This is a genomic window from Marinomonas spartinae (assembly GCF_900089775.1).
In the GTDB taxonomy this organism is placed as follows: domain Bacteria; phylum Pseudomonadota; class Gammaproteobacteria; order Pseudomonadales; family Marinomonadaceae; genus Marinomonas; species Marinomonas spartinae.
Genome location: NZ_FLOB01000001.1, coordinates 115,343 through 913,286 on the forward strand (window position 1 = coordinate 115,343; position 797,944 = coordinate 913,286).

General features: G+C 44.2%; 722 protein-coding genes, 3 tRNA genes, 5 pseudogenes and 1 riboswitch (1 of these 731 only partly in view). Of the genes and pseudogenes, 403 read left to right on the forward strand and 327 right to left on the reverse strand.

Annotated features, from left to right (window positions below; translation table 11 throughout):
- The 5 genes from arnD to MSP8886_RS00530 all read right to left on the reverse strand — a co-directional run.
- Positions 1–600 carry the 5' portion of a 4-deoxy-4-formamido-L-arabinose-phosphoundecaprenol deformylase gene (gene arnD, locus MSP8886_RS00510; protein ID WP_067011630.1) on the reverse strand. Its footprint begins 318 nt before the window's first position, so 600 of the gene's 918 nt are visible here — the first part of the coding sequence; it begins with the start codon at positions 598–600; its stop codon lies beyond the left edge, outside the window.
- 6 nt (positions 601–606) lie between these two features.
- Positions 607–2,586: a bifunctional UDP-4-amino-4-deoxy-L-arabinose formyltransferase/UDP-glucuronic acid oxidase ArnA gene (gene arnA / locus MSP8886_RS00515; protein ID WP_067011632.1), complete on the reverse strand. Its 1,980-nt coding sequence runs from the start codon at positions 2,584–2,586 to the stop codon at positions 607–609.
- A 1-nt stretch (position 2,587) separates the two neighbouring features.
- Positions 2,588–3,574: an undecaprenyl-phosphate 4-deoxy-4-formamido-L-arabinose transferase gene (gene arnC / locus MSP8886_RS00520; protein WP_067011633.1), complete on the reverse strand. Its 987-nt coding sequence runs from the start codon at positions 3,572–3,574 to the stop codon at positions 2,588–2,590.
- Between the two features lie 5 nt (positions 3,575–3,579).
- Positions 3,580–4,725 (reverse strand): UDP-4-amino-4-deoxy-L-arabinose aminotransferase, encoded by a 1,146-nt coding sequence (arnB, locus tag MSP8886_RS00525; protein WP_067011635.1) that lies wholly within the window; start codon positions 4,723–4,725, stop codon positions 3,580–3,582.
- Positions 4,726–4,996: 271 nt separating this feature from the next.
- The gene (locus tag MSP8886_RS00530; RefSeq protein ID WP_067011637.1) at positions 4,997–5,851 is read right to left on the reverse strand and encodes an NAD-dependent epimerase/dehydratase family protein; all 855 of its coding nucleotides are present in this window, start codon (positions 5,849–5,851) and stop codon (positions 4,997–4,999) included.
- Positions 5,852–5,973: 122 nt separating this feature from the next.
- Between MSP8886_RS00530 and MSP8886_RS00535 the strand changes: the two genes are divergently transcribed.
- Together MSP8886_RS00535 and recG are read left to right on the forward strand one after the other, a co-directional pair.
- Positions 5,974–6,879: a hydrogen peroxide-inducible genes activator gene (locus MSP8886_RS00535; RefSeq protein WP_067011639.1), complete on the forward strand. Its 906-nt coding sequence runs from the start codon at positions 5,974–5,976 to the stop codon at positions 6,877–6,879.
- An 8-nt stretch (positions 6,880–6,887) separates the two neighbouring features.
- On the forward strand, positions 6,888–8,969 hold the full coding sequence (gene recG / locus MSP8886_RS00540; RefSeq protein WP_139063061.1) for an ATP-dependent DNA helicase RecG: 2,082 nt from the start codon (positions 6,888–6,890) through the stop codon (positions 8,967–8,969).
- Here recG and lrp read toward each other — a convergent pair.
- A complete protein-coding gene (lrp, locus tag MSP8886_RS00545) occupies positions 8,966–9,442 on the reverse strand; it encodes a leucine-responsive transcriptional regulator Lrp (RefSeq protein ID WP_067011640.1) in 477 nt (158 codons plus the stop codon). The genes recG and lrp overlap by 4 nt on opposite strands.
- A 507-nt stretch (positions 9,443–9,949) precedes the next feature.
- Between lrp and MSP8886_RS00550 the strand changes: the two genes are divergently transcribed.
- The 8 genes from MSP8886_RS00550 (at position 9,950) to phoR (ending at position 17,951) form a co-directional block, all read left to right on the forward strand.
- Positions 9,950–10,972, forward strand: a complete 1,023-nt coding sequence (locus MSP8886_RS00550) for an amino acid ABC transporter substrate-binding protein (RefSeq protein ID WP_067011642.1) — start codon at positions 9,950–9,952, stop codon at positions 10,970–10,972.
- 99 nt (positions 10,973–11,071) lie between these two features.
- Positions 11,072–12,247, forward strand: a complete 1,176-nt coding sequence (locus MSP8886_RS00555; protein ID WP_067011644.1) for an amino acid ABC transporter permease — start codon at positions 11,072–11,074, stop codon at positions 12,245–12,247.
- A 9-nt stretch (positions 12,248–12,256) separates the two neighbouring features.
- Complete coding sequence (locus MSP8886_RS00560) at positions 12,257–13,357, forward strand: amino acid ABC transporter permease (RefSeq protein ID WP_067011646.1); 1,101 nt, start codon at positions 12,257–12,259, stop codon at positions 13,355–13,357.
- Positions 13,358–13,379: 22 nt separating this feature from the next.
- Positions 13,380–14,159, forward strand: coding sequence for an amino acid ABC transporter ATP-binding protein (locus MSP8886_RS00565; protein WP_067011648.1), 780 nt, complete (start codon positions 13,380–13,382; stop codon positions 14,157–14,159).
- Between the two features lie 215 nt (positions 14,160–14,374).
- On the forward strand, positions 14,375–14,905 hold the full coding sequence (locus MSP8886_RS00570) for a chorismate--pyruvate lyase family protein (protein WP_067011650.1): 531 nt from the start codon (positions 14,375–14,377) through the stop codon (positions 14,903–14,905).
- 48 nt (positions 14,906–14,953) lie between these two features.
- Entirely contained in the window at positions 14,954–15,811 is an 858-nt protein-coding gene (ubiA, locus tag MSP8886_RS00575) for a 4-hydroxybenzoate octaprenyltransferase (protein ID WP_067011652.1), read from the forward strand.
- 84 nt (positions 15,812–15,895) lie between these two features.
- Positions 15,896–16,588 carry a phosphate regulon transcriptional regulator PhoB gene (phoB, locus tag MSP8886_RS00580; protein ID WP_067012923.1) on the forward strand — a complete coding sequence of 231 codons (693 nt, stop codon included), beginning with the start codon at positions 15,896–15,898 and terminating at the stop codon, positions 16,586–16,588.
- A 7-nt stretch (positions 16,589–16,595) separates the two neighbouring features.
- On the forward strand, positions 16,596–17,951 hold the full coding sequence (gene phoR, locus MSP8886_RS00585) for a phosphate regulon sensor histidine kinase PhoR (RefSeq protein ID WP_067011654.1): 1,356 nt from the start codon (positions 16,596–16,598) through the stop codon (positions 17,949–17,951).
- A gap of 60 nt (positions 17,952–18,011) precedes the next feature.
- On the opposite strand, the gene MSP8886_RS00590 is transcribed toward phoR, so the two are convergent.
- Positions 18,012–18,857, reverse strand: coding sequence for a response regulator (locus MSP8886_RS00590; RefSeq protein ID WP_067011656.1), 846 nt, complete (start codon positions 18,855–18,857; stop codon positions 18,012–18,014).
- A gap of 33 nt (positions 18,858–18,890) precedes the next feature.
- Positions 18,891–19,646 carry a sulfate transporter CysZ gene (gene cysZ / locus MSP8886_RS00595; RefSeq protein ID WP_067011658.1) on the reverse strand — a complete coding sequence of 252 codons (756 nt, stop codon included), beginning with the start codon at positions 19,644–19,646 and terminating at the stop codon, positions 18,891–18,893.
- A 322-nt stretch (positions 19,647–19,968) separates the two neighbouring features.
- On the opposite strand from cysZ, the gene MSP8886_RS00600 reads away from it, so the two are divergent.
- The 8 genes from MSP8886_RS00600 (at position 19,969) to MSP8886_RS00635 (ending at position 28,601) form a co-directional block, all read left to right on the forward strand.
- Positions 19,969–21,591, forward strand: a complete 1,623-nt coding sequence (locus MSP8886_RS00600) for an ABC transporter substrate-binding protein (protein WP_067011659.1) — start codon at positions 19,969–19,971, stop codon at positions 21,589–21,591.
- 105 nt (positions 21,592–21,696) lie between these two features.
- Positions 21,697–22,617, forward strand: coding sequence for an oligopeptide ABC transporter permease OppB (oppB, locus tag MSP8886_RS00605; RefSeq protein WP_067011661.1), 921 nt, complete (start codon positions 21,697–21,699; stop codon positions 22,615–22,617).
- Positions 22,618–22,628: 11 nt separating this feature from the next.
- On the forward strand, positions 22,629–23,555 hold the full coding sequence (oppC, locus tag MSP8886_RS00610) for an oligopeptide ABC transporter permease OppC (protein WP_067011663.1): 927 nt from the start codon (positions 22,629–22,631) through the stop codon (positions 23,553–23,555).
- Between the two features lie 9 nt (positions 23,556–23,564).
- Complete coding sequence (gene oppD, locus MSP8886_RS00615) at positions 23,565–24,557, forward strand: oligopeptide ABC transporter ATP-binding protein OppD (RefSeq protein WP_067011665.1); 993 nt, start codon at positions 23,565–23,567, stop codon at positions 24,555–24,557.
- Positions 24,554–25,558 (forward strand): murein tripeptide/oligopeptide ABC transporter ATP binding protein OppF, encoded by a 1,005-nt coding sequence (oppF, locus tag MSP8886_RS00620; RefSeq protein ID WP_067011667.1) that lies wholly within the window; start codon positions 24,554–24,556, stop codon positions 25,556–25,558. The genes oppD and oppF overlap by 4 nt, the downstream gene beginning before the upstream one ends.
- 351 nt (positions 25,559–25,909) lie before the next feature.
- Positions 25,910–26,422, forward strand: coding sequence for a putative pterin-binding protein (locus MSP8886_RS00625; protein ID WP_067011669.1), 513 nt, complete (start codon positions 25,910–25,912; stop codon positions 26,420–26,422).
- Between the two features lie 6 nt (positions 26,423–26,428).
- Positions 26,429–28,201 (forward strand): sensor histidine kinase, encoded by a 1,773-nt coding sequence (locus MSP8886_RS00630; protein ID WP_083200698.1) that lies wholly within the window; start codon positions 26,429–26,431, stop codon positions 28,199–28,201.
- A gap of 46 nt (positions 28,202–28,247) precedes the next feature.
- Positions 28,248–28,601 carry an Hpt domain-containing protein gene (locus tag MSP8886_RS00635; RefSeq protein ID WP_067011673.1) on the forward strand — a complete coding sequence of 118 codons (354 nt, stop codon included), beginning with the start codon at positions 28,248–28,250 and terminating at the stop codon, positions 28,599–28,601.
- Between the two features lie 5 nt (positions 28,602–28,606).
- Here MSP8886_RS00635 and msrC read toward each other — a convergent pair whose 3' ends face one another.
- Both msrC and phoU read right to left on the reverse strand, forming a co-directional pair.
- A complete protein-coding gene (gene msrC, locus MSP8886_RS00640) occupies positions 28,607–29,107 on the reverse strand; it encodes a free L-methionine (R)-S-oxide reductase MsrC (protein ID WP_067011675.1) in 501 nt (166 codons plus the stop codon).
- 131 nt (positions 29,108–29,238) lie between these two features.
- Positions 29,239–29,958, reverse strand: a complete 720-nt coding sequence (gene phoU, locus MSP8886_RS00645) for a phosphate signaling complex protein PhoU (protein WP_067011677.1) — start codon at positions 29,956–29,958, stop codon at positions 29,239–29,241.
- A 470-nt stretch (positions 29,959–30,428) separates the two neighbouring features.
- Here phoU and MSP8886_RS00650 point away from each other — a divergent pair, with 470 nt between their 5' ends.
- From MSP8886_RS00650 to MSP8886_RS00665, 4 genes are all read left to right on the forward strand, one after another.
- Positions 30,429–31,400 (forward strand): NADPH:quinone reductase, encoded by a 972-nt coding sequence (locus tag MSP8886_RS00650; RefSeq protein WP_067011679.1) that lies wholly within the window; start codon positions 30,429–30,431, stop codon positions 31,398–31,400.
- Between the two features lie 245 nt (positions 31,401–31,645).
- A complete protein-coding gene (locus MSP8886_RS00655) occupies positions 31,646–32,413 on the forward strand; it encodes an AraC family transcriptional regulator (protein ID WP_067011681.1) in 768 nt (255 codons plus the stop codon).
- A 333-nt stretch (positions 32,414–32,746) separates the two neighbouring features.
- Positions 32,747–35,869 (forward strand): bifunctional proline dehydrogenase/L-glutamate gamma-semialdehyde dehydrogenase PutA, encoded by a 3,123-nt coding sequence (gene putA, locus MSP8886_RS00660; protein WP_067011683.1) that lies wholly within the window; start codon positions 32,747–32,749, stop codon positions 35,867–35,869.
- Positions 35,870–35,893: 24 nt separating this feature from the next.
- The gene (locus MSP8886_RS00665; RefSeq protein ID WP_067011685.1) at positions 35,894–36,577 is read left to right on the forward strand and encodes a 1-pyrroline-5-carboxylate dehydrogenase; all 684 of its coding nucleotides are present in this window, start codon (positions 35,894–35,896) and stop codon (positions 36,575–36,577) included.
- A gap of 95 nt (positions 36,578–36,672) precedes the next feature.
- On the opposite strand, the gene MSP8886_RS00670 is transcribed toward MSP8886_RS00665, so the two are convergent.
- The 4 genes from MSP8886_RS00670 to MSP8886_RS00685 form a co-directional block, all read right to left on the reverse strand.
- A complete protein-coding gene (locus MSP8886_RS00670; RefSeq protein ID WP_067011686.1) occupies positions 36,673–43,002 on the reverse strand; it encodes an AAA family ATPase in 6,330 nt (2,109 codons plus the stop codon).
- A 249-nt stretch (positions 43,003–43,251) separates the two neighbouring features.
- Positions 43,252–44,289: an ABC transporter substrate-binding protein gene (locus MSP8886_RS00675; RefSeq protein ID WP_067011689.1), complete on the reverse strand. Its 1,038-nt coding sequence runs from the start codon at positions 44,287–44,289 to the stop codon at positions 43,252–43,254.
- Complete coding sequence (locus MSP8886_RS00680; protein WP_067011690.1) at positions 44,289–45,674, reverse strand: sensor histidine kinase; 1,386 nt, start codon at positions 45,672–45,674, stop codon at positions 44,289–44,291. Before MSP8886_RS00680 ends, MSP8886_RS00675 begins: the two co-directional genes overlap by 1 nt.
- Positions 45,661–46,329, reverse strand: a complete 669-nt coding sequence (locus MSP8886_RS00685) for a response regulator transcription factor (RefSeq protein ID WP_067011692.1) — start codon at positions 46,327–46,329, stop codon at positions 45,661–45,663. Before MSP8886_RS00685 ends, MSP8886_RS00680 begins: the two co-directional genes overlap by 14 nt.
- A gap of 131 nt (positions 46,330–46,460) precedes the next feature.
- Here MSP8886_RS00685 and MSP8886_RS00690 point away from each other — a divergent pair, with 131 nt between their 5' ends.
- Genes MSP8886_RS00690 through MSP8886_RS00700 form a run of 3 tightly spaced genes read left to right on the forward strand, consistent with a single transcriptional unit; the run spans position 46,461 to position 49,383 of the window.
- On the forward strand, positions 46,461–47,438 hold the full coding sequence (locus MSP8886_RS00690) for a Bug family tripartite tricarboxylate transporter substrate binding protein (protein ID WP_067011694.1): 978 nt from the start codon (positions 46,461–46,463) through the stop codon (positions 47,436–47,438).
- Between the two features lie 17 nt (positions 47,439–47,455).
- Positions 47,456–47,893, forward strand: a complete 438-nt coding sequence (locus tag MSP8886_RS00695; RefSeq protein ID WP_067011696.1) for a tripartite tricarboxylate transporter TctB family protein — start codon at positions 47,456–47,458, stop codon at positions 47,891–47,893.
- A gap of 2 nt (positions 47,894–47,895) precedes the next feature.
- Positions 47,896–49,383, forward strand: coding sequence for a tripartite tricarboxylate transporter permease (locus MSP8886_RS00700; RefSeq protein ID WP_067011698.1), 1,488 nt, complete (start codon positions 47,896–47,898; stop codon positions 49,381–49,383).
- 154 nt (positions 49,384–49,537) lie between these two features.
- On the opposite strand, the gene MSP8886_RS00705 is transcribed toward MSP8886_RS00700, so the two are convergent.
- The 3 genes from MSP8886_RS00705 to uvrD form a co-directional block, all read right to left on the reverse strand.
- Positions 49,538–50,596, reverse strand: a complete 1,059-nt coding sequence (locus MSP8886_RS00705; RefSeq protein ID WP_067011700.1) for a Gfo/Idh/MocA family oxidoreductase — start codon at positions 50,594–50,596, stop codon at positions 49,538–49,540.
- A 166-nt stretch (positions 50,597–50,762) separates the two neighbouring features.
- Positions 50,763–51,251, reverse strand: a complete 489-nt coding sequence (locus MSP8886_RS00710) for a helix-turn-helix domain-containing protein (RefSeq protein ID WP_067011701.1) — start codon at positions 51,249–51,251, stop codon at positions 50,763–50,765.
- 147 nt (positions 51,252–51,398) lie between these two features.
- A complete protein-coding gene (gene uvrD / locus MSP8886_RS00715) occupies positions 51,399–53,612 on the reverse strand; it encodes a DNA helicase II (RefSeq protein WP_067011703.1) in 2,214 nt (737 codons plus the stop codon).
- A gap of 186 nt (positions 53,613–53,798) precedes the next feature.
- On the opposite strand from uvrD, the gene MSP8886_RS00720 reads away from it, so the two are divergent.
- From MSP8886_RS00720 to eptA, 4 genes are all read left to right on the forward strand, one after another.
- Positions 53,799–53,993 carry a PA3496 family putative envelope integrity protein gene (locus MSP8886_RS00720; protein ID WP_067011705.1) on the forward strand — a complete coding sequence of 65 codons (195 nt, stop codon included), beginning with the start codon at positions 53,799–53,801 and terminating at the stop codon, positions 53,991–53,993.
- Between the two features lie 474 nt (positions 53,994–54,467).
- Positions 54,468–55,667: an amino acid aminotransferase gene (locus MSP8886_RS00725; protein WP_067011707.1), complete on the forward strand. Its 1,200-nt coding sequence runs from the start codon at positions 54,468–54,470 to the stop codon at positions 55,665–55,667.
- A gap of 220 nt (positions 55,668–55,887) precedes the next feature.
- A complete protein-coding gene (locus tag MSP8886_RS00730; RefSeq protein ID WP_067011709.1) occupies positions 55,888–56,514 on the forward strand; it encodes a DsbA family protein in 627 nt (208 codons plus the stop codon).
- 176 nt (positions 56,515–56,690) lie between these two features.
- The gene (gene eptA / locus MSP8886_RS00735; protein WP_083200699.1) at positions 56,691–58,322 is read left to right on the forward strand and encodes a phosphoethanolamine--lipid A transferase EptA; all 1,632 of its coding nucleotides are present in this window, start codon (positions 56,691–56,693) and stop codon (positions 58,320–58,322) included.
- 85 nt (positions 58,323–58,407) lie between these two features.
- Here the strand turns inward: eptA and MSP8886_RS00740 are convergent, their stop codons facing one another.
- A complete protein-coding gene (locus MSP8886_RS00740) occupies positions 58,408–59,637 on the reverse strand; it encodes an aminotransferase class V-fold PLP-dependent enzyme (RefSeq protein ID WP_067011711.1) in 1,230 nt (409 codons plus the stop codon).
- Positions 59,638–59,788: 151 nt separating this feature from the next.
- Between MSP8886_RS00740 and MSP8886_RS00745 the strand changes: the two genes are divergently transcribed.
- Positions 59,789–60,262, forward strand: a complete 474-nt coding sequence (locus MSP8886_RS00745; protein WP_067011713.1) for an Lrp/AsnC family transcriptional regulator — start codon at positions 59,789–59,791, stop codon at positions 60,260–60,262.
- A 157-nt stretch (positions 60,263–60,419) separates the two neighbouring features.
- Here MSP8886_RS00745 and MSP8886_RS00750 read toward each other — a convergent pair whose 3' ends face one another.
- Entirely contained in the window at positions 60,420–62,204 is a 1,785-nt protein-coding gene (locus tag MSP8886_RS00750; RefSeq protein ID WP_067011715.1) for a GntR family transcriptional regulator, read from the reverse strand.
- A gap of 184 nt (positions 62,205–62,388) precedes the next feature.
- Here MSP8886_RS00750 and MSP8886_RS00755 point away from each other — a divergent pair, with 184 nt between their 5' ends.
- Both MSP8886_RS00755 and MSP8886_RS00760 read left to right on the forward strand, forming a co-directional pair.
- Positions 62,389–63,606 (forward strand): aminotransferase class V-fold PLP-dependent enzyme, encoded by a 1,218-nt coding sequence (locus MSP8886_RS00755; protein ID WP_067011717.1) that lies wholly within the window; start codon positions 62,389–62,391, stop codon positions 63,604–63,606.
- A 2-nt stretch (positions 63,607–63,608) separates the two neighbouring features.
- Positions 63,609–64,004: a SufE family protein gene (locus tag MSP8886_RS00760; protein WP_067011719.1), complete on the forward strand. Its 396-nt coding sequence runs from the start codon at positions 63,609–63,611 to the stop codon at positions 64,002–64,004.
- A gap of 1,045 nt (positions 64,005–65,049) precedes the next feature.
- Here the strand turns inward: MSP8886_RS00760 and MSP8886_RS00770 are convergent.
- Positions 65,050–65,496 (reverse strand): hypothetical protein, encoded by a 447-nt coding sequence (locus MSP8886_RS00770; protein WP_067011723.1) that lies wholly within the window; start codon positions 65,494–65,496, stop codon positions 65,050–65,052.
- Between the two features lie 129 nt (positions 65,497–65,625).
- On the reverse strand, positions 65,626–66,405 hold the full coding sequence (gene tcdA, locus MSP8886_RS00775; protein WP_067011725.1) for a tRNA cyclic N6-threonylcarbamoyladenosine(37) synthase TcdA: 780 nt from the start codon (positions 66,403–66,405) through the stop codon (positions 65,626–65,628).
- A 114-nt stretch (positions 66,406–66,519) separates the two neighbouring features.
- Between tcdA and MSP8886_RS00780 the strand changes: the two genes are divergently transcribed.
- On the forward strand, positions 66,520–67,260 hold the full coding sequence (locus tag MSP8886_RS00780; protein WP_067011727.1) for a TrmB family transcriptional regulator: 741 nt from the start codon (positions 66,520–66,522) through the stop codon (positions 67,258–67,260).
- A gap of 99 nt (positions 67,261–67,359) precedes the next feature.
- On the opposite strand, the gene MSP8886_RS00785 is transcribed toward MSP8886_RS00780, so the two are convergent.
- The 14 genes from MSP8886_RS00785 to MSP8886_RS00850 form a co-directional block, all read right to left on the reverse strand.
- Positions 67,360–67,779 (reverse strand): F0F1 ATP synthase subunit epsilon, encoded by a 420-nt coding sequence (locus tag MSP8886_RS00785; RefSeq protein ID WP_067011729.1) that lies wholly within the window; start codon positions 67,777–67,779, stop codon positions 67,360–67,362.
- 60 nt (positions 67,780–67,839) lie between these two features.
- The gene (gene atpD, locus MSP8886_RS00790) at positions 67,840–69,216 is read right to left on the reverse strand and encodes a F0F1 ATP synthase subunit beta (RefSeq protein WP_067011731.1); all 1,377 of its coding nucleotides are present in this window, start codon (positions 69,214–69,216) and stop codon (positions 67,840–67,842) included.
- A gap of 28 nt (positions 69,217–69,244) precedes the next feature.
- Positions 69,245–70,105 (reverse strand): F0F1 ATP synthase subunit gamma, encoded by an 861-nt coding sequence (gene atpG, locus MSP8886_RS00795; protein WP_067011733.1) that lies wholly within the window; start codon positions 70,103–70,105, stop codon positions 69,245–69,247.
- An 88-nt stretch (positions 70,106–70,193) separates the two neighbouring features.
- Entirely contained in the window at positions 70,194–71,738 is a 1,545-nt protein-coding gene (gene atpA, locus MSP8886_RS00800; protein WP_067011735.1) for a F0F1 ATP synthase subunit alpha, read from the reverse strand.
- Positions 71,739–71,775: 37 nt separating this feature from the next.
- Positions 71,776–72,312, reverse strand: a complete 537-nt coding sequence (locus MSP8886_RS00805; RefSeq protein WP_067011737.1) for a F0F1 ATP synthase subunit delta — start codon at positions 72,310–72,312, stop codon at positions 71,776–71,778.
- An 11-nt stretch (positions 72,313–72,323) separates the two neighbouring features.
- The gene (locus MSP8886_RS00810) at positions 72,324–72,794 is read right to left on the reverse strand and encodes a F0F1 ATP synthase subunit B (RefSeq protein ID WP_067011739.1); all 471 of its coding nucleotides are present in this window, start codon (positions 72,792–72,794) and stop codon (positions 72,324–72,326) included.
- Between the two features lie 43 nt (positions 72,795–72,837).
- Complete coding sequence (gene atpE / locus MSP8886_RS00815; RefSeq protein ID WP_067011741.1) at positions 72,838–73,071, reverse strand: F0F1 ATP synthase subunit C; 234 nt, start codon at positions 73,069–73,071, stop codon at positions 72,838–72,840.
- 46 nt (positions 73,072–73,117) lie between these two features.
- Positions 73,118–73,987, reverse strand: a complete 870-nt coding sequence (gene atpB, locus MSP8886_RS00820) for a F0F1 ATP synthase subunit A (RefSeq protein ID WP_067011743.1) — start codon at positions 73,985–73,987, stop codon at positions 73,118–73,120.
- A 32-nt stretch (positions 73,988–74,019) separates the two neighbouring features.
- The gene (locus tag MSP8886_RS00825) at positions 74,020–74,388 is read right to left on the reverse strand and encodes an ATP synthase subunit I (RefSeq protein WP_067011745.1); all 369 of its coding nucleotides are present in this window, start codon (positions 74,386–74,388) and stop codon (positions 74,020–74,022) included.
- Between the two features lie 302 nt (positions 74,389–74,690).
- A complete protein-coding gene (locus tag MSP8886_RS00830; protein ID WP_067011747.1) occupies positions 74,691–75,575 on the reverse strand; it encodes a ParB/RepB/Spo0J family partition protein in 885 nt (294 codons plus the stop codon).
- A gap of 45 nt (positions 75,576–75,620) precedes the next feature.
- Positions 75,621–76,403 carry a ParA family protein gene (locus tag MSP8886_RS00835; RefSeq protein WP_067011749.1) on the reverse strand — a complete coding sequence of 261 codons (783 nt, stop codon included), beginning with the start codon at positions 76,401–76,403 and terminating at the stop codon, positions 75,621–75,623.
- A gap of 4 nt (positions 76,404–76,407) precedes the next feature.
- On the reverse strand, positions 76,408–77,034 hold the full coding sequence (gene rsmG / locus MSP8886_RS00840) for a 16S rRNA (guanine(527)-N(7))-methyltransferase RsmG (RefSeq protein ID WP_083200700.1): 627 nt from the start codon (positions 77,032–77,034) through the stop codon (positions 76,408–76,410).
- A 39-nt stretch (positions 77,035–77,073) separates the two neighbouring features.
- Positions 77,074–78,963 carry a tRNA uridine-5-carboxymethylaminomethyl(34) synthesis enzyme MnmG gene (mnmG, locus tag MSP8886_RS00845; protein WP_067011751.1) on the reverse strand — a complete coding sequence of 630 codons (1,890 nt, stop codon included), beginning with the start codon at positions 78,961–78,963 and terminating at the stop codon, positions 77,074–77,076.
- 1,011 nt (positions 78,964–79,974) lie between these two features.
- Positions 79,975–81,030 carry an NAD(P)-dependent alcohol dehydrogenase gene (locus tag MSP8886_RS00850; RefSeq protein ID WP_067011753.1) on the reverse strand — a complete coding sequence of 352 codons (1,056 nt, stop codon included), beginning with the start codon at positions 81,028–81,030 and terminating at the stop codon, positions 79,975–79,977.
- 170 nt (positions 81,031–81,200) lie between these two features.
- Here MSP8886_RS00850 and MSP8886_RS00855 point away from each other — a divergent pair, with 170 nt between their 5' ends.
- The 7 genes from MSP8886_RS00855 to MSP8886_RS00885 all read left to right on the forward strand — a co-directional run bounded on the left by MSP8886_RS00855 (position 81,201) and on the right by MSP8886_RS00885 (position 88,039).
- Positions 81,201–82,094 (forward strand): AraC family transcriptional regulator, encoded by an 894-nt coding sequence (locus MSP8886_RS00855; RefSeq protein ID WP_067011755.1) that lies wholly within the window; start codon positions 81,201–81,203, stop codon positions 82,092–82,094.
- A 108-nt stretch (positions 82,095–82,202) separates the two neighbouring features.
- Positions 82,203–82,874, forward strand: coding sequence for an acrylate utilization transcriptional regulator AcuR (gene acuR, locus MSP8886_RS00860; protein ID WP_245658998.1), 672 nt, complete (start codon positions 82,203–82,205; stop codon positions 82,872–82,874).
- 73 nt (positions 82,875–82,947) lie between these two features.
- The gene (acuI, locus tag MSP8886_RS00865) at positions 82,948–83,931 is read left to right on the forward strand and encodes an acrylyl-CoA reductase (NADPH) (protein WP_067011757.1); all 984 of its coding nucleotides are present in this window, start codon (positions 82,948–82,950) and stop codon (positions 83,929–83,931) included.
- Positions 83,932–84,191: 260 nt separating this feature from the next.
- Positions 84,192–85,235, forward strand: a complete 1,044-nt coding sequence (locus MSP8886_RS00870; protein WP_067011759.1) for a sensor histidine kinase — start codon at positions 84,192–84,194, stop codon at positions 85,233–85,235.
- Between the two features lie 35 nt (positions 85,236–85,270).
- A complete protein-coding gene (locus tag MSP8886_RS00875; RefSeq protein WP_217491311.1) occupies positions 85,271–85,987 on the forward strand; it encodes a response regulator in 717 nt (238 codons plus the stop codon).
- Between the two features lie 32 nt (positions 85,988–86,019).
- Positions 86,020–86,673 (forward strand): potassium channel family protein, encoded by a 654-nt coding sequence (locus MSP8886_RS00880; protein ID WP_067011761.1) that lies wholly within the window; start codon positions 86,020–86,022, stop codon positions 86,671–86,673.
- A gap of 1 nt (position 86,674) precedes the next feature.
- Positions 86,675–88,039: a TrkH family potassium uptake protein gene (locus MSP8886_RS00885; protein WP_067011763.1), complete on the forward strand. Its 1,365-nt coding sequence runs from the start codon at positions 86,675–86,677 to the stop codon at positions 88,037–88,039.
- A gap of 15 nt (positions 88,040–88,054) precedes the next feature.
- Here the strand turns inward: MSP8886_RS00885 and MSP8886_RS00890 are convergent, their stop codons facing one another.
- Entirely contained in the window at positions 88,055–88,948 is an 894-nt protein-coding gene (locus MSP8886_RS00890) for a LysR family transcriptional regulator (protein ID WP_067011765.1), read from the reverse strand.
- Positions 88,949–89,051: 103 nt separating this feature from the next.
- Between MSP8886_RS00890 and MSP8886_RS00895 the strand changes: the two genes are divergently transcribed.
- Complete coding sequence (locus MSP8886_RS00895; RefSeq protein ID WP_067011767.1) at positions 89,052–90,419, forward strand: MFS transporter; 1,368 nt, start codon at positions 89,052–89,054, stop codon at positions 90,417–90,419.
- On the forward strand, positions 90,398–90,799 hold the full coding sequence (locus MSP8886_RS00900; protein WP_067011768.1) for a hypothetical protein: 402 nt from the start codon (positions 90,398–90,400) through the stop codon (positions 90,797–90,799). Before MSP8886_RS00895 ends, MSP8886_RS00900 begins: the two co-directional genes overlap by 22 nt.
- A gap of 153 nt (positions 90,800–90,952) precedes the next feature.
- Here the strand turns inward: MSP8886_RS00900 and MSP8886_RS00905 are convergent, their stop codons facing one another.
- From MSP8886_RS00905 to MSP8886_RS00920, 4 genes are read right to left on the reverse strand one after another with little or no spacing between them, the layout of a single operon-like run.
- A complete protein-coding gene (locus MSP8886_RS00905; protein ID WP_067011770.1) occupies positions 90,953–92,386 on the reverse strand; it encodes an efflux transporter outer membrane subunit in 1,434 nt (477 codons plus the stop codon).
- Entirely contained in the window at positions 92,383–95,526 is a 3,144-nt protein-coding gene (locus tag MSP8886_RS00910) for an efflux RND transporter permease subunit (protein ID WP_067011772.1), read from the reverse strand. The genes MSP8886_RS00905 and MSP8886_RS00910 overlap by 4 nt, the downstream gene beginning before the upstream one ends.
- Positions 95,523–98,621, reverse strand: a complete 3,099-nt coding sequence (locus tag MSP8886_RS00915) for an efflux RND transporter permease subunit (RefSeq protein ID WP_067011774.1) — start codon at positions 98,619–98,621, stop codon at positions 95,523–95,525. Before MSP8886_RS00915 ends, MSP8886_RS00910 begins: the two co-directional genes overlap by 4 nt.
- The gene (locus MSP8886_RS00920; protein WP_067011776.1) at positions 98,618–99,784 is read right to left on the reverse strand and encodes an efflux RND transporter periplasmic adaptor subunit; all 1,167 of its coding nucleotides are present in this window, start codon (positions 99,782–99,784) and stop codon (positions 98,618–98,620) included. The genes MSP8886_RS00915 and MSP8886_RS00920 overlap by 4 nt, the downstream gene beginning before the upstream one ends.
- A gap of 393 nt (positions 99,785–100,177) precedes the next feature.
- Here MSP8886_RS00920 and MSP8886_RS00925 point away from each other — a divergent pair, with 393 nt between their 5' ends.
- The 4 genes from MSP8886_RS00925 (at position 100,178) to MSP8886_RS00940 (ending at position 104,054) form a co-directional block, all read left to right on the forward strand.
- Positions 100,178–101,041 carry a metal ABC transporter solute-binding protein, Zn/Mn family gene (locus tag MSP8886_RS00925; protein ID WP_067011778.1) on the forward strand — a complete coding sequence of 288 codons (864 nt, stop codon included), beginning with the start codon at positions 100,178–100,180 and terminating at the stop codon, positions 101,039–101,041.
- Positions 101,042–101,809: an ATP-binding cassette domain-containing protein gene (locus MSP8886_RS00930; protein ID WP_067011779.1), complete on the forward strand. Its 768-nt coding sequence runs from the start codon at positions 101,042–101,044 to the stop codon at positions 101,807–101,809.
- A complete protein-coding gene (locus tag MSP8886_RS00935; protein ID WP_067011781.1) occupies positions 101,802–102,596 on the forward strand; it encodes a metal ABC transporter permease in 795 nt (264 codons plus the stop codon). The genes MSP8886_RS00930 and MSP8886_RS00935 overlap by 8 nt, the downstream gene beginning before the upstream one ends.
- Positions 102,597–102,827: 231 nt before the next feature.
- Positions 102,828–104,054 (forward strand): MFS transporter, encoded by a 1,227-nt coding sequence (locus tag MSP8886_RS00940; RefSeq protein ID WP_067011783.1) that lies wholly within the window; start codon positions 102,828–102,830, stop codon positions 104,052–104,054.
- Positions 104,055–104,262: 208 nt separating this feature from the next.
- Here MSP8886_RS00940 and MSP8886_RS00945 read toward each other — a convergent pair whose 3' ends face one another.
- The 5 genes from MSP8886_RS00945 to rpmH form a co-directional block, all read right to left on the reverse strand.
- Entirely contained in the window at positions 104,263–104,940 is a 678-nt protein-coding gene (locus tag MSP8886_RS00945; protein ID WP_217491313.1) for an SDR family NAD(P)-dependent oxidoreductase, read from the reverse strand.
- 349 nt (positions 104,941–105,289) lie between these two features.
- The gene (gene mnmE, locus MSP8886_RS00950) at positions 105,290–106,669 is read right to left on the reverse strand and encodes a tRNA uridine-5-carboxymethylaminomethyl(34) synthesis GTPase MnmE (protein WP_067011787.1); all 1,380 of its coding nucleotides are present in this window, start codon (positions 106,667–106,669) and stop codon (positions 105,290–105,292) included.
- A gap of 158 nt (positions 106,670–106,827) precedes the next feature.
- Entirely contained in the window at positions 106,828–108,489 is a 1,662-nt protein-coding gene (gene yidC, locus MSP8886_RS00955; RefSeq protein ID WP_067011789.1) for a membrane protein insertase YidC, read from the reverse strand.
- A gap of 94 nt (positions 108,490–108,583) precedes the next feature.
- On the reverse strand, positions 108,584–108,982 hold the full coding sequence (gene rnpA, locus MSP8886_RS00960; RefSeq protein WP_067011791.1) for a ribonuclease P protein component: 399 nt from the start codon (positions 108,980–108,982) through the stop codon (positions 108,584–108,586).
- Between the two features lie 8 nt (positions 108,983–108,990).
- On the reverse strand, positions 108,991–109,125 hold the full coding sequence (gene rpmH, locus MSP8886_RS00965) for a 50S ribosomal protein L34 (RefSeq protein WP_013663328.1): 135 nt from the start codon (positions 109,123–109,125) through the stop codon (positions 108,991–108,993).
- A 514-nt stretch (positions 109,126–109,639) separates the two neighbouring features.
- On the opposite strand from rpmH, the gene dnaA reads away from it, so the two are divergent.
- The 4 genes from dnaA (at position 109,640) to gyrB (ending at position 115,929) form a co-directional block, all read left to right on the forward strand.
- A complete protein-coding gene (gene dnaA, locus MSP8886_RS00970; protein ID WP_067012930.1) occupies positions 109,640–111,187 on the forward strand; it encodes a chromosomal replication initiator protein DnaA in 1,548 nt (515 codons plus the stop codon).
- A gap of 32 nt (positions 111,188–111,219) precedes the next feature.
- Positions 111,220–112,320, forward strand: a complete 1,101-nt coding sequence (gene dnaN / locus MSP8886_RS00975) for a DNA polymerase III subunit beta (RefSeq protein WP_067011793.1) — start codon at positions 111,220–111,222, stop codon at positions 112,318–112,320.
- 78 nt (positions 112,321–112,398) lie between these two features.
- Entirely contained in the window at positions 112,399–113,505 is a 1,107-nt protein-coding gene (gene recF, locus MSP8886_RS00980) for a DNA replication/repair protein RecF (protein WP_067011795.1), read from the forward strand.
- Complete coding sequence (gene gyrB / locus MSP8886_RS00985; RefSeq protein ID WP_067011797.1) at positions 113,506–115,929, forward strand: DNA topoisomerase (ATP-hydrolyzing) subunit B; 2,424 nt, start codon at positions 113,506–113,508, stop codon at positions 115,927–115,929.
- Positions 115,930–116,055: 126 nt separating this feature from the next.
- On the opposite strand, the gene MSP8886_RS00990 is transcribed toward gyrB, so the two are convergent.
- Both MSP8886_RS00990 and MSP8886_RS00995 read right to left on the reverse strand, forming a co-directional pair.
- The gene (locus MSP8886_RS00990) at positions 116,056–116,706 is read right to left on the reverse strand and encodes an HNH endonuclease family protein (protein WP_067011798.1); all 651 of its coding nucleotides are present in this window, start codon (positions 116,704–116,706) and stop codon (positions 116,056–116,058) included.
- Entirely contained in the window at positions 116,690–118,078 is a 1,389-nt protein-coding gene (locus MSP8886_RS00995) for an AAA family ATPase (protein ID WP_067011800.1), read from the reverse strand. Before MSP8886_RS00995 ends, MSP8886_RS00990 begins: the two co-directional genes overlap by 17 nt.
- A gap of 217 nt (positions 118,079–118,295) precedes the next feature.
- On the opposite strand from MSP8886_RS00995, the gene MSP8886_RS01000 reads away from it, so the two are divergent.
- Positions 118,296–119,075 carry an SDR family NAD(P)-dependent oxidoreductase gene (locus MSP8886_RS01000; protein ID WP_306455620.1) on the forward strand — a complete coding sequence of 260 codons (780 nt, stop codon included), beginning with the start codon at positions 118,296–118,298 and terminating at the stop codon, positions 119,073–119,075.
- A gap of 314 nt (positions 119,076–119,389) precedes the next feature.
- Positions 119,390–120,409 carry a heme-binding protein gene (locus MSP8886_RS01005; RefSeq protein WP_067011804.1) on the forward strand — a complete coding sequence of 340 codons (1,020 nt, stop codon included), beginning with the start codon at positions 119,390–119,392 and terminating at the stop codon, positions 120,407–120,409.
- Positions 120,410–120,855: 446 nt separating this feature from the next.
- Here MSP8886_RS01005 and MSP8886_RS01010 read toward each other — a convergent pair whose 3' ends face one another.
- Positions 120,856–121,101 (reverse strand): hypothetical protein, encoded by a 246-nt coding sequence (locus MSP8886_RS01010; protein WP_067011806.1) that lies wholly within the window; start codon positions 121,099–121,101, stop codon positions 120,856–120,858.
- A gap of 650 nt (positions 121,102–121,751) precedes the next feature.
- Here MSP8886_RS01010 and MSP8886_RS01020 point away from each other — a divergent pair.
- Both MSP8886_RS01020 and MSP8886_RS01025 read left to right on the forward strand, forming a co-directional pair.
- On the forward strand, positions 121,752–124,151 hold the full coding sequence (locus MSP8886_RS01020; protein ID WP_217491314.1) for a TOMM precursor leader peptide-binding protein: 2,400 nt from the start codon (positions 121,752–121,754) through the stop codon (positions 124,149–124,151).
- A 16-nt stretch (positions 124,152–124,167) separates the two neighbouring features.
- Positions 124,168–125,118, forward strand: coding sequence for a Gfo/Idh/MocA family oxidoreductase (locus tag MSP8886_RS01025; protein ID WP_067011812.1), 951 nt, complete (start codon positions 124,168–124,170; stop codon positions 125,116–125,118).
- A 185-nt stretch (positions 125,119–125,303) separates the two neighbouring features.
- On the opposite strand, the gene MSP8886_RS01030 is transcribed toward MSP8886_RS01025, so the two are convergent.
- The gene (locus MSP8886_RS01030; RefSeq protein WP_067011814.1) at positions 125,304–126,149 is read right to left on the reverse strand and encodes an SDR family oxidoreductase; all 846 of its coding nucleotides are present in this window, start codon (positions 126,147–126,149) and stop codon (positions 125,304–125,306) included.
- Positions 126,150–126,234: 85 nt separating this feature from the next.
- Between MSP8886_RS01030 and MSP8886_RS01035 the strand changes: the two genes are divergently transcribed.
- Positions 126,235–126,663 carry a winged helix-turn-helix transcriptional regulator gene (locus MSP8886_RS01035; RefSeq protein ID WP_083200702.1) on the forward strand — a complete coding sequence of 143 codons (429 nt, stop codon included), beginning with the start codon at positions 126,235–126,237 and terminating at the stop codon, positions 126,661–126,663.
- Between the two features lie 113 nt (positions 126,664–126,776).
- Here MSP8886_RS01035 and gmhB read toward each other — a convergent pair whose 3' ends face one another.
- The 7 genes from gmhB to def all read right to left on the reverse strand — a co-directional run bounded on the left by gmhB (position 126,777) and on the right by def (position 134,205).
- Positions 126,777–127,331, reverse strand: a complete 555-nt coding sequence (gmhB, locus tag MSP8886_RS01040) for a D-glycero-beta-D-manno-heptose 1,7-bisphosphate 7-phosphatase (protein WP_067011816.1) — start codon at positions 127,329–127,331, stop codon at positions 126,777–126,779.
- 56 nt (positions 127,332–127,387) lie between these two features.
- On the reverse strand, positions 127,388–127,861 hold the full coding sequence (ybaK, locus tag MSP8886_RS01045) for a Cys-tRNA(Pro) deacylase (protein ID WP_067011818.1): 474 nt from the start codon (positions 127,859–127,861) through the stop codon (positions 127,388–127,390).
- Positions 127,862–127,920: 59 nt separating this feature from the next.
- Entirely contained in the window at positions 127,921–129,369 is a 1,449-nt protein-coding gene (locus MSP8886_RS01050) for a TrkH family potassium uptake protein (protein ID WP_067011820.1), read from the reverse strand.
- A gap of 86 nt (positions 129,370–129,455) precedes the next feature.
- Positions 129,456–130,829: a Trk system potassium transporter TrkA gene (trkA, locus tag MSP8886_RS01055; protein ID WP_067011822.1), complete on the reverse strand. Its 1,374-nt coding sequence runs from the start codon at positions 130,827–130,829 to the stop codon at positions 129,456–129,458.
- Between the two features lie 365 nt (positions 130,830–131,194).
- Positions 131,195–132,589 (reverse strand): 16S rRNA (cytosine(967)-C(5))-methyltransferase RsmB, encoded by a 1,395-nt coding sequence (gene rsmB, locus MSP8886_RS01060; RefSeq protein WP_083200703.1) that lies wholly within the window; start codon positions 132,587–132,589, stop codon positions 131,195–131,197.
- 5 nt (positions 132,590–132,594) lie between these two features.
- The gene (gene fmt / locus MSP8886_RS01065; RefSeq protein WP_067011824.1) at positions 132,595–133,578 is read right to left on the reverse strand and encodes a methionyl-tRNA formyltransferase; all 984 of its coding nucleotides are present in this window, start codon (positions 133,576–133,578) and stop codon (positions 132,595–132,597) included.
- 120 nt (positions 133,579–133,698) lie between these two features.
- The gene (def, locus tag MSP8886_RS01070; RefSeq protein WP_067011826.1) at positions 133,699–134,205 is read right to left on the reverse strand and encodes a peptide deformylase; all 507 of its coding nucleotides are present in this window, start codon (positions 134,203–134,205) and stop codon (positions 133,699–133,701) included.
- A 296-nt stretch (positions 134,206–134,501) separates the two neighbouring features.
- Here def and dprA point away from each other — a divergent pair, with 296 nt between their 5' ends.
- Positions 134,502–135,932 carry a DNA-processing protein DprA gene (gene dprA, locus MSP8886_RS01075; RefSeq protein WP_083200704.1) on the forward strand — a complete coding sequence of 477 codons (1,431 nt, stop codon included), beginning with the start codon at positions 134,502–134,504 and terminating at the stop codon, positions 135,930–135,932.
- 75 nt (positions 135,933–136,007) lie between these two features.
- Here the strand turns inward: dprA and MSP8886_RS01080 are convergent, their stop codons facing one another.
- Positions 136,008–136,427 carry an RNA-binding S4 domain-containing protein gene (locus tag MSP8886_RS01080; RefSeq protein WP_067011828.1) on the reverse strand — a complete coding sequence of 140 codons (420 nt, stop codon included), beginning with the start codon at positions 136,425–136,427 and terminating at the stop codon, positions 136,008–136,010.
- 45 nt (positions 136,428–136,472) lie between these two features.
- On the opposite strand from MSP8886_RS01080, the gene cysQ reads away from it, so the two are divergent.
- Both cysQ and MSP8886_RS22065 read left to right on the forward strand, forming a co-directional pair.
- On the forward strand, positions 136,473–137,327 hold the full coding sequence (cysQ, locus tag MSP8886_RS01085; protein ID WP_067011830.1) for a 3'(2'),5'-bisphosphate nucleotidase CysQ: 855 nt from the start codon (positions 136,473–136,475) through the stop codon (positions 137,325–137,327).
- A gap of 126 nt (positions 137,328–137,453) precedes the next feature.
- Complete coding sequence (locus MSP8886_RS22065; protein ID WP_175365236.1) at positions 137,454–137,666, forward strand: type 2 periplasmic-binding domain-containing protein; 213 nt, start codon at positions 137,454–137,456, stop codon at positions 137,664–137,666.
- A 9-nt stretch (positions 137,667–137,675) separates the two neighbouring features.
- Here the strand turns inward: MSP8886_RS22065 and MSP8886_RS01090 are convergent, their stop codons facing one another.
- Positions 137,676–138,287, reverse strand: a complete 612-nt coding sequence (locus tag MSP8886_RS01090; protein ID WP_067011832.1) for a TetR/AcrR family transcriptional regulator — start codon at positions 138,285–138,287, stop codon at positions 137,676–137,678.
- 159 nt (positions 138,288–138,446) lie between these two features.
- Here MSP8886_RS01090 and fabF point away from each other — a divergent pair, with 159 nt between their 5' ends.
- Both fabF and MSP8886_RS01100 read left to right on the forward strand, forming a co-directional pair.
- A complete protein-coding gene (gene fabF, locus MSP8886_RS01095; protein WP_067011834.1) occupies positions 138,447–139,721 on the forward strand; it encodes a beta-ketoacyl-ACP synthase II in 1,275 nt (424 codons plus the stop codon).
- A 387-nt stretch (positions 139,722–140,108) separates the two neighbouring features.
- Positions 140,109–141,599, forward strand: a complete 1,491-nt coding sequence (locus MSP8886_RS01100) for a glycosyltransferase family 39 protein (RefSeq protein ID WP_067011836.1) — start codon at positions 140,109–140,111, stop codon at positions 141,597–141,599.
- Positions 141,600–141,654: 55 nt separating this feature from the next.
- Here the strand turns inward: MSP8886_RS01100 and MSP8886_RS01105 are convergent, their stop codons facing one another.
- From MSP8886_RS01105 to MSP8886_RS01115, 3 genes are all read right to left on the reverse strand, one after another.
- On the reverse strand, positions 141,655–142,974 hold the full coding sequence (locus tag MSP8886_RS01105; RefSeq protein ID WP_217491091.1) for a TRAP transporter large permease: 1,320 nt from the start codon (positions 142,972–142,974) through the stop codon (positions 141,655–141,657).
- Complete coding sequence (locus tag MSP8886_RS01110) at positions 142,974–143,525, reverse strand: TRAP transporter small permease subunit (RefSeq protein ID WP_067011838.1); 552 nt, start codon at positions 143,523–143,525, stop codon at positions 142,974–142,976. Before MSP8886_RS01110 ends, MSP8886_RS01105 begins: the two co-directional genes overlap by 1 nt.
- A gap of 162 nt (positions 143,526–143,687) precedes the next feature.
- Positions 143,688–144,722 (reverse strand): TRAP transporter substrate-binding protein, encoded by a 1,035-nt coding sequence (locus MSP8886_RS01115; protein WP_067011840.1) that lies wholly within the window; start codon positions 144,720–144,722, stop codon positions 143,688–143,690.
- Between the two features lie 659 nt (positions 144,723–145,381).
- On the opposite strand from MSP8886_RS01115, the gene MSP8886_RS01120 reads away from it, so the two are divergent.
- Positions 145,382–146,326: a LysR family transcriptional regulator gene (locus MSP8886_RS01120; RefSeq protein WP_067011842.1), complete on the forward strand. Its 945-nt coding sequence runs from the start codon at positions 145,382–145,384 to the stop codon at positions 146,324–146,326.
- An 18-nt stretch (positions 146,327–146,344) separates the two neighbouring features.
- Here MSP8886_RS01120 and MSP8886_RS01125 read toward each other — a convergent pair whose 3' ends face one another.
- Positions 146,345–147,067, reverse strand: coding sequence for an FCD domain-containing protein (locus tag MSP8886_RS01125; RefSeq protein ID WP_067011844.1), 723 nt, complete (start codon positions 147,065–147,067; stop codon positions 146,345–146,347).
- Between the two features lie 203 nt (positions 147,068–147,270).
- Between MSP8886_RS01125 and manD the strand changes: the two genes are divergently transcribed.
- The 12 genes from manD (at position 147,271) to MSP8886_RS01185 (ending at position 160,036) form a co-directional block, all read left to right on the forward strand.
- Positions 147,271–148,482: a D-mannonate dehydratase ManD gene (gene manD, locus MSP8886_RS01130; RefSeq protein WP_067011846.1), complete on the forward strand. Its 1,212-nt coding sequence runs from the start codon at positions 147,271–147,273 to the stop codon at positions 148,480–148,482.
- Between the two features lie 6 nt (positions 148,483–148,488).
- On the forward strand, positions 148,489–149,508 hold the full coding sequence (locus MSP8886_RS01135) for a Zn-dependent oxidoreductase (protein ID WP_067011848.1): 1,020 nt from the start codon (positions 148,489–148,491) through the stop codon (positions 149,506–149,508).
- Between the two features lie 93 nt (positions 149,509–149,601).
- Entirely contained in the window at positions 149,602–150,567 is a 966-nt protein-coding gene (locus MSP8886_RS01140) for a C4-dicarboxylate TRAP transporter substrate-binding protein (protein ID WP_067011851.1), read from the forward strand.
- A 49-nt stretch (positions 150,568–150,616) separates the two neighbouring features.
- Positions 150,617–151,117, forward strand: coding sequence for a TRAP transporter small permease (locus tag MSP8886_RS01145; RefSeq protein WP_067011853.1), 501 nt, complete (start codon positions 150,617–150,619; stop codon positions 151,115–151,117).
- 1 nt (position 151,118) lies between these two features.
- Complete coding sequence (locus tag MSP8886_RS01150; protein ID WP_067011855.1) at positions 151,119–152,399, forward strand: TRAP transporter large permease; 1,281 nt, start codon at positions 151,119–151,121, stop codon at positions 152,397–152,399.
- A 3-nt stretch (positions 152,400–152,402) separates the two neighbouring features.
- Positions 152,403–153,452 (forward strand): Ldh family oxidoreductase, encoded by a 1,050-nt coding sequence (locus MSP8886_RS01155; protein WP_067011857.1) that lies wholly within the window; start codon positions 152,403–152,405, stop codon positions 153,450–153,452.
- 131 nt (positions 153,453–153,583) lie between these two features.
- A complete protein-coding gene (locus tag MSP8886_RS01160; RefSeq protein ID WP_067011859.1) occupies positions 153,584–154,540 on the forward strand; it encodes a TRAP transporter substrate-binding protein in 957 nt (318 codons plus the stop codon).
- Positions 154,541–154,640: 100 nt separating this feature from the next.
- A complete protein-coding gene (locus tag MSP8886_RS01165) occupies positions 154,641–155,144 on the forward strand; it encodes a TRAP transporter small permease (RefSeq protein ID WP_067011861.1) in 504 nt (167 codons plus the stop codon).
- Positions 155,144–156,418, forward strand: a complete 1,275-nt coding sequence (locus MSP8886_RS01170; protein ID WP_067011863.1) for a TRAP transporter large permease — start codon at positions 155,144–155,146, stop codon at positions 156,416–156,418. Before MSP8886_RS01165 ends, MSP8886_RS01170 begins: the two co-directional genes overlap by 1 nt.
- A 13-nt stretch (positions 156,419–156,431) precedes the next feature.
- Positions 156,432–157,880, forward strand: a complete 1,449-nt coding sequence (locus MSP8886_RS01175) for a mannitol dehydrogenase family protein (protein ID WP_067011866.1) — start codon at positions 156,432–156,434, stop codon at positions 157,878–157,880.
- A gap of 51 nt (positions 157,881–157,931) precedes the next feature.
- Positions 157,932–159,128 (forward strand): mannonate dehydratase, encoded by a 1,197-nt coding sequence (gene uxuA / locus MSP8886_RS01180; protein WP_067011869.1) that lies wholly within the window; start codon positions 157,932–157,934, stop codon positions 159,126–159,128.
- The gene (locus MSP8886_RS01185; protein WP_067011871.1) at positions 159,125–160,036 is read left to right on the forward strand and encodes a sugar kinase; all 912 of its coding nucleotides are present in this window, start codon (positions 159,125–159,127) and stop codon (positions 160,034–160,036) included. The genes uxuA and MSP8886_RS01185 overlap by 4 nt, the downstream gene beginning before the upstream one ends.
- Positions 160,037–160,042: 6 nt before the next feature.
- On the opposite strand, the gene MSP8886_RS01190 is transcribed toward MSP8886_RS01185, so the two are convergent.
- Complete coding sequence (locus MSP8886_RS01190) at positions 160,043–160,987, reverse strand: LysR substrate-binding domain-containing protein (protein ID WP_067011874.1); 945 nt, start codon at positions 160,985–160,987, stop codon at positions 160,043–160,045.
- 132 nt (positions 160,988–161,119) lie between these two features.
- Here MSP8886_RS01190 and MSP8886_RS01195 point away from each other — a divergent pair, with 132 nt between their 5' ends.
- Positions 161,120–161,311: a hypothetical protein gene (locus MSP8886_RS01195; RefSeq protein ID WP_139063063.1), complete on the forward strand. Its 192-nt coding sequence runs from the start codon at positions 161,120–161,122 to the stop codon at positions 161,309–161,311.
- Between the two features lie 112 nt (positions 161,312–161,423).
- Here MSP8886_RS01195 and MSP8886_RS01200 read toward each other — a convergent pair whose 3' ends face one another.
- From MSP8886_RS01200 to MSP8886_RS01230, 7 genes are all read right to left on the reverse strand, one after another.
- Entirely contained in the window at positions 161,424–162,437 is a 1,014-nt protein-coding gene (locus MSP8886_RS01200; RefSeq protein ID WP_067011878.1) for an ABC transporter ATP-binding protein, read from the reverse strand.
- 10 nt (positions 162,438–162,447) lie between these two features.
- The gene (locus MSP8886_RS01205; protein WP_067011880.1) at positions 162,448–163,227 is read right to left on the reverse strand and encodes an ABC transporter permease; all 780 of its coding nucleotides are present in this window, start codon (positions 163,225–163,227) and stop codon (positions 162,448–162,450) included.
- Complete coding sequence (locus MSP8886_RS01210) at positions 163,217–164,050, reverse strand: ABC transporter permease (RefSeq protein ID WP_067011882.1); 834 nt, start codon at positions 164,048–164,050, stop codon at positions 163,217–163,219. Before MSP8886_RS01210 ends, MSP8886_RS01205 begins: the two co-directional genes overlap by 11 nt.
- Positions 164,047–164,862, reverse strand: coding sequence for an alkaline phosphatase family protein (locus MSP8886_RS01215; RefSeq protein ID WP_067011884.1), 816 nt, complete (start codon positions 164,860–164,862; stop codon positions 164,047–164,049). Before MSP8886_RS01215 ends, MSP8886_RS01210 begins: the two co-directional genes overlap by 4 nt.
- Before the next feature lie 7 nt (positions 164,863–164,869).
- A complete protein-coding gene (locus MSP8886_RS01220) occupies positions 164,870–165,922 on the reverse strand; it encodes an ABC transporter substrate-binding protein (protein WP_067011886.1) in 1,053 nt (350 codons plus the stop codon).
- Positions 165,923–166,194: 272 nt separating this feature from the next.
- Entirely contained in the window at positions 166,195–167,472 is a 1,278-nt protein-coding gene (gabT, locus tag MSP8886_RS01225; protein WP_067011888.1) for a 4-aminobutyrate--2-oxoglutarate transaminase, read from the reverse strand.
- A gap of 120 nt (positions 167,473–167,592) precedes the next feature.
- Positions 167,593–169,059, reverse strand: a complete 1,467-nt coding sequence (locus tag MSP8886_RS01230) for an NAD-dependent succinate-semialdehyde dehydrogenase (protein WP_067011890.1) — start codon at positions 169,057–169,059, stop codon at positions 167,593–167,595.
- Between the two features lie 316 nt (positions 169,060–169,375).
- Between MSP8886_RS01230 and MSP8886_RS01235 the strand changes: the two genes are divergently transcribed.
- On the forward strand, positions 169,376–170,044 hold the full coding sequence (locus MSP8886_RS01235; RefSeq protein ID WP_067011892.1) for a GntR family transcriptional regulator: 669 nt from the start codon (positions 169,376–169,378) through the stop codon (positions 170,042–170,044).
- 42 nt (positions 170,045–170,086) lie between these two features.
- Here the strand turns inward: MSP8886_RS01235 and MSP8886_RS01240 are convergent, their stop codons facing one another.
- Genes MSP8886_RS01240 through MSP8886_RS01250 form a run of 3 tightly spaced genes read right to left on the reverse strand, consistent with a single transcriptional unit; the run spans position 170,087 to position 173,236 of the window.
- Positions 170,087–171,334 carry an NAD(P)/FAD-dependent oxidoreductase gene (locus tag MSP8886_RS01240; RefSeq protein WP_067011894.1) on the reverse strand — a complete coding sequence of 416 codons (1,248 nt, stop codon included), beginning with the start codon at positions 171,332–171,334 and terminating at the stop codon, positions 170,087–170,089.
- A 14-nt stretch (positions 171,335–171,348) separates the two neighbouring features.
- On the reverse strand, positions 171,349–172,287 hold the full coding sequence (locus MSP8886_RS01245) for a 4-hydroxyproline epimerase (RefSeq protein WP_067011897.1): 939 nt from the start codon (positions 172,285–172,287) through the stop codon (positions 171,349–171,351).
- A 7-nt stretch (positions 172,288–172,294) separates the two neighbouring features.
- A complete protein-coding gene (locus tag MSP8886_RS01250) occupies positions 172,295–173,236 on the reverse strand; it encodes a dihydrodipicolinate synthase family protein (protein ID WP_067011898.1) in 942 nt (313 codons plus the stop codon).
- 161 nt (positions 173,237–173,397) lie between these two features.
- Here MSP8886_RS01250 and MSP8886_RS01255 point away from each other — a divergent pair, with 161 nt between their 5' ends.
- The gene (locus MSP8886_RS01255) at positions 173,398–173,751 is read left to right on the forward strand and encodes a hypothetical protein (protein ID WP_067011900.1); all 354 of its coding nucleotides are present in this window, start codon (positions 173,398–173,400) and stop codon (positions 173,749–173,751) included.
- A gap of 937 nt (positions 173,752–174,688) precedes the next feature.
- Here the strand turns inward: MSP8886_RS01255 and lpdA are convergent.
- Entirely contained in the window at positions 174,689–176,098 is a 1,410-nt protein-coding gene (gene lpdA, locus MSP8886_RS01270; protein WP_067011906.1) for a dihydrolipoyl dehydrogenase, read from the reverse strand.
- A gap of 124 nt (positions 176,099–176,222) precedes the next feature.
- Here lpdA and MSP8886_RS01275 point away from each other — a divergent pair, with 124 nt between their 5' ends.
- Positions 176,223–176,789, forward strand: coding sequence for a TetR/AcrR family transcriptional regulator (locus MSP8886_RS01275; RefSeq protein WP_067011909.1), 567 nt, complete (start codon positions 176,223–176,225; stop codon positions 176,787–176,789).
- Between the two features lie 47 nt (positions 176,790–176,836).
- Here the strand turns inward: MSP8886_RS01275 and MSP8886_RS01280 are convergent, their stop codons facing one another.
- From MSP8886_RS01280 to MSP8886_RS01295, 5 genes are all read right to left on the reverse strand, one after another.
- Complete coding sequence (locus MSP8886_RS01280; RefSeq protein WP_067011911.1) at positions 176,837–178,216, reverse strand: diguanylate cyclase; 1,380 nt, start codon at positions 178,214–178,216, stop codon at positions 176,837–176,839.
- Positions 178,217–178,465: 249 nt separating this feature from the next.
- Positions 178,466–178,609 carry a hypothetical protein gene (locus MSP8886_RS22225; RefSeq protein ID WP_175365237.1) on the reverse strand — a complete coding sequence of 48 codons (144 nt, stop codon included), beginning with the start codon at positions 178,607–178,609 and terminating at the stop codon, positions 178,466–178,468.
- A 2-nt stretch (positions 178,610–178,611) separates the two neighbouring features.
- Positions 178,612–180,648, reverse strand: coding sequence for a GMC oxidoreductase (locus tag MSP8886_RS01285; RefSeq protein ID WP_067011914.1), 2,037 nt, complete (start codon positions 180,646–180,648; stop codon positions 178,612–178,614).
- Between the two features lie 45 nt (positions 180,649–180,693).
- Positions 180,694–181,869, reverse strand: coding sequence for an aminotransferase class I/II-fold pyridoxal phosphate-dependent enzyme (locus MSP8886_RS01290; RefSeq protein ID WP_067011917.1), 1,176 nt, complete (start codon positions 181,867–181,869; stop codon positions 180,694–180,696).
- Positions 181,870–182,081: 212 nt separating this feature from the next.
- A complete protein-coding gene (locus MSP8886_RS01295; RefSeq protein WP_067011919.1) occupies positions 182,082–182,603 on the reverse strand; it encodes a DUF8788 domain-containing protein in 522 nt (173 codons plus the stop codon).
- A 166-nt stretch (positions 182,604–182,769) separates the two neighbouring features.
- Here MSP8886_RS01295 and lpxM point away from each other — a divergent pair, with 166 nt between their 5' ends.
- The 4 genes from lpxM to MSP8886_RS01315 all read left to right on the forward strand — a co-directional run bounded on the left by lpxM (position 182,770) and on the right by MSP8886_RS01315 (position 186,920).
- Positions 182,770–183,711, forward strand: coding sequence for a lauroyl-Kdo(2)-lipid IV(A) myristoyltransferase (gene lpxM / locus MSP8886_RS01300; protein ID WP_067011921.1), 942 nt, complete (start codon positions 182,770–182,772; stop codon positions 183,709–183,711).
- Positions 183,712–183,910: 199 nt separating this feature from the next.
- A complete protein-coding gene (gene hemF / locus MSP8886_RS01305) occupies positions 183,911–184,876 on the forward strand; it encodes an oxygen-dependent coproporphyrinogen oxidase (protein ID WP_067011923.1) in 966 nt (321 codons plus the stop codon).
- A 7-nt stretch (positions 184,877–184,883) separates the two neighbouring features.
- Positions 184,884–185,696, forward strand: a complete 813-nt coding sequence (gene aroE / locus MSP8886_RS01310; RefSeq protein WP_067011925.1) for a shikimate dehydrogenase — start codon at positions 184,884–184,886, stop codon at positions 185,694–185,696.
- Between the two features lie 63 nt (positions 185,697–185,759).
- Complete coding sequence (locus tag MSP8886_RS01315) at positions 185,760–186,920, forward strand: GNAT family N-acetyltransferase (protein WP_067011927.1); 1,161 nt, start codon at positions 185,760–185,762, stop codon at positions 186,918–186,920.
- Positions 186,921–187,100: 180 nt separating this feature from the next.
- On the opposite strand, the gene MSP8886_RS01320 is transcribed toward MSP8886_RS01315, so the two are convergent.
- The gene (locus MSP8886_RS01320; RefSeq protein WP_067011929.1) at positions 187,101–187,679 is read right to left on the reverse strand and encodes a hypothetical protein; all 579 of its coding nucleotides are present in this window, start codon (positions 187,677–187,679) and stop codon (positions 187,101–187,103) included.
- Positions 187,676–188,362, reverse strand: coding sequence for an AHH domain-containing protein (locus MSP8886_RS01325; RefSeq protein ID WP_067011931.1), 687 nt, complete (start codon positions 188,360–188,362; stop codon positions 187,676–187,678). Before MSP8886_RS01325 ends, MSP8886_RS01320 begins: the two co-directional genes overlap by 4 nt.
- Between MSP8886_RS01325 and MSP8886_RS01330 the strand changes: the two genes are divergently transcribed.
- On the forward strand, positions 188,361–188,693 hold the full coding sequence (locus MSP8886_RS01330; protein ID WP_175365238.1) for a glutathione S-transferase family protein: 333 nt from the start codon (positions 188,361–188,363) through the stop codon (positions 188,691–188,693). The genes MSP8886_RS01325 and MSP8886_RS01330 overlap by 2 nt on opposite strands.
- A 94-nt stretch (positions 188,694–188,787) precedes the next feature.
- Here the strand turns inward: MSP8886_RS01330 and hmpA are convergent, their stop codons facing one another.
- Positions 188,788–189,978 (reverse strand): NO-inducible flavohemoprotein, encoded by a 1,191-nt coding sequence (gene hmpA / locus MSP8886_RS01335; protein WP_067011932.1) that lies wholly within the window; start codon positions 189,976–189,978, stop codon positions 188,788–188,790.
- Positions 189,979–190,196: 218 nt separating this feature from the next.
- Between hmpA and norR the strand changes: the two genes are divergently transcribed.
- The gene (gene norR, locus MSP8886_RS01340; protein WP_067011935.1) at positions 190,197–191,786 is read left to right on the forward strand and encodes a nitric oxide reductase transcriptional regulator NorR; all 1,590 of its coding nucleotides are present in this window, start codon (positions 190,197–190,199) and stop codon (positions 191,784–191,786) included.
- A 54-nt stretch (positions 191,787–191,840) separates the two neighbouring features.
- Here the strand turns inward: norR and MSP8886_RS01345 are convergent, their stop codons facing one another.
- Positions 191,841–192,266: a group II truncated hemoglobin gene (locus MSP8886_RS01345; protein ID WP_067012939.1), complete on the reverse strand. Its 426-nt coding sequence runs from the start codon at positions 192,264–192,266 to the stop codon at positions 191,841–191,843.
- A 568-nt stretch (positions 192,267–192,834) separates the two neighbouring features.
- On the opposite strand from MSP8886_RS01345, the gene MSP8886_RS01350 reads away from it, so the two are divergent.
- Complete coding sequence (locus MSP8886_RS01350; protein ID WP_067012941.1) at positions 192,835–194,124, forward strand: MATE family efflux transporter; 1,290 nt, start codon at positions 192,835–192,837, stop codon at positions 194,122–194,124.
- Here the strand turns inward: MSP8886_RS01350 and MSP8886_RS01355 are convergent, their stop codons facing one another.
- Positions 194,125–194,901 carry an FCD domain-containing protein gene (locus MSP8886_RS01355; protein ID WP_067011937.1) on the reverse strand — a complete coding sequence of 259 codons (777 nt, stop codon included), beginning with the start codon at positions 194,899–194,901 and terminating at the stop codon, positions 194,125–194,127. It abuts the gene before it with no gap.
- Between the two features lie 516 nt (positions 194,902–195,417).
- Here MSP8886_RS01355 and MSP8886_RS01360 point away from each other — a divergent pair.
- On the forward strand, positions 195,418–198,300 hold the full coding sequence (locus MSP8886_RS01360; RefSeq protein WP_139063064.1) for an FAD-binding and (Fe-S)-binding domain-containing protein: 2,883 nt from the start codon (positions 195,418–195,420) through the stop codon (positions 198,298–198,300).
- A gap of 193 nt (positions 198,301–198,493) precedes the next feature.
- Positions 198,494–199,738, forward strand: coding sequence for an HD-GYP domain-containing protein (locus tag MSP8886_RS01365; RefSeq protein WP_067011939.1), 1,245 nt, complete (start codon positions 198,494–198,496; stop codon positions 199,736–199,738).
- Between the two features lie 125 nt (positions 199,739–199,863).
- On the opposite strand, the gene MSP8886_RS01370 is transcribed toward MSP8886_RS01365, so the two are convergent.
- On the reverse strand, positions 199,864–200,751 hold the full coding sequence (locus MSP8886_RS01370; RefSeq protein ID WP_067011941.1) for a LysR family transcriptional regulator: 888 nt from the start codon (positions 200,749–200,751) through the stop codon (positions 199,864–199,866).
- A 131-nt stretch (positions 200,752–200,882) separates the two neighbouring features.
- Here MSP8886_RS01370 and MSP8886_RS01375 point away from each other — a divergent pair, with 131 nt between their 5' ends.
- From MSP8886_RS01375 to MSP8886_RS01385, 3 genes are all read left to right on the forward strand, one after another.
- A complete protein-coding gene (locus MSP8886_RS01375) occupies positions 200,883–202,100 on the forward strand; it encodes an MFS transporter (RefSeq protein WP_083200705.1) in 1,218 nt (405 codons plus the stop codon).
- Positions 202,101–202,221: 121 nt separating this feature from the next.
- A complete protein-coding gene (locus tag MSP8886_RS01380) occupies positions 202,222–203,052 on the forward strand; it encodes an Imm49 family immunity protein (RefSeq protein ID WP_067011944.1) in 831 nt (276 codons plus the stop codon).
- A 15-nt stretch (positions 203,053–203,067) separates the two neighbouring features.
- Positions 203,068–203,895, forward strand: coding sequence for an Imm49 family immunity protein (locus MSP8886_RS01385; protein WP_067011946.1), 828 nt, complete (start codon positions 203,068–203,070; stop codon positions 203,893–203,895).
- Positions 203,896–204,251: 356 nt separating this feature from the next.
- On the opposite strand, the gene MSP8886_RS01390 is transcribed toward MSP8886_RS01385, so the two are convergent.
- Complete coding sequence (locus tag MSP8886_RS01390) at positions 204,252–205,142, reverse strand: LysR family transcriptional regulator (protein WP_067012945.1); 891 nt, start codon at positions 205,140–205,142, stop codon at positions 204,252–204,254.
- Positions 205,143–205,243: 101 nt separating this feature from the next.
- Between MSP8886_RS01390 and MSP8886_RS01395 the strand changes: the two genes are divergently transcribed.
- Positions 205,244–205,459 carry a DUF2798 domain-containing protein gene (locus tag MSP8886_RS01395; protein WP_067011949.1) on the forward strand — a complete coding sequence of 72 codons (216 nt, stop codon included), beginning with the start codon at positions 205,244–205,246 and terminating at the stop codon, positions 205,457–205,459.
- 59 nt (positions 205,460–205,518) lie between these two features.
- On the opposite strand, the gene srmL is transcribed toward MSP8886_RS01395, so the two are convergent.
- Positions 205,519–206,673, reverse strand: coding sequence for a PheS-related mystery ligase SrmL (gene srmL / locus MSP8886_RS01400; protein WP_067011951.1), 1,155 nt, complete (start codon positions 206,671–206,673; stop codon positions 205,519–205,521).
- A gap of 262 nt (positions 206,674–206,935) precedes the next feature.
- Positions 206,936–207,586, reverse strand: a complete 651-nt coding sequence (locus MSP8886_RS01405; protein ID WP_067011954.1) for a pyridoxamine 5'-phosphate oxidase family protein — start codon at positions 207,584–207,586, stop codon at positions 206,936–206,938.
- Between the two features lie 106 nt (positions 207,587–207,692).
- Here MSP8886_RS01405 and MSP8886_RS01410 point away from each other — a divergent pair, with 106 nt between their 5' ends.
- From MSP8886_RS01410 to MSP8886_RS01440, 7 genes are all read left to right on the forward strand, one after another.
- On the forward strand, positions 207,693–209,246 hold the full coding sequence (locus MSP8886_RS01410) for an aminotransferase-like domain-containing protein (RefSeq protein WP_245659000.1): 1,554 nt from the start codon (positions 207,693–207,695) through the stop codon (positions 209,244–209,246).
- A gap of 716 nt (positions 209,247–209,962) precedes the next feature.
- Positions 209,963–211,021 carry a ubiquinol oxidase subunit II gene (gene cyoA / locus MSP8886_RS01415; protein WP_067011960.1) on the forward strand — a complete coding sequence of 353 codons (1,059 nt, stop codon included), beginning with the start codon at positions 209,963–209,965 and terminating at the stop codon, positions 211,019–211,021.
- The gene (cyoB, locus tag MSP8886_RS01420) at positions 211,021–213,006 is read left to right on the forward strand and encodes a cytochrome o ubiquinol oxidase subunit I (protein WP_067011962.1); all 1,986 of its coding nucleotides are present in this window, start codon (positions 211,021–211,023) and stop codon (positions 213,004–213,006) included. Before cyoA ends, cyoB begins: the two co-directional genes overlap by 1 nt.
- Positions 213,007–213,008: 2 nt before the next feature.
- Positions 213,009–213,620 carry a cytochrome o ubiquinol oxidase subunit III gene (cyoC, locus tag MSP8886_RS01425; protein WP_067011964.1) on the forward strand — a complete coding sequence of 204 codons (612 nt, stop codon included), beginning with the start codon at positions 213,009–213,011 and terminating at the stop codon, positions 213,618–213,620.
- Entirely contained in the window at positions 213,620–213,940 is a 321-nt protein-coding gene (gene cyoD, locus MSP8886_RS01430; protein ID WP_067011966.1) for a cytochrome o ubiquinol oxidase subunit IV, read from the forward strand. Before cyoC ends, cyoD begins: the two co-directional genes overlap by 1 nt.
- 67 nt (positions 213,941–214,007) lie before the next feature.
- Positions 214,008–214,901, forward strand: a complete 894-nt coding sequence (gene cyoE, locus MSP8886_RS01435) for a heme o synthase (protein WP_067011968.1) — start codon at positions 214,008–214,010, stop codon at positions 214,899–214,901.
- A gap of 180 nt (positions 214,902–215,081) precedes the next feature.
- Positions 215,082–216,743, forward strand: coding sequence for a tannase/feruloyl esterase family alpha/beta hydrolase (locus MSP8886_RS01440; protein WP_067011970.1), 1,662 nt, complete (start codon positions 215,082–215,084; stop codon positions 216,741–216,743).
- Here the strand turns inward: MSP8886_RS01440 and MSP8886_RS01445 are convergent.
- Positions 216,740–217,489 (reverse strand): SDR family oxidoreductase, encoded by a 750-nt coding sequence (locus tag MSP8886_RS01445; protein WP_067011972.1) that lies wholly within the window; start codon positions 217,487–217,489, stop codon positions 216,740–216,742. The genes MSP8886_RS01440 and MSP8886_RS01445 overlap by 4 nt on opposite strands.
- A gap of 190 nt (positions 217,490–217,679) precedes the next feature.
- Between MSP8886_RS01445 and MSP8886_RS01450 the strand changes: the two genes are divergently transcribed.
- From MSP8886_RS01450 to MSP8886_RS01460, 3 genes are all read left to right on the forward strand, one after another.
- Complete coding sequence (locus MSP8886_RS01450) at positions 217,680–218,126, forward strand: MarR family winged helix-turn-helix transcriptional regulator (RefSeq protein WP_067011974.1); 447 nt, start codon at positions 217,680–217,682, stop codon at positions 218,124–218,126.
- Positions 218,127–218,189: 63 nt separating this feature from the next.
- Positions 218,190–219,251 (forward strand): HlyD family secretion protein, encoded by a 1,062-nt coding sequence (locus MSP8886_RS01455; RefSeq protein ID WP_067011976.1) that lies wholly within the window; start codon positions 218,190–218,192, stop codon positions 219,249–219,251.
- 9 nt (positions 219,252–219,260) lie between these two features.
- Entirely contained in the window at positions 219,261–220,793 is a 1,533-nt protein-coding gene (locus tag MSP8886_RS01460; protein ID WP_067011978.1) for a DHA2 family efflux MFS transporter permease subunit, read from the forward strand.
- A gap of 80 nt (positions 220,794–220,873) precedes the next feature.
- Here MSP8886_RS01460 and MSP8886_RS01465 read toward each other — a convergent pair whose 3' ends face one another.
- Genes MSP8886_RS01465 through MSP8886_RS01480 form a run of 4 tightly spaced genes read right to left on the reverse strand, consistent with a single transcriptional unit; the run spans position 220,874 to position 223,689 of the window.
- Complete coding sequence (locus MSP8886_RS01465) at positions 220,874–221,602, reverse strand: amino acid ABC transporter ATP-binding protein (RefSeq protein ID WP_067011980.1); 729 nt, start codon at positions 221,600–221,602, stop codon at positions 220,874–220,876.
- Positions 221,589–222,239: an amino acid ABC transporter permease gene (locus MSP8886_RS01470; protein ID WP_067011982.1), complete on the reverse strand. Its 651-nt coding sequence runs from the start codon at positions 222,237–222,239 to the stop codon at positions 221,589–221,591. The genes MSP8886_RS01465 and MSP8886_RS01470 overlap by 14 nt, the downstream gene beginning before the upstream one ends.
- Positions 222,236–222,898: an amino acid ABC transporter permease gene (locus MSP8886_RS01475; protein ID WP_067011984.1), complete on the reverse strand. Its 663-nt coding sequence runs from the start codon at positions 222,896–222,898 to the stop codon at positions 222,236–222,238. The genes MSP8886_RS01470 and MSP8886_RS01475 overlap by 4 nt, the downstream gene beginning before the upstream one ends.
- Before the next feature lie 5 nt (positions 222,899–222,903).
- Positions 222,904–223,689 carry a transporter substrate-binding domain-containing protein gene (locus tag MSP8886_RS01480; RefSeq protein WP_139063085.1) on the reverse strand — a complete coding sequence of 262 codons (786 nt, stop codon included), beginning with the start codon at positions 223,687–223,689 and terminating at the stop codon, positions 222,904–222,906.
- 357 nt (positions 223,690–224,046) lie between these two features.
- Between MSP8886_RS01480 and MSP8886_RS01485 the strand changes: the two genes are divergently transcribed.
- The 7 genes from MSP8886_RS01485 (at position 224,047) to MSP8886_RS01520 (ending at position 233,151) form a co-directional block, all read left to right on the forward strand.
- Positions 224,047–224,655, forward strand: coding sequence for a gamma-glutamylcyclotransferase family protein (locus tag MSP8886_RS01485; RefSeq protein ID WP_067011988.1), 609 nt, complete (start codon positions 224,047–224,049; stop codon positions 224,653–224,655).
- Positions 224,645–225,706 carry a methyltransferase gene (locus tag MSP8886_RS01490; protein ID WP_067011990.1) on the forward strand — a complete coding sequence of 354 codons (1,062 nt, stop codon included), beginning with the start codon at positions 224,645–224,647 and terminating at the stop codon, positions 225,704–225,706. The genes MSP8886_RS01485 and MSP8886_RS01490 overlap by 11 nt, the downstream gene beginning before the upstream one ends.
- Before the next feature lie 742 nt (positions 225,707–226,448).
- Entirely contained in the window at positions 226,449–227,819 is a 1,371-nt protein-coding gene (locus MSP8886_RS01500; protein ID WP_083200706.1) for an APC family permease, read from the forward strand.
- Between the two features lie 29 nt (positions 227,820–227,848).
- Complete coding sequence (locus MSP8886_RS01505) at positions 227,849–229,387, forward strand: amidase family protein (RefSeq protein WP_217491197.1); 1,539 nt, start codon at positions 227,849–227,851, stop codon at positions 229,385–229,387.
- Positions 229,388–229,398: 11 nt separating this feature from the next.
- Entirely contained in the window at positions 229,399–230,793 is a 1,395-nt protein-coding gene (locus tag MSP8886_RS01510) for a flavin monoamine oxidase family protein (RefSeq protein WP_067011994.1), read from the forward strand.
- Between the two features lie 411 nt (positions 230,794–231,204).
- Positions 231,205–231,675, forward strand: coding sequence for a MarR family winged helix-turn-helix transcriptional regulator (locus tag MSP8886_RS01515; protein ID WP_067011996.1), 471 nt, complete (start codon positions 231,205–231,207; stop codon positions 231,673–231,675).
- A gap of 108 nt (positions 231,676–231,783) precedes the next feature.
- A complete protein-coding gene (locus tag MSP8886_RS01520; RefSeq protein WP_083200707.1) occupies positions 231,784–233,151 on the forward strand; it encodes an APC family permease in 1,368 nt (455 codons plus the stop codon).
- Positions 233,152–233,245: 94 nt separating this feature from the next.
- Here the strand turns inward: MSP8886_RS01520 and MSP8886_RS01525 are convergent, their stop codons facing one another.
- A complete protein-coding gene (locus tag MSP8886_RS01525) occupies positions 233,246–233,731 on the reverse strand; it encodes a DUF3237 domain-containing protein (RefSeq protein ID WP_067011998.1) in 486 nt (161 codons plus the stop codon).
- Between the two features lie 234 nt (positions 233,732–233,965).
- On the opposite strand from MSP8886_RS01525, the gene MSP8886_RS01530 reads away from it, so the two are divergent.
- The 3 genes from MSP8886_RS01530 to MSP8886_RS01540 all read left to right on the forward strand — a co-directional run bounded on the left by MSP8886_RS01530 (position 233,966) and on the right by MSP8886_RS01540 (position 236,702).
- Complete coding sequence (locus MSP8886_RS01530; RefSeq protein ID WP_067012000.1) at positions 233,966–234,637, forward strand: YoaK family protein; 672 nt, start codon at positions 233,966–233,968, stop codon at positions 234,635–234,637.
- Between the two features lie 110 nt (positions 234,638–234,747).
- A complete protein-coding gene (locus MSP8886_RS01535) occupies positions 234,748–235,263 on the forward strand; it encodes a glycine cleavage system transcriptional repressor (protein WP_067012002.1) in 516 nt (171 codons plus the stop codon).
- 215 nt (positions 235,264–235,478) lie between these two features.
- Positions 235,479–236,702, forward strand: coding sequence for an MFS transporter (locus tag MSP8886_RS01540; RefSeq protein WP_067012004.1), 1,224 nt, complete (start codon positions 235,479–235,481; stop codon positions 236,700–236,702).
- A gap of 109 nt (positions 236,703–236,811) precedes the next feature.
- On the opposite strand, the gene MSP8886_RS01545 is transcribed toward MSP8886_RS01540, so the two are convergent.
- Positions 236,812–237,891, reverse strand: coding sequence for an ABC transporter substrate-binding protein (locus tag MSP8886_RS01545; RefSeq protein ID WP_067012006.1), 1,080 nt, complete (start codon positions 237,889–237,891; stop codon positions 236,812–236,814).
- Positions 237,892–238,228: 337 nt separating this feature from the next.
- Between MSP8886_RS01545 and MSP8886_RS01550 the strand changes: the two genes are divergently transcribed.
- The 3 genes from MSP8886_RS01550 to MSP8886_RS01560 are packed head-to-tail and all read left to right on the forward strand — an operon-like array spanning position 238,229 to position 241,359.
- Positions 238,229–239,284: a FecCD family ABC transporter permease gene (locus tag MSP8886_RS01550; RefSeq protein ID WP_067012008.1), complete on the forward strand. Its 1,056-nt coding sequence runs from the start codon at positions 238,229–238,231 to the stop codon at positions 239,282–239,284.
- A 1-nt stretch (position 239,285) separates the two neighbouring features.
- Positions 239,286–240,080, forward strand: coding sequence for an ABC transporter ATP-binding protein (locus MSP8886_RS01555; RefSeq protein ID WP_067012010.1), 795 nt, complete (start codon positions 239,286–239,288; stop codon positions 240,078–240,080).
- Between the two features lie 52 nt (positions 240,081–240,132).
- Positions 240,133–241,359: an MFS transporter gene (locus MSP8886_RS01560; protein ID WP_067012012.1), complete on the forward strand. Its 1,227-nt coding sequence runs from the start codon at positions 240,133–240,135 to the stop codon at positions 241,357–241,359.
- Positions 241,360–241,462: 103 nt separating this feature from the next.
- On the opposite strand, the gene MSP8886_RS01565 is transcribed toward MSP8886_RS01560, so the two are convergent.
- The 4 genes from MSP8886_RS01565 to MSP8886_RS01580 all read right to left on the reverse strand — a co-directional run bounded on the left by MSP8886_RS01565 (position 241,463) and on the right by MSP8886_RS01580 (position 247,145).
- Positions 241,463–242,728 (reverse strand): serine hydrolase domain-containing protein, encoded by a 1,266-nt coding sequence (locus tag MSP8886_RS01565; protein WP_067012014.1) that lies wholly within the window; start codon positions 242,726–242,728, stop codon positions 241,463–241,465.
- 219 nt (positions 242,729–242,947) lie between these two features.
- Positions 242,948–244,087 (reverse strand): helix-turn-helix transcriptional regulator, encoded by a 1,140-nt coding sequence (locus tag MSP8886_RS01570; protein WP_067012016.1) that lies wholly within the window; start codon positions 244,085–244,087, stop codon positions 242,948–242,950.
- A 163-nt stretch (positions 244,088–244,250) separates the two neighbouring features.
- Positions 244,251–245,813, reverse strand: coding sequence for a cryptochrome/photolyase family protein (locus tag MSP8886_RS01575; RefSeq protein ID WP_067012018.1), 1,563 nt, complete (start codon positions 245,811–245,813; stop codon positions 244,251–244,253).
- 12 nt (positions 245,814–245,825) lie between these two features.
- Positions 245,826–247,145 carry a DASH family cryptochrome gene (locus MSP8886_RS01580; protein ID WP_067012020.1) on the reverse strand — a complete coding sequence of 440 codons (1,320 nt, stop codon included), beginning with the start codon at positions 247,143–247,145 and terminating at the stop codon, positions 245,826–245,828.
- Positions 247,146–247,341: 196 nt separating this feature from the next.
- On the opposite strand from MSP8886_RS01580, the gene MSP8886_RS01585 reads away from it, so the two are divergent.
- A complete protein-coding gene (locus MSP8886_RS01585; RefSeq protein ID WP_067012953.1) occupies positions 247,342–247,680 on the forward strand; it encodes a zinc ribbon domain-containing protein YjdM in 339 nt (112 codons plus the stop codon).
- Between the two features lie 79 nt (positions 247,681–247,759).
- On the opposite strand, the gene MSP8886_RS01590 is transcribed toward MSP8886_RS01585, so the two are convergent.
- Positions 247,760–248,695: a DMT family transporter gene (locus MSP8886_RS01590; RefSeq protein WP_067012022.1), complete on the reverse strand. Its 936-nt coding sequence runs from the start codon at positions 248,693–248,695 to the stop codon at positions 247,760–247,762.
- A 107-nt stretch (positions 248,696–248,802) separates the two neighbouring features.
- On the opposite strand from MSP8886_RS01590, the gene MSP8886_RS01595 reads away from it, so the two are divergent.
- A complete protein-coding gene (locus MSP8886_RS01595; RefSeq protein WP_067012024.1) occupies positions 248,803–249,663 on the forward strand; it encodes a LysR substrate-binding domain-containing protein in 861 nt (286 codons plus the stop codon).
- A gap of 83 nt (positions 249,664–249,746) precedes the next feature.
- Here the strand turns inward: MSP8886_RS01595 and MSP8886_RS01600 are convergent, their stop codons facing one another.
- The 7 genes from MSP8886_RS01600 to MSP8886_RS01635 all read right to left on the reverse strand — a co-directional run bounded on the left by MSP8886_RS01600 (position 249,747) and on the right by MSP8886_RS01635 (position 254,399).
- The gene (locus MSP8886_RS01600; RefSeq protein WP_067012026.1) at positions 249,747–250,106 is read right to left on the reverse strand and encodes a hypothetical protein; all 360 of its coding nucleotides are present in this window, start codon (positions 250,104–250,106) and stop codon (positions 249,747–249,749) included.
- Positions 250,107–250,378: 272 nt separating this feature from the next.
- Entirely contained in the window at positions 250,379–250,654 is a 276-nt protein-coding gene (locus MSP8886_RS01605; RefSeq protein WP_139063066.1) for a hypothetical protein, read from the reverse strand.
- A gap of 29 nt (positions 250,655–250,683) precedes the next feature.
- Positions 250,684–251,106 carry a hypothetical protein gene (locus MSP8886_RS01610; RefSeq protein WP_067012030.1) on the reverse strand — a complete coding sequence of 141 codons (423 nt, stop codon included), beginning with the start codon at positions 251,104–251,106 and terminating at the stop codon, positions 250,684–250,686.
- Positions 251,107–251,146: 40 nt separating this feature from the next.
- Positions 251,147–251,521, reverse strand: coding sequence for a hypothetical protein (locus MSP8886_RS01615; protein ID WP_067012032.1), 375 nt, complete (start codon positions 251,519–251,521; stop codon positions 251,147–251,149).
- A 186-nt stretch (positions 251,522–251,707) separates the two neighbouring features.
- Complete coding sequence (locus tag MSP8886_RS01620) at positions 251,708–252,079, reverse strand: hypothetical protein (protein WP_067012034.1); 372 nt, start codon at positions 252,077–252,079, stop codon at positions 251,708–251,710.
- 275 nt (positions 252,080–252,354) lie between these two features.
- Entirely contained in the window at positions 252,355–252,732 is a 378-nt protein-coding gene (locus tag MSP8886_RS01625) for a hypothetical protein (protein WP_067012036.1), read from the reverse strand.
- Positions 252,733–253,340: 608 nt separating this feature from the next.
- Positions 253,341–254,399, reverse strand: a complete 1,059-nt coding sequence (locus MSP8886_RS01635; protein WP_067012040.1) for a hypothetical protein — start codon at positions 254,397–254,399, stop codon at positions 253,341–253,343.
- Between the two features lie 287 nt (positions 254,400–254,686).
- Between MSP8886_RS01635 and MSP8886_RS01640 the strand changes: the two genes are divergently transcribed.
- Positions 254,687–255,784: a linear amide C-N hydrolase gene (locus tag MSP8886_RS01640; RefSeq protein WP_067012042.1), complete on the forward strand. Its 1,098-nt coding sequence runs from the start codon at positions 254,687–254,689 to the stop codon at positions 255,782–255,784.
- Positions 255,785–255,882: 98 nt separating this feature from the next.
- Here the strand turns inward: MSP8886_RS01640 and MSP8886_RS01645 are convergent, their stop codons facing one another.
- Together MSP8886_RS01645 and MSP8886_RS01650 are read right to left on the reverse strand one after the other, a co-directional pair.
- A complete protein-coding gene (locus MSP8886_RS01645) occupies positions 255,883–256,929 on the reverse strand; it encodes a LacI family DNA-binding transcriptional regulator (RefSeq protein ID WP_067012044.1) in 1,047 nt (348 codons plus the stop codon).
- Positions 256,930–257,000: 71 nt separating this feature from the next.
- The gene (locus tag MSP8886_RS01650) at positions 257,001–257,738 is read right to left on the reverse strand and encodes an MBL fold metallo-hydrolase (RefSeq protein ID WP_067012046.1); all 738 of its coding nucleotides are present in this window, start codon (positions 257,736–257,738) and stop codon (positions 257,001–257,003) included.
- Positions 257,739–257,901: 163 nt separating this feature from the next.
- On the opposite strand from MSP8886_RS01650, the gene MSP8886_RS01655 reads away from it, so the two are divergent.
- The 4 genes from MSP8886_RS01655 to MSP8886_RS01670 all read left to right on the forward strand — a co-directional run bounded on the left by MSP8886_RS01655 (position 257,902) and on the right by MSP8886_RS01670 (position 261,940).
- The gene (locus MSP8886_RS01655) at positions 257,902–258,990 is read left to right on the forward strand and encodes an ABC transporter ATP-binding protein (RefSeq protein WP_067012048.1); all 1,089 of its coding nucleotides are present in this window, start codon (positions 257,902–257,904) and stop codon (positions 258,988–258,990) included.
- A gap of 16 nt (positions 258,991–259,006) precedes the next feature.
- Entirely contained in the window at positions 259,007–260,155 is a 1,149-nt protein-coding gene (locus MSP8886_RS01660) for an ABC transporter substrate-binding protein (RefSeq protein ID WP_067012050.1), read from the forward strand.
- Between the two features lie 94 nt (positions 260,156–260,249).
- Entirely contained in the window at positions 260,250–261,083 is an 834-nt protein-coding gene (locus MSP8886_RS01665) for an ABC transporter permease (protein WP_067012052.1), read from the forward strand.
- Complete coding sequence (locus tag MSP8886_RS01670; RefSeq protein ID WP_067012054.1) at positions 261,080–261,940, forward strand: ABC transporter permease; 861 nt, start codon at positions 261,080–261,082, stop codon at positions 261,938–261,940. The genes MSP8886_RS01665 and MSP8886_RS01670 overlap by 4 nt, the downstream gene beginning before the upstream one ends.
- A 26-nt stretch (positions 261,941–261,966) precedes the next feature.
- Here the strand turns inward: MSP8886_RS01670 and MSP8886_RS01675 are convergent, their stop codons facing one another.
- From MSP8886_RS01675 to MSP8886_RS01685, 3 genes are all read right to left on the reverse strand, one after another.
- Complete coding sequence (locus MSP8886_RS01675; protein WP_083200708.1) at positions 261,967–262,506, reverse strand: GNAT family N-acetyltransferase; 540 nt, start codon at positions 262,504–262,506, stop codon at positions 261,967–261,969.
- Positions 262,507–262,704: 198 nt separating this feature from the next.
- Positions 262,705–262,893, reverse strand: coding sequence for a YgaP family membrane protein (locus MSP8886_RS01680; protein ID WP_067012056.1), 189 nt, complete (start codon positions 262,891–262,893; stop codon positions 262,705–262,707).
- Between the two features lie 275 nt (positions 262,894–263,168).
- Complete coding sequence (locus tag MSP8886_RS01685) at positions 263,169–264,056, reverse strand: NAD(P)-dependent oxidoreductase (protein ID WP_067012058.1); 888 nt, start codon at positions 264,054–264,056, stop codon at positions 263,169–263,171.
- A 160-nt stretch (positions 264,057–264,216) separates the two neighbouring features.
- On the opposite strand from MSP8886_RS01685, the gene MSP8886_RS01690 reads away from it, so the two are divergent.
- Positions 264,217–265,554, forward strand: a complete 1,338-nt coding sequence (locus tag MSP8886_RS01690) for an aminotransferase-like domain-containing protein (RefSeq protein WP_067012060.1) — start codon at positions 264,217–264,219, stop codon at positions 265,552–265,554.
- 199 nt (positions 265,555–265,753) lie between these two features.
- Here the strand turns inward: MSP8886_RS01690 and ahpF are convergent, their stop codons facing one another.
- The 9 genes from ahpF to MSP8886_RS01735 all read right to left on the reverse strand — a co-directional run bounded on the left by ahpF (position 265,754) and on the right by MSP8886_RS01735 (position 277,739).
- Complete coding sequence (gene ahpF / locus MSP8886_RS01695) at positions 265,754–267,298, reverse strand: alkyl hydroperoxide reductase subunit F (RefSeq protein WP_067012061.1); 1,545 nt, start codon at positions 267,296–267,298, stop codon at positions 265,754–265,756.
- A gap of 146 nt (positions 267,299–267,444) precedes the next feature.
- Positions 267,445–268,002, reverse strand: coding sequence for an alkyl hydroperoxide reductase subunit C (gene ahpC, locus MSP8886_RS01700; protein WP_067012063.1), 558 nt, complete (start codon positions 268,000–268,002; stop codon positions 267,445–267,447).
- Positions 268,003–268,204: 202 nt separating this feature from the next.
- Entirely contained in the window at positions 268,205–271,840 is a 3,636-nt protein-coding gene (locus MSP8886_RS01705) for a response regulator (RefSeq protein ID WP_067012065.1), read from the reverse strand.
- The gene (locus MSP8886_RS01710) at positions 271,830–273,086 is read right to left on the reverse strand and encodes an ABC transporter substrate-binding protein (protein ID WP_067012067.1); all 1,257 of its coding nucleotides are present in this window, start codon (positions 273,084–273,086) and stop codon (positions 271,830–271,832) included. The genes MSP8886_RS01705 and MSP8886_RS01710 overlap by 11 nt, the downstream gene beginning before the upstream one ends.
- Positions 273,083–274,264 (reverse strand): PAS domain-containing protein, encoded by a 1,182-nt coding sequence (locus MSP8886_RS01715; RefSeq protein ID WP_067012069.1) that lies wholly within the window; start codon positions 274,262–274,264, stop codon positions 273,083–273,085. Before MSP8886_RS01715 ends, MSP8886_RS01710 begins: the two co-directional genes overlap by 4 nt.
- Positions 274,265–274,476: 212 nt before the next feature.
- Positions 274,477–275,412 carry a 5-oxoprolinase subunit C family protein gene (locus MSP8886_RS01720; protein ID WP_067012071.1) on the reverse strand — a complete coding sequence of 312 codons (936 nt, stop codon included), beginning with the start codon at positions 275,410–275,412 and terminating at the stop codon, positions 274,477–274,479.
- Complete coding sequence (gene pxpB, locus MSP8886_RS01725; protein ID WP_067012073.1) at positions 275,402–276,106, reverse strand: 5-oxoprolinase subunit PxpB; 705 nt, start codon at positions 276,104–276,106, stop codon at positions 275,402–275,404. Before pxpB ends, MSP8886_RS01720 begins: the two co-directional genes overlap by 11 nt.
- An 11-nt stretch (positions 276,107–276,117) precedes the next feature.
- Entirely contained in the window at positions 276,118–276,897 is a 780-nt protein-coding gene (locus tag MSP8886_RS01730; RefSeq protein ID WP_067012075.1) for a 5-oxoprolinase subunit PxpA, read from the reverse strand.
- Between the two features lie 41 nt (positions 276,898–276,938).
- On the reverse strand, positions 276,939–277,739 hold the full coding sequence (locus MSP8886_RS01735; protein ID WP_067012077.1) for a putative hydro-lyase: 801 nt from the start codon (positions 277,737–277,739) through the stop codon (positions 276,939–276,941).
- Between the two features lie 369 nt (positions 277,740–278,108).
- On the opposite strand from MSP8886_RS01735, the gene MSP8886_RS01740 reads away from it, so the two are divergent.
- Both MSP8886_RS01740 and MSP8886_RS01745 read left to right on the forward strand, forming a co-directional pair.
- The gene (locus MSP8886_RS01740; protein WP_067012079.1) at positions 278,109–278,705 is read left to right on the forward strand and encodes a DUF502 domain-containing protein; all 597 of its coding nucleotides are present in this window, start codon (positions 278,109–278,111) and stop codon (positions 278,703–278,705) included.
- Between the two features lie 273 nt (positions 278,706–278,978).
- Positions 278,979–280,211, forward strand: a complete 1,233-nt coding sequence (locus MSP8886_RS01745; protein ID WP_245659001.1) for a TIGR03862 family flavoprotein — start codon at positions 278,979–278,981, stop codon at positions 280,209–280,211.
- Between the two features lie 176 nt (positions 280,212–280,387).
- Here MSP8886_RS01745 and MSP8886_RS01750 read toward each other — a convergent pair whose 3' ends face one another.
- Complete coding sequence (locus MSP8886_RS01750) at positions 280,388–280,975, reverse strand: porin family protein (RefSeq protein WP_067012081.1); 588 nt, start codon at positions 280,973–280,975, stop codon at positions 280,388–280,390.
- Positions 280,976–281,402: 427 nt separating this feature from the next.
- Complete coding sequence (locus MSP8886_RS01755; protein WP_067012083.1) at positions 281,403–282,557, reverse strand: OmpA family protein; 1,155 nt, start codon at positions 282,555–282,557, stop codon at positions 281,403–281,405.
- A gap of 455 nt (positions 282,558–283,012) precedes the next feature.
- Here MSP8886_RS01755 and MSP8886_RS01760 point away from each other — a divergent pair, with 455 nt between their 5' ends.
- The 3 genes from MSP8886_RS01760 (at position 283,013) to MSP8886_RS01770 (ending at position 285,285) form a co-directional block, all read left to right on the forward strand.
- Entirely contained in the window at positions 283,013–283,696 is a 684-nt protein-coding gene (locus MSP8886_RS01760) for a helix-turn-helix transcriptional regulator (RefSeq protein WP_067012085.1), read from the forward strand.
- A 142-nt stretch (positions 283,697–283,838) separates the two neighbouring features.
- Positions 283,839–284,216 carry a VOC family protein gene (locus tag MSP8886_RS01765; RefSeq protein WP_067012087.1) on the forward strand — a complete coding sequence of 126 codons (378 nt, stop codon included), beginning with the start codon at positions 283,839–283,841 and terminating at the stop codon, positions 284,214–284,216.
- 277 nt (positions 284,217–284,493) lie between these two features.
- On the forward strand, positions 284,494–285,285 hold the full coding sequence (locus MSP8886_RS01770; RefSeq protein WP_083200711.1) for a DODA-type extradiol aromatic ring-opening family dioxygenase: 792 nt from the start codon (positions 284,494–284,496) through the stop codon (positions 285,283–285,285).
- A gap of 93 nt (positions 285,286–285,378) precedes the next feature.
- Here MSP8886_RS01770 and MSP8886_RS01775 read toward each other — a convergent pair whose 3' ends face one another.
- From MSP8886_RS01775 to MSP8886_RS01790, 4 genes are all read right to left on the reverse strand, one after another.
- Complete coding sequence (locus tag MSP8886_RS01775; RefSeq protein ID WP_067012091.1) at positions 285,379–286,032, reverse strand: glutathione S-transferase family protein; 654 nt, start codon at positions 286,030–286,032, stop codon at positions 285,379–285,381.
- A gap of 93 nt (positions 286,033–286,125) precedes the next feature.
- A complete protein-coding gene (locus MSP8886_RS01780) occupies positions 286,126–286,632 on the reverse strand; it encodes a hypothetical protein (RefSeq protein WP_139063067.1) in 507 nt (168 codons plus the stop codon).
- A gap of 76 nt (positions 286,633–286,708) precedes the next feature.
- Entirely contained in the window at positions 286,709–287,407 is a 699-nt protein-coding gene (locus tag MSP8886_RS01785; protein WP_217491198.1) for an AHH domain-containing protein, read from the reverse strand.
- Between the two features lie 87 nt (positions 287,408–287,494).
- Positions 287,495–288,148, reverse strand: coding sequence for an HAD family hydrolase (locus MSP8886_RS01790; RefSeq protein ID WP_067012095.1), 654 nt, complete (start codon positions 288,146–288,148; stop codon positions 287,495–287,497).
- 409 nt (positions 288,149–288,557) lie between these two features.
- On the opposite strand from MSP8886_RS01790, the gene MSP8886_RS22230 reads away from it, so the two are divergent.
- Positions 288,558–288,704 (forward strand): hypothetical protein, encoded by a 147-nt coding sequence (locus tag MSP8886_RS22230; protein ID WP_175365239.1) that lies wholly within the window; start codon positions 288,558–288,560, stop codon positions 288,702–288,704.
- 389 nt (positions 288,705–289,093) lie between these two features.
- Positions 289,094–290,047 (forward strand): magnesium/cobalt transporter CorA, encoded by a 954-nt coding sequence (gene corA / locus MSP8886_RS01795; protein ID WP_067012097.1) that lies wholly within the window; start codon positions 289,094–289,096, stop codon positions 290,045–290,047.
- 73 nt (positions 290,048–290,120) lie between these two features.
- Here corA and MSP8886_RS01800 read toward each other — a convergent pair whose 3' ends face one another.
- From MSP8886_RS01800 to MSP8886_RS01825, 6 genes are all read right to left on the reverse strand, one after another.
- Positions 290,121–291,434: a purine-cytosine permease family protein gene (locus MSP8886_RS01800; protein WP_067012099.1), complete on the reverse strand. Its 1,314-nt coding sequence runs from the start codon at positions 291,432–291,434 to the stop codon at positions 290,121–290,123.
- Between the two features lie 215 nt (positions 291,435–291,649).
- On the reverse strand, positions 291,650–292,627 hold the full coding sequence (locus tag MSP8886_RS01805; RefSeq protein WP_067012101.1) for a 5-oxoprolinase subunit C family protein: 978 nt from the start codon (positions 292,625–292,627) through the stop codon (positions 291,650–291,652).
- Positions 292,617–293,504 carry a 5-oxoprolinase subunit B family protein gene (locus MSP8886_RS01810; protein ID WP_067012103.1) on the reverse strand — a complete coding sequence of 296 codons (888 nt, stop codon included), beginning with the start codon at positions 293,502–293,504 and terminating at the stop codon, positions 292,617–292,619. Before MSP8886_RS01810 ends, MSP8886_RS01805 begins: the two co-directional genes overlap by 11 nt.
- The gene (locus tag MSP8886_RS01815) at positions 293,485–294,888 is read right to left on the reverse strand and encodes an acetyl-CoA carboxylase biotin carboxylase subunit (protein WP_067012105.1); all 1,404 of its coding nucleotides are present in this window, start codon (positions 294,886–294,888) and stop codon (positions 293,485–293,487) included. The genes MSP8886_RS01810 and MSP8886_RS01815 overlap by 20 nt, the downstream gene beginning before the upstream one ends.
- Positions 294,889–294,896: 8 nt before the next feature.
- Positions 294,897–295,145, reverse strand: a complete 249-nt coding sequence (locus tag MSP8886_RS01820) for an acetyl-CoA carboxylase (protein ID WP_067012107.1) — start codon at positions 295,143–295,145, stop codon at positions 294,897–294,899.
- A gap of 97 nt (positions 295,146–295,242) precedes the next feature.
- A complete protein-coding gene (locus tag MSP8886_RS01825) occupies positions 295,243–296,007 on the reverse strand; it encodes a 5-oxoprolinase subunit PxpA (protein WP_067012109.1) in 765 nt (254 codons plus the stop codon).
- Between the two features lie 369 nt (positions 296,008–296,376).
- Between MSP8886_RS01825 and MSP8886_RS01830 the strand changes: the two genes are divergently transcribed.
- The 9 genes from MSP8886_RS01830 (at position 296,377) to MSP8886_RS01870 (ending at position 307,168) form a co-directional block, all read left to right on the forward strand.
- A complete protein-coding gene (locus tag MSP8886_RS01830) occupies positions 296,377–297,297 on the forward strand; it encodes a LysR family transcriptional regulator (RefSeq protein ID WP_067012111.1) in 921 nt (306 codons plus the stop codon).
- A 252-nt stretch (positions 297,298–297,549) separates the two neighbouring features.
- Complete coding sequence (locus tag MSP8886_RS01835) at positions 297,550–299,397, forward strand: DUF3857 domain-containing transglutaminase family protein (protein WP_067012113.1); 1,848 nt, start codon at positions 297,550–297,552, stop codon at positions 299,395–299,397.
- 49 nt (positions 299,398–299,446) lie between these two features.
- Positions 299,447–300,121: an aspartyl/asparaginyl beta-hydroxylase domain-containing protein gene (locus MSP8886_RS01840; RefSeq protein ID WP_175365240.1), complete on the forward strand. Its 675-nt coding sequence runs from the start codon at positions 299,447–299,449 to the stop codon at positions 300,119–300,121.
- 159 nt (positions 300,122–300,280) lie between these two features.
- A complete protein-coding gene (locus MSP8886_RS01845; RefSeq protein WP_067012117.1) occupies positions 300,281–301,459 on the forward strand; it encodes an esterase-like activity of phytase family protein in 1,179 nt (392 codons plus the stop codon).
- 267 nt (positions 301,460–301,726) lie between these two features.
- Complete coding sequence (locus tag MSP8886_RS01850) at positions 301,727–303,217, forward strand: alkaline phosphatase family protein (protein WP_067012119.1); 1,491 nt, start codon at positions 301,727–301,729, stop codon at positions 303,215–303,217.
- A gap of 117 nt (positions 303,218–303,334) precedes the next feature.
- A complete protein-coding gene (locus MSP8886_RS01855) occupies positions 303,335–304,744 on the forward strand; it encodes a 4Fe-4S binding protein (RefSeq protein WP_067012121.1) in 1,410 nt (469 codons plus the stop codon).
- 51 nt (positions 304,745–304,795) lie between these two features.
- Positions 304,796–305,263 carry an iron transporter gene (locus MSP8886_RS01860; RefSeq protein WP_175365241.1) on the forward strand — a complete coding sequence of 156 codons (468 nt, stop codon included), beginning with the start codon at positions 304,796–304,798 and terminating at the stop codon, positions 305,261–305,263.
- Positions 305,260–305,781: an iron transporter gene (locus MSP8886_RS01865; protein WP_083200714.1), complete on the forward strand. Its 522-nt coding sequence runs from the start codon at positions 305,260–305,262 to the stop codon at positions 305,779–305,781. Before MSP8886_RS01860 ends, MSP8886_RS01865 begins: the two co-directional genes overlap by 4 nt.
- Complete coding sequence (locus MSP8886_RS01870) at positions 305,771–307,168, forward strand: alkaline phosphatase family protein (protein ID WP_175365242.1); 1,398 nt, start codon at positions 305,771–305,773, stop codon at positions 307,166–307,168. Before MSP8886_RS01865 ends, MSP8886_RS01870 begins: the two co-directional genes overlap by 11 nt.
- Positions 307,169–307,255: 87 nt before the next feature.
- On the opposite strand, the gene MSP8886_RS01875 is transcribed toward MSP8886_RS01870, so the two are convergent.
- Complete coding sequence (locus tag MSP8886_RS01875) at positions 307,256–308,206, reverse strand: DMT family transporter (protein ID WP_067012127.1); 951 nt, start codon at positions 308,204–308,206, stop codon at positions 307,256–307,258.
- Positions 308,207–308,298: 92 nt separating this feature from the next.
- On the opposite strand from MSP8886_RS01875, the gene MSP8886_RS01880 reads away from it, so the two are divergent.
- Positions 308,299–309,201 carry a LysR family transcriptional regulator gene (locus MSP8886_RS01880; protein ID WP_067012129.1) on the forward strand — a complete coding sequence of 301 codons (903 nt, stop codon included), beginning with the start codon at positions 308,299–308,301 and terminating at the stop codon, positions 309,199–309,201.
- 39 nt (positions 309,202–309,240) lie between these two features.
- On the opposite strand, the gene MSP8886_RS01885 is transcribed toward MSP8886_RS01880, so the two are convergent.
- The 3 genes from MSP8886_RS01885 to MSP8886_RS01895 all read right to left on the reverse strand — a co-directional run bounded on the left by MSP8886_RS01885 (position 309,241) and on the right by MSP8886_RS01895 (position 312,105).
- A complete protein-coding gene (locus MSP8886_RS01885) occupies positions 309,241–310,005 on the reverse strand; it encodes a DUF481 domain-containing protein (protein ID WP_067012131.1) in 765 nt (254 codons plus the stop codon).
- A 29-nt stretch (positions 310,006–310,034) separates the two neighbouring features.
- Positions 310,035–310,805 carry a DUF481 domain-containing protein gene (locus MSP8886_RS01890; protein ID WP_067012133.1) on the reverse strand — a complete coding sequence of 257 codons (771 nt, stop codon included), beginning with the start codon at positions 310,803–310,805 and terminating at the stop codon, positions 310,035–310,037.
- Between the two features lie 628 nt (positions 310,806–311,433).
- Complete coding sequence (locus MSP8886_RS01895; RefSeq protein ID WP_067012135.1) at positions 311,434–312,105, reverse strand: 7-cyano-7-deazaguanine/7-aminomethyl-7-deazaguanine transporter; 672 nt, start codon at positions 312,103–312,105, stop codon at positions 311,434–311,436.
- A 321-nt stretch (positions 312,106–312,426) separates the two neighbouring features.
- Here MSP8886_RS01895 and MSP8886_RS01900 point away from each other — a divergent pair, with 321 nt between their 5' ends.
- Positions 312,427–312,993, forward strand: coding sequence for a DJ-1/PfpI family protein (locus tag MSP8886_RS01900; protein ID WP_067012137.1), 567 nt, complete (start codon positions 312,427–312,429; stop codon positions 312,991–312,993).
- A gap of 114 nt (positions 312,994–313,107) precedes the next feature.
- Here the strand turns inward: MSP8886_RS01900 and MSP8886_RS01905 are convergent, their stop codons facing one another.
- The gene (locus MSP8886_RS01905) at positions 313,108–313,602 is read right to left on the reverse strand and encodes an HPP family protein (protein ID WP_067012139.1); all 495 of its coding nucleotides are present in this window, start codon (positions 313,600–313,602) and stop codon (positions 313,108–313,110) included.
- Positions 313,603–313,758: 156 nt separating this feature from the next.
- Between MSP8886_RS01905 and MSP8886_RS01910 the strand changes: the two genes are divergently transcribed.
- Complete coding sequence (locus tag MSP8886_RS01910; protein ID WP_067012141.1) at positions 313,759–314,298, forward strand: TetR/AcrR family transcriptional regulator; 540 nt, start codon at positions 313,759–313,761, stop codon at positions 314,296–314,298.
- A 36-nt stretch (positions 314,299–314,334) separates the two neighbouring features.
- Here MSP8886_RS01910 and MSP8886_RS01915 read toward each other — a convergent pair whose 3' ends face one another.
- Both MSP8886_RS01915 and MSP8886_RS01920 read right to left on the reverse strand, forming a co-directional pair.
- A complete protein-coding gene (locus MSP8886_RS01915) occupies positions 314,335–315,195 on the reverse strand; it encodes a PA4780 family RIO1-like protein kinase (RefSeq protein ID WP_067012143.1) in 861 nt (286 codons plus the stop codon).
- 57 nt (positions 315,196–315,252) lie between these two features.
- Positions 315,253–316,164: a hypothetical protein gene (locus MSP8886_RS01920; protein WP_245659002.1), complete on the reverse strand. Its 912-nt coding sequence runs from the start codon at positions 316,162–316,164 to the stop codon at positions 315,253–315,255.
- A 448-nt stretch (positions 316,165–316,612) separates the two neighbouring features.
- Here MSP8886_RS01920 and MSP8886_RS01925 point away from each other — a divergent pair, with 448 nt between their 5' ends.
- Complete coding sequence (locus MSP8886_RS01925; protein WP_067012966.1) at positions 316,613–317,758, forward strand: methionine aminotransferase; 1,146 nt, start codon at positions 316,613–316,615, stop codon at positions 317,756–317,758.
- A gap of 62 nt (positions 317,759–317,820) precedes the next feature.
- The gene (locus MSP8886_RS01930) at positions 317,821–318,858 is read left to right on the forward strand and encodes a HoxN/HupN/NixA family nickel/cobalt transporter (protein ID WP_067012145.1); all 1,038 of its coding nucleotides are present in this window, start codon (positions 317,821–317,823) and stop codon (positions 318,856–318,858) included.
- On the opposite strand, the gene MSP8886_RS01935 is transcribed toward MSP8886_RS01930, so the two are convergent.
- The 15 genes from MSP8886_RS01935 to MSP8886_RS02005 form a co-directional block, all read right to left on the reverse strand.
- Positions 318,855–320,111, reverse strand: a complete 1,257-nt coding sequence (locus tag MSP8886_RS01935; RefSeq protein WP_067012147.1) for a DEAD/DEAH box helicase — start codon at positions 320,109–320,111, stop codon at positions 318,855–318,857. The genes MSP8886_RS01930 and MSP8886_RS01935 overlap by 4 nt on opposite strands.
- Before the next feature lie 160 nt (positions 320,112–320,271).
- On the reverse strand, positions 320,272–321,654 hold the full coding sequence (locus MSP8886_RS01940) for an MFS transporter (RefSeq protein ID WP_067012149.1): 1,383 nt from the start codon (positions 321,652–321,654) through the stop codon (positions 320,272–320,274).
- A gap of 114 nt (positions 321,655–321,768) precedes the next feature.
- Positions 321,769–324,174 carry a glycoside hydrolase family 3 C-terminal domain-containing protein gene (locus MSP8886_RS01945; RefSeq protein WP_067012151.1) on the reverse strand — a complete coding sequence of 802 codons (2,406 nt, stop codon included), beginning with the start codon at positions 324,172–324,174 and terminating at the stop codon, positions 321,769–321,771.
- A 27-nt stretch (positions 324,175–324,201) separates the two neighbouring features.
- Positions 324,202–324,843, reverse strand: a complete 642-nt coding sequence (locus tag MSP8886_RS01950; protein ID WP_245659003.1) for a TetR/AcrR family transcriptional regulator — start codon at positions 324,841–324,843, stop codon at positions 324,202–324,204.
- A 142-nt stretch (positions 324,844–324,985) separates the two neighbouring features.
- Positions 324,986–325,897: a LysR family transcriptional regulator gene (locus MSP8886_RS01955; RefSeq protein WP_067012155.1), complete on the reverse strand. Its 912-nt coding sequence runs from the start codon at positions 325,895–325,897 to the stop codon at positions 324,986–324,988.
- 127 nt (positions 325,898–326,024) lie between these two features.
- A complete protein-coding gene (locus MSP8886_RS01960) occupies positions 326,025–327,185 on the reverse strand; it encodes a M20 aminoacylase family protein (protein WP_067012157.1) in 1,161 nt (386 codons plus the stop codon).
- Positions 327,186–327,188: 3 nt separating this feature from the next.
- On the reverse strand, positions 327,189–328,703 hold the full coding sequence (locus MSP8886_RS01965) for an aldehyde dehydrogenase family protein (RefSeq protein ID WP_067012159.1): 1,515 nt from the start codon (positions 328,701–328,703) through the stop codon (positions 327,189–327,191).
- Positions 328,700–329,596, reverse strand: a complete 897-nt coding sequence (locus tag MSP8886_RS01970; RefSeq protein WP_067012968.1) for an NAD(P)-dependent oxidoreductase — start codon at positions 329,594–329,596, stop codon at positions 328,700–328,702. Before MSP8886_RS01970 ends, MSP8886_RS01965 begins: the two co-directional genes overlap by 4 nt.
- Before the next feature lie 125 nt (positions 329,597–329,721).
- A complete protein-coding gene (locus MSP8886_RS01975) occupies positions 329,722–330,204 on the reverse strand; it encodes a hypothetical protein (RefSeq protein WP_083200717.1) in 483 nt (160 codons plus the stop codon).
- A 1-nt stretch (position 330,205) separates the two neighbouring features.
- Positions 330,206–331,042: a DUF3100 domain-containing protein gene (locus MSP8886_RS01980; protein WP_067012161.1), complete on the reverse strand. Its 837-nt coding sequence runs from the start codon at positions 331,040–331,042 to the stop codon at positions 330,206–330,208.
- A 417-nt stretch (positions 331,043–331,459) separates the two neighbouring features.
- A complete protein-coding gene (locus MSP8886_RS01985; protein ID WP_067012972.1) occupies positions 331,460–332,146 on the reverse strand; it encodes an aspartate/glutamate racemase family protein in 687 nt (228 codons plus the stop codon).
- A gap of 62 nt (positions 332,147–332,208) precedes the next feature.
- On the reverse strand, positions 332,209–334,110 hold the full coding sequence (gss, locus tag MSP8886_RS01990; RefSeq protein WP_067012163.1) for a bifunctional glutathionylspermidine amidase/synthase: 1,902 nt from the start codon (positions 334,108–334,110) through the stop codon (positions 332,209–332,211).
- A 420-nt stretch (positions 334,111–334,530) separates the two neighbouring features.
- Complete coding sequence (locus tag MSP8886_RS01995; protein WP_067012165.1) at positions 334,531–335,085, reverse strand: hypothetical protein; 555 nt, start codon at positions 335,083–335,085, stop codon at positions 334,531–334,533.
- A complete protein-coding gene (locus MSP8886_RS02000) occupies positions 335,082–336,002 on the reverse strand; it encodes a hypothetical protein (RefSeq protein ID WP_067012166.1) in 921 nt (306 codons plus the stop codon). The genes MSP8886_RS01995 and MSP8886_RS02000 overlap by 4 nt, the downstream gene beginning before the upstream one ends.
- Positions 336,003–336,448: 446 nt before the next feature.
- Positions 336,449–337,339 carry a LysR family transcriptional regulator gene (locus tag MSP8886_RS02005; protein WP_067012168.1) on the reverse strand — a complete coding sequence of 297 codons (891 nt, stop codon included), beginning with the start codon at positions 337,337–337,339 and terminating at the stop codon, positions 336,449–336,451.
- Between the two features lie 156 nt (positions 337,340–337,495).
- On the opposite strand from MSP8886_RS02005, the gene MSP8886_RS02010 reads away from it, so the two are divergent.
- Entirely contained in the window at positions 337,496–337,978 is a 483-nt protein-coding gene (locus MSP8886_RS02010; RefSeq protein ID WP_083200719.1) for a CidA/LrgA family protein, read from the forward strand.
- Positions 337,971–338,657 (forward strand): LrgB family protein, encoded by a 687-nt coding sequence (locus MSP8886_RS02015; RefSeq protein ID WP_067012169.1) that lies wholly within the window; start codon positions 337,971–337,973, stop codon positions 338,655–338,657. Before MSP8886_RS02010 ends, MSP8886_RS02015 begins: the two co-directional genes overlap by 8 nt.
- A gap of 59 nt (positions 338,658–338,716) precedes the next feature.
- Here MSP8886_RS02015 and MSP8886_RS02020 read toward each other — a convergent pair whose 3' ends face one another.
- Positions 338,717–339,559, reverse strand: a complete 843-nt coding sequence (locus MSP8886_RS02020) for an alpha/beta fold hydrolase (RefSeq protein WP_175365243.1) — start codon at positions 339,557–339,559, stop codon at positions 338,717–338,719.
- Positions 339,560–340,002: 443 nt separating this feature from the next.
- Here MSP8886_RS02020 and MSP8886_RS02025 point away from each other — a divergent pair, with 443 nt between their 5' ends.
- On the forward strand, positions 340,003–341,079 hold the full coding sequence (locus MSP8886_RS02025; RefSeq protein WP_083200720.1) for an alkene reductase: 1,077 nt from the start codon (positions 340,003–340,005) through the stop codon (positions 341,077–341,079).
- A gap of 93 nt (positions 341,080–341,172) precedes the next feature.
- On the opposite strand, the gene MSP8886_RS02030 is transcribed toward MSP8886_RS02025, so the two are convergent.
- From MSP8886_RS02030 to MSP8886_RS02040, 3 genes are all read right to left on the reverse strand, one after another.
- A complete protein-coding gene (locus MSP8886_RS02030) occupies positions 341,173–341,448 on the reverse strand; it encodes an Lrp/AsnC family transcriptional regulator (RefSeq protein WP_067012173.1) in 276 nt (91 codons plus the stop codon).
- Between the two features lie 164 nt (positions 341,449–341,612).
- The gene (locus tag MSP8886_RS02035; RefSeq protein ID WP_067012175.1) at positions 341,613–342,953 is read right to left on the reverse strand and encodes a sensor histidine kinase; all 1,341 of its coding nucleotides are present in this window, start codon (positions 342,951–342,953) and stop codon (positions 341,613–341,615) included.
- Complete coding sequence (locus MSP8886_RS02040; RefSeq protein ID WP_067012177.1) at positions 342,946–343,608, reverse strand: response regulator transcription factor; 663 nt, start codon at positions 343,606–343,608, stop codon at positions 342,946–342,948. Before MSP8886_RS02040 ends, MSP8886_RS02035 begins: the two co-directional genes overlap by 8 nt.
- Positions 343,609–343,798: 190 nt before the next feature.
- On the opposite strand from MSP8886_RS02040, the gene MSP8886_RS02045 reads away from it, so the two are divergent.
- Both MSP8886_RS02045 and MSP8886_RS02050 read left to right on the forward strand, forming a co-directional pair.
- On the forward strand, positions 343,799–344,275 hold the full coding sequence (locus MSP8886_RS02045) for a DUF2271 domain-containing protein (protein WP_067012179.1): 477 nt from the start codon (positions 343,799–343,801) through the stop codon (positions 344,273–344,275).
- 18 nt (positions 344,276–344,293) lie between these two features.
- Positions 344,294–346,495 (forward strand): PepSY domain-containing protein, encoded by a 2,202-nt coding sequence (locus MSP8886_RS02050; protein WP_067012181.1) that lies wholly within the window; start codon positions 344,294–344,296, stop codon positions 346,493–346,495.
- Between the two features lie 193 nt (positions 346,496–346,688).
- Here MSP8886_RS02050 and MSP8886_RS02055 read toward each other — a convergent pair whose 3' ends face one another.
- A complete protein-coding gene (locus MSP8886_RS02055) occupies positions 346,689–348,332 on the reverse strand; it encodes a methyl-accepting chemotaxis protein (RefSeq protein WP_067012182.1) in 1,644 nt (547 codons plus the stop codon).
- A 401-nt stretch (positions 348,333–348,733) separates the two neighbouring features.
- A complete protein-coding gene (locus MSP8886_RS02060) occupies positions 348,734–349,141 on the reverse strand; it encodes a GFA family protein (RefSeq protein WP_067012185.1) in 408 nt (135 codons plus the stop codon).
- Between the two features lie 120 nt (positions 349,142–349,261).
- Here MSP8886_RS02060 and MSP8886_RS22645 point away from each other — a divergent pair, with 120 nt between their 5' ends.
- Positions 349,262–349,393, forward strand: a complete 132-nt coding sequence (locus MSP8886_RS22645) for a hypothetical protein (protein WP_281197651.1) — start codon at positions 349,262–349,264, stop codon at positions 349,391–349,393.
- A complete protein-coding gene (locus MSP8886_RS02065; protein ID WP_083200723.1) occupies positions 349,383–349,757 on the forward strand; it encodes an Lrp/AsnC family transcriptional regulator in 375 nt (124 codons plus the stop codon). The genes MSP8886_RS22645 and MSP8886_RS02065 overlap by 11 nt, the downstream gene beginning before the upstream one ends.
- 114 nt (positions 349,758–349,871) lie before the next feature.
- Here the strand turns inward: MSP8886_RS02065 and adhP are convergent, their stop codons facing one another.
- On the reverse strand, positions 349,872–350,882 hold the full coding sequence (gene adhP, locus MSP8886_RS02070) for an alcohol dehydrogenase AdhP (protein WP_067012187.1): 1,011 nt from the start codon (positions 350,880–350,882) through the stop codon (positions 349,872–349,874).
- A 678-nt stretch (positions 350,883–351,560) separates the two neighbouring features.
- Between adhP and MSP8886_RS02075 the strand changes: the two genes are divergently transcribed.
- The 6 genes from MSP8886_RS02075 to MSP8886_RS02100 all read left to right on the forward strand — a co-directional run bounded on the left by MSP8886_RS02075 (position 351,561) and on the right by MSP8886_RS02100 (position 358,195).
- Positions 351,561–353,492: a methyl-accepting chemotaxis protein gene (locus tag MSP8886_RS02075; protein ID WP_083200725.1), complete on the forward strand. Its 1,932-nt coding sequence runs from the start codon at positions 351,561–351,563 to the stop codon at positions 353,490–353,492.
- A gap of 308 nt (positions 353,493–353,800) precedes the next feature.
- Entirely contained in the window at positions 353,801–354,100 is a 300-nt protein-coding gene (locus MSP8886_RS02080; RefSeq protein ID WP_067012191.1) for an antibiotic biosynthesis monooxygenase family protein, read from the forward strand.
- 19 nt (positions 354,101–354,119) lie between these two features.
- The gene (locus MSP8886_RS02085; RefSeq protein WP_067012193.1) at positions 354,120–354,509 is read left to right on the forward strand and encodes an amino acid-binding protein; all 390 of its coding nucleotides are present in this window, start codon (positions 354,120–354,122) and stop codon (positions 354,507–354,509) included.
- The gene (locus MSP8886_RS02090) at positions 354,491–355,213 is read left to right on the forward strand and encodes an ArsR/SmtB family transcription factor (RefSeq protein ID WP_067012195.1); all 723 of its coding nucleotides are present in this window, start codon (positions 354,491–354,493) and stop codon (positions 355,211–355,213) included. The genes MSP8886_RS02085 and MSP8886_RS02090 overlap by 19 nt, the downstream gene beginning before the upstream one ends.
- A 354-nt stretch (positions 355,214–355,567) precedes the next feature.
- Positions 355,568–356,023 (forward strand): PA2169 family four-helix-bundle protein, encoded by a 456-nt coding sequence (locus tag MSP8886_RS02095; protein WP_067012197.1) that lies wholly within the window; start codon positions 355,568–355,570, stop codon positions 356,021–356,023.
- A gap of 183 nt (positions 356,024–356,206) precedes the next feature.
- Positions 356,207–358,195, forward strand: a complete 1,989-nt coding sequence (locus MSP8886_RS02100) for a BCCT family transporter (protein ID WP_067012199.1) — start codon at positions 356,207–356,209, stop codon at positions 358,193–358,195.
- A gap of 82 nt (positions 358,196–358,277) precedes the next feature.
- Here the strand turns inward: MSP8886_RS02100 and MSP8886_RS02105 are convergent, their stop codons facing one another.
- Positions 358,278–359,384: an NAD(P)-dependent alcohol dehydrogenase gene (locus MSP8886_RS02105; protein WP_067012201.1), complete on the reverse strand. Its 1,107-nt coding sequence runs from the start codon at positions 359,382–359,384 to the stop codon at positions 358,278–358,280.
- Between the two features lie 558 nt (positions 359,385–359,942).
- On the opposite strand from MSP8886_RS02105, the gene MSP8886_RS02110 reads away from it, so the two are divergent.
- A complete protein-coding gene (locus MSP8886_RS02110) occupies positions 359,943–360,485 on the forward strand; it encodes a DUF3237 domain-containing protein (RefSeq protein WP_067012203.1) in 543 nt (180 codons plus the stop codon).
- Between the two features lie 75 nt (positions 360,486–360,560).
- On the opposite strand, the gene MSP8886_RS02115 is transcribed toward MSP8886_RS02110, so the two are convergent.
- Positions 360,561–362,462, reverse strand: coding sequence for a B12-binding domain-containing radical SAM protein (locus tag MSP8886_RS02115; RefSeq protein WP_245659004.1), 1,902 nt, complete (start codon positions 362,460–362,462; stop codon positions 360,561–360,563).
- A 231-nt stretch (positions 362,463–362,693) separates the two neighbouring features.
- Between MSP8886_RS02115 and MSP8886_RS02120 the strand changes: the two genes are divergently transcribed.
- On the forward strand, positions 362,694–363,485 hold the full coding sequence (locus MSP8886_RS02120) for a DsbA family protein (RefSeq protein ID WP_067012207.1): 792 nt from the start codon (positions 362,694–362,696) through the stop codon (positions 363,483–363,485).
- Positions 363,486–363,737: 252 nt separating this feature from the next.
- On the opposite strand, the gene MSP8886_RS02125 is transcribed toward MSP8886_RS02120, so the two are convergent.
- Together MSP8886_RS02125 and mtgA are read right to left on the reverse strand one after the other, a co-directional pair.
- Complete coding sequence (locus tag MSP8886_RS02125) at positions 363,738–364,151, reverse strand: universal stress protein (RefSeq protein WP_067012209.1); 414 nt, start codon at positions 364,149–364,151, stop codon at positions 363,738–363,740.
- Positions 364,152–364,303: 152 nt separating this feature from the next.
- The gene (gene mtgA, locus MSP8886_RS02130) at positions 364,304–364,984 is read right to left on the reverse strand and encodes a monofunctional biosynthetic peptidoglycan transglycosylase (protein ID WP_067012211.1); all 681 of its coding nucleotides are present in this window, start codon (positions 364,982–364,984) and stop codon (positions 364,304–364,306) included.
- Between the two features lie 259 nt (positions 364,985–365,243).
- Between mtgA and MSP8886_RS02135 the strand changes: the two genes are divergently transcribed.
- The 3 genes from MSP8886_RS02135 (at position 365,244) to MSP8886_RS02145 (ending at position 367,537) form a co-directional block, all read left to right on the forward strand.
- Positions 365,244–365,906 (forward strand): metal-dependent hydrolase, encoded by a 663-nt coding sequence (locus MSP8886_RS02135; protein WP_067012213.1) that lies wholly within the window; start codon positions 365,244–365,246, stop codon positions 365,904–365,906.
- A gap of 175 nt (positions 365,907–366,081) precedes the next feature.
- The gene (locus MSP8886_RS22855) at positions 366,082–367,176 is read left to right on the forward strand and encodes a methyl-accepting chemotaxis protein (protein ID WP_067012215.1); all 1,095 of its coding nucleotides are present in this window, start codon (positions 366,082–366,084) and stop codon (positions 367,174–367,176) included.
- Between the two features lie 133 nt (positions 367,177–367,309).
- Entirely contained in the window at positions 367,310–367,537 is a 228-nt protein-coding gene (locus MSP8886_RS02145; RefSeq protein ID WP_067012217.1) for a hypothetical protein, read from the forward strand.
- A gap of 51 nt (positions 367,538–367,588) precedes the next feature.
- Here the strand turns inward: MSP8886_RS02145 and MSP8886_RS02150 are convergent, their stop codons facing one another.
- Complete coding sequence (locus tag MSP8886_RS02150; protein ID WP_067012219.1) at positions 367,589–368,503, reverse strand: LysR family transcriptional regulator; 915 nt, start codon at positions 368,501–368,503, stop codon at positions 367,589–367,591.
- A gap of 97 nt (positions 368,504–368,600) precedes the next feature.
- Here MSP8886_RS02150 and MSP8886_RS02155 point away from each other — a divergent pair, with 97 nt between their 5' ends.
- Positions 368,601–368,876, forward strand: a complete 276-nt coding sequence (locus MSP8886_RS02155; protein WP_067012221.1) for a DUF1330 domain-containing protein — start codon at positions 368,601–368,603, stop codon at positions 368,874–368,876.
- 92 nt (positions 368,877–368,968) lie between these two features.
- Here MSP8886_RS02155 and MSP8886_RS02160 read toward each other — a convergent pair whose 3' ends face one another.
- A complete protein-coding gene (locus MSP8886_RS02160) occupies positions 368,969–369,565 on the reverse strand; it encodes a hypothetical protein (protein WP_067012223.1) in 597 nt (198 codons plus the stop codon).
- A gap of 271 nt (positions 369,566–369,836) precedes the next feature.
- Here MSP8886_RS02160 and MSP8886_RS02165 point away from each other — a divergent pair, with 271 nt between their 5' ends.
- The 4 genes from MSP8886_RS02165 (at position 369,837) to MSP8886_RS02180 (ending at position 373,474) form a co-directional block, all read left to right on the forward strand.
- Positions 369,837–370,724, forward strand: a complete 888-nt coding sequence (locus MSP8886_RS02165) for a DMT family transporter (RefSeq protein ID WP_217491199.1) — start codon at positions 369,837–369,839, stop codon at positions 370,722–370,724.
- Between the two features lie 436 nt (positions 370,725–371,160).
- On the forward strand, positions 371,161–371,739 hold the full coding sequence (locus tag MSP8886_RS02170; protein WP_067012224.1) for a hypothetical protein: 579 nt from the start codon (positions 371,161–371,163) through the stop codon (positions 371,737–371,739).
- 24 nt (positions 371,740–371,763) lie between these two features.
- On the forward strand, positions 371,764–372,045 hold the full coding sequence (locus tag MSP8886_RS02175; protein WP_139063069.1) for a hypothetical protein: 282 nt from the start codon (positions 371,764–371,766) through the stop codon (positions 372,043–372,045).
- Between the two features lie 235 nt (positions 372,046–372,280).
- Positions 372,281–373,474, forward strand: a complete 1,194-nt coding sequence (locus MSP8886_RS02180; RefSeq protein ID WP_067012228.1) for an IS4 family transposase — start codon at positions 372,281–372,283, stop codon at positions 373,472–373,474.
- Between the two features lie 58 nt (positions 373,475–373,532).
- Here the strand turns inward: MSP8886_RS02180 and MSP8886_RS02185 are convergent, their stop codons facing one another.
- The 5 genes from MSP8886_RS02185 to MSP8886_RS02205 all read right to left on the reverse strand — a co-directional run bounded on the left by MSP8886_RS02185 (position 373,533) and on the right by MSP8886_RS02205 (position 380,742).
- Complete coding sequence (locus MSP8886_RS02185) at positions 373,533–374,135, reverse strand: GNAT family N-acetyltransferase (RefSeq protein ID WP_217491185.1); 603 nt, start codon at positions 374,133–374,135, stop codon at positions 373,533–373,535.
- Between the two features lie 210 nt (positions 374,136–374,345).
- Positions 374,346–375,815 carry a Fic family protein gene (locus MSP8886_RS02190; protein WP_067012230.1) on the reverse strand — a complete coding sequence of 490 codons (1,470 nt, stop codon included), beginning with the start codon at positions 375,813–375,815 and terminating at the stop codon, positions 374,346–374,348.
- 676 nt (positions 375,816–376,491) lie between these two features.
- Positions 376,492–376,950, reverse strand: a complete 459-nt coding sequence (locus MSP8886_RS02195) for a hypothetical protein (protein ID WP_067012232.1) — start codon at positions 376,948–376,950, stop codon at positions 376,492–376,494.
- A gap of 68 nt (positions 376,951–377,018) precedes the next feature.
- Positions 377,019–379,754 (reverse strand): DNA polymerase I, encoded by a 2,736-nt coding sequence (gene polA / locus MSP8886_RS02200; protein ID WP_067012982.1) that lies wholly within the window; start codon positions 379,752–379,754, stop codon positions 377,019–377,021.
- 148 nt (positions 379,755–379,902) lie between these two features.
- Entirely contained in the window at positions 379,903–380,742 is an 840-nt protein-coding gene (locus tag MSP8886_RS02205; protein ID WP_175365244.1) for a GGDEF domain-containing protein, read from the reverse strand.
- 759 nt (positions 380,743–381,501) lie between these two features.
- On the opposite strand from MSP8886_RS02205, the gene MSP8886_RS02210 reads away from it, so the two are divergent.
- From MSP8886_RS02210 to MSP8886_RS02255, 10 genes are all read left to right on the forward strand, one after another.
- Positions 381,502–382,458, forward strand: coding sequence for a homoserine kinase (locus tag MSP8886_RS02210; protein WP_067012235.1), 957 nt, complete (start codon positions 381,502–381,504; stop codon positions 382,456–382,458).
- A 5-nt stretch (positions 382,459–382,463) separates the two neighbouring features.
- On the forward strand, positions 382,464–383,051 hold the full coding sequence (locus MSP8886_RS02215; protein WP_175365245.1) for a DUF1007 family protein: 588 nt from the start codon (positions 382,464–382,466) through the stop codon (positions 383,049–383,051).
- Between the two features lie 48 nt (positions 383,052–383,099).
- Positions 383,100–383,735: a LysE family translocator gene (locus MSP8886_RS02220; RefSeq protein ID WP_067012239.1), complete on the forward strand. Its 636-nt coding sequence runs from the start codon at positions 383,100–383,102 to the stop codon at positions 383,733–383,735.
- A 39-nt stretch (positions 383,736–383,774) separates the two neighbouring features.
- Complete coding sequence (locus MSP8886_RS02225) at positions 383,775–384,380, forward strand: MarC family protein (protein ID WP_067012984.1); 606 nt, start codon at positions 383,775–383,777, stop codon at positions 384,378–384,380.
- Positions 384,381–384,521: 141 nt separating this feature from the next.
- Positions 384,522–385,523 (forward strand): nickel/cobalt transporter, encoded by a 1,002-nt coding sequence (locus MSP8886_RS02230; protein ID WP_067012241.1) that lies wholly within the window; start codon positions 384,522–384,524, stop codon positions 385,521–385,523.
- The gene (locus MSP8886_RS02235) at positions 385,523–386,047 is read left to right on the forward strand and encodes a Fur family transcriptional regulator (RefSeq protein ID WP_067012243.1); all 525 of its coding nucleotides are present in this window, start codon (positions 385,523–385,525) and stop codon (positions 386,045–386,047) included. The genes MSP8886_RS02230 and MSP8886_RS02235 overlap by 1 nt, the downstream gene beginning before the upstream one ends.
- The gene (gene znuC, locus MSP8886_RS02240) at positions 386,044–386,838 is read left to right on the forward strand and encodes a zinc ABC transporter ATP-binding protein ZnuC (protein WP_067012244.1); all 795 of its coding nucleotides are present in this window, start codon (positions 386,044–386,046) and stop codon (positions 386,836–386,838) included. The genes MSP8886_RS02235 and znuC overlap by 4 nt, the downstream gene beginning before the upstream one ends.
- A gap of 54 nt (positions 386,839–386,892) precedes the next feature.
- Entirely contained in the window at positions 386,893–387,681 is a 789-nt protein-coding gene (gene znuB / locus MSP8886_RS02245) for a zinc ABC transporter permease subunit ZnuB (protein ID WP_067012246.1), read from the forward strand.
- Between the two features lie 42 nt (positions 387,682–387,723).
- A complete protein-coding gene (locus MSP8886_RS02250; protein ID WP_067012248.1) occupies positions 387,724–388,158 on the forward strand; it encodes a YbaN family protein in 435 nt (144 codons plus the stop codon).
- 61 nt (positions 388,159–388,219) lie between these two features.
- Positions 388,220–388,807 carry a biliverdin-producing heme oxygenase gene (locus tag MSP8886_RS02255; protein ID WP_067012250.1) on the forward strand — a complete coding sequence of 196 codons (588 nt, stop codon included), beginning with the start codon at positions 388,220–388,222 and terminating at the stop codon, positions 388,805–388,807.
- Between the two features lie 106 nt (positions 388,808–388,913).
- On the opposite strand, the gene MSP8886_RS02260 is transcribed toward MSP8886_RS02255, so the two are convergent.
- The 8 genes from MSP8886_RS02260 to MSP8886_RS02295 all read right to left on the reverse strand — a co-directional run bounded on the left by MSP8886_RS02260 (position 388,914) and on the right by MSP8886_RS02295 (position 393,409).
- Positions 388,914–389,384 (reverse strand): DoxX family protein, encoded by a 471-nt coding sequence (locus tag MSP8886_RS02260; protein WP_067012252.1) that lies wholly within the window; start codon positions 389,382–389,384, stop codon positions 388,914–388,916.
- 10 nt (positions 389,385–389,394) lie between these two features.
- Positions 389,395–390,171 (reverse strand): HvfC/BufC N-terminal domain-containing protein, encoded by a 777-nt coding sequence (locus tag MSP8886_RS02265; RefSeq protein WP_067012254.1) that lies wholly within the window; start codon positions 390,169–390,171, stop codon positions 389,395–389,397.
- A complete protein-coding gene (bufB, locus tag MSP8886_RS02270) occupies positions 390,155–391,054 on the reverse strand; it encodes an MNIO family bufferin maturase (protein ID WP_067012256.1) in 900 nt (299 codons plus the stop codon). The genes MSP8886_RS02265 and bufB overlap by 17 nt, the downstream gene beginning before the upstream one ends.
- 21 nt (positions 391,055–391,075) lie before the next feature.
- Entirely contained in the window at positions 391,076–391,351 is a 276-nt protein-coding gene (locus MSP8886_RS02275; protein WP_067012258.1) for a BufA1 family periplasmic bufferin-type metallophore, read from the reverse strand.
- 129 nt (positions 391,352–391,480) lie between these two features.
- Positions 391,481–391,663 carry an anti-sigma factor family protein gene (locus MSP8886_RS02280; RefSeq protein ID WP_245659006.1) on the reverse strand — a complete coding sequence of 61 codons (183 nt, stop codon included), beginning with the start codon at positions 391,661–391,663 and terminating at the stop codon, positions 391,481–391,483.
- Complete coding sequence (locus MSP8886_RS02285; RefSeq protein ID WP_083200731.1) at positions 391,660–392,292, reverse strand: RNA polymerase factor sigma-70; 633 nt, start codon at positions 392,290–392,292, stop codon at positions 391,660–391,662. Before MSP8886_RS02285 ends, MSP8886_RS02280 begins: the two co-directional genes overlap by 4 nt.
- 95 nt (positions 392,293–392,387) lie before the next feature.
- Positions 392,388–392,852: a hypothetical protein gene (locus tag MSP8886_RS02290; RefSeq protein ID WP_067012260.1), complete on the reverse strand. Its 465-nt coding sequence runs from the start codon at positions 392,850–392,852 to the stop codon at positions 392,388–392,390.
- Complete coding sequence (locus MSP8886_RS02295) at positions 392,849–393,409, reverse strand: gamma carbonic anhydrase family protein (protein ID WP_067012262.1); 561 nt, start codon at positions 393,407–393,409, stop codon at positions 392,849–392,851. The genes MSP8886_RS02290 and MSP8886_RS02295 overlap by 4 nt, the downstream gene beginning before the upstream one ends.
- Before the next feature lie 347 nt (positions 393,410–393,756).
- Between MSP8886_RS02295 and prlC the strand changes: the two genes are divergently transcribed.
- From prlC to MSP8886_RS02315, 4 genes are all read left to right on the forward strand, one after another.
- Positions 393,757–395,787: an oligopeptidase A gene (prlC, locus tag MSP8886_RS02300; protein WP_067012264.1), complete on the forward strand. Its 2,031-nt coding sequence runs from the start codon at positions 393,757–393,759 to the stop codon at positions 395,785–395,787.
- 106 nt (positions 395,788–395,893) lie between these two features.
- Entirely contained in the window at positions 395,894–396,154 is a 261-nt protein-coding gene (locus MSP8886_RS02305; RefSeq protein WP_067012267.1) for a YheV family putative zinc ribbon protein, read from the forward strand.
- A 33-nt stretch (positions 396,155–396,187) separates the two neighbouring features.
- Positions 396,188–396,898, forward strand: a complete 711-nt coding sequence (locus MSP8886_RS02310; RefSeq protein ID WP_067012268.1) for a HipA family kinase — start codon at positions 396,188–396,190, stop codon at positions 396,896–396,898.
- Entirely contained in the window at positions 396,895–397,710 is an 816-nt protein-coding gene (locus MSP8886_RS02315; RefSeq protein ID WP_067012270.1) for a DUF3037 domain-containing protein, read from the forward strand. The genes MSP8886_RS02310 and MSP8886_RS02315 overlap by 4 nt, the downstream gene beginning before the upstream one ends.
- A 92-nt stretch (positions 397,711–397,802) precedes the next feature.
- On the opposite strand, the gene MSP8886_RS02320 is transcribed toward MSP8886_RS02315, so the two are convergent.
- Both MSP8886_RS02320 and MSP8886_RS02325 read right to left on the reverse strand, forming a co-directional pair.
- Complete coding sequence (locus tag MSP8886_RS02320; protein ID WP_067012272.1) at positions 397,803–399,707, reverse strand: alpha-amylase family protein; 1,905 nt, start codon at positions 399,705–399,707, stop codon at positions 397,803–397,805.
- 205 nt (positions 399,708–399,912) lie between these two features.
- On the reverse strand, positions 399,913–400,449 hold the full coding sequence (locus MSP8886_RS02325; RefSeq protein ID WP_067012274.1) for a DUF3750 domain-containing protein: 537 nt from the start codon (positions 400,447–400,449) through the stop codon (positions 399,913–399,915).
- Positions 400,450–400,859: 410 nt separating this feature from the next.
- Between MSP8886_RS02325 and MSP8886_RS02330 the strand changes: the two genes are divergently transcribed.
- Both MSP8886_RS02330 and MSP8886_RS02335 read left to right on the forward strand, forming a co-directional pair.
- Positions 400,860–401,138, forward strand: coding sequence for a hypothetical protein (locus MSP8886_RS02330; RefSeq protein ID WP_067012276.1), 279 nt, complete (start codon positions 400,860–400,862; stop codon positions 401,136–401,138).
- Between the two features lie 148 nt (positions 401,139–401,286).
- Complete coding sequence (locus MSP8886_RS02335; RefSeq protein ID WP_067012278.1) at positions 401,287–401,565, forward strand: hypothetical protein; 279 nt, start codon at positions 401,287–401,289, stop codon at positions 401,563–401,565.
- Positions 401,566–401,791: 226 nt separating this feature from the next.
- Here MSP8886_RS02335 and MSP8886_RS02340 read toward each other — a convergent pair whose 3' ends face one another.
- Complete coding sequence (locus MSP8886_RS02340; protein ID WP_067012279.1) at positions 401,792–402,430, reverse strand: NAD(P)H-dependent oxidoreductase; 639 nt, start codon at positions 402,428–402,430, stop codon at positions 401,792–401,794.
- A 334-nt stretch (positions 402,431–402,764) separates the two neighbouring features.
- Between MSP8886_RS02340 and sstT the strand changes: the two genes are divergently transcribed.
- From sstT to MSP8886_RS02370, 6 genes are all read left to right on the forward strand, one after another.
- The gene (gene sstT, locus MSP8886_RS02345) at positions 402,765–403,976 is read left to right on the forward strand and encodes a serine/threonine transporter SstT (RefSeq protein WP_245659007.1); all 1,212 of its coding nucleotides are present in this window, start codon (positions 402,765–402,767) and stop codon (positions 403,974–403,976) included.
- A gap of 226 nt (positions 403,977–404,202) precedes the next feature.
- Positions 404,203–405,288: a TRAP transporter substrate-binding protein gene (locus MSP8886_RS02350; protein ID WP_067012283.1), complete on the forward strand. Its 1,086-nt coding sequence runs from the start codon at positions 404,203–404,205 to the stop codon at positions 405,286–405,288.
- 105 nt (positions 405,289–405,393) lie between these two features.
- A complete protein-coding gene (locus MSP8886_RS02355) occupies positions 405,394–405,933 on the forward strand; it encodes a TRAP transporter small permease subunit (protein ID WP_067012285.1) in 540 nt (179 codons plus the stop codon).
- A gap of 73 nt (positions 405,934–406,006) precedes the next feature.
- Positions 406,007–407,293, forward strand: coding sequence for a TRAP transporter large permease (locus MSP8886_RS02360; RefSeq protein WP_067012287.1), 1,287 nt, complete (start codon positions 406,007–406,009; stop codon positions 407,291–407,293).
- A gap of 151 nt (positions 407,294–407,444) precedes the next feature.
- Entirely contained in the window at positions 407,445–408,803 is a 1,359-nt protein-coding gene (locus tag MSP8886_RS02365) for a cache domain-containing protein (RefSeq protein WP_067012289.1), read from the forward strand.
- 19 nt (positions 408,804–408,822) lie between these two features.
- Complete coding sequence (locus MSP8886_RS02370) at positions 408,823–409,461, forward strand: response regulator (RefSeq protein ID WP_217491200.1); 639 nt, start codon at positions 408,823–408,825, stop codon at positions 409,459–409,461.
- 85 nt (positions 409,462–409,546) lie between these two features.
- Here the strand turns inward: MSP8886_RS02370 and MSP8886_RS02375 are convergent, their stop codons facing one another.
- From MSP8886_RS02375 to MSP8886_RS02395, 5 genes are all read right to left on the reverse strand, one after another.
- Positions 409,547–409,777, reverse strand: coding sequence for a formate dehydrogenase subunit delta (locus tag MSP8886_RS02375; protein ID WP_067012291.1), 231 nt, complete (start codon positions 409,775–409,777; stop codon positions 409,547–409,549).
- 120 nt (positions 409,778–409,897) lie between these two features.
- Positions 409,898–412,762: a formate dehydrogenase subunit alpha gene (gene fdhF, locus MSP8886_RS02380; protein WP_067012293.1), complete on the reverse strand. Its 2,865-nt coding sequence runs from the start codon at positions 412,760–412,762 to the stop codon at positions 409,898–409,900.
- Between the two features lie 2 nt (positions 412,763–412,764).
- A complete protein-coding gene (locus tag MSP8886_RS02385; RefSeq protein WP_067012295.1) occupies positions 412,765–414,333 on the reverse strand; it encodes a formate dehydrogenase beta subunit in 1,569 nt (522 codons plus the stop codon).
- Positions 414,333–414,830: a formate dehydrogenase subunit gamma gene (locus tag MSP8886_RS02390; RefSeq protein WP_067012297.1), complete on the reverse strand. Its 498-nt coding sequence runs from the start codon at positions 414,828–414,830 to the stop codon at positions 414,333–414,335. Before MSP8886_RS02390 ends, MSP8886_RS02385 begins: the two co-directional genes overlap by 1 nt.
- A 491-nt stretch (positions 414,831–415,321) precedes the next feature.
- Positions 415,322–416,968 (reverse strand): methyl-accepting chemotaxis protein, encoded by a 1,647-nt coding sequence (locus MSP8886_RS02395; protein WP_067012300.1) that lies wholly within the window; start codon positions 416,966–416,968, stop codon positions 415,322–415,324.
- 332 nt (positions 416,969–417,300) lie between these two features.
- Between MSP8886_RS02395 and MSP8886_RS22235 the strand changes: the two genes are divergently transcribed.
- The 3 genes and pseudogenes from MSP8886_RS22235 to MSP8886_RS22655 all read left to right on the forward strand — a co-directional run bounded on the left by MSP8886_RS22235 (position 417,301) and on the right by MSP8886_RS22655 (position 418,605).
- Complete coding sequence (locus tag MSP8886_RS22235; RefSeq protein WP_175365246.1) at positions 417,301–417,558, forward strand: PAS domain S-box protein; 258 nt, start codon at positions 417,301–417,303, stop codon at positions 417,556–417,558.
- A gap of 24 nt (positions 417,559–417,582) precedes the next feature.
- Positions 417,583–417,702, forward strand: a pseudogene (locus tag MSP8886_RS22775) (hypothetical protein); the annotation flags it as partial.
- 15 nt (positions 417,703–417,717) lie between these two features.
- Entirely contained in the window at positions 417,718–418,605 is an 888-nt protein-coding gene (locus MSP8886_RS22655) for a methyl-accepting chemotaxis protein (protein ID WP_175365265.1), read from the forward strand.
- A gap of 78 nt (positions 418,606–418,683) precedes the next feature.
- Here MSP8886_RS22655 and MSP8886_RS02405 read toward each other — a convergent pair whose 3' ends face one another.
- Complete coding sequence (locus tag MSP8886_RS02405) at positions 418,684–418,914, reverse strand: type II toxin-antitoxin system Phd/YefM family antitoxin (protein ID WP_067012302.1); 231 nt, start codon at positions 418,912–418,914, stop codon at positions 418,684–418,686.
- 183 nt (positions 418,915–419,097) lie between these two features.
- Between MSP8886_RS02405 and dgt the strand changes: the two genes are divergently transcribed.
- The 6 genes from dgt (at position 419,098) to MSP8886_RS02435 (ending at position 423,363) form a co-directional block, all read left to right on the forward strand.
- Positions 419,098–420,600, forward strand: coding sequence for a dGTPase (gene dgt / locus MSP8886_RS02410; protein WP_067012304.1), 1,503 nt, complete (start codon positions 419,098–419,100; stop codon positions 420,598–420,600).
- Positions 420,601–420,613: 13 nt separating this feature from the next.
- Positions 420,614–421,252, forward strand: coding sequence for a Vat family streptogramin A O-acetyltransferase (locus tag MSP8886_RS02415; protein ID WP_067012306.1), 639 nt, complete (start codon positions 420,614–420,616; stop codon positions 421,250–421,252).
- A gap of 21 nt (positions 421,253–421,273) precedes the next feature.
- Positions 421,274–421,729: a GNAT family N-acetyltransferase gene (locus MSP8886_RS02420; RefSeq protein ID WP_067012308.1), complete on the forward strand. Its 456-nt coding sequence runs from the start codon at positions 421,274–421,276 to the stop codon at positions 421,727–421,729.
- Positions 421,730–421,734: 5 nt separating this feature from the next.
- Positions 421,735–422,130 (forward strand): GFA family protein, encoded by a 396-nt coding sequence (locus MSP8886_RS02425; protein WP_067012310.1) that lies wholly within the window; start codon positions 421,735–421,737, stop codon positions 422,128–422,130.
- A gap of 57 nt (positions 422,131–422,187) precedes the next feature.
- A complete protein-coding gene (locus MSP8886_RS02430; protein ID WP_067012312.1) occupies positions 422,188–422,685 on the forward strand; it encodes a hypothetical protein in 498 nt (165 codons plus the stop codon).
- Between the two features lie 69 nt (positions 422,686–422,754).
- Entirely contained in the window at positions 422,755–423,363 is a 609-nt protein-coding gene (locus tag MSP8886_RS02435; protein WP_067012314.1) for a DNA-3-methyladenine glycosylase I, read from the forward strand.
- Positions 423,364–423,383: 20 nt separating this feature from the next.
- On the opposite strand, the gene MSP8886_RS02440 is transcribed toward MSP8886_RS02435, so the two are convergent.
- From MSP8886_RS02440 to MSP8886_RS02450, 3 genes are all read right to left on the reverse strand, one after another.
- The gene (locus MSP8886_RS02440; protein WP_067012316.1) at positions 423,384–423,683 is read right to left on the reverse strand and encodes an addiction module antidote protein; all 300 of its coding nucleotides are present in this window, start codon (positions 423,681–423,683) and stop codon (positions 423,384–423,386) included.
- A gap of 63 nt (positions 423,684–423,746) precedes the next feature.
- Entirely contained in the window at positions 423,747–423,980 is a 234-nt protein-coding gene (locus tag MSP8886_RS02445) for a type II toxin-antitoxin system RelE/ParE family toxin (RefSeq protein ID WP_245659008.1), read from the reverse strand.
- 416 nt (positions 423,981–424,396) lie between these two features.
- Entirely contained in the window at positions 424,397–425,302 is a 906-nt protein-coding gene (locus tag MSP8886_RS02450) for a LysR family transcriptional regulator (RefSeq protein ID WP_067012318.1), read from the reverse strand.
- A 99-nt stretch (positions 425,303–425,401) separates the two neighbouring features.
- Here MSP8886_RS02450 and MSP8886_RS02455 point away from each other — a divergent pair, with 99 nt between their 5' ends.
- The 4 genes from MSP8886_RS02455 to MSP8886_RS02470 all read left to right on the forward strand — a co-directional run bounded on the left by MSP8886_RS02455 (position 425,402) and on the right by MSP8886_RS02470 (position 431,848).
- Positions 425,402–426,577, forward strand: a complete 1,176-nt coding sequence (locus MSP8886_RS02455; RefSeq protein ID WP_067012319.1) for an MFS transporter — start codon at positions 425,402–425,404, stop codon at positions 426,575–426,577.
- Positions 426,578–426,860: 283 nt separating this feature from the next.
- Positions 426,861–428,162, forward strand: a complete 1,302-nt coding sequence (locus MSP8886_RS02460) for an S-methyl thiohydantoin desulfurase family protein (RefSeq protein WP_067012321.1) — start codon at positions 426,861–426,863, stop codon at positions 428,160–428,162.
- A 49-nt stretch (positions 428,163–428,211) separates the two neighbouring features.
- Positions 428,212–430,950, forward strand: a complete 2,739-nt coding sequence (locus MSP8886_RS02465) for a response regulator (RefSeq protein WP_067012323.1) — start codon at positions 428,212–428,214, stop codon at positions 430,948–430,950.
- A 1-nt stretch (position 430,951) separates the two neighbouring features.
- Entirely contained in the window at positions 430,952–431,848 is an 897-nt protein-coding gene (locus tag MSP8886_RS02470) for a GGDEF domain-containing response regulator (RefSeq protein WP_067012325.1), read from the forward strand.
- A 169-nt stretch (positions 431,849–432,017) separates the two neighbouring features.
- On the opposite strand, the gene MSP8886_RS02475 is transcribed toward MSP8886_RS02470, so the two are convergent.
- Positions 432,018–432,779: a sulfite exporter TauE/SafE family protein gene (locus tag MSP8886_RS02475; RefSeq protein ID WP_067012327.1), complete on the reverse strand. Its 762-nt coding sequence runs from the start codon at positions 432,777–432,779 to the stop codon at positions 432,018–432,020.
- Positions 432,780–432,923: 144 nt separating this feature from the next.
- Positions 432,924–433,553: an esterase gene (ypfH, locus tag MSP8886_RS02480; RefSeq protein ID WP_067012329.1), complete on the reverse strand. Its 630-nt coding sequence runs from the start codon at positions 433,551–433,553 to the stop codon at positions 432,924–432,926.
- Positions 433,554–433,987: 434 nt separating this feature from the next.
- Here ypfH and MSP8886_RS02490 point away from each other — a divergent pair, with 434 nt between their 5' ends.
- Positions 433,988–435,952 (forward strand): methyl-accepting chemotaxis protein, encoded by a 1,965-nt coding sequence (locus MSP8886_RS02490; protein ID WP_067012334.1) that lies wholly within the window; start codon positions 433,988–433,990, stop codon positions 435,950–435,952.
- A 229-nt stretch (positions 435,953–436,181) separates the two neighbouring features.
- Entirely contained in the window at positions 436,182–437,330 is a 1,149-nt protein-coding gene (locus MSP8886_RS02495; protein ID WP_083200734.1) for a bifunctional transcriptional activator/DNA repair enzyme AdaA, read from the forward strand.
- Here the strand turns inward: MSP8886_RS02495 and MSP8886_RS21840 are convergent.
- Complete coding sequence (locus MSP8886_RS21840) at positions 437,238–438,449, reverse strand: MFS transporter (protein WP_083200736.1); 1,212 nt, start codon at positions 438,447–438,449, stop codon at positions 437,238–437,240. The two genes, MSP8886_RS02495 and MSP8886_RS21840, sit on opposite strands and share 93 nt — an antisense overlap.
- 109 nt (positions 438,450–438,558) lie before the next feature.
- Between MSP8886_RS21840 and MSP8886_RS02505 the strand changes: the two genes are divergently transcribed.
- The 3 genes from MSP8886_RS02505 to MSP8886_RS02515 all read left to right on the forward strand — a co-directional run bounded on the left by MSP8886_RS02505 (position 438,559) and on the right by MSP8886_RS02515 (position 443,461).
- Entirely contained in the window at positions 438,559–439,503 is a 945-nt protein-coding gene (locus tag MSP8886_RS02505) for a LysR family transcriptional regulator (protein WP_067012337.1), read from the forward strand.
- Between the two features lie 344 nt (positions 439,504–439,847).
- Positions 439,848–441,953: a methyl-accepting chemotaxis protein gene (locus tag MSP8886_RS02510; protein WP_067012339.1), complete on the forward strand. Its 2,106-nt coding sequence runs from the start codon at positions 439,848–439,850 to the stop codon at positions 441,951–441,953.
- 443 nt (positions 441,954–442,396) lie between these two features.
- Complete coding sequence (locus MSP8886_RS02515; RefSeq protein WP_083200738.1) at positions 442,397–443,461, forward strand: hydroxymethylglutaryl-CoA lyase-like TIM-barrel protein; 1,065 nt, start codon at positions 442,397–442,399, stop codon at positions 443,459–443,461.
- 86 nt (positions 443,462–443,547) lie between these two features.
- On the opposite strand, the gene MSP8886_RS02520 is transcribed toward MSP8886_RS02515, so the two are convergent.
- From MSP8886_RS02520 to MSP8886_RS22245, 3 genes are read right to left on the reverse strand one after another with little or no spacing between them, the layout of a single operon-like run.
- Positions 443,548–443,865: a hypothetical protein gene (locus MSP8886_RS02520; RefSeq protein ID WP_067012341.1), complete on the reverse strand. Its 318-nt coding sequence runs from the start codon at positions 443,863–443,865 to the stop codon at positions 443,548–443,550.
- The gene (locus tag MSP8886_RS02525) at positions 443,865–444,287 is read right to left on the reverse strand and encodes a type II toxin-antitoxin system YafO family toxin (RefSeq protein WP_067012343.1); all 423 of its coding nucleotides are present in this window, start codon (positions 444,285–444,287) and stop codon (positions 443,865–443,867) included. Before MSP8886_RS02525 ends, MSP8886_RS02520 begins: the two co-directional genes overlap by 1 nt.
- A gap of 14 nt (positions 444,288–444,301) precedes the next feature.
- Positions 444,302–444,469, reverse strand: a complete 168-nt coding sequence (locus MSP8886_RS22245) for a hypothetical protein (RefSeq protein ID WP_175365247.1) — start codon at positions 444,467–444,469, stop codon at positions 444,302–444,304.
- A 185-nt stretch (positions 444,470–444,654) separates the two neighbouring features.
- On the opposite strand from MSP8886_RS22245, the gene MSP8886_RS02530 reads away from it, so the two are divergent.
- From MSP8886_RS02530 to MSP8886_RS02565, 8 genes are all read left to right on the forward strand, one after another.
- The gene (locus tag MSP8886_RS02530; RefSeq protein ID WP_067012992.1) at positions 444,655–445,737 is read left to right on the forward strand and encodes a PA0069 family radical SAM protein; all 1,083 of its coding nucleotides are present in this window, start codon (positions 444,655–444,657) and stop codon (positions 445,735–445,737) included.
- 91 nt (positions 445,738–445,828) lie between these two features.
- Positions 445,829–446,007, forward strand: a riboswitch (FMN riboswitch).
- A gap of 169 nt (positions 446,008–446,176) precedes the next feature.
- Positions 446,177–447,112 carry a DMT family transporter gene (locus MSP8886_RS02535; RefSeq protein ID WP_067012345.1) on the forward strand — a complete coding sequence of 312 codons (936 nt, stop codon included), beginning with the start codon at positions 446,177–446,179 and terminating at the stop codon, positions 447,110–447,112.
- Between the two features lie 105 nt (positions 447,113–447,217).
- Complete coding sequence (locus MSP8886_RS02540) at positions 447,218–448,414, forward strand: MFS transporter (RefSeq protein WP_067012347.1); 1,197 nt, start codon at positions 447,218–447,220, stop codon at positions 448,412–448,414.
- A 133-nt stretch (positions 448,415–448,547) separates the two neighbouring features.
- Positions 448,548–450,698: a dihydrolipoyl dehydrogenase family protein gene (locus tag MSP8886_RS02545; protein ID WP_067012349.1), complete on the forward strand. Its 2,151-nt coding sequence runs from the start codon at positions 448,548–448,550 to the stop codon at positions 450,696–450,698.
- Between the two features lie 89 nt (positions 450,699–450,787).
- Positions 450,788–451,258, forward strand: coding sequence for a GyrI-like domain-containing protein (locus MSP8886_RS02550; protein WP_067012351.1), 471 nt, complete (start codon positions 450,788–450,790; stop codon positions 451,256–451,258).
- A gap of 208 nt (positions 451,259–451,466) precedes the next feature.
- Positions 451,467–452,171: an ABC transporter permease gene (locus MSP8886_RS02555; protein ID WP_067012353.1), complete on the forward strand. Its 705-nt coding sequence runs from the start codon at positions 451,467–451,469 to the stop codon at positions 452,169–452,171.
- Between the two features lie 14 nt (positions 452,172–452,185).
- Positions 452,186–452,869 (forward strand): ABC transporter permease, encoded by a 684-nt coding sequence (locus MSP8886_RS02560; protein ID WP_067012355.1) that lies wholly within the window; start codon positions 452,186–452,188, stop codon positions 452,867–452,869.
- A gap of 53 nt (positions 452,870–452,922) precedes the next feature.
- Entirely contained in the window at positions 452,923–453,687 is a 765-nt protein-coding gene (locus MSP8886_RS02565; RefSeq protein ID WP_067012357.1) for a transporter substrate-binding domain-containing protein, read from the forward strand.
- Between the two features lie 103 nt (positions 453,688–453,790).
- On the opposite strand, the gene MSP8886_RS02570 is transcribed toward MSP8886_RS02565, so the two are convergent.
- On the reverse strand, positions 453,791–454,693 hold the full coding sequence (locus MSP8886_RS02570) for a LysR family transcriptional regulator (RefSeq protein WP_067012359.1): 903 nt from the start codon (positions 454,691–454,693) through the stop codon (positions 453,791–453,793).
- 137 nt (positions 454,694–454,830) lie between these two features.
- Between MSP8886_RS02570 and MSP8886_RS02575 the strand changes: the two genes are divergently transcribed.
- A complete protein-coding gene (locus MSP8886_RS02575; RefSeq protein WP_067012361.1) occupies positions 454,831–455,556 on the forward strand; it encodes a sulfite exporter TauE/SafE family protein in 726 nt (241 codons plus the stop codon).
- Here the strand turns inward: MSP8886_RS02575 and rarD are convergent.
- Together rarD and MSP8886_RS02585 are read right to left on the reverse strand one after the other, a co-directional pair.
- A complete protein-coding gene (gene rarD / locus MSP8886_RS02580) occupies positions 455,534–456,481 on the reverse strand; it encodes an EamA family transporter RarD (protein WP_067012363.1) in 948 nt (315 codons plus the stop codon). The two genes, MSP8886_RS02575 and rarD, sit on opposite strands and share 23 nt — an antisense overlap.
- Before the next feature lie 218 nt (positions 456,482–456,699).
- On the reverse strand, positions 456,700–458,076 hold the full coding sequence (locus MSP8886_RS02585) for a histidine-type phosphatase (RefSeq protein ID WP_067012365.1): 1,377 nt from the start codon (positions 458,074–458,076) through the stop codon (positions 456,700–456,702).
- 112 nt (positions 458,077–458,188) lie between these two features.
- Between MSP8886_RS02585 and MSP8886_RS22250 the strand changes: the two genes are divergently transcribed.
- Positions 458,189–458,329, forward strand: coding sequence for a hypothetical protein (locus MSP8886_RS22250; RefSeq protein ID WP_175365248.1), 141 nt, complete (start codon positions 458,189–458,191; stop codon positions 458,327–458,329).
- Here MSP8886_RS22250 and MSP8886_RS02590 read toward each other — a convergent pair.
- Positions 458,292–459,098: an ATP-grasp domain-containing protein gene (locus MSP8886_RS02590; protein ID WP_067012367.1), complete on the reverse strand. Its 807-nt coding sequence runs from the start codon at positions 459,096–459,098 to the stop codon at positions 458,292–458,294. The two genes, MSP8886_RS22250 and MSP8886_RS02590, sit on opposite strands and share 38 nt — an antisense overlap.
- A 507-nt stretch (positions 459,099–459,605) precedes the next feature.
- Here MSP8886_RS02590 and MSP8886_RS02595 point away from each other — a divergent pair.
- From MSP8886_RS02595 to MSP8886_RS02610, 4 genes are all read left to right on the forward strand, one after another.
- Positions 459,606–461,225 carry a methyl-accepting chemotaxis protein gene (locus MSP8886_RS02595; protein WP_067012370.1) on the forward strand — a complete coding sequence of 540 codons (1,620 nt, stop codon included), beginning with the start codon at positions 459,606–459,608 and terminating at the stop codon, positions 461,223–461,225.
- A 103-nt stretch (positions 461,226–461,328) separates the two neighbouring features.
- On the forward strand, positions 461,329–462,951 hold the full coding sequence (locus MSP8886_RS02600; RefSeq protein WP_245659010.1) for a methyl-accepting chemotaxis protein: 1,623 nt from the start codon (positions 461,329–461,331) through the stop codon (positions 462,949–462,951).
- 152 nt (positions 462,952–463,103) lie between these two features.
- Positions 463,104–463,982, forward strand: coding sequence for a nuclear transport factor 2 family protein (locus MSP8886_RS02605; RefSeq protein WP_139063071.1), 879 nt, complete (start codon positions 463,104–463,106; stop codon positions 463,980–463,982).
- A gap of 210 nt (positions 463,983–464,192) precedes the next feature.
- Entirely contained in the window at positions 464,193–464,600 is a 408-nt protein-coding gene (locus MSP8886_RS02610) for a gamma-glutamylcyclotransferase family protein (RefSeq protein WP_067012374.1), read from the forward strand.
- On the opposite strand, the gene MSP8886_RS02615 is transcribed toward MSP8886_RS02610, so the two are convergent.
- Positions 464,572–465,729, reverse strand: coding sequence for an aldose 1-epimerase family protein (locus MSP8886_RS02615; protein WP_067012377.1), 1,158 nt, complete (start codon positions 465,727–465,729; stop codon positions 464,572–464,574). The two genes, MSP8886_RS02610 and MSP8886_RS02615, sit on opposite strands and share 29 nt — an antisense overlap.
- 328 nt (positions 465,730–466,057) lie before the next feature.
- Here MSP8886_RS02615 and MSP8886_RS02620 point away from each other — a divergent pair, with 328 nt between their 5' ends.
- Positions 466,058–468,049, forward strand: coding sequence for a methyl-accepting chemotaxis protein (locus MSP8886_RS02620; protein ID WP_067012380.1), 1,992 nt, complete (start codon positions 466,058–466,060; stop codon positions 468,047–468,049).
- A gap of 93 nt (positions 468,050–468,142) precedes the next feature.
- Here MSP8886_RS02620 and MSP8886_RS02625 read toward each other — a convergent pair whose 3' ends face one another.
- On the reverse strand, positions 468,143–469,624 hold the full coding sequence (locus tag MSP8886_RS02625; RefSeq protein ID WP_245659011.1) for a coniferyl aldehyde dehydrogenase: 1,482 nt from the start codon (positions 469,622–469,624) through the stop codon (positions 468,143–468,145).
- A 1,352-nt stretch (positions 469,625–470,976) separates the two neighbouring features.
- Between MSP8886_RS02625 and MSP8886_RS02630 the strand changes: the two genes are divergently transcribed.
- The 7 genes from MSP8886_RS02630 to MSP8886_RS02660 all read left to right on the forward strand — a co-directional run bounded on the left by MSP8886_RS02630 (position 470,977) and on the right by MSP8886_RS02660 (position 478,056).
- On the forward strand, positions 470,977–472,578 hold the full coding sequence (locus MSP8886_RS02630; protein ID WP_067012382.1) for an ABC transporter substrate-binding protein: 1,602 nt from the start codon (positions 470,977–470,979) through the stop codon (positions 472,576–472,578).
- A gap of 106 nt (positions 472,579–472,684) precedes the next feature.
- Positions 472,685–473,695, forward strand: coding sequence for an ABC transporter permease subunit (locus tag MSP8886_RS02635; protein ID WP_067012384.1), 1,011 nt, complete (start codon positions 472,685–472,687; stop codon positions 473,693–473,695).
- Positions 473,696–473,707: 12 nt separating this feature from the next.
- A complete protein-coding gene (gene dppC / locus MSP8886_RS02640; RefSeq protein ID WP_067012386.1) occupies positions 473,708–474,643 on the forward strand; it encodes a dipeptide ABC transporter permease DppC in 936 nt (311 codons plus the stop codon).
- 9 nt (positions 474,644–474,652) lie between these two features.
- Entirely contained in the window at positions 474,653–475,621 is a 969-nt protein-coding gene (dppD, locus tag MSP8886_RS02645; protein ID WP_067012388.1) for a dipeptide ABC transporter ATP-binding protein, read from the forward strand.
- The gene (locus MSP8886_RS02650; RefSeq protein ID WP_067012391.1) at positions 475,618–476,652 is read left to right on the forward strand and encodes a peptide ABC transporter ATP-binding protein; all 1,035 of its coding nucleotides are present in this window, start codon (positions 475,618–475,620) and stop codon (positions 476,650–476,652) included. The genes dppD and MSP8886_RS02650 overlap by 4 nt, the downstream gene beginning before the upstream one ends.
- Before the next feature lie 198 nt (positions 476,653–476,850).
- The gene (locus MSP8886_RS02655) at positions 476,851–477,450 is read left to right on the forward strand and encodes an AHH domain-containing protein (RefSeq protein WP_067012393.1); all 600 of its coding nucleotides are present in this window, start codon (positions 476,851–476,853) and stop codon (positions 477,448–477,450) included.
- A gap of 15 nt (positions 477,451–477,465) precedes the next feature.
- Positions 477,466–478,056: an imm11 family protein gene (locus MSP8886_RS02660; protein WP_067012395.1), complete on the forward strand. Its 591-nt coding sequence runs from the start codon at positions 477,466–477,468 to the stop codon at positions 478,054–478,056.
- Positions 478,057–478,291: 235 nt separating this feature from the next.
- Here the strand turns inward: MSP8886_RS02660 and MSP8886_RS02665 are convergent, their stop codons facing one another.
- Positions 478,292–478,753, reverse strand: a complete 462-nt coding sequence (locus tag MSP8886_RS02665; protein ID WP_067012397.1) for a YehS family protein — start codon at positions 478,751–478,753, stop codon at positions 478,292–478,294.
- 235 nt (positions 478,754–478,988) lie between these two features.
- On the opposite strand from MSP8886_RS02665, the gene MSP8886_RS02670 reads away from it, so the two are divergent.
- On the forward strand, positions 478,989–480,104 hold the full coding sequence (locus MSP8886_RS02670; RefSeq protein ID WP_175365249.1) for an acyltransferase family protein: 1,116 nt from the start codon (positions 478,989–478,991) through the stop codon (positions 480,102–480,104).
- A 32-nt stretch (positions 480,105–480,136) separates the two neighbouring features.
- Here the strand turns inward: MSP8886_RS02670 and MSP8886_RS02675 are convergent, their stop codons facing one another.
- The 5 genes from MSP8886_RS02675 to MSP8886_RS02695 form a co-directional block, all read right to left on the reverse strand.
- Positions 480,137–480,673, reverse strand: coding sequence for a 5' nucleotidase, NT5C type (locus tag MSP8886_RS02675; protein ID WP_067012399.1), 537 nt, complete (start codon positions 480,671–480,673; stop codon positions 480,137–480,139).
- Between the two features lie 193 nt (positions 480,674–480,866).
- Positions 480,867–482,858 carry a methyl-accepting chemotaxis protein gene (locus MSP8886_RS02680; protein WP_067012401.1) on the reverse strand — a complete coding sequence of 664 codons (1,992 nt, stop codon included), beginning with the start codon at positions 482,856–482,858 and terminating at the stop codon, positions 480,867–480,869.
- Positions 482,859–483,057: 199 nt separating this feature from the next.
- Positions 483,058–484,008 carry a hypothetical protein gene (locus MSP8886_RS02685; protein ID WP_067012403.1) on the reverse strand — a complete coding sequence of 317 codons (951 nt, stop codon included), beginning with the start codon at positions 484,006–484,008 and terminating at the stop codon, positions 483,058–483,060.
- Positions 484,005–484,940 (reverse strand): ABC transporter ATP-binding protein, encoded by a 936-nt coding sequence (locus MSP8886_RS02690; RefSeq protein ID WP_067013000.1) that lies wholly within the window; start codon positions 484,938–484,940, stop codon positions 484,005–484,007. The genes MSP8886_RS02685 and MSP8886_RS02690 overlap by 4 nt, the downstream gene beginning before the upstream one ends.
- 8 nt (positions 484,941–484,948) lie before the next feature.
- Positions 484,949–485,365, reverse strand: coding sequence for a GntR family transcriptional regulator (locus MSP8886_RS02695; protein WP_067012405.1), 417 nt, complete (start codon positions 485,363–485,365; stop codon positions 484,949–484,951).
- 172 nt (positions 485,366–485,537) lie between these two features.
- On the opposite strand from MSP8886_RS02695, the gene MSP8886_RS02700 reads away from it, so the two are divergent.
- Positions 485,538–486,260 carry a helix-turn-helix domain-containing protein gene (locus MSP8886_RS02700; protein ID WP_175365250.1) on the forward strand — a complete coding sequence of 241 codons (723 nt, stop codon included), beginning with the start codon at positions 485,538–485,540 and terminating at the stop codon, positions 486,258–486,260.
- Between the two features lie 12 nt (positions 486,261–486,272).
- Here MSP8886_RS02700 and MSP8886_RS02705 read toward each other — a convergent pair whose 3' ends face one another.
- A complete protein-coding gene (locus MSP8886_RS02705; RefSeq protein WP_067012409.1) occupies positions 486,273–486,659 on the reverse strand; it encodes a hypothetical protein in 387 nt (128 codons plus the stop codon).
- A 188-nt stretch (positions 486,660–486,847) separates the two neighbouring features.
- Positions 486,848–487,309 (reverse strand): Lrp/AsnC family transcriptional regulator, encoded by a 462-nt coding sequence (locus MSP8886_RS02710; protein ID WP_067012411.1) that lies wholly within the window; start codon positions 487,307–487,309, stop codon positions 486,848–486,850.
- Positions 487,310–487,466: 157 nt separating this feature from the next.
- Between MSP8886_RS02710 and MSP8886_RS02715 the strand changes: the two genes are divergently transcribed.
- The gene (locus MSP8886_RS02715) at positions 487,467–488,408 is read left to right on the forward strand and encodes a DMT family transporter (RefSeq protein ID WP_067012413.1); all 942 of its coding nucleotides are present in this window, start codon (positions 487,467–487,469) and stop codon (positions 488,406–488,408) included.
- On the forward strand, positions 488,405–488,902 hold the full coding sequence (locus MSP8886_RS02720; RefSeq protein WP_067012415.1) for a GNAT family N-acetyltransferase: 498 nt from the start codon (positions 488,405–488,407) through the stop codon (positions 488,900–488,902). Before MSP8886_RS02715 ends, MSP8886_RS02720 begins: the two co-directional genes overlap by 4 nt.
- Here MSP8886_RS02720 and MSP8886_RS02725 read toward each other — a convergent pair.
- From MSP8886_RS02725 to MSP8886_RS02735, 3 genes are all read right to left on the reverse strand, one after another.
- Positions 488,899–490,080 carry a nucleotide sugar dehydrogenase gene (locus MSP8886_RS02725; protein WP_281197654.1) on the reverse strand — a complete coding sequence of 394 codons (1,182 nt, stop codon included), beginning with the start codon at positions 490,078–490,080 and terminating at the stop codon, positions 488,899–488,901. The two genes, MSP8886_RS02720 and MSP8886_RS02725, sit on opposite strands and share 4 nt — an antisense overlap.
- Positions 490,081–490,130: 50 nt before the next feature.
- Entirely contained in the window at positions 490,131–491,189 is a 1,059-nt protein-coding gene (locus MSP8886_RS02730; protein WP_067012417.1) for an NAD-dependent epimerase, read from the reverse strand.
- A 194-nt stretch (positions 491,190–491,383) separates the two neighbouring features.
- Complete coding sequence (locus tag MSP8886_RS02735; RefSeq protein WP_067012419.1) at positions 491,384–492,451, reverse strand: peptidase M42; 1,068 nt, start codon at positions 492,449–492,451, stop codon at positions 491,384–491,386.
- Between the two features lie 247 nt (positions 492,452–492,698).
- Here MSP8886_RS02735 and MSP8886_RS02740 point away from each other — a divergent pair, with 247 nt between their 5' ends.
- The gene (locus tag MSP8886_RS02740; RefSeq protein ID WP_067012421.1) at positions 492,699–493,244 is read left to right on the forward strand and encodes a hypothetical protein; all 546 of its coding nucleotides are present in this window, start codon (positions 492,699–492,701) and stop codon (positions 493,242–493,244) included.
- A 70-nt stretch (positions 493,245–493,314) separates the two neighbouring features.
- Here the strand turns inward: MSP8886_RS02740 and MSP8886_RS02745 are convergent, their stop codons facing one another.
- Together MSP8886_RS02745 and MSP8886_RS02750 are read right to left on the reverse strand one after the other, a co-directional pair.
- Positions 493,315–494,232 carry a SphA family protein gene (locus tag MSP8886_RS02745; protein WP_067012423.1) on the reverse strand — a complete coding sequence of 306 codons (918 nt, stop codon included), beginning with the start codon at positions 494,230–494,232 and terminating at the stop codon, positions 493,315–493,317.
- 229 nt (positions 494,233–494,461) lie between these two features.
- On the reverse strand, positions 494,462–496,396 hold the full coding sequence (locus tag MSP8886_RS02750) for an alkaline phosphatase D family protein (protein ID WP_139063073.1): 1,935 nt from the start codon (positions 496,394–496,396) through the stop codon (positions 494,462–494,464).
- A gap of 88 nt (positions 496,397–496,484) precedes the next feature.
- On the opposite strand from MSP8886_RS02750, the gene MSP8886_RS02755 reads away from it, so the two are divergent.
- Entirely contained in the window at positions 496,485–497,141 is a 657-nt protein-coding gene (locus MSP8886_RS02755; protein ID WP_245659012.1) for a nitroreductase family protein, read from the forward strand.
- 60 nt (positions 497,142–497,201) lie between these two features.
- Here MSP8886_RS02755 and MSP8886_RS02760 read toward each other — a convergent pair whose 3' ends face one another.
- From MSP8886_RS02760 to MSP8886_RS22415, 11 genes are all read right to left on the reverse strand, one after another.
- Positions 497,202–498,497 carry a lysine N(6)-hydroxylase/L-ornithine N(5)-oxygenase family protein gene (locus tag MSP8886_RS02760; RefSeq protein ID WP_067012429.1) on the reverse strand — a complete coding sequence of 432 codons (1,296 nt, stop codon included), beginning with the start codon at positions 498,495–498,497 and terminating at the stop codon, positions 497,202–497,204.
- A gap of 61 nt (positions 498,498–498,558) precedes the next feature.
- Positions 498,559–499,542 carry a GNAT family N-acetyltransferase gene (locus MSP8886_RS02765; protein WP_067012431.1) on the reverse strand — a complete coding sequence of 328 codons (984 nt, stop codon included), beginning with the start codon at positions 499,540–499,542 and terminating at the stop codon, positions 498,559–498,561.
- Entirely contained in the window at positions 499,532–501,769 is a 2,238-nt protein-coding gene (locus MSP8886_RS02770; RefSeq protein ID WP_067012434.1) for a TonB-dependent siderophore receptor, read from the reverse strand. The genes MSP8886_RS02765 and MSP8886_RS02770 overlap by 11 nt, the downstream gene beginning before the upstream one ends.
- A 115-nt stretch (positions 501,770–501,884) precedes the next feature.
- Complete coding sequence (locus MSP8886_RS02775; protein ID WP_067012436.1) at positions 501,885–507,290, reverse strand: non-ribosomal peptide synthetase; 5,406 nt, start codon at positions 507,288–507,290, stop codon at positions 501,885–501,887.
- Complete coding sequence (locus MSP8886_RS02780) at positions 507,287–518,083, reverse strand: non-ribosomal peptide synthetase (RefSeq protein ID WP_067012438.1); 10,797 nt, start codon at positions 518,081–518,083, stop codon at positions 507,287–507,289. Before MSP8886_RS02780 ends, MSP8886_RS02775 begins: the two co-directional genes overlap by 4 nt.
- 62 nt (positions 518,084–518,145) lie before the next feature.
- Positions 518,146–518,349, reverse strand: a complete 204-nt coding sequence (locus MSP8886_RS02785; protein WP_067012440.1) for an MbtH family protein — start codon at positions 518,347–518,349, stop codon at positions 518,146–518,148.
- 31 nt (positions 518,350–518,380) lie between these two features.
- Positions 518,381–520,036, reverse strand: coding sequence for a multidrug ABC transporter permease/ATP-binding protein (locus tag MSP8886_RS02790; protein WP_067012442.1), 1,656 nt, complete (start codon positions 520,034–520,036; stop codon positions 518,381–518,383).
- A gap of 111 nt (positions 520,037–520,147) precedes the next feature.
- Positions 520,148–522,127 carry a Fe(3+)-hydroxamate ABC transporter permease FhuB gene (gene fhuB / locus MSP8886_RS02795; protein WP_245659013.1) on the reverse strand — a complete coding sequence of 660 codons (1,980 nt, stop codon included), beginning with the start codon at positions 522,125–522,127 and terminating at the stop codon, positions 520,148–520,150.
- Complete coding sequence (locus tag MSP8886_RS02800) at positions 522,124–522,987, reverse strand: ABC transporter substrate-binding protein (RefSeq protein ID WP_067012444.1); 864 nt, start codon at positions 522,985–522,987, stop codon at positions 522,124–522,126. Before MSP8886_RS02800 ends, fhuB begins: the two co-directional genes overlap by 4 nt.
- Positions 522,988–523,001: 14 nt before the next feature.
- Positions 523,002–523,766, reverse strand: coding sequence for an ABC transporter ATP-binding protein (locus MSP8886_RS02805; RefSeq protein ID WP_067012446.1), 765 nt, complete (start codon positions 523,764–523,766; stop codon positions 523,002–523,004).
- A 336-nt stretch (positions 523,767–524,102) separates the two neighbouring features.
- Positions 524,103–526,172, reverse strand: coding sequence for a phosphatase PAP2 family protein (locus tag MSP8886_RS22415; protein WP_067012448.1), 2,070 nt, complete (start codon positions 526,170–526,172; stop codon positions 524,103–524,105).
- 11 nt (positions 526,173–526,183) lie between these two features.
- Here MSP8886_RS22415 and MSP8886_RS02815 point away from each other — a divergent pair, with 11 nt between their 5' ends.
- From MSP8886_RS02815 to MSP8886_RS02855, 9 genes are all read left to right on the forward strand, one after another.
- Complete coding sequence (locus MSP8886_RS02815; protein WP_139063074.1) at positions 526,184–526,414, forward strand: hypothetical protein; 231 nt, start codon at positions 526,184–526,186, stop codon at positions 526,412–526,414.
- Between the two features lie 11 nt (positions 526,415–526,425).
- Positions 526,426–526,905: a DUF6795 domain-containing protein gene (locus MSP8886_RS02820; protein ID WP_217491317.1), complete on the forward strand. Its 480-nt coding sequence runs from the start codon at positions 526,426–526,428 to the stop codon at positions 526,903–526,905.
- Positions 526,906–526,997: 92 nt separating this feature from the next.
- Complete coding sequence (locus MSP8886_RS02825; protein ID WP_067012452.1) at positions 526,998–527,537, forward strand: DUF6795 domain-containing protein; 540 nt, start codon at positions 526,998–527,000, stop codon at positions 527,535–527,537.
- A 264-nt stretch (positions 527,538–527,801) separates the two neighbouring features.
- Positions 527,802–528,302 carry a DUF6795 domain-containing protein gene (locus tag MSP8886_RS02830; RefSeq protein WP_067012454.1) on the forward strand — a complete coding sequence of 167 codons (501 nt, stop codon included), beginning with the start codon at positions 527,802–527,804 and terminating at the stop codon, positions 528,300–528,302.
- Positions 528,303–528,601: 299 nt separating this feature from the next.
- Complete coding sequence (locus tag MSP8886_RS22780) at positions 528,602–528,844, forward strand: lipase family protein (protein ID WP_067012456.1); 243 nt, start codon at positions 528,602–528,604, stop codon at positions 528,842–528,844.
- Between the two features lie 11 nt (positions 528,845–528,855).
- Complete coding sequence (locus MSP8886_RS02840; RefSeq protein WP_067012457.1) at positions 528,856–529,329, forward strand: DUF6795 domain-containing protein; 474 nt, start codon at positions 528,856–528,858, stop codon at positions 529,327–529,329.
- A gap of 40 nt (positions 529,330–529,369) precedes the next feature.
- A complete protein-coding gene (locus MSP8886_RS02845) occupies positions 529,370–529,852 on the forward strand; it encodes a DUF6795 domain-containing protein (protein WP_067012459.1) in 483 nt (160 codons plus the stop codon).
- Between the two features lie 14 nt (positions 529,853–529,866).
- The gene (locus MSP8886_RS02850; RefSeq protein WP_067012461.1) at positions 529,867–531,021 is read left to right on the forward strand and encodes a lipase family protein; all 1,155 of its coding nucleotides are present in this window, start codon (positions 529,867–529,869) and stop codon (positions 531,019–531,021) included.
- 23 nt (positions 531,022–531,044) lie between these two features.
- The gene (locus MSP8886_RS02855; protein ID WP_067012463.1) at positions 531,045–531,359 is read left to right on the forward strand and encodes a 4a-hydroxytetrahydrobiopterin dehydratase; all 315 of its coding nucleotides are present in this window, start codon (positions 531,045–531,047) and stop codon (positions 531,357–531,359) included.
- A 34-nt stretch (positions 531,360–531,393) separates the two neighbouring features.
- On the opposite strand, the gene MSP8886_RS22425 is transcribed toward MSP8886_RS02855, so the two are convergent.
- The 4 genes from MSP8886_RS22425 to eat all read right to left on the reverse strand — a co-directional run bounded on the left by MSP8886_RS22425 (position 531,394) and on the right by eat (position 535,976).
- Complete coding sequence (locus MSP8886_RS22425) at positions 531,394–532,047, reverse strand: helix-turn-helix transcriptional regulator (protein ID WP_083200750.1); 654 nt, start codon at positions 532,045–532,047, stop codon at positions 531,394–531,396.
- Positions 532,048–532,178: 131 nt separating this feature from the next.
- Positions 532,179–533,060 carry an ethanolamine ammonia-lyase subunit EutC gene (gene eutC / locus MSP8886_RS02865; RefSeq protein WP_370737022.1) on the reverse strand — a complete coding sequence of 294 codons (882 nt, stop codon included), beginning with the start codon at positions 533,058–533,060 and terminating at the stop codon, positions 532,179–532,181.
- A complete protein-coding gene (locus tag MSP8886_RS02870) occupies positions 533,060–534,478 on the reverse strand; it encodes an ethanolamine ammonia-lyase subunit EutB (protein ID WP_067012465.1) in 1,419 nt (472 codons plus the stop codon). Before MSP8886_RS02870 ends, eutC begins: the two co-directional genes overlap by 1 nt.
- 121 nt (positions 534,479–534,599) lie before the next feature.
- A complete protein-coding gene (eat, locus tag MSP8886_RS02875) occupies positions 534,600–535,976 on the reverse strand; it encodes an ethanolamine permease (RefSeq protein WP_067012466.1) in 1,377 nt (458 codons plus the stop codon).
- A 294-nt stretch (positions 535,977–536,270) separates the two neighbouring features.
- On the opposite strand from eat, the gene MSP8886_RS02880 reads away from it, so the two are divergent.
- From MSP8886_RS02880 to MSP8886_RS02890, 3 genes are all read left to right on the forward strand, one after another.
- Positions 536,271–537,251 (forward strand): helix-turn-helix domain-containing protein, encoded by a 981-nt coding sequence (locus MSP8886_RS02880; RefSeq protein WP_067013010.1) that lies wholly within the window; start codon positions 536,271–536,273, stop codon positions 537,249–537,251.
- Positions 537,252–537,399: 148 nt separating this feature from the next.
- Positions 537,400–538,617: a zinc metallochaperone GTPase ZigA gene (zigA, locus tag MSP8886_RS02885; protein ID WP_067012469.1), complete on the forward strand. Its 1,218-nt coding sequence runs from the start codon at positions 537,400–537,402 to the stop codon at positions 538,615–538,617.
- A 181-nt stretch (positions 538,618–538,798) separates the two neighbouring features.
- On the forward strand, positions 538,799–539,299 hold the full coding sequence (locus tag MSP8886_RS02890; protein ID WP_067012471.1) for a GNAT family N-acetyltransferase: 501 nt from the start codon (positions 538,799–538,801) through the stop codon (positions 539,297–539,299).
- A 51-nt stretch (positions 539,300–539,350) separates the two neighbouring features.
- On the opposite strand, the gene MSP8886_RS02895 is transcribed toward MSP8886_RS02890, so the two are convergent.
- Positions 539,351–540,310, reverse strand: coding sequence for a DMT family transporter (locus MSP8886_RS02895; RefSeq protein ID WP_067012473.1), 960 nt, complete (start codon positions 540,308–540,310; stop codon positions 539,351–539,353).
- A gap of 393 nt (positions 540,311–540,703) precedes the next feature.
- Between MSP8886_RS02895 and MSP8886_RS02900 the strand changes: the two genes are divergently transcribed.
- On the forward strand, positions 540,704–542,047 hold the full coding sequence (locus MSP8886_RS02900) for an ATP-binding cassette domain-containing protein (RefSeq protein ID WP_067012475.1): 1,344 nt from the start codon (positions 540,704–540,706) through the stop codon (positions 542,045–542,047).
- A 60-nt stretch (positions 542,048–542,107) separates the two neighbouring features.
- On the opposite strand, the gene MSP8886_RS02905 is transcribed toward MSP8886_RS02900, so the two are convergent.
- Entirely contained in the window at positions 542,108–542,707 is a 600-nt protein-coding gene (locus MSP8886_RS02905; protein WP_067012477.1) for a LysE family translocator, read from the reverse strand.
- 181 nt (positions 542,708–542,888) lie between these two features.
- Between MSP8886_RS02905 and MSP8886_RS02910 the strand changes: the two genes are divergently transcribed.
- From MSP8886_RS02910 to MSP8886_RS02930, 5 genes are all read left to right on the forward strand, one after another.
- Complete coding sequence (locus MSP8886_RS02910; protein ID WP_217491202.1) at positions 542,889–544,271, forward strand: aminotransferase-like domain-containing protein; 1,383 nt, start codon at positions 542,889–542,891, stop codon at positions 544,269–544,271.
- Between the two features lie 121 nt (positions 544,272–544,392).
- Positions 544,393–544,737, forward strand: coding sequence for a darcynin family protein (locus tag MSP8886_RS02915; protein ID WP_067012479.1), 345 nt, complete (start codon positions 544,393–544,395; stop codon positions 544,735–544,737).
- 48 nt (positions 544,738–544,785) lie between these two features.
- Entirely contained in the window at positions 544,786–545,625 is an 840-nt protein-coding gene (locus tag MSP8886_RS02920; RefSeq protein ID WP_067012481.1) for an arylamine N-acetyltransferase family protein, read from the forward strand.
- 2 nt (positions 545,626–545,627) lie between these two features.
- Positions 545,628–546,554, forward strand: a complete 927-nt coding sequence (locus MSP8886_RS02925) for a DMT family transporter (protein WP_067012483.1) — start codon at positions 545,628–545,630, stop codon at positions 546,552–546,554.
- Between the two features lie 28 nt (positions 546,555–546,582).
- A complete protein-coding gene (locus tag MSP8886_RS02930) occupies positions 546,583–547,176 on the forward strand; it encodes a Crp/Fnr family transcriptional regulator (protein ID WP_067012485.1) in 594 nt (197 codons plus the stop codon).
- 190 nt (positions 547,177–547,366) lie between these two features.
- Here MSP8886_RS02930 and MSP8886_RS02935 read toward each other — a convergent pair whose 3' ends face one another.
- A complete protein-coding gene (locus MSP8886_RS02935; protein WP_067012487.1) occupies positions 547,367–548,641 on the reverse strand; it encodes a LysR family transcriptional regulator in 1,275 nt (424 codons plus the stop codon).
- A 184-nt stretch (positions 548,642–548,825) separates the two neighbouring features.
- Here MSP8886_RS02935 and ligA point away from each other — a divergent pair, with 184 nt between their 5' ends.
- From ligA to MSP8886_RS02955, 4 genes are read left to right on the forward strand one after another with little or no spacing between them, the layout of a single operon-like run.
- Positions 548,826–549,251: a protocatechuate 4,5-dioxygenase subunit alpha gene (gene ligA / locus MSP8886_RS02940; RefSeq protein ID WP_067012489.1), complete on the forward strand. Its 426-nt coding sequence runs from the start codon at positions 548,826–548,828 to the stop codon at positions 549,249–549,251.
- Positions 549,239–550,108: a class III extradiol dioxygenase subunit beta gene (locus tag MSP8886_RS02945; RefSeq protein WP_067012491.1), complete on the forward strand. Its 870-nt coding sequence runs from the start codon at positions 549,239–549,241 to the stop codon at positions 550,106–550,108. Before ligA ends, MSP8886_RS02945 begins: the two co-directional genes overlap by 13 nt.
- Positions 550,105–550,818: an alpha/beta fold hydrolase gene (locus MSP8886_RS02950; RefSeq protein ID WP_067012493.1), complete on the forward strand. Its 714-nt coding sequence runs from the start codon at positions 550,105–550,107 to the stop codon at positions 550,816–550,818. Before MSP8886_RS02945 ends, MSP8886_RS02950 begins: the two co-directional genes overlap by 4 nt.
- 7 nt (positions 550,819–550,825) lie before the next feature.
- Positions 550,826–551,335: a nuclear transport factor 2 family protein gene (locus MSP8886_RS02955; RefSeq protein ID WP_067012495.1), complete on the forward strand. Its 510-nt coding sequence runs from the start codon at positions 550,826–550,828 to the stop codon at positions 551,333–551,335.
- A gap of 105 nt (positions 551,336–551,440) precedes the next feature.
- Here the strand turns inward: MSP8886_RS02955 and MSP8886_RS02960 are convergent, their stop codons facing one another.
- Positions 551,441–552,100 (reverse strand): DsbA family oxidoreductase, encoded by a 660-nt coding sequence (locus MSP8886_RS02960; RefSeq protein ID WP_067012497.1) that lies wholly within the window; start codon positions 552,098–552,100, stop codon positions 551,441–551,443.
- Positions 552,101–552,314: 214 nt separating this feature from the next.
- On the opposite strand from MSP8886_RS02960, the gene MSP8886_RS02965 reads away from it, so the two are divergent.
- Positions 552,315–553,388: a lactonase family protein gene (locus MSP8886_RS02965; RefSeq protein WP_067012499.1), complete on the forward strand. Its 1,074-nt coding sequence runs from the start codon at positions 552,315–552,317 to the stop codon at positions 553,386–553,388.
- Positions 553,389–553,504: 116 nt separating this feature from the next.
- Positions 553,505–554,254, forward strand: coding sequence for a sulfite exporter TauE/SafE family protein (locus MSP8886_RS02970; protein WP_175365251.1), 750 nt, complete (start codon positions 553,505–553,507; stop codon positions 554,252–554,254).
- Positions 554,255–554,357: 103 nt separating this feature from the next.
- Here MSP8886_RS02970 and MSP8886_RS02975 read toward each other — a convergent pair whose 3' ends face one another.
- Positions 554,358–555,209 carry an isopenicillin N synthase family dioxygenase gene (locus MSP8886_RS02975; RefSeq protein ID WP_067012503.1) on the reverse strand — a complete coding sequence of 284 codons (852 nt, stop codon included), beginning with the start codon at positions 555,207–555,209 and terminating at the stop codon, positions 554,358–554,360.
- Between the two features lie 89 nt (positions 555,210–555,298).
- The gene (locus MSP8886_RS22265; RefSeq protein WP_175365252.1) at positions 555,299–555,454 is read right to left on the reverse strand and encodes a hypothetical protein; all 156 of its coding nucleotides are present in this window, start codon (positions 555,452–555,454) and stop codon (positions 555,299–555,301) included.
- A 296-nt stretch (positions 555,455–555,750) separates the two neighbouring features.
- On the opposite strand from MSP8886_RS22265, the gene MSP8886_RS02980 reads away from it, so the two are divergent.
- From MSP8886_RS02980 to MSP8886_RS03035, 12 genes are all read left to right on the forward strand, one after another.
- On the forward strand, positions 555,751–556,317 hold the full coding sequence (locus MSP8886_RS02980; protein ID WP_067012505.1) for a YqgE/AlgH family protein: 567 nt from the start codon (positions 555,751–555,753) through the stop codon (positions 556,315–556,317).
- A complete protein-coding gene (gene ruvX, locus MSP8886_RS02985) occupies positions 556,317–556,775 on the forward strand; it encodes a Holliday junction resolvase RuvX (protein WP_067012507.1) in 459 nt (152 codons plus the stop codon). Before MSP8886_RS02980 ends, ruvX begins: the two co-directional genes overlap by 1 nt.
- 85 nt (positions 556,776–556,860) lie before the next feature.
- Positions 556,861–557,358 (forward strand): bifunctional pyr operon transcriptional regulator/uracil phosphoribosyltransferase PyrR, encoded by a 498-nt coding sequence (pyrR, locus tag MSP8886_RS02990; RefSeq protein WP_067012509.1) that lies wholly within the window; start codon positions 556,861–556,863, stop codon positions 557,356–557,358.
- 55 nt (positions 557,359–557,413) lie between these two features.
- Positions 557,414–557,587 (forward strand): hypothetical protein, encoded by a 174-nt coding sequence (locus MSP8886_RS22270; protein ID WP_175365253.1) that lies wholly within the window; start codon positions 557,414–557,416, stop codon positions 557,585–557,587.
- Positions 557,588–557,674: 87 nt separating this feature from the next.
- Positions 557,675–558,670: an aspartate carbamoyltransferase catalytic subunit gene (locus MSP8886_RS03000; protein ID WP_067012513.1), complete on the forward strand. Its 996-nt coding sequence runs from the start codon at positions 557,675–557,677 to the stop codon at positions 558,668–558,670.
- Between the two features lies 1 nt (position 558,671).
- Positions 558,672–559,949, forward strand: coding sequence for a dihydroorotase (locus MSP8886_RS03005; RefSeq protein ID WP_067012515.1), 1,278 nt, complete (start codon positions 558,672–558,674; stop codon positions 559,947–559,949).
- Positions 559,950–560,086: 137 nt separating this feature from the next.
- On the forward strand, positions 560,087–561,190 hold the full coding sequence (locus MSP8886_RS03010; protein WP_067012517.1) for a GGDEF domain-containing protein: 1,104 nt from the start codon (positions 560,087–560,089) through the stop codon (positions 561,188–561,190).
- 295 nt (positions 561,191–561,485) lie between these two features.
- Complete coding sequence (locus tag MSP8886_RS03015) at positions 561,486–562,175, forward strand: YggS family pyridoxal phosphate-dependent enzyme (RefSeq protein ID WP_067013014.1); 690 nt, start codon at positions 561,486–561,488, stop codon at positions 562,173–562,175.
- A gap of 93 nt (positions 562,176–562,268) precedes the next feature.
- Complete coding sequence (gene proC / locus MSP8886_RS03020; protein ID WP_067012519.1) at positions 562,269–563,099, forward strand: pyrroline-5-carboxylate reductase; 831 nt, start codon at positions 562,269–562,271, stop codon at positions 563,097–563,099.
- A gap of 14 nt (positions 563,100–563,113) precedes the next feature.
- A complete protein-coding gene (locus MSP8886_RS03025) occupies positions 563,114–563,668 on the forward strand; it encodes a YggT family protein (protein WP_067012521.1) in 555 nt (184 codons plus the stop codon).
- Positions 563,669–563,837: 169 nt separating this feature from the next.
- Complete coding sequence (gene coaD / locus MSP8886_RS03030; protein ID WP_067012523.1) at positions 563,838–564,329, forward strand: pantetheine-phosphate adenylyltransferase; 492 nt, start codon at positions 563,838–563,840, stop codon at positions 564,327–564,329.
- Positions 564,330–564,473: 144 nt separating this feature from the next.
- A complete protein-coding gene (locus MSP8886_RS03035) occupies positions 564,474–564,725 on the forward strand; it encodes a YfhL family 4Fe-4S dicluster ferredoxin (RefSeq protein ID WP_067012525.1) in 252 nt (83 codons plus the stop codon).
- A gap of 96 nt (positions 564,726–564,821) precedes the next feature.
- Here MSP8886_RS03035 and MSP8886_RS03040 read toward each other — a convergent pair whose 3' ends face one another.
- Positions 564,822–565,931, reverse strand: coding sequence for a potassium channel family protein (locus tag MSP8886_RS03040; protein ID WP_067012527.1), 1,110 nt, complete (start codon positions 565,929–565,931; stop codon positions 564,822–564,824).
- A 64-nt stretch (positions 565,932–565,995) separates the two neighbouring features.
- On the reverse strand, positions 565,996–566,466 hold the full coding sequence (trmL, locus tag MSP8886_RS03045) for a tRNA (uridine(34)/cytosine(34)/5-carboxymethylaminomethyluridine(34)-2'-O)-methyltransferase TrmL (RefSeq protein WP_067012529.1): 471 nt from the start codon (positions 566,464–566,466) through the stop codon (positions 565,996–565,998).
- 120 nt (positions 566,467–566,586) lie between these two features.
- Between trmL and MSP8886_RS03050 the strand changes: the two genes are divergently transcribed.
- Together MSP8886_RS03050 and MSP8886_RS03055 are read left to right on the forward strand one after the other, a co-directional pair.
- Positions 566,587–566,662 (forward strand) — tRNA-Phe (locus MSP8886_RS03050).
- Positions 566,663–566,745: 83 nt separating this feature from the next.
- Positions 566,746–566,821: transfer RNA gene (locus tag MSP8886_RS03055), tRNA-Phe, on the forward strand.
- A 176-nt stretch (positions 566,822–566,997) separates the two neighbouring features.
- Here the strand turns inward: MSP8886_RS03055 and MSP8886_RS03060 are convergent.
- The 3 genes from MSP8886_RS03060 to MSP8886_RS03070 all read right to left on the reverse strand — a co-directional run bounded on the left by MSP8886_RS03060 (position 566,998) and on the right by MSP8886_RS03070 (position 570,236).
- Positions 566,998–567,384: a tyrosine-type recombinase/integrase gene (locus MSP8886_RS03060; protein ID WP_245659014.1), complete on the reverse strand. Its 387-nt coding sequence runs from the start codon at positions 567,382–567,384 to the stop codon at positions 566,998–567,000.
- Between the two features lie 158 nt (positions 567,385–567,542).
- Complete coding sequence (locus MSP8886_RS03065) at positions 567,543–569,174, reverse strand: hypothetical protein (RefSeq protein ID WP_067012533.1); 1,632 nt, start codon at positions 569,172–569,174, stop codon at positions 567,543–567,545.
- A gap of 153 nt (positions 569,175–569,327) precedes the next feature.
- Positions 569,328–570,236: a DUF7217 family protein gene (locus tag MSP8886_RS03070; RefSeq protein WP_175365254.1), complete on the reverse strand. Its 909-nt coding sequence runs from the start codon at positions 570,234–570,236 to the stop codon at positions 569,328–569,330.
- Between the two features lie 159 nt (positions 570,237–570,395).
- On the opposite strand from MSP8886_RS03070, the gene MSP8886_RS03075 reads away from it, so the two are divergent.
- The 12 genes from MSP8886_RS03075 (at position 570,396) to MSP8886_RS03130 (ending at position 583,942) form a co-directional block, all read left to right on the forward strand.
- Positions 570,396–570,578: a type II toxin-antitoxin system HicA family toxin gene (locus MSP8886_RS03075; RefSeq protein ID WP_067012537.1), complete on the forward strand. Its 183-nt coding sequence runs from the start codon at positions 570,396–570,398 to the stop codon at positions 570,576–570,578.
- 239 nt (positions 570,579–570,817) lie between these two features.
- Positions 570,818–571,222: a type II toxin-antitoxin system HicB family antitoxin gene (locus tag MSP8886_RS03080; protein ID WP_067012539.1), complete on the forward strand. Its 405-nt coding sequence runs from the start codon at positions 570,818–570,820 to the stop codon at positions 571,220–571,222.
- A 682-nt stretch (positions 571,223–571,904) separates the two neighbouring features.
- Positions 571,905–573,485, forward strand: a complete 1,581-nt coding sequence (locus MSP8886_RS03085) for a methyl-accepting chemotaxis protein (RefSeq protein ID WP_067012541.1) — start codon at positions 571,905–571,907, stop codon at positions 573,483–573,485.
- Between the two features lie 268 nt (positions 573,486–573,753).
- Entirely contained in the window at positions 573,754–576,966 is a 3,213-nt protein-coding gene (locus MSP8886_RS03090) for an ATP-binding protein (protein WP_067012543.1), read from the forward strand.
- 71 nt (positions 576,967–577,037) lie between these two features.
- Positions 577,038–577,388 carry an Hpt domain-containing protein gene (locus MSP8886_RS03095; RefSeq protein WP_067012545.1) on the forward strand — a complete coding sequence of 117 codons (351 nt, stop codon included), beginning with the start codon at positions 577,038–577,040 and terminating at the stop codon, positions 577,386–577,388.
- Positions 577,389–577,571: 183 nt separating this feature from the next.
- Complete coding sequence (gene ugpB / locus MSP8886_RS03100; protein ID WP_067012547.1) at positions 577,572–578,876, forward strand: sn-glycerol-3-phosphate ABC transporter substrate-binding protein UgpB; 1,305 nt, start codon at positions 577,572–577,574, stop codon at positions 578,874–578,876.
- A gap of 86 nt (positions 578,877–578,962) precedes the next feature.
- Positions 578,963–579,838 carry a sn-glycerol-3-phosphate ABC transporter permease UgpA gene (gene ugpA, locus MSP8886_RS03105; protein WP_067012549.1) on the forward strand — a complete coding sequence of 292 codons (876 nt, stop codon included), beginning with the start codon at positions 578,963–578,965 and terminating at the stop codon, positions 579,836–579,838.
- A complete protein-coding gene (gene ugpE, locus MSP8886_RS03110; RefSeq protein ID WP_067012551.1) occupies positions 579,838–580,683 on the forward strand; it encodes a sn-glycerol-3-phosphate ABC transporter permease UgpE in 846 nt (281 codons plus the stop codon). The genes ugpA and ugpE overlap by 1 nt, the downstream gene beginning before the upstream one ends.
- Before the next feature lie 3 nt (positions 580,684–580,686).
- A complete protein-coding gene (locus MSP8886_RS03115) occupies positions 580,687–581,763 on the forward strand; it encodes a sn-glycerol-3-phosphate import ATP-binding protein UgpC (RefSeq protein ID WP_067012553.1) in 1,077 nt (358 codons plus the stop codon).
- 58 nt (positions 581,764–581,821) lie between these two features.
- A complete protein-coding gene (locus tag MSP8886_RS03120; RefSeq protein WP_067012555.1) occupies positions 581,822–582,568 on the forward strand; it encodes a glycerophosphoryl diester phosphodiesterase in 747 nt (248 codons plus the stop codon).
- A gap of 15 nt (positions 582,569–582,583) precedes the next feature.
- Positions 582,584–583,378, forward strand: coding sequence for an HAD-IIB family hydrolase (locus tag MSP8886_RS03125; RefSeq protein WP_245659015.1), 795 nt, complete (start codon positions 582,584–582,586; stop codon positions 583,376–583,378).
- Between the two features lie 168 nt (positions 583,379–583,546).
- The gene (locus tag MSP8886_RS03130; protein WP_067012558.1) at positions 583,547–583,942 is read left to right on the forward strand and encodes a peptidoglycan-binding domain-containing protein; all 396 of its coding nucleotides are present in this window, start codon (positions 583,547–583,549) and stop codon (positions 583,940–583,942) included.
- 27 nt (positions 583,943–583,969) lie between these two features.
- Here the strand turns inward: MSP8886_RS03130 and MSP8886_RS03135 are convergent, their stop codons facing one another.
- Positions 583,970–584,908 (reverse strand): DUF808 domain-containing protein, encoded by a 939-nt coding sequence (locus MSP8886_RS03135; protein ID WP_067012560.1) that lies wholly within the window; start codon positions 584,906–584,908, stop codon positions 583,970–583,972.
- 269 nt (positions 584,909–585,177) lie between these two features.
- Between MSP8886_RS03135 and MSP8886_RS03140 the strand changes: the two genes are divergently transcribed.
- The 3 genes from MSP8886_RS03140 to MSP8886_RS03150 all read left to right on the forward strand — a co-directional run bounded on the left by MSP8886_RS03140 (position 585,178) and on the right by MSP8886_RS03150 (position 588,523).
- Complete coding sequence (locus MSP8886_RS03140) at positions 585,178–586,371, forward strand: GAK system CofD-like protein (protein WP_067012562.1); 1,194 nt, start codon at positions 585,178–585,180, stop codon at positions 586,369–586,371.
- Positions 586,372–586,546: 175 nt separating this feature from the next.
- Positions 586,547–587,557, forward strand: coding sequence for a response regulator (locus tag MSP8886_RS03145; RefSeq protein WP_067012564.1), 1,011 nt, complete (start codon positions 586,547–586,549; stop codon positions 587,555–587,557).
- A 6-nt stretch (positions 587,558–587,563) separates the two neighbouring features.
- Complete coding sequence (locus MSP8886_RS03150; protein ID WP_067012566.1) at positions 587,564–588,523, forward strand: GGDEF domain-containing protein; 960 nt, start codon at positions 587,564–587,566, stop codon at positions 588,521–588,523.
- Between the two features lie 112 nt (positions 588,524–588,635).
- Here the strand turns inward: MSP8886_RS03150 and rimK are convergent, their stop codons facing one another.
- Both rimK and MSP8886_RS22430 read right to left on the reverse strand, forming a co-directional pair.
- On the reverse strand, positions 588,636–589,541 hold the full coding sequence (gene rimK, locus MSP8886_RS03155; protein ID WP_217491324.1) for a 30S ribosomal protein S6--L-glutamate ligase: 906 nt from the start codon (positions 589,539–589,541) through the stop codon (positions 588,636–588,638).
- Between the two features lie 75 nt (positions 589,542–589,616).
- Positions 589,617–590,021: pseudogene (locus MSP8886_RS22430) on the reverse strand (ATP-dependent zinc protease family protein); the annotation flags it as partial.
- 224 nt (positions 590,022–590,245) lie between these two features.
- Between MSP8886_RS22430 and MSP8886_RS03160 the strand changes: the two are divergent.
- Positions 590,246–591,160: a D-hexose-6-phosphate mutarotase gene (locus MSP8886_RS03160; RefSeq protein WP_067012569.1), complete on the forward strand. Its 915-nt coding sequence runs from the start codon at positions 590,246–590,248 to the stop codon at positions 591,158–591,160.
- A 144-nt stretch (positions 591,161–591,304) separates the two neighbouring features.
- On the opposite strand, the gene MSP8886_RS03165 is transcribed toward MSP8886_RS03160, so the two are convergent.
- Entirely contained in the window at positions 591,305–592,081 is a 777-nt protein-coding gene (locus tag MSP8886_RS03165) for an exodeoxyribonuclease III (protein WP_067012572.1), read from the reverse strand.
- A gap of 114 nt (positions 592,082–592,195) precedes the next feature.
- Between MSP8886_RS03165 and pyrE the strand changes: the two genes are divergently transcribed.
- Positions 592,196–592,843, forward strand: coding sequence for an orotate phosphoribosyltransferase (gene pyrE / locus MSP8886_RS03170; protein WP_067012574.1), 648 nt, complete (start codon positions 592,196–592,198; stop codon positions 592,841–592,843).
- A 60-nt stretch (positions 592,844–592,903) separates the two neighbouring features.
- On the opposite strand, the gene slmA is transcribed toward pyrE, so the two are convergent.
- The 4 genes from slmA to coaBC form a co-directional block, all read right to left on the reverse strand.
- Positions 592,904–593,497, reverse strand: a complete 594-nt coding sequence (slmA, locus tag MSP8886_RS03175) for a nucleoid occlusion factor SlmA (RefSeq protein WP_067013016.1) — start codon at positions 593,495–593,497, stop codon at positions 592,904–592,906.
- A 72-nt stretch (positions 593,498–593,569) separates the two neighbouring features.
- Complete coding sequence (gene argB / locus MSP8886_RS03180; protein ID WP_139063076.1) at positions 593,570–594,481, reverse strand: acetylglutamate kinase; 912 nt, start codon at positions 594,479–594,481, stop codon at positions 593,570–593,572.
- Positions 594,482–594,795: 314 nt separating this feature from the next.
- Positions 594,796–595,254 carry a dUTP diphosphatase gene (dut, locus tag MSP8886_RS03185; protein ID WP_067012578.1) on the reverse strand — a complete coding sequence of 153 codons (459 nt, stop codon included), beginning with the start codon at positions 595,252–595,254 and terminating at the stop codon, positions 594,796–594,798.
- Between the two features lie 29 nt (positions 595,255–595,283).
- Positions 595,284–596,507, reverse strand: coding sequence for a bifunctional phosphopantothenoylcysteine decarboxylase/phosphopantothenate--cysteine ligase CoaBC (coaBC, locus tag MSP8886_RS03190; RefSeq protein ID WP_067012580.1), 1,224 nt, complete (start codon positions 596,505–596,507; stop codon positions 595,284–595,286).
- A 162-nt stretch (positions 596,508–596,669) separates the two neighbouring features.
- Between coaBC and radC the strand changes: the two genes are divergently transcribed.
- From radC to MSP8886_RS03240, 10 genes are all read left to right on the forward strand, one after another.
- Entirely contained in the window at positions 596,670–597,344 is a 675-nt protein-coding gene (gene radC, locus MSP8886_RS03195; RefSeq protein WP_067012582.1) for a RadC family protein, read from the forward strand.
- Positions 597,345–597,450: 106 nt separating this feature from the next.
- Positions 597,451–598,515 (forward strand): alpha/beta hydrolase family protein, encoded by a 1,065-nt coding sequence (locus MSP8886_RS03200; protein ID WP_067012584.1) that lies wholly within the window; start codon positions 597,451–597,453, stop codon positions 598,513–598,515.
- Between the two features lie 188 nt (positions 598,516–598,703).
- Positions 598,704–598,940: a 50S ribosomal protein L28 gene (rpmB, locus tag MSP8886_RS03205; protein WP_067012586.1), complete on the forward strand. Its 237-nt coding sequence runs from the start codon at positions 598,704–598,706 to the stop codon at positions 598,938–598,940.
- 11 nt (positions 598,941–598,951) lie between these two features.
- A complete protein-coding gene (gene rpmG / locus MSP8886_RS03210) occupies positions 598,952–599,122 on the forward strand; it encodes a 50S ribosomal protein L33 (RefSeq protein WP_011978459.1) in 171 nt (56 codons plus the stop codon).
- A 149-nt stretch (positions 599,123–599,271) separates the two neighbouring features.
- Positions 599,272–600,090: a bifunctional DNA-formamidopyrimidine glycosylase/DNA-(apurinic or apyrimidinic site) lyase gene (mutM, locus tag MSP8886_RS03215; protein WP_067012588.1), complete on the forward strand. Its 819-nt coding sequence runs from the start codon at positions 599,272–599,274 to the stop codon at positions 600,088–600,090.
- A gap of 481 nt (positions 600,091–600,571) precedes the next feature.
- Entirely contained in the window at positions 600,572–601,567 is a 996-nt protein-coding gene (locus tag MSP8886_RS03220) for a BMP family lipoprotein (RefSeq protein ID WP_067012590.1), read from the forward strand.
- A gap of 358 nt (positions 601,568–601,925) precedes the next feature.
- Positions 601,926–603,482 carry an ABC transporter ATP-binding protein gene (locus tag MSP8886_RS03225; RefSeq protein WP_067012592.1) on the forward strand — a complete coding sequence of 519 codons (1,557 nt, stop codon included), beginning with the start codon at positions 601,926–601,928 and terminating at the stop codon, positions 603,480–603,482.
- Entirely contained in the window at positions 603,479–604,588 is a 1,110-nt protein-coding gene (locus MSP8886_RS03230) for an ABC transporter permease (RefSeq protein ID WP_067012594.1), read from the forward strand. Before MSP8886_RS03225 ends, MSP8886_RS03230 begins: the two co-directional genes overlap by 4 nt.
- Before the next feature lies 1 nt (position 604,589).
- A complete protein-coding gene (locus MSP8886_RS03235; protein WP_067012595.1) occupies positions 604,590–605,558 on the forward strand; it encodes an ABC transporter permease in 969 nt (322 codons plus the stop codon).
- Positions 605,559–605,574: 16 nt separating this feature from the next.
- Positions 605,575–605,973, forward strand: coding sequence for a cytidine deaminase (locus MSP8886_RS03240; protein WP_067012597.1), 399 nt, complete (start codon positions 605,575–605,577; stop codon positions 605,971–605,973).
- Between the two features lie 89 nt (positions 605,974–606,062).
- On the opposite strand, the gene MSP8886_RS03245 is transcribed toward MSP8886_RS03240, so the two are convergent.
- The gene (locus MSP8886_RS03245) at positions 606,063–607,151 is read right to left on the reverse strand and encodes an AbrB family transcriptional regulator (protein ID WP_067012598.1); all 1,089 of its coding nucleotides are present in this window, start codon (positions 607,149–607,151) and stop codon (positions 606,063–606,065) included.
- 158 nt (positions 607,152–607,309) lie between these two features.
- Between MSP8886_RS03245 and MSP8886_RS03250 the strand changes: the two genes are divergently transcribed.
- On the forward strand, positions 607,310–607,699 hold the full coding sequence (locus MSP8886_RS03250; protein WP_067012600.1) for a septal ring lytic transglycosylase RlpA family protein: 390 nt from the start codon (positions 607,310–607,312) through the stop codon (positions 607,697–607,699).
- 33 nt (positions 607,700–607,732) lie between these two features.
- Here the strand turns inward: MSP8886_RS03250 and MSP8886_RS03255 are convergent, their stop codons facing one another.
- On the reverse strand, positions 607,733–609,322 hold the full coding sequence (locus tag MSP8886_RS03255; protein ID WP_067012602.1) for an EAL domain-containing protein: 1,590 nt from the start codon (positions 609,320–609,322) through the stop codon (positions 607,733–607,735).
- Between the two features lie 456 nt (positions 609,323–609,778).
- Here MSP8886_RS03255 and MSP8886_RS03260 point away from each other — a divergent pair, with 456 nt between their 5' ends.
- The 12 genes from MSP8886_RS03260 to MSP8886_RS03315 all read left to right on the forward strand — a co-directional run bounded on the left by MSP8886_RS03260 (position 609,779) and on the right by MSP8886_RS03315 (position 620,269).
- Complete coding sequence (locus tag MSP8886_RS03260) at positions 609,779–610,021, forward strand: FeoA family protein (RefSeq protein ID WP_175365255.1); 243 nt, start codon at positions 609,779–609,781, stop codon at positions 610,019–610,021.
- On the forward strand, positions 610,018–612,063 hold the full coding sequence (feoB, locus tag MSP8886_RS03265) for a ferrous iron transport protein B (protein ID WP_067012605.1): 2,046 nt from the start codon (positions 610,018–610,020) through the stop codon (positions 612,061–612,063). The genes MSP8886_RS03260 and feoB overlap by 4 nt, the downstream gene beginning before the upstream one ends.
- A 100-nt stretch (positions 612,064–612,163) precedes the next feature.
- Positions 612,164–612,985, forward strand: a complete 822-nt coding sequence (locus MSP8886_RS03270) for a helix-turn-helix domain-containing protein (protein WP_067012607.1) — start codon at positions 612,164–612,166, stop codon at positions 612,983–612,985.
- 50 nt (positions 612,986–613,035) lie between these two features.
- Positions 613,036–613,527 (forward strand): bifunctional 3-hydroxydecanoyl-ACP dehydratase/trans-2-decenoyl-ACP isomerase, encoded by a 492-nt coding sequence (fabA, locus tag MSP8886_RS03275; RefSeq protein ID WP_067012609.1) that lies wholly within the window; start codon positions 613,036–613,038, stop codon positions 613,525–613,527.
- 376 nt (positions 613,528–613,903) lie between these two features.
- Complete coding sequence (locus MSP8886_RS03280; RefSeq protein ID WP_067012611.1) at positions 613,904–614,470, forward strand: hypothetical protein; 567 nt, start codon at positions 613,904–613,906, stop codon at positions 614,468–614,470.
- 28 nt (positions 614,471–614,498) lie between these two features.
- Positions 614,499–616,049 (forward strand): methyl-accepting chemotaxis protein, encoded by a 1,551-nt coding sequence (locus tag MSP8886_RS03285; RefSeq protein ID WP_083200755.1) that lies wholly within the window; start codon positions 614,499–614,501, stop codon positions 616,047–616,049.
- Between the two features lie 206 nt (positions 616,050–616,255).
- A complete protein-coding gene (locus MSP8886_RS03290; RefSeq protein WP_067012619.1) occupies positions 616,256–616,486 on the forward strand; it encodes a Trp family transcriptional regulator in 231 nt (76 codons plus the stop codon).
- Positions 616,483–617,892, forward strand: coding sequence for an anthranilate synthase component I family protein (locus MSP8886_RS03295; protein WP_067012621.1), 1,410 nt, complete (start codon positions 616,483–616,485; stop codon positions 617,890–617,892). The genes MSP8886_RS03290 and MSP8886_RS03295 overlap by 4 nt, the downstream gene beginning before the upstream one ends.
- 11 nt (positions 617,893–617,903) lie before the next feature.
- Positions 617,904–618,566, forward strand: coding sequence for an anthranilate synthase component II (locus tag MSP8886_RS03300; protein ID WP_067012623.1), 663 nt, complete (start codon positions 617,904–617,906; stop codon positions 618,564–618,566).
- Positions 618,567–618,696: 130 nt separating this feature from the next.
- Positions 618,697–619,053 carry a type II toxin-antitoxin system RelE/ParE family toxin gene (locus MSP8886_RS03305; RefSeq protein ID WP_067012625.1) on the forward strand — a complete coding sequence of 119 codons (357 nt, stop codon included), beginning with the start codon at positions 618,697–618,699 and terminating at the stop codon, positions 619,051–619,053.
- On the forward strand, positions 619,053–619,355 hold the full coding sequence (locus MSP8886_RS03310) for a helix-turn-helix domain-containing protein (protein WP_067012627.1): 303 nt from the start codon (positions 619,053–619,055) through the stop codon (positions 619,353–619,355). The genes MSP8886_RS03305 and MSP8886_RS03310 overlap by 1 nt, the downstream gene beginning before the upstream one ends.
- A gap of 401 nt (positions 619,356–619,756) precedes the next feature.
- Complete coding sequence (locus MSP8886_RS03315; RefSeq protein ID WP_139063077.1) at positions 619,757–620,269, forward strand: ferritin-like domain-containing protein; 513 nt, start codon at positions 619,757–619,759, stop codon at positions 620,267–620,269.
- A gap of 64 nt (positions 620,270–620,333) precedes the next feature.
- Here the strand turns inward: MSP8886_RS03315 and MSP8886_RS03320 are convergent, their stop codons facing one another.
- Positions 620,334–621,086, reverse strand: a complete 753-nt coding sequence (locus MSP8886_RS03320; protein WP_067012629.1) for an ElyC/SanA/YdcF family protein — start codon at positions 621,084–621,086, stop codon at positions 620,334–620,336.
- 118 nt (positions 621,087–621,204) lie between these two features.
- Here MSP8886_RS03320 and MSP8886_RS03325 point away from each other — a divergent pair, with 118 nt between their 5' ends.
- The 5 genes from MSP8886_RS03325 (at position 621,205) to MSP8886_RS03345 (ending at position 625,021) form a co-directional block, all read left to right on the forward strand.
- The gene (locus MSP8886_RS03325; RefSeq protein WP_067012636.1) at positions 621,205–621,669 is read left to right on the forward strand and encodes a GNAT family N-acetyltransferase; all 465 of its coding nucleotides are present in this window, start codon (positions 621,205–621,207) and stop codon (positions 621,667–621,669) included.
- Positions 621,666–622,349 carry a GDSL-type esterase/lipase family protein gene (locus tag MSP8886_RS03330; RefSeq protein ID WP_067012638.1) on the forward strand — a complete coding sequence of 228 codons (684 nt, stop codon included), beginning with the start codon at positions 621,666–621,668 and terminating at the stop codon, positions 622,347–622,349. The genes MSP8886_RS03325 and MSP8886_RS03330 overlap by 4 nt, the downstream gene beginning before the upstream one ends.
- Positions 622,350–622,360: 11 nt before the next feature.
- A complete protein-coding gene (gene dapF / locus MSP8886_RS03335; RefSeq protein ID WP_067012640.1) occupies positions 622,361–623,209 on the forward strand; it encodes a diaminopimelate epimerase in 849 nt (282 codons plus the stop codon).
- Between the two features lie 140 nt (positions 623,210–623,349).
- On the forward strand, positions 623,350–624,144 hold the full coding sequence (locus MSP8886_RS03340; protein ID WP_067012642.1) for an endo alpha-1,4 polygalactosaminidase: 795 nt from the start codon (positions 623,350–623,352) through the stop codon (positions 624,142–624,144).
- A 43-nt stretch (positions 624,145–624,187) separates the two neighbouring features.
- Positions 624,188–625,021 (forward strand): AraC family transcriptional regulator, encoded by an 834-nt coding sequence (locus MSP8886_RS03345; RefSeq protein ID WP_067012645.1) that lies wholly within the window; start codon positions 624,188–624,190, stop codon positions 625,019–625,021.
- 20 nt (positions 625,022–625,041) lie between these two features.
- On the opposite strand, the gene MSP8886_RS03350 is transcribed toward MSP8886_RS03345, so the two are convergent.
- Positions 625,042–625,632 (reverse strand): LysE family translocator, encoded by a 591-nt coding sequence (locus MSP8886_RS03350; protein ID WP_067012647.1) that lies wholly within the window; start codon positions 625,630–625,632, stop codon positions 625,042–625,044.
- A 210-nt stretch (positions 625,633–625,842) separates the two neighbouring features.
- Between MSP8886_RS03350 and MSP8886_RS03355 the strand changes: the two genes are divergently transcribed.
- Both MSP8886_RS03355 and MSP8886_RS03360 read left to right on the forward strand, forming a co-directional pair.
- Positions 625,843–626,688 (forward strand): thermonuclease family protein, encoded by an 846-nt coding sequence (locus MSP8886_RS03355; protein WP_067012649.1) that lies wholly within the window; start codon positions 625,843–625,845, stop codon positions 626,686–626,688.
- A gap of 49 nt (positions 626,689–626,737) precedes the next feature.
- A complete protein-coding gene (locus MSP8886_RS03360; protein ID WP_067012651.1) occupies positions 626,738–627,037 on the forward strand; it encodes a Dabb family protein in 300 nt (99 codons plus the stop codon).
- A 502-nt stretch (positions 627,038–627,539) separates the two neighbouring features.
- Here MSP8886_RS03360 and MSP8886_RS03365 read toward each other — a convergent pair.
- A complete protein-coding gene (locus tag MSP8886_RS03365) occupies positions 627,540–628,229 on the reverse strand; it encodes a type 1 glutamine amidotransferase domain-containing protein (protein WP_067013022.1) in 690 nt (229 codons plus the stop codon).
- Between the two features lie 291 nt (positions 628,230–628,520).
- Here MSP8886_RS03365 and MSP8886_RS03370 point away from each other — a divergent pair, with 291 nt between their 5' ends.
- Positions 628,521–629,426: a LysR family transcriptional regulator gene (locus tag MSP8886_RS03370; protein WP_067012653.1), complete on the forward strand. Its 906-nt coding sequence runs from the start codon at positions 628,521–628,523 to the stop codon at positions 629,424–629,426.
- A 99-nt stretch (positions 629,427–629,525) separates the two neighbouring features.
- Here the strand turns inward: MSP8886_RS03370 and MSP8886_RS03375 are convergent, their stop codons facing one another.
- Positions 629,526–630,113, reverse strand: coding sequence for a BON domain-containing protein (locus MSP8886_RS03375; protein ID WP_067012655.1), 588 nt, complete (start codon positions 630,111–630,113; stop codon positions 629,526–629,528).
- A 335-nt stretch (positions 630,114–630,448) separates the two neighbouring features.
- Between MSP8886_RS03375 and MSP8886_RS03380 the strand changes: the two genes are divergently transcribed.
- The 3 genes from MSP8886_RS03380 (at position 630,449) to nhaC (ending at position 633,350) form a co-directional block, all read left to right on the forward strand.
- Entirely contained in the window at positions 630,449–630,952 is a 504-nt protein-coding gene (locus MSP8886_RS03380; protein ID WP_067012657.1) for a hypothetical protein, read from the forward strand.
- On the forward strand, positions 630,945–631,502 hold the full coding sequence (locus MSP8886_RS03385; protein ID WP_067012660.1) for a cysteine hydrolase family protein: 558 nt from the start codon (positions 630,945–630,947) through the stop codon (positions 631,500–631,502). The genes MSP8886_RS03380 and MSP8886_RS03385 overlap by 8 nt, the downstream gene beginning before the upstream one ends.
- A gap of 327 nt (positions 631,503–631,829) precedes the next feature.
- Positions 631,830–633,350: a Na+/H+ antiporter NhaC gene (nhaC, locus tag MSP8886_RS03390; protein ID WP_067012662.1), complete on the forward strand. Its 1,521-nt coding sequence runs from the start codon at positions 631,830–631,832 to the stop codon at positions 633,348–633,350.
- Positions 633,351–633,442: 92 nt separating this feature from the next.
- Here nhaC and fecE read toward each other — a convergent pair whose 3' ends face one another.
- From fecE to MSP8886_RS03415, 5 genes are all read right to left on the reverse strand, one after another.
- Positions 633,443–634,216: a Fe(3+) dicitrate ABC transporter ATP-binding protein FecE gene (fecE, locus tag MSP8886_RS03395; protein WP_067012664.1), complete on the reverse strand. Its 774-nt coding sequence runs from the start codon at positions 634,214–634,216 to the stop codon at positions 633,443–633,445.
- A 3-nt stretch (positions 634,217–634,219) separates the two neighbouring features.
- Positions 634,220–635,179, reverse strand: a complete 960-nt coding sequence (gene fecD, locus MSP8886_RS03400) for a Fe(3+) dicitrate ABC transporter permease subunit FecD (RefSeq protein WP_067012666.1) — start codon at positions 635,177–635,179, stop codon at positions 634,220–634,222.
- Positions 635,176–636,120 carry an iron chelate uptake ABC transporter family permease subunit gene (locus MSP8886_RS03405; RefSeq protein WP_245659016.1) on the reverse strand — a complete coding sequence of 315 codons (945 nt, stop codon included), beginning with the start codon at positions 636,118–636,120 and terminating at the stop codon, positions 635,176–635,178. Before MSP8886_RS03405 ends, fecD begins: the two co-directional genes overlap by 4 nt.
- Before the next feature lie 53 nt (positions 636,121–636,173).
- Complete coding sequence (locus MSP8886_RS03410; RefSeq protein ID WP_083200759.1) at positions 636,174–637,130, reverse strand: Fe(3+) dicitrate ABC transporter substrate-binding protein; 957 nt, start codon at positions 637,128–637,130, stop codon at positions 636,174–636,176.
- A 220-nt stretch (positions 637,131–637,350) separates the two neighbouring features.
- A complete protein-coding gene (locus MSP8886_RS03415; protein WP_067012668.1) occupies positions 637,351–637,839 on the reverse strand; it encodes a gluconokinase in 489 nt (162 codons plus the stop codon).
- Positions 637,840–638,319: 480 nt separating this feature from the next.
- On the opposite strand from MSP8886_RS03415, the gene MSP8886_RS03420 reads away from it, so the two are divergent.
- The 5 genes from MSP8886_RS03420 to MSP8886_RS03440 are packed head-to-tail and all read left to right on the forward strand — an operon-like array spanning position 638,320 to position 644,953.
- Positions 638,320–641,172, forward strand: a complete 2,853-nt coding sequence (locus MSP8886_RS03420) for a bifunctional diguanylate cyclase/phosphodiesterase (protein ID WP_175365256.1) — start codon at positions 638,320–638,322, stop codon at positions 641,170–641,172.
- Positions 641,173–641,228: 56 nt separating this feature from the next.
- Entirely contained in the window at positions 641,229–643,226 is a 1,998-nt protein-coding gene (siaA, locus tag MSP8886_RS03425; protein ID WP_067012671.1) for a biofilm regulation protein phosphatase SiaA, read from the forward strand.
- A 14-nt stretch (positions 643,227–643,240) separates the two neighbouring features.
- Positions 643,241–643,777, forward strand: coding sequence for a biofilm regulation protein kinase SiaB (siaB, locus tag MSP8886_RS03430; RefSeq protein ID WP_067012672.1), 537 nt, complete (start codon positions 643,241–643,243; stop codon positions 643,775–643,777).
- A gap of 9 nt (positions 643,778–643,786) precedes the next feature.
- A complete protein-coding gene (gene siaC / locus MSP8886_RS03435; RefSeq protein WP_067012674.1) occupies positions 643,787–644,161 on the forward strand; it encodes a biofilm regulation phosphoprotein SiaC in 375 nt (124 codons plus the stop codon).
- Positions 644,162–644,953 carry a diguanylate cyclase domain-containing protein gene (locus MSP8886_RS03440; protein WP_067012676.1) on the forward strand — a complete coding sequence of 264 codons (792 nt, stop codon included), beginning with the start codon at positions 644,162–644,164 and terminating at the stop codon, positions 644,951–644,953. It abuts the gene before it with no gap.
- A 147-nt stretch (positions 644,954–645,100) separates the two neighbouring features.
- Here MSP8886_RS03440 and MSP8886_RS03445 read toward each other — a convergent pair whose 3' ends face one another.
- The 6 genes from MSP8886_RS03445 to MSP8886_RS03470 form a co-directional block, all read right to left on the reverse strand.
- Complete coding sequence (locus MSP8886_RS03445) at positions 645,101–645,532, reverse strand: organic hydroperoxide resistance protein (RefSeq protein WP_067012678.1); 432 nt, start codon at positions 645,530–645,532, stop codon at positions 645,101–645,103.
- Positions 645,533–645,603: 71 nt separating this feature from the next.
- Entirely contained in the window at positions 645,604–646,086 is a 483-nt protein-coding gene (locus MSP8886_RS03450; protein WP_067012680.1) for a MarR family winged helix-turn-helix transcriptional regulator, read from the reverse strand.
- An 80-nt stretch (positions 646,087–646,166) separates the two neighbouring features.
- On the reverse strand, positions 646,167–646,973 hold the full coding sequence (locus MSP8886_RS03455) for a UDP-2,3-diacylglucosamine diphosphatase (protein WP_067012682.1): 807 nt from the start codon (positions 646,971–646,973) through the stop codon (positions 646,167–646,169).
- A gap of 132 nt (positions 646,974–647,105) precedes the next feature.
- Entirely contained in the window at positions 647,106–648,884 is a 1,779-nt protein-coding gene (locus tag MSP8886_RS03460) for a GGDEF domain-containing protein (RefSeq protein WP_067012683.1), read from the reverse strand.
- Between the two features lie 349 nt (positions 648,885–649,233).
- On the reverse strand, positions 649,234–649,416 hold the full coding sequence (locus MSP8886_RS03465) for an RSP_7527 family protein (RefSeq protein WP_067012687.1): 183 nt from the start codon (positions 649,414–649,416) through the stop codon (positions 649,234–649,236).
- A gap of 187 nt (positions 649,417–649,603) precedes the next feature.
- Entirely contained in the window at positions 649,604–650,503 is a 900-nt protein-coding gene (locus tag MSP8886_RS03470) for a helix-turn-helix domain-containing protein (protein ID WP_067012689.1), read from the reverse strand.
- Positions 650,504–650,846: 343 nt separating this feature from the next.
- Here MSP8886_RS03470 and pobA point away from each other — a divergent pair, with 343 nt between their 5' ends.
- Positions 650,847–652,043 (forward strand): 4-hydroxybenzoate 3-monooxygenase, encoded by a 1,197-nt coding sequence (gene pobA / locus MSP8886_RS03475; RefSeq protein ID WP_067012691.1) that lies wholly within the window; start codon positions 650,847–650,849, stop codon positions 652,041–652,043.
- A 54-nt stretch (positions 652,044–652,097) separates the two neighbouring features.
- On the opposite strand, the gene MSP8886_RS03480 is transcribed toward pobA, so the two are convergent.
- The 8 genes from MSP8886_RS03480 to MSP8886_RS03515 form a co-directional block, all read right to left on the reverse strand.
- The gene (locus MSP8886_RS03480; RefSeq protein ID WP_175365257.1) at positions 652,098–653,087 is read right to left on the reverse strand and encodes an LPP20 family lipoprotein; all 990 of its coding nucleotides are present in this window, start codon (positions 653,085–653,087) and stop codon (positions 652,098–652,100) included.
- 77 nt (positions 653,088–653,164) lie between these two features.
- Positions 653,165–653,761, reverse strand: a complete 597-nt coding sequence (locus MSP8886_RS03485) for a penicillin-binding protein activator LpoB (RefSeq protein ID WP_067012698.1) — start codon at positions 653,759–653,761, stop codon at positions 653,165–653,167.
- A 31-nt stretch (positions 653,762–653,792) separates the two neighbouring features.
- Positions 653,793–655,511 carry a COG3014 family protein gene (locus MSP8886_RS03490; protein WP_245659017.1) on the reverse strand — a complete coding sequence of 573 codons (1,719 nt, stop codon included), beginning with the start codon at positions 655,509–655,511 and terminating at the stop codon, positions 653,793–653,795.
- A 257-nt stretch (positions 655,512–655,768) separates the two neighbouring features.
- Positions 655,769–656,245, reverse strand: coding sequence for a protein-export chaperone SecB (gene secB, locus MSP8886_RS03495; protein WP_067012700.1), 477 nt, complete (start codon positions 656,243–656,245; stop codon positions 655,769–655,771).
- A 92-nt stretch (positions 656,246–656,337) separates the two neighbouring features.
- Positions 656,338–656,592, reverse strand: coding sequence for a glutaredoxin 3 (grxC, locus tag MSP8886_RS03500; RefSeq protein ID WP_067012702.1), 255 nt, complete (start codon positions 656,590–656,592; stop codon positions 656,338–656,340).
- A 7-nt stretch (positions 656,593–656,599) separates the two neighbouring features.
- Positions 656,600–657,022 (reverse strand): rhodanese-like domain-containing protein, encoded by a 423-nt coding sequence (locus MSP8886_RS03505; protein WP_067012703.1) that lies wholly within the window; start codon positions 657,020–657,022, stop codon positions 656,600–656,602.
- A gap of 202 nt (positions 657,023–657,224) precedes the next feature.
- A complete protein-coding gene (locus tag MSP8886_RS03510; RefSeq protein WP_067012704.1) occupies positions 657,225–658,025 on the reverse strand; it encodes a DUF1338 domain-containing protein in 801 nt (266 codons plus the stop codon).
- A gap of 129 nt (positions 658,026–658,154) precedes the next feature.
- The gene (locus MSP8886_RS03515; protein ID WP_067012705.1) at positions 658,155–659,042 is read right to left on the reverse strand and encodes a LysR family transcriptional regulator; all 888 of its coding nucleotides are present in this window, start codon (positions 659,040–659,042) and stop codon (positions 658,155–658,157) included.
- Positions 659,043–659,236: 194 nt separating this feature from the next.
- On the opposite strand from MSP8886_RS03515, the gene amaB reads away from it, so the two are divergent.
- From amaB to MSP8886_RS03575, 12 genes are all read left to right on the forward strand, one after another.
- Positions 659,237–660,781, forward strand: a complete 1,545-nt coding sequence (amaB, locus tag MSP8886_RS03520) for an L-piperidine-6-carboxylate dehydrogenase (RefSeq protein WP_067012707.1) — start codon at positions 659,237–659,239, stop codon at positions 660,779–660,781.
- Between the two features lie 107 nt (positions 660,782–660,888).
- Positions 660,889–662,160, forward strand: a complete 1,272-nt coding sequence (locus MSP8886_RS03525) for an NAD(P)/FAD-dependent oxidoreductase (RefSeq protein WP_067012709.1) — start codon at positions 660,889–660,891, stop codon at positions 662,158–662,160.
- Between the two features lie 188 nt (positions 662,161–662,348).
- Positions 662,349–663,254, forward strand: a complete 906-nt coding sequence (locus MSP8886_RS03530; RefSeq protein ID WP_067013028.1) for a LysR substrate-binding domain-containing protein — start codon at positions 662,349–662,351, stop codon at positions 663,252–663,254.
- Positions 663,255–663,368: 114 nt separating this feature from the next.
- Positions 663,369–664,904, forward strand: coding sequence for a 2,3-bisphosphoglycerate-independent phosphoglycerate mutase (gene gpmI / locus MSP8886_RS03535; RefSeq protein ID WP_067012711.1), 1,536 nt, complete (start codon positions 663,369–663,371; stop codon positions 664,902–664,904).
- An 8-nt stretch (positions 664,905–664,912) separates the two neighbouring features.
- Complete coding sequence (locus tag MSP8886_RS03540) at positions 664,913–666,064, forward strand: murein hydrolase activator EnvC family protein (protein ID WP_067012713.1); 1,152 nt, start codon at positions 664,913–664,915, stop codon at positions 666,062–666,064.
- Between the two features lie 54 nt (positions 666,065–666,118).
- Positions 666,119–667,432 (forward strand): S41 family peptidase, encoded by a 1,314-nt coding sequence (locus MSP8886_RS03545; protein WP_083200761.1) that lies wholly within the window; start codon positions 666,119–666,121, stop codon positions 667,430–667,432.
- Positions 667,433–667,443: 11 nt separating this feature from the next.
- Positions 667,444–668,469 carry a divergent polysaccharide deacetylase family protein gene (locus tag MSP8886_RS03550; protein ID WP_245659018.1) on the forward strand — a complete coding sequence of 342 codons (1,026 nt, stop codon included), beginning with the start codon at positions 667,444–667,446 and terminating at the stop codon, positions 668,467–668,469.
- Between the two features lie 560 nt (positions 668,470–669,029).
- Positions 669,030–670,142, forward strand: coding sequence for a branched-chain amino acid ABC transporter substrate-binding protein (locus MSP8886_RS03555; protein ID WP_067012716.1), 1,113 nt, complete (start codon positions 669,030–669,032; stop codon positions 670,140–670,142).
- 88 nt (positions 670,143–670,230) lie between these two features.
- On the forward strand, positions 670,231–671,142 hold the full coding sequence (locus MSP8886_RS03560) for an ABC transporter permease subunit (RefSeq protein WP_067012717.1): 912 nt from the start codon (positions 670,231–670,233) through the stop codon (positions 671,140–671,142).
- Positions 671,143–672,414, forward strand: a complete 1,272-nt coding sequence (livM, locus tag MSP8886_RS03565; RefSeq protein ID WP_067012719.1) for a high-affinity branched-chain amino acid ABC transporter permease LivM — start codon at positions 671,143–671,145, stop codon at positions 672,412–672,414. It abuts the gene before it with no gap.
- The gene (locus MSP8886_RS03570; protein WP_067012725.1) at positions 672,411–673,292 is read left to right on the forward strand and encodes an ABC transporter ATP-binding protein; all 882 of its coding nucleotides are present in this window, start codon (positions 672,411–672,413) and stop codon (positions 673,290–673,292) included. Before livM ends, MSP8886_RS03570 begins: the two co-directional genes overlap by 4 nt.
- The gene (locus MSP8886_RS03575) at positions 673,289–674,002 is read left to right on the forward strand and encodes an ABC transporter ATP-binding protein (RefSeq protein WP_067012727.1); all 714 of its coding nucleotides are present in this window, start codon (positions 673,289–673,291) and stop codon (positions 674,000–674,002) included. The genes MSP8886_RS03570 and MSP8886_RS03575 overlap by 4 nt, the downstream gene beginning before the upstream one ends.
- A 99-nt stretch (positions 674,003–674,101) precedes the next feature.
- Here MSP8886_RS03575 and MSP8886_RS03580 read toward each other — a convergent pair whose 3' ends face one another.
- From MSP8886_RS03580 to glnA, 8 genes are all read right to left on the reverse strand, one after another.
- Positions 674,102–674,677, reverse strand: coding sequence for an imm11 family protein (locus MSP8886_RS03580; protein ID WP_067012728.1), 576 nt, complete (start codon positions 674,675–674,677; stop codon positions 674,102–674,104).
- Positions 674,670–674,999: an AHH domain-containing protein gene (locus MSP8886_RS22785; protein WP_217491325.1), complete on the reverse strand. Its 330-nt coding sequence runs from the start codon at positions 674,997–674,999 to the stop codon at positions 674,670–674,672. Before MSP8886_RS22785 ends, MSP8886_RS03580 begins: the two co-directional genes overlap by 8 nt.
- Positions 674,947–675,285 (reverse strand): hypothetical protein, encoded by a 339-nt coding sequence (locus MSP8886_RS22440; RefSeq protein ID WP_217491318.1) that lies wholly within the window; start codon positions 675,283–675,285, stop codon positions 674,947–674,949. Before MSP8886_RS22440 ends, MSP8886_RS22785 begins: the two co-directional genes overlap by 53 nt.
- A gap of 155 nt (positions 675,286–675,440) precedes the next feature.
- Positions 675,441–675,998 carry an L-threonylcarbamoyladenylate synthase type 1 TsaC gene (tsaC, locus tag MSP8886_RS03590; RefSeq protein ID WP_083200763.1) on the reverse strand — a complete coding sequence of 186 codons (558 nt, stop codon included), beginning with the start codon at positions 675,996–675,998 and terminating at the stop codon, positions 675,441–675,443.
- Positions 675,999–676,145: 147 nt separating this feature from the next.
- Entirely contained in the window at positions 676,146–676,535 is a 390-nt protein-coding gene (locus MSP8886_RS03595) for a DUF3461 family protein (RefSeq protein WP_067012729.1), read from the reverse strand.
- Positions 676,536–676,709: 174 nt separating this feature from the next.
- Positions 676,710–678,143 carry a nitrogen regulation protein NR(I) gene (gene ntrC / locus MSP8886_RS03600; RefSeq protein ID WP_067012730.1) on the reverse strand — a complete coding sequence of 478 codons (1,434 nt, stop codon included), beginning with the start codon at positions 678,141–678,143 and terminating at the stop codon, positions 676,710–676,712.
- On the reverse strand, positions 678,140–679,225 hold the full coding sequence (glnL, locus tag MSP8886_RS03605; protein WP_067012732.1) for a nitrogen regulation protein NR(II): 1,086 nt from the start codon (positions 679,223–679,225) through the stop codon (positions 678,140–678,142). The genes ntrC and glnL overlap by 4 nt, the downstream gene beginning before the upstream one ends.
- A gap of 221 nt (positions 679,226–679,446) precedes the next feature.
- Positions 679,447–680,853 carry a glutamate--ammonia ligase gene (gene glnA / locus MSP8886_RS03610; protein WP_067012734.1) on the reverse strand — a complete coding sequence of 469 codons (1,407 nt, stop codon included), beginning with the start codon at positions 680,851–680,853 and terminating at the stop codon, positions 679,447–679,449.
- A gap of 334 nt (positions 680,854–681,187) precedes the next feature.
- Between glnA and thiI the strand changes: the two genes are divergently transcribed.
- The 3 genes from thiI (at position 681,188) to dtd (ending at position 685,463) form a co-directional block, all read left to right on the forward strand.
- Positions 681,188–682,639: a tRNA uracil 4-sulfurtransferase ThiI gene (gene thiI / locus MSP8886_RS03615; protein WP_067012737.1), complete on the forward strand. Its 1,452-nt coding sequence runs from the start codon at positions 681,188–681,190 to the stop codon at positions 682,637–682,639.
- A 403-nt stretch (positions 682,640–683,042) separates the two neighbouring features.
- Positions 683,043–684,863: a translational GTPase TypA gene (gene typA, locus MSP8886_RS03620; RefSeq protein ID WP_067012739.1), complete on the forward strand. Its 1,821-nt coding sequence runs from the start codon at positions 683,043–683,045 to the stop codon at positions 684,861–684,863.
- Positions 684,864–685,028: 165 nt separating this feature from the next.
- Positions 685,029–685,463 (forward strand): D-aminoacyl-tRNA deacylase, encoded by a 435-nt coding sequence (gene dtd, locus MSP8886_RS03625; protein WP_067012741.1) that lies wholly within the window; start codon positions 685,029–685,031, stop codon positions 685,461–685,463.
- A gap of 30 nt (positions 685,464–685,493) precedes the next feature.
- Here the strand turns inward: dtd and lhpI are convergent, their stop codons facing one another.
- The 10 genes from lhpI to MSP8886_RS03675 all read right to left on the reverse strand — a co-directional run bounded on the left by lhpI (position 685,494) and on the right by MSP8886_RS03675 (position 693,964).
- Positions 685,494–686,441: a bifunctional Delta(1)-pyrroline-2-carboxylate/Delta(1)-piperideine-2-carboxylate reductase gene (gene lhpI, locus MSP8886_RS03630; RefSeq protein WP_067012743.1), complete on the reverse strand. Its 948-nt coding sequence runs from the start codon at positions 686,439–686,441 to the stop codon at positions 685,494–685,496.
- Positions 686,442–686,574: 133 nt separating this feature from the next.
- The gene (gene tatC / locus MSP8886_RS03635) at positions 686,575–687,336 is read right to left on the reverse strand and encodes a twin-arginine translocase subunit TatC (protein ID WP_067012745.1); all 762 of its coding nucleotides are present in this window, start codon (positions 687,334–687,336) and stop codon (positions 686,575–686,577) included.
- Positions 687,337–687,361: 25 nt separating this feature from the next.
- On the reverse strand, positions 687,362–687,907 hold the full coding sequence (gene tatB, locus MSP8886_RS22515) for a Sec-independent protein translocase protein TatB (protein ID WP_083200765.1): 546 nt from the start codon (positions 687,905–687,907) through the stop codon (positions 687,362–687,364).
- A gap of 2 nt (positions 687,908–687,909) precedes the next feature.
- Positions 687,910–688,125 (reverse strand): Sec-independent protein translocase subunit TatA, encoded by a 216-nt coding sequence (tatA, locus tag MSP8886_RS03645; RefSeq protein ID WP_067012747.1) that lies wholly within the window; start codon positions 688,123–688,125, stop codon positions 687,910–687,912.
- Between the two features lie 9 nt (positions 688,126–688,134).
- Positions 688,135–688,464, reverse strand: a complete 330-nt coding sequence (locus tag MSP8886_RS03650) for a phosphoribosyl-ATP diphosphatase (protein ID WP_067012749.1) — start codon at positions 688,462–688,464, stop codon at positions 688,135–688,137.
- Between the two features lie 16 nt (positions 688,465–688,480).
- Positions 688,481–690,124 carry a ubiquinone biosynthesis regulatory protein kinase UbiB gene (gene ubiB, locus MSP8886_RS03655; protein WP_067012751.1) on the reverse strand — a complete coding sequence of 548 codons (1,644 nt, stop codon included), beginning with the start codon at positions 690,122–690,124 and terminating at the stop codon, positions 688,481–688,483.
- Between the two features lies 1 nt (position 690,125).
- Complete coding sequence (gene ubiE / locus MSP8886_RS03660; protein WP_067012753.1) at positions 690,126–690,881, reverse strand: bifunctional demethylmenaquinone methyltransferase/2-methoxy-6-polyprenyl-1,4-benzoquinol methylase UbiE; 756 nt, start codon at positions 690,879–690,881, stop codon at positions 690,126–690,128.
- Positions 690,882–690,980: 99 nt separating this feature from the next.
- Positions 690,981–692,519 carry a GGDEF domain-containing protein gene (locus tag MSP8886_RS03665; protein ID WP_067012755.1) on the reverse strand — a complete coding sequence of 513 codons (1,539 nt, stop codon included), beginning with the start codon at positions 692,517–692,519 and terminating at the stop codon, positions 690,981–690,983.
- Between the two features lie 37 nt (positions 692,520–692,556).
- Positions 692,557–693,183 carry a thiol:disulfide interchange protein DsbA/DsbL gene (locus tag MSP8886_RS03670; protein ID WP_067012757.1) on the reverse strand — a complete coding sequence of 209 codons (627 nt, stop codon included), beginning with the start codon at positions 693,181–693,183 and terminating at the stop codon, positions 692,557–692,559.
- A gap of 172 nt (positions 693,184–693,355) precedes the next feature.
- Positions 693,356–693,964: a c-type cytochrome gene (locus tag MSP8886_RS03675; protein ID WP_067012759.1), complete on the reverse strand. Its 609-nt coding sequence runs from the start codon at positions 693,962–693,964 to the stop codon at positions 693,356–693,358.
- 269 nt (positions 693,965–694,233) lie between these two features.
- Here MSP8886_RS03675 and yihA point away from each other — a divergent pair, with 269 nt between their 5' ends.
- Entirely contained in the window at positions 694,234–694,878 is a 645-nt protein-coding gene (gene yihA / locus MSP8886_RS03680; RefSeq protein WP_067012761.1) for a ribosome biogenesis GTP-binding protein YihA/YsxC, read from the forward strand.
- A 121-nt stretch (positions 694,879–694,999) separates the two neighbouring features.
- On the opposite strand, the gene gshA is transcribed toward yihA, so the two are convergent.
- The gene (gene gshA / locus MSP8886_RS03685; RefSeq protein WP_083200767.1) at positions 695,000–696,589 is read right to left on the reverse strand and encodes a glutamate--cysteine ligase; all 1,590 of its coding nucleotides are present in this window, start codon (positions 696,587–696,589) and stop codon (positions 695,000–695,002) included.
- Positions 696,590–696,821: 232 nt separating this feature from the next.
- Here gshA and MSP8886_RS03690 point away from each other — a divergent pair, with 232 nt between their 5' ends.
- Positions 696,822–697,358, forward strand: a complete 537-nt coding sequence (locus tag MSP8886_RS03690; protein ID WP_139063078.1) for a hypothetical protein — start codon at positions 696,822–696,824, stop codon at positions 697,356–697,358.
- A 118-nt stretch (positions 697,359–697,476) separates the two neighbouring features.
- On the opposite strand, the gene hisF is transcribed toward MSP8886_RS03690, so the two are convergent.
- The 3 genes from hisF to hisB are packed head-to-tail and all read right to left on the reverse strand — an operon-like array spanning position 697,477 to position 699,586.
- Positions 697,477–698,253: an imidazole glycerol phosphate synthase subunit HisF gene (hisF, locus tag MSP8886_RS03695; protein ID WP_067012766.1), complete on the reverse strand. Its 777-nt coding sequence runs from the start codon at positions 698,251–698,253 to the stop codon at positions 697,477–697,479.
- Between the two features lie 37 nt (positions 698,254–698,290).
- A complete protein-coding gene (gene hisH, locus MSP8886_RS03700) occupies positions 698,291–698,983 on the reverse strand; it encodes an imidazole glycerol phosphate synthase subunit HisH (protein ID WP_067012768.1) in 693 nt (230 codons plus the stop codon).
- A gap of 9 nt (positions 698,984–698,992) precedes the next feature.
- Complete coding sequence (hisB, locus tag MSP8886_RS03705; protein ID WP_067012770.1) at positions 698,993–699,586, reverse strand: imidazoleglycerol-phosphate dehydratase HisB; 594 nt, start codon at positions 699,584–699,586, stop codon at positions 698,993–698,995.
- A gap of 258 nt (positions 699,587–699,844) precedes the next feature.
- Here hisB and MSP8886_RS03710 point away from each other — a divergent pair, with 258 nt between their 5' ends.
- The 3 genes from MSP8886_RS03710 to MSP8886_RS03720 all read left to right on the forward strand — a co-directional run bounded on the left by MSP8886_RS03710 (position 699,845) and on the right by MSP8886_RS03720 (position 703,687).
- Positions 699,845–702,133: an AsmA family protein gene (locus MSP8886_RS03710; protein WP_067012772.1), complete on the forward strand. Its 2,289-nt coding sequence runs from the start codon at positions 699,845–699,847 to the stop codon at positions 702,131–702,133.
- Positions 702,134–702,228: 95 nt separating this feature from the next.
- Positions 702,229–703,287 carry an A/G-specific adenine glycosylase gene (mutY, locus tag MSP8886_RS03715; RefSeq protein WP_067012774.1) on the forward strand — a complete coding sequence of 353 codons (1,059 nt, stop codon included), beginning with the start codon at positions 702,229–702,231 and terminating at the stop codon, positions 703,285–703,287.
- Between the two features lie 115 nt (positions 703,288–703,402).
- Positions 703,403–703,687 carry an oxidative damage protection protein gene (locus MSP8886_RS03720; protein WP_067012776.1) on the forward strand — a complete coding sequence of 95 codons (285 nt, stop codon included), beginning with the start codon at positions 703,403–703,405 and terminating at the stop codon, positions 703,685–703,687.
- Between the two features lie 91 nt (positions 703,688–703,778).
- On the opposite strand, the gene MSP8886_RS03725 is transcribed toward MSP8886_RS03720, so the two are convergent.
- Positions 703,779–704,204 (reverse strand): flagellar basal body-associated FliL family protein, encoded by a 426-nt coding sequence (locus MSP8886_RS03725; protein WP_067012778.1) that lies wholly within the window; start codon positions 704,202–704,204, stop codon positions 703,779–703,781.
- A 138-nt stretch (positions 704,205–704,342) separates the two neighbouring features.
- On the opposite strand from MSP8886_RS03725, the gene MSP8886_RS03730 reads away from it, so the two are divergent.
- The 6 genes from MSP8886_RS03730 (at position 704,343) to MSP8886_RS03755 (ending at position 708,965) form a co-directional block, all read left to right on the forward strand.
- Positions 704,343–704,864: a disulfide bond formation protein B gene (locus MSP8886_RS03730; protein WP_245659019.1), complete on the forward strand. Its 522-nt coding sequence runs from the start codon at positions 704,343–704,345 to the stop codon at positions 704,862–704,864.
- Positions 704,865–705,071: 207 nt separating this feature from the next.
- The gene (locus MSP8886_RS03735; protein WP_067012780.1) at positions 705,072–705,542 is read left to right on the forward strand and encodes an Rsd/AlgQ family anti-sigma factor; all 471 of its coding nucleotides are present in this window, start codon (positions 705,072–705,074) and stop codon (positions 705,540–705,542) included.
- Positions 705,514–706,500: a WD40 repeat domain-containing protein gene (locus tag MSP8886_RS03740; protein ID WP_067012782.1), complete on the forward strand. Its 987-nt coding sequence runs from the start codon at positions 705,514–705,516 to the stop codon at positions 706,498–706,500. The genes MSP8886_RS03735 and MSP8886_RS03740 overlap by 29 nt, the downstream gene beginning before the upstream one ends.
- 3 nt (positions 706,501–706,503) lie before the next feature.
- Entirely contained in the window at positions 706,504–706,899 is a 396-nt protein-coding gene (locus MSP8886_RS03745) for a DUF423 domain-containing protein (protein ID WP_067012784.1), read from the forward strand.
- Between the two features lie 137 nt (positions 706,900–707,036).
- Positions 707,037–707,738 carry a tRNA (guanosine(46)-N7)-methyltransferase TrmB gene (gene trmB / locus MSP8886_RS03750; RefSeq protein ID WP_067013041.1) on the forward strand — a complete coding sequence of 234 codons (702 nt, stop codon included), beginning with the start codon at positions 707,037–707,039 and terminating at the stop codon, positions 707,736–707,738.
- Positions 707,739–707,828: 90 nt separating this feature from the next.
- On the forward strand, positions 707,829–708,965 hold the full coding sequence (locus MSP8886_RS03755) for a Wzz/FepE/Etk N-terminal domain-containing protein (protein WP_067012786.1): 1,137 nt from the start codon (positions 707,829–707,831) through the stop codon (positions 708,963–708,965).
- A 131-nt stretch (positions 708,966–709,096) separates the two neighbouring features.
- On the opposite strand, the gene MSP8886_RS03760 is transcribed toward MSP8886_RS03755, so the two are convergent.
- The gene (locus tag MSP8886_RS03760; RefSeq protein WP_067012787.1) at positions 709,097–709,495 is read right to left on the reverse strand and encodes an H-NS histone family protein; all 399 of its coding nucleotides are present in this window, start codon (positions 709,493–709,495) and stop codon (positions 709,097–709,099) included.
- Positions 709,496–709,812: 317 nt separating this feature from the next.
- On the opposite strand from MSP8886_RS03760, the gene MSP8886_RS03765 reads away from it, so the two are divergent.
- Complete coding sequence (locus MSP8886_RS03765; protein WP_067012789.1) at positions 709,813–711,987, forward strand: Tex family protein; 2,175 nt, start codon at positions 709,813–709,815, stop codon at positions 711,985–711,987.
- Positions 711,988–712,093: 106 nt separating this feature from the next.
- On the opposite strand, the gene MSP8886_RS03770 is transcribed toward MSP8886_RS03765, so the two are convergent.
- Positions 712,094–712,687, reverse strand: coding sequence for an FMN-dependent NADH-azoreductase (locus MSP8886_RS03770; RefSeq protein WP_067012791.1), 594 nt, complete (start codon positions 712,685–712,687; stop codon positions 712,094–712,096).
- A 186-nt stretch (positions 712,688–712,873) separates the two neighbouring features.
- Between MSP8886_RS03770 and MSP8886_RS03775 the strand changes: the two genes are divergently transcribed.
- Positions 712,874–713,776, forward strand: a complete 903-nt coding sequence (locus MSP8886_RS03775; protein ID WP_067012793.1) for a LysR family transcriptional regulator — start codon at positions 712,874–712,876, stop codon at positions 713,774–713,776.
- 59 nt (positions 713,777–713,835) lie between these two features.
- Here the strand turns inward: MSP8886_RS03775 and galE are convergent, their stop codons facing one another.
- On the reverse strand, positions 713,836–714,855 hold the full coding sequence (gene galE, locus MSP8886_RS03780; protein WP_067012795.1) for a UDP-glucose 4-epimerase GalE: 1,020 nt from the start codon (positions 714,853–714,855) through the stop codon (positions 713,836–713,838).
- 225 nt (positions 714,856–715,080) lie between these two features.
- On the opposite strand from galE, the gene glmU reads away from it, so the two are divergent.
- The 21 genes from glmU (at position 715,081) to MSP8886_RS03885 (ending at position 738,929) form a co-directional block, all read left to right on the forward strand.
- Positions 715,081–716,445, forward strand: coding sequence for a bifunctional UDP-N-acetylglucosamine diphosphorylase/glucosamine-1-phosphate N-acetyltransferase GlmU (glmU, locus tag MSP8886_RS03785; protein WP_067012797.1), 1,365 nt, complete (start codon positions 715,081–715,083; stop codon positions 716,443–716,445).
- A gap of 130 nt (positions 716,446–716,575) precedes the next feature.
- Positions 716,576–718,402 carry a glutamine--fructose-6-phosphate transaminase (isomerizing) gene (gene glmS, locus MSP8886_RS03790; protein WP_067012799.1) on the forward strand — a complete coding sequence of 609 codons (1,827 nt, stop codon included), beginning with the start codon at positions 716,576–716,578 and terminating at the stop codon, positions 718,400–718,402.
- A 350-nt stretch (positions 718,403–718,752) separates the two neighbouring features.
- Entirely contained in the window at positions 718,753–719,076 is a 324-nt protein-coding gene (locus MSP8886_RS03795) for a MarR family EPS-associated transcriptional regulator (RefSeq protein WP_067012801.1), read from the forward strand.
- 38 nt (positions 719,077–719,114) lie between these two features.
- Positions 719,115–720,101 (forward strand): NAD-dependent epimerase, encoded by a 987-nt coding sequence (locus MSP8886_RS03800; RefSeq protein ID WP_067013043.1) that lies wholly within the window; start codon positions 719,115–719,117, stop codon positions 720,099–720,101.
- Between the two features lie 2 nt (positions 720,102–720,103).
- Positions 720,104–721,270: a nucleotide sugar dehydrogenase gene (locus tag MSP8886_RS03805; protein WP_067012803.1), complete on the forward strand. Its 1,167-nt coding sequence runs from the start codon at positions 720,104–720,106 to the stop codon at positions 721,268–721,270.
- 42 nt (positions 721,271–721,312) lie between these two features.
- Positions 721,313–722,173, forward strand: a complete 861-nt coding sequence (locus MSP8886_RS03810; protein ID WP_067012805.1) for an alpha-1,2-fucosyltransferase — start codon at positions 721,313–721,315, stop codon at positions 722,171–722,173.
- Positions 722,148–723,227 (forward strand): hypothetical protein, encoded by a 1,080-nt coding sequence (locus MSP8886_RS03815; protein ID WP_067012807.1) that lies wholly within the window; start codon positions 722,148–722,150, stop codon positions 723,225–723,227. The genes MSP8886_RS03810 and MSP8886_RS03815 overlap by 26 nt, the downstream gene beginning before the upstream one ends.
- Positions 723,228–723,244: 17 nt before the next feature.
- Positions 723,245–725,137: an asparagine synthase (glutamine-hydrolyzing) gene (gene asnB, locus MSP8886_RS03820; RefSeq protein ID WP_067012809.1), complete on the forward strand. Its 1,893-nt coding sequence runs from the start codon at positions 723,245–723,247 to the stop codon at positions 725,135–725,137.
- Positions 725,128–726,234 (forward strand): glycosyltransferase, encoded by a 1,107-nt coding sequence (locus MSP8886_RS03825; RefSeq protein WP_067012811.1) that lies wholly within the window; start codon positions 725,128–725,130, stop codon positions 726,232–726,234. The genes asnB and MSP8886_RS03825 overlap by 10 nt, the downstream gene beginning before the upstream one ends.
- A 50-nt stretch (positions 726,235–726,284) precedes the next feature.
- Complete coding sequence (locus MSP8886_RS03830) at positions 726,285–727,352, forward strand: EpsG family protein (RefSeq protein ID WP_139063079.1); 1,068 nt, start codon at positions 726,285–726,287, stop codon at positions 727,350–727,352.
- Positions 727,318–728,397, forward strand: coding sequence for a glycosyltransferase (locus tag MSP8886_RS03835; protein ID WP_067012813.1), 1,080 nt, complete (start codon positions 727,318–727,320; stop codon positions 728,395–728,397). The genes MSP8886_RS03830 and MSP8886_RS03835 overlap by 35 nt, the downstream gene beginning before the upstream one ends.
- An 8-nt stretch (positions 728,398–728,405) precedes the next feature.
- Positions 728,406–729,485 (forward strand): dTDP-glucose 4,6-dehydratase, encoded by a 1,080-nt coding sequence (gene rfbB / locus MSP8886_RS03840; RefSeq protein WP_067012815.1) that lies wholly within the window; start codon positions 728,406–728,408, stop codon positions 729,483–729,485.
- A 15-nt stretch (positions 729,486–729,500) separates the two neighbouring features.
- Positions 729,501–730,382 carry a glucose-1-phosphate thymidylyltransferase RfbA gene (gene rfbA / locus MSP8886_RS03845; protein ID WP_067012818.1) on the forward strand — a complete coding sequence of 294 codons (882 nt, stop codon included), beginning with the start codon at positions 729,501–729,503 and terminating at the stop codon, positions 730,380–730,382.
- 54 nt (positions 730,383–730,436) lie between these two features.
- Complete coding sequence (gene rfbC / locus MSP8886_RS03850) at positions 730,437–730,970, forward strand: dTDP-4-dehydrorhamnose 3,5-epimerase (RefSeq protein WP_067012820.1); 534 nt, start codon at positions 730,437–730,439, stop codon at positions 730,968–730,970.
- 14 nt (positions 730,971–730,984) lie between these two features.
- Positions 730,985–731,872 (forward strand): dTDP-4-dehydrorhamnose reductase, encoded by an 888-nt coding sequence (rfbD, locus tag MSP8886_RS03855; protein WP_067012822.1) that lies wholly within the window; start codon positions 730,985–730,987, stop codon positions 731,870–731,872.
- A 17-nt stretch (positions 731,873–731,889) separates the two neighbouring features.
- Positions 731,890–732,777, forward strand: a complete 888-nt coding sequence (locus MSP8886_RS03860) for a glycosyltransferase (protein WP_067012824.1) — start codon at positions 731,890–731,892, stop codon at positions 732,775–732,777.
- A 33-nt stretch (positions 732,778–732,810) separates the two neighbouring features.
- Positions 732,811–734,208, forward strand: a complete 1,398-nt coding sequence (locus tag MSP8886_RS03865; RefSeq protein WP_067012826.1) for a mannose-1-phosphate guanylyltransferase/mannose-6-phosphate isomerase — start codon at positions 732,811–732,813, stop codon at positions 734,206–734,208.
- Complete coding sequence (locus MSP8886_RS03870; protein ID WP_245659020.1) at positions 734,198–735,709, forward strand: phosphomannomutase; 1,512 nt, start codon at positions 734,198–734,200, stop codon at positions 735,707–735,709. The genes MSP8886_RS03865 and MSP8886_RS03870 overlap by 11 nt, the downstream gene beginning before the upstream one ends.
- On the forward strand, positions 735,706–736,827 hold the full coding sequence (gene gmd, locus MSP8886_RS03875; protein ID WP_217491319.1) for a GDP-mannose 4,6-dehydratase: 1,122 nt from the start codon (positions 735,706–735,708) through the stop codon (positions 736,825–736,827). The genes MSP8886_RS03870 and gmd overlap by 4 nt, the downstream gene beginning before the upstream one ends.
- A gap of 4 nt (positions 736,828–736,831) precedes the next feature.
- Positions 736,832–737,758 carry a GDP-L-fucose synthase family protein gene (locus MSP8886_RS03880; protein ID WP_067012828.1) on the forward strand — a complete coding sequence of 309 codons (927 nt, stop codon included), beginning with the start codon at positions 736,832–736,834 and terminating at the stop codon, positions 737,756–737,758.
- Positions 737,751–738,929 carry a DegT/DnrJ/EryC1/StrS family aminotransferase gene (locus MSP8886_RS03885; protein WP_067012830.1) on the forward strand — a complete coding sequence of 393 codons (1,179 nt, stop codon included), beginning with the start codon at positions 737,751–737,753 and terminating at the stop codon, positions 738,927–738,929. The genes MSP8886_RS03880 and MSP8886_RS03885 overlap by 8 nt, the downstream gene beginning before the upstream one ends.
- Positions 738,930–738,985: 56 nt before the next feature.
- Here MSP8886_RS03885 and MSP8886_RS21855 read toward each other — a convergent pair.
- Positions 738,986–739,260 (reverse strand): annotated as a pseudogene (locus MSP8886_RS21855) (IS5/IS1182 family transposase); the annotation flags it as partial.
- A gap of 123 nt (positions 739,261–739,383) precedes the next feature.
- Here MSP8886_RS21855 and MSP8886_RS22085 point away from each other — a divergent pair.
- The 5 genes and pseudogenes from MSP8886_RS22085 to MSP8886_RS03905 all read left to right on the forward strand — a co-directional run.
- Positions 739,384–739,617, forward strand: a pseudogene (locus MSP8886_RS22085) (transposase); the annotation flags it as partial.
- Positions 739,618–739,702: 85 nt separating this feature from the next.
- On the forward strand, positions 739,703–740,008 hold the full coding sequence (gene tnpA, locus MSP8886_RS03890; RefSeq protein WP_067012833.1) for an IS66 family insertion sequence element accessory protein TnpA: 306 nt from the start codon (positions 739,703–739,705) through the stop codon (positions 740,006–740,008).
- Positions 740,005–740,373 (forward strand): IS66 family insertion sequence element accessory protein TnpB, encoded by a 369-nt coding sequence (tnpB, locus tag MSP8886_RS03895; RefSeq protein WP_067012835.1) that lies wholly within the window; start codon positions 740,005–740,007, stop codon positions 740,371–740,373. Before tnpA ends, tnpB begins: the two co-directional genes overlap by 4 nt.
- 34 nt (positions 740,374–740,407) lie before the next feature.
- Complete coding sequence (gene tnpC, locus MSP8886_RS03900) at positions 740,408–741,982, forward strand: IS66 family transposase (protein ID WP_067013049.1); 1,575 nt, start codon at positions 740,408–740,410, stop codon at positions 741,980–741,982.
- 50 nt (positions 741,983–742,032) lie between these two features.
- A pseudogene (locus tag MSP8886_RS03905) lies at positions 742,033–743,163 on the forward strand (IS5 family transposase); the annotation flags it as partial.
- An 87-nt stretch (positions 743,164–743,250) separates the two neighbouring features.
- On the opposite strand, the gene MSP8886_RS21860 reads toward MSP8886_RS03905, so the two are convergent.
- The 3 genes from MSP8886_RS21860 to MSP8886_RS03920 form a co-directional block, all read right to left on the reverse strand.
- The gene (locus tag MSP8886_RS21860) at positions 743,251–744,576 is read right to left on the reverse strand and encodes a sugar transferase (protein WP_083200775.1); all 1,326 of its coding nucleotides are present in this window, start codon (positions 744,574–744,576) and stop codon (positions 743,251–743,253) included.
- Between the two features lie 300 nt (positions 744,577–744,876).
- Positions 744,877–745,602 (reverse strand): BamJ family beta-barrel-assembly machinery protein, encoded by a 726-nt coding sequence (gene bamJ / locus MSP8886_RS03915; protein ID WP_067012838.1) that lies wholly within the window; start codon positions 745,600–745,602, stop codon positions 744,877–744,879.
- 552 nt (positions 745,603–746,154) lie between these two features.
- Complete coding sequence (locus MSP8886_RS03920; RefSeq protein WP_083200778.1) at positions 746,155–747,066, reverse strand: LysO family transporter; 912 nt, start codon at positions 747,064–747,066, stop codon at positions 746,155–746,157.
- Between the two features lie 1,019 nt (positions 747,067–748,085).
- On the opposite strand from MSP8886_RS03920, the gene MSP8886_RS03925 reads away from it, so the two are divergent.
- Positions 748,086–749,438 (forward strand): MATE family efflux transporter, encoded by a 1,353-nt coding sequence (locus MSP8886_RS03925; protein ID WP_245659021.1) that lies wholly within the window; start codon positions 748,086–748,088, stop codon positions 749,436–749,438.
- 108 nt (positions 749,439–749,546) lie between these two features.
- Here the strand turns inward: MSP8886_RS03925 and MSP8886_RS03930 are convergent, their stop codons facing one another.
- Both MSP8886_RS03930 and MSP8886_RS03935 read right to left on the reverse strand, forming a co-directional pair.
- A complete protein-coding gene (locus MSP8886_RS03930; RefSeq protein WP_067012848.1) occupies positions 749,547–750,863 on the reverse strand; it encodes an O-antigen ligase family protein in 1,317 nt (438 codons plus the stop codon).
- 123 nt (positions 750,864–750,986) lie between these two features.
- Positions 750,987–752,465, reverse strand: a complete 1,479-nt coding sequence (locus tag MSP8886_RS03935) for a cobyric acid synthase (protein WP_067012849.1) — start codon at positions 752,463–752,465, stop codon at positions 750,987–750,989.
- Between the two features lie 122 nt (positions 752,466–752,587).
- Between MSP8886_RS03935 and cbiB the strand changes: the two genes are divergently transcribed.
- From cbiB to MSP8886_RS03965, 6 genes are all read left to right on the forward strand, one after another.
- The gene (cbiB, locus tag MSP8886_RS03940; protein WP_083200780.1) at positions 752,588–753,541 is read left to right on the forward strand and encodes an adenosylcobinamide-phosphate synthase CbiB; all 954 of its coding nucleotides are present in this window, start codon (positions 752,588–752,590) and stop codon (positions 753,539–753,541) included.
- Positions 753,526–754,635, forward strand: coding sequence for an aminotransferase class I/II-fold pyridoxal phosphate-dependent enzyme (locus MSP8886_RS03945; RefSeq protein ID WP_067012850.1), 1,110 nt, complete (start codon positions 753,526–753,528; stop codon positions 754,633–754,635). Before cbiB ends, MSP8886_RS03945 begins: the two co-directional genes overlap by 16 nt.
- Positions 754,632–755,150, forward strand: coding sequence for a bifunctional adenosylcobinamide kinase/adenosylcobinamide-phosphate guanylyltransferase (gene cobU / locus MSP8886_RS03950; RefSeq protein ID WP_067012851.1), 519 nt, complete (start codon positions 754,632–754,634; stop codon positions 755,148–755,150). Before MSP8886_RS03945 ends, cobU begins: the two co-directional genes overlap by 4 nt.
- 26 nt (positions 755,151–755,176) lie before the next feature.
- Positions 755,177–755,668 (forward strand): xanthine phosphoribosyltransferase, encoded by a 492-nt coding sequence (gpt, locus tag MSP8886_RS03955; RefSeq protein ID WP_067012852.1) that lies wholly within the window; start codon positions 755,177–755,179, stop codon positions 755,666–755,668.
- Positions 755,669–755,990: 322 nt separating this feature from the next.
- Positions 755,991–756,464 (forward strand): DUF2914 domain-containing protein, encoded by a 474-nt coding sequence (locus tag MSP8886_RS03960; RefSeq protein ID WP_245659022.1) that lies wholly within the window; start codon positions 755,991–755,993, stop codon positions 756,462–756,464.
- A gap of 63 nt (positions 756,465–756,527) precedes the next feature.
- Complete coding sequence (locus tag MSP8886_RS03965; protein WP_067012854.1) at positions 756,528–756,860, forward strand: DUF1904 family protein; 333 nt, start codon at positions 756,528–756,530, stop codon at positions 756,858–756,860.
- A gap of 72 nt (positions 756,861–756,932) precedes the next feature.
- On the opposite strand, the gene MSP8886_RS03970 is transcribed toward MSP8886_RS03965, so the two are convergent.
- The 4 genes from MSP8886_RS03970 to MSP8886_RS03985 all read right to left on the reverse strand — a co-directional run bounded on the left by MSP8886_RS03970 (position 756,933) and on the right by MSP8886_RS03985 (position 761,104).
- Positions 756,933–759,149 carry a YjbH domain-containing protein gene (locus MSP8886_RS03970; RefSeq protein WP_067012856.1) on the reverse strand — a complete coding sequence of 739 codons (2,217 nt, stop codon included), beginning with the start codon at positions 759,147–759,149 and terminating at the stop codon, positions 756,933–756,935.
- Positions 759,149–759,913: a capsule biosynthesis GfcC D2 domain-containing protein gene (locus MSP8886_RS03975; RefSeq protein ID WP_067012857.1), complete on the reverse strand. Its 765-nt coding sequence runs from the start codon at positions 759,911–759,913 to the stop codon at positions 759,149–759,151. Before MSP8886_RS03975 ends, MSP8886_RS03970 begins: the two co-directional genes overlap by 1 nt.
- A 35-nt stretch (positions 759,914–759,948) precedes the next feature.
- Complete coding sequence (locus tag MSP8886_RS03980; RefSeq protein ID WP_067012859.1) at positions 759,949–760,644, reverse strand: YjbF family lipoprotein; 696 nt, start codon at positions 760,642–760,644, stop codon at positions 759,949–759,951.
- Positions 760,645–760,768: 124 nt separating this feature from the next.
- Positions 760,769–761,104, reverse strand: a complete 336-nt coding sequence (locus MSP8886_RS03985; protein WP_067012861.1) for a hypothetical protein — start codon at positions 761,102–761,104, stop codon at positions 760,769–760,771.
- Positions 761,105–761,411: 307 nt separating this feature from the next.
- On the opposite strand from MSP8886_RS03985, the gene MSP8886_RS03990 reads away from it, so the two are divergent.
- The 3 genes from MSP8886_RS03990 (at position 761,412) to MSP8886_RS04000 (ending at position 765,261) form a co-directional block, all read left to right on the forward strand.
- Entirely contained in the window at positions 761,412–762,512 is a 1,101-nt protein-coding gene (locus tag MSP8886_RS03990) for a polysaccharide export protein (protein WP_067012863.1), read from the forward strand.
- A 34-nt stretch (positions 762,513–762,546) separates the two neighbouring features.
- Complete coding sequence (locus tag MSP8886_RS03995; protein WP_067012868.1) at positions 762,547–762,993, forward strand: arsenate reductase/protein-tyrosine-phosphatase family protein; 447 nt, start codon at positions 762,547–762,549, stop codon at positions 762,991–762,993.
- Positions 762,994–763,071: 78 nt separating this feature from the next.
- Positions 763,072–765,261 carry a polysaccharide biosynthesis tyrosine autokinase gene (locus MSP8886_RS04000; protein ID WP_067012870.1) on the forward strand — a complete coding sequence of 730 codons (2,190 nt, stop codon included), beginning with the start codon at positions 763,072–763,074 and terminating at the stop codon, positions 765,259–765,261.
- 85 nt (positions 765,262–765,346) lie between these two features.
- Here the strand turns inward: MSP8886_RS04000 and astB are convergent, their stop codons facing one another.
- The 4 genes from astB to MSP8886_RS04020 form a co-directional block, all read right to left on the reverse strand.
- Entirely contained in the window at positions 765,347–766,711 is a 1,365-nt protein-coding gene (gene astB, locus MSP8886_RS04005; RefSeq protein ID WP_067012872.1) for an N-succinylarginine dihydrolase, read from the reverse strand.
- Positions 766,712–766,805: 94 nt separating this feature from the next.
- Complete coding sequence (gene astD, locus MSP8886_RS04010; protein WP_067012874.1) at positions 766,806–768,278, reverse strand: succinylglutamate-semialdehyde dehydrogenase; 1,473 nt, start codon at positions 768,276–768,278, stop codon at positions 766,806–766,808.
- A gap of 67 nt (positions 768,279–768,345) precedes the next feature.
- The gene (gene astA / locus MSP8886_RS04015) at positions 768,346–769,389 is read right to left on the reverse strand and encodes an arginine N-succinyltransferase (protein ID WP_067012875.1); all 1,044 of its coding nucleotides are present in this window, start codon (positions 769,387–769,389) and stop codon (positions 768,346–768,348) included.
- Between the two features lie 99 nt (positions 769,390–769,488).
- Entirely contained in the window at positions 769,489–770,502 is a 1,014-nt protein-coding gene (locus tag MSP8886_RS04020; protein ID WP_067012877.1) for an arginine N-succinyltransferase, read from the reverse strand.
- 187 nt (positions 770,503–770,689) lie between these two features.
- Here MSP8886_RS04020 and MSP8886_RS04025 point away from each other — a divergent pair, with 187 nt between their 5' ends.
- Positions 770,690–770,902, forward strand: a complete 213-nt coding sequence (locus MSP8886_RS04025; RefSeq protein ID WP_067012879.1) for a DUF1653 domain-containing protein — start codon at positions 770,690–770,692, stop codon at positions 770,900–770,902.
- Positions 770,903–770,950: 48 nt separating this feature from the next.
- On the opposite strand, the gene MSP8886_RS04030 is transcribed toward MSP8886_RS04025, so the two are convergent.
- The 4 genes from MSP8886_RS04030 to MSP8886_RS04045 all read right to left on the reverse strand — a co-directional run bounded on the left by MSP8886_RS04030 (position 770,951) and on the right by MSP8886_RS04045 (position 777,377).
- Positions 770,951–771,928 (reverse strand): LysR family transcriptional regulator, encoded by a 978-nt coding sequence (locus MSP8886_RS04030; RefSeq protein ID WP_067012882.1) that lies wholly within the window; start codon positions 771,926–771,928, stop codon positions 770,951–770,953.
- A 79-nt stretch (positions 771,929–772,007) separates the two neighbouring features.
- Entirely contained in the window at positions 772,008–775,094 is a 3,087-nt protein-coding gene (locus MSP8886_RS04035) for an efflux RND transporter permease subunit (protein WP_067012884.1), read from the reverse strand.
- A complete protein-coding gene (locus MSP8886_RS04040; RefSeq protein ID WP_067012886.1) occupies positions 775,094–776,206 on the reverse strand; it encodes an efflux RND transporter periplasmic adaptor subunit in 1,113 nt (370 codons plus the stop codon). The genes MSP8886_RS04035 and MSP8886_RS04040 overlap by 1 nt, the downstream gene beginning before the upstream one ends.
- 250 nt (positions 776,207–776,456) lie before the next feature.
- Complete coding sequence (locus MSP8886_RS04045; RefSeq protein ID WP_067012888.1) at positions 776,457–777,377, reverse strand: LysR family transcriptional regulator; 921 nt, start codon at positions 777,375–777,377, stop codon at positions 776,457–776,459.
- 411 nt (positions 777,378–777,788) lie between these two features.
- Here MSP8886_RS04045 and MSP8886_RS04050 point away from each other — a divergent pair, with 411 nt between their 5' ends.
- Both MSP8886_RS04050 and MSP8886_RS04055 read left to right on the forward strand, forming a co-directional pair.
- Positions 777,789–778,406, forward strand: a complete 618-nt coding sequence (locus MSP8886_RS04050) for a COG3904 family protein (protein WP_067012891.1) — start codon at positions 777,789–777,791, stop codon at positions 778,404–778,406.
- A gap of 54 nt (positions 778,407–778,460) precedes the next feature.
- The gene (locus tag MSP8886_RS04055) at positions 778,461–778,784 is read left to right on the forward strand and encodes a DUF1289 domain-containing protein (protein ID WP_083200783.1); all 324 of its coding nucleotides are present in this window, start codon (positions 778,461–778,463) and stop codon (positions 778,782–778,784) included.
- 24 nt (positions 778,785–778,808) lie between these two features.
- Here the strand turns inward: MSP8886_RS04055 and radA are convergent, their stop codons facing one another.
- The 4 genes from radA to glnK all read right to left on the reverse strand — a co-directional run bounded on the left by radA (position 778,809) and on the right by glnK (position 783,657).
- On the reverse strand, positions 778,809–780,197 hold the full coding sequence (radA, locus tag MSP8886_RS04060; RefSeq protein WP_067012893.1) for a DNA repair protein RadA: 1,389 nt from the start codon (positions 780,195–780,197) through the stop codon (positions 778,809–778,811).
- 91 nt (positions 780,198–780,288) lie between these two features.
- Positions 780,289–781,836, reverse strand: coding sequence for a bifunctional GNAT family N-acetyltransferase/carbon-nitrogen hydrolase family protein (locus MSP8886_RS04065; RefSeq protein WP_139063081.1), 1,548 nt, complete (start codon positions 781,834–781,836; stop codon positions 780,289–780,291).
- 162 nt (positions 781,837–781,998) lie between these two features.
- Positions 781,999–783,279, reverse strand: a complete 1,281-nt coding sequence (locus MSP8886_RS04070) for an ammonium transporter AmtB (RefSeq protein ID WP_067012895.1) — start codon at positions 783,277–783,279, stop codon at positions 781,999–782,001.
- A gap of 39 nt (positions 783,280–783,318) precedes the next feature.
- Entirely contained in the window at positions 783,319–783,657 is a 339-nt protein-coding gene (gene glnK, locus MSP8886_RS04075; protein ID WP_067012896.1) for a P-II family nitrogen regulator, read from the reverse strand.
- Positions 783,658–784,278: 621 nt separating this feature from the next.
- Between glnK and MSP8886_RS21865 the strand changes: the two genes are divergently transcribed.
- On the forward strand, positions 784,279–784,674 hold the full coding sequence (locus tag MSP8886_RS21865; RefSeq protein ID WP_083200785.1) for an accessory factor UbiK family protein: 396 nt from the start codon (positions 784,279–784,281) through the stop codon (positions 784,672–784,674).
- Positions 784,675–784,687: 13 nt separating this feature from the next.
- On the opposite strand, the gene MSP8886_RS04085 is transcribed toward MSP8886_RS21865, so the two are convergent.
- Positions 784,688–784,915: a TIGR02450 family Trp-rich protein gene (locus MSP8886_RS04085; protein WP_306455631.1), complete on the reverse strand. Its 228-nt coding sequence runs from the start codon at positions 784,913–784,915 to the stop codon at positions 784,688–784,690.
- A 115-nt stretch (positions 784,916–785,030) separates the two neighbouring features.
- Between MSP8886_RS04085 and MSP8886_RS04090 the strand changes: the two genes are divergently transcribed.
- From MSP8886_RS04090 to rep, 3 genes are all read left to right on the forward strand, one after another.
- Entirely contained in the window at positions 785,031–786,542 is a 1,512-nt protein-coding gene (locus MSP8886_RS04090; protein ID WP_067012897.1) for a YifB family Mg chelatase-like AAA ATPase, read from the forward strand.
- Positions 786,543–786,728: 186 nt separating this feature from the next.
- Positions 786,729–787,703 (forward strand): bile acid:sodium symporter family protein, encoded by a 975-nt coding sequence (locus tag MSP8886_RS04095; protein WP_175365258.1) that lies wholly within the window; start codon positions 786,729–786,731, stop codon positions 787,701–787,703.
- Between the two features lie 81 nt (positions 787,704–787,784).
- Positions 787,785–789,833 (forward strand): DNA helicase Rep, encoded by a 2,049-nt coding sequence (gene rep, locus MSP8886_RS04100; RefSeq protein WP_067012899.1) that lies wholly within the window; start codon positions 787,785–787,787, stop codon positions 789,831–789,833.
- A gap of 111 nt (positions 789,834–789,944) precedes the next feature.
- Here rep and MSP8886_RS04105 read toward each other — a convergent pair whose 3' ends face one another.
- Entirely contained in the window at positions 789,945–790,448 is a 504-nt protein-coding gene (locus tag MSP8886_RS04105; protein ID WP_245659023.1) for a c-type cytochrome, read from the reverse strand.
- 188 nt (positions 790,449–790,636) lie between these two features.
- On the opposite strand from MSP8886_RS04105, the gene MSP8886_RS04110 reads away from it, so the two are divergent.
- From MSP8886_RS04110 to MSP8886_RS04130, 4 genes are all read left to right on the forward strand, one after another.
- A complete protein-coding gene (locus tag MSP8886_RS04110) occupies positions 790,637–790,930 on the forward strand; it encodes a putative quinol monooxygenase (RefSeq protein WP_067012900.1) in 294 nt (97 codons plus the stop codon).
- A gap of 178 nt (positions 790,931–791,108) precedes the next feature.
- A tRNA-Arg gene (locus tag MSP8886_RS04115) sits at positions 791,109–791,185 on the forward strand.
- A gap of 513 nt (positions 791,186–791,698) precedes the next feature.
- Entirely contained in the window at positions 791,699–793,411 is a 1,713-nt protein-coding gene (locus tag MSP8886_RS04125; protein ID WP_083200787.1) for a ShlB/FhaC/HecB family hemolysin secretion/activation protein, read from the forward strand.
- Between the two features lie 74 nt (positions 793,412–793,485).
- Positions 793,486–797,944: two-partner secretion domain-containing protein (locus MSP8886_RS04130; RefSeq protein ID WP_175365259.1), on the forward strand; the 4,459-nt coding region annotated here is incomplete at its 3' end.

The window sequence follows — 797,944 nt, forward strand, 5'->3', positions numbered from 1 at the left end:
GGTCGGTACGGTAACAGGGATTTGAACTGTCCCTGCTTGTCCATTTTGCAAACGTGGATAGAATGCAGTGCTGCCACGGCAATCGCTGTTGTAAGCAAAATGAAAACGCTCTTTTAACTCGACCACACGGGCATCTGCACGCCATCCTGGCGCCGCACTACAACGTACCGCTTCACCTAAGATATCGCCTAGACGGTCATACCCCTGTTGAAGATGATCCAACATTTTGGCATCAGACCAGCGCTGCGTATTCAGTTGCCATCCATGATGATCCCAGGCGTGCAAACCTATTTCATGACCTTGTTTTTGTGATTCTCGAATTGGTGTCGCCGCATGTTTACCAATCACCTTACCAGGCCAGCAGGTGCCCGCCAGTAAGATATCCAGCCCATACAAGCTTGCCGCATTGGAGCGTAACATTTTAATCAAAAACTTGGGTTTGATGAGACGCCATAAATGGCGTCCCATGTTGTCTGGCCCGACGGAAAAGAAAAAACTCGCTGTAATACCATGCTTATCGAGTATTTCTAATAACTTAGGTACACCGACCTGCGTACCTTTCAGCGTGTCGACATCAATTCGTAAGCCAATTTTTCTCATTGAAGATTAGTCCTGAGAAACCGTTGATTGAATGAAGAAGTCGAGTGTTTTCTCAATGGTTTCATCCATATGAATATCAGGATGCCAATCCAACAACTTGTTGGCATTTTCAATGCTTGGACGACGATGAGAAACGTCTTGATAGCCATCACCGTAGAAACTACGGCTTTCAATCGCTTTAAAGCCAGCAAAAGGAGGAAAATTGCCACGCAATGGGTGCGCTTCGAATTTTTCCAACAAAGTTTGCGCCATGTCTTTGATACTGGCTTCGTTATCTGGGTTACCAATATTAATGATCTGACCGTCACACTTGTTATCGCGGTTTTCAATAATGCGGAACAAGGCTTCGATGCCGTCTTCAATATCAGTGAAACAACGTTTTTGCGCCCCACCATCAACCAATTGAATCGGTGTCCCTTCGATCAAATTCAGGATCAATTGCGTGATGGCACGAGAACTACCGATGCGCGCCGAATCCAAGCTGTCTAAACGAGGGCCCATCCAGTTAAATGGGCGGAATAGCGTGAAGCGTAAGCCATCTTTTGCACCGTATGCCCAAATAACGCGGTCTAGAAGCTGTTTAGACACAGAGTAGATCCAACGTTGCTTGTTAATTGGGCCAACGATTAGACGAGATGTGTCTTCATCGAAACGCTCGTCATCACACATACCATAAACCTCAGAAGTCGATGGGAAGATGATGCGTTTGTTGTATTTCACACAGTAACGAACGATTTTTAAGTTTTCTTCAAAGTCCAATTCGAACACGCGAAGCGGATTACGGGTGTATTCGATTGGCGTTGCAATCGCAACTAGCGGAAGGATCACGTCACATTTCTTAATGTGGTATTCCAACCACTCACTGTGAATACTAATGTCCCCTTCAACGAAGTTAAAACGCGGGTGATCCAGCAAACGGTCAATGGCACTGGCGCTGATATCCATACCGTACACTTCGTAACCGTCGTCTTTAAGAAGACGTTCAGTGAGGTGGTTACCGATAAAGCCGTTTACCCCCAAGATCAATACTTTTACACGCTTTTTCGCCGCCAAAGCCAGGCTCGCTTTTGGCCCAAGACGCATGCCTTGCGTTAAGCTCATTTCACGTGCCAGTTGCGCACCGCTTAGGAACAAACCTTGCTCAGATTGTCCCGTTTCAATTTGTAGCACGCCATCACCACAGGCTACTTGAAATGGCTCGGTGCTCAGAACCGTACCAGCGGCTTGTGTGGTTTCTTGAGAGACGATTTTCGCTTCCCAAACAATAATTTTGCGATCACCAATATAGCTGAATGCGCCAGGATAAGGCTGTGCAACCGCACGGGTTAGGTTATAAAGCGCTTGTGCACTCTTGTTCCAATCTAACTCACCATCCGCAGGGGTACGACGGCCAAAGTAAGTAGCATCTGCATCGTTTTGTGGTGTGAAGGTTAGCGTACCTGCCACGAGCGCCGGCAATGTAGTGGCAAGCAAGGTCGCAGCCGCCGCGTCCATTTTTTTGTGTAATGTGTAAGCGGTGTCCACTTGTTCAATGTCAACGGTTTGCTGACCTGCGATATCCCCTTGATCAGGGCGAGCAGTCATTTTATGAAGTGTGACGCCTGTTTGCGTTTCACCATTCACCAATGCCCAGTTAATGGGTGCACGACCACGGTATTTTGGCAACAAAGAGCCGTGTAGGTTGAAGGCGCCCGATTTAGCGCAATCCAACAACTCTTGGCTTAACATGTCACGGTAGTAGAAAGAGAAAAGGAAGTCTGGTTCCATCGCTTTGATGCGCTCAATCCATAATGGATGGTTCACTTCATGAGGCGCGAACACAGGCACATCATGTTTAGCACATAATTGAGCGACCGAAGCAAAAAACTGCTGTTCTTCTGGTGAGTCGGTATGAGTGAACACAGCTTGGATTTCAATGCCCGCTTCAAGTAGCTGGCTAATTCCGGTGCATCCAATATTGTGGTAAGCAAAAACAACGGCTTTCATATTATTCTTTCTCTTTTAAAAATGGCGAAGTAGAAGATCCTGAACGGACTATTTTCTGAATAAAGTAACGAGGGCGAGCGCGAACATCGTTGTACATTCTGCCAATGTATTCACCCAACAGCCCCATACCAATAAATTGCGCGCCAACAAAAATAAACAGCACAGCAAATAAGGTAAACACACCATCGCCCGCCCAAACAGGACCTTGAACGAGACGTAAAATAATCAATAAAAAGGCGAAGAAAAAACCTGCGCCAGCAATTAATGACCCCACAATGCTCAATAGACGTAATGGCGTGGTTGTCATACAAGTAATGAGGTCAAACATCAAGTTGATCAGTTTCATCACACTGTATTTTGAATCGCCAAATTCACGCTCGGCATGATCCACATCGATCTCAGTGGTCTTTCTTGCAAAGCTATTGGCTAAAATCGGGATAAAGGTGCTGCGTTCGTGACATTGCAACATTGCATCAATGACGTGTCGGCGATAAGCACGGAGCATACAACCATAATCACTCATTTGCACTCCGGTGGCACGGCGCACACCGCCATTGATAATTTTCGAAGGCAATGTACGGAAAAGCGAATCTTTACGGCGTTTACGCACCGTGCCAATCACATCATAACCTTCGTCAGCTTTAGCAACCAAACGAGGAATTTCTTCCGGCGGGTTTTGTAAATCCGCATCCAAGGTAATCACCAAATCCGCATCAACGATTTCAAAACCAGCCATAATGGCCGCATGCTGACCATAATTACGGTTCAGCAAGACACCCACAATATGACTATCGGGTTGGTCAGACGCCTCTTGAATCAGTTGGGCTGAACGGTCATGACTGCCATCATCAACTAAAATAATATCGTAGTCGCGATCTATAAGACGACAAGCACTGTCCGTACGTCGGATTAATTCCGGCAAGCTCTCTTCTTCGTTATAGACTGGAATAACGATGGCGACATTCGAAATGTCTGTTTTATTATGCACTTTTGTTATTTCTCCAAAATGTCATTAATAGCATCCAGAACTCGTTGAACATCCTGCTCCGTCATATCTGGAAAAAGCGGAATGGAACACAATCGGCTGGAATTCCATTCTGTATTTGGCAACGAAATCTCAGGGAACCGTTGACGGTAATAATGTTGCGAATGCACGGCACGGAAATGGATACCAGAGCCAATATTGCGCTCTTTAAGCTCTGCCATAAACTGCTCGCGAGTGAGACCACATGTCTCAGGGTCAATACGCACAATCATCAAATGCCAGGCATGAACATGGGGGTAATCTACTAGAGCTAAAGGCTGAAGAGGCGTATTTTTCAGTCCTTCAAGATAGACGTTTGCCAAATCCGCACGTTGCTGATTTAACTTAGCCAAACGGGCGAATTGACCTAGTGCCAACGCCGCATTCATATCGGGTAAGTTGTATTTAAAGCCAGGAATCATCACTTCTGCCTGAGGCTTACGCCCCTGCATTTGGCGATCAAATGCGTCCACCCCTAAGCCATGAAAGCGCAACATTCTTAATTGTTCCGCTAAGGCATCGTCGTCGGTGGTAATCACACCGCCCTCTGCACTGGTGACATTCTTAATCGCATGAAGTGAAAAGATCGCCGTGCCCGCCTGGCCTATTGGCGTACCATGATAAGAGGTTCCAATGGCATGGGCTGCGTCTTCTACCAAGGGAATGTTATGCGACTTGGCAATGGCATTAAGCGCGTTCAAATCTACTGGGGCACCAGCATAATGAACAGGAACGATGGCTTTCGTTTTCGATGTGATCGCTTGTTCTAATGCATCTGCCGTCATCATCAATGTGTCTTTGTCCACATCCACAAACACTGGGGTCGCCCCCAACAGACAGATAATGTTGGCAGTCGAAACCCAAGTTTGTGATGGCGTAATCACTTCATCGCCAGGCCCCACCCCTAACGCTAATAACGTCAAATGCATACCCGCCGTCGCAGAGGAGATGGCAATAGCATGTCGACAGCCTAAATAATCACAAAAAGCCTCTTCCAACGCATTGGTTTTAGGGCCTGTTGTAATCCAACCAGAAGACAACACTTCTGCAACGGCAGCAATATCATCCTGGTCGATAGCAGGACGGGAAAAAGGCAAAAACTCTAACGAAGGCATTCCTGAGCTCCACAATAGAATTGCTTTAGAAAATACCAATCAATATACAATACCGTTGGCAGAGATTCTTTATAGCGCATTTATGGTCAATAAATTATGAAAAAATGGTCTAAAACACGATAATAAAACAAATAGTTTGTTATTTTATCATGTAAACTAGCTCGATTGAGACTCCCTAATAAGAATCCCCTTTTTATTATCCACGTAAAGAAAAAGCAAGCTACAAGAAAAAGCCAAGCGTCCTTTATTGATAAAATAGACAAAGCACGCTTTAGACAGACCTTTCTTGCCGGTATTGCTCGACTAATGGTAAGTAGCCCGATACATAACTGGGGTATTGAAAACAAAACCCTGTTTCAACAAGCGATTTGTTACTAATACGCTTGCCCGTTTTCGGTAAAAAAGCCTGGGCATTATCTGGAATATTCGCAGGAACACCCAATAAACGAGCAATACAGAGTTTGACCTCCCACATAGATACAGGGGTATGATCCGTTACTTCATAATGAGCTAACAGAGTCTCGCCATGTAGAGCACGACTTGCCAAATGCAGTAACGCTCGCACCACATCGTCTCGATGAACCCGATTCGTCCAGCTATTTTTATCCCAAGATTCAGCCGACATCACTTTTTTCAGCAAGCGATAACGACCCGGTCCGTAAATTCCCGAACAACGCACCGCAACCGAGGGCAACGCCTTTGCCAAGACCTGTTCTGCCTCCAGAATCCACTGTGAAGAAGCAGAATCGGGTCTTTGGGGTTCAGTGTTTTCATCAATCCAGTCCCCCTGATTTTGTCCATAGATACTGGTACTCGACACAAAGAATACCTGTGGCTGAGTCGCACGATACCTTTCTACTATTCGGGTTGCCGTCTCGTAGTAAGCGGCGCGATAAGCGGTTTCATTATATTCTTGCGGCGTCATGATCAAAAAAATCAAATCCACATCAGGCAATTGCTCATCACTAAACTGCGTGAGATCACCCGTTATGCCGTGGACACCCGATGGGAAATAGAGACCAGTACGACGAATCGCACTCACCTGATGGCCTTGCTCCACAAGGGCTGGCGCAATACCAGCTCCCAAATCACCACATCCGGCGATTAAAATTCGTTTCGCTATCATAAAAGTCTCCTAAATAAGCCACAAAATTTAAGTAATAAAAGCGCAAACAGTATTAACCGATACACCTTATCAAATTTTGTATTATCATAGTTATTAACAATGAACTGGTTGAGGGATTCGCAATGACATTAACAGAGTTAAAATACGTTGTTATGTTGGCACAGGAAAAGCATTTTGGACATGCTGCCGAAAAATGCTATGTGTCACAACCGACATTAAGCGTTGCAGTAAAAAAGCTTGAAGAGGAACTGGGTGCCGCCATTTTTGAGCGTAGCAAAAGCTCTGTGTACATTACACCGCTCGGCGAACAAATTGTCGCGCAAGCAAAACGTGTCTTGGAACAGGCGAATACTATCAAAGAATTAGCTTCATCCGGTCATAACCAGTTAAAAGGCCCTATTAAAGTAGGTGCTATTTTTACCATTGCACCGTATCTTTTTCCTTTTATGATTCCTACATTGCGCTCTATCACCAATGATATGCCTTTAATCATAGAAGAAGACCTGACAGAAAACCTCCGCCCCAAGCTACGCAATGGGGAACTGGATGCCATCATTATCGCCCTACCTTTTCGTGAGCCAGATGTGGTGACACAACCAATCTATGAAGAAGAGTTTGTGGTGCTGATGCCTAAAGACCACCCTTGGACAAAATTGTCCCACATCCATACCGATCAACTGTCAACCGACAACCTATTATTGTTAGGTAAAGGACATTGTTTTAGCGAGCAAGTATTAGAAGCTTGCCCCATGGTTAGAGAAGACGAGTTCGGTGAAGGACGCACCATTGTCAATGGCAGCTCCTTAGAGACCATTCGCTATATGGTTGCCTCAGGACTGGGTGTGACGGTATTACCGAAATCGGCGGTGACCAATATCGATAATAGCCTGCTGGAAATACGGCCTTTTGCAGATCCCGTTCCCAAACGTACCGTGGCCCTCGCTTGGCGAGCCAGCTTTCCACGCCCTAATGCCATTGATGCGGTTAGCCAATCCATCCGTGAAGCCAGTAAAAAGCTCGAGCTATAAATTAAATTATGATGGATGATCTCGACACACAAGATGTCAGAGAACTAAAAGGCGTTGGCAATGCCATGGCCGAAAAGCTGGCGAAACTGCACATTAACACGGTGCAGGATTTACTATTCCATCTGCCCATTCGCTATCAGGATCGCACTCGCGTGGTGCCCATAGGGCAGTTACGTTTTGGTGATGAAGCCGTTATAGAAGGGGTGGTCACGGGCTGCGAAATCAAAATGGGAAAGCGCCGTAGCTTGTTGTGTCGTATGAAAGATGGAACGGGCACCTTATACCTGCGTTTTTTTCATTTCTCTGCGGCGCAAAAGAAACAGCTCGAATCAGGAAAAAAGATCCGTTGTTTTGGCGAAGTACGTCGGGGCAGTACTGGCTTTGAGATGTATCACCCGGAATATAAGCTCATTGATGAAGGGTCAACATTAGGTGAATCGGATCAATTGACCCCTATTTACCCCTTAACAGATGGGCTCACACAACCCAAAATTCGCCAATTATGCGAACAAGCTTTAGAACGCCTCACACCTTATAATTTAAAAGAATGGCTTCCAGACGAGATTCGCCAGCCATTCAGCTTGCCTAACCTAGCGGACGCCATTCGTTTTTTGCACCACCCTACAACCGATGCAAATTTAGAGCAGCTGAAAGCGGGGGCCCACCCAGCCCAATACCGTTTGTCGTTTGAAGAGTTGATGGCCCATCAATTGTCTTTGATCGGAAAGAAGATCAAGGCCAAAGAAGATAAAGCCATTCAAGTCACAGAAAGTGGCACCTTGGCGCAACGTTTACTAAGCCAGCTCCCCTTTTCGCCAACCAATGCTCAGCAACGAGTCTTTCAAGATATACTGCATGATCTAGCTTCAGGCCACCCCATGTTACGCTTGGTACAAGGAGACGTTGGTTCCGGTAAGACACTGGTAGCGGCCCTTGCAACGGCCGCCGTCGTTCAAGCAGGTTTTCAGGTGGCCATTATGGCTCCGACTGAAATTCTTGCCGAACAGCATTTAACGAATTTTACTCAATGGTTCACCCCTCTGGGTTTAAAAGTCGCCTGGATGGCCGGCAAGGTCAAAGGCAAAGCCCGTGAAAGTGAACTGGCTGATATAGCCTCCGGTGCCGCACAGATTGTCGTAGGGACGCATGCCCTCTTTCAAGAAAGTATCGTATTTGATCGTCTCGCTTTGGCGATTATCGATGAACAGCACCGTTTTGGTGTACACCAACGTATGGCACTGCGTGAAAAAGGCCTAAAACAGGGCTTTCAACCCCACCAACTAATTATGACCGCAACCCCCATTCCTCGGACATTAGCCATGTCGGCTTATGCCGACCTTGACTGTTCCATTATTGATGAATTACCGCCCGGACGTACCCCAGTCAATACCATTGTGGTATCTGACCAACGTCGAGGTGAAGTCATAGAACGCGTCAAACAGGGCTGCCAAGAAGGAAAACAGGCCTACTGGGTATGCACTCTGATAGACGAATCGGAAGCCTTACAATGCCAAGCGGCTGAAGACACCGCAATCTTGCTACAAGAACAACTGAGCAACCTAAAAATTGGCTTGGTACACGGCCGACTCAAGGCACAAGAAAAAGCGGACATTATGGCCCGTTTTAAAGCAGGTGAACTGCAATTACTCGTCGCCACAACAGTCATTGAAGTAGGCGTAGATGTACCGAATGCCAGTTTAATGGTTATCGAAAACCCAGAACGCCTCGGTTTAGCGCAACTTCATCAATTACGCGGCCGAGTTGGCCGTGGGCAAGCGGCGAGCCATTGCGTGTTACTTTATAAGGCACCACTTGGCGAACAGGGTAAAGCCCGATTATCAACCATGAGAGAAACCAGCGATGGTTTTAAAATTGCTGAGAAGGATTTGGAGTTACGCGGACCAGGTGAATTACTAGGCACCAGACAAACAGGACTGTGGGAATTCAAAGTTGCCGATTTGCAAAGAGACAAAGCCCTACTCGATGATGTCCAACAAGCAGCCGTTCAATTGCATCAGCGATACCCAGAGCGAATCCCCCCAATCCTGTCTCGCTGGCTGCCTGACCACGCCCGTTATCTGAATGTTTAGCGAATATTCACCACCGTGGTATTTTTTACTTCTTCCATCGCAACATAGGTTCTAGACTCTCGAACATGGGGCAGAGTCAGCAGAGTTTCCCCTAATAATTGACGATAAGTATCCATACTAGACACGCGAGCTTTTAATAAATATTCAAAATCCCCAGCGATTAAATGACACTCTAGAATCTCCGGAATCTCAGAGACAGCTACTTTGAATTCATTAAACCCCTCGGGGGATGTGGTTTTCAAACGAATCTCGACAAACACCAGCAAGCCAGCGTCAACTTTTTTGGGATCGACTAGAGCGCAATAGCCAGTGATATAACCATTACGTTCTAAGCGACGCACCCTTTCTAAACAAGGTGTCGCACTCAGCCCAACTCGGCTGGCAAGTTCAACGTTAGACAAGCGACCATTATCTTGCAGTTCTCGCAGTATTTTTTTGTCTAAGCGGTCAAGCGGTTTGGTTGAGTTGTCCATTTTGCATGGATCTCCTTACGTCACACTAAAGTTTTCTTAAGTCTATCATGGAGATGGCAACTTATGGGAAACGCTTTTTATCAATAGAACAAGAATAAAATACATGTTCTTTCTGACAAAGACAGCCTCAAAGCACCATTAAAGTGCAAAGTTAAAAAAGCGCACAGCAATGATACATTTTGTATCAGTTTTCGTTTTTCCCAACATTTTTACAATTTTGTTTGCCCCATAAATAAGCATTTATAACCGTCCCAATTGCCAGTATAGAGCAGATAAAAAAGTAAAAAACATGCACATTATGTCGTGATATTGTCATTTTACTCTTGACTGAACCTGTGAAAGAGGCATTCTATACCGTGCAATTAGCACTTTTCAGGTAAACGTGCTGCTTTGTTTTGGAAAAAAATAAATAAATGTTGGCAACTGTTTTGCATATTCCTTACGAAGTACTGGATACTGTAAAGTTTTTGAGAACAACATACTAAAATATGCCTGGGAGGCGAAAAAATGAAATCGAACGTTGGCAAAATACTCTCAACAGCCGCAATTACTGCCGCTATTAGTACTGGTGCAGTCGCGGGCACACTTGATGATGTAAAACAAAAAGGCTTTATACAGTGCGGCGTAAGCCAAGGTGTACCCGGTTTCTCAAACGCAGACAACAAAGGTAACTGGTCTGGTATTGACGTCGATGGTTGCCGAGCAGTAGCAGCGGCTATTTTTAATGACCCTTCAAAAGTAAAGTTCACACCGCTTTCCGCTAAAGAACGCTTTACCGCCTTGCAATCTGGCGAGATCGACATGCTATCTCGTAATACCACATGGACCTACACACGAGATGTATCACTTGGCCTCGATTTCACCGCCATCACTTTCTATGACGGACAAGGCTTTATGGTTCGTAAAGAGCTGGGAGTTAAATCCGCGAAAGATCTAGACGGTGCGACAGTCTGTACGCAATCAGGCACCACTACAGAATTAAACATGGCCGACTTTTTCCGTAAAAATAACATGTCTTACGTGCCAGTTATTATTCAAAAGGCAGACGAGGCTGTTGCCGCTTACGACTCTGGCCGCTGTGACGTATTTACCACAGACAAATCTGGCTTAGCCGCTTGGCGTACCAAACTCAAAAACCCAAGCGACAATATCATTCTTCCTGAAACTATTTCTAAAGAGCCACTAGGCCCTGTTGTTCGCCAAGGTGATGAACAGTGGAAAGACTTGGTGACTTGGGTGTTGTTTGCACAAGTAAACGCTGAAGAAATGGGCATTACGTCGAAAAACGTTGCCGAAATCAAAAAAACCACTCAAGATCCTAGCGTTCGTCGCTTATTGGGCTTAGATGGCGATATGGGTAAAGACTTGGGTCTAAGTGCTGATTGGGCTTATAACGTGATCGCTAAAGTAGGGAACTATGGCGAAGAGTTTGATCGTAACGTGGGTAAAGATTCACCACTTGATTTACCCCGTGGTTTGAACAACCTATGGAACAATGGCGGTATCATGTACGCGCCACCAGTTCGTTAATATAACTCTCTTCGGGTTATTACCCAGCCACTCAACTCGTGGCTGGGTCTCTTCCCTCTTTTCCTATACATCTGACGAGCAGTTTTTGCCTGAACCAAGATGAGCGATATAAAAAAACCTAATAAACGAAGCTTTTTGTACGATGCGGGAACACGGTCTCTTGTTTTTCAAGTCGTGCTATTAGCTATTGTGTTATACGTTTGCTATTACCTGTTTAGTAACTTACAAGCCAACTTAGACAGTCGAGGAATATCCACTGGCTTTTCTTTTTTAAACGAGCCTGCTGGCTTTCCTATCCTCATTCACCTAATTAGTTATACTGAGGCAGATACATACGGGCGCGCTTTTTTAGTGGCCTTAATCAACACCTGTGTCATCTCTCTGCTAGGCATTATATTCGCGACTATTATTGGCGTGATAATGGGACTATCCCGTTTATCTAGAAACTGGTTAGTCGCCCGATTGGCAACGACTTATATTGAAACATTACGCAATATTCCATTGTTACTACAGATGTTCTTTTGGTATTTTGCTGTACTCGCTGCACTGCCTACCCCTCGGCATAGTTACGAATTTGCCGATTTTTTCCTGAATAAACGTGGGATATATTCGCCAAACCCGATCATTCAAGAAGGCTTTAGCATTGCCGTTTTTGGTTTTATGTTATCCATTGTTGCCTCCATCGCCCTTATTATTTGGGCGAAAAAGCGCCAAACGAGAACGGGGTTGTGGTTTCCTGCCTACTGGTCCTCATTAGGAATTATCGTTGTTATCACCTTGTTAGCCTTTGCCGTTGCTGGGTTTCCCCTAACATTTGACCTACCGCACCAAACACGTTTTAACATCAAAGGGGGGATGGTACTACCGCCTGAATTTGTTGCAGTCTTACTAGCGTTATCCACTTACACGGGGGCTTTTATTGCGGAAATTGTTCGCGCTGGTATTTTGTCTGTTAATTGGGGACAAACAGAAGCCGCTCGCTCATTGGGTTTAAAAGACAGCTTGACACAACGACTCATCGTCTTACCTCAAGCCTTGCGCGTTATTATCCCCCCTTTGACAAGCCAATTTCTTAACTTAGCCAAAAACTCCTCATTGGGAGCCGCTATTGCTTATCCTGAATTAGTGTCTGTCGTCATGGGCACCACGCTCAACCAAACGGGGCAAGCGATTGAAACCATCGGGTTATGTATGCTGGTTTATGGAACATTGAGTTTGAGTATTTCTTTGTTTATGAATTGGTATAACAAAAAAATGTCATTAATCGAGCGTTAGGAGGCCAATATGGCGATTGAATTTAAACCATCCCCAAGCCTTCCACCACCATCAAAATCAGTGGGTGTTGTCGCTTGGATTAGACACAATTTATTATCCTCACCACTCAATGTCGTGTTAACGGCTTTCAGTCTGTACATTCTGTACTTGACGATTCCACCGCTAATTGAATGGGGGCTTATCAATGCCACTTGGACAGGTACATCCAATAAAGCTTGTACTGGTGGAGGGGCGTGTTGGGCGTTTATTAACTCTTATTTTGAACAATTCATGTATGGCTTTTACCCTTCTGAGCAAACATGGCGGATCAATTTAGCTCTGGTTATCCTTGTTCTTTTGGTGGCCATGTTTGCCATTAAAAAAATCAATAAGCTTTATCTAGCACTGGTTATTATTCTTGCTTACCCAGTCCTCGCTTACTACTTATTTTCTGGTGGTGTATTTGGTTTAGAACCCGTTGAAACAGCAAAATGGGGTGGACTCTTCTTAACCGTCCTTCTGGGGGTTATTGGTATCGTGGCATCGTTTCCACTGGGAGCGTTACTGGCTTTAGGGCGTCGCTCTAATATGCCCGTCGCCAAATCCGTTTGCGTTATCTTTATCGAAAGCATTCGGGCTGTACCATTGATTACCATTTTATTTATGGCGTCAGTGATGATTCCACTCTTTTTGCCGGAAGGATTAAACTTTAACAAGCTGCTACGTGTTTTGATCGGTATTGTCCTGTTCTCATCCGCCTATATGGCAGAGGTGATTCGAGGAGGGTTACAAGCCATACCGAAAGGTCAATATGAAGCCGCTGATGCAATGGGTCTATCCTATTGGCAGTCCATGTCGCTCATTATTTTGCCCCAAGCTTTAAAACTAGTGATTCCAGGCATCGTTAATACCTTTATTGGTTTATTTAAAGATACAACGCTGGTTTACATAGTGGGCATGTTTGATTTCTTAGGACGCATTCAAGCTGCTAACCACGATACAAAATGGTTAGGAACCACCGTCGAAGGGTATGTTTTCGCCGCTTTCGTTTACTGGATTTTCTGCTTTGGCATGTCCCGTTACAGCATGGCACTAGAGCGTAAATTGGAAACCGGACATAAGCGAAATTAGTTAAGAATTTGAGGCCTATATAATGACAGATAGAAATATGGCGCTTGCCCAACTAGAAGCCGGCGAGCAAGCAATCATCGAGTTTAAAGATGTAAATAAGTGGTATGGCGATTTTCATGTACTAAAAAACATCAACTTTAGTATCAAAAAAGGGGAACGAATTGTCGTCTGTGGTCCATCAGGATCAGGAAAATCCACCATGACCCGATGTATCAATCGCCTTGAGGAGCACCAAAAAGGGACTATCTCCGTTGATGGCATCGAAATGAATGATAACTTGAAGAACATCGAAACCATTCGTAAAGATGTCGGCATGGTTTTCCAGCATTTTAACCTGTTTCCACATTTAAGCATTCTAGAAAATCTGACACTAGCGCCTATTTGGGTGCGTAAAATGCCCAAAAAAGAAGCAGAAGAACTGGCCATGCACTATTTGGAACGCGTAAAAATTGCTAACCAAGCGTTAAAGTATCCAGGGCAACTTTCTGGGGGGCAACAACAGCGTGTGGCAATTGCTCGTGGCCTGTGTATGCAGCCGCGCATCATGCTATTTGACGAGCCCACTTCCGCCCTTGATCCAGAAATGATTAAAGAAGTGCTCGATGTTATGGTGCAGCTTGCAGAAGAAGGGATGACCATGGTTTGTGTGACCCATGAAATGGGCTTTGCTAAAACCGTAGCGGATCGTGTGGTCTTTATGGATGCAGGAGAAATCGTTGAGGCCAATGAGCCTCAAGAGTTTTTTAATAATCCACAACACGACCGTACCCAATTGTTCCTAAGCCAAATTTTGAACCATTGACATCGGTACCCTATTAACCGAGCGATTCGGCTCAATCGCCTCATCTTGATGTGTCACCATGACGTTGGGCGCAGTAAGGTGAGGCTTTTTTATGGGTGTTTTCTATGCGACATCGCTTCCAAACCTCAATATAATAGCCACGTCACTAATCGAGGTCTTTGCCCACAGTCTGAAACACTGGCGTCGATCAAAGAGCTCTAAACGATTGGCCTAACATGCAATTAAATCATCATCTGACACTTGCCCTGCATTACCGTTGGCAACCCTTAAAACAAATTAACAAACAACAAATTCCGGCGTCACTGTGGTTTTGGCTTACAACCAGTCAATCCATCACCGCTGAATTGAAAAAAAGAGGTCAGCTCACAGTAGAGGTCATTGAGGATGCTTGGGGAAAAGCAACACCGCGAGAAAAACGTCGACTCAGCATGAAACCACGCGATGCAGCACGCGTTCGCACGGTATTATTAAAAGTCGATGGTCGAACCGTTATATACGCCCGCTCCATTATCCCTGCCAACGCCTTACGAGGCCATTGGCGACAGGTGAAGCATTTGCACCATAAACCATTGGGCGGTTATTTGTTTAAGCATAGGGCACTTAAACGCAGTCCTATTGAGGTGGCCGCCCTTCCCAAAGGCTTATTTACCAATCACCATACCAAAATCTGGGCAAGACGCTCTGTTTTCCAACAATTTGGCTCTGGTATCTTGGTCAGTGAAGCATTTTTCGAGACAATGGCATAACATAAAGGCGGCTTCGCCTAATTCTGACGACTAAATCAATGGACTCCCATGAACAAGCTTAAAGATTACGCCGACTTAACGCGTTTTAATCGTCCTATTGGCTCCCTACTCTTGCTGTGGCCAACCCTATGGGCACTTTGGCTAGCGGCCGATGGCTGGCCCCAGTGGCATCTTATTGTCATTTTTGTTCTGGGGGTATTTAGCATGCGTTCCGCAGGCTGTGTCATCAATGATTATGCCGACCGAAAAGTCGATGGACATGTCGAGCGTACGAAAAATCGTCCTTTACCATCTGGACGTGTGTCCGAAAAAGAAGCGCTAGGGCTGTTCGCTTTTTTGGTCGTACTGAGCTTTTTGTTAGTGCTGTGTACCGATTTACGAACCATTTTGCTGTCTTTCGTCGGCTTAGGATTAGCGGCACTGTACCCCTTTATGAAGCGCTATACCCACCTGCCCCAGTTATTTCTTGGCTTGGCGTTCTCTTGGGCCATACCCATGGCATACAGCGCCCAAGGCGGGGATCTGCTAGACCCCAAACTGTGGATGTTGTTTGTGGCAAATTGCTTCTGGACCATTGCCTATGACACCTACTATGCCATGACAGACCGACCCGACGATTTAAAAGTCGGCATTAAATCCACCGCGATCCTTTTCGGCAAATACGATTTACTTGTTATCCTCTGTCTACAAGGTCTGACGTTATCCCTATTGGTCTGGATCGGGATACTGGCACACCTTAATTGGATCTACTTTGTGTCGCTTATCATTAGTTTGGGATTATTTGGGATGCAATACCAAAAAGCCAAAGAACGCGAGCGACAAGCCTGCTTCCATGCTTTCTTAGATAATAATCGAATTGGGTACTGTATCTTTATTGGTATCGCTGCTAGCTTACTATTTGTGTAATATATGGCGAATATGTGACATTTTCATATAACTGTCATACTAAGGCGTTTTAATAAAACCGTTCCTGAGATGAGGGTAGATCCTGTGACCGGTAAAAAAGTATTAATCATTGATGATGAGTCTTCCATTCGCGAGATGATCGCCGTCGCCTTAGAAATGGCGGGATACGAATATATGGAAGCGGAAAATAGCCAACAAGCCCACGAAATCATTGTCGACCATCGACCTGATTTGATTCTCTGCGACTGGATGATGCCAGGAAGCAGCGGCATAGAGCTGACTCGGCGCCTAAAAAAAGACAGTGCGACAGCGGAAATTCCCGTTATTATGCTGACAGCGAAAAGCGAGGAAGACAACAAAATTCAAGGATTGGAAGTCGGTGCTGACGATTACATTACCAAGCCCTTCTCGCCACGAGAATTAGTTGCCAGACTGAAAGCCGTGTTGCGTCGAGCCACCCCTCAAGGGGTAGATGAGCCAATTGAAATCGAAGGGCTAACCCTTGATCCTATTAGCCAACGCGTTACCATTGACAACAAACCGCTGGATATGGGGCCGACAGAGTACCGTTTGCTAAAATTCCTCATGACTCACCAAGAAAGAGCCTATTCACGGGCACAATTATTGGACCAGGTATGGGGTGGTAATGTTTATGTGGAAGAACGCACTGTTGATGTGCATATTCGCCGTTTACGTAAAGCCATTGGTAGCAGCCATGACTTTTTGATTCAAACCGTTCGAGGGACTGGCTACCGCTTCTCTCCGAAAAGGACTTAGTCATATAATGAAAGCAGTTTGGCGAAGAGCAACGATTCGCTGGTCTTTAGGGCTTACGGCCTGCATCGTCATTGGTTTTATCATAAACCACCTATTAGCTGTCATACTCCTTTTTTTATTGGGAACATTGTATTGGCAGCTCTATCAACTTTACCAATTTCACTATTGGCTACGTCATTCAGGTCGAGGCGCTCCTCCTGAATCAGATGGTATCTGGGGAGACATCTTCGATGTTGTCTACCGCTTGCAGAAAAAGCAGCGTAAATCGAAGCGCCGTATGCGCCAAGCCTTGACCCGCATAGAGCATTCTACCGCCGCGCTAAAAGAAGGCGTGATCATGGCCGATAACCAAGGCAATTTAGAGTGGTGGAATAACTCTGCTGGACACTTTTTAGGATTGATGCGCCCAGTCGATCGTGGCCAACCCATTACTAACATCGTTCGTAATCCGGAATTTTTTCGCTATTTTACCCAAAAACGCTTTGGTGAACCGCTGGTGATTAAGTCACCGGCCAAAGAGGGCGTTTATTTAGAAGTCCAAACCACCTTGTACGATAAAAATGATCATTTGATTTTTATCCGTGATGTCACACGGCTACATCTGCTTGAAGAAATGCGCAAAGACTTTGTCGCCAATGCCTCCCACGAGCTAAAAACCCCTTTAACGGTCATCAAAGGTTACTTGGAAACGTTAGAAATGTTCCAAGATTCCTTGCCTGCCAGTATGCAAAAAGGCATCGCAAACATGTCTGAGCAATCGGAACGCATGGAACACTTAATCGAAGACTTATTACTACTGTCACGTTTAGAGAGCAATGATAAACGAGAAGAAGAGCATTGGCACGAGGTGTCTTCTTGGGCAGAAGCGATTAAGAAAATTGCCTCACCACTGCTTACAGACGCACATTCATTAGACATTGATATTCCAGAAAAAGCACGCCTGTATGGTTCTTATAACGAACTCTACAGTGCCTTTTCTAATTTGGTGGTAAACGCCATCAAGTACTCGCCAGATGGTGGTGAAATAAAGGTAAAGTGGGAGTCTAATGAGTTTAGTGGTGTGTTTTCAGTTGCCGACCAAGGCTTAGGTATAGATCCAAGATACATTCCACGCTTAACGGAACGGTTTTTCCGCGTCGATAAGGGCCGCAGCACCAAAACAGGCGGCACGGGCTTAGGTTTAGCCATCGTTAAGCATGTCCTCATGCACCATGATGCTAAGTTACAGATCCTTAGCGAACTCAACCGTGGCAGTCGCTTCTCTTGCCATTTCCCAGCCAACCGAGTGCGGACAGATGATATACCCACCTTCCCTGCAATCGATGAGTCCAACTTTGACAAAGAGCCTATCGAAAAAGACTAACAAGTGGCGTTTGATCGAGTCAGAGGTAGCGACCCTCCAACTCGATCAGTATAAATGAACCTATAAGCTATCAAACAGCTTACTGATAAAGACTTCTTTTTCAGCATCTTGATCAATCAACCCTAAACCAACGGTTAAAAAGGTTGAATCATGTTTCTTCTCTGTGGTGGCGACAGACTGGACATAATAATTTAGGCGATTGACCTGGCCCCCAAACTCTAAATCCAAGACAGATTGTCCTAATACCTGTGGAATCACATCGTCACTCTTTATTAGCATGGTGGCGTCTTGCTTACTAAATTGAATCACCATACAGCGAAATTGCTTGCCTTCAAAGCGCACCAAGGTTGGAATCTTGACATCTTTGACTGTGGGAACGGGAGCATCAGGGTTGATAAATTTGGTTGCTTCTACTTTACGCGATGCTTTCCCTGCCCCCATCAATACATCCAATGATGCTGATGCAACGCCGCCTGCAGGCGCTGCACTTCTGGATTTTTGTGAGGTCAGCTTACTTTGCATATTATGCTTTTTGGCGGCACTCATCACCTTATTCACCAGCTGTTCACTGGAAAATGGTTTCCCCAAATAATCCGTTACCCCAGATTTTACCGCTTCCACCACATGGCTTTTGTCGCCACGGCTAGTGATCATCAAGAAAGGAATGTCTTCTTTTTTGTATTCAGGCTGCTCACGGCACCATTGCAATAGTTCAACACCCGTCATTTCAGGCATTTCCCAATCGCATAGCACCATATCAAACTGACTTTTCGATAACAGTTGTTGGGCCTTACGCCCATTAACAGCTTCTTCCAATATGGCGGCTGGGAATTCTTTACGCAACGTGCGACGAATTAAATCGCGCGTAAAAGATGCATCATCCACCACCAGTATTTTTATCGACATTCACAAGCCTCTTTTAGAGCAATTAGAACAATCTTACAAGGAAGCGTCATGACCGTGCACAGGTTGGAAAACTGAGACCCACAAAAGCGTGGCCGCCAACACTGCAATCGGCATGATCACTAAATTTACAAAAGGGATCGTCAAACACACCATAACAATACCGCCAAAAGTCCAACACAATAGCGGTTTAGTACGCAACGCCATACGCATGTCATAAAAAGCGACTTTATTATTGTCAAATGCGTAGTCCATGTATTGAAGTGACAACATCCATGCTGAAAATAATAGCAGCAAAACCGGAGCAACGACATTCACCAAGGGGATAAAAGACAGCACGATTAACAAAATGAAACGTGGTAAGAAATAGAATAATTTCTGACATTCACGCTGCACACTGCGAGCAATAATCGCGATCACCACTTTCGTGGTCATTTTTTCATCGAACACTTTACCCGTTTGCTTCTCTTCTACCTTCTCTGCCAAGATGGCCATAAAAGGCGACGCTAAAATGTTCACACCAATAGAAAAACTATAAAACAGCAAAACGGCAATAATGGCGGCAAAGATGATATAAAACAGCCAATGCATAAAGGCGAGCCAATGGGGCAAATAGCCCATCGCCATATTAATCAAATCATCAAAGTAATGCAGTGCCACCATGTACAACAATGCCATGAGTATCAAATTCGCCACTAAAGGCGCTAATATAAAAATCCGCAACCCTGGAGAAACGATCAATGGTAAGGCTTTCAGAAACGCACCGGCGGCTTTAAAAGGCTGTGTAATCACTCTTATTTATTCCTAATCGATCATAATAGCCAAGAGCATAGCATGAGCGGATTATAGGCTCCATGTCATCCGCTTTTCCCTGACAAGTATCCACGCAAAATGACTTAAAATCCCTGATTCTCCTTGTCACTTTCACAAAAATGAAGCAAGCCTAACAACCTTTACCTTTATTAGACGCATAACCTGATACGGAATTTCGATTGTGACCTTTTGTAAATTGATTAACTATGAAGGCTGAGCTTAGTTTCGCTCGTCTCATGACTTTATCGTCAACAAGAATAAAAGACCTCACAAAAGCTAACTAATTAAGGTAACGATTATTATGAAGAAGACAAAAACGTTAATCGCCAGCGCTATTCTTGCTGCGTCTTTTGGGGCCATGCAAGTATACGCAGCTAATGTGCCTGCTGGCGTTCAACTGGCGAAAGATCAAGTGCTGGTCAAAGGTGGCGAAGGTGAACCTCAAACCATTGATCCACAGAAAGTCTCTGGGACACCTGGATCACTGCGTGACCGTGACCTGTTTGAAGGTTTATACAGTGAAGGTAAAGATGGCGTGTTAGTACCTGGTGTCGCCGAAAGCTACACGGTTAACAAAGATCACACCGTTTACACCTTCAAATTACGTCATGATGCGAAATGGTCAGACGGCAGCCCTGTTACCGCAGAAGATTTTGTCTTCGGATTTCAACGCCTTGTCGACCCAAAAACGGCATCCACTTACTCTTACTACGCCGCATTAGCTGGTATTAAAAACGCACAAAACATCATTGATGGTAAAGATAAAGTATCTTCTTTAGGCGTAAAAGCACTGGATGCCCACACCTTCCAAGTCACCTTGGACCATTCCGTACCGTATTTTGTCAAAATGACCGTGAACGCCTCACTTTTCCCAGCGCCCAAAAAAGTGGTAGAAAAATGGGGAGACGCTTGGACCAAACCAGAGCATATTGTCAGCAATGGTGCCTATAAACTGAAAAGCTGGGTCGTTAACCAAAAAATGGTCTTTGTTCGTAACCACGACTACTGGAACGACAAAAAAACCGTTATCAATAAAGTGATTGTCTTGCCTATTATCGATCCGAGTGTGGAATATAACCGTTACATGGCAGGCGATTTGGACATGACGTCTAACCAAGGTATTCCAACCAACCGCTACCATGAATTATTAAAAACCGTTCCTAACCAGGTGAAAGTGACTCCTGCTTTGGCGGTTTACTATTACGACTTCAATAATCAAAAGCCGCCTTTTAACGACGTGCGTGTTCGTAAAGCCTTATCTTACGCTATTGATCGTAACATCATCACCAAATATGTAACGGGTACTGGTGAAATCCCTGCTTATTCTTTCACACCACCAGACGTGGCTGGTTTTAAAGCTAAAGAACCTCAATACGAGAAATGGACCCAGGCAGAACGTAATAAAAAAGCCCAAGAGTTATTAAAAGCAGCAGGCTTCGATAAGAGCCATCCGCTGAATTTCACCTTGCTTTACAACACCAATGAAAACCACAAGAAAATTGCCATCGCAATTTCCGCCATGTGGAAAAAAACTTTGGGCGTCAACGTGACCCTAGATAACCAAGAGTGGAAAACCTTCCTTAATACTCGTCAGTTAGGTAACTATCAAGTGGCCCGTGACGGTTGGTTTGGTGATTATAACGAAGCGTCGACTTTCTTGAGTTTGTTGGACTCTAACTCTAGCCAAAACAACGCGAAATATAAAAACCCAGCTTTCGATAAATTGATGGATGAGACTGCGAAAGTAAACAATCCTGCTCCTTATTATCAAAAAGCGGAAGATCTAGCGATTGATCAAGATATGGCAGTGGCACCTATCTATCAATACGTCACCAAACGCTTGCTTAAGCCTTACGTGGGCGGCTACATGCCAAACCTTGAAGACAATATCTATACTCGTGATATGTACATCATCAAGCATTAATATTGTCACTTACCATTCCCTGGCGCAGTGATGCGCTAGGGTGTATTTCCAATGATGGTTCCCTTGTATTAGCCGCCTAGCGGCGACCTAATCAGGTATTTTTTTATGTTCAGATTTATTGTTAAACGCTTGCTTGAAGCTATTCCTACTCTGTGGGCGTTGGTAACGCTTTCCTTCTTTTTAATGCGTTTCTCCCCAGGTAGTCCGTTTACTTCAGAGCGAGGTATACCCCCTGCAGTATTGGCAAACTTGCAAGCTAAGTACCATATGAATGAACCGTTAATGAACCAATATTTCCATTATCTTTGGGATTTATTGCACGGCAATTTGGGTTACTCATTCCGCTTTAGTGACTATACGATTAACCAGCTGATCGCACAGAGCTTCCCCATTTCGGCTGAAATTGGCTTTTGGTCTTTTCTTGTCGCGATCTCCCTTGGCGTATTATGTGGTGTCTTTGCCGCGCTACGTCAGAACTCTCTTCTCGATTATGGCGTGATGACCTTTGCCAATATCGGTATGGTGTTGCCGAATTTTGTCATTGCGCCCTTGTGTATCCTGTTTTTCTCCATTAAACACCATTGGCTACCCGCAGGTGGCTGGAACGGTGGAGCTTGGCAATACTTGATTATGCCCGTCATCGCCATGTCCACCAGCTATATTGCCCAGATAGCACGAATTACCCGAGGTAGCATGATCGAAACCATGCACTCTAATTTTATTCGTACCGCTCGTGCTAAAGGCTTACCCAAAGCACGTATTATTATTCGTCACGCACTGCGCCCTGCCATGTTACCAGTGGTTTCTTATCTTGGGCCCGCGTTCGTCGGTATCGTCACCGGTTCGGTAGTTGTTGACCAATTCTTCGGCACAGGTGGTATCGGTCAAAACTTTGTCAATGGCGCGCTTAACCGCGATTACTCTTTAGTCATGGGCGTCACCATTTTGATCGGCACCCTGACCATTCTTTTTAACGCCATTGTCGACATTCTGTATGTCTTCATTGACCCTAAAATTCGTTTATAGAGCATTTGACTATGATGACAAGTAAAGAAAAAGTCGCGGCTGTCGAGAAGTTCGCCGGACAAGTTGTCGAGGTAGAAGGTCGTAGCTTATGGCAGGATGCTCGCCGTCGCTTCTTCACTAATAAAGCCGCAGTAGTTAGCTTAATAATATTAGCAATTATTGCTGCCCTATCCATTTTTGGCCCGTTATTAAGCCCTTGGAACTATGCCGACATCGACTGGAGTGCGTTGTCTGACATCTCTACCCTAGGACGACCCAGTATTGCCAATGGCCACTATTTTGGTACCGACCCCTTAGGACGCGATATTTTTGTGCGTACCATGCAAGGGGGTCAAATCTCTTTGATGGTCGGGATTTTAGGCAGTTTTGTGGCCGTCGTGATCGGGACGCTTTATGGTGCCACATCCGGTTATTTAGGCGGTAAAGTAGACAGCGTGATGATGCGCTTTCTAGAGATTCTAAACTCATTTCCCTTTATGTTTTTCGTTATTATTTTGATGACGGTATTTGGTCGTAATATTTTGCTGATTTTCGTGGCGATCGGAGCCGTGTCTTGGTTGGATATGGCGCGTATTGTACGGGGTCAAACCCTGAGTTTGAAAAACAAAGAATACATCGAAGCCGCCTATGCTTGTGGGGTGTCGACACCGAAAATCATTAGCCGTCACATTGTGCCAAACGTACTGGGCGTGGTCATCGTTTATGCGACCTTACTGGTACCCAACATGATTCTGCTGGAATCTTTTATTAGTTTCTTAGGCCTTGGGGTCCAAGAGCCAATGACCAGTTGGGGGGCATTGATTTCTGAAGGGGCGCCAAACATGGACGTCGCTGTATGGCAATTGGCTTGGCCTTTGGGCTTCTTGGTTGTCACCTTGTTTTGTTTTAACTTCCTAGGCGACGGTTTACGCGACGCACTAGATCCAAAAGACCGCTAGGAGGATGGTATGACGACTATGAAAAAAGAGAATATTTTAGAAGTCGATAACCTGCGTGTTAATTTTAAAACACCAGATGGACTCGTTACGGCTGTCAATGACTTAACATTTGACCTTGCTCAAGGGGAAACACTAGGCATCGTTGGTGAATCCGGCTCAGGAAAAAGCCAAACCGCGTTTGCTTTGATGGGACTGTTGGCGGGCAATGGTGTGATTGAAGGCGAAGCCCGTTTTGAAGACCAAAACATTCTGACCCTTGACGAAAAAGCCATGAATCATATTCGCTCTGAGAAAATTGCCATGATCTTCCAAGATCCAATGACCTCTCTGAATCCTTATATGAAGGTTGGTAAGCAGTTAATGGAAGTGTTGCTTCTGCATAAAGGGATGAGTAAAGCAGACGCCTTTGAAGCCTCCGTAAAAATGCTCGATGCCGTGAAAATGCCAGAAGCCCGTAAACGTATGAATATGTACCCTCACGAGTTTTCAGGTGGCATGCGACAACGTGTGATGATCGCTATGGCCTTGTTGTGCCAACCAAAACTGTTAATTGCTGATGAGCCTACCACGGCATTAGACGTGACGGTGCAAGCACAGATTTTGACCCTATTGAACGAGTTAAAAGCCGACTTTAATACCTCCATCATCATGATTACCCATGATTTGGGAGTGGTGGCTGGTTTATGTGACAAAGTGTTGGTCATGTATGCAGGACGTACTATGGAATACGGCCAAACAGAAGATGTGTTCTATCGTCCAACACATCCTTATACAAAAGGGCTATTAGAAGCCATTCCTCGTCTTGATGGTGATGGCGAAGCGCTGGCAACAATCGCGGGTAACCCACCCAACTTACTCAACCTTCCGGCAGGCTGCCCCTTCCAAGAACGTTGCCTATACGCAGAGGATCGCTGCCGTAAAGAAGCACCTGTTTTGGAAGAGTATCAACCTGGTAAATTACGCGCTTGTCACAAACCGGTGAATTGGGAGGTGGCATCATGAGTACAGCAACTGACAACGTATTAATGGAAGTGAAAGACTTAAAAGTTCACTTCAACATCAAAGCAGACAACGCGTGGCCATGGACTCCAGGACAGGCTCTCAAAGCCGTTGATGGCGTCAACCTAACCATTTATGAAGGCGAGACCCTTGGTGTGGTTGGTGAATCCGGCTGTGGTAAATCCACCCTTGCTCGGGCCCTATTACGTCTTGTGCCCATTACCGATGGCAGCGTAGTGTGGCTAGGACAAGACTTAACCGACCTCGACAAAAAGCAAATGCGAGATAAGCGCCAAGAACTGCAAATGATCTTTCAGGATCCATTGGCGTCGTTAAACCCTCGTATGACGGTTGGTGACATCATCGCAGAGCCGCTACGTACATTTAAACCCCATTTGTCTAAGCAAGAAGTCAAAGATCAAGTACGCGCTATCATGGATCGTGTTGGTCTTCTACCCAATGTGATTAACCGCTACCCCCATGAGTTCTCCGGTGGTCAGTGTCAGCGTATCGGTATCGCTCGCGCCTTGATTCTCAAGCCAAAGCTTGTAGTGTGTGATGAACCGGTATCCGCATTGGATGTGTCTATCCAAGCACAAGTCGTCAACTTGTTAAAAGAACTGCAAGGGGAAATGGGCCTATCTTTGGTGTTCATCGCCCACGACTTAAGTGTAGTGAAGCACATTTCCGACCGTGTCCTTGTGATGTATCTAGGCAATGCGGTGGAGCTAGCGAGCAAACATTCACTGTATGACACGCCACGTCATCCTTACACTAAGGCCCTATTGTCTGCAGTTCCAGTGCCCGATCCGCAACATGAACGTGGCAAGAAGATCCAGCTACTCGCAGGGGATTTACCCTCACCGATTAATCCGCCTTCTGGCTGTGTCTTCCGTACTCGTTGTCCGCACGCTAACGAAGATTGTGCGAGCCAGAAACCGGTTCTGGAAAACTTGTCCAGCGAACATCAGGCTGCCTGTCTTCGCTTAGCTGAAATAGCTTAAACCGACTTTCTCGCTCTTAATAACAGAACGAGAACTAGAAAAAACTGCACTTATTAAGTAGGTGCAGTTTTTTCATTTTTCCGGCCATGATCGTGCTCTTAATCACTGACACAAGATGAAGACAACGGCTAGATAGGAGTCGCTTTTTGGCTAAAGCGACACAATGAGTCACAAAATCTTTAGAAAATCCTGACATTGATTTAGAATATAACATTACACTATAAGCTGATTATTCAGCGATGCTTGAATACGTTTTTGCTATCTTTTTTCGGTGCTCTCTATGCGGCGTCGGAAACGTTGCACGAAGTCGCGAGCAAAATTTTCTAATGAGAACACTCTAAGGGATTTAATATGCGCTTCCTCTTTTTCTTGGTCTGCCTCACCGTTGCATGCTATTTGCCAACAGCTAATGCATTAGAATCCCCAAAAGGCCCTGTTGTGTTGTCGTTGACAGGCATACTGGAAAAAACCAACGATGATCAACAAGCCAATTTCGATATGGCAATGCTCGCCAAACTCCCCCAAAAGAGTTTTACCACCAGCGCCCCTTGGACCAATAAAAAAGACACCTACACAGGCTTTTCCGCCACGGATTTACTCAAACAAGTCGACAGTAAAGGGACTTTATTAAGAATCACAGCCCTTAATCAATATATTATCGACATCCCTGTTAGTGATTTTGTCAAACATGGTGCCATTTTTGCGATAAAAAAAGACGGACATCCGATTAGTATTCGGGATCTAGGTCCAATATTAGTCATCTATCCGTTTGATGAACATCCCGAGCTGCAAAATGAAGTCTATTACTGGCGCTCCATATGGCAGGCAAGATATATCGAAATCCTCTCAAGCTCGCAGGACTAGCCGAGTATGTTACGCCAATCTAACCGTGAAAGATTGCCCTTTAAGAAGTGGTACGTTATGGGCTTTCTATCATTGCTGTTCAGTATTATCTTCTTTTCTGGTGGTATTTTTTTCTATGCCTCAGAAGGCACCAAAGCCACACAACAGCGTATTTACGAAAGCTCTTTATGGAATGCCTTACAGTTTCAGCTGCAATCCTATCGCTTTGTTAATTACCTGATTCAAATCAAACCCTCAGACTTACCTCTTAAAGGCGAAGCATACAATCAATACGAGCTGCTCATGAGCCGACTTGATTTATTACGAAATGGGGATGTGGGTTATTTGATTAGAGGCATTACCGGCGGAAGAACATTACGGCTTCTCAATATCATCACCGGAGAGTTAGAACTCATTAGTCTCAACCTGACCAAAGTAGAAAATGGTGATCTGTCTTACTTAGACAGTATGGTGAATCGTATGCACCACCTTGACAAACAAGTCAACGAACTCACCGTGTTGGTCAGCCGAGACACCAATAAATACATCGCAACACAACGACGTCACCTTGGCGATAATTTGCGCCATATCCAATGGATGATCGGTGGTTTTTTACTCTCATTAAGTTTGCTATTGGTTTGCCTAGTTAAGAGCTACCAACAGTACAAAAAAGTCTTCAAGCAAAACCAGCAATTGACCCAACGAGTTTTGTACATTAAAGAAGAGCAAGCTCAAAAACTCGGTATGATAGAGCAAGAAATGCGTCCATCGATCCAGGCCTTATCCTCCCTATCGGAAAACTTCATCAAAACCGACCTTCAGGCTAACAAAGAGCAGATGTCTAATCATATTAAGGAGTCAAGCCAACAACTGATGACGACTCTCAATATGTTCACTGATATTGCCTTGCTGGAAGTGAATAAGCTGGATCTCAAATATACAACGGACAATCTTGAACAATTTATGGAGAGCCGGATTCTATCCATGGCCCTACAAATACATAGAAAAGGCCTAAGACTCGCCACATATGTTGATCCTTTTATTCAATCTACGATTTCGTTAGACTTCAAGCGCTTTAGCGACATTCTTTCAGTCTTTGTGCAAAATGCCATTACCTATACACCACAGGGTGGCAGTATCAGTATTCATATCCTTCCATCCGATAACGAAACACCCTCGCCTCAAACAGGCGAACGAATGATGCGTATTGTGGTACAAGACAATGGTATTGGCATGCCAAACAGTGTACAGACCGCGTTACGCAGCAAAAAGCCATTCTCTCCAAGCAAGGAAGAGTCCCCTTTCCATGAAGAAGTCGGTCTTGGTTTAGCCTTTTGCTATAAGCTCGTTGAGCATATGCAAGGCGACATCCACTTTACGAGTGAGGCTGACCATGGCAGCGAATTTTGGATCGATATTCCCTATCATATCACCAGTGATAGCCAGCCTCTGCCAACACCTCTTCGAAGCCATACCATTACACGGGCACTGCTGTTTGAAACCGATCCCATTTTAACCAACACATTAGTGCTACAACTGTCTAAAATGAATATTGAGGCCATATTATATGACCCTCAACATTACCCATCAGAAGAGGATTTTGATGTCATCGTCACCCACGTCGATACCTTATCGCAAGAAATGGAAAATGACATTCAACAATGGAGTGAGAATGGTAAGCCAGTACTATATGGCACACTGATGTCGGCAGAAGAAGAATACATTGGTAGTAATGGAGGAGGATTATCCTCGCCATTGACACAAAGCAAACTAGAAAGAGTCCTCCTACAGTACACTTAACACCACGCTTCAGGACATTCACCAGCACAAAATTCTAGGAGAAATTGTGAGTGAAATTGATCAAAATGCCTTAAGCAGCTTAATTACCATGTTAGATAAAAACATGGTGAACGAAGTGCGTCTTGTGTTTGAGCAGGACTGCCAAGAAAAAATGGCTTTACTAGAGTTCGCATGGGAGCAGCAAGATCTCGCCACCGTTGCGGAAATCTGCCATGCACTTAAGTCCTCTTCGGGAAATCTTGCTTTACTTTCTTTGTCAAAGGACTTTGAGATGCTTGAGAAAGCCGCTAGAAAAGCGCAAACCGAACACTTCCCCCTACCAAACAATCTAAACGCCATCAAAGCCCATGTCAGCAGAGCACTGAATGACCTCAATGTTTACTTTGAGCAGACGCATTGATTCAACTAAAACGACCACTCAAGATCAGTTGATTCAATAAAAGTCGTGACTAAGGCCTCTAAACCCTCTTGATCCGCTTGCGAGAAACGTCTCACTTTGGGGCTATCTATATCAAACACACCAATAAGATCCCCCTCATAAACAATAGGAATCACGACTTCAGAAGCTGAAGCGGAGTCACAAGCTATGTGCCCTTCAAAGGCATGCACATCCTCTACTCGTTGCGTTTGCTGGCTGTGTGCCGCCGCCCCACACACACCACGGCCAAATGGGATACGGGTACAAGCGACTTTTCCAACATAGGGCCCAAGTACCAATTGCTTATCTCGAGCAAAATAAAACCCAGCCCAGTTTAGCTCTGGCAAGGTTTGCATCACAAAAGCAGAAAACTGCGCCGCGTTGCAAATCAAATCCCTTTCGCCACCTAACAAGGACGCTAACTGACTGTTTAGGGTGTCATAAAATACGTTTAATGGGGTGTTTGAATCGATTTCTATCTCAAACATCGTTTTCACCTAGTCCATAAATAAAACCCGATCATAGAGAAAGCAGCGCCAAGAGCCAATGATAAAAAACAAAAAAGCCCAGCGGCATCACCGCTAGGCTGTTTTATAAAGTCCCAAACCCTGTTAGCAAATTATTCAGGTTGGGTTTTAACCTGCGCGTCGATTTTGTCCATCGACATATGGCGAACATCAATCCCCTTCACTAGGAAAATAAGGTGCTGGCATACATGGCGAGTATGATCACCAATACGCTCTAAAGAGCGTAAAATCCAGATCACATGAAAAACACGCGTAATGCTGCGAGGATCTTCCATCATGTAGGTTACTAAAGAGCGTAAAGCCGTTTTGTATTCCATATCCACGGTACGATCTTGCTTCGCCACTTTAATGGCGGCATCAATGTCTAAACGGGCATAGGCATCCAGCGTATCGTGGATCATTCGTGATACCATGGTACCGATCCGGTTAATCTCGACGTAGCCACGAGGGGATTCCCCTTCGTCGATCAACTGCATGGTCAGATTAGCTATTTTTTTTGCTTCATCACCAATACGTTCAAGTTCACTAACCGCTTTGCTGATAGACAAAATCATACGCAAGTCGCCAGCGGCGGGCTGGCGCTTCGCTAGGATACGAGTGCATTCTTCATCAATAATGCCATCTAGCTCATTCACCGTTGAATCTTTGTTTTTAACATCTTGAGCAAGTGAGCCATTGCTATCCAAAAAGGCTTGCAGCGAGTCCTGTACTTGCTCTTCTACCACACCTCCCATTGTCAGAAAGTGCTGGCGCAAGGTTTCCAGTTCATTATTAAACTGTTGCGAAGTATGATCTGTGGTTAACTCTTTCATAGTATTTATACCCTCCGCCTAGCGTTAGCGGTGTCAGTCTGTTGTTTGCTTACTTGTATTGGTAAACAGGGGTCGTATCGCCAAAGAAAGTCAGTCGGGTATCGCATACCTTGAGTCTGACAACTCCCTTGCACATATTGATATCTTGCCATCAAAACGTTATCAATATGACTGTGGGAGGGTTTGACTGATCGGCGCGACCAATCATAACGCATTCCTTTACAAGACTATAAAGTGATCACATGACAAAAATATGACAACGGAATAGCTGGCGTAAAATTCTCTTGTGAAAACATCCTATTACAGAGGGAACAGCATGCGATAAAACCGCCCATTTAAAAAGTTTGTTTTCTGCGTCACCTGACTTTTTGTCACAGTACCATCTTATCTTAATGACATAAACAGCCTTGCTGATGAAGCAAATAGACCTTATTCTCAAACCATCTCTAATAGTCTTAGGATCATTCACAATGAAAGCGATGCAAATGAAGGACTATGGTCCAGCCAGCGATTTAACACTAAACAACGTCAATCAACCCAGTATTAATGACGATCAAATATTGGTAGAAGTCAGCGCAGCAGGCGTTAACCCCGTCGATACTTACATTCGTTCTGGTACCAATAATTACACAACAACCTTTCCCCACACACCAGGTTCTGACGGTGCTGGCACCATTGTTCAGCTAGGTAAAAATGTCACAGGCTTTGAACTGGGCCAACGTGTTTACTTTACTCGTAACTTGACGGGGTCTTGTGCTCAATTTGCTGCTTGTCTGCCTACTCATACCTTCCCTTTAGCCAATGCCTTAAATTTTGAAGAAGGTGCCTGTATCGGCATTCCTTTTACGACCGCTCATCGAGCATTATTTGGCCGAGCAAAGGCTCAAACGGGTTATAAAGTCCTCATCCACGGAGCAACCGGTGCAGTAGGTACCGCTTGTGTACAATTGGCATTGTTAAACGGAATGGAGGTCTTTGCCAGTGCAGGAACACCTGCAGGGGCGGAGTTACTACGTCAACTTGGGGTGACCCATGTGATTATGCATAACGAAGAAGGCTATTTAACTCCCTTTCAAAACCTAGAAAATGGCTTTGACGTAATCATCGAGATGCTCGCTAACCATAACTTATCAGAAGACTTAAAAGCCCTAACCTTGGGAGGATGTGTGGCGATTGTTGGTAATCGCGGCACCGTCGAGATTAACCCTCGCGACTTGATGGCTCGAGATGCGTCGGTGGTTGGGGTTGCCTTAGCCAATGTAAATCCTGAAGCATTAGCATTGATTGCCTCATCCTTGCTACCGCACTTTGAAAGCGGTGAGCTCAAGCCCGTGATCCGCAAAGTCTATGCCTTAAACGATTTAGGCCAAGCTCACGAAGATGTCCTACTTCCTGGCGCCCTTGGCAATTTGGTGGTCAAAGTCAAACCCGGCTTTCATTAATAACCCGTAACCTTCCCCCTAGAAGCTAAAGCGCCTTTGCATCTCATAACAAAAGACAGTAGAGACGCCTTAGCTTTTTAGGCATTCCAATTATGGAGGAATATGAAGTAACTCGTTCCCATTCCGTCTAAAAATGATCCTGACCATTTCGATGGATAAAAGGGATATCCTTAGAATACCCCTACTCAAGACCCCATAAGACCGCTATACTAAAATATTATTACTCGTATCATAGGTTCGTAATTTTGACTCCTTCTGATTCCGATGTGTTCAGCTTACCTAACGAGGCCGATGCCCATGATCACGATTACCACCAACTGGTCGTGGTCGTAGACGGTAGCACCGACTTCGATATCGAAGGTAACAGCAAAGAACTACAAACGGGTGGTGGATGCATTCTGCCATCATCGGATAGTCATGCCTTTGCAGGGCTTGGGGAGAATCGAATCATGGTGGTCAACCTGCCGATTCCGCCACAAAAAGCGATTACCGACGAAGAATACGAGATCGTCTCCCGCTTATTTGATAAAGCCGCCTATTTTCAATTAAACCCTCGGTTACAAATTTTAGCCTCTGCCCTATCGGGCGAACTTCAACAGTACCCAAACGATCCTATTTTAGCCCGCGCCTGCGGCAACACATTATTGAGTGCCATCCGCCACCAACTCAATAATAAAGACGTTCGTCAACGCGGCAATCACCTCGACATTGATAAGCTAGATCAATTTATTGAACTGAATTTATCTCGTCGTGTACACATTAATCAATTGGCCAATTTTTGTTTTTTAAGTGTCAGTCAGTTTCACGAACGCTTTAAAGAACGCACAGGTATCACACCACACCAATACTTAATGCGTAAGCGTATAGAACGCGCACAAAAATTATTGAGCGAAGGGGTTCCACCCATTCAGGCCGCTGAAATGTGCGGTTTTTCCAGCCAAAGTGCGATGACTAACATCTTCTCTCAAACATTAGGGATAACACCACTGCGTTACCAAAAGCAGTTTTCCTAGGGCATGTGAACCGCACTTTTTTACAAAAGTCACTCGGTGTGTTTTTGCCCTGTTTTTGGTCATTGACGACTTATCCCTTTATTTTAACGCTCACTTTTAAGCATTTTGTAAAGTTAGGGGAGATTAGTCGGACTTTCTTATAAAAAAAACCGACTTTTTCGAAAGACAGTTTCTTAGTTCTGTCACTAAAGTGTGTTCACAATCCAGTCGTGCTGTTTCTTGCAAAGTTTATACAAATAAAAACATCAAGAAACAGCATAGTGCTCTGTAACAACTTACGGTCCAAACAAGAAAATCGAGTGTTTTTTTGTATTGTCGCGGGAGAATCCGACCATGTTTAAAGCAATTGAAGTGTTAGAACCAACCTTCATTCAGCGGCCACTCAATGAGTTATGGCAACTTATATCCCCTCTTTATAAAGCGGATGAAGAGGCCTGGTTGAATGAATTGTTACCCTTGGCAAAGCCGACTGATATTGAATTAAAAAATTGCACGGATGCAGCGACGCACTTGATTGAACAAGTTCGTAAGGACGACGACAGTATGTCCATGATCGACGCCTTGTTGTTGGAATACAGCCTTGATACCAAAGAAGGTATCTTGTTGATGTGTCTGGCCGAAGCCCTGATGCGTGTGCCGGACAAAGAAACCGCCGATGCCTTTATCAAAGACCGTTTAAGTGTGGCAGACTGGGCATCCCACGCAAAAAACTCAGACTCTTTCTTTGTCAATGCCTCCACTTGGGGACTCTTGCTAACCGGCAAAATCGTCACTATGGATGAAGAGCGAGATGGCAAGCCTGCGAACTTAGTGAATCGCATGATTAACCGCGTGTCAGAACCGGTGATACGTAAGGCGATGAACCAAGCCATGAAAATCATGGGGCACCAATTCGTACTAGGTCGTAGCATTTCAGAAGCCCTTTCTCGTGGCAAAAGCTACCGCGACAAAGGCTACACCTATTCTTTCGACATGCTGGGTGAAGCCGCCTTGACCGCATCGGATGCAGAGAAATACCTGAAGTCCTACATGCAAGCCGTCGAGTCCGTTGGCCAAGACACTTACGGAAAAGGCCATCGTCCAACCATTTCGATCAAATTATCAGCCCTTCATCCGCGCTATCAAGTGGGTTGTGAAGACCGTGTCATGACAGAACTGTTTGACAGTGTCAAAAGCCTAATTAGCAAAGCACGTTCGTTGAATGTTGGTATAACCATTGATGCCGAAGAGGCAGACCGTCTGGAGCTGTCTCTCAAATTATTCGAAAAACTCTACCGTGACGAAGTGACTCAAGGCTGGGGATTGTTCGGGCTGGTCATTCAAGCCTACTCTAAACGTGCTTTACCAGTATTGGCTTGGATCGCAGCCCTTGCGAAAGAACAAGGTGATCGCATTCCACTACGACTAGTGAAAGGCGCTTACTGGGACTCAGAAATCAAACTATGCCAACAACGAGGCATTAACGGCTACCCAGTTTATACCCGTAAAGAATCCACGGATGTGTCTTATTTGGCCTGTGCACGCTTCCTACTAAGTGAGCATACTCGTGCCAGTATTTTCCCGCAGTTTGCCAGCCACAACGCGCACACCATTGCAGCCATTAGCTGCTTAGCAAAAGAGTTAGGAGCCACAAACCAAGATTTTGAATTCCAGCGTTTACACGGCATGGGGGACGCTCTTTATAACAGTCTTATCAAAGACAGTGACGTTTGCGTGCGTATCTATGCACCTGTTGGTAGCCATAAAGACTTGCTGCCCTACTTGGTCCGTCGTTTATTAGAAAATGGGGCAAACAGCTCCTTCGTTCACCGTTTAGTGGACGCTCGCTGTCCGGTTTCTGAATTGGTAGACCACCCGGTGACCACACTGGAAGGTCGCAAAACCTTGGCAAACCCGTTCATAAAATTACCTCTGGATATGTTTGAAGATCGTAAAAACTCCTTCGGTCCAAACATCGAAATCGAATCAGAATGGCGTCCATTCCAGTCAAAAATCGACGCTTTTATGGGTCAAGATACCCAATGGCGCGGTTACCCTATTGTTGGGGGCAAGCCAGTACATACAGGCCATACACACAGTGTGAAGAGCCCTTACAACCACGAAGAGACCGCAGGACAACTTGACTGGGCAGATCAAGCAACCGTTACCCAAGCAATTGACCTTGCGGAAGCCGCTTACCCCACATGGTCCGCTCGTCCAGCGTCGGAGCGCGCGGATTGCCTAGAAAAAATGGCGGACTTGATGGAGGAAAACTACCCAGAGCTGATGGCACTTTGCCATCGCGAAGCGGGTAAGACCATCCAAGACAGCATTGATGAAGTTCGTGAAGCCGCGGATTTCTGCCGCTACTACGCACAACAAGCACGCAGCCATTTCACAACGCCCGCCACCTACACCGACTTTCTTGGCGAAGAGAAAAATGTGCTCTTAAATGGCCGAGGTGTCTTTACCTGTATCAGTCCTTGGAACTTCCCATTGGCGATCTTCACAGGCCAAGTGGTCGCCGCCTTGGTGATGGGCAATACTGTGATAGCTAAACCCGCAGAGCAAACCAGCTTAATCGCTATTCGTGCCGTTGAAATGCTCCATAAAGCCGGCGTTCCAGGGGACGTGCTACATCTTCTACCGGGTGATGGGGCCTCTGTTGGTGCCCCTATCACCAGCGATAAACGGATTGCAGGCGTGGCATTCACTGGCTCAACTGGTACGGCGCAATTGATCAACCGCACCTTGGCAAGCCGTGGCGTTGCCCCAGTCCCAGTCATCGCCGAAACCGGTGGGCAAAACGCCATGTTAATCGACTCAACCTCGTTACCAGAACAAGTGGTACGTGATGCGGTTCGTTCTGCTTTTGCCTCTGCTGGACAACGTTGTTCTGCCCTTCGGGTGATGTTTGTGCAATCGGATGTGGCCGATCGTATTATTCCCATGATCAAAGGGGCGATGGACGAGCAAAGTGTTGGTTTACCCGCGCTTCATAGTACCGATGTGGGCCCTGTCATCGACCAAAAAGCACAAAAGATGTTGCTCGATCACATCGAATACATGACCAAAGAAGGCAAGCTGATTGCTCAGTCTACATTGCCAGCGTTTGCGGATAAGGGCACATTTGTCCCACCAACGGCCTTTGAAATTGCCAGCATTGATCAGTTAACCGATGAAAAATTTGGCCCGATCCTACATGTCGTGCGCTATAAAGCAAAAGACTTGGATAAGATCATCGACACCATCAACAACTCAGGTTTTGGTTTAACCATGGGCGTACACAGCCGTAACGAAACCACCTGCGCGCACATTGCCCAGCGAGCTCGCGTCGGCAACTTGTACATCAACCGCGACCAAGTGGGTGCCGTTGTTGGCGTGCAACCCTTTGGTGGTCAAGGCTTATCTGGTACCGGTCCAAAAGCCGGTGGTCCACACTATCTACAGCGTTTCGCGACTGAACAATACTTTTAAGTCGGCGAACAAGGAGACATGGTAATGACAATCATACAACCTATTCAAATTGATGTCGCTCGAAGCGCCTTTGAAGCTTGGGATTCATTAGGAGTTAATGGTCGTGTTGAGCGCTTGGCTCGCACCATGACCCTATTGCCAGAAACTCAACGTAAAATGGCAGTTTGGCAACTCAATAATGCTCAACACGAAATAGCAGAAACCTTAGTGATGCCAGGGCCAACAGGAGAAAGAAACGAACTTGCTACCCAAGGTCGTGGCCCTTTCCTATGCCTGTCGGACTTTGATACAGACAACGCTAAAGTTGGCTTGGTAGGGCAAATCTTCGCAGCACTGGTGGCTGGTAACCCGGTTATCACAGTTGGTCTTATGGGACAGGAAATCATGGATGCCATTCTGGACGCCGTCCCAGAAGGTATTATTCAAAACGTCGCCGAGTCCGCCGTTGATTCATTAATTGAAGCGGATCATCTTGCTGGTGTCGCTATTTTATGCGATGCCGACAAGGCTCAGTCTTTGAGTAAACGCTTGGCTGACAAAAGTGGTCTGATTTGCCAATTAGTGGAAGAAACCAATCTAGACACATTAGGTAAAATCGCGACTCCACATTACATTTTGCGTTTTGTGACAGAGCGTGCGGTCTCAATCAACACCACCGCAATCGGTGGTAATGCGACCCTACTGGCATTAGGCAGCATGGAAGAATAAGCTGTTTATTAAGCAGACCCGTTGCGTTAGGGTCTGCTTAATACGCTTTATTATTTCTCAATATACTCCCCTGCATTTGTCAAAAAAACAAACGCTTACCTCTGCAATCTTAGCTTAGAGATCCTCTCTCTAGCCCTTTCAAACTCTATGTCATCAACTAAGCTGATGATCTCGTCCACTTGAGACACCCAGTTTGCAGCATCAGGATGCTGTTTCAACCGTAACAGCGAACGCGCCACTTGGAAATCAGAAGCTGCTAACAAAAGCTCAATTTCCTCTAAAAGCAGCCCAATAGAAACTTCCTCTGGCTCAGGAACAGGCGATTTCACTTCATCGATAACGGTATAAAGCTTCTCTAGCAAGGTTGATAAGGTCTCACAGACACAATCAAAGAGGTCGATATAAGGGGCCTGATCTTCTAGGCATTTTTCTAGTTGTCGACTCTCCTCCTCCAATTGTGTCGCACCTAAATACGCTGCATTAGACTTAAGCGAGTGAACACAAATTCTTAGATCGTCAAGCTGACCCGATGCCTCAAGCTGCTTGAGCAACACCATATTAGTCAAACCTTCTTGAATGAAGTCCTGAATAACCTGCTTATAGACCTCTTGCCTTCCTGAGATCCTCGGCAAGGCAAGCTCGGTATCCAAGCCAACATCTTGATTAAGACGCATAATCAGCTCGTCAAACGAGAGCGGGCTTTGCTGCGACGGTTTCGGTGGCGTCACGCTCTCCTCAACCGTCATATAGCGCGACACCATGTCTAGAAGAGCCTCAGGATTAATGGGTTTGGACATGTAATCCGTCATGCCAGCATCCAGACAACGCTGTCGGTCTTCCAGCCCTGCATTGGCCGTCATCGCAATAATGGGAAGATCCAGATCTGGATAGCGGTGGCGAATGTGTCGAGTGGCCGTAAAGCCATCCATCACTGGCATTTGCAAATCCATTAATAACAGCTGGTGTCTATCAGGGTTCAGCATTTGCAAAGCCTCTTCACCGTTTGTCGCAATATCAATACCGACATCCAACTCTTCAAGAAAACTCACAACAATTTGACGATTCAGGGTATTGTCATCAACCAACAACAACGTCTTACCCGCAAGAGAGTGAGGTTTACGGTGTTCATGCTCCGCAACCGCACCATCGTTTGCGGTCAATACACGCACCTTAGAAGCGGCCTTGACGTCATTTTTCCAGGCTCGGCTTTGAAGGCTGCGCTGTAAGGGGATTTGGAAATGGAATGTGGAACCTTGACCCAGTTCACTGTCTAGCCAGATACGGCCATTCATCAAGTCCACCAATTGATGACAAATAGCCAAGCCTAACCCAGACCCACCATAGCGACGCGTAATGGTATCATCGACTTGGGTAAAAGGCTGGAATAAGCATGTTTGCTGCTCTAATGTCATCCCCACACCCGTATCTTTCACACTGAAACGCAGTACTTCTTTATCATCCGCTAAGAACTGCGGCGACACGGTAATTGTAATGTGCCCCCTGTCAGTAAATTTAATGGCGTTATTCACTAAATTAATCAGCACCTGCTGAATACGCAGTGGATCACCTAGCAAATCAATAGGGGTTTGATCAGCAATATTGATATCCAGCCTGAGGCGCTTTTCCTGGGCCTTGATCGAGCTCACCATCAAGACATGGTCAATAACCTGCTTAAGAGAGAACGTCGTGTTCTCAATGGTCATTTTCTTGGCTTCAATCTTCGAGTAGTCGAGAATATCGTTGATGATCCCCATCAAGTCTTCAGCCGATATAAGAATGTTATCGACGAAGCCTCTCTGTTCAACACTAAGTGGCGTTTTTTGTGTCAGTTTGCTCATACCGATGATGGCATTCATGGGCGTTCGAATCTCATGACTCATGGTCGCTAAGAACATCGACTTCGCACGATTTGCCTCTTCAGCTTGACGCTTGGCGTAGCTTAATTGTTCTGTACGCTCTTCCACGCGCTTTTCAAGGGTCGCATAGACCAAGGCATTGTCGATAGAAATGGCCGCTTGTCCAGCCAAAATAGCCAAGACCTGTAAACGGTCTTGCGTAAAGGCCGACGCCACCAAATTGTTTTCAAGATACAAAAGCCCAAGGGCTTTACCTCGCTTCACTATTGGATAGCAGAGTACAGATTTAGGCTGACACTTCGCAATGTAAGGGTCCTTAACGAAGGCAGCGTTTTGTTGCGCATTATCAATAATCAACGGCGTTAACGTACGACGCACATAGGAAAAGATCGATGATGGATACGACAAGTTAGCATTCTCTGTCAGAGGAATATCTTGTAATACGGTCACCTCCCCTTGATCTAACTCCCCTTGTGCCTCAATAAGCCAGTCACCATTGATGTTTAACGCCAGCATCCCCCGTTGAGCCCCTGCTTCCATAAAAATGGTGCGCATCAATTTGGTCAGCAGATGTTCAAGCACAATCTCTTCCGAAATAATTTGACTGGCTTTGACAACGGATAATAAATCCAGGCTATTCGACGCTGTCGTTAAACTCATCTCAGTACTGTAAGCGTCTGAGTTATCACGGGAACGAACCAGCTCAGGAAACGCCAATTCAAGCGCAATCACTTTGGCTTGAGCCCCCCATCTCATGTAGTTGTGATGAGCCTCTTTTAAGTAGAGCCCTGCAAACTTACTTTTACTACGAGACATCCAATAGCGAGCCGCCAGCTCATTTGCTATCCCCGATTGATGTAAAAAACCTTGCTTATCAGACTCCTCTATCGCTAAATCAAATAAATCAACGGCCTGTTTATGCTCACCATGTAAGCGAGCTAATTCAGCACGAATCAGGTGTACTTTATTGGCAAAGTTATCAGGGTAGTTCGTCGCCCAATCTGTAAGACGCGAGAGACACACATTGATCTTGGAGATAATAGCGTGCTTTTCTTCCTCGGACTCTTCTTCGTCACACAAGGAAGCCAAGATAAGCCCCTGCATAAAGTAATAGTCTGCATTGGTAAACCAACCAAAGGTAGCATCTAAGGTCACGGCGGCTTTCTCGGCCATGTCGCTTCCTTGTTGGTAGCGACCAAATAAAAAACATTCCTGCATTTTATTCAGGTAGTAGTAGTTCAAACACAAAGCGTGTTGTTGCTGTTCCATTTGCTTAACAAACTCGCGCTCATTAAAGCCCTCGTCATTCCAGCTCTTTGTTGAATGACTATCGCCTTGCAATAAGGCGGTATTCCTTTCCAAGATTTCCAATATCTCTAGGGTATTGGGATCACCGATGTTCTCTAAAATGGGACGAATATGCTGGTTTTCCTTTATCACATCCGTAAGGGGAAGCCCGGCTAACTTCATGATTTTTAAGATATGAAACGCACTGTAACTGATAAAAATGCGATCTCCCACATCCATACCCGCACTCAATGCCGACTTAAGCAGAGCAATGCTGTCGTGAAGGGAAGCTGACCATGGGCTGTTAGTCACAGCAAACATGGTATATACCTTACAACGCAATTTATGGTTGTCCGTTTTATCGACTAGGTCGACAGATAACTGTCCAAAGCGATAGCCAGTTTCATAATCCCCGTAAAAAATACTCAGCATAGAGCCATAGCAGGTGTAGCCAAAAGGTGACACATCTGTATTACCATACTGAATAGACAGGGCCACCAGCTTTACCACAGCTAAGGTACTCATGGGTAAATTGGTGTTAATTGCTGGCCCCCAGATCATCCCCAGCAACTGGCATAACATGCGCTTCTCTGCCGCTTGCATGACAGGCAAGCTGAGCAAAGACTCTACCGTGTTCTGCTCTAGATAAGATTGGATGATCTGTGACTCACTGAGCATGGCTTGTTCGATTTCCTCAGCGTCTGTTGGCCATTCCACCCCCAGTAGACGAATGGCGTCACAGCCTACATCAAGGGCTTCTTGGAAGCGCCCGTGGTTTGCATAAAGCTCAACCTGATGGGCATACACTTCGACCTTTTCCATCACCGTCTTCGATTTTTCCAATAAGAGCGCACAATATTGATGGCCTGCCTCGACATTGCCGCACAGTAACTCCACTTCGGCACATTCTTTATAACAGGACAAAGTCAGTGGGTAATAATCTTCCCACCCCTTGTGTTCAAGAATAGCAATGGCGGATTGAATGTAGTGCAGTGCATGCTCGTAGGCATTGGCTTTTTTGGCTCGTTGCGAAGCCAGTAAGTTAAGCTCGGCTAACTCTCGCCGTTTCTCTTCGTCTTCGAGTAGTGCGAGAGCCAAATTCAAGTGATTGACGATGCTAAAAAGACTTTCGCTAAGATGGAAAATCCCCTCTTGCTGCTGGAAGGCCAAACCAATTGTCAGGTGGCATACCTGACGCTCAGCATCCGGCAACATGTAGTAAGCCGCTTGCTGAACCTGATCGTGCAGAAATTTATAGAACGATGTCCCAAGTTCGGATAATGATGTCTGCGTTGATGCATCCAATTGGACAACTAAACCCTGATCGAGAATCTCTGCAAGCAAATCTGCAGTTTGCTCAGTAGTTTGATCTGTGAGTAAAGACAGAATATTAGTATCAAATCGATTACCGATACAAGCAGCCGTTTTCAGCAACGCTTGCGCATCCAGCGAAAGATGCTCGATTTTTCGTACCATGAGATCCACAATATGATCGGCCACATCAAGGCGTTCTATTTGCTTTTGATCCCAATGCCATAAGCCTTGCTGTGAATCAAAATAGATCAAGCCTTCACTGCTTAGTTCCCCTAAAAACTGTTTTAGAAAGAAAGGATTACCCAATGTCTTGCCATAGCAAAGAGCCGCTAAACGCGCTTGCTGCTCATCATTCCGATGCACGCTATCTCTCAATAATGCGCTGACATCTTGTTCAGTGAGAGGCTGCAATTTCAGCTCATTCACATTGGCGTAATTTTCTCTAAGCTCTTTTAGCATCAAAGACAGAGGGTGCGTCACGCTGACCTCATTATCTCGATAGGCCCCAATCACCAAAAAATGATGGGCTTGGCTGCTGGTGATCAAACTTTCTATGAGCCGAAGAGACGCGCTGTCCGCCCATTGCAGATCGTCAAAAAAGAGGGTTAACGGATGGTCTTGTGAACAAAATAACTGAATGAATTTTGGGAAGATCAAATTAAAACGGCTTTGCGACTCCATGGCCGACAACTCGATCAACTTTGGCTGCTCACCGATAATTAACTCAAAGCTCGGCGCTAGATCGGTAATAACACGGCCATTTTCTCCCAGCACACTCAGTAGTTGGGTGCGCCAGTAGTCAATACTCTCCTCTTCTTTCGAGAGCAACAGATGCGCAAGCTGTTGGCAGGCTTGCTTCAGGGCCGAATACGGCACATCACGATTAAACTGATCAAATTTACCAGAGACAAAAAAACCGAGATGGGTTTGTGACGCTTGTTTGGCTTGTTCAACCAAAGACGATTTCCCAACTCCAGAGTACCCCGAGACAAGAAACAGCTCACCACTACCAGAAATACTTTTTTCAACAACTGCATCAAGGTAGGCGATATCTTTCTCCCTGCCATAGAGCTTTTCGGGCACCTGAAACTGGGGAAACAAATCCTTCTGGGCTAATGGAAAAGACTCAATCTCACCCGTTGTTTGTAGCTGTTGTAAACAATAGACAATATCGCATCCCAAACCACGTGCGCTTTGATAGCGCTCTTCAATGCTTTTGGAAAGAAGTTTTAAAATGATGTCTGAAACCACTTGCGGAATACGCGGGTCGACTTGATTAGGGGGTATCGGGGAAATGGCTAGATGACTATGAATCAATTCAATAGGGTCATGATGGGTAAACGGTGGCTCCCCCGTCAAACACGCGTATAAAGTGGCTCCCAGAGAATAAAAGTCTGAGCGATAATCGAGCATGCGGTTCATACGTCCCGTTTGCTCTGGGGAAATATAGCCTAAAGAACCTGACAAACTAAATACAGGAATCGCCTTGTCTATCGCGGTGGACAACTCCTTGGCAATACCAAAATCAATCAGGCAACACTCACCGGTTTCTCGGTTCCAAATCACGTTGTTTGGATTAATATCACCATGAACAACCTGTGCTTGATGAATCGCCTCCAAGGTATTCGACAGTTGATTGGTCAACTGAAGCGTTTCTTCTAACCTCAGTGGCGCGGAGTGTAATATCTGAGCAATACTTTCACCACCAATGTCTTCCATGACTAAAAATAATGAGTGCCCCAGTTTTTCTAGAGACAGCACACGACAAATACCGTCAATATGGGACAAACGTTGCTGCAGAAGAAACTCTTCTCGAAAACAATTCAACTGCTCGACGCTTGGAAACTCCTGCTTTAGTAATTTGATGATGACAGGGAGAGCATCTCGGTTTCTCACCCCACGCAGCACTAACGAGTGTCTGCCATCAAACAATAAAGACTGAGTTGTATACCCAGGAACTAAGATCATTGTTTATTCCCACCCTACATCATTCAAGACACAGTAGCATACTTACAAAGGCGCTTATTTCATCTTCTACATCTCTTAACAGTATTACTCCTAAATCAGAATTATGTGCATTTTAAATACAAAACATGCTTTTTGCTGATAACTTACGAACATCTAAATAAACTTTTATTACAATAAAAAGTACAATTAAAAATTCAATTGCCAGAATTGGACAGCACATCAAATACGTACGGTTTGATATAATCAAGCCTATTGTTTTGAGGGTGACAATGCGTTTTCCCACGATCGAATAAAACGTTTTTTCTTCGACTGGTCCAGATACACCATCAAGGCAGGCCCTAATGGAATGGGATGAAAGTTAATGGTCTGTTTAATTGACAGTAATCTATCCGTCAAAGGATCAAGGCTCGGGTATAAGGCAATCAACTCACTTTTATCCGCCATCACCTGTTGCCCATGTTTAGAAATAAGGTAATGCACAAAAGAGCGAGCGTTTTCAACATGCTTCGCCGCCTTGCTGATATACGCTACCCGACTGACCACTAAGGTATAATCTTCAGGGATCACGACACCAATTCTTGGATCATGTTTTGCTCTCGCCAGGGAGTAAGAGCCAAGCATGTTATAGCCAAGTACAAGCTTATTACTGGCAATATCATCCAATATCTGCGATGTACAGCAGTACACTTGCGTAATCGTTCTGCCAAGGCTTTCCTGCAAACGCCCACTAATGCTTGACGCCACTTCATCTTGTGTGGCAATCAGATAGCCCAAAGCCGAGCGTCGCACATCATAAGACCCGACTTTATGAGTGTAAAAAGCATCATTACTGCGCATAGAAAGCGCAAGAGATTCATGGGTACGAGGGATGGTTTTCCCTTTAAAAGCCTGTTTGTTATACACAAAGACAATGGGTTCATAGGTAAAACCAACGGCCTCGTTACGCCACTTGGCCCAATCAGGCAAAGCCTCTAACGCGGAATCTTTAATCGGCTGAGCATAGCCATCATTGACCAGACGAACTTGCAAATCCATTGAAGAGCTGATCACCACATCTGGCTGCTGGTCTAAGGACAGTTTTTTAATAGTCTGATAGAGCTGTAGTGTATTAAACTCATGGTAATTCACCTGAACATCAGGGTGACGCGCTCGATAATCATCTAACAACGGCTTAATCGCCCGCAGGTCAGTGGCACTGTATATATCAAGTGCATTTGAGTTGCTTTTAGGGGCAGCAAACAAAGCAGATGAAAACACAATCCATAAGCCTATAAAGTAGTATCGCATTAGCTTTCCCCTACTCTTAACTGGACGCGGGCTCTTAAGCCGCCTAATGGACTGTCTTCTAGAAAAAAACGTCCTTCGTGGGATTCCACAACACTGCTAACAATCGCCAACCCTAAACCAGACCCTTCTTTGCGTGTGGTTAATCGCTTAAAGCGCTGCACGGCTTGTTCTCGTTGCGTTTGTGGAATCCCCGGTCCCTGATCATCAATGATGACATTCACATGGCCCGCCTCTTGCGTAAGACTCACGTCAATTTGGTTTTTCGCTGGACCATAGACAAGGGAATTCTCTAGCAAATTCCTAAACGCTTCTTTCAGCGCAATCCAATCCCCTTGAACCGAGCCTATCCTCCCATCACAATGATAAGAAAACTCAATCTCAGTATGGGCATAATCTCGAACACATTCCGTTAACAGCTGCTTGACCAAAGACTCCATGTTCACATCCTCAACTATTCTGGTATCACCGCGATGCACCACCATGGCATGGGAAAGTAGTTGATTCGTTAAGCGGGTAAGACGTAGATGCTCCTCTCGAATTCGACCAAGATGAGCTGGCAGCTGACTCAGATCTTGGCTTTGGCTGGCGATGTCTAACTGGGCTTGTGTCGCGCTTTGTACTGTACGGATTTGATGGCTTGCATCAGCAATAAAGGTTTTCATCCCGTCTAGATTTGACGCCAGTCTAGTTTGATATTCATTGATGGCATCCACTAATGGTGCCACCTCCTGTATTGACGTTTTGTCTAACGGGGTTTCTGAGAAAGACGTTTGTGTAAAAAGCGACTTTGATATGGTGCTGAGTGGCTCTAATGCGCGATTAATCGACCACCATAAGACAAACAAAACCAACAGCATAATGCCCAATAGGGTAGCCAAGCTACGGACTAAAATATCATTTCTCATTTGATCTCGGGCGTTGAGGGTTTGCCCTAGATACACACTCACCCACCCCGATACTTCAGGTTCTGACAGCCATTTACGCTGCATTACCACTCTAATGTGTTCAGATAAATAATTGGCGTCATAGAATAGTGTCCGCTCTTTACCAAGTGATTGATTGGGCAAAGGAAAATTTTCATAACCTGTGATGAAGTTACCTTGCGGTCCTTGCACACGATAAAACACCTTATCCTCACTGCTGAGTTGCATCATTTCAAATGATGCGTAAGGAATGTCTATATCGACATTGGCCCCAGTGACATGCACCCCTTCCAACATTGATAAACTGGCACTTCTTAACAGACGATCATAGGAGTAATTCGCCGCTTGCTTGGCATAGTGCCAAGCCCCAATGCTCAGCAAAACAAAAACGATCAACAGCAAAAGTGCGCTACGTACCAACATACGTCGACGCAAGGAGTAGCTTGTACTAATCATCGACATGGGCGAGATAACCGAGGCCACGAATGGTTTTGATGATGAGAGAAGAGTTAGCCAGTTGTTTTCTTAAACGAGTCAACGTTTGCTCAATTGCATTGGGCGTATAGGCCTCGTTGAAATCATAAAGTCGGTTAGATATATCGTCTTTGGTTAACACTCGATCTAGATTTTTCAAAAACAATTCAAGCAACTGTCTCTCTCGCTGGCGTAACTCCAAAAGGCGACCATTCACTTTGGCCGAGTGCGTCGCCAAATCGTAAACCAAATTTCCACATAGAATATCGTTACTGGCTTTACCTCTTTCACGACGGTATAGAGCCCGACAGCGGGCGGCTAATTCGCGAAAATCAAACGGTTTCGCCAAATAATCATCCGCACCAAAATCCAATGCACTGACACGATCGTCTATTTCTGTGCGCGCCGTTAATACCAATACCGGAATGCGATTACCGTTTGCTCGTAAACTTTGTAGCAGTTGAAACCCACTGGCCCCGGGCAAATTAATGTCGAGGATCAATAAGTCAAACGACTCTAACGAGACACTGCTTCTCGCCTTCTCTACCGAGTTTACCCAGTCCAAGGGGTGGCCTTCATTATGGAAATACACTTGGATAGATTGGGCAAGACTATCGCTGTCTTCAATTAACAGCATCCGCATAACGATATCCTTAATAAATGACACATTATTATACCATGTCAGGAAGATGTCAGCTTTATGGTGTACTTTTTAAAAATATGTTCTCAAAGAGACATACAACAAAAACAATAATGCTAAACCGGAGACACTCTATGAAAGCACGTATCGCCACATTATTACTAGCGAGCGGATTGACACTTGCCTCAGCAGCCCACGCATTCGAACCCAATAAACCCAGCTGTATTGCCCCAGCCAAGCCTGGCGGTGGCTTTGATCTAACCTGTCGTATTCTGTCTACAGGCTTTGCCAAAGCTGGAATCACCAAAATACCAATGGCCGTAACCTTTATGCCTGGGGGCGTTGGTGCAGTTGCCTATAACTACATCAACGCAACGAACCCCGATGATCCCAATAAATTGGTCGCTTTTAGCTCTGGTTCATTACTGAATATTGCCCAAGGCAAATTTGGCCGCAACTTAGATGAAAATGATGCACGTTGGGTCGGCACCGCTGGTGTGGATTATGGTGCCATTATGGTTCGCGCTGATGCGCCTTGGAATACACTGGGCGAATTGGTAGATGCCATTAAAAAAGACCCAAGTAAATTCGTCCTTGGTGCAGGGGGAGGTGTTGGCAGCCAAGACTGGATGAAAGCTGCCATTCTGATGAAGTCCTCAGGTGTTGACCCTAAGAAAATGCGTTACGTCGCGTACGAAGGGGGTGGTGAAGCATTGGCCGCCCTTTTAGGTGGGCATATTAAGGTCTACCCAGGTGATGTTGGCGAAATGAAAGGCTTGGTGGAATCAGGCAAGGTAAAAGTCTTGGCGATCATGTCACCTGAACGCCTCAAAGGTGAATTTTCGAACTACCCAACGGCCATAGAGCAAGGCTATGATGCAGAATGGACCATTATTCGTGGTTATTACTTAGGGCCTAAAGTATCCGATGAAGCCTATAACTACTGGTCCGATCAATTTCAGAAAGCCTACAACGACCCTGCCTTCGAGAAAACAGTAGTCGATCAAAACCTCGTTCCTTTCAACATGTCAGGTAAAACACTAGATAGTTACATTAAAGAACGTGTTGGTTATATGCGTGGCTTAGCCAAAGAAGCAGGCTTAATTAACTAGTGAATTGAGGCGATAACATGCTATATGACCGCATTTTTGCGGGTGCATTTTTGGTACTGTCTGGGCTGATTGCCTGGACAGCTTACCATTTTAATGTCCCGTTTCAGTATGAACCCTTGGGGCCAAAAGCCTTTCCCCTTATTTTATCCGGCATTGCAGCACTATGCTGTGTTTGGCTGTTTATCAAGCCGAGTCAAAATACTTGGCACCCTACCAAAGAAGTATGGGTAAAAATCCTTTCAGGGTTAGGCATTATGGTGCTTTACGCTGCACTGTTTGAAAAAGCAGGATTTATTATTTCAACCACACTTGTTGGCACCATTTTTAGCTGGTTGTTTGGTGAAAAGCTCCTTAAAGCCTTCTTGTACGCCCTCGTTCTCAGTCCTATTAGCTATTTTTTATTAGCAGACTTAATGCAACTTAATGTCCCTGTCGGCATTCTATTCGGAGAGTAATGATGGACGTTTTCCATTACTTAGCACTCGGGTTTTCTGTTGCCCTCACCCCACTCAACTTAGGGTTAGTATTAGCTGGCTGTTTCATCGGTACCCTAATCGGCTCACTACCGGGAATTGGCCCCATCAATGGCGTGGCCATTTTATTACCTTTAGCCTATTCCGTTGGATTGCCGCCTGAATCGGCGCTGATTCTTCTCGCTGGTGTGTATTACGGTGCAGAATACGGCGGCCGTATTTCCAGTATACTACTCAACGTTCCTGGAGATGCCGGAGCCATTATGACCACTTTAGATGGCTACCCGATGGCCAAACGAGGAGAAGGGGGACGAGCGCTGGCACTCTCTGCAGTTTCCTCATTCTTTGGTAGCATGGGCGCGCTGCTTCTTATGGTGATTTTTGCCCCATTACTGAGTAAATTAGCCATTCAATTTGGTCCATCAGAGTATGTATGGTTGATGATTTTCGCCTTTACCTGTTTGGCGACGATGGTCGGTAAACGCCCCATCAAAACCATAGTTGGTGTGGTCATCGGCTTATTACTAGCGACCGTGGGCATCGACTCTGGCACGGGTATTTTGCGCTTTACCATGGGCATCCCCAATTTGTTTGATGGGGTCGACTTTTTGGTTGTTGTGATTGGTATGTTTGCCATTAGTGAAGTGTTAATACTGTTAGAAAGCTGGGCTCGCAATGATTTAAAACTCACGCCTGTTGGCAAAAGCTTTGTCTCTTTTGCCGACCTAATGGCCGTGAAATGGGTCATATTCCGCTCCACGATTTCTGGTTTTCTCATCGGCGTACTGCCTGGTACCGGCGCCTCCATTGCTAGTGCCGTGGCTTACGGAACAGAGAAACGTTTTGCCGAAGGCAAAGAAGAACACTTCGGACAAGGTGATATTCGTGGCCTAGCGGCACCAGAAGCCGCCAATAATGCCTCGGCAGCAGGCTCTATGGTGCCGATGTTAACATTGGGAATTCCAGGCAGCGGCACAACGGCTATTTTACTGGGCGCCCTATTGATGTTCAACATCACCCCAGGTCCTCTGTTGTTTGAACAACAACCTAATATTGCCTGGGGACTCATTGCGTCTATGTTTATTGGTAACATCGCCTTATTGGTGATGAATTTACCACTCATTGGTTTGTTCGTTCGTCTGCTTTCGATTAAACAATCTTACCTTGTACCCGTGATTGTGATGTTAACCTTTGTCGGTATCTACTCCATTCACGGTGACACCTTTGATCTGTTTTTTATGATTGTGCTAGGCGTTTTTGCCTTCATCTTACGTAAATTAGGGTTTTCATTGGCGCCTGTGATTCTTGGGCTCGTACTAGGTAAAGTCTTAGAGGAAAACCTTCGACGGGCTCTTTCTATCAGTGGGGGGGATTGGTTTATTTTATTCGATGGTGCCATTACTTATGTGTTGGCCATTGCCACCGTATTAGCTATTGTCCTTCCGAAAGTCATGAAGTTAAGAAAAAAATAACCCTTCTTCCTTCTGCACCAGTTCAAGCTATTGCAAAAAATGCTCCATTAGATACATCAATCTAATGGAGCGTTTTAATAGAGTATAGCTTTCTAATACTGAGTGGCCGTTTTCCATCGCTTATAATGTGTGCGGCCTATTCCTTGTCAGTAGATTAATAGTGTGCTTTATAGTCCCACGACATACGCTGTCCGGTTTCCGACGATTGCTCCGCAAGACACAAACCATAGATTAATTGACAGGCCTGATCCATAGACACTGGAGCACTTCCTTTCCCTAGAATAGCCTCTCTTAGCTGCGCATAGAAGGCACTATAATCCCCATGGACTGAGGATTCTGCGATGACTTCAATATCATCTTGTGAGTGCGCTAAAAAGCACGTCAGCGTCTGTTTTGGCGCTTGAGAGGGAAATCCTTCATGCCATGGCATTTGTCCTGATCGTAACGCTGGCTCTTGTGGATCTAACCCAACACATTGCCAACTACCTTGAGTAAATCGACCATTAAAGCGACGCATCTCTCCGGCCTCATAGGGTGTCGCCCCCAAGCGAATACGTTTACCAGGATAACCTAATTCAATTTCAAACCAGTCATGGGTTTTACCATTCTCTCGTAGGGTATCAATACTAGCATGCAGCCATTTTGGCTCTCCGAACAACGCGAGCATTTGATCTAACAAATGAGACCCTAAATCCCATAACACCCCTGTCGCTGGGCCAGGCTGTTCTCGCCAACGATCTTGTACCACAGGGCGAAAACGGTCAAAGCGCGAATCCAAGTGCTTCAGCTCGCCTATTTCACCACTGTCTATTAACGCTTTTAAACGTTGGAAATCTCCATCAAAACGGCGATTTTGATACACGCAAAACACCACACCCTGTTGTTTTGCAACGCGACACAGATACTCTATTTGTTGAATACTGGTGACGGATGGCTTCTCCAATAAAACATGCTTACCGCTTTCTAAAGCCAGCTTGGCTTGTTCAAAGTGCAATTTATCGGGCGTGGTAATTACCACCAAGTCAATGCTCGGTGTATGGCACATTTCCGTGACCGATTGTAAGACGACAGCATTCGGCAACACGGCATGAACCGCCTCTACTTTAGAGCTGCATACATGAGTCATTTCCATATGCGGGTCATTCATCACAAAAGGGGTATGAAATACTTGTCCGGATAGACCAAAACCAATTAAACCAACCTTGATTGTCATAAAACCCCACTCCTCATCATCTATAAGTTCATAGATAAATAATAGTTTGAACTCAAACCATTTTGCAAGTTTTAACGGCAACTCAAAGGAACCCCCAAGAAAGCACGATAAAAAAACCGCTTCAACACTTCTTTTTAGCGCGCTTGCTCTTGGGTAAAATGGTCACTTAAAGCTTGCGACCGAGCTGTTTTTCCACCTGTCGCTTTTCCCATTCAGGACCAAAGCACTTAATCACGTTAAACACGCGTAAACCATGAAAAGCCAAGCCGACTCCCCACCCAAGCATGGGCCATACCGCCCAAATATAGGAGGGATGAGTAAACAGATTGATGGCGAACAATACAGGAATGATTAAACAATACTGAGTGAGGTGTATATAAAAACCTTTCATTTTCTGTACTCGATGAAATGCTAACCGTTCCTCTAAACTAATAGTATGAGCGGATTTTTCCTCTCTATCTTGTGTGGTCATATCGGTATCTCCTTGCAGGTCTGTAATAGGAAGTTCAAAAACAGCTGCTAAAGATTTCAACGATTCAAGCCCTGGATTTTGACCCTTTTCGATGCGTTGAATCGTTCTGATACTTAATCCACTCAGTTGAGAAAGCTGGTCTTGCGACCAGCCCCTTTGCAGTCTAAGTTTTTTTACAATCATTTTTATTATCCCTACATGCTGTTTTTTTAAGGAACTCTTAGCCTACTGAAAACGACATGGGTGCGTGACGACATATCCCCGACACCAATATGACATTATCTAAAAATCAATAACTTACAAACAAGAAGAGTTATTTATACAAGGCTATTATAAGACCTCTAACTTCGCAAAGGACAGCACCAACCACTTGCTACCTTCATCATCAAAATTAACCTGTACTCGGGCTTGTGGCCCTTGTCCTTCATAGTTAATCACTAAGCCTTCACCAAACACAGGGTGCTTAACACGATCGCCCATATTGACGTTCACTTCTGGGGCTTTAAAGTTGTTCAAAACCGTGCTGTTTTGCAGGCGAGCTTTTTCTGTTTGATAATCGGGTCGCTGCATGGAGACTGGACGACTGACTTGTGAACGCAGGCGTACCTCCTCTAAGCACTGTGGCGGGATTTCTTTAATAAAGCGTGACGGACTATTAAAAGATTCGCTACCGAACAAACGACGGGATTCCGCGTAAGTTATGTAAAGTTTCTTCATAGCACGGGTGATACCCACATAGCAAAGGCGTCGCTCTTCTTCAAGACGTCCAGGCTCTTCAAACGACATTTTGCTGGGGAACAAGTTTTCCTCCACGCCCGTTAAAAAGACCAATGGAAATTCCAGTCCTTTCGCAGAATGCAGTGTCATTAATTGAACCGCATCTTGGTACTCATCCGCTTGCGCATCACCAGCATCCAATACTGCTTGATCAAGGAAAGCCATCAGTGGCGAGCTAAAGGCCTCGTCTTCAGGGTTCCAACTAAATCCTCCGGCGGCGCCAATCAACTCTTTTAAGTTCTCGACTCGCGCCTCGCCCTTCTCTCCCTTCTCTTTTTCATGGAAAGGAATCAGACCTGCATCGTTAATAATTTGCTCAAAGATGTCACCCAAGCTTAAATCCGGCTGCTGAACAGTGGTCATCAGATCATCAATAATTTGTTGAAAGCCTTTAATAGCATTGGTCGCTCTTGCCGGCATAATGGCTTGATCAACAATAAGTTGGGCCGCTTGCCACATGGAGCAGCCTTGATCCCGTGCCATTTCCCGCAGTGTACTGATACTGCGCTCGCCAATACCACGAGGTGGCACATTAATCACCCGCTCCATGGCACCATCGTCATTGGGATCCAGCGCCAAGCGGGCATAAGCCAAGGCATTTTTAATCTCTAAACGGTCATAGAATCTGTGCCCACCATAAATTCGATAAGCAATCTGTTCCCTAACTAAGCATTCCTCAATCACCCGAGACTGGGCATTAGAACGATATAAAATCGCTGTCTCTTTCAATGCGGCACCTTCATCACGCCACTTTTTGATAATGCCGATAATAAACCGAGCCTCATCCTGCTCGTTAAACCCCGCGTAGAGGGAAATCGGCTCACCATCACCACTGTCTGTCCAGAGCTCTTTACCTAAACGATCATCGTTGTTTTTAATCAAACCGTTAGCCGCATTCAGTATGTGGCCAGTAGAACGATAGTTTTGCTCTAAGCGAATGGTTTGAACGTCTTTAAAGTGCTTAGTAAAGTTATGAATGTTTTCAATTTTCGCTCCACGCCAACCATAGATAGACTGATCATCATCCCCCACGGCAGTAATTGTTCCCTGCTCGCCCACCATAACGCGTAGCCAAGCATATTGAATGGTGTTGGTATCTTGAAACTCGTCCACCAAGACATGACGAAAACGCTCTTGATAATGGCGCAACAAAGGCGGATTAGTGAGCATCAGCTCGTGAGCACGCAATAGCAACTCACCAAAATCCAACATCCCCAAACGTTCGCAGGCCTCCTCATAATGGTAATACAGCTCTCGCATACCTTTAGAGAAAGGGTCATGACTATCAGGCACATGGGCAGCACGACGGCCCTCATCTTTCTGCCCATTGATGAACCAACACACTTGCTTAGGTGGCCAGCGCGTATCATCGATGTTCATCTCTCGCATAATGCGTTTTACCAAGCGCAGCTGGTCATCGCTGTCCATAATCTGGAAGTTTTCTTTGAGCCCCGCATCACGCCAATGGGCGCGCAACAGACGATGAGCCAGACCATGGAATGTTCCCACCCACATACCTTGGGGAGGAACACCCACCAGTTCTTCAATTCGCCCTTGCATTTCACGTGCGGCTTTATTGGTAAACGTCACCGCCATAATGCTATAGGGCGACAGTTGGTAGGCGTGCATCAACCAAGCGATACGATGCACCAAAACCCGTGTTTTGCCGGACCCCGCTCCCGCTAGCACAAGGCTATTTTGCAATGGCGCGGCCACTGCATCACGCTGTTTATCATTTAACGAGTCGAGGATAAAAGAAACATCCATTGCATTCCGCCGTATTAATTTAATGTGTTTGTCATAAAAACGCGTTAAAAAGAGGTTGATTTTTGATCGATATGCGTTTTTTATAAACCTGAAACAAGTTGTCTGTCTATTTTGACTTTTTTCATCCATTGATGACAGTGATCAATCACATTGAGTGTCATCGAGATTAGCCAGAAGGGTATAACAATGAGTAATTTTTCTGAAACCTTGACTGAAGTAAAAACCGACATTCTTCATGCTTCTATCAGTTTGGAGAATGAAAAAAAAGAACGCAACCAAAAGGAAGACAGCGTCCGTATGCTCAAAGCACGCCGTGCTATCGAGAAACACCTTGAGGAAAAACGCTTGAACCACGCCATCTCGAATGGCTGGGATGAATAGCACACTCAGAAACCAAAACACACACTTATATACTGACTATCAAGAGTATATAAGAGCAAACGATTGTTATTAGGCGCTAACCGCCTTACGTGTTGTTGTGCGCCTTTTTAACGACTCTACTCAGTCTCAACATGGAGCATGGCAGTCTTTTGTCCAACAAAAAGTCCCTTTTCATTAACATAAATCAACATAACCTCCCAATTTTCCATAGGACCATTCCTCGTCTTCTTATAGCGGTTACTTCCTCGTTGGAGTACCATATGCAACTGGAATATGATCTTTTTCTACTCACTATATAATAAGAGACCTCTGAACGAAGACAGGAGTCAAGCCAAGACACGGCAAAAATAGATCAAAATGATAAGGTTACCGTTTATAAATCAGTACTTTATGTCTATTTTTTACTATATATTGGTCAACCCAGCCGTCGAGCAAACGTCTCAATAAGTAAAATAACCCTTTTGGGGAGTCACTATGTTTGAACACATCCAAGCTGCGCCATCCGATCCCATTCTCGGCCTGAATGACGCTTTCCGCAACGATCCAAACCCCAAGAAAATCAATTTAGGTGTTGGCGTGTACAAGGACGAGCAAGGTACAACGCCTATTTTAAAATCCGTTAAGCAAGCTGAAGAACGCTTGTTGAACCAAGAAACCAGTAAGAGCTATCTCAGCATCGAAGGGTCTCAAGCTTACCGAGAGGCCGTACAAACGCTTTTATTTGGTGAAGACACTCAAATCATTAGCAAACAACTGGCCCAAACCGCCCAAACCCCTGGTGGTACTGGCGCGCTTCGTGTGGCTGCTGAATTTATTCGTAAACATCTGCCCAATGCGACTATTTGGGTCAGTAACCCAACTTGGGCAAACCATCAAGCAGTATTCCAATCCGTTAACTTAGAAGTAGGCAGTTACGCTTATTACGATGTGGATACTAAATCCTTGGACTTTGAATCCATGTTAGCCGGTTTATCTCAAGTTCCCGCTGGCGATGTTGTCCTCTTTCACGGTTGCTGCCATAACCCAACAGGAATCGACCCCACACCAGAGCAGTGGTATCAATTAGCGAAGCTGTGTAGCAAACAAGGCTTTTTGCCATTATTTGACTTTGCTTACCAAGGCTTTGGAGCAGGGCTTGAAGAAGATGCGCAAGGTTTACGTACCTTCTTGAATCACGTACCGGAAATGTTAATTGCCAATTCCTTTTCCAAAAACTTCGGCTTGTACAATGAACGAGTCGGTGCCTTGACCATTGTGAGCGATAATGCGGATCAAGCGCTAGCCGCTTTTACACAAATCAAGCGTGCCGTTCGTACTAACTACTCCAACCCACCATCTCACGGTTCAGCCATTGTTGCTGAAATTTTAAACTCAAAAGAGCTACGCAGCCTGTGGGAAATGGAGCTAAAAAGCATGCGTTCTCGTATCCACGAAATGCGCAGTCTCTTTGTGAATACGCTACGAGCTAAAGGGGTTAATCAAGATTTCTCCTTTATCTCCAAACAAAACGGCATGTTCTCGTTTTCTGGTTTGAACCCAGAGCAGGTATCACGTCTACGCAAAGAGTTTTCTATCTACATAGTGGGCTCTGGCCGCATCAATGTGGCAGGCATGACTCATGAGAATATGGAGCCCCTTTGTGAGGCCATTGCAGCGGTTCTCAAAGAGGAATAGGTAGCAGGCTAAAACCTTGAACAGATCATATAAGCCACCGAGACGCAGACGCTGTTTCGGTGGCTTTTCTTTTTGAAAAAAATTTATTATGTAGGCTGCACACAAACTCTAATCTTCATAATAAAAACACATGGCGAAAACCTGTTCTCTTTCCTCAGAGATTGGTAGCCTTAGACCCTGTTTTGTTTACATATTTAACGCAATTACGGCGGAGCCTACTATGACGGCCACTTTACTTTACTGTTATGACCCTATGTGTAGCTGGTGTTGGGGGTTTCGTCCAACATGGAACAAGCTACAAAAAGCCTTACAACCACTGATCGATGAGAAAAAATTGACGATACAATCCATGCTAGGTGGGTTAGCTGTTGACTCCGAAAAGCCAATGCCTGAGGAAATGAAAGCCAAATTGGAAAATACTTGGCAACGAATCCAAACCGACTTAGGCACCAACTTTAACTTTGACTTTTGGCGAGTCAACCAACCACGTCGCTCCACTTATCCTGCATGCCGAGCCTGCCTAGTTGCTAGGGACGCCGGATCGGAAGACGAGATGTACCATGCCATTCAACAAGCCTATTATCTTCAGGCGAAAAATCCGTCCAATATGGAGACACTGGTTGAGTGTGCGGAGCACATCGGCTTAAAAGCGGAAGGTTTTCTTAAAGCCATGGAGCATATCAAGTCAGAAGGCCTATTAGAAAAAGAAATCGACCAAGCAAGACAACTTGGTTTAAATTCCTTTCCGTCGCTAGCCGTTTTAAAAGGCGATCAACTCACCTCCATCCCTTTGGATTATCAAGACCCTCTAACCATGTTAACGGCCATTAAAAAAGCGCTGTCATAGCGCTTTTTTACCATAGTGAACGACATTCTCTTCCATCAGCAATGAGTCTTATTCCTTACTTTAAAAACATTTTATATACGCAATTGATAAAAAACGCATAAAATAAGCAGATTATTATTTGATAGCACCATTGACGTATTCAATGTCAGCAGGTTAATAGGAAAACACTCCGCCCTATGAAGAGTCCCCATACAGATTTGCCTCGTTCTAGCATCAGCCTAAGCGTTTATATCAAGAATGGTTTTAGAACAAAGCGCAGCACCTCAAGCTTTATTATTATAGCGGCCTTGTTAAATGCCATACTTTACAACTGGCCCCTGCTGTCTTTTTCCATCAACAACCTTGATGGTTTGACTCTCAATGGCTTACATACCATCTTCACGGTATTTGTCGTTATTTATTTGGAAACAGCACTCGCTCTTTATCTGCTGTTCTTGATATCAAGGCGACTTGGAAAAAACCTTTGCGTGATACTGGCGTTAGCCAACTCATTAGCCGTGTATTTTGTCGTGACCTATAACGTCATTTTAGGCACCTCAATGATGGGCAATGTGTTTAATACCAAGTTTTCTGAAGCATCTCCCTTTTTAAGTGGCAAGATGTTCATCTATTTTGTGGTATTGGGCATGATTCCTGCCTGGCTCATCATTCGAACATCGGTGCTAAAAACCCCTAGATTACGCTTATTTCTCCACCTTATCCTTACCCTCTTTATCAGTGTCACTTGGGTTTGGTTTTCGGGTAGTACATGGCTGTGGGTGGACAAACATGCCAAACAACTGGGGGGCATAACCATGCCCTGGTCTTATGTGGGAAACTCTATTCGTTTTCAAATCCAAAAAGACGAAGAGAATGTCGAACAAACACCACTCCCCAACGCGACCTTCCGTTCGAATAAAAAAACGGTCGTCGTGCTAGTCATTGGCGAGTCTGCCCGGGCAGAAGATTTTTCCCTGTACGGTTATCAAAGGCAAACGAATCCATTACTCAGTAATTCCGATGTTATTACCCTAAAAAATGCGACCTCTTGTGCGACCTACACCACCGCTTCAGTGAAATGTATCCTGTCGTACACCAACACAAGTCACCTCTTTGGAAAGAACTTCGAGCCTTTGCCCAGTTACTTACAACGTCAAGGCATCGATGTGTTTTGGCGCAGTCACAACTGGGGCGAGCCACCACTGAAAATAGCCAGTTATATAAACGCCAAAGACTTAGAAAAAAACTGTGAAGGCGATGAATGTAATTACGATGGTGTCCTGTTAAGTCATTTAGCCGAGCAAATCAAAGCATCGAAAAAGCAAAAGATCTTTGTTGTTTTACACCAAAGCGGCAGCCACGGGCCCACTTATTACCTCAAATACCCAAAAGCATTTGAAGTGTTTAAACCGGTCTGCCGTTCCGTTGAACTGAGCAATTGTACTCATCAAGAATTAGTCAACGCTTACGATAATACCATCTTATACAACGACCATTTTTTGGATCAATTACGAACCATTTTGAAGGGTCTTGATACCGCGAGTGCGTTTCTGTATGTGTCAGATCATGGGGAATCTCTGGGAGAGGATGGTATCTATTTGCATGGCACCCCTTACTCCATTGCGCCAAAGCAGCAATATACCATTCCTTTCTTGGTTTGGATGTCACAAGACTTTATCAAGCAGCAGCATATTTCTGTCGATAAGCTAAAAGCCAGAGCAAAAACAACTCAAGACAATGTCTTTCATAGTGTGATGGGGGCATTTGATATGAGAAGCCCTATTTATAATAAAGACTTAGATATATTTGCTAAGGCAAAAACACCCTAGTTTAGCCAACAACTAGCCCCCCTTAGTTTAGTAACACCACCAGACAAGTCAGGCTTGTCTGGTGGGTAGACGTTGCTTTCCCCTTTTAAAGAGCCTGTTCAAGAGCTTGAATCACTTTCTCCACCTCATCCGCCTGAGTGTAGTGAACAAATGATAAACGCACTACGCCTGTATTTGGATCCACCTTCATCGCTTCTAACAAACGCACCGCATAGAAGTGCCCAGCACCGCAAATAATGCCTTGATCAACCAATTTCTGGGCCAGCGCTTGAGGTGTTTGACCAACGGGAATAACCGACACGGTAGCGGCTCTTTTATCAGGGTCGAGCGGCCCTACCAACGCCAGCTTAGGATGTTGTGATACATAACTAAGCAAACGGGCCAATAGAGCGTGCTCGTGAGCGTGCAGCAAGTCTCTTACCCGCTGAGCTTTTTCTGGAAGGGTACCCGTTGTCGAAAAATGATGATCATGAAGTGCTTCAAAATAATCAACAACACCACGGCTTGCCGCTACTTGAGCATGATCTGGCCCCGCAGGTACAAACCATTTATTTTTGAAGGCTGAGTTAAAATAATGGCCTTGATTCCCTAGCTTTTCAGCCACCTCAGGGCGGATTACCATGGCGCCAAGATGGGGACCAAAGGTTTTATAAAGAGAGAACAAATAAATATCGGCGCCCAACGTGCTAACATCAGGTAAGCCATGACCCGCATAGGACACTCCATCGACGACCGTCCAAACTCCCGCTTCTCTGGCTTGGTCGCAAATGGCTTTGACCGGATTAATATGAGCGACCACATTAGAGCAATGGGTAAAGGCTAACAGCTTCGTCCGCTCCGACAATAAATCAGGCAAATCGGCCATATCCAATAACCCTGTGTCTGGATCCACTTGCCATTCTTTAATCACCAAGCCATGGGCCTCTAGCCTCCGCCATACTCCGATGTTCGCTTCATGATCTTGGTTGGTGACAATGATTTCATCCCCTTCGTCCAGTATCTTAGCGAACGCTTGAGCCAACACATAAGTATTTTGTGACGTCGAAGGCCCTAAGTGCAACTCATCGGTTGCCACGTTGAGAAAGGCCGCTAAACGCTGATAGGTCTCATCCATTTGTGCGCCCGCTTTTTGCGACACAGGATGCAGATGATAGGGCTGTAATTTAGTCTGCCGATAATATTGATTAAGGTGATCAACTACAGCTTGGCAAGCGTAAGAGCCACCTGCATTGTCAAAAAATGCCTGCCCAGCCAATGAAGGCTCTTGAAACGCAGGAAACTGAGCGCGAACAAATTCCAAATCTAACGACGGCATATCACTTCTCTCCATATGAAACGCTTAACTTGCCCTTAAAAAAAGCAAGAGACCAGACTCAGAGTATAAAGAATAAGCCACACAAGTTGTTTGCTATTTAACCAAAACTTCCCTAATGTAATACAAGATTCTTGTGTGAATAGAATAAAATATGAAAGAAATTATCTTAGATCGAACAGACTACAACATAATCAAAGCATTGGAACAAAATGGCCGTATCAGCAATACACAACTTGCTCAGACCATAAATTTATCGCAATCACAATGCTTAAGACGACTACGTCAATTAGAAGAAATGGACATTATTAGCGGTTACCAAGCCCATATAAACTACCAAAAATTGGGCTATAGTGTGATGGCTTGGACACTCGTCACCGTCAGCAAAGAAGAGCCGAATGCCCGAGACGATGTCATGGCATTTTTACAGCAACAAAACGCCGCCATTGGTGTGTACGGCGTCACGGGCGATGTGGACTTAATGGTAGAAATTTGCGCGAAAGACATGACCCAATTCACCGATTTAGTGGTGAAGCAGATCTATGCTCATGCCAATGTGATCAGTACCAAATCTTATATTCGCTTAGACACCGCCAAACAAAACAGCAGCCCTCTAGGACGCCCTTAAAGCCGATAAATGGTTAGAGACCTTTGCACGATGTCACGAGCGACGCCAAGACGCGGCAAAAACAGACGAGAAAGCGGAGTTTATAGCGATAAATAAGCATTTTGAGTCTGTTTTTAACAAAGTATTGTCAAGCGCAGTAGTCGTGCAAAAGTCTCGGTTAGCCAAAGTCATGGTTAATCAGATCTAACATGGGGTTATACAACGGGTCTTTCGACGCATCTCGGCGTACTTTTTGTGGTGTTTTTTCGGTATTCCCTTCTTGGTCATCGGCCGGAAGAGTGGGGGTCTTTTCCGTCTGCTCGTGGTTTGTAGAGGTGTCGTCTGGCGCCAACTCAACCCCCGTTTCTTCCATCATCACTTCCAAAAGCCCTTCTGACTCAACAGGCGCTAGCGCTTCAATCTCGGGAGAGACGCTTTCAGCACTGTCTGATTCAATGGTATTTGATTCGCAGACATCTGAATCGACTTCTGCTTGATGATCTATTACGGCTTCTTCGTCCTTTTCTTCTAGATCAGAATCATCGACTAGGACATTTGCTTGTTCTTTAACCGATTCTTCGATAGTCGTTTCTTCACTTATCTCCTTATCAAGAGACGTCACGGTCTTAAGAGACAAGCGCTCGGCAAGTTTTTTCGCTAAAGGCTCAACATCGTCCAAGGTGGTATTGATAGCTAACCAATGATTGGCATCTGGCTCATGGCTCACTAACTCCCCCGGTACAATGGCATGACGAAAGCTTGCCAATAAAGCCGTCATATCATCTTGACTCAACGGTGTCTCCAAACGTAACCACAGCCCCATGCCCCCTTTACTGGGCGCAAAACAGGCTTGATCATTTAGATGGGTCTCAAGATGCGCCTTAATTCGTTCTGAATTCGCCCAAACTTGTCGTGCTCGACGTCGTAAAGAACGTTTACCCGTGGATTCTAAAGCATCACTCAGCGCCTGTTGCTGAACATTACTTAACGCCATATCCGCTGATAAAAATCCCCCTTCCAACAGAGTGCTATGGCGACCTAGCAGGCACCAACTGGCGGATCGATCCACCCCTTTGGTTTCTACCCCTCCGATATAGACAATGTGGTCCGATGAATCGAGGGATTTATACGTCATGACTGATCCCGCACGGTGAGCCAAATGAGAACACAAATCCCATTCAATGGTGGGTAATTGCAGTTCATCAATAATGGCTAACCATCGACGCAAACTTAAATTACTGATGCTCTGCCCTGCAGGAAAGGCAAACTGACTAGGCAGCACCAATAACTTGATGTCCTCTTCTTTAAAACAGCGAATTACAAGATCCAAATCGACACCCCGCTCTCCCGCCGCAATGCTGATCACCTTGCGGCCCAAGCTTTGTAGCATAGAAGGAAGGCGCGGGTCACAGGGTGTGATCATCAATACGGCATCCTCTCGCTGCGTTAGTGACAACACCGTATTCGAAAACATCGCCAAAGGAGAACGTCCTAACCACAATTGTGAGGCATGGCTTTTGATACCCAGCCCTTTAAGATAAGTACTTACCGCCTCTCTTACCGCTAGGTGACCTTTACCCAATACCGGAAAATCCACCTCTTCCGTACGAGTGTTAGGGGCTAAAAACGCATCACTTTGATCGACCAAAGCTCCACGATGGGCCAGACAAGACCAAGCCATTTTGGGGCCAAGCTTATCCAGCTTTCGCAGCGCCTCCCCAGGCATTAATAAGGCCGGCTTCGCTTCACTTCGATGACAAACAAAATACCCTGATTTCGGCCGTGACTCGATCCAACCGTCCTCAGCTAATAACTCATAGCCATGGATAATGGTATTCAAACTTAGTTTTAATTGCTTCGATAACGCTCGCAAAGACGGCATACGGTCGCCAGGTGATAGCACATCCTGTGACATTTGATCCAAAAACCAATCCACTACCCCTTTATATAAAAAATCCGCCACCGCTTTGTACCTTCTCTGTGTATTTGTTTATCATCTGTTATCAAAGAGTAAGCGGGATTGAGAAAAAGGCAAGCAAAACGGCGTTTTTTCTCAGCAGCTAAGACGCTATGATTAGCTTTCAAGCATTTAAACACATTGGGTATATCACCCTTTACGATAACGAACGACAAACAGTAGACCCTTTATGGCTTTTGATCCCCATTCCCTGCGTCAAGACTTTCCTATTTTGTCACAACAGGCTTATGACCACCCACTGGTGTATCTTGATAACGCAGCGACCACACAAAAACCATTGAGCGTACTGGATGCCATTCAGGATTACTATCGCTCATTCAATGCGAACGTCCATCGGGGAGCGCATTATTTAAGTGACAATGCCACCACGCGTTTTGAACAAGCGCGTGATACTGTCGCTCGCTTTATAAATGCACCAGAGCAAAGCCACATCATCTGGAGTAAAGGCACCACAGAAGCCATCAATATGGTGGCCTACGGTCTTGAACATCTGCTCGAAAAAGGCGATGAAATTCTTATTACCAGCTTAGAACACCACGCCAACCTCGTCCCTTGGCAGCAATTGGCCTTTCGTACAGGCGCCCGTTTACGAATTTTACCTTTAACATCGCAAGGCGAATGGGAAGACGAATACGCAAGCTATTTTACCGATCGCACACGCATTTTTGCGACCACTCAAGTGTCTAATGCCATCGGTGTTCACACCCCCTTGCAAGCAATGTTAACGCAGGCTAAGCAGCACAACGCCTTTACCTTGGTTGATGGTGCCCAAGCCGTTGCGCATTATCCCATTGATGTACAAGCACTAGACTGCGACTTCTATGTGTTCTCTGGTCACAAAATGTATGGGCCAACTGGCATTGGGGTGTTATATGGGAAGTCTCATGCCCTAGAAGTATTAATTCCCTATCAAACGGGAGGGGAAATGGTGCAACATGTAACCTATCAATCAACACAATTCAATACACTCCCTTATCGATTGGAAGCCGGAACCCCTCACATTGAAGGTGCCATAGGACTGGCTGCCGCTTGTGAGTTTCTCACTCAACAAGATCGCCATGCCTTGCTTGCTTGGGAGCAATCTCTGGCCCATCGCGTTTACACCCGCCTCCATAAAGAAAGCCACGTAGCTATTTATTCTCCAGAAAAACACACGACTCTAGTCTCGTTAAGTGTGCCCAATATCCATACTTTAGATTTAAATGCCTATCTAGATAGCCAAGGCATCGCCGTACGTGCAGGTAGCCACTGTGCCCATCCACTTATGTCACAATTAGGTGTGGCAGGAACGCTACGCGCCTCCTTTGCCTGTTACAATACCCTAGAAGAAGCAGACCGCTTCTGTGATGTTCTCCTAGAAGCCATAGACTTACTAACTGATGAATAGCAATGACTGACTTACCTCCCTACAACAGCATAAAACAGCAGCTGCAGGCCTGCCGCAGTAAAGAAGAAACCTTCAAAGCCTTGGTCGCCCTGAGTAAACGTTTAACCCGCTTAACCGCTGAAGAGAAAACCGAAGAGAATAGAGTAAAAGGCTGCGAAAGTGCCGTCTGGCTGATTATTGATAACAAGGATGATACCTACTCTATCAAAGCAGACAGCGACGCCAAACTTATGCGCGGCGTACTGGTAGCGATACTGAGTTTAGTGCAAGGAAAAACGAAAACGGAAAGGCAAAAAATGGATTTGAAAGATGAACTGGAATCGCTGAACTTAGGTAGCTATCTTACTCAATCAAGGGCGAATGGGATATTAGCGATAATAGAAAAAATCAAGAAATGAGCGCCATCCTAGCGCTATCACGTAAAATGATATACCTTCCGATAGTGTTTTTTTCTCAGCTTCAATGCCCCAAAGACAATCACTAGTCCGATAGGAAAGCACCCAAAGGAGCCTGCTATCATCAAGTACATGCCCAATATTTTTTTGGGGGTATAAAGAAGAGCGGCACCAATAAAGGCTACGAAAAGCAGCAACAGCATGATCCAAGAAACCACATTAGGCACCATATAATATGGTGCCGAAGAAGCCCAAAAAACATACCCAGTTATCAGTGAATTTAGACACAGCCCCATCCAAATGATCCACATAACCTTCCTCCATAATGTCCAGATGGCTAAAAAGCCAAAAACTGAATGTCATTATGAAAACAATAATACAGCGCAGGAGTGAGACTATGGCTATAATAATTGTAACATTTTGTTACAATTATTTAAAAATAAGTCACTATAAAGTTCTGATATAAAAACTCTGTTCTATAGACACGGGGACTAACTGTTATATTATGACTTTCATTATGCATAATACAGTGGGAATAGAGGTAAGACTCAGTAAAAACTGATTAGAGTAGCCGATACAGTAGCAATGAATTTCTTTCTACTAGCACCTTTATGAATCCACTAACCAAATGAAAAATAAAGAAAAAATAGGATTTCTCTGTAACATTTTTATCACTCCAGCCAAGACAAAAACTCTGCTAGAAACGTATAAAATCAATCGCCTTGTGTACAAAATAACTAATTGAAATGTAAAACAGTAATTTTCTATTCAAACTCATGTAGATAAAATGACTATTCCAAATAAATTTTACCATCAAAGCAATATTGTATGTAATTAAAATATTTTGTGTAAAAAATAAGACTGGTAATAAAAAGTAAACAAACCCTTTTTTCCTATTCAAAAGATAGGAAAGATTAATCGTTATATAGTAAACATTATCAATTAAATAGAAATATGTAGTAAAAAGTAAATAGCCAAACGAGGATAACACTCACCCTATCAAGTCAGGGCCGCCACCATTGTTATCTAACGTGCTTAGAAGCTCTCCTCACTCAGCATCAATCACAACAGAAGGCATATAACGTTTAAATTCGGTTCTTATGGTGCCCTCACCTGCTGGGGTTAACCAGAAGCGAACAATAACAAGCTGTCTTTCTTTGCCATCAATAGAGTAGTTCACGACCCAAGCTCGTTTCTGCTCTTCAATGCGCACCACACTGTCATAAGGTATCGATTTTTCTGCCACCATTTTAGAGGGTTTAATCGTAAAAAGATCATCCTTAAATACAACATAGGGCGTGTTTTGCCAATATTTCGCCGTCATATAACGAGATACCAACAAAAATAGCACTGGCAGCAATACAAAGTAATTGTTCATGTAAGCGCAAACCGCTAGCAAAGGAATACAAGACATCAACGCATAACGAAGGATTCGAAATGAGATATTCGCGCCTCGTTCGCCGTAAATAATCGTCTCTTTGTGATCTGCATTCATTGAATCTACCACCTAATTTCCTCTTGTTTATAGTGCTTAAAAAGTTCTCTTAATGTTCAACGTCAAAAAGCCGCAAATTGCTTCCTTTGGGTAACTCGCCAGACACCGCTATTTTCCTTAAGTCCACTATCAATTCGCCTTCTGCGCCAGTTTTTCCAACACCCGACTCACCGCCACAAAGCCAAAAGTTGCGGTCACCACAGTGCTGGCACCAAAGCCCGTATCGCAGTTCATTTTGGTTTCGCTATCGCCTTTTTGACGCTGCTCGCACACAGTACCATCCAGCTGAGGGTATTTCAGTTGCTCCAACGAATACACACACTCAATGTCAAAGCGACGTTTAAGATTACGTGAGAAATTATAGTGGCGACGTAGAAAATTGCGCAGCTTGGCCGCCAGTGGGTCTTGCTCAGTACGGGATAAATCGGCAATACGAATTTGCGTTGGATCAGTTTGTCCACCCGCTCCACCCACTGTAATGATCTTGTGCTTATTACGTTTACACCAAGCGATAAGTGCTGCTTTAGGCTTTAAACTATCAATCGCATCCACAATATAGTCAAACTTCTCGGACAGTAGCTCAGGGATGTTGTCAGGCGTGATAAAGTCTTCAATGCAGGTTACCTGGCATTCAGGATTAATCAGTTTTATACGCTCTTCCATAGCCTCCACTTTGGGCTTGCCTATATTGCCATCGAGAGCGTGGATTTGACGATTGGTATTGGTAACACACACATCGTCCATATCGATCAGCGTAATATGACCAATGCCAGAGCGAGCCAAAGCTTCTGCCGCCCAGGAACCCACTCCACCAATGCCAATAACACACACCTTCGCCTTAGAAAAGACCTCGTAAGCGGCATCGCCATACAAACGGCGAATGCCCCCAAATCGTTGATCATTTGTCACTTTTCACTCCTCACAGACAGATCGTTCTGCGCTTTTTTCTTTCAATACGTGTATTCTTTAACTCGATATGACGTCTGTCGTGATAAACATCAACATTAACCAACTGTGAGCGATATGATCGAGCAAACCTTTGAACAACTCGGCCTAACCCCAAGAGAATCTCTACTGTACCAAACCCTATTAAAATTAGGCCCCTCTTCTATCCGCGACATTGCTGAACACAGCGGCATTAACCGTGGTACCGCCTACGAATCACTTAAGCAATTGCAAAGCAAAGGAGTCGTCAGTTATTTCCCGAAAGGGAAAAGGCGGTTTTTTACGGCAGAAAATCCAGAGATCTTACTCAGCCTTGCGGAAGATCGGCGTCATCGTTTGGACAAAACCATTGAAACTCTCAAAACCACCATCATTCCCAACTTACATCAGCAACAGCCCGAGTATCATCACACTAATGTACGCTATTATGAAGGGGACGATGGCATCGAATGGGTATTACGCGATATTTTAAACGTCGTGTCGCAACAAGACCACAAAGAATATTGTGTGTTTTCCTCCAAACCGATCCGACCTTACTTATATCGCCCGTTTCCTAACTATACAAAACAGCGAGTGAAACTAGGCATCAACGTAAAAGTGATTGCCCTTGGAGAAGGGGGAGAAGAGGCGGAACTATCACAACGAAAATGGATTAAAACCGAAGGCTCCGTGGATGCCAGCTACATTGCGATTTACCCACCAAAATGTGCCATCATCTCTCTTGTCAGCAAAAACTTTCCATCGGCCGTAGTTTTAGAATCTAAAGACATCGCCAGCGCCCAACAGATTATCTTTGATACCCTTTGGAAGATGCTATGAGGTTACTCTACATAAAGTCTTAGTGGTTTTATGGAGCAAGATTGGAATAAAAAAGCAGCCATTCGGCTGCTTTTTTGATTTCAGGTTCCAGCGCGTCCCTTATTTGTGACGGAACTGCTGGATAGTACGCAAGCGCGCGACGGCTTCTGCCAATTCCGCTGTTGCACGAGAATAATCGACGTCTGATTTTTGGTTCGCTAAAAGCTCTTGTGCATGTTGCTTCGCTTTTAGTGCCGCTTCCTCGTCAAGATCTCTTGCACGAATAGCTGTGTTAGCCAAAACGGTAATGCTGTTCGGTTGAACTTCTAAGAAGCCACCAGACACGAAGATAAACTCTTCATCACCATTTTCTTTAACCACATGAACAGGACCTGGTTGCAACGTTGTCAGCAATGGAGAATGCCCTGGCATAATGCCTAGGCCACCATAGCTGCCTGCAGCCGAAAGAGACTTAACGACTCCGCTAAAGATCTCTTGCTCAGCGCTTACGATATCGCAGTGTACTGCTGTGATAGCCATAAGTTGCCTCTCTTAGTCAGGCTCAGTAAGAGCGCGTCGCGCCCTTACTATGCGTGATGGTTAAAGTTTTTTAGCTTTCTCGACGGCTTCGTCGATGCTACCAATCATGTAGAACGCTTGCTCTGGCAAGTCATCAAACTCACCGTCTAGAATGCCTTTGAAACCACGGATAGTGTCTTTCAAAGAAACATATTTACCTGGTGCACCAGTAAAGACTTCTGCAACGAAGAAAGGTTGAGACAAGAAGCGTTGGATTTTACGAGAACGGTTAACCGTTTGCTTATCTTCTTCAGATAGCTCGTCCATACCCAAGATCGCGATGATGTCTTTCAATTCTTTATAACGTTGCAATACCATCTGTACGCCACGAGCTACGTCGTAGTGCTCTTGACCGATAACTAATGGGTCAAGCTGACGAGAGGTACTATCTAGAGGATCGATCGCAGGGTAGATACCCAAAGAAGCGATGTCACGAGACAATACAACCGTTGCGTCCAAGTGAGAGAAGGTTGTTGCTGGCGATGGGTCAGTCAAGTCATCCGCAGGGACGTATACCGCTTGAACAGAGGTGATAGACCCTGTCTTAGTAGAGGTGATACGTTCTTGAAGAACACCCATTTCTTCCGCAAGCGTCGGCTGATAACCTACGGCAGATGGCATACGACCGAGCAATGCAGATACTTCGGTACCGGCAAGCGTATAACGGTAGATGTTATCGACAAAGAAAAGTACGTCACGACCTTCATCACGGAATTTTTCCGCCATGGTCAAGCCTGTCAAAGCAACACGTAGACGGTTACCTGGTGGCTCGTTCATTTGGCCGTATACGAGAGATACCTTGTCGATTACGTTCGAGTCAGTCATCTCATGGTAAAAGTCGTTACCCTCACGAGTACGCTCACCTACACCGGCGAATACAGAATAACCACTGTGCTCGATGGCGATGTTACGGATAAGCTCCATCATGTTTACGGTTTTACCTACACCGGCACCACCGAACAGACCAACTTTACCACCTTTCGCGAACGGACAGACAAGGTCGATTACCTTGATACCTGTTTCTAACAATTCGCTGCTAGCAGACTGTTCATCGTAGGAAGGCGCTTGACGGTGAATAGACCAACGCTCTTCTTCACCGATAGGGCCTTTTTCATCAATAGGGTTACCTAGAACGTCCATAATACGTCCTAGTGTTTTGGTACCTACAGGGACCGATACTGGGTGGCCAGTGTTATCCACTGTCAATCCACGTTTCATACCATCTGTAGAGCCCATGGCGATGGTACGAACAACACCGTCGCCTAGTTGCTGTTGCACTTCCAACACCAACTCTTTACCCTCGATAGTGAGGGCGTCGTATACTTTTGGCACATTGTCACGTGGGAATTCCACGTCAATGACCGCACCGATAATCTGTACGATTTGTCCGCTACTCATGTTCGGATCCTCTTAATACCTAAATACCTTAAACCGCTGCCGCGCCGCCAACTATCTCAGAAATTTCCTGAGTAATCGCTGCTTGACGAGCCTTGTTGTACACCAACTGCAATTCATCGATGATATCGCCTGCGTTGTCGGTTGCGTTTTTCATGGCAATCATTCGAGCGGCCTGTTCACACGCAATGTTTTCAACAACCGATTGATATACCTGAGACTCTATGTAACGAACCAATAACTCGTTCAAAATTTCAACGGCTTCCGGCTCATAAATGTAATCCCAATGGTGCTTTAACTCTGTATTCTCTTCTGGTTGCAATGGCAAAAGTTGCTCAACCTTGGGCTTCTGAGTCATGGTATTCACGAACTCATTAGAAACCACATATAAACGATCAATACGACCTTCATCAAATGCATCTAGCATTACTTTTACACTACCAACTAGATCGTCAGCTTTAGGTGCATCACCTAACCCTGTAAAAGCAGCTGCCACGTTTCCGCCGTAGTTACGGAAGAATGAAACCGCTTTAGAACCAATTGCACAGATATCAACCTGAACACCGGAATCAGAAAACTGTTTCATTTCTTTTAATGCGGCCTTGAACACGTTAACGTTCAAACCACCACACAAACCACGATCAGAAGAGACTACGATATAACCAACACGCTTCGCCTCACGCTCGGTAAGGTAACGGTGTTTATACTCAGGATTCGCGTTAGCCAAATGGCCAACGACTTGGCGAATTCGTTCCGCATACGGACGAGAAGCGGCCATACGATCCTGAGCTTTACGCGTCTTACTAGCAGCTACTTTTTCCATAGCACGAGTAATTTTACGCGTATTGTTAATGCTCGAAATCTGAGTACGTATCTCTTTTCCGACTGCCATAATAGAACTGCCCTTGTGAGAATGTTATTTCACAAACTGCAAAGTAACATTGGTGACGGACTAAACGAATATCCTATCACCAAGCTTATTACCAAGTTTGTGTCGCTTTAAACTTCTCGATTGCCGCTTTAAATGTCGCTTCAATCTCGCCGTTAAAATTGCCTGTTTTGTTGATGTCAGCCATCAGTTCAGCATGTTCGCTGTTCATGTAGCTAATCAACGCACTTTCAAAACTCGCAATCTTGCTTGTTTCAACATCTACAAGGTAGCCATCATTGGCAGCGTAAAGGACAATCCCCATATCCGCTACTGGCATAGGAGAGAACTGCTTTTGTTTCATCAGTTCTGTAACCTGTTTACCATGTTCTAGCTGTTTACGAGTTGCTTCGTCCAGATCAGATGCGAACTGAGCAAACGCAGCCAATTCACGGTACTGAGCTAAGGCTAGACGAATACCACCACCTAGTTTCTTAACGATCTTAGTTTGCGCGGCACCACCAACACGAGAAACGGAAATACCCGCGTTCATCGCTGGACGAATACCCGCATTAAACAAGTTCGTTTCCAAGAAAATCTGACCATCTGTGATGGAGATTACGTTGGTTGGTACGAAAGCTGATACGTCACCGCCTTGTGTTTCAATGATAGGCAAGGCTGTCAAAGAACCCGTCTGACCTTTCACTTCACCGTTGGTGAACTTCTCAACGTAATCAGCGCTAACGCGAGATGCACGTTCTAGAAGACGAGAGTGGAGGTAGAATACGTCACCAGGGTACGCTTCACGACCCGGTGGACGACGGAGTAGCAATGAGATTTGACGGTAAGCCCAAGCCTGTTTCGTCAAATCATCGTATACGATCAATGCATCTTCACCACGATCACGGAAGTATTCACCCATGGTACAACCGGTGTAAGGTGCTAGATACAGCATTGCTGCTGGATCAGAGGCACCAGCCACAACCACTGTGGTGTACTCCATTGCGCCTGCTTCTTCAAGCTTGCGAACAACGTTAGCGATAGTCGATTGTTTTTGACCAATCGCTACATACACACATTTAATTCCGCTGTCTTTTTGCGCAATGATGGTGTCGATCGCCAATGCGGTTTTACCGACTTGGCGGTCACCGATGATCAACTCACGCTGACCACGACCAACCGGTACCATGGAGTCAACAGCCTTGTAACCTGTTTGGATAGGCTGATCAACACCCTGACGCGCAATAACGCCTGGCGCAACTTTTTCAACCTTATCTGTCATTTGTGCATTGAGCGCGCCTTTGCCATCGATTGGATTACCCAATGCGTCAACAACACGACCAAGCAATTCAGGACCGACAGGTACTTCTAAAATACGGCCTGTACATTTTACTTTTTGACCTTCTACAAGGTCTTGGTATTGGCCCAGTACTACCGCACCTACAGAGTCACGCTCTAGGTTCAAGGCCATACCGAAAATACCACCAGGGAATTCGATCATTTCCCCGTACATAACATCTGCCAAACCGTGAATCAGAACGATACCGTCTGCCACGCTGACAATTGTGCCCTCATTTTGGGCATCTGAAGAGACATCAAGGTTCTCGATGCGCTTCTTGATAATCTCGCTGATCTCAGATGGATTCAGTTGCTGCATGCTACATTCCTCAACCCTGGTTTCAATTTAAGAAACACTAGGAGTTTATCGCCTCGGCCAGTTTCGTCAATTTACCACGAACTGAGCCGTCGATGATTAAGTCACTGGTACGGATAACCACGCCACCAATCAGGCTTGCGTCTGTTTCGTTAGTCAAGTTAATCGTACGATCCAACTTCTTCGCTAACGAATCGGCTAATGTCTGTGCTTGTTCTGCTGATAACTCAAAAGCAGACGTCAACTTAACATCGACGGCTTTTTCATAGTTCAGTTTGAACTGTTGAAATAATTCAGAAATCGCAGGTAACAAGAGTAAACGCTTGTTCTCTGCTAGGTTAAGCAAAAATGCCTTACCCTGTTCAGTCGTTATTTCTTCACAAACCTGTGCCAGAGCACTCGCCTTCTCTTGCGCACTAAAAGCAGGGTTTCCAAGCGCTGTTTTAAGCTTCGGTTCTTTTGTGACAGTCGCTAATATGCTTAGCATATTAGCCCATTCTGCAACATGACCTTGCTCACGAGCGACTTCAAAAGCTGCTTTGGCGTACGGCCGCGCGACTGTTTTAAGTTCAGCCATTAGATCCTCGCTTAAAGCTCTTTGGCGAGCTGTTCAACGATCTCGCTGTGTGCTTTTTCGTCAATAGTGGTGCCTAAAATTTTCTCAGCACCCGCAAAAGCAAGAGCAGAAACTTGTGCACGCAATGCTTCTTTGGCACGCACGACATCTTGCTCTATTTCAGCCTGAGCCGCTTCGCGAAGACGCTTGCCATCAGCAATTGCTTGCTCTTTCGACTCATCGATCAATTGGTTAGCACGTTTGTTAGCTTGTTCGATAATCTCGGCGGCATGTTCCTTGCTCTCACGTAATGTTTGAGCCGCTTTTTCTTCCGCTAACTCTAACTCACGTGCTGCTTGGTTTGCTGCTTCAAAACTATCCGCAATCTTTTTCTTACGCTCTTCGAGCGCTTGCATTATAGGTGGCCATACATATTTCATGCAGAAGGCGATAAAAATCACAAAAGCGATTGCTTGGCCTATAATGGTTGCATTGATATTCATGCCTGTACCTCGTATGTTTGTCCGCTAATGGGGGATTAAAATCTTAACCAGCCACGGCGAACAGAACGTACATAGCCAAGCCAACTGCGATCATAGGAACCGCGTCAACCAAACTCATTACGATGAAGAACTGTGTACGTAATAAAGGAATCAACTCTGGCTGACGAGCAGCCCCTTCCAAATATTTACCACCTAGAATACCGATACCAATTGCCGCACCTAGAGCACCTAGGCCTAACATTAGAGCACCAGCAATAAACAACAACGATTGTTCCATTTTTCTCTCCTATAAACTCAACGTAAAGTACAAATAAAAATCTAAATTAGTGATGTTTCTGATGAGCCATATCTAAGTAAACAATGGTCAACATCATGAAGACATAAGCCTGTAATGCAATAATCAAAATGTGGAATATTGCCCAACCTATCTGTAGCAAGCCGCTAAGAGGACCAAGAATCCACCCTGCGCCGAACATAATAGCCAGCAAGATAAAGATCATTTCGCCAGCATAGATGTTACCAAACAGACGCAATGACAATGAAACTGGTTTGGAAATCAGTGATACCAACTCCAAAACCAGGTTAATTGGGAATAACCATTTTGGGAACGGCTGGAACGCTAACTCACCTAAGAACCCACCCAATCCTTTTACTTTGATGCCGTAAAAGACCATTAAAGCAAACACAACCAATGCCATAGCAGATGTCGCATTGGGATCCGTTGTCGGAACCGCTTTAAAGAAGACGTGGTGTGGATCCGCACCAAATACATTTTCACCAACAAACACTGCAATTTGAGGTATTAAATCAACCATTACATCGTCAATCAGGTTCATCAGGAAAACCCAAACAAAAATGGTTAATGCAAGAGGAGCAACAAGTGGGTTGCGGCCAGAAAAGGAGCTACGAACGTTATCATCGACAAATTCGACGATCCATTCAGCAAAGTTGACTAAACCAGAAGGCACGCCAGAAGTGGCTTTCTTTGCAGCGCGACGGAAAAACCACATCATCAATACGCCAAGAAGAACGGACATCCCAATGGTATCAACATTGATAGACCAAAATCCCATATTGGCAGCTTCTTGAGCACTATGAGCAAAGCCCCAAGAGCCATCAGTATGCTGCCCAAAAGTCAGGTTCTGTAAGTGATGTTTAATGTAACCTGAAGAACTAACTGTTTCACTCGCCATTTACTAAACCTCAAATTCTTCTAAGCAATTGTTCAATTTTTATGTAAAAAAAATAACACAGCTTGTGTTATTACAAAGCTTGCCAATAAAGTAAAGGCTGTTAGTTTCAACAGCCCGAATCCCAATGCAAACATGATGAGAGTCCAACACCACCTCTCAATCATACAGCGGTATACTTTATTTAAATCTTTTCTTGGATCCGATTTGGCTGCTTTCGCAGCACGAACAAGATGCCATTTCTGTAACAACGAATTTCCTATGGCAATCGAGCCACCAAAAATCGCCGCCAGTGCATTTTCGGTCCCATGTACCCCATAAAACAATGCAACTAATACGGCTAAGACTAATACCTGAGAAACCAGTAGCTTATTGATAAGCTTTGTATTTAATCTTCTATCCATCAGGCTTTAGCACCATCCGCAGTGAGTCGTTGCAATTGCACCATGATGAGACAAACATGCGCCATTATAGTTCGATAACCAATAGGGTCAATCTTTAATTATTGCTTACACTAACCTTACATTTGTAGCAAAGCGTTAGAACATATGAATTCATGTCACAAATATTAAGGATGAGTAAATGCACAATTAAAAATCCGACGCATTATATGGGTAATATAAACGATGATCAACTTAAACCGATGTCAAAAAACACTCTCTGATTAAGAAGTTCAAGCAATGTTGTCGACTATAATCGGGCCAATTTATTTTTTCGAGAACAGTTCAGTTATCAATAATTCAAGGTGTTCAGGGTTACGATATTCGATCACCACCTTACCTTTTCCCTTTGCAGAAGGCTGAATTTTGACGGAAGCATTGATTTTTTGGCTAATTCGTTCCGCTTCAGCGCTTAAGTCAGGCAATTCAGGAACGGCTTTATCTTCTTTAATTGGCGATTGATAGCTTTTGACTAGACGCTCCGTTTCACGAACAGATAACGACTTTGTAACAACTTGTGAAGCGGCTTGAATTTGTTTGTCTTGCTCTAAAGGTAACAGCGCTCTGGCGTGACCCATTTCAATGTCGCCATGCTCTAATAAGCGACGAACTTCCGGCGACAACCCAAGCAAGCGGAGTAAATTGGCGACCGTAGAGCGGGATTTCCCCACAGTATCCGCAACTTCTTGTTGAGTCAGATGAAAGTCTTCAATCAAACGCTGCAGAGCTAACGCTTCTTCAACCGGGTTGAGGTCTTCACGTTGAATGTTCTCAATGAGGGCAAGCACAACAGCATCAGAGTCTCCTACATGACGAATAATGACTGGGACTTGAGTTAATTCAGCTAATTTAGCAGCACGCCAGCGACGTTCACCCGCAATAATTTCATATTGGTTAGTACCATTAGGGCGAACCACAATAGGCTGCATAATCCCTTGATTACGAATCGATACCGCCAATTCATCCAAGTGGGCAGGGTTCATATCACGACGGGGTTGAAACTTACCCTTAGAGAGCCATTCAACCGGTAAATAAGTCAGGCCTTTAATAGCCTCACTGTGCTCAGATAACTCAACGCTATCGGTCGGCGCTTTTTGTGGTGCCAGTAAAGCGTCTAGACCACGACCTAAGCCTCTTTTTTTCATCGTCATGTTTTAACCCTAATAGAAATAAGATCTTACTTGTTTTGCGTATTATCACGCAGAGCATTTACGGATAAATTCGCCAGCTAAGGCAAGGTAAGCAATGGCACCACGGGAGTCTTTTTCGTAATGTAGAACAGGTAACCCGTAACTTGGCGCTTCAGCAAGACGTATATTACGAGGTATCACAGTATCATACACCTTAGAGCCGAAATGTTTTTGTAATTGGCCCGATACATCGTGGGTCAAACTCGGGCGAGGATCATACATGGTTCTTAGAATCCCCTCAATTTCTAGTGACGGATTTAAGGCATGGGCAATACGCTCAATAGTTTGCAATAGCGCCGTTAATCCCTCTAGAGCATAATATTCACACTGAACAGGAATTAATACCCCCTGAGAGGCGGCCAAGGCATTGACCGTCAACATATTCAGTGCCGGAGGACAATCAAGCAGAATGAAGTCGAAGTCATTATCCACCTCATACAATCCCGCTCTTAAACGCGTTTCCTTGCTGGGTAGATCTAGCAAGGCGACTTCGGCGCCTGTTAAATCACCATTAGCAGGCAACACCCAATACTGACCAGGATTAGCCGTCTCTTCCATAACCGGTTTCATAACGTCTTTGACGCCATGGGTCCCCACTAAAACATCAAAGACGCTCGTCTCAAGCTCTTCTTTAATGAGCCCACTGCCAGTCGTGGCATTGCCCTGCGGATCAAGGTCGATTAAAAGCACACGTCGCTTCATCGCAGCCAATGAGGCAGCGAGGTTAACACAGGTCGTGGTTTTACCCACTCCCCCTTTTTGATTCGTGACTGCGATTATTCTCGCCATGCTATTATCCTTTACGCACCATAATGACCATATGACGTTCCGCCTGAATATTCGGTACATTCAGTGATTTAATGTCAACAACTTCCACTTCAGAAGGCAAATCAGCAAGCTCTTTATCTGGGTGTACCCCTTTCATAGCTAAAAAATCACCTGTGTCCTTAGGTAGTGGTAAGGTCCAGTTTATCATGTCTTGTAATGAAGCAAAGGCTCGTGAAATAACATGATCGTACTCACCTTGATGTGCGTGTTTTTCAACTCGCTCATTAGCAACTGTAACATTATCAATGCCCAGCTCCATTTTTACCTGAGTTAAAAAACGGGTTTTTTTGCCATTACTGTCTAGTAAAGTAAAGTGCTTTTCAGGGTAACAAATAGCAAGCACCATACCAGGTAACCCAGGTCCTGTCCCTACATCAATAATACGTCCACCTTTAATAAAAGGCAGTGTGGCCAGACTATCTAATAAATGCAATGAGATCATTTGATCAACATCACGGATTGCCGTGAGGTTGTATGCCTTATTCCATTTTTGCAACATGGCAAGGTAGTCTACTAGGGTCTGAATGGTCTTATCAGATAAATGGGCGCCCATTTGTAGGGCGCCTTTTTGAATGGCAGCAAAATGTGTCACAGTCGAATCCAAATTAATCGGCGTTATCGGCTGTAGATTCTAGGCACTTTTGCGTGTAATCGCACGTTTTTTCAAGTGAATTAATAGTAAGGATACTGCAGCGGGGGTGACACCTTGGATTCGAGACGCCGCAGCGAGCGTGGCAGGCCGTGCCTGAACCAACTTTTGCTTAATTTCATTCGACAGACCTTCCATATTAGAATAATCCAAATCTTCAGGTAGTGGCGTATTCTCTTGACGACGCAAACGTTCAATATCTTCCGCTTGACGGGAAATATAACCTGCGTATTTCACGGCAATCTGAACTTGTTCGGAGACTTGCTCATCAACCACATCGTCAGGCGCGTTTTTCAGATGAGCAATGTCGGCATATACCACGCCTGGGCGCTTCAATAAATCCAACAAACTGTACTCATGGGAAATTGGTGTTTCCAATTTTGGATTGATAGCTTCAGCCTCAGGAGAGTTTGGCACGATCCAGCTGGACTTAAGACGCTGAGTTTCCAATTCAATGGCTTCGCGTTTTTTACAAAATGCCGCCCAACGCTCATCCGATACCAAGCCAAGTTCACGACCTTTTTCGGTTAACCGCATATCCGCATTGTCTTCACGAAGAATCAAACGATACTCCGCACGACTGGTAAACATACGATAGGGTTCTTTTGTACCCATTGAAATCAGATCATCGACAAGCACACCTAAATAAGCTTCGTCACGACGGGGTGTCCAAGCTTCTTTGTCCTGCGCCAATAAGGCAGCGTTTAAGCCCGCCAATAAACCTTGAGCACCCGCCTCCTCGTAACCCGTTGTGCCATTAATCTGCCCAGCAAAGAACAAACTAGGCATATGTTTGGTTTCTAAGGAGTATTTCAAATCTTGTGGATTGAAATAATCGTATTCAATCGCATAGCCTGGACGAATGATATGTGCATTCTCCATGCCTTTCATGGAACGGACCAATTCAATTTGTACGTCAAATGGCAAAGAAGTAGAAATGCCATTCGGATACAGTTCGTGGGTCGTTAAGCCTTCCGGTTCAATGAAGATCTGATGAGAGTTTTTATCCGCAAAACGCACAATTTTATCTTCAATAGATGGACAATAACGCGGCCCTACCCCTTCAATCACTCCGGTATACATCGGCGAACGATCCATACCCGCACGAATGATATCGTGGGTTCGTTCATTAGTATGGGTAATAAAGCAATTGATTTGACGTGGGTGCATCTCTCGATTCCCCATATATGACATCACAGGCGTTATGTCATCACCAGGTTGCTCTTGCATTTGGCTAAAGTCGACAGAACGCGCATCAATTCGTGGGGGCGTCCCCGTTTTCAGTCGGTCGACACGAAATGGCAATGCACGAAGTTTTTCCGCTAAGCCAATGGATGGTGGATCACCTGCTCGACCGCCAGAATGGTTTTGCAAGCCAACATGAATGACGCCACCTAAAAAAGTACCCGCCGTTAACACAACCGTTTTACTATTAAAACGAATACCTGTTTGCGTAATGACACCGCGAGCAGCACCATTTTCAACAATCAGGTCTTCTGCTGATTGTTGAAATAACCAAAGATTTTCTTGGTTTTCCAATTGGTAACGAATGGCTGCTTTATAAAGAATACGGTCAGCTTGAGCGCGAGTGGCTCGAACAGCGGGTCCTTTACGAGAATTCAGTGTACGAAACTGAATACCCGCTTTATCAATGGCAAGAGCCATCGCGCCATCCAAAGCATCAATTTCTTTTACTAGGTGCGACTTCCCAATACCACCAATGGCTGGGTTACAGGACATTTGTCCTAATGTTTCAATGTTGTGTGACAATAAAAGTGTTTTCACACCCATACGAGCTGCTGCTAAAGCGGCTTCTGTGCCGGCATGACCACCACCAACCACAATCACATCAAAGCGACTTGGGAAATCCACGGGAACCTCGGTATTGCTAATAAATAAATGACTAATGAATAAAAAACGAACAGATTCGATAAGGTGGCCTAGTATATCGGCTAATTTTGAAAAAGAAAGGGAGACAATCGACTATTCCCCGGTCATCAATATTAATAAAATCATTATGTATATATGGTTTTTATGTTAGTTATGTTTATATAGCACCCCTATTTTTGTTAACAAGTCATAAAAATCTATATTTTTCATAATGTTGTAAACTTTAAATCTTGTGAATTTATAGTCTATTTTCCTGTTATGGGAATAGGCTGAACTTGTGAATAACTTGCTTACTTATACACTGCCGTCTTTTTTATGCTGAGTTGTTAAAAACTGTGCAAAACTTCTTATTCATCTATCACCATAGTTATCAACAGTCGATAAAAAAGCCTTTTTTGTTATGTTTGTATTGATTTTTAATAGTTTTTTTTGGTAATCCACAGGTTGATTTTGGCTTGTTAGTAAAAAACAGTCCACAGGAGGAAAAATAAAATTTTTTTTAACTTCCACATTTCCTCAAAAAAATAATGTGAATAAATTTGCTGTCAACAGGTTGACATGGGATAAGTTTGATCTGTGCATAAGTATTTTTAACGCAAAAATCACTTTCTTGTGGGTAACTAAATAGTTGTTTGATGTGCGTTTCTCGATGTCGTGGGGGATCTTTACTCGTTGTTCAATGAGTGAAGGCGAAAAAGATAGGGGTCTATCACCTCATCTGATTGCTCACGGGAAAAACCATTATAGATCTAGATAACAAGTGTACTTAATTAATACTCTTCTCCTTCTGGGTGAAGAAGTACTTTGCTTGGTGTACAGTGGATTACTTAAGAAGTGTTGGCAGGCTTGCCATAAAATACATGCTGTTTTGTTAACGGATTTTTATTTGACTTGTGCTAACTAGCACCGTACTGACAGACCGTTAAACAGAACAAAAAAAGCGCCTAGTTGAAGTAGGCGCTTTTTACTATAAGACGTTATAAAGCTTAGATATTAGGCATCTTTCAAACTTTTCATATCAATGATAAAACGGTATTTCACATCGCCTTTTTTCATACGTTGATAAGCTTCATTAATGTCTTGGATGTTGATCATCTCTGCATCACACTCGATATTGTGTTCCGCACAGAAATTCAACATTTCTTGTGTTTCGGCGATTCCACCAATTAACGAACCAGTAAGGATACGTCGCTTCATGACCAAGTTTCCAGCATGAACCGGTGGTTCAACAGGTTCAATAAGACCGACAAGAATGTGTGTGCCGTCGACTTTTAAAACACTAAGATAAGGGTTGAGATCGTGCTGTACTGGAATGGTATCCAGCAAATAGTCAAACGTCATCGCAGCGGCTTTCATTTGAGCTTCGTCGGTTGACACGATGACGTGATCGGCTCCTTGTCTTTTTGCTTCGGCGATTTTGCTTTCGGAGCGAGTGAAAATGGTGACTTCAGCACCGAAGGCTTTGGCAAATTTTACGCCCATATGACCTAAACCACCCATACCTAAGACGCCTACTTTATCCCCTGCTTTGATGCCATTATGACGAAGTGGTGAGTAAGTGGTGATGCCTGCACATAATAAAGGGGCCGCTTTACTTAGCTCTAAAGTTTCTGGAATGGATAGAACGAACTTTTCACGTACCACGATGTGGTCAGAATAGCCGCCATAAGTGAGTGTGCTATCAATCAGATCATGACCACCGTAGGTGCCCACAGCGCCATTGTCACAATATTGTTCTAAGTCTGCGGCACAATGGGCACAGTGCTGACAAGAATCGACCATGCAGCCTACTCCGACAATGTCCCCTATTTTATATTGGCTCACTTTATTGCCGACTGCCGTGACTTTGCCGATGATCTCATGACCAGGTACAACGGGGTATTCACTTGGCCCCCAATCACTTTCGACGGTATGGATATCTGAGTGACAAACACCGCAGTAAAGAATATCAATATTCACGTCGTCTTCACGTAATGTGCGTCGTTCAAAAGTAAAAGGTGCTAAAGGTGTCGTTGCGGATGTCGCAGCGTAAGCTTTTGCTTGACTCATTACCTAACTCCTAGTCTGTTAGTGTATGTCTTAATGTGCTCTCAGTGTAGGGTATATAGAGGAGATTATTGTTATACAATTCTGGTAGTATTTTGCCTATTCCTCCAAAAAAGCTGAACTCTTTATTTCCTACACAATATTTGCCCGATATCTTATATAAGTGACTTTAAATGATGATAGCGCCAGAAAAACAGAGCAGTTTAGTGGACCTACTGCGACCTATCGCCTCTTTAGAAGGCATCAGAAGCAGTCTTATTGATCAGGTTCGTTTGATAAAATGCTCTAGAACGATTCCTCGTAGCCCGCTGATGTATCAACCCAGTTTGACCATCATTGCACAAGGGAAAAAAGTGGGATATTTAGGAGAGCGAGAGATTCATTACAATTCGGGACATTACTTGGTACAAACCCTGCCTTTGCCTTTTGAATGTGAAACCTTTGCTACCGTAGATGAACCGTTATTAGGTTTATCCATTCTTATTGACCCGTCTATGTTAGCGGAGCTGGTGGTGGATCCCGTGGAAATCGACCCTCACAAAAAGGCTTCCTGTTCTCCTATGGCGTCTGTGGCCATGAGTAATGGAATGCAAGAAGCCGTTATACGGCTTGTACGTGCACTACACGATGAAACCACGGCAAAAATGATGGGAACTAGCCGAGTGCGAGAAGTGATCTTTGAAGCGTTACAAAGCTCTCAAGGGGACGCCATTCGGGCACTGGTGGCCAATCAAGGACTGTTTTCTCGTATTGTGTTGGCGCTTAAGCAAATGCATACCGAGCTAGATCAGGAAATACGGGTTGAGCAATTGGCAGAGAATGCCAATATGAGTGCGTCGAGTTTTCACCACCATTTTAAAAGCATAACGGGTTCTTCTCCTTTGCAATACTTAAAGCGTTTACGTCTTTTAAAGGCACAAATGTTGTTAAATCAAGGGTTATTAAGTGTTGGACTGGTGTCTTTCGAGGTGGGCTATAAAAGCGTCCAGCAATTTAGCCGCGATTATAAACGCTACTTTGGTGTGTCTCCTACCAAAGACAAATTAAGAGAAAATACAGTGGTATAAAACAATAGGTGTCGATCGGATTCTTAATGTCTGCATTAACTTTCTTGAATTTAATAGACGAGTGGTCTAAATTAATGCCTATCATATACCATTGTTAGGAATAAGAATGTGTTCCACATCCTAGATGAACCAAAACTCAGTACCGACTTAGTAAATAAGCCTCGTCGTGGGAGGCCTAAAAAGTCACCATCAGGCGCCCAGGATACTCGGGAGGCTTTGTTACGTGCTGGTATGTTGATATTGACCGAATCTGGTTTTACCCGCAGTGGTATTGAGCCAATTCTAAAATCGATTGGTGTCCCCAAGGGTTCTTTTTACCACTACTTCTCCAGTAAAGAGGCCTTTGGATTGGCCGTTTTAGAGCGTTACCGACGCTATTTTGAAGCGAAATTAGATGGCTTTTTACTGGATGAGGCATTCTCTCCGCTGGAACGATTACAACGTTTCGCCAAGGATGCTCAGGATGGCATTGTCCGTCATGAATTTAAGCGTGGCTGTTTAGTGGGGAATTTGGAACAAGAATCTAGCCTATTGTCTGAATTGTTTCGAGAGCAATTACAAGCGACCTATCAAAGCTGGCAGGCAAGAGTGGCTGGGTGCTTATTAGAAAGTCAAAAGCAAGGTGAAATTGATTTGCAAATCAGTGTTGAGCAGGTATCTCAAGCATTTTGGATTGGCTGGGAAGGTGCGGTTCATCGGGCTAGGTTGATAAAAAGCATTCAACCCTTGAGCCTGTTTATGGCGTTTTTTATCCAAGCAATTCAATCTAAAACGTATTAAAAATACCAACCAAGTATCAATACTTGGTTTTTTTGTTATTTAACTAGACGATCAGTCTAAATTTGGAGGGTTTATGTTTAAAGGTTTATTGATCACGCAAGAAGACAAAAAAAACTTGGCATCCGTTGTTGAGTTAAATGAAGATCAGTTACCCGAGGGTGATGTCCTAGTCGATGTGCATTACAGTACGATAAATTATAAAGACGGTATGGCGATCACCGGAAAGGGTCCCATTATCCGTTCTTTTCCAATGGTGCCGGGGATTGATCTGGTTGGACAAGTTATGAAAAGCGATTCTCCGCGCTTTTCCAAAGGGGATTTTGTCATTCTCAATGGTTTTGGTGTGGGTGAAAAACACTGGGGAGGTCTATCAGAAAGAGCCCGTCTAAAAAGTGACTGGTTGATTCCACTTCCTAAGACCATTGAAGCCAAACACGCTATGGCCATTGGTACGGCCGGTTACACTGCCATGCTGTCAGTACTCGCGTTGGAAAAACAAGGGGTAACGCCGGAGTCAGGTGAAGTGTTAGTTACTGGTGCAAATGGTGGGGTTGGCAGTTTTGCGATTCGTCTATTAAGTCGTTTGGGATATAAGGTAGTAGCGTCCACAGGTCGAATGGCCGAAAGTGACTATCTAAGAAGCTTAGGTGCAAATGAAATCATTGATCGGGATTATCTGTCTGAACTCGGAAAGCCGCTGCAAAAAGAACGTTGGGCTGGGGCGATTGATTGTGTTGGCAGTCATACTCTAGTGAACGTTTGTGCCAGTACCCAATATGGTGGTGTGGTAACTGCCTGTGGCCTTGCTCAAGGGATGGATTTTCCCGCTTCGGTCGCCCCGTTTATTTTACGCGGCATTAAATTAATCGGTATTGATAGTGTCATGCGTCCACTTGAAGATCGTATCGAGGCATGGGAACGTTTGGGTGAACTATTAAAACCGGAAGACTTCGCGACAATCAGCCATGAGATTACCCTTGATGACGTGATTGAAACGGCCCATGCACTAATGAATGGTACTGTTCGTGGCCGTGTTGTTGTCAATATGAAACCTTAGTCTTAAGTGTGGTATCACCCTATCCTATTGAGCCGCTCCAACTGGAGCGGCTCAGGGTATGCCCTATCGTGGTTGCTTTGACGTTGAACCATCTAGATAAGGAATGAGAGCAGGCGCAAGCCTGTTCTTTTTTTACGGCTTTTTTACGCGCGGTTTTTGCTTTCCTTTGATAGAGTTCGCTTGTGCTTGTACATCCCATTTATTTTGTATGAAAGTGATGCTTAAGCCCTGTAGAAGATTGTCTAACGAAAGCGGTTCCGATGAGCATCAAATTATCTCGACTTTCTCCATTTTATCTAGCCACATTGTCTGTATGCTGCGCAGTGTTGATCAGTTATGGTTTGGGGATCTGGATTGGCTCCAGTACCGTGGTGTTGCTGATTTTGCAATTATCCGTCGTTGTGGTGGCTTTTTTATGTCGCCCTCGCTGGGTGTATATCGTGGCGTTATTAGAAGCCCTGTATTTTAACTTTCTGTTTACCGTGCCTCGCTATTCATTTGAGATGTTTAATGGCGATGACATCATCAACCTTTTGGTCTTTTTATTGGTGGCGGTGGTGACCAGCCAGTTGTCCGATCTTTATCAGCATCAGCAGAATCAACTAAAACAAGAGCAGCTACGCAACAGTATTTTATTGTCAGTTTCCCATGATCTACGCACCCCCCTATCCGCCATTATCGGTACGTTGAGTACCTTAAAAGAGTACATGGGCAAATTATCTTCTAAACAAAAAGAAGAGCTATTAGATAGCGCAATGGTGGAGAGTCATCGTCTTCATCAATATATAGAGAACCTGCTACAGGTGACCAAACTACAACACGGGGTGGTGGTTCCTAAAAAATCGCAACAGTCTATCGTTCATATTATTCATTTGGTGATCGACCGATTTACTCAGCAAAAGTCGCGCCTAGTACTGCAAACCCAAGACAACCTGCCGCTGGTAAATGTGAGTTCATCATTGATTCAGCAAGCCATTTTTAATGTGATTGATAACGCCTTGCGTTATTCGCCAAATGACAAATGCGTGACCATTAGTGTACGAGTATCGCAAGCGAATGCTCAAGTCATTGTGGACATACAAGATGAAGGGGTAGGCATTCGCCAAGATCAAGCGGAATCCATTTTTGAATTATTTTACTCCCAGAATTCTCTGAAACGCAGCGACAGTGGTACAGGGCTTGGTTTAGCGGTAGCAAAGGGTATTCTTAGTGCGCATGGCGGGACGATTCAAGCCATTCCTTTAGTGAAGGGGTGTTTGATTCGTATTGGCTTACCCTCTGTTACTGAAGTTCATTATGGATGACCTACAGGAGGCCATATGAGGCAGGAGAGAAAAGCATGATGGCTTATAGAGTGTTAGTGGTTGATGATGAGCCACAAATTCATACTTTTATTCGTATCTCCTTGGAGGCAGAAAGGTTTGATTATTATGGTGCCGACTCGATCGTCATGGCCAAGTCCTCTATTGAAGCCCATGCTCCGCATTTGATTGTTCTGGATCTGGGGTTACCCGATGGCGATGGTGCGGATTTGGTGTCCGATATCAGAGCCACCAGCCATGTACCGATTCTGATTTTAACCGCTCGGGACGAAGAAGATGAAAAAATTCGTCTACTGGAAGCGGGGGCAAATGATTACTTAAGTAAGCCGTTTGGTATCCGTGAATTGATTGCCAGAGTAAAGGTATTAGTAAGAGATTTAGTGAATACTCACCAACCTCTTGATGACTTAATCACCGGTGATATTCGTTTACAAATCAGCACTAATCAGGCTTGGTTCCAAGGTGAAACTTTAGCGTTAACCAAAAAAGAATTTGCTTTTTTAAGCTTGCTGATGGCAACGCCTGGCAAATTGGTTATGCAAGACGTGTTACTGGCTACGATCTGGGGAGAAACCCATAAGCGAGACTCACATTATCTACGTATTTTGGTGAGTCAATTACGTAAAAAGTTGAATGATAGTGCCGATGATCAGCGCCTTATTAAGACTGAAACGGGTCTGGGATACCGTTTGTTATCGACGCATCCGTCGAGTGAATCGCTTAGTGATCAATAAAAATAACGTGTGAATAGAAGGTAGTGATTGATATGGCACATTTTACCGTGATTGGTTTAGGGCGATTTGGTATTGCAGCCAGTATGGAGCTGATTTATTTGGGCCACACCGTTACAGGGGTGGACAGAGATGCAAAAGTCGCAGAAAAAAATGTTGAAGATTTTACCCAATTACTGATTTGTGATTCCACCGATGAGAATGCGTTAAAAGAATTGGATCTTGCCAACAGTGATGCGGTATTGGTGGCCATTGGTGAAGACATGGAATCCAGTTTGCTCTGTACCTTAGCATTGAAAAAATTGGGGGTGAAGGAAATTTGGGTAAAAGCCAATAGCCGCGCCCATCATACCATTGTTTCTAAACTTGGCGTGTCACGCATCATCCATCCAGAAGAGGAAATGGGGGTGCGGGTTGCCCAAGCGCTTAACTACCCTATGGTAAACGATTACCTTTCGATTGGTCATGGGCTGTATGTGGTGGAAATTCACATTAAGCAGCCATTAGATGGATGTCATTTGGGGGAGCTGCTAGGGCCCTCTAAAGGCAAAGTGGATGCCGTAATGGTGAAACGTGAGCAAGAGACGTTTTTACAGTTAGACCAAGACTTTGAGATCAAAGCCAGCGATATCCTTTTATTATCGGGTACGCGTGATGCGCTGAAGTGCTTAGCGCCGAGGTTGTCTTGATATGATGTGGGATCCTTCTGTCGCGCCGATTGAAAGACACCCAAAAGGGGCTAAGAAAATCATGGCAGCCCCTCCTTTGATTTTGTGTGGCGGCTTTTTGTTACTGATCATCTTAGGCACCTTCTTACTTAAGTTACCGATTGCCACGGTACACCCGATCTCTTGGGTACACAGTTTATTTACTGCTACCTCAGCGGTGACCGTGACAGGATTGTCTGTTGAAGACACAGGAACCGTTTTTACCACCTTTGGTCAAGTCACCATCGCCCTTTTGATTCAATGTGGTGGTCTTGGCTTAATGACTTTTGCCATCGTGACGCTGGTGGCGTTAGGTGGTCGTATTGGTTTCTTACAGCGTACGGTGGCCATTGAAGCGTTTAACCATACCGATGCCTCGACCATTGTCTCAACGGCTAAATCGGTGTTGTTATTTTCTTTTGTGGTCGAGTTCATTGGCATGGTGATTTTAGCCGTGCACTGGAGTGATTCACTTGGTTGGAAAAACAGTTTGTTTTATGGCTTTTTCTATACTATTAGTGCGTTTAATAACGCCGGTTTTGCGCTGAGTGCCAATAGTCTTATTCCCTATGTATCCGATCCTGTGGTGAATTTCACCATTAGTGGTTTATTCATTATCGGCGGATTAGGGTTTTCTGTTTGGATTGATCTAATGAGAAACCGTCGTTGGTCGAAATTATCCACCTACAGCAAAATGATGATCACAGGCACCATCATTATTAATGGGGTGGCGGTGCTGGCTATCTATTTTATCGAATACAATAACCCGCATACGTTAGGGCCATTAAGCGAAAGCGGCAAGTGGTTAGCATCCTGGTTTCAAGCGGTGACGCCGCGCACCGCAGGCTTTAATACCTTGCCAATTAATCAACTACGAGACGCGACCACGGCGCTGATGCTGGTGCTTATGTTCATTGGTGGCGGCTCCTTGAGTACCGCCAGTGGCATTAAAGTTGTGACTTTTATGCTCTTGGTCTATGCCACCTATGGGTATTTAAGACGAGATGAAGAAGTTAACGTTTTCAAACGTGAAATTCCTAAAGAAGTGATCAGTAAAGCACTGGCCCTAGCGATGATTTCCATTGGTGTAACTTGGCTTGCCATCTTTGGCTTACTACTAAGCGAAAAGAGCGCACCGATGATCGATGTGGTTTTTGAAGCGGTATCGGCGCTAGGAACCGTTGGCTTATCGAGAGGATTAACGGGCTCATTAAGTGATACCGGTGAGTTTATTATTATCTTTTTAATGTTTATTGGTCGTTTAGGGCCGCTAACATTAGCTTACTTTTTAGCCAGCCCAAGAAGAAAAAAAGTTCGCTACCCGAAAGCAAAAATGACGGTGGGATAGGAAGTATTACACTATTTATTGTAGATTATTTATATGCTGTACTAGATGATCGATAAATGATCTGCATTTAAGACGAACACGGTGGTCTCCTGTAAAAACAACGCTGATATCCTGTTTAGGAAGACTCCAGTCTGGAAATAAATGAATAAAATCCCCGTCTGTTAATTCTTTTTTGATTATCCATTCGGGTAATATGGCGATACCAAGGTTGGATTTCACCATAGACTTTATAGATATTGATGAGTTAGTACTAAACTTTGCGGTAGCATTCACTTTGAACTCATGATTATCTTTATTATGAAAAGTCCATTGGGTTGGATTTTTTAGATTACTGTTAGCAATCCAGTGAGCTGAGTTAACATCCTCTAATGAAGTAAGAGGGTTTTTTAGTAGCCACTGTGAAGAAGCCACCATAATAATATTATAATGGGCGATCTTTCGACTTTTTAAAGACGAATCATTCAATGTACCCAACCTAACCGCTAAATCAATCTGTTCATTGACTAATTTATTTAATGAAGAATCTGCATGAAAGCTAATAGTAATATCTGGGTGAGATTGACAGAAATCAGCAATAATAGGTATTAAGAACACCTCTCCAAATTCGACAGTGGAAGAAATTCTTAAATTTCCAGTGAGAGAATGATGCTTTTCAACAACATTTTCTAATGATGTCTGAATATTTGAAAATGTCTCTTTAAAATCGTTATAGAGTAATTCACCCGCTTCAGTCATCACAAAGCCTCTGGAGTTTCTGATTAATAGTGGAACTTTCAGAGAGTCTTCTAAGGATTTGATATGGATGCTGACCATCGCTTTGCTGATGAATAGTCGATCCGCCGCTTTGGAGAATGAGCCACTTTCAACGACAGTGATGAAAATATGGATACGTTTTAGATTGTTAAACATTCATTGTTAAATTTTATTAAACTTAGCGTTTAGTCTAAACCGCTCGTCGCCCTCCGTCAAACTCTATAGTATTCCGGCCATAACATTTTGTCAGAGGTTGCTCATGGCTTATCGCTACCGAATTGCTCTCATTTTTTTGATCGGTTTTTTTATTGACTGTATAAATATCTTTATGTCAGCAATTTCTCTTCCTGATATTGCCAGAGAATTATCTGTATCAGCGTCAAGTGTTGTTTGGGTTGCAAATAGTTATATTCTTGGCCTGACACTGATTATTCCTATTAGTAATTGGTTAGCCAGTCAATTTGGCGCTCGATTAACCATTATAGCATCCATGCTTGTATTTTCATTGGGTGCATTATTATCTGGTACAGCAAATGAGTTTTATTCTTTGGTCACTTTTCGTTTTATTCAAGGCGTGGGTGGTGGCCTGCTTATTCCCGTTGGTCAAGCTCTCACCTTTAATTTATTTAAAAATAAAGAACGAGCAAAAATATCAACACTTGTTATGGCGGTCGCTTTGATTGCTCCCGCTATCTCACCGACTATTGGTGGCATCATTGTTGACCATGCTTCTTGGCGTTGGGTATTTCTATGTAATATTCCCTTTAGTTTATTAACAGCGTTATTAGCCCTACTATGGATTCGCTCTGAGGAAACGAAGGTAAAACGCCCCGACCTAAAGGGGCTAATGTTGGTTAGTATTTCATTGGCCACAATACTCATAGGACTTTCTCTTTATGCCGATGCTGGTTCAAAACTGAAGTCATTATTGTTTCTTATCATCGGCTTTGTTTTTGCTATGGCTTACTTGCAGTACTATCAGGATAAGTCTGACCCCATTCTTGATCTCAAAATGCTGCATAATATTTATATGCGATTTTCTGTGCTGATTTACCATGCGGTTCCTGGTGTCTTCACAGGAGTGAACCTATTGAGTATATTTTTTCTTCAAGATGAGCTGGGTTGGTCGGCGGAGCAAACTGGATCATTGATGATACTGTATGCGACAGGGTCATTTTTTGCCATGGTAATGGGTGGCCGACTCTATAATCGTATTGGTGCACAGCCATTATTTCTATCTGGTTTACTATTACACTCCTCTGGGATCGCGGTTCTCTCTTTAGCGGGAAATACTCTCACACTGCCATTATTGATTATCGCCTACCTATTGATGGGCATGGGAGGAGGAATAAGTGCCAATACAGCCCAGACAACGGCGATGATGGATTTTGACGAAGAGCAACTTACTCGAGCCAGTACTATCTGGAATCTGAATCGTCAGATGTCCTTCAGTATCGGTGCTGCTTTTTTCACTTTAGTTTTTAACTTGTTGCAACAGTACACCACGGATATGTCTGCCTACCAACTGACATTTTTAATAGCCTCAGTTGTTGGGCTCAGTCCCTTGCTACTGATTAAAAAACTCACCCAGAAAAAGGACTCGTTATGGTATCCGAAAGAGAGTTAGTCGCGCATCACAGCGTTATCGAGCTTCATCAATGGATTCAAGATGTATTTACTGGTGATTCAAAGCACCCTATGTCTCTAGAGAAACTACTGAATAGCTTCAGCCCGACTTTTTCCATGGTCCCAGTTTCTGGGAAACTTGTCGGTCTACAACAGGTTGAAGCGTTATTTCGACAGAACATAGGAAGTCGCCCATCCTTGTCCATTACAATTGAGCAATGTGAAACGCTATTAGCAACACAAGACAGCATTGTTATACGCTATCGTGAAATACATCAGGAAGAAGACAAAGGTTCTTCTCGGTGGTCTGTAGTGATTATTGATATGTATAGCGGTCATCCGCTATGGCGATATCTACAAGAAACAGCTGAGGCGTTGTAAAGACTGAGTTTATGCCAGATGCAAAAATAGAGGTATGCCGCACGTCTAAAGTAGTCATTTTGACAGCCCGAAAGCCAAAGTAACAGTAGGCTAAGTAACCTGCCCAATAGGTACAGTCTAACAGACTGCACTATTGGGTTTTAGGGAGTGACCTTATTTTGCTGTGTTCTTTTTCGGTGGCGTTGCGGAGGGTAAATCGCTCACATTCCAGCCGCCGCCTAGAGCGACGATCAATTTTACGCTGTTGATGAGCTGGGATTTGATGATATTCAATTCATTCTGTTGCTGGCTCAAGCTGGTGGCTTCTGTCGTCGCGACATTTAAGTAATCGATCATGCCGGAGTTAAATTGATTATAGGTCACCCTCGCAGACTCTCTGGCGGATGCGGTGGCTTGTTTTTGCACGGCCATTTCCTCGTTTAGCCCGTGTATAGCCACCAGATAATCTTCTACTTCTTGGAAGGCATTCAGTACGGTTTGTCGATAATTGGCGACACTGGCGTCATAGGATGCTTTTGCTTGGCGAACTTTTGCTTTCGTGGCCCCAAAGTCGAAAATATTGCCACTGAGGGAAGGCCCAATCGACCAAACTCTTGAAGGCAATTCGAACAGGTTACTTAAAGTAGAGTTTTCTACTCCCGCACTGGCTGACAAGGTTAAATCAGGATAATACCCGGCAATGGCAACGCCGACGGCAGCATTCGCTGCGGCCACATTACGCTCTGCATAGGCAATATCGGGTCGGCGTTGTAACAACGCAGAGGGAAGCTCAGCGGGGATGGTTGGCAAATGATAGCTCAACGGCTCAGCAGGCAGTGAAAATGCTGCAGGTGGTTTGCCAATTAATACCGCGATGGCGTGTTCATACTGAGCCCGCTGCCATTTGAGATTAATCATAGAAACCCGAGTGGTGTGTAATTGGGTTTGCGCTTGAGCCAAAGAGGAACGGGAAATGTTCCCTGCTTTGTATTGATTATTAACGACTTTTAGGTATTGGGTATAGTTTTTTATATTGCGTTGATAAAGTGCGATTTGCTCATCCATCACCCGTAATTGAAAATAATCTTGCGCCAAACTGGATTGCGCACTGAGGGTCGCATTGGCCAGTTGGGCGGCACTTGCCATGGCGCTGGCACGATCTTCTTCCCGAGTACGGCGTAATTTTCCCCATAGATCCAGCTCCCAGCTGGCACTGCCCTTCGCAGAGAAGCTATTACTGGTTTGGTTTTGTGTACCAGAACGTGTTGCGCCCGCTGAACCATTGATCGATGGATACAGATTGGCGCCTGCTTGTTCTGCAACGGCTTTGGCTTTTTCGTATTGAGCCGCATATTCGGCGACGTTTTGGTTGTTTATCTGTACTTGGGCGAGCAATTTAGACAACACTGGGTCTTGATAGACTTTCCACCAATCTCCTTTGGGCGCTTGGTCTAGCGGTGTTGCCTTTTGCCAGCCTTTGGCTTCTTTAAATGATGGGCTTTGCGGGGCGCTTGGTCGTTTATAATCCGGCCCAACCACCGCACAGCCACTGAGTATCGTCGCGAATAGACTGATACACACACATTGAATGATTCGATTATTCATCATGATCCATTTTCATCATTGGTTAGAGAGGAGCCGCTAGCAGACCAGTCTTCTTTACGAATATAACGTTGCCAAAATCGCCGAGTTCCTTGGCTAATTTTTTCCATATAGAGATAGACCACAGGGGTGGTATACAAGGTCAGCAACTGACTGACGACTAAGCCACCACAGATCGCAATGCCTAACGGACTGCGTAAATCGGCATCGCCACCTTGTCCAACGGCCATTGGTAAGGCTCCAAAAAACGCGGCAAACGATGTCATTAAAATCGGTCGAAAACGTTTTAGGCAGGCTTCTCTAATGGCCTGTTCTGCAGACATTCCCAGCTTTCGTTGGGCATCTAATGCAAAATCTATCATCATAATGGCGTTCTTTTTCACAATACCGATCAACAGCAAAATACCAATCAAGGCGACAATGGTCAGCTGTGTATGAGTGATTTGCATGAGTAGCAAAGCACCAAGTCCTGCGGACGGTAAGGTGGATAAAATAGTGAGTGGATGAGCAAAGCTTTCATAGAGTATACCGAGGACAAGATACACCGTAATGAGTGCTGCTAAGATTAACCAAGGAATATTGTTGGCAAAATGGATTGAAAATTTAGCATCCCCTGCGTAGTTCGCCACAATGCTGCTTGGCATGGCTAATTTGGCTATTTCCAGTTTAATGGCTTGTTGTGCCTGTTCTAACGTGACCCCATCCGCTGTATTAAACGCGATGGTAACCGTGGCGGACAGATCTTGGTGCGAGACGGATAAAGCCGCGTTTCCGCTTTCCAGCTTGGTAAATGCGCTTATAGGGACAATATTGCCCTTATTTGTCACGATGCTCATGGATTTTAAAACATCACTGTTGCTGGTGTAATCCTTGGTTAACCCCATGACGACATGATATTGGTTCGTGTCTTGGTACATGGTGGCAATCTGGCGTTGGCTAAACGCATTATTTAATAGGGTATCCAAATCTTTGACCGAGACACCAAGGCGTTTCGCCGCATCGCGGTTAATAACGATGCGAACTTCTTGGCCACCCTCTTCTAAATCTGAATCGACCCCACTGAGCTCGGGCAAATGACTTAATGCCGTTTGGACTTTGGGAGCCCATTTGCGCAGTAGGTTTAAATCGCCAGATTGTAAGCTCAGTTGATAACTCGCATTGGCACTGCGTCCGCTAACATGAAGATCACTGGCAGCCCGTAAAAATAGACTCCCCCCTGCCATACTTTGGGATTTTTGGTACAGACGATTCGCGACTTGTGCTGAGCTTGCCTGTCGTTCGTTAAGTGGCTTGAGTAGCACAAAAAAGCGACCTAAATTTTGACCACCACGGCGCGAACTAGTGATACCGCTCATCACGCTGGCAACGGCGGGGTCGGAGAGAATCATCTTAGTATATTGGCGTAGCCTGGGTTCCATGGCGTCAAAGGAGGTATTTTGATCCGCGCGTAAGGCACCAAATAGAACACCAGTGTCTTGCTCTGGAAAGAAGCCCTTTTGAATGCTGCCGTACAAATGGAAATTCAATGCAATGGTTGCTATCAAGGTCAACAGGGTGATGCGCTTGTGTCTGAGGACAATATCCAACGATACTTTATAGCCTCTATTGAGCCGGTCGAAGGCGTTTTCAATTCCAATATAAAAGCGGTTTTTAGGACGGTTTTGTGTGTGGTGACGTAACAAGCGTGAGCACAACATGGGCGTGAGTGTCACGGAGACCAGCATTGAGATCAACAGTGACACCGTTAAGGTGACGGCGAACTCTCGTAGTAGCTGACCAATAATATCGCCCATAAAGAGCAATGGAATAAACACCGCCACCAAAGAGACGGTCATCGCGAGCACGGTAAAGCCGACTTCCTTTGCGCCTCGTAAAGAGGCTCTGACAGGCCCATAGCCCTCTTCCAAGTGTCGGGATATATTCTCCAACACCACAATGGCATCGTCCACGACGAAGCCTGTGGAGACGATAAGAGCCATCAATGAAAAATTATCTAAACTGTACCCAAGCAGGTACATCACGGCAAAGGTTCCCAATAAAGACACAGGTAATGCCATTGCCGGAATAAACAAGGCTCGACCATTACGTAAAAAGACGAATACCACAGCGATGACTAGAGCCATGGCAATTAGTAAGGTACGTTCCGTTTCATGCAAGGCGGAACGTATCATAGGAGAACGGTCTAAAGTAATGTGCAATTGCGCACCGGTTGGAAGCAGCTTTTTAAATACGGGCATTTGCGCTTTGATGCCATCAATGGTGGACAGCATGTTCTTGCCGGAAGCGAGGGTGACACGAATATTCACGGAAGGCTGATTATTGTAGTAGGCGACGTTGTACGGGTTTTCTACCCCTTCTTTCACCTCCGCAACATCGGATAAATGGATGGCGGCCCCATTTTGATAGTGAATAACGATGTTTTTAAACGCCTTGGCGTGCAGTAATTGACCATTGCTATTGACCATTAAGGTGTGTTTATCGCTTTGAATCACGCCCTTGGGTCCATGGTTGGTTGCAGCCACAATGGCTTTACGAACAGCATCCAAGGAAATGCCATAATGGGTCAAGGCTTGTGGGTGGAGGCTGATGCGCACCGCTGGTGAAGAGCTGCCTGATAGCGCTACCTCTCCTACACCATCGACTTGTGCGATCCGAGGTTCTAACTGATTGGTAGCAAAATCATACATGACACTGGCAGGAATCGATTTTGAAGTCAGTGACATCATTAAAATAGGCGCCGCCGCCGGATTGATTTTACGGTAGGTCGGCAAGGAGGTCATAGCACTGGGTAATAGGCTTTGAGAGGCATTGATGGCTGCTTGGACATCTCTTGCAGCACCATTTATATCGCGATTGTCATCAAACACAAGCACGATCGAGGTCGAGCCTAACGCACTGGATGAGGTCATCTCATTGACCCCTGAAATTTGTCCTAATGCTCGCTCCAGTGGCGTGGCAACCGTTGCTGCCATGGTTTCCGGGCTAGCACCGGAGACATGTGCATTAACCACAATAATTGGAATCGACATGGCGGGCAGACTGGATACAGGCAACCATTGAAAGCCTAGAACGCCCAATAACATTAATGCCATGGTGATTAACCATGTTGCGACCGGACGAAAAATAAATGTCTTTGAAAGGTTCATCGTTGTGCTCGTTGCCGACGACGTCTTAAGAGTCGATCAAAGAACAGGTAGATGACGGGGGTAGAAAATAATGTCAGCAATTGACTTAAAATCAGCCCGCCAACGATAACCAACCCCATTGGCTGGCGTAGCTCTGCACCCGAGCCTTGGGCTAACATTAATGGTAAGGCGCCAAATAAGGCCGCCATAGTCGTCATTAAAATGGGACGAAAACGTAACAAACAGGCTTGATGAATGGCATCACGAGGGCTCAGATGCTGTGTTTTTTCTGCTTCCAAGGCAAAATCAATCATCATAATGGCGTTCTTCTTCACAATACCAATCAGCAAGATGACGCCGATTAAGGCTATCAAACTGAATTCCGTCCCATTCATCAATAAAGCCAAAAAGGCACCGACGGCGGCTGTCGGCAGTGTGGATAGAATGGTGATCGGATGAATAAAACTCTCATAAAGAATGCCTAGCACCACATACATGGTCAGCAAAGAGGCGAGAATCAACCATAAGGTATTTTTCGTTGAGTGACTAAAAGCAGCGGCGGAACCTTGGTATTTTAGGGTAATGCTGTTGGGTAGTTTTATCTTGCGAATGGTGTTACTTATGACGTGCTGGGCTTGTTCTATGGAATAACCATCGGCCACATCAAACGACAGTGTCACCGCCGGAATCTGGTCAAGCCGAGCTTTCATCAATGAGCCTGTTCTTTGGCTGATAGTGGCCACATCGGTTAACCGCACCATGGGGGTAGCCCCAGAACCTGTGATGGATTTACCGGCCAGATAAATATCATTCAAGGTCGAGACGGCTTGATCTTTATTGGCCGGTACTTCCAAGACAACACGGTATTGGTTAGATTGGGTAAAGATCGTTGAAATCAGACGCTGTCCAAACGCGTTATATAAGGCCGTGTCCACATCCGCGACGGTGATGCCATAGCGTGCCGCCACATCACGATGGATGGTGACATAACTCACGAGACCTTGGTCTTGTAAGTTACTGACAACCTTGGTTAAAGCGGGTTGCTCTTTTAAAGCATCGACCAATTTTGGTGTCCAAGTAGCTAATTGTCGACTGTCCGTATCGTCCAATGTCATTTGATATTGGCTGGGGGTGACCTGATCGTCCACGGTTAAGTCTTGTTGCGATTGCAAATACAGTGCTATGCCTGGTATATCGGCGACTTCTTGATTCAGTCGTTTAATAATGGCTGGGGCTCGGTCACTACGCTCATCAAAGGGCTTTAAGTTAATCTGTAACCTTCCTTGGTTTAAGGTTTCATTCTGTCCGTCTACACCAATACTGGAAGTAATGCTTTGTATATCAGGATCTTTTAACAGCCGCTTAACGACTCTTTCTTGACGCTTACCCATTTCCGTAAAAGAGACGCTATCCGAGGCGATGGTAATGCCTCGGATCGTGCCAGTATCCTGATCGGGGAAAAAGCCCTTGGGGAGGGCAATGTAGAGCCCTATGGTGAGCAGCAAGATACCAACAATTGCCAATAAAGCGGTTGTTTGATGATTCAATACCTTGGTTAAGTAGCCATTGTAAAGAGAGACAATGTGATCAAAGACTTGCCCCCCCTTTTTATAGAAGCGGCTTTGCTTTTCTTCTGGTATGCGGCGAAGCAAATAAGCACACAGCATGGGGGTTAAGGTCAAAGAAACGATCATCGATACCAAGATAGAGACCGACAAGGTGATGGCAAATTCACGGAACAGTCGGCCGACTACATCGCTCATAAAAAGTAGCGGAATCAGTACGGCAATTAGAGAAAAGGTTAACGAAATAATCGTAAAAGCGATTTGCTTTGAGCCTTTGAGCGCAGCTTGAAAGGGGGACTCACCTTCTTCTAGGTGTCGTGAAATATTCTCCACCACCACAATGGCATCATCGATAACAAAGCCCGTTGCGATAGTCAGAGCCATCAAGCTTAAATTGTTAACACTAAAGCCTGCCAAATACATGACGCCAAAGGTACCAATTAACGACAAAGGTACCGCAATACTGGGAATCAATGTGGCCGCGAGATTGCGCAAGAACAAAAACGTCACCATCACCACCAAAGCAATGGACAACATTAACTCGAATGTCACGTCATGGATCGATGAGCGAATGGTTTGTGTGCGATCAGATAAAATCGACAGTTTAATGCTGCCAGGCAGCAATGCTTGCAGTGCTGGTAAGCGGCGTTTAATACTATCCACCACCTCGATGACATTGGCCCCTGGCTGACGTTTCACTTGAATAAGGATGGCGGGCTTACCATTTGCTGTGGCCGATATATATTGGTTTTCACTACCGGAAATGACCTTGGCAACGTCTTTTAAGCGCAAGGGGGCACCATTTTCGTACTTTAAAATGAGGTTAGCGTATTCATTGGCATCCCGTAATTGGTCATTGGCATCAATGCTGATGGAATGGTATTTGCCATTAAAGCCCCCTTTTGAGCCATTCACATTGCTGGCGTTAATCAGTGTGTAGATGTCCTCCAGAGTGAGCTGGTGAGCGGCTAAGGCTTTAGAATTTGCTTGAATACGAATCGCCGCTTGATGGCCACCAGCCAAGGTGACCAATCCAACCCCAGAAACTTGTGACAACTTCAGGGCCACTCGGGAATTAATCCAATCCTGTACCTTGGTTAACGGTAGCGTGTCGGAAGTGGCGGCAATCGTTAGTACGGAACCATCTGCGGGGTTCACTTTTTTGTAAGTAGGCGGATAGGGTAAATCTCTGGGTAAGAGAGCGTTGGCTGAGTTGATTGCCGCTTGGACTTCTTGCTCGGCCACATCCAAAGGCAGCGATAGGTTGAACTTTAACGTGATGAGCGAGGCGCCGCCTGAGCTGGTGGAATACATCTGACTGAGACCGGACATTTCCCCTAGTTGGCGCTCTAAGGGCGCTGTCACTGAAATCGCCATCACTTCTGGGCTGGCACCTGGGTATAAGGTTTTGACTTGAATGGTGGGATAGTCTACTTCCGGCAATGCCGAAACCGGCAACAAGGTATACGCGAACAAGCCCGATAGTAACACCCCAACCATCAATAGGATGGTGGCAACCGGTCGCTCAATAAAGAGACGAGATGGGTTCATTGAACATCCTTGTTTGGTGCGATAATTTTTACTGTACTGCCATCTCTTAAATTATCGATACTTGTTGTGACGACTTTATCACCCACTTTAATGCCAGATAGAATCACCACTCGATCCACACCATCAACGGGCCCTGCTTCCACTATGTGTTTTTTCACCTTGTTATCAGGGCCAATGACAAATACAAAGTCGCCATTATCATTGAGTTGTAATGCTGCTTTAGGAATGACAATGGCGTGTTTTAGCTCTTTAACCTGTAAGCGAACATTCACAAACTGGTTGGGATAAAGGGCTTCCTTTGCATTGCTGAAAAGTGCTTTTAATTTGATTGTCCCTGTATCACCGTCAATGCTATTGCTGATGTTGGTCAGCTTGCCTGTTGCTAACTTCTTGGCACCTGTTTGGTCATATAAGGTGACAGGAAACACTTGATGGTGACGTAATCCTTGTAACACTTCTTGTAGATGTTGTTGAGGAATACTGAAAGTCGCAGTGATCGGGTTGGTTTGTGTGATGGTGGTGATGGCGGTAGAGTCACTGCTGATCAAGTTACCTTGATCTACTTCTAATAGGCCAATATAGCCGCTAATAGGAGCCTTAATTTTTGCGTATGCAATATTCAGTTTCGCTGACGTTATTTGCGCTTTAGCGGAGGCGACAATGCCTTCATATTGACCAACCGTAGCCATTTGTTCCTGTACATCTTGTACCGAAATAGAATTTTCTTTAGCAAGCTTTTGATAACGCGCCAAGGTGGTTTTGGCGTTGTGTAATAGGGCTTCGTTCTGTGCCAAGGCACCTTTGTTTTGAGCTAAGGTTGCTTGATAGCTGCGATCATCAATTTGCGCAATGAGCTCACCCTTTTTAACGTATTGGCCTTCTTTAAAATAAACCTGTCTTAGCTCACCGGTAACTCGACTGGTGACCGTTACCGATGCATTGGCTTTCACAGTGCCCAAGGCATTTAAATATACGGCGACATCGGCCTGTTTTGCCACACCTGCGTAAACTGGTGTGGTTCTATTGCCACCAAAATGATGGCGCGCTTTAGCCGTTTTCTCCGGTGTTTGGAAATAGTGCCAGCCATACCAACCTCCTGCCATTACGATGGCGGCCAGGAGCGTTAAAAAGAGTCGAAATTTGATGCTAGAACGAGTTGTCATTTTCTATTAAACAGCCATGTTATGATGATTCTTAACTATCAGGTAGGTTAGATTATTGAGCTGGGTCTCGTTCCTATCGTGACAATCCCAATTATCCTTAAAAAAACAGTGTATGGATTATACAAATATCAACAATATTTTTTACCTTTATTTACATAAGAATGAACAGTATGTCGATGGAACCATCACATAATTAAGGGCAAATATGAATGCTCTTAAAGAGACTGCCTGAGTCTTTTTCATGCTGCTCTTCAGTAATGGTTTGTTGTTATTTAGTAACTTCATGTGGATCTTTAGTAACTAAAACAGTTCACTAAACCGTATCATTATGTTATAACCTAACAAATATTGATGTATTAGGTTTTTTTACAAACTATTTGCTAGGAGAGAGTCATGTCACTGAGCCGTCTGGTATCGGGTGTGTTTGCGCTAAGTGTTTGTTTGGTTAGCAGTTATGCCCTTGCTGCCCCTATTCATATTGTTGCCGCAGAAAATTTTTATGCAGATGTTGCTAAGCAAGTTGGCGGCGATCATGTCGAAGTTTCAAGCATTATTTCGAATCCGGATGTTAATCCACATCTTTTCGAAGTGAGCCCGAAAGTTGCCCGTTCAATTTCCGATGCGAAGATCGCGATTTACAGTGGCATTGGCTACGATGACTGGATGGCTAAACTACTGGCGGGCCATGACAAGTTAGTCAAAATTGATGTGGCCAGTATGACAGGTCATGAAGATGGGGATAACCCACATATCTGGTATGATCCACACACCATGTTGCTGCTGTCTTTAGCCATCAAACAGGAGCTTAGCCAACTGGATCCTGCCCACAAAGCCGCCTATCAGCATAACTGGCAAGCGTTTGTTAAATCTATGCACCCTATTTGGAAGCGTATTGATACCTTGCGTCAAAAATACGCGGGAACAGAAGTAACCGCGACTGAGCCGGTATTTGGCTACATGTTCGCAGAATTGGGCTTTAAAGTGCGTAACCTTGGGTTCCAAATGGCTGTCATGAACGATACCGACCCATCTGCGAGTCAAATAAAAGCCCTACACAACGATCTGACTGAACACAAAGTGGCTTTCTTACTTTATAATAATCAAGTAACAGACCCTATGACAGATCAGTTAAAGGCGCTTGCGGAAAAACATAAAGTTGCTATTGTTGGCGCCACTGAAACTATGCCTAAAGGCACTCACTATCAAAACTGGATTAATCAAGAGTTGACTGGAGTGCAAAACGTACTTGAGAAATAAATGACAAAATTGATTATTTCTGCAGCGGATCTAAGCGTCAGCTTAGGTTCGCGTTTGCTGTTTGAATGTGATGAGCTTGCCATAGAAGAAGGTGCTTTTGTCGGTTTACTGGGTGGTAATGGCGTGGGTAAGACGACTTTTTTACGCACTCTCCTAGGGCTGCAAAAAGCACAGTACACCACTTTGAATATTTTGGATGCTCCCTGTAAACGAGGCTCCTCGTCCATTAGTTATCTACCCCAGCTCAAAGCCCAAAGCAGCCGACTCGCGTTATGCGCACAGTCCCTGTTTCAAACTTGGCGGCCACGGAGTATAAGCGCTAAAGAATGGCAACGACGCATCGACAATGCCATTGACCAAGTCAATGCACAAAAGATTGCCTCCCAGCCTATGGATACTCTATCAGGCGGGGAATACCAGCGTTTAATGCTGGCACAAGCCCTACTGAATGAGCCAAAGTTATTATTACTGGATGAACCGCTGGTGGGTCTTGACCCAAGTCGGCAATACCAATTGGTGGAACTGATTCTCCACTTACAACAACATCTTGGTATGACCATCATTTGTTCTACTCATGAACTGAACCCTTTTATTAACCACTTTACAGAAGTTTTGTTGATTCATGAGCAGAAGTTACGACAAGGAAAGGCCACAGAACTCCTCACCAGCCAAACCTTAAGTGAACTGTACCATTGTCACCTTGATGTGGTGGTGCATCATGGTCGCCAACATTTAATTGCCCATCCGGATTCTGATTTATATGTTTGAATACTCATTCATGCAAAACGCATGGTTAGCCACCATTGTTATTTCTTTGTTGGCTGGGCCTATCGGTTACTTCTTAGTGTTACGAGGTCAAAGCTTTGCCGGTCACGCCTTGGCGCACCTTGGCTTCACTGGTGCCAGTGCCTCCATTTTCTTGGGTGTCACCCCTTTTTCAGGGGCGCTGATTGCCACGGTGATGGGGGGAGTGGCCATTGGTTATCTGGGTAACCGTTTAGAACATAGAGATGTTGTTATCGGTATTGTTCTCACGATGGCATTGGGGATTGGCTTATTGGCCTTGCACTTTTATACGCAATTCGCGACCCAAGCCAGTAGCCTACTATTTGGTAATATACTGGCCGTCAGTCATAGCATGGTGATTCGCTTGGCGATACTCAGTGTGTTATGTGGAATGGCTTTTTTACTGTTGGCGCGCCCTTTATTGCTGACCACCTTACAGCCCGATATTGCTGAAAGCCGAGGTTATTCTGTTGGTCGTTACAGCATTGTATTCTTTATTATTTGTGCTCTAGTAACTGCCGCCTGTAGCCAAATTGTTGGTGCCTTGTTGGTCTTTACCCTAATGATCGCCCCGGGCGCCGCCGCGCTGCAGTTAAGCTCCCACTTAAAACAAGGGTTAATTTTGAGTGCCGTATTGGCGTTAGTGTATGGGCTAGGCGGTATTACTATTTCTTATTATAGTAATTGGCCTGTGAGCTTTACGATTACTTCCTTGAGTTGCTTGGGTTATGCATTGGCTCGACTGTATCGCTCGAAAAAACACCACTAACGGCTGTGTTTTTTGTGAGCTAAAACACCGTTTGGCTTGATCCTTTCACTGTCTATTTTGTATATTGATCTACCAGAGGCCGTTATTCACAACATCGTGTAGCGGCCTTTAACAGATAACCTCATCAAACAGCAAACCGTGCGGATCTGGCGCAGGATGTCTCCTTTTGGTCATCAAGACCTTTCTCCGCATCAGTGACACTGGCATCAGTCAGGATGTAATTGACCTTTTATGAAATCGCCTTTTACCGGTATGTTCCGGTCTCTTCGCAATGTCAATTATCGGATTTGGTTTATTGGCGCCCTTATCTCGAACAGTGGGACTTGGATACAGCGAACGGCACAAGATTGGCTGGTGCTGACGGAGCTGACAAAACACGATGCATCCGCCCTTGGCTGGGTGATGGCGTGCCAATACGGACCACAGATTCTCTTGTTACCTTGGACTGGCTCGGCTGCGGACTACTTTAATAAACGTAAGTTATTGATGGTGACTCAGTTAACCATGGGCTCGTTATCTCTGCTGTTGGGCGTGCTGACGTTAACGGGGTTGATCACATTGTGGCAAGTGTATGTTTTTGCCGTTTTATTTGGTTCTGCGGCGGCGTTTGATGCGCCCGCACGGCATTCTTTTGTTGGGGAAGTGGTTAATGAAGAGGATCTCCACAATGCCGTAGCGCTTAACTCCACCTCCTTTAACTCGGCGCGCATGATAGGTCCTGCCATTTCAGGTTTGATTATTGCAGCTACTAATACTGGTTGGGCGTTTGTGATCAACGGCGTATCTTTCTTGGCGGTGTTAGTGTCATTGTTCTTTTTACGGGTGAGTGAATTGAATTCTGGGACGGATGATAAGCGAGTAAAAGGTAGCTTTAGCGAAGGATTGCGCTATATGTGGCAGCGTCCAGACCTGAAAGCCATTCTCCTAATGCTGTTATTAGTGGCGACATTTGGGCTCAATTTTCCGATCTTTATTTCCACCATGGCGGTGAGCGAGTTTCATTCCAGTGCGCAAGGCTATGGACTACTGATGTCTTTTATGGCGATTGGCACCGTATCGGGGGCCTTGCTTAGCGCGCGTCGAGACAAACCTCGTTTCACCCTGTTATTAAGCAGTGCCTTCGCCTTTGGCATTAGCTGCTTTCTGGCGTCACTGGCACCGAACTACTGGTTATTTGCCGCCGCGTTAGTCGTTACGGGTATTTCCGCCCTCACCTTCACCAACTCCGTGACGAGCTTAATACAACTGAGCACAGAGCGCCGTATGCGGGGGCGAATGATGGCTCTGCGAGTCAGTATTGCCCTTGGCAGCTCCGTGGTCGGCGGCCCTCTTGTAGGATCCGTAGCCCATCTCTTTGGCCCGCGTTGGGCTCTAGGCATAGGTGCTGCCTCAGGCTTTGCGGCGGCTTTCGTAGCCCTTTATGTCTTGTATCGGGAAAAACAACGGCAGAGGGTTTAATAGTCAGCCTAGGTTTCTTTTCTATTTGATCATTGCATTGCGTAAATCATCCAACAGCAATGAAATGGTGGATCATGCTTGTTTTTCTTATGTCATCACCGTTAAGTTGTACATTACCTGCTTTTAGGAATCGACTGGCTTGGTTAAGCGCTTCGACATGACGACGGCGGGCGATAACCCCGCCTTATTGGGCTAAGTCGTCAAGGCTTTACCAGGGCACATTGTTCCCAAATCTATCTAGATATTTTAGTCCGGGTTTATGGATCTGAGCGAGCAGTACATTGACAATATCCGGCACCGTTTCTTCTAGAGTAAAGGGGGCTTGATCGCCTCCTAGGCCGGTACGGATCCAGCCTGGGGCCATCAGTACTATGGATCTGGCTGTGTTCTGCTCCCGGACGGCAAAGCTTTTCACCAGCATATTAAGGGCGGCTTTACTGGCTCGATAGACTTCCCGCATACCCTTTTGGTTGTTGCTGATACTCCCTTGTCCGGAAGACATAACACCAATCAGGCCATTAGTCAGCACTAGATCGTCAAAGGCTTCAAGAACCCGCATGGGACCTAGGACATTGGTCAACATTACTTGGTTAAATTCTTCTGTGCTGACTTTGCCGATAGCAATCATCTGATCCTGAGTGGTCGTGCCCGCATTGCAATACAGCATGTCTAGCCTTTGCCCAGCAAGGCGTTCATGCAGGGTACGGATTTGTTCCTGGGAGGTAATATCCAAAGTTTCGATCCTAACTTGGTCCGGATATCGATTGGCTAGGTCATGCAATAAGCTCGGTTTGTTGTTGTCTCGTACTGTACCTATTACATTCCAGTTTTTGGATACAAACTCTTCGGCCATGGCATAACCTAAGCCCCGGGAAGCACCGATCATCAAAAGGGTTTTTGCTTGAGCTTTCATAGTGATTTTCCTTTATTTGGCAGAAAGAATCACTATAGGAGGCGATGGATCATTGCGGAAGAGGCATAGGTTGCACATATAACCTGCATACTATGCACTATGAGACTTTAGCACGACTACTGCGCTTGCCAATACTTTGTTAAAAACAGGCTCAAAATGCTCATTTATAGCTATAAACTCCGCTTTCTCGTCTGTTTTTGCCGCGTTTTGTCGTCGCTCGTGACATCGTGCAAAGGTCTCACTATATTAATTTTATTGAAGTCTATTCGCTGTAGCCCGTTGCATTAGAGGATGTTTCTGCCACTAATGGGGATAACCAATCCTACTTCCCAATACAGAAAGACCCAAAAATACGTCCTAAAAGGTCGTCGCTGGTGAAGGCTCCAGTGATTTCGCTAAGGGCTTGTTGGGCTTCTTTGAGGTCTTCCGCTAGCAATTCCCCTGCTCCATAGCCGTTAAGTTGTTCGTTGCCAGCGTCTAGGAAGCGGTTAGCTTTGTTAAGCGCTTCAATGTGACGACGACGGGCGATAAACCCGCCTTCATTGGTGCTGTCGAAGCCCATAACGGCTTTTAAGTGGTTTGTTAGATCACTGACACCCTCACCTGTTTTCGCTGATAGAGAGATCACAGGGACATCTGAGACGATTTCCATTCCTGTGGCTTCTTTGGTTAAGTCGACTTTGTTGCGTACTAAAGTCAGGTGTTTTGTATCGCCAAGCTTTTCCATGAATTCGGGCCAGATTTCGTTAGGATCTTTGCTGTCGATGGATTGGCTATCGACCATCATGAGGATGCGATCGGCTTTGCTGATTTCATCCCACGCGCGTTGAATACCAATGCGTTCCACTTCATCTGGGCTGTCACGAAGACCGGCGGTGTCGATGATGTGCAGTGGCATGCCATCAAGATGAATATGCTCCCTTAGTACGTCCCGTGTGGTGCCTTCGATGCTGGTTACAATGGCAGATTCTTTGCCTGACAAAGCGTTAAGTAAGCTGGATTTGCCTGCATTAGGACGGCCTGCTATTACCACACTCATCCCTTCACGAATCAAAGCGCCTTGGTTGGCTTCTTTTAAGACATCACGCAGGCGATCTTGAATGCCAGCCAGCTCGCTGGCGACTTTACCATCGCCGATAAAGTCGATTTCTTCTTCGGGAAAATCGATGGCGGCTTCCACGTAAATACGCAGATGAATCAAGGATTCCACCAGTTCGTCTACGCGTTTTGAGAACGCCCCTTGCAATGAACGCAGCGCGCATTTAGCGGCTTGTTTAGAGGAGCTGTCGATCAGGTCGGCAATGGCTTCGGCTTGGGTTAAGTCCATCTTATCGTTCATAAAGGCACGTTCGGAGAACTCTCCAGGACGGGCAAGACGGGCCCCCAAGGCGACACAGTGAGTTAATAGCATATCCATGATGACAGGGCCGCCATGGCCTTGTAATTCGAAAACGTCTTCGCCTGTGAAGGAGTTTGGCCCAGGAAAGTATAAGGCGATGCCTTCGTCAAGTTGCTCGTTCTGGGCATCTTTAAAGGGAACGTAATGGGCGTAGCGAGGCTTCGGGGCAAAACCGACAATCTGTTGTGCAATACTGAGGCTTTTGGGGCCGGATAAACGAATGATGCCAACGCCGCCACGGCCTGGTGCGGTCGCTTGCGCTACGATGGTGTCTTGGTCAATGGCGTATTGAAAGTCGGTCATAATAAAACTCGGTACGGTCTACGTCGGAAAATAGGAAAGATAAGGATAGTGCCATTGTCCATTAGCCGTAGAGTGATGGCAATCTAAACGTAAAAAAGGCCTCCCGAGGGAAGCCTTTTTTGTCTCATTTTTGTGCAATGGCTTTTCGAATGAGTCGATTAACCTTCTCGTTCGATTCGCTTGGTAATGATGTACTGTTGCAAGATCGACAAGCTGTTGTTGGTCACCCAGTAAAGGACAAGACCCGCAGGGAACCACAAGAAGAAGAAGGTAAAGGCAATTGGCATTAGCTTCATGATCTTCGCTTGCATTGGGTCTGGCGGTGTTGGGTTCAACATTTGCTGACCGAACATACTTAGACCCATCAAAATTGGCAGGATAAAGTATGGGTCCATGACAGATAAGTCATGAATCCAGAAGATAAACGGAGCATGACGTAGCTGTACCGATTCCATCAATACCCAGTACAAAGACAAGAAGACTGGCATTTGTACTAAGATTGGCAAACAACCACCCAATGGGTTGATTTTCTCTTTTTTGTACAGCGCCATCATGGCTTGCGACATCTTCTGACGATCGTCTCCGTACTGCTCTTTTAACTTGGCGATTTCTGGTGCAAATTTGCGCATTTTCGCCATGGAGCGGTAACTTGCTGCTGACAGTTTAAAGAACACCAATTTTACACAGCATACGATAAGAATGATCGAGAAGCCCCAGTTGCCCACAACGGAGTGGATAAAGGACAACAGACTAAAGATCGGTTTTGCTAAGAACCATAACCAGCCGTAATCAACTGTCAGATCAAGGTTTGGCGCGGTTGCTTCAAGGTGTTTTTCAAGCTTAGGCCCAACATAGAAGGTGGAGCTTAATGTTGCTTTTTTGCCTGGTTCGACGTCAACCCGTGGGCCAACAAAACCGATCAGGTTAAAGTCCCCATTGGTACGTGCTTGCAGAGTGAAGTTTTGACCTTGTTCAGGTACCCATGCGGTCACAAAGTAGTGTTGTAACAGCGCTACCCAGCCTTTATCTGCAGATACTTTGACAGGCTCTTCTTTCATTTTGTCGAAAGAGATTTTGCTGTATTTGGTATCGTTATCAGAAATGGCGCCGCCTAAGTATGGGTGTAGGCCCATATTAGTGGATTGACTTGGATCCGGTGAATTATCGCGTTTGATCTGGCCAAATAGATTACCACGCCATACTTTGTTCGTGGTGTTATCAATGGTCATCATCTCTTTAATGCGATAGTTACCTCTGGTGAAACGGAAGGTCTTGGTGTATTTCACTCCGTTCGCACCCGTGTAGTAAAGGTTCACATTTAAAGCGTCTTGGCCTTTTTCAAGGGTATAAGACGTTTTCTCTGTTGTATAAACAGGACGTCCTTTCGATGAGGCATCAGGTCCATTAGGTCCGATCAAACCACTTTGTGTGACGTAGACATGTGCGGCTGTGTCTTCAAGAATCACAAAAGGAGCGGGTTTGCCCAAGACTTTTGTGTATTTTGGCAGTGCAGCACCGACTATATCACCACCAACAGGGTTAATATCGACACTTAGCGTATCCGTTGTAATGTGGATGAGCTTACCGGGTGCAACTTTCGTTACATTGTCAGGTATTTTGCTACTGGCCGCATTCGCATTGTGGTGAGCGTCTGGTAAATCAGTTTCTGATTCTGATTGCTTGATTGTTTCAGCGGTTTGCTGAGTTGTTTGAGCTGCGCTTTGCTTGGACTGAGGACCATAATCGTGGTTCCACTGTAAAAACAGTAGATAGCCAGTGATAAAAAGCGCACCCCATAAAAAGTAACGTCTGAAATCCATGGTATTCAACTAATTTGTTTGGTTGGACAATGGGTTCGCAGAACCCTTTTAAAAAACACGCGCTATTAAACCAGCCTTTGACGGTTTTTTCAGCTTATTTCTGTGTTGAGTGCGTGCGTTTTTGGTTTGAGGTCGTTTTTTTCGACTTCTTCGCCAATTGATCCCAAGCTTTAGCTAAGCGTTTATGCAGCGTTGGGTTATCTAACTCTTTGATTCCCTGACGAGATAAAAAGATGATATCCATACCGGCTAATAAGGTTTGGTTATGGCGAAAGGAATCGCGTACCAAACGCTTGATACGATTCCGGCCTACCGCACGTTTATCCGTTTTTTTGGCCACAATCAGACCCAAGCGAGCTTGATCATCTTTTCGTTTACGTGCCAATAAAAGGAATTCGCCTGCGAAGACTTTGGAGGAGGTGTCGTTAAAGACGGATTGATAATCCTCGGCATTCAGTAATCTGACATGCCGAGGAAAACAATATTCGGTCATCAGCGTGCTTATGCGCTTAGAGCCTTACGACCACGAGCACGACGACGAGCAATCACTTGACGTCCGCCTTTAGTCGCCATACGAGCACGGAAACCATGGTTGCGTTTGCGTTTTAGAACGCTAGGTTGAAAAGTTCTTTTCATGTTAATTCTCTCACTGAATGCAGTGTTTGAGTTTTGAGGGTTAGCATTCGCCAAGCCTCGACAATTGATACGAAATCAGGGCGCGGATTTTAGAGCCTTTCGCCAATGAATTCAATGACTACTCATCATCTATTGTTAAAAAATTAACCACACATTTGATTAACCTTTTACTCACAAGCTTGTACATCTTTAGTGGATAAAAATATTTTTTCCTTAAAAAGTTATTCACAAAGGGTGTATAAAATTCAGTTATGTGTATAAATATCAAAAAGTTACTAACATTTTGTATTGTGCAAAACCTTTCAGACAAGGTGCGGTTAATATGTGTATAAGTAGTTGTTTTATGCACATCAAAAGTGGTTTACCTACAGGTGTGCATAACCTTGACTGTTATCAACAATGATGATGTCTCTTAGGGGTTTTTGGATTTTTTTCTATTTATATGTGGATAACTTGCGGTGAGAAAGGTAAAATCCGCTTCTTATCTGTCACTCAATCAGGGAGTACGCCTACAGTGTCTTTGGAGCATTGGAATCTTTGTCTGCAGCGCTTGCAGGAGGAGTTTTCCACATCGCAGTTCAATACTTGGATTCGTCCATTGCAGGCAGAAATGACGCCTAATGGGGAATTATGCCTTCGCGCGCCGAATCGTTTTGTGTTGGATTGGGTGAGTAACAAATATCAAACGCGTATTAAAGAGCTCTTATCCGAGTTTGCTGGGAGTGATCCTGCGGCAACTTTACGCTTTGCCGTAAAAGAACAAAACTTCGCTCAGGCGAATCAAGCTCCTCCGCCCCCTCCTACCCCTGTTGAACCCGTTTCCAGTCCGTTAAATAATGATGTGGCTAATGAGTCTGGCTATCGTCCAGGTTTTGGTTTGATGGATGGGGAACAGAGTCAACATGCGGATTTGGAATTTGAAGCGCCGCTAACCTTATCGGATACAGGCTTACGTGAAAGTGACTTAGAGCCTTACGAGCAAGGCCAGTTACCCCTTACTCCTCCTAATCGAAAAGTGGAAGTAGAAGGCGGTATCAATCACGGGGCGAATCTGAATAACTCTTTTACCTTTGACAACTTCGTTGAAGGGAAATCCAACCAATTGGCTCATGCGGCCGCGTTACAAGTCGCTGAAAACCCTGGTGGAGCCTATAACCCCCTCTTTATATACGGGGGGGTTGGTTTGGGTAAAACCCACTTAATGCAAGCGGTGGGAACCAAGTTAATGCACCACAATCCGAATGCGAAGGTTGTGTATCTGCATTCAGAGCGGTTTGTGGCGGATATGGTTAAGGCATTACAGCTGAACGCTATTAACGACTTTAAGCGCTATTATCGCTCGGTCGATGCGTTACTGATTGACGATATTCAGTTTTTTGCGGGTAAAGATCGTACTCAAGAAGAGTTTTTCCACACCTTTAATGCCTTATTGGAAGGGGGGCAACAGATGATACTCACCTGTGACCGTTATCCAAAAGAGATTCAAGGGTTAGAAGATCGTCTTAAGTCCCGTTTTGGCTGGGGATTGACGGTGGCGATTGAACCACCAGAATTAGAAACGCGTGTGGCGATTTTGATGCGTAAAGCGGACGAAAGCGGCGTGAAGTTATCTTACGAGTCGGCTTTCTTTATCGCTCAGAAGATTCGTTCTAATGTGCGAGAATTAGAAGGCGCATTAAAACGTGTCATTGCCAACTCGCATTTTACGGGGCGAGCGATTACGCCGGATTTTGTAAGAGAGTCATTAAAAGATCTTTTGGCCTTGCAAGACAAGTTGGTGAACATTGATAATATCCAACGCATCGTGGCTGAGTACTACAAGATCAAAATCAGCGATTTGTTGTCAAAACGTCGCAGCCGGTCTGTGGCCCGTCCTCGTCAGGTGGCCATGTCTTTAGCGAAAGAACTGACAAACCATAGTCTGCCAGAAATTGGCGATGCCTTTGGTGGTCGCGATCATACGACAGCACTGCACGCGATTCGTAAGATCAAAGAACTTCAAGACACGGATTCGGATATCCGTGAAGACTACAAACAATTGATGCGAATTTTGACGACCTGATGGTCTAAGACTTTGATTTAACGGGGAAAATAATGAAATTTTCAGTTGTCCGAGAGACACTTCTTAAGCCACTCCAACTGGTGGCAGGCGTTGTAGAGCGCAAACAGACTATGCCTGTTTTGGCCAATGTGTTGGTCGAAGTCAAAGATCAAACATTGACGCTGACTGGCTCTGACTCGGAAGTAGAATTGATTGGTCATGTGACCTTAGATGAGTGTGAAGAAGGTCGCATTACCGTACCGGCTCGTAAGCTAATGGACATTTGTAAGAGCTTGCCCGATAGTGCGGTGATTGAATTTACTTTGGATGATCAAAAAGCCGTCATTCGTTCGGGCCGTTCTCGCTTTAGCTTGTCCACGTTACCTGCCGATGAATTCCCGAACATTAAAGACATGCAAGGTGAATTGACCGTTTCTGTGGCGCAAAATAAAGTACGTCGTTTGATTGAGCGTACCGGATTCGCCATGGCCAACCAAGATGTACGTTATTACTTAAACGGCATGTTGTTTGAAGTGGCAGATGGTCAGCTTCGTGCGGTCTCAACCGACGGTCACCGCCTGGCAACGGCGGTAGAAGATGCTCAAGTCAGTGGCGATCTCACTCAAGTGATCGTACCTCGTAAAGGCGTGTTGGAATTGAACCGTTTGCTAAACGACAGCGACGACACGGTTGAATTAACAATTGGTACCAACCACATTCGCGCTCGTGTGGCGGAATACGTTTTCACTTCGAAATTGGTTGATGGCAAGTTTCCAGATTATCATCGGGTTATTCCACAAAAGAACGAAAAAATTGTTATTGCTGATCGTTCGGAATTGCGTCAAGTCTTCTTGCGTGCCTCGATTTTGTCGAATGAAAAATACCGTGGTGTGCGTTTGATTTTATCGAATGGCATGTTGCAAGTATATGCAAACAACCCTGAGCAGGAAGAAGCGGAAGAGTCCGTCTTGGTGCAATATCAGGGCGATAAACTGGAAGTCGGCTTCAATGTGGGTTACTTGCTAGACGTTTTGGGCGTGTTAGATTCGCAAGAAGTGCGTTTGTCACTCAGTGACTCTAACACCAGCAGTGCTTTGATCGAAGAAGCACAAAGCCATGCAGCACAATACGTTGTGATGCCTATGCGTTTGTAATTCACCCCGTGATTCCTCGCACTGAAACCCGCTTGCCAAGGCAAGCGGGTTCTCTTTTCTTTGATTTAGGTTAGCCCTATGCCGCTGGTTCGTTTGGACATCTCTCATGTTCGTAACCTCGCGAGTGTGCGTTTTGAGCCCTCTTCTCAGGTGAATATTATTATTGGTGAGAATGGCAGCGGCAAAACTTCCGTATTAGAAGCCATCCATCTGCTCTCGTTTGGGCGCTCTTTTCGTAGTCATAAACACAAAACCTATATTCAGCATGAGCAAGATTCTTGCCTGGTATTTGCGCAACTTCACAATGAGCATGGCCGCCCTACGCCCGTTGGCTTACAGCGCCATCGGGATGGTCAAATTGAGGTGCGTATTCAAGGAGAACGGGCACAGTCAGTGATCGAACTGGCAGAACGTCTTCCTGTGCAGCTGATTAACCCCGATGCCTTTCGATTATTAGAAGGATCCCCCAGTGTTCGACGCCAATTTATTGACTGGGGTGTGTTCCATTTTGATGGGAGCTTTATTCGCGCTTGGCGAGGTTGGCAAAAAGCATTAAAACAGCGGAATACCTTGCTCAGACGTGGTAAAATCTCCCCTAGTTTGTTGGCGGCTTTCGATCAGGAATTAATCCGTCTTGGTGAGCAAGTGAATGGGTCGCGAAAAGCCTATGTAGAGCGCTTAACGCCGTACTTTTTGCAGGTATTGTCGGTATTAAATGCCGAGTTGGCTGTGAGTTTGCAGTTCTACCAAGGCTGGGATTCACAAAAGACGCTGCAAATGGCGGTTGAAGCTGGGCGTGAGCGCGATATTGAGTTGGGTTATACCCACTCTGGGCCACAAAGAGCGGATTTACGTGTGAAGAGTGCTGGCGGGGATGCCTTAGACACCCTCTCCCGTGGCCAACAAAAGCTGGTCGTCTCAGCGCTGAAAATTGCCCAAGGGCAATTGCTGATCGAAATGGGTCGGCCGCTGGTGTTTTTAGTGGATGATTTACCCGCAGAGTTGGATGCCAACCATCGACAAAAATTGTGTCGTTTGTTGGAGTCGTTAAACAGTCAAATTTTTATTACCAGTGTCGGGCCAGATACCACGGATTTTACGTGGGCCGACACCACAGACGTTCGTCACTTTTCTATGAATAACGGCGAATTGTCCTTATCGAGCAAAGGTTTTCAGGAGAGTTAAATGAGTGAAAATAATTACGATTCGTCCAGTATCAAGGTGCTCAAAGGGCTTGATGCCGTTCGTAAACGTCCCGGTATGTACATCGGTGACACGGACGATGGTACGGGTCTGCACCACATGGTGTTCGAAGTGGTTGATAACTCCATCGATGAAGCCTTAGCAGGCCATTGTGACACCATCACGGTACTGATTCATCCGGACGAATCGATTTCTGTGTCAGACAATGGTCGTGGTATTCCGGTTGATATGCACGAAGAAGAAGGCGTCTCAGCTGCCGAAGTTATCATGACGGTTCTCCATGCTGGTGGTAAGTTTGACGATAACTCATACAAGGTATCGGGTGGTCTTCACGGCGTGGGGGTTTCGGTTGTCAACGCCCTATCCGAAGAACTGACGTTAACCATTCGTAAAAACGACAAAGTCTACGAGCAACATTACAAGCATGGTGTGCCACAAGCGCCTCTTGCGATCATTGGAGACTCGGATGGCAAAGGCACAACGGTTCACTTTAAGCCCTCTGCCGACACCTTTACTAATATCCTGTTCCACTATGACATCTTGGCAAAACGCCTGCGTGAATTGTCCTTCTTAAACTCTGGAGTAGCCATCAAATTGAAAGATGAGCGCACGGGTAAAGAAGAATTCTTTAACTATGAAGGTGGGCTACGTTCTTTTGTTGAGCATTTGAACACCAATAAAACACCAATTAATGACATCTTTCACTTTATTTGCCAACGTGATGACCTAGAAGACGGCATCGCTGTAGAAGTGGCGTTACAGTGGAACGAAGGTTTCCAAGAAAACATCTATTGTTACACCAACAACATCCCACAACGTGACGGTGGTACTCACTTAGCGGGCTTCCGTGGTGCTTTGACGCGTACCTTGAACAACTTTATCGAATCTGAAGGTCTGGCGAAGAAACAAAAAGTTGCCACCACTGGGGACGACAGCCGTGAAGGCTTGACCGCCATCGTATCGGTAAAAGTACCTGATCCGAAGTTCTCTTCTCAGACCAAGGACAAATTGGTGTCTTCTGAGGTGAAAACCGCCGTAGAACAGGAAATGAGTAAGCGTTTTGCTGAATACCTGCTTGAAAAGCCAAACGAAGCGAAAATCATCGTTAACAAGATGATTGATGCCGCCCGTGCCCGAGAAGCGGCGCGTCGAGCTCGTGATATGACCCGCCGTAAAGGTGCCCTAGACATTGCTGGTTTGCCTGGAAAATTGGCAGACTGTCAAGAGAAAGACCCAGCGCTTTCTGAAATCTACCTAGTGGAGGGTGATTCTGCGGGAGGGTCTGCCAAGCAAGGACGTGATCGTCGTACTCAAGCGATTTTGCCTCTGAAAGGGAAAATTCTGAACGTTGAGAAAGCTCGTTTTGACAAAATGTTGTCCTCTGCCGAAGTGGGTACTCTGATTACCGCCTTGGGTTGTGGTATTGGACGCGACGAATTTAACGCTGATAAATTACGCTACCACAGCATCGTCATCATGACCGATGCCGACGTGGATGGTTCGCACATTCGAACCCTACTGTTGACCTTCTTTTTCCGTCAAATGCCAGAAATCATCGAACGTGGTCATATCTTTATTGCCCAGCCACCTTTGTTTAAGATCAAACGTGGTAAGCAAGAGCAATACATCAAAGATGAAGCGGCCATGGAACAATACTTGATTGAAGTGGCGTTAGATGGCGCGCACATGCACGTGAATGAAGAAGCACCTGGTATTCAAGGTGAACACCTGACTAAACTGGTGCGTGATTACATTAAAATTGAAGCCGATATTGATCGTCTGGCTCGTGTGTATCCAAAAGATGTGATGGGTAAGCTTCTGTACTGTAAAGCACTTACTCAAGAGGATCTAACCGACGAAGCAACGGTCATGGAATGGGTCGAAGCCATTCGTAACCAAATGCCATTGGACGCTCGTACTGGCTTCCGTTTTGATTTCTCTGTTGAGAAAGACACTGAACGTAACTTGTTCTTGCCTGTGGTGGATATCATGTCCCATGGTGTGTCTAACCGTTATCGCTTTGAAGCGCCTTTCTTCAGCTCACCTGAATACAAACGTATTGTCGCCATGTCTGAAACCGTAGCGGAATTGTTTGGTGAAGAATCCTTCATTCAACGGGGTGAGCGTCGCGAAAAAGTATCCACCATCAGTGATATGAAGGCGTGGCTGATGAAAGAAGCGTCTCGTGGTTTAACCACACAGCGCTATAAAGGATTGGGTGAGATGAACGCCGATCAGCTTTGGGAAACCACCATGGACCCAGATGCCCGTCGTATGTTGCGTGTTACCATCGACGACGCCGTCGCCGCCGACCAAATGTTCACTACCCTAATGGGTGATGAAGTAGAACCGCGTCGTAACTTTATCCAAGACAACGCCTTAAGTGTTGCCAATCTAGACGTATAACCATTCGGCTTATAGTCTGATTAAAAAAGCGGTTAGAGTGAAAGCTCTAACCGCTTTTTATGGACGTTGTTTTATTTGTTTTCAATGGATTGAGGATTTCTTCAGGAAAGACTATGTATATCTTCCTTAAACAATCCATTGTCTTAAAATATTCAACGCAACAGGTGTAAATGGAACTAGTTTTCCATTATGTGGTTTGGTCATGCTATCAATCAAGTCACTTAATAGTTCATCGTCGTCTAACCCATCATCTGGATCTATACCATTTTTCCATAGAATTCCATCGACAAACCGTTTTCGCCTTTCTATCAATGCTTTATTGTTCTTTTCATCATCACCTAAATTAAGAATTTTAATCGATGTTATAGCATCCTCTGAAAGTCCTTCAACACGACCACTTATTTTAAACTTTAATTCCGTTTCACACTCATCCATAAATGGTGTTACAGGTAATGCTTGGGATTGGTGAGAATCATCACATTGACCAAGTGTTCTACAGCTTGCAACGATGTTTGTGAAATCTAGTGTTCTATTTGGGTCAAGTTCTCTTGCTACAACATGCTCATTCATTGTATCGGTACTTCCTCCCGATATAGCTTGGCAACAATAGGCGCAAAGAAAAAATTGCTCTTGTGTACACGCCGTTCTAATATCCTGCCTTACTTCTCTACACTTTAATGAATCATCCATTTGATGGTAGCGCTTATTTGGATTTTTACGTTTCCATTGAGTCAAACTAGGTGGTTCGTAGCCGACTCTTTTAGCTATTTTTCTCAAGGCGTAATTCCTTTTTACGGAGGAGTATTTTTGCTTTCGCTATTTCAATATTTTGTGTAGGTAAATCTTCTTCAAGAGTAGTCAGTAACTGTTTAGCTTTGAAAAGTGAGTCATCGTTGTTGATCTCTTGAATAGCATCAAGTAAATCATTTAGTCTCGAATGAACTTTAGCGTTGCGGATGTCTGTATCCATTACACCAAGTAATATACTATTTGCATCTTCACCATAGAGTGGAGGTAGCCGTGTTACATCAGCTTCACTAATGAGATAAGTTAGTACATTTTTGCTATCGCTGATAACCAAGGGTGAATGGGTTGTTAGAACAAACTGACAGTTAGGGAAGGTCTTGGTGAGTTGGTCTATTAAGGTTCGTTGCCATTTTGGGTGAAGGTGCATATCAACTTCATCAATTAAAACGATTCCATCACCCAATAATGGGTTTTCAAGGCTAGGGTTCATCACTGCCAAACGTCTTGCGATATCTCCAATGAGAGCCATTAAAGATTTTTCACCTTGAGACAATTGGGCAACGTCTAATGTCTCTTTATTTTTGTCCACAGACATATGAAGTCGAGGCTTGCGCCTAACTCTCAAATTAGACAATTCAGGCATAAAATTATAGATGGCTGAACGTACAGCTGTTAATTGTCTGTCTTTTGTTGATGCTCTGTAAGCCGCTAGTTTTGACCATGTTTCTTGATCATCACCGAAGACTAGCCTTAATTGCTCAAGAGCCTCATCGGGGAGACTTAACTCGTTTTCTGTGTCTTCCCTTTCTCTAAACCATTCGAAGAATCTTCTAAAATCGACACCTTGACTTAAAGATTTATCATATCCATCTAATTGCAAAAAAGTATGCTTATCTTTAATTTTTAATGGTATATCGATAACGACCCGTTCTACTGAGTAAAAAGCCATCAAAGGCAAAGAGGTTTTTTCATCGCTTGAGAGCAGAGTTCGATAATGATCGGCAAGTTTTGTGACACCTAAATAATCACTTTTAAATTCCCCTTTACGTCCTTTACGAGGTTTCGCAACTCGCCAAGGAAAGTAACTTGAATCATTAGAGTTGCCTTTTTCATCGCCTTTATGACTTTTGAAATCGTGGACATCTAAATCAATAGCCGCTGCATTTTTTCCATTTTTAATAACGAGCTCTGGGATCTGACTACCGTTGCCAGATTCACTCTGAATACGAGCAACCAACCAGCTTAATGACGTCGCTAGAGATTTTAAAATAGAGGTTTTACCTGAACCATTATTGCCAACAAACACGGTTACATTGCTATCAATGGTGTCGAGCGGTGCTAATTGTATTTCCAGCTTATCAAACCGACCAATGTTGTGTAGTGTTAATTGCTTTACTTCCATTAGAAAATCATCTCAAAAGTTTGAGTTACTTTAACTCGACTGCCATATGTTCACAACATTGGTGTCGGCTCTTTTTAAGGACACTTATAATATGATACCAAAATGAATCTTCTGTGCACTTACGTGGGCGTGTCTTGCTTTCACTCTGGTGTTGCGCGAGGCTTTTAGGGCTGAGCATTCAGTCCGGTCCGTTCAAAGGAAAGATTCAAAGGAGAGTATGATGAAGATTGATTTTACAGGTAAAACGGCATTGGTAACGGGATCTACTCAAGGGATTGGGTTTGCCACGGCTAAGTTGTTACAGGAATCTGGCGCGACGGTGATCGTTAATGGACGGTCCGAAGAGAAAACACAGCAAGCGGTACAGCGCTTGGGTGGAAATACCCGAGGTATTGCGGCGGATCTTGGTTCTAGTGAAGGCTGCCAAGCTCTGGTCGAGGCTGCAGGTGATGTGGATATTCTGGTCAATAATGCCGGTATTTTTGGGATGAAAGACTTTTTCGAAACCGATGATGAGGTTTGGGACGAATACTGGCAAGTCAATGTGATGAGCGCTGTGCGTCTTTCCCGTGCGTTTGCTCCCGCTATGATGAAAAAAGGCTGGGGGCGAATCGTGATACTGGCTTCTGAATCGGCCTTTAATATTCCTTATGACATGATCCATTATGGCGTTACCAAAACCGCCGATGTGTCCTTTGCCCGTGGTTTGGCGAAGCGTCTAGCGGGTACAGGGGTGACGGTAAACTCTATTTTACCCGGCCCGACTATGTCGGACGGGGTAGAAAACATGTTATCGGGCCCAGCAAAAGAAAGTGGTAAATCCATTAATGAAGTGGCGGCGGATTTTGTCATGCAAGCTCGCCCCAGCTCGATTATTCAACGCATGGCATCGGTGGAAGAAGTGGCGAATATGATTGTTTATGTGTGTTCTGATCTATCATCTGCCACAACGGGCGCCAGCCTCCGCGTCGATGGTGGGGTGATGGATACGTTATAAAAGATATTCTGATATCGCTTCACCGTATTACGATTTAGGTTACTGATACCACCATAATAGGTTTCCTAGGTGTAAACCTATTTCAGGACGGGACAATCATTAATAAAAAAGCCATTCGATTGTTTTGAATGGCTTTTTTATTGGTATAGATTCTTCTGCCCTACACATCGACTATATGTGCTTATCTGATACCCCCCAGCAAGAGATTGAAATCCGTCTAGTGTAATCCGGTGTAATTTCTATCTTCTAAAAAATGGTTTAGTTTTTTATCACATGGAAAATGTTATTTCATGGACTTAAAAAGGACTAAAAAAATGAGCATAAATGATCATCTAAAGGGGGCTTCTCGCTGCCCTTTTCATCAGACTGAAACGCCGCAAAATGGAGTGAATCAAAGCGCTTCCCCCTTTGTTCCAGATTATAATATTCCTTTGCTCGCGCCTGGAGGTGGTGATAATGACGCCGAGCAATTAGCGAAATTAGGGCCACTCAGAAAATTAATTGGTACTTGGGTAAGTAATCGATTTAGTGGCTACAATGTTATGCCGATTCCACAAGCCACGGCATCAAATGGCTTTATCGTCAAAAACTTTTATTATTACGAAGTGGTTACCTTTAGTGCCATTTTAGGCAAAGTTGCCAATCGGGGCGGTGTTGAGGAACAAGACTCATATACGATATTTTATGAACAGCGCGTCTTTTTTGCTGAAGGCGAACAACGTGACAAACTGGTTCATGCTGAAAATGGTTCATGGTCGCATTTTATCAAGGGGCCACAAGGCCAAGGTATACTGAATACAAAGCCAAATATCCCAAGCCCACCAGCGCCTAATCCAATTTTACCACAAAATCCTGATACCTCTGTGCTTAAACAAATTTCTGTTCCCCATGGGAATTCGATTTTGGCATTGGGAGGCTGCCGAATTATTGATGGTGCTCCTACCATAGAAAATGAAAATGCTCTTCCAATCAATACCCCTAGTGAATTTAACGCTGTATATGGGCCTAATATTCCAGAAAACCCAAATGTTAACCCGAATATTGTATTGCAAAAAGCATTAAGCAATATCACTCCACATAACCCTATTGTACAAACTCATGTAATTGAAGTGAATAGCGATAATAATGGTGAGGTCAGTAATGTGCCTTTTATTAGGGAACATGCCGATGTAAGCAAATATACGAATACGATTTGGATCGAAGAGTTAGCGAGTGGCTTTTTGCAATTACAATACTCACAAAATATTACCCTTTCTTTTCCAGCCCTTAGTACCAAAAAGAATGAGTATTTATTCCCTCACGTAACGGCTAATACACTTTATAAAGTATGTTAATAAACTGCGTGTAATAAAGTTTTATACTTATGGTCAGAGTAGTAGGTTGTTAAGTAGTTCTGATTATATGGCATAAAAATCTCAGGATAATAAAACCTGAGAATAATGAAATCATCTGTATCTATTATTTTAAAAGGACAAGGATATGAGTGAAGTAACCATAAAAGATTTGCAAATTCAGTTAACTGCATTAACGTCAAAAATTGAAGAGTTGGAGAAAAATTGTCAGCCTTTAGGAGGGGTTGTTAAATGTGAGACCTGTGACACTGGATCGTCTTATAACCTATACTGCTGTGTAGTATGCGCGCCAGCGCAGTGCTTAACTTGCTCTGCTACGCAAAAATGCGAGCCGTCGCCTGTGTATTATTGCGTTCCCTGTGTGATTAACTTCTGCGCATTATGCACACCAGCCCAATGCGTCACCTATGCCCCTACGACACACTGTGTCACCTGTGCGTCTGCTCAATGCGTAACTTGTGCGTCAAGCCAATGCGTAACTTGTGCGCCAAGCCAATGTGTAACTTGTGCGCCAAGCCAATGTGTAACTTGTGCGCCAAGCCAATGCGTAACTTGTGCGCCAAGCCAATGCGTAACTTGTGCGCCAAGCCAATGTGTAACTTGTGCGCCAAGCCAATGCGTAACTTGTGCGCCAAGCCAATGTGTGACTTGTGCGCTAAGCCAATGTTTGCCATGTATTGTGTCTTTGTGCGCGACGAGTTATGGAAATAATCCATACGCTTTATGCGCTCCATGCCCAGTGACGTTATGTGCGACGAATTACGGAAACAACCCTTGTGCCTTGTGCGTTCCATGTATTGTGACGTTATGTGCAACGGGATATCAGTGTAGTCCTTGCGCCGCGAGCTATCAGTGTAGTCCTTGTGCAACGGGATATCAGTGTAGTCCTTGTGCAACGGGATATCAGTGTAGTCCTTGTGCAACGGGATATCAGTGTAGTCCTTGTGCAACGGGATATCAGTGTAGTCCTTGTGCAACGGGATATCAGTGTAGTCCTTGCGCCGCGAGCTATCAGTGTAGTCCTTGTGCAACGGGATATCAGTGTAGTCCTTGTGCAACGGGATATCAGTGTAGTCCTTGCGCAGCGAGCTATCAGTGCAGTCCTTGCGCAACGGGATATCAGTGCAGTCCTTGTGCAACGGGGTATCAGTGCGTTCCTTGTTCCGTGACCTTATGTACTTGTTAATGTCATGAATTAAGGGAGTATACAATCTAATTTAAGCTGTATTGACGATAGTGTTTGTCGCTTAAATTACTTGATGTATCGCCCTACTTTTACTGTCTATAAATAAAGTAGGGCTGATACTTTTATGGATGAATGAATATGAAAAAAATTCGACTCTCTCCTGCAGCAACGTTTGTAGAGAATTCTAATGGGGTTTTATTGCAATCCGATTTGGGGGATTTCCAATTACACGGTCAAGATGTGAGTGATTTTATTCGTCATATCTATCCGTTGCTAAAAGGAGATTACAGTGCACAAGACATCTGTGAAAAACTCCCTCAGTACGCTGATTCAAGTATTCACTCTTTATTATCCCTACTTGAGAAAAATGCATTAGTTGAAGAAATCAGTGATGCCGAGTTATTTTCTCCGCCTTGGTTACCTCATGAGCGTTTTTTGCGGGTTTGGTCATCGCCGGAAAAGTGTTCTAGTCACGATCTGAAAGAACAGCATATTTTGGTGATCGGTTTAGAGCCTTGGGCCATTACCATGGTTGAAGAACTAGCAAACACTGGCGTTGGACATATTCATTTGGTGGATAATGATGTTCTGACCAACGAAGACATACTATGTAATCGCTTTTTATCGCAACAAGACTTAGGTAAGTCGCGCGCAGAAGCCTTACGCGCTGCACTTTGTGAGCGTATAAATTGGTGTAACATCACCTATGAAACTTTGTGTTTAGATAAGCAACAAGCATTCACACTTGAGTATTCATCGAAGTGGGATTTAGCGGTGGTTGCTTTGAGTAAAAGTGCTCAATTTTGGTTACAGAAAACCGCTTATTATATTCATGAGCAAGGGATTCAAACACTATACGGTAATTTGGATGGCCTAGAATCTTGGGTTGGTCCTGTCGTGAAAACAGATGAAACGCCCTGTTGGAATTGTATGCGCCTACGGCGCTTAGGTACTGCTGCTAATCCACAAATCGCTCATGAGCTTGATAAAGTGGCGGTGACGAAACAAGCCGGTCGTGCGCGTACTATGCTTAGCTCCATGAGTACACTGACTGGACAACAGATGGCAATGGAGGTGTTAAAGCTCATGCTTAACTATACGCCATCCAAGTTAGCAGGTAAGGTCAGTGTGAAAAACCTGATTACAGACGAAACTCATCTCCATACCATTATACCTGTTCCTTGGTGCGAGATTTGCCATCATGATAAATCAAAACTTAATGATCAACCTATTCATAATCACCCAGAAAATCCTTTAAATAACGTAACCAGTATTGAGCAATTGAAAACCTTGCTGGAGGGGTGGATTGATCCGGTGACAGGTATCATAAGGCAATTAAGTGGTCACTCTCCTCATTTGCCAGATTTTCCAGTGACCGCATCGGCAGGTGTTGCTACTTTTTCTGCCGGACATTTTGATCCTCGCGCTATGGGGCACGTTGGTTCAGGGAAAGGGCTGGATGAGATTTCAGCACATATTAGTGCAGTGGGTGAAGCGATTGAGCGTTACTCGGCGGCACGCTTTCGAAAGTCAGCCTGTAAGTACGCTGCTATTAAGCAATTAACAGGTGAGTTTGTGGATCCTGACGACCTAGTGCTTTATTCCCCATCGCAGTATCAGTCGATGAATTTTCCTTTTTCAAAATGGCGAAAAAATCAAAAAATCCATTGGACGCAAGGTTCCTGGATTGGTACTCAGCGCTCAGTTTGGGTACCCGCTTTGGTGAGTTATTTTAATTTTGAATGCCCTCATGAAGAACAATTTAGCCAAGTGTCTTCCAATGGATTGGCGGCTGGGCAGAGTCATGAGGATGCTGCTATTCGTGCTACCTATGAGTTAATTGAACGGGATGCCATGATGTTAACCTGGTACGCTCAGCTTCCATGTCAAAGATTATCAATAGAGACTCAGTATCAAGGTAAAATGCGGCTTTTGATTGATGACATTGTGAGTCAAGGGATCGAACTAGAGCTTTATCTATTGGATGTTGGTATCCATGTGCCAACGGTTGTCTGCTTAGCCTTAGGCGACGGTATGCGCTCCCCTGCTGTTTCTGTCGCCTTGGCTACTCACGGAGACATTCATGTGGCCATGCGTAAAGCTCTGCTGGAGCAAGGACACGTCATGCCTTATTTATGCCATCTGATGAGGTCGGGTCATAAATTGCCACGGCATGTTCATGAGGTACAATCATTGGAAGATCATGCGGCTTACTATTTTTCGAGTGATAAAAAGTCAGCGTTCGACTTTATGCGTCAGCCATTAGAACAAGCCATTGAACCAGCCCAATGGGACTTTCCTGTGGTTGCCAATATCGATGACTTACGTCAACGGCTACTGGCTGCCAAAGTGGATGTGGCTATTGTCGATGTTACTTCACCTGACGTGGCATTAAGTCCGTTTAAGGTAGCTCGTGCCGTGGGCGTTAATATGCAACCTATCCATTTCGGCGAGCAATTTAAGCGCGTAAATAACCCTCGGCTGCGCCAGCTACTGAAAGGTCAGGCCGTTAATGCCAACCCCCACCCAATTGCTTAACCAAGGAAGAAAGAAGATGAGAATACTCGTTTGTGGCACCAATTATGGGTCAACCTATATTAGAGCTCTCGCCATGAGTCATGGCTCCATGACATTGGTTGGCATTTTATCAACCGGTAGCGCTCGCTCGAAAGCCTATGCTCAACATGTACAGATCCCCCATTATTCCAATATAAAAGATATCCCTGATCATTCCGTTGATATCGCCTGTGTCGCTGTACCTGGTGAGGCAGGACAAGTTCTGGTGCTTGCCTTGTTGGAAAAAGGTATTCATGTGCTATGTGAGCACCCTATTGGTGCCTTGCAAATGCGCAAGGCGCTAGAGTTAGCTCAGAAGAAACAGTGTGTGTTTCAGGTAAATGCGCATTTTTCTGATTTATATGCCCCGCAAGCGTTTTATAACGCCCTGCATGTAGCACGCCAAGCGGGTGAGTGTTTACACTATGAACTCTCCGTTAATTTAAGGACCCTGTATTCAGGGTTGGATTTGCTAGGACGAGCATTAGGGACCCTCAAAGGGATATTAGTTAGTCCCCCAGCAGACCCTAACGCCCTTTTTGTTAACCTGACTTTATCCGGCCCTTCCGTTAATGTTTCCATGCTATGCCAAAATTTCGCTTCAGAGGCTGATGATGGTTCTGCCACACTCATTAACCATCGAATGAGCGCCACTTTCCCCCATGGTAATTTGCTTTTAGCCGAAACGAACGGTCCTGTCCTTTGGTTTCCCTCTCCTGTTTCTATGCCAGCTGATCAGTGGCAAAACTACTTACCTGTAGATTTAGCCGTTCTGAAACAAGACCAATTGATGGGACAAAGGGATGGAGCGAACTTAGCAAAAATACAAGCTATGGAATCGACTATACAAGGAGGCCCCACGCCTTTAGAACAAGAGCCAGAGTATCTATTACAACTGTCTGCCTTATGGGAGGAAACGTTAGCCACCTTGCAACCTGAGTTAGCATAAGCTTGTTGGACTGGAGGTGATGGGTTTGGTGGCTTATGCTGTAAGGGCCATTGTGTTACGAAGAGGTGCTGTGTTTACAATGAATAATGAGTAACAGTTTTATTTATTGTAATAAAATAGGAACAATAAAAGAGCCACTTCACTTCCTGTTAGACGTGGCTCTTTTTGTTGATAGCGGTCAGCGTTTACAGTGCGGCTTTAATACTGTCTTCGATGGGGGTCGTCGGACGGCCGATGAGAGTAGATAGATCCTTGCTGTTGCTAAATAATCCGCCTTGAGAAGCGCCTGTTTCTGAGTTCGCTAAAATCGCTGCAAAACCTTCTGGTAAACCAGCACCAACCAGAATTTTAGCGTATTCGGCTTCTGGGACATTTTGGTAGGTGACGGTTTTACCTGATACCTTGCTAATGGCTGCGGCGTATTCGTTGAGAGTAAAGGCGTTATCACCAGCCAATTCATATACTTTGCCAGCTTGACCTTCTTTAACCAATACGGCTGCCGCTGCGGCCGCGTAGTCTGCACGTGCTGCGGTAGACAGTTTTCCATCTCCAGCACAGCCAACCACACCGTATTCTAAGGCTGTCGCGACGCCCATGGTGTAGTTTTCTGAATACCAACCATTGCGAAGCAATACATAAGGCACGCCAGAGTCCGCTAACAGTTTTTCGGTTGCAACATGTTCTTCTGCCAAAATAAGCGTAGATGTATCGGCGTTCAAAATACTGGTATAAGCAATGAGTGATACCCCTGTTTGTTTGGCGGCATCGATAACATTGCCGTGTTGAGGTGCACGTTGTCCTACTTCGCTAGAAGAGATCAATAGTACTTTATCGACCCCTTCCATGGCGGCTACAAGTGAATCAAGGTCGTTGTAATCGGCCTGACGAACCTGAATACCTTTCTCTTTTAAATCCGCGTTTTTCTCTGGGTTTCGAACCGCGGCAATGATTTGATTTGCTGGGGTGGTCTTTAACAAGTTATCAATCACCAAACGGCCTAATTGGCCTGAAGCGCCTGTAATTAACATCATGAGTTTTTCTCCTTTTCGTTTGAATCTGTTAAGGATAGAATATATCACTAACAAACTTTTAGTAAGTACATACAAAAAGGTAAGTATGAAAAATAATTCGATCCTTCCCTCCATAGAGGAAAACAAAACAGTAAAGAAAAACTCAGACATTGCCCATTCGTTTGAGCGGGGGGATGTGTTTTCCGATAAGTGTCCTTCTCGTGCGGTACTCAACCATGTGACTAGCCGTTGGGGGGTATTGGTATTGGTGGCGTTAAAAAATGGTCAAGTTCATCGTTTTAGTGAATTACGCCGTGCGATTAACGGAGTGAGTGAAAAAATGCTCGCCCAGACTTTGCAGACGTTAGAGCACGATGGCTTTGTACTGCGGACATCTTACCCAGTCGTTCCGCCTCATGTGGAATACAGTTTGACCTCTTTAGGCTTTGAAGTCAGTGAGCGTGTCGCGGCACTGGTAAATTGGCTAGAAGATAATATCCTTCTTATTTTAGAGGGAAAAACTCAAGTACAGTGATGGTAAGGTTTAATAAGGGGGAAGCGGAAGGCGCTTTGATAAAATGGCCACTTTATACTTTCTTTCAGCAGTTTGGAGTAAGTAAGCACTTACTCCAAATCTCTGTTTATTTACTAATATTTATGTAATATTGAGATAGCAAACGCAGATAGGTCTGTATAAACGTCGAAATAAAAATCGATGTCTTTGTACTGCGTTTCACGTCCTTTTCCTGTTAACACTAGTACAGGAGAACAGCCCCGAGCCCTACCTGCCTCTAAGTCCCGTAGTGAGTCGCCGACCATAATGGCTGGGGTGGTTTCGAAAGATAAGCCTAGTTTGGTTTCAATGGCTTCAATCATGCCACTCTTTGGCTTGCGACAATTGCAATTGTCATCAGGACCATGCGGGCAATATTCAATGCCAGCGATTGTGCCGCCTTCTGCTTCCACTAACTGAATCATTTTATCGTGCATGGCTTGTAATGTTGCTTCGTCATAATAGCCACGCGCAATGCCTGATTGGTTGGTGACCACAAAGACCTGAAATCCGGCTTTGGACAAGGCGGCAATAGATTTGATACTGCCTGGCAGTGGGATCCATTCGTCGACAGACTTCACATAGGCATCGGAGTCCTGATTAATGACACCATCTCGGTCTAGTAGAATAATCGGCTTAACTTGCGCCATGTTATGTCCTTTCGCTGTTTGTTGAGTAAAATGAATACGTTCTCTTTGATACTATGCTATTGCTTATCACGAATGTTGGTGAAGCTGGCTTTGCGACATGCCAAGCTCAAATCAATGGGAGCTAGGCCTATGTCTAAGCCGCGCTTGCCGCCGCTCACATACACTTTTTTCAGTGCTTGGGCGCTGTCGTCAATACAGGTGGTTAAGCTTTTCTTTTGCCCTATCGGACTAATCCCACCGACCAGATATCCTGTTAGTCGTTCTGCTTCTTTGGGGTCTGCCATACGAAGCTTTTTAACCTTGAAAGCTGCTGCTGCACGTTTTAGGTTTAAGGTACCAGTGACAGGAACAATCGCAACAAAAAACTGTTTGTCATCGCTCACTAATAAGGTTTTAAACACGTTGTTGGCATCGATGTTAAGCTTCTCGGCGGCTTCTTCTCCAAAATTAGTACAATTTGGATCGTGTTCATATTCATGGATTGAGAAGTTGATTTTAAGCTTCTTCAATTGATTGATGGCTGGTGTCATTTGCTTTCCTATCTATTCTTTTACTAACTTTTCTCTTGTCATGCTAATCCATGTAACCGTTACTTTTGCCAAAACATTGGTGTGAATAATACCAGCAAAGTAAAGACTTCTAAGCGCCCAAGTAACATGGCAAAGCACAGCATCCATTTTGCCGAATCGTTGATGCCTGCATAAGTACTGGAGACACTGCCTAACCCGGGCCCTAAGTTATTGAGAGTCGCCGCTACAGCTGACCATGCCGTTACTTGGTCAACGCCTGTTGCCATTAGCCCGACCATTAGTATGACATACACCAATAGATAGGCAGAAAAGAATCCCCATACTGCAGAAACCACACGCTCTGGAATGGCTTTTCCGCCTACTTTCACAGGAATGATCGCGTTGGGGTGAATCAAACGCTGGATCTCTCGTAGGCCCTGCTTAAGGATTAAGAGAATACGGATGACCTTCATTCCTCCCCCTGTGGAACTAGCACAGCCTCCTGCAAAGGAAGTGATGATCAATAAGAAAGGTAAAAAGTGAGGCCAAGTGGCAAAGTTCGCTGTGCCGAAGCCTGAGGTGGTGGCAATAGAAACCGACTCAAAGACAGCGTAGCGTAGTGACGTGCCCCAATCATAGGTTGAGGTCATTCCTAATACGATCACTGATAAGGTAATGGTACAGGCCAAAATAAACAAGAAGAAGCGTGCTTCAGGATCTGCTAGATAGTGCCAAACGCTTTTATGGCGCCATGCATGAAAATGTAATGCGAAGTTAAAAGCGGAGACGATCATAAAAAAGGTAGCGATCATCTCGATGCTAATGCTATTAAAATAGCCAATACTATCGTCGTGTGTCGAAAAGCCACCAATTGCTACGGTAGAAAAGCTATGGCAAATGGCATCGAATACATCCATACCCGCTAACCAATACCCAAGAGCACAGAGGATGGTTAGTGTGGCATAGATGTACCACAGTGCTTTGGCTGTTTCAGCAATACGAGGGGTTAATTTCGAGTCTTTAACAGGCCCTGGTGTCTCGGCTCGATAGAGTTGCATGCCTCCGATTCCTAACATAGGCATGATGGCAACCGCCAATACGATAATCCCCATGCCTCCTAACCAGGTTAGTAATTGGCGATATAACAGGATGGATTTAGGCAAATTGTCTATGCCCGTTAGAATAGTGGCCCCTGTAGTGGTGAGACCAGAAACCGACTCAAACAGAGAGTCGGTAAAACTCAGATCAGGCTGCGTGGCGAGAAAGAAAGGTACAGAACCAAACAAGCCTAGTACCGTCCAAAATAACACCGTAATTAAAAAGCCATCACGGATTTTCAACTCTCCGCGGTTTTTCCGTACCGGAAACCAAAGTACAAAACCACATAAGAGATTGATGGCCATAGCATATAAAAAAGAGTCTAACTCGCCATCGTGATAAATCAGGGAGACAATAATGGGTGGCAAGATCGATAGGCTAAACACCATGACCAATAACCCAATGACGCGTAAAATTACTCGAAAATGCATATTCGCTTCCTAGCACCTGATTGTCTTGAAAGTCTTACTCTAATTTTCTATTGGATGAGTTTTCTAATTTAAGACTCGCAACCCCTTTAAAAGAAAGACAGCCCAACTTGGAATAATTGTTCAACCGCAGGGATTTGCTTTTTGTTGGAGACAAAGATGATGACATGATCCTCTGCTTGAATGATGACATCCCCAGTTGCCAAAATCACATCGTCCTCACGTACAATCGCCGCGATGGTAGCGCCTTCCGGTAAGTTCACTTTAGCTATGCTTCTACCGACTACTTTGGAAGATCGATAATCACCATGTGCTACTGCTTCCAGTGCTTCTGCGGCCCCTTTTCGCATGGAGTGTACGTTGACGACATCGCCTCGACGGATATAAGTTAGCAAGGAACTGATTGTCGTTTGTTGGGGCGAAATGGCGATATCGATCATGCCTTCTTGGACGATGTCCACATAAGCGGGGTTATTGATGATGGTCATAACCGTGCGCACGCCCAATACTTTAGCCAACATGGACGACATGATATTCGCTTCATCGTTGTTGGTCAGCGCGCAGAATACATCAGTAGACTCAATGTTCTCTTCCTGTAAAAGCTCTTTTCTAGAAGCATCGCCATTTAGCACTATGGTCTTATCCAATGTTTCGGATAGATAGCGGCAACGTTCTGGATTACGCTCAATGATTTTTACACGATATTCTTTTTCAAGACTGTGGGCCAGACGCTCACCAATGTTACCACCACCGGCGATAATGATACGACGGTATGGTGTATCAAGGGGACGTAACTCACTCATGACATCCAACACATCTCGCTGCGCTGTCAGGAAAAACACTTCATCGTTGGCATGAATCCGTGTGTTGCCATCGGGTTTGATCGATGCGCCATCGCGATAAATCGCCGCAATACGTGTCTGAATTGACGGCATGTGCTCTCGTAAATAGCTGATGGGTTGATCGATCAATGGACCGCCCTTTTCGGCTTTGATGACCACAAGTTGTACTTTGCCATTGGCAAACTCCATCACCTGTAGTGCACCAGGGTAACGAATCAAACGGCTTAAATGTTTGGTGACTTCTTTTTCCGGACTGATTCTGACATCGATCGGGAGCGCTTGATCACTGAATAATTCGGGGTATTTTGCATAAGCACTGGAGCGTACTCGGCCAATCTTGGTCGGTGTTTTAAACAAAGTGTGAGCCACTTGGCAAGCGACCATATTGGTTTCGTCTTGGTTACTAACGGCAATGAGCATATCCGCGTCATTACACCCTGCCTGCTCGAGTACATCTGGATGTGAACCACTTCCTTCGACCGTTTGGATATCGAGCCGATCTTGTAATTCTCTAAGGCGGACTAAATCCGTATCAATAACCGTAATGTCGTTGTCTTCATTCGCGAGGTTTTCTGCGAGCGTTGCGCCAACCTGGCCTGCTCCGATAATGATGATTTTCATAGTCTGCCTTAAAGCACGTCTTATTTATATTATCTAACTTAATGGTAAATGGTGTTAGGGCCATACGATATGCCCTAAACTCATACTTCCTATATGTTAGGCTTAATGCTCTTTACATCAAAATAATAATTAGCGGTATAAACTAGAAAAGCACAAAAAAATTCATGATCCTTAGTCCTAGGATGAGAGTGCTGGATCTGGATCGAATGTCGGGACTAAGGTAGAGGTGTTTCACATGGAACGTATCTATCTTAGTCCTTTCCTTTCTTACCCCTAAATACCTAAGCTGGTATTAGACTTTTAGCAGTTTCCATAAAGCACTTTTTTGGAAACTGCTAAACACCATTTTCTTTTTCAGCTAACAATCATTTCTTTTTCAGCAAACAATAGTAGAAGCCATCGTGACCTTTTAGGGTAGGGAAAAGCTGGCGACCATGATTAGCTGCGGTCCCCCACTCAATTTTCAGATCGGGGTTTAGTGCATTCAGTGGTACTTCAATGGCGTCATCATGGGCTGCTAAAAACGCGGCAATTTGCTGTTCGTTTTCTTCCGGCATTAAGGAACAAGTGGCATATAAAAGATAGCCACTAGGTTTAAGTGTTTGCCATACCTGCTCGATAATGTGTTTTTGAATAGCGGATAATTCATCAATATCGGCAGGCTTACGGCTGATCTTAATATCGGGATTACGACGAATAACCCCCGTAGCAGAGCAAGGGACATCGAGTAGAATTTTGTCAAATGCCTTACCATCCCACCAAGCGGATAGATTGCTGGCATCTGCACACTGCAGGTTTGCCATGAGTCCTATGCGTTCTAAGTTCGCTTCGATTTTTTCTAACCGCCAAGGCTCTAACTCGACGGCGGTGAGATCGAGAATGGCCTCTGTGTTTTGATGGCTGGCGGCAAACTCCAGCAAGTGTCCTGTTTTCCCTCCAGGTGCAGCGCATGCATCAAGGACTTTCTCTCCCACCTGAGGCGCTAGAATATGAGCGGCGAGTTGTGCGGATTCATCTTGAACGCTGGAAAAGCCCTTTTCGAAATCAGGTAACTCTGTCACTTTTATAGCAGATCTTAGATACAAAGCTGATGGTGAGGCTTGACCAATGGTTGCATCTATTCCCTTTTCGGTTAAGTTTTCAATATATGTTTCACGTGAAACGGTACTTGTGTTTACACGAATACACATGGGCGGATGGCTGTTACCTGCTTCAATGATTTGTTCAAACTGCTCAGGCCAATGTTTAGCAAAGCGTTTGACTAACCATTTTGGATGGTTATATTCAACAGAAGGCATGGCTTCTAATTGTTCAATAATCTCATCCGCCTCACGTTGATAACGGCGCAATACGGCGTTCATTAACTTGGTTGCCCAGTCTTTTTTGAGTAACCGACAGGCTTCTACCGTTTCATGCACCGCTGCATGGTCTGGTGTATTCATGTAGCCTAATTGGTACAAGCCGAGTAATAAGGTGGCATACAAGTCGGTGTCTTTCTCCTCAAAAGGATGACTAAGCAAGTGTAAGGCGATGCTATTAAGAAGAGGATACTGACGGCAAACACCAAAGCACAATTCTTTGAGAAGAGGAATATGCTCACTAGACACATCCTGTTGATGGCGCGCTAACTGCGTACTTAGGGAGCCTTGTTGGCGTAGTACGCTGGTCATTACCTGTATCGCGACCTGACGAGCACTGCGTTGAATGGACAGTGCTTCATTGGTATTGCTGTCTGTGACTTTCTTATTAGAAAATGTCATATTATTTACTCTACTGAACTGAGACCTAAGCATTGGCCAATTTGAATGGCTTCTTTATGTTTACCATTTAATGCGTCTTGTACTTTCATACGCTTGCCGCCTGGAAACTGAATTTCGGTTAAGCGGATGGTGCCATTGCCTGTTGCGACGATGACTCCCTGCTTACTGACCACTAAAATATCACCAGGGGATGAGGTATCAGCACTCACATCGGCAAGTTCTGCTTGATGGATTTTCATAACACCCTGGCTACTTTGAGTATAGGCGACAGGCCAAGGCGATAAGCCACGTATTTTACGCTCGATTAATATTGCTGATTCATCCCAGTTGATTTCCGCCTCTTGCTTAGTTAATTTGGCAGCATAACAACTCAGGCCATCATCTTGTTTTTCCGGTGTCAGCTCCCCTGCTTTGATTTTTTCTAAAGCATCAACCAACGCACTGCCGCCGAGTTTGGCTAGTTTGTCATGAAGACTACCGGAAGTATCGGTAATTTTGATATCGCAGTAGGCTTTTAACAGCATGTCTCCTGTGTCTAATCCTTCATCCATTTGCATGATGGTAATCCCCGTTTCATCATCCCCGGCGATCACCGCACGGTGAATCGGAGCAGCACCACGCCAACGAGGTAAAATAGAGCCATGCACATTAATGCATCCCATTTTAGGAATGTCTAATACCGCTTTAGGAAGAATGATGCCATAGGCCGCTACGATCATAATGTCGGCATTTAAGGCGGCCAATTCTGCTTTATCTTGGTCTGCTTTAAAGTTCACTGGCTGAAAGACCGGAAGGTGGTGAGACAAGGCTAATTGTTTCACTGGGCTAGCAAGAAGTTTTTGACCTCGTCCCGCTGGTCGATCTGGCTGTGTGTAGACACCAACGATGTGATAGTGATTTGTCTCTTGAGTATCTAACAGCGCCTGTAAGCTGGCAGCAGCAAAGTCTGGGGTGCCGGCAAAAACAATGCGAAGTGGTGAAAATGTCATAGTATTTTGCTTCCTTAACAAAAAAATCAGGCCGAGGCCTGATTTTGAGATATGTGAAATCGAAGTTAAGCGTTTCGGCTAATCGCTTTTTAAAATCTAGATAGACGAAAGTGAAGGCAACTAGTCGCGTTTTTTAGCGGCTTTTTGCAGCTTCGTCTTGATGCGATTGCGCTTAAGTGGAGATAGGTAATCTACCATTAGCTTACCGTCTAAGTGATCGACTTCATGCTGAACGCATACCGCAAGCAACTTGTCGACTTCCATTTCAAAAGGTTTGCCATGACGATCTAATGCTTTTACTTTCACTTTTGCCGCACGGTAAATATGCTCGTAGTAGCCAGGAACTGACAAGCAGCCTTCTTGGCACTCATTCGGTTCTTCGTCCACTATATCAAACTCTGGATTGATAAATACCAAAGGATCCGTATGGTCTTCGGAGAAATCCATTACGACTAAGCGGTAATGATAGTCTACTTGCGTTGCCGCTAGGCCTAAGCCTTTTTCTTCGTACATGGTGTCAAACATGTCGTCGATTTGTTTTTGCAATGCGTCAGTAAATTCTGTAATCGGCTCTGCGACTTTGCGCAAACGCGGATCAGGATATTCTAGTACGGGTAACACAGCCATGATCTTGTCCAGTATCTTCTTTGTCTATTCTGAGTCTCTAAATACGCAAGTACTCACTGCGCATTCGTTTTTTGCGTGCTCATGCACGGCGTTGATATGAGCCTATTGTAACGCAACTTGTCCTATTGGGCAGCGTTATGATGGCGGTTTTTTGGTCAATAAAAAAGAATTGCCTTGATAGAGTTGGTCTATTTCTAGACATAGCATCTGAAAAATGCGATTTTCAAAGCCATGCCATAGGATGGCGTCGCTTAGTTTTTCTCTTTAGTTTTATACAGCGCAAGGATCGCAACAACATGACAGTCTCTCATTTATCCACTTTGCCCTCTTCCCATTCTAATGACACTCCTTCTAGTAACGATGTTTCATTGAATAACCCTTGTGCTTTTCTTAGCGAAGAAGATTGGCTTTGTCTGAGTTTCCTTACTGGCATAGGCCCTTCCCGCCTCTCTCGTTTGTACACTTATCTAGAGCAGCTCGCGACAGGTTCGTCCTGCTTTTCTGAATCAATGTTCTCTGAATCAACGCACTCGTCTGTTTCAGGTAATCTATTTGAGAGTGATTTACCAACTGAGTCTGAGCCATACAGTCAAGACTCTAATCATTCGATTACTTATGAGTTATTACGATCCTTAAAGTGGCCAGAAATAACCGCCCGTGAAGCCATGTCTTATCTTGATCATGGGCTGCTAACGGAAGAGCAAAATCAAAAGCGTGAGATAAGCTTAGACTGGTTGGAAAAGCCAGATCATCATGTGATTTTTCAGCATCATCCATCTTATCCTGAAGCACTAAAACAGATATCGGTAGCGCCAACTTTTTTATATGTAGAAGGGGCTTTGGCTGGTTTGTCTAAGCCTAAAGTTGGCATTGTTGGAGCGCGTCATTGTACTGGCTATGGCCGAGAAGCCATCTTGCAAATGGCAGAGCAACTTGCAAAACGAGGTGTTTGTGTAGTCAGTGGTGGTGCTCGTGGCATTGATACGGCTGCCCATCAAGGGGCCCTCAACGGAAAAGCAACACCGACTATAGCAGTGATGGGGACGGGGTTACTTCACCGTTACCCTAAGCAAAACACAAAACTGTTTGAGTCGATTTTAACTCAAGGTGGTGTATTGTTGAGTGAGTACCCTTTAATGACAGAGGTACGTGCTCATCTCTTCCCACCTAGAAATCGTATTATTAGTGGATTAAGTTCGGGGATTTTGGTCGCGGAGGCCTCGCCAAAAAGTGGTTCATTGATTAGTGCAAATTACGCCATGCAACAAAATAGAGAAGTGTTTGCTTTACCCGGTCGTGTGGTGGATTCCCAATCGGAAGGGTGTCATCAACTTATTCGCCAAGGGGCAATTCTGATTCGAAATGTTAATGACATTTTTACTGAGTGCCCTGCTCTGCTGCAAAATATCTCGGAAGAAAAACAAAATGTTTCACATGGAACATTGGGAAGAAAGCCAAATTTACATGACACATCCAGTGATCTTAATGTGCCTGATAAAGATAAACTCGAGTGTGATATGAAACGCTCGATAACTTCCTTGCCAGAGAGTCTTTCTAAAGAGGCAAAAATGGTTGCGAACTTATTAGAAGAAGACACTCAAGCTTTGGATTTTGATGCTCTGATCCGGCATACGCAATTAACTGCACAAGCGCTCATGCAAGCATTAATGGAGTTAGAATTAAGTACCTGCATTGTTAACTATAACGGCAGGTACGAACGCTGTTAGGTACGTTGTATTATGAGACCTTGAGCTAGTGTATGGGACGTTGGAAGTGGGAAAACGTACCTTGGAAAAACTGCACTAATCCTGATCGCTGAAAATATCTTTTTTCAATTGCCTAATATCACGTCGCTCTTTCTTGTTTGGTTTATGGTCTGACATGATTCGACCACCGAAAGATTTGTTTTGAAGTGAACGCTTTTCTCTTTTTTCAATGGATTCTGGCGTTTCTTCATAAAGCATTTGTGCCTCTGGTGCCCCGCGACGTTGTTCACTGATGGCGAGCACTTTGACGACCTTTTCATCCCAGCCTAAGCGTAAGCCAATTAACGCCCCCACTTCCACATTACGACTTGCTTTACCCTTGGCACCATTGTACGTGACCTTGCCACCATCAATAGCATCCTTACAAAGTGAGCGGGTTTTATAAAAACGTGCCGCCCAAAGCCATTTATCCAATCTAACTGCTTGTGGTGTTGACTGCTTTTCTGCTTTACTCATATGAGACAATATCGATCCAGTTTGTAGTTTATGTTAGAGGCTGTTATGCAGGATGTAAATCATCACCCTTTTTTCCAAGCTCTGCAAAAAATAATACACGATGCCGCCGATGTGATCATGCAAATTTATCAACGTGCAGATCTCGGTGTCGAGCAAAAGTCCGACGACAGCCCTGTTACCGCAGCGGATCTGGCAGCGCACAATGTCATACTTGCTGGTTTGCAAACGTTGACACCAGCGATTCCAGTGCTGTCTGAAGAAGGGGTGGCTCCCTATTCTGAGCGTTCTAAATGGTCATTACTATGGATCGTTGATCCGTTAGACGGTACCAAAGAGTTTATCAAGCGTAATGGCGAGTTCAGCATTAATATTGCATTGGTTGAAAATGGACAACCGATTCTAGGAATGGTGTATCTACCGACGACTTCTGAGGGCTACTTTGGCGTGACGCAATCGTATCAAGGCTTGCCCATCGGAGCAGTGAAATGGCATGGCAAGGATTTTGAAAGCATTAAAATGCGAGAGCCACGGGATCCGATTATCGTGATGACCAGTCGTAGTCATGGCCCTGCCTTACCAGCCGATTTAAAAGAAACCCTTAAAGGGACGTATGACCAAGTACGCGAGCTCCCTAAAGGCAGTTCGATAAAAGGTTGTCGAATTGCCGAAGGTATTGCGGACCTTCATCTGCGTCGTGGGCCCACCAGCGAGTGGGATACGGCGGCACAACAAGCCATCATTGAAGCAGCTGGTGGTATGCTTGTCACACCAGAGGGCAAACCCTTTCGCTATAACCAAAGAGAAACTCTACTCAACGGTCACTTCTTCGTCTCAGGCCACGAGCTCGCTCCTCATGTGCTGGATTGGTATCAGCTCCATGATAAGGACGAAGAAGACTAATGGACGTTGCTTTGCCCACTCAATACCCTCAAAGCTTGTTGATTAAATAGACTCTTTACTCGAATCCGTTCAGGATAAGTGAGTGTTTACTCATCCTGAAAAACTCGAGTGAACTCTAGATACACCGTGTTATTTGAAAGTCCCTGTTTACTGCGTGAGGCGGTGATAAAGGCGTTAGACGCAAGAGAAATTCCATGGCGAATTGTGATCTCTAGTCATAGTTTATCGGGGATATGGGCTGCAACAGAAGTGGGCTTAGGCATGACGGTTCGTACTCCTGCCGGCCGGCCCTGCTTCCTTACTAAACTTAAGCAAGCTTTCCCACGCTGGGTTTATTAGGGTAAATTGTCAGCCTTTCACCAGGTCGCTGTCGTCTTCTTTTTGGAAGCCGCTGTTGAGGCGATTGACGATGCGTTCTTGGGCGCGTTTTAAAAAGTCATTTTGCAGTGGTTGGGTAAACGAACGCGCAATCGCAACGGTACCTACCAGTGATACGACCGTTTCTTCTGCCAGTGTTTCCGCGTCTTGGCTGCCGCGTTTTTTGAGAATGCCAGCAAGGCGCTCAACAAGACTATCGAAACAGGCTTGATAGGCTTGACGTACCTTTTCTTCCGTGTGGGCAGCATCAGTAACAAGAAACTCCAGTGGTGATGGATGCTCCTTGTCATTTCGACTCCAGCTAAGATAGCGGGTGACCATGGCTTTTAGATGAGTTTCTTTGCCTTCGGTTTGTTTGTCATCCCGAGCCCAAAAGGCGTGTGAAGCAGCAAATTGCATGGCCGCTTCATAAAGACTGCTCTTGCCAGAAAAATGTGCGTAAAAAGCGCCATGGGTCATGTTGGCTTGTTTCATGATCTGATGCAGTGTGACGCGATCAAATCCGTGGGCGCAAAACAGCTTTGCCGCCGATTGGAGAATTCGCTGTCGTGTCTTTTCTTTATGCTTTGGGCTGTATGGCATATTTAGTCTCCTAAATATTATCTTGATCATATATAACGCTACTTTAGCATGAAGACTTTCTTCTCGTCGAAATCATTTGCGAGATTGTTATTTGTTTTCTTTGATATTCATCACGACAGAATGAATATCAATAAGTGTATCTATTGCTAAGAGGTCATTATGTCGATTAAAGAGCGTATTGTCATTACTGGAATGGGGATCGTCTCTCCTTTAGGCTTAGGCGTTAGTGCCGTTTGGAACCGTTTAATTAAGGGAGAATCTGGTATTCGTCCTTTACCAGCTGAAATGGTCGAAAACTTAGGGACAAAAATCGCGGGTCAGGTACCAAGCCATACAGAGCAAGAAAATGGCTTAAACGAAGACGATTACATGACGCCTAAAGAACGCAAACGTATCGATTTGTTTACTCTGTATGCCTTAGCCGCTGCAGAAGAAGCACTAAAACAGGCTAATTGGTTTCCTGAAACAGATGAAGAAAAAGAATCAACCGCAACCGTCATCGGTACTGGAATCGGTGGTTTGCCTGCGTTAACCAATGCCCACAATATTTTAAATGAGCAAGGTGCCCGTCGTCTTTCACCTTTCACGGTACCCAGTTTCTTGGCAAATTTAGCCGCCGGTAACGTTTCCATCAAATATGGCTTTAAAGGCCCATTGGGGGCTCCTGTGACGGCCTGTGCCGCTGGTGTGCAAGCCATCGGTGATGCCGTGCGTATGATCCTGACTGGCGAAGCGAAAGTGGCACTCGCGGGTGGTGCCGAGGGCTGTATCGATCCTTTGTCAATTGGCGGATTTGGTGCCCTAAAAGCCTTATCAACACGTAACGATGCACCTGCTGAAGCGTCTCGTCCGTTCGATAAAGACCGTGAAGGCTTTGTTATTGGGGAAGGTTCTGGGCTGATTGTGATCGAAACCTTAGAGCATGCTTTGGCTCGTGGAGCCAAACCTTTGGTTGAAATTGTCGGCTATGGTACCAGTGGTGATGCTTATCATCTAACATCCGGCCCTGAAGATGGCGATGGTGCAGCTCGTGCAATGAAAGCGGCGATCAAGATGGCGGGCATTGACGTGTCGCAAATTGGCTATGTTAATGCCCACGCCACTTCAACGCCAGTGGGTGATCGTGGTGAAGTCAATGCTCTGCGCAGTGTGTTTGGCGACTATGTAACCAAGGTTGCGATTTCTTCCACCAAGTCTGCGACTGGACATTTGCTAGGAGCGGCTGGTGGTATTGAAAGTATTTTTAGTGCCCAAGCCATTATGACCTCTATGTTACCACCTACCTTGAATATGCATCATGCTGACGAGGGTATGGAAGATTTGGATTTTGTACCGCTAGTGGCGCGTCAAAAAGAAGTGGAATACGTGTTGTCTAACGGCTTTGGCTTCGGTGGCGTCAATGCGGCTTTATTATTGAAGCGTTACACGGCTTAAGCTTACTATTTAAATCAATGCTTTTTCTGTAAGTTAGTATTCACTTTCTTTCTCGCTGCATCGCAGATAAATGACATATTATCAAAATAAAAAAGACGACTTTATCCGGTCGTCTTTTTTGCTTTTAATGCTCTTTTTTATGCATTAGTGCAAGGAAATGTCCCAAATGCCTTCTATGTAGCAAAGAAAAGATATTTTCTCTCTAATATCTTTTTCCCCCGCTAATTAATGATTATATTGCCTCCATCACTGGTCAAATTATAAGACCCGAACACCGTTATCCATCATTACAAGGCGTGGATATGGCGTGGTAATGATATTGAGATCCTTTGTTTTACCGTATTTAGTCATGATGATCTGACTAACTCTTTTAGGGAAGATTTCTTTATGCGTTTCTCCACTGTGTATTTTCCCTCATCCACTCCTGCTACCGCAAAGGTATATGCCTATCGAGCGGCGTGTATTTGGTGTTTTATCTATGCCACGGCTTGGGCATTGGCGTCTTTTTCACTGGATCCGGCGGTCCCCTATGATGCTATAGAGGCATTAAATTGGGCTGTTAATAATGAGTGGGGTAGTCCAAAAAATCCTTGGATGATCGGGACCTTTTTCAAGCCGCTATACAACCTGCACTCGGCTTCACTGTCGGCGTTTTATTGGTACGCTAGCCATTTCTTTGTTACTGGCATTGGTATGCTAGGCTGCTATTGTCTTGCTTATAAGTTGACGGATTCTCGACCGTTGGCTTGGTTCGCTATGCTGACGTTGAATTTATCGACTGTGATTAACGTCGATGTGATTCCATATAACGATAACTTCCTGCTATTTGGCTCTTGGCCTTGGATCGGATTGTTGTTTATTAAGGCCGTGTATGACTCACCTAAGTGGTGGGTATTATTAGGGGTGCTGCTCGGTCTGGCGACCATGTCAAAATACACCTCTATTTGCCTCGTGGGCATGATCTTTTTCTTTACCCTTACCGTTCCTTCGGTGCGTCGCTGTTGGCAAAGCCCCTACTTTTATGCTGGCATGCTATGCTTTTTAGCGTTTGTTTTGCCAAATGTTTTCTGGTTGATTAATCACAACTTTGCTGCAGTTAAGTGGGTTGGCAGTGAAATGTCTCCCCATTTGAGTGCAGAAAACTGGTTACCTTTTTTATCCGTTTTTTATCCTTTGCTGTTCGTCGCGGCGCTATTAGGTCGACAAATGAGTCACTTGACTTGGCGTGTTCCTGAACAAGTATATCTGAGTGCTGGGGTTCTGTTAGTGCCTTTAGCTGTGATTATGGGATGGTTTAGTTTCCATCAAGGGGAACGTTTGACCGAATGGTTACAGCCCTTTTTTATGGCGGCTCCTGCTGTATTAGTTGGCTTTTTTTCAAAAGGCGTTGAGCGGCATCTACGTCGTCTCTTTAATATTTTAATGGCCTTCGCGCTGATTCTGTTTGCAGGTTATATCCTGGTGATGTCATTAAATATTAAAAATGCCGGTAAGCATTTTAGTGGCATTAAAACCTTTAGTGATGAAGCGATTACTTTTTGGGAACTGAATACCGAAAAGCCATTAACACTGGTGGGCGGCGCGAAGTTGTCACAGTGGTTAACGTTTTATATAGGCTCCCACCCTCAGGTAACGAATACATGGCGTGATGAGGCTCAGGATAGTATTTATAACCCTCATATTAGTGCTCAAACGATCGAACGTCAGGGAGTACTGGTGTTGGGCAAGGTGGGTGAAGGATGTCAAAAAGGAGCCTTCTCAGACTTTACCAACGAATGGAAAGGCTTTAAACCTGCAATCCAAGAAGAGGTCACCTTTCAGCCATCTCCGAACAAAACCGCCCAGCGTGTCTGTTTAGGTATTGTTAGCCCCAACTAGGGATAGTCGTAACGTGGCGTTTTTATTTGTGTAAAAACGCCACCTTTAGCAAAGATTAACTCATCAATTTATTCGGTAGCCAAGTCACGAGCTCTGGCATCAACATCACAATGATAAGCACCAAGAGTTTGATTAGAACAAACGGCGTGATGGATTTGTAGATATCCAACATGGTAATCCCCGGAGGGGCAATGCCTTTTAAATAGAACAAGGCAAAGCCATAAGGTGGGGTTTGTACGGCAATCTCAATGTTTAAAATCATCAAGATACCAAACCAAATTGGGTCGTAGCCGAGAGACACCGCAATAGGGGTGAAGATAGGTGCACACATCAAAACGATGATAAATTCATCGATAATGAACCCCAGCAGCAACATAATCACTTGAAACATCATGATGACGACAATAGGTGGCCAACCTAAATCCTGAGTAAAGCCTGCTACCATGCTTTGTACCCCCATCAATAAATGGAAGTTACTGAACACGGAGGCGCCAAAGATGATCCACATGGCGACACTGACCAACAGTGCCGCTTGCATGCCCGCCTTTTGTACCATGCGAGGTTTAAAACGTTTAAAGAGGATGGCTAAAATCATCGCCCCGACGACGCCAATTGCACCGGACTCCGTTGGTGTGGCGATCCCCATAATAATGCTACCCAATACGGCAATAATCAGCAGCAAAGACAACAAGCCATCACGGGCAGTAAGGAACTTTTCTTTTGTTGTGGGTGGGTTGTCAGGGGCAACATCTAGTGGCGCACGTTGCGGATTTAATTTGCAGGAGATCACCACATAAGCGATTAATAGGACGATGGTGATCAGTGCGGGAATTAGGGCTCCGATGAACATGCGCCCTACTGAGTTCTGTGTGGATGAAGCAAACATGATCATGGGGATGCTGGGAGGAATCAAAATCCCCAAGCCGCCGCCCGCCATAATCACGCCAAGGGCTAAACGCTTGTCATAGCCTCGGTCCAGCATGGGTTTCAGAGCAATACTGCCGGAGGTCATAATACCGGCCCCAATAATGCCTACCATTGCGCCAATCATCGAGCAGACAACAATGACGCTGATGGCTAACGAACCTCGAACCCGGCCAATTAGCATCTGACTGGCGTTGAACATCGCATCGCCAATGCCTGAACGAGTGAGCAGTTGCCCCATATAAATGTATAAAGGAATGGCAAGCAAGATAAAGCTGAAATAGGTGTCTTCCAGTGTGGTTGGGATAACGTTAAAAAGAGCCTCCCCCCAAGTTGCATAGCCGATGCCCATGGCAATACCGCCTAAGGCGAGGCCAACGGGGGCCCCTAAAGCGAATGCGGCGATAACACAGACAAAGAGTATGCCAGTTAACACTTCGATACTGATCATTAGGCGTGTTCCTCGGTATGTCGAATGTTCTCGGGAAGCAGTTGTTTGCCGGTCAACAAGTGGTAACACTCTTCTACCCAGTCGCTAACGAGTTGTAAGGCCAGTAGTCCACTGGCGACGGACATCATGAGCCAGTAATGGTGCATGTGTGGTGCCCATTCACTTTGACGACGGTAGTTAAACTTCAGCGCTTCTTCGAATTTGCCAATGCTCATTTTGCAAACTAATAAGACAAAGAAGAGCGCCAATATAAAAGAGACCATATTGAATAGACTGCGCATACGTGGCGATACTTTGTTATATAAAATGTCGACGTTAATATGAGCCCGTTGTTGCTGCACATAAGCACCGCCAAGGGCGGCTATGTAGCCAAAAAGGAATAAAGCGGTATCGTGGGCCCAGACGGTTGGATGGCTGAGTACATAGCGGCAAAAGACTTCAAACGCGACGACAAATGCCAAAATGGGCATTAAATAGGAAACAGATTTTCCGATGAAAGCCACCAATGCGTGGACTCCTAGGCAGTAATACCTAATCGCAGTCATTATCATGGTTTTATACCTGTTAGGTTGAGCGCTTTGCCCTGCCACTACATGACGAATGGCGGGCCGTTATCAACATAGTTAGATCGGGGTGGAACGAAAAAAGCGAAAGGCAGCCATTGTTTACCCTCAAATCAATGGCTGCCTGCTTGATAAAGTGAGTGAACCTAATTAGTCATTAGCTTGATCTTTACGCAGAATATCGATCAGCTCTTTGCTGTACTCATCTTGGGCTGCGTATTCGTCCATCAGTTTGGCTCCCGCTGCTTTCCAAGCGGCTTTATCGGCAGCACTTGGTTCAGGGCTCCATTGCAAACCTTTGGCTTCCATATCGGCAACCGCTTGAGATTCCCATAAACGAGACTTCGTCATTTGTTCTTGGGCATGAACGGCCGTTGCTGCTTTGACAATGGCTTTGAGGTCCGTTGGCAACTTATTCCAGGCACTTTGGTTGACGATGATCGGTAAGACTTGAGCGCCAGCAAGCGGTAATGGGTACATGTATTTTGCCACTTCAACGTGGTTGCCATCGCGGTGGTCAATCATGTTTGAGCCGATAGAGCCGTCAATCACGCCTGTGGAAAGACTGGTATAGATCTCAGACCAAGCTAGAGACACTGGAGAAGCTCCTAAGTTACGGAGGAATTTACCGTAAGCCCCTGGTGCACGGATTTTCAAGCCTTTGAAATCGGCAATGGAGTTAATTGGCTTTTTAGTGATGACGTACACTGCAGGCTGAATGTAAGGATCAAGCCAAACTAGGCCTTGCTCGCCATAGGCTTTTTTCAGAATGGGTGCCCAGCCTTTTTCGTAGAACAACGTGCTTAGATCGCCCACATCATTGGTGCCACCAGGCAGACCGATTTCGACGATACCGGCAGGCAGCTCCCCTGCATTGAGTGACTGGAATGGTGCCCCCATGGTGATGAGACCGGTTTTCACCGCACCAAAAATGCCGGAAGAGCCGACACCTTCGCCAGAGTAAAGTACTTGTACTTTAATTCGGCCATTCGACATTACTTCGATGTTTTTTGCCAAACCTTCGTAGACTGCGCCAAAAGCAGTGCCACGGCTGTATAGGTTAGCAAAACGCCAGTTGTACTCAGCGGCATGAACGGCGCTTGAAGCGATCGCTCCGACGCTAAGAGCGACGGCGAGAGAGCTTGCTACTAGGTGCTGTTTTAGTTTTTTTACGGTCTTAAGCATGAAATGACTTCCTTATTATTGGATTTTGCAAATAAATGTGACAAAAATATAACATATCGTCCTTATTTCGATGTTTTCAAAAACCATTAAAAGGTTAAATCGTGCCTTATCCACCTAAAGTTTTGTTTTCACCAAACAAAGTAAAACTATAAAAAATACAAATAAATCAAATAAATGGCGTTTCTTTTCATGCACTATCTTGGATAAAAACCGACTCAATATAGTGCAAATTTAGTTGAAAGATCGACTTTTAATCGATATCAATATAATGACAATAAATTGACGAATATGACTGATTTTATACAATAAAACGCGGTATCAGTTTACTATTTGCCGATACTTGTACAGAAAAATCAAACAAGAAGTGTAAGCGTCACAATCACCAATGCACACTATTAGTGCTCCCCTTCCTTTGGTAGCCATCTTATTGAAAGTGGCCTTGCTATATATCACAGCCTTTGCTTTTCTGATTGGTCTGAGTGTGTTTGTGTTGTCTTATTTAGCTCTACTAATTATCTGTATCCATTTGTGGTGATATTTGTCTGCTATTCGTCTTCATGCTATCCCCTTTCTATCAGGGCTTCTGGTAGACTTTGCTGTGGATTGCACTAGGAAAATAATGACTTACAAAAAGTGCGATATTGCTATCAGGGGGAGCCATGAGCACAAAGAATTATTCGTTGGGTCAGGTTGGTGACTACGAAATCAAGCAATTAAAGGTATTTAAAACCGTGGTGGATTGCGGTGGTTTTTCGGCGGCAGAAACCGCCCTTAATATTGGCCGTTCAACCATCAGTTTGCATATTTCAAATTTAGAGTCCCGTTTGAACCTAGTGCTTTGTAAGCGTGGTCGAGGCGGTTTTTCCCTAACGGAAGAAGGTGTCATTATTTACCAAATGACGGAACAATTATTGGAGTCGCTGGACGCCTTTCGTACCACAGTGAATAACCTGAATGCCAGTTTAACTGGACAGTTGCGCATTGCCTTATCGGATAAAGTGAGTCTGGATTCGCGCAGTCGCTTCCCTGAGCTGATTCGAGCTTTTTCCCAAGCGGCACCAGAGGTGTTTATTACCACGAACGTGGCGTCAATGACGAATATCGAAAGGATGATTCTCAATGATGAGGCGGATGTGGGTTTTATTCCCTATCACCGCAAGTTAGATGGCTTGGACTACATCCATTTATACAGCGACAACTGCTTTGTGTATGCGGCAAAAGATCATCCGCTCGTGGCTATGTCGAAGAAAAAGCAAGAACAAGAGATAGACCATTTCCCCGCTTCCCACGCAGGCTTGAAGCACCATGAACAAGCCAGCGAACAAATATCCCATGTGAAATTGGCGGCTATCAGTTATTTTTATGACAGCCGTTTAGCCTTGATTTTATCAGGTCGTTATATTGGTTTTTTACCTGAGTTATACGCCAAACCATACGTGGACGCTGGGCAGATTGTCGCCGTTGCGACTCAGACACGCCACTACAACCTGGGGGTCGCCGTGACGACTAAAAAAACCGCCCAACCTAATAAACCACGCGAATTGTTTATTAATCAAATTCGTAGTGTCTTCGATCTCGAACAGATAGATGAAGCACCTTACTGATCAGAGATCCCGTACGAATTAATGCTGTGGATTGGCAAATAAATACCCATCAAAATTGGGAGCATCTGTATCAGATAGTTCAAACAAGGTTTGTTTCACGTTCTCTAAATGTTGCCACATGGCCTGTCTTGCACCCTCTGCATTGCGTTTTCTGAGTTGATCAAATACTTGCTGATGATCATCCAACCATTTGCCATGGTATGACGAATCTTTTATACGCTCATGTAGCTGTTGCCACATGGAGTTTTCATCCCGCATATCCCACAAGCGGGTAGCGGTATCCAGCAATAAGGTGTTTTGCGTTGCTTTGGCAATTAAAAGATGGAAATCTCGGTCTGCCGCATTGGCTTTTTCGACTGAGTTAAGCTCCGAGCTTTCTAAATCTAATGTTACCTGTAGTGCGTTCAAGTCTGCTTTGGTAATGGAGTGTGCGGCACAGGCTGCAATGGAGCTTTCCAGTACTTGTCTGGCTTGCAGTAACTCAAAGGGACCCACATCCGAGATTTTACTGCTTTGCTGGTTGGATATCTGGCTTTTTAAATAGCTGCCAGAGCCTTTTTTTACCTCAATTAGCTTTTCTATCTCCAGCATAATGAAGGCTTCCCTTACTAGGGTTCTGCTCACACCAAACAGTTCTGCGTAGATGCGCTCTGTCGGCAGTTTATCCCCTACTTTTAGTTTGGATTTTATGATTTCCAATTTTATTTTTTCGCCGATCTCTCTATAAAGTCGTTCTGCCATAGTACTGTCTTTTGTTTAGTGATTTTGGTATGCCAATTTTCTAATTTTGTTAATAAAATCAATAAGACTACAAAATATCAAAGGCTTATCCATTATATTGGTATGCCAAATTTGAATTTTGGTCTTGTTTTTTGCTTTTTATTCCGTTAAGTTTAGTACAATTTCTTATTTTGGTATACCAAAAAAATAATCAGGTACCTTTTATGAAGATTTGTTCTGCAAAAGTGATTGTAACCTGCCCTGGTCGTAATCTGGTTACTATAAAAATTGAGACGGACGAGGGCGTATACGGAATCGGTGATGCGACGTTAAATGGCCGTGAAAAGTCCGTCGTTGCTTACCTTGAAGATCATGTCATTCCTACCCTTATTGGCAAAGATCCCCATCGTATAGAAGATATCTGGCAATACTTATATAGAGGCGCTTATTGGCGCCGTGGCCCTGTTGGGATGACATCTATCGCGGCCGTTGATGTGGCCTTATGGGATATTAAAGCCAAAGTGGCTGGTATGCCACTGTACCAACTACTCGGTGGGAAAAGTCGCGATAAAGTCATGGTGTATGGGCACGCGACAGGGCTAGATATTGATTCTTGTCTTGAAGAAGTCCAAAAGCATGTTGATAGAGGTTACAAAGCAGTACGAGTTCAATGCGGGATTCCTGGTATACCAACCACCTATGGTGTATCGAAAACCCCTGGTCAGCCATATGAACCAGCGGACTCTTCCTTACCTGCCGAACATGTTTGGTCGACTGAGAAATACCTAAATCACGTCCCTTCTTTATTTGCCGCCGTTCGCAAAGAATTTGGTGAGGATCTACATATTCTTCATGATGTTCATCATCGCCTGACGCCAATTCAAGCAGGCCGATTAGGTAAAGACGTCGAGCCTTATCACCTATTCTGGCTAGAAGACTGTACACCAGTAGAAAATCAGTCTTCTTATGAATGGATTCGTCAGCATACGACTACGCCATTGGCGATCGGCGAGGTATTTAACAGCCTGTCCGACTGTCAGGAGCTGATCCAAAGGCAATTGATCGATTATCTTCGAGCTACCATTAGTCACGCGGGTGGTATCACCAATGTGCGTCGTATTGCCGATTTTGCCGCTAATTTTCATGTCAAAACTGGTTTTCATGGTGCGACGGATTTGTCGCCGATCACGATGGGGGCCGCATTGCACTTTGATTCTTGGGTACCAAATTTTGGTATTCAAGAGCACATGCCCCACACAGAAGAAACCGATCTTGTATTTCCGCATGCCTATCAATTTAACGACGGCTTCTTTACTCCTGGGGAAGTGCCGGGCCACGGCGTTGATATTGATGAAGTGTTAGCAGCGAAATATCCCTATCAACCTGCTTATCTTCCGGTAAATCGCTTGGAAGATGGCACCATCTGGAATTGGTAACCGATTATGAAAGCTTTCCAAGTTGCAAACGTTAATGACTATGCACTGATCGATATAGATAGACCTGTTGTTGAAGCGGGAGAAGTGTTAATCAAAACCTCTTTTGCTGGGATCTGTGGGTCTGATCTCCATATCATTCACGGACAGAACCCCTTTGTGCAGTTTCCTCGCATTACGGGTCATGAGTTTTCCGGTGTCGTAGCGGCGGTAGGAGACGGTGTTGACCATGTATCGGTTGGCGATCATGTCTGTGTCGATCCGGTTATTGGTTGCGGGAAATGTTATGCCTGTCGAGCTGGCCGTTCGAATGTGTGCGCTAACTTACAAGTATTTGGCGTGCACCGTAATGGTGGTTTTGGTGAGTTTACCAGTGCCCCTGCCAGCAATATTATAAAGCTGCCTGACAATGTGAGCCTTGAGCAGGCCGCTTTAGTGGAGCCTTACTCTATTGCTGCGAATGTGCTCTCTCGTATGGCGCCCATTCCTGGGGATACCTTGCTGGTCTATGGTGCAGGAGTGATCGGTTTGACTATTGTGCAAGTGGCTAAGGCCATGGGCATTGAGCGCATTATTGTCACTGACATTGTTGAGGAGCGATTAGCCGCCGCCAAGTCCTTGGGCGCGACTGACACCATTAACAGCAAAGAGCAAAAGGTAGAGGACTGTATCCAAGAATGGATGAACGGAGAAGGTGTACCTTTGATTGCTGATGCGGCTTGCATCCCCGCCTTATTGCCTGAAATTCTACGCATTGCTTGCCCTGCAGGCCGTGTTGGCTTGTTAGGTTTTAGTGCGACGCCGAGTGATCTGGCACAAATTGAAGTGATTAAAAAAGAGCTAACCATTGTGGGCTCTCGTCTGAATAACAAACGTTTTCCTTATGTGCTGGAAATGATTTCAACTGGCCGTTTGGATCCACTCGCGCTTATTAGCCACCGCATCTCATTAGACAGTATCTCTGAAGGGATTCAGCTAATGGAAAACCACCCTGAACTGACTCGTAAAGTGCTTGTGGAGATGAGATGAGTGAGTGATTAATTAATTTTTGCACGAGAAGTTCATAACGAGACCGCATGTCTCATGAAATAAAAATAAAAATAAAAAACAACGGAGACGATTATGACGATCAAAAGAACATGGTTAATAGCATCTGTATCACTTATTAGCTTGTCGGCTCATGCTGCCTCGTACACGCTAAATATGAGTACGGTGTTGGCACCAAACAACCCGCTAACCAAAGGACTGTATTATTTTAAAAAACAAGTAGAGTCTGCCTCCCATGGGGATATTAAGATTAACGTTTTCCCGAGTGGCTCTCTTGGAGGAACAGGTGACTTAATTGAGCAAGCTAGAGCGGGCTCTAATGTCTCTATGATGGCGGATCCATCACGTTTACAGAATTATGTTAATGATTTTGGTGTGTTGGCCAGCCCTTATATTTTTGACTCTTTAAAGCAAGCTCAAAAATACTATAGATCAGATGCTTTCAAAAAATTAGAAGCGAAATTACAAAAAAAAGGTGGGTTAGATATTCTTTCTGCGAACTGGTTTCAGGGAACCAGAATGTTAATTACAAAAAAACCGGTATCAACACCTGCTGATGTAAAAGGTATGCGTATTAGAGCGGCAGATTCAAAGATTGGTATTAAAACCGTTGAAGTGCTAGGAGGGACAGCAACACCTATGCCGTGGAACGAAGTCTATACCGCATTACAGCAAAAAGTAATTGATGGTGTAGAAGTTCATCCTGCCGCATTTTATGATTCCAAGCTATATGAAGTCGCTAAATATATTCAACCAACAGATCATGCATATTTAATGACATATCTTGTTGTAGGAGATCATTGGCTAAAATCTTTGCCCGAAAAATATCAAAAATTACTAAAAGAAAAAGCATTTGATGCAGGCAATTTGGTGACTAATGAAATTATTAAAAATGAGAAGCATTATATTCAAGAGTCTGTTAAGCATGGAATGATCTTTCACCCCGTTGATGTCAATAAATTTAAAGAAAATAGCAAAGGATTATTTAAAGAATTAGGGCTGGAGTCGGAATATAAAAAAGTAGAAGCAAGCTTAAAATGATAAACCTAAAAATGGTAGTTCATTATTAAATTGAGCTTTAGGAGCTTTTATGTTTAATAAAATAAGCCGATATATTTATCGCCTAGAAGTTGTTTTGTCTCAGATTGTTTTATCATTAATTGTTGCACTTGTATTTTGCTCCGCTGTATCAAGAAGTTTGGGATATCCAATAATTTGGTCTATTGAAATTGCCAAAATACTCTTCATGCTTATTTGTTTTTTATGTGTCGATATAACGCTAAAGAAAAAACAACATATTGGGATAACATACCTTGTCGAAAAACTAAGCGAAAAGACACAAAACATCATTCAATTATTAGTACTTATACTGATGTTAGGCTTTACCCTCTTTTCTATTAGTAGAGGTATGGAGTTGATTCAAGTGTATAGGTTTAGGATGTTTAATGCGACTGGCATTCCATACAGATATGTGATGCCGATTATTCCAATCTCCATGTTCTTGATGTCTATTACCATCATGGCTCAAATAGAAACCTGTATAAAAAAAATAGGATGTTATAAATTTAAAGAAGAAAAGGCAGAGGTATAAGATGTTAACATTAAGCATAGTGTTTTTTGTCTTAATTCTCATAGGTATGCCCGTCTCTTTTTCAATTTTAATATCATCAGCTGTCTATTTTTACTTTATTGGTGAGTTACCATTTACTATTTTTTATCAAAAAATAGCCTCGCCTACGCAGAATTTTGCGTTACTGGCGGTGCCGTTATTTATTCTAGTTGGTAACATTATGAATGAAACGGGCATTGCTGCCCGCCTTTTTCATTTTACTCGCTATGTTGTGGGCTGGATGTCGGGTGGTTTAGCGCAAATATCTATCTTTATGAGTGCCATCCTTGGAGGTGTCTCTGGGTCTGCTGTGGCTGATGCTTCCATGCAAAGTCGATTGATTGGACCAGAGATGGCGCGTAAAGGCTATCCTGTTCCTTATTCTGCTAATGTGATTGCCTTTAGCTCTCTTATTACCGGTCTATTTCCTCCTAGCATTAGCTTGATTCTATTTGGTTTTGTCGGAAATGTATCAATCGGTAAGCTTTTTTTAGCGGGTATCATCCCTGGATTACTACTAACGGTTATGCAGATGATGCTAAGTTGGTGGATTGCAAAACGTTATAAAATACAACCTGAACTACCGGGATTGCCTAAGTTCAAAGAGGTATCTCATAGCGCGAAAATCAATATTTGGGCGTTGTTATTCCCTGTTTTTTTACTATTTGTTATTCGACTTGGCCTTTTTACTCCTAGTGAAGCTGGTGCTTTTATCGTGGTTTATGCATTGATTGTGGGGCGCTGGGTTTACAAAGAGTTATCTTTTTATGGTCTGAAAAAGGCGTTAAAAAACTCGGCCGTCGACTTAGGTATGGTGATGTTCTTGATAATGGCTGCTGGGGCATTAGGGTATGCCATCATATTAGAGCAACTACCTGTCGCAGCAGGAGATTTCATTTCAAGGATCACTACCAACCATTATTTGATATTAGCCTTGTGTTTATTGCTCGTATTATTTTTCGGAATGATTCTAGATGGTTCGGTTTGTATACTCCTATTGACTCCAATTATCTTACCTGTTTTGACCTCAATTGGTTACGATCCTGTACATGTTGGTATAATTATGACAACAACCATTCTCATCGGAGCAAACACGCCTCCTGTTGGTATCTGTATGTTTACCGTATGCAGTTTGTTGAAGTGTAAAACGGAAGATTTTTTCAAATCCTCACTGCCATTTATTATGACCTTCATATTGTTTTTAATTATTTTAACTTTGTTTCCTGAGATATCTTTGATGCTGCCTTCTACTTTAATGGAGTAAGAAATGAACTTTACCTATTTTAATCGTAATGAATTGAAAACATTAGGAACCAAACTATTAAATCAATATGGAATGCCTGAAGAAAGAGCCAATATTACCACTGAACTATTAATTCAAAGTGATGAATTAGGTTTTACGACACATGGCTTATCGTTAATTCCTTATTATATTCCAGAGTTACAGGCGGGGAAGATGCAAGAAGCCGATGACGTTGTCATCGTTAACGATACTGGCTCGACATTTGTCTGGAATGCACAATACCTTCCAGGGATCTGGATGATGAATAAAGCAATGGATGAAGCGTTTTCGCGTATAAAAGAGTATGGGGTTGTTACCGCTTCGATTAATCGGGCACATCACATTGGTTGTTTATCCACTTATGTTAAGTTAGCGGCGGATAAGGACTTGATTTGTATTGTTTCAACATCCGATCCTGCTGGGAAACTTGTAGCACCATTTGGTGGGCTTGATCCAGTGTTAACGCCCAACCCTTGGGCGATTGGTTATCCGACAAGTGAAGATCCAGTGATTATTGATACCGTTACTTCTATTTGTACCTTTTCTAAAGTCCGTGAACATTTAAATACTGGCCTGCCTATGCCCTACCCAATGCTGCAAGATAAAAAAGGCAATGAATCAACGGATGCAACCGTTATCAATGATGGAGGCGCAATACTTCCTATTGGTGGCGCAGATTATGGGCACAGAGGTTATTGTTTCAGCATGATGGTAGAGATGCTGACGCAAGGCCTTTCAGGGCATGGCCGAGCAGATGATGTATCGCGGTGGGGTGGGAATGTTTATATCCAGCTGATTGATCCAGAAGCTTTTGCTGGCTTAGCAGTCTTTAAGCAACAGATGGATAAATTGACAGAGCTCTGTCTTGCTTCTCGTCCTAAAGACGACACGAGTCCTGTGCGAGTACCCGGGCAGTTTGGCCTTGATTGCGCTAAACAGTCTAAGGTTCATGGCGTTCGATTAAATGATGAGACGTTAAACCGTTTGCAGAAATCCGCACAAGAGGCAGGAATTGAGTTTCCTAAGCCACACTAATCAGCGTTTAAGTTCCACCCAAAAGGCCTTTTTGGGTGGCTCTATTGATTACGGAAGGAAAATGACCAGTGGGTAAAGAGGTGATGAGTAAATATCCCATCCATTTAAAAATAAAAAATTGGAGCTAGAAAATGATAAAACCAATCTTAAAAGCGGCCTTAATGTCATCTGTTTTGTTGGCAGGCTTTTCTCAAGCGGCGGATTTCACATTGAAATTTGGCTACCCAGTTAATAACCAAAACATTTGGGGGAAAGCGGCGATTAAGTTCAAACAAGTCGCCGAGCAAGAATCACATGGGCGTATCAAAGTAAAACTTTACCCTAATGAGCAGTTGGGTAAAGAAATGGATGTGATCAATAGCATTCAACTGGGTACGGCGGATATGACCATCACCGGGGAATCCTTGCAAAACTGGGCACCTAAAGCCGCGTTACTGGCCGTTCCCTATGCTATTACCAGTTCTAAACAGATGAAACAGGTGGTCGATGGCGAAGTAGGTAAAGAAATCAAGCAACAAATTGAACAGCGTACTGGTCTTAAGCCGATTGCTTGGTTTGAACGTGGTCCTCGCTACCTTACCTCAAACCGCAAAATCATTGAACCGAGCGACTTAGATGGCTTGAAACTTCGAGTACCGAACGTACCTTTGTTTGTGAAGGTATGGCAAAAATTGGGGGCAAAACCAATACCTATGGCATTCAGCGAGGTGTTTACAGCACTTCAGCAACACACGATTGATGCGCAAGAAAACCCTCTGAGCTTGATTAACAGTGCGAGTTTTTATGAGGTGCAAAAATACGTCGACCTAACGGGCCATGTGCGTAGCTGGATCTATGTGGTTATTGGCCAAGATAAGTTTAACAGCATGCCGAAGGATCTGCAGGCGGTGGTGTTAGATGCGGCGAAAAAGATGCAAAACTACGAGCATAGTATGTTTGCCTCTGATGAAGCCAATTTAAGAAAGACCCTTGAAAAACATGGAATGATCTTTGTGAAATCGGATGTGGCAGCTTTTAAAGCCAAGGCGAAAGAAGCAGTAAAAGAGTCTTTAACACCTGAGCAACTTGCACTTTATAACAAAATCTAATCTCAAAAAGTGGTGTCCCTATTACCTGAGTAATGGGGGCTTTTTGTGAGGAAAGTGCTGTGACATTGTTGGTAATCATTCGACGTTGAGAATAAGGCTTATGAAGCTTGTGCAAGGGTTAAGGTGGCTGGTCAGAATAACGGATTGGGTTTTTGCAACCCTTGCTGTGTCTGCTTTATTGGGCATAGTGGTGGTCGTGATTATTCAAGTCGTATCACGTTTTATGCTTCCTTCCTCTCCTATTTGGACAGAAGAGCTGTCTCGCTATCTGTTTCTTTATCTAATTGTGTTTAGTTCGGGGTTGGTGATTCGACATAATCGCCATGTTCGTTTAGAGCTGTTCCATTGGGCGTTGCCCCCTGCATGGCATAAAGCTTATCAGATTTTTTGCCATGTTCTGATCGGCGGTTTTGCCTATTATATTTTACCGTTTGCCTTGAAGTACGTGATGATAGGTCGTTGGCAAACCTCCCCTACTCTAGAAATTCCTATGTCGTGGATCTTTATGTCTGTGTACGTGTTTTTCTGTGTAACCGTCTTTTACAGTGTGGTCTGCGCACTATTTTTGCTGCTTGATCGCGATAACCAAGGAGCAGAGTCATAATGGATACATTCGTTCTTTTTGCTGTGTTCTTTTCTTTATTATTGATTGGTGTGCCCATCGTTTTTTGCTTGGGTATCTCTTCATTGAGTTACTTAATGCTGGCTGGGATTTCGCTGACCATCGTTCCTCAGCGTTTGTATGCGGGAATGGATTCCTTTGTATTGCTGTGTATTCCCGGTTTTATCCTTGCGGGGAATTTAATGAATGTGGGGAATATAACGGACTATATTATTCGCTTTAGTAATGCCTTGTTGGGCCATATTCGTGGCGGTTTAGGCTTGGCCAACGTGGGTGGTTCGATGATCTTTGGTGGCATCTCTGGAACTGCCGTGGCTGATACCGCCAGTATTGGTGCCGTGATGATTCCGGGGATGACACGCAGCGGTTATGACAAATCCTTCGCGGCGGCTGTAACGGCGGCTTCTTCGACGGTTGGACCGATCATTCCCCCTAGTGTGCCAATGATCATTGTTGGTTCTTTAAGCGGTATATCGGTTGGCAAAATGTTTCTCGCAGGTGTTGTCCCAGGCTTTTTATTGGGGCTTGCGATGATGATAACGGCCTACATTATCGCCGTGAAACGTCAGTACCCTCGTGAGAAAAAAGCGACCTTTCGTGAGGTTCTGTCGGTTGGTAAAGGAGCTTTTTGGGCCCTATTGATGACCTTTATCATCCTCTATGGGATTATCGGCGGACTCTTTACGCCAACCGAAGCCTCGATCATGGCCAGTTTGTATGCCTTTGTCGTTGGTATGTTTGTTTATAAGGGCATTACTTGGAAAAATCTGCCTAAGTTGCTTGTGGATACGGCCATGAGCTCGGCAAGCTTGTTGCTTTTAGTTGGCATGGCCAATTTGTTTGGCTGGATTTTGACCAGTGAGCAGCTTCCACAAATGTTGGCCAATGCCATCTTTGATATCAGCAAAAACCCTTATGTGGTTATTCTCATTATCAATATTGTGCTGCTGATAGTGGGCGGCTTTATGGAAACCATCGCGGCGTTGATCATTCTCTTTCCTGCCTTGTTAAAAGTTGCGGAAGGGGTTGGAATGGACCCTATTCACTTTGGTGTGATGGCCGTACTGAACTTGATTATTGGCCTGACGACGCCACCCGTTGGTGTGTGCCTCTTTGTTGCCGCTGGTATTGGTGAATTGCCCATGACCAAAGTGGTGAAAGCCATTTGGCCTTTTCTAATCTGTAACCTAATTGTTTTACTGCTTGTGTCTTATATCCCTGCAGTGTCTTTATGGTTGCCGTCACTCATTCATTAAGAGCGCTTTTACTATGCAAATTAATACGATTCCGAGTTCTCTTGATCCATCAAAACATCAAGTAGGCATTGTCCATATTGGGCTTGGGGCATTTCATCGTGCCCATCAAGCGGTGTATGGAGAGCAAGTATTGGCATTACACGGTGGTGATTGGATGATTGCCAGTGCGAATATTCGCTCCAATTATCAGCTGGTGGAGCAACTGAACAAAGCGAATAATCAATACCAAGTGATTGAATACGCTGACAGCCAACATTTTACCATCCGTTCCATTAAAGCGATAAAACAGACGCTGTTTAGTGGCACGAAGGAAGGCGGCCTCGACCTGATCAATACTCTGGTGGCACCACATATCAAGATAGTGACGTTAACGGTGACGGAAAAAGGCTACTACTTAGCACCGTCAACTGGAGCATTGCTAGTGGACAACCCGGATATTCAGCATGATATTGCTTCACCCGATACTCCAAAAACCGCTTTAGGCTTTATCGTGGTGGCGTTAAAGCTACGTCGTGAGAAAGGCATGCCGCCGTTTACCGTCTTATCTTGCGATAATATGCCCCATAACGGTAAGCGAACCAAAAATGCGGTGGTGGCCTTGGCGCATGCTCAGAATCCAGCCTTAGCACAATGGATTGAGAGCCATGTGGCGTTTCCAAGTTCTATGGTCGATCGCATTGTGCCAGCGGTCACCCCAGAAGACTTAGCCGACATTGAACGGGACACTGGCATTAGCGAACCAACGGTGGTGAAGTGTGAGCAATTTAGCCAATGGGTAGTAGAAGACCACTTTCCTGCTGGCCGACCTAAATGGGAAGACGTTGGTGTAGAAATGGTCGATGATGTTGCCCAGTATGAAATGATGAAGTTACGCATGCTCAACGGTAGTCATTCATTGCTGGCTTATCTTGGCTCTCTAGCTGGCTATAAAACCGTGGCACAAGCTATGCAGGACGAGGCGATTGGTCGCTTGCTTGAGGGCTTTATGCTTAAGGAAGTGGCGCCGACGCTGTCCGGTTTTCCTGAATCTATGTTGACTGATTATTATCAGCGGCTAATTGCTCGTTTCAAAAATGACAGTCTGCAACATCAGCTAATTCAAATCGCGATGGATGGCAGTCAAAAGCTGCCTCAGCGCTGGTTAGGCACGCTTGTCGAACAGCGGGGGGTATTCCATAAAACCCCCGCCATCGAGCTTGGTATTGCCGGTTGGATGGCATTTATCTACTTAGCGGAAAAAGCTCAACGATCCATAAATGATCCGTTAGAAAGTGACCTATTTAACATTATGAAACAGCCCAACGCTACCGCATCTGAGTTAGTGACTGCGTGCTTATCGCGGGACGATATTTTTCCAGTTGAGATTCGTTCCGATAGCGACTGTGTGAGTCGAATGGTTCATTATTTTAGCGCACTGATCAACAAAACACGTGTTCAAGAACTTATCCATTCAAGCTATTAAAAGTATTTGACTAATTGCTGGAATGTCTCAATAAAAACAAGAGAGTTTACTATGGAACATACATGGCGCTGGTTTGGGGAGCAGGATCCCATCTCATTACAGGATATTCGACAAGCGGGTGTAACGGGCATTGTCACTGCACTGCACCATATTCCTAATGGGGAAGTGTGGCCTACTGAGGCTATCCAAAAGGTTAAAAACACGATTGAACAGGCCGGCATGCGCTGGTCTGTGGTTGAAAGTATTCCTGTGCATGAGGATATTAAACAACGCACTGGTCATTACCAAACCTACATTCAGAATTATGCCCAGAGTGTTCAAAACTTGGCGGAGTGTGGTGTAACCACGGTGTGCTATAACTTTATGCCCGTCTTGGATTGGACACGTACTGATTTAACCTATTCCCTACCAGATGGCTCCCGCGCGCTGCGTTTTGATCAAACTGCTTTTGCCGCGTTTGACCTATTTATCTTGCAGCGATCTGGTAGTGAAAACACCTATACGGACGTGGACATACACGCCGCCAAGCAGTATGTTGAGCAATTAACGCAAGAGCAAAAGGACGTTTTAATTGGCACTATCCTAGCGGGCTTACCTGGGGCAGAAGAAAGCTATACTTTGGACAACTTCCGCGAGGCCTTAGCCGCTTACGATGGCATTGATAAAACCACATTAAGAGAAAATTTTGGCCTCTTTTTAGATGAGATTGTCCCCATTGCCGAACGCTGTGGTGTGCATTTGGCGGTTCATCCGGATGACCCACCGCGCCCTTTGTTTGGGTTGCCGCGCATTGTGTCGACAAAAGACGATATTGAATGGTTGATTCAACGGGTGCCTTCCATGACCAATGGTTTAACCTTTTGCACTGGGTCTTATGGCGTCCGTGAAGATAATGCATTATGTGATATGGCCACTAGTTTCGCTGAGCGGATTTACTTTACCCACCTACGTTCCACGCAACGAGAAGACTCTTGGGGCAGCTTCCATGAAGCGGCCCATTTAGAAGGCAACGCTGATATTGCGGATGTGATGCTGGTGTTGTTAAAAGAGGAGCAACGTCGTCGATCATTGGGATTGCATCACCCTATTCCCTTACGCCCTGACCACGGCCATCAAATCATGGACGATTTACGTCGAGAATCGAAGCCTGGGTATTCTGCGCTAGGTCGAATGAAGGGCTTGGCAGAAATTCGCGGTGTGGAGTTCGCGTTAAAGCGATATGTTTTGCAAGAGGAAAACACACAATGACACATTGTTCTGTGGTCTGCATTGGTGAATGCATGGTGGAACTGATGGCATCGGATCAGCCTGACCAATTAAAAAAAGGCTTCGCTGGGGACACTTTCAATACAGCTTACTATTTGAAGCATATTTTAGGTACAGGTGAATGTGTTAGTTATATGACCGCTGTTGGTAAGGATGTGTTGAGTCAGGAACTTGTGCAAACCTTAGAAAATGCGGGCCTTGATACACAATACATCCGTCAGATGGATGATCGCACTGTGGGGCTTTATTTAGTCGAAAACGATGTCCACGGGGAGCGCTATTTTACCTATTGGCGTTCACAATCGGCGGCGAAAAGTCTGTTCCAAGGGCAAGAGGGTTATCGTTTGTTGGCGTCGTTAGAATCCTTCTCAACGGTTTATCTATCGGGTATTTCGTTGGCGATCTTACCACCTAATGATCGAGCATTGTTAATCGATACGTTGAAAGAACAGGGTCGTCAGGTGATTTTTGATCCGAATTATCGCCCCGCTTTATGGGAATCAAAACGCGACGCATTAGCAAGCTTCCAAGCCCTAGCGAAAACGGGAGCGATTGTCATGACGACCCTAGAAGACGAAGAGGCACTGCAGGACCTAAATAGCGCCGATACGGTGACGGCTTTCTGGTTAGCGCAGGGAGCTGGTGATGTGATTGTCAAAATGGGAGCAAAAGGTTGCTTTATTGCGTCAGAGAAAACACTCGTGCCTGCCCTATCAGGTATTACACCGATTGATACCACTGGTGCTGGAGATTCATTCAATGGTGGCTATATCGCAGGGCTTCTTCAGGGGGCTAGCCCTAAAGAAGCAGCTATCAAGGCACATACTTTAGCGGCGCAAGTGATCCAGCAGCGTGGCGCGATTATTCCGTCAGATCTAGTCACTGACTAAACTGCATTAGGGCCAAGGCAGAGCTTGATGGGGGTGATCCGCCGAGGGCTTTTTATTTTTTCGTTCGGTTTCTAGGAGTGTCCAATCAACAAAGGCTTCAATACGTGCTTTTTTCGGGGAGCTTTTTGCGTAGGTGGCGTAGAACTCTATTGGTTGATTAATGGCTTTAGGAAAGGCCTCTACCAATGTTCCTTCTTGTAATTCTTCTTCCACCAAAAAGCGTGGGCATAGGAACACTCCGTGCCCTGCTTTCACTGCGCTGATGCCCATGTACCAAGAGTTCACTTCGGCCCAAGGAATATTGCCTGTACGTATCGGACAGATTGACTGCTCAGCAAACCACACCTTCCATTGATAGACTGGGTCATCAACTTGAATCATCCAGCATTTCAATAGGTCTGACGCATGATAAAAACCAATTCGAGCTTCTAATAAGGGCGAACAGACAGGAATTACCTCAGAAGATAATAAGCGTTGTTGAACAATGTCTTCTTTGTCGTTGGTTAGCTTGTTATCAATAATGACGTCTATTTTACCGGAGTGAATGTCTTCTCGTTCATCGGATGAAAAGAGCTTTACTGTAATTTCTTGGTGCAGATCCGAGAAACGCCATAATCTGGGCATCAACCATAAGGATACGAAACTTTGTAGCCCTGATACTTCCAAAATCCCTTCTAAGGGTTCGAGTTTGACACCGTCTAAGCCTTTTTGAATATGATCAAACGCTTGAGTCAGGTGGGATGACAAGTGTTGCCCTTGGCGTGTTAAGCGCATTTCTCGCCCATGACGATAAAACAACGGTACTCCCAAATAGTCTTCCAATAAGCGAATTTGTTGGCTGACGGCGGCTTGGGAAACGTGGAGTTGCTGGGCTGCCTTGGTGTAACTCAAGGTTTGGCTGGCAATACAGAAATAATGTGTGGCTTTAAGGTGGGAGACTCGTGTGTTCATGGGGGGCGTCCATGTGAGGTGGTCGAAAACAGCAATGTATAAGATTTTCTAATGTATATCGTAAGAATACAACGTTCGTTTTTTATGCATTTCTTTTTAATAATACAAGCCTACAGACAAGGAGAGAAGGCTATGTGGACATTATTGTTATGGTTAAACCAAAAAATAATCAAATGGTATAAAGACCAAAAGGAAAAAAGAAAAGATAAGGAAATCTATCGTAAAGAGCAGAATATACAGCAGTCATCCCGTCATCTACCGGATTTTGTTAAACGAGATATGGGGTTACCTCCTTATAATTCGAATCGTCACGACCTTCCCTAAGAGCTTCTCAACTCCTATTCAAGCCGCTGCAGCGAATACAGCGACTTGATAGGGGGTGATAGCTGTATCCGTTCTTTAGAGCATTCGGCTATTTGTTCCTACCTACAATAGATTAGAGATGGCGCATGGCCGACTTATCAATCAAGATAGAGAGCTCGCTTCCCACATCGAACAGTCGTTCCGCGTGACGATTGAGTAGATCGACAGTGAGTTCAACATTATTGGCGATTAGCTGGTAACGGATGATGGAGCCCAGTAATTGGTGACTTTTGACGGTGGCGGCAATTTTCTCTGAAAATCGCTCATCGTATTGTCGGTTATCCTCAAAGACATAAATCGACTCAGGGCGAATGGCGAGCGAACCTTGGTAGGATTCTTTAAACAGTTGTTGCGCTTGATCGGCATCCAGCACGTTATATTGCCCCATAAAGCGAGCAGTAAAGTCGGAGCTTGGTTCGATATAGAGTTTTTCCGGCGGGTCACATTGTATGATTTTACCTTCGTTCATCAAAGCAATACGGTCCGACATGGTCAGGGCTTCTTCTTGATCGTGGGTGACGAAGACCGTTGTGAGTTTGAGCTCCCTTTGAATGGCACAGATTTGCTGGCGTAAATGCTTGCGAATACGCGCATCAAGTGCCGATAGCGGCTCATCTAGTAAGAGCATTTTGGGGCGTACCACCAAGCTGCGGGCTAACGCCACCCGTTGGCGCTGACCGCCTGATAAAGAATGAGGATAACGCTCGGCAAACTCCCCTAGCTCAACCAGTGCTAGGATGTCATCGACACGCTGTTTGATTTGCTTTGTATCCAGCTTTTGAATGCGCAAACCGAAGGCGACATTTTCTCTTACCGTGAGGTTGGGAAACAGCGCGTAGCTTTGGAACACCATGCCAATATCTCGTTTTTGAGGGGCAAGGTGAGTGATGTCCTGTTCGCCTAATTGTATAGTTCCGTTGTCGACTTGGGTGAGTCCTGCCAAACAGCGTAATAGTGTGGATTTACCACAGCCAGAAGGGCCTAATAGCGTGAAAAACTCGCCGTCTTGAATGGTTAAATTAATATCAGAGAAGACCGTTTTTTCAGTAAAGCGTTTTGTTAAATGGGAAATGGCAACTGAATTCATGGATGACGTCCTAACGGTTAAATCGAGTGGCTAGCAGTGTCAGTATCAAAGTGATGGAGAAATAGGAAATCACCAATGCTGAAGTAAAATGGCTGCTGTTTTGCTGCATGTTGTAGAGATAGACCTGTAACGTCTCAAAATTGGCGCCAGCCAGCAGGTTAGCAAAGACAAACTCACCAATTAGGAAAGAGAAGGACAGAAATAAAGACGCCATCAAGCCCTTACGAATGTTGGGTAAAATCAATTTAAAAAAAGCCTGAGTACTGCTGGCGCCTAATAGACGTGCGGCATCCATGAGGTCATGCACGTTTAGGGCTCGTAGGTTGTTGTTCACAGCACGATAGATAAAAGGTAGCGCAATGCCCACATAACAACCGACGAGAATCCAAGGAGTACCCGTTAACAGTAATGGGTAATCAGAATAAAGCTGCAACAAGCCAACGGATGACACCACAGGGGGGATGGCAAATGGCAGCAGAGTCAAAATGTTCAGCCCAGTATCGAGCTTAGGGTAGTAGTAAAACACCACAAACACGCAAGGAACAATTAACACGGCACTGAGAATCAGTGTGCCAACGGCCAGTGTCATAGAATGATAGAGTGCCGTGAGAAAGCGTGGATCTGTCCAAAGCTGAATGTACCATTTAAAAGTAAAACCAGAGGGCAAAATGGTGGCACCCCATTGATCGCATAGGGAATAGACCAAGGTGGCGAGCAACGGAATGAGCAACAGAAAATAGATAAAACAAGTGACCGAATAGTGATAAGCCATCGCACGTTTAGTAGACATGGTAGCTCCTTTTAACGAGCCATTGATTAACACAAGTAATAAAAATTAACAGGGACATCAAGATGACCGAAATCGCAGCGGCAAGATTGGGTTGCAGAAATAAATCCCCTGCGACCAAGTTAGCAATGCGCACCGTGACCAAATTGTAGTTACCTGAGGTCAGGGTATAAGCCGTTGCATAGGTACCTAAGCCATTGGCTAATAAAATAATGAAGGTGCCTAATAACGCAGGGCTAAGAACTGGTAGTGCAATATGTTGCCAATAATAGCGGTGAGAAGCCCCTAATAAACTGGCTGCTTCCTCCCAATCAACTTTTAAGGCATCAAACGCGGGATAAAGTAACAACATGGCAAGCGGAATCTGAAAATAGGTATAGACGACAGACAAGCCTTGAGTACCATACAGATCAAAACTGTTTATCCATCCCCATTTACGAAGCATTAAGGTGATTGCCCCGTTAAAGCCCAAGACAATAATGAAAGCAAACGCCAGCGGCACACCCGCGAAGTTACTGGTCATATTGGTAAAAGCAATCATGATATTGCGTATTTTTCCCTGCATATGGCGGAGCGAAGCACAGCCTATCGTTGCGATGAGCAAACCCGCCACCGCAGAAAAAATCGATACCAAAAAGCTATGGGTAAAGGCCTGCCGGTAGAATGGCGAACTCACCACTTGCTGATAATTGTCCAGCGACCAATGGCCATCGTTATTGATGAAACTGTTGATAACGACCCAAACCAAAGGGGCCAGTTGAAACAGGCCGAGGATGATGAAAAAAGGAATGAACACCAAAAACGGGCGACATAATCGATTATTCACGGAGTATCCTTAAGCATGGTTCGGCAGTTCGGCTTGTCATGAGGGAGCTTGAGAATATCGGCGACTAAGCCACACAACTGTGTCTGTTTAGGGCTGGCAAACTTATCATGGCTAAACACCTCCCCCATTACAAACAAGGGCACTTGGCGTTCTTCCGGTAGGATACCGCCATGACTATAATCGTTATTCATACCATGATCGGCGGTGATGACGATCTGATAGCCCTGTTCCAACCAGCTGGGTAGCCAGTTTGACAAAATGCCATCCGTCATACGCGCTTGATTGCGATATTGCTTGGAATCAAAAGCGAACTTGTGGCCCGCATCGTCAATATTCATCGGGTGGATCAGGAGCAAATCTGGGTCATAAGTACGGCGCAGATACTCGGCGTCCAAAAATAAGTGATCATCTGGATAATGATCTTTGTGATAAAACATCCCGTACTGGATCGGCAACGAAGGTGCACACGTGATGCGATCTCTTACGGGGTCATAAGGGGCATTATTATAGAGTTCACTGACCCAATGATAGGCTGCTGCAGCGGTAGTTTTGCCTTGTGAACGGGCCAGATCGAATAAACTGGTCTGATTACTAAGGCGAACCACTTGATTGTGCAGTACGCCACTTTCTACCGGCGTGGCTCCTGTTAATAGGCACTCGTAGAGGGGGCGTGAAATCCCAGGCAGCTCACAGGAAATAGTATAGTGAGTGGCGATATTGGCTTCGGTCAAAGCAAGTAGGTAGCCCATGTGTTCACGGGCTACCAGATCACTTAAACCGTCCAGTACAATATATATGACGCGTCTGGACATATTAACCTCAGTGTTGGTAAATCATAACTTGGCTTTGCCATTCTTGTGGTAAACGGCTAGAAACATAACGCCATGCTTTGAAGTCTCGAATCGGATGAGCATGTTTATACTCAGAGTTAGGCAACAGCTTACTCTTCGCATCTGCAGGCAGCTTGACATCGGTACGGATGGGGCGAGCATAGCCACGGGCTAGGTTAATTTGCCCAGCATCAGAGAAGATATATTCCCGTGTTAATTTTGCCGCCCATGGGTGAGGAGCGTATTTGTTAATGATAGAAACATAGCCTGAGGTCACCGAACCATCAGAAGGAATTAACACAGTAAATTTGCTGCGATCAATCTTATCGCGGTAATTCAAGGCGTTGAAATCCCACATAACCCCCACTTCTACTTCACCTTTTTCCAGATTGGCAAGGCTCGGTCCATTCGGTGATAGACGACCTTGTTTTGCTAATTCTGCGAAGAATTTTAAGGCGGGTTCGATGTTTTTTTCACTGCCACCATTAGCGTAGGCACAGGCTAGTATAGCGTTATTGGCTTGTGCTGCCGAACCCACATCCCCAAGGGAAACACGGTAGTGGCCTTTTAATAGATCATGCCAGCTATGGGGGATGTTTTTGACTAATTTGTTATTAATAATGAAGGCAATCGTACCTGTGTACCCCATAGCCCAATAACCATCGGGGTCTTTGGCCCAGTTTGGAATATCGTTCCAAGTGGTGGGTTTATAAGGCAGCAGAATGTTTTTCTGCTTGGCAATTTTGGCAAAGCCAAAACCAATGTCACCGATATCGGCCGTTGCATGGTGTTTTTCAGAGGCAAAACGCGCGATTTCTTGTGCTGAGCTCATGTCAGTATCTTGATGCTGGATACCATATTTGGTTTTTAAATCTTGCCACGTTTCTTTCCAGTTAGCCCAGCTATCGGGCATCCCCACACTGACTACTTCGCCTTCTTGCTGGGCTTTTTTTATCAATTCGGGTGGAATGGTCGATGAGGCAAAGGTTAGTTGGCTACTGAGAACAGCAATAGCGCTGGCGGCAAACATCAGCTTTTTCATAAGCGTTTTGATCTCCAAGTGGCGTAAGGAAGATAGGAATAGACAAACAATGTAATAAAATGTAAGTGACAGAATGAAGTCACGACGGTGAAACATTGATGACAGAGCAAAAAGTAGTGACCTACGGGGACACACTTAACTCTAGAGATTCGCAAAAATAGGTGAGCTCATTCTATTTGTGCGTTATTGATGGGGTGAACATTGTGTTGAGCATAAAAAAACGCTGCTCCGATGGGTCAGAACAGCGTTTTGTAGGGTGATCTTATGGGTTATTAAACCAGTTCTTTAAAGCAGCGTTTGAAGATTTCCATACCTTCGTCAATGAGAGTGGTTTCAATCGTTAGCGCGGGTAGGAAGCGAATCACGTTGCCGCGAATACCACAAGAAAGCAGTATCAGACCATTTTCTCCTGCTTTAGCAGAGAGTTTTTTAGCCAGCTCAGGGTAAGGTTTGTTCACATCCCCATCCTGTACGAATTCCACGGCAATCATGGCACCAGCATGGCGAACGTCACCAATGATTTGTGGATATTCTGCTTGTAGAGCGGTTAGATGCTCAGCAAAGTGTGCCCCAATTTGTTTTGCGCGGTCACACAGTTTTTCTTCTTCGATTGCTTCGAAAACGGCAAGACCTGCAGCACAACCCACAGGAGAGCCACCGTATGTACCGCCTAGGCCGCCAGGGATCGGTGCATCCATAATGTCCGCTTTACCGACAACAGCTGCCAGTGGGAAGCCACCAGCGATGCCTTTTGCGGCAGTCATAAGATCGGCTTCGATGCCTGCTTGTTCGTGGCAGAACATGGTACCAGTACGGGCAAAGCCAGCTTGAATTTCATCAAGGATTAGCAAAATACCGTGGTCATCACACAGCTTACGCAGTGCTTGTAAGAAACTGGCTGATGCTGGGTAGAAGCCCCCTTCACCTTGTACCGGCTCGATGATAATCGCCGCCACCCGAGATGGCTCAATATCGCATGTAAAGCGCATTTGAAGGTCAGCAAGTGCTTGCTCTTCAGTAATGCCCAAATACTCATTTGGGAAAGGAACATGGTAAATATCGCTTGGGAAAGGACCAAAGCCAATTTTATATGGGTTAACCTTACCCGTTAAGCCCATGGTCATGTTGGTACGTCCATGGAAGCCACCGTTGAATGCAATGATGCCAGGACGCCCTGTATAAGCTCGAGCGATTTTCACGCAGTTCTCGACCGCTTCCGCACCGGTGGTGACGAAGATAGACTTTTTCGGTGTATTACCAGGCGCTGCCGCATTGAGTTTTTCTGCCAAGGCAACAGCGGATTCATAGGGGCTGACCATCACACAAGTGTGGGTGAAGCGTTCTAGCTGGGCTTGGACTGCGGCTTTCACTTTCGGGTGATTGTGGCCCGTGTTGACTACCGCAATACCTGCGCCGAAATCAATATGGCGTTTGCCTTCTACGTCCCAGATTTCTGCGTTTAAAGCTCGGTCAACATACAAAGGGGCCATGTTGCCCTGACCACGAGCAATCGCACTTTCTTTGCGTTTTTGTAAATCTGCGTTTTTCATTTTGTCTTCACCTTTAGAGCATGCTCTACGTTATGTACATAAAGCGGTAGCGTCTGTACCGCTTGTTCTTAATTGAGATACAAGTGAGTTGAGATAAGCCGAGTAGAGTTAAGGAATCCCTTACGCCAAGCCGCCCATACACAAGTATTTGATTTCAACGTATTCGTCGATACCGTATTGGGACCCTTCGCGGCCACTACCGGACTCTTTAACCCCACCAAATGGCGCTACTTCCGTCGAGATAATGCCTTCGTTGATGCCAACCATGCCGTATTCCAAAGCTTCAGACACACGCCAAATACGACCGATATTTTGAGAATAGAAGTAAGACGCCAAACCAAATGGGGTATTGTTCGCCATGGCAACGGCTTCTTCTTCGGTTTTAAATTTAAACAATGGTGCCACTGGACCAAAGATCTCATTGGAGAAGATGTCCATGTCTTCGGTTACGTCAGTTAAAATGGTGGGCTCAAAGAACTGCGTACCGACCGTGCTGTCTTTTGAACCACCAATCAGCGTTTTTGCGCCTTTTTCAATGGCGTTACTGACTAAGGCTTCCACTTTTTCAATGGCAGCGGCGTTGATCAAAGGACCAATATTCACGCCCTCGCCAAAACCATCGCCAGTTTTAAAGCTGGCAACACGTTTGGCTAACTTTTCGGCAAACGCCTCGTACACGCCTTCTTGCACCAAGATACGGTTGGCACAAACACAGGTTTGTCCGGCGTTACGGTATTTAGAGGCAATGGCTCCTTCTACCGCCGCATCTAGGTCGGCATCGTCAAAGACGATAAAAGGCGCGTTACCACCCAATTCCATTGAAGTACGTTTCACCGTTTGGGCGCACTGAGATAACAGCAATTTGCCAACAGGAGTTGAGCCTGTGAAAGACAATTTCCGTACCGTAGGATGGCCTGTTAAGACACCACCGATGGCTTTTGCATCTTTGCCGACCACCACATTTAATACACCAGCGGGGATGCCTGCTTGATGAGCCAGTTCCGCTAGAGCCAAAGCGCACAGAGGTGTTTCGTCAGAAGGCTTAATGACAATGGTACAACCCGCCGCCAACGCAGGGCCGGCTTTACGGGTAATCATGGCGATGGGGAAGTTCCAAGGTGTAATCGCCGCGACCACACCAATGCCTTGTTTAATGGTTAAAACACGCTTGTCCTTAGCATAGGTAGGAATCACATCACCATTTAAACGGCGTGCTTCATCAGCAAACCATTCGATAAAAGAGGCACCATACGCCACTTCCCCTTTTGCTTCTGCTAAGGGTTTGCCCTGTTCTAAGGTCATCAGTTTAGCGAGGTCATCTTGGTTGTCTAAAATCAGTTGGTTCCAGCGACGTAATAGTGTAGCGCGTTCCTTTGCAGTAAGTGCTTGCCAACCTTTTAATGCTTTATTGGCGGCTTCTACTGCAGCATTTGTTTCATCAGCACCTAGGTCGGCAACATCGATAAGATGTTGTCCATTTGATGGATTGGTAATTGCAAAGGTATTGCCTGATTGTGCGGCAACCCATTCGCCATTGATGTAGGAATGGCTTTTAAGCAATGAAGCTTGGGTTAACTCTACTTGCATCATGAACTCCAAATTTGGTCGCATGCTGGTGGTTTTATCGAGTGCTAGAACTCAATCGCATATTTCGATAGTAGGTAAAGGCAGGGAGAGAAAAAAGGGAAAGCTATCAATTCAATGTTTGATATCCTTCAAACATTCATACCAGACTCAAGTAAAATCATTCAAAGAATGAGTACAAAGTGACTGAGCTGTTAGTCACTCCTAATAAAAATAATGGATAAATAACTCATAAAAGTGATGCTGATCTCACGTACTTAGTGCTTTTGCGTATAATTAAGCTGATGTTAATAACCATTGGCTGTGAAGGAGTTGTAAATTGGCGTCGAAAAGAGCGGTAGTGCGTCAAAGTTTGCCCGATGTCATAGTGGCGGATCTGCGTCAGCGTATTTTGTCAGGGGAGCTGTCCGAAGGGGAACTGATTCGCCAAGAGCTGTTGGCAGAAGAGTACGATGTGTCCCGTATGCCCATTCGGGAAGCGCTAAAACGTCTTGATGCCGAAGGGCTGGTGGTATTTACCAATCACCGTGGAGCCACCGTGACTCAGCATTCTCTGGATGAAATTGCAGAAATTTTTGATGTCCGAATGATGCTGGAAGTGGATCTTTTTAGCCGTGCCATTCCTTTAATGAGAGAGGAAAACGTTGCTGAATGTGAGCGTATCCTGAAAGAAATGGAAGCGTCTTATGCATCGGGTGATATCGCCGCTTGGGGGCCATTAAACGCTGCCTTTCATGGCGCTCTGTACGTGGCCGCAGAGAGAAAACTGACCAATCAGCTATTGGAACGCGCCAGCTTACAATCCAACCGTTATGTGAGCATGCACATCGATCAATTGAACCAATCCCAACATGCCCAGCAAGATCATAGTGATTTATTAATACTGGCTCGCCAAGGCAATGTCGAAGGCGCTATTGAAAAATTACGCTCCCATATTGCAAACACCAAACGTCAAGTACTAGAGCATATTGCTGCATCCCGTCGTTAACCCTTCCCTTATCAAGGGGAGGTGTTCTAAATAACTGGCCTGCTAAAACCGACTTGCTGAAAATGGTACCAGATCGATATCTGGCGTCTTGTTATTAATAAGAGCGGCCACGAGTTCTGCTGTCCCAGACGATTGGGTAAGCCCTAAATGTCCGTGTCCAAAGGCGTATATTACTCGCTTAGATCGGCTTGAATGGCTGATCACTGGCAGGCTGTCTGGCATGGAGGGGCGAAATCCCATCCACTGTTTGCCGCCTGTGGTTTTTAAACCCGGTAAGAAAGAGGCGGCTTTGTCGAGCAAGGTATCCGCACGTTTATAATTGGGTTTTAGATTTAACCCACCCAGCTCCACGGCGCCGCCAATGCGAACGCCCTCACCTATTTTTGTCACCACAAAACCATGATTGCTAAAAGTAATATGAGTTTTTAACTCGAAGGCACCTGCTGGTAAAGTGGTGTTGTACCCTCGTTCTGTATCCAGGGGAAAACTGTCGCCAATAGATTTCGCTAATTTTTTAGACCAAGCCCCTGCAGCGAGTACCAACTGACTTGCTTGATAATCGGCTGCTCCGCTTTTTAACGTCACGCAATTGTCGTTCACTGTAATCGCATAAACCGTTGCAATGGCGATTTTGCCGCCACGTTTTTGGAACTCATCGGCGAGATACTGAGTCCATAAGGCAGGGTCACACACATTCTTCCATTCTGGTGTAAAGCCTGCGTGGGTAAATCTTGGATGGATGCCCGGTTGAATCTCAGCGATGGCCTCGGGGCGGGTTAGGAACTCAAAGACCACGCCATGTTCTTTACGTGTCTGCCAGCCGGATAAACTCGCGTTGAACTTGGCTTCCCCTTCATAAAGTTGCAACTGGCCTTCACGTCGAATCATGGCTTCGCCATTCACCGCTGTAATTTGTCGCTCAAGAGCGGCCTTGGAGAGGGCCATTAAATTCGCTTGGGCGAAGAGCGAGGTCTGATAACGGTCTGACCAGCTTGCTCGCCAGAATTTCAACATCCAGGGGAGAATCTTCAAGACATAAGCAGGGCGTAACGACAATGGGCCGAGGGGATCCATCAACCACAGGGGCGCTTTTTTCATAATGCCAGGGGTAGCGAGAGGCATCACATCTGCGAAAGCAAAGGCTCCTGCGTTACCGGCAGAGGTTTCGGCAGCAATGCCTTTGCTGTCTAAGATTAAGACCTGACGACCTTGAGACTGCAGCTGAAGGGCAATACTGATGCCGATAATCCCCGCACCAATCACAATGATATCGTGATCTGTTGAAGACATGGGTTGTCTCTCTTTTAGATGCCGTGTCGTAGTGGATCCGTCGGATTGATGATCAGTTTTGCTTCCTTGGTCACAAAGGCTTGTCCGGTGATACGTGGAATAATCGCTGCAGGCATCGCTTCGTCGTTGGCGGGCTGATAGCTTAAACGATAGTGGCTGCCAATCGTGCTTTCCTGAATGATTTCTTCATTAGGGGCGAGACGATCATCGTCGGCAAGACAAGCTAAACGTGCTGAGCTTCCGGTGCCACAAGGTGAGCGGTCATAGGCATTGTCTGGGCAAAGTACAAAGTTTCGACTGTGGCCGTGCTCCGTCAATGGTGGACCGTAAAGAATAATATGATCAATGATGCCACCATCGGTACCTGTTAAGGATGACGCTTGAATGGCCTCACGAATTTTAATGGCGACGTCGGTCAAATCGCGAATATTATCCGGTGTCACGGGAATGGGACTTTGATCGACAATAAAGAACCAATTCCCCCCGTAGGACACATCGCCAGAGACGGTGCCAACTCCATCTATCTCAAGACGAATATCTTTATAGAGACGGTGGCTTGCCACGTTTTGTACTGTGATGGTGTTAGCATCAGACAGAGTCACCTCGACGACGCCCACAGGCGTTTCTATTTTGTGCGTCCCCACGCCTATTTTTCCCATATGAGCCAGCGTTGCAGCGACGCCAATGGTGCCATGACCGCACATGCCAATAACGGCCGCCGCGTCAAAGTAAATCACCCCTGCTACGCATTCTGGGTCCACTGGCTCGACCAGTATTACGCCAACCATGGCTTCTTGCCCATAAGGTTCGGACACTACCCCACGATAAAATGCTTGATGTTCTGTCGCCAATATTTTCGCTCGCTCGGCTAAAGAGCCAGACCCTAAATCGGGTCCGCCAGAAATGATAACGCGGGTTGGCTCACCTTCCGTATGACTGTCGATTACTTGCATGTCTCTATTACTCCCCTTGTTTAACCCAATCCGCAAACCAGTCTTTAAAGAGCGCATATTGCTCTTCACAATAATGACGTTGCGCGGCATTAAGTTCATCCGTTTCGTTGAAATGTAATCGATACTCTTCTTCGCCGTTCAACACAAGTAAATATTTAAAGAACAACACCAGTTCTGGGCCTTCATCGAAACTCGCTAGGACAGAAAAGGCTTCTTCTAATTCTTGGGCGCGAACACGGGCTTCGGCGTTGCCTTGGGCGGCAAGTTTGCATAAGTTGGCGAGTAATAAGACTTCTTTTGGTAACGCCGTACCAATGCCCGTAATGGCACCGACCGCACCACATTTGACGAAACCATGGTAAACCGCCGTATCGACGCCCACCATCAGCAATACTTCATCGTCTTGCGAGGTGATATTTTCTGCGGCGTAACGCAGGGCCTCTTTACTACCAAACTCTTTAAAGCCGACCAGGTTTTTATGCTCGTCTCGCAGGGCAAAAAACAAATCGGCACGGGTTTCGAAACCATAGACAGGACTGTTATAGATAATCGCGGGAATGGACGGCGCCGCGGATAAAATCGCTTTAAAGTGGTTACGTTGCGCGGCCATCACCGAACCGCGAGACAACACACGAGGAATCACCATCAACCCTGCCGCGCCGACTTTTTCCGCATGGGCGGCAAGCGCCACTGCCGATTTGGTATTAATGGCGCCCGTTCCCACGACCACAGGCACCCCCGCATTCACCAAGCGCTCCACGCCTTCCATACGCTCAGCATCGGTTAGTAAAGGCCAATCGCCCATGGAACCGCAATAGACCACAGCTGACATCCCCGCCGCGATCATCTCCTTGCCCTTCTTCACCAAGGCATCGTAATCCGGCGTACGGTCTGCTTTACAAGGTGTCATTAGGGCTGGCATCACACCATTAAACACGGCTTTATTCATCGCTGTTACCTGCCTGATTTCGAATGCATTAGTAATGTTATTGTATAAATGGATATTGGATACAAAATAGGCCTGGAATGAAAAATAGTCAACGGCGGTAAAGTCAGAACGGATAAAAAAATTGTAGTAACATAGTGATTGCTTAGATCAGGAGAGGTTGATTGTCTTATTTAAATCAGTTTGTGCAGCAGTGGAAAGCCCATTTAAAAAGCGAGCTTGCTGACTGTGGGTTACGCTTTATTACAACGGAAGATGGGGATGAGGTGGATGTTAAAACCAATTCCTTGGCGTATTTTCGTTGTCTACGGACGATTTCTAACACCAATGATCATTTGGACGAGTCAAGAGACGATCTGGCTTGGGTCATGTTGGAAAAACAATTAAAAGCTAAGGCCGAGATGGCTGAACGCGGTACGTCCAGCCTTGTGGCTACGCTGCATATCGAAGCAAGCCAAATCGAGATTCGTCTTAATTTTAGCTATGACGAAGAACAGCATATTGTCTTTAGTAGTTAGGTTTATTTGCCCTATTTTTATAGATAAAAGGTAATATAATCAGCTTATACAGAAAAATCGAGATAATATAGGAGAGTATGATCGTGTTGTCTAACCCCATATTATTGAAAAAGATAGATAGCAGGTAAGAGATACCGACAAACAGCCCTATCTCGACAATAAAATCTACCATAAATAGCATGAACTTAGTGAATGACTTGCATGAGACCGTTGGCATGATTACGGTTTGGCATAGCTCAAAAGCTAAAAGTACAGAAATTATGGTAACTGTCGTTGATCTTAGACTACTTAAGCTACGGAAAAGAAAAATCAGAGACTTTGATATGGCAATGATTAAAATCAGCTGAATCGTTAAACCTTTAAGCCACTTTCCCCATTCGGAAGACGGTTTAGATAACAACATATGCTTTCTCCTTGTCGCTATAAGATGGGTTATCCTTCGTTCTTTTTATATCACCTTTTTAATCCATGTTTTGTATCCTTGCACAAACACAAACACAAACATAAACATATGTTTATTTCTTTAAGGCTCTTATATTTTGCAAATTGGTAATGGTTCTAGCAGTCATCTTTTCCGTCAGACCAACGCTTTTATGCAAGCATAAAATTATTTGTCCTTCATCGCTCTCATTTTTATTGCATAGGGTAGTATGACGACCCTGTATAGAAGCACCGAAGCAAAAACCGAAATCATCAAAAGAGTATTTGAGCTAAGCGTGCTGACAAATAGGCTTAAGAGATAAAAGATAGCGACCACTAAGACTATCTCAATGGCTAAATCGACAAGCAGTCTCGTTAATTTTTTAGCGAACGAGTTAGATGGGGACATACCCACTCCTTTTTATATGACAAAGTGCTTTCATTCGATGTTAGATTCTATACATCTCCACGGTTAATTCTATAGCCTTTTAATGGGAGTTCGTTACGATGACAGTGGTTAAGCCAAACGCTTTTTCTTATTGGGCAAATCGGTAATGGTTCCAGCACCTACCTCTGCTGCGAGGCCAACGCTTTCATGCAAGCTTGGGTGAGCATGAATAGTAAGGGTGATGTCTTCTAAGGTGGCGCCAAATTCGATAGCGAGGGTGAGTTCCCCAAGTAGTTCTCCTGCGTGGGAGCCGACAATGCCCGCACCCAGTACCCGTTGGCTTTCTGCATCGTAAATCAGCTTGGTTTTACCCTGGGTCACGCCAGACGCGATGGCACGACCACTGGCACTCCAAGGAAACACGGCGCTTTTTACTTTGATGCTATCTCGTTTGGCTTGGTTTTCGGTTAGACCCACCCAAGCGACTTCTGGAAAAGTGTAGGCAATGGATGGAATCGCCATCGGCTGAAAATCGACCTTATGGCCTGCGATCACTTCTGCTGCAGTGTGTCCTTGATGGGAGGCTTTGTGGGCCAACATGGGGCCGTGTGTCACATCCCCGATGGCATAAATATTGGGTACAGATGTTTGGCATTGTTCATTAGTCATAATAAAACCTCGCGGATCAATGTCGGCACCCATCTCAGGAATACCTGCGTTTCGGCCATTGGGGGTGCGACCAACAGCGACCAACACGGCATCCACATCAAGATGTCGTTCACCGTCTTTGTCTTGTAAAGTGATGGTCAAGGCCTCTGGGTGTGCATCGACTTTAGTGACTTGGGTTTGCGTTAAGAAGGTCATGCGATCTTTATTGGCGTTTTCAAATACACGTACCAAGTCTTTATCCGCGCCTGTCATGATCTGATCGCCTAATTCCGCTACGGTAATTTGGCTACCTAGGGCTTGATAAACGGTCGCCATTTCCAAGCCGATAATGCCGCCACCCATGACAAGCATGTGTTTGGGAATGCGTTTTAGTTGTAACGCACTGGTTGCATCGAGGATTCTCGGATCATCATAGGGAATAAATGGCAAGCGAATGGCACGGGAGCCAATGGCAATAATAGCCGACTCGAACTCAATCGTTTCTGTCTCTTGATCGACTTTGTTGAGGGTGAGGCTGTGGTGGGAAGTAAACTGCCCTTCCCCGTGAAAAACTGCCACATTGCGACCTTTGGCCATAATGGCGAGGTTGTTTGTTAGGGCATCAACAGTGGACTGTCTATGCTGACGAATGGCATCCAAATCAATAGTCGGTTTAACGAAGCTCACACCATGGCTGGGTTCGTCGGCCATACGTATCTTGCCTGCAATGTGTAATAAGGCTTTGGAAGGAATGCAGCCGACGTTTAAGCAAACACCGCCCAGGGTGTTATGTCGTTCGACCAATGCCACAGACAACCCCAGATCTGCCGCACGAAATGCGGCGGCGTAGCCGCCAGGGCCGCTTCCTAGTACTAATACATCGTATTTCATTGTCTTCTCCTTTTAGCTATATTTTATCTATCTATCAATAGGTAGATAAAATATAGCTTGTGATATCATCGTTCGTCAATAAAATACCTATCAATAGATAGATAAACATTGTGGAAGTAACATCATGAAGACGTCGTCCAACAAACAACCTGATAAAGACACCAAAACCCGCATCATGGACAGCGCCGAGCGTGCCATTGTACAAAGTGGCTATGGTGCATTTAGCTTTCGTGATATTGCCGAAGAGATTGGTATTAAAAGCGCCAGTGTGCATTATCACTACCCGACGAAAGGAGATTTGGCTGTTGCAGTCATGACGCGTTTTACCGACGAATTCCGTGCTCTGTTGCCGGATCCCAAAGTGGCATCCATTGATCCACGGGCCATGCTCGACGGTTTTATCGATGGTTTTAAAAAGAAGATTGTCGAACAGCATAATATGAGTCTGTGTACTATGTTGACGGCGGATAAACATCTGTTACCAGAATCCGTCGGTGTGGCGCTGGCCGAGTTTTATGAAGTGAAGCTCAGTTGGCTAACGCAAGTCTTTGTTCGTCTTAATAATCTTGACGAAGATCAAGCACGGTTGAAAGCCGGTCAGCTGTTGGCATCTTTGCATGGTGCGTCTGTGTTAGTGCAAGCGACAGGCGAGGTGGATTGGTACGAGAAAGCACTATCCTTGTGGAGATAAAGTGCTTTTTAAGATACACAACACTTGGCGCTGACGTGTTTTTGCTGCTAGTCCTCACTAAACACACAGACTTTATTACGGCCTGTTTGTTTGGCTTTATAAAGGGCTTTGTCTGCTTCGCTGAGCAGTTCACCTATGGTGTTACATTTATCTTGGCAAGAAGAGACGCCAAGGGAAACGGTATAGTGGATTCGTTCGCCCTTTTGGCTCTTTATCTCCATGTGTGACAATGTCGTTCGTAATTGCTCAGCAACTTGAATAGCTTGTTTATGGTGGCTGTTTGGTAGAAAAATGGCGAACTCTTCTCCACCAATTCGACCTAAGATTGCGTTCTTAGGAATGGCTGTTTGACTTGTTTTCGCGAGTATCTGCAGAACTTGGTCGCCTGAATCGTGTCCATAGATATCGTTGATTCTTTTAAAATGGTCGACATCCATCATTAGCAAAGCGTAGCTTTCTTTTGCTTGTTTCGCTTGTTGTAATGCGCGGGTGCTTAACTCGAAAAAAGAACGTCGGTTGGCGAGGTCGGTTAAATAATCATTGTAAGCACGGCGTTCCAATTCCTCATGAGTGTTATGATTCTCAATGGCGATGCTGGCTAGGTTACTGGCAAAATTAATCAGTTCTAAATCATGTTTGTTAGGCGTGAGGTTGATATTGTTGTAGATCGCAAATGTACCTAATAGCTCCCCATTGGCCGAATGGATTGGGTCGGACCAGCAAGAGTGTAAGCCGGCTTTTTGTGCCAGTTCGGTAAAGTTTTCCCAGTAAGGGTGGGTTGCGATATCAGCCACGATCACTCTTTCATTTAGGTAGGCGGCTGTACCACAAGAGCCAATATTAGGGCCAATTTTGATACCGTTAATGGCCATGTTGTAATCGTCTGTCAGATTGGACGCAGCCCCTAAATTTAAGGTTTGATTGGCTGCATCAAATAGCAAGATACTGCATAACGCCCCCGGCATTTCTTTTTCAATTTGTTTGATAATAACAAAGAGTGTTTTGTTAAGGGCGGAGCTTTTAGCGACCATTTCGAGCATGTCACTACGGGCTTGAAGGCGCTGTTCTTTGATGTAATGCTCTGATAGGTCGTAGAAATACCAAAAGCGTTCATCTCCAAAATCAGTAAAAGAAAAACTGACGTAGCGTACTGTGCCATCTTTACAGGTTACTTTATTTTCTACATCATCAATCGATTGCTCCGGTTGACGAATAGGCAGCTTAGAGGGATTGGCCTTTTGAGACCAAACGTCCAGGTTGGGAAGGTCATGGAGGGTGTAGCCAAATAGTGTCGTAAAGGATCGGTTCAGAAAATTAATGCGGCCAGACAAGATATTATAGCGGCCTATGGCGATAGGAGCATGCTCTAAAAGGTCTTCCATCTGAGTAAGATGAAGCTGTTGAAGCCGCTGATTGATTAATTTCATTTAACGTTCTCTAAAGGACAGATCTGGGGCGCTTACTGTTTCAAGTCAGATATTTTATTAACTTGTATAAGTTTATTTTCTGATAAATTTTATTGCTGATAAAGTGAACAAATTTAAGGATAGTCTATTTCTTGTCTGAGTTTTGTAACCGGAAGGAAATCTGCTTTTAAAAAAATTAAAAAAAGCCGCCTATTTGGCCATAGACGGCTTGTTGTTGGTTCATTTGACTAGGTCAAACGCTATACGACATCAAAGCGAACACTGTGCCTGTGCCGTTGGATTGTTTGGGGGCGCGCCGTAAGAGTCTGTTCGGTGACTTGCGTCCCTTGCTCTCGTGGCGCCATTTTTTTTTACTACTGCTTGGTTTTTATCTTTATGTGGTTGTGCTTTCATGATCAATCTCCTTTTGCGGCTATTTCATCGGCTACCTTTGCCATACAGTACTCTGCCACGGCGGCGATGGTCCATGCGGGTGTACAGGCCCCGGTCGAGCCTGGAATTAATGAGCCATCAGCCACGTATAGCCCTGGTATCTCTTTTCCATCCGCGCCTCTTACTCTGCCAAAACCATCACAGGCTTTACCAAGAACACAGCTCCCGAGTGGATGTGCGGTCATTCCATAAGCCACATCAAAATTGTTTTCATCCTCATGTCTATCGTGAGTATGGGATAATTGCGTTGTGGATTCTTTTATTGGCATAGGGCCTGAGTAATGTATTTTTTTGTCGATGGGGTCAAAACTGTTTGCTTCATTCCACTTATTTAAGGTGTAAGCTAATGTGTTAGCAGCATCTGCAACACCTTCAGCATATTTCTTTGAAATACCTTGATAACTATCGTCTTCTACAATTTTAGTAGGAGGATAAGATAACTCGTAACCTCCTTTTCCGTTATAAATAAATGACCCAGGAGCAGTGTTATAGCATACCCCCATATTATAGGTATTTTGTAGACTATCGGATTCTTCGTACCATGCGGGATAAAGTAAGAAGCGGATAAAAGGAGAAGCCTGATATTGTTTCATGAACTTTAAGCAGTTTTGCTCGATTTCAGTAGAGTCACTATCAACTCTAGTGATTTCATCACTCACCCCTTCAATATAAGAAAAATAGGCATCGACAGACCCAGGCCCACCATTAGAGGATCTGACCCGATTAGGTACACTCTGAGTCGCCATTACATCGCCATTTTGTCCCCAGTATTTACCCATATAATGACTTAGAGTAGGTAAGCTGGATGTTTTGGTATCATCTGGGTTGGGAGTGTTGGCCGACTCCAGTAATAATCGTGCCGTATGCATGGATCCTGCAGAGAAAATGATGTTTTTTGTATCAATAATTTGCTGCGTTGATTTATCGAGTTCATCTGCATTAATTTGAGTCACATAAATACGGTAAATAGGATCCTTCTCAGTAGAATTTGGAGCCATGGCGATATGAGTCACCTCACTGAGGCATTGAATATCAAGAAGACCTGTTTCTTTCGCCTTTTTCAAATAGTTTTGATCCAGTGTTTTTTTAACGCCATAAAGTTGATTATGATCGTCATTATTTTGGCTGTAGCTGTTCATCCCATACCACATCTCACCAATTGTGGCAGAAGGAAGCATTGTGGCTTCCGCTTCTTTTACCACCACACCCCAATTGAATGCCATTTCGATATTACCAATTTCAGCTTCTTTAATATTTGGCGGTGTTTCGGTTTCCAAAGGTTTTTTTGTTGCCGCTAGTTTTTGGGCTTGCTCTTTGAAAGACCTAGTAGAAAGATAGCTTGGCGTATCTATTAATGGGATTGTGTGATTATCCTTTCCATTGTTTATTTGGATCTTAGCTACCTCAATTGTTTCTAAAGACATCATGTCTTTTACTGTATCGTAATGGGGGGCTAAAGCCTGATAATCTAACAACTTTTTCGAGAGGTCATCAGGAAACTCAGGGTCGCGAAAAGCCAGATTAAAAGCGACTCGTGACGGTTTTTGGAAAAAGGTATTGTACACATGAGAGGTCCCACCTAAGGCGGCACCGACTAGGACTGTCATATTTTCATTCGGGATCGCTTCAACTAAACCAGGGTATTTTTGAATTGGCTTTGCTGCGTAAGTACCACTGTTAAAATTCAGTACACTATCAGTCATTCCTGTCTGTTTTTGACCTGGGGTGAAGGTGACAGCTGTCCCTAGAGGTTCTGCTTCAACCATCCAGCCAGCGCGAGCATCGGGTTGACGATAAGTACAAAAAGGTGGCTCTTTTACTGGATTATCCGTTAGGTTACCCCACCAATCTTTGCCTCGTTCCAATAATAATACAGGTTTTTTATCGTCCGGACTCTTCTCTTTTTTAGAGTAAGCCTCACTAATGCGTAGTGCTGACACACTGCCGCCAAAGCCTGAGCCGATAATCACTGTGTCATAGGTCTTGTTTGGGTTAGTCATGTTACTTTATCTCCATATTAAGTTTGTGGTTGAGTTGTCCGTGCTCTACATCATGATGGTTTGGTGAGCAGCATTGATTTTGCCTATTTCTTCTTTTAGCTCCGGTAGTATCGCTTTATCTGAAAGAACGATCTGACTCATCAAGTTGCCAAGGTGAGTACAGTCTTCGGCGGTGTAACCCAGGCGAGTGATTTCAGCGGTACCGATGCGCATAAAGCCATCCACATGGATGCCGTGTTTGGCGAGCTTATCTCGATGCGCTACGCCCTGCTCTCTCTCCAGTTTGGGGAGCACTTGATGGCAATACGTGAGGTGTTTGAAATTTGTGCTGCTCTGCCCACGCATTTCAAAGCCATTATCGATCAGGGCATCAGAAAACGCGCGCGAGTTGTCAACGATTTGTGCCGCGTATTTCTCCCAAGGCACTTCATCTATCACGATGCCCATACTGGCAATGCGTGCCAGATGAGGGTTACAGATCATGGTGGGGCCATTTAATGGGGTAAAGTTCGAGACCACATCGATGCGATCATTTAGCTCATCACTATTGGTAAGAATGATGCCGCCTTGAGGACCTGGAAAGGTTTTATGCGTCGAGCCAAAGATAAGGTCTGCGCCCTCACCTAATGGGTCCTGATACTGTCCGCCAGCGGTTAGCCCCAAGCTATGGGAGCTGTCGTACGCTAAGATGCCTCCGTAGGAATGAACCACTTCGGCGACTTCTTTGACGGGCATGGGGCGTGTGTAAATTGAGGCACCTAGAATGACCAGTTTGGGCTGTTCTTTACTGAGCAATTCCAACGTTGCAGGCACATCGAGTTGCCAGTTTTCATCTGAAAAAGGCAAGGGTAAAGACACACGATGGAAGACTTCATAGTTAAACGGATAGCCGCCACCAGGGAAAAAAGGTGGCACACGGCCAACTTTATCGCCAGGATTGGTGAGTGCGAAGACCACCGCCATCAAACTGTTACTGCCTGAAATGGGCGATAGGTTCACATGTTTGGCGTTGAATAGGCGTTGGGCTTTTGCCGTGGTTTGCGACATGATTTCTTGAGAAATCGAGGTGCCAGCATAAAAGGGGGCGGCATAGCGTGAAGCAAGATCGCTGGCCAGTACTTCGGATGCGGCGTCTGATAAACGGTTCTCGCTGACAATCATATTGATTGCTTGCTTTCGAATGTCGGTATGACCTTTTACGAGTTCAATAATGGATTGCATCTTTCTTTTCCTTCGCTAGGTATTAAGAAAATTATCCATTTCTCTTTTTTTATTGTTCTTATTGCAATGGGATAGTTTCTGATGGTTGAGAGTAAATATGTGATGCTAAACATCACTTAAGAAAGGCTAGTTGTGATTGTCAAAAATGGTATTACACGGTATTACACGAAAATAGAAACAGGGGGGGTATTGGATAGTTGGCTGCTCTTTCCCTAGGCAGCCTGTTGATTTTGTTCTGCAATGGCTAACGTTGCAGAGGTGATCACAAAATATTTGGGAGTAAATCGTTTGCTCTTCGATTGTATTTTTAACTGTAGCCGGTAGCGATACTTTCCTACTAGCTGTTTTCTATTGGATATATTGCCGGATAAGTTAGAGATAGATTGAGCTGTCTTGATTAGGTCATCAGGTTTTGAGCCGAATTCGTCCAAATTCACAACTTGAGCGTCTTCAAAAAGGATGCGGTGAATAGATACCGAATAGTCTCCATTTTGATATGAGGCTTGGTTCGAATCACTCATAGTAAGTGGATGAACTGACCAGTTAATCATTTGCCCTAATGCTGCAAATGAGCATAATGCCGTCGAACCCTCTCCTTTGCTATTTGGGTTGTTATCCATCATAAAAGCAGAGCCTTTTAACGAGTTATTTTTGAGAGCCTTTTTAATATTAATAAACACCATAATGTCCAGCTCTTGTGGGTTTGGTGCTTGATGTTCGTGGAAGATAGACATAACGTTTGTCCGAATGGTCGAAATTAACCAAACGTTACAATAGTTGGGGCTTTGTGGGTATTACACGGTATTACACGAAAAATCAGTTTGTTCTGTTAGTGTTTTGAAGGCCAGTTGAATTAGGGTAATATGGCCGATTATTTGAAGACAACTGCTTCGGTTATATATGAGTATTCAAGATAAATACGTTCACAACCCCACTTTTGAGTGGCGTTTTCTACTTCCACAATATTGGTTGACATGGATTGGTTTGCTGTTCGCCGTTTCATTGGCGTTTGTACCGTTTCGTATACGGGATAAGCTGGCGTCAAAAATGGCACACCTTCTTGTCACGCGTAGAAGCAGCTCAACCATAAAGCGAGCCAGAATCAATTTAGAGCAGTGCTTTCCTGAAAAATCTTTAGCAGAACGGGAAGATATTCTTAAACGTTGCTGTGAGACGGCGCTGCAATTTTACCTCGGCTATGCGGGCTTATTAGTACGCAGTAAGCGCCATAATCAATCTAAAGGGTCGATGATTGGGGCAGAACATTTGCTACCCTTGTTAGATCGTGGGGAAAAAATCATCGCGTTAGTACCGCACTGCTGGGCCATTGACTACGCAGCGGTGATGATTGCAGCGAAAGGTTATCAGGTTTCTACCATGATGAAGCCGCAGAAACAAAAGATTCTCGATTGGTTGATCCATAAACAGCGTATGCAGTATGGCGGTAAAATTTACCCTCGTGAGGTGGGTATTAAGCCGTTTTTGAAATCGGTGAAAGAAGGGTATTTGGGCTATTACTTACCGGATGAAGATTTAGGCCCCCAGCATTCTGTGTTTGTGCCTTTTTTCGGTGCTCAAAAAGCCACCATGAAAGGGCTTGGCAAGTTTGCCAAATTAACAAAAGCGGTGGTAGTTCCTATGTTACCAACCTATAATGCGGAAAATGGTCAGTATGAGTTGTTTATACTGCCTGCGTTGGAAAACTTTCCTACAGGGGATGAAGAGCAAGATGCTATTGCCATGAACCAAGCCATGGAAACCTTAATCGCCGAACATCCTGAACAATATATGTGGATTTTGAACCTGCTTCGTAGCCGTCCGGATGGCTCTAAATTGTATTAATCTCTTTGAGACCTTTGCTTGAAACGTTGAGCAAAGGTCTCCATGTGTTTCTTTTCACACTCTTCTCCCTCTTCGCTCTTTTTTCCTCTTCTTTCAATGGTAAACTCAATCCACAAGTTTAAGCTTATTTACTCGGCAGTCGATTGTTCGCTTGCCAGATAAGTGGCTTATTAGGTATTAGCAGTATATGGAGCCCCCAATGTCAGATACATCACAACCCCCAATCAGCCATGATGACATCGCCGCGGTAAAAGCCTATTTATTATCCCTTCAGGATCGTATCTGTGAAGAGTTAGAGGCGTTTGAGCCCGAGGCGCGCTTTCGTGAAGATACCTGGGATCGCCCCAAAGGGGGTGGTGGTCGCTCCCGTGCGATAGCCGGTGGCGTTGTCATCGAAAAAGGTGGCGTTAACTTCTCCCATGTCATGGGGGAAAACCTGCCGCCATCCGCCACCGCGGGTCGTCCGGAGCTCGCTGGTGGCAGTTTTGAAGCCATGGGCGTCTCTTTGGTCATCCATCCTAATAATCCTTTTGCTCCTACCTCCCACGCCAATGTACGTTTGTTTGTTGTAAAAAAAGACGGTATGGAACCAGTATGGTGGTTTGGCGGCGGATTTGATCTGACTCCTTATTATGGGTTTGACGAAGACTGTATCCATTGGCATCAAACCGCTCATGATGCGCTGGCTCCCTTTGGTGATGATTTATATCCACGGCTCAAAAAATGGTGTGATGAGTATTTCTATCTGAAGCATCGCCAAGAACCGCGTGGTATCGGTGGCCTTTTCTACGATGATTTTAATGAAGGCAGCTTTGAGCATTGCTTTGGCATGATGCGTGCGGTGGGTGATGCTTATTCGCAGGCTTATATGCCGATTTTAAAACGCCGCAAGGATCATGATTTCAACGAGCAACAGCGCGATTTCCAGCTGCACCGTCGTGGTCGTTATGTGGAATTCAACTTGGTATTTGACCGTGGTACACATTTTGGTTTGCAAAGCGGTGTGGGGCGAACTGAATCCATCTTGATGTCGCTGCCACCCGAAGTGCGTTGGACTTACTGTTATGAGGTCGAGCCGAATAGCGAAGAAGCGAAGTTAACGGATTATTATCTCACTTCAAGAGATTGGCTGACGCTATCCGAATCATCTTGTGAAAAGGAGTAAACTTATTTTGGATCAATACGCCGTTGTCGGGAATCCCATTGCTCACAGCAAATCACCCAGTATTCACGCGCATTTTGCTCAGCAAACAGGCCAACAAATGGTCTATTCGACGTTACTGGGTGACGAGGTTGATTTTGAAGCGCAGGTACGTGACTTTTTTTCCAAAGGGGGAAAAGGTCTTAATATTACGGTGCCCTTTAAAGAACGTGCTTTTGCCATGTGCGATATTCTTAGCAAACGCGCGAAGCAAGCAGGTGCAGTGAACACGTTATTAATGGGCAAAAATGGCGATTTGTTTGGCGATAATACTGATGGTGTGGGCATGGTGCGAGACATTACCCAAAATCACGGCCAATCGTTAAAAGACAAACGCATCTTGCTGATTGGTGCGGGTGGCGCGGTACGTGGCGTTTTAGAACCCTTGCTAAACGAGCAGCCAGAATCTGTCATCATCGCCAATCGTACCGTAGAAAAAGCCCAGGCTTTAGCGGAGCATTTCGATTGCTTGGCATCGTCTTTTGAGGCGCTTCAAGGCGACTTTGATGTCATTATCAACGGAACATCGGCGAGTTTATCGGGTCACTTACCGCCACTAAAAGACGAGCTGATTGGCAAGCAGACTTGGTGTTACGACATGATGTACGGCAAAGAGCGAACCATCTTTTTGCAATGGGCTTATGAGCGTGGCGTGACGGGAGCCGATGGCCTTGGCATGTTAGTCGGACAGGCCGCTGAGTCTTTCTACCTGTGGCGTCAGGTACGCCCAGAAACCGCCAGCTTGGTGGACCAAATGCGTCAGCAAATGAAAGCCGCTGACTAATCGGTGACATAAGTTGGTTAATCTGTGAAGTGATTCAGCGACATGAGTAAAAAGGAAAGCGGTATGAAAGCGCAATGGTTTAATTCGGTCGATCAAATAGGTGAAGCAAGGTGGCAAGCGGCCATTGGTGAGACCCGTTATCCTTTTGCGCAGTTTGCTTTTCATAAAGCCTTGGAGCAAAGTCACAGCATTGGCGACGGTACGGGGTGGTATCCTGAATACCTGCTAGTGATGAACGAGGATGACTCGCCTCTTGCCATCGCACCGACCTATTTAAAAACGCACTCCCAAGGAGAATTTGTCTTTGATTGGTCTTGGGCGGATGCCTACCAGCGTTACGGTATGCACTACTTTCCGAAACGTATTTGGGCGGTGCCGTTTTCGCCTGTGACGGGCGTTCGATTATTCTCCCATATGGATCCAAAGGGGGGTGATGTTGAGTTTGCCCATCTGTACCCTGCTCTTGCGGATGTTATGACCCAAGCGAACCAAGAACGCGGCTTTTCCAGTTGGCATCTGTTGTTTACCAAGCCAGAACACGCGGATTTATTTCGTCATAATGAAGACCTGCTGCAGCGTATCTCTTGCCAGTTCCATTGGTTCAATCGGGGCTATCAAGACATGGAAGATTACTTTTCGCACTTTGCCAGTCGCAAGCGTAAAGCAGCTCGTAAAGAGCGTGATAAAGTCGCTAAACAAGGGATCACACTGACGCGTACCTTGGGCAGCGAACTAACGCCAGCGGAAATCGACTTTTTCTACCTGTGCTATCAATCTACCTACGCCAAACGTGGACAGCAAGGTTATTTGACTCGCGAATTTTTCGCACAGTTAGCTGAAACCATGGGCGAGCAGATTCTCTTAGTGCAAGCCTATAAGAACGACGAGCCAATCGCCGCTTCTTGGTGTTTCTTCGATGATCATTCTTTATACGGCCGCTATTGGGGCTGTGTGGAAGAGGTGGATTGCCTGCATTTTGAGGCGTGCTACTATCAAGGCATCGAGTTTTGCTTAGAAAAAGGGTTACAGCATTTTGATCCAGGCACTCAAGGGGAACATAAAATTGCCCGTGGTTTCGAACCAGTATTCAGTTACAGCGTCCACTACATCGCCCACGAAGGCTTTCGCGAAGCCATTGGTAACTTTTGTGAAGAAGAAGCCCAAGCCGTGAGGCAATACCATCAAGATACCCATGAAATGCTGCCGTTTAAGCAAGCCACATAATTATCGGCTTACTCAATCCAGCCATTGTCCCTGCTGATCGGCACATCCCTGTGCCGATCAGCTTACGCCGTCATCCTGACAGCTGGCCTTTTGGCTTAGTATTTATCAAGCCCCATCTCTGCATAAATCTAAATCACCATTGCCTAAAGATGGGGACAGCAGTATTTACAGGTTCTTAAGTTAAAAGATATTATTAATCTCTTTCTCGAATACAAGTCCTTGAAGAGAATGGTTTTCCACTAATTCCTTAAATTCGTCATTGCAGTACATGCAGACTCTAGCGGTATATTTTGATTTAAAAACCAATTTGTCTTCTGTTGAGTTATCAAAAACTAAATATTTGATCCCTATTTCTTCCCCGTCGTAATACTCTTTCTCGCTCCTCTCCATATCCTCGGTTCCGAATACAAGAGGGTTGAACAGCATCATAGGAATACCTTCTACATCAAGGTCTAGAAACTCCCCGTAGTTTCTTAACGAATCTTGAACAACATCGTAGGCTTTCTGAGTTAGGACAAGAAAACTTCCGTAAGCGTTGATATCTTGATAAGTCTCTTTCGAATCTTTAAAGAATAAACACTGCAGTCCTGTCTTTGGCCATAGGTCACTGAGTTTATCGTTATTCACAGGTAGCATGGCTAGATGCGTCATTAGACTTAAACTCTTAGGAGCATAAGGCTTGAGCTTATCAGTAAGTTGGCGAACATCGAGATCAATTACATCAGCCGTACCGTTTTTGCGTTTTATTCTGTATATCATTCTGTACCGCTCCAATTAGCGTCTTTTGCTGACATTACTTCTACTGGCATAGCGTTGTTTTTAATTTTGTCCTTAACTTGTCTTAGTCTGGCTTCCACTGCTTTCCTGCTACTTGCGATAGCAAACCGTTCTCCGATCCACGTTTCATAATTGTAACGATGCAAATTTCTATGGGGAACGGATTTAGCAGTTGCCCAATCATCTGGCTTATTCTTTTTATAGTTAAGCAACCAAACCCCATTCATTGGATCATTAATGCCAATTCCCCACATGTATAAAGTTAATCTAGCTTGTTGATAGCGTCCTTTGCCTGGCACTATATGATGAGCTTCGTGATTAATTGTAGGCTTGAACTCGCCCTGAGATGTGAGAAGTCGTGCAAGCTTCTCTGTCGGGTGGTGTTCTTCGTATTCTAGCTGTTCTATGTTCGCTTTTTCAGTGTATGTTCGATAGCCTTCTAGTGACTCTCTTGCTATGGCAATGGAAAGTAACCGCTGTTTCTCTTTTTGGAGGTGATCAAAGTCTCTTTGCATTTTTGCTTGCTGTTCTTTATCACTGGAAGTTTCTTTTAGGCGTTGATCGTGGTGGGCTTTGGCTTTTAGTTCGTAATTATAGATAGCCATTTCTAGATGAGTCGGATCATTAGGGCGTTCAGGCTTAGGATAAGTGCGTAATAATGACATGATAAGTCCATTTATAAATGTGATCGATCAAGCTTTTAATCGTTCTTCCGTTGATGCACTCCACTCCTCCCACGGTAGTTTTGACAAAATGCTAAAAACTGTGTTCGATCAAATAGCTAAAGGCCCTTATTTACTGGGAGAAAAACTTTACGCTGTGGATATCCTTTGGGGTATCAGCTTGAAATGGTGTCGTATGTTTGGATTGATTACGACAAACCCAGTCGTTGACGCTTATATTGAACGCATCACCTCACGTCCAGCCTTCATTAGCGTTGAACAACAAGATCAAGCACTGAAACTCGGCCAAGAGTCGTTGGTAGATAAGCGATGAGTTGTAAACCATATACACCTCCCTCTTACCAGGGGTAGGTGTATAGGCTTTCTGTTCCCTCCCCTTATTTAAGGGGAGGGTTAGGGAGGGGTTATCAAACCTCTTGATGTGGGCCAAATAGTTCGTAATGAATACGATCTGCTTCCACGCCTAATGTCAGCAATTGCTGCTTCATAAACATCATAAAACCAACTGGACCACACAAGTAGAATTCGCCATTACTCAGAGGCAAGTTCGCTTTGATATCGTCTAACTGCATATAGCCTTCAAACTCACTGTCAGCCAACTCATGGGCACGTTCGTACCAAGTATATACAGACAAATCTAGAGCACCTTTTAAGCCGTTAACATGGTCTTTGAAAGAATGTAGTCCTTCATGGGCACAGGCGTGCAAGTAACTCACAGGCTGGCTATAGTTCTGTTTGGCAAGAGTGTCTAGCATTGCTTGCATTGGTGTTAAGCCCACGCCGCCTGAGATCAAGACCACAGGTGTGCCTTTGTCTTGGAAGTGGAAGTCCCCTGCTGGTGGCATGACGTCGATTTCATCGCCCACTTCAATATGGTTGTGTAAGTAGTTGGACATGACGCCCGCTGTATCGCCTGTACCTTCACGTTTGACACTGATGCGGTAGCTTTTGCCGTTGGCCATTGTCGATAAAGAGTATTGGCGAATTTCATCAAATTCTGCGCCCTTAGGATGTAGCTTCACGCCCAAGTATTGGCCTGGCTGAAAGTCGATCACCGCTTGGCCATCTACTGGCTCTAAGACAAAACTGGTGACCAATTCAGATTCTGGTGTTTTGGATGCCACACGGAAACGACGGAAGCCTTCCCAGCCACCCGTTTGTGCTGCGTGTTCTTTGTATAAATCCCCTTCCACCTTGATAAAAATTTCCGCAAGCTGAACGTAAGCTGCAGTCCATGCTTCTTCGACCTCTTTGGTGAAGGCATCGGGTGCCAGTTCACGCAGAGTTTCAATCAAATGATGACCGACAATATCGTACTGTTCAGGTTGAATATTGAAGCTGGTGTGTTTGTGGGCAATGCGCATTACCGCGCTGGTTAATGCTTCTAAATTGTCGATGTAAGTGGCATAAGCGGCAATCGCATTGAATAAGGCCGCAGGCTGACGGCCAGTCTTCTGATGGGTCATATTGAAGACGTTTTTCAGCTCAGGGTTGTGGGTAAACATACGGTTATAAAAATGCTCTGTGATGGCAGTACCCGCAGACGCAAGAAGTGGAATGGTCGCTTTTACTGTGTCGATGTGCTGTTGAGATAACATCAGATAGCCCTCGTTATTGGACAGTTACGGTTTGATTCACTCTTGTTATAGCGAAAGCTGTGCCAATAAATTAATTCCTTATTTTTCAAATCATTACTGTTTTTTGTTTTTTAAAAAGAGTCATAATGACCTGATCTATATCAAGTCCTAACACTTCAAATATGTCATTATGACCTATATTGAAATTCACCTAGATTTGTCTAGAAAATGAGAACGCTATGAAGCAAGTGTCGAATAATGCCTTATTGAGTTTTGCGTTGGATTTAGCCAGCGCGGTGACCCAAGCCAATCGATTTGAGCAATTAGTGTATGCGGTAAAAGCCACCATCAATTGTGATGCGGTGGTGCTCTTGGTTCATCAACACGGAGTGTTAACCCCGATTGCCCAGCGGGGCTTGTCGGATGATTTAATGGGTCGGCGTTTTATTATTGCAGAACACCCGCGACTTAATGAAATCTGTGCTGGGCATTATCCGGTTCGCTTTCCCGCAGACTCTGCCCTTCCTGATCCTTACGATGGCATGGTACTTGGGCATGATGAAAACCTTCCTGTGCATTCCTGCATGGGTGTGCCTTTGTATGTGGAAGGCAAATTGATCGGGGTTGTGACGTTGGACAGTATCGAGCCCTATGTGTTTGATTCCATCGACTCTCGTGCCTTAGAAATCATCGGCAGCATGGCGTCGATGACGCTTAATACTGCAATACTGATGGAGCAGTTAGAGAATAAATCTCAACGTGCTGAACATGTATTACAAGCCATGAACGAGCAGGTCAATGAAAAAGATGGGCACATGGAAATGATCGGGCAAAGCGATGGTATGAAAGCCTTGATCCAAGCAATCAAACTGGTTGCCCCTTCCGACTTCGCTATCTTAATTGAAGGTGAAACTGGGGTAGGCAAAGAGCTGGTGGCACGTACCCTTCATCAAGCCTCAAGTCGTGCATCGGCCCCCATGGTGTATGTGAATTGTGCGGCGATTCCGCAACATCTGATCGAAAGCGAATTATTCGGCCATGTGAAAGGAGCATTTACGGGGGCGGATCGAGATCGTGAAGGCAAATTTCTTTTGGCCGATGGCGGCACCTTGTTTCTGGATGAAATTGGCGAGCTACCTTTGGAGGTGCAAGGAACCCTACTTCGTGCGATTCAAAACCAAGAAATTCAAGCCGTGGGTAAAGATCAAACTCGCAAAATCGATGTACGTGTCATTGCGGCGACCAATCGTCATTTAGAAACGGAAGTCGCGGAGCATCGTTTTCGAGCCGATCTTTTCCATCGCCTAAGTGTTTTTCCAATTCAAGTGCCGCCTTTAAGAGAACTGCAAGGCGATGTGCCTTTATTAGCGGGCTTTTTTGCTGAACGCTTTCGTCGCAAGCTGGGCCTGCAGCAGCTTACCTTATCGGCATCAGCCATGAGATTGCTGGAGAGTTATCATTGGCCTGGTAACGTGCGTGAACTTGAGCATGTAATCTCCCGAGCTGCACTCTATGCTAAAGCAGCAGTGCCAACAGGGATTACCACCATTACACCCGCACACCTAACAGGGTTACAGATAGATAACACTTTTAAAAAACAGCAACAGAGTATTTTTGACACAGAGGAAAGCGTTTCAAACGCGTTTGAAGAACCCATAAATTTACGTGAAAAAACAGACGCTTATCAGCAAGGTTTGATACTTAGTGCTTTAAAAGAAGCCGATGGTAGTTGGGCGCAATCGGCGCGATTTTTGTCGATGGACAGAGCCAATTTGGTTCGTTTAGCGAAGCGTTTGGGCGTGTCTGTCAGTAAGGAAGTGAAGGCCTGAAACCTCTCCCTGTCTCCCCTTTTGTCTTTCAAGGGCTGGGTTAGGGAGAGGTTGTTAACTATGTTTCGCCGCGCTTACTTGTCGAATGCGTTCAGCAGGAAATTCGAGTTTGGGGAGCAAGTAAGCTTTTAAGTCATTTGGGTAGCCGAGTTCATCTAATGCGGCAGCCATACAATTGAGCCACATGGCTTTTTCTTTATCCGTGACGATTAAGTGTGCATGGGCTTGGGGTAAACTGATTGGCCCATATTTTTTCGAAAATAACTTTTCGCCGCCCATCCAACCAGATAGAAAAGACACCAATTTATCGATGGTTAGCTCAAGGTTGTTAGGGTGCATATCAAACAAGGGGCGAAATTCAGGGGTGTTTCCCATGATGCGATAGAAGGTTTCGACTAGGATTTGTAGCCCAGTTAAACCACCAACCGCTTGTAAGGTTCCATCGCCTTCACCATAAACGGGTATATTAGTCGTTGTCATTGTCGTCGGCATCTTTTCCATGAAATCACTATGAGACTTTTGCTCGACTACTGCGCTTGCTAATACTTTGTTAAAAACAGACTCAAAATGCTCATTTATAGGGATAAACTCCGCTTTCTCGTCTGTTTTTGCCGCGTCTTAGCGTTGCTCGTGACATCGTGCAAAGGTCTCACAGGGTATAAAAATGAGCAGTGATTTTAGCAAATTTTCCATTGATTTGAGAGATAATTGTGGAAAAAAGAATCGGTTATCCCTCTATGCTAAACTTGGTATGGTCAATATTTTTTCTTGTCACTGTGGATAAATACAGTATCAGATCAAAAAATGAACATTTCATAGTGTGTTTCACACCAAATTGCGCTTTTTACTGCAAAAAAGTGCGTTAATTATGTATAACTAGCACTATTTTCCACATAGGTGATTGAAAAATCGCGATGTGTATAGTATTGCCGTTACCCACAGAATCGCGATTATCCACAAGGATCCGTTCCCAGTGCTCAAAAAATCTTTTCAACAGCTGCGCCATTCCTATCAAGTTGATGCCCCTCTTCATCAAAAAATCTGGCGAATGGCTTGGCCGCCCATGGTGTCGAATATCACTACGCCACTTCTCGGTTTGGTGGATACGGCGGTAGTGGGTCATCTAGGGACCGCAACGCATCTTGGTGCTGTGGCGATTGGCGGTAGTATCTTTAGCTTCCTGTTTTGGGCATTTGGCTTTTTGCGCATGGGATCCACTGGATTGACGGCGCAAGCCATGGGCCAAGAGGATGATCGGCGCGTTCGAGAGCTATTATTGCAATCGGTGTTGATGGGAGTGTTTATCGGCTTAATGCTGATTCTATTTCGCGGGCCGATTATTGATTTGGCGATCGATCTAATGTCGCCCAGTGCCGATGTCGCACCATGGGCTCGATTGTATTGTGAGATACGAATTTTCAGTGCGCCTGCAGTATTAGCGGGCTATGCCTTAATTGGCTGGTTTTTCGGTGTGCAATATTCCAAAGGCCCACTTTGGATGTTATTGACGATTAACCTTGCGAACATGATATTCGATTACATCGCGGTCTATCATATGGGCATGGCCAGTGATGGAGTCGCTTGGGGAACTGTACTGGCTCAATATCTTGGCGTGACCATTGCGATTGGTCTGGCATTTTTCCGCTTAAAAGGCTTTTCTGGTCAAGTACCGCTGAAGGCACTTGCTAAATGGCGGGCGTATATTGCCTTGATTCAAGTAAACCGATACTTATTTGTACGGACGATTTTACTTTTGATAGTGATGCTCTTTTTCACCGCTCAAGGGGCGCGTCAGGGAGATGATATCTTGGCGGCGAATGCGGTGTTAATGACATTTTTAATGATCATATCGAATGCGTTAGATGGTTTTGCCTTTTCTGTTGAAGCATTATGTGGTGAGTCCTATGGTCGTAAAGATAAAACTAATTTCCAAAAGGTTATGCGTCTTTCTACCTATTGGGCCCTACTTGCAGCATTGATATTAGTCGCTATTTTTTGGATTTTTGGCAATCAAATTATTGCCTTATTAACAAGTGTTCAAAGTGTTCGAAACGATGCGGCTCTGTACCTACCTTGGCTGATTAGCTATCCTCTGTTGGGTATTTGGTCGTTTATGTTAGACGGTGTATTTATTGGTACAACCAGCGTGAAACAGATGCAAAACTCCATGATTCTCTGTGTATTAGGCGTCTTTTTTCCGGTTTGGTATCTGTCTCAAGGGCTCGGAAACCATGGTTTATGGTTAAGCCAAGCCGCTTTGTTTGTTGCTCGCGCCATCACCTTGTATTGGTGCTATCGACAAAATATAAAAAACAATGTTTGGTTTGCTGCAAGATAGTTAATGGGGCGGTTGGTGTTCATTTCGCCGTAATGAGCGCTGAATGCGCGTTTCTTCTTTTTGCCTGTTTAATAGATGATCTTCCACAAAGACCAAATGATCGTGTGCGGCCGCCCGGGCGGCGTTGCCATCACCTGCCATGATGGCCTCATAAAGGGTTTTGTGTTGTGCCATCACCGCTTGTCTCGCTTGAGGTTGTTTGAACAGGTTCTGCAAGTTCGCCGAGACACTTCTAGCAAGCACTGCGTATAGACTGCGTAATGTATGCAGCAAAACGATATTGTGGGCGGCTTCTGCAATGATCATATGAAAGTCGGCATCAAGCCTTGCTTCAAGGGCAAAGTCTTGTGCTTGGTTAGCCTCGACTAAGGCATGGAAGCATCGAGTCAATTTGGCTCTATCGGCCTCGGTACTTCGCGTGGCGGCATAATAAGATGATAAACCTTCCAAGGCATCGCGAAACTCCAATTGATCGTATAAAAACTCATCATGGGCACACAGCAGGTCTTGTAATGGATCCGCAAATGAGCTGCCAATGTTGTCTGCTACGTAAGTACCGCCACCATGTCGGCTGAATAAAATTCCCCGCGCGATTAGCTTTTGAATGGCTTCTCTGAGTGATGGGCGAGATACCTCAAAGCGGGCGGCTAATTCCCGTTCTGGTGGTAATTTTTGCCCTGGCGTAAAGCTGCCTTCAAGGATCATGCTTTCCAATTGTTGCATAATGATATCGGAGATTTTTGGTGGTTTTACACGGCTGAATGAGTCGGATGTCATCTTGTTATTCCTTTTTAGCTCAAGGATGGTATGGAACACACGGTTTCTATTTAACTTTTTATAGTGGTCTGACCTATTTGTCTTTTATACATTTTGAGGTTTTTACACGACTACTGCGCTTGCCAGTACTTTGTTAAAAACAGACTCAAAATGCTCATTTATAGGGATAAACTCCGCTTTCTCGTCTTTTTTGCCGCGTCTTGGCGTCGCTCGTGACATCGTGTAAAGATCTCATTTGAGATGGCGATGTTTATTTTCTGTGTATAAGTGAAAAAGTGGTAAAACCAATCAAAAATGTCGCTAAAATTCATTAAATGTCGCCAATTTAACCACTTGACAAAAGCCGTCTTGATTTCTATTGTTGCTCTATATTCACGGTTAATTGGTATGACCAATTAAAAGAGTTGTCGATGTATTTGTCCAGTCGTACTCTTTTAAAATAATAAAATGCTTTGAGTTGTTTGCTTGGCTTTCAAGGAAAACGGCTTAGCAAGACCATTCACAATGGGACGTTATATGACTTCTTCACCTGCAATGACGGATAAAAAAGCCCAATACGATGCGATCCATCAATCACTGAAAAATACGATAGATGAGTCTCGATTGATTCGAGATCCGCTGCGTACCCTTGCCTATGGTACGGATGCGAGCTTCTATCGTTTGCTTCCTCAGTTAGTGGTCCGAGTGAACAACGAAGACGAAGTTCGTATGGTACTCAAAGAGGCGAAATCGCGGAATTTGCCGGTAACGTTTCGAGCGGCGGGCACGAGTTTGTCTGGACAGGCGGTAACCGACTCCATATTGCTTCAGTTGTCCGACCAATGGAAAGGTCATCGCATTCTCGATCAAGGTCAGCGCATTTCACTGCAACCCGGCATTATCGGTGCACGCGCCAATCAACTACTGGCACCGTTTCAACGTAAAATTGGCCCCGATCCCGCGTCTATCAATGCCTGCATGATTGGTGGTATTGCCGCGAATAACGCCAGTGGTATGTGCTGTGGTACGGCACAAAACAGCTACCAGACGATTGAAAGTGCTAGGCTGATTTTTGCGGATGGCACTTTACTGGATACCGCCGATGAAAGTAGCCGCTTAGCTTTTGGTAATCACCATGCCGATTTATTAGATACCTTGACTCAACTGTCAAAGCAAGTTCGAGCTAATGATGACTTGGCAAACAAAATAAGACACAAATATCGTTTAAAGAACACAACAGGATACAGTTTAAATAGCTTGGTGGACTACCAAGACCCGTTTGATATTTTGCTGCATCTGATGATTGGTTCCGAGGGAACGTTAGGGTTTATTAGCGAAGTCACTTACCAAACGGTGGTGGATCACCCAATCAAAGCGGCAGCCATGATCTTTTTTGCCGATATGGAGGCGACTTGTCGAGCGGTCACGTCCTTAAAAAGTGCCCCTGTGTCCGCCGTTGAGTTGATCGACCGAGCAGGGCTTCGGGCAGTTGAAGGCAAACCAGGTATGCCGGAGAGTCTATCCTCTCTGGAAGCGCAAGCGGCGGGCTTGTTGGTGGATGTTCGAGCTGCTACGGAAGAAGAGTTAGAAAGCAATTTGGCTCTGGTAAAGCAGGCGCTAAATGGGCAGGCAACTCTAAACGACATTGAGTTTACTCAAGACAAAGTCATTTACGATTCTTATTGGAAGATCCGCAAAGGCTTGTTTCCTGCCGTCGGTGCGGTACGTCCTGTTGGGACGACCGTGATTATTGAAGACGTGGCTTTTCCGGTCGAAAAACTCGCCGAAGGTGTGTTAGAACTGCAAGGCGTGTTTCAAAAGCACGGTTACAGTGAAGCAATTTTGTTTGGTCATGCGTTAGAAGGCAATTTGCATTTTGTCTTTACCCAAGGGTTCGATGATCCGCATGAAGTGAGCCGCTATGCCGCTTTGATGGATGAGGTTGCCCATTTAGTGGCAGGTAAATACAAAGGGTCTTTAAAGGCAGAACACGGTACAGGGCGAAATATGGCACCTTACGTGGCATTGGAATGGGGTCAAGAGGCCTACGATATCATGTGGCAAATTAAAAATGCCTTTGATCCACAAGGTTTGCTGAATCCAGATGTCATTCTCTCCCACAATGCCAATTTGCATGTGGAAAATCTGAAGCCGCTGCCTAAGGCCAATGATCTGGTTGATACCTGTATCGAATGTGGTTTCTGTGAATCGGTTTGTCCGTCGAAAGCGCTAACGCTAACGCCTCGTCAGCGCATTGTGATTTGGCGGGAGATCCAACGTTTAACCACATTAGGAACCGATCCTGAGCGTTTAGCCGCTCTGAAAAAAGAGTACGACTATCAAGGTGTCGATACCTGTGCCGCTTGTGGCCTATGTTCGATGCAATGCCCTGTTGGCATTAATACTGGGGATCTGACCCGTGAGCTGCGCCACGATCGTCACCCAGATAGTAAAGTGGGTTATTGGTTGGGTGAGCATTTTGAAGGAGTGACTCAAACCGTTCGGTTAGGATTATCAACGGCCAATGTGGCCCGAAAAATCGTTGGTAATAAGGGGATGGCATCCCTAACAAATATGGCGAATAAAGTGACAGGTGGCGTGGTGCCCCATTGGCGAACCACCATGCCAAAAGGTGCGGATTCCATTCGTTCATTATGGGCAGAAAAAATGATCCAAGATGGCAGTGTCCCTGATAGAGAGTTGGCGAAACCGACAGTGGTGTATTTGCCCAGCTGTGCGACAAGAATGATGGGGGCGGATCCTTCCGGGCAAGACCAACGCTCTGTTATGGACGTTATGTTATCTGTACTTAAAAAATCCGGCTATCAGGTTATTGTACCCGAAGAGGTTGAAAGCAGCTGTTGTGGGTTAGCCTTTCAAAGCAAAGGTCAGTTTGCCGTCGCGGATAAAAAGGCTAAGGATTTAAATGCAATGCTATTGAGTATTAGCGACAACGGGCGTTATCCGATTGTCTGTGATACCAGCCCTTGCCTATTGCGTATGACACAAACCTTGGATCCCGTATTGGAATTGTATGAGCAAGTAGGGTTTCTCAAAGAGTTTGTTGTACCAAATTTAACCATTACTCAGAAAGCCCCTCGTATTGCCTTACATGTGACATGCAGCACAACGCGCATGGGATTGGCGGATAGCTTTGTTCAACTGGCCCATCAATTGGCCGATGAGGTAGTGATTCCTCCCGAGGTAACCTGTTGCGGCTTTGCCGGTGATAAAGGGTTTTCTCATCCGGAATTGAACGCTAGCGCCCTGAAAACCCTATCGAAAGCGGTAGAAGACTGCAAAGTGGGCTATTCAAACAGCCGCACCTGTGAAATTGGCTTAAGCGAACACAGCGGTATTGAATATCAATCCATCGTCTACCTCGTTGATCAAGTGTCTGAGGCTTCGTCTGGGTTGTAGGTCTTATTTTAGTCCAACAAGGTGATAGAGAGTGATGATTTATTCTTGGGCCTAATCAAAGGAATTGTGGCGCAGCCATCATGAAGGTGGCAAAAAAAGATGAAAAAAAGCACGGTTTGTTTACACTATATTGACACATGGCGTGGATTGTTTAAAAGGGTCTTTTTAGTCATCAAGCTGTGAGGAGAACCGTGTGAACTTTGCCAAGAAAGCATTGAAGCGGATTGTTGTTTCTAGTTTAGTGATTAGTATTGTCGCAGGCTCTATTGGTTGGAGACTGACTAATGAGTCTCTTGAGAAAGAGACAGTAAACCTTGCTTTAGAAGTATCTCAAGGAACCATATCGCATTTTAATCTTAAAGAGGCATCGCCTGAACAACTTTTGGTTCTGGCAAAACAAGTAACGGATCATTTGTTGATTGATTGGTTTGATATTGCAGAGCTTTACGATAAAAATGGCAATCGGATTGCTCAGTCTAGAACGCCCTCTGGTGACAAGATTGAGGGGGCTTTACCGCAGCACAGCGTTCCAGATTACCAAGAGCCTTTTTACAAAAGTAGTCATTTAGATTATGACATTTGGGTGCTAAGTACTTTTATCCCCTTAAAAGAACAGGGGGTCATTTGGGGGTATTTGGAAGGGGTTCGTGTTGTGCCTGATTGGCAGCGAGCTGATATTCGTGACTTCTCTCTTTTGATTGCGTTAATGGCCGCAGGTGCCGCTTGGTTGTGTGCTTTGATCATCTATCCGCTGATTTTGTTTTTGAATCGTGAAAACCAGCGTTATATCGGTCGAATCAAAGACGCTAACATCGACATGATGTTTACTATGGGCAAAGCCATTGCACTTCGGGATTCGGATACGGGTTCCCATAATTATCGTGTGGCGTGGCTTGCAACAGAGCTCGCGGAAGCCTATGGCATGGAGGCGGAATCACTCAAGTCTCTGATTCTAGGCAGCTATTTACATGACGTGGGGAAAATTGCCATTTCGGACGGTATTTTACTGAAACCAGGTAAACTGACATCTGGAGAAATGGAAGTCATGAAAACTCATGTGCTAGAAGGTGCGAAAATGGTGGATGGCATAGCGTGGCTTAGTAATGCGAAAACCGTTATCGAAGCGCATCATGAAAAATGGGATGGTAATGGTTATCCTCATAAGCTTTCGGGACAGAATATTCCCATCAGCGCCCGTATATTTTCGATTGTTGATGTGTTTGATGCCCTATGTTCTAAACGACCTTACAAAGAACCGTTCAGTTATGACAAAGCCCTCTCTATCATTAAAGAAGGCAGTGGTTCGCATTTTGACCCAGAGTTAGTGGTTTTATTTGAATGCCATGCGCGCCGTCTTTATGACACTATTATCCATGCCGACGAAGAGACATGCCGGACACTGATGTTGGAAAAAATTGATCGGTATTTTTATTTTTAAATAATTGATAGAGTTATTGTTGTTTCTCCTAAGAGCCAATTAACACTCTAGTGGACTCACTGATTTTCAGATATCTATATAGAATGTCAGTATATTCAGTGCTATCAATGATAGGCCTAATATTTTTATAGAAGGCCAGTGGAAACATTATCCAAAGAGCGTTCTATTTCATCCATGAGTAGCGCGCTTTTTGCGTTGGGATGTTTAAACGGTCTTAATGCATAGATAGTGTCCCGTCGTTGAAAGGGGTCATGTAAGACATGTACTAAACTGCCGTTCTGGATTGACCCATGTACTACCCAGTTTGGTAGGCAGCAAAAACCAATTCCTTCGATTGCTAGCATGAGTTGACCATGGAAATCGTCACACTTTGCAGCAATGTGGTTTCTTTCTTCGAGCTTATTCCAGCAAACGGTACTGTTCTTCGAGTATTTTTTGATTAACGGCATATTTTCTAGCTCGTCGATATGAGTGAGCCGATGTTTAGAGGCAAGATCCGGACTAGCGCATATATGCCAAGTTTGCTCTCCTAGTTTTTTGGAATATAACGTACTATTTGGCTGATCTCCAATTCTTATGGCTAGATCAAGGCGTTCAACAATAGGATCAACTAACCGTTCTGTTAGATCAAAACTAAGCTGAATATCTTGATTATTTTGTTTCACTTTTTTTAATATTGGGATAATAATGGTTTTACAGAATGTTGGTAAACAACTGATCTTGATCTCACCAGATTCTGCATTTTCTATCTGTCGGATATCTTCAATAACACTAGAAAGATGTTTTAATATCTCTTTTGACTCTCGATATAAATGATCCCCTGATTCGGTTAAGCCAATATAATGACTGGATCGAATGAATAACTTCGCACCAATCGACTCTTCTAAGCGATCGATCTGTCTTGTGACTGTCGATACATGGACACCAAGTTGTTGTGCCGCTTTCGAGAAACTCCCCTTCTCAACGATGGTTTTGAATAAAAAAATCTGGTCAGAACTGATTGGATAATCCATTTTGCATCCTATGCAAAGTTTCTTTGTAATAATTTAGCTGGAAAAATAAAGAGTACTTCATACAATGATTCTTCACTTTAAAGTAAAATTAAGCTGAAGAAATATAGTAAATATGCTAAAGGTTTTAATAAATGAATGATAGATACTCAGCAAATCAACGTATAAAAAGGCTTATTATGCTGATTACTATTCTAGGGCAAGCATCGATTGCCTTGTATCTGCCTGCCCTGCCCGTCATCAGTCAAAATTTAGCTATTGATGCTTTTCAGTCAAAACTTACTGTGACGAGCTTTCTTCTTGGTTTTTCTGTATCTCCTATGTTTTTCGGTCCTATCTCCGATTATATTGGCAGAAAACCCATTTTATTAGCATCGTTGACTTTAGCATTAATCGGTTTTTTAGGTAATAGCATAAGTAAAACCATAGACGTGTTTGTCTTATGTCGTATTCTGGAAGGCTTAGGATGCGGTGGATTATTAACGAGTGGGCGCTCTATTGCTAGAGATGTTTTCTCAGGAAAAGAACTAGCAAGTGCATCATCCTATTTGTCCATGGGGTTTGCTTTAGGTTTTGGTTTGAGCCCTGTTATTGGCGGTGTGTTAGTCCATCATTTGGATTGGAAAGTTATTTTTTATGTGTTAGCTGCTTTTGATCTTATGTTGATACTAGTGTGTACCTTTTATCTTCCTGAAACCAAAAGCCGGGAAGAGTCTAATAAAAGTAGTCGAATGATGAATATATTGCATGACTATCGATCTGCATTATTTAATCATTGTTTTATGTTGAATGTATTAGGTGGGTTTTGTGCCTATTGTATTATAGTTTTATATAACATAGTGACCCCCTTTCTTATTCAAGGTGGCTTTGGTTTTTCATCCAGCCAGTATGGTTATCTTGCTGTATTAATAGGTGTTCCTTATTTTATAGCTGCATCCATCAATAAAACACTGGTCATGAAAACGAGTGTCTATTTTTCCTGCTTAATTGGTGGCGGGATGATTACCTTATCTGGTTTTGTAATGTTCGTCTTAACGACGGTTTATACACCCAATATTTATGTTTTAATCATTAGCTTTATGGTGGCAACGTTTGGTCAAGCTTTAATCTTTAGTAACACCATTGCGATGGCTCTACAATTGTTCCCAGCAAGGTCGGCGGGTCGAATAAGTGCATTCTTTAGTAGCTTTCAGATGCTTCTTGTCAGTATCGTCTCTGTTGGTTTTGCTTTATTGTCAGATAAGAGCGTGACCTCACTGGCCATTGTCATATCTGCATTGGGTGCCGGTGCGTTAATTTGTATTTTTGCTTCTGAAAAAGCAGGTAAAGTGAGTAAAACGGTGGTTAATTGAGCCAATAGCTCAGAGCCGTTGATATTTTGTATGATGGCCTCGATGATGGATAAAAGGACGGGCATATTATCTCTGTTAAAATAGCCATAGCCCCGTGAAATAAGACATCAAGAGGATAAAAATGAAACCGACTTTGATAAATGACAAAATGGTTGCTCGGTTGCAGCACTGCGACAATGAAGTCAATAGTGATTTTAATTCGCCTGAGGAGCTGGCTGAGATGTGTGAAAAGATCGAGAGCCAAGCTAATCCAGAGCATTCCGTTAATTTAATAAGCTTGCTTTCAAGCTATCTTAGGGCGAAGGCCATGTCACATTGGTTTCATGGGGGGGATTTAGCGACCTTTAAAAACCTTTGTTATAACATACTGAAACTGAAATACATTTGTGGGCAACCGCCATGTAATAATCCTAGGGCGCGCTCCGTTATTGGAGATCGCTTATTCTATTTGTTGTCTGATCATGAACCCTTAATTTCATGGTTTAGTCAATTAATTTATGATTATGAAGTTGAAGTTAATCATAAAGAGTCCAGTAAAGTTAATGATGGTGCTTACTACTCATTGCAACTTGCTTTAGCGTTGCGAGGGGATTTCGATTTGCTGGGAGAGCGGGCGGAATATTTTGTGGAAACCCCACCTAAGAATTGGGCTAAGCGTTTTTTGGTTGATAATCAGTTCTATTTAGCTTTAGCAAAAGGTGATGAGCAAGGTATGGAGGCGGCAATAAAAGAGCTGGTTACACCTAGAAGGCTTAATTATCGAAAAGATTGGGATGAGGGGGCGTATACGCAAGGTCTAATCGGCACATCAGCGATAATATTCAGTAAGCTTGCATGGCGATATGGCTATGAGATCATCGTAGACAGTCCTTATCTTCCGACAGAGTGGATCCCTGTAAAGCCGCTAGAGAACTATGAAGATGAGTTTGATTTCATGAAGGCATTTTCTTAAAGGATTGGGATAAAAATGAAACCGACTTTGATAAATGACAAAATGGTTGCTCGGTTGCAGCACTGCGACAATAGAGTCAATAGTGATTTTAATTCGCCTGAGGAGCTGGCTGAGATGTGTGAAAAGATCGAGAGCCAAGCTAATCCAGATCATTCCGTTACTTTAATAAGCTTGCTTTCAAGTTATCTTGAAGCAAAGGCTATGTCACATTGGTTTCATGGGGGGGATTTGGCGACCTTTAAAAACCTTTGTTATAACATTCTGAAACTGAAATACATTTCTGGGCAACCGCCATGTAATAATCCTAGGGCGCACTCCGTTATTGGAGATCGCTTATTTTATTTGTTGTCTGATCATGAACCTTTAATTTCATGGTTTAGTCAATTAATGTATGACTATGAAGTCAAATACAGTGAGCCTAGTATGGCTAATAGTGCTGGCAACTATTCGTTGCAACTTGCTTTAGCATTGCAGGGTGATATTGATTTGCTGGGAGAACGGGCAGAGTGCTTTATTGAAACCCCGCCTAAGAATTGGACAAAACGCTTTTTGGTTGATAGTCAGTTCTATTTAGCTTTAGCAAAAGGTGATGAGCAAGGGATGGAGGCGGCAATAAAAGAGCTGGTTACACCTAGAAGGCTTAATTATCGAAAAGATTGGGATGAGGGGGCGTTTACGCAAGGTCTAATCGGCACATCAGCAATAATATACAGCAAGCTCGCATGGCGATATGGCTATGAGATCATCGTAGACAGTCCTTATCTTCCGAAAGAGTGGATCCCTGTGCAGCCGCTAGAGAACTATGAAGATGAGTTTGATTTCATGAAAGCATTTCCTATTTAGCTGTAGTGGAATGGGCTCGTTGTCATTGGTATTTTGAATGGCGATCGCGACGGTGTATACAAATGACGGATATGCATATTGAGACTTTTGTACGACTACTGCGCTTGCCAATACTTTGTTAACAACAGACTTAAAATGCTCATTTATAGGGATAAACTCCGCTTTTTCGTCTGTTTTTGCCGCGTCTTGGCGTCGCTTGTGACATCGTGCAAAGGTCTCATATTATCACTGTTAAAGTCGCCACCGTTCCAGTGAAATAATGAACTAAGAGGATGAAACTGGCTCTGATTAAAAATCAATGACACGGGCCCTACTTCCATTCCTTCGACTATCTGGTTGACATTGAAAACGGCTGACTAAGGCGTTGGGTGAAACCAAGTTTGCTTTTCAAGGAATGACATTAACTCATCTTTAAATAACGAGGCTCTGGCTGATAAGCTGCGTCGATAAGGCCACACTAAATAAATCTCCCTATCTTGCCCACGCCATTCTGGCAATACTCGAATTAGCTCTCCCTTTTTCAGGTCAGTATTGACAATACTCATTGGAATTAACGAAATACCTGCCCCTGCCTTGGTCAGGTTAAGTGTGATGTTCATATCGTTGCTGATGTGCTGATGGTCTTTATTCAGCGCATGCCTTTCCCCTGCACTATTGATTAACGGCCAATCGGAAAACATTTGAGAGGCGATACTCGGTGCATTTTTCAACTCTTCGATAGAATGAGGCAGAGGGTGCGGCATGTTGGGAGAAGCGACTAAAATGGGTTCGATGTGTCCCAGCCGTTTTTGTATCAATGAGGAGTTTGGCTGTGGACCAGAGCGCAGGGCGATGTCTGCGCGGGTACTGATTATGTCTTGCAGAGTATTGCTTAATTCTATGTCTAGCCTGATATCTGGATACAGTTGGATAAACCCTTGCCAAAATGCGTCCAGTGGTCCACTTCCTAGATTCACCGGTGCTAAAACCTTTAAATCCCCTTGTAAGCTGTTCAGGGTTTGATCAAGGTTAGAAATGCGCTGGTCTAGGGCATCAACAAACTCAGCACATTCTTGATAGTAAGCTTCTCCTGCTGGTGTGAGTGTGAGCCCTTTTGTTGAACGATGTAATAACTCGCAGCCAAGTTTTTGTTCGAGGGCACTGATACGACGGGACACAGTGGCGATGGTCATATCAAGATGCTGTGCCGCCGCCGTGAGGCTATTTTTATTAGCAGCGGTGATAAAAATCTTTAAGTCGTCTAACATTTGCATATTTGTAAAATGAACTATTAAATTTAGCTATATATTACACATATAGATGCTTGCTAGTCTTGTTTCAAAGAAAATTTAACGATAGGAGTGTTTATATGAAGCACAGAATTATTTTTGCTGTTCTTATGTCGTTTACCTTGTCACTGATTATTTCAGCGTGGATCACTTACGTGAACATCGGCATGCATCCGGATTTTGTTCGTTTTTGGATGAATGCTTGGGCGTTAGCTTGGCCAGCCGCTGGCATCATCTCCTTTATCGCAGGGCCTTTTCTGCACAGTTTGGCGTATAAAATTGCCAACAAGATATAAAAAAGCACAGGGAATATATCTCTGTGCTTTTTGAGTTGTCGTGCCTTTTTCAAAAAGAGTTAGATGGCTAAATGCGTCTGGCTGCCCTCGTTAAGCGCTAAATACACGGTATTGCGGATTTCATTGGCTAATGCGGTGGGAAGGCTTTGGCTAGGATGACGAAGCACTAAGCGTAATAAGAGATTGTCTTGGTGTTCCGCTATGCCAAGCCTTGCGATGGCGACGGGTGGAAGTGCTTGGTAGGCCGTTCGTGAGACAAGTTGAATGTCTTCTAACCATTCGGCTTGCTCTTCCAGTGCTAGACGCACTTTATCGCCAATGATGTCCATATCGATATGTTGATCGACAACGAGGGAGAGGTCCCGTCCTGTTATGGGTTGTCGAGAGACTGGCTGCCAAGGTGAGAGGGTTTGCATTTGTGTTTGCACTCTAGGCTCTGGGTCGCGTAATAAGCGAATGTCAGGAATGCCCTTGCGTAGCATAAGTACTCTATCTAATCCCAACCCCATAGCAAGGCCCGTATAGTGTTCACTAGACCAGCCATTTCGATCAAGTAAGGCGGGATCAATGTTGCCACACTCGCCTATTTCGACAAGTTCACCCTGATCGATGTTGCCTTGTTCAATGGCATCCAGCTGCACACCGTTTTGGGTATACGGATGGGGAGAGGTGGATATTGCCACTTTATGGTTGGGTAATAAGGTGCCCATTAATGCGGCAATACTGTCATGCAAAATCTGTTCGTCACTGGCTTGGCTTTTCGGCAGGACAATCCAGATGTCCAGTTGGTGGGGCTCGGCACTGTGCCAGCGATCAATGCAGTCGCGGCGATAGACAAGGCCATGACTTAATAATCCAAGTGACTCTGGACGATAATGGCGCCAGCTGCTTAACCAGGCGGGAACGGCGCTAGAGGTTTGCGTTCGTAGCATTAAATCTTTATTGACATAACGGCTATAGCGACTGTCTCTGGAGGCGCCATCGTCGGGATAGCCAAGGGCGTCATAGTTTTCGTAAACAGGCACTATGGGGTTGGCGTTTAGCCTTTGAATGTAACAAGACCACAGGGATTGGATGGCGGTTTCGGCCTCGCTGATGAGCTGTTGCATGGCATGAATGCCTTGCTTTGGGTCGGTTAGGTCGCGTAGGGAGAGTGCCTTAAGCAGTTGTTCGAGGGTGAGATATTCGTAGGTTAAATCGTTGTTAGTAGACATAGTTATGCTCCATAAATCCAAGATAAAAAGTGAAAGTCGTCTTTTTTGGATTCCTCCGAGTCGGGACTCGGAGAGAGCTTGTCTATGAAAGGTTATTTCAAGTAGAACAAAGCCGCCGGGTCCAGTGTAGGGACTCGGAGGCGGATAAATCGATGTGGACGTGCGAGTAAATAAGTCATGATTTTGATCCTAGCAGCTTGTCTTTTACAGAACAAGACACGCTTGAAGCGATTGCCTTGTTCCTAGCTGTCATAGATAAGACCTAAACCGCATTTGGCGCTGTTGGTTCTGAGTAATCTTCTTGTTGAAGCGGATCTTGTTCTGCTTTTCCCCACTGCTTTTCCAATGGCAGTACACCTGCCCATACTGGCCAGTCGTTATCGGCAGGGTCGTCAACGGGGGGCTCAGCGCGCATTTTGACAGAAGCTTCGTCGATTTTGATTCGAACCACGCCCGTGGCTTTGATTTCCTGTTCGTTCACTGGGCGTAGTGTTTCCCAGCGGCCAGGGCTGACTTTGTCTAAGAAGAGTTTGAACTGGCGAACTTTTTCTTCTTGGTCCTCAATACGTTCTGGTACACCAAATAAGGTGACGGAACGATAGTTCACCGAATGGTGCATGGCAGAACGTGCCAATACCAAACCATCCAATAGACTGACGTTAATGCAAACTTTTTCAGGCTCGTCGATTGGTCCTTTGACATTGCGCGCTTTGGAATGGGCGTGCCAGTAGAAATAATCGCCTTCTCGCCAATGGCTGGTGGGCGTAACGAAGGCTTGGCCGTCTTTAGTTTGTCCTACATGACACATTAACGCCGCATCGATAATGTCTAGGGCTAGGTCTTTATCGTAGGAGGCGCGGTTTGGTCCACGCTTTACTCTGCTTAATGACGTTTCTGTGAGTGACTGGCTCATGAATTCTCTCCTTGTATCTTGTTAGATGGCTAGCTATAACAAGACTTTAGAGAAATCTGGCTTTAATAAAAATAGCCAGAATGAAGATAAACAAGCAGGCCAGATTATGAAGCACGCGGTAGCCAGTTTGCGCTTCTCTTTAAGTGAAGATGCGCCCTATTACCAACAATTGATTGAGCAAATCCAGCACGGCATTGCATCCGGGCAATTATCTGTAAACGATAAATTACCGTCGTCGCGGACCTTGGCATTGTCCTTGGGCGTGTCTCGGAGTACGACGTCCAGAGCCTATGAACAGCTCATTGCCGAAGGGATTCTCGTGAGTGAGCAAAAGCGTGGTGTATTTGTTGCGGCGACTACGATTAGTAGCATAGCAGCGCAATCTGTCAGGGCTACGTCGCCTATTGAGGTAGAGAAGATGGCCAATGAGGAAAAGACGGTCGAACAAGCGTGGCTAGCCTTTGACTCTGGGGCGGATGTGTCTGTCTTTCCGAGTAAAGAGTGGGCCGCTAGTATGCGCCGCAGCTGGTTAAAACCGGATTGGAGAGTATTAAATGGTGATTATGAATCAGGTTTGCCAGCGCTGAAGGAAGCGATCAGGGACTACCTTTATCAAGTGCGAGGTTTGCTATGTGATGGTGAGCAAGTGTTCTTGACAGCGGGTAATCGCGATGCATTGTTACAGCTGCAACATGTTTTCGTCAGCGTTGCGAAAAAAGCCAAATGGTGGGTTGAAGATCCCACTTATTTGCCGATAATCGAGACACTTTCACAACAAGGAAACGTTGGTCTTCTGCCCATGGACGATGACGGCGCCTGTTTGCAAACTGCAGACAATTCAAGCTTCTCTCCAGATAATATCGCAGTGCTGACACCCGGCCGACAGTATCCTTTAGGTATAACAATGAGCTCGCCAAGACGGCAAGAGTGGATTCAGCGTTTACAAGATCCCTCCTCTTCTTGGTGGTTAGTGGAAGATGATTATGACAATGAATTTGTCTATCAGGGTCGAAGTAATGTACCGCTCATGCAAACCGCGAGTTTGCATGAGGTAGCAAAGGATCGTTTGTTTTTTATTGGTAGTTTTTCCAAGGTGCTTTTTCGCGGTTTGCGCTTGGGTTTTATTATCGCTCCTTTGAAACATGCTAAACAATTGGCAAGGAGTCAAAAGTTGCTAGGTTCTTCCGTGTCTTTACCCATACAACCTGCCGTAGCGGACTTTATGATTCAGGGGAACTTTGGCCGACATATGAATCGTATGCGCCGCTACTATCGCTTAAAGCGAGATGCCTTGCTGGCACTGTTGGAGGCGTGTCTAGTTCCTTGGTTTGTATGGCAACGGCCGAGTGGTGGCATGCATGTTTTGATTGAATTGGCACCGTGTTGGTTTGATGAACTGCGTGGCCCCGTCGAAACGATGGAAGCAGACAAGTCTAAGGGCCTGAAGCCGCCGCTGTGGGATGAGGTCATCGCGGCGAGGATGAAAGAGCAAGGCCTCCTGTTATCGACCTTGTCGAGCCATTTTGTAAAAAAGCCTAGCCGACAGGGCTTTATTCTCGGGTTTAGCAGTACTCCAGAAGACGTGATGCGTGTTTTGGTACAGGCACTGGCTGAGGTTTGTAGAGAACTTTGTCCTAGAGATAGGCATATTAGAGTGTAAATAAAATGTGGTTTTATGTTTTATAAAAAGGATTTTTGAAAAAAAATCGTGAAGAAAGTGAGTTCAATCGCTAAACTGGGGTTTGTGTACTGGGTATTTTTTGTTATATTCCGCCCAACAAATACAAATTCAAGTGTCAGCTGTAAGTTTACATTGTTGATATAGCGGCTTCTTTATGGATTTATAGCAATCGTTTGGAAAAAAAAGTGAACAAATGTAGCACCTTGTCATCTAAAAAAGAGTCTCTTACTAAGCAAATAGCCTTTTATTTGCTAGGGGCTTTTGTGTGCTCTTTTTTTACGTTTTATTTAGTGTCTGATGTTTCCATTCCATCGTATCTCATTGTTCTTCCACCCCAAATTTTAGAAGCGTTGCCATCAATCAGCAGTGCTTTTGCTCTCGTAATATTGGTTGGGTACTTGTTGAAATTGACAAGTATCAACTTTGCTCGTTGTCAAATGACCACCTTATTGTGCTGTTCTCCTGCTCGGATCATCACGAATGATCCACAGGAAGCCAGGTGTAGAGCACCCTTTTTCAGATTTAGGTGATCCAATAACACGATTACCTCGTTAATAAGAACTAACGAGGTAATGGTGTTTTAGTGCTGTCCGCAGTGCTCGGAACATCTTTGCTGAAATGCCGGTAATGTGCCGGTTTTTTCGTTCTGCTTCTTGATGGGCAAGTTGCAGTGTTGTGAACCTCAGGGTTAGAGGATGATTCTCTTGTTAACTCGTATCCTAAGTAAAATCGCTTTGGCGATAACAGTGGCGTTACTCGCTGGTTGTCAGGGTGGCGTGCTTGATCCTAAAGGACAAGTCGGTATTGAAGAGAAGCAACTCATTATTGTTGCGACTGTTCTTATGCTGCTTGTTGTAATTCCTGTGATCTTTATGACACTTTATTTCGCTTGGAAATATCGTGAAGGTCGCAATGAGATTTACGAACCAAAATGGTCGCACTCTACAAAAATTGAAGCTATCGTTTGGACGATTCCTATTATCATTGTCATTATTCTTGGCGTGATCACTTGGAAGTCGACTCATGCATTAGATCCTTACAAGCCTCTAAAATCGGACAAAGATCATATCAACGTTCAGGTCGTTTCGATGAACTGGAAGTGGTTGTTTATCTATCCGGATCTTGGTATTGCTTCGGTGAACGAGCTGAGATTTCCAGCTAATGTTCCTGTGTCATTTCAGATAACTTCTGAGGCAACAATGAACTCGTTCTTCATTCCTCAATTGGGTAGTCAAATTTACTCAATGGCGGGCATGATTACTAAGCTTCATTTGATTGCTAATGAGCCTGGTACATATAAAGGTTATTCGGCTAACTATAGTGGTCCTGGCTTTACTGGTATGAAATTTAATGCCATTGCCATGGATAGCGAAGCGGACTTTGATAAGTGGGTTGAAGGCGTGAAAGCCGGGTCTATTAGCGGCGTGAAAAACAACGGCATCTTAGATCAGAGCTCTTACGATGAACTTGCTAAGTACGACTTACATGCTCACGTTCATAAGCCGACACCTGTTCAATATTATAGTTCTATTCAGCCTGGTATTTTCATGAACAATGTTATGAAGTTCATGAAAGATTACGGCACGGTAGACATATTGGAAGGTACCTCTTTTGATGTCCCTAAGATGCGTCAGATGAAGAATAGCAATATGAATCAAGGTGGGATGTCGCATGGTGAAATGAGCCACGGTGAAATGAACCACGGCTCGTCTGAAGATTCATCTCACAAGATGCATATGGAGGAAGACAAATAATGTCTATTCTAGGCAAACTTTCTTTGGACTCAATTCCATACCACGAACCTATCCTAGTAACAACTTTCTGTGTTGTTGCTCTTTTGGCTGTGGTAATTGTGTTCTTGATCACTCGCTATAATAAGTGGGGTGTTCTTTGGAATGATTGGCTGACGTCAATCGACCATAAACGTCTTGGTATCATGTACATCGTACTGGCCTTGATAATGTTGCTGCGAGGCTTCTCAGATGCCATCTTAATGCGTACTCAGCTGGCGCTGGCTACCGATGGTGACCCAGGTTATCTGCCTCCGCATCACTACGACCAGATCTTTACCGCTCATGGTGTCATCATGATCATCTTTATGGCGATGCCATTTATGATTGGTTTGATGAACATCGTAGTGCCGTTACAGATTGGTGCTCGTGATGTTGCCTTCCCGTTCCTAAACAATTTAAGTTTTTGGTTAACGGCTGGTGGCGCTATCCTAATCAACATCTCTTTGTTCGTCGGTGAATTTGCTAAAACAGGGTGGGTGGCGTATCCGCCATTGGCTGGTTTGCAGTTCAGTCCGGACGTGGGGGTTGATTACTACATCTGGGCCTTACAGATATCGGGTATCGGTACAACACTGACTGCCGTTAACTTCTTGGCAACTGTGTTCAAAATGCGTGCTCCTGGCATGAAATTGATGGATATGCCGATCTTCACTTGGACCTGTACTTGGGCCAATATCTTGATCGCGGCTTCTTTCCCAATTTTGACTGCTGTCTTGGCACTGTTGACGCTTGACCGCTATTTGGATTTCCACTTCTTCACAAACGAAGGTGGTGGTAACTCAATGATGTATATCAACTTGTTCTGGGCATGGGGTCACCCTGAGGTGTATATCCTTGTACTTCCAGCATTTGGTATCTTCTCTGAAGTAGTATCGACCTTCACTGGTAAGCGTTTGTTTGGTTATAAGTCCATGGTATGGGCGACAGCCTCGATTTCCATTCTTGGTTTCATCGTATGGCTTCACCACTTCTTTACCATGGGTTCCAGCGCCAACGTTAACGCCTTCTTCGGTGTGATGACAATGGTTATCGCGGTGCCGACAGGTGTGAAATTGTTTAACTGGTTGTTCACTATGTACCATGGTCGTCTTCGTATCACGGTGCCAGTTATGTGGACGCTTGGTTTTATGGTGACTTTCACCATCGGCGGTATGACAGGTGTATTGCTTGCTGTCCCTGGTGCGGACTACGTATTGCATAACAGCTTATTCTTGATTGCCCATTTCCATAACACCATCATTGGTGGTGCGGTCTTTGGCTACTTGGCTGGTTTTGCATTCTGGTTCCCGAAAGCGATGGGCTTCCACCTTAACGTTAAGTTGGGTAAAGCGGCTTTCTGGTGTTGGTTGATTGGTTTCTTCTTAGCCTTTATGCCTCTGTACGTATTGGGCTTCTTGGGAATGACGCGTCGTCTAAACCATACCAATAATCCACAGTGGGATATGTGGTTATACATTGCATTGATCGGTGCACTAGTGATTATGGCCGGTATTGTCTTCCAGCTTCTTCAGTTGTATGTGAGCTTCCGTGATCGTAAAGAGAACCTAGATACAACGGGTGATCCATGGAATGGACATACGCTTGAATGGTCGACTGCGTCGCCACCACAAGTGTATAACTTTGCTGAGATCCCAACGATCCATGATATCGATGCGTTTACTGATATGAAGGAAAAAGGTACAGCTTACGTTCGTAAAGACAACTATGCACCTATTCATATGCCTAAAAACACTAAGGCAGGTATGGCCATTGCGGGTTGTGTGACCGTCATGGGCTTTGCTCTTATCTGGCATATTTGGTGGTTAGCTGCTCTTGGACTATTAGGAGGATTTATTTCTCTAGTCTCTCGTGCTTATACCTCTGATGTGGATTACTACATCCAGCCTGATGAGATCATACGTACTGAGTCGGCACATTTAGATAGTAACAACGTGGCTAAGGGGTAATCATGAGCACGACACATATGAATGCACATATTGCTCACGATGAGCATCATGACCACGATCCAGCACCTCATAACGTGTTTGGATTCTGGTTGTACCTGATGACGGACTGTTTATTATTTGCGTCTCTGTTTGCTACCTACGCTGTGCTCTTTATGAACACAGCTGGAGGTGTATCGAGTAAGGATATTTTTGAACTGGACTTTGTTCTAGTTGAAACAGCCGTGTTACTTGTTTCAAGTGTCACCTATGGTTTCGCTTTGATCTGCGCTCGTAATCACAAGCGTGCTAGTACCTTAATGTGGTTAGGTATTACTTTCTTGTTAGGCTTGACGTTTATCGGCATGGAATTGTACGAGTTCCATCACCTAATTGAGAATGGTAATGGTCCACAAAGAAGTGCTTTCCTATCTGCGTTCTTTACGCTGGTAGGTACCCACGGTTTGCACGTGACTGCAGGTTTGATCTGGATGTTTATCATGATGGTCGAACTGGTTAAGTCGGGCTTCGGTAGCCGAACAGTGACTCGTCTCAGCTGCTTAAGTTTGTTCTGGCATTTCCTAGATGTTGTCTGGATTTGTGTTTTCACTGTTGTTTATCTGATGGGAGCGGTCTAATGAGTGATCATTCTTCTCAAGCCAATTCTCACGTCGGCTATGGGTCATACATCAAGGGTTTCATCCTGTCAGTCATTCTGACAGGGATTCCATTTTGGTTGGTTATGACTGAAGCATTTGATAAAGGGCCAACTTACATTACGATTATTATATTCGCAATCGTACAGATCTTTGTTCATATGAAGTACTTCCTTCACTTGAACTTCTCTGAAGAAGGTAAGTTAGACACTTATTCTATTATCTTTGCTTTTGTGATCATTATCATGGTTGTTGGATTGTCCGTTTGGATTATCTACGCTTCTAACGCGATGATGATGTAAGTGAACGTGATGAGTATGCAGACTTCTTTTATTATAAGTCATGCGCATCCAATGGGAGTCCATAAAGATGTTTAAGCGTTATCTGCAGGTGACTAAACCTGGCATCATTATGGGTAACCTCATCTCTGTTGCGGGGGGCTTCTTTTTAGCCTCTCGCGGCGAGGTTGACTGGATTTTGATGCTCGCGACAGTGATTGGATTGTCGCTGGTAGTGGCTTCTGGCTGTGCCATGAATAACTACATTGACCGAGACATTGATGCAAAGATGCAGCGTACACGTAACCGTGTCACTGTCACGGGTGAAATGTCCGGTAAAGCGGCTTTCTTCCACTCATTGGTAATTGGCTTAATCGGCTTTGGCTTGTTGGCTTACTTTACCAACTGGGTAGCTGTGTTTTTTGCGGGTTTTGGTTACTTTGTGTACGTCGTTTTGTACACCATGTATTTCAAACGCAATTCTGTCTATGGCACCTTTATCGGTAGTTTATCAGGTGCCGTGCCACCTGTGGTTGGTTACTGTGCGGCCTCAGGTCAGTTTGATGCGGGCGCAGCCATTTTGTTAGCGATGTTTTCTATCTGGCAAATGCCGCATTCTTATGCCATTGCTATTTTTCGCTACAAAGATTATGCAGCCGCGAATATTCCAGTATTGCCCGTTGCTGAAGGTATTTCAAAAGCGAAGCGACACATTGTGCTGCACATTGCGGCCTTTGCGATTGTATCCGCTTTATTGCCTTTGACTGGCTACGTTGGGATCGGCTTTATGGTCGTCGCGCTTGCAACCAGTTTGTGGTGGCTTGGTATGGCTCTTAAGGGGTATGCCAAGGATATCGATATTAATGGATGGGCACGTCAGGTGTTTTTCTTTTCCATTTTTACGGTAACGGCTTTAAGTATCACAATGTCAGTGGATTTTAGAGCTTTGCCATCTGACTTTTTGGTTTTTGCTTCAGCGCACTAATGTGTTTCTAAAACGGGCTTAGGCCCGTTTTTTATTATTCTATTTCCGCTTATTTTCTGCCTTTCTTTTTCTTTTGTTACGAATGAATCTTGTGTTTTTGAGCAGCATGTTTAAGACTTGTTTAAATAGTGTTCTTTTGTACCAAGCCGATTATTTGTATTCAAAACAAAGGATTTTGTAATGAAGTGGCTTTTTGTGTCCTTTTGGACTGTACTGATATCTGTCTTCGTTGGCACCGCGAATGCGATGAGTTGCCAAGAGCTGGTATTAGATTTGCCTCAAGGGGTAAGTGCCAAGGCCGATATGCATTTTCCCGATGCTCAGGTGCGTTATCCCTATTGCCTGGTGCAAGGGGCGCTTCCTAAACGCTTGGGTGTTGACGGAAAGCGCTACCAAATAAAGTTTGAACTACGTTTGCCACGCTTTTGGCAAGGGCGTCTTGCCTATCAGTTTAATGGTGGTAATGATGGCGAGGTCAGGCCTGCTCTTGGTAACATGACTGGCCAGATCACGGCCCAGTACGCTGTAAATCAAGGCTTTGCGGTCATTTCCAGTAATGGGGGCCATAATCAGGATAAGGGGGACTCATCTAACTTGGTCGGCAGCGCGATGTTTGGATATGATCCCCAAGCGCGTCGCGATTTTGGCTACGATGTGGTTCGTAAGCTTTATCCCATTGCTCGTTTAATGACGGAGCGTTATTACAACACACCTATTCGCTACAGTTATGGCATTGGTGCCTCCAATGGGGGGCGTGTGGCGATGGTCGCTGCTACGCGCTTTCCGAATTTTTTTGATGGACTCTTAGTTGGGTATCCTGGAATCAATATGCCCAAAGCCGCCCTTCAGCATGCTTGGGATATACAGTCTCTTCATGCGGTCAACGCAGACCTTGCTAAGGCGTTGACCCCTCGGGATTTATCCTTGTTTGTACGAGGACTATTGAGACAGTGTGATGATTTGGATGGTATTCGAGACCATTTAATTTTCGCCTCTAAGGCCTGCCAACGGGTGTTTGAACCCACTTCATTGGTGTGTAAAAGCGAATTTGATCGTAACTGTCTGCCTGTGGATAAAGTCGCTGCGATTATTCGTATGTTTCAGGGGCCTCATAATAGTCGAAACGAAGCTCTTTACTCTAGCTGGGTTTATGATGCGGGGATGCTGTCCAGTAATTGGCGTACTTGGAAAATAGAAAGTACGGTAGATAATTGGTCTCGTAAGCCAATAATCGATGTTCTGGGAGCGGCTTCATTGGCGACGATTTTTATGACACCACCGGTAAAAGTCGCGAGTAACCCGTTTTCACTTGAGCAATTTTTATTGGATTTTGACTTTGATAAAGATGCACCAAAAATTTTCGCAACCAGTCAGAGGTTTCCCGAGTCTGCCATGAGCGTTATGACACCGCCGGATGTGATGGATCCTAAATTGACGGTATTTCGTCAGCATGGCGGTAAAATGATTATTTTCCACGGTAATAGTGATCCGGTGTTTTCAGTGAGAGATACCATGCGTTGGTATGATTACCTGAATTTTAATTTAGCGGGCAAAGCAAACCAGTTTGTTCGTTTTTATCGTGTACCTGGTATGTCTCATGGAGAAGGCGGCCCGACATTGGACCGCTTTGATATGTTAATGCCATTAGTGAACTGGGTAGAAAGGCGGCAACGTCCTAATACCATTGTTGCGGCGACACACCTTCCCAACCCAGAGTTACCCGAGAGCATGATAGGCATTACTCGTCCACTGTGCCCTTACCCGTCCTATGCGGTTTATCAGCGAGGACCTTATGCTTTGGCGAGTTCGTTTGCCTGTGGCGTGGACGCGTACTCTTATTAACGTCCTCCGCCCACGTCGATGAAACCGCCAGTGGTATAGCTGGATTTGTTGCTCAGCAGCCACAAAATTGCTTCCGCTACTTCTTCTGGTTGCCCCCCTCTTTGTAGCGGTAAGTTGGGTCCTATTCGGTCCACTCTACCTGCTTCGCCACCGTCAGCATGCATATCTGTATAAATGAGTCCTGGTCTAACGACGTTGACACGTATGCCGTCGCTGGCAACTTCTAAAGCAAAGCCGCGTGAGAACGAATCGACTGCGCCTTTACTCGCCGCATAGTCCACGTATTCATTGGGAGAGCCATACACGGAAGCCAAAGACGAGACATTAACGATGCTGCCGCCTTGTCCACCTTTGCTGCGTGCCATGTCTTGGAAAGCCTCTTGGCAGCATTGCATGGTGCCAAAAACATTGGTCTGAAAAATACGTTGCCAACGCTCTGGAGTCGTCTCGACAAAAGAGGTTTGTTGATCCAATACTCCGGCACTGTTGACCAACCCCTGAATTGGTCCCCATTTTTTTCGAATCAATGAGAACATTTCTGTTACTTGTGAGGCTTCGCTGATATCGGCTTGTACACAATGGGCTTTTCCGCCAGCAGCGACAATCGACTGTTGAATAGCGTTCGCGGCACTTTCATCATAGCGATAGTTGATAACGACCTCATAACCTTGCTGGGCCGCTAAGGTCGCGGTCGCGGCACCAATGCCTCGGCTACCACCCGTAATCAATAAGATGGGCTGACTCATGATATGTCCTTATGGTTTGTTTATCAGGTTACGACATTAGCAACTTTCTTTTTTAGAAGACAGCGTTTTAGCTCTCAACAGTGTGACTGAAACCGGATCTATTAAGGAAGCATTGCGTACTTTAAATAATGATCATTGAATATAATAAGCTTTGTATATAATAATCAACTCATACTGAATTGGGGGCAATATGACGGATAAAAGCGTAGGTAACAATATTGGTTTCTTAATGACAGATGTGCTGCGTTTGATGCGCCGTGAGTACAACAAAAACTCAAGTGCCATGACGCTCATGCAGGCGAAAACATTGCTTTCTGTCTCCCGTTATCCGGGGATTCGACAAGTTACCTTAGCCGAGCACTTAGAAATTCAGCCGATTTCCTTGGCGCGTTTAATTGATCAATTAGCCAAAACTGGATTGGTGGAAAGACGAGCTGACTCTGCTGACCGTCGGGCTTATTGCTTGTACGTGACCGATGCCGCTGCTGAGCAATTGATGAAGATAAACCAAGCGATTGGTGAAGTGAGACTGAAAGCGTTTGATGGGTTAACCGTGCTTGAAATAGAGCAACTACAAGCTCTTTTAGAGAAAATACACCACAATTTGCAAGATGACCCATCTGAGAATGTTTCGTAATGCGATCGGCTTCTTAATTCAACCAAAGCGACAAAATCGACTCTTTTTGGAGAGCTAAATAACATGAGTGAACAAGACAATAACCCCATCGAGACAAAGCAATCTACCAATCGAGGAAAGCGTCGTCTTTTGTTGATAGGCGTCCCTCTTTTGATCGTTTTGGTCTCAGCCGTCATTTATATGCTGGGCGGGCGTGATGTAGAAACGGATGATGCTTATGTGCAAGCGGATATGACGGCCATTACGAACCAAGTGTCTGGGCTTATTAAAACGGTGGATGTGAAAGAAAACCAAGATGTAAACAAAGGGCAATTACTGTATAGCATTGATGCGAGGCCTTACCAACTGGCAGTGGATAAAGCCAAAAGTCAATTGAACTTAGTCCGCAATAACTTATTAGCCAAGAAAGCCGCTTATCAACAAGAGTTGGTCAAACTTGAATTAGCAAAAACGCAATTGGCCTTTAATCAACGTGAAGAAATACGCCAAGAAAACGTGTTTAAAAAGCATTTTATTTCAGATTCTGATTACGACAAAGCCCAGCAAGCAGTACGTGTCAGCGTATTGAATGTGGCTGAGCTGAAAAACAATATTAAAGAACTGAAAGCGGATTTAGGCGGCAATCCAGACATGCCAGTGGAAGATCAGGCCAACTATAAAATCTATCAGTCTGCACTTGATCAAGCTGAGTTGAACCTAAGTTATGTCAAGGTCGTTGCGCCAAGTAATGGCATTGTTGCGCACCTGCCTCTGGTAGGGGAATACACAAATACAGGGGCGACTCGCATGATGCTGGTGTCAGATCATAAGCGTATTGAAGCGAATTTCACTGAGAAGCAGTTAACCTATGTGAAGCCTGGTCAAAGTGTCGATGTTTCGGTGGATACCTACCCAGGTGTAGTGTGGAAAGGTAAAGTAGAAAGTATTAGTCCTGCCACCGGCTCTCGGTTTTCGGTATTACCTGCACAAAATGCGACAGGTAACTGGGTAAAAGTCGCACAACGCTTGGCCGTTCGAATTAGTATTCAAGATCAACCTGGTATGCCAGTGCTTCGAGATGGCATGAGTGCCGATGTGACGATTGATACGAATCACCACCGCAGTTTATTTGGTATCCAACTGTAAGGTGGAGCTATGACAAATAATCAGTCCTCAACCAGTCACAGAGGCTTTCAGATGACCGTTAATACGCTGATGATCACGCTTTCTGTGATGTTAGCGACCATTATGCAGGCGTTGGATACCACCATAGCCAACGTTGCTTTGCCGCATATGAAAGGATCAATGGGGACGACACAGGATCAAATTTCCTGGGTGTTGACTTCCTATATCGTAGCGGCAGCAATCTGCATGCCTCTGACGGGCTTTGTGGCCTCACGAATTGGCCGTAAGCGTTTGTTTATGGCCTCCGTAGTGGGTTTTACCATTTCATCTATCCTCTGTGGCGCGGCTCAATCGCTGGATCAAATTGTCTTGTTTCGATTGTTACAAGGGGTGTTTGGTGCCAGCCTAGTGCCTTTGTCTCAGTCCGTCTTATTGGACACCTACCCAAGAGAAAAACACGGTTCTGCCATGGCCATGTGGGGTGTGGGGGTTATGGTTGGGCCAATTTTGGGCCCTTATCTTGGAGGGGTTCTGACAGAGTATTATAGCTGGCGTTGGGTGTTCTACATCAATGTTCCATTTGGCATTATCGCTTGGTTTGGGATCGCTCGGTATGTGAAAGAAACCGAAATTGATCTGTCCCGTAAGTTTGATTTGTTTGGCTTTGCACTGTTAGGGATTTGTATTGGCGCGTTGCAGTTGATGTTGGATCGGGGACAATCCCAGAACTGGTTTAATAGTCCAGAAATTATCATTGAATGTATGCTCACCGTGATTACTGGCTATATGTTCATTGTGCATGCGTTTACTCACAGCCATCCCTTTGTTGACCCAGGGATGTTTCGGGATCGAAACTTTACGGTAGGCATGATTTTTATCTTTATTGTAGGGGTGATTTTATTAACCTCCATGTCTCTTTTACCGCCCTTTATGCAGGATCTCATGGGCTATCCCGTGATTTCTGTTGGTACGATTTTAGCCCCTCGTGGTTTTGGTACCATGGCGGCCATGTTGGTGGTAGGGAGGTTGTCGGGTAAGGTCGATCCTCGCTATATGATCACCCTAGGTTTAGTGTTGGTTATTATCTCCTTGTGGCAAATGACGCACTTTACGGCCGATGTCACGGCGTTCACGATTATTTATAGCGGAATGATACAAGGAATGGGATTAGGCTTTTTGTTTGTTCCATTATCTACAGTCTCTTTTGCTACGTTGAATCCGAAATACCGTAATGAAGGGACAGCAATGTTCAGTCTGTTACGTAACATAGGTAGTAGTATCGGCATTTCGGTTGTGACCACCTATCTTGCACAGCGAGTACAAATTAATCATTCTGCATTTGCTGACTATATGACCCCTTTTAACCTAAATTTGAATGTGGCACAGCAAGAAGGTGTACTGAATACACAGACCACTCAGGGGTTGGCGTACCTTGATCAAATAGTGAACTCACAAGCGATGACTTTGGCTTATTTGCAAGACTTTAGGTTTGTGATGTGGGTCGCGATTTGTGCTTTGCCTTTGGTCTTTTTAATCAAGGGAGAAGGCAAAAAAGCCAAGTAAAAGACCGAGCTATTTGTCGAAAAGGCGCAATGGCATTTTTCATTAGCGCCTGCTGACCCTTTCAATGATGATCTAGCGACTTAAAGTACGGAGTTCACAAAGTTTTTCAGCTCGTCGGTTTGCGGATTGGCAAATACCTCTTTCGCAGGACCTTCTTCCCAGACTTTACCTTGGTGCATAAAGACGACTCGATCGCCCACATCTCGAGCAAAGTTCATTTCGTGGGTCACCAGCACCAGTGTCATGCCTTCTTTGGCAAGTTGTTCTAGTACTTTTAGCACATCGCCAACCAGTTCTGGATCAAGTGCCGAGGTGATTTCATCACACAATAACACTTTCGGGTTCATGGCTAAGGCGCGGGCGATGGCGACACGTTGCTGTTGTCCGCCAGAAAGCTTCTCTGGGAAACTATCAAACTTATCCGCTAAGCCGACTTTGTCGAGCATGGCTTTGGCGGTTTCCTGCGCTTCCTGCTTGCTTTTTTTGAGAACGATGGTGGGCGCTAACATGATGTTTTCGCCGACCGTTAAATGAGGGAAAAGGTTAAAGCTTTGGAAAATCATCCCGACGCTACGGGCCAATATTCTGACTTGAATCTCTTCTGTCGTCACTTCTTTGCCATCGACTGTGATGCCGCCTTTTTGGTATTTTTCCAAGCCGTTCATACAGCGCAATAAAGTGCTTTTCCCTGATCCACTACGACCTATGATGGAGATCACTTCACCCGCTTTTATATTGAGGTTAATGCCTTTTAAAACGTGCAGATCGCCGTAGTATTTGTGTACTTCATGAATATTAACGAGAGACATTGAATTTCTTCTCCAAAATTTTACTGGTCAGCGATAAGGGATAACACAGTGCAAAGTAAATGAGGGCGACAAAGGCAAAGACTTTGAATGGCTCAAAGGTGGCATTATTGAGCATAGTGCCGGCTTTGGTGAGCTCCACAAAACCAATGACTGAGGCTAAGGCTGTGCCTTTGACAACCTGTACGGAAAACCCGATAGAGGGAGCAAGGGCGACTTTAAACGCTTGTGGCAATACCACATAGCGCAGGGTTTGTAGAAAGCTCAGTCCTAAACAACGGGAGGCTTCCCACTGGCCTTTTGGTAAGGTGTCGATACAACCACGCCAAATTTCCACCAAGAAAGCACTGGTGAACAAGGTCAAAGAAAGGACGGCGGCGTTCCACGCAGAAATATTTAGTCCCACCAAAGACAAACCGAAGAAGCAAAGGAACATTTGCATTAATAGCGGTGTACCTTGAAACACTTCCACATAAAGTTTGATCAGTCCTGCCAGCGCCGGATTTTTAGTCAAACGAGCGGCCGTCAAGCACAAGGCAACACTGATACCACCAGCAAACGCGGCCAGGGACAACAGAACTGTCCATTGAGTGGCAATTAATAAGTTACGAATAATGTCGTAGTTAGAAAACTCAATCATCTTTCTGCTCGATAAGAGAACAATCTCTTTCCAATGAGGTTAAAGGCTTTACGCATGAGAATGGCTAAAAACAAATATAGGAATGCCGTGACCAAGTAGCTTTCAAAGCTGCGAAAGTTACGGGATTGTACAAAGTTGGCTGCATAAGTTAGGTCTTGTACTGAAATTTGTGACAGTACCGCCGAGCCCAGCATGACTATAATGCATTGACTGGTAAGGGCCGGATAGATCTTTTCGATTGCAGGAATGATGACAACACGAAACAAGGTTTGTTTAAAACTTAAGCCAAGTACTTTACCCGCTTCCCATTGTCCTTTTGGTGTGGAAGCAAGGCCGGCACGTATGATTTCTGTGCTGTAGGCGGCAAGGTTCACCACCATAGCAATGGTACCTGCTTCCCAGGCGGAGAGCTTGAAGCCAATACTCGGTAAACCAAAAAAGATAAAAAACAGTTGGACGATAAAGGGCGTATTACGAATGAGTTCTACGTAGACATTGACGACGCGTGACAGCCAGGTTGCGCCGTATTGGCGAGCCACCGCAAATGTGACTCCCAATACCAAGCCCAAAACCGTTGCTAACAAACTGATTTCCACAGTGGTTATTAGGCCATGTATAAATACATGGCTATAGGGTAAAAGAGCGGCAAAATCTAACATGGAGATTATTCACCAAAGCCTTTCGGTAACGGTGCTTTTAACCATTTAAGAGAGATTTTGTTAAGGGTGCCGTCTTTTAGCGCTTTGCTGATCAGTTCATTCACTTTGGCTTTGAGCGCTGGCTCATTCTTCATCATACCGATGTAGCAAGGCGAGTTTTTCAATACAAACTTACTAACGGGGGCATGGCTTGGATCGCGTTTGGCAATATTGGCAGCGACAAGGTTGCCTGTTGCGATAAGATTGACCTGCCCAGATAAGTAAGCCGATAGAGTGGTATTATTGTCTTCAAAACGCTGTATTGTGGTGCTTTTGGGCGCTATTTTGGTGAGTTCCAGATCTTCTATCGCCCCACGAGTCACCCCGACTGTTTTATTCGCAAGGTCAGCAGCATCGTGAACGGGAATGTCTTTTTCACCAAATACCCCTAGGAAGAACGGTGCATAAGCTTTGGAAAAATCGATGGCCTTTTCGCGTTCAGGGTTTTTCCCGAGGCTGGAAATGACCAAGTCTACCTTATGGGTTTGAAGGTAAGGGATGCGATTGGCACTGGTTACTGGCACCAGTTGCAGTTTAACGTCCAACTGTTTAGCTATGTAGTTGGCCATATCAATGTCAATACCTTGCGGCTGCATATCGAGACCGACAGAACCAAAGGGGGGGAAGTCTTGAGGGACAGCAATACGGATGAGATGACGTTGCTGAATATCTTCTAGGGTATTCGCCTGAGCGGCGGCGATAGAACTTAAAGACGCTACGATAACAAGCACTTTGCCGAAAAAAGACTTCATACTCATGGGGTGTTCCTTGATTTTGGGCGATGATGTTAAACGCAGGATTGCAACAGGTGTGCCAGTATGAAATTTATATTTCATACTATTTATAAGGTAATGTATTTATAGAACTATTTTGCAAGACTTAACCGAGTGGTTATTTTTTTGCAGGCAATTACCTGAGGTATGATCGAGTGATATTGGTTTAAACTGGTGCAATGCAACGACCTATTATAGGGCGCTTTGCCCTATATCAATGGACTGAGCAAATTCTAAAGGCTATCTGGTGTGTCTATCCCTAGTACTTCTATCTCTCGCAGGCTATTATGCATGCCCATATAACGTATCAAAAGGCAGCGATTGTAGGAGGCGAGGATGAATTCATATAATCGACATTTTATTTTAGGCTATGGCAGTCTAATCAACAGTCAAAGTCGTGCTAAAACAGGGGAAACTGGCCGAGTTTGGCCAGTGAAGTTACATGGCTTTGAGCGCCATTGGTCTGTGATGTCTGCTGAGTTTGGTATGAGTTCTGTCGCGGTGATCCAGTCGCCTAAACAGGCTTGTAATGGTGTATTAGTGGAGGTGCCAGCAGATCAACTGCCGTTATTTGATGAGCGTGAGAGTGGCTATGAACGCACAAAAATTGAGCTGTCTCAATTAACGACTTATCAAGATGACCCTCTTCCTGAGGGAACCTATTGGGTCTATCACACCGCCGATTTGGTCGCCCCTCATTCTGACTGTCCCATTGCTTTAAGCTATGTCGATGTAATTTTATCGGGCTGCCTAGAGCATGGTGATGCCTTTGTGCAAGACTTTTTGGCCCAAACCAAAGGCTGGAATGCCCCATTGTTAAATGATCGACAAACACCTCGCTATCCCCGTGTTCAGCCAGACCTGTGTACAGATCGTTTGAATCGGTTATTAGCACCTGTTACCACCCTTTCTACTAAAGAGTTATCTGTAACCTATGAACCTTAATGCGACAAGCCAACTATTGGCACGCAATGAATCTGAGCTGACTGGCAAAGTGTTGTTTGCCAACCCAGAAGACACCTATGCACGAGAGTTGAGCAGCCTAGCGGATGTGTATGTATGGAATCAATCCAAAACGCAATATGATGCGCTCATACAAGTGGGGTTTGACGAGAGTAAATTGTTGTTTAGCGAGCAATGGGATGCGCATTTAGGCAGTGATTTTGATCATGTCATTATTTATCAACCCAAGGCAAAAGAGCTTCTGAGCTATCTTTTAGCGGTGACATTGCCACATTTAAAAGAAGGCGGACAAGTCTGGTTAGTGGGTGACAATAAAAGTGGTGTGAAATCCGCGACCAAATATCTAGAAGCGAGTTTAGACGAGGTCGGTAAGGTGGACAGTGCGAAGCACTGCTTGTTGTATCAAGGTTATAAACGTCGTCCTGCTGAACCTTTTGTTTTGGAAAAATGGGTGACCACTTGGTCTTTGGAAGTGGCAGGCCAGTCGCTAGTGTTATGCAGCTTACCAGGCGTATTTGGCCATAAAAAACTCGATAAAGGGACAGAGCTATTATTAGAGCAATTGAGCCAGCATCGCTTTATGAGCGATGTGAAAAATGCCCGCTTGCTCGATTTCGGTTGCGGAGATGGCATTATTGCCCTTTGGCTCTATCACAAAACGGGCGCGCCTATTACGGCGTTGGATGACAGTGCTTTAGCTATCAAGGCAACGCAGTTGACGTTTGCCGCGAATCAGGCGAGCCAGGCATTGACGGTGATTGCATCCAATGGTCTTAAAGAGGTGAAAGGTCGTTTTAACTATGTGATCACCAATCCACCTTTTCATTCAGGTATTAATACGGATTACAGTATTGCTGAGCATTTCTTTATGGGCGTGAAAGATTATTTGACGCTAAATGGAGAACTGTTCGTGGTGGCCAATGATTTTTTGCGTTACGCCCCCTTGTTGGATGCGGCATTAGGTTCTCATACCCGTCTTTTGCGTGATAAAGGTTTTGCCATTTATCACGGACGGCAGCCAAAGAAAAAATAACCCAGAACATCATTATAGCGTTACTTAGAGTAACGCTATAATGTTTTTCCTCCCTTCGTTTACCGAGATTATTTGTTGATCGCAAAACGCTGCACTAGAGCGCCAAACTTCTCCAAACTTCCCGAAATACTGTCATTTGATTGATGACTTTGACTTTTCCTTACTCACAAGCAGCGGTTTTTGTTGCGACATATACACTAATTTTTTTGACGGTAGAGTCACCATTAAGTAGAGGGCCATAGCCATAATGGCAACAAGGAAAACTGCGATCCACACCGCAATTTTCATAAATAACACATTGTGTAGTGAGCGTTCTGCTGCCACACCATAGCTTCCATTTTTACCCAGCCTCTTTTTTAAAGTACAGCGAAATTATGTTCCGCCATTTTGTGATACTAGATGCGCTTTTTGCTGCTTGTCTTGGTTTGTTTTCATAGTAGTAAAGGGTATTCAACTCTTGTCTACTTTGGGTCAATTTCACCCATATTGACTCGAAATTGTGCATTGAAAGTGACGTGAAATTTGAAGGATCATTCTGTTTTTATTTAAACTGTTGTTTTGTATAACAATTTAAAAAGTGGCATGGAAAATGGATTGAAATAAATGTGTGCGTTTAGCACATATTTCAGATTGCACATAGTTATGAGTCGGTGACGAGTATGCTTAGACCTACGATTGAAGGCTCTATAACGGCAATGACACAAGAATAAAAAAGATAAAACAAATATATCGAGGAGTCTCTATGAGCGAAGCGGTAGCAAACACGATTATAGAAGGGGATGCTAGCTCATCCGTTGACAATACGAGCCAACTAAAAAGGACGTTAGGTCTAAAAGAACTGGTTGCTTATGGATTGGCATTTATTGCTCCTGTTGTGCCATTAACTACGTTCGGATTTGTTTGGGATGTGTCTGGTGGTTTAATCGCACTGGCCTTTGTGGTCGCGACAATTTGTATGTATTTTACTGCAAAAAGTTATGTGACCATGGCCGAACAAGTCCCGTCTGCAGGCTCCATATATAGTTATGTGCGTTTCGGTTTAGGGCACTTTGCGGGATTTGTTGGTGGTTGGCTGATTTTGCTTGATTACTTATTAATTCCCGCCCTCGTTTTCCTACTCATGTCGTTTAGTTGTCATATCCTAATTCCTTCCATAGACAGAAGTACTTGGATTTTCATTTTAGTAGGTTCTTCTTTTCTTATTAACTGGTTTGGGGTGCAGGTAACAGCGAAAGCCAGTCTTTATTCTGTCATTGGTCAATTTATTATTGTTGGTGGTGTAATTGCCCTAGCGATTATTGCGTTACAGCATGGTAAGGGTACCGGCGGAGTGACGTTGGCTCCGCTATACAATAGCGTGGGATTTAGTTGGCATTATGTCTTTGCTGGTGCCTCTGTATGTGTTTTATCTTTTTTAGGTTTCGATGCCATTTCAACCCTATCAGAAGAGACGAGTAGTAAAGATCCCAAGCAAATTGGCCGTGCCATTATGATCGTTCTAGCAATATGTGGCGTGGTGTTTACTTTTACTTCTTTGGTCATTGGTAATTTGATGAAAGGAATCGAATACTCTAACCCAGCTACTGCCATTTTCGAGATTTTATCCATCCAAGTTGGTCCTTGGGCCTCAACCGCCTTGGCGTGGTTGTTAACTATCGTTGTTGGCTTTTCGAATACCCTACCTATGCAATCCAGTGTTGCTCGAGTGCTTTTTGCAATGGGGCGTGATCGTCAGTTGCCGTTTGTTCTTTCCAAGCTTCATCCTAAACACAAAACACCTTTTGTCGCGATGATCGTTTCTACCCTTTTTACCTTGGCAACAGCTTTAGTGATGCAAGATCGCCTTGATACGCTCACGTCACTGGTTAACTTTGGTGCGTTATCTGGTTTCCTTTTGCTGCATGTTGCCGTGTTTGTCCGCTTTGGTATGAAAAACCCAAATCGTAAATGGTTTGCCCATGTCATTGTGCCTTTTATCGGGATTGCTGTTGTGATTGGTGTGTTATCAGGAATGAATAAAGATGCCATGATTTTGGGCAGTATTTGGTTGGCAACAGGCATTATTTACGCGTTGGTAAATCGGGAAAAAGCCAAGATTGAGATGGCCGTTTGAGCTGATTAAAAAAATAATAGGAAAAAATTATGAGTGATTACTTTATTAATAAGAATGAGGCGACTACCTCAAAAGTGTCGAACCTAATGGATGAAAAAACCGCTGTGTTAACTGGTCCTGCTCATATAATGTTAAGGCGGCTTAGGGAAAAAGAGTTCAGTGCCACAGAGTTATTAGAGTGGCATTTTAACCGAGTCGATCAGTTAAACGGCCAACTTAATATTATTGTTGATCAGGATAGAGAACGAGCAATGGCGGCAGCCCGACGGGTGGATCGTCTGCGTGTATTAGGTAAGCCAATTGGGGTTCTGGCGGGGCTTCCTATGACCATAAAAGACTCATTTGAAGTCATCGGTATGAAAGCCACATGTGGTTTGCCCAATTTTGCCAACCATCGTCCCCAAAAGGATGCGGTTCTGGTGAAGCGCATTCGTGATGCAGGTGCGTCTATCTTTGGTAAAACGAATTTACCTGCTGGGTGTGGAGATCACCAAAGTTATAACGAGGTTTATGGTGTGACCAATAACCCATGGAATATCAAACATACAGTGGGAGGCTCTTCTGGTGGCTCTGCAGCATCATTAGCAGCGGGTTTTACGGCATTAGAGCTTGGCAGTGATATTGGTGGCTCTATTCGTTGTCCATCACATTTTTGTGGTGTGTTTGGCCATAAACCCACTTACGGTGTGTTACCTGTTGCTGGCCATATACCTCCAGGCCCTTTTGCGACCACGCCATCTCAATTAACCGTTATGGGGCCGATGGCACGTGATGCCTCGGATTTACGTTTGCTGTTTGGCGTATTGTGTGGGTTACACGAATCCGATGAATCAGCGGCTGTTGATCTTCCAGCACAACGCTATGCACACTTACATGAATACAAAGTGGGGGTTTGGTTGGATGCATTCCCTCTTGATGAAGGTTATGCCAAGGCGATTTTGCAATTTGTGGAAGATCTTCGCCAAGAAGGCGTCCATGTGGATGTTGGTGTTCATCCAGATATCGATCCGCAAAATATCCATGATACCTATTTAAAAACGCTATTTGGTGTCATTGGTAGCCGAATGGAAAAGGATGTGAAAGAGGCATTCTTAGCGCAAGCCCAGTCTTTTGAAGGCAAGCCATTTGCGAAAGAACTGTATGAATATACCAAAAATCCTGCCCATGAAAGTGAATCCGTCAACCAAGCTCGTGCAGAAAATAGTGAAAAATGGGAGCACTTCTTCCAGCAGTATGATGTACTGATTTGTCCTGTTACGTCCACAGTTGCTTTCGAGCATCAGTTGGAAGGCCATGGCCCTAGTGCTCAGATTGGTCGTGTCTTGACCATCAGCGGTCAACAAGCTCCTTATCTCTATAACTTGTCGTGGCCGGGCTTAGCGACTTTAGCTAACTTACCAGCGACGGCTATGCCAACCGGCTATTTGGTTAATGGTTTACCTGCTGGGGTGCAAATCATCGGCGGTCTCTATCAGGATAATACCACCTTGGCGTTTGCGGAAATGGCTGCCAGACAGCTTAACCCGTTCTCTTGCCCTCCACTGTCATTAGAAAATTCCGTTGCTTAGGAGAAAATATAATGGGAAATGTTTCCTTAACGAAAGAATGTGATGTTGTTGTTATCGGTGCTGGCCTCTCTGGTTTGCAAACTGCCACCCTTTTAAAAGAGCAAGGATTATCTGTACTCGTATTAGAAGCGCGTGATCGTGTGGGTGGCCGTTTGTTAAGTCACACGTTGAAAAATGGAGCGCGAGTGGATCTTGGTGGCCAATGGCTTGGGCCAACCCATCATCGAGCCCATAAAGTTGCACAATCATTAGGCGAAGAACTCTTTCCGACTTATAACAAAGGAAAGAACGTTTTCATGATGACGGGAGAAAAACAAGTAAGAGACAGTTTCTTTCCTGAGATGGATGACGATATTGCGGAAGAAATTGAACGCGCCATGGATCGTTTGAATGAGTTGGCGTCCGAAATAGATACGACGAAGCCGTGGGCAAAGGAAGAACATCGTGCATACGATAAAATCACATACGCTGATTGGATTCGTCAGAATACGACGTCGGATATTGCGAGGGACGCTATGACGTTCATTGCTATGTCGATTTTTTCGGCAGAAGCTCATGAACTGTCAATGTTGCATGTCCTGTTCTATGTGGCGTCCGGTGAAGGCATTGATACCTTAATTAATACAGAAGGTGGGGCTCAAGAACTTCGTTTTATCAATGGAGCACAACAGTTGCCCATTGGTTTGGCTAAACGTCTTGGTGACGATGTACTACTGAACCAGGCTGTTACTTGTGTTGAGCATTTTAGTAATAACGTGGTGGTTTCTACTCACTCTCTTCAAGTGAACGCAAAGCGCGTTGTTGTTGCTTTGCCTCCAGCGTTGGCGGGTCGTTTGTCCTATAAACCCGCTCTTCCCGGTATTCGTGATCAATTAACACAGCGTACTGCCATGGGAGCCGTCATCAAAGTGATTGTCACATTTGAGAAGCCTTTCTGGCGTGACGAGGAGCTTAGCGGTTTGGCGTCATCTACCACTTTGCCATTGAGTTTGACCTATGACAACTCACCGAAAGATGGGAGTTGTGGCATTTTGGTTGGCTTTATGGAAGCGGATGAAGGTCGTTACTGGGGAACTAAAACAGCCCAAGAGCGTGAGCAAAAAGTCATCGAGTGTCTACGCGACTACTTTGGTTCACAAGTCGATCGTTACACTGAATATAAAGAACTAGATTGGGCACAAGAAGAGTACTCGCGTGGTGCTTATGGTGGTTACTTGCCACCAGGTGCTTGGAGCATTTTTGGCGAGGCCGTTAGTCAACCGATTAATAGTATCCATTTTGCGGGTACTGAAACCGCTTCGCAATGGGCCGGTTATATGGAAGGAGCGTTGCAATCGGCAGAACGTGTTTCGCAAGAGATTCTTGATATTTTCAACATGAAGCAGAGTCATCAAACTGTGAACTAGGAGATGACTAAAGGAAGCCAATAAGGGATTAGACATTACCAGCCTGGTAGAGGTTGGTAATGTCATATTAATGGCACCACGAGTTACGATGAAGCGTAAACCCCAAGGGGTAAAAGCACGCTTATTAGCCTACACGATGTATGAAAGGGATAACTAGATACACCGTCTTTGTCCTTTTCTTTTGTTCTCCCTTTTGGGTCAATTCCACCCAACATAGCCCCAAATAGGGCATTCTAGCTAGGTAGTGGTACAGTGCCTAGCTTAATGTTTTATAAACAAACTATTGTTTTTTATAACAATAGTTGTTGTTTTAGATCACAACGAGAAAAGTGGCACGAAATGTGGATTAAAAAACTTAATTGTGTGCACATATCACATAACATAAATTGCACATATTTTCGGAGGTAGTTAATGGCTAGTAAATATCTCACTCTCAGATTGGATGAATTAAATTCTCGTGCAAAAGAAGTGGGGAGTATGCGCCACGAATCCCAGTTGGGCCTCACTTTACGTGAGGTTCGATTGATTATTCTGATCGCCGATGAAACAGGCATTAATATCAATAGCTTGGTCGAAAACTCCTTTTTAGAACGGACTATCGTTTCTAGAACGGTCACAAAACTATGTCAATCGGGCTTAGTGAGAAGAGTCGTAAACGACAAAGATGCACGTCAAACTCAGCTCTTTTTAACGCCAGAAGGTGTCACAACAGCACAAAAAGCCAAAAAGCTTTCAAATGAAGGGGTTGCAAGCATGCTAGCCACATTAACTCCCTATGAAAGAGAGGTCTTTGAGTTATCTCTTGAAAAAGTGTTAGCGAAAGTTCTGACGGATCTTGAGGAGGAAAAAAAGAAACAAAAACAGTCACAGAACGTGTGTTAGCTCTCAGTGTTTATCAATGCAGTGTCCAAAACAATAAAAGAAGCCTTGCCATGACCATATGCCACGGCTTCAAAGAATAAAAAAACATAATAAATCAAGGTACCGATCATGAATGAAACAGTATTAGAAGTAACAGCGAAACAAGGCATCAAGCAATCTGATGACGTGCAATCACTGAAAAGATCATTGGGCTTGAAAGAGTTAGTGGCTTACGGTTTAGCCTTTATTGCCCCCGTGGCGCCACTGACCACCTTTGGTTTTGTGTGGAATGTCTCTGGTGGCTTTATTGCCCTAGCCTATGTGGTGGCCACCATTTGTATGTATTTCACGGCAAGAAGCTATGTCACCATGTCGGAGCAAGTTCAATCCGCCGGTTCTATATACAGCTATGTTCGATTCGGCTTAGGCAATTTTGCCGGTTTTATCGGTGGTTGGCTGATTTTATTGGACTATTTATTGATTCCCGCCTTGGTATTTGTGCTGATGTCATTCAGTACAAATATTTTGGTGCCATCGATTAGTCGTGAGAACTGGATCTTAATCTTAGTGGGGACGTCTTTTCTTATTAACTGGTTTGGTGTCAATGTTACAGCGAAAGCCAGTTTGTACGCGGTCATCGCGCAATTTTTAATGGTGGGTGGCGTGGTTGCCTTGGCGATTTTTGCGCTACAGGATGGCAAAGGTACCGGCGCAGTGACCTTAGAGCCCCTCTATAACAGCGTGGATTTTAGCTGGCACTATGTGTTAGCGGGCGCTTCTATTTGTGTTTTGTCCTTTTTAGGGTTTGATGCCATCACCACATTAGGTGAAGAGACTCGAACGAAAGATCCTAAGATGATTGGCCGTGCCATTATGATTGTCCTGGCACTGTGTGGTGTGGTGTTTACGGTGACGACCTTGGTGGTAGGTAACTTGATGAAGGGCATTGAGTACTCGAATCCCGCTACCGCTATTTTTGAAATTTTAGCCATACAGGTTGGCCCTTGGGCGTCGACGACATTGGCGTGGTTACTGGCGATTATTGTGGGCTTTTCTAATACGTTACCAATGCAGTCTAGTGTAGCGCGTGTGTTGTATGCTATGGGACGTGATCGTCAATTGCCGCACTTTTTGTCTAAATTGCATCCTAAATTTCAAACGCCTTATATGGCAATGTTAGTCGCAACGATAGTGACCCTAGCAACGGCCTTGATTATGAAAGATAACCTCGACATCTTAGCCTCGCTGGTTAATTTTGGTGCATTATCCGGGTTTTTATTATTGCATGTGGCAGTGTTTGTGCGTTTTGGACTGAACAATCCTGATCGTAAATGGTTTGTCCATATTATTGTGCCTATTGTGGGAGCTGCGATTGTACTTGCGGTGTTCTCTGGGATGGATCGCTTTGCGATGATCTTGGGAGGAACTTGGCTATCGGCTGGGATTATTTATGGCTTAGTGAATCGACAAAAAACAAAAATTGTCATGGAGGTATAGACCTCTTCGAAAAAAAGAACAGGCCTGATGGCCTGTTCTTTTTTTCGTATCTGTTGGACGCTGCTTGACTATCTAATTAAGGAAGGTCGCGTGATTAGGTTAGTTCGAAGACTTTAATGTCGACAGTGTCTGCCGCTGGATAGGTAACTGAACCGGTAAAAATACTGTCGTTTAACCAGAACAAAGGCCCTTCTGGTGCGGAAAAAACGGGTGTACAGCGGCAGTAATATTCACTTTCTGGAATGGGCCAAATACCTTGCTCAACCATCTCTTGGCCTTTTTTAGTGTTACGAATTAGCCCAGTATTTTGGATGTTAATCACTTGGCCCGCTTCGGTTTGTAGGGAGTAGATGGCGTTCAGTATTCCCACTTTATCGGCCCGCTCACGAAAAAAATCTGCACCATTAGGTAACACCACTCCTTTTATCTTCGATTGATCGTTACCAATCGCGTAGAACTCGCCACCTATGATGGGATAGTTCATACAGATACCGTCTGGTGTTTTGCCCAGTTCAACGGGTGGGGTGATTTTCGCTATGATGTTCATTCTAAAGGTCAGTTGGTGAGTAGATGTTGGCATGATGGTGTCCTTATTATTTATTTTTGAGCGTTTTTTTGTTTTATTATTAAACTATTTTTATTTTGATTGCTATGAAATATAACAAAAATCAGCAGGTCTATGTGTTCTTCTCTTACTTTATAAGGCTGTTTTGCGTCGTAAATCATAAAATTTAAACGACACTGTGCGTTAATATAAGCGTATGATTTTCACTGTAAGTTGCTACATCGTTGTTTGATCGGATGGGAGTCTGTCGTGTTATCGCGTTTGCCAAAGTGGGTGGAGTACGGTGCGTTTTTACTGGCTATGGTTGCAGGTTTTGTCAATGCCGTGGCCTTGTTAGGGTTTGAACATCAAGCGGTCTCGCATGTGTCTGGGACAGCGACATTAGTGGGCAGCCAAATTGTGAATGACACAGGAGAACTGTTCCGCTTAGTGGGCATCCTGTTGAGCTTTTTATTGGGTTCGGCCATTTCTGGTTTTATGCTAACCAGCTCATCGCTTAAGCTGGGGCGTTTCTATGATGTGTTGTTGATTCTCGAAGCTTCTCTTTTATTGGTCTCTATGTATTTTTTAATGCAAGGTAATGACATTGGGCCTTTCTTTGCGTCGACCGCCTGTGGTTTACAAAATGCTCTGGCGACGACCTACAGTGGCGCCGTTGTTAGGACGACCCACCTGACAGGGATCTTTACGGACTTGGGGATCATGCTCGGAGGCGCCTTTCGTGGTAAAAAGGTCGATAAGCGTAAAACTTGGCTTTTGGTGACCATCGTAATTGGTTTTATTTCTGGTGGTTCTTTTGGCACCTTGGTGTTCGATGTATACCGTTTTAAAGCGTTGGCTGTCCCCGCCACACTGTGTTTTGTATTAGCGATTGTCTATAGGATATACCGTCGACGCTTGATTCAAGTGGAGGTGAATTAAGCCTTTTAGCGTCATAGTATAAAAAACACTGGCGTATAACAGGATCGACAAGGCAAAGTGTTCTATAGTGGAAGCCAAATAATCTGAATAAAAGCAAGCAGGAGCAGATCATGACACAGCATTTGGTACTGAGTTTTATTGGTGATGATAAGCCTGGTGTGGTGGAGAGTTTGTCGGATGTGATTCGCCGATATCATGGTAATTGGCTGGAAAGCCGTATGGCTCATTTAGCGGATAAATTTGCGGGTATTTTGACGTTAACGGTTCCAGTAGACCAACAAGAGGCGCTCATTCAGGCCTTGCGTGCCTTTGATCAAAAAGGCTTCAGTGTGACGGTGGAAAAAGCCAATGTCACTACTACTGGTGGGCAGATGTTGTATTTGTCTGTAGTGGGTAACGATAAGCCAGGGATTGTTCAGGAAGTCTCACAAGTGTTGCATTCGTTGATGATCAATGTCAAAGAACTGCATACTTCCTGCGAACCTGCGCCAATGAGCTCTGAAATGCTGTTCAAAGCAGATCTCGTACTGCGAGTGCCTGACGGCTTGCAATTGTCGGATATTGAAGCTGCTTTGGAACGTATTGGCAGTGACTTAATGATAGAGTTGAATTCGGATCCTGTTTAACTCTGGACTGGCCTCTGTGTAAGGAAACATTAGGGATAACCGCCCTACACGCCATGTTGGCTATTTTTTTGTGACGTTAAACTTGTTAATTTAACGTCACAATATCAAGGAGTGAAACGCTGACCTCTCTCTTTTCTTCCCGACTGGGAAGCTCTTCTCCTAAAGCCAGCGCTTTTCTTTATCGCATATCGATTATTCCTATTAGGAGGCGATGATTGAGCAAAACCTTTCGGTCCCTATCGAACCCGAATTATCGATTGTGGTTCATCGGGGCGGTTATCTCCAATATCGGTACCTGGTTGCAACGTACCGCTCAAGACTGGATTGTGATCGCTGAATTATCGGATAAAAATGCGTCTGCCGTTGGGCTGGTGGTGTTTTTACAATTTGCACCGCAAATTCTATTGTTGCCGATCACTGGTTGGACAGTCGATAAATTCAACCGTCGGAAAATCCTCATTGTGACGCAAGTATTGATGGCGATATTGGCATTGGCTCTTGGGCTGTTAATATTGAGTAATTCGGTAGCGTTATGGCAAGTGTGTGTCTGTGCTTTTTTATTAGGCTGTGTCGCGGCGTTTGATGCGCCTGCGCGGCAATCCTTTGTGTCCGATATCGTCAACGAAAAAGAACTGTCTAATGCGGTATCGTTGAATTCTTTGTCTTTTAATACTGCACGCCTCGTTGGGCCAGCGATTGCGGGGGTATTGATTGCCTGGATTGGCGCAGGGTGGGTGTTTTTGCTTAATGCCGTATCTTTTATTCCCATGTTAACGTCCCTATATCGTTTGCGCTCGCGTTTGTCAGAAAGAGAAAATGTCGTTACGGTAGAAGTCGGAGGAGCAGGGTTTTCATCGAACTTTTTCGATGGCTTCCGCTATATCGCCAAAAGCAGAAAAATGACCACCGTGGCCCTGATGACGTTCCTGATTTGTTCATTTGGTATGAACTTCGCTGTGTACTTGTCTTCTATGACGGTGCATGTATTTAAAGGTCATTCAGATCAATATGGGTTTTTGATTTCTACCATGGCGATCGGCTCGATGACAGGGGCGGTGATCACCGCGAGGCGGATACAGCCGACGATGCTGTTTATCACTATTGCGGCCTCAGGGGTAGCGATTAGTAGTATAGTGGCGGCGTATTGCACGAGCTTCTATGGTTTTTGTGTGGCTTTGGTCTTTTTAGGGTTGAGTTTACAAGCTTTTAATACCTCGTCTAATACAATGATGCAGCTGTCAACGGAGCGCCACTATCGGGGGCGGGTAATGGCGATTGTGATCGCCACGGCCTTGGGTAGCACGGCATTAGGTGGTCCTGTAGTCGGAGCGGTGGCCGATTGGCTGGGGCCTCGCTGGGGGGTCGGTATTGGTGGCTTATCGGCTTTGATTGCGGTTGGATTTGGGGTTCGCTATCTACGTGAAAAGACAGCCGCGTGACATCCTGAATAGTTTTGAGCTGTCAGTTGCAAACCATTTCATAGAAAAAGCCAGTATGGAATCCATACTGGCTTAACAAAAATCGTCAACGTATTTTAGGACGAGACAATTATATCTTAACCATAAAGGTGCCTTTTGGCACAACTGGCAGGTATTTCTTATAGAAGTTTATATAATCCTGCTGTGGGTGCAAATCGCTAAACAGCTTGGGATACAGGGCTTTGGCGTAGAATTCGATCAGGGCTCCGTCCATAATGGTACGACAAGCGCCATGATAGGCACCATACATCCGATTATTTTTGATGGCGGATAGCGTCGACCAGCCAGTACGATTTTTGAATCCGGCTAAACGCTCTCTGGCCACTTTTTTAGAAATCCCCTGTCCCATCAACATGCCATCACTTTTTCCTACTTCGTATCCTGTTATTACGATGACGTCAGGATTAGAGGCAATGATTTGTTCTGGGTTCATTTTTCCCCACCATTCCACATAAGGGGCGGCAATATTATCTCCCCCTGCAATGGTGCTAATGGCGCCCCACATATTTTTACCAAAGGTATAACCAATGTCGTTGACCCCAGAGGCGCCAAACTCCGTGTAGACTTTTGGCTTAGGTAAATTGGCTTTGGCAAGTCGGCTCTTAATCATGTGGATGGTATGAGCGTATTGGTTGGCGATTTCTTCGGCACGCTTCTGTTGGCCTGTTATCACCCCAATGATTTTGGTGCTTAACACATGGCGCTTTAAGGTTTCGGCATTGTAGTCCACCACCACGACAGGAATGCCAGCATTTTCCAAGCGTTTTACATCGTCACCAAGCGCTTTGTATTGCCAAGCTGCCAGCATAATAAGGTCTGGGTTTAGGCTGATGACCTTTTCCACTGAAAAGGTTTTTGTGTCTACTCGGCCAATAGCTGGGATTTTAGCTAACGATGGGCGATGTTTAACATACATGTCCCAGTTTGCTTTGCGGGCTTGCCAAATGTATCTTGACATACCAACCACATGGTCATAAGCGGCTTCGGTACCGATGGCCATATAGTCTTCAGGGTAAAACCCTACAATGACTCGTTTTGCTGGCGCATCAAAGGTGACGTGTCGTCCTAATACGTCGGTAATGGTCGTTGTCTGAGCGACGCTGAGGGTTGAGAACAGCAGTGCTGCAGTGCAGAGTAGTTTTTTAAGCATGAAAAGTATCCTTAAGGAATCATCAACACATTTTTTAACTTACGAACAAGGGTGGCTTTAGAAAAGGCCATAAAAAACACAAGAATTACTTGTGCGAATATTACGTTCAATTACAATACATATGCAAATCATTATCATTGCTTTTTCTAATTATATTGCGAATAGCTCTTTAATGATTCTGTAGAAACGCGATAATAGGCGACTAAATTTGTATTATTAAAAAGCAAGGAAGCTAAGAACAAGGCGTTTTAGTAATGGTTTTCTTAAATAAAAGATGTATTGCCTTAGGTTACGACGATGTTATTCAATGTTCAGGGGCAATGCAGGATAAAAATACATGATAGATTCAAATATAGTCCATAGTGCCCTTAAGGCTCAGCGAAGCTACGAAAGACGACGCTTTTTGATAATCGCTTTGCTGGCTTCGATATTGGTATTGTCCTTTGTTTTCGATATTGCCACTGGCCCATCTATGATCAGTGTGCTGGATGTCACCCATGCCTTGGCGCATCTGTTTGGTTTCCCCGTTGAGGTAGCGAATACGACACAAATTATTGTCTCCAACCTACGCTTACCGATGGCCGTCATGGCGGTAGTTGTGGGTGGCTCGTTAGGGGTAGGTGGGGCTGAGATGCAAACCTTACTAAATAACCCAATGGCCAGCCCTTACACCTTAGGGATGGCGGCGGCATCGGGGTTTGGGGCGGCTTTGATGTTGTATTTAGGCTCCCTAGGCTTGGAATCGAATGTGGCTGTACCCATCGGGGCCTTTGTGTGCTGTATGTTGTCAGCGAGTTTGTTGTTTGGGTTGGCGATGATGCGCCATATTACCTCTGGACAATTAATTTTAGCCGGGATTGCGTTACTCTTCTTATTTCAATCACTACTCTCTTTGGTGCAATTTGTTTCTTCGCCAGAGTTGAGCCAGCAAATTTTGTTTTGGTTGTTTGGTAGTTTAACGAAATCCAGTTGGTCTAATGTCAGTATTACCGCTGGGATGATCACTCTGTGTCTGATTATTTTGATAAAAGACTCGTGGAAGCTGACCGCCTTACGTTTAGGGGAAGAGAGGGCAAAAAGTCTAGGGGTTGACGTGACACGCCTACGGCTAAAAACTCTGGTGCTTGTCGCGATTATGACGGCTACTGTCACCAGCTTTGTTGGCATCATCGGCTTTATCGGTATTGTCGCGCCCAATATTGCTCGTATGTTAGTGGGGGAAGATCAACGTTACTTTTTGCCTTTATCCTTTCTTGTGGGGGCGTTTTTATTATCCAGTGCGTCGGTATTGTCTAAAGTGATTGTACCTGGGGCACTGTTTCCTATTGGTATTGTGACGGCCATTATCGGGGTGCCGTTTTTCTTCTGGTTGATCATGAGTAAGAGACGCTAATATGTTAGAAGTTCGTCATTTACATCTCGCCTTTGATGATTTGGTGCTAGCGGATGATATGAGCTTTACCCTTAAGGCTGGGCAAACTCATGTGATTATTGGCCCGAACGGCACAGGTAAGAGCTCGTTGCTGAAAGCTCTATTTGGCGATTTAGCGCCTCAGCAAGGACGTATTTTCTTCCAGGATAAAGAAATAGACCGCAAACATCTTGGTGAGTGGCGCCAACATTTTGGTTATATGCCCCAAGACATTCGCCTTGATGTAGGCCTGAGTGTATTAGAAGTCGTGCTACTTGGTCAGCTGGATGCTTTGTCCTTAAAACTTGGTGATAGCTTACTAGAAGAAGCGCTTGGCGCGTTGAACCAGATTGGGCTTGTACATCTTGCCAATCGTGATGTTCGGACATTAAGCGGTGGACAATGCCAAATGGTGCTGTTTGCTCAAGCTCTTATGCGTCAGCCAAAAATTCTCATGCTGGACGAGCCTGTCAGTGCATTGGATCTGCATTTTCAGCAAGTCATGTTGGATCATTTAGATTCACAAACCAAAGCGAAAGACTGGGTTTCAGTGATGGTTCTACACGATCTGAATCTGGCAGCACAGTATGCTGATAACTTGTTGGTATTAAAGGGCGGTAAGCTGGTGGCTCATGGGGCACCTAAAGATGTATTGACGCCACAGTTAGTGAAAGCGGTGTATGGCGTCAAAGCCGATGTCATTCTCGATAGTGCAGGCGTCCCTTTTATTCGCACACAACGTAATGGCCATGAAGCGCCTTTAGCTGCGGTGGTGTAAACTCTACAGTTTTCACCCCTTCCTTATCTAAGAGTATCCCAATAGATTATTCATGAATACCTCTGATTTTCTTAATGACTGGCGTCGCTTGTCGGCTGCCAGTCGCGTCTTGATTATTAACAGTTTTACCTTCAACCTTGGTTTTTACATGCTGCTGCCCTATCTTGCGGATCATTTGCAGCGGTCATTGGGGTTGAGCCCTTGGTATGTCGGTTTGGTCATTGGTCTGCGTGTACTGAGTCAGCAGGGCTTGTTCCTAATCGGGGGAACACTGGGGGATTATTTAGGCTATAAGCGTTTGATCCTGTTAGGCTGCTTGATTCGGGTATTGGGCTTTGCTCTATTGGGGCTCGCACAAAACTTGCCGTTGTTGTTACTGGGTGCTTTTTTCACTGGCTTTGCAGGGGCGCTATTTACGCCCTCTAGTAATGCATATTTGGCTTATCAGGCACCCGATCAAGTGCAACGAAACCGTATTTTTGCCATGCAAAACTGGGCACGTGAAGGCGGGCTGCTTCTTGGGCCTTTGGTCGGTGTGTCACTTATGGCCGTCAGCTTTATGTGGGTTGGCCTGGTGTCGGCGCTGTTGTTTTTGGCATTATTTTTCATTCAGTGGCGCTTTTTACCCGAGCTGAGTGAGCAAGTGAAACGTTCTTCTGCGGAGCAACGCTTCTGGCAACAGTGGTCTAGCATGGTAAAAAATAAGCGTTTTATGGGCTTTATCCTCTATGCTTGTGCATTTCATTTGTTCTTTCAACAATTGTATTTGTCTCTGCCGAATGAAGTATCAAACCGTGGTCTTGGTACTTATGTGATTACTTGGGTATTTATGACCACGTCGATTTTAGGTATTACGTTGCAAATGCCGATCAGTCATTGGGTCTCTCGGACCATCGGTAGTGCTAAAGCGATGGGATTAGGGTTACTGCTCATGGGTGGGTCATTTCTGTGTTTTTTAATCAATGTGACGGGGTGGCCTTGGCTCAATTTTATTGCTTATGGTGTTCTATTTAGTTTGGGGTCTATGCTGTTGTTACCGCTATTAGGTGCGTACGTTCCGCTCTTTTGTGATAAATCGGAGTTGGGGAGTTACTACGGACTTTATTCCTGTGTAGGCGGTGTAGCCGCCTTTTTGGGAAACGTTATTATAGGCTGGCTGTTATCAGTAAATGGGTTCAATCATCAGTGGATTTGGCTAGGCTTAGCACTGCTCGGTGTCCTCTCTGGGATGGGGATGTATCGGCAAGTTTGTGGCTTATCGACTAAAGAAACGATATAAAGCCAATGTATGTCGCGCCGGTAGATTAGAAAAGGTAGCCTAAGTGCTCTTTTGATGTATGGCACTTAGGCTAGTCTTCACGGAGTATTCAGCAATGAAAGCGTTACTTAGCGGGTGTCCAATGGGAAACTCTATCGAAGAAGGCAAGCGCCTCTTTTTCCGCTTCAATCATTCTTTCTTGTGGGAAATAGCTTAGTTTTACAATCACCGTTTTGGTGTCTGGGTCGACGAAAATAAACTGGCCTTGTAACCCGATGGCTGAGTAGGCCTTGCAGTTTGGCATAGTCCACCATTGGTAGCCGTAACCACCACTTTTCGGATCCTCAGGCAAGACTGGACGAGTTGCCAAGTCTACATACTGTTCACTGATAATTCGGTGACCATTAAATTCCCCTTTGTTGAGCATGAGCTGACCGATTCGAGCCCAGTCGCGAAGTGTGGCGTTAAATCCGGCACCTGTAAACTCGCGACCCACGCCTGGCTGACCATCCATGATGAAGAAGCCATTTTGTTCCATGCCCATGGGTTCCCAAACTTTTCGAGCCATATAAGAAGAGAGGTTTTCGCCGTTCAATACCTTTTCGAGTAAAACACCCAATACGGCAGTATCAATGGTTTTGTATTCAGATACCGTACCTGGTGTATGTTTGCGTTTTAAGGTTTTGGCGGTGTCTGCAAAGCGGGCGACATTTTTGACTAAAGCCAATATGTGGTTTTTTGCTGCTACACCTGGATGAATAAAGTCATAACGTTCTTCGTAATCTACGCCGGAAGTCATTTCCAATACTTGGCGAATAGTCACACCTTCATAGGCACCCGTTGCTAGTTCAGGAAGGTAGTGGGTAATCTGCTCGTCTAAGGATTCGATACGACCTTCTTCATAAGCAATACCAACCAAAATGGACACTAATGATTTGGTCATAGACCATCCCATGTGAGTAGTATTTGGTTGCATATGGTTAAGGTAGTTTTCGTAAACGATCTTGCCATCTTTCATGACCAACATGGCATTGGTATAGGTGCGATCTAGAAAGTCGTTCGTTGTGTAGCTTTTACCTTCAAACGAATAGGTCAAGTCCATGTTGGCGTCTTCGTGGGGCAATACTGATACGGGACCAGAGTGCCCGACTTGACGTGTGGTAAACAGTGTGTCCATAGAACGAAAAGTGAGCGTGTTTACATCGCCATCTAGCATGGCCCAGCGAAGATTTTGGATTGCTACAGGGACCTCTGAAGCCGGTCCGACATTTGCCACTAAAGGGTTTACCTCGTTAGGGTTTACCTTATTGGTCGCGGTAGGATCGGATGGTAATGTGCTGGACGGTGTATCATCGATAGGCAAGTTTTTGATTGTTTTATTTGCCAACATAGAGAGCTCTCCTGATAGAAATTATTCTTATGTAGAGACCGTTATTGTCTGAGAATAACGATTATTTTAAATAAGGCGGTATTCTCTATCATCTGAACTGTGCTGATAACTGTCATCTCCCATATGGGATATCTTTGCGACTTCTTGAGAGTTGGTCATCTTATTTTAGGCAGTTGAACCTAGGTAAATGGTGTGACGGGCTAGAAATAGTTTGCAGTGTTAAAAATAGCGCGAGGTGCTGGCAGAGACAGATGACCAAAGTCGTTGTACCAATTCGGATTGTCGATTAATACGCATTTTTGAGAAAACACTTTTTAGTTGAATACGAGCCGTACCTATTGAGACGCCACGACGCTCAGCATAATCGGTTAAGGAGTGCCCCTCAGCAAGAGCTATGGCCAACAGTGACTCTGTCGGTGTTAAGCCAAAGAGCGTTTGAACTTCATTTTGCTGTAAATTTTTTGTGTCTTTGCCTTTTAAAAACATAATAGCATTGTGTTTGGCCACCATATTTAAATCCACACATAAGGAAGGGCTTTGGTCGACAGGGGAAAGCAATACTTCGATTGATTGCTCGCTATTCTTGCCCAGTACCGCAATGCGCCTAATGCTTCTGGAGGAGGAAGAAATGGTTTGTTGGAAATGCGTTTTGAACTCTTGCAAGTCTTGTGATTGTTTAAATACGAGCTTTTGGTTGATGAGCGATAGGTCGTTCGATTGTTCGATAAGCTGATGGGCACACGTGTTGCACCAAGATATGTTGGCCTCACTGTCTAAGAGTAACACCCCTGTGCCTAATTGATTCATTGCGCTGGTCATATGGCTATGAAGATGCAATGTGGCGTTCATTTTCTCAGTCAACGAAACAGCTTGTTTGATATGAGGAGCGAGTCGCATGAGCAAGGCCTGAACATCGGGTGAAAAGGCTCTGTCTTCTCCCACAAGATGATGGGCGATTAAGCTGATATAGGCTCCAGACTCTCCTTGCATATCTAACATGATGGCTTTGCCTAGCCCTGCATTCGAGAGTTGGTGTTGAAAGCGTTGAAAGCGCGGGCTATGGGGCGAAAAGTAATCATCATCGCAGATTATCTGAATCGGACTTTGTAGCGGAATATCGTACCGCGGATTATCGCTATTATTAACCCATTTATCGTGGAGCTCAGCATGTTGTAGGGAAAAAGCATCGCGGACACTCCACTTAAGAGTATAGGTATTGTTGGTCTCACGACGATAGATTTGTAGTGCGACGCTGGAGGCGTTTAGCGTTTTTTTTAATTGATTTAGCACACTTACCCATTGATGAGGCGCATCTACACAGCCATAGATATCGGAGATGAGATTGTTCTCTTGCAACATACTTATTTTTTTCCCTCCTAGGTTATCAGGTCAGGTTATCAGCTCATTAACTATCGAGATCCTAAATCGTTTTATGTTCTAGTAATATAGACTTTACCCTGAGGAAGCCTAAAAGACTATCCCTGAAGCAAGTAGAGTGGTGAGGTGAAGAGAGAGGCTGACGTTACAATGCTTCAATATGATCCAAACACCATTCGGCGCGCGCCAATATCGCATGCTTTTGTTCTTTGGATTGTTTATCCCAGTTTCCGTAAATCATGCCGATACGTGGGTTAGTGGCGATCCTAGAGCGATGTTTGATCATAAAATGCCAGTAGAGGCTATTGAACGGGCAGGCCTTTTCACTGACTTTCTCTTTGACGTTATAGTGACAGTTATTGCAGTAGTCACTCATTTTTTGGGTATAACTGCCACTGGCTGCATAAGGTTTGGAGGCAATCCATCCTCCGTCAGCAAACTGACTCATCCCCCGTGTATTTGGTAGTTCAACCCATTCTAGGGCATCGATATAAATGCCTAAATACCACTCATCCACTTGATCTGGCTGAATGCCAGTTAATAAACAGAAGTTACCTGTCACCATAAGCCTTTGAATATGGTGAGCATAAGCATAGTGGAGAGATTGGCCAATGGCACTAGCAAGGCAGTGCATCTTAGTGTGTCCATGCCAAAAATAACGGGGGAGATCTCGCTCCGCTTTTAATACATTTTGTTGCCGATAATTCGGCATATTGATCCAATACATACCTCGCATATATTCACGCCACCCCAGTATTTGCCGGACAAAGCCCTCAATTTGCGCAATGTCGATGGCATCATTACGCTCATATTGTGTAATAGCGGCTTTGATAACGTGTTTTGGACTAATCAACTTACTGTTGAGAGCAAAGGATAAACGTGAATGATATAAGCTCCAACTATGGGGGCTTCTATGAGTCATTGCATCTTGGAAGCGACCAAAGTTGGGCAATAAATGTTCACAAAAAAACGCCAGTAAGTTTAGTGCGTCTTGACTGGTCACAGGCCAAGCTAAGTTGGCTTCTACTGTACCAAGGGAGGCAATGTCATGACGTTCTATGCGCTCAAGCAAATGTGTTACATCGTGCTGAAAACATAAAGGGGCAGGGATATTACCCAGATCGTGCTCTTTGAGTTTATTGCGATTATGACTATCGAAGTTCCACTTTCCCCCTTCGGGCTGGCCTTCCCCTGCCATCAAGACATTAAAACGCTGGCGCATTCTACGATAAAAATGCTCCATTCGAACCGGATGATTGGCTTGAAAATAATGGGGAATTTCATGGAACGGCAATAAGAAATGCTCACTATCGACCATATGTACGGAAGGGACCGACTGTTGGGTGATAAGGGTTTGATATTGCTTGAATACACGATATTCATCAGGGCGCTGCAATTCAATATGCTGCACTTTGTGCTGGCTCGCCAGTGTCAGGATGATCTCATCAAGCGTTTGTCCTTGCGTGTCATCCAACGTGAGATAACACACCTGATGACCATGGTCTTTTAAAGCCTCTGAAAAACGTTCCATAGAGAGAAAAAAGGCGCACAATTTTTGGATATGATGTGTGACGTAAGTCGCTTCTGGGTGCAGTTCTGCGATCAAATATAGGATGCCCTGATCTCTTTTTTGAAACCAAGAATGGGCCGCGTTTAATTGATCGCCGAGAATAACACGCAGTGTATGGTAAGAACGGTTTGTATCCATGGTTCCTAAGCGCTAAGACGTTGGGTAAATGGGCCAGTCGGCGGCATCGACGGAATCTAATGATTCGTCAAAACGGTGGCCTTGCCATTTGTGTATAAAATGATTCTGTGGATCGTATTGCTCGGTTTGTTTTGCTAAATTAAAGTGGCGTCCACCTCTTGGGTCAGCGCCAACTCCTGCAATGTATTGCCAATTTCCCCAGTTTGATCCAACGCTATAATCGATCAATTGTTCTTCAAAATAAGCGGCGCCGTAGCGCCAATCGATGCTTAACTCATTGATTAAACAACTGGCAGCCAGTTGTCGGCCACGATTGCTGATAAAGCCCGTTTGATTAAGTTGCTTCATGCAAGCATTAACCAGTGGATAAGGTGTATTGCCCTGACACCATTTACGGAAGCGCTCTGCATAATAACTGCCGTGAGTCTGTTTGCCAGATAGGCCACTGGGCAAAAAAAGTTGTTTACCATAACAGGTTGCATACCAGTGAAAGTACTCACGCCACAGCAACTCGAAATAAATCCAATAGGTCGACTCGTTCGCCCCATGGTTCCGTTCATAAGCATCGATACTGGCTTTAATTTGACGAGGGGATAAACTGCCTTGTGCCAACCAGGGGGAGAATTTTGTGGAGTTTTCCCAACCATCCAGCGAATTACGTACCTCTTTATAGTGACTCGGTAGATTTGTCGAAAAGTAATCGCTTAACTGACTTACGGCAGCATACTCTCCACCCGTAAATGCCCCATTACTTTCGACATGCTCAATTTGCCAAGGGCGAATTAACGGCATATCAAACTGGGGGACCGGAGGCAGTGTTCTTGGTGTTGGAAGTGGAGAAAGGGGCGAGATTTCTTCGACCAAATGACGAAACTGTGTGAAAGTATCTGGCAATTTTGATCCGGAAAAAGGGAGTTGCGAGGGTGAAAACAAACTTAAGCCATGATCAATATGAAGGTGGACATCAGGATAGAGTTTCGTAAGACGGTTGAGTGACTGCTGCTCATCCCAACCTCCATGGTGGTTACGGTATAGGTGGGAAATAGGCACCGTATCAAATAGTAGACTCAAGCCGGCAACAGCATCCATGGTACTGACAAACAAGGTTTGCCCGAGAGCGTTTAGTTTAATTGTAAGATCATTGAGAGCCTGCACCAAAAAGTCTCGACGAATGCCTGACATACCTTGTGTCGAATAACGGCTAGGGCGACGTTGATGGGGCTCATCGCAATACAAACAGACGAGATAGTCCATTTCTTGCGCGGCTTTCCACAACATGCTTTGATCCGAACAACGTAAATCATCCCCAAACCAAACTACGCCTACTTTCATCGTACGCTCCTGTTTCGTTGTCTTACTGAACAAGTCTAGTACGTTTTAATCAATAATTCAGATTGCTCTGCCTATTCACAATATCTAGCGTGTGCAAAAAATAGATTATTTTTTATTGGCGAGCAAAAACCATAGTGAAAATGAGGTTATAATAGGCGGTATTATTTCTGTTAACGTCAAAGGTTGTTATAAAACGATGAGTCTTCCAAATTGCCCGCAATGTAATTCTTCTTACGTCTATGAAGATCAAGCCATGCTGATTTGTCCAGAGTGCGCCCACGAATGGAACCCGAATGAAGAGGTTGTGGATGAGGACGCGCTTATTATCAAAGATGCGGGTGGCAATCTGCTACAAGAAGGTGACAAAGTGACCTTGGCAAAAGATCTAAAAGTAAAAGGCTCGTCTCAAGTGCTTAAAATCGGCACCAAAGCGACCATCAAACGCCTAGTCGACGGTGATCATGATATTGACTGTAAATTGGATGGCGGTGGCGACATGATGCTGAAATCTAAGTTTGTGAAAAAAATGTCTTAAGGTTTCCTTATCACCATAAAAAACCGGCTTAACACATTATCGCTAAGGCGGTTTTTTTTGTCCTTTGATTCGCTAGGCATCAATTTTTTAGAGCTAATTTTTCGTTTTCCTTATTGCGCAATTTGCAGCGTTTAGGAAAATTAATATAACCAATCAAGGTGCCGACGAGGATCAATACCAGCGCAATGGTTAAGCCGCTGGTCCAGTGCTCACCAAATAGAGGGACAGCCAGTACGCTGGCAAACACTGGCACCAATGCCATCAAACTGCCCATTTTAGTGGCACCGATGATATGTACGGCACGACCATAAAAAATCATCTGCACTACCGTCGCCATAATCCCTTGGTAAAACGCCTGGATACCGAGCATTTGCCAAGAGGCGTCGCCTAAATGGTGTGGTAAGAAAAACACATACACGGGCGTAAATAGTATGGTCGTCACCGTAATAATGCCCAGTGTCGCGTGCCAAGGGGCAAACTTCCAACGGCGTAGCAATACCGTGAAAATACCCCAGAAAACACAGGCAATCACAAAGCTAATATCGCCTAGCCAATAGGGAGCGCCTGACAGCATGGTTTCTATTAATAGGGCGAGAATCCCTAAACTGCTTACTAGGATACCGATCCAAGAAGCTGCCGAATGACGTTCATTCGCTAAGAAATAGGCAAATACCGCAATCATAATCGGCATTAAACCGGGTAAAAGTAACGCCGCGTGTGTTGCTGGTGCGTGCTGAAAACCGTTATAAACGAACAAGGCATAGCCTAAACCGCCAATACTGCCCAGAACAAACATACGCCATTGCAAAATGGTCTTACGGTGCTGCCAGATAAAAGGCGAAAATAAAATGAAGGCCGTGCCAAAACGCACTATCATCATATCGGGCAGCGCCAATGAACCGAGTGCTCCTGCTTTAGAAACCAAAATAAAACCTGTCCAAATTGCCACCGCTGCTAGTGCATACGCTAGCCCTTTGATTGGCAAGGAGGAGGTCTCCATTGTCGAATTTTGCATAATATCCCCTCTTTCCTTTAAGTTTTAGACAGTATAAAGTGATGGGGTGTTCATTAATAATGAATAATTAAGAACAAGTCATTCACTAAAAATGAAAGAGTTGCTAAATGGATATTTCAGATCTTTTGGTTTTCAAAGCGGTGGTCGAACACAAAGGCGTTACTCGTGCAGCACAAGCACTTCATCGGGTGCCGTCCAATGTCACCGCACGGCTAAAAAAATTGGAAAGCGAACTGAATGTAGAGCTGTTTTTGCGAGAGAATAACAGACTTTCCGTCACGTCTGCTGGTTTGAGATTGTTGGACTACGCCGATAAAATTCTACAACTACAAAAGAGCGCCATTGCGGAATTAACCCAAGCGGAACCGTCTGGGTTATTACGTTTGGGATCCATGGAAAGCAGTGCCGCATCACGTTTGCCTCGCATTCTAACCTACTATCATGATGCCTACCCAGCGGTGCAAATTGAGCTGATGACCGCCGCTTCCATGCCTTTAATTGAGCGTGTGTTAGAAGGGACGTTAGATGTGGTGATGAGCTCTGATCCGCCGGACGATCCCAGATTATCCTGCACTTATTGCTTTGAAGAAGAGTTGGTATTGATCATGCCTGCCGCTTGGGGGGAACTGGAAACCTTGCCGGAGTCTCTCACCATGGTGGGCTATAACAAAGGCTGCTCATACCGTGATCGTTTAGAGAAGTGGCTAAAGCGTTATGAGCGTACCTGCGAGCGCATTATCGAGATTCCCAGCTACTACACCATGATCAGCTGTGTGATTGCCGGAATGGGCATTGGCATGGTACCGCGTTCGCTGCTAGCACTACACCAAACCGAAGGCTTAACCTTCCGCACCGTCGAACCAGATATTGCCAATGCCCCCACCTATCTAGTGTCCCGCAAAGATAGTCCTTCCAGCGCAATCAATGCGTTTGTGGAGTGTACTCAGTACGTTTTTAATGGGGCCTAACTATTCGTTTATATTATCTGTAAAAACAATTAAGAAAAAGGAGGCTAACGTTATATATTTTAATATCCTACAGCGTTTTTAAATCATGTAAATGAGCTAAAAATTACTAAAAGTGCTACTCGATAAAAGAAAGTATGAAGTTTCATGATTTTTTTATCAGTGTTTGTTGTTCTTCCTTCAAGTATTTTAGGGTCAAATATATAGACTTTTTTCTTCTCTGTAAAAAAACTAGGATTAAAAACTGCTTTTTTATAATAGTTGAAACGACGATAAAATAAATCAAATTGATCCTTATCTATACCATGAGAAAGTATTACTTTATCTAGTTTTTTAACAACTTTTAAGTAATAAATAAGTGTGACTATATAATATAGAATAATAGATAAAACCATAAAGCCTGCCAGAATACTTACTGTATTTTCTATATTAAGTGAAAAAGACATGTATCTTTCCTATTGACTTTTGAATTTCATAAATCGCAAGCGTTATTGATAGAGTCGTAGATTTTTTCTGACTATTAAGTCCTTTAATGTTACAGAAGTAAAAATAATACCTCTACTAACGGATATGATGGTTTTTTTGGGTCTGTAAAAATACTACATTCTAATCGTTTGAAAATTAAAATGATTTCATATTGAAACTGATGTTAAAAACATTAAAAAAGAAGAAAGTAGCAATATTATAATAACTTTATCTGACTTGGTTACTATCGATTTCAAAGAGTATGGATCAAAGAAATTTTTTTATTGTTTTTTTCTACAAAGATTTTTTTAAAGCTTCTGGGATGGAAAATAGCCCAAGCATAAAATGTATATCTACCCCATAAACCATCAAATCTATCCTTATTTATTCCTTTAGATAATAAAAAATCGTCTATTTTTTTAACAGTTTTTAATCTATAAGTAAGAAGAGAAAGTCCTAAAAGGGCTAAATTGGATAAGACTAAAAAAATAAAAATAATCGATGGTGCTGAGTCGTTATGAGATTGCATAACCTTAAACCCTCTCTTAATCATACTTTTTACTTAATAAAGCTATCATAGATAATTAAAAATATAAGGGTAACAATAAAAGAGGTCGAAAAAAAGGCTCTTGTTTTTATTATTTTTCTATCTATAGGTGTGATTTTTTTTAGAAATAATTCTGGGTCAAATAACCTCTCTTTTAGCTCATCCTTATCAAAAAAATCTGGAGTTAAAATGGCTCTTTTATAGAGCTTAAAACGACCCCAAGTTATGTCAAAACCATCCTTGTCAACACCATGTGATGCTAATATAGTATCTATTTTTCTTACTATCTTAAAATAATAAACTACAGTTAAAATAGAAGTTAAGAATAATGATAGGGTCATTATAAGTGCTAGTATATTTATTATGATTGAAATATTAGACATATTGACTTTGATAAGTTGTTTTATATCTAACTCCTTACTATATAATTTCATAAAGAGTATTATCGAAAGTTACTACTTTTCCTTTTAATTTTCAAGGTATGATTAGCTCTTTTACTATAAGAGCTATTGCAAACAGAATATAAGAGGATCTATAAAAGTAACTGTGCCATTTCATGATTTTTTTATCACAAGATGTGATCATTCCAGATAGCAGTTTAGGGTCAAATATATTTTTTCTTTTTTCAATAACGTCTGGTTGAAATACTGCTTTTTTGTATAAAATAAATCGAGCGTAGAAGAGGTCGAAATTATTTATGTCTATACCATTTTTGTATAACACATTGTCAATTTTTCTTACGATTTTAAAATAATAAATAATGGTCATTATAATGGCGAATAGTAAGCATAAAAATGCCAAAAAACCAAAAATACCTACTATATCTGAGTTTGTTAGTGTAAAAGGCATATTCCCTTCCTTATCGCTTTTCTAGACATCTGAAGTCGAAAACCTTATTAACTATATTATATAGCTAACTACTTCCATTTTTAGAAAATGTTACAGAATCATCAGAAATATGATAGAGAGAAAATTCGCCTATTTTTATTAAAGATCATATTTCATGAAGGTTTAATTTATAATATGATTTTTCTATTAGTAGTAGTCTGTAAAAACAATTAAAAAAATAGTTATGGAGAAAAATATAGCAAAGAAAAACCAATGAGAAAGCATTATAATTCGATCAATTAGACTTAATTCAGATCGAATTATCTCAGGGTCGAAAAGTCGTTGTTTACGCCCTGATTTTGCAAAATTTTTTGGAAAAAAAGTTGCCCAAACATAAAGTGAATGCCTTCCAAAAAAAATATCAAAACTTTCTTTTCTTATAGAGTTGTTTTTTAATATTTTATCTATTTTTCTAACAACTTTTATTCTGAATGCTGCTAAGAAACATAGGTTTAATATTAAGGATAAAAATAATATAAAAATTAATATAAAGACCTGATTATCCGTAAGTGAAAACATCGATTTTATCGCCTCTATATGACCTTTATTTTCTGAAAAATTAAATAGGAAAAAATGCCTTTTGTAATAATTAAAACGAGGATATAAGTAATCTATCTTTGCGCTATTATTACATGATTTTTTATCTTTTTTTGGGGTCTATAAAATAATAAACAATAGTCATTATAATATCAAAAAATACAATATTTAGATTATTTATTTTGAAAAAGAGACTGTTGTTATTTCTGTGATTAATTGAATATAATGTTTTTATATTGGCTATAATTTTTTAAATTCTATAATTTAAGCTGTATGGCAATGACTAAAAGTGCTAAAAATACTAAAGCCGCTCTATAAAGAAAAGTATGCAGCTTCATAATTTTTTTATCGGTAGGTGTGATTTTTCCTTCAATTATTTTGGGGTCAAATATATAGTATTTTCTTTTTTCTGTAAAAAAATCAGGTTTAAATACTGCCTTTTTATAATAAGTAAAACGTAAATAGCCTTGATCAAATTGATCCCTATCGATTCCATGGGAAAGTACTATTTTGTCAATTTTTTGGACGACTTTTAAGTAATAAATAAATGTTGATATAATAGATAAAAGTATAAATAGCATCCCGAAACAACACAAAAGGAATATAAGAGGTGACTGACCTGTCGGAATAGTCATATTTTCTCCTAATTAATTTTATTTTTCATAAATCGAAAACCTTATTAACCATATCATATAGCCAACCACTTCCATTTTCAGAAAATGTTACAAAATCACCAGAAATATGATAAAGAGAAAATTTTCCAATATATAAATATGGTGCCAACATAGAACTAATTAATACAGAATAACCCGCTGTTATAGTCTATATGTCTTGTGAGAAATTTAAACCTCGTTCGTTTCTTTTTTTAAAGTTTAATATAGTGGTCTATTGGTTTTATCTATCTGTAAAAACAACCAGAAAGATAGATCCGGAAAAAAATAAAATAAAGAAAAACCATTGAGAAAACATTATGATTCGATCAATTTTACTTAATTCTGGTCGAATGATTTCGGGATCGAAAAGTCGCTCTTTTCGTCCTGATTTTACAAAGTTTTTTGGAAAAAAAGTTGCCCAGACGTAAAGGCCGTGCCTTCCAAATAAAATATCGAAACTCTCTTTTCTTATGGAATTACTTTTTAATATTTTATCAATTTTCCTGACGACTTTTATTCTATAGGTTGCTAGAAAAAATAAATATAATATTAATGAGATGAGTATTGTGAACATCAATATAAAAAATTGACTATCCGTGAGCGAAAGCATCTACTTTATCACCTGTATTTGTTTTTTCAAAAAAATCAATAATCGCATCATAAAAAGACTTACTACTTTCTCCTATTTTTTCTGATAGATATCCTGATCCAGCTACTACAGCTATAGTCCCTACGGCTAACGTAAAAACTAAAAGAGGCCCTCCTATTGCTATTCCAGCAGCCATAGTTCCTAATACTGTAAAACCAGCATATGCTATTCCTGCACTGCTAACACCTTGGACTAGACTGCCTGTTAGATCTCTTCCTGCTTTTATAGACTGTTCACGTGTTTTAGCATTTTTAAGGTTTTTTATACCATTATAAATTCTATAACCAATATCAATCGCTATTAATCCAACACCAAGGATTTTAACATATCTGATTAAGTTAATTAATTTTTTGAAGTCAGTGCGATTTTCTACGAAAAAGCTCCCTGTTTTTCTTGATGACTTGGCCATTTCCTTTTCTATTTTTGGATTAGTGAAAGGGCTTTTCTTCATTAGCTTTCTTTTTGCTATGAATGATTTTAGATCAGAATGAAAACGGTTTTTTAGTTCTATGACTTTGCTTTCTATTTGTATTTCTCTTTGGCGAATTGAATATATATCTATATTCTCTCTGAGCTTTCTATTATGCTCTACCATCAATTCGCTCAATTCGTCCATTTTTTTCTTTAGTAAGCCTACTTTAGTATCAACATACCCTTGAGCACCTCCTACAACAGTTAAAGTATTTGGTACTGTTAAAGTTTTTGATATAGAGTCACCGGGGTGTGCAAATAGATCAGCTAGAGCCATTGTCACATCTTCACCATAAGTGTCGATCATCGTTTTAATCTTTTTACTTTGTTCCGGTCCTAGCATTTTTAGATCGGTATGGGAGATAGCAGGGCCTTTGCACATTCCTGTGGACAGATAGAGTCGGTTGCCTGGGATGATATCGGTTGTGAGGCCATTTTTTTGCTTAAAGGCATCGAAGGAGCCTTTTTCCATAAAGTTATGGTAGTTTTCAGGGGTGATTGGTGTGGAAGGCAGTATCATCTGCTGCATTGCGAACTCCTTTTCTCTTGGCAGGGTAATATTATTAGGACACTAACCTTAACAATGGAGAAAATGAAGTGCTACTCACTCTATTTGCACAATATTTGTTCTTTCCTGTCTTCTTCTGCCAGTGGTAAGTAGAAGCCGGATAATAAGCAAGTGATTTGGAAAGTCGTATCGCTCCTCATACTCTTTGTGTAATGCCGTGTAATACCATTTTGCTTGATGTTTCTATATAACTCTTTCTGGATTATGGCCTAGTGGATGGCATGTAAAATATTCTGGAGAGTGTGACAATGTGTACTGACTTTATAATAAGTGCGAAAGATGGCGCTTTCATCAATGGGCGAACCATGGAGTTTGCCGAAGATTTGCGGTCAAATATTTTTTTTAGGAAAGCGGGTTATCGATTTTTAAACGAAAATAGACCTAGCCGCGCGCAATTTATTTGGACTGGCAAATACAGTTATGTGGGAGTCAATGCGTTAGGTTTAGACTGTGTATCCGACGGTATCAATACCGAGGGGTTGTCTGGTGGTGCCTTGTGGTTGCCTGAAAGCGAGTATCCTGAAAGCACCAACCCTGCCAACACCATTAGTAATCTTGATTTTTTGCAGTGGCTGCTAAGTAGCTTTTCTAGCTGCAACGAAGTGGTGTTAGCGATGGGAAAAATAGTGGATGAAGAGAGTCCGCTAAACACCTTTTTTGAATACAAAGACTCCATTTACTTCCAACCTCAAGTGCAAGTCACGCCGATTAGTTACCAAGAATTGGATAGAAGTGGCCCTTCAGGGATTTACCCTATTCATTTCCCTCTTCATGACAAAACGGGCCATAGTATTGTCATTGAATTTATCAATGGAAAAGTTCGTATATACAATAACCCAGTACATACCTGCACCAATTCGCCAGAATTTCCATTTCATATGAATAATCTACGAAACTATGTGAACCTTCAAAAGGAGAATGTCAAAAGCGCGACGTTGCAGGGTTATGATTTTACATCAACGGGCAATGGCTCTGGCTTAAAAGGACTTCCTGGTGATCCAACACCACCGAGCCGATTTATTAAGACGGCTTTCACGTCGGGTTTTGTGAACCAAGGGAAAGATTCGAATGAGGCACTGAATATAGGCTTTCATATCATGAATACAGTCGACATTCCTAAAGGCCTAGTGGTTGAGCCTCAAAATGAAGGGGCTGGAGAAGATTATACCCAGTGGGTGGCGAGTAAAGATTTAACCAACGGTGTGTTCTGTATTCGTTTTTATGAATTGTCACAAGTGACCGCGATCACATTAAACGACGTGGACTGGGATGAGAAAGATGGTAAATGTTATCGTCCGGAAGCGATAAGTCCTTACAATATCAAGTTAACTGAGGTAAGCCGCTAGAGGTTATTCTCGAATGGCGCGAGGAGTAGGACAAAATGATGGTTTTGTTCTACTGCGTGCCATTGGTTAGACACGTCATCTTGTTTGCTTTTAGCATGTTATTTGTTGTTGCTGCTCGCTATGCTTGGGGAGGTTTTTCTTACGATCAGTTGCACGGGGATTCTCTCTAGCTGCTGTGCTTTGGTTGCGTCGCGTCCTCTGGCTTCTAAGCACGAGAGTGCTCTTAGTGCGGTCTCCTTGATGTTTTGGGAAATGGTGGTTAATTGATAACTGTATTGAGCCGTAAGGGGCGTATCGTCAAAACCAATTAAGTGGAAATCATGGGGAGCGTCTAGACCCTGTTCGCGCATGCCATCTAAATAACCACAGGCCAGCTGTGCGTTGGCACAAAAGAGGCCGTCGATGGTTTGCCCCGATTGAAAGATTCTGTGGGCCGCGATTCGTCCACCTTGGTAGCCCTCTTCAGGAGCCTCGATAGAGAGTAAACGAAGCGCTTCGTTTTGCTGTAAACGTCGATCGTCAATGGTCTGACGAAAGGCATTACCTCGACTCACGCCGGACCAGGTAGAGTGTTTATAGTTCAGCCAGCCTATGGTCTGACAACCAGAGCGAATCAGTTGGTCGGCCGCTAGCGTGGCTCCCATGGAGTTATCCGAACAAACAAAATCGACTTCAGGGAGAGCCATATGACGATTAATGCCCACCACGGGAATATTATGCTGAACGCATTCTTTGATTAAATTAACAGGGGGTTGGCCGGATGTGACGATGACGCCAGACACCCGAAACTGTGTAAATCGACGAATGGTTTCGGTTAAATCTTGCTGGCTTGTTACCTCAGTGACTAAGGCTTGATAGCCTTGCTGTTGAATTTCCGTTAACAGGCCTTCCAGTAGGCTGCTACGGAAGGGATCGCTTAAATGGGCCACGACGACGCCGATTAACTGGCTGCGCTTACGGTTCAGGCCTTGGGCAAGAAAGTTAACTTGGTAGCCTAATTCTTCGGCGGCCTTTTGTACTTTTTCTCGTGTTGCTTGTGACACACTGCCATTGTTCGTTAATGTACGGGAGACCGCTGCTCTAGAAACACCGGCTTTGTTAGCAACGTCTTGTGCCGTGACGGTTTGATGTTTTTTCTCGGACATGATGATCCTTTCAGGACGGTATGAGTGAATAAAATCAAGGCATTGCTATCCAGTAAACGGGATGTGTTGCCCTAGGTTAAATCGAATGTCTGCCCATCCTGACTCAGAAATAATCGTGGCTCGTTGGTGATGCTCTGGCGAATCTGGGGTAATGCTTCATCAAAGCAGTGGTACAGGCCCAACTTGTTTAGATTGGATCGTGCTAATAAGCGTAAACAATCCGGTAAATCCCCATGGGATGCCTCTTTTGGCAATGAATGAAAAGCCGCACATTCCTGAAATGCCAAATCTGTATTGAGCATTAATGCTTCACTCTCGGGGGTAGGTCGACCATCCCCACTGTAGAAAAAGTGTCGATCATCAATGGTTAAGCGAATGGCTCGATTCGCCATTTCATGTTGCGTCAGGGCGGTTTTTATCGACCAATGACGCCACTGGAAGTCTTCTTCAATCTCGTGCCAACGGATCTCAAAACAAACATGGCGCTCCGGCCAGACTGCGAGCGCGACTAAGGATTCCAACGGCTCCTGTTGTTCTTTTTGACAAAAAATATCCAGTGCTTGTGTGCGCTGCATACTTTTCCACTGATTGATTAGGGCCGCCAAACCAGAGCAATGATCAGGGTGGATATGAGTGAAATAAATGGCTTGAATGGCATTTATATCAGTGTGACGTTGCCACAGAGCCCTTGGCACCGTTGGTCCACAGTCGATAAGCCATTGGTTTTTATGCTTATCCTCAATCCGCACAGAAGAGGTATTATGGATTTTGGAAAAGGCACTACCGCAACCGATTACGTCGATTTTCATTTCTGCTCACCATACTGTCTTTTTAACTTAATTAAAATGTCACAAAGTTCCGACAAAGTAGGCACCAATAATGTCGCTTAGAGATTGCATTTTTTTTACAAAGCAGTGAACACGTGTTCATTCTTTTAAAGCGACCACGTATTGGCACACTTTGGAGTGAAGTATGACGCGTTTGCATATCGATAACCTGCAAGTTGGCTACGGTAATAAGCGGATATTAAACAACATCAGCTTGACGGTAGAGCAAGGCGAGATGATGGCGCTACTTGGTCCATCAGGTTGCGGTAAGACAACATTGTTAAACGCATTGTGTGGCTTTTTGCCAATAAAACAGGGCGATATTTTTGTAGGACAACGGACGATCAGTCACCTGCCTGCAGAAAAACGCAATATCACCATGGTGTTTCAAAGCTATGCACTTTGGCCGCATATGACCGTGGCGCAAAATATCGGATATGGTTTAAAGGTACAAAAGATCAAACAGAAAGAGATCCAAACACGGGTCAAAGCGTTACTCGATATTGTCAAATTAACGGGCTTAGAAGAAGAGAAGGTGACGGCGCTCTCCGGTGGACAACGTCAGCGAGTGGCGCTCGCCCGAGCATTAGCTATTCGCCCTGACGTGCTGGTATTGGACGAGCCTCTATCCAATCTGGATGCCAAAGTCAGGCTGGCGGTTCGCCATGAAATCAAAGCCTTACAAAAACAACTAGGCTTTACTTCACTGATTGTCACCCATGATCAAGAAGAGGCCTTAGTGATGGCGGATCGCGTTGCCATTTTGAACCAGGGTAATATTGAGCAAGTGGGGACGCCTGAAGCGATTTACCATGCCCCTGCTAGCGCCTTTGTGGCGGATTTTATGGGGGCGGACAATCATCTGACTTGGCCCATTCATCCATCCATGGTGGGGGATTCATCGGTGATTACTATTTCTCATACTGACGTATCCCAACAGAGACAGTGCCAAATCTACTTTCGCAGCGAGGATGTATCGCTGTCCCCTCGTCTCACCGATGATGACAAAATAAGCGGGCTAATGATCCTAGGGGAGGTCATGCACAGTGCGTTTTTAGGTCATGACTACCGAATTAGTGTGCGTTGCGGAGCGCACACTTTTCAGGCGAATTACCAAGATAATTTGCCGGAAGCAACCTCCGTCAGACTACATGTTCCAGCTCATGCGCTGCATATCTTCGATCATCCAAGCGAAGCAAGCAACGCGCCACTCTCTAACGCCGTATCAGTCTAATCCATGAGGGATAATCATGTTTACTAGAACTAGCATTGCCGTGTTTGCCGCCATCGGTCTTACTTCAGTGATCAGTGCCGCCCACGGGGAAACCGTATTAAATGTTGCCTCTGCTGGTAGCCAAAATATGGTGGATTATGTCAAAACCTATCTAGCGCCAAAATTCGAGGCGACGCATCCGGGGGTGACAATCAACGTCATTGGTACAGGCCCTGGTGATGCAGGATCACAGAAAATATATGAAAAACTGTCGGCTCAAAAAGACAGTAACCAGCCAACATGGGACATCGATGTCGCCGTTGTCCATCAAAAAATGGGTGGCGAAATGGTCAAAGATGACCTGCTTGCGAAGTATCGTTCACAGATCGATACTGGCAAATTAGTGTCTCGTGACAGTGCTAAAAATGCCCTAGGAACAAACGTTAATGGCTATGTTATGCCGATGTTTCACAGCCAAACAGCCATTGCCTACAACAGTGATTTTGTGAAGCACCCGCCGACCTCCTACAACCAGCTGGTGACCTGGACGCAACAGCATCCAAAGGCGTTTGGTTATAACGGCATTAAAAATGGCATGTCAGGGGTGAGTTTTGTGACAGGTTGGATTTACGCCTACGGTACCAATGCCAAAACCTTATCGAGCGAACCTTACAATAAGGCGAATGAGGCCAATTGGAAGAGTGCGTTTGCAAAGCTTAAGGCGTTCAATAAAAACGTTACCTTCACGCCGGGCAATGCGGGGACATTAGATATGCTCAACCGCGGAGAGATTTTCATGGGCCCCGTTTGGGTCGATATGTTCTATAGCTGGAAAGCTCAAGGCAAAATTCCCCCTTCGATGAAGCTGAGCTTGATTGCCCCCGGTATGCCTGGCCAACCTATGTATTATGTGATTCCCAAAAAAGCGGCTCATCCCGAATTGGCGCGCCAATTTATTGAACTGGCGACCAGCCCAGAAGTGCAAGCACAGGGCATTGTGAAGCGCTTTAATTGGTACCCAGGGATTGATGCGAAATACGTGAAAAGTAAGCTGGATAAGGCGACTTGGAACAAATTGTTTGCCGAAATTACCCCCGAAGATTTATCGAAATATGGCAAAAGTTTCCCTATTGCCCAGTATTTTGATGACATCAAAGAGGGTTATGAGCGCCAAGTGTCAAATTAATACGGTTAGCATGACTAACATAGCAAGCGAGCAAGATGTGACTCGCTTGCTATTGATTTGAACTCCATCGATTGAGAGACACAGGTTTTATCTTATGCAACAAAAAGAAGCGCAGAAACTTTGGCTCATTGCCCCCGCCGCTCTCATGGTGAGTCTTTTCTTCTTATACCCTTTGTGCTTTTCGCTTTATTCAGCAGTGACTCTAGATGGAGCGCTAACTTTAAGCCACTTGGATAAGGCGTTCGAGCTGTACTCAAAGGACATGCTGTTTACCGTCATTATTGTGCTGGTGTCCGTGATGTTATTGGCTATTTTATCGATTAGCATTGCAGCATTGATTACCTTGTCGCCCTTTCGTTCGGTGGTGGGCATATTGGGGTTTTTATACCGACTGCCTTTGTTTATTCCTTTTATTGTGGCCGCGCAAATGATGCGCACCTTTTTGGCCAAAAATGGCTTAATGAATAATGCGTTTGTGGCCTCAGGATTGATGACGCCCATGGATACCATCTCTTTTTTGGGCTGGAGTGGCATTATTATCACCTTTGTGTGGAAGCAGTTGGCTTTTTCGACATTATTAATTTCTGGTGCCATGGCGGCGTTGGATGACGCGCAAATTCGAGCAGCACGTAATTTGGGGGCATCACGGTTGCGTATTTTATTTGGCATCATTTTACCGCAAATCGCCCCTTCTCTAGGGGTAGCGTTGGTCTTATCGACCGTCACCATGATGTCTGTTTTGTCAGTGCCCATGATGATTGGTACGGGTACACCAACCATGATCAGCGCGGATATGGCCTTCCGAGTGGACTCTTACGGAGACTATCATGTGGCGAATGCCTTGGGCTTGGTGTCTTACCTGATTTGTGCGGGGCTGGCCTGGTTTTATCTACGTCAAAGTCTAAAAGACAAAGGAGCCACAGCATGATGGTGGCGCAAAGTGTCTCTAACAACATAGTATTAAAGCGGTTAAAACGTCTGCCGTTTGCAAGTAGCTTTTGGCTACAAATGCTGTTTATTCTGATTTTTTCTTTGTTATTGTTTGGCCCTATTATCAACTTATTGATTTGGACCATCACCGAAGTCTGGTACTTCCCCCATGCCCTACCGACTCAATGGGGATTCAAATATTGGCATCAGGTCTTTAACCCTTACAGCGATGTGTCTGGCTCCTTGTTAACCAGTCTGCTGATTGCCGTATTGACCGTTGGGGTGTGTTTATTGGTGTCTGTTCCGGCGGGTTATGCCTTATCGAAGCGTAGCATGCCATGGCGTGTTTTTTGGATGTTGTTATTTTTGATCCCACAGGCCTTCCCGAACTTAACCGTGTACATGAACATTGCCCGTCTTTTCTATGGCTTTGGTTTAAATGGCACGTTATTGGGCGTGGTATTGGTTCACAGTGTTCACGGCTTAATGTTTTCCGTTTGGATCAGTGTGGCGGCGTTTTCAGCAACAGACCCCTTGTTGGAGCGGGCCTCACGTAACTTGGGCGCAGGACCGTTTTATACGTTTTTTCATATCGTGCTGCCTCAAGCGGCACCGGGGATTATGGCGAGTTGTATTTTTGTGTTCTTAGAGTCGTTGGACGAGTTTACCGGCACTTTCTTTGTTGGTGCGCCAGACATCACGACGCTGCCGCTTCTTCTCTACAGTGCAAGTATGGAAGGTAACTATCAAATTGCCTCGATTACTGCTCTGATTCTGCTGGTACCCTCTATTTTATTCATGGTGGTGATCCACAAATTTATGAAACCTGAGATGCTAGCGAAACTGGGCAAATAAAATTTCAGGTCGCCTAAAGCGAGGCTTTAGAAGGTGCGCACCATAATGGCCTTATTGACCCCTTTATCCTGTATTGTGTGTAACACTGCAAATTCGTGTTTTAAATACAGGGTAATATTGTGTTGTTCGCATTGCAGGTAAAGAGAGGGAATCTCCTGCGTTTTCGCATGAGCAAACGCGTGGGTTAAAATAACGGACGAGTAGCCCTTACCTCGTTCCGCTGGTGGAACATATACCCCTCCAAGCCAGTGTTGGTAGTCTGGGTAGCCAGAATGCTCGTGAAACTTTAATTCTGCCACCGCGAGCAGAGTCTCTTTATCATGCAGCACAAACGTTAGAGGAAACGCTCGCCGGCTTTGCGCCATGGTGGTGACCTTGTTCTCAACATCCACAGCGGATTTGCCTGGCGGCATTAAATACCCCCATTCACTGAAATACCACTGAGCAATAGTGGGAATAAAGTGTTTTTGATCAGCTAAAAATGACACCTCCAAAGTACTATTATCTTGTTTTTCCATCTCTTTCATAAAAGCATCAAAGGAAGAACCGATATGCTTGTTAGCCATTTTTGACTCCTTATTCTATTAGGTCTAACGCAGATTCGTCTTCGTTTATTGTCTTCATACTTTGATCGCGTCAATTTTATAGGTGTTGATGTAGCCTATTTATTTCTATGGATAAGCGCAATTCAAAAAGCCAAAAACCGACTCTCAGTGTTATCTGATGTCGGTTTTGATTGTTAGGGCCGTTATTTTAAGGCCGAGCTACTTCTCTTTGTCGCAGGTTGAAACGCCAAACGGGATGTAAGCTGGGCAAATTTTAAAGATACCTGTGCCAATGAGAACCACACCGATCAAGCCCCACCATGAATGAAAATAGACGCCTAGTGCAAGAACGATGGCGCCTGCTATGATTCTAGCTATTCGATCTGTCTTACCTACGTTACATTTCATCGCTTTCTCCTGTTAGGTTTATTATGAATCGTGCTACGAAAACAAATAAAACAAACACCTGTGCAATCCCTTTGGTTTCACCATACGCCCTATGCTGGAGGTAAGCTAAAGCTTTAGAGGTTAATTGATCGTTTTTTGATCTATGTTATGGAGATCGACGGGTCTAAAGGGATTAACGATAAAAATGACCTCACGTTTAATATCGGAGGTCTTTTTAGGGCTGGTTAGAAGACATGTTAAGTGCCTTGAGCGTGCCCAAGCCATGATTTGGCACTCTATTCTGCCTGCGAACTCTGCTTGATGGCTTTGACTAGAACCGATGTATCCATACGGCCAAGGCCTTGTTGCTGAAGTTTGGCATAGTGTTGATCTACTTCATGGGTCATTGTTAGATCAAGCGAGTGTTGCTTGGCTTCATCAAGGGCGATCCCTAAGTCTTTACGCATCCAATCAATCGCGAAACCAAAATCAAATTCATCTTTTGCCATGGTTGCTAAGCGGTTGGCCATTTGCCATGAGCCTGCTGCGCCATGTTGTAAGGTGTTGACGACTTGAGAGATGTCTAGATTGGAGGCTTCGGCGAGCATGAGCGCTTCGCTTAGACCTTGAAGGACACCTGCAATGCAAATTTGATTGACCATTTTGCAGCGTTGTCCTTGACCCGCAACCCCCATAAGCTGTATTTGTTTTGCATAGGCGTTCATTGCGATGCTTGCTTTGTCAAAGGTTTGCTGATCGCCACCACACATAATGGTTAATTGACCATTTTCGGCCCCCGCTTGGCCGCCAGATACTGGGGCGTCGATAAAGTGGAGGCCATGAGTTTGGCATGCGAGGTTGAGCTCTTCGGCTAATAAGGCCGAGGTGGTGGTGTGATCGATCAAAATCGCATCCTGTTTCATGCCAGCTAAGGCACCGTCTTCTCCGTACACCACGCTACGCACATCGTCATCGTTGCCGACACAAATGCACACAATATCGGCGTTTTTTGCGGCTTGAGCCGGAGTGTCTGCTGCGCTGCCTGAATACTCATTTACCCATTTTTGCGCTTTCGCCGCTGAGCGGTTATAGACAGTGACGGCGTGTCCTGCTTTTGCTAAATGACCTGCCATTGGGTAACCCATAACGCCTAGACCAAGAAAGGTGATGGTTAACTGATCCATGATTGCATCCTTTTTGCTTTTGAGTGAGTGACTTGATCATATTTTATCTAAATGACATATGTCAATTATAAAGTTTGATTAACATTGACGCATATATCTCGATGGTAATTATAAAGGCCTTGCATTACACTCCTCGAAACGTTCAAAAAAGGGTTGCTAGGTGTCGGAATCGAAATATCGCGAGATTGCTCGTGAGATTGAAAAGCTGATTGAGATAGGTCATTACGAGGAAGGTAGTAAGCTACCTACCCACAGAGCGTTAGCCTCTGAGTATGAGACAACGGCGGTGACGATTGCGAAAGCTTATAAGCTGTTAGCGGAACAAGGTCATATAGAATCCTTTGTTGGGCGGGGAAGCTTTGTTAAAAATACCTCCTATCTAAAACAGGTCATTCATTCTGATCAGGCAGAGAATGAATGGAATTTTTCGATTCTTCAGCCGTGTTTTAGCCGTCATCTTGATGCGCTTTATCGTCAATTCGGGCAATGCGCCAGTGAGCCATTTACTCCTTCTTTATTCGGTTATATTGAAGATACTGGTAGTTTGGCACATAAAGAAAGTGGCATGAAATGGATGCAGCATTATGGCCTACAAGTGAGATCGCCAGAGCAGGTATTGCTGACAAATGGCGCTCAGCATGCTCTCTCGACGCTTATCGAACTGTACTCTAAGCCGGGGGATTATGTTGCGGTAGAGGAACTGACCTATCCGGGAATACTATCGATTATTCAAGCGCTGGGCAGAAAACCGATAGGCGTTGAGATGGATGAATGTGGGATGCTCCCAAACCGTTTGCATGAAATTTGTCTTAGTGATAGACCAAGTCTGGTGATTGTTGTTCCTTCCCATCAAAATCCGACAGCCAGTACGATGCCAATTGAGCGTCGTAAAGACATCGCGAGCGTGATTCAAAAACACTCAGTTTGGTTATTAGAGGATGATTTATATTGTTTTCTAAACGCCGATGTCATGGCTCCCATTAGTAATTTTGTGCCAGAAAAGAGCTTTTATATCACCAGCCTGTCTAAGGCGATCAGTCCAGGTTTACGCTGTGGGTTTGTGAAGGCACCGCAGAGCCAGTTAAATCGATTAACGTCATATATTCGTACTATGATTTGGCATATTTCCCCGATCGGCTTTGACGTTGCCAGTCGCTTAATACAGTCTGGTTCCGCGTTCGAACTAGCGGAAGGACAAAAAAAGATTGCGGCGCACAGGCAACAATTAGCCCTATCCATTTTGCAGGGTGAGACGCTGTTCTCCCAAGAGACGAGTTATCACATCTGGCTAATGCTTCCTGAAACTTGGGACGCTGACGAGTTTACTGCCATCGCAAAAGAGCGGGGTATCACGGTCAGTGAAGGCCATTTTTTCCATTATGATGGTCAGCCTATTCCGGCGGTGCGTCTTTCTCTTATGGCCATTTCAGAAGATCAGCATCTGATAGCCGGATTACAGGCATTAAAGTCTCTGTTAGACCAACGCCGGTCGTCTTAACCTTTAGCGAGATGCTGATATGGCATAAAAAAATCGGCCTTGTTTTCACAAGACCGATTAAAAAGGCAACTAAACAGCATCCGGGAGGGATGGGTGCTGGTTGCTTTTTACCTCTTTCTAGGATGGCAAGAGGTAAAAACTTGCGGACTAAACTAAGTTAACTGAATAAATGCTTAGTTTAGTCCCATGATTTCTAAGGTTAATTACGGATTAAGTAATCAAACGCACCAAGGGCTGCCGTGGCGCCAGATCCCATTGAGATGATGATCTGCTTGTATGGCGATGTGGTTACGTCGCCTGCTGCAAACACGCCTGGCATAGAGGTTTCACCATGGGCATTAACAAGGATTTCGCCACGGTTGGTAAGCTCTAATGTATCTCTTAGGAACTCGCTATTCGGTACCAAACCGATTTGTACGAAGATGCCTGCAACATCCACCAGATGAGACTCATCGGTACGGCGGTCGGTGTATTTCAAGCCGATAACCCGTTGACCGTCACCAAGTACTTCCGTGGTCATGGCATTTTTGATGATGGTCACGTTTGGCAAGGATTCTGCTTTTTTTACCAAGACATCGTCGGCACGTAAAGTGTCGCTAAATTCCAAAACGGTAACATGTTTGGTGATACCCGCTAGGTCAATGGCCGCTTCGATGCCAGAGTTACCCCCACCGATAACGGCGGTATTTTTACCCTTGAACAATGGACCGTCACAGTGTGGGCAGTAGGCGACACCTTTGTTACGGTATTCTTGTTCACCTGGTACGTTCATTTCACGCCAGCGAGCACCGGTTGCGAGTACGATGGTTTTACTCTTGAGTACTGCGCCGTTTTCGAGTTCTACTTCGATAAAGTCTTTCTTCTCAATGCGAACCGCTTTTTGCGTTTTGATCAAATCCACATCGTAATCAAGAACGTGTTGCTCTAAGTTAGCGACCAGTTTTGGTCCTTCTGTTTCTTTGACCGAAATAAAGTTTTCGATGGCCATGGTGTCACTCACCTGTCCACCAAAGCGCTCAGCGACTACACCCGTGCGAATACCTTTACGAGCAGAATAAATGGCAGCGGATGCACCAGCTGGTCCACCACCAACCACTAGCATGTCGTAAGGGGCTTTTTCAGCCAACGCGGCGGCTTGTTTTTCACTGGCACCTGTATCTACTTTATTCAATATTTCGGCTAATGACATACGGCCTTGGCCAAATAGCTCGCCGTTTAGGTAAACCGATGGCACGGCCATGATTTCGCGTTCGTTGACTTCGTCTTGGAATAAAGCACCGTCAATCATAGTGGTCGTGACATTCGGGTTTAGTACCGCCATTAAGTTCATGGCTTGCACGACTTCAGGACAGTTTTGGCAAGTCAAAGAGATATAAATCTCAAAATTCAGTGTACTTGTTAGGCCTTTGGCTTGCTCAAGAAGCTCTGGCTCTGCTTTAGATGGATGGCCGCCAGCTTGTAACAATGCTAAGACAAGAGAGGTAAACTCGTGTCCCATTGGAATGCCTGCAAAGCGTACTCGTGGTGTTTCACCTTTAGGAGCGATGGCCATTTGCGGCGCGCGTCCTTGTGGGTTTTCATCGACAATCAGGTCAATTTTGTCGTTTAACTCGCTGATTTCACGAGCCAAATTTAATAATTCTTCAGCTTTTTTAGAGCCATTGATGGACACAGTAATCTCAATAGGATTAATAATGTTCTGAAGATAAGTGTCCAGTTGTTGCTTAAGATTTGAATCTAACATGATTTAGTAATCCGTCTATTCTGAGTGTTGTACTGTGCAGTATTAGGTAGTACTGGGAGTATGCTATTGCTTGATGCTCTAAGCGAAGTAAGAGGAGGCCACCCCTTCCAGAGGGGACTCGAAGGAGTGGCCTAGATCAAGTCAGCTTAGATTTTGCCGACTAGATCCAAAGAAGGTGTCAATGTTTCTTCACCTTCTTTCCATTTCGCTGGACATACTTCACCTGGGTGAGCTGCTACGTATTGAGCCGCTTTTACTTTGCGAAGTAGGTCTTGTGCATCACGACCGATACCTTCAGCAGTGATTTCCATTGCTTGGATAGTACCTTCAGGATCGATCAAGAAAGTCGCACGATCTGCTAGGCCTTGACCTTCGCGCATCACGTTGAAGTTGTTTGTGATGTTGCCTGCTTGGTCGCCTACCATGTAGTACTGGATTTTGCCGATAGTGTCAGAGCTTGCGTGCCATGCTTTGTGAGTGAAGTGAGTGTCTGTAGAAACAGAGAACACTTCTACGCCGCGAGATTGAAGCTCAGCGTAGTTATCAGCGATATCGCCAAGTTCAGTTGGGCAAACAAAAGTAAAGTCTGCTGGGTAGAAGAAGAATACAGCCCATTTACCTAGTACGTCTTTTTCAGAAATTTCTACGAATTCGCCATTTTTGAAAGCAGTTGCATTAAATGGTTTGATTTGGGTATTGATCATTTTGTATTGCTCCTAGTTAAATCGTTTTTGTGTTACCAACGAGGCTTATAATAGGAGACTTATTCAAATTATTAAAATTGTTATTTTTTAGATCTGTGATTAGTAAAAACTATTGACTGGAGGTGTGTTCTGTCATCAATACTATGACTATGCCCGCCTTGTCTATTTGTTAGCCTGTCTTTCTAATAAGGTAGGGATGTTACTAAGAGTCTGTGTGAGATTTTTGTCGCATAATGGCATTGAGAATACGCTGTAACTCCTTATCCAATGCGCTTAGAGCATCGCTGTAGTGTCCCGTTTTAAGGGCGCTTTCCAAGTCGGCGGCACGGTGCATGAGTTCCGTCATGCCGATATTTCCAGCATTACCTTTAAGAGTATGAGCCAGACGTGGGGCTTCTTCTGGGTCATCTGAATTGATAGCTTGATTAAATTGATCGACGAAGTTCTGCTGTTTGTCTTGGAAGCGAAATAACAGGCGCCATAAGAAGGCTTCGTCATTTTGTGTAATGCTAAGCGCGACACTCAGGTCTATGCCCTCTAGTTCTTGGAGGTTGGGTTTTTCTTCTGAGCTTGGTGGTGCTTGCTTGTTGGTTTGCTCTTCGTTGAGTGTGGTAGGTTGCTGTTCGATAGCGTTGTTGGGCATAGACTGCTTCATTCCTGGTGTAATCCATTTTCTTAGGGTAAAGAACATTGTGTCGACTTGAATCGGCTTCGATATGTGGTCATTCATACCACATTCTAATACTTTCTCTTTATCGCCTGTGAGGGCGTTTGCTGTCATAGAAATAATGGGTAAGTCTTTGTATTCAGGCATTTTTCGAATCAATCTAGTGGCCGTATAGCCGTCCATAACAGGCATTTGACAATCCATTAAGATGCCGTCGTAGGTGTTGCTTTGGAGTTTATCTAATGCTTCTTGCCCATTACTTGCTGTGTCAACGGTTAGGCCATGTTGAGTCAGTAACTCTGTCGCAATTTCACTATTAAAAGCGTTATCTTCGACAAGCAGAATATGCGCTCCGATTAACGAAGAGCGATGATGGCTGGCGCGTATGGCTTGAGATGGAATGGGGTGTTGCTCTAAGTCCAACGCTTGCTGTAGAGCTTCAAACAAGGTAGATGGCGTAACGGGTTTGGTTAGATAACCACTGATGTTGACGTCTTGACTGGCGTTTCTGGCTTCTTCTTGTCCATAGGCGGTAACAATCAGGATTTTCGGGGATTGAGCGCTGGGCCCAGTGTAGTCTTGCAAGGCACGGCATACTTCAATGCCATCCATCTCTGGCATCTTCCAATCCATTAGGATGACTGTAAACGGAGCATTTTCTGGAGCCTCTTTGATCAAGGTGAGGGCTTCTTGTCCAGATTTTGCAATGGTTGTGCTGAGGCCAAAACTGTTTGCAAGGTTTTGCAATATATCTCGTGCCGTTTCGTTATCATCGACAATGAGTATTTTATGCTGGCTTGGTAAATGATAGTCAGAAGAGAGGGTTAGGCTAAGGTCAAAAGGCAAGGTAAAATGAAATTGGCTGCCCACATTAGGGGTACTTTCAACCCAAATATCCCCTTTCATAAACTGTACTAGTTGTTTGCAAATGGCTAACCCAAGGCCTGTTCCACCAAATCGTCGAGTGGTGGAGCTGTCTGCTTGTGAGAAGGATTGAAACAGTCGTTTGCACTGTTCTGGCGTCATACCGATCCCCGTGTCTTTGACGCTGAAGTGCAGAATGACTTGGTTTTTATTTTGCTTAAACAGCGCGATATCAATAATGATTTCCCCTTTTTCTGTGAACTTTATCGCGTTGTTACCCAAGTTTAATAAAATTTGTCGTAGCCGTGTTGGGTCCCCTACTAAGTTAGATGGTAATTCTGGCGGGATATTGAAGAGCAGCTCCAAGGCTTTTTCTTCTGCTTTTAGGGACAAAATATTAGCCACATCTTTGAAAACATTTTCTAGATTAAAGGGGGTTTCTTCGATCTCTAATTTACCGGCTTCTATTTTAGAAAAGTCGAGAATGTCATTAATAATCCCTAGAAGAGACTCTGCTGAGGTGCTAACTTTTTCGATATAGTTACGCTGTTTGTCATTTAATTCCGTGAGTAAGGCCAAGTGAGACATACCGATAATGGCATTCATTGGGGTACGTATTTCATGGCTCATATTGGCTAAAAAATCGCTTTTCGCCAGACTGGCTTTTTCTGCTATGTTTTTTGCTACTTCTAACTCTTTGGTTCGGTTCTGAACCTCGCTTTCTAGCTCTTCTTGATGGGCTTTAAGCATCCCTTCTGCTGCTTTTCGTTGGCTGATGTCGTGCCAACTACAGAGTACGGCAGGTGTATTGGACAGAACAATGGCTGCCATGATGACTTCCGCATCAATGCTATTGCCTTCTTTGTCTTGGAAGGTCCATTCGAAGCGGTGAAACCCTTCGTCTTGAACCATATTGATAAAGTGCTCAATTTTACTGTTTGATGACATTCCATCCTGTTGAAATTGTGGACTGAAGTCTTCTATCGGCATGTTTTTCAGATCGTCTATAGTTGTGTATTTGAGCTGGTTACAAGCGGCTTGGTTTGATTCAATCACTTTACGGCCACTGAGTATCCACACCGGATCTGGAGAGAGTTCAAACATGGATCGGAAGCGATGCTCACTTTCGGCGAGCGTGGCGAACTGTTTTGACATTCGTCTGGAAATTAAAATGGAAATAAGCAGTAGCAGTACAATGCTGAAGAGTGCCCCTTTAAACATGGTATCAGCGAGTGCTTTTAGGCGTTGTTGCACGGCGTGGTTGACGAGTTTCGACTGTGCTTGAACTTCAGATCCAATTTCATCTAAGTAGTGTGGCAAGCTATGAAACGCTTGGTTATATTGACGGGTCAGTACTTTGCGTTGGGCCTCTAACTGTAATGCTTTATAGCGTTTGAGGTATAGGCTGGTGCCATTGGAAATAATAATATTACGTTTTTTGATGACTTGGTAATTATCTCCAAACAGTGTTTTGAACACTTTCTCCTGTAGCTGAGATGTTTGTTGATAATAAACGGGGTAGGCCCCTTTAAGCCAAATATTGAGCTGAGATAGATGGTTTAGAGAGGGAAGAACTTGATTGTTTTTGATGTCATCTAAGGTATCTAGGTTCGAATCATTGACTAATTGGCTGATGGCCAATCTTAGCTCAGCAATTCTCGCTTGAGCCATATACAAACCACCGCGCAACGTTTTTTTATGGTGTTCGATATAGTCGATGGCGGCTTGTGCTTTTTCTGCCCCTGTCGTGTGGTTGTACTTGTATATATAGGTTGCTTCAGTTAAGCGACTTTGTCCGTATACTTGGCGCAATAGTAATTCTAAGTTATGTAGATAAGTATCTGTGCGTTTCTGTAAGTACAGCTGTTGATAGTCGTCTACGAAAGCGGTTTCTTTGATTTTCCATGTTTGTATATCAAAGGTGATGCCTTGAATTTTCTGTGCTACTTCATCAATTTTAGTCAATACGTTGACGAGTTTCGGGTTGTCTTTTGCGACGGTATTTAAAATATCCAACGCTCGGTTAATGCGATTTAATGTGGCGGAGTCGGGAGCTTGATAGGGGTGATCACTATCCAGCATTTTATTTAAAATGGTTTGTTGCTGTGGAAACAGTTCGCGTAACTCCGTTGTGGCGAAGAGCAGGTTCTCTTGTATGGTCGTGATTTTTCGTTGGCTTGACCTTAACTCTTTAACGCTATTTGATAAAACGATAGCGGCCAATAACGTCGTAACGAGCGCGACACTAGCAAGCAGCCAAACTAAAAAGTTAACGCCTCGTTTTCTAGAGAGAAAGTCACTTTTCATGATGAGGTCCTGTAGGTAATAGTTGACCCACATGCTCGAATTCAATGGGAATATATTGCCCATTTTTTAGATAAGTAAGCCAGATGCTGTGGCTCGCTTGGTGATGGGTAGCATCTAGTCGCAGTGGACTGCCTAGCCCCAAATCAAACTCCCCGAGCTTTTCTAGCGCATCAATGAGGTTGTATTGATCTATGTAGGGTTCTTTTTCCAAGGCCTTAATAAGAATACGAGTGCTGATATAGGACTCGAACATCAGAGCTGAGGCGGTAAATGTGTCTTGTTTGTTTTTGGGCAACGTGGCTAAAAATTTTTTTTTGTCTGCTAAAAACTCTTGAACAATCGGTAAATCAGTTTGCTCCAACGGCGGGACAACGCGAGTTATAAAGACTCGCGCATCAACATCTTTAAGTGAATTGGCAAAGGTGCTTGTGCCAACGAAAGAGACACCGATAAACACCGGATCTAAACCGTATTGTCGAACCAGACGGACAAATTTTGCAGCCGGTTTGCCACTGGCAACAAGAAAAATATATTTTGGCGTTGGTGTGACCAGCAGCAGATCTGCCACCGCATTTTCCACTACGGCGGCATCACGGTCGTAGCTGACTTTTAGATAGTGAGGGTTGGTATCATTAAAGTGTTGTAACAGTAAATTGTCAATCCAGTTGGCACCACCGGATCCGATGGTGTTGTCTTGAGAGAAAAGAACTAAATCTTGTTCTGAAAAAGGGGTGGCAGCCATTAGTGCATTAAAGATACGCGTGACTTCTTCTTCATAGCTACTACGGTAATTAATGAGATAACGAAAGCTCGGGTCTTCAGCGGGTGGCCTTAAAAAATTGGAGCCACTAATCGGCGCGTATAGCAGGATTTTTTCTTGTTGGGCGATCTTGGCACTCACGACAGCTGTGGGAGAGCCAACATTATTGATCATCCCAATGATATGATCCTTCTCGATCATCTTACGAATATTCTTTGCCGTTTTTTTGGGGTCATAGGTGTCGTCTTTATAGATGATTTTAAAGGGGATATGCTGCTGATTTTGATAGCGCTGAAGCCCTATGCTTATACCTATTTTAACTTCTTTACCCATGCTGCCATTGAGTCCTGTGAATGGCATGCTTGATCCCAGTTCAGGTGCTGCGAGAACCGGTGAGGTGGTGCAAAAGAGCGTACTCATTACCAGCCAAAAAGGGGCTTTTTTGCAGAGTAAGACAAAGATCATCAGTCCTCTAATGTTACTCATTTGTCTGGCCCTTTTTTGAGGTAATACTCTAACAGACCAATCAATTCTCCTTGTTCGTTGTAGAGTGGAACTTTGCTGATGATTCGAATGCCGGGTTGGGCTTTTGGAAACATAAACTTTTCTTCCATATCGATTTGTCTATAGCCTGTGTTTAACACAGAAGTATTATCAGCGTTATATAGCTTTTGCTGGGCAATTGGAATGAAACTTTCTCCTTTCGTGCCAGTGATTAGAGATTCATCTTCAAGACCTATGTCATTTAAATAAGCAGTATTGGCACCGCGTATGATTAAGTCTGAATCGCGCCAGGAAATACGGTAAGGCAAGGCATTCATTGCACTTTTTAGCATTTGGATGTCTTCTTTGTATTGCGCTAACTCGGTCGCTTCTTTGTCGCTGATGCGTTGCTTAAGCAGTTCGTAATCCGTGCGTATATTTTGGATAAGAATCTGGTTTTCTTGATTTTCTTTCATTGCCTGGTGGCCAATTTTCCACACCCGATACACCTGATAGACCAATTCATCGTATTCGTCTTTGGCGATGGTGTTATTGACTTGGTTTTTAAAGGACGAGTCGAGTGTAATACTGTCTTCTGTGACCTTGTTGAAGGTATGGGTGAGATGTCGAATGCGTTTGGTAGTAAGCAGGTGACATAAGATGACTAGACAAACAGTGATGGTCATACTGATGCCTAGATAGAAAGCAAAATAATGAAAGAACAGCGAGCTGTCTGTTTGAGCCGCTTGTCTTAAATCTGTATAGAGCGTTAACTCCCCCAATTTGGGCAAGTTTTTGGTGTCGTTGTAGAATAAAGTTTTAGAAACGGAAGAGTCTTCCATATCAAGCGGTTGGGAGCCAAAACGCAATTGACCGCCGTCTTCTGTTGTCAGCACCGCAATGGACACGCTATCAAAATGTGCTAGGGCTTTCATTTGTTTATTGGCAAGTTGGGTATCCATATTCCACAAGCTTTCTGTGATCATGGGCGAGAATAACTCGATGGCTTTATGGAGATTGGCAAGGGCGTTTTTCCGGTACTTGGCTTGCTCAAGCTTGTATTCCCCCAGCGCCATCACAACAGAAAACACCAGACAGATAATCACACTCCAACCAATCAGTCGAATGGTGATGAGTTTCCCCCATTTTGCTTTTGTATTTGTTTCTGATGTGGTTTTCATAGGCCTTCTGTATTGTCACGCCAGCAAAAGTAAACGGCTCGATATTTTACTGTTCACATATCTCTTTCTCTCAGTCTAGTAATCTCTGGGAGAAATGCATGACTATTTTGGTGACAATATGTCGTCAAACGTCAATAAAAGTGGGCAGACTGCCAACGTTCGCTTCTAGTCATATTAGACTGGAAGCGTGTTGTCACCTGTAGGTCGAATGGTTAGTGGTTGGTTGAAAATAACTGTTTGACTTGGTCGAGTTGCTGAAGGCGTTCGGTTGTCGCTTGAGGAATTGACGTGCTGACAAAGTTAATCATATCCCCAGGTTTACGTTGTGCTAATAAGTCGCCACCGGCGCGAGTAACACAGCCTATTTTGGGATAGCCGCCAATGGTTTGTCGGTCATTGAGCAGAACGATGGGTTGACCATCTTGTGGGATTTGAATGGCGCCGTAGGCAATGCCCTCTGAAGTGATCCCACGGATCTCTTTACCAATCGGAGCTCCTTCCATACGATAGCCCATGCGATCACAGTGGTTGGAGACGCGGTAGCGGCTTGAAAAGAAGGTCTCATGATCGGTAGTAGAAAAATCCGCTGATTGATAACTCAAAATAACGGGGATGTCTTGTTGACTGTAATCGGGAATATGGTGTCGCGGCACGCGCATTTGTCGATGTTCGTTGCTGCTTTCATAAGCAATGGAATCGCCTACTGCTAGCTTCGCTCCGTTACCATGAAGGCCGCCAAGGTGCTCACGTACTACCGTCGAGGTGCTGCCTAGGGTAGGTTGACAGAGAAAGCCGCCTTTTACCGACAAATAAGCACGCAGTCCCCAAACGGGTTGATGAAAGCTTAAAATATCCCCTTCTTTGATCGCGTAGGTTTGCCAAGGTAAAATGGATTGCCCGTTTAGGGTGGCACCAAGATCCGCTCCAGTGAGAGCGATACTGGTTGGCGCTTGGGCTTCTAGCGAGAATAAGCCAAAGGTGATTTCAATTTGCGCGGCGTTTTCATCATTATTGAGTAACGCGTTGCCCCAGCGAAATGCCATTTCGTCCATTGGGCCGCCTGTGGTTAACCCCGCCGCTTGGTAACCAAAACGGCCTAAGTCTTGAACCAATGCCAGCATGACGCTTTTTTTAATATTAAAAGCCATCTAACTTGCCTCCTTGCGTCAAAAACGCTTCTCGTGAAATCGCTTCGAATCGGACCGAATCTCCGGTAGCGATGAGGCCTAAATGTTCACTGTTCCAATCCACAAGCTCCATCGGGGTGCGACCAATGATTTGCCAGCCACCAGGGGTCACACTTGGGTAGACGGCCGTTTGGTTTTCTGCAATGGCAACACTGCCTTTGGGCACTTGGTGTCTTGGTGTGCGTTTGCGTGGAATATGAAGTTCATCAGGCGTGCTGCCTAAAAAGGAAAAACCAGGTGTAAAGCCAATGGTATAGGCTCGATAGAGGGTTGCACTGTGACGTTGAATCACCTCTTCTGGTGTCATCTGGCAATGCTTGGCAACCTCTTGGAGGTCGGGGCCCACTTCATTGCCGTAATACACAGGGATCACGACGGTCTTGCGTTGATCCAAGGGGATCGCCGCTTGCTCCGTTGATTCGTTAAGGATATTTTCGATTTCGTCTATCAGTTTGTGTGGTTGTTCTGCCTGTGTTTTGAGGGTTAGCAAAATCGTTGTATAAGATGGGATTAAATCCTGTATATCATGGAGGCGTTTTAACTGTCGTGTTGTCCAAAGGATTTGATCCGCCGTTTGTTCATTGATGTGGTTTCCAAAACGCAATAAATAGGCTTCTTCATTCACCTGTTCAATTGTGGGTTTAGGGGACGTCATGCATGGCTCGCTTAGGCTTTGTTTAGCTTGCTATTGTAGTCGCTTTGGTTAGAGCGGTTAAACTCGTCCACAATGGTACGTAACTTGGTGATGGCTTCCACTGCATGAACGCCATCACCATGAACGCAAATGGTGTCAGCATAAATAGCTAAGGTTTTTCCTGATCCTGAGGTCACCGTACCAGATTCACATAATTGTTTCACTTGTGCTTCGATCAACTCGAAACTGGCGTGCACTGCGTTTGGTTCTTTGCGAGGCGTGAGCCGTCCTTCATCGGTATAGAGTCGATCGGCAAAGGCTTCAAACCAAACGGTGAGACCATACCGTTTTGCCATGGCTTTGATCTGTGGCGCTTCTGGTACCGCACCGACCATTAAGGGTAAGGTGGCGTCGAGTTCACTGACGGCTTCCATAACGGTTTCCAATATGGTGTCGTCTGCCATCATTTGGTTGTACATGGCGCCGTGAGGCTTCACATAATCCACCTGAGTGTTTTGGCTTTCACAAATCGCCTTTAACGCACCTATTTGATACTGAATAAGTGCTTTTAATTCAGTAGGTAAAATGTCCATGTTACGGCGCCCAAAGCCCACCAAGTCAGGGTAGCCAGGGTGGGCACCGATAATAACGTTATGTTGTTTTGCCAAGGACACGGTTTTTGACATAGTAAGGGGGTCGGACGCATGGAAACCGCAGGCGACATTCGCCTGATCAACATGAGGCATGATCAGATCGTCCAAGCCCATTTTCCAGGCGCCAAAGGCTTCGCCCATATCGCAATTTAATTTCATGTTAAATACCTCTTATCCTTCTCAAGACATGATACCTGATATTAAATGATGGTGAGATCCATATCCAATAGATCGGTGACAAGCATTTTTCCCGGAGCGTTTGTGATGTAAATAGGTGGACTTGCGTTTTGTACGGCTATTTGTGGGGTGATACCAGAAGCCCAAAAGATGGGTACTTCGCCCTCTTTTATACTCACCGTGTTGCCGAAGTCAGGCAGGGCTAAATTGTCGATACCGATATCGCTTGGTGAGCCAAAGTGCAAAGGGGCACCGTGTGCTTTGGGAAATCGTGAGGTGATTTGAATGGCGTGAATGGCATCTTTTGGGCTATAAGGGCGCATCGTGACAATGGTATTGCCAAAAAAACGTCCCACTGGAACCGTTGCAATATTCGTTTCATACATGGGTACATCGACTTGCTCTTCTACGTTGCGTGGGGTGAGCCCCGCTTGAGATAGGGCATTTTCGAAGGAAAAAGAGCAGCCTAAAACAAAGGTGACAAAATTATCTTGCCAGTGGGTGGCTATGTCTGTGCAACTGTTTACTTTTTTACCATGCTGATAGATGCAATATTCAGGAATGTCGTAGCGCAGATCGATATCGCTTCCCAACTTGGGCAAACGAAAGTCACCTACTTCTGAGATACCAATTAATGGACATGAAGTTGGGTTTTTCTGACAATAGAGGAGAAACTCATCCGCCCAATCTGCAGGTAAAATAACCACTTTACCTTGCATTGCCCCTGTTGCTAATCCGCTGGTTGGGCCGTTGTACTGTGCACTTCGGATGGCTCTTCTTAGCCCATGGGTTTGTTTTAGTAAAAGTGGCGAGCTCTGTCTCATGGCGTAGAGTCCTTAACTGTGCCTTGATTGGCGTCCTTTTTAGATTAGAGCGTCCTTTGGTATAGGGCCTAATCTTTTTTGAGATGCGTTGAAATATTTTTATCTAGCAGTGATTTTCTGCTTCTTTACGACAATTTCCCAAGGTGGCGATCCAGGCAAAGGTTTCGAAACCTTTGCGGTTCAACGTATTTCTCTTAATGAGAAATGAAGAGGTTGTCTAGGTAATAGTTAACGCCTTGTTAGTAATATAGTGGAAAAGCGTATAAAGACTCATAATGAGCCGCAATATTTTTGTCAAAGGCGTCACTGAGTCGTTGGTAGCGTTCAAGGCTTAGGGTATGCTGTTTGCTTCTTAGAATAGGTAACAAAATGAATAGAGTACTTTCTTTCTTATTAAAGGGGCTGGTGGCGGTTTTACCCCTTGGCCTAACGGTTTATCTGATTTACTGGTTATTGGCAACGGGAGAATCCTTAGCCAAGCCTGTTGTCCTATGGCTGTTGCCCCATAGTATCTACTTCCCTGGTTTGGGATTAGCGTTCTCGCTTGGTATGCTGATTTTAGTGGGATTTCTGGTCAATCTTTACGGCATCCGCTATTTGGTCACATTGAGCCAGAATATTTTTGAGCGCATTCCTTTGGTGAAGTCTATTTATGGTGCGTTTAAAGACATGATGATGGTGTTCAATCTGTCGGAAAAAAAGGAAATGAAAAGTGTTGTGTCATTGGAATGGAATGGCGCACAAGTCATCGGTTTTGTCACAGGGGAAAAAACCGGAGAGCGTTTGTTTGGTGACCAAGACCTAGTGGGGGTGTATGTTCCCCTGAGTTATCAAATCGGTGGTATTACTTTATACATTTCAAGAGAGCGTTTAACCGAGCTGGATATTGGTGTAGAAGAAGCTATGCGTCTGGCTCTTACAGCGGGGATCCAGGCTGACGCTAATAAGGAAGAGAACAAAAACTGAGTACCACACTGCATGTTGCGATTAAAGCACTCTTGCAATGTGTGCCCTCCAAATGATTATTCCAGTTTCTTTTTAAAGCGCAAGGATGCCACGGTCAGATAACCAACAGCAAACTAATGACTGAGCTCGATCCATTCTGGAAGGATTGCCAATGTGTATTATATTTTGTGCATTTGGTTTACTGAAATTTGCTGAGAAACATTGGTACGAGAGTGGTTTTTCTTTATCATGCCCGTTTTTAATTGGGTCTCGAAAAGGGTAAGGGTGCTGCGCGTGCAAACACAAAAAACCGTTATGATCATTGGTGCTGGCCCTGCGGGCTTGATGGCGGCGGAATACATTTGTGCGCAGGGGCATCAGGTTCACGTTTATGATGCCAAGCCTAGTGCTTGCCGCAAGTTTTTGCTGGCGGGTGTGGGAGGCATGAACATTACTCATTCTGAAGCTTACCCTGAATTTATCCAGCGCTATTATGATAAAGCGGATTGGATGGATAAATCCTTGCGCCATTTTGATAGTGATGCACTGCGCGATTGGATTTATGGCTTAGGAATCGAGACCTTTATTGGCTCTTCTGGTCGGGTCTTTCCGACGGATATGAAGGCGGCCCCTTTATTGCGTCATTGGTTAAAGCGATTACGAGACGGCGGCATAAGATTTCATATGCGCCATAAAATGGTTCAGGTATCAGCACACACAGCGAGTTTTGATTGTTCTGGTGAAACGGTGACGGCGCACGCGGATGCCATTGTCTTAGCGTTAGGTGGGGCTAGTTGGCCTAAGCTTGGCTCAGACGGTGCTTGGTGGAACGTATTAGATCAAGCCGATATTGAGCTTGCTCCCTTACAAAGTGCCAACTGTGGCTTCCATAGCCATTGGAGTGAGCATCTGCGGAGTAAGTGGGCAGGTCAGCCATTAAAGGATGTGTCGTTTCAGGTTACGTTGGAGAACGGTAATATCGTCCGTCGTAAGGGCGAGTGTATTGTGACGCACGACGGTATGGAAGGCAGCCTTATTTATGCTTTTTCCAAATATCTACGGGATAGAATCAATCGAGATGGCAAGGCGTTATTAACAATAGATTTATTACCGTTACAAGATGACGTGCAGGTCATCACAAAACTCCAACATACCAAACCAAAGGAATCTTTCAGCAAGTACTTAAAACGTACCGTCGGCATTAGCGGTGTTAAAGCCGCTTTGCTTTATGACACCTTCACTAAAACACAGTTTCAAACACCTGATGCGCTGGCTCGTTGTTTGAAAAACATTCCCGTATGGTTTGATGAAGTGAAGCCGATTGACGAAGCTATTTCCAGTGCTGGTGGAGTATGCGAGCAGAGTGTGAACGATACCTTGATGTTGCTCAACATGCCGGGGGTGTTTTGTGCGGGCGAAATGTTGGATTGGGAAGCGCCGACAGGCGGTTATCTTCTAACGGGTTGTTTTGCTACCGGACGGTTAGCTGGGCAAGGGGTCTGTGATTGGCTAGCGGCTCAAGAATGATATGGTCGCCATCTTGTACTAACCATGAAAAAACGCCCAATGTTGCCATTGGGCGCTCTTCCGTCGCTCGTTCTATCTCTTTGCTTACTTGTTAGGTCACATCGCCGTTGCTTGCACATGTCACCCCATCATCTATAAGGGCATTGAGAAAAAACGTGTTCATTCGACATTGGCGCTTAGTAGCTTGTGTTACTAGAACTGGAAGAGTCACCTGATGTGACAGGCTTCACTGGTGCGCCAAAGGTGTACTGAACACCGACAGAAGTCACGTTATTAAGGTGACCTGCGTCCACGTCTTTAACAAGACGGAAATCCGCACGAACGGCCAAATCTTTATTTACAGCGTACTTCACACCGCCACCTGCGTTGACATCGACATTGTCGTAGTCAGAATGCTTACCATACTTAGTACTGCCAACGCCTGCTGCCACATAAGGTGTTAGATTCACACTTTGTAGTGTAGGCAAGTTGTAGATACCATCGAGACGGTATTGGTCAACATCTTGGTGAGTACCACCACCACTAGGTTTTTGGTTTGAATGTAAGAAAACCGCTTCTACACCAAATGGGTTATTAAATTGGTAACCTAAGCCAAGGGAGTAGGATGCGTTGTCTTTAAGGTGTAAATCCGTATCCGTATGCATATAGCCAACACTTGGTGTTACCGTGAAGCCTTCTTGTGGCTGAGCGTAAGCCAGTGTAGATAAAGAAGACGCAAGAATAATACTGCCAAAAATAGTACGTTTATTAAGTGCAATAGACATGTTTTCTCCTTATGAACAAAATGTTGTCCGGTCATGTCCACTACGATACTGGATTTTTTCTGGCTGAAAACCCCTGCCTAAATACGCAAAAAATGGGAAGTAAACTAAGCTTGTGCAATCATGACACTAGATTGACTGATTCGGTAGAAAAATAGTTGATTTGATTAAGAAAAAACGAATTTTTTTAGGCCGATTCGGTCAGTAAAGATGAAAACTATTACATTTTTTTTTCACTTAAAATTCGCCCTAAAATATTGTGATTGGACTAAGACGATTAAGGATGTTCTGTGTGGAAAGTTTGGTACTAGTATGTACGTTATAAACGCTTCTCTTTAAATAAAAAAAGGCCCAATAGATAGCTATTGGGCCGAAGGAATGCAATTTAACCGTCACAATCCATAGGATAGATTGTGTTGAACATAAAAGCTTATTGCGCTGAGTCAACTACGACAGCAATAACACGACGGTTTTGTTCGCGATGTGCTGGCGTGTCATTTGGTACTACAGGCTGAGCTTCACCATAACCAACAGTCGAAATTCGGCTTTGTGGAATATTAAAGGTGCTGGATAATACTTGTCCTACTGCAAGAGCACGTTTTTCAGATAGCTTCACATTGTAAGCTTTGGTACCAGTGTTATCTGTGTAACCTTTGATAGTGACACTTGTATCTGGATTAGCTTGCATATAAGTCGCTATTTTCTGTAATTTTGGGTACACGCTTTGTGGTACTGCCACAGAGTTTGTCGCAAACTTAACTTCCACTTGATCTGGCTTCGCCGCAAGCGCTGAGGATGCCTTAGCTTTATCTGTGGTATCGGCCGCCGCTGCTGTTTGATCCGTATTTGCTGTCGAATCATCTACTGTGCTTTGTTTAACTGGTTGGTTATCCATTGCCGCAGACTGGTCAGAATTGGCGGTTGCAGCCACATTCGGTTGTGATTGTGCGGGTTGTGTATCCGAAGACGATTGCTCCATTGCAGCAGTCGTCGTCGTTGGCTCAGAGTATGCCGAATCGCTATCTGATGAATCGCTCATAGTAGACGCATGAGATGGGCCACCAAAGGTATACTGAACACCTAGAGAAGTAACATTATCCAGTTTGTTGCTATTGGTATCTTCAACAAGACGGAAGTCACCACGCAAGGCTACGTTTTGTGCTAGCGCATACTTGACACCACCACCCACGTTAACTTGAGTATGAGTTGTATCGATTCCTTTATCATATTTTACTGCACCAATACCGGCGGCAAGGTAAGGAGTGAGTTTTGTCGTACTAAATTGCTCAATATTATAGATACCGTCCAAGCGATATTGGTTCACATCGACCTTATTACCATTTTTTTTGCTATTAGCATTGAGGTAATTGAACTCAACTCCCCAAGGATTATTAAACTGATAACCTAGTCCTAATGAGTAAGCGGTATTATCATCAATGTGTGTATCGTTATCAAAGTGATAATGGCCGATGCTAGGTGTAACTGTAAAGCCTTGTTGTGGTTGCGCGGCAAAAGCCATGGTAGATAAAGATGATGCTGCAATGATGCCACTAAAAAGAGTTCGTTTACTAAATAATATAGACATAATGTATCTCCTGATTAACCCTTATTGATTAGAGAGTATTAGAGTTTGTTTTTCTTTCGATTTTTTCTTTCAAACCGTTTGTGTGTGTTGTCGATCTGTTATCTACATTAGGCTTGTTTTGAGTGGCTGAAAAGCCCCCTTAAATTGCACAAAAAACCAGCACTGCACGCGCTGTATCGCAATCATGACGGGGGCTTTACTGAATAGGCACTTCCCTAACACTGATCTTGTAAAACCCATGGAAGAAAGTGGGTGGAAAGTGATAAGTCATGACAAGAGATTTTCAATTGGAAAGTGAAAATAATTAATTGTGACACAATTTAGAACCATAAAACGCTATCTTGGCTGTCTAAATCGATGAAAATGATTTTCTATTAGCGGTTGATAGTTAACCAGAAAGATTTGTTTTAATGATAAAGTACTATCCGTATTAAATGCTAACTTGAGGTTTTTAAATGGTTCGTGCCCAGCGTTTAATTACCCTTATTGAATTGCTACGTAGTCATCGTTATCCGGTGGCAGGTAAAGACCTTGCCGAAACATTAGGTATTAGTCTTCGAACTTTGTATCGAGATATTGCCACTTTACAATCACAAGGGGCCAATATTGAGGGGGAGGCGGGCATGGGATATGTGTTGCGTGCAGGGTTTTTATTACCCCCTTTAATGTTTACGGAAGAAGAGGTTGAAGCATTGGTGCTAGGTGCTCGCTGGGTTAGTGGCCGAGCGGACTCTCAATTAAGCAAGGGGGCGAAAAGTGCGCTTAATAAAATTGCGGCCGTCTTACCGATTGAATTAAAAAATACCCTAGACGATACCTCACTATTGATCGGCCCAAGTAAAGAGCTGCTAATAGACTCCGTCAATATGGCGGATATTCGTCGAGCGATCCGAGATGAACGTATTCTGTCTATTGTCTACCGTGACCTAAAAGACAACCAATCCGAGCGGCGTGTTTGGCCCTTTGCACTGGGGTATTTTGATGGCGTCCGTGTGCTGGTGGCTTGGTGCGAACTACGACAAGCGATTCGTCATTTTCGAACAGACCGAATTCTTGCTTGTCAGTTAGAGGAAAACCGCTACAAAACGCCGCGTTATGTGCTGTTGAAAAATTGGCGCGCGACTTTGAATGCTTCCTAATTCATCGATTTAAACATTTCTGCTGACAGTTTCTGACATACCCTCCCTTTATTCTTTAGGACATCGGGCAGTAACCCGATACGTGACGGGGCGAGATTGCTCTAGATCGCGAATATCATTATTGATAAAGAGGAGAATCAACATGGAGCTTTCCAATTTTAGTATTTTGTATGTAGACAATGTGTTCCGCAGCGTGGATTTTTATCGCCCCCTGTTAGAGCGAGAACCTGTTGAAATGAGCGATGGTTTTGCACTTTTTGTCAGTGATGTGGGGAATAAATTTGGCCTATGGGCGAGGTCAGAGGTGCAGCCTACCGTAGACGCGTCACAGGGTGGTGCGATGGAAGTGGCTTTTATGCTATCAGGTGTCTCAGCATTACAGGCTCAGTACTCCAAGTGGCAAGCTCTTGGGGTGAATATCCTTCAGGCACCGACAGAGATGGATTTTGGTCTCACGTTTACTGTCACGGATCTTGATGGGCATCGATTACGTGTTTTTTGCTATGAGAAAACCGAATAACGTATTGGTTTATGAGGGACGTGATGACCTTGGCGGATGATGTCCGTCGAGGTGTTGCAAGCCGTTTTAGAGAGATGGCTTGAGACAAATAACCAAACGAATGGTTTGAGTGTTCAAATTTTTAGAAGGCAATGCTAAAAATTTGCTTGTTGATTGACTCGAGTACGAGACCTAGACTCTTCCTATCTGATAAGCGCCCTCATATGATTAATGTTAAGCGATTAATATCGAGTCGGCGCATCATTACTTAATAGAAAGTTTTATGAGGTGTCACAGTATGTTACCGACTTATTTTATTTCTCATGGCGGCGGCCCTTGGCCTTATATCCCAGACATGCGAGCTATGTTCATCAATCTTGAAACGTCATTGGTGAATATGACAAAGCAGTTGCCTGAAAAGCCAAAAGCGATATTGATGATTTCCGGGCATTGGGAGCGCCAAACCTTTGGCGTGCAATCTAACCCGGCACCTGGGATGGAATATGACTATTACGGCTTTCCAGCCCATACCTATGAAGTGAAATATCAGGCTCCTGGTGCGCCAGACGTTGCCGCTCGTGTTGCTGAGCTCATAGAAAATGCTGGTTTTCCTGTGGATCTAGATGATAAAAAAGGCTTCGATCATGGTGCGTTTGCTCCTATGGCAGTGATGTATCCTGAAGCGGATATGCCACTTATTCAGCTTTCTCTCAAATCGAACCTAGATCCTGAAGAACATTTGGCTTTGGGCCGTGCATTAGCGCCTCTGCGCGAAGAAGGCATTTTAATTGTCGGCAGTGGCTTGAGTTTTCATAACCTTGGATTAAGAGGCCCGCAAGCCATTAAACCATCCAATGCTTTTGATGCCTGGTTACAAGAAACCTTGCTAGACGCCACACCAACAGAGCGCAGCGCAAGAGTAGTTGATTGGGACAAAGCACCGTACGCAAGGATTTGTCATCCAAGAGAAGATCATTTGATTCCCTTGATGGTCGCCCTTGGCGCTGCTGAAAAGGGCGAAGCAAGCTGTGTTTACCACGATGAAGGGATCTTTGGTGGTTGGACGGCCTCTAGCTTTCGGTTTGATTAAGTCATTTGCTGAGGTAAACGCTTCTTAGCTCTTAGGTAAAGACATAAACATCCTGTTTTCTTAGCGAAAGCAGGGTGTTTTTTTATTGAAGGGTTAAACGGGCTCGCCAGCTTCACCCGCTTCGACGATATCGGTTTCGATAACAGAGTCTTCTAGCCATGACTTCATTGCTGGATGAGCTAACATGGTTTGTTGATAGTCGCGAGCTGCATCCGATAGCTCAATACCATAAGTCTTAAAGCGGAAGATAACCGGGGCAAAGAAGGCATCAGCCAAGCTGAATTCGCCAAATAAATAGGGGCCATTTGGAGTGTTATGTTGTCTCAACTCAGTCCAAACACGATCGAGTGTGTCCACCTCTTTTTTGGCTTGATCGCTTAGTTCAACGCGACGTTTTGCTCGGCAGTTCATGGGCATTTCGTTGCGAATACCAAAAAAGCCTGAATGCATGTCTGCGACAATAGAGCGAGCCCGTGCGCGAAGGTGTTTATCGGTGGGCCAGCCTTTTCCATCTAAGTAGGTTTCGTTGATGTACTCACAAATGGCGAGTGAATCCCATATGCTCAAATCATCATCCAACAAAACTGGCACCTTGCCAATCGGTGTATATTGGGCAAGCTCTTTGTAGAAAGCCTCAGTAGATAAAGAAAGTTTGATTTCCTCAAATGGAATATTGAATGCTTTTAGTGCCATCCAACCTCGCAATGACCAAGACGAATAGTTTTTATTGGCGATGATCAGTTTCATATCCTTGTCCTCCTTTTGATGTCTTTATTGTCTAATGCTGCATTGTTACCTGTTTTTTCTGGAGATAAAAGGCTTAATAGAGGTCTAAGAGCGTTAGAAAGGGCTGACTAAGTCTGTATCAAAGGTGATTCCCGTCATGCTCTGTTGGGTAAAGAGAGACTTAAAACTTTCTGTTGCGAAGAGAGAGTGTGTGCCAAAAAGCTTGGATTTAAAGACCTGTTTGTCTTTAAGGTCACTGTTTTCAAAGGCTAATGATTTGAAGCCTATAGGGTAGCCATCCTCATAGGATCGAATGCATTGAGTTTCATCTTCACTTACAAATGTAAGGCAATTGTAGATGTATAGCTGATTATCTTCTGCAAGTAAGGGTAAAAACTCTCCAAATGGTTCGAGAGTATTGGCAAACACGTCATAGGCTTTTTGAGTAAAAATAAGATAGCTTCCCCAATAGGATATAGCTGGTAAAGGCTTATTTTTCCATTCCTCTGCTATATTGCATTTGACACTTTTCCAGCGTGACTTTAGTGACTCATTTGTTCTTGGTTGACTTCGTACTAGAGTTAAATCTTCATCTCCAATAATGTCGGCAAAGGCAAACATATCAAGATCAATTATCTCAAAACTGTCTTCAGAGTATTTTATTCTATAAACGGACATAGGTATTACTTCTCTAGTTTTATGTATTTAAAATATTTGATGGGTGAGTACCATTTCTAAGATCTCTCTTCACCTTACTTAACCGTTTTGTAAATACACCTTCGGGTAAATTGTCGTTTGAGAAAAAGTCAGCAATCCATTGTTCATATTTTTGTGTATGTAATGGTCTATGAGATGGTGAATCTGGAGTGGCCCAATCATCAGGTTTGTTTTTTGCAAAATTACGTAACCAAATACCATTGGTAGGATCATTAATTCCAATACCGTAAGCATGCAAGTTTAATCGGCACTGTACCATCAGCATTTTTAGGTGTCGGCCCTTTCCTGGAATAATATGATGGGGCTCATGCATTGTCGTTGGCTTAGGTTCTCCGACTGCAAAGAGATTTTTTGCTAACTTTCTGGTTGGGTGATGGGACTCATAGGATAATTCTTTTATTGATTTCTCACGATTTTCTGAGCGGTATCGTTCTAACTCCTCTTGTAACCTAGCTTGTATTGCTATTTTTCTGCGTTCTAACTTCAGATGGTTCCAATCTTGGTCAATCTTCAAAAGTCGTTTAGCTTTTTCTTCGGATGTCTCATAGACTGATACTTGCACGTTTTTTGAATTATGAAAGTTACGAGCTTTTAACTCATAATTATAAATTGCCATCTCAAGTGGTGTAGGGTCACTTGGTCTTGTTGGCATTGGGATTTCTGCATATTGTTTTGTCACTTTACTTTCCTTGTATATGCCATAGATGAAAAATACTAAGTAGCTTTGGTTAGCAAGTCAATTCGAGGCTATTTAATGGTTCACTTTCTAACGCAAGCTAATTACTTTCCAGCCACGTTCGGTAGCGATTTTTTCTAGGGTCGGATCGGGGTCGACTGCGATGGGAAAATGCGCTTTTTCTAGCAGTGGTAGATCGTTGTGGGAGTCGCTGTAGAAGTAGATGTTGTCCATGGTGTGGCCATTGTCTTTGGCCCATTGTTCGGCGCGGATGACTTTGCCTTCGCGAAATGTGGGGGTACCAACGAGCGCCCCTGTGATGCGTTCGTCTTGATATTCGAGATCAACACCAAGGCTGTGCTTAACACCAAGATAAGCGGCAATAGGGGCGACCAAATGGGTGCCCGTGGCGGAGATAATGATAAGTTCGTCACCGTCTTGCTTATGTTGGGCTAACAGATCGAAAGCTTTAGGAAGCGCCATCGTTTTCACGACGTCTTGAATAAACTGATGGATTAATGTGGCCCGTTGTTCCGTGTCTAGAATAAACAAAGGCGATAAGGTGTAACGCATGTAGTCTTCAAGGTTTAGGGTGCCAGCATCATACTCAGCCATGTAAGCAAGATTAATGGCTAGGAAGTCGTCTGGTGTCGGCAGGTCGCTCGCGGCGATGTATTCCGCAAAGGCTTGGGCGGTATCGCCTGCGACTAAGGTATTATCAAGATCGAAAAAGGCCAGTGCCATGGTGGCTCCTTAAAAATTTCAAAACGATGAGAATGAAAACGCAGTTAAAAAGAAAGACATGACAATTATATGTCAGTCCGCAAAATAAAGGCGTCTTGCCTTTATCCCAAGGCAACGACGACTAAGTCGAAAGTGGGGCTGTTTTTTTGCAAAAAACTCCATCTCAAGTCTTTCCATGTGTACGTTCTCTGTGGCCGACAAGATAGCGTGTTTTTCTTGTGATTTTGTCTCTTATATTACGCATTAATAACGCCGAGAAGGGTTATTTTTCCCCTTTGCTAGCGTCTTGAGCTCCTAGGGACTATTTTTACAAAAGAGTGCATTTTTGTCTCGATTTATACAGGTTAGTAGCGGGGATCTAGGGTAATTTATAGAGGATTTTTAAGAACGAGCAAGGAGAAGTGAATACATGGAACAGTTACTGCAATTGCTTAACGACTTGGAAGAAATATCCTTGCAAGATATTTCTCAGGTGCCAGATTCACAGCAGCACATTTTAGTAGAACGAATTGAGGAGCTACAGGATGAGCTACGCCTTTTAGTTGAGTCTGAGTGACTGAAAACGGAGTCCCTCCCCCCCTACTATAAAGTGTCTGGAAGCATCAACTCCTGTGCTGATGTGTTGTCATGATTACTTTATCGTACCTTTGCGTCTTATTTAATGACATTCGTATTAGAAGTGTCATCCAACATAGGTATAATCACAGTTTATTGAAAGGTGATGATGCTTTTGATCTTTTTTCTCCGCTTCGCTTGATTAATGAGTGACGGCCTAGGATGTCAGCAGTATGATGCACGGCATCTTTCTAATCAGACGCCGTAGATCACATGGATAGTGCAACGCCGTCATAAAATACGCATTTTCCGTCTTTATACTTTGCAGATAAACGCACTGAATAATACGGCTTGACAGAAATAAGGTATCGATTATACCGAGGTAAACGTATGCTAAGATTTTTTAAAATCAACAACGGCTTGATTCAAGAAATTCCTAAAGAAGATGATAATTTTGCCACGTTACAACAAGAAGCAGACTGGATTGATGCGGCAGAACCTGATGATGATGAGCGTTTACAACTGCAAGCTATCTTGAGTACGGATTTACCTGAATCTGACGATGTCGAGGAGATTGAGGCATCCGCTCGCTGTTTTGTTGATCAAGCCGGTATTCACGTTCACTCTTTGTTTTTAAATCAAACAGAAGGCCGTCATAAAACCTCTACTGTTGCTTGTATTTTGCAAGATGATCGTTTAATCACGATTCGTGAAAGCGAAGTCGCTGACTTCCGGTTATTACGCATGCGAGCTCGTCGTGGACAGATTGCGGTGGATTCTCCTGCGCAATTATTAGTTACGCTATTTGAAAATAAAGTAGAGAACCATGCCGATACTTTGGAAGATTTACACCGGCAATTAGAAGGCGTCAGTCACCTTGTTTTGGAAGAAAACGAAAGTGAGCTGGATAGCATCATTGAAAAACTGGCTAAACTGGAAGACAGTAACGGAAAGATTCGTTTGTGTTTGATGGATACCCAGCGTGATATTTCTTTCTTATTGCGCCATCTTCGTAATCGCCATGAATATTCAGAAACTCTGCGTGAAATAATGCGAGATGTGGAGACCTTGATGTCTCACACAACCTTTCTGTTCGATAAAATTAATTTCTTAATGAACTCGACACAAGGCTTCATCAACATTGAACAGAACAAGATCATCAAAATTTTCTCTATCGCATCGGTTGTGTTCTTACCTCCTACCTTGGTGGCGAGTATTTATGGGATGAACTTCCATATTATGCCTGAATTAAACTGGACCTATGGGTATCCTGCGGCGTTAGGATTAATGGTGTGTTCAGGCTTTGCGCCTTATTGGTACTTTAAACACCGTGGTTGGTTGTAAGCGCCTAAGACTGACAACTAACTCAAAAAGCCCCAATGAACTCTCTTCATTGGGGCTTTCTTATGCTGGCATGTTAAGCATTGGAGTGGGTTGGCGTGATGCTTTTTTGTTTCGCGAAGGAGTAAAAACCAAGAGATACAATAAAGGTCGCGGGGGCGGCAAATGAGGCAATATCAGAATGCATAATCAGAATACCGACCACGGTGCTTAGTAACCAGGCAATCAAACCGACAAGGTTCAAATGGTTGCTTTCAGCCTTCATATCGTTGTGACTCTTAAATAAAATATGCGCCAAGGCAACACCAACCCAAGCGACGACGAACACACCTTGATAAGCAAGTGCTTGCAAAATGTAAGAAAAGACATTGGATAGCATCAAAACATACACCACCGCACCAACCACAAGAGACCACACCAACTTAGGGGCTTTGATGCGTAAGATGTTATCGAAAAAGGCCTGCATATTTACAGTGGCTAGGTAATAGTTCGCGGTGTTAATACGGGTTTGCGTCACCCACACAAACAATAGCCCCCAAATTCCCAATAGCTTAATGATAGACAGCACCACAGAGACTTCGCTTAAGGCAGCATCTTGTGGGATGCTGGCAATAAGGTAGATACCTACAATCCCATTCACCAAAAAAGTGATCAGATAAAAAGGCATACCGAAGTTATAACGAGCATGGTAAGAGCTGTCTTTTGGCTTACCAAAGCGCGCGTAGTCAAAGGTGAATAGCATTAATACCCAAACGCCCATGTAATAAGTGAAGCAGTTCCACCAACCAAATGGTGTTGCGTTAGCTGACCCTAAGTTGATCCAGTTAGCCTGATAGCCATATTCGCTAATGGAGACCACCACCGCAGCGATCAACCCTATGATATAAAAGGGTAAGAGGACGCCATTAAATTTATCTAACCACTTCTGCACACTGCCGAAAATCAACAAGACGCTGTAAACCACAACGATCAAGGCGGCCCATTTGTAATCTAACCATGGGAACATCTTGTTCATGGCAACGGCGATAACAGAGCCTTCAAATACCGCATAATAGATCGCGGTAGAGAAGAAAATAAGCGTGGCAAGGGAGGCGCCAGCAGAGCCAAATAGTCGCCGTGAGAACAAGGCCACGGACAAACCTTCTTTGATCGCGTAACGACTGATAATACCATTGATGATGCCGTAGCTGATGACAGACAGCACCATACCTATGATGGCGTTCTTCGCGCCATAGCTCATGGCTAAGGACGCTCCAACCACAATATAAAATATCGCGCTGCAGACCGCCCACCACGCCATAGTAAGAGAAAGTGCCCCCATTCTGGCGCCTTCTGGCACGGGGAGGTTGGAGGCATCTTGAGTCGATTCTTGCTGAACTAAACTGGCCATTTTGTGTTCCTCATTGTGAGTATTATGATTTTTTGTGTTGTTTTCTGGTTTTTTTGGCTCAAACGCTCCCGTGACACTGATCGATTGTCAGCATCATGGGAGAAAAGCCGGTTTGGGAAGAAGACGCAGAATCACTCTGTTTGATTATTAGAAGATGAGTGATCCACGCCGCTTTATTGTTATTGCTCGTTTAAGCCGCTATCTGTTTAAACGGTTTATATTTTTAAGTAATGGCGCACCTTATCGAGTTGTTGCTGTTTTAACTGACGGGCTTCTAACGCCTCAGCCATGTTGACCGGAACAAAGCGTGTTTTGTAGTTGGGTTGCATCTGGCCGATTAGATCCATGTCTGCACTGATGACCGTACCGATGGTGGCATAACCACCGCCGGAAACGGCGTCCCGATGTAACACAATGGGCTCTTTGCCTGCTGGAATTTGAATCGAGCCAATGGGATAGCAAGCATCAACGATATTGGAAGGATCGGAGCCCGCGCCAAAAGGCTGCTGACGAGGCTTGAACTCCATCGCCCGTCCACCTTTGAAACGATAGCCAATGCGATCGGCTTCGCTGCCAACCGTCCAAGTGTCTTCAAAGAAGCGTTCTACGGCATCATCTGTTAAGCGATGAATATACATGCCTGTTATCATGCGTAAGGGCATTTCCTTCTCAATTGGGGGAATGCATTCTGTGGGAAGGTGTTGGCCTTCTTTTGCTGCTTTTTTCGGCTTGCCAATCGGCAACTCATCCCCAGCTTCTAGCCGACGACCTTGATAACCTCCCAAGGCACCAAGGGTGTAAGTTGCGCGACTTCCAAGGGTCATAGGTACATCAATGCCCCCTGCCACGGCTAGGTAAGCTCGTGCGCCTGCAGTTGGATAAGCAAAGCTCAATGTTTGTCCTGCTTTGATCAAAAGTGAGGTATCTAATGGCATGACGGCGCCATCGACTTTGGGGGACATGCGAGCCCCACACACGGCGACGATGGCATCCTGTTGGAAAAGCAGCTCTGGGCCGAGCAAGGCACATTCCAGTACGGCATCCCCTTCATTGTTATTGACCAATAAATTTGCGAGCGTCATAGAGTATTTATCCATCGCGCCAGAAGGGGGAATACCTAGATGATAGTAACCTTCGCGACCTTTATCTTGGATGGCGGTGGCCAGGCCAGGTTTGATGACATTAATCGACATAAAGCACCTCCATCATGGTTTTCTTGTACTGTTCAGGATCAGCCTGATAATCTTGTAAATCAAAGGTAAAGGCTTGAGTTTTTGGCGCAAAGGTACCGTTTTCGACTTCCTCTAGAATCCTGTCGTATTCCGCTCTGTCTATGGGGTTAAACTGAACAATGTCGCCCGTACGGAAAAACACCATGGAGTCTTTTAAATAGGATAAGGTTTGCTGTGGGTCGTAAATGGGCGCCGGTGTCACGCCGAACATTTGATAGCCACCGGCTCCGCGAGCGGAATAAATACAGCCAAAACAGCCACCGTGGCCAAGGGTTTGTTTTGGGGTATCGGTGCGTGGACTTAAATATTTGGGGACTTCAAGTTGCTTCGCCTGTTCGACCATTTGAAACATAAAGGGGAGTCCTGCGACAAAACCCACCATAGACACAAACCAAGGCGAGCCGCAGTGGGCATCGATAAAGGCTTGTACGTCTTTAAGACCATTGATGCGCGCCGCATACTCTAGATCGGTTGAATTGGGATCTTGATGGCGATCACGGAAGCGCATGAGGGTTTCATGGGTCCAAGGATCGTTATAAAGCACGGGAATTTCCACAATACGGGTGTCTAAGCGTTGTTTGCTATGATCTTGTGCCATGCTTTCTAAGGCTTTTACTTTAGCAAGCAAGATGTCTGGATGAATCACATCCGGATTAAATCGTACTTGGAAGGACGCATTGGCAAGACAGACATCTAAAATGCCGTCAATGCGTTGTGCTTCAATGGCTTGCACCATGCCCAGACTTTTGAAAAAAGCCGGTAACGACATAGATTCAGATATCTCGGCAAACAGTTGTTCATCACCGCCAAAGGTATATCTAATGGGTTGTGAGAGCATCGTCCTTCTCCTTTTCAATCAGTTTATGAAGGTTTTCTGGCAACCACACTTCCAGTGTGCCGGTATCAAAGTCCGCTGTTTTTATGGCGGGATCTTGCAGTAATGCTTTATGCAAAGGCATGGTGGTGAGTACGCCTTCTATTTGCGTCTCATTGAGTGCGGTTATCGCCCGTTCAAAGGCTTGTTGACGTGTTTGACCATGAATAATGACCTTAGCTAACAGCGAATCGTAATACGGTGGGATGAGGTAGCCATCAAACAGATGAGTGTCGATACGAATACCTTCACCAACCGGCCATTGCAAATGCGTTAGGCGACCAGGGCTTGGGAAAAAGCCTTTTGCCGGGTTTTCTGCGTTAATTCGCATTTCAATGGCTGAGCCGTTGATTGTTATGTCATCCTGTTGAATAGACAAGGATTCACCGAGGGCGACTTTGATCATCCATTGCACTAAATCGACCCCAGTAATGGCTTCGGTGACAGGATGCTCCACTTGAATACGCGTGTTCATTTCAATGAAGAAAAACGCTTCGCTTGTATCATCGTAGAGAAATTCTAAGGTGCCCGCCCCCTTATAATGAAGTGCTTGCGCCAGCTTGGCGGCCTTTTGGCACAATTGCTCACGGATCGTTGACGATAAAGCAGGAGAAGGCGCCTCTTCAAACACTTTCTGACGTCGACGTTGTAAGGAGCATTCCCGTTCATATAAATGAATGGAATGCTCACCATCGCCCAGTATTTGCACTTCAATATGGCGTGCTTTTTCAATAAAGCGTTCTAAATAGACAGCACCAGAACCAAAGGCGGCTTTGGCCTCACTTTGTGCGATGATGAATTCTTTTGCCAGTTCGTTGGCATCACGAGCAATTCGAATACCGCGACCACCGCCACCAGCAGAGGCTTTGATAAGCAGAGGGAAACCGACGGTTTGCGCTGCGGCAATGGCGCCTTCTAATGAGTCTATTTCGCCATCGGAACCGGGAACGACTGGGATGCCAGCCGCTTGGGCGGTGGTGCGTGCGCAGGCTTTATCGCCCATTTGGCGAATGGTATGGGCATCAGGCCCAACGAAAATTAAGCCAGCGTCCACCACGGCTTGAGCGAAATCGGCATTTTCAGATAAAAAGCCATACCCTGGGTGAATGGCTGTGGCATTCATTTGTTTGGCCGCTTCAAGAATAAGTTCTGCCTTTAAATAGCTCTGGTCAGCACGGGCCGGACCGATGACCATGACCTCGTCCGCTAGCGTGGCGGGTAAGGATAATTTATCGGCTTCGCTGCAAACGGCAAGGGTTCGGATACCTAACGCTTGGGCTGCATGAATAATTCTCACGGCGATTTCGCCACGATTAGCAATCAGCAGTCTGTGATCAGAAAAGTTCATGGGACACATCACTCCTGGATCTCAATAATGGCGACGACTTGACCTGGCTCAACGGGCTCAGAATCGTCCACGCAGAAGCGGATTAAGGTACCTTGGGCGTCGGCAGTGAGATCAGAAAACTGTTTCATCACCTCGATTAGCCCTATCACCGTCGTGTTTTCTACCTGATCTCCTTCGTTAACAAAGACGTCAGACTCCGGTGATGGGCGACGATAAAAGACGCCGGGGAGGGGGGAAATAATGTCTAGGGTAGCCATGTTTTGTTCCTCTTGAATGATTATATTGTTCTTTTATAAGAATCTTTTCTGTTTTAAAAATGCGTCAAAAACCTTCTATTTTAAATGCTTAACCTCGCTATGATCGGCTTGGTGAGCGAATGTGTATCCCCGCTTCGTGCAATGCCTTATAAGTCGCTTCCACCAGCGCTAGGGCACCGGGGGTATCACTGTGAATACAAATTGAGTCGAATTCGATTGAGATATCTTTGCCTTCAACCGTGTAGACTTTGCCTTCTTGGCAGGCTCGGAGGACTTTTTGGGCAACCTGTTCTGGGTCCAACGCGTCAACACGGCGGGTGAAGACAATGGAACCAGAAAGGTCGTAGTCACGATCTGCATAAAATTCACAGACCACGGGATGACCTACCCGTTTGGCCACCTTATGAACATTCGAACCATGCATCGCATACAGCATCAGTTCTGGTGACAGCGTGTGCAGTTTTTCCACCAAAAGTTCTGCGATCTCGTCATTGCGTGCCACATGCATGTAAAGCGCTCCATGGGGTTTGACATGTTGCAAGGTGAGACCATGCAACTTAGCAATTTCACGTAATGCGCCAACTTGATAGAGGATGTCGTTCACCAACTCGTCTGCTGAGGCCATCATATGACGTCGGCCAAAGCCCACTAGATCCCGAAAGCCCGGATGGGCGCCAATGGACACCCCATACTGTGCTGCCATTTTGACGGTCTGAGCCATCGTGGTCGAGTCACCGGCATGAAATCCAGTGGCGATGTTGGCAGAGCTGATTAATGGCATGATGTATTCATCAACACCATCGCCAATGGTCCAAGGGCCAAAACCTTCTCCCATATCCGAATTGAGGTCTACTGATCTCATCAAACTGTCCTTTCTGTTTTTTTTAAGTGTTAAATAACCCGTGGTGCATTTGCTGCATGACAAAATGAAAACCCCTCCCTAACCCTCCCCTTAAATAAGGGGAGGGAACTAATGGCCTGAGAATTCTCAAGCAAAGCCGTAAATCTCCGCTTAAATAAGGGGAGAACTGGAAATGCCTCAGTAACTGACTCCTCCCACTTACTAAGGGGCTGGGAGGGGGTTATAAGAGATCAATTCACTTGCTTTGATAGTTTGCGAAAACTGTTTAAATGCACCACGGGTATAAATATATAAATGAAACTTGGTGTTTAAAAAGATCTATTTTTTGATAGGGTAGTATCTAAAAAACAGATATAAGGTGGATGGGCGATGGCGCTTACGATCAGACAGCTAAGATATTTTGTGGCCACCGCTGAAATTGGTCAGGTTTCCCAGGCGGCAATTCACCTTAATATCTCTCAGTCGGCGGTTACGACAGCGATTCGTGATTTGGAAGATTTATTAGGGGTAGAACTCTTTTTACGCAGTACGCAAGGTGTCAGCCTGACGGATCGAGGGCGACATTTTTTAAATCACGCCTATCAAGTCTTACGCAGTGTCGATGAAGCGCTAAATCTACCTCATACCGATGATGATGCCGAAGGGAAAGTGCGCCTTGCCGCCAGTTATACCGTACAAGGGTATTTTTTGCCTTACCATTTGCAGCGTTTGTCCCAGTGGTACCCGAATATCGCCATGGAGTTGTTTGAGTATGAGCGGGTGAATATCGAAGCTCGCCTTGCGGATGATTCTATTGATATGGCGGTGGTATTAACGGATAACCTGACTCACCCAGACATTAAATCAGAACGCCTATTTGTCTCTGAAAGGCGACTTTGGATGCCCAGTAACCACCCATTTAGCAGTAAAACGGATTTGGTCTTGGAAGACATTGTCAAAGAGCCTTTTATCATGCTGACCGTAGACGAAGCCGATCAAAGTGCCATGCGCTACTGGAAACGCAAACAACTTGAGCCCAATATTATTTTGCGCACCTCTTCGGTTGAGTCGGTCAGAAGCATGGTTGCCAATGGGTTAGGTGTGGCGATTTTATCGGATTTGGTTTATCGCCCTTGGTCCTTGGAAGGTCGACGTATCGAAACGCGATTGCTGGATGATGCTGTGTTACCTATGAGTGTGGGCCTTGCTTGGCGACGGGATAAGGTATTTACGCCTGCAATGAATGCCATTCGAGACTACTTCAAACAAGGCTTTTTGATGCCGCAACAAAATCTGTCGAAGCGTTCTTGAATCGTCGAATGTGTCATAAAAGAGCGTCACAATAAGTCGTCAACTTTCGTCAGTTTATTGTTCTGCATGTCTATATAAGCAAAAGAAATGCTATAAAAAAGGAAGAGTATTGTTCGCCGTTTTTTAAAAGAGGCTTTTTGCCAGTCAAGCGGATACATTTGTTTAAGCACGATTGTGCTTTATCTAGATGCCGTGATTGTGCTACCAAAGAGTACCCGCGGTCGCTGAGTAAATAAGTGAGTAGAGAGATATATGCTGAGATTCCATCGAGTGACGACGTTAGGCCTGTTTTTGATATTTGCTTGGGGCAGTTTACCTGCCGTGGCGAGTGCAAAGCCATCAGAGTACCAGATTCATGACGTAGTGCACTTACATAAAGATAAGACTTATTCGGATGTAACGACGTTTGATCGAACGGTATTAAGGGCGACAGATATAGGAGATGCAGGGCAGTTTTCGACCACCTTTGATCCACATAATCAAACCTATAAACTGTTAAGTGCTTGGGTACTTCAGCCTGATGGCCAAAAAATCAATGTACCTGCTAGCCGAGTCTTAATTCGCCCTAGTGCGGCGGCACAAAATGCACCAGGTTTTGTTTCTACTAAGACGGCAACCATATTGTTTCCACAAGTAAAAATCGGCTCTAAAGTGCATGCGGAGGTGAAGGTCACCACCTTTAAGGCCTATAAACTAGGTTATAGTGATGCGTTTTCGGCCGGTATTTTTCATAACGGCGATGTCTATGTGACGCTAGATGCTCCAGCCTCCCTACCTTTGAGTGTCGGCGCTCAGAATGGTTTTCAATACACCAATAAGATCGAAGGAGACCGTCGTGTGATCAAGGGGCAATATCATATGCGTGGGGCTTCTCCTTCATTGTACGAGAACCATATGCCTAACCCATTGGATCTGAGTCCCTTGTTGAGTGTATCGACCATTACCAACTACCTTGAGTTAGCAAAAGATTATTATCATTTATCCGCTGACAAGGCGGTTGTCACACCGGAAATTCAGGCACTAGCGAATCACATTACCCAAGGCAAACAAGGTAAAGCAGCGGCTCGCGCGTTATACGACTGGGTGACGAAAAACATTCGCTATGTGGCGATGTATTTAACCGCTAATTCGAGCTGGATTCCCCATAGCGCCAGTCAAGTGCTGGAAAATGGTTATGGCGATTGCAAAGACCATGTCGTGTTATTACAGGCTTTATTAACCGCAAAAGGCATTAAGTCGGATCCCGCGATTATTAATTGGAGTAACCGTAATGTGGATTGGCCCGCGCCTTCTGTAGAGGCGTTTAACCATATGATTATCTATTTACCAGAGTTTGACTTATACGCTAACCCGACGGACCAAACTGCCCCGTTTGGGGTGTTGGATTATGGCTTACGTAATAAGCAAGTTCTGTTAGTAGGCAAGCATCCAAAACTGACTCGTACGCCTAAAGTGACCCCTAAAGAGGCCCGTTTTGTCACTAATGGCGACATTAAGGTCAGTCGCGATGGCACTATTAAAGGCAAAGCGTACGTCACCATGTCGCCTATACTGGAGTCTTATTTACGCTACCAGTTATCGAATAAAGAGAACCGGCAAGATGCGATGAAGCAGGCATTGTCTGTGTTACCTCACTATGGGTTTGGGCATATGAAAACGACCGATCCACATAATTTAGATGTGCCTTTTAGGTTCTCGATGGATTGGGTATCGCGTAAAGCCTTGCATGTGGCAACACGTGCATTTGTCTTGCCGGATATGCCAGACTTCGCCCCTCAAGATGCACCACAGCAATATTTAGGGGAAGATACAGTACGTCGTTATCCTGTGATGCTGCAGCCTAAAGACTTGCATTGGCATTTTACCCTCACGCCGCCTAAGGGCTATCACTTTAAGCATTTACCACCGAACGTGAATGTGCGTAATTCTGTTGGTGATTATGTGGCGAGCTATCACTTTAAAGGCCATAGTATGGTGGTGGATCGTGAACTTATTTTAAAAGTCCGACAGGTACCAGCAAAACAATATGACTTAGTGGAAAGCATTGTTAGAGCCGTGATTGATGATCAACAGTCGATAGTGAGTCTCAAAAAACGGTAATGATTTAGGACTAGTCTAAGTCGTTGAAGGACGTAACCGGGGGATGGCTATGAAACGTGTGCTGGCTTTTTGTGTTGATAAGTATTTCAGGTTATGGATTCGTAATGAGCCGATACTGGATAAATCGCAACTGTTTCCGCAAGGTCAGGCATTTGAAGACAGCTGGCAACAGATTAGAGAGGAGGTTGGGCATTATCTAGAGTCGAAATGGCAGCAGGTTCCAGAGTTTAGCCAAGTTGACGCCCATCAATACGATATTGCCAATACCGACTCCCATAAATGGAAAACAGCCATTGTCAAAATGTATGGCGTGTACATGAATGAGTCCATCAGTCCGACTCTGATACGGTTGGTACGCGAGAATGACCAGACCATTAGTAGTGCGTTGATTTCCTGCATGGAAGCAGGAAAAGATGTCCCCATTCACAAAGGGCCAAATAAAGGGGTGATGCGTTATCACTTACCCTTGTTTGTGGACTCTGGTGAGTGCTTTCTTACGATTGATGGTCAGCGTGTGGATTTAACCGAAGGGAGCGGACTGCTGTGGGACGATGCTTTCCCTCATGGTGCGTCTAACTTCACCCCATCGACTCGGGTGGTGTTATTACTGGATGTGAAGCGTCGTTTGCCTTGGCACTTGAATTGGCTGTACGAGCGTATTTTAGCCGCATTAAGGCAGACCGAAGAGTTTAAAGAGGCGGTTCGAAAAGCGCAGATCCAGTGATGAATAGGCGTTGTTGGATACTGACAGTCAGCGCTGTTGCATGTCTCTATTTATGAGTCACTATTTGTTATGAGTCACTATGTGCCCGTCGATAGTGGCAAGTACACATTATTGAGAATGAGAAATATCCATAAAAGAGTAAGAGTGAAAGGAGTACAAATGAAACAATCGTATATAGCGGCATGTTTGCTGCTAGGCTGCATGTCACTCACCGCAGAGGCTGCTTCTAATACCGACTCTGTGTTGGATGACAATTCAGCTAATTTTCCCATCACTCGACTGGATTATATTGGGGAATACATTATTCCTAATGACACCAAATTTGATCATGTCTTAGTGGGTGGTTTATCAGGGATTGATTACAGTGCGGATCGTAAGCAATGGTTGATGATCAGCGATGACCGAGCGAGTAAAGGCCCTGCCCGAGCCTATTTGGGAAACATGTCGATTACCGAAGACAAAGTCGGCCCGATGACGTTAACCAAAATGATTTCGCTTTATCAGCCAAATGATACCCTTTATCCGAGCAAGAAAGTCTATGAGAAAAACCATAAAGGCGTGGTGCCGGATTTTGAGTCTATTCGTTTTAATCCCTTCACAATGGGCTTTCGATATACCAGTGAAGGGGATCGCTCTCTGGGGATGAATCCGTTTATTCGCGATGCCTATATGGACGGTCATTACCTTGAAAAATTACCAATCCCCCAAGCTTACCGCTATGATCCGCACAATAGTAAAGTGGGCTTTCGCGATAATCTTGCGTTGGAAGGGAGTAGTTTTACACCCAATGGAAAAATGTACTTTGCCGCGATGGAGGCCCCTTTAAAGCAAGATGGTTCATTGCCTTCTTTGACGAAGGGCGCGTATTCTCGAGTGATTCGTTATGACGAGCTGGGGGATGTGATCGGTGAATATGTGTATCCGATTGATCCGTTGCCAGCAAAGCCTGGGCCTGGTAAGCATGCAGACAATGGTGTGTCAGAAATTTTGGCGTTGAACAGCCAACAGTTATTGGTCGTGGAGCGCTCTGGTATTCAGGATGCCGCAGGTCACTATCATGATTATATTCGCATCTATCAGGCGGATATTGATAATGCGACCAACGTTATTGGAGCAAAAACCTTGGTGCCGGGACAATATCAGCCGATGAAAAAACATTTGTTGTTGAATTTGAATGATGACAAACATTTGCCGAAGCTCGATAACATTGAAGGCATCACATTTGGTCCCAAATTAGCAAATGGTCAACGAACACTGGTTCTCATCTCTGATAATAATTTCAATGCATCGGAAGTAACGCAACTATTAGCTTTTAAAGTGGTGTATAAAAAGGACTAAGGCAAGAGAAAATATCCTAGGCAAGACGTCTATTGATTGAAGGTTAATAGTCAAAAAAACATAAGAATCATTTACAAAGTGTATATAAATAGGCCTAGCGTCATGTTTTTTTCGGTTAATGGTAAGTTAACTGTAAGCTGGCGTGAGGTCATATTTATGACATGATACTGTCATTTATCCTCTCTAGTCTCACTTCCAAGTAAGTATTTCTACTTACTCTCATTTGTATTGTCTATCAATCATCTTTGCCTATCAGAGGGTCGTTCAATGAGTTTGCTCAAACCATCGTTGTTAAGTGCATGCACTGCACTCGCTCTGCCTTTGTGTTTATCTACTGTGGCCCATGCGTCCAGTATGTCTCACCATACGAAAACACCGATTAAGCACGTCGTCGTGATCTTCCAAGAAAACGTATCTTTTGATCACTACTTTGGTACTTACCCCCATGCGACCAATCCAAAAGGAGAGCCTGCTTTCCACGCCAAAGCCAACACGCCTGCGGTGAACACGTTAACGGAGCAGTTGCTAAAACATAATCCTAACGCGCTTAATCCATTCTTGCTGCCACGCAACCAAGAGCCATTTGACCAAGACCACGGTTATGAAGCGGAACAAGATGCTTACAACGGTGGTTTGATGAACCAGTTTTATGAAAAAACCGGGGACAAATATTCCAAAGTTGGCCAGCGTCAGGTGATGGGGTATTACGATGGTAATAGCGTAACGGCGTTGTGGAACTATGCACAACACTTTGCGATGAGCGATAACTCTTATGGCACCATCTTTGGTCCATCTAGCCCTGGGGCATTAAACTTGGTGGCGGGTCGTACTGGTCCTGTTATTGAGAAAACTCTGCCAGGCGTAGAAGGGGGCAATCTTGTGAGCGATGATAACCCTCGCTTAGACGATTGTGCTTATAAAGACGCCGCTGATGCGAAAAAATTTGAAACAAATTTAACTGTGGTCGATCCTCACAAACGTGTGGTATTGACGGGGAAAAACATTGGTGATTTGTTGAATAAGAAACACGTCACTTGGGGCTGGTTCGAAGGGGGATTTGATCCAACCAGTTACCAAAATGGCTTTGCTGTGTGCGGTGCGAAAAGTACCAATGAATTCGGTGGTGTGAAAGGGGATTACATTCCTCACCATGAACCGTTCCAATACTTTCAATCCACTGCTAACCCTCACCACTTACCGCCTTCTAGCATTGCTAAGGTAGGTAAAACCGACCAAGCAAATCACCAGTACAGCTTGAAAACTTTCTGGAAAGCGGCGGATTCGGGTCATCTTCCAGCGGTGGCTTTCTTGAAAGCGAAAGGCATTGAAGATGGTCATGCTGGTTATTCAAATCCATTGGATGAGCAGCGTTTCTTGGTCAACACGATTAACCGTCTTGAAAAACTGCCAACTTGGAAAGACACCTTAATTGTCATTGCTTATGACGATTCCGATGGTTACTACGATCATGTCATGCCACCTAAAAACCACTTTGCTAATGTAACGGGTCGTCATGGTTATGGTCCTCGTTTGCCTTTATTGGTGATTTCTCCTTATGCGAAACAAAACTTTGTCGATCACAGTGTGACCGACCAAAGTTCGATTATGCGCTTTATCGAAGACAACTGGAGACTAGGTCGAGCAGGCCATTCTATGGATGCCCATTCAGGTACCTTGGATCACATGTTGCACTTTGGCCATGGTCATAGAGCCCATGCACTGATGCTTAACCCGAAAACAGGTGAAGTGTCTTCTTAAGATACCAACCGTAGCAAGGATAAGCTTGGCAGACGAAGCGAGTCATACACTCGTTTCGTTTTTTTGTTGATAAGGTGATTTAACGGTTTTTCGAATGAAAGATTGGGAGCTATGAGGATGAGTCAAAAAGCGCGTCTAGAGCGTTGGCTAGACAAAGGCCTAGTTCGGCTTGGTCGTCGTAGTCTTTACTGGCAAGTGTTCATGCTGATTGGACTGGTTTGCTTGCTTGTCCTCCCCTTGTTTGGAGCCGTTCCTCAATATCACTGGCAAACACCGTGGAATAATGGCCAGCTTTTTAGTGAGTGGGTGTTGTGGGCGATATGGTATCCCGGCACGTTATTGTCGGTATTGCTGGTGGGGCGTTTGTGGTGTGGCATCTTGTGTCCACTGGGCGCCATGAGTGAGTGGTTCAGTCATATTGGTGCTCGTTTTCCAATCCCCAGTTTTATCAAGCACCCAATGACGACCGCCATGAGCTTTATTTGGGTAACGATTTGGGCGCAAACCTTGGATGTTCGCGACGATTTACGGGCCGCTCTGTTGCTGTTTGCGCTTATTTTCGCCCTGGCAGTCGGATGCGGTTTGTTATTTGGCAGTGAACACAAACAAGGTCGGCGTGTTTGGTGTCGTCACTTGTGCCCTATTGGTTCCATTCTTGGGGTATTTTCCCGCTTAGGGGTGGTCAATCTGGTTCGCAAACAAGCAAAGGGTCAGAGTCCTCACCTCAGCGAAGGGTATCGTGATAACGGCTTATGCCCAACCAGTATTGATCTGGCGAGCAAACAAACCGCTCGTCACTGTATTAAGTGTGCTCGATGTGTGAACCCGGAGTCTAAAGGCGGCTTGACCGTCCAGATACGCCAGCTTGGTACAGAAATCATTAAGATTGATCGTCACGCTCCCTGTTTGTCTGAACTTTGGTTTATTTGGCTTGCGCCAGGGTTGGCGGTGGCTGGATTTGTATGGGCTCAGACCCCGCTGTATGTGTCTTTTCGACAAGCCCTAGGTCAATTTGCCCTATCTCAGCACTGGTATGGCTGGTTGCAAGCTGGGCCTAGCTGGTTAATGAATCAAAATGCGGCCTTGAATCAGCATTACCTGTGGCTCGATTTCTTTTCAATTAGCGGATTCATGTTGGGCTTTGCGCTTTTACTGGCAGTGCCTTTGCTACTGTGCTCTTGGCTAGCGAGTTATGCTTTTCATGCTAATCAGAGTCGCCGAAGCCAGCGCATGGCGGCCTTTGGCTATCAGTTTGCGCCGATGGCGATGTTATGCATTTTGCTTGGCCTAGGCAGTACGTTATTCGCCACTCTAAAACAGGTGGTTGGCAATGATGTGATGTTTTTGGAGCTGGGGTTGTTGGTAATGGCGCTGCTGTTCAATGGGGTGAGTGCATGGCGTTGGACAGCGGCTCAGAATGTGAGTTTGGCTTGTCGAATACTATTAAACGGTTTGCTCTTGATCGGGTGTGCATTGCTGTCTGCTGCCACCCTGTGGAGTATTTTTCCAACTTTACTGTTTCATTAAATGGATCAGATTATGCGATGTATTGTTTTTTGTGGGTTATTGAGCGTGTGTATGATAAGTGTCACGGCACAAGCTGAAGAGGTGGTGAATACGACATTGGCCTCAATGGATAAAGATGGAATGAATCTTTCCAGTGGCGTGCGTTTAGAAGGCAAGAAGCTGGTTTTGTGGAGCCGTTCTAAGGCCAATGCATATAATCCCAATGGTTATATCACCAATGATTTTATCCCTTTTTGTAAGGTGACGTTTGAGGTAAAGAAGGTGGGAACCTCTTGGCACCAATCCTTCATTGCGCCGATGCGTCTCACACAAACTGGCCCTGAGTATGGCCAAGCCACCGTATTGGATGGGGCGGGTCAATATCAGTGGACGGTGCATTATCAATCCCCTAGGGCAAATGGCTTTTATCGTCATATCGATAAAGCAACCGGTGTAGCGCCTTGGTGGAAACCATTTGATTTAACTTACTCCTTCTCTCTGGATTCACAGGGTAAGATACATAAAGGAGCAACATCATGATGCGATATTGTTTGCTGGCTTTGTGCCTTTGTTTAAGTATGCGAGTGTGGGCATTGGATGTGGTCTTCGGCCCCGATGTTGGTATCAATGGTATGAAAGTGGGGGCCAGCTATATCCAAGGGATTATCATGTCGCCGAAAATGGCGGGGTCTCCCAAGCACGCTGACATACATTTGGAAACCGATGTGCACGCTCTACCAGGCAATCCGCAGGGTTTTCCAGCGACAGACTGGATTCCTGGACTAAAGATTCATTTTATTCTGACCAAAGCCAATAGCAACTGGCGTTATGAAGCAGATTATTTGCCCATGGTGGCCCAAGGCGGCACCCATTATGGCCGTAATATAAAGCTGGATGGACCTGGGCACTACTTTGTGACAAACGAATACTCCCCGCCACCTGCCAATGGCCTATTCCTCGCTAAAAACGCAGGGCCTGGGGTGTTTCCTTGGTGGAAACCGTTTGTACGTCATTATCAATTCGACTTTTTTGGAACAGGAAAAAACGGTGGCTATTAGACATATTCTCTCCTTATCAATCGGTTTATTGAGTGCAATGGCACACAGTGCATCGATTCAACAGGTGCCAACTACCCCAGTGAAACACGTGGTTGTGGTAATGCTTCAAGATGAAAGTTTTGATCGCTATTTTGGGCGCTATCCCATTGCAGAAAACAAACCAGGTGAAGTGGCGTTTCATGCAAAGGCGGATACACCCAAAGTGGCGGGTTTTACGAAACAAGTCATGACTCACAACCCTAATCTGACTAACCCTTTTCGCTTAGCGCCGGCAGAGCCAACCTGTGATTTAGGATATGGGCCTTTGGCGCAAAAAGCTTCTTACAACCATGGTCAAAACAACATGTTTATTTGGTTGGACAGTGAAGCGCCAAGTAACAGTATCAATGATGATGGTTGTTTCCCGCAATCTGTTATGGGCTATTACGATGGCAATACGGTTCACGCTTTGTGGGAGTACGCTCAGCACTACGCCCTAGCCGATCATTTTTTTGCCAGTGATTATTCCTCGACGGCTTCGGGTCTGATTAATGAAATCGCTGGAGGAACCAAAGGCGTCTTACCGAAAAGAGTGCCAGGTGTGGACTACCATGATGATCTGATCGGTAATAATTACCCTCTCTATGATGATGGCAGCTCAGGGCGAGGTTTGGTGCATTTGACGCGGGCCAACATTGGCGACTTGCTGAACCAACATAAGGTGAGTTGGGGGGCGTTTGTGGGTGGCTTTGCACCAACGTCTCATGTGTCAGGCCGTGCTGTGATGGCTTCTCGTTCTTTGAATCAGCAAGGTTCTATTGAACCAGACTACATACCAAGCAATGAACCCTTTCAATATTTCAAATCAACGGCCAACCCTCACCATTTGCCACCGTTATCCGATAAGACGATTGGCTTGAGTGACCAAGCAAATCATCAATATGACTTGTCTTTATTTTGGACGGCACTTCGCAACCAGCAGTTGCCAGCAGTGAGTTTTGTCATCCCCAAAACGGGTCAAAATGGTCATGTGGGTAGCTCGTCGCCTTTGGATGAACAAACCTTCCTACAAACCCTCATTACTCGCTTGCAAAAGAGCCCTCAATGGTCAAATACGGCGGTGATGTTGGTTTGGAATAATTCAGATGGTTGGTATGATCACATTACGCCACCGAAGGCACCCAGAGGCATGATCGGCTTGGGTTACGGGCCACGCTTACCCTTTTTAATCGTGTCTCCTTTGGCAAAACATAACTATGTGGAGCATAAGATGTTGGATCAAGGGTCGGTACTGCGCTTTATTGAAGACAACTGGCAACTAGGGCGTCTTGGCAAGCACACGGCCGACTATTATGCCCACTCGCTTGATGATATGTTCGCTTTCCATCAGCAAAAGACGACATCTTAGGCAGAAGGCAGCAAAACAAAAACTTTTGAAAAAGCAGGGCGTAAACCTTTGGTTTGCGCCCTTTTATATGGCATTACTTGATGGGGCTTACTTTGTCACTTTACAGGCTGGATAAGCTTTCTTTGTTTTGAATGTCAGTGATGACCATAGGTTGGGCAAGACAAGGCCAAAGATCACCACCACCATGCCAACCACTTGCAACAAGGTGACAGGTTGACCAAATAGGAAGGACACCAGGACGGCAAACACGGGGACAAAGTTGAAAAATAACGAAGCCTTTGCTGAGCCTAACTGCTTCACGCCGTTGATCCATAATAGATAGCCCGCAACTGTGGCGAACATGCCAATGTACATGACCCCATAAAAAACACTGCTGGAACTGTGAATGACTTCATGCCAGGGATGGATATTGGGAGAAAAAAGACAAACCAAACCAATGACACTGGCGCCAGAGATCATACCAACCAGAGTATAAGGGATTAACGGCATCCATTTGCTGATCCCTTGCGTGAGAAACGTATATAAACTCCAAGCTAACATACCGCAAAAAATCAATTTATCCCCATAGTTGATCTGTAGACCAAGCAGGAGTGACAAATGACCATTGGTGATGACTAACAGTACCCCCAATAAGCTGATGGCAAGGCTAATAAATTGGCCCATACTAGGGATGGTTCGATGGAACAAGGAGGCCATAAGCGATGTGAAGAGTGGGCTTAACGCCATGATTAGAGCGCCATCGGTGGAAGAGGTATAGGTTAGCCCCGAAAATAACGCCAAGTTTAACCCTCCGACACCGATGATGCTGACAATGACAACATAGAGCCATTGTTGAGTGGTCAAATGTTTCGGCCAAGCAATCCGCGCGACCTTGACATAAATGAGAAGACAAAGGGCTGCGATGACAAAACGCCATAGCACCATGGAGTAGGCATGGACTTCTGTCAGAATGTGTTTACCGACAGGAAAACTGCTTCCCCAAAAAAAAGTACAGAGAATAAGCAGTAAAACGGCTCTAGTATATGAAGGTAGTGTCATGATCTTTCTCTAGTAAAATGAGGGAATACTCGTTAGTGTATAGATTCTAAAATTGAAAACCATAAGCAAAATAAAGAACTAATATTCCAAAAATGAAACTTAATTATTCGCTCGACGATCTACGATGTTTTTGTGCGGTTGCCCAATACGGCAGCTTTAAAGCCGCCGCCCTTGCGTTAGACATACCACTTTCTACGTTAAGCCGTCGTATCTCTAAATTAGAGCAGGATCTGTCGATACGTTTGCTGAACCGAGATGCCCATAAAGTGACCTTGACGCAGACAGGGCAGAAGTACTTTGCACGTTCCCATGGTTTATTTGAGTCGTTGGTTGAGGTGGCGAGCGATCTCCATAAGGACAAGCATGAAGCCAGAGGGCGAATCCGTATTGCCGGCCCTATAAATGTGATGTCTGAACTATTAAGTGACCAGATCAGTGGTTTTATGCAGGATTACCCTGATATCCAGTTGGAGATGAAGCTATCTAATTATTTGATTGATATCGAAGCAGAAGGGATTGATGTTGCCTTTCGTGTTGGCGACGTTAATGAGGATAATTGGATTGCCAAATCGCTGACAGACATCCAATTTATCGTCTGTGCAAGCCCCTCGTTGGATACTTCGAAAATAACCAAACCCGCTCAGCTCGCCGATTATCCGATTGTCTTATGCTACCCAATGAGGCAGTGGGAATTGGTATGTAAAAAGAACCATGCCCATTACAACTTTGCACCAGGGAGTAATGTACGTTTCGAAACCGATGATTTGCGCGCTTTGTTCCCAGTGGTTCAGTCGGGGTTAGGGATTGGCTATATACCTGACTACAGTGCTAAGCCCATGATCAAATCAGGGCTTCTGGTGCAATTATTGCCGAATTGGGGCAGTCAACCCAGACGCCTAAGCATGCTCTATCGAGATAGAAAGAACATGCCTTTAAGGGTTCGATTATTTATTAATTACATGGCTGCCGCCTTCAGCGAGTCCGCTTTAGGCTGACAGAATGCCTAAAGCGAGAGTGAGCCAGACAAAGGTGTTTTAAAAAGAGTAAAGCAAGGTCACAGAGGTTTCCGTATCCGTATGTTCTTTGCCTGTGGGCACGGTAGATGAGTATTCCGCACTGTAAGACAGCTTCATCGCCAAGTCGTTACGGATATTGGCTTGCAGGGAAGAGACGGATTTCGATATAGAGGAGCCATCTTTTGTACCTATACTGGAATCCAATGTCTGGATGAACACCGCGTTTGTAGAGAGTTGTTTCTGACCTGTTAAGGCAAAGCGAATAATGGGCGTCTGAGCTGCGCCGATGTCCGATGTGGTGGCCCCTTCGGCTAATTTATTGTAACGATAACCCAAACCAGCGGAGGCTTCTAAATAAGAGCCATCCTTGAGTTGCCAAAAGCGATCGCCATAACCCGTTGCAACATTGCTTTGGAAATCGTATCCGGAAAATAAATCCTTTTTGTAGCCACCACGAATGTACCAAAACTCTGAATCATTAAATTTGTAGTTACCCTCGATTGAACCATTGTAGTTCTCCGCTGTTTTCTGATCATCTGAGCGGGTGTACTGAGAGGCTAAAGAGTAATTGTTACGCCAATGAAGTAGATCCTGAGTGGCATTGACTTTTGTATTAAAGTTCGTGCTGTTGGTGTTTCCTGAATTCATCAGAAAACCGAGTTCCACACTGGCTTTCCAAGGCTCTATCTTAGGGGGGGTACCCGATGTGTTGTCCGTATCGGCCGCAAAAACTAAGGGCGCGCTGAGCAAAGCGAGGGCTAAAAGTGAGTGTTTTAAAGGCATAGGTTTGTCCCTAATAGTCTATTTATGTCTTAAAAAGAGTACAAAAAAGTAATAGATGTTTCCGTGTTGGTATGCGCTTTGCCGACGGGGACTTGCGAGTCATAGGTCACACGATAAGACATCTTCATCGCAATATTGCTGATGATATCGGTTTGTAGTGAAGTAACAGATTCGATTTCATTGCTGCCATATTCCATGTCAATTTGCGTGCTTAGGTCTTGTTTGAATGTAGAGGTGTCAGAAACATATTTTTCCAGTTTGGCCGAGAAATTAGTCGTCAAACCATTATCAAAGTTACTACTGTTCGTTTTCTTTTTTAGCAGCTTCTCACGTTGATAGCCGATACCCGCAGAGGCTTCGAAATAAGAGCCGTCTGCTCCTTGCCATAGACGGTTACCGTAGCCTGTCGATAAACTGCTCTTGTAGAGATAACCAGAAAAATGGTCTTTTTCAGCTTCTCCTTTTACAAATAAGAATTCATTATTGGTAAACTTATAATCACTTTGTATAGAGCCTCGGTACTGCTCTGCAGTTGTCGAATCGTTGGCTGTTGCATAGTTAGACTGGAAAATATACGTATTTCGCCAATACGTGAGGTTCTGGACAAGGTTAAGCTTGCCGTTGAAGCTGCTGGTATTGGTGTTTCCAGTGGCTCTTCTTACCCCAAATTCTGCCGAGCCTTGCCATAATCCTGTTTCATTAGACGAATAATCGCCGTCATCTTGTGCATTGACGTTTGGTACCGCAAGCAAGACTAGAGCCAACAAACTGCATGTTATTTTTGGATAAAACTTTTTCATTGTTACGAGTCCTAACACACGATTTGTTTCAAGCAGTGACTCTGTCTCCTTTAATTAATAATCTAACGGTTAAACTAACGCTAACATATATCTACCGGTTATTTGGTTATCTAAACGAAAACTTACGTCTTTTACTCAAGTTTTCATATTCACCTTTTAAACTAGTTTAAAACTTGACGTTACTGACAGGAGAAAACAACATTTTTGTCTATTTATATAATAGCAATGGGGCAATAACCCTGCACTATAGCCAATAAATACCGATGTTGAGAGTTGCTGAGTGAATGAGGACTTGTTTTATCTAAATGAATATCGTTTAGAATTAAAACAACAAGTTAGGCGCTTATTATAGAATAAAAAAATCAGACAATACTGGCTTAAAAAATACCTATCGGAAAAGCTTCCCACTAATTAGTAAAGTGCTATACAGAGACAACATCCATGTTATTAATAATGCCTTTGGTGTGCACTCATTTGTTTCACGAAGATAGAGTAAAAAGTTAAAAGCCAATGACAATCTCTACTGCCATATAGAAGTCGATTATCTTCGAGTTGAGTTTGATCGGCGCCTTTACTTTTGCTACCAAGATCGTTTTGGGGGTCTTGGCAAGCCTACTTCATGTGCTGATTAGACTCTGGCTGTCGTCAATTGAAAGTCCGGTTTTATCTCGGTAATTTTCTTCACTAGAATATTCAACAATACTCCGTACATAGGCACAAACAACCCTAAGCTAATAATGAGCTTGAAGCCATAATCTGCCAATGCTATTTCAGGCCAATGTTGTGCCATAAAGGCATCAGGGCTCATGTAAAAAGCGATGCCAAAGAAGGCCAGTGTATCCAAGCCATTACCAAATAAGGTTGAGGCCGTTGGCGCAACCCACCATTGTTTCATTTGGCGTAAACGATTAAAGACCTGTACATCAAGTATTTGCCCAAGCAAATAAGCCATTAAACTGGCGATAGCAATGCGGGCAACAAACCAACTCAAGGTCGTCAGGGAGGCCAGCCCTTGAAATTGTCCTTGGGCAAACAGAACCGACAGCATGTAGGAAATGACCAGTGATGGAATCATCACTAAAAATATCGTTCTACGTGCTAAGGGTGCACCTAAAATGCGTACCGTTAAGTCCGTTGCCAAGAAAATAAATGGGAAGGTAAACGCCCCCCATGTGGTGTGGATCCCCCAAATAGTGAAGGGGATTTGAACCAGATAATTACTCGATGCAATGATGAGTATATGAAACGCCACCAAGTAGCGCAGTGCTTTGGTTTGTTGTGCTGCTGTGAAAGTGCTCATGTCAGACCTTTTTTTTAAATTCGTTTAGCGTCAGTTTGGGGTGAGGGAACCCAAATCAAATGTGTCCTACCGTCTACTGGTTAGGCAGACACTATTTTATCGTCTATATGCCGTGTCGCATGGAATCATGTGATCGCGGGGGCGAGATTATACATTAAACATCTGGTTAAAAAAGAGGCAATGGGACTTTTTTGTTAGCGCTAGCATCATTTTATAATAACGCAGAGAAATTGAAACGAATGACTTTCCAGTTGATATCGACAGGTTTATCGTTATCCATACCATTGGAGATAACCTCTACTGGAAGATAAGGAGACAGTCATGACAAGTAAAAAGATTTTAATGATTACTGGTGATTTCACAGAAGATTATGAAACCATGGTGCCGTTTCAGACTCTACAGGCCGTCGGTCATACTGTGCATGCTGTATGTCCAGATAAAAAAAGTGGTGAGACGGTAAAAACGGCGATTCATGATTTTGAAGGAGATCAAACCTATACCGAAAAGCCGGGTCACAATTTTGCTTTGAATGCTGATTTCGACGCTATTCAAGTGGAAGACTACGACGCGTTGGTTATTCCAGGTGGTCGTGCGCCAGAATATTTACGGTTAAATTCAGCGGTGTTGGACATGGTTCGCCACTTTTTCACTGCCAATAAGCCCGTTGCAGCCGTTTGTCATGGCGCACAAATTTTGAGTGCTGCTGGGGTATTGAAAGACAAAAAATGCTCGGCCTATCCAGCCTGTCGCCCTGAAGTTGAGCAAGCGGGTGGTGAATACGCTGATATCCCCGTGGATCAAGCCGTTACCAGTGGTAATCTTGTCACGGCGCCTGCATGGCCTGCTCATCCGGCTTGGTTGGCGCAGTTTATGGCATTATTGAAGTAGTTTGTTAGAACGAATGATTTTGGCGTTATATCATTGTTCTTAAAGGTAAATGGGAAGCTGAAATCGGCTTCCCATTTTTGTCTCGGCTGTTTGCTAAACCCTCTAGAATAGAAACTATTTTGCCATAAAACGGTAGCCTTGGCGGGAGATGCCATTATGGTAAATCCAGCCAAAGAGAACTATCAGTAAGCACCCAGACAGTACCGGTGTAAGCAAAAATCCCCAAGACGCATGGATCGATAAGATTAATAACGGATTGGCCCCGGCTGGTGGGTGCAATGTATTGGTCAACATCATCAAGGACACACCGAGTCCAACACTGGCCGCCATACTCATGGGGGTCACGCCCCAAAAATGTAGTGTGATTAAGCCAACTAGGGTCGTTATAAGATAACCACCGATAATGTTTTTAGGTTGAGCCAATGGGCTTTTCGGTAGCGCGAATAAAATCACCATGGTGGCTCCAAATGGTGCCATGATACCAAGGTAATTTGGCGCCAACTGAGCCCCTGTGGAAATTGCTAAAATACACAACATGGCGCCAACTCCCGCAAGCCCAATAGTGAATAGACGTGACTGATAAAAACGTTTCAAAAAAGTAGTTGTCATGCTGTAGCTCGCTGTTTGTCTGGGTTTAAAAAGTAGACCGATTTGTCTCTATTTAGAATAGACAGATTGGTCTACTTGTGTCAATATGGTCATCAATAAAAAGTGATTTCTGTAAATGGTCTCTAAAAAGGTAGCTTTCTAGAAGCGGAGCATGGCATGTCGAAACCCGATTTATTGATACACACAGCGTTCGAACTGTTTTATAAACATGGCATTCATGCGGTGGGGATTAATCGCATTCTGTCGGAAACCGGTGTAGCGAAAAAAACTCTCTATCACCATTTTGCGAGTAAAGACGCATTGGTAGAAGCGGTATTAGTCTATCGAGATCAGATTTTCACCGACTGGCTTACATCGCGAATGATGCAAGCGGGGGAGGGTAACAGCGCCATTTTAGCCTTGTTTGATGCGTTAGATGATTGGTTTCACAATAAAGTGCCCGAGCTATTGCCTTTTAAAGGTTGTTTTTTTGTCAAAGCCAATGGGGAGTTTTCGGATCATCCCGTTAATACTATTTGCCAAAAGCATAAGCAAAATCTGACGACCTTTATTCAAGCCAATGTGCCAGGACGGTCTGCTGAAGTGGCACAAAGTATCAGTTTATTAAAAGAAGGGGCGATTGCTCAGGCTTATGTTGCAGGCGACCTTGAAGCGGCTAAGAGGGCAAAAGTATTGGCTGCTTCCCTCCTAGCCTAAGGTGGTGAATCTGTACCCATCAAGTGGAAACGGTGACTAGTTATCGTCTTGGTCGGAGTGGTTCATACGCGCCAGCCGAGCTTGTTCTTCGTCAAAAGCTTCTTTGATCTCCAACAGCACGGAGTCCACATCCGCTTCACTCTCCGGCTCCGCAAATATCCCGGTTAATGCTGTATCCGGTGTTAATTTGCCCTCTTCGTAAATGGCCCAAATTTCTTTTGCGTATTGGGTTTCTAGCAGTTCGGGGGCAAACATTGCGTAATAGTTACGCATATTATTCACATCCCGTTCTAGCATCCATTCAGCATGGTTGTTTGCCACGGCATCAACGGCTTGTGGCAGGTCAATAATAACAGGACCATCTTCATCAACCAGAACGTTGAATTCAGATAAATCGCCATGCACCAAGCCAGCGCATAACATTCTGACAATATCACGAATAATGACCTGAAAATCTTCTCTGGCCTGCTCAGCCGACATGGTCACGTCATTAAGGCGCGGAGCGACACCACCGTCTTCATCTGTGATAAGTTCCATCAGTAACACGCCGTCAAAGCAACCATAGGGCTGAGGAACGCGTACACCGGCGTTAGCGAGTTTGTAGAGGGCATCTACTTCGGCATTATGCCAAAGGCTTTCCTGCTCTTCTCGGCCATATTTAGAGCCTTTTTCCATGGCGCGAGCACGACGAGTATTACGTACCTTTCGTCCTTCACGATATTGCACCGCTTGCTTAAAACTGCGCTTACCTGCGTCTTTATAGACCTTTGCACAGCGAATATCTGAGCCACAGCGAACCACATACACGGTTGCTTCTTTGCCGCTCATTAATTGACTCAGTACTTCGTCAATCAAACCATCTTCAATAAGTGGTTGGATTCTTTTCGGGATTTTCATGCTGCTCCTTATGCAGGGATTAGCGTAGAGAAGAAATAACAGAAACGAAACATCGTTCTAAACACTTCGTTTAGCATATTCCTTTTTAATCAATTCTTCGATGGTATCATTGATTTTAAGGCCTTTTTCTTTCGCAATCACGTCAAGTTGTTGTTTTGTGCTCAACGTCATACTAATACTATAAGGTTTTTTTCCATTAGTTTTTTCGCGAAATTTCTTTTGGCTCCAGGCTTTTTTCATTTTATCGACCAGTAAAGCCTTTCTATCAGGGTTATCGGCTAAGTCAAAGGTGGCAATAATCGCCCTATACAATTGCTGATCGTCGATAGGCTCCCATGCCTTTTTTAAAGGGCGTTGAGTCACATTTTCAAGGTATTTCCATGCCCATTTCCATTGGGTAAGGTTATCCTCTTCGAGCCAATCAACCACACTTTTATCCAATAAGACGGTTTGCCATTCTTCTTTTAAAAGACTAATCAAAGCTTGTTGCTGTTCGGGCTCCGCCTCGGAGTAGTGAAAAGCGGCCATGATATCAGCGAAACGCTCGGAGTGGGTGTTGCGTTCGGTTTTAAAAGGGTAGGGAGACAGTAACGTAAAGTGGGCTTCTTCCTCTTCATTAAGAAAGACAAGAGTGCTGGGGGCTGACTCTGTTTGACGTTTTAAAAAATGCCACATCCATATCATCATGCGGTCATTTCTTTTGTCCACCCATTTGAAGTCACCGGATGACACTTGGGTCGCTTCAAAAGCGGCCTGCATTTGATAGATCACATCTTTAGGAGCACGATTTTTACGGATCAATAATTGAATTTCTTCATTGATCCTTTCCATGCGCTCTTCTTTCGAGCTTGCTCGCAAGTTTCGTAACGAGACACTTTTAGCATGGCTTAGCAAATACTGAATATAAAACTCACACTCTCGGTCCGATGCCGCTTCAAGCGACCCCGCGTTATCTCCAATCAACATCATCTTAAATTTCCTATTAAAACGCACATTATTGGCATAAAACTACTGTGTAGTATTTTTCGTAAATTTAACGTGTATTTTCGTAGTTTGTCCATAAATTGTTAGTTTTTTGTCAGTAATAATTTACATTTTTCTGATGTTATTTTTGTTCGAAAATAGGTTTTTCTTAAAAAACTTTACAAAACAAATAAATAGGCATTTTTTTGTTGTTATGGGAGTTGCTGTTCAATTTTTGGAATGTTGTGATCTTTTGGTGAGAGACTTGGTAAGTAGCCAAATGGCTCGCTAAATAGGGATGGAGTTAAGGAAAGAGCTGTTGATTAACAGGATTCGCAAATGGCTTATCTCAATTTGTTTTCTTAAGTTGGGTTGGTTTTTGCATTAGAATCTGCTCACAAAGAAGTACTCTTTGAGAGGCTTCATTTATTTATTTTCTGAAAAGGTCTGTGCTGTGCAACTCACTTCAAAATTACCTTCTGTGGGGACAACGATTTTTACGACAATGTCTGCTCTTGCAGCGGAAAAAGGCGCCATTAATCTCTCGCAAGGCTTTCCCGACTTTAAGCCTGACGCTCGATTACTTGAGGCAGCCTCGAATGCGCTACTCAACGGTAGCAATCAGTATTCACCCATGACAGGTTTACTAGATCTTCGCGAGGCGATTGCTCAGTTGATTCATCGTCATTATCAGCGCACGGTGGATCCACTGGACGACATTACTGTTACCAGCGGTGCCTCAGAAGCCATTTTCGATGCCATTGCCGCCCTAGTACAGGTGGGTGATGAGGTGATTTTGTTTGATCCTGCTTATGATTTGTATGAGCCTGCTATCACATTAGCCGGTGGCGTGTGTCGTCGAGCCGTTTTAACCGCACCGGATTTTCACCCCGACTGGCAAGCGGTGGGGGAATTGATAACAGACAAGACTCGTATGGTGTTGATCAATACGCCCCATAATCCAACAGGGAGTTGCTGGCGAAATGAGGATCTAGAGTCGCTTTGGCAAATTATCAAAGACCATAATATTATGGTTTTATCAGATGAGGTGTACGAGTTTATCCACTTTATCGAAAGTGCTGTGAGTGTTCATAAGCACGAGGGGCTACGCCAACGCAGTCTTGTCGTCTCGTCTTTTGGCAAAAGCTTTCATCTCACTGGCTGGAAAGTAGGGTACGTCGTCGCACCAAAAGCGCTCAGTACAGAGCTGCGCAAAGTTCACCAGTATGTGACATTTTGCACGACCACCCCTCTGCAGAAAGCCCTAAGTGATTACCTTATTCAGGCACCAGAAGCCTGCGACGCATTAGCGGCTTTTTATCGCGATAAGCGTGACCTGTTGAGGAATGGGTTAAAAGACAGCCGCTTTACCCTATTACCTTGTGAAGGCACGTATTTTCAATTATTGGATTACAGCGCCATCAGTGATGAAGACGATGTGACCTTTTGCAAGCGATTGATCGATGAAGTAGGGGTGGCCGCGATTCCGATTAGCGTGTTTTACCAAACACCACCGGTTGGTCAACGCTTAATTCGTCTGTGTTTTGCCAAAGAGGACATCACCTTGAAAGATGCGACGGAGCGCTTGAGTCACATTTGATGTTTTTCTGCTCGGTTATGGGGTTTAATTTATTTTCTGATTTTTAAGATAAGGAAAAAGACATGGTTCGATCTACGTGGCAATCCACTCGACGGCATGCAATGGTGATGATGTCCCTCTTGGTGTTAGCCAATATCGCGGCATGGGGCTGGGCATTTTATGTGTTTCATGGGCATGTGGCATTAATGGGCACTGCCCTGTTGGCTTGGACCTACGGCCTGCGCCATGCGGTGGATGCGGATCATATTGCGGCCATCGATAATGTGACCCGTAAACTGATGCAGCAAGAAAAAAAGCCCATTGCCGTGGGAGCGTTTTTTTCCTTGGGCCACTCGACGATTGTGATATTCGCCTCCTTAGCCATTGCTCTGGCCACCAGCCACTTAATGGAAAAAGGTGAATGGTTTCAGCATGTGGGCGGTTTGATTGGTACCAGTGTCTCGGCCTTGTTTTTGCTGGCATTGGCGTTAGTGAATTTGTACATTTTGCGTGATGTATATCGACGTTTTCATGGAATTAAACAGGGCCATCTTCATGCTACCAAAAGCGACGACTTAATGGTCTCTGGGGGCTTAATGAGTCGCTTGTATCGTCGTTTATTTGGTTTGATTGAGCAAAGCTGGCAGATGTATTTCGTTGGTTTCTTATTTGGTCTTGGGTTTGATACGGCGACCGAAGTTGGCTTATTGGGTATTTCGGCAGCGGGGTCATCCAGTGGCTTGTCGGCTTGGTCGATCATGGTCTTCCCTGCTCTATTTACTGCGGCAATGGCCTTTGTTGACTCTCTGGATAATTTGCTGATGGTGAAAGCTTATGGTTGGGCCTTCGAAAAACCATTACGTAAGCTCTATTACAATATGACGATTACCGCGACCTCTGTGGTGGTGGCCTTGTTTATTGGTGGTTTAGAAGCCCTTGGTTTGATCGGCGATCAGCTGAATTTAAGTGGTGCCTTCTGGAATGGCATCGAGGCCATCAATGATAATCTAGGAGACGCGGGCTTTGCGGTTATCGCGATTATGTTAGTGTGCTGGCTGGTTTCTTTAGTGAATTATCGTCTGCGTGGCTACGATAAAGTGGACCTTGCCGCGAAATCCTAACGACGACGCGGCTTGGCCTTTTTATTTTTCTTCAGATCGATACCCAGGGCTTTGGCTCTTAATTCTTTTTTGGAAGGCTCACGTCGCTTTTGGGTGTGGGCCGGTTTGTTTAAATCCGGCTCGAACCCTGGGAACCACTGTGGCACAAAGTGCTCTCCGACCAGCTTTTCGATGTCGGTGAGTAAATAGTTTTCTTTTTCTGATACCAGAGAAATGGCTAAGCCCGTTAACCCCGCTCGCCCTGTTCTGCCAATACGGTGGATGTAATCTTCTGCATGGTAAGGCAATTCGTGGTTCACTACATATTGAAGCTGTTCAATATCCAAGCCACGAGCTGCTACATCAGTGGCCACCAATGCGCGCACTTTTCCTTCTTTAAATTCTGCCAAGATGCGATCACGTGCCCCTTGGGATTTATCTCCATGGATGGATTGAGTGGCGATGCCATCTTTGCCCATTTCTTTCGCCAGATCATCCGCTCCTTGTTTTGTGCGAGTGAAGATCAGTACTTGTTGCCAGTTTTTGGAACCAATTAGGTAAGATAAAAGCGCGCTTTTACGATCATTATCCACGGCATAGATGGTTTGTTCCACTTGGGTGGCGGTAGTGTTGCGGCTGTTTACTTCGATTAACTCTGGTGCCTTCAATAAGGTTTTGCTCAGGGCAAAAATCTCGTCATTGAAGGTGGCGGAAAAGAAGAGTGTTTGACGTTCACTGGGAAGCTTTTTCAAAATCCGTTGAATGTCGATGATAAAACCCATGTCCAGCATGCGATCTGCCTCGTCCAATACCAAGGTTTGTAAGCCACTTAAATCGATCAAGTTTTTCATAATCAATTCCAGCAAACGCCCTGGTGTGGCCACCAGCACATCACAGCCCTGACGTAATGCTTCAAGCTGTGGATTGATACTGGCACCGCCATAAGCGACCACGGCTTTTACGGGTAAACCTTGGCTGTAATTGACAAAACTGGCATGGACTTGCTGCGCTAACTCACGAGTAGGCGTAAGCACTAGTACTCGAATAACCGTTGAATCGGTCGGGTCGGACAATTTTTGCGTCAATAAACGGTGTAGTAATGGTAAGGCAAACGCGGCCGTTTTTCCCGTGCCCGTTTGCGCGCCAGCCATAACATCCCGTTGAGCAAGAATCGCCGGAATGGCCGCAGTTTGGATCGGTGTGGGGGCCTCGTAACCCAGTTCACTGACTCGGTTAACAATATCTTGGTGAAGTCCTAGCGACGCAAAGCTCATGTGGAGGTCTCTTTTCATACAAGGGGTGTTATTAAGGGAATGGCTATTAGGGAGTTGCATAGAGAGCAGTGTAGCATTTTCGCAGGATATTGGCTTGTATTGAGATAAGTATTGCCGAGTCGGCTATAGCTCATAAATACGAGCCATAGCCGATGGGGATCTATTTAGCAGCTAAGCCTAAGTGAGTTGAGGTATTGTCTTGTGGTAATGCGTTTTCTTTCATATTGAGTAGGATCTGATCGGTCAATTTATAACCCAATAAAAAGATGACCAGTCCAATCGCTGCGCCAATGGCATTGCCGAGATTGAGCACGTCCCACATGCCTTGGGTAACCTCTGGGGGTTGCTTGACGACGACGCCTGCAGTGGATTGCACAAAGCCCACCATGGCTAAATAGCCCATGGCCATGGCACCACCTAAAGCCGTAGACGCTTTATTGGCAAAGGTTTGCGTCGCAAAGGCGACGGCTTCAAGGCGTTGTCCTGATTGCAAATGGCTGTACTCGATGCAATCGGCAATAAAAATACTGGGCATAATTAGAATCACGCCTAGGGCGATGGCTTTAATCATGGTGAGCGCTACGAAGAACTCAATGTGTTCATAGCCGACGAACCAAGTGATGATCGATAACACTGCCATCGCCACCGCCGCCCACGCAAAGGTGGCGATTTTCCCTATCTTTCGAATACCAAAGGGAACAAGCGGAGAGGCCAGCATCGCGGGTCCTATCATCGCAAATAGAAATAAGCTGGACAGGGTGGTGTCGTTAAACACATCACGGGCAACGTATGGCATTAAGGTAAACGCAAAATTGGAACCAGAGATAAACACAAAAGCGAGAATAAACAGCAACAAGTATCGGTTATTTGCCACAGCGCTGACGATTTGTTTGAGTGTCGGTATTTGTTGCTCGACCACATGGCGCTCTTTCACTGTGCGAATGGTGAGCATCAGCATCATGGCGAGTAGGCACATGATGACGGTGGCCATCGTCCATTTTCCACCCAATTTATCGACTAAGAGTGGCGCGCCGACCATAGCAATCACCATGCCGACAAAGCCACCAAAGCGAACAAAGGAATAGATGACGTTGCGCTCTTCTTTGTTCTTGGTCATCACAGAGCCCATCGCGTAAGAGGGGGCGTCTGAAATGGTATATAGCATGCCCCATCCCACGTAGGTGACGAAAGCGTAGGTAATTCGCATCCACATTGGCAATTGAGCGATCTCGTCACCAAAGGCAAAAATAAGCACCGTCGCTAATGGCACCGCCCATGCAATGGCATTGATCCAAGGCTTGAACTTTCCTCCTTTAAAACGACTGCGCTCCACCAGCACTGAGAGCATGGGGTCATTGATGGTGTCCCATACCCTGGCAATCAGGAAGATGATGCCAACCACACCTGCGGATAAACCTAAGACGGAGGTGTAGTAAATGCTGATGAAAATGGTTACGAACATAAAAATAATGTTCTGTCCGGTAAAAAACGTGTAGTAGCTGAGCCGTTCTTTACGGCCGGTTTCATACCTATCCTGAGACATGATGCTTTCCTCGTTATTGTTCTTATTCACAAGTCTTTATGACAATGTTGATCAAGGTTCTCTTGGTTTGATTCGCTTGCCATCCGTGGTTACAGTTTTTTTGTTACTTTTAAGTTACGCTTCACTCTGATTATTGAGACAACTGACTAGGTTAAGAATCTCTTGCTCGCTATAGTGGGCCGCATTAAAAATAGGCAGATTGCGCAGTGGCATATCATTAACCATGGCTGCAGCCATCAAACGATCGGCTTCAGCCGCCGAGTCGTTTTTATCTCCGCCCATCATATTGGTAAACGTATCGATCATGGTTTCGAAGTAAGGTTTGCCTAAGGTCGTTTCAGCAATGTCTCCCAAGGTGGAATTCAGGGTATAGGGGATGAGAGGGGTTGCTGTGGGAATGTCATAACCAAGCAATGCACTGAACGCCACATCGTGGAAGTCTCGTTTAGCGGGCTCAAAGTAAGTCGATAATGCCTCATTGGTGGCTTGGCGAGGTATGCCCGTGTCCAAGGTGAGAGTAGCTGTTTGGCGAATATCTGCGACGGAGGCACCAATCTGAATGAGATACTCACCACTTTCTGCCACCCAAGCCGGGTTTTCTGTGTGCCAATAGGCGAAAGCTCGATAATCCAATGCCAGTTCAATTTCTTTGCTTTCTCCGGCTTCAAGAAACACCTTACTAAAAGCTTTGAGCTCTTTTGCTGGACGAGGCTGGGAAGGCGAGGTCTGACCAACGTAACACTGCACAACTTCTGCTCCTGCGCGCTTGCCAGTGTTGGTAATGGTCACCGCGAGTGTGAGGGTGTCATTTTCACCTAAAGAAATGGTTTGAGCGCCACCTTTCATCTGTAGGTTGCTGTAGTCGAAGGTGGTGTAGGATAAACCATGACCAAATGGGAACAGTACAGGCGTATTGCTGGTATCAAAGTAACGGTAACCTACCCAAATGGCTTCACGATACTGCACCTGCTTGGAGGTACCTGGAAAGTAAGGCTGGCTTGGCACATCATCTAAATGGGCCGGGAAGGTTTCGGCTAATTTGCCACTTGGGTTGACCTTACCCGATAGGACCTTAGCAACAGCGGAGGCACCCGCTTGTCCACCTAAATAGGCCTCTAGAATTGCGGCTGTTTGGTTGGCGAAGGGCAGTAAGACTGGCGCGCCATTTTGTAGGATGACCACGGTTTTCGCTAATTGCTCACCGAGGGCGTGGATGAGATCCAGCTGAACTTGTGGCAGATTGAGATGCTGACGGTCAAAGCCTTCAGATTCGTATTTAGGTGTTAACCCCGCAAATAACAAAACCACATCCGCTTGCTCGGCAAGAGTCACGGCCTTGCTGATTTCATTGGCGTCATGCGCATCGTTTAGGTGATAGCCTAGGGTATAGCTGACATTCTCGGCACCAAACTGCTTTTTGATTTCGTCCAGAGGTTGTTCTAATGTGAACGGATTGATCTTAGAACTGCCAGCGCCTTGGTAACGGGTATTATTTGCCAACGCCCCAATGACGGCGACTTTTTTTCCCGTTGTGACAGGCAATAAACCGTCATTTTTTAACAGTACACAGGTTTCTTGAGCGATGGTACTGGCCAGTTGGTGGTGATCCTGTAAATCCACCTGAACTGGGTCACTTTGCAAGGCATCACGAGATTTTATGATCAACTCTAAAACACGGCCAACGGAGCGATCCAATGCTTCCATGGATAAGGTGCCGTTGTTAACGGCGGCAATGATTTTTTGCGTATTTAACTGACCAGAGCTGGGCATTTCTAGGTGTTGACCATTTTTAATGCCTTCCACTCTATCGTTATTGGCCCCCCAGTCGGTGACAACAATGCCTTCAAAGCCCCACTCATTGACTAATATATCGTCGAGCAATTGCTTGTGTTCAGAGGCGTAGGTGCCATTGACCTTGTTGTAGGAGCACATAATGCTCCAAGGCTGAGTGTTTTTGACGGCTTTTTCGAAGGCTGGTAGATAGATTTCGCGAAGTGTGCGTTGATCGACGACGGCATCCACTGTCATGCGGCAATGTTCGTGATTATTGACCGCAAAATGTTTGAGGCTGGTGCCGACTTCCTGACTCTGTACACCCTTGATCCAAGCGCTGGAGAGTTCACCTGCGAGAAAAGGGTCTTCTGAGAAGTATTCGAAGTTACGTCCCCCTAGCGGATTGCGTTTGATATTGGTGCCAGGGCCGAGTAGCGCCGAGACGTTTTCGGCGCGGCACTCTTTGCCTAAGGCCATGCCCATTTGCTCAATTAATGGGAGGTTCCAAGATGCCGCTAGCCCTGAAGCCGTTGGGAAACAGGTCGCTTTAACGGCGGCGTTTAAGCCGACATGATCGCCTTTTCCTGCTTGTTTGCGTAGGCCATGTGGGCCATCCGTCACCATAATAGAAGGCAGATTTAGCCGCTCAACACCATGTAAATGCCAGAAGTCTTTTCCTGTGCATAAAGTGGCTTTTTCTTCCAAGGTCAATTCGGCTAAGAGTTCTGTTATTTTTATTTCACTCATCGTATCCATCCTTATTTAGCTTGATTTTTAGGGGGTAGGCACTGGCCTCATTCCATCGAGTAACAGTTGAATGAGCACAGGGGTTAGCAAGGGGATCGTGTCATTATCGGCTTCCATTAGGGCATCATGACGCAGCAACATGCGACGGAAGAAAGTGGGTATGGCGTTTAATAGGGTGATGGCTAATTGATTGGCAGGAATATCCACGCGGATAGAGCTATCTTTTTGGCCCAATAACACGATATTGGTAAGACGGTGGTTGATAGTATTGGGTAAGCGTTGTGCGAGTTTCGCTCGAAACTCTGAAGGGATGCGTGAGCCTGCGTAGTAGCCATCAAATTCGGCGATAAAACGGTCATCGTCCTGGTATTGAATGTCGCAGTAGGCTTTCATCAAGACCTGGAGCCCATCCAGTATACTGGCGTAGTGGCCCGCCTCGATTTGATCCATGATTTTGTCGTAAACGACCGCTTTACGTTTCAGCACCACGACCAAAATGGCGAAACCTAAATCGTATTTATCTTGGTAATAGCGATAGAGCGTATTGCGGCTCATACCAATGGCACTGGCGATGTCCTTCATTTGTGTATCAGCAAAGCCGTTGGCAATAAAAAGTGCTTCTGCGACATGGATGATTTTGTCCCGAGTTTCCTCGGTTTGATGAACCATTCTTGCAATCATAGAAAATATTACATGTGTTATATTTATTTTTTCAAATGTAAGGGGCTACTCCAAACGAGTCAAGTGTTAAATAAAAATGGTCTGTCTTAATAGGAGGGGGCGTGAAACGGGAGCGGACTTGCGTTGTTGCTCAAAGATGAAAATCACGAATCCAAGCTTGCAGGTGTTTTAACAGTGCTAAGGGGGCTTCTGTTAGCTGTCGTCCTAAGCGTGTCACAAGATGTACCTCGCCAGAACACAAAATAGGATCGATGATGGGGAGTGAAATGACATGACCATCCTCTAACTCTCTTCTGACGACAAACTCCGGTAAAATGGTAATACCCATGTTCGAACGAACATACTCTTTTAGCAGGGAGAATGAGTTCACCGTGATGGAGGGTGAGAGCCGGACCCGATGCTTAAATTCAGCGACCGCAATCAATTGTCTGACGCCAAACTCGGCTTCTTGTAGAGCAATGGGATAGGGAAGTATTTCCTCTAATTCAATGGGGCGGTTGAGGTGAACCAAAGGATGACTCGGAGGCACAATCGCGCACAGAGGGTGGGATGATATTTCATGGGAACGTAGCTTCTGATTGTGAGGTGGGTGAAATAGCACCCCAATGTGTGCTTCATCTTCTTGTACGCGTCGAATCAGCTCATTGGACCCTGCAATATGCAGCGATAAGGTGATATCAGGATAGAGAGCCTGAAATTGAGGTAAGGCTATTGACATGATGTCGCCAATAAAGCCTTCTCCTATGGCAAGTGCAATATGGCCGGATTTCAATCCCCTAAGTGCTTGCAGCTCAGATAAGCACACTTCTTCATTGGAGATGGACTCGCGGTAATAATGTAATAAAAGCTTGCCTGCTTCGGTGGTACGTACGCCTTTGCGGTGGCGTTCAATCAAAATGCAGGCGAGCTCTTCTTCCAGTTGTGCTATCTGTCGGCTAACGGCAGAGGGCGCAACATCAAGTTTATCCGCCGCCGCTCGGATGGTTCCTAAGGCGACAGCCTCATAAAAATAGGCTAACCGCTTTTGATTGATTTCTTTCATAGTGTCTTACTTTCCTGACTTTTCCCATCTTTCAGACAGTAAAATAAAAAAGGTAGCAGGCATAGCCCGCCGCCAAAAATGAGCGCTGTGGGAGGGAAGACTCAACGCTCGCAATGACCTCAGAAAGTCACAATGACGTAACAGGTAATTGTTGTTTAACCAATTCACACCAGAATTGGATCGCTACTTCAATCACCTTGTCATTAAAGTCATAATAAGGGTTATGCAGTGCAACGGATTCGCCTTCATCCACGCCCAGCCAGAAGTACGCACCGGGACAATGGTCGAGCATAAAAGCAAAGTCCTCGGAGGCCATGGAGGGCTGAATATTGATGTGGGTGCGCGCCTCGCCACGACGTTGTTGGGCTAAGTCGGCAATGATGACGGCATTTTTAGAGTGATTGGTCGTTACCGGATAACCATGAGTAAAAGACAATTCCGCTCGGATACCAGGTGCCTGATCAGCACTGTCTACGTACTGCGCAATCAGTTGTTCCACTTGCTCTCGTACCTGTTTATTTAGGCAACGAACTGTGCCTTTTAATGTAGCGGACTCTGGCAAAACATTGATAGCTTCCCCACTATTGAACATGGTGATACTGACCACCGCCGATTCTAAGGGCGAAATATGACGTGAAATGATATTTTGCAAACGTAAGACTAAATCTGCTGCGGCAACAATTGGATCCACGCCCATGTGAGGCATCGCCGCATGGGAACCTTTACCTGTGATGGTTATCTCAAAGGTATCGAGAGAGGCCATCATCGCCCCTTCGTTCACGGCAATATCGCCGGCTGGTAATCCTGGCCAGTTGTGTAAACCATAAATTGCCTCCATCGGAAAACGCTTAAACAGCCCATCGTCTATCATCTTCTGGGCCCCGCCTAAGTTCTCTTCAGCGGGCTGAAAAACAAAGTGTACGGTACCTGCAAAGGGTTTATATTGGGCTAGATAACGAGCTGCACCCAGTAACATGGCAGTATGTCCATCGTGTCCACAGGCGTGCATACAGCCATTTTGTTGGGACTTATATGCTGGACTACCTAACTCTTGAATTGGTAGAGCATCCATGTCAGCGCGTAGGCCGATGGTTGGGCCCTCACCATTTGTTAAAGTACCCACAACGCCGGTTATGCCAATACCAGTATGAACCTCTAGGCCAAACTCAGTTAGTAAAGAGGCGACTTTTTGCGCCGTTTGATGCTCGGTATAGCCAAGCTCTGGGTGCTGGTGGAATGTTTTACGCCATTTCGTTGCGTCGGCCACCACTTGTTTCATGTCTATCATCCGTTACTCCAAATTTGCGCCATAGCCAAAGTTCGCTGCAGGTGTACGTGCGGTTTCCACCCACACACTTTTTACTTCACTGTACTCTCGTAGAGCGTCTAAGCCAGAAGAACGGCCGTAGCCACTTTCGCCGTAGCCTCCAAATGGTGACGCGACGTTGATGGTTTTGTAGCTATTAATCCAGAAAGTGCCCGCTTTTACTTGGTCGGCTATACGGTGAGCGCGCCCCACATCTCTTGTCCACACGGCACCCGCTAAGCCGAAGCGACTGTCGTTTGCAATGGCAATGGCATCGTCTTCATCTTTAAATGGAATGGCGACAACCACAGGGCCAAATATTTCTTCTTGGGCACACATCATGTGATTTTGGCCTTTCAGTACTGTCGGATTAACATAATAGCCATCGCTTTGCGGTACGCTAGGTAAACCATTCTGTATGATAGTCGCGCCTTCTTTGACGGCGTTATCCAGCATAGTCGTCACATGGTTATATTGTTTGGCATTATGGATTGGACCTATCTGCGTTGTTTCATCATGAGGGTTGCCAATCACAAAATGTTTTGCGGCTTGCGCCACGGCCTCGCAGAAACGGTCATAAATACTTTCTTGAACTAATAAGCGTGATCCAGAAACACAGCTTTGGCCTGCACCAGAAAAAATAGCCGCTTGCGCGCCACGTATAGCAAGGTCTAAATCCGCATCCTCAAAGACAATATTAGCGGACTTTCCACCTAATTCTAAGACACAGGGAATACCGCGCTCGGCAGCGGAAACGGCAATGCGTTTGCCTGTTGCAGGAGAGCCTACAAAGACCACTTTGCGAATGTCGGCCTGCTTGATAGCCACTTGTCCTGCTGTGTGACCATAACCTGCAATAACGTTGATTAAGCCTTTTGGAGTTCCTGCTTCGTGCGCTAAAGCACCCAATAATAAGGATGAAATCGGTGTTAACTCAGAGGGTTTTAGAATCACCGCATTACCAGCAGCAATCGCTGGCGCCAACTGCCAGCCTGCTGTAAAAATAGGGGCGTTCCATGGTGTAATTTGTAATACTGTTCCAAGTGGCTCGTATTTCACATAGTTAAGGTGTGAGGTTGGGACAGGGATGACCTCGCCGTGTAATTTATCGGCCCAGCCTGCGTAGTACTCGAACATCTCCGCGACTTTTAGCACTTCGACTTTGGCATCACGAATGGGCTTATTGGCAGCGTAGGATTCGATGATGGCTAAGTCGTCTAATTGTTCGCGGATTTTCATACCAATACGATACATGATTTGTCCACGAGCTTGAGCGCTCATATTCCACCAAGCCTTACCTGCTACTTTGGCTGCGTTGTTTGCTTGCATGATGATGCTGTCATCGGCATCGGGGTAACGGAACAATTCGCTGCCGTCGTGAGCCTGACGAATGACAATATTTTCACCTGAGCCTAGAATAAATTCGCCCGCTACGAAACTGGGTATGGTGTGGGCGTCGTTCCAATAACGTTTGATGATAGTGTCAAATATCGTTTTCATACCTCGTCCTCTTTGCCAAATAATAGTGGGTTCGTACATTGTGCGATACAACAAAAATCATCACTGTCGGCGAGCTTTTGAGCGCTATCCTCCCATAACGCAGCAGTTTGCATAGCCATTGGGAGGGTTAAGTTAAGGCTTTGTGCGAGTGTTTTTGCTAGTCCGACATCTTTGCGCATCAACCCCATGGTGAAGCCTGAATCGTAGGCCTTCGTCATTACCCAGGTTGGGAACATGGCTTGGCTGGCACCGCTACGTCCAGAGCCAGCATTGATAGCTTCAAGAACTTTTTCAGGGTCGACTCCCGCCTTTTCGGCGAGAGTCAGAGCTTCTGCTGTGGTAATCAAATGCGCCGCCGCTAACATGTTGTTGGCGATTTTGGCAATATTACCTGCGCCCACATCCCCCACATGTACGCGAACACTGCTCATGGCCTCTAGGACAGGCAAAACCTGTTTGTAGGCTTCCATCTCGCCACCGATCACCATACTCATGGTGCCAGTCGCCGCGCCTGCTGGTCCACCGGAAACGGGCGCATCAAGAAACGCGATGTTTTGTTTGGAAAATTCGGCGGCCACCATACGGCTGGTTTCTGGTACTGAGGTGGTGGTATCGATAATGGTAGTTCTAGGCGAAACGACATGAATCAGTCCGTTATCACCTAGGCAAACCGCTTCTACATGCTCTGCTTTGGGTAAAGACAAAATGATAATGTTGCACTGTTCTGTGAGAGTAGACAGATGAGTTGCTGCTATTACCCCTTGTTCAGCCGCTTGTTTGCACGCTGTTTCTGATAAATCGAAACCGATCACGGTAAAGGATTTTTTGACTAAGGTGGCTGCCATATTGCGGCCCATGTTACCCAGCCCAATAACGCCTATAGTGTTTGTCATATTTTGGATACCTGTTATAAATGCCTTGGTCATAATGGCACTCTGAAAAAAATTGAAAATACATCGGTTGCGTGTATTGTGTTGCGTTTAAGGCAACACAATACACTGAGTTATTAACCGATAGTTTAAAGTAGAGCGTTTGCTACTAAGGCAGAGCCAACGTAAGTTCCTGTGAAAACAAGAATGGAAATTACCGCAATTTTAAAACCAGAACGTTTGAATAAATCCACTTCCATTTTGGTAATGGCCATGGCGGCATAAGCCAACACCGGCGTCACGATAGAAAGGAAATTTAAGTTCTTCAGCTCAGAGAGAATGGCGGCAGAAACGGGTGACACTGGAATCGTCAACAGCACGCTTATTAAGGAGACCCATGCCACAGCCGGAAAGCCGATGCGGACATACTTCGTGAGTAAGAGACCGACAAATATCATCCCATAAATAATTAACATGGCTGGTAAGGCTTTGATTGGATTGATACCAGTGCCAGCCCAATTACTTGCCAAACAGACGATGGATACAACCGCTAAGACGACAAGACTTTCTCTAAAACTTAAATGCACTTCTTCTACTTTTGCTTCGATGCTGTTTTCAATGTTTGCATTCATCTTAGTTTGCTCCTTTATTCATTTTGCTAGTGGCTTCACCAGAGAGTTTCTTGTAGAACCATTCAGAGAAAGGCAAAGCGATAAATATGGCCACGTACAGTCCTGTGGCATTGGTCAATAGATTACTGGCGCCAGCAAAGGCAAGCAGTTCATCTTTCATAGTGGGGAAGGCTGTTGCTAAAGAGCCAGAGCAAGCTGCGGTCATACTGCCACTGCCGACACCACAAGCCATGGCAAGTGCTCTTGGATCAAACCAGCCCGTTGTCGCAAGGAATCCGGCTAGAATGGCAAAGTAAATGGTGCCGAACATGGTGCCCATCACATAGACTCCCATGACACCAATTCCCTCACTGCTCTTTAATCCATAGCGATCAGAAATCAATGCAATGTTTGGCTCTCTGGCAATTGAGTAAGTGGCGCCAATTGCTTCTCGTCGCATTTTGAAGACGAGAACGGCAATGGGCATTGCAATCAGCATGGTGCCTAGGTTGCCTAACTCCTGAAACACCATCGCGCTTCCCGCTTGTGCTATTTTCGGTAGGGCTGGACCAATCAAAGTTCCGAATTTAGCGATAAAGGGCAGAATGGCAATTACAATAATTGGCGCGGCAATCGATGCATTTTTTTTATTGATGATTTTGTTAGAGAACTTGGTGATGTTTGGGTTTACAAAAAGGCAAAGAATAAAAGAGTAGAACAAAGGTAAAAAAAGCAACTTTGCATTGGCGACCGGGATACTTTGGATACCGATCCATTCTGATAACACAGATACAATAATAACGATCAAATGTAATCGCCAATTCAATAGTAAACCTATTGCTGTGGATTGAGTTTTCATTGTCATTGCTCCCGTGATTTTTTATTTGGTGACTTATTGGAACTTAGTGATAGAAGCATCTTTTTTGTTGCTTTTAATTTTCCTTTTGTTGCGTTTAGGGCAACGCTAAAAAAGACAAACTTTCAGAGAAGACAAGTTTTTTGCGTATTTAATGCACTTTTTCAGTGCTGTAAAGCCATTTTCCTGGCTCTGTTCAATCAGCCTATTGCTGAATAAAGGAGATGGCGCGTAATTCAGATGATCCATAAAGGTGCAGTGTAGCAATGGGTGTGATCAGTGTGAGAAGCAGTATGTTTATCAATAGGCTGTTTTTATTACTAAAAACTTGTGAAGGCCCCAATTTTAGATGAATTTATTCTTATGAGTGAGGGTAGAGCTACTACCCTGTTTTTCTTGCGATAAAAATTTTGTTCGTGGTTAGCGGATTATTGGATAAGTCCGTGCTCGCAATGCATTGACGGCGCTTTGTGGCGTAGTTAATACAGGAAGGGTGAGTTGCTCGCGGAGACTTGGGGCGGCTTTCGCTAGAGAAAATTGACCTAATACCAGCACGTCGATATCGGGCAGTTGGGAGCAAGCTTCCGCCACTAGGCGGTTGTGGGTGTTTGCATCGCCATTTTTTAGCGCCGCTAACGCGCCTTCGACGAGTATTGGATAAATGCTGATGGCTTTGCCTTGTTCTGCGGCCATGGCTTCCAATTCAGCTTTTAATGCGGGTAATGACGGCCCAAAGGTCACCATTAAACCGATACGACTGCCCATGGCAATGGCCTCGGCAAAAGCCGATTCATTGGGACGTAATACAGGAATGGATAACTGACCTTTCACTGCATCGATGGCTGGGCCAAAGGCTGAGCAAGTAAATAAAATGGCATCGGTTTTATCTGCTTTGCCAGTGGTTCGAGCGGCGTAGTCTGCCAGGTCACTAAAACGTTGCATCATGTTGTCATCAAGTGTTCCCGCCTCTGCTAAATCTATGGCAAGGGAAGTATCGAGTAGGTCAAAACAAAAGGCTTCCGGCCACTCTTGAGCAAAGATCTCACGGGCTGGCGCAATGGATTCTTCTAGGGCGTGGATTAAGGCAATACGAGGCTGAGTGGCCACAATGTTCCCTTCAATGTTGCACATGAAGCACCAATACCACATTGGGGTATTGGTGCTGAGGATTATTTTTTATCCATGAGGTCGTCGTTTTCAATGACCCGTAAGGTCATTAAATCACTGTCTTTGGTGATGACCAAGCTGGGATCGACTCGGATACAGCTGCCCGCATAGTGTCCTGCCACGGAGAAAGTACAGACTTGCGAACGGTAACCTTCGATATCCGGTAGCTTCCATAGGGCCTGAAAGATTTGATCTTGATGGGAGAAACGCCCTTCGGTTTCTTCCATCAAGGTATCGCTTCCATCGTATAAGCTGATGTTAAAACCACAGCGTCCAGCAACCGGTTTGCTCACATAACCATGATTTTTTAACGAATCGCTTAAGTCAAAAGACGCTTCCAATAGATAGGGATGGTTAGGAAATAGCGTCCATAACACAGGTAAAATGGCTTTATTACTTGGAATCAGTGTCCAAAGTGGCTCGTAGACCATCACATCCTTACGCAATAATACATCCACTAAACGAGGTGCTGTACTGCGGGGGATATCGGTTTGGTAATCACGCAGGCGTTGTTCATCGTCGTCGCACTCGGCACGAATTTGATCCAGTGCGGTTTCCCATGCCCAGGTTTTCCATACCCAGCGGATTTTGGTGCCATCTTGGTCGACCACGTCGCCGTCTTCATCCCAGCGTAAACTGCCGACGCCTTTGATGACTTTGCACGTTAGTCCGGCTTTCTCCATGACGTTTTTCATAAAGAGGGCGTGGTAGTTCTCTTCTAAGTCTGTATCTTGCATGATGTGAATCACGCCTTTTACCGAACTGTTTTTCCACGCCTCTAATAATTCATCCCCCAGTTCTGTTGCTGAGCTTTCACCGTCTTGGCAACCATAATGTTTGGCCCATTTTTCTTGAATAATACCCGCTTCCATATAACAAGAAGCAGAGTCACAGTTGTACTCGTAAACTTTGATGCCTTTTTCTGACAAGCTAAAATCAAAGCGCCCGGTAATCATTTGGTTGCGACGGTTGTCCCAAGACTGGTGTATTTTGGGCCATAATGCCGGTGGAATATTGAAGCTAGACAGTAGCTCATCGTTTTGTAAAACATAATCCGTGGCGTGCATAAATAAGGCGTGTAGCTCATTCGTCGCGCGTTTCAATTCACGTTCAGCGGCTTCGCTCATCACCATGTATTGGTGATCATCTTCCTTGCGTGAAGCGAGTTTATGACCTTTCATCATCGCCACATAGGCTTCTTCGCTTGGGTTGGCAATATTCAACCAAGCACGTGTTTCTTGGCCTGTTTTCTTAACGTGACGTAATTGCAAATTGAACAGTGCAGGGTCGATTGGTTCAATGACCTCGGCGTGTGTATCGTCGTCGGTTTGCATGACCCAGCCGAGAATCGAAGCGTCACCGTAGGAGCAACGTAGCCAATAGCCGCCGTCGTCACTAATACGCGCTTCCAGTTCACGGGAATAGTCTTGGCCTTCGGGCCAAACTTGGTGCCCTACGTTTTGCTCGACGACGTAAAGGCGATCCGCTAATACCTTGGTGACAATCGCCACGTGCCCCGTGATTTCAAACTCACCCCCTTCATTCCAAATGAGCAAGGCCCCTTCCTCAGGGTGGCGTAAAGAACCATTGCGAAATGATTTCAACGGCAAGCGGCTTTCATCGGCAATTAGGCGCACTGAGTTGAGACGAAAAATATCATAGGCCATGGCCACATCGTCAAAAATATAGCCCTTATTGAGATACAGCCATCGGCGAGCAAACTCTACACACTGCCACTTGTAGCCCATAAAAATACCATCCACATAACTGCGGTAGGCGTGCCGGTTGGGCAGTTCTGTTTCATCGGCGGAGTCGTAATCGGATGAGTAAATGGGCACATTGCCAGGGGCCATACCTAACAAGGTGCCAAATGGCGCCACAGGTCTACTGGAGTCTGTTGTCATTGCGATGAAATTCCTCACACGGAATAGCGCTTCATAGAGGCGAGAAAAGGCGATAAGAATATCGTCAGGATGTTCGCAATATAGACCTAGATAAGTATCGCAGCAAGCGACTTTTTGTTGATATTGTGTGCGCTAAATATGGCGTTTTCTTCCCTATTATCGAGAGGCGTGATGGGCCAATTTTTAGATGGTCACGCTCTAAGCGTTTGAGTGATCTCAGCTCTTGAATCATGTTTTGGCGACCTTCAAACAGGCTCTGGGCGTATTGGTACACGACCTTGCCGCTGGCTTGAGACGGATCGTGGTACCATGCTTGCCCCATTCTAATAAGATCGAGCTAAGTTCTTCTTCCAATTGCTGGATGGCCTTGCTCAACACCGATTAACTAAGAAATAGGCTTACTATTTTCAACAGGTGCTATTATTTATTTTTATCCAGTTTTTTACTGTCTAGATACTTGGCTACTTCTACAACCTGTTCAAAAGTGCCAGTCGATAGTCTAGATTTGACACCTGTGTCATAACAATAGGCTTCTTTTTTTGACCAAGCCGTTGAGATCTTTGAACCGAATAATAAAGTATCATATGGGCAAGGAGAATAACCATTCGCTTTAGCCGCAATTGGCCATAAAATTGTATCTAAAACTATCACAGCAATACTGACAATAAGCATAGCAACAATAAGTAAATTTAATTTCCCCTTTAAAATTTTGAAAACATTTTTTCCAAATAATGTTAAAAAAACTTTATTAATTCCTCCTATTGCCATAGCCCACATCAGAAAAAATCCAGGTATTAATATCACCTGGCCAAGAGTATGAACCACAACAGGATACTTACTATAAGGGTATAGTTCAGTTTGGAAAACTTCATTAAAGGTATCAATCGGAGACCATGTAAAAACAACAGTCATCACAAAAAAAGCAACTACAATCCATAACTCTTTTGAGTCTATCTTACTAAGCGAACCTTTCAAAATATAAGACCTTGGCTAACAGAATTATTATAAAACTTCCCTACTTTATCTATGCCAATATTAAAAAAACCAACAGCTTCTCCAGCCGAATTAAAAGCAACTTTATAAAGCTTATCTTCTAATAATGGAGCCCTTTTTTCGACATAGTTTAAAGCATTAATTACCTTATCTGTCATATGATGAATTTTATCAAACTCATTCAATTTAAAACCAACGTATAATCCTACTACTACGCCAGCAATAAACCCTATAACCACAGAAGGAAAAAGAACTGCAGCAAAGGCAATAGCTAGGGCAGTTGCAGCAGCACCTATTGCGGCTTTAACAATATCAGTGCTGACTGTACCAAGCCAATTTGTCCAACGATAGTTATCTTTAAATATCCAATTTATTGTATCAAGCGTAGTGGAGAACAATACACCGATATAAAAACCGCCTACAGCGCCACTTTTCAGGCCTTGTATTCCTATTCCCATATTGATGATTTTAGTATGAGTTAAAAGATATCGGCTTCGAGTGATAATATTTCTTAGTCTAGGATTCCCCTTAAAGGAAACATATTGCCAGCCATTTCGAATGATAATATCGTACCTACCTAAAATATTACCAGATCGTTTAAAATCATTGACAAGTGCTAGAAAAGCAGGCGTATCTTTAATAATTGAACCATAATTCCCAGCCGAGGATAAGATAAAATCTGTCGCCTCTAAGCCAGTTAAATTGGATAGTTCCTCTTTGATTTGCGCTTCTGTCTTATTATAGAACTTCTGAGTTTCAAGCCAAAGGCAGGTGAACTCTTCTTTCGTGAGCACATAAACATGACATTGATTTTCTTTGAAGCCTTTTTCCAAGCGAGATTTGAATCTTTGACGTGCAATAACATCTTGAGGGCGTTGGTTTATAAATGGATCAGGCATTGACATCATCCTTTTTAAGCATGTTATTCCATTTAGCGGGGTATTTAGAATTCTAATATAAAGTAACAAAACATGACACACAAGGGTGTCATGTTTACAAATATTGTAAATTTATATGCACATTTTGAGACCTCCTCTAACTGCCTAAGCCTTAGGGTAGAGGTGCTTTGCTGAGTATATTTTGTGAGCTATCGTTGGATGGCTTTGCTCAAAGCCGATTAACTAAGAAATAGGCTTACTATTGAGATAATTGCAAAGCTGCAATTATAAGCAGTATTTCATTGTAGAAATCAAAAAAAAGATAGGCATGGGCTGCCGTTTCCGGCGACGATAGCGTTACTATACAACATCGACATACCCACTCTATGAATGTTACGACGCTTCAACAAATGTTGATATTCTATGCAGTAAAACGTGCTACTTTTTTACAGATTACATAGGCGATTTTAGGCTGCAGGAAAACGCTCTTTGATTAACTCCAACATGGCTTGTCCCGCAAAAGACAGTATCGCCTCCTTACGCCAAATGACGGAAAGCTGCCAGCGTAAATCCTTATTATCCAAAGGTTTTATAATCGTTCCTGGGGTGAGATGGCGTTCGGCAATCAGTTCTGGCAATAGCATCACTCCCGTTCCAGCCGCGACTAGAGCGAGGCCGAAATCCGGTTGGCTGACGTAGGTGACTTCCGTTGGTTCGAACCCCGCACTAAGACAGGCTTGATGAATCAACTTATTGAGTATGAAAGAGGCCTCAAAGGTGACTAAAGCACTGCCAGCTAAATCGCGCAAATTCACTTTGGCTTGTTGCGCTAATGGGTGACCATTGGGTAACACAATTCTTAGTGGATCATCATGGATGGTGAGCCAAGCGAGGTCTTCATCGTCAGGAATCAAGCTGGTGGCCAGTTCAATATCACCATTTCGTAATGCGGCTTCTTGTTCTGCCCCACCTCGCTCTAATAGTTCTATTTCGATTTGTGGATGTCGGGCGCGAAATTTGGCGATGATGGGGGCAAATAGCTCGGCACTGCCCAGTGGCGATAGGCCGATTTTTAGATGTCCTCGCTCCAAACGTTTGAGTGCCTTCAGCTCTTGAATCATTTTTTGGCGGCCCTCAATCAGGCTCTGGGCGTGTTGATACACCACCTTCCCTGCTGGCGTCAGACGGATGGCGGTACCGCGTTTGCCCCGTTCTAATAAGGTCGCGCTGAGCTCTTCTTCTAATTGCTGTATGGCTTTACTCAACGCCGGTTGGGAGATATGTACCTGATCTGCGGCTTTGCCAAAACTGCCGCCATCGACAATGGCAACCAGATAACGCAACACTCTAAGATCCACTGTGTTATGCCTTTATTAATGATTTAGAAAGGTCTATTTGTAACTACTTAACTAACAGTTATCAATTAGATATTTAACATTCATTATAACTATGTTTTTGGCGGACTTATACTCTACGCTTCTTCGATGCTTTTATAGGTGTAAACCAGAGATATCATGCGAACACTGCCCAGTTCTTTTTTCCATTCTATGTACCTGAAAAAACATGTGTTTTTTTATTGTTTAATGCAGTTGATGGCATTGTGTGGCTTGTTATGGCTTTGCAATCAAGCGGTTGCGCTCTTGCATTGGCATATTCCCGGCAGTGTACTGGGGTTAGGTATATTAGTGTTGTTACTGCTAACCCATGTTGTTCCAGAGCGGGCTATACAAGCGGGTTCTTCTTGGCTCTTGGGTGAGCTGCTGCTGTTTTTTATCCCACCTGTGGTGTCTATTTTGAAATATCAGGTGTTTATCCGTGATGATGGTTGGATGATTGCTGGTACCGTTGTGTTGGGTACCTTATCTGCATTGGTCGTGACGGCTTGGGTGGTAGATCGGTTGTATACCCTTGAGAAAGGCATAAATGACCGACGTCTCGCACGGGCCAGTCATCGGGAAAATAAAAAGAATGGTATAGGGGGGCAAAACCATGTCTGATACGCTGTTAGCCTGCCTCAGTTTTGTGGCCACTATTGGGTTTTACTATCTGACAAAATGGGCCTATCGCCGCAAAAAGATATTTTTCCTTGCGCCTATTTTACTGGCACCACTGGCAATTATTGGTTTTGTGCTTTTAGTGGGTATTCCATTAGACGATTATTTTTTGTACACCCATTTTTTGGTGATGATGTTAGGGCCTGCGACGATCGCCTTTGCGGTACCGATTTATCAACAAAGGTCGATCATTAAACGTTATCCCTTAACGTTGACCATTGGGGTGATTACTGGGTTAATGATGGGCATGTTATCCTCTTGGGTGCTTGTGCATATTTTCCCTATGCCGCCTGAGTTGGCAAATAGTATGTTGTCGCGCTCTGTGTCGACGCCCTTTGCTATGCAGGCTACGGTGAGTTTTGGGGGTATCCCAGACCTTACCGCTATGTTGGTATTAATGACGGGCATTGTGGGGATGGTGATCTGTGAGCCCGTTTTTCGCTATATAGGTATTCGTACCACGTTAGCCAAAGGCATTGCCTTAGGGGCGGCGTCCCATGGGGCAGGGACGGCTAAAGCCCGAGAAATTGGCAGTGAGGAAGGAGTCATTGCGAGTTTAACGATGATTTTTGCCGGGATTGCTATGGTAATAGGCTCGCCATTATTTGCTTTGATTATTTAGTAATACCCTTGTATGGCTGGGATAGCATCCAATCATCTACCTCCGTGTAGACCATTGATTTATTGATTAAAGATCAAATCGGTTAATACATTGGCTACCTTCTCTGGCGTTTCTACTTGTGGCGTATGTCCACATTCCTCAAGAATTAATAAGGACGACTTGGGGGTGATGGATTGAGCGTTTTTGGTATGTTCAATGGATATGATCATATCATGAGTACCATGCACAAAAAGTACTGGTACAGGACAGGTTTTCAGCATGGACAGTGTTTTTTGGTACAAGGCGGGGCGCTGGCCTGAAAAGTTTGTCATGAGTCTTAGGGTGCTTAAAAATGCTTTGTTTGCGCCAGGGCGCATCACATTGCGGGTGATAACTGCTTCTATTTTTGGGCGTTGTTTTTCTGGCTCATAAAAAATTGACTGAATTTGTTGATCGACAGCTTGCTTACCGGGTTTATTCATCAACTCTCCCAATAGGGGGAGTGACATCAAACGAAAAGGCAAAGGCGACTCTTTCCCTAGTGAGGCGGCATTAAGCAGAGCCAGTTTATTAACTCGATCTGGACGAAGGTTCATCATATGAATACTGATGGCACCGCCGAGGGAGTTACCCCCTAAAGTGATCGGCTGGTCAATGTTTAGCGCGTCTAGAAAATGCCAAGCGGCTTGCGCAAAGTCTTCAACACCATAGGGCTGGTTTCCGAAATCCGATAAGCCGTGTCCAGGAAGATCCCAAACAATGACACGAAGTTGATTGCCTTTTTCCAATAAGGCATAGGGTTCCTGCCAGGTTTCTAAGGAGGCACCGATACCGTGTGTTAGCAGTAGGATTGGCCCTTCTCCCCCCGTGTCCTGATAACGAATCTTGCGGCCATTGACTGAGATGAACTGGTCTTGTGGCAAAATATTATCCTCCGATTTATTGTTATTATCTGCGGTCATTTTCAAAATTAAAAAAGGTTGCTTGTTCGAGCTAGCATAAGATGTGCCTGCTTTAGATAATCTCTGACGATAATATAAGAAACCTATTTAACGTTTTGATTTTTAATGAAAAATAAAATATTTTTCCAGCGTAGGAGTAGGCTTTGATTAATATAAGTCCCGCTTATTTTGATCATATAATCAAACTGTCTCGCTTAAATCGACACCGGATGATGATTTCATTATATGGCGTTAGATTTTAATGAGTTGGGGGGCTACATTCCAACAGCGGCTCACCATGTACTGAGTCATCGGGATGGTTAAATTATGCAAATATCGAAGTATTTCGATATGGCGGATTGAATTCTTGCTTTCTTTCCCTATCTAATAGGTATATTCGAATTAACTTTGTATAGGAGTTTATTGTGTCAACGACCGAGAAAAACCTCTTTAGTCCCGTCACATTGGGCGATGTTGCACTGCCAAACCGCTTTATCATGGCTCCGCTGACTCGTACCCGCGCACCGCACCATCTACCGAATACCTTGATGGCTGAGTATTACTCCCAGCGCGCCAGCGCAGGCTTGCTAATCACCGAATGTACCATGGTGACAGAAGGCAGCTCGGCGTTTGGTGATGACCCCGGTATTTATTCCCAAGAACAAATCGAGGGTTGGAAGCTGACAACGGATGCTGTGCATAAAAAAGGCGGACGTATTTTTATGCAGATCTGGCATGCGGGCCGTGCCGCACACCCATTGCTTAACGGCGGCAAGGAGGCGGTTTCTTCTAGTGCTCTTGCTATTGATGGTGAAACGCATACCCCTGAAGGTAAAAAACCTTACACCGTGCCTCATTCGCTTACCGTGAGTGAAATCAAAGCGATCGTGAATGACTTCCGTCAAGGGGCAATCAATGCCAAAGCGGCGGGGTTTGATGGTGTGGAAATCCACGGTGCGAATGGCTATTTGATTGACCAATTCCTGCGAGAAAGTGCCAACCAGCGTACCGACGAATACGGCGGTTCTTTGGAAAACCGTGCTCGCTTTTTGATGGAAGTACTTGAAGCGGTCACCGAGGTGATGGGCAGTGGTCGAGTGGGTGTACGTCTATCGCCATTAAACAGTTTCAATAGTATGAAAGAAGAAGATCCTGTCGCTTGGATTCGTTTCTTATGTGAACAGCTAAACCGTTTTAATTTGGCCTATGTTCACGTGATGCGCGCTGATTTCTTTGGCGCACAATCAGCGGATGTGTTGAGTGTGGCTCGTGAGGCTTATCAAGGTCATTTAATGGTCAACATGGCTTATGATGCAGAAGAAGCCAACCAAGTGATTGCCAGTGGTCAAGCCGATAGCGTGGCCTTTGGTAAAGCCTTTATTGCTAACCCAGACTATGTGGAACGTGTGAAAGCAGGAGCAGATTTAAACGAACCTAATCCAGATACTTTCTACACCTCTGGCAAAGAAGGCTACACAGATTACCCCTTTATGACAGCGTAGCAATTAGCAACTTGTCATAAACAAAAAAGCCAAGGCAGTTAACGCTGTCTTGGCTTTTTTGTTCGCTAAAAATTTGAGAGCGTCACCTAGCGCTTACACACCTACTGAGAACATCCCTTCCAAATCGTGTTTGGAATAGGCTTGAAACGCCAACATAGTCTCGGTTTTCAAAATAAAGTCGATCTGCGCAAGATGCTGAGTAACTAATTCGGATAGTTGGTCGTTGTACTGAACCCGTGCAATGGCGGCAATATCATAAGAACCACTGACTGAATAGACTTCGGTCAGTCCGTCGATCGCTGCTAATTCCTCAGCCACTTGGTTGATGTGCTTTTTATCGACGGACAGTAAAATAATTGCAGTAACCATAGGTGTTTCCTCTTTAAACTTTTAGAGTGCGCTGTTATCCGAGTAACAACATCATAGCAAATAGTGCGCGAATTAAAGCACCTTAAGTTGCAATTTACAAAGTCGATAAGGGGGATATTCTCGTTTAACACCGTTTCTTTATTCAACATCTAAAATCGTGATGGCTACGTCATGCTATTTGTGCTTGGTTTGACATTGAGTTCCGCTTCAAAGCCACGTTTTCGGCCCGTCGCTGGTGATCTGAGATGCAAGGATATTCCCGCTCCTGTTGCAATGGCGTCAACGATGGCGAGCCCTAACCCCGAACCCGCTGCGGTTGTATTAGAACGTACAAACCGATTACGTAAGCGCGCCATATCTTGAGGCGGTACAAGATGACCGTCATTCACCACTCGCAACGTCCCATCGTGGGACAAAGAGACCTCTATTGGCTGGTCGGCTTGGCCGTGTTTAAGGGCATTCTCAATAAGGTTTCTGACTAAAATAGCAAACGCATCAGGATCTAAATGTGACGATACCGCTCTGTTGGGTAGGATCAGATGAAGGCGGTCTGGTGTTTGACGACTGAAGTCACCTGCGATCATTGCCAAAATCGGTATTAGGTCATGGGGTTGCTCAGACAACGCACCGCCCCCTTCTGCTTTAGCCAGTTCGAGCAATTTTTCAGATTGTTTTGATAGACTGTGTAATGAGGCTTCGACATCCGAAATCTGTTGCTTCAGTTGCACATCGTCAATGACGGCTTTAACGCGTTGCACTTTGGCAAGAGCGGTTGCCAAAGGCGTGCGTAATTCATGGGCGCTGTTGGCGGTAAAACTGCGTTCAGCGTCCAAGGTTCTACGCAGCCGTTCAAGCAGTCGGTTCACCGCAATAGCGATCGGTGAAAACTCGGCAGGCAGTCGATATGTACCGACAGGGGATAAATCGCCAGCGCCGCGTTTTTCAATGGCATGTTGAAAGTCAGTGACTTTACGAAGCGACAGGCGAATGATGAGTAAGATGCCTAAAAAACTGATTGGCGCAAGAATTAGCAGGGGGAACAGCAGCGCAACGATGGCTTCTTTCAGGTCTTCATCTCGATAAGCGAGCGACTCAGCGACTTCGATGAATACACGATGATTGAGAGCTGTGGTGGTATAGACTCGATGGGTGGCGGTGTCAGAAAACCCCAATAAGGGAGAGCGGTTAAAAAGCTGTGGATCAGCATCTTTTGAGCGTAGAAGGATATGGCCATGACGATCAAGCACTCTGTATCGCAAGTATTTATCGTTGTTTTGCAAGATCGGAATATGGGAGTTGTTTACCCCCAAGGCTCGTTTTTGGATATCCGCTGTGATCAAAGGTAAGATATGCTGAGTAGACCGCTTGAGGGCTTTATCAAAGGCCTCTTTCATTTCTTTTTGTACGACCAGACCCGAGGCTATCGCGCTTAATAACCATAGAATGGAGACGCCTAGTGTTAGGCCAATGCCGAGGTTTCTTTTTAAACTGCGTGTATTATTCATTGGTTTCTAGGCGATAGCCCATGTTTCTTACGGTGACAATTGCCTCGCGCCCTAGCTTTTTACGGAGGCGACTAATGTACACTTCAATGGTATTGCTTTCGATTTCTGCACCAAATTGATAGAGACGATCCTCCAGTTGTGAGCGCGATAACAAGGTGCCTGGCCGCTGAAAAAAGCCTTCCAGTACAGCCCATTCCCGTGCTGTTAGTTCAACGCTTTGTCCTTTCGACTTTAGGCGATGTTCGTTCAAGTCGACTTCTAAATGGCCTATTTTTACCAGTGGGTTTGGATTGCCCCGATAACGTCGAGCAACGGCGCTGACTCGAGCGGATAATTCGGACAAATCAAACGGTTTGATCAAATAATCATCGGCCCCGGCATTAAGCCCTTCAATACGATCAGACACCTGATCGCGTGCTGTTAGGATGATAACAGGCGTTGAGCTACCTGCTTTTCTAAGCTTTTTTAAAAAGCTGAAACCATTACCGTCGGGTAACATGAGATCGAGCAAAATCAGATCATAAGTTGTGTTAAGCATACTGGTTTCGGCAAAGCGCAAGGAGGTCACCCAATCAATCGCGTGCCCATCTTCATAAATCTGATCCCGAACAGCTTCCCCAAGTCCAGTTGTATCTTCTACCAAGAGTACACGCACGTTTTACCTCTTATTCTATGATCACAGCGTTATCGCCCATTGCCCAGACCTTCTTTGAACCCCATTAATCGACGTTCATGCTAGCCAGTGGGAGGTGAAAAAAAAGTCTTTTTCTCTCTCTGTTTCTTGTTCAGGTCAGTGTCAGGTAAAGGTTATAGAGTTCGTCCAACGGTTTATTAGGACGGATATTATGAGAAAGTACATTTTTTTGGCGTTAAGCCTGATCACTGCGTTCACTCTATCAATGTCAGCACAGGCACGAGAGGTGACCTTTACCACACATCTTGCTAGATACGATGGTAGTGGTGCGTATTTAGCGATTTATCTGGCGGATGCCCATGGCCGATACCGTAAAACAATCTGGGTGGCCGGGCGAAATGCCCGCTACTATTTTGAGCTGCCTGGTTGGGCTCGCGGTAGTCGTTTAAGACCTTCTGAATACGATGGTATGACAGGCGCTAGTGTCACCAGTGGTCGTACGCTGGTTGTGACCAAAAATATCCCTGATAACTTAATTAATAAGGGCTATCGGATTGTCATCGACAGTGCGGTGGAAAATGGCAACAGCAATCGTGCCGATGTCTCCACCCCATTAACAACGGCCGGATCCGGCAAAACGGTGATGGGGAGTGTGTATGTTCTCTCGTTTCGTTATGACCTTAAGTAAGACGATGAGGTGATAATAATGTTACGTAAACTACACGCCTTGCCCAGTTTATTTATGGCCTTGTTTCTAATCACCTTAGCAACGACCGGGGCCATGCTTTCCTTTATGCCCGCTATTCATAGAGCCCATGCAGTGGTGCCGGATAAGGGAGAAGTGAGCGTTGCCGCCATGGCGCAACGCGTTGTTCAGCATCATCCAAACGTTGAAAAGATTGACCGAAAGTTGTCTGGTGAAGTGGTTGTTTATTATAAAACGGCGAACCACCAGCCTAAGGCGGATTTAGTGAACCCGTTGACGGGGCAGAGTATAGGCCCCTACCAACCTTCTGCTTTTATGAGTTGGGTTGAAGACATGCATCGCTCCTTTTTACTGCACGATACGGGGCGAAAACTGGCCGGCGGAGTAGCACTGGTTATGGTGTTGATTTGCCTGTCAGGTGTCTTTTTATTGGTGCGTCGGCTCGGTGGATGGAAAGCCCTTATCAAACCGATTAAAGGTAACGGTGTAAAGCGTATTCACTCGGAACTGGCTCGGTTCGCTGTGCTGGGGTTATTGCTTTCCTCGTTGACAGGGAGTTATATGTCAGCCATGCGTTTTGGCTTTGTTAAGGATCATACTTTTATTCCCCCTTCCTTTCCGTCCAGCGTGTCAGGGGGCCAACCTGCTCCGGTAGGCTCACTGATTGCGTTAAAAAATATTGATTTAACCTCCTTACATGAACTGGTGTTTCCCTATCCTGGCGACCTCCAAGATTTTTATACATTGACGACAGAACAAGGGGCTGGCTTTGTGGATCAGTCGACGGGCACTCTGCTGAACTTTACCCGTTTGCCGCCGATGGGGGTATTTCAGCAATGGATCATCCGTTTACACACGGGGCAAGGAATTTGGTGGCTTGGTCTTATTCTCGGGGCGAGTGCATTGACTGTTCCGGTATTGTCCTACACCGGTGTGTTGGCTTGGTGGAGAAAGCGTCGAGTGAAGAAAGGGGACCTGGTGAATACGCCGAGCAAAGAAGCTAACACCATTCTTTTGGTTGGCACGGAGGGTCAAACGACATGGGGGTTTGCTCGGGATTTGCAGCGCCAATTGATTCGGGCTGGACGGCATGTTCACTGTGCGCAAATGAACCAGTTGGTGGAGGACTATCCTCAGGCCGATACGCTTTTTATTTTGACTTCGACTTATGGCAATGGGGACGCTCCGACGACGGCACAGCAATTTATGAACAAGTTAAAATGTTTTAAGAGCAATGCTTCGCTCCGGTTTGCTGTATTGGGGTTTGGGGACCGACAGTTTCCCAATTTTTGTCAGTTTGCTTTGGATGTCACCACTGCCTTAGAGCAGAAAGGCCTTACGCCTCTGTGTCATACCGAGTTGATTAATCGAAGTTCTGCTGAGCAATTTAGGGAATGGGGCAAAACGATTGCCGATTTGACGGGGTGGCCTCTGGCGTTGTCCTATCATCCGCAGCCTACTGTTACACAAACGCTGGCATTGGTTGGGCGTGAAGATTATGGGGTCAATGGTCATGCGGCCACGAGTATCTTACGCTTTCGTGCGGCGGGAACTCATTCTTTACCTTTTTTCGAAGCGGGTGACCTCCTGGGAGTGATGCCACCACAAGAGACGAGCGCGCGATTTTATTCCTTAGCGTCTTCGACAACGGATGATGTGTTGGAGATTTGCGTTCGCAAGCAACCCAATGGTGTCTGTTCCAGTTATTTACATGGCTTACAATTAGGTGATTGTATTGAAGGATTCATTCGTCATAACCCAGAATTTCGCCCCGCTGTTGGCCGTCATCCGGTGATACTGATTGGCGCTGGGGCAGGTATTGGCCCATTAACTGGCTTTATTCGGCAAAATACTCAGCGTCATCCGATGTTTCTTTACTGGGGCGGGCGTAATCAAAAAGTGGATTTTCTTTATCAGCCAGACTTGACTCGATACCTTGATGACCAGCGTTTGACAGGGTTGCAGACTGCTTTTTCACAGGGAGAAGATCAAACAACAGAAAAAGCTTATGTACAGGATAAGCTTTTGCAGGATCAGACAACTGTACGGCAATTACTGGAGCAAGGCGCGCAAATTCTCGTGTGCGGTGGTCGAGGCATGGCAAATGGCGTGACTCAAGCACTCAACGACATATTAGAGCCACTGCAAACGAACGTTGACGCGCTGAAAGCACAAGGGCGTTATTTGGAGGATGTGTATTAACGAGACTTTGACAAACTACTAGCAATAAAACGTTAAGGGTTCCATATTGTTTTAGCCTGAGTCATACCCTGTATGGCTTGGGCTAAATAACAAAGAACCATCATTTGTTTAGAGCAGGCCTTCTCTGGCCATAAAAAATGGGCTATAAAGATGGCCAGAGAGCTTGCACTGTCTGGCCATGTGGCTAAAAAGGTTAGTGAATTTTAAAGAAGCCCATCATTTGTTTAAGTTGCTCAGCTTGGATCGTCATCTGCTCGCTGGTGCTTGTGAGTTGTTCACTGCCATCGGTATTTTGGCGTGTGATGTTATCAAGCTGTTGCACGGATTGATTAATACGTTCTACCCCTTGGGTTTGTTCCATACTCACGTTCGCGATGGATTGAATTAATTCCGATGTTTGATGAATTTGCGGTACGACTTCTTTTAATAAGTTACTCGCTTGCTCACTGATTCGCACACTATTGTGAGTGATATCACTGATTTCTTGTGCTGCCGATTGACTTTTCGCCGCTAAGGCGCGCACTTCGTCGGCAACGACGGCAAACCCTCGACCTTGCTCACCTGCACGAGCCGCCTCAATCGCCGCATTCAATGCCAGTAAGTTAGTTTGTTCTGCAATGTCTTCAATGATGCTGATTTTATCGGCAATGTTTTTCATCACACTCATGGTCTCATCCACTGCGTCACCGCCTTGCGCCGCTTTCTGACTGGCATTTAGCGCGATTTCGTTGGTTGATGTGGCGTTTTGGGAGTTTTGGCTGATGCTGGTGGAAATGCTTTCAATGGCTACCGTCGTATTTTCCAAATTATCCGCCATAGACGACGCACTGCTCGATAGGTTTTGCGCGGTAATGCTCACTTGAGCACTGGCCGCAGCCATCTGATCTGTGGCGCTTTGGGTTTCTACTATGATGTCTTTAATCTGATCGATCATGCCGTTGGTGCTGCTTTTGATCGCCGAGAAATTTCCAATGTAGTCCTTGGTAATTCGTATCCGTAGGTCACCTTCCGCCAAGCGAGACATTTTCTCTGTAAGGTCCATGACTATCTCCTGAATCGTGTCTGCCATGGTTTTCATGCTAGCTTTTAAACTGGTGTTATCACTGTCATTCAGCTCAATGATAATGTCTGTGTTGCCTTGGGCAATTTGATTGGCAATTTCTGCCACTTCTTTAGGTTCGCCGCCTAGTGATTTCATGATATTTCGCAATATCGTGATACCCACAATGAAGACCACCACAATAACAATCACCGCAATAGATGCTTGTACGATTACAGCTTGCCAGATGGTAGTCACCGCTTTTTGTGCGCCGGCGTCGCCTAACTTTTGGTTGTAAGCGATGTGCTTGTTCAGTGCTTGGGTGAGTTGCTCGGCTTCCGGTGCGGTATAGAGCAAGACTTTTGTTGCTGCAGATTGCATGTTTTTGCGCGATAGATTGATCGCTTTTTCGCGTTTCGCGTTGTAGACCTCAAATGCTTTGATTTCATTGTTGAGAAGCGTGGCGTCTTCTTTATCACTAATAAGCGGTTTATAGCTATCAAACGCTTTGTAAACTTTTGCCACTTGGGCTTTTAGCTGATCGTCCACTTTTTTCTTTTGTCTTTCGTCGTTCCGTAATACATGCACATAGGATAAGCGGCGTACGTCGCTGATGGCACGGCTGATGTTAAGCATCACTTGAATTGATGGAACGGTTTTTACATTAACATGGTTAGAAGCTTCGTAAATATTTTTGGTTTGAAATAATCCTAACCCCACTAATACGATTAAGCCAATCACTGCACTGAAGATCAGAGCAATTAATTGACGTCGGACACTCATATGCTTGAGTCCCATATATCCCCCTTAATAAAGCTTTTATAGTTTTTATAGTTTTATGATTTTTTAATTATAGATAGTGATGGGGAAATATCTCTTGTTTTGTGTGATAAGTGCTTTGGTTGCGCCTATTCCTTATTTGAGAAATCGTAACTAAGAGCGCAATTTAGCTAGCAAATTTATATGTCAACGCATTTTCTTTCCTTCTGTTCAGAATGTTTTATTGCTAGAACTGACAACACAAGGACGGTATTTAGAGGATGTGTATTAGTCGGAATACGCTGGTATAGAAAAGTGGCTAGTTTCCCGCTTATTAAAGGTCCACTCTCTGCTTTAACGATTAGAGTAGAAAACGGACCTTTATTTTTACTGCAGTTTCGCCTTACGGTGAAGGTGAATAGGATTTAGTGGACTGACGGTTAGGTTGGCATGCCTTCAAAAGAGGGAACCTTATCCAAACCTTCGTCCCAATTGCCTTTGCTGCCCGTAAAAATATGCGCTTGAGCTGTGATATCAACATCCGTATCCAAGCAGCCAGCAGGTACAACGACTAGGCTGCGAGCTTTAGCGTCTGTGGGGACATTAGAACCACAAACAGAACAAAAGGTACGGGCAAAGTGGGAGCCTTCCAAATGATAGTAGCTCAGCTTATCTTCACCGCTTAACCACTTTATGGTCGCACCTGGAGCAAATAGGTTGGCACAATGGGCCGAGCCTGAGGTTTTACGGCAGCGACTGCAATGACATAAGAAGAATTTTTTAAACTCACCGTCTAACTCAAATTTAGCCGCACCACATAAACAAGATCCTGTGTGAAGATGTCCCATAGCATTGTTCTCCAAAGATGGTTTTTATGTCTTTCAATAACCACTATCTTGCCATGGTTTTTGGTTGCAAATAAAGCGAATAAGAAGGTTTCCTGTGACGGTTAGAATGGAGTGACCACTGTGACGCCAGGTGGATTGATCGTATCCATATTGGTCAATGTTGAAATCGACTCTTCTAAGCTGATAGTTCTTTCCAGCAGTTTTTCTGGACTGAGTTTTCCTGACTTGATCATCGCCAGCATTGCGTTGTAGCGAAACGCCCTGTTGGCAACGTTTAAAACGCTTAGAGGAAGAGGGAATTATTACCGATTATCAGGCAAGTCTTGATCGCCGTAAATTGGGCTTTGGGGTGATGGCATTTGTTCAACTTACCTGTAATCAGCATGATGCCGACACGACGCAAACCTTCGAACACATGATTCAACAATGTGACAATGTATTGTCCTGTCATAATACCACTGGCGAAGCAGATTTTTTGCTGCAAGTGGTTGCCAAAGATTTGGATGATTACAGGCGTTTTGTCGACCAAGTATTGCGTAAGTTACCAGGGGTTTCTGCCATTGCCTCAAATATGTCATTGCGAGAACTAAAAGCATCAACGCGGTTGTCTCTTTAAAGGGCATGAAAGGGCATATTGAGTGCGACTATGTGGGTCACTTGTATAAAAAAGCCAACCCAAAAATTGGCTGGCTTTTTAGCGGCTCATGTATTTTCAAGTCAATTGAAAACGCTATATCGACATGACAATACGGCCGGTAATTTCCCCTTTTTCCATATCGGCGAAGATGTCGTTAATGTCTTCAAGAGATTTCTCTTTGATGATGGCTTTGACTTTGCCACGAGCTGCGAATTCTAAACATTCTTCGAGGTCTTTACGAGTACCGACAATTGAGCCAACAACGCTTACGCCGTTTAACACCGTATTGAAAATAGGCAGCGGCATATCTTCCGGTGGCAGGCCAACTAAGACGCACTTTCCGCCTCGGCGAACAACATCATAGCTCTGTCTAAAGCCTGCTTTACTCACTGCCGTACAGACGGTTGCGTGGACTCCATTGGTTTTTGCCAGAATATCCTCCACCACGTCATCGGTTTTAAAGTCAAAGAAACATTCGGCGCCGAGGGACATGGCTAATTCACGTTTAGCATCGCCCGTATCCACCGCAACCACACGAAAGCCCATGGCAACGGCATACTGAACGGCCAAATGTCCTAGTCCACCAACACCAAATAGCGCCACCCAATCGCCTGGTTTTGCCCCTGATACCTTGAGGGCTTTATAAGTTGTTACGCCTGCACAAAATAGCGGTGCCGCCTCCACATAACCTAATCCATCGGGCATTTTGACGACGTATTCTGCATGAGCAGCGCAATATTCCGCGTAACCACCATCGACCGAATAGCCTGCGTTTTGTTGTGATAAACAGAGGTTTTCGTTACCCGTTAAACAGTATTCGCAGTGTCCGCAGGCACTGTATAACCAAGGAATACCCACTCGGTCTCCTAGGGCAAGATGCGATACGGCACTGCCTACTTCAACGATTTCGCCTACTCCTTCGTGACCAGGAATAAGAGGTAGGGTTGGTTTAACGGGCCAATCACCATGGCAAGCGTGTAAATCCGTATGGCATACACCGCAAGCGTGTATTTTGACAAGAACTTGGTGTGGTTCAATCTTCGGTTTGACAACGTCTTCGATTTTTAGAATGGCACCAAATTTACTGGCTACAGCTGCTTTCATAACAAACTCCATCTTGTGTTACTATTGTTATAGAATAGGGTTAAGCACATTTTCGAGTGCTCACCTCCACTTTAAAGGTAAATATCAAAAAAGCTTGTCCAGTAGTCCATACTATTTGCACCACAGTACTATTTACTCACAGTGGGGACTGTCTTCCTAATAGCTTCGTTTTTAAAAATCATTATTTTTTTCAAATTGTGTCGATTTTATTATTGTTATTTTATTTTTGTAAATGAATCAATGCTATATGTATTTTATGTTTATAGTGTTATGTGATTGAAGAGGCCTTATATTCTTGTCTTGGATTTCGATTATGTTATTTTAGATAATGTTAGTCATTTTAATTAAGATAAAAACACGCTTTCTTTGATTTTCAGAAACACCGTTAATTAAGGCGCAATGCTAAAGGGATGTAGATTCTTTTGACATATCGCAACGACGAGTGACGTTTGCTCTGAGGTCTGCTAAGGATATGAAATAAAACGTGTGTTCTCTGTTAAGCCGCTCGTTAATATAATCACTATTCTCATTCGTTGCTTATACCGAATTGCATACTTTTATCCATATGCTGGGATAAGAGGGTTTGCTTATATCTTCCTTAAATGGAAAGAAATGGATTTTTATTTTCAAACAAAGGGTAAGTCTTTTAAATTAATCAATATAAATAAAAGGTGATATATGAAAAACCTATTTGGTTATCTTCGAATAGCCAATCTTTCCGTTAGGTATAAACTAATGCTTGGTTTTGGTCTTGTTATTATCAGTATCATAACCTTAGTGATTCTCAATAGTTATGGGAATAATATTGTACAGCAAAAAATAACGGCGGCAGATACGGTTAATCGTATTGTAAAACGTTTACAAGCCGCTCGCATTCAGGAAAAAAATTATGATGCTAGAAATCAAAGCGAATACGTTGATAAGTTCAATAAAGCCTTAGATGAGGCGGATCAAGAAGCTCAAGCTCTAAAGCCTATATTTCAAGGAACGGATCACGATAAAGTAATGAGCCAGATTATCCAGCAAATATCGAATTACCGGAAAAGTTTCTCTGAGTTTGTTCAGCTTGATAAGCAAAGCCAGCAAGCTATGTTAGCGATGCGCAATGAGGCGGGAGGTGCTGTCAATCAGATATCACAGATGGGTCAGGAGAATACCTCTAGTATTATGCAAGCCACTGAGGCTGCGAAAATTCAAGGAGAATTGGCTCTTGATATACTAAAAACGCGTATTCATGAAAAGAATTTTATTCTTACCAGCGATCCATCGAATATTGTTCTTGCCAAAAAGGAACTTGAGAAAATTAAAAATATTGCTTCTAGGTTAAAAGGGATGTTTAGCACGTCTGAAGGTCAGTCCCAATTAATGAGTACGATGCAACAAGTGGGTCAATATGAGAAAGCGTTGAGTACTTATGTGGACATAAACCATAAGAAATCCGTCGGACGTGAGACAATGATTAAAACGGCGCAATCGGTTATTGCTTTGGCAGAAGAGAGCCGTGCGAAGCAAAAACAGGAAATGATCGCTTTGCAGAAAGAAATCTCAACCTTGTCTATTATTGTTAGTGCCATTGCCATCATAATTTCATTGCTCTCCGCTTGGCTCATTAGCCATTTAATTGTTCCACCACTGCAAAAAGCGAAAGAAATGGCGGAGAGAGTCGCAAACGGTGACTTAACATTTGTATTAGAAGGAAAAAGCTCCGGTGATGAAGTGGGGCATCTAATGGCTTCTTTAGCGCAAATGATCGCGGGACTTCGTGATATTGTCTCTCAGCTTGGTTCAAGTGCTGATCAAGTGGCTTCGTCATCAGAAGAACTTTCTGTGGTGACGGGGCAAACCGCTTCTGGTGTTGAGAGTCAACGGCAAGAGGTCGATCAAATGGCATCCGCACTGGAAGAAATGTCGTTAACCATAAATGACGTAGCCAAAAATGCAGAAAGTGCCTCTAACTCTGCCAAAGAGGTGAGTGAACTATCTGAAAAAGGCAGTGTGATTGTTACATCCAGTAAAGAAGCGGTGTCTGGATTGGCTCAGGAAATCGCCCAGTCTGCCATTCAAATTGAGGCGCTGAGTGATGAGTCGAAAAATGCGGTTACCGTGATCAATGTCATTCAAAGTATCGCTGAGCAAACGAACTTACTGGCACTGAATGCCGCTATCGAGGCGGCCAGAGCGGGCGAGCAAGGTCGGGGATTCTCTGTGGTGGCAGAGGAAGTACGTAACCTTTCTCAGCGTACACAAAATGCGACGGAAGAAATTGCTGCGCTCATAGAGGGCCTGCAACAAAAAGCATCTATTGCTGTTCAGGCAATGCAAAAAAATGAGAAAACCGCAGAAGAAACGGTGGTAAGAAGTGAGCAAGCAAACGACGCATTGCAACAAATTACCAGCTCGATTACCTATTTGTCCGATATGAATACGCAAATAGCCTCTGCAACCACGCAGCAAAACGTGGCGGCTGAGGAAATTAGTAAAAGTGTGGTGACCATTCGTGATATCTCGAAACAAACCGCAAGTGGTGCACGAGAAACATCACAAGCCAGTGAAGAATTATCTCGATTAAGTCAGACGTTGCAGGATTTAACGCTCCGCTTCAAGCTCTAGGAGCCTGACTGGTTCTGCTCTATAAAGGCAATGTGCTTCTCACATTGCCTTTTTTCGCTTGCGATGAGACCTTTACTTTAAAGGGGGTTAGCATGACAGCGTTTTTTTGTGTCTTATGGTCTCCGTATTGGATTTAGTTCTCACTAATAAAAAAGAATCATCAGCGTGAAGACGATACTCTCGTAGTGTTCTCGACCTATTTCATGTGTTACTCATGCCTCCCTCACGACATTTCGATCATGGACGAAGTAATCCTCTTCAAAGTCGATATAGTCTTATCTTCTGTTTAATATTTGATGGGAAATCTAATGATTGCAGTAATCTTTGAAGCAAATGCAATAGCAGAAAAACAAGCTCGCTACTTTGAACTAGCAGAAGAGCTCAAGCCTCTGTTGGCTGATATTGAAGGTTTTATTTCTATAGAGCGTTTTCAAAGCTTGGCTAACCCTGAAAAGTTCATGTCACTGTCTTGGTGGGAAGATGAAGATTCGATCCGTCTCTGGAAGGAAAATCGTCTGCATAAGTTAGCTCAAGCAGAGGGGCGAGCATCTATTTTTTCTTCTTATCGAATACGTATAGCGCAAGTAACCAAAGACTATTCAGTATAAATCTTGAGGAGATTCATTGATGTTTGATATTCATGTTATTTTAAAAAATGTGCCTGGTGAGTTAGCAACTTTAGGTAAGACCCTTGGTCAAAATGGTATTGGTTTAGAAGGTGGCGGTGTTTTTACTATTAATGATCTAAGTCACGCACATTTTCTTGTCGAAGATGGGGGGAAAGCTAAAAAAGTGTTAGAGCAAGAGGGACTCCAAGTAGAAGGTGTATACATCCCTTTGATAAGAAAGTTAAACCAAGATCACCCGGGAGAGCTTGGAAAAATTACGTCTATATTGGCTGAAAACGGTATCAATATCATGACTCAATATAGCGATCATGCAAACCGTTTGATTCTTGTCACAGATCACTTTAGTTTGGCTGATAAGGTTACTCATAAATGGCAAGTCGTCCTTTAATAAAACCTACTAATAGTATAAAAAATGATAGTGGCAGTGAGCTTGAAAATTCTATAGCAGCCTTAGCTACCGTCATGTCAGATGTTTCTAGGGTAAAAATGCTGTGTGCTTTAATGGATGGTCGTGCATGGACAGCGACCGAGCTGAGTGTTGTTGCTGATATTGCGTCATCTACAGCAAGTGCGCACTTATCACGTCTTTTAAACGAAAATTTTATTATTTGTGTCGCGCAAGGACGACATCGTTATTACAGGCTTAAGGGGATTGAAACAGCAGAATTGCTTGAAGTGTTAATGGGAGCTTCTTGGAAACAAGTCGAACCGTTTACAAACAAAACACCAATAGCATTAAGAAAAGCGAGAACTTGCTACGATCACTTAGCAGGTGAAATCGCTGTAAATATCTACGAATTTATGCTCATCAATAAATGGATTGATATTGAAGGGCAAAGTTTAACAGTGCAAGGCAAACAGCAATTTGAGAAACTTGGGATCGCACTGGACGAAAAAACCACACGCAAAAAATGCAGTGCTTGTCTAGATTGGAGCGAGAGAAAGTATCATTTAGGAGGTTATGCTGGCGCAGCGCTTTTTACCCACTTTGAACGTAAAGGTTGGATCAGCCGAGTGAATGGCTTTAGAGAAGTGTTAGTGACTTATCAGGGAGAAAAAGCGCTCAAGAGGCTGTTCAATATAGTGGTATAGCGGTCATTTAAACAAAGACTTAACCAAGATGATATTCCCGCCCATGCTGCCTTGTATTACGGGTTCTGTGATCAAAGCCATATGAATACAAACTTTTAAAATGCGCTCGGCGTTACACCAGCGCTGTATCAAAATAAGTCACTCTAGCCTGTTTTGTCGTTTAGCACATATATAACACGTATGAGCTTTGTAAAAGCCTCTTCGTATCTTGTAGAAAATATGCAGTTAAGATGTGTTCTTCGAAATACGGTTGTTTTCTAATGCGCTATCGCCAACTCTTACGGTTAATACGTTGCCTATGAAAGCGGAAGGCAAGAAACGTTAACAAGGAGCTATTGAGCTTAGGAGGCAAGCATGCAAAATCAAACTACTCATGTCCACCATATTACAGATATTATAAAAGTCATGAATGGCGGTATCGAATTTTACCAAGAAGCAAAAAACAAACTGGGTAACACAATGTACCAAGCCTTCTTTGATCGTATGATCAAAGCGAAACAAGAAGCTGCTACCGATTTACAGCCATTTGCCATTGATGAACAAGGAGAAGTAGAGCTCGATAACAGTACATTGGTCAAAGCACACCAAACTTATACGAAGTTGTTATCTAATATCTCTGGCGATTCCTCTGCCTTTACTTATATTGATCAGCTAGAAGAATTAGAAGATAAGGTTCTAGAAGAACTCGACCATGCTCTAGTGAGAAACCAACCCCAAGACTGTGAGGTCACGCTGCGCCGTATTAAAGTTAAAATGCAAGAGTGTCATGATGAAATGAAAGCTCTGCAAAAAACGGCTGCTCAACATTAAGAAAAGGTGTGAATAAGCCTATAAGTCGATGACGAATAAGACTAAGCCAGTGCTAACTGATTATGTTAGCACTGGTTTTTTTGTATCTTATAGTAACAAGGGGCTCAGTTTGGGGGATCCATAAGGTTATGTACGTTACTATCCATATAAGGCTGTCAGGGCATATGGATAGGAGATCACTTTATGACCAACTCGCAGAAAACGTTATCGGGGGCAGTATTGCTGCCGGTATTTATTCCCACCGTTATTATCACTCTATTACTCATCGTCGGAACACTGAGTAACCCAGAACTTGCTGGAGAGGCATTCAAAAGTGCGTTGTCATGGATGACTGAAACCTTCGGCTGGTTTTATATGTTGGCCACCGCGATTTTTCTCGTGTTTATGGTTTGTATTGGCTTCAGTAGCTGGGGCAATATTCGCTTAGGGCCAGATCACGCCGATCCGGAATACAGCTTTCCTGCTTGGTTTGCGATGCTTTTCTCCGCTGGTTACGGTATCGCTCTGTTATTTTTTGGTGTTGCTGAGCCGGTATTACACTTCTCTCAACCACCTAATGCCACCGCTGAAACCATTGATGCGGCTCGTGAGGCGATGCAAATCGCTTACTTCCATTGGGGGTTACATATTTGGGGTATATACGGTCTGATGGGGCTGGTACTTGCCTATTTTGCATTTCGTCATGGTTTACCATTGTCTGTACGCTCGGCGCTTTATCCGCTGATTGGTGATCGTATTTATGGCCCTATTGGTCATACTGTTGATGTGTTTGCCATTCTCGGCACCTTGTTTGGTTTAGCGACGACACTTGGATTATCTGTGACGCAGATTAATGCAGGCTTACATTACCTTTGGGAAGGCATTCCTATTAGTACGACAGTACAAGTGATTGCGATTGGTTTGATTACCCTAGCGGCGATTGCTTCAGTTGTGGCGGGTATGGATAAAGGAGTGAAAAACTTATCGATTTTGAATATGGGGTTAGCCGTATTCATTATGGTCATTGTATTTTTTGTCGGTCCTAGCATTCATATTCTCGATGCCTTCGTGCAAAACACAGGGGCATATTTGAGCAACATTGTAGGGCGTACCTTTAACCTGCAGGCATACACGCAAAGTGATTGGATTGGTAACTGGACACTGTTTATTTTTGCATGGACCATTGCTTGGGCGCCCTTTGTTGGGCTATTTATTGCCAAAATTAGCCGTGGTCGTACCATCCGCCAGTTCATCTTTGGTGTGCTTGCCGTGCCGACCATATTTACTTTTTTATGGTTTTCTATCTTTGGCGACACTGCTTTGTATTTGATTATGGAGCAGGGTAAGGATGTGTTGATTGGCGAAGTACAGGCAGACCATTCGGTGGCATTATTTCAGTTTTATGATTTGTTGCCTTGGTCTACTTTCTTATCTGTCGTCACCGTTTTCTTGATTATCACTTTCTTTGTTACCTCATCGGACTCTGGATCCTTAGTCGTTGACTCGTTGGCATCTGGCGGCGCCCTAGAAACCCCCATTTGGCAGCGCGTCTTTTGGGCCTCTCTTGAAGGTGTGATTGCCGCTACCTTGTTGTTGGCCGGAGGCTTAAGTGCGTTGCAAACCATGAGTGTGCTGGCAGCCTTTCCTTTTGCCATCATTATGCTGTTAGCGGCAGTTGGATTATGGCGAGCATTGGTTATTGAGGGACATCGTGAGGCCTCAGTAGAAGCCGCTGCGGTCCCTGGGCGTGCATTTAGTCGCGAGGGGAGCTGGCGCAAACGTCTTAGTACGTTGTTTAAGTTTCCTGGACAGGCCAAGGTGAGCCACTTTATTAAAGAAGTGGTCGTGCCAGCGATGGAAGAAGTGCAAAAAGAACTGGCGATCCATGACTGGAAAGCCAACATTACCACGCAAGAGAATGGTGTTACCTTCCAACTTGAGCATGACGATAAACTGGACTTTTTCTATCAAGTGTTGGCGACGGAACACCAAATCCCCGAAGCCCATAGTGACAAATCAAACTATGACACCCATTGGCAAGCGGATGTGTACATTCGTAATGGGGCGTTGGGTTACGAGCTTTATGGCTGTAGCAAAGATGAAGTGATTCGAGATCTTATTGATCAGTTAGAGCAGTACTTCAACTTTGTTGATGCCGCACCGGGACAACTGCCTTGGAATACCGTTTCTTAATAAAAAGCGCCAGCTCTGGTTGAGTTGGCGCTTTTTCATTTCTGTTAGCGGTGTTCTGCTGATTTGATCCGTCTGATTGTGACTAGGCGGCTGGCATGGTTACAACAGGCTTAATGGTCACGCCTGATTCAGAGTCTTCAACGGCTTGGTTGATGTCTTGAAAATCGTACATCTTGATCAATTTATCAAAGGGAAACTTGCCAGCTTGATAGAGTCGAATCAGCTCAGGAATAAAGACATCAGGATTCGATTCCCCTTCCACGATTCCCATTAAGCGTCGACCGCCACTCATAAAATGCGTTTCATTGAACGATATTTCCGTGTCTGGTCCAGAGGCACCGAGAATGCCACAGGTGCCTTTTGGTGCAAGGCTTTCTACTGCGCCTTTGATGACGGCAGGAATCCCCGTGGTGTCGAGAGCAAATTTCGCCCCATAGCCAGTGATTTTGAGGATTTCTTCGGTACTGTTTACTTTGCTGGGGTTAATGGTGTGAGTGGCCCCCAAACTTTTCGCAAGTGCTAGGCGATCATCATTCATATCCACTGCGATAATGGTGGTCGCAGAAACGGCGCTTGCCGCCATGATAGCGGATAACCCTACTGATCCCGTGCCGAATACCACAAAACTGTCACCTTGAGAGACTTGCAAAGCATTTAGGACGGAGCCAGCACCAGTTTGAATACCGCAGGCTAAGGGGCCTAATAGCTCAAGTTTTATGTCGGCGGGGACTTTTACTACATTCAGCTCGTTACAAATTGCATAGCTAGCAAAGGATGATTGCCCAAAAAAGTTACTTGTAATGGGGGTGCCATCTTGACTCAAGGCGCTGGAGCCGTCGCTTCTTGCTCCTTCAAAATTGCGTGGAAAGAATTCATGGCAATAGCTGATATCGTGATTTTTACAACTTGGGCAAGTACCACATGAGTTGAATGTCATCACCACATGATCACCAGGTTTGACTTTGCTGATACCGGCTCCTACTTTTTCAACAATCCCCGCGCCTTCGTGGCCTAATACCGCCGGTAGTGGCGTCGGCATCATGCCGTCACGAACCACAAGGTCTGTATGACAAACCCCAGTAGCGACGACTTTAACAAGGATTTCGTCTTGTCTTGGTTCTTCAATCTCAATGTGCTCGACACTGAAGGGTTTTCCGGTTTCACGTGCGATAGCGGCTAAAATTTTCATGATTATTTCCACCTTATTGTTGTTATTTGATACGCCACCCAGACATGGCATCTGGCTGTTTTTTTATCGGTAAGACAATCTAAATTGTTTATATATTAAACAATATGGTATTGAACTATTTTTTACAACAAGTACTGAACGAATATCGTGGAAAAAATAAGGTGATGTTTTGTCGACATGGGACGATGGGTTCAGACCATGACAGAGCATGCCACTCTTCAGCGCATATGTTGTTAGTCGCTACATGCCCATAAACCAAACCATATCGCAATACTGCTAGGCTTTGTTGGGACAACAAGGTCTTCACAAGTGACGTCAAATCTGTCACCTGCAAATTCGACTTCATCGGCATATCGTAGCGATATAAAAAGCGCTTTAGAGCTGTCCATTACCTGTTTTCAACTGCTATCGCAAAAATCAACAAACATTTGATCGATTAAACAATTGCTAAAATCAACATCCACCATCTATTGTGAAAATGCTTTTTGCTCATAAAGGTAGCTTTTAACTTAGGGCAGCAAAAATGGATAACAATAAAAACAAAAATGGAGAATCAATATGCTAAAAATCATCAATGCACTTACCATCTTCTCGATATCTCTTCTTATTAGTGTCAGTGCGTTAGCCGCTAGTGACAACCCCAATAGAGATGATCGCTTTACAACAAAATTCGTTTATGAAGCTCGTGTGACGATAGATAAAGCAAGAGTAACCGTTGGCCAGAGTAAATATGGTGAACGAGGCATTATTTGGATCACGGGGGGAGAATTTAAAGGCCCATCGTTAAAAGGAAAGGTTCTTTCTGGTGGCGGTGATTGGCAACTTGGTCGCCCAGACGGTAGTAAAGAGTTAGATGCAAAATATGCTCTTAAAACCGATGATGGCTATATTATTTTAGTACAGAATAAAGCGATTATTAGCCCAAAACCAACCAAAGAAAACCCTAAAAATCGTTATGCCAAAAGCGTGTTAAGCTTTGAAGCTCCCCTCGGTAGTCCTTACGAATGGATGAATAAAGCCATTTTCTTAGGAACAGTAGACAGAGCAAAGGATTATGATAAAGATCCCGCTGTGATTATTCGTGTTTGGCAGGTGCTCTAACTCAACACTTAATCCTGCTTAATCCTGAGATCCTCTTCCAAATGCTGTAAGGGGATCTCAGTTCGCGCAGTTGTGTTAACTAGTGACAATCAAATCGTTTACCGCGCTAGAAATCAGATCTTTTTTTACCTTAGTGTGGGCAACGGGTTGGTCAAACCAAAAACTCATTGGCTGATCAAAGCCAATGCCATGCATATAATTATAGAGCGCTTTGCGCAGTCCATCTCCCAACATCTCATGGTCGGTGCCCGTTGGGTCGGTGAAATCCACATCGTTTTCGGCAAACAAAATATGGGGTCGTTCGGTAAGGGTAATGCCATACGCATCGGGATTGATGCCAATTGGGCTATGGGCAGTGGCGGCAAAACGGTGCCAAAAAGCAGACTGAAAACAGCCTTGCCCCATCATTTGTCGCACCATTTCTAGCGCATCAATGGTTTCTTGCTCGGTCTGCGTTGGGAAGCCATACATCAAATAAGCATGTACCAGAATACCAGCATCACTGAATGCTTTGGTCACTCGGGCTACCTGCTCGACACTCACGCCTTTTTTCATCAGCTTAAGCAATCGGTCGGACGCCACTTCCAAGCCGCCGCTCACGGCGATGCAACCAGAATCCGCCAGTAATTGGCAGCGTTCAGGGGTGAAGGTTTTCTCAAAGCGAATATTGCCCCACCAACTGATCACTACGCCCCGTTCGATCAAACGCTTTGCCAGTGCAAATAAGGCCTTGGGTGGTGCCGCTTCATCGACAAAATGGAAACCCGTTTGCCCTGTTTCTTCTATCAACTCTTCAATACGATCCACCAGAATATCGGCGCCAGCGGCATCGTAGCGGTCAATGTAATCCAGTGTCACATCACAGAAGCTGCACTTGCGCCAATAACAACCGTGGGCAATGGTCAGCTTATTCCAGCGGCCATCGCTCCAGATACGGTGCATGGGGTTGAGCATTTCACACAGGGACAAGTATTCTGTTAACGGCAAGCCATCGTATATCGGCGTGCCGACATCGGTTTGAGGAATATCGTGTAACTCGGCGTTTTCGTTATAGTGCACGTAGGGCTCGCCGTTTTCGTCTTCTGCAAGAAAGTAAGTACGCACCAACTCATCAATTTCACGTTTACCATCAAAGAATTCCAGCAAAGTCATAAAAGGCCGCTCGCCATCGTCAACACAGATAAAATCGACAAATTCGAATACCCGTGGGTCTTTCAGTGCGCGTAGCTCAGTGTTCACAAAACCGCCGCCTAGTACCACAGGCAGGTCAGGATTAATCTCTTTACAGGTTTGCGCAATACGTAGAGCCCCCAGCATATTACCAGGGAAAGGCACGGTGAGTGCGACGACGCTGGGTTGAGCTTCTTCTAGATATTGATCAACGAGCTGTTCTAGAATCTCAGAACTAAAACTCGGTTCACCCATTAACGTGTTATATAGATCGTCAAAGCTTGGATTGGCCGCCGCCAACCGCTCACCATAACGACTGACCTCAAAATAGGGATCAACTCCTTGAGTAATCACGGCAGACAAATCGTTGATAAACAAAGTCGCCAGATACTTGGCTTTATCTTGGACGCCAAGATCACCAAAAGCGGTTTTGAGTATGTCCCCCGAGATGGCTTCCATCTGCGCAATCACATTGAAGGCTGGGCCTTCTGGTAAAAAGCGACGTGAGATAATGCGTAGGGCAAGGCTGGAATCTTTGCCTTGTAAAAAGCGAATAACTGGCTCGACACAAGTACGATAACGATCAAACTCGGCCAAAAAGGTAAAGATCACATCAGGTAGCTCATCCTCCTCAAAAGACTCAAAATTGGCCTCCACATGCTGATGGATAATATCCAGAGCGGGGGCTGTCATCATTTCTAGAAACAATTCGATAGCAGGGTCTCGCTGCACCGCCTCATAGCCCCGAGAGCGCAAAAAACCAGTTAGATAGGCCGTCGCTGGATACGGAGTATTTAACTGGGTCATGGGTGGGGTCATCAGAAGAACGGTCATAGCTTGCCTTTAAAGTAAAACCTAATAGGAATGGGGCGGATTTTAGCAAATGGTCTGAATAAAAGTCTTATTAATTCGCAGGAGGGCGAAAAATACTCCCATAGTGAACCCCAATCTCTCCACAATTGCGCGTTGCTTTGCTGCTATTGCGTCGATATGGTAGTTGATGGGTCTTTATGTTTGTAAATATGATTGGATATCAGTATGAAAAAACAACTATTAGCCGTTTTATCCTCAACAGCCATTATGGCAACCGCGACAATGGCGTATGCTAGTGACAGCAGCACGTTTTCTCCAGATCAGCAAGAACAGATTGGCAAAATCGCCGCCGATTACTTGGTAAAACACCCTGAAATTCTGGTTCAAGTGAGCCAAGAACTTCAAAAGAAACAGCAGGAAGCAGAGCAGTCGGCTCTGACTGTATCGGCTGTTAAGGCCCATGCTAACTTAATGAAACTTGATGGCATCCCACACATTGGGCCGAAAGATGCCAAGGTGACTGTGACAGAGTTTTTTGATTATCAGTGCTTCTATTGCCATAAAATGGCTCCTGAAGTGGAACAGCTCATGAAAGCCAACCCTAACGTGACGTTTATTTTCCGTGATTGGCCGATTTTTGCATCCCGCTGGGAAACCTCCGCAACGGCAGCGACTGCGGGTCTAGAAATTTGGCAGCAAAAAGGGGCTAAAGCCTACCTTAGCTACCATAATGGCATTTTCGCAACGGGTCATGATGAAGGTAAATTGACCAATGCCGATATCCAAAAAGTAGCAAAAGAAGCTCTCAAAGCGCCTTTAAAGAAAGTCTCAGATGCTCCTTATAAAAAAACCATCATGATTAATGATCAGCTATCCCGTCAGATTGGTTTCCAAGGCACGCCTGGATTTGTCATTACACCCGCTAGTGGTGCTACAGTGAAAAATACCACGGTTATTGGCGGCGCAGTGGATGAGGCAACCTTGCAAGACGCCATCGACAAAGCTCTAAATAACTAGTTAATAGAGTTCAATATACATAGCCAGACATTGAGATCGTAAAATAGAGTGATATTGATGTTTGGCTTTGTGCTTTTTATAAATCAGGTCTTCTTGTCTGTATATATAAATTAAATAACGCATTACTAGATGCGCTTTTGATCAATAGTCTGACGCTATGGTATGTGGCATGGTGTGGTGAGAGGGGTAGTCAGAACGCTCTGTAATATGCGCTCCCTTGCCCCTAATTCTTGATAACTGATAATCTAAAAATTAACGAACGAGCAGAATAGATTTGTCCGTATGGGACGCCAAATAGCTGCCGTGGGGATGGAAAAAATGATCCTTAAAACTAGGAACATGGGACGCCATGACCACTAAATCAATAGGGTTGTCATGTAGCCAATGATTTAACACGTGATCCATATCGGCCGAAGGGTCGGTGCAAGGAACCACCACGCCGACAAACTCAACGCCAAATTCCTGTTTTTTCGTTTCGGCAAAAGCATCTAGCCTACTTTGGAACTCTTCAGGGTCATGGGAAACTTCATTTGCTGCAGACGTTGAAACAGCGAGTAGAAATACCTTGGATGAGTACTGCTTGGCAAGATCCCCAGTGACTTTCAGCGCTTTTTCTAATTTGTCTGCGTGGGCTAAGTCCACAGGAACAGCGATATTTTCATACATAACAAGCCTCCTTTATTAGTTTTGGCTCTCCTTAAGTATAGAACAATCAGGGTCAAGACTATGGAGGTAAGGTGGAAAGTAATAGGAGACTGGTCAGCAAAGAGCCGTTATAGAGACATTTCTATATAACGGCTGCGTGAGGGAGTAAGAGTCTAGCGCCCTAAAATAGGCTTAAGATAGCCTGCTCCAAGCTGTTGCATTTGCTGTTCCACCCAATTGACCCTTTTAAGAAGGTAGGGGGTTAAATGGTTAGGGTCGCGTTCACGAGGGTTGGGCAACAGTACCGCCAACCGTGCGGCTTCATCTTTGGTTAGCTTACTCGCAGACTTGCCAAAATAGTGCTGGCTAGCCGCTTCAATACCATAAATACCTTTACCAAATTCCGCTATGTTTAAGTACACCTCTAAGATTCGCTTTCTGCCCCAGATGGCTTCAAGACTGACTGCCAAAACGGCTCCAAGGCCTTTACGGATAAAGCTGCGTGCTGGCCATAAGAAAAGATTTTTTGCTGTTTGCTGGGTGATGGTGCTTGCGCCACGCAGGCCATCACCGTCGTCGTATTGGCTTATGGCGTTACCGATGGCCGTAAAATCAATACCAAAATGATATGGAAACCGCTGATCTTCTGAGGCAACGAAAGCGAGCGGCACGTACGGTGGCAGCTTATCGATACTGATCCACTGTTGAGTGACTGGATAAGGGCTTTGTAGCATAAAAGACGTGGTTGGTGGCGGTACAAACCGAAAAACCAACAAGATGAGAAATAGAACTAGAAAAAAACGCCATACAACAAACCATATCTTACCTAAAACACTACGTTTACGCTTTGCCATTCATTGTCTCTTATTAGCTTTGATGAGGCCCATGTTAAGCAAGAGTATAAACAAAAAAGGAGTCTGTCTCCTTTATTTTTGATAAGTGGGCTCTCTATGAAAGGCCCAAGCGGCCAACTAAACGCTTAGAAGTTTATTATTCCTTTACATTTTCTCATCTTTTATTCTGAGATTAGATTCCTGTAGTATGCGCTCACTAACGATACACCGTCTGAAAAACAATCCCCCGCCTTACACCAGCGTAATAAGGAACCGTCAAATGGCTGACTTTAAAACTCATGTGACTGTGGCTGCAGCTCTCAGCGCACCACTCGCCGCAAGCGCCTTTCTTATGGGGTTTGCGACTATGAGTGATACCATTCTTTATGCCTTAGCCGGAACGCTTGGTGGGATGCTGCCTGACATCGACTCTGATGACTCCATCGCCATTCGGATTGTTTTTCGCTTGCTTGGTGCCTTGGTCGCAGGTCTCACGGTCGTTCTATGTGTGAACCAACTGCCCCATTGGCAAGTGCTAGCCTTGGCGCTAGGTGGCTACCTCCTAGTACGCTTCCCGATACAATGGGGGTTTGAACAGCTCACCATTCACCGAGGAACACTGCATAGTCTGCTTGCTAACCTAATGTTTACTGTTATCTCGGTCGCAATCTCGTTCCATGTCTTCGATCTGAACGCGAAAACCGCATGGGGAGTAGGAGCATTTATCTTCTTAGGGGCGACCATACACCTCATACTTGACGAATTATACAGCATTGAACTGTCTGGAATGCGCGTTAAGCGCTCCTTTGGTAGCGCTCTAAAACTGACAGACTGGGGCGAACCTTGGACATCGCTTTTGCTCGTTCTATGCTGTGCTTTGGGTTACTGGCTAAGTCCCAATCCAGATGTATGGCATACAACATTTGCTTGGCTGCCCAATTGATTAATAATGCCAAGAAGCCGATCTGTTAACGCTCTTCTCTTCTTGATGGTGGATACGGTGTCTATCTCAAAATGTAAATTGGTTAGCATATAAATAATTATTCATGGCATCTATTTTGTGTTTTTATCAAATTCTATAAAAGGATCATAAACAACAATAAAAATAGGAATGCATAATGAATGTTAGACAAAAAGTATGGTTTACGGGATTGATGATTGCTGAAATATGCATTGCCATCGCTTTGACAATATCGCTCAATTGGACTGATAGTATGCCAATGCTTGCCAACCTAATACTGGTTTGGCTTCTCACTGCCTTAGCTATGTTTTTCACTTTTAATTATCTAAAAAAAGGGCACCAACAACATCAGTTTTTTCAGTTACTTGCTGACAAACTGACACAACATCTACCCGATAGCCCTCATTTCACCTTGCCAACGAAGACTGATGACTTTCCACTTTGGGTTGATCGAGTTGTTCACAAGCTAATATCTTCGAAACAGGAAGATCGAGATATAGCAACAGTGGATACTACACTACAGAGTAACATTGATGCGCTGCTTCAGATTGTTAATAAGCAAGAACAAGATTTATCCGATATTCTCAAACACCGCCAGCATAGTGCGCCGCTTATACAAGGAGTGGCTGCTAACACCGACATTATCACGCAAAAGGTAGGCATCTTGGTGGATGACTCCAATCAAGGGCAGCACAATTTGCAATTAGCGGAAAGTGTCCTACAAGAATTGACTCACCAAGTGTCCTCTACCGCTGATGTGATCAAGCAGCTTTCTAATAATTCGGAACAAATTTCCTCTGTACTGGATGTGATTCGCAGTATTGCCGACCAAACCAACTTGTTGGCCCTTAATGCTGCCATTGAAGCCGCTCGCGCGGGTGAACAAGGTCGAGGCTTTGCTGTGGTTGCCGATGAAGTGCGTAACCTTGCCAGTAAAACCCAACAATCCACCCAAGATATTCAAGTCATGATAGAAGGCCTGCAAAAGGGGGTCTCAGAAGCGGTGCACAACATTGACGACAGCGTTCGCTCTGTGCAAAACACCGTTGAGCTAACGAATAAGACGGGTGAGTCGCTGGCCGAAACTTGTACCGAAGTGAATGAAATTAACCGACTGGTGAACGAAAATTCCGCTAAGCAAATCGATATTGGCAAATTGGCGGTGGAAGTGAACGAACGATTACAGTACCTCAATGAACGAACCCTAGAAGCAAAATCCCTTTCAACACAGCTTCAGGAAACCATTGCTTAGTAAAGGCAGAGGCTTAATAAACAAAGAGGCGAACGAATCCGTCTCTTGTTGTATGCCTGTTATCCTGCTATTAAGAAGGCGTCTAATCATTTAGACTGGCGATCTTTCCGGGAAGCAAAAGGATGTAAAGGACATGAAGTTCATTTTTGTGATTGCTGTGTTAACTTTGATCGTTGGTTGCAACGACCCCGATGCCACTGCCGACAGTGGTTTGGAGTTTGAGCAGCACACTATTGAGGTAGATGGAGAAAGCGTTGTTATTAATACAACTAAAGGATCAGAACTAACGGATGAAGATTTAAAAGAAATGTTCTCAAGTGAAGACCTGAAGGCATTTCTAAAGGATGAGCCAGTAGAGTAAAGCGCGAAATCTACTCCTTTTATGATGGAAAATAAGTAGCCATGGCTTGCCTTACACTTTATCCGTTGCGCACGTTTTTAAAAAATAGTGACGATACAGCTGATAGAAGCGTGAGACGTGCAGTGGTTTTTCCCCCTTATATTGATGTAAAAAATAAAAGTGCCAATCCTTGCCGCGACATTCTGGAAGTACTCTTTGTAAGCCACCGTCTTGCAAATGCTTTTGCACTAAAAACTCGGGTAGCAAGGCGATTCCCATGTCGAGTAATGTCGCTTCAAGCCCTGTGGCTAGGCTATTTATTTTGACACAGTGGTCGAGAGAGATCATTTGTTTATTATCAAGGTGGTTATCAAACACCTCGATTTTGGGTCTATGCCATGCCGTCGCTATGAATTTGTGTTGTGCGAGTTCTTCTAAGTTTTTGGGGAAGCCGTACTGGGCCGTGTAGCGCGGTGAGGCACAGAATATCTCTGATACGGTACTGACCGATAAAGCGCGATAGTCACAGTCTTTAATATCCCCACCAAAAATGGCGGCGTCAAGTTGATGTTCTATCAGATCTTGCCATTTGGCGGTCACCACAATCTCAGGGGTGATCAGCGGAAACTCGATACACAATTGCCGGATGGCGGGCATCACAATTTCTTTTTCGGAAAAAGGCGGAACGGACACTTTAAAGAGCCCGCTAGGTTGGTCCTTAATTTGGTTTAACTCCGTGAAAGCCATATTAAGCTGTTCATCTAATAACTCACTACGAGCGAGCAAGGTTTCCCCTGCTGCGGTTAGTAAGACGCCTCGTGTGCTGCGTATTAGAAGTTGCTGACCAATGGCCTCCTCTAAACGTTTGATTTGTTGACTAATGGCCGACTTGCTAATGCCTAGCTTTTTGGCGGCAGCAGTATAGGAACGCTTGGAGGCGACTTCTGCAAAGGTGAGAAGCAAGGGTGCGAGCTTTATATTGTTCATTTATATAAACACTTTGTTAATTTTGTTGGTATTGTTAAATAAACAACACAATCTTAAGCTAAGTCAACCTATTCACTTGTCTTAAGGAGACAGAAACATGACTAGCTTTGTGATCGTAGATTCAACGGTAATTGATCAAGATAAATTGGCAGAGTACAGCGCTCAAGCAAAGGCTACTATAGAGCCCTATGGCGGCCGATTTATTGCCAAGGGGGAAGCAGAAATACTGCATGGGGCAACCGAACATAGAGCAAAAGCCATTCTTGAATTCCCTGATAAAGAAAGTGCTAGAAACTGGTACAACAGCGACGCCTATCAAGCATTAGCGCCGCTTCGAGAAGAAGGCATTCGCAGCACCTTCCATCTTGTATAGTCGATAGTAATAGCCACAAGAGAGGCAACTCTTTTAAATATGGGGTAATGGTCACTTGGGTCCAATTATCCCATAATTTATCCTTGATGAAATTAGGCCATTTGCTGAGACAGCGCGCTGCGACGCAGCTGCAGGATGATCAATAAAATCAAAAAGCCCACCGCTAAGCAGAATGGAAACAGCACCGTGGTAATGGAGTAGGCTTGCAGCGCCACGACAGAGCACACATTACGTAAAATCATGATAATGAAAAAAATTCGGCTTTCTTCAAAGGGGCGATAGTAGGCCTTTCGAAAGGTAGGTCCAAAACCGATCATATCGATAGTGGTGAGAATGACCACCGTCCACAATGGATCATTGGTAATGTACCACAGTGGCAGTGAGGCCAAGGCCACGATCAAAAAGCCCCAATCCAATTTGCTGATAGTGGCATCACCGCGTTTGGTATAGGCCAATATGGCAATCAGAATCGTCACAACCCCTGATAACCCAATAGGCCATGCTCCCATACCGCCCTCGGCTTCCAGTTGGGCAAAGAAAACAGTGGTAGTGGTAATACCCCAAATCACCCACGAAAATACATGGGGCTTCACTTGACCGCGTAAAATTAACACAATATAAGGCACAAATCCCATGATCGCTAATACAATGGCGATGCCACTAAAAATAAGTTTGATATTGAATTCCATGTGCCTTCCTTACGCTAATGGCCATAGTAAAACTCGATTCTACCGACTTTGTCCTAAAACAGGCGGGCAAAATACGTCAAATTTGCACCAAAATAGGTCGTTTAAAGTGAATCGGCCAGATATCAATACTACTCGATAAAATGCTTCCAACAACCCAATCTGCTGTAGTGTTGGAAATGAAGCTGGCAGTCTAGATTCTCAACGCTATTGAGATGCTCTACAATCCGAACATCCTCCATTATGAAACCAGCGATAGAAGGCGAATAACCACATGAGCCCATTAAACATGGAAGCGGAGCGTACCCTAGTGGGAAAAGGTGTGTTGTTATGCCTAGCCGCGATGTTGGTATTCGCCTCACAAGATGCCGTGACGAAAATCCTCGTTCAGGATATGTCGGTGGCGCAAGTGGTACTCGTGCGCTATTGGGTGTTTGCATTGTTTGCGATCATTTGGGTGTCACGTCACAGTACGGTTCGTCATGCATTACGTTCGGTGCGCCCTAAGTTGCAGGTGTTACGTTCCTTATTGTCCATTGCTGAGATTGCGATTTTCAATTTGGCATTGCGTTATCTTGGCTTAGCAGAAGCGCATTCCCTGATGGCGGTGTTCCCATTAATGGCAATTGCCTTGGCGGCACCCATCTTAGGGGAACGGGTAAGTCTGAAATGTTGGTTGGCGGTGTGTGTCGGTTTTATCGGAACACTGATTATCCTGCGACCCGGGCTGGAAGTTTTTAAATCTGAGTCGCTGATACCGTTAACTGCGGCCTTGTGTTTTGCTGGTTATCATGTGGTGACCCGTCAGGTGAGTTCCGCAGGGGATGGTTTTAATACCAACATACTCTATATGGCCTTGGTCGGTTGTGTTTGTGCAACGGTTTTTGGTGTGACGGTATGGCGTGAGCCGAGCATGCAGGAATGGATTTTATTGGCCGTGATTTCTATTATGAGTGTTGCTGCACAGCTTTTATTAGTGAAAGCCCTAGAGTATGCCCCCGCCTCAATACTACAACCTTTCAATTACAGCTTACTGGTATTTGCCACCATTATTGGCTTCTTAGTATTTAGAGAACTGCCAGACAGATGGACCATTGTGGGAGCCGGGATTGTTATTGCCAGTGGCTTATATGTTATTTATCTACAACGTGCTCGCGAATGATTTTTTGGGAGGCCAGACTCTGTGACCCAGAACTCTCTTGGACAAAAGGTCATATGATCTTGGTGTGATGAAGCCATTTAAGAAATCTTTCTGATGACGATCAAACGTATTAGGCTTGAAAGAAATCTAAAGGTTCAACAGACAAAGGCTTGGCCACTACAAAAATGAAAGAGTCTGACATTAGTCGCGGTATATTGTCTGACTCGGATTCTCGTTATCTAATGGATGATGAGCTGCAAGAATTTAAGCCAGTTCCAGAAGGAGGAGAAAATGAAAAGGATTAAACTTGAAGTTGAGTTCACGAAGTGATTCAAATTCATGCTAATCATATTCTTATGTGTATTGGTCTCGACTTGATCCGCCCCCGAACTTGATTAAAGATAGGAACTCATCCCAGTCAAATTTTGGAAGGTAAAGATACCCAGTGGAGCGGGAAATGAAGGTTTACAAAATCACCTCAGGAGAGCTAAAACAAGGCTTTTTAGACTTTGATAGTCATCAACTAGCACAACAACTAGGGGGAGATGAGGTAGAAGATTTTTTATTCGATCAACCTTTAACCAATGCGTCGATCTTACCTATATGGAAAGAGGGGGTTGTTTGTTCCCCCTTGCCTTATTTTGAACAGCAAGGCGTTCCTTTTCCTGATGTGAGTCGTTGGGGTGGACATATGCTGATCATTAGTGAAAAGGCTAATTCGGTATTGGGAGGTGCCTTTGTTGAGACCGGTGAGCTTTTACCTATTACTGTCAATGATATACCTATGTTTCTTTATAACTGCCTAACCTACGCTAAGGAAGATAAAGAACTTACCACCAATGAATATTCAGATGGCATTCGTGTTGGCTTAAAAACACTGGCTTTTGAACCTGACGATATTGCCAAAAAGCCTATTTTTAAGTCCAAGCGTGCAGGAACAACACGTTTGTTTGTTAATCAAAATTTCGTATCTATTTTTGAAGAAAATAATTTAACAGGCATTGGTTTTGATAGTGACTTACTAGCCCCTCTCTAGGAGATGCTCTAGAAATGGGGGCTGTTGAAAATACCCCCCCCAATTGTTGGTGTGGTTCTCTATATGGCATTGGTCGGTTGCGCGTGTGCAACGGTTTTTGGTGTGGCTGTATGGCGTGAACCGAGTACAAAGGAATGGGTTTTATTGGCAGTGATCTCGATTATGAGTGTCGCCGCGCAGCTATTGCTAGTGAAAGCGCTAGAGTATGCGCCAGCCTCGGTATTGTTGTTGCTTCGAAAGGCTATTCCTACCGCTTTCAAAGCAACAGTACGCGAAGTCGCCGAGTTCTGTCTTACTTTTATTTAGGAAAGCGAGCGATCCATACGGACTTAAATATCCCCAAAGCAAACTGGAATACGACAGTTTGCAGACCAACTTGGGGTCTTGGAATGCTAATTAAATTTGTGGGGATACCTCAGGATCTGACCCTGAGGTATCCCCACAAAATTCCAATATAGATCAAAATGTTAGTATAAGAAGGGAACGTTCATAGCCCTTGGTGATCAATTATTTCGCCAAAAACAAACTTTCACTGAGAGCTATGAACGCAACTGCTATATTGAACAAAATCCTGCCGATTGTCAGCCCCAATATGCATAAAGCTCGACGCAAAGCGCTATCAGCTTGTGTACTCAGCTTAGCACAAGGAAGCCTTTGTACCGTGACCAGTATTGGTCGAGGGATTCAATCAAACGCTTATGAAAAGCACCGTATTAAACGTTCGGATCGCCTGCTTTCCAATCCAAATCTGAGACGCGAATCTATTTCGCTGTATGCCTATATTTGTCGGCTGTTTGTGGTTCGGTCTCGTCCAATTATTAGCGTTGATTGGTCAGATTTAGATGCACGTGGCCAGCACTTCTTGATTCGTGCCAGTACCGCTTTTGAAGGTCGATCCATTACGCTTTATGAAGAAGTACATGACAAGCTCACAAAAGAAAAGCCTAAAACACATCGACAATTTTTAAGCGTTTTAAAAGCACTGCTGCCAAGTAAAGCAAAGCCCATCATTGTAACGGACGCTGGATTTAAGACGCCTTGGCTAGAGGAAGTCGTGAAGCAAGGCTGGGATTATGTCGGGCGAGTCAGAAGGCCGCGTAAGTACTATGATAACTCGCTTCAAGCTTGGCGTTGTATATCCACTTTATTCTCAAACGCCAATCAAAAACCTCAGCATCTAGAGCTTAAACATCGCCAGTCGAGTCCGGTCACCAACCAGTTTGTTCTCTACAAAAGCTGCCCTAAGGGACGTCATTCTATAAATCAGAAAGGAAACAGACGAGCTTCCTTGTCTTCACTCACCGCAGCAAGAGGAGCAAAAGAGCCTTGGTTATTAGTGTCTTCTCTTCCAGTGAACCGTCTTTTTGCGAAGCGATGCGTAAAGGCTTATGAAACAAGAATGCAAATAGAAGAAGGTTTTCGAGACATGAAAAGTAGCCGATTCGGCTTGGGTTTTGAGCTAAGTTATACATTTAAAATAGAGCGTCTGATCAACTTGATCCTACTCACAACTCTCACTGCGATCTTGCTTGTTCTGGTAGGCAAAGTCATAGAGTTGGCAGGCTATGCGAAGCGTTTCCAGGTGAATACGATAAGCAGGCGAAGAGTCTTGTGTCACTTCTACCTTGGAAAACGAGCCGTAATGATTTGCTTCCAGATATCAAAAAATGACTGGCGAGACGGCATCAAACAACTCGCTCAGCAACTGAAGAAAAGGAAGCAAGGTTATGCTTAAATTTGTGGGGATACCTCAGCATCTGACCCCAATTGCTCGGATAGGCTAAATAAATTATTTATTCGGGTCTCGGTAGATACTTATCCGTTAGCATTTTTAGTCGCTCCTTAATCTGTGGCCATTCATGATCAAGGATAGAAAAATAAACCATATCTCTAGCTCTACCTGAAGTTGCAATCAAATGCTTCCTAAATGTTCCCTCTTCAATTGCTCCTAACCGCAATAGTGCATTACGTGATTTCTCATTTAAAACCTCGGTCTTAAAAACAATTCGCTGTACGCCTAAACTTTCAAATGCATAGGTAAGTAGAAGCGATTTTGTTTCAGTATTAGCGCCCGTTCGCTGATGTGATGGCGACAACCATGTTGCCCCAATCTCGAGTCTGCGATTTTGTGGTGATATGTCCATATATCGTGTAGTGCCAATTATTTTTTCATCTGCAATACTGACGATGACAAAAGGTAACGCTTCACCAGCCTGAAATTGGTTGAGTGCTTTAGCTACGTAAAGATGCATTTCTTCTTGTGAGGATATAGGTGCAGGTTGTAAATGCCACAGTTCAGGAGCTAACCCGACTAAGCTAAGTGCCTCCACATGCTCAAGTTTCATCGGTTCTAAGCGTATAATTTTACCAGTGAGAGTAATTTGCTGAACTTTCAATTTTACACCTATCGATCATGGAAGGAATCTGATCCCCTAAGACTTGACGAAGCTTAATGCGCCTCGTCCCAGTTACCTCCAACCCCAGCTTCCACAAGCAAAGGCACGTCAATCTGGCTGCTGCTCTGCATAATGTCGACGATTTTTTCTTTGGCGGCTTCTAGGTCAAAGCTTTGTATTCAATCGTGCATGTTGATCATTGCGTATTATCTAGATGATTTTTGAGTAAGCTTCTTCTAAAGCATCAAAGGCGTCGGTGGGCACTTCATACTGAAACTGATCTCTACGCCTTTTAGATATCTTACCGTTTTGCTCTAAACAGAAGACTACCAATTTTGAAAGTGTTTTGTCATTAATGTCGAACTGTTTATTGATATGGCGTTTTAGGGCGTCGTATTGGTTTAGGTAGGCGACTTCCTGTTTTATATAATGTTCCATGGCTTCGTCACAAGCTTCTGCCATGAGTTCGGAACAGGCGGTGCCATCCCAATGGCGATAGATAGATTCATGACCTTTGAACTTAAAAGCATAGTTTTCTGTGTCTAGGTAGTCTACTTGCCAGAAGGTTCTGGTTTCGGAGGAGTAGGCGCTTAATGCCGCAAGATACTCTCGCTCTTTGTTATGCAAAACAGCCGAGACAGGCAGTAATAGGCCATTCGTGAGCTGGCCACTGCGGCATAGTACGTGATGAAACATAAAGCGTGATAAGCGTCCATTCCCATCCATAAAAGGATGTAGAAACACAAAACCAAATGAGATGACCGCGCCAAGCACAATAGGATCTACTTGATCTGGTAATTGGTTGGTAAGATGCTCCCATTCTTGCATGAGTTCGCGGCACAAATTGGGTGAGGGGGGGACGTAAGTGACACCGATTGCGCCCGGGCCATTACTTAAGTAGTTTTGCTCATTGCGATACGAGACAGCCCATTCGTAGGGATTATTGATCGTGGCCTTTTGTAATTCTCTTAAATAATCTTCATCAATTGCACGGGGAATGTGTGCTTGCCTCAGTAGATTGGTGTAACGCTGGATTTTATTGGTATCGGGTTGCTCTTTCTCAATGGCAAAGGAATCTTTGGTTTCACTGAGATACACCCAAGATAAAGCGCGATTAAGCATGGCGTCATCTAGCCCATCTGTGAACTCTTTGGCCTTTTGTAGAGTATTGAGTGCTAAAGCCTTTTCTAATCGGTCAGTACGTTTGACGGTAATGCTGTAATCTAATGAGCCGATCAAATTGATATGGACACGCCAGCGTTTATTGGTTTGATTATTTGCTGTCATGAACTGTTTTGGATCTAGCAAGGATATATAGTTACCGCGTGTCAGATCGGTGATGCGTGGTAGCAGTTGCTGATGAAAGTGTTCCCAAAGTAGGCAGGCAATACGGATATATCTCCCCATAGGAGCGGATTCATAACATTCTAAGAGTTCCTCTGAGCTAACTTTGAGCAGTGCTTGGGAAAGTATTTGTAAATTAAGGTCTTCGTATTTCAGTGCAAACAGAATGTGATCGAGTATCTTATCAGAAGGCTTTAATGAAGCAGGCGTCGCTAATGTATTGTCAATTAGCTGTACCTTAGTTACTGGCATAACACGGGCAGATACTTGCAACGGCAGCGCTTTGATATCTGTGAGCTCCAGTAAGTATGCGTAGCCTACGGATGTATTTGTCATATTCAGCACCAAAAAATTTTTACAAAACTAAGATTTTAGTTATATCTGCTTCATTCGCTAAGATAATAGTTACATTCTAGGCATTGTTCCTTGGTGTTGGATATGCCTAACTGCAATTTAGTCTAAGAAAATGTTTACGGAGCTAAGATTTTTGTTACAAATTGCCATTTCTTCCAGAAAAAAATTACAGGCAGTGTGTAAGTAAGCGTTACTATATGGTTTATCTTCAGGATGATTTGTCATCTGGCCCCTTTCAGTACATTGCTTGTGATGGATCTGCTTAGGCTACTTTATGTAGCGGATTTGCTTAGGAGTTTTTTTGTACTCAAAAAAGTCTGTAGCCGCTAGGAGCTGCGGGTAAAAAAAGCTTTCGAGCAGACTATCTTGGTTATTTTACATCCTGCCTGAAGGTTCTTTATCATTGACTGTTTGTTGTCGGTTGCAATACGTTGGTGTCAGTACTAAAATTAATCATGTAGAAGGGCTTAACATATGACTCATTACTGGATTGTCCATATGTTCTCACGCTACCAATGATTCGCCAGTGACATCGTTGTTGATGGTTAGACTAAACATTGTTTAGTCACCCTGACCCCAAAGAGCTAAAGGGCTGCCACGAACTATCATTTTTCATTTCAAAAAAGAGCATTTGTCATGCTCTTTTTTTATGTCTGTTCTATATCATTGCGATGACTGTCCCTGGGTGGGATTTTCTATCGTAGGCGCTGATAATGTCGTAATAGGTTTTGTCTTTGGATAGTCTTAAAATGACCAGCCCAGTCTTGGACTCTATCACCAGCGCGGCGTTTTCGTCTTTCACCGTGTCAACAATGACGGTTGCTCCGTCAGTTATGATGGATTGTATATAACCCGATACTTGACTTGGGCAGGTAATGCCAATTTCTTTGCTATGTTTTTCATAGATATGTCTAACACCAAATGCCCCTGATCTTGTTCTTCCAAAGCCTGCAAAGCCGACTTTCAATCTAATCTCTAGTTCTGGCCAGTGAGCGTTATTTTTAGGAAAGGTACCAAATGAAAGTGAGCCGTTCGTTGTCGTAACAAAGGCGTTTTTACTGCGTTTGTGCGACATCCATTCGACTGAAAGGTCGCTATGTAGAATGGTGGTTTCCATTTAATCCCTTAAGTTTAAAGCAGGCTCTTCCTTGAGCCTTGCTCGTATTCATTTGTTATTTTAGAGCCTTAATGTGCCTCGTCCCAGTTATTACCAACCCCCGCTTCAACCAACAACGGCACGTCAATCTGGCTGCTGTTCTGCATGATGTCGACGATTTTCTCTTTGGCGGCGTCTAGGTCTTTTTCAGCGACTTCGAAGATGAGTTCGTCGTGTACTTGCATGATCATTTTCACGTCTAGGTCGGTTTGTGCTAGCCAGTCGTGCATTTTGATCATGGCGCGTTTGATGATGTCGGCGGCGGAGCCTTGCATCGGGGCGTTGATCGCGGTGCGTTCGGCGGCTTGGCGCATCATGGCGTTTTTCGCTTTGATGTCTGGCAAGTACAAGCGACGGCCGTAGATGGTTTCGACATAGCCTTTTTCTTTCGCGCCTTCGCGGGTGTTTTCCATATATTGCTGTACGCCTGGGTAACGTTCGAAGTAGCGTTTGATGTATTTGCCCGCTTCTGGGCGGCCAATGCCCAGTTGTTTCGCTAGACCAAAGGCGGACATGCCGTAGATTAAGCCGAAGTTGATGGCTTTGGCGCGACGACGTTGTTCAGTGGTGACGTCGTCCAAGCTGACTTCGAAAACTTCCGCTGCGGTGGCTTTGTGCACGTCGGCGTCTTTGGCGAAGGCATCTAATAGCCCTTTATCTTGGGACAAGTGCGCCATGATGCGTAATTCGATTTGCGAGTAATCGGCGGCGACCAGTTTGTAACCTTTCGGTGCTACAAAGGCTTGGCGAATACGACGGCCTTCGGTGGTACGAATGGGGATGTTCTGTAAGTTCGGATCGGTCGAAGACAATCGGCCTGTCGCAGTGACGGCTTGATGATAAGACGTATGAATGCGGCCCGTTTTTTGGAGCATTTCTGGCAGCTTGTCGGTATAAGTGGATTTCAACTTAGACAGACTGCGATGTTCCATGATCAAGCGTGGCAGTTCGTACTCTTGCGCCAGTTCTTGCAAGATCGGCTCCGCCGTGGATGGCTGGCCTTTTGGTGTTTTCTTGATAACGGGCAAGCCTTGTTTTTCGAACAGGATCACTTGTAGCTGTTTCGGTGAGCTAAGGTTAAAGCTTTCGCCCGCTTCTTCGTGGGCTTTGATCTCGATCTCTTGCAGTTTGCCGGCGATCTCACCACTTTGAATGTGCAAAAGCTCTGGATCGATCAAGGCGCCAGTTTGTTCCATTTTCGCCAAGACGGGAATCAATGGACATTCGATGTCTTTAAAAATACTGACCAATTCGGGTGTGGTTTCGATTTTCGGCCAAATGGCTTGATGCAAACGCAAAGTGATGTCGGCGTCTTCGGCGGCATAAAACGCGGCTACGTCGAGTTCGATTTGATTGAAGGTTTTTTGTTTCGCGCCTTTGCCGGCGATGTCTTCAAAGCTCACGTTAGTATGGCCGAGGAACTTGCTGGCAAGGGTGTCCATGTCATGACGGGAACTCACGGAGTTGTAGACATAGGATTCCAACATGGTGTCGTAAGCGATGCCACGGAGGGTGATGCCATAGTTATTGAGCACGTTGGCGTCGTATTTTAGGTGTTGGCCGACTTTGGCTTTGCTGTCGTCTTCTAACCAAGGTTTCAGCTGCTCTAGTACCCAATCGCGGTCCAGTTGTTCTGGTGCGCCTTCGTAGTCGTGGGCGACGGGAACGTAAGCGGCTTCGCCTGCTTCTACTGAGAAAGACAAGCCTACCAGTTCGGCGGCCATGTAGTTCAGCGAGGTGGTTTCGGTGTCGAAGGCAACCAGTTCGGCGGTTTGGATTTTTTCTAGCCATTTGTTGAAGCTGTCTTTGTCTAAGATGGTGTCGTAATTGGCTTCAATATTGGATTTAACCGGTGTTTCCACTTGGCCATCATTGCCAACCGTATCGCTGGCGGTTTCGACGCTCGGCGCTTTGTCCAGATCAGATAGCCAGGTCTTGAATTCCAGCTTGGTATACCACTCGCGCAGTTTTTCTTTGTCGGCTTCACCGTTTTTCAATTCTTGTGGCTCGAAAGGCAGCTCTACGTCGCATTTGATGGTCGCCAAGGTATAAGACAGCTCGGCCATTTCTTTGTTGTCTTCCATCTTTTTCGCCATGGTTTTGGAACCACGGAAGCCCAAAGCGGCAATCTCGTCTAAGCGGTTGTAGATGTCTTTGATACTACCCAACCCTTGTAGCAAGGCAAGGGCGGTTTTTTCACCAACCCCTGGCACGCCAGGGATATTATCGACCTTGTCGCCCATCAGTGCGAGGTAATCGATGATCAGTCCAGGTGGAATGCCGAATTTGTCTTTGACGCCTTGGATGTCCATGACGGTATTGTTCATAGTGTTCACTAGGGTGACTTTTTCGGTGACCAGCTGGGCCATGTCTTTATCACCCGTGGAAACAACAACCTCACGGCCTTGTTCGCCCACTTGCTTGGCAATGGTGCCGATAACGTCGTCGGCTTCGACACCATCAATAATGACGAGCGGCAATCCCATGGCTTCCACCATACGATGAATGGGCTCGATTTGCGGGCGAAGGTCGTCAGGCATGGGTGGACGCTGTGCTTTGTATTCGCTGTAGATCTCGTCGCGGAAGGTTTTGCCCTTGGCATCAAAGATGATCACCATGGGGGAGTCAGGGTAGGTTTTGATAAGGCTGCGGATCATGCTGATGACACCGCGTGTGGCGTTGGTCGGATGGCCATCGCTGGTGTGCATCGGTGGAATCGCGTGGAATGCTCGGTAAAGGTAAGACGAGCCGTCTACCAAGATCATCGGTGTTTGTGTTGTAGAATCCGTAGCCAAAATAGAACCTCTTTATGAATCGGCAAATATGAGGCCTATTCTAAGCGGTTGAGATGATTTTTACAGTCCAAATTGGAATTAAGTGCTTTAGCTAGGCCGTGTTTGGGTGAGACACAATCTAAGAGAGCGTGTTATTGTAAATAATGGCCTGATTTCGACCGTTATTTTTTGCGTCGTAAAGAGCGTTGTCGGCTTGTTCAATTAGATTTATAAAGTCTTCACAGGAGTGAATCTCGGATTGACCTACACTAACAGTTACTTTTCCGACCGTTTTATAAGGTAGGTTGCTCAGTGCAATCTGGAACATGGAGCCAATGGCCCAAAAGGCCTGCTCATTTGGATTCACCATGATGACGGTAAATTCTTCTCCGCCCCAACGGGCAATCGCGTGTTTATCAAAATAGATGGAGCGCATTCTAGACGCGACCTCAATTAAAACTTTGTCGCCAGTCGTATGACCGTAGCGGTCATTGATGCTTTTAAAATGATCCACATCGATCAGTATCACACAGATTTTATCGTTTGTTGTGAGTTGTTTCAGCCAATGTTGTAGTCCTCGGCGGTTGTACACGTCGGTTAAAAAATCACGATCGGCTTCTGCTTCCGAGCGTCGTAGACTAACGGTAATTTCATCCATATGATGGCGGATGCCACTTTGATAAGGGTAGATAACATACAATATCAAGCAGGCAGGGCCGAATAATGAAACGAGTTCGTAGCCCCGTTCTGTATGCAGTTCAGCAGGATGGAAAATAAGATAATGAAACGTCGGGATGGCAATCAGTGACCAAGAGAGTATGACGTATTTTTTTTGTCTTCTTGGTAGCATCATTAACCCTAGAATTAGCAAGGATAAGGTAATGCCAGATGTGGGTGGAAGCCTCTCTATTAACAGCCATTTGCCTTGCCATGCCATGACAATAAAGTAAAGGCTTGGTGGAACAAAGGACGCTATCACTAGGGCAAGGAAGGCTCTAACTGTATTCTTGAAGTGGGCCTGAGGGTCAACATAGAAATAGATCAATAGCGCTAGGCAGCACAACATGATAATCCGCGGAGCGAGGATGTCGAATAGGTATTTAGAGGGAAAATAAAAAAAGAAAATGTTATAGAATAGACAGCAAACAAGGGAGGCTACAAGAACCCTATATAAAGCAGCGATGGCTAGTTTGCTTTCTTCAGTTTTTAGTCTCAAGGGGGGACTCCGAATTATTGCTCATTGAATAGGATGAAAAAGACCGCGTTTAGATGGGTTGATTCGATCAATTGACACTTCTGCTTCACCTAATGCTAACGCTATGGTGAGTGTTAGCTTTCATGGCACCTTTTTTACACTGTCTTCTTGATTCTATTCATAAAATTACCTCTTTATTATAAGAAGGTTCCATTGGAATTACTATTTTGCTCGATTAGGCTGCTCTTGTTCGTTTTAAGTGCCAGCTTGAAAGGTAAGTTTAGATGCCAAATCGGTAAATTGCTTAAATAAGAAAAAACTTTTTAGTCAAACGATAGAATTACGTAGAACAAATTGACCTTTTGATGCTTATTGTGGAGCATAGGCGTGTTGAGGCCTTTGCTCTGTAACAGAACTTGTAAAAATGGGATGAGCAATGAGTTTGAGTGACTTATCAATCGGGTCGAACATGGCTCTAATAGGATAAAAAGGCCTCTTTATTATGTTATTCGATTTCTTTATTAACGATTTATAGGTAGAAACTTGGCTGTTTACACTTCCCTCTCGGACTCTGACATGCGCGGCCTTGTGGCTGATTATTATTTAGGTGAACTGGTTTCCTTTAAGGGGATTGCTGGTGGTGTAGAAAACACCAACTACTTTCTCACAACCACCACAGGACGCTATGTGGTGACCTTGTTTGAAGAGTTCGAATTTGAGGAAGTCCCGTATTTTTTGAATGTGGTGGCGCATTTAAAGCATAAGGGCTTTAATGTCCCAGCGGCGTTGATTGATATTCATGGGGAACGCTTGCGCGTGGTGAAAGGGCGCCCCACTATTATTGTTGATTGCTTCCCGGGTAGTGAATTGAAACAAACGGATGTGGATTCGTGCCGTTTGATGGGGGCGGCATTGGCGAAACTGCATGTGGCAGGGGAAGACTTTGCCGAGCACCGTGAAAGTCATCGAGGCATGGAATGGTGGCGTGAAACCAGCAAAGCTATTGAGCATGAGTTAGAGCCTGAACAAGCCACGCTGTTGATGTCGCAAGTGGCTGAGTTTGATGTGTTTATTGCCCAGCATGATTATTTGCCAAAGACGACCATTCATGGGGATCTCTTCTACAACAATACGTTATTTGAGAATGGGCAATTATCCGCAATTATTGATTTTTATAATGCCTGCTATTCTTGGACTATGTACGATTTTGCCATTGTGGTGAACGATTGGTGCTCAGACATGGCCACAGGTGAGCTTGATATGGAAAAATATCGCTCATTAGTGAACGCTTACATACATGAGCGCGAGCCAAGTGCTGAAGAGATTGCAGCTTGGCCTTATATGCTGCGTATTGCGGCATTGCGTTTTTGGCTATCTCGTTTGGAAGCTTGGCATAAGGCGAAGCATGATCCGGAACGTTTGGCTCAGCAACATGATCCGCGTGAATTTCAACGTATTCTAGAGGCGCGAGTGCGTTATGCACCAGCATTGATGGAGTAATGGCCTTGTCTCCTTTTTCTGTGTTGCGCTTTATAGGGCTTGTTTTGGGTGCGTTGTTAGGGGCGAATCAGGCGCTGGCTCATCCGCACATATGGGTGGATTCACAGTATCAAATCACGGTAGATAGCCCAGCGATCCAAACGTTTGACGCAACTTGGTCAATGGATGCCTTTACCTCTCTTAGTCTGCTACAAAATTACGATACAAATGGTGATGGTAAGTTAATGGGTGAGGAGCGCAAAGAGCTATTAAACGGCTTGCGAAACCTGAAAAAAAATGACTATTTTGTCCAGCTTAAAGTAAACCAGAAAACGGTTAGGCCAAAAGACGTTGAGATTACGCATTTTAGCTTTAAAAATAAGCTGCTTACGGTAGATCTCAAAGTGACATTAAAGGCGCCTGTGAATCTTTATCAGTCCACTTTAAGCATCGCTTTTGGTGATTCAGATTACTACTTTGCGATGGTGCCGTTGGAAGAAGGCTTGTTACGTCTTTCAGGCAAGTTGGCAGAAAGTTGTACGCCCATTAGTCACGATGGCAAAGAGCGAGGCATTGAGACCTGGGTGGATTTAACCTGTGAACCAGCGCCGTGACATTCTATAGGATTATCCTATTGCACATTTTCTGAAGGGCTTGTCTTTATGTTAGAGCATTTCCAATGGCTGCCTTTTCTCGCTGCGATTACACTGCTGACCTTAAGTCCTGGTGTGGACACGATTTTGGTGATGCGTAATGCCGCAGCTGGCGGTTGGCGTTTAGGTTTTTTGACGAGCTTAGGTATTTGTATGGGGCTGTTTGCCCATGCGACGGTGTCTGCATTGGGGCTGTCGGTCATACTGCTGGGGTCGGCTGAGCTGTTTACCGTCTTTAAATTGCTTGGCGCAGCGTATCTTGTGTACTTGGGGGTACAAGCCATCCGCAGTGCGTTGGCTCCACAAGGCATTGCGTTTAAGGAAGTAAAATCCCCTAGAGCCCTGACTCGCTGGGGGTGCTTTCGCCAGGGTATTTTGTCGAATGTATTGAATCCGAAACCGATTATTTTTTACATGGCATTTTTGCCTCAATTTATTGATCCTGCCCATTCGGCCTTGGCTCAATCGCTTTTTATGGCCTCCCTTCACTTTATCATAGCGATGGTGTGGCAAACGTTTCTCGCGCTTATGGTTCATCGAGCGCGCGTATGGCTGGCGCGACCAAAAGTGGCGCAAGTCTTGGATAGTCTAACGGGGGTATTGCTGTTGGGCTTTGGTGTAAAACTCGCGTTGTTTCAAAGGTGATCCCTTGTTAAGCAATGCCGATCTTGGATAACTCTCTTGATAAGCTTATTAATTACGACTTGGATTAAATTCTTTTTCCTGTTTGCTCCCTTTTTTGTGCTGTCTATGTTTCTCGCGTTAACGCGAGGTGAATCTGCGGCCTCACGACGACAGGTGGCTAACAAGGCGCTGATCGCTTCATTGGTCATTGCTATGGTGCTGCTATTTTTTGGTGGTGCATTGTTTAACGTGCTGGGCATTACCTTGGATGCATTCCGTATTGGTTCCGGTGTGTTGCTGTTTTTATCCGCCTTAAGCTTGGTCAAAGATGGTACGCGCAACCATGCGGTAGGTATGCCGAGTGAAGAGCGTGACGATGTATCCGTGGTGCCCTTGGCGGTGCCGATTATCATTGGTCCGGCGACCATCGGTACTATTTTGGTATACGGCGCTGAACTTCATGGTTGGCATTTAGTCATGGGGATCATGGGGTTGCTGCTGGCCCTCTTATCTTTGGCGGTGATTTTGTATTCTGGTTCGCTAATCGAAAAAATACTGGGGCGAACAGGATTAAATGTCTTGTCTAAAATTACGGGCTTGATTTTGGCCGCAATGGCGTCGCAAATTTTAATGAGTGGCGTGATGGGCTTTTTACATCCAGCTTAACGGTCGGTATTTTGTTCTCCTAATGTCCTGTGGTTTACCACTCGAAGGTAATTTTTTGAAACGGCGTGTTAGTACGTTGACTTCTTCTTGTCTTCGTCCTGTTATAATATAACGGGACCATGGTTACTAAGTGAGAAGTGGATGGCTAAGAACGCCGTTTTTTTGTTGATATCTTGTGTATGTCTGTCGATACCGATTGATGCCTATGCCGCTTGGGATTGGGGGGATTTTGGTTATACACGCTTTCTTAATTGGGTAGTCTACGAGCAGGTGGATTTACACCGTCAGTTGGTGATGGCGGTACAAAAGTTAAGTCGTGACGATAGTCCAGCGCTGTTATGGTCTTTAGTCTCCGGTAGTTTTATTTATGGCATTTTCCATGCTGCGGGGCCTGGTCACGGTAAAGCGGTCATTTCTTCTTATATGTTAGCCAGCCGAGCACCACTGCGTCGTGCCATTGGCCTGTCTTTTTTGTGTGCGGCTGTACAAGGCTTGATGGCGGTGGCCCTGATTGTGGTGTTGGGGCAGATGTTTTCCCTAGTTGGTAAGGCTATGCGCATTAGCCAATTTTTTGAGATCGCCAGTTTTGCTGCCGTGGGTTTGATTGGAGTCTGGATGTTGGTGCGTTTACTACGGGGGAAGTCCAGTTGTGGACACGATCATTCCCATGATCACAAGACCATAGATGTCCATCATGACCATACTCATGATCACGATGGTGAACATAAAGGTTGTGGCGATCCGGTTTGCCAACATCATCATGGTGAAGTTAAACCTGTCGAGCAGGTTGTGTTGGATGACCAAAAGGCGGATCGTCGGAGTATTTGGGCCATGGTGGGCGCCGTGGGAATTCGTCCCTGTACTGGCGCCGTGTTGGTGTTAGTGTTTTCCATGAGTGCGGGTATTTTTCATTGGGGGCTGGTGGCGACAGCGGCGATGTCTCTGGGAACGGCCATCACGGTGGCAGGGCTGGCGATCATTAGTGTTATGATACGCGACAGCAGTTTTGCAATCAGCGGTACACAAGGTGTCTGGCGGAGACGACTATCCGTTGGCTTTGGGTATTTTGCGGCGATTGCATTAATTATTATCAGTATTTCCATGATTTGGACGTACGCAAGCTATGCAGGAAGGCCTTTTTAATGAGTGAAAAACACAATCATCCTAAGGATGAAGAGCATCACGATCATGACCATTGTGTTGAATCGGCGCTGCAGACGGCGGAAGCGTTGTGTCTGGAACAAGGGCAACGTTTAACCAAGGTGCGTCGTCGGGCATTGGAATTGATCTGGGAAAGCCATCGTCCGTTAGGGGCGTATCAGTTATTGGCAAAATTGGCGGAAGAAGGGTTTAATTCGGCTCCGCCGACAGTCTACCGTGCACTGGACTTTTTACTGAACGCCGGCTTAATTCACAAGGTGGAGTCGATGAATGCCTATTTAGGCTGTGCCCATGCGGATAGGGCCCATAAAGGGTATTTTCTGATTTGCGATGAATGCCATAATGTCATGGAGTTTGATTATCAAGATATCCATTCCTCTTTGATCGATAAAGCAAAAAAACAAGGCTTTGAATTACGTGCAGAAACCATCGAGTTAACAGGGTTATGCGCTGCCTGTAAGAGTGCGGGTGAAGCCGCTAAAAAAGCCGCTAAGGATAAGTCGTGAGCATCCGTTTAGTCTCGTTCGAAAATATCGGTATTACGTTTGACCAGCGTATTTTGTTGTCCAATATTGATATGACCATAGACGAGGGAGAGATAGTCACCTTGATCGGCCCGAATGGCAGTGGCAAAAGTACCTTGATTCGTACTTTGCTGGGATTGCAAGCGCCGACCTCAGGTAAAGTGATACGTAATAAAGCATTGCGCATCGGCTATATGCCGCAGAAGTTGCATATTGACCCCACTCTACCCCTGACGGTTAGGCACTTTTTGGCGCTGGTTCGTAACGTCAATAAACGTGATATTTTACCGACACTGGAAAAGGTCGGTGTTGGGTATTTGCTGGATTCACAAGTGCATGTGCTGTCAGGCGGAGAAACGCAGCGGGTATTATTAGCGCGTGCTTTATTAAGTCGTCCGAATTTATTGGTATTAGATGAACCAGTACAAGGTGTGGACGTGAATGGTCAGGTGGCGCTTTATAATTTGATAGAAGATATCCGCAATGAGTTGCATTGCGCTGTGTTGATGGTGTCCCACGATTTGCATTTAGTCATGGCCAAAACCGATACTGTGGTGTGCATTAATCAGCATGTATGCTGCTCAGGTACGCCTCAACAGGTAACTGGACACCCCGCTTATCAGGCTTTATTTGGTATTCCTGGAGCCGAAGAGTCCATCGCCATTTATGCCCATCAGCACGATCATGTTCATGATAAGCATGGCGACGTACTCGACGCCGATACCTCGCAGGATGGTGATCATCAGGATCACACCCATTGCTCCCACCATTAATGTCGTTATATCTATGTGTCGTTTTCTACGTGCCAGTTTGGAGTATTCTGTAATATGATGGATTTTTTAATCAGAGCCTTAATCGGGGGACTGGGCGTCGCGGCGGTAGCAGGACCATTAGGCTCCTTTGTGGTATGGCGACGTATGGCGTATTTTGGTGATACGCTTGCCCATTCGGCCTTGCTCGGGGTGGCGCTGGGCTTTTTGCTAAATGTTAATTTGAACCTAGCTATTATCGTTTTATGTGTGGGCTTGGCCGCTGTTTTGGTGACGTTGCAAAAGAAGCATATTATCGCCACGGATACCTTGTTGGGGATTCTCGCCCACTCTTCTCTTTCTCTTGGTTTGGTGGCTGTGAGTTTTCTCGATAATATCCGTATCGATTTAATGGCGTATTTGTTTGGGGATTTGCTGGCGATTAGTCAGACCGATTTGTATTGGGTGTATGGTGGTGGTTTGCTCGTTATTGCTTTACTGGTGGCTTTTTGGAAGCCATTATTAGCCATGACGGTGAACGAAGAGTTAGCAAAAGTGGAAGGCTATCCAGTGGAATCGATTCGGCTGCTTTTGATGTTGCTGGTGGCGCTGGTTATTGCGGTGGCGATGAAAATCGTTGGGGTGTTGCTGATTACCTCTTTGATGATCATTCCCGCTGCGACCGCTCGTAAGCTATCTGGTACGCCGATTCAAATGGCGTCTATTGCCAGCTTTATTGGCTGTTTATCCGTATGTGGTGGCTTGTGGGCGTCTTATCATTGGGATACCCCAACTGGGCCCAGTGTGGTGGTGTGCGTGGCCATGTTGTTTTTGATTACTTATAGTTTACCATTTAGACGGCGTTAGAGAGTGATATACCTTTTTTCATAGATAAAAGTGGCGTTAAAAATGAAAGACCTAAAAGACACTGTCTGTGTCGAACCAGTAACCCCACCGAAGATGGGGCGTGCAAAAAGATTGGCTTTTCAGATCATCGCTGTCTTGAGCTTGATTATGGCATTTGTCGGTATTTTGGTGCCTGGAATTCCTGCTACTGAGTTTATTTTGTTGTGTGCTTGGTCTTCTGCTAAAGCATCGCCGCGTATTTATCGATTTTTACATGAAAACCGTTTTACGGGCCCTCTGTTATATAACTGGCATCATGGTCGCGTCGTTTCTCGAAAAAGTAAAATCGCTGCCACCATCAGCATGCTGGTCTGCGCTATTTTATTGTTACTCAGTGCCTTGCACCCTTTATTGATTGCGTTGTGTATCGGATGTATGTTGTGCGCCAATATATGGATATGGTCGCGCCCAGAATCGGTAAAAAAGGCGACTGTTTAACGTGGCGGTTATTCTGTATTGTCACTACCATTAGTGGTATCGAATATTGAATGAGACACAAATGGCCGTGACTTTGGGTACAAAAGATCGACGCTCCCTCGCTAAATTTTTAAAACTGTCTACCCGAGGAGACCACGATGGGGTAGACCAGATGGTGATGTCCTCTAAACCCTTCGCCAGTCAAGAAAATTATGCGAAGTTTCTAACGCTGCAGTATCTTTTTCATCTTAGTGTTGCTCCCTTGTATCACCATGAACCATTGCAAGCCATACTACCAGGGCTTAGTACATTATCGCGTTTGGACGCAGTCGAAGCGGATTTGGCCGATCTAGGATTAGTGCCACAAATTGATGCTGATATGGTGGCGAAAGTGGATGATGTATACGAGGCCATTGGTTGGTTATATTGCAGCGAAGGCTCTAACATCGGCGCCGCTTTTTTATACAAAGAAACGCAAAAACTCTACTTTGATAAAGATCATGGCGCGCGGCATTTAGCGTCTCCCATCGAAGGACGGGCGCTCCATTGGCGTCAATTTGTTGCCCAACTGGATGCTCTGGAGCTGACTGATGAGCAATCCCATCGCGTGTTAAAAGGCGCTGTTGACGCCTTTGATTTTTATAAAACCACATTGCGACGTATTTTCTAACAGGTCGGCTCAAAACGGGGCTGGAGAGCTTAAAGTGTCTCAATCAGTTTGCTTATCGCCAAATGTAAAAGGCCTCACCCACGTTTTCCCTTTTTATAGCTAATGATTAGCGTTTGCTAATCCAATGATCTAAAGACAACTTACCAGCCCCTTTTAACATCAATAACAGTGTAAGGGCTAGCCAAGTAGCATGGGTTGGATAAGCATCTGGGTAGACGAAAATTTCAATCACCATGGTCATAAAAGCCAAGCCAAATGCCGCTAAACGGGTAAATAAGCCGAATAAAATCAAGGTCGACAAAATATGCTCAGCTAAGGCGGCCATTACAGCGGCAACCACTGGGGCGAGTAGTGGAAGCTTGTAATCGTTTTCGAATAAATAAATCGCGGTGTCTGACAGGTGTGGCCAGCCTAGATGTATGTGTCCACTGATAATGTCTAAGGAGAATCCTTCGATTTTGGTCTGACCGGATTTCCAAAATACCGCAGCGATACCAAAGCGGGCTATGAACAAAATCACGGACTCCGGAATCAGTCGAAACAGACTCTCACTTCTAGATAGTATGAAACGCACCATAGTGTTTTCCTTATTTTTCTTGTTGGTAAATGGCTGGTGGTTGGTTCGAAATACGGCTAATCAGCTGCCACTCGATCAACTTGGCCAGCATGTTGCCTAGGTCAAAATCGGCTTCATCTGGAATGGCCTCTTCCAGTGATTTGTGCTGCAAGAGGTTTTTTAAAAAACAGGCTTCGCTAAAGCGGATGACATGCAGTTGTGCATAAAGAAAAGATTTACATATAAGTAAATACTCACTTTCATAAATATCCACTTCGTCTAAGCGTAATTTTCCATCACTCTGGTGGGCATGATATAAAGAGCCAATGGCAAAGGGAGAGGCGAATAGTTGTGTGCTGGAAGGTAAATTTATATACAAGGTACTGGGATCTTCAACCTTGGCAAACACAGTAGCAACCTCTTCTCGGGTCAGTGTGTCCTGCTCTCTCTCATGAGTCAGAGTGAGCAAATTACGCTCCAATGCCGCAAGGTCTGCTAAAAAAGGCAAACTGTTAGCGGCTTCAAAGCCACGAATAAAGTCTGCAAAGCTCTGCCCGTACTCGCGTAAGATAGGCGAACTTGGTGGATGTTCAACAATGTAAGTCCGTGCCATTGCGCGAAAGAAATCATCACCCACTATAGAATGGGTAACCGGAAAAATGTCGCTCAGTGCTTCAATCAAAGAGACAAAGACATTGTTGCGATAGATATTTAAGCGTGTTTCTTTTTCTGCCAAGGAATCTGCTTTAATCTCGTTATAGAAGCTTGCGTCTTGGGAGAAAAGGGCGGATTTAAAGTGTGAGTTCATGATGCCTCTCTTGGATTACCGCTTGTCGAAGCTCATCAGCAAACTGAGCCTCTTTCATCAATTCGTTAATGGTCGGCAGCTTACCGTCACGTTCAATCAAAGTTGGAATATCGCCAGCCAGTCGCAAGGTATGCTGATAAAGCGCCCAAACGTCTTGGCACACGGTGTCATCGTGACTGTCTATTTTCAGAGGTAGGTTTTGATTGGCATCCATAGTATGACCTGCCAAATGTATTTGACCCACAGCGTCCATCGGAAAAGCATTCAAATACTCGTAAGGATCTCCTCTACGGTTAAAACAAGATACTTCCACATTATTCACATCAAGCAATAGACCGCAGCCTGTGCGCTTGGTGATGGCGCTCAAAAACTCGACCTCACTCATCTCACTGCGAGCAAATTCAAAATAGGCGGAAGGGTTTTCCAATAACATCGGGCGCTGTAAGCGCTCTTGAATTTGATCGATGTGCTGGCAAACTCGATCCAGCGTCGTTTGATCGTATGGTACGGGCAGTAAATCATTCAGGTAGTGCGAATAGTGGGAAGACCATGCAAGGTGCTCGGAAAACATCTCTGGTTGAAACGTCTCGACCAGTGTTGCGACACGTTCTAAATGCTCTACATCCAAAGGCGATTCACTGCCAATGGATAAACCTACACCATGTACCGTAATTGGGTAATGTTCGCGGATTTTCGCAAGGAAATATGGCGCTGGGCCGCCTTTACTCAGATAGTTCTCAGCATGAATTTCGAAGAAACCTATCTCAGGAAAGTCGGTCAAGATAGTCTGATAATAAACGGGTTTTAGGCTGATGCCAGTGCTGGTTAAAAAGCCCGAAGAAGCGCTAAGCGCATCTTCGGCTTTGTTTGCTAAACAAGACATAAAAAAAGCTCCGGTGTCTGTTTAGAAGGCTTTTAGCTGGCCGTGGCCAGTGGGAGAGGTAGATGATTTCATTTCCATGCAGGTACCAGCTGGTACGATTTTGAAGGCATTGCCTTGATCATCCACTTTTGATGTTCCCGCACAGGTCGTACCTGGGCCTGCTTTACAATCATTTTGGCCTGCCATAGCAACACCAAAGCATTTTTCTTTGCTAGCCGCTTGAGCTGGCATTGCTACAGCAGATAGGGCAACGGCAGTACCAAGTGCTAGTGCTAGAGTCGCTTTTGTGTTTTTCATGGGTGTATCCTCTTTTTTCGTTATTGGATTGTATAAACAAGGTGGGCCAACGGCCTTTCCTTGTGATGACATTCCTTTGTCGAAGCGAGGGAGGGATTTCTTACACAAAAACAGAAAAAATTTTAAAATTTATTCATTTTTTGATTCTTCAACGTAACGCTTTGAAATTGTTCGCAATTCTTCTACTTGATGAGAGAAGCGTCGGCATGATATACAGATGGTAGTATGCACACCTAGGGATACTTTTTCTTTGGCGTTCAGTGGACGGTCGAGTTTTTCAGAAAGAAGCTGAGTGGCTTGTTTGCAATTCATGATAGTGTCTCCGCTGCGTACCAGTTGTCCTCTAAGCATTCACGTAAACGCAAACGTGCGCGGTAAAGAGTGACATTGAGATTATTGGGTGTGAGGTCCTCATTATCGCAGATTTCGTTGGTTTCCATTTCCAGAAACTCTCGCATCATAAACAAACGGCCATACTTTTCTGGCAAAGCGTTTAGACAGGCATCAAACACGCGCCAGAAATGTTCGTTTTCAACACCGTGGTCTGGGTCATCCCATTTTTGTGGTCGCTCATTTTTCTGCCAATGGCCATTTTCAGTAAATAGTGCATCGATTAACGCTTCGCCATTGATATTCGGGCCCTCTTCTAATTGGCTGGCTGCGGTATGGCGCTTCTCTTTGCGGAGTAAGTCAATGACTTTGTTTTTCAGAATGGAGAAGACCCAGGTTTTCAGTGCCGCTTGGCGCGCGAAGCGATCAATATTTTGATAGGCGGAAATCATTGCTTCTTGTACGGCGTCTTCTGCAAGTTGCGCATCGCGTACTTGTAGAAGGGCGAATTTCAGCATTTGCTGACGCAGTTCTTGGGTGAACTCGGCGTCAAAAAAAATGCCCATATTAGGAGATGGTGATGAGCCGGGTGAGGTGCTAGCGTTTGTCATGTAAGCCTCTGCTTGTCGTTTTTCCTAGTTTAGACGTCAATAGTAGAGCTTTCTTACACAACGCAGGAATATTTTTCTAAAAAATAAAAAAGCCCTTATTCATTAAGGGCTTTAAAGGCTTCTTCAATTTTTTGATTGCCATAAGGTGGGGCTATGCTGCCAGCAAATTGGCCCTTAGGGTTTACCAATAAGAGTAGTCCTTGGCTCTCGTGATAGCCTTCTTTTTCCATGATCATGGCAATTTGTTTATATAAAGGAGAAGAAGGGCGAATTACCACCTGACCGCTCTGTTCAAATGCTATGGATTCTCCCTGACAAATGGCATCGCAAATAGTCGGTTGTAAAAGCAAGCCAAACCAGCTGCCTGTATTCGCACCAGCTTTGCCCTCTAAGGAAGGTAGGGCCTGTGGTTGAGACAGCAAGGTAATGTTCAAGGCCGCTTGCTGGGGTTTGGATAAATGCGGCTCTTCTGAATAAAACTGATAGTGTGCACTGATCCCCCAAATGATAAATATGCCGAGGCACAAAGAACCGAGCCAGATAAGATTGGAGCGTTTCATTCTTGATGACCTGATGTTAATTGTGCAGCCTCGGCTAAGTACTCATCTTTGAGTTTGACATAATTTAGGCCTGCGTATTGAAAGTATTCGATTTCTTTTGCACTTAATGGACGGGCTTGTTTGACAGGAGAGCCCATATATAAAAAGCCAGACGCCAAGCGTTTACCTGGTGGTACCAACGAGCCAGCGCCAATAATCACTTCCTCTTCGATTACTGCGCCATCCAAAATGGTAGTGCCCATGCCCACTAAAACCTTGTTGCCAATTTCACAACCGTGGAGCATTGACATATGACCCACAGTGACGTCATTGCCAATGGTTAAAGGGTGTCCTTCTGGTTTATAGGAACTGGCGTGGGTAATGTGCAGACAGGAATTGTCTTGAATGCTGGTTCTTGCGCCGATACGAATACGATGCATGTCGCCTCGAATAGCGACCAAAGGCCAAACCGAGCTGTCTTCGCCAATTTCTACGTCGCCAATGATAACCGCGCTCTCGTCGACCCAAACGCGGTCCCCTAGTTGTGGTGTGTGACCACGGAAAGATTTCATCACCATATCGCCTCTCTTTTTAATGGTTCTATGTGCAGTGCTTCTATGTGCAGTAAACGGGGACTATCAGAATGATAGCCTCGTAGATGTTGAAAAAAAGCACACAAGCCTTATGTTAGTTATTGTGACTGGTTATTGTTACATGCACAGACCTAGACGTGACGGCCAAGCGCAATAGTATTTTGTTGTAGACTCAAGATACTTATCACTCATTGTCACCGTTTTTTTGCCTATTTTCCCGTCTTGGTTTGGGTCTGTCGGCAAAGGTTTTATATTAATAACCAACATCATATTGAAACAGTAAGTCAATCTACTGAAACGACTCTTCGTTAGTGATAAAAGGATAACATGATATGTCTCAATCTGTATGGGATGCCACCAGTTTACCCGTCTTTTCCTCCTTAAAAGTGGAAAATATCGAGGCAGATTTAACGCAATTACTAGAGGGTAACCAGAAAGCCATTGATGAGTGTGTGAAAGACAATACTCATCCAACATGGCAAAGCCTAGTGCTGCCATTAGACCAGCTTCACGATGATTTAAGTAATTTTTGGTCTCCGATCAGTCACTTAAACTCTGTGAAAAATACACCAGAGTTACGTCAGGCCTATAATGCCTGCTTGCCTAAGTTGACCCAGTTTTACACGGATTTGGGGCAAAACAAGGATCTTTACCAAGCTTATAAGCGCTTAGCAGAAAGTGACGCGGCAAAAGAGTTAACACAAGCGCAGAGCGAAGCGCTCAAGCAAACCATCCGAGACTTTGAGTTGTCTGGCGTGGCCCTAGAAGGCGAAGCCAAAAAACGTTATGGTGAAATCAGTCAACGCTTGTCTGAGTTGAGTAGTCAGTTTGGCGAAAATGTCTTAGATGCGACGCAGGCATGGAGCAAACTGATTACTGACGAAAGTGAGCTATCGGGGCTACCTGAATCCGCACTAGCGCAAGCGAAGCAAATGGCCGAAGCCAAAGAAAAAGACGGTTGGTTATTTACTTTGGATTTCCCTTCTTACATCCCCGTGATGAGCTACGCAGATAACGCACCGTTACGCGAAGAGATGTATCGCGCTTTTGCAACACGAGCGTCAGATCAAGGAGGCGATATTAAGTTCGATAATGCCCCTTTGATTGATGAGATTTTAGCGTTACGCCATGAAATGGCACAAATCCTTGGTTTTGATAACTATGCTGAGTTGTCAGTGGCAACCAAGATGGCTGACAGCGGACAGCAGGTGATCGATTTCTTAGAAGATCTTGCTAAAAAGTCAAAAAGCTCGGCAGAACAAGACCTTGCACAATTAAAAGCCTTTGCTAAAGGTGAAAATGGCGTGGAAGAATTGAATGCTTGGGACATGATGTACTATGGGGAAAAATTGCGCCAGCACCAGTACAGCATTTCTCAAGAAGTACTGCGTCCTTACTTCCCTATAAATAAGGTATTGTCAGGATTGTTTCACGTGGCACAAACCTTATTTGGCGTCGATATTCGCGAAGAAAAAGAGTTTGATAGTTATAACAAAGACTTGCAACTGTTTACTATCAGTAAAGCCGGTGAAGATATTGCTCGCTTTTACTTAGACCCTTATGCTCGCGAAGCAAAACGCGGCGGCGCCTGGATGGATGCTTGCCGCACGCGGCGTCGTTTGAGTGATAATCGTTTGCAGTTACCGATAGCGTATTTAGTGTGTAACTTTACGCCGCCGATTGGCGATAAGCCAGCTCTGTTAACTCATGACGAAGTCACGACTTTGTTCCATGAGTTTGGTCACGGCTTGCACCATATGTTGACTCAAGTAGATGTGTCATCCGTTTCTGGTATTAACGGTGTGGTATGGGATGCTGTCGAGTTGCCCAGTCAATTTATGGAAAACTGGTGTTACGAACCCGAAGCGCTTGCTCATATTGCCGGTCATTACGAAACGGGTGAGCCGTTACCACAAGACTTGTTAGATAAGATGTTGGCAGCGAAGAACTTTCAATCAGGGATGCAGATGGTGCGCCAGTTGGAGTTTTCGCTATTTGACTTCCGCTTGCACATGGAATACCAGAAAGGCATTTCGGTTCAATCCGTTATCGATGATGTCCGCAGCAAAGTGGCAGTTACGACACCGCCGGAATTTAACCGTTTTCAAAATGGTTTTTCACATATTTTTGCTGGCGGTTACGCTGCAGGTTACTACAGCTATAAGTGGGCAGAAGTCTTATCGGCCGATGCTTTCTCGAAATTCGAAGAGGATGGCATCTTTAATCAAGATACGGGGGCGCGCTTCCGTGATACCATATTGGCTAATGGTGGTTCTCGCCCTGCGGCAGAATTATTTGCTGAATTCCGTGGTCGTGAGCCAAGTACCGATGCCTTATTGAGACACAGCGGCATCGCGGCATAAACTTTCGTTCTGCAAGGAAGCAGCGCCTTGCTTGACGGTGGTCAGGCAAGGCGCTGTTTTTTTATGACGTCACTCGCAGGCGTCACTTTTTAAAGGTGTTAGGGTTATGACAGTGAAACGCTTTATCGCAGGGGCAGTATGCCCTCGTTGTAATGAAATGGATAAAATTCGTGCTTGGCGCGATGACGAAGAGGAAAAGCAATATCGTGAGTGTGTTGCTTGTGGTTATACGGATGAGCAATCCACCTCGATACAGGCTCAGCCGACTGAGATTCCGACGCGAGTGAATACGCCCCATAGTAGCGCCCCGCAAGCGGATGAAATGGTGATTAACTTTATACCAAATCTAGACTCGACAAAGCACTAGAATACTTATAAGTTCGAGGACCGCCTTTTGAAGATGATAGTGGAAGTTATTGGAAAGGTAGATCAGGGTTATAGTAACCCATATGAGTGTCTAGACGAGGATGGGAATTCTTTTATAGTTAAAGGCTTGCCTCGTTCGAGTCAAGTAAATGAGTGGATATGTGCTAATTTAGCAACGGCATTTGGCCTGCCTATTGCTGATTACGAGTTAGTTGAAATACCAGAAGAGCTATACTTTGGATTAGATTTTGATACTCAGTTTGATCTCGGCTGCGGCCCTATTTTTGGTTCGAAGAAGATTCCATTTGCCCAATGGTTTGAGCCAAAGACAATGCAGCATATCGTCACTGAAGAAGAAAAACTAAAGATTTTTCTTTTTGATTATTGGGTGAAAAATGCCGATAGAAATAGTGATAACACAAACCTTTTAGTGAGTGATAGACGTATTCGAGTGATCGATCATAACAGTGCTTTTGACAAAAACTATACTAGAGAGGATGTTTATGGCCATATTTTCTATGATCAAATTGACTGCACATGGTTTAATGATTTAGCTTTCAGAAGTAAGTTAGAAGAGCAATTTGAAGGTATTCTGCTTAATTTTGATAATATCATTGGCTCCTTACCGGAAGATTGGCAGTATAGTGATCCACCGATAAATACACTTAACGCAACTATCGATCTGGCGGCAATTGAAAGTACTTTAAGACGTTACACTAACGATGATTTTTGGTTTTTTGTATGAAAAAATATGCTTGCAAATACGTTGTTTTACGCTTTGCTCCCTATAGTGAAACAGGAGAGTTTGCTAATGTGGGTGTGCTTCTTTGTGCAAAAAGTAATAACTCGTTTGTGTTTAAGCTAGATACAACCGATGTCGGTGCTAGGGTTTCAAAATTCTTCCATATTAATGATAAGCGGACTTTTAAGTTTGCAATGGCTTCTTATCAGAAAGAATTGGCTTTTATTCAAGAACAAGTTGCTAATCACTACATGACTGCGCAAGATGCATTTGATTTTTTAGTGAAGCCTCGTGCAACCCTGTTACGTTTTAGTGAAGTTCGAACCGTTATAACGGACTCGATTGATGTAACTCTTAACAGTATATTTTCTCGTATGGTAAGTCATACTTCTACCTCTCAGACTAAGAGTAGACAAAGACTGAGTAGTCTTTTAAGGTCTCAGTTAGACTCGCTTCACTTGGAAAGGCCTTTTAGACAGTATAAGTTTGCAAAGAGTGTCTTTGAAGCAAAGTATGATTTTACTCAGTTAAGTGAGCAAGGTGAGCCGTTGAAGCTTATACAACCTATTGAAGTAAATGACAAACTTACCCCAAAAGAAATTTTTGAGGTAGTAGGTAAAAATGAAGTTCGTTTAAATCGTATGGCTAGCTTAGGCTTGCTGCCTCAGAGGGTCCTTCTTCCGTTCTCTTTGAGTGAAAATCGTACTAAAGAGGCTGATGAAGCTTGGTCTATTGTTAAAAGAGAGTTGAGGGATATTGGTAAATTAGTGGATATTCGAAATAAGTCTGTTATTGAAGAATTTGCCAAGCATTAATCAAGAGTACAAAAAAGCGGATCGACTATAAAGTAACGTCGATCCGCTTTTTTGTGGCGATTTTGACTGCGATGTTAATGACGAGGCGAAACCTAAGCCTTGGTTAACCACAGCAAATCCAATGGTTCAATCAAACTGAAAGACGATAAATCAATCCGTTCATTGTTTAGTAAATTCATTGCGGTTTTATTCCCGATAAGTCCATCCAATGTAGGCGTTATAGGTACGTGATGTTCGCTAATATTAGCGATAACCAACAGTACGTTATCACCGCTTTGTCGCTTGAAGGCGAAGAGGTGTTCACTGCCCAGAGAAATCAGTTCAAATGACTTGGCGGCAAAAATGTCATTGGCTTTACGAATTTGAATCATCTCTCGAATCAATTGAGCGATTTTTCCCTGCGGGGTGTTGATATCCTCAGCAAGAGTGAAGTCGGCCTTAGTGAGTTTTTTACGATGTACCCAGCGGCTATCGTCTACTTTTGTTGGGTCCTTGAGATAATCGTTGTTATTGAGCACGCCAAGATCGTCTCCTTGATACAGCAAGGGAATGCCTGGCATGGCGAAGTTGATGCCATTGAGTACTCGAATGCGTTTGATAGCGTGATCAAGCAGCAGCGGATCGTCAGCCGCAATGGCGTTTTCCACGCCCGCTAAAGATGCCAACGTACCGCACACACGGCAGTCGCCATTGACTGGGTTTTCTTGAAATGGCACGCCCGCAGCAAAAGAGCCAGCAAATTGTCCTGTATAGAATTGATTTAAGAAATGACGATGGCCGATGCCATCAATGCCAAGACGGTCTGAAATGGTGTCGTCCCATAACCAGCCAATGTCGTCATGGCAACGAAGATAATTGACCCAGGTTGTATGCTCTGGAATCTGAAAGCTGCGTTCAAGGGATTGATACAACAAGTTCGTTTGGCGTGTTGCTAAACTTTCCCATAACAAGGCCATCATCAGTGGGTTGTAAGAGAGCGTACACTCGTCGGTAGCAATGTATTTGTTTACGTCATCAGGATGGACAATGGCTTCCGATTTAAACACAACATGTGGTGCTGCAATGTCTAAGCAGGCTTTAAAGGCTTTGATTAGGTTGTGTGCTTTGGGGAGATTCTCACATACAGTGCCTTTTTCTTTCCACACAAAGGCTAAGGCATCAAGCCGTAGCACATCACAGCCGTTTAGAATCAAGTGCAGCATTTCTTCTACAACCGCGACAAAAACGGCAGGATTGGAATAGTTAAGATCCCATTGAAATGAGTTAAAGGTTGTCCAAACGTGGCGATCTAATTCTGGTAAATAGGTAAAACTACCGCGACGAATTTGTGGAAATATTTCACGGACGGTTTGGTTGTATTCCATGGCGTCTTGCTCATCCATGAAATAGTAATAGTCTTGGTATTCTTGATCGCCCGCTTTTGCTGCTTGTGCCCAGCGGTGTTCGTCTGAGGTGTGATTAAACACAAAATCCAGCACCATACGGATGCCTTTTTTATGCAGTGCTGACGCTAGGTCTTTTAAATCTTTGTTCGTGCCCAGCTTAGGTGACACTGTGCGATAATCCGAAATGGCATACCCACCATCACTGTTTCCTTCTGGTGATAAATAAAGCGGCATGAGATGCACATAATTTATCCCTAAAGCTTCAAAGTAAGGGATCTTTTCTATCAGAGAGACCAGATCATCTGCCAGTAAATCCACGTAGACAGCAATACCAACATTTTGATTAGACTCGAACCAAAGTGCGGATTTGTCTTTGATTTGAGCAGGGCACTTTTTTTTATGAAAATCGATAACGGATTGCAGTAATACCTTTAGGTGGTAATGCAGGTCAAAGCGTTGCCCATAGAGTGGAAAAAGCTGGTTGAACAGGGCCTGAAACCCGTTTGTTAAACGCTGAATAAGGATGGATTTTTTTTGCGGCGTGAGTTGGCTGAAATCGAGCTCAGCCAACAAACGTTGCAGGGTTTTTTGTGCTTCAAACGTGATGTCCATATTAGTGCCTTATAAAGACGCGCTCGTAACAATGGCGAGAGTAGAGTTGATGACTTAAGTTTAAAGGTTTGGCGAGAGAGGGTTCGCTTTTGCGAAGAATCAGCGCTCTACGTTGTCCAAACAGAAAACGTAGCCTAAAGGGATAGGATGGGTCAATATGGAGTCTTTCTAAATACTGACTTAATTTTTTAGGGTTGGCTTCTATTTATTTTGCATTATCAGCGTAGCCACTGCCAATGGCGCGAAATGGCATGTCTAATCCAAGCTCAGGTACTTGTAAGCCTATCCAAGCGGGAAACGTATTACTGTTTGGGCCCGGGAAGACGGCATATTCATTGGCCCAAGGATAGCGTTTGACGGCGGCGGTTATTTTCGGGATAAGGCGTTGGGCTTTTTCTCCGTGAATTGACAGAATCTTCTCAGGTTTGGCACCAAACCAATAACGATCGGGTGTACTAGTTTGATATTCCTCTAAGGCAGGAAGGCCACGTTTTACTCGCCATCCCACGACTTCATAGACGGTATATTCCAGCGCATTTTTTTCTTTTACTGCGATCCAAGTATGAACAGCAAACCAACCTCGCCAGCTGAATGCATCGGCGGCGTAAAACTCTATGATCGCCGCTTTGTTCTTTTTCGGGTCGGCAGCAAGGCCTGCTGGTTCGCGGCTGGCGGTGCGCCAATTATCGTTAGTACAGGCGCTAATCAGTAAAGCGAACAATGTGATGGCGAATATTTTCATGCAAACTCCATTTATTTTTGATATGTCTATTCGCCAAGTATAGGCCTTTTATGAGCTTGGCGAGATATTACGTTCGAGTTGTTTCCTTAATATCACAGAGAGTTAACAAATATAAACATCTCGTTCATATTGTTTGATTTTTTAAAGGGGCAAAGGGAGGTTGTTTTTTAGTAGAACGTCTAATTGAGTAGTGATTCTTCTTTTATGCATAATATGTGTTTAATTAAATTAAAGATGCGCTTTTCTATTCAAAAATGAATAGAAAGAGACACTATTAGCGATACTGTTTTATTTTTTTAAATGAATGCTATTATTTAAAACATCACATGAACAGGCGATCTTTTAAATTTATTTGATGTTCTTTTTAAAAACTATCGCCTCTTAAATACGGAATACCTTAGGAGGTAAATATGAATTTAGTAACTAAAAGCGCATTAGCATTGTTTGCAGCTGTCTCTATTTCTTCTGTTGCGATGGCAGCACCTGGAGACGGTACATACGGTTCTAAAGTAAAAGCACAAGCGGATGTACAACAGCTAAAAAGCGAAATTCAGCAGTTAGGTGCAACACCAAATCTTGGTGTGAATCTGAGCACAGCGAAAACGGTTAATACGCAAGCTAGACTATTGAACACAGCAGCTGAAAACCTACAACTACAACTTAATGAACTTAAAAGCCAAAACTCTTAAGTTGTCGTGAATCCGTGATTGTTGCATCGGTTTCTTTTGAGTAGGTGCAACCCTTTTATCAATGGGTCGACTTATCAGGTTATCCCAATATAATAAAGGTTTTGACAGGCTATAAACCTGTTAGAGCTCGCTACAAAGGAGATGTTTTATGAATACTTTAACAAAAGTAGCACTAACTCTATTAGCAACGGCTTCTTTTACTTCTGCGGCGTTTGCAGCCCCAGGTGATGGTACATACGGTTCGGTTGTCAGAGCACAAGAGAAAGTAAATAATCTTGAGCATCAGCTTGAAAGTAAAGGTGTTAATGTTAATACCAGCATTGATATGAGTACTGTTCATACGTTACAAGATAAAGCGGCTGCATTAAATGCGAAAGCGCAAAATCTACAGTTAAAATTGAACGAGCTTAAATCTCAAAATCCGTAATTTACTAACGGTTCAAGATTTAAATAATTCGATTGAAAAATAAAAAAGCCAGCACAAGCTGGCTTTTTTTATGTTTTTTAAACGATTAAAAAATTTGATGGATATTTATTAATTATTCGATGTTTTGTAAGGTAGTGTTTATCGAATGAAGAATAAAAAGTAAACTGACATAAAAAACGCTGGTTTATCCAGCGCTTCTTATGTCGTTTTTTGAATTAGCTAAAACTTATTTTATTTCAGTAATGAACTCTTCTTTCGGACGACGTACTTTTTTCAAGTTAACCAGCCAATCTCCTTCTTCTGCACGGTAGCCAAGAGGAAGCAAAATAACAGAGCGTAGACCACGGTCTTGTAGGCCTAATAGCGCATCAATTTCTTCTGGAACAAACCCTTCCATTGGTGTGCAATCTACTTTTTCTTCTGCCGCTGCTATCAACGCAGTGCCAAGGCCAATATACGCTTGGCGAGCAGCGTGCTCATAGTTCACCTTTTTGTCACGAGGAGGGTAACTGCTCAGTATCATTTGGCGGTAGTTTTCCCAACCTTCGTTGACGAACCCACGTTCATCGTTAACTAGGTCGAACATTTTGTTAATACGCTCTTCTGTGTAATTGTCCCAAGCAGCAAAGACCAGCAAGTGGGAACAATCTGTCAACTGTGCTTGGTTCCAAGCATGGGGTACCATTTTTTCACGCAGTTCTTTATTGGTGACAACAAACACTTCATAGGGTTGGAGACCGCTTGATGTTGCTGTTAGACGAATTGCCTCAAGAATACGGTCCACCTTCTCCTGTGGTACCGATTTTTCAGGGTTCATTTTCTTAGTCGCATAGCGCCATGATAACTGTTCTAATAAATTCGACATTTCGGAATTCCTCGATATGTAAGTTTACCCATTATATGAGGTCTATGATGACGAACTTCAAGGTGAATATGAAGACGAATTTTAGCGATAGCTTTGAAACAGAATGAACAATCGTTTGGCTCTTGGCAAAATTCTGTTGACGATGAACGCTATGCTTCCCTGATAAGCTCAGTACGGTAAGAATAAGCTTGTATGCTTGCGGCATGTCAAAAGATTAACCACTTGAGCAAATAAAATTCTCATAATTATGCGCCCAAATGGTTCATTTCTCGTCCTCGATGTTTTATGGTGCCCCCTCGAAAAATTTGATGGATCTCCCCCCATGACTTCAAATATGAAATCTACGTTGTTTCAGCGTTATATGAATGGCAGTCTCGTATTGCAAATTGTTGTTGGTATTCTGTGTGGTGTTGTCTTAGCTTACGTTTCCCCTGAAGCGGCCCAATCAGTGGGTGTATTAGGTGGCTTTTTTGTCAAAGCATTAAAAGGTATCGCGCCGATTCTTGTGTTTATCCTAGTGATTGCGTCCATTGCCAACCATAAACATAATCAACAAACCTATATTCGACCTGTTTTAGTTCTGTATGCCGTCGGTACCTTGATTGCTGCCTTTACGGCGGTTTTTTTCAGTTATTTGTTTCCGACTAAGTTAAATCTTGTGGCTGGTAATGTAAGTCAATCCGCGCCACAAGGTATACATGATGTCTTGCATACGTTGTTTTTTAATATGGTGGATAATCCTGTTAATGCGTTAGTGACGGGCAATTACATTGGTATATTAACTTGGTCCGTGTGTTTTGGTATCGGCCTGCGCCATGGGTCGGATACAACGAAAGCGTTACTGCAAAATTTAGCTGACAGTGTCACTCGAGTTGTGGGTTTTGTGATTCGTTTAGCGCCATTTGGGGTGTTTGGTTTGGTATCGAATACCATTGCAACCACAGGCTTTGGTGCATTGTTAGGTTATTCTCATCTGCTGGCGGTGCTGATTGGTTCAATGCTATTTATTGCCTTAGTTACCAACCCTTTGCTGGTCTTTTTGGCGACGCGAAAAAACCCTTACCCTTTGGTTTTTCAATGCTTAAAAGAAAGTGGTGTAACGGCTTTTTTTACGCGCAGTTCCGCTGCCAATATTCCCGTCAATATGGACCTTTGCAAACGACTTCAACTGGATGAAGATACCTATTCAGTGTCTATTCCCTTAGGGGCAACCATTAATATGGCAGGGGCGGCGATTACAATTACCGTCTTAACGCTTGCGGCGGTGAACACATTAGGGATTCCTGTGGATTTTGCCACAGCGATTCTGCTCAGTATTATTGCCGCTATATCGGCTTGTGGTAGCTCTGGTGTGGCTGGGGGATCTTTATTACTGATTCCTTTGGCTTGTAGCTTATTCAATATCCCCAATGAAGTGGCGATGCAAGTCGTTGCTGTGGGCTTCATTATCGGTGTACTACAAGACTCGTCAGAAACGGCATTGAACAGTTCGACAGACGTACTCTTTACTGCTGCGGCTTGTCGTTCCGTTACGCGTCATTCGTGAGGGACGATTGGGTGTAGTTCTGTGATATGACATAGGCGGCATAAAAACCGTGCTTGCGGGCTTTTATGTCGCGTGAAGATTTTCTAAGTATAAATACTGAGACAGGTTAAGTACTAATTACGACCTGCTTTCGGTATTTATGCGAATTGCTTACATATTGCTTTCAGAAGATGATGAAACCTGCTTTATCCAATTAAACAATAATAAACAAGCAGGATGATAATCAATGATCTCTCTTAAGATGACTTCTTTTGTAGCGGCTGCGGCTGTTACCCTCGGCACACTGTCTATGCCTTCTATGGCTGCAGAGCGTGTTTATAAACTCAAAATGGCTGAATCTTGGACCACCAATTTCCCTATCTTTGGCGATGCGCCTCGTAACATGGTGCGTATGGCGGAAGAAATGTCTAAAGGCCGCTTAAAAATCACCATCGACTCAGCAAACAAACACAAAGCGCCATTAGGGGTGTTTGATATGGTGCGTGCGGGTCAGTACGACATTGGTCACTCTGCTTCTTATTATTGGAAAGGTAAGGTGCCCAACACCATGTATTTCACCACCATGCCGTTTGGGATGACGGCACCGGAGCAGTATGGTTGGTTCTACTATGGTGACGGCATGAAGCTGATGGAGAAAGTCTATAAGCCTTTTGGCTTGTTGTCTTTCCCTGGGGGCAATACCGGTGTGCAGATGGGGGGATGGTTTCGTAAGGAAATCAATTCATTGGATGACTTGAAAGGTCTAAAAATGCGCATCCCAGGGTTTGCGGGCGAAGTACTGGCGAAGCTAGGTGCCAAACCAACGAACATTCCACCTGGTGAGTTGTATACGGCTCTTGAGCGTAACACAATTGATGCTTTGGAGTGGGTAGGGCCGTCCCTTGATTTGCGCATGGGCTTCCACAAAATTGCGCCTTACTACTACACTGGTTGGCATGAGCCAGCAACTGAGCTTCAGTTCCTCGTAAATGAGCGGACATGGAAAAAACTACCGGACGACCTACGTGAAATTCTGCGCGTCTCTATGAAGCTGGCTGCCTACGATATGTACATTCAGTCTTATCATGAAAGCGGTGTGAACTGGGCGAAAATGAAATCAGAATACCCTGATATTCAGGTCAAGACCTTCCCCACACCTGTTCTAAGCGCCATGAAAAAAGCCAACGAAGAGTTATTGGCTGAAGCGGCAGCGAAAGATCCATTAACGAAGGAAATTATCGATTCTCAGCAAGCTTATATGAAAGTGGCCCGTGTGTGGACCAACATTTCTGATCGAGCTTACCTAGAAAGCTTAGACAAAATTGCCGAATAAATCTTGATCGCGTAGCGGGGGGTTGTTCTCCGCTACTTTGCTCCTGTTAAGCGAGTTGATTGTTAGGTTTTACATGCCATTAGGTGTTTTCTAGGAGTCATTCCCATGTTTCTCATCAATCTAGAGCGAGGCATCGCTCGATTTTCAAATCTGCTTGGTGCTATTTCGACCTTGTTACTTATCACCTTGTTATGTAACGTTTTTTACGACGTATTAATGCGCTATTTGTTCAATGATGTGTCCATCGCTATGCAAGAGTTAGAGTGGCATTTGTATGCGGCTATTTTCTTGTTGGGGATTCCCTATGGGATTCAACAGGGTGGTCATGTGCGAGTCGACTTGATCTATGAAAATCAACCGATCAAACGTAAAGCATGGATCGATTTGTTTGGCTGCGTCTTTTTCTTATTACCTTTCACCTTGCTGGTCGGTTACTACGGTATTGGTTTTGCTCAAGAATCCTTTGCCCTAGGAGAAACCAGTGGTGACCCAGGTGGTTTGCCTTATCGCTGGGTGATTAAAGCGGTTATCCCTTTTGCCTTTTTCTCCATGGCAATCAGTGGAGTAGGCATGATGCTGCGTTCGATTAATGCCATTCGTGGCGTGAGTGAAGAGGGCTTTTCAAACCCTCCTATTCAACATTGATCTTGAGTCCTGTTTTCTGCAGCGATGTCTTGCAGTACTTGCTCTCTTGTTCTGACGGATTAATAGGTCGTTTATGATTGGTATTATCATGTTTTTCGTTGCCCTAGCGATGCTGATGCTGGGGTTCCCTGTTGCCTTCACCTTTGGTGGGATCGCCTTGATTTTTGGGGTGTTTGCCGAAGGTTTTGATATGTTTGCTTTTATGCCCTTTCGCATACAAAGCTACATGGAAAACACCACCATGATGGCGGTGCCCTTGTTTGTTTTTATGGGCATTGTCTTGCAAAAAACACAGTTGGCAGAACAGTTATTAGAAGCCATGGGGAAACTGTTTGGTCGTGTGCGCGGAGGCTTGGCAATTTCGACTATTTTGGTGGGCGCATTATTGGCCGCATCAACGGGTGTGGTGGGGGCCAGCGTCGTGGCGATGGGGTTGATCTCTTTGCCTGTCATGCTGAAATACAAATACAACAAATCCCTTGCCTGTGGCACGATTTGCGCCTCAGGTACGCTGGGTCAGATCATTCCTCCCTCGATTATTTTGATTATCTTAGGGGATGTTTTAGGCATTCCTGTGGGAGATTTATTCCATTCGGCCATGCTGCCAGGGTTGGTACTAATTGGTTGTTATATTGTCTATATTCTGATTCTGACTTTTCTTAAGCCTGATATGGCACCTGCTATGGCAGAAGACGATGGGGAGACACGTGCTCAACAAATTATCAGCGCGCTAAAAGCCATCATTCCACCTTTGGCGTTGGTGCTGGTGGTATTGGGCTCTATCTTTACGGGGGTCGCGACACCGACAGAGTCGTCAGCATTAGGCGGTATGGGCGCAATCGTGTTGGCATTGTTGTATCGTCAGTTTACCTGGAAGATGCTTTACGACAGCAGTTTAGAGACCGTCAAAGTCACCGCCATGGTATTTGCTATTTTGATGGGGGCAACCGCCTTCTCGATGGCTTTTAGCTACACTGGTGGTGATCAAATAGTGGAAGAGGTATTGCTCAACCTACCGGGTGAAAAATGGGGCTTTATTATTCTTGCGATGGTCTCGATTATGATCCTCGGCTTTTTCATCGATTTTGTGGAAATTGCTTTTATCATTGTGCCGATCTTAGCGCCTGTGGCTGAAGCGCTGGGCATCAATATGCTGTGGTTTGCGATCTTGATTGCGATGAACTTACAGACATCGTTCTTAACGCCGCCCTTTGGCTTTAGTCTATTCTATTTAAAAGGGGTGGCGCCGAGCTCTATCCGGACGATGGATATTTATCGTGGGGTCATTCCCTTTATCTTGATCCAAGTGCTAGTGTTAGCCAGCATAATGATCTTTCCTGAATGGTATGGAATAGCTTAAGCTTCCTTTCGTTAGTCGGAGAGGGTAGTACAGTTTTCATCGATAATGTAAAACCTTGTCTATGGGCTTCAAATCAGCAAACGGGCTAAGTTGTCACTAGCCCGTTTTTTACGGATTGGCATGATATAAAAAGAATAAGAAGGACGTCTTTGTGGGTTTAAAAAGTAAGATTATCCTTTTAGCAGTCGTCCCTTTGATTGCTTCGACGGTCATTATTATCTACCTCAGTTTGCAATCTGCTAGGGAACTTGCCGAAGAGGAATTGTCGATCTATGAATTCAATTTGATTCATGCCAAAAAAGAAGCCCTTAAAAGCCACATCAGTATTGCTTTATCCGCGATTCAACCGATTTTAGACAGCGATACCTTGAGTGACGAAGAAGCCAAGGCGGAAGTGAAAAAAGTGATCAACCGTTTGCGTTATGGTGAGGATGGTTACTTTTATATTTACAGCAGTTCAGGGAAGAATCTCGTTCATCCGACGCAACCTGAATTAGTAGGGCAGAATTTATGGGATTTTCAGGATAAATCAGGCAATTACTTGATTCAGCATTTATTGGCTGTCGCTAAAACGGGAGGTGGCTTTCATCGTTATTTTTGGAAAAAGCCGCCTTATATGGGCTTGGAAGAAAAAATTGGTTATGCGGTCATGATCGATCGTTGGCATTGGATGCTGGGAACAGGCTTGTATCTTGGTGATGTCTTTCTCGAATTATCCAAGGCCAAAGCCAATATGGATGCCAACATCCGCCGCAGCTTTTTCTCCGTCAGTGTGGTGGTAATTATTACTGTGATTTTTGTCATTCTACTGGGCTTGGCGATTAATCTGCATGAACACAAATTAGCGGATTCCAAACTTAAAGCCTTGGTACAGCGTTTTATGCGCTTACAAGTGAGTGAGCGGCGGCGCTTTTCCCGCGAGTTGCACGATGGGATCAATCAGTTACTGGTGTCTTGCAAGTTTCGTATTGAATTGGCCAGCAACAAACTCAACCGTGATCAAGGTAAAGACGCTATTGATGAAGAGTTACTCAAAGCGGGTGAGTTGATAAACCTTACTATTCAAGAAATTCGTCAGATCTCTCATGATCTCAGGCCAACATTACTGGATGATTTGGGGTTGAATACGGCACTTAGCGCTTTGGTTGACCAGTTTAGCGAGCGTACCAAGGTGTCTGTGGACTATTGCTTTGATGTGTCTTGTGACATTCCTGATGAAATAGAAATTGCCTTATATCGAGTATCTCAAGAAGCGTTGACCAATATCGACAAGCATGCCCAAGCTAGCCATGTGTCACTGTATATCAAGCAGTCACGTCAAGATTTGGTGTTCGAATGTCTAGACGATGGTCTTGGTTGTTCTCAAGAATCGGCTTTGTCAAAAGGGATTGGTTTGATCAATATGCGTGAGCGAGTGGCACTCGTTGGTGGGGATTTTTTCTTGGAGTCGCAAAAAGGCAAAGGCACAAAAGTCCGTGCTATTTTACCGATAGCGCCTAAAATGGATTAAAAACAACAAGAGACAAGTCATGACAATAAGCACAGGCATTCGAGTGTTGCTGGTGGACGACCATATGTTGGTATTAGATGGTCTACAGGCTCGTTTAGAATTGGAAGCGGATATTAACATTGTTGGGACAGCCGCAAATGGTTTAGAAGCTCTGGAAAAAGCCAAGGTCTTGTCGCCAGATTTGGTGCTAATGGATGTCTCCATGCCTATTTTAAATGGGTTAGATGCCACAAAACGCTTTCGTAGTGAACAGCCACATATCAAAATTCTGATGCTCAGCATGCACTACGACAAAGAGTATATTTTGTCTGTGCTTCAAGCGGGGGCTAATGGTTATGTATTAAAAGATGTCTCGTCGGAAGAGCTGATACAAGCCATCAATACGGTGTATCAGGGTGGCACTTACTTTAGCTCAAAAGCGTCCGACTTGTTATTTGGTCAATTCTCTTCAGCGCCACAAGAAGAGGAGTCTCTGACACCTAGGGAAAGTGCGGTACTCGCTGAGGTAGCGAACGGGTTATCCAACAAAGAAATCGCCCAACAACTCAATATTAGCGTAAGAACGGTAGAAACCCATCGACAAAATATTAAGCGTAAGTTGGATATTCACTCGTCTGCAGGTCTGGTGAAATACGCCATTGAACACAATCTTATTTGATCTTGCGAAAAAGAGGACGGCTATATCGACGATCTAACAGGAAGGTATTCTTTAGAGAGCCGATATAGCGAACTGGATTACGGTTTTAGGCTTTGCTTTCCTCAAAAAGCTGCTTACCTGCTTGTAGGGCGGCTGGATGCAATGCTGGCCCACCTTGTTCAATATAGTCTTTCAGCATGTTTTTCATGCGTCGTGGCCAAAACTTCTTCACATGGCCTGCGACAATTGTTGCCACAGCACTTTCATCGCCCGCGCTAATATTATTCTCTGCGATTTGGTTAATCATAGAGATGATACGTTCTTGTTCGTTATGCATAATTAATTCTCGCTAGACTGAACTCTCATACGAGGCTTGATCGATGATCACTTGACCAGACCTAGCCAACCGCCTCAGCACAGGATAATGACCGTGTGCTGAAGCGTCTGAGGCTATTGTTTATTCGCCACTAGAGGCACCGGCTTCGGACAAAAGTTTTTGTTGGCGTTGATGGTTCGCCGCGAAATCTTTCTGCCATTCGGATGGTTGAGACACCTTCTCTACCTGTACCGCTGTAACCTTGTATTCAGGACAGTTTGTTGCCCAATCCGAGTTGTCTGTTGTGATCACGTTCGCGCCACTGCCCGGATGGTGGAAGGTGGTGTACACCACCCCAGGTTGCATGCGTTTACTGATATGAGCACGTAACACGGTTTGTCCAGCACGGCTGCTGATGCCTAGCCAGTCTCCTTCGTTAATACCGCGTTCTTCGGCATCATGGGGGTGGATTTCTAATTTATCCTCATGATGCCACACTTGGTTTTCAGTACGACGGGTTTGAGCGCCAACGTTGTATTGGCTCAAAATACGCCCCGTTGTAAGTAACAGTGGGAAACGACGGCTGGCACGTTCGGACGTTGGAACGAATTCTGTGACAGCAAAGTGGCCTTTGCCTTCCAATGTAGGAAAGCTCTCCACATGCATGATCGGTGAGCCAATAGGGAACTCATTATTACATGGCCATTGCAAACTGCCGTGTTTGTCTAGTTTCTCGTAGTTCACCCCTGTGAAGGTTGGCGTCAATAGGGCTATCTCATCCATGATTTCCGAGGGATGAGAGTAGTTCATTGGGTAACCTAGGGCATTTGCTAAGTCGACCGTCACTTCCCAATCTTCTTTACCGGATAGCGGTGGCATCACTTTACGAACGCGGTTAATACGACGCTCGGCGTTGGTGAAGGTACCGTTCTTCTCAAGGAAGGTGGAGCCCGGTAGCAGAACGTGAGCAAATTTAGCGGTTTCGTTTAGGAAGATGTCCTGCACGATTAAGCAGTCTAATGCACGTAACGCGGCTTCTACGTGTTGGGTATTTGGGTCCGACTGGGCGATGTCTTCCCCTTGTACGTATAAGCCTCGGAAGTGTCCAGCAATGGCCGCATCAAACATATTTGGAATACGCAGGCCTGGCTCATCGTCCAGCGTTACGCCCCAGACTTTTTCAAAGCGACTACGAACCATCGGGTCAGCAACGTGCTGGTAACCTGGTAACTCGTGTGGGAATGACCCCATGTCACAGGAGCCCTGTACGTTATTTTGACCACGAAGTGGGTTGACACCTACGCCTTCGCGACCAATGTTACCTGTTGCTAACGCAAGGTTGGCGATCCCCATTACCATGGTGGAGCCTTGGCTGTGTTCGGTGACACCGAGACCATAGTAAATCGACGCATTGGGGGCGTTAGCAAAAGTACGGGCGGCTTGACGAACCGACTCTGCTGGTACGCCAGTCACGTCCTCAACCGCTTCTGGTGCGTTGCGAGATTCGGCAATAAAAGCACGCCACTTGGCGTAGGCTTCTGGCTCGCAGCGTTTGGCAATAAAGTCGGTATCTTCCAAGCCTTCTGTGATGACCACATGGGCCAACGCATTGATAAGCGCCACATTGGTTCCTGGACGCAATGGTAAGTGTACAGAGTCGCCTAGATGTGGAGTCTTAAGAATATCGATTTCTCGTGGGTCGGCAACGATCAAGCTTGCGCCTTGGCGAAGACGACGACGCATCAAAGAGCCAAATACTGGGTGAGCATCCGTTGGGTTGGCACCAATGACGAGGACACAGTCGGATTTCATCACCGAATCAAACGTTTGTGTCCCGGCGGATTCCCCAAGGGTTTGTTTCAGGCCATAACCGGTTGGGCTGTGACAAACACGGGCACAAGTATCTGTGTTGTTATTGCCAAAGGCGGCACGAATCAGTTTTTGCACCAAGTAGGTTTCTTCGTTGGTACAACGGGAAGAGGTAATACCGCCGATGCTTTCACGGCCGTATTCGTATTGGATGGACTTTAAGCGGTTCGCGGCAAAGCCAATGGCTTCTTCCCAGCTCACTTCTTTCCATGGTTGATCGATAGCGTCACGAATCATGGGGGTGCGGATACGGTCTTTGTGGGTCGCATAACCGAAAGCGAAACGACCTTTGACACAAGAGTGGCCGTGGTTTGCGTCCCCTGCTTTGTCTGGCACCATGCGCACCAGTTGGTCGCCCTTCATTTCCGCTTTAAAGGAACAACCGACACCACAGTACGCGCAGGTGGTGGAAATGCTGTGTTCTGGTTGGCCCATTTGAATCAATGAGTTTTCAGACAGGGTGGCGGTTGGGCAGGCTTGCACACAGGCACCACAAGACACACATTCTGAATCTAAGAAGCTTTCATTTTGTCCTGCGGCGACTTTGGAATCAAAGCCACGGCCATCGATGGTCAGGGCAAAGGTACCTTGGACTTCTTCACAAGCACGCACACAACGAGAACAGACGATACATTTGCTGGCGTCGAAGGTGAAATAAGGGTTGGAAGTATCTTTTGGTGCGTCCAGATGGTTGGCGCCATCAAAGCCATAACGGACTTCACGAAGGCCTACTGCCCCTGCCATGTCCTGCAATTCACAATCGCCATTGGTTGGACAAGTCAAACAGTCCAGCGGGTGATCGGAAATGTACAGCTCCATAATATTGCGGCGTAATTTGGCCAATTTTTCATTCTGAGTAGACACCTTCATGCCTTGTTCAGCAGGTGTCGTACAAGAGGCTGGCGTACCGCGACGGCCTTCAATTTGCACGGCACAAAGGCGACAAGAGCCAAAGGCTTCTAGATTGTCTGTGGCGCATAATTTGGGAATATTGATGTCGGCAAGTGCTGCCGCACGCATCACCGACGTCCCTTCTGGTACGCTGATTTCAACACCGTCAATTTCCAATGTGACCTGTTTCTCACTTAAAGAAGCAGGCGTACCATAATCTTTATTAGGATCAAAGTGCTGTAACATGACTAGATCTCCTCGGTATTCGTCGTTGACGTGGCGCGCTTAGTGAAGTCGTCCTTGAAGTGCTTCATCGCACTTTGCACAGGGAATGGTGTCATACCTCCCATCGCACACAACGAACCGTCTACCATGGTTTCACATAGGTCGGATAACAATGACATATTGCCATCCACATTTTCACCAGAACGAATACGGTCAATGACTTCCACACCTCGGGTGGAACCGATACGGCATGGGGTACATTTACCGCAGGATTCGGCCACACAGAACTCCATCGAGAAGCGCGCTTGCTCGCTCATATCGACGCTGTCGTCAAACATGACCACGCCACCGTGACCTAGCACCGCGCCTTCTTTGGCAAAGGCTTCATAGTCTAATGGGATGTCCCATTGTGACTCAGGAAGATACGCTCCCAACGGACCGCCGACTTGCACGGCTTTTAGTGGGCGTCCATTACGAGTACCACCGCCGAAGTCGAACATGAGTTCGCGTAGGGTAGGGCCAAAGGCCAGCTCGACAAGACCGCCTCGTTTAACGTTGCCCGCTAATTGGAAGGGTAAGGTACCGAGCGAGCGCCCCATGCCATAATCGGCATAGGCTTTTGCGCCTTTATCTAAAATAAAAGGCACCGCCGCAAGGGACAGGACGTTGTTTACTACGGTTGGCTGACCGAATAAACCGACAATAGCCGGCAATGGTGGCTTCGCTCGAACCAAGCCACGCTTGCCTTCCAAACTTTCGAGCAGGGAGGTTTCTTCACCACAAATGTAAGCGCCAGCACCCAAACGCACTTCAAGGTCAAAGTGTTTGTCACTGCCTAGAATGCCTGCACCGAGTAAGTTGTTCTCATAGGCGATGGCAATGGCGTCATGGAGCGTCTTGAACGCCAATGGGTATTCCGAACGCAGATAGATGTACCCTTGCGTTGCGCCAACGGCCAAACCCGCGATGGTCATGCCTTCAATCAGCATAAAGGGATCGCATTCCATCACTAAGCGGTCGGCAAAGGTGCCAGAGTCGCCCTCGTCGGCGTTACAAACAACGTATTTTTGTTCAGCAGGAGCGTCTAAAACGGTTTGCCATTTGATACCTGTTGGAAAAGCCGCCCCGCCTCGACCACGCAAGCCGGATGCTTTGATCTCATCAACAAGGGGTTGAGCATCCATCGCTAAAGCATTCTTCAGGCCGCGATAGCCTTCTTTTGCTTGGTAGTCAGCTAGAGAAAGTGGGTCAATAACTCCCGCGCGAGCAAAGGTTAAGCGCTGCTGTTGTTTTAGATAAGGAATGTCTTCCACTAGACCAAGTGCCAGAGGATGCACCACATCACCGCGCCAGAATTCGGCATCAAACAAAGAGTCAATATCGGCTTCTTTTACAGGGCCAAAACCAAAGCGACCTTGCTTGGTTTCTACTTCAATAAGCGGCTCTAGCCAATACAAGGCGCGGGTGCCGTTACGTTTGATCGACAAATCCACTTTGCGCTCGTTGGCGGTTGCGGCCAGCAGTTTGGTAAGACGATCTGCCCCTAGCGCTTTTGCGGTGGTGTCGGAAGGTACATGAATACAAAAAGTCATTATTGCACCTCCAAACGATCGGTTTTCAGATTGTCGACCAATTCATCAAAACGCTGAGTGTCGACATCGGCGTAGATTTCATCGCCCACCCGAACCGATGGACCACAGCTGCAATTGCCTAAGCAATAAACCGGTTCAAGGGTAATGTTGTTGTCGGCGGTGGTTTGATGGTAGTCCACGCCCAACATACTTTTAGCGTAGGCTTCTAAGCGACGTGCCCCAAGTGCTTGGCACGCTTCTGCACGGCAGACTTCCACTACATGGCGTCCTGGTTGTTTGGTGCGAAAGTGATGGTAGAAACTGATCACACCATGTATTTCCGCTCGGGTTTGCTTGAGGGCGGTGGCGATTAAGCCGACGGCCTCTTCAGGAATATAAGAAAAGCGCTCTTGAATAGCATGAAGAAGGGGTAAAAGAGCGCCTGGTTTGGACTTAAAGTCTTCAATAATGGTTTGCGCGATGGCAGGATCCCAAGTTACAAATCTCGGTGTAGTCATTATTATAATTCCTCCTACCGCCTAAACACGGAAATCATCGTTAGGCAGAAGTGTTACTTTAATATAGTGCCTATCAAGACGTAGACACATGTTAGCGCTTGGATCAACATGGTGCTTTCACCAGCGCGGCAACCTGCACATAACTGGGAATGATCGCTACTCAGGCAGCCTTTATTAGACCAATTACGGCGCTCAGGATCGCACATCCACTGATCTTTCTCTTATCTTATTACGACATATTTGACTGTATGGCGGCCATCTAAAGGGAGAAACAGACAAATTATATGGTCACTATTTTACGCAAATGTCGCGTTTCTAATATTGGACTCAATTGCTAAGTTTGGCAAATAGCGATCTTGTATCATGAGCTCTTGAATGGATTAGCCTCATTGCTAAAAGAGCAAAAACAGAGAAATAAAAAGAGCGACTTTTGAGCCGCTCCTGTGATTTTTATCAATGATAGTAAAGGTTTTATTGCATGCCAAAGTAAGCTATAGCTTAAATTGCGTTACTAGCTTATCTAACTGAATAGACAGTTGTTGCAGATTGGTACTCGATTCACTCAATTGGTTAGCAATGTCTGAAGTTTCGGTCGTTAGATGATTGATTTCTTCCACATTCCGACTTACCTCAGTCACTACTAAAGATTGCTCTTCTGTGGCGGTTGCAACTTGGATACTCATGTCACTGATACTGCCGATGTGTGAGGTGATTAAGTTCAAGGAGTCGTTCGCGTCATCGGCTTGCTGCACCACAAGAGCACTTTGTTCATTGCCTCGTTTAATTGTTGTTACCGTTTTTGACGATTGCTCTTGTAGCTTATCAATCATGTTTTGAATCTCATCCGTGGAAGCGGCAGAGCGGTTAGCGAGATTACGTACTTCGTCTGCGACGACCGCAAAGCCTCGGCCCTGTTCACCGGCACGGGCGGCTTCTATTGCGGCGTTTAAGGCGAGTAAGTTGGTTTGTTCGGAAATGCTTCGAATGGTATCCAAAATACTACCGATAGAGTCTGTTTGTGTCGCGAGTGACGTAATATCTGCGCTAATATGACCGATTTCGCTGGATAAATTGCTCACACCTTGGCGTGCTTTATCCACTAAATCCGCACCATTATGGGCTTGGGTATCTGCTTCTTTTGCTGCTTTGGCTGCTTGGGAAGCATTATCGGCAATATTTTCCACAGTGGTGCTCATTTCATGAATGGCCGTCGCAATTTGTGTTGTACGGTCTCGTTCATTGAGGCAGTTTGTATGTGTTGCTTGCGATTTTTGGGCAACATCATTGGCTGTTTGGGCCAGTTGTCGAGAGTTGTCTGCGACGGCTTCAATGGCTGTGCGAACTTTAGCGATGAACTGATTAAAGTGTAAAGCAATGTCTCCCAGTTCATCCTGACCTTTTAATTGCAGTGTTTTCTGTAAGTCAAGGTTATCGCTGGCAGAGGAAATGTGCTGCTGCAGAGTCGTAACTCGAAGACGCAAACGGCGTAACATAATCACACCAAGTAAGAGAGAAATAACTAAGGCGATAGCTAATACAGCCAACATCTCTATACGACTATCACGGTAATTTTGTTGGCTTTCCTCGAAGCTTTTATTACCTTGTGCTAGCAAGTTATCAAGTATTTTGTCGGTGGCTTTTCGTAGGACGTTATAACTGGCAGCATATTGACCTTTATAGATTTTTTGCGCGGTCATCATGTCGCCACTTTCCATGGCGGATAACATGGGGCTAAGTTCATCGCTTTTGACTTTATTAAATACATCGATCAATTTTTGCACTTCGGCGCGTGTTTTTGGGTTTACCTGAGCATCTCTCGCTTCTTTTAATGCCATATCCATTTCGGGAATGTCTTCATTACGAGCGTCTTTAACGCGGCTTAAGACGCCTCTATCATCTTTCATTGTTGGTAAAACTTGCATCATGATGACGTCCATACCTACGCGTATACGAGGAATGCGAGAAGTGACTTCTGCCATCGCTCGTAATGGCGCACTAGTATTTTCGGCAAGTTTTTGTGTTTGTGCTTGCATGCTGGACAAGCCTGCTAAGGCGGTGAGTGTGATCACAATAAGAGCAAGACAGGGAATGGCGATGATGCCGATAAATTGTGTTTTGAGAGTCATTTTATTGAGCATATTTGTCTTCCCTATTATGTGTGCAGGCTAGGCTATCCGACTTATACATGCGTTAAAAGGGTGACGCCGCGTCAAAATAGAGCCCACTTATTAGATTTATTAGATGCTTTTTTCTGTGTGAGTACATAGAGCAATGATAGTAGTAACCGGACTGTTTTGGTAATGAGATCTAGGGGGACGGTATTGGTATGATGTAATAATAAGAAATATCAGGCGCAATAGAGTTTACTAGAAATAACATAAATAGTAGCTATTCTGACCGGATTTATTACTATTATTAGAGCCAGCACCTCAAAATATGAGCAACGTATTGTAGATTGATAAGGATTGCAATGATGTTATTTCTTTCTAGCAAAAAGCTGAGTAACTCATCAGAAGCTGACATAAATTTAAAAAACAATGAGTTGACATTAGAGTTAGATTCAATCAAATCGAATACCGCTTATATAAGCTTTAACTCAGACGGCATCATCTTAGATGCAAATAAGAAATTTTTATCAACTGTTGGTTACAGTCTGGATGAAATAGTTGGCAAGCATCACAAGATATTTTGCCAAGAAGACTATATAAAAACGCATGAATATCAGTAGTTTTGGACGGACTTAAAGGCTGGAAAGTCTTGCGGTGGTACTTTCTTACGCTATCAAAAAGACGGTACGCCAATTTATTTAGAGGCGAACTATTTCCCCGTTGTAGAAGCCGATGGTCGGGTTAGTAAAATCATTAAAATTGCTAATGATATTACTGTGATGCATGAGTCGCTTAAAAATAAAGATGCCATCTTAACAGCATTGGACTTGTCGTTAGCCGTCATCGAGTTTGATCCAAAGGGGTTTATTTTAACGGCTAATCGTAACTTTTTATCGACTGTGAACTACACGTTAGAAGAGGTGCAGGGAAAACACCATAAAATCTTTTGTGATGATGCTTTTTATCGGCAACATCCTGATTTTTGGCGCTCTTTATCGGAAGGGAAGTTCGATACGGGACGTTTTAAGCGTTACAGCAAAAACGGTAGTGTCTTGTGGTTAGAAGCGACTTATAACCCGATTTTCGATGAAGATGGCAAGGTCTACAAAGTTATTAAATTTGCTTCTGATATCACCGAGCGCGTGAATTTGGCGTTTAATGCGGCGGATCAAGCCGTGACAACGTCTGAACAGACGAGCCAAGTCACGTCAAATGCGGTGCAAGTATTAGAGTCTGCAGTGCAGACATCAAAAGACATCGCAGAAAGGGTTCACACTGCGACGCAAACAGGCTCTGAACTAAAAGTACAATCAAAAAGCATTGTTGATATTGTGGTTACCATTCGCTCTATTGCGGACCAAACCAATTTGCTTGCCCTCAATGCAGCCATTGAAGCCGCTAGAGCTGGTGATGCAGGGCGAGGTTTCTCCGTTGTGGCTGATGAGGTACGAAACTTGGCGGGTAATACCGCTGATGCAACCACTGAAATAGCTCGTGTTGTGGAACAAACTCAAAAATTAATTGCTCAAATGGATGAGGTACTTGGGGCCGTATCAGGGATAGCAAATCAAGGGCAACAAAGTATTCATGAAGTGTCTCAAGGGTTAACGGAAATAACGTCAGGGGTTGCCCGTTTTGTAGATATGGTTGATAAAATGAAGCCATAATGTTGCTTCATTAAGCAACCTATACAGATATCTGGTGCTCTTTTAGTCGATACCGAAGAGCGCCAGATACACTAGCTGTTAATCTGTATCGGATTCTTTTTTTGCGATATTTTGTAAAATATCTTTTGAATTAGCATAGTTGTCGAATAAGGTTGTGGCTTCTTCCAATGCTTTAAAGCAGTCTACTGACATCATCACAACAGCTGGTTCTTTCCCCCTGTCTATCATGATGGGTGTTTGAGTATCACACACCTTTTTCATCATGGTGTCTAAATCGGTCTGTAGTGCTGAAGCAGTAACTAACTCCATCTTTGTCTCCGTAACTATGCTATTTGTTATTCATAAGAATGGAAGACGATTGCTTATTTATCAATAAATCTGATAAGAGTTTTGATGTATTTTTGTACAAAATTGAATGGTATGTTTAGGTCAACATATTGCGAAGATAAAAATATATCATCAACTTCCGTTCTAATGCCAAGGACGCTATAAATGACCATGAATTTTAAACAGAAAATCTGTCCACATCGCTCTTATAACTCTAAGCGTTTTAATCCAGATAGCCGCGTTCTTTCTATTTTTGAAAGTGATCGGGGGCGTATTATGAATTCGGCCGCTATTCGCCGTTTACAGCAAAAAACACAAGTGTTTCCTCTAGAGCGAAATGCCGCAGTACGCAGTCGATTGACTCATTCTATGGAAGTGCAACAAGTAGGCCGTTTTATTAGCCAACAAATCTTTGAAAGACTGACAGCGCAAGATATAGCGAATTATGGTTTAGATGGGCTGGAAAGGCAGTTTGAGTCCATTGTTGAAATGTCTTGTTTAATGCACGACGTGGGGAACCCATCCTTTGGGCACTTTGGGGAAGAAGCTATAAAACAGTGGTTTCAGGATCACATAGAGGTGCTTTTCAAACGTGATGATATTAAAGACCCAAAGGAAGTCTTATCACCATTGAAGCAAGACATTTGTCACTTTGAGGGCAATGCTCAGGCGTTGCGTATCGTGCATTCGTTGCTCACATTAAATCTTACCTATACCCAGATGTCAGGCATCATTAAATACACCCGTCGCGCGGATCAACCTAAGCCAGATGAGCATGACTCACAAAGTTACCTGAAAAAGAAAGTCGGCTACTATTTAAGTGAAGCCCCTATCATCAAAGACATTAACGAGACATTGGGAATACAAGAGGGCTGTCGTTCGCCATTTGCCTATGTGATGGAGGCTGCAGACGATATCTCTTACTGCATTGCGGACATTGAGGATGCCGTTGAAAAAGGCATACTTAAATTCGACGAGCTTCTAGGCAAGTTAAAAGAAGAATTTCAGGAGTGTGTGGAAAGCGAAAAATATTCTTTTAGCGAAGACGAAAAAGGTTTAATGGAAAAGCTCATTGAAACGAATCTTTGGCGCTATAAAAAAACAAAAATCGACAGTGATTTTTTTGTGCCTTTTCGAGTGGCTATCAATACACAAGCTGTAAAACATGCCAGTAAACAGTTTGTGGATAACTTAGAAGCGATTTATGATGGTAGCTATAATCAAGCGTTAGTAGAAGATAAGAGTAGTAGTCACGCTATATTACAAACGCTCAAATCCGTCGCCTTTAAATACGTGTTTTGTGCTAAAGAAGTTCAAAAGCAAGAGTTGCAAGGCTATCGCATCATCAATGGGTTGCTCGACATCTACAAACCTCTACTCAGCTTGGATAAAGCTACCTTTACCGACATTCTTAACAAAGTAGACAAAACGCCCATTTATGAGACCCGTCTATTCAATAAGCTCTCGGGCAAACACCTCGCTGCTTATCAACAAGCTATTGGCAACTTGAGTGAATTCAAAAAACACTTCGAAAACAGCGACCTTAAATCCATCAGCGACAACGCTTGGGAACTCTATTTCCGTTGTCGTTTAATCCAAGACTACATTAGCGGCATGACAGACCAATTCGCCTACGACGAATATCGCGCCTTGCATGTGATTGATTAGGGAAGGAGGAAGAATGAAAGGGCCCAACCCAGATAACAAAGTGCCGATGAAGGGCTTCCCACAAGTGGGTTATCTTAAAAATTTCATTACCCGAGACAATGTAATCGTTGGCGATTACACCTATTACGACGACCCTGAAGGGCCAGAACGCTTCGAAAGTAATGTGCTTTATCACTTTGATTTTATTGGTGATAAACTCATTATTGGCAAGTTCTGCGCCATCGCGAAAGACGTCACATTCATTATGAATGGCGCAAACCATGCTAACAAAGGCTTTTCTACCTATCCCTTTTACATCTTCGGTAACGGCTGGGAAAAAGCGGCTCCCCAAGCAGGAGACCTACCCTACAAAGGGGATACCGTCGTCGGGCATGATGTCTGGATTGGCTACGACGCCACTATCATGCCTGGTGTTCACATCGGCCATGGCGCCATCATTGCCAGCAAATCTGTTGTTACCGCAGATGTGCCAGCTTATAGTGTCGTTGGTGGGAATCCCGCCAAGGTGATTAAGTACCGGTTCGACGCGAAAACCATTCAAGCACTGCAAGACATTGCTTGGTGGGATTGGAGTGTCGAGAAAATTACCCAATCTTTAGACGCCATCGTCGGTGTGGATCTAAGTCGTTTACAAGCAGCAAAGAACGCTTAATAGTCTAGGAGTTCTAATCAAATGACAATCGACATTCGTGCTATCCAAATAACCGATGCCGCTGCTTGGTCCGCCCTAAGAGTTGAGTTCTTGCCAGAAATCAAAGACATTAGCCAAACGGAAGTCGACGCCTTTTTTCAAGGTACGTATCCTAATGTACGAGAAGTATTGGTGGCGTTTGATGACTCACAAAAGATGGTTGGCTTTATCGAGCTGAACCTACGGGAAAATGTCCCTGGAAGCCGCCAGCAAACTACGCCTTACATTGAAGCTTGGTTTGTTTCACCGGATTACCAAGGAAGAGGAATTGGCAAGACCTTAATATACGCCGCCGAAGAGTGGGCAACACAGCAAGGGTTTCAGGAACTGGCGAGCGATGCCCCCATTACCAATAAGAAAAGCATCCATCTTCAAAAACAACTTGGTTTTAACGAAATAGAGCGTGTAGTCTGTTTGCTTAAGCCTTTGAGAGGATAAATATTATGATCAAACAAGTCGGCCCTACCGTAATCCAACCCAAGCACAAAGCAAGCTGTCATTGTGGTGCGGTTGAATTGGAATTAACCTTGCCAAACGGCATCGAAAACCCAAGGCGCTGTGATTGCTCTATTTGTCGTCGTAAGGGCGCCATTGTGGCTTCCGTCACATTGGAGAACCTGCGTATTGTCAAAGGCCATGATGTACTAAAGCTTTATCAATTTAATACCCACACCGCTAAACATTTTTTCTGTTCAAACTGTGGTATTTACACCCATCATCAACGTCGATCCGCACCCACACAATATGGCTACAATATCGGCTGCTTAGAAGGGGTGAACCCTTATGATCTTGGTGACGTTGTAGTAAACGATGGTGTGAACCATCCGGCTGATCGATAAAGTCTAATCTGGAAAGCTTCCTAAGCGTTACAGTAACTCAGTACAGGGAAGGTACTAATGAAAAATGACATAATAGTCCATGATTCAGATTTCATTAATCCATATCCACCATTTCAGTATGTGATATGTTTTTTAATCACGACGATCTTAAGTATTTTTACAATATCCATTAGTTTTGCAGATATTGGAGAGAGCTTAAACATAGATTCAGACATTTCTTTTATAGGAAGTATGTTGATAGGGCTTCCCTGTTTTATGTTTGTCAATCTGAAAATTGCTTGGGGACACCTCTCTTATATAATAATATTAAAGCTTTTTTATGGTATTACTTTATTGTTAACCCTGATCAATACAGGCGTTAACTTTACAACAATAGCAGAGATATCTAACGAGCAATATGTGAGATTAATATCTGTATCAGTCAGTATTATTGTGCTTTTTATACTTTACTCTGAGACATACTGTGGCTTTGTCACTTATCGAAAACACCATATTCGTGTTATGTATAAATTGCGTGATGGTAAACCACTGGAAGAAATTAAGGTCGAAGACTGATTTCCCCTATGATCTTAGTGAGGTTATGGTAAACAGTAGCGTAAATCTCCTAGCTAATAGAGGTAACGAGTGAGTCAAAATACTTTACCAGATCATGAGTGTCCACATCGTTGTGCATGGGCCGACTCCGCGCCAGATTTCCCCCATTATCATGATAACGAGTGGGGTTTTCCTGTCGGAGATGATCAGCGTTTGTTTGAAAAGCTCTGTCTGGAAACCTTTCAATCCGGCCTGAGTTGGCGAACCATTCTGAGTAAGCGAGAAAATTTTCGTTCAGCCTTTGCGCAATTCGACTTTCATAAAGTGGCGCAGTTTGGCGAGCAAGAAATCGCCGAGTTGCTTGACAACGGAGGCATCGTTCGTAATAAACGCAAAATCCTCGCTGTCATCAACAACGCCAAACGTGCCCTAGAAATGGTTGATCAAGAAGGATCTTTGGCTACGTTTATCTGGCGTTATGAACCCGATGAAAATACCCTTCCTCCCCCCGAAACTCAAACCACCTGCGCAGAATCCATTGCCCTTTCCAAAGAACTCAAAAAACGCGGCTGGCAATTTGTCGGCCCAACCACCCTGTACGCCTTTATGCAATCCATGGGACTCATCAACGACCATGCAGAACACTGCTTTATGCGAGAAGAAGTTGATCGAGCGAGGAAAGGGTTTGTGAGGCCATGAAAAACATCCATGCGATGTGATCATTTTTGAGTATGAATCACGGCTTTTAAGTCAAAGTTAAGGGATTTAAGCACCTTTACTATGGTGTCGAATTGCGGCCGAGAACCGGATCGCAGGGCTTTGTAAAGACTTTCCCGTCCTAACCCACTGTCTTTAGCTATCTGCGTCATGCCTCGCGCTTTGGCAATATGGCCAAGAGCATGAATGAGCTCATCGGTATCACCATCCTCAAGCACAATAGATAAATAAGCAGCAATATCTTCGTCTGTACGAAGTTGCTCTGCCATATCAAAGTTGGTCAATTCTTTTATTGAAGTCATGTCGTTTCATCCAGTTTTATAGCTCGCTGTTTAGCCAATTCTATGTCTCTGCTTTGCGTCGATTTATTGCCACCAGCCAACATTATGATCAAAGTCGTCCCTCGTTGGACGTAATACATTCTCCAGCCTGGTCCATAATGCTCTCATTTCATACAAACCATCACCTACAGGCTTAACATCGCCAAGTAATCCACGTGACGCCTTTTCTAGACGGCGGGCTAAACGAATTCTAGTCGAGTGATCTTTTAGCCGACGCAGCCAAAGGCTGAACTCATCCGTGAGTTTAATATCATACATAAAACAATCCGTATCCACTTGAATACAGTATGGTTGTTTTTTAACCTAATCTCAATGTTTTTTACATTCATGCAAGCCATGGGACTCATCAACGGCCACGCGAAAAGTTATTAAAGCCAACCTTTCCAAGAACAAAAACAGCGCTTGAACTAATCTATAACCATGTAGATCATCAGTACCTGCATCTTGCCAGATGAGTATCTAAACTGTGATTTAAGGCAGGTGTGCCTATAGGCGATGCGCTAAAGAATGGAAAGGTTTTAAAGGATAGAGTGGTCTCTTATATGAGAGGGTTGCAGAAGAATCCGAATCGAATCAAAAAGTACTGTAAACACAATTCGATCTGTTATGCGGCATAGAAGATATAAATCTCCGCCGGGTTAATAACAAAGGGGAAGTTTGATGGGTAAGCCGATCTAATAACTTGAAGCCATTTTCTCCACCAAATAATCCACAAAGACTCTAACTCGTGCTGGCATATGTTGTCCGCCAATAAACATTGCATGGATAACTTCCTTGTCCTGTGGGTTGAAGTCTTCCAATAAAGGGACGAGTTGACCCGATGCGAGGGCTTTTTCAATATGAAAGTTCCCCACTCGGGTAATGCCAATGTCCTCCATCACCAGTTCGACTAGCGTTTCCCCATTGTTGGAGGTCATATTGCCTTTGATGGGTAAAATATAGTCTTCGCCGTTTTCACGAAATGGCCAGCCCGGTTCTAGCCGCTGAAAACTAAAATCCAGACAATTAAAATGCTGCAAATCCGCTGGCGTTTTAGGGATTCCGGCTTGTGCTAAGTAGTTCGGTGTGGCAATAACTGTTCTACCTGTTTCCCCAAGGCGTCTTGCGGTTAAATTGCTGTCGGGTAGCGGACCAAAACGAATTGCGACGTCAATATGACCATCTGCCACATTGCTAATCTTATCACTCACTTCGACTTCGATTTTAATATTGGGATAACGTTGCAAAAACTCTTTATATAAGGGAATCATGGTCAAACGGCTATAAGCTGTTGGGGTACTGACTTTGATTAATCCGCTTGGGTTTGCTCTATCAGCGATTGTGCGCTCAGTTTCTTCTAGATCTTTCAAAATACGCCGAGCAGCAAGGGCATAGGATTTGCCTTCACTGGTTAAGTAAAGTTTGCGGGTAGAGCGAACAAGCAGACGAACCCCTAAACGCTTCTCTATTCTTGTCATCATGCGGCTCACTGCCGAGGGGGTGAGCCCCTGTGCTCTTGCGGCGCCACTTAAACTTCCCGTCATGGCAACGGCTAAGAATGTTTCCATCTCGGTGGTTTTATCAACTTTTACTTGCTTCATTTGTGAATCCAATGCAAAACAGAATCGCTTTTTTACCCACTATTCAGGGTTAGGTTGTCTCGTTATATTCCCTAATATCATAAATAAACGGGGATTAATATGAAGATTAACTTTCCATTAATGGCGTTGGCCATGGGCGCTTTTGGAATTGGCGTCACGGAATTTTCTCCCATGGGGATGTTGCCAGTGATTGCCGGGGATTTGGGTGTTTCTATTCCGACAGCTGGCATGCTTATTAGCGCTTACGCGTTTGGTGTATTAATTGGGGCGCCTGTTATGACTTTACTGTGCGCAAATATGCCACGACGTCGTTTGTTGGTGTTGTCCATGGGAATTTTTACCGTGGGGAATGCCATCAGTGCTATGGCTGACAGCTACAGTGCGTTGATGGTTGGGCGTATTATCACATCGTTGAATCACGGTATGTTTTTTGGCATTGGCGCCGTCGTTGCCACGAATATAGTACCGCCGAATAAACGGGCGGGCGCTGTTGCCGCGATGTTTTCGGGTCTTACCATTGCCACCATTGGTGGGGTGCCATTAGCCAGCTTTATTGGCACCGCATTCGGTTGGCGAAGTGCATTTTGGGGAATAGCCGCGATTGGTGTAATGGTGATGGTCGCGTTACGAGTCAGCTTGCCGCCATTAGTCAATCAAGAGAAGGCGAACATTCGCAATGAGTTAACGGTGTTAGGTAAAGGGCCTGTTTTGGCCGCGCTACTGCTAACGGTGGTGGGAGCCAGTTCGATGTTTACCGTATTCACTTACATTGTGCCTATCTTGCAACAAGAAACCCATGAGTCCACAGCCTTTGTGACCGCTATGTTAGTGCTTTATGGTGCTGGGCTTGCCGTGGGGAATATCCTTGGCGGACGTTATGCGGATCGTTCTCTCTACGGGACCTTGATTGCGTCGTTAATCGCGGCGATTTTGCTATTGGTTATTTTTGCATTGGTGATGTCTTCTCCGGTTATGGTAGTCCCCCTTATCTTTCTCTGGGGAGTGGCCAGCTTTGCGGTGGTTCCACCCTTGCAATCCTTGGTGGTTCACGAAGCCAGCGAAGCACCGAACTTGGCATCTGCTATGAACATTGGTGCCTTTAATCTCGGCAATGCAATTGGGGCAGCCTTAGGTGGTGGCGTCATAAGCATGGGATTGGGTTTGCCTGCGGTCGCGTTAGCCGGAGCGGGAACCACTGCGCTTGGGTTGTTTATGGTACTGGTGTTAAAACGAGGCCCGTCAAACCAAGGTAATGAACAAGTCACCTCTTCCTAATCAACAAGCGGGGACTGTTTAAGTATTAGTCAAAGCTTCCCCACACCAACCTTTGAATTACTTAGCTCTTCGATATGGGGCTAAGTTTTGTTCTTTTTTTAGTTTTTTTATTAAGCACATACAAAAAATAACTTTAAACCGTGAGAAGCTAACAAGTCGTCTGTAGAACATGCGATTGTCTTTACTGTATAAGTTGAGTAGCAATTTGTAATAACTTTTCTAACCGCAATAAAAAATAAGCCAACTATTCATTACGCCAGTTTACTTTATAGGACGTGCCTGCATGATAGATCCAAAGACCCCTTTAACAACACAAGCGCTTTTCAATATTGTCAACGGCTCAACCTTGTTAGCCAGTGGCGGTGGTGGCTCGATTAAAACAGCCTATTCATTTGTTAATCAGATTGTGGGCACGGGAAAAACGATTAATTTGCTATCACCAGCGGATATGAATAGCAGCTATTACGGCGTGGTGGTAGGGGCGATGGGATCGCCTGAAAGCTTTGAAAAAATAGGTTTAAAAGGAGCAGAGGACAGAGCTGTTAAGGTCATGCAGGATCTCTGCAAGCCTAAGGAAATCAACTTTACCATTTCTGTAGAAACGGGCTCAAATATTTTTGTTGCGATGCTTGCCGCAGCCAAAGCGCTAGATTCTGCTATTGTGGTGGATGCCGATGGGGCGGGGCGCTCTGTGCCGACTTTATCCTGCTTAAGCTATAGCTCAAAAATCAACATCACGCCTTTTGCTGTTCTCAATGCCCCTCATAGTAAAGACAAAGACCCAGTGGAAGGTGATATTGTTTTAAATTTACCCCTCATTAGTGACGAAGACCCAGACGAGTCTGCGAAGAAAAAAGCGCAAGCCAGTGTTATTGAAAACATGGTTAGGCCCATCTTATCTTCTAAAGACAGTTTTGATGGGATAGGTGCCATTTCTGGCTGGCTAATGGATGGTGAACAAGCAAAGTCCGCGCTAGTACCAGGGACGATTTCTATGTCTCAACGCATTGGAGAGCAACTGAGTGAATACAATGCTGAAGATAAAAATATCATCTCTCAGTTTGCCAGATTTTTAGAAACATTAAACATATCGCTCTACAGTTTATCTGATAACAACACGTCTTTTACCCTCAAAAGTAAAGAGAGTATTTCCCGAGGTGGTTTTGATTTTAATATGCTGGTGTTTACGCAAAGTATTAATGAAGATGAAAAAGAGCTTGTTGTTATTAATCAAAATGAAAATTTACTTCTTTGGGATAGCGCTAAAGATCACCCTCTGACGATCTGCCCTGATTCAATTTGTATGTTGGGTAAATTAGACGAAACGATAAAAGATGGTATTTTGTCTGAATTAAAATCACTCAACTATAAAGAAAGACGAGAGGCCGAGAAGTCCCTAGGGGGATGGCATGGTCTTTCGGTAGAAGATGTGGTTGTTGGGCAAGAAGTGTATTTGTTTAGCCTACCATCCCCTGAGGCGTTAAAAAATGATAATAAAGAAGTGTTTTCTGCTTTGGCCAAGCAGTTCGGTTACTTCGGATCGTATGAACCTCTAGATAAGCTACTAGCGAAAGAAAAAATCTAAAGTTCAATAACTGATTACAGTTAGTTTTTTCCATTAATAGAGAGGTAGCATGAAGCTAAGCGAATATTTTAATCAAGAAGAGCATGACTTTATCATTAAAGAGTGTCTTTTTCAGTTATGGAGTCATTCCGACGATCCTATGTTTATCGTTGCCGTGGAAGAGGACGGTGAATTTTCGCTTTATGATAATAATGCGGCTTCTCGAATGGTGATGGGAATTGAACCGAATCAAATCTATCACCGTAACCGTATTCGCGATATGTTTCCCGAGGAACTTGTTGAGGGTTTTTATAGTACTTACCGAACAGCCATCGCTAGTAAGAAGCCTATTTCCATAGAGCAGTATACCGTAAAAAATGGAGAGGACGTATTTTTTAATACTTTGCTAGTACCTATTTTTGATAAGCAGGGTAATCCGATATTTATTTGTGGTATCAGTCATGAAACAACCACAATCAGAGCCGCCGAAAAAATGGCGGTTGAAGCAAGCGTAAAACTAAAGGAATATAACGTTGGGCTAAAGCAAATCAATGAAAGCCTAGATGCGAAAGTAAGAGAACGAACCGCAGCGTTGGAGCTTGCTAAAGTGGAGCTAGAGGAAGCTCTAGAAGCGAAGTCATCGTTCGTCGCTAGAATGAGTCATGAAATTCGTACACCTATTAACGCGGTTATCGGTTTAAGCGATCTCGCTCTCAATAACTCACCGAATAATAATGAGCAGCAAGACTACTTACAAAAGATACGAGATTCTGGCGAAATTCTGCTTAGTTTAGTCAATAATGTACTGGATTTTTCAAAAATAGAGGCCGGTAAATTAACTGCTGAATGCGTACGGTTTTCAACTGAAAAATTAATCCGGACCACTGTTAACATGAATGCGTTTGGTGCGCATGCGAAAAAACTAGAATTGGTAACGGATATCGCTGATGACATTCCTGAGTATTTGTTAGGGGACCCTCTACGTATTCAACAAATATTAGTCAACTTGGTCAGTAATGCGATTAAGTTCACGGATAGTGGAACCATCATTATTCGCTTAAGTTGTGATAAATTGGATGAGGATAGAGCTTTACTGCAGTGCGACGTTGTTGACTCTGGTATAGGGATGTCATCTGCACAACTTGAACAACTATTCTCCCCTTTCACACAGGCAGATAACAGTGTCACTCGTGTTTATGGTGGCACAGGCTTAGGCTTAACGATAAGTCGTCAGTTATGTGAGCTAATGAATGGGGAAATAAAAGTCGAAAGTGAGCTAGGCAAAGGTTCAACCTTCACTGTCTTATTACCGTTAAAAATCCCCACAGAGCAACCACTGTTTGAGGTCATTGATTCTACAAATGCGCTCAAAGTGCTAGTCGTCGATGACCACTCTTTATCTAGAGAGGTTTTGGCCAAATTATTAGGTGGCTTTGGTATAAAAAGTACCTGTGTAGGAAGTGGTTGGGAAGCCATTGATGTCATTCGACAATCGGATCAGTCCGGTATGGCGTTTGATGTGGTTTTTATGGATTGGCAGATGCCAGATATGGACGGAATCGAAACATCGAGAAGAATAAAAGAATTGTTCAAAGAATTAGCGCCACCTATTCTGATGATATCCGCCTATGAAAAACATCATATTCAGTCTTACATAGATACGGGCATCATTCGACAATTCATAGAAAAACCTATTAGAAAATCTACCTTATTTGATGCTATTAATCAGTTTTTTAGTATTGAAAAAATAGCGTTGGAAAGTGAAGAGACAGCGATTGTACCTCACCTTTCGGGGTTTCATATTTTACTGGTGGAAGATAACCTTATTAATCAGCAAGTTGCATTGGGATACTTAAAAAGCACTGGCATTCATGTAGATTGCGCTGAAAACGGACAAATTGCCATTGAGAGGATACAAGAGACTCAGTACGACCTTGTTCTGATGGATATTCAAATGCCTGTTATAGATGGATTAACTGCTACTTCTCTCATTCGCGACATGGGGCTTGATTACGAGCTTCCTATAATTGCTATGACAGCGCACACATCCCCAGAAGACATAGAAAAGAGTCTCGCTTCGGGAATGAATGATCATATACCTAAACCTATTCCATCGGACTTGCTTTATCGAATGCTGAATAAGTATTTAATGCAGAGAAGAGCGGAGAAAAGTGAAAACCACAATCCATTATCTATAGAGTCTGATTTTAATGATCAGTTATCTATGCTTTATAGGATAAGTGGTTTAAGAGTGCAAAAGGCAATCCACTCTCTAAAAAACGACACTACTCTTTATTTGAAAATAGTTCAGTCTTTCTGGTCACAATACAAGGCAGCCTTATCAAGCCCCCAAGCTCTATCTTTAACATTAGATAACCATAGACTGTTAAATGATATACACTCTTTAAAATCTAATGCATCTTATATTGGGGCTGAAAATATTTCTCAAGACTGTGAAGTTATAGAACGTAAAATTCTAAATAAAGAAGCCCTTGATGACTCTTTATTAGATGGTGTTATCGATAAAATGAAAAGCCTTTTAACAGAGCTTAATCCGGTCTTTGATACAATTGAGCAAGATGAAAATTCTTTAAACTTACCACTTAGTGTTACCTTGGAAAAAGTGCTGGAATTACTGAAGAGAAATGATTTTAAAGTAGAAAGTTATATTTATACGCTACAGCAGAAATCAAAAGTTACTGAATATAGAGGCGAGATAAATAAAATCATTAAAAATATAATTGATCTTGAATACGAAAAAGCTTCAGAGCTTGTCCTCCAACTTTTAATTAAACTTTCAGGTAGTTAGAATGTCCAATTCATTTAGTGTGCTTGTTATCGATGATGAAATGATAAACTTACAAATCATCAGCGATATTTTGTGTGATGAAGTCGACATTATAATGGCAAAAAGTGGTGAGCAAGGCGTTCGTAAAGCATTAGAGTTTTCTCCTGACTTAATTTTGCTCGACGTTATTATGCCTGATATGGATGGCTTTGATACAATGAAAAAGCTTAGCCAAGACGCTCGAACATGTGATATCCCAGTCATTTTTATAACGGCACTGAATGACATAGATAATGAAGAGAAGGGGTTATTACTTGGGGCAAGTGACTATATTCAAAAGCCAATACATGCTTCGATAATAAAAGCCAGAGTGGCTTTGCATCTTAAACTAATAAACCAGCACCGTATATTAGAGCGTTTAAGTACTATAGATCCATTAACTTCTTTGGCCAATCGTCGTAAGTATGAAGAAACGATTCGATCCGAATGGACATTAATGGAAGAGCTTAATCAAACCTTATCCTTAGCCGTTATCGATATTGATAATTTTAAACAATATAACGACCTGTATGGGCATGCAGCAGGCGACATAGTATTACAAAGAGTGGCCACTGTCCTAGCAAATAATTTTATAAAAAATAGAGATCTAGTGGCACGGTATGGTGGGGAAGAGTTTGTCGCAATCATGCCGAATACCTTAAAAGAAGAAGCGCTATATCGCATTAATAAATGTATCTCTGAGGTTCAGGACATGGCCATTGCATGCAATAAAAAAGACAAAAATATAGTGACCATCAGTGCCGGTGTGGCTTCTATAGCCCCTACAAGAGATGATAGATTTGAGGATTTATTTGCTGCCGCTGATAAGGCCTTATATATGGCAAAAACAAGTGGAAAAAACCAGGTTAAGTGTGGCTAACTAACAGTAATACTCTTCAAGGAAGTGGCGATTACCCTTTTCCCTTGCATAGTATGAGCGAGTCTTTTGCAGACTTGGGTCAGTTTGGTAGTGACCAAGTTGAGAGGGTGCCAATAACTAGTTGCATGCATTTTTCCTTATGCTTGAGAAGGCTAACTTTTTAGTCAGCTTAATCGCTCAATAACGCCGCTGCGCTGCCACAGAGGGTCATAATGAACAAGAACCATTTCAAATGTTTGGGGTTGGCCTTGATGGCCATTTTCACGGCTAGATGCGAGCCGAGCATGGTACCTGAGGCGAGGATCAATCCTGGTATCCAGAGGATTTGACCATTCCAAATAAAGACGCCGAGGGCTAATGTGGTGAACCCCATGGTGCAGACCATTTTGAGCGCATTGGTTCTCACTAAATCATAGCGTAATGTGCCTGCCAAGGCGGTGATAAGAATAAAGCCTACGCCTGCTTGTACAAAACCACCGTAGACGCCAGCGATAAATAGGGCGATCCAAGCACTGGGTTTTTCTCTGACCTTAAAGGGCACTGTTCCTTCAGGTGGTGCAATGAGAGTGGGGCGGACAATCATGATTAGCGTCATACCTATCATGGCACTAAGCAGTAAAGGCTTGAGCCAGGTTTCTGGAGCATAGCTTGCAGCAAAAGCCCCAACCACGCCGCCCAGTAAGGATGGAATCATCACGGGTAAAATGTCGGCATTATCGAGCTTCTTGGCTTTACGAAAGCCAAAGGTTGCGGTGAGGTTCTGTAAAAATACCCCTACTCGATTGGTGGCGTTGGCTATATCGGCGGGCATACCCATTACCATTAAAGCGGGTAATGTGAGGTTGGAACCGCCGCCCGCTAAAGTGTTGATGATACCGGCGACAAAACCTGTACCCATAAGCAGTGCAACGGTAAAAAAGCTGTAGTCCACTATTTAGTCCTTAAAAAAGGGATGATTGGGAGTATAGAAAGGCTACCCTATAATGGCTGAGGAGGGAATATGTCATGCGACCTTTGCTTTTACGGTGCATTGTGCAAAGGACGCAAGTGCTGCATTAGCAGTGGTTAGATAAGATTATCGTATTTCATCTTGTAGATATCGAATAATGAAATGTACTTCTGTCTGATTGATGGTGTGCACCAAATTAGCGATCAAATCAAAGGTGGTGTCGGCACCAAGCTTAGACAATTCCGCGTGGGCCTGTTGAGCGAACTGGCTATCTATTACTGGATCTTGGTCACCGTGTAAAAAGTGTATGCGTGTGTTTTTCGGTGCTTTAGTTGGCCGATTAGCTAAGCGGCCGGATAACGAGATAATACATGAGGCTAAAGGATCATCGACCATTTGTGTAGAGGATAGTGCCATAATAGCGCCTTGTGAAAAGCCTATTAACGTTGTCCGATCGGCGGGGACCTTGGTCTGAGTTTGCCAATATTGCACGCTTTCTACAAATCGTGGCATTACTGTGCGGATGCGCTCAAAGCGGTTTTCTTCTGTAACACCTTGGACGGAAAACCATTGAAAGCCTTGTCCAAAATCGGATGCATCAGGTGCTTGCACCGAAATGATAGCCGCCCGATCAAATTGTCTTGCCAAGAGCTCTCCTAACGGGGCCATACTCTCTGGCGAGGCGCCGACACCATGTAGTAATAAAATGAGTCGCTTGGGGGAATCGGGTAGGTGTAGTGTTATTGACTTTGTCATACTAAGTCCTCTGTTTTTAGTAAAAGAGGTGTTTTACTAAGATTTGGTTTAAATCATATACGTTTCTAGTATGACATTAATCCCTTTCAACTTCATGTCACACGTTGTGACATTAATGGTGTTTTATTCTTGTCAATCAAATCTCTGAAAAGGCTTTGCTAGAAGTGGTCCTTCTGATAATTTGTTAGAGGCCACCTATGGTAACTGATTGATCACAAGTAATATAACTGAAGCGTATGATCATGACTTCGGTTATTAAGTTTGCTCTCAAAAGGGAGTATTGTTTCACAAGTCGACTTTTGGCTATTGATAAACAAACTATATATTTCTTGTTTTTTTCTCCGAGCAAAGGATATTCTGCTATACATAATGAAAGGGAGCTTTATGAAAAATTGGATAAAAATAAGCTGTTTTATCAACAATTGGGGCTTTAAATGACTATAAGAAAAAAAATCATCGCACTTCTATTAGCTGGCGTGATATTTCCAGTTTTCATTGTATCGCTCATCGTCATCAGTCAGGTCCGCTCTGATGCTGAGACGCGATTTGAACAGCAAAGCCAAACGGAAATGGGCTACGTGGACGCCTTATTTTCCATGTATCTGAATAACTTATCAGAAAATGCAGCCTTTTTTGCTCGTACCAATGAGCTGACACAGCTCACGCCAGGCAGCATTTTCAGCTACGCTGATAAGCCCGTACAAAAGATGACACCGCTATCAAACTCACCGCTTGAAAAAAAGGCATTTGAATTAATGGATGCCTTTGGTCAAACCCATCCAGATCTGGCCTATATTTGGTTGGGCTCAAACGATAAAGGTTATTTGCAATGGCCTCAAGGCAATAGTGTCGATCACTATAATCCGTTGGAGAGGAGTTGGTATAAACTCTCTATAAACGATAAAGGTGATAAGCCTGTTCGTATTCCGGCTTATCGAGACGCATTTACGGGTGCCCCTTTAGTGGATTATGTACAACGATTCGATGGAAAAGATGGTTTTTATGGCTCCGTTGGGGTCGATGTGACGCTTAAAAAACTGACGGAGTTACTCGCAACCGTCAAATTTGGGGGAGACGGGTATGTGGTCATGGTGGAAGACTCTGGGACGATTTTAGCCGATCCTTCTAACCCTAAGAACAATTTCAAATCCATTAACGATGCGTCCCGCCCATACAGCCAAGTGACGTCGGATAAATCACTGCAGAAAATCACCATTGATGGTCATACTTGGTTTGCCAGTCTGCATATATCTCCTAAATTAGGCTGGAAGTTTATCGGTTTAATACCCAGCAGTGCGGTTTACGCTCAGGCGAATCATCTGATGTGGGTGACCATCGGTGTGGCGGGGGTGATGATTGCGATTTTTGCGATTTTGGGAATGTTACTAACCAATATTGTTGTTCGTCCTATTAATGTCATGGCCGAACGTTTAACGAATATTAGTCATGGTGAAGGGGATTTGACCCAACGTTTAGCGGTTGAATCTAAAGATGAGTCGGCGCAAATGGCCGAAGCTTTTAATCAGTTTGTGGCGTCAATTGACGATATTGTCGGACACTCTAAAGGCTCATGCGAGAAAATTGCTAATGTTGCTCATCAATCTGAGTCATTGGCGGCAGAAATGAGTGATGTTGCTTCTCATCAAGTGAATTCGGTGGACCATGTTTCCACGGCGTTTAATGAAATGGTAGCGACCGCCAATGAAGTTGCCTCCAATTGTAACAATGCGGCAAGTGCCGCTGAACATAGTGAAACTCAGGTACAGCGTGGGAATAAGCTCATTCAGCAAACCATGGATTCACTGCGCCAATTAGAGAGCGAGTTAAATGGCTCTAATGAGTCTATGAAGACCTTGTCACAAGAGTCGAATAACATTGTGGGGATTCTGGATACCATCAAAGCTATTGCAGAACAGACTAATCTACTCGCATTAAACGCAGCGATTGAGGCGGCGAGAGCGGGCGAACAAGGTCGCGGTTTTGCGGTGGTCGCGGATGAAGTGCGCACCTTGGCGGGCCGCACGGCTGAGTCGACAGAAGAGATTGATAAATTGGTCAATCGATTGCAGGAGCAAACCGGTATTGCCGCAAATAAAATGAGCCAAAGTGTGATGGTTGCCAAAGGGTCGGTGGATTTAGCCTCACAGACATATACCGTCTTTGAGCAAATTTTAGAGTCGGTATTAACCATTAAAGACATGATGATTCAAATCAGCGCTTCGGCAGAAGAGCAGCATTTAGTTGCAGAAGAGATTAATACCAATGTGATGGTGATTCATGATGGAACGGTGAAGACCAATACCCTTGCGGAGCAAGTGTCGCAGACGGCCTCTATGCTAAATGAACTATCTCAGGAGCTTCAAGGAATGGTGGCGAGGTTTAAATCGACTAAGTTCTAGTTCATCAGTGAGGCTAAAAAAAGCTCTGTTGTCCCACGGCAACAGAGCTTTTTTGTCTGTGGCTGGCAGTGTATGGGAGCTTGCTTGTTTTCAGCCAAAAAATACTTGTTCAGTTTTCGGTTGTCGTGTCTGGTCGGTACCCTATAACCTTACTGATACTGGATGAAACGCCATGCTAGCAGGTGGTGTTGTGTAAAAGGCTCCAACTATTACTGATGAGAGAATTGCCATGTTAATCACCGATGAAAAGCAAGCAGATTGTTACTACAAGGCTTTGATTGAGCGTGACCCTAGTTTTGTGGGAACGTTTTTTGTGGCGGTACAAACCACGTCTATTTTTTGTATTGCCACCTGTCGAGCCCGTAAACCAAAGCGTGAGAATGTGCTGTTCTATACGGAGTTAAAGGAAACCATGGCAGCTGGTTTTCGACCATGCAAGGTCTGTAAACCGACAGAAAACAGCCATGAGGCCCCTCGTGAAGTACAAATTGCGATGAATCTAGTGCGCGATTGTCCGAAAGCGAAAATCACTGATGATCAACTTGAAGAAGCGGGCATCCGGCCTATTTTTTTACGACGTTGGTTTAATCAACATTATGGAATGACTTTCCAAACATTTCAGCGCATGTATCGCATCAATTTCGCCTATGAAGAGCTGCGCCAAGGAAAACAAACCACACAAACAGCATTTGACCATGGTTATGAATCGTTAAGCGGTTTTGGTTATACCTTTAAGAAATTGGTGGGGCACTCCCCCAAAGCGTCATTAGAGCAGGATGTGATCTTGCTTGATCGGCTGACTACTCCGCTGGGGCCTATGTTTGTGGGGGCCACCAAACGGGGGATTTGCTTGTTAGAGTTTGTCGACCGACGTATGTTAGAAACGGAATTCAAAGATCTACAACGTTACCTGAAAGCCCCCATCATGGCTGGTGTGAATGAGCATACTTTATTGGCCAAGCAGCAATTGGAGGAGTACTTTGCGGGAGAACGACGTGACTTTAGTGTCGCGTTAGACACACCTGGGACGGATTTTCAGAACGCCGTATGGCAAGCGTTGCAGCAGATTCCCTGTGGCCATACCGCCAGCTATCAGCATCAGGCCTTGTTAATTGGTAACCCCAAAGCGGTGCGGGCTGTCGCATCGGCCAATGGGGCGAACCGCGTTTCCATTATGATTCCTTGTCATCGAGTGATTGGTAAAGATGGCAGCTTAACAGGTTACGGTGGCGGTTTAGAAAGAAAGCGCTGGCTGCTGGACCATGAACGTAACATGCAAAGTCCATTACACGGCGCGATCCGTTATGCGAATGATGAAAGCCAAAATACCGGTAATGGTCGCGACAGCCACTACACCGTTCCAACCGAGCAAAGCTAGGGCTTGGCTGCCTAGAACTGAACCAATGGACATGCCAATAAACATCCCAGTAAATAACAGAGCATTGAGGCGACCACGGGCGGTAGGATCAAGGCCATATACCAGAGATTGATGGGAAACCAATGTTGCCTGTATTCCTAGATCAAACCCCAGCGCACTGACGATGATCAGTGCAATTTGGCCGTTCACAGGGAAATAAGGTAATAAAAACATAATGGCGAATGACATTGCGAACATAGCGCAACCTATTTGTGTGACACGAGCGGGGCCACTTTTGTCCGCTAGTGTTCCCGCTAATGGGGCCGCTAATGCTCCTGCTGCCCCTGCTAAGCCAAATGCTCCCGCGACCGCGCTGCCTAGGCCGTAGTGTGTGTGGAGCATGACCGCAAGGGTGGACCAAAAAGCACTAAAGCCAACGGATAATAGGCCTTGCGCGAATGCCGCACGGCGTAGTCCATCATGGCGCTTCCATAGTGTCAGCATGGACTTTAATAACCCTGGATAGCTCAAACTGGAATGCACTTCGAATGAGGGCAAAATACGCCATAAACTCAATCCAATGAGCAAAATACTCAATGCGGCTAATTGATACATGGCTTGCCAGCCCAAATATTGGCTTACCGCACCACTGATTACACGAGATAGCAGAATCCCAACCAGCAAGCCTGTCATAACCGTGCCAACCGTTTTCCCCCGCTTAGCTTCTGGCGCTAAGTTTGCAGCTGCAGGCACGATATCTTGTGCCATAGTCGCCATGATGCCGATAGCTAAACTGGCAACTAATACGTTATTCAGACTTGGCATAATCGAGCATAAGAATAAGGCAAGTGCTAATAGTAGGCTTTTGATGGCAATCACATTGCGTCGATCAAAGCGATCCCCCAGTGGGATCAGAAACAGAATGCCCAAGGCGTAGCCAACTTGTGTGAACGTTGGAATAAAACCTGTAGCACTGACATCGGCATGAAAGGTCGCGCCAATATTGCCCAGCATAGGTTGGTTGTAATAGATGGAGGCAACGCTGAGCCCTGCACCGGTTGCCATAGTAAATACAAGGCTTTTGGATAACGTAGGTGTTTGTTGAGTCGTGATATTATCCATGGTTCTTTGCGATGACATGTTTTATTCACCTCTGAGTGAATGATCTGAATGGGAGCGCGGCTATTTTTAACTTGTTGGCATTATTTTGGTAGCCAGCTCATAGGTAAAACTGTTATACGTATCTCGTATGAAGAGATCAAAACTCGGTAGCATCGACCGTATAGAACTGATGCAAACTTATGTTCGAATTGTAGAAAGTGGCAGCTTATCGGCAGCGGCGAATCAACTTGGTACTTCCCAGCCAACCGTTAGCCGACGCTTGCAGTCTCTAGAGAACTTGCTTGGTTCAAAACTGATTCTGCGAACCACCCATGCAATGAAACTGACCGACGATGGAGAACGCTGTTACCAGCATGCCAAAACGTTAATTGACGGTTGGAACGCCCTTGAAGACGACGTTAATAACGCCAAAGACGAGCCTGTTGGTACATTGCGGGTAAGGGCGCCCCATGCCTTTGGGCAAGATCAGCTTATTGTGCCGTTAGTCGACTATTTAAATCGCTACAACAGTATGTCAGTGGAATGGATGCTTAATGATCATTCCCCCGACTTTATCAATGATGGTATTGATTGCGCGATTCATGTGGGGGAGCTGACCGATCCTTCTATGGTGGCCGTTTTATTAGCAGAGATACCCCGGATTGTTGTGGCATCGCCCCAATTACTGAGACAATTCCCTGAGATTCAGCAAGTTCAGGATTTGACTGTTTTACCTTGGATTGCTCTGAGTACGTTTTACCGTACGAAGGTGATGCTGCAAAGTGATCGTGAGCACGATCTTTACCAACTAACGATCTCCCCAAAACTTAGCACTGATAGCTTATATGCTATGCGCCATGCACTTTTGTCAGGGCTCGGTGCGGGGGTGACTTCTGCTTGGGTGGTCAATGATGATATTGCTTCAGGGGCATTGGTGCATTTACTGCCACAGTGGCATGCTACTCCCTTACCTGTGTATCTTATTTACCCTTATGCAAGCTACTACCCAGCACGTCTACGAACGTTTCTCGATATCATACGAGACGCTATGCCAACGCTTGTTGGGACAAGACCACCCTCTACAATGAGTTAGCGCTTTAATTATTAGCTTCCATTCTCATATTGCCGTGCGCTTTTTTAATATTAAATCATTATTTATGAGACATCTGATATTTGTCTTTCATATCAAAACGACTAGATAACTTTGACTATTTAGTCGATTTTTTAGAAGAAAAATAACAATGATTTATTACAAAAAGTCTACAGTACGATTTCTGTAAAGGGTCTACAGTATGAATATCATAAAGAAATATTGATATTTAAAGGTAGGTATCCAGTTTCAATCTATCCTTTTCTGGGTGCTATCTAATACAAAACTGTGTTTTTCAGTGACAAGGAAGCTTGGAAAGTCTATTCAATTTGGCCCGAGGTGTCTCAATGTCTAAATTCAGCATCAGAGTAAAGCTGGTGGTAATAACAGGTGTCTTCTTTGCCTGTCTTATAGGTATCCTTATTTATTTATCAGCTCATTCAATTCGTTCTTTGAGTGATTTTTCTTCTAATGAGTTAAAAGTATATCAAGAAGATCAAGCTGGCCTGTCACTAGAGTCTGCAGCCACCGAGGTACGATCCCAAGTAGCCAGTTATCTTGGTAATACTGCTGCGATTGTCTCGAGCTTTGCTAGAGTGCTAAAGGATACGGCGGTGGGCAATGGTGGTGTCCCTTTTGCTCGACAAGAAGTCAAAGATATGACTCTGTCTTTGTTAAAAAGTGCGCCAGATATGGATTCGTTGTATGCACAATTTGAGCCAAATGGATACGATGGAAAAGATAAAGAGTCGATGGGGAAAGGCGATTATACGTCTTCTGTTGGTACGTTAGATACCTATTGGTTAAAAGGTGATGACGGTAAATATATTTATAGTACGGGAGATCCTGCCCTTAAATATGTTCAGGACAAAGATGAAAATGGCGTTCGAGTATCAGAATGGTATTTGTGTCCTATGGATACGAAAAAATCATGTTTACTAGACCCTTATTTATTCGAACTGACAAGTGGACAAAAAGTATTGATGACTACCTATTCAGCACCCATTTTGGCAGATGGCAAGTTTGTCGGCATGGTGGGGGCGGATATCAATTTGTCTGCGATTCAAAAAAAGCTAAGTCAACTCACCCACAATTTGTTTGGCGGTGCCGGTAATATCACTATTGTCAGTGAAAAAGGGTTGATAGTAGGATCCAGCGAATTGCCTGATGCGATTGGTAAGAACATTAACAAAACAGGGTTGATGTTTGCTGGTCAGAAAGCAGGGCTCAAAAAAGGCGAAAAACAATGGGTATACAGTGATAGTATGACCATCAATACGGCTCCTGAGGTTTGGAAAATTTATGTTTCCGTTCCAACCTCAGTATTGTTGGCGCCTGTGATCAAAATGTCTGGTCAGCTTGATGAAAAAACACAAAGCTCAATCACTTTGTTCATTGGTTTGTCTATTGGACTTCTATTGGTTGGACTTGTATTAGTTTTTTTAGTCGTCAATACGGTGACTTCACCGCTACGCAGCATTGCCTTACGAATGGAAAAACTGGCATCAGAAGAAGGGGATTTAACCCAGCGTTTAGATACGCAGAAACATTTAGAGCTCATGCTGTTGGCACAAGGGTTTAATCAGTTCACGGAGAAATTGCAGGGCATGATTACTCGCCTTATCCAGCAGCGAGATGTGGTTGCTACGACGAATGATGAGTTTACCAAGGCGACAGCGATCGCCCATCAGTCCACTTTTGTTCAGGCGGAACAGATACATTCTGTGGTCACCGCTGTCACTGAAATGTCCAGCTCTGCAACGGAAGTGGCCACATTGGCTCGGGATAATGGACAAGCGGCAACGGAAATTAGCCAATATTTAACTGAGTCATTTGAGCTTGTTCAATCTAATAGACAAATGGTAGAAGGTTTGGCGGATCAGTTAAACGATGCCAGTAATCAAGTTGCACAAGTCTCTCAACGAAGTGATTCTATTTATAGCATTTTGGATACTATTCGAGCCATTGCAGAGCAAACCAACCTGCTTGCATTGAATGCTGCCATTGAGGCTGCTCGGGCAGGTGAGCAAGGTCGAGGCTTTGCGGTGGTGGCTGATGAAGTGCGCAACCTAGCGGCGCGGACACAGGAATCAACAGAAGAGGTTGATGAGTTAATCAAAGGCTTGCAGCAGGACGTTCAATCGGCTGTGGAGTTGATAGTGAAGAGCCAAGAAAATGCTCGGCAAACAGTTACCTCATCAATTGAAAGTGCAGAGAAATTGGGTGTTGTAAACGAAAGAGTCGCTGGAATTTCGGATAACACAATCCAAGTAGCGTCTGCAGCAGAACAGCAATCGAACGTCGCTGAGGATATTAACCGGAACTTGATTGGCATCAACGACTCTTCCGCGAAGCTCAAGGATATTGTGAGTGAGCTAGAAAGCAGTAATGCTAATAGTTCTAAAGCGGTAGCAGAGTTAACCGCGATTCTGTCTTTGCTAAAAGTGAAGTAATTATCTATTGATGGCTTCCTTTTATAAGCTTGGTATTTTCCATAAAAATGCCAGGCTTTATCATTGAGTAAGCGAGTCATTTATAGGGATCGCCATTGTCATTATATTGCTCTTTCGTTTGGGGGATTTGTCATCAATTGACGGGGTTGCCCAATAATCCAATCTGTCAGTTTAGAGGTGGGGCTTTCGATAAGCGTGACAGGATACGAGAAGGTCAATTGGTCTTGATGAGAGATAACCTTTCATCGAATCAGATTACATCTTCTATTTTCGGGGGCGAAAGCCCCTTTTTTTATCTAAGAAAGGTTATTGTCTTAACGGACTTTATTTCAACAAATTGTTTTTGTCTGTCTGGCGATGATTTTTGTCTAATTCGCTTCAGACAGATAAAAGTGGGTTGATTAGCATGAATGGCTCATAACATCAGATATTGAGGAGCAAACATGTTAATACATCCAGAGGACAAATATTCTGCGGCTAAGATCTTGGATTTGCCTTCGCGAACTTGGCCATCAAAACGTTTAACGACGCCACCACGCTGGTGTTCTACGGATTTACGAGATGGCAACCAGGCCCTCGCCAATCCAATGGATCATGCCAAAAAACTGCGTTTTTTTAAGCATCTTGTTGAATGCGGATTTAAGGAAATCGAAGTTGCCTTTCCCGCAGCATCTCAAACTGACTTTGATTTCGTCCGCTTTTTAATTGATGGCAGGCATATTCCTGCGGATGTCACGATTCAGGTAATGACTCAATCAAGGTCAGATCTGATTGATCGGACCATGCAGGTACTTCAAGGTGCGCCCAAGGCCATCGTGCATTTATACAATGCCACAGCACCAGTCTTTCGAGAAGTTGTGTTTCAGCAAAGCAAAGCGGAAACCATCGCCATGGCGGTGCGTGGTGCCAAGCAAATTAAAGCGCTGTGCGATAAGCAGCCCGACACACATTGGACCTTTGAGTACTCACCGGAAACCTTTTGTTTTACGGAGGCTGACTTTGCTTTGGAAATTTGTGAAGCGGTCGCCAGTGTCTGGCAACCCAGTGAGGATCGGCCGCTTATTTTGAATTTGCCAACCACAGTTGAGGTCAATACCCCCAACGTTTTTGCCGATCAAATTGAGTATTTTATGATGCAATTTTCCTGTTTAGATCATATAACGGTGAGTGTGCATCCTCATAATGATAGAGGAACAGGAGTGGCGACGGCTGAGATGGCGATATTTTTAGATGGCTTCTTATTTATGGCGTCGATTTACTTTGTGGCGGTAGGAAAAAGCGGCCAAGCCTTGTTTGTCTCTGTCGGGAACATGATCGTGCAATTGCCTTTCTTATTTATTTTACCAAGGTTTTTGGGTAGTGAAGGTGTATGGTTGTCGGTCCCGTTATCAAACATCGCTTTCACAATGATTGTATTACCTATGCTATTAATGAACTTAAAAGCTCTGATGAAACAGCATCGCAGCGAGAACACTCAGATGATCAAAAAAGCAGCCGTGACTTCTTAAGGGGGAAGATTAAGCGTGACAGGATACGAGAAGGTCATTTCCTTTGTAGAGATGATCTTAATGATAAAGGACTGTTAGAGTTTTTATCAGGTTACCTCGACAAAGTCGTCTTCATCGTCTTCATTTTTTCTTTGTGTTTTGCGTTCGATATAACGGCGTTCAAATGCTTCACTGACGGCATTGTCGCCTTGAGGCCAACCGGCTTTGATGAGAGATAGCACATTATCTATTGCTACCCAGCCGACAACTTCAGCAGTGTAGCCTAGCTCCCACTCTTCTCCATTCCAGACGACAAAGTCGTAACAGCCAAATCCACTAGGATAGCGAATGGCAACAAAATACAAGCCTTCATTCGGTAATTCGTCGCCCTCGTTCCATTCTACTGGTAAGTTAATGCTACTCATTATTTACTATTCCTAAATTGTTCGGCTTTTTCTATAACCCATTCTATGTAAGTTTTATTACCTAACAACGGATCTCTCACTCTACTGCTAGCTTGTGCATGTGCATTTTCATTGAGTAAGTCGATAACATAAAACATGTTAGGGTTCATAGAAGCTTCGGTATAGACTATGGCTCGATCACTTGTGTTTCCCCTACCTTGCATTTTTAGAGTACGAACATTATCTAGTAAGTGTACGTGTCGTATGCCAGCTCTCTCGGCATAAGGTCTAGGGTCATGGTAAGGCACATCTTTGCCAAAGTATGTAATGTTTTGACCACTTTTATATAGTTTAAAGTCGTTCAATACCTGATCGAGATATTGGTTGTTATCTCGTTCTTCTTGTAGTTCTCTTCTTATGAAAAGTCTAACGTTATTAGACATAAAAAATAAATCCTTTATTTTTTATCAATTATCTCTACAAAATCCAGTCGAGAGGGCTTACTGCCTTTTCGTGAGGCTTTAGTGCGGGCCTTTTTAAAGCTCTCTTCAAGCTCTTTGTAAGCCTTTTCGGTTGGTTCAAAGCTGGCTGGCTGCGATGGTTTAGTATGATGTTTCTTATCCACCGATAATCCTCCTAAATAAATGAGAAAGTCCCTAATATCTGGGCTTTATTGTAGCATTTACAATATTTTTTTCATATGAAGTTTATTGGGGTTGAGTGTATCGTTTCTTTTGAAGAGAAAGCTTGATTGGTGTAGAAAAAACGGCCAATATGCTGTATTTATATACAGTATATTGGAATGCCATTATGTCTGATTTTTCTGCCAATAAACCCATAAAAGGCCGTGGTACAGCGAGTAAGCTAGCAGGGCGTTTTGCCATTAGCTTAGTGGAAGTGGACGAAAATGATGTTCCTGTCGAGGCGCTCGAAACGTCATCGCCTAAAACACAAGTTCGTTACGAAACGGCTAAGACGATTATCACCCGTAATAACTCCCCGGATATTCCCTTTACCTTGTCGGTGAATCCGTATCGAGGTTGTGAGCATGGTTGTGTCTATTGCTTTGCAAGGCCAAGCCACGCGTATTTGGATTTATCGCCAGGGCTGGATTTTGAAACCAAGTTAACCGCAAAGGTGAATGCGGCGGCGCTTCTTGAGAAAGAGCTTGCTCACCCGAGTTATCGTTGTGAGCCGATTGCGTTGGGAATCAATACCGATGCCTACCAACCAATAGAAAAGCAACTGGAGATTACGCGCCAGCTGTTGTCCGTATGTTTGGCTTATGGTCAGCCTGTGTCTTTGATTACCAAAAGTACCTTGATTCTGCGTGATTTAGATATTCTCACTGAGATGGCACAAAAGCGTTTGGTGCACGTGGCAATCAGTGTGACGACGTTAGATAATCATTTAAAGCGCATTCTAGAGCCCAGAACCGCCTCAGGAAAAACGCGTTTGCAGGTGATTAAAGCGTTGCGTGAGGCGGGCATTCCCGTGACTGTGCTGGTGGCACCGGTGATTCCGTTTATCAATGATCATGAGATGGAACAGATTGTTGAGGCGTCAGCAGACATTGGAGCCCAATCCATTCACTACATTATGCTGCGTTTACCCCATGAAGTTGCGCCATTGTTTGAAGAGTGGCTGATACAGCATTATCCCGACCGAGCTTCCCATGTGTTGCAGCGTATTATGGACATGCGCGGTGGCAAGCTATACGACAGCCGCTTTGGTAAGCGCATGACAGGGGAAGGTCTGTTTGCCGATATCATTAATCAACGTTTTCATTTAGCGAGACGCAAACATGGATTGTCTGATGAACGATTGAGTCGGCTTGATTGTTATCAGTTTACTGTGCCAGCTAAAGCAGGGGATCAGTTTTCATTGTTTTGATACATTCGATCAAATTTTTGTGGTTGTCTGTCTGGATGTGTCGCGGTAAAGTAATAGTTCACTCTATTTACCAATAGAAGAATGTTACTAAATCGAACTTCGGGGCGGGGCGAAATTCCCCACCGGCGGTATATTACAAGCCATGCTTCGTAATCAGCCCGCGAGCGCCTTTTTCAGATGATCTCCTAAGGGAGAATGCAGGAAAAAGGGTCAGCAGATCTGGTGAGACGCCAGAGCCGACGGTTATAGTCCGGATGATAGAAGATCGACCAGATAGACTAATGCTCGATGAAAGTCGTTTAAGGCTGCGCCGTTAAATGAAGGTCATCCGGCTTTGGTATGCGTGCTTTAGGCGTCGTGTGTGACGAACGCTTCGTACTGCTTTGTTTGGTATATTCCTCATCACCCCTGTGCATCTTAATTTTAGGAGACAAACAAGATGGCAGGCACATTGTTTATTATGATCGCGTGTTTCACGTGGGCATTAGATACTCTCATTCGTTACCCCCTTCTAAACGCGGGGTTTTCCACTTTACAGATAGTTCTAATGGAACATCTGACCTTGGTGCTAGTCACCAGCCCGTTATTGTTGCGTCACCGTTATGCCTTCCGGCATCTATCACGTACCTCGTTTGGCTGCTTATTTTTTATTGGCGGTGTCGGGTCTGCGTTGGGCACCTTGGCGTTTACCCAAGCTTTTCACTACCTCAACCCGACAGTGGTTATTTTGCTGCAGAAACTGCAACCCATCGTCGCGATTTTACTGGCTTATTTTTTCTTAAAAGAGCGTATACGTGGGCATTTTGTGCGCTGGGCGGTGGTGATTTTAGCAGGCAGTCTTGTCATGATGTGGCCAGATATTCATTCCCTTGGCAGCGCTCAGTGGCACTATACCAATAACAATATTGATATTTTAAAAGGCTATGGATTTACCTTAATTGCTGTTGCTGCGTGGGGCGCTGCTACCGTATGTGGTAAGTACCTTTCTTATCAAGGGGTGCCTGCCAACGCCATCCTGTCAGGACGCTTTTTATCCGGTTTGTGTGTACTGGTGCCTTTAGCCATGATGATGCCGTCTAGCCTGATGGCCATGCCCATGACGAAAGTCGGGCTTGTCGTGGTGATGGCATTACTCAGTGGCCTGATTGGTATGTGGTTTTATTATCAGGGATTAAAATCCGTCCCCGCGCAATTTGCTACCTTGGCAGAAATGTCGTTTCCTGTGTTTGCGGCAGGTATTAACTGGTTCTTTTTAGATATGAGCTTAACCAGCTACCAGATTATTGGGGCGATCATGTTAATTTTGGGGAATGTGGGGCTTCGTCTGCGTGACTTGAAAGCGCCACCTTTAGCGGTGCCTGCTCAACAAGCTTAATTTGAGTGGTTATTGATACATCTCATATTGTGTATAATGGCGAGCTTTTTGATCCATTACACTGGCGTATTCCCATTGGGATGAATACGTAAAAAGGAAGAGATTATGTCTGATACGGCGCAGCCTCAGAAAACCCATTGGTTTGAGGTGGTTTTATTATGGGTTTCTGGGATCGCAGCGGCGATGCAGTTCGCGAAGTTTTCCATTTCTTATGATGAACTGTTAACTCATTATCAAGCAGGCCCTGCTTGGACCGGGGCGTTGATTTCCGTGGTGGGGATTGTCGGCTTGATTTTTGGGGCGTCTGCAGGTGTGGTCGCAGGGCGCATGGGATATCTCAATGTGTTAGTGGGTGCTCTAGCCATTGGTTCTTTGCTGTCCGTTCTTGAATCCTTTTTGCCATCCTTTATGACAATGCTGGTACTTCGCGTATTAGAAGGCATGTCGCAGTTAGGTGTCGTAGTGGCAGCGCCAACAATGATTGCGCGATTAAGTGCCCCTCAACACCGTTCTATTACCATGGGCCTGTGGGGCACCTTTTTTGGGGTGGCGTTTGCTATAACCGGTTGGCTAGGCAATAAATTACTGAGTGCCTATGGTTTACAGGGGCTTTTGCTTGTCCATGGGGTGCTCATTGGCAGTATGGCGCTTGTTTTATGGTGGCTACTCAGTCAATACAAATCGGTTTATGAAAATCAAAGTGCTCCGTCCTCGTTAGGTTTTTGGACGCAATTACGCAATATGTATAAGACGCCCCGTACATTACTGCCTGCTTTGGTGTTTTTGTTTTACACCTGTATGTTGGTGTCCCTTCTGACGTATATTCCGACGTTGATTTCGGATGAGAAACTGAGAAATTTGTTGCGTATCACCTTGCCGTTAACCAGTACGGCTGGCACGTTTTTGGCGGGGGCGTTATCCCAATATGTGATGCGCCCACAACGCGTCGCCTTGTTGGCGTTTTCCTCGGTTGCTGTTGGAGCGGTGTTCGCCCATTTTAGTCAGTCTTATCCTATTGTTTTTGCGCTGTCTGTTAGCTTGATGGTGCTATCGGCGGGTATGGTGCCTGGGTCGGCTTTGTCGATGATTCCATTGGTCACTCGGTCTGCGGGCGAACAGGCCCAAGGCTACGGTTTAATAGCCCAGTTAGGAAATTTAGGGGCCTCCATTGGGCCGCCAAGTTTCGCCGCCATGATTGCCTTAATGAATACTGAAGGCTTGGTATCGCTGGTGCTGTTTTTGTGTGTGCTAGGTGGGCTTTTTAGTTTCTTAGCAGGTCGTTTACCTTCAAATCCTAGGTAGTGCCTCTTATTTGTGCATAGGGCATTACACTTCTTGAATATATTAAGTAAATGCATGTTTTCTCTGTAAGAAATCGACCTGTTCTGACGTCTAATGCGTATACTCACCAACATAGACTTAATGGATTTGCTATATGAAAAAAATCGGGCTGCTTGTTGTCATTGTGCTGATGGTAGTCGGCTTTTTCTATTTTGATTTAAACCGTCTGCTGACACTGGATGGCTTAAAGTCAGGGTTAGAACAGTTTGAAGTGTGGCGTAATAAGAGCCCTTTACTGGTGTATGGTGCTTTCTTTTTACTCTACATAGCGGTTACCGCGCTCTCTTTGCCGGGGGCTGCCATTATGACATTGGCAGCTGGGGCCTTATTTGGTCTGGTATGGGGGGTGTTGATGGTGTCCTTTGCCAGTTCGATTGGTGCGACTTGCGCTTTTCTTGTGTCCCGTTATTTGCTGCAAGATGCCGTTCAGAAGCGTTTTGGTGGTCGTCTTAGTACGATTAATGAAGGTATTGAGCGAGACGGTGCCTTTTATCTGTTTACTTTACGCTTGGTGCCTGTTTTCCCTTTCTTTTTAATTAATTTATTAATGGGGCTGACTAGAATCCGAGCACTGACCTTTTATTGGGTGAGTCAAGTCGGGATGCTTGCGGGAACGCTGGTGTATGTGAATGCCGGCACTCAGATCGGTCACTTGGACAGTTTATCTGGCATTTTGTCGCCTTCTTTATTGCTGTCTTTTGTGTTGCTCGGCGTGTTTCCTCTGTTGGCAAAAAAACTGACGGATGCGATTAAATCACGACGCGTTTATCGTGCTTACACCAAACCAAAACAGTTTGATCGAAATTTGGTTGTTATTGGTGCAGGTGCGGGTGGATTGGTGAGTGCTTACATTGCTGCGACAGTAAAAGCCAAGGTCAGTTTGGTTGAGGCGCATAAAATGGGCGGAGATTGCCTAAATTATGGTTGTGTGCCCAGCAAAGCGTTAATCAAGAGTGCCAAAGTGGCCCATCAAATGCGTCATGGAGCAAATTACGGCTTAGAAGGCTGTGAGCCGCGATTTTCCTTTCGCTCTATTATGGAACGGATTCAAGCGATTATCGAGGAAATAGAGCCCCACGATAGTGTGGAACGATACACTCAGCTTGGTGTCGATGTCATTCAAGGTTACGCCAAAGTCATTGATCCTTGGACGGTAGAAATACAGCGTCAGGATGGGGAAACACAGCGCTTAACCACTCGCAGTATTGTACTGGCGACAGGCTCTAAACCTACTGTACCGGACATTCCTGGATTGGATGAAGTCGGCTATCTGACCAGTGATACCTTATGGGAAACATTGTCACAGTTAGATGAAGCACCAAAGCGCTTGGTGGTGTTAGGCGGTGGGCCAATTGGTTGTGAGTTAGCGCAGAGTTTTGCGCGTCTGGGGTCTTATGTGACACAAGTAGAGCCCTCGAAACGTATTCTTAGCCGAGAGGATGCGGATGTAAGTGAGTTTGCCAGAACAAGCCTCACGAACGATGGGGTGACGTTATTGACAGAGCACAAGGCCATTCGCTGCGAGACGAGCAATGGTCAAAAATGCGTATGTCTTGAGCATAATGGCGCAGAGGTGAGAGTCGAATACGATGCGCTCATTTGTGCTGTAGGCAGAGAAGCGCGATTAACGGGCTATGGCTTAGAAGAGTTGGGTATCGAAACCAAACGACATCTCGTGACTAATGATTATTTACAAACTTTGTACCCGAATATTTTGGCGGCAGGCGATGTGGCAGGCCCTTATCAATTTACCCATGTGGCGGCCCACCAAGCTTGGTACGCAGCCGTTAATGGATTATTTGGGCACTTTAAGAAGTTTCGTACGGATTATCGAGTGATTCCTTGGACGACCTTTATTGATCCTGAAGTCGCGCGGGTTGGTTTAAATGAACAAGACGCGAAAGCAAAGGGCATCGCTTTTGAGAAGGTGTGTTATGGCGTAGATGGTCTGGATCGTGCGATTACTGAAAGCGAAGCGAAAGGCTTTGTAAAAGTGTTAACTGTGCCGGGAAAAGACACTATTCTAGGTGTGACCATTGTTGGCGAGCATGCGGGGGAGCTGCTCGCCGAATTTGTGTTGGCCATGAAACATGGTTTAGGACTGAATAAAATATTGGGGACAATTCATACCTACCCAACATGGGCAGAGGCGAATAAGTATGTAGCGGGTGAGTGGAAGCGCGCTCATGCCCCAGATAGGTTGCTGCGGTGGGTAGAAAAATACCACTCATGGCGTCGTGGCTAGGAAGGGGATTCTAGGTACATTCTTAATGTTACTTAGTATTTAGAGAGGACACCGCAAAGAAAGCGGTTATGTACTATTGGGAATAAAGTATGGCGTATCAAATTAAAGACACAATCCAAATTAAAGGGTTGAGAATCAAAACGACAGCTCATAATGAGATGACAAATCTGGGTAAAATTGGGCCTTTGTGGGATCAATTTATTGCTGAGATCTTGCCTCAATTAGAGGAGGACTGTCAATTATACGGTGTTTGCCATTATCGCAATAACAATACGCATAATGACTTAGATTTTGTTCTTGGTGCGAAAGTGGAAGATATAGACGAGCTAGTAATCCAAACGGATTACGAGCTTACCAGCATAACGATAGAGGCGGGAGGATTCCTATCTTTTGCTGCTATGGGAGAGCATCGGCAGGCGGTTATGAGGGCTTGGCAGCAAGCGCACCAATTTTTCAATGAAGAGGGTTGTCCTTATACTCGTGCCTACATAACAGACTATGTGCATTATGTTGATGCCCACATGGCAACGCTTTATGTATCGGCGATTAAAAAGGAGTAGGGGCTTTAGGAGCTCATGAGGTTCTGACAAAAGTTGCATCTTACACTTAAATAGGAGATGGCTTTTTTCTTTTCGTTTAGAAGATGAAAAATTTCGATTGTGACTTGCAAAATACTCCCCCAAAAGTTATGTCATTGCTTTACACTTCCCGCTCTGCATTATCATGATAAGGCGCGTCGCTTAGGTGCCCCGTTAAGGTTAATTGTTCATGTCCGAATGGATTACATTGTTAGGGTTTAGCGACCAAGGCTGGGGAATATCGCTTCTCAAAGGCATGTTGGTGACGTTACAAATTTCCATTGGTGCCTTTATTGTTGGCCTCGTGATTGGGGTATTAACGGCATTGGCAAAACTACATGGTTCCCAGTCGATGAAAGTGATTGCTCGAGGTTACACGACGGTTTGTCGTGCTGTGCCTGAGTTGTTGCTTATTCTTTTGCTTTATTACAGCGGCTCCCATGGTATCAATATATTACTGCAAGCACTGGGTTTTCCTGAAGTAGACATTGGTGGTGTACCGGTTGCGATTGTTGTCTTGGGATTAGTACAAGGTGCCTATGCGTCAGAAATTATTCGTTCATCTATTTTGGCTGTACCCCATGGACAAATCGAAGCAGCTACATGTATGGGGATGACTCGTCAGCGAGTTTTTTGGCGAATGACTTTGCCTATGATGGCACCATTTGCTTTATCTGGTCTGGCTAATTTGTGGGTTAGTTTGGTTAAAGACAGCGCCTTGATCAGTGTGGTCGGTACGAATGAACTTTTATACAACGCTAAACAGGCGGCAGGTTCAACTCACTCTTATCTTACCTTTTTCTTAGCCGCTGCCGCTTTGTATTACGTGATTAATCTTGTATCTAATGCTGCACTGCGACGTGTCGAACTTCGCTTTCGCCGTTGGATGCCCTGATCAAAGAGAGAGCAATGAACTGGGTTTTTGAATACAGCGATCTCTTGATAAAGGGATTTTTGACTACCTTAGAGCTGATTAGTTTCTCATTGGTGATAGGGTTTGTTTGCGCGATCGGCGTGGCTTTGTGTCGGGTGTCCGAAACGCGTTGGTTAGCTTGGCCTGCGAATGCGTTTACTAGCGTGATTCGCGGTACACCCTTGTTGGTGCAGATCTACATCGTCTATTTTGGTTTAGGCAGTATTTTTGCTCATATGCCTATTATCCGCAGCAGCTTTATTTGGCCTTATCTACGGGATGGCTTTTGGTACATGGTGTTTGCGCTGGTTCTCTCCTTTGCAGCTTATGTAGGCGAAGTAGTGCGTGGTGGCTTGGTTGGTGTGCCAAAGGGTGAGCTAGAGGCGGCCAAAGCCATCGGAATGTCACCTTATAAGGTGATGCTAAGAATTCGCTTGCCGCGAGCCTTATATCAGGTATTACCCACGCTGGCTGGGGAAAGTGTCATGTTGCTGAAATCCACTGCGCTTGCCTCGACAATTGCCGTAGTTGATTTATTAGGTGCCGCGAACGAAGTTCGTTCGATGACCTTTGAAGTATATCAACCGCTTATTTTAGTGGCGATTATCTACATTGTACTCACCTTGATTATCGAACAGTTTTTTGGCCGTTTAGAGCGTCGCATACCGGTGCGTCGCTAAGTCGACCAGCTTAAGTAACATTTTATAATGACCACTAGGAGTAGACCTTTAAAATGAAAAAGTTTCTTGTCGCAATGGCTTTGTCTTTTGCTGCAGTAGCGAGCCACGCGGCTGACAGTTTACGTATTGCTGTATTGGCTGAGCCCTATCCACCGTTTTCTCAGAAAATGCCTGATGGCAAATGGGAAGGCTTTGAGATTGATTTAATTCACAAAATCTGTACGGATATGAAAGTAAAATGCCAAATAGTTGATACTGCATGGGATGGCATTATTCCGGCTTTATTGTCCAATAAAGTCGACGCCATTTTTGCGTCAATGAGCATTACCAAAGAGCGTGCTAAAAAAGTATTGTTCACACATCCCTATTACAACACGTTGCCCGCTGTTGTTGGCCTGCCAGGCCAAGACTACAGCATGACGAAAAAAGCCCTCAAGGGTAAGTACATAGGTGTACAAAATGGCACCACTTCAGCCTTTTACATTAAGAAAAAAGTGGGAAGCGTGGCTCATATTCGTCAATACGCGACACAGGATGAGATTAATTCAGATTTATTAGCTGGCCGTCTTGATTACATGTTGGCCGATAATATCGCGGCCAAAGCGTTTGCCGATAAAAACAAAGGAGCGGTGCAATTTTACGGCACAGTGAAATACGACCCCGTATTGGGGGGCGGTGTGGCCGCAGCCCTTCGTCCTAATGACAAAGCACTTGCTGCACGCTTCAATAAAGAAATTGATCAGTTAGTTAAGAGTAAGTTTTATGCTGACTTATCTGATAAATACTTCGGTACCAATATCGCACCAACGAATAACTGAGAGAGTTAAGTGAGTCTCTCAAAGTCGTTGCTGACATCATCTTTAGGTAGGATGTTGGAAAAGCTCCGCTCTTCTTAAAAAGTGCGGAGCTTTTTTGTTGGTATCACTCGCCTTTCGGTAAGGTGACGCCTTTCATAAACTCCCAGAATAGATTTGCTTGGGAGCTTTGGGTTTGCTGGCGTAAGCGAATCATAAAAATGGGTATACTGTTGTGAGAGGTGAAGTTCTCAATTTCGATGGCAACTAGAATGCGTTTTTCGAGTTCAGTCTCTATCATATAACGTGGAATGCGTCCCCATCCTAGTCCTTGGAATAGTAGAGACTTTTTCGCTTGGAAGTCGTTAATATACCAGCGTTTCCCAGTATCAAGGACATATCTGTGGCCCTTGTCACCCTGATGGTTATTTGTTCCTCCCACCATGATCTGCGGCGTAGAATACAGCTGAGGCTGTTTTACCTTGTTGCTACCACCATTGATAGAAAGCAACAGCTCCGGAGTGGCGACGGTAACCATTTCGATCCGCGTAATTTCAATAAAAGCGTGTTGGTCATCCAATCCATAACGGGGACCAATGGCAATGTCGGCATTGTCTTTTTTGAGGCTTTCCTGAACACCATGGAGGTGATCTGTGGTGATCTCTAACGGGATGTCAGGGTAAGCGTGCTGAAAGCGTTTAATGAGCATCAAACACTCATTTGACAGGCTCATTTGTCCTACACAAAGTCGTAATGGTGTGGCAGCTCCGTGGGCAAGATCGTGTCCTAGATGCTCTAGTTGTTGCACCTGTGACATAAGCTTTTTACTCTGTCGAAAAAAGGCATGCCCTTCAGAAGTCAAGGTTGGACGATAGCTGTCCCGATCAAAAAGTTGCAGCCCATAGCGCGTCTCTAATGCTTTGACGGCGGCACTGATACTGGGTTGTGTTTTATGAATACTGTCCGCCGCTGAGCGAAAGCTTCCCGCTTCGACAACGGCGATGAAGGCCCGTATTTGATCCAGTTTCATGATATTTATACCTGATCATTATAATAATAAAATGAAATTATTTTTAACTCATTATTTCTTTTATCATACTTACCGTCAAAAGCCGACTGTTGTTGTTTATAACAGGGCTTAGAAGTGAAGTAAGTGGGAGAGTAAAATTGGATACCACATTTTGGGTATTATCTGTCGCTGGTTTAATTACTGGTTTTTCTAAATTTTCCGTCGGCGGAATGGGCTTGCTGATATTGCCGGTGGTGATGATGGTGTTTCCTGGCCCTGAGGCACTCGGTATTATGATTCCTTTGTATATCATTACCGATATGATGGCGGTGTACAGCTACCGTCAACAAATTTCATGGCGTGTGTTAGCGCATTTTTTGCCTTTAGCATTTTTAGGGGTGTTGATTGGTGGGCATTTTTTAGCAAACATCGATGCTCGTCAGTTTGTAAGTTTTTTGGGTGTCATTATTGTCGCTATGATTGCCTTGGGGTTGTATTTAGATTTTCGTCCAGCAACCTTTATGCGTAATCCATTAGCAGCTTACGGTATGGGGTTTATGGGAGGCGTTGTCAGCACGATTGCGAATGCGGCTGGTCCCTTATTTAGTTTGTTTTTATTAGAGCAGAAGCTGGGTAAAGAGTCGTATGTTAGTACGCGGGCATGGGGATTTTTCATTATCAATCTAGTGAAAATTCCTATGTACATCAGCTTAGGCCTACTCAGCGTTAAGACGACAGAAACCAGTTTGCAAGCGCTACCAGGATTAGCCATCGGGGCGTTTATTGGATTTCATTTTCTGAAAAAAGTGAATCCTTCCCAATTTAAATGGTTAATTCGCATTATGTCATTTATGGCAGCCGCTAAATTGTTTCTGTTTTCTTAACCGAAGAGCTTTGCTCTAATAGAGGATCATCATTGAGAAGCTTCTCTGGTTTACGCAACTTGCGAATCGAGTCAAAGATAAGTAACGCCAGCGCTGTCCAAATCAGAGCAAAAGTGATTAATTTGGCAGGGGCTAAGGGTTCATCGTAAAGGAATACAGCGAGAATAAACATGCCACTTGGCCCTATGTATTGAAAAAAGCCGAGTGTGGTTAGACTGACTCGATTGGCGGCGGCACCAAAAAACATGAGTGGTACCATAGTGATTGGGCCAGATGCAAATAAGAGCCAATTGGTTAGGTCGGTGTTTTCCAGCATGTTGGAGGTTGGCGTATGGATACTAAACAAATACACCAAGGCGACTGGCAATAGGAGAACCGTTTCTACTGCCATCCCCGTAAAGCTGTCCACTGCCACTTTTTTTCGCACCAACCCATAAAACCCAAAGGTTAGAGCGAGTAACAAAGCGACCCAAGGTAACGAACCAAAGCGGATGACCTCAAACGCCACGGCAATAAAGCACAAAACAACAGCGGCTTTACGCATCCGGTCCAACTTTTCCTTAAAGAAAATCATACCCAACAAGATGCTGATCAAGGGGTTGATGTAGTACCCTAAGCTGGCACTAAGCAGCTTGTTGTTGGCGATGGCCCAGATAAAGGTCCCCCAATTGATACCAATCAATAAGGTGGATATGGCCATGAAAAAAACGGTTTTTTTGGAGGCAAATACCGCTTTGACCTTGCTGGTTTTGCCCATGGCGATGATGAGCACAAACACAATCAAGCAAGACCAAACGATACGATGGGCAAGAATTTCGATGGGAGGAACAAAGGACATAACTTTGAAATACATAGGCGCAATCGCCCATATGCCAAATGCGGCGAGAGCATAGGCAACGCCGCTTTTAGAAGAAGAGTTTGGCATTATCGTCCTTATTGTTTTCCATAAATCAATTACTTATCTCGTACTTTTAGCACTTATTGATTGGAAAGTCAGCTAATTTATACGGTTGAAAAATGCGCTTATGGTAGCGGGAGGCTCTAAGAGAATACAGCAAATAATAAAAAGCCAGCCATCAAGCGTTCACTTGTAATGGCTGGCTTTTGTTGCTTGCTCTTTTTCTATTGAGTTAGCTCTGGGGGCTATTCACCGTAGCAGTGTTCTAACTCAGTAAACTTATAAAAGTAACTACCTTTTTTAATTGGCTGGCACTGGCTCTTAAAAGGAATTTCTTTTTCGTTATATAACATTCTAACAAGAAGTGTGCCAGCTTTGTCTTTATACACATCCCACTGGATGTTCGCACTGTATGGAGACACCCAAGAGCCGCGCCATGGGTTGTTTTCATAGCGATATAGCTGACCTTTAGCAACGCTTTTAGTACTACCTTTTAGGTGCATTTGGGCGGCAAATGGTATCACTGTTTCGGCATGGGCAAAGCGGATTTTTGCCGCTTTTGTATTACTGCCGTTTTGAATACCTTTTATCTCTTTAAAGAAATCATTCTCTAAGACTTTTGCCATGCGATAGGTAATATTTGTGCCAGCAAAGCTTGGTCCTTTCTCGTAGAAATCTTTTCCATCGAGCACATAAGTAAACCATTGTGACTCAGCCGGCGTAACAAAATCGATAAACTGCCAAGGCTGTTTACCTGCTTCATAGGAAAGTCCTGGTGCGGCTAAGTACAAGTTGAATAATTGTATCGCTGCGTCAACATCGTTGTAAACGGTTGGCTTGGTCTTGTTCTTCTGCAGAAAAGATAATTTCCCCGCCGTTAATTGCGCAACGAAAGCGGGCGTATAGACTCGCTCTAACATCTGTTGTGCCATTTCATGGGTTTTGGGCTGGTTCATTAACTGGTTAATGGCCGCTTGCAGGGCTGGATCATGCTTTTTATAGTTTTGATAATACTGATTGTTTTTTTGTTTATGAAAATAGAGCTGGGCTTTGTTTATAATGGGTTTACTGACTAAAGAGCGTATGGCGGGGTTTTCTTGTTCCATACCCGATATAAAGGCTAACCCACTGTCTTTAGCTCGTTTTTTTCCTGAATATTCCATTTCAATGGGTTGGTGGTTGTGTACGGCGTTTTCGAAGAGACTTTTGTCTCGCTTCACAAGACGCTCACCGATCATTTTCTGCTCTAACTTGCCACGCTTAGATAAATTACCGTATCCCATTTTTTGATTGGCTGTCATAAGACGCTCTATTTCCGGACCAAGACGTTTGCCTAATGGGGTCAAGGCATTTTGCGCTTTAGCAGCTTGCCAAATTTTTAGGCTGATATAATCATATTTGGGGCGTGATAAAGCTCTTGACCCATGGCGAGCAAGCAGTTCGGTGTAAACCAAATGATAGCCGCTTGGAGGGGCTTGATAATGGTCAGATGAGGATTGTGGTTGGTAAACAGACTTGGTTCCATACGCATAGTGTTTGGATGACATCTGTTTTTGGTCTAGCGTGCTGCAGCCAGACAGAGGGATAACGATAGTGAACAGCAAAAATAGGGACTTTTTCATAAATACTCTTTTTTTAACTTCTTACTGGTTAGTCTAATGCACATAGGATCAATATGTGCCAAGAGTAGAGTATTTCAATTTCACTTTTGTGACATTGAGGGAGAACAAGAGCATGGGTCTAGGTCAGCAAGGGAAAGGCATTGTACCGTGGCTGCCTTACCACGGTACGGTGTTTGAGTTGAAGGTTGTGCAAGACATTAGGTTGTATGCATGGCTTAAAAGCCAATCGGCTGGTCGTTTATGGGGGCTGTAGACAATAATTGTTGCTCGTTTAAATAGTTTAATAGTTCAGTATTGACATCACTTTGTATACTGGCGATGCCTTGATTACCAAAAATACGATTTATTTCGATGACATAAGGCGTTGCGCCCACCATGGCAATGTCGAATCCTGCATGATTAATATCCAGCGACTGTGCTAGGTAGGTGACGAGATCTTGTGCTTCTTTAGGAATGAGCCCAATCTCGACTTGGCCACCTTGGCTAATATTGTTATGAAAGCCATTGTCGGATTGTAAGCGCCAATAGCCATTAACGATTTTATTACCTACCCAAATAACTCGTATGTCTCTATCAATAGGTAAATATTCTTGTGCGTATAACACATCCGTCTTTTCCAGATAGTCGCGCCATTGCCCAATCGTCTCAATGAGAAAAACACCATTACCCATGCTGCTTTTAGGAATTTTAGCAACGAAGGGTAAACACAGGGTGTCCCAAATTTTATCCGCTTCGTAAGGCGTGTTTGCCGCAATAATGGTATAGGGGTGGTGTTGCGGCGTCACCACTCGAAACGTTCGTGTCATCTCTATTTTGTCATGGCCTATCATATAAGACGCCAGACTGGGGAAAATACGCTTTTTTAACCCATGTACCAAAGCGTTTAGTTGCCAATATTGAGGGAAGAGCAACCAGTCGGCTTGCTTGATGTCGTCCAAATGGTCATACATGGATTCGGGTTTGATGTAGCGGACATTGGGTAAATGTAAGGTACGTAGGGCGTCAAAGGAGATGATGTTCATTTATTCATAATCAGTAGCTAAACATCGCGCGATTTTAGAGCTAAACCGTTTAAAAAAGAAACGATCTTTTTACTTATTATGGATATTAAAGGTGATGATGGAACGTGTGTATGGTGGAGAGGGGACAAAGGGAGAATGGCTAAAAAAATGCTACATAGACAAGCAAGTGTGGCTGAGAAAAGAAAACTTCTTTTTCATTATTATTTTTAATAATAGTTAGAATAGGTAAGATTAAAAATTAATATTTTAAAACAATGAGTTGTGGTTTTTTATTTTTCCGTTTGATATTAATGGCACAAATTTTAATATAGGTATTACAAAATGTCACATTTAGCACCTTGCGGCTTTCTAGTGCTGGTGTCATTTTTAAATAGATGTTGCAAATTAAGGAGACGTTGAAGGCTTATATCTTGGACAATTTGCCTCGCAACAGAATTAAATCACAAAATGGATGTTGTGCTTATTTCAATAAGAAATAAGTGAAGTCCAAACAGGGAAGCCTTTAATATGTTAACCCTATCAACGATTCGAGCTAAATATACAGTTGCTTTTGGTATTCTTACCGCTGTTTTTTTAGGTGTTGTCATTGCCACATTTATTTTGGTTTCCTATCTTCAAAGTAGTGTTGGAAAATTTGCTGATGGGGCATCCCTTATTCAAAATGCAGACCGAGACTTATATCAGTCTCGTCTTGCATTGGCGTCTTTAGTATTCGATAAAGCGGCTCAGAATCCTGATGAGTTAAAACTAAAGATTACGAGCAATGCCCAGCAAGCACTTGAGCGTATGCAAGCATTTCTTTCTATGACTCAAGATGTAGACGAAATTAACCAAGCGCTCAATGAATTCGATACCTTATATAAATCCTGGAAAGATAACACCATGAGTATTATCGCCATGGTGGACAACAAACAATATGATGGTGCGACGCTCGCTTTCGTTGCTCAAAATCAAACCCATTTTACTAGTTTACGGAATCTCTATGACCAATCTGAAGAGCTGATAGATAAATATTCTGAGTTGGAGCAAAACAGTATTGACGAGTATGCAAACAGTTTTAAGACGTTCGTCGGTATATTGGCGATGATCGTGGTGGCCTTTAGTGTTTCATTGGCTTGGTTTGCTCCTAAGAATATTTCCAATTCGATTCGCCGAGTGACCTTCGGGGTGCAGCAAATTAGTTCAGGTGATGGGGATTTAACACGTCGTATTAATAGCGTTAAAAAAGACGAAACAGGGGAATTAAGTAGAGAGCTGGATGGCTTTGTTGCCCGTCTAGGTAAGCTCATTGGCGACGTCAAGTACGGCTGCGAACATATTCGTGAAGAGATGCATAACCTTGGAGAGTCTGCTTCACAATCGGCTGGCTTAAGTGAAAGGCAAAATACGGCACTGGATTTTATTGTCACCGCAGTAGAAGAAATGGGTGGTGCAACAAGAGAGGTTGCCCATAATGCGACACAGACGGTGGATGAGGTAGAAGCCTTAAATCGCTGTGCTGATGAGGGGGCGAAACAATTAAAAGCCTCGCTTCAACAATTAGACGACCTAGCAAAACAAGTGAGTAATGCATCCAGTGTGATTGAGCAATTGTCTTCCCGCTCCGATCGTATTGCTTCCGTGCTTGATGTGATTCTGGGAATTGCTGAGCAAACTAATTTATTAGCCTTAAATGCGGCGATAGAGGCCGCTCGGGCTGGTGAGCAAGGTCGCGGCTTTGCCGTTGTGGCGGACGAAGTACGTAATTTAGCGAGTAAAACCCAAGATTCCACGGCAGATATTCAAAATATGATTAACGATCTGCAATCTGGGGTTACCAATGCCGTTCACTCCATTTCAGAGAGTGTCAAAATGTCGACGTTAACGGTGGACTTAACACAAGAAACCGCCGCCTCAATTGATGTAATCAAAGCATCGGCAACCCGTATCTATGATTTCACCACGCAAACCGCTAGTGCTACGGAACAGCAAAGTAAGGTGACAGATGAGATTAATCAAAACTTGTCTAACTTGGCGGATATGTCCAAAGAGGTATTGGGGATTTCTCGAAGCATTAGTGAATCTGTTAATGAAACGTTAACGAATTCTGATGCCTTAGCAAAGCAAGTAAAGCGTTTTATAGTCTAAGCGTTTTGTCGCCTAATATAGCAAGCGGCTAGTCTAGATAGCTTTGCCTTCAGGTTATGTAGTCCTGAATATTTACTGTAAATGATGATGAAGGATCATGACCATGTTATCTACCATTCGTAGTCGATATACCGCCATTTTTAGTTTGTTATCCCTAGTATTTTTACTCGTTGTGGGAGCCGCGTATTTTTTAGTGTCTTATCTGCAAACCAGTAGTAATAAATATGTAGAAGGGGCCTCTTTTGTACAAAATGCGGATCGAGATTTGTATCAGTCTCGGTTAGCGTTGGCTGATATGGTCTTTGCTAAGCAAAATGAGTTGTCGAAGAATATGGCTGACTACGAAAAAAGGGTCGTGACAAATGGCCGTCAGGCTCTTGATCGTATGGCTCATTTTAAATCATTAACGGCGGATTTTCCTGATATTCAAGAGGTGTTGATTAAAGTAAATACCTTATCCAGTCTCTGGCGAGAAAGTAGCATTCATATTATTGATTTGCTTAAAGAGGGGAAACAGGCCGAGGCTTTGACTCTATTTCTCGGTAAAAATCAGCAGGAATTTGGGGATTTACGCCAACGCTACGACATTTCTGGGCAGATGGTGATGAAATATGCTGATTTGGAGCAGCAGTCGATACAGGCTTATTCGTCAAATTTTAAACTCATTGTTGGGGTACTCTCCATCTTTGTCGTAGTGGGAAGTGTCCTACTGGCCTGGTTTGCACCGCAAACCATCTCACAGGCTATTCGTAAAGTGACAAATGGTGTTCGGGAAATGAACTCCGGCGATGGGGATTTAACCCGTCGTATTAACAGTAAAAAGAAGGATGAAACCGGAGACCTTAGCAACGAATTGGATCAGTTCGTTGGCCGACTGGGGGAATTGATTTTACAAATTAGAACCCGCTGCGATGATATTCGTGTTGCGATGGTTGGCTTAGAAGGTGCCACTGAGCAATCCGATCAACTCAGTTCGCGACAAAATGAGGCATTAGACTTTATTGTCACTGCGATAGAAGAAATGAGTTCGGCGACCAAAGAAGTTGCTCGTAACGCCAGTGATACCGTGTCAGAAGTGGATGTGTTGAACCATCAAGCTCAAAGTGGTGAAGCCAATGTTCAGTCCTCTATTGATATGCTCAACCAACTGGCATCACAAATAGAAATCGCATCGGATGCCATTGAGCAACTGTCTAAACGCTCGGATCAGATTACCACGGTACTGGATGTCATTTTAGATATTGCTGAGCAAACCAATTTATTAGCTTTAAATGCTGCTATTGAGGCGGCCAGAGCGGGTGAAATGGGACGAGGTTTTGCTGTGGTGGCCGACGAAGTGCGTAACTTAGCCAGTAAGACTCAGGCATCTACGGCAGATATTCAAGAGATGATTAATGAGCTGCAATCAGGGGTTGGCAATGCGGTCTTAGTGATTGCTGAAAGTGTTAATATGGCACAGACAACGGTAGAACGAAGTCAGCAAACCCATACATCTATTTTGAATCTGAAGCGTTCCGCCCAGAGTATTTATGACTACACTGCGCAAACGGCCAGTGCAACAGAGCAGCAAAGTAAAGTCAGCGATGAGGTGAATGACAACTTGTCTCAGTTAGCAGAAATGACAAAAGAAATTTTGTCGATTTCACAAGCGATAAATAAAAGTGTGAGAGAGACGTTGCGAGACTCGAGTGAGGTAACCACTCAAGTGAAACGGTTTACGGTTTAAAAGACATTTGATATGAATTTATTGAGTTTTATTTGTTACTGTATGATTCTAATACGATAGATTTACCCTTTTTAAGCGCTTTAGCTCTTTTTATTAAGATAAATTTGCGTAATCTATGAGCTGAATTTAATAGTCTTAAAAAGGATATCATCATGCTTTGTCGTTTAGTAAGTGCAGGGTTCGTATCGTGTGTGTTATTGGTGTCAGGTTGTGCCAGTTCCACTTCAGAGCAAAAAGCAGCAGTTAATGAAAAAGACATTGCTGTTACTGTTTTGCAAAAACTAGGTACAACGGATCCTAATTATTTAAATTATATCCGTGAGGATTATATTCAGCATAATTTGGGAGCTGCGACGGGTAAACAAGGATTGATTAACTTTCTTAAACAGTTTCCTTCTACGCCAGCTAAAGACAGTAAAAGTTACGCTGTTAGAGTACTGCAAGATGGGAATTATGTGATTGTTCAATCCAATGTTGTTCCGTATGACTCGGTAGTATTTGATATTTTCCGTTTTAAAAATGGCAAAATTGCTGAGCACTGGGATAATGCCCAAAGTATTGAAAAACAGCCTAATCCAAGTGGTCATACGCAGACCGATGGTTCGACGAAAATTGTTGACCGTGATAAGACTCTGCAAAATAAAGTGCTAGTAAGGAACTTTGTGCAGACGGTGTTAGTCGACAATAAGATTGATGAAACGCCTAAATTCATTAGCTCTACCCAATATATTCAACATAACCCTCATATCGCTGATGGGATGGCTGGTTTGAGAAAAGCCTTTGCTAATATGGCAAAGCAAGGACAACTTTCTCATTATCGTAAAATAGAGGCGGTGCTCGGCGAAGGGAATTTTGTACTGGTGGTCAGCAGCGGTCAAGATAAAGGTAAACCTATAGCTTTGTACGACTTGTTTCGAGTTGCCAACAATAAAATCGTCGAGCATTGGGATGTGGTTGCCCCCATTCCACCTAAAGCTCAGCAGAAGAATGATAATGGTAAATTTAACTTTCCTGACTCGGTTATGAAGTGAGACGACATGCTTTTTATATAGAAAGACTGCTATGCATGGAACATTGATAGAATGGTTTCTAAAGTAACCATTCTATCAATGAATTAAAGGTTGTCTTTGGGATGTGTAATAAGGCTGTAATTTATCACTAAACGCCTAGGCTTGGGCTTGAAATGCCTTGGTGGTATGAGGGATGCTTTGTTGGTTAGTATGACTGGATGGAAACGAAAAATGTCTTCAAATATTGTCGCAGTGTATGACTCGCTTAGATTTGGCTTTAGTGACCACGAAATGATCGTTGATAGTCAGCCTATCGGTAAAGGCTGGTTAACGGGGTTTCGTATGTTCAACCTTGGACAGTATCCTGGTGTCGTGAAAACCTACGAAGAGAATCAACGGGTTCGTGTGGAATGGTATAAGGTGAGTGATAGTACTCTTGAGGCTTTGGATCGTATGAAAGAATACGACCCAAATTCTCCGGATGACTCTCTATTTGTTCGCGTTCGAGTTTATTCACCTTACGGTAAAGGCAGCATGTATATTTACAACCAATCCCTGCAACAGTCGATGCCTGTTGAAGGTGGTGATTGGGAAAGAACCTTAGCTCGTACTACGCGTCGAGAGATACCAGTGGTCTAGTGCTTAATTGACATGCTTGTCTAGCTTGCAAAGCGTCGATATGCGCTTTGCTTGCTGAGACTTGGTGTTCATCTGTTAACAACCCAAAGCGCACCATAAAGCGTTTTGTTTCTCCTGCCTGAATAGTTGGTACTAAACCAAGTTTGCGTTGGTAGCGCCGGTTATAAGCAAAACTGGTTCCGGGCTCAATACCGATTACATAGCCTTGTTGTTCTGTGTCAGTATTTTTCCAAATGGTTAATACTGGCAAGGTGTCGGTCTGGTAAGTCACTTCAATTCCTGATGTCGCATTGGCATTATGTAGTAAGGCGCTGCTTAATTGGTTCTCGTCACTTATAGGACGCACATTAAAGACCATTTCATCGAAGTCTTTGGTGGGAGCTGGTATTTTATTCCAGTCCTCTAATCCCTGTGCGGCGTAGTCATTAAAGGGCGATAACTCTTTTACAGGTACATGTAATAGAGCCCCTTTTTCTAAAATAGGCTGGGCGAAGTTATTGTGGTAAATCGCTTGATATTCACGATCATAACTTCCTTTATTAGTTAAGATATCTTCTATAGTCAGGTAAGGCTCATCGATAGAAAGGGACAAACAGGTTTCGACTTCAAAGTTGGTGGATTTAAAGCGCTTTTCGTCCACTCGCCCACGAAGTGTTACTCGATAAGGGGGAATTTGCTCAACTTCGAGCATGACCTCGTCGGCGGGTGTATTTTGAATGCGACCATGTAATGTTAAAAACTCATCACCATCTTGTCCTGGGTGCCCTGCCCATTGATAGCCACATCGTACAACCATTTCATTAAAACCATCTAACCAACCTGACCCGCCAGAGGCCTCTTGATTGATAAAGTTTGGGTGTACGATCTCTTTTACAGGGGATTGCCAGCCAAAGCGAACACCGTTTCGAACCGCATCTAATACTGCCATAGCACGGGTTGGGACAATGCGAACCGTTGTCTCGCCAACCGTTAGGGTGATGATTCGGGAGCCAGCTTGTTTACCGCCAACTAAACAAGATTGAGAAATTTGGATCGGTAACTCTTTTGGTAGACCCATTTGTTCTGCATTAAGGGAAAAGTTAGCAACATCAATTTGCTGATGGTGGCTAAGAATAGCAAGTGTAAACATGAAGCGTCTCCGAGTTAAGTTTGACTATGCTAGCGTGGGTCGCCCTAAAAAACCATACGATGTGTAGCGCTCAAAACTTCGTGTTCTACCTTATTGGCTCGTAATGTGGGATATATGTCCATATGGTTTGGTTACTATGAAAAAAATGTTAAATTAGATATATATTTCTTTGTAGTATGCTGACAAAATATTTGCGTTATTCCTATTAAAGCGTATTTAACTGGGATGATGAGATTACATTGATGTAGAGCAAAAAATGGATAGGATGCCCATATGTCCCATTTGGTTTTTTGTTAATTAACTCTTGTTTATAAAACATGGAGAGAACATGAAGCCCACCTTGAAAATTCGCCAGCAAATCGCCATTGGTCTGCTCGCCATTCTTATTTTAGCCTTAGCCTGTATTTATGCGGTTGTCGAGTTTAAGGTAAAGCCAGATCTTACCTTAGAACGTCAAAGACAAATTGCCGTTAATCAAGAGGCATTATCCAATTTACTCAGTGCCAAATTAGAAAAAATTCAGGTACTCACCAGTACGTTGGCATTGCTTAGTGCGCGTTTACCCAAGGATGAGGCGTTATTCAAGACACTTTTCCCAAGTGTGATAGACAATCATGACGATGCCAGTATTGCTGGTGGGGGAATTTGGCCTGAGCCAAATGCGTTCACAAAAGGAGTGGATCGTCGTAGCTTTTTTTGGGCGCGCTCTGATTCTGGTATGAAGTATCTAGATGATTATAATGATCCTTCGGGCCCCGGTTATCATAACGATAGCTGGTATACCGTGGGACGTAATGCACCCGTTAATCGCTGTTCTTGGTCCGATGCTTATATTGACCCTGTTACCAAAACCCCCATGGTGACCTGTACTGTGCCAATTAAAGAGAAAGGCCAGTTCACTGGGGTGGCGACTATCGATATGATGTTGGCGGATATTACCAAATCGTTAGAAGCCTATGGCACTGAAAACCAAGGTTATGTGTTTGCCATTGATCCCTCAGGGCAAGTGATTAGCTTCCCGAAAGGTAAAGCTAATCTTGTCAAAAATGATGGCAGCATGCTAACAGTGGCCGAGCTATCAAAGCAATATCCATCATTGAAACCTGCTTTAACGTATTACAATCAATCAGGTCGGCAAAAAGGCTTTGAAGAACAGAAGGACGCTATTTTAGGTGGGGCGGCCTATGTCAATGTGGTTAAGCTGCCAAGTACTGGCTGGAGTGTGGGTTTGGTGGTAGAAAAGTCTCGCATGACGGAAATCGCACAAAATATGGGCTGGTTCCTGATGCTAGCCATTGGTGCATTATTGATTGTCGTTGGTGTGATTGCCGCTACCTTCTTCCGCAGTTTGTTAGGGCAAATCAATCAAACCACTACTCGAATTCACCAGCTGGCAGAGGGAGGTAGTACGCAAGAGCTTGAGGTCGGTAAGCTCAATGAATTGGGAGAGTTACGCCAAGCTGTCAATGGGTATGGCGATAAACTGAAACAACTATTAGGGCAAATTCACCAAGAGTCTGCAAACCTAGTGAAAGACGCTGGTCGTTTAAGTGAGTTCAGTCATGACTTCTTGAATAAAGCGAATAGTTTGAGTGATGAAAACCACACGTTAGCGGCAGCGACTGAAGAATTAGCTGCTACCTCTCATGATGTGTCTATGTATGCTAATGAAACGAAGGAAACCGTCGAGCGTATCCATAATGATGTTCGTGTGAGTGGTAAAGAAATGGGCGAAGTGATTAATACCATGCGTTCTCTCACACAGGCCATGACCCTAGCACAACAAAATATCCTTAAGTTGGATGAAGACAGTCGCCAAGCGAATAGCATGTTAAGTGTGATTCGTGATATCGCTGAGCAAACGAACTTATTGGCCTTAAATGCGGCAATTGAGGCGGCTCGGGCGGGTGAAACAGGGCGAGGCTTTGCTGTGGTCGCGGATGAAGTGCGTAACTTGGCGGCTAAGAGTGAAAGTTCTGCTGTGGAAATTGAGCAGGTGCTCGGACGCTTACAAGTTGGCTCGAAAGAGTCCGTCAGCTCAATGGAGCTGGGGCAACAGGAGACTGAGAAAGCGGTGCAGACGGCCGAACTCACGGCTAATCACCTACAGGAAGTGGTGAATGCCTTCTCACAAATTACTGAACAGGCAACGCAGATTTCTGAGGCGGCCCATGAACAGCAAAAAGTCTCTCAGGATCTGACTCAGTTTGTCTCACGTTTGCAAGAGCTAACGGGCAGCAATGCGGCGGATTCAAACAAACTCAGTAATATGAGTAAAGAGATTGATGCGATTGCCAAACGTTTAAATGCATTAAGGTGAGTGATTAGCTTACCGTAAGCTTGAATTGTGTCCGCTCAATAAAAGGCCCCATTTACCATGGGGCCTTTTATGTATCCTGTGCCCCGTCCTGCATTATAAAAAGCGCCAATATCTTTTTAGTAGTTTGTGAATGTGTTTTTTATAAGGCGGCATGAGCAGACGTATCATATTTGGGCGTTTTTTATGGAGCACTGCTTTGGTGTGTGAGAAGGTATGAAACCCTTCGATTGCATGATACATCCCCATACCGGACTCACCGATCCCGCCAAAGGGTAAATCGGCCTGTGCCACATGTAAGAGGGTTTGGTTGATGACTAAGCCTCCACATACCATGCCTGTTTCGACCTCCCGATGCTCCTTTGTATTTTGGCTGAACAGATAAGTTGCTAGTGGACGAGGGCGCACATTGATATAGGCTATGGCTTCGCTGAGATCGTTATAGAGGAGCAAGGGTAAGATAGGCCCGAAGATCTCTTCCTGCATCACCTTAAGTTGTTCATCTGGTTGGTGCAAAAGGTGGAGGGCCAATTTGTTCTCTTTCCATTTTGGGCCCTGCGGCATTAAATTTTCGTAACAGATTTGCTGTTGCTCTATTTCGTCTAAATAACCCGTTAGTCTACTCATTTGTTTTTCATTGATTAAGCAGGTGTAATCAGGGCTATCGATTCCGTTAGGATACATACGTGCAAGTGTTTGCTTCATATGGTGTATCAAAGCAGGCTTTTGTTGTCGATGACATAGTATGTAGTCGGGTGCGACACAGGTTTGCCCCGCATTGATCAATTTACCAAATAGGATAGATTCAGCAGCCGTTTTCGGGTTCGCCGATGGTGACACAATCACAGGGGATTTCCCCCCCAATTCAAGGGTCACTGGAGTTAAATGTTGTGCTGCATTTGCCATAACCTGTTTGCCCACCTGGGTGGATCCAGTGAATAAAAGATGATCAAAGGGTAATTGGCTAAAGGCATTCGCCACCTCGACCTCCCCTTCAACAAAGGCAACCCACTCCTCGCTAAGGGATTCTTCCAATAGTTGGCGCAACACTGAGTTGGTTGCAGGACAGAACTCAGAGGCTTTTAACATGACGCGATTTCCCGCAGCCAATGCGCCTACTAACGGACTAAGAGACAATAAAATGGGGTAGTTCCAAGGCGAGATGATGCCGACAACCCCCTTAGGTTGATACATCACGCTGGCTTTGGCTGGAAAAATACTGATATGGGGGCGGCGAGATTGTGAGCGCATCCAATGAGATAGGTGTCGTTTAGCGTGTTTTATTTCCCCTAACGCCGGAATCAGTTCAATTAAACGTGACTCTTCAGGGGCGCGCTGCCCATAATCTGACGTTAATGCTTTCAATAAGGCTTCTTCATAACTTAATAATGCGTGTTGAAGCTTAGTTAATAGCGTTAGGCGCTGGTTAAAACTTGGAAATGGATGAATTCGGCTGTGTTTTTTTAAAACAAAAAGCGTGTTTTCTAGATTCTTATAGGGATCACCTTGATGATCAGGATCCATTGGGGCGATAGAAGATCGCTCAGTCGACGAAATCTGAGAAGCGATATTATCCATTGCGAGTCGAGTCCTCATTGTCATGTCTTATTGTTTTTCTATCACTCTAGCACAACTCTTGATGTCTACCGATATGAATTATACTCATTACTAAGCGCTTGTTTGACGTGAACAACAGGGGATTCCTGAAACCCGAAAAAATTTATCCCCAAACACTGGAGATAAAAATATACGCAATTTTTCGTCGTAAAAAACGTATAAACTCGTCCAAATGACGCCCTAATAGCCTTAGAAATAAATTACGGGGTTATTGATGCCGAGAGAAATCTCGTTTAGCTTTGAGGTTATAGGTATGAATTCATTTCATTGTGATATCAGACAATACAACTGGATAATGTTTATAACTTTCTGATTTTTAAAAGGAAAAAATTAAATTTTTTGCTAGAGAAGGCTTATAGATTGATTTTCTTAGACTTTATGGATAGGGACTGTCTGATGAGCTGGAGTGTATCTCTGGCGCTTTTATGAGCTTGGTTTGTTTTCCAACTGATTCGTATAAAAAATATACGATTTTTATTAACGTTATGATTTTATCAGGATTGGGTGGGGGTTGAGAAAATCTTGCACAAAGTTATCCACAGACTGATGTGTACGATTTTTATCACAGATGTCTTATTTAGGTCACCCCAAGGTATTGCTTTGCGCAAAAAGCAGGGCTTGCTATCGCAAGGTTTGTTGATTCCCTAAAGCATGGTGTATCTGGGTCTTGATTAGATGAAAATCGTGCTAAACCATGGCAAAAAACGAATTTGATTTTGGCTTTGTCCTCGAATGGAGACATAAAGATGTGAACTTATGCCTCACTCAGGCAAAAACAATGAGACAAAATACTCCATTAACCCAAGCGGTCGATCAAGGTATCAAGCGTCAGACAAAAACTTAACATCATACCGACTCTAAAAACCTTGAAAGGCCAACAGTATATTGAAAATATTGACTTTTTTATATCTTTTTTAATTCTCTAATTGCTTCCTCGACTGCACTATGATTGAGATTGGTCGCCGCATTTTTGGGTGATTCTTTTCTTCATATTCATTCCATATTCATTACACGTATGAAGCATCTCGTTATTTCGATTGGTGATTGTGTAAACCTTGAGTAACCTTGACCTACGCTATTTTTCTGCAAACCGTTCGTCGGTTGGTAAAAAATAGCTAAAGGGGGCTCAAGGACGAGACAAACACCTCATTTAGGCAGGAGCCTAAATGAGGTTGTTTTATATAGGTTCTTTCTCTCCAACTTTCTGAAAGGCGTCTATAGTTACCCTGTACCAAATCATAAAAGTAACGAGTACCTTGATTCTACTTCCCACGTGTTTCACACGATCATAATTATGCTAATGGAGAATGAAAATGAAAAAAGGGTTAGCAGCATTACCGCTTGCTATGCTGGCAGCGGGAGCGATGATGGCTTCCACTGTGCAAGCAAAAAGTACCTTGGTTTATTGTTCAGAAGGTAGCCCAGAAGGTTTTAACCCTGAGCTTTACTACTCTGGTACCACATTCGATGCGTCTTCTCAGACGATTTTTAACCGTCTGATGGAATTTAAATACGGTACGACCGAAGTGGTTCCCAGCTTGGCGACGAGCTATGATGTTTCTAAAGATGGCTTAGTATACACCTTTCATTTACGTCATGGTGTGAAGTTCCAAAGCTCAAAAGATTTTCATCCCACCCGTGATTTTAATGCGGACGATGTATTGTTCACATTCAACCGCCAGCGTCTTGAAAGCAACCCATACCATAATGTAGGTGGCGGTTCATATGGCTACTTTGATGATATGGGGATGGATAAACTGATCAAAAACATTGTGAAAGTCGATGACTACACAGTGAAGTTTGTATTGAATCACCCAAATGCTCCTTTTGTTGCTAACTTAGCGATGGACTTCGCTTCTATTTTCTCTAAACAGCAAGCAGATCAATACCTAAAAGCGGGCACACCTGAGAAGCTAGACCAAGACCCAGTAGGTACTGGTCCATTCCAAAAAGTTCAGTACCAAAAAGACTCTTTAATTCGTTATGTTGCCTTTAAAGATTACTGGAAAGGCAAGCCAAAAATTGACCGTCTTGTTTTCTCCATTACGCCGGATGCCTCTGTTCGCTACGCTAAGTTAAAAGCCGGTGAGTGTGACGTGATGCCCTATCCAAACCCTGCTGATCTTAAACAGATGGCAAAAGATCCAAACATTAAATTGCTAAGTCAGGCGGGTTTGAATGTGGGTTATCTAACGTTTAACGTTAAGAAAAAACCCTTTGGCGATGTGAAAGTTCGTCAGGCATTGAACTATGCGACAGACAAAAAAGCCATTATTGATGCCGTCTTCCAAGGGGCAGGTACAGTAGCTAAAAACCCAATTCCGCCGACTATGTGGTCTTATAATAACAGCATTAAGGATTACCCATTTGATCCTGCTAAAGCCAAAGAGTTGTTAAAAGAAGCGGGTTATCCAAATGGTTTCTCCACGACGATTTGGGCCATGCCTGTTCAACGTCCATATAACCCAAATGCTCGTCGTATGGCGGAGATCATCCAAGAAGACTGGGCGAAAGTGGGTGTGAAGGCGAAGATCAAGACTTACGAATGGGGTGAGTATTTGAAACGCGCGAAAGCGGGTGAAGCCGATACTCTACTCATTGGTTGGACTGGCGATAATGGCGACCCGGATAACTTTTTATATACCTTACTAAGCTGTGATGCTGTAGGTGGTGGTAACTATTCTGAGTGGTGTAACAAAAGCTTTGATACCCTTTTGACCAAAGCGAAACGCACATCAGATATCGCAAAACGCACCAAGTACTATAAGGAAGCGCAAGTGATCTTCCATAAACAAGTACCTTTTATGCCGATTGCCAACTCGACCGTTTATATGCCAATTCGCAAAGATGTGAAAAACTATAAAATTATTCCATTGGGAGTCCATAACTTCGAGTACGTAAGTAAAGAAGATTAATCCTAATTGGATGTAGAAAAAGGTGTTTGCTTGCTGGGACGTGAGCAAACACCTCACTGATCGAGCGCTGCTCGTTCTAGTCAAATAGCCAGAGAGCCATTTCTTTATGTTCCAGTTTATTTTCCGCCGATTAAGCCTTGTCATCCCGACGTTTATTGGTATTACTCTACTGACCTTTGCTTTGATTCATATGATTCCTGGGGATCCGATTGAAGTCATGGCGGGTGAGCACGGCGTATCTGCCGCACGTCATGCTGAGTTGGCTGCTCAGCTTGGTCTTGATAAGCCGCTTTATGTGCAATATTTCGATTATGTTGTCGGTATCTTACACGGCAATTTAGGGTATTCACTGGTGACTCATGATTCGGTCATGAAAGAGTTTCTTACCCTATTTCCTGCCACGGTTGAACTGTCAGTTTGTGCGGCTATTTTCGCCATCTTCGTTGGGCTGCCAGCTGGTATTTTTGCGGCCGTTAAACGTGGCACTATTTTTGATCACTCTGTAATGACGATGTCGCTGACAGGGTATTCCATGCCGATTTTTTGGTGGGCTTTATTGCTCATGTTGGTTTTCTCCGTGACATTAGGGTGGACACCCGTTTCCGGCCGGATTGATGTGGTGTATTGGATTGATAATGTCACAGGGTTTATGTTGATTGACTCTTGGTTGTCGGGTGAAAAAGGCGCGTTTATTTCGGCTGTCTCACATCTTATTTTGCCAAGCATTGTTTTGGGTACCATTCCGATGGCGGTTATTGCTCGCATGACACGCTCGTCTATGTTGGAAGTATTAAGTGAAGACTATATTCGAACGGCCCGTGCCAAAGGAATTGCCCCTTGGCGAGTGATCATTATTCATGCGTTACGTAATGCGTTGATTCCGGTGATTACGGTGATTGGTTTACAAGTTGGCACCTTGTTGTCGGGGGCGATTCTGACGGAAACCGTCTTTGCCTGGCCGGGCATCGGTAAATGGTTGATCGAAGCTATTAGCCGGCGAGATTATCCAGTAGTGCAAGGTGGTATTTTGATTGTTGCTACCATTATCATCATTGTAAACCTGTTGGTTGATGTCGCTTATGGCATTGTTAACCCACGTATTCGACATAGCCGATAAGGAGGCGCTTTTATGACGATTCAATCAAAAGCGCAATCTGCGCAACCCAATTCAGAGCCCCAAGAGGCCATTAATATAGCTCCGGCACCAAGAACTCCTTTGCGTGAGTTTTGGCACTATTTTAGTAGCAATAAAGGGGCGGTCGCGGGCTTGGCATTTATTGTCTTGATATGCTTTTTAGCGATATTTGCCAATGTGATTGCTCCCCATTCGCCGTCCGATCAGGTCCGTGATGCGTTTCTATTGCCTCCGGCTTGGTTGGATGGTGGTAATTGGTCTTACATTTTAGGGACGGACGATGTGGGACGAGATATTTTGTCTCGTTTGATTTATGGCGCTCGTTTGTCATTGGCCGTTGGGGCGTTGGCGGTTACTTTATCGTTAGTGTTAGGTATTTTACTCGGCTTAGTAGCAGGGTATTTTAAAGGTGTGATTGACGTCGTTATCATGCGTTTGGTCGATATTATGTTGGCCATGCCCAGTTTGTTGCTCGCCATTGCGGTTGTTGCCATTCTAGGCCCCAGTATTTTTAATGCGGCTTTGGCCATCTCCATTGTCTCTTTGCCTAACTATGTTCGTTTGACCCGTGCTGCTACCTTGAGTGAAATGTCTCGTGATTATGTCACCTCATCACGGGTTATTGGGGCGAGCCCACTGCGTCTGATGTTTATCTGTATTTTGCCAAACTGTTTGGCTCCTTTGATTGTACAGGCCACGATGGGCTTTTCCAGTGCGATTTTGGACTTGGCAGCACTGGGCTTTTTGGGGCTCGGTGCACAACCACCGACACCAGAGTGGGGATCCATGTTGGCGAATGCGTTGCAATTTGTACAGCGTGCATGGTGGGTCGTCACCTTCCCAGGTTTGATCATCTTGATCACCGTGTTGGCCTTTAACCTCATGGGCGATGGCTTACGCGATGCCCTTGATCCCAAGTTGAAACAGTAGGAGGTTGTGATGTCACTGTTACAGCTGGACAATTTAAGTGTGACCTTCGGCAAATTCCGTGCCGTGGACAACATCAGTTATAAAGTCGAGGAAGGGGAAGTCCTAGGTATTGTCGGGGAATCTGGCTCAGGTAAGAGTGTGAGTTCATTGGCGATTATGGGCTTGATCGATTTTCCTGGCAAAGTCACCGCCGATCAGTTGTCGTTCGATGGTAAAGATCTACAAGCCATGCCAGAAAAGCAGCGTCGTAAACTGACAGGCTCGGACATTGCGATGATCTTCCAAGATCCAATGACCAGTTTGAACCCATGTTTTACTGTGGGCTACCAGATTATTGAAGCGCTCAAAACGCACCAAGGCGGCAGTAAAAAAGAATTGAAAAAACGGGCCGTTGAATTGCTGACCCAAGTGGGCATTCCGGCGCCTGAATCACGTCTGGATAATTATCCTCATCAACTGTCTGGGGGAATGAGCCAACGGGTGATGATCGCCATGGCGATTGCTTGTAATCCTCGTTTGCTGGTGGCAGATGAACCCACCACGGCATTAGACGTGACCATTCAGGCACAGATCATTGATTTGCTAATAGAGTTGCAACGCAAAAAACAAATGGGCTTGGTATTGATTACCCATGACTTGGCGTTAGTAGCGGAAGTTGCCCATCGTGTTATCGTGATGTATGCAGGCCAAATCGTTGAGTCTGGTCCGGCTGCCGAGGTATTTAGCACGCCGAAACATCCGTACACACAAGCCTTGTTGGCTTCTCTGCCCGAATCCGCCTCAGGAAAAGCCCGTCTAGATGCCTTGCCTGGAGTGGTGCCAGGTCAATATGATCGTCCACAAGGGTGTTTGCTAAGTCCACGCTGCCCTTACGCAACGGATCATTGTCGAAAAGAGGAGCCTGAGAACCAAGGTTCACTGAATCGACAAGTGAAATGTCACACGCCACTTGATACACAAGGGAGACCTGCCGCATGAGTAAAACAAACGTTGCTGACAGTGCGCTAATTCTAAAAGCTGAGGGTCTGAAACAGCATTATCATGTGAAACAAGGTATGTTTAAGCCTGAAGCCGTGGTGAAAGCGGTCGATGGGGTAAGTTTTAATCTGGAAAAAGGAAAAACTCTGGCCGTAGTGGGGGAGTCAGGTTGTGGTAAATCGACTCTAGGTCGTATGCTAACCATGATTGAAACACCGACTGATGGCCAATTGGGCTACCTTGGGCAGAATTTGCTGACCCTAAGCAAGAGTACACAGACTAAGTTGCGTCAGAAAATTCAGATTATTTTTCAGAATCCCTATGGTTCACTGAATCCGCGTAAGAAAATCGGCACAATTCTCGAAGAGCCTTTGGTGATTAACACAGACTTGCCCAAAGCGGATCGTAAAGCCAAAGCCATTTCCATGATGGAAAAAGTGGGACTCAAAGCGGAGCATTATGATCGCTACCCCCATATGTTCTCCGGTGGTCAGCGCCAGCGTATTGCCATTGCCCGTGGTTTGATGCTGGATCCTCATGTCATCGTGGCTGATGAGCCCGTTTCTGCGTTGGACGTATCGGTACAAGCGCAGGTGCTCAACCTAATGATGGATTTACAAGAAGAGTTTGGATTGAGCTATGTGTTCATCTCTCATGACCTATCGGTTGTAGAGCATATTGCTGACGATGTGATGGTGATGTATTTAGGAAAAGTGGTTGAACAAGGAACGTGTGAACAATTGTTCGACAACCCGAAACATCCTTATACCCTAGCTCTATTGTCTAGTACGCCACAGCTATCACCTGAAAAGCGTCGCTTACGAATTAAGCTAGAAGGGGAGTTACCGTCACCATTGAATCCACCTTCTGGTTGTGCATTTCATGGGCGTTGCCGCTTTGCTAATGAACGTTGTAAAAGTGAAACACCTGTGTTGAAACTGGATAGCTACGACGAATCAGAACAAGGTCATTTAATTGCTTGCCATGCGGTAGAAGAAAACCGCATTAATCTGGCTGAAGAAGTGGCATAACACGATCACAAGTAGGCGAACAGGATATATATGACAAACGCCCGAAAGGGCGTTTTTTATCTTGTTTCCTTAATCTTTTCTTGTGTTGAGTTTGTCTTTTAATTATAAATATTTATAGTTTTTCAACATGAAGGTTGATTATATCTACTAACCTATCCCCAGCGATTTGGGTTTCATTATATTTTAAGGGATTAGAAAATGCAGCGGGAATATCAAGAAGTGTCTATTCAAGACCTTGAGGAAGACATTTTATCGGTAACAGGTGATGCAGTTCATGCAAAATCTACAGCTCAAGCCTATGCTATTTATTATAAAAATGTAGTAACTAGCTCTATTAAATATAGAAAAGGCTATATAAGTGATAGTGAACTTGTATACTCCCGTAATGTACAGTGGGAGCATATGAGGGCTCATTCTAAAAAACTTGCTGAGAATATGAGAAAAGCTGGTCGAGGTGATAAACCTGAAGGAACTGCCGCTCATCATATCGTCTCATGGAATGATATTAGGGCCTCAAAAGCTAGGCTTAGATTAGCTGCTTTTGGAATTGATATTGATCATGAAGCTAACGGTGTCTATTTGCCACTCCATAAAGCTCATATTCCTATGAAGTCAATGCCTAGAGCATATGCACATTCTACTATCCATACAGAGAAATACTATTTGAATGTTGAGTTCTTGATCGATGAAGCTATACAGGAAGGGCTTGGGCATAGAGGAATTTTAGACACTTTACGTGATATTGCAAATGGCCTACAAAAAGGCACTTTCCCAATTGATGATATTATTGACGAATAACGGGTAAAATTATAAATGTCTAATTTCAATAAGGTTTTTAGGTTTTATATTAATCCAGATCTTTATTTTTATTTGAATGAAACGGAGTTTGAGCAAACTTTACAGTTAACTGAAGGACAAGTTTTGTTGTTTGATGGACACTCTATGAAAGATAATTGGCGTACTTTAGGCGTCAAATGGTTAATTCATAAGGATAATGAAAATAAGGGTTTAGAAATACCGGATATCGCTGGCTTAGGAGCGACATCTTTTGTCTTGTCAGAGAAAGCTAAAAATATTCTTGAGCCGCACTTGGGTAAAAATGTTGAATATCTAGAATGTGATTTGCAAGGTGATATTTGGTATGCATTAAATTTAGTTGGATTTGAAGATGTTTTAGATAAGGATCTAACTCAATGGAACTATAATGAAAGAGGAAAGGTTGATAGAGTTAAAAAATTCAATCGATTGGTAATAGATAAGAAAAAAATACAAAACCCTACAATTTTTAGAGCCAAAGAAATAGGCCTAAGGTACATGACAACAGATGCAGAAAATAGTCTCTATGATTTGGTTAAAAAGCATCAATTAACAGGCTTGGATTTTCGAGAGATTGAGACATCGTAATAGTTTTTAGTTTTTTTATTTTCTAAGACGTTTCAGAGTATATACAGAATTTTGGCGGTTTTCCATATAAGGCGATTTCATATACTTATGTTTACGCCTGCCTGATATATCTTGCAGCTTACGATAAAAACGTATTTATAATTCTGCTTTTTAAAGACTGTTTTTATAACAGTCTTTTTTGGTTTATCCAAGCAAGTATTTAAAATTATCATTTGTATATGTTATGAAAGAATGACTACTCTGGACGAAACTTTCGTTGCAGTCCTAGGATAAAATTACGCAGGATTTGGTCTTTACATTCACGGTAGTGTTTGTTGTCTGGCTTGCGGAAAAAAGCGCTTAGCTCGTGCTTGCTCATGTTGAATTCGGCTAATTGCATGATGTCTAAAATGTCTTCTGCTTTTAAGTTAAGGGCAATGCGTAGCTTCATAAAAATGGCATTATTGTTTAAATGCTTCTCTGGAATGGGTTGCTCTCCTTCGCGTTTTCCACGCTTTACATTGATAAAGCCATTTAAAAAGGTAGCCAGCTCTTGATCGGCCATGGGCGTGTAACCTTCCTCTCCTTCTTTTGTCATCCAAGCAATAATTTGATCACGTGTAACGGTGCTATCCGCTGCGGAAAATACCTCTTTCACATACGCATCTTTAAGAGCAAAGGTATAACGGAGGCGGCGTAAAATATCATTGTTTGTCAAAATAGAGTCCTAGTGTTAGGTAAGCGAGATATGGTTGCAGGTAGATAAGAGAGGCTGATTTTAGCAGGTTTTGTCATACAACCTGATGTTTTTTATTAAAAATCTTAATAATTTGCAAACATCACGGAGGCATTGCATGGTGAAAGTAAAATATTCAGTTATTGTAAAATAGTTGTTGATTCTATATCTGACTAAAGACTTAATACAAGAATCTCTTATGTGTGGAGGTTTTATTGTGAAAACATTCGAGCATTCAATGCCCATGGGGGCAGGCATTGAAAATAACAGTCCTTCCAAGGTTAGTAAAGTCGCCCGAGTAACGGAGTTTGATTATTTACGTGGAATAGCGATCATTTTGATTGTGTTAGGCCACTCTATTACTAATAGTAATCATGGTTTTCCTGTTTGGTTGGAAAACATACTACGCGGTGGAACTGGGGTCTTTGTATTCATTTCTGGCTTTTTCTTCCACCACGTTTTTTCTCAGAGTTTCAACTTTCAGAAATTTATGGGTAAGAAGTGCCGCAACGTACTGGTGCCATTTTTGGCCGTATCAGCATTTGCCATTGTGGTGAATTTTTTTGGTTTCATGTGGATTGATGGTGCTTCTTTTAGTAAAGCGCTAGCACTTTGCGGTCAGGTGTTGGAGCGTGGTTATGTCTTGTTTCCTCACTGGTATATTCCATTCATCATGGCAACCTTCTTGTGTTCTGGGCTGCATTTTCGTTATTTGAAACTGTCGTTGTTTTCTCAATTATCGATTTTGATAGCTTTTTCATTAGTTGCTCTGGTTATTCAGCGACCAGAAGCGAATGAGAACGTATTACAGTCGGTGATATATTTTACGCCTTTTTATTTGATAGGCATGTTGTATTCTCAATATCTAGAATGGATGAAGCAGAACTACCGCTATTTTCTTATCGCTGCTTTAGTAACTGTCTTATTGAGCATATGGCTGCAGTCAAGTGTATTTTTTCACGTAGGCGATTATCATAAAAACGCTTTTCAGTGGAAGGGAATAGACTTGCAGTTTATTCAAAAAGTAGGTCTATGTATCTTGCTTGTTGGATTTTGTCGGCATTGGGTAAGCGAACGCTTAGGAAAGCATTTAACTATGATTGCTGGAATCAGCTTTGCTATTTTCTTTTTACATCCGCTACTAGGAATGATGTGGGGAAACACAAAATATTTCCTTTTGCATTTTGGCTATATTCAGCCAAACACGACCCTATGGTATAGCTTAGTGTCATCTGTGGTGCTGTTTGCCTTTCAGTTTTATGGCACTGTGTGGTTGGTTCGCCACTTGAAGCGACTCTTTGGTTCCAAGAGCCGTTTACTGATTGGTGCCTAAGTGTAAACTCCCTTGCTAATAGCAAGGGAGTTTTAATCTAAACGTAGCGTTTCTAATACTTCTTTCCAGCTATAGACGCGTTGGAAGTCTGTTGCATACATATTATGGAAGGCATGAAATAAAAGACCTTTTCCATCAAAAGTTGCTAAGTGTTTAGGCGTATCATCGATAAGGTAATCTGCGTTAATAATGCTTTTGTCTCCACAAAAAACATAATTGAGTTCATGAATAAAAGGAAAATGTTTTTTTAGCCATTCATACTTAGCTTGAAAAGACGTTGGGTATTCCATTGCGGCAGTGACAAAGAAGATATCATATTGCTCGGAGAGTGTTTTGATGGACTCAATGGCATCATCAAAGACCATTAAGTCACGAAAAAAATCAGGGTGATGAGGGTAGGATTTTACTGCCGCCATGTGCTCTTCTGGAACCACATGGTAAATGCGTGTGCCTGCGGTATCTTCTTTGGTGAGTTGAGTACTAAACTGTTTATTGTACCATTCTATATGACGCCCTAAACTGTCACAGACCGTTTCGTCCATATCAATCGCTATACGTTTTCTCATCATTTCCTCTCGCTGGTATTTTTGTCTCAAATGATGGCTTTTATGGATAAATTTTAAGCTTATATTGTGACATAGATAATAACGCCATTGGTTAATTTAGTTGTTTGCTTTCAGTGTGCATGGGAAGAATACTAAGTTAGGGGCTTAGGGCGAACAGCCTGCTAAGAGATAGGAGGCTGTCTTTCCCCGATAGACCTTATTTAATGGTATAAGAGCTTATTTCGTTAAGCACATTGTCAAAACGTTGTTTTGCTTGGCTTGCTTCTTGGTCTGTATTGGTGACTATATTCAGAATGTTGTGTGAGCGCTCATTAAGGCTTTGAATATTTTTATTGATTTCCTCGGATACTTGAGATTGTTCTTCAGAGGCTGTTGCGACTCGTTCGATGGTTTGTGTGATGTTTTCAACAGAATCAAACAGCTCTTGCATCATATCGATATTATCCCTGACCACAGTTGATGTGCCTGTCGCCATCTCTGTACATTGTTCCATTGATTGTAGTGCTTCTTTTCCTGATTCGACGAGCGCTTTTATCATGGTACGTATCTCTTCTGTGGAGCCTTGAGTACGTTGAGCTAAGGTTCTCACCTCATCTGCAACAACAGCAAATCCTCGGCCTTGCTCTCCTGCTCTGGCGGCTTCGATGGCGGCGTTTAAGGCTAATAAATTGGTCTGTTCTGCGATGGCTTCGATGGTTTGTAAAATGCTGCTAATTTGTTCGGTATGAGAGGTGACAGACTGTACCGATTGATAGCCACTCCCCACCTTAGAAGATAAGCTCTCAATGGAATCAAGGATAGTCTGAATGCGTTGTGATCCTTGCATGCTTTGCTTTCTAATAGTTTCTGTATCGTCAGCGGCGGATTGCATGTCTTGAGAGATCGTGCCACTGGTTTGCGACATTTGGTTCACTGCTGATGCCATTAGATCGGTTTGGTTGAATTGATCTTGCGTTTCCTGCAGGGCGTTGTGAGATAAATGGCTTAGCTCATCCATACTGTTTTTGGATTCGGTTGCCATGCCCATCATGGCGTCAAATGACTCTTTTAAATGTTCTAAATGGGTATTCAAGTGCTGGATGATATCTCCTAATTCATCATTTGAATTATGTTCTATACGGCCAAGTAAGTTACGTTTAGTCGAAATGTTGGATAGAACTTGGCTAATTTGTTGGACGCGTTTGGTTAGAGAGCGTGTGAGAGTATAAGACAGCCAAAGAATCGGCAGAATCAATAGGGAAAAAACAATAATCAGCGCATTTCGATAGTAAATACTCTGCGTGGTAAGTGAGTTGCTCAGAGCATAGATTTGTGTACTGATTTTATCGGCGACGGCTTTTATTAAGCCAATTTTCGTGGTGGCTAGGTTAAACCAATTGCTGGGGCCATTAACAACAGCGACATCTTTCTGTTTGAGAAAGTTGCTAGTGATTTGATCCACTTTTTTCCATGCATCGTTCTCGGCGGCCGTCTTTAGCATGGCTAATTGTTTCTCGGATGCCATGGCTTTGAAGTGCTCTAATTGGAGCGTTTCATTGTTAATGAAAGCAGCAATTTGTGATTGTCGCTTGGGGGTGGTAGTTTTAGCAGCAAATACACCATTTAATGCCCCGCGATATTGGCCTACTCGTTCTTTCATCCATAACAGGTTCAAGCGTGCCTCTAGCGTCTTGGCGATATCTCTATTATTAATGTTTAAAATGGCATATTGAATCGCATCTAATGCGCTCTGATTGACTTTAGAATAAAAATTAAACGCGTTATTGTCAGGTGATAAGGTATCAACCTTTTGACGAATGGTGTTTTTATCCGTTAGGACGTTGAGTACATGATCTCGATAGCTATTCAGCTGAGCGTTGCTTAATTCTTGGAAGGCGTCTGGCTGAACATCTCTCAAGGCGGCTTCAGCTTGGTCCGCTTTTAGGCGCTGAGCCATTAAAGCATCTTTGCCTTTTTTGCCTTGGCTGCCTAAAAAGCCTGCGCTTAAGCCCCGTTCCACTGCGAAATTATGGGCCACGTTATCTAATAAGGTGGAAAGTTTGACCATGTCTTCGGCGGTTCGTCCTTCATCAACTTGTTTGTTCAGGTCTATTACTAAAATAGCAACAACGAGAACGGCAAACAAAGAAGGGGCGATGCCGATAAAGGTAATGGCGTGGGATAGCTTTAGTTTAGAAAATGTAAACACCTTGTTATTACTCCCTGTGATCCTAAAAATAAGTTTAGTAAAGGTTGAATATTTTTCCATCGGCAATGTTTGAATTAATAGGGAGTAGAGAAATCAAAAAAACATCCTGAAGCCCATCCTATGGTTATAGGATGGGCTTCAGGATGTTTGGAAAAATGAGGTCTTGGGTCGTTAATTTGGTTTTCGTTGGTGTGCTTCCCTAATTTTCAAAGCGATTTTCCCGTAGCCACACGGTTGTGTAAAGTAGCCCAGCGGTAGCGGCCAATCCAAGCCAGAATTGCACACTGGATAACACATTCCAAACATGATACCAGCCTGACATATTTAGCATATTTTGCTCAGCCCTTGGGTCACTTACATTTATATAGGAGCCGATAATTTGAGAAATATGGTGACTTCCCAAGACGGTATACTCAATAAGAACTAATGCTAATAAGGGTAGGACAAGGTATAAAAAGGGCGTTTTCTTGGCGCACGCGGAGACCAATAAAATCCAACTGATAAAAGGCAACATCCATATAGAGGTGGCAAGATAGCTGCCTAAAAATGACCAGGCTGTAGTGAGTACTGCTTGAGGCTGAAAGAGTAAATCGGGATGGTGTACACTGCTAAAGAGTGACCAAATTGTCATGAAGAGCAGGTAAAACAGGTTGTAAGCCGATGCGGCGATCCAGGCAATGGCTGGAATGACAAGGGCTGCCATAAAGGTTTTGGTGAGGACATTCTGCCATTCGCTGACAGGCATCGACTTCCAAAACAAAATACTTTTATCTTTGCGATCGGTAAATAGACAAGACAGCAGATAAATTAGCGCAATCAGCCAAGCCAGATGATCAAATGCGATATAAGGTAGGGCAGGCAAAAGCGACATAGGTGAGTTTTGTGCTGTCGTGTCAGGAATGGTCGTAAGACCGTTTATACCTTTGTGGTAGACAAAGGATTGTTGCTGGCCATCTGAAGAATATGAGTAAAACGACATCATGCCATCATGCTGTAAGATAAACTGACTATCCTGTACTACGCCTCGTCCAGCCACCCCAGCAAGAATGGTCAGCACAACAAAAATAGTCAGAGCTACTATAGGCGTTGTGATTAGTGCACCTTTATGTTCCCACAACTCACGTTTAATTTGTATTAGAAAGCGGTTCACTGTCCTGTCTCCTTCCATTGTATATTGGGGGCCTGATTCTCTTGGGGACGTCCTTCGTTGGCTGTGCTGACTTTTGCCACGAACAGGTCGGCAATAGACGGCGTGTGGATTTTACCAAAAGCGGCGAGTGTTTCAGGGTCAACGCCTTCAAATAATAAACTAGCCCCGCCAAGGCGAGCTTCTTCGTAAATCGGGCGTAAACCTGCCTCCAATACCTTTTGTCGGCCTTCTGTCGAAACGGAGAGTTGGCTGAATCGCTGGCTAATGTCGTCCATTGAGCTGTCGAGTACTAGGTGTCCTCGATCAATAAACAGCACATCCGTTAACAGATTCTCGATCTCTTCTACTTGATGGGTGGTGATTAAAATAGTCTTTTGTTCATCAAAATAGTCTTCTAAAAGACTGGAGTAGAATTGTTTTCGATACATAATATCGAGCCCTAATGTGGGTTCGTCTAATACCAATAGTTTGCTATCGATGGCCATAACGAGAGCCAAGTGCAGCTGGGTAACCATGCCTTTGGATAAAGCTTTAATGCGACTTTTAGGGTTGATTGTGGTTTTTGCCAGAAATGCTTGGGCTTTTTCTCGATTGAACTTTGGATGCACTCCCGCCACATAGTCGATTGCTTGGTGCACTTTAAGCCATGAAGGTAAAATGGCAGTGTCAGCGATAAAGCTCACCTGCTCCAATAATTTGGTGCGCTCTTTCATTGGTTTAAGGCCTAGGACACTTAGCTCACCGTCTAGTGTGCTCAATCCTAAAATGCCTTTTAACAGGCTGGTCTTGCCAGCCCCATTGGGACCAATTAAACCGACAATTCGCCCAGGAAAGATGCGAAAGCTCACATCGTTTAAGGCTTTGAAGTCACCATATTGTTTGTGTAAACCTTGTGCCTTGATGATCGCGGCATGGTTTGTTGTTGTATTCATAATCATACCTATTCGCTGTCTTTTTGTAGACGAAGTTGATCTACCGTGATGTCGTTTAAGGGAGGTGTTTCCAGTGATAACTGCTCAATTAATTCGTTGGTGCTAATATCCAATAGAGTTAAGCGTTGTTTTAATTTGGGGATTTCTGACTGAAAGAAGAGTGCTCTTTCTGCGTGTAAAATTCGCGCACGGGCGCCACCAAGAATAAACATCCCCATACCGCGTCGTTTTTCGACGAGCTTTTCTTCAACCAGTGACTGATAGGCTTTTGATACCGTTAAATGGTTGATTTGATAGCTGGTGGAAACCGCCCGAACAGAGGGTAGCGCTTCGCCTTCTCGCAACTCTCCTGCAAGTATCAAGCTCACCATGCGATCACGCACTTGGCGATAAATGGGTTGTTCGTCGTTCCATTGCTCTTGCATAGGGGCTCTCTTCTGTATGGTTTGCTTTAATCAACCAGTTAAATATGGTGTTATATATAACTATAACACCATATTAGATTTTGACAATACTAATAGGCGAGTGGTTCTTATTGGCTTGCCACTCCTTAAGGCCTATTGTCATACTAACGGTTTAGAACAGTGCGGAATCATCATGAAGAGGCTCAATCACGTTATCCAGTATTATGAGTCACGGCAAACAACGCAATCTCATGAACACAGTGTGTACCAGTGGGTCTACGTGCATGAAGGTTCAGGGATAATTTCCACAGAAGACGGTGGATTTTTACTGTTAACTGGGCAACTGGTGTATATTCCTGCTTATGTCTCCCATGAATTTATTGCACTCAAAAGCAGTTGTCTTAGTTTGATTTTTTCAGGCGAGGATGTTGCTACTCCTCCTATCCAATCGATTGGTTTATTGGCCAGCCATACATTATGGACTCAATTGATGGCGTACTTGCGGCACAATCAACCACATCTAACGCAAGCATTATGGCAACACTATGATGCTATTTTACTGGATCAGCTTGCCCGTTTTACCCCCTTGCAAGGGTATCGCCTATCGTCTGGTTGTGTGGATCCGCGACTATTAAACGTCATCGAATCCCTCTCTCATAGTGTGAGCATCAAGACATCATTAGCGTCGGTGAGTCAGCAAAGTGGAGCATCAGAACGCACACTTAATCGACTGTTTGCCGAGCAGTTGAATACTACTTACCAAGCATTTCGCTATCAGCTTGTCATGCAAAAAGCACAACAAGCGTATGAACAGGGCGAAAGTGTTACTAACATCGCTTTTGATTTGGGCTATAAGAGCTTATCGGCTTTTTCTAGGGCGTTTCTAAACTACCAAAAATCAATGAAGCCTTGTTAAAGCTTGGTTGTCTTATCGAGAACCTATGTTTTTCTCATGGTTTGGTCCTGATAATAGACAGGTCAGTTCTTCTGTGCGTTGCAATTTATTCTCAGCAAAGATAAATAGGCCAACTACTTTCATCTTAATATTTTCTCCAGCTTTGGTTTGAGCGGTGACCGTATGGCTAGAATGGACTTTATTGTCTTCGCTAATCATCTGGTCGAAGCTCACCTCACAATGATGTAAATGCGCTTTTAATGACTGAATATGTTTTACAAAGTCGCTGAAGTTTAGCGTCTTATTATCAACCCATTGTTGATAGTCTAAGGTGAAATACTCAGCAAGCTGAGTCTTATTGATTATGGTGGAGGTTAAAACGTCCGTAAGTATTTGTTCTAGTCGTTTGGTTAGTTGCATGGTTTTGTCCTCATCATGAAAAATGCTAGTCTACGATAAGGAAGCAAGTCTGATTGCTGACTTCTCGCCAAACGATACACTTTGCTCGCCAAGTTGAGATGGATGATTTGCTATCGCCAATGCACAAAACGGATGGACGAAAAACAAAACGCTCACCATCTCGTTATTGGCCATACTAATAGAGGTCGTTAAATGAGTAGTCGTCGTTTGACTGGTGTTGATTTCACAATGGCTGTATTGGTATCGGCTAACTCAGAGACTTGGTCAAGAATGGGATCTAATTGACTAATGTCTTTTAAATACAGACGAGCGATATAACAATCATCCCCAGTTACCTTGTCGCATTCAACAAATTCAGGAATCGATTGGATCAGGGCTTCTAGAGCTTTGAGTTTGCCTGGAAGTTGGCGCATTCGTACAATTGCCATTAGGCTATAGCCTAAAACCACAGGGTTCACTTCCACTCGATAGCCAGAGATGACACCACTTTCTTCCAGTCGTTTTAATCGTTCGTTGACACTTGGCGCGGTCATACCCACTGCCCGTGCCAGTTCTGTGACCGGGGTTCTCGCATTCGTATAAAGTTGTTCAATCAGTTTGCTATCAATACCATCCAAGATGCTTTTTTCTTTTTTAAGGTTATTTCGCATTTTTCCCTCTGATAAGTACGGCTATTTTGTTTATTTATCTTTTTATAAGTCTGCCAAGGTGGCGTTCTTCATTTTATTCTATTCACCATAAACCAGTTTCCTTAAAAAGAGAATGCATTCAGTGTTCTACCGTGAGGGGCAATAACCGAGGTCTATTATGAAACATTCACATCATACGATAAGCAGTTTAGAGCTGACTTTTGCCATGATACTGTCTGGCACCATTGGTTATTTTGTGATTAGTTCGGGACAGGTATTTTGGAATGTGGTGTTTTTTCGTTGTGCGATTGGTGCAATGGTTTTAGGCGGATATGCCTATTTTTCAGGCTTGATTCGTGCCGAGTTTTTCCAGCCCAGGGCACTGTTATTGATTGTGTTAGGCGGTATTACCTTAGTAGGAAACTGGGTATTGCTATTTGCTTCGTTCAATTATATTCCGTTTTCTATTGCGACCGTTGCCTACCATATGCAACCTTTGTTTTTGGTGTTAGTGAGCACATTAATCACCCGAGAAAAGCCGTCAATCTCCCTACTTGTTTGGCTAGCCTTAGCATTTGTCGGCTTAGTGTTAATCGTAGAGCTTAATCCTCATGAGTTACAGGAGCTTTTTATCGGCGACTTAAATCGAACCGATTCTTCTGCGTTATTCGGTTTATTACTCGCCTTGGGTGCTGCATTGCTTTATACCGCGACGACACTCATTACAAAAAAAGTCAGTCAAGTGCCTTCCGCTTTTGTGGCATTGGTACAGGTGATCGTTGGTATTCTCATGCTCTTGTCTTTTGCTGACTTCGACAACTTACCAACGCAAACTAGTCAGTGGTTAGATTTATTGATTCTTGGGGCGATACTAACAGGGTTTATGTACATCATCATGTACGACAGCTTTCAAAAATTGCCGACTAGCCTGATTGCTTTGCTGTCGTTTATTTATCCGATTACGGCATTGTTTGTCGACCATTTTGCGTTTTCGACACATATCAGTGTAACGCAAATACTGGGGGTCATCATGATTTTGATTGCAGTCAGTGCCGTGAAGTTTCATTGGAGGTTGCCATTGAGTGCCTCTAAGAAAAGTATGAGGGAGAAGAAGTTATGAGACAGATAAAGGAAGTATTCGAAGACCAAGCCGACGTGATCGCCTATATCATTCGTGAGGCGAATCGACCTGTTGCTAAACGTTTTGCAATAAACCAAGACAATTGCCCAAAGCATCCCTCTTTTTGCGAGGGCAGTTGGGTCGAGCAGGATTTTAAACGAGGTGAGCGCTATTTTGTCTGCATTGACAATCAACAGCCAGTTGCTTGTGTGGCGTATGACATTCCCTCTCAGACCAATCGCGTTCGTAAAGCCTACTTGAACCGATTGTCAGTGTTACCTGAGCGGCAAAACAAAGGCATCGGGGCACAACTTGTCGAGCGCATTATCGAGCAGGCGAGAGCTGATGAGCTTGAATTGATCAGCATTGGCGTGATTGGCAAGCACTCAGAGTTACAAGATTGGTATGAACAGTTTGGCTTCGTAAAAGGCGAAACCAAACAGTTCGATCACCTGCCTTTTTCTGTTACGTATATGGTGTATTTTAATTCTTAATCCGTACCAAACAAATCACGTGTATAGACTTTATCGACTACGTCACGGAGATCCTCTGTCATGCGGTTTGCCATAATGACATTGGAACGAGCTTTGAAGTCCTCAAAGTCACGGCAGACTTCTGAATTAAAGAAGGTATCTTCTTCCAGTTCTGGTTCATACAAAATGACTTCGATGCCTTTGGCTTTCAGGCGCTTCATAACACCTTGGATGGCGGAAGCTCGGAAGTTATCGGAACCTGTTTTCATCACCAGACGATAGATACCCACCACTTCAGGATTACGCTTAAGAATCGATTCGGCGATGAAATCCTTACGCGTTGTGTTGGAGTCGACAATGGCACGAATCAAGTTGTTTGGTACATCGTTGTAGTTTGCCAACAGTTGTTTGGTATCTTTTGGCAGACAGTAACCACCGTAGCCAAAGGAAGGGTTGTTGTAATGGCTACCAATACGTGGGTCTAGTCCGACACCCTCTATTACCTGTTTGCTATTGAGGCCAAACGATTCACAGTAAGAATCCAACTCGTTGAAGTAGGCCACACGCATGGCTAGATAGGTGTTGGAAAAAAGCTTCACGGCTTCGGCTTCAGTTGAGTCCGTAAATAAGGTTGGAATGTCTTGTTTAATGGCCCCTTCTTGTAGCAAGCGGGCGAAGATCTCAGCGCGTTCAGAATGCTCACCAACAATGATACGCGATGGGTTTAAGTTGTCGTAAAGAGCACGACCTTCGCGTAAAAATTCAGGAGAAAACAAAATGTTATCAATATTGTATTTCTCTTTGATGCTGTTGATGTAGCCTACAGGGATGGTCGATTTAATGATCATCGAGGCGTTTTTATTAATGGCTAACACGTCTTCAATCACACTTTCAACAGAGCTGGTATTGAAATAGTTGGTGACGGGATCATAGTCTGTTGGCGTGGCAATGATGACAAAATCTGCGTCACGGTAAGCCAGGTTTTTATCCATTGTTGCGGTGAAATCGAGAGCTTTTGTGGAGAGAAAATCTTCGATTTCCGTGTCGCTGATAGGGGATTGACCTTTATTAAGCATTTCCACTCGACTGGGAACAATATCGACCGCAATGACTTTGTTGCGTTGAGCTAATAGCATGGAAATAGACAGGCCAACATAGCCTGTACCAGCGACGGCAATATGGTATTTTTTTGCGTTCAAGGTATGTCCCTTAATCTAAGTATTCTGTTCAATAGGTGATGGGTATAGTGTTAGACGCTGATGCATTTTCGTCTAGTGTAGCCCACGTCGTTAGTATTCCCCAAATTATAAAAGTCTTGGTACCAATCAACAAATGCCTGCATTCCAGGCTCAATGGCTGTTTTTGGCATAAAACCTGTTACTTGAGTTAGTTCGTCAATATCGGCATAGGTGATGGGGGCATCACCAGCCTGCATAGGCAATAAATTCTCCATCGCTTTTTTTCCACAAGCCTTCTCTATGGCGCTGATAAAACGACGTAGTGTGATGGGGTTGTGGTTACCTATATTAAACAGCTTATAGGGTGCTTTAGCCTTGGTCTCTGAGTTTTCCATCGGCTGTGGGATGGTATCGATCACGCGAACGATACCATCAACAATGTCATCGATGTAGGTGAAGTCGCGTTGCATGTCACCGTGGTTATAGACGTCGATAGGCGAACCATTCAAGATGGCTTTGACGAACTTGTAAGCAGCCATATCAGGACGCCCCCAAGGGCCATAGACAGTGAAAAAGCGTAGTCCAGTAGTGGGGATGTTATAAAGGTGGCTATAGGAATGGGCCATTAATTCGTTGGATTTTTTGGTGGCAGCGTAAAGACTGATGGGGTAATCCACTCTGTCTTCGGTGCTAAAAGGTTGTTTGGTATTCATGCCATAAACAGAACTTGAGGAAGCGTAAACAAGGTGTTTAACCTTATTATGTCGACACCCCTCTAGAATGTTAGCAAACCCCACCAAATTGGAGTCAATATACACTTGGGGGTTCTCGATGGAGAAGCGAACACCTGCTTGTGCGGCAAGGTTGATGACCACATCGAATTGTTCTTGTGAAAACAGCGCGGCTATATTGTCTCTATCCGCGACATCCATACGTATAAAATGTAGCGTGTTTTTTAGTTTTTGGGTGGCTTGAAAATCCTCAATATCTTTTAAGCGTGCTTGCTTGAGGTCTGGATCATAATAATCATTGAGGTTATCAATACCAATGACTTCATCCCCCCTTAAAAGAAGCGATTTAATCAACCCATGTCCAATAAAGCCTGCGGCTCCCGTTACTAAAATCTTCACACTAACTCTCTTTCTTTTGTTAACCAGACACGTCGATAAAGTTAAAAAATGCCAAGTTACATGATACATAGTGAAAAAAATATTACCAAAGATTTGGGGTGAAATAGGGTGTAAGTAAGTAGGAAAAAATAGGGGTTTTGAGACCACCTCCTGAAGGATAAATGGAGGTGGTCTTATTGTGTGGACGAAATTTTTTAGATATTAGAGAGTATTTTAAGTGTGTTTAAAAAGGCGTTTACCGAATCAATTGAAGCGGATTCATGCATGGTGTGGTATCCAGTCGTGGGGATTTGAATGGTGGTACCATCCACCAATCCATTTGATGCTGAGATAATGCGCCCTAACTCAGTACTGCCGAGTGAGGAAGGTGGTTGTCCTAATGCGGCGCGTTTTGTATTTTCTGCTTCTACATAACGATTTTTGTAGAGATAGCTTATACGGTGCTGTTGGCAAAGGGCTTCCAGTGCTTGAGTACTGTCTTTGTTAAATGAGGCGTTTGCGTCTTTTTCCCGCAATACTAAGAGTTGTTCATTCGCCGCTTGAGTATCAGGAAAAGGGCTGGTATCAACTACAAATAAGCGGTTAGTCGAACCACCAAAGCGGCGAAACCATTCGAGGAGATAACGCCAACTTTTGCCGGCTTCTTCTTGGGCGGTAAAAAAGGCAGTCCCTTTGAAGCCATGGTCAAATAAATGGACCAGCGCTGCGGCGGAGATGACATTATCCAATTGTCCTTCTAAGCGCTGGTCTTTTATGGTGAGTTGATCTTTAAAAGCGATAGGGGTTCCTGCGACAACGCCTTCAAGACCATCTACTTCAAAAATGAGGTTGTTGCGAAATTCACATATATAAGCGTGATTTATGACACCTTTTCCTCGGTAAACGCCAGACCAAGGTTCATAGGCATAGATCGCTTCATGATGGAATCGCTCAGTCACTTTGCTCATCAATTCTTCTGATACGGAGTTATTCAGCAAGTCTGTCTTATTAGCGGAGACAAAGGCTGCGTATTGAAACTCATTTGGACCTGTGCATACCAAACCATGACGGTCAATATGTGCAGAGAACATGGTGCTCATGGGGTCACTTCCTTGGGCAACCAATAGCCCTTCGTACCACGTCACTTTGGCTCCCCGCTCTTCCAGCTCTCGCTGTAAGATGCGAAAGAATGAGTGCTCAGCACCGACAACACTTGGCTGTCGAATAAGTAATTTGAGTAAGTCAATAAAGTCGTTATCCAGCTTGGTGTTGTTGTCTTGCATCACGACATCTCTAATGGATTGGGGGAAGTATTATCATAGGGCTTTTTTATGGATTTTATAGCAGAAATCCTCCTTTTTAAGGTTTTTAGCAATGCAAAAGTAGTCATGATAAAAGCGGAAAACACTGTTAGAATAAAGGAGAATAAGAGCGCGCAAAGTTCTTACATGCTATCTGCAATTAAGGAAAAAATGCTTTTAGGCTTCCTTAATGTGTTTTTCGTTTGGCTCCTTAGAAAGGATAATAATCGTGCGTTCGAAGCATTTGATAGTGATTTTGGGTGTTTTGTTTTTATCAGGTTGTGCCAGTTGGTTTACTTCTCCGACAGATAGCAAGCGTGTTACGTCTTTTTACGTAAAAAGTCTTCATGTCAATCTAAAGGAAGGGCGTTGGGGGAAGGCAAGTAATAAAGCCTTTTCTTCAGAAGAGACCTTAAGTAAAGATTTTGCCTACTCTATTCAAAAGAGCTTAGTAGAACATAATGTGTATGCGGTGAAACCTGATAAACACAGTGCGGCATTAGTTATCACAATTGATTACACCCGTCGCTATAAATACGGTGGTGAAGCACTCAGTCGACCATTGGTCTCGCATATTATTCAGGTGTATCAGCATGGGCAATTGATTGCTACCCTAAAACGCTCGAATTATTCCCCAATTAATGGCTTTTTCAGCGCTATTGTTATTAACCTTATGCAGGCAATGCACTTATGGGATAAAAGTGATGAGCACATAGACGCCGATAATATCAGCGCCTCTATGATTGATCAGCTTGTCGATAAATTTGATCTGTAAATCGTCAATAATGGCGAATGACTTCCCTGTCAGGTTGCTTACTTTCTAGGGGGGGCTCTAGCGTTCCCCCTTAGAAACTTTGTGCAAGGCGTAATGCGATAGAGGTGCCTTGTGTACGGTTTCTTGAGTGATACTCTTTATAGACATGGAACCAAAGGGCAGGTAGTCCTGGTTTGAAGTAAGCAATAGCTGGGCCCACTGCAATAGTTTGTGCTCGGTTACCATCTGCTGGCACATTAGGCCCTTTATCATCGGTTAGCTGTTTGTAGTAGTAACCGCCTAAACCAACGGTCCAAGCATCCATGATTTTCCCGATGCCAAATTCATGACGATATTCAATACCACTGGTGTAGTCTGTGTCTTTGTTTTTAGTATTGAAATCTAATTGGAAGCTAGATGAGAGTTCGATTTTATTGCTGGTGATGTAAGTGACGCCCAAGGCTGGGGAGTATGTCCAATGGTTCATACCGGCATTAATGGGCGCATTTTTATCAAAGTCGCCTGTGGGGGCCTGTATTTGTAGTTGCGCATTTATTCCAAAGTTGGGCGCGATGTCCCACTGAATGATAATAGGCGCGACTTGCAGGTCTCCTAGTGTTTGTTGTGAGCCATGGATTTTACCACCTGGAGGGGTCGTTAGATCAAGATTCATATCCAGATAGGGAAGGACGGCACTATAGCCGAAGTCACCACCTAAGATTTTGTAGTTAGTGCGTTTGATGAAGGCTAATGAGATACTCAGAACATCCAATGAGAACTTTGGTAGGGTGCTTTTGCCACTGTTGTTTCGTGTTGAATCGGCTGAGTAGGGAGCAATACGTAAGGAGAAATTTCCGATTGGCGTAACGGGTGGCATAAAGCCTGTCCCAAAGTCGAAAACACCAGCAGCAGTGGTGGGTGACCCAAACTCAGTTGCTTGGCTTTGGGCTGCAAAAGAGGCAATCAAAATACTGCTTGCTGCGATCATAAGACGTTTTGTGTGTGTCATTAGTACGTTCCTTAGTTTTAGTTATGTCAATAAACAGTACTACTAACAAACTTTTTCCATTATCCGATATTGGCAAAGTTTTACACTTTTTTTGCTTTGTTTTTTCAACTTGGAATGTATGTAACAAGGTTACTTTTGCCATATTACTGTGTTAATTAATTCTCCAGCATGATTGTCATTAGGGTTTAGAAAAGAAAAGGGCGGACAAGTGGGTAGAACCATTCTTGTTTTATTCAAACCGCCGCTCTTGGGGGTCTTGTCTAAAGGCAATCGCTTTGTTTTTGCCTGTTAATTGCTGAATTTGTATTGGCTTACCTTCCTCATCTAAGGTGACTAAACCAATTCCGGAACGATTGAGTAGGCGCTCTCCACGAGAGGCATTATCCGGTTTGCGTGGCGATATCCACATGCCTCGACGTTTGGTAAATATATTAAGAGGTGACCAAGGGGCGTAGAGCCAGCGATTGAGTCGGTCAAACCAATCTAATAAGCGTTTTGGAAACTCATTACGCAGTCCGCTACTGGTGATTTGCCAAATATGAGGACTGCTTTGAAGGCCTTTCACTTCGATGTCATAGACAAAAGAGTAATGGACATCACCTGATAGAATCACAAAATGATGCGGTGTTTTTGGATGTCGAAATAGGTTCATTAAGGTGTGAGCTGAGCCGGAGTGTGCCATCCAGTTCTCGGCGTCTACCACCAAAGGCTTACCTAAAAAGGTAAAGATTCTTTGTACCGTTTCAATTAACTTGACTCCAAAAATAGGGGCAGGTGATACCATAATGACAGCTTTATGATCAATCAGCGCCTGTTGTAAATCGGTTAGGGTTTGCCAATCCATGAGCCCTGACGGGCGCTGCGGATGACGCTCAGAGCGCCAGCGATGGGTGCGAGTGTCTAACACGATTAACGGGGGATGAGTTGGCCATTCATAATGCCATTGCTCAAATGTTAGTAGCTGGTCAATCAAGTTATCGTGCTGTTGGCCGCCAACGGATTGTAGGGTCTGATCAAGCTGCGAGAGCATTGCATCATCGAACTGTTCTGGTGCATTCCCCCATCCTTGGCATAATAAATAGGCCGTGAGTGCATTACCGATAATGCGCTTTGATAAAGGGTGACCATAAGCACTCTGTTCCCATGCGGCGGTCATATTCCAATCATCCGTCACATCATGATCATCAAAAATCATGGCGGTAGGTAAATGGGCTAAAGCTCTTCGGACGTGTTTGAGCGGTTGTTTAAATGCCTCAATGGCCTGTTTTTCCTTCTCATAACGCATACGCTTTGCGCTATCTTGGATGACATTTGGGCAGGTTAAGTCGATATTGGCCCAACAAGCAGGCGACCAGACAAGTAGATACATTGCCAGTACTTCACTGAGTGTAATGAGGTGGTTTTGCGCCGTGCTACTGGTAAAAATAGGCTTTTTGACACCGCCAAAGAACTGTTTATGTAGCTCCTTGGTTTCTTCCCTTTGAGGTAGAATGCGATCCCGCTCGTAGTAGTGGGGCGCTGAACTATGTAAGCTCTGATGCTTTTCTAATACGGTGTCGTCTATGTCTTCGTCGGCCAACCCTAATTGTTGAATCACTTGATGAATGGCATTTAGCATGGGGCCAGCTACATCGTCAGCGTAGATTTGATCCCCTGTTAATAATAATACGGCGGGCCATTCTTTTACGGGCGTTCTCTCTAATAGACTGTCGACCAGTGCGAGTCCATCGGTATTGCTTTCTTCTGGTGAGTCGCCTTGGCGACAATAATGGGGTTTACGACAAGAGCCGTGCAATAATTGCTTGATGTTTTTCTGGATAATGAATCCTGGGGTCGTGTATCCAGGATAGCTGAGATCCGCAGCCCAAGATTGGATAGGATGCTCTTGCTTAGAAACGGCGTCGATCAACACGATGTCATAACCAATCCATTCTTCGATTGGTAAGGCCGATTCAGGAATGGCATGAATCAGCTGAAAGTAGAGTTTATCGCCTGACTTGATTTGACGATGATTTACTGTGAGCACAGGTGAGGCGTCTAGTCCATCGCATTGAAGCGAAAGCGTCACGTCAACGGGTTGGCTGGTTGCTAACCAGAGCGTCACTTCGTGTGGATTCGTCTTGCGTAAAATAGGGCCGGCCAACACCAAAGGTAATGTCTGCATAATATGCTTTCTTCCATCGCTTTTTATACTCCAACACTATAGCAATCATCTAAACGATGTTTTTATAAATATAAAGGTATTTCTGTCAGTGTTTGATAAAAATGAGGATGAGACGTATTATCATTATTTCGCGTATACCATGCATGTAAATTTACCTAAGGAAAGTGAGATGGATGCCATTCAAGCGCTGATGACGCGTCGTTCTTATCCACGGGGCAGTCTTATTCAACCTGCCCCTAATAGAGCGGAAGTAGAGCAAATTTTACAAGCGGCGATGACCGTACCTGACCATGGTAATATTAAGCCTTGGCGTTTTGTGGTGATTCAAGGGCAGGGGATGAAGGATCTAGAAGGTGTCCTACGCGCTATGTACGATGGACAAGTCGAGGATGAAGTGTACTTCAATCGATTTATTCAAGAGATTATCAACACTCCTATGATGATTTGCGTCTACAGTGTGCTCAACATGGAACACAAAGTCTCTGTATTAGATCAACAGTTGGCGGGTGGGGCGGCATGTGAGCATATATTGCTAGCGGCTCACGCCATGGGATTTGGTGGCATCTGGCATAGCCAAGAAACAACAGAGGCTCTAAGGGTCATGCTAAAGATGGGTAATGAAGACCATATTCTGGGGGTGATGTCATTAGGAACCCCTAAACGAACGTCTCTTGCCAAGCGAAAGTCCTTTGTCGATTACACCTTTGAATGGGATCAGGAAAGCGGCTTGCAACCATGGCAATGAGCGAAACATCGCCCTGATACTCCTTTATCGGGGCGACGTTTTGTTGCTAACAAAAGGTTATTAGGCGCTCATTTTCTCGTCATGAAGAGAAGACTTCTGCTCAAGTAGTGCATCCACAATTTCTTTAGAGCGAACCGCTAGTACCGATAACAGGGTATCGCTTAAACCATGGGACGATTCACAACAACCTTGTAGAAACACATTAACAGAGCACTGGTCTTTCATCGGCAAGCGATAACTGCGTTCCACTGGGGAGCTTGTCATCAAAGGTTGCATATGATTGAGCATCTGGTGAAACTCGTCATAGCGGTAGCCCGTTGCCAAAATCACTGCGTCATAATCTTGCCAGTTTTGCTGGTGGTTTACTCTATCGTTAAGGCGTAAGGCAATTTTCTGCTCTTTTTCGCCCGTTTCTTGGATGTCATGACAGCGCAGGTATTTGTGCTGCCCTTTCCCCGTCACTTTTTGCAAATAGAGTCTTTCATATATGGCATGAAGTTCTTCCATGTCCACGACAGAGTAATTAGTTGCGCTAAAGTGATTGAGGATGTCTTTGCGTTCTGCTTCCTCGCGGGAGTAGATGTGATCGGTAAATTCTGGATCAAATATTTCATTCACAAAAGGACTGTCATCGGCAGGGTGGAGCGCAAAGCGACGGTTGATCATATGGACTTCCCCGTCTTCGTAGCGGTTGCACAAATCCACAAAAATTTCTGCGGCACTTTGACCTGCTCCCACCACGGCGATTTTAGGGTGTTCCGGAAGGTCTTTGGTGGATTCACTCCAAGTTTTATAGTGAGAAGAGTGCAGTACATTGTCGTGTTCGAACCCTTGGAACTGTTCTGGTAGTTTGGGCATGCCGCCCATCCCTAAAATCAGGTTTCTGGCAATGCGAACGGTTTTCTCACCATGGATATTGGTCGCAATCACTTTGACTTTGGTGATTTCCCCTTCCTCTTCTATTGGCTGAATGTCGATGACGCGTTGACCATAATGCACGAGCGCATCAAATTGTTTGGCAACCCAAGCTAAATAATCGTTGAATTCGATACGTGATGGATGTTGGCTGCCGAGGTTAATAAAGGAGTTAAGTCGATTATGGGTGTGGAGATAATTCACAAAGGTATAAGGACTCATGGGATTGCGTAATGTTACCAGATCTTTTAAACAAGAGATCTGCATGCGAGTGCCGTCAAGCAACATGCCCCCGTGCCACTCAAACTGCGATTTTTGTTCTAAAAAACAGTATGAGAGTTGATTGTCTTGCGCTTGTTCTTCTAAAGCGATGGCGATGGACAGATTAGCCGGTCCTAGACCGATGCCAAGCACATCATATTCCCTTATTTTGTTTGTCATAGTCACCTCGTTGTTCGTATTAAATATTGGCTTTGTGGTTAGACACTGTTTTGGCGCTTAACTAAAAACAGTCAACAAAGAAGTTTTCCCTTAATTGGCACATTAAAGCGGAGCGTTTATGTGGAAAATCGAACTCTTTGAGTTTGGCAAAACCATACGCTTGCAAATAATGAATCATCTTCTGATTGTCTGCTCTAGGCTCGCTGACAATTTTGTCGGTTCTGGGGTCCACCAAATATAGGTAATGGCAAACCGATGGCAGCCACGCCGCGACCTTATGGGCGCCTCGGTGGTGCTCCTCTCCCACCAACATATGTATGCCCCGGTCATAATCGCTGACAGCATAGTAAGGCGCGATGCGATCTTCTTTGGCCCAATAGGCTTCAATGTAGGCAAAGGGCTCATCGTCCAGACAGGCAATTAGCAGCTGATTTTTATGGTTCGCGACTTGCTCTGCTAAGTAGGCGCGATGTTCGCTTAGACTGCCTTTTTGATCCCAAAAAGCGGCCACGCGATCATTGTTTTGCCACTTATTAAAGAGTGCTAAATGTTCGTCTAGGTTGAGCCCCAATAGGCTAATATGTTGTTGCAGTTCAGGCAGGTAGCGACGATAAAGCTCACCCTGTTGTGGGGACGGACGCATAGGATGATAACCCGCTTTAGTGAGAACAGGTTTATGAGGAAACAAGGGACGGTCTTGACGCAGCCAGCGGTGTGGGCGCTGCATGATGGCTTCTCTCCATAGAATATTTTGCCCTAATTCGTTGCGGTAAAGTATATGAGCCAAGTGATCAGACGACAGGCTGCGTAAATCAACCTTGCTTAAATCAATGCTACGCAGCTGTGGAACCTGCTCAAACAGTAAGGTAAATGCGTTAAGCAGCTCACTTTCAGGCAGTTCACAATGCACTAAGACACCTTGGCCATGCTGTTTCTCGTGAACACTGACACCGCCCGATGGCTGTGTCACGTGGTAGTGGCCAGCTTCAAAAGAAACACACTGCCCACCGGGCAGTGTGTGATGAACGTTCTGATTACCAGTCATATGTCACACTCGCAATGACGTTACGGCTGTCACCGTAGTAACAAATATTGGAGTCACAGGTGGCAACGTATTCCTTATTGAAGATATTTTTTGCCATGACTTGAAACTTGTAGTTGTTCCACTGATAGCTGGCCATCGCATCGAATAAGGTGTAAGACGGCACTTTATTGGTTTCCGTATTATCGGCATAAGTATCACCGATATAACGAACCCCAGCTCCCAGTTTTAAGCCCGCCAATTTGCCGTCGAAAAAGCGGTAGTTACCCCAAAAGGAGGCCAATTTATTAGCAATTTGTGAGGGCGTTTTGCCAATATACTGAGTGTCAGAATCTTCTGTGACTTCCGAGTCTACGTAACTTAAATTACCCACCAAGGTGATGGCTTGAGTCAAGTTGGCAACTGCTTCAAACTCGATGCCACGGTTACGGACTTCCCCTAGCTGTCTAAAGGTGGCTGTATTACTGGAACCTCGGGTTAGATTTTCCTTGGTCAATTGGTAGGCGGCCACACCAAAATAGCCATCAAAGTTTTTGGGTTGATACTTCACACCAACTTCGTAGTTTTTGGCTTTTTCTGCTTTAGCAGGATTGCCGTTCGCGTCCAATTTCACCACTGGGTTGAAAGACTGGGCAAAGTTGGCATAGGGAACCAGACCATCCGCTAGCTGGTATGAAGCGCCTAGGTTGCTGGTCCATTCATGGTGGTCAACATCGGTTTTGGCATCGGTCGTGGTATTGTGGGTTTTGTCGCTGGTGTCATCAAAGCGCACGCCAGCGATCACTGTGAATTTATCCGTGATGTTTGCCTTGTCTTGGATATAAAAACCTAACTGCCGATTTTTCGTTTTGGTAGTTTGCAGATCAGCATCGGTGACAGTGGCTAATGTACTTGAGTTTAATAAGACAATGTTATTGCTATAACTTGGGTGATAAATATTAAAATTAGGGTTACCCGCAACGGTACCAACACCCGGTACGGCCATCGGCTTGTTGCCATCTGCGGCGATAGGGTCTGAGGCATAGTCTTTATTTTTAATATCAAGGCTTTGATAATCTACACCGGTTAGTAACGTATGTTTTGCGCCGCCAGTGTTAAACTTATAGATAAAGCGGTTATCAATGTTGAAAGCATTAGAATGGCCATCTGCCGTAGAGACTCCTCTAACAATGTCGCTTCTGGCACCAGTGGGATCCAGTAACGGACCAACGCGGGGCACGTCTGCAGAATAGGCCGCAAAGTACATTTGGCGTAGGTTGATATCCATATGGCTAAAACGAGCTGACTGCTTGAATGAGGCATTATCGCTAAAGGCGTGCTCTAATTCATAGCCAACAGAGGTTTGTTCGCGTTGAAAGGTTTCCCAACCAGAGTTGCCTAAGGCGGTATCGTAGCCGATTATACCATTGGGGTTGCTGGTGAGTGTTCCTTCTTCAGGCAGGAACTGTAAGTAAGGATCTGAATCGTCTTTTTGATAGCTAGCCAGCACGGTTAACTTGGTCGCATCATTCATTTGCCACGCTAAAGATGGGGCTAATAAGGTACGATGTGCTTCTACTCCATCGACTTTAGTACCATTTTTGCGTTTTAGGGCCACCATGCGAAAAGCTAGCTTATCGTTGATGGCCTTATTGACGTCCAAGTTGATTTCTTTGCGGTCATAAGACCCGACACTGGCGGAGACTGAACCAAAATCTTCATTCAATTGGGCGCGTTTGCTAATCAGATTGATAACGCCGCCGGGAGGTGTTTGACCATCCAATGAAGACGCTGGGCCTCGTAAAACCTCTATACGTTCTAACATGAAAGGATCGATTTGCCAGCTATAAAAACCAAAGGAATAGAGTCGAGTTCCATCTTGGTATAGGCCATTATTCGCTTGTTTAAAGCCGCGAATAACGAACCAATCCTGCTTATTATCTTCACCGTAGAAATTGGTCTGAATACTGGGAGTGTATTGCAGCGCATCCGATACGCTGATGGTCGCACGATCATCCATTTGCTCCCGAGTAACAACGGAAACCGCACGAGGGATTTTTACGATCTTTTCATCTGTCTTGGTGGCCGTCTGTGCCACTTTACTGACATAAGAAAAATTATTGGTTGTGGAGCTTTGATGTGTATCGCCTTCTACAACGAGCGTGCCGAGATCCTCAGCGTGTCCGACACTTGACGTTAATGCAATGGCAACCGCAAGTGATAGAGGATTTAGACAGAATAATCGACTCATTTATAATATCCTTAAGTTGATGATGTTGATTATGATAATCATTATTATTTATCTTTGCGTATTTTAACCATATTCTTTAATAAATGAAAAGATTTAGTTGATTATCATTCTCAATTTAGTGTTCGATAAATTCGCTTATAGACGCTCTCACTGCTTTGTGATGACGACGTATCCTATCTGTCGTTTGGCTAAGTGATTGTTTTAAATCATTAATAACCGCTTGGTGCTGGACGATACCAAGGTGATCTGTGTCGTAAACACGGTGATCCGCAAGAGAGTTTATCTTGCTCAGCTCTGTGGCTAGCCAAGAAGCACGTTTATCAGGCTGTCCTGCCCAGAAAGTATGCACAGGGGTTGTGATAGATGGCAGTTGATAGCCTGAGCATAATGCTCTCATATGCTGCTCTACCGCCCAGCTATATAAGACTTGCCGCGCATTTTGCGCATCATGAAGTGAAAACTGATTCTCCGTTAGCCATTCGTCAAATAATGCTGGCCAGTGATTGGGAGGGGACTGGTCAAACTTGAGCAGACAAGAGGCTTGCTGTGTGTCTGATAGTGTCCCTAGTAGCAACTCTAGGTGAGAAATAAGCTTGTGTTTGGCATGGGGGGACTGCCATTGATCATCTGCTATTTCCGTGCCTGGAACATAGCAATCTAATAAGCCGATAAACTCTATGGACTCTCCTTCCTGTTCGAGTCGCATGGCGATTTCTTGGCATAAAGCTCCGCCCAGTGACCAACCGATTAAGCTGTAGGGGCCTTGGGGTTGCCGTGCTCTAATGGTCGCCACGTAAACATCTGCCATATGTGAAAACGAGCGGTCAAAAAGGCCTGGATAAGCAAAGCTCTGAGACTGGATACCATAGACAGTTCGATGGCCTTCCAGAGCAATAGCCAATTTCTGATAACCAACGACTCGTCCAGTAACCGGGTGAATGCAAAAAACAGGTGGCTTCGAGTCCGTATTAAGTCTTTCTATTAAGCTTTGATCAGCCTGCACTGGCACAGGGGATTGCGCCAACTGTTTTATGTGTTGGTGAAGTTGATGGCGCCACTGATTCGCGAATCGCTGAACATCGGACTCATGGTAATGGGGTGTGGCGTATTCCCAAGTAGAGGACAGCCTGCCAGAGACAATCTGAGTGTTAATGACTAATGGGGTGAGCATGGTATTTTGCTCAGATTGAGCGGGTCCGCCGCCTTCAAATGGCTGGCACCAATGGGCAAAATCCTGATGAGAATATTGTCCCAAATAGTTGAACGTCAGCAAGGCATTGGGAGACGGTTGGTCAGGTTCTAGATAGCGTGCGCCAAAACTGATGCCGCCATCTTCGCGTATTGTGCTGAGTTGCTGTTCAATGGCTTCGCTGTCTTGATTAGCATGAAGAATCATCGGGTACAAACTGGTCATCCAGCCAACAAGGCGGCTTAAGTCTAACTCACCAAAGACCGATGCCTCTCGACCGTGGCCTTCTAAATAAAGCGGTAACGCTGTTTGGTTATTGGTGAGCGAGGCGACAGGTAAGGCTGCCAATAGGGTGCTGATAATGTCTTTCGTTGAGGTGAGTAATGCTGCTGTGTCTTGCTCGCTGAGTGAAATGGTAAGGCTGTGTTTGTCGGCATAACGTGCCGGTGGCGTCGTTGGCAGAAGGGCGTGGGATGCGTCGACAACCGTTTGCCAATAGGCTTGTTTTTGCTGATAGTTGACGGAAGCCCGCCACTCATGGAGTTTGGCAACGGCCATGTCCAAGCTGGCATAATTAGTGGGTAAGACAACGGCTTGATCACTCACGATTTGTTGGTAAGCCGTCCATAAATCGTCGAGCAGAATACGCCAGGAAACCCCATCTACGGCCATATGATGAATGACCACAATAAGCCTTTTACTTGTATCCGACAGAGTGACAAGCCCCGCTTGCAGTAATTTTCCGGACGCTAAATTGAGGCTGGTTTGTAGACGGTGGGCGATGTCAGTAAATTCGGCTTCGTCGGCCGCTTGGGCTTGCCAGAGCAGATTGCTTGAAACAAAGGGTTGGTAGGCTTGTTGGTAGCCCCTCTCCGTCTTAGAAAAAGCCAAACGAAGGCTAGGGTGATGTTCGACTAAGGCATTGAGCGCGAGATTTAGGGCGTTTGTGTCCATTTTCTGTTTCAAGGTGACGCAGACATGTTGGTTCCAGTGGTTAGGTTGGGCAAAGTCTTGGGCTAAAAAATGGGCCTGTATGGGCATCAAACCAAAGGCATGCTGGGGTAGTGCTCTCTCTTGCGCTTGCTGAACGCGGGTCATTGTCTTGGCCAGATCACATAATACCGGGTTGGCAAAGATGTCCTTTGGCGTCAGGCTAAATCCGCTTAATTTCAGTTTGCTGACCAGTTGCAAACAGAGGATAGAATCGCCCCCGAGGGCAAAAAAATGGCTTGTTCGACAGACCTTCTCGATGCCCAGTAGCTCTTGCCAGAGAGTCGTTAGTAAGGTTTCTTGGGGCGTGATGGGGGCCGTATAGTATGTCTCTAGGGATATGTGGCTGGGAGCAGGCAGTGCTTGGCGGTCTATTTTCCCTGCTGGTGTGAGAGGCAGATGATCCAGTACCATGAGTTGTGCAGGCAGCATATAATCTGGAACCTGTTGCGCCAGTTTTGCTAGCAGCGCCTGTTGGTCACATTGTGTGGCGTGCCGCCCATGAAGGTAACCAATAAGTTGATTTTGCCATAGGGCAACCAAGCAGGTTTCGACACCGGATAATTGCTGTAAGCGGCTCTCGATTTCGCCTAATTCAATTCTAAAACCACGGATTTTTACCTGCTGGTCGAGGCGTCCTAGGTATTCCATTACCCCATCATCACGCCAGCGTACTAAATCCCCCGTGCGATACATACGCTCCCCGTTAGCAGTAAATGGGTCCGGCAAGAAACGTTCGCTGGTTTGTTCTGGTTGATGTAAATAACCGCGGGCTAAACCCGTTTCATCGCCAATATAGAGTTCCCCCGCTTCGCCTAGTGGCACAGGGTTTAACTGCTCATCCAGAACGTACAAACGGCGGGAGCCAACTGGCTCTCCGATGGGCGCATAGGCCGTGGGAAAGGAATCTCCTGGGTAGGCGCGCCAGATCAAAGGGGTAACCACGGTTTCCGTGGGCCCATAACCATTGATGATACGTGGTGGGCGAACTAAGGTTTGCAGTCTCGCATAGGTTTCACGGGTAAACGCCTCTCCGCCTAATGTCCAAGAGCGCACGGCCAATGTTGGCTGGGTGGCTTCTATCCAATCCAATAATGGGGCCACATAGCTTGGTGGGAAGCAAGCGATGGTGACGCCTTCTTCTTGCAGCACACGACATGTTTTTTCCGCACTCCATAGGGCTTGATCGCGGATGATTAATTTGGCGCCAAAGGCCAGTGGAACCGTCCAGCGTTCTACTGCGCCATCAAAGCTGATGGAAGCAAAGTGCAGCTCGATATCATCTGGAGTCATCCCATATTGTTTGCCGATGGTTTGTACATGCATGCTTAAGCCATCATGGGCAATGGCAACGCCTTTGGGTTTGCCCGTTGAGCCGGAGGTATAAATAATATACGCCAGTTGCTCAGGATAAAGTGTCAGGGCGGGAGCGACGGTATTTTGTTGACTCAGGTCCAGTTCATCAATCGCTAACAACTGGACCGTTTGCTGAGTAATAGCGCGGTTTATTTGGTGCCAGCGAGTGGTGAGCGTTTGATGTGAAAGCAGGTACTTGGCACCTGAATCTTCGATCATGTAAGCCAGTCGTTCCGTGGGGTAGTCTGGATCTAGGGGTAAAAAAGCGCCGCCCGCTTTCATAATAGCGATCATGGCGATAATCATATTACCGCCACGCTCAAATAAAACCCCCACGGGTTCATCTTGGCGGATGCCCAGCCCGATTAAATAGTGAGCCAGTTGGTTGGACTGAGATTCCAGCTCGGCGAAGGTGTATTGTGCCCCAGATTGTTTTAGCGCAATCGCATTCGGACGCACTACTGCCTGTTTAGCGATCAAGCTCGTAATGGGGGCAAACTGCCATGAGCCATTCGGTTGAGCCAGTGTATTGAGACGTTTGATGTCTCCCTCGCTCAGTAGATTGATTCGCGCCAAGGGGAGCGGTAGGTTCTCTTCTAGGGTGTCAGTGAGACGCTCTAGCATCGGGAATAGCTGTGTCATGGCTTGCTGGGCAATACGGTCTTTGGCATAGGTGAGAATGACACGGGTATGGTCAGCGTGTTCACGAATGTCTAAGGCCACATCGAACAAGGCAAAGAGACCTGACTGGTGGATGGGTTTTATGGTCACCTCTGGTGATAGCTGTGCGCTGGTTTGGGCCACCATTTGATGGTTAAACAGTACCTGAAAGAAAGGGGTTTCCCCTGGTGCGCGTTCGGTTAATAAAGATGCGACAATCTGATCGAACGGTACTAATTGATGGTCCTGTGCTTGTAGCACTTTTTGATGGGCGGTTTGGATGCTATCCATCAAGGGGCTGCTTGGGGCGATGGTTTGCTTAATGACTAAGGTATTGACGAAAAAGCCAATGACATTAGCGACTTCGGCCCGTTGTCGATTTGCTAGAGGGATACCAATGGAGATAGTTTGCTGTTTTGAAGCCTTGGCTAGGGCACTTTGCCACAGACCTAACCAGAGACTGGACGTGGTGACAGACAACTGGCGCGCTATCTGCTTAAGGGCCTGATGCTGTCGAGAAGAGACTGTCAACTGGAGACTGTCTGCCAAACGGCGTTGATTGGGCGTTACTTCTCCCTGCCAAGCAAACAACTTTTCTGGCTGATGGGTGCCGATCTCTTGACGCCAAAAGTCCAAATGTTCTTGATCTTTTCCTGCCTTTAATAGGGCCGTTTGCCAAATGGCATAATCTGCGTATTGGATATCCAGTGGGGTGAGCGTGATGGCCTGATAAGCCTTGATCAGGTCGCCCATAAATATGTCCACAGACCAGCCATCGGACACAAGGTGGTGCATCACCAGGTGTAATTGGTAGCGCTTTTCTTCGAGGCGGATGCTCTGAGCACGGATGGGTAAGCCGCGATAAAGGTCAAATGGCTTGCTTAAAAAGGCCTCGTTGGCTTGTTGTAAAGTGTGTTCATCTGCGTCTTGTTGATCCCAGCTCTCTATGCTGATAACTGGCTGGTTTTCAATAAATTGAAAGGTTTCTCCAGCTTCATCCTGAACAAATCGCGTACGCAGAGTATGATGTTTTTCCATCATCTTTAGCAACGCACTCTGCAGTTGCTTAAGATCCAGTGGCCCTGAAACCTCAAAACAGCCTCCCATATGGTAGGCGCTGTTGCCTGTATCTAACTGATAGATGTCCCACATCCGCTTTTGCGCGGGAGACAAAGGGATCAGTTTGGGCCTCTCGCCGGCTACAATGGGCAGTGTTTCAAAGTTTAAGCCCTTGCCATCAAGAAGACGGATAAACTTGATTTGTTCTTGCTCACCAAGTTGTAAAAAGCGTTTCGCTAAGGCTGTTTTGTCATTTTTCGCAGTCATAAGTTATCCAAGTCGTCCATCAATGCCGCCATGACATCGAGTTCGTCCTGCTCCGATTGGTGTTGTGTTTGGTAGTGAGGCTCAAGGCTGTCGGTGAGTGCCTGTAAAGACGTGGCGGCAAAAAAGTCTTTTAAGGTCAGGGTGAGTCCCAGTTCTTGTTGCGTCAAAGCCACCACTTTGGTGGCCAATAGAGAGTGTCCGCCAAGGGCAAAAAAGTTGTCATCGAGCCCTACTTGCTCAACGCCCAGAATGGTTTGCCAGGTTTGGGCGAACCATTTTTCTAGTGCGGATTCTGGAGCGCGATAGCGTACTTGATTCCACTCTGGAGAAGGCAATGCCTTACGATCACGCTTGCCGCTTGGGGATAACGGCATCGCATCGAGGCCAATAAAGATGGCAGGCACCATGTAATCGGGTAAATGTTCATAAAGATGACGTTTTACCTCCACTTCATGGTCCGCCGTCCAATCTTTGCACACCAAGTAAGCGACCAGTTGGGTATGGCCCTTATCCTGTTGCGAGCCAATTTGATAGTGGTAGGCGATTACGGCGGATTCATCGATTAGTTTATGTTGATTAAGTACCGCTTCTATTTCTTCCAATTCGATACGCAACCCGCGAATTTTGACCTGATGATCCAGTCGATCAAGATATTCCAAGCGACCGTCAGGCATGCGCAAGACTTTATCGCCAGTGCGGTACATGCGAGAACCGGCTGCTCCCCAAGGGTTAGGGACAAAGCGCTCGGCGGTTAAATCAGCGCGGCCAAGGTATTCTCGTGCTAATCCATCGCCAGCCAAATAGAGTTCCCCTGGAATGCCGATTGGAAGGGGATTCCAGCAGTCATCCAGCACATGCAGTTGCGTATTGCTGATCGGATAGCCAATGGGCGTGCGTCTGCCAAGCGGTTGCTGGCATTGCCAATAACTGACATCAATGGCGGCTTCGGTGGGGCCATATAAGTTGTGAAGTTGACAGGTGGACAGAGTCGTCAGCACTTTATCGACAGACTCCACGGGCAACGCCTCCCCACTACAGATAATGCGTTTTAGGCTGCGGCAATGGGCCATGTCTGTTTCGTTGGCAAAGGCGTGTAACATGGATGGCACAAAGTGAATGGTGGTGACGTCTTGCTCAATGATGGTGTGATGCAAGCGCTCTGGCTGACGATGAGACTCAGGTGGGGCAATGGCAAGTCGGGCACCGACCATTAGGGGCCAGAAAAACTCCCAGACCGAGACATCAAAACTAAAGGGGGTTTTCTGTAAAACACAATCCTCTGCTGTTAGTGAGTATTCGCTTTGCATCCACTGTAGACGGTTTTGTAAGGCGGCTTGTGTGTTAACGACGCCTTTTGGTAACCCTGTGGAACCTGAGGTGAAAATGACATATAACGCCAGATCCTGTTGCCAGTGAACACGGGGGGGCGTCAGACTTTCGGACGACGTATCGAGGCTATCGATTGTGACATAACGGCAATGGGATGAGGCAGGCCACTGGCTGAGGGTTGGCTCATCTGTTAGCAGTAAGGAGACCTCGGCCGCGTCGAGAATATAGCTGAGGCGCTCCTTAGGGTAACTAGGATCCAAGGGAACATAGGCTCCCCCTGCGCGAGTAATGGCGTGTAGGCCGATGACTAAGTCAATAGAGCGTGGCAGGCCAAGTCCAACACGGGTTTCTTCTTTGACGCCTTGCTGGCGTAGCCAGTTGGCCAGTTGGGTAACTTGACGATCAAAGTCACGATAGTTGAGTGTTTGGTTGCCCATCGACAACGCGGTCGCATCGGGTGTGCGCTGGGCTTGTTGAATAATACTTAACGGTGGGGGTAACAGTTCCCCCCAATCTTTGTCCGTTGCATTGAATTGCTTAATGTATTGGGCCTGTGAGGCATCTACCAAGGTTAGCTCTGCCAGCGTTTTTGGCTGACCATTGGCGACGCTTTCCAGTAGCAGGAACCAGTGTTCAATTAAGGATTGAGCAAAGGCTTCATCAAAAATGGGTGAAGCGTAGTTAACAAAGCCTGTCCACTTCTCGTTGCCATCGATGGTGTCCGTGAACTGTTGGATATCGAGACTTAATTCAAGTTGAGCACCGACTACTCCAGGATCAAACAAGCTAATGTCTAAGTCATCGACATGCTGAAGAGCGGCTAGATCCATTTGTTGGAAGTTGAAGCTGGTCTGATAAAGGGGATGATGCTGTATATTACCCGCGACACCGAGCGCTTCCACAATGGCTTCAAAGGGAACATGCTGACGAGCCAGGGCCTGCTGGAAAAACCCAGTGACTTGCTTCACTAAGTCCGAGAAGGTATCGGTGGCTTTGATATTAGCGGGAATCGTGAGGCTGTTAATAAAGCAGCCTTGCATATCCAGTGTATCGGGTTGGTGTCGTCCCGCGACAGGAACCCCCACGCGAATGTCATGCTGACTTGTGTATTTGTGCATTAGTAAATGCCAAAGACTGAGCATCACGTTAAAGGTGGTTGTCTGATGAGCCGAGGCAAGTGAACGGATGTGTGTGACTTGTTGTTCACTCAATACAAAATGATAGCGTCTGCCATGTACTTGCTGTGGGTCTCTTGGCACTTCGCTGTGCAGGATGAGTGGATCAATATCGGTTTGCAGTGCCTGCGTCCACCACAGAAGATCTTGTTTAGCTTGCGGTGTTTGTAGCCAATCCCGTTGCCAATAAGCGTAATCAGCATAATCCAATGTCTTAAGGGAATCGATATTTGACTTAATACCTCTCGCTAGATCCTGATACAGGGTGAACCATTCCTTAATGAGCTGCTGTATGGAGAGGCCATCACTAATAATATGATGGAGGACCAAAAGCAGTTCGTGTTCGTTCGCATTGTGTTCGATAGCGTACACTCGCATAAGGGGCGCTTGGGCAAAATCAAATGGTTCGCTTATCCAGTTTTTTCGTTGTGGTTCAAGGGCGGTAAATTCGCAGGCTTGATGGTAGGTAATAGAGACTGGCACCTCTTGGTGGATGGTCTGCATCAGCTCGCCTTCCACTTGAACAAAAGTGGTACGAAAAATTTCATGTTTGTTTACTAAGGACTGCAGCGCGAGGGCTAAATGTGCGCGATCAAGCTGGCCTGTCAACTTGATGCCCAAAGGCATATGATAAGCTGAACTGTCGGGCATCAGCTCTTGAACAAACCATAAGCGCTTTTGTGCGGCACTGACTGGCATGTGGGATAACCGTGGGACCGCCTTCATAGCAAGGGCTTCGTTATGGGACTGACACTGTTTGGCCATTTCACTCAATACGGGCGCATCGAACACCGCTTGCAGTGGCAAGTGTATCTGATGATTTTGTTGCAAACGGCCGACCAATTGGGTCGCGAGCAGTGATTGACCACCAAGGGTAAAAAAGTCGTCGTGCCGGCTAATTTTGTCGAGTGTTAGCAGGTGCTGCCATTCGCTGGCGAGTAAGGTTTCTACATCACCTTGAGGGGCAACAAAATCTTGGTGCGATGTCTCTATCTCCGGCTCTGGTAGGCGCTTTTTATCCACTTTACTGGCGGGGGTGAGTGGCAAAGCATCCAACACCATCAGTTGAGAAGGCACCATATAATCCGGCAGCGCGTGCTTCATTTTCTGTAAAATGGCTTGGCTATCGAGAGAGGTGGCTTGGCTTTCGATATAGCCAACCAGCCGTTTTCCTGTCGGCCCATCAAAGGCCACAACGGCACTTCGGCGACTACCGCTAAGTTGCTGCAAGCGGGATTCAATTTCCCCTAATTCAATGCGGAACCCACGGATTTTGATTTGATCGTCTGCTCTCCCCAAATATTCCATGACGCCGTCTTCACGCCAGCGGACTAGGTCGCCAGTTCGATACATGCGTTCACCATATCGACTAAAAGGATTGGGCATAAAACGCTCGGCGGTGAGCTCCGGGCGAGCGAGGTAGCCCCGCGCTAACCCTGTTTCGTCACCAATGTAGAGTTCCCCACAGACACCAGAAGGCACGGGGCGTAAGTCTTTATCCAGCACGAACAGATCGCGGGCGCCGACGGCTGTCCCAATGGGGGCATAGGCACTGTCAAGTGGCGTATCCCTATAAGCTTGCCAGATTAACGGCGTAACAACGGTTTCTGTTGGACCGTAGCCATTAATAATACGTGGTGGTTGTAGAGTACGTTGCAAAGCAAAATAAGTATCGCGAGTAAACGCTTCGCCACCCAATGTCCATGAGCGAACATGGAGTTGGGGTTTGGGGTTAGCCGCTTGTATCCATTCCAGTAAAGGGCCTACATAGCTAGGAGGGAAGCAGGCAATGGTGATGTGCTCTCTTTCTAGTACCTCGCAGGTTTCTTGGGCACTCCAGAGGGATTGATCACGAATCACTAGGGTAGAGCCAAATGCTAAAGGGGTGGCCCAACGCTCAATGGCACCGTCAAAGCTGATGGAGGCAAAATGCAGTTCTCTGTCTGAGGGTTGCATACCATAGCGCTGTCCTATGGTTTGCACATGCATGCTTAACCCTAATTGGCTGATACAGACGCCTTTTGGTCTGCCAGTCGAGCCAGAGGTATAGATGACATAAGCCAACTGGTCGGGTAAAAGCACGGGGTTTTCACTTAAAGAAGCGGTCAAATCAATGGTATTGAAACTTATAAGAGGCGTTTTTTCGCCTATACGCTGTGCTAATGATAAGGACGATGGATCACTGATTAAGAGTGCCGTCCCACTGTCTTCGACCATATAGCGTAAACGGTCTTCTGGATAAGAGGGGTCGAGTGGTAGGAAGGCGGCTCCCGCCTTTAAAATGCCGATCATCGCGACCAACATTTCATTACTCCGTTGGAATAAGGCGCCAACAATACTGTCTTGATGAATACCTTGGGCAAGCAGTTCAGCCGCTACGGCGTCACTTTGTTGGTCTAGCGCTTGGTAGGTTAATACCGCGGCTTGTTTTCCGCCCGCTAGTAACGGATTGGCGACTAATGCTTGTTGGTTCGGCCGTTGCTCGGCTTGTTTGCGAAACAGCTCAGTAAATGGGATATAGTGCCAAGGCTCAGAGGGTTTTACATGTTTTTGTAAGATATTTTTTTGGGTGTTATCTAGCACATTAATGCTGTTAAGTGGTTGTGCTAAACCATGTACTAGCTGCTCAAGATAATGACTTGTTGTCGCCTGTAATGACGCTATTTGTGTGGTACTAAAGCAAGCGGAATCATAAGCAAAGACAATGTCTAATTGTTCACTAGGCAACACAGCCAACGTAAGAGGGTAGTGGGTGAACTCATAGCTGTCTGGTTCACCGATAGTGAGTTCCCCTTGTTGAAAGAGGCTTTGATCCAGTGGGTAGTTTTCGAATACCACCAAGGTGTCGAAAAGCGACTCTCCGGCAAGGGGAGAGTACTGTTGCACTTGGGACAAGGCCGTGTGGCTAAATTCGCGCTGACTGCTGGTTTGATTTTGTATGGCGTTTAGCCAGTCTCGAATGGTTTGTTGCCAACAAATTCTATGGGTCACAGGAAGCGTATTAATAAAGAGCCCGACCATGGTATCGCTATGGGCGAGGGTGGTGGGTCGGCCAGCTACTGTATTACCAAAAACGGGATTGTCTTGCCCTGTATAACGCTGCAAGGTCAGTAGCCAAGCGCCTTGAATTAAGGTGTTGAGCGTGAGACCTGAGTGCTTGAGATCCTGTTGCCAATTGGCCAGGGTGGTGGTGTCTATTCTGATGGTACTACGTACATGATCTTGTTGCGGCTGGGGCCGACCATACACATTCGCCAGCAAAGTGGGGGCCTCAATATGGCTTAAAAAATCACGCCAGTAAGGCTCAACTGACGCTGTATTTTGTTGGCGGATCCAGCTGAGATAGTCGGAAAAATCCTGTTGTACGGGGGGCAGAGTGTGACCGTGATACAGGCTAAAGAGTTCGGTTAATAGCACACCAGTACTCCAACCATCCATGAGTAGATGATGGATGGTAAACACGCATTGCAGTGTCTGATCTGTGGTTTGGATTAAATCGACCCGCCACAACGGTTGCGGTGTGCTAATGAGGTTTTGTTGTAAATCAAACCCCTGCTCAACAAGATGCTGTTGAATCTGTGTCAGGTGACATCCTTTTTGCTCTCGGGCATCTTGATAGGAACTTATCAGAGGCAGGCTTGACCAGACCAATAAGTGCGCTTGTCCCTCAACTTGGCTGATGGTCGAGCGCAGCATGGTGTGACGCTGCATAAGCTGTTGCCAGCAGGCTAATAGCTTATTCGGTTCTGCGCCATGAATCGGCAAGGTGATTTGGTTTACATAGGTGTGCTTGTCGTTAGCAAGTTGTGAATGGAAATAGAGCCCTTGCTGTAAAGTGGATAAAGGCAGGATCTTTTCCGGCAACTGACCATCGGGCTGTGACAGAATTGCTTGGCTGATGGTGGTGAGTGACGCTTGGTTTAGCACTGTGCCCAGCGCATCCTGTTGGGTCAAAATAGCCGAGTGTTGCTGGCAATGCTGAGTAATGGCTTTGGTTGCCTGATCGAGATGTTGAATAAAGCGTTCACTTTGTGACTCGTTAAATAACAGGTGATCCAGCTCTATATCAAATTCAATTCCTTGGTCTATTTCAGAAATATTGACAGCGATGGCTGCATCGCTGATACCGTTGTCTGGTCGCCATAAACCAAACTCCTTGAGAGGTAGGCCAGAGAGGTGATTTTGCGTTGCTCGACCAAGGTAGTTAAATAACACATCGATGCCGTCAGCATAGGACCATTCCCCTTGCAATATTCCAGCAGAATAACCAATGCCTCCCGCTGGTCGCGCTAAACTAAGGTCTTTAGTGTGGGCTAAGGTCGCGCTTAAATCGTCACTGATAAGGATTTTTTGCGGGAATAAAGCCGTATGCCAGTTAATGCTACGTGACAGATCAAGATGAAAGGCATCCGCGAAACGGCCATGACTTTCTTTATGGATTAGGAATGTTTTCTGTTGTTGATAGTGACCTAACGCATGGGCGACGACGCACAGTAAGCTGGTTTCCTTATCCAGTCTGGCGAACCGCTGAGTGCTGGCAAACAATCTTTGTGCCGAGCTGGAAGTGAGGTGCCATTGATGTTTGCGGATTGCTCCCCGCTGTGTCGGAAACACGGGAGGATGAACTTGTTCTGTCCAATAGCGGTGTTCTTGATCGGACCATGAATAGTTGTGCAGTGCTTGATACCAATCCCCTTGGTGGTGAGTTTTGGCGGGCAAATGGCTCGCTTTATTGTGTAAGCTCCCTTGATAGAGGCTCATCAAGTCCTCTAACAATATCGGCCACGACAACGCATCGATTACCAAGTGATGGATCGCCAGTAGAGTATCACCACTTTCCAGGTGGACACCTAAGGAGAGCAGCAACCCCGCGCTTGGGTCAATGGCTTGTTGTATGGCGTCGCTATCGAGTGGCTGGTTTTGTATTTGTAAGGCGAATCTTCTTTGATCAAGATAGGTGGCGGTTCGGCTGTCGTTGAATCTCAGTCGCAAGGCATCATGGTGTTCTAGCAACTTTGTCACTGCCGTATTCAGAGCTTCTTGATGAACGGGGGTCGGCAGTTGAAAACGCGCAAACTGATTGCACAATGTCAGTGAATACTGTTCGACAAAGCGCGATTGCATCGGCAGCAAGGCGACCTCTCCTCTAAGAGGATGTTGTTGCGCTGTTTTGGTTTGGTTATCAACAAGGCAATCGGCCATGTCTGATAACACAGGATGGTCAAACACCTGTTTGGGACTTAACATCAGTTGGTGCTGACGCAACTTGCCGACCAATTGTAAGGCACTAATGGAATCGCCACCGCAAGAGAAAAAGTGACTGTTAGCGCCAATAGCATGGGTATTTAATATGTCTCGCCATAGGTCAGCCAATAATGTTTGCCGAGGTGTGGTCAAGGGGCTGTTTGTGTCGTTCAGTTGTTCCCACTGAGGAGCGGGGAGCCTATTTCGGTCAATTTTACCCGCTGGCGTGATGGGGAATTGCTCTGCCATCATAATGTGAGAAGGCACCATGTAATCCGGTAACTGCTGAGCGAGTGCCGTTAACCATGGTGCCGAGTCTTGTTGGGTGTCATGCGTTTGCACATAGCCCACCAGCTTTTTCCCATTTGGCGAGTCGTGGGCGACAACGGCACACCATTTTGCTTGGGATACGGTTTGTAGGCAGGACTCAATCTCCCCTAACTCAATACGAAAACCGCGAATTTTGACCTGTTGATCTGCTCGACCAAAGTATTCAACAACGCCATTTTCATTAAAACGAACTAAGTCACCAGTGCGGTACATACGTTCGCCATTCGCTGCAAATGGATCAGGTAAAAAGCGCTCAGCGGTCAGGTCTGCTCGCTTCAAGTAGCCACGGGCAAGGCCCACCTCCATGCCAATGTAGAGTTCACCTATGACCCCAGCGGGTAAACGTTGTAATTGAGCGTCTAACACATACAGTTGACGAGCACCAACAGCGGAACCAATGGGAGCGTAAGCACTGGTTAAGGTATCCTGTGGATAGGCTCGCCATATTAATGGGGTAACAATGGTTTCGGTTGGGCCATAGCCATTAATGATTCTAGGTGGGGCGATAACTCGTTGAATGCGTTCAAAAGTTTCCCGAGTGAAAGCTTCTCCACCTAAGGTAATCGAGCGTAATGTTAATGAGGGTTGTGTCTCTTCTATCCAGTCTAATAAGGGGCCGACATAACTTGGTGGAAAACAGGCAATAGTTACTTTTTCGTTACATAAAATCTGTGTGGTTTGCTCTGGTGTCCATAGCGCTTGATCACGAATGATGAGTCGAGCACCAAAGGCAAGGGGAACTGTCCAGCGCTCAAGGGCACCATCAAAGCTGATGGAGGCAAAGTGCAACTCTGTGTCGTGTGGTGTCATACCATATTCTTGGCCAATGGTTTGCACATGCATGGTTAAGCCAAGATGATCGACGGCCACCCCTTTGGGCATACCCGTTGAGCCGGAAGTATAAATGACATAGGCCAAATGATGGGGGAGTAGGTTCGTGATGGGCGCTGTGTTGGCAAAGGCGTCTAAGGGGATGGACTCCAAGGCAATTACCGATTGCGTGGTAAGAGACCGAGCGCTTTCCATTAAAGACGTTTGCGTTAGCAGCAGCTGAGCGTCACTGTCTTCCAGCATAAAGCGCAAACGTTGTTCTGGGTAGTCAGGATCCAGCGGTAAAAAGGCGCCGCCCGCTTTGAGTATGCTGAGTAGGGTGACAAACAGAGTGAGGCCTCTTTCCATCATGACGCCAACCATGGTGTCGGGCACGACGCCTTCGTTGATTAAATAGTGGGCTAATTGGTTGGCTTGTTCGTCAAGTTGACGGTAGGTCAAGGTTCGGTCGCCATGCTTCAAGGCAATATGATTGGGTTGAGTGGATGCCTGGCGGGCAAACAGCTCATGAAACAGCGCCTTTTCCCACGGTGTGTCTGCTGTCGCTTGGGCATCGAACCAACGGTTTTCTTGCTTGCCCAGCGGGTTGAGACTGGCTTTTGGGTGGTCTGGCTGGAGGCAGATTTGCTGAAGAATATGTTGGTAGCTGTCGATAAAACGCTCAATAAATGCCCTAGAGAATTTTTCTTTGGCGTACACAAAACGCAAGGTCAGATCAGTATTGCTGATGGCATCCAATACCAGTTCAAAGGGCGTTTCTACTACCGGAAACTCTTCGAATAACAATTGATAATCCCCTTGTTTGACAACCATTCCTTCCCCGTGGGTGCGGAAGTTAAAGGCGTAACTGGGCAGGGCGTGTTGGCCACAGAGTTGTTCGGCCGAAAAGCTTGAAAAACCAAGGGATTGGGCCAATTTTTCGCGTACGTTTTGCGTGATCTCTCCCAGTGTGCTGGTGGCTTCTAAGGGTAGGCCAAGCAAGGCGTTATGAACGTAAAAGCCCACCGTACGTCGGTTTTGACTGTTTCGGTTTAGTGTGGGGATCACCAGCGAGGGATGGGGGTGATTGCCATACACAGACAGGGTCAAAAGCAGAGCGCTTGATAGCAGTTCAAAGCGTGTGACACCAAGGGATTTGGCGGCGTCATTGAGACTCCCTAGTTGCTCGTCGCTCAAACCTTGTGTCACATGGCCAGCACGATAACTGACATCGCTAATAGGGGCCATGTTGGGTAAGGTAAGCGGCTCATCCGATAACAGTGCTAATGACTGCCATGCCGTGCGGGTAGTGTCTATGTCATTGTCATGGCTGTTCTTTTCCACGAAGGATAAATAATCCTCGCCATTGCGCGCAAGGGAGTGATCGCCAGCAAGGTAGGATAAGACCGATTTACAACACAGGGGTAATGACCAAGCGTCCATAATCAGATGGTGTGCGGCAATTAATACGGCAAACTTATCCTGACGTACCTGATAGATATGAAAACGAGTCAGTCGGCGGTGGGTGAGTTGATAAGGTTCAAGGTATCTTTGTTCGGCGTCTTGTTTTAGCCAATCCATTGGGTCGTCATGCTGTGTTAAGTCTGTTACGTCTATTGGCAAGGAAGTGATTGGACCGTCAGCGTCACTATAGCACTGGCGCGGGGTTCCCGTACTGTCATCCAGAATCATCGTCAGGGCTGGGTGGTCTTTTATCATCTGGTGTAAGGCGTGTTTCAGCTTATCAATACTCAGGCGAGGATCATCAAACCAAAGTAACCCACCAAGATTGTAAGCGGCGCTGTTTGGTTTTAATTGATGAAACATCCATAGGCGCTGTTGAGAAGCGTAAAGAGAATGATATTGGCTGGATGTCGACGCGTTATAGAGATCGTCAGTTGGCATAATGACCACCTAATGGAGTAAAAAGAAAACACAATGGCATGGCGTTGGCTGTTTATTTATTTCTAGCTGGCTAAGGCATCTCTTAAACTTTTTGGTCGCATGTCTGTCCATGTTGCTTTGATGTGCGCAAGGCACTGCTCTTTGTTGCCGACCACGCCGACTTCTTTCCACCCCGCTGGTACCGCATGGTAGGTTGGCCAAATGCTGTATTGTTCTTGATCATTGATGACGACGGTGAATTCTGTGTTTGGGTTATCAATACTCATAAAGTCCTCTCTTTTGCTTTTGTCCAATTGATTAAGAAACGATGCTCGAAAGCGCTTCTTCTGTATGGCGTTGGTTGTTTGAGTTGAGTTCGCTAAGCTGACCTAAATCCATTTTGAAAACTCGGTCTGCCGCATCGAAATATTTGTCATCATGGGTAATGGCGATAATGGTTACACCACGCTCTTTTAAGAGGGGTAATAGTTCTCGGTAAAACGTTTTGCGAAATTTGGGATCTTGGTCGGCGGCCCATTCGTCCAGTAAGACACAGCCACGTTGTTCCAATACCGCCATCATTAAGGCGAGTCGCTTGCGTTGCCCTTGGGAGTATCGGGTGTCGGAAAGGTAACCATCCTGATGAGAGACCTTATGTGCCATTTCCAGACGCCTCATCCATTCATCAATCACTGTGTTGTCCACGTTGTCGCCATGTCCATCTGTGATCTGATGGAATAGATAGAAGTCGCTGTATACTGCAGAAAATTGCAAACGATATTCTGGCCATGTCTCCAGGGATACCGGCTGGTCGTTAAGGAAAACCTGCCCTGAGTGGGGCCGGTAGAGACCAGTCAATAAGTTGGCAAACGTGGATTTGCCACTGCCATTACCGCCAATGATAAAGATGAGTTCACCTTGTTTAATGGTGAAGTCGATCGGACCAACCTGAAACGGCTTCTCATCGCCGTCAGCTCGGTATTGATAAACTACTTGTTGTAAATGCAGCTGCTCAAAAGGGGCAGAAACCGGTTGCTGACTGATCAAGGTGTTATTTTGGCTTAATGACAAATCTTCCAATTTCTGCATTGAGATATTGGCTGTCACTAAAGTGGGTAGGGAGCCGACGGCCGACATCAGTGGTGTGCGCATAAATAAGATAATTAACGCAAACGATGAAGCAACTGGAAAGCTGGCCCAGCCAAGTCCTAACGCGAGATAGAAGTTTAAACCGATGAGTGCCAGAACAATGGTGTTGGCCATGTTGGCCGCAAAGCCATTAAGAATGTCAGCACGGGTTACCTGATCGCGATACTGTTTGGCGTGTGGATCAAACTCATCATTGAAATAGCGTTTAGCGCGTCCCGGGTTTAACGATAGCTCTTTGCGACCCTCAATAAAGGACTGGTAGTCTTGATACAGCTTGTCATCGAATTCTCGCACCTGTGTGATGTGGTAGGAGATTTTATTCACCAGACTAAAACCGAAGAGTCCTGTCAACGCTAAGAGTAAGACGCTGACGCCAAACAAAGGAAGAGATAAAAAAGCGAGATAAGCGAGGGCGATTAAGCAAAGCACCACCCCATAAATCAGCTCAGGCAGATGGACAAAGGCAAAGGTGACATTACGAATGTCGGTATTGAGTGACGCAAGCAAACGAGCGCTGCCGATGCTTTCTATTTGTTCGATATCAGTATTGATCAGTTTTTTGATAAGCTGACAGCGTTTTTTATAGACAAACTGATGCCCCAGTTTATGCAGTGCCACTTGGGCGACGGTAGCCGTTGCCAGCAAGACCGCCAACAGGAGGACAAATTGCCATAGAACCGAGGGAGTTAGGTCGTGCTGGCTGAGTAGTCGGTATTGAATAAAAGCAATTACCCCGACCGTCAGGAGCGCGCTGGCCATACTGAGTAAGATGACAAAAGCCAGAGGTTTGCCTTGTTTGTCTGCAAGCTGCATCAGTAACTTCATGTTAGACCCATAAATAAACAGTTTTGATTTGTATTATTATTCTCATTAATTGACTTTAACTCATTCCATGTTTTGCGAAGCAAGATACTAGTATGCTGGTAGAGCTATTCCCTAGAGCCGCCGTAAGCCCCACATCAGGTATAAGCCGCCGAGAATGGAGGCGACCATGCCTGCGGGTACTTCCTGTGGGTAGAGTAATTGTCGACCTAACCAGTCGGACAGTAACATCAGTAGTCCCCCTACCAATGATGAGGCGATCAGATGATCACGGGCACGACTAAAACCAAATAGCCGTGCTAAATGAGGCGCCATCAGCCCAACAAAACTTAATGGACCGACAACCAAGGTGGCAGCAACAGTTAGGCAAGCGGCTAACAGTAGCAGCAAGAGACGGGATCGGGAGACATTCATTCCCAATGATCGAGCTGTCGCTTGCCCTAGCGGTAAAACATCCAGCCATTTACTTAGCAAAAAGCCAATGCTGACCAATAACAACGTCGCTATCGCTAAAGGCAACAAGGTTTGGCTTTTAACGTAATAGGTGGAACCGGATAACCAAGCTAAAAAAGCATAGCTACGTGGATCGCCACCGGCGAGAATTAGACTTTGCACGGCATTCATCAGGGCCGTAATAGCGACCCCTGTCAACAATACCCGCTCCGGTTGAAATCCCGACTTATGATTGAGCAAGACAATTAATCCCATGACCACCAGGGCACCCACCAGACCACCGATATAGAGTCCAACAAGTCCTGATGCAAGACCACTATAGAGGGTGATAATCAGACCAATGGCGATGCCAGAACTGATACCAATCACCTCTGGGCTCGCCATTGGATTGCCGCTTAAGCGCTGAATGATGGTGCCTGCTACCGCGAGCATAATGCCAGCTAATAATGCCGCAACTAAGCGAGGTATCCGCCATTCCAACAAAGACCAATCGCCATTGAAGACTAGCCATTGCCAACCGTGGTTTTGAATAGACAAACTGGCAAACAAACAAAAACCCACCAGCAATGTCCCGCCGGTCCATACAATGGCGGATTTGCTGAGGTGATGTATTTGCTGATTATGTCGGGTTAATACGGTTTCCGCTTGGGTCTGATGACGAATGGCCAGTTTGGGGAGTAGCCATAACATAAGTGGTGCCCCCAGCGCTGCTGTGGCGGCTCCTGTCTGAACAACCATTGCCACCGTGTCTGGTAGTCGTTGAATCAATAAATCTGTCAGTGTTAGTAAGAGGGCGCCAAGTATCATGGACACTATTACTTTAGGTAGTAAACGACGGATGCCCATTAGCCGCGTAATAGCAGGGGCGGCGAGGCCAATAAAGCCAATCACGCCAACACTGGCGACCACCCAAGACGTCAGTAGTACCGCTAGACCAAGACAGACAAAACGGAGTTTAGTTAATGACACCCCTAAACTTTTGGCACCAGACTCGGTTAATTCTAATAAACTTAATGGCTTAAGGAATAAAAGCGCGACGAGCACTGCCGCAAGAATGCGAGGCCATAAATAGGTGACATTGCCCCAGCCCGTTTGTACTAGAGAGCCCGCTCCCCAAATCATTAAACCAGAGAGTTTTTCTTGATTGAGCATCAGCAATACGGTGCTGAAAGCACTGAAATAGAGATTAAGCACCAGACCCGCAATCACGACCACTGTGGGCGATAGAGCCCGTCGCCAAGACAACAGAAAGACCAGCCCCATGGTAATGAGCCCTCCTGTTAAGGCAACCAGACTTTGAGAAAACGCCATCAGCCAAGGTGCATACAGTGTTGCCAGCATCAGGCTAAAGCTAGCGCCGCTAGCAATCCCCAAAGTAGAGGGCGAGGCAATGGGGTTTCTAAGTACCTGTTGCAACAACACCCCTGCTACCGCTAATGCGGCACCACACAATAAGGTGGTAAACAGGCGTGGCCACCAAGTTAATGACAACTCGACCGAGCGGCTAGACTGCCAGTTTGTCTGGAATAAGCTAGCAAAAGCATGGTTAAGTCCACCGACGTTGTTTAGGTGAGTGCCTATTAACAAAGCGACCAGAACGGCAAGGAGCGCCATCAGCGTGAAAGGAAGCGTCCGCATCATTTGCTCTCCTGATGAATAGCTGTGGTTAATAGACGAGCAAAGCGTACCGTGGAAGGGATGGCGCCAAAGCTCCAAACGGGTGGGATTTTCAGCATCGGATGCCCAGTTTGTTTGACCAAGTATTGCCAGAAGGCATCCCGTCGTAGGTTCGCTTCCACACCTGCTGGTAATGGCTCGATGACGACAATTTGCCCTTTCACGCCAAGCAGTTTGTCAATACCAACCAGAGAAAAGCCCCACTTATTGGTCTGTCGGTGCCACGCACTTTGTAAACCGAGTTGCTGAGCAGCAATGCCATACAGGCTATTAGTGCCAAAGACTCGCACATGACGAGCATCCATAAACTGCATCATCAACAAGGGTGGCGTATGGGTGGGAACCTGTTTAGAAAGGGTCGCCAACGTCGCCTGAGCCGATTGAATCAGTGATTTAGCGGCCGCTTCTCGGTGGGTGTCTTTCGCAAGGGTTTGCGTATAGGTTTTGAAGGCTTGCCATGAAACATCGCCTTTTTTATATAAGGCAATGTTTGTTACGGGGGCAATGCGGGATAATTGTGGTGTCAGAGACTGAAACATCGGAGAGATAAAAATACGCTCTGGTTTTAGCTCCACCAATCGTTCCAAATTGGGTTGAGTGCGTAAGCCAAGATCGACGGTACGACTGGGAATGGCCGGGGATTTTACCCATGCGTTGTAGTCGGCTATCTGTGCCGCGCCAATGGGGTGAACGCCTAAGGCAAGCAGGGTTTCGACCTGCGTCCAATCTATGGCGGCCACTTTCATCTCACGCTCTTGTGCGACAGCGAAGTGGGTTGTAAACGTGATAGACAGCAGAAGCAAATAAGAAAAGGTACGTTTCATAACTTCCTACTTGGCTAGTAAGGCATGGCAACCGGATACCCTGCGGGGTGATCCGTAATGTGCATATTGATACCGTAGATGTCTTCTAGGGTTTGTGGTGTAAAGAGGCTCTCAATAGAGCCTGAGGCAATCATCTTTCCACTGTGCAGTGCGACGATATGATCGCAGAAGCGCGCTGCCATATTGATATCGTGGATAACAATAATCACACCAAGGGATAACTCGCGACTGAGCTTTTTGATCAGATTAAGCATGTCTACTTGATGGGCAATATCTAAAGCAGATAGCGGTTCATCAAGTAGCAAATATTGCGTGCGCTGAGCCAGTAACATGGCGAGCCAAAGGCGTTGGCGCTCACCACCGGATAGGGTGTCAACTAAACGGTCCTGATAAGAGAGGGTATCGGTTAGCGCCATGGCTTCGTCGATGTATGTTTGATCCTGACGATTTAAACGGCCCAGCAAACCGTGCCAAGGATAACGACCAAACCCAACTAGGTCTCTGCCCGATAAGCTGTCCGTTGCTGGGGTTTGCTGAGGAAGATAAGCCACTTGTTGGGCAAATTGTTTATGGGACCAAGAGTCGATAGCTTGACCATTTAGCAGAATATGACCACTGGTTGCTGTTTGTTGTTGGGCGAGCAGCTTAAGAAGAGTGGATTTTCCTGATCCATTATGACCGACCAAGGCGTAAATTTTTCCAGGCTCAAAGGTCATGGAAAAGTCGGCCAATAAGGCGCGGCCATTCACGTCAAATCCTAATGCTTTCGACTCTATCATTCCATTCACTCTCTGCATTACATGTGGTGTCGATGTCTGAGGGCAGTATTTTTATATAATAATGACGTTAATGCAAATCATTTTCATTTAAAGTGTAAATATTTAGTACGCTGAGACCTTTTCTCGATGTCACGAGCGACGCCAAGACGCGGCAAAAACAGACAAGAAAGCCGAGTTTATCCCGATAAATGAGCATTTTGAGTCTGTTTTTAACAAAGTATTGGCAAGCACAGTAATCGTGCCAAGGTCTCACATTTTATGCATGATTTGGCATAAATAAGGCAATAGCCCTATCTATTTGTTGGGCTATTGCTTGGTTCGCGGGGAAAATCAGATTTATTGAAAGGTCGCGATGAGCTTATTGTCAGTATATTGCAGACGAACTGGTAGAGGGGAAGAAATGGTTTCAAATTGACCTTGTAACTGGCGTCCCTCAATTAGCACGTAGCCTTTGCCTGCTTTAGGTTGAAAATGCGACAAATCTAAGGCCAATGTACCGCCAATGATAACCACGTTTCCTGAGGCTTGAATTTGGCTGGTGTCTTTATCCATGTCGATTTTAGTGGCCCCATTCAACTGAGTGTAGTTCGCGACCTTTAATGCACCTTTTGATGTCACATCCAAGATGCCATTTTTCAGATAGAGGTCGCCTTTACCCAAGGCATGGGCTGAGGCGGCTTCCAATACACCATTGTCGATAATCGTGCCACCATGATACTGACTGTTGCCCGTTAAAGTAAGAATTCCGCAGCCTTGCTTCGTTAGTTTTCCCTTGCCCGAAATAGAATTACGCCACCAATCGTGAGCATTAAAGGCGCCTTTATTGGCGTCCATATTGACCGTAACATCCCCATTAAAGGCACCGTATCCATCGGCGGCGGTAACTAAATCTAAACGCCCCCAACCATTTGATTGATCCAGAATAGGATAGCCAGAGGGCACTTCTGTGGTTGCTAGAACCGCACGGCGTTGTGCTGGGCTTAAGTAAGGCTGTCTGGTGGCCAGTAAGAGTTCAGCCCCTGCTGGTACAACGGGCCCTTGGTGTAACTTTCCTGTCTGACTAAAACCATAGGTCAGTCGTGATCGATAAAGGGCTTTCATCGCTTCGTGATTGGCAAACTTATTGTTATCAAATACATGGGTATTGACCTTATCGCCAAGTATTAAACCATGCGGGTGCAATACTTTGTTGTGAGCGAAATAATACAAGAATTGTCCGGCCGCGTAAGCTTGTTGACCAAAGTAGGATTGCGAGTCGTTATAGGCCCTTTGTGCATCCGCCTGAATGTGCCTTTGGGATAACGCGTAAGTTGCCACGGCTAAGGCGTGAATACGGCCACCGATCACATCTACGGGGGAATGCATGCCCGCTTGAATGCGGCTCTCGCCTAATTGCGACGCCCGAGTGAGCATCTCTGAATAACGCTGTGGCAAGGCGTAAGCATAGGCCATGACCGCTAAGTAACCAGCATTGGTGTGTCCACTTGGATAGGCGCCATCTTTACGGCGGTTTTCCTGATTATTGGCAACAACGCTGCTCTCATGATGACGACGTGAGCACATCAGTCCAGGCACGACCTTTACTTCGGATTGGTATTGATCAATCAGCCAGTCCGAATGCACGGTACCATTTTGCTGTACACAAGAATAAGGCGCGGTGCCTAGATAATGTATTCCGCCAGTTTTGTCCATACGCCATGGACGAGGGGTTGAATAAATATACTTTGAGGCACTCGTGGAAGCTGGGGCTACCTCGCGAAAATCGTAAACCAGCTGATACACACTACCTAATGGCGCGTTTCGTTTTCCGGCAAACTTGATGTCATCATTATTCTTGGCATAGTAATGGGCGTTGCTAACAATGTCTTTGACCGTCGGCTGATCAATGTCTGTATAGGCGCCAGAAGCCGTTACATAGGCTTGTGTCAGAGGGCCATAGCCGTCAATCACACTGTAGTTTTTGCTGCGCTGATCATCCAAATAGGCGGCAATGGCTTGTTTCTCTGTGCGCTGCTGGGTGGCCTTGATCACATAAGTAATGTTTTCTTGCCAGATTTTTGGGTTCACAATGGCTTGGTTGGCAAAACTGCTTGGTCCATTGCTATTGGCGTCGTTTTGCCACCCCTTCAGCCCATTCGTCCAAATTTGATTCATGCCGATTAGTAGCGTTGCGATGGGGTTTTGCTCAATATTGTATTTCAAATTCCCTTTACTGTTGTTCGCACCATTTTGAATCACGGGCAAAGGGTAACCTACTTTAGGAACTGGAACCGTTTGTTCAAAGCCCAGCCCGATAGGCGGTAATGGTGTTGGTATTGTCGAGTTGGCCTGGGTGACGGAGCTGATGAAAAGTGTTAACCATAACGAGCTCTTAATAGGAGAGAGTGTAAAGGGTGTTTTCATCATAAGTGGCTTCCTTGGACATCGAGCGAGAGTCGCGTTACTGTGAAAAGGTTAAGCTAAATGGGCAAGATGAAAGCTTAATGACAATGAAATATTTTGTTGTCATTACGGAAGTTCCTCTAGCCGCTCATCTTTCTAGATATATTATCGTGCTAACGTCAATACAAAGGGATGTGAACCTTCACCGAGGACTGGAAGCGTTAGAAGCACCTATCCATGATTACCTTCACAACCCTTTTTTATAAGGTCTTTTGTTATGTCATTGTTAAACATGCTTAGAAAACTGGGTAATCATATTGGTGCTTACAAAGTGCACCTTTGTCCTGAGGTGAAAGGGCAAATTACCGACCATGGTAAGCCCTTAGCGAATGTGAAAATCGAACGTACCCTTAGTTTCTCCGATGGTAAATATGTTGAAGATCATACCTTTACAGATGAAAATGGAGAATTCTATCTTCCAGAAGTGAATATTCGCTCCGGCCAGCCAGCCGTTCCCTTTGCTGAAATTTTTACTTCACAAGGGATATTTTTATTGCTTGAGCAGGAAAAGTATTGTTTGTGGGGGGCTATGCAGACATCATTTAAATTTCGAGAAGAGTTTGCTGCTAAATTGGCAACGTTAGATGCAGATATAAAAACGAAAAAGTTTTGTTCAAATTTAAAGATAGAAATAAAGAAGGATATAAGTTTGAAGCGGTTAGTATTTGTCGCTGGAATGATGATTTTGAGATTATAGATAAAGGCTCTTATTTTGATCTTTCCGGGATAAATAAAGATCAAAATGCCAATTGAGTTTAATAATATAAGGAAGTGTAAAGGTCTTTTGTTATGTCACCGTTAAACATGCTTAGAAAAATGGGTAATCATATTGGTGCTTACAAAGTGCACCTTTGCCCTGAGGTGAAAGGTCAAATTACCGACCATGGCAAGCCATTAGCGAATGTGAAAATAGAACGTACTCTTAGTTTCTCCGATGGTAAATATTTTGAAGATCATACCTTTACAGATGAAAAAGGTGCTTTCTCTCTTCCTGAGGTGAATATTCGCTCTGGTCAACCAGCCGTTCCCTTTGCTAAGGTTTTTACATCGCAAGCAATTTGTTTTTCTTATAAAAATAATGAGTATATTTTATGGGGGGCAAGGCTGTCGGGTATAAAGCAAAGTGAAGCATATGTTAAAAAACTAGGCTCTCTAATTGGTGATATATCTAACGATCAAACACTTTTTAATTTTAAAAGTGATAAGTCTGGGGAATATACGAATCGTGCTAATAGTATTTGTATATGGGAAAATGACTATAGAATAATGGATGTAGAGAAATATTTAGGACTTAATTCTACTAAAAAGATAATGGCTCGTAACTTATAAGGAGGTATATATGAATGTCTTAACTCCAGAGATTGATGCTGACTTTGCGGCAATTGCTTAGTTAGAGTAGAGAGTCGCTCTATAGTACACTAATGACACCCTGTTATCAGTACCCTAGCTAGTCGTTGCAATTTATATGGCTCTGGGTATCATTAGGTGACTAACGACAATACAAAGGGATGTGAACCTTCACCAAGGACTGGAAGTGTTAGAAGTACCTATCCATAATTACCTTCACACCCCTTTTTTATAAGGTTTCTTGCTATGTCATTGTTAAACATGCTTAGAAAACTGGGTAATCATATTGGGGCTTACAAAGTGCACCTTTGCCCTGAGGTGATAGGACAAATTACCGACCATGGTAAGCCCTTAGCGAATGTGAAAATTGAACGTACTCTTAGTTTTTCCGATGGTAAATATGTTGAAGATCATACCTTTACAGATGAAAATGGTGCTTTCTCTCTTCCTGAGGTAAATATTCGCTCTGGTCAACCCGCCGTTCCCTTTGCTGAGGTTTTTACATCACAAGCAATTTATTTTATGTATCAAGAAATAGAATACACTTTATGGATTTCTAGACTTTCATCGTATAAATTTCGAGAAGAGTATGCTAATAAATTAAAGGCATTGAAAGCTGATATAAAAGACGAAGAAGTATTGTTGAAATTTCAGAATATAAAAGTAGAAGGCTATAAACATGAAGCTTTTAGTATTTGTCGTTGGAAAGAAGATTTTGAGATTGTTGACAAGGATTCTTATTTATAGTCTTTTTAAATTAAGAGCTCTAACAGAATTAATTATAGTTAATATTATAAGGAAATAAAAATGAATGTTTTGACTCCAAATATAGCAGCTAATTTTCCTCTGTTGCCTATGACTCTTTGGATGGAGAAGATATTGTTCGTTCTTTATATTATAGAAGGATTAGCTCTTTTTTTTCCCTGGAACCTGATTTTATTAGTGGAGTAAGTGGATCTGTTCTAGAAAGACTATTTAATCACTCTACCAAATTTGGCTGTATTGCTAAGGGAAAAGGGATATATGAAGGTTAATATGTCTTAGCCTTGCGTGGAACTGCAAAAAATCGTGATGCTATTACGGATTTAAACTATGATCTTAGTACTTGTAGCAATAATCAACCTGTTCATGTGGGATTTAATCATACCTTTAATTCTTTTAAAGGTCAGCTTGAACGCTATTTTAGCCAGTATAGTCAAGGCGAGCTAAAAATGCATGTAGTTGGTCACAGTTTACTTCTTGACCTAATAATGAAAAAGGAGGGTAATGGAATTGGCTGTTTTATATAGGGAATATTTTAATGCTTAGTCTATTTAAAAAAGAAGCTTGTATGTGTCCTCAAATCAAGGGACGTGCTGTGCTTAATGGCAAGCCGTTGAGTAATGTTACTGTTACTCGTAGCCTAAATTACTATGGTATTGCTCTGTATCAGGACTATGCTGAGACGGATAATAATGGTGTATTTAGCTTTCCTAAATACAGTGTTTTTTCTTTTTTTGCGAACAACCCTTTTAGGAAGAACTCTGTTCATCAAGTTATTGCTATTGAAGAGTATGATGAAGATGATATTTATACCTTATGGGCAACAGTCCAGCCAGGAATAAATGAACTAGATTCTTTTAAAGAAAAGTTAGGAAGCTTAGATTGTGATATATCCAATAATATAGTTAAGGGAGAGTTTGATGATGCTTCTTTAAAAGAAAAATGTTGGGTGCTAACTCGGTGTTATTGGAGTGATAATTTTGATGTTGTCGAGTCTTTTGATGATAACTAGAGTGTTTTTATGAGAAAAACTTCAATTTTATAGGTTTTTTATGTTTAGTTTCTTAAAAAAAGAAAACGTTACTCTATGCCCTGAAGTGCATGGTAAACTACTTCTTAACGGGACGCCGTTGAATAATATTGAAATTATTAGGTCTTTGAATTATATAGGTGAACATGAATATACTGATAGTGTAATATCTGATAGTGATGGGAGTTTTTCATTTAATTCCTATAGCATAAAATCAAGGGTACCTAATAAATTATTTAATGAATCTAGAATTTTTCAATATATCTATGCAGATTATGATGGGAAGATTTATGTCATTTGGAAATCAAAACAACCTGGCTATAATGTAATATTTGCCTATGCGAAAAAATTAGAAAATATGTTATGTGAATTATCTAACCCTAAAGTCAGTTTTAAATTTTATGATAGGACTTCGTCTGAGAGGTCTTCACTATATGAGTATTCAGCACATAGTATTTGTCGCTGGGAAGATAATTTTGAAATTTCTAAAGTTTTTAATGACTAAATAAAAGGATTTTTATGAACATTTTAACTCCAAAAGTTGCATCTAAGCTAGCAGACTTGCCTTATGATTTTGTTCGTGGTGTACCTTCAGGATATGATGAATCTTATATAGATGAAGATATTACAGAATGTTTTGAAATTGATTTTAAAAAAGGTGGTGTGAAAGGTATAGCAGGAGGGTTAATATACCAGCTAATGGATAAACAAATCGGATTTGCTGTAATGGGTCGAGGTAAAGGTAAGGGATTTAAAGATCACCTTGTAATATCAACAAGGGGAACGAATACAGGTCGAGATTGGTTGACAAACATCAATGTAGGGATGGTAACAGGCCCAGGTGGGCAAATGGTTCATGCCGGATTTTATAAAATTTTTAGTAGTTTAAGAGAGAGCATCCAAAGCTATATACTTGCCCACAGACCAAAATATATTCACTGTGTAGGGCATAGTCTTGGTGGTGCTATAGCGACACTAATCGCGTCTTGGATAAAACATGAGTTAAATATCCCCGTTGCTGTATATACGTTTGGTGCGCCCAGAGTTGGTTGTGAATCTTATGTGAAACAAGCTAAGAGTTTTATTCCTACTTACAGGGTCACTCATGGTACTGATATCGTTCCTATGATTCCACTATGGCCTTTTATGCATGTGAATGATGAGTATCTTCTAACTGCCACTAGTGGTGCCCGTATGTCAATTAAGTCTCATGCTATGAATCTTCCTACTCCAGGCTATATTAATACTGCAAGTAAATACGATTCATATGAAGCTATGGCAAGTAGAAAAAACTCATTAACTGCCAGAAAGCGGATGAAGCTAGATTACAAACTGAGATTTGAGGCGAATTATTCTCAAAAAACATTACAAATAATCCATAATGCGATCGTATCTTTATTAATTGATTCTGGTTATGCTTTATCTACTATTGTTAATAACGCATTCTTATCCTCTGCAACAGCATATGATCTTTTAGCTAGAGCTATTAACGATATTGCTTTGATATCTAAGGGTAAACATGAAGATGTTAAAGGCATCTTAGGTTATATGGCTGTTTTTTGTAATCTTGCTATAGATATTACTGATATCACTTTAGCTTTAATTAAAAAACTGTTTTCCATGATGACTAGAGTGTTATATGGTATGGCAAAACAAGCTATCTCTATGTATTAATGGTTAATTATTTAGGAGACGTTATGACATTACAAAAGCTCAATGACAACGACGTTCAACAGGCCCTACATTCTCTTAATGAAAAATCCGATTCTAAATGGACATTGGAAGACGACAAGCTCAGTAAAACCTTCAAGTTTAAAGATTTTCAGCAAGCCTTTGGCTTTATGACCCTGTGCGCGATTTATGCGGAAAAGAAAGATCATCATCCTGAGTGGTTCAATGTCTACAACACCGTCAAAATACAACTGACAACTCATGATGTGGGTGGGCTTTCTGAGAAAGATTTTGATCTGGCAAGTAAAATGGAATACAACGCATCTTTCTTTACAAGGTAAAGTAGTTCAGACGACATCCTTGTCATAGGATAAGCTAACTATTTTTGGAAACCAGTAATCTTTCTAAGGTCTTGACGGAGTTGGGCAAGAGTCCAACTTTTAAGTCGAAGGGTTGGAACAGTTTGTTCACTATGTCCGCAGTGTAATTACCTTTATCGTTTTCGTTTTCAGAAAGGGTTTTGCGGGAAACGCCAACGAGAGTGGCGAAGTCTTCTTGTTTTAAACCGAGCACTTGAATGCGCAATATTTTCAGCGCTTCTCCTTGACTAATATCACCCATAATCAATTGTTTGATGATTCGTTGCATGGTCTTTTGTTTGTCATCGTCAACAAGAGGTTGCGAATTCTTAGAGGCTCGTGCAATGGGATTTTTTGTCTTGCCGTCGTCGGTTTCATCCAGCACGGCTGGGGAGTCATCAGTGACTGGAGTATGGCTTTTTTCTAAGGCTTGAATGGTTTCTTCGAGGGTTTCTTTTACGGCCTGTGTGGCTTCTTTTACGGGCGCAATGACCGATTCAACCTGTTCTAAAACTGTAGTGGGAGTAACGATGTCGGCCGATTTTTTTTTCTTACTCTTAGTTTTACCCTTTTGTTTGTCTTGGGCGGTTTTTTTAGACGCTTTTTTGCCCTTCTTTTTTGACTCTTTAGCTGGCGGGTAAACACTATCGATTTGGCCTTTCATTTTCATGCTACTACCTCATAAGTTCACTAATGATGACATGGATTGCGCTCTAATTTATAGCATAGTACGTTAATGTTACGTATGTGTTTCAAAGTAATTATCCATACAGGCTTTACCATGCCGTTTGTATAAAACCGTCAGTCCGAAGCCGTTAGGAAGTTACGTGTGGAGTGGCCTGTATCAATGACAAGATCGTCATTCGAGCGATCTTTAAGTTTCACGCCAGATAGCTTCAATTGTTTGGCTTCTTTTAATAAATAAAACGCCTTGCGAGCCGCTTCCTGATAATTCAGTCCGGCAGGGCGAATGTTTGAGATGCAATTGCGATACGCATCGGTATAGCCGACTTTGCCTCCCCAAGTAAGGTACAAGCCTAAACTGTCTGGTGAGCTTAATCCAGGACGTTCACCAATGAGTACCAACACGCATTTAGCGTTAAGGCGCTCACAAATATCATCGCCAATGGCGACGCGGCCTTGTTCTACTAGGCATAAAGGAGCGATTGTCCAAGAAGGCGACTGATTGCCTAATATGGAAAACAAGGCATTGAGAAAGGGCTGGGTATTTTGCTCAATGGCTAGAGAAGATAGCCCATCCACAACGGCAATTACCAGATCATACCCCTGTGGATAACTGGCTTGGTACTCATCTAAAAGTCGGGCGGATTCATCATTCAGTCGTCGACCATAATCAGGACGCTGCAAGTAAGTCGCACGATCCTCTGCTCGGCTGTGTAAAAACAAAGGCGCAGACTGAGGAGCCCAATCCTGTGCCATGAGTTGAGTCGCGAGTCCTTTGCTATCCAAATGGGTATGCACCGCGTCAATTGCCTGGGCATGAGCCAATTGAAAGGCTAATAAGTGCTTTGTCGGTACGCTAATACCGGAACGTCCCAGACCCACACGGGCATCCGTAAAGGCGTTGAGTTTGTGCCATATATTCTCTGTCACCGCTTCGTTTGATTCTAGATCGGAAGGCGGCGTTGAATCCATTCGATTTTTCGCATCGTCTGTGCCCATTATTGGCCTCCAATCAGACGGTTTAAGGGCTTATAAAAAGCATCGGGTAATTGCTGATTTAAAACAAACTGTTCGTTGTTCTTAAAAATCCCCATCTTGGCGAGCCAAGCATCGAACTCGGGGGCGGGTTTTAGCCCCAGTGCTCTTCGAGCATATAGGGCGTCGTGGAAGGAAGTTGTCTGGTAGTTGAGCATGATGTCGTCTGAACCAGGAATCCCCATCACGAAAGTACAGCCAGCGACGCCGAGCAACGTTAGTAAGTTGTCCATGTCGTTTTGATCGGCTTGAGCATGGTTGGTATAACACACATCACATCCCATAGGTAAGCCAAGTAGCTTGCCACAGAAGTGGTCTTCGAGCCCCGCTCGGGTAATTTCTTTGCCATCGTATAAATATTCAGGACCGATAAAACCGACAACCGTGTTAACCAGTAGCGGACTGAATTTGCGTGCCACAGCATAGGCTCGTGCCTCACAGGTCTGTTGATCCAAACCATGATTGGCGTTGGCTGATAACGCGCTACCCTGTCCTGTTTCGAAATACATGACGTTGTTGCCGACGGTGCCCCGCTTAAGTGATAAAGCGGCCGCTTGGGCTTCAGCTAAATTGGCAAGATTAAACCCAAAACTGTCATTAGTGGCTTGTGTACCGCCAATGGATTGGAACACCAAATCCACAGGGGCGCCTTGCTCGATGCATTCGAGGGTATTGGTGACATGGGTTAACACACAGGATTGGGTGGGAATCTCATAGTGCTGGATGACGTCGTCCATCATTTTGATTAAGCGCGTTGCTTGCTGCACATTGTCAGTCGCGGGATTAATACCGATGACGGCATCTCCGTTAGCGTATAACAGACCATCCAACATGCTCGCCGCGATACCCGTTAAATCGTCCGTCGGATGGTTTGGTTGTAAGCGAGTGGATAAATGACCAGGCAAGCCAATGGTATTGCGAAATGCCGTTTTTACATGACATTTTTTCGCCACGATAATGAGGTCTTGGTTACGCATTATTTTACTGACCGCTGCCGCCATTTCTGGTGTGACACCAGGGCGGATTTGCGTGAGCATCTCGCTAGTAGCCAAATCACTTAATAGCCAATCCCGAAAACCACCGACCGTCAGGTGAGATATAGGAGAAAAGGCCTGTTTGTCATGCTCATCAATGATTAACCGAGTAATTTCATCGTCTTCATAGGGAACCAAAAGTTCTTCAAGGAAAAGCTTAAGGGGGACGTCAGCTAGTGTCATCTGCGCGACAGCGCGTTCTTCAGCGTTTTGGGCGGCGACCCCTGCTAGCCGATCTCCCGAGCGAGCGGGAGTGGCTTTGGCCATTAAATCAGCAAGGTTAACAAAGCCAAAGGTGCGTTCACCAAGGGTATAGCGAAAGGAAAACTTGGAGTCTGAATGGTTCATCAGTCAGTTACGCCTCTTATTATTTCGACGTTAAGTATAAAACGGTGACCTGTTAACGGATAAAAGGTAGTACGTTGTTGAACGTACCACCTCTATGCTGACATGCAAAGTAGTTACCAGTTTAGATCGAGTTGGAACCACTTAACATGACATCACCCTGCGCGTTGTCCCGTTGGTGCTTGGTAAGAGAAAAATAAATAAAACCGATGACCATAAAGCCTAAGAAAATCAGTGCAATAACAAGGTTAAACCACACCATCGCAATCAAGCAGACGACAGCTAGGGTCAACGCAATTGCTGGTACGATAGGGTACCCTGGGGCACTGAAAGTACGCTCTAGATTAGGTTCTGTTTTACGCAGCTTGAACAGGCTTAACATGCTGATGATGTACATCACAATAGCGCCAAATACCGCCATGGTAATCATGGCTGCGGTTAAACTCATACCCTGTAGGTTGATAATGCCATCACTGTAAATGGCGGCAATACCGATGATTCCACCGGCGATAGTCGCACGGTGTGGTGTTTGAAAACGCGACAATTTAGCTAGACCCGCAGGTAAATAACCGGCGCGAGCCAAGGCAAAACCTTGGCGAGAATAACCCAGGATAATGCCGTGGAATGAAGCGACAAGGCCAAACAAGCCAACCCAGACCAGCATGTGTAACCAGCCAGAATGTTCACCGACAACCATTTTCATAGCCTGTGGAAGTGGATCATTGATGCCGGATAGTGTTTTCCAATCACCCGCGCCGCCAGCCATAATCATCACGCCCATGGCCAAGAAGACTAAGGTCAGAATGCCGCTAACATAGGCTTTGGGAATGGTACGTTTGGGGTCTTTCGCTTCTTCGGCTGCCATAGCGGCCCCTTCGATCGCTAAGAAAAACCAGATGGCAAAAGGAATAGCCGCAAAAATGCCAGACATGGATCCCAAGGAGAAGGTGTTAGAACCGCTCCAGCCATTAATAACAAAGTTGCTGAAGCTAAAACCTGGGGCGACGACGCCCATAAAAACAAGCAGTTCGATGACTGCCAGTACAGTTACAATCAGTTCAAAAGTGGCGGCAATTTTAACTCCCAGAATATTTAGCCCCATAAAAATAATATAGGCTCCAACGGCCGCTGTTTTCGGGTCTAATTCAGGGAATTGAACATTTAAATAAGCGCCAATGGCCAGCGCGATGGCGGGTGGTGCAAAGACAAATTCGATTAAGGTAGCAAGCCCCGCAACTAAACCACCTTTTTCGCCAAATGCCCGTCGACTATAGGCAAACGGTCCTCCCGCATGGGGAATGGCAGTGGTTAATTCGGTAAAGCTGAAGATAAAACACGTGTACATAATGGCGACAACAACGGCGGAGACCAAAAAACCTAACGTACCGGCGACTCCCCACCCATAGCTCCAACCAAAATACTCTCCAGAGATAACGAGCCCAACGGCGATGGCCCATAAGTGTATGGTGCCTAAGGTGGGTTTTAATGTTTGTGTTGTCATTGTGACCTCTCAACCTATGTTATTCGTCCTTTACAAACTCAGTTTGTAAAGATCCTGTTCCATTTGAGGGGGAGTTGCTCCCACTCACATAAAGTTCCGTTTACTTGAATACATGACTTATGCGACTAAAAAGCCTTCTGAGCGGCATAAGTTTTGCTGGTTACACAATAATAATTATGTCCGTCATTCTGTTAACGAATAATGGCAAAATCATAAATGTCTAATTATTTCAGTAGGTTATGGTTTAAAAGAGCGATTTTGGCAATATAAATAACCATGCTACAGGAAGAGTATATGCTGTTTGAATCCACTTTTGCACCGAATAAGGGCGTTCCGCTTCATGTATCCGACGCATATGATGCCGACCTGCATGCCAGCAACCTCACCAATTGGCAACAAGAATACGATCAAATTAGTCGAGGACGCTTTTATGGGCGCATTATTGAGCTGCCATTAAGCGGTCTACAAGTTTTTCGCGAACATACTAGTCAGGCACTGCAGCAGAAATGTGTGGTCTGGCCGGATTCCATTTGGTTAGGAATTCCTTTAGTGGGTCAAGAGGAAAGCCGCATTAACGGTTTGACGATTCGGCCGGACACCATTATGTGTCGGCCCGGTGATTGTGAATTTCAGCTAACGACGCCTGAGAATTACGACCTCTATGGGTTAGTAGTGGATCGTGAGTCTTTGGTAAACATGGCAAATATTCATGGAGTTGATCTGAATTGGCGAGAACTGACCGCCTACGGACGCCTTGGCGTCCCCAATAAAACCTTGGCCGATGTGCGTTTTTTGCTGGCTCGCTTATTATCCACTCACAATACCGCGACCCCGCCGCGTTTGCAGCACGACATTATCATGATGGCCTTGCTGGAAGTGCTGAAAGTGGAAACGCCTAAGCCCGCGAAAACGCAAAGTTATTTCCATCGAAAACGAGTGGTTGATGTGGCGCGTCAATTTTTAGATAACCATTTGGACGAGCCCGTTACCATCACGCAACTGTGTGAAGTCTGCAGCGTGAGCCGCCGAACCTTGCAGTACAGTTTTGAAAGTATTCTAGGTGTGAGTCCAATTCAATATCTACGTGCTAGTCGGCTTAATGGTGTACGCCGTTCATTACTTCATGCAACAAGCGGACAAACCGTCAGTGATATTGCTGCTCAATGGGGCTTTTGGCATCTAAGTCAATTCGCCAAAGATTACAAACAATTGTTTGGCGAGCCGCCTTCTAAAACTCTCTCTTGCCATGTAGCTGGAGTCGTCGAGGTTTTCTAACCTTGATGTTGTTAGGTCACTTCCGTCGAACATGGGATTTGTCATAAGTATATTTGCTATGTTATAACATAATTATCTTGACGTATTGAATTCCATCAAATCGTTAATCTTAGACCTATCAATCACCTTTCTTCATGTAGGGCATTATATGAATGAACATCCAATGAGTCGCTTTACGAATAAAAAACTGCCAGTCACTGTGTTGTCTGGTTTTCTTGGAGCAGGTAAAACGACCTTACTCAACCACATTTTAACCAATCGCGAAGGTCGACGGGTTGCCGTGATTGTGAATGATATGAGTGAGATCAATATTGATGCTGCGTTGATTCGAGAAGGAGGAGCAGAGCTTTCTCGTACCGATGAAAAAATGGTTGAAATGAGCAATGGCTGCATCTGCTGTACGTTAAGGGAAGACTTGCTTATTGAGGTAGAGCGACTTGCCAAGGAAGGAAAATTTAATCAGCTGGTGATTGAATCAACCGGTATTTCAGAGCCGTTACCCGTTGCGGAAACCTTTACTTTTGAAGGGGAAGATGGCCGTTGTCTGAATGAGGTGGCACAACTGGATACCATGGTGACCGTGGTAGACGCGTTTAATTTTCTTCGTGATTATAGCTCACAAGATGATTTACAGACTCGTGGGGAATCGTTAGGGGAGGAAGACGACCGAACAGTCGTTGATCTACTCATTGAACAAATCGAGTTTTGCGATGTGATGGTCATTAATAAAGTGGATTTGGTGAGCGAAGAAGATCGAGACCGATTGATAGCGATTCTACGTAGCTTGAATCCAAGAGCGAAAATTGAAATAGCTCAGTTTGGTAAGGTGCCATTAGACCGTGTTTTAAATACAGGGCTGTTTGATTTTGAACAAGCCTCTTTAGCGCCCGCTTGGCTACAAGAAATTCGTGGTACCCATGTACCAGAAACGGAAGAATATGGCATTAGTAGCTTTGTTTACAGCGCACGTAGGCCATTCCATCCAAGCCGTTTTTATCAGCTTGTTAACCAAGAGTGGCCGGGAGTCGTGCGTTCAAAAGGGTATTTTTGGTTAGCGTCAGATCCAACCAAAGCGGGGTCTTGGTCGCAAGCGGGAGCCGCAGCACGACACGGCCCTGCGGGATATTGGTGGGTCTCTGTGCCAAAAGATCGCTGGCCACAGGATGAAGAGTCTGTTGCTTGGATCCATGAAAAATGGCATGACGAGGTGGGCGATGCTCGTCAGGAGTTGGTTTTAATCGGCATGGATATGGATGAAGATGCCTTGCGAGCCAACTTGGACGCTTGCTTGCTAACCGATGAAGAAATGGCACAAGGGCCAAAAGTATGGGTGGGTTGGGAAAACCCTTTTTCAGAATGGGATTAAGCCTGTGGAGCACCTTATTTTTATAAGGCGTTCTTTCTAAGACATTGAAAATACCAATGATACGCTTCCGATGTCACGGTTGGTGAACTTACAGCAGATCAAATTGTTTACTACAGCAATGTAAAGCGTGGTAAAACAGGAGAATCGCTTCAGCCTAAGAGTATTGTCATTGGAGAGCAAAATGAGTGTGCAAATTCGCCCCGCTGTTATTGAGGATTTAGCGGCCTTAACCGATCTTTATAATCACTACATTGTAAATACCCCCACTACCTTTGATATAGAGCCATACACATTGGAAAGCAGAGCCGTTTGGTTTTCTCAGTTTGACACAACGGGTCGATACCGATTACTGGTCGTGGAGCAGGACGATGAAGTAATTGGCTACGCTTGCAGTAGCCGATTCAAACCCAAACGCGCCTATGAAACGTCTGTGGAAGTGAGTATTTATCTTGATCCCAATACCAAAGGTCGAGGGTTGGGAACCGCGTTATACCTTGAATTATTTGAATTGTTGGAAGCAGAAGACGTGCATCGTGCGTACGCTGGCATCACCTTACCGAATGAAGCATCACAAATTATCCATGAAAAATTTGGTTTTGAATCCGTTGGCGTCTACCGGGAAGTAGGTCGAAAGTTTGGCCAATACTGGGATGTGGAGTGGTTTGAGAAAACGATAGGTTGAGCTGGTGTGGAAAGCCTAGCCTTTTCGTGTCAGTTAGGCAAAGGTCTCTATTTATTTGCTTGAATGGGGAGATGCAACATGTGTTGTTCTTTTTCGCAGTAAAAACTTGTCACCGGTTTCTGCCAAAATCACACCTGCTAGAATGCTGAGGGCACCGATAGCACCTGATAGACCAAGCTTTTCACCCAGAATCAGCCAAGCTGTTAGGTAAGCAAATATGGGCTCTAGAGTGAATACTAAAGCGACTTTATAATCAGGTAATAATTTCTGACAGGCTGATTGTGCCCAATAGGCGTAAGCGGTCCCAAGTAAGCTTGCTATCAAAATAGTGCCTAAAACGATGGGAGAAAAAATGCATTCTTGCCAACTAAGTGGTGGATTCCCAGCTAGGTAAAACGCAGGGTTGGGGGAAACAAACGCGCTAATGGTACTGTAAACCCCCACCGCGAACAATTGAATGATAGTAAGTGGGATGATCGGCAGAGAGACGACAAAGCGTCCCGTTAAAAGCATATGAACGGCAAACGCAAATGCACAAATAAGGACGATATAGTCCCCTTTATTAAACGCTAATTTGTCCCCGACTGTGAGTAAATAGAGACCTATCGTTGCCAGTACAATCCCTAACCAAACAAAGCGATTCGCGCGAGTTTTAAAGAGTAAAAAGCCTAATATAGGGACTAATGGTGTCGCTAGACTGGTGATAAAACCGGCATTCGATACGCTGGTGTATTTGAGCCCTTCTGTTTGTGTATAAAAGGCAATAAATAGCACAAAACCAAGCGTGGCTCCTTTGCCAAATAAAGGAAGTATTTGTGCTCTTAACACTTTCTCTTTTGAGAGTAAAAGCAAAGGGATAAGTGATAAGCCTGCTAATGTAAAACGTACTGCATTAAAGGTATTAACCGGAATAACCTTCATTGCCAAATCAATTAAAGTGAATTCAGACCCCCATACGAAGGTCACCAATATAAGTGTGATCAGCGCTGTTCGTGGGGTTTTGATGACCATAACTACCTCATTCTTCCTATCGGCTTATCAGCGTCTATGAGAATTTTCCCTAGTGAAAAACGAGGAATTATTTCAGGTGCACGCTTATCGTAGGGGGTAGCATACGATAGTTCCTTCTCGATCTATATACCTATTATTGGTAAGGCTTCTGTAGTACATAATTGTTGTGATGGTGAGAACGCAGCTTCCATCATTAGGGCCTCGAAACATAATGACAGTCAAGGTAGGGTTTTATCCTTTCAAAAAGGTGGAAGGTGGCGTCTAGATTATTCGTGCCTTTTTAGTATATGCTCAGGTCACATGCCATATTGAACGGAAGCGAATGACGATGTAGATCGATTCTTAAAATATTTTTAAGTGTTATGAAATTAAAAATTTTTTTAAGGGTTTACTATGTCTAAAATTTTTCACTTAAGGCGAGTGGCGTCGCCGTATTTTAATCAATTTTCTGTTTTTACCTTTCTTTCTATTCTAGTGCATCAATCATTCATTGCGCTATCCGTCTATGCGTCTATAAAATTAATCCGCTCTATTAATGGATTTAAGATAGATGAGAATAATTTCAATTTTTGGTTAGTGGTCTATGTGGTATCAATGGTTCTTCCTCATGTTGCCGCTAGTTTATCCGATGTCTTTAATCAAAAATGGATTTGTGGCGTATTCAAGGTGTTTTGGCTCTCTTCTGTTGATCGATACAAAGCATCCACATCGCCCTTTATAAAAGGTGAACCACTTGGAGTGTTAAGCTCTCAAGGAAAAGAAATTATTTCTGACTTTATAGGTTATATTTCTTTTGGAACATCTGCTTTTCTGAATTTCTTTCTGAGTCTGATCGTTATATCGGTCTTTATTGACGCTCGTTTTATAATCAGTATCGCGATCAGCGCGATGCTTGTTGTTTTGATCAAGTACCTTGTTTCAAGAAAGCTTGAAGCATTCGCTTTGAGGGTATCCGAGTCTGGTTCAGGGCTTGTGTCTTTACTGTCGTTGACTCATGACAACACACATCATGGATCGCGGGTGAGTTACGCCTATTTTATTAAAAAACTAAAGAATAAAATTGATGTTTATCTGGCGAGCAGAGTAAAAGAAGAAGTCTTTCAATCCTCTGTAATGCTCATTATTGCTTTTGCCTCATTGATGCCAACGACCTTATTGGTTTTGTATATTTTGCTGAAAACAGGGGTTGGTGTTGGTATAAAATTAGCGATTGTTATTAATCTGACAAGAATCTATCAACTGCTCAATTCTGCAACAGAGATCGTATCGATTGTTATTTCGTTTTCTTCTTTCAAAGGTCGATTAAAAATGCTCTCGTGCTTTGCTAAAGAGATTGAAAAGCCTGCTTTTAGCTTTAATGACAATGTGCGCCTATATAAAGGTGAGAAGCTTTTTGACCAAAATGAGCTTACCCCTAAAGGGTTGGGACGATTTTCTCTAAAAGGGAAAAACGGCTCGGGTAAATCCAATTTCTTGAAAGCGTTTCGCGATAAGTACGATGCTATTTATTTCAATCCTTCTTTTAAGGTCATGTACCCTTGGGAAGAGACATCGTCTTCAAGCTTGTCCGATGGACAATACTCTAAGAAATGCATCTTATGGTTGTTATCCCATACGAAGGGGCCATTACTGCTGGATGAATGGGATGCTTTCCTTGATCAGGAAAACACCAAAACGGTCAATGCAGAAATCGAGAAAGCTGCAAAATCGAGACTGATTATGGAAGTAAGACAGTAAAACTTTTTCGCTAGGAGAATTGATACCTTGAGGAGCAAGTATCAATTCTCGTTGCTTTTACTAAGCCTCAAACAAAAGCGGCACAATTGTCGCGATGGTAAGAAAGCTAAGTCCATAGTTAAACAGGCGAATTTTGCTGGGGGTATTGAATAAACGGTTAGCGGCTTTGCCCATGCCAACCCAGCAGAAATTGGCGATCAACCCACAGCCAGTAAAGGCCATGATGATCCATAACACCGATAGCCAATAGTCTGATACCAAAGAGTAGGTAGCGACTAAAGACAAGCTGGCTGCCCATGCTTTGACATTGACCATTTGAAAGAGCGCCGCTTGTCGCCAATGAATAGGTTGATGAGCGTTTCCTTGCTGTAACACACTGTTTTTAAAGACCAGTTTTAAGGCCAAATAGCTCATATAGACAATGCCAATATATTTCAGCACGTCATGGAGAATGGGGTAACGTTCAATTAATGCCCCAATGCCGATAGCGCTTAACAACAGCAGGCCAATAATCCCGAGACGAATACCCGCCACATGGCCAAGGGTTCGACGAAAGCCAAATTGGGAGCCAGAACTGGCAAGCAGAAAGTTATTGGGGCCTGGTGTGACGGCCGCAACGAAGCTGAAGAGACACAGCGAAGGCAACAAACTCCATAACATAATGAATCCTTATCGTTTAGTGGTTTTATAGATGAGCGCTCTTATGTGCGAGTCGTCATACAATAGCCATTCTAAACAGAGTCTTATTCCTTTTAGTAAGACTTAAGTGTCACCATGACATTTAAATGATTTACCTGTCTCCCATCCTTGAATATGCTGGTTATTTTAACAAAGTGTCTCTATGACAAAGGTGACAATGTTTGTTCCAGATATAGTCGGTCGAGTTGGGCCTAAGTACAAAGTGCTTGCTGATGTGTTTGAAGAAGCGGTGATTCGCGGGGAGCTCAAGCCAAATACCAAACTGCCATCGCAACGAATTTTGTCTTATCAGCTGGGTGTAACCGTAGGAACGATTACCCGAGCTTATCAAGAGTTAGAACGGCGCGGTGTAACGGTTCCTGTTGTTGGTAGTGGTACTTATGTCAAAGATAAGGTGAAGACTCAAGAGGAGTATTATCATCCCATCGCCAGCCGAGGGGGGATGGATTTGTGTTTGTGCCGACCTTTGATTTTGGGACAGCAAAAGCGCTTGAGCGAGTCGTTAGAAGCTTTAGTTAGTGAGCCTAACGCTCAACGGGCGGTGTTGGATTATTTTATCTCAGATGGTTTACAAGGTCATAGTACAACATTGCAAACCTGGTTGAACGAGCGCTGGCAATGGGATCTGGATGCGTCACGGTTGTTATGGACCTATGGTGGGCAACATGCCTTAAGTGTGGTGCTACAAGCCTTAACGCGAAGCGGTGACAGTATTTTATTGGAAGGTTTATGTTACGGTGAGTTAATTAACACCTGTGCCCAACAGGAGCGTAAAGCGGTCCCCGTTGCGATGGATGAAGAGGGCTTGATTCCCGATGATTTAGCTCTGCAGTGTCAACGGCACCGTCCTCGACTTTTGTACCTCACCCCTTCCATTCAAAACCCAACGGGTGTCAGGTTAAGTGATTCGAGGCGGTTAAAAATTATTGAAATTTGCCGTCGCTTTGATGTGTTGATTATCGAAGATGATGTGATGTACTGCCAGCCTGATGAACGCTGCTCTCCCTTGGTTAGCATCGCACCGGATATCACCTTGTATATTGGCAGTTTTTCTAAGTATTTTGCTGGCGGTGTTCGAGTGGGGTATATGGTGCTGCCGAGTACTTTGCAACCTGCGATGAAGCAGGCGCTGCGAACCTCTTGTATGCATGTCAGTCCACTCTTGTTGGATTTAGTTTGTCGTTGGTTGAGCAATGGGGCAATGGAACAAGTGGAAGAGGAGATCGCCCGTGAACTGAAGGCGCGTTATCGGATTTTTTATAAAATGTTTCCTACTCACAAAAGGTTGGCTGTCTCAGGGTTTAATGTTTGGCTCTATTTACCAGAAAACTGCGATAGTCGGACCTTCAAAAACGAGCTGGCTGAGACGGGCGTGTTTGTCCGAGATGCGTATTTTTTCCGAGTAGGCTCTTACCCAGTGCCGAATGCGATTCGACTGTCTTTAACCGGGCCTGTTTCTCGCGATGAATTGAAAACAGGCTTGCAGTTTATTAAAGATAAAATCGCGGCTTGGCGTCGCTTGTGACAGTGTGTAAAGGTCTCTGAGGATAAAAAAGTGGGATTTCTTAACCTAGGTTAATTTCTTGGCGGCGAGGGTTCGATAGTGTTAACACACTAACAATGAATGATCCTTAAGGGAAAAGACCATGCCAAGAAAATACACCTTTTTTGTTCATATGAATGCCACCGCTGCGTGGCTGTCTTTGAGCCGTGAAGAGCGGAACCGTTATTTTACCGAAACAATAGGGGATATTTTTGCCCGTTACCCAGATGTGTCTGTCCGCTTGTATGACTGCGAAGCCTTTACCACTCGATGCAGTGATATAGCAGTCTATGAAACCGAGAATTTACAACACTATTATTTCTTAATCGAAGCCCTAAGAGACAGTCAAGTTTTTACTGTGCCGTATTTTGAGGTGGTGGATATTTTTCCCGCTCTAGAAAATGGCTTTGAAGAATACGAAGCAAGCCAGTTATCAAGCATTAAATAGCGACCTTGGCACGATTAATAACAAGACGAATCATTAGGGAGAAAAGTCATGTCATTTCCTTTAGCGTTAAATCAATATCTAGTCCGTCTTGATCTGACGGTGCCCGATTCGCTCAGTCTGGATTTTGTTTGCGAGCTACAGCGTCGACATGTGGCGGAGTTTAGTTTTAATAATTTGGCGGTTGTATTAGGGGACGATATTTCTCTGGACTTGGAAGACGTCAGCGAAAAAATTGTCACTCGCGGTTTAGGCGCTTATTGCTTTGAGCATAACAAACTGACGTTTGAGCTATTAAAAGCGTTAGGTTATGACGTGCAACTGAAATTGGCCCGTGTCCTTAATAATAATCTAGAAAGGGCGGTGGGAAGGACTCATCGTGTCACCTTGTTAACGCTAAACAATGAGATGTATTTGATCGACACTGGTTTTGGTGGCAATGGTCCTCTGTCGCCACTAAGTTTAAGCACTCAACAAGAACAGCAGTCTGGCTTTGAGCATTACCGAATGCTTCCTCTTGAAGGGGGGGAATGGGATGTACAGATCGTCAAAGACGGTGACTATTTCACATTGTATCGTTTTGATTTTGCTCACTATTCTGAGGCGGATTGCTCGGTAGGGCATTTTTATTCCCATCGACACCCTAACGCGGTGTTTGTGAATAACTTAATGGTCACGAATAAAGAGTTGGATAAAACCCGTTCGCTACTCAACTCGACGTTCAACATTAAAACAGAATCTGGCGAACAGAATCGTAAGGTGGGTTCACCGCGTGTATTGCAAAGCATTTTAGCAGAACATTTTCAGATCAAACTGGAGCTGGTTGTCGCAGAACATCTGTTTGAGCGCTTTGTTCAGTCTGAGTTGGATGATAGCCAGACAAGGAGCTAAGGATGAATGCCTTGTTACTGCTTTTTCTGTGGGCATGGCTGATGGCATCGTCGTTTATTGTGTCTGGTCATATGGTGCAGTATGCCAGTCCGTTAGCGACCTCTGCTGTTCGCTTTCTCTTATCTTTACTGATGATGCTGCCAGCTTTGATGGTCAATTGGCATCGGTCAGGACTCAATATTCTTGATCAGTTCCGTGCTTTGTTTCAGTCAAAAAGACGTTTACTCCATTACCTGATGATCAGTGGTGCGCTGGTTGGCTTCTTTGTTGGGTTGTTTACCGCGTTGGAGTTGACCACGCCTTTGCATACCTCCGTGCTTTATACCCTGATTCCATTAATGGGCGTATTGATTGCTTTTGTCTGGTTAAGAGAGTTGCCCTCTTGGTGGCGAGTATTGGGCTTTGTCTTAGGGTCAATGGGGTCGATGATTGTGCTGCTTGCCACTCATTCATCGGGGACGTTTGGCTGGAACAAAGGTGACAGCCTTTTCCTTGGTGCGTGTTTTTTGTTGGCTTTTCATGTGGTTTCGGTACAAAAATGGGGACGCACCTTAGGAGCATTGCCTGGGGCCTTTATGATTATGTTATTTGGCAGTGTGTGGTTATTGCCCATTGCCTTGATATGGGGAAATATTGAGCAAGTGCAGTGGCTATCGTTTGGTTTTTGGTCCACTATTTTGTACCTTACTATTTTTACTACCTTACTGACCTTTGTGCTACAGCAGCGCTTGGTGACAACGGTTGGCGCAAGTCGATTGTTGGCGTTCTCTTATACGGTGCCGATTTGGGTGGCGGTTTATACCGCGTTTTCTCAAGCAAGATGGTCAGATTTATTCGATTTTGGCTTTGTAACGGGTGTATCCATTGTTTTGCTGGCCTTGATATTGATTCGTGATAACAGAGGCGTTATCGCAGCAAAACAGGTGTAAGCCGAGTCATCATGTTTGGAGAACAGTTATGGATCAAGCAGTACTAGAAGCAAGTTTTCGAGCTTACTTTCTTGGTTTGGGTCATGATATTGATTGGCAGTATTTGTCTCTATCCATGATGCTGCATCCGGTGCGAAAGGGGGACTATCTTTTTCATCAAGGTGAGCTAGCGAATCAGTTGTATTTTTTGCATTCTGGTTTGGTGCGTTATGTTGGGGTGTCTGACGCTGGCAAAGAGTTCACTCAAACCTTTGTAAAAGGCCCAAGGGTTATCGGTTCGACACGCGCTATGGTGACAGGTATGCCAGTGCTTTTTGGTATTCAAGCGCTCAGCGATGTCATGGTGATTTCTTATCCGTGGGCAGAGTTTTTCCAGCAAATGTCACAAGATAAAGGCTTTCTAGCGTCTTATATGGCGTTTTTAGAGCAGATTTTTATTGCCAAAGAAGAGCGCGAAAGTGCGTTTGTGAAGCACTCCGCTGAGCGTCGCTATATGGACTTTTGTGCCGACTACCCTGAGCTGAAAGAGCAAGTACCTTTGCAGTATATCGCCTCCTATATAGGCATTACGCCAATAGCGTTGAGCCGAATCAGACAAAAATTAAAACTGAGCAATGGGTGATGTTATCTATTTTGGCGGTTTACTAGGATCTGTTTTTAATAGAAAGAGAGGCTTTAAATAATAAAACAGGGTGTGGCTATTCTTGTAGAAGCCTTAGGCTATGTGAATAGCTAAGCATTGTGTTTTAGTTTGAGGCTTTTGCACGACTACTGTGCTTGCCAATACTTTGTTAAAAACAGACTCAAAATGCTCATTGATCGCTCTTTTTCTTGTGTTTTTGCCGCGTCTTGGCGTCGCTCGTGACATCGTGCAAAGGTCTCAGTTTATTTAGAATTGTTAATTTCAGCTCTTCAATAAAAGCTTTGATAATGTCGGATTGCCGTTCGCGGTGTAATGTTATGCCAATGGTGCACTCAGGTTTGGGGAGCGCTATGGCGAGTTGCTTGAGTCGGGGATTAAGCTGTTTTATGTTCCAATCGTCATAAAACAGTAGGGCAATGGCGTCACTGTGAATGACGAGTTCTTCTGAAGAGGCAAAGGTCAGCATCTCCAATGCCTGAATGGGGGGGATGTTATTGATATTGCGGAATAAACTGTCGAAATAGTCTCGAATAGGGGTGCCGTGGCGTGCCACAATCCAGCGTTCATTGGTCAGGTCATTGAGTGTTTTAGCCTCCTTGTGTATAGGGTGGTCGGAACGAGCGATTAAGGCGTATTGGGCGTTTAATAATGGCAGTTCAACGAGCTCTGGATGAATCGGACCTTTTCTCATGAGCCCTAGAAAGCAATCTATTTCGCCTTGTCGTAAAGCATTGGCCAACATGTGATAGGGGCCTTGCATGGCTTGTAGTCGGATACCTGCGTGTTGTTTCAAGATTGAGGCAAAGGCAATGGGCACAATGTCTTGGCAGGAAAAGGACAGCATGCCGACGGACAGTCTCCCCGTTAATGCATGGGGCAGCGATTGCAGTCGATGAAGAAGAGACTGAGCGACTGGTGATATTCTCAGATAGAGCGAAGCAAGTTGCTTGGCGGCGGGTTGTGTTATCAAACCACGGCGGGCTCTTGAGAAAACTGGCTGTTGTACCATGTTTTCGACTTCCTTTAGGGTCTTACTGACGGCGGGTTGTGTGATGCCAAGTGTTTGCGCCGCCACAGAAGCACTGCCTACTTTTACGACCGCTTCAATGATCATCAAATGCCGCCACTCCACATAGTGTGTTAACTTAAGCGGACTGCTTACATGGTTTTGTAGTTGGCGTTCTGTCTCTGCAATCGCTTGTAACATGTTATTACAGGTTGAGATCACGACTTCCCCTACGGACGTCGGTTCCACGCCACTCCAGCCTCGCGTAAAGACCGTTACCTGCAAGGCTTGTTCTGCCTGGGAGAGCGCACGAGACACACTGGGTTGGCTAAGATTTAACGCCACACTGGCGTCTTTTTCCGTGCCCTTTTTCATGATTTCTGAAATGACACGACACTGTTTGAGCGTCAGAGGAAAGTGTGTATGGTCAATGTCCATCTTATGGTCCTGTCAAAAAATACCTTGTCGAAAAGCGCTTTGCCATGTCCTGTGGTTACAACGGTATCATGATATAACCAAATTTTAAGGTGTATTTTTAATTATGCATATGACACTCCTGTGTTTTCTGTTTACTTTGGGTAGAACAAGTTAATGTCTCTCATTGAGAGAAGGCAGAGTGTGAATGAATAATCAACAAAAGCCCTACGATAATATCCCCGGTACGACTGTCTTTGACGGTGATATGGCCAGAATAGGCTTCCATCTGAATCAATTTTGTATGTCGTTAATGCAAGAGTCTAATCGTGTTGCGTTTAAGCAAAATGAACGGGCATATCTTGATCAATGGCCCATGACGGAAGCGCAAAAAACCGCAGTACTTGAACGGAACTTTAGTCAGCTCATCGCTTTGGGTGGCAACATTTATTACCTTGTCAAAATCAGTTCGACGGATGGTTTGAGTGTGGCGGCAGCGGTTTCCACCATGACCGATTTATCTGTTGATGAATATATCGACATGATGCGCCGTGGTGGGCGTTCACCAGAGGGGAATCGTTTTACTGATCAGGGCGAGAGTAAACCGTCTGAGGAGTCGTTATGGCAAAAGTAACCTCTGGATTAGGGACATCCCATATCCCGTTATTAGGGTATCTAATGGACAAGGGGGAAAGTCACCTCGAAAAGTGGGCTCCCATTTTTAAGGGGTATGAGTTCACTAAAAAGTGGATTCGTGAACAGAAACCCGATGTAGTCATTTTGGTTTACAACGACCATGCGACGACATTTGATATGAAACTCATCCCAACGTTTGCTATTGGTTGTGGAGAAAGTTATCGCCCAGCGGATGAAGGCTATGGTGCGCGCCCAGTGCCCCTTGTAAAAGGGGCGCCCAAGCTGGCGTGGCATATTGCCGAGTCCGTTATATTGCAAGGATTTGATTTAACAATTGTCAATGAGATGACCGTCGACCATGGTCTGACGGTTCCCTTGTCGATGGTGTTTGGTGAGGTAGAGGAGTGGCCCTGTCAAGTGATCCCCTTGGCGGTTAACACGGTGGTTTATCCCGCCCCAACGGGTGAGCGCTGCTTAGCGTTAGGCAAGGCCATTCGTGCTGCAGTCGAGCAATTTCCCGACGATTTGACGGTTCAGGTGTGGGGCACAGGTGGCATGAGTCACCAATTGCTAGGAGAGCGAGCAGGCTTGATTAACCGTGAGTGGGATCTTGCTTTTATGGACGATCTAAAGAACGACTATGAGAAGCTGGCGAAAATTTCTCAAGTCGAATACATCCGCGAATCGGGCACCGAAGGGAGTGAAATGGTGATGTGGTTGATCATGCGTGGCGCACTTAATCATGAGGTTCAAGAAGTTCATCGACATTATCATGTGCCAGTTTCCAATACAGCGCTAGGCCATTTGATCTATGAAAATGCCAGCCAAGAGAGTGAGGAGGAGAAAACGTTATGACGTTATCCCCCACAAAGCCAACATTGGTTTGTTTATCTGGTTTATTGTGTGATCGACGGGTTTGGCAAAAGGTCGCATCCTACTTAGAACCAGAGGCCGATGTGCATATTATGAGCTTCGCCGGCTTTGATGATCTGACGGAGATGGCTAGGCATGTATTGTCTACCATCAAGGGTGAGTTTGCTGTGGCAGGCCACTCTATGGGAGGGCGAGTGGCATTGGAAATCTACCGCCTAGCGCCACAGAGAGTGACTCATCTGGCGCTGTTAAACACAGGTGTTCATCCGAAGTCAGACAAAGAAATACCTGGACGTATGCGGTTGATTGATGTGGCAAAACAGCAAGGTATGTCAGCTTTACCAACACAGTGGCTTGTTCCCATGATGTCTCCTAAAGGATTAAGCAGTGAGCATTTAATGGCGGACTTGACGAAGATGGTGGAGTCTTATTCCGTTGAGCACTTTGAGAAACAAATCCATGCGCTGATCCATCGTCCTAATGCGGAAGAGATGCTTGCGCAGATCTCGGTGCCCACCTTGCTACTTTCCGGTACGCAAGATACCTGGAGTCCTGTGTCTCAACACCAAGCAATGCAAGAGAAAATAGTAGGTAGTGAGCTGGTGGTGATCGAGGAGGCTGGGCACATGGCCCCAGCGGAAGCTCCTGATGAGATTGCACTGGCGCTGCAAACCTGGCTGAAGAGAGCGTAGAACCATTATGAATAATCAATCAATGGACAACTTATTAATCGAATGGCAATGCCAGAAGCTGGTTACTCGCTCGATTAATTTGCTCGATCAAGGGCGTTGGCAAGAGTTAGCAAACTGTTATACAGAAGAGGGTGAATTATATCGGCCAAGTGCCCCTACCGTAAAAATTGCAGGGCGCGATGCGATTCTCGCTTCTTTTACCGCACGCCCAGCGAAAGAAACCTGCCATGCACTGACCAATATGGAAGCCAATATTATCAATGACCACTCGGTTATTGTGACATCGCGAGTGGTGCTATTCTCTTCAGGTAAAAAGTCTGCTGATAAAAAGTCTTCGGATAAAAAGTCTGCGAATAAAAAAGTCGATGACATCGAAAGTATGGTACAGGCGAATGGCGATATCTTTATTGGTCGCTTTGTCGATGAGCTTAAAAAAATAAAGGGTGAGTGGTTAATCGCCAAGAGGAAGGGGTCAATCGAACTGCATTACACAGGCTCTTCAGATAAAACAGGTTAACTTTATCAAGCTTCATCCACCAATGGCCGTTACCGACACTCTCCACCATGCTTGCTGTTGATATCATTAGGAAGCATGGTGGGTGAAGGCGATTAAGCGGCTTTATTACTGCTGCGTTTTTTCTTTTTCAAGAATGTCTTCAATAGCCTGTTTAAAGTTCTCGGCGGGTTGGCCACCGGTAATGGCGTATTTATTATTAATGATAATAGTCGGCACTGAGGTAATGCCGTGTTGTTGCCAAAAAGCTTCTTTTTGACGAACGTCGTCTGCGTATTGACCGTTCTCTAAAATGCCTTTTGCCGCAGCGGAATTTAGGCCGACTGCAGCGGCAAGTTTGGCAAGCACATCATAATCACTCACATCCAGATTGTTGGTAAAGTGCGCCTTAAACAGGGCCATTTTTAGCTCAGCTTGTTTGCCTTCGTGCTCCGCCCAATGTAATAGGCGGTGAGCGTCAAAGGAGTTTCTCATGCGACTTTCATCATTAAAATTAAAATCAAAGTCGACTTCTTCTCCCCGTGCTTTTATTTGCAAACGGTTTTGATCTGATTGCTCTTTGGTAATGCCATATTTCTCCGTGATATGTTCTTGAAAAGCTTGTCCTTCGGCTGGCATATCAGGGTTTAGCTCAAAAGGCTGGAACGTTATCTCGGCATCAACGGTGTCCTCCAGTTGCGCCAAGGCGTTGTTTAAATTCCCCAAACCGACTACGCACCAAGGGCACATGATATCGGAGATAAATTGAATATTGAGTGAGTCTTTCATGATCTGCTCGCTGTTAACAGAGTAAATGGTTAAGTGTATTGCATAGATTTATTGGGCTTGAGGGCGTAATAAAAAGGATGGCTGACAACAAAGAGGGAATATTGCTGTTAATTTGCACAATAAGTGTGATTTAATTCGTTTAGGTATGACATTATACAAGATCGCTTGTCGTCACTGGTCGATGTGCTTCGCCCAGTAAAAAGGAATCTGTGAAATGACCAATGCAATCAATAAAACAGCCTATGTGTATGTTTCGAATGCAAAAGACGGCACGGTGTCGCGTTATTCTTTTGATAAAACCCCGTTGACGATGGTGCCATTGGGGGAGACGCCAGTGGGGCCGAATGTGATGCCGTTGACTGTTAGTCCTGATAAAACGTATTTATATGCAGCTGTTCGTTCAGAGCCCTATCGCGTTGTCTCGTATCGCATTGATCCTGAGTCGGGGGCGTTAACGGAAGAAGCCGTTGCGCCTTTACCAGACAGTATGGCGAATATCGACCTAGATTTAACCGGGCGTTTTCTATTCGCGGCCTCGTATGGTGGTCATAAAATCAGTGTGAGTGCAGTCAATAAGTTGGGTCATGTTGGTGATGTCATACAAGAGCTAGCAACGGGACGCAATGCTCACGCTATCCATCCCTCACCTGATAATGACTTTGTTTTTGCTACTAGCTTGGGGGATGACCATATTGGGCAGTATCGCTTCGATGAAGTGACAGGCAAACTGTCTAAAAACGTTGTGGGTACGGTCGCCTCAGGAAAAGGAGATGGACCACGTCATTTTGTCTTTTCCCCTAACGGTCAGTATGTGTATTGCTTAGGTGAGTTATCTGGTGTGGTGATTACCTATCAATACGATGGATCGACAGGGTTACTGTCTTATAAAAGCGCTGTACAAGCCGTGCCTTCCGATAAGCTAGGTTTGGTGAATGGGGTTCCACCGTCTAAAAGCGTACAAAACGATCATCCGCCAGTCTGGGCGGCCGATATTCATGTTACCTCCAATGGACAATTTTTATATGTGTCCGAACGAACTTGCAGTATTATTTGTTGTTTGCGGGTGGAGCCGAAAACAGGCCGTGTGCAATACCAAGGGCATGTTGAAGTAGAGAAGCAACCCCGTGGTTTTGCGTTGACCGAAGATGACCAGTATATGGTGGTGTCTGGTGAAGCGGCGGATCACCTTGGTGTGTACCAGTTAAATGATCAAACTGGCATGCCCGTGAAGGTGAGCGAAGTGCCAAGTGGACAAGGTGCGAACTGGGTTGAGATAGTCGAGTTTTAATGGCTATTTAAATAACGGTTTGGCTTATGATGTTGCGCAAAGCTCTCTAAGAGGCTCCTCCATATAAGGTATTCCCTTTTTTCCTAACCGAGAGTGGCTGATAAGGATGCATTCTTGTGCATGACATTTCCTATCTATTGTTGTTTGTTTTTATTGTTGCCAGCTATGTGCAAAGTCTCACTGGCTTTGCCTATGGCTTGATTGTCATGTGTGTTGCCGGATTATTCTCTCTTGCGCCAATCGATGTGGTGGCTTTCTCAGTGAGCGCATTAAGCTTAGTGAATGCAGCGACAGGGCTCTATGGCGGTGTCTGGCGACAGGTGAATGGAAAAAACTTAATTGTCTATTTTATTGCTTGTACTCCAGCCATTGCGCTTGGCGTGTATCTACTGAGCTATCTAGGTAACGGTGCGCTGCATTGGTTGCAACTTCTGCTGGGCCTAACCATTGTGATTGCGTGTTTGATGAGTTTGATCAAACCTAAAGTCGGTGCTGAACCTTCACGCCCTTGGGTATACTTTGTATTCGGTGGTATTTCCGGTGTACTTGGTGGGTTGTTTGCTACCTCAGGGCCACCAATTTCTTATTTGATGTACCGCCAGCCTGTGTCGATCAGTGTGATTCGTGCCACCTTATTGAGTGTCTTCTTTGTCTCCTCTCTGTTACGTATTGGCATTATGGGCGTTAGCGGACAGATTACCGCACCGATGATTTGGTTGAGCATCGTTGGCTTTCCCTGTGTCTTTATAACGTCGCTATTGGCAAAACGCTATCCGCCTACGATTTCACCACACATCATTAAACGCATTGCGCTGATTTTATTGCTGATGTCGGGGGTGAGCTTGTCCCTTAAAGCCTTGCTTTAATAATTAAGGGCCTTGGTGCGACGCTGCGAGCGAAGCTTTCACAATAAAAAAGCACCAGATTAGGTGCTTTTTTGAGTAGGTTCATGGTATCGAGAAGACGATATTATTCTTCTTCTGGGATAACGCCCAGTTCAATTAGACGTTCACGCAAATAGCTTTTTGCCGTATGACGGTTGGACAATACGACTTCTGGTTTTGGGTGCAAGAATAGCGGTAAGGAGATGCGTGATTTTGTTTTATCGGCACCTTCAGGGTTAATCACGCGGTGTGACGTGGAAGGGAAATAGCCACCAGACGCTTCCTGTAACATATCACCGATATTCACCACCAAGGTGCCGAAATCACAAGGTACATCCATCCAAGAGCCATCTTTGGCTTTGACTTGTAAACCTGGCTCATTAGCGGACGGTAGAATGGTCAATAAGTTAATGTCTTCGTGAGCGCCTGCGCGGATTGCTCCAAGCTCTTCGTCCCCTTTCAATGGTGGGTAATGTAAAATACGCAGTAACGTTTGTTGGCTGCCCTCAACCATACTGGAAAGAGGTTGGGAGTAATGCTTCGCTACGTCGTCTGGGGAATATTGCTCAACCCAAGCTAACAATTCTTCCGCCAAGCTAGTGGCCTCACCATAGTATTGGGCTAACAATGGTTTTTGTTTTTCAGGGCACTGACCCCAAGGATAGTAATGGAAGTACTCTTTAATATCGCGTTTAGTATGACCTTTTGCCGTCTCTGCCACTTTAGGAGAGAAGTAACCATCTTGTGGGCCAACGTTATAACGATAGTCATGCTTACTTTCGCTTGAGAAAAAGGCCTGCCAATCTTCATAAATAGCACTGACCAGTTCTTTTTTGATAGGGTGATTTTTCAGTACACCAAATCCTGTCTCACGAAGAGATCTGACAAAGTCTTCTGCGGCGGTTGGGCTAGTGTAATCTACGGCTTTTAGTTGCATTGTGTGTCCTATTAAATCTCTGTTTTTGATATTTTTGATCGTCAGTCCGCATCACTGTGGATGAATGATATGAAACAAAAAAGAGCGACCTAAGAAGACCAGCCACTATGAAAAAACATTTTCAGATCAATAGCCTCACCTAAGTAACCAGTGCCATTTTTCGTGTTTTTCGCCCCAATGACAGTGCAATACCCAACAGGCGCTGTTGTGATAGTGAACAGAGTTGGCAAGGATATAACAGACATTTCAATGTTCTCTTACTGTGTCGCAAAGAATTTGTAACCATGACGAGGAATAGGTTGAGTTCCTGTCACAATATGTAGTTTACTGTGTGAAACCTTTGTTTTGAAGTGAAACACGTATTAATTGTGTAGTTTGACTGGGTAAATCAAATACTTAACCTATAATATCCTGATCGGCGTCAATTTTTTACCGATACGAAATACCGTAAGGCAACAAAAAGTTCTACACACCTTGAGTTTTACGAGGTCACATCCGACGCGAGATCCCTGCGTCTTCACAAAGAAGAGGGCAAGTTAATATGAATACATTTTTCGATTCGTTCAAAAATCATTTTCTCATTTCTATGCCACATCTTGATGACCCACACTTTGAACATACTGTGGTTTATCTTTGCGAGCACACACCAGAAGGGGCCATAGGTCTTGTTATTAATCGCCCTTCTAGCATTGATTTCAGTGAGCTTGCAGAGCATTTGAAGATGACTATTTCCTCCCCTAAGTTAGCCTCTGATCCCATTTATCATGGTGGGCCGGTGGAATCTGAAAAGGGCTTTATTCTCCATACCTCAGAAAAAACTTGGAGTAATACGCTCAAAGTAAACGATGAGGTCTCTTTATCAGCCTCTCTAGAAGCATTAGAAGACATTGCGCGCGGCCAAGGTCCAGAGGCTTATCGTATTACACTTGGCTGTGCTGGTTGGGAAGCTGGACAGCTTGAAAAAGAAATTGCGAATAACGATTGGCTGGTGTGTGAGGCGGATTTAGACGTATTATTCCATACTCCAAGCGATATGCAATTCACCGCTGCCACTAAGGTGCTGGGAATTGATATGGCAAGATTATCACCGGATATAGGACATGCTTAATGACGGTTACTTCGTCTGAAAGTGTTAACGATAAGCCCAATACTGAGCAATCAGTATTGGGCTTTGATTTTGGTACCACACGAATGGGTGTAGCATTTGGCCAACGCGTATTAGGGACGGCGCGGCCACTTGCACCTTTAAAAGCTAAAGAGGGCATTCCTAATTGGGATGAGATTGCAAAATTGGTGGAAGAGTGGCAGCCGGACGCTTTTGTGGTGGGGCTACCGCTGGATATGGATGGTGCTGAAAATGAGATGTGTCAACGGGCGCGTAAATTTGCGAAACGTTTGCATGGACGTTTCAATCGTCCTTACCATATGATGGACGAACGGTTATCCTCTTTTGAGGCCAAAGGGCAGGTGATTGCCCGTGGGGGAAATCGCAATTTTAAAGAGAACTCTGTGGATGGATTAGCCGCGCAAATGATTGTAGAAACTTGGTTCGCTGAAACGAGCTAATTGCTTGGGGCATTTGAATCATAAGTACATTCATACCATACATTCGAGCCAGTTGATGGTAAGGCAAACAAAGGTTTAGACAGCGATGAAGTTAGATTTAGAGCGTTCTTTAGCGTCTATGAAAACGCAGTTAACGGCGTATTGTGCGAAAAAGAGCATAGAAAACCCCATAGTGGTCGGTATTCATACCGGTGGCGTTTGGGTTGCCGAGCAGTTGATGAGTGCGGTGATGACGGATGAGCCGTTGGCGACGCTGGATATCACTTTTTATCGTGATGATTTCACTCGCGCAGGGCTGAATCCGAAAGTGAATCAAACGTTGCTTCCCGCTCTTGAAGATCGACATGTGATTCTGGTCGACGATGTGCTCATGTCTGGCCGTACGATACGCGCTGCGATGAATGAGATTTTTGATTTTGGCCGTCCTGCTAGTATTACCTTGGCTATCTTATATGATTTGGGGCAGCATGAATTGCCAATTCAGGCGGATATCGTGGGGGAACGGCTGACGCTCAATCCTGATCAAAGGGTTAAGTTATCAGGCCCTGAACCTCTGATGGTTTCTGTACTAGAGGCGCATTAAAGTGTGTTTCTAGCTTTATTTTTGCGTTAACAAATACGACAATTAGCAGATGGATATGAATGACGTTAATTTAGTTGAAACAATGACCGCCATGTTGGCATTGGATAGTGCCGAATGGGGCGTCGATGAAAAGTATCGAAACAGCCTACGCCATGACTGCTGTGACAGTCTGTGTGCTTTGATTATTCATCCCATTAATTTTGTTAACGTTATTAATGCCCGGTTGTAGTGAGTCTACACCGGGCATTTTTCTATCAACACCCTATTTAGAACAGAGAAAGACGATACCGTCTTTGCAGTTTGAGGAAAGCAAACCATGATGCGATCCGAACCTCGGGCATTACAGTTAAATGAACACGGACAGCTTAAGCACTTTTTGACATTGGATGGTCTAGATAAAACCATTTTGACAGAAATTCTTGATCGAGCTGATTCCTTTCTATCCATGGGCGAGCAGTCGGTGAAAAAAGTGCCTCTGCTGCGTGGTAAAACCGTGGTAAACCTATTTTTCGAGAACTCTACTCGAACCCGAACGACCTTTGAATTGGCGGCCAAACGCCTCTCGGCGGACGTGATTAACCTTAATATTGAAACCTCCGCCACCTCCAAAGGCGAGTCGCTCCTTGATACGCTAAAAAACCTTGAAGCCATGCAGAGCGATATGTTTATTGTGCGTCATTCCGACAGTGGGGCTGCTCATTTTATTGCCGAGCACTGTACGCCTAATGTTGCCATTATCAACGCTGGGGATGGTCGTCATGCTCATCCGACTCAAGCCATGCTCGACATGTTGACAATCCGTCGTCATAAAGGGCGGTTTGATGGCCTGAAAGTCGCCATAGTGGGGGACATTCTGCACTCGCGAGTCGCGCGTTCGCAATTACAGGCGCTTACCACTCTTGGGGTAGAAGAGGTGCGTTTAGTCGGTCCGAAAACTTTAGTGCCTAAGTTTTTTGAGGAAATGGGGGCCACCATTTGTCATGACTTGGAAGCAGGCTTAAAAGATGTGGATGTGATTGTTATGTTGCGTCTACAAAAAGAGCGAATGAAGGGGGCATTGCTACCAAGTGAAGGGGAATTCTACCGCTTATATGGTTTAACAGAAGAGACCTTGGCGTGGGCGAAGCCGGATGCCATTGTCATGCACCCGGGGCCGATTAATCGTGGTGTTGAAATTTCCTCTGAGGTCGCCGATGGTGCACACTCTGTGATTTTAAATCAAGTAACAAACGGCATTGCTGTGCGTATGGCCGTGTTATCCATGGCGATGAGTGGGCAGTTACAACGGGATAGTGGCGAGGATGAGAAATAATATGAAACTACGCATTCAAAATGGTCGAGTGATTGACCCAAGCCAAGACCTTGATGCCGTGACTGATTTGTTTATTGATAATGAAAAGGTTGCGGCCATTGGTGAAGCACCTGATGGCTTTGAAAACGCAGAAATTATTGATGCCACAGGCAAATGGGTGTTACCCGGTTTGGTGGATCTTGCCGTGGCATTGCGTGAACCAGGGCAAACTCAAAAAGGCAATATTGCGACGGAAGGTCGAGCGGCTGTTTCTGGCGGGGTGACAACGCTGGTGTGTCCACCGGATACGAATCCGATAGTCGATACATCTTCTGTGGCCGCGTTGATTCAAGATAAAGCAGACGAAGCCGGCATGGCCAATGTTTTTCCTATTGGGGCGCTAACAAAAGGTCTTGCTGGGGAGCAATTGAGCAACATGATGGCGTTGACGGATGCTGGCTGTGTCGCCGTTTCTAATCATCGTTACCCCGTTGTGAACACCAAAGTGTTATCCAGAGCACTCGAATATGCGGCGACTCATGATTTACTGGTCGTGTTTCATCCCGATGAAGAGAGCCTATCAGAAGGCGGTTGTGCCCACGAAGGTCTGATGTCTACCATGCACGGTTTAGCTGGCATTCCAGAAGAAGCGGAAACCATCGCCTTAATGCGAGATTTGTTATTGGTCGAAAAAACAGGGGTTCGGGCGCATTTTGCTCGTCTATCTTGTGCAAAATCCGTTGAAATGTTGGCGGATGCAAAAGCATCAGGACTGGATGTTACCGCTGACGTCGCGGTACATAATTTATTGTTAACCGATCAAATACTCAGCCGTTTTGATGGTCAGTACCATGTGCTACCTCCATTACGCGGTGATGAAGATCGTTTGACCCTGATCGAAGGTATCAAGGCGGGCGTGATTACGGCGATTTGTTCTGATCATCAGCCACATGAAAAAATGGCTAAAATTGCGCCATTTGCGGCTACTGAGCCTGGCATGGCCAATGTCGAAGTGCTGCTCCCATTAGCGATGGAATTAATGGATGAAGGGGACTTAGATTTATCGACTTTGTTGTCTTGCTTAACTTGTGGCCCTGCTAATTGCTTCGGCTTAGAGGCGGGCAGTTTAAGTGTTGGAAGCTTTGCTGACCTTATTATCTTTGATAGTACGGCCCGCTGGCAGTGGACTCATCATAACCGTAAAACCAAAGGGCATAACTCGCCATACTTTGGAACGACACTGACAGGTCAAGTCATCGCTACCTTTATTTCTGGCCAGCAAGTTTATCGACTGGCATAAGGCCCTCATCAAACGTTAGTCTTGAGAGAATTAAGTGCCATTTAATCGGTAAAATTGATTCAGTAGATTGTAAACTTATTACTGTATAGGTTAGTCTCTTAATCTGGTTGTTAACATTAAACATTTTGGTAGTTTAAATGGTGCTCAATTCTTTTCAGTCCGATGATGTTCAAGCTCTTCATGCTCGTCTGCTTCAGGTGGAAAAAGAGCGTGACTTATTGAAAACATTCAATATGAGCAGTGCTCAGCGTTTACTGTCTGTGGCAAGCGGTAAGCCTGTGTCTTTCTTTTGGAGAGATATTCAAGCAAGTATTCAAACAATATTGCCAGATTGTTACGGCCTTTTATTAGTCCGCAGTAAAGGTAGCCAGAATTGGGCATTAGCCAGTCGTGATGAAAAAAACGCTGCTTTGCTTAATTCTGAAGGGCAATTAGGAGCATTACCTAGAGCCTTGATGACGTTTTCAGAAAGTCCATCTTGCCCAAAACGACGGGAGGTAAATATTCAACTCTCTGTGGATTGGGGGCTTTGGAAAGGCTTTTTAGAGCTAAATGACTTTTCAGATGTGGTCATGTTGAATGTTTCAACCAAACAATATGATGATTATTTGATGGTCTTTTTTCAATGTCAGTCTACTGATATCAGTGATGATGTCATCGATCTAGTATTTGATGAAAGTGTGAATTGTATGAAGGCCGTATCGCAACGTGAGTACTCCGATCGTTGCCTATTTGAAGATGGCCATCGTGATCCCAAAACAGCTCTGTTACGTCGCTACAGTTTTGAGAATAACTTTGCCATGGTGCTAAAAGATTCGCGTCGACATTTCCAACGTGTGGCGTTGATGTCTTTAAGATTGCATACTCGAATAAACCAAGAAGACGCTTTGGATCTCAAAGCGTTAGCAGATTTGATTCAGAGTACCGTCCGCGATAACGATTTAGTGGCTTATTACGATGACGGTGAGTTTGTCATGGGTATTCGAATTCGTCATATGGAAGATGCGGAAGTCGTCGCTAATAAGTTGATGAAAGCATTGCGAGATCCTACATTAGCGGCTAAAAAACTCATATCTGATGGTGTCTCTATCGGCATTTCCTTTTACCCTGAACATTCTAGCTTGGACGATCTTTATCGTGCGGCCTCTTTTGCTGAGAATTCTGTGAGCGAGTCGTTTGGGCATCGTTTGGAGTTTCACGGCCGGGTTTATTCATCAAGTAATGACTTTTATGTTTTCTAAGTGCTTTGTATTACCTTGCCTGCCTTTTGATAAGCATCGTTAGTAAACCATCGGTAATACACAAGACAAAGGAGATCTATTTCGTATTGGCTGTATGTCTAACCTCGTTATCTGATTTCTCTTCATTGCTTTTCAGCTTTTTTTTCACCCCTAAAAAAGTGCTAACATGCCGTTATGTGCTTTGTTGAATGGACAGTAGCGAGCAGTTTTCTTTGTTGTTTTTCGTTTAATGCCAGTTTATAAGCTTGCTGTTGGATTTGAACAGCCAAAAGTCCAAAAGAAACTAGGGTTTTTTATGAATATTGAAACGAATCTTTCTCTTGTTGGTGAACAAATCGCGCAATTAGAGCGTCAATATCAACGTAATGCTGGCAGTGTGCGTCTGCTGGCGGTGAGTAAAACCAAACCGCTAGAGGCCATTAGGGCGGCGTATCAGGCTGGTCAGCGCCTATTTGGTGAGAACTATGTTCAAGAGGCCGTAGAGAAACACAGTGCATTGACTGATCTTGTTGGTATTGAATGGCACTTTATCGGACCGATACAGTCCAATAAATCACGGGTCATTGCACAGACTATGGATTGGGTGCATACCATTGATCGTGAAAAAATTGCTCGTCGTTTAAGTGAGCAACGTCCAGATGATATGCCCAAGCTAAATGTATGTATACAGGTGAATATTAGTGGCGAAGAAAGCAAATCAGGGATTTCTTTAGAGAGCTTACCTGAGATGGTTTCATTGGTGAAAAGTTTGCCTAACTTACAGCTTCGAGGATTAATGGCGATTCCCGCACCACAAGAAGATGAAGCAAAACAAATGGCAGTTTACCGTCCATTATCTCAGGCTTACCTTGAATTGGCGTCATCAGATAGCATGATAGACACATTATCCATTGGTATGTCTGGTGATTTATCGGCTGCTATTGCTTCAGGCAGTACCATGGTAAGGGTTGGCACGGCCATTTTTGGGGCCCGTGATTATATCTAATTATGAAGTGTATTTAGATAAACGAGTGTCGTTGTTCGGCAGACAATGATAGCTTTATATTATCAGACAGAGACATAAAAACTAGGAATATAAATGAAACCAACAATAGCCTTTATTGGTATTGGAAACATGGCGGGCTCGATCATTGGCGGTCTTATTGCAAGTGGGTATCCAGCAAAGAAGATTCTTGGTACCTCTCGAACGCAAGCTAAGCGTGAGCGTTTTGAGCAAGAGTATGCAATGGTCACTCTAGCGGATAATCGTGAGGCCGTTAGCAAAGCGGATGTGGTGGTGCTTTGCGTAAAGCCCGCACAAATGCAAGAGGTGATTAGTGTCTTTGCCGATCTGGTGCGTGATGATCAAGTGTTTATTTCGGTGGCTGCTGGCTTAGAGCTTAGCGCCTTAACTCGCTGGTTGGGTAAAGACGTTTCTGTGGTACGTTGTATGCCGAATACGCCGTCTCAATTAGGTGCGGGGGTCTCTGGTTTAATCGCGAATGCCCATACCAGTGAGGATCAGAAGGAATGGGTATCTGGTGTGTTTGAAAGTATCGGCGTATCCGTCTGGGTGGAGGATGAATCACAAATGCATGCTGTGACAGCCCTGTCCGGTAGCTCTCCTGCCTATTTTTTTCAATTCTTGGAAGCAATGATTAAAACGGGTAAAGAGCAAGGCTTAAGTGAAGAAACGTGCCGTCGTTTGGCGGCGAATGCTATGCTAGGCGCGGCGCGTATGGCAACGGAGCTTGAGCAGCCAATTGATCAATTACGTAAAAATATTACCTCGCCAAAGGGCACTACTGAACAAGCCCTGTTGTCTTTTGAGGCGTCAGGTATTGATAATATAGTCAGAACGGCCATGCTTGCTTGTATGGATCGCTCCAAAGAAATGGCTCAACTATTTTCTGGTAACGCAGACTCATAAAGAAGGACTATCTGATGAATTCAGATCCATTGATTTTTTTATTTAAGACCATTGCCAATTTGTATCTGTTTATTGTGTTGCTACGTTTAGTGCTGCAATTAACGCGTGCGGATTTCTATAACCCTATTAGCCAAGGAATTGTCAGAGCAACCAGCCCTATTCTATTGCCTCTGCGTAAGGTGATTCCTTCCATTGGTCGTGTTGATATGGCCTGTGTTGTATTTGCCTTGCTAGTACAGTTTTTAACTGTTCTTGGAATTGTGTTTTTCCAAGGCACTGCATCCCTTACACCAGCTTCTCTATATGTGGTTTGGACGGTGGTAGGTGTTCTGTACCATTTACTGGATTTGTATTTCTGGGCGCTATTGATTTCGGTTATTTTAAGTTGGGTGGCACCAGGCGCGAGTCACCCAGGGGCCATGCTGGTCGCGCAGATCACCGAGCCCTTGTATCGTATGTGTCACCGTGTGATTCCAACATTAGGTGGTTTGGATCTCTCACCTATTTTCTTGTTTTTAGCTATTTCTGTCATTCAGCAGCTCTTAAGGGCAAATTTCTCTATTGTTTAGACATGACGGCAGATTGGTGTTCTTTTAAGCATGATTGGTTGAGAATGACAGCGTAGAATTGAGAACAGGGGCGTATTCCTATATGATTCGACCCCTGAATGGGAATCTGAGGGGGCACAGTGTCTTTTATTGGTCTCCCTTCCTTATAATCATTTTTTGGATGAAAGCTATGAGTACGATTGCGGTTTATCCGGGTACCTTTGACCCTATTACGAACGGCCATACAGATTTGGTCGAGCGTGCGTCAAAACTGTTTCAGCAGGTTATCGTTGCCGTCGCAGCGAGCCCTAAAAAACGTCCGGTACTGTCGCACGAAGTACGTATTGCTTTGGCGGAAAAAGTATTGGGCCATTTGCCAAATGTGGAGATTGTTGGCTTCGATAACTTATTGACTGAGTTTACGCGCTCAGTTAATGGCAAAGTGGTGGTGCGTGGTTTACGTGCGGTATCGGACTTCGAGTATGAGTTCCAGTTAGCCAATATGAATCGTGCTATTGCTCCTGATGTGGAAAGTATTTTTCTCACACCATCGGAAAAACACTCTTATATATCGTCAACTCTGGTACGCGAAATTGCTTCTTTAAATGGGGATTTCGGACAATTTGTTAACCCTGAGGTTGAGCGTGTTCTTAAGGAACATTATTTAACGGCGAAGCGATAGATTATCAATTTATTCGTCGCCTTAGATCGGCAAGTAAGTTGGTTGCTCTGTAGTGTAGAAAGCGGTGTATTTCCCCTTTCTCTGAGTTTTTGCCTTGTTTGGATTTATGGCTGGTTTATATCGGCTGATAGTTAGGAGAGAATCATGTCTCTGATCATTACTGATGAATGCATTAACTGTGATGTCTGTGAGCCTGAATGCCCAAATGAGGCTATTTCGCAAGGCGATGAGATTTATGTTATTGACCCTAAAAAATGTACAGAATGCGTGGGGCATTACGATGAACCTCAGTGTCAGCAAGTTTGTCCTGTTGACTGCATTCCATTAGATATCAATAACAAAGAAACCGAAGAGCAGCTGATGGAAAAGTATTTGCAACTGACCGGACAGCTCTAATCTGCTCCAGCATAAAAAAGCTCGATTTAGTTCGAGCTTTTTTATGCTTGTTTGATACCCGCTACCACCATAGGCTGTTAGTTTGTGGCTGGCCTTCTACGCCACGTTCTCAAAAAATGACAGTAATTGCTCTGGGGAGGGAGTCTTTAGCTCGTCTCCGACTAATAAAATTAATGAGCGGGCATGAATGCTCTCTGTTGTACTTGGGTGAGTGATGATTTGGCCGTGTTGATTTTCATAACCAAGCGCAGTACCGATGTTGTTCTGAATTAAACAAGTGACTATTTGCGCCCAAGTAAAGCCCTCTAAATTAACCTCCAAGCGAATTGTGTGGTCGCCTTCATAACGGAATAGGTTTTCAAGTACTTGCTCTGTACCTGGGGCAATCAAAGAGCGTACCAGCATCTCTGGATAAGCGCGCATAGGGCGAATCACCGCTTTTGCTCCAGCGTTCCTAAAGCGTTGACGGTTCGAATCATCAATGGCCTCTGCGAGGATAAACGCTGAGCAGCCTATTTCTTTTAAACGGTGCAATATATCAAAGGTTTGACTGTCGCAGTGGCCATCATGGGGATCTGAACAAAGCACAATCACATACTTGGCTTTATTGGCACCTGCGGATAGTAGTTTACCCTCTTTAGTGGCCTCGCCTGTATGGTGCACCACGCCGCGAGATCGTAAGCTCATTGGTAATCCATCGGGGTAGGCTTTCGTGAGGATCTGGATGGGGACTTCGCTCAGCTCTGGTGTATTGCACACCTGCGAAACAAGCAGTTTAAGGTAGCGTGAGGCATCGCTACTTGGGGTATTGATAATCAATAAATGATCCTGCATTTTATTCCACTCCATATGACCTTTAATACGCATTTCTTTTTTAGAGATTCTTAGCTCCACATAATCACTCGCGATTTGTGCCAATAGCGTAATGCCTATTCCATATATCAGTACTATCGTAGAGAATTGTCCCCAAAAGGTAGCTGGAGACAAATCGCCATAGCCCGTTGTGCTGGCAGACGTCATTGTTAGCCAAAATGCTTGCCACCAATTTAGGTGCTCAAAATGGTTCATGGCTAAGCTATGCAAGCCAATCACACAAGCGAATAGAATCAGTCTTTTTTGCATGTCCTTAGTGGCATGCAAATGAACCTTTTTGCGATACTGCCGCCGTGTATTGTTACGTCTAAGAAGTAGACCTAAGGTATTCATACTATCCTTTTATAATGCATTGGGACCTTTTTATAGAGGTTGTGCTCGCGACTCGATTATAGGTCTACCCATCGATTGACATGGCATAATCTAATTGGCGCCAAGATTCATAGACCATCACTGCAACCGTATTGGACAGATTAAGACTGCGTGAATTGGCTTGCATTGGCAAGCGTAAACGCTGGGCTGGTGGCAGGGCCTCAATGAACGCTGCTGGCAAACCTCTGGTTTCTGGGCCAAAGACTAAGACATCATTGGCTTTGAACTTGGCTTCACTATGCGTATGGCTGCCTTTTGTGGTCAGCGCATAGACTGTTCCTATGGTATTTTGTGATAGAAAATCATCAAAATTTGCGTAACGCTTCAAGTTCGCAAATTCATGGTAATCCAGTCCTGCACGGCGAAGCTTTTTGTCTTCAAGGTCGAACCCTAGCGGCTCGATTAAATGAAGTTGATAACCCGTATTGGCACACAGGCGGATCACATTGCCAGTGTTAGGTGGAATCTCTGGTTGATAGAGTACGATATGAAGCATGGTATTATCTCCTTGATATACCGAGATAATACCAGACCAGCGGGGAAAACTAAGTTTTTTTAATTTTTTTAGGAAAAACTATTGACCCTAAAGAAGGTTTCTCTATAATACGCCCCACTTGCCCAGATAGCTCAGTCGGTAGAGCAGAGGATTGAAAATCCTCGTGTCGGTGGTTCGATTCCGCCTCTGGGCACCACGATAAAGAAGGCCAGCTAAATTAGCTGGCTTTTTTTCGTCTTGGAGCCTTATTTTTTTACATCATTGGTTCCTGCCTGTTAAGCCCAGATAGCTCAGTCGGTAGAGCAGAGGATTGAAAATCCTCGTGTCGGTGGTTCGATTCCGCCTCTGGGCACCATTTCTAAGTGTTTCTTAATATCCCCCAATCCCTTATATATCAAGCCTTTCAGCGTTTTTGTGTTCATTTTAAAAAATACTTGAATCAATTAATCCGTGTGGCTGGTGTCCAGTAAGTGTCCTAAGAATTTTGAGAGGTTGGACACCAAGCCCTTTAGACTGGTGTCCAAGAGTGTCCTAAGCGGCAACGATCATGCCTGAGCGTTCCATGATGGCGATCGGGTTTTTGTGGATGGCGTCGGCCAAATAATCAGGGTGGAACTTCGCATAACGAAGGGTCATTTTTAGTGTTTTGTGACCAAGTATTTTCTGCAGATCAAAGATCGAACCTTTCTCTCTCATAAAGTGCACTGCGAATGTATGCCGCATAACGTGAGTCAGTTGGCCACGAGGTAAATAAATACCAGCATTTTGAATGCCAGTCCTAAGCGCTCGGCCGTTGAAGCCGAGATCGTCGTCAAAGTCCTGTGCCATTCGTGCCACGACAAAGAGCTGCACATCAACATGGAGACTTGGGAGCAATGCTTCATCGCCAGCGAACTCAACGATCGCGGCTGGCGGCAAGTCACCACCGAGGATGAACACATCGTCCAAACCTGCCCACAGTGTGTGGAGCAACTTGAGAAGGCATTTAAGGAGTAAAAGAAAGGGGGCGAAAGCCCCCTTGGTATTACGAGAGGATATTGATTTCGACATCTACCGTATGTACTTGAATGGTTCGCTTACACCCTAAATTTACCCATTCGGGCTTTGTTTAAATTGCTAGTGCTTGATATCCTATCAAGAGCTTGTTGGACCTTCTCTGCCAAATCCTCGTTGCTATTAGCAATTAGTAAAAAGACACGAATATAATCCTTTAAGTCTTTACCTTTAAATCCCATAAAAAGATTATACATTTCGTCGACTGTAAGTCTGGCTAATATTTCAGCTTCAGGAACGTTATAAGACTGAGTGCCACGCCTCAACTCCAATATCTCTTCGACTGTCGGCTCTGGCTTTAACTCTAAATATGATTCACGTAACCTTTCAGAAAAATGTGAATCCTTCACTTCAAATGGTGAATTATCAACATCAAGTGCTTCGGGATTCTCTTTATTAGATTCAATGAATAGCTCGGTCAACTCGTCCGCTATTTTGGCATATCCAATCTCTCGTAATAACTTTACCCCTTGGCTATATTGAGCAGCTGAAGCATTAGGCGCTATATCTTTCATTCCGGCTTCAAACGCTAAAGCAATTTCGTCTTCATTGTTACTAAAAGAATCGTGAAAAAGATTCCATGCATGATTCCAATTTTTACTAGTTCGCTGAATTTCTACCTCTTGTTGTTTTTGAGTACAAAGAGGGAGCAGCTTTTCCGCATCAAGAAAGCCTTGCTCTATACCGCGAGCAACAGCGGCATCTATTTCATCAGTATATCTGTAACCATATTGATTTAACGTCAAATTCCAACGCTCGGTGGTTTCTTCGTTCCAACCCAATTCATCGTTCTTTTCTCTTGATCCAAGTCGGTTTACAAATGCAAATTCCGGTATACGATTTTCATCTGCACCGTGGCAGTAGTAGCACCAACTGAGAACGATAGTCGAGTGTATGACTTGTTTTTTGATGCTTTCATCAAAGGTGGTCACGAGTGCCAAAAACTCCTTTGTATGTTCGACGATCTTTTTTATGACCCGCTTGTTTTTGATGTCTAAGCCAATACAGCAATCACGAATGAAGCCTTTGAGTTCGAAGTCGTCAGTAATCATTATATCGAAGCATTGTTCTGCTGTTGGCTCGAAATGGAGTTGTCGGTCTACGATTTTTTCTTTGTACTTTTTATAGTCTTCGAAGGTTTCATCACCCGCATCCTCGTTGAGCAACAATACAATCTTGCAATCCTTTTGCTCCTTAAAGAATGAAACCAACCCCATGAAGTCTTTGATGGTAATTCCCTTGCTATGACGCTCTAAATCATCGAAGCAAATGATGGTCTTGTTCATGGCTAGTTGAGAAACTGAGCTAATAATGCTGCTAGTGCCTCCCACATACTTGCCGATAAAAGGTATTTTTGTATCTCCTATTAAGCTCGCCAATTTTTTTGAGTAGCTTTTGATGTTAGGTGTGTCACCAATACTTTTGGTATCAATGGCATTTAGAAATGTCATTTGTTTTAATTCGGCAATAGAGTTAATTCCAAACAGTGAAACGTAGGAGTATGACTTTAATTTGCATTCGTCTTTGAGTGCTCTGATGTTTTCTTCCCAACTGTAAGTCTTACCCACCCCCCAACAGCCTTTGATGGCGAGCACTTCGGGATTATCGGTGGAAAGAAATTTTCGAATTTGCTCTTTAACTAAATCAACTGACATGTCTACAATTTCCCTACAGAATAGAATGCTCTGAAACAGATATTGATACTAAGCTCTAGAGCCGCTATTTGGCTATTATTTGTTACGCTTAGTGTGGGTGGCATCCCTCGTAGACAATTGAAAAGAAGCCCGTGTCCTTGGATGTGGGCTTAATTATGCTTGTTCGATCAGGTCTGACACGTTGAAATCGTCTACTAGCACTTGGCTAAGCTGTGGGCCCGCGAGCTGGACCAGGTAAGGTCGCACGCAGTCGTCTTGGATTAGTGCTTGTACGCTGAAAGATCGGGCCATTTGTTTGTGGATTTTGTACATCTCTTCGACTTTTTGCACTTCGTTCGATACTAGGCCAGTCACGCCTGCAATGCTGCTGGTTAGGTCTCCTGCAATACGATCCAATAAGGCTTCAAATGAGGGGCGCTCCATGTCCCCGGCATCGTAATCCGTTATGCCCTGGTCTAGTTCATCCAGTGCGCTTGAGGCAGCATTGAGATAGCGATCCGTTGCGCCTGCCAGTGTGCCAGCAATCGTTTTGATGTTGGTACAGCTTGGTGGGGCGTCATTGATGACGCTGTCGATCTCTTTTACTGCCGCTGCGACGTTCATATCGTCTAGGAAACTTTCTAAGCGCTGTTGCACGTGGGCGTTGAGCACATTGGCCCCTTGACCATAGTTATCCAGAGCGGTGATGCAGTTTTGTACTTTGGCCGCGTTAGGTCGTGTTGCAGCTAAAGCAGGGTCAATTGTTTCGCCTTCAGCAGGTAGGTATTTTTGCAAGCGTATTTTTAACTGTGCGGCTTGGGAGCCTGTGGCGGTGGCTTTGGTCGTTGTTGCGCTCTGTAGCCCGTGGCCTGCTTGAACAACAAACGATGCATAGCAATCAGGGTTATGGCAATGGCAGTACAGGTCTATAAGAAATAGACCGTCCATATCCTCCGATACTTCGTTATTGTGGGCAATCACACCAGTGCTTTTGCAATTGGGGCAGACAACACGAAGCGACATAAAATGACCATATTTGTGCATATTGTTTGCGATGCCTTTAAATACTCCGTGTGTTTGCATGTGAAATTTTGGTTTTTGTATGTAAATGATATTTAGGGTTATTGGGGTTATAGTCTTTTTTCTTGTGGGGTTGCTGGGGTTATAGGAATTGCTAATTGGTTTTTTATGGTTACTGGGGTTATAGTTTGCTTATCGTTTTATCGAGCCAAGGAAAAATATATGAAAAGCCGTGAGGTTATTCAAATGCTTGAAGACGATGGTTGGTACGAAGTTAGAAAGAAAGGTAGCCACTTACACTTTAAACACCCTAGTAAAAAGGGTTTAGTTACGGTTCCTCATCCTAAAACAGACATACCAGCAGGCACTCTGAAAAGCATTTTCAAACAAGCTCAGTTTAGCTGAGCTTGTTTGAAAACCTTAATGGCAAGTACGTAAAAATTATTAGGATAAGTCTAAGAATTTATGCGCTATCTATTCATGTTAATATGAATGAAATTACTTTAATAACGTGCATGCGCATTATTAAAGTAAAGTAAAGTATACAACAACCGAAAACAAAGTAGAGAAGATCAATATATTTTAATATTTATTGATCGTTGCTGAAACTAGACCACTTGGTCTGTGTCAGCATAGGGGGAAATATGAAATATCCTGTAGTATTGCATACCGATGATAATGAGTCTTACGGTGTTACTGTGCCTGACGTGCAAGGTTGCTTCTCTGCAGGCTCATCATTTGATGAAGCTCTTGATATGGTTGATGAAGCAATCTTCCTACATTTAGAGTTATTGTTAGAAGACGGTGAGGACATTCCTAAAGCCTCTTCTATCTCTGAATTAAAAGATAATCCTGATTATAGTGACGGTGTGTGGGCTATAGTAGATGTTGATATCACTCCGTTATTAGGTAAGAGTGAAAAAATCAATGTAACTCTCCCGCACCTTTTGATTACTAAAATCGATAAGGCGGTTTCCTCTAACCCAAAATATCGATCTCGTTCGGGCTTTTTAGCTGAAGTATCTAAAAAAGCGCTTGAACTTGCTTAGTTTTCTAACCACCTTGGCTCTTTGAAAGATACCCGCCCTCGTGCGGGTATTTTTTCGTTTAGAGCAGTCCAAACTCGCTGTATGGCGAGTATTTCGCTGTTGTAGTAAACCTCTCTTATATTTTGTAGATTCCCAACCCCCTTGCGTTTAATGGCATGATGTTAGCGAGCGGCGCCAGCACACGGTGCATGTTGAGGATGTCTTACATGGTGACGGGTTTGATCTTTTCGTATTCGTCTTTGTTGTTCAGCTCCCCGATTGAAATGAGTTGTAATCTGTCTCTGGTGTGTAGCGCTTCCCTTAGTGAGTTTTTGTTACCATTCAGTATTTTCTGTTCCTATATTTTTTGCTAGTGTGAAAAAGCTAATTTCTTTATCTCAAGCCCATTAAATTTGTCTCTATCAGTTGTAATGAATTGTATTTTTTCGGGGTGCTAGGGACGCTTTCAGTGGTCACTTTTGTGGCCATTTCATGGCTATAAAGTTGACTATCTCATTGATCTTTTCTTGCTAAGCTTATCTTTTTATTTGTTTTTATTCTTCCTGAAAGGTGTGATGAAATAGTGTGTTTCTGAGTGATCTTTACTGCTTTGTTACAAAAGCGTCATATACATTTTGTAACATGCTTCTTAAAAAAGAGGGGTGATTTTTCATCGCTCGATGTTGATCAATTGGAGAAGCATGTGAACATTAACAAAAAGATGTGGGTTCTTTCTGGTGCGACAGCCATCAGTATTATACTGGTTGGCGTCTTTGCAGCTTATATTCTCTCTTCTTTGAGGGTAGATTTTGGTCATTACAAGTCGCAAATCGCGACGTCTCAACAATTGTTTGAGATGAAGGCAACAGGGTTGTCTGTGGCAAAAGGGGATCCTATTCTGCCTTCAACTAAAACGGCTCTTGATGCGGCGAATGTTAAAATCAATGCATTGTTAAAGTCGATTGAAGCTTCTCATGTCATAGATAAGAAGAAATCGAAACTTTTAAAGCAAATTAAATCCCTGTGGGCGGAGTATTTTAAGCAGTTCAATAGTGCCATTAATATGGCTCAAGATAGCCCTCAAGATGCGCTGCAAATACCGGATTCTATTTATGGTTTGTACTTGTTGCCAATGATTAATGATATCGATCAGCTGGTTAAGGAAAATCAAGGGCTTGAGTCTTCATCAGACGGTATCATTTCGAAACAGATGGCGATGATCTTGTGGTTGATTTTGACGCCTCTGGTTGCGGGCGGTTTGTTTGTTGTTGCCAGTCAGCGTCTGCTTGCTCGAGATCTGAGAAAGCGAGTGTTTCGTGTTTTAGATGTAGTGAAGTTTTTAGAACAAGGAGATCTAACCAAGCGCTTGCCGGTAGAGGGGCGGGATGAACTGTCTTCGATTGCGTCGTCTGTGAACGGGTTTGTTGATAAAACTCATTCGATTTTATGTCAGGTGCGTGAGAGTACAAGTGATGTTTCTAATGCAGCTTCTGAGTTGTTTGATGCGTCGGCACATGTGGCGAATAGTGCCAGTTCTCAGAATGAGGCAGCGTCTTCTGTTGCTGCGACGGTTCAACAACTGGCGGTGAGTATTGGCCAGGTAACGGAGCATGCTAAAAGTGCGCAGTCTTTTTCTGTGCAATCTGGCGAATTGTCAACGCAAGCGGGTGGGGTAGTCCTATCCGCGACCAACGAAATGAATAAAATCTCTGAATACTCTCGTGGTTCATCATCGTTGATTAAAGAGTTAGAGGACCGATCTAGTGATATTTCTAATATCATGCAGGTTATCAAGGACGTAGCGGATCAAACGAATTTATTGGCTCTTAATGCGGCGATAGAGGCAGCGAGAGCTGGCGAGCAAGGGCGAGGCTTTTCTGTGGTAGCAGATGAAATTCGTAATTTGGCAATGCGAACCACTCAGTCGACCAGTGAAATTGCGCAGATTGTCGGCCAGATACAAGAGGCAACAGAGGCGGTGTCGCTCAGTATGGAGTCTGGGCTTCAGCGGGTTGAGCAAGGTGTGTTGCTTGCGCAACAGGCCGGCCAATCTATGAATGATGTGACAGAGAGTACCGTAAAGGTAGAAGAGTCCATTGATTATATTTGTAATGCTTTGACTGAGCAGGACCATGCTAGTGATGATATTGCTAGAAAAATTGATCGTATCGCGATGATTATTCGCGAAGATGCGGAGTCTGCAAAAAATACGGTTGAAACAGCCAAAAAGTTAGATGGATTATCAGGGACTTTGAATACCGCAGTGAGTCAATTCCAGTTGTAACCATTCCTTCTCGCTTCCTTTTTGTAAAGGAGGCTTTCTTAAGCAAATGCTTATCTTGTGTTGTTGATGGATAAGCATTTCTTGCTTTTGTTATTCAATGCGTTGGCACTTGTCGATTATTATTTTCATTACATAACTTAACGATTATCAGGATCACGAGTACGATTCTTTGACTATTCTTAGCATAAGCACAGTAGATCCGTTTGACGCGATATAACCTCTCTATGCTTTTTTATTTAAAGGCTTCTTCTTGATAAATTGGTGCTCTATGCTTAAAGGAATAGTCGTTGTAGCTCTCACTGCGCTAATGTACTGGGTTCTGGGTGTTTTAGGCTTAATGGTTGCGATTCCGCCTGGTTATGCAACCATTATCTGGCCTGCTTCTGGTGTGGCTTTAGTTGCTGCGATGTTCTTTCCGCGGGTAGGACTGTATGGGGTCTTTCTCGGTTCTTTTCTCGTTAATATATTTGCTACTTGGTATAACTTTAATATATTTGTCGTGCTTTTACCTGCTGTCATTGCATGTGGGGCGACTCTACAAGCAGCTGTTGGGGCTTGGTTAGTGGACCGTTACGTGGGCCTTCCGTTCGCCTTCCATAGAGTGGATTTGGTATTACGTTTTGTTTTTCTAGCCTGCGTTTTGTCCACATTGATTGGCGCTACGGTCGGTTGCTTCTCTTTGTTATATTTTAAAGTCATGGAGTGGGACAGCTTTTGGGTTAACTGGCTTGGCTGGTGGGTTGGTGATTCCATCGGGGTACTGGTTGTCGTTCCTTGGTTTGCTGTGTTGCTTCCGCGCTATTTTGGTAATTATTTTCAACATCCACTCAGTCTAATATCCGGTCTGGCTTTTATTCTTATTGTGACGGCAGGGTTATCTCTTGGAGTGAGTGAATTTGAAGAGAATAAACAATCTAAGGAGTTTCGCGCGAATGCTGAGTTACTAGAGATTTCTTTAAATAATCGAATTAAAAACAGTGTAGATTTGCTTTATGGTATTGCAGGTTTTGTTCGCGGTAGTGAATCGATAACCGCAAAAGAGTTTGATCGTTATGCAATAAATGCCATGTCTCGAGATGACTCTTTTTTAGGGGTTTCACTCAATTATTCGGTGGATGGGGTGTCTATACCAGCCTTTGAACGAGAGATTCAAAAAAGTTATCCAAATTTAGAGTTTCGAGTCAAAGAGAGGAATTCGTCAGGTAAGTTGGTAAATGCGACTCCCCGAAAACGTCATATTGTGGTCACCTATGTGGTACCTAGAGAGAAAAACAAGGCAGCTATTGGCTATGATGTTTATTCTCAGGCAAGCAGACGAGAGGCAATTGATAAAGCGATCGAACTCAAACAAGCCTACCCAACTGAACCGATTAATTTGGTTCAGGGAGATAAAGGTGTGTTGTTGTTTTTGCCATTTTTCAACGAGGAGACTGGGGCTTTTTTAGGCGTAGCGACAGCGGTGATTGGTTTGGATGTATTGACTAAGGAGATTGTTAACCGAGGGTTATTGCCAAATACTGAGCTGTATCTGGTGGATATGAAAGGAGCAAATGGTACTCCCATATTAGTGACCCGCAGTGCGTCTGCCCATTTGCCTTTAGAGACTGTGATCTCGCGTTTCAACAAGGGGGACTTTGGACAGGCGGTTGCCTATGATGTGAAAGTCGGCGAGAAGCGTTGGCGCTTATTTCAAGTCAGTGAAAATCGTTTTTATAAGCAGCCTTGGGGTGTGCAGTTTGTTTTGGTATGTGGTTTCTTGGTGGCGGGTATTCTGGTTTGGTTTTTGCTGATGGTCAGTAGTCAGATGTCTGAAATTGAGAGCCTAGTACGTCGTCGCACACAGGATCTTTTAGAAGCAAACCGGTCACTTAGGGCGTCAGAGTTAGCGCATAGTAAAGCAAAGCATGAGGCTGAGGAAGCCAATCAAGCAAAGAGTCTGTTTTTAGCGAATATGAGCCATGAAATCCGCACACCGCTCAACGGCGTGATTGGCTGTTTGTCATTGATGCTGAACACCGAGTTACGTCCTGAGCAAAAAAATCTGGCAAATTTATCTCGTCAAAGTGCGGAAGCATTATTGGAGCTGATTAATGATATTTTGGATTTATCTAAAATCGAAAGTGGCAGCATTGTGTTGGATGAGGAGTTATTCGAGTTACGGGAACTGGTTGAGGAAGTGAGTCGGCTATTGGTTTTCAAGGCACAGGAGAAGGGGATCGAATTTAATGTACCAGCGATACTGATTCCTCGTGTGTCTATTTTTGCTGATCGGTTACGGATCAAGCAAGTGATTATGAACTTATTGGGTAACGCCATTAAATTTACTTCGCAAGGTGAAGTGAACCTATGTATCCACCTTGAGCCCCTAAATGAGGGAGCTTGTGAGTTAAGCGTTAAAGTGAGTGATACTGGTATTGGCATTAAGCAAGCTCTGAAAAAGAACTTATTCCAACGCTTTAAACAAGCGGATAATTCGACAACTCGAAAGTTTGGTGGGACGGGGTTAGGTCTAGCCATCAGTAAAAGCATTGTTGAGTTAATGGGAGGGAGTATTGGTGTTGATTCCCAAGAAGATAAAGGCTCTACCTTTTGGTTTAATGTGACTGTGCCGTTTGAGTCTCAAGCGGAGGAGAGTGGAAACGGTTTCCAAGATTGTGCGGCGACATTGGTTTATCGCAATGACATGGGGCGTGACTATGTTGCTTCTTTGCTTCAAGAAATAGGGGTAAGAGTGACAACGCTAAACGATATGGCGCCACTATTAGATGACGACTCTGAAGTGTCTAAGCAGACTGTGAAGGCGCAGTGCAATATTCTTTTATTAGACGATGACCTTTACAAAAAGGTTTCTAAAGTGGATCAAACCAAGCTTAAGAGACGGTGTGAGCAAGGAAATCTGACCAGTATTTTGTTGCAAGATTATTCTGACGAGAACACCGAACCGGATATGAAGGTGATTCATAAGCCAGTTTTCAATCGTGAGTTAAAGCAAATATTGACACAAATAGTGATTCTATCTTCGAAAACGCAAACGCATGAGTTTCAAATTGAGGAGTCTACTGAGCAGACGAATGACAAAACGCCGCGATTTAATGCGATGGTGCTGGTGGTTGAGGATAACTTTACGAATCAGGTTGTTGCTCGGGGCTTATTAGCGCGATTAGGTATTGAGGTTGAGATTGCTAATAATGGTGAAGAAGCACTGGCGAAGTTGCAGCAGACGCATTACGATTTGATATTTATGGATTGTCAAATGCCTGTTATGGATGGTTATGAAGCAACAGGGCGGATTCGCCAGCTAGAGACGGGTAAAACAGAAAAAAATGTCCCTATTGTTGCCTTAAGCGCCAATGCGATGAAAGGAGATAAGTTGGTTTGTCTTGATGCAGGAATGGATGATCATATGGCTAAGCCAATTGATCAACATGAGTTATTGGCCGTCTTGGAAAAGTGGATGCCATTTGCACTGGAAAAACACTAGGAGAATAGAAGTCATGGTAGAAACAGTAGGAGAATAGAAGTCATGGTAGAAACAGTAGGAGAATAGAAGTCATGGTAGAAACAGTAGTGTTTGATTTTAATGATTTTAAAAATCGCATGGCGAGTAGTAATGAATTGATGGCGTTAGTAGCCGCAGAGTTTTTAAGAGAGGCCGCTTATTTGGTTTCTCAATTGGATGAGAGTATTCAAGCCGAAGATTGGTTGCAGGTAGCGCAAGTTGCTCACCGTTTGAAGGGGGCTAGTGCTGAGGTATCTGGGCAAGCCATGACAGAAAGTGCTAGGGCGATTGAGTTTGCAGCTAAGGAAGGTGATTTTTCTGTTATAGCAGAGCTTTATGTGGCATTAAATAAGTATTATGTTGCTCTTAGGGATGAATTGTCCGAATTTTTGCTGGCGAAGTGAAATGAATACGTTACTGTTTTTTTATGCTTTGTAATCGTTTATTTTGACTTGCTTTATGGTTTTTTTACCGTGGTTTTACCTAGGTTGGTTTGTGAAATAAGAGTTTCTGTCATATAACGGAAATAATTTGTCTATATTTTATTTGCAAACTTTAAAAACTAATGGTGTGTGAGGAATCATGAAATGCGTAAATTAACGCTAGCAATGGCCGTTTTAGGTGGTCTGTCTCTTTCTGGTTCGAGCTTTGCTGCTACGGAAATTCAATGGTGGCATGCAATGGGTGGTGCTAATGGCCAAGAGCTAAATAGGATTGTCAAAGAATTTAACGATTCTCAAAATAAGTACAAAGTCGATCCTGTATTTAAAGGGACATACACTGAAACCATGACTTCTGCTATTGCGGCATTTCGTGCCCATAAGCAACCTGCCATTGTGCAAGTTTTTGAAGTAGGCACAGCCAGTATGATGGCGGCGAAAGGCGCTATCTACCCTGTCTACCAATTGATGAAAGACACCCGCGAACCGTTCAATCCAAAAGATTACCTCAGTTCCGTCACCGGTTATTATTCGGACCTAAAGGGCAATATGTTGTCGATGCCGTTTAATAGCTCAACACCGGTTCTTTACTACAATAAAGACATGTTTAAAAAAGCAGGTATTAGCTCACCACCAAAAACTTGGGAAGAAGTGGCTGCTGATTCTAAGAAGTTGTTAGCAAGTGGTGCTAAATGTGGTTTCACCACTGGCTGGCAGTCTTGGGTGCAGCTAGAAAACCTCAGTGCTCGACATAATGTTCCTTTTGCCTCAAACGACGATGGTTTTGCTGGCCTGAATACCAAGCTGTTATTCAATGGCCCTCTTCAAGTAATGCATATCACCAAAATGCACGAATGGCAAAAGAGCGGTATTTTCAGTTATGGTGGCCGTCGTAGTGATAGTGTACCTAAGTTCTATAGCCAGCAGTGTGCCATGTATACAGGCTCTTCTTCTGCTTACGGTGGCATGGTGAAAAATGCGAAGTTTGACTTTGGTGTATCGTCTTTACCTTATTGGGCAAGTGAAGTGAAAAAGCCGAGTAATACGATTATCGGCGGTGCGTCATTGTGGGTTCTTAGAGGCAAATCTAAAGAGCAGTACAAAGCAGTTGCTGCGTTTCTGCACTTCTTGTCAACGCCAAAAATTCAGGCAGAATGGCACCAGTTTACGGGCTACTTGCCCATTACTCATGCCGCTTATGAGTTAACCAAGAAAGAAGGCTTTTATAAAACTCACCCAGGTACAGACGTAGCAGTACTTCAGATGACTGCAAGCAAGCCAACGGTGAATTCTCGTGGATTGCGCTTGGGTAATTTTGTGCAAATTCGCGATGTAATCAACAGCGCTCTGGAAAGTGTCTGGAGTGGTCAAGCAACACCGCAAGCAGCACTGAATACTGCGGTAAAACGTGGTGATGCCTTGTTGCGTAGATTCGAAAGAGCGCATCAGTAAAATAATCCTTACTCTACTGGGTGTTTGTCATCCCCATCGGCGAAAGTCGGTGGGGATGTTGATGTTTGAATTTACCGAGCGATGCTATGTCCGTTTATTTTCCGCAAAAAAAGTTGCCTTATCTTCTTGTGTTACCCCAGCTCATCATTACGGCTATCTTCTTTCTATGGCCAGCAGGTCAAGCCTTTAAACAAGCGTTTTATCGAGAAGACGCGTTTGGTTTGAGCCAAACCTTTATTGGTTTTGGAAACTTTATCGATCTTTTTCAAGACCCGCTTTATTACAAGTCCATGGGGGTGACCATGGTGTTTAGTTTTTCCGTTGCGTTTTTCGGTATTGCTATCGCCCTGTGGTTAGCGGTGATGGCGGATCGTGTGATTCGTGGAAAAATGGCCTATCAAACCTTACTGGTTTGGCCCTATGCCGTGGCACCGGCTCTTGCTGGGGTGCTATGGTGGATTTTATTTGATCCCAATATTGGACCTATTGCGTTGTTTTTGGATCGTATTGGTATCCATTGGAATCACTTTTTAAATGGTGATCAGGCCATGATATTGGTGGTCATTGCGGCGACTTGGAAACAAATCAGTTACAACTTCTTATTTTTCCTAGCCGGTCTGCAAGCCATTCCGCGCTCTTTAATTGAAGCAGCTGCTATTGATGGAGCCGGTCCGTTTAAGCGGTTCTGGGATATCGTGTTTCCCTTGCTATCACCCACTACCTTCTTTTTGTTAGTCGTGAATCTGGTTTATGCCTTTTTTGATACGTTTGGTGTGATTGATACCACGACTCAAGGTGGGCCAGATGGCAGTACCAATACTTTGGTGTATAAAGTGTTCAAAGATGGCTTTATCGGTTTAGATAGTGGTGGCTCGGCGGCTCAATCGATTGTGTTAATGGCCATTGTCGGATTGATGACCGTGGTTCAGTTCCGTTTTATTGAGCGTAAGGTGCAATACTAATGATCGAAAATCGTCCTTGGCTCAAATTGTTTAGCCATTTTATTCTTATTGCTGGTGTGCTGATTGTAGCCTTGCCTGTATGGGTGGCGTTGGTGGGCTCAACCCAATCAGCAGGTAGCTTTGCTGACAGTGTGCCTCTGTGGTTTGGTGATCAAGGGGTTCAGAACTGGAGCCATGTGCTGTTTCATGCGGCAGGCAGTACCCTACAGATTCCTGTTTGGCACTTGTTGTTAAACTCGATGATTATGGCTCTGGGTATTACCTTTGGAAAAATCGCCATCTCGATGATTTCGGCTTATGCTATCGTGTTTTTTCGCTTTCCGTTTCGCTCACTGATTTTCTGGGTGATCTTTATTACTTTGATGTTACCAGTGGAAGTGAGGATTGTGCCGACCTATCAAGTCATTGCCAATCTTAATATGTTGAATTCATACAGTGGTTTGATTTTGCCCATGATTGCCAGTGCTACAGCGACATTCCTGTTTCGTCAATGTTTTATGTCCATGCCTGGTGAGTTAGTGGAGGCGGCTCGTATTGATGGTGCTGGCCCGATTCGTTTCTTTTTCGATATTTTATTGCCCATGTCTCGCACTAATATCGCTGCCATGTTTGTGATTATGTTTATTTATGGGTGGAATCAATATCTATGGCCATTGATTATTACCACAGACGATACTTATTACACCTTGGTGATGAGTATTAAGAATATGTTGTCTGTCCCAGATGGGGACATTGAGTGGAATAACGTGATGGTAACCACCCTATTGGCGATGATTCCCCCTGTGGCCGTGGTAGTTGGTATGCAAAAATTATTTGTAAAAGGCTTGGTTGACGCGGAGAAGTAAGTAATGACCGATTTAGTATTAAAAAACATTGGTAAAACCTACCCAAATGGTTACCAAGCGATTCCAAGTATCGATTTAAGCATTGAAGAAGGGGAGTTCATTGTATTGGTTGGGCCATCAGGTTGTGGCAAGTCTACCTTGCTGCGCATGGTGGCGGGGCTTGAAACCATTACCCAAGGGGATTTGCTGATTAAGGGAAATCGCGTCAATGAGAAAGAGCCAGCAGATCGTGATATCGCCATGGTATTTCAGAATTATGCTCTGTACCCCCACATGACCGTTCGGGCGAACATGGCCTATGGCCTTAAAAATCGAGGTGTCCCAAAAGAAGAGCGCGATACTAAGGTAGACAGTGTGGCAACCATGTTAGGGCTGGAAGAGTTGCTGGACCGTAAGCCAAATCAGCTGTCTGGTGGACAGCGTCAGCGTGTGGCGATGGGGCGCGCCATGGTGCGAGATCCTAAAGTCTTCTTGTTCGACGAGCCCTTATCTAACTTGGATGCGAAGCTTCGCGTACAAATGCGTGTTGAGATTCGTCAGTTACAACGCAAGCTGGCAACCACCACCTTGTATGTGACCCATGATCAGGTCGAGGCGATGACCTTGGCGGACCGTCTTGTCGTGCTAAATAAAGGGAAAGCTGAACAAATTGGCACGCCAATGGAGCTGTATAATAAGCCCACGTCGACCTTTGTTGCCGCTTTCATTGGGTCTCCGGCGATGAATTTATTAGACGCTGAGGTGACAGGTAAAGGTATTAAGCTGAATGAATCCATAGTGTTACCGTTCTCTCACGATTATCGAGGTAAAGTCATTTGGGGCATTCGACCTGAGCATTTAGTAGCGAGTGACGAGCAAAATGGTGATATCGCTTTGCAAGTACAGGCAGTAGAATCTCTCGGTGCAGAAACCTTGATTCACGGGGTGCTTGTGGGGAGTCAGCAAACTGATGGCTCAGCCGTGCCTTTGGTGGTGCGTTTGTCTGGCCCGCATTTGCCCGATATTGGGAGCCATCTTTGGTTCACTGTGCCAAGGGAAGATTGGCATCTATTTGATGCCAATACACAGCAACGACTATGATGCTTTCAGAGTGTCTTTAAGCGTCGTGCAATGAAGCCATTTTATCAGAGAGAGTCCAATGAAAAGCCCAAAAAAAGATATCATTAACGCGAAAGTGATGGGGCACCGTGGTGCCGCTCTATTGGCACCAGAAAATACCTTGGCGTCTATCCGTGCTGCCGCAGCGACCGGGGTGACTTGGGTAGAAATCGATGTGTATTTGATTGGTGAGGATGGTTTGATCATCTTTCATGATGATGAGTTGAGTCGTTGTACGAATGGTGTAGGGGTGACTCGTCAAGCATTGCCTGAATATGTTGCTGGATTGGATGCGGGTGGTTATTTCTCAGCGGAATTTGCCAGTGAAAAAGTGCCTACTCTGGTCGAAGCGTTAGAATGTATTCAGTCCCTTGGGTTAGGGTTGAACCTAGAGATTAAACACGATGAGTCCGATGTGGAGAACATTGTACCACCCGTCTTAGCCGCTTTAGATGCACATTGGAAAGATAACGATAAGTTGTTGATTTCCAGTTTTAACCATGGGGCTTTGCTGCTATGTCACCAACTGGATAAGACGCGTCATCTTGGTCAGTTGTATGGACCAATCCCAGAGGATTGGCAGACTCAACTTGAAGCCATACAGGCTTACAGTTTGAACTGTGACTATCGGGCATTAACACAAGAGAAGGCCCAAGCTATTAAAGGGGCAGGCTATCAATTGCTGTGCTATACCGCGAACGATATGGCATTGGTTGCCCAGCACTGGGAGTGGGGAATGGATACTATTATTACGGATGACCCAACCCGTTTTGCGCCTTTGTTGTGATTCATGGAGCAGGATTTGATTAAACCATTAGAAGCGCTGACGAAGAGCGATTGCCAAGCTGTTCGCTATATTCTCACCGATGTGGACGATACCTTGACCTGGGAAGGACGCTTGCCAACGGACAGTTTGGTTGCATTAGAGCAGTTAGCCTCTAGAGGCTTGACGGTTATTCCTGTTACAGGAGGGTGTGCCGGTTGGTCTGATATGATGGCACGAACTTGGCCCGTGGCTGGGGTGATTAGCGAAGGGGGTGGGGTCTTTATCCACAAAGAGAATTCAAGCTCATTAACCTATCAGTTCTGGCAGGATGAAGCTTTGATGACGACACAAAAAACAGAAATGCTTGCCATCGTGACGTTGGTTCTAGACCGTTTTCCTGCGCTACGCCTTGCTCGTGATCAAGCCTATCGCTTAACGGACGTCGCCATCGACTTTGCACAAGATGTGAGGCCACCAGCTATCGAAGCGAAAGAAGCCTGTTTATTGGCATTGAAAGAGCTTGGACTAAATGCGAAAGCCAGCTCTATTCATATTAATGTCAGTGGGGAAGGCTATGATAAATTTGCCATGGCCAAGCGCGTATTGAACCATGTTTATGGCTTGGGTGATGAGGGCTTTGCTGCTCAAGTTATGTATGTAGGAGATGCACCCAACGATGAAAGCATGTTCGAGCGTTTTCCCCTAAGTGTTGGGGTGGCGAATATTGCCGAACATCTTCCTAGCATGGCTTATGTTCCGCGTTTTCAAACGAATTTCCCCGGAGGATTCGGTTTTGCTGAGCTGACTCAGCATTTATTATCCTTGCGCTAGCGCTGTTTTTTCAAGGTGAATAGTCAGTTTGTTGTATGAAGCTTCAGCTTGTTGAAACGAAAAATCAAACATATGCGTTTCCTATATCTTAGAGTGATTCTTCATGTTATATAGTCGCCGCGTTTCGCGCATTTATAAAAGAATCATTTATGTGTATAGGGAGTTGCCATGCGTTTATATATACCTGTTGTTTTGGCTACATGTTGTCTTGTTATTCCACAAGTTTACGCACAAGATGCGCAACCTGCTGGAACAAAATCGACTCCTGAAGTCAAAAAAGAAACCATCCACAAGGCGGTTAGCTCTACATCAAAAGAGAAAACTGTTCATAAGCTGGTTGCTAAGAAACATCATAGCAAAGAAGTACTAGCTGCTCAAAAAGATCTGTTGACGTTGGGTTATAAAGAAGTTGGTCATGCAGATGGACTAATGGGCCGCAAAACAATGGCGGCTGTAAAACAGTTCCAAAAAGACCATCATTTAAAAATGACGGGCCATGTTAACAAGGCACTTGTGCACGAGTTAGCACACGCTGTTCATCTTAAAGCGAAAAAAGTAAGCTGATAAACGGATGCTCTAATCTGATGTTTGTCAATGTGCTTCCTCCTTACTAAAGGGGGAAGCTATGGCAATAGCCACCCCTCCTAATACCAAGCCGATAAAAATGTTAAACAAGACACCTAGGGTGCCAGTTAAAAAAGAAGAAGATAGTGCGTGGCTAGAGGAAATCGCATGTTCAATACCATGTAATAGAGGTAACCCGTGAACAAATATCCCCCCACCAACTAAAAACATTGCTACCGTTCCTACCACCGTTAATAATCTAATAAGCCAAGGGGCGCTTTGTAAAATCACATTTCCTGTGGTTTTAACAAGAGTGTGTTTGGATTTAAACAATGCGAGACCAATATCATCTAACCGCACAATTAGGCCCACCAAAGCGTAGACCCCAACCGTCACCACAAACGCAATAACGCTAACCACGAGTGCTTGAATTAAAATACTCTGATTTTCTACTGTGCCTAGCGCGATGACAATGATTTCTGCAGACAAGACAAAGTCTGTACGAATAGCTCCCTTTACTTTGATCTTTTCCTGTTTTTTTAGTGCTTCTTCGTCTAACTTGGGCTCGGTTTGTTTGATTTGTGCTGTAAGGCGACTCACGACGGATTGCTGGTGGGTTTTCTTGTGGTGGCGTTGTTTAATGCTGTGCAGCACTTTTTCTGCCCCTTCATAACACAGGTACAGTCCACCCAGCATGAGTATGGGCTGAATCAGCCAAGGTAGAAAAGCACTGACTGCTATAGCTAGAGGCACCAAGATGGCTTTGTTAACTAATGAGCCTTTTGCGACGGCCCACACCACAGGCAGTTCTCTGTCTGCGCTAAAGCCTGACACCTGCTCCGCATTGAGGGCGAGATCATCCCCTAATACTCCAACGGTTTTTTTTGCCGCCACCTTTGATAGCACAGCGATGTCGTCGAGTAACGTGGTGATGTCATCAAGTAGAGCCAGTAATCCTATCGACATAACAGATCATCCATCTGGTTTTGAATCTTGGCGTATTGTGCGTGAAAGCGCGAATAAAGCCAAACTCTGTGTCTTATTGTTCTGTGTTTTTGTATGTTCAGTCCCTCTTTTAAGTTGCGCTCGACTGTGCCTTGCGCGTTTTGGGCTGGACTTCGTCTATTTCTATGATGGCGCTGTGAAAGACGAGCTTCGCAGGGTAAACTTTGCGCAGTTTTTGTCGTTATGACGATAAGTTATGTTTCTAAAGTCTGTTTAGCAAAGGGGTTGTTATGTCTACTACTTGTCGTATTTGGCGTCGTTTGCAGGTGCCAGATCCGGTTCGCATACACCGTTATGAAAGCTTGCCGGAACAGGGACCAAAAGTCTTGTTTTTTAGTGGCGGCTCAGCGTTTAACAAAGCCAGTCGTGAGCTAAAGAAATTTACCCATCACTCCATTCACTTGGTAACACCATTTGATTCGGGTGGCAGTTCCGCTCGTTTGCGTGCTGAATTTGACATGCCTGCGGTGGGGGATTTACGCAGTCGTCTGATGGCGTTAGCGGATGAAACGGTGATGGGGCAGCCGGATGTGTATGCGCTATTTACCCATCGTTTTGCGCAAACGGATAGCCTTGACGTGTTAGCCGAGCAGTTACAACAATTGGTGGATGGTCATCATCCCTTGATTGAGCCGATTCCCAATCCCATGCGTGCTTTAATCCAGACGCAGCTAGCGGTTACGCAAGCGAAAATTAGCCCTGAGTTTGATTTGCGCGGGGCGAGTATTGGTAATCTGATTATTGCGGGTGGCTATCTGAATAATCAGCAACAGTTAGATCCTATCGTGTTTTTATTCTCACGAATTGTAAAAACCTTAGGAGAAGTGAAAACCATCTTAGATTCTCCCTTTCACCTTGGAGTGGAGCTAGAAGATGGCAGTGTCATTTTAGGGCAACACAAGATAACGGGTAAGGAACATGCCCATTTGGCCAGTCCGATTAAACATATTTGGTTAAATAAAGGCTTGCGAGGAGTGGTGCCGATTAATCGTCAAATTGCTGATGATCGACGTAATATGATCGCCACAGCGGATCTAATTTGTTATCCACCGGGTAGTTTTTACAGTAGTTTGTTGGCAAATTTATTACCAAAAGGGGTCGGACTTTCCATCTACGGTAACCCCAATCCTAAGGTATACATTCCCAATTTAGGCGTTGATCCAGAGCAAATAGGTTTGTCTTTAATGGGGCAAGTGGAGCGTTTAATGTCTGTGATTCAGCAAGATTGCGATGCCGAGTCTGCCGGCAATGGGTTTTCTGTTTTAGATTACCTTCTGCTTGATGATAACTATTATTATGGGACTCTTGATATTGAAAAACTATCCGAACTTGGTATTCAGGTAATCAAAACCCCTTTGATTCGACATAAGATGGACCGCTATGACGAGGTACTCATCGTGAAGGCGCTCCTGTCATTAACTTGATCTTATTAACATAACTCCACTATATTCGCGTGCCGATTGAGCTAAAATTATAAGTCATGTATTGATAGGTCGTTAATTTAATATCAAACAAGTATGGATTATCTACGTTGTGAAGATTGCTTTATAAGATTGTTTTTATACTTGAATGATATGGACTTCCAGGAAGAATGTATTAATGAGTACCCGTGTACTGATATGTGATGACTCAAGCATCGCAAGACGACAACTTGCTAAGGCCTTACCCGTTGATTGGGATATCCAGGTAGACTACGCAGAGAATGGACAGGAAGCACTGGATATTATCGCTTCAAGACCCATTGATGTGCTTTTTCTCGATTTGAATATGCCGGTCAAAGATGGCTATCAAACCCTTGAAGCTCTGCAGCATGTGCCTCAAGCTCCTCATGTCTTTGTTGTGTCTGGTGATGTACAGCCAAAGGCCGTGCAAAGAGTCAAAGAGTTAGGGGCAAGTGAATTCCATAAAAAGCCCATTAGGCCTGAAGTCATGCGTCAGTCTTTATTGGCGCTAAACCTAATGGTCAGTGACGAAACAGCTGCACGGCACTCTATCCCTAGCGACTTTGATTTAGATAACTTTTCTGTTTCGGACTGTCTGCAAGAAGTGTCAAATGTAGCAATGGGGCGTGCGGCGAGTGTGTTGGCGGATATGCTTAATGTTTTTATCAAGTTACCCGTTCCTTCTGTTCACATTCTCGAAGTTAGCGAGTTGCAGATGGCACTTGATTATACTAACCGAGGAGCGAGTTTTTCTGCGGTATCACAAGGCTTTGTTGGGGCTGGTGTGGCGCTGGAAGCTTTGTTGATTTTTAACGATGCCAGTTTTTCGGACATGGCAAAGTTGCTTGGTGCTTCCGGTAACCTTGAGAATACAAAAGAAATTGAGCTTCTAATGGACGTCGCGTCAGTGTTGGTCGGGCCCTATATGGATGCGCTGGGTAAGCAGATGGACATCGACTTTAGTTATGGGCATCCCTCTTTACTTGGTCAGCATGTTAAAATGGATAGCTTGATTAGCGCAAAAAAAGCCCAGTGGAAGCGTACGTTAACAGTAGAAATTGTCTACGAAGTGGAGAATTACAATATTTGCTGTGACTTGCTGTTGCTATTTACCGAAGACTCGGTACCGGTTTTAGAAAAACGTTTGTCTTATTTGGTTGAGGATTGAGTGAGTATGCAACGTCATGCAGAAGAGATAATGGAGCTGCACTGGTTATTTGATATGCTCAATCACATTGATCTTGGTCTTGTTGTGATCAATAAGCAATATCAAATAACACTGTGGAACAGCTTTATGGAAAACCATAGTGGAAAAAGTTCTACCGCCGCTAAGGGACAGGATTTTTTTGAACTCTTTCCTTCCATCGATAAAGCGTGGTTGAAACGTAAAATCGATAACGTATTTGGCTTGCGCACGTCTGTTTTTATCTCTTGGGAACAATGTCCGCATTTGTTTCCTTTTAAAAGCTACCGTCCTATTACTGGGCTGGCTGAAAAAATGTACCAAAATATCACGTTACGCCCGTTAACGAATGCAGATGGTACATTAGAACATGCGTGTATTGCGGTTTATGATGTGACGGATGCGGCGAGTAATAGAGTGGCGCTGTCGTCTGCGAACCGTCAGTTGGAGCTGCTAAGTAAGATTGATCCATTAACTGAGTTAAACAATCGCAGTGGCTTGGAAAAGGCGCTGGAACTGACCTTTAGTTCATTCTTGAAAAAAGGCACGGGGCCACACTCTTTGGTAATGATCGATTTGGATCGCTTTAAGGATGTTAATGATCAGCATGGGCACTTGGTAGGTGACCAAGTTCTTAAGGAGATTGCCGCCGAAATGATTGCCTCCACACGACGGGGGGATTTTGTGGCACGCTATGGTGGCGAAGAGTTTATCATGCTGCTGCCCAATACCGACCAACAGAGTGCCAAGTCCTTTTGTGAGAAATTACGTGAACGAATCGCTACGCGAGTGTTTGAAACCAAATCGGCAAGCCTTAAGGTCACAATTAGTTTGGGAATTGCTGAGCTGAATGAAAAAGATGGTAGCGCTTTTGCTTGGCTAAATCGGGCGGATCAGGCTTTGTATCAATCCAAAAAAGCGGGTCGCAACCAGTCCACAATATCCGCTTGATGTGTGCCTTTGCCTACATAGAGCTTGTATTGGCCTAAAATAGAATTTCAATTTCACTCTAAGTGTTTACAGAAAATCTTGTGCCCATCAAGCTGTTTGATGGGCACCGTGTTTACTCGCTGGTGATGCGCAACTGCTTTTCGATTGCCATGATCATCTTGACGGCAATGTCTTCGTTAGCCGCTGTTTCGATACCTTGCAGGCCTGGAGAAGAATTGACTTCTAGTACTAAGGGGCCTTTGTTTGAACGAATGAGGTCGACGCCCGCTACCTTTAAATCCATGGCTTTGGCCGCTTTAATGGCTAGGCGCTTTTCTTCTGCTGTAACTTTAATGAGCTCGGCTCGCCCACCTAGATGAATATTGGCACGAAACTCGCCAACAGCGGCGATACGTTGAATGGAGGCCACCACTTTGCCATCAATCACAAAACAGCGTAAGTCTTTTCCGCTGGCTTCCTTGATAAACTCCTGAACCAAAATGTTGGCATTGAGGCTCTTAAACGCATTGATGACGCTGTCGGCAGCTTTGCGGGTTTCTGCTAGAACAACACCTTTGCCTTGTGTTCCCTCCAGTAATTTGACGATTAACGGGGCTCCGCCGACCATATTGATTAGGTCGTCAGTATCGAGTGGCGAGTTAGCAAAGCCTGTAGTGGGGATCTGTATACCGTTGTCCAGCAATAATTGTAGAGAGCGTAGCTTGTCACGGGACTTTGTAATTGCCATGGAGGTATTTAAGCAATACACACCGAGTGATTCGAACTGGCGTAATAAGGTACATGCGTAGAAGGTTTTGCTAGGGCGAATGCGTGGGATGATGGCGTCTAAATCATTTAATAGACGACCACCACGGTAATGAATTTCCGGTGTGGTGGCATCGAGCTTCATATAACAATTTTTAATGTTTAAAAATTGAATTTCGTGACCACGAGATTCGGCCGCTTCAATAATGCGGCGGTTGCTGTACAAGTCTGGATTGCTTGCCAGTAAGCCAATTTTTAATCCCTCAGTACGCATTTCAGGGGCTTTATATAAGTTCGCTAAATCGTTTTGACAGCAGTCACCTAATAAGCAAGAACCTTCAGGGTCGACTAGAATTCGGCCGTTCATAGCCTCACGTCCCAACAGCATACGATAGCCCATGCTGTCGCGATCGGTGAGCGTGACTTCGATTGTCCAAGATTTTTCACCAATGGCTAAAGGGACTCGGATAACAGGACGTTTTTCCTTGTCGCCACTGGAACTTTTAACGACACGATGGTCGATAATTGGCGCTTCACACTGCACGGTAATTTTGCGGTTTTCCTGTAGAGGGTGCACTTCAAAGCTGGCCCATTGGACGCCGTCGCGAGTGAAAAAATGAATGTTGATCGCGTGAAGAGACGAGGTTTTTGCTCCAGAATCGATACGGGCTTTTACCGCAGGGATATTGATAGATGGAAAGGCGCACCATTCCTCACTACCGATGACCATTTTGGGTTCATTAAATTGATTCATTAATAAAACTCTTCATCGATTAACCGATTAGACCAAAAAATTAGGCGTTTTTTCGTCATAAAAAACGCCTATCGTTAGGCTGGTTTATAGCTTAAAACGGCCTTGAGGTTAAGTCTTAATTCCATAAACTTTTACAAGCAAAATAGTCGCCATAAGTGTAGGCTATTGTAATCGTCTACTGTCAGGATACTATGTGCATACTGGATTATCTAATGGAGTCATGAATGAATGGCCAACTAATACAAGAGTTGGAAGCGCTGGGTGGGGATTTATTGCCCGCAAGCCTTAGAGAGTGTGATGAAATTGTTATCGATCAGCCTGAATACCATGCTCGAATTGCGTTGTGGGGCGGTCATTTAGTGAGTTTTGTGCCAACTGGCCAGAAGGATCTTTTGTTTCAGTCTGCTAATCAGGGAGATCAAACGCGTTTCGGCCGCCGTCATTTTGGGGTGCCTGTTTGTTGGCCATGGTTTGGGGCCAATGAAAAACAACTGGATTACCCTGCCCATGGCTTGGCTCGTTACTTTCGCTGGCAATTTTCTGAAGCCGGACGCTTCAAAAATGGCGATGTGAAAATTGTACTACGTCTTGCTTCTGAGGATCATCCTTTGCTAGAAGAAATGTGGCCTCAGGCATTTGAACTGCGTCAGGTCTTCCGCTTTACTGGCGATGGGTTCAGTATCAACTTCTCTGCGGCTAATTTATCGGATAAGTCAATGGCAGTGACAGAGGCGTTACATACCTATTTTCATGTGGGAGACAATCGCCAAGTTCAGGTTCAAGGGTTAGATGGCGTGTCGTTTATCGATAAGCTCGACAACGGTGCTCGTAAAAAGCAGAGCGGTGTTATCACGCCATTTGAATGTCTGGACAGTGTGTATATTGATTCGCCTGATGAGTGTGTTATTGAGGATGTCAGCTTCGCTCGTAAGATTACCCTTCGTACAGAAGGCAGCCAAAGTACTGTGCTGTGGAATCCAGGCCCTGAACTGGCTAAAAAACGCGCGGATATGGAAGACGAGGATTATCGTCACTTTGTCTGTGTGGAAACTGCCAATGCATTAAACAATGGTTATGAGATCGCCTCTGGTGAAATGCATCAGCTTAGGCTATCTGTCACTGTTGAGGCACTCAGCTAATGGGGAACAAATAAATAAAGGTGGCTTAATGCTGCTCTTTGTATGTTGTTAAGGCGTATTGTCCCATTAAAGCCCGTGGTCACCTTGTACCGCGGGCTTTTTACTTTTTAGCGACGAGTTTTATGGAAGTGAAAACGAGTCAGATCAGTCGATATCGTATTCCATAATTAATGGCGCGTGATCGGAGAAACGCTGTCCTTTGTAGACGCTGCCTCCTTGGATAATATTGCGTAGCCCTGGTGTGGTGATCTGGTAGTCAAGTCGACCGCCTTCATCCAATTTCCAAGCGCGCTCATAATCAGGCCACCAAGTGTACTGTTTATCTTGTTTGTTTACCTGGCGGAAGGCATCAATGTATTCATGTTCATTGAATATTTCGTTGATCCATTTACGCTCTTCTGGCAAAAAGCCAGAGTTACGTTGATTGACAAACCAGCTACTGACATCGATTGGGGAGCGCGCAACATTGGCTGTCCCGCAAAAAATAAATTCGCGTCGCTTACGGCGTGTTTTTATCAAGTGGTTTTTAAAGCCTTCCATAAAGCGATATTTATGTTCTTGTAGTGCATCTTCATGGTTTGATCCATGAGGGGTTAAGAACGTACCAATACTCACTTTATCAAAGTCTGCTTGAATAAAGCGGCCTTCAAAGTCACATTCAGGAAAGCCCATGCCGGTCATAATGGCCTTAGGCATGGTTTTGCAATAAATCGCAACACCTGCTTGATCTGGATTCTCGATGGAATCAAAGAAGTAAGTATTAAATTCTGGAGGAAAGAAAACGCTGTCATTGAGACTTCGTTCATCTGCCTGCACATCTTGCAGGCAAACAACGTCAGGATTCTGACGAACCATCCATTCAAAAAAGCCGCGGTCGGCTGCTTGTCTTATACCGTTTACATTAAGGCTGATGACCTTCATTTCTGGTCCCTACAATTCCTAGCCGTGTGTTATATTAGCACCTATCCAAAGTTGGCATGGCTTCGCTCGTTCTTGGCGGCGCTTTGTTATGTATTCAATCAATCTGGAGTCGGTATGAAACCTTACCAAAGAGACTTTATTGAATTCGCCATTGAGCAAAATGTTTTGCGCTTTGGCGAGTTTACCCTTAAATCTGGCCGCGTTAGTCCTTACTTTTTTAATGCAGGCTTGTTTGACTCTGGTCAAGCGCTGGCTAAGTTAGGACGCTTCTACGCTGCCGCGTTAATGGAAGCTAATGTTCCATTTGATGTTCTATTTGGGCCCGCTTACAAAGGGATTCCCCTCGCGACAACCACGGCAGTGGCTCTGTATGACCATCATAATGTGGACACACCATACGTCTTCAACCGTAAAGAAGCAAAAGATCACGGTGAAGGTGGTTCACTTGTTGGCGCTGAACTTGCTGGTAATGTCATGATTATCGATGACGTTATTACTGCCGGAACAGCTATTCGCGAAGTGATGACCATCATTAAAGAAGCCAATGCAACGCCTGCCGGTGTTCTGATTGCTTTAGATCGTCAAGAGCGTGGTCAAGGCGAGCTATCCGCAATCCAAGAAGTCGAACGGGACTTCCAAATGCCTGTTATCAGTATCGTGTCGCTTAATGACATCATGACATATCTAGCAGAGCAGGATTCCCCAAGCTTTACTAAACACCTTGATGCGGTCAAAGCGTACCGAGATCAATACGGTATCTAACCATCAATGAGGATCTTGTTTGTAAGATCCTCTCCTTTTACTTTAGCGATGCCCTTTATTTTAGCGATTTAGCATCAAATTTTGTGCCAATGTGGACCACTGTTCCGTCCATACGTTGGTTGGTTTAACTTTAAAGTCGCTGCGTACATAGTGGCGGATCTTGCCTTCTATTATGGCGATCAAAAGATCGGCACAGGGTGCGACGCCCATGGCTGGGCGTAGACCTTGTTTTAAGTCCGCTTCGCGCATCACTTGCTTTAGCTGCGTTTCGATGCGTTCAAATAATTGTGCGATGCGAATACGCAGGCGATCCGTTTCGCCAGCGAGTACGTCAGCCGTTAACAGGCGGCACATGCCAGGGTTATGTTCTGCAAAGCCAAGCGTCAGTGTCAGTATCATCTCGATACGAGTTAATACATCAGCTTCTCCTTGAACAATGCGGTGTATACGAGTAAACAATGATTCTTCAATGAACTCGATCAAACCCTCAAACATTTTGGCTTTACTAGGAAAGTGGCGATAGAGCGCTGCTTCCGAGACTCCAACTTGTTTTGCCAAGGCTGCAGTAGTTATGCGGGCACCTGGGCTACTTTCAAGCATCTGTGCCAGAGCTTGAAGTATTTGCGTGCGTCGATCACTTTTTTTTGTGCTCATCTGACCGTCCAGTATCAAACCCATTATTGTCGTTGAGTGCCTCTAATTGGGAAGGGTTAACTTGTACGTTGCTTACTCTTCGTCTTTCTTCACATTAGAGATCAGTGTACCTACCCCTCTGTCTGTGAGTATTTCTAACAGTACAGCATGAGGGACGCGACCATCATTGATGATCGCGCTGGTAACGCCTGCATTGACTGCAGACAAGGCGCAACTGATCTTAGGCAACATACCACCGTAGATTGTTCCATCGGCAATGAGAGCATCAACTTGAGCGGTACTTAGGCCCGTGAGTACATTGCCGTTCTTGTCTTGTACACCAGAGATGTTGGTCAGCAGCATAAGTTTCTCTGCACCAACTGCTTCTGCGACTTTCCCTGCCACTAAATCGGCATTGATGTTGTAAGAGTTGCCTTCAGCATCCACACCAATTGGTGCGATAACCGGAATCAGGTCACTGTTTTCCAGAACTTTTAACACACTGATATCAATGCTGGCGACTTCACCGACATGACCAATGTCGATCGGTTCTGGTGCGCTCATCCCTTCGGCTTGATGTTTTACAAACAGTTTTTTCGCCTTAATAAAGTGGCTGTCCTTACCGGTTAAGCCGATGGCTTTTCCACCTGCTTGAGAGATCATACTGACAATGTCTTTATTGACTTGTCCGCCTAATACCATTTCAACCACATCCATAGTGGCCGAATCGGTGACACGCATACCATTGATGAATTTTGATTCGATATTAAGTTTTTGCAGCATCTCACCAATTTGTGGGCCACCGCCATGAACCACAATTGGATTAATACCGATGGCTTTCATTAATACAATATCACGAGCGAAGCCGGCTTTGAGCTTTTCATCTGTCATGGCATTGCCACCGTATTTTATAACGAGGGTTTTGCCTGCAAAACGCTGAATATAAGGCAGTGATTCACTTAGTATATTAGCGACGTCTAAAGCGGATTCTCGCGAAAAAGCCACGTGTAACTTACTCCTGTCAGAAAAAGAGCCTAAGGCTCTTACGATCATCAAAATAGGGCGTGTATTTGTAAAGTGATTTGCTCCTTAAGGCTCAAGGTGAGTGTAAGCAACCACTTATGCGTAAAATAATAACGTGAACTTGACAGATTAACTATAGATTTTATCGGAAAATAATCCGCAAAATGACTTATGAAACTAATTTTCACAATAGGGGGAGGGAGATAGGTGAAGGAAAATGTCTAGATAAGACATATAGATGAATTTTGTTCACCCATATGTCTCTTTTCGATTAACAGGACTGATGTTGTAGCGGCTTATTTGGTACCTGTATGACCAAAGCCGCCTTCGCCTCGTTCGGTTTTTTCGAATTCAGTGACAATGTTAAATTCTGCTTGAACAACGGGTAATAACACCATTTGGGCAACTCGTTCACCAGGTTCAATCGTAAAGGTAGTATTACCCCGATTCCAGCAAGAGACCATCAATTCACCTTGGTAGTCAGAGTCGATCAAGCCGACTAAATTACCCAGCACAATGCCATGTTTATGGCCAAGACCAGAGCGAGGTAGAATGGTTGCGGCGAGGTTTGGATCCTGAATGTAAATAGATAACCCTGTTGGAAGCAATGTTGTTTCACCAGGAGCAAGCTCGACTGCTTTGTCTAGGCAAGCGCGAAGGTCAAGACCTGCAGAACCTTCAGTGGCGTAGGTTGGCATAGGGATATCTTTGCCAATTTTGTCGCTCAGAATTTTTAATTGAATAGGGTGTTTCATAAAAGTTCACTTACTGTTTAAAAGAATGGTTAACAAGTTTTGTGGTAATGACTACCTATGTAATCTACCAGAGAGACGGCTAAATCCGCTTTTGCGGCCTTTTCTGGCTGCCATGTTGTGTCTTTGGTAATCACGGTGACTTGGTTTTCGTCACTGTTAAAGCCTATATCTGTGCGAGACACATCATTGGCGATGATCATGTCTAATCCCTTGCGAGCCAGTTTGTCTTTAGCGTAATCCATGACATTTTGTGTTTCTGCTGCGAAGCCAATAATGCAGCGAGCAAGCTGTTTGCTGGCGAGAGTAGCAATAATGTCTGGATTTTTGACCAGAGTGAGAGTTAATTCATCACTGTTGGTTTGTTTTTTCATTTTCTGATCACAGGCGGCTTTCATTTTAAAGTCCGCTACGGCGGCAGCGCCAATAAAGACATCAGCCTGTAGTGTCATGACTGTCTCACAGGCAGCAAGCATCTCATCGGCACTTTTTACCGGTATGATATGCACGTCATTAGGTACGCTGATTTTTACTGGGCCGCTTATCAAAGTGACGTTTGCGCCACGGGCCTGTGCGGCGGCGGCTAGAGCATAGCCCATTTTACCTGAGCTGTGGTTGCTAATATAGCGAACAGGGTCAATGGCCTCCATGGTGGGGCCTGCCGTAATCACCCAATGCTGTCCTGCTAAGTCTTGAAGCATATTTGTGTTTTCAAAATGACTGATAACGGCCTGGGCAATATCCTGTGGTTCACTCATGCGGCCAGGGCCAATATCACCACATGCCTGTGTCCCCTCGGCTGGACCAATACTGAGTACACCGCGCTCAGCTAATAAAGAGGCGTTGGCTTGGGTGGCAGGATGACGCCACATGGCTTGGTTCATGGCTGGGGCTAATAAAACAGGCGCTTGTGTTGCTAGACAGAGTGTAGTCAGTAAATCGTTTGCCATGCCCTGTGCGTAGCGAGCCATAAAGTCGGCTGATGCTGGAGCAATGATAATAAGGTCAGCCCATTTTGCGAGCTCAATATGTCCCATGCCCGCTTCGGCATTGGGGTCTAAGAGGGTGCTACGAACAGGGTTTCCCGATACCGCTTGTAATGTCATCTCGGTAACGAAGGCTTTAGCGCCCTCGGTCAGCACTACTTGAACATCCGCACCCGCTTTACTAAGCAAACGTATAAGTTCGATGCTCTTATAAGCAGCAATGCCGCCAGTGATACCCAGTAGAATGCGTTTTTGATGGATAGACGACATAAAAAACTTCTCAATTTAAGCCATGGCCGATAAGGTAATAATAAGGTGAGGCATCGTAATTGAGGTTGGTTATTTTATTTGACCAACCTAGTACAGAGTAAACCTCAGCCTTTCTAGTATAATCGCAGTAGCGCAAGATTATCATGGATCAAGGAGGAGATCATGAGTATTAAGCATTGGCCTGAGCAAGAAAGACCTAGAGAAAAACTGATTCATCAAGGTGCGGGCGCATTGAGTGATTCCGAGTTGTTGGCAATTTTTCTGCGTACAGGTACGCAAGGTTTGAGTGCCGTAGAGTTGGCTCGGCAAGTATTGAGTCACTTTGGTGGGTTACGTTCGTTGATGTCGGCCAGTCGCGAGGAATTCTGTAAAGGGCTAGGGTTGGGTGATGCAAAATTCACTCAGTTACAAGCAGTACTAGAAATGTCGAAGCGACATTTGCACGAGCAACTTGTGCGTGAAACCGTGTTTACCAGTGCAGAGCATGTTCGTACCTACTTGTCTTCTCAACTGCGTTATTCCCAGCGGGAAGTCTTCGCGGTGCTATTTTTAGACTCACAGCATCGTTTAATCCGTTATCAAGAGCTTTTTATGGGCACTATTGATGCCGCTGCTGTGTACCCACGGGAAGTGGTCAAGGCCGCTCTGCAATATAACGCCGCTGCTGTTATCCTCGCCCATAATCATCCAAGTGGTGTGGCAGAGCCTAGTCAAGCTGATATTAATATAACGGGGCGAATCAAACGGGCATTAGAGCTTGTTGATGTGCGTATGTTAGATCACTTTGTGGTGGGAGACAGTGCACCTGTATCACTAGCTGAGAGAGGGCTTTTGTAGATTCATGGTAAAAATGATAAGAGCGTCCTAGATCGTGATCTAGGGCGCTCTTTAACTATATTGTACTTAATATTCCAGCTTTCATTATCTAGACAGCGAGGCTAAGATGAAAGTTCGAACTATTTTTTTTAGTTGGTTGATGTTGTTGTTTGGAGGATCTTCTGCTTGGGCTGATGGTTATGTTGGTGTGCAAAGTCTGGACATATTTTCATCATTAAGAGGGAAAAATTTAGCGGTAACTATCTGGTATCCAAGTGGTAAAAATGGACAGCAGGTTCAGGTTGGTAACACTCAAATTTTTAAAGGGGTACCTGCCATTGAGAAAGCGTTACCTATTAAAGGAAGTCATCCGCTTGTTGTTCTATCTCATGGTTCAGGATCCAACATTCAAAGTATGGCTTGGCTGGCAACAAGTCTCGCGAAAGCGGGATTTATTGTCGCTGGCCCCAATCATCCAAGGACAACAACAGGCGATTCAACCCCTGAAGATACGCCCAAATTGTGGGAGCGTACTCATGACCTTTCGACATTGATAAGTTTCCTTACTTCAGATGACAGGTGGCGTGAGTATGTCGATGTGAATCGCATTGGAGTCATTGGTTTTTCATTAGGAGGGGCGGCGGCTATGGAAATAGCTGGGGCAAGGGCAGATCTTGATGACTACGTGCATTATTGTGAAAAATTTCCAACTATGGCGGATTGCCATTGGTTTGTTTCTGGTCAGGCTTATATTGATGGACGACCTGTGAAAGTTGATGCTTTTGACTTAAGACTGGTTAATCGTGCGCTGTTTGAGCAGTCAAACCGAGATGCACGTATAAAATCGGCAGTGCTTGTAGATCCTTCTGTTGCTCAGGCTTTTAATAAACAGAGTATAGAAGGTATCCACATTCCTATGACGTTTATTAATCTGGGTCGTCCAGAGACTGTACCTGTCTCAGTTGCTGCCAAGGCTCTTGCTAAAGAGGCGCCTCAAGGAACAATCGTAAATGTGAATGATGCCGTGCATTTTAGCTTTTTACCTGAATGTCAAAATAACGCTAAGGCATTTTTAAAGAAAATAGGAGAAGTCGATCCCCTTTGTGAGGACGGTGGGGCCCGTACGCGCTCAGATATTCATGCAGAGCTCAAGAGGTTAATAGAAAAGGCTCTTGTTCAAACGTTGCAGTAAAGGTGTGCTATACGGCAATTGATCATTTTTTTAACAAAAAAGAATTGCTCAATGGCGCCGCTTATGGGAAAATGCGCGCCGCTATATCCTCGGTACGGGATTTTTTTGATTCATAAGGAATCATGCTCCGCCTGAGGAAGTGAAAGCACACTTCCAATAATTTTCTGGATAGCAAAAGGTATTTAATTATGTCTCGCGTATGTCAAGTTACTGGGAAACGTCCTGTTACAGGTAATAACGTTTCTCACTCAAAGCGTCGTACTAAGCGTCGTTTTCTTCCAAACCTTCACTGGCACCGTTTTTGGGTCGAAGGTGAGAACCGCTACATCCGTTTACGTGTCTCTTCTAAAGGTATGCGTATTATCGATAAAAAAGGCATCGAATCAGTTCTTGCTGACCTTCGTGCTAACGGCGAAAAAGTATAAGGATCTGAATCATGGCTTCTAAAGGCGCTCGCGATCTTATTCGCATGGTATCTTCCGCTGGTACTGGTCACTTTTACACAACTGACAAGAACAAGCGTAATACTCCAGACAAACTAGAAATGAAAAAGTTTGATCCTGTTGTACGTAAGCATGTTATGTACAAAGAAGCGAAAATTAAATAATTTTCGATCTTTGTCAAAAGGAACCGACTCAGCGAGTCGGTTTTTTTGTATTCGATGTTCGGTATTGAAAAATTCTTTCCTAAAATAAAGAGTTTTGTCTAAAGGGTTAGTATAATCGCTTCTTTTTAATCGTTTGTGGGATTTTATTCATGCCTGAGTTGCCAGAGGTAGAAACAACGCTACGAGGCATCGAACCGCATCTTGTTAATCAGACAGTGGCTAAGATTGATATTCGTCAGCCAAAGCTGCGCTGGCCAATCACGCCTGAATTAACGGAGCAAATGCAAGGCCAAACCATAACCCACTTGTCTAGGCGAGGAAAATACATTGGCATTCATACCGCCAAGGGAACCTTAATTATTCATTTGGGCATGTCTGGTAGCTTGTATTTTGTGCCAGCCAATACCCCACCCTTGTTTCATGATCATGTGGATTTTTGTTTTGAGGGGGAGGCGAATTGGCTGCGTTATACCGATCCTCGACGTTTTGGCGCCATCTTGTGGACGGCAAATGATTGGCTACAGCATGAACTGTTGAGCCATTTAGGACCAGAGCCTCTGTCACCAGACTTTCACGTGGATTATCTACATGAAAAGGCAAAGGGCCGTAAAGTCGCCATTAAAACCTTCATTATGGACAGTAAAGTGGTCGTGGGAGTTGGCAATATTTACGCTAACGAAGCCCTGTTTATGGCGGGCATTCGTCCTACTCGTATGGCGAGCAAAATCAGTAAAGCTCGCTTAGCTTATTTCGTTGAGTGCATTAAAATGGTGCTTGCCTCGGCAATTAAGCAAGGTGGTACCACATTGCGAGACTTTGTCGGTGGTGATGGTAAGCCAGGCTACTTTAAGCAGGATTTGGCTGTGTATGGTCGAGCCGGTAAGCCTTGTCGTCAATGTGGTGGTGAGTTGAAAGAAATTCGTCAAGGCCAGCGCAGTACCGTGTATTGCCCAGGTTGCCAAACCTGACTAAATAGATAAGATCGGCATGTTTATTGCTCGCTTTAGTCGATTTTATTCGTCTATAGTATTTGATTAATGAATAAAAAATGTAGTGCTAAGAAAAGTCGATCAAAAAACAGTCTGCTTTGATTGTTTTTTGATTGCGATGTGAGTTGAATCAGTTTATTTTTGACCGGCTAGACAGTTTAAGTCTGTTACGAAAAAGTCCTCTTGTCTCAGCATGTGGATAAAAGCTTGTTAATTGAGGCAAGCATCGAATGTGAATGGTGAAATCTATTGACGAGATGCTTAACAAAGTACGAGCTTTTATATCATGCTCTAAAGGGCTTGCAGAGAAAAAATGACTCTGGATTGTGATGTTTCAAAGGTACTTATGTTCCTTCAGCGTCGCGTCTTAATGGAAAGTTTCTCTGAAAGCCTAGGATGACTTGCTCGTATCTTCCTTAAATGTCGATGCTACAATTAAAAAACCATAAGAGGAATTGGAATGAAAGGTGTCTTTCTTGCGTCTGTAACCGCATTGGCAATGTCTGCAACGTTAGCTCATGCCGCAACTGATAAGCCGGCGGTTGTTTACGATCAAGCTGGTAAATACGATAAGTCTTTCAATGAAGGTGTTTACAACGGCGTTCTAAAATACGAGAAAGACACGGGCCAGAAAATACGTGAGTTTGAGCCGAAAAACGAAGCGCAAGTTGAACAAGGTTTGCGTCGTTTGGCACAACGTGGTTACTCTCCAATTATTGCCGTAGGCTACAGTATGTCTGCTGCGACAGAAAAAGTGGCCAAAGACTTTCCTAATATCCACTTTAGCATCATTGATAGCGTGATTAAGCTGCCAAATGTGCAATCGATCGTTTTTAAAGAGCAAGAAGGCTCTTTCTTAGTCGGTGCATTGGCTGCGATGAAGTCTAAAACGAATACGGTTGGCTTTATTGGTGCGATTGATGTTCCGCTGATTCGTAAGTTTAGCTGTGGCTACAAACAGGGTGTGAAATACATTGCGCCAAAAGATAAAGTGATTGTTAACTTTGTTGGTTCCACGGGAGCGGCTTTTAGTAACCCAACTCAAGGTTCTGAGTTAGCCAAAAGTCAATTTTCCCAAGGTGCGGACGTGATCTTTGCCGCCGCCGGTGGTACCGGTATTGGTGTTTACCAAGCCGCTGCTGACGCTGGTAAGTATGCAATTGGTGTAGATTCAGACCAAAACTACCTTCATCCAGGTGTAATGCTGACTTCTATGGTTAAACGTGTTGATCAGGCGGCTTATAATGTATACAAAAGTGCAGCAGCTGGCGGCTGGAAGCCAGGCGTGGTTACCCTTGGACTTGCGGATAACGGTGTGACTTGGGCATTAGACAAGTACAACCAAAAACTGATTACTCCTGAGATGAAAGCGAAAATGAAAGCGATCCGTAAGGACATCATTGATGGTAAAATCAAAGTACATGACTACTCTGTAGACAACAGCTGTAATATGTAAGAGACACACAATCAAACAGCGACTTATTGGTATGAGTCGCTGTTTTTTTGTATTTGATGTTTTTTTGTTTTTGCTCTTTTGATCAATAGATTTGTCTAGGATCTATTTTACATGAATGGTCATCCTTTCGATTACCCGTATGCGGTATGAGAGGGAGAGTACGAACAAGTGTTCTTGTCTCGATAATGGCACCTGCATTTCCTTAATAGTCTGATTGATGCAGGACGCCGTGTATGAATAAAACATGCTTCCTAATCCGCTGGGTTAGGTGGGTTGATGCATTTGATTTTTCTCATATTGAAGAGGAGTTGAATGTATTTGCTGCCCCAATACAACATAGACGAATCATTATTTAGTTATGATAAATACAACTATTCCATACGCAATAGAATTGCGTGATATAAGCAAGCGCTTTGGTGCTGTTCAGGCCAATAAAGACATTTGCTTGCAAGTACCTAAGGGAAGTATTCACGGTATCATCGGTGAAAATGGGGCAGGAAAATCCACTTTGATGAGTATCATTTATGGCTTTTATGAGGCAGATACAGGCCATATTGAAGTGGATGGCGAAATCGTCAACATTCGCACTTCTCAAGATGCGATAAAAGCGGGCATCGGTATGGTTCACCAACACTTTATGCTAGTGGAAAATTTTACCGTACTGGAAAACGTCATGTTAGGTGCCGAAGGAGGTGCCTTATTACGAAAAGGGGTCAGTAAAGCGCGTACTGAGTTAAAGCGATTGGCCTCCCAGTATAGTTTGGATATTGATGTCGATGCGATAGTGGAAGAGCTTCCCGTTGGCCTACAACAACGCGTGGAAATTTTGAAAGCCCTATATCGTGGCGCGCGAATTTTGATCCTCGATGAACCTACAGGGGTACTGACCCCCCAGGAAGCTGATCATCTGTTTCGTATTTTGCACTCGTTGAAAGAAAAGGGTGTGACTGTTTTATTGATCACCCATAAGTTACGCGAAATTTTGGCCTCGACTGACAATGTTTCTGTTATGCGTCAAGGCGAAATGGTTGCTCATCGAGAAACATCGAAAACTAATAAAGAAGAACTGGCTGAATTGATGGTCGGTAAAAAAGTTCGTTTGACGGTTAATAAAGAGGAAGCTGAGCCGGGTAAGGTTGTGTTATCGGCTAAACATCTTTCTCAGTTTGACAGCCAAGGCGTAAAGCGCTTGAAAGATGTCAGCTTAGAGTTGCGTGCTGGTGAGATTCTGGGGATTGCGGGCGTCTCTGGAAACGGTCAGAGTGAGCTCTTGAATGTGTTGTCCGGTATTACGGTTATGAGCGAAGGCGAAATTCATTTCGCAGGTGATGTCATATCTGCCACTGTACCAAAAACGGCGGCACAAGTGCGCGATATGGGAATGGCTCATGTGCCAGAAGATCGTCATAAGATGGGGTTGGTAACAGGGTTTGAGGCCTATGAGTCAGCTGTATTAGGCTACCATAATTCGCCTGTTTACAATGGTAAGTTTCTTATGAATCGCAAGGTCATGTTGGATGAATGCAGTACGCGCATGGCGGCATGGGATGTTCGTCCACCCAATCCATACCTGAAAACGGCTAATTTTTCAGGTGGTAATCAGCAAAAGATTGTGATTGCCCGTGAAGTAGAACAAAACCCAGATGTGTTGCTGATTGGTCAGCCAACACGCGGCGTTGACATTGGTGCAATTGAAAATATTCATGAGCAAATTGTTAGTTTAAGAGACGCAGGTAAAGCGATTTTATTAGTCTCGGTAGAGTTGGATGAAATTATGGCATTGAGTGATCGCATCCTCGTGATGTTTGATGGTGCGGTGGTTGGCGAGCTGGATGCAAAAGATGCTAACGAACGCGTTCTTGGTTTGATGATGGCAAATTCTTATAGTGATGACCCACGAGGAGAGCCAGCATGAATCAGGCAAAAGTCCCAGTGTGGGTCAACATTGCATTGATCCCATTGTTAAACATTACCTTGGCATTTGTGATTTCCGGTTTGGTGATTTATGCCATTGGTCAAAATCCAATTGAAGCCGCTGGCTACATGATTTACGGTGCTTTTGGTTACAGTGAAGGGATTGGCTACACCTTATATTACGCAACAAACTTTATTTTTACTGGGTTGGCTGTATGCGTGGCCTTTAAAGCTGGGTTGTTTAATATCGGTGGTGAAGGTCAAGCCTATATTGGTGGCTTAGGCGTTGGTTTAGTGTGTCTTGCATTGGATCACACTATGCCATTTATTGTGATTGCGCCCCTAGCGATTATTGGAGCAGCGGTATTTGGGGCCGCTTGGGCCTATGTGCCTGCTTATCTCCAAGCTCGTCGTGGTAGCCATATTGTTATTACTACGATCATGTTCAACTTTATTGCGTCGTCTTTGATGGTTTATCTCATGGTGAACTGGTTAAAAGGGACGCAAAATATGTCTTTAAACAGTCGCACGTTTGAGCACAGTGCTTGGATGCCTTATTTGCATACGCTGTTGAGCCCATTGGGAATTGATATTGGTGACTCTCCGGTCAACCTTTCGTTTTTTTGGGCCTTGTTGTGCTGTTTTGGGGTATGGCTATTAGTTTGGCATACTCGCTGGGGATATCAGTTGCGTACCTTAGGAACAAATCCTACCGCTGCAAAATACGCTGGTATTGATACCGCAAAAGTCACGATTTGGGTAATGATGGTATCGGGCGCGCTAGCAGGGTTTGTTGGTTTAAATGAAATAATGGGGGTCAACCACAGTTTGCTGCTGAATTTTGCGGCGGGTTATGGCTTTACTGGGATTGCGGTCGCATTGATGGGACGTAATCACCCTATTGGTATTTTCCTTGCGGCGATCTTGTTCGGCGCTTTATATCAAGGTGGCGCAGAGGTGTCGTTTGATATGCCGCAAATTACGCCGGACATTGTCGTAGTGGTTCAAGGTTTGGTTATTTTGTTTTCTGGTGCTTTGGAGCACATGTTTAAAGATCGCATAGAAGGCTTCTTTATTCGCAGAGCCGCAGCAGCACAGGAGAAATAAAATGTACGATACGCTTATTCAAATGTTGGACGCTACTGTGCGTGTTTCTGCACCACTCATTTTGGCGGCTTTGGCGGGGCTTTTTTCTGAGCGAGCAGGGATTGTTGATATCAGCTTGGAAGGGAAAATCCTCGGTAGTGCATTCGCGGCGGCGGCGGCTTCTGCCGTGTTTGGTTCTGCTTGGATTGGTTTGGTTTTTGGTATCATCGCATCCGTTGCTTTGGCTTTGATACACGGTTTTGCCTGTATTACCCATCGTGGTGATCATATTGTCTCGGGGGTGGCGATTAACACGATTGTTGCTGGGATGACGGTAACCCTTGGTTTGCATTGGTTTCATTTGGGAGGGCAAACACCTGCTCTGTCAGGTGATCAGCGCTTCTTAGCTATTACCTTGCCATTCGCTCATGCGATGCAGGATGTCCCTGTTATTGGGCAGATATATTCGAACCTGATTAGTGGTCATAATATTTTAGTGTATTTGGCTTTCATCATGGTGCCGGTGACGTATTGGATTGTCTATAAAACGCGATTTGGGTTACGTCTTCGTGCTGTTGGGGAAAACCCCCACGCGGTTGATACGGCAGGTATTTCGGTAACTTGGTTACGCTATCGAGCAGTGATGGTGTGTGGTGTTTTGTGTGGAGTAGCCGGTGCGTATTTGTCGACAGCGCACAATGCGGGTTTCTTGAAAAATATGAGTGCAGGCCAGGGATATATGGCACTGGCGGCATTGATATTTGGTAAATGGCGACCTGTTCCTGTGATGTTTGCTTGTTTGCTATTTGGCTTTTTGAATGCGGTGGCAGTACGTTTACAAGGTGTGATTATTCCTGGTCTTGGAGAAGTGCCAGTACAGGCAATTGAATCGCTACCTTATGTATTAACCATATTGCTATTGGCGGGTTTTATCGGGAAAGCTGTTGGGCCAAAAGCGGTGGGTCGTCCTTATGTTAAAGAGCGAGCCTAACGGCGGGATGGGAACGATGGAAAATTCAGAGCTTTTTGAGCTAGCAAAAAAATCGATGGATAAGGCTTATGTGCCTTACTCCCATTTCCATGTTGGTGCGGCAATTTTGACCATGAGTGGTAAGTATTACTCAGGTTGCAATGTAGAGAATGCAGCTTATCCAGAGGGAACCTGTGCCGAAGCAGGAGCTATTGCGGCCATGGTTCGTGGTGGTGATACTCAAATTAAAGACATTTATATAATGGGGAAAGGAGACATGTTAGTGACTCCTTGTGGTGGTTGTCGGCAGAAAATTCGTGAGTTTGCTACTGAGCAAACGAGAATCCATGTTTGTAACCCAACACAAGTACAGAAAACCCTTACTATGGATGAGTTACTGCCTTTGTCATTTGGTCCAGAGAACCTTGCCAAATAATAAGGGTGACTGATTCGGTCTTTAGTTTGTCTCTGTTAAATAAAAAAACCACGCTTAAAAGCGTGGTTTTTTTTATGCTCTGAAGACGTTTATAGCGCGGTTTCATTTGGGCGCTTGGCGGACAACCAGCGAGCAAGTAAAGGTCCAATAATCAATACTAAGAGGAAGCGTAAAATTTGCATTGTCATGACGAAGGCGACATCGGCATTGGTGGCGGCGGCAATAATAGCGACGGAATCGGCTCCACCTGGGCTAGTAGCCAGAAAAGCTGTGAGCGGATCTATATCGGCAAAATACACCAATAAAACAGCAAAGCAGCCATTGAGAAATAATAACGCTAATATAGAGCCTAATACATAGGGAAAGACTTTAGCGGCATGGCGCACGACTTCTGGTGAAAATCGAAAGCCAATCCCCCAGCCCAATATGCCATAGCTAATGGTGAGATACCAAGTGGGTAATACAATGGTTAGTAGCCCGGTCGCTTTCAGTAATACACCTAAAGCAATCGAAATGAGTAAAGGGCCACCAGGCAAGCGCAGCTTCACTCCGATATAAGAGGCAATGCCAATGAGTAACAAGGTGAGCCCAAAGCCTTGCCATGAGCTGACTAAGAGCCAATTGCTGGCTGCATGATTGGACGTTGAGCTGACATTATAGATATGTGCGACAACGGATGCTGCAACTACACAACAGGCCACTCGTAAATATTGCATCATGGCAACCAATCGAATATCGGCACCATACGCCTCACACATGAGGGTCATCGCCCCAGCGGCACCGGGAGAAGAGCCCCAGATAGCCGTGGTGCCGGGCAGTAATCCGGTGCGGCTTAGTAGCCAGCCGAGAAAACTCGATGCGACAACAGTGGATAAGGTGCCAAGTAAAAAAACAGGCCAGTCTTTGGCAACTTCAGTGTAGAGGTTTAGAGGTAGATGAGAGGCAATCATGACGCCTAGTGAACCTTGCGCCAATAGGAAGAAAGGTCTATAGAGCTTTAACCTTGCTCCTCTTATGGTGATGATAATCGCGGCGATCATTGGGCCAAGTAGCAGCGCGGCAGGTAAGTGGAACCATTCTAAGAAGCCACCGATGACGCTGGAAAGGGCAAATAACAGAATAAAAGACTGATATTTGGGTTTGTTTTCTGGCTCGCAGTGTGGTTTGTTGGTCGTCATGAGGCTGATTTTTCGGTCCATGAATAAGAGGGTTTTCAGAACATTGATTCTGGAGCATACCTGAAATATTGGCGAAAAATGATATTAAAAAGTAAACTGTCTTAAAATATTCGCATTTTATAATTGCTCATATTAAGTCTTCATTAAATGGAACCTCTATGTTAAAGATTACTGTCGTTAGTTGGATTGTGTTGCCTTTTTTATTATCTGCTTGTGCTAGTGCCCCAATGACACATTCTGAATCGCGAGGCTTTGTCGAGTATGGTAAAGCCAGCTACTATGCGGCTAAATATCAAGGTCGAAAAACTGCCAGCGGAGAGCGCTTTAATCAACATGCCTTAACCGCTGCACATAAGCGTTTGGCATTTGGGTCTAAGGTTAAGGTGATTAATCTAGCAAATGGTAAGAGTGTGGTGGTGAGGATAAATGATAGAGGGCCTTATAGCAGTGGTCGTATTATCGATTTGAGTAAGGCTGCTTTTAAACGGATTGCTAGTGTTCATAAAGGTGTTATTAATGTGAAAATCATTGTGTTATCTTCAAAATAGTCTCTTAAGGGCGCTAATGGCTTTTTGGGGGATTTATGTGAGAAAATTTGGATGATGTATTTCAAGGTAGTTTTCTAGTTTATCTGTTGTCATTGGGTGGGCAAAAAGCCAGCCCTGCCCCATCGCATCGGTTGATAAAGAGGTGAGGTAGGTTAATTGTTCTTGTGTTTCTATTCCCTCGAAAACTACCGTAACATCGAGCTTTTGAAGCATAAAAAAAATCGCGTTGAGCATATTTTGATTGATGGACTCCGTACCGATAGACTGAGTAAAAATTTTATCCACTTTAATTTCATTAGGTCGTATCTTGCTTAGCCAAGACAAATTCGCATAACCTGTACCAAAGTCATCTAACGAGATTTTATAGCCGGCTTTAGTGAACTCAGCGACAGACTTTTCAATTAAATCAACCCCATCATTTGTTCGTTCGGTGACTTCGAAAATGACTCTATCATGGGCAATATGATAGAGTTCAGCTTGTTTATTAATAAAACATAAAATTTGACCTTGCGATATGTCCTTCATTGATAGGTTAATGCTTAGGCTTATGTCTGGGTATTTCTTCATGATAGGCGACATGTCTTGAAAGGCACGATGAACCACCAGATGGCTTAATTTTTCCATGAGATCGTGTTTTTCGGCTAAATCGATAAAGACATCAGGAGAGACTCTTCCAAAGGTTTTATCGTGCCAGCGAGCGAGTGCTTCTACTCCTGTTATCTCATGTGTTACAAGGCAGAGTTTGGGTTGGTATTCTAGGTAAATATCACCATTATTAATGGCTCTTTTTAAATGTTGTAATTGCGACCTATGCCTTGTGCTAGATAGAAATAAGATATAACTTAAAGTTAGCCCAGAGATAGTACTCACTATAATGGCGATTAATAAATTACTATCTGATGTGCCTAATAACCCCATTTTATTATTTTTAATAATAATGCATTGATCTTTATTTGCACAGGATTTTTTTGTCATGCTCGTTAAAGTGGTGCCCGTTTTTGCCTTTATTAAGGTCTCAGGTGATATGTTACCATAATGTCTAAAAATATAGTTAAATGTTTTCAGTTCAAAGGCGACATTGTTATTTTTATTTAATTTGTAATAATATTTATTAAATAAATCTTTTTTTATTAAAATTAATGTGTGGCCAATGCTAAGCATGTTAATGATAGTGTTTTTTGTAATTGGATCAGGTGTATTTTTCCAGTGTTTAAAGTTTTTTGAAAATATTTTTGACTCTTTTTGTAGAGAAATTGGATTTTTTAGTGTTCCCCAGCTAGCAGAGCAGATAATTTGATTTTTTTTAATGTGAGCAATATCTTTAATGTACTTGTCTCTCCATAAAGCTCGTCTCATTTTATTAAGGTTTTCTTGTGAGCAAAGAGGGCTATTGTCTGATTTTGCACTAGATAAAGCGGACATTATCTCGCTATTTAGTATTCGGCTTTCTAATCCCATTTTATCTAAGTCAGAGTTGAGGTTTTTTTTATCTTCATTGAATAAAAGGAAATGAATAAGTGTCAGCGTAATTAAAAAACCCAAAATGGCAGGAATCACCAAGAATAATAATCGATAGATTTTTTTTCGTTTTATACCAAGTGAGAGGAGGTGGGGCTGGGTCATCCGTTTTTGGGCCTATGAGAGAATATCTATTTTTTTTGTGATTGTAAGAAAGTGTATCTATTTTAAATATATTTTTGTTTATTTGATCGTTTTTTTACAAAAAATTACATTTTTTTCAAAATCCTTCTGCTTTGGCCTAACTATGTCGTTTACGATAAGTGGTTCTTTTTCGCTAATGAAAGTTAAGAAGTTGTCCAATGCAATTGACTGTCGATAGTGTTTTAACTCTGGAGATGGGCCAGAATAGACGTCTATTTGACGAGTTAGCTAGTACGCAGTAAGTGCTTCTTTGCTAAAGCTCGAACAGAATCTGCTCAATATTTGTTCTTTTTTAGTGTTTTTTGTTGATTGAGTCGCCTTTATTTCTAGCAGTTATGTCTGACTTTAAGGGATAATAGTCAAGCTTACTGTATTGATAATTATTATTATGTTCATTTTTTGGGGGCGGAAATGGTTTTGTCGGAGTTAACAAGGGGTCAAGAAGCAACTATTCATCATGTGTCTCACCCGCGTGATGATATGCAAATACAACTCAACGCATTGGGTTTTGATCCTGGTGAAACGATAAAACTATTAATGAAAGCCCCCTTAGGAAACCCCCTTCAAGTGAAAGTTGGTGCTACTTTGATTGCTATCCATACGGACGATGCTCAGCATGTACATTTGTGTGATGGGGATTGCGAGGGACACGACGAATGAGCCGACATATTACGCTAGTCGGTAATCCGAACACAGGTAAAACCACATTATTTAACAAGCTTGCTGGTACACGACAAAAGGTGGGTAACTGGGCAGGTGTGACCGTTGATTGTAAAACGGGCTTTTTTTCTTCTGATCAACAGCGTGTCGACATGACAGACTTGCCTGGCATTTACAGTTTTGCAACCGAATCCGGTGGTATTGACGAAGCGGTGGCGCGCCGCTTTTTGAATGCGGGGGATTACGATGTCATTATCAATGTGGTAGATGCCACCAATTTAAAGCGTAATCTCAAGCTAACAAAAGAGTTGATTGCCTTGGGTCGTCCAATGATTGTCGTCCTGACAATGACGGATTTAGCTCGCAAAATGCGTATTATGCCCGACATTGCGAGTTTAGAGGCCAATATGGGGGTCCCCATTATTGATGGTTACGAATTATCGGTGAATGACCTCCAATATCATGTTTGCCATTTAGTAAACGAGTTAAAAGGCAAACCGATAAACGCAGAGCCAAAGCCAATCAAAGATTGGTTGTCCGGTGTGATGAAGCAGCAGGCAAGGGCACAAAATACCACTGAATTGGTTGACCGTATTGTGCTTCATCCGTGGTTGGGGATTCCTATCTTTTTACTCGCCATGTATGCCATGTTTGCCTTTGCGATTGGTGTGGGTAACTTATTTGTTGATCCAATTGATTCTCTTGCTGGTTATTGGTTTGTGGCGTTTCCCAGTCATTGGATGGCGCAAGTGGGCATCCCTCATTGGCTGATTATCGTCATCGCGGATGGTATTGGCGGTGGGGTGCAGTTGGTGTCTACCTTTGTACCCGTGATCGGTTGTTTATACATTTGTCTGAGCATTCTTGAAGACAGTGGCTATATGGCGCGAGCGGCCTTTATTATTGACCGAGTGATGCTGTCGATTGGTTTGCCGGGACAAGCCTTTATCCCCCTGCTATTGGGCTTTGGTTGTAATGTGACTTCCATTATGTCTACTCGCAGTTTATCGAATCCCAAACAGCGTATGCTCACCATGGCCATGGCACCCTTTATGTCCTGTAGTGCTCGTTTAGCGGTTTATGTCATGTTCGTTTCTGTTTTCTTTCGGGAGCACGGCGGTTCTTTGGTATTTGGTTTGTATTTACTGGGTATTGCTATGGCTGTCGGTACGGCATGGATTTTCCGCAAACAGCTTTTTAAAGACGTGCAAGCTAGCTCCTTTATGGAAATGCCTCACTATCATCGTCCTCGTTGGGGGAATGTTGGCTTGTCTAGTTGGCACAAAGTTCGAGGCTTTGTGATCCGTGCAGGTAAGACAATTGTGGTTGTTTCTGCCATCTTAACAATATTAAACTCAGTGCCTTCGTGGCGCTCTGTTGCAGACGGTGGAAAACCATCGGCCTTGGCAGAGGTAGGACAAGTCATTACCCCCGTTTTCTCTCCGATTGGTATGGGAGATGGCAACTGGCCTGCTGCTGTCGGTGTTTTTACTGGTGTGCTAGCAAAAGAAGCGGTAGTGGGTACCATGGATGCGTTATATACCAATGCGGCAGGGGGCAGTGTAGGAGGAGATTATGTGTCTCCACTGGTAAACCTAAAAGAAGCGGGCTCAATTTTATGGGCAAACCTTAGCGGTGTAGTGAGTACATTGATCGACCCATTAGGCTTGTCTGCTGTGTCTGAAGCGCAAACCGAAACCACCTTATCGCCAGGACACCAGCGCATGGTGTCGTTATTTGATGGCTGGCAGGGCGCCTTCGCCTACCTTGTTTTTGTCTTGCTTTATACGCCATGTGCAGCGGCGATTGGTGCGTTGGTTAAAGAGGGCGGGTTATTGTGGACGGGGGTCGTTGTTGGTTGGAGCACATCCGTTGCATACGTGGGCGCGGTATACAGTTTCCAGGTACTGACCTTTGCTGACCACCCGATGGAGTCCTTGCTTTATATCGCCCTTGCCAGTGTATGGATTGTGCTTTTTGTGCTGGGCTTGAAATCGTGGATCAAACCTAAGATGGATAAAAGTATCATAGCGATTGGCTAAAATTCGTTTCGAGTTTGAAAAGCGATCTAAGTTATAGGTCGCTTTTCCATTTTGGTTTTATACTAGCGACTTCATACATAGGTCTCTAATAGGATTATTTTTGCAAGCATATCAGGCACGTTATCAATCTTTTCAGCCAACGTTAACGAAGGCGGGGCAAGAGCAATTTGGATTAAAGTTACAAATCCATAAACCCTGTTTCGTCTTGTCGGATGACGTGTATGCTTTTGTTGAAGTAAATACCGACTATCCCACTCGGTATCCCATCGTACCTGATGGTACTAATATTTTGTTTTTCTCTGCGTGTAGAGAGCTATTTGGAGGAACTCAATCTTCCATTTTAGATGTACCTTTAAATGCATTGGATGGACCCTATTTTGGTATCTGGTTTCAGCCTGGAAAATTGCGAAGTTTTTTTAATGTAGATGTCTCTGAGGTCACTGATCAGCTCGTCCCATTGGATTTTTTAGACAGCAAAGTGTTCTTATCTTTGCAAGAAGGCTTATATGAGAAAGCATCTTTTAATGATCGTGTTAACTACTGTGAAAATATACTGATAAAGCATACTCGATCGATATCTTTTCCTGATAAATTAAAACGCGCTCAGAATATTATCTATCAAGAATGTGGCAATATCAGTATGGCGTACTTATCGAGCCAAGTCGGTTGGAGTCATCGTCAGTTGAATCGACAATTCCTATTGCATACAGGGCTGACTAGCAAGGCATTTGCTCAGACCATTCGTATTAATCATTTTTTAAAGCGTTGCTCGCAAGGTGATGCTCCGTATCTTCATCATGGATTAGATCTTGGCTTTTATGACCAATCGCATCTTCTAAGAACCACGGCTCAGCACAATGTAATGTCGCTTTCTCCTGTTTCCCAGCAATTCATGTCCAATTTTTACAAGCCTCGCTCCTAGGCAACTTCCATACTCAACGCAACGGGTTCTAAAAAAAGCATGAGGTGAATATGAGGTTTTCTAACACGGATATTATTGCTATGTCAGAAGGGGATTTCTTTGGTGAGGGCAACGCACAATTGCCTAGTGATGAGATGTTAATGATGGATGAAATTTCACATATTGACGATTTTGGTGGCCAATACAATAAAGGCCTATTGATCGCGAACTTAGCCATTCGTCCTGATCATTGGTTCTTTGCCTGCCATTTTAAAGGAGACCCTGTCATGCCGGGATGTTTAGGCTTGGATGCACTTTGGCAATTATTGGGCGTGTTTTTGGGTTGGTCTGGTTTACCCGGTAAAGGCCGTGCATTAGGCGTAGCGAAAGTACGCTTCTCAGGGCAAATTTATCCAGACGCTAAAAGCATTGAATACCAAATTCATATTAAACGTATTATCAAAAAGCCCTTAGGAATGGGGATTGCTGACGGTTTTGTCTTGCTCAATGGTGACGTGATCTACGAAGCAACGGATCTGAAGGTGGGATTGATAAAAGGCTAGGGCAGAGATCAAAGATATTTGGCATTGAGGTTTTTAAGTGTTACGTGACAAACACTCTTTTTGGCGTTCAATGCATTGCTAATACCAAGCATCGTAGAATACTAGAACCCTGCTTAAAAATAATAAGTTAGGAATTTGAGACAAGAGGCCTAACATTGCCTTCATTATTACTTTTCTATGAATGATTATTCACTTCTTGAAAGCCTTTATAAAGTAGCTCTGTAGCGGCTTATGAGACTATCTGTTTCTGGTCTTTGTTTATTAGAGAATTATAGGCTTTGTATTTTCATGTAACAGCACCTCGCTATTACGAATCTCTGTTCTACAGTTTAAGGATCTCATTTCACATCATCAATATCAAGGTGGCGGGTATACCATGAAAAAAGCTCTATTATTTACTACTCTTATTTCTATTCCTTCTATCCTTTTTGCTAATGAATTTGAAGGTCAGCTAACTGAATTAGCTAATACTCAAGTACGAGAACTGGTCTCGTCTCCTAAAGTTATAGAAGCGGTTGAAGTGCAGAATCAGCGCAATGCGCCTCTATCACAAAGCGATATTGATAATTTAGACCAACAATGGCGTGCAGAAGTAAGTTCTGCTGATCAGCCTCTCATATCTAAAGTGCTTGGTAATCCGCTATCTGCTTATTTGATGTCTGCCCAGGAAAAAAGTGATGGGCTTTATACTGAGATATTCATTATGGATAACAAAGGCCTTAACGTTGGTCAGAGTTCCGTTACGTCTGATTACTGGCAAGGAGACGAAGCGAAGTGGCAACAAACGTTTCTCAAAGGGTCTGGCGCCATATATGTTGGTGATGTAGAGGAAGATGAATCAACGCAAACTTTCCAATCTCAGATTAGCTATACCATTAGTGATCCCAAAACTGGCGAAGCTATCGGGGCAATTACGGTCGGAGTCAATATAGACCAAATGTAGAAACTGGTCATATTGATAGAGGAATGGTATGAGTATTCGTTATATATTGATTCTAAGCTCTTTTCTGGTTGTAACACTGGCAATGGTCATTATGACCGCCATTATGTGGCAAAGCAGTACAGATGCTTTGAGACAGGCAAGCATAAATAGCCACTATAGAACGTCCAATACGATTGCTGATCAGATTGCGACATCTGTGCGTTTTAAGAAAGAGAGTTCGGTTAGTAAAAAGGTTGGGCCATATCTGGAAGAATCAAAAAATGATTTAAAAGAAGTCAGTGTGTTTCTCGCTGATGGAGAGTTACTTTACAGCTCCTTGGATGGGAAAGTCGCTCCTATTGCCGTCGACGACATGGCATTTAATGATGGAACAGAGATTGCGCAGCAAACGGGAGCCGAGTTATCTCTAGTTACACGTCTAACCTCAGGCAAAAGCGATAGTGTGGTGGGTTATGTTCGCTCAAATTGGCGTTACAGCTCTGTCATTGCGTTAGAAGAGTCATTATTGACAAAAGCACTGCTGATTGGCGGTGGTATTCTAGTTGTGACTTTACTCGGTTTGTTTTTAATGATTCGTCAGGTTCTAGAAAAGCCTATCAAGCGTTTTACCTACTTAACAGGGGAGCTATCTTCGGGTAACGGTGACCTATCACAGCGTATTCATTACGATAGTTCTAATGAGTTTGGACAGTTGGCACATCATATCAATACTTTTATCGAGAAATTGGAAGGATCGTTTACCGGGCTACAGGGCAGTGCGGAGAAAGTTTCAAATGTGTCTATTAGTCTTGAGCGCAATGTTGAGCAGCTAGAAGAGAAGATCCGTCTAAGACGTGAAGATATCAAAGAGACTTTAGCTTTGGGCAATGAGCTACAGCACTCTGTAGATTCTGTTAAAGAAAGAATCGAAACCGCCTCGGAGTCTTTAGAGCAGGCTGTTGAAGCAGCGCAACAAGGTCAAAGTAAATTGCAGGAGGCGGTTGAAAGAAATAGGCAACTAGCGAAAAGTACCAAATCGGCCTTCGATATTGCTGATACTCTCAATAAACAAGCTGGTGAAGTCTCCGGCATTCTAGAAATCATCCGCGATATTGCAGACCAGACGAATTTATTAGCGCTAAATGCTGCGATTGAGGCGGCTAGAGCAGGCGAAACAGGTCGAGGGTTTGCTGTGGTAGCTGATGAAGTACGTTCTTTGGCGGAGAAAACGTCCAATTCAACCGATCAAGTAGAGGACATTCTGACGCAACTTTTGAATTACGCCACTGACCTTGTTGGCTCCATGGAGCAAGGGTTGGATAACTCTACGGTTTGTGTTGAAGCAACAGAAGAAGCATCTTCTTATATAGAAGATATTATTGAAAAGGTAAGCAACTCTAATCGCTTGAACTTAGATGTCGTACAAACGAATCAGCAACAGCATAAATCTATGGAGCATATGTCAAACAGACTGATTGATTTAGATCGGCAAATGGATGACTTGTTTCATGATAGTCAGCAAATGACGGAACATAGTAAAGACCTTCTGGAAAATGCAGAGTCTACTAAAGATAGCTTGTCTTCCTTCAGTACGCGCTAATCGCTTCTTCGAAGAGTACCGAGACAAAGCTAGATTGAAGGAAGAGTTAGAGCATATTTTCGAAAATTAGTTTTAGTTCCCACAGAAAAGCACCGCCAGTCGGTGTTTTTTTGTGTCTGTTCCTCTTGCTTCCCTATCTCAAAATCTATAACGTACTAGTACGCGAATACAAAGTTCTTTTGAAAGAATTACAAAGAGTGCAGCCTATGCAGGACTTGATCCAGTTTTTATCCGAAGTCGATGATGAAGTGGTGTTGGAGAAGCGTTTAAAAGTACTACTGACACCGAGTGAAATTAGTGAAATGGTGAGCCGTTTGAAGATCATTGCGTTGTTAGACGAAGGCGTGCCACAGAGAGACATTGCGAAACAATTAGGCGTAGGTATTGCTACTGTGACCCGTGGTTCCCGAGCATTGAAGGAATTAAAAGAGATATGAGTCAATCTAATAAAAAGCCGGAGCGTATCACGCTACCGCGCAAACCTAAGTACATCACTATCAGTTCAGATTGTGATTTTTTTGATTTATTTAAAAAGGTTGAGAAGCGTTTCGACAACTGTTTTATGTTGGAATCTCTTGGTGAAGAGAGCTTTATTTCCCGCCATTCTATTATTGGTTTTGATCCTGAAAAATTGATCTGGGCACAAGACAAGCAGCTGTTTATTCAAGAGCGCGATGGCTCGACAGAAGCTTACGAGTCTGACAATCCATACTATTTGCTGCGTGATATCGTGCCTCAGAATATTTTGTCACGAGGCTTTGCAGGTGGGTTAACCGGTTATCTTGGTTACGACAGCATGAATTACTTCGAGCCTACACTGGATCTGCAATCGAGCGACATGTTTGATGCGTTCCGCTTTGGTTTGTTTAAGGATGGCTTGATCTACGACAAAATGACGGGTGAGCTATTCTACTTTTATTACGATGACAATCGAGTAGAACTGGTGAACCACATGATGTCAGAACCAACGCCCGAGAATGGGGCTTTTGTGGTCACGCCGGCGGGGGAGTCCATGAGTAAAAGTGACCACGCCGATGCCGTCGCCAAAGTCAAAAAAGACATTATTGATGGCAAAATCTTCCAATGCGAAGTGGGCTTTAAAATGTGGTTCGACATGGAAGGCGATACCATTAACTTGTACGAGCAATTGCGAGAAGTGAACCCCTCGCCACAAATGTATTACATCAAGTTTGGCGAGCAAAAAGTCATTGGTGCCAGCCCCGAGTTACTATTCCGTGTACGCCAGGGGGAAATGGAAACCTTTCCACTAGCGGGTACAGCAAAACGTGGCGTGGACGAAAAAGAAGATGTGGCTTTGGCTCGTGCTTTGTTGAACGACCCCAAAGAAATTGCTGAGCACAATATGATTGTCGATTTACATCGTAATGATATTGGCCGTGTGGCGCGTTTTGGTACGGTGAAAGTGCGTAGCTTGATGGACATTAAACGTTTCAGTCACGTTCAGCATATTTCCAGTGAGATTGTCGGCATTATGGCAGAAGATCACGATATGTTCTCGGCCTTAGCGAGTAATTTTCCGGCGGGGACCTTGACGGGGGCGCCGAAAATCGAAGCCATGAAAATCATCGACGATTTGGAAAATGACGGCCGAGGCCCTTACGGTGGCGCGGTTGGCCAGTTCTCTTTTAATGGCGATTGTATGTTCGCGATTCCCATTCGTACCGTGTTTGCTAAGGGTAACAAAGCCTATGTGCAAACCTGTGGTGGTAATGTATATGACTCAAACGCCGAAGACGAGTATGAAGAAATTCAACGTAAGTTTGCTGGTACCCGCCGTGTACTGGAAAGCTTTGCGCCAGCGAACCATCAAGCTAAGGTTTAAGGGAAGGTAACATGAAAGTTTATATTATCGACAACTACGATTCCTTTACTTACAACCTATATCAGTTTATTGGTGAAGTGTTGGAAACCGAAAAAAGTCGTGGCGATATCAGCGCCTTCGAAGTGATCGTGAAGCGTAATGATGAAGTGACCTTAGACGACATTCGCGATGCGGCGCCCGATCGCATTATTATTTCTCCAGGGCCGGGTTCACCAGACGATAAAGCATATTTTGGTGTGTGTGCCGATGTGATTTTAGAATTTGGCAAAACCATTCCCTTAATGGGGGTTTGCTTGGGGATGCAGGGTATTTGTCATGTATTCGGTGGTAAGGTTGTGAAAGCGCCCTTACCAATGCATGGGAAGACTAGTCCGATTACCCATAATGGACAAGGTATCTTCCATGACATTCCAGACCAACTAGAAGTAATGCGTTACCATTCTTTAATTGCCGAAGCGGAAAGCTTTCCTGAGGTGTTAGAAGTCACCGCGTCGGTTGGCGACTTGCAACTAGCGGATTTTAATAATCTAGCAAGGATCCATCAAGGCGGGCAATTCGAGCTGATGGGTGTGCGCCATAAGGAATACCCGATCCAAGGGATTCAATTCCATCCAGAATCCTTTGCGACAGAAGGCGGTAAGGATTTGATTAAGAATTTCTTATTTCAGGTTTGATAGGAAAGACATAGTCTTTGATACGATAAAAAGCAGCGTTCGGTTATAGGCACTGCTTTTTTTTTGAATTGAAAATATAGTCTTAAAGCTATATAGTTTAAAGGCTATTATTTTATGTAAAAGGGAATTTATGTGGAGTATAGAAACAACGGATGTGTTCGATGAATGGTTTGAAGCTCTGGACGATATTGATAAAGAAAACGTGTTGGCAACATTGCTTTTGCTACAGCAAAAAGGACCGCAATTATCTAGGCCTTATGCAGATGCTGTGAATGGCTCAAAGTTCGCTAATATGAAAGAGCTAAGGACGCAAAGTAAGGGGAACCCTATACGCTCGTTCTATGCATTCAATCCAAGCAGAACTGGTATTTTATTGTGTGCTGGAGAGAAAACAGGGAAAGATAAGCGATTTTATGAACAGATGATTCCAGTTGCTGATAAAGAATTTGAAAAGCATCTACTGGATCTAAAAAGTCGAGGTGAGTAATGGCTAGAACACTTGATAAATTAATTTCAGATCAGAAGCCTGAAATAGTAAAAAATGCTCGTAAAAAGGCGGATGATATGTTGCTTGGTATTCATCTCGCCCAGTTGCGTGAACGCATGCAAATTACTCAAGAGGATATGGCAAACACCCTAGGCGTGAAGCAGCCAACGATTGCTGGCATGGAACGCAAAGGCCGAGATGTTAAATTATCTACTTTGAAGCGCTATGTTGAAGGCGCTGGTGGTAAACTAACCGTGGATGTTGAATTGCCCGATGGCAGCCATTATGGGTTTAACTTATAAAATTGAGTGTGCGCTCAGGCGCTTACTTGAAAGGATGCAGTTAATGAAAATGACTTTTGGTTTCACAAATATATATTTCCTAGGTGATGAGCATTTCGAACAGCAAAATTGGAATAAAATTAGTTTGATCTTGGCGGCTATGAAAATGAGTTAGTGTGTAATATTTATAAATCTGCTTTGGCAAATGTTAGTACAAACAGTATTGCTTAACAAATTCTACTGCACTGATGCTCTTAGCTATTCGTTCCCGCTATAAACGCTAAATCACGCCTCAGATCAATCAAAGGGCTTTTATCTCTGGTAAAAATACTCCGATGGGTCTATTTGATAAGAAGAGCTGACGGTTATGGGCGTGTTGTCTATGACTGTGAATAGGTTTGGTTGCTAAGAAGGAGAAGATTATGAATCTTAAATCATTGTTGGCAAGTGGGGTTGTTGTATTGTTAATGTCCAGTTTGCCGATTGCTGCTTTTGGTGAAAGTTATGGCGCGGCGGGAGCGAAAAGTCTGTCTGATAAATCGTTTACTCTAGAGCAAATGTTGCGTTTTGCGATTGAGGATGAATATCTCGCAAGAGGAGAGTATCAAAAGATTATCGAGACGTATGGCAGTCGTAAACCTTATAGCAATATAGTAAAAGCGGAGGAGCGTCATATTTCTTGGTTAGAGCCCCTGTTCACAAAGTACGGCTTTGCTTTACCGGCGGATAAAGGAATGGAAAGTGCGGTATTGCCAGCTACTTACCAGGAAACCTTCCCCATTGGTGTTACCGCTGAAGTCAATAATATTGCTATGTATGAACGCTTTTTAAAACAGGATTTACCGAGTGATGTTAAGGATGTGTTTATACGTTTGCGTGATGCCTCAAAAAATCATCTAGCGGCGTTCCAAAAGTTTCAAACTAGGTTTCAGTAAGTTATGGAGAGGCTAGCGGAGGTTAGCCTCTCTTGATTTCAGATTTGTCTAATTTCTTAATTTCTTAATTTCTTATTTCCCCTTTTATCCATTGCCAGGCCCGACCAATCCATTCATAAAAGGCTCGCTCACTTTTGTGCGCGGCAGTGGCGTTAATTTGCCAATCGCTTTGTTCTGATCCTAAAAACATAGCGGGGGCAGGGAAGACCTTAATTCCTGCTCGATGGAAAAAGATCACCGCCCGTTTTAAATGGGATGCTTCTGTGACTAAGGCGACACGTTTGTCCTTTAAGTGCGGTGCCATCATGTTGGCTTCGTCTTCGGTGTCTTTTGCTAAAGGGAATATGGTGATGCGATCTGCGCTAACCCCTAATTCTATTGCGGCTTCTCGCATCAGCTCCGCATGGGATTTGCCAATCCCACCAGAATATCCCGAAACAAATAATTGCGCGGCGGGATTAGCTTTTAAAATGCGTATTCCTTCTTCAAGTCGAAATAAGGCACTGTTTCCCAGTTCCATTACTACTGGCGTGTTGGTGAGGCGTTTATGGGCACTGCCAAGCACGACCACTACATCCACAGGTTGCTGAATATTAAAGACGGGGTAATCGTGTTCCACAGTGGCAATAAGGCGATTGGCGACGGGACTCCAGCTGGTCAAGCCTAATAATAGTATCGCGCAGCATAACAAGAGTTTGGCGATTCTAGGTCGCTTATTGATCAGAAAAAAAGCAAGGCTCATGATCACCAAGGTGAGCGGAATGGGCATCAACATCATGCCGATGAATTTTTTACAATAGAAAAGAATAAGGCTCATGTTGTTTGTCTTGATGGAAAACGCCATTCTACAAAAGACGAATAGTAAAATCAGTATGATCTCTTATAAGATGAGACCTTTGCACGATATGTTAGAGGCCATTTACTAAGGAAACACCATGTATGCCATTCACCAAGCCGTTTTACCAAGGGATAACGAAAAAGTACTGTCTATCTTCCGTGAATACATTGCTGCGGCGCCAGTCAACTTGGATTACCAGCAGAATGAACAAGAGTTTGAACATTTGGCAGACAAATACGCGTTGCCTGATGGGACCGTTTTACTGATTAAAAAGCAGGATGAAGTTGTGGGCTGTGGTGCTTTTCGTCGAGTGGATGAGACTGTCTGTGAGATGAAACGCGTCTATGTACGTCCTAGTGAACGCGGCCATCAATTAGGTGAGAAGCTGGTAACTCAGTTAATACAATACGCAAAGGAAAGTGGCTACCAGCGCATGTGCCTTGACGTATTAGAAAAGTTTGAGTCAGCGAGGCGTTTATATGGTCAGTTGGGTTTTAAGCCATGCGACCCTGTGAGTTACAACCCCATTCCAGGGACACATTTTTTAGGACGCAATCTATGATAAATGAGCGTGACTTATTAGCCTTAACGCCAGTGCCTCAAGAAGTCGATTGGTGGGCGCCTCGTCATGAACAAAAGCTGGCAGAAAAAGCCGCAATGGGTAAAGTGGATTTGGTGTTTCTTGGTGACTCCATTACTCAAGCATGGGAAGAGGAGGGGGCGGATGTTTGGGAAAAATTTTACCGTCCACGAAATACATTGAATCTTGGCTTTAATGGCGATAAAACAGAAAATGTTTTGTGGCGTCTTGAATACGGAGAAGTTGATAATATTCAGCCTAAACTCTTGGTCTTGCTGGTGGGAACGAACAACACTGGTCATCGCCAAGATGCGCCCGAACAGACAGCATTAGGTATTAAGACAATCCTTCAGGTGTTGGCTAACAAGCTCCCAAACACGAATATTTTACTGTTGGCTATTTTTCCGCGTAGTGCCAAATCCACGCAAAAACTGCGTCTTCTTAACGATAGTGTTAATGCCTTGATTCAGGGCTATCAGGATAATGAGCGTGTTTTCTACCTTGATATTAATCAACACTTTTTAGATGACAAAGGGCACTTGAGTCGTGACATAATGAGTGATTTTCTACACCCTAATGCCAGTCAGTATGCCGTTTGGGCAGATGCAATCGAGCCTTATGTTGATAAGCTGATGACGGATGTTAAAAGAGATGATGGTTAAGGAGAAGTTATTTGGAGTTTCGTAAGTATCACGCCCTTGGCAATGTGTATTTAGTGGTGTCACCAGAGTCGTTTCTAGATGAGCCCTCTGCTTTAATAATTAAGAATATGTGCCATAAGCATTACGGAGTGGCTTCTGATGGTGTATTGATTGGCCCACTTCCTTCTAAGGTCGCGAATTTTGGGTTGCGTATTTTTAACCCTGATGCCAGTGAAGCAGAAAAAAGTGGTAATGGTTTACGGATTTTTTGTCGCTCCTTGTGGGATCTAGGTCTTGTCAAAGACAAGCCGTTTACCGTTGAAACCAAAGGCGGTGTGGTAAAAGCACAAGTGTTGGAGGAGGGGCGTCGAGTCAATGTCGAAATGGGCAAGGTGTCTTTTATGAGCCGAGACATTCCAGTATGGGGTGAGCCCCGAGAAGTCTTACTGGAAAATTTAAATGTCATGGGGTTGAACCATGTGTTCAGTGCGGTGACGATTGGTAATCCCCATTGTGTGATCCTGAGCGAAGCACCCACCGAGACCATGGCAAAAGAGTTTGGTCCATTGATCGAACACCATCCTGATTTTCCGAATCGAACGAATGTGCAGTTTATGCAAGTGATTGACCGCAATCATATTGTGATTGAGATCTGGGAGCGTGGCGCAGGCTATACGCTGGCCTCTGGTAGTAGTAGCTGTGCGGCGGCGGCCGTGGCATACAAGTTAGGGTTATGTGATTCGTCGATTAAAGTGATGATGCCAGGAGGGCAAATAGACATAGACATTGCTGCGGACATGACTGTCTCGATGAGCGGGAGTGTTACGTCAGTATGTCATGGTCAGATTGATGGTGAGTGTTTATCTCAAGTGTTCCATTAGCAACGCTGGCAATATCGTGAAATGGTCTCTATAAACTATTTCCCCTTATTTATCTGCATAACGCCTCATAAGAGAGTAAAGTAAAGGTACGACAATCATGTTGTGGGCTTTTGAGCCTTGCTGGAAATAGGGAATCCAAAATGCGCGCTTTACTTATTTCAATAACGACCTTGCTTTGCAGTGTTCCCTCGCTTTATGCCGCTGAGAATTGGTATAAACCACCTGTGTCTGCAACATGGCAATGGCAGTTAGATGGGGTCGTTAACGAAGGCTACAATGTGGATCTATATGATATTGATTTATTTGATTCCCCCGTTGCGCTGATTCAACGCTTGCACGCGTCAGGTAAAAAGGTGATTTGTTACTTTTCGGCGGGTTCTTATGAAGATTGGCGACCTGATGCGGCTGAGTTTGCCAAACAGGACTTGGGGAAAACGCTAAAAGGTTGGAATGATGAGCGCTGGTTAGATATTCGATCTGAAAACGTACGAAGCATCATGCTAAAACGTTTAGATCTTGCCGTAAAAAAAGGCTGTGATGGGGTGGAGCCTGATAATGTGGACAGCTATCGAACGAATACGGGCTTTTCATTTCGCCAATATGATCAATTAGCTTTTAATCGCTTTTTAGCAAAGCAGGCCCATGAAAGAGGGCTGGCAATAGGGTTGAAGAATGACCCTGATCAGGTTCGGGCATTAGTTAGCGATTTTGATTTTGCCGTTAACGAGCAATGTTTTGCTTTTTCAGAATGCCGCTCTTTTACTGCTTTTATTAAACAAGGAAAACCTGTACTGAATGCGGAATACCGAACCAGCTATGTGAATAATGCTGAAGATAGAGCGGCCATGTGTAAGGAATCTTTGGCTATGCAGTTTAGTACGTTAATTTTGCCAGTTAAACTTGATGATTCTTTTCGTATAAGTTGTCAGCCCTAAAGTGAAAAGAGTCTGAGATATTTTTGTTGGAGGTAAGCTGAATATGACACCGACTACCCATCCTATTTTCTGGCGAGATGCTGCTTTGCCTTATATTGAGTTACGCCAAGTTCTGGAGGGGGAAAGGGTACGTTATTCTCCTCATACCCATCAAGAGTGGTCGATCGGTGCCGTTCTTGATGGGCAAAGCGAGTTCTTTTCTGATGGCAGGCTTCATCAAGTAAAAGCAGGTAGCTTGGTGTTTATGAATCCGAATGTGGTGCATGCTTGTAACCCCCGTCAAGATTCCCCTTGGGCCTATTATATGATGCATATAGAGCCAAGTTGGCTGGCGAATGTGCTTTATCTGCATGGTTTAAGGTCTGTGGGCGATTGGCAAAATACTCGTCTGGATACTTTGACGATACCGTCTTTTTATCAAGACTTTGTTGCTTTATGCCAAGCTATTATGTCCCATCAGTTGACCGTTATGGAAAAAGAAGGCCTACTCATTGACTACTTTGTCGCCTTATTTCGTTATCTGGATACCCGCGATGGCGGAGAGGAAACCTTGTTACCACCGAATCGACTGTATCTTGTGGCGAGCTATTTAGATCAGCACTGCTTAGAAGAGATGTCGTTGGACCTTATTAGCGAGAAATTTGGCTATAGTACAAGTTACTTAGTTCGTGCTTTTAAGCGTCATTTTAATATGACACCCCATGCCTATCGTTTGAATCGACGGGTTCAACTGGGAAAACAAGCTCTTAAACAAGGTCAGGCGATTTCTTCCGTGGCGCAGACGGTGGGATTTAGTGACCAAGCGCATTTTCAGCGTGTCTTTAAACAGCGAGTGGCTGCAACACCGGATCAATATCGCCGTTCCATGTCATCTTAAGTCTTATTAATCTCAGAGGATTAGACCACGAGTAACAAGCAGCTAGCCGCCAATAGAACGGCAAGTGTTTTGTTCATCAAACGCATTTTTTCGGGGCTTTGAAAGTATTGTCCAAGCACGATGCCGATCCAAACCCACACTCCTAAAGATAACCAGCAAATAGGCAGATATAAGCCAGCAAAGGTGACAACTTCGAATGCTTTTGCACTGGGAATGTAAGCGGCGATGCCTGAGAGGGAAGCCAACCAGGCTTTTGGATTCAGCCACTGCATGACAGCGCCCGTCATAAAGGTAGGCGCGTTTTTATGACCATCAGCGTCTAATCGCCCATCATCTATGAATAATTGATAACTTAGATAAAGCAAAAACATGATGCCTAGCCATTGTAATACTTGAGTAATCCAAGTCAGCTGACTGATCAAATAATGTAGACCAAAACCAATTACTAAAAATAAAGCGACAAAGCCCAGTGTCGCGCCAGTAATAAATCGTAATCCTGTTTTAGTACCGTAGCGGGCACTGCCACTTAGTGAGACAAGGTTAACTGGACCAGGAGATAAAGATGCCGCTAAGGCGAACAATGACATAGAGGTGATTAGAGATAAGGTCATAGCGTATTCCAAAAGAGTAAAAGTCGATGACGACTATCCCTTTTGTTATCTTTCGAGTATTGAACAAAATTGACCTTGAGATTGGTTTGGAAGGATTTATAGCGACAAAGCTTATGTGTTAATTTTTCTGAAAAGACGGTGTACAGGTGCTCTGGAAAGGTGCAATCTAGCCATGATGAATCGTTTGGTTCCTGTACAGGAGGAATAGAAATGTCATTTCGAGTGATTAAAGGATCTTTTCATATTGTCGGTTATTCGCCAGATGGCGACTCTGTTCGCTTCAAAGCGGATGACTTAGCGCAGTGGAATTTGTTAGAAGGAAGTAAGGTTCGCTTAAATAAGCATGATCATGCTCAACTGCGAATTGAAGCCATCGATACCTTAGAAACCCATTATAAAAGTGAGCATCAGCCTGCTGAGTGGGCGGATTCTGCCACGCAATATTTATTGAAGTTACTAGGAATTAAAAATACTCAGTGGAATGACTCTCGAAGTCGAGTGGTGTCCGCAGACGATGGTGTCCCAGGTTATATTATTACGCGCATGGCCGAGCGTTATGGACGCCCTGTGGCATTTGTGTTTGCTGGCGAAACAGAATACGAAGACGGACAGGCTATCTTTCTGGATAACCGCATAGCAAAAACCTCGATAAACTTTAAAATGTTAGCAAAAGGGTTTGCTTATCCGACGTTTTATGATGGGCTTTTCTATGATTTAAGAGCACGTTTTGCCAAAGTGGCGATTAAAGCAAGGGCAGCTAAAAAAGGCGTATGGAGTGAGGATAAAACCAACAGTTCTATTAAAATAGAGTCGCTAAGCGACCTGACGGATGAATACGTGATTTTGCCTAAGTTGTTTCGTCGACTCGTCACTTATATGAAAGCCCATGATAGCTTTGATGCCCACGCCTTTATTGAGTCCTTGAAGGAGAAACAAGAAAAAGTATTGGTGTTGAGTGATTTGCATTTTACTCATTTCGATAACTTGATAGAAATCGATGAAAAAGGCCGCATTAAATTAGCACAAGCGCCAGAAAACTTAGTTTTCTTGAGTTAGCCCATATATTAATAGTCAGTAAATTTATGAACGATAGGAGTTCAGTTTTATGATTCGTCATGTGCTATTTATAAAGTTTAAAGACAGTGCCACCCATGAAGATATTTCGATTTGCTTCGGCAATTTTGAGGCAATTCAAACCAAGGTTGACGGAATTGAATCGGTTGAATGGGGCGAAAACTCCAGTGTGGAAGATCGTAATAAAGGTTATTCCCATTGTGTATTGATGACGTTTGTTGATCAAGGTTCCCTTGATCATTACCTGCCACATCCAGAGCATATGGCGTTAAAGGCGCAGCTGGGACCCATTATGGAAGATATTATTGTGTTTGATTACGAGCTGTCATAATGGTCGCGTTATTCGCTAAAAAACCAGACGTATGTCTGGTTTTTTTGTATTGAAAGCCCCCTATTAGGCAGCATAAAGCCAGTAATAAGCGGCACTAGCGATTAATATAACGGCCATGTGTTCTTTCTCCCGATGGTCAATACGTTATCAGTTTTCACTATGTGTTTAGTATACGTAGTGGGAATATGACGTGCTATAGAATGGCATTTGAATCAATAATTGATCCAAATGTTTGAATAGAATCTGCCAAATTTTTGTCATAAATGGGATTAATTGTAAAATTGGCAAAGAGATGGACTCTTTCGTCTTAGCGCTTAGCTTTGCCCCTGTGACAGTCAAATAGGGATGTGTTTCAAAGCTAAGTCCGACAGGAGCTTTGGTTGTATGCAAAGGCCAGTATCAAAAAGCCCGTCACTCAATGAGATTTTGAGGACGGGCTTTTTAGTTGGATAAATAAACCAATCCGCTATTGGTTTATTTTTTTAGCGATCGAGTCAATTCACTATTTTGCTAGTTGAGCCAGTAATTTTTCTGCTACAAGCTCAGAGCTCGCTGGGTTTTGACCTGTAATCATTAAGCCATCTTGCACGGCAAAAGGTGTCCAGCTGTCTGCATTTTGGTAGTCTGCTCCGCGCTTTTTCATCTCGTCTTCAAGCAAGAAGGGCACCACATCGGTAAGCTGTACCGCTGCTTCTTCGCTATTGGTAAAGCCTGTGACAACTTTGCCTTTAATGAAGTAGTCACCTTTACTGTCTTTAATGTTTAAAAACGCACTTGGGGCGTGGCAAACAGAAGAAATTGGTTTGTTTGCTTGGATAAAGCTTTCAATGAGTGCAATAGACTCTTCGTTATTGGTTAAATCCCATAGTGGGCCGTGACCACCTGGGTAGAAAATGGCATCAAAATCATCTTGTTTCATATCGCTCAATTTATGTGTGTTGGCGATGACATCTTGCGCTATTTTGTCTTCATAAAAGCGTTTGGTGGCCTCTGTTTGGGCATCCGGTGCTTCACTGTTTGGGTCAATGGGCGCTTGGCCGCCTTTCGGCGTTGCAACCGTCACTTCGGCAGCAGCATCAACAAAGGCGTAGTAAGGTGCGGCGAACTCTTCTACCCAAAATCCTGTTTTGTGCCCTGTATTGCCCATTTCTGAGTGAGAAGTGAGAACCACTAAAATTTTATTCGTACTCATCATTATGACTCCTTGTTGGTGTCGTGAGACTTTTGCACGACTACTGCGCTTGCCAATACTTTGTTAAAAACAGACTCAAAATGCTCATTTATAAGTATAAACTCCGTTTTTTCGTCTTTTTTTTCCATGTCTTGGCGTCGCTCATGACATCGTGCAAAGGTCTCGTCGTATTGACTATTAAGTTGTGATCAGTATAGAGGGCGTTTAGTGATTTGAATACAGGGATAAAGTTGACTTCATTGATCTAATAATTGATACAATTGGTAGGTCAATTTCAGTCAAGGGGCATGTGTGGACATTTCGTTCGAGCAGTTAAAAAGTATGGTGGTGTTTGCTCAAGTGGTAGAGCAAGGCAGTTTAACTTCGGCCGCGAAAGCGATGGGAATTTCTCGCGGCGTGGTGAGCTATCATTTGAAGAAGTTAGAAGATCAGCTTGGGGTTGTGTTACTTAATCGTACCACTCGTAGTTTGTCGCTAACCGATACGGGAGAGGCTTATTATCAGCGTTGTCGTACCATTGCTTTTCAGGCTCATGAAGCCAACCTACAAATAGAACGATCAAAACAAGAGGCCGTAGGTAAGTTAAAAATCACCTGCCCGGTGAATTTAGGATTGCAAGTTGTGGTACCTGCCTTGAATGAGTTCCGTCGTTTGTATCCTTTGATTGAACTGGATGTATCATTAAGTGATGAGGTCGTTAATATCATTAAAGACGGAGTAGATCTTGCTATCCGTGGTGCGCCATTGGCCGACTCTGGATTACAAGCTAGTATACTGGCCTCGTTTGAAACCTATTTATGTGGCTCGCCTGAGTACTTTCGGAAGCGAGGAACACCTGTTCAACCTCAGGATTTGTATGATCATGATTGGGTTGTGTATAAGCAGGCAGCGAATTCCGTCCATCTGAGTCAAGGATCACGTTCTTATAGTTTATCAGTAATGGGCAAGGTCAGTACCAATAATGCAGCGGCTAGGACGATGTTTTTGGAAGGGGGAAATGGTATAGGGCGAATTCCTGTTTACGATGCCAAGCCTCGTATTCAAAAAGGTCTGTTAAAGCGTATTTTACCAGACTTTCGCTGTACTGATATTGATGTATACGCCGTGTTTCCACCAGGCTCTTCCAGTGCAAAAAAACTGCGTTTGCTGGTGGATTTTTTAAAAATAGAATTCGAGCGTATTACACGTGCTTTGTGAAGGGGAAAAGTAGTAGGGGAGCAAAACGGTGAGAAAGGCAAAGCGCCCATCATGGATGGGCGCAGATAAGACAAGCCTTTTCTAGTTAACCGCGACTGCTTATTGGGCGGCTATAGTGGCGACTTTAAGTTCATCTTTCACTTGTTTTACATCCGTTGTGTTACGCGCTATCTGCACCGCTAGCTGTTTTTCTGCATCGCTTTTTACATCCCCTGTGAGAGTGACGATGCCTTTATCAACATCAATGTGTATTTTGGTTCCTTCTATGTTTTGGTTCCATAAATAGCGGGTTTTTAATACGGTCGCAATTTTTGTATCGATCAAGGTACTTTTAGCTTGATCTGTCATGTCGCTTTTATCGGCACCCTTTGGTGAGTTTGCGGGTGTATCAGCAATAGTGATGTTGTTTTTAACTTCTTTAACACCCTGCAAACCTTGGACAAGTTCGCCTGCAAGGTCCTTATCGGTACTGTTATCTGTGGTGCCCGTTAAGGTCACGACACCATCTTTTACGCTGGTCTTGATGTGAAAGGCATTAACGTGCTGATTGAATAGTAAAGTAGCTTCCGCTTTGCCATCAATCCATGCGTCTTTCGCCCGGTCAGTCCAATGATCATTTGTCTGGGCGTGCGCGGCACCGGCAGTGAGTGCTGATACGAAAAGGATGGACATGATTGTATTCTTCATAGTGCTCTCCTTATTTTTAAAATGGCCATAGCGTGACTGAAGTTGTTTTCTGTCTCATGACCTTTTATTTGCTGTGAAGAGGATAATGCGATGATCGTGCCAAAACATAAGCTTATGAAATTAAAGGAATTTGTTTTTATTCGCTCATAGGAGCTTATTACCTTTTTACAAAACGAATTGTAAAAAGGATGTGCCCCAACTTAGTTATTGCAAAAAATTGGCGTCTTCTGATGGTTTGCCCTGGTTGCGTGCGTAAACTTTTGCTTACTTTTAGGTGTGATTCGCTGCTATGGTTGTGGGTACTCCGTTTTTGATTGTTATCACTAGGGTCTTTCATGTTGCAAAAAATCGCACTGTGCTTGTTCGTTGGCTGTTTTGTTCATTTGGCGTGGGCTGATCAAGAAGTGAAAAAAGCCGAGTCTAAGAATCATACCTCTGCTAAAACCGCTGTTGTGAAGAAGGCTGAATTAGCGAAAAAGACCGATGTTGCAAAAAAAACAGTGGTTAAGAGCAAAAGCAAGGCGCTAACAAAAGATTCGATGAAGACGGTCTTTGAACTTGAGCGTAGTGTGGCCATTTTACAGGTGTCCAGTGCCTCTTTGGATGATGTGCAAGATCTGCAAAAACAAATCGACAAACTGAAACATCACTTTGCTATAACCTCATCCATTATCGATAGAATGAACTTGCTATCGGTGGTTATTGTCTTGCTTTTTATAGTGATTTTAGCCTTGGGTTGGTATATACGGAAATTGTCTAAACGTTTGTCTTTATATTCTAGTACGCCCTTTTCTGTGAACGAAAAAACAGTGAAAGAACAAGGAGACAACAATGGTTAGTCAGACAGCATTGCTCATTATTGATATGCAAAATGGTATGGCTTGGTCGCAAGCGGGAGAGCGTAATAACCCAGGTGCGGAACGAGAGATTGCGGAGCTGTTATCCCATTGGCGTTTGAACAATGCACCTATTGTGCATATTCATCACTTGTCGCAGGAAGAAGACTCTTTATTTTGGCCAGAGCAGGAAGGGGTCATGGTTCAAGAAGCCTTTATACCCTTATCGGGGGAAAAAGTTATTGAGAAATACGTGCCCGATGCTTTTACTCACTCGGATTTGCAATCATGGCTGGAAGGGCAGCAGATTGGTCGGTTAGTGGTGGTGGGAGTCAGTACTAATCACTCGATTGAGTCGACCGTTCGGACCGCTGGGAACATCGGCTTTACCACCTATGTTGTTAGTAGTGCTTGTTTCGCTTTTTCTACACTGGATTTTGATGGGCGTGAGCGAAGTGCAGAAGAGGTTCACGCCATGTCACTAGCCAATCTCCATGGTGCGTATGCTACTGTAATTTCTCAAGCGGATGCGTTCGAACTTCTGGAAACTTAAGTTTGTTCGGTGGCATACGATTAGTCACTAAATGGGCTGTCTAGTTCAGTTGATCTCTGTCTCATGCGCTAAAGTATTTTCTCCTAACCATGTTCAAATAAAATTGTACTTTTTTAAAATTGTTTTGAATTCAAAACAATTTTAAAAAAAGCTTTTTCTCTCGTATTGACTACTCTTATTTAGCGAAAATCTAAAAAAACATATCAAAAATAGCCTTTTATAAGCAATAAATCTCATTTTCTGAATAATGTTCCTTCGTGGTCAAAGCTTTTTGTTTTCGCTACACTAGTCATACGTATGTGAAAAAGTGCAATTAAGGAAGCTTTTATGACTGAAAAAAATCAGGATACTGGGATTAGTCGTCCGGGTCTGCTGCTTGCCCTGACTCCTGTCGTCTTAACACTTATGGTATTAGGGGTACAGATTTTTTATTTTGGCGACTTCACTCCGCACATTCCGCTTGCTATCGGTCTTGCACTTACCTCACTCGTTGGTATAAAACTTGGTTTTAAATGGAAAGATATAGAAGAAGGGATCTTTCACGTTATCCATATTGCGTTACCCTCGGTTTCGGTGCTGATTTGTGTTGGTATGATTATCGGCGTCTGGATCGCGAGTGGTACCGTACCGACTCTCATTTATTACGGTTTAACCATTCTGTCTCCGCAGATCTTTCTGGTTGCTGCCATGCTGCTGTGTTCTGTTGTATCTGTGTCGCTTGGGACATCTTGGGGGACAGTCGGGACTGTAGGTCTTGCCCTAATGGGCATTGGCGCAGGGTTTGATGTGCCTGTGTACTGGACGGCGGGTGCTGTTGTTTCCGGTGCCTTTTTTGGGGATAAAATTTCCCCACTGTCAGATACCACTAACTTGGCCCCAGCGGTAACGGGAACCAATGTGTTCTCTCACATTAAAAATATGATGCCAACGACATTGCCAGCTATGATAGCCGCCGTAATTATTTACTTAGCTGCTGGCTTTATGCTGGTGCATGATGGCGAGGTGTCTTTTGCTAAGATTAATAGCATTACGACGGAGCTACAAAAGCATTTTGTTATCTCTCCTTGGTTATTGCTACCGGCATTGTTGGTCATTGTCTTAGCCGTTAAACGTATTGCACCTATTCCTTCTCTATTTGCTGGTGTCGTAGCCGGCGCAATAACCGCCATGATTGCGCAAGGCAATGGCATTCACGAAGTGGTGACCTTTGCTAACAGTGGCTACACTATTAATACCGACGTGACGGCCATTAATACTCTGCTGAACCGTGGTGGTATTCAATCCATGATGTGGACTATTTCTCTTGTTCTGATTGCTTTAGGGTTTGGTGGTGCGTTGGAGAGAACGGGTTGCTTGGAAACCATCATACTGGCTATTTTGACTAAGATTCATAAGTTTAAAGACATTCAAACCGCAGCCGTTTGTACTTCCATTTCGACTAACTTAGTCGCAGGCGACCCTTACTTATCCATCGCCTTGCCTGGCCGTATGTACTCTCCTGTTTATCGTGGTATGAAGTACTCTACTTTGAACTTATCCCGAGCGCTTGAAGAAGGGGGAACCTTAGTATCGCCACTTATTCCTTGGAATGCGGGTGGTGCTTTTGTGATTAGTGCGTTGGGGCTGGGGATCTCAGACGGCAATTTTGAAAACCTTCTGTATATTCCTTTAGCGTTTGCTTGTTGGTTGTCGCCAGTATTGGGAATTTTTTATGCTCAGCTTGGTTTCTTTTCGCCAAAAGCCTCTGCAGAAGAATTGGCGCAGTGGAAAGAGCAGGGTGAGGATTCACTAACGCCTGAAGAAGCACGCGAGAATGCCGAGGAAACATTAGCGTCACAGCAAACCTAACGCTTGCTTAGGTGATTCTGATTAAGGCCTCTGTCTTATTGACTGGGGCCTTTTCGTTCTGGAGTCACCTCTTGGCGATGGTATCGCTTTGCTTATTTATCTTCAACGATGCACATCGGGGTGTTGGCGATAGGATCACGATGAATTTGTGCGTTGAGATCAAAAACAGTCCGTAGCATGTCCTTTGTTAATACCGCTTCCGGCGTTCCCTGTGTATTGATTTGACCCTGCTTCATGACAATCAAGTGATCGCAATAACGCGCCGCCTGGTTGATATCGTGCAGGACCGTCACGATGGTCTTTCCGGATAGGTTGAGTTGACGAAGTAGATGCATCAGCTCCACTTGATGGTTTAAGTCCATGTAAGTGGTTGGTTCATCAAGGAGTAAGTAGGGCGTGTCTTGGGCAAGTGTCATGGCGAGCCAGACACGCTGACGCTGACCTCCTGATAACTCGCTCACTAACTGCTCTGCTAAACTAGTGACTCCCGTTTCTTGCATCACTTTATCAACAATGGTGTGATCGTCTTTCGTTAATTTCCCCCAAAAACCTGTATAAGGACTGCGCCCATAAGAGATAAGGTCCTTCACCTTGATGCCTTCAGGAATGGGTTGAGTTTGTGGCAATAACGCCAGTTGTTTTGCTAAGGCTTTGGAAGGCATTTGGTGAAGGTTTTTTCCGCACCAATGTACTTCACCTGTGATCGGAGCCAGAATGCGCGCCATGGCTTTCAGCAAAGTCGATTTACCGCAGCCATTTGGCCCAAGTAAAGCAACCATTTTTCCGTCTGGTATGGCCAGTGAGACTTGGCTGACAATGGTTTTGCCATGATAGCCAATACAGACATTATGAGTACTAAGAGACATAAATCATTTTGTCCTGATAAGTAACCAAAGAAAATAAGGGGCACCAAGTACTGCCGTCATGATCCCCGCTGGTAATTCAATCGGTGGATCGATTGTGCGTGCCACTAAATCGGCCATCAGCAGTAAGACGGCGCCCACTAACATAGTGGCTGGCAGCAGAGCTTGGTGACGACCACCAAATAATTTGCGCGCAAGATGGGGAGCGACTAAGCCTAAGAAACTAATAGGGCCACAAATTGACACAGCCGCGGCAGTTAGTGCCACCGCAACGGCCAAGGCGATGAGCCGAAGTAAGTTGACTCTTGCGCCAAGACTAACGGCACTGTCTTCGCCAAGATGAAGGAGGTTCAAGGGCTTTGCCAAGTACAGCGCACATGGAATGAGCACAAGCCAAGGGAGTAGCATGGTAATTTGCGGCCAACTACGGCCCCATAAGCTGCCTGTTAACCAAAGCAACGCGTTATTGATTTCTAATGGCTTGATCAACATTAAAAAATCGACTGTACTGGCATAAAAGGTTGCCAGAGCTACCCCAGTAATCGCCAGTTTTATCGTGCTGCTGCGATGACCACATAACCACCATAAAATCAGTGCTGCGCACAGGCCGCCAGCTAAGGCCACCGCCGGAAGCCAAGAGATGCTCGAATGTGGAAAATAGATCATATACACCACGGCGGCAAGGCCCGCTCCGTGGCTGACGCCGAGAATGTCCGGTGATGCTAAGGGGTTACGAATCACCCCTTGAACGAGAGCCCCGGCAAGAGCGAGCATGGCGCCCACTAGTATTGCCAGTAGGGTACGAGGTAAACGGTATTCGTGGATGGTGAAGTAGCTATCACTGCCCGGTTGAAATCCGCGCAAAACATCATGTAATGACAGTGAGATGGCACCGAATAGCAAATTCGCTATGACTAATGAGATCAACAACACACTAATAATGAAAAAAGGAATATATCGGCTCATAGAGTGCGTTGCCTAACCAGATAGATAAAAAACGGTGCGCCTATTAATGCTAAAACTGCCCCTGCCGGAGTTTCCATAGGAAAGATAATAGAGCGACTGATGATGTCTGAGAGGACGACCAGCATGGCGCCTAATAGCATAGCGAGAGGTAAAAAACGCCGGTGATCTTGTCCACCAATCATTTTGGCCATGTGTGGGACGAGTAAGCCAACAAAGCCAATGGAACCCACTGAGCTGATAGCGCTGGCAACCAGTAGTAATACTAAGAAGCTTCCAGCCAGCTTGGTGAGAATAAGTGACGCACCTAAGTTGCGGGCATTCTCTTCCCCCAGTTGCAGGATATTTAACGTTGGCGAGAGCATAAGACTACCCAATAAACCGAATAAAGAGATAGGCCATAGGTGATCAAAGGTAGCCCATCGGGCGTTTGCTAAACTGCCAGCTAGCCAGGTCAAGACACCTGAGGCCTGATCTTCTGCCATAATGATGGAGGCTTTAGTGAGTGCCGCACAAAGCGCCGAAATGGCCACTCCCGCCAACACTAAACGACTGGAATCGTTGCCTCCTTTCCATGCCCTTCCCAGTACCATAACCAAAGTCCAAGTCATCCCGCCACCAATAATGGCGGCAACAGAGGTACCTAATAGACCAAACCAAGGGGCGATGGTCGAGACTGTCGCCATGCCAAGCGCGGCACCAGCATTGACTCCAAGCACGGAGGGTGAAGCCAGCGGGTTTTGTGTTAGGCCTTGCATCACCACGCCGGCTGCGGCCAAAGAAGCACCGACGAGTATACCCATCAAGGTGCGAGGTAAGCGCAAATCTTGCACAATATGTTGAGGGATACTGGTATTGTCCATATTAAACAAGGCGTTCACGGCATCCACCGGTGTAATTGGTACCGCAGACCAGCTAAATAAACTGATCCAAGCGATGACCAATAAGCTTGCTCCTAATAAAAGGCACTGCCAGGCAAAGGGAAGTCGCGTTTGTATCATTGTTGCGGTGCGATTTGATTGGGATGAAATAAATTGACTAAGTCTTGCCCCATCCGTTCCGCCGCCATGATGCCTCGACAGCGTGACCAAACATTGGGATTCACGTAAAGGATGTGATGTTCACGAGCGGCTTTTAATACCGACCACAGTGGTTCTTTTTCCCACTTATCCACAATGCTGGGATGGGTGTAGTTGCCAATAATCAAGTAATCAGGGTTAATGCTAAGCAGCTGTTCCAAGCTGGTTTGGCGAGACGCTGAATCGTTTTTTCCGGTATGCGCGTTGGCTAAGCCAAGGGCTCGAATAACACCGCCAGCATAAGAGTCGGCAGTATGTAAAAAGAGAGTGTCGTCTCGGGCAACCCCAAATTGAACCACCACGCCTTTTGGTAATTGCTTAGCATAGGCGGCCATAATTTTCTGATGCTTTGCTAGACGCGCTTGCATTTCTTTGTTTTTACCAATCACTTTGCCAATGATCGCAGCCGCTTTGAGACTGTCCTGATAGGTTTCGCGGCGTGATGGCAAAATAAGGGTTGGCGCGATTTTTTGTAGATCCGCATAGACTCCTTCATGGCGAGAGATATCGGCAATAATGAGGTCGGGTTTTAATGCTGCTATGGTTTCTAAGCTAGGCTGTGAACGTGTGCCGACCGATGTCCAAGGTTTGATGATCTTACGGACGGCCGGTAATACACGGCTTGGGTCTTTATCGTCCGCGATACCAATGGGACTGACTCCGACAGATGCTAGCGCATCGGCAAAGGAAAACTCTAATACCACTATGCGCTTAGGTCGATAATCGATTGTGAAAGTCCCTTTGCTATCCTGGACTGTTATTGGCTTATCTAAGGTGTTTGCCGAGTGGGAGCCATGACTTGAAGCTGCTTGGCTCAACGCAGAGAAAAGAAGCGTCGAGGCACAAGTCAGCGCCATGATTAGGAAGTGTCTCATTGAATCTTGGTTCTTTGCTGATGAAGAATTTAATGATAACACTTCTCAATAGTATTTATCTATTGTTATGGCGCTTGATTTGCTAGCTCTTGAAGTGTCGGACGTTTCTTTTTCATTTAGGTGCAACTATTTCGTCGTCTTGTTACTTGTACCATTATCATAGCTTGAGTCGCCCGAGCACTGCAAAAAATGGATGATTGCGATTCTGTTGAGGGCTGATTTATTGCTTTATATAGGCTAGTGCTTGTTGAAACACAGAGTCAGCATCTTGGCTAATATCAAGGCTAAAAGCTTCGCTTTGTGAGGGTTCTATAAGGGTGGCAAACTGACTTTTTAACATATCTTGGCCTTTAAAATAGTGCCCGTTGCGTTTTTGATGACGTTGCCAAATGGTATCGAAATCCCCCTTAAGGTACAGCATGGAGACATCATCAAGATCTTTTTTCAGCATGTCTCGGTATTCCGGTTTAAGGCCAGAGCAAGCGACGACAGCGCATTCATGATTTTTTAATAAGGCATTTAACGTGGACAACCATCCAAAACGGTCTTGATCGGATAATGGAATACCTTTGCTCATTTTCTCGATGTTCGACGAGTTGTGATAATCGTCGCCATCAAAAAAGGGATAGCCTAATGCGTCGGCTAGACGTTTACCTATCAATGATTTACCGGATCCTGAGACACCCAGAACGACAATCTTTTTTCCCATGAATGAAGCCTCTTACTTAATAAGCCTATAATGTGTTGCTGTGCGACGAGTGATGAATCATCACGCAACGCCTTCCTGTATAAATGTTAACAATGATACATGTATTACTTCCACCAAAACGCTAGCTATGGGAATTTAGGTCGTTTGTTACCGGTAACTTTTTGGTGTCGTCAAGCTTTTGTTAGTCTCTTCTTTGATTCTTATTTTAATGTTTTGAAATTTTTAGTGATTTTTTGATATTGGTCTTGGTAAAACGCAAATTTATGATGGGGTAGTCGATTAAAAAAATAACCTATAGTAGGATCGTTATCATTCAATATTTCTATATTATGGTATATGAACATAGGTTGTTTTTTTATTATTTAGGCTGTGGTTTTATCATTGATGTCAGAAATTTTTCTTAAATTACTAAATAGACCTAAGCAAGCTTGTATTTTTGTATTTATAACCACGCTATTGATTTGTGGGTATGTTGCATTTGTGTTTTATAAACTAGAAGTACAAGATGAAAAAGACATGGCTATGGCGCTAGCGAAAAGTCATGCGTCGACTTTAATGAATACGTTGAGTAAAAGTACGTCGGCTAATTATGCATTTGCTGCCATGATACAAAAATCCCAAGGAGATCCCGACGGTTTTTCGTATTTTGCAGACTCGTTGAAGCCCTTGTACCCTGATGTTACCTTGTTCTCACTGGCTCCCCAAGGCGTGATTCAGTATATCTATCCATTAAAAAAGCATGAAAAAGCTCTACACAAACACCTGCCGATTAGTAACGAAGAAAAGCATCATAATATAAGTGGTCAGGCGCGTCGATCCGTTACATTCCAAGGGCCAGTACATCTTTTCTCGGATAAGCAAGAGGTCGTTGCCTCCTTCCCTATCTATTTGCCCAATGAGCAAGGACACGCGGCTTTTTGGGGATTGAGTATTACCACAATTGATCTTACTGACTTGATTCGTCGATTAGATTTTCAGAGCGTGATTAATCGACATTTAGATTACCAGTTGACCAGTATTGCTCTGTCGCCAAACGCGAAAGAACAGACACTATCGGCTTCCCAAAATATTGCTTCTAATCAGCATGCTATTCATCTTGATATCCCAGTCCAAGGGATGATGTGGCGTCTATATCTTGCACCTGAGGGGGCGTGGATTCCTGCATGGATGACTTGGTTAGGCGTGTTACTGGTTATATTTGTCAGTTTATTGGCCTCATGCTTTGTCTATTGGTGCCTAAAGAATCGACTCATTAATCATGATCTTGAAAGCTTAGTGAATAAGAGAGTTGGTGCATTAAAGACCTCTAATAAGCGTTTAAAGACATTATTGAATGCGATGCCGGATTCGGTTTATGAGGTAGGAGTAGACGGTTGCATTATTGCCTATCATTCACCACGTATCGAGCAGGACTATCGTTTTCTTGGTTCACCTTTGGGAGTGGACTATAGAGCGTTTTTTCCAATTAGCGTGGGGGCGGTATTTGAAGAGGCGATACATTGTGCAAAAGAGTATGGAATAACCAAAGGCCATGAGTGCTATTTAGAGACTGAATTAGGGCGTCGATGGTATGAAGTGTCAGCAACCTATTCCCAGTCGGATGATGAAATAGACGGCTTTTTTGTTGTGATTACCCGTGAAGTGACCTTTCGAAAATCTGTGGAGTCGGAACTTCGTATTGCCGCCACGGCTTTTCGAACGCAAGACGGTATTTTAATTACTGATACGCAAAATCGCATTGTACGAGTGAATGCTGCTTTTGAGAAGATAACGGGTTATACAGAGAAAGAAGTTATAGGCAAAACCCCCGCTATTATCAGCTCTGGTCGCCATTCCAAAGCGTTCTTCCGTGATATGTATGAACATATTGAAAAGTGTGAAGGATGGGAGGGAGAAATCTGGAACCGTCGAAAGGACGGTGAAATATTCCCTGAATGGCTGAGTATTTCTGTGGTAAAAGATGAGCGTGGCGTATTAACTCATTACGTGGCGACGTTCAAAGACATAACTGAAACCAAAGATAATGAACGTCGTATTAACCAGTTGAATTATTACGACAGCTTAACGCGTTTGGCTAATCGTCGTTTGATCACCAAAGATCTTGATCATATTTTGGAAAGTGGCATTTTAACGTTTCGTCGCAGTGCATTGTTGTTTGTTGATATAGACCATTTTAAAGATGTGAATGATCTTAGAGGGCATTTGGTTGGGGATGCGCTATTGCAACAAATTGCATCGCGTTTGATGGATTCGACACGCTCGGGGGATATTGTGTCTCGCTTTGGTGGCGATGAGTTTCTGATTATGTTGGAAGATGTGGATGTCTCTGTTTCAGAAGATAGAATTGCTTATCGCGCTAAGCATGTTGCTGAAAAAATCATGACGGCGCTGAGTGTGCCGTTTGAGCTGGGTGGCGCGCCTTATCATCTCTCCGCTAGTATTGGTATTGCTCTATTTGGCAAAGAAACAAGCAATAGTGAAGAAATTATAAAGCAGGCTGAGCTTGCTTTGTATGAAGCCAAAGGACGCGGTCGTAACCAAGTATGCTTTTACGCTCCTCAAATGCACGAAAAAGTATTAGAACGTGTGACGTTAGACAGTGATTTTAGGCGGGCCTTAGCTGAAGAACAATTTGTTTTATATTACCAGCCACAATGGACGGCAAACAAAGAAATGAAGGGGGTAGAAGCTCTAGTTCGGTGGCGGCACCCGGAAAAAGGCATGATCTCCCCAGTGTATTTTATCCCGTTTGCTGAAGAGTCAAAATTAATTCTACCCTTGGGAGATTGGGTGTTGAGAACAGCGTTGAAACAATTGGCTGACTGGCAACAGGATCCAGCGTTAAAGCATTTGATCATGTCTGTGAATGTTAGCGCGTTGCAGTTTTCCCAAGAAGGCTTTGTGTCACAAGTAAAAGAGGTGATTTATCAAACGGGTATCCCACCAGCACAATTACAAATTGAGCTCACTGAGAGTATGTTGGTGCATGATCAATTCGATATCATTCAAAAGATGCAGTCTCTCAAACAGTTAGGCGTCCTGATTTCGTTAGACGATTTTGGGACTGGCTATTCCTCGTTATCGTATCTTCAACAACTGCCTATCGATCAACTTAAAATTGACCAGTCATTTATTCGAGCGATACAAGAAAGTGATAAACAAGCTTCTCTTGCCGCTTCTATTATCGGCTTAGGACATAACCTTCATATGGAAGTGATTGCTGAGGGGGTGGAAACACAAGCTCAATTTGATTGGTTAAAGCAGCACGAATGTGATTTGTTTCAGGGGTTTTTACTGGCTCGTCCCATGTCGATAGATACATTTTGTTACTAATAATGATTGTGTGTACATAATCTTACTGTTTCTCATTTACATCAAAAGGTACGCTTATGGTACGGTGGGGTTTACGTGGTAAGTCGTTGTTTGTACTAGCGAGTACGAGCGTTTTTGCTTTATTAATGGTGGCAATGATTGGCTGGTATTTTGTTCAAAAAGGGCAAGAGTATTCGGCTGAAAATTATGCGAATAGTTTTACCGAGTTAAATTATCAGAGAATGTTGACACCTATTTCTCGAGAATTGGCTTTAGCGCAGCAATTTGCGCATTCTCCCATTGTCAAAGCGTGGATTAGGAAGCCAGATGACCCTATGTTGAAGAGGCAATGGTTACAAGAAACGCAGAGTTATCTCAACGCCTTTCAAAGCCATAATATGTTCTTGATAAATGACGCGACAAAACAATACTTCTTCGCTGACCCAAAAAGTCCATTGTCAATGACGCCCAAATATACTTTAGATGTCAGTAAGCCTGCTGACAATTGGTATTTTTTAGCTCGTCAACAGCATGTGCCATTTATTATTAATGTAAATTACGACTCAGTATTAAAGGTGATAAAAGTCTGGATTGATGTCCATATTGTTGACCATGGACAGTTCTTGGGGATGACTGGGACAGGGCTGTCTTTAGACCATTTCATTAAACAGTTTGCTGATAACGCCGTTCCTGGGGTAACTCCCTTTGTTATCAATGCCAATGGTAGTATCGAAATTCATCATGACGAAAGTCTGATTGCCTATAGCTCGATGAATGGTAAGGACAAAAAACATTCTATTTATGCATTATTGGATAGTGATGAGTCCAAAGCAAAAGTGAAAGAAGCTTTAAAAGAAGCTCGCCATAACAAGGGAAAGGTCGTCACTATTAAGGTGGAACAAGGTGGACGCAAGCAATTAATGGCGTTTGTGTATTTTCCATTGTTAGATTGGTATGTAGTGACCAATATCGATTTAAACAAGGTCAGTTTGTTTCATTCTAATCTTATTTTGCCGACGCTTGGTGTATTTGTACTATTGCTGATTTTGCTTTTAAGTTTTTTTGGACTGGTGATTGAGCGTTTATTGATTACCCCCATTAGAGAACTGCAACAATCGGCAAAAAGCATTGCTAGCGGTTCTTATGATGTGTCTTTAGTCTCCCGTGGTAACGATGAAATCGGTGATTTAAGTAAGACGTTTAATACCATGGCTCAACAGGTTCGAAACCATACTCAAGAGTTAGAGGAACAAGTTCAAAAACGTACTGCTGAGTTGGAAGAGGCACACCAAAAAGTGGTGGATGCGCATCGTAAAATAGGCGCCTCTATCGATTATGCCAGTTTGATTCAAAAGTCGATTTTACCGGATCGGCAAATGTATCAGTTTTTAGGTGATCAGCACAGTGTTATTTGGCGACCAAGAGATGTGGTTGGAGGTGACTTTTATGTGTTCCATAAAACGGACGAGGGGTGTTTATTAGGTATCGTCGATTGTGCAGGGCATGGCGTTCCTGGTGCACTGATGACGATGTTGATGCGTGCTGCCATTGATTATGCGATAGGCCATGTAGGTATTCAAAATCCAGCGGCTTTGCTCAGTTCAATCGATACCACCTTGCGATCTATGTTGAATGAAGAACTCAGTGCCAACAAGGTAGCTACCAATGCCGATGTCGGGTTAGTTTATGTGCCTAATCAGGGGGACTTTATTCGCTTTTCTGGTGCTAAAATTACGCTTTATGGCAGTAATGGTGATGACATCATCAAGCAAAAATCAGGACGAAGAGCATTGGGGGATAGACGAGTAGGCGAGTATAACAATACCGAATTACCTATGTCTGGCTGGACTTATTATATGACGACTGACGGTTTTTTAGACCAGGCGGGGGGCGAGAAGAACTTTGGTTTTGGTAATCAACGTTTTGAAGGGTTAATAAAGGATAACGCCGCTTTACCTCTTAAGGATCAAGCGGACTTTTTTGAAGCTGCTCTAGATGAATATATGGGTGATCAACCTCAGCGAGACGATATCACTTTGCTGTCTTTCCGGTTTGATTCAAAAAATGCACAATAATGAGGTTTGATGGAATGTCCGCACCAAATTTATATGATTTGAGGGAGCGTTTTGAAAAAGACAGGATTCTACTTTGTTTTAATGGTCCTATTTCTCGTAGTCTAATTGAGGAAATAGGTAATGCTCTGAAAAACTATTTGAAATCGGAGCAGATGTCACCGGCTTGTGCATTGGATGTGTTTGCTGCCTATATAGAGCTCACGCAAAATATTCGTCATTATGCGGCATCTTCCCAATTGCCTGGTGTTGAAGTTGCAACGGTGATTGTGAGTTACGATGAAGGCTACTATCGAGTTTCAGCAGGTAATATTGTTAAAGCCAAAGATGGTGAGGCGTTAGTGGCGCGTATTGAAGCATTAGCGAAGTTGGATAAAACCGACTTAAAAGCCCTGTATAAAACTCAGCTGCGCAAACCTCGCGATGAGAATGCCGTTACTGGTGCTGGACTAGGGTTGATTGATATGGCTCGAAAATCGTCAAAACCGATGGAAGCGAGTTTGCAAATGATCGATGGCGAGACCGCTTACTTTAGCTTAAGCATAGAGATTTGAGAGAAAACAATGAAAGATTTGAGAATAGATGGGACCATTTCTTCGCCAACGGTGATAGCTTCTTGGCAAGAAGGTGTTTTATACATGGAAGGTGACTCTTACCCTGAAAACTCCTATGAGTTGTATGCTGAAATGGTGGCCTGGGTCAGTCAATATTTAGCGCAATCGACTTCACCACTGACACTTGAGTTGTCGTTACTGTATTTGAATACCAGTAGTATTAAAGTCATGATGGACATCTTTGATGAAATGGAAGAGTACTTTCAACAAGGTCGTCAGGTCTCGGTGAATTGGTATTTTGATGTAGACAATGAGCGTGTTGCTGAGTTGGCTGAAGAATTCAAAGAAGACTGTCATTTTCCTTTTCAGATTATAGGTAAATAGATGAAGATCAACTTCTCTGAGCTTGAAAAGGAGATTCAAACGATACTCAATACCCCTCAATATAATGACCACCCAGCAAGCCGGGCTTTGCGTCAGTTATGGGAGGTGAATCAAGAGCAGTGGAATAGAATGGATCGGCTAACACGATTATCTGATTCCTATCAGGATATGATGATGCGGCGTGAGAAAAGCTTAAGTGAGCGTTTTGATAAGCACTTGCGACAGCTAGAGAAGATTACTCGAATCTCGGATCGTTATCAGCGTAATTTACGCCAGTTAAACCTTGAATTAGAGAGAACGTCATTAATTGACCCGCTGACGGAGTTGCCCAATCGGCGCTTTATCATGAAGCGTTTATCTTATGCTGTTGAGCATCGAGACGATGCGTTGTCAGAGGGCTTGGTTGTCGCGATGATCGACATTGATTACTTTAAAAAAGTAAATGATCAATTTGGTCATCAGGTGGGGGATGATGTTTTAGTGTCCTTAGGCAAATTAATGAATGACATCATTCATCATTATGGCTCATTAGGTCGATGGGGCGGTGAAGAGTTCCTTGTCATACTGCCTCAACATTCTCAAGAAAAGGCGATTGCTTTGATGGAAAAAGTACGCGATGGGGTGGCCTCTTATCATCTTTCTATTGATCATAAATCCGTTTCGACCAGCATCAGTGTTGGTATTAGCTGTTTTCGCGCAGAAGATTCAATGGACACGCTTCTCTCAAGAGCAGACGATGCCTTATACTTAGCCAAATCCAAAGGCCGTAATTGTCTCATCGTTGGTTCATAAATAGGCTAATGACTGCTGTGACAGACAAAAACAGATATTGCCGCATAAAAAAGGAAAAAGGGCTTCTCATTCTGAGAGGCCCTTTTTTAAAACAACCATTTTGCTCATAAAATAGATCGATCTAGGTTAGTGAGCAAAAGTAGTCGTTTATACATTAACGGCTAAGGTAACATCAATGTTGTTACGAGTGGCGTTGGAATATGGGCAAACTTGATGCGCATCATTCACTAGCTTTTCTGCTTGCGCTTTGTCCATTCCTGTTAGGTTAACTGTTAGTTTCGCGGCAATACCAAAACCCTGATCGATCGGTCCAATGCTGATGGCCGCATCAATTGTGCTGTCTGCTGGCAGTTTTGCTTGCTGCTGAGAAGCCACTAATTGTAGTGCACCCATGAAACATGCTGAGTAGCCTGCTGCGAATAGTTGCTCAGGATTAGTCCCTTCTCCGCCATTACCCCCTAGTTCTTTTGGGGTGCTAAGAGTGACAGATAATTTACCATCGTCGGATTTTGCTTCACCAGTGCGGCCACCTTTAGATGTTGCGTGGGCAGTGTATAGTACTTGGTTTAATGCTGTCATATCTGACTCCTGTTTTTGTCATGGTTTAAACGGGTTGTTACAAGGGGTTATAAAGTAACTGCCCCTGTTGGTTAGTGGCTATTGTTGTAATGCACGAGATTTTGTCTCAGTGCATCCACAACATGTTTGGTCCTGCCAATGTCTTCTAGCGACAGTTGAGACGCACACATAGCCTCTTGAAAAACATTCTCTACTTGGCTTTCTAATGCTTGGCCTTGCTCGGTTAACTCAATAATTACATGTCGTTCATCTTGTTTATCCCGACGACGTGTCAGTAAATTGGCACTTTCCATCCTTTTTAATAAGGGAGTCAGCGTCGCTGAATCTAAGAACAAATCTTCACCAATGTTTGACATGGGATAAGACTTATGATGCCAAAGTAGAATTAACACCAGATATTGCGGGTAAGTGATGCCCAGTGGCTTTAGGAGTTTTCGATACAACTTATTCATCGCCAGAGACGTTGAATAGAGCGAAAAACATAAAAGCTCATTTAATTTGGGAGTATCTTGCATGGCTGACTTACCTTGTTCTTTTATCTGGATGTGTTTCATGATAAATAGTGCACTATTTAATGTCAAGAAATTAAGTAGTGCACTATTTTGTTTTGGTGGATGAGAGTGGTCGAGGAAATCTAATTAGGCTGGCGGCTTAGCGGATTGTCTTGCCATTGCTCATCTTGAGGCTCTGTTGCAAGGTGCTTAGGTTGTTCTGACCAGTGAAGGAGGTTGAGCTCACCTGTTTTTGATTCGGTGAGAGCGGTACAATGTTCAACCCAGTCGCCATCATTGCAATACAATGTCCCCTCTTTTAAAAGAAACGAGGCAAAGTGAATATGACCACAAATATAACCATCAAGGTGCTTGCTTTTAGCGGATTTGAGGGCCGCTGTTTCAAATCGATGGATGAATTCCTTAGCTTTGCCGATATGGCTTTTTAGGTAGCCAGCGAGGGACCAGTAGGGGAGCCTAATAAAACGCCGCACACCATTAATCCACTGGTTTAGTGACAACATAGCTCCATGTGCACGATCACCAATGGCAAGCATCAATGGGCTGATTTTAACCATTTGATCGAACTCGTCACCGTGGCTTACATGGAAATGTCGGCCATCAGCTGTGGTATGGCGAGCGTTAAGACGAATCTCGATGCCCGAGAGTGTTTGTCCTGTGAATTGTCGGAAGAAGGCGTCATGATTACCTGGAATATAAATGACCTGAGTGCCATTTTTTGCCATATACAAAATACGTTCAACAATTCGGTAGTGGAGGTCGATAAAATGTGCTTTACGACGCATTTCTTGGAGATCAATAATATCGCCTACTAGATATAAGGTGTCCGTTTCTATCGTGGTGAGGAAATCCAGTAAATGGGCGGCCTGACATGCCTTAGTCCCTAAGTGCACATCGGATATAAATACCGTTCGAAAAGTCGTTTGCATTGTTTCATCCTATCGATAACGCTATGGCTTTAAGGTTAGATTAAGGATAAAACATGACAAGTCTGAGACAGTGTCGTGACAGTTTGAGGACGCTGACACCCTTTAAAAAAGTATATGGTAAGTGGCTTTATTTTATAGTTGCTCTTGTAAAACAGGGCGAGAGTACGCACTTTGGTAGGGTTGAATATAAAGGTGGTTGCCACCTTTTTGCTTTGCCGACTTTTTCGCTAATGCCGCTAACTCCGCCACTTGATGGTGGTTTAATCCTTGATCTGCTCGTAAATCGACAACGCCCACGGATAAGCTTAGTACAGGATGAAAAACCTTTTCGCCTTGTCGGTTGCTCCCCCATACACCACCGACTTGCAGGGTTTCTTGGGTGTAAAACTGGCGCACTTGATGGGCAAATTGATCGAGCACCGCCTGACACTGTTCTTGCCAATGATCATCCGAAAAAATAACGATAAAATCGTCACCACCCACATGGCCAATAAAGTTACGCGTCGGCTCGATGATATTTTTAATTAGATTACTGACCAGCTGAATTACTTCATCCCCCATGGAATAGCCAAAATAATCATTGAAGGGTTTGAAGTCGTTGAGATCAAAATACGCCACATGAAAATTTTCATGATTGGATAAGCGTCGCATGACCTCTTGGTTGATGGGAACGTTCCCTGGCAGGAGAGTAAGTGGATTGGAGTAGGTCGCATTTTGGATTTTCAGTTCTGTAATGCGTCTTAGCAGATCTCTTAGGGAGCCTGTACCAAGGAATTTACCATTATGCACAATGACTATTTCATTGTTCAAGGTATCGGCTTCCTGGTTGGTTACTAGTGTGGATACTGTCGATAGGCTGACATTACTTTCGACTACAATAATGTCTTCACTGAGTAATAGCGCGGCCGATTTATGCTCGTAAAGCGCTCGCCCATAAGGGGTAGAAAATAATTCGTGAAGCTGATGACGCCTTATAACACCAACTGGTTTTTCGTCTTTTAACACCGGAATAGAATGCACATCCTGGTTTTCTTTAAACAGGTTAGAAACTTCATCCAAGTGGCTATCAATTTGAACTGTTGGCGTCACTCGCGACAAGGAGCGTACTGTTTCTGAATGGTCCACTTCAAATATGGATCGCCTTAGTGCTTGTTTCTTTAAATAAGGATGAGTGGTAAATGCTGGTTTGTCCGTTGGATGACCTAAAAAATAGCCCTGTCCAAATTCAATGCCAAGGTCGATTAGTTGATCAAGCTCTTGTTGTGTTTCGATCCCCTCCGCAATCAATGTGCATTTTAACCGCTGTGAAATACTCAAAATGGAGCGCACAAACTCGCGTTTAATTTCGTCTTTATCGATGTTATGGATAAAGTGTTTGTCTATTTTGACAATCTCAGGTTGCAATTCTGACCAAAGACGTAGCCCTGAGTAGCCGACGCCTAAATCATCAATGGCCACATGAAATCCCATGTCTCGATAATGTTTTACACTGAGTCTTGATAGACCATTGTGATCATATTGATGTTGTTCTGATAGCTCGATGACGATGCGCTTTTGGTCCAAGCCTAAATTATTCAGAATTTCCAGCGTCATACCTTTTTGGTGCAAAGGAGAGCTAAGCAAAGAAGCACTTACATTTAAAAATAAACGTCCTTCTAATGCTAATTTAGAAAAGCGAGATAAGGCTCGTTCTCGGCACAAAAGCTCTAACTCATGAAGCAGGCCTTTTTGTGTCGCAAGAGAAAATAGCGCATCGGGATTAAACAGGGCACTGTTTTTGGGTCCACGTGATAATGCTTCATGACCATAGATAGCCCCATTAGACAAATCATATATGGGCTGGAATACTGGTGTAATTAGGCCGTTTTGGATGATTTTATTTAATAGTTTTAGTTCATCTACTTGGCTCATTGTCTTCATCCAAATGTTATCGATTATCCATCCCTGCCACTGCAATTAATTTTATGTCTAAATTATGACGTTTTCATGACAAATGGCTTTTGGCGGCGTCCTGATGCTTATCAGATGTATAAAAAAAGATGATTAAAAACGGATAGTAGCCTTGATTTGAAAAGAGAAAATAGTGGGAGGATGAGAAAAGCGATGTTCTAAAAGGAGAGCTGCAGCCAGATCGATATTATTCTTGTTACACTTCGATCGGTTACAGAAAGCTCTTAGTTATTGCGGCGGCGGTTTGTTTATAATGCTCGCCAACTAAGTCTATTTCACTGCTTGTTGAGTGAAATGTTATGAAGAAAAATTAGTTTGCTGTATGGCCCTGTGAATGGCGTGACGCTGCGAAACCAGAGAAAATATTTTTTACGCTGGTAAAGGCTTTTTTAACCAAAAGAGCAAAGTACTCGCGACGCATTTCATAGGCTTTTTCAACGTAGTAGTCAGTATCTAAATTACCCAAACTATCGTATCTGTAATCGTTTTTCATGGTGTTTCTCCTGTCTGTGGAAGTAGTCTTTGTCGACAGGGTTAATGATAAGAGTGAGCGGAAATTTGTACAAACGATCAATTTTCAGCAAAGAGGTTAGAAAAATTCACCCTTCATTATGAAGCCCTTATAAATAAAGGGCTTCATGGTGAAATGGCCTGGTCGAGGAAGCCTGAATGTATCCTAATTAGCCTGTTGGCTGATTAGCAAGAGTGCGAAATCGTCCTGGTGGAACACCGCTGGCCTTCTTGAAGAAACGTGAAAAATAACCTGGATCTTTAAAGCCTAAATCATAGGCAATTTCCTCTACAGATCGAGCCGTATAAATAAGATTACGCTTGGCCTCCAGGAGCAGTCGGTCACAAATTAAATCATGAACACTGTGATTCAACATGGCTTTACTTAGTCGGTTTAAACGGCTAACAGAGGTTCCTAGCGCGTTGGCATACTCTTCACTGCTCCAATGTTGCTTGTAGTGTTTTTCTATGAGTTCTTTTAGTTCGTGAGTTTGCTGACTTTGAAGGGTAATGTCGGTATTTAATATACCTGATGAGATCTGTTGTCGACGCAATAATAACAAGATTGCTTTGATCAGATATTCACTCATCAAGACACGACCTTTACGGGTTTGTTCTGACTCTTTTTCTAATTGTGACAGTAAGGGCCATAATTCAGAAAATGTCGACTGATAACCGTTAAAGTTGATGTAGCTAGGTTGGCTTACAAGAGGCTTAACGAAGCGCGCTGCTTTTTCTCGGTAGATATCTTCTAGCATTGGCTCGGCAATGGTGATGACCCTGCCGTCAGTATCTGGCGCAAATCGGAAGCCGTGAACAACCCCCGCTGGCACAATGATGGCCCAACTACCGACCAATTTTTGTTGTTTCTCATCCATCTGAACCATAGCTCCACCCGCTTTTAAAATGAGTACCTGAAAGAGCTGAGCGTGACGATGAGCATTGATTTTCCAGTCAAGATTTTCGCTGCGGGAAACAATGTCTTCGATATGAAAAAATTCCGGATCATCAACCCAACTTGATTCACCGTACAGGCCAAAATGAGGGATGTTATTTGTATGTTTCACCATTTTATTCTTCTGTAATATTCGAAAGATGCAATACTCTATTGGATTTAGTGTTAGAGAAAATAACTAATTAAGACAAAATAAAATATTAAGTTCTTGTTTTTATTTAATTAATTTCAATTTTCTTGATGCTTTTATACACACCACATCTGATTAAATTAAGTTATCTTGATCAAAAAGTACAATTTTTTGATCAGAAATGACATAACGTTCAGTGTTTCTATCCCTCACTATGAAGACACTTTCGGGCGTCTTAAGTCTTGTTTTAAAGTATCGCCCTCTCGAATTAACAGCATGTGCATGGTGGCTGTTGAACTGGAACAACAAAAACAATAGGTGAGAGAACATGAAAACAAAAGTAGCGATTATAGGTGCCGGTCCATCAGGTCTATTGCTAGGACAATTATTGGCTAAACAGGGCATCGATAATGTGATTATTGAGCGTGTGTCTGGTGACTATATTCTAGGTCGTATTCGTGCCGGTGTATTAGAGCAAGGCATGGTGGACTTACTTCGCGAAGCGGGCGTGGGTGAGCGAATGGACCGAGAGGGTCAAGTGCACACTGGCGTCGAGCTGGCATTTAACAATAAGCGTGTCAAAATCGAGTTGGAAAAACTGACTGGTGGCAGCACGGTGATGGTATATGGGCAAACTGAAGTGACCCGTGACCTAATGGACGCTCGTTCTGCGGCAGGCTTAACAACCTATTATGAATCAAGCAATGTCGAACTGCATGACGTAAAAACCGATACACCGTATGTGACATTCGAGCATGGGGGTGAACGTTACCGTCTTGACTGTGACTATATTGCCGGTTGTGATGGTTTTCACGGGGTATCTCGGCCAACGATTCCAGCTTCATCACGCAAAGAATATGAGCGTGTCTATCCATTCGGTTGGTTAGGGGTACTTTCCGATACGCCGCCGGTGAATGATGAATTAATCTATTGTAAAACCGATCGTGGCTTTGCCATGACCAGTATGCGTTCTGCCACTCGCTCCCGTTATTATCTTCAGGTTCCTTTGACCGATAAGGTCGAAGATTGGAGTGATGAAGCATTTTGGACAGAACTTAAAAATCGCTTGCCAAACGATGTTGCGGAGAAGTTGGTTACTGGACCAAGCATTGAAAAAAGCATCGCGCCATTACGTTCTTTTGTGTGTGAACCGATGCAATATGGTCATTTATTCCTTGTCGGTGATGCTGCTCATATCGTCCCACCTACGGGGGCGAAAGGCTTAAACTTAGCCGCGTCTGATGTGGCGACATTATACAAAGTGCTGACTCAAGTATACAAAGAAGGTGATAAGGACTGTATTAGCCAATATTCAGATATTTGTCTACGTCGGGTTTGGAATGGCGAACGCTTTTCTTGGTGGATGACCAATATGCTGCATGATTTTACTGGTGAAAATGATTTAGAAACAGAGACTCACGCTAAATTTATGGAGTCTGAATTGAATTTTTATACAGATAACGAAGCCGGGCGCCGTGTGATTGCTATGCAATATGTCGGTTTGCCTTACGAAGACTTGGTGTAATCTATTATTTTCTTCTGATAAAAACCCCATAGAAACCGGTTTCTATGGGGTTTTTTATTGCTGTCCGGTTAACCAATGAAACATCGCTTGAATGGCTTCACTAGACCAGTCGGCTTGGGCCTGTTGTATGGCACTGTCTTTGTTTGTTGAGATACCACGGCCGTTGGCTGTCCATGTGCCAAGTTGATTGCCTGTAGAGTCCAATAAACTTAACGTCCCCTCTTCAAAGACATAAAATCGCCCGTCTTGTGTTTGACTGTGTTGGCGGGTTTGACTGGTAAGTTGAAAGGTAGAGTGCACTTTGGGCGTGAGGCCAAAGGTCGACAGCGCACTATTCAGTGCCTGTGGAAACGATGTGTTTGTGGTATTAAATCCAAATTCAGATAGTGCCTTGTTGGTTTGTGTCTCTAGCGAGGATATGGCTGGGTCTGAATGAAGAAAAGAGCCCACGTGTTGATCATAGAGGGCTAATTTATCATGTGTCGTTTTACGCTTGGCGAACAAAGGGATAAGCCGCATATAAGTACGCCAGTCCTGTTCTCTTGGTGCTGCACCAGGCTTGCTGGAGAGTCGGCTGGCTTGCTGCTGAATGGCCTCGTCAATATCCTGCATAGTGAGCTTTAGTTTCGCTACAATACGATCGCGATTAAGGGATTGCAGGGCGTAGACAACATCTTTGCCAGCAAAGCGGGCTTCATTGACGGTTTGCTCTAGCTCAATCGGCGGCGTTTTGACTTGAGTATAAGCGCTTTGTATACGGGTTACTTGCTCCGGTTGTCCGGTGGCGTTCGAGACTTGCGTATTTTGTGTATTGATTTGACTCACTTGGGTACGCAGTTGTTGTGCGATCTGAGCATTACCATTTTGTTCTGCTTGGGCAAAAGACAAGGCAATATTGTCGATACGTGGGGCACTGCCCACACCGTAAAGGTGTGAGCTGTCTTGAGGGGGAGAGAGGATCCAATGGGGGAGTTTATCCGTCGCTGGTGTCACCAAGTTGGGCGTCACGGCCATGGTAGTATCGTCTTTTACGTTTGTCTCCATGCACCCGCTCAGTAACAGGGTGACGCTTGTGATGGCCAGACAATACGACCAATGCCATTTGGGTCCTGTCTTCCTCATTAGAAAAAGCCTTTTTTCGACAATTTCTTAATTTGTTTTTGACCGTTCCAGACTTCTTCGTTGGTGGTCATATTAATAAGCTTAAGGTCGACCTGATAGAATTTCACGCGCTCGTCGCCGTTGGAATCGACAATTGAGCTGATGGTGCCTGAAAGCGCAAAGTTGGCCCCTTGCTCTAAACCGAATTTCGCAGCAGTGCCAGGGGCGGCATTGAGAGCCTGATCTTCACGTTCTTTACGAATATCACTGCGTTCACTACCAGAGACCACAAAGTTCACATTTCCGGCACGAAGTAGGCTGCGTTTGATGTCGTTGATAAAGGTATCCACCGGAATGTGCTCATCACTTTTATTTCGAATGTCTTGGATGATAATGGTTGGCTTTCTCTTATGGGTGAAATCGTAGTTTTGGTACCAAGGGAAGCTTAACATATCATTAATCATGGCATCGGCGACCAATTTCGAGTCGATGTTATTCCAGCGATCAGACAGGGCGACCTCTTGATCTGGGTTGATGCGCTGAACGGTGGTCGAACAGGCCGTCAGCATCAAGGCAAAGAGTATAAGTATAAAATGTTTCCAATGAGCCGTTTGCATTATTTAAATCCTTGTTGATCTTCTTCAATGGCTAATAAGGGTTACGCAAATTCCACAATGTTATGTTATCGGGTTTTATCACAATTTTGTCATGCGAAAAATCTTTATTATTGATCCTATACTGGGGTGTGTAATCACCTGGGTGCAACGGAATCCGTGTTAGCCGGATTTGTGCCGGTAGGGTGAGCCAGTTTCGGGTGTCCGCCGCAGAGCTGGTAAAAACAGCCACTTGTCCTACTAAGCTTAGTATTAATTTTGCTGTATCGTCGTGGACACTGTTGGCAATGCGAAACGCCAGCCAACTGCGCAATAATTCTCTCACCAAGCTTTCATAGATGTCCCGTTGCGCATTGGATAGTTGCTCCTGCAAGGCGATATCTGATAAGGAGCTCATACGAATGCTAGTGGTCTGGATATCTGAGCCATTTAACGAGATCTGCGGGGTATGGTGGTCTAAGGTGAAACGCGGATAATAGGGCACGGTAATACGAATAAATTGCTGTGTTAATAAGGTATCCAGATGGGCTCGTTTAAGTTGTTTCCATACGGCAGGGCCTAGAATGACCCGTTTGGTAAACACACCACCAAACGCTCCCCATGGCCCTCCTGCTTTGTAGTTGGCGATTAAGTTAAGCGGATTAACGTCAGCATACACCATGGTAAACCAGCGAAAGGCATCGTTTTGTTGGTTGTCACCATTGGCCAAAAGTGGCGCGAGCACTAATGAGTATGCGTTGGGATCGGCGTAGAGTTGCAATGACAGCTCGCTTTTGGCTGGAACAAACCCTTCGTTTTCTAAGACAATGAGCTCCCCATCGCCTTTTTGATAATCTTTAAGTGTTTTTTGCATTTCCGGCGATAATTTTTGTCGGATCAATCTATTGATGTCATCTTGGCTCCAATCTCCGCCTTTACGCATCATACGAATGGTATCTAACCAAGCGCGTTCCGCCGTAATATTAGACAGACCATATTGTTTGGCATAACCAGATTCATACAGTTTAGCGGCTTGCTGATAGCTAATACGGGCATCATCATAGTCTTTGCTTTGCTCGTATTGGATCCCTTCTAGGTAGCGTGCCCACGCATCGTCTCGATACAGATATTTGTCATTATGTCCACGGGTATAAAAACCGCTTAACCAGTCTAGGGCTTTGAGGTAAAACGCTTGGTTTTCTTTGGCATCTAATTCTTTGTAGCTGGGTTCTTGCGCTTGGATTTCATTGAGTTTGTTATCAATGCGGCGAGCCTCGACGAGAGCAGCATCTTGTAATTGACGCTTCTTAATCGGCTGTGTTGCTTGTTGGGCTAAGGCCAGATAATTAAGAGATTTAAGATAGCTGATATAGACACGCTCGAAACCGTTGCCTCGGTAATCGCCCTGCCTTGGATTGCTTAGCAAGGCCCAAGCGCGATTTTTAAAGTTTTCTTGGAAAAAAGTATCACTGAGTATGTCTGCTTTCGCTAGTAGTTGGTTACTGCGTTTATAATCCCCTTGATTCTGGGCTAGGGCGCCCGCTTCCAAGTAGTAAAGGAGTTTATCCTGAGGTTTGTCCAGCGCGCTTTTAAATTGGCTCTCAGCGTCTTTCCAATCACCATGATGGGCAAGCGATAAACCTTTATGGACCTCTTGCTGATAGGTCGCGCAGCCCGATAATAGGGTAATGATTAAGCCGATCAGCAGGTATTTAATAACGACTATGGGACGCGCCATGATTTGACGAGGTAATATTGTTGTCTGTTTATCCATCGACAACATTACTGACCAGTTCCAAAAAATTTATTGGCAACCAAGAGTGCCACCATTGCAATGCAGCCAAAATAGAGCAAAAACCAACGCATTTTTAGGCAATAAGGGCAGGGCTTTTTTTTCTTCTTAGGCATGCTCTTCTTAAACATAGAAATGTCGGCTCATTAACAAGATAAAAAATGTATTATTAAGGTTAGTACTATGCCATAAAAAAAGAGACCCAAGGCCTCTTTTTTAACAAAACACTTGATCTGTTATTACTGAGTAGTGTCTGTCTCAGCTTGTTGGCTTTGTAAGCTTTCTACGTACAACGCATCAAAGTTAATCGGTGCTAGCATAATAGCAGGGAAGCTGCCTTTTACCACGATAGAGTCGACGTTTTCCCGAGCGTATGGGAACAAGGTCGCCGGACAGAAAGCACCAAGAGCGTGATGAAGTTGCTGATCATCCAGACCAGAGATGACAAACAAACCACCTTGCTGTACTTGAACCAAATAAGCAGGCTCATCGCTGTTTTTAACGTTTACTGTGAGGTCTAGAACGACTTCATAAACACTTTCGCCAACTTGACGGCTGCGCGTGTTGAGTTCTAAGCCCACTTCTGGGTTCCACTCTTCTTGGAAGACCATTGGAGAGCGTGGAGACTCAAAAGAAATGTCTTTCAAAAAGACGCGTTGCATAGAAAGCTGTGGGCCTTGCTCTTCGGTTTCGGTCGCTGCAGTGTTTTCAGCCATGGTTACTCTTTCCTTTGTAGGGTTATTATTATCGCTGCATCAGAGCAGCGCCTGCCATAATAAGGCATCTGTATGTTAAGACGACTCCAAGCTTATTTAGCCAGTAGAGCGTCTAACTTTTGTTCACGTTCAAGGGCGAAGAGTTCATCACAGCCCCCGACGTGTAATTCATCTATCCAGATTTGTGGAACCGTATGGCGGCCACTTTTTTCCATCATTTCTTGGCGGCGCTCACGCTGACCGTCTACGTTAATCTCGTTAAAATCGACGCTTTTGCTGGTTAGTAGCTGCTTTGCACGGATGCAAAAAGGGCAGTAATCGCTAGAGTAGATGGTGACATTGGCCATGGTTGCCTCACTTAGTTTTTACCAGTGGTAAGTTGGATGTTTGCCATTCCGTTATACCACCTTTCAGTTTAAAGACTTTTGTAACCCCTGCTTTATTTAATTCTTTGGCAGTGGCATTTGAATTCATGCCTGTTTTACACGCCACGATAATGGCCTTGTCTTTGTGCTTTTCAAGCTTGTTTAGGCTGCTTTTAATTTTGTCTGAAGGAATGTTGATTGCGCCAGTAATGTGTCCAGTTTTGAACTCTTTTTCTGGGCGAATATCTAGAACAATAGCTTCGTCATTGTTCATCATGGTGGTCGCTGTGCTTGTAGACACGCCTTTAGGGCCGCCTTTGGTTTCATTGAAGATCAATGTAATCAAAATCGCGACGAAGACCGCGACCAGTTCCCAGTGGTTGGTTGCAAATGTAATAAGTTGGTTGATCATAATCTCGTAGGCCTATTTAAAAACTGCCAGCATTATACACGGCCTGTGGAATCGGTACATACTCTGTGATGATCAGTGGTAACGAATATGGAAGGGGACGTACTTGATATGGGGTAAATAACCATCAATAGCAAGCCGTTTAAGACCTGCTATTTTAATGGTTTTTTTATGCTAAGTCGCCAAGAATAACCGCTGATTTGCGCTATTTTGTGTTGGTGGAGTCGAAAATTTTATCAGCATTGCCTTCGATAAAACTGTCGAACAGTGTTCCATCAGGTTGTACATGGCGACGGGCAAACTCATAAAAACAACTTGGAATGGTTTTTTCTTCGCCATCAGCAAAGGTGTAGTTTATTTTGTCGGCCATGGTAGAAGATTGCTCCAGAAAAAGCTCAGGAGAGCCTTTTACTAATCCACCCACTTGGTTCAATACATAACCCTCGTTTTGAAGCAGTTGATTGACTTCTTCAATGCTGGTGAAGGTGTCTAGTTTATTGATACTTACGGTGAAATGGTTCGCTTGTAATCCCATGGTGGCTAACCAAGCCGCGTATTCACTGTGCTCGGCAAGGGTATCGTAATCCTTCAGGGTGATGGTTTCCCAGAGGCGGCCTGACCAGAAAATTTCAGGGGTTTGTACGGCATCTTTTGGGATCTGTTTAATCAAGCCCTGGATAATGTGTTGACAGTTTTCTGGTAGTTCTTCAACCAGTAACTCAGATAAGAATATTTTAGGCAAAGAGGAGTCACTGTGTTTGTAACAACGGGCCACAAGGTGTTTGTTTTCAAAACGAAATGCACCATAGGCTTTATAGCCCATGCTTTCGAGCTGCGGTTCTAGCTTTGCCAAGGCAATCGGTGAGTTGGCGAATGTGCGAAAGGCAACATGGTCATTAAGAACCTCTTCGCCATGGCTTTTAAACAAAGTTTGTATACGATCGGCTTGCGGTGTCACTTTGACATAGCTTTGCCATAGGGAGTCAAAGAACGTGGATGGCTGCATAGTAACCTCGATTTCATTGTTGTATTTGCTCAACTGTACTGGATTATTAGCGGAAGATACAAAGGGTAAAAAAGCACTGGTTGATGCGTTTTGATCATGCGACAGGGAGTTCCATATGCCAAACGTCCGTTACTGTCGGTCTGTATTTAAAGAGGGATTGAGTGTCCCATGCGTTTTAGTACTGACGATGTTAGCTTTGGCCGATAAAATCGCTTGGATCAAATGGGCAGGAAAACTGTGTTGTTTGTGATGGGCTAACCCCACCATACGTTTTAGATTGATGTCGTTTAATGGTCGAATGTATATGTCGGTTCTGCCTCGTGCTGAGTGCTCTGGGATTAAAGAAATACCTAATCCTGCAGCCACTAGGTCTAGAGCATACTCTTCTGTTTTGACTGTCGCACGCACGTCCATTGATAAGCCACTTTTTTGCACCAGATAATCCCATGACTCTAAGATGTCGCAAGGCGTACGCGAAATAAAGGGCTGTCGGTCTATTTGCTTGATGGATAAATTGGCGAAGTCAGATAACCAATGATCGGTAGGCATGGCGATGACGTATTCGTCTTCCCATAAGGGATAGAATACATCGTCATCTTGTTTGTAGCGGCTGCATGTGAAGCGTAAATCAGCACTCTCGGTATCATCAACCAAGCTAAGTTTCAGTTCAGGCACTTCTTCTAACATGGTTTTGATGACTTTGCCTATCAAAGCACCGGATAAAAAAGGCATCAATGAAATCGATAGGTCGAGTGATTCGGCCGGTTGAGAAAATAGCTCTCGCATGGCGTTCATTTCACTGACCATTCTACAGGCATGAGGGTAGAGCTGGGTGCCACTGTCGGTTGGTGTAACGCCTTTGGAGTGGCGTACAAATAAGTTGGTGCCTAGATCGTCCTCCAGTTGCGCTAGGGTGGCAGAAATAGAGGGCTGGGCGACAAAGCAGCGTTTGGCGGCGGCGCTCAAACTACGTTCTTCAAACACCGCAATAAAATAGCGTAATGATCGGATGTCCATGTCTAACTCAGCGTCATTGATGAATAGTTTAATCGGTAATGGGAACAGTATGGCGTAGGCTATAGGTAAAAACTAGACCAGAGGCAGGAAATCAGTATTTCTCAATTCAGTCAAAGGCAGTATATGGTGAAGACATTAGAGGTAACGCGGTTTGGCGTCGCCTAGCTCCTTGAATTTAACTAAAGAGGTTCCCCATGACATTAGCTTGTTTAGACACGCTCGATATCAATACGCTCAAACAGGGCGAGACGTTTTTCAGCGTATTAACGGGTAATACACAAGTATTGGGCAGTGGTAGTTCGTTTTCTGTTCGTAGCCCAATTGATGGCGCGGTACTTTCCACTTTTCAAAATGCTACGCCAAGCCAGCTGGATAAGGTGAATGATGAGCTAAAAGACGCCTTTAAAGCGCTGCGTCTTGTACCAGCACCACGCCGTGGTGAATTGGTTCGTCGTATTGGCGAAGAAGCCCGTAAGTATAAACACGAACTGGCCCAAGTGATTTCCCTCGAAGCTGGTAAAATCCTCCCAGAAGCCCTGGGTGAAGTGCAAGAGTGGATTGATGTCTGTGACTTCGCGGTGGGACAATCGCGTATGCTGCATGGCTTGTCGATCGTTTCAGAACGCCCAGGTCACCGAATGATGGAACAATGGCAACCATTGGGGCCTGTAGCTGTGATTACTGCATTCAATTTCCCTATGGCGGTTTGGTCTTGGAACACCATGCTTGGTTTAGTGTGTGGCGATCCTGTCTTGCTGAAGCCATCTGAAAAAGCACCTTTATGTGCGTTGGCCATGTACCAAATAGCGCAAAATGTCATCGCCGACATGCCGGATATTCCGAAAGCATCGGTCAGTGTGATGATTGGCGATCGTGAGCTTGGTGAAGCCATTTCGGCAAGCGATACTTTCCCGCTTGTCTCTGCAACTGGGTCGACTGCTATGGGACGGGCTGTTGCCAAAACCGTCGCGGGTCGTCTTGGTCGTTCCTTGCTGGAGCTCGGTGGAAACAATGCCATGATTGTATCCCAAACAGCGGATTTGGATTTGGCACTGCGCGCGATTGTGTTTTCGGCAGCCGGAACCGCAGGCCAGCGCTGTACCACATTGCGTCGTTTGATTGCCCATGAATCGATTGTCGATGGTTTGGTAGAGCGTTTGACAAAATCTTATGGTTCGCTGCGTATTGGTAACCCATTATCAGATGGTAACTTGGTTGGGCCACTGATTGATGAAGGCAGCTTTGCCCGTATGCAAGCGGCTCTTGAAGCAGCAAAACAACAAGGTGGAACCATTGTTTGTGGTGGCGATCGAGTAACCGAAGGGGTTCCCGAAGGGGGATTTTATGTGCGTCCAGCGATCGTTCGTATCGCCCCTGATGCGCCCATTGTCCACGAAGAAACCTTTGCTCCGATTCTTTATGTATTGACCTACTCGTCATTTGACGAAGCCATTGAGATCCAAAACGAAGTACCGCAAGGTCTGTCTTCAGCGGTTTTCACTGAGAGTATGCGTGAGGCGGAATTATTTATGTCTCCAGCTGGATCCGATTGTGGCATTGCGAACGTGAATATTGGTACCTCTGGCGCAGAAATTGGCGGCGCTTTCGGTGGTGAAAAAGACACAGGGGGCGGTCGTGAGTCTGGCTCTGATGCGTGGCGAAACTATATGCGTCGCACGACGAATACTGTTAACTACGGTGGCGACTTACCTTTGGCTCAGGGAATTGTTTTTGAGTAAGGGAGATCTCAAGCCTTACGATTAGCGTCTATAGCATGAAAGCAAAGGTGAGCAGACGCTCGCCTTTGTTGTTTTTACCTTGTTCTCATTTACTTTGAGGTTTGATTATGTCTGATGCAGTATGCGATTCATTATGGCGGGCAACTGCGCCAGCAGGTCCCGAACTCACGCCTTTAACGGGGTCACAGGATGTGAGTGTGGTGATCGTCGGTGGCGGTTTTACAGGATTATCGGCGGCTTTGCATTTGGCTAGATTAGGCGTCAGTGTAGCAGTGGTGGAGGCTCAAGAAATCGGTTTCGGTGGCTCAGGTCGTAATGTGGGTCTAGCCAATGCGGGGGTTTGGTTAGAGCCTGACCAGCTAGATCAAGCTCTTGGCCCTGAAGCGGGTAGGGTGATGTATGACGCTTTGGCTGCTGCGCCAGATTATGTCTATGGCTTGATTGATGAATATAAAATTGAGTGCGAAGCGGTACGTCATGGCACTTTACATGCGGGCGTCGGAAAAGCAGGACTGGCACAACTGCAACGTCGCTATGAACAAATGAAGAAGCGTGGTGCACCAGTAGAGCTTTTAGGCGCTTCCGAAGCGCAATTACGTATTGGGTCGAGCAAATTTAATTCGGCTTTATTTGATCCTCGTGCAGGGACCATTCAGCCCCTAGCGTATGCCCGAGGCCTAGCCCATGCCGCGATTAAAGAGGGTGCAAAGCTTTATGATTACTCGCCAGTAGACAGCATTTTACCCTGTGAAAATGGTTGGCAAGTGAAAACCAATCAAGGAGAAGTGCGCGCTGAAAAAGTCATTTTGGCGACCAATGCCTACAGTGAACATGGAGTGAGAGTACAAGCGCGCAAGTTCGTCCCCATCTTTTACAGCCAACTGGCGACTAAACCGCTCAATAGCGAGCAGTTGGCGAAAATTTTGCCAAATAAAGAAGGTGTTTGGGACACTTGCACGGTCATGAGTTCGTTTCGTATGGACAAGCAAGGTCGCTTGGTGTTTGGAGGTATGGGCGGTGAAGGTCGTGTGTTATCGAACTGGGCGACCCAACGAGTCACGGAAATATTCCCTGTTTTAAATAAGATCGAATGGGATTATTGCTGGACTGGCAAAATTGCTTACAGTGAAGATCACCTCCCCCACTGCCAACAGCTACAGCAGGGATTATACAGTGTCGCAGGCTATAGTGGTCGAGGCATTGGACCGGGAACCATTATGGGTAAAGAACTCGCTGAATGGTTTACTGATCAGCGCGACTCGCTCTCGGTACCCACTACCTTGTTGCGTAATATCCCTTTGCGTGAACTGAAACGGATGTTTTATGAAGTAGGGGCTCATACTTATCATTATGGACAAAAGGCACATGCGTTAGAGTAGCGTCACAGATGAGTGCTCGGTCCCGCTTTTTGGTCCTGGTCTCATTCACATCATGACATGTGCTAGTTGAACGGTATGGAATGAAATGAGTGCGCAATAATAGTGCATTCGTATCATTCAATGTTTGGGAAACTGTATCGAATACGTTACAGTTAACCTCTCTAATTTTAATAAGTAATGGCTACCACATGCGGCGTTATATTCCGTCGTCAACCGCGCTCAAGTGTTTTGAAGCATCGGTTAGACATCTTAGTTTTACTCGTGCTGCTCAAGAACTGCATCTTACGCAGAGTGCAGTGAGTCGTCAGATTCGTAATCTGGAAGAATTTTTGTCACGGGATTTATTTATTCGTTTGAATAAGCGGCTTGTGTTAACTAGTACCGGAGCGGCGTACTACAAGGAGGTGGTGCCGCTTTTAGATGGTATGGAAATCGCCAGCTTAAAAATGCTCCATCGGGAAGATGAAAAAACGACACTAACAATTTCAGCCCTCCCCACTTTTTCCTCTTACTGGCTGATGCCGCGTTTGGCTCTGTTCCAGCAGGCTCACCCTGAATTTCAAATTAAGCTTCGTTCATTAGATGATGCGGCAAAGATTGATGCAGATAGCATCGACATCATTTTGCATTATGGTGGCGATCATTGGCCCCGAGCGGTTTCTCATCGGCTTATCTCAGAAAAAGTGATTGCGGTGTGCTCACCTCGGCTTTTGCGCCAATTTGATGACACCAAAGCCTTGGCTGATTGGCAGTGCCATGATGTGATCCAGTTTCCTTTGTTACATCTGTCATCGCGAATGAATGCGTGGCCTGATTGGCTGGTGGCTAAAGGGTTAGAAAGTGGTTCGTTTGCGGGCACGTCTTTTGCTCATTTTCATATGTTGTTAGAAGCCGCGAAAAATAACATGGGCATTGCTATTATGCCGACTATTTTGACTGAACAGGCGTTAGAGACTAAAGAGCTTGTTGCCCCTTTTGGCGAAGAAGTCAGAACGCCCAATGAGTATTTGTTATCCTATCCGGCAGACAAAGCGGATTTAGAACAAGTGGTTGCGTTTCGAGATTGGCTATTAGCGAATATTGGCAGTGAATAGAGAAGATTAATGGTTAGAATAGAAAGCAGAGCCTGTAACAAAATTACATGTCTGTGATAGTATCGAAGCAAATGTACCGAAACATCATTATGACCAACTTACGGATGGATCACCATGAATAAGAAAACTACAGCACTCTTTATTCTTGACGGGTGGGGCTACAGTGACACGTCAAAATCCAATGCAATTGCCGTAGCCAATACGCCAAACTGGGATGCTCTATGGGAAAACCAAGCTCATTCTTTTATCAAAACATCGGGTCTTGCGGTTGGCTTACCAGAAGGGCAAATGGGCAACTCAGAAGTGGGCCATATGAACCTTGGCGCGGGTCGTGTGGTGTACCAGAATTTCACTCGAATCGGCAAAGCCATTGAAGACGGCAGTTTTTTTGAAAATGACGTGCTGGTTAGCGCGGTCGACAAAGCTGTTAAAGCCGGCAAAGCGGTTCATATCATGGGGTTATTGTCGGATGGTGGGGTTCATAGCCACTATGAACAAATCATCGCGATGTGTGAGTTGGCAGCAAAACGTGGTGCGAAAGCGGTTTATGTTCATGGTTTCACCGATGGCCGGGATACCCCTCCACGCTCGGCAAAAACCCCCATTGTGACGTTAGAGGAGAAGCTAAAAGCATTAGGTGTTGGCAAGATTGCTACCTTAACTGGCCGTTATTTTGCAATGGATCGTGATAATCGTTGGGATCGTGTCCAAACGGCTTATGATGCCATTGTTATGGGCAAAGGCCTGTTTCAAGCAGAGACGGCAGAAGAGGCCATTCAAGCGGCGTATGATCGTGATGAAAATGATGAGTTTGTGAAAGCCTCTGTGATTGGTGAGCCCGTTTCCGTACAGGATGGTGATACGATTGTCTTTGCCAACTTTAGACCGGACCGCGCTCGTCAGTTGACTCGAGCGTTCACTGATCCAAATTTTGAAGGTTTCAAACGAGAAGCTCACCCTGACTATGCGGCCTTCGTCACATTCACTGAGTTTGCGGCGGATATTGAGGCTGATGTCGCTTTCCCTCCTGTTGCATTAAGCAATACATTAGGGGAAATCTTGTCCAAAGCAGGTAAAAAACAGTTACGTATTGCGGAAACAGAAAAATACGCACATGTGACTTTCTTTTTTAACGGTGGGGAAGAGGCCGTCTTTGAGGGAGAAGAGCGCGAGTTGATTCCTTCTCCTAATGTGGCAACGTATGATTTGAAACCAGAAATGAGTGCACCAGAGGTGACAGATAAACTCGTCGAAGTGATCAAAGCAGGTAAGTACGACACGATTATTTGTAACTTTGCTAATGGCGATATGGTAGGGCACAGTGGTATTTTTGACGCGGCGGTGAAAGCGGTTGAAGCCGTGGATGCCTGCCTTGGTCGCATTGTGGAGGCATTGCAAGAGAATGGCGGTCAATGTTTGATTACGGCAGATCACGGCAATGTTGAGCAAATGTTGAGTGATGATGGTTCTCAGCCTTTAACATCGCATACCAATGGGCCTGTGCCTTTGGTTTTGTTTGCCCCAAATGGCGATCAACATCTAGGGCTGAGAGATGGGGCGTTATCAGACATCGCACCCACTTTGCTGGAGATGATGGGTATGGACAAGCCAGAAGAAATGAGTGGCACCAGTCTACTCACGCATTCGTGAGGTAACAGATGGCAGTTTTTTGTCGTCATGTGCTGTGTTGGTTTTTTCTGTTGCTGTCCAGTGTGAGTTGGGCAGCAACAGCATCAAACTCTGCTCCACAAACGCCTGAGCAAGCAAAGCAGCAAATTGAAGCATTAAAGAAAGATCTACAAAAGCTCAATCGTTGGATGCGGGAAGTGAAATCGCAACGGTCTGATGTGGAAAATCAATTGGAGAGCAAGGAAAAAGCCATCCAAAATCTGATGAAGCAAATTGATCAGCTAAAAGAGAGCTTAAAAAAGGGAGAAAAACAGCTCTCGAAGCTGAAGATTCAGCAGGGCGACCTGCAGCTCAGTATTCAACAACAAAACTCACAAATAGCCGCCCAATTGAGGGCGGTTTATCGTTCTGGCAAACAAGAAGCCATTAAATTTTTGCTGAATGGCTCGGGCAAAGATGTTGATCGATTAGTTCATTACAATCGTTATGTATCCGATGCCCGTCAATCCCTTATTAATGGTTATGCCAGCCAAGTGAATGATCTCAACTTGGTGGAAAAAAGTATCCGTAGCAAGCGTGCACAACAAGCACAAGAACAAGCATCTTTGCTTACTCAGCGTGACAAGTTAAAGAAAGAAAAACAAAGTCGTCGTCAGCTATTGGCGAAGCTTGATCAAGACTTAAAGAAAGGCAGTCAACGCTCCGAGCAGATAAAAAAGAACCAGAAGCAATTAGAAAGTGTATTAAAACAGCTTGAAGAAGCACTGGCTGATATAAAACTACCAGATCAGGATGTGCCTTTTTCATCACAAAAAGGTAAGTTAGTGTCACCACTGAGACCCTTGGTTAAACTGCCTTCAGATGGAAGCATCAATTTGGGTGGGGTGACGTTAAAAGGTAAAGAAGGCGAGCCGGTTCATGCTATTTTCAATGGACGTGTGGTGTTTGCCGACTGGTTAAGAGGGTTTGGCTTTTTACTTATTATTGACCATGGTAATGGTTATATGTCTTTGTATGGTTACAACCAAAGTTTGCTTAAAGAGGTCGGAGAATGGGTCAATGCGAATGACGTTATTGCCACCGTTGGTAGCTCGGGTGGTCGTTCTGAACCCGCATTGTTTTTTGCTATTCGCCATGATGGCACGCCACTTAAGCCACTTGCGTGGATAAGGCGGCGTTAGTGGAGGGCGGCTCATCTCCATAATGAGTCACCAAAGATAACAACAGGAAAAAATATGATGAAGTTCTTAAGTCGAGGAATGGTGTGTTTGTTGGTGGCGTTTTCTATGCAGCCAAGTTTTGCAGCAGATACCTCTAGTGCCAAGAAGGGCGTAGCAGTCAGCGATAAAGGAGTAGAGAACTCGACATTACCGTTGTCGCAAATACAAGCTTTTGTGGAAACCTTTGAAACGATCCGTGACACCTACGTACATCCCATGTCGGATCAACAAATTCTCAATAAAGCGCTCAAAGGCATGGTGTCTGGCTTGGATCCCCATTCTGAGTATCTGACGAAGGAGGAAGTGAAAGATTTTGATCAACTAACGACAGGGGAGTACGCTGGTGTTGGGGTCGAAGTGGAGCTGAAAAATAATAAGCTGGTAATTGTGTCCCCTATCGATGGTTCTCCCGCCGCTAAAGCTGGCATCTTACCTGGAGACGTTATTGTGAAGGTCGGTAATACGGTGGTTACCGATATGGGCTTTGAAGATGTCATGAACCTGATGCGAGGCGATGCAGGCACGACGCTGTCGCTTGATATTGAGCGTCATGGAAAGATCAAGCATTTTAGCCTTAAACGTCAGATGATTGCCGATAATAGTGTCTCAACAAAATGGCTAGGCAATAACATTGCCTATTTGCGCATCAGCCAGTTCCAAGGTGACACGGCCCAAGAGTTTTATAAAGCGATTAAGAAACTGAAAGGGCAAAAGCCAATTAAGGGCGTTGTGTTAGACCTTAGAAACAACCCAGGTGGGGTGTTACAAGCGGCGGTGGGCGTGGTAGATGCCTTTATTAATAAAGGCATGATTGTTTATACCAAAGGCCGAGACGATGTGTCGAAGAGTCAATTTAGAGCGACATCGAAAAACACTCTGTTACCAAACGTGCCTTTAGTCGTGCTCGTCAACCAGGGCTCTGCATCTGCCTCTGAGATTGTTTCAGGAGCTTTGCAAGATCATCATCGCGGCTTGATTGTTGGGACAAATACCTTTGGTAAGGGCTCTGTTCAAACCTTGATCCCTTTGTCGAATGGTGCTGCTGTGAAGTTGACGACTGCGTTGTATTACACACCTAATGGGCGCTCTATTCAAGCTCAAGGCATTACTCCTGATCTTGTTGTTCCCCAAGCTACTTTAAGTTTGGCTAAGGAGCCATTCATCGTGAAAGAGTCTGAATTGAACGGCCATCTAAGTAATGGAACAGGTGGGGCGGATCGTTTTGATACGCAAGGTGCTAAATTAAGTTCGTTAGCGAAAAAAGATTTTCAGTTGTTTCAAGCGGTGACCATTTTGAAAACACTGCCTAAGTTTGGTCACCGTTCTTGAGAGAGTTTATTGTGAAAGTTGTTCTCATTAAGCGAATGATGCGCTTGTTTGTCATGCTATATCTAGGCCTGATCACATGTGTGTCTTTTGCTCATGAAAGTCATCCAGTGTCTTATCATGCGCAGGCTTCGAAAGAGTCTGCGAGTTTTTTGGCCTTAACCTCTTGGCTATCCTCCTTGCCGGGGCCACTGAAGAGTATGCCAGTGTCGTCTGTGGAAGAATCAGGGTTTATGATGTTTGATGCTTTAAACCCTGAGCAGCAAGATGATAATCGTCCGTTGATGCTGCAAACCATTGATGATCGTGTGGTCGATAGACAAAAGTCTAAATCACCAACTAATGGTCCGTCGTTACTTGGTAGAAAAGTGAGGATTGCGATTTTGATTGATGACCTTGGTTATAATCGCAGAGGGATGCTGGGGGCTTTACAACTGCCTAAAGAGGTGGCACTAGCCATCCTACCAATGACGCCATTTGCCCATCAAACGGCGGTGCGCTCTAAAGAGCAAGGACGATTAACCATGCTACATGCGCCAATGGAGAATGAAAGGGAATTAAAACTAGGACCTGGCGGACTGTATGCGCGGATGTCGGAAAAGGAGCTGAAAGCTGCGTTGACAAAAGATATTGATAGCCTGCCAGGAATTCAAGGCGTGAATAATCACATGGGAAGTTTGCTGACCGCCAACCAAAAGTCAATGAATTGGGTGATGCAGACCTTGAAACAGCATCATTTGTTTTTTATAGACAGTTTAACGTCTTCTCATAGTGTGGCGGGAAAAACAGCGAAAAAATATGGGCTAAAAACCACCACGCGGGATGTTTTTTTGGATAACATTCGCACAGAAAAAGCCATAGATCGTCAGTTTTCCCATTTGATTAAGGTCGCAAAACATCGAGGTGAGGCGATGGCAATTGGTCATCCTTATCCAGAAACCTTGTCCTATTTGAAGAAGCGTTTAACGCAACTCAATAAAGATGGTGTTGTACTGGTTCCTTTATCGCAAATACTCAGTCATAACGCTCCTTCTTTATAGTCATCTTGGTCATTCCTGAGGCTGCTTTTGAGCAGCTTCAGACGAGAGTTTTCTTGTTGCCCTATTCTAAGGGCTTGCCTCTCGGTCTTTTTGAAAGGCTGTCGTAGCACTTTTGTAAAAAGACAATTTCCGGAGTTTTTTGATAGAAAAAACGGATTTTTTGACAAACTTTTCTGTTCTTTTTGTCTATATTTAAGGGGTGATGAGCACTTCTCATAAATAACTTGCTAAGCCTTGTTATCCACATTCTTAATGGCGTCGATTATTGCTTTTTTTCGGTGCGATGTTCTTTGCTGTCCCAAATATAATCCTTAAAATGTTTAATTTATAGTTTTTTGTGCTTTCCATTTATCTATATCCGCTATTTTATTTCAAAGATTTGCTTTTTTGATATTGACCAATTTTTGTGCACGGATTAATCTTGTGTGTGAAAAATGTGCACATTTTTTATAAAAAAAATAAATAGTTCCATTTTTATCATCATTTCTTTGGTTTTAATTTTCTGGAACGCTTCTTGCTATTTAATAAAAACGATAAATAAAAAAGTGGGAGCTCTAAACATGTCAAATGCAACTTTAAGAAAAACGTTACTTTCCATTGCGGTAGCAGGTGCTGCGACCTTAGCGCAAGCTGATGTGAATATCGGTGTGGCGGGTCCATTTACCGGTGCCAATGCAGCATTTGGTAAGCAGTTGTGGGAAGGGGCCAAAAAAGCGGCAGCCGACATTAATGCTGCAGGCGGTATTGATGGTGAAAAGATTAACTTGATTAAAGCGGATGATGCTTGTGAGCCAAAACAAGCCTTGTCTGTTGCAAACCGATTAGTGGACTCTGATGATGTTGTGGCGGTGGTCGGTCACTTCTGCTCCTCTTCTAGTATTCCTGCATCAAACGTTTACGCTGACGCTGGCGTGTTGATGGTTAACCCCGCTTCTACTAGCCCTATCTTAACTGATCGTGGACTACCCAATGTATTCCGTGTTTGTGGCCGTGATGATCAGCAAGGTGACGTCGCTGCAAGCTATATCGTGGATACATTAAAAGCCAAACGTGTTGCTATCATTAATGATAAAACCACTTATGGTAAAGGCTTGGCAGACGCCATGAAGAAAACGCTAAATGGCTATGGTGTTAAAGAAGTGATGTATGAAGGTTTGACTCGTGGTGAGAAAGACTTTAATGCTTTGGTAACGAAAATTCGTTCAGTAAACGCCGACTTGGTTTACTTCGGTGGTCTTCATTCTGAAGCGGGCCCATTGGTTCGTCAGCTCCGTGATCAAGGTTCAAAGGCCATCTTTATGTCTGGTGACGGTATCGTGTCCGATGAGTTTGTAACAGTGGCAGGTGGTGCGAAATACGTCAATGGCGTCTACATGACCTTTGGTGCTAATCCAACTAGCTACCCTGCAGGTAAAGCGGTTGTTAAAGAATTCCGTGATAGTGGTTATGAGCCAGAAGGTTACACACTTTACGCCTACACCGCGATGCAAGTAGTCGCTGAATCCCTTGCCAAAACTAATCTAGATCCTGTGGAAGCTGCGACTTGGCTGCATTCTCACTCAGTCAATACTGTTATGGGTAAGAAAACCTTTGATAAAAAAGGGGATCTAACCGTATCCGACTATGTCATGTATAAGTGGGATGACAAAGGTAAATACCATCAACTTGACTAATTGCCCTAATTAGTTGGTTTACTTGCTCATTGGTATATAGATACCAATGAGCCTGTCTTTAGTTTATTCCCCCCCATGAGGTTTTACGATGGATATCGTTCTCCAGCAGCTGGTTAATGGGTTAACACTTGGTTCTGTTTATGGACTTATTGCGATCGGTTATACAATGGTATATGGCATTATTGGGATGATTAACTTCGCCCATGGCGATGTTTACATGGTCTCGGCTTATCTCACCGCTATCGCGATTGCATTACTTACTTTTTTTGGCGTGCAATCTTTTCCTTTCATACTGATTGGCACGTTGATTTTTACAATTATTGTCACGGGGGCGTATGGTTGGGTGATCGAGCGGGTGGCATATCGTCCACTGCGCAATTCAAGCCGTCTTTCTGTTCTGATTTCTGCAATTGGTATGTCGTTAATTTTACAAAACTATGTGCAATTGAGTCAGGGCCCTAATCAACAGGGTGTACCAACGTTATTGTCTGGAGCCATTCGTTTTCATGTTGGTGATGGCTTTGTTCAAATTACTTATATGAAAATATTGATTTTGTTGATTGCCTTTGCCGGCATGGGGGTTTTGACTTACATCATTCAGAAAACCAAGTTGGGGCGCATGTGTCGTGCGACGCAACAAGATAGAAAAATGGCGTCGATTTTAGGGATTGATACTGACAAAGTGATTTCTTCCGTGTTCGTCATTGGCTCTTCTATGGCCGCCTTAGCCGGTGTTTTGGTGACCTTGGATTATGGTTCGTTTGATTTCTATATCGGCTTTATTATGGGGATCAAAGCCTTTACTGCTGCGGTACTTGGTGGCATTGGATCATTACCTGGCGCCATGCTTGGGGGCATAATTCTTGGGTTGTCCGAATCCTTATTTGCAGGCTTAATCAGCTCTGACTATAAGGATGTGTTTTCTTTCTCTCTACTTGTGCTTATTTTGATTATTCGCCCAAGTGGTCTTCTTGGTAAACCTGCCGTGGAGAAAGTGTAAATGACTCAGACTGATATTAGTTACAAAAAAAGTGGGACTGATGCCATTATCGCAGCGTTGATGGCACTGGTGGTTTTCGGACCCATCATGGGGATCGTTCTCAATGGTTACCAATTTAAGCTGAGCTTTGATCGAGTATTCGTGATTGTTGCGATTGTGTTTGTTGGGCGTTTTTTGATGTCGACTTTCTTTCAAACGCATCGTGGCAAGATGATGGCATTTCGTTATACCAATAATAACGATGGTGTGACTGTCTTACCCCCAAATCATAAATCCCAAATGGTTTGGATTATTCCACTAGTGATGGTCATTGGCCTTTTAGTGCCCTTCATTGCTTCCAAGTATGTGCTCACGATTGTTATTTTGGGGTTGATTTATGTCTTACTGGGGCTGGGTCTTAATATCGTTGTGGGGCTGGCAGGTTTATTGGACTTAGGCTTCGTGGGGTTCTATGCCATTGGCGCCTATGGTTTGGCGCTAGGGTATAATCATCTCGGCTTGGGATTTTGGTCTATGTTGCCAATTGCAGCGATTTTAGCTGCGTGTGCTGGGGCAATTTTGGGTTTCCCTGTGCTTCGAATGCACGGTGATTATCTTGCGATTGTTACGCTTGGTTTCGGTGAGATTATTCGTCTTGTACTCACCAACTGGCAGTCATTTACCCATGGGCCAAATGGTATCACAGCCCCTGCGCCGACTTTATTTGGTTTGGAATTTAAGCGGCGTTCTGCCCATGGCGAAACCTTTCATGAGTTCTTTAATGTACCTTATGATTCTGCTCATAAGTACATGTTTGTCTATTTAGTCTTGTTTGTCGTTGTGTGGGCGGTGTTGTTTATCAAACATCGTTTAGTCAAGATGCCCATTGGCCGAGCTTGGGAAGCCTTGCGTGAAGATGAGATTGCTTGTCGTTCGCTAGGCCTTAATCATGTGTTAGTGAAATTGTCTGCGTTTATGATGGGGGCTGCGATAGCCGGTATTGCTGGTGTGTTCTTTGCAACTTATCAAGGCTTTATTAACCCCACTTCATTTACCTTCTTCGAATCTGCTCTGATTCTTGCCATCGTCGTTCTTGGCGGGATGGGGTCAACGGTAGGTGTGGTGATTGCTGCGTTCTGTTTAACGGTATTGCCTGAGCTACTAAGGGAAGTGGCGCAATATCGTATTTTGTTATTCGGAATTTTGATGGTCGTCATGATGATTTGGAAACCTCGTGGTCTTGTTCGTGTCACTCGACGTGGCTTTGCTCGAAAAGAAGGGGTGGTGAAATGAGCCAAGAGAACATCTTAACTGTAGAAAACTTGGTCATGCACTTTGGTGGCATCAAGGCCCTTAATGATGTGACGTTTAATATAAAACGTGGTTCGGTATCGGCTTTAATTGGGCCAAATGGTGCTGGGAAAACAACAGTGTTCAATTGTCTGACTGGCTTTTATAAAGCAACGGGTGGACACATTATGTTGTCAGCAAATAGCAAAGACACCAGTGTCATTAAAGTGTTGGGCGAGCCATTTAAGGTAACTGACTTTATCTCCCCTGTCGCTTTTTATCAGCGTTTAAAATATAAAATGTTTGGTGGTTCGCATTTGGTGAACCGTGCCGGATTGTCACGGACTTTCCAGAATATTCGCTTATTTAAAGAAATGTCCGTGGTAGAAAACCTATTAGTTGCTCAGCATATGCGAGCGAATCGAAACCTTTTAGCTGGTATTTTCAATACCTCTTCTTATAAAAGATCAGAAGATGAAGCGTTAGAGCGAGCTTTTTATTGGTTGGGTGTAGTGGATTTGACCGAGTTTGCTAATCGCTTGGCGGGTGAGTTGTCTTATGGTCAGCAGCGCCGTTTAGAAATTGCGCGTGCGATGTGTACCAATCCAGAAATTATTTGTTTGGATGAGCCCGCAGCGGGGTTGAACCCTTCAGAAACAGAGGCGTTGACCAAAATGATACGCGTACTGCGCGATCAGCATAATACGACAGTGTTACTGATTGAGCATGATATGGGTATGGTCATGGATATCTCGGACTATATTGTGGTACTGGATCATGGTGAAGTGATTGCTAAAGGGAATCCAGATGACATTAAGAATAATCCTAAAGTCATTGCGGCGTATCTTGGCGCAGAAGAAGGTGAGGAGGTGACCCTATGACAACCTTGATGGAGTTTAAAGAGGTTGATGTCCATTACGGTCCAATCCAAGCATTAAAGAAAGTGTCGCTAACGGTGACGGAAGGGGAAATTGTCACCTTAATTGGTGCCAACGGAGCAGGTAAGTCAACTTTATTAATGTCTATTTTCGGCCAACCTCGCATTTCATCAGGAGAAATTGTCTATCGAGGTGAGGATATTTCGCAGAAAAGCGCGCACTATGTGGCGTCTCATGGATTGGCCCAGTCTCCGGAAGGACGTCGCATTTTTCCTGGCATGTCGGTAGAAGAGAACCTGTTAATGGGGACGATTCCCATTGGCATGGAGCACGCGGAGAAAGATATGCAGCATATGTTTGAGCTGTTTCCTCGACTGAAAGAGCGTCGCAACCAGCGGGCGTCAACCATGTCGGGTGGTGAACAGCAAATGCTGGCTATTGCTCGTGCCCTGATGAGTCGTCCTAAGCTGCTATTATTAGATGAACCAAGTTTGGGACTCGCGCCGATTATTGTTAAGCAAATTTTTAAAATTTTGGAAGATGTTGCCAGCACTGGGATGACTATCTTTCTTGTTGAGCAAAATGCGAACCATGCTTTAAAACTTGCTGACCGCGGTTATGTAATGGTAAATGGAGAAATTCGTTTAACTGGTACAGGCCAAGAGTTGCTAGTGAACCCAGAAGTACGTGAGGCTTACTTAGGCGGCCATTGATCCATTATGTAAGGGTCTAACGTTGGTTATCAACAAAAACAGTGGGCTTATTGTATAAGTCCACTGTTTTTTCTATCGATGTTCTCAGGTAAAGCTGGGTTAAGAAGTTTGGCGTTTATTAAAGATAAGCCCTCGTATTCCCATATTGGTTATTTCGCTATGAAATGCTTCTGAACAATATGTGTGTAACCCAGCATCTTTTACGTGGCATAGACCTGCCTCATTTATCACATCTGATTTTAACACAAGTTTTTTAAATTTTTTTGTTCTATTCACTTTACCATTAGCTCTTAGATTAAAAATAGTTTGCTCTCGATCTATAGCATCAACAGTCTTTAGAGTGTGTATTGCAAACCAATTAGCCTCCCCTACTTTCAAAGGGAGAAATTCACATGAGTTCTTCGTTATTTTTTTTATTATTGGCAGTATTTCTTCTGAGCAGGCGTATTCTCCTGCTCTCCATAAAGCAATATCCGGGAGGCCGTTCTCTAAATTCTGATCGTCATAAAACCATTTCAAATTGAGAGGTGTCCACTTCTTACTAAGAGGTTTTCCATGTAAGTCGAGTAGGTCGCCGGATGTCGCTTGTATCGTTAATTCAAGGCTTACTTCCTCCAGAATAGGAAAGCTCTCAATATCGTATGTGATGCTAAATACTGTAGTGTTGTTATTCATCTTTGATTAGCTCGTGGAGTGGGAATTCGTTGTTTTGTAAGTCTTCTCCGATATCTCTAAGAGTTTCAATGATACCTTGTCTGCCAAGACCTTCAGCTATTGTTTCATTAAGCATAAACTCTACATTTAGGTAGTAAATGTTAGTATGGATTTTTTTATGGGACTTGGCGAGAGGGAACTTTTCATGTGGTATAAATCGAGATGATTTTGGGAGCCAGACCCCATTTGCCTCGTGGTCTATGTCGATTCCCCATGCCGCTAGTCTTAGTCTAGAGCGCTGGGCAGCACCGGATTTTGAAACAGCATTCCAAGGTACTAATATGGTGCGCTTCTACATGGTTAGGCCTTGGTCCACGATTGGCTTTTAGCATATTGCTAGCTAATTTTTCGCTGTGTTTATCATAACTCGTCCAACGAATATTACGAGATAGTTGTAAGTCATCTTGTGAAATCAACCCCTTTTTATATCTTACAGCGTCAATTATCTCCCCTCGGTAATGAATAGCGAAGGAGTAAGCTTGCTTTCTCGCAAAGTCCCTATTACCTGTTTCTTCTAAAATATCTTGTTCAAGCTCTGTTAACTCAACTATATGTTGCTCCGTTTTCATTGCATTCCCTGCTTACTCTGCTGAAAGACAAAGAGTACTTAATTATAAATCAGTTTAAAAGCTTAGAGCGATAGGTCTTGTTCTTATCTGTGTGTAAAAATAACGTTACCCACATACTTGTACCCTATTTAAGGGTAAATTGGCTTTTTTTAATCTTAAGCGCGAAACAGTTTGCCTGTTAATATGTCTTTTACTTGTGAGGGCTGAGTGGCATTCCCAAGGGGGGCATCGTAAATGGCATCAATTCGATTGCCGAAATAATTGTCTACTTCGATGGCACTTATGGCTGGCTCAAGCCCTGCGGGGTTAGCAGATGTAGATACGATAACCCCATTAAAAGCGTCACAAAGAGCCTGTACAGGTTGATGTCGGCAAAGACGAATGGCGACACTTTGATGTTCGCCTCTCACAAACGCAGGAGCAATGCTGGTATCAGGCACAACCCAAGACGTTGGAGTTTCCGTTTGGCTGATGAGACGTTCTGCTGCTTTTTGTTCTAGGGTGTCAGTCCATGGCTTTAAGTGATTGGCGTGCCCACCCACTAGGATCAGTCCTTTTTCCATGGGTCTAGATTTGAGGGTTAAAATCCGCTTGACGGCTTGTTCATTAAATGGGTCGCAGCCGAGTCCCCACACCCCCTCGGTTGGGTAGGCAATGACACCGCCTTGACGAATGATTAAGGCTAAATCTTTTGGTGATGAAATTAACAACATGAAGCGATCACTTACTTTCAATAGGAGTGGTATGACGGTGATGATTCTAGCGGGATTTGACAGCCTAAGCCAGTAACGGGCTCATAACAACGAGCCCGCCATGCTATTCTTTAAGGACAAGCGAATGAAAATGTTTCTTGAGCCGTCTTATTTCAATGCATTGATCTTGTGCTTGATCTCTGAAATTTTGTTCTGCATGACTTTTTCTAAGTGCTCAATCTCGTTAATCAGTTCTTCTCTGGTGACTTTCTCTTCTTTCTGCTTGCCGACAATTTGTTCTAGCTCTTCCATGGCTCTTACGACGATCAGGGAGGGCTCTTGAACTTGTCGGTAGGTTTGCTGACCTCCATCGGCTAAAACGGTTTTGGTAGAGCGACCAAATTTGAACTTTTTACTTTTCGGTAATAAAGAGCCTTTTTCTCGACGATAATAGACTTTTAGTACATCTTGGCTATTCTCGTAGCGCAAAGTAAATTTCTCAATATTCTCCGTACTGCTAATGCCCATGGATTTGAGTGTTGGATAGCTGCTGCTCATCATTGATTCCTTGTGTATGTTTCTTGCTTACCTCAATTAGTATGGGATTGTTTAAGGAAAAGCAAGGTCTAGCCGTGAGAAAGTTGAGCTGACGCAGGGAATCTAACATTCCCTGCGTCTTGTGGTGACTAAGATGGGCAGCGCAGCAATCTTTGCTGATGAGAGTTTCGTCTCTTAATCTTCTTGTTCAGAGTGATCAATGCCTAATTCTTTAATTTTACGGGTCAGGGTGTTGCGCCCCCAACCTAATAATAAAGAGGCATCACGACGGCGGCCTGCAGTATGTGCTAGGGCTGTTTCGATCATAATACGTTCGAACTTTGGTACAATGTCATCTAAAATGCCTTTTTGTCCACTGGCTAAGGCGCTGTCGACAAAATTTTTCAGAGCGTCTTCCCAGGAACCAAACGGCTGTTCACTTGGGATAGAGGCCAAAAGCTCGGGCGGCAGATCTTCTACCAGCACTTCTCTACCTGAAGCCATGACAATGATCCAGCGACAGGTGTTTTCTAGTTGTCGAACATTACCGGGCCACTCTAATCGAGTGAGATAGTTCTCTGTTTCTTTAGAGAGAAACTTCGGTTCGACAGCCAGTTCTTCAGCAGCGCGATTTAAGAAGTGACGAGCCAGTTTTGGAATGTCCTCACGACGCTCTGCTAATTTGGGTAAGTGAACGCGAATAACATTGAGACGATGAAATAAGTCCTCTCGGAATGAGCCTTTTGTGACTAAGCCCTCAAGGTTTTGGTGTGTCGCAGCAATGATACGTACGTCTACTTTGACAGGCGTATGACCACCAACGCGATAGAATTCACCGTCTGCTAACACCCGCAATAAGCGAGTTTGCGTTTCTGCTGGCATGTCGCCAATTTCATCTAAGAAAAGGGTGCCGCCATTGGCCTGCTCGAAGCGTCCACGTCGTTGAGTATTTGCACCAGTAAAGGCCCCTTTTTCATGACCAAATAACTCGGACTCGATTAAATCGTGAGGAATGGCTGCCATGTTTAGGGCGATAAAAGGATTAGCGGCGCGTGGGCTATGACGATGTAAGGCTTGAGCGACCAATTCTTTACCCGTACCAGATTCCCCATTAATCAAGACGGTGATATTGGAATTTGCTAGGCGACCAATGGCCCTGAAGACTTCCTGCATGGCCGGTGCTTCACCGATGATCTCTTTATCGACTTGTGCTTCGATTTCAGCGACTTCTGTTTCATCTAAGCTGGGCATCGATTTACGATGGTGTAAGATAGCGCGTTTAACAAGACTAACTGCTTCTTCTACATCAAAGGGCTTGGGAAGGTACTCAAAGGCGCCACCTTGATAAGACGCCACCGCACTTTCTAAATCTGAATGCGCTGTCATGATGATAACAGGTAAGTAAGGGTGTTCTTTTTGTAATTTCTCCAGCAGTGCTAATCCATCCATACCTGGCATTCGGATATCACTGATGATAGCGCTAGGCTGCTCTTGGCTAAGCATTTTGACAAGATTGTCGGCGGAGTCGAAAAGTTGACATTGGATGCCTTCTTGTTCAAGTGTCTTCTCTAAGACCCAGCGTATGGATCTGTCATCGTCAACAATCCATACCGTCTCTTGTTGTGTCATGGGTTCGTCTCCTTATCTTGAGATGATGTCTCGATAGGTATCAAGACATTAAATTCTGTTCTTTGTGGCTGGCTGTTGCATTCGATGATGCCGTTATGTTGATGAATGACCGACTGGGAAATCGAAAGCCCAAGCCCCGTTCCGTCGGCTCGTCCGCTAACCATGGGGTAAAAAAGTGTTTTCATAATGTGCTCAGGGATACCTGGTCCATTATCAATAATGCTCACTTTACAGACGAGGCGATGACGGTTGGCCCCTATAGTAAATTGGCGAAGAGCTCGAGTGACTATTTTAATCTCCTTATGCAAGTTGTCTTCTTGCTCTAAAAGAACTTGCATAGCGTTACGAGAGACATTGAGCATGGCTTGAATCAGTTGAGATTCATCACCGATGATATCGGGAATGCTTGGGTCATAGTCACGAACCAGTTCAATCTGGCCATCCGATTCCACCAAAATGAGTTGTTTAATTCGCTCTAGTACTCGGTGAATATTCAATGGTGCTTTTTGGGGAAGCTGGCGTGGTCCGAGCAAACGATCCACTAAATCCCTAAGTCGGTCAGATTCTTCAATAATGACTTGTGTATAGTCTTTAAGTGCTTCGTCAGTAAAGGCTCGGCTGATCAATTGTGCGGCGCCACGAATACCGCCGAGTGGATTTTTTATTTCATGGGCTAAGCCGCGAACCAATTCTTTGCTTGATTGGTGGTTCGCAATTAGTTCATCTTCTTGGGAGATACGCTTCATGCGGTCACGGGGATAAAACTCAATCAACAAGCTGTCTGTGGTATTCATGGTGCCAGTAATAGGTGTCACCGTATAATCACAGAATAGTTTTTTTCCGTTAGCACGCTCGACTTCGGCATCCCGTTTAGTAAAAGGATGACCTGATTCAATGGCAGCATACAAAGAAGCGATGCTTTCTTCGTTTTCATGAAAAGCCGCTCCGATATCTTGGCCGTATATACGTCGACGACTAACCGCCAGTAACATTTCAGCTGCCGGGTTTAAATATTCAATACCTAGCTCGCGGTTAACTTGAACCACGGCGGTCGATAAGTGGTCTATTAATAAACTATACACTTGGGTGCCTCTCTATTGAATCTTATTATGTGCAAAATACGAACCAACATTGGGCAAATAAATAAAGCCAGTTTATATAGGCTTTGCTTGCATGAGTTCAGTTAGCTGCACCATTTTAGTGCCAAGCGAGTTGTCTGGTTTATTTTAGCGCAAAAAAAAGCCCCGATATAAGGCGGGGCTTTTTTATTAAAAACTTGCTGAGTTTTTATTGGCTACAATGCTTATACACTGTAGTAAAGTTCGAACTCAACTGGGTGCGTTGTCATTGATACGCGAAGAGCTTCCTCTGTCTTAAGATCGATGTATGCATCGATCATATCGTCAGAGAATACGCCACCTTGAGTTAGGAACTCACGATCTTCATCTAGGCACTTAAGTGCTTCTTCTAGACTGCCTGCCACTTGTGGGATAGCCAATGCTTCTTCAGCAGGAAGATCATATAAATCTTTGTCTGCTGCATCGCCAGGGTGAATTTTGTTTTTCACACCGTCAAGGCCTGCCATCAACATAGCAGCGAAGGCTAGGTATGGGTTAGCGGTTGGATCAGGGAAGCGTGCTTCAATACGCTTACCTTTAGGGCTTGCCACATACGGGATACGGATAGAAGCTGAACGGTTACGAGCGGAGTAAGCAAGCATAACAGGTGCTTCAAAGCCAGGAACAAGACGCTTGTAAGAGTTAGTAGATGCGTTGGTAAACGCATTCAATGCTTTAGCGTGCTTGATGATACCGCCAATGTAATAAAGAGCGGTTTCAGATAGACCTGCATATTGGTCACCAGCGAATTGGTTAACGCCATCTTTCCAGAAAGATTGGTGAACGTGCATACCAGAGCCGTTGTCGCCAACGATTGGTTTAGGCATGAACGTTGCTGTTTTGCCGTATGCATGGGCAACGTTGTGTACGCAGTACTTAAGGATTTGTACTTCGTCTGCCTTTTTAACCATGGTGTTGAATTTTACACCAATTTCGTTTTGGCCAGCTGTCGCTACTTCGTGGTGATGAACTTCAATGGCTAGGCCCATAGATTCCATCGCGCCGCACATTGCCGCACGTAGGTCATGATGGGAGTCAACAGGTGGAACAGGGAAGTAGCCGCCTTTTACACTCGGGCGGTGGCCCATGTTGCCGCCTTCGAATTTTTTATTAGACGCCCAAGCGGCTTCTTCTGCATTGATTTCAACAGAACAGCCAGACATATCTGCTTTCCAGCGAACATCGTCAAATACAAAGAATTCTGGCTCAGGACCAAAGAAAGCGGTATCACCAAGGCCAGTAGATTTTAGGAATTCTTCGGCACGAAGTGCAACAGAACGAGGGTCACGATCATAGCCTTGCATGGTAGAAGGTTCGATAATGTTACAACGAACAATGATAGTTGCTTCTTCAGTAAAAGGATCGATTAGAGCCGTATCATCTTGTGGCATCATGATCATGTCTGATTCGTTAATGCCTTTCCAGCCAGCAATGGATGAACCATCAAACATTTGACCGTTTTCAAAAAACTCTTCGTCGATCGAAGGTGCTGGAATAGACACATGCTGCTCTTTACCGCGGAAATCAGTAAAGCGAAGGTCAACCCACTTCGCGTCGTGCTCAGCAATCAAATCAAGGGTCTTGTTTGACATAGTTGTTCTCCAATTTAATTTAAACAATAAAGTATTCGACTTTGCGAAAAAGCGTGCTAGCCGTAAAGCACAATGTCCCAATATAAAGCATAACTTATGCCAGAATGTTGGGCATTGTAAAAAAGTCTTTTAAAACATTATCTTAAAAATATTTCTACAAAAAATGCACACTTCTGTAGCCGACAAAAAGACAATACAGTAAATAAACGAACCAATACAGTGCGTAAAAAAGTATTTTTGCTTTATTGTGGTGCGAAAATGTCGGTTTTCGTTGTCGGTATCTTTTATTATACTGTGCGCCTTTTTTAACCATCTGGTATGCGTTGCAATTCCTATGAAATTTATTGTTAAGTTCTTTCCTGAAATCACTATAAAAAGTCGTCCAGTGAGAAAGGCGTTTGTTAAACAACTTCGTCACAATATGAGGTTGGTTCTGAAAAAGCATGATGCTGATGTCGTTGTGGCGGGTAATTGGGATTTCATCGAAGTGCTTTCTGAAAAGGATGAGCTGCGAGAGGACTTTACCGTTGCTCTGTCGAATATAGCAGGTATTGCGCATTTTCAGTTTGTTCGTGAGTTTTCATTTACTGATTTAGATGGCATTGTTGAAGAGGCTATGGTGTCTTACGGTGAAATGTTAAAAGATGCTGTTTTTGCCGTTCGTGTTAAACGGGTTGGTCATCATGATTTCACTTCAGTAGAAGCCGAACGTTACATTGGTGGCTGTCTAAAAGCCCGCAGTGGTGCTTTAGCGGTGCGTTTGAAAAACCCTGAAGTGCTGGTGCCTATTGATATTCGCGATCAACGCGTGTGGATGATTGAGCAGCGTGTAGAGGGCTTGGGAGGGTACCCACTGGGTTCCCAAGACTCAGTATTGTCTCTTATGTCTGGGGGATATGACTCCACTGTCAGTTCTTTTATGACAATGAGTCGAGGCCTAAAAACCCACTTTTGTTTTTTCAACCTAGGTGGCGATGCCCACGAAATTGGTGTGAAGCAAGTCTCCAACTTTATTTGGGAAAAGTACGGCTCAGGCCTGAATGTTAAATTTGTTACAGTCCCTTTTGAAGCGGTGGTGGGGGAAATACTGACTAAAGTGGATAATGCTGAGATGGGGGTTATTCTTAAGCGTATGATGCTCAGGGCTGCTTCTAAAGTCATGGAAGGCGTCGGGGCGAAGGCACTAGTAACCGGTGAGAGCGTTGCGCAAGTCTCTAGTCAGACCTTGATTAACTTGAAAGTCATTGATCAAGTGACAGAAGAGTTGGTGATACGTCCGTTGATTACCACCAATAAGCAAGTAATTATTGATAAAGCCATTGAAATTGGCACTGCGCCCTTTGCTGCCAGTATGCCTGAATTCTGTGGTGTGATTTCCGTCAACCCGACCACTCGAGCCCGTATGCACCGAGTCGAACGAGAAGAAAGTAAGTTTGATTTTGCTGTGCTGGATAAAGCGGTGGAAGAGGCTCAAGTTATGTCTATCCAAAATGTAATGGATGACGTGGCAAAGCAGTATCAAGGTGAGGTTCCTGTCGTACGTATGCCTGTTGGTGATGAAGTAATTGTGGATATTCGTCATCCGGATGAAGCGGCGAAGCGTCCTCTGAAAGTCAGCGGCCGTCCAGTTAAGGTGATCCCTTTCTTTGCGTTAGACTCTAGCTGGCATGAATTAGACCAAGAAACAATGCATCTGCTTTATTGTGGTAAAGGCGTCATGAGCCGTATTCATGCTTCCTATTTATTAGGCAAAGGTCGAACTAACGTAGGGATTTATTTACCTTAATCCCAGAGTCTGAATATAAAATTAGCCTTGCAGTTGGAGGGCTTTGTACAAATGCAAAGCCTTCGATGTGATTGTCCTGCTGATTTTATGAATGGCAGTAGTTTGAATAAACAGTCATTACACTGACATAAAATTGATGCAAGATGGTCACAATAGGTTTGAGATAGAGTCGCTTTTTATTTCAGATGGATTGTGTCTAAGGCACAAATATTTTATTGCGCACAGATTGGCCTTGATTAATTATTGTGACTTTTTTTGTCTCTTTAATGGGATATTGATCAATATAAGGGTACAATTGCGCGAATTTTACCCCGCACCAAGATCCGACGCGCTTGAATAGCATAATAGCCCAAGCCAAGCGGCGGTGTATCTTCTTGCTTACGCTTAATGCAGAGAACTATAAATGTCTAATGATATCAAAAAGTTACGTAACGTAGCTATTATCGCCCACGTTGACCATGGTAAAACGACTTTGGTTGATCAACTTCTAAGCCAATCTGGTACGCTTGATCGTAAAGACCTTGGTTCAGAACGAATTATGGACTCCAACGACCAAGAGAAAGAACGTGGTATTACCATTTTGGCGAAAAATACGTCAATTATGTGGAACGATTATCGTATCAATATTGTGGATACACCTGGACACGCTGACTTCGGTGGTGAAGTAGAGCGTGTATTGTCCATGGTAGACTCTGTGTTGTTGTTGGTTGATGCGGTTGATGGCCCTATGCCACAAACTCGCTTTGTAACCTCTAAAGCGTTTGAGCGTGGTCTTCGCCCTATCGTTGTTATCAACAAAATTGACCGTCCTGGTGCGCGTCCTGATTGGGTTATGGATCAAGTGTTTGACTTGTTCGATAGCCTTGGCGCTTCAGAAGAACAACTTGATTTCCCTGTTATCTATGCGTCTGCTATCAATGGTATCTCTGGTAACGACCCAGAAAGCATGGCAGAAGATATGACGCCGCTTTACCAAATGATCGTCGATAGTGTGCCTGTTCCTGATGTTGATCCAGAAGGCATGTTCCAAATGCAAGTTTCTGCATTGGATTACGATGCTTATGTTGGTGTTATCGGTGTTGGCCGTATTACTCGCGGTAGCTTGTCACCTAACCAGCAAGTTATTGTTAAATCAGCGGATGGCAAAGAGCGTAAAGGTAAGGTTCTAAACGTGAAGGGCTACCATGGTCTTGCGCGCGTAGACACAGACAAGGCATCTGCTGGTGATATTGTGTGTATCACAGGTATCGATGGCCTAAGTATCTCTGACACTCTATGTAATCCAGAGTGTGTTGAGGCGCTTCCTGCATTAACTGTTGATGAGCCAACGGTTAGCATGACTTTCATGGTGAACGATTCGCCGTTTGCAGGTAAAGAAGGTAAATTTGTTACCTCTCGAAACATTAAAGATCGTCTAGATCAGGAGCTGATCCACAACGTGGCATTGCGTGTTCGTCAAGGTGACACACCAGATAAGTTTATCGTGTCTGGTCGTGGTGAGTTGCACTTATCTGTATTGATCGAGAACATGCGTCGTGAAGGTTTTGAGCTGGGTGTGTCTCGTCCCGAAGTCGTTCAAAAAGAAGTGGATGGTAAAATCCAAGAGCCTTACGAACAAGTGGTCATTGACGTAGAAGAGCAGCATCAAGGTGCGGTGATGGAAGAGCTTGGCTTGCGTAAAGCTGAGTTAACAAACATGGAGCCCGATGGTAAAGGTCGTGTACGTCTTGAGTTCATGACACCTTCTCGTGGCTTGATTGGTTTCCGTGGCTTGTTCCTAACGCTAACGTCTGGTTCTGGTATTATGACGAGTGTTTTCGACCATTACGGTCCTGTGAAGGATGGTGACGTTCGTGGCCGTCAAAATGGTGTGTTGATCAGTATGTTGACTGGTAAAACAGCGGCTTATGCACTGTTTAACTTGCAAAGCCGTGGTCGTATGTTCTTGGGCCATGCGGTTGAAATTTACGAAGGCCAAGTTATCGGAATTCACTCTCGTGACAACGATCTATCTGTTAACCCTGTTAAGGGTAAGCAGTTGACCAACGTACGTGCATCTGGTACGGATGAAGCCTTGACCTTGACACCACCTATTCGTCATACACTTGAGCAGGCGCTTGAGTTTATCGAAGACGATGAGTTGGTCGAAGTAACACCAGAAAGCATTCGTATTCGTAAGAAGTTCCTAACGGAAAACGAGCGTAAACGTGCTGGTCGTAAGTAATAGCGGTTATTGAGTGGCGTATTGCGTCGCTTTATAGAGCAGCAGCAAATGGGTTTATGCAAATAAATCTGTGAGCGAGCAGAAGCGCCTTCGGGCGCTTTTGTTTTTTCTAGACTTTGTTAAAGTCATACGACTCATTTAGTGGGGGGAGCGAGGAAAGAAAGCATGAAAGTATTAGTGCAAAGGGCGTTAAATGCCAAAGTGGTGATTGAGGGGGAAGTGGTAGGTGCCATTGATCACGGACAGCTCGTATTGGTAGGAATTGAAAAAGGCGATACAGAAGCTGATACTCAAAGGTTGGCTGATAAACTGTTGAAATATCGTATGTTTAGCGATGGTGATGGCAAGATGAATCTGAATGTTCAGCAAGTGGGTGGTGGCGTATTGCTGGTGTCACAATTTACTTTAGCAGCTGAAACTAAGAAGGGATTGCGGCCAGGTTTTTCCACAGCCGCTGTGCCTACAGAAGGGGAGCGTTTGTTTAATGATTTTGTGGAAAAAGTGCGTGCTCAGTATGACTGTGTTGAAACAGGGCGCTTTGGTGCGGATATGAAAGTGTCTTTTACCAATGACGGCCCCGTCACTTTTTTATTGAATTAAGTGTTTATGCTCGATTAAGGGCGTTGAGAATTAGTTGTTCAGCGTCTGATACACATGATAAGCACTGGCAACATCGGCGAGCGCCGTGCCAACAGACTTAAATAAGGTAATTTGGCTATTACTCTTTCGCCCTTGTACTTTACCTGAACAGAGTTCAGCCAACTCGCCCTTTATGTGCGATTCATCGATACTGCCTTCTTTGAGTGGAATTAAAATCTCTCCTGCCTCGTTTAAGACGTTTAATCGACTGTCAACAATGACGTGGGACATCTTTATGGTGGCCGTATCGCATTCTCGACAGTGCGTGTGATGATTTCCCACCAAATCAATGTGTGTGCCTGCAGCCAGACTAACGCTCTTAAATAGCGGGGTAGGGCTGCCTGTGGCGCAACTGATGATATCCGCTTGAGTGATAACATCTTCAACATTATCGCAGATGTCAACGTTAAGGTCGGGGCGCGCGGTTTGAATAAGGGCTTGAACCTTGCTGCTCTTTTCTTCTGAGCGCCCATGGATGAAAATATGCTGGATGGGGCGAACGCTGGCATGTGCTAACGCCATATAAGGTGCGAGTTCACCTGTTCCGAAGAGTAAAAGTGTGCTGGCATCTTTGCGAGCCAGTAGGCTGGAGGCTAATGCGGAGACCGCAGCGGTTCGCCAATACGTTAAGCTGGTGCCATCGACAAGAGCGATAGGGCTCCCTGTCTTTCTGTCGAATAACAGTACCTGAGCCGCCACGGTTAAACGGCCTTGATTGGGGTTGTCGGGGTAATGGGTAAAAGACTTAACGCCAACCACATCCTTTGTCCACGCTGGTAAAACAGCAAAGGTGTCGTGTTTTTCGGCTGTGCCGTCAGGAAGCGAGTACACTTGTCGTTGTGGCATGCCAAATTCACTGCGAAAGGCGAGTGCCAGAGCGGGGATCAATTCTTCGAACGATAATGTTTGTTGAACCTCTTCGGCCCCAATGGTTTTCATGTCGCTTCCTTCTTTTGACTGCGTAAAGTACAGGGTAAAGAAGAGTTTGCTAAAGGTCTAGATTCTTCGAGCAAAGAGTTGGCAGGATGCCGGCAAGCACCCTGTTTCATTACCTTGATAGGAGATTCAAGGCTTAATTGGTTTCCGTTGCTTCTTCTGCTTCATTGTCAACAACGACTTTGACCGTTCGACCAGCTAATAATCCCATTTCAAATAGCATCCACATTGGTACCGCTAATAGTGTTTGGGAGAAAATGTCAGGCGGTGTCAGTAACATGCCAATCACAAAGCAGCCAAGAATGATATAAGGGCGTTTTTTGGAGAGCTTTTCAACCGTTGTTATCCCTGCTTTGATGAGCAAATAGGTTGCAACAGGAATCTCAAAGGTGATACCAAAGGCAAAAAAGAGCTTCAAAACAAAGTTAAGGTAGTTGTTAATGTCTGTCATGACTCGAACATCGCTCGGCCCTACGCTGGTAAAGAAACCAAAAATTAAGGGTAATACCACGTAGTAGGCAAAGAGAACGCCCGCGTAAAATAAGATGACGCTAGAAATCAGCAGTGGAATCGCAACGGTTTTTTCATTCTTGTAAAGCGCGGGAGCAATAAAAGACCACGCCTGGTATAGAGTAAAAGGGATGGAAATTAACACGGAAATGGCAAAGGTCAGTTTCAGTGGTGCGAGAAAAGGAGAAGCCACCTCGGTCGCAATCAGTGTACTTCCTTTGGGGAGTAGCATACGTAGCGGTTCAGATACGATTAAGTACAGGTCATTGGCGAAGTAATAAAGTCCAAGGAAAATAACCAATATTACTATGATGGATTTAAGTAGGCGATTACGTAGCTCAATTAAATGAGCGACCAGCGGTGCTTGATCGTGAGAATCTGTGCTCATAAAGGGTATACAATCCGCAAGTTAATTAAGAACGAGTTGACTCTGTAGTACTGGCTTTTTCTTTTGTATTGGCTGTTGAAGAATGAGCCTCTTTTAATATTGAATCACCTTGCTGTTCTTCGGCTGTTGACGGAGAGGCAGCTGACGTCGCAGAGGCTGGGTCGTTGAAGCCCGTTTGTAGCTCTGCCAAGGTTTCTTTTGTTTTGGCTTCAATATTTTGCTCAGCCACGACGATTCCTTCTTGAGGAGGGAGTTTGTTCTCCTCTGACATGACGGATGCTTTCGAGGAGGAGTCCTCTTCCTCTATAGGCAATTTATCACCAGAAAGAATGGCGTTTTGGACGTCCTCACCCTCTTTTTTAATGCGCTGATTGGTTTGTTCTATCTTGCGGGCGAGTTCTTCCTGATCAAGTTGGGCATTAATCTCGCGCTGTACAGCGTTAATGCTGCGTCGAATTTTGCGAATCCACAAGCCAGCCGTCTTTGCTGCAATAGGCAATCGTTCAGGGCCAAGAACAATCAAGGCCACGACGAATACCACCAGTAATTCAGAAAAACCAATGTCGAACAAAGTTAGGCGCTCTTATCGTCTTTTTTCGCTTCGGATTCAATGACTTTGCTTTGTGTTTGCTTGTCGCTTTCATCCTCTTCTTTGTTAACAGCTTCTTTAAAGCCCTTAACGGCGCTACCTAGATCTGAGCCTAGATTTTTCAGTTTTTTAGTACCAAAGATCAGTACTAAAATCGCTAAGACAATCAGTAATTGCCAAATACTAACACCACCTAACATTTCGTTCTCCTAATTGCGATTGGCCTTTTCTTCTAAGCCGGATAAATCAAAGCGTCGTGCAAGCTCATCTAATATGGCGTCCGGCCCTAAATCCAAGTGAGATAACATGACAAGGGTATGAAACCATAGATCGGCCGTTTCATAGATAAGGTCGCTTTTATCTCCTGAAAGGACAGCATCTTTTGCTGCGATAATGGTTTCTGTGCTTTCTTCACCCACCTTCTCAAGGATTTTATTTAACCCTTTGGAGTGAAGGCTGGCAACATAAGATGAGTCCGCGTTAGCAGATTTTCGCTGCTCTAGTGTTGCTGCAAGTTCTGCCAGTACGTTGGTGTGCATTATAACCTCTCGAATGTTACGGCTTTAATACTAGTAAGTATAACCCCGCAGCAAACAGTAACATACTGAATATATCCGCGGTTTGTAATCTTTGCAATGATTCTGGGTCAGATATAAACCAAGCGGCTCCTAAGCTGACCAGTCCTAGTAGCTTGAATGGTAGGCCACGATTGGCTTGGTTTACTTCTTTTGTGAGAGCTTCTATCGCATGGGTTTGTTGTGTCATGAGTTCTTCCTGCTTCGAAATTTGTGTTAAAGCAGAAAAAATAAGGTTTGGTAACTTTGGAAATTGGCCAGCCCATTCTGGGGCCTGTTTACGAACTTCTTCTATCATACGTTTAGGGCCCATTTGTTGGCGCATCCAGCGCTCCAAAAACGGCTTGGCCGTCACCCAAAGGTCTAAGTCTGGATAGAGTTGTCGGCCTAATCCTTCAATATTGAGTAGGGTTTTCTCCAATAGAACCAACTGAGGTTGGACTTCCATATTAAAGCGGCGAGCCGTCTGAAATAAACCAATGAGTACTTGTCCAAAAGAAATATCTTTAAGAGGTTTGGCAAACATGGGTTCACAGACGCTGCGAATGGCCGACTCAAAGGCGTGTACCGGTGTTTCTTTTGGAACCCAACCACTTTCAACGTGTAACTGGGCTACCATGCGGTAATCTCGTTGGAAGAAGGCTAATAAGTTACGTGCCAAATAGTTTTTGTCTGCATCATCCAAACTGCCCATAATAGCGCAGTCAATGGCGATATACTTAGGCTGCAATGGGTTGGTAGCGTCGACAAAAATATTACCGGGGTGCATGTCCGCGTGAAAAAAACTGTGTGAAAAAACTTGTGTGAAGAAAATCTCGACACCCCGCTCAGCAAGCGATTTCATATCGACCTCTGCAGCATTGAGGGCGTCAATATCTGCCACGGGAATACCGGAAATACGCTCCATGACCATGACATTTTTATGGCAATAATCCCAGTAAACTTGGGGTACATAAAGTAAATCTGAGTCTGTGAAGTTACGCTGTAACAAACCCGTATTGGCGGCTTCTTTTGCAAGGTCTAACTCATCTAAAATGGTGTACTCGTAATCAGTAACCACTTCAACTGGGCGTAAACGACGCCCATCTGAACTGCTTTTCGCGATAAAGTGAGCAAGTGAATAAAGCAATCTAATGTCTTGGCGAATGGTTTTTTCAATGCCAGGGCGGATAACTTTAACAACGACGTCTTCACCAGAATGAAGTTTGGCAGTATGTACTTGCGCGATGGAGGCGGATGCTAAGGGGGCCGCCGAGAATTCAGCAAACAGTTCGCTAACAGGGGCTTTTAAGTCTCTTTCTATGATGCTTTGGGCCAGCTGGCCAGAAAATGCAGGGACTTTATCCTGTAATCGTGCCAACTCATCGGCTAAATCATCGTCGAGTAAATCACGTCGAGTCGACAGGATTTGCCCAAATTTAACAAAAATTGGGCCTAAAGACTCCAAGGCAAGACGCAGGCGTTCTCCACGATTTCTGATGGCGCGTTGGCGTCCCAAGGAAAAAAAAGGGCCAACGGTATAGCGAAGATACCAAGGCAGCTTATCGAATGGGATAAGGGCGTCAAGGCGGAAGCGCAGCACAGTGAAAATGATGCGAGTTAAACGAAAGGCGCTTCTGAACATATTAGAATTTAAATCCTTTGTGTAAGGCGACAATGCCACCGGTCAGGTTTTGGTAGCTGGTTCGCTCAAAGCCTACCTCGTCCATCATGCCTTTTAGCGTTTCTTGATCAGGGTGCATACGAATAGACTCCGCCAAATAGCGATAGCTTTCAGAATCATTGGCAATGACTTTGCCCATGAGGGGGAGAAGGCGGAAAGAGTATTGATCATAGATTGCCGATAAAGATTGTGATTCTGGTTTTGAAAACTCTAATACTAACAAGCGGCCACCAGGCTTCAGCACACGGTACATAGAGGCCAATGCTTTGGATTTGTCTGTCACATTACGAAGACCAAAAGCAATGGTGATGCAATCAAAGGTATCATCGGGAAAAGGCAGCTCTTCGGCATTGGCTTGGACAAACTGTACATTACCAACAACGCCCTTATTAACGAGCTTATCGCGACCAACTTTTAACATAGAATCGTTAATGTCGGCAAGAATGACTTGCCCTTGGCTTCCTACCAAACGAGAAAATTGTAAGGTTAAATCGCCTGTGCCACCTGCGATGTCTAGTACTTTATTGCCAGCGCGTACACCTGATTGGCTGATGGTGTGACGTTTCCAAATGCGATGAATGCCACCAGACATCAAATCATTCATAATGTCGTATTTTGCGGCGACGGAGTGAAATACATTGGCGACGGCTTTTACTTTTTCATCTTTGGGGATTTCTTTAAAGCCAAAGTCGGTGGTTTTTTGTTGATCGTCTTGCATAAATTACTTCATCCTAGAGGCGACATATTGCGCCAATCTATTTATCTACTGCTGCGTTGTTAACTATTGTAACTGTGTGCGGCGACCTCTGGTACTGGTTTATTCTTTTGTTTGATCAACTTTTACAATATTGCGGCCAGCTTGTTTGGCAATATAGAGTTGTTTGTCTGCCCTTTCAAACAGTGAATCGTGATCTTCGGTTACTCGGTGACATGCCATGCCTATCGATATGGTAATGGTGATAGGCGCTCCATTCACGTTAAAAGGTGCGCTTTCGACAGCTGCACGTATTGTTTCGGCTTTATGGATGGCTTCTTGTTCATTCGAATTGACAAATAAGGCAACAAACTCCTCCCCACCGTAGCGGAATATCATGTCTTTATTGGACAGTGAGTTGAGCAGTTGTCTAGTCACTAAACGTAAGACTTTGTCTCCAGCTTGATGACCCCAAGTGTCGTTGACTTGTTTAAAGTGGTCAATATCACAGACGGCTAAGAAGAGTTTTTTTCCACTTTTCTTTGACGATTGAACCAGAGGCAAGATGGAATCTTGGTAAGCGGCACGGTTGGGTAAATTGGTAAGTGCATCAGTCATCGCCTGAGCCAGTTTCTCTTGCAGTTTAGTGCGCATGGAAGAGGCTTCTTTTTCCATCTGATCTACTTTGCTTTTTAATGAGATAATGGACTGATGGGTTTCTTTTTCCAGTAGCATCATTTGTTGTTTGTAATCGACCATGGTGGTTGTCATGGCTTTCATGCGTGTGTCGATGAGCTCTTTTAGTTCATTTAGATCGGTGGCGCTTTGGGTGGCAAGGTTGGTGTCACTCACCTGCTTTTCTAACTTCACGTTTAATCCATCTCGGTTTTCGATCAACGTTTTTTGGCTTTTATAGTGGCTAACAATGGAAGTGTTCATACTGGCCAACTGCTGATTGAGTTCATTTAAATAGTTGGTTAGTCCTTCCTGAGTTTTACCCGTACTGATGATAATTAGGTTGATAACTTCATCAAGTAAATCTGGCAACTGCTGTAAGTCATTGCTGTTGGCCAATACTTCTCGTAAGGCAATAATTTGTTCGTCATACTCATGACTTAAGGATAAGTTGGTCAGCAAGCTGGATAGGGTATGGCTAATTTGAGCCATGATTTCCTGACTGTTCTGGGTGTCTTGTTGCTTCTTTGTACGATGAAACAATCGTTTAATAAGGGATTGTTTACTGCTTTCTTCCGTTGTTTCTAAACTCAGTGTTGTTTTAGCAAGTGCTAGGTAACTACTAAAAAGATAAGGCCAAGATGGTGGTGATTGCCAATGTAAGCGAATAAGTGACTCAAGTGCTTTTTTCTCGCTGCTGGGGAGTCTTTTTTTATGATTTACTTCGAGTAAGTCAATTAAATCATGGAGTGTTTCTCTAACTTGTTTTGCTCGGTTTAGGTGTGTTTCTTCACTGTTTAATAAGTGTGGTTCGGCGGCGCTGAGCATGGCTTGTATTTTGTCAGCATCCGCTCCTTTAGTAATGTTTTGACGTATTTGACGAATGACAGAATCTACTTCAGGGTCATTGCCTTCGGCTAGTAGGCTGATTCTTGATATCGCCTTGCGCAATGCACCTATTAATTTGTCCTGAGCAGATTCTGTCATATTCCCTCACTAAACGAGAAACAATCTAAGTAGACTGTTATTGCATTTTATCGTGTTCTTTTTCTATCAAGTAATTGACTACTTTGTAGATGTTATCGTTACCGCCGGCCGTTTCAGCATCGACTAAATATTTGCCGTTTACTACAAGAGTAGGAGTTCCTTGAACACCATAGCCGCGAATACGTGCATCGGCCTGAGCAAGACGACTTTGAACGGCAAACGAGTTAAATTGCTTTTTAAATTCTGCTTCACTGACACCGTAGTGTGTGAAGAATTTTGCTAGAGAGTCTTCTGTATTGAGTCGTCTGTGATCGACATGGATCGCATTGTATAAGTCTGAGTGTAATTTATTTTCGATGCCTAGCAACTTGGCAACGTAAAATGCTTTGGCATGGTTAAGCCAACCACGACCAAAGACAGCGGGTAAGTACTGAAAATCCACATAGTTTGGAATGGTTTTTTTCCACTCTTGGGTGTAGGGCTCTAAACGAAAACAGTGTGGACAACCAAACCAAAAAACCTCTACGACTTGTACTTTGTGAGGGTCGTTAGTGGGAACCGGATTAGCGATGGTGGTATAGCCATGGCCGTCGCTATAATCTTGAGCCAAAGCCGTTAGAGGAAATAGCAAGCAGAAAAGAAGGGCTGAGAACAGCTTTTTCATTGATAACTCCTAGTGGTAATGTTTGATAGCGTTGTGATAATGCACAAATTGTCGATATTATTCGATATGTTTCCTATCACTAAGTTCGATCATTCCAGCAAGTTTACAGAAAACTTACAAGCATAAAACCTAATAAAAGGCTGTTTTCTTCTCTTTTGATTCAACACAAGGTTTATCTGGCTTTGAGTCCTGCTAAGTAGCTGGAAACCGCATCGATTTGTCGATTGTTGAGTTTCTGGGCGATGGACTGCATTTCATTATTAGGGTCGTTGTGTCGCAAACCTTGTTGGAAAGCGCGTAGCTGACTGGCGGTATACGTTGCAAATTGGCCGTTTAGAGCAGGGTAGCGAGCAGAATTAATGCCGCGTCCAGCCGGGCCATGGCATGCAGAACAAGCGGGAATGGCTCTGCTGGGGTCGCCAAAGCGGAAGAGTTGCTCGCCTTGTTCAACTAAGTCTGGTTTGGCTTTACCTATCTTTATGGTTTGATGAGCAAAGTACGCCGCAATATCGGAAAGATCTTGTTGAGTTAGGGCGTTGAGCTGGCCAGTCATTTGGGGGACAACTCGTTTTCCCGACTGAATATCTTGCAGCTGTTTTAATAAATAGTTTTCTTGCTGGCCTGCCAGTTTAGGAAAGAGGTTAATGGTGCTGTTTCCGTCCTGTCCGTGGCAAGCTGCACAGGTAGTGGTGAGAGATTTGCCTGCAATGGGGTCGCCTTGGGCGAGAACCAGTGGGGAAATGACAAAAAGTAATAAGCTGGTGAATAGAGCTTTGATCATGTAGCAACCTTTTTGGGTAGTAGCTCTTAAATAATTAAATAGTGTCTGTTTAGTAGTAGCCTAATAATCGTTGCTCTGATAAAGAGAGATCTGACTGTTTTCTTCGCTTGCTAACTTCTACAGTCTTCTAACTAACCCTCAGTGCCCACTAAAAAAGTGTAATTTGTTAGAATAAGCTGACTAAACGTGGTAAACCGAGCGATTCACAGGCATTATATACAACCGACGAATAAACGTGAACGCTAAATTCTACTGACGAATACCAACTTATGACCCCTTTTGACTCTATTTTCCAATCCGCTCACTTTATTAAGAGTGCCGAGAAACTTTCACAGTGCCCATTAGATCAAGGGATTGAAGTTGCGTTTGCTGGTCGCTCTAATGCGGGGAAGTCCACCGCTTTGAATACGTTGACGAATCAAAAAAAGTTGGCACGTACATCCAAAACTCCCGGTCGAACTCAGTTGATTAACTGTTTTGGTTTGAACCTAGAAGATCGCCGTTTGATTGATTTGCCAGGTTATGGTTTTGCGAAAGTGCCAATTGAAATGAAAAAAGTTTGGCAAGCGCACATGCAAGATTATTTGATGAATCGTCGTTCTTTGGCGGGGGTCATCTTAGTGATGGATATCCGACATCCCCTAAAAGAATTTGATGAAATGATGTTGAATTGGGCGAAGGCAAATAATATGCGAGTGCATGTGCTGCTCACTAAATCAGACAAGCTTAAACGAGGCCCAGCAAAATCAGCTAAGTTGCAAGTGGAAAGAACCCTAAAAGAGCGTGGTGTTGATGGTAGTGCGCAAACCTTTTCGGCATTAAGCGGGGATGGTGTTGATGATCTGCGGATAAAACTAGCAGACTGGTTGGTGTTTGATAATCTGGACGATATTCCTATCTCCCCAAATGCGTAACCGAACACTTTAATTCGCAGATGATTTCTTGTGGGTTATTGTTTTTGAGAAGCGCTTATCTCGAAGAATGAAAACGAAAAAAAACGCCCCGAGAGGCGTTTTTTTTCGGACTTAATGACGTTTATTGCTGCTGCAAATATGCGGTAAGGAATGTATCAAAGTCCACTTCATCACTCTCTTCAATCTGTTTTTGTTCCATTAGAGAGTCAGAGGCTTGCTGCGCAAAGCGTTGCGATAACTCATGGCTAAGTGGCGTCTTTAACCAAGTTGATTGTTGTTGGTTCGCTAATGAAAGCATTGCAGACTGGTATCCCTTATGCTCTTCACATTGTTGAATCAGTTTTTGAGAGGGAAGTTGAGAGAGGTTGCTGAGCTTGCTGAGCTGTACTTCAATGGCAGACATATAGGCATCATTACCTGTGTTCTCAGATAAGAAAGTCGCGACATGACGAAGCTCTTCTAACAGGGTGCGGATTTTTTCTTTTAGCAATACAGGGCCTTGGCCAAAATCAAACAGATGTTCGGCATCTCTCCCATGTACCGCGATATCTTGCTGAGCAAGGCGAAGGGCATGGCATTCTTCTGCATTGAGTTGCTCGTCGTTGTTCAACATACAGTACAGCAAAAAAGTATCAAGGAAATATAGCGTCGAGGCTTGCATGCCAATGCTGGAGTTAGGGTCAATATCCATGATACGAACTTCTATGTACTCAACCCCTCGGGCCTGTAACGCCTCGCTAGGGTGCTCCCCAGGTTGTGTCACCCGTTTGGGTCGAATGTCACTGTAGTATTCATTTTCAATTTGTAGCAAGTTGCTATTAAGTTGTTTGTATGTTCCCTCTACTTTTACACCAATCTCTTCATAGCGTTGATAGGGGGTTTTTAGGGCTTTTTTGATGGTGCTGATGTAGGTGCTAACTTCGTTATAACACACATATAAGTCGGCTTGTGCTTTATTCTGGTAGCCTAGGTCACTCATACGTAGAGACGTGGCTTTGGGGCCAATCCAAGTCTTTGGATCTAATAGAGACAGACTGTTAGGCTTACTTGGTAAGAAGCTGGTATCGATAGCGGGAGAAGCGCCAAATAACCAAGAAAGAATCCAAGAATTACGTCGGAAATTACGAATCAGTGTGAAGTATTGGTCGGACTGGAATTCCTGGTGTTGTTCTGGCGTTAAGTTAGTCTTGCCTTTGTAGTGTTCCAAGAAACGCCAAAATCCCTTATCGAAAGAGAAGTTGTAGTGCATACCTGCGATGCATTGCATGATGCGACCATAGCGATTGGATAACCCTTCACGGTAAATACGCTTGAGTTTGCCTGTGTTAGACTCGCCAAAATAGGCGATGGGAACATCTTCATTGCTCTCTAAGTAACAGGGCATGCTCGCAGGCCAAAGGAACTCGTTATGAGTGTTGAGCTCTTGATTAACAACATGGTGAATGTCTTCTAGTTCGCTGATGACGCCCTCAACGCTCGGGTGAACTTGTGTAATAAATTCCATTAACGCTTCGGAATAGTCCGTCGTAATTGAGGGGTGAGTGAGGGCTGAGCCCAATGCAACGGGATGTGGTTTATGAGAAATCCGCCCTGATGCACGGTCAACACGGAGGGCTTCTCTTTCGACTCCACGATGAAATGTCAGGGCTGAAGAGTCTGCCTGCTGACAGTGTTTCGCCAGCGCATTAAGGGCATTTTTTAGGGTGGTCAAGCAGTCTTCCTTCTAATCAATCGGCAAGCCGTATTTATTGTTGACAGAGCTAGGGATCTTACCCTGTGTCTGTTTTTAAAGATTGTACTCGGCACTGCACATTGACGGCAAGTAACGCGTTTTTTCTGCTCTAAAATTGCAGAATCACTCCTCACTCTGATGCTAGAGGTTCTGATTTTAGCGCTGTAAACTTAGTCCCATGATGAAATTAAATATCGCTAAGCAAAACACCATGAGTACAGTAAGGTTGAGGCAAGTCTTTTATTGGGGTGCGCTCTTACTTCTTATTGTGCTTGCCTTGACCTGGGGGATGGATCGTATTCTGCCGCAGCAGCCTTATGTGGCCGTTGTTCAGTGCAGCAAAAATATGAAAACCTGCACCGCTCCGCTCAATGGTCTCGATAAGACTGCTACTTTGGTATTTGATAATGGTATTCATGCCAATGAGCCCATGCAGCTATCTTTACAACTTCCCAAAAAGCTGGCGAGTAATGTGGATTCGATTCAATTTACACTACAGGGTAAGGATCACTATATGGGGGTTAGCTCCATGGAGTTGACACAGCGTCCTGTTCAAAATAAATGGCAGGCAAACATATTGTTACCAGGGTCTGATAACAATACGATTACTTGGCAGCTAGACGTCACGATGACGCAAGAGGATGGTAGTCATCGATCGGTGTTGTTTGAGTTTGCTGTGCCGCCTAAAAATGATAAAAAGGCCGTTACCCCAAGTTCTGATATACAACAATCCTACGCTCTTGATTAGGTGTTATAAAAATGGAGTAGTTATTAAACAGGCTACCCGATTAAAGTAGAGTATGCCCTTTTCGTTCCATGCAGCTCGCTTTGTCCTGCTTTGAAAGCGGATCATAAGGCGTTGTCTATTATGACATGCGCATTTCTATACCAGCTGCCATCATGCGTTCTTTCGCTTCTTGAATGCTGTATTCAGCGAAGTGAAAGATACTAGCTGCTAGTACGGCATCCGCTTTGCCCTCAAGTACGCCATCGACAAGATGATCTAAATTGCCCACACCGCCAGAAGCAATCACAGGTACATGTACCGCTTCACTGATAGCACATGTTAAGCCTAGGTCGAAGCCGTTTTTTGTGCCGTCACGATCCATACTGGTTAGTAGTATTTCTCCAGCACCATACTCGACCATTTTTTTCGCCCACTCAATCGCATCCAGTCCTGTCGGTTTGCGACCTCCGTGAGTAAAAATCTCCCATCTATCAGATTCCCCTTTGTCGCTAACTTTCTTCGCGTCAATGGCAACCACGATACATTGGGAACCAAAACGCTGTGCGGCTTCACGGACAAATTCCGGATTAAACACTGCCGCCGTATTGATACCCACTTTGTCGGCGCCCGCGTTTAACATACGGCGAATATCTTCGCAGGTACGGATGCCGCCACCGACGGTAAGTGGAATAAAAACCTGACTGGCAATGGCTTCGACCATATGAACCGTGGTTTCGCGGTCATCAGAGCTGGCCGTTATGTCCAAAAACGTAATTTCGTCTGCGCCTTGTTCATTATAGCGTTTAGCGACTTCGACTGGGTCGCCTGCATCACGGATATCCAAGAACTGAACACCCTTTACAACACGGCCATTGTCTACATCAAGACAAGGGATGATTCGTTTTGCTAAGCCCATAGTTGGCTCCTAATCTTTAAGTCACAGTACCTTTCAATCAAAGTGATGGTTTGCCATCCCAGTTAAGGAAATTTTTATATAGTTGCAAACCGTCTTTATGGCTTTTTTCTGGGTGGAATTGGACGGCAAATACATTATCGCGGGCCAAGGCGACACAAAACTCTAAACCGTAATCGCAAGTACCCGCTACTTCGTCCTTGTTTTCAGGCACCACGTAGAAGCTATGCACGAAATAAAAACGGGCTTGGTCAGGAATGTCTTCCCATAAAGGATGTTTGATTGTTTGCTTAACTTGGTTCCACCCCATATGAGGCACTTTTAGTTTGCTGCCATCGTGGTCTTTATGTTGGTTGCCAAAAAACAAAGCATTGCCCTTAAAGTGATCGAGGCACGCTACACCTTCATTTTCTTCACTGTGGGACATGAGAGACTGAATGCCCACACAAATGGCGAGAAAAGGCTTATCTGCCATGGCTTTTCGGATACTTGGAACAAGGCCTGTTCGATGCATTTCCCCAATGCAGTCACGAATTGCCCCAACACCTGGCAGCAAGACACGATCCGCAGAGTCAATGATTTGAGGGTCGCTGGTTACAATCACCTCGGTGTTTTCATCCGCTACATGCTCAAGGGCTTTGGCAACTGAGTGTAAATTCCCCATACCGTAATCAATGACTGCGACAACGGATTTTTTTACAACATTTTTTCTATCGTTCTTTACATTCGTCATAAAAGCTTCCTACAAACAGCCCTTTGTCGACGGCATTTGGCCAGCCATTCGTTCGTCCACTTCTAATGCCATACGTAAAGCGCGCCCAAATGCCTTGAAAATGGTTTCCGCTTGGTGGTGGGTGTTTTTGCCACGAAGATTGTCTAGGTGTAACGTGACTTTTGCATGATTAACAAAACCGTGGAAAAACTCGGAAAAAAGGTCCACATCAAAGCCGCCAACGGAAGCACGGGTAAAGGGAACATGCATTTCTAAGCCAGGACGACCCGAAAAATCGATGACCACACGAGATAATGCTTCATCCAAAGGTACGTAAGCATGACCATAACGTTTGATGCCTTTCTTGTCTCCAATGGCCTTATCAAAGGCTTGCCCCATGGTAATACCAAGGTCTTCCACTGTATGGTGAGCGTCAATGTGTAAATCACCAACGGCATGAATATCTAGGTCAATTAGACCGTGACGAGCCACTTGATCCAGCATATGGTCAAGAAATGGGACGCCTGTTTCACAGTTGAATTTTCCGGTACCGTCTAGGTTAATAGACACTTTGATTTGCGTTTCAAGCGTATTACGCTCGACACTGGCGATCCGATCGGACATTGAAGCTTCTCCATAGTGAGTTGCTATGATTTGACATCATGTTATAAAAATTAGGCTTGTATTATAGAGTCTGGCGTCGTTGGCTTCTATCCCTTCCTTTGTCCTTTTTGATGACTTGTTGCTATTAAGTCGATAAAGGCGTTATTGAGGGAGATAAAGTATCTTATCGGATGTTATGATGACGATCATTGGATCAGCTTAATTTGTATGAGTGATGACTTAATAAGTTGCAGTCGAAGAGGATTTAAGGGGTGTAACATGGTGTGGATAAAAAGGTTAGCGATCTTAATCGGTGTTCTCTTGGTATTGATGGTCGCCCTGGTAGCGTACGTCATGATCTTTGTGAATCCCAATGACTTTAAAAAGGAGATTCAAAAGGTAGCGCTTGAAAAAGCTGATGTACGTTTGCGAATGGATGGCGATATTCATTGGTCTTTTTTCCCTCATTTTGGGCTCTCCTTGAGTCATATTGGCGTGGCGTTAGGGAAAGATCCTGAGATATTGCAGTTTGATCGAGCAGAGTTTGGGCTGGCGGTATTACCTCTTTTAAAACGCAACATTGATGTGGATACGGTAGAGTTGGTGAACTTAAAAGCCAATTTGTCAGTAGATAAACAAGGTCATGCTAATTGGCAGCGTAATGTAGATGGGGCGAAGGCAAAAGTTCAAGGTAAGACTCAGGCGAGCAAAACCAATAACGCCCAATCTAGTCAAGCCAGTTCGAGTAATCAGGCTGATTATGCAACATCGGCAAGTGATCCGTTTAAACGCGCTTTACCAAATCTACATTTGGACAAACTGATTATCAAAAATGCCGATATCACTTACACCAATGCGGTGAATAAGCAAAAAGTAAACGCTGTCATGAACGTAGAATTGAGTGATGTGCAGTGGAATAAGGCGTGGCCATTGGCGATGAACCTGATGGTTAAGCAAAGCGATTTGCAAGGCAAGCATCCCATTAATGCTGAGGTAAAACTGGATGCTGACCTGACATTTTTTCCGGAACGTGAAGCGTTTTCTTTGAATAATGTGGACCTTTCTACCACTGCGTCGGGGGATAAGCTGCCTACAAGTCCATTCAAGGCCAGCTTGCAAGCTTCCCAAGTAGACATGGATGTGCCGCAGGAAACCTTATCGGCGCAGGGGTTAGTGTTAAAAACATTGGGTATGACGGCGAATGCAAGCGTACAGGCTTTTCAAGTGTTAAGTGATCCTGAATATAATGGCAAGCTTGCTATTGCACCCTTTAATCCTAGGGAAGTCATGAAAAAGCTGAAAATGACGCCGCCTAATATGTCGGATAGCAAGGCATTAACCGAAGCTCAACTGGCTATCACCTTGCACGGTGATAAAGATACTCTCCTAGTTCAGCCGATGTCTTTACTCCTAGATGGTAGTAAGATCAACGCCAGTGCAGGTATCGATTTTTCGCCGTTACGTTGGGATATTAATATTGCAGGGGGTGGGTTGGATTTGGATCGCTACTTACCTCCTGAAACGCTACCTTCGGAGAAAACAGCTTCAAGCAGTGCCTCTCAGACGCCAGCTGCTGGTAATAAGAAGGAAGCAAATCAAGGTCATAATCAAACGCCTCAAACTGGTGTTGCCGAGTCGAGTAAAGACCTTATTCCAGTGGACCTAATTCGTTCTTTAGAAGGGCATTTAGGTGTTTCATTGAAGAATGTCATCTTCAAAAAAATGCAGCTTGATAAGGTGGCGCTGGACGCGACAGTGGGGAACGGTGTTGTACGGGTATCACCGGCTTTAATTCACTTATACCAGGGGCAAGCAGAAGTGAAAGCCACTCTTGATGTGAGTGGTAATACGCCTAGGATGAGACTGGAGCCAAAAGTATCCGGTGTGCAGATTCAGCCTTTATTACACGATTACATGAAGATGGATAAGTTACGCGGTACTACGTTCGTGGATGGTGAACTGTCCGCTCAAGGGAATCACCTCGCGGATATGATGTCCTCTTTACAGGGGGACTTATTGGTTCATATTAAGAAAGGTGCGTTGGTGGGAATGAATATCACTCGAACTGTGTGTAAAGGCATAGCCGCTGTTCGCAAAGAGTCTATCAATGACAAAGACTTTGGTAATGATACGCCATTTGAAAATATGACTTTTCCAGCACGCATTGTAAATGGACAAATTTCGACTCCAGGCCTGGTCTTGACATCGGCAGGCATTCGGGTGACTGGAGACGGTATTATTTCTTTGCCTAAACAGGCGCTGGACTATCAAGCCAATGTGGCACTTAGTGGCAGCAGTCTTGATCATGCTTGTCGAGTCAATGATAAAATCACTAAACTGGCGTTCCCTATTGTTTGTAAGGGGCATTTTTCGGATGATCCTGCTGGTTTATGTCGGCCTGATTTGAAGAAGTTTGGAGCTTTGTTTGCGGATTTAGCAAAACAAGAACTAAAGGATAAAGTCGCAGCTGAGAAGGAAAAACTGAAAGAGAAACTTAAAGCAAGACGCCAAGAAGAAGAGAAAAAGCTTAGAGATAAGCTAAAAGATAAACTAAAGAGTTTATTTTAATGTGAATAAGTTGATGGGGAAGAGGGCGCTCAATTGACCTCTTCCCTAGACGCTGTTCGATGTATGTCGCTGAGTAAGACAATCGTGAGACAGTAATGCAACCAGTTGAAAATTTTGCGCCTCGCGTACTGGCGTGGTTTGATAAGTACGGACGTAAAAACCTACCTTGGCAAGTGAATAAAACTCCCTATCGTGTTTGGATTTCCGAGATCATGTTGCAGCAAACGCAAGTGGCCACTGTTATTCCCTATTATCAGAAGTTTATGTTGGCGTTTCCGACGGTTGAAGCGCTGGCGGAGGCGGATCAGGAGGAGGTGTTAGCCCATTGGAGTGGTTTGGGCTATTACGCTCGTGCACGAAACATGCATAAGGCCGCTAAAGTTTTAGTGGATGATTGGGATTCTCAGTTTCCAGATTCTGTTGAAGGTGTCTGTGAATTACCTGGTATTGGGCGTTCTACCGCATCGGCAATTCTATCGATTTCTCGTGGTGTGCAGGCTGCGATTTTAGATGGTAATGTGAAACGCGTGCTAGCACGGTTTCATGCGGTTCCCACTTGGCCAGGTGAGAAGAAAACAGAAAATATTATGTGGGAATTGGCTGAGCATTATATGCCGAGCGAGCGCTGTGGTGATTATACTCAAGCTATGATGGATCTTGGGGCAACCTTATGTACCCGTTCTAAACCTCAGTGTTTGTTGTGCCCACTTGAAGCCGACTGTCTAGCTCGTCAAACTCAGGATCCAACACAATTTCCGGTTCGTAAGCCCAAGAAAGCGCTTAAGCCAGAAAAGCGTTTGCAGTTCTTAGTGATATCAAATGACGATAACCAAGTGTTGATGGAAAAGCGTCCTCAAACAGGCATTTGGGGCGGGTTGTGGAGTTTGCCTGAGCTTGCCAGCGACGAAAGTGTGGTCATGCATGTTGAGCAGCGTTTTCAAACTAATATTCATAATATCACTGCTCTGACAGCGTTCCGGCACACCTTTAGTCATTATCATTTGGATATCGAACCCAGTCATGTCCGAATTGGAGAGGTCAACGCAGTGATGGAGGAGGGGAAGTATCAATGGTTTGCTCTCAGTGACGTGATGACTTTGGGCTTACCTGCTCCAGTACGTACTTTATTGAGTGAGGTCGTCTCTATTGAATGAAATAGCTGACTGAGAAACGCTTGATTTCTATGTCCACAACACCATAAATAGTTGAAAAAGATTAAACGGTCATAATAGACCGCACAGATTGAACCCACTAGATAGCGAGCACATCATGTCAAATACCGTATTCTGTAAGAAATATCAAAAAGAGATGGAAGCTCTGGATCGTGCACCACTACCTGGGGCGCGAGGTCAAGATATTCTCTCAACCATATCTAAACAAGCGTGGCAAGAGTGGCAAGTGCTGCAAACTATGATGATCAATGAAAAGCAGTTAAATTTAATGAAGCCGGATGCCCGCAAATACATTATGGAGCAGATGGATAAATTTTTTAATAATGAACCTGTTGATAAAGTAGCGGGTTATGTGAGCCCAGACGATATTAAAGAACTATAAACTGTTGCTTAACTGGGGGGAGGGTAGAAGACTGCATTGATCGGATGCTTGTTGCTCACAGTCATTCCCTTCCCTTTTTTAACCTAAGCCGTTATTGCGTTAAAAAACTGCCAAATAGCACACTTTTCACAGGTTCTTTTCCGGTCTCCTCTTTAAGAACCTTATTTAAATCCTTAGCCGCCTCAATGCGTGTTTTTTCTCTTGCCTGTGCACCAGTCACTTGGTCGCTGGTTCTAGAGCTTAGAAACATCACTAGAGCATCTTTGACCAGTGGCATGTTCTCTTCAATTAACGCTTTATCTCCTGCGTCGGTTTGCAGTGTAATACTGGTTTTTATATACCTAAGCCTTGCGGTGTTACTTTCAAAGTTAACGACAAATTGCGGTCTGATTTCGATGTAAACGGGTGGCGTTTTTCCTGCATCCTCCTCAGCATGGGCTGTTACCGTCAACAGGCTGAATAGAAAAATGGGAAGAGCGAAAAGGCGAATAATTGCTAAGGGAGCCGTTCTGAACATGGTGATGTCTCGTATTTATGGCAATAGACAGTATACTAACTGCGATTAAATGTGTATGTCAGTAGTAATTTGGAACTTTTCTCGTTTGTTTATGTCCATTTTTGCTCAATGTAACTCTATGGAATATAAGGAATCTCTATGCTCTTGTCTATGATTAAGAGAATGTCGTCTCGTCGCTTCCATGGCGTGGTTGGTTTAGCGGCATTTGTTTTATTAGGTGTGGCTTTTTATATGGAATATCAAATGGGGCTTGAACCGTGCCCATTATGTATGCTGCAGCGTATTGTGTTTTTCTTTATTGGTCTAGTGTCGATTTTTTCAGCGTTAACAGCGAATGAGAAACGCCGGCAGTGGTTTTCTGTCACAGTGGTGGTTTTATCATTAATGGGGGCGGCATTATCTATCCGCCACTTGTATTTGCAACACCTTCCCGTGGATGATTTGCCGGCTTGTATGCCAGGATTAAGTTATATGATTAGTGCCTTCCCATGGCAAAGTGTCGCGCGAGCAATGATAATGGGAACGGGCGATTGTGGTGAAGTAGTATGGACTTTCCTTGGTGTCAGTATTCCCGGTTGGACCCTAGTTATGTTCGCTTTAATGGCCATCGTTAATGTCTGGATTGCTTTTCGCTCAGGAAAACAAGACGTTAAACATTAATGATTGGAATGTTTAGATTCAGCGGTTTGCTAATGGCGTTTTCACTTAGTCACCTAGCCTAACTGAAACGTTACAAATTACCCTTTGTCCTTCTCTTGCGGGGGATATCGCTTCGGAATATGCTCTTATTTAACTGAGTAAGAAAATTCGAAATTTATAATTAAGCGAGGCGTGTTTTTACTATCGTCGTGCGGATGGAGATATTCTATGTTAGAGAGATGTAAAACAGCACAAGAGCGCTGGGGTGGTGTTCATGACATTATTGACCGTTGGCTTAAGCAGAGACAGCATTTAATAGAGAGTTGGGTGACATTGCGCGACCTTGAAGAATATACCCAAATGGATACACCGAAAATTCAACACTTATGTGAATTACTGGTGGATTATGTATCTGTGGGGCACTTTAATGTGTATGAGCAACTGGCTCTAGAAGCTCAAGAGTTTAAGGATGATTCAGCTTTAAAACTGTTAAATGAGTTGATGCCCGAAATCGATGAGAGCACGGAAGTAGCTCTTGAATTTAACGATAAGTATGACACTCAAAAGCACGTCAGTGCACAGTTGGAGGCGCTTCCGTGCTCCATGAAAACCCTTGCAGTGGTAATGGCAGAACGTTTTCAGTTAGAAGATAGATTAATTGAGGAGCTTCATGAGGCCCACAGCGAAAAAAGCGCGTAATCTTTCTCTATTTATTATCAGCACTTTGGTGTTGTCTGCTTGTTCCGAAAAAGCGCCAATAAGGGTAGAAGAGTTTGCTGTACAAGGGCTTTATTCCGCCGCCCTGAGTGAGGACGGCAACGCCGCTGTGGTCGGCTCAATTGAACACGGTGGTAGCTATTGGCAGACTGCCCTTAATGATAGACGGTATAATTGGAATCATGCTAAAGGTGAGTATACGTCCATTATTAGTGCAGATATTGATCCGACGGGTGAATTTGCCGCGACAGGGTCTGCTCGGACCTTGGTATTGTGGCGTACATCAGATGGTCACTCTGTCGGTTTTTGGGACACTCCAGGCAATATCCAGTCATTAAAATTGACGGATAACGGCGATTTTGCTCTCGTGGGTTTAGATGATCAAACGGCCCGTTATTTTGATGTTAAAAATGGAGGAATAAAGCAAACCTTTCGTACCGGCGCTATAGTTCGGGCTGTAGACGTGTCACCTGATGGTCGTTTGGCTCTCACAGGGGATGACAAATACCATGTTACCTTGTGGGATATCCAGACAGGTAAAAAGAAATTTGAGTGGACGCTAAGTAATCAAATTGCGGCAGTAGCCTTGTCTGATGATGGTAAATATGCCTTTGGTTCTGCACAGCTAGGAACGGCCAAAGTGTGGTCAACACAAACTGGCCAAGAAATCACTACTATCTATACAGGGTCCTTAACGTCTCGTAAGAGAACCATTAGCAGTGCGGTATTTTCGAGAAACGATCAGCAACTTTTAATTGGAGGGGTTGATCATCAAGTCTCTTTGGTGGATATGTTGACCGGACAAGAGTTAAAGAAGTGGGATCTTCATCTCAGAGACACGTTGCAACCTACAGGTGCGAGTGTACTTGCCCTGTCTTTTTCAAATGATGGCCATTACTTTGCTATTGGGAGTAATGGTTTTCTAAATGTATTGGAATAATTTATGTCAAAAACGTCTGCTTTTCCGGCTAAATTAGCCTGTTTTGCGGCTATACAAGGTTTTGTATCTGTTGCCGCTGGAGCATTTGGAGCCCATGCCCTGACTAAAATGGTAAGTGAAAGAGCCTTATCCTGGTGGCATACGGGGAGCCAATATTTAATGTATCATGCATTGGCATCCCTTATTGTCGCCGCTTTGTTTTCCTATACTCCTGCCGTTAGAAAAATCATTGTATGCTTTCTCGTTGGTAATGTTTTTTTTGCTGGTAGCCTTTATGTGATGACTTTCACTGGTGTACTTTGGTTCGGGGCGATTACGCCTATTGGTGGTGTCTTATATTTGCTTGCTTGGTTTCTTTTGGCAAAAAATCTGTGGCAAGGTCAGTTTAAGGTCAATTGATTGTTGAAAATAGTAATAGGTAGGGGACAAAAAATGCTCTTTTCGGTAATATACCCGACCATTATATTGGTGAGCCTATTAACAGCCATTCACTAGATACTATTCACTTACTTGATATAGAGATAATGCAAGACACTATGATAGACAATCAGGAGCCTATTAAGAAACGCACCATTCGCAGTTTTGTTGTGCGAGGTGGTCGGATGACCGAAGGTCAACAGAAAAACTACGATGCTAATTGGGCATTTTATGGTCTCGAATTAGAGAGTGGCCGAATTGATTATCAAGAAGTGTTTGGTCGTCAATCCGATGTGATCATTGAAGTCGGTTTTGGAATGGGCGCCTCTCTCGCCGAAATGGCAAAAAATGCTCCAGAGAAAGATTTTATCGGTATTGAAGTACATCCCCCCGGTGTAGCAAAGCTGATGATGCTGGCAAAAGAGTCTGGTATCACGAATTTACGGGTCTATTGTGATGACGCTATCGAAGTGATGGCGAATTGTCTGCCGGAAAAGGCAGCCAGTGGTTTTCAATTATTCTTTCCTGATCCTTGGCATAAAAAGAAACATAACAAACGTCGCATTGTTCAGCCGTTATTTGCACAACAAGTGGCAAATGTTTTAAAAACAGATGGCTATTTTCATATGGCAACAGACTGGCAGCCCTATGCCGAGCATATGATGGAGGTTATGGAAGCGCAGACCATCTATGAAAATGCCGCTGGTAAGGGGCAATATTATCCGCGACCAGAATCACGTCCATTGACTAAATTTGAACAGCGTGGCGAAAAGCTAGGTCACGGTGTGTGGGATTTGATTTATAAAAAAATTACTCTATAGTTCGTATTATTTGCTTGTTGTAGTTGAGCCTTTTTTTGTGCCGCTATCTCGCTATTATTAATTGTTATTGACATAAGAAAAGGAAACATTGTGGAGCAAACCCGCCAATTGCAGGAGCCTTCTGTATCTAGAACCCCCTTTCAAAGTGATGATGAAATAGATCTAAAAGAATTATTGCTAGCCCTCTGGAAGGGGAAATGGATCATTATCATAGCAACGATTATCTGTACTGTAGGTGCTGTAACCTATGCCTTGTTGGCAAAGCAGGTATGGACAACAGAGGCTATTGTTACCATTCCGCAAATCAGTGATTTTTCCAATTATCGTAAGGTGGTAGGGGATTTACAGCCTGCTTTTGATATCTACCAAGAAGATGGCACCGTTTTGGTGAGTAACAAGCTGGATCAGTTTACTTTACCCGCTACCCTGTTTGATATTTTTATACAACAATTTGAGTCGCGGGCGAATAAGAAAGCCTATATTTCAACTGCGTCAGACTTTAAAGAGGAGCTAAATAAGCTAGCTTTAGAGAAGCCGGATGATAAGAAACAATTAGAAGATAGCCAAGCAATATTATATGCTAAGTGGTATCAAAAATTGTCAGCATTGCCACTAAAATCGGGCAATCAAGAAGCTGAATCATATACATTAAAGGGTGAGCAAAACACTTCAAATAAAAGTCTTCGTTTTTTAAATGGCTATATCAATTATGTTGCAGAAAAAGCACGCGCTGTTGCACTTGCTAATATTCAATCTGTATTGCAAGCAAAGCAAAGTGAGCTAGAGCATAAGCAGTCACTGATTAGTGATCAGGCAATGGCAAAGTTAATCAATGAGCGTCAGAGAGCTCAGTATGCCTTAGATATTGCAAAAGCTGCAGGGATTAATAAACCGCAACAGAACCTAGGCAATGATGAGATATTTCCGATTAATATTGGAGCAAGTGCTCTAGCTGCCAAGGTTAAAGTATTGGATGCACTAAGTCAGAAGCAATTAACGATTATTGAGCCTCGTTTGCAGCAAATTCAAGCTAAGCTGTCGCTGCTTGCTGCTAGTAAAATAGATAACAATCTTGCTTTTTCTACCTATCAATTTATTGAAAGTCCTGAGGCGCCGCTAAGTAGAACCTCACCAAAACGACCATTGATTGCTATTTTAGGAGTGCTGTTAGGTGGCATGTTGGGCTGTGCAATAGTGCTTATTAGGCATGCTTTTAGAGAAAAATAGAAATATCGCTGTGTACTGTGCTGCTTTTTGATCCGCAGTGCAGATAATGATAAAAAATAAGATAAAAAGAATAGACAATAAAAAAGCGACTTAAGTCGCTTTTTTATTGTCTATTCTTTTTAGCGGTGAAATTATTTGATTTCAACACTCTCACGGCTATTGCCAGCATCAAAGTATTCTTGGAATACTTTTGGTGTACGACCACGGCCTGTCCACTCATGTGTCTTGCCGTCAATGGTAAGACGGTATTTAGGCTCAACGGTTTTGCCTTTGTTAGCGCTAGACTTTGGTGAGCTTAATAGGGCTACCTCTTCCATGGTAAGGCCGCTTTTCGCAATCAGTGTCGCGATTTCTTCAGCGCGAGCCGCTTTCTCTGCCTCTTCAGCTTGACGAGCTTGCTCTTCTTCTTTGACTTTTTCTAACGCATTTGTGAAGCCAGCAATAAGGTTTTCAAGTTGAGCGACCGTTAGTTCTTTCGCTGCAGCACGTGCTTTGGCTTTATTGCCAGCTAATTCAAGTAATAAACTCATAAGTTTCCCCTAATATATCTGTTAAGAACGGATGGTTTTATGTTCTACACCGAAAAAGAGATTCATCCTTAGACTCAAGTAAGTGTCGAAATGATACTGACAGAAGACGAGTGATTGCCTTTTTGTCAGCGGACATGCGAATAAACAATATTCGCAGATGACTCAGTTGCTGTAAAATGATCCAATAGATTGTTCTATAGTTTGACTCATATTCTAACTATTTCAAGTTTGTTTGCCGATTCTAATAAAAAAAATCCAAAGATGCGACACAAATAAAACAGTCTAATGATTGAAAAGTGTAAAAAACGGGGTAAAAAATGAGGCAGATAGCAAATACCTTGAGTAATGAGTTTTCTTTAACAAATAAAATGAGTGAAAGTATTATTTGTTTATTCGAAGAAGGCGTCAGTGTTCCTTTTATTGCTCGCTATCGTAAGGATATGACGGGAGGAATGAGCGATGTGAATCTACGACGCTTTCATGATCGCTGGTTATATCTTGTTGAGCTATATAAGCGCCAGCATAGTATTCTGGAAAGTTTGAAATCTATTACGCCTTATCCACTAGAAGTGGCGGATAAAATAAAACGGGCTGAAACGAAAACAGAGTTAGAAGATCTCTATGCACCGTTTAAAAAAACGCGTAAAACAAATGCAGACTTGGCGAGAGGGCTGGGCTTAGGATCTTTAGCAGAGCGTTTGTGGGCTCAGTCTGGAGACGATGAGCGGGCACTCGTGGCAATATGGCTTAAGTCTAACCATGATGTATCTATGCCTCTTGAGGATGCGCTAAAAGGCGCCCAAGAGATCATCATGGAAGCGCTGTCTATGAATAGTGATCTGTTAAAAAAAGGCCGGGCTGTACTATTGGAGAAAGGGGAGCTAGTCAGTAAGGTTATTCGGGGGAAGCAAGAAATAGGAGATAAATATAAAGATTATTTTGATTATCAGGAGCCGATTAAAAAAGTGCCGCCCCATCGTTTATTAGCACTTTTTCGTGGTAAAAAGGAGTCGATGTTAAAATTGGGGGTTCGATATTCAGAAGTAGGGTTAGAAAAAGAGGCTCCTTCATGGCTGAACATTCCTACATTAAATAATCTCTTTTCTGCAACCGTGCTCTCTTCTTCTCCTTTAACAAAGCGTCAGTATGACTATTTATCGCTTGTTTGGCAAAGCAGGTTATTCTTAAAGCTAGAATCGGATGTCTTGTCTGAATTAAAGGAGCGCGCTGAAGAGGGTGCAATAAAGGTATTTTCCGATAACCTCAAGGATTTATTAATGTCAGCGCCGGCGGGGGGGTGCCGTGTATTAGGGGTAGATCCAGGTTTTCGTAATGGTGTGAAGCTGGCGGTCATTGATGAGTTGGCTCAGGTAAAAGCATCGACTGTGATTTACCCTTTTTCACCAGATAAACAAGCGCAGGCAGCCAGAAACACTTTACGGTCGTTACTGAAAACACATCAGATAAATTGGTTGGCGATCGGTAATGGAACCGCATCTAGAGAAACGGAGGCTTTTTGTACTGATTTAATTAGATCAAAAAAACTAGACTGTAAAACAGTGGTTGTGAGTGAAGCGGGGGCGTCGGTTTACTCGGCGTCTGAAGTGGCAATAGCCGAGTTCCCGGATTTAGATGTGACGATCCGAGGAGCTATCTCCATAGCCAGGCGTTTTCAAGACCCTTTGGCAGAATTGGTTAAGATTGAGCCTCAGGCGATAGGAGTGGGTCAGTATCAACATGATGTAAAGCCCAGCCAGCTAGTGAAGTCGCTGAGCGCAGTGGTAGAGGATTGTGTTAATAAAGTGGGGGTCGACGTGAATCTGGCTTCAGCCTCCTTGCTGTCTTATGTCTCTGGTTTAAGCGCTCGATTGGCGCAAAATATCGTTGACTATCGTGCCCAAAAGGGTCGTATTGAATCCCGTCATGAGTTATTAAGCATCAAAGGAATTGGTGAGAAATGTTTTGAGCAGTGCGCAGGATTTATCAGAGTGTTGAATGGCAAAGAGCCATTGGATGCATCCGCGGTGCATCCAGAGTCGTATTGTGTGGTGAGGCAAATGGCTACTCGGCTTGGAGTGAAAGCCTGCGAGCTAATGAGAAATAGCGCATTGCTAAATCAGCTGAAAAGCGAACCAGACTTTGCGACTCAAGTGGGAAGTTATACCTTTACAGATATTCTGGATGAACTGTCAAAGCCTGGGCGAGATCCTCGGCCTGAGTTTCGCTATGCGGCCTTTGATCATAGTGTTCAGAGCATGAATGACTTACATGAGGGGATGACGCTTGAGGGGGTTGTGACCAACGTGGCGGCATTTGGTGCGTTTGTAGATATTGGAGTGCATCAAGATGGCCTAGTGCATATATCTCAACTGGCGAATCGTTTTGTCAAAGACCCAAGGGAGGTGGTTCGCGTGGGAGATGTGATAAAAGTGGTGGTTTTAGGGGTGGATGTGCCGAGAAAACGCATCAGTCTGAAAGCGCAAGGAATATGAGACCCCCACTTTCCTGAGTCCCTCAAGGAAAATGAAAAAGCCCATAATAACAGTATTGTCATTATGGGCTTTGTTTAATAAAGGAGTGTTATATACAGAGTGACAATTATACCGCTTCAGCAATATTAGCTTTTGCTTTATTAAAGGCTTCTTCACCTGGCTCGCCAAGTGCTTGGCCGCCAGCAACAAAGGTGTTTTTCACATTCAAGCCGATAAAACCTAAGAAAGTTTGGATATGAGGAACTTGGTGGTCGGCAGGTGTGTCTGCTAAAAAGCTACCACTTGCAGCAAAAACATAAGCGTCTTTGTTAACAAGTCCAACAGGGCCAGTTTCTGTGTATTCAAAAGTGCGACCAGCGCGTGCAATGTAGTCAAAATAAGCTTTCAAAGTAGATGGAATGCCGAAGTTGTACATTGGTGCAGAAACGATCACGATATCGGCGGCTTCTAGTTCTTCAATTAACTCGTCACCAATAGCAGCAATGGCTTTTTGCTCTGGGCTGCGATCTGCTTCTGGCGTGAAAAGAGCGCCAAGTGTTTCACCCGTAAAGTGTGGCAAAGGGTTGGCAGTTACATCGCGAGATACAACTTTTCCTTCAGGTTTTTTTGCTAACCACTTTTCAACGAATTCGTTGGCCAGTTGGCGAGATTTTGAGTTGTCACCAGAAGCGCTAGAGTCAATACGTAATAAAGTCGGCATTATTTACTCTCCAATTATCATTAATGGGATTATTTTGTCCCGTGAGTTTCTTAATAGGGTTATAATAAAGACAGTTTATTCGATAATAAAGCGCACTATTTAGCGGATAGTGATCGAAAAATACGATAAGTTAATAAGCTTATTTGTCTAATAATGCTTCTGGTAAGTCATAAAGAGAGAGCAATATTGAAAGCCCCAAGAGTGACATTAGAGCAATGGCGTGTTTTGCAAGCGGTTGTCGATAAAGGCGGCTTTGCGCAAGCGGCTGAAGCTTTGCACAAAAGCCAATCATCAGTGAGTTATACGGTGGCTCGTCTTCAGGAGCAGCTTGGTTACCCTTTACTGATTATCGAAGGCCGTAAAGCAAAATTAACCGAGCGGGGTGAGGTCTTATTACGACGATCGCGACACTTAATTCAAGAAGCGGTGGACTTGGAGGAGCTAGCGAAAACCTTAGGACAAGGTTGGGAACCAGAATTAGAGGTGGTTGTCGATCAAGTCTTTCCGACCCCCGCATTATTAAGAGCATTGCGAGCGTTCGAGCCACAAAGTCAAGGGACTCTAGTGCAATTGAAAGAAGTGGTGTTAAGTGGTGGTATAGAGGCACTTAAGCTGGGGCATCCTGACTTGGTGCTAAGTAGTATTGTACCCAAAGGCTACCTTGCTGACCCAATTGTAGAAGTGGAGTTGATGGCGGTTGTGGCGTCGGATCACCCTTTAGGTCAAGAAACGCTCCCTATTAATAATGAACGGCTCAGTCAAGAGTTGCAGTTGGTTATTCGTGATTCTGCCGTGGAAAGTTCTGTGGATGTGGGCTGGCTGGGAACCGATCGTCGTTGGACGGTTTCCAGTGTGCAGTCAGCATTGGAAATTGTGTCTAGTGGCGTCGGCTTTGCTTGGTTGCCAAAAGCAGATATTAGCGATGCGTTGCAAAGTGGCAAATTAAAACGGCTAAACCTTGTTTCTGGGAGTGAACGTACTTTTTATGTGTATGCTATTTTTGGTAAAGGAGAGCGCACTGGCCCCGCAGCAAGATTGTTCGTTGAGCTTCTTCAGAAGGAATGTAATCGTTGTCCAAGTGTAAAATAACATGCCACCTCTTTTAGGTGGCATCTAGGTGTGCTTGGAACATTTACTTTGAAGGCTTCTTATTGATAACCGTTTGGATTTTTGCTTTGCCAATTCCATGCGTCATGGCACATTTGTTCTAAAGACAATTCTACCTGCCAATTTAATTCGTTTTTGGCTTTTGTTGAATCGGCATAAAATTCAGCAATATCGCCCTCGCGTCTTGGAGCAATCTGGTAGCATATCTTTTTAGCTGCGGCCTTTTCAAACGCTTTTACGACATCTAAAACACTATAACCCTTTCCTGCACCAAGATTATAGGCTTCAACGCTTGGTGTTTTGTTGAGTGCTAGCTTTTTGAGGGCTTTAATGTGGCCTAATGCTAAATCAACTACATGAATATAATCACGTACCCCTGTACCGTCATGGGTCGGGTAATCGCCCCCAAATATATTTAATTTGTCGCGTTTGCCTATCGCAACTTGAGTGATAAACGGCATTAGATTGTTTGGGATGCCGTTAGGATCTTCACCCATTAACCCGCTAGGATGAGCACCAACAGGATTGAAATAACGTAACAATGAAATATTCCATCTAGAATCCGCTTTAAAGGCATCTTGAAGGAACTGCTCTATCATTACTTTTGTCCGGCCATATGGGCTGGTTGAGCTTAAAGGAAAATGTTCGATATAGGGAATTGGGTTGTTTTCCCCATAAACAGTTGCTGATGAACTAAATACCAAATTAAAGACATGATGCTTTTGCATTATGTCGAGAAGAACTAGCGTTCCAGTGAGGTTGTTATGATAGTAGCTCAGGGGGGTTTTTGTTGACTCACCAACGGCCTTTAATCCTGCAAAATGGATAACCGCGTCGATAGGATGTTTTTGAAAAACGTTTTCTAGGTTTGGCTTATCTAGCAAGTCCAGTTTATAAAAAGTGGCTTTCTTGCTAGTGATTTGAGCGATCCGTTCCAAAACGAGTGGACTAGAGTTGCAAAGGTTGTCGACGACTACGACATCGTAATCTTGCTTTAATAACTCAATACAGGTATGGCTTCCAATAAATCCTGTGCCACCAGTCACTAAGATTGTTTTCACATTAAATCCTTGTCTTCTTCCATGAAAGGGGGGTACATAGATTGGTATAGTAATGCTATTGATCTAAGTTGTAATAGCTTTGTTAATAATGTGTTGTTTTTAATGATTGTCATAAAAAAAATGACAATTTAGCTTGAGCAAAAAAGAGAGTCGCGGTCTAATGGTCACAATTCTTTCATCTACTCATACTTTTTACTAAAAAACGCCAATAAATAAGGACGCTTGATGACGCTTGATGTTGCTATTTTAGCTGCCGGTAAAGGCAGCCGAATGAAGTCTAACCTACCAAAAGTACTGCATAAAATAGCGGGCACTCCTATGGTTCAGCATGTTTTGAATACAGCCAAAGAGCTACCAGGGGCCAAATTGCATCTTATTGTTGGGCATGAAGGAGAAAAAGTTTCTGCTGAATGTCAAAATTTTTCGGCCAATATTGTTTGGCAAGATAATCCGCAAGGCACGGGGGATGCATTGCGTCGAGTAGCTCCTCATTTGCAAGTCCACGGATCGACTTTGACCCTATACGGTGATGTACCCTTAATACAGGCAAGCACACTAAACGCCATGACGGCGTTGTCTTCTCCTAATTCATTAGTTTTACTCACGATAAAACTTGAAAACCCAATGGGCTATGGTCGAATTGTTCGCAACGATCAAGGGCAGGTAATTGCCATTACTGAGCAAAAAGACGCTTCTGCTAAAGAGTTGCTAATTAATGAAGTGAATACAGGGATCTTATTGGCGCCTAATAAACATCTACAAAAATGGCTAGCAGCGTTGAGCAACAATAATGCCCAAGGAGAGTATTATCTAACTGATATTATTGCCATGGCAGCGCAAGATGGCGTAGAGATTGTTACTGTTCATCCCGAAAACGAAGCAGAGGTTTCTGGTGTCAATGATAGAATTCAGCTAGCAGCCCTTGAGCGAGAATGGCAACAGCAGCAAGCAAGAGTGTTGATGGAAAATGGTGCCAGCTTGTTAGATCCAACGCGAATTGATATTCGTGGCGAACTCAGCACGGGGCAGGATGTGGTTATCGACATCAACTGTATTTTCGAAGGCAAAGTCGTCTTGGGTGACAATGTAGAGATCGGTGCTAACTGCCATCTAAAAGATTGTCAAATTGGTGATGGCACGATTCTAAAAAGTCATACGTTAATTGAAGACAGCGTTATTGGCAAACACTGCGATATTGGTCCTTTTGCTCGACTGCGCCCCGGTACTCAGCTTGCCGACAAAGCTAAAATCGGTAACTTTGTCGAAACCAAAAAAGCCATCATTGGTGAAGGAAGCAAGGTTAACCATTTAAGTTATATTGGTGATACGCGCATGGGGGCTGGGGTAAATGTGGGAGCAGGAACCATCACATGTAATTATGATGGCATGCATAAACATTTGACCCAAGTAGCTGATAATGTCTTTATTGGTTCCAATTCGTCGTTAGTGGCGCCCGTAAGGATAGGTGAAGGAGCCACCGTGGCGGCAGGCTCAACGGTCACACGGGATGTTGAAGCGAATCAGCTAGTGCTAGCCAGAAGCCGACAAACACAAAAAGACAACTGGGTTCGCGCTGCTAAAAAGTCTTAACAAAAGTGGATCTTGTCTAAAGTATTTTAACTGTAACAGCCAAGTCTGTAAGCTTGACTGTTAATCTCTATTGAATAATATCAAGCTCTTCTTTAAAAGTAGCTTGATAAGTCGTTGAAAGGATTTATCCATGTGTGGAATTGTTGGCGCGATTGCTCGCCGTAATGTATCAAAAATTTTAATCGAAGGGTTAAGCCGACTAGAATACCGTGGCTATGACTCCTCAGGTATCGCTATTAACAATGGTAATGGTGTATTTGCACACCGAGCAGTAGGCAAGGTGCAAGCCCTCAAGGATAAATTTTCTATCGAGCCTCTGGATGGTAAATTGGGCATTGCTCATACACGTTGGGCAACCCACGGTAAACCCACAGAAGCGAATGCTCATCCACATTTCTCGGGAGATCATCTAGCTTTAGTACACAACGGTATTATTGAAAACCACGAGCCACTGCGCCGTGACCTCAAGGCCAAAGGCTATCAGTTTAAATCTGAAACGGATACAGAAGTCATTGTACATCTTATTGATGACGCTTTAAAAACAGAACCTGACTTGCTTAGAGCTGTGCAAAAGACTCTTGCGAAGCTGGAAGGTGCGTTTGCTATTGCAGTGGTAAGCAGCAGCGACGAAGAGCGTTTTATTGCTGCTCGCAAAGGTAGTCCACTGGTTGTTGGCGTGGGAATCGAAGAAAATTTTGTGGCATCTGATCAGTTAGCTTTATTGCATGTGACCGACCAGTTTATTTTTCTAGAAGAAGGGGATGTGGTTGAGGTAGCACGTGATGCGGTGACCATTTATGATCAAAGTGGTGCAGTGCAAGATCGCCCTATCAGTGTCTTTAATCATAATGTTGATGCCACCGATAAAGGGGAATTTCGTCATTATATGATGAAAGAGATCTATGAACAGCCCAAAGTGATTGCGGCTTGCTTAGAAGGTCGAATTAGTGAGTCAAAGGTCCTCACCAGTTGCTTTGGTGCCGACTCTGGCTTTTTGAAAGAGGTAGAAAATGTTCATATAGTCGCTTGTGGCACTAGCTACCATGCCGGATTAGTTGCCAAATATTGGCTTGAGGACTTAGCGGGTGTGCCTTGCAGTGTGGAGGTTGCTAGCGAATATCGCTATCGCAAAGTGGCGGTGCCTAAAAATACGCTGTTTTTAACCTTGTCTCAATCCGGTGAAACGGCCGATACGTTGGCGGCATTACGCATGGCAAAAACACTTGCTTATTTAACGACTCTAGCAATTTGTAATGTGCCTTCTAGTACGCTGGTGCGTGAATCGGCCCTCACATTGCTAACCAATGCTGGCGCTGAAATTGGGGTGGCATCAACCAAGGCCTTCACCACACAATTAACAGCACTGTTGATTACTAGTGTGGCAATAGCTGTGGAAAATGGTTTGTCTGCAGAAAAAGAAAAAGCTTTAGTGCAAGCTATGCGCTCGTTGCCTAGCTATGTGAATGCGGCGTTACAAGAAGATGCCCATATCAAAAAGATAGCCGATCGTTTTGCTAATAAACATCATGCTTTATTTCTTGGGCGTGGTGCTATGTTTCCTATAGCTCTTGAGGGATCCTTAAAGCTAAAAGAAATCTCTTATATTCATGCGGAAGCCTACCCTGCTGGGGAGTTGAAGCACGGTCCATTGGCGCTGGTTGATGAGAATATGCCCATCATAACCATGGTGCCCCATAACGATATGTTGGATAAGCTAAAATCTAACCTGCAAGAAGTGGCTGCCCGAGGTGGCGAGCTTTACGTCTTTGCGGACAAAGATACAGAGCTTAATAATGAAAAAAATATTACCTTTACGGAAGTGCCTAAGGTAGAACGTATCCTAGAGCCGATAGTCCATACCATTCCTCTGCAGCTATTGTCTTACCATGTGGCGGTTGTAAAAGGTACCGATGTAGATCAACCAAGAAATTTGGCAAAATCCGTAACTGTTGAATAATTATCGCTTGTTGTAGGTCGACATACATTGTTGGAAGTGATCCCGACAATTTATCTGATAGAAATGGTTAGACTAGCGTCTGGCCTATAACCATTGCACGGTAGGGATTCATCCCGAGGATGATTAAGCTTGGCACAGTGGGTATTTGTCAGGCTTAATCCAGCTGCAGTCACTGAAACTGCTTACTATCACTGCACAATAATTTAAAATTTTCAATCTCTTTTCTATCACACTGTTTGCATATTTTAATGTTTTCCACTAACATCGTTCAGCTGATGAACGCTGCCTCAAGTCAAACTATAATACGTATAGGCTAATGTCTTAATGTTGAGTAAAGGGTAGTTTTTTACATGCTAACAGATGAATACCGCTACAAAATTTTAAAAGAACTACAGTTAGATCCGAATGTGAGTCAGCGAGAACTGGCGAAGCGCTTGGGTATTAGCTTAGGTAAAGTGAATTTTTGTTTAAAGGCCTTAATTGAAAAAGGTTTAATAAAAGTAGAGAACTTTAGGAGTAATACAAAAAAAGTAGGTTACCTTTACTTTCTTACCCCTAAGGGGATAGAAGTAAAAGTATCATTGACTCAAAAATTTTTGAAACGAAAAATTGAAGAGTACGATGCTCTGGAAAAAGAAATAGAACGGCTTCGTTTGGATGTTAAAAAGAATTAGTGTTGGTTTATATTATTAAAAATGGAAACAATAAAACTATGAAATTTCTGGTGACGGGAGCCGCAGGCTTTATTGGAATGTATACGTGTAAACGCCTTTTGGAAGCAGGACATGATGTAGTTGGGTTGGATAGTTTAAATGCTTACTATACTCCTAAGTTAAAACAACATCGTTTAGAGAAGATATTATCTTATTCTAACTTTCGATTTATCAGAATGGATCTTTCTGATCGAGAGGCTATATCTCGGTTGTTTGCAGATGAGCATTTCCAACGTGTGGTTCATTTAGCAGCTCAGGCTGGTGTACGTTATTCTTTAGAAGCTCCGTTTGATTATGTAGATAGCAATTTGGTTGGTATGATGACTATTTTAGAGGGATGTCGTCATAATAATATTGAGCACCTTGTTTATGCATCATCCAGTTCTGTTTACGGTATGAGCACTAAGGTTCCTTTTAATGAGTTAGATGCAGTTGATCATCCTGTATCACTTTATGCTGCGACGAAAAAAGCTAATGAGTTGATGGCCCACTCTTATTCACACCTTTATAATATTCCAACGACAGGGTTGCGCTTTTTTACAGTCTATGGGCCCGGTGGTCGCCCTGATATGGCTCCATGGTTATTTACTGAAGCAATACTGAAAGATCAGCCGATTAAAGTCTTTAATCACGGTGAGATGATGCGAGATTTCACGTACATCGATGATATTGTCGAAGGTGTCATTCGCATTCAAAATGTCATTCCGAAAGGTAAGAACACCTCAGCCCCTTACGCTATTTACAATATTGGTAATAACCAACCGATCCAGCTGTCCGAGTTTATCGAAGCTATTGAGACTGCATGTGGAAAACAAGCCGAGAAAGTTTATATGGATATGCAGCCAGGTGATGTGCAACAAACTTACGCTGACACAGAGCAGCTTGAGATCGCTGTAGGATATAAACCCTCCACGACTATACAAGAAGGCATGATTAAGTTTGTCGACTGGTATAAAACCTTTAAACATGAATTAAACGGATTATAAAAATGAAAATCGCCATTGCTGGAACGGGTTATGTAGGGTTATCTAATGCAATGCTGTTAGCACAAAATAACAATGTGGTTGCAATCGATATTGTTCCTGAAAAAGTAGCAATGTTAAATAATAAGCAGTCTCCTATTGTTGATGCCGAGATAGAATACTTTTTGTCAAACAAATTGCTTAGCTTTGCAGCGACAATGGATAAGATGGAAGCCTATAAAGATGCAGATTTTGTTATAATTGCAACTCCAACTGATTATGATCCGAATACAAATTACTTCAATACTAAGTCAGTTGAAAGTGTTATTCAAGATGTGTTAGCTATAAATCCAAATGCTGTTATGGTTATTAAATCTACGGTGCCAGTAGGGTACACCGAGAGTGTGAATAAAAAATTTAATATCAAAAATATTTTCTTCTCGCCGGAGTTTTTGCGTGAAGGTAAAGCACTTTATGACAATTTATATCCTTCTCGTATTATAGTAGGTGAACGCTCTTCAAGGGCTGAAGTTTTTGCTGGTTTGCTTAAACAGGGGGCTATAAAAAAGAATATAGAAATACTTTTTACCGATAGTACAGAGGCTGAAGCGGTTAAACTCTTTTCGAATACTTATTTAGCACTTCGCGTTGCTTACTTTAATGAACTAGATACTTATTGTGAATCTCACGGACTAGATACCAAGCAAATTATTGATGGGGTTTCGCTAGACCCTCGTATTGGCAATCACTATAATAACCCAAGCTTCGGTTATGGGGGGTATTGTTTGCCAAAAGATACTAAACAGTTGCTAGCAAACTATCAGGATGTTCCAAATAATTTAATTAGAGCTATTGTTGATTCTAATTCAACACGTAAAGACTTTATTGCGGACTCTATTATTAAACGTAATCCTAAAGTCGTTGGGATATACAGACTTGTTATGAAAACAGATAGTGATAATTTTAGAGCATCGGCAATTCAAGGTGTCATGAAACGGATAAAAGCGAAAGGAATTGAAGTGATTATTTATGAGCCTGCATTAACTAAAAGTGAATTCTTTAACTCAAAAGTGTTTTTAAGTTTAAGTGATTTTAAAAAAGAATCAGACTTGATTATTACAAATAGAAGAGACTCTCTGTTAGATGATGTTGTTAGTAAGGTATATACAAGAGATATTTTTAAAGAAGATTAATCTAGTAATATTTTTAAATAGAGTGTTTGTTGGAAGAAAATTGTGAAAAAAATAGAAATTGAGTTAAGTGGTGGGTTAGGTAATCAGCTTTTTCAATATGCTAAATTTATAGATATGAAAGATAACTTGTCAAAAAACGAATTTGAAGTCTTTTTAGTCGAAAAAAAATTATCTCTAGAGTTTAAAGCGCGTTGTAGGTGTCGTCTAAGTGAATTATTGGAATTAGGTTCTGGTTTTTTTGTTAAAAAAAGTTTTTTTAGAGATTTTTTGTTTTTTTTAAATAAAAAAAATATTTTGAAAAAATATGCTCTTTATGAAGATGATTGGTGGAAAGTCAAAGGTGAATTTGGTCTTGAAAGTTTAAATTTTAAATCTGATGTGAGAGTGAGGAGTTTATTTCAGAAAAAGCCATCTCTTAAAAGTCTCAACATAATAAAAAAAGAATATCTTAGTAAAGAAAAAAATAAAGAGTGTTTGTTTAACTTGGATGAGGCTTATTCCGTTATTCACATTAGACTAGGGGATTATTTGACAAGTAGGGTTGCTATTGAAGAAATAGGGGTTTTACCAGAGAAATATTTTAAAGTTGCGTATGAAAAAATTTTAGAGAAAAGTAAAAATTTATATATTGTTACAAATGGCTCAGTTGGAGAAGTTAAAAAAATATTTGGAGAAGAGTTTCCTGAAGAGAGAGTTGTAAATAATCTTAATGATATTGATTCTTTTTGTTTTATTTCAGGTGCTGAGTTTATTGCAATTGCAAACAGCACTTTCTCTTTGTGGGCTGCATATTTATCTGATGCTCGTAAAGTGTATTGTCCAAGTAAATGGATGATAAGTAAAGATATAAAAAAAGATTTCAAGGGTCTATATTTTGATGATTGGGAAATTATTTCTTATTAGAGTTTTTTTAGAGGGATTACCTCAAGCAATATATTTTATATCTATGATATTGGGAGGGTATTATTCTACTCCTCTTTTATGGGGTAAAATAATAGCGTGCAATGCGATTATTACTATTGCCAATGCATTTGACTTCGGTAGAATTCAAATGATATTGTCAAATACATCAAGTAAGACTCTATCTTTTTTTAGGTATTTTTTGTCTTTTTTTGCTCTTGTTTTATTCGCTTATTTTCTAAATAAAAGTATAGATGTTAAGTATATTTTGTTGGCTTCATTTCTTGGTTTTTTAACTGTTTATAAGCAACATGAAATGGCTTTAATTTCTGTTTCTGGAAATGATGTATTTTATCAAAAGACAAATTTTATTATTTCACTGATTAAATCTTTTGCTATTGTTTTTGCTGGTTTTTTTGGGGATTTACTTTATTTTTTAATTATTTATTTAATTGGTATGTTAGTACTAGTCTACCCTATAAAAATTGATTTTGATAATTCCCGGCTCCTTAGAAATAAGTTGCAAAAAAATGAGTTGTATATTGGGGTAATGAGTTTCTTGGGCCTGTTAACTCATACAATTGATAAAATGTCTCTTTATCAATATGTAGAGCATGAAAATATAAAGCTATATTCTTTTATTTCCGTTTTTTCTGTTGGTTTGATGTTTCTATCTGCGCTATGGTTTAGAAACACTTCCAAAGGGAAGGCTTTTTTTTGGAGTATAATTATACTATATTGCCTTTTGTTTTTATTTTTTACTTTTGTTTTGTACATGTATTCACCTGTTTCGTTTAACATGAGAGTGATTTTTTATTGCCTTATAATGTTTATCTGGGGAGGGGTGAACATTAGCCTTCAAAATGTATATAAAAAGGACTTTCTAAATGGAACTTTTTTATCTAGAATAATAATGGGTGTTATCCCAATTATTGTATTGCTTTTATTGTTGCTCTTGAAGTCGAGTTTGTCTTTGCAAATTTATTGGGGGGCAATGGTTTTAGCTCAACTTATTTACCTATCAACTCGATTAAAGTGTTTTAGTCTTTTTTCTTAAATTAAGTGGTTAATATAATGTGTGGTATATCAGGTTTTGTTGATTTTAAACGAAGAGGGAATGAGATTTTAACAGATATGATAGCTTCTATAAATCATAGAGGGCCTGATGATCAAGGATGTTATTTCTTCTCATCTGAACAATATTCTGGTGGTCTTGCTCATGCTCGCTTATCTATTTTGGACTTGAGTAAAAATGGTCATCAGCCTATGTGTTTCGAGAGCTTAGTGATGATTTATAATGGAGAGGTATATAATTTCAAAGAAATTCGGCTGGAACTAGAAGGTAAGGGCTACAGTTTTGACTCTAATTCAGATACTGAAGTATTGCTAAAATCGTATCATTGTTGGGGAGCCGAAGCTGTTAATAAATTTAATGGTATGTTTGCTATTGTAATCTTTGATAAAGCTTTAAATAAAATTATTATGTTTAGAGATAGATCGGGAGTAAAACCTTTATACTGGTTTAAAAAAGATGATCTTTTTATGTTTTCTAGTGAGCTTAAAAGTTTTCATCAACATCCTGGATTCTCTAAAGAGCTTAACAATGACTCATTATCTTTATACTTACAACATGGCTATATTCCACAGCCCCATACAATTTTCAGAAATACATATAAGTTAGAAGCAGGGCATTTTTTAGAATTGGATTTGCGTAATTTTAAATGTAAAACTAATAAATATTGGGATGTTATTGATTTTTATAATAAACCAAAGATAAAAATTAGCGAAGAGGAGGCTTTATGTGAAACAGAAACTCTTTTAAAATCTGCTTGTGAATACCGTATGGTTTCTGATGTTCCTGTGGGGGTGTTCTTAAGTGGTGGGTATGACTCTTCTGCTGTTACAGCATTATTACAATCAACTAGAACTGAAAAGCTTAAAACATTTTCCATTGGATTTAATGAAGAGCGTTTTAATGAGGCTCATTATGCCAAAAAAGTCGCAAATTATTTAGGTACTGAACATACTGAATATTATTGTACTCAAAAAGATGCGTTGAATATTATCCCTAATTTACCCAATATTTGGGATGAACCATTTGGTGATGTTTCTGCAATTCCAACAACTTTGGTGAGTCAGCTTGCAAGGAAAAATGTTACCGTTAGTCTTAGTGCCGATGGCGGAGATGAAATATTTGCTGGCTATGATAAGTATCAACAAATATTAAAGTTACAAGGTATTTTTACCCCTATTCCTTGCAAAAAAACAATATCAAATATTCTTGATTTTGCTTATCCTCATATAACTAAATTTTATAAAAAAAATGAAAATTTTAATCGTAGGTATAATAAAGCAGCTTTAATGCTTGCTACGACTAATGAGTCTGAAAAGCTAAAATTAATTAGCTGTTATTTTACACCAAAGGAAATAAATGAGCTGTTAAATACTGAATTTGGGGTTGTTAATACTTGTTTTGACGATATTGAAAACCTAAATAGCAATTTGGGCTCTTTAGATAAAATGTTAGCGATTGATTATAAAACATATCAATCGGATGATATTTTAACGAAAGTTGATAGAGCTACAATGTCTGTTGGTCTTGAAGGGAGGGAACCTCTTTTAGACTATCGTTTGATTGAATTCATTGCACAATTAGACCCTTCTCTTAAAATTAAGTCTGGTGAGAAAAAATACTTATTAAAAACTATAGTCCATAAGTATATTCCCAAAGAAATTATGGATAGACCAAAGATGGGTTTTGGTGTACCAATAAGTGATTGGTTTAAAGATGAGTTAAAAGAATTGCTAATGTTTTATTTAGAGGAGGGTAGACTTCTACAGTCTAAAATTTTTAATGTCTCTAAAGTTATATCCATTCGTGATAGTTATTTACTAGGAAATGATGCGAATGTCAATAAAGTTTGGTGTTTGTTAATGTTTGAACTTTGGAGAGAAAAATGGATGTGACAAAAAAGATAACTATTGTAATTGGTAATCTTTTTGGAGGGGGAACTGAAAGAGTAGCACTTAATTTAGCTAAATTTTTAGCTCATAAAGGGATTGAGATTGACTTAGTTACTTTTTCTAGTAATGAGAACATAACTTTCTTAAAAGAAAATAATTTACGCTTAAATATAATTTTAATGAATGCTAAAAGCGCTAAGACTGCAGTTTTTGATCTTTTTTTATATTTTTTTAAAAATAAACAAGCACAGATACTAGTCTTTACATATGAACTATCTGTGTTGTGTGTGCTGCTTAAAATTTTTTTTAGAAAAATATATGTCGTTTCAAGAAATAATAATACTTTTTCAAAAGAAATTGATAGCAGTAATAGTTTTTATCGTAGTGTCATAAAAAAAGTCATTAAAATTTTTTATAAAAAAGTTGATTTTGTTATAAATCAATGTGAAGGTATGCAAATTGATTTGTTAAATAATTTTCCAGATTTAGCTTGTTGTTGTAAAGTGATAAATAATCCAGTTTTTTTAGATGATATTTTAGGTGAATATGATAATAGGGATATTCCTAAAAAATTTATATTATGCGTTGGTCGTTTAGAAAAGCAAAAAGGTTTTGATAAGGCAATTGAGGCTTTTAGTTTTTTATCTAAAAAAAATGATATTGATTTATTAATAATAGGTAAAGGTAAAGAAGAAAATGAGTTGAAAAAACTTGCTAATAAATTTGGATTAAAAGAAAGAGTTAAGTTTTTAGGGTTCCAGAAAGATATACATTTTTTTTATGAGAAAGCATTATTAACACTTCTGACATCTCAGTATGAAGGATTCCCAAACGTATTGTTGGAGTCAATATCCTTAGGGACTCCAGTTGTAAGTTTTGATTGTCCTAATGGACCTAACGAAATTATTCTCAATGGAGTAAATGGGTACTTAGTTGATATCGGGAATACTTTGATGTTATCAGAAAAAATTGAAAAGATACTAAATTATCCGCTTGATAAAGATAGTATTATTGCAACATCTCAAAAATACACTATTGAAGTTATAGCGGAAGAGTTTTTGGCGGTTTTTTCAAATAAAGAAAAGAGTTCAACTACGTGATTCTAATTTTATTTTATTCTACTATTTCTTTTTTATGTTTTAGTATATATATGAAACGTAATAACTATATGTTTCTTTTTTATACTATAGGCCTTGGTATGATTTTTTTATCAGGAATGAGGTCAATTGGCTTTGGTGCTGATGATTTAAATTATGCCAACCTTTTTTTAAATATAGATAATATTTTGCCAAGTTTTGTAGGTGGTTATAATTTTTCTCACGTAAATATGTCCCCTTTTTTGGTATATTTTGCAAAAATAATCCATTTGTTTTTCGATGATTCAAGTGTATTTTTTTTATGTGTTGCTTTTCTATCTATATGGCTGAAGCTTTATTCCATTTCAAGGCTCTCTTTGTTTCCATTTATTAGTTTATTGCTTTATTTTTCAAACTTATATTTTCAAATGGATTTAAATCAAATTAGAGCGGGGTTATCTCTTGGTTTTTTGTTTTTATCTTTTTTATTTTTGATACAAAATAGATTTATTTTTTCTTTGCTTTTTTCCTTTTTTGCAATTTTAACTCACATATCTGCATTGGTTTTTTTGCCATGTTACTTTTTTGTGCAAAAAGAGTTTAGAAGAAATTTTTATTTTTTTATTTTGATTGTTGCATATCTAGTATCAATTTATGGATTGGGGCATGCTTTGTCAATAACCACATCAAGCATTCCTTTTTTAGGTGAGAAAATTTCTTATTATCTTGAAATTTCTAAATATAATAATGCGCTAAGCTTTTTTGATATTGTTAATGTAAAGAATAGTTTTATTGTTATTTTTGCATTAATATTTTTTTCTAGGTTGAAAGCTAAAAGTATCTATTTTTTACCAATATTTAATGTCTTCTTTTATAGTGTCGTCTTAAGGTATATTTTGGGGGATTTTTCTGTTTTAGCTGCAAGGTCTTCTATTATGTTGAATTTTTCTGAATGGTTGTTAGTTCCTATTTTTTTTACTATTTTTAAAAATAAACTAATACCTCTTATTCTGGTTTTGATTTATTGTTTTGTTGAGTTCTATATTCTTCTTTTAGCTCATAACTGGGCTGGGGATTTAGGTGTTATGTATTTAAAGGGAGATGTAAATGATTTGTTTTTTGGTGCCATCTTTAAAAGATAGTAGTCCAATAAGAGCTGCTATTGACTTAGCTCTAAATGTTAAGGAGAGTAAAGTTTTGGTCTTTGTTTTAGATGATTTTTCTATAGATGATTTAAATTATATTAAAATCAATAAAGCAGGTATTAATGTTTTTTCTGCTCACTGGCAAGGTTGGTCAGATATTTTCCGTGTATTGAATAAAATAAATGAAGTTTTAAAATATGATAATGGAGTGATTGTTTCTTTTTTATTTAGAGCTGATGTGGTTTTGTCTCTATTAAAAACACACTTTAAAAAAGTAAGCTCATTGCGGAATTCTTTTTGGGAAGAGTATGTGTCTGACTACGGCTTAATAAAAGGTAAAATGTATTCTTTTTTTCATCTTAAAGCACTCAAAGAAATGGATAAGGTTGTTGTTATGACCCCCGAAGTTGTGTCTTCTATGAGAAAATTTGGTGTCAAAAAGCATTGTTTGGTCCAAATAGAAAATTATTTAGATATTGATAGACTGAATTTAATTAAAGATGTAACTGTTGATTTTGGTTTTGATAATGTTAATCCTGTTTTTGTTTCTGTTTCTTCTTTTACTCCGAGGAAAAGAATTCCTGAATTGGTTGAGTCCTTTTTTAAATATTTGGAGTCTGGCGGGCAAGCCAATCTCGCTTTATTAGGAGAGGGACCTGATTTTCAAAAAGTAAAAAATATAGTTGATTCGAAAAAAAATCTTTCAAGTAGTGTAAAATTTTTAGGACAAGTTAAGGATGCCGTGCCTTATATTAAAGCTGCAGATGTGTTTGTTTTATCGTCATCTTCTGAGGGGATTTCTAGAGCTTTTATGGAAGCATTATATTTTCATAAAAAATGTTTGGTTAGCAGAATTTCAAGTAATGAATATATAGGAAGAGGTGAAGGGGTCTTTTTCTTCGATGACTTTGATGGCTTATGTGATGGATTTAGCCTAGTTTTAAATTATGACGGTTTGCCAAGTAAGTTAACTGATTGTTTTCTGCCATGTACTGGTAGGAAAAGATATATAGATACTTTCTTATCACTTAATAAAAATTAGGCCTATTTATGAAAATTTTAGTTACCGGTGGTGCTGGATTTATTGGTAGTGCTGTAGTTCGATATCTGTTATCTAAAACTGAGTATACAGTTATAAATATAGATAAACTTACCTATGCAGGTAATACTGAGTCAATACCTAATTCGATACATTCAGATCGCTATAGTTTTGAAAAAATAGATATTTGTGACAGTTTTGAAGTTAACCGAATTTTTAATAAATATCAGCCTGACTTAGTAATGCATCTTGCAGCAGAAAGTCATGTTGATAGATCAATTGATGATCCTAGAGATTTTATTCAAACTAATATTATTGGAACATACAATTTATTGGAGGCTTCGAGATCATATTGGAGTTCTCTTAATGCCGATTTTAGGTCAACCTTTCGCTTCCATCATATTTCAACCGATGAGGTTTATGGGGATCTAGCTCATCCAGACGAAAATTCTGCAAGTTCACAGCTTTTATTTACTGAGACAACTCCTTACGCGCCAAGTTCGCCATACTCTGCTAGCAAAGCTGGGTCAGATCACTTAGTGCGGGCATGGCAACGAACGTACGGTTTGCCAACATTAATCACTAATTGCTCCAACAATTATGGACCATATCATTTCCCCGAAAAACTTGTTCCGCATATTATATTAAATGCATTATCTGGCAAGGCTCTTCCTGTTTACGGAAATGGTTCTCAAATTAGGGATTGGCTTTATGTTGAGGATCATGCTCGTGCATTAGTAAAAGTTGCCACTCAGGGGTTAGTGGGAGAAACTTACAATATTGGTGGATATAATGAAAAAAGAAATATTGAAGTTGTTCATATTTTATGTGACTTGCTTGAAGAACTGGTTCCTGAAAAACCTGAAGGTGTTGGAGCTTATCGAGATTTGATTGTTTTTGTAAAAGATCGTCCAGGTCATGATGTACGTTATGCAATTGATGCAAGTAAAATAACTCGTGAGCTAGGTTGGAGGCCAAAAGAAACTTTTGAATCAGGAATGAGAAAAACTGTTCAATGGTACTTAGATAATAGAGTCTGGTGGGAACGTGTTTTAAATGGCGATTATAAGTTAGATCGATTAGGTCAATAACGGTCAGGGCATATTATGAAAAATCGAAAAGGTATTATTTTAGCTGGGGGGAGTGGCTCACGTTTACATCCTTTAACTTTAGCAACTTCTAAACAATTAATGCCGATATATGATAAACCAATGATCTATTACCCATTATCTGTTTTGATGTTAGCAGGCATTAAAGAAATTTTAATTATTACAACCCCCGATGATTTAGTTAGTTTTAAACGTTTATTGGGTGATGGTAGTTTATTTGGTATAAATATTGAGTATAAAGTACAAAAAAAACCTGATGGTTTAGCTCAAGCATTTTTAATAGGAGAGGATTTTATTGGAAGTGATGATGTTGCACTTGTATTGGGCGACAATATTTTTTTTGGCCAGCACTTCTCCAAAAAATTACAAGAAGCTACGGCTAAAGAGTCAGGTGCAACTATATTTGGTTATCATGTTAATGACCCTGAGCGTTTTGGGGTTGTAGAATTTGATGATAATGGTAAAGCGATTAGTATTGAGGAAAAACCATCTACTCCTAAATCTCCTTATGCAGTTACAGGTTTATATTTCTATGATAATGATGTTATTAGTATTGCAAAAGAAATTAATCCATCTCTTCGCGGTGAGCTTGAAATTACTGATGTTAATCTTGCTTATCTTAGAAGAGGAGATTTGAATGTTAGTGTATTAGGTCGTGGCTTTGCATGGTTAGACACTGGAACTCATGACTCTCTACTAGAAGCTGGCCAATTTGTACAAACAGTTGAACATAGACAAGGTTTGAAAATTGCCTGCTTAGAAGAAATTGCTTATCGACAGGGGTGGATAGATCAAGGTCATCTTGTTGATCGTGGTAGAATTTTAAAAAAAACAGGATATGGACAATATTTGTTAAAATTAGTTAGCGGTTATAAATAGTTTAAGTCAGATTTTTATGAGTAAAGAATTAATGTTTTTAAGGTAAAATGTAGTATGAATGTAGTAAAAACTAGCCTGGAAGGTGTTGTAATTATCGAGCCGAAATTGTTTAAAGATGATCGAGGTTTTTTTTTAGAAACTTTTCAGTTAAAACGCTATAAAGAGTTTGCTGGTATTGAGTTGAGTTTTGTGCAAGATAATTATTCCCGCTCTAGTAAAAATGTATTGCGAGGCTTACACTTTCAAAAAAGGCGTCCTCAAGGTAAACTTGTCCGTGTTGTGCGTGGTCAGGTCTTTGATGTTGCCGTAGATATCCGCAAAGAATCGCCTACTTATGGGCAATGGGAAGGAGTCATTCTGTCGGAGGATAATCAACGTCAGTTATGGGTCCCACCAGGTTTAGCTCATGGCTTTGTAGTGCTTTCTGACTTAGCTGACTTTGAGTATAAATGCACCGATTATTATGATCCAAGTGATGAAGGGTGTTTAATGTGGGATGATCCAAGTATTAATATAGTATGGCCAAAAGGTATTGAGCCAATTTTGTCTGCTAAAGATAAAACTGCTTTAACTATAGATGATCTTTAATAGGGAAATAGAGTATGCGTATTTTATTGACGGGTAAAAATGGTCAGCTTGGTCTTTGCTTTCAAGATGTTACTTATGATAGTGATCATCAGTTATTTGCTTATGATTCTTCAGAATTAGATATTACTAACGTTGATAAAATGAGAGAAATTCTAGAGGATGTTTCACCTGATATAATAGTTAATGCAGCTGCTTATACTGCTGTGGATAAAGCGGAAGATGAAAGCAATTTAGCTTATTCTGTTAATGAACTTGGTCCATTTTTGCTTGCTGGTTTTGCCGCTAAACTTAATATTCCGTTGATTCATATTTCAACTGATTATGTTTTTGATGGTAAAGCAGTTGATCCATACTCTCCTCAAGATATGGCAAACCCTAAAAATATTTATGGAGCTTCGAAGTATTCAGGAGAGTTAGCTTTGAAATCGGTGCTTAACAAATATATTATCTTACGAACTTCCTGGGTTTTTAGCGAATATGGAAATAATTTTTTAATGAAAATTCTACGTCTTGCTAATGAAAGAAAAACTATTTCGGTTGTTGCTGATCAATATGGCTGCCCAACTTATGCGGGAGATTTAGCAGAGGCTATTTTAAAGTTGTGTGACTCATATGACAAGCTAAAATCTTTAAGGTGGGGGGTTTTTCATTATTGTGGTATAGGGACAACAAGTTGGCATGGCTTTGCTCGTACAATATGTACAAAAGCTGCAGACTATCAACTTATTACTAATAGACCAAAATTAATTGCTGTTGGATCAGATTTTTATACTATGAAAGCTAAGCGACCTGAATTTTCTGTTTTGGATACATCTAAGCTTTGTGATATTGACATTAAACCGAAGTCGTGGATTAAGTCAATTGACAAAGTGATTTATAAAATTAAAGAAATGTCCGTATAATTTTTTGGAGTATATCTTTGTGTAAAAAAAATAAAGTTGCTGTATTACTTGCTGCTTATAATGGTAGTAAATGGATTGAGGAGCAAATTAACAGTATACTCATTCAAAAAGAAGTTGAGTTACATATTTTTATAAGTGTAGATAAGAGTAGTGACAATACTTTAGATATAGTTCGTGATTTTTCACATAAATTTAATAATATTACACTCTTGAGTTATGGTGATATGTTTGGTGGTGCCGGACCTAACTTTTATAGATTATTTAGAGATGTATGTTTCGATGAGTTTGATTATGTTAGTTTGTCTGATCAGGATGATATCTGGAACTCTAATAAGCTAATTGAGTCAATATCTATAGTTGAAAATACTAATTCTGATGCTTTTTCTTCTGATGTGGTTGCGTTTTGGGAAGACGGAAGAAAGAAATATATAAAAAAATCATATAATCAAAAAAAATATGATTATATGTTTGAGGCTGCTGGCCCTGGCTGTACATATCTTTTAAAAAAGAAGCTAGCTGTTTCATTTGCTGAATTTTTAATTGAGAAAAATAAAAAAAAGATGATGTTACCTGACTTGCATGATTGGTTGATTTATGCATTCTCTCGATCAAGAGGTTTTCGATGGTTTATATATGACTCTCCCACTATGTTGTACAGACAGCATAGTCTAAATCAAGTAGGTGTTAATTCAGGTTTTAAAGCTATAAATAAACGAATTGATTTAATTAAATGTGGTTGGTATGGCAATCAAATTAATCAAATGTGTTTTTTGCTTGAGATTAAATCTCCTACCATAACTAAGAGTTTTATTTTTTTTAATTTTCTCAATCTTAGACGACGATTTATTGATTCTTTAGTTGTTTTGTTTTTTGGCGTTTTGGGTTTTTTAACTTTTAATATGTGATTGTATTTTAGGTTATTCAATAGGGTATTTGAAATGCATATTATTCCAGTCATTCTATCCGGTGGTGTGGGCAGTCGTCTTTGGCCTTTGTCTCGTGAACACTTTCCTAAGCAGTGCCTCTCTCTGACAGGCACTCAATACAGCCTTCTACAACAGACCGCCAAAAGAGTGACTTCCTTAGATGTAAGTATGCCAATTGTTGTTTGTAATGAAGAGCATCGCTTTTTAATTGCCCAGCAATTACAAGAAATCGGTATAAAAAACGCAAGTATTGTGCTAGAACCTAATGGTCGTAATACCGCTCCAGCTATAGCCCTTTCGGCCTTAGAAGCCAAGCACAAAGCCTTAGATGATGCCTTATTATTAGTGTTACCTGCAGACCATGTTATCAGAGATACCCAAGCCTTCGAAAAGTCCATATTACAAGCGGCCGAATTAGCGCAGGGAAGTGCACTTGTTACCTTTGGTGTGAAGCCAACACGCCCTGAGACCGGCTATGGTTATATTCGCTCTGGAGATAATTTTGCTGTTGCTGAGTTTGTAGAGAAGCCAGACATTGGGACTGCGCAGGCTTATTTGGATTCTGGTGATTACCTATGGAACAGCGGTATGTTCCTTTTTAAAGCTAAATCCTACCTAGATGAGCTGGCTATTCATAGGAGTGATATTTTCCAGGCGGTGAGTCATGCCTATGAAAAACGCAGTGAAGATATGTACTTTGTACGTATTGATGCAGATGCTTTTGCCTCTTGCCCTGAAGAGTCTATAGATTACGCGGTAATGGAGCAAACTCAAAAAGCTAAAGTAGTGACTTACGAAGGAGATTGGAGTGATATCGGTGCATGGGATGCGTTATATGATTATGCAGAAAAAGACTTCGATCAAAATGTATTACTGGGCGATGTCATGTCGGAAGGTACGTCTAACTGCCTAGTGCGTTCCGAATCTCGCTTGGTCGCTGCTGTGGGTGTAAAAGATTTGGTAATAGTAGAAACGGCTGATGCCGTTTTAGTTATGGATAAGAATAACGCCCAAGATGTAAAGAAAATTGTTAAGCGCATTCAAAAAGAAGGGCGCGAAGAGCATATGTTTCATACTACGGTGCACCGTCCATGGGGAACTTACCAAACGGTGGATTTGGGCGAGCGTCATCAAGTAAAACGTATTATGGTAAAACCAGGTGAAAAACTCAGTGTGCAAATGCACCATCATCGTGCTGAACACTGGGTGGTGGTCTCTGGGACAGCGAAAGTACAAAATGGTGATAAAGAAATTCTACTGACGGAAAATGAATCCACCTATATCCCTGTTGGTGTAGTTCATGCTTTAGAAAACCCAGGTAAAATTCCACTGGAATTAGTGGAAGTACAATCAGGAAGTTATCTTGGAGAAGACGACATAGTACGTTTTAGTGATCGTTATGGCCGTTAAAAAAGTAGTTGTTAAGAAAATGGCTGCTAATTCAGAGTCTAAACTCGTTAATGTCGATAAGTTAAGTCAGCAACTTGGCGTGGCGTTTGGAACGAGTGGTGTACGTGGCCTTGTGAAGGATCTGACTCCAGAACTTTGCTTTGCTTACACTGCTTCGTTTTTGCAAGCTATCTGCCCGACGGCTAAATGTGTGGCAATAGGAATGGATCTACGCCCTAGTAGCCCAGAAATTGCCAAAGCCTGCATTATAGCGGCGAAAGCTGCAGATATAGAAGTGATCAATTGCGGTACTTTACCCACCCCAGCCCTAGCCTATTATGCCATGCAAAACAATATTCCTGGCGTGATGATCACGGGGAGCCATATTCCCTTTGATCGTAATGGTATTAAATTTTATCGGCCAGATGGTGAAATTAGTAAAGCGGATGAAGCTAGTATTATGGCGGGTCAAGTTTCTATATCTGAAACCTTGTTGGCACAAGTTGTACAGAGTGAACTTCCTCAGGTCAATGAGCAAGCAATTGCCTTGTTTAAGCAACGTTATATAGATTTATTTCCTGCTAGCATGCTTACGGGCAAACGCATTGGTGTATATGAGCATTCCAGTGTCGCACGAGATGTTATCAAAGAGTTGCTAGTGCATTTTGGTGCCGAAGTTATTTCTTTAGAACGAACCGACACCTTTGTGCCGATTGATACGGAAGCGGTATCAGTAGAAGATAAGCAAAAAGGTCTCGATTGGGCTAAAACACATAATCTAGATGCCATTATATCAACCGATGGTGATGGTGATCGACCGCTTATTGCAAACGAGCAGGGGGAATGGCTGCGTGGCGATATCCTCGGTGTGCTTTGTGCTGGTTATTTAAACGCAACACATGTAGCAGCGCCTATCAACATCAATACCATGCTTGAATTACAAAATCCAGATAGAAAAACATTACGAACCAAGATTGGCTCTCCTTACGTTATTGAGGGTATGGAAGCACTTTTAAAAGACTCGCCTGATGCCCGGGTGGTTGGCTACGAGGCTAATGGTGGTTTCTTAGTGGGTGGCGACTTTATGGTAAATGGCCAAACACTTAATGCTTTGCCAACTCGAGATTCCATTCTCCCAGCTCTGATAGTGCTTGCCATGTCGTATGAACAAAAGCGTCCTATAAGCCAACTAACGGCAGGATTCCCTAAGCGCTATACCGCAAGTGATCGAATTAAAAATATTCCCACAAGCGTGAGTAAGCAGTTGATTACAGATTTTAAAGCAAGCAAAGAGAAACAAGCTGAATTACTTGATGTGATTGCAGACGAAGGCGAAGTACTAGAGATGGTTTTAACAGATGAAACCGATGGCTTTCGTATGACGTTGAGTAATGGAAATATTATCCATTTTCGCCCTTCGGGAAATGCTCCTGAGTTAAGAGTTTATGTTGAGACTGGTGTTGATGTTAATTCATTGATAAAAGATATATTAGTATATATACAAAGAGTAATGGAAGTATGATTAAGAAAAAAGCATTAATAACAGGTGTAACGGGCCAAGACGGCTCATATCTAGCAGAGTTTTTGTTAGGAAAAGGCTATGAAGTGCATGGTATCAAGCGTCGTGCCTCTTCTTTTAATACTCAGCGTGTTGATCATATTTTCCAAGATCCACATGTTGATAATGCAAATTTTATTCTTCATTATGGTGATTTGACGGACTCTTCTAATTTGACGCGTATTCTGCAGGAAGTGAAACCTGATGAAGTATACAATTTAGGTGCTCAATCACATGTTGCGGTGTCGTTTGAATCCCCAGAATATACGGCGGATGTGGATGCTATGGGAACCTTGCGTTTGCTGGAAGCTATTCGATTATTAGGTTTAGAAAAAAACACTAGGTTCTATCAAGCTTCGACGTCTGAGCTTTATGGATTGGTACAAGAGACTCCGCAAAAAGAAACCACTCCATTTTATCCTCGATCTCCATATGCAGTGGCGAAGATGTACGCTTATTGGATCGTCGTAAACTATCGTGAGTCATATGGTATGTACGCGTGTAATGGTATTTTGTTTAACCACGAATCGCCGCGTCGTGGCGAAACTTTTGTAACTCGTAAGATTACCCGTGGGTTGGCGAACATTGCTCAAGGTTTGGAAAAATGCTTGTACATGGGCAACATGGATGCGCTTCGCGACTGGGGACATGCTCAGGACTATGTGCGTATGCAGTGGATGATGTTGCAACAAGATCAAGCAGAAGATTTTGTTATTGCTACTGGCGTTCAGTATTCCGTACGTCAGTTTATCGAATGGTCTGCTAAAGAGTTGGGTATTAGCTTGAAATTTGAAGGCCAAGGAGTTGATGAAAAAGCCATAGTAACTGCAATTGACAAGGATAAAGCTCCTGCACTAACGGTAGGTGATGTCGTAGTTCAGGTAGACCCACGTTACTTCCGCCCCGCAGAAGTGGAAACATTATTAGGTGATCCAACTAAAGCAAAAGAAAAGCTTGGGTGGATGCCAGAAATCACGGTACAAGAAATGTGTGCTGAAATGGTAGCTGAGGACCTAAAAGTCGCCCAGCGCTATGCGTTATTAAAGTTACATGGACATGATATACCAGTATCTCAAGAGTAAAAGTATGAAGATTTTGTTGACCGGAGCGCGAGGCATGGTAGGGCAAAATATTTTGTCTTTAGCTGCTCAATATGATTATGAATTTCTGACTCCGACTAGCACTCAGCTGGATCTGCTAGATAGTAGAGCTGTTAATGATTATATTGGTGCAAATAACCCCGATTTGATTATTCATGCGGCAGGTATAGTCGGTGGTATTCAAGCTAACATGGCTCAGCCAGTTAAGTTCTTGGTGGATAACATGCAGATGGGGTTGAATATTTTGACTGCATCCAATGCTAATGGCGTAGCGCAATTTCTTAATTTAAGTAGTTCTTGTATGTATCCGAGAGATGCATGTAATCCTTTATCAGAAGATTTAATTCTAAAGGGAGAGCTTGAACCAACCAATGAAGGTTATGCTCTGGCTAAAGTGACAAGTACACGTTTATGTGAATACATAAGCAGAGAAAACTCTAGCAGGCAGTACAAAACCATCATTCCATGCAATTTATATGGTCGATTTGACAAGTTTGACCCAAATCACGCGCATATGATTCCTGCAGTTATCCGAAAAATACATGAAGCTAAAAAAGCTAATCTTGAAGAAATTGATATATGGGGTGATGGAGAGGCTCGACGTGAGTTCATGTATGCAGAGGATTTTGCTGCGTTTGTATTTTATGCGATAGATCATTTCAAACAGATGCCGCAAAACCTTAACGTTGGGTTAGGGGCTGATTATACTATCAATGAGTATTATCAAGCCGTTGCGAGGGTTATAGGTTATACGGGGCATTTCAAGCATGATTTGACTAAACCCGTTGGTATGAGACAAAAGCTCATTGATGATACAAGGTTAAAATCGTTCGGCTGGTCTCATAATACCAGTTTGGAGGCTGGTATCGAAAAAACATATCAATTTTATTTAAACGAGTACTGTAATGATTAATTATTCTTTAGCGAGTAGCACCTGGGATCAAAATGAATACTCTGCAATTCAGAGAGTCATTGAGTCTGATATGTTTACCATGGGGAAAGAGGTTGCACATTATGAAAAAGACTTTGCTGACTTTTTTGGTGCTAAATACGCTATCATGGTGAGCTCTGGTTCGACAGCAAATTTGCTGATGATCGCATCACTTTTTTTTACGAAGAATGTTAAAAATAAATTGAAACGTGGTGATGAAGTGATTGTCCCTGCCGTATCATGGTCGACAACTTATTTTCCGTTACAGCAGTATGGGTTAAAGGTGAAGTTTGTAGACATCGATAGTCAAACTCTAAATATGGATTTAGATAAGCTAGAAGGTGCGATTACTGATAAGACGAAAGCGATTTTGTTTGTCAATTTGTTGGGTAACCCAAACGATTTTGCAAGAGTTAGTGATATAATTGCTGGCCGCGATATTTTTATATTAGAAGATAATTGTGAGTCGATGGGGGCAACAATTAATGGTAAGCAGGCGGGTACCTTTGGTTTGATGGGGACTTTTAGCTCATTTTTCTCACATCACATCGCGACAATGGAAGGAGGCTGTGTTGTCACAGATGACGAAGAGCTTTATCATATCTTGTTGTGCATCCGAGCACATGGTTGGACTCGTAATTTACCAAAGTTCAATAAAGTCACGGGAGAGAAAAGCGAAGATGCATTCGAGGAATCATTTAAGTTTGTGTTGCCAGGTTATAATGTAAGACCTTTAGAAATGAGTGGTGCATTAGGTGTTGAGCAGCTTAAAAAACTACCAAGTTTTATAGAAATAAGACGTGAAAATGCGAAGCTGTTCCAATCATTATTTGCCAACCATCCATTTATTGATATTCAGCAAGAAATAGGCTCAAGTAGTTGGTTTGGTTTTGCGTTGATTCTTAATGAGAAAGCACCTTATACCCGTGCTGAACTTGTTAAGTTATTAACAAAAAATGGAATTGAGTGTCGTCCAATTGTTACAGGTAATTTTCTTAAAAACTCTTCGGTCCTTGAGTATTTTGATTATGAAGTGTTTGGTAATGTCAATAATGCTGAGTATTTAGATCAAAATGGCCTTTTTGTTGGTAATCACCAAGTAGATATAAAAGCTAACATTGTAGCTCTTCATGATTTAATAAAAAATTTGTAGTAAAAAATAGAGTGTGGTAGGACTATTTAGTTAATTCTTCCCTGAATAATGGCGTTTCAGACAAGAAGCGCCATGCTATTTTTAGGTCTTTTAATGTGAGAATTTTTTTTAGCTATAATCGCCTTAAAAATAGTCCAAAATATGGGGAGCGATAAAGCCACTTCAGTAGCTTACGCAGGTTCTGGTCACAGGCTCTCAAGAGAACATTCAACGCATCACCGAGTTTTTCATTGAATTTCAAATAACCAATGATCGGCTCTACGCTATTCTTACGTATCATCCAACGCTCTTTCTTCTCGGGGATACCGCGTTTTTGATAAGCAATTAATACTTAGTCATCCCTGAATAATTCTCAACCTATTGAAATGCAATGTATTTTGTATAATGCTAAGGACTAAAATCTCGCCAATAATGGCGCTTTAGTCCCAAAAAGTTGCAGAATCAGTGAGTTTTTATGAAGCCTCGTCAAACAAAGCAAGATCCGCAGAAGGATTTATTCCGGCCTCAGCTAATCGATATTATTAACCCCAACCATACACTCGTTCGGTTGGCTAAAGTGCTGGATTGGGATCGGTTGGATACCGAATAGGGGACACATTTCGCGACGGTTGGCGCAGCGGCTCTGCCGACTCGCTTGATGGTAGGGCTACTGTATTTACAGCATTTGTATAATTTGTCTGATGAAATGTAAGCGTCACTAAATCAGCCTCTAGTTTTCGTGCTTAGTCCCTTCCACACTGTGCTTCGTCCCAATAATCGACGGAGTAATCAATATGAGCACAAATACAGTATTAAACCAAACTTGGGCTGCCCATATCGAAAAATGGCGGTCATCTGGGTTATCCGCCAAAGCGTTCTGTGAACAAGAAGACTTGGTGTATCACCAGTTCGGCTATTGGCGGCAGAAATTTTCTCCTGCCGATGACTCGCCAACCGAATCAAAATTAGTGCCGGTAACACTGGCAATGCCTTCTCAGCACACCAGCGATCTAGAAATCCTGCTCCCCAATGGCGTGCTCATACGTGGCATTGATTCGAGTAATATTCCATTGGTGACTAGCTTGGTCGCCGCTTTATGAAACCCCGTTATCTGCGTCCTGCTTTAAATTTACCCCAGATATTTTTGTACCGAGACCCGGTGGATTTTAGAAAACAAGCCCATGGGCTGGCGGTACTGATCGAGCAAGAACTTGGACACAACCCATTTTCTGGAGCCTTGTACGCCTTTACCAACCGGCATCGCAATAAAATCAAATGCGTCATGTGGGAAGACAATGGCTTCGTGCTTTATTACAAAGGTTTAGCAGAAGAAAAGTTTAAGTGGCCCAAAGCCTCAGACGAATTGGTATCCCTCACCGGCGAGCAGATTAATTGGCTGTTAGATGGCTACGATCTTGGCGTAATGAAAGGCCATAAAACCTTGCATTATGAGGCACTTTGCTGAGGATTTTTGTGGTGATTTTTGCTATCATAGCGCCATGAAAATCGCTCCCAAATCTCACTCCCAAAAGCCAGATTACAGTCAATTATCGCAAGCTGAGCTGGTGTCTTTGCTGTTGCAAAAAGACGCATCTTTAGCTCAGCGTGATGCCTACATCGAGCGTCTTGAAGAGATCAACCGTCTGCAAAAAGTACAACGCTTCGCCGCCAAGAGTGAGAAGCAGCCGTTTCAGATCACCCTGTTTGATGAGGTAGAACTGGAAAGTGCGATTGACGATCTGATTGATGAGATTCCAGAAGACTCGTTGAGCCAAGAGCTGGCACAAACCAAGAAAAGTCGTCAGCGTCAACGGGGCTTCTCGGCTTCATTAAACCGAATCCGTCGTGAGATCTGCCTGAGTGACGACGAGAAAGCCGGTGCAACGAAAACCTTCTTCACTAAGGTGAAAGAAGAACTGGAGTTCATCCCCGCTCAGCTTAACGTGATCGAGATCTGGCAAGAAAAAGCGGTGTTCGAATCCTCGACTGGCGAGGAAATCATAGCGGCAAAGCGCCCAACCCATCCTCTGGGTAAATGCGTCGCCACCACCTCCTTATTGGCGTACATCATCACATCAAAATATGCTGATGGTTTACCTCTGTATCGCTTAGATGGCATGTTAGCGCGCCTTGGTCATGAAATTGGTCGTAATAACATGGCGAACTGGATCATCCGTCTCGATGACGTGTTCAAACCCTTGATCAACCTGATGCGGGAACAACAAAACCTCGGTCGTTACATCCAAGCGGATGAAACTCGCATCCAAGTGTTGAAAGAAACGGGGAAAACTGCTCAAAGTGATAAATGGATGTGGGTTACACGGGGCGGTCCACCGGATAAACCTTCTGTATTGTTCGACTATGATCCGACCCGAGCGGGTCACGTACCGGCACGCCTATTGGAAGGGTTTAGTGGCGTATTACAAGTGGACGGCTACAGCGGCTATGGCAAAGTCTGCCGAGAACTTGATATCACTCGCATTGGCTGTTGGGATCATGCGCGACGCAAGTTTGTTGAAGCCGCACGCGGTGCGGCTCCTCAGAAAAGAAAAGGAAAAAGCAACAAGGTCAAACCATCTAAAACCGATGTCGCCATCGGTAAAATCCGCAAGCTCTATGCCATCGAAAGCAAAATAGAAGGCTTAAGCGAGTCGGAAAAATACACCGTCCGTCAAGAATTGGCCTTGCCAGTGCTGCAAGACCTCAAAGCATGGTTAGAAACCAACCACCCTAAGGTTCCCAAAGACTCGCTGACCTTCAAAGCGATCCAATATGCCCTCAATCAGTGGGAATCCTTGGTGGCCTACTGCGACTATGGCTTCGTCCACATCAGCAACGCCTTAGCAGAAAATGCCATCCGCCCGTTCGCAGTGGGCAGGCGCAACTGGCTGTTTGCTGATTCGTCACGTGGAGCGAACGCCAGTGCCACCTGCTACTCACTGATAGAAACCGCCAAAGCCAATGGTCTAGAGCCATCAAGCTGCATCCACTATCTGCTCGACCACATCGCCGACGCTGACACCTTAGAAAAACTTGAAGCGCTGTTGCCCTGGAACATGCCGAAAATAGGCTAGATTAGCAGATCTGGCCAAATCGTTTTAGGAGTGGATATAAGAGCGCTTACGATGAAATGGTCTTAGAACAATGGCTTGAATCGCCTTACTACCAATACTTTTGCGGCGAAACCTTTTTTCAACATGACTTCCCGTGCCATCCAACCAGTCTTGTTAAATGGCGCAAACGGTTAGGAGAAGAAGGCTGTGAATGGCTGCTTACTCAGACGATACAAGCAGGGCTAAAGCTAAAAGTGATCAAGTCTGCGAGTCTAAAGCGTGTGATTGTCGATACCACGGTACAAGAAAAAAACATCACCTTCCCAACCGATGCCAAACTCTACAACAAGGCACGACAGCAACTCACTCAAGTGGCAAAAGACCTCGCTATCACACTAAGACAAACCTATGACAAAGCCTGCCATGAGTTAATGCCAAAGATTGGACGCTATGGGCATGCCAAACAATACAAACGAATGAGAAAGGCGATTAAGCAAGTCAAAGGCTTCTTAGGGCGGGTATTACGGGACCTTGATAGACAAGTAAAACGACAAGGATTAACGCTCACCCAAAAGCAAGAAGACACTCTCAACCAAGCTTATCGATTACTAAAACAAACGCGTCAGAGTAAAAACAAACTCTACAGCCTGCATGAACCCAATGTGGACTGTATCTCTAAAGGCAAAGCACATAAACGCTATGAGTTTGGTGTGAAAGCCAGTATCGCGGTGACGGCTAAAGAATCCTTTATTGTGGGCGCAAGAAGCTATCCAGGTAATCCTTATGATGGCCATACCTTGAAAGATCAACTTCAACAAGTGGAAACCCTGACAGGGAAAAAACCGGAAACCTGTTTTGTTGACCGAGGGTATAAAGGATCGGGCGTGGAAGACATTAAAGTCTTGGTTACAGGTCAAAAACGCGGTGTGCCCAAGAAAGAGAAACGCTGGATGGGAAGACGAAACAGTGTAGAACCCATCATCGGGCATCTCAAATCCGATGGAAAACTCAGACGATGCTTCTTAAAAGGCATACTAGGCGATGCGATGAACGTGATCTTAAGCGCCTGTGGCCAGAACTTACGTAAGCTACTAAAGTGGCTTTATTGCGCCCCATATTTTGGAGTCTTTTTAAGGAGATTATGGCTGAAAATAATTTTTCCAACGGAAAATTCTAAAAATAGCATGGCGCTTCTTGCTTGAAACGCCATTATTCAGGGGCGACTACTGATTCGAACTTGTTATAAACAGATAGGGTTGGATTAGTACTTACTAAAATTTATTTCAGATCTATAACCCCTTTTTACCTAGTACAACACCAACAGTCCGTATTAATGCTTCTATTTCTAACCAAATACTCCAGTGTTTTATATAGTATAGGTCATACATAAGTTTTTGGCGTGAATCTTCCGTGTTGGCGCCGTAAGGATATAGCACTTGGGCCCATCCCGATATGCCAGGTCTAACAAGATGACGTTCATGGTAATAGGGTATTTCTTTTTCATAGTTTTCGACTAAAATATCCCACTCTGTTCTCGGCCCTAGTAAATGCATATCCCCTTTGACAACATTCCATAACTGAGGTAGCTCATCTATACGAGCTTTTCTCATAAAGTTACCATAAGGATATATTCTAGGGTCTTCTTTTTGTGTATAGGGGTTAAACTTTGCATTCTCATGCATACTACGAAACTTAATGGCCATAAAGTTTTTACCTTTTAAGCCAACTCTACTTTGACAAAAAAATAGTTTTCCAGGAGATTCTTTTTTTATTTTATACATTGAGAAAAGTATAATTGGGATGCTTATAGCGCCAAGCAATAAGACAACAAGCCAATCTATTATTCGCTTTAAAATATAATCAGAGAGTGAATAGCTTCTAATTTTTTCTAAATAGCTTAGGTCTTTTTTATCATATGGTATATAACATTTTCTTAAAAAAACTTCCATGAAGTTATGTAGGGCTATCAACTTTATACCATCTACATCTAAATGGGTTAACTCTTTTATTAAATCTGAGCTAGCCGGTTTTTCTAAGTTAAGCAATAAATAGTCTGGTGAAGATTCTAGTGTTTTTTGTTTTACTCTTTCTGCTTCTAATATCTTTATATAACTAAGTTGTATATTTTGTGATTTAAGCATATTTAGCTCAAATTCATTAAATGAATAATGATTTCCAAGTATTAAAACATTAATCTTTGCTTTTGATAATTTTCTATTAAAATAGCTAATTAATGATTTTAAAGTGATAACAAAAAGTGGTGTTAAGATGACCCAGCTAGACATTATTAAACGATCAAACTTAAGTGTTGCTAAGTAGAAGTAAGTTATTACCAATAAAAAAAGAACATTAATAAACCATGTTTTGAATGTAATCTCTAATTTTTTAGAGATAGACCTCTCATTATATCGGCTATATCCTCTTTGTATTGCTGTTGCTAAGAAGAAAAAAATACCACTTAGAATTGCCATTGTAGTGTAAGCTCGTCCCCATCCTGTCAACCCTATGATTGTGTGTATGATATACAGTAGACAACCTGGAATAATTAGGTCAATTAAGGCATATAAAGTGGGGGCCTTTCTATCATGGTACCGTTGAAATGACGTTTCTGTCATTTTACATTCCTTTTCTAACCTTTAAGAAAACATACTTATCTTTTAGTAAGTCTACGATGAGTATTGTTACCAGATGTCAGTCCCAAAAGAGAGGGCTGAGCTAACAGTAAGTTATAACTAATATTATAAAGGAGTTATATAGATAGGGCTATAGGAATTAATTCAGTTTACTAGATGGGAAAGAAACATTTCGGTGTAGGGTGCATAGAATAGGGGTATAATTTTTAGTGGGTGATCATAAATATAGCAGGAGACAAGAGAATAAGAACATTGGTTCTTATTCTCTTGTTAAAAGTGATATTACTTCGCTTTACTGTCTTCGCCTTTTTTCTCTTTATTTTTCACTATGCTATGAAGTTCAACCACAAATTTAAGAGCTGCATTAGGTGGGATTGGACCCGTACCACCTGGACCATAAGCAAGGTCTGCTGGGATGTACAGCTCGTATTTGGAACCGACTCTCATAAGCTGTAGGCCTTCTGTCCAGCCAGGGATAACTTGGTTAAGAGGGAATGTGATTGGTTCGCCGCGTTTGTAGGAGCTATCAAAGACTTTGCCATTCATTAAGCTGCCTTCGTAATCCACTTTGACGGTGTCGGTGGCTGTTGGATGTGGACCTTTTCCTTCTTTGATGACTTTATAAAGTAAGCCGTCTTTGGTTTTTTTCACACCCTTCTCTTTAGCAATTTTTTTCAACCAAGCTTCTGATTTCGCTTTGTCTTCGGCGGCTACTTTTTCTTTCTCTTTCTGTGCTTTTTCCATCTGCTCTTTCTGGAAATTTTGGATGGTGGCAGCAATTTCCTCTTTGGTCATCTGTCCTTTTCTACCATCGTAACCGTCTTTGAAGCCTTGGAAAAAGGCCTTCATGTCTAGATCTTTAAAATCTTGGGTCATTCGGCTACCAAACATATTGCCTATGCTGTAACCCAGTTTCTGTTCTTTTGTCGTAATAGTGGTTGCGTTATTGTCTGCGTACGCGAAAGAAACAGAAGACATAACCAGCGCCGCAATGAGTGTTTTTTTCATAAAAAAGCGTTCCATTTAATTGTTTGTTTATCACTTGCTTCTAAAGCTTGGGTGATGTTTGACCTAGCCACGGATTAGATTTGCATGTCGCTTTATCGAGCATTGACTTTTTAGCATAGATTGACTTAGTAGCATAGCAAGAAGGCAAAACCAAGTGTGAATAATGCGCCTTGTGCTTTGTCAGTCCAGATCCGATAGTACGTTTCTAACATAACCATGGGGTGTAACGCCAATGTTAAGCTAGAATCGTTCCCAAAGCGACCCCTTCACCTGTACACCTTGTTTTGCTAAAAGATAATTGAATCAACAAAACACAAAACGTGTTTCGAGAATAATCTGCCCATGTCTTGTACGACAATGGATTTTACAAAAGCATGACGCTGTTTGCTTATCATGTTGACTTTACAATTGATACTGACAATAAATTGACATTTTCTAACTCTCTGTTGCTTTAGCGCGAGATTTTCGGCTGTTGTCTTATCGTTAGGTTGAGCAGTGTTTGCTTTTTTAATGGAAAATACAAAGTTGGGGTGGGCCTATTACAGGCAGGAGCTAGCTGCCTATAAAAATGGGAATAAGTATGGGAACAAGGACGCTCATGATAAAGCCACTGGCGATACAAACAGGAATGATTTGCGAGCCATGGAATTTTCCTAACATGGGTAGGGTAAAGTCCATAGCGGTGGCGCCAGAATAGCCAACGGATAAGTGGCTGTTCCATTTGGCTAGAAAGGGAATCAACATTAACGCTAGGATTTCTCGGCTTAGGTCTAATAAAAATGCAGTCGTACCCAATACGGGGTCGCCAAGCCCTGTGATAAGAATGCCTGATAAGCTGTACCAACCAAACCCTGAGACAACAGCCAGTCCTTGGTGCCAATTAATATGAAGTAGCAGGGCGCTAACCCAGCCAGCAAGCAGTGTGCTTGTGATGGTGACACTTGCAATGATTAGCCCCTGGCGATTAAGGAAAAGTTTTCTTAAGCGGTAGTTTCCTTGACGAAGCTGACAACCGATTAGAAATAGTAAAATATAAAGAAGAGCCGTGACGAGTTTATCAACACCTGTGAACCATTGTTTTCCTATAAAACCCGCTGCAATTCCAGCAAAGACCCATGTTAACGTGATGATGGCGTCTTTTATGGCCTGCCATTTACTTGCTTGAAGGAGGGGGCCGCTATTGTTTTCATAGTGAGAATCAAGCTTTAGGCCGCTGAAATACAAAGCAATCAAGTTAAAACTAGAGACTAAAATAACTAAGATAAAGGCTTGATAACCTGCAATCAGAAGCTTTTCTGTTAAGTTGTCTAACGCACCAATGCTAAAGCCAATAAGTCCTAATATTAGGTAGACGAGTTGATTGAGACCTTTTGCCACTCGTTTTGCGTTGAAAAATCTAATATCTATCCAATAGCCGATCAGCAAAGCTGCTAATAAGGGTAATAAGGTTGTCAGAATGGCCATGAGGTATCGTCCTAAATAGGCTTTAAAAAAACAAGATGTTGATTTTAAACGGGGTATTTTGTCGCGCTTAGTTGTTAAGAGCAAGGAGAAACGGTTATTGCTGGTCTTTGTTGGATGAATCTGAACCTATTCTTTTGTCGGAATGAATTCCGACCTACAAGGGCAGGCGTTTTTTGTAGGTTGGACTTTAGTCTAACAGGTGTATTAGGTGGTTTGTCGGGATGAATCCCGACCTACAAGGCGGTCGTTTTTGTAGGTTAGGCTTTAGTCTAGCGGGTGTTTTTAGACGGTTTGTCGGGATGAATCCCGACCTACAAGGGCGGTCGTTTTTTGTAGGTTAGATTTTAGTCTAACAGGTGTATTGGATGGTTTGTCGGGATGAATCCCGACCTACAAGGCAGTCGTTTTTTGTAGGTTAGGCTTTAGTCTAGCGGGTGTTTTTAGATGGTTTGTCGGGATGAATCCCGACCTACAAGGGGGGGGCGTTTTTTGTAGGTTGGACTTTAGTCTAACCGGTGTATTGGATGATTTGTTGGGATGAATCGCGGCGTACAATGGGGACGTTTTTTTGTAGGTTAGACTTTACTCTAACAGGTGTATTGGATGGTTTGTCGGGATGAATCGCGGCGTAAAAGGGAGCTGTTTTTTTGTAGGTAAGACTTTAGTCTACCAGGTGTATTAGATGGTTTGTCGGGATGAATCGCGGCGTAAAAGGGGTGTTGTTTTTGTAGGTTAGGCTTTAGTCTAGCGGGTGTATTGGATGGTTTGTCGGAATGAATCGTGGCGTAAAAGGGAGCTTTTTTTTTGTAGGTTAGATTTTAATCTAACAGGTGTATTGGATGGTTTGTCGGGATGAATTCCGACCTACAGGGATAAACTTCGATCCGCAACGATGCAATACTTGTGGCTTAATGTTAGATTAGCGCCTTTGTTTTTGGCTAAGTCAAAATAGGCCTGTAGGGTGTTCTTATAAGCGCCTTAATGATAATCGGCGGTGATCTGTGGTTAAGCGTTTTCCCGTGTTAAAAGAAATTTTGCATTTATTATTTCCCATGGTGCTCACCATGACATTAGAGCTTTCCATTAGTGTGGTGGATACGGTGATGCTTGGGCATTATAGTGCATCGCACCTTGCTGCTGTTGGGCTTGCCTCAAGCCTATGGCTACCTGTTGGTTGCTTTTTGATTGGCGTGACTTTTGGTATTACCCCCTTGGTGACGAGACATCTGCATGGTCGTCAACCTAAGTTAGTGAACTTGTATATGTCACAAGCTGTTGGCCTGTCGGTCTGTTTAGGGGTTATTGCGAGTTTGATTACCGTATTTTTTTTGCCTCATTTAGCGGGAATGATGGCTCCTCCTGGGGAAACTCGTGAGGTATCAATGGCCTATCTACGTCTTTTTGCTCCCGCCTTGCCCATGCTAGCCTTGATGACATCTTATAAAAATTTATTTGAAGCGGCTGGGCGTCCTGTCTTGCCACTGCTGATTGCTAGTATTGGTTTGATTCTGAATGTGTTTTTTAACTATGTACTTATTTTTGGTCATTTAGGTTTTCCAGCCATGGGGGCTAGAGGGGCAGCTATTGCTTCTTGCTTGTCCTTGTATTTATCCGTCCTAAGCTTTGTGGTTTACGACCTTTTTTTGAATAAACGTCCTTTATTTACTCGTTTGGTTTGGCGTTATACCCGTCAGTTTTCTATCTTGCTGGGGGTTGGGGTGCCCGCTGGGTTGGCGTTTGCATTTGAAGTGGGTCTGTTTTCCTCAATGACTTGGCTGATTGCTTCTTTTGGCGAGGTGGCGCTTGGCGCGGGTCAAGTTGTTATGTCTTATACTTCTTTCTTATTTACCCCTATGATGGCCATGAGCGCCGTCACCGCGATTGTTGTGGCCAAAGCGATGTCGAAAGAAGGCGTTGCTGGAGTAAATCGTCGTATGAGAGTGATTGTGACGCTGGGGGTAGGTTATGTGGGTCTCTGTTTTGTATTGACCCAAACATTCCACACTGTTATCCCGTATCTATATACGAACAATCAGGATGTTGTGGTATTAGCGTCCAGTATTTTGCTGATTTCTTCCTGCTACCAATTACCAGATATGCTGCAGACGGTGTTTACTGGGGCGTTAAGAGGTTTTCGTGATACGCGCTCTTCAATGATTGCTTTTGGTGTGTCCTTATTTGGCTTGAGCATGCCGTTAGGGTATTGGCTGTCCCATTATAGCCCTTGGGCAAAGGTATTAACCGTGCGCGGTTTCTATCTTGGACTAGCTGCTGGGCTAAGTCTTTTAGCAGTAATTTTGATCTGGCGTTTCCGTGTTGTATTAAAGCGTTACCAAGGTAAGCGTATTGCTTCTCCAAGGGAGGTGGCTTAAGCAATAATTCTTTGGCTGGTTGTTAGAAAAACTATGAAAACCAAAGAGTGTTGCTTTTTAATTTTTTAAGCAGCACTCTTTTGTGTTGATGGTGTACGGGTGTTAAGTTTACGAGGGTTGTTTGGCTTCGTTGTCTTTGTTTTCTAGTATTTGTGCATGCCATATCAGTGCAAGTAGGCCACCGAAAATCACTTGCAAGCAAAAGACGCCAGTCCAGAAGAAGAGGTAGGATTCGAATAAATTTGCAATGCTCCAAAAGGCTAGACTCGTCAATGTAAAATAGCCAATATCCCGATTTAAAAAGCCTTTTGATACTGCTTTGAGAACACTTTTTAGTATCCAGCCAAACCAGAGAAAGTAAAACACGAGGCCAATAAAACCATAGTCAGTCAGAATGGATAAATAAGAGTTATGGAGGTGTCCAAAATCCAGTTTGATATACTCTGGCATCCAGTTATTCTTATCGATAGCGATTGATTGGCCTCTATTGCTCCAGCCCAGTAATGGTCGTTCTTTAATTTTGGTTAAAGCGGCTTCCCATAAATGGATGCGAATACCTACACTTGTGTAAGGAATGTCTTTTAGGTTTCCTGACAGTACCTGTTCGATTACGGACGATTCAGTGGTAGATCTATGCTCGACGACGCCTCCCATTGTTTTATAGGTGACGGCTGCCACAAGAAATATTATTGCAGACAGCATTACTACCTTTTTTTTATTGACTTTGCTTCTGTTTTTTCGGGATAGGAAAAAGTAGCATAGTGAGGCAGCAATGCTGGCAATAAGGGCGAGCCAAGCAGCCCTTGTTTGTGCGGCGATCATGGTAAAAAGGCAAAATAACACGCAAGGCGTCCACAGAATTAAAGAGTATTTTGTCCAATGATATAACCTAGAGACGAAGCAAATTAATCCAATTAAAATGAAACCAAAGAATAAGCTGGTGTGTCCTGCATTTCTAAGATGAAAGTCGATTCTTGCCCCGTGCCAACCTCTGATGATTTCGTTCCAGCCGCCGCCGCCGATCCACGGCGAGGCGAGTACTGCCAAGCTGGCCAAGCTCCACAATAAAAACACTCGCTTTGGTGAGTCTTTGAGCCACCAAGCAATGGGAAGAAAAAGAAAAATACGAGAGAGCCTGTCTAACCTAGGATAAGGGTCTACCCACTTAGGGTGGGCAAGATGAGCAAAGTACCAACTTATTAAAGGAATAACGACCGAGGCGAACAAAAGTAATATGGGGATTTTGACACTTAGATCTTTGCCGTATCGATAAATAGCAAAAAAGCCAAGTAACACCATAGGTAAACCAACGGCATTTGATAATGTGTCTGGGGAGTGAATTTTGGTTAGGGCATATAGACATGTAAAGGTAAAACCGATGATGGCAAGGCGGCTTCCTTGCTGTGTATGGTCAAGTCGAATCATTTATTGCTTTATTCCATCTGTAAGTGTCAGCGTTACTGTGCTTTCAAAAAGCACGGATCATAGCGCAAAACATTCTCCCTTGCATTATTCTTCAGTGATTATATCTTGTATAGGCAGTTTTCATTATCTGAAGTGCTTGCATCTTTCAATCAGGGCGTTTAAATCCAGTTGAGATTCTGTGTTGTTTGCTAACCGATTTATTTGCGTATTACGATAATGATCATAGTGAAAGGTATTCGTTGGATTTAACCCAGCCCACATCAATAGCCTATTGAGTGCTTCTGGGTGATCGAAAATGCCATGCAGATAGGTACCAATGATGGCTTTGTCGGGGGATATAAAGCCGTCGAACTGTCCATTTTCTAGCTCGATCAGTGAGGTTATAGGGTGATGAAATTGCGAAATGCCACAATGGATTTCGTACCCTGTAACGGTCGTTTTTTCATCTAGAGCGATTAATTTTCCTATTTGTTGTGTTAGCTGTTTTTCTTTTTCGAGTGTGGTTGTCATGGGAATATAGCCCAATCCAGCGGATTTGGTGCCTTTTTGATCATTTTCTAGGCCATGATGATCGTATATTGTCTCTCCCAGCATTTGAAACCCTCCACAAATTCCCATGAGCTTGCCATCATAGCGCAGGTGTTTTTGTAAATACCCTTGCCAGCCTTGTTGTCGTAAAAAGGCGAGGTCGCTTTGAACACTTTTGCTACCAGGAAGAATCACCAAGTCGGCGGGAGGGATGGAGCTGTTTTCTTTGACCAATGTGACTTGTACTTCTGGATGAAGTTTTAATGCATCCCAATCCGTATGGTTGCTGGTGCGTGGCATAATGGGGATCACAACGTTTAGCTTGGTGGCGTGATGTTCTTTTATTGGGCTATGAGCCACTGCGTCTTCCGATTCCAAATAAAAACCTTTTAGGTAAGGCAATACACCCAGTACGGGTTTGCCTGTTCGTTGTTCCAGCCAGTCCAGACCGGGTTGCAGTAAGCTAAGGTCTCCTCGAAAGCGATTAATCACAAAACCGATGACTCTATCCTGCTCACTTTGGCTTAATAGATCTAGGGTACCCACAAGATGAGCAAATACCCCACCTTTATCAATATCCGCAATGATGATCACAGGACAGTCGATGGCTTCGGCAAACCCCATATTGGCTATGTCGCGATCGCGAAGGTTGATTTCTGCAGGGCTGCCAGCCCCTTCAATGATGATGGCGTCGTACTGTTCGGCGAGGCGGTAGTAGGAGTCTAAGGCGGCTTGTTTGGCGATATGCTTGTATTGGTGATAGCCCACCGCATTCATATTACCAATGGCTTTACCGTGAATGATTACCTGAGCACCCGTATCTGTATTGGGTTTGAGTAAGATTGGGTTCATATCCACATGAGGTTCAATGCCAGCCGCATAAGCCTGAACGGCTTGGGCACGACCAATTTCGTGGCCTTCTCGGGTCACTGCACTGTTTAATGCCATATTTTGCGGTTTGAAGGGGGCAACAGATAGGCCTCGTCGGGCCAACAAGCGGCATAATGCCGTGACAAGGGTGCTTTTACCTGCGTCGGAAGTGGTGCCTTGTACCATTAAATGGAAATTTGCCATGGAAATGATCACGCTTAAAATCAATAAGATGCTAGAATTCTACTGGATTAGCGTTGTTTTTACTCTTACCTTTTTCCAGGACGCACTTGTTTAATATGAAATTTTTTAACATAGAATGATACATGATGACTTCCTTTTTATTCTCTGTGTTTGATTTATTGGCATCCACATCGGGCATGCTGGTGGCGGCGTTGTTGCTTGATCGCTTAGTGGGAGAGCCCAAAAAATGGCATCCCTTGGTTGTCTTTGGGCGCTGGGTCGATATTTGCCGCAGAGGGTTACAGTTGTCTTTAACGGACACCACTACTCGTCAACGTCAGGCAGGCGCGGTAGCTTGGTGTTGTGCGATATTTCCTTTGCTGTTCGGACTTGTGATCTTGATGTTTATTTTACCCGATTGGTTGACCGCCTTATTGTCCATTATAGTGTTGTATTTCTCCATCGGTTGGCAGAGTTTACGTGAGCATGCTCTGGCGATCGTAGAACCTCTAATCAGAGGAGATTTGCTTCAAGCTCGCCATGGAGTGAGTCGCATAGTCAGCCGTGATACCAATCAGTTAGACGAGACGCAAGTGGCTAAGGCAAGTATTGAGTCCGTCTTGGAGAATGGTAGCGACGCGGTTTTTGCGCCTATTTTTTGGTTCTTGGTGCTGGGTGTGCCAGGTGCGTTACTCTATCGTCTGGCCAATACCTTGGATGCTATGTGGGGGTATAAAACCGATACTCTTTTGCATTTTGGCTGGTTTGCTGCACGCTTCGACGATGTGATGAATTATATCCCTGCACGATTGGTTGTATTGACTTACGGTCTTTGTGGGCAGTTTGGTTCCGCATGGCGCTGTTACCAAGAACAGTCTAGCTCTTGGAAAAGTCCTAATGCGGGCCCAGTGATGGCGGCTGGTGCCGGGGCGTTAGGGATTAAACTGGGTGGGGCGGCTCCTTATTTTGGTAAGCTTGAGTCGCGGTCAGAGTTGGGAGAGGGGCGAGACCCAGTTGCGACGGATTTGAATAAAGCCATTCGCTTGGTTGATAAAGGGGTGTATTTGTGGGTGTTGGTTGTATGTTTGATGATGTGAAGCCCGTGCAGTTGAGTCAAGAGCAATTAGGTCAAGCGCAATTGGATCAAGTCCCCCCACACCACGGTGGAGACTTGCAGCATTGGCAGCGAAAGGTAGGAAATGACGCTCTTGACTGGTTGGATTTATCTTCCGCCTGTAATCGCGAGCCACGGCCAGTACCTGAAGTTGATCCTATTTTATGGCAGGAGCTACCAGATCAAACCGCTTTACTCAATCAAGCAGCTCATTTTTATGGTATCAGGCCAATCGCCATTGGGGCTGGTTCTCAGCATATTATTGAGTCTTTACCTTTATTTTTGTCTTATCAACATGCGAAAAAACGGGCCTGTGTGCCTCGTATTGGTTATCAAGAGCATGCTTTCGCTTGGCAAAAGTGGGGGTATGAGTTGGTATTTTATGATGCAGTTAACGAGCTACTTGAGATGGAGTGGTCTGTCGCGGTGGTTATACAGCCCAATAATCCGACAGGGGCTATGGCAGAGGCTGTTTTGATAAAAGCGCTTGTTGTTCGAGCTGAGCTGCTTGAGGGGCACCTTGTGATAGATGAGGCCTTTATTGATCCAATGCCGCATTTGAGTGTGCTGAATGAATTAGAAAGGCTGGTGAAGAGCGAGTCATTATTTGTTTTGCGATCTGTTGGCAAATTTTTTGGATTGGCGGGTGCGAGAGTCGGTTTTGTGTTTTGTGCAACCTCTTGGCAAAGTACATTGCGAAATTTATTGGGCCCTTGGCCCGTGGCGACGCCCAGTTTATGGCTGGTGGAGCAGGCTTTAAAGGATGTTTCATGGCAAGAGAAAGCGCTATTGTCTTTAGCGGATCGACAGAAAGTGTTTATTGATCGAATCATGCCAAAGTTTCATACGGTATTTGACTCCCAAGAGTGTGTGATTACGCCGCTATTTTTTACTTGGAGGCTAGAGAGCAAAGAGGCCGCTGAGTTTGCTTTTAGTATGCTTCATCAGGTAGGGGTTCATACGCGATTAGGTGACGGTTGGATTCGTGTAGCCTTGCCCGCTATGCATGAGATGGCCCCGTTAAATCATGCTTTGGTAGGGCTATTAAAAAAAGCTGGGGGGAGAGAGCTCGCATGAAGCACTTAGTCCTAGGAGGTGTTCGTAGCGGGAAAAGTGCCTTTGCCCAACAGCAAGTCGCACAATCTGGCGATCCGGTTTGTTATATTGCCACATCGCAGATTAAGGATGAGGAAATGGCCGCTCGCGTATTAGCTCATCAACAGAACCGACCCAGTGACTGGCAGTTGATTGAAGAGCCGATTGCCTTGGCAAGCTCATTGGCCTCGTTGAACAAGTCTGGTCAGTCGGTGATTGTGGAATGTATAACACTGTGGCTAACAAACTTATTGTGTCTTGAAGACGAAGAGCGCTTTGAGCAAGAGACGACGGCTTTTCTTCGCGCAGTGGCTGCTTTTCAAGGAGAGCTTGTGATTGTTTCTAGTGAAGTCGGTTTGGGGATTATGCCAATAAACGTAATGGCACGTCGTTTTGCTGATGAAGCAGGCGTTCTCAACCAAAAACTTGCAAAACTAACCGACCGGGTAACTTTAGTTGCAGCAGGGTTAGCAATGCCGCTAAAATCCTCGCTCTAACTTAATTATTAGGAGCTTAATCGGCCATGATCCCGTATTCAAAAGATTTCCCTGTTTCTTGGGAAGAGCTTCACCGTAATGCACGAGCCTTGTCATGGCGTTTGTTAGAACAAGGGCCATGGAAAGGCATTATTGCGATTACTCGAGGTGGGCTGGTGCCTGCCGCCATTTTATGTCGTGAAATGGACATCCGTTTGATTGATACTATTTGCATTATTAGTTACCAATCCGAAAAGGGAGGGGCGGCAATGGAACAAGGTGAGCTTCAAGTACTTAAAGGCGTGGAAGGCGATGGAGAAGGTTACATTTTAGTCGATGACTTGGTGGATACGGGGCGAACAGCGGCAAAGGTCCGCGAGATGTTGCCTAAGGCGCATTTTGCAACCATTTACGCCAAGCCTGCCGGTAAACCCCTAGTGGATACTTTTATCACAGAAGTGAGCCAAGATACTTGGATTCGCTTTCCTTGGGATATGGAATATACCTTTTCAACTCCCTTGGCTGATCGCCAAAGTTAATAAAATTTTCACGCTTCAATGTGTTTATTTATCTAGTCGATTGGGAGTAAATGTCTTCACCTGTATTATTGCGAGTAAGCGTTTGAGTTCTGGTGAGTAGGGGTTTTGATTCTTTGGAATTGTAAATATTATAAAAAGTTTTGTTTATTATTGCGTTATTTGGTTAGATTTATTGGATAAGAAGTGAGCGAGGTTACAAAAAACGACGGAAGTCTCACTGCTTTTAATCGGCTCATTATCTAATCTAATTCTGTTGCTATTTCCCTGAAAACGATGTGTCTAGAAGCGCAGTTGTTTTCGCTTTGATCGATAAGGACGCATTATGTTACGCGTTTTAAATAATGTTTTATTAACAAGTCTTTTTGTCTTCTCCATGACGGCTTCTGCATCGACTGAACCTGCACCAGCATCGACTGCAGGTGAGGTAGCTCGGGCTGTTTTCGCGAGCGATGTGATTGATCGTGAGCCAATTGATAATATTGGCAATACGGTAAAGGTTGACTATAGCGGCATTCAAAAAGTGTATTTTTTTACAGATTTACGCGGTATGGATGGTAGTACGGTTAGCCATCGCTGGTTGCTTGATGGACAGGTGATGGCGGATATTCCATTTGACATTGGAGGCGACCGTTGGCGAGTTTGGTCGAGTAAACGTTTACTACCTGGCTTTGAAGGCACATGGACGGTTCAGGTTGTTAAGGATGGCAAAGTGCTCACCTCTCGATCTTTTCAGTATGTAGATGACGATACAGACAAGCAAGCTGATAATACTGAGAATAATAGTGCAGGGAAATAGTACAGATAGAGTGTTAGCCTCATCATCACATAGTGCGTGAATGAATAAGGAGAATAGAAGAAGATGCCACATATTCGTGTCAGAGGGCTGCCGCTTGATGAGTTGGAATCAATTGCTGATATATTGATTGAAAGCTTGTCAGAAATAACCGATACGCCTAACTCCCATTTTACCTTAGAGTATCAAGCGGTGACTTACTTAGTGGCAGGTGGTGCTTCCCCTTCTTATCCCTTTTTTGAAATCCTATGGTTTGATCGTGGAGATCAGGTTAAAGCGAAAGTGGCTCTGTTTATTGAAGATCTAGTACGTTCATTAGTTGACAGTGGTCAAGATATTGCCGTGCTATTTCATGATTTAAATGGTAACGATTATTACGAGAACGGTGAGCACTTCTGATTATCCTTTTGGGATGAGTAGAAATGTTTCATGTGCTCACCGTACTCCTGTTTCTCTTAGTCCTTCCCTATATTATTCGCTCTTGCCTATACTGCTTGGTCGCCCGAACCAAGGAGAGACAGGGTCAGTAATATTAAATAGACTGTAGCGTTTGGCTAGCATCTGGCCACCATCACGAGTCAGCGGTTGCCATGGCAAGGTTCCTCTTTCTGTTGTTGGGTGAATAGACATTAAGTCAAACGGAATGGATATATAGAATCCTTTGGTAAAACTTCCTTCGCCATAGTCTTTTGCTGACATGGTTGTTTTAGCGGCGAAAGCTCCTACAATAATACCTGTTTTAAATTGTCTGGAGATATCCACCCTCGTACCAAAATCCTGCGCTAAGAACTGGCCTACATCAACACGAAAAAGTAGGTTGTCCATGGCTTTCCAGCGAGGTTCATAATACACGGAAAGGTGCCCAGTTGGTTTTTTTACCAATACTTTTGTGTTCTGTCCATAACCATGGATATTATTGTAAATACCGAATGTGGTGTTAGGGTCGCGCTGAGAGACAAGGTTCAAGTCAGCGCCAATCGCCCAGTTGGCATTTGGTTGACGGTATAATACTTCGCTACCTACCCCAGCAAACATGGTTTCAAGATAGCCTGCGTAAACTTGTTGGTACCAGTTGGAGTGGTATTTTTCAAACCAAGTGAGCTGAAGGTTACTGATAGAAGTGTCTTTATCCATATAAGCACGAACTAAACTTCGGACTCGGTAATTGTTCGTCCCATCGTTGAGCTTTAAAAAGTTAAATTTATCGTAATTGTTTAGCACATGGAAACTGAGTGAGCTAGACAGCTGTAGATGGGGATTAAACCAGTAAGAAGCGTAGCCATCTAAATCTAAACTGTATAAATAAAAGGTCTCTGGGCTACCAAAAGATTGCTCCAAATGAGGCCCAAAGCCATATTGAAAAGTGGATTGCCCATCGTATATGGGCTTGGTATTCAGTGTAGCCTTGTTGATTTTTGTTGGTTGGGTGGCGTCTTTTATATTGGCATTGATATAACTAACATTGGCAACTTTTTTATACTTATCTGCATTGATTTGCGTGTTAGTTAGAGGGATGCGCTGATCTTGCTCGATGACATCGTATTGTTTAATTTTCGTTGGCAAAGCATTGGCGAGTACGGCTGCCGCCCGCTCATGGGCCAGATTGCGGTCTCGATATTGTGTTTGATGGGCTACAACGGTGACCGTGTCACCATGATGATAAAATTCGCTATTCTGATAACCAGCAATTTTGGATAAGTCGTCGTCTAGTTTTTTCCAATTGACATCAGTAAGCTTAATTGGATGATTATTAGTGAGAGCAGGGACTGGAGTGGCTTTCCATATTGATGGCTGGTCATTAAAATTTGCGTGTAGATTAATTCCTAGCGTCAAGGTATTGCCGCGTTCATAGCTTAACTTGAGATTGGTAAAGTCGTTTACTGCGTAAACCGCACCGATATTCCAAGGAGTGCTTGGTGTCAGATTGGCATTGCCGTGCGTTTCTGCGTAATCTTGACGGTAGTTATTGCTATCGTATTCGAGTTTTAACCGAAGAGGCTCATAAGGGGTTTGGTACTCTATACCGCCAAACAGAGCTGTATCGCCATGGAAAAAACGCTTGTAGTCGATTTCTCCGCCATTTCCGCTATATTGATTGCTGCGTTGGCAGAGTCGATTGGATAGGGTGCAAAAAGGGTTTTTGATATTATTTCTTCTTCCCAAATATCCCCAACCTAGGCCAAGGGTAAAGTCGAATTGCCCGAAGCGATTGGTTGATAAGCGTTTAGTAGCGGCAATAAATTCGCCATCAAACAAGCCTGTACCGCCTATATCGCGAAACCCCAAAGAGGTTTCGGGTAGATATTGGCTTTCTTTTAGCAGTCTTAACTTAAGGTCGATGCCTTTATCTGTGTACTTTGTATTACCGCTAAATTGTGGGTCATTACTGTAAAGTGCATCGGATACTTGGGTGTAACGAATGGTGCTTTCTAGCCAAGGCATTAACTGTATTGACAAAGTGTAGAAGTTGTAGTTGTCATTATGTGAATAGCCTGCATTAAACTCACCATCCTTTGCCATTCGTCCGGTGGGCATTTGCATCAACCCCACGCCCCCAAAATCCATCTGGGTTGGTTTAAACGGTGGAAGCACGAAGGGGGGAGATAGTAGTGGTTGTTCCTCGTTACTGGCATGAACAAGGCTGGAACAAGCGATGAGAGAGATGAGGATAAATCGTGGGTACAACATTACTTCTCCAGGCGATTTTGCAAAAGGGTCACAATGTTTTGGTTAAGTTGTTCGGGGATTTCATTCGATGCTATGTAGATAATGGCCCCGGGGGCGAGATACGTTGGTTGCTTTTGTTGATGGATGTTTTGAATTTGATCAATGGTTTGATCCGGTTCGATGATCCAAATAGTTGTATTCATCGCGACATTATAAAAAGGGATGTCAGGTAAGTAGGCTTGCAAAGATGAGCCGTCTTGTAGTGCTAAGTTAATAGGGGTGGTGCTTTGAATCGCTCCATACACCTTAATATCATGGGGGCTTTCTGGGAGGTAGAGCCTAAACTGGCCCTTTAATAAAGGGTTTTTTTGGGGGAAGACTCTGACAATATCGTAGTCTAAAGAGAGTGTTTCCTTCTTGGCAAATGCAGTGTGCTTTAATTGAGAACGCATTTTTTCGGTCGAAAAGGTTTTAGCCATTGCAAGTTGATCCATTACGTTTTGTTTAAAACGCATAAAGTCTTGCTGCTGAGTTTCGTCTACTAATGCTGCCCCTAAGTAATAGGGATTGTAAGTTAGGGTGTGTAGGGCCTCGGCTAATACCATGGATAAACGTGGTGGTGTAGTATAGCGAAATGTTGTTGCTGTCTCCATCAAGGTGACTTGGTTGTTGCTTTTGGGGCTTTCCTCTTGGCTTTGATCTGCAAAAACGAAAGACGATAAGGTCAGTGCTAAGGCAAGGATAGAAAGTTTTACGGTATTTATAGTCGTTCGCAATTTGTCCACGGGCTAAGTCCCTTTTTTGTTTTTAAGGCTTAATCTTAATGTTGGTAAGGTTTGAGAAAGGTGATCTCTAGCTTGTTCATGTTAGGGCCAAGATATTGGATAGTTTTCACCACTTTATTGTGTTTATTTACCCAAAACTCGTTTTTAAATGAGACATTAAGTTTTGGGATGGTGACTGTTTCTTCAATATGGTGTGTTTTTTCTTGCCATAGCGGGGTGGTTAGTGTTTCGTAGCCTAGGTCTTTTTGTGTCACTTGGGCGATAAAGTTGTACCGAAAATTGGGTTGCCAATCGTAGGTTGCGTTCCATTCTTTTGGGGTAGTGTTGTAGGATAATTTTTCGGTGTTAGGCGTGTTGATGCTAAGACTGGCTAAGTTGTCTTTTTTGAACCCCAAGGTCTTAACAATACGTCCCTTCTCTGTGGTGATCATGACATTGTCTGTTGAAAGCCATGTTAATTGAGTATTATGACTTTTTTTATTCGTATCAGCAAAAGCGGCGACAACGAATGCCCTAGGGCCATTGTTCACTCTGAGGAAAATGCTTGCATAGGAGAGTTTTCGAATCTGTTCACTCGAGATTTGCGCATTAGTATTGGCATCCCAAGCGGCTTTCACGGTTGCTATATTGTCTCGAAATGCCTGGGCGCAACCAGTTAATAATAGGGGCAACACTAATAGCGTAGGTAATAGGTAGGCGATACTACGGTGGCTTGACCTATATCGATTCATATAAAGAGTAACTTCCTAGTCAATAAAAAAGACCTCACTGTTTAAGTCCGGTGCGCAAACTGCGAGGTCTATGGTTTCAGTGGAACACTATTAAAACGGGGTAGAAGCTATTGCCACTATGCCCTTAGTTCACTGTTCCAACTGTGCCTGATGTACCTGATGTGCCTGATGTTGCGTTATTGTTGTTGGTAGTTGTGGAAATGGCCACACCCAGAGTCGCCGCAGCGGCAATGCCACCGACAGTAGCTGCAGTTCCAATTCCAAGTGCCCCAGCAGTTGTGCCTGCTACACCACCGCCAACAGCACCGCCTGCGCCACCAACAGCACCGCCTGCGCCACCAGCAGCACCGCCTGCGCCACCACTACTAACTGAACCAGTGGCTGAGCCACCAGCATCTTGTGCGAACACTTGCCCCGTTGCACTCAGAGCAATGATCATTGCTAAAGTAAGTTTTTTCATAGGATTTCCTTATTAACTAACATCGATGTTGATATCTGCTTAAGTAAGCAAAATATCAAGAACCATTTTAGGGGAGATTTGATTACATTGTAAGCATCTAGCGTTATGTTCTTGGTAAAATTTTCTATTTTCGCTTTGCTTCTATTTGATTTGAGCGTTGCGTAATGTTTAAAGAGTATGGATAATACTGCGCGTTATGTACTTTATTTGCGCGTTGTATGCTTTATTTTCAGTGGGCCTAATTTCTAAATTGCTATGAGCAATATGGTCTTTCTCAGTGGACGATTGAATGAGTAAATGTTGAAGTATGGTCCTGAAAAAAATTCTATTAGTCGCCTTGCTGCCGATTGTCTTAACGGGTTGTGCTGTCCCTGGTTCCCAGCTTAGTGTCAGTGATAAGCATATTGTTAATGAAAACGGCGTTAAAACATCTGATAACTTGTCCGATTTAGTCAGTGTGTACCCTTTAACGGCACAAAGCATTGCTAAATTTCAACCCGTGTTACCCAAAGCCGAAGCTAACCCCATGCTGGGTTTAGCGCTCGCTAAATACGAGTACAAAGTCGGGCCAGGGGATGTACTGAATGTGACCGTTTGGAACCATCCTGAGCTAACGATTCCTGCAGGTTCCTACCGTAGTTCTGCCGAGTCCGGGAACTCAGTTCATTCGGATGGCTCCATTTTTTACCCTTTTATTGGTAAGGTTTTCGTTCAAGGTAAGACCGTCAGAGAAATTCGCCAAGAAATTACTCACAGACTGGCTAAATATATTGAAAAACCACAAGTCGACGTAAGAGTAGCGGCCTTTCGCTCTCAAAAAGTTTACGTCACTGGGGCAATAGACAAACCTAGTCAGCAACCTATAACTAATATCCCCCTAACCCTACTAGATGCGATTAACAATGCCGGTGGCTTGTCTAAAGATGCAGATTGGCGCCATGTGACCATTACCCATGATGGTAAAGAAGAAGCGGTGTCTCTTTACGCGCTAATGCAGCGTGGTGATCTTATGCAGAATCACTTGTTGCGTGCTGGGGATATTGTTCACGTGCCACGTAATGATTCGCAAAAAGTCTTTGTTATGGGAGATGTAAAAGACCCTAAGTTGTTGAAGATTGATCGTGCGGGGATGAGCTTAACCGAAGCCTTAAGTAGTGTGGGTGGCATTAATGAACTATCTGCTGATGCGACGGGAGTGTTTGTCATTCGTAGTACCAAGGGGAAATCAAAGGGCATTGCTGATATTTATCAGTTGAATATTAAAGATGCCGCTGCGCTAGTGATTGGGACTGAGTTTGAATTAAAACCCTATGATATCGTTTATGTCACGGCAGCTCCGATTGCTCGATGGAACCGTGTTATCAGTTTATTATTACCGACAATCAACGGCTATAATAGTGTGCCTTAACATATCTTTGATGCTTAATAAAAGGGTATAGCGCGTGTTTGATAAAATATTAGTGGTTTGTGTTGGGAATATCTGTCGTTCGCCCACTGGCGAGGCACTATTAAAACAGTTGATGCCAGACAAACTCATTTCTTCGGCGGGATTAGCTGTTGAAAAAAATGGTTTATCAGGCCATTCGGCGGACTCTATGGCACTGAGTGTGGCGAAAAAGCATGACTTGCTGTTCAGCGAACATAAAGCGAGACAGCTGACCCCATCTTTATGTCTAGAATCTGATTTAATTTTGGTAATGGAAAAACAGCATTTAGAGTGGTTGACTCAGTTATCTCCTGAGTCGCGGGGTAAGGCGATGTTATTTAGCCAATGGCTGGATCAGTCTGATATTGCTGACCCCTATCACAAAAGTGAAGTTTTTTTTGAGGAGACCTTTAAGGCTTTGTCTTTGTCTGCTAAAGCTTGGGCAAGAAAACTGTCCTCTTAACTTGCTGAGTATTTTTTATTAAACATTCATAACGTTCATTTTTCTGATAGCGCGTTATTAAAGAAAAGGTCTTCATTAATGAGTCTGCAGTCTATTTCGGGTACGACAAACAAAGAAAACGATGAGATTGATTTAACTAAGCTGCTTGGTTCTTTACTGGATGCCCGTTGGTTTATCCTCTTGATCACCTGCTTGTTTGTATCGGGTGGTGTGGCATTCGCTCTATTGTCTACACCCATTTATAAAGCCGATGCGTTGATTCAAGTTGAGAAAAAAGACTCTGGCGTGTCTTCTTTGCTGGGAGATTTGGGTGGACTAGCGGGATCATTAGATCGTGGTGACAAAGCTGAGGCAGAGATTGCCATTATTAAATCTCGAACCATTTTGAAGAAGACGGTTGAGAAACTGCATTTAAATATAGTAATGCACCCGATTTATTTTCCTATCGTTGGTAAAGGCATTGCACGACTTTCTCATCAACAGATTGAAGGAGAGGTGAGTCGCTTTGAAGTGCCATCAGATAAAGTTGGGGAGGCTTTTGAATTATCGGTACTTGATCCTGCTGGACGGACCTATGCCTTATCTTTCGATGGCAAGGTGATTTTATCTGGAGCTGTGGGTCAGCTGGTAAAACAGGGGCCGTATACAATCCGAGTGGATGCGTTGGATGCCCATAAGGGGGATCGCTTCACATTAACCAAAATCACTGACTTTTCTGCGATCGAGTCACTTGCGAGAGTGTTGTCTGTTAGTGAACGGGGGCAAAAAACGGGTATCTTGACCTTATCAATATCAGGTGAAAATAAAGCTCAACTGACTGATATTTTAAATGATATAAGCCAAAACTATTTTTTACAAAATGTCGATAGAAACTCCGAAGAGGCTGAGCAGAGTTTAGTGTTTTTGCGCAAACACTTACCAACGGTCAGAAAAAAACTTGATAATGCTGAAAATAAACTAAACGATTATCGCGAAAAGAATGATTCAATCGATTTAAGCTTAGAAGCGAAAGGTACCCTGCACTCTATGGTGGAGCTTGAATCGAAGCTTAATGACTTAACCTTTAAAGAAAATGAGATGAGTAAGCTGTATACAAAAGACTATCCAGCCTATAAATCTTTGCTACAAAATCGCGAAACCTTGCTAAAGGAAAAAGCCAAGTTAAATGATAAAATTCAGAAGATGCCACAAACACAGCGTGTGATTTTGAATATGAAACGTGATGTAGAGATCAATCAAGAAATCTATATTCGTCTATTAAATAAAATCCAAGAGTTGAGTGTGGTGAAGGCGGGCACCGTTGGCAATGTACGCATTCTAGATACGGCTCAAGCTTATCCTAATCCTATAAAACCTAAAAAATCTTTGATTGTTGTAGTGTCAATGATGCTGGGCTTGATGTTGTCTGTTGGTACCGTTTTAGTTCGCATGGCGTTGCATAAAGGGATACAAAGTGCTGAAGAAATTGAGACCTTAGGTTTGCCTGTGTATGCCAGTGTTCCTAAGTCTGAGGCGCAAGAGAAGTTATCTGATAAGCTTTTGTTTAAGCAGCAAAGAAAGCGCCTGACGAGCAAAGGGCTTCATGTGAAAGACATACTACTGGCTGAAGCGAACCCGACAGATTTATCAGTGGAAGCATTACGAGGTTTACGGACCAGTCTTCACTTTGCCATGCTGGAAGCGAAAAATAATATTGTCATGATTACAGGGCCTGCACCGAGTATCGGTAAGTCATTCATTTCTTCTAACTTTGCCGCTGTTGCGGCAAAAACAGGTCAAAAGGTCTTGCTTGTTGATGCGGATATGCGTAAGGGCTATTTGCATAAACAGTTTGGACTTACCAGTGAAAATGGATTATCGGACTTTTTAAGTGGTAAAAAGCAAGAACATGACGTGATTCGTGATACCGAAATAGAGAATTTGCATCTTGTTGTGAAAGGTCAAGTTCCACCTAACCCTTCGGAATTACTAATGCACCAGCGATTTAGGACATTTTGTGAATGGGCTTCAGCAAACTATGACCTTGTACTGATCGATACGCCGCCGATTCTTGCGGTAACCGATGCCAGTATTATAGGAGCTTTTGCCGGCACCACCTTAATGGTTGGCCGTTTTAACCAAAATACCTTGAAAGAAATTGAAGTATCTTATCGACGCTTTGAACAGGTTGGTGTGGATGTGAAAGGCTTTATTCTCAACGCGGTAGAGAAGAAAGCGGGTAATGGTTACGGTTACTATAATTACGAGTATAAGAGTGATAAAAGCTAGTATTGTATGTCGCGACTTTATGCCGACATTGTCGGGCTAAAGTCGCGACATACAAGCTTTCAATGGCTAAAGCCACCTACTAGTACTAGCGCTGGAAGTCATAAACCGAGCCCAGTTCTAGTATCTTCGTTAACTCATCCAGCGCGGTTCTGCTTTCGATCAGAAGTTGTGGATCTGCTAGGTCTTTTTCATTCAGTTCGTCTCGATAGTGTTTGTCTACCCAATTGTTTAATGTTTCAAACAATGTGCTTGTCATTAGGGTTGCGGGGTTTATTGCGTTTTGCTCTGCTTGGGTTAAGGCAATTCGTAGACGCAAGCACGCAGGGCCTCCGCCGTTGCTCATGCTTTGTTTTAAATCAAAGACTTTGACTTCTTTGATTGGTGATTGGTGACTACTTACTAATTCATTAAGATAAGCCCATACGGCCGAGTTGCTTTCACACTCTCCTGGGACAACTAATACCATGTCGTTTTCGTCATGGCTGAGTAATTGGCTGTTGAATAGATAGGATTGAATGCAGTCTTCTACCGAGACGGCGCTACTCGGTACTTCAATCAAATGAAATTTTGAGGCCCGATCTCCCCACGCGCTTAATAAATCCTGTTTCATTTTGGCGCTATCAAGAAAAGCTTCTTGGTGATAAAAGTGCGCGTTACGATTTCCTACAGCAATCACGTCGTTATGAAAAACCCCTGCATCTATCACATCTGGGTTTTGTTGGGCATAGACGACCTGGCTTGTGGTTAACCCGTTTTTATGCAAACCGTGCAGGCGAGCAATGGCTTGAGAGGCTTCTAAGGTATGGCGAGCAGGAAACTTAGCGGGTTTAGGTGCCGCCTGGTTAAAAGCTTCCATACCATAAACAAAAAACTCTATTCCTTGTTCGCCATAGTCATGGCAAAAACGAGTGTGGTTGGCGGCCCCTTCGTCGCCAAAATGATCCACACTTGGCAGAGCGGGGTGATGGACGAAATGTTGTTCGTTGTTAAAGGTGGCTTGTAAAATCGCCCCGGTGGTTTCGTGTTCGATAGACCGATGGAATTTATTCACTAAATTAGCTGGCGTAAAATGTACTTTTCCATCTTGTGTGTCGCCACTTGGGGAGACTGTCGCGGCATTGGCGGTCCACATACAGGACGCTGAGCTAACGGCAGCCAGTAGTTTAGGCACTTGTTTAGCGGCTTTTTCTAAAATAGCCGCATCGCTTCCGGTAAAGCCAAGCTTTCGCAAGGTGGAGATATGGGGGCGCTCATGGGGAGCGAGGACGCCCTGTAGGAAGCCCATATCCGCCAAGGCTTTCATTTTGATTAAACCCTGCTTTGCGGCGGCTTTTGGGTTGGATGGTTTGGCTGAATTGTTAAATGAGGCGATATTGCCAAAAGACAGGCCGCTGTAATTGTGGGTTGGGCCCACTAAACCATCAAAATTTGCTTCTGTCGCCTTATTCATCATGACCTCAAAAAAGTCGTTATTAGCGGTGTTGAATGATTACGGGGTGTCATCATTCATTGTTTAAAAACCTATTATTTAGAGAACCCTTGTTTTAAAGGGTGATACCAAAAGCGAGTTTTTCCGGCATCGCTAGACTATCTGCCTCTATGCTCGCAACAGGGTACGCGCAATAGTCTGCTGCGTAGTAAGCACTTGCTCTGTGGTTGCCACTGGCACCTGTTCCACCAAATGGGGCATTACTGGATGCGCCGGTGGTTTGGCGATTCCAATTGATGATGCCTGCTCGACTATGTTGTAGGAACCACTCATATTCGCTTTTATCATCAGACAAAATGCCAGCAGACAAGCCAAATTGTGTGTTATTGGCAATAACCATGGCGTCGTCTAATGAGTCATAACGGATGACCGTGAGTAACGGACCAAAGTATTCTTGATCCGGTAGCGTGTCTTGTATGTTGGTGGCGTCAATAATACCCGGTGTGACAAACCCTGTGTGGCTATCTCCTCGTGTCATGTCAAGCAAGGATACGGCCCCGAGCTTGATTAACTGGTTATAGGCTTGCATCAAATCATCCGCCGCTTGTGCCGAGACAATGGGGCCCATAAAGGGTTGCTGTTCTGCATCGTAACGGTCGATCAGTAGGGCTTTGGTGGCAGTGATCAATTGTTCAAGAATGGCATCGCCAGTGTTACCTTTTGGTAGTAAAAGTCGTCGCGCACAGGTGCAGCGTTGTCCCGCTGAAATAAAGGCGGATTGGAGTATTTCATGCACCGCAGCACGTTGGTCGCTGATTTTGTCTGAAACAAGTAGGGAGTTATTGCCACCCATCTCAAGGGCTAATATTTTTCCCGGATGACCCGCAAAGCCTTTATGAAGAATATGGCCGACTTGTGGGCTACCTGTGAAAAATAAACCATCGATCCCTGAATGATTGGCTAATGCTACCCCTGTATCACGTTCCCCTTGGACAAGGTTGAGAACTCCTGCTGGTAAGCCGGCTTTTTCCCAGAGCTGAACAATCAGATCCGATGTGGCTGGTGCTTGTTCGCTCGGCTTGAAAACGATGGTATTACCGGCAATGAGGGCAGGGACAATGTGACCATTAGGTAGGTGCCCTGGAAAGTTGTAAGGACCAAATACTGCGACCACACCATGGGGGCGATGCCGCAAACGGGCCGTCGCTCCTGGCATGGAGGTGGTTTTCTCGCCAGTACGTTCCTCATAAGCTTGCTTAGAGATAGCCACTTTACCGACCATTGCTGCAGCTTCGGTTCGGGTTTCCCAAATGGGTTTGCCCGTTTCACGGCTAATCAACGTCGCGATGTCTTCACTGTGTGTTTTTACCAGACTGGCAAACGTATCGATGATGGCTAGACGTTCACTTATAGGACGATTTGCCCAAGCAGGGAATACGTGACGAGCCGCCTTGATGGCATCATTAATCTGGTTGGTTGTTGCGCTATGGGCTTCCCATACGAGGCTCGCATCGGCGGGGTCAATTGAGCGTAATAAAGCCCCTTCGCCTTTCGTCCATTGTCCGTTGATGTAATGTGCTTGTTTCATAGGAGTGGCTCCTTGATGTAAAAAATGTCTCATTGTATTGTTATTGGTCAATTTGTTTTTGCAGTGGCTAATAGCCGCCATGTGGTGATAACTCAACCACGCGGACTGGATCTTTTGGTTCGACCAATAAATGCTTTGCTTCCTCTTCGGTTAATACGATACCGCCATGGGGTGGTGTGGGGCGCTGGATTAAAATGCAGCGGTAGTCTGCTAACTTGACATTGGCAACCAAGTAATACGTGCCCGTTCCTGCTTCTTTTACCTCGCCAATGGTTGCAAGATACAAACGGCTATCACGTACGGCACGAATATCACGAACTCGGGCCTCCAATGTTGGGCCACCATCAAAAATATCCACATAGTTTTCGTAGCGAAAACCTTCTTGTTCGAGTAAATGACGAGCGGGCACGGTATTTTTATGGACTTTACCCAGTACGTTACGGGCTTCTGGTGTGAGCAAGTTCACATAGACTGGGTTGTTTGGCATCAGCTCAGCAATAAATTGCTTGCTGCCAAGAGCGGTGAGTTCGTCAGCCCGCTCAAAATCGATAGAGAAAAAATGACGGCCAAGGCTTTCCCACAGAGGTGACACCCCATTTTCATCGCAAATGCCACGCATCTCAGCGAAAATTTTGTCAGTAAAGCGTTCCGAAAATTGGGCCAAGAACATAAATCGAGACTTAGACAGCAGCTGACCATTTTTGGAATGTCGATAGTCTTCTTCTAAAAATAAGGTACAGATTTCGCTAAATCCGGTGAAATCATTATTGAGAACTAAGGTTGGCATAATGTTATGCACTCCCAGTTCTCTCGACGAATGTGTAATGGTGCCTAAGTGATAACTGTAGAAAGGTTCGTCTAAGCCTACCGCGCCTAATAACCCCGTCGTTCCCACAATGTCACCTGTGTCCGTGTCTTCGAGCACCATGAGGTAGTCTTCATCATTTGGTTTATCAATGACGTCTTTGTTGAATGAGCCTGTTGCTTTGTCAATTTTACGCTGCAAACTTTCTTCATCAGCAATTAATGAGGTAAATCCTATGCCTGTTTTTTCGGCTAAACGATAGAGTGACTTTAGGTCATCTTGATGAATGGGACGTATCACCATCATAATAGAAAATCCTCTGAAATAGTGTGTCTTAGTTGTGACTTGCTAGGCTTTTGGTCTAATAAATTTGTATGGATCATTTCTCAATCATTCTGTTAATTTTTACAATGCAACCCATTGAATGCGGCTGCCTGACGAAATGCTGAGCCTTTCTTGTGTCTTTTTATCAATAGCAAGCCCTGCTACTTGCGGCTCAGCGGCTGCAATAGTGACTCGGAAGTCTTCTAGATGTCCTGCGCTGATTAAATACAAGTCGCCTTTTAGTGTATTTGGCTGGGTCAATGCTTTGCCCATACGCTGTTGACTAATGGTGGTTAGGTTTTCAGTTCGCGCCTCTAGTGTTGGACCTGCGTCAAAAATATCCACATATCCTCGGAAGGCAAAGCCTTCTTCTAACAAAACATCCGTGCTTTTTTCTGACTCTTCATGTAACACACCGATGACTTCTTGTGCACTTTCAGGCAAGGTCGGTACATAAATAGGGTAGCGAGGCATTAAATCGGCAATAAAATGTTTGTTGCTTACTCCTGAAAGATAGTCGGCTTTTTTAAAGTCCATGGTGAAGAAATGTTTCCCAAGGGCATCCCAAAAAGGCGAATAGCCATTGCGGTCGCTTTCGCCCCGCAGTTCGACGAAGAGTCGTTTGGTAAAACGCTCTGGATGCCGGGCTAAAAAGAGTAGGCGAGAGCGAGATAAAAGAGACAGTGCTTCACGGTTTTGGTGGGCTTTATCAACAATCAGAGACATTAAACGACTGGTGCCACTGTAATCGTGACAAAGAAATAATGCCGAAATACGATTATGAATTTGTAACTGTGGGGAGGCGTGTACTACTTCGTCTATACGATAACTATAAAAAGGGGTCTCGATGCCGACCATCGCTTCCATACCACAGGTACCCACAATCTCATCCGTGGTGGTGTCGATCAGTACAAATAAATAGGACTCATCCCCCGGCTGTACCACATCTGTTTGTAAGGAACGACGTGATGAGGCGATTTTGTCGTTGAGGCGTTCGCGATTGGCCGGAAAATTTGTCATGCCAATGCCGGCTTCTGTTGCCATGCGTTCTAAGGCGGGAAGGTCTCCAAAATCGACAGGACGAACAAGATACATACAACACCTTCTGATACAGCAGCACTAGATTACTTTATGTTAAGGTCTAGCAAAGATTAAACGAGAGAGAGTTATTATTCCTTATGTTAGATAAGTTAAATAGATATAAAGTTTTTAAATAGCGACATGATGTTGTGGTAAATGGTATTTTTAGGTCGATATTTAATAATAAATGGGAGATAGGTGTATGAAGTTTGGTGTCTGTCGTCACTACAAAGGGGCGGAATATTGGGTCGAGCGGGTGGTAAAACACAGCGAAACAGAAGAAGAGTTGGTTGTCTATCAGGCCTTATATGGCGAGTTTGGTTGGTGGGCCCGTCCGTTGAGTATGTTTGTAGAAAGCGTGGAAATTAATGGCGAAAGCATTCCACGTTTTGAATGGCTTCGTGCTGAGCGATAACAAAGCGCGTTTCCCTTTGGCATGGCAAAAAAGCGTGTGATGCATTTGCTATTCTCGGTGCATCCAAGGTGAGTTTCGCATCAGTTCAATGATCTTTTCTCGCAGCCAGCGATGAGCTAGGTCGTTATGAAAGTGCTCATGCCAAAAAATATGGATTGGGTGCCGCCCTTTAAACTCATCCAGTTCAAGTATTTTCTCTGGTATTGGTAAGAGTCTGATGGGATGAAAATGTTTATTGGCGTTCATAAGGTTTAGGCATAATTCGCCGACTGAACGCGTTGTGACCAGAGCCATGCCTTGTTTTACGGCACGTAAAGCAGCCATTAAACTATCTGTTTCTAGGTGCGTTTTAACGTTGTAACCCTGCTGTCTGAGTTTTGGTTCGATGCTTTCATATGAGTGGCCTTTATAGGGTTTCATATGATGGGTGACGACTCTATGCTGGATTAGATCGTCGAATGTTGGTTGATCCACCCTATATAAAGGATGTCCATCGCTGATGATGATGCAAGTTTCCATGTAGCCGACGAGTTTGCTTCGTACGGAACTGGGCGTGTGTTTAATGTGCATGATGCCTAAATCGACTTTACCATCAATAATGGGTTCCAAATAAGAGTCGTTCCAAGCGTTGATACTCATTTGAATCTCAGGGGCTTCTTGTTGAAGGTAGCTCAGCAGAGGTTCGATGAATATCTCTAAGTCCCCTTCGTCAATCATTAACCTAAAGCGTCGATCCAGTTTCGATAAGTCAAGCTGGGATGGCAGTATGAGCTCTTGGAGCGAGCGAATGATAGGGTATATCAAGTCTGCCAGCTCATTTGCTCGTGCAGTTGGCATTAAGCCATAGGCTTGGCGAATAAACAGTTGGTCGTGGAAAATATCCCGAAGGCGTTGCAGATTTTTACTGAGAGCCGGTTGAGTCATATTGAGCTCTTCTGCTGCTTTAGATACGCTGCCTTTTTCTAAAATGGTGACAAACGCGATAAGGAGTTTGATGTCGAGTTTTGCTATTTCTGATGTGTTCATAATTTTCTTACTCTTAATGGTCAGAGCTGAGTTGCCCTGACCATATGTATGACTTGTATTTTTGTCGTGCTTATTTATGTTATTCCTTGCTTCCCTCGAATTCGCTACGTTTACGATAGGTTACTTTAAACATTAGTGAATAAAAAATAGGTACCGCAATCAAGGTCAATACGGTGGCAAAGCCAAGGCCAAAGGAGATGACCACCGCCATACTTTTAAAGAAGTCATCGAATAACAGAGGCACCATTCCAAGTATCGTTGTAACTGCCGCCATACAAACTGGACGAACACGGCTGACAGCCGAGATGAAGATAGATTCATATAATTCAGTGCCTTGGTTTATTTCGTAATTGATTTGATCGGCTAACACAATACCATTTTTGACGACCATGCCAGACAAGCTTAAGAAACCAAGCAGGGCCATGAAGCTAAAAGGCGCGTTCATCACTAATAAGCCTGTCGATACTCCGATTAGTGCTAAAGGAACGCAGAACCAGATGGTTAATGGCACTCGTACGGAATTAAACAGCAAGACGGTTATAATAAACATAAAGAGATATCCCATGGGAAGTGCTTTAAAGATGTTCTTTTGGGCGTCTCGACTACTTTCATACTCGCCACCCCAGTCTAGGGAATAGCCAGTGGGTAATTTTAGGGCTTCCACTGGACCTCGGATACGAGAGAAGATAGACATGGCTGTTTCGCCACCTAAAATATTAGGGTCGGCCATCACGGTAATGGTTCTTTTACGGTTACGACGCTCGATAATGGGGTCTTCCCATACGGTTTCAAAGCCCGAAACGACCGTTGACAGGGTGACATAGGCACCGGATGACGGGCTGTAAATTTGCAGATCCCGTATCTGATCAATGGAACGTCGCTCATTTTTAGGCGCTTTTTGCATAATGGGCAGCAAATCTGTGCCCTCTCGATACAAGCCAATCCGCGAACCAGAAAAGTTAGTGAGTAGTACTTTATCCAAATCGTTTTTGGAAATCCCTAAACGACGAGCTTGTGCGTTATCAAAAATAGGGCGTAATACTTTTACTGGTTGGCGCCAGTCATCTTTAATGCTCTCTAGCCCTCCATCTTTACGGTAAATATTTTTGATTTTTTCGCTGATCTGACGTAGTACCTTAGGATCTGGTCCACTGATGCGAGCTTCAATTTTTGCCTCCTTCGAGGGAGCTAACTGGAGTCGTTGCAGTTTGACTTCTAACTCTGGGTATTCATCATGCATTTTTTTATGCAACTCGGCTAATAATGCCGGGATGTCTTCCCGTGTTTTAGTACGAATAATAAATTGCGCATAGCTACTATTTTCTTGTTTAGCCGTATAGGTCAGCATAAATCGTAAGGCACCTTGACCTGTAGTGGTTGCCACATAATCAATGCGTTTATCCTTTCTTAAGGAGGCCTCTATTTCCCGTACTTTGGCATAGGTATTATCAATATGTGTCCCTTCTGGCATTTGAATATCCATAAAGAACATAGGGGTTGTGGAGGGAGGAAAAAAGGACTGTTTAACAAACTGGAATGCCCAGCCTGCTACTAATAGAAAGAGAACTAACGTAATCACTGCCACCCAGCGAAAATGCATGGCTTTATCCAATAGCCATTTATAAGCATCGAAGATGATGCCTTTGTATGGATCTTCTGCTGCAGCGTCGGTTCCTGCTGTGCGACTTTCTGTGAAGAAGAGGTCGCAAAAGAATGGAGTTAGGGTAATGGCAGTGATCCAGCTTAGTAGCAGAGATATTAGTAATACATAGAACAAAGAACCGACAAATTCACCGACTGCGTCTGGCGACAAGCCGATCGGTGCAAAGGCTGTAATGGCGATCACAGTAGCGCCCAGTAGGGGCCATTTTGTTTGCTTGACTACCGCACTGGCGGCTTCAAGTTTCGTCATTCCTCGCTTGAGTCCAATGAGCACGCCTTCGGTTACGACGATGGCGTTATCTACCAGCATTCCTAGTGCAATAATTAACCCACCTAGAGAGATCCTCTGTAAGTTGATTTTGAAATAGTCCATGACAATAAAGGTGCCAAGGATGGTTAGGAGTAGAATGAGGCCGATTAAAATACCAGAGCGAACGCCCATAAAAATCAATAGAACCAGAATAACGATAGCGACGGCTTCTACGAGGTTAAGTAAAAAGTTAGAAACTGAGTGCTTCACTTCTTTCGACTGAAAGTAGATAGGGTCCAAATGGATTCCCACTGGTTGTTGGTATTTTAATTCATCGAGACGTTTTTCTAACCGTTCACCTACATCCACAACATTCACGTTCGCCGCGAATGAAATACCGAGTAGCAAAGACGGTGCCCCATTGAAGTCAACAATTTGCTTCTTAGGAGTAACGTATTCCCGTTTAATGGTCGCGATGTCACTCAAGCGGATCAGTTTGCCATCAATTGGTTTGCCAACAATCAGGTTTTCAAGTTCACTAATGTCCTTGAATTCCCCCGTTGGGCTAATGCGGATATATTCACTGCCTACTTTGACACGGCCAGCATTAGAGACGATATTTTGATTGGTCAAGAGGTTTTCAAGTTGGCTTGGGGCAATGCCCATGTTTGCCATTTTGGCTCGTGATATTTCAATGGTGACTTGTTCCTTTTGATCACCAGCGATGGTCACTTTCGCGACGCCATCCACAAGCACTAATTCACGCTTGATATAATCAACATAATTTTTCAGGTCTTTATAGTTATAGCCGCTGCCATGAACGGCTAGCATCACGCCGTATACGTCACCAAAATCGTCTAACACCATTGGTGAACTGACCCCCTTGGGAAAGCTTCCTGAGAGATCGCGAATTTTTTTACGTACTTCGTCCCAAATTTGTTTGAGCTCTTTGGCACGATACTGATCTTTTATGGTTAATTGAACCTTGGAATAACCTGCCTTAGAAGTAGAGGTGATTTTATCCACATAAGGTAGTGTCTGCAGTTCTTGCTCAATGGGATAGGTAACTTCTTCTTCCACTTGTTCTGGTGAGGCACCAGGGTAGGTGGTGATAATTAAGGCGTCCTTGATAGTAAATTCAGGGTCTTCTAATTGTCCAAGATTAGTGAATGCAATGGTGCCACCAATCAACAGGATGAGCGTCACCATCCAGCTAGTGACTTTTTTCTCTATGAAGTAGGCTGCAATGTTCATTATAGACCTCGCTCACGGACCAAAGGTCTGACTTTCATATCGGGTGTTAGGTCATTCACTCCAGCGACTACGATTTGTTCTTTTGGCTTTAATCCGGAAGTGATTTCTATTTTGTTGCCTTGTAATTTGCCTAATGTCACTTTTCTCGCTTCGAGAGATTGCTTATCTTGGTGATAAACCCAAACGATACTGTCTGCGTTACCTGTTTGAGTATTTTCATGGCGTAGCACGGCTTCGACGGGGACGACAATGTGACTGACTGTGCCGTTTAGTTTGTTAAGATCCAATTCCACATTAGCCGTCATACCGGGTAATAGGGTCTGTGAATTGTTGCCATTGCGTAATAAATGCAAGGTGACATCGTAAGCCATGGTGGAGGTGTCTGGTTGAGTTTTATGCTCTTTGTAGGCTCCTTTAAACACGGTATGAGGGGGCGTATCTAAAATAACCGTTGGCTGATAGCCTGTTCGTGTGGATTTAATACCAGTGACTAAATTTTCAGGTACTTGAAATTGCACATCTAAATTGTCGATATTTTGGATGTGTAAGATGGTTTGTGTGGCATTCACATACTGAAAGTTTTTGGTTGAAGTTGAACTAATGACACCATCAAATGGCGCATACAATTTAGTGTAACTTAATTGGTTTTTCGCCGTTTCCAGCGCGTTGTTAGCTTGTGCAAGATTTGCTTTGATTTCATCAAATTGAGATTTGCTGGTGGCATTGCGTTTAAGCATGGTTTGAATACGGTTAAACTGGACTTGCGCCAATTGTTGATTAGCTTTGGCTAATTCTACTTTTAGCTTATAGTCTTTGGGGTCTAATGCGGCCAGTAATTCGCCTTTTTTAACTCGTTGACCTGCAACTACATTGATGGAGGTGAGCTGTCCCCCAACCCGAAAAGCTAAGTTTGCTTCTTCACTTGCTTTTAACTCAGCGGGAAAGCGGCGAATATTCACCACTTGGCTTGAATCGATCGTCATAAGTTTGACAGGCTGAATAACGTTCTGCGTCATTGATTCTTGATCTTTTTGATCAGAGCAAGCGGTTAATATAACCGTCGTGGCCAGCAGGATGCTAAGAACGCATAGTTTATTGCGTTGGTGCGTCATACATTTCTCCGTAAAGACATAATAAGATCTAAGCGCATTATTGCTAATAATTAAGGTCAATCGCCAAGATATTGTAATAAATAAGGTTGTTAGATGCTTGTATTTTATATCTCTTGTCTATCATTATGAATTTTTAAATATATATTAAAGATATGCCAAAATGAGTATATCTGGTGGGGTGGATGCAAAAATGGACTGTTGACTCAGTCAATAAGATACATAGATGGGCCTTTGGAGCTAAAGAAGAGCATTAACGTGTTTTATCTAATTCTTCTAAAAAAGTTTCTAGCACTAGGTTAGCACGGGCCCCTTTACGGGTAATGGCAGAGAAGCGCGTCACGTATTGACACGCTTGAGGTAAGATGGCTCTCATGCGGCCGTCGATACGTTCATTGCCGGTCCAACGCTCTGCTACATGATCTGGTAAGAAGCCAATGTAGCGGCCAGTCAGAATCAAAAAAGCAATGCCTTCTCGGTCGGTCGCGGTCGCGCTGGCTTTTAGAGGCTGGTGTTGGGTTTTAATCTCTGGTGTTTGGGCATAGGCAGGCAATACGGCATCGTACTCTTTCAGCACATCGACACTGATATCACGGTCTGCTTGCTTAAATAGTGGATGGGTATTACTGCAATAAAGTTGGGAGGTTTCTTCGTATAAATCCCGATAGTCTAATCCACTTAGAATTTTTAAATTAGGGACAATGCCGACATGCAGCTTACCATCGAGCACACCGCGTTCCACATCGGTCGGTGGGATCATGCGAATATTAATGGCTACCTGTGGGCCTTTATCTTTCAATGCGGCAAGCGAGTGAGTAATTCGAGTATAGGGGAGTGTGACTAGGTTGTCGGTAATGCCAATATTAAGTTCACCTTGCAAATGCTGGTGGAGGGCGTTGATCTGAGTACGAAAATTCTCTAAAGAAGATAAGAGTTGTAGGGTGTGCTCATAGACTTGGCTGCCTTCATTAGTTAATGAAAATCCAGAGCGTCCGCGTTGACATAGGCGAAAGCCAAGCCGTGTCTCTAAATCCGACATGGCAATACTAATGGCTGCTCGACTGATATTTAAATCGACCTCTGCCGCTGAGAAACCACCACATTCCACCACTGTTTTAAAGATCCGCAAAATACGTAAGTCGGCGTCACTTACTTGTCCTTGCAGTTTACTCATGGTGGCGAAGGCCTCAGGTTAGTTAAGTAAAGCCTTATCTAAGGGGCGATAAGTTCAATTTTTTAATCTAAGTCTCTTGGTATAGTAATGTCAATATTAGGGCGGCTTATCTTTATTTATCCGTCGTTGTGACATCCATATGAGACGAACTATTTGGAGTATTCCTGGAAACCATAGGGCTTTTGATTGGAGGCAAGCCATCTCAGGAATCCTCCTGAATCGGTTTATCTATGATCCCGCATTTAAAATGGTCGTGCATTTGTCGCGGCCATTTTTTTATGTTTGATATAGGATGGAGAGAGGAATTCTACTATTCAAAAAATCGGTGGTATAGTGCCTAGAGGAACGCTTATTTTCAGCTAAAAGCGTTGTCTGTAAAAGTAGGCTATTAAAAGAGCTGGTTGAGTGACTATGGATAAGAATAATCAGACCCCTTTTGTGGTACTGGCGAGAACCCTCATACTGTGTGCGGCTTTTTTATTGACCAGCTGTGCCTCTGTGTCTCCGCATGCCGATGAGGTTGCCGCTAAGGATCCCTTACGAATTTATGTGAGTGGTAACAAAGCCTATTTATCCGGTATTCTTGGCAGAGACCTAACCAGTCAACTAAAAAATATGATACGCAAGCACCCCAATGTGACGGACTTGGTTCTGGTCGATGTCCCTGGTACGGATGACGAAGAAGCCGTCATCGAAAGTGCCCGCCTGATTCGCTCCATTGGTTTAAACACTCATATTGCTCGAACTGGTTATGTGCTCTCCGGTGGTGTGGATTTGTTTTTAGGTGGGGTAAAAAGAACCATTGGAGCAGGTGCTGGTGTGGGGGTGCATACGTGGATTGATGAATCGGGTAAATTGCCTAAAAATAACGATGTGAGTGATTCCATCAATGCGACCTACATCAATTTTTACTTGTCCATGGGAGTTCCCGAACGTTTTTATTGGTTTTCTCTAAAAGCGGCACCAGCGGATCGGGTGTATTTTCTATCCCCAGAAGAAATGTACGATTACAAACTGATTACCGAATAAGCTATGCTTTCTTACGATAGAAGTTGATTTTTGATAAACATAGATGGAGGGGAGATGGAACAGATTGAGCTTTTTACCATTGATAGCCCCTGCCGTGGTATTTGTGTGAACAGTGCTAAAGGATTTTGTAAGGGCTGTTTGCGTAGCCGTGAAGAACGCTTTGAATGGTTTTCTTTATCGAATGAGGCACGATATATTATTTTGGAACGCTGTAAACAGCGTCGTCAGCGTTTACTTCGAGCCCGAGAAGAGCGGCTTAATCAGCATTCTGAAAAAGCCTTACCCTATGGAATGGACGAAGAGGTCATTGTGGATCAGGAGAGTGAAAGTCTAGCCGAAGCTGAGTTATTTGAGTTAACGCAAGAGTCTTTTTATTAACTCCGTTTTTTGCTTAACCTACCCTTAGCGATCAAAAATCGCATCAAGTGCCTCCGATAGCCGGTCTACGCCAATTACCTTCATCCCTTCAATGGGTTTCTTAGGACAGTTAGCCCGAGGAACAACCGCTTTGGTAAAGCCATGTTTGGCCGCTTCACTGATACGCTCTTGCCCTGACGGAACGGGACGAATTTCACCGGACAAGCCTACTTCACCAAGAACGACCAAATCATGGGGTAATATCTGATCTCGAAAGCTTGATACCACGGCTGCAATGGCTGCTAAGTCGGCACTGGTTTCTAATACCTTAACGCCGCCGACGACGTTTAAATAGACATCTTGATCAGCCGTCAGTAATCCTCCATGTTTGTGGAGGACGGCCAGTAGCATCGCCAGACGATTATGATCAAACCCTACAGTGACGCGTCGAGGATTACCCAGAGCAGAGTCATCCACTAAGGCTTGCAGCTCAACGAGTAATGGACGAGTGCCTTCCCAAACGACCATCACCAGACTACCTGCAGCGGGGTGGTTGCTGCGATTTAAGAAGATAGAGCTTGGATTTTTGACTTCTCGTAAGCCGTTTTCCAGCATGGCAAATACACCGAGTTCATTAATTGCGCCAAAGCGGTTTTTCATGCCTCGTAAGGTGCGAAAGCGAGAGTCTTCTGACCCTTCTAATAAAACAGAACAATCTACCATATGCTCAAGCACTTTTGGGCCGGCCAATGAGCCATCTTTAGTAACGTGTCCAACGAGTAATACCGCTGTTTGGGTTTGTTTGGCAAATCGGGTGAGTACGGCGGCACTTTCACGTACTTGGGAGACGCTGCCTGGAGCAGATTCCACGCCATCCAAATGCATGACTTGAATGGAGTCAATGACTATGACTTTAGGTTTAACTTGTTGTGCGATGGTTAGGATGCTTTCAACATTGGTTTCAGAAAGCATTTTTAGGTTTTTGGTTGGCAAACCTAGCCGCTGAGCACGCATAGCTACTTGCTGTAAGGATTCTTCCCCCGTGATATAAAGGGCGCTTTGTTGTTGTGCCAGCCAACACATGGTTTGTAGTAACAGGGTACTTTTCCCAGCGCCTGGATGACCGCCAATTAGTACTACACCACCAGGAACGAGCCCACCGCCGAGTACCCGATCAAACTCGCTTGCCCCTGAGCTAAAGCGAGGTACATCCCCTAAATCGACCTCGGATAGATCTTGAATGCCCGTAATAGATCCGGCATACCCTTGATAGCGAGGGTCTTGACTGGCAGAAACACGGGCAGATGTCTTGCCAGAGGTGAGTTTGATTTCTGACAAGGAATTCCACGCGCCGCAGGCTTGGCATTGTCCCTGCCATTTTGCGTAGTCTGCGCCACATTCGTTACATACAAAGGCTGTTTTTGCTTTGGCCATAATGGGTCTTCTGTCTTAAAAAATATCATGGCCTTAAAAAGGCCATGATCGAGGGATGACATATTTAGTTTACTTTGGGTAATAGCCTATACTAGCCCAAATCTAAATCCTTATTCCCTTTCCATTGAATGGAGTACAGATCCAAACGTCGATCTTTCAGGTTGTTTACTGACCCTTCGCTGCGGGTTTGTTTGAGTTTGTCCAAGTCCAAATCAGAGAACATCAGCATTTCGGTATTCGGGGTGGTTTCCGCCATGACCGCATCGTGTGGATAGGAGAAGTCGGATGGGGAAAAAACCGCCCCTTGGGAGTATTGCACATCCAGATTTTCGACTTGTGGCAAATTGCCGCAGCTACCGCAAATCACCACATAACATTCGTTTTCAATGGCACGGGCTTGAGCACAATTACGCACACGTAGATAACCGTTTTTGGTATCCGTCCAAAAGGGCACAAACAAAATATCCATGTCTTGCTCAGCCAGTAAGCGGCCCAATTCTGGGAACTCCACATCATAACAAATCAAAATGCCGATACGTCCTGCATCGGTTTCAAATACGCGTAGTTCGTTGTCTCCTTGGATGACCCAATCGCGGCGCTCGTGAGGCGTAATGTGGATTTTACCTTGTTCTTCAATGGTGCCATCTCGACGGCACAAGTAGCTCACATTGTATAAATCATCCTCTTCAACCACTGGCATGGAGCCGGTGATGATATTGATGTTGTAGCTGACCGCCATTTGCGACATTTCTGTGACAAACAGCTCGGTAAAGCTTGCCAGAAAGCGTACCGCTTCGGTCTGATTGGTTTGATCTGGACTTAACCCCATTAATGGCGCATTGAAAAACTCGGGGAAAAGGGCGAAATCACTTTTATAGCTCGACAACGCATCGATGAAATACTCTACTTGTTTGAGTAGCTCTTCAACATTTGCTACTTCACGCATTTGCCATTGTACCGCGCCAATACGAACTTGGGTTTTGCGAGAGTTAATGACGGTTGTTTCTGGTTCGTAGAAGATGTTTTTCCATTCGAGTAGTGTTGCATACCCTTCCGATTTCTCATCTTCAGGCAGGTAACTTTTTAATAAACGCGTTACCTGAAAATCGTTGGAGAGTTGGAAGGATAAAATCGGGTCGTAAATTTTACGATCACTGACCGCTTCCAAATATTCAGCGGGGGTCATTTCATCAGAATGTTCGTGATAGGTCGGGATACGACCACCAGCAAGGATCGCACGTAAATTATGTTGGCGGCACAGCTCTTTACGTGCCTCGTATAAACGACGTCCTAGTCGGAAGCCACGATACTCTGGGTGAATTAACACATCCAAACCGTACATGGCATCGCCGTTACGGTCATTGAGAATAGTCTCTTTTTTACCGATAAGGTCTTCATAGGTATGGGGGTTACTAAAACGCTGATAGCTGACTTGAACTGAAAGCGCGATACCAACGATATCCCCATGGTCTTCAAGACAAATTTGTCCTTCTGGGAAGTCGTTAATGAGTTTGCTAATGGTGTGCTCAGACCAAGCGCCCCCAATGTCGTTATAGACTTGGTCCATCAATTCTTTTACTTGTTGGTAATCCGTGTGTTCTATATTACGGATTTTTAAATGCATATCTTCAAGCATAATGACCTCTATGGTGTCTTTTGGACAAGTCTTACTGTTATGTGGGTGAATGTCACTTTATAAAGCGTCAATTCTGCTTTTATTCCCCAAAAAAGAAAACCCCGCTAAGGCGAGGTTTTGTATGATCAGTAACAAATCAGCTAAAAGAGTACATGGCAGAGTGTGTTAATTTTTGGCGAATTCAGGGTAAGCTTCCATACCACATTCTGACAAATCAACACCTTCGTATTCTTCTTCTTCAGAGACGCGAACTCCCATGACGGCTTTGATAATCAGCCATACAATCAAACTAGTGACAAACACCCAGACAAAGATTGTCACCGCACCTGCGATTTGACCAAAGAAAGTTGTGCCAGTGTTTGTTAGCGGTACAGCTAATAGACCCCAAAGACCCACTACACCGTGAACAGAGATGGCGCCCACTGGGTCGTCTATTTTCAGTTTGTCTAGTGTCAGGATGGCAATAACGACTAACAGACCGCCGACAACACCGATAAGTGTGGCACCAATAGCGGAAGGTGTTGAAGGCTCAGCCGTGATGGCTACCAAGCCAGCTAATGCGCCGTTTAGCAACATTGTCAAATCCGCTTTTCCAAACAAAATACGAGCAAGCAGTAAAGCGGCAACAGCACCACCTGCGGCAGCAGCATTGGTATTTAAGAATACCATAGCGACGGAGTTAGCGCTGGCGATATCACCTAGCTTCAGAACAGAACCGCCATTGAAACCGAACCAGCCCATCCAAAGGATAAAGGTGCCTAATGTTGCCAGTGGTAGATTGGCACCAGGGATGGCACGAACTTCGCCATTTGGACCGTATTTTCCTTTACGAGAGCCCAGCACAAGCACACCAGCCAGTGCTGCAGAGGCGCCCGCTAAATGGACGATACCAGAGCCTGCAAAGTCAGAGAAACCAAGATCACCGAGGCTATACATACCGAATACAGAGCCTCCACCCCATGTCCAGTTACCTTCCATTGGGTAGATAAAGCCTGTCATTACAACAGCAAATACGAGGAAAGACCAAAGCTTCATACGTTCTGCAACGGCACCAGATACAATGGACATAGCGGTGGCCACAAACACAACTTGGAAGAAAAAGTCAGACGCGTTGGCATAGACTGAGCTACCATCAAAGCCCGCTTTGGCGGATTCAGCAAGAACAGTACTGACCAATGTATCGGCGCTGCTGGCGCCATCTAACTGAATGCCAGATAAGAACCAAGTACCATCGTACATAATAGCGTAACCACAGATCATATACATGATACAGGCAATGGCGTATAAGGCGACGTTTTTGGTAAGGATTTCTGTGGTGTTTTTAGAGCGGACAAGGCCCGCTTCTAGCATGGCAAACCCCGCTGCCATCCACATAACCAAAGCACCCATTACAAGGAAGTAAAAGGTATCCATGGCATATTGTAATTCGAAAATATTGTTTTGCATGTTTCGCCCCCCTAAAGGCTTATAAGAGTCGATCGTGGATCAGACTGCGTCTTCGCCAGTCTCGCCTGTACGAATACGTACGGCCTGTTCAAGGTTAACGATAAAGATTTTACCGTCGCCGATTTTGCCGGTATTGGCAGCATTTGAAATGGCTTCTACTACTTGGTCTTTCATGTCGTCGGCTATGGCAAGCTCGATTTTTACTTTCGGTAGAAAGTCCACAACATACTCTGCACCACGATAAAGTTCGGTGTGGCCTTTTTGACGTCCGAACCCTTTTACTTCTGTCACGGTGATACCTTGTACTCCGATTTCAGAAAGGGCTTCTCGAACATCATCGAGTTTGAATGGCTTGATGATGGCAGTGATAAGCTTCATGTCCACATATCTCCTTTAAAAAGTCTGGCTTTGTGTCGTCTAGCAGGTAAGTCTCTCTATTCAATATGCGTGCCATAAATGGAATTAGTTAGAATGGTCAAGGATTTGTCGAGATTGTAAATAAAATAAGTAAGCAAATACGTGTTTATCGCCCTTTTTTGGTGCGTTTTTGGGGGCGGTGGCACGGTGTTTGTGCTTTTTGGTGGTGCACTAGTTTAATTGGTTCAGAATCTATTTTAGAAGGTTTTGGCTATCTCCTTGCTCCCAATAGTGAATATCCCTAATGGTTTGAGTCTGATGAAAGCGCTTTTCGCAATTGCCATTCATTTGTGACTTAAAAGAGGGAGTGAAGTTGCACAAAAATTAGGCATACGGACTCGGCTGTTTTTTGTTGCTTGTAAGCTTCATGTGTCATAACAGGGTTTCTTTGAGACAGCCTGTCTTATGATCTTTATACTAGTAAGCAGAAAAGAGGCCGTTATGGTGAGATGATTGGGATGAGTAAGACGTGATTTTCTTGGTGGCTTCTTAAAGAATGTCATTAAGTCATGTTATTGTTAAGTCATCTTAATATTACTTACTCATACTTTATACGCAGCAGACAAAAGGGGAAATGGTGAGATGATTGATCAATTTATTAAGCAACTGGGTAATGGGCTTGAGCAAGCGGCGGAAACCTTAGGGAAACTTCCCAAAGAAGAGATTCGTGCGCAGTTAGATCAAGTGGCGCGTAACACATTGAAAAAAATGGATTTAGTGACCCGTGAAGACTTTGAACTACAGTCCGCCATGTTGGCTAAATATCGAGAGCGCTTAGTCGCATTAGAGTCGCGCATTGAAGAGTTGGAAAAGGCCGGAAACGCGCCTGCGAAAAAAGAGCCAGCAAAAAGAACACCTACGAAAAGAGCACCCGCGAAAAAGGCCGCTCCTAAAACTGAGACGGCTCAAGAGGAATCCACAGATAAGGCCGATACAAACAAAGCCGATACGGATAAGACAGACACAAAAGACGTGTAACGTGCCGATGAGGTTATTGCCAACCTTGTTTCCAATGGGCAGGTGACTTGAGATCCTGCCATGGAATTGTGTACTGTGTATGAGTGAGGACGGCCTCGATGACGCATTGCGTGATGATCTCTTGGTCGTCCCTTATAAGTTCTGTGACAATAAAATGCTTTTCTTTTTTCTGTGGCGATGTGGATGTCCACTTTGATAAAAGTAGCTTTTTGGGATTAATTTGATTCATAGATGCTTGCATGCCTTCCTTATTGTCTCGTACTCTCTTTGATACGCAGGAGAGCGAAATTCGGATGGTTATCGTGACAAAAAAGAGGCTGATTTTACATAAAAAATAATGAGATCAAGGAGTGATCGTGAGTTTAGCCACTATATATGGCCGCGCCCGTGTTGGTGTTGCCTCCCCTCTTGTTACTGTAGAAACCCATATTTCCAATGGACTACCTTCTCTAAACATTGTTGGCTTACCAGAAGCCGCCGTCCGTGAAGCGAAAGACCGTGTGCGTAGTGCCATCATTAACAGTCATTTCGAATGGCCGACACGGCGCGTCACCATTAATCTTGCACCGGCTGATTTGCCTAAAGAAGGCGGGCGATATGATCTTGCCATTGCGATTAGTGTGTTAGCTGCGTCGGGTCAGTTGGAAGAAGTCAATTGTCGTGGTTACGAATTTATTGGCGAATTGGCTTTATCCGGTGAGTTAAGGGGAGTATCAGGATTATTGCCTTCTGCCATTGCATGCCATCAGGCAAACCGACAATTAGTGTTGCCCTCAGAAAATCAGCAAGAGGCGGCTTTGGTAGAAGGGGATGCGGTTCATGCCAATCATCTCACACAAGTGACCGCTCACTTGCTAAAACATGCCCGTTTACCCGATTGTGTACCTGCACCGCCAGAACCTACTGCTTTAGATCATAAAGATATGAAGGATGTAAAAGGCCAATATCAAGCTCGCCGAGCCTTGGAAGTGGCCGCAGCAGGACGCCACAATTTACTGTTTATTGGGCCGCCTGGGACGGGTAAAACCATGTTGGCGTCCCGCTTACCTGGCATTATGCCAGCAATGATTGAAGAAGAAGCATTGGCGGTTGCTTCGGTACAATCGGTTGCAGGGCGAAAAATGGGGGCTGAATGGCATTGGGGGGAGCGTCCCTTTCGGTCTCCTCATCATTCTAGTTCTGCCGCCGCGCTGGTTGGAGGAGGGTCAATACCGAAACCGGGGGAGGCGTCGTTGGCACATTGTGGCGTATTATTTCTTGATGAGCTGCCAGAGTTTGACCGAAAAGTGCTTGAGGTGCTTCGTGAGCCATTAGAAAACGGGGAAGTGCATATTTCCCGTGCCCGTGGTCAAGTAACCTACCCCGCACGTTTTCAGTTGGTGGCCGCCATGAACGCGAGTAACGAAGCCTACAGCGGTGAGCAAAACTATTATCAGTCTAGTGCCAGTCAAAAGTATTTGAAGAAACTGTCAGCTCCGTTTTTAGATCGAATTGATTTGCATGTGGAAGTGCCGCCTTTGCCATCGGGGATTTTGGTCAACGCACAAGAAGAAGGGGAGAGTAGCGAAAGTGTTCGACAGCGAGTAGAAAGAGCCGTCGCTAGACAACGGGAGAGACAAGGCGTGCAAAATGCCTTGTTGAGTGGCCGACAGCTAGAAGCCATCTGCGCTTTGAGTGACGAGGATAAACAGTTTATGCAACAAGCGTTGGAAACGTTAAAGCTCTCAGCTCGTGCCTATCATCGTGTTTTAAAGGTGGCACTGACGTTAGCGGATCTGAGTGATTCACCTGTCACCCGTGCCCACTTAATGGAGTCGCTGAGTTATCGAAAAATGGAGAAAACTCTGAGTAATGTGGTGTCTTCATAGCCTGTGCTAGGGCCGAGTTGTAGTAAGAAAGACATTTTTTATTGCTATAGGTTAATTTTTAGTCGGAGTTATTATCATTTCGTTACAATTCGTGTTCTTATATGACTCTTGTAAATGCATGGCAATGTCGAGTGTCTTTATTATCTGGCGTCAAAGCAAATATCGTTTTGTATGGAGAGATAGATAGTGTTTCTGCGGCTTTTTCCTGTATGGGCTGTGCTGCTCAGTGTGGTGGCATTTTACCAACCCTCTTGGTTTATCGGGTTTGAAAACGAGATTGTCTCTTTATTAACCTTAGTTATGTTGGCAATGGGACTAACACTGACTCTTGAAGACTTTAAAAAAGTATTAAAAAGTCGAGAGGCTTTGATGGTTGGTGTGTTACTACAATTTTTGATTATGCCATTTGCTGCCTTTTTAGCGGCCTACTTCTTTGGCTTTGGTCAAGATCTTACTATCGGCATGTTGCTAGTGGGCAGTGTGGCTGGTGGAACCTCTTCGGCTGTGATGTGCTATCTAGCAAAAGGGGATGTGGCCTTGTCCATCTCTATGACGGCCATTACCACCTTGTTGAGTGTTGTATTAACGCCACTTTTGATGTCATTTATGGTTGATCAAAGTGTCCACATCCCAACGGTTTCGAATTTTCTTTATGTATTAAAAATCATCTTGTTGCCTGTTGCGGCGGGGGTATTGATTAATACTTTGTTTTATAAAGCAGTGCGTAAGGCGGAGCCACTTCTTCCTTATGCCTCTATGATTGCGATTATATTAATCATAGCTATTGTGGTATCAGCAAGTGTGTCTCGTTTGTCCTTAGTAGGCCCTAGTGTCATTGCCGCTGTGATCTTGCATAATGGTATAGGGCTCGGGCTGGGCTATTGGGTTGCTTATCTGCTTGGCTTTGATAAGCGGGTATGCCGTACGATAGCCTTTGGCGTTGGTTTACAAAACTCTGCTTTGGCGGTAACGCTTGCGTTTAAGTTTTTTACACCGCTTGCTGCGCTTCCTGGCACCATTTTTAGTATTTGGCATAATATTTCTGGTTCATTGTTAGCCAGTTATTGGGGGCGATCTGATGTGGATAGCGATACTTGTCCTAAGGCCGCTTCCGTGGATCAGGCTGTGGATGTGCTTTCAATAAGAAGACGTACAAAATAGCGATAGGAAGCTTGTGCGAGAATCGTCAGAGTCAGGTACACTTAGCACTGAAATTTTAACGCCGTTAAGCCAGAGTGTGTCATGAGTGAGCCCCTTCCATCCATAGCCCAGCGTTTGAGAAATCTGAACGAGCGACAGCTAGATGCCGTAAAAATGATCGATGGCCCTTTGTTGGTGCTGGCTGGTGCTGGTTCCGGTAAAACGAGTGTTATCACGACGAAAATTGCCTACCTGATTCAAACCTGTGGTTTTAAAGCCAATAGTATTGTTGCTGTCACCTTTACGAATAAAGCCGCCCGTGAAATGAAAGAGCGTGTTGTGGGGATGTTGTCCAAACAAGAAAGCCGAGGTTTAAGTATTTCGACATTCCATACACTTGGTTTGAACATTCTTCGTAAAGAGTATCGCAAGGCAGGACTCAAAGAAGGCTTCACACTATTTGATGCGCAAGACTCTTTAAGCTTGATCAAGGAGATTCTTGATAAAGAGTTTAATGGTCAAACCGACTCCGCCGCTTATTGTCAAAGTACAGTCTCGAATTGGAAAAATGACTTAACCACCCCGCAAGAGGCCATCACGAATGCGGACACGGAAGAGTTTCTGCTCGCAGCACAGGTGTATGCACAATATCAACGCTACCTGCGAGCCTACAATGCAGTGGATTTTGATGATTTGATTCTGCTCCCTGTGAGTTTACTGATGGCAGATGAAGCATTACGGGACAAATGGCAAAAGAAAGTGCGTTATTTGCTGGTGGACGAGTGTCAAGATACCAATGCCAGTCAGTATGAATTGATTCGTTTATTAGCCGGATTTCGTCGCTGTTTCACCTTAGTGGGAGACGATGATCAATCCATTTACGCTTGGCGGGGCGCACGACCAGAAAATCTTGAGCGTCTGTCAACCGACTACCCAAACTTGAAACTGGTTAAGCTTGAGCAAAATTATCGTTCAACTAAGACCATTCTAAAAGCCGCTAATACCCTGATTGCCAATAATCCTCACATTTATGATAAGGCCCTCTGGAGTGATTTGGGAGAGGGCGATCCTATTCGCGTGATGGTCACACGAAACGAAGACGCGGAAGCGGAACGGGTGGCGGCCGAAATTCAGTCTCGTCACCTACGTCATGAGATCCCTTATCGAGATTTTGCCATTTTGTATCGAGGAAACCATCAGGCTCGTTTAATTGAGATTAAACTTCAAGCTTATCGTATCCCTTATAAAATGAACGGTGGCACCTCATTCTTCTCCCGTGCTGAGATCAAAGATTTGATGGGCTATCTACGCTTATTGGTGAACCCCGATGACGATAACGCTTTTTTACGCATTGTAAACTTACCACGTCGTGAGATTGGGCCTGCTACTTTAGAAAAAGTGGGCAACTTGGCCGCTCAGCGTAATATCAGCTTATTTGAAGCATCGAGTTACCGCGAACTTGAAGAGTCTGTATCTGGTCGTCCGCTAAAAAGCCTACAGGATTTCCACCATTGGATGTCGACCTTACGCCAGCGTCTTGAGGGAGCGTCCCCCGTACCCATTATCGAACAAATGATCTTCGATATGGACTATTACAGTTGGATTCAAGAGCAATCCAGCTCCACCAAAATGGCGGAGCGGCGTATTGAGAACGTCCGTTTCTTGCTCGAGTCTATTCAAAGAATGATGGAGTCCGCGTGGGAAGAAGACGAAACAGCTGGGTTAGATCAAGCCATAAGTAAACTGTTATTGATTGATATGCTGGAGCGACAAGAAGAGGAAGAAGACGAAGATAAAGTACAGCTTCTTACACTTCATGCCTCCAAAGGGCTAGAATATCCACACGTCTTTTTGATTGGTTGCGAAGAAGAGCTATTACCGCATCGCAATAGCATTGAAAACGATGATATCGAAGAAGAGCGTCGCTTAGCTTATGTGGGCATCACCCGGGCAAAACGCACCTTGTGTATTACTCTGGCAGCGAAACGTCGTCAATATGGTGAAGAGATTGACTGTTTGCCCAGTCGATTCCTAGACGAACTTCCAGAAGAAGACTTAGTCTGGGAAGGGCGTGGCGATGAAGCGGATAGCGTTAAAAAAGAGCGTGGGAAAGCTTCTCTATCTGCTCTTAAAGCGATGTTGAACTCTTAAGCGAATATTGATTCTGCCCTAAAAGTCGATTACTTCACTAATATTTACTGGATTAAAAAGAGAGATGCTAACGAGCGTCTCTCTTTTTAGAATAGATTGTTGTAAACGTTACTATTGGCTCTGATTGATCATATACTGAATGGTATGTTTTAGCTCTTCGTCAGTGCAGTCGGAGCAAATACCCTTCGGCGGCATAGCGCCGATGCCATGAATGACATTTTTTAGCATGGTGTCCATACCTTTGGCGATATGAGGTTGCCATTCTTTGGCATTACCAAGGCGTGGGGCACCAGCCGCGCCTGAAGCATGGCAAGCAATGCAATAACGATTATAAATGTTTTGGGGGGCGCGTCCGCTATAGGCGGCCTCCGCTTCTGCTTCTGCTTTGACAGAAGGTGTGCTGGTTTTATTATCTGCAACGGTGATGGCTTTTGTCTGCTCAGCACCGCAAACTTGTCCTTCTATACACACAACGCCCACAGGTTCGATTCTTTGCGCGATCTCGTCTAATTGTTTAGTGGTGATTGCGCTCGCTTGGGAAGCCATCATCAGAGCGAAACAAGTGACGCTAAGAGCAAAGCAGCGTTTTATATAGGTAGCGATAGAAAAAGTCACAATGAATCCTTATCAAATCAGTCTTAAACACGTTACATTTATTAAAACATAAAGCAGAGCTGATACTCGCGCCTTTTTTGATTGGCTGTGCTGTATGTCTTTATTTTTTGACTAGAGACACTTTGTAAAGTGCCACAATGAAGTGTGATGACTCTTCAAAGGGCTCTACTTAAGACAAGGAAACAAACATGACTTCTGAACTCGTTCTCGTTGCTAATATTACAGCTCACTCAGGTAAAGGGGAGGAGTTAAAAAAAGCGCTAGAAGCGCTCCTTAAACCGACCCGAGCAGAGGACGGTTGCTTGCAATATGACCTTCATCAAAGCAACACAAACCCAGATGGTTTTGTCTATTTCGAACGCTGGGCTAATCGTGATGTTTGGTTAGAACATATGAAAACCGACCACATCAAGACCTTTTTAGAAGTCACCAAAACGATCATTGCACAATTTGATGTGACAGAATTGCATAAAATCGGTTAGTGGCAGTGTGGATCTAACGGTTACCTAGGTAGCCATGCGGTAATAAAGCAATAAAAAACAGCGAATCTCTGTGGTTTATTGCTTTAAGTACTGGAAAATTGAGCATTTTCCTTTAGAATAGCCACTCAAGATTACATCGCGGCTACTCTCTTTTTCAGGGATCACAAGCCCACGCAATGCGCCCGTAGCTCAGCTGGATAGAGCGTCGCCCTCCGGAGGCGAAGGTCGGAGGTTCAAATCCTCTCGGGCGTACCATCTTTTGATAGCTAACCTATTGATTTTAAAATTTTTTCCAATGACTTTTCCATTATTGATTTTCACGCCTACAGAATATCTACAGTCTCTTATATACCTAAGCTTAGTATAAAGGTGCAATTAGTGAGCCTCGACTAAATTTATTATCAAAAATTGTGATCATCCAACGGGAGTTGACTATTACAGAGCCCTATCTATGCAACTTATGTAAAGGTTATACAGAGAGGCTCATTTTTAAAGTCTATGAAGTCTCATTTTACTGCTTAACATTATTCGAATGATAATAAATTAAGGAAAAAATAGTTCATACTTTTTTTTAGTGAGCATGAATATAGTTGATATTATCATTTTTTATATTCATCTTATTGAAATAATTAATAAAAATTTCAGAAAAGTAGTTGCCTTTCAATGTTTAATATATGTTTACATATATTTACCTTTATTTGCATTTTTTGTAAAAAAGTGTATATTTCAAACAAAATCTTTTCGTTGTTACGTTATTGTTTTCTGTAAATGGATGTTTATAAGCTGATGGATCGTTGCTGTGAGAGCCGCAGAGGCTGTTTTACTTCTCTAGTTTTATGCTGCTTGGGTATGCTCGCCTCTGGTATGGTTAGAGGCATAGAACTGCCCGCCTCGACGAATTCAACCGATTGGAAATTGCGTGACCAACAAGCGCTCAAGACTCTTGAACAAAAATCCCAATCCAATTCTCCTCCTATCCAGTTACCTAAAGCACCGTCAATAGGACATTTGCCTAAAGAGCACGTCTGTTTTCTGATCAAAAAAGTACAAGTGGAGGGGTTTTACGCGCGATGGGCAATGTCGAAAGCTCATAAACTTATTGGGCGTTGTCTAGGGCAAAAGGGGATCAAGTCATACATTCGTCTGATTAACCAGAAGCTGTTGCACGATGGTTATGTGACATCAAGGGCTACTTTACCCGAACAAAATATCGCCACTGGTGTTCTCCATATAAAAGTGACGAAGGGGGTGATAGAAAAGATAGTCTTTCCTGAGGAGTATCGTTTTTATTGGCAAAATGCGCTGCCTTTTCAGGTTGGTGATGTCTTGAACCTGCGGGATATAGAGCAAGGTTTAGAGCAAATTAACCGTCTTCAGTCACAAGATGTTAAGTTCAAAATTGAACCAGGAAGCTATGAGGGGGCGAGTATTCTTGTAGCAAAAGTGGTGCAATCTAAACCCTGGACGGTGAACCTGTCTGTCGATGACAGTGGCAGTGACACAACGGGCAAGTACCCCCTTTCTGCAGGCGTATCAGTCGATAACTTTCTAGGTGTTGAAGATATTTTTAACTATTCCGCCTCGTATGCCAGACAAGGTTCTTTTGGCGAGTCAAACAGTCAAAGTGTGTCATGGGATATTCCGTTAGGTTTTAACACGATCTCGTTCAGCCATAGTCAGTTTGATTATCAACAACAGGCCATCGGCAGTGTAAGAAATTTTATTTTAAGTGGTAATGGGCAGAATGATTCGCTTCGGCTGAATCACGTATTATTTAGAAACAATGTCATTAAAATGGGCTGGTTTGGTGCCGTCAAGGGGCGTCAACGAAAAAGCTTTATTGATGATACCGAGATTAAAATCCAACGGCATAACCTGATGGAGTTGGATCTCGGTAGTACTTATCGACAATATATTCACGCAGCGGTGCTGGATCTAACTCTCGGTGTTCATCAAGGGGTCACTTGGTTTCACTCTGACGGGGTAGATCCTAGGGCGGCATCGGGAAGTACGCAACCTGACTATCGTTTTTATAGCCTCAGTGCTTCACTGACGGTCCCCGTTATGCTTGCCCAGAAACACCTCCATTATACGAGCCAGTTTTGGTGGCAATACGCAGCAACGCCACTGTATTCCATGGATTGGTTCAATAACGGTGGCCGCTATACCGTACGCGGTTTTTCTTCTAGTGAATCCTTAAGCGCCGAAAATGGTTGGCGCTCAAGAAATGAATTATTACTTCCCGTCTCCTTATTGGGCTCTTCCTCCGCGGGTTACTTAGGACTGGATGTGGGTCAGGTCTCTGGCAGAGGAAGTGACGATATTTCCAGTAAAACCCTGATGGGGCTCAGCATTGGGATTAAGGGGCAGGTGGGCCATCTGTCTTACGATGCGTTTATATCGAATCCTTTCTTAGCTCACGGCCCTTATGCCACATCAAACGATTTTAAAGTGAATGGCTCACTGTCGATGAATTTTTAGTTTAAGTGCTTCTAAGTTTAGGTGCTTTTATTTTTGGTAGATAGATTAGCCTATTAGGCGACATGGATGGAAAAATGTTAAACAACATAACACGCTTATTGTTTGTTTTGGCTTCACGATGGAGGCCGACTCGAAAAGATAGGGGGCTTTCTAAAGGCCAGACATCACGTCGCTCGACCGCCTTGTCCGTCTCCTTACTCTCGCCTTGCCGTCGTTATCGAAAGCCTATTGCTCTCATCATGATATCGTCGTACCTCTCCATGCCTGGGGTATTATTAGCACAAGGACTCTCGGCTGCAAATACGACTCATGCTCCTTCCTTTGATACCGCTGCCAATGGCGTCCCCATTGTAAACATCAATGCGCCTTCTGCCGCTGGGGTCTCTCGTAACGAATATAATGAGCTAAACGTCGAGAAAAAAGGGGTGATCTTTAATAACTCCACCAAAATTGTGTCGACCCAATTGGCAGGCTATGTGGATGGTAACAGTCACCTCAATGGAAAAAACGCCAACATTATTCTCAATGAAGTCTTGGGTCATAACAAAAGCGATCTCAATGGTTTTATGGAAATCGCGGGGAAATCCGCCGAATTAATCATTGCCAACCAAAACGGTATTTCGTGTAATGGCTGTGGCTTTATTAATACCACCCGTGGCACCTTGACAACGGGTAAATCTGTTTTTGATTCAACTGGTAAATTAAAGGGATTTGATGTCGCCGAAGGCCATATCGACATTACGGGCGATGGACTGAATGCCAGCAACATGGATGAAGTGGATCTGCTTGCTCGGAGCGTCAGCCTAAACAGCAAGTTATGGGCTAAAAAACTGGCTATTGTCACCGGCGCCAATCACGTTAACTACCAAGATAATACTCCCTCCGCGCTACCTAGCAGTACTAAAACTTCAAAGACGCCAACCTTTGCGCTTGATGTGGCAGCCATTGGGGGGATGTACGCCAACCGTATTTTATTGATCGGCACAGACAAAGGCTTAGGGGTGAACTTGCAGGGCGAAGTGTCCGCCACGCAATCCATGGTGCTCAATACGAAGGGCGACTTGGTTAACCAAAACAAACTCAGTGCAAAAACACTGACCGTCTCGTCGGCTCAAACCCTCACCAACACCGGTAGTGTGTTAGGTGATGCCATCACTTTGCAAGCCAATGCCATAAATAACCGCACCAACAACGCCTCGATTCAAGCGACTAATACCCTTGGAATTCAAACACAAGGTGACCTTAATAACCTAGATGGGGCTAAGATCTTGTCCCAAAACGGTCAAGTGGGTGTACAAGCGGCGAATGTGATCAACCAGAGTTCGATCGCTGCGAACCGCCTCAATATTCAAGCCGACACCGTGCAAAACAGCACAAAAAACGGCGCCCTATACGGTATCGATAACCTAACCCTGAATGTCACTGGGCAGACCCAAAACACCGACAAGGCTCTCCTTCACTCCGATAACGAACTGACGATCCATAGCCAAGCATTAACCAATAGTGCCGACATAGAGTCCGTGAACGATGCTCTTATTAACGGTCAGCACCTAGTCAACACCGGTACCCTTCATGCGCAAAAGGGAACCCTAACGCTCCACGAAAACCAAGTAGACAACCAAGCCTTGGTCGTAGGAAATGGGATAACGCTGACCGCCAACACACTACATAACAGTACTGCGAATGGTCAGATCTTTTCAACGGATAAAGCGGATCTTAGCCTAACTGGCAATGTAATCAATACGGATGGCGCGCTGATTCATGCGGATAAAGACCTAACCTTGAATGCGGCAGGCGATTTAACCAATACTGCTTCCACGCTAGAAGCTGTTAACGCTGCGGATATTACGAGTCAAAACCTAGCCAACAGTGGCACCGTGTTAGCAAAAAATGGTTTCTTAACAGTCAATACTAACGAAGCCGATAACCAAGGTACCATAGCTGGCCATGGCATCACCCTAAATGCCAACGCCCTTAATAACCGCTTGACGGCGGGTCAAATTATCTCAACGGATAAAGTGGACGTCACTATCGCTGGCGATGTAAGCAATAGCGATGGGGCGCTAATCCATGCGGATAAAGATCTGACACTGAACGCCACAGGTGACTTAACCAATACCGCTTCCACACTAGAAGCCGTTAACGCAGAGACTATTAATAGTCAAAATGTCACTAACTCTGGCACCATACTTGCCCAAAATGGCGCATTGACGATTCAGACCAACAAAGTCGATAACCAAGGAACTTTAGAGGGCAATGGCATCGCCCTAAATGCCAACGTGCTTAATAACAGCACTGACAGTGGCAAGTTTTTCTCAACAGACGAGGTTAATTTAACCATCGCAGGAAACGTAACCAATACCGATGGGGCACTGATTCATGCGGATAAAGATCTAGTGCTGAACGCCACGGGTGATTTAACCAATACCAGCTCAGCCATCGAAGCGTTGAATGGGGTTGATGCAAAGAGTCAAAATCTGACCAACAGCGGTACGGTGTTAGCTCAAAATGGTGCCTTAACCATCAAGACTCATAAAGTGGATACCCAAGGCACTATGGCGGGCACCGGCATCGCCATCACTGCGACTCAACTAAACAATAGCACGGCGAACGGAAAAATCACCTCAACCGATCAAGCGACCTTCACTATCTCGGGCGATGTGACCAATATGATTGGGGCGCTCATCCATGCAGATAAAGACCTGACCCTGAACACTACTGGAAACATCACGAATACCGCTTCGACAATAGAGGCAAAAGAATTAGTTGATCTTAGCGCTCAAAACCTCACCAACTCAGGGACGCTTCAAGCAAAAAATGATGCACTCATAATCGATTCAGCCATGTTGACCAACCAAGGTGCATTAACCGGAAACGATATTAAAGTAACGGCTAACAACCTTAGCAATATGACGGATAAAGGGCGTATTGTTTCGAAAAACGCTCTGCTACTAACGACAGATAAAGATATTGTTAATAGCAAAGGAGCGATCATCCATGCCACAACCGATCTGACGTTAGAGGGTAAGGGGAATATAACGAATGCTAATGCCACTATCGAAGTCATCGGAAGTGCAGACTTAACAACTCACACGCTCACTAACTCTGGAGAGATCCTTGCACAACATGGCAAATTAACGGCGAATACGACCTCAGTGGATAACCGCGGTTTGCTAACTGGAAAGGGGATGACCCTTAACGCTAATCAGCTGAATAATACAACAAAGCAAGGCCAAATCGTCTCAGCGGACAACGCTGACTTAACCATTGAGGGGAGCGTGACCAATACCAATGGGGCATTGATTCATGCGGATAAAGACCTGACGCTGAATGCGACAGGCGACTTAATCAATAGAGCTTCTACACTGGAAGCCGTTAATGCAACGGTTGTTAAGAGCCAAAACCTGACGAACACGGGGTCTGTCTTAGCTCAAAATGGCAGTATGATGGTTAATACTGGCCAAGTGGATAACCAAGGTGTGCTTGCGGGTAACGGTATCACCATCCATGCTGATCAACTGAATAATCATTCTGAGAACGGTAAAATTATCTCAACAGGTGACTTGGCTCTCACGATTGCCGGTACCGTGAGTAACCTGTATCACTCACTGATTCATGCTGCCAATAACCTGACTTTAAAAAGTCAAGGGGATCTAACCAACACTACGGCGACGATCAAAGCTGCTGGCACCAATCAAATCCATAGCCAGAATGTCACCAATACAGGAGCCTTACTCTCTCAAAATGGTGACTTAACCATTAATACCAACACCCTAGATAACCAAGGGACCTTAGCCGGTCATGGTATTACCCTAAATGTCAATGTGCTCAATAACAGCACGGCAGCGGGGCAAATTGTCTCAACCGATAAAGCGGATGTCACCATTGCTGGTGATGTAAGCAATACCGATGGGGCATTAATCCATGCGGATAAAGATCTTACTCTAGACGTCACAGGGGATTTAACCAACACAGCTTCCACCATCGAAGCTATAAATGGGCTTGATGTTCAAAGTCAGAACCTGACCAACAGTGGTACTGTTCTAGCGCAAAATGGCGCGTTAACCGTTCAAACCAGTAACGTGAATAACCAAGGAGCTTTGGCGGGGAACGGCATCACGATCAATGCGGACGAGCTAAACAATAGCACGGCGAACGGTAAGATTTTCTCAATGGACAAGGCGGATGTAACCATTTCGGGTGCAGTGACCAATATTGGTGGAGCGCTCATCCATACGGATCAAGACCTGACATTGAATGCCGCAGGAGAGTTAACCAATACCGCTTCTACCATTGAGGCTGCTGGCACTAATCAAATTACCAGCCAGAATATGACAAATAGCGGAACCTTACTCGCTAAAAGTGGTGCATTGACGATTCAGACCAACAAAGTTGATAACCAAGGCACCTTAGCGGGTAACGGTATTGCTTTAAATGCCAACACGCTAAATAACAGCACAGCGAACGGTCAAATTGTCTCAACGGATAAAGCGGACGTCACCATCGCTGGTGATGTAAGCAATACCGATGGGG

Coding starts and splice junctions, on each gene's coding strand:
- tsaC (WP_083200763.1), bottom strand. CDS start 675,998: ATGTTGTTAATTTCATCACCAAAAGATTTAGCCTTAATCATTCGTCAA.
- MSP8886_RS01915 (WP_067012143.1), bottom strand. CDS start 315,195: ATGAAAATCCCGAAAAGAATCCAACCACTTATTGAAGATGGTTTGATT.
- MSP8886_RS02695 (WP_067012405.1), bottom strand. CDS start 485,365: ATGCAAGAGCAATGGAACGACGAACAACCCATTTATCGCCAAGTGCGT.
- MSP8886_RS01830 (WP_067012111.1), top strand. CDS start 296,377: ATGGCGCTTACGATCAGACAGCTAAGATATTTTGTGGCCACCGCTGAA.
- MSP8886_RS01965 (WP_067012159.1), bottom strand. CDS start 328,703: ATGAAAACGATATTTGACACTATCATCAAACGTTATTGGAACGACGCC.
- rfbD (WP_067012822.1), top strand. CDS start 730,985: ATGCGTATTTTATTGACGGGTAAAAATGGTCAGCTTGGTCTTTGCTTT.
- cysQ (WP_067011830.1), top strand. CDS start 136,473: ATGCAGGATGTAAATCATCACCCTTTTTTCCAAGCTCTGCAAAAAATA.
- MSP8886_RS02010 (WP_083200719.1), top strand. CDS start 337,496: ATGCGAACACTGCCCAGTTCTTTTTTCCATTCTATGTACCTGAAAAAA.
- MSP8886_RS01140 (WP_067011851.1), top strand. CDS start 149,602: ATGACGATCAAAAGAACATGGTTAATAGCATCTGTATCACTTATTAGC.
- MSP8886_RS03510 (WP_067012704.1), bottom strand. CDS start 658,025: ATGCAGCCATCCACGTTCTTTGACTCCCTATGGCAAAGCTATGTCAAA.
- MSP8886_RS02965 (WP_067012499.1), top strand. CDS start 552,315: ATGACCAATGCAATCAATAAAACAGCCTATGTGTATGTTTCGAATGCA.
- MSP8886_RS02455 (WP_067012319.1), top strand. CDS start 425,402: ATGAAGATTAACTTTCCATTAATGGCGTTGGCCATGGGCGCTTTTGGA.
- fabA (WP_067012609.1), top strand. CDS start 613,036: ATGAGGTTTTCTAACACGGATATTATTGCTATGTCAGAAGGGGATTTC.
- MSP8886_RS01850 (WP_067012119.1), top strand. CDS start 301,727: ATGAGTTTGCTCAAACCATCGTTGTTAAGTGCATGCACTGCACTCGCT.
- MSP8886_RS03980 (WP_067012859.1), bottom strand. CDS start 760,644: ATGAATCGATATAGGTCAAGCCACCGTAGTATCGCCTACCTATTACCT.
- MSP8886_RS02220 (WP_067012239.1), top strand. CDS start 383,100: ATGTTAGAGCATTTCCAATGGCTGCCTTTTCTCGCTGCGATTACACTG.
- MSP8886_RS03710 (WP_067012772.1), top strand. CDS start 699,845: ATGGTGTGGATAAAAAGGTTAGCGATCTTAATCGGTGTTCTCTTGGTA.
- fdhF (WP_067012293.1), bottom strand. CDS start 412,762: ATGTTACAGCACTTTGATCCTAATAAAGATTATGGTACGCCTGCTTCT.
- MSP8886_RS02690 (WP_067013000.1), bottom strand. CDS start 484,940: ATGAATACAACAACAAACCATGCCGCGATCATCAAGGCACAAGGTTTA.
- MSP8886_RS02880 (WP_067013010.1), top strand. CDS start 536,271: ATGCTGTTTGAATCCACTTTTGCACCGAATAAGGGCGTTCCGCTTCAT.
- trmL (WP_067012529.1), bottom strand. CDS start 566,466: ATGCTTCATATCGTACTCTATCAACCAGAGATTCCACCTAACACTGGC.
- MSP8886_RS03235 (WP_067012595.1), top strand. CDS start 604,590: ATGTACGATACGCTTATTCAAATGTTGGACGCTACTGTGCGTGTTTCT.
- MSP8886_RS03505 (WP_067012703.1), bottom strand. CDS start 657,022: ATGATCAACCAACTTATTACATTTGCAACCAACCACTGGGAACTGGTC.
- dppD (WP_067012388.1), top strand. CDS start 474,653: ATGTCACTGTTACAGCTGGACAATTTAAGTGTGACCTTCGGCAAATTC.
- MSP8886_RS02850 (WP_067012461.1), top strand. CDS start 529,867: ATGAACATTTTAACTCCAAAAGTTGCATCTAAGCTAGCAGACTTGCCT.
- gpt (WP_067012852.1), top strand. CDS start 755,177: ATGATCCCGTATTCAAAAGATTTCCCTGTTTCTTGGGAAGAGCTTCAC.
- atpE (WP_067011741.1), bottom strand. CDS start 73,071: ATGGAACAATCGTTGTTGTTTATTGCTGGTGCTCTAATGTTAGGCCTA.
- rimK (WP_217491324.1), bottom strand. CDS start 589,541: ATGCGTACTGAGGGATTAAAAATTGGCTTACTGGCAAGCAATCCAGAC.
- MSP8886_RS01230 (WP_067011890.1), bottom strand. CDS start 169,059: ATGCAAGTAGAGTTAACCCAAGCTTCATTGCTTAAAAGCCATTCCTAC.
- ntrC (WP_067012730.1), bottom strand. CDS start 678,143: ATGACACAACAAGAGACGGTATGGATTGTTGACGATGACAGATCCATA.
- MSP8886_RS01510 (WP_067011994.1), top strand. CDS start 229,399: ATGGGAAATGTTTCCTTAACGAAAGAATGTGATGTTGTTGTTATCGGT.
- MSP8886_RS01855 (WP_067012121.1), top strand. CDS start 303,335: ATGAGTCAAAAAGCGCGTCTAGAGCGTTGGCTAGACAAAGGCCTAGTT.
- MSP8886_RS01145 (WP_067011853.1), top strand. CDS start 150,617: ATGTTTAATAAAATAAGCCGATATATTTATCGCCTAGAAGTTGTTTTG.
- MSP8886_RS01660 (WP_067012050.1), top strand. CDS start 259,007: ATGTTTACTAGAACTAGCATTGCCGTGTTTGCCGCCATCGGTCTTACT.
- MSP8886_RS01555 (WP_067012010.1), top strand. CDS start 239,286: ATGTTAGAAGTTCGTCATTTACATCTCGCCTTTGATGATTTGGTGCTA.
- MSP8886_RS03835 (WP_067012813.1), top strand. CDS start 727,318: ATGATTTGTTTTTTGGTGCCATCTTTAAAAGATAGTAGTCCAATAAGA.
- recG (WP_139063061.1), top strand. CDS start 6,888: ATGATGGATGATCTCGACACACAAGATGTCAGAGAACTAAAAGGCGTT.
- MSP8886_RS03740 (WP_067012782.1), top strand. CDS start 705,514: ATGAGGCCCACAGCGAAAAAAGCGCGTAATCTTTCTCTATTTATTATC.
- ypfH (WP_067012329.1), bottom strand. CDS start 433,553: ATGACAAAGTCAATAACACTACACCTACCCGATTCCCCCAAGCGACTC.
- MSP8886_RS02950 (WP_067012493.1), top strand. CDS start 550,105: ATGACGTTATCCCCCACAAAGCCAACATTGGTTTGTTTATCTGGTTTA.
- MSP8886_RS00925 (WP_067011778.1), top strand. CDS start 100,178: ATGTCACTGAGCCGTCTGGTATCGGGTGTGTTTGCGCTAAGTGTTTGT.
- MSP8886_RS00685 (WP_067011692.1), bottom strand. CDS start 46,329: ATGCGGATGCTGTTAATTGAAGACAGCGATAGTCTTGCCCAATCTATC.
- MSP8886_RS00915 (WP_067011774.1), bottom strand. CDS start 98,621: ATGAACCCATCTCGTCTCTTTATTGAGCGACCGGTTGCCACCATCCTA.
- MSP8886_RS02385 (WP_067012295.1), bottom strand. CDS start 414,333: ATGACTTTTTGTATTCATGTACCTTCCGACACCACCGCAAAAGCGCTA.
- MSP8886_RS02230 (WP_067012241.1), top strand. CDS start 384,522: ATGGCTAAGAACGCCGTTTTTTTGTTGATATCTTGTGTATGTCTGTCG.
- MSP8886_RS00995 (WP_067011800.1), bottom strand. CDS start 118,078: ATGGAAGTAAAGCAATTAACACTACACAACATTGGTCGGTTTGATAAG.
- MSP8886_RS03870 (WP_245659020.1), top strand. CDS start 734,198: ATGGCCGTTAAAAAAGTAGTTGTTAAGAAAATGGCTGCTAATTCAGAG.
- MSP8886_RS02350 (WP_067012283.1), top strand. CDS start 404,203: ATGATCTCTCTTAAGATGACTTCTTTTGTAGCGGCTGCGGCTGTTACC.
- MSP8886_RS02960 (WP_067012497.1), bottom strand. CDS start 552,100: ATGAAAGACTCACTCAATATTCAATTTATCTCCGATATCATGTGCCCT.
- MSP8886_RS00875 (WP_217491311.1), top strand. CDS start 85,271: ATGATGGCTTATAGAGTGTTAGTGGTTGATGATGAGCCACAAATTCAT.
- MSP8886_RS03225 (WP_067012592.1), top strand. CDS start 601,926: ATGATAAATACAACTATTCCATACGCAATAGAATTGCGTGATATAAGC.
- fecE (WP_067012664.1), bottom strand. CDS start 634,216: ATGTCTCTTAGTACTCATAATGTCTGTATTGGCTATCATGGCAAAACC.
- MSP8886_RS03735 (WP_067012780.1), top strand. CDS start 705,072: ATGTTAGAGAGATGTAAAACAGCACAAGAGCGCTGGGGTGGTGTTCAT.
- MSP8886_RS01580 (WP_067012020.1), bottom strand. CDS start 247,145: ATGAAAGTAGGCGTAGTTTGGTTTGGGGATGATTTACGTTGTTCGGAT.
- glnK (WP_067012896.1), bottom strand. CDS start 783,657: ATGAAGCTTATCACTGCCATCATCAAGCCATTCAAACTCGATGATGTT.
- MSP8886_RS00590 (WP_067011656.1), bottom strand. CDS start 18,857: ATGTCGATAAAAATACTGGTGGTGGATGATGCATCTTTTACGCGCGAT.
- MSP8886_RS03010 (WP_067012517.1), top strand. CDS start 560,087: ATGGTGCTCAATTCTTTTCAGTCCGATGATGTTCAAGCTCTTCATGCT.
- fabF (WP_067011834.1), top strand. CDS start 138,447: ATGTCGATTAAAGAGCGTATTGTCATTACTGGAATGGGGATCGTCTCT.
- asnB (WP_067012809.1), top strand. CDS start 723,245: ATGTGTGGTATATCAGGTTTTGTTGATTTTAAACGAAGAGGGAATGAG.
- MSP8886_RS01835 (WP_067012113.1), top strand. CDS start 297,550: ATGCTGAGATTCCATCGAGTGACGACGTTAGGCCTGTTTTTGATATTT.
- ubiE (WP_067012753.1), bottom strand. CDS start 690,881: ATGCAAGACGATCAACAAAAAACCACCGACTTTGGCTTTAAAGAAATC.
- MSP8886_RS03460 (WP_067012683.1), bottom strand. CDS start 648,884: ATGAGCCAAGTAGATGAACTAAAACTATTAAATAAAATCATCCAAAAC.
- MSP8886_RS21865 (WP_083200785.1), top strand. CDS start 784,279: ATGATTGATCAATTTATTAAGCAACTGGGTAATGGGCTTGAGCAAGCG.
- cyoE (WP_067011968.1), top strand. CDS start 214,008: ATGTTTAAGCGTTATCTGCAGGTGACTAAACCTGGCATCATTATGGGT.
- MSP8886_RS01565 (WP_067012014.1), bottom strand. CDS start 242,728: ATGTTGGCAAATAAAACAATCAAAAACTTGCCTATCGATGATACACCG.
- MSP8886_RS03330 (WP_067012638.1), top strand. CDS start 621,666: ATGATAAATGAGCGTGACTTATTAGCCTTAACGCCAGTGCCTCAAGAA.
- MSP8886_RS01545 (WP_067012006.1), bottom strand. CDS start 237,891: ATGCTTAAAAAACTACTCTGCACTGCAGCACTGCTGTTCTCAACCCTC.
- MSP8886_RS01485 (WP_067011988.1), top strand. CDS start 224,047: ATGAATTCATATAATCGACATTTTATTTTAGGCTATGGCAGTCTAATC.
- lhpI (WP_067012743.1), bottom strand. CDS start 686,441: ATGAAAACCATTGGGGCCGAAGAGGTTCAACAAACATTATCGTTCGAA.
- srmL (WP_067011951.1), bottom strand. CDS start 206,673: ATGTCTACTAACAACGATTTAACCTACGAATATCTCACCCTCGAACAA.
- MSP8886_RS02325 (WP_067012274.1), bottom strand. CDS start 400,449: ATGAAAATATTCGCCATCACATTGTTCGCTTTACTGATTAGCGCCTGT.
- yihA (WP_067012761.1), top strand. CDS start 694,234: ATGACCCCTTTTGACTCTATTTTCCAATCCGCTCACTTTATTAAGAGT.
- MSP8886_RS01890 (WP_067012133.1), bottom strand. CDS start 310,805: ATGAAAAAGTTTTATCCAAAAATAACATGCAGTTTGTTGGCTCTAGTC.
- MSP8886_RS02515 (WP_083200738.1), top strand. CDS start 442,397: ATGTTAATACATCCAGAGGACAAATATTCTGCGGCTAAGATCTTGGAT.
- MSP8886_RS01595 (WP_067012024.1), top strand. CDS start 248,803: ATGGATATTTCAGATCTTTTGGTTTTCAAAGCGGTGGTCGAACACAAA.
- rfbC (WP_067012820.1), top strand. CDS start 730,437: ATGAATGTAGTAAAAACTAGCCTGGAAGGTGTTGTAATTATCGAGCCG.
- MSP8886_RS01445 (WP_067011972.1), bottom strand. CDS start 217,489: ATGAGTCAGCCCATCTTATTGATTACGGGTGGTAGCCGAGGCATTGGT.
- MSP8886_RS00565 (WP_067011648.1), top strand. CDS start 13,380: ATGACAGATAGAAATATGGCGCTTGCCCAACTAGAAGCCGGCGAGCAA.
- MSP8886_RS03115 (WP_067012553.1), top strand. CDS start 580,687: ATGACCGATTTAGTATTAAAAAACATTGGTAAAACCTACCCAAATGGT.
- MSP8886_RS03375 (WP_067012655.1), bottom strand. CDS start 630,113: ATGAAGAATACAATCATGTCCATCCTTTTCGTATCAGCACTCACTGCC.
- MSP8886_RS02190 (WP_067012230.1), bottom strand. CDS start 375,815: ATGACAAATACATCCGTAGGCTACGCATACTTACTGGAGCTCACAGAT.
- trkA (WP_067011822.1), bottom strand. CDS start 130,829: ATGAAAATCATCATTATCGGAGCAGGCCAGGTTGGCGCAACGCTCGCA.
- rep (WP_067012899.1), top strand. CDS start 787,785: ATGAGTGAGCCCCTTCCATCCATAGCCCAGCGTTTGAGAAATCTGAAC.
- MSP8886_RS02925 (WP_067012483.1), top strand. CDS start 545,628: ATGAATGCCTTGTTACTGCTTTTTCTGTGGGCATGGCTGATGGCATCG.
- MSP8886_RS03485 (WP_067012698.1), bottom strand. CDS start 653,761: ATGCAAACGGCTCATTGGAAACATTTTATACTTATACTCTTTGCCTTG.
- MSP8886_RS03005 (WP_067012515.1), top strand. CDS start 558,672: ATGAAACTACGCATTCAAAATGGTCGAGTGATTGACCCAAGCCAAGAC.
- MSP8886_RS01080 (WP_067011828.1), bottom strand. CDS start 136,427: ATGAGTAAAGCAGAAAAGCAGTCAACACCACAAGCAGTTAGATTGGAT.
- MSP8886_RS01935 (WP_067012147.1), bottom strand. CDS start 320,111: ATGAGCTTTGCGTCGCTAGGACTTCACCAAGATATTGTTAACCGAGTC.
- MSP8886_RS00600 (WP_067011659.1), top strand. CDS start 19,969: ATGAAGAAGACAAAAACGTTAATCGCCAGCGCTATTCTTGCTGCGTCT.
- MSP8886_RS02895 (WP_067012473.1), bottom strand. CDS start 540,310: ATGGTCATCAAAACCCCACGAACAGCGCTGATCACACTTATATTGGTG.
- MSP8886_RS01150 (WP_067011855.1), top strand. CDS start 151,119: ATGTTAACATTAAGCATAGTGTTTTTTGTCTTAATTCTCATAGGTATG.
- rsmB (WP_083200703.1), bottom strand. CDS start 132,589: ATGACATTTTCTAATAAGAAAGTCACAGACAGCAATACCAATGAAGCA.
- MSP8886_RS00920 (WP_067011776.1), bottom strand. CDS start 99,784: ATGACAACTCGTTCTAGCATCAAATTTCGACTCTTTTTAACGCTCCTG.
- MSP8886_RS00570 (WP_067011650.1), top strand. CDS start 14,375: ATGCAATTAAATCATCATCTGACACTTGCCCTGCATTACCGTTGGCAA.
- MSP8886_RS01395 (WP_067011949.1), top strand. CDS start 205,244: ATGAAGCACAGAATTATTTTTGCTGTTCTTATGTCGTTTACCTTGTCA.
- MSP8886_RS00625 (WP_067011669.1), top strand. CDS start 25,910: ATGCGCTTCCTCTTTTTCTTGGTCTGCCTCACCGTTGCATGCTATTTG.
- MSP8886_RS00740 (WP_067011711.1), bottom strand. CDS start 59,637: ATGCCGTCGTTAGATTTGGAATTTGTTCGCGCTCAGTTTCCTGCGTTT.
- siaC (WP_067012674.1), top strand. CDS start 643,787: ATGAAAGATTTGAGAATAGATGGGACCATTTCTTCGCCAACGGTGATA.
- MSP8886_RS02090 (WP_067012195.1), top strand. CDS start 354,491: ATGGCAAGTCGTCCTTTAATAAAACCTACTAATAGTATAAAAAATGAT.
- MSP8886_RS01380 (WP_067011944.1), top strand. CDS start 202,222: ATGAAACCGACTTTGATAAATGACAAAATGGTTGCTCGGTTGCAGCAC.
- gpmI (WP_067012711.1), top strand. CDS start 663,369: ATGAATAAGAAAACTACAGCACTCTTTATTCTTGACGGGTGGGGCTAC.
- MSP8886_RS01755 (WP_067012083.1), bottom strand. CDS start 282,557: ATGTCTATATTATTTAGTAAACGAACTCTTTTTAGTGGCATCATTGCA.
- MSP8886_RS03970 (WP_067012856.1), bottom strand. CDS start 759,149: ATGTTGTACCCACGATTTATCCTCATCTCTCTCATCGCTTGTTCCAGC.
- MSP8886_RS03145 (WP_067012564.1), top strand. CDS start 586,547: ATGAGTACCCGTGTACTGATATGTGATGACTCAAGCATCGCAAGACGA.
- glnA (WP_067012734.1), bottom strand. CDS start 680,853: ATGTCAAACAAGACCCTTGATTTGATTGCTGAGCACGACGCGAAGTGG.
- MSP8886_RS00550 (WP_067011642.1), top strand. CDS start 9,950: ATGAAATCGAACGTTGGCAAAATACTCTCAACAGCCGCAATTACTGCC.
- ugpB (WP_067012547.1), top strand. CDS start 577,572: ATGCGTAAATTAACGCTAGCAATGGCCGTTTTAGGTGGTCTGTCTCTT.
- MSP8886_RS03220 (WP_067012590.1), top strand. CDS start 600,572: ATGAAAGGTGTCTTTCTTGCGTCTGTAACCGCATTGGCAATGTCTGCA.
- MSP8886_RS01490 (WP_067011990.1), top strand. CDS start 224,645: ATGAACCTTAATGCGACAAGCCAACTATTGGCACGCAATGAATCTGAG.
- MSP8886_RS02905 (WP_067012477.1), bottom strand. CDS start 542,707: ATGTTATGGAGTTTGTTGCCTTCGCTGTGTCTCTTCAGCTTCGTTGCG.
- MSP8886_RS02840 (WP_067012457.1), top strand. CDS start 528,856: ATGCTTAGTCTATTTAAAAAAGAAGCTTGTATGTGTCCTCAAATCAAG.
- mutM (WP_067012588.1), top strand. CDS start 599,272: ATGCCTGAGTTGCCAGAGGTAGAAACAACGCTACGAGGCATCGAACCG.
- MSP8886_RS02115 (WP_245659004.1), bottom strand. CDS start 362,462: ATGACCCAGTTAAATACTCCGTATCCAGCGACGGCCTATCTAACTGGT.
- MSP8886_RS00675 (WP_067011689.1), bottom strand. CDS start 44,289: ATGCGATACTACTTTATAGGCTTATGGATTGTGTTTTCATCTGCTTTG.
- MSP8886_RS01590 (WP_067012022.1), bottom strand. CDS start 248,695: ATGCAAAATTCGACAATGGAGACCTCCTCCTTGCCAATCAAAGGGCTA.
- MSP8886_RS22225 (WP_175365237.1), bottom strand. CDS start 178,609: ATGAAAGCACAACCACATAAAGATAAAAACCAAGCAGTAGTAAAAAAA.
- MSP8886_RS01975 (WP_083200717.1), bottom strand. CDS start 330,204: ATGAATGCAAACATTGAAAACAGCATCGAAGCAAAAGTAGAAGAAGTG.
- MSP8886_RS03350 (WP_067012647.1), bottom strand. CDS start 625,632: ATGACCTTATCTCTAATCACCTCTATGTCATTGTTCGCCTTAGCGGCA.
- MSP8886_RS01360 (WP_139063064.1), top strand. CDS start 195,418: ATGACTTCTTCACCTGCAATGACGGATAAAAAAGCCCAATACGATGCG.
- astA (WP_067012875.1), bottom strand. CDS start 769,389: ATGATGGTGATACGTCCCATTCATCAAGATGACCTAAAGTCACTCTAT.
- MSP8886_RS01455 (WP_067011976.1), top strand. CDS start 218,190: ATGAGTGAACAAGACAATAACCCCATCGAGACAAAGCAATCTACCAAT.
- MSP8886_RS00835 (WP_067011749.1), bottom strand. CDS start 76,403: ATGGCGAGAATAATCGCAGTCACGAATCAAAAAGGGGGAGTGGGTAAA.
- mutY (WP_067012774.1), top strand. CDS start 702,229: ATGCAACCAGTTGAAAATTTTGCGCCTCGCGTACTGGCGTGGTTTGAT.
- MSP8886_RS03075 (WP_067012537.1), top strand. CDS start 570,396: ATGAAAAGCCGTGAGGTTATTCAAATGCTTGAAGACGATGGTTGGTAC.
- hmpA (WP_067011932.1), bottom strand. CDS start 189,978: ATGTTATCTCAACAGCACATCGACACAGTAAAAGCGACCATTCCACTT.
- MSP8886_RS01290 (WP_067011917.1), bottom strand. CDS start 181,869: ATGCAATCCATTATTGAACTCGTAAAAGGTCATACCGACATTCGAAAG.
- ugpE (WP_067012551.1), top strand. CDS start 579,838: ATGATCGAAAATCGTCCTTGGCTCAAATTGTTTAGCCATTTTATTCTT.
- MSP8886_RS01900 (WP_067012137.1), top strand. CDS start 312,427: ATGACAAGTAAAAAGATTTTAATGATTACTGGTGATTTCACAGAAGAT.
- MSP8886_RS00665 (WP_067011685.1), top strand. CDS start 35,894: ATGACAATCATACAACCTATTCAAATTGATGTCGCTCGAAGCGCCTTT.
- oppF (WP_067011667.1), top strand. CDS start 24,554: ATGAGTACAGCAACTGACAACGTATTAATGGAAGTGAAAGACTTAAAA.
- oppB (WP_067011661.1), top strand. CDS start 21,697: ATGTTCAGATTTATTGTTAAACGCTTGCTTGAAGCTATTCCTACTCTG.
- MSP8886_RS03815 (WP_067012807.1), top strand. CDS start 722,148: ATGATTGGGAAATTATTTCTTATTAGAGTTTTTTTAGAGGGATTACCT.
- MSP8886_RS02045 (WP_067012179.1), top strand. CDS start 343,799: ATGAGAAAGTACATTTTTTTGGCGTTAAGCCTGATCACTGCGTTCACT.
- MSP8886_RS01670 (WP_067012054.1), top strand. CDS start 261,080: ATGATGGTGGCGCAAAGTGTCTCTAACAACATAGTATTAAAGCGGTTA.
- MSP8886_RS02110 (WP_067012203.1), top strand. CDS start 359,943: ATGCTAAAAATCATCAATGCACTTACCATCTTCTCGATATCTCTTCTT.
- MSP8886_RS03945 (WP_067012850.1), top strand. CDS start 753,526: ATGTTTGATGATGTGAAGCCCGTGCAGTTGAGTCAAGAGCAATTAGGT.
- MSP8886_RS01720 (WP_067012071.1), bottom strand. CDS start 275,412: ATGGCTTTTAATATTAAAAAAAGCGTCATGCTGGCATTGGTTCAAGAC.
- MSP8886_RS03320 (WP_067012629.1), bottom strand. CDS start 621,086: ATGAGCCTTATTCTTTTCTATTGTAAAAAATTCATCGGCATGATGTTG.
- MSP8886_RS22265 (WP_175365252.1), bottom strand. CDS start 555,454: ATGTCTGTTATATCCTTGCCAACTCTGTTCACTATCACAACAGCGCCT.
- MSP8886_RS02340 (WP_067012279.1), bottom strand. CDS start 402,430: ATGTCGAATTTATTAGAACAGTTATCATGGCGCTATGCGACTAAGAAA.
- MSP8886_RS02195 (WP_067012232.1), bottom strand. CDS start 376,950: ATGGAAACCACCATTCTACATAGCGACCTTTCAGTCGAATGGATGTCG.
- MSP8886_RS04000 (WP_067012870.1), top strand. CDS start 763,072: ATGAGTCTGCAGTCTATTTCGGGTACGACAAACAAAGAAAACGATGAG.
- MSP8886_RS03310 (WP_067012627.1), top strand. CDS start 619,053: ATGGCTAGAACACTTGATAAATTAATTTCAGATCAGAAGCCTGAAATA.
- MSP8886_RS03830 (WP_139063079.1), top strand. CDS start 726,285: ATGAAACGTAATAACTATATGTTTCTTTTTTATACTATAGGCCTTGGT.
- MSP8886_RS00825 (WP_067011745.1), bottom strand. CDS start 74,388: ATGGATAGAAGATTAAATACAAAGCTTATCAATAAGCTACTGGTTTCT.
- astD (WP_067012874.1), bottom strand. CDS start 768,278: ATGAAACAAGCACATTACATCAACGGACAATGGACGAAAGGCGAAGGG.
- MSP8886_RS02830 (WP_067012454.1), top strand. CDS start 527,802: ATGTCATTGTTAAACATGCTTAGAAAACTGGGTAATCATATTGGGGCT.
- MSP8886_RS01710 (WP_067012067.1), bottom strand. CDS start 273,086: ATGAGTAACATTAGAGGACTGATGATCTTTGTCTTACTCTGCAAAAAA.
- typA (WP_067012739.1), top strand. CDS start 683,043: ATGTCTAATGATATCAAAAAGTTACGTAACGTAGCTATTATCGCCCAC.
- MSP8886_RS02705 (WP_067012409.1), bottom strand. CDS start 486,659: ATGCAACTAACCAAACGACTAGAACAAATACTTACGGACGTTTTAACC.
- MSP8886_RS01515 (WP_067011996.1), top strand. CDS start 231,205: ATGGCTAGTAAATATCTCACTCTCAGATTGGATGAATTAAATTCTCGT.
- MSP8886_RS02770 (WP_067012434.1), bottom strand. CDS start 501,769: ATGAGTCGATTATTCTGTCTAAATCCTCTATCACTTGCGGTTGCCATT.
- MSP8886_RS03305 (WP_067012625.1), top strand. CDS start 618,697: ATGTGGAGTATAGAAACAACGGATGTGTTCGATGAATGGTTTGAAGCT.
- eat (WP_067012466.1), bottom strand. CDS start 535,976: ATGACAACACAAACATTAAAACCCACCTTAGGCACCATACACTTATGG.
- MSP8886_RS22655 (WP_175365265.1), top strand. CDS start 417,718: ATGCATGAGTCGCTTAAAAATAAAGATGCCATCTTAACAGCATTGGAC.
- MSP8886_RS02305 (WP_067012267.1), top strand. CDS start 395,894: ATGACAGTGAAACGCTTTATCGCAGGGGCAGTATGCCCTCGTTGTAAT.
- MSP8886_RS04020 (WP_067012877.1), bottom strand. CDS start 770,502: ATGTATCTTGTTCGTCCTGTCGATTTTGGAGACCTTCCCGCCTTAGAA.
- siaA (WP_067012671.1), top strand. CDS start 641,229: ATGGTACGGTGGGGTTTACGTGGTAAGTCGTTGTTTGTACTAGCGAGT.
- gmhB (WP_067011816.1), bottom strand. CDS start 127,331: ATGGCGCAAGTTAAGCCGATTATTCTACTAGACCGAGATGGTGTCATT.
- MSP8886_RS03315 (WP_139063077.1), top strand. CDS start 619,757: ATGAATCTTAAATCATTGTTGGCAAGTGGGGTTGTTGTATTGTTAATG.
- MSP8886_RS02570 (WP_067012359.1), bottom strand. CDS start 454,693: ATGAAACTGGATCAAATACGGGCCTTCATCGCCGTTGTCGAAGCGGGA.
- MSP8886_RS22440 (WP_217491318.1), bottom strand. CDS start 675,285: ATGAAAACGGAGCAACATATAGTTGAGTTAACAGAGCTTGAACAAGAT.
- MSP8886_RS03380 (WP_067012657.1), top strand. CDS start 630,449: ATGTTGCAAAAAATCGCACTGTGCTTGTTCGTTGGCTGTTTTGTTCAT.
- MSP8886_RS02165 (WP_217491199.1), top strand. CDS start 369,837: ATGAGCCCATTAAACATGGAAGCGGAGCGTACCCTAGTGGGAAAAGGT.
- MSP8886_RS02900 (WP_067012475.1), top strand. CDS start 540,704: ATGTCTAAAATTTTTCACTTAAGGCGAGTGGCGTCGCCGTATTTTAAT.
- MSP8886_RS02825 (WP_067012452.1), top strand. CDS start 526,998: ATGTCACCGTTAAACATGCTTAGAAAAATGGGTAATCATATTGGTGCT.
- MSP8886_RS03165 (WP_067012572.1), bottom strand. CDS start 592,081: ATGAAGGTCATCAGCCTTAATGTAAACGGTATAAGACAAGCAGCCGAC.
- MSP8886_RS01675 (WP_083200708.1), bottom strand. CDS start 262,506: ATGGCTAACAAGCATATCGGTTCTTCCTTTGATGCTTTTATGAAAGAG.
- MSP8886_RS03690 (WP_139063078.1), top strand. CDS start 696,822: ATGAGTACAGTAAGGTTGAGGCAAGTCTTTTATTGGGGTGCGCTCTTA.
- MSP8886_RS00650 (WP_067011679.1), top strand. CDS start 30,429: ATGAAAGCGATGCAAATGAAGGACTATGGTCCAGCCAGCGATTTAACA.
- astB (WP_067012872.1), bottom strand. CDS start 766,711: ATGAATAAGGCGACAGAAGCAAATTTTGATGGTTTAGTGGGCCCAACC.
- fmt (WP_067011824.1), bottom strand. CDS start 133,578: ATGACATTTTCACCACTTCGCATTGTTTTTGCCGGCACCCCAGACTTT.
- MSP8886_RS01190 (WP_067011874.1), bottom strand. CDS start 160,987: ATGAACACACGAGTCTCCCACCTTAAAGCCACACATTATTTCTGTATT.
- MSP8886_RS01275 (WP_067011909.1), top strand. CDS start 176,223: ATGAAGACGTCGTCCAACAAACAACCTGATAAAGACACCAAAACCCGC.
- MSP8886_RS03465 (WP_067012687.1), bottom strand. CDS start 649,416: ATGAAAAACGATTACAGATACGATAGTTTGGGTAATTTAGATACTGAC.
- pyrE (WP_067012574.1), top strand. CDS start 592,196: ATGAAACCTTACCAAAGAGACTTTATTGAATTCGCCATTGAGCAAAAT.
- MSP8886_RS22855 (WP_067012215.1), top strand. CDS start 366,082: ATGAATGTTAGACAAAAAGTATGGTTTACGGGATTGATGATTGCTGAA.
- MSP8886_RS03965 (WP_067012854.1), top strand. CDS start 756,528: ATGCCACATATTCGTGTCAGAGGGCTGCCGCTTGATGAGTTGGAATCA.
- MSP8886_RS03920 (WP_083200778.1), bottom strand. CDS start 747,066: ATGGCCATTCTGACAACCTTATTACCCTTATTAGCAGCTTTGCTGATC.
- MSP8886_RS03410 (WP_083200759.1), bottom strand. CDS start 637,130: ATGAGACACTTCCTAATCATGGCGCTGACTTGTGCCTCGACGCTTCTT.
- MSP8886_RS01930 (WP_067012145.1), top strand. CDS start 317,821: ATGGTTCGATCTACGTGGCAATCCACTCGACGGCATGCAATGGTGATG.
- dtd (WP_067012741.1), top strand. CDS start 685,029: ATGAAAGTATTAGTGCAAAGGGCGTTAAATGCCAAAGTGGTGATTGAG.
- MSP8886_RS03240 (WP_067012597.1), top strand. CDS start 605,575: ATGGAAAATTCAGAGCTTTTTGAGCTAGCAAAAAAATCGATGGATAAG.
- MSP8886_RS03130 (WP_067012558.1), top strand. CDS start 583,547: ATGCGTTTATATATACCTGTTGTTTTGGCTACATGTTGTCTTGTTATT.
- MSP8886_RS03545 (WP_083200761.1), top strand. CDS start 666,119: ATGATGAAGTTCTTAAGTCGAGGAATGGTGTGTTTGTTGGTGGCGTTT.
- MSP8886_RS01885 (WP_067012131.1), bottom strand. CDS start 310,005: ATGCCTTTAAAACACTCACTTTTAGCCCTCGCTTTGCTCAGCGCGCCC.
- MSP8886_RS03440 (WP_067012676.1), top strand. CDS start 644,162: ATGAAGATCAACTTCTCTGAGCTTGAAAAGGAGATTCAAACGATACTC.
- atpG (WP_067011733.1), bottom strand. CDS start 70,105: ATGGCAGTCGGAAAAGAGATACGTACTCAGATTTCGAGCATTAACAAT.
- MSP8886_RS02975 (WP_067012503.1), bottom strand. CDS start 555,209: ATGCAACTAAAAGCCGTAGATTACACTAGCCCAACCGCCGCAGAAGAC.
- glmU (WP_067012797.1), top strand. CDS start 715,081: ATGACGCTTGATGTTGCTATTTTAGCTGCCGGTAAAGGCAGCCGAATG.
- MSP8886_RS01500 (WP_083200706.1), top strand. CDS start 226,449: ATGAGCGAAGCGGTAGCAAACACGATTATAGAAGGGGATGCTAGCTCA.
- MSP8886_RS01475 (WP_067011984.1), bottom strand. CDS start 222,898: ATGTTAGATTTTGCCGCTCTTTTACCCTATAGCCATGTATTTATACAT.
- MSP8886_RS01345 (WP_067012939.1), bottom strand. CDS start 192,266: ATGACAACGACTAATATACCCGTTTATGGTGAAGGCGATGGAACCTTA.
- MSP8886_RS01945 (WP_067012151.1), bottom strand. CDS start 324,174: ATGAGTGAAATAAAAATAACAGAACTCTTAGCCGAATTGACCTTGGAA.
- MSP8886_RS03250 (WP_067012600.1), top strand. CDS start 607,310: ATGTTAAAGATTACTGTCGTTAGTTGGATTGTGTTGCCTTTTTTATTA.
- MSP8886_RS03080 (WP_067012539.1), top strand. CDS start 570,818: ATGAAATATCCTGTAGTATTGCATACCGATGATAATGAGTCTTACGGT.
- dnaN (WP_067011793.1), top strand. CDS start 111,220: ATGAAATTTTCAGTTGTCCGAGAGACACTTCTTAAGCCACTCCAACTG.
- MSP8886_RS01185 (WP_067011871.1), top strand. CDS start 159,125: ATGACACATTGTTCTGTGGTCTGCATTGGTGAATGCATGGTGGAACTG.
- MSP8886_RS02510 (WP_067012339.1), top strand. CDS start 439,848: ATGTCTAAATTCAGCATCAGAGTAAAGCTGGTGGTAATAACAGGTGTC.
- MSP8886_RS03230 (WP_067012594.1), top strand. CDS start 603,479: ATGAATCAGGCAAAAGTCCCAGTGTGGGTCAACATTGCATTGATCCCA.
- MSP8886_RS03065 (WP_067012533.1), bottom strand. CDS start 569,174: ATGTCAGTTGATTTAGTTAAAGAGCAAATTCGAAAATTTCTTTCCACC.
- MSP8886_RS02820 (WP_217491317.1), top strand. CDS start 526,426: ATGTCATTGTTAAACATGCTTAGAAAACTGGGTAATCATATTGGTGCT.
- MSP8886_RS02075 (WP_083200725.1), top strand. CDS start 351,561: ATGAAAAACCTATTTGGTTATCTTCGAATAGCCAATCTTTCCGTTAGG.
- MSP8886_RS00785 (WP_067011729.1), bottom strand. CDS start 67,779: ATGGCTATCACAGCAGTACACTGCGATATCGTAAGCGCTGAGCAAGAG.
- eptA (WP_083200699.1), top strand. CDS start 56,691: ATGAAGAGTCCCCATACAGATTTGCCTCGTTCTAGCATCAGCCTAAGC.
- MSP8886_RS03765 (WP_067012789.1), top strand. CDS start 709,813: ATGAGGCAGATAGCAAATACCTTGAGTAATGAGTTTTCTTTAACAAAT.
- MSP8886_RS00745 (WP_067011713.1), top strand. CDS start 59,789: ATGAAAGAAATTATCTTAGATCGAACAGACTACAACATAATCAAAGCA.
- MSP8886_RS01775 (WP_067012091.1), bottom strand. CDS start 286,032: ATGAAACTGATCATCGCCAATAAAAACTATTCGTCTTGGTCATTGCGA.
- ubiB (WP_067012751.1), bottom strand. CDS start 690,124: ATGTTCAGAAGCGCCTTTCGTTTAACTCGCATCATTTTCACTGTGCTG.
- MSP8886_RS01980 (WP_067012161.1), bottom strand. CDS start 331,042: ATGAAAACTCAATCCACAGCAATAGGTTTACTATTGAATTGGCGATTA.
- MSP8886_RS03070 (WP_175365254.1), bottom strand. CDS start 570,236: ATGCAAACACACGGAGTATTTAAAGGCATCGCAAACAATATGCACAAA.
- MSP8886_RS03985 (WP_067012861.1), bottom strand. CDS start 761,104: ATGAAAAAACTTACTTTAGCAATGATCATTGCTCTGAGTGCAACGGGG.
- MSP8886_RS00945 (WP_217491313.1), bottom strand. CDS start 104,940: ATGATCGGTGCTTCCCGGGGCTTAGGTTATGCCATGGCCGAAGAGTTT.
- amaB (WP_067012707.1), top strand. CDS start 659,237: ATGACATTAGCTTGTTTAGACACGCTCGATATCAATACGCTCAAACAG.
- MSP8886_RS02235 (WP_067012243.1), top strand. CDS start 385,523: ATGAGTGAAAAACACAATCATCCTAAGGATGAAGAGCATCACGATCAT.
- MSP8886_RS01215 (WP_067011884.1), bottom strand. CDS start 164,862: ATGTCCAGACGCGTCATATATATTGTACTGGACGGTTTAAGTGATCTG.
- MSP8886_RS01440 (WP_067011970.1), top strand. CDS start 215,082: ATGAAGTGGCTTTTTGTGTCCTTTTGGACTGTACTGATATCTGTCTTC.
- MSP8886_RS00940 (WP_067011783.1), top strand. CDS start 102,828: ATGAAATCGCCTTTTACCGGTATGTTCCGGTCTCTTCGCAATGTCAAT.
- MSP8886_RS03770 (WP_067012791.1), bottom strand. CDS start 712,687: ATGCCGACTTTATTACGTATTGACTCTAGCGCTTCTGGTGACAACTCA.
- MSP8886_RS01385 (WP_067011946.1), top strand. CDS start 203,068: ATGAAACCGACTTTGATAAATGACAAAATGGTTGCTCGGTTGCAGCAC.
- MSP8886_RS01860 (WP_175365241.1), top strand. CDS start 304,796: ATGATAAGTGTCACGGCACAAGCTGAAGAGGTGGTGAATACGACATTG.
- radC (WP_067012582.1), top strand. CDS start 596,670: ATGAGTATTAAGCATTGGCCTGAGCAAGAAAGACCTAGAGAAAAACTG.
- MSP8886_RS00695 (WP_067011696.1), top strand. CDS start 47,456: ATGCTATATGACCGCATTTTTGCGGGTGCATTTTTGGTACTGTCTGGG.
- fhuB (WP_245659013.1), bottom strand. CDS start 522,127: ATGATGCGGACGCTTCCTTTCACGCTGATGGCGCTCCTTGCCGTTCTG.
- MSP8886_RS02745 (WP_067012423.1), bottom strand. CDS start 494,232: ATGACACACACAAAACGTCTTATGATCGCAGCAAGCAGTATTTTGATT.
- MSP8886_RS03470 (WP_067012689.1), bottom strand. CDS start 650,503: ATGGTGAAACATACAAATAACATCCCTCATTTTGGCCTGTACGGTGAA.
- MSP8886_RS00935 (WP_067011781.1), top strand. CDS start 101,802: ATGTTTGAATACTCATTCATGCAAAACGCATGGTTAGCCACCATTGTT.
- MSP8886_RS02330 (WP_067012276.1), top strand. CDS start 400,860: ATGAATTTAGTAACTAAAAGCGCATTAGCATTGTTTGCAGCTGTCTCT.
- MSP8886_RS01705 (WP_067012065.1), bottom strand. CDS start 271,840: ATGAAAAGTGACTTTCTCTCTAGAAAACGAGGCGTTAACTTTTTAGTT.
- MSP8886_RS02095 (WP_067012197.1), top strand. CDS start 355,568: ATGCAAAATCAAACTACTCATGTCCACCATATTACAGATATTATAAAA.
- MSP8886_RS02910 (WP_217491202.1), top strand. CDS start 542,889: ATGACAAAGGTGACAATGTTTGTTCCAGATATAGTCGGTCGAGTTGGG.
- eutC (WP_370737022.1), bottom strand. CDS start 533,060: ATGGGCACAGACGATGCGAAAAATCGAATGGATTCAACGCCGCCTTCC.
- MSP8886_RS03825 (WP_067012811.1), top strand. CDS start 725,128: ATGGATGTGACAAAAAAGATAACTATTGTAATTGGTAATCTTTTTGGA.
- MSP8886_RS03670 (WP_067012757.1), bottom strand. CDS start 693,183: ATGAAAAAGCTGTTCTCAGCCCTTCTTTTCTGCTTGCTATTTCCTCTA.
- mtgA (WP_067012211.1), bottom strand. CDS start 364,984: ATGGCAAAGCGTAAACGTAGTGTTTTAGGTAAGATATGGTTTGTTGTA.
- MSP8886_RS02470 (WP_067012325.1), top strand. CDS start 430,952: ATGTCCAATTCATTTAGTGTGCTTGTTATCGATGATGAAATGATAAAC.
- MSP8886_RS00890 (WP_067011765.1), bottom strand. CDS start 88,948: ATGTTTAACAATCTAAAACGTATCCATATTTTCATCACTGTCGTTGAA.
- MSP8886_RS00755 (WP_067011717.1), top strand. CDS start 62,389: ATGGCTTTTGATCCCCATTCCCTGCGTCAAGACTTTCCTATTTTGTCA.
- MSP8886_RS03120 (WP_067012555.1), top strand. CDS start 581,822: ATGAAAAGCCCAAAAAAAGATATCATTAACGCGAAAGTGATGGGGCAC.
- MSP8886_RS02315 (WP_067012270.1), top strand. CDS start 396,895: ATGAAAAAATATGCTTGCAAATACGTTGTTTTACGCTTTGCTCCCTAT.
- tatC (WP_067012745.1), bottom strand. CDS start 687,336: ATGAGCACAGATTCTCACGATCAAGCACCGCTGGTCGCTCATTTAATT.
- pobA (WP_067012691.1), top strand. CDS start 650,847: ATGAAAACAAAAGTAGCGATTATAGGTGCCGGTCCATCAGGTCTATTG.
- MSP8886_RS04055 (WP_083200783.1), top strand. CDS start 778,461: ATGGAACAGATTGAGCTTTTTACCATTGATAGCCCCTGCCGTGGTATT.
- MSP8886_RS00910 (WP_067011772.1), bottom strand. CDS start 95,526: ATGAACCTTTCAAAGACATTTATTTTTCGTCCGGTCGCAACATGGTTA.
- MSP8886_RS01845 (WP_067012117.1), top strand. CDS start 300,281: ATGAAACAATCGTATATAGCGGCATGTTTGCTGCTAGGCTGCATGTCA.
- MSP8886_RS01905 (WP_067012139.1), bottom strand. CDS start 313,602: ATGACAACTACTTTTTTGAAACGTTTTTATCAGTCACGTCTATTCACT.
- putA (WP_067011683.1), top strand. CDS start 32,747: ATGTTTAAAGCAATTGAAGTGTTAGAACCAACCTTCATTCAGCGGCCA.
- uxuA (WP_067011869.1), top strand. CDS start 157,932: ATGGAACATACATGGCGCTGGTTTGGGGAGCAGGATCCCATCTCATTA.
- MSP8886_RS00630 (WP_083200698.1), top strand. CDS start 26,429: ATGTTACGCCAATCTAACCGTGAAAGATTGCCCTTTAAGAAGTGGTAC.
- MSP8886_RS02440 (WP_067012316.1), bottom strand. CDS start 423,683: ATGACTTCAATAAAAGAATTGACCAACTTTGATATGGCAGAGCAACTT.
- MSP8886_RS01110 (WP_067011838.1), bottom strand. CDS start 143,525: ATGATAATGACTGCGATTAGGTATTACTGCCTAGGAGTCCACGCATTG.
- MSP8886_RS03885 (WP_067012830.1), top strand. CDS start 737,751: ATGATTAATTATTCTTTAGCGAGTAGCACCTGGGATCAAAATGAATAC.
- MSP8886_RS02105 (WP_067012201.1), bottom strand. CDS start 359,384: ATGAAAATTTTAGCCGCTATCGCACGTGAAACCGGAAAACCCTTCAGT.
- adhP (WP_067012187.1), bottom strand. CDS start 350,882: ATGAAAGCAGCTGTAGCCAGTAAATTTGGTGCCATTCTAAAAATCGAA.
- MSP8886_RS02920 (WP_067012481.1), top strand. CDS start 544,786: ATGTCATTTCCTTTAGCGTTAAATCAATATCTAGTCCGTCTTGATCTG.
- tnpA (WP_067012833.1), top strand. CDS start 739,703: ATGAGCACAAATACAGTATTAAACCAAACTTGGGCTGCCCATATCGAA.
- MSP8886_RS01245 (WP_067011897.1), bottom strand. CDS start 172,287: ATGCAAGTAATCGACAGTCATACGGAAGGTGAGCCAACCCGCGTTATC.
- MSP8886_RS01410 (WP_245659000.1), top strand. CDS start 207,693: ATGAAGCACGCGGTAGCCAGTTTGCGCTTCTCTTTAAGTGAAGATGCG.
- MSP8886_RS01655 (WP_067012048.1), top strand. CDS start 257,902: ATGACGCGTTTGCATATCGATAACCTGCAAGTTGGCTACGGTAATAAG.
- MSP8886_RS01325 (WP_067011931.1), bottom strand. CDS start 188,362: ATGTCATTATTACGCACTTATCCTAAGCCTGAACGCCCTAATGATCCG.
- def (WP_067011826.1), bottom strand. CDS start 134,205: ATGGCTGTGTTACCCGTACTAGAATATCCTGATCCGCGTTTGCGCAAA.
- MSP8886_RS03730 (WP_245659019.1), top strand. CDS start 704,343: ATGCTCTTGTCTATGATTAAGAGAATGTCGTCTCGTCGCTTCCATGGC.
- arnA (WP_067011632.1), bottom strand. CDS start 2,586: ATGAAAGCCGTTGTTTTTGCTTACCACAATATTGGATGCACCGGAATT.
- MSP8886_RS03015 (WP_067013014.1), top strand. CDS start 561,486: ATGAATATTGAAACGAATCTTTCTCTTGTTGGTGAACAAATCGCGCAA.
- cyoB (WP_067011962.1), top strand. CDS start 211,021: ATGTCTATTCTAGGCAAACTTTCTTTGGACTCAATTCCATACCACGAA.
- MSP8886_RS03415 (WP_067012668.1), bottom strand. CDS start 637,839: ATGGGAAAAAAGATTGTCGTTCTGGGTGTCTCAGGATCCGGTAAATCA.
- MSP8886_RS03025 (WP_067012521.1), top strand. CDS start 563,114: ATGAATTCAGATCCATTGATTTTTTTATTTAAGACCATTGCCAATTTG.
- MSP8886_RS00900 (WP_067011768.1), top strand. CDS start 90,398: ATGGTATCCGAAAGAGAGTTAGTCGCGCATCACAGCGTTATCGAGCTT.
- MSP8886_RS00560 (WP_067011646.1), top strand. CDS start 12,257: ATGGCGATTGAATTTAAACCATCCCCAAGCCTTCCACCACCATCAAAA.
- ugpA (WP_067012549.1), top strand. CDS start 578,963: ATGTCCGTTTATTTTCCGCAAAAAAAGTTGCCTTATCTTCTTGTGTTA.
- MSP8886_RS03480 (WP_175365257.1), bottom strand. CDS start 653,087: ATGGAGACAAACGTAAAAGACGATACTACCATGGCCGTGACGCCCAAC.
- MSP8886_RS01600 (WP_067012026.1), bottom strand. CDS start 250,106: ATGTCTTTTTCACTTAATATAGAAAATACAGTAAGTATTCTGGCAGGC.
- dgt (WP_067012304.1), top strand. CDS start 419,098: ATGACCATGAATTTTAAACAGAAAATCTGTCCACATCGCTCTTATAAC.
- MSP8886_RS02375 (WP_067012291.1), bottom strand. CDS start 409,777: ATGCATAACGAACAAGAACGTATCATCTCTATGATTAACCAAATCGCA.
- MSP8886_RS03445 (WP_067012678.1), bottom strand. CDS start 645,532: ATGACAGCATTAAACCAAGTACTATACACTGCCCACGCAACATCTAAA.
- MSP8886_RS02540 (WP_067012347.1), top strand. CDS start 447,218: ATGTCTGATACGGCGCAGCCTCAGAAAACCCATTGGTTTGAGGTGGTT.
- MSP8886_RS01030 (WP_067011814.1), bottom strand. CDS start 126,149: ATGATGTTAATTACAGGCGCTTCAGGCCAATTAGGCCGTTTGGTGATT.
- bufB (WP_067012256.1), bottom strand. CDS start 391,054: ATGTCTTGTTTAGCAAACAAAGCCGAAGATGCGCTTAGCGCTTCTTCG.
- MSP8886_RS02280 (WP_245659006.1), bottom strand. CDS start 391,663: ATGAATTGCAAACAAGCCACTCAGCTTCTTTCTGAAAAACTCGACCGT.
- MSP8886_RS03935 (WP_067012849.1), bottom strand. CDS start 752,465: ATGGCAAATTTCCATTTAATGGTACAAGGCACCACTTCCGACGCAGGT.
- MSP8886_RS02465 (WP_067012323.1), top strand. CDS start 428,212: ATGAAGCTAAGCGAATATTTTAATCAAGAAGAGCATGACTTTATCATT.
- MSP8886_RS01050 (WP_067011820.1), bottom strand. CDS start 129,369: ATGCATTTTCGAGTAATTTTACGCGTCATTGGGTTATTGGTCATGGTG.
- phoU (WP_067011677.1), bottom strand. CDS start 29,958: ATGAAAGAGTTAACCACAGATCATACTTCGCAACAGTTTAATAATGAA.
- MSP8886_RS01880 (WP_067012129.1), top strand. CDS start 308,299: ATGAAACTTAATTATTCGCTCGACGATCTACGATGTTTTTGTGCGGTT.
- MSP8886_RS02450 (WP_067012318.1), bottom strand. CDS start 425,302: ATGAAGCAAGTAAAAGTTGATAAAACCACCGAGATGGAAACATTCTTA.
- MSP8886_RS03255 (WP_067012602.1), bottom strand. CDS start 609,322: ATGACCCAGCCCCACCTCCTCTCACTTGGTATAAAACGAAAAAAAATC.
- nhaC (WP_067012662.1), top strand. CDS start 631,830: ATGACTGAAAAAAATCAGGATACTGGGATTAGTCGTCCGGGTCTGCTG.
- coaD (WP_067012523.1), top strand. CDS start 563,838: ATGAGTACGATTGCGGTTTATCCGGGTACCTTTGACCCTATTACGAAC.
- ruvX (WP_067012507.1), top strand. CDS start 556,317: ATGACGGTTACTTCGTCTGAAAGTGTTAACGATAAGCCCAATACTGAG.
- MSP8886_RS00670 (WP_067011686.1), bottom strand. CDS start 43,002: ATGATCTTAGTTCCTGGGTATACAACTCAGTCTTTATTGTTTGATGGC.
- trmB (WP_067013041.1), top strand. CDS start 707,037: ATGATAGACAATCAGGAGCCTATTAAGAAACGCACCATTCGCAGTTTT.
- MSP8886_RS01610 (WP_067012030.1), bottom strand. CDS start 251,106: ATGAAATTATATAGTAAGGAGTTAGATATAAAACAACTTATCAAAGTC.
- MSP8886_RS02550 (WP_067012351.1), top strand. CDS start 450,788: ATGGCGTATCAAATTAAAGACACAATCCAAATTAAAGGGTTGAGAATC.
- MSP8886_RS02030 (WP_067012173.1), bottom strand. CDS start 341,448: ATGGTTACTGCAATTATTTTACTGTCCGTCGATAAAAAGCACATCAAC.
- MSP8886_RS03490 (WP_245659017.1), bottom strand. CDS start 655,511: ATGGATAAACAGACAACAATATTACCTCGTCAAATCATGGCGCGTCCC.
- MSP8886_RS01390 (WP_067012945.1), bottom strand. CDS start 205,142: ATGTTAGACGACTTAAAGATTTTTATCACCGCTGCTAATAAAAATAGC.
- slmA (WP_067013016.1), bottom strand. CDS start 593,497: ATGAGCACAAAAAAAAGTGATCGACGCACGCAAATACTTCAAGCTCTG.
- MSP8886_RS01730 (WP_067012075.1), bottom strand. CDS start 276,897: ATGAAATTAAATTGCGATATGGGCGAAGCCTTTGGCGCCTGGAAAATG.
- MSP8886_RS02275 (WP_067012258.1), bottom strand. CDS start 391,351: ATGAAAAACACAAAAGCGACTCTAGCACTAGCACTTGGTACTGCCGTT.
- MSP8886_RS01460 (WP_067011978.1), top strand. CDS start 219,261: ATGACAAATAATCAGTCCTCAACCAGTCACAGAGGCTTTCAGATGACC.
- MSP8886_RS01780 (WP_139063067.1), bottom strand. CDS start 286,632: ATGTTTGCCTTTGCCGACATTATTGGAGATGAAGATTTAACTCTAGTA.
- MSP8886_RS01175 (WP_067011866.1), top strand. CDS start 156,432: ATGCAAATTAATACGATTCCGAGTTCTCTTGATCCATCAAAACATCAA.
- siaB (WP_067012672.1), top strand. CDS start 643,241: ATGTCCGCACCAAATTTATATGATTTGAGGGAGCGTTTTGAAAAAGAC.
- MSP8886_RS01010 (WP_067011806.1), bottom strand. CDS start 121,101: ATGGCAAACATTGGCTTAGCGCACAAGTCACACATTGGCTTGGCGCAC.
- MSP8886_RS01615 (WP_067012032.1), bottom strand. CDS start 251,521: ATGCCTTTTACACTAACAAACTCAGATATAGTAGGTATTTTTGGTTTT.
- MSP8886_RS03360 (WP_067012651.1), top strand. CDS start 626,738: ATGATTCGTCATGTGCTATTTATAAAGTTTAAAGACAGTGCCACCCAT.
- MSP8886_RS01740 (WP_067012079.1), top strand. CDS start 278,109: ATGAATAGAGTACTTTCTTTCTTATTAAAGGGGCTGGTGGCGGTTTTA.
- rpmH (WP_013663328.1), bottom strand. CDS start 109,125: ATGAAAAGAACTTTTCAACCTAGCGTTCTAAAACGCAAACGCAACCAT.
- MSP8886_RS02605 (WP_139063071.1), top strand. CDS start 463,104: ATGCTTTGTCGTTTAGTAAGTGCAGGGTTCGTATCGTGTGTGTTATTG.
- MSP8886_RS01220 (WP_067011886.1), bottom strand. CDS start 165,922: ATGAAAAAGCTGATGTTTGCCGCCAGCGCTATTGCTGTTCTCAGTAGC.
- MSP8886_RS01165 (WP_067011861.1), top strand. CDS start 154,641: ATGAAGCTTGTGCAAGGGTTAAGGTGGCTGGTCAGAATAACGGATTGG.
- MSP8886_RS03805 (WP_067012803.1), top strand. CDS start 720,104: ATGAAAATCGCCATTGCTGGAACGGGTTATGTAGGGTTATCTAATGCA.
- MSP8886_RS02615 (WP_067012377.1), bottom strand. CDS start 465,729: ATGTTTACACTTGCTATTCTTAGCCACCATCAGCAAATTGATGTTGCT.
- secB (WP_067012700.1), bottom strand. CDS start 656,245: ATGGCTGAAAACACTGCAGCGACCGAAACCGAAGAGCAAGGCCCACAG.
- MSP8886_RS00810 (WP_067011739.1), bottom strand. CDS start 72,794: ATGAATATCAATGCAACCATTATAGGCCAAGCAATCGCTTTTGTGATT.
- MSP8886_RS02625 (WP_245659011.1), bottom strand. CDS start 469,624: ATGGATAATATCGCTTCTCAGATTTCGTCGACTGAGCGATCTTCTATC.
- MSP8886_RS01765 (WP_067012087.1), top strand. CDS start 283,839: ATGGAGCTTTCCAATTTTAGTATTTTGTATGTAGACAATGTGTTCCGC.
- grxC (WP_067012702.1), bottom strand. CDS start 656,592: ATGGCCAATGTCACCATCTACTCTAGCGATTACTGCCCTTTTTGCATC.
- lpdA (WP_067011906.1), bottom strand. CDS start 176,098: ATGAAATACGATGTATTAGTACTAGGAAGCGGCCCTGGCGGCTACGCC.
- fecD (WP_067012666.1), bottom strand. CDS start 635,179: ATGAGCCGATATATTCCTTTTTTCATTATTAGTGTGTTGTTGATCTCA.
- yidC (WP_067011789.1), bottom strand. CDS start 108,489: ATGGATTTCAGACGTTACTTTTTATGGGGTGCGCTTTTTATCACTGGC.
- MSP8886_RS03580 (WP_067012728.1), bottom strand. CDS start 674,677: ATGAATAACAACACTACAGTATTTAGCATCACATACGATATTGAGAGC.
- MSP8886_RS02420 (WP_067012308.1), top strand. CDS start 421,274: ATGACAATCGACATTCGTGCTATCCAAATAACCGATGCCGCTGCTTGG.
- MSP8886_RS03385 (WP_067012660.1), top strand. CDS start 630,945: ATGGTTAGTCAGACAGCATTGCTCATTATTGATATGCAAAATGGTATG.
- MSP8886_RS22425 (WP_083200750.1), bottom strand. CDS start 532,047: ATGAAAATGAAAGGCCAAATCGATAGTGTTTACCCGCCAGCTAAAGAG.
- MSP8886_RS01875 (WP_067012127.1), bottom strand. CDS start 308,206: ATGACACTACCTTCATATACTAGAGCCGTTTTACTGCTTATTCTCTGT.
- MSP8886_RS04025 (WP_067012879.1), top strand. CDS start 770,690: ATGAAGTTTGGTGTCTGTCGTCACTACAAAGGGGCGGAATATTGGGTC.
- rnpA (WP_067011791.1), bottom strand. CDS start 108,982: ATGACCGAATATTGTTTTCCTCGGCATGTCAGATTACTGAATGCCGAG.
- MSP8886_RS01370 (WP_067011941.1), bottom strand. CDS start 200,751: ATGGATTATCCAATCAGTTCTGACCAGATTTTTTTATTCAAAACCATC.
- MSP8886_RS01195 (WP_139063063.1), top strand. CDS start 161,120: ATGTGGACATTATTGTTATGGTTAAACCAAAAAATAATCAAATGGTAT.
- rfbA (WP_067012818.1), top strand. CDS start 729,501: ATGAAAAATCGAAAAGGTATTATTTTAGCTGGGGGGAGTGGCTCACGT.
- MSP8886_RS01620 (WP_067012034.1), bottom strand. CDS start 252,079: ATGTTTTCACTTACGGATAATCAGGTCTTTATATTAATTTTTATATTA.
- MSP8886_RS01480 (WP_139063085.1), bottom strand. CDS start 223,689: ATGAAGTCTTTTTTCGGCAAAGTGCTTGTTATCGTAGCGTCTTTAAGT.
- MSP8886_RS02100 (WP_067012199.1), top strand. CDS start 356,207: ATGACCAACTCGCAGAAAACGTTATCGGGGGCAGTATTGCTGCCGGTA.
- MSP8886_RS03325 (WP_067012636.1), top strand. CDS start 621,205: ATGTATGCCATTCACCAAGCCGTTTTACCAAGGGATAACGAAAAAGTA.
- MSP8886_RS00705 (WP_067011700.1), bottom strand. CDS start 50,596: ATGACAATCAAGGTTGGTTTAATTGGTTTTGGTCTATCCGGACAAGTA.
- MSP8886_RS00885 (WP_067011763.1), top strand. CDS start 86,675: ATGATGTGGGATCCTTCTGTCGCGCCGATTGAAAGACACCCAAAAGGG.
- MSP8886_RS02560 (WP_067012355.1), top strand. CDS start 452,186: ATGAACTGGGTTTTTGAATACAGCGATCTCTTGATAAAGGGATTTTTG.
- MSP8886_RS01810 (WP_067012103.1), bottom strand. CDS start 293,504: ATGCTCTCACAACCCATTAGATATACCTTTGGCGGTGATGAACAACTG.
- MSP8886_RS01105 (WP_217491091.1), bottom strand. CDS start 142,974: ATGATCAGTATCGAAGTGTTAACTGGCATACTCTTTGTCTGTGTTATC.
- MSP8886_RS02150 (WP_067012219.1), bottom strand. CDS start 368,503: ATGAACAATATAAAGCTCGCACCCTTGCTTCTCACCTTTGCAGAAGTC.
- ahpF (WP_067012061.1), bottom strand. CDS start 267,298: ATGTTAGATTCAAATCTTAAGCAACAACTGGACACTTATCTTCAGAAC.
- MSP8886_RS03760 (WP_067012787.1), bottom strand. CDS start 709,495: ATGAGTTTATTACTTGAATTAGCTGGCAATAAAGCCAAAGCACGTGCT.
- MSP8886_RS02495 (WP_083200734.1), top strand. CDS start 436,182: ATGTTAATCACCGATGAAAAGCAAGCAGATTGTTACTACAAGGCTTTG.
- MSP8886_RS00680 (WP_067011690.1), bottom strand. CDS start 45,674: ATGTCGATGATTAGTACAAGCTACTCCTTGCGTCGACGTATGTTGGTA.
- MSP8886_RS01535 (WP_067012002.1), top strand. CDS start 234,748: ATGACACAGCATTTGGTACTGAGTTTTATTGGTGATGATAAGCCTGGT.
- MSP8886_RS00930 (WP_067011779.1), top strand. CDS start 101,042: ATGACAAAATTGATTATTTCTGCAGCGGATCTAAGCGTCAGCTTAGGT.
- oppD (WP_067011665.1), top strand. CDS start 23,565: ATGACGACTATGAAAAAAGAGAATATTTTAGAAGTCGATAACCTGCGT.
- MSP8886_RS02160 (WP_067012223.1), bottom strand. CDS start 369,565: ATGGAATTCAATATCAAACTTATTTTTAGTGGCATCGCCATTGTATTA.
- MSP8886_RS02505 (WP_067012337.1), top strand. CDS start 438,559: ATGAAGAGATCAAAACTCGGTAGCATCGACCGTATAGAACTGATGCAA.
- MSP8886_RS01465 (WP_067011980.1), bottom strand. CDS start 221,602: ATGTCTCTCGTTAATATTCATGAAGTACACAAATACTACGGCGATCTG.
- MSP8886_RS01315 (WP_067011927.1), top strand. CDS start 185,760: ATGAAAGCGCAATGGTTTAATTCGGTCGATCAAATAGGTGAAGCAAGG.
- dut (WP_067012578.1), bottom strand. CDS start 595,254: ATGAAACACCCTATTCAATTAAAAATTCTGAGCGACAAAATTGGCAAA.
- MSP8886_RS01715 (WP_067012069.1), bottom strand. CDS start 274,264: ATGAAAACCACATCAGAAACAAATACAAAAGCAAAATGGGGGAAACTC.
- MSP8886_RS01940 (WP_067012149.1), bottom strand. CDS start 321,654: ATGTCTCAGGATAGGTATGAAACCGGCCGTAAAGAACGGCTCAGCTAC.
- MSP8886_RS03800 (WP_067013043.1), top strand. CDS start 719,115: ATGAAATTTCTGGTGACGGGAGCCGCAGGCTTTATTGGAATGTATACG.
- MSP8886_RS01170 (WP_067011863.1), top strand. CDS start 155,144: ATGGATACATTCGTTCTTTTTGCTGTGTTCTTTTCTTTATTATTGATT.
- MSP8886_RS00770 (WP_067011723.1), bottom strand. CDS start 65,496: ATGAATGCAGATCACAAAGAGACGATTATTTACGGCGAACGAGGCGCG.
- MSP8886_RS03720 (WP_067012776.1), top strand. CDS start 703,403: ATGTCAAATACCGTATTCTGTAAGAAATATCAAAAAGAGATGGAAGCT.
- gss (WP_067012163.1), bottom strand. CDS start 334,110: ATGACAACAGACTCCAGTAGACCTGTGGCGCCATTTGGCACCTTGTTA.
- MSP8886_RS01910 (WP_067012141.1), top strand. CDS start 313,759: ATGTCGAAACCCGATTTATTGATACACACAGCGTTCGAACTGTTTTAT.
- MSP8886_RS02590 (WP_067012367.1), bottom strand. CDS start 459,098: ATGAACATCATCTCCTTTGACGCCCTACGTACCTTACATTTACCCAAT.
- MSP8886_RS02135 (WP_067012213.1), top strand. CDS start 365,244: ATGGCTGACTTTAAAACTCATGTGACTGTGGCTGCAGCTCTCAGCGCA.
- MSP8886_RS02425 (WP_067012310.1), top strand. CDS start 421,735: ATGATCAAACAAGTCGGCCCTACCGTAATCCAACCCAAGCACAAAGCA.
- MSP8886_RS03000 (WP_067012513.1), top strand. CDS start 557,675: ATGATGCGATCCGAACCTCGGGCATTACAGTTAAATGAACACGGACAG.
- corA (WP_067012097.1), top strand. CDS start 289,094: ATGCTAAGATTTTTTAAAATCAACAACGGCTTGATTCAAGAAATTCCT.
- MSP8886_RS02395 (WP_067012300.1), bottom strand. CDS start 416,968: ATGCTCAATAAAATGACTCTCAAAACACAATTTATCGGCATCATCGCC.
- norR (WP_067011935.1), top strand. CDS start 190,197: ATGAAGCAAGTGTCGAATAATGCCTTATTGAGTTTTGCGTTGGATTTA.
- MSP8886_RS02430 (WP_067012312.1), top strand. CDS start 422,188: ATGAAAAATGACATAATAGTCCATGATTCAGATTTCATTAATCCATAT.
- gabT (WP_067011888.1), bottom strand. CDS start 167,472: ATGAAAAACGCAGATTTACAAAAACGCAAAGAAAGTGCGATTGCTCGT.
- MSP8886_RS03960 (WP_245659022.1), top strand. CDS start 755,991: ATGTTACGCGTTTTAAATAATGTTTTATTAACAAGTCTTTTTGTCTTC.
- MSP8886_RS02085 (WP_067012193.1), top strand. CDS start 354,120: ATGTTTGATATTCATGTTATTTTAAAAAATGTGCCTGGTGAGTTAGCA.
- MSP8886_RS01280 (WP_067011911.1), bottom strand. CDS start 178,216: ATGAAATTAATCAATCAGCGGCTTCAACAGCTTCATCTTACTCAGATG.
- MSP8886_RS00855 (WP_067011755.1), top strand. CDS start 81,201: ATGATGATAGCGCCAGAAAAACAGAGCAGTTTAGTGGACCTACTGCGA.
- MSP8886_RS02620 (WP_067012380.1), top strand. CDS start 466,058: ATGAAGCCCACCTTGAAAATTCGCCAGCAAATCGCCATTGGTCTGCTC.
- MSP8886_RS01840 (WP_175365240.1), top strand. CDS start 299,447: ATGAAACGTGTGCTGGCTTTTTGTGTTGATAAGTATTTCAGGTTATGG.
- MSP8886_RS00725 (WP_067011707.1), top strand. CDS start 54,468: ATGTTTGAACACATCCAAGCTGCGCCATCCGATCCCATTCTCGGCCTG.
- MSP8886_RS03570 (WP_067012725.1), top strand. CDS start 672,411: ATGAGCCAAGAGAACATCTTAACTGTAGAAAACTTGGTCATGCACTTT.
- MSP8886_RS03285 (WP_083200755.1), top strand. CDS start 614,499: ATGAGTATTCGTTATATATTGATTCTAAGCTCTTTTCTGGTTGTAACA.
- MSP8886_RS02955 (WP_067012495.1), top strand. CDS start 550,826: ATGAATAATCAATCAATGGACAACTTATTAATCGAATGGCAATGCCAG.
- MSP8886_RS03135 (WP_067012560.1), bottom strand. CDS start 584,908: ATGTCGATAGGATTACTGGCTCTACTTGATGACATCACCACGTTACTC.
- hisB (WP_067012770.1), bottom strand. CDS start 699,586: ATGTCCGATCGGATCGCCAGTGTCGAGCGTAATACGCTTGAAACGCAA.
- MSP8886_RS02585 (WP_067012365.1), bottom strand. CDS start 458,076: ATGAAAAAGTCCCTATTTTTGCTGTTCACTATCGTTATCCCTCTGTCT.
- MSP8886_RS01645 (WP_067012044.1), bottom strand. CDS start 256,929: ATGTCCGAGAAAAAACATCAAACCGTCACGGCACAAGACGTTGCTAAC.
- hisF (WP_067012766.1), bottom strand. CDS start 698,253: ATGGGCTTAGCAAAACGAATCATCCCTTGTCTTGATGTAGACAATGGC.
- MSP8886_RS00850 (WP_067011753.1), bottom strand. CDS start 81,030: ATGAGTCAAGCAAAAGCTTACGCTGCGACATCCGCAACGACACCTTTA.
- MSP8886_RS02630 (WP_067012382.1), top strand. CDS start 470,977: ATGAAAAAAGGGTTAGCAGCATTACCGCTTGCTATGCTGGCAGCGGGA.
- rpmB (WP_067012586.1), top strand. CDS start 598,704: ATGTCTCGCGTATGTCAAGTTACTGGGAAACGTCCTGTTACAGGTAAT.
- MSP8886_RS03650 (WP_067012749.1), bottom strand. CDS start 688,464: ATGCACACCAACGTACTGGCAGAACTTGCAGCAACACTAGAGCAGCGA.
- MSP8886_RS00760 (WP_067011719.1), top strand. CDS start 63,609: ATGACTGACTTACCTCCCTACAACAGCATAAAACAGCAGCTGCAGGCC.
- MSP8886_RS03515 (WP_067012705.1), bottom strand. CDS start 659,042: ATGGACATCCGATCATTACGCTATTTTATTGCGGTGTTTGAAGAACGT.
- MSP8886_RS01815 (WP_067012105.1), bottom strand. CDS start 294,888: ATGAACTTTTCTGATCACAGACTGCTGATTGCTAATCGTGGCGAAATC.
- MSP8886_RS01805 (WP_067012101.1), bottom strand. CDS start 292,627: ATGTCGATTAATGTCATCAAACCTGGCCTGGCCACCGCCATCCAAGAT.
- radA (WP_067012893.1), bottom strand. CDS start 780,197: ATGGCCAAAGCAAAAACAGCCTTTGTATGTAACGAATGTGGCGCAGAC.
- hisH (WP_067012768.1), bottom strand. CDS start 698,983: ATGACGAATGTAAAGAACGATAGAAAAAATGTTGTAAAAAAATCCGTT.
- MSP8886_RS02790 (WP_067012442.1), bottom strand. CDS start 520,036: ATGAAGTTACTGATGCAGCTTGCAGACAAACAAGGCAAACCTCTGGCT.
- MSP8886_RS01285 (WP_067011914.1), bottom strand. CDS start 180,648: ATGACTAACCCAAACAAGACCTATGACACAGTGATTATCGGCTCAGGC.
- sstT (WP_245659007.1), top strand. CDS start 402,765: ATGAAATCTACGTTGTTTCAGCGTTATATGAATGGCAGTCTCGTATTG.
- MSP8886_RS01680 (WP_067012056.1), bottom strand. CDS start 262,893: ATGAAATGTAACGTAGGTAAGACAGATCGAATAGCTAGAATCATAGCA.
- MSP8886_RS00870 (WP_067011759.1), top strand. CDS start 84,192: ATGAGCATCAAATTATCTCGACTTTCTCCATTTTATCTAGCCACATTG.
- MSP8886_RS01750 (WP_067012081.1), bottom strand. CDS start 280,975: ATGTCTATTGCACTTAATAAACGTACTATTTTTGGCAGTATTATTCTT.
- MSP8886_RS03675 (WP_067012759.1), bottom strand. CDS start 693,964: ATGATCAAAGCTCTATTCACCAGCTTATTACTTTTTGTCATTTCCCCA.
- MSP8886_RS04085 (WP_306455631.1), bottom strand. CDS start 784,915: ATGCAAGCATCTATGAATCAAATTAATCCCAAAAAGCTACTTTTATCA.
- MSP8886_RS03040 (WP_067012527.1), bottom strand. CDS start 565,931: ATGAATACCTTAGGTCTACTTCTTAGACGTAACAATACACGGCGGCAG.
- ubiA (WP_067011652.1), top strand. CDS start 14,954: ATGAACAAGCTTAAAGATTACGCCGACTTAACGCGTTTTAATCGTCCT.
- MSP8886_RS01405 (WP_067011954.1), bottom strand. CDS start 207,586: ATGAGCCAGTCACTCACAGAAACGTCATTAAGCAGAGTAAAGCGTGGA.
- MSP8886_RS01115 (WP_067011840.1), bottom strand. CDS start 144,722: ATGCTTAAGACCGTAAAAAAACTAAAACAGCACCTAGTAGCAAGCTCT.
- MSP8886_RS02355 (WP_067012285.1), top strand. CDS start 405,394: ATGTTTCTCATCAATCTAGAGCGAGGCATCGCTCGATTTTCAAATCTG.
- MSP8886_RS01025 (WP_067011812.1), top strand. CDS start 124,168: ATGAGAATACTCGTTTGTGGCACCAATTATGGGTCAACCTATATTAGA.
- cyoC (WP_067011964.1), top strand. CDS start 213,009: ATGAGCACGACACATATGAATGCACATATTGCTCACGATGAGCATCAT.
- MSP8886_RS02145 (WP_067012217.1), top strand. CDS start 367,310: ATGAAGTTCATTTTTGTGATTGCTGTGTTAACTTTGATCGTTGGTTGC.
- MSP8886_RS00805 (WP_067011737.1), bottom strand. CDS start 72,312: ATGGCTGAACTTAAAACAGTCGCGCGGCCGTACGCCAAAGCAGCTTTT.
- MSP8886_RS00690 (WP_067011694.1), top strand. CDS start 46,461: ATGAAAGCACGTATCGCCACATTATTACTAGCGAGCGGATTGACACTT.
- tnpB (WP_067012835.1), top strand. CDS start 740,005: ATGAAACCCCGTTATCTGCGTCCTGCTTTAAATTTACCCCAGATATTT.
- MSP8886_RS02360 (WP_067012287.1), top strand. CDS start 406,007: ATGATTGGTATTATCATGTTTTTCGTTGCCCTAGCGATGCTGATGCTG.
- MSP8886_RS01000 (WP_306455620.1), top strand. CDS start 118,296: ATGATGAAGATTGATTTTACAGGTAAAACGGCATTGGTAACGGGATCT.
- ybaK (WP_067011818.1), bottom strand. CDS start 127,861: ATGACACCAGCCATCAATCAATTGAAGAAGCTTAAAATCAACTTCTCA.
- MSP8886_RS04040 (WP_067012886.1), bottom strand. CDS start 776,206: ATGACGCACCAACGCAATAAACTATGCGTTCTTAGCATCCTGCTGGCC.
- MSP8886_RS02675 (WP_067012399.1), bottom strand. CDS start 480,673: ATGATGAGAAAACGTATAGCGATTGATATGGACGAAACGGTCTGTGAC.
- MSP8886_RS02015 (WP_067012169.1), top strand. CDS start 337,971: ATGTCTGATACGCTGTTAGCCTGCCTCAGTTTTGTGGCCACTATTGGG.
- MSP8886_RS02765 (WP_067012431.1), bottom strand. CDS start 499,542: ATGACTGGTAATCAGAACGTTCATCACACACTGCCCGGTGGGCAGTGT.
- rfbB (WP_067012815.1), top strand. CDS start 728,406: ATGAAAATTTTAGTTACCGGTGGTGCTGGATTTATTGGTAGTGCTGTA.
- MSP8886_RS02775 (WP_067012436.1), bottom strand. CDS start 507,290: ATGACTGCGAAAAATGACAAAACAGCCTTAGCGAAACGCTTTTTACAA.
- MSP8886_RS01135 (WP_067011848.1), top strand. CDS start 148,489: ATGAAAGCTTTCCAAGTTGCAAACGTTAATGACTATGCACTGATCGAT.
- MSP8886_RS02155 (WP_067012221.1), top strand. CDS start 368,601: ATGACTAGCTTTGTGATCGTAGATTCAACGGTAATTGATCAAGATAAA.
- MSP8886_RS02120 (WP_067012207.1), top strand. CDS start 362,694: ATGAAAAAACAACTATTAGCCGTTTTATCCTCAACAGCCATTATGGCA.
- MSP8886_RS02780 (WP_067012438.1), bottom strand. CDS start 518,083: ATGCCAACTGACGATCTCTATAACGCGTCGACATCCAGCCAATATCAT.
- MSP8886_RS02000 (WP_067012166.1), bottom strand. CDS start 336,002: ATGCCTGATCCATTTATAAACCAACGCCCTCAAGATGTTATTGCACGT.
- MSP8886_RS03245 (WP_067012598.1), bottom strand. CDS start 607,151: ATGACGACCAACAAACCACACTGCGAGCCAGAAAACAAACCCAAATAT.
- MSP8886_RS04110 (WP_067012900.1), top strand. CDS start 790,637: ATGACTTCTGAACTCGTTCTCGTTGCTAATATTACAGCTCACTCAGGT.
- MSP8886_RS01800 (WP_067012099.1), bottom strand. CDS start 291,434: ATGGCCAGTTTAGTTCAGCAAGAATCGACTCAAGATGCCTCCAACCTC.
- msrC (WP_067011675.1), bottom strand. CDS start 29,107: ATGTTTGAGATAGAAATCGATTCAAACACCCCATTAAACGTATTTTAT.
- MSP8886_RS01035 (WP_083200702.1), top strand. CDS start 126,235: ATGAAAAATAATTCGATCCTTCCCTCCATAGAGGAAAACAAAACAGTA.
- MSP8886_RS01570 (WP_067012016.1), bottom strand. CDS start 244,087: ATGTTGCAAGAGAACAATCTCATCTCCGATATCTATGGCTGTGTAGAT.
- MSP8886_RS02320 (WP_067012272.1), bottom strand. CDS start 399,707: ATGGACATCACGTTTGAAGCACAAAAAACCCTGCAACGTTTGTTGGCT.
- MSP8886_RS04070 (WP_067012895.1), bottom strand. CDS start 783,279: ATGCAAAACAATATTTTCGAATTACAATATGCCATGGATACCTTTTAC.
- MSP8886_RS01825 (WP_067012109.1), bottom strand. CDS start 296,007: ATGAGATCAGTAGACCTCAATTCGGATATGGGAGAAGGTTTTGGCCCT.
- MSP8886_RS02050 (WP_067012181.1), top strand. CDS start 344,294: ATGTTACGTAAACTACACGCCTTGCCCAGTTTATTTATGGCCTTGTTT.
- thiI (WP_067012737.1), top strand. CDS start 681,188: ATGAAATTTATTGTTAAGTTCTTTCCTGAAATCACTATAAAAAGTCGT.
- MSP8886_RS02610 (WP_067012374.1), top strand. CDS start 464,193: ATGTCTTCAAATATTGTCGCAGTGTATGACTCGCTTAGATTTGGCTTT.
- MSP8886_RS02370 (WP_217491200.1), top strand. CDS start 408,823: ATGACAATAAGCACAGGCATTCGAGTGTTGCTGGTGGACGACCATATG.
- MSP8886_RS01320 (WP_067011929.1), bottom strand. CDS start 187,679: ATGATATACAGAATAAAACGCAAAAACGGTACGGCTGATGTAATTGAT.
- gmd (WP_217491319.1), top strand. CDS start 735,706: ATGATTAAGAAAAAAGCATTAATAACAGGTGTAACGGGCCAAGACGGC.
- uvrD (WP_067011703.1), bottom strand. CDS start 53,612: ATGGATGTTTCTTTTATCCTCGACTCGTTAAATGATAAACAGCGTGAT.
- MSP8886_RS01160 (WP_067011859.1), top strand. CDS start 153,584: ATGATAAAACCAATCTTAAAAGCGGCCTTAATGTCATCTGTTTTGTTG.
- MSP8886_RS01240 (WP_067011894.1), bottom strand. CDS start 171,334: ATGTCTTCAACAGATCACGATATCATTGTGATTGGTGCGGGGATTATC.
- MSP8886_RS21860 (WP_083200775.1), bottom strand. CDS start 744,576: ATGACAGAAACGTCATTTCAACGGTACCATGATAGAAAGGCCCCCACT.
- MSP8886_RS02260 (WP_067012252.1), bottom strand. CDS start 389,384: ATGGTGCGTTTCATACTATCTAGAAGTGAGAGTCTGTTTCGACTGATT.
- MSP8886_RS01355 (WP_067011937.1), bottom strand. CDS start 194,901: ATGACATCCGACTCATTCAGCCGTGTAAAACCACCAAAAATCTCCGAT.
- MSP8886_RS02935 (WP_067012487.1), bottom strand. CDS start 548,641: ATGGACATTGACCATACACACTTTCCTCTGACGCTCAAACAGTGTCGT.
- bamJ (WP_067012838.1), bottom strand. CDS start 745,602: ATGAAAAAAACACTCATTGCGGCGCTGGTTATGTCTTCTGTTTCTTTC.
- MSP8886_RS01950 (WP_245659003.1), bottom strand. CDS start 324,843: ATGGTTCATCAAACCGAGGAAACTCGGGACAAAATCATCCATGTCGCA.
- MSP8886_RS02930 (WP_067012485.1), top strand. CDS start 546,583: ATGGATCAAGCAGTACTAGAAGCAAGTTTTCGAGCTTACTTTCTTGGT.
- gyrB (WP_067011797.1), top strand. CDS start 113,506: ATGAGTGAAAATAATTACGATTCGTCCAGTATCAAGGTGCTCAAAGGG.
- MSP8886_RS01760 (WP_067012085.1), top strand. CDS start 283,013: ATGGTTCGTGCCCAGCGTTTAATTACCCTTATTGAATTGCTACGTAGT.
- MSP8886_RS01685 (WP_067012058.1), bottom strand. CDS start 264,056: ATGGATCAGTTAACCATCACCTTTCTTGGTCTAGGCGTTATGGGTTAC.
- MSP8886_RS01350 (WP_067012941.1), top strand. CDS start 192,835: ATGGCTTGGCCGCCCATGGTGTCGAATATCACTACGCCACTTCTCGGT.
- MSP8886_RS01770 (WP_083200711.1), top strand. CDS start 284,494: ATGTTACCGACTTATTTTATTTCTCATGGCGGCGGCCCTTGGCCTTAT.
- mnmE (WP_067011787.1), bottom strand. CDS start 106,669: ATGACCGACTTTCAATACGCCATTGACCAAGACACCATCGTAGCGCAA.
- MSP8886_RS03365 (WP_067013022.1), bottom strand. CDS start 628,229: ATGAGTACGAATAAAATTTTAGTGGTTCTCACTTCTCACTCAGAAATG.
- MSP8886_RS01100 (WP_067011836.1), top strand. CDS start 140,109: ATGCGTTTCTCCACTGTGTATTTTCCCTCATCCACTCCTGCTACCGCA.
- livM (WP_067012719.1), top strand. CDS start 671,143: ATGACTCAGACTGATATTAGTTACAAAAAAAGTGGGACTGATGCCATT.
- MSP8886_RS03355 (WP_067012649.1), top strand. CDS start 625,843: ATGTCATTTCGAGTGATTAAAGGATCTTTTCATATTGTCGGTTATTCG.
- MSP8886_RS01790 (WP_067012095.1), bottom strand. CDS start 288,148: ATGGCACTGGCCTTTTTCGATCTTGATAATACCTTAGTCGCAGGCGAT.
- rarD (WP_067012363.1), bottom strand. CDS start 456,481: ATGCCAAACTCTTCTTCTAAAAGCGGCGTTGCCTATGCTCTCGCCGCA.
- MSP8886_RS01200 (WP_067011878.1), bottom strand. CDS start 162,437: ATGAATTCAGTTGCCATTTCCCATTTAACAAAACGCTTTACTGAAAAA.
- oppC (WP_067011663.1), top strand. CDS start 22,629: ATGATGACAAGTAAAGAAAAAGTCGCGGCTGTCGAGAAGTTCGCCGGA.
- MSP8886_RS03525 (WP_067012709.1), top strand. CDS start 660,889: ATGTCTGATGCAGTATGCGATTCATTATGGCGGGCAACTGCGCCAGCA.
- MSP8886_RS01020 (WP_217491314.1), top strand. CDS start 121,752: ATGAAAAAAATTCGACTCTCTCCTGCAGCAACGTTTGTAGAGAATTCT.
- MSP8886_RS02520 (WP_067012341.1), bottom strand. CDS start 443,865: ATGAGTAGCATTAACTTACCAGTAGAATGGAACGAGGGCGACGAATTA.
- MSP8886_RS02700 (WP_175365250.1), top strand. CDS start 485,538: ATGAAGAGGCTCAATCACGTTATCCAGTATTATGAGTCACGGCAAACA.
- cobU (WP_067012851.1), top strand. CDS start 754,632: ATGAAGCACTTAGTCCTAGGAGGTGTTCGTAGCGGGAAAAGTGCCTTT.
- prlC (WP_067012264.1), top strand. CDS start 393,757: ATGTCTCAATCTGTATGGGATGCCACCAGTTTACCCGTCTTTTCCTCC.
- MSP8886_RS03665 (WP_067012755.1), bottom strand. CDS start 692,519: ATGACAGAATCTGCTCAGGACAAATTAATAGGTGCATTGCGCAAGGCG.
- MSP8886_RS00905 (WP_067011770.1), bottom strand. CDS start 92,386: ATGATGAATAATCGAATCATTCAATGTGTGTGTATCAGTCTATTCGCG.
- MSP8886_RS02845 (WP_067012459.1), top strand. CDS start 529,370: ATGTTTAGTTTCTTAAAAAAAGAAAACGTTACTCTATGCCCTGAAGTG.
- MSP8886_RS01865 (WP_083200714.1), top strand. CDS start 305,260: ATGATGCGATATTGTTTGCTGGCTTTGTGCCTTTGTTTAAGTATGCGA.
- MSP8886_RS01155 (WP_067011857.1), top strand. CDS start 152,403: ATGAACTTTACCTATTTTAATCGTAATGAATTGAAAACATTAGGAACC.
- MSP8886_RS01625 (WP_067012036.1), bottom strand. CDS start 252,732: ATGACTATTCCGACAGGTCAGTCACCTCTTATATTCCTTTTGTGTTGT.
- MSP8886_RS02595 (WP_067012370.1), top strand. CDS start 459,606: ATGTTAACCCTATCAACGATTCGAGCTAAATATACAGTTGCTTTTGGT.
- MSP8886_RS01895 (WP_067012135.1), bottom strand. CDS start 312,105: ATGAGCACTTTCACAGCAGCACAACAAACCAAAGCACTGCGCTACTTG.
- MSP8886_RS02055 (WP_067012182.1), bottom strand. CDS start 348,332: ATGGGACTCAAGCATATGAGTGTCCGACGTCAATTAATTGCTCTGATC.
- MSP8886_RS02530 (WP_067012992.1), top strand. CDS start 444,655: ATGTCTGATTTTTCTGCCAATAAACCCATAAAAGGCCGTGGTACAGCG.
- recF (WP_067011795.1), top strand. CDS start 112,399: ATGCCGCTGGTTCGTTTGGACATCTCTCATGTTCGTAACCTCGCGAGT.
- MSP8886_RS03090 (WP_067012543.1), top strand. CDS start 573,754: ATGCTTAAAGGAATAGTCGTTGTAGCTCTCACTGCGCTAATGTACTGG.
- pxpB (WP_067012073.1), bottom strand. CDS start 276,106: ATGACGTCCCCTAAACCCACAATTGAACAGGTGAATGAAGAAGCCTAT.
- MSP8886_RS02060 (WP_067012185.1), bottom strand. CDS start 349,141: ATGGGACATCTTCACACAGGATCTTGTTTATGTGGTGCGGCTAAATTT.
- MSP8886_RS03880 (WP_067012828.1), top strand. CDS start 736,832: ATGAAGATTTTGTTGACCGGAGCGCGAGGCATGGTAGGGCAAAATATT.
- MSP8886_RS00830 (WP_067011747.1), bottom strand. CDS start 75,575: ATGACGATGAAAAAAAGAGGCTTAGGTCGTGGTCTAGACGCTTTACTG.
- MSP8886_RS02525 (WP_067012343.1), bottom strand. CDS start 444,287: ATGTCTAATAACGTTAGACTTTTCATAAGAAGAGAACTACAAGAAGAA.
- MSP8886_RS02250 (WP_067012248.1), top strand. CDS start 387,724: ATGAAAGACCTAAAAGACACTGTCTGTGTCGAACCAGTAACCCCACCG.
- lrp (WP_067011640.1), bottom strand. CDS start 9,442: ATGGACAACTCAACCAAACCGCTTGACCGCTTAGACAAAAAAATACTG.
- MSP8886_RS02710 (WP_067012411.1), bottom strand. CDS start 487,309: ATGCGAAATAACCTTAAAAAAGAAAAAAGCATCTTGGATGGTATTGAT.
- lpxM (WP_067011921.1), top strand. CDS start 182,770: ATGAGTATTCAAGATAAATACGTTCACAACCCCACTTTTGAGTGGCGT.
- MSP8886_RS03150 (WP_067012566.1), top strand. CDS start 587,564: ATGCAACGTCATGCAGAAGAGATAATGGAGCTGCACTGGTTATTTGAT.
- MSP8886_RS03745 (WP_067012784.1), top strand. CDS start 706,504: ATGTCAAAAACGTCTGCTTTTCCGGCTAAATTAGCCTGTTTTGCGGCT.
- MSP8886_RS04030 (WP_067012882.1), bottom strand. CDS start 771,928: ATGAACACATCAGAAATAGCAAAACTCGACATCAAACTCCTTATCGCG.
- MSP8886_RS00780 (WP_067011727.1), top strand. CDS start 66,520: ATGATCGAGCAAACCTTTGAACAACTCGGCCTAACCCCAAGAGAATCT.
- MSP8886_RS01735 (WP_067012077.1), bottom strand. CDS start 277,739: ATGAGACAGAGCTCGCCACTTTTACTAAAACAAACCCATGGGCTAAGA.
- MSP8886_RS02750 (WP_139063073.1), bottom strand. CDS start 496,396: ATGCAGACATTACCTTTGGTGTTGGCCGGCCCTATTTTACGCAAGACG.
- MSP8886_RS01330 (WP_175365238.1), top strand. CDS start 188,361: ATGATAAGTCCATTTATAAATGTGATCGATCAAGCTTTTAATCGTTCT.
- MSP8886_RS03865 (WP_067012826.1), top strand. CDS start 732,811: ATGCATATTATTCCAGTCATTCTATCCGGTGGTGTGGGCAGTCGTCTT.
- MSP8886_RS01970 (WP_067012968.1), bottom strand. CDS start 329,596: ATGACAAACACTATAGGCGTTATTGGGCTGGGTAACATGGGCCGCAAT.
- MSP8886_RS01470 (WP_067011982.1), bottom strand. CDS start 222,239: ATGATTGAGTTTTCTAACTACGACATTATTCGTAACTTATTAATTGCC.
- MSP8886_RS01650 (WP_067012046.1), bottom strand. CDS start 257,738: ATGAAAATCGACGTAATCGGTTGCGGTAGTGCCTTTTCCAAAATCCAT.
- MSP8886_RS04045 (WP_067012888.1), bottom strand. CDS start 777,377: ATGAGTAAACTGCAAGGACAAGTAAGTGACGCCGACTTACGTATTTTG.
- MSP8886_RS01640 (WP_067012042.1), top strand. CDS start 254,687: ATGTGTACTGACTTTATAATAAGTGCGAAAGATGGCGCTTTCATCAAT.
- coaBC (WP_067012580.1), bottom strand. CDS start 596,507: ATGTCGTCTATCCATCAAAAACGCATTCTACTGGGTATCACTGGCGGC.
- MSP8886_RS02310 (WP_067012268.1), top strand. CDS start 396,188: ATGATAGTGGAAGTTATTGGAAAGGTAGATCAGGGTTATAGTAACCCA.
- MSP8886_RS03575 (WP_067012727.1), top strand. CDS start 673,289: ATGACAACCTTGATGGAGTTTAAAGAGGTTGATGTCCATTACGGTCCA.
- MSP8886_RS01525 (WP_067011998.1), bottom strand. CDS start 233,731: ATGCCAACATCTACTCACCAACTGACCTTTAGAATGAACATCATAGCG.
- MSP8886_RS04050 (WP_067012891.1), top strand. CDS start 777,789: ATGGATAAGAATAATCAGACCCCTTTTGTGGTACTGGCGAGAACCCTC.
- zigA (WP_067012469.1), top strand. CDS start 537,400: ATGAATGAACATCCAATGAGTCGCTTTACGAATAAAAAACTGCCAGTC.
- MSP8886_RS02800 (WP_067012444.1), bottom strand. CDS start 522,987: ATGAAACGTACCTTTTCTTATTTGCTTCTGCTGTCTATCACGTTTACA.
- MSP8886_RS02945 (WP_067012491.1), top strand. CDS start 549,239: ATGGCAAAAGTAACCTCTGGATTAGGGACATCCCATATCCCGTTATTA.
- MSP8886_RS01960 (WP_067012157.1), bottom strand. CDS start 327,185: ATGATAGACATGAAACAAGTGGTGGCCGACGCAACGAAATGGCGTAAA.
- glmS (WP_067012799.1), top strand. CDS start 716,576: ATGTGTGGAATTGTTGGCGCGATTGCTCGCCGTAATGTATCAAAAATT.
- cbiB (WP_083200780.1), top strand. CDS start 752,588: ATGATGACTTCCTTTTTATTCTCTGTGTTTGATTTATTGGCATCCACA.
- MSP8886_RS01520 (WP_083200707.1), top strand. CDS start 231,784: ATGAATGAAACAGTATTAGAAGTAACAGCGAAACAAGGCATCAAGCAA.
- MSP8886_RS00535 (WP_067011639.1), top strand. CDS start 5,974: ATGACATTAACAGAGTTAAAATACGTTGTTATGTTGGCACAGGAAAAG.
- MSP8886_RS01575 (WP_067012018.1), bottom strand. CDS start 245,813: ATGGATACAAACCGTTCTTACCATACACTGCGTGTTATTCTCGGCGAT.
- MSP8886_RS21840 (WP_083200736.1), bottom strand. CDS start 438,449: ATGTCATCGCAAAGAACCATGGATAATATCACGACTCAACAAACACCT.
- MSP8886_RS02545 (WP_067012349.1), top strand. CDS start 448,548: ATGAAAAAAATCGGGCTGCTTGTTGTCATTGTGCTGATGGTAGTCGGC.
- MSP8886_RS22415 (WP_067012448.1), bottom strand. CDS start 526,172: ATGATGAAAACACCCTTTACACTCTCTCCTATTAAGAGCTCGTTATGG.
- cyoD (WP_067011966.1), top strand. CDS start 213,620: ATGAGTGATCATTCTTCTCAAGCCAATTCTCACGTCGGCTATGGGTCA.
- MSP8886_RS01635 (WP_067012040.1), bottom strand. CDS start 254,399: ATGCAGCAGATGATACTGCCTTCCACACCAATCACCCCTGAAAACTAC.
- MSP8886_RS01605 (WP_139063066.1), bottom strand. CDS start 250,654: ATGCAATCTCATAACGACTCAGCACCATCGATTATTTTTATTTTTTTA.
- MSP8886_RS02600 (WP_245659010.1), top strand. CDS start 461,329: ATGTTATCTACCATTCGTAGTCGATATACCGCCATTTTTAGTTTGTTA.
- MSP8886_RS02080 (WP_067012191.1), top strand. CDS start 353,801: ATGATTGCAGTAATCTTTGAAGCAAATGCAATAGCAGAAAAACAAGCT.
- MSP8886_RS00530 (WP_067011637.1), bottom strand. CDS start 5,851: ATGATAGCGAAACGAATTTTAATCGCCGGATGTGGTGATTTGGGAGCT.
- MSP8886_RS02855 (WP_067012463.1), top strand. CDS start 531,045: ATGACATTACAAAAGCTCAATGACAACGACGTTCAACAGGCCCTACAT.
- MSP8886_RS01205 (WP_067011880.1), bottom strand. CDS start 163,227: ATGTCTACTAAACGTGCGATGGCTTATCACTATTCGGTCACTTGTTTT.
- MSP8886_RS03540 (WP_067012713.1), top strand. CDS start 664,913: ATGGCAGTTTTTTGTCGTCATGTGCTGTGTTGGTTTTTTCTGTTGCTG.
- MSP8886_RS01250 (WP_067011898.1), bottom strand. CDS start 173,236: ATGAATAAAGCCGTGTTTAATGGTGTGATGCCAGCCCTAATGACACCT.
- MSP8886_RS02635 (WP_067012384.1), top strand. CDS start 472,685: ATGTTCCAGTTTATTTTCCGCCGATTAAGCCTTGTCATCCCGACGTTT.
- MSP8886_RS03450 (WP_067012680.1), bottom strand. CDS start 646,086: ATGAAACACATCCAGATAAAAGAACAAGGTAAGTCAGCCATGCAAGAT.
- MSP8886_RS02870 (WP_067012465.1), bottom strand. CDS start 534,478: ATGAACCATTCAGACTCCAAGTTTTCCTTTCGCTATACCCTTGGTGAA.
- MSP8886_RS01125 (WP_067011844.1), bottom strand. CDS start 147,067: ATGGCAGAACGACTTTATAGAGAGATCGGCGAAAAAATAAAATTGGAA.
- MSP8886_RS03530 (WP_067013028.1), top strand. CDS start 662,349: ATGCGGCGTTATATTCCGTCGTCAACCGCGCTCAAGTGTTTTGAAGCA.
- MSP8886_RS02650 (WP_067012391.1), top strand. CDS start 475,618: ATGAGTAAAACAAACGTTGCTGACAGTGCGCTAATTCTAAAAGCTGAG.
- atpB (WP_067011743.1), bottom strand. CDS start 73,987: ATGGCGAGTGAAACAGTTAGTTCTTCAGGTTACATTAAACATCACTTA.
- MSP8886_RS03340 (WP_067012642.1), top strand. CDS start 623,350: ATGCGCGCTTTACTTATTTCAATAACGACCTTGCTTTGCAGTGTTCCC.
- MSP8886_RS03595 (WP_067012729.1), bottom strand. CDS start 676,535: ATGAGCAGCAGCTATCCAACACTCAAATCCATGGGCATTAGCAGTACG.
- MSP8886_RS02565 (WP_067012357.1), top strand. CDS start 452,923: ATGAAAAAGTTTCTTGTCGCAATGGCTTTGTCTTTTGCTGCAGTAGCG.
- MSP8886_RS03290 (WP_067012619.1), top strand. CDS start 616,256: ATGCAGGACTTGATCCAGTTTTTATCCGAAGTCGATGATGAAGTGGTG.
- MSP8886_RS02170 (WP_067012224.1), top strand. CDS start 371,161: ATGAAGGTTTACAAAATCACCTCAGGAGAGCTAAAACAAGGCTTTTTA.
- MSP8886_RS01550 (WP_067012008.1), top strand. CDS start 238,229: ATGATAGATTCAAATATAGTCCATAGTGCCCTTAAGGCTCAGCGAAGC.
- MSP8886_RS00555 (WP_067011644.1), top strand. CDS start 11,072: ATGAGCGATATAAAAAAACCTAATAAACGAAGCTTTTTGTACGATGCG.
- MSP8886_RS02735 (WP_067012419.1), bottom strand. CDS start 492,451: ATGCAAGACAACAACACCAAGCTGGATAACGACTTTATTGACTTACTC.
- MSP8886_RS02555 (WP_067012353.1), top strand. CDS start 451,467: ATGTCCGAATGGATTACATTGTTAGGGTTTAGCGACCAAGGCTGGGGA.
- MSP8886_RS01375 (WP_083200705.1), top strand. CDS start 200,883: ATGAATGATAGATACTCAGCAAATCAACGTATAAAAAGGCTTATTATG.
- manD (WP_067011846.1), top strand. CDS start 147,271: ATGAAGATTTGTTCTGCAAAAGTGATTGTAACCTGCCCTGGTCGTAAT.
- MSP8886_RS02915 (WP_067012479.1), top strand. CDS start 544,393: ATGCCAAGAAAATACACCTTTTTTGTTCATATGAATGCCACCGCTGCG.
- arnB (WP_067011635.1), bottom strand. CDS start 4,725: ATGCCTTCGTTAGAGTTTTTGCCTTTTTCCCGTCCTGCTATCGACCAG.
- ahpC (WP_067012063.1), bottom strand. CDS start 268,002: ATGATCAATACCCAAATCAAACCATTTAATGCAACTGCTTTCAAAAAT.
- MSP8886_RS02490 (WP_067012334.1), top strand. CDS start 433,988: ATGACTATAAGAAAAAAAATCATCGCACTTCTATTAGCTGGCGTGATA.
- MSP8886_RS01450 (WP_067011974.1), top strand. CDS start 217,680: ATGACGGATAAAAGCGTAGGTAACAATATTGGTTTCTTAATGACAGAT.
- MSP8886_RS02295 (WP_067012262.1), bottom strand. CDS start 393,409: ATGGTGATGAAATCTTTCCGTGGTCACACACCACAACTAGGGGACCGC.
- MSP8886_RS01090 (WP_067011832.1), bottom strand. CDS start 138,287: ATGCCATACAGCCCAAAGCATAAAGAAAAGACACGACAGCGAATTCTC.
- MSP8886_RS03095 (WP_067012545.1), top strand. CDS start 577,038: ATGGTAGAAACAGTAGTGTTTGATTTTAATGATTTTAAAAATCGCATG.
- MSP8886_RS02720 (WP_067012415.1), top strand. CDS start 488,405: ATGAGACAGATAAAGGAAGTATTCGAAGACCAAGCCGACGTGATCGCC.
- MSP8886_RS02655 (WP_067012393.1), top strand. CDS start 476,851: ATGCAGCGGGAATATCAAGAAGTGTCTATTCAAGACCTTGAGGAAGAC.
- hemF (WP_067011923.1), top strand. CDS start 183,911: ATGTCAGATACATCACAACCCCCAATCAGCCATGATGACATCGCCGCG.
- MSP8886_RS03295 (WP_067012621.1), top strand. CDS start 616,483: ATGAGTCAATCTAATAAAAAGCCGGAGCGTATCACGCTACCGCGCAAA.
- ligA (WP_067012489.1), top strand. CDS start 548,826: ATGAATAATCAACAAAAGCCCTACGATAATATCCCCGGTACGACTGTC.
- phoR (WP_067011654.1), top strand. CDS start 16,596: ATGAAAGCAGTTTGGCGAAGAGCAACGATTCGCTGGTCTTTAGGGCTT.
- feoB (WP_067012605.1), top strand. CDS start 610,018: ATGAGCCGACATATTACGCTAGTCGGTAATCCGAACACAGGTAAAACC.
- MSP8886_RS03300 (WP_067012623.1), top strand. CDS start 617,904: ATGAAAGTTTATATTATCGACAACTACGATTCCTTTACTTACAACCTA.
- MSP8886_RS04035 (WP_067012884.1), bottom strand. CDS start 775,094: ATGAACATTGCAGCCTACTTCATAGAGAAAAAAGTCACTAGCTGGATG.
- polA (WP_067012982.1), bottom strand. CDS start 379,754: ATGATCTTGGTAGACGGCTCGTCTTACCTTTACCGAGCATTCCACGCG.
- MSP8886_RS02460 (WP_067012321.1), top strand. CDS start 426,861: ATGATAGATCCAAAGACCCCTTTAACAACACAAGCGCTTTTCAATATT.
- znuB (WP_067012246.1), top strand. CDS start 386,893: ATGATGGATTTTTTAATCAGAGCCTTAATCGGGGGACTGGGCGTCGCG.
- MSP8886_RS02290 (WP_067012260.1), bottom strand. CDS start 392,852: ATGAAACGCTCCAATCTTATCTGGCTCGGTTCTTTGTGCCTCGGCATA.
- MSP8886_RS03160 (WP_067012569.1), top strand. CDS start 590,246: ATGAATGGCCAACTAATACAAGAGTTGGAAGCGCTGGGTGGGGATTTA.
- MSP8886_RS00895 (WP_067011767.1), top strand. CDS start 89,052: ATGGCTTATCGCTACCGAATTGCTCTCATTTTTTTGATCGGTTTTTTT.
- dppC (WP_067012386.1), top strand. CDS start 473,708: ATGACGATTCAATCAAAAGCGCAATCTGCGCAACCCAATTCAGAGCCC.
- acuI (WP_067011757.1), top strand. CDS start 82,948: ATGTTTAAAGGTTTATTGATCACGCAAGAAGACAAAAAAAACTTGGCA.
- MSP8886_RS03990 (WP_067012863.1), top strand. CDS start 761,412: ATGGTCCTGAAAAAAATTCTATTAGTCGCCTTGCTGCCGATTGTCTTA.
- tatA (WP_067012747.1), bottom strand. CDS start 688,125: ATGTTAGGTGGTGTTAGTATTTGGCAATTACTGATTGTCTTAGCGATT.
- MSP8886_RS01295 (WP_067011919.1), bottom strand. CDS start 182,603: ATGTCTATCTTCCACGAACATCAAGCACCAAACCCACAAGAGCTGGAC.
- atpA (WP_067011735.1), bottom strand. CDS start 71,738: ATGCAGCAACTGAATCCATCTGAGATCAGCGAGATTATCAAGAAGCGC.
- MSP8886_RS03200 (WP_067012584.1), top strand. CDS start 597,451: ATGAAAGTTCGAACTATTTTTTTTAGTTGGTTGATGTTGTTGTTTGGA.
- MSP8886_RS01560 (WP_067012012.1), top strand. CDS start 240,133: ATGAATACCTCTGATTTTCTTAATGACTGGCGTCGCTTGTCGGCTGCC.
- MSP8886_RS03455 (WP_067012682.1), bottom strand. CDS start 646,973: ATGCAAACGACTTTTCGAACGGTATTTATATCCGATGTGCACTTAGGG.
- cyoA (WP_067011960.1), top strand. CDS start 209,963: ATGATTCTCTTGTTAACTCGTATCCTAAGTAAAATCGCTTTGGCGATA.
- MSP8886_RS00710 (WP_067011701.1), bottom strand. CDS start 51,251: ATGATTGTAAAAAAACTTAGACTGCAAAGGGGCTGGTCGCAAGACCAG.
- MSP8886_RS02035 (WP_067012175.1), bottom strand. CDS start 342,953: ATGAATAATACACGCAGTTTAAAAAGAAACCTCGGCATTGGCCTAACA.
- MSP8886_RS03280 (WP_067012611.1), top strand. CDS start 613,904: ATGAAAAAAGCTCTATTATTTACTACTCTTATTTCTATTCCTTCTATC.
- MSP8886_RS00880 (WP_067011761.1), top strand. CDS start 86,020: ATGGCACATTTTACCGTGATTGGTTTAGGGCGATTTGGTATTGCAGCC.
- MSP8886_RS03725 (WP_067012778.1), bottom strand. CDS start 704,204: ATGTTCAGAACGGCTCCCTTAGCAATTATTCGCCTTTTCGCTCTTCCC.
- MSP8886_RS03345 (WP_067012645.1), top strand. CDS start 624,188: ATGACACCGACTACCCATCCTATTTTCTGGCGAGATGCTGCTTTGCCT.
- MSP8886_RS02255 (WP_067012250.1), top strand. CDS start 388,220: ATGGCCGTGACTTTGGGTACAAAAGATCGACGCTCCCTCGCTAAATTT.
- MSP8886_RS22270 (WP_175365253.1), top strand. CDS start 557,414: ATGAATGACGTTAATTTAGTTGAAACAATGACCGCCATGTTGGCATTG.
- MSP8886_RS02760 (WP_067012429.1), bottom strand. CDS start 498,497: ATGACAAACAAAATAAGGGAATATGATGTGCTTGGCATCGGTCTAGGA.
- MSP8886_RS00720 (WP_067011705.1), top strand. CDS start 53,799: ATGAGTAATTTTTCTGAAACCTTGACTGAAGTAAAAACCGACATTCTT.
- MSP8886_RS01585 (WP_067012953.1), top strand. CDS start 247,342: ATGAGTCTTCCAAATTGCCCGCAATGTAATTCTTCTTACGTCTATGAA.
- MSP8886_RS02180 (WP_067012228.1), top strand. CDS start 372,281: ATGAACGCAACTGCTATATTGAACAAAATCCTGCCGATTGTCAGCCCC.
- tnpC (WP_067013049.1), top strand. CDS start 740,408: ATGAAAATCGCTCCCAAATCTCACTCCCAAAAGCCAGATTACAGTCAA.
- proC (WP_067012519.1), top strand. CDS start 562,269: ATGAAACCAACAATAGCCTTTATTGGTATTGGAAACATGGCGGGCTCG.
- MSP8886_RS03555 (WP_067012716.1), top strand. CDS start 669,030: ATGTCAAATGCAACTTTAAGAAAAACGTTACTTTCCATTGCGGTAGCA.
- rpmG (WP_011978459.1), top strand. CDS start 598,952: ATGGCTTCTAAAGGCGCTCGCGATCTTATTCGCATGGTATCTTCCGCT.
- MSP8886_RS01920 (WP_245659002.1), bottom strand. CDS start 316,164: ATGATGTTGATTGGAGATAACGCGGGGTCGCTTGAAGCGGCATCGGAC.
- MSP8886_RS02265 (WP_067012254.1), bottom strand. CDS start 390,171: ATGAACTCACACTTTAAATCCGCCCTTTTCTCCCAAGACGCAAGCTTC.
- MSP8886_RS03795 (WP_067012801.1), top strand. CDS start 718,753: ATGCTAACAGATGAATACCGCTACAAAATTTTAAAAGAACTACAGTTA.
- MSP8886_RS02805 (WP_067012446.1), bottom strand. CDS start 523,766: ATGATAGAGTCGAAAGCATTAGGATTTGACGTGAATGGCCGCGCCTTA.
- MSP8886_RS03035 (WP_067012525.1), top strand. CDS start 564,474: ATGTCTCTGATCATTACTGATGAATGCATTAACTGTGATGTCTGTGAG.
- MSP8886_RS03930 (WP_067012848.1), bottom strand. CDS start 750,863: ATGATTCGACTTGACCATACACAGCAAGGAAGCCGCCTTGCCATCATC.
- MSP8886_RS02125 (WP_067012209.1), bottom strand. CDS start 364,151: ATGTATGAAAATATCGCTGTTCCTGTGGACTTAGCCCACGCAGACAAA.
- MSP8886_RS22230 (WP_175365239.1), top strand. CDS start 288,558: ATGGAACAGTTACTGCAATTGCTTAACGACTTGGAAGAAATATCCTTG.
- MSP8886_RS02715 (WP_067012413.1), top strand. CDS start 487,467: ATGAAACATTCACATCATACGATAAGCAGTTTAGAGCTGACTTTTGCC.
- MSP8886_RS02890 (WP_067012471.1), top strand. CDS start 538,799: ATGAGTGTGCAAATTCGCCCCGCTGTTATTGAGGATTTAGCGGCCTTA.
- MSP8886_RS01120 (WP_067011842.1), top strand. CDS start 145,382: ATGAGCACAAAGAATTATTCGTTGGGTCAGGTTGGTGACTACGAAATC.
- MSP8886_RS02415 (WP_067012306.1), top strand. CDS start 420,614: ATGAAAGGGCCCAACCCAGATAACAAAGTGCCGATGAAGGGCTTCCCA.
- MSP8886_RS22250 (WP_175365248.1), top strand. CDS start 458,189: ATGGGTCTAGGTCAGCAAGGGAAAGGCATTGTACCGTGGCTGCCTTAC.
- MSP8886_RS02285 (WP_083200731.1), bottom strand. CDS start 392,292: ATGACAAACGCTAGCACCTCACCCGGCTCATCACCATCTCCTAATATG.
- MSP8886_RS02980 (WP_067012505.1), top strand. CDS start 555,751: ATGAATACATTTTTCGATTCGTTCAAAAATCATTTTCTCATTTCTATG.
- MSP8886_RS00700 (WP_067011698.1), top strand. CDS start 47,896: ATGGACGTTTTCCATTACTTAGCACTCGGGTTTTCTGTTGCCCTCACC.
- MSP8886_RS01005 (WP_067011804.1), top strand. CDS start 119,390: ATGAGCATAAATGATCATCTAAAGGGGGCTTCTCGCTGCCCTTTTCAT.
- MSP8886_RS01665 (WP_067012052.1), top strand. CDS start 260,250: ATGCAACAAAAAGAAGCGCAGAAACTTTGGCTCATTGCCCCCGCCGCT.
- MSP8886_RS03140 (WP_067012562.1), top strand. CDS start 585,178: ATGTCTACTACTTGTCGTATTTGGCGTCGTTTGCAGGTGCCAGATCCG.
- MSP8886_RS22235 (WP_175365246.1), top strand. CDS start 417,301: ATGATGTTATTTCTTTCTAGCAAAAAGCTGAGTAACTCATCAGAAGCT.
- MSP8886_RS03560 (WP_067012717.1), top strand. CDS start 670,231: ATGGATATCGTTCTCCAGCAGCTGGTTAATGGGTTAACACTTGGTTCT.
- MSP8886_RS04125 (WP_083200787.1), top strand. CDS start 791,699: ATGGATGTTTATAAGCTGATGGATCGTTGCTGTGAGAGCCGCAGAGGC.
- MSP8886_RS02660 (WP_067012395.1), top strand. CDS start 477,466: ATGTCTAATTTCAATAAGGTTTTTAGGTTTTATATTAATCCAGATCTT.
- dprA (WP_083200704.1), top strand. CDS start 134,502: ATGACAGTCTCTCATTTATCCACTTTGCCCTCTTCCCATTCTAATGAC.
- MSP8886_RS00730 (WP_067011709.1), top strand. CDS start 55,888: ATGACGGCCACTTTACTTTACTGTTATGACCCTATGTGTAGCTGGTGT.
- atpD (WP_067011731.1), bottom strand. CDS start 69,216: ATGAGTAGCGGACAAATCGTACAGATTATCGGTGCGGTCATTGACGTG.
- MSP8886_RS02785 (WP_067012440.1), bottom strand. CDS start 518,349: ATGAGTATTGATAACCCAAACACAGAATTCACCGTCGTCATCAATGAT.
- MSP8886_RS01505 (WP_217491197.1), top strand. CDS start 227,849: ATGAGTGATTACTTTATTAATAAGAATGAGGCGACTACCTCAAAAGTG.
- MSP8886_RS01955 (WP_067012155.1), bottom strand. CDS start 325,897: ATGAAAGAAATCAATCAAAAGCGGTTAGCCTATTTTTATGAGGCTGTC.
- pyrR (WP_067012509.1), top strand. CDS start 556,861: ATGAAGTTAGATTTAGAGCGTTCTTTAGCGTCTATGAAAACGCAGTTA.
- MSP8886_RS02390 (WP_067012297.1), bottom strand. CDS start 414,830: ATGACTACACCGAGATTTGTAACTTGGGATCCTGCCATCGCGCAAACC.
- MSP8886_RS02535 (WP_067012345.1), top strand. CDS start 446,177: ATGGCAGGCACATTGTTTATTATGATCGCGTGTTTCACGTGGGCATTA.
- MSP8886_RS02405 (WP_067012302.1), bottom strand. CDS start 418,914: ATGGAGTTAGTTACTGCTTCAGCACTACAGACCGATTTAGACACCATG.
- MSP8886_RS01820 (WP_067012107.1), bottom strand. CDS start 295,145: ATGGCTACCCTAGACATTATTTCCCCCCTCCCCGGCGTCTTTTATCGT.
- MSP8886_RS02445 (WP_245659008.1), bottom strand. CDS start 423,980: ATGTATGATATTAAACTCACGGATGAGTTCAGCCTTTGGCTGCGTCGG.
- MSP8886_RS02335 (WP_067012278.1), top strand. CDS start 401,287: ATGAATACTTTAACAAAAGTAGCACTAACTCTATTAGCAACGGCTTCT.